This window comes from Streptomyces sp. NPDC085596, from assembly GCF_044541565.1.
Taxonomy (GTDB): domain Bacteria; phylum Actinomycetota; class Actinomycetes; order Streptomycetales; family Streptomycetaceae; genus Streptomyces.
Genome location: NZ_JBITTC010000001.1, coordinates 1 through 912,155, shown reverse-complemented (window position 1 = coordinate 912,155; position 912,155 = coordinate 1). Strand labels below are relative to the sequence as shown.

At 71.6% G+C, this 912,155-nt stretch carries 812 protein-coding genes, 10 tRNA genes, 1 rRNA gene, 1 other RNA gene, 9 pseudogenes and 4 riboswitches; of the genes and pseudogenes, 460 read left to right on the top strand and 373 right to left on the bottom strand.

Annotated elements, in window-relative coordinates; translation table 11 throughout:
- Together ACIGA3_RS04165 and ACIGA3_RS04160 are read left to right on the top strand one after the other, a co-directional pair.
- A pseudogene (locus tag ACIGA3_RS04165) lies at window positions 1-269 on the top strand (hypothetical protein); the annotation flags it as partial.
- A gap of 456 nt (window positions 270-725) precedes the next feature.
- The gene (locus tag ACIGA3_RS04160) at window positions 726-1,121 is read left to right on the top strand and encodes a DUF5958 family protein (RefSeq protein ID WP_399710307.1); all 396 of its coding nucleotides are present in this window, start codon (window positions 726-728) and stop codon (window positions 1,119-1,121) included.
- Here ACIGA3_RS04160 and ACIGA3_RS04155 read toward each other — a convergent pair.
- Window positions 1,111-1,866, bottom strand: coding sequence for a GntR family transcriptional regulator (locus ACIGA3_RS04155; RefSeq protein WP_399710305.1), 756 nt, complete (start codon window positions 1,864-1,866; stop codon window positions 1,111-1,113). The genes ACIGA3_RS04160 and ACIGA3_RS04155 overlap by 11 nt on opposite strands.
- 79 nt (window positions 1,867-1,945) lie before the next feature.
- Between ACIGA3_RS04155 and ACIGA3_RS04150 the strand changes: the two genes are divergently transcribed.
- The 5 genes from ACIGA3_RS04150 to ACIGA3_RS04130 all read left to right on the top strand — a co-directional run bounded on the left by ACIGA3_RS04150 (window position 1,946) and on the right by ACIGA3_RS04130 (window position 6,047).
- Window positions 1,946-2,224 (top strand): hypothetical protein, encoded by a 279-nt coding sequence (locus tag ACIGA3_RS04150; RefSeq protein ID WP_307815036.1) that lies wholly within the window; start codon window positions 1,946-1,948, stop codon window positions 2,222-2,224.
- Between the two features lie 517 nt (window positions 2,225-2,741).
- Complete coding sequence (locus tag ACIGA3_RS04145) at window positions 2,742-2,966, top strand: hypothetical protein (RefSeq protein WP_031182355.1); 225 nt, start codon at window positions 2,742-2,744, stop codon at window positions 2,964-2,966.
- Window positions 2,963-3,706 carry a GntR family transcriptional regulator gene (locus tag ACIGA3_RS04140; protein WP_399710303.1) on the top strand — a complete coding sequence of 248 codons (744 nt, stop codon included), beginning with the start codon at window positions 2,963-2,965 and terminating at the stop codon, window positions 3,704-3,706. The genes ACIGA3_RS04145 and ACIGA3_RS04140 overlap by 4 nt, the downstream gene beginning before the upstream one ends.
- Window positions 3,703-3,972 carry a hypothetical protein gene (locus tag ACIGA3_RS04135; protein ID WP_399710301.1) on the top strand — a complete coding sequence of 90 codons (270 nt, stop codon included), beginning with the start codon at window positions 3,703-3,705 and terminating at the stop codon, window positions 3,970-3,972. Before ACIGA3_RS04140 ends, ACIGA3_RS04135 begins: the two co-directional genes overlap by 4 nt.
- 1,265 nt (window positions 3,973-5,237) lie before the next feature.
- A complete protein-coding gene (locus ACIGA3_RS04130; protein WP_399710299.1) occupies window positions 5,238-6,047 on the top strand; it encodes a DUF4231 domain-containing protein in 810 nt (269 codons plus the stop codon).
- 341 nt (window positions 6,048-6,388) lie between these two features.
- On the opposite strand, the gene ACIGA3_RS04125 is transcribed toward ACIGA3_RS04130, so the two are convergent.
- Window positions 6,389-7,444, bottom strand: coding sequence for a YaaC family protein (locus ACIGA3_RS04125; RefSeq protein ID WP_399710297.1), 1,056 nt, complete (start codon window positions 7,442-7,444; stop codon window positions 6,389-6,391).
- Between the two features lie 1,479 nt (window positions 7,445-8,923).
- Here ACIGA3_RS04125 and ACIGA3_RS04120 point away from each other — a divergent pair.
- From ACIGA3_RS04120 to ACIGA3_RS04110, 3 genes are read left to right on the top strand one after another with little or no spacing between them, the layout of a single operon-like run.
- Window positions 8,924-10,135, top strand: a complete 1,212-nt coding sequence (locus ACIGA3_RS04120) for a hypothetical protein (RefSeq protein WP_399710295.1) — start codon at window positions 8,924-8,926, stop codon at window positions 10,133-10,135.
- Window positions 10,135-11,874, top strand: coding sequence for an Hsp70 family protein (locus tag ACIGA3_RS04115; RefSeq protein WP_399710293.1), 1,740 nt, complete (start codon window positions 10,135-10,137; stop codon window positions 11,872-11,874). The genes ACIGA3_RS04120 and ACIGA3_RS04115 overlap by 1 nt, the downstream gene beginning before the upstream one ends.
- Window positions 11,875-11,905: 31 nt before the next feature.
- Window positions 11,906-12,535: a hypothetical protein gene (locus ACIGA3_RS04110; RefSeq protein WP_399710291.1), complete on the top strand. Its 630-nt coding sequence runs from the start codon at window positions 11,906-11,908 to the stop codon at window positions 12,533-12,535.
- Window positions 12,536-12,770: 235 nt separating this feature from the next.
- Here the strand turns inward: ACIGA3_RS04110 and ACIGA3_RS04105 are convergent, their stop codons facing one another.
- Complete coding sequence (locus ACIGA3_RS04105; protein WP_399710289.1) at window positions 12,771-13,235, bottom strand: NUDIX hydrolase; 465 nt, start codon at window positions 13,233-13,235, stop codon at window positions 12,771-12,773.
- An 18-nt stretch (window positions 13,236-13,253) separates the two neighbouring features.
- Between ACIGA3_RS04105 and ACIGA3_RS04100 the strand changes: the two genes are divergently transcribed.
- Both ACIGA3_RS04100 and ACIGA3_RS04095 read left to right on the top strand, forming a co-directional pair.
- A complete protein-coding gene (locus ACIGA3_RS04100) occupies window positions 13,254-14,033 on the top strand; it encodes a GntR family transcriptional regulator (protein ID WP_399710287.1) in 780 nt (259 codons plus the stop codon).
- 138 nt (window positions 14,034-14,171) lie between these two features.
- Window positions 14,172-14,528, top strand: a complete 357-nt coding sequence (locus tag ACIGA3_RS04095; RefSeq protein WP_031182347.1) for a hypothetical protein — start codon at window positions 14,172-14,174, stop codon at window positions 14,526-14,528.
- 10 nt (window positions 14,529-14,538) lie between these two features.
- Here ACIGA3_RS04095 and ACIGA3_RS04090 read toward each other — a convergent pair whose 3' ends face one another.
- Entirely contained in the window at window positions 14,539-14,802 is a 264-nt protein-coding gene (locus ACIGA3_RS04090; RefSeq protein ID WP_399710819.1) for a hypothetical protein, read from the bottom strand.
- Here ACIGA3_RS04090 and ACIGA3_RS04085 point away from each other — a divergent pair.
- The 9 genes and pseudogenes from ACIGA3_RS04085 to ACIGA3_RS04045 all read left to right on the top strand — a co-directional run bounded on the left by ACIGA3_RS04085 (window position 14,684) and on the right by ACIGA3_RS04045 (window position 20,620).
- A pseudogene (locus tag ACIGA3_RS04085) lies at window positions 14,684-15,885 on the top strand (FtsK/SpoIIIE domain-containing protein). The gene ACIGA3_RS04090 and the pseudogene ACIGA3_RS04085 overlap by 119 nt on opposite strands.
- Window positions 15,886-15,960: 75 nt before the next feature.
- The gene (locus ACIGA3_RS04080; RefSeq protein ID WP_350900247.1) at window positions 15,961-16,158 is read left to right on the top strand and encodes a hypothetical protein; all 198 of its coding nucleotides are present in this window, start codon (window positions 15,961-15,963) and stop codon (window positions 16,156-16,158) included.
- Window positions 16,158-16,820, top strand: a complete 663-nt coding sequence (locus tag ACIGA3_RS04075) for a DUF2637 domain-containing protein (RefSeq protein WP_399710285.1) — start codon at window positions 16,158-16,160, stop codon at window positions 16,818-16,820. Before ACIGA3_RS04080 ends, ACIGA3_RS04075 begins: the two co-directional genes overlap by 1 nt.
- A gap of 19 nt (window positions 16,821-16,839) precedes the next feature.
- On the top strand, window positions 16,840-17,031 hold the full coding sequence (locus ACIGA3_RS04070; RefSeq protein ID WP_399710283.1) for a mobile element transfer protein: 192 nt from the start codon (window positions 16,840-16,842) through the stop codon (window positions 17,029-17,031).
- A gap of 12 nt (window positions 17,032-17,043) precedes the next feature.
- The gene (locus tag ACIGA3_RS04065) at window positions 17,044-17,199 is read left to right on the top strand and encodes a hypothetical protein (RefSeq protein WP_199587223.1); all 156 of its coding nucleotides are present in this window, start codon (window positions 17,044-17,046) and stop codon (window positions 17,197-17,199) included.
- A 24-nt stretch (window positions 17,200-17,223) separates the two neighbouring features.
- A complete protein-coding gene (locus tag ACIGA3_RS04060) occupies window positions 17,224-17,538 on the top strand; it encodes a SpdD-like protein (protein ID WP_399710281.1) in 315 nt (104 codons plus the stop codon).
- A gap of 88 nt (window positions 17,539-17,626) precedes the next feature.
- Window positions 17,627-19,032 (top strand): annotated as a pseudogene (gene repSA, locus ACIGA3_RS04055) (replication initiator protein RepSA).
- On the top strand, window positions 19,029-19,226 hold the full coding sequence (locus tag ACIGA3_RS04050) for a helix-turn-helix domain-containing protein (protein WP_366571352.1): 198 nt from the start codon (window positions 19,029-19,031) through the stop codon (window positions 19,224-19,226). The pseudogene repSA and the gene ACIGA3_RS04050 overlap by 4 nt, the downstream one beginning before the upstream one ends.
- Window positions 19,226-20,620, top strand: a complete 1,395-nt coding sequence (locus ACIGA3_RS04045) for a tyrosine-type recombinase/integrase (protein WP_399710279.1) — start codon at window positions 19,226-19,228, stop codon at window positions 20,618-20,620. The genes ACIGA3_RS04050 and ACIGA3_RS04045 overlap by 1 nt, the downstream gene beginning before the upstream one ends.
- Window positions 20,621-20,798: 178 nt before the next feature.
- On the opposite strand, the gene ACIGA3_RS04040 is transcribed toward ACIGA3_RS04045, so the two are convergent.
- A tRNA-Arg gene (locus tag ACIGA3_RS04040) sits at window positions 20,799-20,871 on the bottom strand.
- Between the two features lie 271 nt (window positions 20,872-21,142).
- Here ACIGA3_RS04040 and ACIGA3_RS04035 point away from each other — a divergent pair.
- The 9 genes from ACIGA3_RS04035 to ACIGA3_RS03995 all read left to right on the top strand — a co-directional run bounded on the left by ACIGA3_RS04035 (window position 21,143) and on the right by ACIGA3_RS03995 (window position 32,316).
- Entirely contained in the window at window positions 21,143-22,753 is a 1,611-nt protein-coding gene (locus ACIGA3_RS04035) for a dynamin family protein (protein ID WP_399710277.1), read from the top strand.
- 30 nt (window positions 22,754-22,783) lie between these two features.
- Window positions 22,784-24,577 (top strand): GTPase, encoded by a 1,794-nt coding sequence (locus tag ACIGA3_RS04030; protein ID WP_399710798.1) that lies wholly within the window; start codon window positions 22,784-22,786, stop codon window positions 24,575-24,577.
- Window positions 24,578-24,881: 304 nt separating this feature from the next.
- Window positions 24,882-25,349, top strand: coding sequence for a single-stranded DNA-binding protein (locus ACIGA3_RS04025; protein ID WP_399710275.1), 468 nt, complete (start codon window positions 24,882-24,884; stop codon window positions 25,347-25,349).
- A gap of 323 nt (window positions 25,350-25,672) precedes the next feature.
- Complete coding sequence (locus ACIGA3_RS04020; RefSeq protein ID WP_399710273.1) at window positions 25,673-27,022, top strand: Cys-Gln thioester bond-forming surface protein; 1,350 nt, start codon at window positions 25,673-25,675, stop codon at window positions 27,020-27,022.
- Between the two features lie 47 nt (window positions 27,023-27,069).
- Window positions 27,070-27,306, top strand: coding sequence for a hypothetical protein (locus ACIGA3_RS04015; protein WP_399710271.1), 237 nt, complete (start codon window positions 27,070-27,072; stop codon window positions 27,304-27,306).
- 334 nt (window positions 27,307-27,640) lie between these two features.
- Complete coding sequence (locus ACIGA3_RS04010) at window positions 27,641-29,251, top strand: DUF262 domain-containing protein (RefSeq protein ID WP_399710269.1); 1,611 nt, start codon at window positions 27,641-27,643, stop codon at window positions 29,249-29,251.
- 296 nt (window positions 29,252-29,547) lie between these two features.
- Complete coding sequence (gene ettA / locus ACIGA3_RS04005) at window positions 29,548-31,212, top strand: energy-dependent translational throttle protein EttA (protein ID WP_399710268.1); 1,665 nt, start codon at window positions 29,548-29,550, stop codon at window positions 31,210-31,212.
- A 7-nt stretch (window positions 31,213-31,219) separates the two neighbouring features.
- On the top strand, window positions 31,220-31,636 hold the full coding sequence (locus ACIGA3_RS04000; RefSeq protein ID WP_399710266.1) for an acyl-CoA thioesterase: 417 nt from the start codon (window positions 31,220-31,222) through the stop codon (window positions 31,634-31,636).
- Window positions 31,633-32,316: a hypothetical protein gene (locus ACIGA3_RS03995; protein WP_399710264.1), complete on the top strand. Its 684-nt coding sequence runs from the start codon at window positions 31,633-31,635 to the stop codon at window positions 32,314-32,316. Before ACIGA3_RS04000 ends, ACIGA3_RS03995 begins: the two co-directional genes overlap by 4 nt.
- A gap of 126 nt (window positions 32,317-32,442) precedes the next feature.
- Here the strand turns inward: ACIGA3_RS03995 and ACIGA3_RS03990 are convergent, their stop codons facing one another.
- Window positions 32,443-32,847, bottom strand: a complete 405-nt coding sequence (locus tag ACIGA3_RS03990) for a globin (RefSeq protein WP_399710262.1) — start codon at window positions 32,845-32,847, stop codon at window positions 32,443-32,445.
- Window positions 32,848-32,944: 97 nt separating this feature from the next.
- On the opposite strand from ACIGA3_RS03990, the gene ACIGA3_RS03985 reads away from it, so the two are divergent.
- Window positions 32,945-33,922: a methyltransferase domain-containing protein gene (locus tag ACIGA3_RS03985; protein ID WP_399710261.1), complete on the top strand. Its 978-nt coding sequence runs from the start codon at window positions 32,945-32,947 to the stop codon at window positions 33,920-33,922.
- A 9-nt stretch (window positions 33,923-33,931) separates the two neighbouring features.
- Here ACIGA3_RS03985 and ACIGA3_RS03980 read toward each other — a convergent pair whose 3' ends face one another.
- From ACIGA3_RS03980 to ACIGA3_RS03935, 10 genes are all read right to left on the bottom strand, one after another.
- Window positions 33,932-35,407, bottom strand: coding sequence for an FHA domain-containing protein (locus ACIGA3_RS03980; protein ID WP_399710259.1), 1,476 nt, complete (start codon window positions 35,405-35,407; stop codon window positions 33,932-33,934).
- Window positions 35,408-35,449: 42 nt separating this feature from the next.
- Window positions 35,450-36,775 (bottom strand): VWA domain-containing protein, encoded by a 1,326-nt coding sequence (locus ACIGA3_RS03975; protein ID WP_399710257.1) that lies wholly within the window; start codon window positions 36,773-36,775, stop codon window positions 35,450-35,452.
- 140 nt (window positions 36,776-36,915) lie between these two features.
- The gene (locus ACIGA3_RS03970; protein WP_399710256.1) at window positions 36,916-38,238 is read right to left on the bottom strand and encodes a PP2C family serine/threonine-protein phosphatase; all 1,323 of its coding nucleotides are present in this window, start codon (window positions 38,236-38,238) and stop codon (window positions 36,916-36,918) included.
- A gap of 2 nt (window positions 38,239-38,240) precedes the next feature.
- Window positions 38,241-40,640, bottom strand: coding sequence for a tetratricopeptide repeat protein (locus tag ACIGA3_RS03965; protein WP_399710796.1), 2,400 nt, complete (start codon window positions 40,638-40,640; stop codon window positions 38,241-38,243).
- Window positions 40,641-40,693: 53 nt separating this feature from the next.
- Window positions 40,694-41,995, bottom strand: a complete 1,302-nt coding sequence (locus tag ACIGA3_RS03960; protein WP_399710254.1) for a hypothetical protein — start codon at window positions 41,993-41,995, stop codon at window positions 40,694-40,696.
- 49 nt (window positions 41,996-42,044) lie between these two features.
- Window positions 42,045-43,079 (bottom strand): glutamate ABC transporter substrate-binding protein, encoded by a 1,035-nt coding sequence (locus tag ACIGA3_RS03955; RefSeq protein WP_399710794.1) that lies wholly within the window; start codon window positions 43,077-43,079, stop codon window positions 42,045-42,047.
- A gap of 14 nt (window positions 43,080-43,093) precedes the next feature.
- A complete protein-coding gene (locus ACIGA3_RS03950) occupies window positions 43,094-44,515 on the bottom strand; it encodes a hypothetical protein (protein ID WP_399710252.1) in 1,422 nt (473 codons plus the stop codon).
- 186 nt (window positions 44,516-44,701) lie between these two features.
- Entirely contained in the window at window positions 44,702-45,682 is a 981-nt protein-coding gene (locus ACIGA3_RS03945) for an N-acetylglucosamine kinase (protein ID WP_399710250.1), read from the bottom strand.
- Window positions 45,673-46,938, bottom strand: a complete 1,266-nt coding sequence (locus tag ACIGA3_RS03940; RefSeq protein ID WP_399710248.1) for a 6-phospho-beta-glucosidase — start codon at window positions 46,936-46,938, stop codon at window positions 45,673-45,675. Before ACIGA3_RS03940 ends, ACIGA3_RS03945 begins: the two co-directional genes overlap by 10 nt.
- Window positions 46,939-47,064: 126 nt before the next feature.
- A complete protein-coding gene (locus tag ACIGA3_RS03935; protein ID WP_399710246.1) occupies window positions 47,065-48,174 on the bottom strand; it encodes a mechanosensitive ion channel family protein in 1,110 nt (369 codons plus the stop codon).
- A gap of 290 nt (window positions 48,175-48,464) precedes the next feature.
- Between ACIGA3_RS03935 and ACIGA3_RS03930 the strand changes: the two genes are divergently transcribed.
- Complete coding sequence (locus ACIGA3_RS03930; protein ID WP_399710244.1) at window positions 48,465-49,001, top strand: HNH endonuclease; 537 nt, start codon at window positions 48,465-48,467, stop codon at window positions 48,999-49,001.
- Between the two features lie 56 nt (window positions 49,002-49,057).
- Here ACIGA3_RS03930 and ACIGA3_RS03925 read toward each other — a convergent pair whose 3' ends face one another.
- From ACIGA3_RS03925 to ACIGA3_RS03905, 5 genes are read right to left on the bottom strand one after another with little or no spacing between them, the layout of a single operon-like run.
- The gene (locus ACIGA3_RS03925) at window positions 49,058-49,666 is read right to left on the bottom strand and encodes a hypothetical protein (protein ID WP_399710242.1); all 609 of its coding nucleotides are present in this window, start codon (window positions 49,664-49,666) and stop codon (window positions 49,058-49,060) included.
- The gene (locus tag ACIGA3_RS03920; RefSeq protein WP_399710240.1) at window positions 49,663-51,006 is read right to left on the bottom strand and encodes a hypothetical protein; all 1,344 of its coding nucleotides are present in this window, start codon (window positions 51,004-51,006) and stop codon (window positions 49,663-49,665) included. Before ACIGA3_RS03920 ends, ACIGA3_RS03925 begins: the two co-directional genes overlap by 4 nt.
- Window positions 51,003-51,773 carry an ABC transporter ATP-binding protein gene (locus ACIGA3_RS03915; RefSeq protein ID WP_399710239.1) on the bottom strand — a complete coding sequence of 257 codons (771 nt, stop codon included), beginning with the start codon at window positions 51,771-51,773 and terminating at the stop codon, window positions 51,003-51,005. The genes ACIGA3_RS03920 and ACIGA3_RS03915 overlap by 4 nt, the downstream gene beginning before the upstream one ends.
- Before the next feature lie 26 nt (window positions 51,774-51,799).
- Complete coding sequence (locus tag ACIGA3_RS03910) at window positions 51,800-52,666, bottom strand: zf-HC2 domain-containing protein (RefSeq protein WP_399710237.1); 867 nt, start codon at window positions 52,664-52,666, stop codon at window positions 51,800-51,802.
- On the bottom strand, window positions 52,663-53,235 hold the full coding sequence (locus tag ACIGA3_RS03905; protein WP_399710235.1) for an RNA polymerase sigma factor: 573 nt from the start codon (window positions 53,233-53,235) through the stop codon (window positions 52,663-52,665). The genes ACIGA3_RS03910 and ACIGA3_RS03905 overlap by 4 nt, the downstream gene beginning before the upstream one ends.
- 145 nt (window positions 53,236-53,380) lie before the next feature.
- Between ACIGA3_RS03905 and ACIGA3_RS03900 the strand changes: the two genes are divergently transcribed.
- The 4 genes from ACIGA3_RS03900 to ACIGA3_RS03885 all read left to right on the top strand — a co-directional run bounded on the left by ACIGA3_RS03900 (window position 53,381) and on the right by ACIGA3_RS03885 (window position 57,590).
- Window positions 53,381-53,608, top strand: a complete 228-nt coding sequence (locus ACIGA3_RS03900) for a hypothetical protein (protein ID WP_399710234.1) — start codon at window positions 53,381-53,383, stop codon at window positions 53,606-53,608.
- Window positions 53,609-55,705, top strand: a complete 2,097-nt coding sequence (gene malQ, locus ACIGA3_RS03895) for a 4-alpha-glucanotransferase (protein ID WP_399710232.1) — start codon at window positions 53,609-53,611, stop codon at window positions 55,703-55,705.
- A 71-nt stretch (window positions 55,706-55,776) separates the two neighbouring features.
- Window positions 55,777-56,025 (top strand): hypothetical protein, encoded by a 249-nt coding sequence (locus ACIGA3_RS03890; RefSeq protein ID WP_399710230.1) that lies wholly within the window; start codon window positions 55,777-55,779, stop codon window positions 56,023-56,025.
- 137 nt (window positions 56,026-56,162) lie between these two features.
- Window positions 56,163-57,590: an FAD-dependent monooxygenase gene (locus ACIGA3_RS03885; protein WP_399710228.1), complete on the top strand. Its 1,428-nt coding sequence runs from the start codon at window positions 56,163-56,165 to the stop codon at window positions 57,588-57,590.
- Here ACIGA3_RS03885 and ACIGA3_RS03880 read toward each other — a convergent pair.
- Both ACIGA3_RS03880 and ACIGA3_RS03875 read right to left on the bottom strand, forming a co-directional pair.
- Complete coding sequence (locus tag ACIGA3_RS03880) at window positions 57,569-58,111, bottom strand: UTRA domain-containing protein (protein ID WP_399710226.1); 543 nt, start codon at window positions 58,109-58,111, stop codon at window positions 57,569-57,571. The two genes, ACIGA3_RS03885 and ACIGA3_RS03880, sit on opposite strands and share 22 nt — an antisense overlap.
- 52 nt (window positions 58,112-58,163) lie before the next feature.
- Window positions 58,164-59,534 carry a helix-turn-helix domain-containing protein gene (locus tag ACIGA3_RS03875; RefSeq protein WP_399710224.1) on the bottom strand — a complete coding sequence of 457 codons (1,371 nt, stop codon included), beginning with the start codon at window positions 59,532-59,534 and terminating at the stop codon, window positions 58,164-58,166.
- A gap of 188 nt (window positions 59,535-59,722) precedes the next feature.
- Between ACIGA3_RS03875 and ACIGA3_RS03870 the strand changes: the two genes are divergently transcribed.
- Complete coding sequence (locus ACIGA3_RS03870) at window positions 59,723-60,826, top strand: NAD-dependent epimerase/dehydratase family protein (RefSeq protein ID WP_399710222.1); 1,104 nt, start codon at window positions 59,723-59,725, stop codon at window positions 60,824-60,826.
- On the opposite strand, the gene ACIGA3_RS03865 is transcribed toward ACIGA3_RS03870, so the two are convergent.
- On the bottom strand, window positions 60,827-61,702 hold the full coding sequence (locus tag ACIGA3_RS03865) for a glycosyltransferase family 2 protein (RefSeq protein WP_399710220.1): 876 nt from the start codon (window positions 61,700-61,702) through the stop codon (window positions 60,827-60,829).
- 87 nt (window positions 61,703-61,789) lie between these two features.
- Here ACIGA3_RS03865 and ACIGA3_RS03860 point away from each other — a divergent pair, with 87 nt between their 5' ends.
- Window positions 61,790-62,503, top strand: coding sequence for a transferase (locus tag ACIGA3_RS03860; protein ID WP_399710218.1), 714 nt, complete (start codon window positions 61,790-61,792; stop codon window positions 62,501-62,503).
- Window positions 62,504-62,563: 60 nt separating this feature from the next.
- Here the strand turns inward: ACIGA3_RS03860 and pepN (ACIGA3_RS03855) are convergent, their stop codons facing one another.
- Window positions 62,564-65,134: an aminopeptidase N gene (gene pepN / locus ACIGA3_RS03855; RefSeq protein WP_399710216.1), complete on the bottom strand. Its 2,571-nt coding sequence runs from the start codon at window positions 65,132-65,134 to the stop codon at window positions 62,564-62,566.
- A gap of 220 nt (window positions 65,135-65,354) precedes the next feature.
- Between pepN (ACIGA3_RS03855) and ACIGA3_RS03850 the strand changes: the two are divergent.
- From ACIGA3_RS03850 to ACIGA3_RS03840, 3 genes and pseudogenes are all read left to right on the top strand, one after another.
- Window positions 65,355-65,453, top strand: a pseudogene (locus ACIGA3_RS03850) (DUF1203 domain-containing protein); the annotation flags it as partial.
- A gap of 262 nt (window positions 65,454-65,715) precedes the next feature.
- Window positions 65,716-66,393, top strand: coding sequence for a polyprenyl diphosphate synthase (gene uppS, locus ACIGA3_RS03845; RefSeq protein WP_399710792.1), 678 nt, complete (start codon window positions 65,716-65,718; stop codon window positions 66,391-66,393).
- Between the two features lie 36 nt (window positions 66,394-66,429).
- On the top strand, window positions 66,430-67,836 hold the full coding sequence (locus ACIGA3_RS03840) for an oxygenase MpaB family protein (RefSeq protein ID WP_399710214.1): 1,407 nt from the start codon (window positions 66,430-66,432) through the stop codon (window positions 67,834-67,836).
- A gap of 52 nt (window positions 67,837-67,888) precedes the next feature.
- Here ACIGA3_RS03840 and ACIGA3_RS03835 read toward each other — a convergent pair whose 3' ends face one another.
- Together ACIGA3_RS03835 and ACIGA3_RS03830 are read right to left on the bottom strand one after the other, a co-directional pair.
- Window positions 67,889-68,905, bottom strand: a complete 1,017-nt coding sequence (locus ACIGA3_RS03835) for an aspartate-semialdehyde dehydrogenase (protein WP_399710212.1) — start codon at window positions 68,903-68,905, stop codon at window positions 67,889-67,891.
- Window positions 68,906-69,236: 331 nt separating this feature from the next.
- Window positions 69,237-72,530: a S8 family serine peptidase gene (locus tag ACIGA3_RS03830; protein WP_399710210.1), complete on the bottom strand. Its 3,294-nt coding sequence runs from the start codon at window positions 72,528-72,530 to the stop codon at window positions 69,237-69,239.
- Window positions 72,531-72,730: 200 nt separating this feature from the next.
- Here ACIGA3_RS03830 and ACIGA3_RS03825 point away from each other — a divergent pair, with 200 nt between their 5' ends.
- Window positions 72,731-73,204: an NUDIX hydrolase gene (locus tag ACIGA3_RS03825; RefSeq protein WP_399710208.1), complete on the top strand. Its 474-nt coding sequence runs from the start codon at window positions 72,731-72,733 to the stop codon at window positions 73,202-73,204.
- A gap of 6 nt (window positions 73,205-73,210) precedes the next feature.
- Here ACIGA3_RS03825 and ACIGA3_RS03820 read toward each other — a convergent pair whose 3' ends face one another.
- Window positions 73,211-74,248, bottom strand: coding sequence for a hypothetical protein (locus ACIGA3_RS03820; protein WP_399710206.1), 1,038 nt, complete (start codon window positions 74,246-74,248; stop codon window positions 73,211-73,213).
- A 206-nt stretch (window positions 74,249-74,454) separates the two neighbouring features.
- A complete protein-coding gene (gene pepN / locus ACIGA3_RS03815; protein ID WP_399710205.1) occupies window positions 74,455-77,025 on the bottom strand; it encodes an aminopeptidase N in 2,571 nt (856 codons plus the stop codon).
- 140 nt (window positions 77,026-77,165) lie between these two features.
- Here pepN (ACIGA3_RS03815) and ACIGA3_RS03810 point away from each other — a divergent pair, with 140 nt between their 5' ends.
- The gene (locus tag ACIGA3_RS03810; protein WP_399710203.1) at window positions 77,166-77,828 is read left to right on the top strand and encodes a DsbA family protein; all 663 of its coding nucleotides are present in this window, start codon (window positions 77,166-77,168) and stop codon (window positions 77,826-77,828) included.
- 221 nt (window positions 77,829-78,049) lie between these two features.
- Here ACIGA3_RS03810 and ACIGA3_RS03805 read toward each other — a convergent pair whose 3' ends face one another.
- The gene (locus tag ACIGA3_RS03805) at window positions 78,050-79,432 is read right to left on the bottom strand and encodes an amino acid permease (RefSeq protein ID WP_399710201.1); all 1,383 of its coding nucleotides are present in this window, start codon (window positions 79,430-79,432) and stop codon (window positions 78,050-78,052) included.
- A gap of 308 nt (window positions 79,433-79,740) precedes the next feature.
- On the opposite strand from ACIGA3_RS03805, the gene ACIGA3_RS03800 reads away from it, so the two are divergent.
- Complete coding sequence (locus ACIGA3_RS03800) at window positions 79,741-80,319, top strand: biotin transporter BioY (protein WP_399710199.1); 579 nt, start codon at window positions 79,741-79,743, stop codon at window positions 80,317-80,319.
- A 355-nt stretch (window positions 80,320-80,674) separates the two neighbouring features.
- On the opposite strand, the gene ACIGA3_RS03795 is transcribed toward ACIGA3_RS03800, so the two are convergent.
- Window positions 80,675-82,099: an amino acid permease gene (locus tag ACIGA3_RS03795; protein ID WP_399710197.1), complete on the bottom strand. Its 1,425-nt coding sequence runs from the start codon at window positions 82,097-82,099 to the stop codon at window positions 80,675-80,677.
- Window positions 82,100-82,344: 245 nt separating this feature from the next.
- Between ACIGA3_RS03795 and ACIGA3_RS03790 the strand changes: the two genes are divergently transcribed.
- The 4 genes from ACIGA3_RS03790 to ACIGA3_RS03775 all read left to right on the top strand — a co-directional run bounded on the left by ACIGA3_RS03790 (window position 82,345) and on the right by ACIGA3_RS03775 (window position 85,627).
- Window positions 82,345-82,830 (top strand): ribose-5-phosphate isomerase, encoded by a 486-nt coding sequence (locus tag ACIGA3_RS03790; RefSeq protein WP_399710195.1) that lies wholly within the window; start codon window positions 82,345-82,347, stop codon window positions 82,828-82,830.
- 63 nt (window positions 82,831-82,893) lie between these two features.
- Window positions 82,894-83,703: an Fpg/Nei family DNA glycosylase gene (locus tag ACIGA3_RS03785; RefSeq protein ID WP_399710193.1), complete on the top strand. Its 810-nt coding sequence runs from the start codon at window positions 82,894-82,896 to the stop codon at window positions 83,701-83,703.
- A 250-nt stretch (window positions 83,704-83,953) separates the two neighbouring features.
- Window positions 83,954-85,126 carry a PP2C family protein-serine/threonine phosphatase gene (locus ACIGA3_RS03780; RefSeq protein WP_399710192.1) on the top strand — a complete coding sequence of 391 codons (1,173 nt, stop codon included), beginning with the start codon at window positions 83,954-83,956 and terminating at the stop codon, window positions 85,124-85,126.
- 42 nt (window positions 85,127-85,168) lie between these two features.
- Entirely contained in the window at window positions 85,169-85,627 is a 459-nt protein-coding gene (locus ACIGA3_RS03775; protein WP_399710190.1) for an HD domain-containing protein, read from the top strand.
- Window positions 85,628-85,635: 8 nt separating this feature from the next.
- Here the strand turns inward: ACIGA3_RS03775 and ACIGA3_RS03770 are convergent, their stop codons facing one another.
- Window positions 85,636-86,778 carry an acyltransferase family protein gene (locus tag ACIGA3_RS03770; RefSeq protein WP_399710188.1) on the bottom strand — a complete coding sequence of 381 codons (1,143 nt, stop codon included), beginning with the start codon at window positions 86,776-86,778 and terminating at the stop codon, window positions 85,636-85,638.
- Between the two features lie 442 nt (window positions 86,779-87,220).
- Between ACIGA3_RS03770 and ACIGA3_RS03765 the strand changes: the two genes are divergently transcribed.
- A complete protein-coding gene (locus ACIGA3_RS03765) occupies window positions 87,221-87,415 on the top strand; it encodes a hypothetical protein (protein WP_399710186.1) in 195 nt (64 codons plus the stop codon).
- A 76-nt stretch (window positions 87,416-87,491) separates the two neighbouring features.
- On the opposite strand, the gene ACIGA3_RS03760 is transcribed toward ACIGA3_RS03765, so the two are convergent.
- Window positions 87,492-87,562 (bottom strand) — tRNA-Gly (locus tag ACIGA3_RS03760).
- Between the two features lie 168 nt (window positions 87,563-87,730).
- On the opposite strand from ACIGA3_RS03760, the gene ACIGA3_RS03755 reads away from it, so the two are divergent.
- The 5 genes from ACIGA3_RS03755 (at window position 87,731) to clpX (ending at window position 92,506) form a co-directional block, all read left to right on the top strand.
- A tRNA-Pro gene (locus ACIGA3_RS03755) sits at window positions 87,731-87,807 on the top strand.
- Window positions 87,808-87,982: 175 nt separating this feature from the next.
- On the top strand, window positions 87,983-89,356 hold the full coding sequence (gene tig / locus ACIGA3_RS03750; protein ID WP_399710185.1) for a trigger factor: 1,374 nt from the start codon (window positions 87,983-87,985) through the stop codon (window positions 89,354-89,356).
- A gap of 353 nt (window positions 89,357-89,709) precedes the next feature.
- Window positions 89,710-90,315, top strand: a complete 606-nt coding sequence (locus tag ACIGA3_RS03745) for an ATP-dependent Clp protease proteolytic subunit (protein ID WP_161183448.1) — start codon at window positions 89,710-89,712, stop codon at window positions 90,313-90,315.
- A 70-nt stretch (window positions 90,316-90,385) separates the two neighbouring features.
- Complete coding sequence (locus ACIGA3_RS03740; protein ID WP_399710183.1) at window positions 90,386-91,051, top strand: ATP-dependent Clp protease proteolytic subunit; 666 nt, start codon at window positions 90,386-90,388, stop codon at window positions 91,049-91,051.
- 168 nt (window positions 91,052-91,219) lie between these two features.
- Window positions 91,220-92,506, top strand: coding sequence for an ATP-dependent Clp protease ATP-binding subunit ClpX (clpX, locus tag ACIGA3_RS03735; protein WP_399710181.1), 1,287 nt, complete (start codon window positions 91,220-91,222; stop codon window positions 92,504-92,506).
- A gap of 72 nt (window positions 92,507-92,578) precedes the next feature.
- Here clpX and ACIGA3_RS03730 read toward each other — a convergent pair whose 3' ends face one another.
- Entirely contained in the window at window positions 92,579-93,649 is a 1,071-nt protein-coding gene (locus ACIGA3_RS03730; RefSeq protein WP_399710179.1) for a hypothetical protein, read from the bottom strand.
- A 137-nt stretch (window positions 93,650-93,786) separates the two neighbouring features.
- Here ACIGA3_RS03730 and ACIGA3_RS03725 point away from each other — a divergent pair, with 137 nt between their 5' ends.
- The 11 genes from ACIGA3_RS03725 (at window position 93,787) to ACIGA3_RS03675 (ending at window position 109,421) form a co-directional block, all read left to right on the top strand.
- The gene (locus ACIGA3_RS03725; RefSeq protein ID WP_399710177.1) at window positions 93,787-96,411 is read left to right on the top strand and encodes a valine--tRNA ligase; all 2,625 of its coding nucleotides are present in this window, start codon (window positions 93,787-93,789) and stop codon (window positions 96,409-96,411) included.
- Window positions 96,412-96,579: 168 nt separating this feature from the next.
- Window positions 96,580-98,094 (top strand): bifunctional folylpolyglutamate synthase/dihydrofolate synthase, encoded by a 1,515-nt coding sequence (locus ACIGA3_RS03720; RefSeq protein WP_399710175.1) that lies wholly within the window; start codon window positions 96,580-96,582, stop codon window positions 98,092-98,094.
- A 12-nt stretch (window positions 98,095-98,106) separates the two neighbouring features.
- Window positions 98,107-98,472, top strand: a complete 366-nt coding sequence (locus ACIGA3_RS03715; protein WP_399710173.1) for a DUF4233 domain-containing protein — start codon at window positions 98,107-98,109, stop codon at window positions 98,470-98,472.
- 61 nt (window positions 98,473-98,533) lie between these two features.
- Entirely contained in the window at window positions 98,534-98,947 is a 414-nt protein-coding gene (ndk, locus tag ACIGA3_RS03710) for a nucleoside-diphosphate kinase (protein WP_399710171.1), read from the top strand.
- 340 nt (window positions 98,948-99,287) lie between these two features.
- The gene (locus ACIGA3_RS03705) at window positions 99,288-100,307 is read left to right on the top strand and encodes a rod shape-determining protein (RefSeq protein WP_399710169.1); all 1,020 of its coding nucleotides are present in this window, start codon (window positions 99,288-99,290) and stop codon (window positions 100,305-100,307) included.
- 164 nt (window positions 100,308-100,471) lie between these two features.
- Window positions 100,472-101,428 (top strand): rod shape-determining protein MreC, encoded by a 957-nt coding sequence (gene mreC, locus ACIGA3_RS03700; RefSeq protein WP_399710168.1) that lies wholly within the window; start codon window positions 100,472-100,474, stop codon window positions 101,426-101,428.
- A gap of 14 nt (window positions 101,429-101,442) precedes the next feature.
- Window positions 101,443-102,117: a rod shape-determining protein MreD gene (mreD, locus tag ACIGA3_RS03695; protein WP_393913554.1), complete on the top strand. Its 675-nt coding sequence runs from the start codon at window positions 101,443-101,445 to the stop codon at window positions 102,115-102,117.
- Between the two features lie 169 nt (window positions 102,118-102,286).
- Window positions 102,287-104,539, top strand: coding sequence for a penicillin-binding protein 2 (mrdA, locus tag ACIGA3_RS03690; RefSeq protein ID WP_399710167.1), 2,253 nt, complete (start codon window positions 102,287-102,289; stop codon window positions 104,537-104,539).
- Window positions 104,536-105,732, top strand: coding sequence for a rod shape-determining protein RodA (rodA, locus tag ACIGA3_RS03685; protein WP_399710166.1), 1,197 nt, complete (start codon window positions 104,536-104,538; stop codon window positions 105,730-105,732). The genes mrdA and rodA overlap by 4 nt, the downstream gene beginning before the upstream one ends.
- Window positions 105,733-105,840: 108 nt before the next feature.
- Complete coding sequence (locus tag ACIGA3_RS03680) at window positions 105,841-107,340, top strand: CHAD domain-containing protein (protein WP_399710165.1); 1,500 nt, start codon at window positions 105,841-105,843, stop codon at window positions 107,338-107,340.
- A 125-nt stretch (window positions 107,341-107,465) separates the two neighbouring features.
- On the top strand, window positions 107,466-109,421 hold the full coding sequence (locus ACIGA3_RS03675) for a TIGR03960 family B12-binding radical SAM protein (protein ID WP_399710164.1): 1,956 nt from the start codon (window positions 107,466-107,468) through the stop codon (window positions 109,419-109,421).
- Window positions 109,422-109,486: 65 nt separating this feature from the next.
- On the opposite strand, the gene ACIGA3_RS03670 is transcribed toward ACIGA3_RS03675, so the two are convergent.
- Both ACIGA3_RS03670 and ACIGA3_RS03665 read right to left on the bottom strand, forming a co-directional pair.
- The gene (locus ACIGA3_RS03670) at window positions 109,487-109,840 is read right to left on the bottom strand and encodes a DUF805 domain-containing protein (RefSeq protein WP_399710162.1); all 354 of its coding nucleotides are present in this window, start codon (window positions 109,838-109,840) and stop codon (window positions 109,487-109,489) included.
- Between the two features lie 131 nt (window positions 109,841-109,971).
- Entirely contained in the window at window positions 109,972-111,213 is a 1,242-nt protein-coding gene (locus ACIGA3_RS03665; RefSeq protein WP_399710161.1) for an alpha/beta hydrolase family protein, read from the bottom strand.
- A gap of 179 nt (window positions 111,214-111,392) precedes the next feature.
- Between ACIGA3_RS03665 and ACIGA3_RS03660 the strand changes: the two genes are divergently transcribed.
- The 10 genes from ACIGA3_RS03660 to ACIGA3_RS03615 all read left to right on the top strand — a co-directional run bounded on the left by ACIGA3_RS03660 (window position 111,393) and on the right by ACIGA3_RS03615 (window position 124,985).
- Complete coding sequence (locus ACIGA3_RS03660; RefSeq protein WP_399710159.1) at window positions 111,393-112,007, top strand: hypothetical protein; 615 nt, start codon at window positions 111,393-111,395, stop codon at window positions 112,005-112,007.
- Window positions 112,008-112,046: 39 nt separating this feature from the next.
- Window positions 112,047-113,081 carry a hypothetical protein gene (locus ACIGA3_RS03655; RefSeq protein ID WP_399710157.1) on the top strand — a complete coding sequence of 345 codons (1,035 nt, stop codon included), beginning with the start codon at window positions 112,047-112,049 and terminating at the stop codon, window positions 113,079-113,081.
- A 46-nt stretch (window positions 113,082-113,127) separates the two neighbouring features.
- Window positions 113,128-113,904 (top strand): TIGR03936 family radical SAM-associated protein, encoded by a 777-nt coding sequence (locus ACIGA3_RS03650; protein WP_399710155.1) that lies wholly within the window; start codon window positions 113,128-113,130, stop codon window positions 113,902-113,904.
- Between the two features lie 266 nt (window positions 113,905-114,170).
- Window positions 114,171-118,466, top strand: a complete 4,296-nt coding sequence (locus tag ACIGA3_RS03645; protein ID WP_399710153.1) for an Rne/Rng family ribonuclease — start codon at window positions 114,171-114,173, stop codon at window positions 118,464-118,466.
- A 92-nt stretch (window positions 118,467-118,558) separates the two neighbouring features.
- Window positions 118,559-119,311 (top strand): sugar phosphate nucleotidyltransferase, encoded by a 753-nt coding sequence (locus ACIGA3_RS03640; protein WP_399710151.1) that lies wholly within the window; start codon window positions 118,559-118,561, stop codon window positions 119,309-119,311.
- Window positions 119,299-120,360, top strand: coding sequence for an iron-containing alcohol dehydrogenase family protein (locus tag ACIGA3_RS03635; RefSeq protein ID WP_399710149.1), 1,062 nt, complete (start codon window positions 119,299-119,301; stop codon window positions 120,358-120,360). The genes ACIGA3_RS03640 and ACIGA3_RS03635 overlap by 13 nt, the downstream gene beginning before the upstream one ends.
- 190 nt (window positions 120,361-120,550) lie before the next feature.
- Entirely contained in the window at window positions 120,551-120,871 is a 321-nt protein-coding gene (gene rplU / locus ACIGA3_RS03630; RefSeq protein ID WP_161145910.1) for a 50S ribosomal protein L21, read from the top strand.
- Window positions 120,872-120,885: 14 nt separating this feature from the next.
- Window positions 120,886-121,140, top strand: a complete 255-nt coding sequence (gene rpmA / locus ACIGA3_RS03625) for a 50S ribosomal protein L27 (RefSeq protein ID WP_384370061.1) — start codon at window positions 120,886-120,888, stop codon at window positions 121,138-121,140.
- 126 nt (window positions 121,141-121,266) lie between these two features.
- Window positions 121,267-122,712, top strand: coding sequence for a GTPase ObgE (gene obgE, locus ACIGA3_RS03620; protein WP_399710147.1), 1,446 nt, complete (start codon window positions 121,267-121,269; stop codon window positions 122,710-122,712).
- Between the two features lie 212 nt (window positions 122,713-122,924).
- Window positions 122,925-124,985, top strand: a complete 2,061-nt coding sequence (locus tag ACIGA3_RS03615; RefSeq protein ID WP_399710145.1) for a glycosyltransferase family 4 protein — start codon at window positions 122,925-122,927, stop codon at window positions 124,983-124,985.
- A 111-nt stretch (window positions 124,986-125,096) separates the two neighbouring features.
- Here the strand turns inward: ACIGA3_RS03615 and ACIGA3_RS03610 are convergent, their stop codons facing one another.
- Window positions 125,097-128,660 (bottom strand): CDP-glycerol glycerophosphotransferase family protein, encoded by a 3,564-nt coding sequence (locus ACIGA3_RS03610; protein ID WP_399710143.1) that lies wholly within the window; start codon window positions 128,658-128,660, stop codon window positions 125,097-125,099.
- Between the two features lie 27 nt (window positions 128,661-128,687).
- Entirely contained in the window at window positions 128,688-130,919 is a 2,232-nt protein-coding gene (locus tag ACIGA3_RS03605) for a CDP-glycerol glycerophosphotransferase family protein (protein ID WP_399710141.1), read from the bottom strand.
- Between the two features lie 335 nt (window positions 130,920-131,254).
- On the opposite strand from ACIGA3_RS03605, the gene galE reads away from it, so the two are divergent.
- The gene (gene galE / locus ACIGA3_RS03600; RefSeq protein ID WP_399710139.1) at window positions 131,255-132,226 is read left to right on the top strand and encodes a UDP-glucose 4-epimerase GalE; all 972 of its coding nucleotides are present in this window, start codon (window positions 131,255-131,257) and stop codon (window positions 132,224-132,226) included.
- A gap of 122 nt (window positions 132,227-132,348) precedes the next feature.
- On the opposite strand, the gene ACIGA3_RS03595 is transcribed toward galE, so the two are convergent.
- Entirely contained in the window at window positions 132,349-133,086 is a 738-nt protein-coding gene (locus ACIGA3_RS03595; RefSeq protein ID WP_399710137.1) for a L,D-transpeptidase family protein, read from the bottom strand.
- Between the two features lie 172 nt (window positions 133,087-133,258).
- Between ACIGA3_RS03595 and proB the strand changes: the two genes are divergently transcribed.
- The 5 genes from proB to ACIGA3_RS03570 all read left to right on the top strand — a co-directional run bounded on the left by proB (window position 133,259) and on the right by ACIGA3_RS03570 (window position 138,123).
- Window positions 133,259-134,365 carry a glutamate 5-kinase gene (gene proB / locus ACIGA3_RS03590; RefSeq protein WP_399710789.1) on the top strand — a complete coding sequence of 369 codons (1,107 nt, stop codon included), beginning with the start codon at window positions 133,259-133,261 and terminating at the stop codon, window positions 134,363-134,365.
- A 160-nt stretch (window positions 134,366-134,525) separates the two neighbouring features.
- A complete protein-coding gene (locus tag ACIGA3_RS03585) occupies window positions 134,526-134,951 on the top strand; it encodes a hypothetical protein (RefSeq protein ID WP_388993569.1) in 426 nt (141 codons plus the stop codon).
- A 77-nt stretch (window positions 134,952-135,028) separates the two neighbouring features.
- On the top strand, window positions 135,029-136,315 hold the full coding sequence (locus ACIGA3_RS03580) for a glutamate-5-semialdehyde dehydrogenase (RefSeq protein WP_399710135.1): 1,287 nt from the start codon (window positions 135,029-135,031) through the stop codon (window positions 136,313-136,315).
- Window positions 136,316-136,399: 84 nt separating this feature from the next.
- Window positions 136,400-136,966 (top strand): hypothetical protein, encoded by a 567-nt coding sequence (locus ACIGA3_RS03575; RefSeq protein WP_399710133.1) that lies wholly within the window; start codon window positions 136,400-136,402, stop codon window positions 136,964-136,966.
- Between the two features lie 89 nt (window positions 136,967-137,055).
- A complete protein-coding gene (locus tag ACIGA3_RS03570) occupies window positions 137,056-138,123 on the top strand; it encodes a hypothetical protein (protein WP_399710131.1) in 1,068 nt (355 codons plus the stop codon).
- Window positions 138,124-138,139: 16 nt separating this feature from the next.
- Here ACIGA3_RS03570 and ACIGA3_RS03565 read toward each other — a convergent pair whose 3' ends face one another.
- The gene (locus ACIGA3_RS03565) at window positions 138,140-139,231 is read right to left on the bottom strand and encodes a M48 family metallopeptidase (RefSeq protein ID WP_399710129.1); all 1,092 of its coding nucleotides are present in this window, start codon (window positions 139,229-139,231) and stop codon (window positions 138,140-138,142) included.
- Window positions 139,232-139,330: 99 nt separating this feature from the next.
- Here ACIGA3_RS03565 and ACIGA3_RS03560 point away from each other — a divergent pair, with 99 nt between their 5' ends.
- The 10 genes from ACIGA3_RS03560 (at window position 139,331) to ACIGA3_RS03515 (ending at window position 144,560) form a co-directional block, all read left to right on the top strand.
- Window positions 139,331-139,495: a hypothetical protein gene (locus ACIGA3_RS03560; RefSeq protein WP_399710127.1), complete on the top strand. Its 165-nt coding sequence runs from the start codon at window positions 139,331-139,333 to the stop codon at window positions 139,493-139,495.
- Between the two features lie 131 nt (window positions 139,496-139,626).
- A complete protein-coding gene (locus ACIGA3_RS03555) occupies window positions 139,627-139,791 on the top strand; it encodes a hypothetical protein (RefSeq protein ID WP_217463361.1) in 165 nt (54 codons plus the stop codon).
- Between the two features lie 55 nt (window positions 139,792-139,846).
- Complete coding sequence (gene nadD / locus ACIGA3_RS03550) at window positions 139,847-140,524, top strand: nicotinate-nucleotide adenylyltransferase (RefSeq protein WP_399710125.1); 678 nt, start codon at window positions 139,847-139,849, stop codon at window positions 140,522-140,524.
- A 16-nt stretch (window positions 140,525-140,540) separates the two neighbouring features.
- Window positions 140,541-142,265, top strand: a complete 1,725-nt coding sequence (locus ACIGA3_RS03545; RefSeq protein WP_399710123.1) for a LytR C-terminal domain-containing protein — start codon at window positions 140,541-140,543, stop codon at window positions 142,263-142,265.
- Between the two features lie 163 nt (window positions 142,266-142,428).
- Window positions 142,429-142,872, top strand: coding sequence for a ribosome silencing factor (rsfS, locus tag ACIGA3_RS03540; protein WP_399710121.1), 444 nt, complete (start codon window positions 142,429-142,431; stop codon window positions 142,870-142,872).
- Window positions 142,872-143,540 (top strand): histidine phosphatase family protein, encoded by a 669-nt coding sequence (locus ACIGA3_RS03535; RefSeq protein ID WP_399710119.1) that lies wholly within the window; start codon window positions 142,872-142,874, stop codon window positions 143,538-143,540. Before rsfS ends, ACIGA3_RS03535 begins: the two co-directional genes overlap by 1 nt.
- Window positions 143,541-143,649: 109 nt before the next feature.
- Window positions 143,650-143,722: transfer RNA gene (locus tag ACIGA3_RS03530), tRNA-Ala, on the top strand.
- A gap of 246 nt (window positions 143,723-143,968) precedes the next feature.
- Window positions 143,969-144,142, top strand: coding sequence for a hypothetical protein (locus ACIGA3_RS03525; RefSeq protein WP_399710117.1), 174 nt, complete (start codon window positions 143,969-143,971; stop codon window positions 144,140-144,142).
- A 3-nt stretch (window positions 144,143-144,145) separates the two neighbouring features.
- Complete coding sequence (locus ACIGA3_RS03520; protein ID WP_006136074.1) at window positions 144,146-144,379, top strand: hypothetical protein; 234 nt, start codon at window positions 144,146-144,148, stop codon at window positions 144,377-144,379.
- Window positions 144,380-144,487: 108 nt separating this feature from the next.
- Window positions 144,488-144,560 (top strand) — tRNA-Ala (locus tag ACIGA3_RS03515).
- Between the two features lie 116 nt (window positions 144,561-144,676).
- Here the strand turns inward: ACIGA3_RS03515 and ACIGA3_RS03510 are convergent.
- Window positions 144,677-146,287, bottom strand: coding sequence for an NADH-ubiquinone oxidoreductase-F iron-sulfur binding region domain-containing protein (locus ACIGA3_RS03510; RefSeq protein ID WP_399710115.1), 1,611 nt, complete (start codon window positions 146,285-146,287; stop codon window positions 144,677-144,679).
- Window positions 146,284-147,561, bottom strand: a complete 1,278-nt coding sequence (locus ACIGA3_RS03505) for a cytochrome b/b6 domain-containing protein (RefSeq protein WP_399710113.1) — start codon at window positions 147,559-147,561, stop codon at window positions 146,284-146,286. The genes ACIGA3_RS03510 and ACIGA3_RS03505 overlap by 4 nt, the downstream gene beginning before the upstream one ends.
- Window positions 147,562-147,963: 402 nt before the next feature.
- Between ACIGA3_RS03505 and leuS the strand changes: the two genes are divergently transcribed.
- The 5 genes from leuS to ACIGA3_RS03480 all read left to right on the top strand — a co-directional run bounded on the left by leuS (window position 147,964) and on the right by ACIGA3_RS03480 (window position 156,150).
- Window positions 147,964-150,855 (top strand): leucine--tRNA ligase, encoded by a 2,892-nt coding sequence (gene leuS, locus ACIGA3_RS03500; RefSeq protein WP_399710111.1) that lies wholly within the window; start codon window positions 147,964-147,966, stop codon window positions 150,853-150,855.
- Window positions 150,856-151,007: 152 nt separating this feature from the next.
- Window positions 151,008-151,724 carry a hypothetical protein gene (locus ACIGA3_RS03495; protein WP_399710109.1) on the top strand — a complete coding sequence of 239 codons (717 nt, stop codon included), beginning with the start codon at window positions 151,008-151,010 and terminating at the stop codon, window positions 151,722-151,724.
- Between the two features lie 64 nt (window positions 151,725-151,788).
- Entirely contained in the window at window positions 151,789-152,634 is an 846-nt protein-coding gene (locus tag ACIGA3_RS03490; RefSeq protein WP_399710107.1) for a DegV family protein, read from the top strand.
- A gap of 106 nt (window positions 152,635-152,740) precedes the next feature.
- On the top strand, window positions 152,741-153,664 hold the full coding sequence (locus ACIGA3_RS03485; RefSeq protein ID WP_399710105.1) for a helix-hairpin-helix domain-containing protein: 924 nt from the start codon (window positions 152,741-152,743) through the stop codon (window positions 153,662-153,664).
- The gene (locus ACIGA3_RS03480) at window positions 153,661-156,150 is read left to right on the top strand and encodes a ComEC/Rec2 family competence protein (protein ID WP_399710103.1); all 2,490 of its coding nucleotides are present in this window, start codon (window positions 153,661-153,663) and stop codon (window positions 156,148-156,150) included. Before ACIGA3_RS03485 ends, ACIGA3_RS03480 begins: the two co-directional genes overlap by 4 nt.
- 16 nt (window positions 156,151-156,166) lie before the next feature.
- On the opposite strand, the gene ACIGA3_RS03475 is transcribed toward ACIGA3_RS03480, so the two are convergent.
- The 5 genes from ACIGA3_RS03475 to ACIGA3_RS03455 all read right to left on the bottom strand — a co-directional run bounded on the left by ACIGA3_RS03475 (window position 156,167) and on the right by ACIGA3_RS03455 (window position 158,517).
- Window positions 156,167-156,349: a hypothetical protein gene (locus ACIGA3_RS03475; protein ID WP_399710101.1), complete on the bottom strand. Its 183-nt coding sequence runs from the start codon at window positions 156,347-156,349 to the stop codon at window positions 156,167-156,169.
- Window positions 156,346-156,759: an ATP-binding protein gene (locus ACIGA3_RS03470; RefSeq protein WP_399710099.1), complete on the bottom strand. Its 414-nt coding sequence runs from the start codon at window positions 156,757-156,759 to the stop codon at window positions 156,346-156,348. Before ACIGA3_RS03470 ends, ACIGA3_RS03475 begins: the two co-directional genes overlap by 4 nt.
- Window positions 156,760-156,922: 163 nt before the next feature.
- Window positions 156,923-157,771, bottom strand: a complete 849-nt coding sequence (locus ACIGA3_RS03465; RefSeq protein ID WP_399710097.1) for a helix-turn-helix domain-containing protein — start codon at window positions 157,769-157,771, stop codon at window positions 156,923-156,925.
- A 7-nt stretch (window positions 157,772-157,778) separates the two neighbouring features.
- On the bottom strand, window positions 157,779-158,303 hold the full coding sequence (locus ACIGA3_RS03460) for a DUF6879 family protein (protein ID WP_399710096.1): 525 nt from the start codon (window positions 158,301-158,303) through the stop codon (window positions 157,779-157,781).
- A complete protein-coding gene (locus ACIGA3_RS03455; RefSeq protein WP_399710094.1) occupies window positions 158,275-158,517 on the bottom strand; it encodes a hypothetical protein in 243 nt (80 codons plus the stop codon). The genes ACIGA3_RS03460 and ACIGA3_RS03455 overlap by 29 nt, the downstream gene beginning before the upstream one ends.
- Before the next feature lie 498 nt (window positions 158,518-159,015).
- Between ACIGA3_RS03455 and ACIGA3_RS03450 the strand changes: the two genes are divergently transcribed.
- Window positions 159,016-159,531 (top strand): hypothetical protein, encoded by a 516-nt coding sequence (locus ACIGA3_RS03450; RefSeq protein WP_399710092.1) that lies wholly within the window; start codon window positions 159,016-159,018, stop codon window positions 159,529-159,531.
- 269 nt (window positions 159,532-159,800) lie between these two features.
- Here ACIGA3_RS03450 and ACIGA3_RS03445 read toward each other — a convergent pair whose 3' ends face one another.
- Window positions 159,801-160,457, bottom strand: coding sequence for a hypothetical protein (locus ACIGA3_RS03445; RefSeq protein ID WP_399710090.1), 657 nt, complete (start codon window positions 160,455-160,457; stop codon window positions 159,801-159,803).
- A gap of 309 nt (window positions 160,458-160,766) precedes the next feature.
- On the opposite strand from ACIGA3_RS03445, the gene ACIGA3_RS03440 reads away from it, so the two are divergent.
- From ACIGA3_RS03440 to holA, 4 genes are all read left to right on the top strand, one after another.
- Window positions 160,767-161,570 (top strand): arylamine N-acetyltransferase, encoded by an 804-nt coding sequence (locus tag ACIGA3_RS03440; protein ID WP_399710089.1) that lies wholly within the window; start codon window positions 160,767-160,769, stop codon window positions 161,568-161,570.
- Between the two features lie 116 nt (window positions 161,571-161,686).
- Window positions 161,687-162,568, top strand: a complete 882-nt coding sequence (locus tag ACIGA3_RS03435) for a YceI family protein (RefSeq protein WP_399710087.1) — start codon at window positions 161,687-161,689, stop codon at window positions 162,566-162,568.
- 74 nt (window positions 162,569-162,642) lie between these two features.
- The gene (locus ACIGA3_RS03430) at window positions 162,643-162,888 is read left to right on the top strand and encodes a hypothetical protein (RefSeq protein ID WP_399710085.1); all 246 of its coding nucleotides are present in this window, start codon (window positions 162,643-162,645) and stop codon (window positions 162,886-162,888) included.
- 138 nt (window positions 162,889-163,026) lie between these two features.
- Window positions 163,027-164,016: a DNA polymerase III subunit delta gene (holA, locus tag ACIGA3_RS03425; RefSeq protein ID WP_399710083.1), complete on the top strand. Its 990-nt coding sequence runs from the start codon at window positions 163,027-163,029 to the stop codon at window positions 164,014-164,016.
- A 305-nt stretch (window positions 164,017-164,321) separates the two neighbouring features.
- Here the strand turns inward: holA and rpsT are convergent, their stop codons facing one another.
- The gene (rpsT, locus tag ACIGA3_RS03420; protein WP_399710081.1) at window positions 164,322-164,588 is read right to left on the bottom strand and encodes a 30S ribosomal protein S20; all 267 of its coding nucleotides are present in this window, start codon (window positions 164,586-164,588) and stop codon (window positions 164,322-164,324) included.
- 228 nt (window positions 164,589-164,816) lie between these two features.
- On the opposite strand from rpsT, the gene lepA reads away from it, so the two are divergent.
- The 5 genes from lepA to ACIGA3_RS03395 all read left to right on the top strand — a co-directional run bounded on the left by lepA (window position 164,817) and on the right by ACIGA3_RS03395 (window position 172,525).
- Entirely contained in the window at window positions 164,817-166,694 is a 1,878-nt protein-coding gene (gene lepA, locus ACIGA3_RS03415) for a translation elongation factor 4 (protein WP_399710079.1), read from the top strand.
- A gap of 280 nt (window positions 166,695-166,974) precedes the next feature.
- Window positions 166,975-168,849, top strand: coding sequence for an AMP-dependent synthetase/ligase (locus tag ACIGA3_RS03410; RefSeq protein ID WP_399710077.1), 1,875 nt, complete (start codon window positions 166,975-166,977; stop codon window positions 168,847-168,849).
- A gap of 170 nt (window positions 168,850-169,019) precedes the next feature.
- The gene (locus ACIGA3_RS03405; protein WP_399710787.1) at window positions 169,020-170,885 is read left to right on the top strand and encodes a SpoIIE family protein phosphatase; all 1,866 of its coding nucleotides are present in this window, start codon (window positions 169,020-169,022) and stop codon (window positions 170,883-170,885) included.
- Window positions 170,886-170,921: 36 nt separating this feature from the next.
- Window positions 170,922-172,154 carry a radical SAM family heme chaperone HemW gene (gene hemW, locus ACIGA3_RS03400; RefSeq protein WP_399710076.1) on the top strand — a complete coding sequence of 411 codons (1,233 nt, stop codon included), beginning with the start codon at window positions 170,922-170,924 and terminating at the stop codon, window positions 172,152-172,154.
- Between the two features lie 128 nt (window positions 172,155-172,282).
- Complete coding sequence (locus tag ACIGA3_RS03395) at window positions 172,283-172,525, top strand: hypothetical protein (protein WP_399710074.1); 243 nt, start codon at window positions 172,283-172,285, stop codon at window positions 172,523-172,525.
- Here the strand turns inward: ACIGA3_RS03395 and ACIGA3_RS03390 are convergent.
- Complete coding sequence (locus tag ACIGA3_RS03390; protein WP_399710072.1) at window positions 172,503-173,315, bottom strand: DUF3097 domain-containing protein; 813 nt, start codon at window positions 173,313-173,315, stop codon at window positions 172,503-172,505. The genes ACIGA3_RS03395 and ACIGA3_RS03390 overlap by 23 nt on opposite strands.
- Window positions 173,316-173,349: 34 nt before the next feature.
- Complete coding sequence (locus ACIGA3_RS03385; protein ID WP_399710070.1) at window positions 173,350-174,072, bottom strand: MBL fold metallo-hydrolase; 723 nt, start codon at window positions 174,070-174,072, stop codon at window positions 173,350-173,352.
- 158 nt (window positions 174,073-174,230) lie between these two features.
- Between ACIGA3_RS03385 and hrcA the strand changes: the two genes are divergently transcribed.
- The 10 genes from hrcA to ACIGA3_RS03335 all read left to right on the top strand — a co-directional run bounded on the left by hrcA (window position 174,231) and on the right by ACIGA3_RS03335 (window position 185,026).
- Complete coding sequence (hrcA, locus tag ACIGA3_RS03380) at window positions 174,231-175,247, top strand: heat-inducible transcriptional repressor HrcA (RefSeq protein ID WP_030814889.1); 1,017 nt, start codon at window positions 174,231-174,233, stop codon at window positions 175,245-175,247.
- Window positions 175,248-176,387 carry a molecular chaperone DnaJ gene (dnaJ, locus tag ACIGA3_RS03375; protein ID WP_399710068.1) on the top strand — a complete coding sequence of 380 codons (1,140 nt, stop codon included), beginning with the start codon at window positions 175,248-175,250 and terminating at the stop codon, window positions 176,385-176,387.
- 78 nt (window positions 176,388-176,465) lie between these two features.
- Entirely contained in the window at window positions 176,466-177,566 is a 1,101-nt protein-coding gene (locus tag ACIGA3_RS03370) for a nitronate monooxygenase (RefSeq protein ID WP_399710066.1), read from the top strand.
- Complete coding sequence (locus ACIGA3_RS03365) at window positions 177,563-178,309, top strand: 16S rRNA (uracil(1498)-N(3))-methyltransferase (RefSeq protein ID WP_399710064.1); 747 nt, start codon at window positions 177,563-177,565, stop codon at window positions 178,307-178,309. The genes ACIGA3_RS03370 and ACIGA3_RS03365 overlap by 4 nt, the downstream gene beginning before the upstream one ends.
- Before the next feature lies 1 nt (window position 178,310).
- Window positions 178,311-178,703: a VOC family protein gene (locus ACIGA3_RS03360; protein WP_399710062.1), complete on the top strand. Its 393-nt coding sequence runs from the start codon at window positions 178,311-178,313 to the stop codon at window positions 178,701-178,703.
- Between the two features lie 77 nt (window positions 178,704-178,780).
- Entirely contained in the window at window positions 178,781-179,326 is a 546-nt protein-coding gene (locus tag ACIGA3_RS03355) for a hypothetical protein (protein WP_399710060.1), read from the top strand.
- 131 nt (window positions 179,327-179,457) lie between these two features.
- Window positions 179,458-182,604, top strand: a complete 3,147-nt coding sequence (locus ACIGA3_RS03350; protein ID WP_399710785.1) for a S41 family peptidase — start codon at window positions 179,458-179,460, stop codon at window positions 182,602-182,604.
- Window positions 182,605-182,726: 122 nt separating this feature from the next.
- Complete coding sequence (locus tag ACIGA3_RS03345) at window positions 182,727-183,080, top strand: histidine triad nucleotide-binding protein (protein WP_399710784.1); 354 nt, start codon at window positions 182,727-182,729, stop codon at window positions 183,078-183,080.
- Window positions 183,081-183,086: 6 nt separating this feature from the next.
- The gene (locus ACIGA3_RS03340) at window positions 183,087-183,992 is read left to right on the top strand and encodes a ribonuclease Z (protein WP_399710058.1); all 906 of its coding nucleotides are present in this window, start codon (window positions 183,087-183,089) and stop codon (window positions 183,990-183,992) included.
- A 29-nt stretch (window positions 183,993-184,021) separates the two neighbouring features.
- Window positions 184,022-185,026: an adenosine deaminase gene (locus ACIGA3_RS03335; protein ID WP_399710056.1), complete on the top strand. Its 1,005-nt coding sequence runs from the start codon at window positions 184,022-184,024 to the stop codon at window positions 185,024-185,026.
- Here the strand turns inward: ACIGA3_RS03335 and ACIGA3_RS03330 are convergent, their stop codons facing one another.
- Entirely contained in the window at window positions 185,027-186,451 is a 1,425-nt protein-coding gene (locus ACIGA3_RS03330; RefSeq protein WP_399710054.1) for an MFS transporter, read from the bottom strand.
- 554 nt (window positions 186,452-187,005) lie between these two features.
- On the opposite strand from ACIGA3_RS03330, the gene ACIGA3_RS03325 reads away from it, so the two are divergent.
- The 8 genes from ACIGA3_RS03325 (at window position 187,006) to ACIGA3_RS03290 (ending at window position 196,026) form a co-directional block, all read left to right on the top strand.
- Window positions 187,006-187,956 carry a 5-dehydro-4-deoxyglucarate dehydratase gene (locus tag ACIGA3_RS03325; protein WP_399710052.1) on the top strand — a complete coding sequence of 317 codons (951 nt, stop codon included), beginning with the start codon at window positions 187,006-187,008 and terminating at the stop codon, window positions 187,954-187,956.
- Window positions 187,953-189,233, top strand: a complete 1,281-nt coding sequence (locus tag ACIGA3_RS03320; protein ID WP_399710050.1) for a glucarate dehydratase family protein — start codon at window positions 187,953-187,955, stop codon at window positions 189,231-189,233. The genes ACIGA3_RS03325 and ACIGA3_RS03320 overlap by 4 nt, the downstream gene beginning before the upstream one ends.
- Window positions 189,234-189,350: 117 nt before the next feature.
- Window positions 189,351-190,505 (top strand): carbohydrate kinase family protein, encoded by a 1,155-nt coding sequence (locus tag ACIGA3_RS03315; protein WP_399710782.1) that lies wholly within the window; start codon window positions 189,351-189,353, stop codon window positions 190,503-190,505.
- Window positions 190,506-190,648: 143 nt separating this feature from the next.
- Window positions 190,649-192,781, top strand: coding sequence for a PhoH family protein (locus tag ACIGA3_RS03310; protein ID WP_399710048.1), 2,133 nt, complete (start codon window positions 190,649-190,651; stop codon window positions 192,779-192,781).
- 12 nt (window positions 192,782-192,793) lie between these two features.
- A complete protein-coding gene (gene ybeY, locus ACIGA3_RS03305; protein ID WP_030814839.1) occupies window positions 192,794-193,291 on the top strand; it encodes an rRNA maturation RNase YbeY in 498 nt (165 codons plus the stop codon).
- A gap of 16 nt (window positions 193,292-193,307) precedes the next feature.
- Window positions 193,308-194,606, top strand: coding sequence for a hemolysin family protein (locus tag ACIGA3_RS03300; RefSeq protein WP_399710046.1), 1,299 nt, complete (start codon window positions 193,308-193,310; stop codon window positions 194,604-194,606).
- Window positions 194,603-194,962, top strand: a complete 360-nt coding sequence (locus ACIGA3_RS03295) for an MmcQ/YjbR family DNA-binding protein (protein ID WP_399710044.1) — start codon at window positions 194,603-194,605, stop codon at window positions 194,960-194,962. The genes ACIGA3_RS03300 and ACIGA3_RS03295 overlap by 4 nt, the downstream gene beginning before the upstream one ends.
- 44 nt (window positions 194,963-195,006) lie before the next feature.
- Window positions 195,007-196,026 carry a S66 peptidase family protein gene (locus tag ACIGA3_RS03290; protein WP_399710043.1) on the top strand — a complete coding sequence of 340 codons (1,020 nt, stop codon included), beginning with the start codon at window positions 195,007-195,009 and terminating at the stop codon, window positions 196,024-196,026.
- A 2-nt stretch (window positions 196,027-196,028) separates the two neighbouring features.
- On the opposite strand, the gene ACIGA3_RS03285 is transcribed toward ACIGA3_RS03290, so the two are convergent.
- A complete protein-coding gene (locus ACIGA3_RS03285; protein WP_399710041.1) occupies window positions 196,029-197,450 on the bottom strand; it encodes an MFS transporter in 1,422 nt (473 codons plus the stop codon).
- Between the two features lie 199 nt (window positions 197,451-197,649).
- Here ACIGA3_RS03285 and ACIGA3_RS03280 point away from each other — a divergent pair, with 199 nt between their 5' ends.
- Together ACIGA3_RS03280 and ACIGA3_RS03275 are read left to right on the top strand one after the other, a co-directional pair.
- Window positions 197,650-198,465, top strand: coding sequence for a helix-turn-helix transcriptional regulator (locus ACIGA3_RS03280; RefSeq protein WP_399710780.1), 816 nt, complete (start codon window positions 197,650-197,652; stop codon window positions 198,463-198,465).
- Window positions 198,462-198,812, top strand: a complete 351-nt coding sequence (locus ACIGA3_RS03275; protein ID WP_399710039.1) for a cytidine deaminase — start codon at window positions 198,462-198,464, stop codon at window positions 198,810-198,812. Before ACIGA3_RS03280 ends, ACIGA3_RS03275 begins: the two co-directional genes overlap by 4 nt.
- A 23-nt stretch (window positions 198,813-198,835) precedes the next feature.
- On the opposite strand, the gene ACIGA3_RS03270 is transcribed toward ACIGA3_RS03275, so the two are convergent.
- Together ACIGA3_RS03270 and ACIGA3_RS03265 are read right to left on the bottom strand one after the other, a co-directional pair.
- Window positions 198,836-199,174, bottom strand: coding sequence for a P-II family nitrogen regulator (locus tag ACIGA3_RS03270; protein WP_399710037.1), 339 nt, complete (start codon window positions 199,172-199,174; stop codon window positions 198,836-198,838).
- On the bottom strand, window positions 199,171-200,466 hold the full coding sequence (locus ACIGA3_RS03265; RefSeq protein WP_399710035.1) for an ammonium transporter: 1,296 nt from the start codon (window positions 200,464-200,466) through the stop codon (window positions 199,171-199,173). Before ACIGA3_RS03265 ends, ACIGA3_RS03270 begins: the two co-directional genes overlap by 4 nt.
- 180 nt (window positions 200,467-200,646) lie before the next feature.
- On the opposite strand from ACIGA3_RS03265, the gene era reads away from it, so the two are divergent.
- From era to ACIGA3_RS03250, 3 genes are all read left to right on the top strand, one after another.
- Window positions 200,647-201,600 carry a GTPase Era gene (gene era, locus ACIGA3_RS03260; protein ID WP_399710031.1) on the top strand — a complete coding sequence of 318 codons (954 nt, stop codon included), beginning with the start codon at window positions 200,647-200,649 and terminating at the stop codon, window positions 201,598-201,600.
- A gap of 489 nt (window positions 201,601-202,089) precedes the next feature.
- Complete coding sequence (locus ACIGA3_RS03255) at window positions 202,090-208,191, top strand: RHS repeat-associated core domain-containing protein (protein WP_399710779.1); 6,102 nt, start codon at window positions 202,090-202,092, stop codon at window positions 208,189-208,191.
- A gap of 63 nt (window positions 208,192-208,254) precedes the next feature.
- Window positions 208,255-208,650, top strand: coding sequence for a hypothetical protein (locus ACIGA3_RS03250; RefSeq protein ID WP_399710028.1), 396 nt, complete (start codon window positions 208,255-208,257; stop codon window positions 208,648-208,650).
- Between the two features lie 30 nt (window positions 208,651-208,680).
- Here ACIGA3_RS03250 and ACIGA3_RS03245 read toward each other — a convergent pair whose 3' ends face one another.
- Both ACIGA3_RS03245 and ACIGA3_RS03240 read right to left on the bottom strand, forming a co-directional pair.
- Window positions 208,681-210,009, bottom strand: a complete 1,329-nt coding sequence (locus ACIGA3_RS03245) for a GH1 family beta-glucosidase (RefSeq protein WP_399710026.1) — start codon at window positions 210,007-210,009, stop codon at window positions 208,681-208,683.
- Window positions 210,010-210,041: 32 nt separating this feature from the next.
- On the bottom strand, window positions 210,042-210,917 hold the full coding sequence (locus ACIGA3_RS03240) for a sigma-70 family RNA polymerase sigma factor (protein ID WP_399710777.1): 876 nt from the start codon (window positions 210,915-210,917) through the stop codon (window positions 210,042-210,044).
- Window positions 210,918-211,036: 119 nt separating this feature from the next.
- Between ACIGA3_RS03240 and ACIGA3_RS03235 the strand changes: the two genes are divergently transcribed.
- Window positions 211,037-211,798: an SDR family oxidoreductase gene (locus ACIGA3_RS03235; protein WP_399710023.1), complete on the top strand. Its 762-nt coding sequence runs from the start codon at window positions 211,037-211,039 to the stop codon at window positions 211,796-211,798.
- On the opposite strand, the gene ACIGA3_RS03230 is transcribed toward ACIGA3_RS03235, so the two are convergent.
- The gene (locus ACIGA3_RS03230; protein ID WP_399710020.1) at window positions 211,795-212,061 is read right to left on the bottom strand and encodes a protealysin inhibitor emfourin; all 267 of its coding nucleotides are present in this window, start codon (window positions 212,059-212,061) and stop codon (window positions 211,795-211,797) included. The two genes, ACIGA3_RS03235 and ACIGA3_RS03230, sit on opposite strands and share 4 nt — an antisense overlap.
- A 24-nt stretch (window positions 212,062-212,085) precedes the next feature.
- Window positions 212,086-213,162 carry a M4 family metallopeptidase gene (locus tag ACIGA3_RS03225; protein ID WP_399710017.1) on the bottom strand — a complete coding sequence of 359 codons (1,077 nt, stop codon included), beginning with the start codon at window positions 213,160-213,162 and terminating at the stop codon, window positions 212,086-212,088.
- A 323-nt stretch (window positions 213,163-213,485) separates the two neighbouring features.
- On the opposite strand from ACIGA3_RS03225, the gene leuA reads away from it, so the two are divergent.
- From leuA to ACIGA3_RS03195, 6 genes are all read left to right on the top strand, one after another.
- On the top strand, window positions 213,486-215,207 hold the full coding sequence (gene leuA, locus ACIGA3_RS03220) for a 2-isopropylmalate synthase (RefSeq protein ID WP_399710014.1): 1,722 nt from the start codon (window positions 213,486-213,488) through the stop codon (window positions 215,205-215,207).
- Window positions 215,208-215,397: 190 nt separating this feature from the next.
- Window positions 215,398-216,042, top strand: coding sequence for a TerB family tellurite resistance protein (locus ACIGA3_RS03215; RefSeq protein WP_399710011.1), 645 nt, complete (start codon window positions 215,398-215,400; stop codon window positions 216,040-216,042).
- A 70-nt stretch (window positions 216,043-216,112) separates the two neighbouring features.
- Window positions 216,113-216,514, top strand: a complete 402-nt coding sequence (locus ACIGA3_RS03210) for a DUF3052 domain-containing protein (protein WP_399710008.1) — start codon at window positions 216,113-216,115, stop codon at window positions 216,512-216,514.
- 11 nt (window positions 216,515-216,525) lie between these two features.
- Window positions 216,526-216,966: a protein-tyrosine phosphatase family protein gene (locus ACIGA3_RS03205; RefSeq protein WP_399710005.1), complete on the top strand. Its 441-nt coding sequence runs from the start codon at window positions 216,526-216,528 to the stop codon at window positions 216,964-216,966.
- A gap of 127 nt (window positions 216,967-217,093) precedes the next feature.
- Window positions 217,094-217,645 carry an EF-hand domain-containing protein gene (locus tag ACIGA3_RS03200; protein WP_399710002.1) on the top strand — a complete coding sequence of 184 codons (552 nt, stop codon included), beginning with the start codon at window positions 217,094-217,096 and terminating at the stop codon, window positions 217,643-217,645.
- A 78-nt stretch (window positions 217,646-217,723) separates the two neighbouring features.
- Entirely contained in the window at window positions 217,724-218,737 is a 1,014-nt protein-coding gene (locus ACIGA3_RS03195; protein ID WP_399709999.1) for a questin oxidase family protein, read from the top strand.
- Here ACIGA3_RS03195 and ACIGA3_RS03190 read toward each other — a convergent pair.
- From ACIGA3_RS03190 to ACIGA3_RS03175, 4 genes are read right to left on the bottom strand one after another with little or no spacing between them, the layout of a single operon-like run.
- Window positions 218,734-219,228: a GNAT family N-acetyltransferase gene (locus tag ACIGA3_RS03190; RefSeq protein WP_399709996.1), complete on the bottom strand. Its 495-nt coding sequence runs from the start codon at window positions 219,226-219,228 to the stop codon at window positions 218,734-218,736. The two genes, ACIGA3_RS03195 and ACIGA3_RS03190, sit on opposite strands and share 4 nt — an antisense overlap.
- The gene (locus tag ACIGA3_RS03185) at window positions 219,209-219,403 is read right to left on the bottom strand and encodes a DUF397 domain-containing protein (RefSeq protein WP_399709993.1); all 195 of its coding nucleotides are present in this window, start codon (window positions 219,401-219,403) and stop codon (window positions 219,209-219,211) included. Before ACIGA3_RS03185 ends, ACIGA3_RS03190 begins: the two co-directional genes overlap by 20 nt.
- A complete protein-coding gene (locus ACIGA3_RS03180) occupies window positions 219,385-219,606 on the bottom strand; it encodes a DUF397 domain-containing protein (protein ID WP_399709990.1) in 222 nt (73 codons plus the stop codon). The genes ACIGA3_RS03185 and ACIGA3_RS03180 overlap by 19 nt, the downstream gene beginning before the upstream one ends.
- The gene (locus tag ACIGA3_RS03175; RefSeq protein ID WP_399709987.1) at window positions 219,588-220,421 is read right to left on the bottom strand and encodes a Scr1 family TA system antitoxin-like transcriptional regulator; all 834 of its coding nucleotides are present in this window, start codon (window positions 220,419-220,421) and stop codon (window positions 219,588-219,590) included. Before ACIGA3_RS03175 ends, ACIGA3_RS03180 begins: the two co-directional genes overlap by 19 nt.
- A gap of 325 nt (window positions 220,422-220,746) precedes the next feature.
- On the opposite strand from ACIGA3_RS03175, the gene ACIGA3_RS03170 reads away from it, so the two are divergent.
- Window positions 220,747-220,971: a hypothetical protein gene (locus ACIGA3_RS03170; protein ID WP_399709984.1), complete on the top strand. Its 225-nt coding sequence runs from the start codon at window positions 220,747-220,749 to the stop codon at window positions 220,969-220,971.
- A gap of 79 nt (window positions 220,972-221,050) precedes the next feature.
- On the opposite strand, the gene ACIGA3_RS03165 is transcribed toward ACIGA3_RS03170, so the two are convergent.
- A complete protein-coding gene (locus ACIGA3_RS03165) occupies window positions 221,051-223,546 on the bottom strand; it encodes an N-acetylmuramoyl-L-alanine amidase (protein ID WP_399709981.1) in 2,496 nt (831 codons plus the stop codon).
- A gap of 153 nt (window positions 223,547-223,699) precedes the next feature.
- On the opposite strand from ACIGA3_RS03165, the gene recO reads away from it, so the two are divergent.
- The 3 genes from recO (at window position 223,700) to ACIGA3_RS03150 (ending at window position 225,936) form a co-directional block, all read left to right on the top strand.
- Window positions 223,700-224,446, top strand: a complete 747-nt coding sequence (gene recO, locus ACIGA3_RS03160; RefSeq protein WP_030814776.1) for a DNA repair protein RecO — start codon at window positions 223,700-223,702, stop codon at window positions 224,444-224,446.
- Between the two features lie 30 nt (window positions 224,447-224,476).
- The gene (locus tag ACIGA3_RS03155; protein WP_399709977.1) at window positions 224,477-225,331 is read left to right on the top strand and encodes an isoprenyl transferase; all 855 of its coding nucleotides are present in this window, start codon (window positions 224,477-224,479) and stop codon (window positions 225,329-225,331) included.
- Between the two features lie 449 nt (window positions 225,332-225,780).
- On the top strand, window positions 225,781-225,936 hold the full coding sequence (locus tag ACIGA3_RS03150) for a hypothetical protein (protein ID WP_399709974.1): 156 nt from the start codon (window positions 225,781-225,783) through the stop codon (window positions 225,934-225,936).
- Window positions 225,937-226,002: 66 nt separating this feature from the next.
- Here ACIGA3_RS03150 and ACIGA3_RS03145 read toward each other — a convergent pair whose 3' ends face one another.
- The 4 genes from ACIGA3_RS03145 to ACIGA3_RS03130 all read right to left on the bottom strand — a co-directional run bounded on the left by ACIGA3_RS03145 (window position 226,003) and on the right by ACIGA3_RS03130 (window position 229,334).
- Window positions 226,003-226,413 (bottom strand): Fur family transcriptional regulator, encoded by a 411-nt coding sequence (locus ACIGA3_RS03145; protein ID WP_399709971.1) that lies wholly within the window; start codon window positions 226,411-226,413, stop codon window positions 226,003-226,005.
- A 238-nt stretch (window positions 226,414-226,651) separates the two neighbouring features.
- Window positions 226,652-227,587: a metal ABC transporter permease gene (locus tag ACIGA3_RS03140; RefSeq protein ID WP_399709968.1), complete on the bottom strand. Its 936-nt coding sequence runs from the start codon at window positions 227,585-227,587 to the stop codon at window positions 226,652-226,654.
- Window positions 227,587-228,366 (bottom strand): metal ABC transporter ATP-binding protein, encoded by a 780-nt coding sequence (locus ACIGA3_RS03135; protein WP_399709965.1) that lies wholly within the window; start codon window positions 228,364-228,366, stop codon window positions 227,587-227,589. The genes ACIGA3_RS03140 and ACIGA3_RS03135 overlap by 1 nt, the downstream gene beginning before the upstream one ends.
- On the bottom strand, window positions 228,363-229,334 hold the full coding sequence (locus tag ACIGA3_RS03130; protein ID WP_399709962.1) for a metal ABC transporter substrate-binding protein: 972 nt from the start codon (window positions 229,332-229,334) through the stop codon (window positions 228,363-228,365). Before ACIGA3_RS03130 ends, ACIGA3_RS03135 begins: the two co-directional genes overlap by 4 nt.
- Window positions 229,335-229,563: 229 nt before the next feature.
- Here ACIGA3_RS03130 and ACIGA3_RS03125 point away from each other — a divergent pair, with 229 nt between their 5' ends.
- The 3 genes from ACIGA3_RS03125 (at window position 229,564) to ACIGA3_RS03115 (ending at window position 232,740) form a co-directional block, all read left to right on the top strand.
- Complete coding sequence (locus tag ACIGA3_RS03125; RefSeq protein WP_399709958.1) at window positions 229,564-230,946, top strand: glycine--tRNA ligase; 1,383 nt, start codon at window positions 229,564-229,566, stop codon at window positions 230,944-230,946.
- A 147-nt stretch (window positions 230,947-231,093) separates the two neighbouring features.
- Window positions 231,094-232,104: an aldo/keto reductase gene (locus tag ACIGA3_RS03120; protein ID WP_399709955.1), complete on the top strand. Its 1,011-nt coding sequence runs from the start codon at window positions 231,094-231,096 to the stop codon at window positions 232,102-232,104.
- 39 nt (window positions 232,105-232,143) lie between these two features.
- Window positions 232,144-232,740: a TetR/AcrR family transcriptional regulator gene (locus ACIGA3_RS03115; RefSeq protein ID WP_399709954.1), complete on the top strand. Its 597-nt coding sequence runs from the start codon at window positions 232,144-232,146 to the stop codon at window positions 232,738-232,740.
- A 6-nt stretch (window positions 232,741-232,746) separates the two neighbouring features.
- Here ACIGA3_RS03115 and ACIGA3_RS03110 read toward each other — a convergent pair whose 3' ends face one another.
- The 3 genes from ACIGA3_RS03110 to ACIGA3_RS03100 form a co-directional block, all read right to left on the bottom strand.
- Window positions 232,747-233,898 (bottom strand): serine hydrolase domain-containing protein, encoded by a 1,152-nt coding sequence (locus ACIGA3_RS03110; protein ID WP_399710775.1) that lies wholly within the window; start codon window positions 233,896-233,898, stop codon window positions 232,747-232,749.
- A 61-nt stretch (window positions 233,899-233,959) separates the two neighbouring features.
- Entirely contained in the window at window positions 233,960-234,184 is a 225-nt protein-coding gene (locus tag ACIGA3_RS03105) for a hypothetical protein (RefSeq protein WP_399709951.1), read from the bottom strand.
- A gap of 72 nt (window positions 234,185-234,256) precedes the next feature.
- Window positions 234,257-235,690 (bottom strand): MFS transporter, encoded by a 1,434-nt coding sequence (locus ACIGA3_RS03100; protein WP_399709948.1) that lies wholly within the window; start codon window positions 235,688-235,690, stop codon window positions 234,257-234,259.
- Window positions 235,691-235,868: 178 nt separating this feature from the next.
- Here ACIGA3_RS03100 and ACIGA3_RS03095 point away from each other — a divergent pair, with 178 nt between their 5' ends.
- Window positions 235,869-236,741 carry a helix-turn-helix transcriptional regulator gene (locus ACIGA3_RS03095; protein WP_399709945.1) on the top strand — a complete coding sequence of 291 codons (873 nt, stop codon included), beginning with the start codon at window positions 235,869-235,871 and terminating at the stop codon, window positions 236,739-236,741.
- A 217-nt stretch (window positions 236,742-236,958) separates the two neighbouring features.
- Here the strand turns inward: ACIGA3_RS03095 and ACIGA3_RS03090 are convergent, their stop codons facing one another.
- Window positions 236,959-238,401 carry an MFS transporter gene (locus ACIGA3_RS03090; RefSeq protein WP_399709942.1) on the bottom strand — a complete coding sequence of 481 codons (1,443 nt, stop codon included), beginning with the start codon at window positions 238,399-238,401 and terminating at the stop codon, window positions 236,959-236,961.
- Window positions 238,402-238,539: 138 nt separating this feature from the next.
- Here ACIGA3_RS03090 and dusB point away from each other — a divergent pair, with 138 nt between their 5' ends.
- Window positions 238,540-239,670 (top strand): tRNA dihydrouridine synthase DusB, encoded by a 1,131-nt coding sequence (gene dusB, locus ACIGA3_RS03085; RefSeq protein WP_399709940.1) that lies wholly within the window; start codon window positions 238,540-238,542, stop codon window positions 239,668-239,670.
- 57 nt (window positions 239,671-239,727) lie between these two features.
- Here dusB and ACIGA3_RS03080 read toward each other — a convergent pair whose 3' ends face one another.
- The 3 genes from ACIGA3_RS03080 to ACIGA3_RS03070 form a co-directional block, all read right to left on the bottom strand.
- The gene (locus tag ACIGA3_RS03080) at window positions 239,728-241,842 is read right to left on the bottom strand and encodes a CDP-alcohol phosphatidyltransferase (protein WP_399709937.1); all 2,115 of its coding nucleotides are present in this window, start codon (window positions 241,840-241,842) and stop codon (window positions 239,728-239,730) included.
- Between the two features lie 269 nt (window positions 241,843-242,111).
- Window positions 242,112-244,049 carry a glycogen debranching N-terminal domain-containing protein gene (locus ACIGA3_RS03075; RefSeq protein WP_399709934.1) on the bottom strand — a complete coding sequence of 646 codons (1,938 nt, stop codon included), beginning with the start codon at window positions 244,047-244,049 and terminating at the stop codon, window positions 242,112-242,114.
- Window positions 244,046-245,464 (bottom strand): MGH1-like glycoside hydrolase domain-containing protein, encoded by a 1,419-nt coding sequence (locus tag ACIGA3_RS03070; RefSeq protein ID WP_399709931.1) that lies wholly within the window; start codon window positions 245,462-245,464, stop codon window positions 244,046-244,048. Before ACIGA3_RS03070 ends, ACIGA3_RS03075 begins: the two co-directional genes overlap by 4 nt.
- A gap of 119 nt (window positions 245,465-245,583) precedes the next feature.
- On the opposite strand from ACIGA3_RS03070, the gene ACIGA3_RS03065 reads away from it, so the two are divergent.
- Entirely contained in the window at window positions 245,584-246,804 is a 1,221-nt protein-coding gene (locus tag ACIGA3_RS03065; protein ID WP_399709928.1) for an ROK family protein, read from the top strand.
- A 406-nt stretch (window positions 246,805-247,210) separates the two neighbouring features.
- Window positions 247,211-249,931, top strand: a complete 2,721-nt coding sequence (gene ppdK, locus ACIGA3_RS03060) for a pyruvate, phosphate dikinase (protein ID WP_399709925.1) — start codon at window positions 247,211-247,213, stop codon at window positions 249,929-249,931.
- A gap of 124 nt (window positions 249,932-250,055) precedes the next feature.
- On the opposite strand, the pseudogene ACIGA3_RS03055 reads toward ppdK, so the two are convergent.
- The 5 genes and pseudogenes from ACIGA3_RS03055 to ACIGA3_RS03035 form a co-directional block, all read right to left on the bottom strand.
- Window positions 250,056-250,554: pseudogene (locus ACIGA3_RS03055) on the bottom strand (hypothetical protein).
- A gap of 59 nt (window positions 250,555-250,613) precedes the next feature.
- Complete coding sequence (locus tag ACIGA3_RS03050; RefSeq protein WP_399709923.1) at window positions 250,614-251,234, bottom strand: class F sortase; 621 nt, start codon at window positions 251,232-251,234, stop codon at window positions 250,614-250,616.
- A 125-nt stretch (window positions 251,235-251,359) separates the two neighbouring features.
- The gene (locus ACIGA3_RS03045; RefSeq protein ID WP_399709920.1) at window positions 251,360-251,902 is read right to left on the bottom strand and encodes a hypothetical protein; all 543 of its coding nucleotides are present in this window, start codon (window positions 251,900-251,902) and stop codon (window positions 251,360-251,362) included.
- A 321-nt stretch (window positions 251,903-252,223) separates the two neighbouring features.
- Complete coding sequence (locus ACIGA3_RS03040) at window positions 252,224-253,870, bottom strand: M4 family metallopeptidase (RefSeq protein ID WP_399709917.1); 1,647 nt, start codon at window positions 253,868-253,870, stop codon at window positions 252,224-252,226.
- Window positions 253,871-254,027: 157 nt separating this feature from the next.
- Window positions 254,028-254,726, bottom strand: a complete 699-nt coding sequence (locus ACIGA3_RS03035) for a vancomycin high temperature exclusion protein (RefSeq protein WP_399709914.1) — start codon at window positions 254,724-254,726, stop codon at window positions 254,028-254,030.
- A 173-nt stretch (window positions 254,727-254,899) separates the two neighbouring features.
- On the opposite strand from ACIGA3_RS03035, the gene ACIGA3_RS03030 reads away from it, so the two are divergent.
- The 4 genes and pseudogenes from ACIGA3_RS03030 to ACIGA3_RS03015 form a co-directional block, all read left to right on the top strand.
- Complete coding sequence (locus ACIGA3_RS03030) at window positions 254,900-256,174, top strand: deoxyguanosinetriphosphate triphosphohydrolase (protein WP_399709911.1); 1,275 nt, start codon at window positions 254,900-254,902, stop codon at window positions 256,172-256,174.
- Window positions 256,175-256,280: 106 nt separating this feature from the next.
- Window positions 256,281-257,546, top strand: coding sequence for an NAD(P)/FAD-dependent oxidoreductase (locus ACIGA3_RS03025; RefSeq protein ID WP_399709909.1), 1,266 nt, complete (start codon window positions 256,281-256,283; stop codon window positions 257,544-257,546).
- Between the two features lie 47 nt (window positions 257,547-257,593).
- Window positions 257,594-259,495: a DNA primase gene (gene dnaG / locus ACIGA3_RS03020; RefSeq protein ID WP_399709906.1), complete on the top strand. Its 1,902-nt coding sequence runs from the start codon at window positions 257,594-257,596 to the stop codon at window positions 259,493-259,495.
- Window positions 259,496-259,652: 157 nt separating this feature from the next.
- Window positions 259,653-260,840: pseudogene (locus ACIGA3_RS03015) on the top strand (RNA polymerase sigma factor); the annotation flags it as partial.
- Window positions 260,841-260,916: 76 nt separating this feature from the next.
- On the opposite strand, the gene ACIGA3_RS03010 reads toward ACIGA3_RS03015, so the two are convergent.
- The 4 genes from ACIGA3_RS03010 to ACIGA3_RS02995 form a co-directional block, all read right to left on the bottom strand.
- Window positions 260,917-262,845 carry an ABC transporter ATP-binding protein gene (locus ACIGA3_RS03010; RefSeq protein ID WP_399709903.1) on the bottom strand — a complete coding sequence of 643 codons (1,929 nt, stop codon included), beginning with the start codon at window positions 262,843-262,845 and terminating at the stop codon, window positions 260,917-260,919.
- Window positions 262,845-264,578 (bottom strand): ABC transporter ATP-binding protein, encoded by a 1,734-nt coding sequence (locus ACIGA3_RS03005; RefSeq protein ID WP_399709900.1) that lies wholly within the window; start codon window positions 264,576-264,578, stop codon window positions 262,845-262,847. The genes ACIGA3_RS03010 and ACIGA3_RS03005 overlap by 1 nt, the downstream gene beginning before the upstream one ends.
- Window positions 264,579-264,705: 127 nt before the next feature.
- Window positions 264,706-266,160 carry an FGGY-family carbohydrate kinase gene (locus tag ACIGA3_RS03000; protein ID WP_399709897.1) on the bottom strand — a complete coding sequence of 485 codons (1,455 nt, stop codon included), beginning with the start codon at window positions 266,158-266,160 and terminating at the stop codon, window positions 264,706-264,708.
- Window positions 266,161-266,255: 95 nt separating this feature from the next.
- Window positions 266,256-266,564: a YtxH domain-containing protein gene (locus ACIGA3_RS02995; protein ID WP_399709894.1), complete on the bottom strand. Its 309-nt coding sequence runs from the start codon at window positions 266,562-266,564 to the stop codon at window positions 266,256-266,258.
- 171 nt (window positions 266,565-266,735) lie between these two features.
- On the opposite strand from ACIGA3_RS02995, the gene ACIGA3_RS02990 reads away from it, so the two are divergent.
- From ACIGA3_RS02990 to ACIGA3_RS02980, 3 genes are all read left to right on the top strand, one after another.
- A tRNA-Asn gene (locus ACIGA3_RS02990) sits at window positions 266,736-266,808 on the top strand.
- Window positions 266,809-266,814: 6 nt separating this feature from the next.
- Window positions 266,815-266,887: transfer RNA gene (locus ACIGA3_RS02985), tRNA-Asn, on the top strand.
- A 178-nt stretch (window positions 266,888-267,065) separates the two neighbouring features.
- Window positions 267,066-267,139: transfer RNA gene (locus tag ACIGA3_RS02980), tRNA-Ile, on the top strand.
- A 163-nt stretch (window positions 267,140-267,302) separates the two neighbouring features.
- On the opposite strand, the gene ACIGA3_RS02975 is transcribed toward ACIGA3_RS02980, so the two are convergent.
- Window positions 267,303-268,058 (bottom strand): metallophosphoesterase, encoded by a 756-nt coding sequence (locus tag ACIGA3_RS02975; RefSeq protein ID WP_399709891.1) that lies wholly within the window; start codon window positions 268,056-268,058, stop codon window positions 267,303-267,305.
- A gap of 144 nt (window positions 268,059-268,202) precedes the next feature.
- On the opposite strand from ACIGA3_RS02975, the gene ACIGA3_RS02970 reads away from it, so the two are divergent.
- On the top strand, window positions 268,203-269,621 hold the full coding sequence (locus ACIGA3_RS02970; protein ID WP_399709888.1) for a PLP-dependent aminotransferase family protein: 1,419 nt from the start codon (window positions 268,203-268,205) through the stop codon (window positions 269,619-269,621).
- 238 nt (window positions 269,622-269,859) lie between these two features.
- Window positions 269,860-270,315 (top strand): FG-GAP-like repeat-containing protein, encoded by a 456-nt coding sequence (locus tag ACIGA3_RS02965; protein WP_399709885.1) that lies wholly within the window; start codon window positions 269,860-269,862, stop codon window positions 270,313-270,315.
- A gap of 30 nt (window positions 270,316-270,345) precedes the next feature.
- Here the strand turns inward: ACIGA3_RS02965 and ACIGA3_RS02960 are convergent, their stop codons facing one another.
- A complete protein-coding gene (locus tag ACIGA3_RS02960) occupies window positions 270,346-271,341 on the bottom strand; it encodes an ArsR family transcriptional regulator (protein ID WP_399709882.1) in 996 nt (331 codons plus the stop codon).
- 273 nt (window positions 271,342-271,614) lie between these two features.
- Between ACIGA3_RS02960 and ACIGA3_RS02955 the strand changes: the two genes are divergently transcribed.
- From ACIGA3_RS02955 to ACIGA3_RS02935, 5 genes are all read left to right on the top strand, one after another.
- Window positions 271,615-272,010: a hypothetical protein gene (locus tag ACIGA3_RS02955; protein WP_399709879.1), complete on the top strand. Its 396-nt coding sequence runs from the start codon at window positions 271,615-271,617 to the stop codon at window positions 272,008-272,010.
- Between the two features lie 63 nt (window positions 272,011-272,073).
- Window positions 272,074-272,496 carry a hypothetical protein gene (locus tag ACIGA3_RS02950; RefSeq protein WP_399709877.1) on the top strand — a complete coding sequence of 141 codons (423 nt, stop codon included), beginning with the start codon at window positions 272,074-272,076 and terminating at the stop codon, window positions 272,494-272,496.
- Between the two features lie 23 nt (window positions 272,497-272,519).
- A complete protein-coding gene (locus ACIGA3_RS02945; protein ID WP_399709874.1) occupies window positions 272,520-273,260 on the top strand; it encodes a D-Ala-D-Ala carboxypeptidase family metallohydrolase in 741 nt (246 codons plus the stop codon).
- Between the two features lie 87 nt (window positions 273,261-273,347).
- Complete coding sequence (locus tag ACIGA3_RS02940; RefSeq protein ID WP_399709871.1) at window positions 273,348-274,898, top strand: N-acetylmuramoyl-L-alanine amidase; 1,551 nt, start codon at window positions 273,348-273,350, stop codon at window positions 274,896-274,898.
- Window positions 274,899-274,971: 73 nt separating this feature from the next.
- The gene (locus ACIGA3_RS02935) at window positions 274,972-275,508 is read left to right on the top strand and encodes a DoxX family protein (RefSeq protein ID WP_399709868.1); all 537 of its coding nucleotides are present in this window, start codon (window positions 274,972-274,974) and stop codon (window positions 275,506-275,508) included.
- Window positions 275,509-275,568: 60 nt separating this feature from the next.
- Here ACIGA3_RS02935 and ACIGA3_RS02930 read toward each other — a convergent pair whose 3' ends face one another.
- The 4 genes from ACIGA3_RS02930 to ACIGA3_RS02915 all read right to left on the bottom strand — a co-directional run bounded on the left by ACIGA3_RS02930 (window position 275,569) and on the right by ACIGA3_RS02915 (window position 280,542).
- Entirely contained in the window at window positions 275,569-276,396 is an 828-nt protein-coding gene (locus ACIGA3_RS02930; RefSeq protein ID WP_399709865.1) for a glycoside hydrolase domain-containing protein, read from the bottom strand.
- A 408-nt stretch (window positions 276,397-276,804) separates the two neighbouring features.
- Window positions 276,805-277,842, bottom strand: a complete 1,038-nt coding sequence (locus ACIGA3_RS02925) for a rod shape-determining protein (protein ID WP_399709862.1) — start codon at window positions 277,840-277,842, stop codon at window positions 276,805-276,807.
- 140 nt (window positions 277,843-277,982) lie between these two features.
- On the bottom strand, window positions 277,983-279,452 hold the full coding sequence (locus tag ACIGA3_RS02920) for an acyl-CoA synthetase (RefSeq protein ID WP_399709859.1): 1,470 nt from the start codon (window positions 279,450-279,452) through the stop codon (window positions 277,983-277,985).
- A gap of 37 nt (window positions 279,453-279,489) precedes the next feature.
- Window positions 279,490-280,542: a MerR family transcriptional regulator gene (locus ACIGA3_RS02915; RefSeq protein ID WP_399709856.1), complete on the bottom strand. Its 1,053-nt coding sequence runs from the start codon at window positions 280,540-280,542 to the stop codon at window positions 279,490-279,492.
- A gap of 149 nt (window positions 280,543-280,691) precedes the next feature.
- Between ACIGA3_RS02915 and ACIGA3_RS02910 the strand changes: the two genes are divergently transcribed.
- Window positions 280,692-281,570 (top strand): RimK family alpha-L-glutamate ligase, encoded by an 879-nt coding sequence (locus tag ACIGA3_RS02910; protein ID WP_399709854.1) that lies wholly within the window; start codon window positions 280,692-280,694, stop codon window positions 281,568-281,570.
- A gap of 3 nt (window positions 281,571-281,573) precedes the next feature.
- Here ACIGA3_RS02910 and ACIGA3_RS02905 read toward each other — a convergent pair whose 3' ends face one another.
- Window positions 281,574-282,131 (bottom strand): hypothetical protein, encoded by a 558-nt coding sequence (locus tag ACIGA3_RS02905; RefSeq protein WP_399709851.1) that lies wholly within the window; start codon window positions 282,129-282,131, stop codon window positions 281,574-281,576.
- Between the two features lie 138 nt (window positions 282,132-282,269).
- Between ACIGA3_RS02905 and ACIGA3_RS02900 the strand changes: the two genes are divergently transcribed.
- Window positions 282,270-283,043, top strand: a complete 774-nt coding sequence (locus ACIGA3_RS02900; RefSeq protein ID WP_399709848.1) for an IclR family transcriptional regulator — start codon at window positions 282,270-282,272, stop codon at window positions 283,041-283,043.
- Window positions 283,040-283,885: an SMP-30/gluconolactonase/LRE family protein gene (locus ACIGA3_RS02895; RefSeq protein ID WP_399709845.1), complete on the top strand. Its 846-nt coding sequence runs from the start codon at window positions 283,040-283,042 to the stop codon at window positions 283,883-283,885. The genes ACIGA3_RS02900 and ACIGA3_RS02895 overlap by 4 nt, the downstream gene beginning before the upstream one ends.
- Here the strand turns inward: ACIGA3_RS02895 and ACIGA3_RS02890 are convergent.
- The 11 genes from ACIGA3_RS02890 to ACIGA3_RS02840 form a co-directional block, all read right to left on the bottom strand.
- A complete protein-coding gene (locus ACIGA3_RS02890) occupies window positions 283,882-285,276 on the bottom strand; it encodes an NAD(P)/FAD-dependent oxidoreductase (RefSeq protein WP_399709842.1) in 1,395 nt (464 codons plus the stop codon). The two genes, ACIGA3_RS02895 and ACIGA3_RS02890, sit on opposite strands and share 4 nt — an antisense overlap.
- The gene (locus ACIGA3_RS02885) at window positions 285,269-286,486 is read right to left on the bottom strand and encodes an MAB_1171c family putative transporter (RefSeq protein ID WP_399709840.1); all 1,218 of its coding nucleotides are present in this window, start codon (window positions 286,484-286,486) and stop codon (window positions 285,269-285,271) included. Before ACIGA3_RS02885 ends, ACIGA3_RS02890 begins: the two co-directional genes overlap by 8 nt.
- Window positions 286,487-286,497: 11 nt before the next feature.
- Window positions 286,498-287,094: a toxin-antitoxin system, toxin component family protein gene (locus ACIGA3_RS02880; protein ID WP_399709837.1), complete on the bottom strand. Its 597-nt coding sequence runs from the start codon at window positions 287,092-287,094 to the stop codon at window positions 286,498-286,500.
- A gap of 138 nt (window positions 287,095-287,232) precedes the next feature.
- On the bottom strand, window positions 287,233-290,202 hold the full coding sequence (locus ACIGA3_RS02875) for a beta-galactosidase (protein ID WP_399709834.1): 2,970 nt from the start codon (window positions 290,200-290,202) through the stop codon (window positions 287,233-287,235).
- Window positions 290,203-290,409: 207 nt separating this feature from the next.
- A complete protein-coding gene (locus ACIGA3_RS02870) occupies window positions 290,410-292,197 on the bottom strand; it encodes a pyridoxal phosphate-dependent aminotransferase (RefSeq protein ID WP_399709831.1) in 1,788 nt (595 codons plus the stop codon).
- 118 nt (window positions 292,198-292,315) lie between these two features.
- Entirely contained in the window at window positions 292,316-293,548 is a 1,233-nt protein-coding gene (gene mmsB / locus ACIGA3_RS02865; protein WP_399709828.1) for a multiple monosaccharide ABC transporter permease, read from the bottom strand.
- A complete protein-coding gene (gene mmsA, locus ACIGA3_RS02860; protein WP_399710773.1) occupies window positions 293,545-295,095 on the bottom strand; it encodes a multiple monosaccharide ABC transporter ATP-binding protein in 1,551 nt (516 codons plus the stop codon). Before mmsA ends, mmsB begins: the two co-directional genes overlap by 4 nt.
- A 32-nt stretch (window positions 295,096-295,127) precedes the next feature.
- Window positions 295,128-296,246 (bottom strand): multiple monosaccharide ABC transporter substrate-binding protein, encoded by a 1,119-nt coding sequence (gene chvE / locus ACIGA3_RS02855; protein ID WP_399709825.1) that lies wholly within the window; start codon window positions 296,244-296,246, stop codon window positions 295,128-295,130.
- A gap of 88 nt (window positions 296,247-296,334) precedes the next feature.
- Entirely contained in the window at window positions 296,335-297,300 is a 966-nt protein-coding gene (locus ACIGA3_RS02850; protein WP_399709822.1) for a hypothetical protein, read from the bottom strand.
- A gap of 81 nt (window positions 297,301-297,381) precedes the next feature.
- The gene (locus ACIGA3_RS02845) at window positions 297,382-298,377 is read right to left on the bottom strand and encodes a zinc-binding dehydrogenase (protein WP_399709819.1); all 996 of its coding nucleotides are present in this window, start codon (window positions 298,375-298,377) and stop codon (window positions 297,382-297,384) included.
- Entirely contained in the window at window positions 298,374-299,531 is a 1,158-nt protein-coding gene (locus ACIGA3_RS02840; protein ID WP_399709816.1) for a mandelate racemase/muconate lactonizing enzyme family protein, read from the bottom strand. The genes ACIGA3_RS02845 and ACIGA3_RS02840 overlap by 4 nt, the downstream gene beginning before the upstream one ends.
- Window positions 299,532-299,732: 201 nt before the next feature.
- Here ACIGA3_RS02840 and ACIGA3_RS02835 point away from each other — a divergent pair, with 201 nt between their 5' ends.
- Together ACIGA3_RS02835 and ACIGA3_RS02830 are read left to right on the top strand one after the other, a co-directional pair.
- Window positions 299,733-300,575 carry a hypothetical protein gene (locus ACIGA3_RS02835; RefSeq protein ID WP_399709813.1) on the top strand — a complete coding sequence of 281 codons (843 nt, stop codon included), beginning with the start codon at window positions 299,733-299,735 and terminating at the stop codon, window positions 300,573-300,575.
- A 170-nt stretch (window positions 300,576-300,745) separates the two neighbouring features.
- Window positions 300,746-301,903, top strand: a complete 1,158-nt coding sequence (locus tag ACIGA3_RS02830) for a serine hydrolase domain-containing protein (protein ID WP_399709811.1) — start codon at window positions 300,746-300,748, stop codon at window positions 301,901-301,903.
- Window positions 301,904-301,999: 96 nt separating this feature from the next.
- On the opposite strand, the gene ACIGA3_RS02825 is transcribed toward ACIGA3_RS02830, so the two are convergent.
- The gene (locus ACIGA3_RS02825; RefSeq protein WP_399709808.1) at window positions 302,000-303,022 is read right to left on the bottom strand and encodes an NADP-dependent oxidoreductase; all 1,023 of its coding nucleotides are present in this window, start codon (window positions 303,020-303,022) and stop codon (window positions 302,000-302,002) included.
- A gap of 102 nt (window positions 303,023-303,124) precedes the next feature.
- Here ACIGA3_RS02825 and ACIGA3_RS02820 point away from each other — a divergent pair, with 102 nt between their 5' ends.
- Window positions 303,125-303,577: a MarR family winged helix-turn-helix transcriptional regulator gene (locus ACIGA3_RS02820; protein ID WP_399709805.1), complete on the top strand. Its 453-nt coding sequence runs from the start codon at window positions 303,125-303,127 to the stop codon at window positions 303,575-303,577.
- 52 nt (window positions 303,578-303,629) lie between these two features.
- On the top strand, window positions 303,630-304,430 hold the full coding sequence (locus ACIGA3_RS02815; protein WP_399709802.1) for an EI24 domain-containing protein: 801 nt from the start codon (window positions 303,630-303,632) through the stop codon (window positions 304,428-304,430).
- A gap of 177 nt (window positions 304,431-304,607) precedes the next feature.
- On the opposite strand, the gene ACIGA3_RS02810 is transcribed toward ACIGA3_RS02815, so the two are convergent.
- Together ACIGA3_RS02810 and ACIGA3_RS02805 are read right to left on the bottom strand one after the other, a co-directional pair.
- Window positions 304,608-305,579, bottom strand: coding sequence for an aldose epimerase family protein (locus ACIGA3_RS02810; RefSeq protein ID WP_399709799.1), 972 nt, complete (start codon window positions 305,577-305,579; stop codon window positions 304,608-304,610).
- Window positions 305,580-305,594: 15 nt separating this feature from the next.
- Window positions 305,595-306,476 carry an SGNH/GDSL hydrolase family protein gene (locus tag ACIGA3_RS02805; RefSeq protein ID WP_399709796.1) on the bottom strand — a complete coding sequence of 294 codons (882 nt, stop codon included), beginning with the start codon at window positions 306,474-306,476 and terminating at the stop codon, window positions 305,595-305,597.
- A 266-nt stretch (window positions 306,477-306,742) separates the two neighbouring features.
- Between ACIGA3_RS02805 and ACIGA3_RS02800 the strand changes: the two genes are divergently transcribed.
- Window positions 306,743-307,237, top strand: a complete 495-nt coding sequence (locus ACIGA3_RS02800) for a DUF3145 domain-containing protein (RefSeq protein ID WP_350899801.1) — start codon at window positions 306,743-306,745, stop codon at window positions 307,235-307,237.
- A 68-nt stretch (window positions 307,238-307,305) separates the two neighbouring features.
- Here ACIGA3_RS02800 and fabF read toward each other — a convergent pair whose 3' ends face one another.
- The 5 genes from fabF to ACIGA3_RS02775 form a co-directional block, all read right to left on the bottom strand.
- Entirely contained in the window at window positions 307,306-308,568 is a 1,263-nt protein-coding gene (gene fabF / locus ACIGA3_RS02795) for a beta-ketoacyl-ACP synthase II (RefSeq protein WP_399709792.1), read from the bottom strand.
- 82 nt (window positions 308,569-308,650) lie between these two features.
- A complete protein-coding gene (locus tag ACIGA3_RS02790) occupies window positions 308,651-308,899 on the bottom strand; it encodes an acyl carrier protein (protein WP_399709789.1) in 249 nt (82 codons plus the stop codon).
- An 82-nt stretch (window positions 308,900-308,981) separates the two neighbouring features.
- Complete coding sequence (locus tag ACIGA3_RS02785) at window positions 308,982-310,013, bottom strand: ketoacyl-ACP synthase III (protein ID WP_399709787.1); 1,032 nt, start codon at window positions 310,011-310,013, stop codon at window positions 308,982-308,984.
- Between the two features lie 16 nt (window positions 310,014-310,029).
- Window positions 310,030-310,977 (bottom strand): ACP S-malonyltransferase, encoded by a 948-nt coding sequence (locus ACIGA3_RS02780; protein ID WP_399709784.1) that lies wholly within the window; start codon window positions 310,975-310,977, stop codon window positions 310,030-310,032.
- Between the two features lie 89 nt (window positions 310,978-311,066).
- Window positions 311,067-312,272 carry a PucR family transcriptional regulator gene (locus tag ACIGA3_RS02775; protein WP_399709781.1) on the bottom strand — a complete coding sequence of 402 codons (1,206 nt, stop codon included), beginning with the start codon at window positions 312,270-312,272 and terminating at the stop codon, window positions 311,067-311,069.
- A 118-nt stretch (window positions 312,273-312,390) separates the two neighbouring features.
- Between ACIGA3_RS02775 and ACIGA3_RS02770 the strand changes: the two genes are divergently transcribed.
- The gene (locus tag ACIGA3_RS02770) at window positions 312,391-313,044 is read left to right on the top strand and encodes a pirin family protein (RefSeq protein WP_399710772.1); all 654 of its coding nucleotides are present in this window, start codon (window positions 312,391-312,393) and stop codon (window positions 313,042-313,044) included.
- A gap of 25 nt (window positions 313,045-313,069) precedes the next feature.
- Here ACIGA3_RS02770 and ACIGA3_RS02765 read toward each other — a convergent pair whose 3' ends face one another.
- Both ACIGA3_RS02765 and ACIGA3_RS02760 read right to left on the bottom strand, forming a co-directional pair.
- Entirely contained in the window at window positions 313,070-313,891 is an 822-nt protein-coding gene (locus tag ACIGA3_RS02765) for a serine hydrolase domain-containing protein (RefSeq protein WP_399709779.1), read from the bottom strand.
- Window positions 313,892-313,910: 19 nt separating this feature from the next.
- Window positions 313,911-314,381, bottom strand: a complete 471-nt coding sequence (locus ACIGA3_RS02760) for a GNAT family N-acetyltransferase (protein ID WP_399709777.1) — start codon at window positions 314,379-314,381, stop codon at window positions 313,911-313,913.
- 111 nt (window positions 314,382-314,492) lie between these two features.
- Between ACIGA3_RS02760 and ACIGA3_RS02755 the strand changes: the two genes are divergently transcribed.
- Together ACIGA3_RS02755 and ACIGA3_RS02750 are read left to right on the top strand one after the other, a co-directional pair.
- Entirely contained in the window at window positions 314,493-314,948 is a 456-nt protein-coding gene (locus tag ACIGA3_RS02755) for a MerR family transcriptional regulator (RefSeq protein ID WP_399709774.1), read from the top strand.
- On the top strand, window positions 314,945-315,964 hold the full coding sequence (locus ACIGA3_RS02750; RefSeq protein WP_399709771.1) for an aldo/keto reductase: 1,020 nt from the start codon (window positions 314,945-314,947) through the stop codon (window positions 315,962-315,964). Before ACIGA3_RS02755 ends, ACIGA3_RS02750 begins: the two co-directional genes overlap by 4 nt.
- A 34-nt stretch (window positions 315,965-315,998) precedes the next feature.
- On the opposite strand, the gene ACIGA3_RS02745 is transcribed toward ACIGA3_RS02750, so the two are convergent.
- The 3 genes from ACIGA3_RS02745 to ACIGA3_RS02735 all read right to left on the bottom strand — a co-directional run bounded on the left by ACIGA3_RS02745 (window position 315,999) and on the right by ACIGA3_RS02735 (window position 318,890).
- Complete coding sequence (locus tag ACIGA3_RS02745; RefSeq protein ID WP_399709768.1) at window positions 315,999-316,850, bottom strand: DUF4429 domain-containing protein; 852 nt, start codon at window positions 316,848-316,850, stop codon at window positions 315,999-316,001.
- Between the two features lie 66 nt (window positions 316,851-316,916).
- Entirely contained in the window at window positions 316,917-318,137 is a 1,221-nt protein-coding gene (locus tag ACIGA3_RS02740) for an alpha/beta hydrolase (RefSeq protein WP_399709765.1), read from the bottom strand.
- A 126-nt stretch (window positions 318,138-318,263) separates the two neighbouring features.
- On the bottom strand, window positions 318,264-318,890 hold the full coding sequence (locus ACIGA3_RS02735; RefSeq protein ID WP_399709762.1) for a TetR family transcriptional regulator: 627 nt from the start codon (window positions 318,888-318,890) through the stop codon (window positions 318,264-318,266).
- A gap of 132 nt (window positions 318,891-319,022) precedes the next feature.
- On the opposite strand from ACIGA3_RS02735, the gene ACIGA3_RS02730 reads away from it, so the two are divergent.
- A complete protein-coding gene (locus tag ACIGA3_RS02730) occupies window positions 319,023-320,639 on the top strand; it encodes an MFS transporter (protein WP_399709759.1) in 1,617 nt (538 codons plus the stop codon).
- A 90-nt stretch (window positions 320,640-320,729) separates the two neighbouring features.
- Here the strand turns inward: ACIGA3_RS02730 and aceE (ACIGA3_RS02725) are convergent, their stop codons facing one another.
- Window positions 320,730-323,477, bottom strand: coding sequence for a pyruvate dehydrogenase (acetyl-transferring), homodimeric type (aceE, locus tag ACIGA3_RS02725; RefSeq protein WP_399709757.1), 2,748 nt, complete (start codon window positions 323,475-323,477; stop codon window positions 320,730-320,732).
- A gap of 442 nt (window positions 323,478-323,919) precedes the next feature.
- Between aceE (ACIGA3_RS02725) and ACIGA3_RS02720 the strand changes: the two genes are divergently transcribed.
- The 6 genes from ACIGA3_RS02720 to ACIGA3_RS02695 all read left to right on the top strand — a co-directional run bounded on the left by ACIGA3_RS02720 (window position 323,920) and on the right by ACIGA3_RS02695 (window position 328,460).
- Entirely contained in the window at window positions 323,920-324,360 is a 441-nt protein-coding gene (locus ACIGA3_RS02720; protein ID WP_018545328.1) for a DUF3052 domain-containing protein, read from the top strand.
- Window positions 324,361-324,497: 137 nt separating this feature from the next.
- Window positions 324,498-324,956, top strand: a complete 459-nt coding sequence (locus tag ACIGA3_RS02715) for a peroxiredoxin (protein ID WP_217462799.1) — start codon at window positions 324,498-324,500, stop codon at window positions 324,954-324,956.
- Between the two features lie 103 nt (window positions 324,957-325,059).
- Entirely contained in the window at window positions 325,060-325,635 is a 576-nt protein-coding gene (locus ACIGA3_RS02710) for a TerD family protein (protein WP_399709753.1), read from the top strand.
- 98 nt (window positions 325,636-325,733) lie between these two features.
- Window positions 325,734-326,312 (top strand): TerD family protein, encoded by a 579-nt coding sequence (locus ACIGA3_RS02705; RefSeq protein ID WP_399709751.1) that lies wholly within the window; start codon window positions 325,734-325,736, stop codon window positions 326,310-326,312.
- A gap of 75 nt (window positions 326,313-326,387) precedes the next feature.
- Window positions 326,388-327,533, top strand: coding sequence for a DUF475 domain-containing protein (locus tag ACIGA3_RS02700; RefSeq protein ID WP_399709748.1), 1,146 nt, complete (start codon window positions 326,388-326,390; stop codon window positions 327,531-327,533).
- Window positions 327,534-327,722: 189 nt separating this feature from the next.
- On the top strand, window positions 327,723-328,460 hold the full coding sequence (locus tag ACIGA3_RS02695; protein WP_399709746.1) for a Tellurium resistance: 738 nt from the start codon (window positions 327,723-327,725) through the stop codon (window positions 328,458-328,460).
- Window positions 328,461-328,476: 16 nt separating this feature from the next.
- Here ACIGA3_RS02695 and ACIGA3_RS02690 read toward each other — a convergent pair whose 3' ends face one another.
- Entirely contained in the window at window positions 328,477-329,337 is an 861-nt protein-coding gene (locus ACIGA3_RS02690) for a TerD family protein (protein WP_399709744.1), read from the bottom strand.
- A 174-nt stretch (window positions 329,338-329,511) separates the two neighbouring features.
- Here ACIGA3_RS02690 and ACIGA3_RS02685 point away from each other — a divergent pair, with 174 nt between their 5' ends.
- The 3 genes from ACIGA3_RS02685 to ACIGA3_RS02675 all read left to right on the top strand — a co-directional run bounded on the left by ACIGA3_RS02685 (window position 329,512) and on the right by ACIGA3_RS02675 (window position 334,053).
- On the top strand, window positions 329,512-330,687 hold the full coding sequence (locus tag ACIGA3_RS02685; RefSeq protein ID WP_399709741.1) for an HpcH/HpaI aldolase/citrate lyase family protein: 1,176 nt from the start codon (window positions 329,512-329,514) through the stop codon (window positions 330,685-330,687).
- 76 nt (window positions 330,688-330,763) lie between these two features.
- Window positions 330,764-333,220: a phosphoribosyltransferase gene (locus tag ACIGA3_RS02680; protein WP_399709739.1), complete on the top strand. Its 2,457-nt coding sequence runs from the start codon at window positions 330,764-330,766 to the stop codon at window positions 333,218-333,220.
- Entirely contained in the window at window positions 333,220-334,053 is an 834-nt protein-coding gene (locus ACIGA3_RS02675; protein ID WP_399709736.1) for an HAD family hydrolase, read from the top strand. The genes ACIGA3_RS02680 and ACIGA3_RS02675 overlap by 1 nt, the downstream gene beginning before the upstream one ends.
- A gap of 90 nt (window positions 334,054-334,143) precedes the next feature.
- Here the strand turns inward: ACIGA3_RS02675 and ACIGA3_RS02670 are convergent, their stop codons facing one another.
- The 3 genes from ACIGA3_RS02670 to ACIGA3_RS02660 form a co-directional block, all read right to left on the bottom strand.
- A complete protein-coding gene (locus ACIGA3_RS02670; protein WP_399709734.1) occupies window positions 334,144-334,353 on the bottom strand; it encodes a zinc ribbon domain-containing protein in 210 nt (69 codons plus the stop codon).
- A 38-nt stretch (window positions 334,354-334,391) separates the two neighbouring features.
- Window positions 334,392-334,976, bottom strand: coding sequence for a DUF4383 domain-containing protein (locus ACIGA3_RS02665; protein ID WP_399709731.1), 585 nt, complete (start codon window positions 334,974-334,976; stop codon window positions 334,392-334,394).
- A gap of 94 nt (window positions 334,977-335,070) precedes the next feature.
- Window positions 335,071-336,447, bottom strand: a complete 1,377-nt coding sequence (locus ACIGA3_RS02660) for a hypothetical protein (protein WP_399709729.1) — start codon at window positions 336,445-336,447, stop codon at window positions 335,071-335,073.
- A gap of 171 nt (window positions 336,448-336,618) precedes the next feature.
- Between ACIGA3_RS02660 and ACIGA3_RS02655 the strand changes: the two genes are divergently transcribed.
- Window positions 336,619-336,690: transfer RNA gene (locus ACIGA3_RS02655), tRNA-Val, on the top strand.
- Window positions 336,691-336,742: 52 nt separating this feature from the next.
- Here the strand turns inward: ACIGA3_RS02655 and ACIGA3_RS02650 are convergent.
- The 3 genes and pseudogenes from ACIGA3_RS02650 to ACIGA3_RS02640 form a co-directional block, all read right to left on the bottom strand.
- Window positions 336,743-339,142 carry an NB-ARC domain-containing protein gene (locus tag ACIGA3_RS02650; RefSeq protein ID WP_399709726.1) on the bottom strand — a complete coding sequence of 800 codons (2,400 nt, stop codon included), beginning with the start codon at window positions 339,140-339,142 and terminating at the stop codon, window positions 336,743-336,745.
- Between the two features lie 141 nt (window positions 339,143-339,283).
- Complete coding sequence (locus ACIGA3_RS02645) at window positions 339,284-339,658, bottom strand: trypco2 family protein (RefSeq protein WP_399709724.1); 375 nt, start codon at window positions 339,656-339,658, stop codon at window positions 339,284-339,286.
- Between the two features lie 78 nt (window positions 339,659-339,736).
- Window positions 339,737-339,927, bottom strand: a pseudogene (locus ACIGA3_RS02640) (hypothetical protein); the annotation flags it as partial.
- Window positions 339,928-340,489: 562 nt separating this feature from the next.
- Here ACIGA3_RS02640 and ACIGA3_RS02635 point away from each other — a divergent pair.
- Both ACIGA3_RS02635 and ACIGA3_RS02630 read left to right on the top strand, forming a co-directional pair.
- A complete protein-coding gene (locus ACIGA3_RS02635) occupies window positions 340,490-341,314 on the top strand; it encodes an XRE family transcriptional regulator (protein ID WP_399709723.1) in 825 nt (274 codons plus the stop codon).
- Window positions 341,233-341,706, top strand: coding sequence for an NUDIX hydrolase (locus tag ACIGA3_RS02630; RefSeq protein ID WP_399709721.1), 474 nt, complete (start codon window positions 341,233-341,235; stop codon window positions 341,704-341,706). The genes ACIGA3_RS02635 and ACIGA3_RS02630 overlap by 82 nt, the downstream gene beginning before the upstream one ends.
- Window positions 341,707-341,714: 8 nt before the next feature.
- Here ACIGA3_RS02630 and ACIGA3_RS02625 read toward each other — a convergent pair whose 3' ends face one another.
- Both ACIGA3_RS02625 and ACIGA3_RS02620 read right to left on the bottom strand, forming a co-directional pair.
- Window positions 341,715-342,044 (bottom strand): hypothetical protein, encoded by a 330-nt coding sequence (locus tag ACIGA3_RS02625; protein WP_399709719.1) that lies wholly within the window; start codon window positions 342,042-342,044, stop codon window positions 341,715-341,717.
- 69 nt (window positions 342,045-342,113) lie between these two features.
- Complete coding sequence (locus tag ACIGA3_RS02620) at window positions 342,114-343,028, bottom strand: ketopantoate reductase family protein (protein ID WP_399709717.1); 915 nt, start codon at window positions 343,026-343,028, stop codon at window positions 342,114-342,116.
- A gap of 93 nt (window positions 343,029-343,121) precedes the next feature.
- On the opposite strand from ACIGA3_RS02620, the gene ACIGA3_RS02615 reads away from it, so the two are divergent.
- Entirely contained in the window at window positions 343,122-343,355 is a 234-nt protein-coding gene (locus tag ACIGA3_RS02615) for a DUF2277 domain-containing protein (protein WP_399709715.1), read from the top strand.
- Window positions 343,356-343,364: 9 nt separating this feature from the next.
- On the opposite strand, the gene ACIGA3_RS02610 is transcribed toward ACIGA3_RS02615, so the two are convergent.
- On the bottom strand, window positions 343,365-343,982 hold the full coding sequence (locus ACIGA3_RS02610; RefSeq protein WP_399709713.1) for a DedA family protein: 618 nt from the start codon (window positions 343,980-343,982) through the stop codon (window positions 343,365-343,367).
- 230 nt (window positions 343,983-344,212) lie between these two features.
- Between ACIGA3_RS02610 and ACIGA3_RS02605 the strand changes: the two genes are divergently transcribed.
- Window positions 344,213-344,719, top strand: a complete 507-nt coding sequence (locus ACIGA3_RS02605; RefSeq protein ID WP_399709710.1) for a superoxide dismutase family protein — start codon at window positions 344,213-344,215, stop codon at window positions 344,717-344,719.
- 85 nt (window positions 344,720-344,804) lie between these two features.
- On the opposite strand, the gene ACIGA3_RS02600 is transcribed toward ACIGA3_RS02605, so the two are convergent.
- Window positions 344,805-345,257, bottom strand: coding sequence for a DoxX family protein (locus ACIGA3_RS02600; RefSeq protein WP_399709708.1), 453 nt, complete (start codon window positions 345,255-345,257; stop codon window positions 344,805-344,807).
- 208 nt (window positions 345,258-345,465) lie between these two features.
- Entirely contained in the window at window positions 345,466-346,119 is a 654-nt protein-coding gene (locus ACIGA3_RS02595; RefSeq protein WP_399710770.1) for an HNH endonuclease family protein, read from the bottom strand.
- Window positions 346,120-346,508: 389 nt separating this feature from the next.
- On the opposite strand from ACIGA3_RS02595, the gene ACIGA3_RS02590 reads away from it, so the two are divergent.
- The 4 genes from ACIGA3_RS02590 to ACIGA3_RS02575 all read left to right on the top strand — a co-directional run bounded on the left by ACIGA3_RS02590 (window position 346,509) and on the right by ACIGA3_RS02575 (window position 350,978).
- Entirely contained in the window at window positions 346,509-347,090 is a 582-nt protein-coding gene (locus ACIGA3_RS02590) for a TMEM165/GDT1 family protein (RefSeq protein ID WP_399709706.1), read from the top strand.
- 167 nt (window positions 347,091-347,257) lie between these two features.
- Entirely contained in the window at window positions 347,258-347,920 is a 663-nt protein-coding gene (locus tag ACIGA3_RS02585; RefSeq protein WP_399709704.1) for an HAD-IA family hydrolase, read from the top strand.
- A gap of 126 nt (window positions 347,921-348,046) precedes the next feature.
- A complete protein-coding gene (locus ACIGA3_RS02580; RefSeq protein ID WP_399709702.1) occupies window positions 348,047-348,829 on the top strand; it encodes a 5-formyltetrahydrofolate cyclo-ligase in 783 nt (260 codons plus the stop codon).
- A gap of 55 nt (window positions 348,830-348,884) precedes the next feature.
- Window positions 348,885-350,978, top strand: a complete 2,094-nt coding sequence (locus tag ACIGA3_RS02575; protein WP_399710768.1) for a DHA2 family efflux MFS transporter permease subunit — start codon at window positions 348,885-348,887, stop codon at window positions 350,976-350,978.
- Here ACIGA3_RS02575 and ACIGA3_RS02570 read toward each other — a convergent pair.
- Window positions 350,962-351,477: a GNAT family N-acetyltransferase gene (locus tag ACIGA3_RS02570; protein WP_399709700.1), complete on the bottom strand. Its 516-nt coding sequence runs from the start codon at window positions 351,475-351,477 to the stop codon at window positions 350,962-350,964. The two genes, ACIGA3_RS02575 and ACIGA3_RS02570, sit on opposite strands and share 17 nt — an antisense overlap.
- 44 nt (window positions 351,478-351,521) lie before the next feature.
- Window positions 351,522-351,935: a DUF1992 domain-containing protein gene (locus tag ACIGA3_RS02565; protein ID WP_399709697.1), complete on the bottom strand. Its 414-nt coding sequence runs from the start codon at window positions 351,933-351,935 to the stop codon at window positions 351,522-351,524.
- A 100-nt stretch (window positions 351,936-352,035) separates the two neighbouring features.
- Here ACIGA3_RS02565 and ACIGA3_RS02560 point away from each other — a divergent pair, with 100 nt between their 5' ends.
- On the top strand, window positions 352,036-352,428 hold the full coding sequence (locus tag ACIGA3_RS02560) for a hypothetical protein (protein WP_399709695.1): 393 nt from the start codon (window positions 352,036-352,038) through the stop codon (window positions 352,426-352,428).
- A gap of 5 nt (window positions 352,429-352,433) precedes the next feature.
- Here ACIGA3_RS02560 and ACIGA3_RS02555 read toward each other — a convergent pair whose 3' ends face one another.
- Together ACIGA3_RS02555 and proP are read right to left on the bottom strand one after the other, a co-directional pair.
- A complete protein-coding gene (locus tag ACIGA3_RS02555; protein ID WP_399709692.1) occupies window positions 352,434-353,105 on the bottom strand; it encodes an O-methyltransferase in 672 nt (223 codons plus the stop codon).
- A gap of 159 nt (window positions 353,106-353,264) precedes the next feature.
- The gene (gene proP, locus ACIGA3_RS02550) at window positions 353,265-354,644 is read right to left on the bottom strand and encodes a glycine betaine/L-proline transporter ProP (RefSeq protein WP_399709689.1); all 1,380 of its coding nucleotides are present in this window, start codon (window positions 354,642-354,644) and stop codon (window positions 353,265-353,267) included.
- A 392-nt stretch (window positions 354,645-355,036) separates the two neighbouring features.
- Between proP and ACIGA3_RS02545 the strand changes: the two genes are divergently transcribed.
- On the top strand, window positions 355,037-357,088 hold the full coding sequence (locus ACIGA3_RS02545) for a bifunctional glycosyltransferase 87/phosphatase PAP2 family protein (protein ID WP_399710766.1): 2,052 nt from the start codon (window positions 355,037-355,039) through the stop codon (window positions 357,086-357,088).
- A 27-nt stretch (window positions 357,089-357,115) separates the two neighbouring features.
- Window positions 357,116-358,621, top strand: a complete 1,506-nt coding sequence (locus ACIGA3_RS02540) for a glycosyltransferase family 39 protein (RefSeq protein ID WP_399709686.1) — start codon at window positions 357,116-357,118, stop codon at window positions 358,619-358,621.
- Here ACIGA3_RS02540 and ACIGA3_RS02535 read toward each other — a convergent pair.
- The 7 genes from ACIGA3_RS02535 to ACIGA3_RS02505 all read right to left on the bottom strand — a co-directional run bounded on the left by ACIGA3_RS02535 (window position 358,583) and on the right by ACIGA3_RS02505 (window position 365,622).
- Window positions 358,583-359,269: a YoaK family protein gene (locus ACIGA3_RS02535; protein WP_399709684.1), complete on the bottom strand. Its 687-nt coding sequence runs from the start codon at window positions 359,267-359,269 to the stop codon at window positions 358,583-358,585. The genes ACIGA3_RS02540 and ACIGA3_RS02535 overlap by 39 nt on opposite strands.
- Window positions 359,270-359,463: 194 nt before the next feature.
- Window positions 359,464-359,880: a transglycosylase SLT domain-containing protein gene (locus ACIGA3_RS02530; protein ID WP_399709681.1), complete on the bottom strand. Its 417-nt coding sequence runs from the start codon at window positions 359,878-359,880 to the stop codon at window positions 359,464-359,466.
- Between the two features lie 302 nt (window positions 359,881-360,182).
- On the bottom strand, window positions 360,183-361,004 hold the full coding sequence (locus ACIGA3_RS02525) for an ECF transporter S component (protein ID WP_399709678.1): 822 nt from the start codon (window positions 361,002-361,004) through the stop codon (window positions 360,183-360,185).
- Window positions 361,001-362,650 carry an ABC transporter ATP-binding protein gene (locus ACIGA3_RS02520; RefSeq protein WP_399709676.1) on the bottom strand — a complete coding sequence of 550 codons (1,650 nt, stop codon included), beginning with the start codon at window positions 362,648-362,650 and terminating at the stop codon, window positions 361,001-361,003. The genes ACIGA3_RS02525 and ACIGA3_RS02520 overlap by 4 nt, the downstream gene beginning before the upstream one ends.
- Window positions 362,647-363,771 carry an energy-coupling factor transporter transmembrane component T gene (locus tag ACIGA3_RS02515; RefSeq protein ID WP_399709673.1) on the bottom strand — a complete coding sequence of 375 codons (1,125 nt, stop codon included), beginning with the start codon at window positions 363,769-363,771 and terminating at the stop codon, window positions 362,647-362,649. Before ACIGA3_RS02515 ends, ACIGA3_RS02520 begins: the two co-directional genes overlap by 4 nt.
- Complete coding sequence (locus ACIGA3_RS02510; protein WP_399709671.1) at window positions 363,764-364,402, bottom strand: SCO2322 family protein; 639 nt, start codon at window positions 364,400-364,402, stop codon at window positions 363,764-363,766. Before ACIGA3_RS02510 ends, ACIGA3_RS02515 begins: the two co-directional genes overlap by 8 nt.
- The gene (locus ACIGA3_RS02505; protein ID WP_399709668.1) at window positions 364,399-365,622 is read right to left on the bottom strand and encodes a prenyltransferase/squalene oxidase repeat-containing protein; all 1,224 of its coding nucleotides are present in this window, start codon (window positions 365,620-365,622) and stop codon (window positions 364,399-364,401) included. Before ACIGA3_RS02505 ends, ACIGA3_RS02510 begins: the two co-directional genes overlap by 4 nt.
- A gap of 132 nt (window positions 365,623-365,754) precedes the next feature.
- A riboswitch (cobalamin riboswitch) is annotated at window positions 365,755-365,830 on the bottom strand.
- Between the two features lie 203 nt (window positions 365,831-366,033).
- On the opposite strand from ACIGA3_RS02505, the gene ACIGA3_RS02500 reads away from it, so the two are divergent.
- From ACIGA3_RS02500 to ACIGA3_RS02490, 3 genes are read left to right on the top strand one after another with little or no spacing between them, the layout of a single operon-like run.
- A complete protein-coding gene (locus ACIGA3_RS02500) occupies window positions 366,034-367,455 on the top strand; it encodes a glycosyltransferase family 4 protein (protein WP_399709665.1) in 1,422 nt (473 codons plus the stop codon).
- Complete coding sequence (locus tag ACIGA3_RS02495; protein ID WP_399709662.1) at window positions 367,449-368,198, top strand: class I SAM-dependent methyltransferase; 750 nt, start codon at window positions 367,449-367,451, stop codon at window positions 368,196-368,198. Before ACIGA3_RS02500 ends, ACIGA3_RS02495 begins: the two co-directional genes overlap by 7 nt.
- On the top strand, window positions 368,195-369,265 hold the full coding sequence (locus ACIGA3_RS02490; protein ID WP_399709659.1) for a prenyltransferase: 1,071 nt from the start codon (window positions 368,195-368,197) through the stop codon (window positions 369,263-369,265). Before ACIGA3_RS02495 ends, ACIGA3_RS02490 begins: the two co-directional genes overlap by 4 nt.
- 33 nt (window positions 369,266-369,298) lie before the next feature.
- On the opposite strand, the gene ACIGA3_RS02485 is transcribed toward ACIGA3_RS02490, so the two are convergent.
- Entirely contained in the window at window positions 369,299-369,586 is a 288-nt protein-coding gene (locus tag ACIGA3_RS02485) for a hypothetical protein (protein WP_399709656.1), read from the bottom strand.
- 160 nt (window positions 369,587-369,746) lie between these two features.
- Between ACIGA3_RS02485 and ACIGA3_RS02480 the strand changes: the two genes are divergently transcribed.
- Window positions 369,747-370,295: a hypothetical protein gene (locus tag ACIGA3_RS02480; RefSeq protein WP_399709653.1), complete on the top strand. Its 549-nt coding sequence runs from the start codon at window positions 369,747-369,749 to the stop codon at window positions 370,293-370,295.
- A gap of 67 nt (window positions 370,296-370,362) precedes the next feature.
- Here ACIGA3_RS02480 and ACIGA3_RS02475 read toward each other — a convergent pair whose 3' ends face one another.
- From ACIGA3_RS02475 to ACIGA3_RS02440, 8 genes are all read right to left on the bottom strand, one after another.
- Entirely contained in the window at window positions 370,363-371,181 is an 819-nt protein-coding gene (locus ACIGA3_RS02475) for a DUF5336 domain-containing protein (protein WP_399709651.1), read from the bottom strand.
- A gap of 85 nt (window positions 371,182-371,266) precedes the next feature.
- Window positions 371,267-372,151, bottom strand: a complete 885-nt coding sequence (locus tag ACIGA3_RS02470) for an N-acetylmuramoyl-L-alanine amidase (RefSeq protein ID WP_399709648.1) — start codon at window positions 372,149-372,151, stop codon at window positions 371,267-371,269.
- 52 nt (window positions 372,152-372,203) lie between these two features.
- The gene (locus tag ACIGA3_RS02465; protein ID WP_399709645.1) at window positions 372,204-372,854 is read right to left on the bottom strand and encodes a class I SAM-dependent methyltransferase; all 651 of its coding nucleotides are present in this window, start codon (window positions 372,852-372,854) and stop codon (window positions 372,204-372,206) included.
- A gap of 98 nt (window positions 372,855-372,952) precedes the next feature.
- Window positions 372,953-374,698: an MFS transporter gene (locus ACIGA3_RS02460; protein WP_399709642.1), complete on the bottom strand. Its 1,746-nt coding sequence runs from the start codon at window positions 374,696-374,698 to the stop codon at window positions 372,953-372,955.
- A gap of 131 nt (window positions 374,699-374,829) precedes the next feature.
- On the bottom strand, window positions 374,830-375,441 hold the full coding sequence (locus tag ACIGA3_RS02455; RefSeq protein ID WP_399709639.1) for a response regulator: 612 nt from the start codon (window positions 375,439-375,441) through the stop codon (window positions 374,830-374,832).
- Between the two features lie 109 nt (window positions 375,442-375,550).
- Window positions 375,551-376,747 carry a sensor histidine kinase gene (locus ACIGA3_RS02450; protein WP_399710764.1) on the bottom strand — a complete coding sequence of 399 codons (1,197 nt, stop codon included), beginning with the start codon at window positions 376,745-376,747 and terminating at the stop codon, window positions 375,551-375,553.
- Between the two features lie 277 nt (window positions 376,748-377,024).
- Window positions 377,025-377,216 (bottom strand): hypothetical protein, encoded by a 192-nt coding sequence (locus ACIGA3_RS02445; protein WP_399709637.1) that lies wholly within the window; start codon window positions 377,214-377,216, stop codon window positions 377,025-377,027.
- Between the two features lie 95 nt (window positions 377,217-377,311).
- Entirely contained in the window at window positions 377,312-378,451 is a 1,140-nt protein-coding gene (locus tag ACIGA3_RS02440) for a hypothetical protein (protein WP_399709634.1), read from the bottom strand.
- A gap of 185 nt (window positions 378,452-378,636) precedes the next feature.
- On the opposite strand from ACIGA3_RS02440, the gene ACIGA3_RS02435 reads away from it, so the two are divergent.
- The 3 genes from ACIGA3_RS02435 to ACIGA3_RS02425 are packed head-to-tail and all read left to right on the top strand — an operon-like array spanning window position 378,637 to window position 381,712.
- A complete protein-coding gene (locus ACIGA3_RS02435) occupies window positions 378,637-379,512 on the top strand; it encodes a Nif3-like dinuclear metal center hexameric protein (protein ID WP_399709632.1) in 876 nt (291 codons plus the stop codon).
- Window positions 379,509-380,252: a zinc ribbon domain-containing protein gene (locus ACIGA3_RS02430; RefSeq protein ID WP_399710762.1), complete on the top strand. Its 744-nt coding sequence runs from the start codon at window positions 379,509-379,511 to the stop codon at window positions 380,250-380,252. The genes ACIGA3_RS02435 and ACIGA3_RS02430 overlap by 4 nt, the downstream gene beginning before the upstream one ends.
- Before the next feature lie 35 nt (window positions 380,253-380,287).
- A complete protein-coding gene (locus ACIGA3_RS02425) occupies window positions 380,288-381,712 on the top strand; it encodes a bifunctional RNase H/acid phosphatase (RefSeq protein WP_399709629.1) in 1,425 nt (474 codons plus the stop codon).
- On the opposite strand, the gene ACIGA3_RS02420 is transcribed toward ACIGA3_RS02425, so the two are convergent.
- Together ACIGA3_RS02420 and yaaA are read right to left on the bottom strand one after the other, a co-directional pair.
- Window positions 381,684-382,346: a bifunctional 4-hydroxy-2-oxoglutarate aldolase/2-dehydro-3-deoxy-phosphogluconate aldolase gene (locus ACIGA3_RS02420; RefSeq protein ID WP_399709626.1), complete on the bottom strand. Its 663-nt coding sequence runs from the start codon at window positions 382,344-382,346 to the stop codon at window positions 381,684-381,686. The genes ACIGA3_RS02425 and ACIGA3_RS02420 overlap by 29 nt on opposite strands.
- Before the next feature lie 74 nt (window positions 382,347-382,420).
- Window positions 382,421-383,203 (bottom strand): peroxide stress protein YaaA, encoded by a 783-nt coding sequence (gene yaaA, locus ACIGA3_RS02415; protein ID WP_399709623.1) that lies wholly within the window; start codon window positions 383,201-383,203, stop codon window positions 382,421-382,423.
- A gap of 96 nt (window positions 383,204-383,299) precedes the next feature.
- Here yaaA and rnpB point away from each other — a divergent pair.
- An RNA gene (rnpB, locus tag ACIGA3_RS02410) (RNase P RNA component class A) lies at window positions 383,300-383,700 on the top strand.
- Window positions 383,701-383,750: 50 nt separating this feature from the next.
- Here the strand turns inward: rnpB and ACIGA3_RS02405 are convergent.
- Entirely contained in the window at window positions 383,751-384,296 is a 546-nt protein-coding gene (locus tag ACIGA3_RS02405; protein ID WP_399709620.1) for a DoxX family membrane protein, read from the bottom strand.
- A gap of 150 nt (window positions 384,297-384,446) precedes the next feature.
- Between ACIGA3_RS02405 and ACIGA3_RS02400 the strand changes: the two genes are divergently transcribed.
- From ACIGA3_RS02400 to ACIGA3_RS02375, 6 genes are all read left to right on the top strand, one after another.
- The gene (locus ACIGA3_RS02400; protein ID WP_399709617.1) at window positions 384,447-384,773 is read left to right on the top strand and encodes a nuclear transport factor 2 family protein; all 327 of its coding nucleotides are present in this window, start codon (window positions 384,447-384,449) and stop codon (window positions 384,771-384,773) included.
- Window positions 384,774-384,987: 214 nt separating this feature from the next.
- On the top strand, window positions 384,988-386,187 hold the full coding sequence (locus tag ACIGA3_RS02395; RefSeq protein WP_399709614.1) for a D-alanyl-D-alanine carboxypeptidase family protein: 1,200 nt from the start codon (window positions 384,988-384,990) through the stop codon (window positions 386,185-386,187).
- A gap of 108 nt (window positions 386,188-386,295) precedes the next feature.
- Window positions 386,296-387,582: a multidrug effflux MFS transporter gene (locus ACIGA3_RS02390; protein WP_399709611.1), complete on the top strand. Its 1,287-nt coding sequence runs from the start codon at window positions 386,296-386,298 to the stop codon at window positions 387,580-387,582.
- Window positions 387,534-388,709 (top strand): serine hydrolase domain-containing protein, encoded by a 1,176-nt coding sequence (locus ACIGA3_RS02385; protein ID WP_399709608.1) that lies wholly within the window; start codon window positions 387,534-387,536, stop codon window positions 388,707-388,709. The genes ACIGA3_RS02390 and ACIGA3_RS02385 overlap by 49 nt, the downstream gene beginning before the upstream one ends.
- Before the next feature lie 188 nt (window positions 388,710-388,897).
- Window positions 388,898-389,890 carry a small ribosomal subunit Rsm22 family protein gene (locus tag ACIGA3_RS02380; protein WP_399709605.1) on the top strand — a complete coding sequence of 331 codons (993 nt, stop codon included), beginning with the start codon at window positions 388,898-388,900 and terminating at the stop codon, window positions 389,888-389,890.
- Window positions 389,891-390,056: 166 nt separating this feature from the next.
- Window positions 390,057-390,800, top strand: a complete 744-nt coding sequence (locus ACIGA3_RS02375) for a bifunctional DNA primase/polymerase (RefSeq protein WP_399709603.1) — start codon at window positions 390,057-390,059, stop codon at window positions 390,798-390,800.
- Between the two features lie 176 nt (window positions 390,801-390,976).
- Here the strand turns inward: ACIGA3_RS02375 and ACIGA3_RS02370 are convergent, their stop codons facing one another.
- The 4 genes and pseudogenes from ACIGA3_RS02370 to efeO form a co-directional block, all read right to left on the bottom strand.
- Complete coding sequence (locus tag ACIGA3_RS02370; protein WP_399709600.1) at window positions 390,977-391,969, bottom strand: hypothetical protein; 993 nt, start codon at window positions 391,967-391,969, stop codon at window positions 390,977-390,979.
- A pseudogene (gene efeU / locus ACIGA3_RS02365) lies at window positions 391,941-392,887 on the bottom strand (iron uptake transporter permease EfeU); the annotation flags it as partial. The gene ACIGA3_RS02370 and the pseudogene efeU, both read right to left, overlap by 29 nt.
- 3 nt (window positions 392,888-392,890) lie before the next feature.
- Window positions 392,891-394,153: an iron uptake transporter deferrochelatase/peroxidase subunit gene (gene efeB / locus ACIGA3_RS02360; RefSeq protein WP_399709597.1), complete on the bottom strand. Its 1,263-nt coding sequence runs from the start codon at window positions 394,151-394,153 to the stop codon at window positions 392,891-392,893.
- A 17-nt stretch (window positions 394,154-394,170) separates the two neighbouring features.
- Window positions 394,171-395,307 (bottom strand): iron uptake system protein EfeO, encoded by a 1,137-nt coding sequence (efeO, locus tag ACIGA3_RS02355; protein ID WP_399709594.1) that lies wholly within the window; start codon window positions 395,305-395,307, stop codon window positions 394,171-394,173.
- 214 nt (window positions 395,308-395,521) lie between these two features.
- Between efeO and ACIGA3_RS02350 the strand changes: the two genes are divergently transcribed.
- Window positions 395,522-396,166 carry a PhzF family phenazine biosynthesis protein gene (locus ACIGA3_RS02350; protein ID WP_399709591.1) on the top strand — a complete coding sequence of 215 codons (645 nt, stop codon included), beginning with the start codon at window positions 395,522-395,524 and terminating at the stop codon, window positions 396,164-396,166.
- An 8-nt stretch (window positions 396,167-396,174) separates the two neighbouring features.
- On the opposite strand, the gene map is transcribed toward ACIGA3_RS02350, so the two are convergent.
- On the bottom strand, window positions 396,175-397,032 hold the full coding sequence (gene map / locus ACIGA3_RS02345) for a type I methionyl aminopeptidase (RefSeq protein WP_399709588.1): 858 nt from the start codon (window positions 397,030-397,032) through the stop codon (window positions 396,175-396,177).
- Window positions 397,033-397,091: 59 nt separating this feature from the next.
- Here map and ACIGA3_RS02340 point away from each other — a divergent pair, with 59 nt between their 5' ends.
- Complete coding sequence (locus ACIGA3_RS02340) at window positions 397,092-397,322, top strand: hypothetical protein (RefSeq protein WP_399709586.1); 231 nt, start codon at window positions 397,092-397,094, stop codon at window positions 397,320-397,322.
- A gap of 60 nt (window positions 397,323-397,382) precedes the next feature.
- Here the strand turns inward: ACIGA3_RS02340 and ACIGA3_RS02335 are convergent, their stop codons facing one another.
- Complete coding sequence (locus ACIGA3_RS02335; protein ID WP_399709583.1) at window positions 397,383-397,979, bottom strand: hypothetical protein; 597 nt, start codon at window positions 397,977-397,979, stop codon at window positions 397,383-397,385.
- 127 nt (window positions 397,980-398,106) lie between these two features.
- On the opposite strand from ACIGA3_RS02335, the gene npdG reads away from it, so the two are divergent.
- Both npdG and ACIGA3_RS02325 read left to right on the top strand, forming a co-directional pair.
- Window positions 398,107-398,832 (top strand): NADPH-dependent F420 reductase, encoded by a 726-nt coding sequence (gene npdG, locus ACIGA3_RS02330; protein WP_399709580.1) that lies wholly within the window; start codon window positions 398,107-398,109, stop codon window positions 398,830-398,832.
- A gap of 64 nt (window positions 398,833-398,896) precedes the next feature.
- Window positions 398,897-399,091, top strand: coding sequence for a hypothetical protein (locus tag ACIGA3_RS02325; RefSeq protein WP_399709577.1), 195 nt, complete (start codon window positions 398,897-398,899; stop codon window positions 399,089-399,091).
- On the opposite strand, the gene ACIGA3_RS02320 is transcribed toward ACIGA3_RS02325, so the two are convergent.
- On the bottom strand, window positions 399,081-399,881 hold the full coding sequence (locus tag ACIGA3_RS02320; RefSeq protein ID WP_399709574.1) for a site-2 protease family protein: 801 nt from the start codon (window positions 399,879-399,881) through the stop codon (window positions 399,081-399,083). The two genes, ACIGA3_RS02325 and ACIGA3_RS02320, sit on opposite strands and share 11 nt — an antisense overlap.
- Before the next feature lie 147 nt (window positions 399,882-400,028).
- Between ACIGA3_RS02320 and ACIGA3_RS02315 the strand changes: the two genes are divergently transcribed.
- Entirely contained in the window at window positions 400,029-403,304 is a 3,276-nt protein-coding gene (locus tag ACIGA3_RS02315) for a BTAD domain-containing putative transcriptional regulator (protein WP_399709571.1), read from the top strand.
- A 17-nt stretch (window positions 403,305-403,321) separates the two neighbouring features.
- On the opposite strand, the gene ACIGA3_RS02310 is transcribed toward ACIGA3_RS02315, so the two are convergent.
- The 4 genes from ACIGA3_RS02310 to ACIGA3_RS02295 form a co-directional block, all read right to left on the bottom strand.
- A complete protein-coding gene (locus ACIGA3_RS02310) occupies window positions 403,322-404,146 on the bottom strand; it encodes an ABC transporter permease (RefSeq protein ID WP_399709568.1) in 825 nt (274 codons plus the stop codon).
- Window positions 404,143-405,168 carry an ATP-binding cassette domain-containing protein gene (locus ACIGA3_RS02305; protein WP_399709565.1) on the bottom strand — a complete coding sequence of 342 codons (1,026 nt, stop codon included), beginning with the start codon at window positions 405,166-405,168 and terminating at the stop codon, window positions 404,143-404,145. Before ACIGA3_RS02305 ends, ACIGA3_RS02310 begins: the two co-directional genes overlap by 4 nt.
- Window positions 405,165-405,848: a 2'-5' RNA ligase family protein gene (locus ACIGA3_RS02300; RefSeq protein WP_399709562.1), complete on the bottom strand. Its 684-nt coding sequence runs from the start codon at window positions 405,846-405,848 to the stop codon at window positions 405,165-405,167. Before ACIGA3_RS02300 ends, ACIGA3_RS02305 begins: the two co-directional genes overlap by 4 nt.
- A gap of 140 nt (window positions 405,849-405,988) precedes the next feature.
- Window positions 405,989-407,140, bottom strand: coding sequence for a helix-turn-helix domain-containing protein (locus tag ACIGA3_RS02295; RefSeq protein ID WP_399709559.1), 1,152 nt, complete (start codon window positions 407,138-407,140; stop codon window positions 405,989-405,991).
- Window positions 407,141-407,382: 242 nt separating this feature from the next.
- Between ACIGA3_RS02295 and ACIGA3_RS02290 the strand changes: the two genes are divergently transcribed.
- The 3 genes from ACIGA3_RS02290 to ACIGA3_RS02280 all read left to right on the top strand — a co-directional run bounded on the left by ACIGA3_RS02290 (window position 407,383) and on the right by ACIGA3_RS02280 (window position 409,451).
- On the top strand, window positions 407,383-407,793 hold the full coding sequence (locus ACIGA3_RS02290; RefSeq protein ID WP_399709556.1) for an ATP-binding protein: 411 nt from the start codon (window positions 407,383-407,385) through the stop codon (window positions 407,791-407,793).
- Between the two features lie 369 nt (window positions 407,794-408,162).
- Window positions 408,163-408,288 (top strand): hypothetical protein, encoded by a 126-nt coding sequence (locus ACIGA3_RS02285; protein ID WP_399709553.1) that lies wholly within the window; start codon window positions 408,163-408,165, stop codon window positions 408,286-408,288.
- Complete coding sequence (locus tag ACIGA3_RS02280; RefSeq protein WP_399710761.1) at window positions 408,288-409,451, top strand: methyltransferase domain-containing protein; 1,164 nt, start codon at window positions 408,288-408,290, stop codon at window positions 409,449-409,451. The genes ACIGA3_RS02285 and ACIGA3_RS02280 overlap by 1 nt, the downstream gene beginning before the upstream one ends.
- A 29-nt stretch (window positions 409,452-409,480) precedes the next feature.
- Here ACIGA3_RS02280 and ACIGA3_RS02275 read toward each other — a convergent pair whose 3' ends face one another.
- Together ACIGA3_RS02275 and panB are read right to left on the bottom strand one after the other, a co-directional pair.
- Window positions 409,481-410,155, bottom strand: coding sequence for an HAD family hydrolase (locus ACIGA3_RS02275; protein WP_399709550.1), 675 nt, complete (start codon window positions 410,153-410,155; stop codon window positions 409,481-409,483).
- Between the two features lie 180 nt (window positions 410,156-410,335).
- Complete coding sequence (gene panB / locus ACIGA3_RS02270) at window positions 410,336-411,199, bottom strand: 3-methyl-2-oxobutanoate hydroxymethyltransferase (RefSeq protein ID WP_399709547.1); 864 nt, start codon at window positions 411,197-411,199, stop codon at window positions 410,336-410,338.
- A 174-nt stretch (window positions 411,200-411,373) separates the two neighbouring features.
- On the opposite strand from panB, the gene ACIGA3_RS02265 reads away from it, so the two are divergent.
- The 6 genes from ACIGA3_RS02265 (at window position 411,374) to ACIGA3_RS02240 (ending at window position 417,620) form a co-directional block, all read left to right on the top strand.
- A complete protein-coding gene (locus tag ACIGA3_RS02265; RefSeq protein ID WP_399709544.1) occupies window positions 411,374-412,960 on the top strand; it encodes an MFS transporter in 1,587 nt (528 codons plus the stop codon).
- A 75-nt stretch (window positions 412,961-413,035) separates the two neighbouring features.
- Window positions 413,036-413,665, top strand: coding sequence for a TetR/AcrR family transcriptional regulator (locus tag ACIGA3_RS02260; RefSeq protein ID WP_399709541.1), 630 nt, complete (start codon window positions 413,036-413,038; stop codon window positions 413,663-413,665).
- Window positions 413,666-413,854: 189 nt separating this feature from the next.
- Window positions 413,855-414,907, top strand: coding sequence for an endonuclease/exonuclease/phosphatase family protein (locus ACIGA3_RS02255; RefSeq protein ID WP_399710759.1), 1,053 nt, complete (start codon window positions 413,855-413,857; stop codon window positions 414,905-414,907).
- A gap of 99 nt (window positions 414,908-415,006) precedes the next feature.
- On the top strand, window positions 415,007-416,236 hold the full coding sequence (locus tag ACIGA3_RS02250) for an MFS transporter (RefSeq protein WP_399709538.1): 1,230 nt from the start codon (window positions 415,007-415,009) through the stop codon (window positions 416,234-416,236).
- Window positions 416,237-416,393: 157 nt separating this feature from the next.
- Window positions 416,394-417,164 (top strand): MHYT domain-containing protein, encoded by a 771-nt coding sequence (locus tag ACIGA3_RS02245; RefSeq protein ID WP_399709535.1) that lies wholly within the window; start codon window positions 416,394-416,396, stop codon window positions 417,162-417,164.
- A gap of 252 nt (window positions 417,165-417,416) precedes the next feature.
- Window positions 417,417-417,620 (top strand): hypothetical protein, encoded by a 204-nt coding sequence (locus ACIGA3_RS02240; RefSeq protein WP_399709532.1) that lies wholly within the window; start codon window positions 417,417-417,419, stop codon window positions 417,618-417,620.
- Between the two features lie 252 nt (window positions 417,621-417,872).
- Here the strand turns inward: ACIGA3_RS02240 and ACIGA3_RS02235 are convergent, their stop codons facing one another.
- The 4 genes from ACIGA3_RS02235 to ACIGA3_RS02220 form a co-directional block, all read right to left on the bottom strand.
- The gene (locus ACIGA3_RS02235) at window positions 417,873-419,627 is read right to left on the bottom strand and encodes an NAD+ synthase (protein ID WP_399709529.1); all 1,755 of its coding nucleotides are present in this window, start codon (window positions 419,625-419,627) and stop codon (window positions 417,873-417,875) included.
- A gap of 84 nt (window positions 419,628-419,711) precedes the next feature.
- Entirely contained in the window at window positions 419,712-421,655 is a 1,944-nt protein-coding gene (locus tag ACIGA3_RS02230; RefSeq protein WP_399709526.1) for a protease pro-enzyme activation domain-containing protein, read from the bottom strand.
- Between the two features lie 198 nt (window positions 421,656-421,853).
- Window positions 421,854-422,486 (bottom strand): DUF305 domain-containing protein, encoded by a 633-nt coding sequence (locus tag ACIGA3_RS02225; protein ID WP_399709523.1) that lies wholly within the window; start codon window positions 422,484-422,486, stop codon window positions 421,854-421,856.
- Window positions 422,483-423,163, bottom strand: coding sequence for a DUF3105 domain-containing protein (locus ACIGA3_RS02220; protein ID WP_399709520.1), 681 nt, complete (start codon window positions 423,161-423,163; stop codon window positions 422,483-422,485). Before ACIGA3_RS02220 ends, ACIGA3_RS02225 begins: the two co-directional genes overlap by 4 nt.
- A 127-nt stretch (window positions 423,164-423,290) precedes the next feature.
- Between ACIGA3_RS02220 and ACIGA3_RS02215 the strand changes: the two genes are divergently transcribed.
- Complete coding sequence (locus tag ACIGA3_RS02215; RefSeq protein ID WP_399709517.1) at window positions 423,291-423,770, top strand: RrF2 family transcriptional regulator; 480 nt, start codon at window positions 423,291-423,293, stop codon at window positions 423,768-423,770.
- Here ACIGA3_RS02215 and ACIGA3_RS02210 read toward each other — a convergent pair.
- Entirely contained in the window at window positions 423,731-424,894 is a 1,164-nt protein-coding gene (locus ACIGA3_RS02210) for a globin domain-containing protein (RefSeq protein WP_399709514.1), read from the bottom strand. The two genes, ACIGA3_RS02215 and ACIGA3_RS02210, sit on opposite strands and share 40 nt — an antisense overlap.
- A 264-nt stretch (window positions 424,895-425,158) precedes the next feature.
- On the opposite strand from ACIGA3_RS02210, the gene ACIGA3_RS02205 reads away from it, so the two are divergent.
- A complete protein-coding gene (locus tag ACIGA3_RS02205) occupies window positions 425,159-426,520 on the top strand; it encodes a glutamine synthetase family protein (RefSeq protein ID WP_388992804.1) in 1,362 nt (453 codons plus the stop codon).
- 9 nt (window positions 426,521-426,529) lie between these two features.
- Here ACIGA3_RS02205 and ACIGA3_RS02200 read toward each other — a convergent pair whose 3' ends face one another.
- On the bottom strand, window positions 426,530-426,943 hold the full coding sequence (locus tag ACIGA3_RS02200) for a VOC family protein (RefSeq protein ID WP_399709511.1): 414 nt from the start codon (window positions 426,941-426,943) through the stop codon (window positions 426,530-426,532).
- Window positions 426,940-427,383 (bottom strand): VOC family protein, encoded by a 444-nt coding sequence (locus ACIGA3_RS02195; RefSeq protein ID WP_399709508.1) that lies wholly within the window; start codon window positions 427,381-427,383, stop codon window positions 426,940-426,942. The genes ACIGA3_RS02200 and ACIGA3_RS02195 overlap by 4 nt, the downstream gene beginning before the upstream one ends.
- A gap of 347 nt (window positions 427,384-427,730) precedes the next feature.
- On the opposite strand from ACIGA3_RS02195, the gene ACIGA3_RS02190 reads away from it, so the two are divergent.
- Window positions 427,731-430,724, top strand: a complete 2,994-nt coding sequence (locus ACIGA3_RS02190; RefSeq protein ID WP_399709506.1) for a bifunctional [glutamine synthetase] adenylyltransferase/[glutamine synthetase]-adenylyl-L-tyrosine phosphorylase — start codon at window positions 427,731-427,733, stop codon at window positions 430,722-430,724.
- Here the strand turns inward: ACIGA3_RS02190 and ACIGA3_RS02185 are convergent.
- Both ACIGA3_RS02185 and ACIGA3_RS02180 read right to left on the bottom strand, forming a co-directional pair.
- Entirely contained in the window at window positions 430,721-431,566 is an 846-nt protein-coding gene (locus tag ACIGA3_RS02185) for a phosphatase PAP2 family protein (protein WP_399709503.1), read from the bottom strand. The genes ACIGA3_RS02190 and ACIGA3_RS02185 overlap by 4 nt on opposite strands.
- Window positions 431,567-431,665: 99 nt before the next feature.
- On the bottom strand, window positions 431,666-432,700 hold the full coding sequence (locus ACIGA3_RS02180; protein ID WP_399709501.1) for a LacI family DNA-binding transcriptional regulator: 1,035 nt from the start codon (window positions 432,698-432,700) through the stop codon (window positions 431,666-431,668).
- Window positions 432,701-433,159: 459 nt separating this feature from the next.
- Between ACIGA3_RS02180 and ACIGA3_RS02175 the strand changes: the two genes are divergently transcribed.
- The 6 genes from ACIGA3_RS02175 (at window position 433,160) to pulA (ending at window position 445,365) form a co-directional block, all read left to right on the top strand.
- Entirely contained in the window at window positions 433,160-434,431 is a 1,272-nt protein-coding gene (locus tag ACIGA3_RS02175) for an extracellular solute-binding protein (RefSeq protein ID WP_399709498.1), read from the top strand.
- 104 nt (window positions 434,432-434,535) lie between these two features.
- Window positions 434,536-435,540 carry a carbohydrate ABC transporter permease gene (locus tag ACIGA3_RS02170; protein WP_399709495.1) on the top strand — a complete coding sequence of 335 codons (1,005 nt, stop codon included), beginning with the start codon at window positions 434,536-434,538 and terminating at the stop codon, window positions 435,538-435,540.
- Window positions 435,541-435,559: 19 nt separating this feature from the next.
- On the top strand, window positions 435,560-436,480 hold the full coding sequence (locus ACIGA3_RS02165) for a sugar ABC transporter permease (RefSeq protein ID WP_399709492.1): 921 nt from the start codon (window positions 435,560-435,562) through the stop codon (window positions 436,478-436,480).
- A gap of 57 nt (window positions 436,481-436,537) precedes the next feature.
- A complete protein-coding gene (locus ACIGA3_RS02160) occupies window positions 436,538-438,226 on the top strand; it encodes an alpha-amylase family glycosyl hydrolase (RefSeq protein ID WP_399709490.1) in 1,689 nt (562 codons plus the stop codon).
- A 148-nt stretch (window positions 438,227-438,374) separates the two neighbouring features.
- Window positions 438,375-439,751: an alpha-amylase family protein gene (locus tag ACIGA3_RS02155; protein WP_399709487.1), complete on the top strand. Its 1,377-nt coding sequence runs from the start codon at window positions 438,375-438,377 to the stop codon at window positions 439,749-439,751.
- Between the two features lie 217 nt (window positions 439,752-439,968).
- Window positions 439,969-445,365, top strand: a complete 5,397-nt coding sequence (gene pulA, locus ACIGA3_RS02150) for a pullulanase-type alpha-1,6-glucosidase (RefSeq protein ID WP_399709484.1) — start codon at window positions 439,969-439,971, stop codon at window positions 445,363-445,365.
- 46 nt (window positions 445,366-445,411) lie between these two features.
- Here the strand turns inward: pulA and ACIGA3_RS02145 are convergent, their stop codons facing one another.
- The 5 genes from ACIGA3_RS02145 to ACIGA3_RS02125 form a co-directional block, all read right to left on the bottom strand.
- Window positions 445,412-446,101, bottom strand: coding sequence for a TetR/AcrR family transcriptional regulator (locus ACIGA3_RS02145; protein ID WP_399709481.1), 690 nt, complete (start codon window positions 446,099-446,101; stop codon window positions 445,412-445,414).
- A 68-nt stretch (window positions 446,102-446,169) separates the two neighbouring features.
- Window positions 446,170-447,234: a PDR/VanB family oxidoreductase gene (locus ACIGA3_RS02140; RefSeq protein WP_399709478.1), complete on the bottom strand. Its 1,065-nt coding sequence runs from the start codon at window positions 447,232-447,234 to the stop codon at window positions 446,170-446,172.
- Complete coding sequence (locus tag ACIGA3_RS02135; RefSeq protein ID WP_399709475.1) at window positions 447,227-448,129, bottom strand: metal-dependent hydrolase; 903 nt, start codon at window positions 448,127-448,129, stop codon at window positions 447,227-447,229. Before ACIGA3_RS02135 ends, ACIGA3_RS02140 begins: the two co-directional genes overlap by 8 nt.
- A 79-nt stretch (window positions 448,130-448,208) precedes the next feature.
- A complete protein-coding gene (locus tag ACIGA3_RS02130) occupies window positions 448,209-450,131 on the bottom strand; it encodes a hypothetical protein (RefSeq protein ID WP_399709472.1) in 1,923 nt (640 codons plus the stop codon).
- Between the two features lie 70 nt (window positions 450,132-450,201).
- Window positions 450,202-450,708, bottom strand: coding sequence for a tetratricopeptide repeat protein (locus ACIGA3_RS02125; protein WP_399709470.1), 507 nt, complete (start codon window positions 450,706-450,708; stop codon window positions 450,202-450,204).
- Between the two features lie 132 nt (window positions 450,709-450,840).
- Between ACIGA3_RS02125 and ACIGA3_RS02120 the strand changes: the two genes are divergently transcribed.
- Window positions 450,841-451,257 carry a hypothetical protein gene (locus ACIGA3_RS02120; RefSeq protein ID WP_399709467.1) on the top strand — a complete coding sequence of 139 codons (417 nt, stop codon included), beginning with the start codon at window positions 450,841-450,843 and terminating at the stop codon, window positions 451,255-451,257.
- A gap of 118 nt (window positions 451,258-451,375) precedes the next feature.
- Here ACIGA3_RS02120 and ACIGA3_RS02115 read toward each other — a convergent pair whose 3' ends face one another.
- The 6 genes from ACIGA3_RS02115 to ACIGA3_RS02090 form a co-directional block, all read right to left on the bottom strand.
- The gene (locus tag ACIGA3_RS02115) at window positions 451,376-452,965 is read right to left on the bottom strand and encodes a DUF1996 domain-containing protein (protein ID WP_399709464.1); all 1,590 of its coding nucleotides are present in this window, start codon (window positions 452,963-452,965) and stop codon (window positions 451,376-451,378) included.
- Window positions 452,966-453,084: 119 nt separating this feature from the next.
- Complete coding sequence (locus ACIGA3_RS02110; RefSeq protein ID WP_399709461.1) at window positions 453,085-454,131, bottom strand: NAD-dependent epimerase/dehydratase family protein; 1,047 nt, start codon at window positions 454,129-454,131, stop codon at window positions 453,085-453,087.
- Between the two features lie 61 nt (window positions 454,132-454,192).
- The gene (locus ACIGA3_RS02105; protein WP_399709458.1) at window positions 454,193-454,795 is read right to left on the bottom strand and encodes a winged helix-turn-helix domain-containing protein; all 603 of its coding nucleotides are present in this window, start codon (window positions 454,793-454,795) and stop codon (window positions 454,193-454,195) included.
- Window positions 454,796-455,214: 419 nt separating this feature from the next.
- Entirely contained in the window at window positions 455,215-456,246 is a 1,032-nt protein-coding gene (gene glnII, locus ACIGA3_RS02100; protein ID WP_399709455.1) for a glutamine synthetase, read from the bottom strand.
- A 352-nt stretch (window positions 456,247-456,598) separates the two neighbouring features.
- Window positions 456,599-457,357 (bottom strand): hypothetical protein, encoded by a 759-nt coding sequence (locus ACIGA3_RS02095; protein ID WP_399709452.1) that lies wholly within the window; start codon window positions 457,355-457,357, stop codon window positions 456,599-456,601.
- 178 nt (window positions 457,358-457,535) lie between these two features.
- Window positions 457,536-457,907: an ArsC/Spx/MgsR family protein gene (locus ACIGA3_RS02090; protein WP_399709449.1), complete on the bottom strand. Its 372-nt coding sequence runs from the start codon at window positions 457,905-457,907 to the stop codon at window positions 457,536-457,538.
- 242 nt (window positions 457,908-458,149) lie between these two features.
- Between ACIGA3_RS02090 and ACIGA3_RS02085 the strand changes: the two genes are divergently transcribed.
- Together ACIGA3_RS02085 and ACIGA3_RS02080 are read left to right on the top strand one after the other, a co-directional pair.
- Window positions 458,150-458,455: a hypothetical protein gene (locus ACIGA3_RS02085; RefSeq protein ID WP_399709446.1), complete on the top strand. Its 306-nt coding sequence runs from the start codon at window positions 458,150-458,152 to the stop codon at window positions 458,453-458,455.
- A 368-nt stretch (window positions 458,456-458,823) separates the two neighbouring features.
- Window positions 458,824-459,093 carry a hypothetical protein gene (locus ACIGA3_RS02080; RefSeq protein WP_399709443.1) on the top strand — a complete coding sequence of 90 codons (270 nt, stop codon included), beginning with the start codon at window positions 458,824-458,826 and terminating at the stop codon, window positions 459,091-459,093.
- A gap of 23 nt (window positions 459,094-459,116) precedes the next feature.
- Here ACIGA3_RS02080 and ACIGA3_RS02075 read toward each other — a convergent pair whose 3' ends face one another.
- The 4 genes from ACIGA3_RS02075 to ACIGA3_RS02060 all read right to left on the bottom strand — a co-directional run bounded on the left by ACIGA3_RS02075 (window position 459,117) and on the right by ACIGA3_RS02060 (window position 462,263).
- Window positions 459,117-459,713, bottom strand: a complete 597-nt coding sequence (locus tag ACIGA3_RS02075) for a hypothetical protein (protein WP_399709440.1) — start codon at window positions 459,711-459,713, stop codon at window positions 459,117-459,119.
- A gap of 3 nt (window positions 459,714-459,716) precedes the next feature.
- Window positions 459,717-460,637, bottom strand: coding sequence for a zinc metalloprotease HtpX (htpX, locus tag ACIGA3_RS02070; RefSeq protein WP_399709437.1), 921 nt, complete (start codon window positions 460,635-460,637; stop codon window positions 459,717-459,719).
- A 95-nt stretch (window positions 460,638-460,732) separates the two neighbouring features.
- Complete coding sequence (locus tag ACIGA3_RS02065) at window positions 460,733-461,788, bottom strand: HEAT repeat domain-containing protein (protein WP_399709434.1); 1,056 nt, start codon at window positions 461,786-461,788, stop codon at window positions 460,733-460,735.
- Window positions 461,789-462,005: 217 nt separating this feature from the next.
- On the bottom strand, window positions 462,006-462,263 hold the full coding sequence (locus ACIGA3_RS02060) for a hypothetical protein (protein ID WP_399709432.1): 258 nt from the start codon (window positions 462,261-462,263) through the stop codon (window positions 462,006-462,008).
- 283 nt (window positions 462,264-462,546) lie between these two features.
- On the opposite strand from ACIGA3_RS02060, the gene ACIGA3_RS02055 reads away from it, so the two are divergent.
- Complete coding sequence (locus ACIGA3_RS02055; RefSeq protein WP_399709429.1) at window positions 462,547-462,798, top strand: hypothetical protein; 252 nt, start codon at window positions 462,547-462,549, stop codon at window positions 462,796-462,798.
- A gap of 51 nt (window positions 462,799-462,849) precedes the next feature.
- On the opposite strand, the gene ACIGA3_RS02050 is transcribed toward ACIGA3_RS02055, so the two are convergent.
- A complete protein-coding gene (locus ACIGA3_RS02050; RefSeq protein ID WP_399709427.1) occupies window positions 462,850-463,953 on the bottom strand; it encodes a sensor histidine kinase in 1,104 nt (367 codons plus the stop codon).
- Window positions 463,946-464,620 (bottom strand): response regulator transcription factor, encoded by a 675-nt coding sequence (locus ACIGA3_RS02045; RefSeq protein WP_399709424.1) that lies wholly within the window; start codon window positions 464,618-464,620, stop codon window positions 463,946-463,948. The genes ACIGA3_RS02050 and ACIGA3_RS02045 overlap by 8 nt, the downstream gene beginning before the upstream one ends.
- A gap of 90 nt (window positions 464,621-464,710) precedes the next feature.
- On the opposite strand from ACIGA3_RS02045, the gene ACIGA3_RS02040 reads away from it, so the two are divergent.
- Window positions 464,711-465,706: an endonuclease/exonuclease/phosphatase family protein gene (locus ACIGA3_RS02040; RefSeq protein WP_399710757.1), complete on the top strand. Its 996-nt coding sequence runs from the start codon at window positions 464,711-464,713 to the stop codon at window positions 465,704-465,706.
- On the opposite strand, the gene ACIGA3_RS02035 is transcribed toward ACIGA3_RS02040, so the two are convergent.
- Both ACIGA3_RS02035 and glnA read right to left on the bottom strand, forming a co-directional pair.
- Window positions 465,703-466,521 carry a class I SAM-dependent methyltransferase gene (locus ACIGA3_RS02035; protein WP_399709421.1) on the bottom strand — a complete coding sequence of 273 codons (819 nt, stop codon included), beginning with the start codon at window positions 466,519-466,521 and terminating at the stop codon, window positions 465,703-465,705. The two genes, ACIGA3_RS02040 and ACIGA3_RS02035, sit on opposite strands and share 4 nt — an antisense overlap.
- Before the next feature lie 153 nt (window positions 466,522-466,674).
- Window positions 466,675-468,084 (bottom strand): type I glutamate--ammonia ligase, encoded by a 1,410-nt coding sequence (gene glnA / locus ACIGA3_RS02030; protein ID WP_399709419.1) that lies wholly within the window; start codon window positions 468,082-468,084, stop codon window positions 466,675-466,677.
- Window positions 468,085-468,293: 209 nt separating this feature from the next.
- Here glnA and ACIGA3_RS02025 point away from each other — a divergent pair, with 209 nt between their 5' ends.
- The gene (locus tag ACIGA3_RS02025) at window positions 468,294-468,761 is read left to right on the top strand and encodes an RDD family protein (RefSeq protein ID WP_399709416.1); all 468 of its coding nucleotides are present in this window, start codon (window positions 468,294-468,296) and stop codon (window positions 468,759-468,761) included.
- Window positions 468,762-468,833: 72 nt separating this feature from the next.
- Here ACIGA3_RS02025 and ACIGA3_RS02020 read toward each other — a convergent pair whose 3' ends face one another.
- From ACIGA3_RS02020 to lipB, 4 genes are all read right to left on the bottom strand, one after another.
- A complete protein-coding gene (locus ACIGA3_RS02020) occupies window positions 468,834-469,535 on the bottom strand; it encodes a DUF4191 domain-containing protein (RefSeq protein WP_399709413.1) in 702 nt (233 codons plus the stop codon).
- A gap of 74 nt (window positions 469,536-469,609) precedes the next feature.
- Window positions 469,610-469,807, bottom strand: a complete 198-nt coding sequence (locus ACIGA3_RS02015; protein WP_399709412.1) for a hypothetical protein — start codon at window positions 469,805-469,807, stop codon at window positions 469,610-469,612.
- Between the two features lie 229 nt (window positions 469,808-470,036).
- Window positions 470,037-471,002: a lipoyl synthase gene (gene lipA, locus ACIGA3_RS02010; protein ID WP_399709410.1), complete on the bottom strand. Its 966-nt coding sequence runs from the start codon at window positions 471,000-471,002 to the stop codon at window positions 470,037-470,039.
- Window positions 471,003-471,122: 120 nt separating this feature from the next.
- Window positions 471,123-471,917 (bottom strand): lipoyl(octanoyl) transferase LipB, encoded by a 795-nt coding sequence (lipB, locus tag ACIGA3_RS02005; protein WP_399709407.1) that lies wholly within the window; start codon window positions 471,915-471,917, stop codon window positions 471,123-471,125.
- Window positions 471,918-472,168: 251 nt separating this feature from the next.
- Between lipB and ACIGA3_RS02000 the strand changes: the two genes are divergently transcribed.
- On the top strand, window positions 472,169-473,626 hold the full coding sequence (locus ACIGA3_RS02000) for a regulator (protein WP_399709404.1): 1,458 nt from the start codon (window positions 472,169-472,171) through the stop codon (window positions 473,624-473,626).
- Window positions 473,627-473,665: 39 nt separating this feature from the next.
- Here ACIGA3_RS02000 and ACIGA3_RS01995 read toward each other — a convergent pair whose 3' ends face one another.
- The 3 genes from ACIGA3_RS01995 to ACIGA3_RS01985 all read right to left on the bottom strand — a co-directional run bounded on the left by ACIGA3_RS01995 (window position 473,666) and on the right by ACIGA3_RS01985 (window position 477,400).
- On the bottom strand, window positions 473,666-475,030 hold the full coding sequence (locus ACIGA3_RS01995) for an NAD(P)/FAD-dependent oxidoreductase (protein WP_399709401.1): 1,365 nt from the start codon (window positions 475,028-475,030) through the stop codon (window positions 473,666-473,668).
- A gap of 207 nt (window positions 475,031-475,237) precedes the next feature.
- Window positions 475,238-476,134 (bottom strand): TIGR01777 family oxidoreductase, encoded by an 897-nt coding sequence (locus tag ACIGA3_RS01990; RefSeq protein ID WP_399709398.1) that lies wholly within the window; start codon window positions 476,132-476,134, stop codon window positions 475,238-475,240.
- A 72-nt stretch (window positions 476,135-476,206) separates the two neighbouring features.
- Window positions 476,207-477,400, bottom strand: coding sequence for a MarP family serine protease (locus ACIGA3_RS01985; protein ID WP_399709395.1), 1,194 nt, complete (start codon window positions 477,398-477,400; stop codon window positions 476,207-476,209).
- Window positions 477,401-477,614: 214 nt separating this feature from the next.
- Between ACIGA3_RS01985 and ACIGA3_RS01980 the strand changes: the two genes are divergently transcribed.
- Complete coding sequence (locus tag ACIGA3_RS01980; RefSeq protein ID WP_399709392.1) at window positions 477,615-478,421, top strand: peptidoglycan recognition protein; 807 nt, start codon at window positions 477,615-477,617, stop codon at window positions 478,419-478,421.
- Window positions 478,422-478,427: 6 nt separating this feature from the next.
- On the opposite strand, the gene ACIGA3_RS01975 is transcribed toward ACIGA3_RS01980, so the two are convergent.
- From ACIGA3_RS01975 to ACIGA3_RS01945, 7 genes are all read right to left on the bottom strand, one after another.
- Window positions 478,428-478,946, bottom strand: a complete 519-nt coding sequence (locus ACIGA3_RS01975) for a DUF4240 domain-containing protein (RefSeq protein WP_399710756.1) — start codon at window positions 478,944-478,946, stop codon at window positions 478,428-478,430.
- Between the two features lie 118 nt (window positions 478,947-479,064).
- On the bottom strand, window positions 479,065-481,776 hold the full coding sequence (gene aceE / locus ACIGA3_RS01970) for a pyruvate dehydrogenase (acetyl-transferring), homodimeric type (RefSeq protein WP_399709389.1): 2,712 nt from the start codon (window positions 481,774-481,776) through the stop codon (window positions 479,065-479,067).
- A 246-nt stretch (window positions 481,777-482,022) separates the two neighbouring features.
- The gene (locus tag ACIGA3_RS01965; RefSeq protein ID WP_399709386.1) at window positions 482,023-482,646 is read right to left on the bottom strand and encodes a GntR family transcriptional regulator; all 624 of its coding nucleotides are present in this window, start codon (window positions 482,644-482,646) and stop codon (window positions 482,023-482,025) included.
- A 293-nt stretch (window positions 482,647-482,939) separates the two neighbouring features.
- Window positions 482,940-484,796, bottom strand: a complete 1,857-nt coding sequence (gene sucB, locus ACIGA3_RS01960) for a 2-oxoglutarate dehydrogenase, E2 component, dihydrolipoamide succinyltransferase (protein ID WP_399709383.1) — start codon at window positions 484,794-484,796, stop codon at window positions 482,940-482,942.
- Window positions 484,797-484,858: 62 nt separating this feature from the next.
- Entirely contained in the window at window positions 484,859-486,247 is a 1,389-nt protein-coding gene (gene lpdA, locus ACIGA3_RS01955) for a dihydrolipoyl dehydrogenase (protein ID WP_399709381.1), read from the bottom strand.
- 231 nt (window positions 486,248-486,478) lie between these two features.
- Window positions 486,479-488,005 (bottom strand): leucyl aminopeptidase, encoded by a 1,527-nt coding sequence (locus tag ACIGA3_RS01950; RefSeq protein WP_399709378.1) that lies wholly within the window; start codon window positions 488,003-488,005, stop codon window positions 486,479-486,481.
- A gap of 296 nt (window positions 488,006-488,301) precedes the next feature.
- Window positions 488,302-489,105, bottom strand: a complete 804-nt coding sequence (locus tag ACIGA3_RS01945; RefSeq protein ID WP_399709375.1) for an adenosylcobinamide-GDP ribazoletransferase — start codon at window positions 489,103-489,105, stop codon at window positions 488,302-488,304.
- 61 nt (window positions 489,106-489,166) lie between these two features.
- Here ACIGA3_RS01945 and ACIGA3_RS01940 point away from each other — a divergent pair, with 61 nt between their 5' ends.
- Complete coding sequence (locus ACIGA3_RS01940; protein ID WP_399709372.1) at window positions 489,167-489,931, top strand: hypothetical protein; 765 nt, start codon at window positions 489,167-489,169, stop codon at window positions 489,929-489,931.
- Here the strand turns inward: ACIGA3_RS01940 and ACIGA3_RS01935 are convergent.
- The 3 genes from ACIGA3_RS01935 to cobT form a co-directional block, all read right to left on the bottom strand.
- Entirely contained in the window at window positions 489,871-490,566 is a 696-nt protein-coding gene (locus ACIGA3_RS01935) for a hypothetical protein (protein WP_399709369.1), read from the bottom strand. The genes ACIGA3_RS01940 and ACIGA3_RS01935 overlap by 61 nt on opposite strands.
- The gene (locus ACIGA3_RS01930) at window positions 490,563-492,362 is read right to left on the bottom strand and encodes a phosphatidylglycerol lysyltransferase domain-containing protein (protein WP_399709366.1); all 1,800 of its coding nucleotides are present in this window, start codon (window positions 492,360-492,362) and stop codon (window positions 490,563-490,565) included. Before ACIGA3_RS01930 ends, ACIGA3_RS01935 begins: the two co-directional genes overlap by 4 nt.
- 68 nt (window positions 492,363-492,430) lie before the next feature.
- Window positions 492,431-493,534: a nicotinate-nucleotide--dimethylbenzimidazole phosphoribosyltransferase gene (gene cobT, locus ACIGA3_RS01925; RefSeq protein ID WP_399709364.1), complete on the bottom strand. Its 1,104-nt coding sequence runs from the start codon at window positions 493,532-493,534 to the stop codon at window positions 492,431-492,433.
- Between the two features lie 132 nt (window positions 493,535-493,666).
- Here cobT and ACIGA3_RS01920 point away from each other — a divergent pair, with 132 nt between their 5' ends.
- Entirely contained in the window at window positions 493,667-494,515 is an 849-nt protein-coding gene (locus tag ACIGA3_RS01920; RefSeq protein WP_399709361.1) for a class I SAM-dependent methyltransferase, read from the top strand.
- Here ACIGA3_RS01920 and ACIGA3_RS01915 read toward each other — a convergent pair.
- On the bottom strand, window positions 494,512-495,711 hold the full coding sequence (locus ACIGA3_RS01915) for a bifunctional adenosylcobinamide kinase/adenosylcobinamide-phosphate guanylyltransferase (RefSeq protein ID WP_399709358.1): 1,200 nt from the start codon (window positions 495,709-495,711) through the stop codon (window positions 494,512-494,514). The two genes, ACIGA3_RS01920 and ACIGA3_RS01915, sit on opposite strands and share 4 nt — an antisense overlap.
- Window positions 495,712-495,844: 133 nt before the next feature.
- On the opposite strand from ACIGA3_RS01915, the gene ACIGA3_RS01910 reads away from it, so the two are divergent.
- Window positions 495,845-496,057, top strand: coding sequence for a hypothetical protein (locus tag ACIGA3_RS01910; protein ID WP_399709355.1), 213 nt, complete (start codon window positions 495,845-495,847; stop codon window positions 496,055-496,057).
- Between the two features lie 51 nt (window positions 496,058-496,108).
- Here the strand turns inward: ACIGA3_RS01910 and ACIGA3_RS01905 are convergent, their stop codons facing one another.
- The 3 genes from ACIGA3_RS01905 to ACIGA3_RS01895 all read right to left on the bottom strand — a co-directional run bounded on the left by ACIGA3_RS01905 (window position 496,109) and on the right by ACIGA3_RS01895 (window position 498,674).
- Entirely contained in the window at window positions 496,109-497,179 is a 1,071-nt protein-coding gene (locus ACIGA3_RS01905) for a S1C family serine protease (RefSeq protein ID WP_399709352.1), read from the bottom strand.
- Between the two features lie 56 nt (window positions 497,180-497,235).
- Window positions 497,236-497,976, bottom strand: a complete 741-nt coding sequence (locus ACIGA3_RS01900; RefSeq protein WP_399710754.1) for a class I SAM-dependent methyltransferase — start codon at window positions 497,974-497,976, stop codon at window positions 497,236-497,238.
- A 71-nt stretch (window positions 497,977-498,047) separates the two neighbouring features.
- Window positions 498,048-498,674: a DUF3043 domain-containing protein gene (locus ACIGA3_RS01895; protein ID WP_399709350.1), complete on the bottom strand. Its 627-nt coding sequence runs from the start codon at window positions 498,672-498,674 to the stop codon at window positions 498,048-498,050.
- Window positions 498,675-498,951: 277 nt separating this feature from the next.
- Here ACIGA3_RS01895 and ACIGA3_RS01890 point away from each other — a divergent pair, with 277 nt between their 5' ends.
- Both ACIGA3_RS01890 and ACIGA3_RS01885 read left to right on the top strand, forming a co-directional pair.
- The gene (locus ACIGA3_RS01890) at window positions 498,952-499,749 is read left to right on the top strand and encodes a PspA/IM30 family protein (RefSeq protein WP_399709347.1); all 798 of its coding nucleotides are present in this window, start codon (window positions 498,952-498,954) and stop codon (window positions 499,747-499,749) included.
- Between the two features lie 33 nt (window positions 499,750-499,782).
- Entirely contained in the window at window positions 499,783-500,061 is a 279-nt protein-coding gene (locus ACIGA3_RS01885; protein ID WP_399709344.1) for a hypothetical protein, read from the top strand.
- Here the strand turns inward: ACIGA3_RS01885 and ACIGA3_RS01880 are convergent, their stop codons facing one another.
- Window positions 500,062-501,447: a DUF3616 domain-containing protein gene (locus ACIGA3_RS01880; protein ID WP_399709341.1), complete on the bottom strand. Its 1,386-nt coding sequence runs from the start codon at window positions 501,445-501,447 to the stop codon at window positions 500,062-500,064. It abuts the gene before it with no gap.
- Window positions 501,448-501,628: 181 nt separating this feature from the next.
- On the opposite strand from ACIGA3_RS01880, the gene ACIGA3_RS01875 reads away from it, so the two are divergent.
- The 3 genes from ACIGA3_RS01875 to ACIGA3_RS01865 all read left to right on the top strand — a co-directional run bounded on the left by ACIGA3_RS01875 (window position 501,629) and on the right by ACIGA3_RS01865 (window position 506,800).
- Window positions 501,629-502,849 (top strand): sensor histidine kinase, encoded by a 1,221-nt coding sequence (locus tag ACIGA3_RS01875; protein ID WP_399709338.1) that lies wholly within the window; start codon window positions 501,629-501,631, stop codon window positions 502,847-502,849.
- Window positions 502,846-503,523, top strand: coding sequence for a response regulator (locus tag ACIGA3_RS01870; RefSeq protein ID WP_399709335.1), 678 nt, complete (start codon window positions 502,846-502,848; stop codon window positions 503,521-503,523). Before ACIGA3_RS01875 ends, ACIGA3_RS01870 begins: the two co-directional genes overlap by 4 nt.
- Window positions 503,524-503,680: 157 nt before the next feature.
- On the top strand, window positions 503,681-506,800 hold the full coding sequence (locus ACIGA3_RS01865) for an efflux RND transporter permease subunit (RefSeq protein WP_399709332.1): 3,120 nt from the start codon (window positions 503,681-503,683) through the stop codon (window positions 506,798-506,800).
- Between the two features lie 71 nt (window positions 506,801-506,871).
- On the opposite strand, the gene nadA is transcribed toward ACIGA3_RS01865, so the two are convergent.
- Window positions 506,872-508,056, bottom strand: a complete 1,185-nt coding sequence (gene nadA, locus ACIGA3_RS01860; RefSeq protein ID WP_399709329.1) for a quinolinate synthase NadA — start codon at window positions 508,054-508,056, stop codon at window positions 506,872-506,874.
- Between the two features lie 265 nt (window positions 508,057-508,321).
- Here nadA and erpA point away from each other — a divergent pair, with 265 nt between their 5' ends.
- On the top strand, window positions 508,322-508,678 hold the full coding sequence (gene erpA / locus ACIGA3_RS01855; RefSeq protein ID WP_031179888.1) for an iron-sulfur cluster insertion protein ErpA: 357 nt from the start codon (window positions 508,322-508,324) through the stop codon (window positions 508,676-508,678).
- Window positions 508,679-508,759: 81 nt separating this feature from the next.
- Here the strand turns inward: erpA and ACIGA3_RS01850 are convergent, their stop codons facing one another.
- Window positions 508,760-510,562, bottom strand: a complete 1,803-nt coding sequence (locus tag ACIGA3_RS01850; RefSeq protein ID WP_399709325.1) for a hypothetical protein — start codon at window positions 510,560-510,562, stop codon at window positions 508,760-508,762.
- Window positions 510,563-510,808: 246 nt separating this feature from the next.
- Window positions 510,809-511,003 carry a hypothetical protein gene (locus ACIGA3_RS01845; protein WP_399709322.1) on the bottom strand — a complete coding sequence of 65 codons (195 nt, stop codon included), beginning with the start codon at window positions 511,001-511,003 and terminating at the stop codon, window positions 510,809-510,811.
- A gap of 131 nt (window positions 511,004-511,134) precedes the next feature.
- Between ACIGA3_RS01845 and ACIGA3_RS01840 the strand changes: the two genes are divergently transcribed.
- Complete coding sequence (locus tag ACIGA3_RS01840; RefSeq protein ID WP_399709319.1) at window positions 511,135-512,109, top strand: carbohydrate kinase family protein; 975 nt, start codon at window positions 511,135-511,137, stop codon at window positions 512,107-512,109.
- A 124-nt stretch (window positions 512,110-512,233) separates the two neighbouring features.
- Here the strand turns inward: ACIGA3_RS01840 and ACIGA3_RS01835 are convergent, their stop codons facing one another.
- Window positions 512,234-513,610, bottom strand: a complete 1,377-nt coding sequence (locus ACIGA3_RS01835; protein WP_399709316.1) for a cysteine desulfurase/sulfurtransferase TusA family protein — start codon at window positions 513,608-513,610, stop codon at window positions 512,234-512,236.
- Window positions 513,611-513,933: 323 nt separating this feature from the next.
- Between ACIGA3_RS01835 and coxB the strand changes: the two genes are divergently transcribed.
- The 4 genes from coxB to ACIGA3_RS01815 all read left to right on the top strand — a co-directional run bounded on the left by coxB (window position 513,934) and on the right by ACIGA3_RS01815 (window position 518,446).
- On the top strand, window positions 513,934-514,926 hold the full coding sequence (gene coxB, locus ACIGA3_RS01830) for a cytochrome c oxidase subunit II (protein WP_399709313.1): 993 nt from the start codon (window positions 513,934-513,936) through the stop codon (window positions 514,924-514,926).
- The gene (gene ctaD, locus ACIGA3_RS01825) at window positions 514,923-516,656 is read left to right on the top strand and encodes a cytochrome c oxidase subunit I (protein WP_399709310.1); all 1,734 of its coding nucleotides are present in this window, start codon (window positions 514,923-514,925) and stop codon (window positions 516,654-516,656) included. The genes coxB and ctaD overlap by 4 nt, the downstream gene beginning before the upstream one ends.
- Window positions 516,653-517,051, top strand: a complete 399-nt coding sequence (locus ACIGA3_RS01820; RefSeq protein WP_399709308.1) for a cytochrome c oxidase subunit 4 — start codon at window positions 516,653-516,655, stop codon at window positions 517,049-517,051. The genes ctaD and ACIGA3_RS01820 overlap by 4 nt, the downstream gene beginning before the upstream one ends.
- A gap of 132 nt (window positions 517,052-517,183) precedes the next feature.
- Window positions 517,184-518,446 carry an Ig-like domain-containing protein gene (locus ACIGA3_RS01815; protein ID WP_399709305.1) on the top strand — a complete coding sequence of 421 codons (1,263 nt, stop codon included), beginning with the start codon at window positions 517,184-517,186 and terminating at the stop codon, window positions 518,444-518,446.
- A 53-nt stretch (window positions 518,447-518,499) separates the two neighbouring features.
- On the opposite strand, the gene ACIGA3_RS01810 is transcribed toward ACIGA3_RS01815, so the two are convergent.
- A complete protein-coding gene (locus ACIGA3_RS01810; RefSeq protein WP_399709302.1) occupies window positions 518,500-518,901 on the bottom strand; it encodes a hypothetical protein in 402 nt (133 codons plus the stop codon).
- 145 nt (window positions 518,902-519,046) lie between these two features.
- On the opposite strand from ACIGA3_RS01810, the gene ACIGA3_RS01805 reads away from it, so the two are divergent.
- From ACIGA3_RS01805 to ACIGA3_RS01780, 6 genes are all read left to right on the top strand, one after another.
- Window positions 519,047-519,667, top strand: a complete 621-nt coding sequence (locus ACIGA3_RS01805; RefSeq protein ID WP_161147036.1) for a heme-copper oxidase subunit III — start codon at window positions 519,047-519,049, stop codon at window positions 519,665-519,667.
- A gap of 61 nt (window positions 519,668-519,728) precedes the next feature.
- On the top strand, window positions 519,729-520,541 hold the full coding sequence (locus ACIGA3_RS01800) for a c-type cytochrome (RefSeq protein ID WP_399709299.1): 813 nt from the start codon (window positions 519,729-519,731) through the stop codon (window positions 520,539-520,541).
- On the top strand, window positions 520,538-521,596 hold the full coding sequence (locus tag ACIGA3_RS01795) for a Rieske 2Fe-2S domain-containing protein (protein ID WP_399709297.1): 1,059 nt from the start codon (window positions 520,538-520,540) through the stop codon (window positions 521,594-521,596). Before ACIGA3_RS01800 ends, ACIGA3_RS01795 begins: the two co-directional genes overlap by 4 nt.
- A complete protein-coding gene (locus tag ACIGA3_RS01790) occupies window positions 521,593-523,230 on the top strand; it encodes a cytochrome bc complex cytochrome b subunit (RefSeq protein WP_399709294.1) in 1,638 nt (545 codons plus the stop codon). Before ACIGA3_RS01795 ends, ACIGA3_RS01790 begins: the two co-directional genes overlap by 4 nt.
- Before the next feature lie 142 nt (window positions 523,231-523,372).
- Window positions 523,373-524,437, top strand: a complete 1,065-nt coding sequence (gene trpD / locus ACIGA3_RS01785) for an anthranilate phosphoribosyltransferase (protein WP_399709292.1) — start codon at window positions 523,373-523,375, stop codon at window positions 524,435-524,437.
- A gap of 110 nt (window positions 524,438-524,547) precedes the next feature.
- Window positions 524,548-524,664, top strand: a riboswitch (SAM riboswitch).
- Window positions 524,665-524,846: 182 nt separating this feature from the next.
- Window positions 524,847-526,202, top strand: a complete 1,356-nt coding sequence (locus ACIGA3_RS01780) for an aminotransferase class V-fold PLP-dependent enzyme (protein ID WP_399709290.1) — start codon at window positions 524,847-524,849, stop codon at window positions 526,200-526,202.
- 6 nt (window positions 526,203-526,208) lie between these two features.
- Here the strand turns inward: ACIGA3_RS01780 and ACIGA3_RS01775 are convergent, their stop codons facing one another.
- Window positions 526,209-526,490 carry an Lrp/AsnC family transcriptional regulator gene (locus ACIGA3_RS01775; protein ID WP_399709287.1) on the bottom strand — a complete coding sequence of 94 codons (282 nt, stop codon included), beginning with the start codon at window positions 526,488-526,490 and terminating at the stop codon, window positions 526,209-526,211.
- Window positions 526,487-527,266, bottom strand: a complete 780-nt coding sequence (locus tag ACIGA3_RS01770) for a rhomboid family intramembrane serine protease (protein WP_399709285.1) — start codon at window positions 527,264-527,266, stop codon at window positions 526,487-526,489. The genes ACIGA3_RS01775 and ACIGA3_RS01770 overlap by 4 nt, the downstream gene beginning before the upstream one ends.
- 198 nt (window positions 527,267-527,464) lie before the next feature.
- On the opposite strand from ACIGA3_RS01770, the gene ACIGA3_RS01765 reads away from it, so the two are divergent.
- The 5 genes from ACIGA3_RS01765 to ACIGA3_RS01745 all read left to right on the top strand — a co-directional run bounded on the left by ACIGA3_RS01765 (window position 527,465) and on the right by ACIGA3_RS01745 (window position 532,824).
- Entirely contained in the window at window positions 527,465-527,704 is a 240-nt protein-coding gene (locus ACIGA3_RS01765; RefSeq protein ID WP_031179904.1) for a hypothetical protein, read from the top strand.
- Between the two features lie 66 nt (window positions 527,705-527,770).
- Window positions 527,771-529,114 (top strand): NYN domain-containing protein, encoded by a 1,344-nt coding sequence (locus ACIGA3_RS01760; RefSeq protein ID WP_399709282.1) that lies wholly within the window; start codon window positions 527,771-527,773, stop codon window positions 529,112-529,114.
- A gap of 210 nt (window positions 529,115-529,324) precedes the next feature.
- Window positions 529,325-530,365: an NlpC/P60 family protein gene (locus tag ACIGA3_RS01755; RefSeq protein ID WP_399709279.1), complete on the top strand. Its 1,041-nt coding sequence runs from the start codon at window positions 529,325-529,327 to the stop codon at window positions 530,363-530,365.
- 237 nt (window positions 530,366-530,602) lie between these two features.
- A complete protein-coding gene (locus ACIGA3_RS01750; RefSeq protein WP_399709276.1) occupies window positions 530,603-531,607 on the top strand; it encodes an NlpC/P60 family protein in 1,005 nt (334 codons plus the stop codon).
- Window positions 531,608-531,636: 29 nt separating this feature from the next.
- Window positions 531,637-532,824 (top strand): hypothetical protein, encoded by a 1,188-nt coding sequence (locus tag ACIGA3_RS01745; RefSeq protein WP_399709274.1) that lies wholly within the window; start codon window positions 531,637-531,639, stop codon window positions 532,822-532,824.
- 7 nt (window positions 532,825-532,831) lie between these two features.
- Here ACIGA3_RS01745 and ACIGA3_RS01740 read toward each other — a convergent pair whose 3' ends face one another.
- Window positions 532,832-534,067: a glycosyltransferase 87 family protein gene (locus ACIGA3_RS01740; RefSeq protein WP_399709271.1), complete on the bottom strand. Its 1,236-nt coding sequence runs from the start codon at window positions 534,065-534,067 to the stop codon at window positions 532,832-532,834.
- Between the two features lie 152 nt (window positions 534,068-534,219).
- On the opposite strand from ACIGA3_RS01740, the gene ACIGA3_RS01735 reads away from it, so the two are divergent.
- Complete coding sequence (locus tag ACIGA3_RS01735; RefSeq protein WP_399709268.1) at window positions 534,220-535,362, top strand: glycosyltransferase family 4 protein; 1,143 nt, start codon at window positions 534,220-534,222, stop codon at window positions 535,360-535,362.
- A 50-nt stretch (window positions 535,363-535,412) separates the two neighbouring features.
- Here the strand turns inward: ACIGA3_RS01735 and ACIGA3_RS01730 are convergent, their stop codons facing one another.
- Entirely contained in the window at window positions 535,413-537,221 is a 1,809-nt protein-coding gene (locus ACIGA3_RS01730; protein ID WP_399709265.1) for an AMP-dependent synthetase/ligase, read from the bottom strand.
- Window positions 537,222-537,526: 305 nt separating this feature from the next.
- On the opposite strand from ACIGA3_RS01730, the gene ACIGA3_RS01725 reads away from it, so the two are divergent.
- From ACIGA3_RS01725 to ACIGA3_RS01700, 6 genes are all read left to right on the top strand, one after another.
- Complete coding sequence (locus ACIGA3_RS01725) at window positions 537,527-538,333, top strand: metallophosphoesterase (RefSeq protein ID WP_399709262.1); 807 nt, start codon at window positions 537,527-537,529, stop codon at window positions 538,331-538,333.
- A gap of 140 nt (window positions 538,334-538,473) precedes the next feature.
- Window positions 538,474-538,914, top strand: a complete 441-nt coding sequence (locus ACIGA3_RS01720) for an SRPBCC family protein (protein ID WP_399709260.1) — start codon at window positions 538,474-538,476, stop codon at window positions 538,912-538,914.
- A 71-nt stretch (window positions 538,915-538,985) separates the two neighbouring features.
- A complete protein-coding gene (locus tag ACIGA3_RS01715; protein ID WP_399709257.1) occupies window positions 538,986-540,158 on the top strand; it encodes an ArsA family ATPase in 1,173 nt (390 codons plus the stop codon).
- Window positions 540,159-540,214: 56 nt separating this feature from the next.
- Window positions 540,215-540,727: a DUF5304 domain-containing protein gene (locus ACIGA3_RS01710; protein ID WP_399709254.1), complete on the top strand. Its 513-nt coding sequence runs from the start codon at window positions 540,215-540,217 to the stop codon at window positions 540,725-540,727.
- Between the two features lie 67 nt (window positions 540,728-540,794).
- Window positions 540,795-541,748: an ROK family glucokinase gene (locus tag ACIGA3_RS01705; protein WP_030810283.1), complete on the top strand. Its 954-nt coding sequence runs from the start codon at window positions 540,795-540,797 to the stop codon at window positions 541,746-541,748.
- Window positions 541,749-541,817: 69 nt separating this feature from the next.
- Entirely contained in the window at window positions 541,818-542,570 is a 753-nt protein-coding gene (locus ACIGA3_RS01700; RefSeq protein WP_399709249.1) for an endonuclease/exonuclease/phosphatase family protein, read from the top strand.
- A 6-nt stretch (window positions 542,571-542,576) separates the two neighbouring features.
- On the opposite strand, the gene ACIGA3_RS01695 is transcribed toward ACIGA3_RS01700, so the two are convergent.
- A complete protein-coding gene (locus ACIGA3_RS01695) occupies window positions 542,577-543,167 on the bottom strand; it encodes a hypothetical protein (RefSeq protein WP_399709247.1) in 591 nt (196 codons plus the stop codon).
- Window positions 543,160-543,939: an alpha/beta hydrolase gene (locus ACIGA3_RS01690; protein ID WP_399709244.1), complete on the bottom strand. Its 780-nt coding sequence runs from the start codon at window positions 543,937-543,939 to the stop codon at window positions 543,160-543,162. The genes ACIGA3_RS01695 and ACIGA3_RS01690 overlap by 8 nt, the downstream gene beginning before the upstream one ends.
- A 159-nt stretch (window positions 543,940-544,098) precedes the next feature.
- On the opposite strand from ACIGA3_RS01690, the gene ACIGA3_RS01685 reads away from it, so the two are divergent.
- The 7 genes from ACIGA3_RS01685 to ACIGA3_RS01655 all read left to right on the top strand — a co-directional run bounded on the left by ACIGA3_RS01685 (window position 544,099) and on the right by ACIGA3_RS01655 (window position 551,464).
- On the top strand, window positions 544,099-544,857 hold the full coding sequence (locus ACIGA3_RS01685; RefSeq protein ID WP_399710752.1) for a lysophospholipid acyltransferase family protein: 759 nt from the start codon (window positions 544,099-544,101) through the stop codon (window positions 544,855-544,857).
- A 32-nt stretch (window positions 544,858-544,889) separates the two neighbouring features.
- Complete coding sequence (gene macS / locus ACIGA3_RS01680; protein WP_399709241.1) at window positions 544,890-546,083, top strand: MacS family sensor histidine kinase; 1,194 nt, start codon at window positions 544,890-544,892, stop codon at window positions 546,081-546,083.
- The gene (locus tag ACIGA3_RS01675; RefSeq protein ID WP_399709238.1) at window positions 546,080-546,751 is read left to right on the top strand and encodes a response regulator; all 672 of its coding nucleotides are present in this window, start codon (window positions 546,080-546,082) and stop codon (window positions 546,749-546,751) included. Before macS ends, ACIGA3_RS01675 begins: the two co-directional genes overlap by 4 nt.
- A gap of 367 nt (window positions 546,752-547,118) precedes the next feature.
- Entirely contained in the window at window positions 547,119-548,348 is a 1,230-nt protein-coding gene (locus tag ACIGA3_RS01670) for an ice-binding family protein (RefSeq protein WP_399709235.1), read from the top strand.
- A gap of 131 nt (window positions 548,349-548,479) precedes the next feature.
- Window positions 548,480-549,208, top strand: coding sequence for a DUF5819 family protein (locus ACIGA3_RS01665; RefSeq protein WP_399709233.1), 729 nt, complete (start codon window positions 548,480-548,482; stop codon window positions 549,206-549,208).
- Window positions 549,198-550,346: an HTTM domain-containing protein gene (locus ACIGA3_RS01660; protein WP_399709230.1), complete on the top strand. Its 1,149-nt coding sequence runs from the start codon at window positions 549,198-549,200 to the stop codon at window positions 550,344-550,346. The genes ACIGA3_RS01665 and ACIGA3_RS01660 overlap by 11 nt, the downstream gene beginning before the upstream one ends.
- 89 nt (window positions 550,347-550,435) lie before the next feature.
- The gene (locus tag ACIGA3_RS01655; RefSeq protein WP_399709227.1) at window positions 550,436-551,464 is read left to right on the top strand and encodes a 6-phosphofructokinase; all 1,029 of its coding nucleotides are present in this window, start codon (window positions 550,436-550,438) and stop codon (window positions 551,462-551,464) included.
- Window positions 551,465-551,474: 10 nt separating this feature from the next.
- On the opposite strand, the gene ACIGA3_RS01650 is transcribed toward ACIGA3_RS01655, so the two are convergent.
- The 3 genes from ACIGA3_RS01650 to ACIGA3_RS01640 all read right to left on the bottom strand — a co-directional run bounded on the left by ACIGA3_RS01650 (window position 551,475) and on the right by ACIGA3_RS01640 (window position 556,427).
- On the bottom strand, window positions 551,475-553,355 hold the full coding sequence (locus tag ACIGA3_RS01650) for an anthranilate synthase family protein (protein ID WP_399709224.1): 1,881 nt from the start codon (window positions 553,353-553,355) through the stop codon (window positions 551,475-551,477).
- 121 nt (window positions 553,356-553,476) lie between these two features.
- On the bottom strand, window positions 553,477-553,533 hold the full coding sequence (locus tag ACIGA3_RS01645; RefSeq protein WP_361819786.1) for a trp operon leader peptide: 57 nt from the start codon (window positions 553,531-553,533) through the stop codon (window positions 553,477-553,479).
- Between the two features lie 71 nt (window positions 553,534-553,604).
- On the bottom strand, window positions 553,605-556,427 hold the full coding sequence (locus tag ACIGA3_RS01640; protein ID WP_399709221.1) for an N-acetylmuramoyl-L-alanine amidase: 2,823 nt from the start codon (window positions 556,425-556,427) through the stop codon (window positions 553,605-553,607).
- Between the two features lie 189 nt (window positions 556,428-556,616).
- Here ACIGA3_RS01640 and ACIGA3_RS01635 point away from each other — a divergent pair, with 189 nt between their 5' ends.
- Window positions 556,617-557,972: a class II 3-deoxy-7-phosphoheptulonate synthase gene (locus ACIGA3_RS01635; protein WP_399709218.1), complete on the top strand. Its 1,356-nt coding sequence runs from the start codon at window positions 556,617-556,619 to the stop codon at window positions 557,970-557,972.
- 146 nt (window positions 557,973-558,118) lie between these two features.
- On the top strand, window positions 558,119-558,379 hold the full coding sequence (locus tag ACIGA3_RS01630) for a bacterioferritin-associated ferredoxin (protein ID WP_399709215.1): 261 nt from the start codon (window positions 558,119-558,121) through the stop codon (window positions 558,377-558,379).
- 9 nt (window positions 558,380-558,388) lie between these two features.
- Here ACIGA3_RS01630 and bfr read toward each other — a convergent pair whose 3' ends face one another.
- A complete protein-coding gene (gene bfr, locus ACIGA3_RS01625) occupies window positions 558,389-558,880 on the bottom strand; it encodes a bacterioferritin (RefSeq protein WP_399709212.1) in 492 nt (163 codons plus the stop codon).
- A gap of 153 nt (window positions 558,881-559,033) precedes the next feature.
- On the opposite strand from bfr, the gene ACIGA3_RS01620 reads away from it, so the two are divergent.
- Window positions 559,034-559,666, top strand: coding sequence for a sulfite oxidase-like oxidoreductase (locus tag ACIGA3_RS01620; protein ID WP_399709209.1), 633 nt, complete (start codon window positions 559,034-559,036; stop codon window positions 559,664-559,666).
- Window positions 559,667-559,686: 20 nt separating this feature from the next.
- Here the strand turns inward: ACIGA3_RS01620 and ACIGA3_RS01615 are convergent, their stop codons facing one another.
- From ACIGA3_RS01615 to thiO, 5 genes and pseudogenes are all read right to left on the bottom strand, one after another.
- Window positions 559,687-560,589, bottom strand: a complete 903-nt coding sequence (locus ACIGA3_RS01615; RefSeq protein ID WP_399709206.1) for a deoxyribonuclease IV — start codon at window positions 560,587-560,589, stop codon at window positions 559,687-559,689.
- 56 nt (window positions 560,590-560,645) lie between these two features.
- The gene (gene pknB, locus ACIGA3_RS01610; RefSeq protein ID WP_399709204.1) at window positions 560,646-562,586 is read right to left on the bottom strand and encodes a Stk1 family PASTA domain-containing Ser/Thr kinase; all 1,941 of its coding nucleotides are present in this window, start codon (window positions 562,584-562,586) and stop codon (window positions 560,646-560,648) included.
- 91 nt (window positions 562,587-562,677) lie between these two features.
- A pseudogene (locus ACIGA3_RS01605) lies at window positions 562,678-563,469 on the bottom strand (thiazole synthase); the annotation flags it as partial.
- A gap of 2 nt (window positions 563,470-563,471) precedes the next feature.
- Window positions 563,472-563,672 carry a sulfur carrier protein ThiS gene (gene thiS, locus ACIGA3_RS01600; RefSeq protein WP_030810212.1) on the bottom strand — a complete coding sequence of 67 codons (201 nt, stop codon included), beginning with the start codon at window positions 563,670-563,672 and terminating at the stop codon, window positions 563,472-563,474.
- Window positions 563,669-564,859, bottom strand: a complete 1,191-nt coding sequence (thiO, locus tag ACIGA3_RS01595; RefSeq protein ID WP_399709201.1) for a glycine oxidase ThiO — start codon at window positions 564,857-564,859, stop codon at window positions 563,669-563,671. The genes thiS and thiO overlap by 4 nt, the downstream gene beginning before the upstream one ends.
- Window positions 564,856-564,968, bottom strand: a riboswitch (TPP riboswitch). Its footprint overlaps the gene before it by 4 nt.
- 170 nt (window positions 564,969-565,138) lie before the next feature.
- Between thiO and ACIGA3_RS01590 the strand changes: the two genes are divergently transcribed.
- The 5 genes from ACIGA3_RS01590 (at window position 565,139) to ACIGA3_RS01570 (ending at window position 569,574) form a co-directional block, all read left to right on the top strand.
- Window positions 565,139-566,371: an NAD(P)/FAD-dependent oxidoreductase gene (locus ACIGA3_RS01590; protein ID WP_399709198.1), complete on the top strand. Its 1,233-nt coding sequence runs from the start codon at window positions 565,139-565,141 to the stop codon at window positions 566,369-566,371.
- 65 nt (window positions 566,372-566,436) lie between these two features.
- The gene (locus tag ACIGA3_RS01585; protein WP_399709195.1) at window positions 566,437-566,802 is read left to right on the top strand and encodes an Rv2175c family DNA-binding protein; all 366 of its coding nucleotides are present in this window, start codon (window positions 566,437-566,439) and stop codon (window positions 566,800-566,802) included.
- A gap of 90 nt (window positions 566,803-566,892) precedes the next feature.
- Window positions 566,893-567,540, top strand: coding sequence for a thiamine phosphate synthase (gene thiE / locus ACIGA3_RS01580; RefSeq protein ID WP_399709193.1), 648 nt, complete (start codon window positions 566,893-566,895; stop codon window positions 567,538-567,540).
- Window positions 567,541-567,652: 112 nt separating this feature from the next.
- On the top strand, window positions 567,653-568,576 hold the full coding sequence (metF, locus tag ACIGA3_RS01575; RefSeq protein ID WP_399709190.1) for a methylenetetrahydrofolate reductase [NAD(P)H]: 924 nt from the start codon (window positions 567,653-567,655) through the stop codon (window positions 568,574-568,576).
- A 56-nt stretch (window positions 568,577-568,632) separates the two neighbouring features.
- A complete protein-coding gene (locus tag ACIGA3_RS01570; RefSeq protein ID WP_399709187.1) occupies window positions 568,633-569,574 on the top strand; it encodes a hypothetical protein in 942 nt (313 codons plus the stop codon).
- 13 nt (window positions 569,575-569,587) lie between these two features.
- On the opposite strand, the gene ACIGA3_RS01565 is transcribed toward ACIGA3_RS01570, so the two are convergent.
- The 4 genes from ACIGA3_RS01565 to ACIGA3_RS01550 form a co-directional block, all read right to left on the bottom strand.
- Entirely contained in the window at window positions 569,588-571,090 is a 1,503-nt protein-coding gene (locus tag ACIGA3_RS01565; RefSeq protein ID WP_399709184.1) for a phytoene desaturase family protein, read from the bottom strand.
- A 363-nt stretch (window positions 571,091-571,453) separates the two neighbouring features.
- Window positions 571,454-572,080: a TetR/AcrR family transcriptional regulator gene (locus ACIGA3_RS01560; protein WP_399709181.1), complete on the bottom strand. Its 627-nt coding sequence runs from the start codon at window positions 572,078-572,080 to the stop codon at window positions 571,454-571,456.
- Window positions 572,081-572,136: 56 nt separating this feature from the next.
- Window positions 572,137-574,221: a YhgE/Pip family protein gene (locus ACIGA3_RS01555; protein ID WP_399709178.1), complete on the bottom strand. Its 2,085-nt coding sequence runs from the start codon at window positions 574,219-574,221 to the stop codon at window positions 572,137-572,139.
- A complete protein-coding gene (locus ACIGA3_RS01550; RefSeq protein WP_399709176.1) occupies window positions 574,193-574,990 on the bottom strand; it encodes an ATP-binding cassette domain-containing protein in 798 nt (265 codons plus the stop codon). Before ACIGA3_RS01550 ends, ACIGA3_RS01555 begins: the two co-directional genes overlap by 29 nt.
- A gap of 231 nt (window positions 574,991-575,221) precedes the next feature.
- Between ACIGA3_RS01550 and ACIGA3_RS01545 the strand changes: the two genes are divergently transcribed.
- The 3 genes from ACIGA3_RS01545 to ACIGA3_RS01535 all read left to right on the top strand — a co-directional run bounded on the left by ACIGA3_RS01545 (window position 575,222) and on the right by ACIGA3_RS01535 (window position 577,337).
- Window positions 575,222-575,695 carry an SAV_6107 family HEPN domain-containing protein gene (locus ACIGA3_RS01545; protein WP_399709173.1) on the top strand — a complete coding sequence of 158 codons (474 nt, stop codon included), beginning with the start codon at window positions 575,222-575,224 and terminating at the stop codon, window positions 575,693-575,695.
- Between the two features lie 190 nt (window positions 575,696-575,885).
- The gene (locus tag ACIGA3_RS01540) at window positions 575,886-576,674 is read left to right on the top strand and encodes a methyltransferase (RefSeq protein ID WP_399709170.1); all 789 of its coding nucleotides are present in this window, start codon (window positions 575,886-575,888) and stop codon (window positions 576,672-576,674) included.
- Between the two features lie 276 nt (window positions 576,675-576,950).
- Window positions 576,951-577,337 carry a DUF3040 domain-containing protein gene (locus ACIGA3_RS01535; protein ID WP_161147224.1) on the top strand — a complete coding sequence of 129 codons (387 nt, stop codon included), beginning with the start codon at window positions 576,951-576,953 and terminating at the stop codon, window positions 577,335-577,337.
- A 143-nt stretch (window positions 577,338-577,480) separates the two neighbouring features.
- Here ACIGA3_RS01535 and ACIGA3_RS01530 read toward each other — a convergent pair whose 3' ends face one another.
- The 4 genes from ACIGA3_RS01530 to ACIGA3_RS01515 all read right to left on the bottom strand — a co-directional run bounded on the left by ACIGA3_RS01530 (window position 577,481) and on the right by ACIGA3_RS01515 (window position 583,039).
- Entirely contained in the window at window positions 577,481-579,853 is a 2,373-nt protein-coding gene (locus ACIGA3_RS01530; protein ID WP_399709167.1) for a DUF3488 and DUF4129 domain-containing transglutaminase family protein, read from the bottom strand.
- A complete protein-coding gene (locus ACIGA3_RS01525; RefSeq protein WP_399709164.1) occupies window positions 579,850-581,163 on the bottom strand; it encodes a DUF58 domain-containing protein in 1,314 nt (437 codons plus the stop codon). Before ACIGA3_RS01525 ends, ACIGA3_RS01530 begins: the two co-directional genes overlap by 4 nt.
- Window positions 581,163-582,242 (bottom strand): AAA family ATPase, encoded by a 1,080-nt coding sequence (locus ACIGA3_RS01520; RefSeq protein ID WP_399709161.1) that lies wholly within the window; start codon window positions 582,240-582,242, stop codon window positions 581,163-581,165. The genes ACIGA3_RS01525 and ACIGA3_RS01520 overlap by 1 nt, the downstream gene beginning before the upstream one ends.
- A gap of 224 nt (window positions 582,243-582,466) precedes the next feature.
- Complete coding sequence (locus tag ACIGA3_RS01515) at window positions 582,467-583,039, bottom strand: beta-class carbonic anhydrase (RefSeq protein ID WP_399709159.1); 573 nt, start codon at window positions 583,037-583,039, stop codon at window positions 582,467-582,469.
- 418 nt (window positions 583,040-583,457) lie between these two features.
- On the opposite strand from ACIGA3_RS01515, the gene rsmH reads away from it, so the two are divergent.
- The 16 genes from rsmH (at window position 583,458) to ACIGA3_RS01435 (ending at window position 601,297) form a co-directional block, all read left to right on the top strand.
- Entirely contained in the window at window positions 583,458-584,414 is a 957-nt protein-coding gene (gene rsmH, locus ACIGA3_RS01510; protein WP_399709156.1) for a 16S rRNA (cytosine(1402)-N(4))-methyltransferase RsmH, read from the top strand.
- A 43-nt stretch (window positions 584,415-584,457) separates the two neighbouring features.
- Entirely contained in the window at window positions 584,458-584,997 is a 540-nt protein-coding gene (locus tag ACIGA3_RS01505) for a septum formation initiator family protein (protein WP_399709153.1), read from the top strand.
- 5 nt (window positions 584,998-585,002) lie between these two features.
- Window positions 585,003-586,952 carry a peptidoglycan D,D-transpeptidase FtsI family protein gene (locus tag ACIGA3_RS01500; protein WP_399709151.1) on the top strand — a complete coding sequence of 650 codons (1,950 nt, stop codon included), beginning with the start codon at window positions 585,003-585,005 and terminating at the stop codon, window positions 586,950-586,952.
- A gap of 45 nt (window positions 586,953-586,997) precedes the next feature.
- A complete protein-coding gene (locus tag ACIGA3_RS01495; RefSeq protein ID WP_399709148.1) occupies window positions 586,998-588,677 on the top strand; it encodes a UDP-N-acetylmuramoyl-L-alanyl-D-glutamate--2,6-diaminopimelate ligase in 1,680 nt (559 codons plus the stop codon).
- A 4-nt stretch (window positions 588,678-588,681) separates the two neighbouring features.
- Entirely contained in the window at window positions 588,682-590,097 is a 1,416-nt protein-coding gene (gene murF, locus ACIGA3_RS01490) for a UDP-N-acetylmuramoyl-tripeptide--D-alanyl-D-alanine ligase (RefSeq protein WP_399709146.1), read from the top strand.
- Complete coding sequence (gene mraY / locus ACIGA3_RS01485; protein WP_030810142.1) at window positions 590,094-591,167, top strand: phospho-N-acetylmuramoyl-pentapeptide-transferase; 1,074 nt, start codon at window positions 590,094-590,096, stop codon at window positions 591,165-591,167. The genes murF and mraY overlap by 4 nt, the downstream gene beginning before the upstream one ends.
- A complete protein-coding gene (gene murD, locus ACIGA3_RS01480) occupies window positions 591,149-592,591 on the top strand; it encodes a UDP-N-acetylmuramoyl-L-alanine--D-glutamate ligase (RefSeq protein WP_399709143.1) in 1,443 nt (480 codons plus the stop codon). The genes mraY and murD overlap by 19 nt, the downstream gene beginning before the upstream one ends.
- Before the next feature lie 70 nt (window positions 592,592-592,661).
- The gene (gene ftsW, locus ACIGA3_RS01475) at window positions 592,662-594,020 is read left to right on the top strand and encodes a putative lipid II flippase FtsW (protein ID WP_399709140.1); all 1,359 of its coding nucleotides are present in this window, start codon (window positions 592,662-592,664) and stop codon (window positions 594,018-594,020) included.
- Between the two features lie 6 nt (window positions 594,021-594,026).
- Window positions 594,027-595,115: an undecaprenyldiphospho-muramoylpentapeptide beta-N-acetylglucosaminyltransferase gene (murG, locus tag ACIGA3_RS01470; RefSeq protein WP_217462717.1), complete on the top strand. Its 1,089-nt coding sequence runs from the start codon at window positions 594,027-594,029 to the stop codon at window positions 595,113-595,115.
- 27 nt (window positions 595,116-595,142) lie between these two features.
- Entirely contained in the window at window positions 595,143-595,937 is a 795-nt protein-coding gene (locus tag ACIGA3_RS01465) for a cell division protein FtsQ/DivIB (RefSeq protein WP_399709137.1), read from the top strand.
- A gap of 277 nt (window positions 595,938-596,214) precedes the next feature.
- A complete protein-coding gene (ftsZ, locus tag ACIGA3_RS01460) occupies window positions 596,215-597,429 on the top strand; it encodes a cell division protein FtsZ (protein WP_399709134.1) in 1,215 nt (404 codons plus the stop codon).
- Window positions 597,426-598,154 carry a peptidoglycan editing factor PgeF gene (gene pgeF, locus ACIGA3_RS01455; RefSeq protein WP_399709131.1) on the top strand — a complete coding sequence of 243 codons (729 nt, stop codon included), beginning with the start codon at window positions 597,426-597,428 and terminating at the stop codon, window positions 598,152-598,154. Before ftsZ ends, pgeF begins: the two co-directional genes overlap by 4 nt.
- Window positions 598,155-598,160: 6 nt before the next feature.
- Window positions 598,161-598,880: a YggS family pyridoxal phosphate-dependent enzyme gene (locus ACIGA3_RS01450; RefSeq protein WP_399709128.1), complete on the top strand. Its 720-nt coding sequence runs from the start codon at window positions 598,161-598,163 to the stop codon at window positions 598,878-598,880.
- A gap of 129 nt (window positions 598,881-599,009) precedes the next feature.
- Entirely contained in the window at window positions 599,010-599,651 is a 642-nt protein-coding gene (sepF, locus tag ACIGA3_RS01445) for a cell division protein SepF (RefSeq protein WP_161146522.1), read from the top strand.
- A gap of 49 nt (window positions 599,652-599,700) precedes the next feature.
- Entirely contained in the window at window positions 599,701-599,991 is a 291-nt protein-coding gene (locus ACIGA3_RS01440) for a YggT family protein (protein ID WP_030347861.1), read from the top strand.
- Between the two features lie 52 nt (window positions 599,992-600,043).
- A complete protein-coding gene (locus ACIGA3_RS01435) occupies window positions 600,044-601,297 on the top strand; it encodes a DivIVA domain-containing protein (protein ID WP_399709123.1) in 1,254 nt (417 codons plus the stop codon).
- A gap of 190 nt (window positions 601,298-601,487) precedes the next feature.
- Here the strand turns inward: ACIGA3_RS01435 and ileS are convergent, their stop codons facing one another.
- A complete protein-coding gene (gene ileS / locus ACIGA3_RS01430; protein WP_399709121.1) occupies window positions 601,488-604,625 on the bottom strand; it encodes an isoleucine--tRNA ligase in 3,138 nt (1,045 codons plus the stop codon).
- A 554-nt stretch (window positions 604,626-605,179) separates the two neighbouring features.
- On the opposite strand from ileS, the gene ACIGA3_RS01425 reads away from it, so the two are divergent.
- The 5 genes from ACIGA3_RS01425 to ACIGA3_RS01405 all read left to right on the top strand — a co-directional run bounded on the left by ACIGA3_RS01425 (window position 605,180) and on the right by ACIGA3_RS01405 (window position 610,049).
- On the top strand, window positions 605,180-606,211 hold the full coding sequence (locus ACIGA3_RS01425) for a TraR/DksA family transcriptional regulator (protein WP_399709119.1): 1,032 nt from the start codon (window positions 605,180-605,182) through the stop codon (window positions 606,209-606,211).
- A gap of 79 nt (window positions 606,212-606,290) precedes the next feature.
- Complete coding sequence (lspA, locus tag ACIGA3_RS01420) at window positions 606,291-606,881, top strand: signal peptidase II (protein WP_399709116.1); 591 nt, start codon at window positions 606,291-606,293, stop codon at window positions 606,879-606,881.
- Window positions 606,882-606,949: 68 nt separating this feature from the next.
- Entirely contained in the window at window positions 606,950-607,894 is a 945-nt protein-coding gene (locus ACIGA3_RS01415; RefSeq protein WP_399709113.1) for an RluA family pseudouridine synthase, read from the top strand.
- On the top strand, window positions 607,891-608,367 hold the full coding sequence (locus tag ACIGA3_RS01410; RefSeq protein ID WP_399709110.1) for a GNAT family N-acetyltransferase: 477 nt from the start codon (window positions 607,891-607,893) through the stop codon (window positions 608,365-608,367). The genes ACIGA3_RS01415 and ACIGA3_RS01410 overlap by 4 nt, the downstream gene beginning before the upstream one ends.
- A 95-nt stretch (window positions 608,368-608,462) precedes the next feature.
- Window positions 608,463-610,049 carry a Na+/H+ antiporter gene (locus ACIGA3_RS01405; protein WP_399709108.1) on the top strand — a complete coding sequence of 529 codons (1,587 nt, stop codon included), beginning with the start codon at window positions 608,463-608,465 and terminating at the stop codon, window positions 610,047-610,049.
- Window positions 610,050-610,073: 24 nt separating this feature from the next.
- On the opposite strand, the gene ACIGA3_RS01400 is transcribed toward ACIGA3_RS01405, so the two are convergent.
- Window positions 610,074-611,180: a mechanosensitive ion channel family protein gene (locus ACIGA3_RS01400; protein WP_399709105.1), complete on the bottom strand. Its 1,107-nt coding sequence runs from the start codon at window positions 611,178-611,180 to the stop codon at window positions 610,074-610,076.
- A 113-nt stretch (window positions 611,181-611,293) separates the two neighbouring features.
- On the opposite strand from ACIGA3_RS01400, the gene ACIGA3_RS01395 reads away from it, so the two are divergent.
- Entirely contained in the window at window positions 611,294-611,863 is a 570-nt protein-coding gene (locus ACIGA3_RS01395) for a dienelactone hydrolase family protein (protein WP_399709102.1), read from the top strand.
- Between the two features lie 7 nt (window positions 611,864-611,870).
- Here ACIGA3_RS01395 and ACIGA3_RS01390 read toward each other — a convergent pair whose 3' ends face one another.
- From ACIGA3_RS01390 to ACIGA3_RS01375, 4 genes are all read right to left on the bottom strand, one after another.
- On the bottom strand, window positions 611,871-613,541 hold the full coding sequence (locus ACIGA3_RS01390) for an alkaline phosphatase D family protein (RefSeq protein ID WP_399709098.1): 1,671 nt from the start codon (window positions 613,539-613,541) through the stop codon (window positions 611,871-611,873).
- Between the two features lie 93 nt (window positions 613,542-613,634).
- Window positions 613,635-614,459 carry a thioredoxin domain-containing protein gene (locus ACIGA3_RS01385; protein ID WP_399709095.1) on the bottom strand — a complete coding sequence of 275 codons (825 nt, stop codon included), beginning with the start codon at window positions 614,457-614,459 and terminating at the stop codon, window positions 613,635-613,637.
- Window positions 614,460-614,566: 107 nt separating this feature from the next.
- The gene (locus ACIGA3_RS01380) at window positions 614,567-615,256 is read right to left on the bottom strand and encodes a hypothetical protein (RefSeq protein WP_399709092.1); all 690 of its coding nucleotides are present in this window, start codon (window positions 615,254-615,256) and stop codon (window positions 614,567-614,569) included.
- Between the two features lie 80 nt (window positions 615,257-615,336).
- On the bottom strand, window positions 615,337-616,665 hold the full coding sequence (locus ACIGA3_RS01375) for a DUF2252 domain-containing protein (RefSeq protein WP_399709090.1): 1,329 nt from the start codon (window positions 616,663-616,665) through the stop codon (window positions 615,337-615,339).
- Between the two features lie 208 nt (window positions 616,666-616,873).
- Here ACIGA3_RS01375 and dnaE point away from each other — a divergent pair, with 208 nt between their 5' ends.
- Window positions 616,874-620,413: a DNA polymerase III subunit alpha gene (dnaE, locus tag ACIGA3_RS01370; RefSeq protein WP_399709088.1), complete on the top strand. Its 3,540-nt coding sequence runs from the start codon at window positions 616,874-616,876 to the stop codon at window positions 620,411-620,413.
- Between the two features lie 146 nt (window positions 620,414-620,559).
- Here dnaE and ACIGA3_RS01365 read toward each other — a convergent pair whose 3' ends face one another.
- A complete protein-coding gene (locus ACIGA3_RS01365) occupies window positions 620,560-620,733 on the bottom strand; it encodes a hypothetical protein (protein ID WP_399709085.1) in 174 nt (57 codons plus the stop codon).
- 226 nt (window positions 620,734-620,959) lie between these two features.
- Here ACIGA3_RS01365 and ACIGA3_RS01360 point away from each other — a divergent pair, with 226 nt between their 5' ends.
- The 4 genes from ACIGA3_RS01360 to ACIGA3_RS01345 all read left to right on the top strand — a co-directional run bounded on the left by ACIGA3_RS01360 (window position 620,960) and on the right by ACIGA3_RS01345 (window position 624,901).
- Window positions 620,960-622,177, top strand: coding sequence for an NYN domain-containing protein (locus ACIGA3_RS01360; RefSeq protein ID WP_399709082.1), 1,218 nt, complete (start codon window positions 620,960-620,962; stop codon window positions 622,175-622,177).
- 79 nt (window positions 622,178-622,256) lie between these two features.
- Window positions 622,257-623,270, top strand: coding sequence for an ABC transporter ATP-binding protein (locus tag ACIGA3_RS01355; RefSeq protein WP_399709079.1), 1,014 nt, complete (start codon window positions 622,257-622,259; stop codon window positions 623,268-623,270).
- 76 nt (window positions 623,271-623,346) lie between these two features.
- Window positions 623,347-624,168 carry an ABC transporter permease gene (locus tag ACIGA3_RS01350; protein ID WP_399709076.1) on the top strand — a complete coding sequence of 274 codons (822 nt, stop codon included), beginning with the start codon at window positions 623,347-623,349 and terminating at the stop codon, window positions 624,166-624,168.
- Between the two features lie 34 nt (window positions 624,169-624,202).
- A complete protein-coding gene (locus tag ACIGA3_RS01345) occupies window positions 624,203-624,901 on the top strand; it encodes an AAA family ATPase (RefSeq protein WP_399709073.1) in 699 nt (232 codons plus the stop codon).
- A gap of 7 nt (window positions 624,902-624,908) precedes the next feature.
- On the opposite strand, the gene ybaK is transcribed toward ACIGA3_RS01345, so the two are convergent.
- The 4 genes from ybaK to ACIGA3_RS01325 all read right to left on the bottom strand — a co-directional run bounded on the left by ybaK (window position 624,909) and on the right by ACIGA3_RS01325 (window position 629,019).
- Window positions 624,909-625,418 (bottom strand): Cys-tRNA(Pro) deacylase, encoded by a 510-nt coding sequence (gene ybaK / locus ACIGA3_RS01340; protein ID WP_399709070.1) that lies wholly within the window; start codon window positions 625,416-625,418, stop codon window positions 624,909-624,911.
- 23 nt (window positions 625,419-625,441) lie between these two features.
- A complete protein-coding gene (locus ACIGA3_RS01335) occupies window positions 625,442-626,182 on the bottom strand; it encodes an LON peptidase substrate-binding domain-containing protein (RefSeq protein WP_399709068.1) in 741 nt (246 codons plus the stop codon).
- 100 nt (window positions 626,183-626,282) lie between these two features.
- Window positions 626,283-627,299, bottom strand: a complete 1,017-nt coding sequence (locus ACIGA3_RS01330; protein ID WP_399709065.1) for a hypothetical protein — start codon at window positions 627,297-627,299, stop codon at window positions 626,283-626,285.
- 136 nt (window positions 627,300-627,435) lie between these two features.
- On the bottom strand, window positions 627,436-629,019 hold the full coding sequence (locus ACIGA3_RS01325; protein ID WP_399709062.1) for an oxidoreductase: 1,584 nt from the start codon (window positions 629,017-629,019) through the stop codon (window positions 627,436-627,438).
- Window positions 629,020-629,259: 240 nt separating this feature from the next.
- On the opposite strand from ACIGA3_RS01325, the gene hisD reads away from it, so the two are divergent.
- The 10 genes from hisD to ACIGA3_RS01275 all read left to right on the top strand — a co-directional run bounded on the left by hisD (window position 629,260) and on the right by ACIGA3_RS01275 (window position 636,929).
- Window positions 629,260-630,585 (top strand): histidinol dehydrogenase, encoded by a 1,326-nt coding sequence (hisD, locus tag ACIGA3_RS01320; protein WP_399709059.1) that lies wholly within the window; start codon window positions 629,260-629,262, stop codon window positions 630,583-630,585.
- Window positions 630,582-631,688 carry a histidinol-phosphate transaminase gene (locus ACIGA3_RS01315; protein WP_399709056.1) on the top strand — a complete coding sequence of 369 codons (1,107 nt, stop codon included), beginning with the start codon at window positions 630,582-630,584 and terminating at the stop codon, window positions 631,686-631,688. Before hisD ends, ACIGA3_RS01315 begins: the two co-directional genes overlap by 4 nt.
- On the top strand, window positions 631,685-632,278 hold the full coding sequence (hisB, locus tag ACIGA3_RS01310; protein ID WP_161187986.1) for an imidazoleglycerol-phosphate dehydratase HisB: 594 nt from the start codon (window positions 631,685-631,687) through the stop codon (window positions 632,276-632,278). The genes ACIGA3_RS01315 and hisB overlap by 4 nt, the downstream gene beginning before the upstream one ends.
- 5 nt (window positions 632,279-632,283) lie before the next feature.
- Window positions 632,284-632,448, top strand: a complete 165-nt coding sequence (locus tag ACIGA3_RS01305; RefSeq protein WP_030810044.1) for a hypothetical protein — start codon at window positions 632,284-632,286, stop codon at window positions 632,446-632,448.
- Window positions 632,439-633,086 (top strand): imidazole glycerol phosphate synthase subunit HisH, encoded by a 648-nt coding sequence (gene hisH, locus ACIGA3_RS01300; RefSeq protein WP_399709051.1) that lies wholly within the window; start codon window positions 632,439-632,441, stop codon window positions 633,084-633,086. Before ACIGA3_RS01305 ends, hisH begins: the two co-directional genes overlap by 10 nt.
- 4 nt (window positions 633,087-633,090) lie before the next feature.
- Complete coding sequence (gene priA, locus ACIGA3_RS01295; protein ID WP_399709048.1) at window positions 633,091-633,816, top strand: bifunctional 1-(5-phosphoribosyl)-5-((5-phosphoribosylamino)methylideneamino)imidazole-4-carboxamide isomerase/phosphoribosylanthranilate isomerase PriA; 726 nt, start codon at window positions 633,091-633,093, stop codon at window positions 633,814-633,816.
- A complete protein-coding gene (locus tag ACIGA3_RS01290; RefSeq protein ID WP_399709045.1) occupies window positions 633,813-634,208 on the top strand; it encodes a RidA family protein in 396 nt (131 codons plus the stop codon). The genes priA and ACIGA3_RS01290 overlap by 4 nt, the downstream gene beginning before the upstream one ends.
- Complete coding sequence (gene hisF, locus ACIGA3_RS01285; RefSeq protein ID WP_399709042.1) at window positions 634,205-634,960, top strand: imidazole glycerol phosphate synthase subunit HisF; 756 nt, start codon at window positions 634,205-634,207, stop codon at window positions 634,958-634,960. The genes ACIGA3_RS01290 and hisF overlap by 4 nt, the downstream gene beginning before the upstream one ends.
- An 87-nt stretch (window positions 634,961-635,047) precedes the next feature.
- Complete coding sequence (locus tag ACIGA3_RS01280; protein ID WP_399709039.1) at window positions 635,048-635,638, top strand: ArsR/SmtB family transcription factor; 591 nt, start codon at window positions 635,048-635,050, stop codon at window positions 635,636-635,638.
- Between the two features lie 49 nt (window positions 635,639-635,687).
- Entirely contained in the window at window positions 635,688-636,929 is a 1,242-nt protein-coding gene (locus ACIGA3_RS01275) for an MFS transporter (RefSeq protein WP_399710750.1), read from the top strand.
- A gap of 16 nt (window positions 636,930-636,945) precedes the next feature.
- Here the strand turns inward: ACIGA3_RS01275 and ACIGA3_RS01270 are convergent, their stop codons facing one another.
- Both ACIGA3_RS01270 and ACIGA3_RS01265 read right to left on the bottom strand, forming a co-directional pair.
- A complete protein-coding gene (locus tag ACIGA3_RS01270) occupies window positions 636,946-637,344 on the bottom strand; it encodes a VOC family protein (protein WP_399709037.1) in 399 nt (132 codons plus the stop codon).
- Between the two features lie 19 nt (window positions 637,345-637,363).
- A complete protein-coding gene (locus ACIGA3_RS01265; protein WP_399709034.1) occupies window positions 637,364-637,999 on the bottom strand; it encodes a TIGR03085 family metal-binding protein in 636 nt (211 codons plus the stop codon).
- Between the two features lie 82 nt (window positions 638,000-638,081).
- On the opposite strand from ACIGA3_RS01265, the gene hisI reads away from it, so the two are divergent.
- The 11 genes from hisI (at window position 638,082) to lgt (ending at window position 646,968) form a co-directional block, all read left to right on the top strand.
- On the top strand, window positions 638,082-638,462 hold the full coding sequence (gene hisI, locus ACIGA3_RS01260) for a phosphoribosyl-AMP cyclohydrolase (RefSeq protein ID WP_399709031.1): 381 nt from the start codon (window positions 638,082-638,084) through the stop codon (window positions 638,460-638,462).
- Window positions 638,463-638,467: 5 nt separating this feature from the next.
- Window positions 638,468-639,949, top strand: coding sequence for an anthranilate synthase component I (locus ACIGA3_RS01255; protein WP_399710748.1), 1,482 nt, complete (start codon window positions 638,468-638,470; stop codon window positions 639,947-639,949).
- 49 nt (window positions 639,950-639,998) lie between these two features.
- Window positions 639,999-640,637, top strand: a complete 639-nt coding sequence (locus ACIGA3_RS01250) for a TIGR02234 family membrane protein (RefSeq protein ID WP_399709028.1) — start codon at window positions 639,999-640,001, stop codon at window positions 640,635-640,637.
- A gap of 168 nt (window positions 640,638-640,805) precedes the next feature.
- Window positions 640,806-641,063: an HGxxPAAW family protein gene (locus ACIGA3_RS01245; protein WP_399709025.1), complete on the top strand. Its 258-nt coding sequence runs from the start codon at window positions 640,806-640,808 to the stop codon at window positions 641,061-641,063.
- A gap of 92 nt (window positions 641,064-641,155) precedes the next feature.
- Entirely contained in the window at window positions 641,156-641,599 is a 444-nt protein-coding gene (locus tag ACIGA3_RS01240) for a DUF2752 domain-containing protein (RefSeq protein WP_399709022.1), read from the top strand.
- 133 nt (window positions 641,600-641,732) lie between these two features.
- Window positions 641,733-642,542: an indole-3-glycerol phosphate synthase TrpC gene (gene trpC, locus ACIGA3_RS01235; protein WP_399709019.1), complete on the top strand. Its 810-nt coding sequence runs from the start codon at window positions 641,733-641,735 to the stop codon at window positions 642,540-642,542.
- A gap of 22 nt (window positions 642,543-642,564) precedes the next feature.
- The gene (trpM, locus tag ACIGA3_RS01230; RefSeq protein WP_399709016.1) at window positions 642,565-642,795 is read left to right on the top strand and encodes a tryptophan biosynthesis modulator TrpM; all 231 of its coding nucleotides are present in this window, start codon (window positions 642,565-642,567) and stop codon (window positions 642,793-642,795) included.
- Between the two features lie 80 nt (window positions 642,796-642,875).
- The gene (trpB, locus tag ACIGA3_RS01225) at window positions 642,876-644,162 is read left to right on the top strand and encodes a tryptophan synthase subunit beta (protein ID WP_399709013.1); all 1,287 of its coding nucleotides are present in this window, start codon (window positions 642,876-642,878) and stop codon (window positions 644,160-644,162) included.
- Window positions 644,159-644,977 carry a tryptophan synthase subunit alpha gene (gene trpA, locus ACIGA3_RS01220; RefSeq protein WP_399709010.1) on the top strand — a complete coding sequence of 273 codons (819 nt, stop codon included), beginning with the start codon at window positions 644,159-644,161 and terminating at the stop codon, window positions 644,975-644,977. The genes trpB and trpA overlap by 4 nt, the downstream gene beginning before the upstream one ends.
- 82 nt (window positions 644,978-645,059) lie before the next feature.
- On the top strand, window positions 645,060-645,836 hold the full coding sequence (locus ACIGA3_RS01215; RefSeq protein ID WP_399709007.1) for a DsbA family protein: 777 nt from the start codon (window positions 645,060-645,062) through the stop codon (window positions 645,834-645,836).
- An 85-nt stretch (window positions 645,837-645,921) separates the two neighbouring features.
- Window positions 645,922-646,968 (top strand): prolipoprotein diacylglyceryl transferase, encoded by a 1,047-nt coding sequence (lgt, locus tag ACIGA3_RS01210; RefSeq protein WP_399709004.1) that lies wholly within the window; start codon window positions 645,922-645,924, stop codon window positions 646,966-646,968.
- Window positions 646,969-647,030: 62 nt separating this feature from the next.
- On the opposite strand, the gene ACIGA3_RS01205 is transcribed toward lgt, so the two are convergent.
- The 7 genes from ACIGA3_RS01205 to ACIGA3_RS01175 are packed head-to-tail and all read right to left on the bottom strand — an operon-like array spanning window position 647,031 to window position 654,766.
- Window positions 647,031-647,837: an HpcH/HpaI aldolase/citrate lyase family protein gene (locus tag ACIGA3_RS01205; RefSeq protein WP_399709001.1), complete on the bottom strand. Its 807-nt coding sequence runs from the start codon at window positions 647,835-647,837 to the stop codon at window positions 647,031-647,033.
- On the bottom strand, window positions 647,834-649,048 hold the full coding sequence (locus tag ACIGA3_RS01200; protein ID WP_399708998.1) for a CaiB/BaiF CoA transferase family protein: 1,215 nt from the start codon (window positions 649,046-649,048) through the stop codon (window positions 647,834-647,836). Before ACIGA3_RS01200 ends, ACIGA3_RS01205 begins: the two co-directional genes overlap by 4 nt.
- Window positions 649,045-649,938 carry a ribokinase gene (rbsK, locus tag ACIGA3_RS01195; RefSeq protein ID WP_399708995.1) on the bottom strand — a complete coding sequence of 298 codons (894 nt, stop codon included), beginning with the start codon at window positions 649,936-649,938 and terminating at the stop codon, window positions 649,045-649,047. The genes ACIGA3_RS01200 and rbsK overlap by 4 nt, the downstream gene beginning before the upstream one ends.
- Window positions 649,935-651,299 (bottom strand): ADP-ribosylglycohydrolase family protein, encoded by a 1,365-nt coding sequence (locus ACIGA3_RS01190; RefSeq protein ID WP_399708992.1) that lies wholly within the window; start codon window positions 651,297-651,299, stop codon window positions 649,935-649,937. The genes rbsK and ACIGA3_RS01190 overlap by 4 nt, the downstream gene beginning before the upstream one ends.
- A complete protein-coding gene (locus ACIGA3_RS01185; RefSeq protein ID WP_399708989.1) occupies window positions 651,287-652,471 on the bottom strand; it encodes an ADP-ribosylglycohydrolase family protein in 1,185 nt (394 codons plus the stop codon). Before ACIGA3_RS01185 ends, ACIGA3_RS01190 begins: the two co-directional genes overlap by 13 nt.
- Window positions 652,472-652,478: 7 nt before the next feature.
- Window positions 652,479-653,591, bottom strand: coding sequence for an ADP-ribosylglycohydrolase family protein (locus ACIGA3_RS01180; protein ID WP_399708986.1), 1,113 nt, complete (start codon window positions 653,589-653,591; stop codon window positions 652,479-652,481).
- The gene (locus tag ACIGA3_RS01175; protein ID WP_399708983.1) at window positions 653,588-654,766 is read right to left on the bottom strand and encodes an ADP-ribosylglycohydrolase family protein; all 1,179 of its coding nucleotides are present in this window, start codon (window positions 654,764-654,766) and stop codon (window positions 653,588-653,590) included. Before ACIGA3_RS01175 ends, ACIGA3_RS01180 begins: the two co-directional genes overlap by 4 nt.
- Window positions 654,767-655,028: 262 nt before the next feature.
- Here ACIGA3_RS01175 and ACIGA3_RS01170 point away from each other — a divergent pair, with 262 nt between their 5' ends.
- The 3 genes from ACIGA3_RS01170 to ACIGA3_RS01160 all read left to right on the top strand — a co-directional run bounded on the left by ACIGA3_RS01170 (window position 655,029) and on the right by ACIGA3_RS01160 (window position 662,241).
- A complete protein-coding gene (locus tag ACIGA3_RS01170) occupies window positions 655,029-655,760 on the top strand; it encodes a VIT1/CCC1 transporter family protein (protein WP_329010408.1) in 732 nt (243 codons plus the stop codon).
- Window positions 655,761-656,189: 429 nt separating this feature from the next.
- Window positions 656,190-660,785 (top strand): glutamate synthase large subunit, encoded by a 4,596-nt coding sequence (gene gltB, locus ACIGA3_RS01165; protein ID WP_399708980.1) that lies wholly within the window; start codon window positions 656,190-656,192, stop codon window positions 660,783-660,785.
- Entirely contained in the window at window positions 660,778-662,241 is a 1,464-nt protein-coding gene (locus tag ACIGA3_RS01160) for a glutamate synthase subunit beta (protein WP_399708977.1), read from the top strand. Before gltB ends, ACIGA3_RS01160 begins: the two co-directional genes overlap by 8 nt.
- Before the next feature lie 109 nt (window positions 662,242-662,350).
- On the opposite strand, the gene ACIGA3_RS01155 is transcribed toward ACIGA3_RS01160, so the two are convergent.
- Window positions 662,351-663,268: a rhomboid family intramembrane serine protease gene (locus ACIGA3_RS01155; RefSeq protein ID WP_399708974.1), complete on the bottom strand. Its 918-nt coding sequence runs from the start codon at window positions 663,266-663,268 to the stop codon at window positions 662,351-662,353.
- Window positions 663,269-663,560: 292 nt separating this feature from the next.
- Here ACIGA3_RS01155 and ACIGA3_RS01150 point away from each other — a divergent pair, with 292 nt between their 5' ends.
- Entirely contained in the window at window positions 663,561-664,787 is a 1,227-nt protein-coding gene (locus tag ACIGA3_RS01150) for an esterase/lipase family protein (RefSeq protein ID WP_399708971.1), read from the top strand.
- 6 nt (window positions 664,788-664,793) lie between these two features.
- On the opposite strand, the gene ACIGA3_RS01145 is transcribed toward ACIGA3_RS01150, so the two are convergent.
- Window positions 664,794-665,687, bottom strand: coding sequence for a hypothetical protein (locus ACIGA3_RS01145; RefSeq protein WP_399708968.1), 894 nt, complete (start codon window positions 665,685-665,687; stop codon window positions 664,794-664,796).
- Window positions 665,688-665,801: 114 nt separating this feature from the next.
- Between ACIGA3_RS01145 and ACIGA3_RS01140 the strand changes: the two genes are divergently transcribed.
- The 4 genes from ACIGA3_RS01140 to ACIGA3_RS01125 all read left to right on the top strand — a co-directional run bounded on the left by ACIGA3_RS01140 (window position 665,802) and on the right by ACIGA3_RS01125 (window position 671,748).
- The gene (locus tag ACIGA3_RS01140; RefSeq protein ID WP_388992228.1) at window positions 665,802-666,140 is read left to right on the top strand and encodes a chorismate mutase; all 339 of its coding nucleotides are present in this window, start codon (window positions 665,802-665,804) and stop codon (window positions 666,138-666,140) included.
- Window positions 666,141-666,229: 89 nt separating this feature from the next.
- Window positions 666,230-668,710 carry an aminopeptidase N gene (gene pepN / locus ACIGA3_RS01135; protein ID WP_399708964.1) on the top strand — a complete coding sequence of 827 codons (2,481 nt, stop codon included), beginning with the start codon at window positions 666,230-666,232 and terminating at the stop codon, window positions 668,708-668,710.
- A 249-nt stretch (window positions 668,711-668,959) separates the two neighbouring features.
- On the top strand, window positions 668,960-670,318 hold the full coding sequence (locus ACIGA3_RS01130) for a pyridoxal phosphate-dependent decarboxylase family protein (RefSeq protein ID WP_399708961.1): 1,359 nt from the start codon (window positions 668,960-668,962) through the stop codon (window positions 670,316-670,318).
- Window positions 670,315-671,748, top strand: a complete 1,434-nt coding sequence (locus tag ACIGA3_RS01125; protein WP_399708958.1) for a lysine N(6)-hydroxylase/L-ornithine N(5)-oxygenase family protein — start codon at window positions 670,315-670,317, stop codon at window positions 671,746-671,748. Before ACIGA3_RS01130 ends, ACIGA3_RS01125 begins: the two co-directional genes overlap by 4 nt.
- Here the strand turns inward: ACIGA3_RS01125 and ACIGA3_RS01120 are convergent.
- Window positions 671,745-673,553 carry a bifunctional metallophosphatase/5'-nucleotidase gene (locus ACIGA3_RS01120; protein ID WP_399708955.1) on the bottom strand — a complete coding sequence of 603 codons (1,809 nt, stop codon included), beginning with the start codon at window positions 673,551-673,553 and terminating at the stop codon, window positions 671,745-671,747. The genes ACIGA3_RS01125 and ACIGA3_RS01120 overlap by 4 nt on opposite strands.
- A gap of 150 nt (window positions 673,554-673,703) precedes the next feature.
- Here ACIGA3_RS01120 and ACIGA3_RS01115 point away from each other — a divergent pair, with 150 nt between their 5' ends.
- A complete protein-coding gene (locus tag ACIGA3_RS01115) occupies window positions 673,704-674,390 on the top strand; it encodes an SIMPL domain-containing protein (protein ID WP_399708952.1) in 687 nt (228 codons plus the stop codon).
- A 158-nt stretch (window positions 674,391-674,548) separates the two neighbouring features.
- The gene (pyk, locus tag ACIGA3_RS01110; protein WP_399708949.1) at window positions 674,549-675,985 is read left to right on the top strand and encodes a pyruvate kinase; all 1,437 of its coding nucleotides are present in this window, start codon (window positions 674,549-674,551) and stop codon (window positions 675,983-675,985) included.
- A 3-nt stretch (window positions 675,986-675,988) separates the two neighbouring features.
- Here pyk and ACIGA3_RS01105 read toward each other — a convergent pair whose 3' ends face one another.
- Both ACIGA3_RS01105 and ACIGA3_RS01100 read right to left on the bottom strand, forming a co-directional pair.
- Entirely contained in the window at window positions 675,989-676,768 is a 780-nt protein-coding gene (locus ACIGA3_RS01105; protein WP_399708946.1) for a helix-turn-helix domain-containing protein, read from the bottom strand.
- Between the two features lie 80 nt (window positions 676,769-676,848).
- A tRNA-Leu gene (locus ACIGA3_RS01100) sits at window positions 676,849-676,932 on the bottom strand.
- A 94-nt stretch (window positions 676,933-677,026) separates the two neighbouring features.
- On the opposite strand from ACIGA3_RS01100, the gene ACIGA3_RS01095 reads away from it, so the two are divergent.
- Window positions 677,027-677,683 carry an ANTAR domain-containing response regulator gene (locus ACIGA3_RS01095; RefSeq protein WP_399708943.1) on the top strand — a complete coding sequence of 219 codons (657 nt, stop codon included), beginning with the start codon at window positions 677,027-677,029 and terminating at the stop codon, window positions 677,681-677,683.
- 67 nt (window positions 677,684-677,750) lie between these two features.
- Here the strand turns inward: ACIGA3_RS01095 and ACIGA3_RS01090 are convergent, their stop codons facing one another.
- From ACIGA3_RS01090 to ACIGA3_RS01060, 7 genes are all read right to left on the bottom strand, one after another.
- On the bottom strand, window positions 677,751-678,467 hold the full coding sequence (locus ACIGA3_RS01090) for an ABC transporter ATP-binding protein (protein ID WP_399708940.1): 717 nt from the start codon (window positions 678,465-678,467) through the stop codon (window positions 677,751-677,753).
- The gene (locus tag ACIGA3_RS01085) at window positions 678,464-679,384 is read right to left on the bottom strand and encodes an ABC transporter ATP-binding protein (RefSeq protein ID WP_399708937.1); all 921 of its coding nucleotides are present in this window, start codon (window positions 679,382-679,384) and stop codon (window positions 678,464-678,466) included. Before ACIGA3_RS01085 ends, ACIGA3_RS01090 begins: the two co-directional genes overlap by 4 nt.
- Before the next feature lie 5 nt (window positions 679,385-679,389).
- Window positions 679,390-681,222: a branched-chain amino acid ABC transporter permease gene (locus ACIGA3_RS01080; protein ID WP_399708934.1), complete on the bottom strand. Its 1,833-nt coding sequence runs from the start codon at window positions 681,220-681,222 to the stop codon at window positions 679,390-679,392.
- A gap of 5 nt (window positions 681,223-681,227) precedes the next feature.
- Entirely contained in the window at window positions 681,228-682,160 is a 933-nt protein-coding gene (locus ACIGA3_RS01075) for a branched-chain amino acid ABC transporter permease (RefSeq protein ID WP_399708931.1), read from the bottom strand.
- Between the two features lie 115 nt (window positions 682,161-682,275).
- Entirely contained in the window at window positions 682,276-683,508 is a 1,233-nt protein-coding gene (locus ACIGA3_RS01070) for a branched-chain amino acid ABC transporter substrate-binding protein (protein WP_399708928.1), read from the bottom strand.
- Window positions 683,509-684,031: 523 nt separating this feature from the next.
- The gene (locus ACIGA3_RS01065; RefSeq protein ID WP_399708925.1) at window positions 684,032-684,511 is read right to left on the bottom strand and encodes a PaaI family thioesterase; all 480 of its coding nucleotides are present in this window, start codon (window positions 684,509-684,511) and stop codon (window positions 684,032-684,034) included.
- Between the two features lie 58 nt (window positions 684,512-684,569).
- On the bottom strand, window positions 684,570-686,870 hold the full coding sequence (locus ACIGA3_RS01060) for an FdhF/YdeP family oxidoreductase (protein ID WP_399708922.1): 2,301 nt from the start codon (window positions 686,868-686,870) through the stop codon (window positions 684,570-684,572).
- A gap of 163 nt (window positions 686,871-687,033) precedes the next feature.
- On the opposite strand from ACIGA3_RS01060, the gene polA reads away from it, so the two are divergent.
- Together polA and ACIGA3_RS01050 are read left to right on the top strand one after the other, a co-directional pair.
- Window positions 687,034-689,757, top strand: a complete 2,724-nt coding sequence (polA, locus tag ACIGA3_RS01055; protein WP_399708919.1) for a DNA polymerase I — start codon at window positions 687,034-687,036, stop codon at window positions 689,755-689,757.
- A gap of 102 nt (window positions 689,758-689,859) precedes the next feature.
- Window positions 689,860-690,276 carry a hypothetical protein gene (locus ACIGA3_RS01050; RefSeq protein WP_399708916.1) on the top strand — a complete coding sequence of 139 codons (417 nt, stop codon included), beginning with the start codon at window positions 689,860-689,862 and terminating at the stop codon, window positions 690,274-690,276.
- Here the strand turns inward: ACIGA3_RS01050 and ACIGA3_RS01045 are convergent.
- Entirely contained in the window at window positions 690,185-691,084 is a 900-nt protein-coding gene (locus tag ACIGA3_RS01045) for a DUF4184 family protein (RefSeq protein ID WP_399708913.1), read from the bottom strand. The genes ACIGA3_RS01050 and ACIGA3_RS01045 overlap by 92 nt on opposite strands.
- Window positions 691,085-691,396: 312 nt before the next feature.
- Here ACIGA3_RS01045 and ACIGA3_RS01040 point away from each other — a divergent pair, with 312 nt between their 5' ends.
- Complete coding sequence (locus ACIGA3_RS01040) at window positions 691,397-693,142, top strand: lytic murein transglycosylase (protein WP_399708910.1); 1,746 nt, start codon at window positions 691,397-691,399, stop codon at window positions 693,140-693,142.
- 10 nt (window positions 693,143-693,152) lie between these two features.
- On the opposite strand, the gene hrpB is transcribed toward ACIGA3_RS01040, so the two are convergent.
- Both hrpB and ACIGA3_RS01030 read right to left on the bottom strand, forming a co-directional pair.
- Window positions 693,153-695,687 carry an ATP-dependent helicase HrpB gene (hrpB, locus tag ACIGA3_RS01035; RefSeq protein WP_399708907.1) on the bottom strand — a complete coding sequence of 845 codons (2,535 nt, stop codon included), beginning with the start codon at window positions 695,685-695,687 and terminating at the stop codon, window positions 693,153-693,155.
- Window positions 695,688-695,724: 37 nt separating this feature from the next.
- Window positions 695,725-696,549 (bottom strand): class I SAM-dependent methyltransferase, encoded by an 825-nt coding sequence (locus ACIGA3_RS01030; RefSeq protein WP_399710746.1) that lies wholly within the window; start codon window positions 696,547-696,549, stop codon window positions 695,725-695,727.
- Window positions 696,550-696,924: 375 nt separating this feature from the next.
- On the opposite strand from ACIGA3_RS01030, the gene rpsA reads away from it, so the two are divergent.
- From rpsA to ACIGA3_RS01010, 4 genes are all read left to right on the top strand, one after another.
- Complete coding sequence (rpsA, locus tag ACIGA3_RS01025; RefSeq protein WP_399708904.1) at window positions 696,925-698,430, top strand: 30S ribosomal protein S1; 1,506 nt, start codon at window positions 696,925-696,927, stop codon at window positions 698,428-698,430.
- Window positions 698,431-698,680: 250 nt separating this feature from the next.
- Window positions 698,681-699,619: a PAC2 family protein gene (locus tag ACIGA3_RS01020; RefSeq protein WP_399708901.1), complete on the top strand. Its 939-nt coding sequence runs from the start codon at window positions 698,681-698,683 to the stop codon at window positions 699,617-699,619.
- A 32-nt stretch (window positions 699,620-699,651) separates the two neighbouring features.
- The gene (coaE, locus tag ACIGA3_RS01015; protein ID WP_399708898.1) at window positions 699,652-700,269 is read left to right on the top strand and encodes a dephospho-CoA kinase; all 618 of its coding nucleotides are present in this window, start codon (window positions 699,652-699,654) and stop codon (window positions 700,267-700,269) included.
- Window positions 700,270-700,319: 50 nt separating this feature from the next.
- Complete coding sequence (locus ACIGA3_RS01010; RefSeq protein ID WP_399708895.1) at window positions 700,320-700,700, top strand: tetratricopeptide repeat protein; 381 nt, start codon at window positions 700,320-700,322, stop codon at window positions 700,698-700,700.
- Window positions 700,701-700,715: 15 nt separating this feature from the next.
- Here ACIGA3_RS01010 and ACIGA3_RS01005 read toward each other — a convergent pair whose 3' ends face one another.
- Window positions 700,716-701,042 carry a DUF6343 family protein gene (locus tag ACIGA3_RS01005; RefSeq protein ID WP_399708892.1) on the bottom strand — a complete coding sequence of 109 codons (327 nt, stop codon included), beginning with the start codon at window positions 701,040-701,042 and terminating at the stop codon, window positions 700,716-700,718.
- A gap of 129 nt (window positions 701,043-701,171) precedes the next feature.
- Here ACIGA3_RS01005 and ACIGA3_RS01000 point away from each other — a divergent pair, with 129 nt between their 5' ends.
- Complete coding sequence (locus ACIGA3_RS01000; protein ID WP_399708889.1) at window positions 701,172-701,855, top strand: class I SAM-dependent methyltransferase; 684 nt, start codon at window positions 701,172-701,174, stop codon at window positions 701,853-701,855.
- A 54-nt stretch (window positions 701,856-701,909) separates the two neighbouring features.
- Here ACIGA3_RS01000 and ACIGA3_RS00995 read toward each other — a convergent pair whose 3' ends face one another.
- On the bottom strand, window positions 701,910-702,461 hold the full coding sequence (locus tag ACIGA3_RS00995; RefSeq protein WP_399708886.1) for an RNA-binding S4 domain-containing protein: 552 nt from the start codon (window positions 702,459-702,461) through the stop codon (window positions 701,910-701,912).
- Between the two features lie 133 nt (window positions 702,462-702,594).
- On the opposite strand from ACIGA3_RS00995, the gene ACIGA3_RS00990 reads away from it, so the two are divergent.
- Entirely contained in the window at window positions 702,595-704,115 is a 1,521-nt protein-coding gene (locus ACIGA3_RS00990) for a YfcC family protein (RefSeq protein WP_399708883.1), read from the top strand.
- A gap of 34 nt (window positions 704,116-704,149) precedes the next feature.
- Window positions 704,150-704,845 (top strand): uracil-DNA glycosylase, encoded by a 696-nt coding sequence (locus tag ACIGA3_RS00985; protein WP_399708880.1) that lies wholly within the window; start codon window positions 704,150-704,152, stop codon window positions 704,843-704,845.
- Here ACIGA3_RS00985 and ACIGA3_RS00980 read toward each other — a convergent pair.
- Both ACIGA3_RS00980 and ACIGA3_RS00975 read right to left on the bottom strand, forming a co-directional pair.
- Window positions 704,842-705,294, bottom strand: coding sequence for a GNAT family N-acetyltransferase (locus ACIGA3_RS00980; protein ID WP_399708877.1), 453 nt, complete (start codon window positions 705,292-705,294; stop codon window positions 704,842-704,844). The two genes, ACIGA3_RS00985 and ACIGA3_RS00980, sit on opposite strands and share 4 nt — an antisense overlap.
- The gene (locus ACIGA3_RS00975; protein ID WP_399708874.1) at window positions 705,291-705,701 is read right to left on the bottom strand and encodes a RidA family protein; all 411 of its coding nucleotides are present in this window, start codon (window positions 705,699-705,701) and stop codon (window positions 705,291-705,293) included. Before ACIGA3_RS00975 ends, ACIGA3_RS00980 begins: the two co-directional genes overlap by 4 nt.
- A gap of 254 nt (window positions 705,702-705,955) precedes the next feature.
- Here ACIGA3_RS00975 and ACIGA3_RS00970 point away from each other — a divergent pair, with 254 nt between their 5' ends.
- The 3 genes from ACIGA3_RS00970 to ACIGA3_RS00960 all read left to right on the top strand — a co-directional run bounded on the left by ACIGA3_RS00970 (window position 705,956) and on the right by ACIGA3_RS00960 (window position 708,956).
- The gene (locus ACIGA3_RS00970) at window positions 705,956-707,806 is read left to right on the top strand and encodes an FUSC family protein (protein ID WP_399708871.1); all 1,851 of its coding nucleotides are present in this window, start codon (window positions 705,956-705,958) and stop codon (window positions 707,804-707,806) included.
- 90 nt (window positions 707,807-707,896) lie between these two features.
- Window positions 707,897-708,541: a DUF899 domain-containing protein gene (locus ACIGA3_RS00965; protein ID WP_399708868.1), complete on the top strand. Its 645-nt coding sequence runs from the start codon at window positions 707,897-707,899 to the stop codon at window positions 708,539-708,541.
- Window positions 708,542-708,779: 238 nt separating this feature from the next.
- Window positions 708,780-708,956, top strand: a complete 177-nt coding sequence (locus ACIGA3_RS00960) for a hypothetical protein (RefSeq protein ID WP_399708865.1) — start codon at window positions 708,780-708,782, stop codon at window positions 708,954-708,956.
- A 3-nt stretch (window positions 708,957-708,959) separates the two neighbouring features.
- Here the strand turns inward: ACIGA3_RS00960 and ACIGA3_RS00955 are convergent, their stop codons facing one another.
- The 3 genes from ACIGA3_RS00955 to ACIGA3_RS00945 form a co-directional block, all read right to left on the bottom strand.
- Window positions 708,960-710,822, bottom strand: a complete 1,863-nt coding sequence (locus ACIGA3_RS00955) for an ABC transporter ATP-binding protein (RefSeq protein ID WP_399710744.1) — start codon at window positions 710,820-710,822, stop codon at window positions 708,960-708,962.
- A gap of 233 nt (window positions 710,823-711,055) precedes the next feature.
- Entirely contained in the window at window positions 711,056-711,478 is a 423-nt protein-coding gene (locus ACIGA3_RS00950; RefSeq protein ID WP_399708862.1) for a hypothetical protein, read from the bottom strand.
- A complete protein-coding gene (locus ACIGA3_RS00945; protein WP_399708859.1) occupies window positions 711,475-712,176 on the bottom strand; it encodes an ATP-binding protein in 702 nt (233 codons plus the stop codon). The genes ACIGA3_RS00950 and ACIGA3_RS00945 overlap by 4 nt, the downstream gene beginning before the upstream one ends.
- A gap of 240 nt (window positions 712,177-712,416) precedes the next feature.
- On the opposite strand from ACIGA3_RS00945, the gene ACIGA3_RS00940 reads away from it, so the two are divergent.
- Together ACIGA3_RS00940 and ACIGA3_RS00935 are read left to right on the top strand one after the other, a co-directional pair.
- The gene (locus ACIGA3_RS00940; protein WP_399708856.1) at window positions 712,417-713,277 is read left to right on the top strand and encodes a helix-turn-helix transcriptional regulator; all 861 of its coding nucleotides are present in this window, start codon (window positions 712,417-712,419) and stop codon (window positions 713,275-713,277) included.
- Window positions 713,277-713,531 (top strand): DUF397 domain-containing protein, encoded by a 255-nt coding sequence (locus ACIGA3_RS00935; protein ID WP_388992113.1) that lies wholly within the window; start codon window positions 713,277-713,279, stop codon window positions 713,529-713,531. The genes ACIGA3_RS00940 and ACIGA3_RS00935 overlap by 1 nt, the downstream gene beginning before the upstream one ends.
- A gap of 101 nt (window positions 713,532-713,632) precedes the next feature.
- Here the strand turns inward: ACIGA3_RS00935 and ACIGA3_RS00930 are convergent, their stop codons facing one another.
- Together ACIGA3_RS00930 and ACIGA3_RS00925 are read right to left on the bottom strand one after the other, a co-directional pair.
- Window positions 713,633-715,120 carry a glutamate synthase subunit beta gene (locus tag ACIGA3_RS00930; protein WP_399708853.1) on the bottom strand — a complete coding sequence of 496 codons (1,488 nt, stop codon included), beginning with the start codon at window positions 715,118-715,120 and terminating at the stop codon, window positions 713,633-713,635.
- Between the two features lie 240 nt (window positions 715,121-715,360).
- Window positions 715,361-715,963 (bottom strand): DUF2293 domain-containing protein, encoded by a 603-nt coding sequence (locus tag ACIGA3_RS00925; protein ID WP_399708850.1) that lies wholly within the window; start codon window positions 715,961-715,963, stop codon window positions 715,361-715,363.
- A gap of 269 nt (window positions 715,964-716,232) precedes the next feature.
- On the opposite strand from ACIGA3_RS00925, the gene ACIGA3_RS00920 reads away from it, so the two are divergent.
- Entirely contained in the window at window positions 716,233-716,865 is a 633-nt protein-coding gene (locus ACIGA3_RS00920; protein ID WP_399708847.1) for a uridine kinase, read from the top strand.
- Between the two features lie 37 nt (window positions 716,866-716,902).
- Here ACIGA3_RS00920 and ACIGA3_RS00915 read toward each other — a convergent pair whose 3' ends face one another.
- Window positions 716,903-718,030, bottom strand: coding sequence for a magnesium and cobalt transport protein CorA (locus ACIGA3_RS00915; RefSeq protein ID WP_399708844.1), 1,128 nt, complete (start codon window positions 718,028-718,030; stop codon window positions 716,903-716,905).
- A gap of 178 nt (window positions 718,031-718,208) precedes the next feature.
- Between ACIGA3_RS00915 and ACIGA3_RS00910 the strand changes: the two genes are divergently transcribed.
- Complete coding sequence (locus ACIGA3_RS00910) at window positions 718,209-719,003, top strand: methyltransferase domain-containing protein (RefSeq protein ID WP_399708841.1); 795 nt, start codon at window positions 718,209-718,211, stop codon at window positions 719,001-719,003.
- Between the two features lie 14 nt (window positions 719,004-719,017).
- Here ACIGA3_RS00910 and ACIGA3_RS00905 read toward each other — a convergent pair whose 3' ends face one another.
- The 4 genes from ACIGA3_RS00905 to ACIGA3_RS00890 form a co-directional block, all read right to left on the bottom strand.
- Window positions 719,018-719,971 (bottom strand): carbohydrate kinase family protein, encoded by a 954-nt coding sequence (locus ACIGA3_RS00905; protein ID WP_399708838.1) that lies wholly within the window; start codon window positions 719,969-719,971, stop codon window positions 719,018-719,020.
- A complete protein-coding gene (locus ACIGA3_RS00900) occupies window positions 719,956-720,864 on the bottom strand; it encodes a pseudouridine-5'-phosphate glycosidase (protein WP_399708835.1) in 909 nt (302 codons plus the stop codon). The genes ACIGA3_RS00905 and ACIGA3_RS00900 overlap by 16 nt, the downstream gene beginning before the upstream one ends.
- Window positions 720,865-720,968: 104 nt before the next feature.
- Window positions 720,969-721,523 (bottom strand): methylated-DNA--[protein]-cysteine S-methyltransferase, encoded by a 555-nt coding sequence (locus ACIGA3_RS00895; RefSeq protein ID WP_399708832.1) that lies wholly within the window; start codon window positions 721,521-721,523, stop codon window positions 720,969-720,971.
- Between the two features lie 52 nt (window positions 721,524-721,575).
- Complete coding sequence (locus ACIGA3_RS00890) at window positions 721,576-722,445, bottom strand: glycerophosphodiester phosphodiesterase (protein ID WP_399708829.1); 870 nt, start codon at window positions 722,443-722,445, stop codon at window positions 721,576-721,578.
- Between the two features lie 278 nt (window positions 722,446-722,723).
- On the opposite strand from ACIGA3_RS00890, the gene ACIGA3_RS00885 reads away from it, so the two are divergent.
- From ACIGA3_RS00885 to aroQ, 7 genes are all read left to right on the top strand, one after another.
- Window positions 722,724-723,599, top strand: a complete 876-nt coding sequence (locus ACIGA3_RS00885) for an MHYT domain-containing protein (protein WP_399708826.1) — start codon at window positions 722,724-722,726, stop codon at window positions 723,597-723,599.
- Window positions 723,600-723,640: 41 nt separating this feature from the next.
- The gene (uvrB, locus tag ACIGA3_RS00880; protein WP_399708823.1) at window positions 723,641-725,788 is read left to right on the top strand and encodes an excinuclease ABC subunit UvrB; all 2,148 of its coding nucleotides are present in this window, start codon (window positions 723,641-723,643) and stop codon (window positions 725,786-725,788) included.
- Window positions 725,789-725,944: 156 nt separating this feature from the next.
- Entirely contained in the window at window positions 725,945-726,523 is a 579-nt protein-coding gene (locus tag ACIGA3_RS00875; RefSeq protein ID WP_399708820.1) for a TerD family protein, read from the top strand.
- Between the two features lie 48 nt (window positions 726,524-726,571).
- On the top strand, window positions 726,572-728,368 hold the full coding sequence (locus ACIGA3_RS00870) for a TerD family protein (protein WP_399708817.1): 1,797 nt from the start codon (window positions 726,572-726,574) through the stop codon (window positions 728,366-728,368).
- A 221-nt stretch (window positions 728,369-728,589) separates the two neighbouring features.
- Window positions 728,590-729,585, top strand: a complete 996-nt coding sequence (locus tag ACIGA3_RS00865; RefSeq protein WP_399708814.1) for a TerC family protein — start codon at window positions 728,590-728,592, stop codon at window positions 729,583-729,585.
- Window positions 729,586-729,635: 50 nt separating this feature from the next.
- The gene (locus ACIGA3_RS00860; RefSeq protein ID WP_399708811.1) at window positions 729,636-730,736 is read left to right on the top strand and encodes a calcium:proton antiporter; all 1,101 of its coding nucleotides are present in this window, start codon (window positions 729,636-729,638) and stop codon (window positions 730,734-730,736) included.
- Between the two features lie 112 nt (window positions 730,737-730,848).
- Window positions 730,849-731,322: a type II 3-dehydroquinate dehydratase gene (gene aroQ, locus ACIGA3_RS00855; protein WP_399708809.1), complete on the top strand. Its 474-nt coding sequence runs from the start codon at window positions 730,849-730,851 to the stop codon at window positions 731,320-731,322.
- A 25-nt stretch (window positions 731,323-731,347) separates the two neighbouring features.
- On the opposite strand, the gene ACIGA3_RS00850 is transcribed toward aroQ, so the two are convergent.
- Window positions 731,348-732,004 (bottom strand): MBL fold metallo-hydrolase, encoded by a 657-nt coding sequence (locus tag ACIGA3_RS00850; protein WP_399708806.1) that lies wholly within the window; start codon window positions 732,002-732,004, stop codon window positions 731,348-731,350.
- Window positions 732,005-732,050: 46 nt separating this feature from the next.
- Window positions 732,051-732,737 carry a maleylpyruvate isomerase family mycothiol-dependent enzyme gene (locus ACIGA3_RS00845; protein ID WP_399708804.1) on the bottom strand — a complete coding sequence of 229 codons (687 nt, stop codon included), beginning with the start codon at window positions 732,735-732,737 and terminating at the stop codon, window positions 732,051-732,053.
- A 225-nt stretch (window positions 732,738-732,962) separates the two neighbouring features.
- On the opposite strand from ACIGA3_RS00845, the gene uvrA reads away from it, so the two are divergent.
- Window positions 732,963-736,007: an excinuclease ABC subunit UvrA gene (gene uvrA, locus ACIGA3_RS00840; RefSeq protein WP_399708801.1), complete on the top strand. Its 3,045-nt coding sequence runs from the start codon at window positions 732,963-732,965 to the stop codon at window positions 736,005-736,007.
- A gap of 76 nt (window positions 736,008-736,083) precedes the next feature.
- Here the strand turns inward: uvrA and ACIGA3_RS00835 are convergent, their stop codons facing one another.
- Entirely contained in the window at window positions 736,084-736,995 is a 912-nt protein-coding gene (locus ACIGA3_RS00835) for a carbohydrate kinase (RefSeq protein ID WP_399708798.1), read from the bottom strand.
- On the bottom strand, window positions 736,992-738,107 hold the full coding sequence (locus ACIGA3_RS00830; protein WP_399708795.1) for a LacI family DNA-binding transcriptional regulator: 1,116 nt from the start codon (window positions 738,105-738,107) through the stop codon (window positions 736,992-736,994). The genes ACIGA3_RS00835 and ACIGA3_RS00830 overlap by 4 nt, the downstream gene beginning before the upstream one ends.
- A gap of 373 nt (window positions 738,108-738,480) precedes the next feature.
- Between ACIGA3_RS00830 and ACIGA3_RS00825 the strand changes: the two genes are divergently transcribed.
- Window positions 738,481-738,903, top strand: a complete 423-nt coding sequence (locus ACIGA3_RS00825; protein WP_399708792.1) for a Rieske (2Fe-2S) protein — start codon at window positions 738,481-738,483, stop codon at window positions 738,901-738,903.
- 39 nt (window positions 738,904-738,942) lie between these two features.
- Here ACIGA3_RS00825 and ACIGA3_RS00820 read toward each other — a convergent pair whose 3' ends face one another.
- Window positions 738,943-739,890 (bottom strand): hypothetical protein, encoded by a 948-nt coding sequence (locus ACIGA3_RS00820; protein WP_399708790.1) that lies wholly within the window; start codon window positions 739,888-739,890, stop codon window positions 738,943-738,945.
- 314 nt (window positions 739,891-740,204) lie between these two features.
- On the opposite strand from ACIGA3_RS00820, the gene uvrC reads away from it, so the two are divergent.
- The 12 genes from uvrC (at window position 740,205) to pgi (ending at window position 756,091) form a co-directional block, all read left to right on the top strand.
- Window positions 740,205-742,334 carry an excinuclease ABC subunit UvrC gene (gene uvrC, locus ACIGA3_RS00815; protein WP_399708787.1) on the top strand — a complete coding sequence of 710 codons (2,130 nt, stop codon included), beginning with the start codon at window positions 740,205-740,207 and terminating at the stop codon, window positions 742,332-742,334.
- Complete coding sequence (rapZ, locus tag ACIGA3_RS00810) at window positions 742,331-743,332, top strand: RNase adapter RapZ (protein WP_399708784.1); 1,002 nt, start codon at window positions 742,331-742,333, stop codon at window positions 743,330-743,332. Before uvrC ends, rapZ begins: the two co-directional genes overlap by 4 nt.
- Window positions 743,329-744,423, top strand: coding sequence for a uridine diphosphate-N-acetylglucosamine-binding protein YvcK (gene yvcK, locus ACIGA3_RS00805; RefSeq protein WP_399708781.1), 1,095 nt, complete (start codon window positions 743,329-743,331; stop codon window positions 744,421-744,423). The genes rapZ and yvcK overlap by 4 nt, the downstream gene beginning before the upstream one ends.
- On the top strand, window positions 744,414-745,403 hold the full coding sequence (gene whiA / locus ACIGA3_RS00800) for a DNA-binding protein WhiA (RefSeq protein WP_388992036.1): 990 nt from the start codon (window positions 744,414-744,416) through the stop codon (window positions 745,401-745,403). Before yvcK ends, whiA begins: the two co-directional genes overlap by 10 nt.
- 184 nt (window positions 745,404-745,587) lie before the next feature.
- On the top strand, window positions 745,588-748,563 hold the full coding sequence (locus ACIGA3_RS00795) for a M14 family zinc carboxypeptidase (RefSeq protein ID WP_399708776.1): 2,976 nt from the start codon (window positions 745,588-745,590) through the stop codon (window positions 748,561-748,563).
- A 296-nt stretch (window positions 748,564-748,859) separates the two neighbouring features.
- A complete protein-coding gene (gap, locus tag ACIGA3_RS00790) occupies window positions 748,860-749,870 on the top strand; it encodes a type I glyceraldehyde-3-phosphate dehydrogenase (RefSeq protein ID WP_399708773.1) in 1,011 nt (336 codons plus the stop codon).
- Window positions 749,871-750,005: 135 nt separating this feature from the next.
- Window positions 750,006-751,217 (top strand): phosphoglycerate kinase, encoded by a 1,212-nt coding sequence (locus tag ACIGA3_RS00785; RefSeq protein ID WP_399708770.1) that lies wholly within the window; start codon window positions 750,006-750,008, stop codon window positions 751,215-751,217.
- 6 nt (window positions 751,218-751,223) lie between these two features.
- Window positions 751,224-752,000: a triose-phosphate isomerase gene (gene tpiA / locus ACIGA3_RS00780; protein WP_399708767.1), complete on the top strand. Its 777-nt coding sequence runs from the start codon at window positions 751,224-751,226 to the stop codon at window positions 751,998-752,000.
- 122 nt (window positions 752,001-752,122) lie between these two features.
- Window positions 752,123-752,359: a preprotein translocase subunit SecG gene (gene secG, locus ACIGA3_RS00775; RefSeq protein WP_393597368.1), complete on the top strand. Its 237-nt coding sequence runs from the start codon at window positions 752,123-752,125 to the stop codon at window positions 752,357-752,359.
- 253 nt (window positions 752,360-752,612) lie between these two features.
- A complete protein-coding gene (locus tag ACIGA3_RS00770) occupies window positions 752,613-752,948 on the top strand; it encodes an RNA polymerase-binding protein RbpA (protein ID WP_010352468.1) in 336 nt (111 codons plus the stop codon).
- A 124-nt stretch (window positions 752,949-753,072) separates the two neighbouring features.
- Window positions 753,073-754,350 (top strand): MFS transporter, encoded by a 1,278-nt coding sequence (locus ACIGA3_RS00765; protein ID WP_399708763.1) that lies wholly within the window; start codon window positions 753,073-753,075, stop codon window positions 754,348-754,350.
- Window positions 754,351-754,444: 94 nt separating this feature from the next.
- Window positions 754,445-756,091, top strand: a complete 1,647-nt coding sequence (gene pgi, locus ACIGA3_RS00760) for a glucose-6-phosphate isomerase (protein ID WP_399708760.1) — start codon at window positions 754,445-754,447, stop codon at window positions 756,089-756,091.
- A gap of 25 nt (window positions 756,092-756,116) precedes the next feature.
- On the opposite strand, the gene ACIGA3_RS00755 is transcribed toward pgi, so the two are convergent.
- The 3 genes from ACIGA3_RS00755 to ACIGA3_RS00745 are packed head-to-tail and all read right to left on the bottom strand — an operon-like array spanning window position 756,117 to window position 759,712.
- Window positions 756,117-758,399: an FtsX-like permease family protein gene (locus ACIGA3_RS00755; protein ID WP_399708757.1), complete on the bottom strand. Its 2,283-nt coding sequence runs from the start codon at window positions 758,397-758,399 to the stop codon at window positions 756,117-756,119.
- A 51-nt stretch (window positions 758,400-758,450) separates the two neighbouring features.
- A complete protein-coding gene (locus ACIGA3_RS00750) occupies window positions 758,451-759,200 on the bottom strand; it encodes an ABC transporter ATP-binding protein (RefSeq protein WP_399708754.1) in 750 nt (249 codons plus the stop codon).
- Window positions 759,197-759,712: a PadR family transcriptional regulator gene (locus tag ACIGA3_RS00745; RefSeq protein WP_399708751.1), complete on the bottom strand. Its 516-nt coding sequence runs from the start codon at window positions 759,710-759,712 to the stop codon at window positions 759,197-759,199. The genes ACIGA3_RS00750 and ACIGA3_RS00745 overlap by 4 nt, the downstream gene beginning before the upstream one ends.
- A gap of 123 nt (window positions 759,713-759,835) precedes the next feature.
- Here ACIGA3_RS00745 and ACIGA3_RS00740 point away from each other — a divergent pair, with 123 nt between their 5' ends.
- From ACIGA3_RS00740 to ACIGA3_RS00720, 5 genes are all read left to right on the top strand, one after another.
- Window positions 759,836-761,101, top strand: coding sequence for an ABC transporter substrate-binding protein (locus tag ACIGA3_RS00740; protein ID WP_399708748.1), 1,266 nt, complete (start codon window positions 759,836-759,838; stop codon window positions 761,099-761,101).
- A 204-nt stretch (window positions 761,102-761,305) separates the two neighbouring features.
- Window positions 761,306-762,631: an ABC transporter substrate-binding protein gene (locus ACIGA3_RS00735; protein WP_399708745.1), complete on the top strand. Its 1,326-nt coding sequence runs from the start codon at window positions 761,306-761,308 to the stop codon at window positions 762,629-762,631.
- 8 nt (window positions 762,632-762,639) lie between these two features.
- Window positions 762,640-763,992 carry an ABC transporter permease subunit gene (locus tag ACIGA3_RS00730; protein WP_399708742.1) on the top strand — a complete coding sequence of 451 codons (1,353 nt, stop codon included), beginning with the start codon at window positions 762,640-762,642 and terminating at the stop codon, window positions 763,990-763,992.
- A complete protein-coding gene (locus ACIGA3_RS00725; RefSeq protein WP_399708739.1) occupies window positions 763,989-764,828 on the top strand; it encodes a carbohydrate ABC transporter permease in 840 nt (279 codons plus the stop codon). The genes ACIGA3_RS00730 and ACIGA3_RS00725 overlap by 4 nt, the downstream gene beginning before the upstream one ends.
- A 161-nt stretch (window positions 764,829-764,989) precedes the next feature.
- On the top strand, window positions 764,990-769,828 hold the full coding sequence (locus ACIGA3_RS00720; protein WP_399708736.1) for a DUF3320 domain-containing protein: 4,839 nt from the start codon (window positions 764,990-764,992) through the stop codon (window positions 769,826-769,828).
- A 61-nt stretch (window positions 769,829-769,889) separates the two neighbouring features.
- On the opposite strand, the gene pgl is transcribed toward ACIGA3_RS00720, so the two are convergent.
- From pgl to tkt, 5 genes are read right to left on the bottom strand one after another with little or no spacing between them, the layout of a single operon-like run.
- Window positions 769,890-770,672, bottom strand: coding sequence for a 6-phosphogluconolactonase (gene pgl / locus ACIGA3_RS00715; protein WP_329010271.1), 783 nt, complete (start codon window positions 770,670-770,672; stop codon window positions 769,890-769,892).
- Window positions 770,669-771,766, bottom strand: coding sequence for a glucose-6-phosphate dehydrogenase assembly protein OpcA (opcA, locus tag ACIGA3_RS00710; RefSeq protein WP_399708733.1), 1,098 nt, complete (start codon window positions 771,764-771,766; stop codon window positions 770,669-770,671). The genes pgl and opcA overlap by 4 nt, the downstream gene beginning before the upstream one ends.
- Entirely contained in the window at window positions 771,763-773,301 is a 1,539-nt protein-coding gene (gene zwf / locus ACIGA3_RS00705; protein WP_399708730.1) for a glucose-6-phosphate dehydrogenase, read from the bottom strand. Before zwf ends, opcA begins: the two co-directional genes overlap by 4 nt.
- 1 nt (window position 773,302) lies before the next feature.
- The gene (tal, locus tag ACIGA3_RS00700) at window positions 773,303-774,421 is read right to left on the bottom strand and encodes a transaldolase (protein WP_399708727.1); all 1,119 of its coding nucleotides are present in this window, start codon (window positions 774,419-774,421) and stop codon (window positions 773,303-773,305) included.
- A 34-nt stretch (window positions 774,422-774,455) separates the two neighbouring features.
- Window positions 774,456-776,543 carry a transketolase gene (gene tkt, locus ACIGA3_RS00695; RefSeq protein WP_399708724.1) on the bottom strand — a complete coding sequence of 696 codons (2,088 nt, stop codon included), beginning with the start codon at window positions 776,541-776,543 and terminating at the stop codon, window positions 774,456-774,458.
- A 388-nt stretch (window positions 776,544-776,931) separates the two neighbouring features.
- Here tkt and ACIGA3_RS00690 point away from each other — a divergent pair, with 388 nt between their 5' ends.
- The 4 genes from ACIGA3_RS00690 (at window position 776,932) to ACIGA3_RS00675 (ending at window position 780,250) form a co-directional block, all read left to right on the top strand.
- Window positions 776,932-777,918, top strand: coding sequence for a heme o synthase (locus tag ACIGA3_RS00690; RefSeq protein ID WP_399710742.1), 987 nt, complete (start codon window positions 776,932-776,934; stop codon window positions 777,916-777,918).
- Window positions 777,919-777,966: 48 nt separating this feature from the next.
- Window positions 777,967-778,281: a hypothetical protein gene (locus ACIGA3_RS00685; RefSeq protein ID WP_399708722.1), complete on the top strand. Its 315-nt coding sequence runs from the start codon at window positions 777,967-777,969 to the stop codon at window positions 778,279-778,281.
- A 97-nt stretch (window positions 778,282-778,378) separates the two neighbouring features.
- Window positions 778,379-779,479, top strand: coding sequence for an amidohydrolase (locus tag ACIGA3_RS00680; protein WP_399708719.1), 1,101 nt, complete (start codon window positions 778,379-778,381; stop codon window positions 779,477-779,479).
- 39 nt (window positions 779,480-779,518) lie between these two features.
- Window positions 779,519-780,250 (top strand): nucleotidyltransferase, encoded by a 732-nt coding sequence (locus tag ACIGA3_RS00675; RefSeq protein ID WP_399708716.1) that lies wholly within the window; start codon window positions 779,519-779,521, stop codon window positions 780,248-780,250.
- 1 nt (window position 780,251) lies between these two features.
- Here ACIGA3_RS00675 and ACIGA3_RS00670 read toward each other — a convergent pair whose 3' ends face one another.
- From ACIGA3_RS00670 to ACIGA3_RS00655, 4 genes are read right to left on the bottom strand one after another with little or no spacing between them, the layout of a single operon-like run.
- Window positions 780,252-781,262: a heme A synthase gene (locus ACIGA3_RS00670; protein ID WP_399708713.1), complete on the bottom strand. Its 1,011-nt coding sequence runs from the start codon at window positions 781,260-781,262 to the stop codon at window positions 780,252-780,254.
- A gap of 58 nt (window positions 781,263-781,320) precedes the next feature.
- On the bottom strand, window positions 781,321-782,094 hold the full coding sequence (locus tag ACIGA3_RS00665) for an ABC transporter permease (protein ID WP_399708710.1): 774 nt from the start codon (window positions 782,092-782,094) through the stop codon (window positions 781,321-781,323).
- A complete protein-coding gene (locus ACIGA3_RS00660; RefSeq protein ID WP_399708707.1) occupies window positions 782,094-783,014 on the bottom strand; it encodes an ABC transporter ATP-binding protein in 921 nt (306 codons plus the stop codon). The genes ACIGA3_RS00665 and ACIGA3_RS00660 overlap by 1 nt, the downstream gene beginning before the upstream one ends.
- Window positions 783,015-783,045: 31 nt before the next feature.
- The gene (locus ACIGA3_RS00655) at window positions 783,046-783,858 is read right to left on the bottom strand and encodes an aminoglycoside N(3)-acetyltransferase (RefSeq protein ID WP_399708704.1); all 813 of its coding nucleotides are present in this window, start codon (window positions 783,856-783,858) and stop codon (window positions 783,046-783,048) included.
- Between the two features lie 184 nt (window positions 783,859-784,042).
- Here ACIGA3_RS00655 and ACIGA3_RS00650 point away from each other — a divergent pair, with 184 nt between their 5' ends.
- From ACIGA3_RS00650 to dapD, 9 genes are all read left to right on the top strand, one after another.
- Window positions 784,043-784,801, top strand: a complete 759-nt coding sequence (locus tag ACIGA3_RS00650) for a helix-turn-helix transcriptional regulator (RefSeq protein ID WP_399708701.1) — start codon at window positions 784,043-784,045, stop codon at window positions 784,799-784,801.
- Window positions 784,798-786,219 (top strand): Fe-S cluster assembly protein SufB, encoded by a 1,422-nt coding sequence (sufB, locus tag ACIGA3_RS00645; RefSeq protein ID WP_399708698.1) that lies wholly within the window; start codon window positions 784,798-784,800, stop codon window positions 786,217-786,219. Before ACIGA3_RS00650 ends, sufB begins: the two co-directional genes overlap by 4 nt.
- Before the next feature lie 59 nt (window positions 786,220-786,278).
- The gene (gene sufD / locus ACIGA3_RS00640) at window positions 786,279-787,460 is read left to right on the top strand and encodes a Fe-S cluster assembly protein SufD (protein WP_399708695.1); all 1,182 of its coding nucleotides are present in this window, start codon (window positions 786,279-786,281) and stop codon (window positions 787,458-787,460) included.
- The gene (locus ACIGA3_RS00635; RefSeq protein WP_399708692.1) at window positions 787,457-787,780 is read left to right on the top strand and encodes a non-heme iron oxygenase ferredoxin subunit; all 324 of its coding nucleotides are present in this window, start codon (window positions 787,457-787,459) and stop codon (window positions 787,778-787,780) included. The genes sufD and ACIGA3_RS00635 overlap by 4 nt, the downstream gene beginning before the upstream one ends.
- A 7-nt stretch (window positions 787,781-787,787) precedes the next feature.
- Window positions 787,788-788,552 (top strand): Fe-S cluster assembly ATPase SufC, encoded by a 765-nt coding sequence (gene sufC / locus ACIGA3_RS00630; RefSeq protein ID WP_399708689.1) that lies wholly within the window; start codon window positions 787,788-787,790, stop codon window positions 788,550-788,552.
- Window positions 788,549-789,805: a cysteine desulfurase gene (locus ACIGA3_RS00625; RefSeq protein WP_399708687.1), complete on the top strand. Its 1,257-nt coding sequence runs from the start codon at window positions 788,549-788,551 to the stop codon at window positions 789,803-789,805. Before sufC ends, ACIGA3_RS00625 begins: the two co-directional genes overlap by 4 nt.
- A gap of 18 nt (window positions 789,806-789,823) precedes the next feature.
- On the top strand, window positions 789,824-790,297 hold the full coding sequence (gene sufU / locus ACIGA3_RS00620) for a Fe-S cluster assembly sulfur transfer protein SufU (protein ID WP_399708685.1): 474 nt from the start codon (window positions 789,824-789,826) through the stop codon (window positions 790,295-790,297).
- Window positions 790,294-790,626 (top strand): metal-sulfur cluster assembly factor, encoded by a 333-nt coding sequence (locus tag ACIGA3_RS00615; protein WP_399708683.1) that lies wholly within the window; start codon window positions 790,294-790,296, stop codon window positions 790,624-790,626. The genes sufU and ACIGA3_RS00615 overlap by 4 nt, the downstream gene beginning before the upstream one ends.
- A gap of 154 nt (window positions 790,627-790,780) precedes the next feature.
- A complete protein-coding gene (dapD, locus tag ACIGA3_RS00610; RefSeq protein ID WP_399708681.1) occupies window positions 790,781-791,767 on the top strand; it encodes a 2,3,4,5-tetrahydropyridine-2,6-dicarboxylate N-succinyltransferase in 987 nt (328 codons plus the stop codon).
- Between the two features lie 100 nt (window positions 791,768-791,867).
- Here dapD and ACIGA3_RS00605 read toward each other — a convergent pair whose 3' ends face one another.
- From ACIGA3_RS00605 to ACIGA3_RS00595, 3 genes are all read right to left on the bottom strand, one after another.
- The gene (locus tag ACIGA3_RS00605; protein ID WP_399708679.1) at window positions 791,868-792,332 is read right to left on the bottom strand and encodes a hypothetical protein; all 465 of its coding nucleotides are present in this window, start codon (window positions 792,330-792,332) and stop codon (window positions 791,868-791,870) included.
- A gap of 106 nt (window positions 792,333-792,438) precedes the next feature.
- Window positions 792,439-792,618 carry a hypothetical protein gene (locus ACIGA3_RS00600; RefSeq protein ID WP_399708676.1) on the bottom strand — a complete coding sequence of 60 codons (180 nt, stop codon included), beginning with the start codon at window positions 792,616-792,618 and terminating at the stop codon, window positions 792,439-792,441.
- Entirely contained in the window at window positions 792,615-793,031 is a 417-nt protein-coding gene (locus ACIGA3_RS00595; RefSeq protein WP_399708673.1) for an ATP-binding protein, read from the bottom strand. Before ACIGA3_RS00595 ends, ACIGA3_RS00600 begins: the two co-directional genes overlap by 4 nt.
- A gap of 215 nt (window positions 793,032-793,246) precedes the next feature.
- On the opposite strand from ACIGA3_RS00595, the gene ACIGA3_RS00590 reads away from it, so the two are divergent.
- Both ACIGA3_RS00590 and ACIGA3_RS00585 read left to right on the top strand, forming a co-directional pair.
- On the top strand, window positions 793,247-794,005 hold the full coding sequence (locus ACIGA3_RS00590) for a DUF6879 family protein (protein WP_399708670.1): 759 nt from the start codon (window positions 793,247-793,249) through the stop codon (window positions 794,003-794,005).
- 15 nt (window positions 794,006-794,020) lie between these two features.
- Window positions 794,021-794,872, top strand: coding sequence for a helix-turn-helix domain-containing protein (locus ACIGA3_RS00585; RefSeq protein ID WP_399708667.1), 852 nt, complete (start codon window positions 794,021-794,023; stop codon window positions 794,870-794,872).
- Window positions 794,873-794,940: 68 nt separating this feature from the next.
- Here ACIGA3_RS00585 and ACIGA3_RS00580 read toward each other — a convergent pair whose 3' ends face one another.
- From ACIGA3_RS00580 to ACIGA3_RS00570, 3 genes are all read right to left on the bottom strand, one after another.
- Window positions 794,941-795,510: a TetR/AcrR family transcriptional regulator gene (locus ACIGA3_RS00580; RefSeq protein WP_399708664.1), complete on the bottom strand. Its 570-nt coding sequence runs from the start codon at window positions 795,508-795,510 to the stop codon at window positions 794,941-794,943.
- A 43-nt stretch (window positions 795,511-795,553) separates the two neighbouring features.
- Window positions 795,554-796,975 (bottom strand): alkaline phosphatase PhoX, encoded by a 1,422-nt coding sequence (locus ACIGA3_RS00575; protein ID WP_399708661.1) that lies wholly within the window; start codon window positions 796,973-796,975, stop codon window positions 795,554-795,556.
- Window positions 796,976-797,130: 155 nt separating this feature from the next.
- Window positions 797,131-798,558 (bottom strand): hypothetical protein, encoded by a 1,428-nt coding sequence (locus tag ACIGA3_RS00570; RefSeq protein WP_399708658.1) that lies wholly within the window; start codon window positions 798,556-798,558, stop codon window positions 797,131-797,133.
- A gap of 264 nt (window positions 798,559-798,822) precedes the next feature.
- On the opposite strand from ACIGA3_RS00570, the gene ACIGA3_RS00565 reads away from it, so the two are divergent.
- Together ACIGA3_RS00565 and dapA are read left to right on the top strand one after the other, a co-directional pair.
- Window positions 798,823-800,646 (top strand): endonuclease/exonuclease/phosphatase family protein, encoded by a 1,824-nt coding sequence (locus ACIGA3_RS00565; RefSeq protein ID WP_399708655.1) that lies wholly within the window; start codon window positions 798,823-798,825, stop codon window positions 800,644-800,646.
- 76 nt (window positions 800,647-800,722) lie between these two features.
- Complete coding sequence (gene dapA / locus ACIGA3_RS00560; protein ID WP_399708652.1) at window positions 800,723-801,619, top strand: 4-hydroxy-tetrahydrodipicolinate synthase; 897 nt, start codon at window positions 800,723-800,725, stop codon at window positions 801,617-801,619.
- A gap of 85 nt (window positions 801,620-801,704) precedes the next feature.
- Here the strand turns inward: dapA and ACIGA3_RS00555 are convergent, their stop codons facing one another.
- The 7 genes from ACIGA3_RS00555 to ACIGA3_RS00525 form a co-directional block, all read right to left on the bottom strand.
- Window positions 801,705-802,874, bottom strand: a complete 1,170-nt coding sequence (locus ACIGA3_RS00555; RefSeq protein WP_399710740.1) for a TerD family protein — start codon at window positions 802,872-802,874, stop codon at window positions 801,705-801,707.
- A 96-nt stretch (window positions 802,875-802,970) separates the two neighbouring features.
- Window positions 802,971-803,960, bottom strand: a complete 990-nt coding sequence (locus ACIGA3_RS00550; RefSeq protein ID WP_399708650.1) for a zinc-dependent alcohol dehydrogenase family protein — start codon at window positions 803,958-803,960, stop codon at window positions 802,971-802,973.
- Entirely contained in the window at window positions 803,957-804,823 is an 867-nt protein-coding gene (locus tag ACIGA3_RS00545; protein WP_388991916.1) for a carbohydrate ABC transporter permease, read from the bottom strand. The genes ACIGA3_RS00550 and ACIGA3_RS00545 overlap by 4 nt, the downstream gene beginning before the upstream one ends.
- Window positions 804,820-805,767 (bottom strand): carbohydrate ABC transporter permease, encoded by a 948-nt coding sequence (locus tag ACIGA3_RS00540; protein ID WP_399708647.1) that lies wholly within the window; start codon window positions 805,765-805,767, stop codon window positions 804,820-804,822. The genes ACIGA3_RS00545 and ACIGA3_RS00540 overlap by 4 nt, the downstream gene beginning before the upstream one ends.
- A 14-nt stretch (window positions 805,768-805,781) precedes the next feature.
- Window positions 805,782-807,155 (bottom strand): ABC transporter substrate-binding protein, encoded by a 1,374-nt coding sequence (locus tag ACIGA3_RS00535; protein ID WP_399708644.1) that lies wholly within the window; start codon window positions 807,153-807,155, stop codon window positions 805,782-805,784.
- Window positions 807,156-807,336: 181 nt separating this feature from the next.
- On the bottom strand, window positions 807,337-808,107 hold the full coding sequence (locus tag ACIGA3_RS00530) for a DeoR/GlpR family DNA-binding transcription regulator (RefSeq protein WP_399708641.1): 771 nt from the start codon (window positions 808,105-808,107) through the stop codon (window positions 807,337-807,339).
- Window positions 808,108-808,402: 295 nt separating this feature from the next.
- On the bottom strand, window positions 808,403-809,212 hold the full coding sequence (locus tag ACIGA3_RS00525) for an NAD-dependent epimerase/dehydratase family protein (RefSeq protein WP_399708639.1): 810 nt from the start codon (window positions 809,210-809,212) through the stop codon (window positions 808,403-808,405).
- 238 nt (window positions 809,213-809,450) lie between these two features.
- On the opposite strand from ACIGA3_RS00525, the gene ACIGA3_RS00520 reads away from it, so the two are divergent.
- The 3 genes from ACIGA3_RS00520 to ACIGA3_RS00510 all read left to right on the top strand — a co-directional run bounded on the left by ACIGA3_RS00520 (window position 809,451) and on the right by ACIGA3_RS00510 (window position 812,200).
- Entirely contained in the window at window positions 809,451-810,614 is a 1,164-nt protein-coding gene (locus tag ACIGA3_RS00520; protein WP_399708637.1) for a hypothetical protein, read from the top strand.
- 89 nt (window positions 810,615-810,703) lie between these two features.
- Window positions 810,704-811,291, top strand: a complete 588-nt coding sequence (locus tag ACIGA3_RS00515) for a TIGR03086 family metal-binding protein (protein ID WP_399708634.1) — start codon at window positions 810,704-810,706, stop codon at window positions 811,289-811,291.
- Window positions 811,292-811,402: 111 nt separating this feature from the next.
- Window positions 811,403-812,200 (top strand): HAD family acid phosphatase, encoded by a 798-nt coding sequence (locus ACIGA3_RS00510; RefSeq protein ID WP_399708631.1) that lies wholly within the window; start codon window positions 811,403-811,405, stop codon window positions 812,198-812,200.
- Between the two features lie 24 nt (window positions 812,201-812,224).
- Here the strand turns inward: ACIGA3_RS00510 and ACIGA3_RS00505 are convergent, their stop codons facing one another.
- Together ACIGA3_RS00505 and ACIGA3_RS00500 are read right to left on the bottom strand one after the other, a co-directional pair.
- Window positions 812,225-813,682, bottom strand: coding sequence for a peptidoglycan D,D-transpeptidase FtsI family protein (locus ACIGA3_RS00505; protein WP_399708628.1), 1,458 nt, complete (start codon window positions 813,680-813,682; stop codon window positions 812,225-812,227).
- Between the two features lie 99 nt (window positions 813,683-813,781).
- The gene (locus ACIGA3_RS00500; protein WP_030815425.1) at window positions 813,782-814,555 is read right to left on the bottom strand and encodes an IclR family transcriptional regulator; all 774 of its coding nucleotides are present in this window, start codon (window positions 814,553-814,555) and stop codon (window positions 813,782-813,784) included.
- A gap of 173 nt (window positions 814,556-814,728) precedes the next feature.
- Here ACIGA3_RS00500 and ACIGA3_RS00495 point away from each other — a divergent pair, with 173 nt between their 5' ends.
- From ACIGA3_RS00495 to ACIGA3_RS00480, 4 genes are all read left to right on the top strand, one after another.
- A complete protein-coding gene (locus ACIGA3_RS00495; RefSeq protein ID WP_399708625.1) occupies window positions 814,729-816,258 on the top strand; it encodes an aldehyde dehydrogenase (NADP(+)) in 1,530 nt (509 codons plus the stop codon).
- 26 nt (window positions 816,259-816,284) lie between these two features.
- Window positions 816,285-816,893: a DUF1349 domain-containing protein gene (locus ACIGA3_RS00490; protein ID WP_399708622.1), complete on the top strand. Its 609-nt coding sequence runs from the start codon at window positions 816,285-816,287 to the stop codon at window positions 816,891-816,893.
- A gap of 132 nt (window positions 816,894-817,025) precedes the next feature.
- Window positions 817,026-817,745 carry a DsbA family oxidoreductase gene (locus tag ACIGA3_RS00485; RefSeq protein WP_399708619.1) on the top strand — a complete coding sequence of 240 codons (720 nt, stop codon included), beginning with the start codon at window positions 817,026-817,028 and terminating at the stop codon, window positions 817,743-817,745.
- A 76-nt stretch (window positions 817,746-817,821) separates the two neighbouring features.
- A complete protein-coding gene (locus ACIGA3_RS00480) occupies window positions 817,822-818,883 on the top strand; it encodes an aminotransferase class V-fold PLP-dependent enzyme (RefSeq protein ID WP_399708617.1) in 1,062 nt (353 codons plus the stop codon).
- A gap of 91 nt (window positions 818,884-818,974) precedes the next feature.
- On the opposite strand, the gene thpD is transcribed toward ACIGA3_RS00480, so the two are convergent.
- From thpD to ACIGA3_RS00455, 5 genes are all read right to left on the bottom strand, one after another.
- Entirely contained in the window at window positions 818,975-819,868 is an 894-nt protein-coding gene (thpD, locus tag ACIGA3_RS00475; RefSeq protein ID WP_399708614.1) for an ectoine hydroxylase, read from the bottom strand.
- Window positions 819,869-819,875: 7 nt separating this feature from the next.
- A complete protein-coding gene (locus tag ACIGA3_RS00470) occupies window positions 819,876-820,280 on the bottom strand; it encodes an ectoine synthase (protein ID WP_350908270.1) in 405 nt (134 codons plus the stop codon).
- A gap of 67 nt (window positions 820,281-820,347) precedes the next feature.
- The gene (gene ectB / locus ACIGA3_RS00465) at window positions 820,348-821,619 is read right to left on the bottom strand and encodes a diaminobutyrate--2-oxoglutarate transaminase (protein WP_399708610.1); all 1,272 of its coding nucleotides are present in this window, start codon (window positions 821,617-821,619) and stop codon (window positions 820,348-820,350) included.
- Between the two features lie 23 nt (window positions 821,620-821,642).
- Window positions 821,643-822,161: a diaminobutyrate acetyltransferase gene (gene ectA, locus ACIGA3_RS00460; protein ID WP_399708608.1), complete on the bottom strand. Its 519-nt coding sequence runs from the start codon at window positions 822,159-822,161 to the stop codon at window positions 821,643-821,645.
- 317 nt (window positions 822,162-822,478) lie between these two features.
- Window positions 822,479-823,579, bottom strand: coding sequence for a pyridoxal-phosphate-dependent aminotransferase family protein (locus tag ACIGA3_RS00455; RefSeq protein ID WP_399708605.1), 1,101 nt, complete (start codon window positions 823,577-823,579; stop codon window positions 822,479-822,481).
- Window positions 823,580-823,797: 218 nt separating this feature from the next.
- On the opposite strand from ACIGA3_RS00455, the gene ACIGA3_RS00450 reads away from it, so the two are divergent.
- From ACIGA3_RS00450 to ACIGA3_RS00430, 5 genes are all read left to right on the top strand, one after another.
- Window positions 823,798-824,640 (top strand): basic amino acid ABC transporter substrate-binding protein, encoded by an 843-nt coding sequence (locus ACIGA3_RS00450; RefSeq protein WP_399708602.1) that lies wholly within the window; start codon window positions 823,798-823,800, stop codon window positions 824,638-824,640.
- Between the two features lie 4 nt (window positions 824,641-824,644).
- Window positions 824,645-825,478: an amino acid ABC transporter permease gene (locus tag ACIGA3_RS00445; RefSeq protein ID WP_399708599.1), complete on the top strand. Its 834-nt coding sequence runs from the start codon at window positions 824,645-824,647 to the stop codon at window positions 825,476-825,478.
- The gene (locus ACIGA3_RS00440; RefSeq protein ID WP_399708596.1) at window positions 825,475-826,257 is read left to right on the top strand and encodes an amino acid ABC transporter ATP-binding protein; all 783 of its coding nucleotides are present in this window, start codon (window positions 825,475-825,477) and stop codon (window positions 826,255-826,257) included. Before ACIGA3_RS00445 ends, ACIGA3_RS00440 begins: the two co-directional genes overlap by 4 nt.
- 43 nt (window positions 826,258-826,300) lie before the next feature.
- Complete coding sequence (locus tag ACIGA3_RS00435; protein WP_399708593.1) at window positions 826,301-827,392, top strand: amidohydrolase family protein; 1,092 nt, start codon at window positions 826,301-826,303, stop codon at window positions 827,390-827,392.
- Window positions 827,393-827,539: 147 nt separating this feature from the next.
- A complete protein-coding gene (locus ACIGA3_RS00430) occupies window positions 827,540-828,484 on the top strand; it encodes an SCO1860 family LAETG-anchored protein (protein ID WP_399708590.1) in 945 nt (314 codons plus the stop codon).
- Between the two features lie 20 nt (window positions 828,485-828,504).
- Here ACIGA3_RS00430 and ACIGA3_RS00425 read toward each other — a convergent pair whose 3' ends face one another.
- Window positions 828,505-828,882: a hypothetical protein gene (locus ACIGA3_RS00425; RefSeq protein WP_399708587.1), complete on the bottom strand. Its 378-nt coding sequence runs from the start codon at window positions 828,880-828,882 to the stop codon at window positions 828,505-828,507.
- Between the two features lie 104 nt (window positions 828,883-828,986).
- Between ACIGA3_RS00425 and sigJ the strand changes: the two genes are divergently transcribed.
- Window positions 828,987-829,874, top strand: coding sequence for an RNA polymerase sigma factor SigJ (gene sigJ / locus ACIGA3_RS00420; RefSeq protein ID WP_399708584.1), 888 nt, complete (start codon window positions 828,987-828,989; stop codon window positions 829,872-829,874).
- On the opposite strand, the gene cobC is transcribed toward sigJ, so the two are convergent.
- The 5 genes from cobC to cobM all read right to left on the bottom strand — a co-directional run bounded on the left by cobC (window position 829,862) and on the right by cobM (window position 835,714).
- Window positions 829,862-830,923, bottom strand: coding sequence for an Rv2231c family pyridoxal phosphate-dependent protein CobC (gene cobC / locus ACIGA3_RS00415; RefSeq protein WP_399708581.1), 1,062 nt, complete (start codon window positions 830,921-830,923; stop codon window positions 829,862-829,864). The two genes, sigJ and cobC, sit on opposite strands and share 13 nt — an antisense overlap.
- Complete coding sequence (locus ACIGA3_RS00410) at window positions 830,913-831,842, bottom strand: sirohydrochlorin chelatase (protein WP_399708580.1); 930 nt, start codon at window positions 831,840-831,842, stop codon at window positions 830,913-830,915. Before ACIGA3_RS00410 ends, cobC begins: the two co-directional genes overlap by 11 nt.
- A gap of 133 nt (window positions 831,843-831,975) precedes the next feature.
- Window positions 831,976-833,667, bottom strand: coding sequence for a precorrin-3B C(17)-methyltransferase (cobJ, locus tag ACIGA3_RS00405; RefSeq protein ID WP_399708578.1), 1,692 nt, complete (start codon window positions 833,665-833,667; stop codon window positions 831,976-831,978).
- On the bottom strand, window positions 833,664-834,899 hold the full coding sequence (gene cbiE / locus ACIGA3_RS00400) for a precorrin-6y C5,15-methyltransferase (decarboxylating) subunit CbiE (RefSeq protein ID WP_399708575.1): 1,236 nt from the start codon (window positions 834,897-834,899) through the stop codon (window positions 833,664-833,666). Before cbiE ends, cobJ begins: the two co-directional genes overlap by 4 nt.
- Window positions 834,896-835,714 (bottom strand): precorrin-4 C(11)-methyltransferase, encoded by an 819-nt coding sequence (cobM, locus tag ACIGA3_RS00395; RefSeq protein WP_399708572.1) that lies wholly within the window; start codon window positions 835,712-835,714, stop codon window positions 834,896-834,898. The genes cbiE and cobM overlap by 4 nt, the downstream gene beginning before the upstream one ends.
- Before the next feature lie 152 nt (window positions 835,715-835,866).
- Here cobM and ACIGA3_RS00390 point away from each other — a divergent pair, with 152 nt between their 5' ends.
- On the top strand, window positions 835,867-836,598 hold the full coding sequence (locus ACIGA3_RS00390) for a ZIP family metal transporter (protein ID WP_399708569.1): 732 nt from the start codon (window positions 835,867-835,869) through the stop codon (window positions 836,596-836,598).
- Between the two features lie 5 nt (window positions 836,599-836,603).
- On the opposite strand, the gene cobI is transcribed toward ACIGA3_RS00390, so the two are convergent.
- The 10 genes from cobI to ACIGA3_RS00340 form a co-directional block, all read right to left on the bottom strand.
- Window positions 836,604-837,335, bottom strand: coding sequence for a precorrin-2 C(20)-methyltransferase (gene cobI / locus ACIGA3_RS00385; protein WP_399708566.1), 732 nt, complete (start codon window positions 837,333-837,335; stop codon window positions 836,604-836,606).
- Complete coding sequence (locus tag ACIGA3_RS00380) at window positions 837,332-838,852, bottom strand: cobyrinate a,c-diamide synthase (protein ID WP_399710738.1); 1,521 nt, start codon at window positions 838,850-838,852, stop codon at window positions 837,332-837,334. The genes cobI and ACIGA3_RS00380 overlap by 4 nt, the downstream gene beginning before the upstream one ends.
- Window positions 838,852-839,451 (bottom strand): cob(I)yrinic acid a,c-diamide adenosyltransferase, encoded by a 600-nt coding sequence (gene cobO / locus ACIGA3_RS00375; protein ID WP_399708563.1) that lies wholly within the window; start codon window positions 839,449-839,451, stop codon window positions 838,852-838,854. The genes ACIGA3_RS00380 and cobO overlap by 1 nt, the downstream gene beginning before the upstream one ends.
- The gene (locus tag ACIGA3_RS00370; RefSeq protein ID WP_399708560.1) at window positions 839,451-841,451 is read right to left on the bottom strand and encodes a putative cobaltochelatase; all 2,001 of its coding nucleotides are present in this window, start codon (window positions 841,449-841,451) and stop codon (window positions 839,451-839,453) included. The genes cobO and ACIGA3_RS00370 overlap by 1 nt, the downstream gene beginning before the upstream one ends.
- The gene (gene cobN, locus ACIGA3_RS00365) at window positions 841,448-845,113 is read right to left on the bottom strand and encodes a cobaltochelatase subunit CobN (protein WP_399708557.1); all 3,666 of its coding nucleotides are present in this window, start codon (window positions 845,111-845,113) and stop codon (window positions 841,448-841,450) included. The genes ACIGA3_RS00370 and cobN overlap by 4 nt, the downstream gene beginning before the upstream one ends.
- Window positions 845,110-846,618, bottom strand: coding sequence for a cobyric acid synthase (locus ACIGA3_RS00360; RefSeq protein ID WP_399708554.1), 1,509 nt, complete (start codon window positions 846,616-846,618; stop codon window positions 845,110-845,112). The genes cobN and ACIGA3_RS00360 overlap by 4 nt, the downstream gene beginning before the upstream one ends.
- Window positions 846,615-847,565 carry a cobalamin biosynthesis protein gene (locus ACIGA3_RS00355; protein WP_399708551.1) on the bottom strand — a complete coding sequence of 317 codons (951 nt, stop codon included), beginning with the start codon at window positions 847,563-847,565 and terminating at the stop codon, window positions 846,615-846,617. Before ACIGA3_RS00355 ends, ACIGA3_RS00360 begins: the two co-directional genes overlap by 4 nt.
- 98 nt (window positions 847,566-847,663) lie before the next feature.
- A riboswitch (cobalamin riboswitch) is annotated at window positions 847,664-847,796 on the bottom strand.
- 135 nt (window positions 847,797-847,931) lie between these two features.
- Complete coding sequence (locus tag ACIGA3_RS00350) at window positions 847,932-848,153, bottom strand: hypothetical protein (protein WP_393595917.1); 222 nt, start codon at window positions 848,151-848,153, stop codon at window positions 847,932-847,934.
- 27 nt (window positions 848,154-848,180) lie between these two features.
- Window positions 848,181-849,437, bottom strand: a complete 1,257-nt coding sequence (locus ACIGA3_RS00345; protein WP_399708547.1) for an anion permease — start codon at window positions 849,435-849,437, stop codon at window positions 848,181-848,183.
- A 140-nt stretch (window positions 849,438-849,577) separates the two neighbouring features.
- The gene (locus ACIGA3_RS00340) at window positions 849,578-850,345 is read right to left on the bottom strand and encodes a lysozyme (RefSeq protein WP_399708544.1); all 768 of its coding nucleotides are present in this window, start codon (window positions 850,343-850,345) and stop codon (window positions 849,578-849,580) included.
- A gap of 170 nt (window positions 850,346-850,515) precedes the next feature.
- Here ACIGA3_RS00340 and ACIGA3_RS00335 point away from each other — a divergent pair, with 170 nt between their 5' ends.
- The 3 genes from ACIGA3_RS00335 to ACIGA3_RS00325 all read left to right on the top strand — a co-directional run bounded on the left by ACIGA3_RS00335 (window position 850,516) and on the right by ACIGA3_RS00325 (window position 853,935).
- On the top strand, window positions 850,516-851,181 hold the full coding sequence (locus tag ACIGA3_RS00335; protein ID WP_399708541.1) for a class II aldolase/adducin family protein: 666 nt from the start codon (window positions 850,516-850,518) through the stop codon (window positions 851,179-851,181).
- A 50-nt stretch (window positions 851,182-851,231) separates the two neighbouring features.
- Entirely contained in the window at window positions 851,232-852,353 is a 1,122-nt protein-coding gene (locus ACIGA3_RS00330; protein ID WP_399708538.1) for an alpha/beta hydrolase, read from the top strand.
- A gap of 178 nt (window positions 852,354-852,531) precedes the next feature.
- Complete coding sequence (locus ACIGA3_RS00325) at window positions 852,532-853,935, top strand: hypothetical protein (protein WP_399708535.1); 1,404 nt, start codon at window positions 852,532-852,534, stop codon at window positions 853,933-853,935.
- Between the two features lie 28 nt (window positions 853,936-853,963).
- On the opposite strand, the gene ACIGA3_RS00320 is transcribed toward ACIGA3_RS00325, so the two are convergent.
- Window positions 853,964-854,383, bottom strand: a complete 420-nt coding sequence (locus ACIGA3_RS00320) for a VOC family protein (RefSeq protein ID WP_399708533.1) — start codon at window positions 854,381-854,383, stop codon at window positions 853,964-853,966.
- Between the two features lie 82 nt (window positions 854,384-854,465).
- The gene (locus ACIGA3_RS00315) at window positions 854,466-855,356 is read right to left on the bottom strand and encodes a neutral zinc metallopeptidase (protein ID WP_399708530.1); all 891 of its coding nucleotides are present in this window, start codon (window positions 855,354-855,356) and stop codon (window positions 854,466-854,468) included.
- A gap of 225 nt (window positions 855,357-855,581) precedes the next feature.
- Here ACIGA3_RS00315 and abc-f point away from each other — a divergent pair, with 225 nt between their 5' ends.
- From abc-f to ACIGA3_RS00300, 3 genes are all read left to right on the top strand, one after another.
- Window positions 855,582-857,180 (top strand): ribosomal protection-like ABC-F family protein, encoded by a 1,599-nt coding sequence (abc-f, locus tag ACIGA3_RS00310; protein WP_399710736.1) that lies wholly within the window; start codon window positions 855,582-855,584, stop codon window positions 857,178-857,180.
- 373 nt (window positions 857,181-857,553) lie between these two features.
- Window positions 857,554-857,775 (top strand): helix-turn-helix domain-containing protein, encoded by a 222-nt coding sequence (locus ACIGA3_RS00305; protein WP_004002281.1) that lies wholly within the window; start codon window positions 857,554-857,556, stop codon window positions 857,773-857,775.
- A 129-nt stretch (window positions 857,776-857,904) separates the two neighbouring features.
- The gene (locus tag ACIGA3_RS00300) at window positions 857,905-858,708 is read left to right on the top strand and encodes an enoyl-CoA hydratase/isomerase family protein (RefSeq protein WP_399708527.1); all 804 of its coding nucleotides are present in this window, start codon (window positions 857,905-857,907) and stop codon (window positions 858,706-858,708) included.
- A gap of 2 nt (window positions 858,709-858,710) precedes the next feature.
- On the opposite strand, the gene ACIGA3_RS00295 is transcribed toward ACIGA3_RS00300, so the two are convergent.
- Window positions 858,711-859,430, bottom strand: coding sequence for a nucleopolyhedrovirus P10 family protein (locus ACIGA3_RS00295; RefSeq protein WP_399708524.1), 720 nt, complete (start codon window positions 859,428-859,430; stop codon window positions 858,711-858,713).
- Window positions 859,431-859,517: 87 nt separating this feature from the next.
- Between ACIGA3_RS00295 and ACIGA3_RS00290 the strand changes: the two genes are divergently transcribed.
- The 5 genes from ACIGA3_RS00290 to amaP all read left to right on the top strand — a co-directional run bounded on the left by ACIGA3_RS00290 (window position 859,518) and on the right by amaP (window position 861,972).
- Window positions 859,518-859,991, top strand: coding sequence for an Asp23/Gls24 family envelope stress response protein (locus ACIGA3_RS00290; protein ID WP_399708521.1), 474 nt, complete (start codon window positions 859,518-859,520; stop codon window positions 859,989-859,991).
- An 85-nt stretch (window positions 859,992-860,076) separates the two neighbouring features.
- Window positions 860,077-860,313: a hypothetical protein gene (locus ACIGA3_RS00285; RefSeq protein ID WP_399708518.1), complete on the top strand. Its 237-nt coding sequence runs from the start codon at window positions 860,077-860,079 to the stop codon at window positions 860,311-860,313.
- A gap of 5 nt (window positions 860,314-860,318) precedes the next feature.
- Window positions 860,319-860,723 (top strand): Asp23/Gls24 family envelope stress response protein, encoded by a 405-nt coding sequence (locus ACIGA3_RS00280; RefSeq protein WP_399708515.1) that lies wholly within the window; start codon window positions 860,319-860,321, stop codon window positions 860,721-860,723.
- A complete protein-coding gene (locus ACIGA3_RS00275; protein WP_399708512.1) occupies window positions 860,720-861,385 on the top strand; it encodes a DUF6286 domain-containing protein in 666 nt (221 codons plus the stop codon). Before ACIGA3_RS00280 ends, ACIGA3_RS00275 begins: the two co-directional genes overlap by 4 nt.
- A complete protein-coding gene (gene amaP, locus ACIGA3_RS00270) occupies window positions 861,382-861,972 on the top strand; it encodes an alkaline shock response membrane anchor protein AmaP (protein WP_399708509.1) in 591 nt (196 codons plus the stop codon). Before ACIGA3_RS00275 ends, amaP begins: the two co-directional genes overlap by 4 nt.
- Before the next feature lie 13 nt (window positions 861,973-861,985).
- Here amaP and ACIGA3_RS00265 read toward each other — a convergent pair whose 3' ends face one another.
- The 5 genes from ACIGA3_RS00265 to ACIGA3_RS00245 all read right to left on the bottom strand — a co-directional run bounded on the left by ACIGA3_RS00265 (window position 861,986) and on the right by ACIGA3_RS00245 (window position 866,770).
- The gene (locus ACIGA3_RS00265) at window positions 861,986-862,741 is read right to left on the bottom strand and encodes an SDR family oxidoreductase (protein WP_399708506.1); all 756 of its coding nucleotides are present in this window, start codon (window positions 862,739-862,741) and stop codon (window positions 861,986-861,988) included.
- 4 nt (window positions 862,742-862,745) lie between these two features.
- The gene (locus tag ACIGA3_RS00260) at window positions 862,746-864,539 is read right to left on the bottom strand and encodes a glycoside hydrolase family 15 protein (protein WP_399708504.1); all 1,794 of its coding nucleotides are present in this window, start codon (window positions 864,537-864,539) and stop codon (window positions 862,746-862,748) included.
- A 66-nt stretch (window positions 864,540-864,605) separates the two neighbouring features.
- On the bottom strand, window positions 864,606-865,436 hold the full coding sequence (locus ACIGA3_RS00255) for an SURF1 family protein (RefSeq protein WP_399708501.1): 831 nt from the start codon (window positions 865,434-865,436) through the stop codon (window positions 864,606-864,608).
- A gap of 16 nt (window positions 865,437-865,452) precedes the next feature.
- Window positions 865,453-865,686, bottom strand: coding sequence for a hypothetical protein (locus ACIGA3_RS00250; protein ID WP_078858611.1), 234 nt, complete (start codon window positions 865,684-865,686; stop codon window positions 865,453-865,455).
- Between the two features lie 79 nt (window positions 865,687-865,765).
- A complete protein-coding gene (locus tag ACIGA3_RS00245; RefSeq protein ID WP_399708498.1) occupies window positions 865,766-866,770 on the bottom strand; it encodes a DEDDh family exonuclease in 1,005 nt (334 codons plus the stop codon).
- Window positions 866,771-867,011: 241 nt separating this feature from the next.
- Between ACIGA3_RS00245 and ACIGA3_RS00240 the strand changes: the two genes are divergently transcribed.
- A complete protein-coding gene (locus ACIGA3_RS00240) occupies window positions 867,012-868,058 on the top strand; it encodes a zinc-dependent alcohol dehydrogenase family protein (RefSeq protein WP_399708496.1) in 1,047 nt (348 codons plus the stop codon).
- 10 nt (window positions 868,059-868,068) lie between these two features.
- Here the strand turns inward: ACIGA3_RS00240 and ACIGA3_RS00235 are convergent, their stop codons facing one another.
- The gene (locus ACIGA3_RS00235; protein WP_399708494.1) at window positions 868,069-869,454 is read right to left on the bottom strand and encodes a CoA transferase; all 1,386 of its coding nucleotides are present in this window, start codon (window positions 869,452-869,454) and stop codon (window positions 868,069-868,071) included.
- A 92-nt stretch (window positions 869,455-869,546) separates the two neighbouring features.
- Window positions 869,547-871,088, bottom strand: coding sequence for a S8 family peptidase (locus ACIGA3_RS00230; protein ID WP_399708492.1), 1,542 nt, complete (start codon window positions 871,086-871,088; stop codon window positions 869,547-869,549).
- A 287-nt stretch (window positions 871,089-871,375) separates the two neighbouring features.
- On the opposite strand from ACIGA3_RS00230, the gene ACIGA3_RS00225 reads away from it, so the two are divergent.
- The 3 genes from ACIGA3_RS00225 to moaA all read left to right on the top strand — a co-directional run bounded on the left by ACIGA3_RS00225 (window position 871,376) and on the right by moaA (window position 874,538).
- On the top strand, window positions 871,376-871,726 hold the full coding sequence (locus ACIGA3_RS00225; RefSeq protein WP_399708489.1) for a DUF485 domain-containing protein: 351 nt from the start codon (window positions 871,376-871,378) through the stop codon (window positions 871,724-871,726).
- Window positions 871,723-873,366 (top strand): cation acetate symporter, encoded by a 1,644-nt coding sequence (locus tag ACIGA3_RS00220; RefSeq protein ID WP_399708486.1) that lies wholly within the window; start codon window positions 871,723-871,725, stop codon window positions 873,364-873,366. Before ACIGA3_RS00225 ends, ACIGA3_RS00220 begins: the two co-directional genes overlap by 4 nt.
- Window positions 873,367-873,548: 182 nt before the next feature.
- Window positions 873,549-874,538: a GTP 3',8-cyclase MoaA gene (moaA, locus tag ACIGA3_RS00215; protein ID WP_399708483.1), complete on the top strand. Its 990-nt coding sequence runs from the start codon at window positions 873,549-873,551 to the stop codon at window positions 874,536-874,538.
- A gap of 10 nt (window positions 874,539-874,548) precedes the next feature.
- Here the strand turns inward: moaA and ACIGA3_RS00210 are convergent, their stop codons facing one another.
- A complete protein-coding gene (locus tag ACIGA3_RS00210) occupies window positions 874,549-874,761 on the bottom strand; it encodes a hypothetical protein (protein WP_161148290.1) in 213 nt (70 codons plus the stop codon).
- A 244-nt stretch (window positions 874,762-875,005) separates the two neighbouring features.
- Complete coding sequence (locus ACIGA3_RS00205; protein WP_399708480.1) at window positions 875,006-875,398, bottom strand: DUF3099 domain-containing protein; 393 nt, start codon at window positions 875,396-875,398, stop codon at window positions 875,006-875,008.
- A 244-nt stretch (window positions 875,399-875,642) separates the two neighbouring features.
- On the opposite strand from ACIGA3_RS00205, the gene ACIGA3_RS00200 reads away from it, so the two are divergent.
- Entirely contained in the window at window positions 875,643-875,936 is a 294-nt protein-coding gene (locus ACIGA3_RS00200; protein ID WP_399708477.1) for a GlsB/YeaQ/YmgE family stress response membrane protein, read from the top strand.
- A gap of 89 nt (window positions 875,937-876,025) precedes the next feature.
- On the opposite strand, the gene tyrS is transcribed toward ACIGA3_RS00200, so the two are convergent.
- The 5 genes from tyrS to ACIGA3_RS00175 form a co-directional block, all read right to left on the bottom strand.
- Complete coding sequence (tyrS, locus tag ACIGA3_RS00195) at window positions 876,026-877,294, bottom strand: tyrosine--tRNA ligase (RefSeq protein WP_399708475.1); 1,269 nt, start codon at window positions 877,292-877,294, stop codon at window positions 876,026-876,028.
- Window positions 877,295-877,350: 56 nt separating this feature from the next.
- Window positions 877,351-878,745: a metallopeptidase TldD-related protein gene (locus ACIGA3_RS00190; RefSeq protein ID WP_399708469.1), complete on the bottom strand. Its 1,395-nt coding sequence runs from the start codon at window positions 878,743-878,745 to the stop codon at window positions 877,351-877,353.
- Window positions 878,742-880,265 carry a TldD/PmbA family protein gene (locus ACIGA3_RS00185; protein ID WP_399708467.1) on the bottom strand — a complete coding sequence of 508 codons (1,524 nt, stop codon included), beginning with the start codon at window positions 880,263-880,265 and terminating at the stop codon, window positions 878,742-878,744. Before ACIGA3_RS00185 ends, ACIGA3_RS00190 begins: the two co-directional genes overlap by 4 nt.
- A 71-nt stretch (window positions 880,266-880,336) precedes the next feature.
- Window positions 880,337-881,269 carry a hydroxymethylbilane synthase gene (gene hemC / locus ACIGA3_RS00180; RefSeq protein ID WP_399708464.1) on the bottom strand — a complete coding sequence of 311 codons (933 nt, stop codon included), beginning with the start codon at window positions 881,267-881,269 and terminating at the stop codon, window positions 880,337-880,339.
- Between the two features lie 76 nt (window positions 881,270-881,345).
- Entirely contained in the window at window positions 881,346-882,251 is a 906-nt protein-coding gene (locus ACIGA3_RS00175) for a LysR family transcriptional regulator (RefSeq protein WP_399708461.1), read from the bottom strand.
- Window positions 882,252-882,321: 70 nt separating this feature from the next.
- On the opposite strand from ACIGA3_RS00175, the gene ACIGA3_RS00170 reads away from it, so the two are divergent.
- Complete coding sequence (locus ACIGA3_RS00170; RefSeq protein WP_399708458.1) at window positions 882,322-883,251, top strand: NAD-dependent epimerase/dehydratase family protein; 930 nt, start codon at window positions 882,322-882,324, stop codon at window positions 883,249-883,251.
- Between the two features lie 28 nt (window positions 883,252-883,279).
- Window positions 883,280-884,173, top strand: coding sequence for an aldo/keto reductase (locus ACIGA3_RS00165; RefSeq protein ID WP_399708456.1), 894 nt, complete (start codon window positions 883,280-883,282; stop codon window positions 884,171-884,173).
- Here the strand turns inward: ACIGA3_RS00165 and ACIGA3_RS00160 are convergent.
- Together ACIGA3_RS00160 and ACIGA3_RS00155 are read right to left on the bottom strand one after the other, a co-directional pair.
- Window positions 884,142-884,333: a DUF397 domain-containing protein gene (locus tag ACIGA3_RS00160; RefSeq protein WP_399708453.1), complete on the bottom strand. Its 192-nt coding sequence runs from the start codon at window positions 884,331-884,333 to the stop codon at window positions 884,142-884,144. The two genes, ACIGA3_RS00165 and ACIGA3_RS00160, sit on opposite strands and share 32 nt — an antisense overlap.
- A complete protein-coding gene (locus ACIGA3_RS00155; protein WP_399710735.1) occupies window positions 884,330-885,157 on the bottom strand; it encodes a helix-turn-helix domain-containing protein in 828 nt (275 codons plus the stop codon). The genes ACIGA3_RS00160 and ACIGA3_RS00155 overlap by 4 nt, the downstream gene beginning before the upstream one ends.
- A 154-nt stretch (window positions 885,158-885,311) precedes the next feature.
- Between ACIGA3_RS00155 and ACIGA3_RS00150 the strand changes: the two genes are divergently transcribed.
- The 8 genes from ACIGA3_RS00150 to ACIGA3_RS00115 all read left to right on the top strand — a co-directional run bounded on the left by ACIGA3_RS00150 (window position 885,312) and on the right by ACIGA3_RS00115 (window position 890,949).
- Window positions 885,312-885,746: an ATP-binding protein gene (locus ACIGA3_RS00150; protein WP_399708450.1), complete on the top strand. Its 435-nt coding sequence runs from the start codon at window positions 885,312-885,314 to the stop codon at window positions 885,744-885,746.
- 4 nt (window positions 885,747-885,750) lie between these two features.
- The gene (locus tag ACIGA3_RS00145; protein ID WP_399708447.1) at window positions 885,751-885,936 is read left to right on the top strand and encodes a hypothetical protein; all 186 of its coding nucleotides are present in this window, start codon (window positions 885,751-885,753) and stop codon (window positions 885,934-885,936) included.
- 197 nt (window positions 885,937-886,133) lie between these two features.
- Window positions 886,134-886,838, top strand: a complete 705-nt coding sequence (fabG, locus tag ACIGA3_RS00140; RefSeq protein WP_350908392.1) for a 3-oxoacyl-[acyl-carrier-protein] reductase — start codon at window positions 886,134-886,136, stop codon at window positions 886,836-886,838.
- Between the two features lie 5 nt (window positions 886,839-886,843).
- A complete protein-coding gene (gene fabI, locus ACIGA3_RS00135; protein WP_030815619.1) occupies window positions 886,844-887,611 on the top strand; it encodes an enoyl-ACP reductase FabI in 768 nt (255 codons plus the stop codon).
- A gap of 204 nt (window positions 887,612-887,815) precedes the next feature.
- Window positions 887,816-888,565, top strand: a complete 750-nt coding sequence (locus ACIGA3_RS00130; protein WP_399708444.1) for an ABC transporter ATP-binding protein — start codon at window positions 887,816-887,818, stop codon at window positions 888,563-888,565.
- On the top strand, window positions 888,556-889,872 hold the full coding sequence (locus ACIGA3_RS00125; protein WP_399708441.1) for a hypothetical protein: 1,317 nt from the start codon (window positions 888,556-888,558) through the stop codon (window positions 889,870-889,872). Before ACIGA3_RS00130 ends, ACIGA3_RS00125 begins: the two co-directional genes overlap by 10 nt.
- 4 nt (window positions 889,873-889,876) lie before the next feature.
- Window positions 889,877-890,467, top strand: coding sequence for a hypothetical protein (locus ACIGA3_RS00120; RefSeq protein WP_399708438.1), 591 nt, complete (start codon window positions 889,877-889,879; stop codon window positions 890,465-890,467).
- Between the two features lie 140 nt (window positions 890,468-890,607).
- Complete coding sequence (locus tag ACIGA3_RS00115; protein WP_399708435.1) at window positions 890,608-890,949, top strand: hypothetical protein; 342 nt, start codon at window positions 890,608-890,610, stop codon at window positions 890,947-890,949.
- Here ACIGA3_RS00115 and ACIGA3_RS00110 read toward each other — a convergent pair.
- The gene (locus ACIGA3_RS00110; protein WP_399708433.1) at window positions 890,927-891,619 is read right to left on the bottom strand and encodes a FadR/GntR family transcriptional regulator; all 693 of its coding nucleotides are present in this window, start codon (window positions 891,617-891,619) and stop codon (window positions 890,927-890,929) included. The two genes, ACIGA3_RS00115 and ACIGA3_RS00110, sit on opposite strands and share 23 nt — an antisense overlap.
- Window positions 891,620-891,722: 103 nt before the next feature.
- Between ACIGA3_RS00110 and ACIGA3_RS00105 the strand changes: the two genes are divergently transcribed.
- The 4 genes from ACIGA3_RS00105 to ACIGA3_RS00090 all read left to right on the top strand — a co-directional run bounded on the left by ACIGA3_RS00105 (window position 891,723) and on the right by ACIGA3_RS00090 (window position 894,143).
- A complete protein-coding gene (locus tag ACIGA3_RS00105) occupies window positions 891,723-892,997 on the top strand; it encodes a CynX/NimT family MFS transporter (protein WP_399708430.1) in 1,275 nt (424 codons plus the stop codon).
- Window positions 892,998-893,056: 59 nt separating this feature from the next.
- Entirely contained in the window at window positions 893,057-893,176 is a 120-nt protein-coding gene (locus tag ACIGA3_RS00100; RefSeq protein ID WP_254641075.1) for an SGM_5486 family transporter-associated protein, read from the top strand.
- Window positions 893,177-893,346: 170 nt separating this feature from the next.
- Entirely contained in the window at window positions 893,347-893,544 is a 198-nt protein-coding gene (locus ACIGA3_RS00095; protein WP_399708427.1) for a hypothetical protein, read from the top strand.
- An 80-nt stretch (window positions 893,545-893,624) separates the two neighbouring features.
- Window positions 893,625-894,143 (top strand): SixA phosphatase family protein, encoded by a 519-nt coding sequence (locus ACIGA3_RS00090; protein ID WP_399708424.1) that lies wholly within the window; start codon window positions 893,625-893,627, stop codon window positions 894,141-894,143.
- A gap of 67 nt (window positions 894,144-894,210) precedes the next feature.
- Here ACIGA3_RS00090 and serB read toward each other — a convergent pair whose 3' ends face one another.
- Complete coding sequence (serB, locus tag ACIGA3_RS00085; RefSeq protein WP_399708421.1) at window positions 894,211-895,434, bottom strand: phosphoserine phosphatase SerB; 1,224 nt, start codon at window positions 895,432-895,434, stop codon at window positions 894,211-894,213.
- 177 nt (window positions 895,435-895,611) lie between these two features.
- The gene (locus ACIGA3_RS00080; protein ID WP_399708419.1) at window positions 895,612-896,019 is read right to left on the bottom strand and encodes a hypothetical protein; all 408 of its coding nucleotides are present in this window, start codon (window positions 896,017-896,019) and stop codon (window positions 895,612-895,614) included.
- Window positions 896,020-896,305: 286 nt separating this feature from the next.
- Here ACIGA3_RS00080 and ACIGA3_RS00075 point away from each other — a divergent pair, with 286 nt between their 5' ends.
- Window positions 896,306-898,804, top strand: coding sequence for an FHA domain-containing protein (locus ACIGA3_RS00075; RefSeq protein ID WP_399708416.1), 2,499 nt, complete (start codon window positions 896,306-896,308; stop codon window positions 898,802-898,804).
- 101 nt (window positions 898,805-898,905) lie between these two features.
- On the opposite strand, the gene ACIGA3_RS00070 is transcribed toward ACIGA3_RS00075, so the two are convergent.
- From ACIGA3_RS00070 to ACIGA3_RS00060, 3 genes are all read right to left on the bottom strand, one after another.
- The gene (locus ACIGA3_RS00070) at window positions 898,906-899,658 is read right to left on the bottom strand and encodes a transglycosylase SLT domain-containing protein (protein ID WP_399708413.1); all 753 of its coding nucleotides are present in this window, start codon (window positions 899,656-899,658) and stop codon (window positions 898,906-898,908) included.
- A gap of 323 nt (window positions 899,659-899,981) precedes the next feature.
- Complete coding sequence (locus ACIGA3_RS00065) at window positions 899,982-901,070, bottom strand: S-adenosylmethionine:tRNA ribosyltransferase-isomerase (RefSeq protein WP_399708410.1); 1,089 nt, start codon at window positions 901,068-901,070, stop codon at window positions 899,982-899,984.
- Window positions 901,067-901,762: an SDR family NAD(P)-dependent oxidoreductase gene (locus ACIGA3_RS00060; RefSeq protein WP_399708407.1), complete on the bottom strand. Its 696-nt coding sequence runs from the start codon at window positions 901,760-901,762 to the stop codon at window positions 901,067-901,069. The genes ACIGA3_RS00065 and ACIGA3_RS00060 overlap by 4 nt, the downstream gene beginning before the upstream one ends.
- A 242-nt stretch (window positions 901,763-902,004) precedes the next feature.
- Here ACIGA3_RS00060 and ACIGA3_RS00055 point away from each other — a divergent pair, with 242 nt between their 5' ends.
- Window positions 902,005-903,150, top strand: a complete 1,146-nt coding sequence (locus ACIGA3_RS00055; protein ID WP_399708404.1) for a GAF domain-containing sensor histidine kinase — start codon at window positions 902,005-902,007, stop codon at window positions 903,148-903,150.
- Entirely contained in the window at window positions 903,143-903,784 is a 642-nt protein-coding gene (locus tag ACIGA3_RS00050; protein WP_399708401.1) for a response regulator, read from the top strand. Before ACIGA3_RS00055 ends, ACIGA3_RS00050 begins: the two co-directional genes overlap by 8 nt.
- Window positions 903,785-903,801: 17 nt before the next feature.
- Here the strand turns inward: ACIGA3_RS00050 and ACIGA3_RS00045 are convergent, their stop codons facing one another.
- Complete coding sequence (locus ACIGA3_RS00045; RefSeq protein ID WP_399708398.1) at window positions 903,802-904,590, bottom strand: hypothetical protein; 789 nt, start codon at window positions 904,588-904,590, stop codon at window positions 903,802-903,804.
- 150 nt (window positions 904,591-904,740) lie between these two features.
- On the opposite strand from ACIGA3_RS00045, the gene ACIGA3_RS00040 reads away from it, so the two are divergent.
- From ACIGA3_RS00040 to ACIGA3_RS00030, 3 genes are all read left to right on the top strand, one after another.
- The gene (locus ACIGA3_RS00040; protein ID WP_399708395.1) at window positions 904,741-905,532 is read left to right on the top strand and encodes an ABC transporter ATP-binding protein; all 792 of its coding nucleotides are present in this window, start codon (window positions 904,741-904,743) and stop codon (window positions 905,530-905,532) included.
- A gap of 72 nt (window positions 905,533-905,604) precedes the next feature.
- Window positions 905,605-906,036 carry an NfeD family protein gene (locus tag ACIGA3_RS00035; RefSeq protein ID WP_399708392.1) on the top strand — a complete coding sequence of 144 codons (432 nt, stop codon included), beginning with the start codon at window positions 905,605-905,607 and terminating at the stop codon, window positions 906,034-906,036.
- Window positions 906,037-906,200: 164 nt separating this feature from the next.
- Window positions 906,201-907,163, top strand: coding sequence for an SPFH domain-containing protein (locus tag ACIGA3_RS00030; RefSeq protein WP_399708389.1), 963 nt, complete (start codon window positions 906,201-906,203; stop codon window positions 907,161-907,163).
- 75 nt (window positions 907,164-907,238) lie between these two features.
- Here ACIGA3_RS00030 and ACIGA3_RS00025 read toward each other — a convergent pair whose 3' ends face one another.
- From ACIGA3_RS00025 to ACIGA3_RS00015, 3 genes are all read right to left on the bottom strand, one after another.
- A complete protein-coding gene (locus tag ACIGA3_RS00025) occupies window positions 907,239-907,748 on the bottom strand; it encodes an HNH endonuclease (RefSeq protein ID WP_399708386.1) in 510 nt (169 codons plus the stop codon).
- A gap of 144 nt (window positions 907,749-907,892) precedes the next feature.
- Window positions 907,893-908,432: a YbhB/YbcL family Raf kinase inhibitor-like protein gene (locus ACIGA3_RS00020; protein WP_399708384.1), complete on the bottom strand. Its 540-nt coding sequence runs from the start codon at window positions 908,430-908,432 to the stop codon at window positions 907,893-907,895.
- Between the two features lie 43 nt (window positions 908,433-908,475).
- Window positions 908,476-909,258 (bottom strand): sporulation protein, encoded by a 783-nt coding sequence (locus tag ACIGA3_RS00015; RefSeq protein WP_399708381.1) that lies wholly within the window; start codon window positions 909,256-909,258, stop codon window positions 908,476-908,478.
- Between the two features lie 101 nt (window positions 909,259-909,359).
- Here ACIGA3_RS00015 and ACIGA3_RS00010 point away from each other — a divergent pair, with 101 nt between their 5' ends.
- Window positions 909,360-910,001, top strand: a complete 642-nt coding sequence (locus ACIGA3_RS00010) for a DNA-3-methyladenine glycosylase (protein WP_399708378.1) — start codon at window positions 909,360-909,362, stop codon at window positions 909,999-910,001.
- Window positions 910,002-910,614: 613 nt separating this feature from the next.
- Window positions 910,615-912,140 (top strand): 16S ribosomal RNA (locus tag ACIGA3_RS00005).
- Window positions 912,141-912,155 lie beyond the last annotated feature (15 nt).

Here is a 912,155-nt window from a genome sequence, read left to right as displayed (position 1 = left end):
CGTCGGGTACGCCGAAGGACCCCGGCACGAAGTGCACGGACCAGGTCGACTACGCGGGCGACTCCCGTTCGAACGCCGAGATCAACTCCATCGGCGAGGGCACGGGCACCTGCCCGCCGGTGCAGAAGTCCGGCGCGGCGTCGGGTACGCCGAAGGACCCCGGCACGAAGTGCACGGACCAGGTCGACTACGCGGGCGACTCCCGTTCGAACGCCGAGATCAACTCCATCGGCGAGGACACGGGCACTTGCCCGCCGGTCAAGCGGTGACTCGCTGATCGTCCCAGAAGGACGGAGTGCCGGGGCCTGCCGACGGCGAACAGGATCAAGCCGCGAGCTGCCCTGGCAGCCACGGTCCGGCCCCGGTCGCAGGGTCGCAGTGATCTGCATCAGGACAAGAAAAGGCCCCTCACGCGTCACCGCCGGTGAGAGACCGTTTGCGCCCCCGGCAGGACTCGAATCTGCGGCCAAGCGCTTAGAAGGCGCTTGGGCGCTCGTTCTTGCCAATGGGCGTGACCTGCACGCTCACGCCGAGTGGCCCATCGCTTCAGCTGACTTCAACACGCATTCGACAGGCACCCGCTTCTGCCCCACTGCGAGCCTCTGCTGCCCTCGTCAGAAGGTTGTGCCATCAGTACACGTGAAACTGGGCTGATCACGGGGGATCGTGAGCGTAGCGTCACCCGGAAACTGTGGGGGTGAAGGGCTGTGCTGTACGCGCATGAGGTGATCCTGAACGAGCTGGCGCAGGGGCGCAGACCGATGGCTGAGGGCGTCGAGTGGTTCGAGGGCCTCTCGGAGGACGACCAACGCAAGATCTTGCACACGCTGGTGCTGTGCTGCGGGCAGGCCCGTGCTCGCGAGGACGACGTGCCGGAGAGCATTGCGCGTTCTGGCATTCGCCCGACCCACACGCCAGCGGTGATGCTTACGAAGTGGCGCTTCGGGATGGATCAGCTTCCAGCCTATGAACTCGCCAAGTCATTTCGTCTGCTCGTCGCCCTCTTCAGCATCGCCGACGCGCGCAGGCGGACGCTGTACTGCGCCGGAGGGTGCAACCACTCGTGGCATAGCCTGCCGGATCTGCCACGGGATGCAGATATAGAGCCGGTTAGCGATTGATGGGGATCTCGTAGACGATCTCGCAGTGCGCGGCCGGCACGACGATGTCCGCCGTCTCCACGGGTCGTCCTTGGTCGCTGTAGTACGTCCGCCTGATGTGCGTGACGAGTGCGGCCTTCTGGATGCCGAGCAGCGATGCCTCCTCGGCGGTCGCCTGCCTCGGCTCCGGCTGCTCCACCGCATGGCTGACGGTGATACCGATCGCGGCCATACGGTTCACGACCCCGGCGCCCGCGTGCGGTCCTCCCTCGGGAAGGACGACGAGCGTGCCGGCGGTTAGGTCATACGGCTCCCAGCTCGTGGACAGTTGCACGGGCCTGCCGTCTGCGAGGAACTCGTAAGTCGTCCGTACGCACAACGCGCCCTCGTCGACCCCCAGCCGCGCCGCGATATCCGCGGGGGCTGGCACCTTGGCGTCCGTCCGGCTCTCCCAGTCGCCCTGCCTGCCGACCGCCTTCATGTCCGCCCGGAATGGCGAGCCGCTTGGCTGCTCCCGCGCTGAAGACCGTACGACCCGCACGCGCAGCCGGGGCTCGGCGACGTACGTGCCCGAACCGGCGCGGCCCTCCAGCACTCCCTGGGAGATCAGCAACTCCTGCGCCCGGCGCACCACGTTCTCGCCGACGCCGCACTCCTGGCCGATCTGAGCGCGGGACGGCAGACGGTCTCCCGGCTCCCACACACGTTCCGCGATCCGGCGCCTCAGCTCATCGGCGATGCGGAGGTACGGCGGTTGCTCAGACATATGGAAAATCTAGTCCACTAGCCCTAATCTAGTTAACTAGCTTCGCTGAAAGTGATCGCCGGTTGACGGAGGCTGCCCTGTGCCCGCTTCGGGAGTTAGCGCGGAGGCCATCGCCGCCCGGCTGTCCGCCCTCGGATTTCTCACGCGAGTGGAGGAACACCCCCGGCACACGACGGTCGAAGCGGAGATGCCGGACGACGTCTCCGCCGAGACATGGCAAGAGGTCCTGGACGCGGTGTCCGCTGCTGACCACTTCGGCCTCCTCGCCACCAGCTTGAACGCCCGCACCCTCTGGGCAGTCGTACGCAAAGCGGTCCCCACGACGGGCGATGTCGGGGGACCGAGCCATCAGCGATAGGAGCTGAGCAGCGTGCTCAACCGTATCCGCCGTGCCCTTTCCCTAGCTAGGGTGCGGACCTCGACCAAGGGCAGGCATCGCCGCCCCTTACGGCCCTCCGACCCGTCGGCCTCCTCCCTCGCGCCCACCTACGCATCGACCGTCGTCCTGCGTCGGCCTTCCACAACGAAGGCTTGTCTGGCTTCCCTTGTTGGTGAGGAAGTCGCCCTGGTCCGTCCGTACGTGCTGGCATGGGAGAGGCGCGCACGGCCGCGCGCTCTGGTTGTCGTCCCTCACCTCCCCGCCGAAGCATGGTCGGCCCTTGCGGGGGTCCACTGATGCCGCCCTGCCGACAGTCATCGATCACGGAAGGCATGCCGGGCCCCTACCGCTCGACCGCCTGCCACATCGGTACGCACTCCGCTTGCGTGGAGTCGCCCCCGGCACCGGCACCGATCGATCTCCCGGTGATCTACGAAGCGTGCGACTGCCTGTGCCATCGTGCTGTCGACCTGCCTGCGCCCGTGGGGGTGACGCGGTGAGGCCCCCGATCGCCGGCAGCGCACCGGTAACGAGCGTCGAAATCACCGCCAGCACGGTGCAGCGCGGCGACGTCATCCAACTCGGCGGCTGCGCCTGCCGCGTGAGCGACCTGCTCCAGCTCCCTCACGGTGCGAAGCAACTGGTCTTCGAGTCGGGCGAGCTGCTGACCATGCACACGCGCACCCGACTCGTCGCCGCGCGGCCCATGAGAAGGCGGTGACGGTACGCGTGCCTCCTCGACACCATGACATCGCCGATGATCTACGGCGGCAGATCACCTCCGGCCGTCTCCAACCCGGCGAACGACTGCCGTCCGAAACGGCCTTGGCCGAGCAGTACGCCGTGAGCACGGTGACGCTGCGACAAGCCCTCGCAGTGCTCCAGGGCGAACGCCTCGTCGAGAAAATCCACGGCAAGGGCAACTTCGTCCGACGTGCACCACGCAAGATCATGTACGTCGGCGGCTGGGGAACGCTGGACCCGTTGACAGCCACTGGACCGGCGTTGCGCGTCACCGTTCGTAGCGCCACGGTCCCGGCCCGCGGCAGCCTCGCGGCTCTCTTGAAGGTGCCGACAGGCAGCCCTCTCGCGGAACTAACCTGCCTCACTCTCGACGGTGAGATGCCCCAGGGATTGGCCCGCATCTACACGCCACGCGACTTGGCGCCGGCTGGAGTACTCGACGACGACTCCGCGCACCGAGAAGCGCTCGCAAGATTTGCCGTCCTCGATCCCCCACCGGCCGCCATCCGAGAGACGGTCCGCGCTCGCTCAGCGACACCAGACGAAGCCTCTGCCCTGAAGATCCCTTCCGCGACGGCTGTCCTCGCCGTCACCCGTATCGCCACCGACTCCACCGGGCGCGTCACAGAGGCCGCGCTCCTGGCGTTTCCGGGAGATCGCGTCGACGCGGTCTTCACCTCCCATCACGTGATCAACGAGAGGCATCCCTCGCCATGACAGCCCCGAGCGAACTCCGGCTTCTTCCTTGGGTGGGTCCGGAAGGCAAGCCCTGCTACCTGAGCACCGACGACGGAAGCGGTTACATCTCCCGCTTGGCGGACAACATCGAGTCGGTCCAACTCGGCTTTGCGGCTGAGATCCTGGAACAGGCACAGGACACTCTCGACGACGCAGACGCGGAACCGGACGAGCTCCACAGCCTGGCGCGGGAGCTGACCGGCGCACTGCGCGATGTCCTTCGAGTCGCAATCAGCCGAAATTAATTGCTGACGGAGGGCGAACCACTGGGACTCTGAAGACGTGCCACCAAGCGGCGCTTGACGAGGAAGGTGCTGTGCTTTCACCTGCGGACCGGAACCCAGCCACCGTGATGGGTTCCGGTCTTCTCTTCCGGTGAGGAAGTAGAGCCCTGCCTCTCTGCCCCTCGGAGCCGACCGACGACCCTAGTTCTTGCGGGAGGGACGCTTACCTGCATGGGGCGGTATCTAAATGAGCGTAGCGACGGCGACCGCAGCTCATGGCCTCTTCGTCCCGAACTATCGGCTGGGTGGCCCTTGAGGTCTGTTGAGCTAGTCAATCGGCCGTAGACGGTTGCTGACCTTCAGCTGCGGCTGATGAGGTTGCAGTACTCCTCTGCTGTACAACTCGGGCGCCTTGGCGAGCACGAGCGAGGTTGTTGCGGCTGGTCAGGGTGTCGGGGTGGGTGTCGCCCAGGACCTGCACCAGCAGGCCGAAGAGCGCCTGTTGAGCATCCTCGCTCGGCAGCTCGCCGACGGCCTTCGAGTGTCCGACGCCGACGCCGCACCGCGGTCGCCGAACTCGGCGCCGCCGCGCCCAAACCTGTCGCATCGTTCCCCATGTGACCTACTTGGGACGCGGGCCGTACGCCGCATAGTTGGGATGGCCGTGTGCCCCATCGTTACATCCAGCCATCCATGCGACCGAGTCGATGTCGTCCGGCAGCATCGCGCCGCATTCAGTGTCGGAGTCCTTCGGCCAGGACGCACACGCATTGATGTACGCCGCGACATCTTTCGGATCGATGCCCTTGCCGCAGTCCGGGTTTGAGCCCGGGGCTATGTCGACGGTTTCACCCGCCGCGTACCCATTCCAGTAGGTGTCTTGCGGCGAAGCGCTGCACCCAACAGCACCAAGCAGCACCGCCAACGCCCCCGCAGCCAGAAAGCCAGCTCGCCTCATGCGTCCCCCAAGGCTCATTCAGAGGCTGAGCGTACCGACGGAGGGAAGCGATGCCCATACGTCGCGGCATGGTCGAACCTCTCGATAAGCGCACCCCGACCTGTACGCCGACGCCGGGCTACGCCTGTGGGCATCATCGCCCGCCACTTGGCCGGCCCCGACGCGCCCGGAGGATCGAGCGCAAGCTGTCTGCCATCCAGGCCATCCGACGCGCCTCACTGTCCCTTCGACGAGCTCGGCAACGCCGTGCAACCCAGCTTCGCTAGGGTGACCAAACGATCAGTCGGTCATAGGATTACGCTTGGCTTAGACCACAGTGGGGGGACGAGTGGCAACAAGCACATCAACGGTGCTGTCGATTGACCAGGGGATCATCGAATGGGAATCTGCAATCGCTCAAGGTAAATTCGTCAAGCGACTTGCATTCCTATGGATGACGGCTGGAAATCTAGCAGTTGCGAGTGGCATCGTAGCCGGCAACTTGTTCATCGACTCTAGTGCGGGACTGGGCGCGCTCAACGTTTGGGGGAACGTCGGCTTCCTCGCATCTCTGATCGCTTCATCTATAGTCTGGTATCGCTGCCGAAGCAATGTCATTGAGGGTTCAGTAGAGCGCCTAAAGCTCGAAGCCGAGCGCAATGCCCTCCAAGCGGCGGAAACGACATCTCCCAACACGTCTAGCGCATTTTACTTCTACCGTGAGTCTGTGCCAGGTTTCCGTGATGACTACAGGCGGAGTGCAGAGAAGTACAGGAACCGACATAACCTATTCCAGCTTACCGTGATCGTGGGCTCGATCCTCACGTCAGTCAGTACAACGGCATCTGCTGAACAAGGCGTCTGGAGTTGGCTCGCCGTTGGCCTTAGCGCCATTGTCAGCATCTCGGCCGGAATCATTGCCTACTTCAAATTTAGAGAGCGCAGCCTGAACCTCCAGCAGACTGCCGACGCAATTGATTTGGAGATCCAGGCGTACGCACTACGCATTCGCCGCTACCGGGATCTACCGCCAGACCAGGCGGCCACCCTATTCGCCGAAGAAATCGAAAGACTCAGGGAAGAACAACGTAAGAAGGAACTGCAATTGGAGCAGCCTCCTGAGGCCGCGCCGCAACAACGCCCACCGCTCAGCAATTGATCATTCGACCCTTAAGGGACCCGGCGGACTCATGGAACCTGCCGGACGTCCTAAGGTCATGCACTTCGCTGAGCGAAGGAGTTACTGTAACCACCTCCCCATTTCATCGTTCGCTCTTCCGATTCCTCGATCACGTCCCCTGACGTGGCGTATCGACGGCCACCCCAGCGGACGTCACCCTGAACGGGGCGTCCGACAACCTCCGTCACACTCTATGCAGTTGGCACCCTCTGACGAACTCCGCCGCAGGGCAGAGGGCTGCTAGGGGAGATCTACGCATTCACTCCGGAACCATGTGCTTCAGCGTCGTGGCACGGACGCGAACACCAGCTGTTGAGCGGCTAGGCCGTTACCTCGTCGATGGCAGCGAGGACCAATTCGGGTACGGCAGCGAGAGCGCTGTCTAGCAGGTATTCGATCGCTACAGCGTCTCTGCTTCGGTTGACGTCGATCTGGGCTGTCCACTGTCCCGGCTGGTAGCGAGCGAGCATCGAAAGCGCGAAGAGCACTGACCACCAGGCCAGTAGCGGGTGAAGCTGACGGTCGTCTCCGCCGAACCGTGCGTGGATCACGCGGGCCGAATCTGTCAGGCTGCGCCCCTTCCAGGGGGCTATCTCCGCAAACTTGTGCTTTGCGGCTTCCTCTCCATGCTCAACATCCCACACGATTCGACAGCCGATGGTGCCTTGCCTCTCATCCCAGCTTTCCGGTCCGTTGTCAGGGATGGCGCCGATCGACCGGAAGCGGTAGCCGTTCAACGCCGGATAGTCAACAAGCCACGCGCCCACGGCTTGTTCCCGATCTTTGGGATCCGAGTGCTTTTGGAGGTCGCCGGGCAGGCCAGAGACCATGGCCTGCAAGGTGTTGGCATTCACCTGGTGGGTCTCTCGACTGATTGAGAGCTGCGGATGGGTCGTCGACTGCAAGGGCCAGAGGTTGACCTCCAGGATCGCTGCCCACACATCCGCGAGACGCGTTTCCTCATGTAGAGATCGAGATCCAAGCATCGCCGCAACCTGCGTGAATGACTCAGCTCCTGCCGCACCCTTGTCCTTGATGATTACCGAGCCTAGGTCCGGCTGATCCATTCGTGTTGCAGATATTCCATGGCCGTTCAAGCGGCACTTGTCCATGGGGACCGGGGCACACGCCGCGATGGCCCTGCCGGCCTGGCTCAGGCCATAGAAGAGCACGAGGGGCCTAGAAGCTGGGCCAACCGAGGCTGCCGCTGTGAACAGTTGCTCTGACTGCTCTAGCGCTGAGCTGAACAGCTTCTGGCGCGAGCCGCTGCTCGCGTAGCCGGGCGGTGCCGCGCGGAGTTCCCGAAGGGCCCTCCAAACGGCTGCTGTCGGAGGATACGTCTGATCGCGGTATGTCGGATACGGCCTGCGAACCATCGCCCCATCCTGCCAACAGGGAGACTGGTCCACGGGGCGCTTGCCTACAGGGTGGAGCGTGACGTCACCGGGCATGGCGGACCGCTCGCGCCGAAGTGCTCTCTCTGGAGGAATTCGACTCGCCGCTCGGCAGGTGGGTGTACGACCTTCGGCACACCTCCATGACGAACTGGCTCAACGACGGCATCCAGCTGGCGCAAGTGGCTGAGTGGGCGGGTAACAGCGTCCCGGTACTGCTAGCCATCTACGCCCGATGCATCTCGGGGCAGCTCCGGGACCTCAAACAGCGGATTTTGGCTCACGGGGCCCCCGACCTGCCTGAGATCGGCTGACGGCCGTCCGGAGAACTTCCCCGTGTATTCACCGCAGCCACCCGCAGAAACCCGGTGACAGCCGGACAGCGCCGGACCCTCCCTGTGATCACCGGGGGTGCGCCCGGCACTCTTTTGCGTGGAGCCGCACCGCCCTGACCAGCGAAAGCCTCTCACGAAGGGTGGGCTGCACGTGAGCGCCCGCGGCAGGACTCGAACCTGCGAACAAGCGCTTAGAAGATGCGGGCAGGCCTCAGTGATTCAGCGCGGTCGGCCTACGCCAGCACCGTCTCGGGCCGCTGCCGTCCGCTGTCGTTGCCGTCGGAGCTGCCGTCACTGCCGTCAGCGGTGCTGCCCTGCAACCAGCGCACTAGGGGTTCGCTCACCGGGCCGCGCGGCCTGCTCTGCGTCCACGACGCTGGGGGGTGGCGGTGCCCCTGTGGTGCGTTGCCCGTCGTCGCAGCCTACGGCGGCGCTGTCCCGCTGCGCGCTGCTGAGCTCTCACGATGGCGACTGTCTGCGGATCACTGATCAGGTCGTAGTCGTACAGCAGAAGTGCGTCGTCGTCCCCGTCGAGCAGGCGGCGCAACGTGTCAATGTGGCGCTCAGGGCTGGTGAGTAGCCTCTTCGACTCCAGCCAGGCGGCCAGACCGCCATCGTCTTCCAGGACGGGACTACCGTAGTCAGCTGGCCGGACATCGGCATGCCAGTTCTCCGGGTGCAGGCATAACACGTCCAGTGTGGCAGATCATCGCCGGAACCCCAGGCCAGAGCGGGGTGGAGGTGGCCACCCTCGGGTGCCGACTGCCAGCGTTGGTCGACCTCGGACGGCCCAGGGACGGCCCAGGCCCGCTTAGAAAAGTCGTTAGAGAGACGACGGGCAAACCTCGGCTGAACGCTGTTCTTTCCTTACTCAGGGTTTCACCGACCAACCTTCGACACACATGCGGCAGGCACTCGGGGCCGGCGATCCCTCATAGAAGACCGTGGCCGTTCGGCCTCCACCCTCAGCCCGCCAGCGTCGTCCAGCTCTTTGGTTATCCCTCGATTGAATCTGAATAATTCACATAAAACACCCAAAAGGTGCAACATGTCATAGAGCTGGAAGTGTCGTCGTTCACCTCAAGGTATCTGCGTCGCGCTGTACGCTAGGTTGGGACTAATGAGAGTGGGGGGCTCATCCTTGGTATCTGCGGGTCTATTCACTGGCCTGTCCAGTCTGAGTGGCAATCTGCTGACGCTTTACAAGATCAAGCAGGACGGCAGCTTTCGCGACCAACAAGAGTTGCTTCACCGACTGCGCGAGCTCGAGGCTGGCAACGCGCAGCAAAGGGCCCTGCAGAATGAATCGCAGGCGGCTCGGAATAGGGTTCATGAGGCCGCCATTGACCACTCCTACGAGATTGAGCGCGACTGGCGCCAGGCCCGTGTAGGTATCGAAGTCAAAGCGATTCAAGACAAGATGGATCGCGACCTGAAGGAAGCCCCTTTCTCCTATACGAGTAATGACTTCTACACCCTTGTGCACGATGCTACTAGGGGTGGAGAAGTACCTGCGCTACTGGTAGCGCCGTTCGTCCGCGACAACTTGAGTGGACAAGAGAATGCTGACGGGCCGCATTCCTTTCGTGTCGCCATAAGGAGGAAGTGGCTTCAGTCCCCCTGGTCAAGCGATCTCGTTTCTTTGGACGGGGCCCTTAAGCGGCCACTAATAAGTACAGATGTGGATATTCTCCACATTCAGAGAGCGTTGCGGGATCTTCCTGTAATCCTCGTCTACGGGGAGGTTCAGTCCAGTAGCAGAGTTTGGCCTGCTCTTTGCGCCTGGAACATAGTCGACTCGCCGGAGTTGCGTTCCGTGCAAGTTAACTTCCCGCCGGTCCCACTTCCTGGAGTAAATCAACAAAACCCTCCCGATTCTAACAGCGTCCTTGCTTTTGAAGATGAACTGGGCGGTTCCACCGCAATCACGGCTGGGCTTATCGCTGAGTGGTTCCATCTGGTCAAGCACGGAAGAATCCCAAGGCTGCACACCTTGATTCCCGCAGCTTTGCATTCTGAGCGACGAGTTATTGCTGCCGGGCTTGCAGCATCATTCGAAGTGGCATTGGAACGGGGCCGAGTCGACATCGTTTCCGCGCGCGTCGGACAAGCCAGCGTCTACCTTGATGTGGGACTTCGCGCCCAGGCGATTTCTGCGGCTTCTCAGGCTCTAGCCGCGACGGAATCTGGTGCGGCGCACGCTGCCACCCAGTCAATTCGACGATTGGCTGAAGTCTTGGACACGCTCGGACTTTCCGACGAGGCCAACCGCGCCCGATTGGCTCTGGAGGCTGCCGCGCGCAGGGCTATTCTTCGAAATTTCGGGTGGGGGAGCTGATGAAGAAGCAAAGGATTATCGCGGCGATCGACTTCGGCACTCACGGTACAGGTTTCGCCTGGACCACTATTGACGAGCGCCACAAAGATCCCAAGCGGCGACAGGTCTGGTTTCGGACCCGGTGGCCGAATCACCCAACTCCCTATCCGAAAAACCTGAGTGCACTTCTATTGTCTCGTGACGGCGAATTAGTGGCGTGGGGTTATGAGGCTCGGCGCAGATGGGCTGCACTATCCGCACGAGGGGAATCGGGCGACTATGACTTTCATCTCGGCTTCAAGATGTCTCTGTCGACAGATGAGAAGCCCGAGAGTGAAGAAATTTCGGGCGGACGTCTAGGGTACGAGAAGTCTAAAAAGCTAGTCACGATCTTCCTCCAGAAAATGCACTCCACGGCCATGGAGGAAATCTCAAAGAGTGGCTACTCAAGCGATGAAGTGCGCTGGTGCCTAACAGTTCCCGCGATTTGGGATGAATACCAGAAGCAGCTGATGCGGGAGGCCGCCGTAGCTGCTGGATTTCCTGACGACGAAAAGCGTCTTCAACTAGTTATTGAGCCGGAGGCCGCCGCTTATCACGCCAGAGTGTCCGGCGTTCGCACAATTAATACCAGCGGTCGTCGCCCCTCCTTGATGTCGCGCGGATCTCGATTTCTCGTCGCCGACTGCGGCGGCGGAACTGTCGATATAACGGCCTATAAAACCGACGCACGGAACCGACTTGAAGAGATAGGGCGCGAATGCGGGGGGAAATTCGGGTCTGAATATGTAAATCAGGCATTTCTTGAGCGCATTCTGGCGAAGCGGCTGGGGTCGTACGATGTTGTCGATCAAATTGGAACCCACTCCCCAGCTTCAGTGATCGACCTGCTGGACTCCTGGGAGAAGGCCAAAGTCAGCATCACGAAGCTAGACGATGACGCCATCTACCTTCCGATTCCAGCGGCTCTTGATCGGCTTCTTGATGGGACTGCTCGGGAGTCACTGAGTAAGAGCCAGGACGGGATCGTTGACTTTCTCGTCGTCACGGCAGAGGAAGCCAGGGATATATTCGAGACCGTAGTCCCCGGAATCTTGTCGCTTGTAGACAAGCAGCTGGACGAAATGCGTGTTCAGCGAAGGAATGCCCCAGGCAAAGAACTAGTGATTCTTGTTGGGGGTTTCGGTAATTCACCCTACCTACAAGAACGGCTGCAGGAGCACCTGGAGGGCAGGGCCGATGTATTGGTGCCCCCTGATCCCGAGGTTGCTGTTCTCCTTGGCGCCGTGCACTACACCTACGATCCGCAGACTAAGTCGCGACGCACTAAGTACACGTATGGGTGCAAAACAGCCGGTGCCTTCCGTGATGGCATTGACCCTGCGGACTACCTGATCACTCTCCCTAATGGCGAGCGGCGCTGCAATAACCTCTTTTCGCGGTACGTGCAGGTTGGGCAGAGCGTTCCGGTGGACGAGTTGGTAACGCACACCTTCTATCCGCTTTATGAAGACCAGAAGCAAGTTGCCTTCGACATTTACAGCTCTACATCGAAAAATCCAACTTACGTGACGGATACGGGCTGCAACTTGATCGGCAAACTTACGGTCGACCTCTCGGACGCTATGGACCTTCCTCGCAGCGAGCGAGCGGTCAGGTTGTCGTTTGTCTTTGGCGAGGTCCAGATCAAGGTAATGGCGGTTGTCGCGAAAACGGGAAAGCTCGTTACTGCCCATCTTGATTTCACGCCGGTGACTTGATTATCCGCATTCTTCGAGGAGAGAAAAGCCTATGCGCGATTCCGCTTCGGCTAACGTGAGTCATGATGCGATCTTGGAAATGATCTTGCATCGGCTGACCGACCTCGATTCGCGGGTTAGCGATTTGAGCGAGAAGCTCCACGACCTCCTTGCTCAGCTGGCCTACACCAGAGACGATCTAACTGGGGCCGCCGATGAAGTGCATCGCGTACTGGCTGATGAGATCGGCACGTTCGTTGGACAGAAACTGCTGGCTCTCTCATATACGGCAGTTCAGCACACACATCGAAACGGGTACACAAAGAAGCGTCTTGCTCAGACTATGAGTAAACTGTGCTCGGCTTATCTGGCCCCTGCAGGGGTGGAGCTGGGTCGCGCTCGCAGAATATTGCGAGCCCGAAAGGGTGATGAAGTATGGCAGACTGCGGGGCAAGCGGCTTTGCAAGTTAAAAAAATTCTCGACACAGCAAGAAGTCGCGGAATTGAGTTCGTATGGGACTACGAGTTCACCGCTGGGATGCCCATCGATGAGACCAGGCAACAGGCTTGGTCAAACTGCGATCCTGATTCCGATGTGAGTTTCGTTGTTGTGCCTGGTTACATTGCTGGGGGTGAGTGCTATCGCTTGCAGGAGGTATTCACCGAAGGCGCGGCGAGCTGAATAGCAAGGCCGGCGGAGCGGCTTTGGGCTGGAGCTGCTTTGGGGCGAGTGATCATGGCCCTGTAAGCTTCCGGCGAGTCGGGCAGTCTGTGGACCTGGTCTCCCCACTTCATGCCCGCAGCCGCCGAGCGCGCCGCCGGGCGCGGCCAGCCGGGGCGGAGACAGGAGGCAGGCCGCGCCGCAGAGGCGGCGCGCGCCCGCGCCGTGCGCGGGCCTTGATGAAGTAGAGAAAGTCTTATCCCGCTGGGATCAGGCGCTTGCCGTCATGGCTCCGTACGTGAGGCCCGTTGCCGTCCAAGGCGTCCAGCAGCCTGACCGCGAAGACCTCCGACATCCGCTCGCTGACCTCGTCCGGCGTGATCCAGGAGACAGCCGTGGACTCGCTAGAGGTGCGCTCGATGCCGCCGGACGGCTTGCAGCGGAAGACCAGGGCCACGATGCCGCGGGGCAAGTTCTTGTAGACACCGGTGAGTTCGTCCACTTCGACGTGGATGCCGGTCTCCTCCAGGACCTCGCGGGCCACGCCGGCCTCGGGGGTCTCGTCGAGTTCGAGGATGCCGCCGGGGAGTTGCCAGGCGCCGTTGTCGGCTCGGCGGATTGCCAGGAGGCGGCCGTCCTCGCGCACCACCACTCCGGCCACGGACACGGAGTGCAGGGGAGACGGGTTCGCTTCCTGTGGTTGACTCATGTAAAGGAGCATAGGAGGCAGAGAAGGACTATGGGAACTGCGGCGGGAGGGGTCGGTTCCGGGCCTCGGTACGTGCAGATCGCGGACGAGATCGTGCAGCAGATCCGGGCGGGGATCCTCAAGCCCGGTGACATGGTGCCGAGTGAATCCGAGCTGGTGGAACGGTACGGCGTCTCTGGGGGGACGATCCGTAAGGCCATGGTCGAGGTGCGGGCGAGTGGGCTGGTCGAGACCCGGCACGGCAAGGGCTCCATCGTGAAGAGCCGGCCTCCCGTGCGGCACCGGTCCTCCGACCGCTTCCGGCGCTCACTCCGCCAGGGCGGGCAGGCGGCCTACCTTGCCGAGTCGGCACAGTCCGGCGCCACTGCCAAGGTCAGCGTTCTCTATATCGGTCCCATGGACGCGCCCGAGGACGCCGCCCAGCGTCTGGGCATCCCTGTCGGCGCGCAGGTGCTGGCCCGTCGGCGTCTCTACTTCCGCAACGGCACCCCGGTCGAGTCCGCGACGTCCTACCTGCCATGGGACGTCGTGAAGGACATCCCGGAACTGTTCGCCGAGAACCCGCGCGGCGGTGGCATCTACGCCCGACTCGAAGACCACGGCCACGAGTTCGCGGAGTTCGTCGAGACGCTGCAAGCGCGGCCGGCCTCCAAGGCGGAGTCCTCGGAGCTGGCGCTGAGCCCGGGAGCTCCTGTAGTCCACCTGATCCGCGAAGCCCGTACGACCGCGGGGCTCGTCGTCGAGGTGTGCGACACCCTCATGGCCGCTGACCAGTTCGTTTTCGAGTACCGGATCCCTGCTGACGACTGACGGTCGCTCAACTTCTCGCAGCCCGTCGTGAGTTCTTCCTCGCGGCGGGTTGACTCATGTACAGGAGTCATGCACTCTTCTTCGTATCACTCATATACATGAGTGCATGAGTTGGACCTCTATAGAGGAGTGAGCTCTGTGCGTCAGATCCCCGTCGACACCTCCGGCGCCGTCGTCATGGTCGCCAAGTCCCCGCAGGTCAAGGTTCGTGACCGCCGTACCGGCGAGATCGCCACCGACACCGAGACCGGGGCGAAGCTCATGACGGTGGACGTGATGTTCGCGGCCAACGAGGAGGTTGAGATCCTTTCCGTCACCGTCCCGGAACCGGGTATTTCCGGTGAGCTGGCCATGGGCACGCCCGTCGCCCTCACCGGTCTGATCGCCCGGCCGTGGGAGAACGACTTCAACGGGCAGAAGCGGCACGGCATCGCGTTCCGCGCGGTCGCGGTCACGTCCCTCGCGGGCGCTGCCGCAGGTGCTGAGGCGGCCTGATCATGACCGTCTACGCGGTCTCCTTGGTGCTGGTCGCCGCTGCCGTAGGTCTCCTGCGGTGGTGGCGTCCCGCCTGGTACTGGTTGACCTTCGGGGTCACGTTGGCCGTGGTGCGGGTCCTGGTCCGGTACAGGTCGGTCATGGACGCCTGCGGGCTGACCGTTCCGCCCGCACGGTGGCGCCTCGCCCTGGCGCGAGCCACCAACCGGCCGATACCGGAGCCGCGTTCGCCGCGCATTCTGCGGATGAGGCCGACCCGTACCGGCCTGGTCATGCGACTCAAGCTGCGCCCAGGGCAGGACGCCTTCGACGTCGCTGCCGCCTCGGACCGATTACGGCACTCGTTCTCGATGTACGGCGTGACCTCGCGGGAGGTCCGGTCCGGCGTCGTCGAGCTGCGGATGACCGGCTACGACGTGCTCAAGCGGGTGCAGATGCCGGCCGAGACCGGCCCGCGGCCCATGCGAGTCCCGGTTGCCCTGCGGCAGGACGGCTCGGTGCACTACCGCGACTACCGGGCGATACCTCATGCCCTCACCCTCGGCGCCACGGAGTCCGGGAAGTCGGTCTATCAACGCAACCTGGTCGCCGGACTCGCGCCGATGGATGTCGCCCTCGTCGGTATCGACTGCAAGCAAGGGGTGGAGTTGTACCCCCTGGCCCGTCGGTTCTCCGCGCTGGCGGACGACGCCGACACCGCCGCTGAAGTGCTCGATGCGCTGGTCAGCCGTATGGAAGGTGTCTACCAGCTCATCCGGTCTCAGCAGCGGATCACCTCCGATGTGCCGGATGCGGAGATCGCTGCCGACATCTGGGACCTCCCCGACGACCTGCGCCCGGTCCCGGTCGTGGTCCTAGTCGACGAGGTCGCGGAACTCGCCCTGTACGCCAGCAAGGACGAGGAGAAGCGCCGAGACCGGATCATCACCGCTCTGGTCCGTCTCGCCCGGCTCGGCCGCGCGGCCGGCATCTACCTCGAAATCTGCGGGCAGCGCTTCGGCTCCGAACTCGGCAAGGGCATCACCATGCTCCGTGCCCAGCTCACCGGCCGCACCGCTCACCGTGTCAACGACGAGACGTCCGCCAACATGGCCTTCGGCGACATCGCCCCGGACGCTGTTCTCGCCGCCATCCAGATCCCTGCCGAGATGCGGGGGCTCGCCATCGCGGGCGACTCCTCCGGAGGTTGGCACCGCATCCGCGCCCCCACACCTCGCTCCGCCAGGCTGTGAACATCTGCAACCGGTACGCCGACCGGACCCCGGCTCTGCCTGAGCTGGCCGCATTCCGGCCCGTTCTCTCCGCCTCCTCCGCCGCGCCCGTGTCGTTGGCCAAGGCGTCCTCGGCCACTGCCTGACTCTCCGGCCCCTTCGGCCGACCACCCCCGCGCCGTGTCCCTACCCCCGCCATGCCCAAACGAGGGAGAACCGTCATGTGCCCCGCCTGCGAGGACTTCGCTCGAACCGTGCTCCTGCTGGGTCAACTCGCCCTGTACGCCGACATGGACGGCGCCGACCTCGACTTCGTGGAGGTCGTCAGCCCGGCCCTCGCCGTGTCGCTGCCCGAGCCGCCGCCCGGCATGTTCCCCGACGACTCCGACGGCGCCTCCGCCGACCCCGGCGACTCCTGATGGGAGCCCGTCGCGGTCTCCGGGTCGACGCGGTCTTGGTCCAGGCCGTCATCGCCGGCGCCCTCTCCTTTGCCCACCTGCACGACCTGGCCGCCGCTGCCGGGCAGAACGGATGGAAGGCGTGGGCGTACCCGGTCAGCGTCGACCTGCTCCTGGTCGCCGCCTGGCGGCGCCTGCGCAGTGAAGGGCCGTCCCGGCTGGCCTGGTGCTGGTTCGTCGTCGCGCTGTTCGCCTCGCTCGGAGCCAACGTCGCTACCGCTGGGTTCCTCGACCTGGCCAACCCGCCCGCACTGCTCCGTCTCGGTGTCGCCGGATGGCCCGCAGTCGCGTTTCTCGGCGGAACGCTCCTTGCCCATTCGCCCGATGCGGAGCCGGACCAGGCGCCACCGGCAGTCGCCGCCGACGTGCTGAGGGCCGAGCAGTCGGAACCGGAAGTGGTGCCCGAGCCCGATGGGGTCACCACTCCCGTCACGGACGACCCCGCTTCGTCGTCGCCGGTGGTCCCCGCTCCGCAGGTCCCCGCAGTCCTCGTCGAGCACGCCCGCAAGGTCGCCGACGAGTACCGCGCTCGCACCGGATCTCCGATCGACCCTGACACCCTCCGATCCCGCCTCGGAGTCCCGTCGCAACTCGCTGACGCGATCGCCGCCCAACTTGCCTGACCGGAAGGAGATCCCCGCGATGCCTGCCCGCGAGAACTTCCACTCTGTGATGCGGATCGGCCCCGTGCAGATCGGGACGCACCGCGACCGCAGCGGCCGGACCACGCACGCCGCCGTCTGCACCGCCGACCGCTGCGGCTGGTCCGCCGACTACTCCAGCCAGACGGCCGCCCAGCTCGCCGCTCGCACCCACCGCTGCAACGTCCGCTAGGAGACACCGCCCATGAACGTCCCGCTCTGGCTTGCCCTGTTGGCCGTCGGCTGCCTCGGCGTCAAGCTCATCCGCCCGCCCTGGTGGCTCATCGCCGTGCTCCTCCTCGGCGGCTACCTCCTGGCCGACAGCGTGCTGGCCCCTGTCATCGACACCGCCGTCAAGTAGCCCGTCACGGAAGGAGAACCGCCCATGTTCCGGCCCAAGCTCCCCACCATGCCGCAGCCGACCAGCCTGCCCGTCGCGATCGAGCCGACCACCGTCACCGTCGGCAGCCAGGACACCCCGGCCCCGCCGTCACCTGTCGCCCCCGCACCGGCCCGTCCGGTCGTGCAGCTCACGCCCGGCGCCGTCCTCGCCGTGGTCGGCGGCGGTTTGGCCGTCGTCCTGGTCCTCGGCACCGTCCTGGTCTCGCTGCTCCTGGCGGTCGCCATCACCGGTGCCTCGGTCGCCGTCTGCGCGGTCGTCCTGCGCTCCCTGCTCGCCTCCGACGCCAAGCGCCGCTGACCGACTCCTGGGCGGCCTCGATACCGCCAAGCATCCGCCGCCCAGGAGCCGTCCCTGTCCGATCTCGCAACCGGAAGGAACCCCCAGCATGGCCTACCGGGCCACACCCACGACACAAATGCCGGCAACGTCCGCTCAACGGCTCGACCCGGTCATCCTCGGAGACGTTCTCCGGGTGGCCTCGACGTCCGAGTACACCCGCTGGGAAGACCAGATCCGCCGCACGGGCGGCTGCTCCGACCCTGTCCACCTCACCGGCTGGACCCTCCACAAGGACAAGACCACCGGCGAGACGCTGCACCACTACTCCACAGCCAACGAGCCGGGCGGCCGACTCCGCCTCGCCTGCGGCAACCGCCGAGCGTCCTGCTGCCCCGCCTGCGCCTGGACCTACGCGGGCGACACGTACCACCTGATCCGTGCGGGCCTCGCCGGAGACGAGCGACGGGACATCCCCACCGCCGTCCGCGAACACCCGCGCGTCTTCGCCACCCGCACGGCCCCTTCCTTCGGCCCGGTCCACAACCGCCCCGACCATGGCGCGTGCCGCTGCGGCACCCCGCACGCCCCGGACAGCTCCGAACTGGGCACACCGCTCGACCCGGACACCTACGACTACGCGGGCGCGGTCCTCTTCAACAACCACGCCGGTCAGCTCTGGCAGCGCTTCACCACACGCCTCCCCGCGAACTCGCCGCCCGCGCGAGCCTGCCTCGCCGGGAACTCGCTGACCACCTGTGCGTCTCGTACAGCAAGGTCGCGGAGTTCCAGAAGCGCGGTGCCTTGCACTTCCACGCCGTCGTGCGGCTCGACGGTCCCGACGGCCCCGGAGCGCCGCCTCCCGCCTGGGCCACGGTTGATCTCCTCACGGACGCGGTTCGCGCTGCCGCCTCGCACTCGTACACGTCTGTCTCGGTCCCGGCCGCCGACGACCAGCCAGCGCGGACCTTCCGTTGGGGCCGACAACTCGACGTCCGCCCGGTCAAAGCCTTCGGAGACGGCGCCGACATCACCGAGCAGGCCGTTGCCTCGTACGTCGCCAAGTACGCGACCAAGGCCGCTGAGAACACCGGCACCCTCGACCGCCGTATCGGCGAACTTGCCGAACTCGACCGCCACCGCGTCCCCGACCACGCTCGGCGGCTCATCACGGCGTGCCGCGACCTGGACGCCCTATACCCCGACCGACGGCTCTGGGCCTGGGCGCACATGCTCGGCTTCCGCGGGCACTTCTCGTCCAAGTCGCGCACCTACTCGACCACCCTCGGCAGTCTCCGCCAGGAACGCGCCGAGTACCGAGCCGCACAGGAAGCCGCCGCCCTCGGCCTCGCTGACCGCGAACCGGACACGGTCCTCGTCCTGGCCGATTGGCAGTACGCCGGCCACGGCCACACTCCCGGCGAGGCGGCCCTCGCGGCCACCATCGCCCGCGCCCCCCAGACCAACCGCGAGACCGCCCGAGACGCCCTCCGGGCCGAAGGGAGCGCGGAATGACCACGGCCGTCCGGTCACGGAACATGCTCACCCTCGCGGAGGTCTGCGAGGAACTGGCCGTCTCCCGCTCGACCTTCTACGACTGGCGGGCCAAGAGGCGCGCTCCGCGTTGCATCAAGCTCCCGAACGGCGATCTCAGGATTCGGCGCAGCGACCTCGAACACTGGTTGGACGACCGTGAGGACGCCGCCTGATGGAGACGACCTACGACGTCAAGGTCTACAAGATCCTCACCTACAAGGGAGCCAGGAAGACCACTCACACGGTGCGCTGGGTGGTGGCGGGCAAGCGCTGGCGTGAGCCCTTCGGCACAGTCGCGCTCGCGGAAGGCTTCCGCTCGGAACTCATCTCCGCGACCGGCAAGGGGGAGGCGTTCGTCATCGCGACCGGCCTGCCGGTGTCGCACCGTTCCAAGTCGGCCGCCATGAGCTGGTACAAGTTCGCCGTCGAGTACGTGGACGCGCGCTGGGCTCAACTCGGAGGCAACAGCCGGAAGAACCTCGCCAAGACGATGACGGCCACCACGATCGCCCTGCTTCGAAGCAAGCCCGCCCAGTTCGAACCGGCCGCGGTTCGCACAGCCCTGCGCGAGTGGGCGTTCAACAAGAACCAGCGCGCTGCGGCTCCCGGCGATGTGGCGGTCATCCTCAAGTGGGTGGAGCGGAACTCGTTGCCCGTCTCGGCCTGGGAGGAGCCGGACAAGGTCGATGAGGTTCTGCGGGCCCTCGACACGCTCCTCGACGGCAGGCAGGCCGCCGCGTGGTCCCGTAAGCGGCATCGCCGGATCCTGAACGTCGCCATGAAGCACGCGATCCGGCGCCGCATCCTGCGGACCAACCCGCTCCCCAAGGGGAAGGAGACGACGGCCGCCACCAAGACCACCAACGCCGTGGACAAGCGGTCCTTGGTCAACCCGGATCAGGCTGCGGCCCTTCTCGACTGGGTCCGGCGCCGGCCGCGCGGAGGTAAACGGCTACACGCCTTCTTCGCCACGCTGTACTACTGCGGCCCGCGTCCCGAGGAAGCCGTGGCCATGCGGGTGGAGGACGTGACACTCCCGGACCCTGACAGCCGCGACCAGTGGTGTGAGCTGCTGATTCACACGGCCACGCCGGAGGTCGGCAAGCAGTGGACCGACACCGGCAAGATCCACGAGGAGCGCGATCTGAAGGGTCGTGCCGAGGGGGAGACGCGCACCGTTCCGGATCATCCGGCCCTGACGCGCATCCTGCGGCGGCACATTGAGGATGAGGGCCTTCGCCCCGGTGACCTACTGTTTCAGGGGGAGAAGGGCAGCGTCCTGGCGGGTTCCGTCATCCGCCGAGCCTGGCGCGGCGCCCGCAAAGCAGTGCTGCCCGCCCACGTCTTCGAGTCGCCCACGGGCAAGCGGGTGTACGACATCCGGCATACGCGCCTGACCAAGTGGCTCAACGACGGGATCCCGCCCGCGCAGGTGGCCGACTGGGCTGGCAACAGCGTGCCCGTGCTTCTGGCCACCTACGCCAGGTGCGTCGAGGGACAGCTTCCCGATCTCAAACGGCGGCTGGAGGCCGCCGGAGATCTGCCCGAGCGGCCGGATGACGGCTGACGGAGCCCCCGAAAACTTCGACACGTATTCGACACGGCCACCCGCCAGAACCCGGTGACAGCCGGACGGCCCCGGAGTCTTCCCACGATCGTGAGGGAGGAGGACGGGGCTTCGGCGTGCTTGCTGAAACCGTGCCTGAACAGCAAAAAGCCCTTCCCGAAGGAAGGGCTTGGACGCGCGCCCCCGGCAGGACTCGAACCTGCGGCCAAGCGCTTAGAAGGCGCCTGCTCTATCCACTGAGCTACGGGGGCCTGGTGCGGGTCAAGGATAAAGCTCCCCGTTCCTTGACCCCGTCGCCGCGCCTCCGTGGCTCGATGTGGAGGTTCGGTGAAGCGGTCAAGATAATCGCAGGCGGGTACGAATCATGCATCGCTTTTGCGCCCTGACGCGCCGGGTGTTGTGCACTCGTTATGCCGGGAGGGGGCCCGCGTCCCAGTCATCCCTTCCGTCCGGTCTGTCCCTTCGGCGCGCAGGCATGTCTATATGCTTCAGAATTCCCCTAAAATTGGGCATTCTTCGCATGTGGTGACCTTGGACGTACGCCCTCAGCTACTCGACGCACTCGCTGCTCTGCGCGACCGTGTCGCCGCCGCACGCTTTCCGCTCCCCCTGGCGGGAGCCCCGCGCGTGCGCGCCAACCGGGACGAGCTGCTCGCCCAGCTGGACGACTATCTCGTACCCCGATTGCGCTCGCCCGAGGCGCCCCTGCTGGCCGTCGTCGGTGGATCGACCGGGACCGGGAAGTCGACCCTGGTGAACTCCCTGGTGGGGCGCCGGGTGACGGAGGCGGGCGTGCTCCGGCCGACCACCCGTACCCCCGTGCTCGTCTGCCATCCGGAGGACCAGCACTGGTTCAGCGGCATGCGCGTACTCCCCGACCTCACCCGCCGCTGGGTGCCCCACCAGGAGAAACCCGCCAAGGACAGCGAAACCCCCGGCGAGGACCACGCGCGCGTGCTGCGCGTCGAGACCGCCGAGAGCCTCCCGCGCGGGCTCGCCCTGCTCGACGCCCCCGACGTCGACTCGCTGATCGCCGACAACCGTGTACTCGCCGCCCAGCTGATCTGCGCCGCCGACATCTGGATCATGGTCACGACGGCCGCACGCTACGCCGACGCCGTCCCCTGGCACCTGCTGCGCACCGCCAAGGAATACCGCGCCACCCTGATCACCGTCCTGGACCGGGTGCCGCACCAGGTGGTCGCCGAGGTATCCCGCCAGTACGGCGCCCTGCTCACCAAGGCCGGGCTCGGCGAGGTGCCCCGGTTCACCGTGCCCGAGCTGCCCGAGTCGGCCTGGGGCGGCGGACTGCTGCCCGCCTCCGCCGTCGCCTCGCTGCGCACCTGGCTGCACCACCACGCCCAGGACCCCGGCGCCCGCCGCAGCGCCCTCACCCGTACGGCGTACGGCCTGCTCGACTCGCTGGCCGCCCGCATGCCGGAGCTGGCGAGCGCCGCAGCCGCCCAGTACGCGGCCGCCCTCCGCCTCACCTCCGCCGTGGACGGCGCCTACGACAGCGAGCACACGCGCGTGCGCGGCCGGCTCCAGTCCGGCACCGTCCTCGCCGGGGACGCCCTCAAACGCTGGCGCGCCTACCCGCTGGACTGCACCGCCGGCGAACTGCTCGACGCCCTCACGGAGAGTCTCGGCGCGCTGCTGCTGTGCGCCGTCACCGCCGCCGACGAGCGAGTGGACGAGTCGTGGCGCCGCGAACCCGCCGCCCGCGCCCCGGAACTCGCCGACCGCGACCCCTCCCCGGAGAGCGCCGAGCACCGCATCGGCCTCGCCGTACGGCGCTGGCGGCGCGAGCTGGAGGAGTACGCCGAGGACGAGGTCCGCGAGCTGGAACGCGGCAACGCCCCCGACGCCGAGACGGTCGCCGCGCTCGCCGCAGCCGTCGTACTGGGCGGACGCCGGGCGCGTACGGCGGGCGAGGGGCTGGCCGAGCGGATCGGGGCGCACGGCGCGCTGCGGCTGCGCGACCGCGCCGGGCGCCTGCTCACCGAGCACGTCGACCGGGTCCTGCACGGCGAACGCGAACGCCGCCTCGCCCCCATCGACGCCCTGGACGTCCACGCCGAGTCGCAGGCCCAACTCATCGCCGCGCTGTCCGTACTGCAGAAGGAGAGGTGACCGGTGACCGCCGTCGCCAAACAGGACCAGATGGATCACGTCGACGACACGGGCCCCGCCGATGAGGAGCGGCACGCGCGCGTGGAGGGCGATCAGCGCCCCGACGGCGGCGACGAGGCCCCCGCCGGGAGCGGCGCCTGGGACGACGGCCTCATCGCCCGCCGCGCCACCGAGGACAACGCACCCCTCGAAGCCCCCGCCCGCGGCGCGACGAGCGGCGGCCCCCCGGCGCCCCTGGCGTACGACGGCCCCCTGCGCTCCCGCCTCGACGCGCTGCGCGAACTCGTCGGGCTGTCCCGCGCCCGCCTCGACAACCACACCCTCGCCGAGGCCGCCCGCGTCCTGGACGAGGCCACCGCGCGGCGCAAGCTGTCCGGGCAGCACACCGTCGTCGCCATCGCGGGTGCGACCGGAAGCGGCAAGTCCCAGCTGTTCAACACGCTCGCCGGGGTGCCCATCTCCGAGACCGGGGTACGCCGTCCGACGACCGCCGCGCCCATCGCGTGCAGCTGGAGCGACGGCGCCGCCACCCTCATCGACCGCCTCGGCATCCCCGGCCGGCTGCGCCGCCGCCCCTTGCAGAGCGCCGAGGCCGAGGCGCAGTTGCGCGGCCTTGTCCTGATCGACCTCCCCGACCACGACTCGGCGGCCGTGCAGCACCGCGAGCACGTCGACCGGGTCCTCAAGCTGGTCGACGCGGTCATCTGGGTCGTCGACCCGGAGAAGTACGCCGACGCCGCGCTGCACGAGCGCTATCTGCGGCCGATGGCGGGCCACGCCGAGGTGATGTTCGTCGTCCTCAACCAGACCGACCGGCTGCCCGCCGAGGCCACCGAGCAGATCCTCGACGACCTGCGCCGCCTGCTGGACGAGGACGGCATCGCGCTCGGTGAGTACGACGAACCCGGCGCCACGGTCCTCGCCCTGTCCGCGCTCACCGGCGACGGCATCGGCGACCTGCGCGAGGCGCTCGGCAAGTTCGTGGCCGAGCGGGGCGCCGCGGCCCGCCGGGTCTCGGCCGACGTGGACGCGGCCGCCGCCGACCTGCGCCCGGTGTACGCCGCCGGGCAGGGCGTCGGGCTCAGCGAGGAGGCGCGCGAGGAGTTCTCCGGCCGGCTCGCGGACGCGGTCGGCGCCACGGCCGCGGGCGAGGCCGCCGAACGCGCCTGGCTGCGCAGCGCCAACCGCGCCTGCGGTACGCCCTGGCTGCGGCTGTGGCGTTGGTACCACGACCGCGGCGGTCCGCAGACCGGCAGTCTCCCGGTGCGCCCGCAGACCGACGCCGAGGCGACCGCGCGCCAGCGCGTCGAGCAGGCGGTCCGTACGGTGTCCGACCAGGCCGCGGCGGAGCTGCCCACGCCCTGGGCGCAGGCGGTGCGCGAGGCGGCCGTACGCGGGTCGCAGGGGCTGTCGGAGTCGCTGGACGAGCTGGCGGGCCGCGCCGGGCTGCCGCCGGGCCGCCCGCCCCGGCCGGGGTGGTGGCCGGTGGCGGTGCTGGTGCAGGCGGCGATGACGCTGCTCCAGATCGTGGGCGGGATGTGGCTGGTGGGGCAGATCGCGGGGGTGCTCTCGCCGAATCTGGGTGTGCCGGTGCTGCTGATGCTGTGCGGGATCGTCGGGGGGCCGCTGGTGGAGTGGGGGTGCCGGCTGGCTGCGCGGGGGCCCGCTCGGCGGTACGGGCAGGAGGCGGAGCGGCGGCTGCGGGAGGCGGCGGCGAGCTGTGGACGGGCTCGGGTGCTGGACCCGGTGGCGGCGGAGCTGCTGCGGTACCGGGAGGTGCGGGAGCAGTACGGGCGGATCGCGGGGGTGGGGGTCGGTCGGTAGGGGCGTTTAGGGCGGGCTGGGGATGGCGTGACCACCTGATCGGGTGACGGAGTTGTCCACAAGTGGGGGGCCGTCCACAGCGCTCTGCGGGGTCGGCGGGGGCGGGGCAGTCTGGTGCCACGGCGATCGCACCGCCTGCCCGGCGGACCAGGTGGGGGACGGGCGGGCTTCGCGGTCGGCGGTCGTGCGGCGCGCCACGAGTGAGACCGGTGCGCGCCGCACGGCACAGGAAGCCGTACGGGAAAGGCCCGTACCGGCACCGGAGGCCCCCGGCGGTGAGCGCCGGGCGAGGGAGGGGTTCACGATGAACGAGACAGTGCTGTGTGTGGTGGGCAACGTGGCGACGCGGCCGGTGTACCGGGAGCTGCCGAGCGGCCCCTCGGCCCGCTTCCGGCTCGCGGTGACCGCGCGGTACTGGGACCGGGAGAAGAGCGTCTGGACCGACGGACACACCAACTTCTTCACGGTGTGGGCCAATCGGCAGCTCGCGGTCAACGTGGCCGCCTCAGTGGAGGTGGGGCAGCCGCTCGTGGTGCAGGGCCGGCTGAAGGTGCGGACCGAGGTGCGCGAGGGGCAGCAACAGGCGTGGGCATCGGCCGACATCGACGCGGTGACGATCGGCCACGATCTGACACGGGGGACGGCCGCGTTCCGGCGCTCGGCCAAACCGGAGACACCACCTCGGGCGGAGGTGCGTCCGGAGCCGCAGTGGGAGACACCACCCGCGGAGCCGGAGAGTCAACATAGCCCGGAAGAAGCTTTGGTGACGTGACGTCACCTGTCACCTGACCGAGACGCGGCTTATCGGCGAATGCGCCTCGAACGCCCCGTGCAAACCAGTGGATTTGTCGATAAGCCCAGCTTGAGAGCGGCGTTCGCGATAACGATTACAGCTCGGATCAGCCGTCCGGCCATCTGACCGCAGGGTGCCGGGTCGGTTGATCCATAGGATGCCCAGGCGTACCCCCTAGGGGTTGGTGATTTCTGCTGGTGGGACCGCCCCCCAATTCCAACGGGTCCTGCTCGAAGGGGAATTCTGTGCTTTCTGCGTTCTCTGGGTTCACCCGGTCCACCGCGCCCGTCAGGGCCGGTGCCATGACGCTGGCCTGCGGGCTGGCGGCGGCGGGTGTGCTGTCCGGTGCCGGTACGGCCCTGGCCGACGGGAGACCGCAGACGCAGAACGGGGCGACGGCCACGATCAACGGCCTCAAGACGTACGGCGAGGCCGTGATCCACGAGGACGGCACCGACCTGCGGGTGCCGGCGGGCCTGTTCGACATGTCCGTGGACGGCGGCGGCACCCTCCAGACGTACTGCGTCGACCTGCACAACCCCACCCAGCGCGACGCCAAGTACCAGGAGACCCCCTGGAGCGGCACCTCGCTGGGCGCCAACAAGAACGCCGGGCGCATCCGCTGGATACTCCAGAACTCCTACCCGCAGGTGAACGACCTCGACGCGCTCGCCCGCAAGGCCGGCGCGACCGGGCTCACCGAGCAGGACGCGGCGGCCGGGACCCAGGTGGCAATCTGGCGCTACTCCGACGCGGCCAAGGTCGACGCGACCGACCCGCAGGCCGAGAAGCTCGCCGACTACCTGGAGAAGAGCGCCCGCCCCGCCGCCGAGCCCCGCGCCTCGCTCACCCTGGACCCGCCCGCGCTCTCCGGCCGCCCCGGCGACCTGCTGGGACCGGTGACCGTGCACACCGACGCCGCCGGCGTGATCGTCTCGCCTCCGGCGGACGCGGCGGCCGAGGGCATGCGGATCATCGACCGCACCGGCAAGGTGATCACCTCGGCGCACGACGGCAGCCAGCTCTACTTCGACATACCTGAGGACGCGCCGGACGCCACGGTGCAGGTGGCCGTGCAGGCGTCCACCACCGTCCCGGTGGGCCGCGCCTTCGCCTCCGAGTCGCGCAGCCAGACGCAGATCCTGGCCGGGTCCAGCGAGTCCACGGTCTCCGCGACCGTCGACGCGACCTGGGCGGCCGAGGGTGCCGTACCGGCGGTGTCGGCCCGCAAGAACTGCACCAAGGGCGGCGTGGACGTCACGGTCGCCGACAAGGGCGACGAGCCGTTCACCTTCGAGCTGATGGGCACCTCGCACACGGTCGCTCCCGGCAAGGCCGACACGATCACGGTCCCCCTCAAGGAGGACCAGTCCTACGACTTCACCGTCACCGGCCCGAACGGCTTCACCCAACGCTTCACCGGCATCCTCGACTGCGCCACCCAGGGCCCGGCCACCGCCGCCTCCGCCCAGACCCTGAGCGAGCCGACCCCGATCACCTTGCCGGGAGCGGCCCCTGGAGGGACGGACCTGGCGGCTACGGGTGGGTCCGCGCTGACGCCGGTGATCACGGGGGCGGCTATCGGGTTCGTCGTGATCGGCGGGGCTGTGCTGGTGATTCTGCGTGGGCGGGAGAACCGGGCGGGGGAGTAGGGGTTGCCCCTGCGGTTTTTTGCTCACCGTGATCGGTCCAGGCACCGGTGACGACGAAGGAGACGACCGTCCGGCCGCCAGGGACGCTCGGCGACGAAGCGGTGCTGTCCCGCCTCGACAAGGTCGAAGAAGAGGCCCGCGATGGCAGAGCAACCCACACGACGTTCCGTCACATCACGGAAGCCTTGAGACTCAACGGCAAGCAGTGCGATGCCCCGCGCCGACTACTCGTCAACAGTCGCCCGGAAGTGCCAGAAACTTCTGAGAGGGCGGTCGTACGCTGATCCAGCAGTAGAGACGATGCTCACGATCCAGCGCCCTGCGCGTGCCAAGCCGGCCGCGCGATCGAGGAACTCGGCGAGGGTCCGCGACACCGGGTGATCCGATCCGAGCTGCTACCTGTTCAGCCGCTTTTGCTCGTTCTGCCCGCGCCGCGCCGACGCGCGCCCAGGTCAGGGTCGGCTGACAGGAATGAGGTCGGACTCCGCTCCGGGAAGTGTACGGAGTCGTGATCACTCGCTCCCAAGTAGAGCCGGCTCAATGCAGCTCCGCAGACCCGTCGCACCCAACTTCCAAGACCCGCCCACGACTTCGGTCTCGCGACCGTAACCTACGATCATGGCAGCTCACGTAGGTAGTCGTCTCTCAACCGCCACTCCGTACATCAAGGACCTCAACACACAGGTACGGAAAGGGGAGATCAAGGTTCCGCAGTTCCAGCGTCCATTCGTCTGGGGGGTGGCCCAGGCATTGGACCTCATGGACAGTGTCGCGAACAACTACCCCATCGGGAGTCTTCTCCTCTGGCGCACCTCGGACAAACTTGCCACGGAGCGGAATATCGGCGAGTTCAAGCTGCCGGAAACCGAGGATCTCACCCCCACGGACTATGTCCTGGACGGGCAGCAGCGCATGACCGTCCTGTATTCCGCACTTGGGGCCGAGGACGAGGGGATAGGGTTCTCGGCCGTCTATGACCTGGAGGTCGAGAAATTCCTGGAAGAGAAGCCGGGTGAGCGGCCGCTGCATCACTTCCCGATGCGCTGGCTCTATCAGACGACCAAACTGCTCAACTTCAGAACCGCACTCCAGTCGCACAAAAACGCAGATCTGCTGCAGGAGCGATTCGATGCGTTGATCGAAGTCTTCAGCGGCTACCAGATCCCGGTCGTCACCCTCAAGGACCTCACGATCGAGGAAGTCTGCCCCATCTTCGAGCGCATCAACAGCTCGGGCACGGACCTCTCGACGTTCGACCTCATGGTGGCCGCCACCTGGTCGAAGGGGTTCGACCTCAACGAGAAGGTGGAGGAGATCTCCTACTCTCTGGAGCCCAAGAACTATGGGGAGATCAAGGGCACCACGGTCCTCAAGTGTCTTGCCGTGGTCCAGTACGAGTCCGCGAATCGTGAGCGTGTGATCGCCCTCCGCGGCTTCAAGGGGGACCCGCACAAGATGGACTTCCTGGTGGACCGTACGCGCACGGCCCTGCTTCGAGCGGTGGATCAGCTGGCAACCGACTTCAAGATCCACTCTCTCAGCTTCCTCCCCTATGAAGCACATCTGGTGATTCTCACCTATATCTACGCCAATCACCCGAATATTTCCGCTCAGGCGCTTCGTCGGGTTAGGCAGTGGTTCTGGCGTACGTCCTTCTCGGAGCGCTACCGGGGTGCGCCTGATGATTTCGTGACTCGCGACCTTCAAGCGATCAAGAACTTCGTTCTCCAGGGGGAGGATGGCGGCGAGGATGTTTTCGGTGGCGGGTTGAGTGCTGCCGAGATCAGGAAGATGGTCTTCCGGAAGAATAATTCGCGCTCCAGGGCATTTATTCTGACCCTCGCGAAAAGCAACCCCAAGAACCTGACCAACGGAAACACGATCGACACTTCCGAGGCGCTTTCCGTCTACAATCGGAAGCAGTTTCATCACATCTTCCCGGAGGCGTTCCTCAAGCGTATGGTTCCAGGTGTGGAGCGCAGTAACCTGCTCAACTTCTGCATGCTGGCAGCCGCCGACAACAATCTGATCAGCGACAGGGACCCTAGAGAATATTTGCCGGAGCTCATCGATGATCTAGGGCTTCACGCCGACGACGTCCTCCGGTCCAACCTCATGCCCACCGTGGGTGAATATGATTACAGTGCGGCGGAGTTGAGCACTTTCTTCGAGGCTCGCGTGGACATCGTCAGGCGCGAGATCCTTCGGTTGTGTTCAGGCGCTCACTGAGCCCGTTGCCTGGTAGGTCGGCGGCGCATCCCCTGTCGCGGCTGTCCGCCGGTATGACGCCGGCGGCCGTCGACCCACCGGCCGGATGGTGAGGGTCGGCTTGGGCTCGCTCCTGGGTGTGCGAAGGCCCGAGGCCGGTCGGCGGTGGTCGGCAGTGACGGGCAGGTCGCCGGTGACGGTGGCGAACCCCCAGCTCACAGCCCCCCGGCGGAACGCGTTTCCTCCCAAGGGTGGCCGTACGGCAAGATGGGGTGTATCTGCCCACTGCCAGATTTCAAGCTGCCGGACGGTTTCTCTTGGCTGAGTTCATTTACACCATGCGCAAGGCGCGCAAAGCGCACGGCGACAAGGTGATCCTCGACGACGTCACCCTGAGCTTCCTGCCGGGGGCGAAGATCGGTGTCGTCGGCCCGAACGGTGCCGGTAAGTCGACCGTGCTGAAGATCATGGCGGGGCTGGAGCAGCCCTCCAACGGTGACGCGTACCTCTCGCCCGGCTACACCGTCGGCATCCTCCTCCAGGAGCCCCCGCTCAACGAGGAGAAGACGGTCCTGGAGAACGTCCAGGAGGGCGTCTCCGAGATCAAGGGCAAGCTCGACCGGTTCAACGAGATCGCCGAACTGATGGCGACCGACTACTCCGACGCGCTGCTCGACGAGATGGGCAAGCTCCAGGAGGAGCTGGACCACGCCAACGCCTGGGACCTCGACGCCCAGCTGGAGCAGGCCATGGACGCCCTGGGCTGCCCGCCCGGCGACTGGCCCGTCTCCAACCTCTCCGGTGGTGAGAAGCGCCGCGTCGCGCTCTGCAAGCTGCTCCTCGAGCAGCCCGACCTGCTGCTCCTCGACGAGCCCACCAACCACCTCGACGCCGAGTCGGTGAACTGGCTGGAGCAGCACCTCGCCAAGTACCCCGGCACCGTCGTCGCCGTGACCCACGACCGGTACTTCCTGGACAACGTGGCCGGCTGGATCTGCGAGGTCGACCGCGGCCGCCTGCACGGCTACGAGGGCAACTACTCCAAGTACCTCGAGACCAAGGCCACGCGTCTCAAGGTCGAGGGCCAGAAGGACGCCAAGCGGGCCAAGCGCCTCAAGGACGAGCTGGAGTGGGTGCGGTCCAACGCCAAGGGGCGTCAGGCCAAGTCCAAGGCCCGCCTCGCCCGTTACGAGGAGATGGCGGCCGAGGCCGACAAGATGCGGAAGCTGGACTTCGAGGAGATCCAGATCCCGCCGGGCCCGCGTCTGGGCAGCATCGTCGTCGAGGTCAACGACCTCAACAAGGCGTTCGGCGAGAAGATCCTCGTCGACGACCTGAGCTTCACGCTGCCGCGTAACGGCATCGTCGGCATCATCGGCCCGAACGGCGCGGGCAAGACCACGCTGTTCAAGATGATCCAGGGCCTGGAGACCCCGGACTCCGGCGGCATCAAGGTCGGCGACACCGTCAAGATCTCCTACGTCGACCAGAGCCGCGAGAACATCGACCCCAAGAAGACGCTGTGGGAGGTCGTGTCCGACGGCCTCGACTACATCAACGTCGGCCAGGTCGAGATGCCCTCCCGCGCCTATGTCTCCGCGTTCGGCTTCAAGGGCCCGGACCAGCAGAAGCCCGCGGGCGTGCTGTCCGGTGGTGAGCGCAACCGCCTCAACCTGGCGCTCACCCTCAAGCAGGGCGGCAACCTGCTGCTCCTCGACGAGCCCACCAACGACCTGGACGTCGAGACGCTCTCCAGCCTGGAGAACGCGCTGCTGGAGTTCCCCGGCTGCGCCGTGGTCGTCTCCCACGACCGCTGGTTCCTGGACCGGGTCGCCACGCACATCCTCGCCTACGAGGGTGAGTCGAAGTGGTTCTGGTTCGAGGGCAACTTCGAGTCGTACGAGAAGAACAAGATCGAGCGGCTCGGCGCGGACGCCGCGCGTCCGCACCGCGCCACCTACAAGAAGCTGACTCGGGGCTGATCGCACCTTGCGCCACATCTACCGCTGCCCCCTGCGCTGGGCGGACATGGACGCGTACGGCCACGTCAACAACGTGGTGTTCCTCCGCTATCTGGAGGAAGCCCGTATCGACTTCCTGTTCCGCCCGGACAAGGACTTCCAGCAGGGGTCGGTCGTGGCGCGCCACGAGATCGACTACAAGCGGCAGCTCGTCCACCGGCACCACCCGGTGGACATCGAGCTGTGGATCACCGAGATCCGGGCCGCGTCCTTCACCATCACCTACGAGGTGAAGGACGCGGACTCCGTGTACGTACGGGCCTCCACCGTCGTCGTGCCCTTCGACTTCGAGGCCCAGCGGCCGCGCCGGATCACCGCGGAGGAGCGCGAGTTCCTCCAGGAGTACCGGGACGAGGCCGCCAAGGAGGAGGCCGTCGCCGCATGACGGTGCTCCACCTCGCCGACGAGACGGAGGCGGCCGACCTCGCCGCCTTCCTCACCCGGCTGCTCCGCTACGACCGCGCGGCCGCGGTGCGCCTCCAGGCGGCCGGGACCGCGCTCGCCGTGTTCGGACGGCCGCCCTCCTTCGAGGTGCTCGCCGTCCGCGCGGTGCGCCTCGCCAAGCCGTACGAGGACGGGCTGGACGCCACCCTCGACGTGACCGTCTCGGCGGGCGAACTGCTGGAGTCGGTGGACGAACAGGCGGCCACCGCCGCCGTACCGGCCGCCGTCACCGGGCCTCCGTGGGCCGGGGTGCTGCCGCCGCGCGGCGACTGGCGGCTCGAGCCGGGGCTGCCCGGACCGGCCGAACTGCATGCGACCGTCGCCCGCTCGGTAGCCGAATTCCGGTCCCGTACCGAGGAGTTGGCGCCCGAGCAGCGCACCCGTGCCGAGCTGGACCGGATAGGGCGGGAGATCTGGTCCCGCGAGGTCGGCCCGACCCGGCTGCCCGTGCGGGCCGTGCACGCCGCGCACTCGCTGGGCTTCCTGCGGCCGGCCAACCCCGCCACGGCCGAGGAGACCGGCCTGGTCTCCTCCGGGGCGTGGCTCCGGCTGCGCACCCCCTACGGGTCCATCGCCGTACGGCGCGCGGGCCTGGGCGCCTTCGGCGTCAGCGTGCGCTGAGCCCGCTCACAACAGACCCGCTCACAACAGGCCCGCTCACAACAGACCCGCTCACAACAGGCCCGCTCACAACAGACCCGTTCGCAAAAGACCCGTTCGCAAGAGACCTGTTCGCAAGAGACCCGCTCACTCCGCGGTGTTGACCATCGACGCGGCCGCGTACGTCAGGTAGTTCCACAGCGTCCGCTCGTGCTCCTCGGACAGCTCCAGCTCGTCCACCGCGTCCCGCATGTGCTTGAGCCAGGCGTCGTGCGCGGCCCGGTCCACGGTGAAGGGGGCGTGCCGCATCCGCAGCCGGGGGTGGCCGCGGTCCTGGCTGTAGGTGGTGGGTCCGCCCCAGTACTGGATCAGGAACAGGGTGAGCCGCTCCTCGGCCGGCCCGAGGTCCTCCTCCGGGTACATGGGCCGGAGCAGCGGGTCCTCGGCGACGCCCTCGTAGAAACGGCGGACGAGCCGGCGGAAGGTCTCCTCCCCGCCGACCTGCTCGTAGAAGGTCTGCTCCTGAAGCGTGCCACGTCGGATCTCGTTCACCCGTCCATGGTCTCAGACCGGGGGGGCCGAGGACTCAAGGCGTAGGACCGGCCATCGCCCGCCGCTGCCGCCCGCGAATCGCCCCTACTGTGGACATATGGGCGCCTACGACTCCGAGCTGACCGCCGTGGCCGCCGAGGCGCGGGCCGCGCTGATCCGGGAGATCGACCGCGACGGCGCCTGGCGCGCGGACCCCGTCTGGCGGGAGGCGTTCGCCGAGGTGCCCCGGCATCTGTTCGTGCCGTACTACTACGTCGGCGTCCTCGGCGGCTACGAGCGGCACGCGGCCGACGACCCCGATCCGGCCGGGCGGGAGCGCTGGGCGCGTGGCGCCTACGCGGACGCCCCGCTGGCCATCCGGCTGCATGACGGTGAGCTGGTCTCCTCCAGCAGCCAGCCCTCGCTGATGGCGCGGATGCTGGTCGCGCTGGGGGTCCGGGACGGCGACCGGGTGCTGGAGGTCGGCACCGGCACCGGCTACAACGCGGCCCTGATCGCCCACCGCCTCGGAGACGACTCCCTGGTCACCACGGTCGACATGGAACCGGAGATCACCGGGCCCGCCCGCCGGAACCTGGCCGGGGCCGGATACGACCCGGTGGTGGTCACCGGCGACGGGGCGTACGGGGTGCCCGCGCACGCCCCCTACGACCGGATCATCGCCACCTGCATGCTGCCCACGATGCCGCGCCCCTGGATCGCCCAGTGCGCGCCCGGCGCCCGGATCATCGCCCCGCTGAACAACGGACTGCTCGCCCTCACCGTCGACGACTCCGGCCACGCCGAGGGCCGCTTCCTGCGCTCCGGCGCCTACTTCGTACCGCTGCGCGGGGAGAGCCGGGCGCCCGCCGAGCCGGTGTCGCTGCGCGGGCTGCCGGGGCGGGCGCAGGACCAGGAGTCGTTCCGTTTCCTGCTGGGCCTCGTCCGGGGTGCGCTGGAACCGTCGCGGGCGTACGCGCTGTGGGAGAGCGCGGGCATGCCGGACCGCGAAAGGTACGGCGTCACGGTCAGCGGCCCCCGCGCCTGGGCCTGGCTGGACGACCCGGAGGGCCGCCACGCCTGGCCGCTGCCGTGAGGCCCTGGCTCAGCCCCGGCGGACGGTGATCGTCGTCCAGGCGCCCACATGCACCCGGTCGCCGTCCTGGAGCGGCACCGGCACGAACGGCTGGATCGGCTCGTCGGAGCCGTTGACCGTGGTGCCGTTCGTCGAGTTCTGGTCGACGACCGCCCAGCCGCCGTCCGGCTGCTGCACCAGCACCGCGTGCTGGTGGGAGACTCCGGGGTCCTCCGGCGGCACCGACAGGTCGACGTCGGGGGTGTCGCCGGTGGAGTGCCGGCGGCGGCCGATGGTCACCTGGTTGCCGGTGAGCGTGCGCTGCTGCTCGGGGGAGTACGCGGGCAGGTTCAGGCCCGCGGCCTCGGGGCCGGAGCGCTGCATCATCGCCATGAAGTAGTCGCGGTCCGGGCCGATGGTCGCGGTCCAGGTGGCCGGTCCCTGCGGGTTCTGGGGGCCCTGCGGGTAGCCCTGCGACTGACCGGTGCCGGGCTGCGGGTAGCCGTAACCGCCACCGGGGCCGCCGGGACCGCCGGAGGGGCCGTTCGACGGCGGCGGGGAGATCACCCAGTCGTCGTCGGCGAAGGACGGGCCTCCGGCCGGGGTGCGCCCGCTCTCCGGCGGGAAGCCGGTCGGCGCGGACGGGCCGGACGGCGGGGGAGCCTGCCGGGAGGGAGCGGTGCCGAAGGCGGAGGGCTCGCGCCCGAAGGGCGGGGGACCCGACGGGCCGCCCTGACCGGAGGGGCCGCCCTGGCCACCGGGACCGCCCTGGCCACCGGGGCCACCGGGACCGTTGGGACCGTTGGGACCGTTGGGGCCACCGGGACGGCCGGGACCACCCGGACCGCCATAACCAGGTCCACCCTGACCCCCGGGCCCGCCGGGACGCCCCGGCTGACCCGGACCCCCCTGCTGACCCGGGCCCTGCGGACCAGGACCCTGCTGACCCGGACCAGGCCCACCCGGACCCTGCTGACCCGGCCCCCCGCCGAACCCCGGCGGAGGCCCCGGACGGCGGTTGCCGAAGGGGGAGGGGCCGCCCGTGGTGGGCGGCGGGGAGGCCGGCCGGCGCTCGGCGCCGAACGGCGTCGGGCCCGAGGGCTCGTTGTCGAACGGGGGTATCGGCTCGGCGGGCCGGTTCACCTGTGAGGGCCGCGAGCCCTGGTACTCGTACCCGTCACCGCCGCCGCCGTACGGCTGGCTCGGCGGCTGGTAGCGGGGCTGCTGCTGCCGGGGCGGGGCCGCCGGGGTGTACGAGGTGGCGGTGTTGGTCAGGAAGTTCCACCGGCACTCCTCGCAGAAGGGCGCGCCGCCCTCACGGGGCGTACGGCACTGCGGGCACAGCTCGGCCTCGGCGCCGGGGTGTCCCTCGTTGCGGGGCGGCGGGAACCCGTAGCCGCCGCCGGACGGGGGCGGGGGCGGAGGTACGGCACCGGCCATGCGGTGACCGCAGACCTCGCACCAGTCGTCGGAACCCGACTGGTGTCCGTTCGGGCAGGTCGACATGTCGGTGGTACCCCTTCTGCTGAGGGATCGGTGTCTACAGGGTTACTTCTTGACGCGAACAGTCTTCGTGGACCGGGTCTCGAGAGTCATCTCGTCGGCCTCCGCGACCTTCGCCTTCAACCGCACAGTACCGGTCGGGGCGTCGACCACGTCCACCACCTTCGCAAGCAGTTTCGCAGTATCCGCGTTCCCCGACACCCCCGCGAGCTGAACGGCACGTCCTAGTTTGGCCGTTGCTCCGTCCATATCGCCCGCTTTGCGTAGGTCCAGCCCTTCCTGGATGGCCTGCGCCAGTTCGGCCTGGCCGGTGTAGTGGGCGACTTGAGAGTTGAGGGAGGTCGAGGCCGCCATGTCGTCGGTCCACACCGCCCGTACGAGACCTTGCGCGCCCAGGTTCCGTACCTCTCCGGCCGGTTGGGGCACCACCAGGGACACCCGCGCGGCCAGCATCTCCTGGCCCAGTCCGGCCGCCGGGACCTCCACGCAGAGGTGGTAGTCGCGGGACTCGTCGCCCCAGGAGCCGGTGGGATAGTCCCCGGCGCGCGGGCCCGCCTCGGTGCGCCGTTCGGTCAACTCCTCTACGGAGGGAGCTACTTGCTTGACGAACCTGATGCTCGCGCCGACCGGCGTCCACACCCGCAGGGCGACGTCGGCGACCTCCTTGCCCATCGTCGACTCCATGATCCGGGTGAAGTCGGCGGTGAGCTCGGCCGGGTCGGCGACGATGTCGGCGGTGCCGAGCAACGCCGAGGCGATGCCTGTGACTTCTTTCACTTCCCAGTCGGTGCCCACGCCCCGCGCGTCACAGGTGAAGCGCCCGGCGCACGCCTGGAGGGTGTCCTTCAGCTCCGTCGCCGACTCGTGCTCGTTGCGCCCGTCGGTCAGCAGGATGCCGTGCCGGATCGACACGTCCGCCCCGGCCAGCAGCCGGTCCGCCAGCCGCAGCCAGGTGCCGATCGCCGTGCCGCCGCCCGCGCTGAGCCTGCGCAGCGCCTGCTTGGCCTGGGCACGGGTGGTCGGGTCGGCCACCGCGAGCCGCCCGCCGCCCGGATAGACCTCGCGTGCGACATGGGTGCCGTCGACCACCGCGAAGTGCACCCCGTCGCGCAGGGTGTCGATGGCGGCGGCCGTGGCGTCGCGGGCGTTGCGCATCTTGGTGGGCGGGTAGTCCATCGAGCCCGAGCAGTCCACCATCAGCACCACGGCGGCCGACGCGCCCCGCCCAGCCGGCGCCCCCGCGAGGGTCCCGCCGCCCGAGGCCGTCACGGTCACGATGGCGTTGACCTCGCGGCCGCCCTCCGGCAGGAACTCGTTCTGGTAGACGTCCACCGAGAACTGCGGCCCGCCCGGTCTGGCGAAGTTGGCCATGCTGGTTCACATCCCCCTAGGACACGCCCCGCCGAGGCGAGGCCGTGCGTTCGGGCGGACCGGTCCCCTCCGTGTCCGCCCGTGCTTCCCCGTGCGCGAGGCCACCGCAGCCGTACGCGGTCACCCGCGCGGCGACGGCCTCAGGCCGATCCTGCCCCCTGCGGCGGCGCGGGGAACGGCACGACGGCCACTGTTACGTTGTCGTGGCCCCCGGCGTCCAGCGCGTGCCCCACCAGCACCCGCGCGGCGTGCAGCGGGCGGGTGGCCGCGTCCGGGGGCAGCACCTCGGCCATCTCCTCCGGCCCCTCGGCGTAGTTCCACAGACCGTCGGTGCAGACCAGCACCACACCGGGCCGGTCCGGCTTGAACGACGCGGTGTGCGGCTCCAGTTCATAGGCGTCGGCGCCGAGCCAGCCGGTGATGGCGTGAGCGCGCTCGTCGGCGTACGCCTCCGCCTCGTTCATCAGGCCGGCCGCCACCATCTGCGCCGCCCAGGAGTCGTCCTCGGTCAGCCGGGCCGGGGGCGCGGAGCGGTCGTCCGGCACCCAGTAGGCGCGGCTGTCGCCGACCCAGCCGACCACCAGCAGCCCGGAGGCGACCACGGAGGCGACGATCGTGCAGGCCGGGGCGTTCTGGTGCGGGGTGTGCTCGCGGGCCGCGTCGGGCTCCCCGGCGAGCGCGTCCACCGCCTTCGCGGCCGCCACGATCGCCTCGTGCATCGCCGCCTGCGGATGCGTGCCGCGCGGCAGGGCGGCCAGCAGCACGTCCCCGGCCGCGCGCGAGGCGGCGGTCGACGCCTCGTCGGGGCGGGTCGCGGAGGACACGCCGTCGCAGACCACGGCGAGCGTGGCGGGCGAGCCGTCGGGCAGCGCGGTGTGCGCGACGGCGAAGTCGTCCTCGTTGCGGTGGTGGCGCAGGCCGCGGTCGCTGACGGCGGCCACCGGGCCCGACTCCCGCTCCATGTGGTCGCGTTCGCGGGGCTGGGCGTGCCCGCAGTTCTCGCAGTAGCCGTCGCCGTCCACCCGGCCCGCGCGGCAGGCCACACACACCTGCGCGCCGGCGCCCGGCTCGGCGGCGGGGGTTTCGGCGCGCGGGTCCGGGGCCTGGAGCGGGTACTCCTCGGGCTCGGCGGGCTCCGTGGGCTCGGCCGGCCGGTCGAAGCGCACTCCGGACGCGGCCGGCTGCGGCGCGGGCAGCGGGGAGCCGCCGGAGTCGGTGCCGGGCACGTCCGCGGCCCGGTGGGCGCGCGGCTCGGTGCTGCCGGTGGTGGCCGGCTCCGGCTCGGGCCAGTCGACGTCCCCGTCCGGCGCGCCGGACATGGCCAGCGTCGGCTGGTCCGCGGGCGGCGCGGGCACGGCGGACAGGTCGTATCCGCACGCGCCGCAGAAGAGATCGCCCGGTTCGAGCGGCTCCGCGCAGCTCGGGCACTTGGGCAGTGCGGCCTGCTGGGGCATCTGTGACATGACTACACCCACGTCCGGGGGCGGTAACGGTTGGCCCGTTCCACCAGTTCGATCCTCTCCTCGCCGCCGGGCGCCAGCCGGGCCAGCGTGCGGTAGGCGCGCTCCAGACCGAAGCGGAGACCCCGCTCGTCCAGACCGCTGCCGAGCAGCACCCGCCCGCCGGTAACCGGCCGAGCGGTGTCCTGACCCCTGGAGAGTATCCAGTCCAGGGCGCAGCCGAGGACTTCGGCCGACAACCGCTCGCGCCGCGCCGGGTCGAGCCCGTACGCGTCCAGCGCCTCGACCTGGCCCGCCGCGGCGGTCAGGTCGTCCAGGAACGGTACGTCACCGGCGGCCGCCGTGCGTTGCCGCAGCCGCGCCCGCACCGCCGCGACCCGCGCTGCCGTGTAGTGGATGGACGACTCCGGCACCGACTCCAGCGTACGTACGGCGCCCGCCCGGTCCCCGCTCGCCAGCCGTACCCGGGCCAGCCCGAACGCCGCGCTGACGAAGCTCGGGTCGGTCGCCCACACCAGCCGGTAGTACTCGGCGGCGTTGTCGAGCTGGCCCAGCACCTCCGCGCACAGACCGAGCGCCAGCTTGGGCGCGGCCTCGCCGGGGAAGGCGTCGTAGATCGCGTCGAAGGCGAGCGCGGCGCTCTCGAAGTCGCCGGTGACCAGGGCGCTCACACCCCGGTACCAGACCACCCGCCAGTCGTCGGGCCGTTCCTCGTCCAGCCGGGCCAGCGTCGTCAGCGCGGCCTCCCGGTCGCCGTGCTCCAGCCGGGCGCGCACCCGTCTCAGCCGGGTCTCCACGCTCTGGCCGGGCGCCGCGTCCAGGGCGCTGATCAGCTCGCCCGGCGCGGACGCGCTCAGGCCGGCCAGGAAACCGGCGTCCGGGTCGCTCGGGTCGACCAGCGGCACGGGCAGCGCGAGCGCGGCGGCCGGGGTGTCGACCGGTTTCACCAGCGCGGGCGGCAAGCCGGGCGGACGCCCCGGTCCGGGCAGCTCGCGGGCGCCGAGCCGGGACACCTCACCGTCCAGCGCCGGGAACAACTCGGTGTCCGTGACCCGCACTTCGGGCCCGAACAGGGTCGACAGCGCGGGCCGGGCCTGCCCGGTGCTCAGCGACACGACCTCGCGGAGCACGCCGGTCAGCTGGTCGGCCATCTCCTGCGCGGAGGCGAACCGGCGGGCCGGGTCCGGGTCGGTGGCGCGGACCAGGAAGCGGTAGAAGGACTCGTAGCGGTGGAAGACCTCGATGGTGTCCGGGTCGGGCAGCGAGTCGGCGTAGACGGTGGTGTAGCCCTGGAAGTCGAAGGTGAGGACGGCCAGGGTGCGGCCCACCGTGTACAGGTCGCTGGCCGCCGAGGGGCCGACGTCGGCGACCTCGGGGGCCTGGTAGCCGACCGTGCCGTAGATCGCGGACTCCTCGTCGTCCACGCGGCGCACGGCGCCCATGTCGATCAGCTTGAGCTGGTCCTCGCTCTGGATGGCGTTGTCGACCTTGAAGTCGCAGTACAGCAGGTTGCGGCTGTGCAGGTGCCCGAGCGCCTCCAGCGCCTCGATGCCGTACGCGCACGCCTGCTCCACCGGCAGCGGGTCCCGCCTGCCGTCCGGGGTGCGGCGGGCGTTGGCGATCTCCTTCAGGGACTTGCCGCCGACGTACTCCATGACGATGTAGCCGTCCAGGGAGCCGGTGCGCTGGTCGAGGTGCTCGACGAAGTTGTAGATCCGGACGATGCCCGCGTGCTCGATCTCGGCGAGGAACCGGCGCTCGGAGATCGCCGCCGCCATCGCGTCCTGGTCACCGGTGTCCAGCAGGCCCTTGAGCACCACCCAGCGGTCGGACACCGCCCGGTCCACCGCGAGGTAGATCCAGCCGAGCCCGCCGTGCGCGAGACAGCCCGCCACCTCGTACTGCCCGTGCACGATGTCCCCGGCCCGCAGCTTGGGCACGAAGGAGTACGGGTGCCCGCACTTGGTGCAGAACCCCTCGGTACGGCCCGGCCGCTCCCCGCGCGCCCGGCCGACCGGCGCCCCGCAGTCCGAGCGGGAGCAGTACCGCTTGCGCTCGGGCACCTCCGGGTTGTCCAGCACCATCGCGCGCGGGTCGGGCCTGGGCACCTGCGGCACCACGACCAGACCGGCGCCCAGCCGCCCGCGCGCCGAGGGCCCGGACGCGGAGCCCGAGCCGCGCACCGACACCGAGCGGCCGCCCGGCTTCCCCGACACCGAGCGGGAGAGCCGCCCCGACACCGAGCGCCGGGAGCGGGAGGACTGCGAGGAGGTGCGCGAGACACCCCCGTTGATCCCGGTCGGCGCCGAGCCGGCCGAACCCACCGGCTCCGGGGCCGGGTCGGCCGCGGGGGCGACCACGGGAGCCAGCCCGCAGGTGTCGCAGTACAGCTCGCCGCCGCCCATGTCCTCGTAGGTGCCCGCGCAGTCCGGCCGCTGGCAGGTGCGCCGTTCCTCGCTCACTCCCGGTCCCCCTTCCCGTCCTCGGGCGTGTACTGCTCCGGGACCCTCGGCGGGGCCAGCAGTTCGGCCGCCGCCTGCTGATAGCGCAGTACCGCCTGCTCGGCCACGCGCAGATCGCAGGGCGCGCTCCACAGCATCCGCCGGGCCGCGTCGTACCGCTCGATCAGCAGCCGGTCCTCGGCCAGGCCGTGCCGGGTGACCTTCGCCCGGTAGGCGTCCAGGCGGCCGCGCAGCTCGGCGCGGACCGCGAGCGGCGCGGTGACCGCCGTCAACGACTCGCGGGCGCGCAGCAGTTCGTCCTCCGCCCGCTGCTCCAAGGACTCCAGCAGCGGGGAAAGGCGGTGCCAGCGGGCCTGGCGCCGGTACTCCGCCGCCGTCGCCAGCTGCTCCTGGAGCACCGTCGGCGGGCCGCTGACCACCGGGACCTCGGTCGCGGCGATCTTCGCCAGCACCTCACCGCGCGCGGTGCGCGCCTCGGCCAGGGTGCGGTCGGCGCGGGAGAGCACGTCCCGCAGCCGGATCAGCCGCTCCTCGGCGTCCTGCCGGACGGTCAGCACCGCCTCGATCTCCCGGCGCACGTCCTCCAGCGCCCGCGCCTCCCGGTCGTACACCGTGGTGTCCGGGCGGCCGCCGCCGGGCGCCGAACTGCCCCCGGCCGGAACCCAGTGGGCGAGCGGATCGCGGACGACCTCCTCGCGCAGCGCGGTCAGGGTGCGGGTGATGCCCTCCAGGTCGTCCCCGGAGGGGTGTTCGCCGGGGCGGACGCCGACGGAGTGCGCCAGCCTGCGGGTGCGCTGGAGTTCGGCGGCCAGCAGGTCGATACGGGCGGGCAGCGCCGACCACACGGCGTCGGCGGCCACCACCATGTCCAGCGAGGACGCGTACAGCTCGTTCATCCGGTCCACCAGGGCGGCCAGGGTGAAGCTCTCGCTGAGCACGGTCGACCCCGAGGCCCCGCCCGCCACGGTGACCGCCTCCCCGCGCAGCAGTCCGGTCAGCTCCACCAGGTCCTCCCGGCTGGACCAGCGGCGCCGGGCGCGGATCTCACGGGCCTCGCGCACAGCGGCCGTGTACGCGTCGAAGCAGGTCCACAGCAGGGTGATCGACGCCTCCGTGGCGGCCCACCGCTCCTTGGTGACACCGGTCAGCCCGGCGCCTTCGAGGAGGCGGCGGCCGGCATGGTCCTGGAGCGCGAACAGCGAGGTCTCGATGGCCTCGTGCTCCTGGCCGAGCCGCGCCAGCGCACGGTCCACCTCGTCCCGGTCCATCACCGGCCCGGCGGGGTCCGTGACGCCCATCGATCACCTCTCGCTGCTGTGTGGTCGGTCTGGCCCGTGCGTGCTTGCTTCAGCTCTCGCGCAGGTACTTCGGGGCGGGCGGTCTGGAGGAGCGCGCGTCCTTGCCCAGTGTGGCCGACAGCCACTTGTCGTACGACGCCTGCCAGCCGTCGGCCCGGTAGTCCACCAGTACGCGGTTGACGCGGCGCACCAGGTCGGTGGCGTCCTTCTTCATCGCCACCCCGTAGTACTCGGTGGTGAACGGCTTGCCCAGCACCTTCACCGTGGGGTCCTGCGCGGCCTGGCTGGCGGCCAGCGCGCCGTCCGTGACCACCGCGTCCGCCTCGCCGAGCTGGAGCCGCACCAGGCAGTCCAGCTGGTTGGGGACGGTCGCGGAGAAGTCGGTGGTGGCGGGCAGCGCCTTGCGCTCCCGGTCCGCCTTCAGCTTGCCGTGGGCGGTCGAACCGGCCGCCGTGCAGACCTTCTTGCCGGCCAGCGTCTCGTCGTAGCCCCTGATGCCGGAGGCGTCGGGTACCAGCAGTTGCTGGCCGGTCTTGAAGTAGGGCGCGGAGAACGCCACGTCCCGCAGCCGGTCACAGGTGATCGTCATCGTGCGGACCACCATGTCGACCCGGCCGTCCTGGATCGCGGTGATGCGCTGGCTGGTCGGGATCGCCTTGAACTGCACGTCGTCCGGGCTGCCGAGGATGTCCTCCGCGATGCGGTGGACGAGGTCGATGTCGAAGCCCTCCAGCTCCGCGCCCTCGGTGCCCGGGTTGCGGTAGCCCCAGCGGTAGCTGTTCTGGTCGATGCCGACGACCAGTTTGCGCTTGTCGCCCTTGCGGGCCTTGATGGCGTCGATGGTCGGGCCGTCCGCGCCGGACGGGGACGGCGTCCGGTCCTGCGCCCCGGCCTCCTCGCAGTCGTCGGCGCGGGCCGGGCTTCCGGTGACCAGGCTCCGGCTCGCCGGTCCCGCACCGGTCGCCGGGTGCGCCTGGGTGCGGGGCAGCAGCATCACGAACGCCAGTGCCAGCGCGCACAGCACCGCCATCGCGCCGACCCCGCCCCAGCCGCGCAGCCGGGTGCGCATCCGCGCCGCGTCCATCGCCTGGCCCCCTGTCACCGGTACTCCGAAAGCCTGCGCCCGATGCCGAACACCGCGCCCGCCGCGCCCAGTACACCGAGCACGGCGGCGCCCTCGGGCAGCCCGGTCATGGCGTCCCGGCCGTCGGCCGCGGCCCGGTCGAATTCCCTCTGCTCATGGCCGAGGGCGCGGGTGAGGCTCCGGTCGACGCCGTCGAAGGCCGCGCCGGTCGTGTCGTGGGCGCCGATCACCAGGTCCAGCGCCAGCTGGTAGTTGCCCTTCTCGTCCTCGCTCCGGGCGGTGCCGTGCCGGTCCTTCCACTCGGCCGTGTCACCCAGGGCCGAGTCGACCGGTTCGCCGCCCTTGTCGTCGTCGGCGAGCCGCCGGGCCTCGGTGAGCCGGGCGTCCAGCGTGCCGAGGTCCCGGTCGAAGGCGTAGTAGTACGCGTCCTGCTTGGCGCCGTTCACGTCGACGGTCTCCGCTCCGCGCGCCACCAGGCTCAGGTTCTCGTTGCCGCGCGCCTTCAGGGCGGCGATCTGGGCGTTGTGCAGCACGTTCAGCGAGCGGATGCCGTGGTCGTAGGAGCCGAACAGGCCGGAGCGGGCCACGGTGTGGCCGACGAGCATCCACAGCAGCACCACGACGGTCGCGGCCGAGGCGGCGACCAGGCCGTGGTTCAGGACGCGGTTGGTGCGGCGGTAGTCCCGGTACTGGGCGAGGCCCAGCGCGGCCAGGGCGAGCAGGCCGAGCGTGATCGCCGCCCAGGGGTACGGGGTGGCGTCCGCGTAGTCGGCGTCCAGCCGCTGGTTCTCCTTGGTGTACAGGTCCTGGGCGGCCGGGAGCATCTCCGTCTGCATCTTCTCGTTGGCGTACCGCAGATAGGCGCCGCCGACCGGGTAGCCCTGGCGGTTGTAGACGCGGGCCCGTTCGATCAGGCCCTTGTACTCGGGCAGCAGCCGGTTCAGTTTGCGGACGGTGGCCTCGGAGGGGGAGTTCGGCTCGGTGTCGGCGGCCGCGCGGACCAGGCCGGAGGCGGCGGTACGGATGTCGTCCTCGTACCGCTCCCTGTTCTCGGCGCTCTCCCTCGGGCCCGCCAGGAAGCCGGTGGACGCGGCGGTGTTGGCGTCGGCCAGCGAACGGTAGATGGCGGCCGCGCCCGAGCTGAGCGGCTGGCTGCGGGTCAGCACGTCGTCGGCGGCACTGGCCCGCTCGCCGCTCTGCCAGGCGGTGACGGCGCCGAACGCGACGACCAGCAGGGCGAGTACGGCACCGATGACCCGCAGCCGCCCCGGCTCGGTGGTCGCGGCGTCCCGCAGCCGCTCGGCGCCCTCGACGAACGCGGTCCGCCGCACGGGCGGCAGACCGGACCGGCCGCGCTGGGCGGGAATGGTCGCGGTGACCGGTGGTGGCGCGGGTACGGTCGGCGGTGCGGCACTGCTCTTCGGCGGTTGTGTCACCTGACCTCCCCCATGGTCATCCGTTGGCCGCCAGTATCGCCGCACCCGCCCCCCTTCGCACCAGCCTTCACCGCATCTTGATCGGATCAGGCCGAGAAGCGGGCTCTACCCCCTCTGTCCAGAAACACGCGGAGTCAACCACCTTGGTTCCCCCGGCCGTTCCGGTCAGGGCCGGGGGAAGTGGGTTCAGGTGCGGCTGGGTTCCCAGGTCAGGCGGGCCCGCTCCAGCGCCTCGGGTGTCGTGCCCAGGTGGTCCAGGCCGAGGAGTGCCGCGCCCAGGACCGGGGGAGCGGTCACCAACTGGACCTCTGCCAAGGGTGCTTGGGCGGTGAGGCGGGTGCGGATGCCGTCGTTCAGCTGGGGGTGGCCCGCTGCGAGGACGCTTCCGCCGAGCAGGACCGGGGTCGGTTCCGTGAGGAGGTCCAGGCGGGTCAGGGCGATCTTGGCCATCAGGGCCACCTCCTCCGCCAGGCGGTCGACCAGGGAGCGGGCCACCGGGTCGCCGTCGGCTGCCGTCGAGAAGAGGACAGGGGTCAGTTCGTGGCGGCGGTCCCGGGCGAGCCGGCCCAGGTGGAGGGACTCGATCAGGGCGGCCGTCGTGGGGAGGCCGAAGCGGGCCGGGAGCGCGCGGGCAAGCTCGGTCGGCTCGCCCCGGCCGTCCTCCGCGCGGGCCGCGTGCCAGAGGGCCTCCTCGGCCAGTCCCCAGCCGCCACCCCAGTCGCCGGAGAGACGCCCGAGGGCCGGGAAGCGGGCCGTGCGGCCATCGGGGCGCATGCCGACGCAGTTGATCCCGGCCCCGCACACCACGGCCACGCCACGCGGCTCGGACACGCCCGCGCGCAGGATGGCGAAGGTGTCGTTGCGCACCTCCACCGACGCACCCCAGGCCCGCGCCGTGACCGCCGCCGCCAACCGCTCCTCCTCCACCGGCAGATCGGCGTTGGCCAGACAGGCCGAGACCTGCGAGACGTACGAGACCCCCGCCTCCTCCAACGCCCGCTCCACCGGCACGGCGAGCGCGTCCATCGCCCGGTCCACGCCGACCGCCGGTGGCCGGAAGCCCCCGCCGCGTGCCGTCGCCAGCACCTCGCCGGCCGCGCTCACCACGGCCACGTCGGTCTTGCTGTTGCCCGCGTCGATGGCGAGGACGGTCCCGGTCAGGCCCACGCGAGGTGCTCCCGGTTGTGCGCGAGGAGGAGGTCGGTGAGCCGGTCGGCGTAGGCGTACTGGCCGACCAGGGGATGCGCGAGCAGCGCCCGGAACACCCGCTCCCGGCCGCCGCGCAGGGCCGCGTCCAGCGCGAGCTCCTCGTACGCCGTCACGTTCGCCATCAGCCCCGCGAACAGCGGGTCGACGCCCGGCACCGCAAGCGGCTTCGCCCCGGCCGGGCCCACCGCGGCTGGCACCTCGATCACCGCGTCGTCGGGCAGGAACGGCAGCGTGCCCCCGTTGACCGTGTTCACCACCTGGTACGGGCTGCCCCCGCCGCCCAGCAGGGCCGCCGCCACGTCCACCGCCGCCTCCGAGTAGTAGGCACCGCCCCGCCGGGCCAGCAGCGCGGGCTTCTCGTCGAGTGCCGGGTCGGCGTACATCGCCAGCAGCTCCCGCTCCAGCGCCGCGACCTCGGCCGCCCGCGAGGGCTTCACCCGCTGCTCGCCCACCACCTCGTCGTGCAGGTAGTAGTAGCGCAGGTAGTACGACGGGATCGAGCCCAGCCGCTCCAGCAGCGGGCGCGGCAGCCGCAGGTCGGCGGCGACGGCGTCGCCGTGCTCGGCGAGCAGCCGGGGGAGTACGTCCTCGCCGCCGGGTCCGCCGAGGCGGACGGCGGTCTCCCAGGTGAGGTGGTTGAGGCCGACGTGGTCGAGGTGGACCTCGCCCGGCTCGGTGCCGAGCAGCGCGGCGAACTTCCGCTGGAGCCCGATCGCCACATTGCACAGGCCGACCGCGCGGTGCCCCTCCTTCAGCAGGGCGCGGGTGACGATGCCGACGGGGTTGGTGAAGTCGATGATCCAGGCGTCCGGGTTGGCCCGCCGGACCCGCTCGGCGATGTCCAGCACCACCGGCACCGTGCGCAGCGCCTTGGCGAGGCCCCCCGCGCCGGTCGTCTCCTGGCCCAGGCAACCGCACTCCAGCGGCCAGGTCTCGTCCCGCTCGCGCGCCGCCTGCCCGCCCACCCGGAGCTGGAGCAGCACGGCGTCCGCGCCCGCCACACCGGCGTCCAGGTCGGAGGTGGTGACGATCCGGCCGTCGTGCCCCTGACGGGCGAAGATACGGCGGGCCAGACCGCCCACCAGCTCCAGCCGGTCCGCCGCCGGGTCCACGAGCACCAGCTCGGTCACGGGCAGCGTGTCCCGCAGCCGCGCGAAGCCGTCGACGAGTTCCGGGGTGTAGGTCGAACCTCCGCCGACCACGGTCAGTCTCACGGCGACTCCCTCGCGTACGACGGGCTCCTCGGCCAGGGGGAACCTAGGCGCAGGCGGGAGAGTCCGTCAACGAAGCGCGCCCCCGCGTGCGAGGGGTTCTCGCAAGCGGGGGCGCGTCGGGGAGCGCTACTTGACCGGAGGCTTCGGTGTGGTGAGCGGGTTGCTCGCCAGCGACTGCGGGGAGGTGGCGTTGGCGAACGCCGAGGGCGCCGCGACCGTCGCCGAGGGGTCCGGGGTGTCGCCGTCCGCCACCACGGCCGTGGCACCGCCGACGATCGGGATGCTCGCCTTGTCGAAGGCCCGCTTGATCCGCCAGCGCAGCTCACGCTCGACCGACACCGACTTGCCCGGCATCGTCTTGGCGGAGACCCGGATCACCATGGAGTCGATCAGCACACTGTCCAGGCCGAGCACCTCGATCGGGCTCCAGAGCAGCTCGTTCCACGGCTCCTCCTTGCCCATCTTCTCGGCGACCTCGTCCAGTACGGACTTGACCTTGTCCAGGTCCTCGCCGGCGCGGACGGTGACGTCCACGTTGGCCGTGGCCCAGCCCTGGGAGAGGTTGCCGATGCGCTTGACCTCGCCGTTGCGGACGTACCAGATCTCGCCGTTGTCGCCGCGCAGCTTGGTCACGCGCAGACCGACCTCGACCACCTCGCCGGTCGCCACCCCGGCGTCGACGGTGTCGCCGACGCCGTACTGGTCCTCGATGATCATGAAGACGCCGGAGAGGAAGTCGGTGACCAGGTTCCGGGCGCCGAAACCGATCGCCACACCGGCGACACCGGCCGAGGCCAGCAGCGGCGCCAGGTTGATCTTGAAGGTGGAGAGCACCATCAGCGCGGCCGTGCCGAGGATGACGAAGGACGCCACCGAGCGCAGCACCGAGCCGATGGCCGCCGAGCGCTGGCGCCGCCGCTCATTGTTGACCAGCAGGCCGCCCAGCGCGGTGTGGTCCACCGCCTGCACGGTGCGGTTCATCCGCTCGATCAGCTTGGTGATCGCCCGGCGCACCACCGCGCGCAGCGCGACGGCGATGATCACGATCAGCAGGATCTGCAGCCCCATCGCCAGCCAGGTCGACCAGTTCTGCTCCACCCAGCTCGCCGCGTTCGCCGCGTTCTGCTGGGCGTCCTGGAGCGACGGCACGGCCGGGTCCGAGCCCGATGGCGAGGGAGACGGCGAGGCTCCGGCGGCCAGCAGGGCGACGGGCAGGGACACGGCGGGTACCTCCATGGTGCTGCGGTCCGCGCCGGCGGGGGCGGGCAAGATCACGAAAAGGTCACCGGACGGACAGAACCACCACACTAACGGGGCATCGCGCGCCCACTTGCCCGTTCACCGGACAGCGCCCGCCGCACCCGGGCCTGAACAGGCCAAGCCGGTCGGGCGCCCCCGTCGATGTGGTCGAAAACACTTCGAGCCCGTTACCGGCACATGGTGGCGCTCGGACCAGGCATGAGGGGAGACTGACTCCAGATCGTCCCGGCGCGAGCCACGCGCCGCCGACGCCCAAGGAGGCACCCGTGCCGCATGTCCTGGTCCTCAACGCGTCGTACGAGCCCCTCGGCGTCGTACCGCTCCGTCGCGCGCTCGTCCTCGTCCTGGAGAACAAGGCCGTCTCCCTCGAGGAATCCGGCGCCTATCTGCACAGCGCGTCCGTCACAGTCCCCGCACCCAGCGTGGTCCGGCTCAAGCGTTTCGTGCGGGTTCCCTACCGGGGGCCCGTTCCACTCACCCGGCGCGCGCTGTTCGCACGGGACGGGGGCCGGTGCGCGTACTGCGGCGGCATCGCGACCAGCGTCGACCACGTCATCCCGCGCAGCCGCGGGGGCAAGCACGTCTGGGACAACGTGGTGGCCTCCTGCCGCCGCTGCAACCACGTCAAGGCCGACCGGCACCTGGTCGAGCTGGGCTGGCGCCTGCGCCACCAGCCGGCCCCGCCCACCGGTCTGGCCTGGCGCATCATCGGCACCGGCCATAGGGACCCGCGCTGGCTGCCCTACCTGCAGCCCTACGGCGCGGACGCCGCCCTGGCCCGGATCGACGGCATCTCCGCCTGACGGTCCGGGCCTTCGCACACCCCGTGGCGGGCCCCGCCCGGCCGGCCACGGGGGGGTCAGCCCCGTGGGCCCTCGGGGCGTGCCCCACGCACCATGTACAGCGCGGCGCCCAGCGCGAAGGCGGCCAGCGCGGCGGCCCACGCCCCCGGCTGCGCACCGGGCTGCACCGGCCACGCCCACACCGTGGCGGCCCTGCCGTGTGCGCCGGAGGAGGCCAGGTAGACGGCGGACACGTACCCGAAGGCGGGCAGCCAGCTCAGGCGGGCCCCGAGGACGACGGCGGCGAGCGCGGTCACCCCCACGCAGCCCAGCGTGTTGCGGATCATCGCCGGGGGCCCGAAGGTCTCCGCGTGCCCCGCCACCACCGGCGTCAGCAGTGCCGAGGCGAGTGCGGTGAGCGCGAAGAGGTGCGCCAGGCGACGCCGCCACCAGGGGCGTACGGCCGTGCGGTCCAGCTCGTCCGACGCCGTGTGCAGGCTCGCCCCGATCACGGCGGCGGCCAGCAGCGGGGCGAGCGCGACGACCGGCACCCGGCGGTCCGGGTCCAAGTAGGCGTCCAGGGCACCGGCCGCCCAGACGGCGAAGCCGGTGGTCGCGGCGAGGGCGACCAGGGTCACGGGGAGGGAGCGGGAGCGGGCGTAGAGCAGGAGACCGTGGGTGCTCACAGCGACGGCACCCCCTCGGTGCCGCAGCCGGCGCGGGCCGCGAAGTACGCGGACAGCCAGGTCCGGCGCCGCTGCTCGTCCATCCCGGCCAGCTTCGCCCGGGCGGCGAGGCTTTCCCGCAGGTGGGCGCGGGCGGCGGCGTCACCCTTGGCATCGCGGGCGTCGAAGTGGCTCTGGAACGGGTTCGGTGCCAGGTACGCCTGCACGGCCTCGTCCGCGAGCTGCCCGCGCGCGGGCTCGTTCTCGCAGTCGCCGTGTCCGGACAGCGCGGCGACCGCCTCCCACGCGTACTGATCCGGATGGGTCAGCCGCCCGCGTGCGACCGACCAGCCGAACGGAGCCAGCGTCGGCAGCGCCGCCTCACCGGCGCGCGGGTCGCTGTGCCGGTCCGCCCAGCGCGCCGGGAGGTTCTGTACGCCCCTGAGTCTGCCGGTGACCCCGGACAGGGCGGTGCGTACCTGGGGGAGCAGACCCGCGTACCGGGCGTTGACGCAGATCGCGGGAGTGGTGGAGGTGTCGCACACCTGTTGGTGGGTGATTGGGTCGGTCCGCCATATGTGGCTTCCGCCCTGTACGAGCAGCGCGCCCGCGGTCAGCGCGGCGGCCAGTGGCAGCAGGGCGGTCGCCCGGCGCCGGGCCGCGTACGCCAGGGTGAGGGCGAGGCTCAGGCCGAGGGTCCACGCGGCCATGGCGAGCGGCTGCCACCACACAGGGCGCATGCCGGCCTCGGCGAACGCGGCGGGATTGATCGCGTCCAAGCCGCCCTGGTGCGCCGCGATCCCGAGCCCCGCGTACCCGGCCACCCCCAGTAGCGGAGCCGTGAGCAGGGTGGGGACGGTCCGGCCCGCCAGGTGCCCCAGCAGCGCCGCGGCCATCAGTGCGGCGGTGTCCCCCGGTACCTGGGTGAGGTGGGGATGATCGCCCATGGAGTACGGCCAGGTGGCGAGCGCCGCGAGGGCGACGGCGAGCAGGTAGCCGACGGCTACCCAGAGCGCGACGGGAAGGGCGGAGGCCAGCAGCCGCTGGAGCGGCGCACGGACGGCCGTCCCCCAGAGCTCCTCCGTGCGGCGCCGCCGCTCGCGCCCGCCCTGCCAGCAGCCGGCCGCGGCGGCCAGCGGCAGGGCGATCAGCAGGGCGTTGTGCACCAGCGCGGCGGTCTCCGCCCAGCCGCCCTGCCAGGTGCGGGAGGAGGTGGTCAGCAGCACCCCGAGCATCAGCAGCACGGCGGCCCCGGCGAGCGGGGCGAAACCCCGGACGGCCTCGGCGCGCAGGGGATGGGGAGTGCGGGTCTTCGGCGTGGCCGGGGCGGTGGTCATGGTGGTGGCTGTCCCGGTGGTCATCGCACCGTCTCCCGCGCGGTCGGGGCGCGGTGGGCCCGCAGCGCCGTCGTGTAGCCGCGCTCGATCGGATGGTCGCCGGGTCCGTCCGAAGTCTCCCCGAGCCGGGTCAGGGAGGCGGGGGTGCCCTGGTACGCGATCCGCCCCCCGTCCAGCAGGGTGACCTCCGTACAGGCGGCGGCCACGTCCTCCACCAGGTGGGTGGAGACCACCACCGTGGCCGAGGTACCGAGTTCGCGCAGCAGTTCGCGGAACTCCACCCGCTGCTCGGGGTCGAGCCCGGCGGTGGGCTCGTCCAGCAGCAGCAGGCTCGGGTCGTTGACGATGGCCTGGGCGATGCCGACCCGGCGGACCATGCCGCCGGACAGCGTTCTGACCTTCGCGTCGATGCGGTCCGCGAGACCGACACGGGCCACCGCCCGCTCCACGGCGGCCGGGACGCGGTCGGCCGGGACCTCCTTCAGCCAGGCCACGTAGGCCACGAACTCCCGCACGGTGAAGGCCGGGTAGTAGCCGAACTCCTGCGGCAGATAGCCGAGTCGCCGCCGGATCTCGGAGCGCTCGCGCTGGTCGGCGCTGTCGTGGCCGAGCAGCTCCACGCTTCCGCCCGAGGGGCGGGCCACGGTGGCGAGCACCCGGATCAGCGAGGTCTTCCCGGCGCCGTTCGGCCCGAGCAGGCCGTGGACGCCGGTGCCCAGCTCCAGGTCGACGGAGTCGAGGGCGATGGTTCTGCGATGCCGGACACGCAGGCCGGTGACGCGGATGGACAAGGGAACTCCTTGGGGAACGAAGGTTTTCAGAGGGCGCGGTCGTACGCGGTGCGGCGGACCGCCAGCAGCAGGGCGCTCAGGGCGACCGCGGCCGCCCACGCGGACTGGGCCGGGGCGCTGCCCAGGCACCAGGCCAGCCGCTCGGCCAGGCGCGCGGTGACCTGGCTGGCCGGGGCGCCGGGCAGCGGCGCGAGCACCGCGCACAGCCAGCCGCCCGCCGTCACGGCGGAAGCCGTCCGGAACCCGGCGAAGGAGCCCAGCGCCAGGGTGGCCAGCGTCAGCGCCAGCCCCGGCAGCAGCCACGCTGCGGCGGCCGGGGCGCCGGAGGCGGGCAGCAGCAGGCCGGCGAGGGTCAGCACCGGCAGGCTCACCGCGAGCACGGCCGCCGTACGGGTCAGGGCCAGCCGGAGGCCACCGCCCGGTGTGGAGGCGGTCACCTCGTGGAGCGGGTCGGCGTGCGGGCCGTAGGACAGCGCGACCCCGGCCACGGGCATCACCGGCGCGATCGCCAGCAGCAGCGTCCGCGCCTCCGGCCCGCCGGTGAGGCCGAGCAGCATCGCACCCCCGGCCACCACCAGGACGGCGATCAGCCACGCCCCGCGTACGGCGGGCCCGGCGGCCCAGAGGAGCCGGGTACGGCGCGCGAAGGCGCCGGTTCCCGACCCCTGTACGGGAACCGGCGCCACCTCCCGCGCAGCGGCGGCCAGCACCGCAGTCCGTACGTCCATGAGCACCGCGCCCGCCGCCGTCCCCCGCACCGCCCCCGAGACGCGGGAAGCGCACCCCGTGCACGTCTCCAGGTGCTTCTCCAGGGACCAGGCGTCCGGCTCCGGCAGGGAGCCGTCGGCGTAGCGGGCGGCCAGGGCGTCACTCACGTGCCACTGCTTGCTCATGCCGGGCCTCCCAGCGGGGACGGGTTCAACTGGGCCAGCGCGGCCCGCAGTTCGGTACGGGCACGCCGGGCCCGCGACTTGACCGTGCCCTCGGGTATGCCGAGCAGCCGGGCCGTCTCACGGGTGGTCAGGCCGTCCACCACCGTCGCGCGCAGTACCTCGCGCAGCTCGGGGGAGATCCGGTCCAGGGCGGTGCCGACATCGCCGTACTCGAGACCGGCCAGCACCCGGTCCTCGGCGGAGGGCGCGGCTGCCTCCGTCTCCACCGGCTCGACCGCGACCCGTGCGACACGCTCCTGGGCCCTCCGGGCGTCGACCAGGCGCCGGGCCGCGATCGTCCACAGCCAGCCGCCCGCCTCCTCGCCCCGGTGCGCGGCGGCCGAACGCCACACCGTGACGAAGGTGTCCTGGAGCACCTCCCGGACCACCTCCGGGTCGGCGCAGCGCCGGGCCAGGCGGGCGTGCAGCCACCCCGCGTGCCGGTCGTACAGGTCGGCCAGCGCCGCCGCGTCGCCCGCCGCGACGGCCCGCAGCAAGGACCCGTCGTCCTTCTCCCGATGGCCCCCCATGGGGCGGAACAGTCTCACACCCCCTCTATCGCCCCGCCGCCCCGCGGCGGATCACTCCCGCGCGCGGGCGTGGCATCCGCGTCTCTGGGTAGGGCTGGGTAATCCGGCAAAACGCACCCGCCCCCCAGTGAACGAGGAGGCTCCCGTGGCCGCACCGGCTCACCTTTTTCTGCCCGCCCAGTGGAAACCCGAGGCGGAGACGCCCGCCGACTGCGCGTTCAGCGCGGAGAGCGCCTGCGTGGAGGCCCCGCTGACCAGCGAGCCCCCGCTGCCCGGCGCCGAGCCGCTGACCAGCGAGCCCCCGCTCGCCGACACCGTCCCGCTCACCGGCGACCTCGACCCCGTCCCGGTCCGCTTCGGCCCGGCCGAGTAGATGGCCCCGGCGCTGGAGGACGACGAGCTGGGCGCGCTCGCGGAGCTGCACGGCGTCGCCACCTCCTACAGCCCCTCCCCGGAGGCCGTGGTAGCGGTGCCCGCCGCCGCCGTGACCGCCGCCCTGGCCGCCCTGGACATCGACGCGAGCACCCCGGACGCCGTCCGCGCCGCGCTCGCCGAGCGGGAGCGCGAACTGCGCGAACGGCTGCTGCCGCCCACCGTGGTCCGCTGGACCGGCCCGCCCGCCGGCGCCACCCCCGCCCTCCCGGACCCCTTCGACGTCCTGCCGCCCGGCACCCAGGTGCAGATCGACACCGAGCAGGGCGAACGCCGGACCAGCGCCGACGACCTGCCCACCGGCGTCCACCACGTCACCGTCACCGCCCCCGACGGACACACCGGCCACGCCCACCTCATCGTCGCCCCCGAGCGCCTCCCCGCCCCCGCCGGCCGCTCCTACGGCCTGCTCGCCCAGCTCTACTCCGTGCTCTCCCACCGCTCCTGGGGCATGGGCGACCTCGGGGACCTCGCCGAACTGGCCGCCTGGGCCGGACGCGCGCACGGCGCCGGATTCGTGCAGGTCAACCCGTTGCACGCGGCCGTACCCGGCGCCCCCACCGACCCCTCCCCGTACCGCCCCTCCTCCCGCCGCTTCCCCGACCCGGTGCACCTGCGCGTCGAGGACGTCCCGGAGTACGCCTACACCGAGCCGAACCCCCGGCTGCGCGAGCGGGCCGAGCGGCTGCGTGCCGACGTGCTCGACAAGGGCGCCCTCATCGACCGCGACGCGGTGTGGGAGCTGAAGCGGGAAGCGCTGGAGCAGGTCGTACGGGTCCCGCTCGGACCGGGCCGGCAGGCCGCGTACGACGCCTTCCGCGCCGAGGAGGGACAGGCGCTGGAGGACCACGCCACCTGGTACGCCCTCGCCGAGGAACACGGCCACGACTGGCGGAACTGGCCCGAGGCGCTGCGCGACCCCCGCTCGGCGGAGACCGCGCGCGCCCGCGCCCGCCTCGCCGACCGGGTCGAGTTCCACACCCGGCTCGCCTGGCTCACCGACGGCCAGCTCCGCGCCGCCCAGCGGGCCGCCGAAGAGGCCGGGATGCCGATCGGGATCGTGCACGACCTCGCGGTCGGTGTGCATCCGGTCGGCGCCGACGCCTGGTCCCAGCAGGACCACTTCGCCGCCGGGATGTCGGTCGGCGCCCCGCCGGACGCCTTCAACGCGCGCGGCCAGGACTGGGGCCTGCCGCCCTGGCGCCCCGACCGGCTCGCGGAGTCCGGTCACGCCCCCTACCGCCAGCTGCTGCGCGCCCTGTTCCGCTACGCGGGCGCGCTGCGTATCGACCACGTCATGGGCCTGTTCCGGCTCTGGTGGGTCCCCGAGGGCAGCCCGCCCACCGACGGCACCTACGTCCGCTACGACGCGGAGGCGATGCTCGCCCTGCTCGCGCTGGAGGCGTCCCGCGCGGGCGCGCTGGTGATCGGGGAGGACCTGGGCACCGTGGAGCCCGGTGTGCGCGAGACGCTCCAGCGGCGCGGGGTGCTGGGCACCTCCGTGCTGTGGTTCGAGCGGGACTGGACCGGCGACGGCCGCCCGCTGCCGCCCGAGGGCTGGCGCGAGGACTGCCTCGCCACCGCCACCACCCACGACCTGCCGCCCACGGCGGCCCGGCTCACCGGCGAACACGTCGACCTGCGCGAGAAGCTCGGCCTGCTCATCAAGTCGGGCGCCGACGAGCGCGCGGACGCGGTCGCGGACACCGCCGAGTGGCTGGCCCTGCTCGGCAGTCTCGGCCTGCTGGACGCCCCGGCCGCCGGGCCGCCCGGCAGCGACGAGGAGGCCGAGATCCAGGGCTTCCACCGGTTCCTGCTGCGCACCCCGGCCCGGCTGGTCGGCGTCTGGCTCCCGGACGGCATCGGGGACCGGCGCCCGCAGAACGTGCCCGGCACCTGGGACCAGTACCCCAACTGGCGCCTGCCGGTGTCCGATCCCCAGGGGCGCCCGGTACCCCTGGAGGAGCTGACCGCGTCCCCGAGGCTGCGGGCACTGCTGGCATCGGTGCGGGCGGGGCTGGGGCACAGCGGTACCTGAGGGGTCGTGGTGGCCGCGCGTACGGCACCCCGGACGCGCGGCCGGTGCGGCGGTTCGCTAACTTGGGGAACGTGGACAAGAAGAACGCACTGCGCGCCGGAGCCCTGGCGGCCGGCACGACGCTGATGATGCTGCTCATGTCGTCCCCCGCGCTCGCGCTCACCCGCGACGACGGTGACGACCCCGGCCCCGGTCTCTCCGCCTGGGAGACCATCGGCCTGTACGTGCTGATCCCGCTGGGCCTGTTCGTCCTCATCGCCGGTCTGGTGATGGTGCTGGACAAGTCCCGGCCGCGTGCGTCGTCGTCCTCCAAGGGCTGACGGAGTCTTCCGAGGTTTTACGGACCGGCTGGTCCGAACGCCGGGGGCGCCGGTCCTCCCGTGTACGCGCAGCGCGTACACGGGCCGGGACGGCGCCCCCGGCGTGTTTTCCACACCGTGCCACCGAGGAGCCGCAGATGGCAGGCACCACCGGCGTCGTCGTAGTGGGCTGCGGCCCGACCGGACTGCTCCTCGCCGGTGACCTGGCCGAGGCCGGAATCCCGGTCACCGTGCTGGAGAAACGGCCGCGCGGCATCAGCAACCTCACCCGCGCCTTCGCGCTGCACGCCCGCACGCTGGAGCAGCTCGACATGCGAGGCGTCGCCGACGAACTCGAAGCCCTCGGCCACCCCCTGACCCGGCTCGGCCTCTTCGACGGCCTCACCCTCGACCTCTCCGAACTCCCCACCCGTTTCCGGCACGTCCTGGTGATCCCGCAGTACGAGGTGGAACGGGTACTGGAGCGGCGTGCGCGGGAGGCGGGCGCCGAGTTCCGGTACGAGACCGAGGTGACCGCGCTGACCCAGGACGCGTCCGGCGTGACCGTCCTCGCGCGGGGCACGGAGCCGCTGCGGGCGTCGTACGTCGTCGGCGCGGACGGGATGCGCAGCGCGGTGCGGGAGGCGGTCGGGCTGCCGTTCCCTGGGCGCTCGGTCATCCGCTCCGTGGTCCTCGCGGACGTACGGCTTTCCGAGGACCCGCCCGGCCTGCTGACCGCAGGCACGGCGGGGGACGCCTTCGCGCTTCTCATCCCCTTCGGCGACGGCTACCACCGGGTCGTCGGCTGGCACCGGTCCCATGACGTCCCCGACGACGCGCCGCTGGACCTCGCCGAGATCAAGGACATCGTCCGCGTCGCCCTGGGCCGGGACTACGGCATGCGCGACCCGCGCTGGATGTCCCGCTTCCACAGCGACGAACGCCAGGCGCCCTCGTACCGGGCGGGCCGGGTCTTCCTGGCCGGCGACGCCGCCCACGTCCACTCCCCGGCAGGCGGCCAGGGCATGAACACCGGCCTCCAGGACGCGGCCAACCTGAGCTGGAAACTGGCCGCGGTGCTGGACGGCCGTGCGGATGTGGCCCTCCTCGACACATACGACACCGAACGCCACCCGGTGGGCCGCACGGTCCTCCGCAGCAGCGGCACCCTGATCCGCCTGGCGATGGCCAACAGCCCCTGGACACGGGGTCTGAGGTCCGCCCTGACGACCCTGGTGACCCGCTTCCCCGCCCTGCGCCGGAAGGCGATGCACCAGGTAACGGGCCTGGGCTACTCCTACGGACACGCCCTGACCGGCAAACGAGCCCCGGACATCCCCTTGCCGGGCAACACCCGCCTCTACGAGGCCCTGCGCACGGGCAACTTCGTCCTGCTCACACCAGCCCCCTACGAGCACACCCACCGGACCCACCTCACCACATCCGAGTGGCCCGGCCCCCAGACCCTCCTGATCCGCCCGGACGGCTACATAGCATGGGCGGCGAAGTCCCCGACGCCAACGGCCGTGGAGAGGGCCCTACTTGAACACGTAGGTCCACCGGATCACCCGACCCGAATCTCATAACGAAGCCGCTGCCGATGAGCGGGCATGACGATGAGGTCCGCCTGAACAGCCCGGTCACCGTCATCGAAAGTGACCCTGCTCAACCGCAACACAGGCTCCTCCGGCGCCAGTTGCAGAACCTCCCGCTCCTCCGAGGAGGGCATCCCAGCGGTGACGTCCTCCCGCACCCGAACCCCACGATGCCCAAGCTCGGCAAGCAGAGTCACGGCCCCACCGGGAATCTTCCCTCGCTCAGCGAGACGGGTCCCCAGAGCGATGGCGGCCGGGTAATAGGTATCGGTCAACTCGCAAGGCACCCCATCAAGTTCAATAACCCGCCGCCGTACGACCACGACCTCTCCGACCTCCACCCCAAGCAACCCGGCAACCTCCCCCGAGGCGCCCACCTCCCCGGCATGCACAATCCGCTGACCGCCCTTCCCACCCCGAGCCGCAGCCTCGTCCGACCAGGCATCGCCCTGCCCCGGCTCCTTAGGGGTCAGGTATGGCATGGAGGCACTGACCCACCTGTTGTCACTCACGGCGTCCTCCTGAATCGGGCTTGCCGGTCGACGGCATCTGCGTATGCGTGGACTACGCGACGGCGCCAGCGCGCTGAGCGAACGCCCGCACGCCAGTGAGGACGCGGTCATGCCGCAACAGGTCGGCGGCCATGCTCCGGACAGAGCCGCGGCGGACCTCCTGTGGCGCTGCCTGCTCGGCGGCCAGAAGTGCCCGGTAGCAGCGGTCGGGTTTACCCCATTGATCGAAGGCGCGGGCGACGTCGATCCAGTATCGAGCCCGGCGTTCGGGGGTGGGCAGGCCAGCGGGGTCGATGCGGCGCGCGTGCTCGATGGCCTGGCCCGCGTCACCGAGCAAGTAGCTGACCGAGACCTGATGGAGAAGCACTTGGCCGGGACCGAAGACGGTGCCTCGCAGCAGGGCGTCACGGCCGAGTTGCCCGGCGGTGGCCTCGGCTTCGGCGATGAGGTCCTGTGCGGTGTGCCGGTTGCCTTGCTTGGCTGCGGTGTAGGCGGCGGTGGCGTACAAGTTGCCCTGGACGGAGAGCCGGTCGGTGGTGTCGGTGGTGCGGTCGGTGGTCAGATGCTGGGCGGCGGTGACGGCGACATCGGTGGCACGTGCGTAGTGCCCTTGGCGGCGCCAGGCGGAGGAGACCATACGGTGGGCTTCGGCGACGGTGAGGGCATCCGCGCCGCCGAGGGCCGCGGTGAGGGCCCGGTCGGCGGTGACGGCGGCCATGCCGTCCTCGCCGAGCTTGATGCACAGACGGGTCGCGGTGGTGTAGAGCTCGGCGACTGCGGTCGTAGCTTGCACCGGGTGCCCGTGGGCGCCGAGGGCCTGGGCAAGGGCGATCCGGCCTGGGAGCAGCCGCGCGAGGGCGTCGTAGCGACAGGCGCTGAAGTCGGCCCGAGAGGCGTCCACCGCTGCGGTGACTGCTGACGGGGTGGGATCCTGGGCCAAGGGATGGCCGTGCTGCCGATGGAGCAGGAGGTCTTCCAGGCCGGACAGGCTCGGCTGCGCTGAGGCATGGGCGTCGACAGACGGTCCGAGGACCGCGCCGGCGGTGGCTCCGGCCAGTCCTGTCAGGAGCTTTCGGCGTCGCACCGGGTCTTCTCCCTCATCGCTGAACGGGGTATGACCACCCACCCTAGTGGCGTCGATCCGTTCTGCGACGGCTCGCTGTCGTCGGGGCGCGAGGCCGAGCAGGTGCGGAGGAATGTCGAGGCTGGCGGCGAGGTTCTGGAGCAGCAGCACGTCGCGTATGGGCTGCTTGCCGCGTTCCATCCGGGACAGAGAGGCAGCGGTATAGCCGACCTGCCTGCCCAGTTCGTCGAGGGTGATGTCGGCCGCGCGGCGGGCCAACCGGACGATGGCGCCGACGTCGCCGCGGCCGAGCGCCTCACGCATGGCCGCAGAACGCCAGAGCGGATGGGTGTTGTCCACGACTCACCTCCTGCGGGGCTCATTGTCCCGTCAAACCACCCTGCGGCAGGAGAAGTTGCAAGCCGTTTACGCCCGGTGCAAACGGTGTGCGGGCCGGGAGGCTTCCCCTCCCGTCGCCCGGCGGGCTGCGGTGTCCTCATGACCAGACGGCGCGCACCGGAGCGGGCCGCAGGAACTCAGGAGGCACCGTGCACGAAACCCAGTTGAGGGAACTCACCGGCCGGAAGGTGCTGGTCACCGGGGGAGCCGGGTTGATCGGCAGCCGAATTGCTGCCTGCCTGCGCCAGGTGGGAGCCCGGCCGGTCCTGCTGTGCACGCTGGACGCCTACCCCCGGAACACCTACCGCGACCTGTTCGGGATCGACCCCTCGGACCGGAGTGTCATCGTCGGCAACATCCAGAACCCGGACGTGGTCAGGACGGCGGTGGCCGAGTCCGACTACGTGATCCACGCCGCCGCCCTCGCCGACGTCGCCGCTTGCAGCCGCAAGCCCATGGCGGCGATCCACACCAATGTCACCGGCACCCAGGTTCTGCTCGACGCGGTAGCCGCCTGCGAGCGGGTCCGCCGCCTCGTCTTCATTTCATCAGCCAGTGTCTACGGCAACGGCAGCCCGGAGGACTGGGCACGCCCGTGCGAGGAGTACCGCACGGTGCGCAAGCTGTTGGAAGCTGTCTACGGGCGGGTTCCGGCGCAGTTCCACGAGCACACGCAGTTGCGTCCGATGTCCGTATACGCCAACACCAAGGCGTGGGGCGAGACGCAGACCGCTCTCACGCTGGGTACTGCGGGCACCTCGTACACGGTCGTACGGTACTTCTCCGTCTACGGAGAGCCGCAGGTCGTCAAGGAGAAGAGCCACTCGTGGGTGGTCGCCTGGTTTGCCACCCGTGCCGCCCTGGGGCTGCCCCTGCACCTCAACGGCGGCGGCCACCAGATCCGGGATCTGGTCCACGTCGATGACGTCGCCGCCGCCACCGTCCGGGCCCTTGTCGCCCCGCGGGCCCACAATGAGACGGTCAACGTCGGAACCGGCACCCCCACCAGCATCCGCACCGTGGCCGAGCTGGTCGCGGAGCAGTACCCGCAGACCCGGTTCGTGGAGACGCCGATGCCGCCCGGTGACCCGCTCGGCGGCTACGCGGCCACCCACCGCATGGAAGCGGTACTCGGCTGGCGGCCGACGATCACCGTCCGGGAAGGGGTGGCTCGCTATGCGGATTGGCTTGGCAGGACGCCCGAGGCGATCCCGGCGTGGTTGAGGGCCGAATCCGAGGCCGTGACTGCCTGATCAGATGACCGGCGGACGGCCCAGGCGGGTCATCCGCCACACCGTGGACCACCGCATCGGCCGGCGGGGCGGGCACGAGGTGCGCAGGCCCTCGGCGAACCCGCCGAACCAGGCCCTCAGCCCCGCCGCCGACCGGGTGCGGGCCACGGTCACCACCGTCCAGACGCCCAGGTAGACAGGGATGAGCAGAGCGGGAAGGTGCCGCTTGGCCAGCCAGACCCGGTTACGGGCGACCATGCGGTGGAAGACTGCGTGCCGGGTCGGCGAGGTCCACGGATGCTGGAGTACCAACTCCGGTGCGTAGAGCACCTTCCAGCCCGCGTCCAGTGCCCGCCAGGCCAGGTCGGTCTCCTCGTGCGCGTAGAAGAACGGCTCGGGCCACCCACCGGTCTGGTCCAGCATGCGCATGGACAGACCGTGCCCGCCGCCGAGGAACGTCGTCACCGGGCCGCCCCGCATCGGATCCGCCGCCCGCAGGCGCGGGACATGACGGCGCTGGGTGCGACCGCGTTCGTCGGCGATACGGAAACCGACCACGCCCAGACGCTCGTCCGACGCGTACAGCGCCGCGAGCCGGGTGAAAACGTCCGACCTGATCAGCAAGCCGTCATCGTCCAGGTCCACCACGACATCTACGTCCCCGAACTCCCGCAGCCGGGCCAGTGCGGCGTTCCTGCCTCCGGCCACGCCCAGGTTGTCCGGCAGATCGACACCGGTCACCCAATCGGGAAGGGGCGGCAGCGGCGAGCCGTTGCCGACAACCACCACCCGCGCGGCAGGCATGTCCTGCCCGGCGACCGACGCGAGAAGGTCGGCCAGCTCGGCGGGGCGCGTGCCCATGGTCAAGATGGCAACGCCTACGCGCGGGTTACTCACGGATGAACTCTCCGTTCCTCGAGTCCGGTGCCGGTGATGCTAACCGCCCTGAGGAACGGCCACTGACCACTCGACGGAAGGCCACCGATGCCCACTGTCCGTATCGGCGACTACCTCTCTGCCCCCAGCAGCGGAATGCTGCGCGGCACCCCTTACGAGCACCTGGAGCGGGCCGAACTGGCCGATTTCCTCACGCTCTGGAAGGACTGGCACCGCCAGAGCCTCACCCGGCTCACGCACCGTATCCACCCCACCGCGCGGATTCACCCGACCGCGATCATCGGTGACGACGTGATCATCGGTCCTCGCGTACGTGTGTGGGAGTTCTCCACCGTCCGCGCCGGCTCCGTGCTCTGCGCCGATGTCTCGGTCGGTTTCAACTGCGAGGTCACCCACTCCTTTCTCAGTGAACGCGCCGTGCTCGGCCATCGCATCGGTATCAACCGGACCCTCGTCGGTGCCGACGCCCACCTGTCGGCCAACCTGACCGTCGCGGCCATCAGCCTGTGGAGTCGCCGGATGAGCAACCCTGAACGGGAGATCATCCTGCGCACCCCCGATGGCCTCTACCGTTGTGGCACGCCGCAGTTCGGCGCTTTGATCGGCGACCGTGTCCAGACCGGCAACAGCATCAGCCTCGGCCCCGGCATCGCACTCGGCCGTGACTGCCGGATCGCCAGCGGCGTTACTCTCGCCGCACGCGCCATTCCCGACCAGAGCGTCATCACCGCCCCCCATACCTCTGACGTCCACGTCCGACAGCGATCTGCGCATGCCGGCGGGATTGACACGGGGGCGTGACGCAAACAGAAGGGGGCGCCCGGCACAACGCCGGGCGCCCCCTTCTCAACTGCTAACCGGCTACGCCGAAGCCGCGTCCGCCCGCTGCGCCTTCAGCGCCCGCTCGACGCCCGCGCGGGACTCCGAGATCAGGCGGCGCAGAGCCGGGGTCGGCTCCGTGGCCGTCAGCCAGGCGTCCGTCTTGGTCAGGGTCTCCTCCGAGACCTGGACCGACGGGTACAGGCCCACCGCGATCTGCTGGGCCATCTCGTGGGAGCGGGAGTCCCAGGCCGTCTTGACGGACTCGAAGTAGCGGTCCGTGTAGGGGGCGAGGAGTTCGCGCTGGTCGGTCTGGACGAAGCCGCCGATGACCGCTTCCTGGACCGCGTTGGGGAGCTTGTCGGACTCGACGACCGACGCCCACGCCTCCGCCTTGGCCTCGGCCGTCGGGCGGGCCGCGCGGGCGGTGGCGGCGTGGCGCTCGCCCGCCGCCGTGCGGTCCCGCTCGTACTCGGCGGCGATCTCCGTCTCGTCGAAGCGGCCGACCGCGGCGAGCCGCTCCACGAACGCCCAGCGCAGCTCGGTGTCGACGGCGAGGCCCTCGACGGTCTGCGAGCCGTCGAGCAGCGCCTCCAGCAGGTCCAGCTGCTCCGGCGTACGGGCCGTCGCCGCGAACGCGCGGGCCCAGGCCAGCTGGTGGTCGCTGCCCGGCTCGGCGGTGCGCAGGTGGGCCAGCGTCGCCTCGGTCCAGCGGGTCAGCAGGGTCTCGCGGGCGGCCGGGTCGGCGTACAGGTCGATCGCCAGCTTGGCCTGGCGGTGCAGCGACTGCACGACACCGATGTCGGACTCCTTGCCGATGCCGGACAGCACCAGCGCGAGGTAGTCACGGGTGGCCAGTTCGCCGTCACGGGTCATGTCCCACGCGGAGGCCCAGCTCAGCGCGCGCGGCAGCGACTCGGTGAAGTCGCCGAGGTGCTCGGTGACGGCCGCGAGGGACTCCTCGTCCAGGCGGACCTTCGCGTACGACAGGTCGTCGTCGTTGAGCAGGATCACGGCCGGACGGCGGACGCCGGTCAGCTCGGGCACGGCCGTCAGCTCGCCGTCCACGTCCAGCTCGACGCGCTTGACGCGCACCAGCTTGCCCGCGTCGTCCAGGTCGTACAGGCCGATCGCGATGCGGTGCGGGCGCAGCGTCGGCTCGCCCTTGGCGCCGGCCGGGAGCGCCGGGGCCTCCTGGCGGACCGCGAAGGAGGTGATGACACCGTCCGCGTCCGTCGCCAGCTCGGGACGGAGGATGTTGATCCCCGCCGTCTCCAGCCACGCCTTCGACCAGGTCTTCAGATCGCGCCCGGAGGTCTCCTCCAGCGCGCCCAGCAGGTCCGACAGCCGCGTGTTGCCGAACGCGTGCCGCTTGAAGTACGCCTGCACGCCCCGGAAGAACGCGTCCTCACCGACGTACGCCACGAGCTGCTTCAGCACCGAAGCGCCCTTGGCGTACGTGATGCCGTCGAAGTTGACCAGTACGTCGTCCAGATCGCGGATGTCCGCCATGATCGGGTGCGTGGACGGCAGCTGGTCCTGGCGGTACGCCCACGTCTTCATCGAGTTGGCGAACGTGGTCCACGAGTGCGGCCAGCGCGAGCCCGGCGCCGACGCCTGGCAGGCGATGGAGGTGAAGGTGGCGAACGACTCGTTCAGCCACAGGTCGTTCCACCACTCCATGGTGACCAGGTCGCCGAACCACATGTGGGCCAGCTCGTGCAGGATCGTCTCCGCCCGCACCTCGTACGCCGCGTCGGTCACCTTGGACCGGAAGACGTACTGGTCGCGGATGGTCACCGCGCCCGCGTTCTCCATCGCGCCCGCGTTGAACTCCGGTACGAACAGCTGGTCGTACTTCTCGAAGGGGTACGCGTAGTCGAACTTCTCCTGGAACCAGTCGAAGCCCTGCCGGGTGACCTCGAAGATCGCGTCGGAGTCGAGGAACTCCGCGAGCGAGGGCCGGCAGTAGATGCCGAGCGGCACGCTCTGCCCGTCCTTCTCGTACACACTGTGCACCGAGTGGTACGGGCCGACGATCAGCGCCGTGATGTACGACGAGATGCGCGGGGTCGGCGCGAACGCCCAGACGTTGTCCTTGGGCTCCGGCGTGGGGGAGTTGGAGATCACCGTCCAGCCCTCGGGCGCCGTCACCGTGAACCGGAAGGTCGCCTTGAGGTCCGGCTGCTCGAAGGAGGCGAAGACGCGCCGCGCGTCCGGCACCTCGAACTGCGTGTACAGATAAGCCTGTTCGTCGACCGGGTCCACGAACCGGTGCAGACCCTCACCGGTGTTGGTGTACGCGCAGTCGGCCACCACCCGCAGGATGTTGCGGCCCTCAAGGAGGCCCGGCAGCGCGATCCGCGACTCCTTGAAGACCTCCGCCGGGTCCAGCGCGTCCCCGTTCAGCGTCACCTCGTGCACGGCCGGTGCGACCAGGTCGATGAAGGACTCGGCGCCGGACTCGGCCACGTCGAAGCGCACCGTGGTCACGGACCGGTAGGTGCCCCCCTCCTGCGCGCCGGAGAGGTCGAGATCGATCTCGTACGAGTCAACGGTGAGCAGCTCAGCCCGCTGCTGCGCCTCTTCCCGAGTCAGGTTTGTGCCAGGCACGCGGTCATCTCCTCGTTATGTGTGGGTTGCGCCATCCTTCCACGGGAGATCCGCGAACGCGATGTCCTTGTCCCGCCGGTCACAAGGCCAGCGCAAGGCCGGCCTGGGGCACATGACGACACACGCCACCACGACCCACACCCCGCGCGCCATCACGGAACCGGCCCTCGCCGAACTGCGCGCGACGGACGACGCCGGACGCCCGACGACCGCCGTCACCGACCCCGAGGACGAGGCGTTCACCGACGCCGAGGTGGCCCTCGTACACGTCAGAGCGGTCGAGTACGGCTGCTTCCTGTACGAGGTGCGCAGGCCCTAGCAGCGATTCGCACTGGCGCGTCAAGGGTGAAAGGGCCGTCCCGAGCCGCCTCCCGGCACCGGGCGCTGTCACGCTGTTTCTGTTGCCCAGGGGCGGCGCGCCGGTCCTGGCGGGCCGGCTCCGCGGAGACGAACAGCGAAGGGGCGTCATGGCCACTCAGCGGGCGACCGGCGATTCTCCCTCTTCTCCCTCTCCCGGCTCCGCCCGTCGTCGCCCGGAAGACGCCGGCCGGCGCGAGGTGCCGCGTCATGTCGCCTGCGTGATGGACGGAAACGGCCGGTGGGCGGCGCAGCGGTCGCTCCCGCGCACATCGGGGCACCGTGCCGCGGAGACGACGGTCATCGACGTCATCGAGGCGGCACGGGCGGCCGGAGTCGAGTGGCTGAGCCTGTACGCGTTCTCCACCGAGAACTGGCGGCGTCCGGACGCGGAGGTCGATTTCCTGCTGCGGCTGGTGCGTCAGGTGGTGCGCAAACACGCCCCCCTGCTGCACGCGCGCGGTATCCGCTGCCGGTTCCTGGGAGTGACGGATTCACGGATTCCCGCGGCGCTGGCCCAGGACTTCACCGACCTGATGACGCTGACCGGCGCGAACCGGGGAATGACGCTGACGGTCGCGTTCGATCACGGCGGGCGTGGGGACATCGTCGAAGCCGCTCGGTCGCTGATCCGCAGTGGGTTGCCGGCCGAAGGCGTGGACGAGACGGTGTTCGCCGCTCATCTGCCCTTCCCGGACACGCCCGATGTGGACCTGGTCATCCGTACCTCCGGTGAGCAGCGCATCTCCAACTTCATGCTCTGGCAGGTCGCCTACGCCGAGTGGATCTTCCCGCCGGTGCTCTGGCCCGACTTCCGCGCGCCGCACTTCGCGCAGTGCGTGCACGCCTATCGGCAACGGGACCGCCGCTTCGGCGGAGTGCGGTCCAACGTGAACGGATGACTCATGGATTCGTCGATCAGGGATGGTGACCCGCTCATGAGCCGGTTGGACGAGCATGGCGAACTCTTCAACGACCCGCGCTGGGCGCTGGCGCTCATCCGCGCGACCGTACTGGAGGCCGCTCACCCGCAGATCGGGGCGGCTCTCGTCGACCACTCGTCGTTCGTGACCCACCCCTGGCGGCGGCTGCGCAACACCTTTCTGAGCACGCAGCGCATGTTCGGCCCCGACGAGGAGGTACGACGCCGGGAGTCGGCGCGGCTCAACCGCCTGCACGCCCGGATGAACGGCACCGACGCGCAGAACCGGTCGTACAGCGCGATGGACCCCGACGCGCGCGCCTGGGTGGTGGCGACCATGTTCGAAAGTGCCGTCACCATGCACCGGCTGAGTGGACAAGCCCTTGAACAGGGCGCCATGGAACGGCTGTACACCGGATTCCAGGCGTTTCACACCGCCCTGGGCGACGATGCCGCCTTCCTGCCGCCGACCCTCCACGAGTTCTGGCCGTACTACGACCGCGTGGTCGAGGAGGAGCTGGAGAACACGGAGGCCATGCGCATCATCCTCTACAAGCTCTTCGATCATCTCCCCGCGCCGCCTCTGCTGGCCGGCCTGCCCACCCTGTGGGGGACCGGCCGGGCCATCGCGGGACCGGTCATCGGGGCGATCACCGTCGCCTCCCTGCCGGAGTCCTTCCGCCGCCGGGCCGGGCTTCCCGAAACACCCGGCGCGCAGACCCTGATGCACAGTACGTATCTCGCCGCAGGGCTGGCCCGCTTCCTCCCCGGCGGCTGGGTCCATGCCCAGGGCGTCGCCGATCTGCTGGCCCTCTCTCCCGAGAGCGACGACCCCCGTATGCGGACGGTCACCGCTCTGCGTGAGCAGATGAAACGCGCCGGCGCGCTGTTCCGGCTCATCACGCCCGTCCCCGCACAGCCCGCCCCGACCGGAGGAACCGGGACGCGGCGCAGCGCCGAGGAGTTCTTCCAGGAGGTCCTGGACCAGACCGGCGACGGCTGTCTCGACTGGCCGGACCTCGCCGCCATGGCCCGGGAGATCTCCACCCGCCTCGACCTGGACGAACCGGAGGAGACCAGGCTCTACAACGCCTACGCCGACTGGTGGCGGGAACTCCAGGCAGCCCTCGACACCGATGGTGACGGCCGGGTCAGCGCACAGGAGTACGCCGCCGCAGCTCCCTCCCTGGCCGGGCCCGCGCTGATCAGGGTCGCCGAGGTCCTCTTCGACGTCACCGACAAGGACGGGAACCAGCACATCGACGCGGACGAGTACCGGGCCCTGTTCCGCACCGCGTTCCACCGCGACACCGTCGACGCCGCCGGCGTGTACACGCGCAGCGCGTTCGTGAAGGACTTCCTCACCTTCATGTCCGGACGGCGGCGGTCCACCCCGTACGACCCACTGCTCACCGAGGCGTGACAGCGGCGCCCCAGGCACCCATGGGATGCCTGGGGCGCGCGCCCGCGTCCGGTCAGCCCTTCAGCTCGGCCGCCACCAGCTCCGCGATCTGCACCGCGTTCAGCGCGGCGCCCTTGCGGAGGTTGTCGTTGGAGATGAACAGGGCCAGGCCGTTGTCGACCGTCTCGTCGGAGCGGATGCGGCCCACGTACGACGGGTCCTGGCCGGCCGCCTGGAGCGGGGTCGGGATCTCGGACAGGGCGACACCCGGCGCCTGCGCCAGCAGCTCGGTCGCGCGCTCGACGGAGATCGGGCGGGCGAAGCGGGCGTTGACCTGGAGGGAGTGCCCGGAGAAGACCGGGACGCGCACACAGGTGCCGGAGACCTTCAGCCCGGGGATCTCCAGGATCTTGCGGGACTCGTTGCGGAGCTTCTGCTCCTCGTCGGTCTCGTATCGGCCGTCGTCCACGATGGAGCCGGCCAGCGGGAGCACGTTGAAGGCGATCGGGCGCTGGTAGACGCCCGGCTCGGGGAAGTCGACCGCGTCGCCGTCGTGGGTCAGCTTGTCGGCGTCGGCGATGACCTTCTGCGCCTGCCCGTGCAGCTCGGCCACGCCGGCGAGACCCGAGCCGGAGACGGCCTGGTAGGTGGCGACGACCAGCGCTTCGAGGCCGGCCTCCTCGTGCAGCGGACGCAGCACCGGCATCGCGGCCATCGTGGTGCAGTTCGGGTTGGCGATGATGCCCTTGGGGCGGTCCGCGATGGCGTGCGGGTTCACCTCGGAGACCACCAGCGGCACCTCGGGGTCCCGGCGCCAGGCCGAGGAGTTGTCGATCACGACCGGGCCCTGTGCGGCGACCTTCTCCGCCAGCGCCTTGGAGGTGGCGCCGCCCGCCGAGAAGAGCACGATGTCGAGGCCGGAGTAGTCGGCGTTCGCCGCGTCCTCCACCGTCACACCGTCCAGCACGGTCCCGGCCGAGCGGGCGGAGGCGAAGAGGCGCAGCTCGGTGACCGGGAAGTCCCGCTCCTTGAGGATCTTGCGCATGACCGTGCCGACCTGACCGGTGGCTCCGACGATTCCGACCCTCACGACGACTCCCTCTGTCTGTCCCAGTACCGGGTCACTTGCTTGACCGGCACTTTTCCATCATGCGGCCGACACAGGGCCGCGTGTCCAATCCTTTGTACGGGTGTGCCCGATGTGAGGGACACCCCTACGGGGCGGACGGCCCGCGGACCTGCGGTCCCGCGCCGGGAGCGGCCGCAGAAGTTCCCTCCCCCGGACCCGTCGGCCGCAAGCCGTGCTGTCCGGTCCCTGCCCGTCCGGCCCGGCGCCATACGGAGGTGTGACGCACGCCGCACACGCCGAAGGGGCGGGCGCCCACCAGGACGCCCGCCCCTTCCACCAGGGGATCAGCCGGTTACGGCGTGACCTTCCCGATCTGCACACTGGCGGTGCCCGCGACCGTGCCGCGCGCGTTCACCAGCTGGACGCGGCCGAAGAACTCGCGGCCCGCCGGGGCCTCGGCGGCGGCCGTGACCTTGCCGGACACGGTGGCCGAGGCGCCCGTGCCGAGCTTCACCGGGGCCGAGTCGTCGACCGTGACGGCGCCGAGCGCGTCGGAGAAGAACACGTCCCGGTAGTCGTAGTCGGTGGAACCGGCCGGGACCGAGTAGCCCACGACCTCGACCGTGTAGGTGCCCGCGGCGGGGGAGGGGATGGAGACGGCCTCCTCCGAGTCGCCGTCGGCGGACGTGCCGACCTGCTTGCCGGACGCGTCGTACACCGTGAGGTCGAGGTCGGCGGCCGGGTCCGAGACCTTGCCGATGGCCACGTCCAGGGACTTGGCGCCGGCCGGGACCTCGACCGTGGTGGTCGCGGTCTCGCCCTCCTTGATCGCCGGGCGGGCGGCCTTCGCGGAGCCGAGCGGGCCGCCGACCAGCTTGCCGTCGAGCGCGGCGTACTTGTTGGTGACCTTCCAGGACGCGGTGGCCGGGACGCCCACCTTGGCCTCGGGCACGGTCACGGTCTCCGGGTCGAAGGCCGCGCCGAGCACGGAGACGTCCAGCTTGTAGGGGTTGTCCAGCAGGGGCGAGGTGCGGCGCGCCTCGACCTCGACCTCCCAGACACCGGCCTGCGGGTCGGCGTAGGAGCGCACGTCGGGCTTGCAGCCGTTGCCGTCGAGGTAGTTGTTGTAGCAGTACGGGGTGCTGGTGTTGTCGACCGGCGTCCCGTAGGGGTGGATGGCGATGAACCGGGTCTGGCTGCCGGACTTCAGCCCGCCGATGGCGACCTCCAGCGACTTCGCGCCCTCGGGCACGGTCAGGAAGTACGAGCGGGTGCTGTTGCGCTGCACCGAGCCGGAGACGGAGCGGGTGTAGTCCACCGGGCTCGCCACCACGACCGTGCTGAGGATCTGCTTGTCGACGCCCACGGTCAGCGGGTCGTCGACCCGGAGGATCGCGCTCTTGAGCCCGGCCGACTTGGGAGCGGCCTCCACCTTGACGGTGACCGGCTGGTTCAGCGGCAGCCGCACCAGGGGGCTGCCGACGACGCGGAAGGTGTGCTCCGGGTCGTTGGCGAAGCTCAGCAGGTGCCAGACCGCGTGGTCCGCGCCGGTGGTGCGGGTGACCGTGACCTCGTACGTCTTGCGCTGGCCGGACTTCAGACCGCCCTCGCGGTCGTACAGGCCGGTGCCGAAGCCGGGGGTCTTCAGGGCGTAGTCGATCGCGGTGTCGACCGGAGCCTTCACCGAGTACTCGTGCGCCGAGGCGCCGAGCCGGATCGCGTCCCAGGCGTCCACGACGTCGATCAGGCCGGAGCCCTCCTCGTACGCCTGCGCGCCGCTGATGTGGTGCGCGGTCGAGGTGAGCGCGGTGCGCAGCACGGCCGGGGTGAGGTCGATCCGCTTCTGCTTGGCGGCGCTCAGCAGCAGCGCGCTCGCGCCCGCGGCCTGCGGGGACGCCATCGAGGTGCCCTGGAGCATCGAGTACCCGGCGGGCAGGGTGTAGCCCGCCTCGGCGACCGGGGAGCCGGGCAGCCAGGTCTGGGTGGTGTTGATCGCGGCGCCGGGCGCGGTGATGGTCGGTGTGAAGCCGCCGTCCTCACGCGGGCCGCGCGAGGAGAACGGCATCAGCGCGTACTTGGTGTCCACCGCCGAGCCGTAGTTCGAGGCCCAGGTCTCCTTGGAGATGGCGGCGCCGACCGAGATGACCTTGTCGGCCAGGCCGGGGTCGCCGATGGTGTTTGCGCCGGGGCCGGAGTTGCCGGCCGAGATGACGAGCTGGACGCCGTAGGTGTCGATGAGCCGGGTGTACAGCTCGGCGCGGGCGTTGTTGCCGTCGTTCAGCGCCGGGAGACCGCCGATGGACATGTTGACGATGTCCACGCCCCGGTTGGTCACCAGGTCGATCATGCCCTCGGTGAGGGCGACGTTGGTGCAGCCGCCGGACCAGGTGCAGGCACGCGAGGAGACGATCTTCGCGCCGGGCGCGGCACCGTTCATCTTGCCGCCGAACAGCCCGTTGGCGGCCGTGATGCCCGCGACATGGGTGCCGTGCTCGGACTCGATCACACCGATGTTGACGTAATCGGCCTTCGCGCCCGAGGAGTTGTAGACGACGTCCTTGCGGACCTCGACCACGAACGGGATGCGCTCGACGACGTCCGTCTTCGGGTCGTCGGTGCCGAAGTAGCCGACCTGGTAGCCGTCCTTGTACGCCTTCATCGGCGCGTTGTCGCCGAAGTCCAGGTCGTCGTCGGTGTCGACGCGGACCGTGCCGGTGGCCGGGTCGTACAGCACGCCCCAGGCGTCGGTGGTGTCACCGTCGCGGTTGAGGTCGCCCTGCATGTCGCCGCCGGTGGTGGCGGACTCGTACAGGTAGTTGAACTTGTACGAGCCGGCCGGGGCCTTGAAGGTCTCCGCGTTCGCGCCGGAGCCGACCGCGAAGGAGGGTCCGGAGACCGCCGCGGTCATCCGCCGCCAGGTGCCGTCGCCGTCGCTCACCGGGTCGGTCGCGGTGACCCAGTCCACGATCTTGCGCTCACCGGTGGTGGTCTTCTGGAGCGCCGGGTGGCCGAGGTCCACACCCGAGTCCAGGATGCCGATGGTGACCCCGCGTCCGTCCGCCTTCGGGTGGTCCTCGACGAAGTCGACGGCACCGGTCTCGAAGGACGGGTTGTACGGGTTCTTCGCCGGGGTCTTGCTGCCGGGTGCCGGGTAAGTCACGGCCGTACGGCTGTTCTTGGCGTCCTTCGCGGTGTCCGCGCCCGGCGCCGGGTCGTCCAGCGGGATCTCCTGGCGCAGGTCGATCGCGTGCACCGAGGACAGCTTGGCCGCGGCGGCGATGACCGAGTCCGCCTTGGCGGTCGGGACGGTGGCGCGGACGTAGCCGACCTTGTCGAAGGTGCGGCCCACGGTGCCGACCGCGTCCAGCTGCGAGGCGACCTGCTCGGTGCCGCCCGGCGCGGTGGCGATCATCATCGTGACGCTCTTGGCGCCGTCCGCCTTGGCCTCCGCGAGCCGGTCGGCGTCGTCCGGACCGAGCTTGCGGGGCGCGGACTTGGCGCCGGGGTCGGTGGGCGGCGCGTCGGCGGCGAGGGCCATCGGCACGGGGCCGGCCGCACAGAGGGCGGCCACCACGCCGGCGGCCAGGCTCAGACGCGCCAGGCGTCTCGGGCCGGGTATCGGATCACGGTCGGGGGAGTGGGTCATCGCATCCCTTAGTCGGTGAGGGTTGTCCGCGAGGTCCAGTGCCGGACCAGCGCAGCCTTTCCCAAGCGACCGAATTTTGGGGTTCGTTGACCGAATCGAGATCCATGTATGGGGAAAACCCGCGATGCGATGTGTGCGGTTGGGGACCGAATAAGCACGAATTCACTCGGTTCCCGGGTGGAGCGCGCTAACGTCCCCGCATGCGACGTAAGTTGAGGGTGGCGGCCTACGCCGTGTGTGTCCGGGACGGACAGCTCCTGCTCGCCCGCTCGCCCGCGCCGGGAGGCGGCCACGAGTGGGTACTGCCGGGCGGCGGCGCCGAGTTCGGCGAGGACCCGTACGACACCGTGCGCCGCGAGGTGGCCGAGGAGACCGGCTACCGGGTCGAGGTGACCGACCTGCTCGGTGTGCACACCGGCCGGGTGGTGCTGCCCGGCCGCTTCCCCGGCCGCGCCGTCGACCACCATGGCGTACGGCTGCTGTACGCCGCGCGCGTCACCGGCGGTGAACTCCGGTACGAGGTGGGCGGTTCCACCGACTTCGCCGCCTGGCACGACCTGTCCGCCGTGTCCGAGCTGACACGGGTCTCCCTGGTCGACACCGCCCTGCGCCTGTGGCGCGAACGCCCGCCCACCGGCCGCCTGGACACCGGGCCGCCGGTCGGGACGCGCTGAGCCGCACTACCGGGGCAGGACGATCACGTAAGCGGCCGGGTCGCGGTCACCGGCGGCCATCAGCGCCGTACGGACCACCGCGGCCTGCTGCTCCGGCGACTCCCGGAGCTTCTTCGGGGTGATGTGCACGACCGTGATCCCGAGCCGCTCCAGGTGCTCCCGCTTGCGGGCGTACTCCGACCAGGTCGCGTCCTCGTCCTGGCGCGGGGCCCGGGTGTCCAGCTCGACGGCGACCGCCTGCTCCGGCCAGTAGGCGTCAAGACCGCCCAGGTGGGGGCCGCCGGGCAGCCGCAGGTCCACGTTCCACACCGGGTCGGGCAGCCCCTGCTCGGTGACCATGCGGTACAGCCGGTCCTCGGCGACCGCGCGGCCCTCGGCCACCAGTGATTCCACCGCGTCCGCCACATGGGCCCGGCCCATCAGCTTCGCCTGGGTCAACTCCCTTACCAGCGCGGCCGGATCGCAGTGGCCGTCGCGCACCGCCTCGGTCAGCAGCCGCCGTACGGTGTCCGCGTCCGTCAGGTGGGCCACCGCGTCCGCCACCGCCCGCGCCACCGGCGCCACCGGCAGCCCCGCCACCGGCCGCGCGACGGGGAGGTCCGGGGTGCGCACCACGCGCACGTACCCGGTCGAGCGCAGCCGGCGCAGCCTCGGTACCAGGACGTCGATCCGTTCCAGGGCCACCAGTGGAGGCGAGGACGGCAGGCCGTGCAGGGTCAGCGCGGCCAGGCCGGTGAGCATCGCCTCGGCGTAGGCCGCGCGGTGCGCGTCGCCCGCGCCCGGCTGGGCGGGCACCCCGGGCGTGGACTCGCGGGAGGCGTACAGCAGCGCGCCGTGCAGGCGCTCCTCGCTCGTGGGCGCCCCGGAGTGCAGCAGGACCACGTTGGGCAGCAGCAGCCGCCAGGGCCCGTCGGCCCGGCACCGCTCGTTCAGTTCGGCCGTCGTCACCCCGTGGGTGCGCAGCTGGGCGGCGGTCAGGACCCGGCGGTGGATCTCGGTGAGGTGGCGGAGCGGGCGGGGGGAGAGCGGGGTGTCGTGCGTCATGGCTCTGGAATGCCCCACTTCCGGCCCACCCGTAACCGCTGTTACACATCCGTCGAGAAATGCGGACAACACGGTACTAAAGGACGGGTGTTCGGGTGCCGAGTAGGCGGCGAAAACCCCTGGTCCGTTCGGGGAGGACCAGGGGTTACGGGCTGCCGTGCCCGGATTCCGTAACGGTCACCGGGCGATGAAGCTCAGGCCAAAGCTCACTGGCCGGCGTCGCACTCCTGTGCGCGCAGCGCCCGCGCCAGGTCGTCCCGCGCCTCCAGCACCAGCCTGCGCAGCGCCGGGGCCGCGTCCGCGTGCTCCGCCAGCCACGCGTCCGTCGCCGCCAGCGTCCCGGGCCGGTCCTGGTACACCGGGAACAGCCCGTTGACGATGTGCATGGCGATCTGGATCGACCGCTCCCGCCACACCCGCTCGATCGCCGCGAAGTACTTCTCCGCGTACGGCGCCGTCAGCTCCCGCTGCCCCGGCCGGTCGAAGCCCGCGATGGTCGCCTCCACCAGCGCGTTGGACAGCGCGTCCGACTCCACGACCTGCGCCCACGCCTGCGCCTTGACCGCCGCCGAGGGCCGCGCGGCCAGGCAGCGCACCTGGTGGCGCTTGCCCGACGCGGTGTCGTCGCGGGCCAGTTCGGCCGCGAGCACCTTCTCGTCCACCACTCCGTGCGCGGCGAGCGGCTCCAGGAACGCCCAGCGCAGCTCCTGGTCCAGGGCCAGGCCCTCGACGGTCTCGGTGCCGTCCAGCAGCTCCTTCAGCAGGGCCAGGTCGGCCGGGCCGGAGGCGACCGTGGCGAAGAACCGTGCCCAGGCCAGCTGCTGTTCGCTGCCCGGCCCGGCCCCCCGCAGCTCCTTCAGCGCGCCCTGCGCCAGCAGCTCGCCGCCCGTCGCCCGCCACTCGGGGGCCGCGTACCGCTCCAGCGCGGTGCCGGCCCAGGCGTGCAGCATCTGGAGCACGCCGATGTCGGACTCCCGGCCCGCGAACCGCAGCACCAGCGCCACGAACTCCCGCGCGGGCAGCAGGCCGTCCCGCGTCAGGTTCCACAGCGCCGACCAGCACAGGGCGCGGGCGAGGGGGTCGGTCAGATCGCCGAGGTGCTCGCGGAGGGTGGCGAGCGAGGTCTCGTCGAAGCGGATCTTGCAGTAGGTGAGGTCGTCGTCGTTCACCAGCACCAGGTCCGGGACCTCGGCGCCGGCCAGCTCGGGCAGTACCGTGCGCGGGCCCTCGACGTCGGCCTCCGTGCTCCGGTAGCGCTCCAGCGTGCCGTGCTCGGTGCGCCGGTACAGCCCCACCTTCACCCGGTGCGGGCGCAGCTCGGGGTGGGACTCGGGGGCCTCCTGGAGCACGGCCAGCTCGTCGATCCGGCCCTCGGGGCTCACCAGCACCTGCGGGGTGAGGGAGTTGACGCCCGCCGTCTGGAGCCACGAGCGGGCCCACGCCGACATGTCCCGGCCGCTGGTCTCCGCCAGCACCGACAGCAGGTCCGCCAGCCGGGTGTTGCCGTAGGCGTGCCGCTTGAAGTAGCGCCGGGCGCCCTCCAGGAAGGCGTCCTGGCCCACGTAGGCCACCAGTTGCTTGAGGACGGAGGCGCCCTTGGCGTAGGTGATGCCGTCGAAGTTGAGCTTGGCGTCCTGGAGGTCGCGGATGTCGGCGGTGATGGGGTGCGTGGAGGGCAGCTGGTCCGCGCGGTACGCCCATGCCTTGCGGCGGTTGGCGAACGTCGTCCAGGCGTCCTTGAAGCGGGTCGCGCCCACGTTGCCGAAGGTGCCCATGAAGTCCGCGAAGGACTCCTTCAGCCACAGGTCGTCCCACCAGACCATGGTGACCAGGTCGCCGAACCACATGTGCGCCATCTCGTGCAGGATCACATTGGCCCGCGCCTCGTACGACGCCTGCGTGACCTTGCCCCGGAAGACGAACTCCTCCCGGAAGGTGACCAGTCCGGGGTTCTCCATCGCCCCGAGGTTGTACTCCGGCACGAACGCCTGGTCGTACTTCCCGAAGGGGTACGGGTAGTCGAAGTGCTCGTGGAAGAAGTCCAGTCCCTGCTTGGTGATCAGGAAGATGTCGTCGGCGTCGAAGTAGGGCGCCAGCCCCTTGCGGCACATCGCGCCGAGCGGGATCTCCAGCTTGCTCCCGTCGTCGAGCACCCGCTCGTAGGAGTCCGTCACATAGTGGTACGGGCCCGCGACCACACAGGTGATGTACGTCGAGATCGGCTTGGTCTCCGCGAACCGCCAGACACCGTCGGTGAGTTCACCGGCGCCGTTGCTCCACACCGTCCAGCCCTCGGGGGCGCGGACCTCGAAGCGGAAGGGCGCCTTGAGGTCGGGCTGCTCGAAGTTCGCGAACACCCGCCGGGAGTCGGCCGGTTCGTACTGGGTGTAGAGGTAGACCTCGCCGTCCTCGGGGTCCACGAAGCGGTGCAGGCCCTCGCCGGTGCGGGAGTAGGCGCACCGGGCGTCCACGGTCAGCTCGTTGTCGGCGGCCAGGTCCGTGAGCGCGATCCGGGTGCCGTCGAACACCTCGCCGGGGTCGAGGTCGCGGCCGTTGAGCGTCACCGAGGTCACGTCCGGCGCGATCAGGTCGGCGAAGGAGGAGGCACCCGGTTCGGCGCAGCGGAAGCGGATCGTGGTCACCGAGCGGAAGGTGCGGGGCTCGCCGCCGGACTCGCCCACGGCGGAGCGCAGGTCCAGCGCCACGTCGTACCCGTCGACCGACAGCAGGGCGGCCCGTTCGCGGGCCTCGTCGCGGGACAGATTCTCACCGGGCACGGGCGGCACTCCCTTGTGGTCGCAAGATGCGGGGCACTGAACGGCACGATCCTGCCATGTGGCCCTGACCGGCGGCATCGGGGAATTGGGGGGCCGGGGGCGATGTTGGCGCTGGGAAAGACCTTTTCGCGAGGAGAGACATGTCCGAGACCGCGACCACGTCGGGCAAGACCCCGGTGGATTTCTGGTTCGACCCGCTCTGCCCCTGGGCCTGGATGACCTCCCGCTGGGTGCTGGAGGTGGAGAAGGTCCGTGACATCGAGGTGCGCTGGCACATCATGAGCCTCGCCGTCCTCAACGAGGACCGGATCGACGAGCTGCCCGAGGAGTACCGGGAGATGCTCGCCACCAAGGCGTGGCAGCCGGTCCGGGTGGTCACCGCCGCCTGGCAGAAGCACGGCGTGGACGTCCTCGGCCCGCTCTACACCGCCCTCGGCACCCGTATCCACAACGAGGGCGAGGGCCCGAGCCGCGAGGCCGTCGAAGGCGCGCTCGCGGAGGTCGGCCTGCCCGCCGACCTGATCGACTACTTCGACCAGACCGACTTCGAGTTCGACGCCGAGCTGCGCGCCTCCCACAAGGAGGGCATCGAGAAGGTCGGCCAGGACGTGGGCACCCCGGTCATCGCGGTCCCCGGCCCCGACGGCGAGCAGATCGCCTTCTTCGGCCCCGTGGTCACCCCCGCTCCCAAGGGCGAGGAGGCGGCCCGCCTGTGGGACGGCACCCTCGCGGTCGCCTCCGTACCGGGCTTCTACGAGCTGAAGCGCAGCCGCACGGTCGGCCCGGACTTCAGCAACCTCTAGCCGGTACCTGAAGAAGCCCCCTGTGAGTCATGTCCTCACAGGGGGCTTCCTTCATCCGCCCGCCGGTGAAGGCTGAGAAGACGATCACGAGGCGGGACGCTCCGAGGCTTATTGCAAGCCTGTTGCAACTGCACGCTAGCAACAAAAGACCGGCGGTGGGGGAAGGGGGCGACACGAAGGCCCCCACATGTGGTCACGTGGGGGCCTTCGGCGGGGGTGGGTCAGCGCCGGGCGCGCGCCCGCTGCCGGATGTACCCGGCCGCCGCCAGGGCCAGCGTCAGGCCGCCCGTGGAGTACAACTGCACCCGGGTGTCGGACTGCTCGGCCATCAGGACCAGGATCACCACCATGCCCAGCAGCGCGGCCCAGGTCAGCCAGGGGAACGCCCACATCCGCACGGCGGGCGGCGCCTCACCGGCACGCTCGGCGCGGCGGCGCAGCAGGAGCTGGGAGACGCCGACGAAGATCCAGACGACCAGGATGACCGCGCCGATCATGTTCAGCAGCCACATGAACACGTCGTCCGGGCGCCAGTAGCTCAGCAGCACACAGCCGAAGCCGAAGACGGACGAGACCAGGACCGCGATCCGGGGCACCCCGCCGGACACCTTCGCCAGCACCCGCGGACCCAGGCCCCGCTGGACCAGGGAGTGCAGCATGCGCGAGGAGCCGTAGATGTTGGCGTTCATCGCGGAGAGCAGTGCGGCCAGCACCACGACGTCCATCACGCGGCCGGCGCCGGGGATGCCGAGGCTGTCCAGGGCGGCGACGTACGGGCCGCGCTCCACGACCTCCTTCGAGTCCCACGGCACCAGGGTCACCACGACGGCCATCGATCCGATGTAGAACAGCGCGATCCGCCACATCGTGGTGCGCACCGCGCTCGTCACACCCCGGACCGGGTCCTCGGACTCGGCGGCCGCGATGGTGACCGTCTCCAGGCCGCCGTACGCGAACACCGACGCGAGCAGGCCGAGGACGAGGCCCTGGCCGCCGTTGGGCAGGAGGTCGGTGAGGTGGGAGGTGCCGGGGGAGTGGGTGCCGGGCAGCACGCCCGCGATGGCCAGCACGCCGAGCAGCAGGAACGCGCAGATCGCGGCGACCTTCAGGGCGGCGAACCAGAACTCGAACTCCCCGAAGTTCTTCACCGAGGTCAGGTTCGCCCCGCAGAAGATCAGCATGAACAGCGCGACCCAGGCCCACTGCGGGGTCCCCGGCAGCCAGCCGCTGACGATCTTCCCGGCCCCGATGCCCTCCAGGCCGACCACCGTGCACTGCATGACCCAGAAAGACCAGCCGACCGTGAAGCCGGCCCACGGTCCGATCGCCCGCTCGGCGTGCGCGGAGAACGAGCCGGACGACGGGTACGCCGACGACAGCTCGCCCAGCATCCGCATCACCAGCAGGACCAGCAGGCCGGAGAGGGTGTAGGCGACGACGATGGAGGGCCCCGCCGCGGCGATACCGGCGCCGGAGCCGACGAACAGTCCCGCGCCGATCACCCCGCCCAGGGCGATCATGGACAGGTGGCGCTGTTTGAGGCCGGAGGAGAGCGGGACGCCCTGCTTCTGCTCCTGGGGCGCTTGCGTGGTGGTGCTGGGCATCGGCGCGGCTCGTCCAGTGCGGTAGGTGGGTAAAAACTCCCCCAGTCTGGGTGAAGTCGCCCCACTGTCGCCGGAAGCGCCCACGATGCGGACGATCGGCTTACGGAATGCTTACGTCCGTTTACTTCGCGCTGCGGGGCGCGGTGACCGGTATCACGCTTGTTCCGGTGTAAGACGCATCCTTTGTGCGAAGCCCACCAAGCCCCTGTTCACGCCTTTGTCGAGCACAGACGGTGATCGGTGCGTAAGGGCCGGTATAGCGTCACGGTGTTGCCCCCTGTCCCTGTCCACACACCCGCGGAGTCCCCATGAGCACCGCCAGCGTCACCGCTCGGCCCGGCGCCGTCCTCGCCGACCTCCTTCCCACCTCGCGCGTGCGCGACGCCGCCCTCGTGCTCGGCGGCGCGGCGCTCACCGGTCTCGCGGCCCAGATCGCGGTGCCGGTGCCCGGCTCCCCGGTGCCGGTGACGGGACAGACCTTCGCCGCGCTGCTGGTCGGCACGACGCTCGGCGCCCGCCGCGGCTTCGCCGCCCTCGCGCTGTACGCCGCCGCGGGCCTGGCCGGGGTGCCGTGGTTCGCCCAGGGCGGCTCCGGCGCCTCCGTCTCCTTCGGCTACGTCCTCGGCATGCTCCTCGCCGCCGCGGCCGTCGGCGCCCTCGCCCGCCGAGGCGCGGACCGCTCCCCGCTGCGCATGGCCGGCACGATGCTCCTCGGCGAGGCCATCATCTACGCCGTCGGCGTCCCCTACCTCGCGGTGACGGCCCACATGTCCGCGACGGCGGCCATCGCGGCCGGCCTCACCCCCTTCCTCATCGGCGACGCCCTGAAGGCGGCGCTGGCCATGGGCGTCCTCCCCACGGCGTGGAAGCTGACGAACAAGAGCTGACCTCTCCCCCGAAGGCCCGCCCGACCCACCCACGAGGTGACCGGGCGGGCCTTCGCCGTTTAGGCGGGGCACACGGGCGCCCTGGGGGCACGTGGTGGACGGGGCGCGCTACGGGGGCTGGGGCGCCGCCCGACCTGGGCGGCGGCTGCCCCGCGTCCCTGGAGAGGTGAGTGCGCCGCTGCCCGGCCTGGCCGACGCAAGGCATCGGCCCACGGTGGGCGGGCGGCCTCCCCCTGGTCGGGCAGCGCCCCGCAGATGCCCTGGCCCAGCCCCCGGCCGCCGCCCGCGTGGGCGCAAGCAGAAACCCGGTGCCACGAGGGAATCCCTCGTGGCACCGGGTTTCAGTGAGCGGGTCTCAGGCCGCGGGCACCTTCTCCGGGTCCTCCGTGGCCGGGATCTCCGACTGGCCGCGCTTGGCCGTCACCGACTGCTTCACGAAGGCGATGATCAGGACGACCGCCGCCACCATCAGGGACAGCAGAACCGTCTCGCGGCCGTCATGCTCCGTGTCGGTCAGCATGTAGCCGAGGACGAAGACGATCAGCGCGGCCGTGGCCCAGGTGAGGTACGGGTACAGCCACATCTTCACGACGAGCTTCTCCGGCGCCTCCCGCTGGATGATCTTCCGCATCCGCAGCTGCGAGAAGCAGATGACCAGCCACACGAAGAGCGCGACCGCACCGCTGGAGTTGACCAGGAACAGGAAGACCGAGTCCGGGAACTTGTAGTTGAAGAACACCGCGACGAAGCCGAACAGCACCGAGGCCAGGATGGCCGCCATCGGCACACCGCGGGAGTTGGTCCGCGCGAACGCCTTGGGAGCGTCACCCCGCTGACCGAGCGAGAACGCCATCCGGGACGCCGTGTACAGACCCGAGTTCAGACAGGACAGCACCGAGGTCAGCACGATGAAGTTCATGATCTGACCGGCGTGCGCGATACCGAGGGAGTTCAGCGCGGCGACGTAGGAACCGTCGGTCTTGATCGACGGGTCGTTCCACGGCAGCAGCGAGACCACGACGAGGATCGAGCCCAGGTAGAAGACCGCGATACGCCAGATGATGCTGTTGGTCGACTTGGTGACCGCGCGCTGCGGGTTCTCCGACTCACCGGCCGCCAGCGTGGCGATCTCGCTGCCCATGAAGGAGAAGACGACCAGCAGCACACCGGTGAGGATCGCGCCCGGACCGTGCGGCAGGAAGCCGCCGTGCGCGGTGAGGTTGCTCAGCCCGGCCTTGTCGCTGTGGGCACCCGGCAGCACACCGAAGACGGCCAGCGCGCCGACCACGATGAACGCGCCGATCGCCACGACCTTGATCCCGGCGAACCAGAACTCGAACTCACCGTAGGAGCCGACCGAGACCAGGTTGGTGGCCGTGAGCACCAGCATCACGATCAGCGCCCAGCCCCATTGCGGGACCGCCGGTATCCAGCCCTCGAGGATCTTCGCGCCTGCCGTCGCCTCGACGGCGAGCACCACGACCCAGAAGAACCAGTACAGCCAGCCGATGGAGAAACCGGCCCAGCGACCCAGCGCACGGTCGGCGTGCGCGGAGAAGGAGCCGGAGGTCGGGTTCGCCGCGGACATCTCGCCCAGCATCCGCATCACGAGGACGACGAGCGTGCCGACGAGGGCGTAGGACAGCAGGATGCCGGGGCCCGCCGTGGCGATACCCGTACTGGAGCCGACGAAAAGGCCGGCACCGATCACACCACCGATGGCGATCATCGACAGGTGACGGTTCTTGAGACCTGCTTGCAGCCCGGAACCTTGGGACATGGACGGAATTCCTTTGCGCCAGGTGGAGCGACTCCCGTACGAGCGGCGGTGCAGTCGTACGACGTCGTACGGGGCCTCGCACGAGCGGTGTACGAGGCGGTCCAGTGAATCTGAGGGGAACGAATTCGGGAACCTCTGAATCCGGATTGTTACTTGAGCTTTCCTTGAGGTTCTATGGCCCGTCTCACATATCCCCTATCGAACCCGGAGCTGCTGCCCGGAATCGGGCGTGGCACACTCGGTCCATGCGCGTGTACCTCGGCTCCGACCATGCGGGCTACGAACTCAAGAACCACCTCGTCGAGTGGCTGAAGGCGGCGGGCCACGAGCCCGTCGACTGCGGGCCGCACATCTACGACGCCCAGGACGACTACCCGCCCTTCTGCCTGCGGGCGGCTGAGCGCACGGTGGCCGACCCCGGCTCCCTCGGCATCGTCATCGGCGGTTCCGGCAACGGCGAGCAGATCGCCGCCAACAAGGTGAAGGGGGTGCGCGCCGTCCTCGCCTGGAGCGAGGCCACCGCCGCGCTCGGCCGCGAGCACAACGACGCCAACGTCATCGCCGTCGGCGCCCGGCAGCACACCGAGGACGAGGCGACCAAGTTCGTCGAGATCTTCCTGAACACCCCGTTCACCGGCGAAGAGCGCCACGCCCGCCGCATCGACATGCTGACGGACTACGAGAACACCGGCGACCTCCCGCCTATCCCGGCGCACCACCCCCAGCAGTAACGCCGCGCCGCCCCCGCCGCCGACCGCGGCGGGGGCCCGCGACCCGAGGAAGGACGCCCGGCCTTGCCAGAAGGGCACACGATCCACCGGCTGGCGCAGGACTACGCCGAGCGCTTTTGCGGCACCGCCCCGCTGGTGACCAGCCCCCAGGGCAAGTTCGCCGACGCCGCCGAGCTGCTGGACGGCGCCGAGCTGACCACCACCGACGCCCACGGCAAGCACCTCTTCCTCGGCTTCCGCGACAGCGACTGGGTCCACATCCACCTCGGCCTCTTCGGCAAGGTCGCCTTCGGCCCGGCCCCCGCGCCCCCGCCGACCGACACCGTCCGGCTCCGGCTGGCGAACGACACCGCCTACGTCGACCTGCGCGGCCCCACCACCTGCGCGCTGATCACCGACGCCGAGAAGCGCGCCGTCCACGACCGCCTCGGGCCGGACCCGCTGCGCCCCGACGCCGACCCGGCCGCCGCCTACGAGCGGATCAGGCGCAGCCGCACCTCCGTCGCCGCGCTGCTGATGGACCAAAAAACCATCGCCGGCGTCGGCAACGTCTACCGCGCCGAGGTCCTCTTCCGGCACGGCATCGACCCCTACCGCGCCGGCCGCGACCTCACCCCGGCCGAGTGGGACACGATCTGGGCCGACCTCGTGGCGCTGATGCGCGACGGTGTCCGCGACAACCGCATCGACACCGTCCGCCCCGAACACACCCCCGAGGCGATGGGCCGCCCGCCCCGCGTCGACGACCACGGCGGCGAGGTCTACGTCTACCGCCGGGCCACCCTGCCCTGCCACGTCTGCGGCACCGAGATCCGTACCGCCGGCCTCGCCGCCCGCAACCTCTTCTGGTGCCCGGCCTGCCAACTCGGCTGACCCGTGCGCCCCGTGCGCATCCGTGAACCGGTCGTGCGCCCCGTTCCGTCGTGCCAGGCCCGCAGCCTGCCGCCGAACAGGGCGGGGAATTTCCGCCGGGTGGCAGCGCGACGGCCTTCAGTGCCGTTCACTGTGTAGTCGGACCGCGTGGTCGAAACGCGGGGCCGAAACACGAAGTGGAGCCTCGCACGGGGGACAAGTGGGACCTCCCGTGCCGTGCGGCCGGTTGGATGGATAGGGTCCCGAACTGATGGCAGCAGGACGAGAACGGCGCGCGAAGGCCGAGACGTTCACGGCCCGGTGGAAGATGCAGTGGCACCGGGTCCGCGTCGCGCTGCGCAGAAGCGCCGTGGACTACTTCCGCGGCGACGGCCCCGACTGGATCGCCCTGGTCGGCCTGCTCCTCACCATTCCCGCGTTCATGGCCCTCACACTGGCCAACTCCGTCTGGTGTTCCCCGGCCACGCTGGTCATCCCGATCGTCGCGGGCGGCCTGCTGCTGCGCCCCGCCAGCCTGCTCGGTCTCTACGCGACCGCCGCCGGCGCCCTCATCGTGGAATCGGTGCGGCTCGGCCCGTACACCGAGGGACCGTCCAGGGTCACCCCCGGGATCGTGCTGGTCGTCGCCGCCTGCGGCCTCTTCGGGCTGCTGACCGCGCAGTTCCGCAGCCGGGTCGGCGTGCCCTGGCGGCGCGGCGGCACCATGCTCTTCGACCTGCGCGAACGCATCCGGGCCCAGAGCGAACTGCCCAAGCTGCCCAGGGGCTGGCACCAGGAGATGGCGCTGCGCCCGGCGGGCGGCCAGTCCTTCTCCGGTGACTTCGTCGTCGCCGCCCGCACCAACAACGGCCGCACCCTGGAGGTCGTCCTCACCGACGTCTCCGGCAAGGGCATGGACGCCGGTTCGCGCGCCCTGCTGCTGTCCGGCGCCTTCGGCGGCCTGCTCGGCTCGCTGCCCCCGCACTCCTTCCTGCCCGCCGCCAACGGCTACCTGCTCCGCCAGGACTGGGACGAGGGCTTCGCCACCTCCATCCACCTCGTGCTCGACCTCGACTCCGGCGACTACGAGCTCTACTCCGCGGGCCACCCGCCGGGCCTCCAGCTCAGCGCGGGCACCGGCCGCTGGGAGGAGACGGCCGCCGAGGGCCCGCTCCTCGGGGTGTACGACGGCGCCCAGTTCGACTCCATGAAGGGCACCCTGCGGCCCGGCGACGTCCTGATGCTCTTCACCGACGGTCTGGTGGAAGCCTCCGACCGGGACATGGTCGAGGGGATCGACCGCCTCACCGGCGAAGCGGACCGCTATGTCGCGGGCGGCTTCCACGGTGCCGCCTGGCACCTCATCGAGGCCGTCGCCAAGGACGTCAACGACGACCGCGCGCTGCTGCTGATCTGCCGCGAGGCATCCGCGCCCGTCCGCTGAACTCCCGGCGCGGCACTGAACTCCCGGTGGAACACTGGGCCGATGACACCGACCCCGCTCTCCCTGGCCCAGGTCGAGGCCCTCGCCCGCCGCGCCCACGCCGGACAGACCGACAAGGCGGGCCGTCCCTACGCCGAACACCTCGCCGCCGTCGCCGAGGGCGTACGGGTACGCGGTGGTGACGAGGAGCAGATCGCGGCGGCCTGGCTGCACGATGCCGTCGAGGACGACGCGCTCACCGAGGAGTGGCTGGCCGGTGCCGCACTCACCCCGCGCACCAAGGCCATCGTGCTCGCCCTCACCAAGCGGGCCGGCGAGGCGCCCGAGGAGTACGCGCGCCGCATCCTCGCCACACCGGGCGCCGAACTGGTCAAGCGGTCCGACCTCGCGCACAACGCCGACCCGGCCCGCCTCGCGGTGCTGGACGAGCCGACCCGCATGCGACTGACCGAGAAGTACACGCGGATGCGCGCGCTTCTCGGCCGGCCGGAAGGGGGTTAGGGGAGCCGCTACACGCCGGCCTTCTCCGGTACGGGCTGCTTCGGCCCGCCGTGCTGACGCTCCCGCGCCTGCTGGGCGGGGTCCTTCTTGAACGCCCACTCCATCTTCGGCTCCATCACGAACCGGAACACCCGGCGTACCGGAGCCGTGCACAGCACCGTGACGACCGTGACCGCGAAGGACGTCACCAGGATCGCGCCGAGCGGGGTGTGCAGCCAGTGGGCGTCGTACCAGCCCTGCCAGCGGGTGTACTTGAGGACGAAGCCGTGCAGCAGATAGCCGCAGATCGTGCCCGTGCCCAGCGAGGTGAACCACATCCGGCGCCCCGGCACCCAGGCGAGGAAGCAGGCCGTCAGGACCACCGAGCAGGCGAACAGGGCCAGCGTCATCAGCGGCCCGTACCACCACGGCGCGCCCATCTCCTGGGCGGCGTCCCGGCGGTAGAACCAGCCGAAGTTCAGGTGGGGCACCACCAGCCAGGCGAAGGCCAGCGCACCCGCCACGACGGGCACCGAGGCGATGCGCATCGCACGGGTGCGCACCCGCTGGAAGTGCTCCGGCTTCAGGCACAGCCCCAGCACGAAGCAGGGAAGGAACTGCAACAGCCGCTGGAAGTCCAGGTCGTTGCTGATCGCGGGGGAGACGGTCGCCAGCATGGCGATGCCGAGGGCCAGCGGCAGTGGTTGGCGCACGACCTTCCACAGCGGGGTCGTCAGCCGCCACACGAACAGCGCCGCCAGGAACCAGCACAGGAAGTACGGGTCGAGCAGGGTGATCCCCGTCTCGGAGTCCTGGCCGAAGTGATCGCGGAAGAGGGAGTAGACCGTCTCGAAGACGACGTACGGCACGGCGACACCGGTGATCAGCCGCTTCAGCCGGTCCGGGCGTATGTCGAAACTGCGCGAGAAGTAGCCGGAGATGATGATGAACGCCGGCATGTGGAAGGTGTAGACGAAGATGTAGAGCGCGCGGAGTATCCGGCTGTCCGAGTACAGCGCCTCCCACGAGTGCCCCATCGCCACGAGCACGATCGCCAGGTACTTCGCGTTGTCGAAGAACGAGTCGCGCTTCCTGGCGGATCTCTCCGGCGGCTGAGCCGGGGGGCGCATGGGCGCGCGGGTCTGGCCGTGGGACGGGGCGGCGTCGAACATCTCAGGCACCCTAGCCTCGCGTGTGTGAGTCCGTAAAACCATCGAGGTCATTCGCGTTTACCGGCTTCGGATACCCCAAAAATCGCGTAACTTTCCTGCGGGCGCAGGGTGATGGCGGGCACAACAGGGTTGATTATTTGCCCCTCGATGTACCGATTCATCCATCCGAATTAGGTCATAGTCGACCCGCGCCCGCTCAATTCGAATTACCCGCACCGCCGATGTGTGGGTATGGAAATGATGTTGAGCAATTCCCGTCGCCAACAACGCGGGTGAGCCGTCGAATTGCCGTGCGGGGCGTCGCCCGCGCCGGACCGGTTCACCGACGATGTGTCACGAGCCGCATACAGAGGGCTGGTTGGTGGCACGATGGTTCTGGCGGAGGTGTGCTGCACGGTGCCTCCAGGCCGGGAGAGCGAACCGACCGAGGGTGTGATCAGTTGTGGCCATTTCACTGTCCGTGGTGTTGCTGTTGGCGATCATCCTGGTGGTGTTGATGCGAGGAGGGAACATCAAGGCGGGCCCGGCCATCGTGGCGATGCTCTTCGGCTTCTTCCTCGCCTCCACCGGGATGGCGCCCTCCATCAGCCGCTTCATGCAGTCGATAGCGGAGATGGTCAACTCGATCAGCTTCTGAGGGGCCCTCGCGCCCCCGGGAACGACTCAGGGGCCCGGCGCCGCCGAAACGGCTGCCGGGCCCCTGAGTCATGAAGAGCGGGCGACGGGAATCGAACCCGCGTAGCTAGTTTGGAAGACTAGGGCTCTACCATTGAGCTACGCCCGCGAGGAGCGCACCGCGCGTCGGTGACCGCGGTACTGGAGCATCGTAGCGGGTCCCTCGGCGCGGAGGCCAACGTGACGTGCCACGGAGCGCCCGCGGCACGGCACCCGGTGCCGCGCGCGACGCGGCGACGCGCCCGTCCGGGGCATGTACCCTACGACTCGCACCAGACGGGGTGTGGCGCAGCTTGGTAGCGCGTCCGCTTTGGGAGCGGAAGGCCGTGGGTTCAAATCCCGCCACCCCGACCACTTGGCTCACGGTGTCGTGATGATCGCCTTTTGGGGCGCTGACCGGCTGCGGTTACTATGCAGGTTGCGCGCCCGTGTGTCCGGCCTCATGGCCTGCTACTCCTCCGGGCGGCTATCGGCCGGTGCCCTCTGGCTCCGGCAGAACCCAAGAAGTCAGCCACAAGGAGACCGAACCGTGAAGAGCGCCGTGGAGACCCTGAACCCGACTCGGGTTCGGCTCACTGTCGAGGTGCCCTTCGAGGAGCTCAAGGACAGCCTCGACGCGGCGTACCAGAAGATCAACCAGCAGGTCACGGTGAAGGGCTTCCGCAAGGGCAAGATCCCGGCCCGCGTCATCGACCAGCGGTTCGGTCGTGGTGCCGTGCTCGAGGAGGCCGTCAACGACGCGCTCCCGAAGTTCTACACCGAGGCGGTCAACGAGGCCGAGCTGACCCCGCTGGGCCAGCCCGAGGTCGACATCACCGAGCTGAAGGACGGCGAGACGCTGAACTTCACCGCCGAGGTCGACATCCGCCCGACCGTGGAGATCCCGGACTACTCCGGCATCGAGGTCGAGGTCGACGCCATCGAGGTCAGCGACGAGGACGTCGAGAAGTCGGTCGAGCAGCTGCGTGAGCGCTTCGCCTCCACCTCCCCGGTCGAGCGTGCCGCCGAGGACGGCGACGTCATCACGATCGACCTCGAGGCCAAGGTCGACGGCGAGGTCCTGGAGGACGGCGTCGCGAGCGGCGTCTCGTACACCATCGGCTCCGGCGAGCTGCTCGACGGCATCGACGACGCCGTCAAGGGCCTGTCCGCCGGCGAGGAGGGCACCTTCACCTCCGAGCTGAAGGGTGGCTCCGCCGCGGGCCGCGAGGCCGAGGTCACCGTCAAGGTCACCCAGGTCGCCGCCCGTGAACTGCCCGCGCTGGACGACGATTTCGCGCAGCTCGCCTCCGAGTTCGACACCCTGGACGAGCTGAAGGCCGACAGCACCAAGCGCCTGGCCAACATGAAGCAGTACGACCAGGCCACCCAGGCCCAGGAGCGCGTGCTCGACAAGCTCCTCGAGCTGGTCGAGGTCCCCGTCCCCGAGAAGCTCCTCGAGGACGAGGTCAACACCCGCAAGCACAACCTGGAGCACCACCAGCTCGGCCAGATGGGCCTGACCCTCGACAAGTACCTGGAGATCCAGGGCAAGACCGCCGAGGAGTTCGACACCGAGACCCGTGAGGCCGCGGTCAAGGGCATCAAGACCCAGTTCGTCCTGGACGAGCTGGTGAAGAAGGAGAACCTCGGCGTCAACCAGGAGGAGCTCACCGAGCACCTCATGCGCCGCGCCGCCTCCTCCGGCATGTCCCCCGACCAGTTCGCCCAGGCCGTCGTCGAGGGCGGTCAGGTTCCGCTGCTCGTCGGCGAGGTCGCCCGCGGCAAGGCCCTGGCCGTCGTCGTCGAGGCCGCCACGGTCAAGGACACCAACGGCGAGATCGTCGACCTGGACGACGAGGACGAGGAGACCACGGAGGTCACCGAGACCACCGAGGTCGCCGACGAGAAGACCGAGGGCTGAGCCCCAGGCACCTCAGCCTGACAGCAGGCCCCCGGGAGCGCGTCTCCCGGGGGCCTGCTGTCTTGGTTCAGGTGCGGTTGCCCAAGGGGCGCGGGGCTGTGTCGATCTGCGGCTCCGCCGCGGGGCGCGACAAGCCACAACGCACCCGCACCCGGCGTCACAGCTCACCCCCATGGCGCTCTACGCCCCCGGCGAACACCTGCTTCTGCGGGATTCACCGGGGGGACCAGAGCGTTAGGGTCCATGAATACGGGGGGCAGGGGAGTCAGCCGACCCCGCCAAGCCCCCGGCAGGACGACGTGAGACGGCCCGGCGCCGTCGTAAGACGAGCAGGTGGATACGTGACGAATCTGATGCCCTCCGCCGCCGGCGAGCCCTCCATCGGTGGCGGCCTCGGTGACCAGGTCTACAACCGGCTGCTGGGCGAGCGGATCATCTTCCTCGGCCAGCAGGTCGACGACGACATCGCCAACAAGATCACCGCACAGCTGCTCCTCCTCGCCGCCGACCCCGAGAAGGACATCTACCTCTACATCAACAGCCCCGGCGGCTCGGTGACGGCCGGCATGGCGATCTACGACACCATGCAGTACATCCCGAACGACGTGGTCACGATCGCCATGGGCATGGCGGCCTCGATGGGCCAGTTCCTGCTCACCGGCGGCGCGGCCGGCAAGCGCTTCGCGCTGCCGCACGCGGACATCATGATGCACCAGGGCTCCGCGGGCCTCGGCGGTACGGTCTCGGACATCAAGATCCAGGCCGAGTACCTGCTGCGCACCAAGAAGCGCATGTCCGAGCTGACCGCCCAGCACTCCGGCCAGACGGTGGAAGCGATCATCCGAGACGGCGACCGCGACCGCTGGTTCACCCCGGAAGAGGCCAAGGAGTACGGTCTCATCGACGAGATCATCACGCACGCCTCGGGTGTTCCGGGAGGCGGCGGCACCGGTGCCTGACCGGCCCGGCCGCGCCACGCACCGCCACCACCGACAGCTCCCAGAACGCCACCAGGACGGTGAACACCCCATGAACGACTTTCCCGGCGCCGCCAGCGGCATGTACGAGGGCCCCCGCCCCGACAGCCGTTACATCATCCCGCGCTTCGTCGAGCGCACTTCCCAGGGCGTCCGCGAGTACGACCCGTACGCGAAGCTCTTCGAGGAGCGCGTGATCTTCCTGGGCGTCCAGATCGACGACGCCTCCGCCAACGACGTCATGGCGCAGCTGCTGTGCCTGGAGTCGATGGACCCCGACCGGGACATCTCGATCTACATCAACAGCCCCGGCGGTGACATGACGGCCCTGACGGCCATCTACGACACCATGCAGTTCGTGAAGCCCGACATCCAGACGGTGTGCATGGGCCAGGCGGCCTCGGCCGCGGCCATCCTGCTCGCCGCCGGTACCCCCGGCAAGCGCATGGCGCTGCCCAACTCGCGGGTGCTGATCCACCAGCCGGCGGGCTCCACGGGGCGCGGTCAGCTCTCCGACCTGGAGATCATCGCCAAGGAGTTCACCCGGATGCGTGAGCAGCTGGAGGACATGCTGGCCACGCACACCAACCGGCCGCTCGAGAAGATCCGCGAGGACATCGAGCGCGACAAGATCCTCACGGCCGAGGAGGCGCTGGAGTACGGCATCGTCGACCAGATCATCTCCACCCGCAAGTTGAACAACGAATCGGTCCGCTGACCGCGGTTGCGCACGTCCGGGCCCTCTTGGCAGGGTGCACGTCAAAGTGAACCCTGCCAAGGGGGGCCCGAACACCGGGCCCGGCAAGGTACCGTCGACATAAGGCAGCACCAGGAGCCGCTGGATCTTCAGTGTCCAGTCGTCTCCCAGGCGAAGGGGAAGCACACCGTGGCACGCATCGGTGACGGCGGCGATCTGCTCAAGTGCTCGTTCTGCGGCAAGAGCCAGAAGCAGGTCAAGAAGCTCATCGCAGGTCCCGGTGTGTACATCTGCGACGAATGCATCGATCTCTGCAACGAGATCATCGAGGAAGAGCTGGCGGAGACCAGCGAGGTGCGCTGGGAGGAACTCCCCAAGCCCCGCGAGATCTACGAGTTCCTCGAGAGCTATGTGGTCGGTCAGGAACCGGCCAAGAAGGCCCTCTCCGTCGCGGTGTACAACCACTACAAGCGGGTCCAGGCCGGTGAGAACGGCGGCGGCCAAGGCCGCGAGGACGCCATCGAGTTGGCGAAGTCCAACATCCTCCTGCTCGGCCCCACGGGCTCCGGCAAGACCCTGCTGGCCCAGACCCTGGCCCGCATGCTCAACGTCCCCTTCGCCATCGCGGACGCCACCGCGCTGACCGAGGCGGGGTACGTCGGCGAGGACGTCGAGAACATCCTGCTGAAGCTCATCCAGGCCGCCGACTACGACGTCAAGAAGGCCGAGACGGGCATCATCTACATCGACGAGATCGACAAGGTCGCCCGGAAGAGCGAGAACCCGTCGATCACGCGCGATGTCAGCGGCGAGGGCGTCCAGCAGGCCCTGCTGAAGATCCTGGAGGGCACCACCGCCTCGGTGCCGCCGCAGGGCGGACGCAAGCACCCGCACCAGGAGTTCATCCAGATCGACACGACGAACGTGCTGTTCATCGTGGGCGGTGCCTTCTCCGGCCTGGAGAAGATCATCGAGGCGCGGGCCGGCGCGAAGGGCATCGGCTTCGGCGCCACCATCCGCTCCAAGCGCGAGCTGGCGGCCAAGGACATCTTCGAGGACATCATGCCGGAGGACCTGGTGAAGTTCGGGATGATCCCCGAGTTCATCGGCCGTCTCCCGGTCATCACCTCGGTGCACAACCTCGACCGCGAAGCCCTGCTGAAGATCCTGGTCGAGCCGCGCAACGCCCTGGTCAAGCAGTACCAGCGGCTCTTCGAACTCGACGGTGTGGAGCTGGACTTCGAGCGCGAGGCGCTGGAGGCCATCGCGGACCAGGCCATCCTCCGCCAGACCGGCGCGCGCGGCCTGCGCGCCATCATGGAGGAGGTCCTGATGTCGGTGATGTACGAGGTGCCGTCCCGCAAGGACGTGGCCCGCGTCGTCATCACGGCCGACGTCGTCCACTCCAACGTCAACCCGACGCTGATCCCGAGGGACTCCCGCGGGCGCGGCCAGGGCGAGCAGAAGACCGCGTAGCCCAGCAGCCGTACATGTGAGAAGGGCCCCGGCCGACCGGCCGGGGCCCTTCTCACATGTACTCGGCCGTTGTCACGCCTTGACGCGGACCGCCGCACGGAACTTGGCGGTCAGCTCGGCGTCCGCCGCCGGGTCGCTGCTGCGGCCCGCCGCCAGGGTGGCGATGTCCATCGGCATCACGAAACCGACGGTGCTGTGGTCGCCCCACACACAGAAGGAGAACGTCATCTCCTTGGGCACGCCCTCGCCGCTGCCCGACGTATCACCCTTGGCCTGCTGGCACTTGAGGATCGCGTCGCCGAGCGCCTCCGGCTCGTACCGCTTCGGCTCGCCGATCAGGGTGTACTTGTTCTCGCGCTCCTTGGTGCTCTGGTCCTTCATGTAGGCGAAGAGCGCGTCGACCGTCTTCTCCGGGTCGTCGATCGTGCCGTACACCCCGCCGAACTCGATCATCTTCTTGCTCAGCGGGTTGTCGACGTTCCCGGCCGCGTACTCGGCACTGACGTCCTTCGGGCCGACCACGCCCCAGTTCTCGGCGTCCTTCAGGTCGTCCTGGGTCATCGCGCCGTTCTCGCTCTTGCCCTTCTTGTACTCCGAGAGCACCGTCGAGGGCGCGGTCAGCTTGTGCGGGCCGTCGTCGGCGATGTCGCCGCCACCGCTGCCGCCGCTGGTCAGGAAGTAGACGCCCACCGCCACGGCGGCGACCACGGCCACCGCGCCGATGATCAGCCCGTTCCGCTTGCCGTTGTTGCGGCCCTGGACCGGCGGCTGCGGGGCGCCGAAGGGCGCCTGCCCGTAGGGGCCCTGCTGCGGCTGCCCGTACGGGGGCTGCTGCCCGTAGGGGTTCTGCTGGGGCTGGGCGTAGGGGCCCGGCTGCTGGGGCACGCCCTGCTGCTGCGGGTACCCGTAGGGGGCGCCGGGCGGGGCCGGGGGAGCGGGCGGGGGCGGCGGGGACTGCGGGTAGCCGTAACCGGGCCGGGGAGCCTGCGGGGGCTGCGGGGGCTGACCGTACGGTCCCGGTGCCCCGTAGGGGCCGGGCTGGGCCGGGGGCTGCTGCCCGTAGGGGCCGGGCTGACCAGCCTGACCGTAAGGACCCGGCTGCGGGGGCTGTCCGCCGTACGGGCCCGGCTGGTTGCTGCTCATGGCTGGGTTCCCCTCCAGATGTTCAGGTGTTGCCGCCATCCTTGCCCAGCGGCGGGGGACGGGTGGCACCGGGGGCCGCACCGTTACAGAACAAACGCGTTTCGGGAGCACCCCGTGGCACCTCTAAACTGACCCCCGTGACCGAGAACGCTCAGCAGCAGCCATCAGCGCCCGAGACCGAACTGCCGACCCAGTACGCGCCGGCCGACGTAGAGGGGCCGCTGTACGAGCGCTGGGTGGAGCGGGGCTACTTCGAGGCCGACGAGAAGAGCGACAAGCCGCCCTTCACCGTCGTCATCCCCCCGCCCAACGTCACCGGCAGCCTCCACTTGGGCCACGCCTTCGAGCACACGATCATCGACGCCCTGACCCGCCGCAAGCGCATGCAGGGCTTCGAGACCCTGTGGCAGCCCGGCATGGACCACGCCGGCATCGCCACCCAGAACGTCGTCGAGCGCGAACTGGGCAAGGAGGGCAAGTCCCGCCACGACCTGGGCCGCGAGGCGTTCGTCGACCGCGTCTGGCAGTGGAAGGGCGAGTCCGGCGGCCAGATCTCCGGCCAGATGCGCCGCCTCGGCGACGGCGTCGCCTGGTCCCGCGAGCGCTTCACCATGGACGAGGGCCTCTCTAAGGCCGTCCAGACCATCTTCAAGCGGCTCTACGACGACGAGCTGATCTACCGCGCCGAGCGCATCATCAACTGGTGCCCGCGCTGCCTGACCGCGATCTCCGACATTGAGGTCGAGTACCAGGACGACGACGGCGAACTCGTCTCCATGAAGTACGGCGACGGGGACGAGACGATCGTCGTCGCCACCACCCGCGCCGAGACGATGCTCGGTGACACCGCCGTCGCCGTCCACCCCGGGGACGAGCGGTACAAGCACCTGATCGGCAAGCTGATCAGGCTGCCGCTGACCGACCGCTCCATCCCGGTCGTCGCCGACGAGCACGTCGACCCGGAGTTCGGCACCGGCGCCGTCAAGGTGACCCCGGCGCACGACCCGAACGACTTCGAGATCGGCCAGCGCCACGACCTGCCGTCCATCACCGTCATGGACGAGCACGCCGTCATCACCACCCCCGGCCCCTTCCAGGGCCTGGACCGCCTGGAGGCCCGCTCCGCCATCGTCGCCGCGCTGCGCGCCGAGGGCCGGATCGTCGCCGAGAAGCGGCCCTACGCCCACTCGGTGGGCCACTGCTCGCGCTGCAAGACCACCATCGAGCCGCGGCTGTCCATGCAGTGGTGGGTCAAGGTCGCCCCGCTCGCCAAGGCCGCCGGTGACGCGGTCCGCGACGGCAAGGTCAAGATCCACCCGCAGGAGATGGAGAAGCGGTACTTCGACTGGGTCGACAACCTCCACGACTGGTGCATCTCGCGCCAGCTGTGGTGGGGCCACCGCATCCCGGTCTGGTACGGCCCGGACGGCGAGGTCGTCTGCGTCGGCCCCGACGAGCAGCCGCCCACCGGCGAGGGCTGGCACCAGGACACCGACGTCCTCGACACCTGGTTCTCCTCCGGCCTGTGGCCCTTCTCCACCCTGGGCTGGCCCGAGCAGACCGAGTCGCTGGCGAAGTTCTACCCGAACTCCGTCCTGGTCACCGGCTACGACATCCTCTTCTTCTGGGTCGCCCGGATGATGATGTTCGGCCTCTACGCGATGGACGGCACCCCGCCGTTCCACACCATCGCCCTGCACGGCATGGTCCGCGACCAGTTCGGCAAGAAGATGTCGAAGTCCTTCGGCAACGCGGTCAACCCGCTGGACTGGATGGACAAGTACGGCTCCGACGCGCTGCGGTTCACCCTCGCGCGCGGTGCCAACCCCGGTGTCGACGTGCCGATCGGCGAGGACTGGGTCCAGGGCTCGCGGAACTTCGCCAACAAGATCTGGAACGCGACCCGCTTCGCGCTGATGAACGGCGCGACCATCGAGGGCCCGCTGCCGGACGCCTCCGCGATGTCCGCCACGGACCGCTGGATTCTCTCCCGCCTCAACTCGGTCGTGGCCGAAGTCGACGCGCACTACGAGGACTACCAGTTCGCCAAGCTGTCCGACGCCCTCTTCCACTTCGCGTGGGACGAGGTCTTCGACTGGTACGTCGAGCTGTCCAAGACCACGTTCCAGGCGGGCGGCGAGGCGGCCGAGGTCTCCAAGCGGGTCCTCGGTGAGGTCCTGGACGTCACCCTCAAGTTGCTGCACCCGGTGGTCCCGTTCGTCACGGAGACCCTGTGGACCACGCTGACCGGTGGCGAGTCCCTCGTCATCGCCGAGTGGCCCACGGACTCGGGCTTCCGGGACGCGTCCGCCGAGCGGGAGATCGAGTCCCTCCAGTCCGTCATCACCGAGGTCCGCCGCTTCCGCGCCGACCAGGGCCTCCAGCCGGGCCAGCGGGTTCCGGCCCGGCTGACGCTGGACGGTACGGCCCTCGCCCCGCACGAGGCGGCCATCCGCCAGCTGCTGCGGCTCCAGCCGGAGGGCGAGTCCTTCACGGCCACGGCCACCCTCCCGGTCGCCGGCGCCGAGGTCGCGCTCGACCTCTCCGGCACGATCGACGTCGCGGCGGAGCGTAAGCGCCTCGCCAAGGACCTCGCCGCCGCGGAGAAGGAGAAGGCGGCGGCCACGGCCAAGCTCGGCAACGAGGCGTTCCTGGCGAAGGCACCGGACGCGGTCGTCGACAAGATCCGCGGCCGCCTGGCCAAGGCGGAGGAGGACATGCTCCGCCTCCAGTCCCAGCTGGACCGCTTGCCGCAGGCGTAAGCGCCCCGTACGACGAGGAAGGCCCCCGGTGCTCTGGTTGCGCCGGGGGCCTGTCCAGTGACCCTGAGCCGCACCCACCCAGGGCGCGGGGAACTGCGCGACAAGCCACGACGGCGCCGCAGCCGGACCACCACGCGCGACACCCCGCGCCCTCCGTAGACTGATCCCGTGAGCGACTCGCCCGGTAACAACGACACGCCCGACCCCCTGGACTCCTTCGACGAGATCGTCTCCGAGGAGACGGACCGCGACCCCGACCTCGCCGTGATCGAGGCGGGCAGCCGCACCCTGCGCACCCAGGGCGGCCCGCCGGAGGCCGACGTACCGGCCCGGCCCGAGGACCCCGAGGTGGACCGCGCCCTGCGCGAGGTGGAGACCGAGCTGGCCACCCGCTGGGGCGAGACCAAGCTGGACCCCTCCGTCACCCGGATCGCCGCCCTGATGGACGTACTGGGCGACCCCCAGCGCACGTACCCCTCCATCCACATCACCGGCACCAACGGCAAGACCTCCACCGCCCGCATGATCGAGGCCCTGCTCGGCGCCTTCGAGCTGCGCACCGGCCGCTACACCAGCCCGCACGTGCAGTCGGTGACCGAGCGCATCAGCCTGGACGGCGCCCCGATCAGCGCCGAGCGGTTCATCGAGACGTACGAGGACATCAAGCCGTACATCGGGATGGTCGACACCGCCCAGGAGTACCGGCTGTCCTTCTTCGAGGTGCTGACCGGCATGGCGTACGCCGCCTTCGCGGACGCGCCCATCGACGTCGCCGTCGTCGAGGTCGGCATGGGCGGCAGCTGGGACGCGACCAACGTGATCGACGGTGACGTCGCCGTGGTCATGCCCATCTCGCTGGACCACACCGACCGCCTGGGCGAGACGCCCGAGCAGATCGCCACCGAGAAGGCCGGCATCATCAAGCCGGACTCGACCGTGATCATGGCGCAGCAGCCGGTGGACGCGGCCCAGGTGCTGCTGAAGAAGGCCGTCGAGGAGAACGCCACCGTGGCCCGCGAGGGCATGGAGTTCGGCGTGGTCGACCGGCAGGTCGCCGTCGGCGGTCAGCTGCTCACCCTGCGCGGTCTCGGCGGCGAGTACCCGGAGGTCTACCTCCCGCTGCACGGCGCCCACCAGGCGCACAACGCGGCCGTCGCCCTCGCCGCCGTCGAGGCGTTCTTCGGGGTCGGCGCCGAGCGTGCCGAGCCGCTGGACATCGACACCGTGCGCAAGGCGTTCGCGGCCGTCTCCTCGCCGGGCCGCCTGGAGACCGTCCGGCGTTCGCCGACCGTCGTGCTGGACGCGGCGCACAACCCGGCGGGTGCCGAGGCGACCGCCGAGGCGGTGCGGGAGTCGTTCGACTTCAGCCGGCTGATCGGTGTGGTCGGCGCGAGCGCGGACAAGAACGTGCGCGGGCTGCTGGAGGCGTTCGAGCCGCTCTTCGCCGAGGTCGTCATCACGCAGAACTCCAGCCATCGCGCCATGGACGCGGACGAGCTGGCCGCCATCGCCGTCGAGGTGTTCGGCGAGGAGCGGGTCCAGGTCGAGCCCCGGCTGCCGGAGGCGCTGGAGGCCGCGATCACGCTGGCCGAGGAGGAGGGCGAGTTCGCCGGCGGCGGCGTCCTGGTCACCGGCTCGGTCATCACGGTGGGCGAGGCCCGCCTGCTGCTTCGGAAGGGCTGAGGTAAACCGCTCGTGCGTACGCTCTGTTCATCGACGCTGATCGGCGAGTTCTTCGTCATCGGGTTCGCCGGTCTGGTCGCCATGAAGGACCCCTCGCTGGCCATGTCCACGGTGTGGTGGGTCTGCGGGGTGGCCATGGTGCTGTCCGTGCTGCTGTGCGGCATGGTGACCCGGCCGGGCGGTGTCGTCCTCGGCTGGGCGCTCCAGATCGCGCTGATCGCGTCCGGTTTCTTCGTGCCGATGATGTACTTCATGGGCGCGGTGTTCGCGGCCCTGTGGTGGGCGTCGGTGCACTACGGCCGCAAGATCGACGAGGCCAAGGCCCGCTTCGCGGCGGCTGCCGCCGCTGGGTCCTCCCCTGCGGCTGACGCTGCGTGACGAAGGCGTGGACACGCCCTGTAACCTCGTGCCACCGCACGTCAGTCGTAAGGAGCCTTCCGTGACCCAGCGCACCCTCGTCCTTCTCAAGCCCGACGCCGTCCGTCGTGGCCTGGTCGGCGAGATCATCGGCCGTATCGAGCGCAAGGCCGACTGGCGGATCGCGGCACTGGAGCTGCGCGAGCTGGACCGGGGCACGCTGGAGCAGCACTATGGCGAGCACGAGGGCAAGCCCTTCTACGAGCCCCTGGTCGAGTTCATGTCCTCCGGCCCCGTCGTCGCCATGATCGTCGAGGGTGAGCGGGTCATCGAGGGTGTGCGGCAGCTGGCCGGCCCGACCGACCCGATCGCGGCGCCTCCCGGCTCCATCCGGGGGGACTTCGGTGTCATCGTGCGGGAGAACCTGATCCACGCCTCGGACTCGGAGGAGTCCGCCGAGCGCGAGGTGAAGATTTTCTTTCCGGGCCGTGACTGACCGGTGCGGTGCGGGCCCGTCCGGGCCACGCAGTGCGGAGTTTTAGGGAATTTTTCTGAGGGTTCGTCAGCACCCCCGGATATCCCGCCCCTGGGCGGCCGTACCATTTCGGCCGTCCCTCGGCATATGCGTTGCCGATCGGGGGAACGCGTGCCCCCGATGGACCGTCTCCACAAGCGAGGCGGCGCGCCATCTGCTGACAATTGGCGAAGACCCTCGCGCGGTGTTCGTGCAGGCGCGTCTACGATGGAAGCCTTCACGTCACCGCACCCACCTCGCCGACCTGAAAAGCCCTCAAAAGCTTCCAGGGAAGGCCCGTCGAATCCTGATGGGGAACTCAATGTCGTTCATCGGCCGTGACATGGCTGTCGACCTCGGGACCGCCAACACGCTGGTGTACGTCAGGGGTCGCGGGATCGTACTCAACGAGCCGTCCGTCGTAGCGATCAACACCAACACCGGTGGCATCCTCGCGGTCGGCGCCGAAGCGAAGAAGATGATCGGCCGCACGCCGGGCAACATCGTGGCCGTGCGGCCGCTGAAGGACGGCGTGATCGCCGACTTCGAGATCACCGAGCGGATGCTCCGCTACTTCATCCTGAAGATCCACAAGCGGCGGTATCTGGCCCGGCCTCGGGTCGTCGTCTGTGTCCCCTCGGGCATCACGGGCGTCGAGCGGCGCGCCGTCATCGAAGCCTCCTCCCAGGCGGGCGCCCGCCAGGTGCACATCATCGAGGAGCCCATGGCCGCGGCCATCGGCTCCGGCCTGCCGGTCCACGAGGCCACGGGCAACATGGTGGTGGACATCGGCGGCGGCACCACGGAGGTCGCGGTCATCTCCCTCGGCGGCATCGTCACCGCCCAGTCCATCCGCGTCGCGGGTGACGAACTGGACAACGCGATCATCCAGTACATCAAGAAGGAGTACAGCCTTCTGCTGGGTGAGCGGACGGCCGAACAGATCAAGATCACGATCGGTTCGGCGTACGACCTCGACTCCGACGAGCACACCGAAGTCCGCGGCCGGGACCTGGTGTCCGGGCTGCCCAAGACCGTCGTCATCTCCGCGGCGGAGGTACGCAAGGCGATCGAGGAACCGGTCAACGCGATCGTCGATGCCGTCAAGACGACCCTGGACAAGTGCCCGCCGGAGCTGTCCGGCGACATCATGGACCGGGGCATCGTGCTGACCGGCGGCGGCGCCCTGCTGCGCGGTCTCGACGAGCGGCTGCGCCAGGAGACCGGCATGCCGATCCACATCGCCGAGGACCCGCTCGACAGCGTCGCGCTCGGCTCCGGCAAGTGCGTCGAGGAGTTCGAGGCGCTCCAGCAGGTGCTCGACGCCCAGCCGCGCCGATGACATGACACTTCGATTCCGCCGTACGAGACGTTCTGCTCTCGTGCGGCGGATCGTTGATATAGAGGCATAAGCTCCCCCAACGGACCCCCTTCGATTCGAGCGTCGGCAACGGCGCTTTATCGGGGTCCCCGAATTCCTATAGAGGAAGGGCACGGCCGCCGCACGTGAGGGACACGAAAGAGAGCCGCCTGCTCCTGGTCCTGCTGATCGCCATCGCGTTCGCACTGATCACGGTGGACATCCGCGGAGGCCGGAACTCCCCGGTCGACGGTGCCCGGCAGGCCGCGGCCGCGGCCTTCGGCCCGATCGAGAACGGGCTGTCCACGGCGGTCGACCCGGTCGGCAACGCCGTCTCCGCCGTCCGGGACTCCGGCAGCCGCCACGACCGGCTCGCCGTCATGGAGAAGGAGAACGCGGCACTCAAGGCCAAGCTGGGCAGCGACGACCGCAACCGCAGCCGGCTGAACCAGCTCGACCGGATGCTGAAGGTCGCGGGCCAGGGCCAGTACGGCATCAAGGGCGCCCAGGTCATCGCCATAGGAGCCGCCCAGGGCTTCTCCTGGACCATCACCATCGACGCGGGCGCCGATGACGGCATCAAGCGGGACATGACCGTGCTCAACGGCGACGGCCTGGTCGGCCGCGTCACCACGGTCGGCCCCGAGACCGCCACCGTGCTGCTCGCCAACGACCCCGACTTCACCGTCGGCACCCGTATGGAGGGCAACGACGAACTCGGCTTCGCCTCCGGACAGGGCGACCGCCCGCTGCGCGTGGAACTCCTCAACGGCAAGGCGGAGGTGAAGAAGGGCGACCGGCTCGTCACCTTCGGCTCCCAGGCCGACAAGCCCTTCGTGCCCGGCGTGCCCGTAGGCGTGGTCTCCCGCGTCGACCCCTCCGGCGGCGGCCTGACCCGCACCCTCTACGTCACGCCGTACGTCGGCTTCAGCAAGCTCGACCTCGTCGGCGTGGTCGTCACGGGACCGAAGAAGGACCCGCGCGACGAGGTCCTCCCGGCCAAGCCCAAGCCGGTCCCGACGCCCACGGTGACCGTCACGGTCACCCCCTCGGCGGACGGCGCAGCGCCGGACGACTCCGACACCAACGGCCAGCAGCAGTAGGAGCTGAACCACCCATGCGCCTCAACCGCGTCCTGCTCTCCACCGTGCTGGTCGTCGTCGCCCTGGTGATCCAGGTGAGTGTCCTCGCCCGCCTCCACCTGCCCGGTGCCGTCCCCGACCTGCTCCTCCTGACCGTCCTCGGCCTCGCCCTGGTGTACGGCCATGTCGGCGGCGCCCTCGTCGGCTTCGGCGCCGGACTCCTCGCGGACCTCGCGCCGCCCGCCGACCACGCGGCCGGCCGCTACGCCCTCGTGCTGTGCGTCATCGGCTACTTCGCCGGGCTCGTCAAGCCCGAGACCGGCCGGCTGAAGTCGGCGACCGGCCCGATGGCCGTCGTGGTCGCCGCCGCGATCGGCTCCACGCTGCTCTACGCCGGCGTCGGCGCCCTGGTCGGCGACACCGCCGCCCGCCATGTCGGCCTGCCCGGCCTGCTGTTCTCGGCCGCGCTGTACGATCTGCTGCTGGCCCCGTTCGTGGTGCCCGGCGTGATGTGGCTGGCCCGCCGTGCGGACAACGACCCGCTGGCCGAGTCCGGCCCCGCCGCCAAGGCCGGGAACATCTCCTCCGGTTGGCTCTCCTCCGGCACCGGCCTGCGCCTCGGCTCCCAGCGGGGCCTCGGCGCCCTGAAGGCCAAGGCCCGCACCCGCTCGGCCCGCGTCGGCCGCATCAAGGGGGTCAAGCGGCTGTGACAGCCCCCGAATTCACCCGAACGGGGAAGAAACGGCGGAACCCGGCCACTCCGGCCGCACGTTCATCATCCGTACGCGCACACCAGTTCCCGCGCTGAGAGGGGGAGTCAGCAGCAGTGACCGCCCACCCGTCGCCCGCCACCACCCTTCCAATGAATGGGCTGCGCCCATGACCAACATTCCGGAGACCGGGCGGACCCCAAGGGTCCAGATCCGGCTGGTCGTCATCCAGATCCTCGTCCTCTCCCTGCTCGGCACCCTCGGCGGCCGCCTGTGGTACCTCCAGATCCGCGAGGGCGCCGAGTACCAGCGGGAGGCGTCCGGCAACCACGTCCAGCAGGTCGTCGACCCCGCCGTGCGCGGTGACATCCTGGACGCGCGCGGTGTGCCCCTCGCGGACAACGAGACCCGCCTCGTCGTCTCCGCCTCGCGCACCGACCTGCTCAAGCAGAAGGACGACGGCAAGGGCGTCCTGGCCAAGCTCGCCGGAGTCCTCGGCCTGAAGCCCGACGAGGTCCAGCAGAAGGTCCGGCTGTGCGACGCCAAGACCCCCCAGCCCTGCTGGAACGGCTCGCCCTACCAGCCGATCCCCATCACCGACGAGGCCACGCCCAAGCAGGCCCTCCAGATCCGTGAGCGCGCCGAGGACTTCCCCGGCATCACCGCCGAGCCCGAGGCCGTCCGCCGGTACGGCGCCCCCGGCAAGGCCAACACCTCCCAGGTCCTCGGCTATCTCTCGCCCGTCACCGACGACGAGATCCAGAAGGCCAAGGACACGGACTCGCCCTACCTGCGCTCCGACATGGTCGGCCGCTCCGGCCTGGAGCGGCAGTACGACAAGGAGCTGCGCGGCAAGGCGGGCGTCACGCGCTACGAGGTGGACAACCTCGGCCGGGTCATCGGCAAGGCCCAGGCCGACCCGGCGGAGTCCGGCTCCAACCTGGTCACCAGCATCGACTCGCGCGTCCAGCGGGTCACCGAGTTCGAGCTGGACAAGGCGATGAAGGTCGCCCGCCAGCAGTTCGACAAGATCACCGGCACCAACTACAAGGCCGACTCCGGTGCCGCCGTGGTGATGGAGGCCAAGACCGGCCGCATCGTCGCCATGGCCTCCGCGCCGACCTACGACCCGAACGTCTGGGTCGGCGGCATCTCCGCCAAGGACTACCAGACCCTCACCGGCAAGAACTCCGACTACCCGCTGCTGAACCGGGCCATCCAGGGCCAGGCCGCACCCGGCTCGACCTTCAAGGTCATCTCCACCGCCGCCGCGGTGGAGGCGGGGTACGACTTCGACGGCCGCTACCCCTGCACGAGTTCCTACTCGGTGGGCAGCCAGGTCTTCAAGAACTTCGAGGGCGAGAGCTTCGGCCCGATCCCGCTCGGGCGTGCGCTGGAGGTCTCCTGCGACACCGTCTTCTACTACCTGTCCGACCAGGAGTGGAAGCGCGACGGCGGCATCAACCCCAAGAAGGGCCAGCCCAAGGACTACTTCTACAAGGCCGCCCACCAGTTCGGCCTCGGCAAGGAGACCGGCGTCGACCTGCCCAACGAGGTCACCGGCCGCGTCCCCGACCGCCAGTGGAAGCTGGACTACTGGAAGGCCAACAAGGACGCCTGGTGCAAGTACGGCAAGAAGGACGGCTCCTACGTCGAGAAGATCGCCTACGAGAACTGCCTCGAAGGCAACAAGATGCGTGAGGGCGACTCGATCAACTACTCCATCGGCCAGGGCGACACCCTCGTCACGCCGATCCAGGAGGCCGTGATCTACGGCGCCGTCGCCAACGGCGGGACCATGTACCACCCCACCATCGGCAAGGCCGTCATCAGCGCGGACGGCAAGACCGTGACCCCGATCCCGCCGAGGAAGAGCGGCCGTCTCCCCGTCTCCAAGGCCACGCTGAAGGGCATGAACGACGCCTTCTCGGGCGTGGTCACCCGGGGTACCGCCGCCTGGAAGTTCGGCGGCTGGCCGCAGAACAAGATCCCCCTGCACGCCAAGACGGGCACGGCCGAGGTCTACGGCAAGCAGACCACCTCCTGGCTGGCGACCTACTCCAAGGACTACACGGTGATCATGACGATCGCCCAGGCCGGTACGGGTTCCGGAGCCTCCGGTGAGGCCGTCCGCAACATCTACAGCGCGCTCTACGGCGTCAAGGGCGACGGCTCCATCGACAAGAACACGGCCCTGCTGCCCGAGCCGCAGAAAACCCTGCCGAAGGTCCGCCCCGACGGCACCGTGGCCGCCCCGAAGATCAAGGGCGACCCGGCCAAGGACGTCGAGGCCGCCCAGAAGAACAACACCAGCAACGGCGACGAGGACCAGCCCGCCGCCGCCACCTCGCCCTCGCCCAACACCAACAGCAACACCCGCAGGCGGCCCCGCCGGAGGGGGAGCCGGAGGACACGCACATGACCGGCAACACCTTCTCCGTCTCCGGGTACGGCCCGGAGCGCGCGGGCTGGACCAGGATCTTCGCCCGTGACTCGCTGGCCCGCAGACTCGACTGGCCGATACTGCTGGCGGCCCTCGCGCTGTCGCTGATCGGCTCCCTGCTGGTGTTCTCGGCGACCCGCAACCGCACCGAGATCAACCAGGGCGACCCGTACTACTTCCTGTTCCGGCACTTCATGAACACCGGCATCGGGCTCGCCCTGATGATCGGCACCCTCTGGCTCGGCCACCGCGGCCTGCGCAACGCGGTGCCGATCCTCTACGGGCTGTCCTTGGCCGGCATCCTCGCGGTGCTCACCCCGCTCGGCTCCACCGTCAACGGCGCCCACTCCTGGATCGTCTTCGGCGGCGGCTTCTCGATCCAGCCCTCCGAGTTCGTGAAGATCACGATCATCCTGGGCATGGCGATGCTGCTGTCCGCGCGGGTCGACGCGGGCGACAAGGCGTACCCCGACCACCGCACGGTCCTCCAGGCGCTCGGGCTCGCCGCCGTGCCGATCCTCATCGTGCTGCTCATGCCCGACCTCGGGTCGGTCATGGTGATGGTGATCATCATCCTGGGCGTGCTGCTCGCCTCCGGCGCCTCCAACCGCTGGGTGTTCGGCCTCATCTCGGCGGGCGCCGCCGGTGCCATCGCGGTGTGGCAGCTGCACATCCTGGACGACTACCAGATCAACCGGTTCGCCGCCTTCGCCAACCCGGAGCTGGACCCGGCGGGCGTCGGCTACAACACCAACCAGGCCCGGATCGCCATCGGCTCCGGCGGGCTGACCGGTTCCGGGCTGTTCCACGGCTCGCAGACCACGGGCCAGTTCGTGCCCGAGCAGCAGACCGACTTCGTCTTCACGGTCGCGGGGGAGGAGCTGGGCTTTCTCGGGGCGGGCCTGATAATCGTTCTGCTCGGCGTCATCCTGTGGCGCGCCTGCCGTATCGCCCGCGACTCCACCGAGCTCTACGGCACGATCGTGGCCGCCGGGATCGTCGCCTGGTTCGCCTTCCAGGCGTTCGAGAACATCGGCATGACCCTCGGCATCATGCCGGTGACCGGTCTGCCGTTGCCGTTCGTCTCCTACGGCGGCTCCTCGATGTTCGCGGTCTGGGTGGCGGTGGGGCTGTTGCAGTCGATCAGGGCGCAGCGGCCCATGTCGGCGTGACCCTGCGAGGGTTCGGCGGAGCTGGTTGACGAGGGCCGGGAGCATCTCCCGGCCCTCACCCGTATCCGGGGGCTGGTTGAGAGCGCGGGGGCGTTCTAGATTCGGTTCATGACGGACGTGAAGCGGGAGATCGAGCGGAAGTACGAGGTGGCGGACGGCGGGCTGCCCGAGCTGGCCGGCACCGGAGCGGTGGCGGACGTCGTCGACCAGGGGGTGGTCGAGCTGGACGCCACCTACTACGACACCGCCGACGAGCGCCTGGGCGCCGCCTCGCTCACCCTGCGCCGCCGCACCGGGGGCTCGGACGCCGGGTGGCATCTGAAGTTCCCGGTCGCGCCCGGTGTCCGGGACGAGATCCGGGCGCCGCTCTCGGACACCGTGCCCGGGGAGATCGCCGCGCTGGTCCGCTCACGGGTCCGGGGCGCTGAGCTGGTGCCCGTGGTCCGGCTCCGGTCCGCCCGCGATGTGCGGCACCTCCTCGACGCGGACGGCGTCCTGCTGGCCGAGGCGAGCGTCGACACCGTGACCGCCGAGCGCCTCAACCGGGCGGGCGGCACCGCCCGGTGGACCGAGATCGAGGTGGAGCTGGCCGACGGCGCCGACCCGGCCCTGCTGGACGCCGTGGAGGAGCGGCTCGGTGAAGCGGGGGTACGGCCGTCGAAGGCGTCGTCCAAGGTGGCCGAGGCGCTGCGCCGGACCGGCGGCTCCCGCGCCCGGCCGGCGCGGGCGGCCGAGCCGGTGACGGCGGGGGACCATGTCCTCGCGTACCTGCGTGAGCAGCGCGAGGCGATCCTCGCGCGCGACCCCGGTGTCCGCCGGGATCTGCCGGACTCCGTGCACCAGATGCGGGTGGCCACCCGCCGGATGCGGTCCGCCTTCCGCAGCTTCGGCTCGGTCCTGGACCGGGACGCCACCGCGCCGGTCGCCGCCGAGCTGAAGTGGCTGGCGCGCGAACTCGGGGTCGACCGCGACCAGGAGGTGCTGGCGGACCGGCTGACGTCCGCCCTCGACGCCCTGCCGCCCGGCCAGGTCACCGGTCCCGTCCGCGAGCGCCTCGCCTCCTGGGCCACCGCCCGGCACGGCAGTACCCGCGGCCATCTGCTCGGGGTGCTGGACTCCGCCCGCTGTCTCGCCCTGCTGGACAGTCTCGACACCCTGCTCGCCGACCCGCCGCTGCGGAAGAAGGCGGCCCGCGAGCCGCGCGAGGTGCTCACCCGCGCGCTGAGGAAGGAGGGCGCGAAGCTGACCCGGCTGGTGACGGCCGCGCTGGATCTGCCGCCCGGCGAGGACCGCGACCACGCCCTGCACGAGGCCCGTAAGCGCGCCAAGCGCGCCCGCTATGCCGCCGAGGCGGCCGTCCCCGCGCTCGGCGGCTCCGCCCGCGCCCTGGCCCGTACGGCGAAGAAGCTGACCAGCCTGCTCGGCGAGCACCAGGACAGCGTGCTGGCCCGCCGGACCCTGCGGGAGCTGGCCGCGGTGGCGCACGCGGCGGGGGAGAGCGCGTTCACGTACGGGGTGCTGTACGAGCGGGAGGAGCAGGCCGGCCGGCGTACGGAGGCGGAGCTGCCCGGCCGGTGGCGGAAGGCGCGGCGCGTGTTCCCGGCGTGAGGCCGGTGGGGAGATCCGCTCCGGGCGTGCGGAGGAGGCGTCCGGGCGGGTTACGCTTGATGGTCATCCTCCCTCAGCCTCCGGCCGGGAGGTGCCCCCCGTCAGCTCACGAAGGTAATGCCGCGATGTCTGTCGAGTCGGTCTTCCCGCAGCTCGAAGCCTTGCTCCCGCATGTGCAGAAGCCGATCCAGTACGTCGGTGGAGAACTGAACTCCACGGTCAAGCCCTGGGACGAGGCCGAGGTCCGCTGGGCACTGATGTACCCGGACGCCTACGAGGTGGGTCTGCCCAACCAGGGCGTCATGATCCTCTACGAGGTGCTGAACGAGCAGCGGGGCGTCCTCGCCGAGCGCACCTACAGCGTGTGGCCGGACCTGGAGGCGCTGATGCGGGAGCACGGCGTCCCGCAGTTCACGGTCGACAGCCACCGCCCGGTGAAGGCGTTCGACGTGCTCGGCCTGAGCTTCTCCACCGAGCTGGGCTACACCAACATGCTCACCGCGCTGGACCTGGCGGGCATCCCGCTACAGTCCCGGGACCGTACGGTCGACGACCCGATCGTCCTGGCCGGCGGTCACGCGGCGTTCAACCCGGAGCCCATCGCGGACTTCATCGACGCGGCGATCATCGGTGACGGCGAGCAGGCCGTGCTGGACATGACGGAGATCATCCGCGGCTGGAAGGCCGAGGGCCGTCCCGGTGGCCGCGAGGAGGTCCTGCTCCGGCTGGCGAAGACGGGCGCGGTGTACATCCCGGCGTTCTACGACGTGGAGTACCTCCCCGACGGCCGGATCGGCCGTGTCGTCCCCAACCGCTCCGGTGTCCCGTGGCGCGTGTCCAAGCACACGGTGATGGACCTGGACGAGTGGCCGTACCCCAAGCAGCCGCTGGTGCCGCTCGCCGAGACGGTGCACGAGCGGATGTCGGTGGAGATCTTCCGCGGCTGCACGCGTGGCTGCCGGTTCTGCCAGGCGGGCATGATCACCCGTCCGGTGCGCGAGCGCTCCATCACCGGCATCGGTGACATGGTCGAGAAGGGTCTGAACGCGACCGGCTTCGAGGAGGTCGGCCTGCTCTCGCTGTCCTCCGCCGACCACAGCGAGATCGGTGAGATCGCCAAGGGCCTGGCCGACCGCTACACCGACGACAAGGTCGGCCTCTCCCTGCCGTCCACCCGGGTCGACGCGTTCAACGTCGACCTGGCCAACGAGCTGACCCGTAACGGCCGTCGCTCGGGCCTGACCTTCGCCCCCGAGGGCGGGTCGGAGCGGATGCGCAAGGTCATCAACAAGATGGTCTCGGAAGAGGACCTGATCCGCACGGTCGCCACCGCGTACGGCAACGGCTGGCGCCAGGTGAAGCTGTACTTCATGTGCGGCCTGCCCACCGAGACGGACGACGACGTCCTCCAGATCGCGGACATGGCCACGAACGTCATCCGCAAGGGCCGTGAGGTCTCCGGTTCGGGCGACATCCGCTGCACGGTCTCCATCGGCGGTTTCGTGCCCAAGCCGCACACCCCCTTCCAGTGGGCGCCGCAGCTCTCCGCCGAGGAGACCGACGCGCGCCTGCAGAAGCTCCGCGACAAGATCCGGGGCGACAAGAAGTACGGCCGCTCGATCGGCTTCCGCTACCACGACGGCAAGCCCGGCATCATCGAGGGCCTGCTCTCGCGCGGCGACCGGCGCGTCGGCGCGGTGATCCGCGCGGTGTACGAGGACGGCGGCCGCTTCGACGGCTGGCGTGAGCACTTCTCCTACGACCGCTGGATGGGCTGCGCGGACAAGGCGCTGGCCGAGTTCGGCGTGGACCTCGACTGGTACACCACCCGCGAGCGCTCCTACGAGGAGGTCCTGCCCTGGGACCACCTGGACTCCGGCCTCGACAAGGACTGGCTCTGGGAGGACTGGCAGGACGCCCTCGACGAGACCGAGGTCGAGGACTGCCGCTGGACCCCGTGCTTCGACTGCGGAGTCTGCCCCCAGATGGACACCCACATCCAGATCGGCCCGACGGGCAAGAAGCTCCTGCCCCTGGCAGTGAAGAACGCCGCCCCGGCACCGAGCGGGCACTCTCACTGAGCAGGCACGCGAAGAAGGGCCCACCGGAGGTATCCGGTGGGCCCTTCTTCGTGGCTGGACCGGCGTCAGACCGCCGGGGCGTACTTCGGGTTGGGGCCGTACTCGTTGGCCTCCGGCTTGCCCTCGGAGGCGACGAAGACGAGCAGGATGATGCCGCCGACGAGCGGGATCAGCGAGATGAGAATCCACCAGCCCGAGCGGCTCGTGTCGTGCAGGCGGCGGACCGTGACGGCGAGGCCCGGGACCAGGACGGCGAGGAAGTAGACGATCCCGAGGATCGAGGTGTCCAGGGCGGCGTCCACGATCGCCAGCACGATGCTGATGAGCAGGTTGAACAGGAAGAACATCCAGTATTCCTGGCGCCGCGCGCGACCGCTGAACACCGCGTACTTCTTGAGCACGTCCACGTACCAGTGCATTTGTCGTCCCCCCAGGGAAGTGCGTGTCTGGTCTTCCATGGAACCAGCAGCACTGGCCGGAATCCATAGCTTTGGCGTGGTCAGATCAATGCGTTACGCGGCCGCAGCCGTACGGTGATCAAAGCCGTTCGTCACACCGTCCCGGCGGTCGCGAGCCGGGCGTCCAGCCAGTCGAAGACCCGCTCCTCGAACAGGGCCCGCCCGAGCGGCTCGCAGTGCAGATGCGCGCCCTCCTCCTCGGTGAAGCGGACCAGTTCCTTCACGCCCGGCAGCGCGTCGTACAACTGCTCGGAGGCGCCGGGCCAGAAGTGCTCGCCCTCCGGGTCGGTGACCAGCAGCGGGGTGGTGATCCGGTCCACGACACGGGTGAGGTCGTGCCGGGAGACCTCGGTCAGCAGGTCGTACCGCGAGACCTCGCAGAGCAGGTCGTAGGGTGCCTCGACGCCGTACGGCCTGGCCCGCCAGCGCCACATCGCGGCCAGCGCGGGATTCTGCTCCAGCGCCTCCCCGATGATCGCGTCGAAGGCGTCGCGGTCCCCGCACTCCCACAGCGCGCGCAGGTCCGGGCCGAGGTGCTGCCACCAGCTCTCCGCCACCCGCACCACCCCCGGATCGGCGACCGCCGCCGCGATCCGGTGCTCGAAGGCCAGCGCGCGCGGCACCCAGTACCCGGCCTGGCTGATCCCGGCCAGCGCGATCCGGCGCGGGTCCACGTCGGGGCGGGCGAGGAGGAAGTCCACGACCGGGGTGATGACGTTCTCCCAGTCCGGCCGGAAGGTGACCCCGCGCTCGAAGAGCATCGACTGCTGGCCGGGGCCGTCGAAGAGCAGCACCCGGTAGCCGCGCTCCACCGCCGGGGCGCCGAGCAGCGTCCAGGTGGCGCTGAGCGGGCCGTCGCTGCCGTTGTTGGCGATCAGGGTCGGCAGCGGCCCGTCCGTGCCGGGCGGGCTCACCAGGTAGCCGGGCAGCGTCGTGTCCTCGTAGGGGATCGAGACCGGTTCGGCGGGCGGGTCGCAGGCCAGCAGGAACCGGTCGAGGCAGGCGCGGTGCTCGGCGAACGCCTCCGCCGCCCGCTTCTCCGCGTCCGGGACCGCGTCCACGCCGACCATCGCGGTACCGAGATAGCCGGCCGCCCGCAGCCAGCCCTCGCGGGCGCTCACCGGATGGCCGGCCGCCGCGCACTCCTCCGCTTCCACCCGCACGCGGCGGCCCAGGTCCAGCCAGGCGTCGAACCACACCTGCCCGTCTCCGTCCGCCACCGACCCGGCGGTGGTGAGCACTTCGCCCGCATCGGCTCCCTGCCGCCACACCGAACCGAGGGCGAGCAGGATCTCGTAGTTGAACTGGTCGTTCTCGCTGAAGCGAAACGTCATGACGGCTCCAGGGCATGCAGAGCGGACCCCTCGCTCGTCCGGACCGCACCTCTCACGGTAGGTGCCCGGCCGCCGCACCGCACCACGGGCGGCGTGCGGGCCGGGGCGAGCGGCGCGACCATGGGACGGGGGCGGGCCGCGACATCCCACGACGGCACACCTCACGGGAGGACGTCCTCATGGTGCAGCAGGCGACCACGGAACAGACCTCGCCCAGGAAGAAGCCCGTCGGTACCGGCAGCGTGTTCCTCTCGTTCGCCCCCTGGATCATCTTCGGTGTGGTGGCCAGCCCCAGCACCTGGGAGTACGCGGCCCTCGCCGCACTGGTCGCGGCCACCGTGCTGTCCGCGCAGGACCTGCTGCACGGGAAGATCCGCATCCTCGACGCGGTCGGCATCGTGTTCTTCGCAGTCCTCTCCGTCCTCGCCCTCGCCCTGAACCGCCCGGATCTGCTCTGGGTGGAGACCTACGCCCAGGTCATCTCCAACGGCCTGGTCGCCGTGGTGGCGTTCGCCTCGCTGCTGTACGACCCCTTCACCGCGCAGTACGCCCGCGAGTCGACCCCGCGCCAGTACTGGGACTCGCCCGTCTTCCGGCACATCAACCGGGTCCTCACCGCGTACTGGGGCGTCACCTTCGCCGTGATGACGGCCTCCACCTGGCTCGCCATCCACTTCCCCGACCAGGACGACTGGTTCAACTGGGTCATCCCCATCGTCCTGCTGGTGATCGCGGTCAAGTTCACCCAGCGCTACCCGGAGACGTACAAGGCCCGGGTGACCACGGCGACCTGAAAAGGCATCCGAAAGCGGGCCGGTGGCGTCTATGCCGGTATGGACCTCGACAAGCCGCCCGCCCCGCAGCCCCCGGAGGGCTGCCTCGTCGTCGCCGTCCGGCTGCCCGTCCGGATCGTGGTGCTGGTGCTCGTGGTGCCGGTACGGCTGGTGTGGGACGCGCTGGTCGTCACCGGACGGTTCCTGCACGCCACCGTGCTGCGCCCGCTGGGACGCGCGCTGCTGTGGGTCGGCCGGGCCCTCTTCGTATGGCCCTTCGAGGCGCTGTGGCGCTGGGTGCTCGTCCCGGTGGGGAAGGCGCTGAGCCTGCTCGGCCACGTGCTCGTGGTCGTACCGCTGTGCGCGCTGTACGCCCACGTCCTGACCCCGCTCGGCCATGCCCTCCGCTGGGCGGCCCGCGGGGTGTACACGCACCTGCTCGTGCCCCTGGGCACGCTCCTCGCGGCGGCCGGGACCGGCCTGGGCAATGCCGTGCTCTGGCTGCTGCGGCACCTTTTCGTCATCCCTGCCAAGTGGCTGTACGCGTACGTGCTCGCGCCTGTCGGCCGGGCGCTGCTGTGGCTCGCGGACGCCCTGGTCACCGGGGCCGGCGCCGTCCTGTACTGGACGCTCCGGGTCCTGCTCGTGCTGCCCGCCCTCGCCCTGTGGCGCTGGGTCCTGGCCCCGGTGGGCCGGGTGCTGGCCGTAGTCGCGCGCGAGGTCGCCGACGCGCTCGGGCACGCCTGGCGGATCGCCGGGCGCGTCTCCCTCGTCGTGGGCCGGGCGCTGGGGACCCTCTTCCGGTGGATCTTCGTGGAGCCCGCGCGCTGGGCGTACCGGACGATCCTGACCCCGGTCGGACACGCCGTGCGCGACGCGGTCCTGCGGCCCGCCGCCCAGGCCGCGCGCGAGGTCGGACGGGTCACCCGGCTGACCCTCGCCGCCGCCCGCGACACCCTCCGCGAGACCCGCCGGGATCTGCGGCGGGCCCTCTTCGGCGACCCGCGGCAGCCGGCCGCCGTGGACCGGCGGGAACCTCCCGAGCGCGATCCACGTACTCTTGGTGGCAGTACGACCGCTCTCACGAAGGACTAGGACACTGGGCAAGCGACAGCCCGAAGGCCCGCCGCCCGCACCTGCGGTGCAGCGCATCCGACTGCGCTACACCAAGCGCGGCCGCCTCCGGTTCACCAGCCACCGTGACTTCCAGCGCGCCTTCGAGCGCGCGTTGCGCCGCGCCGCCGTACCCATGGCGTACTCGGCGGGGTTCACGCCGCACCCGAAGGTGTCGTACGCCAATGCCGCACCCACCGGCACGGGCAGTGAGGCGGAGTACCTGGAGATCGCGCTGACCGCACCGCGCGACCCCGAGGCCCTGCGCGCCCTGCTCGACGAGTCGATGCCCGCCGGACTCGACATCGTCGACGCCGTGGAGGGCCGCACCTCGGGGCTCGCCGACCGGCTGACCGCCTCCGTGTGGGAGCTGCGGCTGGACGGCGTCGACGCCGAGGAGGCCCGGCGTGCCGCCGACGCCTTCATGGGGGCGGAGACGGTGGAGGTGCAGCGCATGGCCAAGAACGGCGTCCGCACCTTCGACGCCCGCGCCGCCGTCGTCACCCTGGAAACGCGGGACGAGTCGGCTGATAGGCCCAGCGACCAGCCCTGTGCGATACTGCGCCTGGTTGTTCGGCACGTGACGCCTGCCGTACGACCCGACGACGTCCTGTCCGGTCTTCGCGCCGTGGCCGACCTGGCGCCGCCGGTCCCCGCAGCGGTGACCAGGCTGGCGCAGGGGCTGTTCGATGAAGAGACCGGCACGGTGACCGACCCGCTCGCGCCCGACCGCGAGGCAGCCCCGGCCCCGAAGGCCGAACCGGCTGCCGCCGCGACGGCGCCGATGCCGGAAGGTTCCGTGTAGGGACGGACGCCGTAGCGCCGCCCTCGTATCCGGGAGCCACCTGGGTCGGGCAGCGCACCGACCAGAAGACTTTTCGCCAGGCCGTACCGACAAGGCGTACGGAACCGGCGAGACAGGACACAGAGTGCTCCCGTGCGGCGCCCGCGCCCCGGACGGCGGCCACCGCGCATCGCGCGGGCCGCGGACGTCAGCGGTGGCCGGTCTTTAAGAGACCGGCCCCGGACCAGGCGCGGCGACCCGGGAGCTCCGACGGGAGCAATGCCCGCATGCTCGAACCGACCGAGCCCAACGAGGGTTCCGAACTGAACACCCCCAGCGACACGCTGCCCCCGCGCAGGCGTCGCCGCGCCGCGTCCCGCCCGGCGGGTTCGCCCGCCGCCGGAACCGGCACCGAGACCACCGCGCAGCCGGAGGCCACCACCCCGGCGGACCGGGCCGAGGCCCCCGAGGCCCCCGACGAGACGGCCGCACCGGCCGCCCGCCCGCGCCGCCGCACCACCCGCCGCGCAGCCGCGCCCGCCGGGTCCCCCGCCACGGCCGAGGCCGCCACCGGCACGGAGACGGCCGCACCGGCCGCGTCCGCCGCCGAGCCGGCCGACTCCGACGAAGGCAGTACCGGGACCGCCGCCGCGTCCGCGCCGCGCCGTACCCGTCGCCGGGCCTCCGCGCCCGCCGGGGCGCCCGCTCAGATCGCTGCCGAGGACAAGAAGGCCGAGGAGGCCGACGTGGCCCAGGACACCGAGGACCAGACGGGCGCCGCGCCCGCCGAGGCCACCACCGAGACCCCCGCGCGCCCGCGCCGCCGTGCCACCCGGCGCGCCTCCGCCCCGGCCGGGGCACCCAAGGCCGACGAGGCGCTGGAGACCGCGCCCGCCGCCGAGACGCCCGCCGAACCGGCTCCGGCCGCCGAGACCAAGGCCGAGACCGAGACCGAGGCCGCTCCGGCCGCTCGTCCGCGCCGTCGTGCGACGCGCCGTGTGTCCGCGCCCGCCGCCGAGGCCCCGGCCGCCGCCGAGACGCCCGCCGCACCGGCTCCGGCCGCCGAAGCCGAGCCCGCCGCCGAGACCGAGACCGAGCCCGAGGCCGCTCCGGCCGGCCGTACGCGCCGCCGCGCCACCCGCCGGGTCTCCGCGCCCGCCGAGACCCCGGCCGCCGCCGAGGAGAAGCCCGAGACCCCCGAGGCCGAGCCGGCCCCGGCCGCCGAGGCGGAGCCCGAGACCGAGGCCGCTCCCGCCGGCCGTACCCGCCGTCGTGCCGGCCGCCGGGCCTCCGCGCCCGCCGGTGCCCCGGCCGCCGCCGAGGAGAAGCCCGAGGCCGCCGAGGCCGAGCCGCGCGCCGCCCGCAAGGCGACGCAGGCCGAGCCCGAGACGACCGAGGCCGAGGGCGGCCCGCGCCGCCGTCGCCGTGCCGTGCGCCAGGCCGCGGGCGGGTTCTCCGCGCCCGCCCCCGCCGAGGGCGACGCCCCGCGCCGCGCCTCCCGCCCCGCCGTGGCCACGTTCCAGGCACCCGTCTTCACCGAGCCGAGGTTCCAGACCCCGCAGCGCGCCGCCGCCGAGGCCGCGGCCCAGGCCGCCGGGGTGAGTGAGGCCGAGGAGGCCGAGGCAGCCGCGGAGCCCGAGAAGCCCGAGGACACCGCCGCCACCGAGACCATCGCCGACGAGCGCGCCGACAACGGCCGCCGTCGCCGTCGCCGCCGTGGCGCCGCCGCCGAGGAGACCCGCGCCGTCGAGGAGAAGCCGGAGGCGGCCGAAGAGTCCGCCGAGGAACTCGTCGAGGACGACGAGTCCGACGACGCCGAGGGCTCGGAGGAGTCCGGTTCGCGTCGCCGTCGCCGCCGGGGCGGCCGTCGCCGCCGCCGTGGCGACGCCTATGACGACGACGAGAACGACGAGGGCACGGACGGCGAGTCCGGCGACCTGGCCGCCGAGCAGGCCGAGCAGGACGCCGAGGACACCGCCGAGCAGGAGGAAGAGGACGCCGAGGACGCGCGGGGCGAGGAGTCCGGTGGCTCCAGCTCCAGCCGTCGTCGCCGTCGTCGTCGCCGTCGCGCCGGTGACTCCGGCGAGGGTGAGCCCGCCGACGACCCCGAGCGCACCGTCGTCAAGGTCCGCGAGCCCCGCAAGGCCGCCGAGCCGTCCGACGAGGTCCAGTCCATCAAGGGCTCGACCCGTCTGGAGGCCAAGAAGCAGCGCCGCCGCGAGGGCCGCGAGCAGGGCCGCCGCCGGGTGCCGATCATCACCGAGGCCGAGTTCCTGGCCCGCCGCGAGGCCGTCGAGCGGGTGATGGTCGTGCGCCAGCACGGCGAGCGCACCCAGATCGGCGTCCTGGAGGACGGCGTGCTCGTCGAGCACTACGTCAACAAGGAGCAGGCCACCTCGTACGTCGGCAACGTCTACCTGGGCAAGGTCCAGAACGTGCTGCCGTCCATGGAGGCCGCCTTCATCGACATCGGCAAGGGCCGCAACGCCGTCCTGTACGCCGGTGAGGTCAACTTCGAGGCACTCGGCATGGCCCACGGGCCGCGCCGCATCGAGGTCGCGCTCAAGTCCGGCCAGCCCGTCCTGGTCCAGGTGACCAAGGACCCGATCGGTCACAAGGGCGCCCGCCTCACCAGCCAGGTCTCCCTGCCGGGCCGCTACCTCGTGTACGTCCCCGAGGGTTCGATGACCGGCATCAGCCGCAAGCTGCCCGACACCGAGCGGGCCCGGCTGAAGACCATCCTCAAGAAGATCGTCCCCGAGGACGCGGGCGTGATCGTGCGCACCGCCGCCGAGGGCGCGAGCGAGGACGAGCTGCGCCGTGACGTCGAGCGGCTCCAGGCGCAGTGGGAGGAGATCAAGAAGAAGGCGAAGACGGGCAACGCCCCGGCGCTGCTGTACGGCGAGCCGGACATGAGCGTCCGCGTCGTCCGCGACATCTTCAACGAGGACTTCTCCAAGGTCATCGTCAGCGGTGACGAGGCATGGCAGACCATCCACGGCTACGTCTCCCACGTCGCCCCGGACCTCACCGACCGGCTCCAGAAGTGGACCAGCGAGGTCGACGTCTTCGCCACGTACCGGATCGACGAGCAGCTCGCCAAGGCGCTGGACCGCAAGGTCTGGCTGCCCAGCGGCGGTTCGCTGGTGATCGACCGGACCGAGGCGATGGTCGTCGTCGACGTCAACACCGGCAAGTTCACCGGCCAGGGCGGCAACCTGGAGGAGACGGTCACCAGGAACAACCTGGAGGCGGCCGAGGAGATCGTGCGTCAGCTCCGGCTGCGCGACCTCGGCGGCATCATCGTCATCGACTTCATCGACATGGTGCTGGAGTCCAACCGGGACCTGGTGATGCGCCGTCTGCTGGAGTGCCTGGGCCGGGACCGGACCAAGCACCAGGTGGCCGAGGTGACCTCGCTGGGCCTGGTGCAGATGACCCGTAAGCGGGTCGGCCAGGGCCTGCTGGAGTCCTTCTCCGAGAACTGCGTCCACTGCAACGGCCGCGGTGTCATCGTCCACATGGAGCAGCCCACCGCCGTCGGTGGCGGCGGTGGCGGCAAGCGCAAGAAGCGCCGCGCCGGCGACGGGCACACCCACGAGGGCGACGGCGACACGCTGACGGTGGAGACGGCCGTGGCCGAGGCCCCCGACACGCACGTCGAGACGGTCGCCGAGGTGGCCGCCGAGGTCGCCGAGCCGCTCGCGCTGCCCTCGGCGGAGTTCACCCCGGACGAGGAGCTGTACAGCTCCGTCGCCGAGGCGGAGGCCGCTGCCGGACGGGGCCGCTCGCGGCGCCGTGCCGGCCGACGGGCCTCGGCCCCGGCCGGTGCGCCGAAGGAGGGCAGCCGCCGCGGTGCCGCGCAGGCCGAGCGGTTCGAGCGGGCCGCCGACGAGGCGCCGACCGCCGCGTCCGTCTCCGCCGAGGAGGCCGCCGCCCGGCCCGTCCAGCCGGAGCCGGCCGCCGAGGCGCAGGCCGCGCCGATGGCCGCCGAGGACCCGGTGGTCGCGCCCGAGCCCGCTGCCGAGGAGGCCGCGCCCAAGGGCCGTGCCCGTCGCCGGGTCACCCGCAAGGTGTCCGCGCCCGCCGGTTCGCCGGCCGGGGCCGAGGCCGCCGTGGTGACCGTCGCCGAGTCCGCGCCGGTGGCCGAGCCGGAGCCGGAGGCCGCTCCGGCGGCCGAGGAGAGCGCCGCCCCGGCCCGTCCGCGCCGCCGCGCGGTGCGCAAGGCGACCGCGCCGACCGCGTCCGAGGAGACGGCCGTCCTGGTCGTCCCGTCGTCCGCGCCGGAGGCGGCCGCCGAGGCGCCCGCCGAGGAGCCCGCCGCCGAGCAGCCTGCCGAGGAAGAGGCCGCTCCCGCCAAGAAGACCGCCCGCAAGGCGGCCAAGAAGGCACCGGCGAAGAAGACGGCCGCGAAGAAGGCCACGGCCGCCAAGAAGACGACGGCCGCGAAGAAGACGGCCGCCAAGACGACGACGGCGAAGAAGACGACGGCCAAGAAGGCGGCCACCAAGACCGCCAAGACGGCCGCCAAGTCGACGGCGAAGAAGACCGCCACGGTCTCCGCGCCGGACGACGAGAGCTGAACCGAACAACCCTCGTGTGGTCCTGTCGCTCGCGGCAGGGCCACACGGCTGTCCCCCCACACCCCGGAACGGGGAAGTAAGGAGAAACCGCGATGATAGGTCTCGTGCTGGCGGCCGGCGCCGGACGGCGTCTGCGCCCCTACACCGACACGCTGCCCAAGGCTCTGGTGCCGGTGGGCCCGGAGGGCGACGAGGAGTCGCTGACGGTGCTGGACCTGACGCTGGGCAACTTCGCGGAGGTCGGGCTGACCGAGGTCGGTGTGATCGTCGGCTACCGCAAGGAGGCCGTGTACGAGCGCCGGGCCGCTCTTGAGGCCAAGTACGGCGTCAAGATCACGCTGATCGACAACGACAAGGCCGAGGAGTGGAACAACGCCTACTCCCTGTGGTGCGGTCGCGATGCGCTGAAGGACGGCGTGATCCTCGCCAACGGTGACACCGTGCACCCGGTCTCCGTCGAGAAGACGCTCCTCGCGGCCCGTGGTGACGGCAAGAAGATCATCCTCGCGCTGGACACGGTGAAGTCCCTGGCGGACGAGGAGATGAAGGTCGTCGTGGACCCCGAGAAGGGCGTCCAGAAGATCACCAAGCTGATGGACCCGGCCGAGGCGACCGGTGAGTACATCGGCGTGACCCTCATCGAGGGCGACGCGGCGGCCGACCTCGCGGACGCTCTCCGGGCGACGTTCGAGCGTGACCCGCAGCTGTACTACGAGGACGGTTACCAGGAGCTGGTCAACCGCGGCTTCAAGATCGACGTGCAGCCCATCGGTGACGTCTCCTGGGTCGAGATCGACAACCACGACGACCTCGCACGGGGACGGGAGATCGCGTGCCGATACTGACCCGGCTGATCCCCTCGCCGGTCGTCGTGGACATCCGCCCGGGTGCCCTCGCCGACCTGGCGAGCATCCTCGCCGACCAGCGCATCTCGCACTCCGGGCGCCTCGCGGTCGCGGTCAGCGGCGGCTCCGGCGCCCGGCTGCGGGAGCGGGTCGCGCCGCAGCTGCCGGGTGCCACCTGGTACGAGGTCGGCGGCGGCACGCTGGACGACGCCGTACGGCTCGCCGACGAGATGAAGTCCGGCCGCTACGACGCCGTGGTCGGCCTCGGCGGCGGGAAGGTCATCGACTGCGCCAAGTACGCGGCGGCCCGTGTCGGCCTGCCGCTGGTCGCGGTCGCCACCAACCTCTCCCACGACGGCATCTGCTCGCCGGTGTCCATCCTGGACAACGACGCGGGCCGGGGCTCGTACGGCGTGCCCACGCCCATCGCGCTGCTGATCGACACGGACATCATCCGGGAGACCCCGGTGCGCTTCGTGCGCTCCGGCATCGGGGACGCCGTGTCGAACATCTCGGCGGTCGCGGACTGGGAGCTGGCCAACCGGGTCAACGGCGAGAAGATCGACGGTCTCGCCGCCGCCATGGCCCGCCAGGCCGGCGAGGCGGTGCTCAGGCACCCCGGCGGCTGCGGCGACGACGCCTTCCTCGCCGTGCTCGCCGAGGGGCTCGTACTGTCCGGCATCGCCATGTCGATCGCCGGCCACACCCGGCCCTCCTCCGGTGCCTGCCACGAGATCAGCCACGCGCTCGACCTGCTCTTCCCCAAGCGGGCCGCCAGCCACGGCGAGCAGGTGGGTCTCGGCGCCGCCTTCGCCATGCATCTGCGCGGTGACCACGAGGGCTCGTTCCTCATGGCCGCCTCGCTGCGCAGGCACGGGCTGCCGGTGCTGGCCGAGGAGATCGGGTTCAGCGTGGACGAGTTCGTACGGGCCGTGGAGTTCGCGCCGGAGACCCGGCCGGGCCGCTACACGATCCTGGAGCATCTGGACCTGTCCCCGGACGGGATCAGGCAGGCGTACGCCGCGTACACGGCCTCGCTGGACCGCTGATCAGGGCCCGGTTTGACCCGTAGGGAACGCGACCGTACTCTTGACCGTCGGCATGTCATCTGAACATGCCACATCCCCGTAAACCTTCTCCTCCTGGTCGCCCTGGGCGGTCGGGAGAGGTCGTCCGTGGTGTTCTACCGGTGCGGCTGGCCTTCGGGGGTGCCGTACTTCGAGCGAAAGTGAGACCCGCGTGTACGCCATCGTGCGCAGCGGTGGTCGCCAGCACAAGGTTGCTGTCGGCGACATCGTTGAGGTTGACAAGATTTCCACTGCCAATGTTGGCGACACGGTCGAGCTTTCGACCCTGCTCGTTGTCGACGGCGACTCCGTGACCAGCGACCCGTGGGTGCTGGCCGGCATCAAGGTCCAGGCTGAGATCGTGGACCACCACAAGGGCCAGAAGATCGACATTCTGCGCTACAAGAACAAGACCGGCTACCGCCGTCGTCAGGGCCACCGCCAGCAGTACACGGCGATCAAGGTCACTGAGATCCCCGCGGCTGCGAAGTAAGGGACTGAGAAGACATGGCACACAAGAAGGGCGCATCGTCCACCCGGAACGGTCGCGATTCCAATGCCCAGCGGCTCGGCGTGAAGCGCTTCGGCGGTCAGCTCGTCAACGCCGGTGAGATCCTGGTCCGCCAGCGCGGCACCCACTTCCACCCCGGCTCCGGCGTCGGCCGTGGCGGCGACGACACGCTGTTCGCGCTCCAGCCCGGTGCGGTGGAGTTCGGCACCAACCGTGGCCGCAAGGTCGTGAACATCGTTCCGGTCGCCTGAATCGTCTGATTCACGGCCGCGAGCGAAAGCTGCGCGAGGCGGACCTCACTTCCCGGTCGGGAAGGCGGGTCCGCCTTTCGCGTGTTGACATAGGTAGTACCCGTACTTTTCTGGAGGCACCGAACCATGACCACCTTCGTGGACCGCGTCGAACTGCACGTCGCCGCGGGTAACGGAGGCCACGGCTGTGCCTCCGTCCACCGTGAGAAGTTCAAGCCGCTGGGCGGTCCGGACGGCGGCAACGGCGGGCGGGGCGGCGACGTCATCCTGACCGTCGACCAGTCCGTGACCACGCTGCTCGACTATCACCACTCCCCGCACCGCAAGGCCACCAACGGCAAGCCCGGTGAGGGCGGCAACCGCTCCGGCAAGGAGGGCCAGGACCTGGTCCTGCCCGTCCCGGACGGCACGGTCGTCCTCGACAAGGAGGGCAACGTCCTGGCCGACATGATCGGCCACGGCACCTCCTACATCGCCGCGCAGGGCGGCCGGGGCGGCCTCGGCAACGCGGCTCTCGCAAGTGCCCGCCGCAAGGCGCCCGGCTTCGCGCTGCTCGGTGAGCCCGGTGACTTCCAGGACGTGGTCCTGGAGCTGAAGACCGTCGCCGACGTGGCCCTGGTCGGCTACCCGAGCGCGGGCAAGTCCTCGCTGATCTCGGTGCTCAGCGCCGCCAAGCCGAAGATCGCGGACTACCCCTTCACCACCCTGGTGCCCAACCTCGGTGTGGTGACCGCCGGTTCGACCGTCTACACCATCGCCGACGTGCCCGGTCTGATCCCCGGCGCCAGCCAGGGCAAGGGCCTGGGCCTGGAGTTCCTGCGCCACGTCGAGCGATGCTCCGTGCTGGTGCACGTGCTGGACACCGCCACGCTGGAGTCCGACCGTGACCCGCTCTCCGACCTCGACATCATCGAGGCGGAGCTGCGGCAGTACGGCGGTCTCGACGACCGGCCCCGCATCGTCGTCCTCAACAAGATCGACGTGCCCGACGGCAAGGACCTCGCCGAGATGGTCCGCCCCGACCTGGAGGCCCGTGGCTACCAGGTCTACGAGGTGTCGGCGGTGGCCCACACCGGGCTGCGCGAGCTGACGTTCGCGCTCGGTGAGCTGGTCGGCCGGTCGCGTGCCGCCAAGCCGCAGGAAGAGGCGACGCGGATCGTCATCCGGCCGAAGGCCGTGGACGACGCGGGCTTCACCGTCACCCGCGAGGAGATCGACGGCGAGCCGCTGTTCCGGGTGCGTGGCGAGAAGCCCGAGCGCTGGGTCCGCCAGACCGACTTCAACAACGACGAGGCCGTCGGCTACCTCGCCGACCGGCTCAACCGCCTCGGTGTTGAGGACAGGCTGCTGAAGGCGGGCGCCCGCACGGGCGACGGCGTCGCCATCGGTCCCGAGGAGAACGCGGTCGTCTTCGACTGGGAGCCCACGGTCACCGCCGGCGCCGAGATGCTCGGCCGCCGAGGCGAGGACCACCGCCTGGAGGAGGAGCGCCCGGCGGCCCAGCGCCGCAGGGACCGCCAGGCCGAACGGGACGACGCCCAGCGCGAGTTCGACGACTTCGAGCCGTTCTAGGCTTCGTGGGCGAGTCGCTTCGGCGGGTACGGCGGCGCCGGGACATCTCTGACCAGAGGTTCCGGCGCCGCCCCCTGCCGTCCGGGAACCCCGAGTCTTCCCACGCGACCGATATGTGACTTGATTCCGGACAACCCTTTACCCTCTCTCCACGTCTAGTAACTGGACACGATCATGGAGGGCGTTAGCGCGCCTAGGGGGAAGAACACACAGTGAAGATCGCATTCTTGGTCCGCGACCTCTGCCACATGGGCGGGGTGGTGAGCGCGACCCAGAACCTCGCCGGGGCGCTCGCCGAGGAGCACGAGGTCGAGATCGTGGCGCTGCGCAAGGTGCGCGACGAGTCGTACTTCCCGCTCGACCCGCGGGTGTCGGTGCGGGCGCTCACCGACCTGCGCCCGCACTCGCCCGTCTCCGACGCGGACAATCCCCTGGCGGACCGGTTCACCCTGGTCTACCCGCCGAACACCGGGGTGAAGAAGCCGGTCGTCAGCCGGCTCGCCGAACTGCGGCTGCTGGAGTACCTCGCCACGACCGACGCGGACGTGGTGGTCAGCTCCAACCCGCGCATCACCGTCCTGATGGCACAGGCGCCGGGCAGCTTCCTGAGGGTCGCCCAGGAGCACTCGATGCCGCTCATCTACGCCGAGGACATCAAGAAGCGGCTCTTCCCCGCGTACCTCGGTCTGGACGCGCTGACGGCCCTCACGCGCGAGGAGACCGACAGCATCGCGGCGCAGGTGCCCGCGGTCCGCGACCGGCTCGCGGTGATGCCCAACTGCGTGCCGGCCGCACCGGTCCGCTCCAAGGGCACCAACAAGGTCGTGATCTCCGCCGGCCATCTCACCGAGAACAAGAACCACATGCTGGCCGTCGAGGCGTTCGCCCAGGTGCACGCCGAGGCCCCCGACTGGACGCTGCGGATCTACGGCAGCGGCACCGGGAAGGCTCCGCTGCGGGCCCGTATCCACGAACTCGGTCTGTCCAACAGCGTGTTGCTCATGGGTGCGGTCGCGCCCGTGACGCCCGAGTTCGGCAAGGGCTCGATCTTCGTACTGCCCTCCAAGCGGGAGGCGTTCGGCAACGTCATCGTGGAGGCCATGGCGGCGGGACTGCCCGTCGTCAGTACGGACGCCGACCACGGGCCGCGCAACATCCTCACCGAGGGCGAGGACGGCATGATCGTGCCGTGCGGCGACGCGGACGCGATGGCCGGGGCCCTTCTGCGGCTGGTGCGCGACGACGAGCTGCGACGGAAGATGTCGGAGACCGCCGTGCGCAACGCCGAGCGGTTCCACGAGACGGCCAGCCGCGAGCGGTTCGAGGAGATCCTGAAGCAGGCGTACGCCCGCAAGGAACTGCCCCGGCACGCCACCGCGCGGGTCGACGCCCGAGGCAGCCTGCACATCGCGGTGGGCCCGCTCCCCGAGAGCGCCCGGGGCGCCGACCTGGTGCTGCGCAGGGACGGCAAGACCCCCGAGGAGCAGCGGTTCGCGCTGACCACCGGCGGCGACGCGCTCATCCCCTGGGACGCCGGCCTTCCGCAGGGCACCTGGGAGGTGGGCCTGGCCACCCCGTCGGGCGCCGAGGTACAGCTGTCCACCGACGGCTACGGCTGTGACACGCGGGACCTGCTCGCGGTCGAACTGCCCCGGACGCAGGGCGCGGCGCTCGCGCTGCTGCTGCCGTACCGGCACCAGGACGGCCGGCTGCGGGTGCGCAGCGTGCTGCGCGAGGTGCACGCCGAGACCGGGCCCGTCGAGGTCGACGAGCGGGCCGTGCGGGTGCGGGCCGACCTGTGGGGTGCGGCCGTGGGCCGGGGCGCGGTGCTGGAGGCCGTGAACCGGCGCGACAAGAAGCGCTCGCTCGGCTTCCCGCTCCAGGACGCCGGGGACGGCGCGGTCACGGCGGTCGTCGACTGCGCGGCCCTGGTGCGCGAGCACACCGGCGGGGAGGGCTCGGAGGTCATCTGGGACTTCTGGCTGCGTCCGGAGGCCGACGCCCCGCGCGTGGCCCTGGCGAAGCTGGCCACCGACGTGCTCAGCCCGATCGACGTGTTCGTCCTGCCGAGGCCCGTGCTCGTCACCGAGGGGCCGACTGCCGCCGCTCCCCAGGAGCGGCCGTCCTCGCTGGGCGGGCGCGCCGTCCGCAAGGCCCGGCGCGTGCTGAAGCCGGAGCCGCAGCGGCGGCCGGAGGTCCGCCGCGAGGAGACCGAGCTGCGGCCCTACTTCACGATGACGGGCCAGTTCGCGGTGAAGACCGTCCGGCTCTGAACGCACCGGATCGTGCGGCGCTGAGCGCACCGCCCGCCGAGGGCACGCACCGCCAAAGGGCCGGGCCCGGAGGAAACTTCCTCCGGGCCCGGCCCTTTGCCGCGGTCAGGGTCAGATCTCCTTGGCCTGCTCCAGCATCCGGTCCACGACCCGCGCCGAGGCGTTGCCGTCGTCCAGGTCGCAGAACAGGTGGTGGAAGCGGTCGAAGCGCTCCTGGTACTCGGCGGACACCTTGTCGATGTCGCGGATCGCCGTCACCAGCTCCTCGGAGGTGGGCACCAGCGGGCCGGGCGAGTCCTTCTCGAAGTCGAAGTAGAACCCGCGCAGCTTGTCGCGGTAGTGCTCCAGGTCGTACGTGAAGAACAGCATCGGCCGCTTGAGGTGGGCGTAGTCGAACATCACGGACGAGTAGTCGGTGATCATGATGTCCGCCGCCAGGTACAGGTCGGCGATGTCCGGGTACTCCGAGGCGTCGAAGACGAAGCCGTTGCCCGCGCCGGGCACCGCGTCGACGACGTTGGAGTGGCGGCGGATCACCAGCACGTGGTCGTCGCCGAGCCGGCGGCGCGCGTCCTCCAGGTCGATCCGCAGGTCGAACAGGTACTGGCCGGCGCTGTGCGACTGGTCGTCACGCCAGGTCGGCGCGTACAGCACGACCTTCTTGCCCTTCGGGATGCCCAGCGACTCCCGGACCTTCTCGGCGATCTTGTCCTTGTCCGAGGAGTACAGGTAGTCGTTGCGGGGGTAACCCGCCTCCTGGATCTCACCGTCGTAGGAGAAGGCACGCTTGAGGATCGGCGTGGAGAACCGGTTGGACGACACCAGCAGGCTCCAGTTCTTCGCCTCCAGCGCCAGCCGGTTCTGGTACTCGCGGTCGAAGTAGAGGGTCTCGATGTCGTGACCGATCTTCTTCAGCATGGTGCCGTGCCACGTCTGCACGATGACCTGGCCGGGGCGGCGCTCCACCCACTCGGGCAGGTGCCCGTTGGTGACGATGTAGCGCGAGGTGGCGAGCGCCTCGAACCACTCCCGGCCCCACATGCGGACCTTGTCGGCGGTGGGCGGCAGGATCACCTGGCCGTCGCGCACGGCCCACAGGAACTTCATGTCGCTGCCCCGGCGCAGCAGTTCCTCGTGCATCGCCCGCGGGCTGTCCGAGTACTGCTTGCCGTTGTAGCTGAGGAAGAACACCTGGTCGCGCAGCGGCTGCTCGCGGCCGGCCTCGTAGACGTCACGGCGCAGCTGGAGCATCCGGTACGGGCCGCGCTCCAGGTCGGTCAGCTCGGAGCGGCAGTTGAGCTGCGGGAAGTCGCCCCAGCGGCTCTCGAACCAGTAGCGGCGGCCGCCCAGTTCGGTGTGCAGCGGGAACTGGGCGGAGGCGAGCCGGTCGATGACGAACTCGGCGTCCGGCACGGACTGGTCCTCGCTGCGCAGCAGCAGGTTCCAGCGGCCAGCCTTGAGCGGTACTCCGCCGGAGCCGCCCATCACGGACGGGTCGAAGGAGACGGTGAAGGTGCCGTCGTCCGACCAGTCCACCGACGCCTTGCGCTCGTCGAAGCGGTTGCTGGCCTTGAGCACGAACTCCGAGCCGATCAGCTCGTGGGAGGCGCGGCCGCCGACCGCGATCCGGCCGTCCCGGAGGGCGACCGAGGTCAGCACGGCACGGCGGACCCGGCCGATGATCTTCAGGTAGCCGTTGTTGCCGGAGACCACGGCGACCTCGCGGTGGTCTCCCGCCGGGCCGAAGGACTCGGGCACGTCGACGGAGAGGTCCGGCAGACCCTCGCGCATGACGCTGCCGAACTGGCGCTCCGTGCCGTCCGGGGACGTGGCCAGGAGCGCGACACTCCACAGCCGGCGCTCCGGCTGAGCCTGCTCGTCGACCGCGTCGCTGCCCAGCAGCACCACGTCGGACAGCGGCACCCGGCTCTGGAAGGTGGTGCGCTGACCGGCACGGCCGATGTCCATCGGGTACCGGCGGACCTCGCCGCTCTTGGCGTTGGTCAGCCGCAGCGACAGCGTCTCGCCGGACTTGAGGTCGGTGCGCAGTTCGCCGTCGATCTCCACCGCGTCCGGGGTCACCCGGCGGTCGGTGATCAGCGCGCGCACCTTCTCCACCCGGAGCTTGAGCGCGCCGCGCTCCACGACCGGCAGCATCCGGAAGTCGTCGTCGAGCCACTGGTACGGCGCGAAGTTGGCCGCCGAGCCGCCGCGGGCCCAGACGGCGCTGCGGCGCACCAGGCCGGAGGCGTAGACGTTGATGCCGACGTGCCACAGGCCCTCGCGCCAGGCGCCGCCCTTGCGCAGCCTGGCCGGGTCCAGCTCCAGCTCCCAGCCGGCCCAGTCGTAGTTGTGGCGCTTCTGGCCGGAGTCGGTGGTGCACTCCGGGCGGTGGATGTTCTTCGCCGGGAGGAACATGCGCTGGCGCGAACCGGACCGCTTGAGCTGGACGACCTTCAGGCTGCTCCGCTTGGCGGACATGTCGATCTTGTCGATGTAGGCGTCGCCGGACAGCAGCAGCTTGCCGCCCCGCCAGACCACCGAGCGCAGCGGGGCGCGCAGGTCGAGGTCGGTGTCGATGCGCAGCGCGGCCTTGGGCAGCTCGAAGCCGCTCTCCTCCAGCGTGCGGAAGCTGGCGTACTTGCGGAAGGTGCCGGACACCTCGACCGGGTCCTTGCGGCGCTGGGACGCCAGCAGGGCGATCAGCTCCGGCATGGCGTGCTTGCGCACCAGCAGCCACTGGACGCGGAGGTCCGTCGGCAGCGCCATGACGATCTTCGGGTCGATGGTGTCGAGGAAGCGGTTGGTGGCCTCCAGGAACGCCTCGTGGAACTCGGCCGTCGCGTCCGGCAGGACCCGCAGGAACAGGCGCAGGTCGTCACGGAGCACACGGTCGTCGTACTGGCGCTTGTACTCGGCGAACTCGGCGCCCGGCTGCTGGGCGAGGTAGTCGCTGACCATGCTCACCGCGGTGACGCGGTCGCGGATCGCCTGCGGCTCCCTGCGGCGCTGGGTGATCGAGGGGGCCGACTCGCCCTCGCGCAGCCGCCAGAAGTAGGTCGGCTCGCCGATGACGTCGATCGCCTCGGCCTTGTAGTGCGCGGGGAGCACCACCGGGATGTCCTCGTGCAGGATGCCCTCGGGGAAGGCGAAGCCGTGGCCCTCCCAGAAGGTCCGGCGGAAGATCTTGTTGCAGGCGATGCGGTCGGCGACCAGCTTCGGGTTCTGCGAGATGTGGGTGCGCTTGCGGGCCTCACCGGCCAGCATCTTCAGCAGCGGCACCTGCCAGGAGCGCTCGCCCTTGAGGTGGAAGACGTTGCCGGTGGCGAAGTCCGAACCCGTCTCGTCCAGGCTGTTCACCATCAGCCGGTACGCGTCCGGCGGGATGACGTCGTCACTGTCGACGAAGGTCAGGTACTCCGCGTCGGCGGACATGTGCGCGATGCCCGTGTTGCGGGCCGCGCCGAGACCGGCGTTCTCCTTGCGGATGAGGTGGAACCGCTCGTCGCGGGCCGCGTACTCGGCGGCTATCGCGGCCGAGTCGTCGGGCGAACCGTCGTCGACCATCAGGACCTCGAGGTCCTGATAGGTCTGCGCCGCCAGCGAGTCGAGGCAGGCGGGCAGGTAGCGCTCCACGTTGTAGATGGGAACGATCACACTGAGCCGAGGGGCCATGGTCTGGTTGTCTCTCCTCATGGGTGGTCAGGCCCGCTCGATCAGTTCGAGCGCCTGCGGGGGAGTCGGTGCGTGGGAACGGTCGGCGAACGGGACGAGGGGCAGCATGTCCTCCTCGCCGAGGAAGACCCGGCGCACCACTCGCTCGGCCGCGTGGCCGTCGTCGAACTCGCAGTAGCGCCTGCGGAACCGGTCACGGTAGCGGGCCGCCTCCGGCCCGTCGTACTCGCCCGATTCGAGGAGCCTGATCAGCTCCGCCTGGGAGGTGGCCACCGAACCGGGCGGCTCCTCCATCAGGTTGAAGTAGGTGCCGCGCACCGCCGAGTAGATGTCCCAGTCGGAGGCGAAGATGATGATCGGCCGGTCCAGGACCGCGTAGTCGAACATCGCGGAGGAGTAGTCCGTGATCAGGGCGTCCGCGGCGAGGTACAGCTCCTCCACCCGCGGGTGTGCCGAGACGTCGACGATGCGGCCGCTGCGGCGCAGCTCCTCCACGTGCGGGGAGTTGCCGTAGAAGTAGTGGCCGCGCACCATCAGCGTGACGTCCGGGCCGAGTTCGTCGGCGAGCCGGACGAGGTCGAGGCTGGGGGTGAAGCCGGCTTGGTACTCGCGGTGGGTCGGCATGTAGAGGAACGCCCGCGTGCCGTCGGCCAGTTCGAGGGCTGCGCGCGCCCGGCGCACATCCTCGGAGCCCGCGTTGACGAGGACGTCGTTGCGCGGGTAGCCGCTCTCCACGGAGACGTACGAGCAGGGGTACACCCGCTCCCACACGGTGGTGGAGAACCGGTTGGAGCTGATGCTGAAGTCCCAGCGGTCGCAGCGCTCCAGGAGCTTGTCGAAGCTCATGTTGGTGGACGCCGGGTACTTGCGCTGGTCCAGGCCCATGGTCTTGAGCGGCGTGCCGTGGTGGGTCTGGAGATGGATCTGGCCCTCGCGCTTGACCACGCTGTCCGCGAAGTTCACGTTGTTCACGAGGTACTTGGCGCGGGCCAGCACCGACCAGTACTCGCGCGAGCCGACCCGCACGAACTCGTGGCCGGCGGGAACCCGGTCCACCGCGTCCGCCTGGACCGCCCACACCCGGCGCACGTTCGGTGCCAGGCGGGCGAGTTCGGCGTCGATGGCGGCGGGGTTGCAGGAGACGCTGCGGCTCCAGTACGCGGAGAACAGCGCCAGGTTCTCGTCCAGCGGCAGCTTCAGCTGGGACTGGTAGAACACGCCCATCGCGTTGCGCTTGGAGTTGTTCAGGGTGGTGCGGGCCCGGCTGCGGACCGCCTGGCGGAGCTTCACCGCGCCCAGCGCGCTCGCCATCGTGAGGTAGGAGCCGCGCTCCAGCATCGCGTACTTGTGGCCGAGGTTGCCGCCGGGCCGCTTGAAGCCCTCGGGCAGGCGGGCGCGGTAGTCGGCGGAGGCGCGGCGGAAGAACTCGGCGCGCGCGTTCTGCGGCAGCCGGCCGGGCTTGGTGAGGACGGTGAGGAAGTGGTCGACCATCTTGCGGAACAACGGCCCGCGCCACTGGTCGAGTTCGGGGTGCGCGTCGACGAAGTCGAAGATGCGGCCGTACTGGTCGAAGACGTCGAAGTGCTTGCGGCTGACGGTCTTCAGGATGTTGCCGCCCTCGCGGCGCTGGCGGTACATCACGCAGACCCGGTCCAGCAGGGCGATGTGCTCGGCGCTGATCATCGAGCAGAACGTCCAGGGGGCGTCCTCGTAGTAGCCGGGCGGGAAGCTCAGGCCCATGCGGAGGACGAAGTCCCGGCGGTACGCCTTGTTCCAGACGATCTGGAGCAGGTCCAGCAGCTGCGGTCGCTCACTGAGCGGGAAGGACTCCGGTCCGTCGGGGCGGAGCAGGGCGGCGAGCTGGTTGGGGCGGACCCTGCCGTCCCAGTAGCTGCGCGCGTAGTCGTAGACGAGTATCTCGGGGTCACCGGCGGCCTCGAGCCGCCCGGCTATCGCCCGCAGCGCGCCCTCGGTGAGGGTGTCGTCGCTGTCGAGGAACAGGAGGTACTCACCCGTCGCCTTCTCCATGCCCGCGTTGCGCGCCCGGCCGAGGCCCACGTTCTCCGTGAGGTGAATCACGTGGACGCGCGGGTCACGCTCGGCGTATTCGTCCAGAATGGCACCCGAGGCGTCCGGTGAACAGTCGTCGACAGCGATGACCTCGAAGTCCGGAAAGTCCTGTTCGAGGATCGAGTCGAGGCACTCCGCGAGGTACGCCTGCACCTTGTACGCAGGGACGACGAGAGAGAGTTTGGGCATCCTTTACAACCTGTTCCGAGAACCGATCACGTGAGTGTGGGCCGGGACCGGAGTGAACTCTGTCCGCCGACGGGCCCAAGCGTGCCGCCGCCACAGAGTACAAGGACCGGCAAGTCCCATGGCTGTGGCGGTGGGGCACCCGGAGCCGAAGCGGGGTGCGCCCTGTTTCAACACCCTCCCACAGTGCGAATCGTTCCCTCCGCTTCGTGAAGTGGTCCATCTCATATCTCCGCTCACGCCCGATTTCGAGTTGTCCGTCACGGGATGTCGGATTCGATTTTCCCTGGCCCATCAAGGAGTCTGCTGCCGGGTACTGAACTTCGAGGAGGCCCTGGATGAGCTGGCTGGTCACGGGAGGCGCCGGATACATCGGCTCGCACGTGGTGCGCGCGATGACGGCGGGCGGCGAGAGCGTCGTCGTGTACGACGACCTGTCGACGGGCAGTGCCGGCCGGGTGCCCGAAGGGGTGCCGCTGGTCGTGGGCAGCGTGCTGGACCGGGAACTCCTCGAAAGCACCCTCCGCGAGCACGACGTGACCGGCGTGGTGCACATCGCCGCCAAGAAGCAGGTGGGGGAGTCGGTCGAGCGCCCGCTCCACTACTACCGCGAGAACGTGACGGGCCTGCAGACCCTGCTCACCGCGATGACGGCCACGGGCGTGGAGCGGATCGTCTTCTCCTCCTCGGCCGCCGTCTACGGCATGCCCGACGTCGACCTCGTGACCGAGGACACCCCGTGCGCCCCGATGAGCCCCTACGGGGAGACCAAGCTCGTCGGTGAGTGGCTCATCGCGGCCGCCGCCCGCGCCCACGGCCTGCGCGCCGTCAGCCTGCGCTACTTCAACGTCGCCGGAGCGGCCGCGCCCGAACTCTCCGACGAGGGTGTGTTCAACCTCATCCCCATGGTGTTCGAGCGCCTGGAGGCGTCCGAGGCCCCGCGTATCTTCGGCGACGACTACGCCACCGAGGACGGCACCTGCGTACGTGACTACATCCACGTCCAGGACATCGCCTCCGCCCACCAGGCCGCCGCCACCCGGCTGCGCGAGGCCCCCGAAGGCACCTCGCTGGTCCTCAACATCGGCCGGGGCGAGGGCAGTTCGGTCCGCGAGATGGTGGACCGCATCCTGAAGACCACCGGGCACGAGGACCTCACCCCCGAGGTCACCGAGCGCCGCGCCGGAGACCCCGCCCGCGTGGTCGCCGCCGCCGACCGCATCCACGCCGAGCTGGGCTGGACGGCCCGGCACGGCCTGGACGACATGATCGACTCCGCCTGGCAGGGCTGGCGCCACCGCCACGGCTGAGATCCCCGGCACGACGAAAAGCGCCGGTGCGGACATCCGCACCGGCGCTTCGCGTTCCCGGGCCGCTCAGGGCCGCTCAGGGCTGCTTCAGGGCTCCCGAGGATTCACGTAATTCACGGGATTCACACCTTCAGATCCGCCTTGTCGCCCATCACCACGACCGGATGCCGCGCCGGGTCGAGGGTGCGCAGCAGATACTCCATGTCCGCCTTCGACTGGCTCACGCACGCCGACGTACCGCTGCCGTGGTCCATGTGCAGCCAGATGCCGCCGCCCTTGGACTGACCCTGCGGCCGGGTCTGGTCGTTGGGCGGGGTGCCCTTGACGCGGTTGTAGTCGATGGCGATGACGAGATCGAAGTCGTGCCAGTACGACTTCTTCCAGTAGCGCGGCGCCTGGAAGGCGGCCGACTCGGTGTACGGCAGCCTGGCCTCGGGCTGGGCCAGCACCCCGCCGGCGTCGCTCAGCGTGAACACCCCGACGGGGCTGCGCAGATCGTCCTCGTGGTGGTCGGTCGTCCAGCCCTTGCGGCCGTTGTGGGTGGCCCAGGCGCGCTCCCGCGTCCAGGTCGACCCCTTCTTCGTGTACAGCGCCGCGTCCGAGTCCGCCGAGTCGCGCCCCTCGCCGGAGACCACCAGCACCTGCCGGGACTCCTCGGGCACACGCTTCCACAGCCGGTCACCGACGCCGGGCACGCGCTTCAGGTCGGCCTCGGGCGCCTTTCTGTCGTCCTGGGCCCGCGCGGCACTGGAATCCCCACCCCTTGGCTTCTCCGGACCCCCGCACCCCGCCACACCCAGGACGAGCAACACCCCGCCCACCGCAGCCGCAACCGCTCGCACCGCACCGCCGTCTCGCATGGGCTCCATGGTCGCAGAACGTGCCCCGCCCGCACCCGGTACCTTCACCGGGCGGGCCGTCCGCCTGCTGAAACCCGGCTGCACCGGCCGCTCCCACTCACGTAGATTGCGGGCACGGCAGCCGGACCGGGGCGAGAGGACAGCGGGCAAGGTGGCAAGCGCAAGGCAGACCGTGGGCGAGGCCCGGCGGATCGTCGTCAAGGTGGGGTCCTCCTCGCTGACCACCGCCGCGGGCGGACTCGACGCGGACCGCGTGGACGCGCTGGTCGACGTGCTGGCCAAGGCCCGCGGCGGCGGGGAGAGGGAGATCGTGCTCGTCTCCTCCGGCGCCATCGCCGCCGGACTCGCCCCCCTCGGCCTGGACCGCCGCCCCAAGGACCTCGCCCGCCAGCAGGCCGCCGCCAGCGTCGGCCAGGGCCTGCTGGTCGCCCGCTACACCGCCTCCTTCGCCCGCTACGGCGTCCGCGTCGGCCAAGTCCTGCTCACCAGCGACGACATGAGCCGCCGCGCCCACCACCGCAACGCCTCCCGCACCCTGGACAAACTGCTGGCGATGGGCGCCTTCCCGGTCGTCAACGAGAACGACACCGTCGCCACCGACGAGATCCGCTTCGGCGACAACGACCGCCTCGCCGCCCTCGTCGCCCACCTCGTCCACGCCGACCTGCTGGTCCTCCTCTCCGACATCGACGGCGTCTACGACGGCGACCCCGCCCGCCCCGGCACCTCCCGCATCGCCGAGGTGCGCGGCCCGGCCGACCTCAGCGGGGTCGAGATCGGCAGCGCGGGCAAGGCGGGCGTCGGCACCGGGGGCATGGTCACCAAGGTCGAGGCCGCCCGGATCGCGGCCGCCGCCGGCATCCCCGTGGTGCTCACCAACGCCGTCCACGCCTCCGACGCCCTCGCGGGCGGCGACACCGGCACCTGCTTCCACCCCACCGGCAAGCGCTCCGCCGGCCGGCTGCTCTGGCTCCAGCACGCCTCCACCCCGCGAGGCTCCCTCACCCTGGACGACGGCGCCGTGCGCGCGGTGGTCGAGCGGCACAGCTCGCTGCTGCCGGCCGGGATCGCCGCCGTCACCGGCGAGTTCAGCGCCGGGGACCCGGTCGAGCTGCGCGACCGCGCCGGGCACGCGGTGGCGCGCGGGCTCGTCAACTTCGACGCCAGGGAGCTGCCCCAGCTGCTCGGGCGTTCGACCCGCGAGCTGGCACGCGAGCTGGGCCCGGCCTACGAACGCGAGGTCGTGCACCGGGACGACCTGGTACTCCTGCACCCCTGACCGCCGGCCGGGCGCCCGCCGGGCCGGGCACACCGGGCGACCCCGGTGGGGGACGTTCCGTAAAACCGCCACGCGGAGCCCTGCGGCCTGCTCAACTTTGTTGCGGGGACATGTTGAAGGGACACGTTCCGTCAAGGGGCCATGCGTGAAGGAGGCCGTCGTGAGACGAGTCCGTCCTGGGGCGGCGTCGCGCGGTGCTCTGACGAGCGTCGCGGCCGGGGACACCTACGAGGAGCCCAAGGACCTGCCCCGCCTGTGGCACGTCACCCTCAGCGTCTCCGGGGAACACGTCCCCGTACAGGATCTGCGGCGGGCCCTGGAACAGCTCGCCCATGACCACCCCTTCCTCCTGACCAGCAGATACGCCGGCGACCACGCGGAGATCCGGTACTGGGAGGAGGCCCGCGACCTGCACGACGCGGCCGCCGTCGCGCTGCGCCTGTGGGGCGAGCACCGGCAGACCGCCGGACTGCCGCCCTGGGAGATCGTCGGCCTGGAGGTCATCGACCGCGAGACCTACCACCAGCGCATCGCCGAGGGCTACGGGCCCGCACCGGCCACACCCGTAGGGGTCCACCCCTTCTGAGTCCCGGGGCTTTGCGCCATGTCTCGCCGTGTGGAACAGCCCCCGGAGCGCCGCCCTCCCCGCACTACCCTTCCCCCATGACCACGCTCTCCCCGTACGACTCCCTCTCGCCGGTCACCCAGGCCGCCTACCGGGCCAAGGCGGCCGCCGCCGACCTCGCGCCGCTCCCGCGCGCCGACAAGGACGACGCACTGCTCGCCGTGGCCGACGCGCTGGAGGTCCGCACCGCCGAGATCGTGGCCGCCAACGCCCGTGACGTGGCCAAGGCACGGGAGAACGGCACCAGCGAGTCGATCGTGGACCGGCTCACCCTCACCCCCGAGCGGGTCCGCGCCATCGCCGCCGACGTGCGCGACGTGGCGAAGCTGCCCGACCCGGTCGGCGAGATCGTCCGGGGCAACACCCTGCCCAACGGCATCGACCTGCGCCAGGTCCGCGTCCCGCTCGGCGTCGTCGGCATCATCTACGAGGCCCGGCCCAACGTCACCGTCGACGCCGCCGCGCTCTGCCTGAAGTCCGGCAACGCCGTCCTGCTGCGCGGCTCCGCCTCCGCCTACGAGTCCAACACCGCCCTCGTCCGGGTGATCCGGGACGCGGTCGGGGGCGCCGGGCTGCCCGCCGACGCCGTACAGCTGGTGCCGGGGGAGGGACGGGAGAGCGTGCGCGAGCTGATGCGCGCCCGCGGGCTCGTCGACGTGCTCATCCCGCGCGGCGGCGCCTCCCTCATCCAGACCGTGGTCGGCGAGTCCACCGTCCCCGTCATCGAGACCGGCACCGGCAACTGCCACGTCTACGTGGACGCCGACGCCGACATCGACATGGCCATCGACATCCTGATCAACTCCAAGGCCCACCGGGTCAGCGTCTGCAACGCCGCCGAGACCCTCCTGGTCCACCAGGACATCGCCGCCGAGTTCCTGCCCCGCGCCCTGGACGCGCTGGCCGAGGCCGGGGTCACCGTGCACGCCGACCCGCGCGTCCTCGCCCACGCCGAGGGCAGCAGGGCGACCGTGGTGGAGGCCGTCCCCGAGGACTGGGAGACGGAGTACCTGTCGTACGACATCGCCGCCGCCGTCGTGGACTCCCTCGACAAGGCCGTCGAGCACATCCGGCTGTGGAGCTCCGGTCACACCGAGGCGATCGTCACCACCAGTCAGCAGGCGGCCCGGCGCTTCACCCGACTGGTGGATTCCACCACCGTCGCCGTGAACGCCTCCACCCGCTTCACCGACGGCGGCCAGTTCGGCTTCGGCGCGGAGATCGGCATCTCCACCCAGAAGCTGCACGCCCGGGGCCCCATGGGCCTGCCGGAGCTGACCAGCACCAAGTACATCGTCACCGGCGACGGCCACGTACGCCCCTGAGCACCGCCGCACGACGGACACGGGACGACGGTCGAATTTCCGTACCGTCTGCCCAAATTGACCCCCCAGGTCTACTCTGGACCCGTGCCGGAGGACGTGGGGGGCACGCCGTTCCCTGACGGCTGGGAGCCCGACGACGACCACGACCACGGGGTGCCGGACGAAGAGTTCGCCTCCGTGGTGTTCGACGCGGCCTTCGTCGCCGCCGCCACCATCCACGAGCCGACCGCCGTGGAACGCCTCCTCGCCGCCGCCGAGGCCAGAGCCGAGGCGTCCGAGACCGACGCCCGCCGCACCCACGCCCCCGCCGACCCCTACGACGAGGGCTACGGCCCCGAGGGCAGCGGTTTCGGCCACGACCTGGACGACGACCCGGACGGCCGCTACGCCTACGACGGCCATGACGGCCCCCTCGGCGCCTACGGAAAGATCCGCTGGCACCGGCCCGTGGCCTGGGTGCTCGCCGTGGTGATGGGCATCGGCATGGTCGCGCTGGCCTTCGCCGCCGTCTACCGGGGCGCCTCCTCCGGCACCCGCGACCAGGTGCCCGCCCCCGCCTCCACCGGCCTCGGCCGGGACGGCGTGGCCGCGCCCTCCGTCTCCGCCGACTACTCCCGGCCAACCGTCTCCGCGATCCCGCGCACCCCCTGACGCCCGCCCGGCGTTTTTGGTGGGAACCTGTCATAAGTTGTCGCGCACCAGCGCGTTTACCCGAGCCCCCCGCGACCTACCCTGAAGGTATGGGCGGGCCTGGAGACCCACCGGAGGGGACACCCGAGGGCGGCCCCGGAGGTGCCGAGGACGAGTACCGATCCGTCGTGTTCGACGAGTCGTTCGTCCGCGCTGCCCGGCTCCAGGAGTCCTCCGCCCGCGAACGCGTCAGCGACCACGCCCCCGCCGTCCGCCGCCGCCCGCCCCTGCGCCGGGGCCTCCCCCGGCAGGCGCTGGTGCTGCTCCTGCTGGTCGCCGTCGCCTTCGGCACCGCCGTCTTCCTGGGCTTCCGCCACCCGTACGGCTCAACACCCCCCAGACGCTCCGCGGAACCGCTGCGGATCACCGTCGTCCCGCTCGCCCCGCGCGGCGAGGTGCCCGGCGCCCCCGACGCCCGGTCCCTGTACGCACGCAGCCCCGCCGCCCGGTTCGCCGTGGGCCTCGCCGGGATTCCGCTGCCCCCCTCCCAGCCCACCGCGCACTTCTCCGACAGCCAGGTCCTCGCGGCCCTCGACACCGCCCGCAAGTACCTCCTGCACTCCGCGCTCGACCCCGACGTCCTCACCGGCCGCCAGGTCCGCCCCGTACGGGCCCTGATCGACGCCGGCCAGCTCGACCAGTTCGACCGGAGCATGGCGGCCCCCGCCGCCGACGGGAGGCACGCGCCCACCGGCTGGATGGTCCGCTTCGACCCCGCCCGCACCGCCCTCGCCGACGACGACATTCGCGCCCGAGGCGCCCTGCGGGTGAGCGAGACCGACGCGGCCACCCTCCAGGTCGTGGCCGACAGCACCTTCGTCTACGCCCTGCGCGCCCCCGGCACCGCGGCCAGGACCCCGGTCTCGCTGTTCACCGTGCGCCGCGAGCTGACCTTCCGCTTCGACCGCGACACCCTGCGCGTCGGCCAGACCCGGCTGACCTCCTCCAGCACCCAGGCGGGCCCGCTTTCCTGCGACGGGGACACCAGCGCCTATCTGCGGCCCCTGCTCGCCGGTGAGCGGGCCAAGCCGGGCGGCCCGCCCGGCACCGACCCCTACGGGACCGGCGCCGCGGCCCTGTGCGGCACGCTCGCCGACTCCGCCCAGCCGCACGTGTGAGCGCGCCCGGGGTGCTTCAGCCCGCGGCCGGGCCGTCCTCCGGTGGCGCGTCCTTCGGCGGGGCCTGGCCGGCGAAGCCGTTGAAGCCCCGGCGGACCCGGCCGCCCAGGTCGCCCGCACCGCCGGCGAGATCCGAGACCAGCTTCATCAGCGGGTCCTTGCTGGTCCGCACCTCGCTCGCGTAGCTCGACGCGGACTGCCGGAAGGACTCGCCGACCCTGGCGTCCTTGTCCTCCTCGCGGCGCGGGTAGTGGCCGTCCATGATCCGCTGGTAGTCGCGGGAGGCGGCCCACTTCTTCAGCTCGGCCGCCCGGATCGTGGTGAAGGGGTGCGAGCGCGGCAGCACGTTCAGGATCTTCAGCACCGAGTCCCGCAGGTCGCCCCCGGACTCGTACTCCTCGGCCTGCTCCAGGAACGCGTCCACGTTCATCTCGTGCAGGTGGTTGCCGCCCGCGATCTTCATCAGGCCGCGCATCGACGCCTGGAGGTCCTGGCCCACCAGCAGCCCGGCCCGGTCGGCCGACAGCTCCGACTTGCGGAACCACTCCCGCAGCGCCGTCACGATCGCCATGATCGCCACATTGCCCAGCGGAATCCACGCCACCTTCAGCGCCAGCGTGGTCAGGAACAGCAGCACCGTGCGGTAGACGGAGTGGCCGGACAGCGCGTGGCCCACCTCGTGCCCGACGACCGCCCGCATCTCCTCCTCGTCCAGCAGCTCCACCAGACCGGTGGTCACCACGATGACCGGCTCGTCCAGGCCGATGCACATCGCGTTCGGCTTCGGGTCCTGGGTGACGTACATCGCCGGGACCTTCTGAAGGTCCAGGATGTAGCAGGCGTCGCGGAGCATGTCGCTCAGGTGCGCGAACTGCCGGTCGGAGACCCGCACCGAGTCGGACAGGAACAGCAGCTTCAGGCTCCGCTCGGGCAGCAGCCCGCTCAGCGCCTTGAACACCGTGTCGAAACCGGTCAGTTTGCGCAGGGCCACCAGCGCGGACCGGTCGGCCGGATGCTCGTAGGCCCGCGAGGAGATCCCCGGAAAGCGAGTGCGGCGCCTGCCCGGCACCTGCTCGCGGCCGGCCTGCTCGTGGCGGTCGTCGGACATGTCTTCCCCCTGCGTCTCGGAAACCCGCTGCGCCCCCCGGACCGGGCCCAGCCTAGGCGGAGATACCGTGGACGGGCAGCACCCTTAAGGAGTCACCTCATGCAGCACCACCCCGCGGCCGCCCGGCTGACCGAGGCCGCCGCGAGCGCCGTCCAGCAGCAGGGGCCGGGAAACCTGCTCCGGATCGTCCTGATCGTGATGGTCCTGGGCTGCGCGCTGACCGCCTGGTTCCTCCTGCGCGGCTACAAGCAGAAGGACGACTGACCCGCGGCCGAGGTTCCCGCGCGGCCCGTCCCCAGGGCCCTTTGCCGGAGTCGGCGTGATCGTCGGGGGAGCACCCGCTTACGATGAACCGACGTCTTTATCCCGCCCACACGCGATAGGTCCTGCCGAAGATGAGCTTCCACAGCACCGCTGCCCAGTTGGTCACTCTCGCCGCCGAGGGCTCAGAGCACGGCGGCAACCACAACAGCCTGAACCCCGCGATCACCGGCGGCGGCGCCCTGGTCATCCTGCTGCTCCTGCTGTGGATCACCACCCGCTTCAACCGCGACCGCTGAAGCCCGACCGGTCCCCGGCGAGAAGCCGCAGGCCGGGCCGGTAGGGTCTGCACGCATGGGAGAGCAGGACATGCCTACCGGTCCGGCGGAGGGCACCGTGAACGATCCGGCAGGGAGCACGGCGGACCACGGCCCCGCCCGCACGGACCGGCGCAGGCTCGGCGTCATGGGCGGCACCTTCGACCCGATCCACCACGGACACCTCGTGGCGGCCAGCGAGGTCGCCGCCCGGTTCCGGCTGGACGAGGTGGTGTTCGTGCCCACCGGCCAGCCCTGGCAGAAGTCGCACCGAAACGTCTCTCCGGCCGAGGACCGCTATCTGATGACGGTCATCGCCACCGCGGAGAACCCGCAGTTCTCCGTCAGCCGCATCGACATCGACCGCGGCGGTCACACCTACACCGTGGACACCCTGCGCGACCTGAGCGCCCTCAACCCCGGCACCGACCTGTTCTTCATCACCGGTGCCGACGCCCTGGCCCAGCTGCTGACCTGGCGCGACTCCGAGGAACTCTTCTCCCTCGCCCACTTCGTCGGCGTCACCCGCCCAGGCCACCAGCTGACCGACGCCGGCCTGCCCGCGGGCGGGGTCTCCCTGGTCGAGGTGCCCGCGCTGGCCATCTCCTCCACGGAGTGCCGGGCGAGAGTCGCCAAGGGCGACCCCATCTGGTACATGGTCCCGGACGGGGTCGTCCGCTACATCGACAAGCGTGAGCTGTACCGCGGCGAGTGAGCCGAGAGGGGCACCGGTGAACGACCGATACGAAGCTGGGTACGGCGACGACAGTTACGGAGGTGAGGACCAGTACGAGATCGTCGGCTACGACGACTACGGCCGCCCCGTGTACCAGCAGGTCCCGCCCCGCCGGACGCCGCAGCAGACCTACGACCCCTACGGGCAGCAACAGGGGTACGCCCAGGGCGGCTACGACACCGGCCGGCAGCAGCCCGTACCCCCCGCCTACGACCCCTACGGGAACCAGGGCGCCCCCTACGACCCGTACGGGAACGGCGGCCAGGACCCCGCGTCCGGCTACGACCCCTACGGGCAGGCGGCGGCCGGCGGGCAGCAGCCGAGGGTCACCGAGCGGACGGCGCACATCCCGCAGCAGACCGGCCCCGGCGCCCAGCCGCAGCCGCAGCCGCGCGAGGAGCCCGAGACACAGGCGCCCCCGCCCGGACCGGAGCGCCAAGAGGCGGGCGAGGGCGGGGAGTTCGCGTTCGCCGAGGAGCCGGACGGCGAGTCCGAGGACGTCATCGACTGGCTGAAGTTCACCGAGAACCGCACCGAGCGCCGCGAGGAGGCCCGTCGCCGCACCCGCAGCCGGATCATCGCCCTCGGCGCCGTCCTCGCCCTGGTCGTGGCGGGCGGCGTCGGCTACCTCTGGTACGACGGGAAACTGCCCGGAGTCTCCTCGCCCGGCGCCGGGACCGGCACCACCACGGCCGCGGGCGCCCAGAAGCGCGACGTGATCGTGGTCCACCTGCACAACACCGGCAAGCGCGACACCTCCACCCTGCTGCTGGTCGACAACGCCACCACCAAGCGGGGCACCACCGTCCTGCTCCCCAACTCCCTCGCGCTGACCGACGATTCGGGCACCACCACCACGCTCGCCAAGTCGGTGGACGACGACGGCTCCTCCGGCACCCGCGACCAGCTCGACACCGTCCTCGGCACCGACATCCAGGGCACCTGGCGCCTGGACACGCCGTATCTCCAGAACCTCGTCGAGCTGGTCGGCAACATCGAGATCGACACCGACACCGACGTGCCCGACCCCGACACCACGAAGAAGGGCGACGCCCCGCTCGTCCACCAGGGCAAGGGGCAGACCCTCAGCGGCAAGATGGCCGTCGCCTACGCCACCTACCGGGGCCCCGGCGAGACCGAGAACGCCCAGCTGGCGCGGTTCGGCCAGGTCATGCAGGGCGCGCTGCGCAAGCTGTCCTCCGACCCGTCGGCCGCGACGACCACCGTGCAGACCCTCGCGCAGATCCTCGACCCGCCGCTGACCGACAAGGACCTGGGCACCTTCCTCGCCAAGCTGGCCGACCTCGCCAAGGACGGGAAGTACCGAACGGTCCCGCTGCCGGTGCAGACCGACGGCACGCTGACCGCCGGGACGAGTGACAGCGTGGTCAAGAACATCCTGGGCGGCACCGCCAAGAGCCCCGACGCCGGCTCCGCGGTCCGGGTCGCCGTACAGAACGGCACCGGCACCAAGGGCGACACCGAGAAGGCCCGCGTGGTCCTGCTCGGCGGCGGCTTCGGCTTCATCGAGGGCGGCACCGCCTCCGGCGCCCAGTCCGCGTCCAAGGTGGTCTACGCCGACGCCGCCGACAAGCAGAACGCCGCCGAGGTCGCCAAGACCCTGGGCCTGCCCGCCGGCTCGGTGACCAAGGGCGCGGTCTCCTCCGGCGCCGACGTCCTCGTCGTCCTCGGCCAGGACTACCGGCCCGGCACCTCCTGACAGCACGCGGCACACCCCATGTGAGCACCGGAACACGTGGGGTGCGCCCGGCCGCCCGTGAGACCCTTGGAGTTCCGGTGCCTTTCGGAAAGCGCCCCGCGCCCGGCAGGCCCGCCCCGAACTCTTCGTCATCACACCCCCGTCCTCGAACGAAAGCCGCACAGTGACCGCCACCGACCGTTCTCTCGACCTCATCAACACCGCCGCCCAGGCGGCCGCCGACAAGCTCGCCCACGACGTCATCGCCTACGACGTCAGCGACGTGCTGTCGATCACGGACGCGTTCCTGCTGGCCTCCGCCCCGAACGACCGCCAGGTCCGGGCGATCGTCGACGAGATCGAGGAGCGCCTGCTGAAGGAGCGCGGCGTCAAGCCCGTCCGCCGCGAGGGCGACCGCGAGTCCCGCTGGATCCTGCTGGACTACGTCGACATCGTCGTCCACGTCCAGCACAGCGAGGAGCGCGTCTTCTACGCCCTGGAGCGCCTGTGGAAGGACTGCCCCGAGCTGGAGCTGCCCGAGGAGGCCCGCGCCACCCGCGGCAAGGGCGAGGAGCACGCCAAGCTGAACGCGGACGAGGCCGGTGACGAGCCCGGCCAGGGGCGCTGATGAGCGCCACCGGTGAGGTGACCGACCGACCGGGCGGGGGCCGCCGCGTCATCCTGTGGCGGCACGGCCAGACGGCCTGGAACGTGGAACGCCGCTTCCAGGGCACCACGGACGTGGAGCTGACCGGGACCGGCGTCGCCCAGGCCCGCCGGGCCGCCCGGCAGCTGGCCTCGCTGCGGCCGGACGCCATCATCGCCTCGGACCTCAAGCGCGCCTCGGACACGGCCGACGAGCTGGCCGCCCTCACCGGCCTGCACGTCGTCCGCGACGAGGCCCTGCGGGAGACCTACGCGGGCGCCTGGCAGGGCCTGACGCACGACGAGATCATCGCCAGGTTCGGGGACGACTACGCCGCCTGGAAGCGCGGCGAGCCGGTCCGGCGCGGCGGTGGCGAGCTGGAGACCGAGGTCGCCGACCGGGCCGCCCCCGTCGTGCTGCGGCACGCGGAGAAGCTGCCCGAGGACGGCACCCTCGTGGTGGTCAGCCACGGCGGCACCATCCGCACGACGATCGGCCGGCTGCTCGGCCTGGAGTCCCACCACTGGGAGAGCCTCGGCGGTCTGACCAACTGCTGCTGGTCCGTGCTCGGCGAGGGCGCCTGCGGCTGGCGGCTGCTGGAGCACAACGCGGGCAGCCTGCCCGAGCCGGTCCTCGGCGACGACGACTGAGCCGCGCCGGAAAGCCCCCTGGTGGGGGCCCCGGGACCCGGATTTCACTTTCCGGCAGGTCACAGGCTAAAGTTCTTCTTGTTCGCCCCGCCGCGCGGGAAGAACGCGAGGGGCTATAGCTCAGTTGGTAGAGCGCCTGCATGGCATGCAGGAGGTCAGGAGTTCAATTCTCCTTAGCTCCACAGATCGACACTCGTACAGAGTGGTCAGAGATCGGTGATGAAGATCCCGTCCCTTCGAGGGGCGGGATCTTCTGCTTGTCCCCCGCTTGAGTCGTTCACGTTCCATGGTCGTATACCTCTGCGAACGGGGTCAGCGCAGGGGCGACCGTGTCCGGACCGGTACTGAGGCGTCGCTGACCGTGCAGGCCCGGCCGTGGCAGAATCAGACGGCCGGAAGGGGGCTCGGCCCGACGGGAGGGAGTGGCGATGCCTGCGAGCATCCTTGGGGAGGTCGGCAACCTCCTCGGGGCGGCGTGGATACGGGACACGGCCACCCGGCTCAGCTGCCCTTCCTGCGGTTCCGCGCACGTGGCCCAAGTCCTCGGCGACAACGGCGGAATCTCCTACGTGTGCACGGCCTGCGGCCACAGCTGGAGCTGAGCGATGGGTGCACACAGGCGGAAGTGCGACTGGTGCGGGAGCGGCACCCCGATCGTCCGCGACATGGAGCCGATCAACCCCGACTACCAGTACTGGTGCGAGGAATGCGCGCGGGCGCTGATCATAAAAGGCGACCCCATCGAGACGTACCGCGAGCTGGAGGGCGAGCCGATCTACGGGCGGCTGCTGGAGGAGCACTGCACGCTCAAGCGGTTCTACTCCTTCGTGACGGCATAACGGACATTCTGTTCGTACGGGGTCGGGCCCGGAACCGATTTGGTGTTCCACCCCCGGGGCCGTGTAATGTTGGCATCGCCGCCGGGGAAACCGGGCGGAAAACAGCACGGGGCTATAGCTCAGTTGGTAGAGCGCCTGCATGGCATGCAGGAGGTCAGGAGTTCAATTCTCCTTAGCTCCACAGAAAACGAAGGCGGATCGTCGTAAAGACGGTCCGCCTTCGTCGTGTTGGCTGCTTCATATGCGGGCGGCGGGGCCATCCATCTCGGATGACCCCGCCGCCGTACATCACCGCTGTCAGCGGCCCAGTGCGCGTCGCCCCCGGCCCTGGGAGACCACCGGGAGGTTCCGCGCGGGCGCCTGGCCGCGGGTGTCCTCCTCGATCCGCAGGGCGAGCGCCGGGCAGCGGCGTACGGCCCGCAGTGCCTTCGCCTCGGCGTAGCGCGGCACCTGGGCCTGGGCGACCGTCGGGAAGCCGTCCGCGCCCAGCTCGAAGACCTCCGGGAGGATGTCCGCGCACAGGCCGTGGCCCCGGCACAGCGTCCAGTCGACGTAGATCTTCTGGCGGCTGCCGCCGTCCTCCTCCGGCGCGGCGCCTCCCGTGATCCCGGCGGGGAGCTGACCCCCCTCGAACAGCGGGAGCACGCCCTCCACGGGGCGTCCGCAGCCGTTGCCGAGGACATGGGCGGCCAGGTCGTCCGTGAACGCCTTGATGGTCGACTCCAGGAACATCGCCGAGCCGTCCGGGTGCGAACACGCCCCGCGCCGCTTCACGTTCTTGGCGACCTGCTTCAGCGCCTCCAGCGCGGCCGGGCCGCCGCCGTTGATGATGTCCTCCATGCCCCGCGCGGCGGCGGGCAGTCCGAGGTAGCACGGGCCGCACTGCCCGGCGCTCTCGTCGGCCAGCCACTGCGCCACCCGCAGCGACTCGCCCAGCGGGCACGTCTCCTGACTGATCGGCAGGATCGCGCCCGCGCCGAGCGCGCCGCCCACCGCGTCCAGCGAGTTGCGCGAGACGACCGCCTCGTTCACCGTCGCCGCGTCGATCCACTTGCCGTGGTAGCCGCCGGTCAGCACGCCCTGCGGCACCGGCGGGGCGCCGGCCAGCTGGAGGATGTAGCGCAGCGGCACGCCCGTGGGGGCCTCGATCACCATCGGGCGGGCGACCGCGCCGGACACCGTCAGCATCACCGTGCCCGGCTCGTCGTACAGGCCGGTGTTGCCGTAGCGCTCGGGGCCGATGCGGGCGGCGATGGCCAGCTGCGCGAAGGTCTCCGCGTTGGAGAGCAGGGTGGGCACCCCGCCGACGCCGCTCTGGGAGGCGCTGATCTTGCGGCCGGGCGGGATCGCCGGGCCGCCGTCCACCGAGCGGATCAGGGAGGCGGCGGCGCCCGTGACCATGCGGACCGGGTTGCGCTGCACCCAGGCGCGCAGGGCCGAGCGGCGGGAGTTGCTCAGCCCGCGCTCGGCGAGGGCCGCCTCCATGGAGCGCTGGGTGGACTCACGGGTCACACCGATCACCAGCGTGCGCGCGCCCATCGCCTCGGCGCACAGCAGCGCGCCGTCCAGGATGAGATGCGGGGCACGGTTGATCAGCACCGTGTCCTTGCGGCAGGCGGGCTCGTCCTCGCTGCCGTTGACGACGACGACCGGGCGTACGCCCTTCTTGATCGCCGACTCGGCGACCGAGCGGAGTTTCTTGTGGAAGGGGAAGCCCGCGCCGCCGCGGCCCTTCAGGTTGATGCTCTCGGAGAGTTGCGCGAGCTGTTCACCGCCGAGCGGCTCGAGCGGCCCGTGCACCTTCAGATGCATGGGCAGATCGAGCCGCTCCACAAGGTCGAAACCCGACGTGAGCTGGGGAAGTCCGACCACGCGGACTTCGGGGACGTCAGGCAGGGCCTCGTTCACCTATGGCCTCCGGAAGGCGTGTTCCAGGGCTCGCCCGAACCCGGCGCGTCATAGCCGGCGCCGGGGGTCGCTTCAGAGGCGGGACCGCTGTTGAACGTTTCGGAGGAGTTGTACGTCCCGTACCGGGCGTTCGTCTCACCGGTGTTGTACACATCACTTCCGCCGTATCCGGGGGTGCCCGGATTGCCATAGGCGGGGATGTTGTATCCGGTGTCCTGGAGCGGGTCGTAGGAGGACGGCGGGGCCTCGCGGACCGGGGGCGGGGACGGCACCGGCCAGCTGGAGCCGGGGCCCGCCGGACCGGAGGGGTTCGCCATGCGGGGCATCGCCTCGGTCGGCCGCGCGTCCATGGGGGTGTCCCGGCGTCCGCCCTGGCCGGCGCCGTACGGCTGCTGGGGGGTGCCCGGCGTGTTCGCCGTGCGGTAGGCGGCGGCGAAGCCGGGGGCGGGGTCCGCCGGGGCGGCGGCCGGGGACTGGTAAAGCGGGCTCCCGCCGGAGGGGGCGCTGCGGGGCTCGCGCCGGTTGTCGAAGCCCGGCTCGGACATCCGGTTGCGGCTCGCCTCCAGGCGGTCCAGGTCGAGGCGCTCGCCGCCCCCGAAGAGGCCGACCAGACGGTCGGCGAGCTTGCGCTTGACCGGGCGCGGCGCGGCGCGCAGCGCGAGGCCGGCCATCACGCCGAGCAGGGAGAGGCTGTAGAGGATCACGAAGATCGGCTTGGCCTGGCGACCCGCGTAGAGGCCGTGCACCAGGGCCGCGCACCACGCCGGGTAGGCGAGCATGTGCATCGCGCGCCAGCGGGCGGCCACGGGGGCCGGGGCGGCGAAGTTGCTGCGCAGGGCGCCGGTGACGCCGACGAAGACCATCAGCAGCCCGGCCAGGGAGCCCAGGCCGATCAGACCGCCGCTGCCGGTGACGCCGAGGGAGAAGGGGATGAGGGCCGCGACCAGCTGGGTGTGGTCCAGCACGATCTTGGTGGTGATGTGCAGCAGCAGGAACGCGATCGAGGCGACCGCCGTCGTCCGGTGCACCGCCTGGCCGATGATCCGCTGGCGGGTGTTCAGCAGGACCCGGTCCTGGGCGACCAGGCCCCAGATGACCGAGCAGCTGAGCGAGACGAGGGACAGCACGCCCGCGCCGAAGTTCAGGAACTCCTGGAACTGGCTGCCTCCCACCAGCACGACCACGGGTATGAGCAGCAGGAAGACAGCGGACGCCACCCCATAGGCCGACCGGCCGGGCTTGGGGAGCGAGCTGTTACTACGACGAGGGTTCATGGGGGCAACTCCGAGCAGTTTCGGGAAGGCGGTCCCGCTGCCGAACTCTAGGTGGAGCCATACCGATCAGTACGAGGTTTGAGTTATTGCGTTGTTATCAAAGGACGAATCACCTGCGGCGTCGTCCCTTAGTGACTGTTACGCGAAGTAATCCTTGACCCGGATTCAGATCTGGCGGCCGTACGGACATGTCTCACCTGCATACGCAAGCGCGTCGCGGCTTGCTCAAGGGCTGCGGTACCCTAGCGCCATGCGTGCTGTACGCCTTCTGCTTAGCGAGCCGCGCTGATCAGTACCGACCGCCGGTCGCAACGGACGGTCGGCATCGGCGCGGCGTCCCCTCCTGTGTGAGGGGCTTTTTCGTTTCCGCGGGCAGAGACGATCGATGGAGCTTTGAGGATCATGAGCGAGACGAACCCCGCCGCCACCGCTGCCGCGTCGGCGGAGGCCGCGCCGCACCGCTACACGGCCGCCCTGGCGGCCGAGATCGAAGCACGCTGGCAGGACTTCTGGGACGTCGACGGCACCTACGACGCGCCGAACCCCACCGGTGACCTGGCGGGCGACCCCGCGCTGGCGGCGAAGCCCAAGAAGTTCATCATGGACATGTTCCCCTACCCCTCCGGCGCCGGCCTGCACGTCGGCCACCCGCTGGGGTACATCGCCACCGACGTCTACGCCCGCTTCCAGCGCATGACCGGGCACAACGTCCTGCACACCCTGGGCTTCGACGCCTTCGGCCTGCCCGCCGAGCAGTACGCCGTGCAGACGGGCACGCACCCGCGCGTGTCCACCGAGGCCAACATGGAGAACATGAAGGCCCAGCTGCGCCGGCTGGGCCTGGGCCACGACAAGCGCCGGTCGTTCGCCACGATCGACCCGGAGTACTACAAGTGGACCCAGTGGATCTTCCTGCAGATCTTCGAGTCCTGGTACGACGACGAGGCGCAGAAGGCCCGCCCGATCTCCGAGCTGGTCGCCCTCTTCGAGTCCGGTGAGCGTCCCGTACCGGGCCACACGCGCGCGTGGAGCGAGCTGACCGCCGCCGAGCGCGCCGACGTGCTGGGTGAGTTCCGCCTGGCCTACGCCTCCGACGCGCCGGTCAACTGGTGCCCCGGCCTGGGCACCGTGCTGGCCAACGAGGAGGTCACCTCCGACGGCCGCTCCGAGCGCGGCAACTACCCGGTCTTCAAGGCCAAGCTGCGCCAGTGGAACATGCGCATCACCGCCTACGCCGACCGCCTGCTGGACGACCTGGACGGGCTGGACTGGCCCGAGGCCATCAAGCTGCAGCAGCGCAACTGGATCGGCCGCAGCGAGGGCGCCCGCGTCGACTTCCCCGTCGACGGCGAGCGCATCACCGTCTTCACCACCCGCCCCGACACCCTGTTCGGCGCGACCTACATGGTGCTGGCCCCGGAACACCCCCTGGTGGAGAAGTTCACCCCCGAGGCGTGGCCCGAGGGCACCCACGACGCGTGGACCGGCGGCCACGCCACCCCGGCCGAGGCTGTCGCCGCCTACCGCGCGCAGGCCGCCGCCAAGTCCGACGTGGAGCGCCAGGCCGAGGCCAAGGACAAGACCGGTGTCTTCACCGGTGTGTTCGCGGTGAACCCCGTGAACGGCGAGCAGGTTCCGGTCTTCATCGCTGACTACGTCCTGATGGGCTACGGCACCGGCGCGATCATGGCCGTCCCCGCCCACGACACGCGTGACTTCGCGTTCGCCCGCGCCTTCGAGCTGCCGATCCGCTGCGTGGTCGAGCCGACCGACGGCCGCGGCACCGACACCGACGCCTGGGACGACGCCTTCGCCTCCTACGAAGCGAAGCTGGTCAACTCCGCCGGCGAGGGCATCACCCTGGACGGCCTGGCCGTACCCGAGGCCAAGGCCCGCATCACCGACTGGCTGGCCGAGGCCGGCATCGGCGAGGGCACCGTCAACTTCCGCCTGCGCGACTGGCTGTTCAGCCGCCAGCGCTACTGGGGCGAGCCCTTCCCGATCGTCTACGACGAGGACGGCATCGCCCACGCGCTGCCCGAGTCGATGCTGCCGCTGGAGCTGCCCGAGGTCGAGGACTACAGCCCGCGCACCTTCGACGCGGACGACGCCGACACCCGGCCCGAGACCCCGCTGTCGCGCAACGAGGACTGGGTCCACGTCACCCTGGACCTGGGCGACGGCCCGAAGAAGTACCGCCGCGAGACCAACACCATGCCCAACTGGGCGGGTTCCTGCTGGTACGAGTTCCGCTACCTGGACCCGCACAACGACCGGCAGATGGTCGACCCCGAGAACGAGCGCTACTGGATGGGCCCGCGCGAGGGCATGCCGCACGGCGGTGTCGACCTGTACGTCGGCGGCGCCGAGCACGCCGTGCTGCACCTGCTGTACGCCCGCTTCTGGTCCAAGGTCCTCTTCGACCTGGGCCACGTCTCGTCCGCCGAGCCGTTCCACAAGCTGTACAACCAGGGCATGATCCAGGCGTACGTCTACCGCGACAGCCGGGGCATCGCCGTCCCGGCCGCCGAGGTCGAGGAGCGCGACGGCGCCTTCTGGTACCAGGGCGAGAAGGTCTCCCGGCTGCTGGGCAAGATGGGCAAGTCCCTGAAGAACGCCGTCACTCCGGACGAGATCTCCGCCGAGTACGGCGCCGACACCCTGCGCCTGTACGAGATGGCGATGGGCCCGCTGGACGTCTCCCGCCCCTGGGACACGCGCGCGGTGGTCGGCCAGTTCCGGCTGCTCCAGCGGCTGTGGCGCAACATCGTCGACGAGAACACCGGCGCCCTCACCGTCACCGACGCCGAGCCCGGCGAGGACACGCTGCGCGCCCTGCACAAGGCGATCGACGGCGTGGGCCAGGACCTGGAGGGCCTGCGCTTCAACACGGCCATCGCCAAGGTCACCGAGCTGAACAACCACCTGACCAAGGAATACGGCAGCGCCGGCGTGCTGCCCCGCACGGTCGCCGAGCCGCTGGTGCTGATGATCGCGCCGCTGGCCCCGCACATCGCGGAGGAGCTGTGGCGCAAGCTGGGCCGCACCGACTCCGTCGTCCACCAGGACTTCCCGGTGGCGGACCCCCGGTACCTGGTCGACGACACCGTGACCTGCGTCGTGCAGATCAAGGGCAAGGTCAAGGCCCGCCTGGAGGTGCCGCCGGACATCTCCGACGAGGAGCTGGAGAAGGCCGCGCTGGGTGACGAGAAGGTCGTCGCCGCGCTGGGCGGGGCGCAGATCCGCAAGGTGATCGTGCGGGCGCCCAAGCTGGTGAACATCGTCAGCGGCTGAGCGTTCTTGCCTCGCTGAACGCCCGGTCCGCCGGGTGTCGGGGTGATCCCCTACGGGCAGGTTCCGGGTTCCGATGGAACTCGGGGCCTGCCCGTTGCGTTTACCGTGGTGAGCGAGGCGGCTCGGAGCCGCGGCCTGAGGAGGAACACGTCATGGAAGCAGTGATCACCGTGTTCGCCGTGCTCTTCGTGCTGCTCGTCGTCCTCGGCACCTACGCCACGGTGAAGGCGGTCGGCGCCGCCAAGCGCCAGGTGGACCGCACCATCGCCCAGGGCCGCCGCACCGTCGAGGACCACACCCTGCGCGCCAAGTCGCTCACCCGCCCCGGCCCGGCCGGCGAGATCGCCCAGCTCAGGCTCACCCTGCGCACCTCGATGCGCGCCACCCAGGACGCGCTGTACGCGGGCCCGGCCGAGGACGTGTCGCTCAAGGAATCCCTCGGCCTCTTCGAGCGCCTCAGCGTGCACGGCCGTGAGCTGGACGTCGTCCTCAAGCACCTGGAGTCCGAGCCGGACCGCGCCACGCTCACCGCCCGCCTGCCCGAGCTGCGCACCCGCACCGAGCGCATCACCGCCTCCGCCGACTCCCTGCGCTGGGCCGCCCGCGACCGCGCGAGCCGCTTCGCGGAGGACGACCTGGACTCCCTCAGCAGTCAGATCGACATCGAGGCGGGCGCCCTGCGCCACTGGACCACCGCCCAGGCACCGACCGCCGCTCCCTGGCCCGAGGCCCCGGCCGCCACCGACGAAGCGTCGGCCCGCCGCCAGACCTGGCCCCGGGAACCGGAAGCCCAGCCCGCGATCACCCCGCCCGCCGCGCGGCCCGCCTACCCCTGGCAGAAGAAGCCGCGCCCGGAGAGCACCGCCTGACCGTCTGCGCCCTCGTCCGGGGCCGGACTGCCGTGCGGGCGCGACGGCAGGTAACCTCCAGCTCATGTCCCGCCATGTCGCTATCGTCACCGATTCAACGGCCTACTTGCCGCCGGGGCTGATGGAGCGCCACGGCATCACCTCGGTGCCGCTGACCGTGGTCCTCGGCGACCAGGCGCTCGAAGAGGGCACCGAGATCTCCACCCGCTCCCTGGCCCAGGCCCTCCAGAAGCGGCGCCCGGTCACCACCTCCCGCCCCAGCCCCGAGGAGTTCGCCCGCACCTACCGTGAGGTCGCGGACACGGGCGCGGACGGCATCGTCTCCCTGCACCTCTCCGCCGAGCTGTCCGGCACCTACGATGCGGCCGTACTGGCGGCCCGCGAGGCACCGGTGCCGGTCCGGGTCGTCGACACCGGCATGGTCGCCATGGCACTCGGCTTCTGCGCGCTGTCCGCCGCCGAGGCTGCGGAGGCGGACGGCACGGTCGACGAGGCGGTAACCGCCGCCGAGAAACGGGCCGCGGGGACTTCCGCCCACTTCTACGTCGACACCCTCGACTATCTGCGCCGGGGCGGCCGCATCGGCACCGCCCAGGCGCTGCTCGGCTCCGCCCTCGCCGTCAAACCCCTGCTCCGGCTGGAGAACGGGCGGATCGAGCTGCTGGAGAAGGTGCGTACCGCGTCGAAGGCGATCGCCCGGCTGGAGGAGATCGTGGTGGAGCGGGCGGGCGGGGCGGAGGTGGATATCGCTGTCCACCATCTGTCCGCGCCCGAGCGTGCCGCGGGGTTGGCCGAGCGGCTGCGTGAACGGGTGCCCGGGCTGGCAGAGTTGCATGTCAGCGAGGTGGGGGCGGTGATCGGGGCGCATACGGGGCCCGGGCTGCTGGGGGTCGTGGTCTCGCCTCGGTGAGGCGCCCTTCACCCGTGAGGGTGGCGGGGTTATCCACAACGGGGTTCTTTTCCACGGGAATTGACCAAGATCCACTTTTGCTGGCGGAGTGTCCGATCCTCGTGCCATGACACTTCGATCACTGACCCGTGCGGCCACTCCGACCAGCGGTCCCGGCAGGGGGCCTTCCTCCGACGGCCGCGTCCGTCATCGCCGTCCGCCTGAGCGCGGTCGCGCCCGGCATCGTTCACCTGTGCCGGGGGAGGAGGTGCGCCGGCGGGCGGGGCGGCTGTTCGGTGAGGCGGGTGTGGAGTCGGGGAGCGGGCCGCCGACAGGCTCGGGGGCCTTGTGCGGCGAGGGTCCACTCTCGGATTCCGGCCGGCGGGAGCGGACTGGGCTCGCGCTGCGGGACCGGGTGCCGATGTGGGTGCAGGCGCGCTGCGGGGTGGAGCGGCGGGGAGTGCTCGCGCTCGGTGTGGTGCTGGTGCTGGCCGCTGTACTCGCCGCCCAGCATTTCTGGAGTGGGCGTACGCAGAATGTGAGTGCGCCTCAGGTGGTGCGTGAGGCTCCGGTGCGGGAGAAGGGGCCGGGCGCGGGTTCCGGGATGGCGATCGGGTCACCGGGCGCGCAGATCGTGGTGGACGTCGGCGGCAAGGTGCGAGATCCGGGGATTCGGCGGCTGCCGTCAGGGTCGCGGGTGGCGGACGCGCTGAAGGCTGCCGGGGGAGTGCGGCCGGGGGTGCGGGCCGAGGGACTGAACCGGGCCCGCTTCCTGATGGACGGGGAGCAGATCGTGGTGGGGGCGTCGGGCGTGCCGGGCGCTGTCGCGGGTCCCGCTCAAGCCGGGGCGACCCCCTCGGCGCCGGTGTCGCTCGGCACGGCGACCGTGGAACAGCTCGACACGCTGCCCGGCGTGGGCCCGGTGCTGGCCCAGCGCATCATCGACTACCGCACCCAGCACGGCGGTTTCCGCTCCGTGGACGAGCTGCGCCAGGTGGACGGCATCGGTGACCGGCGCTTCTCGGATCTCCGCGCACGGGTGGGGCCGTGACGGCCGAGCACGACCCCGGCTGGAAGGGCGACTCCCACCCCCGGCAGGAGGGCCCGGTCGATCTGCGGCTCGTACCGCCCGCGCTCGCCGCGTGGGCGACGGCGGCACTGGTCCTGGACGTTCCGCTGGCGTGGAGCCTCGGGGTGGCGGGCGCGTGCCTCGTCGTCGGGGTCGCGTTGCTTCGGGTGGGGGCCGGCCGGTATCGCGCTCCGGTCGCGGCGGTGCTGCTCTGCGTCGCCGCGTCCGCCGTCTCGGCGGGGCTGCACGGGGCCGACGTACGGCGCGGGCCGGTGCCGGAGGTGGCGCGGAGCTTCGGCACGGTGGCGGTCGAGGTGGAGCTGACCGGCGACCCGTGGCTGAGCAAGCCTCGGGTGCGGGGGGATCGTGCGGCGCCGGTGGGGGTGCTGGCGCGGGGTGAGGTGCGGAGGGTGGGGGAGGAGGGGGCGGGGGGAGGGGAGGGGGCCCTCACCCGGAGTCCCGTACTTCTCGTCGTGGACGCCGACGTACCGGCGCCCGGAGTGAGAGGCGGCGGAACCGAGGCCCGTGCGGCGTGGATCCGGCTGCTGCCCTCCACCCGACTCCGCCTGACCGGCAGGCTCGCGCCACCCACGACGGCCGGTGACCGCACCGCCGCCGTCCTGCGCGTACGAAGCTGTCCGCCACCGGAAATCGCATCGGGCCCGACCGCTCCGCAACGGCTGGCGGGCCGCCTCCGGGCCGGACTACGGCAGGCGACCGAGGAACTCCCGCCGGACGCGCGGGCGTTGCTGCCGGGCCTGGTCGTCGGAGACACCTCCCGTATCACCCCCGAACTGGACGAAGCCTTCAAAGCGACCGACCTCGCGCACACCCTGGCCGTCTCCGGAAGCAACCTCACGATCCTGCTGGCCCTGCTCATCGGCCCACCGGGCATGGCCGGCCTCGCCGAACGCCGGGGCATCGCTCCCTTCCTGGGCCTGTCCCTGCGCACCACCGCCCTGCTCGCGGGCGCGCTGACCGTGGCCTTCGTGATCGTGTGCCGCCCCGACCCCAGCGTGCTGCGCGCGGCCGCCTGCGGTTCCGGCGCCCTGCTGGCCCTGGCGACCGGCCGCCGCAGATCGCTCGTACCGGCGCTCGCCACGGCCGTACTCCTGCTGGTCCTGTACGACCCCTGGCTGAGCCGGAGTTACGGCTTCGTCCTCTCGGTACTGGCGACCGGCGCGCTGCTCTTGCTGGCGCCGCGCTGGAGCGAGGCCCTGCTGCGGCGCGGGGTACCCGCCCGGCTCGCGGAGGGGCTGGCGGCGGCCGCGGCGGCGCAGGCGGCATGCGCGCCGGTCGTGGCGGTGCTGTCGGCCCGGGTGAGCCTGGTGGCGGTGCCGTGCAACCTGCTGGTGGAGCTGGCCGTGGCGCCTGCGACCGTGCTCGGGTTCGCGGCGCTGGCGGCGGCGCCAGTGTCGATGCCGTTGGCCAAGGCGCTGGCGTGGTGCGCGGGTTGGCCCGCCGGGTGGATCGCCACCGTGGCCCGTACCGGCGCGGCCCAGCCCGGCGCGGGCGTGGACTGGCCGGGCAGTTGGCCGGGGGCGCTGCTGCTGGCCGCCGTCACCGTGGTCCTCGCCCTCCTCGGACGGCGCCTGATCCGGCACCCCTGGTGGTGCGGCGCGCTCGCCCTGCTCCTGCTGCTGGTGGTCGTACGCCCCACCCCGCTGACCCGCGCGGTCACCGGCTGGCCCCCGCCCGACTGGCGGTTCGCCATGTGCGACGTGGGACAGGGCGACGCCACCGTGCTGGCGGCCGGAGCGGGCGCCGGTGTGGTGGTGGACGCGGGACCCGACCCGACACCGGTCGACCGCTGCCTGCGCGAACTGGGCATCACCCGCGTTCCCCTCGTCGTCCTCACCCACTTCCACGCCGACCACGTAGGCGGGCTCTCCGGAGTACTGAGGGGCCGCTCGGTAGCCGCGATCGAGACCACGGGGTTCGCCGAACCCGCCGACCAGGCCGAGTCCGTACGCCGCGAGGCCGCCGCCCACCACATTCCCCTCACCACGGCAGCAGCGGGCGAGGAACGCCGAGCGGGCCCCCTCACCTGGCGCGTCCTGTGGCCGCAGGCCGGCGAGCCGGTGCCCCCGGACGGCCCGAACGACGCCAGCATCACCCTCCTCGTCCAGACCGCCGGCCTCCGCCTGCTCCTCCTCGGCGACCTCGAACCCCCCGCCCAACAGGAGCTGCTCCGCACCCCACAGGCCGCCGACCTGTCCCACGTGGATGTCCTGAAGGTCGCCCACCACGGCTCGGCCTACCAGGACCCCGACCTCCTCCGCCTTACCGCCCCCCGCCTAGCCCTCATCTCCTGCGGCACCGACAACCCGTACGGCCACCCGGCCCCCTCCACCATGGCCGCCCTGCGCTCCGCCGGAGCCACGGTGCTGCGCACCGACCGGGACGGCGCCCTCGCCCTCACCGGCACGGGTGGACCACACGGCGAGCTGAAGGTGATGCGGGACTGAGCGCAGGATCGCGGACCTACGCCTGCTCTGATGTGATCATGGTCAGCCCCTCGGGGTCCTCGGCCACCCAGGTCGGACCACCACCCGCATGGGGCCGGAGGATGTACCTCTCGCCCCCTTGGACATCGGTCACGATGGCCTTCCTGCCGGTGGCCCCGTCGCGTACCGCGTCGCCCACCCAGGGCTTGCCGTCCTTCATCGCGCCTCATCCCAGAACTCGCCCCACACCTGCTTGCCCCACGGGTACAGCTCGGTGCCCCAACGAGCCGTCAGCGTGTCCACGATCAGGAGGCCGCGACCCCGTAATGGAGCACCGCTGAACTCGGTCCGGAGGACCGGCAGGACCTTCGACCGGTCGACCACACCCAGGCGGACCGTGTCCGCCGTGGGCCGCCCGACGATCACCCGGATCGAGGCGCACCGGGCGTGCTCGACGGAGTTGGCGACCAGCTCCGACGTGACGGTGACGGCATCCTCGATCAGCCCGTCCATGCGCCACGCCGCGAGGGCGGTCCGGACGAGCCTGCGGGCCTCGGCGGCGCTTTCCGGCTGCCGGGGGAGGGTCTGGGAGTACCCGGGGTGCCCCGTGGGGCGGGGTGTGACGGTCATTGTCATCGGGACCTCGTCCGCTGTCGAACGTCCAGGAAGCCGCCGACTGCGCGTCACATGCCGGTTCTAGAAGGCGGGATGGCCCGAACAGCAAGCGGTGTGAAGCGACCGTAGGGAAGGCGCGGAAAACGCCTCAACGAGTTTCTACCGTTTTCTACGAGGATTACCCAAGGTGGGCAATGGCGCTGGTGATCAGGTCCCGCGCCGCACTGCCGTAGACCGCCATGTCGGCCATCTCCTTGCTGGCCCTGACGTACTGCTCGACCTCACCGGGAGCCGTGATCTTGACGGCCGCCGACAGCAGCTCGACATGCACGCGGGCGTCGTCGAAGACGTTGAAGGTCTCCAGGGTCCAGAGCGGCCGGGAAGCGGAGAAGGGGATCACGCCGAGGCTCACCGACGGGAGGGACATCAGCGTGAGCAGATAGCCCAGTTGACCCGCCATCGTCTCGGGATCGCCGACCCGGTACCGGAGGACCGACTCCTCCACCAGCACGGAGAACCGGTTGCCGTTGATGAAGAGCACCCGGGACCGCCGCATCCGGGCATCCACGGCCTCCGCCACGTCGTTGGGCGTGCGGTGGAACCGGGAGATCGAGTTGAGGAGCGCGGTGGCGTAGGAGGGCGTCTGGAGGAGCCCGGGGATCACGGTGGAGCAGTAGATCCGGAAGAGCCGCGTGCGCTCGTACAGCTCGACCCGGGACTCCTGGAGGTGCCGCAGGCCGGTGCGCTGCACGCGGCGCCACTCCATGTACATCGAGTCGGCGGACTGGGCGGAGGCCACCAGGTCGTCGGCCAGGTTCTCGGCTCCGCAGGCCACGCACCAGACCCGGATGTCGGCTATGCCGGGAGGGGTCCGGGCGTGCTCGATGCGGGAGACCTTCGAGGGATACCAGTCCAGCCGCCGTGCGAGCTCGGTGGCTGTCAGCCCCGCCTCCTTGCGGATCTCCCGCAGGCGGGCAGCCAGTTGTTGCCGGGCAGCTTGTACGGCGGCTGTCGGTGACTCGGTCATGCCTCGCTCAGGTCGTGTAGCGGTCGTGCGGGAGGGCTCGGGTCCAGATGCTCTCGAACGCCTCGGAGACGCTCTTGATCAGGGCAGGGTCTTCGCTCAGCGTGTGTCCGACGAAGGCCCCGTCACCGGAGAAGAGGCCGAACCGGATCAGGTCCGTGTCGAAGAGCCACAGGTCGTTACCGGGTATCAGCAGGTCCGAGGCCATCCGCCGGGGAAGCCACCGCACCTCTTCGCCCGCCATGACGTTCTGGAACGTACACGCGTGCTCGTAGCGGATGTACTCCGAGAGGGGCTCGGAGACGACCCGTGCCCGGCGGACCCGCACGCCCCGCTCCACGGCTTCGGCCACGGAGGAGTGGAAGTCGTTCCACCACTCGTCCCGGTTCTCCCGGCTGTGCCGCCGGCCGGCTCGCCAGGCGGCGAAGTCCTCGTTCTCGTCCGCGACACCGTAGACGTCGCGGGTCTCAAGGTGGACGGCACTGTGTCGGCAGCGGGCGAGCAGTTCAGCGAACGGCGGGACCGTCTGCGACATCACACGCCTCCCTGATCGCCGCCACCATGCGAGCGGGCAGCCGGACGACGGCCTCCGTATCCGGGATGCCCCCGGTCTCCAGGCACTCCCGCTCCGTCTCAGCGTCCGCCTTCCACCCCTGGACGACGAAGTCCCCGTTCGCCTCGTCGACCCAGACGGTCGGGCAGTTGTCGCCGTTGGTGTTTGGGTCCTTTGCGATGAACCGTAACGACATGGCTCTCCTCAAGTCCTCAGGCTTCTACAGACTTCTACAACGGTCATCCAAAGGAGTAACCGCGTCAAGACCACGACGAGCGGCCCGAATAGAAAGAAGTGCCCCGGCCAGCAGTCCGAGACGCCCAGGAGGACACCCAGCCATGCGGCTCGTCCTGCCCGTCGCCCGGATCTTTGCCGCGCCAGCCTTCGGCCTCTGCGTAGAAGGTCGGGGCCCACGGCCGGCCCACCCCCTCACGCGTACGGGAGGACGGCCGACCGGTCAGGGCGTGAAGGTGTCACTGCGGTGTCCGTTGTGCCATCTTGGGTTAGTGGCCGTGGACTTGAGTAGTGAGGACGCCATCGGCGGAGTGATTGCGCTGGCTGCCATGGGTCTTGTATTTGCTTGAGCGTCATGGAGAGTCGCTCGGTCCCAAAGCAGTCGACTACGAACGCGACCGACGGAAACGCGAGTTGCTTGGGCCTGCGGCCACCCAGTCTCAGCCGAACGGAACTGGGGATGCCGACGGAACCGGAGACTCGGTTCGCGAAGCTTCTCATCGAGTACTACGCCCATGGGCTCACTCAGGCCCGCCGCAGTTTCAGCGTCAGCCTGACCTGCTCGGCACTGGGCGGTCTTGTCCTGATCTCTGGCATCGGCATGGCAATCTTCAAGGCTGAGAGCACCGGGGATCAGTACGCGTCCATCACGGCGAGCGTGGCCGGACTCCTCATGACGGTTATCGGCACCTTGTTTCACCGGCGAGCCGACCAGGCGTTGAAGCACATGGAGTCGCAAACTCAGTCACTGCGGCAGGACATGAAGGTCGAACGAGATGCGGATCAAGCGATCCGGCTGTTGGAGGAAGTCGATGACCCGGCGCTCAAGGCCCATCTCCAGGCCGCGCTGATCCTCAAGTTCTCCGCTGCCGACCTGCCCCGACTGGGCGGCGCCGTGAAGGGGACTGAGCCTCTTTCGCAGGCGAATAGTCACGGCAGCGTTCCGCAGCAGCAGGGCGACAGTCCGGCGCCGTAAGGTCAGGCCACTGCGCTCAGGGCCTGCTTCGCCGTGACCTTCAGGTGTCCACGGCGCGCCCAGGAGTAGACCGTCTAACGCTGACGCCCGTGAAGAGCGCCGCGTCCTGGACCGTCGTCCCAGACCTCGTCCTCCACTGACGGTCTCCTCGGGAGGGCGAAAGGCCCCGGTCTCCGGCTGGAGTCGGCCCTGCACGTGGACACAAAGATCCTGCTGACCACGATTATGCGGAGTGCCGTTCCGAAGCGGAAGCGTCGTTCTGACGGCTGTCAGTACGCCGGATCGTCGGCCACGGCGTCCTCTTCGCGCGGGTCGACGTTGGCGGGATCAGGGTCCTGCAACCGCTCGAAGCGGCGACGCTGGGCCAACTCGTGCTGGACGGCCCTACGCTGCTTTTCCTCCGTCCGCTCGGAGAGGGGCGGAAGGGGATCGGAACGGATGTAGGCCGATAGGAGTTCGGTCAGCTCGTCCGTCAGCTCCGCGAGCCAGCTCACCGCGAAGAAGTGCAGGACACCGGCGGCCCTGAATCGCCTCATGACCATGAGGAGGGCCTTCACGTGGTCACGAAGTTCCCGGTCCGGGATGCGGGCCACGGCCCTTTCTATGTTTTGCATGTGGCCGAACACGGTTTCCAGGTATGACGCGCTCTCGTCCGTACGCATCGTGGCGACATCGCCCCTGACAGACCCCAGGAACTCGCCGAGCGTGATCAGCTCGTTCAGGGCCTTGTCCGCCGCTACCTGGCCGATCTCCCGGAGGCGGGCCTCCCGAGCCTGCTTCCCTTGATGGGACAGGGTGAGCCACACGCCGCCAAGGGACGCCACGCCACCCACTAGGGCGCCGCCAAATCCGATCAGGCCGGAGAGCACTTCTGGTTGCATGGCGATCATCATGCCGACGGGACCGGGTTCCGGGGGGCTGATCATGCCAAGTTCTCGGCCGGCTCGCGCTGCAACGCGGGAGGAACACTCATCTGTGGCGATCAGGCCCCTGGCGGCCGTGATCGAGACCATGTCGAGGGCGCAGGGCTTCAGGTCCCGGCCGCCTCCCGGAGCGCAGGTGTCTCGCCCCCTTTGCCCGGTATTCCATCGTTTGGTGAGGTGCCGGGTTTCGGTAGAGCCACGGTTCTCCACAGCGGCTGGGGCGCGCCCTCACCCTGACCGGCAAAGGTGGACCGCACGCCGAAATGAAGCTGACGCGGGACCATGCGCCCCACCGCCCACCACACTGGCCTCATGAATCCCACCCAGACCGACGCCTACCTCCAACGCCTCGGCGCGGAGCACCGCCCGAGCCCCACCACCGAAGCCCTGCGGGACCTGCACCTGCGCCACCTCCAGTCGGTCCCCTTCGAGAACCTGTCGATCCACCTCGGCGAGCCCGTCGTCCTGAAGGAGGAAGCGCTGCTGGACAAGGTGGTCGGAGCCCGCCGGGGCGGCTTCTGCTATGAACTCAACGGCGCCTTCGGTCTGTTGCTCGCTTCGCTCGGCTACGAGGTTCAGCTCCTCGCAGGCCGGGTTCACGGGGACGAGGGCCGGCTCGGTATCCCGTACGACCATCTCGCCCTGCGGGTAAGGACGGTGGACGGCGACGACCTCATCGCCGACGTGGGCTTCGGGGCGCACAGCCACGGGCCGCTGGGCTTCGGCGAGCGCGGGGACCAGATGGACCCCGGTGGGACCTTCCGGGTGGTGGAGGTGGGCGAGGATTTCGACGTCCTCCGGGACGGCAAGCCGCAGTACCGGCTGGAGCAACGGCCCCGCACGCTCCCCGACTTCCGCGCGGGAGCCTGGTGGCACTCCACCTCGCCCGAGTCGCACTTCACCCGGTCCCTGGTGTGCTCGCGGATCACGGCCGACGGCGGCCGGATCACGCTCAGCGGACGGACGTTGACGACCACGGACGCCGAGGGGCGGAAGGAGGTGCGTGAGCTGGGCGCGGACGAGGAGGCGCTCGCGGTGTACCGGGACGGGTTCGGGATCGGGCTGAGCGCTGTGCCCACGGTGCGGAACCCGAGCCGGAGCGGCCAATTCGGGTGACTTCCGGCGCATGGGCCGTACTCCCGTGATGTGGGCCCGTTTTGCTCGAAAGCCGCATCGGTGATCGAATGACCCTTCGGCAACACAGGATGTCGAGGCGCACAGGAGTGGCGTACATGTTCGGCCGGTGGCTGGAGAAACGAACGGACCGGGTCCACCGGACGAGTCCACTGGCGGCGGTCCGTACCCCGGCCGACGCGGGGGTGCTGAGCTGCCGGGTGCTCGATCCGGTCAACCAGCCGGTCGCCTCGGCGGAGTTCACCGTCAGCGACAGTCTGGGCCGCAAGGTCGTCACCGGCGGCACCGACCCCTACGGCTCCTTCATGGCGACGGTCCCGGCCGGCGAGTACCGGCTCGCGGTGTCCGCCGAGGGGTACACGCCCTACCGGGCAACGGCCATGGTCGCGGAGAGCTCCCTCGCCTCGCTCGGTGACGTGACCCTCCAGGTGGCGCCTCCCACCGAGCCCCCGATGCGGGGCGACTGGGACATCGACCCGGTGCACTCCTCCATCGTCTTCACCGCACGGCACATCGGACTGGCCCGCATCCACGGGCGGTTCAACTCCTTCGCGGGCGCGGTACGGATCGCCGACCGGGTCGAGAACTCGGCGATGCACGTGGTGATCGACGCGTCCTCCATCGACACCGGTGTCCGGATGCGCGACGACCACCTGCGCTCGCCCGACTTCCTGGACGTCGGGCGGTATCCGACGCTGGAGTTCTACAGCGAGCGGTTCGTCCGCCGGGGCGGCAACCGCTGGGCCGTCACCGGCGCGCTCTCGCTGCACGGCGTGACCCGCACCGTCACCCTCCACACCGAGTACCTCGGCCTCGGGACCGGCATGGAGGGCGAGACACGCGCCGCCTGCCGCGCCACCACCGAACTCCACCGCGACGACTACACGATCAACTGGCAGACCCTGCTGGCGCGCGGCATCGCGGCGATCGGCCCGAGCATCCGGGTCGACCTGGACGTGCAGATCGTCCCGAGGGGCTGAGCGTCCCCACGGGCCGGGAGCCTGCGAGGTCCGCCCGGCGACTCCGCCCTCGCGCCGTGCCGGAGAATGGCCGCGTGAGTGATGTGAGACATGTGCTGGTGCTGCCCGACCGCGACGCCGCCGAGGAGGCCGCCGAGGCGCTCCGGGCGCGGTTCGGCGTGGACGAGGAGCCCCGGCTCCTACGGGACGCGCTGGCCGGGGAGGACGACGCCGAGGACGCCCAGTGGCTGGTGGTCCTGCGTGACGAGGCGGAGCGGCTGGACCCCGCCGAGCTGGACGCCTTCGCGGCCGAGTGGGAGGGCTGGCGCGAGGAGCCGTGAGCCCGCGGCCCTGTGCCCCGCCTCCGCGCCCGCACCGCGCGACTCCGCGCCCCTGACGCCCGTGTCGGGGTCGCTTCAGGGACCGGTCGGGGTGCGCGGGCCGGTTCGTTGTCGGTGCCGCGTGGGATGCTGTGAGTGATGGCAAGAAAGACTGCGAATGACGACCCTCTCGCCCCGGTGACCCTTGCCGTGGGCCAGGAGGACCTCCTGCTCGACCGTGCCGTGCGGGAGGTGGTGGCCGCCGCGAGGGCCACCGACGCCGACACGGACGTACGCGACCTCACCCCGGACCAGTTGCAGCCCGGCACCCTCGCCGAGCTGACCAGTCCCTCGCTCTTCGCCGAGCGCAAAGTCGTGGTCGTACGCAACGCCCAGGATCTCTCTGCCGACACGATCAAGGACGTCAAGGCGTATCTCGGGTCGCCCGCCGAGGAGATCACGCTCGTTCTGCTGCACGCGGGCGGTGCCAAGGGAAAGGGCCTGCTGGACGCGGCGCGCAAGGCGGGCGCCCGGGAGGTGGCCTGCCCGAAGATGACCAAGCCGGCCGACCGGCTGGCGTTCGTGAGAGGGGAGTTCCGGGAGTTCGGGCGTTCCGCGACGCCCGAGGCGTGCCAGACGCTGGTCGACGCGATCGGCAGCGACCTGCGCGAACTGGCCTCGGCCGTGGCCCAGCTGGTGGCCGACGTCGAGGGGACGATCGACGAGGCCGTGGTCGGGCGGTACTACACCGGGCGGGCCGAGGCATCGAGCTTCACCGTCGCCGACCGGGCGGTGGAGGGGCGTACGGCGGAGGCGCTGGAGGCGCTGCGCTGGTCGCTGTCGACCGGGGTGGCACCGGTGCTGATCACCAGCGCGCTGGCCCAGGGCGTTCGGGCCATCGGCAAGCTGTCCTCGGCGCGTGGCGGGCGTCCGGCCGACCTCGCCCGTGAGCTGGGGATGCCGCCGTGGAAGATCGACCGGGTCCGGCAGCAGATGCGGGGCTGGACCCCGGACGGGGTGTCGGTCGCGCTGCGCGCGGTCGCGGAGGCCGACGCGGGCGTGAAGGGCGGCGGCGACGACCCCGAGTACGCGCTGGAGAAGGCGGTCGTGACCATCGCCAGGGCGGCCCGCTCCCGAGGCCGCGCGTAACGAACAGGCAGTGGGCCTGAGCTTCACCGCCCAGGCCCGCACCTCCCCTGGCCCACACCCGCGCCCGCACCCGTAGCGGAACCCACCCCGGTCCCGGTCCGGCCCCGCCCCGGCCGGATGGCCCCGGGCATGCCGAAGGCCCCGGCGTCCTCCCTGGGGAGGGAGAATGCCGGGGCCTCGGGACCAAGTTGCTGAAGCCACACCCGCGTGGCGAACGCAGGCCGCGTGTGGCTTCGGGGTGCCGGACGGGAGCGGAGAGAGAGGGCCCGCTCTGGGTCCTTCCGGCGGTCAGATCAGAAGGAGGTTCAGCCCTTGAGGTCCGCGACCTTGGCCGAGAGCGCCGACTTCTTGTTGGCGGCCTGGTTCTTGTGGATGACGCCCTTCGAGACGGCCTTGTCGAGCTGACGCGCGGCAGCGCGCTGGTACTCGGTGGCCTTCTCGACGTCACCCGCGGCAGTGGCCTCGCGGGCCTTGCGGATCGCGGTCTTCAGGGAGGACTTGACGGCCTTGTTGCGCAGCCGAGCCTTCTCGTTGGTCTTGATCCGCTTGATCTGGGACTTGATGTTCGCCACGAAAGGAGCCTTTACAGGTTCAGGCACGGGCCCGTTGTCGGTCCCGCACCGGTGATCCAGAAATTTTCTGTCGCGCCTCGCGCTGAGAGGACATGAGGCACAGCGCTCTACAGTACCAGCGGCCCCGACGGCGGCCCAAAACGCTCCTCGGTCGCTCTCCGTGGGACCATGGAGTCTACGTATCGATCCGACCCGAGGCACAAGGCGCCTCAAGAGACAGGACCCTGCGTGCCCGCGATCCCTAACAATGTGCCCGAGCCGAGCCGTACCGCCCCGGCTCTGATCCGCAACTTCTGCATCATCGCGCACATCGACCACGGCAAGTCCACGCTCGCCGACCGGATGCTCCAGCTGACCGGCGTGGTCGAGCAGCGGCAGATGCGTGCTCAGTACCTCGACCGCATGGACATCGAGCGCGAGCGCGGCATCACGATCAAGTCCCAGGCGGTGCGTCTGCCCTGGGCCCCGACAGAGGGCCCCGACCAGGGCACGACGCACATCCTGAACATGATCGACACGCCGGGCCACGTGGACTTCACCTATGAGGTCTCGCGGTCGCTGGCCGCCTGCGAGGGGACCGTCCTCCTCGTCGACGCCGCCCAGGGCATCGAGGCGCAGACCCTCGCCAACCTGTACCTGGCGATGGAGAACGACCTCAAGATCATCCCGGTGCTGAACAAGATCGACCTGCCGGCCGCGCAGCCGGAGAAGTTCGCCGAGGAGCTGGCGAACCTGGTCGGCTGCGATCCCGACGACGTGCTGAAGGTCTCCGCGAAGACCGGCCTCGGCGTGGACGCGCTGCTGAACAGGGTCGTGAAGGAGATCCCGGCCCCGATCGGCGACGCGGACGCCCCCGCCCGCGCGATGATCTTCGACTCGGTCTATGACTCCTACCGGGGCGTCGTGACGTACGTCCGTGTCATCGACGGCCAGCTCAACAAGCGCGAGCGCATCAGGATGATGTCGACCGGCGCGAGCCACGAGCTGCTGGAGATCGGCGTCAGCTCACCCGAGATGCTCCCGGCGGACGGTCTCGGCGTGGGTGAGGTGGGCTACCTCATCACCGGCGTGAAGGACGTCCGGCAGTCCAAGGTCGGTGACACGATCACCTCCCTGCACAAGGGCGCGACCGAGGCGCTCGGCGGCTACAAGGACCCGAAGCCGATGGTCTTCTCGGGCCTGTATCCGCTGGACGGATCGGACTACCCCGAGCTGCGCGAGGCGCTGGACAAGCTCCAGCTCAACGACGCCGCGCTGGTCTACGAGCCGGAGACCTCCGCCGCCCTCGGCTTCGGTTTCCGCGTCGGCTTCCTCGGCCTGCTGCACCTGGACGTGGTCCGGGAGCGGCTGGAGCGCGAGTTCGGCCTCGACCTCATCGCCACCGCGCCGAACGTGGTGTACCGCGTGGTCATGGAGGACGGCACCGAGCACACGGTGACCAACCCGAGCGAGTTCCCCGAGGGCAAGCTCAGCGACGTGTACGAGCCGGTCGTGCGCGCCACGATCCTCGCGCCGTCCGAGTTCATCGGCTCGATCATGGAGCTGTGCCAGACCCGGCGCGGCACCCTGCTCGGCATGGACTACCTCTCCGAGGACCGGGTCGAGATCCGCTACACGCTGCCGCTCGCGGAGATCGTCTTCGACTTCTTCGACCAGCTCAAGTCCAAGACCCGGGGCTACGCCTCCCTGGACTACGAGCCCACCGGCGAGCAGGCGTCCAGCCTGGTCAAGGTCGACATCCTGCTCCACGGCGACAAGGTGGACGCCTTCTCGGCGGTCACCCACAAGGACCAGGCGTACGCCTACGGTGTCCGGCTCGTCGCCAAGCTGCGCGAGCTGATCCCGCGGCAGGCGTTCGAGGTGCCGATCCAGGCCGCCATCGGTTCGCGGGTCATCGCCCGTGAGACCATCCGCGCCATCCGCAAGGACGTCCTCGCCAAGTGCTACGGCGGTGACATCTCCCGTAAGCGGAAGCTGCTGGAGAAGCAGAAGGAGGGCAAGAAGCGGATGAAGATGGTGGGTTCCGTGGAGGTTCCCCAGGAGGCGTTCATCGCGGTGCTCTCCAGCGACGACAGCACCGGCAGCTCGCCCAAGGGCAAGAAGTAGCCCACGCCGGCGCCGAGTTGTCGGAGCGAAACGGGCAAAGCGGGGCCCGCCGTACACATGTACGGCGGGCCCCCGCTCGTACGGGGCGTCGTCGTGGGGCGGATCTCGATGGGGTTCCGGTGTGAAGTGACAGGCCGTGGCCTCTTACGCGGTGGCCGGTCGCCCCTTACCCTGATCCCTGCTCGCTAGTTACTCGCGAGTTAAACAACAGCTTCGAAACAGCGTGAGTCCACCCAGCCGCACCGAGTCAGCCGCACCGTCGCGGGCCCCGGAGGATGTCGTGAGCGACACACAGACCCTGATCGAGAACCGTCCGCCGTCCGTGGCGGCCCTCTTCCTGGAGCGCGTAGCGGCCACACCGGACGCCGAGGCATACCGGTACCCGGTCCCGGCGGCCTCCGGTGAGGGCCCCGACGAGTGGCGGTCGCTGACCTGGGGGCAGGCGGCGGAGCGGGTGTACGCGATCGCGGCCGGCCTCATCGAGCTGGGGATCGAGCCCGAGCAGCGGGTGGCGCTCGCCTCCTCGACCCGGGTGGAGTGGATTCTCGCCGACCTCGGCATCATGTGCGCGGGCGGCGCCACCACGACCGTCTATCCGCAGACCAACGCCGATGAGTCGTCGTACATCCTGTCCGACTCCGAGAGCCATGTGCTGATCGCCGAGGACGCGGCCCAGGTCGCCAAGGCGGTGGAGCGGCGCGCGGAGCTGCCCGCGCTGACCAAGGTCGTCGTGATCGACCCGGAGGGCGCCGAGACCGGCGACTGGGTGATCACCCTCGCCGAGCTGGAGCGGCGCGGCGCCGCCTACCTGGAGCAGCACCCCGAGCTGATCAAGGAGCGGGTCGGCGCGATCACCCGCGACCAGCTCGCCACCCTCATCTACACCTCCGGCACCACCGGCCGCCCCAAGGGTGTGCGTCTGCCGCACGACAACTGGGCCTACATGGCCAAGGCCATCGCGGCGACGGGGCTGGTCACCGCCGAGGACGTGCAGTACCTGTGGCTGCCGCTCGCCCATGTCTTCGGCAAGGTGCTCACCTCCGGCCAGATCGAGGTCGGCCATGTCACCGCGGTCGATGGCCGGGTGGACAAGATCATCGAGAATCTGCCGGTGGTCCGGCCGACCTACATGGCCGCCGTGCCGCGCATCTTCGAGAAGGTCTACAACGGCGTGGCCGCCAAGGCCCGCGAGGGCGGCGGGGCCAAGTACAAGATCTTCCAGTGGGCCGCCGAGGTGGCCCGTGAGTACGCCAAGGCGTCCCAGGACAGCTTCCGCCGCACCGGCACCGCCTCCGTGCCGTTCGCGCTGGCCGCCAAGCACAAGGCCGCCGACGCCCTGGTCTACGGCAAGCTGCGCGAGGCGTTCGGCGGCAGGCTGCGGGCCTGCGTCTCCGGCGCCTCCGCCCTCGCCCCCGAGATCGGCTACTTCTTCTCCGGCGCCGGCATCCACATCCTGGAGGGCTACGGCCTCACCGAGACCTCCGCCGCCTCCTTCGTGAACCCCGGCGAGGCGTACCGCACCGGCACGGTCGGCAAGCCGCTGCCCGGCTGTGAGGTGCGCATCGCGGACGACGGCGAGATCCTGCTGCGCGGCCCCGGCGTCATGGAGGGCTACCACCAGCAGCCCGAGAAGACCGCCGAGGTGCTGGAGTCCGACGGCTGGTTCCACACCGGCGACATCGGCGAGCTGTCGGCCGACGGCTATCTGCGCATCACCGACCGCAAGAAGGACCTGATCAAGACCTCGGGCGGCAAGTACGTCGCGCCCGCCGAGGTCGAGGGCCAGTTCAAGGCGGTCTGCCCCTTCGTCTCCAACATCCTGGTGCACGGCGCCGACCGGAACTACTGCACCGCCCTCATCGCCCTCGACGAGGCCACGATCCTCCAGTGGGCCGCCGACAACGGCCTGGAGGGCAAGTCGTACGCCGAGGTGGTGGCAGCGCCGCAGACCGTCGAGCTGGTCGACGGCTTCGTGAAGCAGCTCAACCAGGGGCTCCAGCGCTGGCAGACCATCAAGAAGTTCCGGCTGCTGCCGCGTGACCTCGACGTGGAGCACGGGGAGATCACGCCCAGCCTGAAGCTGAAGCGGCCCGTGGTCGAGCGGGAGTACAAGGGCCTGATCGACGAGATGTACAACGGGTCCCGCGAGGCGTGAGAAGCATCCGCCGGGGTGGTTTTTCGGCCGCCCCGGTGGGTTCGCTTTCGGCCATGACCGAAATTGACCGCCTTCTGGCCGGGCGGTAGCCGAGTTCGTCGTCACGAGCGTTCACTTCGGTGACTCGGTGCTTATGCGTCCCGCCTGTCTGTCACCCTGGCCGCATGGACATGGCGGCCATACCCGTGCAACGGGCGGGCGGCGCCGGAGCGGACGGCGCACCGGCGCCCTCCGGCACGCGCACGCTCGCCGAGGGCCGGGCCACCCTGCCCGGCAGCCCCGCGGCACCCGGCTCGGCCCGCGCCCTGGTGCGCGCCGCGTTCACCGACTGGGCCGACCTCGGCCTCACCGGCCCGGGCGGCGCCTCCCGGATCGGCGACGACGCCACCGCCGTCGTCAGCGAACTCGTCACCAACGCCGTCGTCCACGCCGGAACCGCGGTCGAGGTGGACTGGCGGCTGGAGGAGAGCGGCGCGTTCGTCGTGGAGGTCCACGACCACCACCCCGCCCGAGCCCCGCGCGACCCCGACGGCGACACCCCGTACGACACCCCCGAGCACGGGCGCGGGCTGCGCCTGGTCGCCACCCTCGCCGAGTCCTGGGGCGTCACCTACCGCACCGGCCGCAAGACCGTCTGGGCCCGCCTGCCGCCCGGCGGTACCGAGGAACCCGACGGCCCCGCGCCCGCCCCCGCGCTGGTCGCCGCCGAAGCCCTCGCCCCGCAGCCGCAGCGCGCCGCGGGCGACCGGGACTGGCTCGGCCGGGGCGCGCTGTCCTTCCTCGCCGAAGCCTCCGACCTCCTCGCCGGACAGCTCGACGAGAACCTGGTCGCCGCCCTCACCGGCCAGCTGATCGTGCCCCGGCTCGCGGACTGGTGCGCCGTCTGGCTGGAGGACGAGGCGACCGCACGCGGCGGCGGTGACGGCCCCGCCCGTGTCTGGCACGCCAGCGAGAGCCGTATCGAGGAACTCCAGCGGGCCCTGGAGAAGGAGCCGCCGCGCTCCGGCCACGGCGTGCGCTCCGGCCCCGAGCCCTACCCCTGGCCCGGCACCGCGCTCGGCCCCGAGGGCACCCACGGCACCGCCCTCGCCTACCGGCTGATCGCGGGCGGCCGCCCGCTGGGCACCCTCCTCATCGGCCGCTGCGGACTGCTCGGCTTCCCCGACGAGGTCACCGGCCTGGTCGAGGACCTCGGCCGCCGGGTCGCCCTGGCCATCGGCGCCGCCCGCCAGTACGCCCGCCAGGCCACCATCAGCGCCGTGCTCCAGCGCGGACTGCTGCCCGGCGCGGTCGCCGAGATCCCCGGCATGACCAGCGCCCTCGTCTACGAACCCCGCGACCAGGGCGGCCCCAGCGGCGACTTCTACGACCTGTTCCCGGCCGGCCACGGCCGCTGGTGCTTCGCCATCGGCGACGTCCAGGGCAAGGGCCCCGAGGCCGCCGTCGTCATCGGCCTCGCCCGGCCCTGGCTGCGGCTGCTCGCCCGCGAGGGGTACGGCGTCGCGGACGTCCTCGACCGCCTCAACCAGCTCCTTCTCGACGACGCCACCGAGGCCGCCGACGCCGCCGCCCGCGCCCTGATCGCCGCCGGAGGCGGCCCCTTCGCCCCCGGCGACGGCCCCCAGACCCGCTTCCTGTCCCTGCTCTACGGCGAGCTGACCCCCGTCGAAGGCGGCGTCCGCTGCACCCTCGCCTCCGCCGGACACCCGCTGCCGCTGGTGCTGCGCCCCGACGGCGAGGTCAGCCCTGCCGCCCGCCCGCAGACCCTGCTCGGCGTGGTGGAGGACGAGACCTACACCAGCGAGACCATCGAGCTGCGCCCCGGTGACAGCCTGCTCTGCGTCACGGACGGGGTGACCGAGCGCCGCTCGGGCAGCGACCAGTTCGACGACGGCGACGGACTCGCCCAGGCCCTGTCCGGCTGCGCGGGCCTGAGCGCCGAACAGATCGCGGACCGCATCCGCGACCTCGTCCACGGCTTCAGCGAGGACCGGCCCGAGGACGATCTCGCCCTGCTGGTGCTCCAGGCGCAGTGAACGGGGTCCCGCGCGCGGTGCGGGACAATGGAGGACATGCCTTCCGCACTCCCCGACGGCGAGTCCGTCCCCGACGACGGCGCGCTGCCCGCCGCCGCGCTCGCCGGTGCCGCCGAGCGCCCCCTCGGGTTCTATCTGCACGTCCCGTACTGCGCGACCCGCTGCGGCTACTGCGACTTCAACACCTACACCGCCACCGAGCTGCGCGGCACGGGCGGTGTCCTCGCCTCGCGGGACAACTACGCGGACACCGTCGTCGAGGAGATCCGGCTCGCCCGCAAGGTGCTCGGCGACGATCCCCGCGAGGTCCGTACGGTCTTCGTCGGCGGCGGCACGCCCACCCTGCTGGCCGCCGGGGACCTGGTGCGGATGCTCGGCGCGGTCCGGGACGAGTTCGGCCTCGCACCCGACGCCGAGATCACCACCGAGGCCAACCCGGACTCCGTCGACCCCGCCTACCTCGCCACCCTGCGCGAAGGCGGCTTCAACCGGCTCTCCTTCGGCATGCAGAGCGCGAAGCCGCACGTGCTCCAGATCCTCGACCGCACCCACACCCCCGGCCGCCCCGAGGCATGCGTGGCGGAAGCCCGCGCCGCCGGGTTCGAGCACGTCAACCTCGACCTGATCTACGGCACGCCCGGCGAGTCCGACGACGACTGGCGCGCCTCCCTGGACGCGGCGCTCGGCGCGGGCCCCGACCACATCAGCGCCTACGCCCTGATCGTCGAGGAGGGCACCCAGCTGGCCCGGCGCATCCGGCGCGGCGAGGTCCCCATGACCGACGACGACGCGCACGCCGACCGCTATCTGATCGCCGAGGAGATGCTCACCGCGGCGGGCCTGCACTGGTACGAGGTCTCCAACTGGGCCACCTCCGAGGCCGCCCGCTGCCTGCACAACGAGCTGTACTGGCGCGGCGCCGACTGGTGGGGCGCCGGCCCCGGCGCCCACAGCCACGTCGGCGGGGTGCGCTGGTGGAACGTCAAGCACCCCGGCGCCTACGCGGCAGCCCTGGCCGCCGGCCGCACCCCCGGCGCGGGCCGCGAACTCCTCCCCGAGGAGGACCGCCGGGTCGAGCGCATCCTGCTGGAACTCCGCCTGCGCGACGGTGTCCCCCTGACCCTCCTGAAGCCGGCCGGCCTGACCGCCGCCGGCCGCGCCCTCACCGACGGCCTCCTCCGCCCCGAGCGCTACGCCGAGGGCCACGCGGCCCTCACCCTGCGGGGACGGCTGCTCGCGGACGCGGTGGTACGGGACCTGGTGGACTGATCACTCGCCGGGGTGAATCGGTGCGGGACGCCGGTTCACTCCCTAATCTGGTCCGAAGGCTGCCCCCGTAGGTGCACGGTGGCAGAAACCGGAGGGCTGCGGAGATGACCGCTGTGGACGATCGTGGCATGACCAGGTTCTTCGAGGAGTTCGAGCCTCCCGAGGGAATCAAGATCGAGCTTCTCCGGGGGGAAGTCGTGATGATGGCCGCGCCTGATCTGGTGCACAACCGGATCGTGACAGCAGTGCAGGACCGGGCCCAACGAGTCACGAAGTTCGGCGCGCCCCTCCCCTTGGAGACACTCGGTGTCGAACTCGACACTGCTGATTTCGGCACCTACAAAGCCGTCAGGCCCCACCGCTATCCGTGACGAAGTCGATCAGCTCCTCCACCCGCCCCAGCAGCTCCGGTTCCAGATCCCGATAAGACGTCACCTTCGCCAGGATCGCCTGCCAGACCGCACCGGTGTTTTCCGGCCAGCCCAGGGCTTTGCACACGCCCTTCTTCCAGTCCTGGCCGTGGGGGACGCGGGGCCAGGCGGGGATGCCGAGGGCGGAGGGCTTCACGGCCTCCCAGATGTCGATGTACGGGTGGCCGACCACCAGGGCGTGCTCACTGGTCACCGACTGCGCGATGCGCCACTCCTTGGTGCCGGGCAGGAGGTGGTCCACGAGGACACCCAGGCGGGCGTCTGCGGCGGGGCCGAATTCGGTCACGATCGAGGGCAGGTCGTCCACGCCCTCCAGGTACTCCACGACGACGCCCTCGATGCGGAGGTCGTCGCCCCACACCTTCTCCACCAGTTCGGCGTCGTGCCGCCCCTCGACGTAGATCCGCCCGGCGCGGGCCACGCGGGCGCGGGCGCCGGGGACGGCGACCGACCCCGAGGCGGTGCGGGCGGGCTTCACCGGGGCGGCGGCGGACGGGCGGACCAGGGTGACCGGGCGGCCCTCCAGCAGGAAGCCGCGCGGCTCCAGCGGGAACACCCGGTGCTTGCCGAAGCGGTCCTCCAGCGTGACCGTGCCCGCCTCGCAGCGGATCACCGCCCCGCAGAACCCCGTACCGGGCTCCTCCACCACCAGACCCGCCTCCGCCGCGACCTCGGGCACCGGCTTCGGTTTCTTCCAGGGGGCGGTCAGGTCGGGGGAGTAGTCGCGCATTCCGATGACGATAGGAGAAGTCGCGGCCCGGTACTCAGGACACGCCGAAACGCGCTGCCAGGGCGTCCCGTTGGCGCCGTACGAAGGCCGCGTCGACCACCGCTCCGTGACCGGGTACGTACAGTGCGTCCTCGCCGCCGAGGGCCAGCAGCCGGTCAAGTGCGGCCGGCCAGCGGGACGGCACCGCGTCCGGGCCCGCCTGTGGTTCGCCGGACTCCTCGACCAGGTCGCCGCAGAAGACGACCTCGGGGGAGCCGGGCACCAGCACCGCGAGATCGTGGGCGGTGTGCGCGGGGCCGACGTTGGCCAACAGCGCCTGGCGGCCGCCGCCGAGGTCGAGCGTCCACTCGCCGGACACCGCGTGCGCGGGCGGGACCAGGGCGCGTGCGGCGGCCTCCGCCTCCCCGGCCGGGACCCCGTGGTCGACCGCGTCCAGCCGCAGCGCCTCCCGCTCGTGCGCGAAGACCACGTCCAGCCCGACCGCGCCGTAGACGTCCGCCCCGGCGAAGGCGGGGGCGCCCAGGACGTGATCGAAATGCGGGTGGGTCAGCGCGAGATGGGTCACATCCCGCCCAGCCAGTGTCCGCGCCGCCGACCGCAGCGCCGCCCCCTCGGCCAGGCTCGACCCCGCGTCCACCACCAGCGCCGTGCCCGCGCCCACCACCAGCCCCACCGTGCAGTCCCAGCCCGGCAGTCGGCACCGGCCCACCCCTTCGGCCAGCCGCTCCCACCCGAGGTCTTCCCAAGTCACCGTCATACCCGGACGCTAACGGTGGACAAGCCGGGCGGACGGCACCGACCTTGCCCGGTGAGCACCCCGCGGCCGTACACTGGCCGGGGAAGTCTGGCACTCGCACACGCAGAGTGCCAGGCGGTACACCGTAAGGGCCGTGGGTCGACGTGATGGAGGTGCGCATGCTGAGCGAACGCAGGCTGCAGGTGCTGCGCGCCATCGTGCAGGACTACGTCGGCACCGAGGAGCCCGTCGGCTCCAAGGCCCTCACCGAACGGCACAGCCTCGGCGTCTCCCCGGCCACCGTGCGCAACGACATGGCCGCGCTGGAGGAGGAGGGGTTCATCGCCCAGCCGCACACCAGCGCCGGGCGCATCCCCACCGACAAGGGCTACCGGCTCTTCGTCGACAAGCTCGCCGGCGTGAAGCCGATGACGGCGCCGGAGCGGCGCGCGATCCAGAACTTCCTGGAGGGCGCCGTCGACCTGGACGACGTCGTGGCCCGCACGGTCCGGCTGCTCGCGCAGCTGACCCGGCAGGTCGCCGTCGTGCAGTACCCCTCGCTGACCCGGTCCACGGTCCGGCATGTGGAACTGCTCTCACTCGCCCCCGCCCGCGTGATGCTCGTACTGATCACGGACACCGGCCGGGTCGAGCAGCGGATGGTCGACTGCCCCGCGCCGTTCGGCGAGGCACCGCTCGCGGATCTGCGCGCGCGCCTCAACAGCATGGTGGCCGGACGCCGGTTCAGCGATGTACCGCGACTGGTCGAGGACCTCCCCGATGCCTTCGAGGCGGAGGATCGCGGTACGGTCTCCACAGTGCTCTCCACTCTGCTGGAGACACTCGTCGAAGAGAACGAGGAACGGCTGATGATCGGCGGCACCGCCAATCTCACCCGTTTCGGACATGACTTCCCCCTGGTGATCCGGCCCGTGCTGGAGGCCCTCGAGGAGCAGGTCGTGCTCCTCAAGCTCCTCGGCGAGGCCAAAGATCCGGGCGTGACCGTGCGTATCGGGCACGAGAACGCTCATGAGGGACTCAACTCCACGTCCGTCGTGTCGGTCGGCTACGGTTCGGGCGGCGAGGCGGTTGCCAAGCTCGGCGTGGTCGGACCGACCCGCATGGACTACCCGGGAACGATGGGAGCGGTACGCGCAGTGGCACGGTACGTCGGACAGATCCTGGCGGAGTCGTAAGTGGCCACGGATTACTACGCCGTTCTCGGCGTGCGCCGCGACGCGTCGCAGGATGAGATCAAGAAGGCGTTCCGCAGGCTCGCGCGCGAGCTGCATCCGGACGTCAATCCCGATCCGAAGACCCAGGAGCGGTTCAAGGAGATCAACGCCGCCTACGAGGTGCTGTCGGACCCGCAGAAGAAGCAGGTCTACGACCTCGGCGGCGACCCCCTCTCGCAGGCCGGCGGCGCCGGTGGCGCGGGCGGTTTCGGAGCCGGCGGCTTCGGCAACTTCTCCGACATCATGGACGCGTTCTTCGGTACGGCGTCGCAGCGCGGACCGCGCTCGCGCACCCGGCGCGGCCAGGACGCGATGATCCGGATCGAGGTCGAGCTGGACGAGGCGGCCTTCGGCACGACCAAGGACATCCAGGTCGACACGGCGGTCGTCTGCAACACCTGCAGCGGCGAGGGCGCGGCCCCCGGCACCACCGCGCAGACCTGTGACATGTGCCGCGGCCGGGGCGAGGTCTCCCAGGTCACCCGGTCCTTCCTGGGCCAGGTCATGACCTCCCGCCCCTGCCCCCAGTGCCAGGGTTTCGGCACCGTGGTCCCGACCCCGTGCCCCGAGTGCGCGGGCGACGGCCGGGTCCGCTCCCGGCGCACCCTGACCGTGAAGATCCCCGCCGGTGTCGACAACGGCACCCGCATCCAGCTCGCGGGCGAGGGCGAGGTCGGCCCCGGCGGTGGCCCGGCCGGTGATCTCTACGTCGAGATCCACGAGCTGCCGCACTCCACCTTCCAGCGGCGCGGCGACGACCTGCACTGCACGGTCACCCTCCCGATGACGGCGGCGGCCCTCGGCACCAAGGTGCCGCTGGAGACGCTGGACGGCATGGAGGAGGTCGACATCCGGCCCGGCACCCAGTCCGGCCAGTCGATCCCGCTGCACACCCGGGGCGTCACGCATCTGCGCGGCGGCGGCCGGGGCGACCTCATCGTGCACGTCGAGGTCACCACCCCGACCAAGCTCGACGCCGAGCAGGAGCGGGTGCTGCGGGAGCTGTCCAAGCTGCGGGGCGAGGAGCGGCCCACGGGCCAGTTCCAGCCCGGCCAGCAGGGCCTGTTCTCCCGGCTGAAGGACGCGTTCAACGGACGCTGATGTCGGGGGGCGTTCGGCGCCCCCCGACCCCGTCCGGCCCGATTCGGACTTGTCAGGCGGACATGACACCATGCGGGCATGTCCTCCGCACTGGCCGATCTCGTCGTGCATCCGATCGTGCAGGCCCCCATGGCGGGCGGTGTCGCCGTACCGGAACTGGCCGCCGCCGTCTCCGAGGCCGGAGGGCTCGGCTTCCTCGCCGCCGGCTACAAGACCGCCGACGGCATGTACCGCGAGATCAAGCGTCTGCGCGGACTGACCAGCCGCCCCTTCGGCGTCAACCTCTTCCTGCCCCAGCCCGCCCACGCCGAGTCCGGCGCCGTCGAGCTGTACGCGCAGCAACTGGCCGGTGAGGCCGCCTGGTACGAGACCGAGGCGGGCGACCCCGACGGCGGCCGCGACGACGGCTACGACGCCAAGCTCGCCGTCCTGCTGGACGACCCGGTCGCCGCCGTCTCCTTCCACTTCGGCGTACCCGACCCGGAGGTGCTGGCCGCGCTGCGCCGCGCCGGGACCGTCACCCTGGTCACCGCGACCACCGTCGAGGAGGCCCGCGCGGTGGAGCGGGCCGGCGCGGACGCGGTGATCGCGCAGGGCATCGAGGCGGGCGGCCACCAGGGCACCCACCGCGACCTGGCGGAGAACGACGGCACCGGACTCGGCCTGCTGTCCCTGGTCACCCAGGTCGTGCAGGCGGTCGAGATCCCGGTCGTCGCCGCCGGAGGCATCATGCGGGGCGCCCAGATCGCCGCCGTCCTCGCCGCCGGGGCGACCGCCGCCCAAATGGGCACCGCGTTCCTCGCCACCCCCGAGTCCGGCGCCCCCGACGCCCACAAGCGGGCGCTGACCGACCCGGTGTTCCCGCGCACCGAGCTGACCCGCGCCTTCTCCGGGCGCCCGGCGCGGGCCCTGACCAACCGCTTCCTGCGCGAACACGGGCCGTACGCGCCCGCCGCCTATCCCGACGTGCACCACCTGACCGCGCCGCTGCGCAAGGCCGCCACCGCCGCCGGGGACGCCCAGGGCATGTCCCTGTGGGCAGGCCAGGGGCACCGGCTGGCCCGGCCGCTGCCCGCAGCCGAACTCGTCCGCACCCTCGCCGCCGAACTGAACCTGGTACGCGGTGAGTCGGGGCGGCAGTACAGACCCATCCGAGCCCAAGGAGGAGACGCGCGATGACCGCGCCCGTCTTCGTCGTCGAGCACTTCCGCGCGGACGGCACCCGGTACGTACTCGACGGCCCCGAGGGGCGGCACGCCGTCTCCGTGAAGCGGCTCGAACCCGGCGAGGAGGTCGTCCTCACCGACGGCGCCGGGCGCTACGCGGTGTGCGAGGTCACCGGCACCGAGGGCAAGGACCGGCTGATCGTCGACCTGCCCGAGGTGCGCGAGGAGCCGGAGCCCCGGCCGCGCATCACCGTCGTGCAGGCGCTGCCCAAGGGTGACCGGGGCGAACTCGCCGTGGAGACCATGACCGAGACCGGGGTCGACGCGATCGTGCCCTGGCAGGCGTCGCGCTGCATCACCCAGTGGAAGGGCGAGCGGGGACTGAAGGCGCTCGGCAAGTGGCGCTCCACCGCCCGCGAGGCGGGCAAGCAGTCCCGCCGGGTCCGCTTCCCCGAGGTCGCGGACGTGGCCTCCACCAAGCAGGTCGCCGCCCTCCTCGCCAAGGCCGACTTCGCCGCCGTGCTGCACTCCGACTTCGACCACGAGTCCGTCCCGCTGGCCACCGCCGAACTGCCAGCCGAGGGTGAGATCGTGCTCGTCGTCGGGCCCGAAGGAGGCGTGTCCCGCGACGAGTTGGCGCTCTTCGAGGAAGCCGGCGCCCGCGCCTGCGTGCTCGGCCCGTCCGTGCTGCGCACCTCCACCGCCGGCACCGCCGCGACCGCCCTCCTGCTGGGCCGCACCGGCCGCTGGTCCTGAGATGGAACTCGCCCAAGTCCGGCTCCTCGTCACCGACTTCGCCGCCTGCTACCGCTTCTACGCCGAAGTCCTCGGCCTGCGCCCCCAGTCGGGCTCGGCCGAGGGCCCGTACGAGAAGTTCAGCCCGCACGCCGGGTCCGCCGGGATCGCCCTCCAGGACCGGGCGTCGATGGCCGAGGTGCTCGCAGAACTGGGGGAGACCGCGACCGGGCACCGCTCGCTGGTCGTACTCCGCGTCGACGACCTGGACGCCTACTGTGCCGAGATCACCGGCCGGGGCGCCGAAGTGCTGCACGGCCCGGCCCCGCTCACCGACCGGATGCGGGTGGCCCATCTCCGCGACCCCGAGGGGAATCTGGTGGAGCTCCAGGAGTGGCTGCTGATGCTCGGCTGACAGCCGGCGCCGCACGTTCGGGTGACTGGCCGTATGCGGCCTTCCGCCGTGGGGGAGTCGGTGGCAGGCTGGGCCATATGGGGGCATCGAGGTGGACTCGCCGTGGTCCGCGTCCCGTGCGGCTGTTGGCCGCTGCCGGGCTCGCGGTCCTGGTCGTGGGTACGGTGACGGGCTGTCAGCCGGGTGATCTCGGGGCGGCCTCGGTCGCGTACACCACCGACTCGACCGCGACAGACGCGCTGAACAAGCGTGATGTGGACGTGAGTTGGCTCACCTGCACGGGGCGGCAGGATGGCGGGTCGGCCAGTGGGTCGCCGAGCGAGTCCACCGTCGTCACGGTCGACTGCCAGGGCCGCACCAAGGACGGGCGGGACATAGCCGTCACCGGCAAGGTGACCCGCGCGGTGAACGGCGCCTGCGTGCGCGGGAACCTCACCGCCAAGGTCGGCGGACGCCAGGTCTTCCGGGTCAGCGGACTCGGCGACTGCGACGCCGCCCCCTCCTACACCCCGCCCGCCACCTACCGCCCGCCCGGACAGCCCCGGCCCACGGTGACCGTCACCGTCACCCGCACCCTGTGGTGCGAGAACGACCCCTCGTGCCGGCCCGTCGAAGGCAAGTGACGGGAGGCGGAAGGAAGTGATCAATTCCGGGTCCGTGCGCGGCCGCTCACGCGTAGGGTGACCGCGTGACTCAGGGTGCTGCCACGGAAAACGCCGCCTCGTATCTCCGATTCCCGCATGTGCGGGGCGACTTGATCACCTTCACCGCCGAGGACGACGTCTGGGTCGCCCCGCTGGACGGCGGCCGGGCCTGGCGGGTCAGCGCCGACAACGTCCCGGTGAACCACCCCCGCATCTCCCCGGACGGCACCACCCTCGCCTGGACCTCCACCCGCGACGGCGCCTCCGAGGTGCACACCGCCCCCGTCGACGGCGGACCCTCCCGGCGCCTGACCCACTGGGGCAGCCGCCGCACCCAGGTCCGCGGCTGGACCCCCGGCGGCGAGGTCCTGGCGATCAGCGCGGCCGGACGGCACAGCACCCGCCACAGCTGGGCCCGCGCCGTCCCGCTCGACGGCGGCCCGGCGGCCACCCTCCCGTACGGCCCCGTGGGCGCCGTCGCCCACGGCCCGCACACCGTGCTGCTGTCCGCCTCGATGAACCGGGACGCCTCCGCCTGGAAGCGGTACCGGGGCGGCACCGCGGGGAAGCTGTGGATCGACCGGGACGGCGAGGGCGAGTTCGTCCGGCTGCACGAGGAGCTGGACGGCAACATCGAGTACCCGTCCTGGGTCGGCGACCGCATCGCGTTCCTCTCCGACCACGAGGGCACCGGCGCCCTGTACTCCTCCCTCGCCGACGGCTCCGACCTGCGCCGCCACACCCCGCTCGGAGGGTTCTACGCCCGGCACGCAGCGAGCGACGGCACCCGCGTCGTCTACGTCAGCGCCGGTCAACTCCAGGTCCTGGACGACCTCGACGGTGCCGAGCCGCGCCGCCCCGACATCCGGCTCGGCGGCCCCCGCGCCGACCTCCAGCCCTTCGTCGTGGACGCCGCCCGCTGGCTGGACTCCGCCACCCCCGACCACACCGCGCGCGGCAGCGCGGTCGCCGTACGCGGCACCGTCCACTGGGTCACCCACCGCGCCGGACCGGCCCGCGCCCTCGCCGCGCGGCCCGGCGTACGCGCCCGGCTGCCGCGCACCTTCCGCGCGGGCGGCGAGGAGTGGGTGGTGTGGGTGACCGACGCCGAGGGCGACGACGCGCTGGAGTTCGCGCCCGCCACCGGCCTCGCCCCCGGCACCGCCCCGCGCCGCCTCGCCGCCGGACAAGTCGGCCGCGTACTCGAACTCGCCATGTCCCCGGACGGCACCCGCGCCGCCGTCGCCTCCCACGACGGCAGGCTGCTGCTCGTCGAGCGGGAAACCGGCGAGCTCCGCGAGGTCGACCGCAGCGACAACGGCGAGCCGAGCGGCCTGGCCTTCTCACCCGACTCCGGCTGGCTCGCCTGGGCCCACCCCGGCCCCGGCCCGCTCTCCCAGATCCGGATCGCGGCCACCACCGACCTCACCGTCACCGAGGCCACCCCGCTGCGCTTCGCCGACCACGAGCCCGTCTTCACCCTCGACGGCCGCCACCTCGCCTTCCTCTCCTACCGGGCCTTCGACCCCGTCTTCGACAGCCACGTCTTCGATCTCGCCTTCGTGGAGGGCGTCCGCCCGCACCTCATCACCCTCGCCGCCACCACACCCTCCCCCTTCGGCCCGCAGCGCCACGGCCGCCCCTTCGGTACCCCCGACCGGGACGAGACCCCCGGTGCCGAGGGCGCCCCCGCCACCCGCGTCGACCTCGACGGCCTGGCCGACCGCATCGTGCCCTTCCCCGTCGAGGCCGCCCGGTACAGCAACCTGCGCGCGGCCAAGGACGGCATGCTCTGGCTGCGCCACCCGGTGCGCGGCGTCCTCGGCGCCTCCCGCGCCACCCCCGACGCCCCCGACCCCAAGACCGAGCTGGAGCGCTACGACCTCGCCCAGCACCGGCTGGAGCAGCTGGCCGCCGACGCCGACCACTTCGAGGTCAGCGGCGACGGCCGCCGCGTACTGCTGTGGAGCGACGGCAGGCTCCGCGTCGTCCCCGCCGACCGCCGCGCCCCGGACGACGAGGACGGCGACTCCCGCGTCAACGTCGACCTCGGCCGCGTCCGCCACACCGTCGACCCGGTCGCCGAATGGCGGCAGATGTACGACGAGACGGGCCGGATCATGCGGGACAACTTCTGGCGCCCCGACATGGGCGGCGTCGACTGGGACGGCGTCCTGGACCGCTACCGCCCCGTCCTCGGCCGCCTCGCCACCCACGACGATCTCGTGGACCTCCTCTGGGAGGTGCACGGCGAACTCGGCACCTCTCACGCCTATGTCGTCCCGCCCGGCGGCTGGGGCGGCGGCGCCCCCCAAGGGCTGCTGGGTGCCGACATCTCCCGCCACGAGGGCGGCAGTTGGCGCATCGACCGGGTGCTGCCCTCGGAGACCTCCGACCCGGAGGCCCGCTCCCCGCTCGCCGCGCCCGGTGTCGCCGTACGCCCCGGTGACACCCTCCTCGCCATCGGCGGCCGCCCCGTCGACCCGGTCACCGGGCCCGGCCCGCTGCTGCTGGGCGCGGCCGGGAAACCCGTCGAGCTGACCGTCGCCCCCGCCGGCGGCGGCGAACCCCGGCACGCGGTCGTCGTCCCCCTCGCCGACGAGGAACCGCTGCGCTACCACGCCTGGGTCGCCGGCCGTCGCGCCCACGTCCACGAACGCTCCGGCGGCCGCCTCGGCTATCTGCACGTCCCCGACATGCAGGCCCCCGGCTGGGCCCAGATCCACCGCGACCTGCGCGTGGAGGTCGCCCGAGAGGGCCTGGTCGTGGACGTCCGCGAGAACCGTGGCGGCAACACCTCCCAGCTCGTCGTGGAAAAGCTCGCCCGCCGCGTCGTCGGCTGGGACCTCCCCCGAGGCATGCGCCCCGAGAGCTACCCCCAGGACGCCCCCCGAGGCCCCGTCGTAGCCGTGGCCGACGAGTTCTCCGGCTCGGACGGCGACGTGGTGAACGCAGCCATCCGAGCCCTGGGCATCGGCCCGGTGGTCGGCACCCGCACCTGGGGCGGCGTGATCGGCATCGACAGCCGCTACCACCTCGTCGACGGCACCGTCATCACCCAGCCCAAGTACGCCTTCTGGCTGGAGGGCGCAGGCTGGGACGTGGAGAACCACGGAGTCGACCCGGACGTGGAAATCCCGATGCGCCCCCAGGACTGGGCAGCGGGAGCGGACCCCCAACTGGACGAAGCAATAAGGCTGGCCCTGGAAGCACTGGAGAGGGAGCCCGCAAAAACACCGCCCAGCTTGCCGGCTTAGGGGGCGCGGGGCTGTGTCGATCTGCGGCTCCGCCGCGTGGGCGCGACCAGCCCCCACGCACCCGCACAAGAACAACTAGGATGCCAAAGGCAACCCCCGACGGCGAAAGCGAGCGCAGCGAAATGGCGGGCGAACCCCAAGAGGACTGCCTCTTCTGCGGAATCATCGCGGGCAAGATCCCCGCGGACGTGGTCCGCGAGACGGACACCACGCTCGCCTTCCGGGACATCAACCCCCAGGCGCCCACCCACATCCTGGTGATCCCCAAGGCCCACTACAAGAACGCCGCCACCCTCGCCGCAGAAGCCCCCCAGCTCGCCGCCGACGTACTGGCCGAGACCCGCCAAGTCGCCGAAGGCGAGTCGCTGGAGAGCTACCGCACCGTCTTCAACACCGGCAGCGGCGCCGGCCAGACCGTCTGGCACGCCCACGCGCACGTCCTCGGCGGCCGTGGCCTTCAATGGCCCCCCGGATAACCCGTCATGTCGTCACGTGAACTGGTGGTCCTCGGCACCGCCAGCCAGGTCCCGACCCGGCACCGCAACCACAACGGCTATCTGCTGCGCTGGGACGGCGAGGGCATCCTCTTCGACCCCGGCGAGGGCACCCAGCGGCAGATGCTGCGCGCCGGGGTCGCCGCGCACGACCTGAACCGGATCTGCGTCACCCACTTCCACGGCGACCACAGCCTGGGCCTGGCGGGAGTGATCCAGCGGATCAACCTGGACCGGGTGCCGCACGAGATCACCGCGCACTACCCGCGCTCGGGTCAGCGCTTCTTCGACCGGCTGCGATACGCGACCGCCTACCGGGAGACGGCCGACCTGGTCGAGGCGCCCGTCGACACGGACGGCCCCCTCGCCACCACCCCCTCCTACACGCTTCAGGCGCACCGGCTGTCCCACCCGGTGGAGTCCTACGGCTACCGGCTGATCGAGCCCGACCGGCTGCGCATGCTGCCCGACCGGCTCGCCGCGCACGGCATCTCCGGCCCCGACGTGGGCCGTATCCAGCGGGAGGGCTCGCTCGGCGGGGTCGCGCTGGAGGAGGTCAGTGAGACGCGGCGCGGGCAGCGGTTCGCGTTCGTCATGGACACCCGGCTGTGCCCCGGTGTGCACGTCCTCGCCGACGGCTGCGACCTGCTCGTCATCGAGTCCACCTTCCTGGACGAGGACGTGACGCTCGCCGAGGAGCACGGCCATCTGACGGCCGGCCAGGCCGCGACCGTGGCCCGCGACGCCGGGGTGCGGCACCTCGTCCTCACCCACTTCAGCCAGCGCTACTCCGACCCCGCCGAGTTCGAGCGGCAGGCCCGCGCGGCCGGGTTCGAGGGCGAGCTGACCGTGGCCCGCGACCTGGACCGCGTGCCGCTGCCCAAGCGCGGGTGAGCGTGCGGGGGCGGGCGTACGATATTTCGATGCCCCTCCCCAAAGCTGAACTGCACCTGCACATCGAAGGCACACTGGAGCCGGAGCTTGCGTTCCGACTGGCCGAGCGCAATGGCGTCGAGCTTCCCTACGCCGACACCGAGGCCCTGCGCGAGGCGTACCGGTTCGAGGACCTCCAGTCCTTCCTGAACCTGTACTACGAGCTGATGGCCGTCCTGCGCACCGAGCGGGACTTCGAGGAGCTGGCCGACGCCTACCTCGCCCGCGCCGCGCAGCAGGGTGTGCGGCACGCGGAGATCTTCTTCGACCCGCAGGCCCACCTCGCGCGCGGGGTGGAGATGGGGACCGTGATCGAGGGGCTGTGGCGGGCGCTGGGCCGCAGCGAGGAGACCCACGGCGTCTCCACCAAGCTGATCATGTGCTTCCTGCGGGACGAGTCCGCCGAGTCGGCGCTCGCCACGCTGGACGCGGCGGGGCCCTACCTGGACCGGATCACGGGTGTCGGCCTGGACTCCGCCGAGGTGGGCAACCCGCCGGAGAAGTTCCGCGAGGTCTACGACGCCGCCGCCGCGCTCGGGCTGCGGCGCGTGGCGCACGCCGGTGAGGAGGGGCCGCCGGAGTACGTCGTCCAGGCCCTCGACCTGCTCGGGGTGGAGCGGGTCGACCACGGGCTGCGGTCCGTGGAGGACCCGGCGCTGGTCGAGCGGCTGGTCCGGGACCGCATCCCGCTGACCCTGTGCCCGCTGTCCAACGTCCGCCTGCGCACGGTCGACACGCTGGCCGACCACCCGCTCCCGGCGATGCTGGAGGCGGGGCTGATGTGCACGGTGAACTCCGACGACCCCGCCTACTTCGGCGGCTACGCGGGCGACAACTTCACCGCCGTCCAGCAGACCCTCGGTCTCTCCCAGGACCGGCTGCGCGAGCTGGCCCGCAACTCCTTCCTCGCCTCCTTCCTGGAGGACGACGAGCCCCGCCGGGCGCGGTACCTGGCGGAGGTCGAGGCGTACGAATTCCCTGGCGGGGCGGCGTAGTCAGACGGGAATGGTCGCGGTGGGGGTCTTCTCCACCGGGACGTCCCTGAGGGGGAGTTCCAGGACGGGGAGATCCCTGAGGGGGGCCTCCCTGACAGGGAGTGTCCCTGGGGAGAGGTCCACGGCGGGGAAGTCCCTGACGGGGAGTCCCCGGAGGGGGTGTGCCCCTAGGGGGAGTTCCAGGACAGGGACCGCCCTGACGGGGACATCCCTGACCGGGATCTCCACCACAGGAATCTCCACCACAGGGATCTCCCTGACCGGGGCTTCCCTGAGGGAGATCTCCACGACCCGCAGGCGGCGGGGGGCCGTCCGCAGGGCGACCGCGGACATCGGAACCGCCGCCAGCAGCAGTATCACCGCCAGGATCTCGCCCATCGCCGGGAAGCCCGCGCGAGCCGACAGCAGGCTGCCGGTCAGGGGACCGGCCGCCGTGCCCAGCGACGCGGCCGAGCCGACCAGCACCGCCCAGCGGCCGCGTGTGTCGAGCGCGGCGGCCAGGCTGATGACGTAGGACAGCACCACCGGGTAGCAGAGGTTCCACGCGATCTCGCCCAGCGCGAAGGACGGCAGGTCGGTGGCCGAGGCGCTGAGCGCGATGCAGCCCGCGATCAGCGCCGTACCGAGCCCGATCGGCAGCGCGCGCCCGAGGCGCGGGCCGAGCGCGCCCGCGCCGACCACGCCCAGCAGCCCCGCGCCCAGCGCGACCGCGAACACCACGCCGACCGTGATCTCGGTGAGGTGTGCCTGCCCGAGGCCGATGCGCCCGCTCACGCCCCACAGTGCGTTCTGCGCCAGCGACCAGCAGGGCATCGTGGCGGCCAGCAGCAGCCCGGACCGGCGATGGGGGAGCGGCCGGCGTACGACGGCGGAACCGGCGGCCGGGGCGGTACGGGCGGGCAGGCGGCCGGTGAACGGCCACACCGCGAGCGCGGTCAGCGCGACCGCGCCGAGCGGCAGGCCGTGGCCGGGGCCGAGGCGGGGGATCGTCAGATAGAGGGCGCCCGCCAGGGCGGAGACCACGAGCAGCCCGGACGTGGTGGCCCGGTGCGGATCGCGCCCCGCGGCGATACCTCCGGCGGCGACCGCCGTCATCGTGCCGGAGCCGAACCCGCCGACGACCGCGCCCAGCACCACGGCGGGGACCGAGTCGGTGAGGGCGGCGGAGCCGTAGCCGAGGACGGCCAGGGTGAGCCCCAGCCGGGCGAGCGCACGGGCGCCGAACCGGTCCACACGGGCGGCCAGCGTGAACCCGGCCGACGCCGAACTCAGCAGCAGGGCACTGCCGATGGCACCGGCCTGGGTGGTGGACAGCGGCAGCGCGCTGTCGAGACGGCCGACCGTGGTCGGCAGGAGATACGAGGCGAGGTACCCGGCCGTGAAGAGGGCGACGAGGGGCCAGGGGATGGAGCGGGGGGCGAACACGGGCGTTCCCAGGGCAGGCGTGAGCGACAGCTCGACGAGGAGTGAAAGAGGGGGGAAGGGCGACGGCCGTCTGTTCGACGGGAGCGCGCGAGCAAGTTGTATCAAGCACGCGGTTTCGAGAAGAAGTCCGGCCGATGTGATTCAGATCACTATCACGTTTGATGTCCATCGGGACGGGTAGACACCGCCGATTTCGCGCTCGAACGCTCGTGCGGTGATCGCACAGAACTCCGGGATGGGCTATGGTTGTTCACGTCGCGGTCGCCGGAACTCCCGGTGGCGGACAGTGCGTTGGTGGTCCAAGGAAAGACGCCCCGCTTCCTGCGGGGAAATGCAGGTGCAAGGCCTGCCCGGCGCTCCGAACAGAGCCCCATCCCGCTCCGAGCGGGGTGGGGCTCTCTGCTGCGCGCCCCCGCTTCGCGCCGCCCCGCTTCCGTGCGCGCCCTGTCGCTCCCTCCTTCCGCTCGAACCGTGCCTGAACTCCGCCCCATTGACGGCCCCGGTACGCGTATCTAGCCTCGGTTCTCATACATGGACGGCATTCACAAGAGGAGATGGTGCGGGTGAGCGGCGCTCCGCAGGACGTGGCCCGGCGGCTGCGGGAGGGGATGGCGCGGGGCGTGCTCTCCTTCCCGCTCACCGCCTTCCACGACGACGGCACCCTCGACCCCGAGGGCTGCCGTGCCCACGTGGCCGACCGCCTCGCCGCCGGCCCCGGCGCCCTCTTCCCCGCCTGCGGCACCGGGGAGTTCTTCTCCCTGGACGAGGACGAGTACCGCCAGGTCGTCACCGTCGCCGTCGAGGAGGCGGCCGGACGGGTCCCCGTCGTCGCCGGTACCGGCTACGGCTGGGCGCAGGCCGCCCGCTTCGCGGGAATCGCGGAGGAGGCCGGTGCCGACGCCCTGCTGGTGCTGCCGCACTACCTCGTCGCCGCCCCGCAGGACGGACTCGTCGCCCAGCTGGCCCAGCTCGCCGCCCGCACCCGGCTCCCGCTCATCGCCTACCAGCGCGACCAAGTCGCCTACACCGTGGACTCGTTGCGGCGCATCGCCGGTATCCCGAACGTCATCGGGCTCAAGGACGGCCACAGCGACCTCGACCGACTCCAGCGGCTCACCCTCGCCGCCCCCGAGGGCTTCCTGTTCTTCAACGGCGCCGCCACCGCCGAGGTCCAGGCCCGCGCCTACACCGCCGTCGGCGTACCCGCCTACTCCTCCGCCGTGCACGCCTTCGCCCCCGAGATCGCCGGCGCCTTCCGCACCGCCCTGCGTGCCGGGGACGACGACACGGCCGACCGGCTGCTGCGCGGCTTCTACGTCCCCTTCGTCGAACTCCGCGACCGGGCACCCGGATACGCCGTCTCCCTGGTCAAGGCCGCCGCCCGGCTGAGGGGCGCGCGCGTGGGACCCGTACGGGCGCCCCTCACCGACCCCGCAGGCGCCGACCTCGCCGCGCTGAAGGACCTGCTCGCCGCCGGACTCGACCTCGTGGGAGCCGCCCTGTGACCCCGGACCTGACCATCACCGAGGTGCGGCTGACCCCGGTCCTGGTGGCCGACCCGCCGTTGCTCAACACACAGGGCGTGCACCAGCCGTACACCCCCCGGCTGATCGTGGAGGTGGTCACGGCGGGCGGGGTCACCGGGCTCGGGGAGACCTACGGCGACACCAAGTACCTGGAGCTGGCCCGCCCGCTGGCCGCCCGGCTCACCGGACACTCGGTCACGGATGTGAACGCGCTGTTCTCCCTCGACCTCGCCGTGGACGAGAGCCGGGTCCGCGGGGCCGTCGACGCGGGCGGGCTGCGCGGGGTGCAGAGCGCCGACAAGCTGCGGCTGTCCGTGCTCTCCGCCTTCGAGGTCGCCTGCCTGGACGCGCAGGGCCGGGCGCTCGGACTCCCCGTGCACGCGCTGCTCGGCGGGAAGCTGCGGGACTCCGTCGAGTACAGCGCCTACCTCTTCTACAAGTGGGCCGCCCACCCGGAGGGGGTCGCGGACGAGTGGGGTGCCGCGCTCGACCCGGCCGGGGTGGTCGCGCAGGCCCGCGCGCTGTCCGAACGGCACGGGTTCACCTCCTTCAAGCTCAAGGGCGGCGTCTTCCCGCCGGAGGAGGAGGTCGCGGCCGTACGCGCCCTCGCCGAGGCGTTCGCCGGCCGGCCGCTGCGGCTCGACCCCAACGGGGCCTGGTCGGTGCCGACCGCGCTGAAGGTGGCCGCGGAACTCGCCGGCCTGCTGGAGTACCTGGAGGACCCGGTGCTGGGCACCGACGCCATGGCCGAGGTGGCCGCGCTGACCGGGGTGCCGCTCGCCACCAACATGTGCGTGACCACGTTCGGGGAGATCAAGGAGGCGTTCACCCGGGACGCCGTGCAGGTGGTGCTCTCCGACCACCACTACTGGGGCGGACTGCGCAACACCCGGCACCTCGCCGCGATCTGCGCCGCCTTCGGGGTCGGGGTCTCCATGCACTCCAACACCCACCTCGGGATCAGCCTCGCCGCCATGACCCAGGTCGCGGCCACCGTGCCGAACCTGCACCACGCCTGCGACTCCCACTACCCGTGGCAGAGCGAGGACGTGCTCACCGAGCGCGTGCCCTTCACCGCGGGCCACGTCACCGTCTCCGACCGCCCCGGCCTGGGAGTCGAACTCGACCGGGACGCCCTCGCCCGCCTCCACCACCGCTGGGCGACGGACGACGGCTCCCTGCGCGACCGGGACGACAGCGCCGCGATGCGCCACGCGGACCCCGCCTGGCAGACCCCGGTGATGCCCCGCTGGTAACCCCCGCGCGCTCCCGCGAGCCCCCCGGAACCATCGGATTCCGGCCGCCGAACCCTCGGTCACCGGCCGGTGAGTGGTGCACACTGGCCAGATCCGCACCACGTCAGGGAGCCCGCACTGATGCCGTCCCACGCGATCGCCGGAGAGGAAACCGGAGGCGACCCGGAGCACCTCACGCAGACAGCGCGCCGCCAGGCCCAGATCGACCCGCTCGGCGCCCTGCGCGCCCCCGGCGACCCGCCCTGGGACGTCTATCTCACCGGCACCGTCTTCCTCGACATCGTCTTCACCGGCCTGGACTCGGCACCCGTACGCGGCACCGAGTCCTGGGCACGCGGGATGGGCTCCAGCCCCGGCGGCGTCGCCAACATGGCCGCCGCCCTGGCCCGCCTCGGCCTGCGCACCTCGCTGGCGGCGGCCTTCGGGGACGACCACTACGGGGAGTACTGCTGGGACGCGCTGGCCCACGGCGAGGGCATCGACCTCACCCCCTCGCGCACGGTGCCCGGCTGGCACTCGCCGGTCACCGTCTCCATGGCGTACGAGGGCGAGCGCACGATGATCTCCCACGGCCACGAGCCGCCCCCCGAGGAGCCCGCGCCCGACTGCCCGCCCCCGGCCCGCGCCGCCGTCGCCTCCCTCACCCCCGGCCGCCGCGCCCCCTGGATCGCCCAGGCGGCCCGTAAGGGCACCCGGATCTTCGCCGACGTCGGCTGGGACGACACCGGCGCGTGGGACCTCGCCGGACTCGCCGACCTGGAGCACTGCGAGGCGTTCCTGCCCAACGCGGAGGAGGCGATGCGGTACACCGGCTCCACCTGCCCCAAGGCGGCCGCGCACGCCCTCACCGAGCATGTGCCGGTCGCGGTCGTCACCCTCGGCGCGGAGGGCGCCTACGCGGTGGACCGGCGCACCGGCGAGACCGCCGAGGTGCCCGCCATCGCGGTCGAGGCGCTGGACCCGACCGGTGCCGGGGACGTGTTCGTGGCCGGGTTCGTCACCAGCACCCTCGCCGGCTGGCCCCTCGCCGACCGCCTCGCCCTCGCCGGTCTCACCGCCGCCCTCTCCGTCCAGGAGTTCGGCGGCTCCCTCTCCGCCCCCGGCTGGTCCGAGATCGGCGCCTGGTGGCGTCGGGTCCAGTCCCTCGAAACCCAGAACCCCACCGCCCTGCGCCGCTACGCCTTCCTCGACACCCTCGTCCCCACCCACCTCGACCGCCCCTGGCCCCTGCGCCGAGCGGTCCCCACCATCGGCTTCGGCCGCACGGCCTGAGGCGGGCGCTCACGGCATCGCTCCCCTTGTGGGTGAAAACCACTGCGGTGTTGACGGTGCCCCGGCGTACTCTGGGACGTGCGAGGCCGCCGTAAGGGGGGCGGCCGTGATGAGGAGGACACGCAGGCCATCAGCGCCGGCCCATGACTCAGACACCGACAGCTCACACCTCCGCGCAGGACCGGACGAGAGCACGGATCAGCGTTCCCGCACAGCACCCGATGGTGACCGTGCTGGGCTCCGGCGACTCCCTCCTGCGCGTGATCGAGAAGGCTTTCCCGGCGGCCGACATCCACGTCCGGGGCAACGAGATCAGCGCGGTCGGCGACCCGGCGGAAGTCGCCCTGATCCAGCGCGTGTTCGACGAGATGATGCTGGTGCTCCGCACCGGGCAGCCGATGACGGAGGACGCAGTGGAACGCTCGATCGCCATGCTCAAGGCGAGCGACGAGGGCACGAGCGACGGCCCCGAGACCCCGGCCGAGGTGCTGACGCAGAACATCCTGTCCTCGCGCGGCCGCACGATCCGCCCCAAGACCCTGAACCAGAAGCGCTACGTCGACGCCATCGACAAGCACACCATCGTCTTCGGCATCGGCCCCGCCGGTACCGGCAAGACCTACCTCGCCATGGCGAAGGCCGTGCAGGCGCTCCAGTCCAAGCAGGTCAACCGCATCATCCTGACCCGCCCGGCGGTCGAGGCCGGCGAACGCCTCGGCTTCCTCCCCGGCACCCTGTACGAGAAGATCGACCCGTACCTGCGCCCGCTCTACGACGCCCTGCACGACATGCTCGACCCCGACTCGATCCCCCGCCTGATGGCAGCGGGCACGATCGAGGTCGCCCCGCTGGCGTACATGCGTGGCCGCGCTCAGCCGGTCTTCACGAACGTGCTCACGCCGGACGGGTGGCGGCCCATCGGCGACCTGCGAGTGGGTGACCTGGTCATCGGCTCCGACGGAGAGCCGACTCCCGTACTGGGCGTCTATCCGCAGGGGGAGAAGGACGTCTACCGCGTCACCGCCCAGGATGGTTCCTGGACGCTGTGCTGTGGCGAGCACCTGTGGACCGTCCGTACGGCCTCCGACAAGCGCCGTGACAAGCCCTGGCGGGTCCTGGAGACCCAGGAGATGATCGGCGACCTGCGGGCAGCCCATGCCCGCCGGTACGAGCTGCCGCTCCTCACCGCTCCGGTCTGCTTCCCCGAGCGTGCGGTGCCCATGGACCCGTACGCACTGGGCCTCCTGCTGGGCGACGGCTGCCTCACGGGCTCCACCACTCCGTCCTTCGCCACGGAGGACCCTGAGCTGGCCGAGGCGCTGGAAAGCGCGCTGCCCGGTGTGGCGGTGCGCCACACAAGCGGCCCCGACTATGTCCTCAACCGTGTCAGGACACCGGGTGACGTGATCACTCTGGAGAACCCGGTCACGCGCGTGCTGCGCGAGCTCGACCTGCTCCGCACCCGCTCGCACACCAAGTTCGTCCCGGACGACTACCTGCAGAACTCCACCGAGGTCCGACTGGCCGTCCTCCAGGGTCTGCTCGACTCGGACGGTGGCCCCGTCGCGCAGAAGGACCGCACCTGCCGCATCCAGTACACGACGACGTCGATCATGCTCCGTGACGACGTGATCGCTCTGGTCCAGTCGCTGGGCGGTGTCGCGTACAGCCGCCGCAGGGCCGCCGAGGGCCGCACGCCCGGACGGGCGAGGGGCCGTGACGTCGGATACCGGCATGACGCTCACGTCATCGACATCCGCCTCCCCGAAGGCATCGAGCCGTTCCGTCTCGCCCGCAAGCGGGACAAGTACCAGGCGGCGGGAGGCGGTGGCCGCCCGATGCGGTTCATCGACAGCATCGAGCCCGCAGGCCGGGAGGAATGCGTCTGCATCCAGGTGGCGGCCGAGGACTCCCTCTATGTCACCCAGGACCACCTGCTGACGCACAACACGCTGAACGACGCGTTCATCATCCTGGACGAGGCCCAGAACACCAGTCCCGAGCAGATGAAGATGTTCCTCACCCGGCTCGGCTTCGACTCGAAGATCGTCATCACCGGTGACGTGACCCAGGTCGACCTGCCCGGCGGTACCAAGAGCGGGCTGCGGCAGGTGCAGGAGATCCTGGAGGGCGTCGAGGACGTCCACTTCTCCCGGCTGACGTCCCAGGACGTCGTCCGGCACAAGCTGGTGGGCCGTATCGTCGACGCGTACGAGAAGTACGACAGCCACGAGGCCACGGGCAAGACCGGTGCCAAGGGCTCCAAGGGGAAGTAGACCAGCACGACCATGTCGATCGACGTCAACAACGAATCCGGCACCGAGGTGGACGAGCAGGCGGTCCTCGACATCGCCCGCTACGCGCTCGCACGGATGCGCATCCACCCGCTCTCCGAGCTCTCGGTGATCGTCGTGGACGCCGACGCCATGGAGCAGCTGCACATCCAGTGGATGGACCTGCCCGGCCCGACGGACGTCATGTCGTTCCCGATGGACGAGCTGCGCCCGCCGGGCAAGGACGACGAGGAGCCCCCGCAGGGTCTCCTCGGCGACATCGTCCTGTGCCCGGAGGTCGCCGCCCAGCAGGGCAAGGACGCGCCGACCCAGCACTCCATGGACGAGGAGCTCCAGCTGCTCACCGTCCACGGCGTGCTGCACCTCCTCGGCTACGACCACGAGGAGCCGGACGAGAAGGCCGAGATGTTCGGCCTCCAGGCCGCCATCGTCGACGGCTGGCGGGCCGAGCGCGGGCTGACCGGGCCGTCCCCGGCGCCGACCGTCTCGTAGGGCGGCCGGTACCCGAATGAGTCCGCAGATCGTGATCGGCGCGGTCGCGCTGATCGTCGTGGCCTGGCTCGCCGCCTGCGCCGAGGCGGGCATCGCCCGTGTCTCCAGCTTCCGCGCCGAGGAGGCCGTCAAGTCCGGCCGGCGCGGCAGCGGCAAGCTGGCGCAGATCGCCGCCGACCCCACCCGCTATCTCAACGTGGCGCTGCTGCTCCGCGTCGCCTGCGAGATGGCCGCCGCCGCCCTCGTCACCTACGGCTGCCTGCGCGCCTTCGACGCCACCTGGCAGGCCCTGCTGGTCGCCATCGCCGTGATGGTCCTGGTGTCGTACGTCGCAGTGGGTGTCTCGCCGCGCACCATCGGCCGCCAGCACCCGCTCAGCACCGCCACCGCGGCCGCCTATGTGCTGCTGCCGCTGGCCCGGGTGATGGGCCCGGTGCCCTCGCTGCTGATCCTCATCGGCAACGCGCTCACCCCCGGCAAGGGCTTCCGGCGCGGCCCCTTCGCCTCCGAGGCGGAGCTGCGCGCGATGGTCGACCTCGCCGAGCAGGAGTCGCTGATCGAGGACGAGGAGCGCCGCATGGTGCACTCCGTCTTCGAGCTGGGCGACACCCTGGTCCGTGAGGTGATGGTGCCGCGCACCGACCTGGTCGTCATCGAGCGGTACAAGACCATCCGGCAGGCCCTCACCCTCGCCCTGCGCTCCGGGTTCTCCCGCATCCCGGTCACCGGGGAGAGCGAGGACGACATCGTCGGCATCGTGTATCTGAAGGACCTGGTCCGCAAGACGCACATCAACCGCGACGCCGAGAACGACCTGGTCTCCACCGCGATGCGCCCCGCCGTCTTCGTCCCCGACACCAAGAACGCGGGCGACCTGCTGCGCGAGATGCAGAAGGAACGCAACCACGTCGCCGTCGTCATCGACGAGTACGGCGGCACCGCCGGGATCGTCACCATCGAGGACATCCTGGAGGAGATCGTCGGCGAGATCACCGACGAGTACGACCGCGAGCTGCCGCCCGTGGAGGAGCTGGGCGACGGCCGCTACCGGGTCACCGCCCGCCTGGACATCACCGACCTCGGCGAGCTGTACGGCCTGGAGGAGTACGACGACGAGGACGTGGAGACAGTCGGCGGCCTGCTCGCCAAGGCGCTCGGCCGCGTCCCCATCGCGGGCGCCTCGGCCGAGGTCGAACTCCCCGACGAGCGGCGGCTGAAGCTGACCGCCGAGGCCGCCGCCGGGCGCCGGAACAAGATCGTGACGGTACTGGTCGAGCCCGCCGGAAGTGCGGCGCGGGAGGAGAAGCCCGAGTGAAGCCCCAGGAGCTGCGCGCCCTGTGTCTGTCCTTCAACGCGGTCGTGGAGGACTTCCCCTTCAACCCGGAGACCTCGGTCTTCAAGGTGCTGGGCAAGATGTTCGCCCTCGCGGCACTGGACGCGCGGCCCCTGACGGTCAACCTCAAGTGCGACCCGGAGGACGCGCAGCGACTCCGCGCCGATCACGAGGGCCTGATCGTGCCCGGCTATCACATGAACAAGCGGCACTGGAACACCGTGACGGTGGACTCCACCCTGCCCGACGCGCTGGTCAAGGAACTGGTCGAGGACTCCTACGACCTGGTCGTGGCGGGCCTGCCCAGGGCGGAGCGGCTGAAGCTCGACCGCCCCTGAAAACCCCTACGGGGCGGCGGTGACCCCGTGTCAGAATCCGCCGCATGACCCTTCGCTACCCGCGCCCCCTGCGCCCCGGTGACCGTATCGGCGTGACCTCGCCCTCCAGCGGGGTCCCGGACGCCCTGCGCGGCCGCCTCGACGTGGCGGTGGGCGACCTCAAGGCGCGCGGGTACGAGGTGACGGTGGGCCGGTGCATGGACGGCGCCGGCCACCTCAGCGCCCCGGCCGCCGAGCGGGCCGCCGAACTCACCGCGATGCTCACCGACCCCGAGATCCGGGCCGTGGTGCCCCCGTGGGGCGGCGAGACGGGCATCGACCTGCTGCCGCTGCTGGACTTCGCGGAGATCGGCCGGGCCGAGCCGACCTGGGTCGTCGGCTACTCCGACCTGTCGACGCTGCTCGCCCCGCTGACCCTGCTCTCCGGGGTCGCCACCGTGCACGGCAACAACCTCATGGACACCCCCTACGGGACCCCCGAGGGCCTGCTGTCCTGGCTGGACATCGTCGAGGCGCCGCAGGGTGAGCCGTTCACTCAGACCCCGCCCGGCCGGTACCGCTCGGCCGGCTGGGACGACTTCGCCGGGCACCCCGAGGTCCGCGACCCGAGGCTGGACACCGAGGGCGCCTGGACCCGGCTGGACGGCACCGGGGACGTGGACGTCACCGGGCGGCTGATCGGCGGCTGCACCGAGATCCTGGCCCCCCTCGCCGGGACGCCGTACCTGGACACCGCCGCCCTCGCACCCGGTGAGCCGCTGCTCGTCTACGTGGAAGCCTGCGAGGACAGCGCGTTCACCATCTGCCGGAACCTGCACGGGATGCGGCTCGCCGGGTTCTTCGACCGGGCCGCCGCCATCCTGGTCGGCCGCACCAAGGCCCCCGACAGCCCGACCCTGAGCCAGCACGAGGCGGTGCTCGACGCGCTCGGCCCGCTGGGCGTGCCGATCGTCGCCGACGTCGAGTGCGGGCATGTCGCCCCGTATCTGCCGCTGGTCAACGGCGCGCGCGGCCGCGTGGAGCACACGGCCGCGCGCAGCGCGATCACCCAGACCCTGGACTGAGATCAGGCCGCGACCCGTACGGGGCGCAGGCCGACGGCGATCAGGGCGGTCGCGCCGAGCACGAGCACCGCGTCCAGCGCGAGGACCGTGTGGACGCCCGCCAGCAGGTTGCCGCTGGTGGTGGCCAGCACCCCGAGCAGCGGGACACCGACCGTGAGGCCGACCTGCTGGGTGGAGGTCACCAGCCCGGTCGCCAGGCCCTGTTCGCCGTCCGGGACGCCCGAGGTCACGGTGAGTCCGTACGAGATGACCGCGCCGAGGTGGCACATGCTCGCCAGGGACACGGCGGCCGTGGCGAGCCACACCGACCAGCCGTGGGCGTTCAGCGGCAGCAGGGCGGCGACCAGGACGCCCTGCCCGGCCAGCGAGCCGACCAGGGTGAGCCGGGCGCCGAACCGTCCGATCACCTTCGGGACGAAGACGCCCGCCACGGTCGACAGCACGCCCTGCACCCCGAAGACCAGCCCGGTCCGGAACGCCGACAGCCGCAGCACCTCCTGGAGGTACAGGGTCAGCACGAACACCACGGTCGACATCATCGAGAACGTGACCAGCCCGCCCAGGTTGCCCCACGCCACCGTCCGGCGGCGCAGCATCGGCAGCGAGACCAGCGGCGCGGCCGTACGGGACTCGATCACGGCGAACGCGGTCAGCAGCGCGAGCCCGGCCACCAGGGCGACCAGCACATCGAGCCGGCCGAAGCCCCGGTCGGCGGCGGTGGACAGCGCGTAGATCAGGGACAGCAGCCCGGTGGTGACGGTGACGGCGCCGGGCACGTCCAGCCGGGGGCGGTCCGGGGTGCGGGACTCGGGCAGCAGGCCCGGCGCCAGCGGCAGCACGATCAGCGCGAAGACGGCCAGCAGCGCCATCGTGGAGCGCCAGCCGAACGTGTCGGTCAGCACGCCGCCCGCGACCATGCCGATGGTGAAGCCCAGCGACAGCAGCGTGCCGGAGATGCCGAGCGCACGGTCCCGCGCCGGGCCCTCGGGGAAGGTGGTCGTCAGCAGGGACATGCCGGTCGGCACGATCGCCGCCGCGCCGAGCCCCTGGAGGGCGCGGCCGGTGAGGAAGGACGCCGGGTCCCAGGCCAGGGCCGCCAGCAGCGAGGCCGCGCCGAACAGGGCGAGCCCCGAGAGGAACAGCTTGCGGCGGCCGTAGAGGTCACCGACGCGGCCGAAGAGCAGCAGGAAACCGCCGGACGGGAGCGCGAACGCGGTGACCGCCCACTGGAGCGCCGAGCGGCTCATGCCGAGGCCGGTGCCCAGCTCGGGCAGCGCCACGTTCAGCACCGAGAAGTCGAGGGCGACCATGAACTGGGCCGCGCACAGCACGAACAGGACGAGCCGGTCACGCGCCGAGAGCCGGGCGGGGCGGACTGGCAGGGTAGCGGGGGGAGTTGCGGGGGCTGGGGTGTCGATCGCCATGGCAAAGAGCTTCCGATGCCCGGAAGAAACGTGGGGAGTCGGAACTTATGGTGGTGGTGGCACCACCAGACACGGCGACGAGGGGGAGCGGCACGTGGCTGCGACGGCGAGCACGGCGAGCACGGCGAGTACGGCGAGTACGGCGAGCACGGCGAGTACGCCGAGAAGTGAACGGCGCAGTGAGCTGCGGGAGTTCCTGATGACCCGGCGCGCCCGGATCACCCCGCAGGAGGCCGGACTGCCGTTCGGTGGACCCCGGCGCCGTACGGCCGGTCTGCGCCGGGAGGAGGTCGCGGTGCTGGCCGGGGTGGGCGCCTCCTGGTACCAGTGGCTGGAGCAGGGGCGGGACATCTCCGTCTCCCCGCAGGTGCTCGACGCGGTCTCGCGGGTGCTGCGGCTGAGCGACGCCGAGCGGCGGCACCTGTATCTGCTGGCGGGGCTCAACCCGCCCGCGCCCCATGTCCTGCCCGGACGACAGGACATGTGCGAGGGGCTGCGGCGGCTCATCGACACCTGGATGCCGTACCCCGCGCACATCATGGACCGCTACTACAACTGCGTGATGTACAACGACGCGGCGACCGCGGTGTTCGGCATGGGGCAGGGGCCCACCACCCGGAACTGCCTGGTCGACTTCTTCGCCGACCCGCTGTTCCGGAACCGCACCCTGAGCTGGGAGACCAACGCGCGTACGGTGGCCGCGCAGTTCCGGGCCGCCTGGGCCGCCGACCCCGAGGACGAGGGGTTCCAGGCGGTGCTGGCCGAAGTGAGCGCCGTCAGCCCGGAGTTCACCGCGCTGTGGGCCGAGCGGGACATCGAGGACCAGGGGCAGATCCGCAAGGAGCTGATGCATCCGCGCGTGGGGCTGCTGGTGGTGGAGTCCACGGCGATGCAGGTGCCCGCCCGGCCCGACCTGCTGATCGTGCTGCACGCCCCGCTGCCGGAGGCGGACACCGCGGCGAAGCTGGAGTGGCTGGCGGGGGCGGACGACGGGGTTCGTATGCTCGGGGCATGAGCGAGAACGAGCTTGATCCTGAGGACCGGAAGATCGTGACTCTGGCGCGGTCGGTGCGGGCGCGGAACGGGGTGCCGGAGGGGGCCGCTGTGCGGGACTCGACGGGGCGGACGTATGCCGCCGGGGCCGTGGCGCTTCCCTCGCTTCAGCTCAGCGCGCTGCGCACGGCTGTCGCCATGGCGGTGGCTTCCGGGGCGGAGTCTCTGGAGGCGGCGGCTGTCGTCAGCGAGGCGGAAGGTTTCTCGGCGGAGGACCTGGCCGCTGTTGCCGACCTCGGAGGTGCGGGGACGCCTGTGCTGCTCGCCGGGGCTGACGGAGTCGTCAGGTCGACTGTCACGACAGACTGAGGACAAGAGTCCGGGGACTGGACCTACAACGCGTCCGGTCCCCGCTCTCCCGTCCGCACCCGCACCACCGTCTCCACCGGCACGGACCACACCTTGCCGTCGCCGATCTTGCCCGTGTGGGCGGCCTGGACGATGGCGTCGATCGCTTCCTCGGCCACCGCGTCCTCCACCACCAGCTCCAGCCGGACCTTGGGGACGAGGTCTACCTGGTACTCCGCGCCCCGGTACACCTCGGTGTGGCCGCGCTGGCGGCCGTAGCCGCTGGCCTCGGTGACGGTGAGGCCGTCGATGCCGAGGTCGCGGAGGGCGGTCTTGACCTCGTCCAGGCGGTACGGCTTCACGACGGCGGTGATGAGCTTCATGCGGGGCTCTCGGCCTTCCGGACGGGGGCGACGGGGGCGCCATGGCCCAGGACCCCGTGATCGTAGGCCGTCTCGGCGTGCACCGTAAGGTCCAGACCGGTGCGCTCCTCCTCCTCGCTCGCGCGCAGCCCCATCGTGCGGTCCAGCAGCTTGCCGAGCCCGTACGTCACCGCGAAGGCGTACCCCGCGACCGCGAGGACCGCGACGAGCTGGCGGCCCAGCAGCGCGAGCCCGCCGCCGTGGAACAGGCCCTCCGGGCCGCCGGTCATCGCCTTGTCCGCGAACAGGCCGATCAGCAGGGTGCCGATCACCCCGCCGACCAGGTGGACGCCGACGACGTCGAGGGAGTCGTCGAAGTTCAGCTTGAACTTCCAGCCCACCGCGTACGAGCAGACGACACCCGCGGCCAGCCCGACGACCAGCCCGCCCAGCAGCGAGACCGTGCCGCAGGACGGGGTGATGGCGACCAGGCCCGCGACCGCGCCGGAGGCGGCACCCAGGGTGGTGGGGTGGCCGTCCCGCTTCTGCTCGACCAGGAGCCAGCCCAGCAGACCGGTGCAGCCGGCGGCGAGGGTGTTGAGGAAGGCGGCCGCGGCGAGGCCGTTCGCGCCGAGCGCGGAGCCCGCGTTGAAGCCGAACCAGCCGAACCACAGCAGACCGGCGCCGAGCATCACCATCGGCAGGCTGTGCGGCCGCATGGCGTCTTTTTTGAAGCCCAGCCGGGGTCCCAGGACCAGGCACAGGGCGAGTCCGGAGGCGCCGGACGTGATCTCGACCGGCAGACCGCCCGCGAAGTCCAGCGCGCCCAGCTTCGCGCCGATCCAGCCGCCCGGCCCCCACACCCAGTGGGTGACTGGAACGTATACGAGCAGCGTCCACACCGGGACCAGCACCAGCCAGGCCCCGAACCGGGTGCGGTCCGCGACCGCGCCGCTGATCAGGGCCGCCGTGATGATCGCGAAGGTGAGCTGGAAGGTGGCGAAGAGCAGGGTGGGCACCGTGCCGTGCACACTGGCCGGGGTCAGATGGGCCATCCCCGCGTTCTCCAGGCCGCCGAGCAGGCCGCCGCCGAGGTCGTCGGTGAAGGCGAGGGAGTAGCCGGCCGCCAGCCACACCACGGTGACCAGGGCGATGGACACGAAGCTCATCATCAGCATGTTGAGGACGCTCTTCGCGCGGACCATGCCCCCGTAGAACAGGGCCAGGCCCGGTGTCATCAGCAGCACCAGGGCGGTGGCGGCGAGCAGCCAGGCGGTGTCACCGGTGTCCGCGTGCGCGGCGGCGAGGGTCACGGGCGTCTCCAGCGGTCCGGGGGAGCGGGCTCGTCAGAGGTTCACGGGTGCGCGTTTCCGGTCGCCTACAGGGGCGTTTCCGTGGTGTTTCGGCCCGCGTCGATGACCTGAGACGCAGGTGACAAGGGTGCTTCGGACGCCGGTGCGGCGCGGGCCCGAGGATCAGGGAGAATGGTCGGCATGAGCGTTCGTACCCAGTCATCCGAGCGGTCGGGCGAGAATGCCCACCGCGCAGGCTTCGCGTGCTTCGTGGGCCGTCCCAACGCGGGCAAGTCCACCCTCACGAACGCTCTGGTCGGGCAGAAGGTGGCCATCACCGCCGACCAGCCGCAGACGACCCGGCACACGGTGCGCGGCATCGTGCACCGGGACGACGCCCAGCTGATCCTGGTGGACACCCCCGGCCTGCACAAGCCGCGCACCCTGCTCGGCGAGCGGCTGAACGACGTGGTGCGCACCACGTGGGCCGAGGTCGACGTGATCGGCTTCTGCCTCCCGGCGAACGAGAAGATCGGCCCCGGCGACCGCTTCATCGCCAAGGAGCTGGCCGGGATCAAGAAGACCCCCAAGGTCGCCATCGTCACCAAGACCGACCTGGTCGACTCCAAGACCCTCGCCGAGCAGCTCATCGCCATCGACCAGCTCGGCAAGGAGCTGGGCTTCGAGTGGGCCGAGATCGTGCCGGTGTCGGCGACCGGCGGCCAGCAGGTGGGCCTGCTGGCCGACCTGATCGTGCCGCTGCTCCCCGAGGGCCCGCCGCTCTACCCCGAGGGCGACCTCACCGACGAGCCCGAGCAGGTCATGATCGCGGAGCTGATCCGCGAGGCCGCGCTGGAGGGCGTGCGCGACGAGCTGCCGCACTCCATCGCCGTCGTCGTGGAGGAGATGCTCCCGCGCGAGGACCGCCCGGCCGACAAGCCCCTGCTCGACATCCACGCCAACGTCTACATCGAGCGGCCCAGCCAGAAGGGCATCATCATCGGCCCCAAGGGCAAGCGGCTGAAGGACGTCGGCATCAAGTCCCGCAAGCAGATCGAGGCCCTGCTCGGCACGCCCGTCTTCCTGGACCTCCATGTGAAGGTGGCCAAGGACTGGCAGCGCGACCCCAAGCAGCTCCGCAAGCTCGGGTTCTGAGGGGTATCCAGCTTTTACGTAAGCGCCCCCGCCGGGCTCCGCACCGTCTCCCGCGGGCGCGCCGCGTCCCGGCTCGGCGGGGCCCGGCTCGGCGGGGCCCCGAACCGCCGGGCCGGGGCTGCTTGACTGAACTGCGAGATTTGTCGCCCGTGTTGATCCCATAAAGCCGGATCGCAGGCCGCCTCGCGCCACTTCTTCGACTGGGCGCCACGCCAGAACACCGCGCTCCACGCCGACTGCGCACCCTACGCATGTGACACAGGTCACCCTCATTGGCGTAGGGCCGGAGTTCCTCTTTGCGATCGCTTGACGGTGATTGCCGTCTTTTTACTCCAGGTAACTTCACACCGGCATCACACCTGAGGATGCGTCACGCAAAGGTGAACAGACCGGAGAATTGCAATGATTCACTTGCCTGCCTTCCGCAAACGCAGGCGTCCCTGGCCTGGGGGAAGCACCCGTTGGATAGCGGGAGGCGTGTCCCTGGCCCTGACCGTCACGCTTCTCGACAGCGCGGTTGCCGCGGCCGCCACAGAGCCGCAGAACTCCAAAGCGCCGAAGCCGGCGGCGGCCACACGCGCGGCTGACATCCCGTCCGCGCGAGTGGCTGCCCGACTGTCGGGTGAGCGGGTCGAGGCGCTCTCCGAGCGTACCGAGACCTCCACGACCTGGGTGAACAGGGACGGCTCACTCACTACCGAACTCACCGCTGGACCCGTCCGGTTCAGGGACGAGACCACAGGAGAGTGGCGTGATGTCGACCTGAACCTGGTCCGGTCCGACGACGGGACGGTTGCGTCCCAGGCGCATCCGAGGGGGCTGCGTCTGGCCGGCAAGTCCGGGACTCCTGCGAAGTCGCTGAAGGCCACTCGCGAGGCCAAGGCCACCGACCTGGTGACCCTCGGCGAGGGTGACCAGCAGATCACCCTGCAGTGGAAGGGCGGACTGCCGAAGCCAACTCTCGACGGGACACGGGCGGAGTACGTCAACGCTGTCCCCGGTGCCGATGTGGTGGTGGAGGCCACCCGAACCGGCTTTGAACAATTCGTCGAGATCAAGCAGCGGCCCACCTCGGGTGATTACTCCTACACGTTGCCGTTGAAGGCCAAGGGGCTGAAGACGAAGCAGCTGCCGGATGGCAGCGTGCAGTTCACCGCCGAGAACAACAAGAAGCAAGCGGTGATGCCCGCGCCGGTGATGTGGGACGCCGCCGTCGACCAGCGCTCCGGTGAGCACACACACAAGGCCAAGGTCGGCATCAAGGTCGTGCGAAAGGGTTCGTCCGTCGACCTGGTGCTCACTCCGGACGCGAAGTTCCTCGCCGACCCGGACACCAAGTACCCGGTCACCGTGGACCCCTCCACCTCCGCGCTGTCCAACGTGTTCGACACCTACGTGCAGCAGGGCGAGACCGTCGACTGGTCCAACGACACCGAACTGGACTTCGGTGACCCGGGCACCAAGAACGCCGACGGCACCCCGCGTACCGCGCAGTCGTTCATCTCCTGGAACACCACACCGCTCCAGGACGCGCTGGTTCTGGACGCCAAGCTGTCGCTGTGGAACTTCCACTCGGGCAACACCGACTGCAAGGCGTACCCGTGGGAGGTGTGGTCCTCCCCCGCCGCCTCCACCTCCAGTCGGTGGACCAACCGCCCGACCATGACTGCGAAGAAGGCCACCTCCACCGAGACCCGCGGCAACGTCGACTGCACCTCACAGCCCGACGGCTGGATCAACGCCGACCTCACCGCGCTGGTGCAGGAGTGGGCCTCGGCCAAGGCCACCCGCGGCCACATGGGCATCCGGGCCACCAGCGAGGCGGTGACCGCGCAGTGGAAGCGCGTCAACTCCGCCAACGCCGCTTCCAACCCGCCCAAGCTGGTCGTCAACTACAACTACCGGCCGCGCACCGGCACCAAACAGGAAGCTGGACCACCCTACTTCTCCTACAGCGGCACCTACGTGGTGAACACGACCACGCCGACGCTGCGGGACACCTTCGTCGACGCCGACGGTGACAAGGTCAACGGCACCTTCCAGATCTTCGACAATGCCACCAACACCCAGGTCGGCGACGTCATCGTCTCCCCGTACGTGCCGTCCGGCCAGGTCGCCTCGGTGACCGTTCCGGCGGGAGTGCTGGCCAACGGCAAGACGTACAAGTTCCGCACCTCCCCGTATGACGGTTCGCACTACAACCCGGGCTGGTCGGCGTGGAAGACCTTCACCGTCGACACCAATGCCCCCTCCGCCCCGACGTCGATCACGTCGACGGACTACCCGTCCGCCTCGTGGGTCAAGGGCGCGGGCCAGGCGGGCACATTCACCGTCACTCCCAACGGCACCGACCACAACTGGCTGGAGTGGTCGCTGGACGGCGTGACCTGGACCAAGGTCACCACCGGCGGCGCGACCGCCGCCAAGGCCATCAGCATCGCCCCGCCCAAGGACGGAACCCACACCCTGCAGGTGCGGCAGGTCGACAAGGCCGACAACAAATCCGAGGCCGTCGACTACGTCTTCCACGCCGGCCCCGGCGGCTTCGTCCAGCCCGCCGACAGCGAGCGCACCGCCCGCCGTCTGCCCCTCGTGGCCGAGGCCGACGGCAGCAAGTACAACAGGGTGTCCTTCTCCTGGCGGCGCTCCGAGGCCGACCCCTGGGTCCAGATCCCGGCCGGCGACGTCACCTCCGGCGGTACCCCGCTGTCGGCCTGGCCGGTGGCGATGACCGGTGGCAGGAACGCCGCACTGGTTTGGAACGCCACCGACACCGTCGACCCCGACGGCGCGGTGCAGATCAAGGCCGACTTCACCGGCCCCGACTCCTTGGCGGGCAGCACCGAGGCGCTGACGGTCGTGGTCGACCGGAACGCCGACAGTGCCGCCACCGAGGCGATCGGCCCCGGTTCGCTCAACCTTCTCACCGGCGACTTCCTGCTGTCGGAGACCGACGTGTCGCAGTTCGGGCTGTCGGTGGAGCGCTCCGCTTCTTCCCGTACTCCTGCGGCCACGCAGGAAGGGCAGCTGCCGATCTTCGGCAAGGAATGGGTCAGCGGTACGACCGCGGAACTCACCGACTCCGATTACAGCTACCTGCGGAAGATCTCCGACACCGCAGTGGACGTGGTGACCGTGGACGACAGCCCCATCCACTTCACCGCCAACAGCGCCAGGACCGGCTGGATCGCGGAACCCGGATCGGAGCACCTGACCCTTACCGGTAATACCGGCGCGAGCTTCACCCTGGCCGACACCGAAGGCGCGGTGACCGAGTTCACCAAGCCGTCCGGCGCCACCACCTGGCAGGTGAGCAGCACCCGGAACAACGGCCAGACGGATTCGACCACCAGCATCCAGTCCAAGACCGTCACCGTCGACGGTAAGGAACTCGCCCGCCCGGAACGGATCTTCGCTCCCACCTCGGCGACGACCATCACGGCCTGCAAGGCGGATCCCACGACCAAGGGCTGCCGGCTCCTGGAGTTCGTGTACGCCACGTCCACCACGGCCACGAGCAGCACCGCCGGAGACTACAGCGGCCAGGTCAAGGAGCTGCGCCTCTGGTCGACGGCGCCCGGCGCGGCGACGGCGACGGCGAAGACGGTACAGAGCTACGCGTACGACAACACGGGCCGGCTGCGGCAGGCATGGGACACGCAGATCTCCCCCGCGCTGAAGACCGAGTACGACTACGACAGCGCGGGCCGGGTCACCAAGGTCACTCCGCCCGGCGAACTGCCGTGGACCTTCACCTACGGCGAGGCGGGTGCGAGCAGCGCGGCCGGTGACGGCATGCTGCTCAAGGCGTCGCGTCCGGCGCTGCGACAGGGTACGGCCGCCACCGTCGAGGGCGCCGCCGTCACGTCGGTCGTCTACGACGTGCCGCTCACCGGGACCGCCGCCCCGTACACCATGGGAACGGCCGACGTGAAGGCGTGGGGGCAGACCGATGCCCCCACCGACGCGACCGCCGTCTTCCCGGCCGACTCGGTACCCGGCTCCAACACGGGCACCTCGCTCGGTTCAGGTTCCTACGGCCGGGCGACGATCCACTATCTCGGAACCTCCGGCCGTACCGTCGACAAGGCCGAACCGGGCGGCCACATCACCACCACCGAGTACGACCAGTTCGGCAACGCGGTGCGTGAACTGACGGCCGCCAATCGCGAGGTCGCTGTCGGCTCCTCGGCCGACAACACCGCCGCGCGCGCCGAGCTCGGCATCGCGCAGCTGCCCACCGCCGAACGTGCGGAGTTGTTGTCGACGCGTACCGTCTTCAGCGCCAACGGCACCCGCGAACTGGAGGAGTTCGGCCCGCTGCGGCGCATCGACCTCACGGCGGATCTGAAGTCGGGCACCACGACACTCGTCGGCGCCGGTACATCGGTCACCGCCCGGTCCTGGACCGTGAACTCCTACGACGAGGGGCGTCCCACCGACGGTTCCGCCGTGGTCAAGGACCAGATCACCAAGGTCACCACCGGTGCGCAGGTGCGCGAGCATCCGCAGGTCCAAGGCGAGACCAGAGTCGTGCAGACGGTCTTCGACTGGGCCAAGGGCCTCCCGGTGAAGACCATCGAGGACCCTGCGGGCCTGGCGGTCACCGAGACCACCGAGTACGACGCTCAGGGCCGTGAGACCAAGGTGATCAGGCCGGGCGGGAGCAGCACCGGCGCCACCACCCGCGTGACCGCCTATTGGTCGGCGACCGGCACGGGCACCTGCTCCGGGCACCCGGAATGGGCTGACCTGGTGTGCTCCACCGGCCCGGCCGGCGCCATCACCGGCGGTGGTACCAACCCGTCCCAGCTGCCGGTCAAGACCTTCGAGTACGACTGGTGGGGCACGGCCGCCAAGACCACCGAGACGGCCAACGGCTCGACCCGCGTCACCACGGTCGGCACGGACGCGGCCGGTCGCATCACCTCGACGAGGACCACCGGCGGAGCCGGGCAGGCCGCGCCCGAGACCACCGCCGAGTTCGACACGGCGACCGGCCGGGAGACCAGGACCGTGTCGCCCACGGGCGGAACACTGACCTCGGTGTTCGACATGCTCGGGCGCGTCATCTCGTACACCGACGCCGACGGTGGGGTCACGACCACCGAGTACGACCTGTTGGGCCGCATCGTCAAGACGGGCAACAACATCCCGTCCACGGTGACGTACAGCTATGACCACACGGCGGAGCCGCGCGGTCTGGTCACCAAGGCCGTCGACTCCGTCGCTGGTACGTTCACCGCGTCCTACGACGGGGACGGTGTCATCGTGGGCGAGAAGCTGCCTGGCGGTTACACGCTCAAGCAGACACTGGACCCCACGGGGACCCCGGTCGAGCGCACCTACACCAGCGACAGCAACGGCGTGATCGTGCAGTCCGACATCACCACCCGGTCGGTACACGGCCAGGTGATCTCGGACGCGCAGATCTCCGACCAGGCGTACGGCTACGACGCCATCGGGCGGCTGACCTCCGTCGAGGACACCGCCGAGACGGTCTGCAGCAAGCGCGTGTACACCTTCGACCAGCAGTCCAACCGCAAGACCCTGACTACCGCCATGGGCACGCCCGGCGCGGACTGTCCGGCCACCGGAGGCACGACCACCAACTACACCAACGACAGCGCGGGCCGACAGGTCGACGCCGGTTACACGTACGACGCCTTCGGACGTACGACCGCCAAGCCGGGCGGGGTCACTCTCGGGTACTACAACAACGACCGGATCTACCAGGAACTGCTGGGCGCCCAGCGGCAGACCTGGAAGCTGGACGGTTCGATGCGGATCCGCTCCTGGACGGTCGAGTCGAACGCCTCCGGCACCTGGACCCAGACCCAGGCGAAGGTGAACCACTACGACTGCGGGTGCGACAGTCCGAGCTGGGTGGTGGAGAACACCACCAGCGGTGAGATCACCCGGAACGTCCAAGCGCTGAGCGGCGTACTCGCCGCGACCACCAGCAAGACCGGTGACACGGTCCTCCAGCTCAGCGACATCCACGGGGACGTGGCGCTCCAACTGCCGTTGGACACCGCGAAGGCCCCCACCGTCCTCGACACCGACGAGTACGGCAACGTCCGTACCAGCACCACGGCCGCACGGTACGGCTGGCTGGGCGCCCGTGAGCGGTCCGGCGAGACGCTGTCCGGTCTGACCCTGATGGGTGCTCGTGTCTACGATTCGGCCACTGGCCGTTTCCTTCAGTCGGATCCGGCGGCCGGCGGCGGCGCGAATGCCTACGGCTATCCCGTCGACCCCATCACCATGTACGACCTGAGCGGCAAGTGGTGGTGGTCGGAGAGCACGTACTGGAAGATCGCGAAGTGCGCCTTCGCCATCATCGAACTCGCGGCGTGGGCCAGTGCGGTCGGCTGGCTGATGAAGCTCAACAAGATCCGCAAGGCAGTGAAGATCATCCGCAAGATCGGCTTCAAGCGGATGTACAAGTTGATCAAGGCGATCAGGAACAAGCCCCGCCGTAAGTGGTGGAAGATCGCCGGAGGCATCGCGGTCGGGCTGTACGCGGCGTTCAAGACCTTCATGGGCTTCTCGTCAGTCCAAGAGGACTGTTACGACGCCTTCAAATGACAAGCGCCCGGGGGCCCTGCCGGGCCCCCGGGACGGCCCGTCTTTCTCGAAACGGAACCACGTATGCCTGCCTCAGTATGGAAGTCGGCCGGAATAGCGGCTCTTCTGTTCGCCGTCGTCATCACGGCCACGTTCCTGGTCATGGCGCTTCGGGCGTCCCGGGCTCGCCGTCCCGAGCGCACGTACCTCCGGTGGTCCTTCTCCCTCTCCGTCGTCGTGGCATCGGTGCTCGGCGTCCTCATCGGCGCATGGGCCACCGGCCGGACTCCGCGGTTCGACATGGATGAGTTCAAAACGGTGGGAATCCCGCTCGCCATGGGACTCTCGGTGCACGCGCTCATCCGGTCCCGGCTTGCCGATGAGAAGGGAGTCCAGTGGCCGACGCGTTACGTTCCGGCCGTCCTCGTGCTGGTCTGCGGAACGCTCGTCTCCGGCGCGACGACCTATCTCGGCGCCTGACAGCCCGAGTCGGCCCAGGCGGCGGACACCCTAGTTCCGGAGGTCCCGCAGCAGCTCCTGGTACCAGCGGTACGACGCCTTCGGGGTCCGCCGCAGCGTGGCGAAGTCCACGTGGACCAGGCCGAAGCGGCGGGCGTAGCCCTCGGCCCACTCGAAGTTGTCCAGCAGCGACCACACGAAGTAGCCGCGCACGTCGACCCCTTCGGTGAGCGCGGCGTGCACGGCGCGGACATGGCCGTCCAGGTAGGCGATGCGCTCCTGGTCGTCCCGCCCCTCGTACGAGCAGCCGTTCTCGGTGATGACGAGGGGCGGGAGCCGGTCGCCGTACCGGTCACGGAGGCCGGTGAGCAGGCCGGTCAGCGCCCCGGGCACGACCGGCCAGCCGAAGTCGGTCACCGGGACGCCCTCGAACTCCCTCAGTGAGAAGGGGAGTTCGGCGGGCAGGGTCACTCCGCCGAACTCGGTGGGCGTCTCCTGCGGGGCGCCGACCCGCGCCGGGGCGTAGTAGTTGATCCCGTACCAGTCGAGCGGCTCCGCGATGATCCGCAGGTCGTCCTCGGCGCCCTCGGGCATCAACGCGACCGTGCCGTCCGGGTATTGACCCAGCAGGACCGGTTCAGCGAAGAGGCGGTTGAGGAGCAGGTCGTAGAAGACGGCCGCCTCCACATCGGCCGGGTCGGCGGAGGCGGGCTCCACGGGGGAGTGGGAGTTGGCGATGCCGATGTCCGTCACCCCGGCCGCACGCAGCGCCCGTACCGCCAGGCCGTGCGCGAGGAGCTGGTGGTGGGCGGCCGGGAGCGCGTCGAAGAGCAGCGCGCGGCCGGGGGCGTGGGTGCCGAGCGCGTGGCCCAACAGGGTGTGTTCGGCGGGCTCGTTGAGGGTGATCCAGCGGGGTACACGGTCCCCGAGCCGGTCCGCGACGCGTGAGACATGGTCCGCGAACCGGTACGCGGTGTCCCGGTCCAGCCAGTCGAGACCGGCCGGCAGATCCCAGTGGAACAGCGTCGGCACCGGCTGCACGCCCGCTTCGCACAGCGCGTCCACCAGCCGGTCGTAGAAGTCCAGGCCGCCGGAGGAGTTCACGCGCGGCCACGAGATGGAGAAGCGGTACGCGTCCACGCCGAGGCCGGCCAGCAGGGCCACGTCCTCCGGGTAGCGGTGGTAGTGGTCGCAGGCCACGGCGGCCGTGGAGCCGTCCTTCACCCGGCCCGGCTCGGCGGTGAAAACGTCCCACACGGACGGCTCGCGCAGCTCGGCGGCGCCCTCGATCTGGTGCGCCGAGGTCGACACCCCCCACAGGAAGCCGTCGGGGAAGCGGGGGAGAGGGCCGTGCGCGTCCGTCACCATGGGCCGGATCATCCGCACCCGGCCCCGCCGAGTCAACGCCCCCGTCAGCCCTCCAAGGGCACGATGTCGAGCGCGGCGAGGCGCTCCCGGTCCGCGACGACCTCGATCCCGGAGATCCGGCCGTCGTCCGCGAAGGTGAAGGCGAGGACCAGGGCCAGGCGGCCGTGCGGGGCCATGACCAGACCGACCGAACCGTCCAGCAGGGCGAGACCGGTGAACAGGGCCCGGCCGGTGGCCGCCATCGCGCCCCGTGCGACCGTGCCGGAACCCCGCACCGTGACCGGCTCCGGGGTCGGGACCACGAACCGGTCCGCGTGCAGCACCACGTCCGGGTGGAGCAGACCCACCAGCGCGTCGAAGTCCCCGCCCCGCGTGGCCGCGAGGAACGCCTCCACCGCACGGCGCCGCCGCACCGGATCGCCCTCCGGCAGCGGCCCTTCGCCCCTGACCCGGCGCCGGGCACGGCTTGCCAACTGCCGTACGGCGGCCGGGGAACGCTCCAGCAGCGGGCCGATCTCGTCGAACGGCACCGCGAACAGGTCGTGCAGGACGAACGCGAGCCGCTCCGCCGGGGAGAGCCGGTCCAGCACCACCAGCAGCGCCACCCCGACCGCGTCGGCCAGCACCGCCTCCTCCTCCGGCGCACCGCCGTCACGCGGGCCGGTGACCGGATCGGCGGGCCGGGCGTCCAAAGGCTCCTCGCGCTGCCGCTCACGGGTGCGCAGCAGGTTCAGGCACACCCGCCCGACGATCGTGGTCAGCCATCCGGCGACGTTCTCCACCCCGTCGGCGCCCGCCCGGTCGGCCCGCAGCCAGGTCTCCTGCACGGCGTCGTCGGCCTCGCTCACCGAACCCAGCATCCGGTACGCCACCGCCCGCAGCCGCGCCCGGTGCCCCTCGAACATTTCCGCCGACCACATGGCGTCGCCCACCGGTGTCACATTCCTCTCGCGCGGGGTGTCACGGAAGTAGAACACCGAGAACCCGCCGAAGGGACCTGGACGCAAGCGTTCCGGTTCCCGCGAAACTGGGAGCAGTCATGACCTCCAGCACCTCAGCCGTCCTGGTCACCGGTGGCACCGGCACGCTCGGCCGCCATGTCGTCCCCCTGCTGCGGGAGGCCGGCCGCGAGGTGCGCGTCCTCAGCCGGAAGGGCGGGGACGGGAAGGGCCATGTCGCCGTCGACCTCCTCACCGGCACCGGACTGGACACGGCCCTGGACGGCATCGGCACCGTGCTCCACCTCGCGGGCGGACCGAAGGGCGACGACACCGCCACCCGCAACCTGGTGCGCGCCGCGCAGGCCGCCGGGGTCCGGCACCTCGTGTACATCTCCGTCATCGGCGCCGACCGGGTGCCGCTCGCCTGGCTCAGGTCGAAGCTGGCCGCCGAGCGGGCCATCGCGGAGTCCGGGCTGCCGTGGACGACGCTGCGGGCGGCCCAGTTCCATGAACTCACCCTGAAGATGGTCCAGTCGATGGCCAAGCTGCCCGTCTTCCCGGTACCGGGCGGGCTGCGCCTCCAGCCGGTCGACTCCCGAGACGTGGCCGCCCGCCTCACCGACCTCACCCTCGGCGCCCCGGCCGGACTCGTCCCCGACCTCGCGGGGCCCCAGGTGTACGGACTCGCGGAACTGGGTCGCGGCTATCTCCAGGCGCGCGGCAAGCGCCGCCCGATGCTGCCGGTCCGCATCCCCGGCAAGGCGGGCCGTGCCTACCGCGCGGGCGACAACCTGACCCTCACCGGCGCGGACACCGGCAAGCGCACCTGGGAGGACTTCCTCGGCGAACAGCTCGCCTAGGCCCCCTCCTTCAGCACCCGTGACACCAACTCCCGCTGGGCCTCGGTCAGCCGGGGGTCGGCCGCGTGGACGGTGTGGCCGTCCACCGTGATCTCGTAGTGGAAGCCGTCCGGGACGCCCGCCGGGGGGGTGCCCGGCGCGGCGGCCAGGGCGCGGTCGGCCAGGGTGCGCCACTCCTGGGCGTCGGCGCGCCCCGAGGTGTCCACCTCGGCCTGCCGCTCGATGCCCGCGAAGCCGCCCGTACGCCGTACTTGGATACGCATGGCCCCAGTGTCCGGTACCGGCGGCTAGAGCGTCTGCACCCCCACTTCCTCCCATGCCTTCTCCACGGCCTGGAGTTCGGCGCCCGCGCCGAACCGCTCGCGGGCGGCCTTCACGGTCAGGGTGGCGAAGTCCGCGAACTGGGCGTCCTCCTTCAGATGGCCGCCGGTCAGCACGTCGTACCAGATCTGCCCGGTCTTCTCCCAGGCGTAGCCGCCGATCGCGGTGGCCGCGATGTAGAAGGCGTGGTTCGGGATGCCGGAGTTGATGTGCACGCCGCCGTTGTCCCGGCCGGTGTGGACGTAGTGCTCCATGTCGGCGGGCTGGGGGTCCTTGCCGAGCACGTCGTCGTCGTACGCGGTGCCCGGTGCCTTCATCGAGCGCAGGGCCTGGCCCTGGACGCGGGGAGCGAGGAGGCCCGCGCCGATCAGCCAGTCCGCGTCGGCGGCGGTCTGGCGCAGCGTGTACTGCTTGATCAGCGAGCCGAAGACATCGGACAGCGATTCGTTGAGCGCGCCGGACTGGCCGAAGTAGGCCAGGTTCGCGGTGTACTGCGTGACGCCGTGGGTGAGTTCGTGGCCGATGACGTCCACCGGGATGGTGAAGTCGAGGAAGATCTCGCCGTCCCCGTCGCCGAACACCATCTGCTCGCCGTTCCAGAAGGCGTTGTCGTAGTCCTTGTCGAAGTGGACCGTGGCCTGGAGCGGGAGGCCCTCGCCGTCGATGGAGCGGCGGCCGTACACCTTCAGATACAGCTCGAAGGTGGCGCCCAGGCCCGCGTAGGCCCGGTTGACCGTGGCGTCGGCGCCCGGCTCGGAGCCCTCCTCGCGGACCTTCTTGCCGGGGAGGTTCTGCGTGTGCTGGGCGTCGAAGATGGTCCGGTCCGGCTGGTCCCCGTCGGCGGCCGCGGTGGTCGCGGCGGTGGCCGCCTGCGCGCCGATCACGGTGGTCAGCCGGCGGCGGGTGCGCTCGAAGGCGTCCCGCTCCAGAGAGCGGCGGGCCGGGCCGGACAGCGCCGGGTCGGAGTCGCGCGCCAGCTTGTCGAGGAGGTGCGGCGGCACGATCGTGCAGAAGACGGGCTCGAGGCCCCCGTTGGTCGTCATACCAATAAATGCTTGCACCGCGCGACGCCAAAGTCACTACCAGTAACCGTGATTGATGAAATACGGTGATATCTCTCGTCACTCCGCGTCACCGAGTGGTATGGACCCTCATTACCCGTTCTCACCCGTTCCGGTTCCGCATGCTGATACGCCCCCGCGTGCCCGCCAGGGCTCGGCTAGGCTGCGCAGCATCATGCGTTTCGGGCTGCTTCTCCTTAGCTGCCGCGGCGAGGGCCTGTAAGCAAGGCCGACCCCCTCCCCGCGGTGCTCTGGCGTTGCGTCGTCGGCCGTCCACCGGACTTTGCCGAGGAGCCCACGCGATCATGGCGAACCGCCAGCAGCCCAGCCCCATGCCGTTCCAGCGCTACGGCCAGTACGACCAGGTCGACATCTCCGACCGGACCTGGCCCGGCAAGCGCGTCACCACCGCCCCCCGCTGGCTCTCCACCGACCTGCGCGACGGCAACCAGGCCCTGATCGACCCGATGTCGCCCGAGCGCAAGCGCCGGATGTTCGACCAGCTGGTGAAGATGGGCTACAAGGAGATCGAGGTCGGCTTCCCCGCCTCCGGCCAGACCGACTTCGACTTCGTGCGCTCCATCATCGAGGAGGAGGGCGCGATCCCCGAGGACGTGACGATCTCCGTCCTCACCCAGGCCCGCGAGGACCTGATCGAGCGGACCGTGGAGTCCCTGAAGGGCGCCCGCCGCGCCACCGTCCACCTGTACAACGCCACCGCGCCCGTCTTCCGCCGGGTGGTCTTCCGGGGCTCCAAGGACGACATCAAGCAGATCGCCGTCGACGGCACCCGCCTGGTCGTGGAGTACGCGGAGAAGCTGCTGGGCCCCGAGACCGAGTTCGGGTACCAGTACAGCCCGGAGATCTTCACCGACACCGAGCTGGACTTCGCCCTGGAGGTCTGCGAGGCGGTGATGGACGTCTACCAGCCGGGTCCGGGCCGCGAGATCATCCTCAACCTGCCCGCCACGGTGGAGCGTTCGACCCCGTCCACGCACGCCGACCGGTTCGAGTGGATGCACCGCAGCCTCTCCCGCCGCGAGCACGTCGTCCTGTCCGTGCACCCGCACAACGACCGGGGCACGGCCGTGGCCGCCGCCGAGCTGGCGCTGATGGCCGGCGCCGACCGGGTCGAGGGCTGCCTGTTCGGACAGGGCGAGCGCACCGGCAACGTCGACCTGGTCACCCTGGGCATGAACCTGTTCTCGCAGGGCGTCGACCCGCAGATCGACTTCTCCGGCATCGACGAGATCCGTCGTACGTGGGAGTACTGCAACCAGATGGAGGTCCACCCGCGCCACCCGTACGTGGGCGACCTGGTCTACACGTCCTTCTCCGGCTCCCACCAGGACGCCATCAAGAAGGGCTTCGACGCGATGGAGGCCGACGCGGCTGCCAAGGGCGTCGGTGTGGGCGACCTGGAGTGGGCGGTGCCGTACCTGCCCATCGACCCCAAGGACGTCGGCCGCTCCTACGAGGCCGTGATCCGGGTCAACTCGCAGTCCGGCAAGGGCGGTGTGTCGTACGTCCTGAAGAACGACCACAAGCTGGAACTGCCGCGCCGGATGCAGATCGAGTTCTCGAAGATCATCCAGGCCAGGACGGACGCCGAGGGCGGCGAGATCACGCCGCGCGACATCTGGGCGGCCTTCCAGGACGAGTACCTGCCGAACCCGGAGAACCCCTGGGGCCGCGTCCAGGTCCGTACGGGCCAGTCGACCACCGACACGGACGGCGTGGACACGCTGACGGTCGAGGCGACGGTGGACGGCGTGGACACGGTGCTGACCGGTACGGGCAACGGCCCGATCTCGGCCTTCTTCGACGCGCTCCAGTCGGTCGGCGTGGACGTACGCCTGCTGGACTACCAGGAGCACACGATGAGCGAGGGCGCGTCCGCGCAGGCCGCCTCCTACATCGAGTGCGCGATCGGCGACAAGGTCCTGTGGGGCATCGGCATCGACGCGAACACGACACGTGCGTCGCTGAAGGCGGTGGTGTCGGCGGTGAACCGCGCGACCCGCTGACGCTGCCCTGACCCGGCTCTTCGGTGCCCCGGCCGCTGTATACGGCGGCCGGGGCACCGTCGTCTTCCGGCCGGAGAACGTCCCAGGTCACGGACCGGTCTCGTACGAGGTGCTGACTCGGGCTCCGTGATGTGGCTAACATCACGCCAGCGCGGCGATGTTGCCGCGTGGTTACGTGCGGAGGTGCGACGTGCTGCCAGTACGGGGACGAGACGGCCGAGCCACCGGGTTCGTCCGGCACATCCTGGGCACTCGCACCGCCTGGACGCCCCAGGGCGACGGGGAGTTCTTCTGCCCCGGCTGCGGCGGCGACCGCAACTACCAGCGCCTGACCGGCCGTCGGCGCCTGACCCTGCTCGGGGTGCCCGTGCTCGCGCGCGGTACGGCCGATCCGGTCGTGGAGTGCGCCTCCTGTCTGCACCGCTTCGGCGTCGACACCCTCGACCACCCCACCACCCGCCACCTCTCCGTCCTGCTCCGCGACGCGGTCCACGCGGTGGCCGTCTCGGTACTGGCCGCCGGGGGCGCGGGGTCGCGGGCGGCGCTGGAGACGGCGGCGATGACTCTGCGCGCGGCGGGCTGCGAGGAGGAGATGGCGGAACGTCTCGCCATGACCCTGGACGGCGGCGACCCCCGCGTCCCCCTGACCGCCCTCGCCCCCCACCTGGCCGCTCCGGGCCGCGAGTCCCTCCTCCTGGACGCGGCCCTGATCGCCTTGGCCGACGGCCCGTACACCCCCGCCGAACACACCGCCCTCACCGCGGCCGGCGAGGCGCTGCTGCTCCCGGCCGAGGTGGTGGAACGGGTCCTGACGACGGCACGCATGCCCTCCTGAACAGGGAGGGCGTGACGCGCGGGAGCCCCCGGCGTTGAGCATCGCGGCCTTACGTAACTGGAGGACGGCGATGACCACTGCGGAGCGCACTCTCGCGGATCTGCTGGAGATCACGGCGGGACAGGTCGTGCGGGAGATCGGCTGGGACGAGGACTGCGACGACCGCCTGCGCGCGGCCGTCGAGGAGTGGACCGGCGACGCACTGGCCGACGCGGCCGGTGCGGAGATCGCCGACGCGGTGCTGCTGTGGTGGCGCGAGAAGGACGGCGACCTCTTCGACGCGCTCACGGGCGCCATGGCCGTGCTCGGGGACAGCGGGCCCATCTGGCTGCTGACGCCCAACACCGGCCGCGACGGATATGTGGAGCAGAGCGACATCGCCGAAAGCGCGGCCTCCGCCGGGCTCGGCCGACGGCCATCCGTGAGCGTCACGTGCGACTGGACCGGTACGCGGCTGGAGCCGCCGAGGTAGCGTGCGCGGGCATGAGTGAGCTGTGGAGCGAGGGCACCGGGGGAGTGCTGCGGCTGCCTTCCGGGCGGCTGGTGCGGGGGCGGGGGCTGCGGCGGCCGCTCGATCCCGGTGTGCCGGTTCCCGCCTACGGCGTCCATCTCCTCGGCAAGGAGCCGCCCGCCGTGCCGTGGGCGACCCGCTGGGTGCGGTGGCCCGACTTCCGGCTCCCTGCGGACCGTACGGCCGCCCGCGAGGTGTTTGCCGAGGCGCGGGAGCGGTGTGCTCATGAGCGGGTCGAGTTCGCCTGTGCGGGCGGGCGGGGGCGTACCGGTACGGCCCTGGCCTGCCTCGCGGTGCTGGACGGCGTACCGCCGGGGGACGCCGTGGAGTTCGTGCGGCGGCACTACGACCGGCATGCGGTGGAGACGCCTTGGCAGCGGCGGTATGTGCGGCGGTTCGGGCGCGCGGACTGACCCGCCTGCCGCGCGCAGAACCGGTGATCACTAATTCGAGTGGCATATGCGGACTTTGCTATGCCTTCGGGGTGTTTCGCCCCATGCTGGACGTGCCACTCGGCGAGATCACGGAGGACTTGGAATCATGACCACCACCGCGCAGGACGTCATCTCCATCAAGCTTGAGCGTTCGTTCGACGCTCTCGACTCCAACCGCGACGGCTACCTGGACTGGACGGACTACCAGAAGCTCGCCGACCGCTACATCCAGGCGTACCGGCTCGGCAAGGACGACCGTCGGGCCAGGGCGCTCCAGACCTTCTGCCAGATCTACTGGCTGGAGCTGCTGCGCCACGCGGGCGTGGATGCGGACCGGCTGACGAAGGACCAGTTCGTCACGGCCAACCGCCTCGCGGCCATCGACACCAGCCGGCTCAACGTCACCGAGGGCGGCGGGCACGCCATCTTCGACGTCATCGATGTCGACGGCGACAACGAGATCAGCAAGGACGAGTTCGCCCGCTTCCTGAGGGACGTGTGGCTGAGCGACGCGCCCGACGCGATGGCCTCCTTCACCAGGCTGGACACCGACGGGGACGGCGCGATCTCGCGGCAGGAGTTCATCCGCGCGATCCGTGAGCACTTCCTCTCGAACGACCCGGAGGCGCCGGGCAGCCTGTTCTTCGGTCAGGTCTGACCCGGTCGGTGGTCCTAGGTCCGGCTTAGGTCTTCCGGCCGTTACGCCGCCCCCGTGCGCCGCTCTACCGTCCTCGGCATGGATACGACAGGCATTCTCGACGAGGCGCTGGAGCGGCTGCACGGTTCGGGGCCGGAGCGGATGGGGCGGCTCACCAATCACGCGCCGATGGCCGTGGAGGCGCTGGCCGCGCGGGGGCAGGGGCGGTCGGTGCATCGGTGGCTGGACCTGTACACCCATAAGTTGGAGGAGTTCCCGGCCGGCTTCGAGCCCGTGACCTCGTCCAACTGGGCCGGCGCACTGGGGGAGCCGCGGCGGGTCGCGGACTGGATCGAGTACTTCCAGCGGGAGGTCGCCGAGCGGCCCTGGCGGGAGGTGCTCGCCGAGTGGTGGCCCCGGCTGCTGCCCGGCATGTACGGGGGGTCCGCACATCCGGTGATCCGGGTCGGGCACGCCGTACGGACGCTGCTGGCCGACGGTGACGACACCGGCCCACGGGTGAACGAGCTTGCGCACGGGCTCGGTTACTGGGCCGCCCGGCATCGCCCCGTCACCGGGGTCGTCCTGCTGCCCGGCGCCGACAGCGCTGCCGACGCGCTGGACGCGGTCAGCCCCATCGCCGAGCGGGACGGCAGCTTCCCCGCCCGGCTCGACCGCGTCACCGGCCTGCCCGTCTGGGCGGCCGGGGTCACCGACCCGGACGACGCCCACCGCCGCCTCACCGAACTCGTACGGGCGGCCACCCACCGGTACGCCACCCACGCCCACGGCGAGCCGACGATGCTGGTCCACGCGGCCACCGCCCCCAACGCCGTGCTGCGCACCCTGCCCGCGCTCCCGCGAGACCTGTGGGTGCCGAGCATGCGGGCCGCGTGGACGGCCTCCGCGGCCGTCACGGCGATGTACGCGCCCGACGCCCCCGCCCCCTACGTCCCACCGGGCACCGTCGCCCCCGGCGAAGTCTTCGAACGGGCCCTCGCGCACGGCGACGAACACGTCATCAAGCTCACCGACACCGCGCTGGACATCGGGGACGAGCGCGCCCTGGCGGCAGCGCTCCGCGCGATCGAGCTGAGCGAACCCCTGGCCTAACGCCGCCAGCGGACCTCGCCGTCCTGGCGTACGGGGGTAGGAGCGAGGCCCGCCGCCTCGGCCACGGCCGCCGAGGCGTGATGGTCGGGGTGGATGTGGGCGGTGATCTCGTGCACCGGGTACGCGGTCAGCCAGGTGACCAAGGCCACGGCCGCCTCCTTGGCGATGCCCCGCCCCTGCCAGGGCGTGCCCACCACCCACGCGATCTCGGCGGTGCCGCACGCGCTGAGCGTCGCCTGTACGGTGCCGGTCAGGCGGGACTCCTCGCGCAGCAGGATCACCCAGTTCAGCCAGGTCACCTCGGGGTCGGGCGAGCCGGCGGCAAGTCGCCGGTACCGCCCGGCGAGCGCCTCCGGGGTGTACGGGGTCCCGCCGATGAACCTGTGCAGGGCGGGGTCGGCCAGCACCCCGGCCATCTCCCCGGCGTGCTCGACCCGCAGGGGCAGCAGGTCGAGCCGTGGGGTGCGGATGCTAGTGCCTGACGGCGTCAATGAAGTTGGCCCAGGCGGTGTCGCTGAGGAGGAGTACGGGGCCGTACTTGACCTTGCTGTCCCGCACGGGGACTACGCCGGGGAGGTTGGCGGCGACCTCGACGCAGTTGCCGCCGTCGCCGTTGCTGTAGCTGCTCTTGTGCCAGCGGGCGTTGGTCAGATCGAGCTCGTGCATCGGGAGTTCTCCGCTCCGGCCGAGTCGATGAAGTGAGCCCACGCGGAGACGCCGACGATGACGACGGCGCCGTCCGAGACCTTGCTGTCCCGCACGGGTACGACACCGGGGACGCTGGCGGCGACCTCGACGCAGTTGCCGCCCTCTCCGTTGCTGTAACTGCTCTTGTACCAGTGGGCGTTGGTCAGGTCGTACTGGCGCATCGTCTGAAGTCCTCCGCCGCCGATTCGATCAGGGTCAGGGACACCTCCGGCGACAGCGTGGCGACCCTGAGAAGATCGTATGCGCGTTGGGCTCGCTTCACCACGGCCGGAACGTCCACCAGCGTTCCGGAAAACGAGGTCTCTGTATAGGCAACCGGTGGCGCGTCCTCGAACTCCATGAGCCTGAGGTCACCGTTCATGGCGGCGTGTGCCCCCGTCGTGTGGGGCAGCACCGTCACAACGGCCCTGCGGTCCCGTATCAGCCCTGCGATGTAGTCAAGTTGGCTCGCCATGGCGGGCGGTCCGCCCACGGGGATGCGCAGCACATTCTCATGCAGCGCCACCCAATACTCCGGCCTTGTAGCGTCACTGAGGATCAGAGATCGCTCCAGCCTCGCCGTGACGATCTCGTTCACGTGCTCGTCGGACTTGAACGGGTTGGCCGCTACGGTGACCGCGCGCGCGTACTCCTTCGTCTGGAGCAGGCCCGGAACGACCGTGGGCGCGAACTCGCAGATCCGCGTCGCCAGGCGCTCCAGCTCCACCACCTGCGCGAAGTAATCCGCATACCTAGGATCATCGATCAGCTTCCTGCACAGCCGCTCGAAAATACCGTCGGTTTGCAGCACCTGGTCGATCCGCTGGGCCACATCCAGTTGCGGCTTCCGGATCGCCTGCTCGAACTGGCCGATGTAGCCCCCGGAGACGAAAACCCGTGCCCCCAGCTCCGTCTGAGTGAGGCCGGCGTCCTCTCTGCGCCGCTTCAGTTCGGTCCCGAAGAACTCCCATACCGCCTGACGTGAACCGTTGGCCACTGCCAACCCCCTTGTGCTGCCACGCGCTTGTAGGGCCCAGGCCCCTTCCGAGTCTAGTTGTGGAGCGTCACCGTTAGGACACGAAGCGTGAAGAACGTGACGGAAGGGAAGTGATGCGGACAGTGAACACACAGGATTCAGCGGACCGGGTCGAGGCAGCGGAGCGAACCCTCGAGGAATTGCGGACCGCATTGGAGAAGGCCGGGATCAAGTTGCCCTCGCTCGGGCTCGATCCCATTTCGTTGGCCTGCGAGGCCCCGATCCCGCTGGTGGAGCTGGGACGGTGCTCCGTGGAGACGGCCGCGCTGCTCGCCGCGGCCTTGCGATGAGTGTCGTAGGGCCGCCGCTGGGCTCGTACGCCTTGGACACCGGCACGAACAGAGTGGGCGTGGTCATGGGACACCAGGGCCCGTACGTCCAGCTCAGACCACTTGGTGGCGGCCGGGAGTGGGACGTACCGCCGGACCGGGTGCGGGCGGCGACCCCCGCGGAGCGGATCAGCGCGGCGACGGCGTACGCGAACGCGCGCAGCCGGGGCGAGGTGCCGTGACGTCGGCGCGCCCCGCGCAAGGGAAAGCGGCCTCCCCCGGATCTGAGTCCGGGGAAAGCCGCTTGCCTGCGGGATCAGGTCAGTTGAGGACCGCGATGCCGTCCGTGGTGATCGTCGGGCGCCCGGAGGTGCCGACGACCACGATCTTCAGGGTGTGCTGGGCCGCGCTGCTCCAGGTCTTGGTCCACATCGCCTGGCGGTAGGCGGTGGTGGCGGACTTCAGGTCGACGGTGGTCTGCAAGGTGCCGTCGACGTAGATCTTGACCGCGCCCGAGGTGCTCGCGCGCGAGGCGATCCACGCGACCGAGCGGCCCTTGAAGGTCCAGGTCAGCGAGGCATCCTTGGTGCCGGAGCTGGTCGAGTAGCCGCCGAGGTAGCTGCTGCCGGCCCGCTTGGTCCAGGTGCCGGTGGCCTTGGCCGAGCTTTCCTGGAGCAGGGTGGCGGTCCGGGTGACCGACGCGGTCGCCGTGTTGCCGGCCAGGTCGGTGGCGGTCAGGCCGAACTTGGTGGCCGTCGCCGACTTGGCGGTGGTCGACCAGCTCGTCGAGGTGGCCGTAAGGGTCTTCGCGCTGGGCGAGGTGGCGGCCTGGGAGCGCAGCCCGTTGTCGTCGGCCGCCTTCCAGGTCACCGTGACCGGGACGCCCGCCGTGTTGACCGTGCCCTTGCCCAACTGCGCGGTCGGCGCGGTCGGGTAGGTGGGACGCGTGGTGTCGGCGGTCACCGTGACCGCCGCCGACGTGCCGGTCTTGCCCGAGACGTGGGTCGCCCGCACCTGGACGGTGTGGTGGCCCGAGGCGAGCGGGACCGAGGCCGACCTCGCGGAGCCCGCGACCTTCGCCACGGAGGTGCCGTCCACGAGGACCTCGGCGCCGGAGAGCAGGGAAGTGGGCGTGGTCGTGGTCCAGCGCACGGTCGCCGTGGTGCCGGTGACGTACCCGGTGCCCGAGCGCATGGCGCCGGACGGGGTGTCCACGCTGGTGACGGCGACCCCGGCCGGGGGACCGGCCGCGTAGGAGCGGATGGTCGCCAGCTTCGCGTACAGCTGGTTGCCGGGGCAGTCGGTGGCGAAGCCGTTGCGGTGCCCGGAGACGGCGTTCAGGGTGTACGCCTGGCCGAACGTGAAGCCGTAGCTGTCCTTGGCGCCCTCGGTGAGGGAGCTGGTGCCGGTCGGGCTGACGCCCGACATGCCGAGCTTCCACGCGGCGATCCGGGAGATCGCGGTCACCATGGCCTGGCTCGGCGTGGCACCGGGGATGGTGCTGGCCTTGGAGTCACCGCCGGTGAGGTCGGTGTACGTGCCGATCGCGGCGATGCCCATCGAGTCGGTGTTGAACCCGTAGGTCTGCGCGCCGATCACCGGCATGGCCATGCCGCCGAAACGGCCCTCGAAGATCGTGCCGCACTTGTCGACCAGGAAGTTGTAGCCCAGGTCGCGCCAGCCCTGGTGCAGATGCAGGGCGTACAGGCTGCGCACGATGGAGGGGGAGTCGGCGCAGGAGTAGGTGTTGGTGGTGTCGGTGTGGTGGACGAACACCGCCTTCACCGTGTGGCCGTAGTCCGGGTAACCGGTGTCGCGGGCGCACTCGTCCGCGCCCCAGCCGGCGCGGGTGACGACCGGGGGAGCGGGCACCTTCGTCGTCGGCGGCTGCGCGGGCAGCGGGCTGGGCATCTTCTGCGGCGCGGCGGAGGCGCTCGCGCAGGAGGGGTACGCGGCCGACAGCGAGGGCAGGTAGCCCGGCGCGCTGGGCGCCGCGCTGGTCGGCGGGGCCGTCGAGGTGGAGGCCGTGGGCGAGGCGGGGGCGGTCGTCCCGGCCGAGGTGCTCTGCGAGGGCTCGGCGGTCTCGGTGGGCGGGGCCGTGGTCTCGGCCGGGGACTCCGGTGCGGAGTCGGAGGGTTCGGGGGTGGTCTCGGTCGGCTGGTCCGACGGGGACTCCTCCGGGGTGGAGGCGGCGGGGTCGGCCGGCTGGTCCGACGGGGTCTCCTCGCCGTCTCCGGGCAGCGCGTACGCCGCCGGGTCCATCGCCGGGGCCGCTGCCGCGCCGGCCGCGCTGTCGGTGGTTCCGGAACCGCTGTCGCCGGGGTCCACCAGGTCGACGGTCAGTCCCTTCGGCAGGGCCTTGCCGTCGGCCTTCACCTGCACACCGTCGGAGGGTCCGGCCCACAGCGGGGCCGTGCCGCCGCGCACCCCGGCCCGGTCGCGCTCGGCCGGGTCGGGCTGCGCGTCCCCGGCGCCCAGCGCCTGCCACTCGCTCCACTCGCCCGTGGCCGACGACTTCGTACGCACCCGCACCGTCCCGTCGAGCCGAACGCTCGGGTCCTGCCAGCTCACCGCCAGCATCCGGAACGCCTTGGTCGACCGGGCCGCGAGCGCGCGCTCGTCGGACGAACCGGTCAGGTCCAGCGAGTCCACCGAGGTGTGCACCACACGCGGCCCGTCAGCCGCCGTGTCGGTGCCCGAAGTGGCGCGGAGGGCGACGGCCGCGCCCGTCCCCGCCACCAGCACGGTCCCGGCCGCGAGCCATATCTTGGCCCGTCTCCCCCGCGGCGCCCGCGCGCCGCCAGCCTCTGTTCTCATGTCAAGCCTCTCCCCTTGCCGCCGCGGCGGCCCGTGCGCACACATGCGTCACATCCAGCGGATCGTAGAGTCGGGCGTGGAGCGGGTCACAGCCGGGGGCGGATAAGCGGAGACCCGGCCTCGCGGGTTCGGGCGTGGGCGAGAATGGACGGCATGAGTCTGTTCCGCGACGACGGCATCGTGCTGCGCACCCAGAAGCTGGGTGAGGCGGACCGGATCATCACCCTGCTCACCCGAGGCCACGGCCGGGTGCGTGCCGTGGCGCGCGGTGTACGGCGCACGAAGTCGAAGTTCGGGGCCCGGCTGGAGCCGTTCTCCCACGTCGACGTGCAGTTCTTCGCGCGGGGCAGCGAGCTGGTCGGGCGCGGGCTGCCGCTGTGCACCCAGAGCGAGACGATCGCGCCGTACGGCGGCGGCATCGTCACCGACTACTCCCGCTACACCGCCGGCACGGCCATGCTGGAGACGGCCGAGCGGTTCACCGACCACGAGGGCGAGCCCGCCGTACAGCAGTACCTGCTCCTGGTCGGCGGCCTGCGCACCCTCGCGCGCGGCGAGCACGCCTCGAACCTCGTCCTCGACGCCTTCCTGCTGCGCTCGCTCGCGGTCAACGGCTACGCGCCCACCTTCGGGGACTGCGCGCGGTGCGGGATGCCGGGGCCGAACCGGTTCTTCTCGGTCGCCTCGGGCGGCTCGGTGTGCGTGGACTGCCGGGTGCCGGGCAGTGTGGTCCCCTCACCGCAGACCCTGATGCTGCTGGGCGCGCTGCTTACGGGAGACTGGGAGACCGCGGACGCGGCCGAGGCGCGGCACGTCCGCGAGGGGAGCGGCCTGGTGTCCGCCTACCTGCACTGGCATCTGGAGCGCGGGCTGCGCTCCCTGCGGTACGTAGAGAAGTAAGCAGCAAGCACGGCTGAGGAGACGAGAAGCATGGTCGTACGCGGATTTCTGGGGGGCCGGCGCCGGGAGTACCAGGCGCCGGACCCGCACCCGTCCGGCGCCCGCGCGCCGAAGCTTCCCGGTGAGCTGGTCCCCGAGCACGTGGCGATCGTCATGGACGGCAACGGCCGCTGGGCGAAGGAGCGGGGGCTGCCGCGTACGGAAGGGCACAAGGTGGGCGCCGAGCAGGTGCTCGACGTGCTCCAGGGGGCGATCGAGGCGGGCGTCCGCAACATCTCGCTCTACGCCTTCTCCACCGAGAACTGGAAGCGGTCGCCGGACGAGGTCCGCTTCCTGATGAACTTCAACCGCGACTTCATCCGCAAGTCCCGCGACCAGCTCGACGCGCTGGGTATCCGGGTGCGGTGGGTCGGGCGGATGCCCAAGCTGTGGAAGTCGGTGGCGAAGGAACTCCAGGTCGCGCAGGAGCAGACCAAGGACAACGACCTCCTCACCCTGTACTTCTGCATGAACTACGGCGGCCGCGCCGAGATCGCCGACGCCGCGCAGGCCATCGCCGAGGACGTGAAGGCGGGACGCCTGGACCCGGCCAAGGTCACGGAGAAGACCATCCAGAAGTACCTGTACTACCCCGACATGCCCGACGTCGACCTCTTCCTCCGCCCCTCCGGCGAACAGCGCACGTCCAACTATCTGCTGTGGCAGAGCGCCTACGCGGAAATGGTCTTCCAGGACGTCCTGTGGCCCGACTTCGACCGCCGCGACCTGTGGCGAGCCTGCATGGAATTCGCTTCGCGTGACCGGCGCTTCGGGGGAGCGGTGCCGAACGAGGAGCTGCTGGCCATGGAGGCTGCGATGAAGGGGGACGACTCGACGTCGTCCTGACCGCCCGTCCGCCCTTACGATCCCTCTTCACGATCATGGAACTGGGGAGGGATCGTCATGGGCGGGGAATCCGTCGGCGATGTCATGCCGGACGCGGCCGGGGACACGGTGGAGCTGACGTACCGGCCCGTGGCCGCGGACTTCACCGCCGCGCTGCGGGCGCGGCTGCGGGTGAGCCGCTCGGGGTGGATACAGCGCTGGTCGCCCTACGTCGTGGCGGTCGGCTTCGTGGCCTGGGGCGCGCTGCTCGCCGCCCAGGACGAGAGCCTTCCGCTGGGCTGGACGGCGGTGCTGGCCCTCGCCCTGGCCGTGCTGGTGCTGTCGCCTTGGCTGTCGGGCCGTCAGCTCCAGCGGCTCAGCGATCAGCAGGGCGTGTTCCGGGCCACCGTGACCACGCCGGGCTCACGCTGGTCAACGACACCGCCTCGTCGTCCATCAGCTGGGCGGCCGTGCCCCGCTACCTGGAGACCTCGCGCGTCTTCGTCCTGCTCAGCGCCGACCGGAACGCCACCGGCTTCACCGTCCTGCCCAAACACGGCCTTCCCGACCGCGCCTCCACGGACCGGCTCCGCACACTCCTGGACCGGCACATCACCCGCTGCTAGGCCCTGCCGTCGAATTCCCGGCGTGTGTGCGGAGGGGCGGTGCGACTCGGCAGCGAGACGCCGTCGTCAGGCGTTCGCGCAGTCCGCGCAGGTGCCGAAGATCTCCACCGTGTGGGCCACGTTGACGAAGCCGTGTTCGGAGGCGATGGCCTCGGCCCACTTCTCCACGGCCGGCCCCTCCACCTCCACCGCCTTGCCGCAGGTGCGGCAGACCAGGTGGTGGTGGTGTTCGCCGGTGGAGCAGCGGCGGTAGACCGACTCGCCGTCCGAGGTGCGCAGCACGTCGACCTCACCGGCCTCGGCGAGGGACTGGAGGGTGCGGTAGACGGTGGTGAGCCCGACCGAGTCGCCCTTGTGCTTGAGCATGTCGTGGAGATCCTGCGCGCTGCGGAACTCGTCGACCTCGTCGAGGGCCGCCGCCACCGCCGCGCGCTGCTTGGTCGCGCGGCCCTTCACGGGCGGTCCAGCGGTCGTCACCGGGTGCCTCCTCATGTCTGCGCCTCTGACCGGGCCATTGTGCCAGCCCGGACCCCCCGAGGTCAGACGCCGAGGGTGCCTCCGGCGGGTTCGCGGGGTGGGGGCGTGCGTTTGACCCGGGCTGCGGGGGTCCAGGGCCCGCAGGGCGGCTTGCGACCTTGGCTCGGACTTCCGGAGGCCGGACGCTGACCTTGTGCCCGGCGGGGGGTGTGGCGGGCCGGGCGCGTCCGGTGCGGTGTCAGCGAGGGCGCCTTGCGGCTTCGGGCCGGATCTCGGACGGTCGGACGCCGACCTCGTCCCCCGCTGGTCGCGTGGCCGGGATCGCGCACTCCACCGGGTCTCCGGCGGAGCGGGTCGCGCGGGCTCGGCGGCGGGCCAGGGGGGTGGCGAGGGCGGTCATGACGGCGAACGCGGCGATGGTGAGCAGGACGATCGTCGCACCCGGAGGGACGTCCTCGTAGAACGACGTGATCGTGCCGCCGATCGACACCGTCACGCCGAGCGCGACCGATATGGCGAACGTCGCCGCGAAGCTGCGGGTGAGCTGCTGGGCGGCGGCCACGGGGACGACCATGAGCGCCGAGACGAGGATCAGGCCGACGACGCGCATCGCCACGGTGACGGTGACGGCCGCGGTGACCGCGACGAGCAGGTTCAGCGCCCGCACCGGCAGCCCGGTGACCCGCGCGAACTCCTCGTCCTGGCTGACCGCGAACAACTGGCGCCGCAGCCCCAGCGTCACGGCGACCACACACGCGCCCAGCACGATGATCGCGGTCACGTCGGACGGCGCCACGGTGGACAGCGAGCCGAAGAGGTACGAGGTGAGGTTGGCGTTGGAGCCGCCGGGCGCGAGGTTCACGAAGAGCACACCGCCCGCCATGCCGCCGTAGAAGAGCATGGCGAGGGCGATGTCGCCACGCGTCCTGCCGTACCAGCGGATCAGCTCCATCAGTACCGAGCCCGCGACGGAGACGGCCGTCGCCATCCACACCGGCGAGGAGTTCAGCAGGAAGCCGAGGCCGACGCCGGTCATCGCCACGTGCCCGATGCCGTCGCCCATGAGGGGCTGGCGGCGCTGGACGAGGTAGATGCCGATCGCGGGGGCGATGACGCCGACCAGGACGGCCGCGAGCAGCGCCCGCTGCATGAAGGCGTAGTTGAGGAAGTCCATCAGCTCAGCAGTCCCGTACGGATCGGTTCGGCGCCCTCGTGCGGGTGCACGTGGTCGTGGCCGGGCAGGGCGTGCTGGCCGACGGCCTTCGGCGGCGGCCCGTCGTGCAGCACGCAGCCGTCGCGCAGGACGACCGCGCGGTCGATCAACGGCTCCAGCGGGCCCAGCTCGTGCAGCACCAGCAGGACGGTGGTCCCGGCGGCGACCTGCTCACGCAGGGTCGACGCCAGCACCTCCTGGCTGGCGAGGTCGACGCCGGCCATCGGCTCGTCCATGATCAGCAGCTCGGGTTCGGAGACCAGCGCGCGAGCGATCAGCACCCGCTGGTGCTGGCCCCCGGAGAGCGCGGTCACCGAGTCCTTGGCACGGTCCGCCATGCCGACCAGTTCCAGCGCGCGCCCCACCGCCTCCCGGTCCGCCTTGCGGAACAGCCCGAAGCGGGTGCGGGCCAGCCGGCCCGAGGACACGATCTCGGAGACCGTGGCCGGTACGCCCCCGGCGGCGGAGGTGCGCTGGGGGACGTAGCCGACGCGGGCCCAGTCGCGGAAGGAGCGCAGGGGCGTGCCGAACAGCTCGACGGCGCCCGAGGTGGCCGGCACCTGCCCGATGGCGGTGCGCACGGCCGTGGACTTGCCTGAGCCGTTGGCGCCGAGCAGCGCGACGACCTCGCCGGGGCGCACGGTCAGGTCGATGCCGCGCAGCACCGGCCGCCCGCCTAGCTCGGCCCGCACGTCCCGCAGGGCGAGCGCGGGTGCCGACTCCCGTTCCTCGGTGGTCACTTGGCCCCCAGGGCGCTCTGGAGGGCCTTGAGGTTGGCCTGCTGGACGGCGAAGTAGTCCTGGCCGCGGGACCTCTTCGTGATGCCCTCGACCGGGTCGAGCACGTCGGTCCTCAGGCCCGCGTCCCCGGCGACCGTCTTCGCGGTCTTGTCGCTGACCAGCGTCTCGTAGAAGACGGTGGAGACCCCGTCGGCCTTGGCCAGCTTCTGGAGATCCCGCACACGGGCCGCGCTCGGCTCGGACTCGGGGTCGAGGCCGCTGATCGCCTCCTCGGTGAGGCCGTAGCGCTCGGCGAGATAGCCGAAGGCGGCGTGGGTCGTGATGAAGACCTTGGAGCGGGTGTGCGCCAGGCCGTCCTTGAAGTCGGTGTTCAGCTCGTCCAGCTGCTTCACCAGGGCCGCGGTGTTCCTCTTGTAGTCGGCCGCGTGGTCCGGGTCGGCCTTCTCGAAGGCCCGGCCGACACCCTGGGCGACCTCGGCGTACCGCACCGGGTCGAGCCAGATGTGCGGGTCCTTGCCGTCCTCGCTCTCGTGGTCGTGGCCCGCGTGCTCCTCCTCGTGCCCGGCCGCGTGGCCGCCGACCTCGGTGCCGTGCTTCTCCAGTGTGGTCAGCGTGGCCGCGTCGATCTTCGTCTTCACCGGCGACTGGTCCACCGCCTTGTCCACCGAGGGCTGGAGCCCCTTCAGGTAGAGGACGGCGTCGGAGCGCTCGAGGCCCCCTATCTGCCGCGGGCTGATCTCCAGGTCGTGCGGCTCCTGGCCCGGCGTGGTGAGCGTGGTCACGTGCACGTGGTCCCCGCCGATCCGCTCGGCGAGGAAGGCCATCGGATAGAACGAGGCGACGACGTCGAACTTGCCCGTGTTCCCCGACGCGGCGCTGCTGTCCGAGCAGGCGGACAGCGTGCCCAGACCCAGTGCGGTGGCGGCCGCTATCGCGGACCCGGATATGAGGCGTCGTCGTACGTTCATGACAGTCATTTTCAACAAAGTTGGAAACGATTGTCAACAAGCTGGATGGCCGGGGCTTGCGACGCGGATTCTCCAGGTCGGCTTGGTAAGGGTTCGGGCGGGCTTCGGCGGCTTCGGGAGGGGGGTCGGCGGGGGCCGATTTGGCCGAGGGGGAGCATGCGCCGGTAACCTGAATCATTCGCTGGAAGCATCTCGCTTCAACGCCCGTCGTCGTAATGAAGAGAGCACCGTGGCCGCCGACAAGATCGACACCATCGTCAGCCTGAGCAAGCGCCGTGGCTTCGTTTTCCCCTGCAGTGAGATCTACGGCGGACAGCGTGCCGCCTGGGACTACGGACCGCTGGGTGTCGAGCTCAAGGAGAACATCAAGCGTCAGTGGTGGCGCTACATGGTGACGTCGCGCGAGGACGTGGTCGGTATCGACTCGTCCGTCATCCTGGCCCCCGAGGTCTGGGTCGCCTCCGGTCACGTCGCCACCTTCACGGACCCGCTGACCGAGTGCACCTCGTGTCACAAGCGGTTCCGCGCCGACCACCTGGAAGAGGCGTACGAGGAGAAGAAGGGGCACGCTCCGGCCAACGGCCTGACGGACCTCAACTGCCCCAACTGCGGTAACAAGGGCACCTTCACCGAGCCCAAGCAGTTCTCCGGTCTGCTCTCCACCCACCTCGGCCCGACCCAGGACTCCGGCTCCGTCGCCTACCTGCGTCCCGAGACCGCCCAGGGCATCTTCACCAACTTCGCCCAGGTGCAGACCACTTCGCGCCGCAAGCCGCCCTTCGGCATCGCCCAGATGGGCAAGTCCTTCCGCAACGAGATCACGCCCGGCAACTTCATCTTCCGGACCCGTGAGTTCGAGCAGATGGAGATGGAGTTCTTCGTCAAGCCGGGCGAGGACGAGCAGTGGCAGGAGTACTGGATGCAGCAGCGCTGGAACTGGTACACCGGTCTCGGCCTGCGCGAGGAGAACATGCGCTGGTACGACCACCCGAAGGAGAAGCTCTCCCACTACTCCAAGCGCACCGCCGACATCGAGTACCGCTTCTCGTTCGGCGGCTCGGAGTGGGGCGAGCTGGAGGGTGTCGCCAACCGCACCGACTACGACCTCGGCGCTCACGCCAAGGCGTCCGGCCAGGACCTCTCCTACTTCGACCAGGAGGCCGGCGAGCGCTGGACCCCCTACGTCATCGAGCCCGCCGCCGGTGTCGGCCGCACCATGCTGGCCTTCCTCCTCGACGCCTACACCGAGGACGAGGCGCCCAACGCCAAGGGCAAGATGGAGAAGCGCGTCGTGCTGCGCCTCGACCACCGCCTCGCCCCGGTCAAGGTCGCGGTGCTCCCGCTCTCCCGCAACCCCGAGCTGTCCCCGAAGGCGAAGGGTCTGGCTCAGGCGCTGCGTCAGAACTGGAACATCGACTTCGACGACGCCGGCGCCATCGGCCGCCGCTACCGCCGCCAGGACGAGATCGGTACCCCGTTCTGCGTGACCGTCGACTTCGACACGCTCGAGGACAACGCGGTGACCGTGCGCGAGCGCGACACGATGAAGCAGGAGCGGGTGTCTCTCGACCAGATCGAGGGCTACCTCGCCGCCCGTCTGATCGGCGCCTGACCTTCTCATCTCCGCCCACCCTCCTGCCCGGTCCTCCGGGTCGGAGGGTGGGCTTTTTCGTGCCTGGACGGGGTCTACCCGAAATCCACTGACAACTAACAACTGACAGATATTGAATTCTGTCAGTCCACGTGCCAGGCTGGACGCATGACGATCCCCACGCGAAATCTCGGAACCACCGGCCCCCAGGTGTCCGCCCTCGGCCTCGGCTGCATGGGCATGTCGGGTATGTATGGAGAAGCGGACCGCCCGGAGGCCGTCCGCACGGTGCACGCCGCGCTGGAAGCGGGCGTCACCCTCCTCGACACCGGCGACTTCTACGCCATGGGGCACAACGAAATGCTGGTCGGCGAGGCCCTGCGCACCGCCCCGGCCCACCTCCGCGACAACGCGGTGCTGAGCGTGAAGTTCGGTGCCCTGCGCGACCCGGACGGCGCCTGGCTGGGCTTCGACGGCCGCCCCGCAGCGGTGAAGACCTTCGCCGCCTACTCCCTCCAGCGCCTCGGCGTGGACCACATCGACATCTACCGCCCCTCCCGCCTCGACCCGGACGTCCCCATCGAGGAGACGGTCGGCGCCGTCGCGGAACTGGTGGAGAAGGGGTGGGTGAAGCACATCGGCCTCAGCGAGGTCGGCCCCGACACCATCCGCCGCGCCGCCGCCACCGCCCCGATCTCCGACCTCCAGATCGAGTACGCGCTGATCTCGCGCGGCATCGAGCGGGAGATCCTGCCCACCCTGCGGGAGCTGGGCATCGGCGTCACCGCGTACGGCGTGCTCTCGCGCGGCCTGCTCTCCAACCACATCTCCGCCGACCGGGACTTCGCCGCCACCGACTTCCGCGCCTTCTCGCCCCGCTTCCAGGGCGACAACTTCCGGCACAACCTGAGCCTGGTCGACTCCCTCCGCAAGATCGCGGAGCAGAAGGGGGCCACGGTCGCCCAGATCGCCATCGCCTGGGTCCTCGCCCAGGGCTCCGACATCGTGCCGGTGATCGGCTCCCGCACCCGCGAGCGGCTGTCCGAGGCGCTGGGCGCGCTCGACATAACCCTGGACGCGGCCGACCTCGCCACCATCGAGGAGGCCGTCCCGGCCGGCGCGGCGGCGGGCGAGCGGTACGCGCCCGCGCAGATGGCCATGCTGGACAGCGAGCGATGAGCCGGAAGCGGTGACCGGCGCGCCGGGTACGGTCTAGGCATGGCAGCGACCGAGACCCTGACCGCCGAGCGCATCCTCGAAGCGACCGAGGAGGTGCTGCGCCGCCACGGCCCGGCCAAGGCCACCGTGGTCGACGTGGCCCGTGCTCTCGGGGTCAGCCACGGCAGCGTCTACCGCCACTTCCGCACCAAGGCGGCGCTGCGCGAGGCGGTCACCAAGCGCTGGCTGGACCGTACCTCGGAGCGGCTCGCGGTCATCGCCGGTGAGGAGACCCCCGTCGAGGGCCGGCTGCGGGACTGGCTCGCCGCCCTGTTCGAGGCCAAGCGGCACAAGGCGGGTGACGATCCCGAGCTGTTCGCCACCTACAGCGTGCTGGCCGAGGAGAGCGGGGTGACGGTCGGCGAGCACATCACCGACCTCACCGCCCAGCTCGCCCGGATCATCGAGGCCGGGACCGAGTCCGGCACCTTCCGTGCCGCGGACCCGGCCGCCGAGGCCCGCGCGGTCTTCCAGGCCACGGCCCGATTCCATGACCCCTGTTACGCCCGCGAATGGCAGCAGCCCGGTATCGAGGAGGACTTCAGAGTGATCGTGGATCTGCTGATACGCGGGCTGGGCGCTCCCGTCAGGCCGTGATCCGCGTCAGGCCGTGACCCGCCAGAAGTCCCGCATCACCGCGGGCGGCGTCGGACCGGTCATCGCCACCTGGGTGAGAAGGACGGTCACCTTGCCGGTGGCCGGGACCAGATGGGCTGCGGTGCCGGTGCCGCCGACCCAGCCGTAGCGACCGGGCACGTTCCACGGTTCGGTGCGGTCGATGTCGACCGAGCCGCCGTAACCCCAGCCCTGGCCCTCCAGGAAGAGCGGGCTGCTCTTCCGCTGGGCCGGGGTGAGCTGATCGCTGGTCATCCGGGCGACGGACTCCGGCGAGAGCAGGCTGCGGGCGCCGGCCTTGCCGCCCGCTCCGCCGCCGGCCAGCAGCATCCGGGCGAAGGCCAGGTAGTCGTCGGCGGTGGAGACGAGGCCGCCGGCGCCGGACGGGAAGGCGGGGAGCCGGTCCCAGCCGCCGTCGAAGGCTTCGGCGACACCAAGAGTGCCGTCGGGACCGGGCTGGTAGGCCGTCGGCAACCGGTGCAGCTCCCGCTCCGGCACGGAGAAGCCCGTGTCCGTCATGCCCAGCGGTTCGAAGACGCGCTCGGCGAGGAAGTCCGGCAGCGTTTCACCCGACGCCCGCGCGATCAGGGCGCCCTGGAGATCGGAGGAGGTGTTGTAGAGCCAGGCTTCACCGGGCTGGTGGAGGAGCGGCACCTTGGCGAGGTCGGCCAGCAGCTCGTCCATGGCGGGCACCGCGTGCGGGGCGAAGCCGCCGCGCTGAAGCTCGAACAGCGGCCGTACGGCGGGCAGCGAGAAGTCCGGGGGAAAGCCCCAGCCGCACCGGGAACTGAGCACGTCCTCCACGGTGATCGGCCGCTCGGCCGGCACCAGGTCGTCCACCGGCGACCCGGGCGTCCGCACCACCATCGGCGCGGCCAGCTCGGGCAGCCACCGAGCCACCGGGTCGTCCAGCCCGACCAGCCCCTCGTCGACGAGCATCAGCAGCGCGGCGGCGGTCACCGGCTTGGTGATCGAGGCGAGCCGGAACAGTGAGTCCCGCGCCAGCGGCACGGTCCGCCCGGTGTCCGTGTGCCCGACGGCAACGGCCTCGATGTCGTCCCCGTGGGCGACGAGGCCGACCGCGCCGGGCAGGCTCCCGTCGTCCACGTACCGGCGCAGGGTCTCGTGCAGTGCGGTCATGGGGTTCGCCTTCCGGTCGGCGCGGGTCGTCATGGGGTACGACTCCCACGGCGCCGTGGATTCATCGCCGGGCCGGGTCCAGCGTCGCCTGATGGGCCTCGGCCAGATGCTCCGTCGCCGGATGCTCGTCCGTCGGCGTCCAGGGCAGGTGCCGCGTGCCCCGGCGCCAGCCGCAGGTGCCGCAGCCGAAGGTCCGCTGGAGTCCGGCCCGTTCCACCCGTACGACGTGTTCCCGGCCGTGCCGGTCCCACCGGCGCACGCTGTCCCCGCTCCTGCTCTCGGTCATGCCCGGAGTGTGCGGCACGCGGGGCGGGGCGAGGGGCGGAACTCCGGGTGGGAACCGTCACACGGTCCCGGCTCAACCCACCTCGCGGGGCAGGCGCAGGCTCAGCAGGCCGGTGGCGAGGATCGCCGTGAGCTGAGTGAACAGGGCGATCAGCAGGGCGTCCCGCATGCCGAGGTGGGGGACCAGAGTGAGGAAGAGGGCGCCCAGGGTGGCCACGCCCAGGGCGAACGACGCCTGCTGGGTCGTCGCCAGCACCCCGCTGCCCACGCCGGCGCGGGCGGCCGGGACCTCGGAGAGCACGATCCTCAGCAGGTTGGGGAGTTGGAGTGCCTGGCCGGCTCCGGCGACGGCCGCACCCGGCAGCAGGGTGCCCAGACCCAGCTCCGGCCAGTCCCGCCACACGGCCAGCACGATCAGCAGCACGCCCACGCCCTGGAGCACCGCACCGGCGCCGACCACCCGCGTTCCGAAGCGGGCGATCAGGCGGGGACCGGCCAGCGAGACGAGGAGGAAGGAGACCGCCATCGGCGCCAGCGCCAGACCCGCACGTACCGGACCAAGACCCGCGCCCTGCTGGAGGCTCAGCGCGATGACGAACATGAACCCACTGAATCCCAGGCAGAACGGCACCACGATCAGCAGCCCCCGTCGCAGGGACTCGGTGGCGAACAGGCTCGGCGGCAGCAGCGGGGTGCGGCCCAGCCGGTCCAGGCGCCGTTCCACCGTCCAGAACGCCCAGCCCGCCACCGGGAACACGGCCAGCGAGACCCATGTCCACAGCGGCCAGCCCGTCGCGCGGCCCTCGGTGAGCGGGGCGAGCAGCGCCAGCAGGGCCACCGCCAGCAGGACCGTGCCGGGTACGTCGACCGGCTCGGGATGCCGGGCGCGGGTGTCGGGGACATGACGGACGGCGAGGACCAGGCCGAGGACGACCACGGGCACGTTCACCAGGAAGATCGAGCGCCAGCCGGTTCCGGCGATGTCCGCCGCGACCAGGATGCCGCCCAGGATCTGGCCCACCACCATGGACAGGCCCGCCGTCGCCCCGTACAGGCTCATCGCGCGGGCGCGGCGGCCGCCGGCGGTGGTGGACTGGATGGTGGCGAGCACCTGCGGCAGCATCAGCGCGGCCGACGCGCCCTGCGCGGCCCGCGCCGCGACCAGGCTCCACGCGTCCGGGGCCAGCCCGCACGCCAGCGAGGTCAGCCCGAAGGCGGCCATGCCGCCGATGAACAGCCGGCGCCTGCCGAACAGGTCCCCGAGGCGCCCGCCGAGCACGAGCAGCACCGCGTAGGTGACCCCGTACCCGGCCACGACCAGCTCCAGCAGGGCCTCGCTCGCGGAGAGGTCGCTGCCGATGGCGGGGAGGGCGACGTTGACGATGAAGAAGTCGACCAGCGGGAGCGCGGCGGCCAGCAGGACGGTCACCAGGCCCGCCCCGCTCAGGGTGGGCGCCGCCGCCGGAGCGCGTACGGACGGCGCGGTGGAGAGGGTGGTCTCGGTCATGCAGACGAGCGTGCGCCGCCTCGGAGACGGGTACCAGAGTGTGCCGATGCTGGTACCGGAAGTACCCGCCAACGCCCTCGGCCGGGCCTTGTCCCACCCGCAGCCTGGTGGTGGCGGGCGCTCATCCTGGTGGTAGGAGCACCTGGCAACGGGGTCGGCGCGGAGGCACTCTGGAGCCATGACGACCATGGCCCAGGAAAGCGCCTCCCCGGCGGTCAAGGGCGCTGAGATACGGCGCCATGAACTGGCCGCGTTCCTGCGCAGCCGCCGTGAGCGAATCACCCCCGAGCAGGTGGGGCTGCCGCGCGGTGTCCGGCGGCGTACGCCCGGTCTGCGCCGGGAGGAGGTCGCGCAGCTCTCCGCCGTGGGCGTCACCTGGTACACCTGGCTCGAACAGGCCCGCAACATCCAGGTCTCCGTGCAGGTCCTCGACGCCCTCGCCCGCACCCTGATGCTGGACCCCAGCGAGCGCGCCCACCTCTTCCAGCTGGCCGGGGCCACCGACCCGACCCCCGCCGCGATCTGCCCCAGCATCACCCCGGCGCTGCGCGCGACCCTGCGCCAGATGGAACCGTTCCCGGCCGCCGTGCAGAACAGCCGGTACGACATCCTGGCCTACAACCGCACCTACGCCCGGCTGCTGTGCGACATGGACGCGGTCGCGCCCGAGGACCGCAACTGTGTGCTCCTCGGCTACTCCAACCCCGAGTGGCGCGCCTCCATCGTCCACCTCGACGAGGCCCTGCGGCTGATGGCGGCCCGGCTGCGCGCCTCGATGGCCGGACACCTCGGCGAACCCGCCTGGAAGATGCTGCTCAAGCGCCTCCAGGCGTACCCGGAGTTCCTTGAGAACTGGGAGCGCTACGAGGTGGTCCGCAGTCGCTCCAAGACCAAGGAGTTCCTCAACCCGCACGTCGGCCACCTCACCCTGGAACACACCGACCTCTGGCTCTGCCCCGACCCCGGCCCCCGCATCGTCATCTACCCGCCGAAGAACGAGGAGTCCCGCGAACGCCTGGAGAAGCTGCACGCGATGGCGCTCGCGGGGTGAACGGGGGAGACAACCTGTTCCGGAGTTACTGCCTGCCCGCGCCCAATGGGCACGGCTCGTCCGCCAGTGGATCGAGCCGGCCGAGGCGGTCTGAGGTCAGAAAAACCCCGGTCGCCTGGCCGCGCCGGGGAGTCGCCGGGACGCTCGACAGCCGTGAGCCCGCCCACACGGAACACCTCGTCCGCCAGTGGGCCGAGCCGGCCGAAGCAACCTGAGGTCAGGACACCCCCGCCGGCTGGCGGACCTCTTCCGTCTCCAGCCGCTCAGCCGTCCGTTCCGCCGTCCCGTGGGCCCAGCGGCCGCTGGTCAGGAGGCCCAGGATCAGGACCGCCGCGCCGCACGCGGCCAGAATCCACCAGCCGGGGCGGGCCGCCGAGACGAAGGTGTCGCGGTACGGGGAGTTGCCGATGCCCGACGCCAGGACCGCGCCGATCACGGCCACGCCCAGGGTCTGGCCGAGCTGACGGCTGGTGGAGGCGACCGCCGCCGCCACGCCCGCCTGGGCGCGGGGCATGCCGGAGACGGCCGTGTTGGTGATGGGGGCGTTGACGAAGCCGAAACCGACGCCGAAGAGGACGTAGCCGAGGAACAGGGTGACGTCGGAGGTCTCGGCCTCGAACAGGGCGAAGAGCAGGCCGCTCGCCGTCATCGCCGCGCCCGCGATCAGCAGGGGCAGGCGCGGGCCCCGGCTGCCGACCAGCCGTCCGGACAGCGGGGCGCACAGCAGGGTCGGCACCGCCATCGGCAGCATCCACAGGCCGGCGTGCAGGGCGTCGAGGCCGCGTACGTTCTGGAGGTACAGCGTGGACAGGAAGAGGAAGCCGCCCAGTGCGGCGAAGGCGCTCACCGCTATCCCGGTCGCCCCGCTGAACGGTGCCGAATGGAAGAAGCGCAGGTCGATGAGGGGTTCGGCGCGCCGGGGCTCGTAGATGAGCAGGGCCAGCAGGGCGGCGACGGCCACTACCGCGAAGGGGAGCACCGTGGCGGCGCCCGCGTTCGGCGCCTCGATGATCGCGTACGTCAGCGAGCCGAACAGGGCGATCACCAGCACCTGACCGACCGGGTCCGCGCGGCGCGGCCTGGGCGCGCGGGACTCGGGAACGAAGCGCAGGGTGAGCAGCAGGGCGGCGAGGCCGACCGGCAGGTTGACCCAGAAGATCGAGCGCCAGCCGACCGACTCCACCAGCAGCCCGCCCGCCAGCGGACCGGCGGCCATGGAGATGCCGACCACCGCGCCCCAGGCGCCGATCGCCCGCGCCCGTTCGCGCGGGTCGGTGAAGGTGTTGGTGATGATCGACATGGCGACCGGGTTGAGCATCGAGCCGCCGACCGCCTGGACCATGCGGAACACCACGAGGAGTTCCAGGTTGGGGGCGAGCGAGCACAGCAGGGAACCGGCGGTGAAGATCACCAGGCCCGCCATGAAGACCCGTTTGCGGCCGATCCGGTCCGCCGTGGACCCCGCGAGCATCAGCAGCGAGGCCAGCACCAGCGTGTAGGCGTCGATCGCCCACTGGAGGCCGGAGGTCGTGGCGTGCAGCTCGCGCTGCATGGACGGCAGCGCGACGTTCAGGGCGGTGTTGTCCAGGCTCACGATCAGCAGGCTCATGCAGCAGATCGAGAGCACCAGCATCCGCCGCCGGTGAGTCAGCTCGGGCATGCGCCCCATCGTACGCGCTTCGATAGTGCGGCTAACTAATGACCCTTACATGATCCCGAGCCGTAGGGGCAGGGGTGCTGCCGGGGTGAGGGACAATGGGTCCTTGCCCGTGTTGTACATCCGCCCCGGAGCCCCCTGATGACCCAGCCGCTGTCCATCGGCCCGCACGCCGTGGTGCCGCCCGTCGTGCTCGCACCCATGGCCGGGATCACCAACGCCCCCTTCCGCACCCTGTGCCGGGAGTTCAGCGGGGGCAAGGGGCTGTTCGTCAGCGAGATGATCACCACGCGGGCGCTGGTCGAGCGCAACGACAAGACCATGCAGCTGATCAGGTTCGACGAGACCGAGAAGCCCCGCTCGATCCAGCTGTACGGCGTCGACCCGGCCACCGTCGGCAAGGCCGTCCGCATGATCGCGGAAGAGGGCCTGGCCGACCACATCGACCTGAACTTCGGCTGCCCGGTCCCCAAGGTCACCCGTAAGGGAGGCGGCTCCGCGCTGCCGTACAAGCGGAACCTGCTGCGATCCATCCTGCGGGAGGCCGTCTCCGGGGCGGGCGATCTGCCGGTCACCATGAAGATGCGCAAGGGCATCGACGACGACCACATCACCTACCTCGACGCCGGCCGCATCGCCGTCGAGGAGGGCGTCACCGCCATCGCCTTGCACGGCCGCACCGCCGCCCAGCACTACGGCGGCACCGCCGACTGGAGCGCCATCGCCCGGCTGAAGGAGCACGTCCCGGAGATCCCGGTGCTCGGCAACGGCGACATCTGGTCCGCCGAGGACGCGCTGCGCATGGTCCGCGAGACCGGCTGCGACGGCGTGGTCGTCGGCCGCGGCTGCCTCGGCCGTCCCTGGCTCTTCGCCGACCTGGTCGCCGCCTTCGAGGGCCGCGACGACTTCCAGCGGCCCGTCCTGCGCGAGGTCGCCGACGTCATGGTCCGGCACGCCACGCTGCTCGGGGAGTGGCTCGGCGACGAGGCACGCGGTGTCATCGACTTCCGCAAGCACGTCGCCTGGTACCTCAAGGGCTTCTCGGTCGGCTCCGAGATGCGCAAGCGGCTCGCCATCACCTCCTCGCTCGCGGAGCTGCGCGCCGGGCTGGACGAGCTGGACCTCGACCAGGCGTGGCCGACCGGCGCCGACGGCCCGCGCGGGCGTACCTCCGGCAACAACCGGGTGGTGCTGCCGGACGGCTGGCTGAAGGACCCGTACGACTGCGCGGGCGTCGGCGAGGAAGCCGAGCTGGACACCTCCGGCGGCTGAGCGACACCAGGGCCGGACCCCTGAGGGACCGGCCCTGTCTCTCAAGGACCCTAGGGGTCAGCCCTTCTTCGGGTGCGGGGTGGAGCCGTACGCGGTCAGGAAGCGGTCGCGGAAGGCGTTCATCTTCCACACAGGTGCGTCGTGCGCGGGGCGCAGGCCGTCCGTCCAGCCCCAGTCGCCGATCTTGTCGAGCACCTTCGGGTCCTTGGCGACGATCGAGACCGGTACGTCCCTGCTGGCGTGGTTGCCGCTGACGCGGGCGATGGGCTGGTGGTCGCCGAGGAAGACCAGCACCGTGTCCTCGGAGCCGTAGCGCTCCAGCCACTCGGTGAGCGCGGTGACCGAGTACTGGATCGACTTGCCGTACTCCTGGCGGGACTTGGTGGTGTCCGCGATCACGTCGGCCGCCTTGTTGCCCGCCGCCTCGATGCCCTTGAAGACCGAGCCGTCGCCCAGCTCGTCCCAGCCGACCATCTTCGGGATCGGGCCCCAGGGCTGGTGGCTGGAGGTCAGGATCAGCTCCGACATCACCGGCTTGTCGTGCTTCTTGCCGTGCACCCGCTGCTGGAACTGTTCCAACGCGTACTGGTCCGGCATCGTCGACCAGCTGAACTTCGGCCCCTTGTAGCCGAGTTGGAAGGCGTTGTAGACCTTGTCCAGGCCGTAGAAGCTCTGCTCCGGCCATGCCTTCTGTACGCCCGGCATCACGCCGACCGTGTTCCAGGCGCCGGTCTTCTTGAACGCCTTGGTGAGGCTGAGGTGGTCGCTCGCCATCACCGTGCGGTAGCGCTGCTGGTTGCTGACCCACAGGCCCGACATGGTGGTGGAGTGGCCGAGCCAGCTGCTGCCGCCGTAGGTCGCCGAGGTCAGCCAGCCGCTCTTGGCGTGGTAACCCGCCTTCTCCAGCGCCTCGTTGCGAACGGAGAGGGTCTTGTCCACGCCGGGCGACATGATCGGGTCCTCGATCGCGCTGCGGCCGTAGCTCTCGATGAACGTGAAGATGACGTCCTTGCCGCGCAGGTCCGGCACCAGTTGGGCGGGCGGGGTCGCGCCGAACGCGTCCACCTTGGCGACCTTCTGGAACGCGGCCTCGTCCTTCAGCGTGTTCGACACCCGCTGGGACTGGCTCTGGAGGGTGAGGGCGGCGCCCTCGGCGGCGAGGGGCACGCCCGCGAGCTGCACCCCGAAGGAGGAGCAGGTGATCCAGACGACGCCCGCGATCAGGGTGCCCCGGGTCGCGGCGGCGGAGTGCCGGGCGAGGACGTCACTCAGGCGCACGACGGCGTAGGCCAGGGAGGCGAACAGCAGCAGCACGAGGGCGATCAGTCCGGCGGTCGCGGCGAGGGTGGCCACCCGGCCGAGCGAGTCCTCCAGGTACGACTGCGCGTCCCCCAGCAGGCTCCAGTCCAGCACCAGGTTGAAGGTCCGGCCCAGGTACTGCTTGAACCCCATGTCGAGCCAGTTCAGCACGGTCAGCGCGGCGAGGACCACACCGGAGAGCGCGGCCAGCACGATCCGGGGCTTCCGGGGCAGCGCGAGCAGTACGGCCGCCCCGACGATCGCCTCACCGGGCAGCCGGAGGAAGTTGGCCGGCCTGACCCCGGCGATGGTGGCCGGCATCACCAAGGTGCAGACGACCAGCACGGCGGCCAGGACGGTGATGGTCCGGGAGAGGACCCGGGCCCGCCGGGGGTGCTCGGCCTGCCAGCGGGCCAGGCGGGCGAAGCGGGGTGGTTTCGAGGGCGAGTCGGGGGCGGGTTCGGGGAGGCCCGTAGGGGTGGCCGCCGCGTCGGGGTCGGTGTCGGGGGCCGCCTCGGGGGTGTCCTCAGGGTCGGCCTTCGCCTCGCCCGTGCGGCCCGCGTCCGTCTGCCGCGCGTTTCGCGGGGCGGCCTCGGGGGCCGGGTCAGGGACCGGCTCGGGGGCGGCCTCCACCTCGGCTTCCCCGCGTGCTTCAGCCTCCGGCGCTCCCTCCGGGCTGACTTCGGCCCCAGCGGGGGCCTCCGGAGCGGCACTGCCACCCTCAGCGCCCGCCTTCGCCGGGCCCGTCTCGTCCGGCCCCGTGCCGCCCTCGGCGTCGGACCCGTGAGCCTTCGCTCCCGAGGGCTCGGCGGCCACGCCGGAACCCCGGTCGTCGCTCTTCCCGTGCTCCACCAGGGTCTCGGTACCCGCCACCCCGCCGGATTCCGCGGAGCCCTCTTCGGGGGCGCCCCCCGGTCCCCCCGTCGCGGCCGGTGACTTGTGCGTGTTCTTGTGCTGAGGCAAACCCGGAGGTCCTTCCGCGCGGGGCCGGTGACGACGGAGGCGGCGGGCCACGCTGGGGAGGCTGGGCAGGACCGGTGGAGGCCGGTCCGCCTGGCCCGCCGTCCTTCCGTACGGTCCACCGGAGTCCGGTGTTCACGACCTACGGCAAATACCGGGCAAACGCCCGGTCAAGGCCGGTGTCAGGCGCCCCCGACCGCGGTGAGCAGGGCGAGCGGCGCGGCAGCCGAACGGGACTCCCGCACACACGCGTGCGGGTACGGTACCGGCTCGGGGTGGGTGTCGCGGCCGTAACCCGCCAGCACCTCGGGAAGCCGGTGACCGGCGGAAGCCGCCGCGTCCACCAGGCCACGGGCCACCGCGCGGGCCTCGTCGTGCAGGCCGTAGCGGGCCAGGCCCAGGGTGATCAGCGCGTTGTCGTGCGGCCAGACCGAGCCCCGGTGATAGGAGAGCGGGTGGTACGCGGCCTGGCCGGCGGCCAGCGTGCGCACGCCCCAGCCGGAGAAGAAGTCCGGCTCCAGCAGCCTGCGCCCCACGACCTCCCCGTACTCCTTGTCCAACAGCCCCGACCACAGCAGATGCCCGGCGTCCGAGGCGAGCGCGTCTATCCGGTGGCCGTCGCCGTCCAACGCCAGGGCGGGGAAGGACTGTTCAGGCAGCCAGAAGTCACGCTGGAATCGGTCACGCAGATCGGCCGCCGCCTGCTCCAGCAGCGCCGCGTACGTCCCGTCGTCCCACACCGTGCGCGCCAGCCACGCCGTGCGGCGCAGCGCGTCGTACGCGTACCCCTGCGCGCCCGCCGCCATCACCGCACCGCTCGGCCGGGTGCCGTCGGCGCGGCAGATCGCGCCGGGGGAGTCCTTCCAGTTCTGGTTGGCGAGGCCGCCCTCGTCGGCGCGGTAGACGAGATAGCCGCGCGCGGTCAGCCCGCCGTGGTCCAGCATCCAGCCGACCGCCGCTCGGGCGTGCCGCTCCAGCCGCCGGGCGAGGGCCGCGTCGCCGGTGCGCTCGGTGTAGGCACCGAGCAGGACCAGGAAGAGCGGGGTGGCGTCGACCGAGCCGTAGTAACGCCCGTACGGCACCTGCCCGAAGTGGGCCAGCTCGCCGTGCCGGACCTCGTGCACGATCTTGCCGGGCTGGGCGACGGGGGAGGTGCCGTCGGCCGTGGCCTGGGTGGCGGCGAGCGCGGGGAGCGTGGCGGCGGCCAGCTGAGGGCGGTACGGCAGGGCGAACAGCGAGGCGAGCAGGGCGTCCCGGCCGAGCAGGGTGAGGAACCAGGGGGCGCCCCCGGCCGGCACCCGCAGCTCCTCCCCGTCCGGTCCCCGCGCCGGCACCTGGAGCGCGGCCAGGTCGGACAGCCCCCGCGCACAGGCCGCCGCCAGCTCCGGCCAGGCGGTCGGGAAGGCGACGCCCTCCATGAACTCGTCCTCCGCCGCACGGAGTTGTCCGCTCACGGCGGTGGGAGAGCGGGGTACGCGCACCGCGCGCCGGTCACCGTGCGGGCGGGCCATCACCCGCAGCAGCAGCTCCGCGCTTCCGTGCGGGGGGAGTTCGAGTGTCCAGACCAGCCGCCGGGCCCCGGTGCCGGTCTCCTCCACCGCCTCCGGGGCGGGATCGGCGGTGATGGTGGTACAGGACCGCCACTCGCCGCGCCGGTACCCGAACTCGATCCCGTCGTCCAGAACTTGGCGGCTGCGCACGGCGCCCGCCTTGACGTAGGTGCGGTGGTCGGAACGCAGCTCGAACTGGTCGGTGAAGTCGGCGTCGACGGTGAGGGCGAGCCGTACCGTGGTGGGCGCCGGGATGTTGCCGGTGATCCGTACCGACTCCACGAACGAGCTGTCGCCCACGGCCTGTTCGCGCCACAGGGTGTACGCGGGCGGCTCCTGACGGCCGCCGCGCGGCACCAGTACGCAGCGTGCCGTGTCGCCCTCCCCGACCGGGCGCAGCACTTCCGGCACCGCGCCGTCGACGGTGAGCTGCCAGCGGCTCAGGTGCCGGGCGTCGCGCACGAACAGTCCGTCGACCGAACCACCGCCCCGTACCCCGCTGATGTCGCCCCGGTCGCCCACGGCGGCGAACGTGGTTCCCCGCACGAACAGATGATGCCGCTCGGTCATCTCCGGTCCCCTCCCTCTTTCCCAGTGTCCAAAGCCCCGCCCGTGCCGTGCAGCAGGTCCAGCGTCAGCGCGGCGGTCCAGCCGAACCCCGGCGCCCCGCACGCCTCGCCGGTGTCCGGGTCCACGTACTCCGCGAACCCGGACTCCCCGGCCGCGCGCAGGAACGCGGCGCGCAGGGCGCCGGCCGCCGCGCGCTCGCCATGGGCGCGCAGCCCGCGCTCCACCAGCCAACTCGTGTTGAACCAGGCCGGGCCGCGCCAGTACCGGTTCGGTTCGAAGGCCGGGCCGCGCAGGTCGTAGCTGGGCACGAGCCCGGTGCGCGCCGCGAAGTGCGGGCCGCGCAGGGTGCCGGCCAGGGCGCCGGCCACCTCGCGGGGGAGCCCGGGCAGCAGCAGCGGGACCAGGCCCGACACGCTCCGCTCCCGGATCAGGCCGCCGCCGCGCAGGTCCCGGCAGAGGAACATCCCGGACGGGTCGTCCCACAGCCGCTCCACCAGTGCCGCCGTCAGCCGCTCGGCGCGGGCGTGGCGGGCGGTGCCGGGGGCGCCCAACTCGGCGGCGATCCGGGCGAGGGCGTGCTCGGAGGCGATCAGCAGGGCGTTGAAGGAAGGGTCCTCCACCGCGAACTCGCCTTCCCCGTCCGCGTATTCGCCGTCCCGGTAGTCGGCCGCGAGGCGCACGTACCGCCCGTAGTCCAGGTCGGTCGGCCGGTCCTCGGCGGCGCCGTGGTCGAGGTCGGCGCGGCGGAAGGAGCGGCCCGGGGCCGGGGTGACGCGGGCCAACGGGGCGTCCCAGCAAGGGCTGTTGTCCATGCCCTGCTCCCACGGGTGCACCACCGACACCAGCCCGCCCCCGCCGAGATCCCGGCGGTGCAGCAGATAGCGGTGCCAGGCGGCCAGCCGGGGATACACCCGGGTCAGGAAGCCACGCGCCCGCGACAGGGCGGGGTCGGCCCGGTGCACCAGCCAGGCCGCCAGCGCGTGCACGGGTGGCTGCACGATGCCGGACGTCTGTACCGTGCGCGGGGCGCCCACGGGCCGCCCGGCGGTGGAGGAGCGCCAGAAATCCGGGCTCGGGAAGTAGGCGTCGAGTGGCACGGAGGGCGAGAAGACGATGTGCGGCACCCGCCCGTCCCCCCACTGGGCCGCGAGCAGCGTCTCCAGCTCCGTCTGCGCCCGCAGCGGCGACAGGTGCCTGAGGCCGATGGCGATGAACGCCGAGTCCCAGGACCACTGGTGCGGGTACAGGCTCCGGGAGGGGACCGTCGAGCCGCCCGTCCAGTTGGCTGCCAGCACCCGGGCCGCCCTGACGTGCAGCGATGCGGCCGAGGGTGCGGGGGGTGGCGAGGAGGAGGGTGGATCGTATGCGATCCCGCGCTCGGTGACACGGGCGGTGAGCTGGGCAGTGCGATCCACTCGGGGCTCCCCGAAGACGTCCGGCCGGCCTGGTTTGGTTGTGTCTATCGCAGGGTTACGTCTATTTAACACGCAAAACTCAATATGTAATGCAAACTTGAGGAACACAAGGGGGTGGCATGACCGGAAAGCCGGGCAGGACAGCCAGGGGCGGCGCGCAGACGAGCGCCGGTGACCTGCTCGACCTGGTGCGCAGTGGGCGGGCCGTCACGCGCGGCGCGCTCCAGCAGATGACCGGGCTCTCACGTGCCACGGTCGGCCAGCGCCTGGACCGGCTGTTCCGGGCGGGCTGGCTGCGCGAGGGCGCGGGCGGCCCGGTGGACTCCCCGCTCGGCGGCCGCCCCGCCATCACCCTGGAGTTCGACGGCTCGCACGCCGTGGTCCTCGCCGCCGACCTCGACACCCGGCACGCCCGCGCGGCCCTCCTCACCCTGACCGGCGAGATCCTCGCCGAGCGGGCCGGCGCCCTGGTGGTCGAGGACGGCCCGGAAGCCGTCCTCGCCGGCCTTGGCCGCTGGTTCGCCGAGCTGCTCACCGAGACCGGCCATCCCCCGGAGGCGGTCTGCGGGATCGGGCTCGGGGTGCCGGGCCCGGTCGACAGCGGGACCGGGCGGGTGGTCCAGCCGCCGATGATGTCCGGCTGGGACGGCTACGACATAAGGGGCCGCCTCTCCCGCGCCTTCACCGAGCACACCGGCGCCGGACCCGTCCCGGTCCTGGTGGACAACGATGCCAACCTCATGGCGTACGGCGAACAGCGCACCGCACACCCCGGCTGCCGGGCCTTCGTGCTGGTCAAGGTCTCCACCGGTATCGGCGCCGGGGTCGTGGTCGACGGCGCGATCTACCGGGGCGTGGACGGCGGCGCGGGCGACCTGGGGCACATCCGGGTCGGCACCGAGGCGCTGTGCCGCTGCGGCTCGTACGGCTGCCTCGCCGCCGTCGCCAGCGGTGGCGCCGTGGCCCGGCGGCTGACGGAGGCGGGCGTACCGGCCGCGTCCGGCTCCGACGTACGGGAGCTGCTGGCCGCCGGGCACCCGGAGGCGGCGGCCCTGGCACGGGAGGCCGGGCGCCGGGTCGGGGACGTGCTGGCGACCGTCGTCACCCTGCTCAACCCCGGGGTGCTGATGATCGCGGGCGACCTCGCCGGGACGCCCTTCCTGACCGGGGTGCGCGAACTGCTCTACCAGCGGGCGCTGCCCCGCTCCACGGCCCACCTCGACGTCGTCACCGCGAAGCTGGGGGAGCGGGCGGGGCTGATCGGCGCGGGCGCGCTGGTCGTGGAGCATCTGTACGCCCCGGAACGGGCGGAGGAGCGGCTCACCGCGCTGGGGGTGTGACGGCCGCGTTTCGGGCCCGGAACGGCGTCCGCATGGTGAAATCCCCTGCCGTGTGGCAGCGTGATTCTCGCCACCCTTGATAAGGGTCGCGCTCAGATGAGCGGATCTTGAGCGGCTGCACTTCTCCAAGGGGTGGCACTCGGTGCCACCCCTGCGGCGTTCATTGATCGAAATCAAGCGTGTCGATCGCCGCTCATACGAGCAGGATGCGGCGTCGTCGTACGCCCGTCCGTTCAAGAAGTGAACACTCGCGTGGCCCTGGCCTTGCTCTGCCTTTGCTTTAGATCCTGTGGCAGACGGCTGGTTACAGGCTTATGACGCACGACTGGACGTACCAAGGCGCCTTCGATCTGGGTATGTTCCTCGCCGTCAGGGCAGCCACCGTGGCCTCAAGGAGTCGAGACCCGTGTCGGAAAACAAAGAGCCTCACGTAGCGAAGTTCGTCTACGACTTCACCGAGGGCAACAAGGACCTCAAGGACCTGCTCGGTGGCAAGGGTGCCAACCTCGCCGAGATGACCAACCTCGGGCTGCCGGTACCTCCCGGCTTCACCATCACCACCGAGGCGTGCAAGGTCTACCTCGACAGCGGCGAGGAGCCCGCCCCCCTGCGTGACGAGGTGAGTGCGCACCTCGACGCGCTGGAGCAGCGGATGGGCAAGAAGCTGGGCCAGGCCGACGACCCGCTGCTGGTCTCGGTCCGCTCCGGCGCCAAGTTCTCCATGCCCGGCATGATGGACACCGTCCTGAACATCGGCCTCTCCGACAAGTCGGTGAAGGGCCTGGCCAAGCAGGCCGGCGACGAGCGCTTCGCGTGGGACTCCTACCGCCGCCTCATCCAGATGTTCGGCAAGACCGTCCTCGGCGTCGACGGCGACCTCTTCGAGGAGGCGCTGGAGAAGGCCAAGGAGGCCAAGGGCGTCCAGGTCGACACCGAGCTGGACGCGGCCGACCTGAAGAAGCTCGTCACCGCCTTCAAGAAGACCGTCAAGACCGAGGCCGGCCGGGACTTCCCGCAGGACCCGCGCGAGCAGATGGACCTCGCCATCCACGCCGTCTTCGACTCCTGGAACACCGACCGCGCCAAGCTCTACCGCCGCCAGGAGCGCATTCCGGGCGACCTGGGCACCGCGGTCAACGTCTGCTCGATGGTCTTCGGCAACCTCGGCCCCGACTCCGGCACCGGCGTCGCCTTCACCCGCGACCCCGCCTCCGGGCACCAGGGCGTCTACGGCGACTACCTCCAGAACGCGCAGGGCGAGGACGTGGTCGCGGGCATCCGCAACACCGTGCCGCTCGCGGAGCTGGAGAACATCGACAAGGCGTCGTACGACCAGCTCATGCAGATCATGGAGACCCTGGAGAACCACTACAAGGATCTCTGCGACATCGAGTTCACCATCGAGCGCGGCAAGCTGTGGATGCTCCAGACCCGCGTCGGCAAGCGCACCGCGGGCGCGGCGTTCCGTATCGCCACCCAGCTGGTGGACCAGGGTCTGATCGACGAGACCGAGGCGCTCCAGCGGGTCAACGGCGCCCAGCTCGCCCAGCTGATGTTCCCCCGCTTCGACGAGGACGCCCGGGCCGAGCAGGTCGGGCGGGGCATCGCCGCCTCGCCGGGCGCGGCGGTCGGCAAGGCGGTCTTCGACTCGTACACCGCCGTCAAGTGGTCCCGCTCGGGCGAGAAGGTCATCCTGGTGCGCCGGGAGACCAACCCCGACGACCTGGACGGCATGATCGCCGCCGAGGGCATCCTCACCTCGCGCGGCGGCAAGACCTCCCACGCGGCCGTGGTCGCGCGCGGCATGGGCAAGACCTGTGTCTGCGGCGCGGAGGAGCTGGAGGTCGACACCAAGCGGCGCCGGATGACCGTGCCGGGCGGGCATGTGGTGGAGGAGGGCGACGTCATCTCCATCGACGGCTCCTCCGGCAAGGTGTACCTCGGTGAGGTGCCGGTCGTGCCCTCGCCGGTGGTGGAGTACTTCGAGGGCCGGATGCATCCGGGCGCCGACGACGCCGACGAGCTGGTCGAGGCCGTGCACCGGATGATGGCCTTCGCCGACCGCAAGCGCCGGCTGCGGGTGCGGGCCAACGCCGACAACGCCGAGGACGCGCTGCGGGCGCGGCGGTTCGGGGCGCAGGGGATCGGCCTGTGCCGTACCGAGCACATGTTCCTCGGGGACCGGCGCGAGCTGGTCGAGCGGCTGATCCTCGCGGACACCGAGACGGAGCGCGAGGAGTCGCTGAAGCAGCTTCTCCCGCTCCAGAAGCGGGACTTCATCGAGCTGTTCGAGGCGATGGACGGCCTGCCGGTGACGGTCCGTCTGCTCGACCCGCCGCTGCACGAGTTCCTGCCCGACATCACCGAGCTGTCGGTCCGCGTGGCCCTCGCCGAGTCCCGGCAGGAGCCGCACGAGAACGAACTCCGGCTGCTCCAGGCGGTGCACCGGCTGCACGAGCAGAACCCGATGCTGGGTCTGCGCGGCGTACGCCTCGGCCTCGTGATCCCCGGCCTGTTCACCATGCAGGTCCGCGCCATCGCGGAGGCGGCTGCCGAGCGCAAGACCGCCAAGGGCGACCCGCGCGCCGAGATCATGATCCCGCTGGTCGGCACCGTCCAGGAGCTGGAGATCGTCCGCGACGAGGCCGACCAGGTCATCGCGGAGGTCGAGGCGGCGACGGGTACGAAGCTGAAGCTGGCCATCGGCACGATGATCGAGCTGCCGCGCGCCGCACTGACCGCCGGTCAGATCGCGGAGGCCGCGGAGTTCTTCTCCTTCGGCACGAACGACCTCACACAGACGGTGTGGGGCTTCAGCCGGGACGACGTGGAGGCTTCCTTCTTCACCGCGTACCTGGAGAAGGGCATCTTCGGCGTCTCCCCGTTCGAGACGATCGACAAGGACGGCGTGGGCTCCCTGGTGAAGTCCGCCGTCGAGGCCGGCCGCGCCACCCGCCCCGACCTCAAGCTCGGCGTCTGCGGCGAGCACGGCGGCGACCCGGAGTCCGTCCACTTCTTCCACGAGGTCGGCCTCGACTACGTCTCCTGCTCCCCCTTCCGCATCCCGGTAGCCCGCCTGGAAGCGGGCCGCGCGGCCACCCAGTCGGAGGGCAGCGACCACCGCTGACCCCTGCGGAGCCCCGGACCCGTCGTCGGTCCCCGACCCTCACCACCGATCGACGACGGGCTCCGGCGCCAAAAAAGAGGGGCGGCACCCTGTGCGGGGGTGCCGCCCCTCGATGCGTCTCCGGTCACTCCTCGGCGAACAGGTCCTCGGCATAGGTGGCGTGGACGGCGCGCTGGGCCCAGAGTTCGAGCTGGTCCGGGTCGTCGCAGGTGGTCACCCGCTCGCAGACGTGCTCGGGGACAGGCACCCCGCGCCACTCGAGGGCGCGCAGCACCATCTCCGCCTTGGCCTCCGCCCGGCCTTCCTCGCGGCCCTGTTCCAAGCCCTGCTCCCGTCCCTCCTCCCGCACCTGTTCAGCCAGCGGGTGTCGCCAGAAGTACTGGATCGCCGTCATCAGGTCCCTCCACATCTGCTTCGCCTGGGGGTCGGCCAGGCATGAGTCGACGAACTGCACGAAGACCGCGGCGTTCCACCGGCTCGATCTCGGTGAGATCCACGTTCAGGGCGGCGATCTCATGGGGTTCGGGGAACGGTAGGTGCAGCACGCGCTGTAACGCGCGGGTCAGCAGGGCGGGGTCCTTCTGGAAGATGCGGTGCAGCGCCTCGTGCGACGAGCCGACCATCAGCTCTCCTTTCGTACGACATGTACAACGAGCCATGTCGCCGCAGGTTAGGGCTGGGTTCAGGTGGGCCGGGCGGCCGTCAGGTGGGCGAAGACCACCACGTTGCCCTGGTAGCCCGTCGTCTTCGAGTAGCCGCCCCCGCAGGTGATGACGCGGAGTTCGGGGCGACGGGCGGTGCCGTAGACCTTGGCGTCGGGGAAGTTCTTCGCGGAGTAGACCTCGACCGCGTCCACCGTGAAGACGGCCGTCGTGCTGTCCTCGCGGTCGATCTCGATCGTGGCGCCGCGTTTCAGGGCGCCGAGGTCGTAGAAGACGGCGGGACCCTCGGTGTTGTCGACGTGGCCGGCCACCACGGCGGTGCCGGTGTCGCCGGGGGTGGTGCCGGCCTCGTACCAGCCGGCGAGGTTCTTCTCCGCCAGGGGCGGGACGTCCAGGCTGCCCGAGGAGGTCAGGGCGAGGCCCATCAGGGGGGCGTTCACGCGGATCGTGGGGACGCGGATGCGGGTCGGCGGGGATGCCGGCAGGGCCGGGGCCGCGCGGTGTTCGCCACCGGGGTCGGGGCGGCCCTCGGCGGCGGACGGCTGCGGGGGCGTACCGGTGTTGGTGGAGAGCAGCCACACACCGGCACCGAGCGCCAGTGCCGTGACGGCGGCTATGGCGGTGTCGCCGATCCTGCGCATGGGAACCCCTTCCCGGAGACAACACCTCCCTTGAGGGAGGCCCGCCCCCTAAGGGTCACGAGGGGCATCGGACCTTTAGGGGGCGGGGCTTCGCGGTACCGGCGACGGACAGCGGAGGGTGTCCGTCAGATCCCGTCGCCTCTCGCCCGGCGATGCAGGAGCCAGGTACCGCCCGCGGCGGCGACGGCCAGAGCCGCCACACCCGCCGTGGTCTGCATGGGGCCGGGGCCGAACGCGCCACCCACCCCCGTCTTCACACTGCCGTGCGGCTGCACCTGCCCGTGCGCCCCGGCCAGTGTCACCATCAGGTCCCCCGTCACCCGCTTCTCGCCCTCCGCGCACCGCGCGACGATCTCGTACGTCCCCGGCTGCGCGCCCGCCGGCACCTGGAACTGCCCGATCGCCTCGCCCTCGTGCGTGGTGGGCGCCAGCGCGAACGTCCCCGCGCCCACCGCCCCCGCGTCACCGAGCGCCGCGCCCTTCTCCCCGCAGGCCGCCGTGTTCACCGTGACCTGGCTGCCCGGCAGCGCGGTGGACGGGTACACCTGGAGACTGCCGACCTGTGCGGGCCGCAGGTGCGGAACGCCCGCGTGGGCCGGAGCCGTGCCGAGCCCGGCCGCGGCTACGGCCAGCGCGGTACCGGTCAGCAGACGGGCGGTGCGTCGCATGGTGCTCCCCAGAGCTTGTCCGACTCGTGTTCTCGACTCGTGCTTCCTGCTCGTGTGATCCAGGGGCGTGCCCCTGCCCTACCGAGGAAAAGGCCGGCGCGCCCTGCCCGCCTCCCGAGCCGCCGCCCCCGCTGCGGTGAACAGGTGACGCCCACCGCCCCCGCACGGGTGAGGCAGCACGACGTAACAGCAGGTCAGGGGCGTACGAGAGACCGGGGACCAAGTGCACACGAATGGCGTGCGGCCGGGGGGAACGCGAACGACGGTGCGCCGGACGCGAAGGTCCGACGCACCGTCAGTATCAGCCGAGCGGAAACCGCCTCAGCTCACGTTCACCGCGCTCCACGCCGCCGCGACCGCGTTGTACTCCGTGCTCCCGGCCCCGTACAGGTCCTTCGCCGCGTTCAGGGTCGCCGTGCGGGCGCCCGCGTACTTGGTGGACGAGGTCATGTACACCGTCAGCGCCCGGTACCAGATCTTGCCGACCTTGTCCCGGCCGATGCCGGTCACGGTCTGGCCGTTCGCGGTCGGGGAGTCGTACGAGACACCGTTGACGGTCTTCGCGCCGCTGCCCTCGGAGAGGAGGTACGCGAAGTGGTTGGCGACGCCGGAGGAGTAGTGCACATCCAGGTTGCCGAGAGAACTGCTCCAGTAGTCGGCCGAGTTGCCGTCCTTGGAGGGCTTGTCCATGAAGCGCAGGGCGGCCTTGCCGAAGCCGGGCTTCACGATGCGCTCACCGATGAGGTAGTCCCCCTTGTCGGTGGAGTTGTCCGCGTGCCACTCGACCATCGTGCCGAGGATGTCCGACGTCGCCTCGTTCAGGCCGCCGGACTCGCCCGAGTACGTCAGCGCGGCCGTCTTGGAGGTGACGCCGTGGGTCATCTCGTGCCCGGCCACGTCGAGCGCGACCAGCGGGCCGAAGGTGGTGCCGTCACCGTCGCCGTAGGTCATGCAGAAGCAACTGTCGTCCCAGAAGGCGTTGTTGTAGTTGCTGCCGTAGTGGACGCGGTTGTACGAGCCCTTGCCGTCGCCCGCGATGCCGTTCCGGCCGTGGACGTTCTTGTAGTAGTCCCACGTCTGGTCGGTCCCGTACTGGGCGTCGACGGCCGCCGAGGCGCGGTCCGCGGTGGCGCCGGTGCCCCAGTGGTTGTCGGTGTCGGTGAACACCGTCGAGGGGGCGCGGCTCAGGCAGATCCCGAGGATGCACAGGTCGGTCTTGTTGGCCGCGTCGCCGGTGTACGTGTTGCCGCGCGTCGCGTCCTTGAGCTGGTACGACGGGCCGGACTGGGTCGTCTCCAGCGGAACCGTGCCGCTGTACAGCGACTTGCCGTCCCCCGCCGCCGTCTCGATGCTGTCCCACGCGTCGATTCGGGCGCCGGTGCGGGCGTCGGTCAGCACGGTACGGCCCACCGGGTTGCCGAGGGTGTCCAGGCCGACCGCGTTGGTCCGCCAGGCCAGCCTCGGCTTGCCGTGCAGGGCGTCGACGACCAGCTCCGGCTTGGCCTTGGCCCGGGCCAGCTTCCGGGGGCTCGCGGCGCGCAGCGCGTCCACCGCGATCCCGGCCGCCTTCGGGCCGGTCAGCTTCGGGGTGACGGTGGGCAGCGAGAGCACGGTACGGGTGGCGCGGTCGGCGCCGCGGTAGCCGCCGGCGGAGTTCAGGTGGACCACGAAGTCCCCGCCGATCACGGGGAGTTGGTGATAAGTGCGGTCGTAACGGACGTGCTGCGTACCGTCCTTGTCGACGATCACGTCCCGGACGCTGGTGCCCTGGTCGGAGGTGAGGCCGAGGCTCGCGGCGTGCGCGACGAGGATCGAGGCCGCGTCGGCGAGCGTGGTGGCGCGGTTCGGCCCGGGGTCGGCCTGGGCGGCGGGGGAGAGGGCGGTGGCCAACAGTGTGGCCGCCGCCGCGGCGGTACCGGCGGTGGCGAGACGACGGGACCCTCGGACGTGCTGCCGTATCCGGCTCATCGGTCTCCTTGGGTGAGGCGCCTACGAGGCGTGGGGGTGGCGCAGATGCCCTAGAGATTTAAGGGGGCATGACATGTCATGTCCATAGCGCCGTCGGGGGGCCTGATGGGGTTCTCGTGGAGATCCCTTACGGGGCGTGACGGCTCGTGGAGATCCCTTAGGGGCGGTGCCCTTGAGGGGCGCTCGTGCTCGCCAGCGCCCGCTGGATGCCCCGCTCCCGCGGGCCCAGGAACTCGGGGTCGGGATGGAACGCCGCGTCCAGCGCCGCCTTGCCCGCCGCGAAGACCTCGCGGGTGCCGCCGTAGTACCAGGTGGCGTCGTGCTTCGCTTCGACGCCGAGGCCGTACGAGGTGACGCCCGCCGCCTCGCAGAGGGCCACCGCGCGGCGGATGTGGAAGCCCTGGCTGATCAGTACCGCGCGGTGGACGCCGAAGACGCGGCGGGCGCGGACGCAGGAGTCCCAGGTGTCGAAGCCCGCGTAGTCGCTGACGATCCGTCCGGCGGGGACACCGTGGTGGCTGAGGTAGGCGCGCATGGCGCTCGGCTCGTCGTAGTCCTTGCGGCTGTTGTCGCCCGTGACCAGTACGGCCTTGATCCGGCCCGCCCGGTACAGCCGCGCCGCCGCGTCCAGGCGGTTCGCCAGGTACGGGGAGGGGCCACCGTCCCACAGGCCGGCGCCGAAGACGACGGCGACCTCGGTGCGTGGCACGTCCGACGCCGTGCGCAGCCGGTCCGCCGTCGACACGTACAGCCAGGTCGACGGCAGCAGTGCCAGCACGCACCCCGCGACCAAGCCCTGTACCAGCCGTCGGCGCCCCCGCAGGGTGCGCGGCAGCCGTGGTCGGCCGATTCTCATCCCGCCCCCCGTGTTCGATCCCGACCCGGGAGACGTGAAACACGCCCTTCCGGTTCACTCCACCCCGCAGGCCGCCGCAGGCCCCCGCGCAAACTGCTACAAATCAGCCACCCCTCCCGCAATCACCCGCCCCGCCACCCCGCGATGTCCGTACCGGCGCTTACTGTCGAAGCATGGAAGGCACCGCACACCCCTCGGCCTACGATCCGACCTCCGTCGAACGCTGGGCACCGGAACCCGACAAACGGCCCGGTCGCACCGCCTTCCAGCGCGACCGCGCCCGCATCCTGCACTCCGCCGCGCTGCGCCGCCTCGCGGGCAAGACCCAGGTCGTCACGCCGGGCACCCGCGGCCACGCGTGGGACGCCAGCCCCCGCACCCGCCTCACCCACTCCCTGGAGTGCGCCCAGGTCGGCCGCGAGCTGGGCGCCGCCCTCGGCTGCGACCCCGATCTCGTCGAAGCCGCCTGCCTCGCGCACGACCTCGGCCATCCCCCCTTCGGCCACAACGGCGAACAGGCGCTGAACGAGTTCGCGGACGACATCGGCGGCTTCGAGGGCAACGCCCAGTCCCTCCGCCTCCTCACCCGCATCGAGCCCAAGCGCTTCACCCCCGAGGGCCCCGTCGGCCTCAACCTCACCCGCGCCACCCTCGACGCCGCGACCAAGTACCCCTGGCCGCGCGGCGCCCACCCCACCGACCCGGCATCCCCCAAGTTCGGGGTCTACGACGACGACCGCCCCGTCTTCGACTGGGTCCGCAAGGAGGCCCCCGGCACCCGCACCTGCTTCGAGGCGCAGGTCATGGACTGGGCGGACGACGTGGCGTACTCGGTGCACGACATCGAGGACGGCCTGCACGCCGGGCACATCGACCCCGACTGTCTGCACGCCGACCCCGAGCGGCAGGCCGTCTTCGAGGTCGCCATCGGCCGCTACGTCCCGGCCGACACCGAGGCCGCCGAGCTGGCCGAAGCCCTCGACCGGCTCCAGGACCAGGAGTGGTGGCCGCACGGCTACGACGGCACCGCGGTCGCCCAGTCCCGGCTGAAGGACGCCACCAGCCAGCTCATCGGCCACTTCTGCCTCGCCGCCGAGGGCGCCACCCGCACGGCGTACGGCACCGGCCGCCTCACCAGGTACGGCGCCGAACTCGTCGTACCCCGCGAGACCCGCATGGAGTGCGCGGTGCTCAAGGCCGTCGCCGACCGGTACGTGATGCAGCGCGCCGAGCAGGAACTGCTCCGCGCCGATCAGCGCATCGTCGTCGCCGAGCTGGCCGAGGCGCTCACCCTGCGCGCGCCGGACGGGCTGGAGCCGCAGTTCAGGGCGCTGTTCGACGCGGCGGAGAGTGACCACGCGCGCAAGCGCGTGATCGTCGACCAGATCGCCTCGCTGACCGACGCCTCCGCCCGCACCCTGCACGCGAGACTGACGGGGCATATGTAGCGGGAAAATGACCGAGGGTGGCCCGTTTCCGGTCACCCCCTCTTCCCGCACCACGCCGCGTGCGGGACGCTCGCCTGAAGGCGGCATCTTCACGAGGAGGCATCAAGTGGTCGACGCGGATCAGACGTTCGTCATCGTCGGAGGCGGTCTCGCCGGAGCGAAAGCGGCCGAGACGCTCCGCGCGGAAGGGTTCACCGGCCGCGTGATACTGATCTGCGACGAACGGGACCACCCCTACGAGCGCCCGCCGCTGTCCAAGGGACACCTGCTCGGCAAGGAGGAGCGCGACAGCGTCTTCGTCCACGAGCCCGCCTGGTACGCCCGGAACGACATCGAGCTGCACCTCGGCCAGACCGTCGACGCCATCGACCGCGAGGCCAGGACCGTCCGCCTCGGCGACGACGGCACCCTGATCCGCTACGACAAGCTGCTCCTCGTCACCGGCGCCGAACCCCGCCGCCTCGACGTCCCCGGCACCGGCCTCGCGGGCGTCCACCACCTGCGCCGCCTCGCCCACGCCGAGCGCCTCAAGGGCGTCCTGGCCGCACTCGGCCGGGACAACGGCCACCTGGTGATCGCGGGCGCCGGCTGGATCGGCCTGGAGGTCGCCGCGGCCGCCCGCGAGTACGGCGCCGAGGTCACCGTGATCGAGCCCGAGCCGGCCCCGCTGTACGGCGCCCTCGGCCCCGAGCTGGGCAATCTCTTCGCCGAGCTGCACCGCGAGCACGGCGTCCGCTTCCACTTCGGGGTCCGGCTCACCGAGATCATCGGCCAGGACGGCATGGTGCTCGCCGCCCGCACCGACGACGGCGAGGAACATCCCGCGCACGACGTCCTCGCGGCCATCGGCGCGGCCCCCCGCACGAGTCTCGCCGAGGCGGCCGGCCTGGAACTGGCCGACCCCGCCTCCGGCGGCGGCATCGCGGTGGACGAGCACCTGCGCACCTCCGACCCCGCCATCCACGCCGCCGGCGACGTGGCGAACTTCCCGCTCCCGCTCTTCGACACCCGGCTGCGGGTCGAGCACTGGGGCAACGCCCTGGGCGGCGGCCCCGCCGCCGCCCGCGCGATGCTCGGCCAGGACGTCACCTACGACCGCGTGCCCTACTTCTTCTCCGACCAGTACGACCTGGGGCTGGAGTACAGCGGCTGGGCACCCCCCGGCTCCTACGACCAGGTCGTCATCCGGGGCGACGCGGGCAAGCGCGAGTTCATCGCCTTCTGGGTGCGCGAGGGCCGGGTGCTCGCCGGGATGAACGTGAACGTGTGGGACGTCACAGAGCACATCCAGCGCCTCATCCGTTCCGGTGCCGCGGTGGACGTCGAGGCGCTCGCCGACCCGCACGTACCGCTCGCCGACCTGGTGCCCTGAGGTCCGTGCGAGCGGGGGGAGCCCCCGGACCCCCGTAGAATTCATCCGTGGCAGGACGGATCAACGACGAGGACGTGAAGGCGGTACGGGACGCGGTCCCGATCGACGCCGTGGTCTCCGAGTACCTCCAGCTGCGCAACGCTGGCGGCGGCAACCTCAAGGGCCTCTGCCCCTTCCACGACGAGAAGTCGCCGTCCTTCCAGGTCAGCCCGAGCAAGGGGCTCTTCCACTGCTTCGGCTGCCAGGAGGGCGGCGACACCATCACCTTCGTGATGAAGGTGGACCACCTCTCCTTCTCCGAGGCCGTCGAGCGCCTCGCCGGCCAGGCCGGCATCACCCTGCGCTACGAGGAGGGCGGCTACAACCCCGCCCACCAGCGCGGCGAACGCATCCGGCTGGTCGAGGCCCACAAGATCGCCGCCCAGTGGTACGCCGAGCAGCTCGCCACCAGCCCCGAGGCCGACACCGGCCGGATCTTCCTCGCCGAACGCGGCTTCGACCAGGCCGCCGCCCTCCACTTCGGCGTCGGCTACAGCCCCCAGGGCTGGGACCACCTCACCCGCTATCTGCGCGGCAAGGGCTTCAGCGACAAGGAACTGATCCTCTCCGGCCTCGCCCAGGACGGCCGCCGCGGCCCCATCGACCGCTTCCGGGGCCGCCTGATGTGGCCCATCCGGGACATCGGCGGCGAGGTCGTCGGCTTCGGCGCCCGCAAGCTCTACGAGTCCGACAACGGGCCCAAGTACCTCAACACCCCCGACACCGCGATCTACAAGAAGTCCCAGGTCCTGTACGGCATCGACCTGGCCAAGCAGCAGATCGCCAAGTCCAGCCGGGCTGTTGTCGTCGAGGGCTACACCGACGTCATGGCCTGCCACCTCGCCGGTGTCACCACCGCCATCGCCACCTGCGGCACCGCCTTCGGCGGCGACCACATCAAGATCCTGCGCCGGCTGCTGATGGACAACGGCTCGGCCCGCGTGATCTTCACCTTCGACGGCGACGCGGCCGGCCAGAAGGCCGCGCTGCGCGCCTTCGAGGACGACCAGAAGTTCGCCGCCGAGACCTACATCGCCGTCGCCCCCGACGGCATGGACCCCTGCGATCTCCGCCTCGCCAAGGGCGACGAGGCCGTCGCCGACCTGGTCCAGCCCCGCACCCCGCTCTTCGAGTTCGCGCTGCGCCAGATCGTCGCACGCTACGACCTCGACACCCCCGCCGGTCGCGCCGCCGCCCTGGACGAGGCCGCGCCGGTCGTCGCCCGGATCAAGAACAGCGGCGCCCAGCACGAGGTCGCCGTCGACCTCGCGGGCATGCTCGGCATCCTCGACACCCAGTTCGTCGTCAAGCGCGTCGCCCAACTGGCCCGCTGGGCCCGCGATCGCGGCGGCAAGGGCGCCCCGCAGCAGCAGTCGCGCGCCCCCCAGCAGCAGTGGGAGGCCGCCCCCCGCCAGGCCGGCGGCCCCGCCCTCACCCTGCGCAACCCGGTCTACGCCACCGAACGCGAACTGCTCAAACTCGCCCTCCAGCGCCCGGAGTTGGTCTCTCCCGCCTTCGACGCCTACGGCCTCGACGAGTTCACCGCACCCCCCTACGTGGCCGTCCGCCAGGCCATCGCGGAAGCCGGCGGCGCCGAATTCGGCACCCAGGACCCCCAGGAGTACGTGGTCCGCGTCCGCGAGGCCGCGCCCGACGACACCGTCCGGGCCATGGTGACCGAGCTGGCCGTGGAGGCGATCATGCGCCGCACGGTCGACGAGACGTACGCGGGCATGGTGTTGGTGCAGATCAGGCGGCGTGCCGTCACCCGCCGCATCACCGAGCTCCAGTCCACCCTCACCCGCCTCGGCCACACCGATCCGGCCCAGTCGGCGGCCGTCCAGAACGAGATGATGGTGCTCACCCGGTACGACCGCGCCCTCCAGCACGAAGGTCCGGCCGCCCTCTAGCGCCCCAGGATCACCACGCGGTCACGGACCGGAAGCAAAAAGTCACCGCACGCCCCTCGTGGCGGAGATGTGTCGTACCCCACACTGGGGGCGGTGCCCGAGTCTCCGGAGCGCAGGCCGTCGACTTCGCGCTCCGCCGCGCCGCTGCCGCACCCCCCCCGGAGCAGCGATCATCCTGGAGGTCGCCCCCGTGCAGACCCACACCCTCACGCAGACAGCCCGTACCGCCCACGGTGGTGCCGAGCCGGGACTGCTCAGGGCCGTGCCCGCGCAGAGCCATGGTCGCCGGCACCTGGAGGCGGCCCCGGAACCGGCGTCGGAGGACACCCCCGAACCCCCCGCCGAGGCCCTGACCGGCGCCACCGACGACACCGGCGAGCCCATGACGCCCGAGCCCGCCATCGCGCGCGGCGCCGCCCGTGCCGACAGCGGTGGCCCCTCCGCCGACCTGTTCCGCCAGTACCTCCGCGAGATCGGCCGCATCCCCCTGCTCACCGCCGCCGAAGAGGTGGAACTCGCCCGCAGGGTGGAGGCCGGACTCTTCGCCGAGGAGAAACTCGGCAGCACCCCGCACCTCGACAGCGGGCTCGCCCTCGACCTGGACCGGATCGTCGTCATGGGCCGCATGGCCAAGCGCCGTCTGATCGAGGCCAACCTGCGCCTCGTCGTCTCCGTGGCCAAGCGGTACGTGGGCCGGGGGCTGACCATGCTCGACCTGGTCCAGGAGGGCAACCTCGGCCTCATCCGCGCGGTGGAGAAGTTCGACTACGCGCGCGGCTACAAGTTCTCCACGTACGCCACCTGGTGGATCCGGCAGGCCATGTCGCGGGCCCTCGCCGACCAGGCCCGCACCATCCGGGTCCCCGTGCACGTCGTGGAGCTGATCAACCGGGTCGTCCGCGTCCAGCGCCGCATGCTCCAGGAACGCGGGTACGAGCCCACCCCCGAGGAGGTCGGCGCCCACCTCGACCTCCCGCCCGAGCGGGTCCGCGAGGTGCTCCGCCTCGCCCAGGAACCGGTGTCGCTGCACGCGCCGGTGGGCGAGGAGGACGACGTCGCCTTCGGCGATCTGATCGAGGACGGGGACGCGGCCAGCCCGGTGGAGTCGGCCGCGTTCCTCCTCCTGCGGCAGCACCTGGAGGCTGTGCTGTCGACCCTCGGTGAGCGTGAGCGGAAGGTGGTCCAACTCCGTTACGGGCTGGCGGACGGCCGGCCCCGGACCCTGGAGGAGATAGGCCGTCTCTTCGGTGTCACGCGCGAGCGGATACGGCAGATCGAGTCCAAGACCTTGAGCAAGCTCCGGGATCACGCTTACGCGGACCAACTCCGGGGCTATCTGGACTGATTCCGGCTGCCGGGCCCGTCGTGGCCTGTCGCGCGGTTCCCCGCGCCTCTGGGGGAACCGCGCGACCGCCTGTTTTCTAGTCGACCTCGACTACCGCCTGCGCGAACTGCGCCTTGTACAGGCGGGCGTAGGCGCCGTCCGACGCCAACAGGTCCGCGTGCGCGCCCTGTTCGACGATGGAGCCGTTCTCCATGACCAGGATGGTGTCCGCGTCCCGGATCGTGGAGAGGCGGTGGGCGATGACGAACGAGGTGCGGCCGTCGGCCAGTTTGGCCATCGCCTTCTGGATCAGCACCTCGGTCCGGGTGTCCACCGAACTCGTCGCCTCGTCCAGCACCAGGATCACCGGCTCGGACAGGAACGCCCGGGCGATCGTGATGAGCTGCTTCTCACCGGCGCTCACCCCGGTGCCCTCGTCGTCGATCACCGTGTCGTAGCCGTCGGGCAGCGTACGGACGAACCGGTCGGCGTGGGCCGCCCGCGCCGCCTCCTCGATCTCGCCGCGGGTGACCTCGCGCGCGGAGCCGTACGCGATGTTCTCCGCGATGGTGCCGCCGAAGAGCCAGGTGTCCTGGAGGACCATGCCGATCCCGGCCCGCAGCTCGTCGCGCGACATCTTCCGGATGTCCACCCCGTCGAGGGTGATCCGGCCGCCCGTCACGTCGTAGAACCGCATCAGCAGGTTGACCAGCGTGGTCTTGCCCGCCCCGGTCGGGCCGACGATGGCCACCGTCTGGCCCGGCTCCACCTTGAGCGACAGATCCTCGATCAGCGGCTTCTCCGGGTCGTACCGGAACGACACATGCTCCAGCTCCACCCGGCCGCGCCGCTCGGCGGGGCGTTCGCCCGGCATCGGGTCCGCCTCCTGCTCCTCGGCGTCCAGCAGCTCGAACACCCGCTCCGCCGAGGCGACACCGGACTGCACCAGGTTCGCCATCGAGGCGACCTGCGTCAGCGGCATCGAGAACTGCCGCGAGTACTGGATGAACGCCTGGACGTCACCGATGGACAGCGCGCCCGTAGCCACCCGCAGACCACCGACGACGGCGACCAGCACGTAGTTCAGGTTCGACACGAACATCATCAGCGGCTGCATCACCCCGCTGTGGAACTGCGCCTTGAACGCGGCCTCGTACAGCTCGTCGTTCTGCTCGGCGAACTGCTTCGCCGACTGCTCCTGCCGCCCGAACACCTTCACCAGGGTGTGCCCGGTGTACATCTCCTCGATGTGCGCGTTCAGGGTGCCGGTGATGCGCCACTGCTGCACGAAGTGCGGCTGCGACCGCTTGCCGACCCGCGTCGCCACCACGAAGGACAGCGGCACCGTCACCAGCGCGACCAGCGCGAGAATCCACGAGACGTAGAACATCATCACCAGCACACCGATGATGGTCAGCACCGCGTTGATCAGCTGGCCCATCGACTGCTGGAGCGTCTGCCCGATGTTGTCGATGTCGTTGGTGGCGCGGGAGAGCACCTCACCGCGCTGCCGCTTGTCGAAGTAGGACAGCGGCAGCCGCGACAGCTTGGCCTGCACCTGCTCGCGCAGCCGGTACATCGTGCGGTTCACGGCCCGGTTCACCAGCCGGGTCGCCACCGCCATGAGCAGACCCGCGACCAGGAAGACGCCGACCGCCAGCAGCAGCACCCGGCCGACCGCGTCGAAGTCGATGCCCTGGCCGGGCGTGAAGTCGGTGCTGCGCAGCATGTCCGCGACCGAACCCTGGCCCCGCTCGCGCAGCGAGTCCAGCACCTGCTGCTTGGACGCCCCGGCGGGCATCTTCCGGCCGACGATGCCGGCGAACACCAGGTCGGTGGCCTTGCCGAGGATCTTCGGGCCGATCACGTTCAGCGCCACGCTGATCACCACACAGGCCAGCAGCCCGTAGATGGTGCCCCGTTCGGGCCGGAACTGGGCCGCGAGCCGCTTGCCCGAGCCCTTGAAGTCCATCGACCGCTGGTCGGGTCCGCCCCCGGCCATCATGCGTCCCATGGGACCGGCCATCAGGCGGCCTCCGCTTCCGTCAGCTGGGAGAGCACGATCTCCCGGTACGTCTGATTGCCCGCCATCAGCTCGTGGTGGCGGCCGGAGCCCACCACCCGGCCCTCGTCCAGCACGATGATCCGGTCCGCGTCCCGGATGGTCGCCACCCGCTGGGCCACGATCACCACCGTGGCGTCGGCCGTCTCCCGGCCGAGCGCCGCACGCAGGGCCGCGTCGGTGGCGTAGTCGAGCGCGGAGAACGAGTCGTCGAAGAGGTAGATCTCCGGGCGCTGCACCAGGGTGCGGGCGATGGCCAGACGCTGGCGCTGACCGCCCGACACATTGGTGCCGCCCTGCGCGATCGGCGCCTCCAGGCCGCCCTCCAGCCCCTCCACGAACTCCTTGGCCTGCGCGGTCTCCAGCGCGGCCCACAGCTCGTCGTCGGTGGCGTCCGGCTTGCCGTAGCGCAGGTTGCCGCCGACGGTGCCGGCGAACAGGTACGGCTTCTGCGGGACCAGGCCGACGGTGCGGGCCAGCAGGGCCGGGTCGGCCTCGCGCACGTCCACGCCGTCCACCAGGACCTCGCCCTCGGTGGCGTCGAACAGCCGGGGCACCAGGCCCAGCAGGGTCGACTTGCCGCTGCCGGTCGAGCCGATCACCGCCGTCGTCTCGCCCGCCCGCGCCACCAGGTCGATGGAGCGCAGCACCGGCTCCTCGGCGCCCGGATAGCGGAAGCCCGCGTTCCGGACCTCCAGATGCCCGCGTCCGCGCAGCTCGGTGACCGGCGCGAGCGGAGGCACGACGCTGGACTCGGTCTCCAGCACCTCCTGGATGCGCTCGGCGCACACCTCCGCGCGCGGCACCATCATGAACATGAAGGTGGCCATCATCACGGACATGACGATCTGCATCAGATAGGCGAGGAACGCGGTCAGGTCACCGATCTGCATCCCACCGCTGTCGATGCGGTGCGCGCCGAACCACACCACGGCGATGGACGACAGGTTCACCACCGTCATCACGATCGGGAACATCAGCGCCAGCATCCGGCCGGTCGCGAGCTGCATCTCGGTCAGCTCGCCGTTGGCCTTCCCGAACCGCCCCTGCTCGTACTCGTCACGGACGAAGGCGCGGATGACGCGGTTGCCGGTGATCTGCTCGCGCAGCACCCGGTTCACCGTGTCCAGCCGGGTCTGCATCGAGCGGAACAGCGGCCGCAGCCGGCGCACGATCAGCGCCACGCAGATGCCCAGCACCGGCACGACGGCGACCAGTACGCCGGAGAGCGGCACATCCAGTCCGAGGGCCAGCACGATGCCGCCGACACACATGATGGGCGCCGACACCATCAGCGTGAACGTCATCAGGACCAGCATCTGGACCTGCTGCACGTCATTGGTCGTACGGGTGATCAGCGAGGGCGCGCCGAAGTGGCCCAGCTCCCGCGAGGAGAAGGACTGCACCCGGTCGAAGACCGCGGCGCGCAGGTCCCGGCCGAGCGCGGAGGCGGTACGGGCGCCGTAGTACACGGCGCCGATGTTGCAGACGACCTGGATCAGCGAGATGCCGATCATCAGGGCGCCGGAGTCGAGGATGTAGCCCGTGTCCCCCTTCACGACACCGTTGTCGATGATGTGCGCGTTGAGGTTCGGCAGGTAGAGCGTGGCGCAGGTCTGGAGGAGCTGCAGCGCCACCAGAAGGGCGATGGGTTTCTTGTAGGGCCTGAGACAGGTCCGCAGAAGTCGTATGAGCACGCTTGTCTCTCGGAGTCGGCGGTGGGGCGGTGTTCTGCCCCTGGCCCTATCGTCGGGCACTCCACCCGTGTTACCTCAACCGATTAACCCATCGGGTGCCCCGCCGACCCCGGTTTTGTACGGCTCTTTACGCGCGGAACGCGCCCGGATGGGTCTGCTCGCGCACCGCCACGTACTGCTGGCGCACCGCCTGCCCCACGGCCAGGTCCTCACCCGGCTCCAGCACCTGCGCGGCCGCCCCGTGCCAGGCGGGCGGGGTACGGGGGTCCAGGGTGCCCTGGGCGGCCCCGAGGGCCCACGCGGCCTGGCGGGCGGCGCCGATCGCGGCATAGTCGGCGGGCTGCGGCACGACCACCTGCGTCCCGAACAGCGCCGGAGCGATCGCCTGCACGGCGGGCAGCTCGGCGGCCTGGCCCAGCAGGAAGATCCGCCGCACCGCCACGCCCCGCCCGCGCAGCACGTCCAGCGCGTCCGCGAGCCCGCACAGCATGCCCTCGAACGAGGCCCGCGCCAGATGCTCGGGCTTCATCGACTCCCGGCGCAGCCCGGCGAGGGTGCCCGCGGTGTGCGGCAGATCGGGGGTGCGCTCGCCCTCCAGGTAGGGGAGCAGGACCAGGCCGTGCGAGCCGGGAGTGGAGTTCAGGGCCAGCTCGGAGAGGGCCTTCAGGTCGGGCAGGCCGAGGAGTCCGGCGGTGCCGCGCAGGGCCCGTACGGCGTTGAGCGTGGTGACGACCGGCAGGTGCATGCCGGTGGCGTCGGCGAGGGAGGTGATCATCCCGGACTGGTCGGCCAGCGCCTCGGTGTGCACGGCCATCACGGACCCGGACGCGCCCAGCGAGACGACCGCGTCGCCCAGGCCGATCCCGAGGCCGAACGCGGCGGCCATCGTCTCGCCCGTACCGGCGGAGATCAGCAGCCCCTCCGGGGTGGTGCCCGCGGCCTCGGCCGGGCCGATCACCTCGGGCAGCGCCACCTGGTGGCCGAGCGCCAGCTCGACCAGGTCGGGCCGGTAGGCGCCGGTCGCGGCGGACCAGTACCCGGTGCCCGAGGCGCCGCCCCGGTCGGTGGTCCGGCGCGCCGGCCGGCCCAGCAGCTGCCAGACCAGCCAGTCGTGCGCCTGGAGCAGTACGGCGGTACGGCTCGCGTTCTCCGGCTCGTTCTTCGCCAGCCAGCGCAGCTTGGTCACCGGCCGGGCGGCCTGCGGGACACAGCCGACCGCCTGCGCCCACGCCTCCCGGCCGCCGAGGGCGTCGATCAGGTCGGCGGCGGCCACCTGGGCCCGCTTGTCGGCCCCGGCCATCGCCGGGCGCACGGTGTTGCCCTGCGCGTCCAGCGGGACCACGGCGTTCGCCTGCGTGGAGACGCCGATGGCCTGTACGCCCTCCAGCAGCCCGCCGCCCGCGGCCTCCCCCAGGGAGAGCAGCCACGCCTGCGGGTCGACGTCACTGGGCCGCGGGGCGCCGTCCGGCACGTCCAGCGGATGCGGGGCGTACCCCTGACGCAGCACGGCCCCCGTGTCCGTGTCGCAGACCACGATGCGAGTGAATGCGGGCGAACTGTCCAACCCGGCGACTATCCCCATGGCTCAAATTCTGCCGCAGAGCGGGGGCTGCTCCTGCCGGTATGCGTGTGCCCCCTGGAGACGCTGCTCAGGGGGCACGTCCGCGGGTGGCCGGTTCAGGGGTGGCTGGTGCCCCAGTCGTCCTCGGCCGGCCGGCCGTGGCCGTTGCGGCCGCGCAGGGAGCGGACCCGGTCGGCGAGGGACTCGGGGACGTGGTCGCCCACCTTCTCGCCCACCGTGTGCAGCGCCTTGCCCGCGTAGACCCGGCCCTGCTGGGCGGCGGTCTCGGCGGTGTTGCGCACGGCGGGGTTCTGCGCGACCCCGCGAGCGGCCTTCTTCAGCTGCTCGTAGCGCTGCTGGCCGGCGCGTGCTCCGAGTACGTATCCGACGGCCAGTCCGGCGACGAACGTGAGCCGGTAGCGCATGTGGGCCACCCTTCCTTGCGTAGTCCCTGACGGGGGTCTGTGGTGCTGAGCGGGGGCCGGAGGGGAACCGATTGGCGGAGCACCCCCCTGCTTGCGCTAATGTATGTGTCGCAGCGAGCGCCCGCCCCCTGGCGAATACCCAGGTGGATGCGTTCGATGCAGACGAAGCGATCCCCTGTAGCTCAATTGGCAGAGCAGCCGGCTGTTAACCGGCAGGTTACTGGTTCGAGTCCAGTCGGGGGAGCTTCGGTCCCCTGTAGCTCAATTGGCAGAGCAGCCGGCTGTTAACCGGCAGGTTACTGGTTCGAGTCCAGTCGGGGGAGCGCGATGAACGAGGACCCTGCGGGGTCCTTTTTCATGTCCGGACCGACCGCCCGTGGCCTGGGCGAAGTCTCTCCAGGTCAGGGAAGCAGCGCGGAAGCCGACCATCCGAAGCAGGAGATCGTATGAGCGGCTATGCTGCGGCAGACGGCGCGCACAGTTGTACGCGACACGCCGCGAGGGGCGGTAGCTCAGCCGGTTAGAGCAGCGGACTCATAATCCGTCGGCCGTGGGTTCGAGTCCCACCCGCCCCACAAGATCTTGACCTGCGAACAGTGCCTGTTCTTCGCGTCCACTTCTCCTTCCGTGCGTAGCTTCTTCGGTCGGCACCGTGTGCTTTTGGTGACTCAGGGGCGGTGAGAGCCCCGGCCGTTGAAGCAGTTCCACGCTGTTTCCCGCCGTGGTCAAGGCACGTGATCAGTCGGTGAGGCACCGGAAATGGGTGGTCAGCCGGCCCTCGTCGTCCAGAACGTGGAAGGCGAGCGCGGGCGGCTGGTCGAGGTGGATGTAGTCCTCGGGGTGTGCGTGGTGCTCCCAGGGGAGCCGGAGCGTGGAGACCACTCCGGGTGCCACCAGCAGCGGCCGTCCGGCGAAGGTGGTCGCCGCCGGGGTGTGGGCGTGTCCGCACAGGAAGGCGGTGAGATTGGGGTGACGAGCCGTCAGGGCGGCGAGTCGTTCCACGCCGAACTGGCGGATGCCGTCGATGAAGGGTTCATGCAGCACGGCCGGCGGGTGGTGGAAGCCGACGAGCACCGGCACCTCGGCCGGGGCCTGCTCCAGGACGTCCTCCAGCCACGCCAGGGTCTCGTCCTCGAGGAAGCCCTCGTCCTTGCCCGGCACCGAGGAGTCGCACAGGGCGATGACGAAGTCGCCGGTCTGGCGCACCTGGTCGACCGGTGCCGTCGATGGCGGCTGCCCCAGCAGGAACTGCCGGAATGCCGCACGCTCGTCGTGGTTGCCGGGACAGACCAGGACCGGGTGCCGGGAGGCCAGCAGCCGGCGTGCCTGCTCGTACTCGGCGGGCAGCGCGTGGTCGGCGATGTCTCCGGTGACCAGGACCGCGTCCAGGTCGTAGGGGAGGTCTTCGAGGTAGTCCATGACGGCTCGGGTGCGCGCGGAGGCGCGGTGCCCGCCGTCGATGTGGATGTCGCTGAGGTGAGCGATCACGATCACCGCTGGGGTCCTTTCGTCGTGGTGTGCGGGATGTGGCCGAGGACGGCCGGGCAGTTCTGGCCGGCGCGCACTCACGACCCCCTTCGGCCGGGCCTTCGACATCGAACGTAGAGGGACACCGGACTGGAAATAAGATCCAGTTCCATGCCGAATTCCTGGTCCAGTTCCCGGCTCGACCTGCACATCACCCTCGACGCCGCGGCCGGGCGGCGCGCCGGCCTGGAGTCCGCGCTCCGGCAAGCGATTCGACAAGGTCGCCTGCCCGCCGGGACGCTCCTGCCGTCCACCCGCGGGCTGGCGCAGGAACTCGCACTCTCGCGGGGCACCGTCAGCGCCGCCTACGGCCAACTGGTCGAGGAGGGCTACCTCACCACGCGCCCGGGATCGGGCACCAAAGTGGCCGAGGCGGCGCAATGCGCCCAGGCCCCCGCGTGCCGCGCACCCGCCCCGGCCACTCCCCGCCACGACCTTCGCCCCGGGCTCCCCGACGTCAGCGCCTTCCCCACCCGGGCGTGGCTCGCCGCCACCCGCCGTGTGCTCACTCACGCCCGCCCCGAGGTCTTCGGCGCCGGAGACCCACAGGGCCGGATCGAACTGCGCAACGCCCTCGCCGACTACCTGGGCCGCACCCGCGGCGTGATCACGACCCCGGACCGGATCGTGATCACCTCCGGCCACTACCAGGGACTCGGCCTGCTCAGCGGCGTACTGGCCACGAACGGCACCCGCGACGCGGCCGTGGAGGACCCGGGCCACAACCTCTTCCGCGAAGTCGTCCAGCGCGCCGGGCTCACCACCATCGCCCTGCCCGTCGACACCCACGGCGCTCGCGTGGACGCGCTGACACAGCGCACAGGAGCGGTGTTCCTCACCCCCTCGCACCAGTACCCGACCGGCGTGCCGCTGCATCCGGGCCGCCGCCGGAGGCTGTACGCGTGGGCGCGCTCCACGGGCGGCCTGATCGTCGAGGACGACTACGACGGCGAGTACCGCTACGACCGCCGGCCCGTCGGCGCCCTCCAGGGCGTCGCACCCGACCACGTCGTCTACTGCGGTACCGCGTCCAAGACTCTCGCCCCCGCCCTCCGCCTGGCCTGGATGGTCCTGCCGCCCCACCTGGTGCAGCCGGTGACGCGGGCCAAACAGCAAGCCGACCTGTACACCGAGACCCTGGGCCAGCTCGTCCTCGCCGACCTGATCACCACGCACGCCTACGACCGCCACGTCCGCGCCGCCCGCCTGCGCTACCGCCGACGCCGCGAACTCCTCCTCGGCCGGCTGACCGCCCACCCCGGCCTCACCGCCCACGGAGTACCCGCCGGCCTCCACACCCTTGTCACCCTCTCTTCCGACGGCCCCACCGAAGACGAGCTCCTGGCCGGCTGTGCCCAGCGCGGCGTTGCCCTGCGTGGCCTCACCGAACTCCGCCACGACCTCGACGGCCGTCCGCAGGGCCTGTTGATCGGCTTCGCGGCCCCTTCCGAACGTGCCTACCCGGCTGCCCTCGACGCCTTGTCCGCTGCCCTGGCTCCCGCGGTCGGGGCAGTACGTCAGCCGGCGTGATGACGACCGCTGCCGGGGGCCGGCGAAGGCCGCGATCTGCCCCTGGTGGAGGACCGGCAGCGCGTCACAGGTGCGCCGCTTCAGCAAGCGCACGGGGCGGGCCGGGCCGATGACCTGGGCCGACGCCCGCGATACCTCCGGCGCGCGCTGGTTATGCTCCGGGATCTGCCCCGGGCAAGGCCGAATCCGGCCCCGGGGGCGGCGTCCTGGCAAGGGGACCGGGACGCCCGACCTCAAGATGGACCAGGTCGCCCGACTGGTCGCCGAGCAGCAGGCGAACGTCGTGATGCTCCAGGAGGTCTGCGGGTACGACGAGGACACACCCGAGCAACTGCGCCGCTCCAACGTCATGACGCTCACCGCTCCCGGCGACACCGACCGGGACGGCCGGAACGACCTGCTCGCCAGGGACACCCGCAACGGCGACCTGTGGCTCTACCGGGGCCGCGACGACGGTCGTTTCGACGGCCGCACGCTCTACGGCCACGGCTACGACACGACCAGTCGCCCCCTCCTCGCCGGCGCGGCCGACGCCGACGGCAACGGGGCCGCCGACATGTGGACCACGACGGACGACGGCACGGGCACGCTTCTGTTCTACGCCGGCGGCAACGACACCTCCGGACAGCCGGTCGACGGCCCCCGCACCCTGGTCGGCCCGAGCGGCCGGAAGACGATCCGCTCCATCAGCTGACGTCAGGTCACCCACCACACCGGCTCGGATTCATTCGACCCCCGGTCCGGGCCGGGTCAGATTCCTGTTCACCATCGTCGCCCCCAGCAGCGTCAGCGTGTGGATGACCGTGTTGCCGTGGCGGTGGCTGGTGATGAGGCCCGCGTCGCGGAGGGCTGTGGTGTGGTGGGTGGCGGTGGCGGGGGTCACGCCGGCTCGGTGGGCGGCTTCGGTGGTGGTGGCGCCGGCGGCGGTGGCGCGGAGGACTGTTGCCCGGGCTCGGCCCAGGAGGACCTCCAGGGAGGGTGAGCCTGGGGTCGCGCGGGGTGGCTCGTGGTGGAGGGAGTAGGTGAGGACGGGGGGCAGGGTCGGGTCGGCCAGGGAGACGGGACCTTTCCAGCAGAAGTACGAGGGGATCAGGAGCAGGCCGCGGCCCTCCAGGCGGATGTCGTGCTCCGTCGGGTACGTGCCGATCTCCAGCCGGGGGTGCCGCCAGCGGACCGCCGGGCCGAGTCCCCCGAGCAGGCCCTCGGTGCCGCCGTCGAGCAAGTGCCGGGCCAGGCGTACGCGTTCGGTGTGGACGCTCTCGCGCATCCACTCCTCGTGGGGTTCGATCACGGTGCGGTGGTAGGCGCGCAGGACGCTCACCAGTTCCTCGCGGGGCCCCTTCTCCGGCAGGCGGGCCAGGTGGGGCGGGATGCGTCTTATCCGGGCCAGGGCCGCCAGTTCCGCCGTCACCCGGGCCGGGGGCGTGGCCAGGATCGCCTTCAGGCCCGCTTCCAGGCCGGCCGCGCCCTCCAGCGGGGTGAGGAAGTCCGGCCAGTACGACGCGCGTGGATAGAGCGGCAGCAGGATCTGGCGTACCGCGCTCTCCAGCCCCGCCTCCCGTAAGCGATCGCGGGCCGTGCGGTACCAGTGCGCGTAGGCCCAGCGGCCGGCCGGTGTCTGGAAGCGGTGGAGGCTGGCGGCGATCTCCCACAGGGGGTGCGGGGCGGCGGCGACCCGTGTCCTGGCCAGATCCTCAGCCGAGAAGTGAAAGCGAAGCACGCTCAACACCCTTTCCACCGGCGTCATTTCACCCTGTTCGAATGAGCATGACAGCCGATAGCGCACACCGGAGCATGAACTCGCTCCGCCGCACCGATCCCCACGGCACCATCGCTCCCCGGCACCACGCGAGGCACCACAGTGCGCCACGACGCACCCCGGTCCAGCCCGGCGCACCCCGGTCCAGCCCGGCGCACCGCAGCCGGACCGGCGCACCCCCGCACCTTCCGCATGTCCCCGGCCCACAGAACCAACGGACACCGAAGGAAACCGATGGCGAAGATCCTCACCCACCCGGCCGCGGCGGCGGCCCTGCTCGCCGCCCTCGCCGTCTCGGTGCCCACCACCGCGTCGGCCGCCCCCGCCCCTGTGGCGGCCACCAGCTGCTACGGCGGCGCCGTCACCGTGAACTACGGCGACGCCCTCGAGTTCGGGCCCTACACGACGACGTCCCGCTGTACCGACATCAACCTCCGCATGGTCAGCGGCGACGCCGAATTCGTCTGGGCCTGCGTGAAGTTCACCCGCGTCGGCGAGTGCAACTACTGGACCAAGGCCGGCCGGAGCTGGAAGACCATCGCCACCGACGTCAAGGACGGCAGCAAGTTCACCGTGCCCCTCGGCGTGGATCTCGAAGGCTCCTCCGCGCGCGTCCAGATCGCCTTCTGACATCCGCAAGGGCACCCACGTAAGGGCCCCAACTCCCGCTCCCCTTAAGTGATCGGACCCACCATGACCCGCACCCGGAGAACGGCGGCCGTCCTCGCCGCCACCACCGCGCTCCTTGCCGCCGGTGCCACCGCGCCCGCCGTCGCCCAGCCCGAGAAGGCCGCCGCCGCCACCTCCTGCTACGGAGGCGCCAAGTCGCTCACCTACCGCTACTCCGCCGCCGCGGTCGAGTTCGGCACCTACACGACCACCTCGCGCTGCGGCGACATCAACATCAAGCTCAGCAGCTCGGCCACCGGCTTCCTGGACGCCTGCATCGTCTTCGTCGACCACACCACGCTGTGCAACCACGACAACACCTACTCGACGTTCGGCCCCCAGTGGGCGACCGTCGCCACCGACGTCAAGGACGGCACCCGCTTCAAGCTGCGCGTGCACGCCTACGACACCGACGCCCAGGTCGTGCCGTTCCAGCTCGCCTTCTGACCGTAGATACAAGGGAGTTCACGATGACCTTCTCTCCGAACCGCCGCACGATCCTGCGCGGCACCCTCGCCGCGACCGCGGGTGTCTTCGCCGGGCCCGTACTGCTGTCGGGCAGCGCGCAGGCGTACAACTGGACGCGCACCATGAACCAGGGCGCCAACGGCGCCGATGTGACGGAGCTTCAGATCCGGGTGGCCGGCTGGGCGGCGGACTCCGCCTCGCACTCGCGGGTGAGCATCGACGGCGACTTCGGGCCGGGTACGGCCGCCGCGGTACGCCGGTTCCAGGCCGCGTACGGACTCTCGGCCGACGGCAGCGCCGGACCCGCGACCCAGGCGCAGCTCAACGCCCTGGAGCAGTCGGACGGTTCGACCGCGCACTTCAACTGGAGCGAGTTCTACGACCGTTCGAGCGGCAACTTCAACGGCGGCAAGGTGAGCGCGGCCGCCGTCAAGGAGAACGCCCGCCGGGCCATGTACAAGCTGGAGGCGCTGCGCAAGAAGCTCGGCAACGTCCCGATCACCGTCAACTCCGGCTTCCGCAGCATCGCGCACAACGCCGAGATCGGCGGCGCCAGCGACAGCATGCACCTCTACGGCACCGCGGCCGACCTCGACGTGCCCGGCGTCGCCAACCGCACGGTCTACCAGAAGGCCGAGACCTGCGGGTTCTCCGGTCTGGAGCGGTACGACGTCGACCACCAGCACGTCGACAGCCGCGCCGACCTCGGCCGCGCCTGGTGGTGGGAGAGCGGCACCATCTGACCGCCCGCAGGCCATGGCCGGGGACCACGTACGAGGTCCCCGGCCTCCCCACATCCCCAAGCCCGCCCCCACTGGAAGGCCACCCCCATGCCCCGCATATCCCTGGCCCGCGCAGCCCTCGCCGGCCTCGGCACCCTCGGCGTGCTCGCCGCCGCCGTGCAGCCCGTCACCGCCGCGCCCCGCGCCGGAAGCACCGAGGGCCCCGTCGCCCACGCCTTCAGCGGCGCGGCGGCCGAGTACGGAGTCCCGCGCGATGTCCTGATCGCCCTCGGCTACAGCGAGACCCACCTCGACGGCCACCACGGCCTGCCCAGCCAGGCGGGCGGCTACGGGGTGATGCACCTGGTCAGCAACCCCGACCAGCACACCCTGGAGCTGGCTTCCCGGCTGACCGGTGAGACAACCGGCGAGCTGCGCACGGACACCGCCGCCAACATCCGCGGCGGCGCGGCCGTCCTGCGCTCCTACGCCGACCACGCCGGACTCAGCGGGGCCGAGCGGCGCGACACCGACGCCTGGTACCCCCTCCTCGCCCGGTACGGCGGCGCCACCGACCCCGCCACCGCCCGGCTCTACGCCGACACCGTCTACACCTTCCTGGCCAAGGGCGTCACCGCCCGCGCCGAGGGCGGCGAGAAGCTGACCCTCCCCGCCCGCACCGTCGCCCCCGAGCGCGGCCGCTACGAGGCCGCCGTGGCCCCGGCCGCGCAGAGCCCGGACTACCCCTCCGCCCTCTGGGTCCCGGCCAGCTCGGCCAACTACGCCGTCGGCCGTACGGCGGCGATCAGCAAGGTCGTCATCCACGTCACCCAGGGCTCGTACGCCGGGACGATCAGCTGGTTCCAGAACCCGTCGGCGCAGGTCAGCGCGCACTACGTGGTGCGCTCCTCCGACGGCCAGATCACCCAGACGGTGCGCGAGAAGGACACCGCCTGGCACGCCCGGTCCGGGAACGCGTCCGGCATCGGCATCGAGCACGAGGGGTACGTCGACAACCCCAGCTGGTTCACCGACGCGATGTACCGCTCCTCCGCCGCGCTGACCGCGTCCCTGTGCGCCAAGTACGGCATCCCCAAGGACCGCGCGCACATCGTCGGCCACTCCGAGGTGCCCGGCAACGACCACACCGACCCCGGTCCGAACTGGAACTGGACCTACTACATGCAGCTGGTCGGCGGCAGCACCGGCGGCGGCGAGGTCCAGCTGAGCTTCCCGTCCTACGACACCCTGCGCTCGGGCTCCTCCGGCCCCCAGGTCTCGGCCGCGCAGTCGCTGCTCAACGCGCAGGGCTTCAACGTGGGCACCGTCGACGGCAGCTTCGGCTCGAAGACCACCTCCGCCGTGACCGCCTTCCAGCAGGCCCGCGGCCTCGGCGCCGACGGAGTGGTGGGCGCCCGCACCTGGACCGCGCTGCTCTCGGCCGGCAGCACGCCCGCCCTCAGCCAGGGCAGCACCGGCGCCGCGGTCCAGCGCCTCCAGCGGGCCCTGACCGCGGCCCTCGGGCGGACCGTCACGGCGGACGGCGACTTCGGCTCGGGCACCGGGCAGGCCGTGCGGGACTACCAGACCAGCCGCTCCCTGGGCGTCGACGGCCAGGTCGGACCCGCGACCTGGGGCGCGCTGCAAGCCGGACGCTAATAGCCTGGGAGGTGTGTGCAGGGGGGACGCCCGTACCTTCCCATCGAGTGGGGGGCTTTTCGGAGCATCGCCCATGACCACTACACGCACCTTCCGGCCTGACCGTGCCACGGACCGCACCGCGCTCGGCTCCGCCGCCGACTGGGGGCTGCTGTTCATCAGACTGACCTTCGGTCTGCTGATGGCGGCCCATGGAGCGCAGAAGCTCTTCGGGATCTTCGGCGGACAGGGGCTCACCGTGACCGGTAAGGGGTTCGAGGCCATCGGTTACCGGCCGGGGAAGGTCTTCGCCACCATCGCGGGACTGTCAGAACTGCTCGGCGGCCTCGGCCTGACCGTCGGCCTGCTGACGCCCCTGGCCTGCGCCGCGCTGATCGGCGTCATGATCAACGCGATGGCGCTGGTCACCGGTGAGCACGGCCTGTGGGCGTCCGACGGCGGTCTCGAGTACAACCTCTGCATCGCCGCCGTCGCCGTCGGCATCGCCGCGACCGGCCCCGGCCGCCTGTCCCTCGACCGCTTCTTCCCGTGGGGCCGGGGCGGCTGGTGGTCGGCCGCCCTGGCCCTCGGCCTGGGCGGCATAGGCGCGGCGATCACGCTCAGTATCTAGGCACCGCCGGCCCCTGGTGATGCCGCCGCACGACACGCGCGGCGGCATCACCCCGTCCCGTTAGCCGACGATCGCGACCGGCGCGTCCCACGCGTTGCGGTCCACCGTGATCGTGTAACCGCCGCGCGTCTCCTTGCTGTTCACCATGTACTGGTGGGCGCGGCTGTGGTTGGTGAACTGCTTCGGGTCCCAGGGCCAGTCGGCCGTGGTGGTGTTCTGCTTGTCCCACAGGGCGTACCAGAGGTTGCCCGGCAGGTCGGTCTTGTCGGTGGCGGTGGCGACCGCCTTCGCGCTGGAGCTGGTGAAGCCGTAGTAGCCGCCGCGGTAGACCTTGGCCCGCAGCGTCTTGGTGAAGGAACGGACGTACGACAGCACGGCGTTGTTGCACGCCTTGTCCGTGGTGTCGTACGGCTCCATGTCGAGGTAGATCGCGCTGCCCGGCTTCATGCCGAGCGCCGACGCCTTGGCCACCGCGTCCTTCGCGTCCGTCGCGCCGAGGGAGGCCGCGTTGGCGCCTGTCATCTTCTCCGGGTTGGCGCTCTTCTGGCAGGGCGGCTGGGCGCCGACGTAGAGCGGAATCAGCTTCCAGCCCATGGAGTTGACCGACTTCACCCAGGACGCGGTCAGGTTCGGCTGGGCGCAGCCGCGGTTCTTGCCGCCGATGTAGACGGCGGCGGCACCGTAGAAACCCGTCTGCCACGCCTTCATCGCCTTGGCGGACGGCGCGGTGCAGGTGTCGAAGGCGCGGCCGGTGTAGGTCTTCTGCGCGGGCCAGACCGTGGCCGCGCTGGACGCCTGCGCCGCGATACCGGCACCGGCGACGACCGCGACCCCCGCGGTGCCCCAGGCGATGTAACGACTCTTCTTGGACAGCCGATGGCTGGACATCCCCACCCCAGATGCTCATGCCCCCGGCACGCTGACGGCGCTGCGAGGGGCGAACGATGTGACTCCGGTACGGCGGTTGCCCGGTTGCGGGACCGCGGACGTACGAAGTGACAGCACTCTAATGGAAGGGATGTGCGAGGGGGTTGTGTGTTGCGTGTGCCGTTCCCCGGTGCCCGGGCCGGGGAACGGGGTGATCGCATTCTTTTCGCCGGGCGGGCTTGGGGCGGGCGCGTTCTGGGCACCGTCCTCCTACCGGTGTTCGGTGTCGGCTGGGAGGAGGGTGACGTGGAGCGTCAAATCCGGGTGCGGGTCAGTCGTCGGCCCGCGGCTCCGCGGGGCCAGGAGATCGACCGCAGGACGCCCTCGGGGCGCGTCCTGCCGTACTGAGACCGAGCATGGGCCGCTGAGTCAGGCGGCCAGCGGTGCCAGGACCAGCGGGGCGATCTGCCCCTCCAGCATGGCGCCCAGGCCCTGCACGGCACACACGTCGGGGCGTTCCGCGATGTGCACCGGCATGCCGGTGGCCTCCCGGAGCATCTGGTCCAGGCCCGGCAGCAGCGCGGTGCCGCCGACCATCATCATGCCCCGGTCCACCAGGTCGGCCACCAGGTCCGGCGGGCAGTCCCGCAGCACCTTGCCGATGCCGTCCAGGACGGCCAGCAGCGGGGTGTGGATCGCGGTGCGCATCGCCGCCGTGTCCACCCGTACGCTGCGCGCCAGGCCCGTGGCCACGTCCCGGCCGTGGATCTCGGTGGACACCGGGCCCTGCGGGGTCAGCCCGTTGTCCGACAGGGCGATCTGGAGCGGCCGCACCGACTGGCTGGGCAGCATCAACTCGTGCTTGTGCCGCAGGTGTTGCACGATCGCCCGGTCCACCGCCTCACCGCCCACCGGAATGCGCTCGGCCGTGACGATCGACCCCAGCGACAGCACCGCCACCTGGGTCGCGGCCGCCCCGCACACCATGATCATGGTGGCTTCGGGGCGCTCCACGGGAAGTCCGCAGCCGACGGCCGCCGCGATCAGCGTGTCCACCAGCTCCACCCGCCGCGCGCCGAGTCCGACCAGCGTCTCGATCGTCGCCCGCCGGGCCAGCGGGTCCGCCTCGTGCGGGGTGCACGCCGCCGCGCGGAGCCGGGGCCTGCGGCGCAGGGCGCGGCGCGTCTTGTCGCCCAGCAGATGCCGCAGCATGCGCTGCGCCATCTCGATGTCCACGACGGTGCCGCCGGACACCGGCCGCACCACGCGGATGTACTGCGGGGTGCGCCCCGTCATCTGCTCCGCGAAGTCACCGACCGCGATGAGCGCGCCGGTACGGGTGTTCACGGCCGCCACCGAGGGCTGGTCGACGACGAGTCCGGCGCCCTTCACATACACGCGGGTGCGGGCCGCGCCCAGGTCGACGGCGAAGTGGCAGCGGCCCAACTGCTCCAGGCTGACGGTCACGGCAGTTCCTCCCGAGTGCGCTGACCATGGGCGGGCCGCCGGATTCGGCGGGCCTTAGTGGAATCCTGCGCGGGCACGGGCTGGGGTGCCTTCTGGAGGGGGCCGGGCGGGGCGCCGCTGAATGGGGGGTTTCGGCGGCCTCAGGCCGTGTCGGGCTCGCTTTCGGGGGCCGGGACCGTCAGCGCGCGCTTCATGATCTTGCCCATGTCGTTGCGGGGGAGGGCGGGGAGCAGGTTCAGCACGCGGGGCCGCTTGTGCGGGGCCAGGCGGGCGGCCACATGGCCGGCCAACTCCGTGAGCAGGGGCGGCGATCCGGGGTCCGCCGGCACCACCCACGCCACCACCCGCTCGCCCAGATCAGCGTCGGGCTCCCCGGTGACCGCCGCCTCGCGGACCGCCGGGTGCTCCAGCAGCGCGTTCTCGATCTCGCCCGCCCCGATCTTGTAACCCCCGCTCTTGATCAGGTCGGTGGCCTTCCGGCCGACGATCCGGACGTATCCGTCGGCCTCCCGCACCGCCACGTCCCCGGTGCGGAACCAGCCGTCGGCCGTGAACGCGGCGGCGGTCGCGTCGGGCCGGTTCAGATACCCGGTGAACAGGTTCGGGCCGCGCACCTGGATCTCACCCACGCTCTCCCCGTCACGCGCGGTCACCTCGGTGCCGTCCTCCTCCACCAGGCGCAGCTCCACACCGGGCAGCGGTACGCCCACGGTGCCGGCGCGGGCCTCGCCGTCGACGCGTACGGAGGTGTTCATCAGGGTCTCCGTCATGCCGTACCGCTCGATCACCCGGCGTCCGGTCGCCGCCGCGATCCGCTCGTGGTCGTGCACGGGCAGCGCGGCCGAGCCCGAGACCAGCAGCCGGGCCCGGCCGAGAGCCTTCGCCAGCTCGGGGTCGGACGGCAGGGCCTCGGCCAGCCGGTGGTACATCGTGGGCACGCCGAAGAGTATGGTCGCGCCGTCGTTCAGCTCGCGGGTCACGCCCTCGGGGGTGAAGCGGCCCAGGTGCCGTACCGAGCCGCCGCGTCGTAGCGGGCCGAGGATGCCCAGGACGAGTCCGTGCACATGGAACAGGGGCAGGCCGTGCACCAGTACGTCGTCCCCGGTCCACCGCCAGGCGTCGGCCAGCGCGTCCAGGGTCGCGGCGAGGGCGCGGCGCGGGACGACGGCACCCTTGGGCGGGCCGGTGGTGCCGGAGGTGTAGACGATCAGCGCCGGGTCCTCGTCCCCGTACGTGTCCTCGGGGGCCTGCCCGGCGCCGGAGACCTCCAGCCGGGGCAAGTCGGCCAGCACGGCCGGGAGTTCGGCACCCGGCGCGGTCAGCACCAGCGCCGGTTCGCTGTCGGAGAGGATGTGCGCCAGCTCCCCTTCCCCCGACTTCGGGTTGAGCGGCACGGCGGCCGTCCCGGCGAGCAGCGCCCCGGTCACCGCCACGGCGGTCTCCAGCTCGGGCGTCGCCCACACGGCGACCCGGCCGGTGCCCCGGAGCCGGGCGGCGACCGCCCCGGCGGCCGAGGCGAGGTCCGCGTACGTCAGCGAGCGCGCGCCGAAACGCAACGCGGTCCGTCCGGCCGTCAGGGGGTCCGTCAGGGCGGGAAACAGGGAGGACACGCGGGACTCCTTCGCTGCCGGGTACGACAGCCCCTTCCTACCCCACGGGCGGCACCACGTCCCCGACCACACAGCTCACGTTGTCCGGCCCGCCCGCCGTATTCGCCGCGTCGACCAGCGACCGTACGGCCGCCTCCGGGTCCGGGGCGGCGGCCAGCAGCTCCCTGATCCGGCCGTCCGGGACGACCCCGGTCAGGCCGTCCGAGCAGAGCAGGTAGCGGTCGCCGGGGAGGGCCTCGTGCAGCCGGAGGTCCGGGTCGGCGCCGAGGACCTTCAGCAGCAGCGACCGCTGCGGGTGGCTCTCGGCCTCCGCCGGGGTCAGGCGGCCCTCGTCCAGCAGGGACTGGACCACGCTGTGGTCGTGGGTGATGCGGAACAGCCCGCCCTCACGCAGCAGGTAGGCCCGAGAGTCCCCGATGTGCGCCAGGGCCAGGCGCGACCCCGTCCAGAGCAGCGCGGTCAGCGTGGTGCCCGCGTCCTCGGCCCCCTCCGTCACGTCCCGTACGGCGTCGCCCGCGCCCCGCACCGCGTCGGCCAGCAGGTTCAGCACGTTGCCAGGCTGAACCCCGTCCCCCTCGTCGAGGAACCGCAGCGCCTCGACGGCGGCCCCGCTGGCGGGTGCCCCGGCCGGGCCGAAGCCGTCGGCCACGGCGAGCAGCCTGCGGCCGGCGTAGACGGTGTCCTGGTTGGCGGGGCGGACGTGCCCCCGGTCGGAGTGGGCGGCGCAGCGCAGTTCCAGCATGGTGGTTCCCTCTCTCGGTGCCTCGGTCAACTCCGTCACGAGGAACGCGGCGAGATCCCGCCGCACGGCCGTCTCCGCCTCGATACGCGCCCAGTACGCCCGGACCTCCCGCGCCGCGTCCGCCCCGGTCAGGACGGACACCGCGCGGATCTCCGCCAGCGGCATCCCGAGCCGCCGCAGCCACGCCACCAGCCGGGCCCGGTCCAACTGGGCGACGGCGTAGTAGCGGTAGCCGGTGTACGGGTCGACGCGCGCGGGGCGCAGCAGGCCCAGCTCGTCGTAGAGCCGCAGGGCCTTCGGGGAGAGCCCGGACGCCTTGGCGAACGCGCCGATGGTCAGCAGATCCATGTCCGTCCAGGCTCCCTCGAAAGGCCGGTTCCTCGCTTCGCCACCGATGCTGGGGCTTCACCGAAGGGGAAGGTCAACAGGGGTGTGCCGGTTCCGGGGCGGTTGCTAGCCTCGCGATCACCGAGCCGACGTACGACAGGGAGCCCGCCGTGCCGCGTATCGCACTCGCCACCTACGACCCCGGCACCGAGCCCAGCAAGGACCCCGATCTGGCAGACCTGGTCGCGGAGTTGCGGGCGGCGGGCGCCGACGCGGAGAGCCGGTTCTGGGACGACCCGGACGCCGACTGGGCCGGCTACGACCTCGTGCTCATCCGCTCCACCTGGGACTACCCCTGGCGCACCGCCGAGTTCCTGGCCTGGGTGGACCGGGCCGACGCGCTGACCCGGCTGCTCAACCCGGCCGACGTGGTGCACTGGAACTGCGACAAGCGGTACCTGGGCGAGCTGGCGGCGGCCGGTGTGCCGACGGTGCCCACGCGTTACCTCCCGCCCGGCGCGGAGCCGGACCTGCCCACCGGGCACGAGTACGTGATCAAGCCGGCCTCGGGGGCGGGGGCGCGGTACGCCGCCCGCTACGTACCGGAGGAACGCGAGCAGGCGGTACGGCAGTTGGCGCACCTGCACGCCGAGGGCCTGACCGCGATGGTGCAGCCGTACATGCGGGGCATCGACCGGCACGGCGAGCGGGCGCTCCACTTCTTCGGCGGACGCCTGCTGCACGCCAGCCGCAAGGGTGCCGTCCTCGCCTCCGGCACGCCCTTCGACGCCGCCAGGACCGCCCACCCGAATCTGGAGAAGTGGCAGCCGACCGCCGCCGAACTCGACGTGGCCGAGCGGGCGTTCGCGGCCGTGCCCGGTGGGCCCGAGCGGCTGCTGTACGGCCGTGCCGACCTCATCGACGGCGAGGACGGCCGGCCGTGCGTGATGGAGCTGGAACTCATCGAGCCCCACCTCTTCCTCGATCTGCACCCGGAGTCCCGGCCCCGCGTCGCCCAGCTCATCATCGAGGCGGCCAAGGGCAGTTGAGCCTCAGTCCCGCAGCGCCGTCCGCTGGAGCAGTCCCCAGGTGAACTCGGCGGCCATCTCGTGCCGTACCCCGTCCCGGTCCGGCGCGGTGAAGGCGAGTGCCTGGCGGCCGGGGGCGGTGCCCTGGACCGGGCGGGCCGGGGCGAAGGCGCGGGCCACCTCCTCCAGCGTGCAGGACCACGGGGTGAGGTCCTCCAGAGTGGCCGGCGCGGGAGCCGGGGCGTCCGGTGCGCGCACCAGCCACTCGGTGAAGACCACCCCGCCCTGCCCGACCAGCACCTCGAAGCGCAGGTCCGGCCAGAGGGGCAGCGTCCACCGCCACGCCTCGCAGTCCAGGTCACCGACCCGGCGCGGCTCGACCGACTCCGGCTCGCCCAGCACCGCGAGGTACCGGGACGCGGCGGCCCGTGACCTGGGCGAACGGGCCATCGCCTGCCAGTGTTTGTTCGCCTCCCGCATCTCGGTCGCCGAGGCGCCGAGCCGCCTGCGGGCGTCCTCGGCCAGCTCCGGATTGTGGTCGGCCATGCGGCGCAGCAGCACCAGGGAGAAGTCGAGAGCCATGCGCTCCATGGTGCCCGGCGCGTGGGCGACCGTTGCCCGTCCGACTCGCTGTGACTAGCCTGTGTTCGCCCCGCCGGTCACCGGTTGGGATATCGAACACGGGCCGCCGCGCCCGTAGAGCAGGCAAGGAGGCCGGACATGGGACGCCTCGTGCCCGCCGTGACGCGGGCCCTCGACATCCTCGAACTGTTCCTCGACGGGGACGGCACGCTCTCCGCACCCGACATCGTGCGCAGACTCCAGCTTCCGCGCACCACCGTGCACGAGCTGGTCACCACCCTCGCCGCCCGCTCCTACCTGGTGCCCGTGCCCGGACAGCCCGGCCGGTACCGGCTCGGCGTGCGCCCGTACCAGCTCGGCAGCCGGTACGCCGAGCAGCTCGACCTCGCCGCCGAGGGCCGGGAGGTCGCCCGCGGCGTCGCCGAGACCTGTGACGAGACGGTCCATGTGGCGCTGCTGGAGGACACCGACGTCATCTACATCGCCAAGGTCGACTCCACGCACGCGGTCCGCATGGTCTCGGCGGCCGGGCGCAGGCTGCCCGCGCACTGCACGGCGGTCGGCAAGATGCTGCTGGCCTCGCTGCCCGGGCCGGAGCTGGCCGCCCGCATCCCGGACGGCGCCGAGCTGGCCGCGATGACCCCCGACAGCCTCACCGACCCCGCCCGGCTGCGGGACGCCCTCGCGGAGATCCGGCGCCGGGGTGTCGCGGTGGAGCGCCGGGAGTCCAACCCGGACGTGAGCTGCGTGGCCGCCCCCGTCCGCGACCGCACCGGACGCGTGGTCGCCGCCCTGTCCATCTCGGTGCCGACGGTCCGCTGGAGCGAGGAACGCCGCACCGAGCTGGAGGCGCTGGCCGTCAAGGGCGCCGCCGAACTCTCCGAGCGGCTCGGCCACCGGGACGCGGCGTGAGCGGCTACGAGGTCGCGGTGGCGGCGCGGGCGGAGCTGGGCGAGGGCCCGACCTGGGACCCGGCCACCGCCCGCCTGTTGTGGGTGGACGTCCTGGCGAGCCGCGCGCACACCTACGACCCCGCCACCGGCCGCCGTACGGTCCGCACCACCGGACAGCACGTCGGCGCCGCCAAGCCCCGTACACACGGTGGCCTGGTGCTGAACCTGCGCGACGGCGTCGCCCTCCTCGACCCCGACGGCGCCTTCCGCTGGCTGCACCGCGACCCGGTGCCCGGCCGCCGCGCCAACGACGCGGCCGTCGCCCCCGACGGCTCGCTCTGGGCCGGCACCATGCGCTACGACGAGGCCACCGGCGGCGGCACCCTGACCCGGCTGACCGGCGACGGCACGGCCGAGACGATCCTGTCGGACGTCACCGTGAGCAACGGCATCGGCTGGAGCCCGGACGGCACCCTCATGTACTACGTCGACAGCCCCACCCGGCGCGTCGACGTCTTCGACCACGACGGCGACGGCGTACGCAACCGGCGCACCCTGGCCGTCATCGAGGACGGCGCGGGCTTCCCGGACGGGCTGACCGTCGACGCGGCGGGCTGCGTCTGGGTGGCCCTGTGGGACGGGGGAGCGGTCCGCCGCTACACCCCCTCCGGCGCACTGGACCGCGAGATCCGGCTCCCGGTCCCGCGCACCACCGCCTGCGCCTTCGGCGGCCCCGGCCTGACCGACCTGTACGTCACCACCGCCCGCGTCGGCCTCACCGTGCCCACCCCCCTGTCGGGGTCGGTACTGGTGGTGCCGGACGCGGGACAGGGGCTGCCACAGCCGCCGTTCAGCGGCTAAGGGACCCCCGCCGCTTTTCGCTCCTCCGCAGTCAGGGGCGGCCCGGACAGCGGCGGGCGCAGCGGGCCCACGGCGGCCGCGAGCAGCATGCGCGGAGCGAGCAGCACCTGCGCGCCCGCCTCCAGCGAGGTCACATCCGTCACCCGGCGCGCGACCCGGCCGTTGCCGGTCGCGGTCAGCAGCAGCCGGCCGACGTACGCCGAGACGAGCCGGTCCCGGACGGTCGGCCCGGTCGGCGTGGCGCCTGGATAGAACACATCGGCGCCGATCGCCAGGTCCCAGGCGGTACGCACCGTACGGCCCACCGCCCGCTGCGCCCGCCGGGCCAGTCCCGGAGCGCCGAGCCCGCCCTGTCGGAGCACCGCCTCCCGCAGGGCCACGGCCGACTGGGCCGCGACCGACATCCCGTGCCCGTACACCGGGTTGAGCGCGCACAGGGCGTCGCCCAGGACCACGAAGTGCTCCGGCCACTTGGGCGACCGTTCAGGGAAGACGCGCCGGTTGACGGTGGTGCGCGTCACCGTGACACCTGTCAGCGGCTCGGCGTGGGCCAGCAGTTCGCCGATCAGCGGGTGCCGCAGCTCCTCGTGCGCGTACCGGAGGAACTCGGCCCCGGTGGCGGGCGGTTCGTCGGTCCGGCCGCCGGTCAGGGTGACCAGCCACTTGCCGTCCTCGACCGGCAGCAGCACACCGCCGCGCCCCATGCTCGAACCCCGTTGACCGGGCTCGATGTTGACCACCGGGAAGCCGCCCCGCGCCCCCTCCGGCGCCCGGAACAGACGGCTGGCGTACGTCAGTCCCGAATCGACCTCCCGCCGCTCCGGCTCCGGCAGGCCCAGTCCCGCCAGCCAGTGGGCGGCGCGGGAGCCGCGTCCGGTGGCGTCCACGACCAGATCGGCGTCCAGGGTGCGTTCGGTGCCGTCGGCGCGCACCCGCACCCCGGTCACCGCCTGGCCGGTGCCGGTCAGGGAGAGGGCCTCGGTGCGGTCCAGCAGCTCGATCGCGCCGTCCGCCAGCACCAGTTCCCGGACCACCCAGTCCAGCAGATCGCGGCTGGCGGGCAGCATGAACGCCGACTCCGGCCAGCGCCGGTACCAGCCGTGCGCCGACAGCACCACCATGTCCGTCGTCACCGGCACCCGGTTCACCCCGGCCGCGCTCAGCGCGTCCACCGCGCCGGGCAGCAGCTCCTCCAGCGCGCGGGCGCCGCCCGACCACAGCTGGTGGACATGGCGGGCCTGCGGCAGCCCCTTGCGCGGCTCGGGCCCCGCGGGCAGCGCGTCCCGCTCCACCACCGTGACGCGGGCGCCCGTCGAGGCCAGGGCGCGGGCCGCGAGCAGACCGGCCAGGGAGCCGCCGAGCACGACGGCCGTGGGCTTCAGTTCACTCATGTGCGGCAACGCTCTCTGCTGGGTCGGCGGCCGCACGGGTGCGGACCGCCGCGATCTCGTCGGGACGGCGGAGGGCTCGGGAGACGGCCCCGATCTCCTGGAGCAGGTCGGTGGTGTCCGGCGCGGCCACCGTCGCGGGCGGCTCCGGCATACGCGCCTTGGCCTCGACCGCGTCCAGGATGGTCACCGCCGAGGCCAGCGCCCTCGCCCGCTCGGGTGCGTGGCCGAGGCCGAGTGCGGCGGCGTACGCGCGGGCGCCGAGGGCGGTGTCGAGGTGCCGGGCCAGCGGCAGCAGCACGTCCCGGATGAACGTCTCGCGCCGGGTCAGCCGCAGCTCCGGTGTCGCCCGCAGCACGAACGGCACGCCCTCCCCGGCCGACGCCCGCATCAGCAGGTACAGCGGCCGCAGTTCGCGGTGGGCGAGCCGGATGCGCCAGCGGTCGCTCGCGTACTGGCCGGCGTGCGGCAGGATGAAGCCGACCGCGATCAGGATGGCGGACAGGGCGGCGACCGGCGGCGCGAGGTCGGTGCTCAGCCAGTCCAGATCGCCGCCCAGCCAGCGCGCGCCGACCGCCACCAGCTTGGCCGCGTCGAAGATCAGGTTCAGTACGTAACCCACGCCGAGCAGCTTCAGGCCCCAGCGCAGCCAGGCGTCCAGCCCCTCGGCGCGTACCCAGTTCCACAGCAGCCGCGAGGTGATCAGGCAGGCCACGGCGTGCGCGCCGAGGTAGAGCAGGATCTCCTCGCGCATGAACGGGGTGGTGGCGTAGTAGGTGTCCAGGTCCCGCAGCCGCTCCACGGGTACGTCGGCCAGCAGGAACAGCACCCACAGGGCGGCGATCACCCCGCTGTACACCGACACCACCCAGCGCCGGGCCCGCCGGGTGACGGCGGAGCGGTCGGCGGGGCCGTTGCGCCAGGTGATGATCATCAGCAGGCAGGAGCCGCAGAACGCCGTGAGCAGCGAATAGCACCAGGGCGCGGAGATGTTGGGTACGCCGGTCAGCCGGTTCACCCGGGCGATGGTGGACGGCGAGCAGAACACGAAGACACCGCAGGCCACCAGCAGCAGACCGCCGACCGCGCGCAGCAGCGGGTCCCGCCACAGCCGGATGATCGTGGGCAGCTTGATCACCAGCGCGATGCTCAGCACCGCCGCCGGAATCCAGAAGGAGATCGAGAAGTCCCGCAGGGTGGCGGCGGGTTCCATGACCGGCACGCTCACCGCGCGGCCCCGCCACGGCCGCGATAGCCGAGAGCACGCTGCACGGGGTCCAAGGGCTCGGCCGGACGTCCGAGCCGGGAGCGGAACAGGGTGGCCAGGCGGTGGCCGAAGTCCTCGGCGGCGGCTTCGTCGGCCTCGCGGGAGCCATCACGGGCGGCCACCGTCAGCGCCCGCTCCTCCCAGCCGGACCCCTCCGCGAGCGCCAGGGTGGCGGGGCCGAGGGGCGGATGGTGCCGGTGCCCGGCGTGCAGATGCCACAACTCATGTCCCAGGATGACCAGTTGCTGCACGGCCTCGGCCCGCTCCTCCACGATGACCAGATCGAAGTCCTGGAACTCCACCCACAGCCCGGTGACCTCGATCTCGTCCGGGAAGCGCTCGAACCGCAGCTCCACCGGCCGCCCGCCCCGCCGGGCGCTCATCGCTGCGCACAGGGCATGGCACACACCGTGTACGTCCGTCGGGGGCTGCGGCAACTGCGCGATCCGGGCGGCGAGTTCCCTGGCCAGGGAGCGCATCGCATGCCCCGGCCGGGAGGGACGCAGCCGGGCGGCCAGTCGTGCCGCTCGCGCCCGTGCGTCCGCGCTGACCATGTGCCGCCCTCTCCTCCTTCACCCCGACCACCCCGACGCCGTTGCCGGACCGTCCGAGGGTACGCGCACGGGTGTGTCCACGTCATGCGGATCAGCGGGCATCGTTCAACCGAGAACGACCCGTGCGCGTACCGGGGTTCAGTGGCCGGGAGAGGGCACCAAAGTCACCGGGATACCGCCGGCGGCCGCGCCCAGCAGGGCCAGGCTCACCTTGCCGGGCCCGGACAGCGTGGTGAACTCCGACAGCACCGCCAGCGCCAGTGTGTTGGTGCCACGTGTGCGCAGAATCCCGTTCGGCAGCACGAAGGTGTGCTGCGGACCCACGTTGTTGATGTACTGGCCCATGTTCCAGCCGTTGAGGAAGATCTGCGCCCGGTAGGCCCGGTACGGATCGTCCTCCAGCCGCAGCCCCACCGAGGCGTCCACATCGCCCGGCACCGACAGCCGGAACGTGGTGCGGTACCAGGTCACGCCCTGCCGCCGCTCCTCCCTCGGGAAGGTCACCGGCTCCCAGTCCCGGTCGCGGAAGCCGGGCAGATGCCAGCCCTCCCGCTCCCCGTACAGCCCGCCGGTGTTCTGCGGTCCGCGCACCGGGTCCACGCCCCGCTCGCCCTGGAGCCGCCAGGACACCTTCGGCGCCGCCCCCGTGAAGGACACCGAGGTCAGGCCGCGCGCCGCCTTGTGGGTGTCGTCGCCCTTGCCGTCCTGGTCGTGCTGCATGCGCCGCACCAGGACCGACAGCACATGGCGGCCGGGCGAGCGCAGCTCCGGACGCACCGGGAAGGTGGCCGTCGCCTCCCAGGTGCCCTTGCGGATCGTGGTCGACTTGTCCGGCACCGGCAGCCGGTGGGTGCCCAGCGGCTCCCCGTCCAGCCACGCCATCAACAGCCCCTGGGTGCCGGAACTGTAGGCGAGCGATACCTCCTCGATGCCGGAACTCCCGCTGAACGAGCCCCGGTACCAGACGTCGCCGTAGTGGAAGCCGTAGTCGTCGGCGAACAGCACCGGACCGCCCTTGGGCACCGGGGTGGTGCTGTGCGACGAAGTGCGCTCCGCCCGGCGCCACTTGGAGTCGTCGAAGCTCGGGCCCGCCTCCGGGTTCTCGGTGCGCGCCCGCCAGCCGGTCAGCTCCGGGAGACGCACCTCGGGTACGCCGGGCAGCGTGGCGGTGGTCATCAGGCTGCCGGAGAGGGTGACCCGGGCCGGCACCCGGCGCCCGTTCCACACCAGGGTGTCGATGCCGCGCGGCCCCCACACCTCGATCACCGGCTCGCCGTCCAGATCACCGGTGAGCCGCACCTCGGAGCCGTGCACCTCGGCGTGGCGCAGCAGCGCGGGGCCGTAGACCACGAGGGTGCCGGAGGGGGTGTCGTAGGGGAAGATCCGCATCGAGGTGTCGTCGTCCGCGAAGAGCAGCACCAGCGGGGTCTCGGTCTCGCCGCCGGTGACCAGCACCCGGCTCAGCCCGGCCTCCCCGAGCGGGGCGCCGACGTGCAGCTCACCGCGCTCGTACGCCCAGCCGGCCTCCGGGTCGAGACGGGTGACGTTCGGCTCCTGCGGGCAGTCCAGCACCAGGTCCGCCATGTCGCCCCGGCGGCCCGCGAAGACGGCGACGTCCTGCTTGCCCGCCGTCACGCACATCATGGGCTGCGCGGTGCTGTACTTCATCGTCCGCCGGCCGAGCCGCAGCCCGGTCGCCAGCATGCGGGCGTCCCGCGCGGGCACGGTGATCCGCAGCTTCCCGGCCCGCGTCGGCAGCTCGGCGGTGACCGGCTTCGTGCCGTCGTTGCGCGTGACGTACACATGCGCGCCGGTGTCCGGGTTGGCCAGGTGGTAGACCTTCAGCCCCGCCACCGTCACGTCCGCCGCCCGGTCCAGCCGCGCGAAGTCCGGCACCCGCTGCAGCAGATGCCCCAGTTGGTGCATCGGCGCCATCTTCGCGGTGACGTTGCGGGCCTCGTCGATGGCCGCGCCGTAGTCGTACGACGTGTAGACGACCGGCGCGGGCAGCCAGCCCCAGCTGGTGCCGCCGAACGTCATGTAGACGTTGTGCAGGGTGAGGCCGTTGGCCAGGTTGGTCAGATAGAAGCGGCGCTCGTAGGCCGAGTCACGGGTGCGCCGGGCCTCCGCGTACCCCTTGCCGTCGAACCAGGCGCCGCCCCACGGGTCGAACCAGCCGCCGCCGAACTCCGGGGTGAAACCGGGCGTGCGCGGCGAGGCGGTGGACCCGCCGGTCGGCCCGCCGGGCCCGAACTTCCCCCAGTCCGGCGGGTTCTGGGAGGGTGAGGGATAACCGTCGAAACCGTACAGCCAACCGCCCTCCTCGCCTCCGGTGTCGAAGGAGCCCGGCACCCAATGGCCGTTGCGGCCCTTGTCGTTGTGGAAGAGGGGTACGTCGATGCCGTCCGCCCGCACCCTGTTGTACAGGTGGGACATGTACTCCCGGCCGGTCGCCTCGGTGACGTGGGAGTCGTACTCGTTCTCCAGCTGGTAGAGCAGGACCGTGCCCCGGCCCTGGGTGTACAGGTGCCGCCGGACGATCCGGTCGACCTGCGTCAGCCACGCGTCGACATGCCCCAGATAGGTGGGGTCGGCGGTGCGCGCGGTGCCCTTGGTCGCCGTCAGCCAGCCGGGGAAACCGCCGCCGTCGACCTCGGCGTTGATGTACGGGCCGGGCCGCAGGATGACGTACAGGCCCGTCTCGGCCGCGGTGCGCAGGAACAGGTCCAGGTCACGGATGCCGGAGAAGTCGAAGGTGCCCGGCGCGGGGGAGTGGTAGTTCCAGGAGACGTACACGCTCACCGTGTTGAAGCCGTGCGCCCGCATCTTCTGGAGCACGTCCCGCCACAGCGACGGGCTCGGCAGCCGGAAGGGGTGCATCTCGCCCGACCACACCACCAGCCGCCGCCCGTCGACCAGCAGCGAGTACGGGTCGTACCCGATGGTGTGCCGACGGCCGTCGGCGCGCGGCGGGGCGGGCGGGGGACCGGTCGGCACGCTCCGTGCCGCGAACGCCGAGGGCGCTCCCGGACCACCGCTGCCGCCCATGGCGAAGCCGAGCGCGGCACAGCCGGTCAGGGCACTGAAAGTACGTCTGCTGAGCGCCAAGGTTGTCCTCCGGTCGACCCCATGACGAGCGTGGGTCCGGCCATTCTCCACGCCCCACCCGCCTCCGGCCGACCCAAGGGGCCCCCGGCGTGGGCGAATCACCCGGTACGGGGGGATGGCGTTCCGGTGAAGCACGCGGAAATCGCCGCCGTACGGGACGCTCGCACTGACGTGCGCGGATCTCTGCGAGGCAACTGCGGCGGGGTGCTAGCCCATCTGGCCCGCCGGGGCCGCGCCCGCCGCGTTCGGCCAGCTCTGGGCGTTGGGCCAGCCGGTCGCGGCGGCCGGGGTGAGGCCGGGGGTCGCCGGGGCGGCGGGGGCGGCCGGGGTGCCCGGTGCGGTCATGCCGCGCACCTGAGCGGCTGTCAGGCCACCGCGCGCCGGGACACCGGGCGGGGTCGGGCCGAGGGCGGCGGCGGGCGCGGGGGCGGGGGCGGCCATGGGTGCGGGGGCGACGGCCGCCGCGGCCGGTATGGGTGCCGGGTACGGGGACACGGGCGCCGGTGCCGGAACCGGCGGCGGTGCCATGGGGACCGGGGACGCCATGGGTGCCGGCTGCGGCGGCGGGGCGGGGGCCCGCTGCGGCACCGGCTGCTGCGGCACGGGTTGCTGCGGTACGGCCTGGGGCGGGAATGCCGGCTGGGGCGCGGGGCCCGGCTGGGCCGCCGGTACCGGCATCCCGCCGCCCGGTGGGGGCGCGGCGGCGGGGAGCGGCATGCCGGTACCGGCGGCCAGGGCGGCGGCGATGACGGGTGAGCCGGATGCGGCCGGTGCGGCCAGCCGCATCCCGGCCCCGTTGGTCTCGCCGACCAGCCGGTCCACCGCCGCCGTGCCCGAGCTGTAGTTGGTCCCGGAGCCCAGCTCGGGCACGGCGGCTCCCCTCCTGGGCTCGTAGAGCACCTGCTCCAGACCGGCCACCAGACGGTGGACGTCGGTCTCGGGGCGCACCACGAGTCTCAGGAAGCGGCTGGACGAACCGATCTTGTTGCCGCACTCGCGGACCAGAATCCGGTGCTCGGTGAGCAGCCGGTCCCGGACCACGGTGCCCTCGGCGCCCAGGGGGAGGCGCACGAAGAGGAAGTTGCCCTGCGAGGGGTAGACCGTGAGCCCCGGCAGCGAGGACAGCTGGCTGGCCATCTCCAGCCGGTCGCGCCGCACCTGGAGCAGGCTCTGCGTGTACTCGGTGCCGTGCTCCTTCAGCATGAACACCACGTACTCGGCGAAGGAGTTGAGGTTCCACTTGGGCAGCATCGAGCGGACCTTGTTCGCGAGGCCGGGGTTGGCCACCAGATAGCCGAACCGGATGCCGTGCAGGCCGAAGTTCTTGCCGAGGCTGCGCAGGACGATCACGTTGGGTCTGAGCATCGCCTCCTGCACCACGCTCGGCTCCGACTCGGCGTCGGCGAACTCCAGGAACGACTCGTCGATCACCACCAGGTCCAGGTCGGCCATCGCGTCCATGAACTGCACCACCGACTGCCGGGGCAGAAAGCCGCCGTCGGGGTTGTTCGGGTTGCAGATCACCGCCACCCGGGTGCCCCGGGCCCGGATGAACTCCGCGTACCGGCCGAGGTCCAGCGCGAAGCCGTTGGCCTCCTGGAGCGGGAACATGTCGACCCGCTTGCCGGTCTCCATCGGCTGGTCGGTCCAGCGGCCGAAGGTGGGCACCGGCACCGCGAGCGACTCGCGGACCAGCAGATGGTCGATCCAGGTGATCAGCTCGGTCGAGCCGTTGCCCATCGCCACGCACTGCGGCGGCAGTTGGAGCAGCTGGCACAGCTCGGCGGTGATGGTGTCGGCGCCGCTCGGGTAGTACGTGATGATCTCGCGCAGCCGGGACGCCATCTCCTCGAACATGGCCGGGGTCGGGAAATAGGGGTTGCAGGGGATGCAGAAGTCCACCGGACCCGTACCGTCGCTCTCCCGCGCCAGCGCCGCCATCGAAGGGCTGTGCGCGGCGGTGCTGCGGAACAACGAGGTGACGTTGTCGGGCAAGGGGACCTCCGAGGACGGGTGGCCCGCGCGGGGGGCGCGGGCCACCCATGCATACGGAGGACTCCGGGGCGGTGTTCAACTCGCTTTTCACGTGCGCCACTTCACATGTTCGGGTGCCTTACGCCCCCGACCTGCGCTTGTTCCACACGTCGAAGCCGACCGCCAGCAGCAGTGCGAGCCCCTTGATCACCTGCTGCCAGTCGGTGCCGACGCTCAGCAGGTTCATGCCGTTGTTCAGCACCCCGAGCACGAGCCCGCCGATGATCGCGCCGAGGACCGTGCCGACGCCGCCGCTCATGGAGGCCCCGCCGATGAACGACGAGGCGATGGCTTCCAGTTCGAAGTTGACGCCCGCCTTCGGCGAGGCCGCGTTCAGCCGGGCGGCGACCACCAGTCCGGCCAGCGCCGCGAGGACGCCCATGTTCAGGAAGACCAGGAAGGTGACCTTCTTGTCCTTCACCCCGGACAGTTTGGCCGCGGGCAGGTTGCCGCCGATCGCGTACACATGCCGGCCGAAGACCGCGTTGCGCATGACATAGCCGTAGCCGACGACCAGGGCGCCGAGGGCGATCAGGATGATCGGGGCGCCCTTGTAGCTGGCGAGCAGCAGGGTGAGGGCGAGGATCGCGGCGACCAATGCGGCCAGCTTCAGCGCGAACAGCCTGAGCGGCGGCACCTGGAGCGCGAACTCCCGTTGCCTGCGCCGCCCTTGGACCTCCTGCCAGACCACGGCCGCGATCAGGACCAGGCCCAGCAGCAGCGTCGGATTGTGGTAGTCGGTGTCGGGACCGAACGCGGGCAGGAAGCCGTTGCCGATCTTCTGGAGCCCCTCCGGGAACGGCCCCAGGGTCTGCCCCTGCAGCAGGATCTCCGTCAGCCCCCGGAACAGCAGCATCCCGGCGAGGGTCACGATGAACGACGGGATGCCCAGGTAGGCGATCAGATACCCCTGCACCGCCCCCGCCGCCGCGCCCACCAGCAGACACAGCACCAGCGCCAGCGGCCAGGGCACGTCGTGGCGGACGTTCAGCACGGCCAGGAACGCCCCGACGAACGCGGTCAGCGAGCCCACCGACAGATCGATGTGCCCGGAGATGATCACCAGCATCATCCCGATCGCCAGCACCAGGATGTAGCTGTTCTGGAGCACCAGGTTGGACACGTTGCGCGGCAGCAGCAGGTCCCCGTCGGTCCACACCGCGAACAGGACCACGATCAGACCGAGCGCGATCACCATCCCGTACTGGCGCATGTTGCGGCGCAGGCCGTCCAGCATCAGCCGGAGCACACCCGGCCCGGCGGGCGGGCCACCGCGCTCAGGCGGGGCCGGGGCCGTCACGTCCGCGCTCATGGCGTCACCTCTTCGTCCTTCGTCATCAGGCGCATGAGCGCTTCCTGCGTGGCCCCGGCCCGTGGCACCTCGCCGGTCAGCCGGCCGGCGGCCATGGTGTAGATCCGGTCGCACATGCCGAGCAGCTCGGGCAGTTCGGAGGAGATGAAGACGACCGCCCGGCCCTCGGCCGCGAGCCGGCCGATCACGGTGTAGATCTCGTACTTGGCGCCCACGTCGATGCCCCGCGTCGGCTCGTCCAGGATCAGCACGTCCGGGTCCGCGAAGATCCACTTGCTGAGGACGACCTTCTGCTGGTTGCCGCCGGACAGCCGGCCGACCGGTTCCAGCACGGTCGGCGCCTTGATGTTCATGGCGGTACGGAACCCCTCCGCCGCCCGCCGCTCGGCGTGCTCGTCCACGATCCCGCGCCGCGCCACCTTGCCGAGCGCGGTCAGCGAGACATTGCGGTGCACGGTGTCGATGAGGTTCAGCCCGTAGTGCTTGCGGTCCTCGGTGACGTACGCGATCCCGTGCCCGACCGCCTCCGCCACGGTCCGGGTACGGATCTCCCGGCCGTCCTTGAGTACCGTGCCGCCCGCGTACCGGCCGTAGGAGCGGCCGAACACGCTCATCGCCAGCTCGGTACGGCCCGCGCCCATCAGCCCGGCGATGCCGACGATCTCGCCCCGGCGCACCTCGATGGACACGTCGTCGACGACCTTGCGCTGCCGGTCGATGGGATGCCGTACGGTCCAGCCGCGCACCTCCAGCGCCGGAGCCGCACCCGACTCGGCCTGGTGCGGCGGGCGTTCGGGGAAGCGGTGGTCGAGGTCGCGGCCGACCATGCCCGCGATGATCCGCTCCTCGGTGGTCCCCGGCGCCCGCACGTCCAGCGTCTCCACCGAGCGGCCGTCGCGCAGCACGGTCACCGAGTCGGCGACCCGGCGGATCTCGTTCAGCTTGTGCGAGATCACGATGCAGGTGATGCCCTGGCCCTTCAACTCCAGGATGAGATCGAGGAGTTTGCCGCTGTCCTCGTCGTTCAGGGCCGCCGTCGGCTCGTCCAGGATCAGCAGCCGCACCGATTTCGCCAGCGCCTTGGCGATCTCCACCAACTGCTGCTTGCCGACCCCGATGTCCGCGACCCGGGTCTCCGGATGCTCGTCCAGACCGACCCGGCGCAGCAGCTTCGTGGCGTGCCGCAGGGTCTCGGTCCAGTCGATCAGACCGCGCCGGGCGTGCTCGTTGCCGAGGAACAGGTTCTCCGCGAGGGAGAGGTACGGCACCAGCGCCAGCTCCTGGTGGATGATGACGATGCCCTGCCGCTCGCTGGCCCGGATGTCCCGGAACCGGCACTCCTCGCCCTCGAAGCGCACCTCACCTTCGTAACTCCCGTACGGATGCACGCCGGAGAGCACCTTCATCAAGGTGGACTTCCCGGCGCCGTTCTCCCCGCAGATGGCGTGCACCTCGCCGGGCCGGACGGTCAGGGTGACGTCGGAGAGGGCCTTGACGCCGGGGAAGGTCTTGACGATCGAGCGCATTTCGAGCACGGGTCCCGCCAGGGCCGTGCCTTCCAAGTCCTGGGAGGAAGCCATCACTTGAGCTGGGACTCGGTGTAGTAGCCGCCGTCGACCAGCACCTCGCGGTAGTTGCCCTTGTCGACGCTGACCGGCTGGAGCAGATAGGCGGGCACGACCTTGGCGCCGTTGTCATAGGTCTTGGAGTCGTTGACCTCGGGCTTCTTGCCCTTGAGGGTGGCGTCCACCATGTTCGCGGCGACCTCGGCGAGCTTGCGGGTGTCCTTGTAGACCGTCTGCGTCTGCTCCCCGGCGATGATCGACTTCACCGAAGCCAGCTCCGCGTCCTGCCCGGTGACGACCGGCAGCGGCTTGCCCCGCGCGCCGTAACCGTCCGACTTCAGCGCGGACAGGATGCCGATGGAGATGCCGTCGTACGGCGAGAGCACCGCGTCGACCCGGCCGGAGCGGTAGGCGGAGGTGAGCACGTCCTCCATGCGGTGCTGGGCGGTCGTGCCGTCCCAGCGCAGGGTGGTGACCTGGTTGAGCGCGGTCTGCCCGGACCTCACCACGAGCTGCTTCTTGTCGATGTAGGGCTGGAGCACCTTCATCGCGCCGCCGAAGAAGTACTTGGTGTTGTTGTCGTCGTTGGACCCGGCGAACAGCTCGATCGAGAACGGGCCCTTCTTGCCGCTGTCCAGCCCCAACCGGTGCGTGATGTAGGTGCCTTGCAGCTCGCCGACCTTCTCGTTGTCGAAGGAGGCGTAGTAGTCGACGTGTCTGGTGCCGAGGATCAGCCGGTCATAGGCGATGACCGGGATGTGCGCGTCGGCGGCCTCCTGGAGCACGTTGTTCAGGGACTTGTTGTCGATCGCCGCGATGATCAGGCCCTTGACGCCCTGGGTGATGAGGTTCTCGATCTGGGCGACCTGGGTGTCCGGGTCGTCCTCGCCGTAGACCAGCTTGGTCTTGTACCCCTTGGCCCGCAGGTCCTTGACGACGTTGGCGCCGTCCGCGATCCAGCGCTCGGAGGACTTGGTGGGCATGGCGACGCCGATGGTGCCGCCCTTGGCGTCGCCGCCCTTCTCCTCAGCTCCGCCCTCACCGCTCTGCCCGCAGGCGGTCAGGGTGAGGGCGAGTACGGCACTCGCGGCGAAGGCGACTCTGCGGGGGCGTGCGGTGAACCGGTCGCGCATGGTGAACCGTCCTTGTTCGTCTCGGTGTTCGTCTCGGCGTCGAGCGGGTCGGGCCGTGCGGTGGTGCGGGGTCCTACGGGTCACGCGGTCATGCCGTCGGGAAGCGGTGCAGGGGGCCGGGAAGGCGGGTGCCGAGCGGGGCCATGCCGTGGTCGGCGCCGTGCCGGGCGAGCAGGTCCAGGGCCAGCCGGCCGCGCCGTACCCGCTCCCGCGCGGTGTCCAGGGCGACGCTCCTGAGGTGGGCGCCCCACGGGTAGATACCGGGCGCCCTGGACAGGCCGAACTTCAGATACAGCGGGGCGCCGCGCCGGATCAGCTCGGCCACCTCGTACATCCGCACCTGGCCGCCGAGGTCGTCCGGCGCCTCGATGTACATGTCCATGGGGGCGCCGGACACCCGGCGGATCTCGGTGAGATGGGCGAGGGTGAGATCGCCGGGCACGTTGATCGAGTCGGCGCCCAGTCGCTCGAACACCGCGTAGGAGACCGGGTTGACCGGGCCGATCAGCGCGGAGACCTTGAGCGTGGTGTCCGCCGGGAGCACCCCCGACTCCCGTGCCCGGTGCAGCGCCCACAGCACGCCCTCGTCGGCCACCAGCAGGCAGCGCACGCCCAGTTCGGTCGCGCGTACCGCGTCCTCGACACAGCCGGCCACCGCGTCGTGACCCCGGGCGCGCGGGCCGCCGCCGCGCGAGTCGGAGCGCACCGCGCCGCCGGTGTCCCAGGTGCCGCGCGGCCCGGTGAACAGACACAGCTCGATGCCGCGTTCACGGGTCGCCCCGGCCATCTCGGTGATCTCGGCGTCCGTGAGCATCCAGACGCCGCTGCCCTGGCTGATCCGGTGCACCGGCACGTCCAGCCGCTCCGCCTCGGCCAGCACGACGGCCAGCGCCTCGGGCCCCTCGCACGACGGGATCTCGGTACGCCAGCTGCCCCCGCCCGGAAAGCGGTGCGGGGAGGCGTCGGCCGGGTCGGGGGCGGGCGCGCCGAGACCCAGAGCGGCGAGCGCCTGCTCGCCGGGCCTGCGGACTGCCGGAGCGGAAAGGTCGGTCACGGGCTGCCTTTCGTGTTCGGTATGCCGGACAGGGTTCGGATCTTCGGGCGAGAGGACCCCTAGGGGGCACGTACGCGCAGGTCAGGGCAGCAGGAGCACCTTCCCCACCCCCGCCCCGGCCAGCCCGACCGCCCGCGCGAACTCGGTCAGCGGCAACCGGTGCGACACCAGGGGCAGCGGGTCCAGCAGTCCGGCGCCGAACAGCCGTACCGCGTGCGCCCAGGCGGCCGGGGGTGCCCCGAAGACCGTGCGCACCTCCAGCCGCCGTACGACGAGGCCGGCCGGGTCCAGGCCCGCCGCGCCCGGCGCCGGGATGCCGGTCAGCACCAGGCGCCCGCCGCGCCGGAGCAGGGCGGCGGCCGTACTCGCGGCTTCGGCGGAGCCCGCGGCCTCGATCACCACGTCATAGCCGCCGGGCAGGTCCGGGCCGCTCAGTGCGAAGCCGGTGGCACCGAACTCCTTTGCCAGTCCCTCGCGTTCGCGGTCGAGGCCGACCACCAGCAGCTCCCTCGGTGAGACCGCGGCGAGCAACCGTACGGCGAGCATCCCGAGCGTCCCGGTGCCGACCACCGCGACCCGCTCACCCGGCCGGGCGTCGGCCAGAAGGGCGGCGGCAGCGACACAGGCGGCGGGCTCCAGCAGGGCGGCCGCGGTGAGGTCGGCGTCGTCCGGCAGCGGGTGCAGCAGCCGGGCGGGCAGGGTGAGCGTAGGTGCCATCGCACCGGGGCGGGTGAAGCCGGTCTCCTCGTACCCCGCCTCGCACAGCGTCGTCTCGCCCGCGTGACAGCGTGCGCACACCTGGCAGTTGCGGAAGCCCTCGCCGACCACCTTGCGGCCGACCAGGTGCTCCGGCACCCCGGCGCCGACCGCGCGGACCGTCCCGGACCACTCATGGCCCGGCACCAGCGGGTAACGCACGTACTGCGCGGGCCGGTTGCCCCGGTACAGCTCGCGGTCGCTGCCGCAGACGCCGACCGCGTGCACCGCGACCAGGGCTTCGCCGGGGCCGGGCGCGCGAGGCGTGTGCGGCTCCAGCCGGTGCGTACCCGGTGCCTCGACCACCACCTGGACGCTCACCGGGCCCCCTTCGGCCGGCGTCGCTCCCAGCCCTCGGCCCACAGGTCGAACCGGGCCTGCTGCTGCGGGAATTCGGCCGCCGCGTCGGTGTCCAGCTCGACGCCGAGGCCGGGGGCGTCGGAGAGGTGGAAGTAGCCGTCGACCACCTCCGGGGCGCCCTTGACCACGGTCTTGATCTCGGCGTCCGCGAAGTCGTTGAAGTGCTCCAGGATCTTGAAGTTCGGTGTGCTGAAGCCGACTTGGAGCGAGGCGGCGGTGAGGACCGGACCGCCCACGTTGTGCGGGGCGAGCAGCATGTAGTGGGTCTCGGCGGTCGCGGCCAGCTTGCGGGTCTCCCAGATGCCGCCGATATGGCCGACGTCGGGCTGGAGGATGTCCGCCGCCTGGCTCTCGAACAGCTCGCGGAACTCGATCCGGTCGTGGACGCGTTCCCCGGTGGCGACCGGGATGTCCACTTTCGCGGCCACCTTCTCCAGCGCCTTGAGATTCTCCGGCGGCACCGGCTCCTCCAGCCACGCGGGGTCGAAGGGCGCCAGTTCACGGGCGAGTCGGATCGCGGTGGCGGGAGAGAAACGGCCGTGCATCTCCAGCATCAGCTCGGTGTCCGGCCCGATCGCGTCCCGTACGGCCTCGATCAGGGAGACGGCGTACCGGGTGCGCTCGTGGTCCAGCTCGAAGTGACCGGTGCCGAACGGGTCGATCTTCAGCGCCCGGTAGCCCCGCGCCACGACCGCGCGAGCCGCCTCGTGGTACGCCTCCGGGGTGCGCTCGGTGGTGTACCACCCGTTGGCGTACGCCTTGACCCGGTCGGTGACCTTCCCGCCGAGCAGCTGCCACACCGGCACGCCGAGCGCCTTGCCCTTGATGTCCCAGCAGGCCATCTCGACCACCGCGATCCCGGACATCACGATCTCGCCGGCCCGCCCGAAGTCGCCGTACTTCATCCGGCGCACCAGGTCCTCCACGGCGAACGGGTCCGAGCCCGCTATGTGGTTGGCCTCGGCCTCCCGCAGATAGCCGATCAGCGCGTCGGTGTGGCCGAGCATGCGGGTCTCCCCGACCCCGGTGAGCCCCTCGTCCGTGTGGACCTGCACATAGGTCAGATTGCGCCACGGTGTGCCGACCACATGGGTGCTGATTCCGGTGATACGCACGCCCGTCCACCCCTCGGTGTTCGAAATTTCGTCATGCGTTCGAAATGCTGGCGTGACAGTAGGGAGGGGGTGCGGGGGGTGTCAATGGGGCGAACACGTAACGGTTCCGGCACGAGGGCGCGGAGAACTTCCGGTCCCGCACCAAACCTTCACAGCGGCGCCTAGGAACGTGACCCGAGTGGAATCTAGTCTTCCCGCGTCATGGACTACTGCCAACCGTGCCGACGGCACCTCAACGGCGCCCTGGCCTGCCCCGGCTGCGGCACGCCCGCGCTGACAGCCGTCACGCCGGTCGCCACCGTCCCCGCGGGCACGGCGGCGGACCCCTACGGGCAGAGCACTCCCGCGGACCCCTACGGGCAGAACGCCCCGGCCGCCCCTTACGGGCAGGACGCCCCGGCCGCCCCCGAGCAGCCGAAGGTGCCCCGGCAGGCCGACCGGCGCGGCGCGTACGAGCCGCCTGCCGAGCCCGCCGCACCCGAGGACGCGTACGACGAGCCGGACCCCGCCGAAGCCCCGGACCCCGCCCCCGACGGCAGCCGCCGCGACCGCAAGGCCGCAGCACACCGCCGCCGCAGGCGCCGCACCCTCCTGGTGGTGACCGGGTTCGTGCTGGCGGCGGCCGCGCTGAGCCTCGCCGAACTCGGCACCGACGCGCCCTTCTCCTTCGACCGCCCCGCCGTCTCCGGCGACCCCTCCCCGGACGGCGGCGCGGCCTCCGTCTCCCCGGACCCGGCCGGCGCCCCGCTCACCAACGCCTCGCCCGGCGCGTCCGGCACCGGCAGCGCCTCGGCCTCCCCGTCGGACTCGCCCTCCGCGTCGCCGTCCAAGTCCGCCACGGAGAAGGCGTCCGAGTCCCCGACGACGGACCCCACCACCGACCGCCCGGCCACCACCCCCCGGAACCCCGCGAGCCCGGCCCCCGCCAACCCGGCTCCCGCCAAACCCACCCCCACCCCGACCACAGCCCCCACCACCTCCAGACCCACCCCCGAGCCCACCCCGACAAAGACCTGCGACCGCTTCCTGTGGTGGTGCAGTTAGGGCATGCCAGGCATCCGGTGACCTCCGGGAGCGCCCCGGCCATGACGTGTGGCCCCGTGGCGGTTGAGTCGAACAGGTGCATCTCGCCGTACACGACCTCGGAATGCGTCGGCCGGGCCCGGCGCCGTGCGAGGAGGAGCAGCGAGCAGCGGCTCAGTTGAGGAGAACGGATGAGGCAGAACAGCACCGTCCAGGGCACGGTCGCCGAGGGATTCGAGGCGGTACGCGAGGAGTTCACCGCCTTCGTCTCCGGTGAACAGCCGGACTACGAAGGCCAGTTGTGCGCCTATGTGGACGGCCGCCGGGTCGTCGACCTGTGGGCCGGCGAGGACGTCGACGGCGGCTCGCTGTACGGCGTCTTCTCCTCCACCAAGGGCGCCGCCCACCTGGTCGCGGCCCTGCTGGTCCAGGACGGCACCCTGGAACTGGACCGCAAAGTCACCTACTACTGGCCCGAGTTCGGCGTCGAGGGCAAGGGCGCCCTGACCCTGCGCGACCTGCTCGCGCACCGCGCCGGACTGGTCGGCACCGACACCGGCTTCAGCGCGGCCGAGCTGGCCGACGACCGCGCGCTCGCCGAACGCCTGGCCGACCAGCGCCCGTTCTGGCGCCCCGGCACCGCCTTCGGCTACCACGCGCTGACGATGGGCGCCCTCACCGGCGAGGTGGTCCGCCGGGCCACCGGCCACACCATCCAGGAGGTGTACGAGGAGCGGGTCCGCGCCCCCTACGGGCTGGACTTCCACCTCGGGCTGCCCGCCTCGCGCGAGCCCCGCTTCCGCGCCACCCGGCCGATGGTGCCCACCCCGGCCCAGCAGGCGGAGGCCGAGCTGCGCCGCAGCGGCCCGCACACCCTGCCGGCCATCGCCCTCAACCAGCACGCCCCGGACCCCACGGACCTGGAGTCGCTGCCGAACGACCGCGCCGTCCGCGCGAGCGGCCCCGCCTCCGTGGGCGGCGTCGCCTCGGCGCGCGGTCTGGCCGGGATGTACGCGGCGATGATCAGCGAGGTGGACGAGAAGGCACCGCTGCTCAAGAGCGACACCCTCGCGGAGTTCGGCCAGCCGCACTCGGTCGGCCACGACCTGGTGGGCCGCGCCCACCGGGTGTTCGGCCTCGGCTTCGAGTGCACGGCCGACGTCTGGCACCCGTTCCTCGGCGCGGGCACCGTCGGCCACAGCGGCGCGGCCGGCTCGCAGGCGTTCGCCGACCCGCGCAGTGGCCTCGCCTACGGCTACACCCGCCGCCGCTTCGCCCACCCCGGCGGCGCGGCCCCGGAGAACGACCGGCTGGCGGCCGCCGTGCACCGGGCGGCACTCGGCAGCTGAGCCGGGGCATGGCGGAGGCCGCACCCCACGTCCAGGGATGCGGCCTCCGTCAGGACCAACGAGCGGCACCGGACTTACGTCACCGGTGAGCCGGGATCAGAGCTTGACGATCATCTTCCCGGTGTTGTCGCCGCGCAGCACTCCGAGGAACGCCTCCAGCGTGTTCTGGATACCGTCCACGATCGTCTCGCGGTACTTCAGCTTGCCCGAGGCGACCCAGGGCCCGACCTCGCGGACGAACTCCGGCTGGAGGTCGTAGTGGTCGCCGACCAGGAAGCCCTCGATGCGGCCGCGGGTCTGGATCAGCCGGGTGAGGTTGTTCGGGCCGGGGGCGGGCTCGGTGTTGTTGTAGACCGAGATCGCGCCGCAGATGGCGATCCGGCCATGCAGGTTGAGCTCGCCGATGGCGGCCTGGAGGTGGTCGCCGCCGACGTTGTCGAAGTAGACGTCGATGCCGTCCGGGGCGGCCTCGCGGAGCTGCTCGCTCACCGGGCCGTCCTTGTAGTTGAACGCGGCGTCGAAGCCGTACTCCTCCACCAGCAGGCGCACCTTCTCGTCGGACCCGGCCGAGCCGATGACCCGCGAGGCGCCCTTCAGCTTCGCGAGCTGCCCGACCTGGCTGCCCACCGCTCCGGCGGCGCCGGAGACGAAGACGATGTCGCCCTCCTTGAACCCGGCGGTGCGCAGCAGACCGGCGTACGCGGTCAGGCCGGTCATGCCGAGCACCCCGAGGTACGTCGACAGCGGCGCGGCCTCCGGGTCGACCTTGACGGCCTTCTTCGCGTCCACCGCCGCGTACTCGCGCCAGCCGAGGAAGTGCAGCAGATGGTCACCGACCTCGATGCCGTCGACGTCGGAGGCGACGACCACGCCCACCGCGCCGCCCTCCATCGGCTCACCCAGCCCGAACGGGGCGGAGTAGGACTTCGCGGCACTCATCCGGCCCCGCATGTACGGGTCCACCGAGAGGTACTCGTTCCGCACGAGCACCTGGCCCTCGCCGGGCACCGGCATCGGCACCTCGACGAGCGCGAAGTCCTCGGGCTTCGGCCAGCCGACCGGACGGCGCAGCAGCTGCCACTCACGGCTCACGGCGGGAAGGGCGGGGGAGTCGGACATGGGGGGCGACCTTCTTCCTCAAAACGCTAAATGCTTCAGTACCTGAAACAACCATGCGCCTGAATATTTCATGATGTCAAGTAACCCGGTATCCTGGACGGCATGTCCACCCCGCCGCCGCGTCCCGCCGCGCACCACCGCGCCGCCGACCCCCTGACCATGGAGGTCGTCGAGCTGATCGGCGACGTCGTGGCCCGCTTCCACGCGGACTACGAGGAGGCCGCGGCCACCCACACGCTCACCGGACCGCAGGCCCGCCTGCTCAGCCTCCTCGCCCTTCAGCCGCTGCCCATGCGCAAGCTCGCCCACCGGCTCAAGTGCGAGCCGTCCAACGTGACCGGGATCGTGGACCGGCTGGAGGCGCGCGGCCTGGTCGAGCGCCGCCCCGACCCCACCGACCGCCGGATCAAGCTCGCCGCCGCCACCGACGAGGGCCTGCGGGTCGCCCGCGATCTGCGCGAGGGCCTGCGCTTCGCCCGCGAACCCCTCGCCGGCCTCTCCACCGCCGAACGCGCCTCCCTGCGCGACCTGCTGCGCCGCATGCTGGACGTCTGAAACCGCCCTCCGCCCGCCCGGCGCCCGCACCACGCCGGGTAAAGTCCCCGGCATGCGTGACTTCGGGGTGGGGTTCCGGCATCTCCTGGCCGGCCAGCGGTGGGTGGGCCGGCACGGACGGCAGTACGGCTTCGGGCTGCTGCCCGGCCTGATCACACTCGTCCTCTACACGGTGGCGCTGGTCGCGCTCGCCCTGTGGGGCACGGACGCCGTCTCCTGGGCGACCCCGTTCGCCGACGACTGGTCCAGCCCCTGGCAGGGCGTCTTCCGGGGCTTCCTCGCCGTCGTCCTGTTCGCCCTCGCCCTGCTGCTGGCCGTCCTCACCTTCACCGCGGCCACCCTGCTGATCGGCCAGCCCTTCTATGAGAGCCTGTCGGAGCGGACCGACGCCGACGTCTCGCCCGACGGCACCGCGCCCAGCTCCGACCGGCCCATGTGGCGCGAGCTGTGGATCTCCGCCCGGGACAGCCTGCGCATCCTGCTGCGCGCCTGCGTCTGGGGCGTCCTGCTCTTCGCGCTCGGTTTCCTGCCCGTCGTCGGCCAGACCGTCGTCCCGGTCATCGGCTTCTTCGTCACCGGGTTCTTCCTCACCGAGGAGCTGGCTGCCGTCGCCCTCCAGCGCCGGGGCGTCGACCTGCGCGCCCGCCTCACCCTGCTGCGCTCCCGCAAGATGCTCGCCTGGGGCTTCGGCGTCCCGCTGGGCCTCGCCTTCCTGGTCCCCGTCGTCGCGGTGTTCCTGATGCCCGGCGCGGTCGCCGGCGCCACCCTCCTCACCCGCGATCTCCTCGGCGAACCCCTCGCCGAGGAGGAAGCCGAGGAGCAGTCGGAGAGTGGCCGGCCGATCACCGCCTGAACCCCGCCCGGCGGCCAAGAAGGCGAACTCGTGGCGCGTGCGTGAAGGGTTCGTACGAGAACCCGCCCGGACCCCCGATCCGCGGCCCCGAGCCGCCCCACGCGCATTAACGTCGACACCAGCCCCGGTCCCGGAACCTGACACCTGGACCGGGGCTGAATACTGTCCGGGGTGTCGTTAGCGCGTCCCGAAGCCGTACACCGTCGCGGAGCGGTACACCTCGCCCGGCTCCAGCCGGGTGGTCGGGAAGTCCGGGCGGTTGGGCGAGTCCGGGAAGTGCTGCGTCTCCAGCGCCACCCCCTCGCCCGGCGCGAACGGAGCGCCCAGATGGTCGGCGGTGTACAGCTGAAGCCCCGGCTCGGTCGTCGCCACCGTCAGCACCCGCCCGGACGCCGGGTCGTACAGCTCGGCCACCTCCTCGGCCGCCGGCGTGACCCCCTTGTCCAGCACGTAGTTGTGGTCGTAGCCCGAGCCGATCTTGCGGGACGCGCGGAAGTCGAAGCGCGAGTCCGTCACGTCCAGCGGCTCGCCCACCGGGATCAGACCGTCGTCCACCGGCGTGTACCGCGAGGCGTCCAGCCGCAGCTCCTGACCGCCCGCGTGCCCCGAACCGCCCAGGTTCCAGTACGAGTGATTGGTGAGGTTCACGACCGTCGGCGCGTCCGTCACCGCCTCGTAGGCGATCCGCAGCGCGCCCCGCTCGTCCAGCGTGTACGTCGCGGAGACCTCCAGGCGCCCCGGAAAGCCCTCCTCGCCGTGCGGGCTGACCCGGCTCAGCCGCACCCCCTGCCCGACCGGCTCCACCTCCCACACGTACCGGTCGAAGCCGCGCTCACCGCCGTGCAGCGAGTTGGGCCCGTTGTTCTGCGCCAGCGCGTAGATCCGCCCGTCCAGCGGGAAGCGGCCGCCCGCGACGCGGTTGGCGTACCGGCCCACCAACGCGCCCAGATACGGCCCCGGATGGTCCACATAGCCCTCGACGGAGGGAAACCCCAGCACCACGTCCGCCGTGCGCCCCTCCCGGTCCGGCACCTCGACCGACTGCACGATCCCGCCGTACGACAGCACCCGGACCCGTACCCCACCGCGCTCGAGCGTCCAGCGGTGCACCGGGGTCCCGTCGGAAAGTGTGCCGAAAAGTTCGCCCATGTGGGAAACCTTAGGTCACGGTCTGCGCTCCGTGACCGTCCGGTACGCGATCTCGGCGAGCCTGGCCTGACCGTCACGGCTCGGGTGGAACCAGTCCCACCGGCTCAACTGCCCGGTGCCGAAGCGGTAGTCGAAGACCGCGTTGCCGTCGGAGCGGCAGCGCTCGTCCTTCGCGCACACCTCGGCCAGCACCGAGTTGTACGCCTCCACCCGCCGCTGGACCTCCTCCCGGCGCACCGTCGCCGCCTCGGTCAGATCGTCCGCGCCGCGCAGCATCGACGGGCAGATGCCCAGCTTCCACACCTCCTTGCCCAGCGGGTCGGCACGCCCCTCCGACCACAGCCGCAGCAGATTCGGCACGCTCGCCACGTACACCTGCGTCCTCGGCAGCTTCTCGCGCAGTGTGGCCATCGACCGCTCGAAGTCCCTGCGGAAGTCCGCCACCGGGGTCATCGTCGACACCGACCGACGGCAGGCGTCGTTGGCGCCCACCATCACCGTCACCAGCTCCGGCTCGCGCTTGGCCGCCTGCGCCATCTGGCCGGGCAGGTCCGCCATCCGGGCGCCGGTCACCGCGTAGTTCCAGCCGCGCTCGGCCGCCCCCTGCCTGCCCAGCAGCCGCACGGCCAGGCTGTCCACCGCCGTGTCGCCGCCGGTCGCCCAGGAGACGCTGGGGCAGTCCGAGAGCACCTGGCACGCGTCGAACCCGCGGGTGATGGAATCGCCCACCGCCGCGATCGAGTCCGGGCGCGCGTCCCACACCGGCGAGGGCCTCGCGGAGGGCCGGGACACGCCCGTACCCTCGCCACCGCCCCGGATGGAGTCACACCCCGTCGCCAGCACGGCCGCCGTCAGCACGGCGAGGACGGCCCGCGCCCGGTGGCCTGGTTTCCGCATCCCCGCAGGTCCCCTCGCTCGTCCGCGCACCGACCGCCGGTACGCCCACCCCGCACAACGCGCGAGGGTTCCCGTCCGGCCACGCTGGAACGGCACACCCCCGTACAAGCGTCCCCCTGGGTGAATGGCAGAGGATTCCTGGCACCGGGACCGACGGTACGTCACACTCCTTGCATCCCCGCAGGGTAGCCTCGCCATCAACGCGGCCGTCGCGTCACGGCCGCTCAGCCAGCCCGCAAGATGTCCCGCTCAGCCCGGAGGTTCCGGTGACGACACGTGGAGTTCTGTACGTGCACTCCGCGCCGCGCGCGTTGTGCCCGCATGTCGAGTGGGCCATCGCCGGGGTGCTGGGCACACGCGTCAGCCTGGACTGGATCAGGCAGCCCGCCGCTCCCGGCACCTGGCGCTCGGAGTTCTCCTGGCAGGGCGAGGCGGCCACCGCCTCCAAGCTCGCCTCCGCGCTGCGCGGCTGGCAGCTGCTCCGCTTCGAAGTCACCGCCGAGCCCTCCGCCGCCGCCGAGGGCGAGCGCTACAGCTGCACCCCCGAACTCGGCATCTTCCACGCCGTCACCGGCATCCACGGCGACATCCTCATCCCCGAGGACCGGCTGCGCGCCGCCCTCCAGCGCAGCAGACAGGGCGAGACCGACCTGGAGGCCGAGCTCTCCAAACTCCTCGGCAAGCCCTGGGACGACGAACTGGAAACCTTCCGCCACGCCGGCGAGGGCGCCCCGGTCCGCTGGCTCCACCAGGTGGTCTGAGGCGCCGTAACGTACCGGCACGCGAAAAGGCCCCCACCAGTTGGTGGGGGCCCTCTTCGTGCCTGGGGTCAGATGCTGCGGAACGCCAGCACCACGTTGTGGCCGCCGAAGCCGAACGAGTCGTTCAGCGCGGCGATGCGCCCCTCGGGCAGCTGACGCGGCTCGCCGACGACGACATCCGCGTTGACCTCGGCGTCCAGCTCGGTGACGTTGATGGTCGGCGGAGCCGTCCGGTTCACCAGCGCCAGGATGGACGCGACGGTCTCGATACCGCCCGCACCACCCAGCAGGTGACCCGTCATCGACTTGGTCGCGGAGATGGCCATGTGGTCGACGTCGTCGCCGAAGACCTTCCGCAGCGCCTTGATCTCCGCCACGTCACCCTGAGGCGTCGACGTGGCGTGCGCGTTCACGTGCACGATCTCCGCCGGCTTCAGGTCGGTGGAGTCCAGCAGGTTCTGCAGCGCCTGCGCGATGCCGTTGCCCGAGGGCTCCGGCTGCGTGATGTGGTGGCTGTCGGCGGAGATGCCCTGGCCGACCGCCTCGGCGTAGATCCGGGCGCCACGCGCCTTGGCGTGCTCCTCGGACTCCAGCACGATCACACCGGCGCCCTCACCGAGCACGAAGCCGTCGCGGCCCGAGTCGTAGGGGCGGGAGGCGCCCTCGGGGTCGTCGTTGTTCTTGGACATCGCCATCATGTTGCCGAAGGCGGCGATGGGAAGCGGGTGGATGGCGGCCTCGGTACCACCGGCCACGACCACGTCCGCACGACCGGTGCGGATCATCTCGATCGCGTACCCGATGGCCTCCGCGCCCGAGGCGCAGGCCGAGACCGGGGTGTGCACACCGGCACGCGCGCCCAGCTCGATACCGACGTTGGCCGCCGGCGAGTTGGGCATCAGCATCGGCACGGTGTGCGGGGAGACACGGCGTACGCCCTTCTCCTTCAGCACGTCGTACTGGTCCAGAAGGGTCGTCACGCCACCGATGCCGGAGGCGATGACCGCGCCCAGCCGGTCGGGGTTCACGGACTGGTCCTCACCGGCCTTGGCGGTGAAACCGGCGTCCTTCCAGGCTTCCTGAGCGGCGATCAGCGCGAACTGCGCGGACCGGTCCAGCTTGCGGGCCTGCGGCCGGGGGATGATCTCACCCGGCTCGACGGCGATCTGCGCGGCGATCTTGACCGGCAGCTCGGCCGCCCACTCCTGCTCCAGGCGGCTGACGCCGGACCGGCCGGCCAGCAGGGCCTCCCAGGTGGAAGCTGCGTCGCCACCCAGCGGTGTGGTTGCGCCGATACCGGTGACGACCACGGTGCGATTGGTCGGGCTCACGGGAATTCTTTCTCCAACAGATGCGGGATCTACGGCGCCACCGCCGGGTGGCGGGGCCTAGCAGCTAGGACCGAGGGGTGACTCAGACCTGGTGCGTGCGGATGTACTCGGTGGCGTCACCGACGGTCTTGAGGTTCTTGACGTCCTCGTCCGGGATCTTCACGTCGAAGCGCTCTTCGGCGGCGACGACGACCTCGACCATGGACAGGGAGTCGACGTCGAGGTCGTCGGTGAAGGACTTGTCCAGCTGGACGTCCTCGGTGGGGATGCCGGCGATCTCGTTCACGATCTCGGCAAGGCCCGCGACGATCTCTTCCTGGGTGGCGGCCATGTCAGGCGCTCTCTTTCTTCGATGTTCAGACAATTGATGGCATTTTTCCCCGTATCGGACCGGATGGCCCGGCACGGAGTGCCTAGGGGAGGGTAACGACCGTGGCGGCGTAGACCAGACCCGCCCCGAAACCGATGACGAGCGCCGTGTCGCCGCTCTTGGCCTCGCCGGTCGCCAGAAGCCGCTCCATGGCGAGCGGGATCGACGCGGCCGAGGTGTTGCCGGTGGTGCGGATGTCACGGGCGACCGTGACATGCTCCGGCAGCTTCAGAGTCTTCACCATCGAGTCGATGATCCGCACATTGGCCTGGTGCGGGATGAAGACGTCCAGGTCGTCCGAGGAGATCCCGGCCGCTTCCAGCGCCTGCTGGGCGACCTTCGCCATCTCGAACACGGCCCAGCGGAACACCGCCTGGCCCTCCTGCGTGATCGCGGGGAACTTGATGTTTCCCGCGCTGTCCAGGGGGAGTTCGGACACGTCGCCGATGGCGAAGCGGTCCCACGGGACGGTCTGCTTGATGGTGCCGGCCTTGTCGCCCTCCGAACCCCACACGGTGGGGCCGATGGCGGGCTCCTGGGACGGGCCGACCACGACCGCGCCCGCGCCGTCGCCGAACAGGAAGGCCGTCGCCCGGTCCTCCAGGTCGGTCAGGTCGCTCAGGCGCTCCACGCCGATGACGAGCACGTACTCGGCGGAGCCCTCCACCACGATGCCCTTGGCCAGGGTGAGGCCGTAGCCGAAGCCCGCGCAGCCCGCCGAGATGTCGAACGCGGCGGCCTTGTCGGTGCCCAGCTTGTCCGCGATCTCCGTGGCCACGGCCGGGGTCTGGCTGAAGTGCGACACGGTGGAGACCACCACGGCGCCGATCTGCTCGGCGGCGATGCCCGCGTCGGCGATCGCCTTGCCGGCCGCCTCGATCGACATCGCGGCGACCGTCTCGTCCGGGCCCGCCCAGTGCCGGGTCTCGATACCGGAGCGGGAACGAATCCACTCGTCGGAGGAGTCGATCGTCTCCAGGATCACCTCGTTGGGCACCACCCGGGTCGGGCGGTAACCGCCGACCCCGAGGATGCGCGCGTACGGGGCGCCCTTGCTGGGCTTGATCTTCGCCATTGGCATGGGCTCCTTGTCAGGCGCCCGCCGCGTCAGCGGCAGGAGTCGCGGTCTCGGCGATGAGCGCGCGCGCCGCGTCGAGATCCTCGGGGGTCTTCAGGGCGAGCGTCCGTACACCGGGCAGCGCGCGCTTGGCCAGGCCGGTCAGCGTGCCGCCGGGGCACACCTCGATCAGCGCGGTGGCGCCCAGTTCCTTGAAGGTCTCCATGCACAGGTCCCAGCGGACCGGGTTGGCGACCTGGCCGACCAGCCGCTGAAGCACCTCGGTGCCGGACGCGACGGTACGGCCGTCCTTGTTGGAGACGTACGTCACCTTCGGGTCCGCCGGAGCCAGCTCGGCCGCGGCCTTGGCCAGCGTCTCGACGGCGGGCGCCATGTGACGGGTGTGGAAGGCGCCGGCCACCTTCAGCGGGACGACCTTGCGGACGCCCTCCGGCTTGTCCTCCAGCAGCGCGGCCAGCTGCTCCAGCGTGCCCGCCGCGACGATCTGGCCCGCGCCGTTGATGTTGGCCGGGGTCAGGCCCAGCTTCTCCAGATGCGCGACGGAGACCTCCGGGTCGCCGCCGAGCAGCGCCGACATGCCGGTCTCGGTGATCGCGGCGGCGTCGGCCATGGCCAGACCCCGCTTACGGACCAGGTTCAGGGCGGAGATGTCGTCCAGCACGCCCGCGAAGGCGGCGGCGGTGATCTCGCCGACGCTGTGGCCCGCGACCGCGCCCGGCGCGATCTCCGCGATGTCACCCAGTGCCGCGGCGGACAGCAGCCCGGCGGCGACCAGCAGCGGCTGCGCCACCGCGGTGTCGCGGATCGCGTCCGCGTCTCCTTGCGTTCCGTAGTGGACGAGGTCCAGTCCGATGGCGTCGGACCACGCGGCGACGCGGTCGGTGGCACCGGGGAGTTCGAGCCAGGGGGTCAGAAAGCCAGGCGTCTGGGCACCCTGGCCGGGAGCGACGAGTACGAGCACTCTCACACTCTCTCTTGGAGACGGCCGAAGCCGCCCGTGGGGACAGGGACGAAGAACTCGGAAGGCTTTTGTGGGCCCCCGACAAAAGCCTAGGGCTGGGACTCCCCATCGGTGAGCCGCCCCAGGATCAGGGCGATCCGCAACGTGAAGGCGGATCGTACATCGGAGGGCGACCAGCCGGTGACGTCAGTCACACGTCGGAGCCGGTAGCGCACGGTGTTCGGGTGAACGAAGAGCATCCTCGCCGCGCCCTCCAGACTGCTCGCCTGCTCCAGGTAGACACTCAGGGTCTCCAGGAGCGCCGAGCCCGCCTCCTCCAGCGGTCTGTAGATCTCCTCCACCAGCTGCTCGCGCGCACTGGGATCACCCGCCATGGCGCGCTCCGGAAGCAGATCGTCCGCCAGCACCGGCCGGGGCGCGTCCTGCCAGGCGGTACACGCCTTCAGACCCGCCGCCGCGGCCTGCGCGGACCGGGTCGCGGCCTGGAGGTCGCTCATGATCGGCCCCGCCACCACCGGACCCGGCGCGAACGGCCCGATCAGCGACTTGGCCACGTTCAGCGGCTGCGAACTGCCCCCGGCGATCACCACGAGACGGTCCCCGAGCACCCCGGTGAGCACCTGGAGCTTGGCGTGCCGGGCGGCCCGCCGGATCGCCTCCACGGTCAGCTCGCTGTCCCCGTCCGGGGCGGTGCCGAGCACCACGCACACATGCTCCGGCGAGTTCCAGCCCAGCGCGGCCGCCCGGCTCACGGCGCCCTCGTCGGCCTCGCCGCTGAGCACCGCGTTCACCACCAGGGACTCCAGGCGGGCGTCCCAGGCACCGCGTGCCTCGGCGGCCTGGGCGTAGACCTGGGCGGTGGCGAAGGCGATCTCCCGCGCGTAGACCAGCAGCGCCTCGCGCAGCACGCGCTCGTCGCCGGGGGCGGCCACCTCGTCGATGGCGCTCTCCATGACCTCGATGGTGGTGCGCACCATCTCCACGGTCTGGCGCAGCGTGATCGCGCGGGTCAGCTCACGGGGCGCCGTGCCGAAGACATCGGTCGAGATGGCCTGGGGCGCCTCGGGGTGCCGGAACCACTCGGTGAAGGCGGCGATACCGGCCTGGGCCACGAGTCCGATCCAGGACCGGTTCTCCGGGGGCATGGCCCGGTACCACGGCAGGGTGTCGTCCATCCGCGCGATGGCCTGCGCGGCGAGACTCCCGGAGGACTTCTCCAGCCGCTTGAGGGTCGCGGTGTGCGGGTGGACGACGTGTACCGCGGGGTCACTGTGGTGGGATTCGGGTTCGGGCACGTGGACAAGACTGCCTTATCGGGACGCGCGCATGTGCCGCCGGGTCCGTCCCGGCCTTCCGCACCGGCTGGTACATGCCTGCGGCACGGGCACCGCGCGCACTACCGTGGGGGCCGTGATGGAGGTACGGCGCGCCGCTGAGCGTTACCACGGAGGAGACCCGGAGGCGGGCATCGACTCCCGGCACGCCCTGTCGTTCGGGCCGCACTACGACCCCGGGAACCTGCGCTTCGGCGCGGTGATCGCCTGCAACGAGGAACGGCTCGCGCCGGGCGCCGGCTTCGACGAGCACCCGCACAGCCACACCGAGATCGTCACCTGGGTCGTCGAGGGCGAGCTGACCCACCGTGACTCCGCCGGCCACGAGAGCGTGGTCCGCCCCGGCGACGTACAGCACCTGAGCGCGGCGGCGGGCGTCCGGCACATCGAGCGCAACGACGGCACGGTCCCGCTGACCTTCGTCCAGATGTGGCTGGCCCCGCTCAAGCCCGGCGGGGAGCCGTCCTACGAGGTCGTGCCGGGCATCGCCGACTCCACCCCGTACGCCCTTCCCGGGGCCGGCGCGATGCTGCACGTACGGCGGCTCGCGGCGGGGGAGCGGACGGCGGTGCCGGACGCCGCGCACCTGTACGCCCATGTGGTGCGCGGCGAGGTCCGGCTCGACGGGGAGAGGCTCGGGCCCGGCGACTCGGCCCGGATCACCGGCGCCGAGGGGCTCGCGGCGGTGGGGGTGACGGCGGCCGAGGTGCTGCTGTGGGAGATGGGTCCCTAGATCAGCCGCTGGACCGGCCGCTGGGTCAGCCGCGCGCTTCCGCCAGCACCGCGTCCGTGAACGCGGGCCATGCCTCGGTCGCCCAGGGCCCGAAGGCGCGGTCGGTGAGGGCGACGGCGGCCACCGCCGCGTCCGGGTCGGCCCAGAGGAAGGTGCCGGACTGGCCGAAGTGGCCGAAGGTGCGCGGGGAGGACGAACTCCCGGTCCAGTGCGGGGACTTGGCGCCCCGGATCTCCAGGCCCAGCCCCCAGTCGTTGGGGTTCTGGTGCCCGTATCCCGGCAGCACGCCCTTGGTCCCCGGATACTGCACGGTCATCGCCTCCGCGACCGTCCTGGGGTCCAGCAGGCGCGGCGCCTGGAGCTCGGCCGCGAAGCGCAGCAGGTCCGCCACCGTGGACACCCCGTCCTTGGCGGGCGAGCCCTCCAGCGACGTCGAGGTCATGCCCAGCGGCTCCAGCACCGCCTGGCGCAGATACTCGGCGAAGGGGATGTCGGTGGCCTTGGCGATGTGGTCGCCGAGCTGCTCGAAACCGGCGTTGGAGTACAGCCGCCGCTCGCCCGGCGCGGCCATCGTGCGGTGCTCGTCGAAGGCCAGCCCGGAGGTGTGCGCCAGCAGATGGCGGACCGTGGCACCGGGCGGCCCGGCGGGCTCGTCCAGCTCGACGGCGCCCTCCTCGTAGGCGACCAGCGCCGCGTAGGCGGCCAGCGGCTTGGTCACCGAGGCCAGCGGGAAGCGGTGGCCGGCCGCGCCGTGGGTGCCCAGCACCGTGCCGTCGGCTCGTACGACACCCGCCGCGGCGGTGGGGACGGGCCAGTTCTCGATCAGCGCCAGGCTCTGCAACGACATACCGGCGAGCCTATGCGGGTCACAGCCGCAGCTCCATCAAGGGGTCCGGCTTGGGCTTGAACCCCAGCGCCTCGTACAGCGGGCGGGCCTCGGCGGAGGCGGTCAGCTGGACCTGCCGGGCGCCGCGCTCACGGAACCAGGCCAGCAGCTCGTCCACGCACGCGCGGGAGTAGCCCCGGCGGCGGGTGCCGGGGTCGGTGGCGACGCTGAAGACGAAACCGACCGTGCCGTGCGGGTTGGTCTCGCGCCCGATCCGGTACTCGACCGTCCCGACCGCGAGCGCGGCCAGCGCCCCCGGCCGCTCCGGGTGGTCCACCACGAAGGCCCCGAAGGTGCCCTCCGGGTCGGCCAGCCGGGCGCGCAGGGTGGGCAGGGACTCCTCGTGCCAGGTCCCCGCGTCACCGCCCCCGGAGACGGAGTCGATCATCACCTGGCGCAGGCGGAGCACTTCCCGCGCGTCCTCGGGCACGGCCCGGCGTACGAGACTCATGGGCGGCACGCTAGCGTCCCGGCCCGGCTCCCGTCCCCGTCATTTCCGCGGAGCCATTTCTGCCGGATACCGCTTGCCTGGAGTGCGCTCGAAGGTCATAGCGTTGAGGGCATGACGGTGATGCAGACCACGCAAGCGGCGGCGGCCGGCCGGGATCTCTGCACCGGCCCCGCCCCGCGCCACCCCCGGCCCGACGGCCAGGACCGGTACACGATCAGTGAGGTCGTCGCCTTCACCGGACTGACCGCGCACACCCTGCGCTGGTACGAGCGGATCGGCCTGATGCCGCACGTCGACCGCTCCCACACCGGTCAGCGCCGCTACACCAACCGCGATCTGGACTGGCTGGTCTTCGTGACCAAGCTGCGGCTCACCGGCATGCCGGTCGCCGACATGGTCCGGTACGCGGAGCTGGTGCGGCAGGGGGAGAGCACCTACGACGAGCGGCGCGAGCTGCTGGAGTCGACCCGCCGGGACGTGCTCGCCCGGATCGACGAGCTGCGGGACACGCTCGCCGTGCTCGACCTCAAGATCGGTTTTTACGCCACGGAGGGGACCACCCGATGACCGACCGCACGATCCCGGCCGTACGCCTGGGCGAGACCGGCCCGGAGAGCAGCGTCCAGGGCCTCGGCTGCATGGGCATGAGCTTCGGCTACGGCCCGGCCGACGCCGAGCAGTCGCGGGCCACGCTGGAGCGCGCCCTCGACCTCGGCGTGACGCTGTACGACACGGCGGACGCCTACGGCGCCGGGGACAACGAGCGGTTCCTCGCCCCCTTCTTCAAGGCGCACCGCGACGAGGTGGTCATCGCCACCAAGTTCGCCCTGTCCATCCCGCCGGACGACCCGGGCAGGCGGATCATCCGCAACGACGCCCCGTACATCCGCCAGGCCGTCGAGGACAGCCTCGAGCGGCTCCACGTCGACGTGATCGACCTCTATTACATGCACCGCCGCGATGTGAACGTGCCCATCGAGGAGACCGTCGGTGTCATGGCCGACCTGGTGCGCGAGGGCAAGGTCAAGCACCTGGGGCTGAGCGAGGTCACGGCCGGCGAGCTGCGCGCCGCGCACGCCGTCCACCCGGTCGCGGCCGTGCAGTCCGAGTGGTCCCTGTTCAGCCGGGACATCGAGGCGCAGGTCGTCCCGGCCGCCCGCGAGCTGGGCGTCGGCCTGGTGCCGTACTCCCCGCTGGGCCGGGGCTTCCTCACCGGTGCCTTCACCGACGCGTCCAAGGAGCTGACGGACGGCGACTTCCGCCGCTCCCAGCCCCGCTTCACCGGCGACAACGCGACCGCCAACGCGGCCCTGCTGGAGCCGGTCCGCCAGGTGGCCGAGGCCCACGGGGCGACCCTCGGCCAGGTCGCGCTGGCCTGGGTGCACCAGCGGGCGGCGGTGCACGGCCTCGCGGTCGTCCCGATCCCCGGTACCCGCAAGGCGGACCGGGTCACCGAGAACGCCGGGGCCGCGCACCTCGTCCTCACCGAGGAGGAGCTGGCCCTGCTGGAGCCGATCGCCGCGCGCGTCGCGGGGGACCGGTACGCCGACATGACGTTCACCTCGGCAGGCCGGGAGCAGTAGAGCGGGCCGGGAGCAGTAGAGAGGACGGGAGGGCCTACAGCTCCGCCAGCAGTTCGGCCTTCTTGGCGGAGAACTCCTCGTCGGTCACCAGACCGGCCTGGTGCAGCTCACCCAGGTGGCGGATGCGCTCGGCGATGTCGGCCGGGTCCCGCCGGGGCGCGGCCGGGACCGCGGGCACGGCGCCTCGGGTCCGTACCGCCGCGAGGACGGCCGCCGCGAACGGCAGCGACTCGTGCACCGGCCCGTACCCGAGCCCGAAGACCACGGTCGCCGCGTCCTGGTCGGGCGGCACCGGGGGAGCCGCACCGGTGAGGTCGTTCGGCAGCAGCCGCAGATACCCCTCGAACGCCTCCGGTGAGCGCCATTCCACCCCGCCGAGGTCCGCGACCGCGAATCGCTGGTCGCCCGCCTTCCACTTCGCCGAGGAGGCGCCCGTCCACGACCAGCGGAAACGCACCGAGGTGCCGTCGAACGACGCCTTCCCGTCGTACGCCTTGAACCGGCGCGGCGCCTCCGGGGCACCGATCAGATGCCGGTCGGCGGGACCGGACTCGGTCAGCGCGGCCTTCAGCTCATCGGCGTAGTACTCGGCCAGCGTCTCCCGCTCGGCGGGCATGACCAGCCGGTACGGGTCCAGGCCCTCGGGGAGCTGGCCGGCCGCCGCCTCCAGCAGCGGGTCGGCTCCGGCGCGCGGCTGAAGCCGCAGCACGACGGTGCCCCGTCTCCCCTCGGCCAGGCTCACACCCTCCAGCGCGGCGAGCGGGACCCGCCGTTCACCGAGCGCCTGGAAGAGTTTCGGTGTGCGTACCCCCCGCTCGTAGCGGATGAGCACGGAGTCGGAGTCGAACTCCCAGACGGCCTGAAAACCCGCCAGTACGTCACCCATGCGGCTCATCGTATGCGGCACATGTCCCTCCGTCGCCACCCGCGCGGACCGCACTTCCTGCTGTTTCTACGCGCGTCCCGCGGCGGGCGTGTCCGGCACGTCGGACCGGCACGCCTCGTCCCCGCGGGCGCATGTCACCGCGCCGTACGCCCCCACACCGACCTCGGCGAGATTGCGCAGGCTGTCCGTGCCGGGCTGGAAATAACCGGCGTGGCCCCGCGCGTCACGGGAGGACAGCACCCGGGCGCCGAACGCGCGGGACACCGGGTCCGCGCCGTGCCCGAGCCCGCCGACCTCCAGATACGGCACGTCCTGCACCCAGTCGGTGGCGTCCCGCATCGCCCACACCCGGGCGGTGCGGTTCAGATGGGCGGCCGTGGCCACCCGCATGCCGGGGCTCGCGGCCACCGCGATGTCGCTGACCCGGCGGGGCATGCCGGGCGCGGCGACCCCGCAGACCACCGAGCCGTAGCTGTGGCAGAACATCGACACCTCGGCCCGGCCGGGCAGCCCGCGCAGCAGCGCGTTCAGCCGGACGGCGCCGTCCTCGGCGCGCATCGCGGTCGCCGCGTCCACGCCGAGCCCGGCGGGCGCGGTGTAGTCGGCCCAGGCGATCACGGCGGTACGGGTCGAGGGCGCCGCCTGCCGCTCGGCGGAGTAGAGCGCCTTGGCCATGCCGACCGGGGCGCTGTACTGGCGGTAGGACTTCTCGAAGGTGAGCAGGTCGGTGTCGACACCGGGCACCACCACGGAGATCCGCTCCGCCCGGCGCAGGTCACCGAAGACCTCGGCGATCCGGCCCGAGCCCTCGGGGTCGAAGGCGAGGATGTGCCGCTCGGGCCGCATCAGCGCCTCGTACCGGTGCAGCCTGCGGGAGGCGTCCTGCTGGCCGGCCGTACTGAGCCGGTTGTCGTGCATGCGCCGCGACTCCACGTCCCGCTCCCGCTCCAGCGCCACCCGATTGGCCTCGTAGCGCAGCGAGACGGGGGCGCCGTTCATGTTGCCCACCGCCAGCGGGTAGCGCGTCGCCAGGTCGTGGCGGTCGTGGGCGGTGAGCGAGCCGAAGAAGCGGGCCAGCCGGTCCGGCGCGGTCTTCGCCGGGTCCGGCAGGGGCTTGCCGTGCACGCTGTCGCGCACCCACTCGGAGAGGGAGGACCGCAGCGCGGTCGACTCACGGTGGGTGTGCAGCGCGGTCCAGCCGGTGGTCGCGAGCATCACGAACACGACGGCCATCGCGAGCAGTGCGCGCCATACGCTGAGCTGGGGAGAAATGCCGAAGGAAGTCACTGGGAGGACACACTAGGAGAACGGAAGGGTCTCGGGTCAATCGAGTGGCAGGGATCACGTTTCGTGTGCCGGGGGCCGGTCCACGGACGATCTTTCTAAACGATCTCCCCTGATCCGCCAACGATTTCAGGCCACGCGCCAGTTCCCCGTCAACGCCGGGCCCACCTGATCGAGGTACGCCTCCGTGAGCCCCCGGATGGCCGCCAGGCTGAAGTCGTCACCGGTGCTCCACTGCCGCTCGGTGACTCGTATCACCCCGGCGAACACGGCCACGGTGAGCCGGGGGCGGGGGTCGGTCTCCACGTCGACGCCCTCGCGCTCCGCGAGCAGCCGGGCGATGGTCTGCTCGGTCGCCGCCGAACGGCGCAGATGCGCGGCGAGCAGCGCGGGCGTGGACTCGATCATGCGGTACATCCGCAGATACAGCTCGACCGGTACGACCGACTCGACGGTCTCCCGTATGTCGTCCCAGCCCTCCAGCATGGCCTGTCGCAGCGCCTCCATCGGCGGTTCGTGCGGCGGGCGGGCGCGTACGGCGGCCACGAAGTGGGCCTCCGTCATCTCCTGCACCGCGAAGGCCGCGTCCTCCTTGCCCGCGAAGTAGCGGAAGAAGGTGCGCTGCGAGACATCGACGGCCTCGACGATCTCGTCGACGGTGGTGCGCTCGTACCCCTGGGTGGTGAACAGTTCGAGGGCGGCGCGCACCAGCGCCTCGCGGGTACGCCGCTTCTTGCGCTCGCGCAGCGTCTCCATGGCCTCTCCCTGTACGTCCTTCCAGATCAGCCTATGCGCTCGGGCGAATGGCAGTCATATGGCCGTCATGTGGCAGTCGCCGACTGGTGAATGCGTTTGTCAACTGTCAGCGACTGTCACTAGCCTCATTACATGACTAGTCAGACCACCATCGACAAGACGGGACCGGAGGACGGGTCACCCACCGACGTGCCGCCGCCCGCATCGGCGGGCCTGCGCGGGCACCCCTGGTTCACCCTGATCACCGTCGCCGTGGGCGTCATGATGGTGGCCCTGGACGGCACCATCGTGGCCATCGCCAACCCGGCCATCGCCAAGGACCTGCACGCGAGCTTCTCCGACGTGCAGTGGATCACCAACGCCTACTTCCTCGCCCTCGCGGTCGCCCTGATCACCGCGGGCAAGCTCGGCGACCGCTTCGGGCACCGGCAGACCTTCCTCATCGGCGTGACCGGCTTCGCGCTGGCCTCCGGCGCCATCGGACTGTCCGACAGCATCCCGATGGTCGTCACCTTCCGGGTCCTCCAGGGCCTGTTCGGCGCGCTGCTGATGCCGGCCGCGCTCGGCCTGCTGCGGGCCACCTTCCCGGCCGAGAAGCTCAACATGGCGATCGGCATCTGGGGCATGGTCATCGGTGCCTCCACCGCGGGCGGCCCGATCCTCGGCGGTGTGCTGGTCCAGCACGTCAACTGGCAGTCGGTGTTCTTCATCAACGTGCCCGTCGGCCTGCTCGCCCTGCTGCTCGGCACGCTGATCCTGCTCGACCACCGCGCGGAGAACGCCCCGCGCTCCTTCGACCTGCCCGGCATCGCGCTGCTCTCCGGCGCCATGTTCTGCCTGGTCTGGGCGCTGATCAAGGCCCCGGCCTGGGGCTGGGGCGACGGCCGGACCTGGGGCTTCATCGGTGCCTCGGCGCTGCTCTTCGTGGCCTTCGCCTGGTGGGAGACGAGGGTCGCCGAACCGCTGATCCCGCTGGCGCTGTTCCGCTCGGTCCCGCTCTCGGCGGGCGTGGTGCTGATGGTGATGATGGCCATCGCCTTCATGGGCGGCCTGTTCTTCGTGACCTTCTATCTCCAGAACGTGCACGGCCTCAGCCCGGTCGACGCCGGTCTGCATCTGCTCCCGCTCACCGGGATGATGATCGTCGGCTCCCCGCTGGCGGGCTTCGCCATCACCAAGCTGGGCCCGCGCATCCCGCTCGCGGGCGGCATGACGCTCACCGCGGTCGCCATGTACGGCATGTCCACCCTGAAGGCGGACACCGGCAGCGCCACCATGTCGATCTGGTTCGCCCTGCTCGGCCTCGGCCTCGCCCCGGTCATGGTGGGCGCCACCGAGGTCATCGTCGGCAACGCCCCCATGGCCCTCTCCGGTGTGGCGGGCGGACTCCAGCAGGCCGCCATGCAGATCGGCGGCAGCCTCGGCACCGCCGTGCTGGGCGCCGTGATGGCCTCCAAGGTCGACAACGACCTGCCGGGCAACTGGGCCGGAGCAGGACTGCCCCCGCTGACCCCGGCTCAGCTCGGCCAGGCGTCCCAGGCCGTACAGGTCGGCGTGGCACCGGTGACCAAGCAGATGCCCCCACCGCTGATCGACAAGATCACCGAGGTGGCGCACGACACCTTCATCTCCGGCATGAGCCTCGCCTCCCTGGTCGCGGCGGGCGTGGCCGCGGTGGCGATCCTGGTAGCCCTCCTGACCCGCCGAGGCGTCAACGCGGAGGCGGGCGCGGGGGTCGGCCACATCTGACGCGTCCGAAAAGGCCGGGCGGCATGGGCCGCCCGGCCTTTTCAGGGGCGCGGGGAACCGCGCGACCAGCCACGGCGGCGCCGCACCGTGCTACGCGTCGCCGCCGGCCGCCCCAGGCGCCGCCGCCTTCACGTCCAGCAACTGGTACCGGTCGATCGCCTGCTTGAGAGCCGAGCGGTCGATTTTCCCGTCCTTCGCCAGCTCCGTCAGCACGGCCACCACGATCGACTGCGCGTCGATGTGGAAGAACCGCCGCGCCGCCCCGCGGGTGTCCGCGAACCCGAACCCGTCCGCGCCCAACGACTGGTAAGGCCCCGGCACCCAGCGCGCGATCTGGTCCGGCACCGACCGCATCCAGTCCGACACCGCCACGAACGGCCCCTCGGACCCGCCGAGCTTCCGCGTCACGAACGGCACCCGCTGCTCCTCCTCGGGGTGCAGCATGTTGTGCTCCTCGCAGGCCACCGCCTCCCGGCGCAGCTCGCTCCAGGAGGTCGCCGACCACACGTCCGCCCTGACGTCCCACTCGTCGGCGAGGATCTGCTGCGCCTGAAGCGCCCAAGGCACCGCGACACCGGACGCCATGATCTGCGCCGGGATCGAGCCGCCGGTGCCCTCCTTCAGCCGGTGGACGCCCTTGAGGATGCCCTCGGCGTCCACGTCCGCCGGCTCGGCCGGGTGCTGGATGGGCTCGTTGTAGACGGTGAGGTAGTAGAAGACGTCCTCGCCGTGCGGGTGTTCCTCATCGCTGCCGTACATCCGGCGCAGCCCGTCCTCGACGATGTGCGCGATCTCGTACCCGTACGCCGGGTCGTAGGCCACGCACGCCGGGTTGGTGGAGGCGAGGAGCTGGGAGTGGCCGTCCGCGTGCTGGAGGCCCTCACCGGTCAGGGTCGTGCGGCCGGCGGTCGCGCCCAGGACGAAACCGCGCGAGAGCTGGTCGGCCATCTGCCAGAACTGGTCGCCGGTGCGCTGGAAACCGAACATCGAGTAGAAGACGTACACCGGGATCAGCGGCTCGCCGTGGGTGGCGTAGGCCGAGCCGGCCGCGATCAGCGAGGCCGTGCAGCCCGCCTCGGAGATGCCGTCGTGCAGCATCTGACCGGTCGGGGACTCCTTGTAGGCGAGCAGCAGATCGCGGTCCACCGCCTCGTACTGCTGGCCCAGCGGGTTGTAGATCTTCGCGCTCGGGAAGAAGGAGTCCATGCCGAACGTGCGGTACTCGTCCGGCGCGATCAGCACGAACCGCTTGCCGATCTCCTTGTCCCGCATGAGGTCCTTCAGCAACCGCACGAACGCCATCGTGGTGGCGATGGACTGCTGACCCGACCCCTTCTTCACACTCGCGTACGCCTTCTCGTCGGGTAGCGCGAGCGGCTCGGAGCGCACGACGCGTGTCGGGACGTAGCCCCCGAGCGACTTGCGCCGGTCGTGCATGTACTGCATCTCCTCCGAGTCCCGGCCGGGGTGGTAGTACGGCGGGGCGCCGGACTCCAGCTCGCGGTCGGAGATCGGCAGGTGCAGCCGGTCGCGGAAGCCCTTGAGGTCGTCGACCGTCAGCTTCTTCATCTGGTGGGTGGCGTTGCGGCCCTCGAAGTTGGGGCCCAGCGTCCAGCCCTTGATCGTCTTGGCCAGGATGACCGTCGGCTGGCCCTTGTGCTCCTTGGCCGCCTTGAACGCCGCGTAGATCTTGCGGTGGTCGTGGCCGCCGCGGCCCAGGTGCAGAACCTGGTCGTCGGTCATGTTCTCGACCATGGCGCGCAGCCGGTGGTCGTCACCGAAGAAGTGGTCCCGGATGTAGGAACCGGACTCGGTGGCGTACGTCTGGAACTGGCCGTCCGGGGTGGTGTTCATCCGGTTGACCAGCACACCGTCCCGGTCCTGGGCCAGCAGCGGGTCCCAGCTGCGGTCCCAGACCAGCTTGATCACATTCCAGCCGGCGCCCCGGAACTGCGACTCCAGCTCCTGGATGATCTTGCCGTTGCCGCGCACCGGCCCGTCGAGCCGCTGGAGGTTGCAGTTGACCACGAAGGTCAGGTTGTCCAGCCCCTCACGGGCCGCGATGGACAGCTGGCCCAGCGACTCCGGCTCGTCCATCTCGCCGTCGCCGAGGAACGCCCACACATGCGAGTTCGACGTGTCGGCGATGCCGCGCGCCTCCATGTACCGGTTCATCCGGGCCTGGTAGATCGCCCCGAGCGGGCCGAGGCCCATGGAGACGGTCGGGAACTCCCAGAAGTCCGGCATCGAGCGCGGGTGAGGGTAGCTGGACAGCCCGTCCGGGTACTTCGACTTCTCCTGCCGGAAGCCGTCCAGCTGGGTCTCGGAGAGCCGGTCGAGCAGATAGGCGCGGGCGTAGATGCCCGGCGAGGCGTGGCCCTGGAAGAAGACCTGGTCGCCGCCGTCACCGCCGTCCTTGCCCCGGAAGAAGTGGTTGAAGCCCACGTCGTACAGGGAGGCGGAGGAGGCGAAGGTGGCGATGTGGCCGCCGACCCCGATGCCGGGACGCTGGGCGCGCGAGACCATCACGGCCGCGTTCCACCGGGTCGCGTTGAGGATGCGGCGCTCGATCTCCTCGTTGCCGGGGAAGAACGGCTCGCTCTTGGTGGGGATCGTGTTGACGTAGTCCGTGCTGCGCATCTCGGGCACGGCCACGCGCTTCTCGCGGGCCCGCTCGATCAGCCGCAGCATGAGATACCTGGCCCGCTCCCGGCCGCGCTCGTCCACGGCGGCGTCGAGGGAGTCGAGCCACTCCTGCGTTTCCTCGGGATCGAAGTCAGGAACCTGACTCGGAAGGCCGCCAATGATGATCGGATTGCGATCGGAACCGGAAGCCACGCTGTTCCTTACCTTTCGGAGGGACCTGTCGGAAGGCCGATGCTTCTCGTGCCTACACCGTTCCCCATCGTGTACCTGGGGAAGGCGTACGTCACCCACTCGTTCTCTTCGTTCCCCCGCGTCCCCCGACCCGCCATCCGGTCGGCCACCCGGTCAAATCGCAACGATACGCCCGCGGTGTGACGGGCATGGCAAAGTTGTTCGATGGGCGTAACGACGGATGATTCCGAAGTACGCATAAGGGGCACATCGGTGTGATGTGGTTCTCCGGGAAACGGGATACGGTGCCAGGAGGGGCGGCGAGCGGCCCGGAACGTCACCGTTTCGGCGGTCAGGACGGCCGGGTACTTGCGCGATCCGTCCCGCCCGTGTGGACTACGGCCAATGCTTCGCGCACGCGCGTGGCTCAGTTATTCACCAAGACATGATCAGGAGGCAACCCGTGAGCGCGACCGCGGACCACGCGGAGGAGCGGACGAACCCTGCCGCCAGGCTGGGGTTCCAGCCCGGACAGGTGGTCCAGGAGATCGGCTACGACGAGGACGTCGATCAGGAGCTCCGCGAGGCCATCGAGGAAGCCGTCGAAGGCGACCTGATGGACGAGGAATACGACGACGTGGCCGACGCCGTTGTGCTGTGGTTCCGTGATGACGACGGAGACCTCACCGATGTACTCGTGGATGCCACCACGTACATCGAAGAGGGCGGCGCCATCCTGCTTCTGACGCCGAAGACCGGCCGTACGGGGTACGTGGAGCCGAGCGACATCTCGGAGGCCGCAACCACCGCAGGGCTGACCGCTTCGAAGAGCGTCAGCGTCGGCAAGGACTGGAGCGGCTCGCGTCTCGCGACGCCGAAGGCCGCCAAGTCCGGCAAGCGTTAGAGAAACGCGTCATCGCCGCGCCGTGCGGGCCGGGACTCCCCGGTCCGCCCGGCGGCCCCGGCGTGATCGCTGCGTAGGGTGGGACCGGGCGTGTGACCCGCGCCCACCCGTACAGCCCAGCGAAGGGATGCAGGACGATGGCGATCCAGGTCGGCGACGAGGCACCCGACTTCGAACTGAAGGACAACCACGGCCGCACTGTGCGGCTCTCCGACTTCCGGGGCGAGAAGAACGTGGTGCTGCTCTTCTACCCCTTCGCCTTCACCGGTGTCTGCACCGGCGAGCTGTGCGAGCTGCGTGACAACCTTCCGCAGTTCACCGACCGCGACACCCAGCTGCTCGCCGTCTCCAACGACTCCATGCACACCCTGCGCGTCTTCGGCGAGCAGGAGGGCCTGGAGTACCCACTGCTCAGCGACTTCTGGCCGCACGGCAACGTCAGCCGGGCCTACGGCGTCTTCGACGAGGACAAGGGGTGCGCCGTGCGGGGCACCTTCATCCTCGACAAGACGGGCACCGTGCGCTGGACCGTGGTCAACGGCCTGCCCGACGCCCGCGACCTCACCGACTACGTGAAGGCGCTCGACACCCTGTGAACGGCCCCGCGCTTCGCGGGAACCCGTCACTAGGATCGGCACGTTGATCCCGTATCCGATGCACTACGGGGCTGTCGGCCCCTGGACACCACATGGAGGACCCGTGGGAGTCAGCCTCAGCAAGGGTGGCAACGTTTCGCTGACCAAGGAGGCTCCCGGCCTGACCGCCGTCATCGTCGGTCTGGGCTGGGACGTGCGCACCACGACCGGCACCGACTTCGACCTCGATGCCAGCGCGCTGCTGGTGAACAACGCCGGCAAGGTGGCCAGCGACCAGCACTTCGTCTTCTTCAACAACCTCAAGAGCCCCGACGGCTCGGTCGAGCACACCGGCGACAACCTCACCGGTGAGGGCGAGGGTGACGACGAGCAGGTCAAGGTGGACCTCGCCGGCGTCCCGGCCGACGTGGAGAAGATCGTCTTCCCGGTCTCGATCTACGAGGCCGAGAACCGCCAGCAGTCCTTCGGCCAGGTCCGCAACGCCTTCATCCGCGTCGTCAACCAGGCGGACGGCCAGGAACTCGCGCGCTACGACCTCAGCGAGGACGCTTCCACCGAGACGGCCATGGTCTTCGGCGAGCTGTACCGCAACGGCCCGGAGTGGAAGTTCCGCGCCATCGGTCAGGGGTACGCCTCGGGCCTGCGCGGCATCGCCCAGGACTTCGGCGTCAACGTCTGACACCGTACGGCCAGCACCTCCTCCGGCGCCGTTCCGCGTTTGCGGGCGGCGCCGGAGGCGCAGGAGAACCAGGGAACACACAGGGGAGGACCAGCAGCATGGGTGTCACGCTCGCCAAGGGAGGCAATGTCTCCCTCTCCAAGGCCGCGCCGAATCTCACCAACGTCTCGATCGGGCTCGGCTGGGACGCCCGCTCCACCACCGGTGCCGCCTTCGACCTGGACGCCAGCGCCCTGCTGTGCGGCGCCGGGAACCGGGTGCTGGGGGACGAGTGGTTCGTGTTCTACAACCAGCTCACCAGCCCGGACGGCTCCGTGGAGCACACCGGTGACAACCTCACCGGTGAGGGCGACGGCGATGACGAATCGATTCTGGTGGACCTCTCCCAGGTGCCGCCCCAGTGCGAGAAGATCATTTTCCCGGTCTCGATCCACGCGGCCGACGAGCGTGGCCAGTCCTTCGGCCAGGTCTCCAACGCGTTCATCCGGGTGGTCAACCAGGCCGACGGCCAGGAACTCGCCCGCTACGACCTCAGCGAGGACGCCTCCACCGAAACGGCCATGATCTTCGGCGAGCTCTACCGGTATCAGGGCGAATGGAAGTTCCGTGCGGTCGGACAGGGGTACGCGTCCGGACTTCGGGGCATCGCTCTAGACTTCGGAGTCAACGTTTCGTAAAGCCGGGTACGGCGCGGGGGAGACCCTCCCCCAGATGCAGTCTGGGGGAGGCCCCAGAAGATGATGGGGTAGCCAGTGCTTCTGAAAACCTTCGGCTGGTCGTTCGCGATCACAGTGCTCGGCCTGGTCGCGGCGGTCTTCTACGGGGGGTGGAAGGCATTCGGCATCGTGGCGATCCTTTCCATCCTCGAGATCTCGCTGTCGTTCGACAACGCGGTGGTCAACGCCGGAATCCTGAAGAAGATGAACGCCTTCTGGCAGAAGATCTTCCTCACGATCGGCGTGCTCATCGCGGTCTTCGGCATGCGGCTGGTCTTTCCCGTCGTCATCGTCGCCGTCAGCGCCAAGATGGGTCCGATCGAGGCCGTCAACCTCGCGCTGAACAACAAGGACCGCTATCAGGAACTCGTCACCGACGCCCACCCGTCGATCGCCGCGTTCGGTGGCATGTTCCTGTTGATGATCTTCCTCGACTTCATCTTCGAGGACCGGGACATCCAGTGGCTGCGCTGGATCGAGCGACCGCTGGCCAAGCTCGGCAAGGTCGACATGCTGTCGGTCTGCATCGCCCTGATCGTCCTGCTCATCACCTCCTTCACCTTCGCCACCCACGCCCACCAGCACGGGGGCGCCCATGTCGACAAGGCCCAGACGGTCCTGATCGCGGGCATCGCGGGACTGATCACCTACATGGTCGTCGGTGGTCTTTCGGGCTACTTCGAGGACAAGCTGGAGGCGGAGGAGGAACGCGAGCACGAGGCCGAGGAGGAGGCCGCCCGCTCCGGCAAGCCACGCTCGGCGGTGAAGCTCGCCGGCCAGGCCGCGTTCTTCATGTTCCTCTACCTGGAGGTCCTGGACGCGTCCTTCTCCTTCGACGGTGTGATCGGCGCCTTCGCCATCACCAACGACATCGTCCTGATGGCGCTGGGCCTCGGCATCGGCGCGATGTACGTCCGTTCGCTGACCGTCTACCTGGTCCGCCAGGGCACGCTCGACGACTACGTCTACCTGGAGCACGGCGCCCACTACGCGATCGGCGCCCTCGCCGTGATCCTCATGGTCACCATCCGGTACGAGATCAACGAGGTCGTCACCGGCCTGGTCGGTGTCGTCCTGATCGCCTGGTCCTTCTGGTCCTCGGTGCGCCGCAACCGCGCGCTGGCGGCCGCCGGCGGCGACGCGGGGTCGAGCGAGAAGACGGAGATCTCGTCAGGGGTCTGATGTCACGACCGGTGTGAGTCCGGTGTAGGCCGGTGCCCTGATCCGGCCCCTAGGGGCAAGATCGGGGACGTGGCGGGGTGTGGCACCCCGTCCGGTGAGGAACGCTTCGAACGGGGCGGCCGACTCGGGTCGGCTGCCCCGACGGCTTTTCACGCCACGAGCACCGCAGCAAGGAACCAGGGGGCGGGAATGGGATTTCTCGACGGACTGCTGGGCGGACGCACCGCCGACTTCGACTCGGGCAGCTCCGGGTCCAACGCGATCGAACTGACCAAGCGGCACCAGCAGGTGTCGCTGACCAAACAGGGCGCGGCGACCGGAAATCTGCGGGTCAACCTGGCCTGGCGGATGCGTACCTCGGACTTCGGCGGCGCCCAGCGCGGCAGCCTGTTCCGGCATCCCTTCAAGGCGCTGAAACCACCGGAAGTGCTGGGACACGGCCAGAGCATGGTCAACGTCGACCTGGACCTCGGCTGTCTGTTCGAGCTGACCGACGGCACCAAGGGCGTCGTCCAGCCCCTGGGCGGCTATCTCGGCGACGTCAACGCACCGCCGTACGTCAAGCTCAGCGGCGACGACCGGTTCGGCTCGGCGTCGGGCGAGACGATGTACGTGAACCTGGACCACCGGGACGCCATCAAACGCCTGCTGGTCTTCGTGTACATCTATGACCAGACCCCGGCCTTCGACCGCACCCACGCCGTGGTCACGCTCTATCCGAGCAACGGCCCGCGCATCGAGATCGGCCTCGATGAACGCCATCCACAGGCCCGCTCGTGCGCGGTGGTGCTGATAGAGAACGTCAAGGGCGAGCTGGTCGTGCGCCGCGAGGTGAAGTTCGTCTACGGCTTCCAGGGCGAGCTGGACCGGCTGTACGGCTGGGGACTGACCTGGGGGCGCGGGTACAAGTCCAAGGCGGACCGCTGACCGCGCCCGGCTCCCGCTAGCGGCCGAGGAACTGCGGCCCCTGCGGCGGCAGCCGGAAGTCCGGGTCCAGCGGGGCCGCGGCGGGCACCGGCTGGGGCTGGGGGTAGCCGTAGGCGGGCGGCGCCTGCGTCGTGGCGGGCTGGGGATAGCCGTAGGTGGCCTGGCTCGCGGAGGCGGGCTGCGGATAGCCGTACCCGGGCGGCTGGGGGGAGACGGGCTGCGGGTAGCCGTAGGCCGGCGGCTGGGCCGGGAGGGGCGGCAGCGGCACGGGCTGCTCCGGGGGCAGCGGCACCGAAAGGGACTCCTGGCGGCGCGGCTCCTCGGCCACCGCCTCCGCCTCGTCCACCGAGATGCCGAAGTCCGTGGCCAGCCCCTCCAGACCGTTGGAGTAGCCCTCGCCCAGCGCGCGGAACTTCCAGGCGTCCCCGCGCCGGTACAGCTCGCCGCAGATCAGCGCCGTCTCCGCGCCGGTCTCCGGCTTCACCTCGAACCGGGCCAGCGCCTCGGCGTCGGTCACCGAGGCGTCGTACAGCAGCACGCACAGCGTCGGGACCCGGTCGAAGGGGACGCCGTCGGCGGAGGCCACCAGCAGGATGCGGTCCACACTGGGCTCGACCCCGGCCAGGTCCACCTGGATGGTGTCGGTCAGGCCCTCGGCGACCGGCTTCTTGCCGAGCCCCCACACCGTGCCGGAGGGGTGGCGGGGCTGGTTGTAGAAGACGAAGTCCTCGTCCGAGCGCACCCGGCCGCCGGAGCCCAGCAGCAGCGCCGAGGCGTCCACCTCCGGGACGTCCTGCCCCGGCGTCCAGCGCAGCACGGCCCGTACCGTGGCGGCGTCCAGTGGGACGTTCGACCCCTTCAGCATCGCGTGCGTCATGCGGTCATCCTGCCTTCTCGGTCCTGGCCACGACAATGCGGGGGGTGTTCTGTCCGACACGGGCGGGTAACCGGAAATTCATGCCGGCCGGGAACCCCGGACATGGGTCTCTACGTACTATTACCGGCCACCCTTTGCGGAAATCACAGACTAGGCGCGCCTTGAGGGAGTCCTATGCGGCATTTCGGGCAGATCGCCCCCGAAGCGAGGGAGCGTCTCTTCCACCAGGAGCCGTGCGCGTTCACCGCCGACTCCCCGGCCCGGCTGCTCTCCGCGGCCCTGGGAGCCACCCTGTACAGCCCGGCGACGCGGCCCCGGCTCGCCGCCGACATCATCAGACAGACCGGGAACGGCGTCGTCTCGATGGTGCTGTGCCTGGAGGACTCCATCGCCGACGAGGACGTACCCGCCGGTGAGGAGAACCTGGTCCGGCAGTTCGCCGAACTGGACGCGCTGAACGCCCGGACCGGCGCCGAGCCGCCCCTGCTGTTCGTCCGGGTGCGCACGCCCGAGCAGATCCTCGACCTGGTCCGGCGCCTCGGCTCCAGCGTCCGGCTGCTGTCCGGATTCGTGCTGCCCAAGTTCACCGAGGAACGCGGCGTCCCCTTCCTGGAGGCGCTCGGCGCGGCCGAGACCGCCTGCGGCCGGCGGCTCTTCGCCATGCCGGTGCTCGAATCGCCCGAGCTGCTGTACCGCGAGTCCCGCGTGGAGACCCTGGAGGGCATCGCCCGCGCGGTCGGCAAGTACCGCGACCGGGTGCTGGCGCTGCGCCTCGGCGTCACCGACTTCTGCTCCTCCTACGGGCTGCGCCGCGCCCCCGACATGACCGCGTACGACGTCCTGATCGTGGCCTCCGTCATCGCCGACGTGGTCAACACGCTGGGCCGGGCCGACGGCAGCGGATTCACCGTGACCGGGCCGGTGTGGGAGTACTTCCGGGTCCCCGAGCGGGTGTTCAAGCCCCAGCTGCGGGCGAGCCCCTTCCTGGAGGTGCGCGCCGTCGAACTGCGCGAGAAGCTGATCGAACACGCCATGGACGGCCTGCTGCGGGAGATCTCCCTGGACCAGGCCAACGGTCTGCTCGGCAAGACCTGCATCCATCCCTCCCACGTCCTGCCCGTGCACGCGCTGTCCGTGGTCAGCCACGAGGAATTCAGCGATGCCCAGGACATCCTCCGGCCGGCCAGCGACGGTGGCGGAGTCCTCAGGTCCGCGTACACGAACAAGATGAACGAAGTGAAGCCGCACCGCGCCTGGGCCGAGCGGACCCTGCTGCGCGCGGAGGTCTTCGGCGTGGCCAACGAGGACATCGGCTTCGTGGACCTGCTGGCCGCCGGCGTGACCGGCTGAGCCCCCTCCCACACCCCCTGAGCCCCCTCCCACACCCCCGAGCCTGTTCCCCCACCCCCTGAGCCACAAGGAACGCATGAAGAACGCAGTGAACGACGGCGTCTGGTCCGGCACCTGGGTCGCACGGCGACTCGGTGTCGAACTGGAGGGCGACGAGCACCTGACCGACCTGCTGGGGATGGCGCTGCGCCGCAACCCCAAGCGGGCCCATCTGCTGGTCTCGAAGGTGCTCGGCAAGCACGTCCCGCAGTCGCCCGCCGTGGTCCACGGCCATGGACTCCGGCTCGGCCACCGGGTCCGCGCCCTGCTCGGGGACGCGGAGGCGGCCCGGGCGGTCGTCCTCGGGTACGCGGAAACCGCCACCGGCCTCGGCCACTCGGTCGCGGACGGCCTCGCCCTCGCCCCGTACCTGCACTCCACCCGCCGCCCGGTCGCCGGGATCACCCCGGCCGGCGGCTTCGAGGAGTCCCACTCCCACGCCACCTCCCACCTGCTGCTCCCCGAGGACCCGGCGCTGCTGGCCGGGGACGGCCCGCTGGTGCTGGTGGACGACGAGTTCTCCACCGGAAACACCGTCCTCAACACCATCCGCGAGCTGCACGCCCGCCACCCCCGGCGCCGCTATGTGGTGGTCGCCCTGGTCGACATGCGCTCCGCCGAGGACACCGCCCGGCTGGACCGGTTCGCCGCCGAGATCGGCGCCCGCGTCGACCTGGTCGCGGCCGCCTCCGGGACCGTACGGCTGCCCGAGGGCGTGCTGGAGAAGGGGCAGGCGCTGGTCGCAGAGCACGAGAGCGAGAGCGCGGGCGCTGAGCCCGGCCCGGCGCCGCACGGCGAGGTGACGCGGGTCGAACTGGGCTGGCCGGCCGGGCTGCCGGACGGCGGACGGCACGGCTTCACCCCGGACCACCGCGCCCGGCTGGAGGCCGCGCTGCCCGCCATGGCCGCCCGGATCGCCCAGGCGCTGCCCGCCGGGTCCCGCCGCGTGCTCGTGCTCGGCTTCGAGGAGCTGATGTACGCCCCGCTGCGGCTCGCGGCCGAGCTGGAGCGGACCGTCCCGGCCGAGGTGCGCTACTCCACCACCACCCGCTCACCCGTCCTCGCCGTGGACGACCCCGGCTACGCGATACGCACCCGCCTCGCCTTCCCCGCCCACGACGACCCGGCGGACGGCCCCGGCGAGCGGTACGCCTACAACGTCGCGGGCGCGGGCTTCGACACCGTGGTCGCCGTCGTCGACTCCGCCGCCGACACCCCCGGCCTGCACACCCCGGACGGCCTGCTCGCCCGCCTCGCGGCGCACGCCCCGCACATCCTGCTCGCGGTGGTGCCCGCCCACGAGCCCCGCCCGACCCACCTTCCCGAAAGGCCGGCCATGCTGCCCGAGCCCCTCCGCGGCCCCGCCTTCTCCTCGTACGCCCCCGACGAGGTCGGCTGGCTGCTCCAGGACCTCTCCGCGGTCAGCCTGGAGGCGCCGACCGAGGAGCGCGAGGAGGCCGTGCAGAACGGCGGCGCGCACTACGCGGAGTCGCTGCCGGTGGAGTACCAGCCCAGCGAGCGGTACCAGGCGCTGTTCCACGCCGCCCTGGACACCTCCGCCGACCGCATCGCCCGCGCGGTCGGCGTGGTCACCGAGACCGTCCTCACCGAGCGCGGCGGCAGCCCGGTACTGGTCTCGCTCGCCCGCGCCGGGACACCCGTCGGCGTGCTCATGCGCCGCTGGGCCGAGCAGCGGCACGGGCTGAAGCTCCCGCACTACGCCGTCTCGATCGTCCGGGGCCGGGGCATCGACGCCAACGCGCTGCGCTGGCTGGCCGCACACCACGACCCGCGCGATGTCGTCTTCGTGGACGGCTGGACCGGCAAGGGTGCCATCACCCGCGAACTCGCGGACGCCATAGAGGAGTTCGAGCGCGCGGAAGGCGTCACCGGCTTCGACCCGGAGATCGCCGTCCTCGCCGACCCCGGCTCCTGCGTGCGCACCTACGGCACCCGCGACGACTTCCTCATACCCTCCGCCTGCCTCAACTCCACGGTCTCCGGCCTGATATCGCGCACCGTGCTGCGCGCCGACCTGGTCGGCCCGGACGACTTCCACGGCGCGAAGTTCTACCGCGAACTCGCGGACGCCGATGCGTCGGTGGCCTTCCTCGACGCCATCTCCGCCCGCTTCCCGGAGGTCCTGGACGAGGTGGACGCGGCCGTCAAGGAACTGCTCGCCGAGGACCGCGCCCCCACCTGGGAGGGCTGGCGGGCCGTGGAGCGGATCAGCGAGGAGTACGGCATCCACGACGTGAACCTGGTCAAGCCCGGCGTCGGCGAGACCACGCGGGTGCTGCTGCGCCGGGTGCCGTGGAAGATCCTCGCCAAGGCGGGCGCGGGCGCCGACCTCGACCATGTGCGGCTGCTCGCCGAACAGCGCGGGGTGCCGGTGGAGGAGGTCGACGACCTGCCGTACACCTGCGTCGGGCTGATCCACCCCAAGTACACGCGGGGCGCCACGGGCGCCGACGGCCGGGCGGTGAACGTCTGATGCCGGTACTGGTGGCCAGCGACCTCGACCGCACCCTGATCTACTCGGCGGGCGCCCTCGCCCTCACGATGCCCGACGCGCGGGCGCCCCGGCTGCTGTGCGTGGAGGTGCACGAGTCCCGTCCGCTGTCCTTCATGACGGAGACGGCGGCCGCGCTGCTGACCGAGCTGGCGGACGCGGCGGTGTTCGTGCCGACGACCACCCGGACCCGCGCCCAGTACGAGCGGATCAACCTGCCGGGCCCGCCCGCCCGGTACGCGATCTGCGCCAACGGCGGCCATCTCCTGGTCGACGGGGTCACCGACCAGGACTGGCACGCCTCGGTGCTGGCCCGGCTCGCGGACGAGTGCGCGCCGCTCGCGGAGATCACCGACCATCTGCGCCGCGCCTCCGACCCGGTCTGGCTGCGCAAGCAGCGGGTGGCGGAGGACCTGTTCGCGTATCTGGTGGTCGAGCGGGAGCTGCTGCCCGAGGAATGGGTGGGCGAGCTGGCCGAGTGGGCCGGGGAGCGGGGCTGGACGGTGTCGCTCCAGGGCCGCAAGATCTACGCCGTTCCGCAGCCGCTCACCAAGGGCGCGGCAGTGCGCGAGGTGGCCCGGCGGACCGGCGCGGAGCTGACGCTCGCGGCCGGTGACTCGCATCTGGACGCCGACCTGCTGCTGGCCGCCGACCGCGGCTGGCGTCCCGGACACGGCGAGCTGGCCGACAGCGGGTGGAGCGCGCCGGAGGTCGGCGCGGTGGCCGAGCGTGGGGTGCTGGCGGGGGAGCGGATCACCCGCGAGTTCCTGCGGGTGGCGCGGGGCGCGGTGGTACCGGCGCGGCTGCCGGCGTAGCGGTAGGGCACGCAGCGGTACGGCACGCAGCGGTACGGCACGCAGCGGTACGGCACCGGACGCTCGCCCGGTGCCGTACCCGAGTCCGGCTCAGCCGCAGCGGCCGCCTCCGCAGCAGCCGCCGCCTCCGCCCGAGGGGGCCGGGGCGGCGGAGGAGCCGCCGACGGCCACCGCCGACAGCAGTTTGACCGTGTCGCCGTGGCCCTCGGGGCAGGTGGCGGGCGCGGCGGACTCCGCCATGGGGCGGCTGAGTTCGAAGGTGTCGCCGCAGGTCCGGCAGCGGTACTCGTAGCGAGGCATGCGCACAGGTTAGCCGCCGGGCCCTCGGGACGGGAGTGTCACTCGGCCTTCGTGTCCGGCCCGCTGACGGCGCGCTGGTCCGGTGTGGTGAGGGCGGGCTGTTCGTGCTCCGCCCCGGGGTGCCGGGTGCGCCAGTAGGGGTTGTCGTGCGGAAGGGACGAGCCGACCCGGCCGTACATGCCGAAGGTCATCAGCAGCAGGCCGACGATGAAGGTGAAGAACACGTTCTGGATCTTGAACGCCAGGAAGTTGTTCTCGGTGTCCAGCAGACCCAGGTTCAGGAAGCCGTTCAGGATGAACAGCAGGCCGAAGACCATGTTCAGGGTCGACGCGAAGTTGCCGCCGATCACCATGCCCACCAGGAGCACCAGGCCGACACAGATGGAGAGCACGCTCAGCGCGCCGTTGGTGTTCAGGCCGGCCACGGTGTCGCTGCCGACGTTGAAGGCACCGATGTGGCCGACCAGGCCGAGGATGCCGAAGACGAGCAGGAAGAGTCCGATCAGGCCCGCGCCGATGCGGTAGACCAGGTTCAGGCGGTGGTCGACGGGCAGGTGCTCGTCGAGCACGGTGCGGTGTCGGCTGGACTGCTTGTCGCGCGAGTGCACTGCTTGTGCGGCCATGTCGCCTCCTCGGGGGCGCGTGCGGAGGCCGTCCCGTACCTCTCAATACTCGCCAGCACCCCACACACCGGCAACAGGGGCGCGGCCGGCGGGCTCACTGACCGGGGCCGCCGCGCTCCTCACGGATCTGCGCGACCACCCGCGCCACCGCGCTCCGCACGGCCTCGGTCTCGGTGAGGAAGTGCCAGTAGTCGGGGTGACGGCCGCTGTCCAGACCGGCGACCGCGCGGTCCAGCCGGGCCACCGCCTCGTCCAGCGGGCGGGCGTGCCGGGGGTCGGGCGCGGTACGGCCCGTCATGGCGAGCCGCTGGGCGTCACGGAGCGCGAACCTGGTCCGCTCGATCTCCTGCCGGGGGTCCTTCTGGACGGCGTTCAGCCTGGTCAGCCGGTCACCGGCGGCCGACACCGCCTCGTCGGTGGTGTTCAGCAGGGCCCGTACGGTCGACAGCAGCGAGGTGGCGTCCGGCCAGCGCTGGGCGTCCCGGGCGGCGCTGGCCTCGCTCAGCTTGCGCTCGGCCTGGCGGACGTTCTCGGCGGCCTGCTCGGGCACATGCTGGAGGTCCTGCCAGCAGGCGGCCGTGAACCGGCGCCGCAGCTCGCTCAGCACCGGCTCGACCTGGCCGCTGCGGGTGGTCAGGGCCTGGGCGCGGGTGCCCAGACTGACCAGACGCCGGTCGATCTCGGCGGCGCGCTCCGGCAGCCGCTCGGCCTCGGCCCGGATCGCCCCGGCCTCCCGCTGCACCCGCTCGGCCCGCTCCAGCGTGGCCGCCACGCCGTGCTGTCCGGCGCCCTGGTTCAGCCGGGTCAGCTCGGGGGCGAGGGCGGCGAGGCGGGCGGCGAGGTCGTCCGCGCTCAGCCGGTGCTCGCGTACGGCGTCCAGGGCGTTGCTCGCGCCGAGCAGGGCCTGGCGGGCGCGCTCCACGGCGGGGGCGAGGCGGGCCAGCTGGGTCTCGGCGGTGCCGAGGAGGGGGCCGAGGGAGGTGCCGAACCGGTCCAGCTCTCCCTTGACCCGGACCAGCTCGTCCTTGGCGGCGGTCAGCTCGCCACGGGCGCGGGTCGCGGTGCCGGCGTCGAGGTCGTCGCGGTCGAGGTCCTGGGCGTCGACGGCCTGGATGTACGTCTGGCTGGCCTCGTCTATGCGCCGGCCGAGCGCCTCGAAGTCGGCGACGGCGCGGCGGGCGGCGGGGGAGTCGTCGACGACGGAGATGGTCTCGATGGAGATGCGCAGGTCCCGCTGGGCGGTGTCGAGTTCGTAGAACGCGGCCGCCGCGGCGTCCTTCGCCGCCTGCGCCTCGGCCCGCTGGCTCTCGGCCCGCCCGCCGAACCAGCGCCGGGTGCCACCGCCGGCGAACGCCGAGGCCAGGGTGAGGGCGGCGAGCACGGGGAGGCTCATCAGGGTGAGGGTGTCCCGCAGGGGGGACGGCGGGTGCGGGTTGGTCTGCGCTGCTGGCGTGCCCGGTGTCGCCGTCACATCCCTCTCCCGTGCCGTGGTTCGCGCTGGGTGGTGTCATTCTCCCACCCGTTGAAGACGAACACACGGCCCGGTCAGTTCACCGCCGGCCCCGCCGTTTCCGGCGTTTGCGGGACACCGCCCGGGGCAAGGTAGGCTGTCGACTCGTCCGGGCCACGTGCCGGGACGCACGGGTGCGTAGCTCAGGGGTAGAGCGCCTGCCTTACAAGCAGGATGTCGGCGGTTCGAAACCGTCCGCGCCCACGCAGGTCAGAGGCCCCTTGCTTGATCAGCAAGGGGCCTTCTGGCATTGCTGCTACGCCTCCTCCACCGCGTCCCTCGCACTTTCGAGGAGAGATCTGCAGCTCTCATCTCTGGAAATGTAGTTCTTGTCGATCCGGAAGATATTGTCCAACATCTCTTCTGCTTGGCCCGGTGGCCCGTATTCATGGAGAGTCACGGCTGCAGCGGAAACCACTCGCGCCCGCAGGCAAAAGTGCGGTGCCCCTTTGGGGAGGTACCGATGCGGCCTTTTGGCGGACGTGAGATCGAACATGTCGAGAACGCGCATGAGGGCCGGAAGACCCGGATCGGACTGTCCGGAGGCGAGGGCATAGGCGGCAACGGCTTCCGTCGCTTCGCCCAGGGCCAGCAGTGAGGGAATCGGGTCCGCGTTGTGCATTCCCATGATGAACGGGAGCGATTCGCTCGCCATGTCCAAGGCTTTTACTGATATGCCATAGCCTTGCGACAGGTCATCGTCGGCATAGAGGACCCTTGCGATGTAAGTCAACGCCCGAGCGGACTCCCGCAGAGCTGTCAACGAGGGCCAATTGAAATTGAATGGCCAATCTTTGGGTAGATTTTCCTTTGCCTGATCGGCTCCTGCCAGAATGTGAGGCAGGAGTAGCTGTGCGATGCGCCGGAAGTCTTCCGGATCTTTCTCCGAACTCTCGCTGATCTCCATCCACAGCGACGACACGGCCCAGTATGTCCAATGCTGCATCTGTCGAGTGGACAGCTGACTCCTCACGGTCTGCTGTACAAGACCGTGGACGTATAGGTGCGAGTCGTCCGCCGAGATGAGAGACTGCTGAACCAGCGCAGCGATCAGGGCGTTGTACGACAATTCATGGCGTACCTTGACCCTGAATCGGTAAGGCGCCCGCGACCCGATGTCCCAGTGTTTCGAACGCGGATTGTCCAGCAGTCTCGGCAGTTGCCGGGGGATGGCGCTCCCGGAGTACAGCGAACAGAGTTTGAGTAGATCTCTCGCCCCCTTGCATGTACGCTCCGCGCGTTCCACGGCCAGAGAGTACGTGGCTGTCACCGACTCGTCCCGGTTGAACGCACGCCCGGCTTCCAGCATGTCGGGCGTGTTCTTCTGGAGCATGCGCAGGTATGTCTCGGCGCCGATACGGGTTTCCCGCATGTAGCTCGCCGCCTGATCGATCGCCAAGGGAACATTGTGCAGCCGTTCGGCGATCTCGTGGAGCACTTGTGGTGAGCCTTGGTTCTGGTTCCGCAGGAAGGAAACAGAGTCCGTGACGTCCCAGTCGTTCAACTCCAGAAGTTCCGCGGGCGCTCTGAGCGCGTCACGGCTCGTGATGATGACATGTCCTCTGGAGGCCGTCGCTGGGAGAAAATCCTGAAGCCTGGACGCCTCGTTCACATCGTCGAAGACAAGCAGCCAACCGTCGTTGTGCGTCAGCCACGTGGAAACTCTGAGCCGGGCGTGCAGGGGGTCGCTGCCGAGACCGAGGGCAACGGCCATCGCGTCATAATCCGCTGCCAGCACCTCGGACTGGCCGGACCGAATCCACCAGACGAAAGTGTGAGATGAGTGGTTCTTCTCCACGTACGCGGAAGCGAGTTGAGTCTTACCCACCCCGCCGGGGCCCACGATTCCCACCCGGTGGGCGCGGTGGAGTTTATCCGAGAGGGACCTCATGTCGTGCTCTCGGAGCTGATACCTGGGGCTCAGGGGAGGTGTGCGTCCGCTTGGTCCGTCCACGGGCAAGGAGGTCCGAGCGCGTCCGGTCATCCTGCTCACCAGGAGCGAGAGCGAGGTCTTCAACCCGCTTCGCGGTGACTCTTCCCGATCCGCGGTATCAGAGCCCGGCGAGAGTCTGGGCGGAATCGACCCCGTCACCGTGAGGGGCCTTACCGGTATGTGCGCCGCAGCGACCACGTCCGTTCCGGTCACGCCGTTCGCGTCGGCATGCTCCAGGACTTCCGCGGTGAGAGGGGTTGCCGCCAGGTAGTCCGGCAGGTTCGAGTTCGACTGCTCCACCTGGACGGCCACGATGCTGCCCTGGCACCAGGCTGCGGCACCGGACATTCCGGTCCAGTAACTCGTGTCGCGCAGCGGAGGAAAGCGTTCCCGCTCCGGACGCAGGCGGACCTGTCTGTCCTTGGAGGCCGCGTACTCCGAGAGCTTTATCTCGCCGTCCACTTGTACTGGGTTACGCACAAGCCTTCCCGACTCACGCGTGTCGCCGGCCCTGGGCCACCCGAACATCACGAAGGCGAGCCGGAGTTCGCTGGTCGAGTCGGTCGGAAGGGTGGCGATGGACGCGGGGGCGAGCACGGGGCCCTCCGCCACGGGCGCGTGGATCAGCGCCACATCGGCCTTGCGGTTGCACCACGCGATGGATGCGTCTGTCTCCCGACCGTGGATGTCACGGACGAGGAGGCGCCCCGAGTCCGGCGCCATAGGCAATATGTGCGCGCAGGTGAGGAAGAGTCCTGCTCCGATTTGACAGCCGGAGCCATAGGACCGGGACCCGCCCGGCGACGTCGGGCGGAAGATGACTTCGACCGCGCGCGCCGCATCGAAAGGCATCGCGAACCCGTTTCAGTCCGGGATCACCGTGTCGCCGGTGAGAAGTGGGGTGCCGTCGGCGCTCACCGGCGTGATCGGCACCGAAAGGCGATGGGTGTGCGAGTCGCTACGGGACTTCTCGCCTCCCGCTTCCAGCACCCAGACCTTCAGGCCACCCTTCTTGCCGCTGACGCGCTGTACCTCCACTTCCAGTTCGAGCATCACCTCGCCGACCTGGAAACGGATGTCCGCCCCCTGCGCTTCCTCGATGGAGGTGGTCAACTCCTGCCGCACTGCGGCGATCGTCTCGGCCAGCCCTATTCTCTCCATCGCTCCCCCATGTGAGTCGGGCTCCTGACCGCGCACTCTAGCCGCGAACCGGCCGTGCGGTTCGGTCATCGAGAACATTCCCCACACCTCAGGACACGGCGCGCTCCAGCCTGCGGCCCGGTGCCACGAGGCCCCTGGCGCCCCGGGTCCGTACCGCTACGGACCCCGGCCCGGGTGCCGTCGCTGATCCGCGACCGAGGGCCGGGCCACGGGGGCGTGCTTCAGCTCCGCGCGGGCCTGTACTCGGTCCGGGGCCGCGATCTCGGTCCAGTAGCGGTGGCCGGTGATGAAGACCGCGAGTTCGTCGGCGGTCCAGCCGGGGACGCGGGGCGTTCGATCTTGCGCCAGCGACTTCGTCCCGTGGTCCGCCCTGGCGGGCCTCGCCTGGGCGGCCTACAGCGCGGCCCTCGGCTACGGCGCCCGCCGGCTCGGCGCCACCTGGCTGGCCACGGCCGTCTCGGTCGGCGTCGGTGCACAGAGAACAGGCGGGCGCGTGGGCGAAGAGCGCCTTGCAGGCGTGATCGGCGAGGCACGGGCCGCACGCCTGGGGAAACCAGTGCTGCCCACCCTCCGTGACCCGCTCACCGAGGTCGATGGCGACGGCCAAGGTCAGAGATCCGCCACCCCATACGCACGCGCGACCGGCAACCCGCTCCTCGGGGAGGCCGTCGGGGTCCGGGAGCACCAGGTACGGCAGCAGTTCGGCGGGGATGTCTGCGGGCGGGCGCCCTGTTGGCGTGGCCTCAGCAGCAGCGCATCGGTACATCTCGGCTCCGTTCGGCCGGTCATCCGGTCTCGTGATGGTGAAGCGCGTCGCCAGGACGTAGGAACCTCCGCCGTATCCCACTTCAGGACGTCCTACGTGAGACAGAACGTCCCTGTCGGATTCCGGGAGAGGAGGAACCGAAGTTGCCCAATGAACGGCTACGCGCAGCCATCGCCGCTGGGGGCTGGACGCACGAGACGCTCGGGCGGGAGGTCGGCGTCGACCCCAAGAGCGTCGAACGCTGGGTGAACAAGGACCGCGTGCCCCGTCAGCCTGCGGCCCTGCGTGCGGCTGAGCTGCTCGGCGAGGACGTCCACGCGCTGTGGCCGGCCCTCCAGCAGCCGAGGAGGGCCCGCGCGATCAGCCCTGAGCTGGTCGCCCTGTATCCGCGTCGTGCCGACCTGCCGATAGCGGCCTACATCGAGCTGTTCGCCCAGGCACGCGAGCAGATCGACGTTCTCGTGTACGCCGGGGTCTTCCTGCACGAGGGCTACCCAAGCCTCAACGAATTGCTGGAAGAACGGGCCGCAGCAGGGTGTGACGTGCGCATCGCGGTGGGCGACGCCGACAGTCCGGCCGTACAACAGCGCGGCCAGGAGGAGCAGTTCGGGCACGGTATCGAGTCCAGGTCACGCCTCGCCCTCATGCACTACCGGCCGTTGATCACCGTCCCCGGCATCCAGGTCCGCACCCACGCGACGACGCTGTACAACTCGGTCTACCGGGCTGACGGCCAAATGCTCGTGAACGGCCATGTGTGGGGAGTCAACGCCTACGGGGCACCCGTCTGGCACCTCAGACGCGTGGAGGACGGCGGTCTCTTCGACACCTACGCGGCCAGCCTCGATGCCGTGTGGAGCGCGGCCCAGCCAGTGGAGGAACAGTCATGTCCCGTCGCACCGAGTACTACGACGACCCGAACGCCCCCACGCCGAACAGCCTCGTGGTCGCGGCCTCCGCTGTCGTGACCGATGGGCAGGGGCGGGTGCTGCTTCAGCGGCGGCGGGACAACGACCTGTGGGCGTTGCCCGGCGGCGGCATGGAGATGACCGACTCCCTCCCCGGCGCCGCGGTGCGGGAGGTGAAGGAGGAGACCGGACTGGACGTCGAGGTGACGGGGCTGGTCGGCACGTACACCGATCCTCGGCATGTCATCGCCTACAGCGACGGTGAGGTGCGCCGGCAGTTCAACGTCTGTTTCCGGGCGCGCCTGACCGGCGGAGAGCTGGCCGTCTCCGACGAGTCCACCGAACTGCGGTGGGTCGCCGCCGACGAGATCGCGGCGCTCCCGATGCACCACACGCAGCGGCTGCGGCTGCGGCACGCCTTCGAACAGCGGGTGGAGCCGTACCTCGGCTGAGCCGGGGACTACTCCTGTCCGTGGGCGTGCTTCAACTCCGCGCGGGCCTGCACCCGGTCCGGTGCCGCCACCTCGGTCCAGTAGCGGTGGCCGGTGATGAAGACGGCTAGTTCGTGTTCGCGGCGGCGGAGTTTTTCCACCTCGGCCTGTTCGTCGGCGGTCCAGCCGGGGGACGCTGGGCGTTCGATCTTGCGCCAGCCGGTGTCGTCGGTGAAGCCGTCCAGCGGGGCGACCGACCAGGGCAGCCGCTTGAGCAGGGCCGACAGCTCGGCCCTGATCTGGTGCAACTCCTCCTGCCCGGCGAGCAGGTCACTGGGGAAATCATGGGACGCAGGCACACGGCAATGGTACGCCTGTTCGATTTTCAGTGGCGAGCTTCGCCGGGCAGTTCATACGAACGAGTGGCCTCAGCCGACGTCGCCGCCCAGCTCCTTCACCAACCGCGCGGCCACCGGCACCGGCACCCCGTGCCGCCCGGCCGCGCGCAGCAACGCGCCCCCGATCGCGTCGAGTTCGAGCGTGCGGCCCGCCTCCGCGTCCCGCTGCATCGAGGACTTGGCGCCCGGCGGGAACATGTCGTACCGGGCGAGCGACCGGGACGGGTCCGCCGGGGCGCCGCAGGCGCGGCTGACGGCCGCCGTCTCGGCCACCAGGGCCTCCAGCTCCTGCCGGTACCGCGTGCGGACCTCGCCGATCGGCACGCCGTACCGGGTGGTGAGCAGGGCGAACGGCGCGAGGAAGCTCATCTTGGCCCACAGGGCGGCCGTCTCGTCCTCGACCACTCGCGTCGTTACCCCGGCCGCCGAGAGGGCCGTGGCCAGGGCGTCGAGGCGGGGCCGTACCGTCGCCGCGCCCGCGAGGTCGACCTCGGCGAAGGGGCTGCCGTGTTCGATCACCACGCCTTCGCCCGGCCCGGCCGGGACACGGGTGGACTCCACACGGATCGTCGCGGGGGCGACCAGCTCGGGCGCGTAGAGGGTACGCAGCTCCGCCGGGTGTTCGACGCCGTTCAGCAGCGGTACGACCAGGGCATCACCGAGCACGGCGGGCGGTACGCGGGTCAGGGCCGCGTCCAGCGTCGTGTGCTTGACGGTGATCAGGCAGGCGTCGACCGGCTCGCGCAGCTCCGTGTCCGCCTCCACGGCCGCGCCGAAGTCGCCGAACTGCCCGCTGCGGACCTGAATTCCGTCGCTCCGCAGGGCGTCCGCCGTGGCCTCCCGCGCCAGGCAGATCACCCGGTGCCCGGAACGGGACAGCAGGGCGGCGAGAAGGCCGCCGACCCCGCCAGGGCCCAGTATCGCCACCGTGGGCTTGCTCGTCATGAGGTGTCCTCTCCATCGGTCGGCCCCGAGATCCGGTGGCCGCCTGGAGCCGATCATCGTTCATGCGCGGCCCGGCTGGAGGAGACTTGAGACATGTGCCGGAGTATCAAGACGTTGCGGCCGCCCGTGTTGCCCGGTGAGGCCACCGAGGACGACATCCGCGCCGCCGCGCTGCAGTACGTACGCAAGGTCTCGGGCTTCCGGGCCCCCGCCGCGCACAACCGCGAGGCGTTCGACCGCGCCGTGGACGCCGTCGCCCAGGCCACGGCGGAACTGCTGGGCACCCTGGAGGTACGGGGGCGGCCGGTCCGGGAGGAGCCGGCGTGAGCCGTCGGCTCAGGACTCCGCCGGCTGGCGTCGCATGAAGTACGCCGCCACGGCCCCCGCCCCGCACAGCGCCGCTACCGAGACGGCCGTGGCCAGCCATGCCGTGCCCAGCCAGCGGGTGCCGTAGTAGCCGAGGGCGACGCTGTAGGCGGCCCAGGAGAGGCCCGCGAGGGCGGACCAGGGGACGAAGTCGCGGGCGCGGCGGTGGGCGGCGCCCGCGCAGAAGGAGACGACCGAGCGGCCTGCGGGGGCGAAGCGGGCGAGGACGACCAGCGCGCCGCCGCCCCGCGACAGTGCCTCGCCGAGACGTTCCTGCGCCTTGGTCAGCCGCCGGGAGCGGGCGATGGCACGGTCCAGCCGCTCACCGCCGCGCCAGGCCAGCCGGTACGCGACCAGGTCGCCCAGCACGGAGGCCGTCGTCGCCAGCAGAATCAGTACGAGGATGTCCGGCACGTCGTGCGGGACCTGGCCCGCCGCCGCGCCCGTGCCGGCCGCCGCCGCGGTGGCCGCCGCGATGACCAGTACGCCGCTGGGCAGCACCGGCAGAAAGACGTCGAGCAGGACCGAGACGGCCACCACGGCGTAGATCCATGGACCGGCCGTCAGTGACCCCACGCTGTCCAGCACGATGACTCCCCGTCGTTCCCCCGATTACAGCCATACAGCGTACGCCTGACCCGTGACGGGAGGTTCATGGGGGGACCAAGTGATCAACACAACATGTTCACGTCACCGGGGTGAAGGGCCGGCTCATACGCCGCGTTCACCCGTGCGGCGCGCCCATGGGGCGGCCGGGGTCCATGTCCCTTACCAACGTGTGGGGAGCTAACACAGCTACGGGAAAGAAGGTGTGCTCCATGCTGGCAACCCTGAGTGCGGTGGCGGCGGCGGTGCTGCTGGGCGGCACCACCAGCGGCTACACCGTCGACGCCGAGGGTCGGTTCGCGCCGCCCGCCGCCTTCATCCCCTCGGCGGCGGTGACGTACGACCAGTCCTACGTCCCGGCCGCCGCCTCCATCCACGTACGCCAGCACACCGGCACGGGCGGTGTCACCACCGTCGACCTGCGCATCACCGGCGTACGCCCCCATCACTCGTTCGGGGCCTACGTCCATGAACGCCCCTGCGGCGCCCTGCCCGCCGACGCCGGTGCCCGCTACGAGAACCGGCCCGGCGCCGCCGACGACAACGAGGTCCGGCTCGACTTCACCACCGACGCCCAGGGCGCGGGCGGCGCGAGCGACCGGCACACCTGGGGGCTGCGGCGAGGCGAGGCCGCCTCCGTGGTGATCCAGGACCGGCCGGGCGACGACGCCACCCGCGTCGCCTGCTTCACGGTGCCCTTCGGCTGGGTCACGGAATAGATGACGGAAACGGAATAGATGACGGAACAGGTGCGGGGCCAGAGCCGTCCTTCGGGGGCGGCTCTGACCCGTCAGCCAGGACTCCTCAGGCCGCTATCGGCTCCCGCACCCCCTCCTCCGCCGGAGTCACCCGCCGGGACGCCACCACCCGGTCCAGCCCGAACGCCCCCGAGCCGGTGAAGATCAGCAGGAAGAAGGTCCAGCAGAACAGGACCGACAGCTCGCCGCCGTTCTGGATGGGCCACAGTGCGGCCTGCTGGTGGACGTCGAAGTAGGCGAACGCCATCGAACCGGAGGCGATGAGGGCGGCACCGCGGGTGCCGAGGCCCAGCAGGACCAGGCCGCCCGCGACGAGCTGGATCACCGCCGCGTACCAGCCGGGCCAGGTCCCCGCCGCGACCGTGCCGCCGTGGGTGCCCACGGCACCGCCGAGGACGCCGAAGAGCGAGGCGGCGCCGTGCACGGCGAACAGCAGGCCGATGACGATGCGGAAGAGCCCGAGCGCATAGGGCTGGGCGGCGTTGAGACGTGCGGACATGGGGGGAGGTCTCCTCTTTCGGGGCCGGGTGTGGGGCGGCGGGTACCGAACGAGGACCCAGGTTAGGTATGCCTAATCCATACTTGCAAGTTCAACATTCGGCCATGATCGTGGCGGATGAGGCCGAAGTTGCGCGGGGGTGCTCCCGGAAACGCCAACAGCCCGCCCCGGCCGGGTGGCGGGGGCGGGCCGTAGGGGCGGGTTGCCGTCAGCAGCCCGACAGGTAGCTCGTCAGCGCGCTCTTCTCGGCGGAGTCCACCGAGAGGTTGTAGTAGTACTTCACCTGCACCCAGGCGCGGACGTAGGTGCAGCGGTACGAGGTGAGGCTCGGCATCCAGGTGGCCGGGTCCTGGTCGCCCTTGGACTGGTTGACGTTGTCGGTGACCGCCAGCAGCTGGGGCCGGGTGACGTCGTTGGCGAAGCCCTGCCGCTGCGCGGTCGTCCACTGGCTCGCGCCGGAGTCCCACGCCTCGGCCAGCGGGACGAGGTGGTCGATGTCCACGTCGGAGGCCGCGCCCCAGGTCGCGCCGTCGTACGGGGAGTACCAGCTGCCGCCGGTCGCCACGCAGGCGGAGTCGGTGGTGACGTTCGTGCCGTCCCGCTTGAGGATGTACTCGCGGGTGTTGCAGGTGCCGCTGATCGTGATCCAGGTCGGGAACAGGTCCCGGTTGTAGCCGGTGCGGTTCTCGGTGGCCACGGTGAGCTGCGAGAGGTAGCTGCGGGCGGTGGCGCCGCTGACCGGGGTGGGCAGGGCGGCCGAGGCGCTCGGCGAGTTGAGCAGGGCGGCGGAGGCGAGCAGACCGGTGGCCGCGGCGACGACCCCGAGCCGTCGACGCGCGTAGAACCGGGACGAGCGGGACATGCGGAACATATGAACTCCCTTGTGGGGTAGGAGTGTTGGCGCACGGGCAGGGGAATGCTCGCCGGGACGCGTTGCGGTGGGGTGAGCGCTCGGTTAGAAGCTAGTGACGCGTTCATGACACGACAAGGTTCATGACGGAACTTTCACGTCCCGTACCATGGACGGTGCAGAAGGGGAGTAGCTCTTCGCCGGACCGTCGACATACTGCTCAGCGAGCCTGAGCCGGCGCCCGGAGACGGAGTCCCGTGGGACCCGCCAGCGAGACCTTCGGCAAGCAGTGCACGCCCGTGCCCTTGAGGCGCGGGTGCCCAGTGTGCTGCCGTGCCGAGGTGTCTCACGCGCAGATCCGCGCGACTCTCGGTGGGGCGGCCCCGACCGATTGAGGAACCTTGATCAGCATCACCGTGACGGCGCTCGTCTTCGGCGTCATCTTCCTCGCCGAACTGCCGGACAAGACCGCGCTCGCCGGTCTCGTCCTCGGCGCCCGTTACCGCGCCTCGTACGTATTCGTCGGCGTCGCCGCGGCCTTCCTGGTGCATGTCGTGCTGGCCGTCGCGGCGGGCAGCGTGCTGACCCTGCTGCCGCAGCAGATCGTGCACGCCCTCACCGGCGTCCTCTTCCTCGGCGGCGCGGCCGTACTGCTGCTGAAGCGGGACGAGGGCGAGGAAGAGATCAAGAAGCCCGCCGACCAGTCCTTCTGGAAGGTCGCGGGTACGGGCTTCATGCTCATCCTGGTCGCCGAGTTCGGTGACCTCACCCAGATCATGACCGCCAACCTCGCCGCCCGTTACGACGACCCGATCTCGGTCGGCCTCGGCGCGGTGCTCGGCCTGTGGGCGGTGGCCGGGCTCGGCATCGTCGGCGGAAAGGCCCTGATGAAGCGGGTGCCGCTGCGGCTGATCACCCAGATCGCGGCCCTGCTGATGGTCGGCCTCGGCGTGTGGAGCCTGTACGAGGCCATCGCCGGCTGAGCCCGGTCGGCGCCGCTCGCGGGAGGCGTGGTGGCGGGATGCGGTCCGCGTTTTGTACCGTAGAGGAACAAAGTGGCTCCCGCCCGCTTCCCCTGACCGGCGGGCGGGGCCGCCTTGTCCCCTTCCGGGCCCCCTCCCACGGGGGCCTCGCGTCTTTGGAGCTGCCGATGGCCACCGAACCCGCCGTTCTCACCGCCCGCGCCCTCCTGCTCGACATGGACGGCACCCTCGTCAACTCCGACGCCGTGGTCGAGCGCATCTGGCGAGGCTGGGCGGCCGCCCAGGGGCTCGACGGCGACGAGGTGATGAGCGTCGTGCACGGCAGGCAGGGGCACGCCTCCATGGCGCTGCTGCTCCCCGGCCGCCCGGTCGAGGAGAACCGCGCGGACAACGCCCGCATGCTCGCCGCGGAGACCGCCGACATGGACGGCGTGATCGAGGTCCCCGGCGCCACCGCCTTCCTCGCCGCCCTCACCGGCATCCCGCACGCCCTGGTCACCTCCGCCGACGTGGCCCTCTCCACCGCCCGCATGGCCGCCGCCGGGCTCCCGCTGCCCGAGGTCCGCGTCACCGCCGAGTCGGTCGGCGCCAGTAAGCCCGACCCCGAGGGCTTCCTCAAGGGCGCGGCGGAACTCGGCGTCGACCCCGCCGACTGCGTGGTCTTCGAGGACTCCGGCGCGGGCATCGCGGCGGGGCGGGCGGCCGGGATGCGGGTCGTGGGCGTCGGCCCGCGCGCCGCAGAGCACGGGCCGGACGTGACGGTACGAGACCTGACCCAGGTCCGGGTCGCGGCGCTGCCCGACGGCCGGGTTCAGCTCACCGTGGGCTGAGCCCGAGCTGATCCACGGGGCGCTCGACGCTGGTGGACCGGAACACCGAGCACCTGAAGCGGTGTCGCGAGGTGAGAACGCGGTACAGGATGCGCGGGATCGTCTGTTGGCGTTGATGGAGGCGGCATGAGCGACGACCGGATGTTCACGGACATGGACCGTGCGAAGCAGCGAGTGCGCGAGCGCGTATGGGACGTCCTGGACGCGGGCGGCGCCGTCCACGACAGCACCGCGCACGGGCGCATCCCGAACTTCGCCGGATCGCAGGCGGCAGCCGCCGCGCTCGGCGAGCTGGCCGCCTGGAAGCACGCCAGGGTGATCAAGTCCGTGCCCGACAAGGCCCAGCTCCCTGTGCGTGCTCTCGCGCTGGCCGAAGGCAAGACCGTCTTCATGGCCGTGCCCAGGCTCGCCGACCGCCACCCCTTCTATCTGCTCGACCCCGAGGCCCTGACCGTCCCGCCGGCCGAAGCCGCCTCCAGCCGAGTCGCCGCCGGCATCGCTCCCAAGGTGGGCGTGGACGGCCTCCGTCCCGTGGACATGGTCGTGCTGGGAAGTGTTGCCGTGAACCGGGCCGGGGTGCGCATCGGCAAGGGCGCCGGTTACTCCGATCTCGAGTTCGCGTTCCTCACCGAGGCCGGGCTCATCGGTGACCACACCGTCGTCGTCACCACCGTGCACCGGCTTCAGGTCCTCGACGAGGAACTGCCCGCGACCGCGCACGATGTCGGCGTCGATGTGATCGTGACGCCCGAGGAGATCATCACCTGCTCCTCGCCGCACCGGCCGTCCGGGCTGATCTGGGAGCATCTGGACGCCGCGAAGATCGCCTCCATCCCGGTGCTCGCGGCTTCCCGTCCCCCATACGGCCGTACCCCAGCCCTGCCCGACGGCCCGGTCGTGCCGGACTGAGCCACGGTTTCCCGCCCCCGAGCGCTTCGTCCGTCACCGCTCCCGACAGGCCGTAATCGCCCCCACCGCCGACCATGGAAGCCGGGCATCCGAGCCTCGGGAGGTCTTCATGGCCCTGGACACGCATGGCGCTGCCGAGGAGGTGCGCCGGGGTGAGCACGTGAGTGGGAACGTGCTCGTCTCCATCGGGGCCCTGCTGCTCGGGCTGCTGCTCGCCGCGCTGGACCAGACCATCGTGTCGACGGCGCTGCCGACCATCGTCAGCGATCTCGGCGGGCTGGAGCATCTGTCCTGGGTCGTCACCGCGTATCTGCTGGCGTCCACCGCCGCGACCCCGCTGTGGGGCAAGCTCGGGGACCAGTACGGGCGCAAACGGCTGTTCCAGCTGGCCATCGTCATCTTCCTGATCGGCTCCGCGCTGTGCGGCATGGCGCAGAACATGCCCCAGCTCATCGGGTTCCGGGCGCTCCAGGGCCTGGGCGGCGGCGGGCTGATGGTGCTGTCGATGGCGATCGTCGGCGACATCGTCCCGCCCCGCGAACGCGGCCGCTACCAGGGGCTCTTCGGGGCCGTGTTCGGTGCCACCAGCGTGCTCGGACCCCTGCTCGGCGGGCTGTTCACCGAGCACCTCAGCTGGCGCTGGGTGTTCTACGTCAACCTGCCCATCGGCATCATCGCGCTCGTCGTCATCGCCACCGCCCTGCACATCCCGCGCCGCACCTCACGGCACGCCATCGACTACCTCGGCACCCTGCTGATCGCCTCCGTCGCCACCTGTCTGGTGCTGGTGGCCTCGCTCGGCGGGACGACCTGGCCGTGGGCGTCCGCGCAGATCATCGGGCTGGCCGTCGTGGGCGTGCTGCTCGCCGTCGCGTTCGTCGCGGTGGAGCGGCGGGCCGCCGAACCGGTGCTGCCGCTGAAGCTGTTCGGCATCCGCACCTTCACCCTCGCCGCCGTGATCAGCTTCATCGTCGGCTTCGCCATGTTCGGCGCGATGACCTACCTGCCGACCTTCCTCCAGATCGTGCACGGCATCTCGCCCACCATGTCCGGCGTGCACATGCTGCCGATGGTGGCCGGGCTGCTGCTGACCTCCACCGTCTCCGGGCAGATCGTCAGCCGCACCGGCCGCTGGAAGATCTTCCCCGTCGCGGGCACCGCCGTCACCGCCCTCGGCCTGCTCCTGCTGCACCGGCTCGACGAGCGCAGCTCGACGCTGGAGATGAGCCTGTACTTCTTCGTCTTCGGCCTCGGTCTGGGCCTGGTCCTCCAGGTGCTCATCCTCATCGTGCAGAACGCGGTGTCCTACGAGGACCTGGGCGTCGCCACCTCCGGCGCGACCTTCTTCCGGTCCATCGGCGCCTCCTTCGGCGTCGCCATCTTCGGCACGGTCTTCTCGAGCCGCCTCGGCGACAAGCTCACGGAAGCCTTCCGGGGCGTCCGGCTGCCGCCCGGCATCTCGCCGGACGCGCTGGAGGCCGACCCGCGCGGCATCGGCGCGCTGCCGCCCCCGCTGCGCCCGGCCGCGCTGCACGCCTTCTCCTCGTCCATCACCGACGTCTTCCTCTACGCGGCGCCGGTCGCGTTCGCCGGTTTCGTGCTGGCCTGGTTCCTCAAGGAGGACCGGCTGCGGGGTTCGGTCACCGCGCCGGACGCCTCCGAGACCATCCCGCCCAACCCGGTCCACCGCTCCTCCTACGAGGAGGTGTGCCGCGCGCTCTCCACGCTCGGCACCCGCGAGGGACGGCGGGAGATCTACGAGGAGATCACCGCCCGCGCCGGGTACGACCTGCTGCCCGCCGCGAGCTGGATGCTGCTGCGGATGCGCAAGCACGGCTGCGTGGAGCCGTACATGCTCGCCGAGCGCGGTCCCGTCCCGCTCAGCACGGTGCTGGCCGCCGGCCGCCAGGTCGAGGAACGGCGGCTGGCCGCGCGTGATGGTCTCGAGCTGTCGCTCACCCCGGCCGGGGCGGAGGTCGCCGAGCGGCTGGCGCAGGCCCGCGAGGACTCCCTGTCGGAGCTGCTGGGGGACTGGTGGGAGCCCGGACGGCCAACGGATCTGGTGCAGTTGGTGAAGGAACTCACCGCCGAGCTGTGCGGCTCCGAGCGGGAGCGGCCGCAGGGCGGGCCGGTCAGGAAGCCCGGTTGAGGGTCCCGGCCAGGTCCTTGGTGAACCAGTGCTCGGCGTACTGGTCGGTGTTGTGCCGCTCGGTCTCGACGTAGCCGAGCCGGGCGTACAGGGTGCGTGCCTCCACCAGGTCGCCGCGCGTGTCCAGGATCAGCCGCCGGGCGCCGAGCGCGCGGGCGGCCTCCTCGGCGGCGGAGACCAGCGGTGTGGCGCCGCCCCGGCCGCGCATGTCCTGGTGCAGGAAGACGCGGGTCAGTTCCGCGGTGTCCGGGGCGAGCAGCCGTACGCCCGCCGAGCCGACCGGTTCGCCGCCGTACCGTGCCACCAGCAACTCGCCGTTCGGCGGGGCGAGTTCGGCGCCGGTGGTGGCCGCGATCTCCCGCTCCAGCTCGGCCGGGTCGGTGCGGTGTCCCTCGTGCAGGAGGTACCAGCGGTCGCTGACCTCGGTGTAGTACGCCCGCCAGAGGGCGGCGGCCACGGGGGAGTCGTACGGCTCCGGGGCGATGGTCCACGTCGTCATGCGGACCATCCCAGCGGGGCGGGCGGGGCGCTGGCAAGCCTATTTCAGGCGCCGCCGGTCTCCCGTAGGCGCCGCCACTCGCCCACGACCTCGTCCACGTCGTACGGCTTCCTGCCCAGTGGCGGGCCCGGCGGCGGACGGAACATCATGTCCCGGATCTTGACGTTGACCGCGGTGATGATCTCCCGGACGGCTCGCTCCGAGGGCGCCGCGTACGCCGCCGCGAGCGCGTCCTCGGCCTCCTTGCGCAGGGCGAGCGCCGGGGGCAGCACGGCCAGGCCCTCGCGGGCCATCTTCCGCTTGACCCACCACAGTTCGTCGTACGCGCCGTCCAGTCCGGCGGGCAGCGGCTGACCCGCGCCGGGCAGCTCGTCGAACTCGCCGCGGCGCTGCGCGGCGGCGATCTGGTGGTCGACCCACGACTCGAACGGGACACCCGGTGGCTTTCGCTCGGTCATGACCCCCATTGTGCCGGACGTGGGCGAGCCGGGCGTTCTATCATGCGGCGGCGGTGCGGCGATCTGGTGTCCGCACCAGGAGGCTTCAGGGGGAACACGCGTGCTCGAACTCACCATGGCCGCCGTCTCGAGCGAGGAAGCGGGTGCCACGGCAGGCATGACCATGGCCGAGGCATCCAGCGAACCGGGCGCCGCACTGCGCGTGGGCCGGGACGGGGCCGTGTGCCGGCTGGTCACCCCGGAGGACTGGCTCTTCGTCTCCCGCGTCCACCTGGAGTTCCTCTGCGGCCCCGACGGCGGCTGGCAGCTCTCCTGGCTCCACGGCTCCCAGCCCGACCCCTCCTCCGAGGTCCGCCTCACGGTCGGCGAATACGCCCAGACCGTCCCCTACGGCGGCACCGTCCGCCTCCCCCGAGGAGCCTCCGGTGAGGTCGTCATCCAGGACCGCACGGCCCCGCGCAGCGTGAACGTGGGCTTCTATCACGAGCCGTGAACCGGCTACCCCACCACCCGCGCCAGCGCGAAGCCGTCGTAGCCCTTGGGGCCCACCGTCTGGAGGGCGGTGCCGGTCAGGCGGGGGTGGGTGGAGATGAGGTCGATGGCGGTGCGGGTGCCGGTGATGGCGGGGTCGGTGCTGGTGGCGTCGGTGACGTGGCCGCCGCGGACGACGTTGTCGAGGACGATCAGGCTGCCGGTGCGGGAGAGGCGCAGCGCCCACTCGACGTAGTGCGGGTTGTTCGCCTTGTCGGCGTCGATGAAGACCAGGTCGAAGGGGGCCGGGTTCTCGTCGGCCAGCTTGGGGAGGGACTCCAGGGCCGGGCCGACCCGCACGTCCACCATCCGGTCCAGGCCCGCCCGCGCGATGTTTCGGACGGCCACGTCGGCGTGTTTCGCGCTGTGCTCCAGCGTGACCACGCGGCCGTCCGCCGGGAGGGCGCGGGCCAGCCAGATGGTGCTGTAGCCACCGAGGGTGCCGATCTCCAGGACCGTCCGGGCGCCCTGGATCTGCGCCAGGAGCTGGAGGAACTTGCCCTGGGTGGACGTCACCGCGATGGGCGGCAGCCCGGCCGCGTCCGAGTCGCGCAGGGCCGCCCGCAGGGCATCGTCGTCCGGTGCGAGACGGCTGGCGAAGTAGAGGTCGACGTCGTCCCACAGCTGCGACTCGCTCATGCGTGTGCTGCCTTTCCCGAGTGTCCGCGCAAAGCCTCTGCCAGGGTCCATGGTGTTCCCCCCGGATGATCCCAGCGCCGCGCCCCGGAGGGGTGGAAAGACAGAAGTGGGCGCGGGAACCGGCCATTCGGTTCCCGCGCCCACCTCCGCCGGAGCCGGCTACTGCCGGCCGGCCTCCACCGCGGGCGGCGAGCCCGGCAGCGGACGTCCGGCGGACTCGCTCATCCGCCACACCGCGAAACCACCGATGACGGCGGCCGCCATCATGTAGTACGCGGGCATCATCAGGTTGCCGGTCGCCCCGATCAGCGCGGTGACCACCAGCGGGGTCGTACCGCCGAACAGGGACACCGAGACGTTGAAGCCGATCGACAGCGAGCCGTAGCGCACCCGCGTCGGGAACAGCGCCGGAAGGGCTGCGGGCATGGCCGCGGTGAAGCAGACCAGCAGCAGACCCAGCGCGCCCATGCCGAGCGCGACGGCCAGCAGGCTGCCCTGGCGGATCAGCAGCAGCGCCGGGATGGACAGGAACAGGAAGCCCGCGCAGCCCACGGCGATCACCGGACGGCGGCCGACACGGTCGGTCAGGGCACCGGCGAACGGCTGGACGATCATCATCAGGGCCATCACACCGAGCACGACCAGCAGACCGTGCGTCTCGTCGTACTTCAGCTCACTGGTGAGGAAGCTCGGCATGTACGACAGCAGCATGTAGTCGGTGACGTTGAAGACCAGCACCAGGCCCATGCACAGCAGCAGCGACTTCCACTGGCCCGTGACCATCTCGCGCAGCGGCACCTTAGGCCGGTTGGTCTCGGCCTTCTCCAGCTCGGCGGCGAACGCCGGGGTCTCCTCCAGGCGCATCCGCAGGTACAGGCCGATGATGCCCATCGGACCGGCGATCAGGAACGGGATGCGCCAGCCCCAGGAGAGCAGGTCGTCGGAGGAGAGCAGGGCGGTCATCAGCGTGACCAGGCCCGCACCGCCGATGTAACCGGCCAGCGTGCCGAACTCCAGCCAGCTGCCGAGGAAGCCGCGCTTCTTGTCCGGGGCGTACTCGGCGATGAAGGTCGAGGCGCCCGCGTACTCACCGCCGGTGGAGAAGCCCTGCACCAGGCGGGCCGCCAGCAGCAGCAGCGGTGCGCCGACGCCGATCGAGGCGTAGGACGGGATCAGGCCGATGGCGAACGTGCCCGCCGCCATCATGATCATCGTGACGGCGAGGACCTTCTGGCGCCCCACCCGGTCGCCCAGCGGGCCGAAGACGATGCCGCCCAGCGGGCGGACGAGGAAGGCCGCCGCGAAGGCGCCGAACGTCGAGAGGAGCTGTGCAGTCGCGTTTCCGGAAGGGAAGAAGACTTTGCCCAGGGTGACCGCGATGTAGCTGTAGACGCCGAAGTCGAACCACTCCATCGCGTTGCCCAGCGCGGCCGCCTTGACGGCACGCTTGACGAGCGCGGGATCGGTGACCGTGGGCTCTGCCTGGGCCTTCGAGGTCCGAAGATCCTTCGGACGGGGACTGACAGCGGTGGCGGCCAAAACGGAACTCGCCTGCCTTTCGACGGGGACACGGACAACGCCGGACGACGACGGCGATGACGCGCGTCAGGCAGAAAAGAGACGATAGGAGAGTTTCGGCCCCTTACGTCCTGTGGGCGGATCGTTGCGTTCTGCAAAGAAACCGCCTCTACGCTGGTCGTCTGCCCCGTTCCCCGCGCATGATCCCGGCCAAAAATGTGATCCATATCGCGCCGTGGGACGGAAACCGCGCCCTCCTCGGACTATCGTCTTCCGGACAAATAGGGGGAGGACGTCCGGTGGACCGAAGGCTCCGGCGTCCTACGTACGGGGCGAGTGGGCCCCTTAGGGTTCGCCGGGGAACCCGGCGCGCGACGCGCGAGACGCGATGGGGCGGGAGGCCACGAGCCGTGATGGACGTGGAGCGCAGCGGGCGGCCGGCGGACACCCTGGCGGCGGCCGGACCCGGACCACGGCTGCGCGCCGCCCGGCTCGCCCTGTGGGCGGTGGCCGCGATCCTCGCGGTACGGCAGATGGCCCTCGTCCTCACCAGCCCGAGCAGCCGGCGCCTCACCGACCTGGAGACCTGGGCCGGCCCGCAGGGCGTCCTGCATGTGAACGGCTCCCTGTACGACTCGACCCGGTTCACCGGCACCCCCTTCGCCGGCCTGGTCCTCAAGCCGCTCACCCGCGCCGCCGAACAGGCCCTCGGCTGGGGCTGGACCTTAGGCACCCTGCTGCTGGTCGTCGCCCTCGGCCTGGTCGCCGCCCGCGCGCTGCCCCGGCCGGTCGGGCGCCGCACCGCCCTGCTGGCCGCGCCGGTCGCCATCAGCCTGCTCATGGTGTCGCTGCCGGTCCGCAACACGCTGTGGCTCGGCCAGACCAGCGTCATCCCGGTGCTGCTCGTCCTGCTGGGCTGCTTCACCGTGCGCGGCGAACGCGCCGGAGGCGTGCTCATCGGCCTCGCCGCCGCCCTCCAGCCGACCGTACTGCTCTTCGCCCCGCTGCTGTGGTTCGCCGGCCGCCGCCGGGCCGCGCCGATCACCGCCGCCACCTTCGCCGGGGGCACCCTGCTCGCCTGGGCCGCGATGCCCGGCGACTCCTTCGCCTACTGGGTGCACCACATGGCGGGCGCCGGCCTCGGCGGCAGCGCCGACGCGCTCGCCAACCAGTCGCTGCATGGCGCCCTGCTCCGGCTCGGGCTCAGCGGCCCGCTGGAGATCGCGCTCTTCCTGCTGCTCGGCGCCGCCGTCGCCGTCCTCGCGCTGCGCCGCGCGGTGGGCTACGCCCGCGACGGACAGCTGCTGCTCGCGGTCGCCGTCACCGGCTGCGCCGCCGTCGCCGTCTCCCCGACGACCTGGCAGCACCAGCTGCTGTGGGTGCTGCTCGCGGTGGTCGGCCGGGTCGGTACGCGGGCCGCCGACCGCACCGTCTGGCCGGTCGCGGTGGTCCTGGTGACCACCCTCCCGGCGACGATGATGCTGCCGAACACCCCGGTGATGTACCCGCTGCGGGACAACCTCGTCCTCCTCGCGGCCCTGGCCGCCGCCACCGCCGTCCCCTTCCTGCCCCGCGCCTCCCCTTATTACGACGCCCCGGTGCCCACCGAGTACGCCCGCCAGGTCCCGGCCCGGCTCAGACACGTACCGCTGCTGCCGTTCCTGCGCCGCTCGCTCACCCGGCCCAACCTGCTGCTGGAGCTGCTGCTCATCCGCGTCACCTACGCCGCCTACCAGCAGGTACGGCTCGCGGCGACCGGTGGCAGCAACGAGGTCGCCCGCGCGACCGCCGAGCACCACGGCCACCTGATCCTCGACGCCGAGCGGTTCCTGCGCATCGACATCGAGCACGCCGTCAACCACGCGGTCGTCCAGGTGGGATGGCTGCGCGGCTTCCTGGACTTCTACTACGAGTCCTTCCACTTCGTCGTCCCGCTGACCGTCCTCGCCGTCCTGTACTGGCGCCGCCCGGTCGACTACCGCTGGGCCCGCACCTCCCTCGGCTTCGCCACCCTGCTCGCGCTGATCGGCTTCTGGCTCTTCCCGCTGGCCCCGCCGCGCCTGATGCCGGGCCTCGGCTTCGTCGACACCGTGCACGGCGTGCAGGACCTCGCCCACCCGGACTACGGCGCGATGACCGCGATCACCAACCAGTACGCGGCGATGCCCTCGCTGCACTTCGGCTGGTCCCTGTGGTGCGGGCTGGTCATCGCCATGCTCGCGCCCCGCTGGTGGATGAAGGCGCTCGGGCTGCTGCATCCGCTGCTCACCGGCACCGCGATCGTCGCCACCGCCAACCACTGGGTGCTGGACGCGGTCGGCGGCGCGCTGGTGGTGGGCGGCGGCTTCGCCCTCGGGTACGCGCTGATCGGACCCCGTGGGATCGCCGCCGACACCGGCGAGGTCGGACGGCCCCCCGGCCAGCGCAAACCCCAGGCGCAGGAACAGCCGGTCACCTCCGGCTGAGCCGGGAACGGGCGGCAGGCGCAGCTGGTGAACACCCCGACGCGAGACCTCGACCGCCCGATCACCCCGGCCACCGCTTCGCAGGGGCGCACCAGGGCACCGGTGCTCGTGCCCGCCGCCCTCGCCACGGTCCTCGGGTCATGGGGCCTCACCCGCCGGGACAGCATGTGGCGCGACGAGTCGGTCACCTACCAGGTCGCCCACCGCTCGCTCGGCGAACTGCTGGAGCTGCTGGGCCGTATCGACGCCGTGCACGGGCTGTACTACCTGCTCATGCACGGCGTCTTCGCCCTCTGGGACGGCGGCCTCCCCGCGCTGCGCCTGCCCTCGGTGCTGGCCACCGCCCTCGCGGCCGCCGGGGTCGGCGCGCTCGGCACCCGGCTCGCCGGCCCCCGGACCGGTGTCCTCGCGGGCGTGCTGTTCGCCCTGTTCCCGGCGACCCAGCAGTACGCACAGGAAGGTCGGTCGTACGCCCTGGTCACCGCCGGTGTCGTCTGGGCGACGTATCTCCTCCTGCGCGGCCTCGGCTCCGCCGCGCGTGGCTGGTGGGTGGGGTACGGGCTGCTGCTGGGGGTCGCGTGCTGGGTGCACGAGTTCGCCGCGCTCGTCCTGTTCGCCCACGCGGTCACCCTGCGCCTGCTGCGGGTGCCGGGGCGGGTGTGGCGCCGCTGGGGCGTGGCGGCGGCCGGGGCGCTGGTCGCGGTGGGGCCGCTGGTGGTGGTCAGCGCCGGGCAGGCGGACCGGCAGCTCGGCTGGCTGGGCCGCCCGAGCCTCGCCATGTGGCTCGCGTTCCTGGCGGTGTCCGCGCTGGGCCTGCTGCTGAGCCGGGTCCCGGCCCTGGCCGACCGCACGGTGACCGCGCTCGCGCTGCCCCTGCTGATCGTCCCGCCCGGCCTGCTGATCACCGGCTCGCTGCTCAAGCCCTGGTACGTCGACCGGTACGTCCTCTACGCCTTGGCCGGGCTGGCCCTGCTCGGCGGGGTCGCGCTGGACCGGCTGCCGGTGCGGCTCGGGACCGCCCCTCGTAAGGGCACCGCCTGGCTGCTGGCCGCGGCCCTGGTCGCCGCTTGGCTGCCCGCGTCCCTCGCGGTCCGGGCGCCGGAGAGCCGTAAGGACGACGTGGCCGCGGTCGCCCGGACCGTGCGGGAGCTGGCGGAGCCCGGTGACGGCGTCCTCTTCCTGCCGTCCCGGCGCCGCGAGTGGCTGATGTCGTACCCCGCCCTCCGCGCCCGCCTCGACGACCTGGCGCTCGCCCGTTCCCCGGTCGCCTCCCGCACCCTCCAGGGCACCGAGCTGCCGCCGGACGCCATCCGGGCCCGCCTCCTGGCCACGCCCCGGGTGCTCGCCCTGACGGACCCCGACGGGCAGCCGATCGACCCCTTCCCGCAGGAGGCGGTCAAGCGGCGGACGCTCAAGGCGTACTTCCAGGAGTGCGAACGGGTCCGGGTGTGGGGCGGCCAGGTGGTGGTCTACGTCCGGAAGCCGGGCCCCGGCTCAGTCGCGGTCCGAGGCGAGGGCTGCGAGCGCCGCTGAGGCCAGCGCCGCGAGCAGCAGCGGGATGCCCAGGCCGTGGTGGAGGACCAGCCAGGCGCCCAGACAGGCACCGCCGAACATGGCCAGCACGGCGGCCGTCCGGCGCGGGGAGCGCTGCCCGGTGCCGCTGCCGAGCCGGGACTCGGCGGCCAGGCCGGTCAGGGTCATCGTCAGCACGGTGGTGGTGAGGTCGGGGACGCCCAGCGCGCGGACGGTCGCGTTGCGCAGGCCCATGGCGAGCGCGGTGAGGGCGATCAGCGCGTACCGGGTGCCCGGCTGCTCGGGCCAGCCGAAGGCGATGGCCGCCGAGCCGCCGACCAGCAGCGCTTCCGCCGTCAGGGTCAGTCGGGTCCAGCGCAGTCGGCTCGCGCGCCGGACGCGGGAGGTCAGCCGTCCGCCCGCGGCCGCGCCGAGCAGGAAGCAGCCGAGCGAGGTGGCCGTGAGCGGTACGGAGAAGCCGGGGGCGCCGACGGCGGCGAAGCCGAGGACGATCACGTTGCCGGTCATGTTGGCCGTGAAGACGCGGCCGAGGCCCAGATAGCCGACGGCGTCGATGAGCCCGCTCACCACGGTCAGCACGAGCAGGACGAGCGGGAGCCGCATCCCGCGCTGCCGGGGCTCCGGCACCGGAGCGGTCGTCGTCGGCATCCGGTCCTCCGGTCGGGCGGGCGGGGCCGGACCAGTGGATCACGGGGGCGGGGTGTACCGGGTGCGGACATGCGCGCGCACCCTCGCCGGGCGGTGGCGAGGGTGCGGGAAGGAAAGGGGGGTGGGCCGTCGACCGTGGGTGGTCGTGCACCGGGTGACCCGGTGGGGGGTACGGCCCGAGTGTGGGGGGCGGCTCAGTACCAGCCGTTGGACTGCCAGAAGTTCCACGCCTGCACGGGGCTGCCGTAGCGGGAGTTCATGTAGTCCAGGCCCCACTTGATCTGGGTCGCGGGGTTGGTCTTCCAGTCGGAACCGGCCGAGGACATCTTGGAGGCCGGCAGGGCCTGCACCAGGCCGTAGGCGCCCGAGGAGCTGTTCTTGGCGGAGACGTTCCAGCCGCTCTCGTGCTCGACGATCTTGTTGAACGCGTTGTACTGGGCGGCGTCCGGGATCATCTTGTGCGCCACGGACTGCGCCGAGGACGGCGACGGGCTCGTCGCGGCCTGGGCGGGGGCGGCGCCGAGGGCGACACCGGCGACACCGGCGGCCAGGGCGGCCACGGTGACGGCCATCTTCGGGGAAGCGATGCGGCGGATGGCGGAGAACGACACGAAAACCTCTTACGTTGGGGACGATGGGTCGCCGTTCGCGTCCCAACACGCTCCGCGTGGTGGCCGCATGCGTCGGCGCCGCGACCCGTGGGGGCCGTGGCGCCAGGCGACGGCCTCCAGAGAAGCAAGCTTCCGAAACGTCCGCAATCCCCCCTTTTACTAGTTGCGGCCGGACCGCCGAGGGCGGCCTCTCTTGTGACCGGACTCTCAAAACGCAGGTCAGGGGTGATGCAAGAAGGTGCATAACGGGCATTAAGGACTACGAAGAGAGGTCGTAGGTGACCTCGGCCATGTGGGGTGGCTCACGCACCGGGGGCGTCGAAGGTGACCGGCGTCTCGAAGGCGGCCCGGCGGGTGGCCCGGCGCAGCGCGCGCAGCACGGCCGGGCCGAGGGTCAGGGTGAGGACGACCGTGCAGACGGCCCGGCCCAGGTCCCAGCCCATGGAGGTGGCCAGACAGTAGGCGAGGAAACGGGCCAGGTTGGCGGGGACCGCCGCGTGCGGGTCGAAGGAGATGTTCGACGCCATGGTGCCCATGAAGGGCCAGCCGGCCAGGTTCATGATCGTGCCGTAGGCGAAGGCCGCGAGAAAGCCGTAGCAGGCCAGCAGCGCCAGCTCCGCCTTGCCGCGCAGGCGGGCCGCGCCCGGCAGTAGCCCCGCGCCCATGGTGAACCAGCCCATCGCCAGCATCTGGAACGGCATCCACGGCCCGACCCCGCCGGTCAGCAGCGCGGAGGCGAACATCGTCACCGAGCCGAGCACGAAGCCGAAGCCGGGGCCGAGCACCCGCCCGCTGAGCACCAGCAGGAAGAACATCGGCTCGATGCCCGCCGTACCCGCGCCGATCGGCCGCAGGGCGGCCCCGGTCGCCGCGAGCACCCCCAGCATGGCGACGGCCTTCGGGCCGAGCCCCGACTCGGAGATGGTCGCCGCCACCACCGCGACCAGCAGCACCAGCAGCCCCGCGAACAGCCAGGGCGCGTCCTCGGCGTGCGCGCTCACCTGCGAGTCCGGCGGCGCGAGGAACGGCCACCCGAACGCGGCCACCCCGACCGCGCCGACCAGCACGAGCGCGACGACGGAACGGGGGCCGAGCCGGACGGCACGGACGGCGGTACGGGTCATGCCAGCGCCTTTCGCACCTCGGACACCGTCAGCCAGGGCTGCGGGGCCAGGATCTTGGTGACCTGGGGCGCGAAGGAGGGCGACGACACCACGATGTCGGCCGTGGGACCGTCCGCTATCACCTCGCCGTCCGCCAGCAGCACCACCCGGTGCGCGATCTCGGCGGCCAGCTCCACATCGTGGGTGGCCAGCACGAGGGCGTGCCCCTCGGCCGCCAGTCCGCGCAGCACGGCGACCAGGCGGGCCTTGGCCGCGTAGTCCAGGCCGCGCGTCGGCTCGTCCAGCAGGAGCAGCGGGGGGCGCGCCGTCAGCACGACCGCGAGGGCGAGGGCGAGGCGCTGGCCCTCGGAGAGGTCGCGGGGGTGCGTGTCGTCGCCGATGCCCGGCAGCAGCTCCGACACCAGGGCCCGGCAGGTGCCGGGGGCGGCGTCCGCGTCCTTGTCGGCGGCGACGCACTCGGCGCCCACCGTGTCGGCGTACAGCAGATCGCGCGGCTCCTGCGGCACCAGGCCGACCCGGCGCACCAGTTCAGCGGGCCTCAGCCGGTGCGGGGTGGCTCCGCCGACCTGGACGGAACCGCCGGTCGGCGTGACGAGGCCGACCAGGGAGCCGAGCAGGGTGGACTTTCCGGCGCCGTTGCGGCCCATGAGGGCGACGGTCTCGCCGGGGCCGACGGTCAGGTCGACACCCCGCAGCGCCTCGACCCGGCCCCGCCGCACGGCGAGGTCCCGGACCTCGGCGACCTGCGGCTCGGCGGGAGCGGCGCGTCGGAAACGGCGGCGGGGCGGTGGGGGACCGGCTTGGGGGAGACTCCGCTCCTCCCTGTCGAAGCCGGCCAGGCTCTCCCGCAGCGGCCCCGCCTTGCGGCGGGCGTCACGGATGGTCAGGGGAAGCGGGCTCCAGTCGGCCAGGCGGCCCAGTTCGACCACCGGGGGGATCACCGGCGAGATCGCCATCATGTCGGCCGGGGCGCCGAGGACCGGGGGAGCGCCGGGGGCGGGCAGCAGGACGACCTGGTCGGCGTACTGCACGACCCGCTCCAGCCGGTGTTCCGCCATGAGGACCGTGGTGCCCAGGTCGTGCACCAGGCGCTGGAGGACCGCGAGGACCTCTTCCGCCGCGGCGGGGTCGAGCGCCGAGGTCGGTTCGTCCAGGACCAGGACGCGGGGGTGCGGGGTGAGCACCGAGCCGATCGCCACCCGCTGACGCTGACCGCCGGACAGGGTGGCGATGGGACGGTCCCGCAGACCGGCGAGGCCCAGCAGGTCGAGCGTCTCCTCCACCCGGCGCCGCATCACCTCCGGAGCCAGGCCCAACGACTCCATGCCGTAGGCGAGTTCGTCCTCCACGGTGTCCGTCACGAAGTGCGCGAGGGGGTCCTGGCCCACCGTGCCGACCACGTCGGCCAGTTCGCGCGGCTTGTGGGTGCGGGTGTCCCGGCCCGCCACCGTGACCCGGCCGCGCAGGGTGCCCCCGGTGAAGTGCGGGACCAGGCCGCTGACCGCGTTCAGGATCGTCGACTTGCCCACCCCGGACGGCCCCACGAGCAGCACGAGTTCACCCTCGGGCACCTCGAGGTCCACGCCCTGGACGGTCGGTCCGGCCGCCCCGTCGTAGGTGACGGCGACCTCCTCGAAGCGGATCACGACGGCTCCTTGCGGTCCTGGGGTACGACGAGCACGGGCAGCAGCCCCACCAGCACGGCGGCGGCCGGCCACAGGGGCAGCGCGGGGGCGGCCAGCGGGACGACACCGGGGTGCAGCGCGCCCGGATCGCGTACGGAGGCCAGCGCGAGCAGCGCGGCGACGGCCGCGCCCGACCCCGCCACCAGCCACGCCCGCACCCCCCACGGCGCCGGCCGGTACCGGGTGCGCGGCGAGCGGCGGCCGCCCAGGCGCAGCCCGGCGAGCGCGGACAGCGCACCGGCGAGCAGCAACGGCAGCCCGTACACCCCGCCCTCGGCGGTGAGCAGCCCGTACGTGCCCGCGCACACCCCGAGCAGCCCGCCCAGGGTGAGCGCGGTCGTCGTACGGCGCACCGGCGCGGGCACCTCGGCGGTGCGGCCGTAGCCGCGGGCGTCCATCGCGGCGGCCAGCGCGACCGAGCGCTCCAACGCGCCTTCCAGCACCGGCAGTCCGACCTGGAACAGGCCCCGCAGCCCCCGGTCCGGGCGCCCCCGCAGCCGGCGGGCGGCGCGCAGCCGCTGCACGTCGGCGATGAGACTCGGGGCGAACGTCAGCGCGACGACCACCGCGACCCCCGCCTCGTACAGCGCGCCCGGCAGCGACTTCAGCAGCTTGGCCGGGCTGGCCAGGGCGTTCGCGGCGCCGACGCAGACCAGGAGGGCGGCCAGTTTCAGGCCGTTGTAGCCGGAGAAGAGCAGCGCCTCCGCCGACACCGGCCCGCCCAGCCGGATGCCCTGCGCCCAGCCGGGCAGCGGGATCTCGGGCAGCGTGAACAGGATGTGCGTACCCGGCACCGGCGAGCCGAGCACGGCCGTGAACGCGAGCCGGATCAGCAGCACGGCGGCGGCCAGCTTGGCGAACGCCGTGTACGACCGGGCCCAGGGCGCGCTGGAGCGGTGGACGGCCACCACATAACCCGCCACCGCCATCAGCAGGGCGAGCAGCAGCGGGTTGGTGGTGCGGGTGGCTGCGGTGCCGAGACCGAGCGACCACAGCCACCAGGCGCCGGGGTGCAGTTCCGTGCTCGTCCGCCGGGGGACGAGCACGGTGGTACGGGCGGCGCGGACGCCGGTGTCAGGCATTCCGGCGCCGCCGCGCCTGCCAGAACGCCGCCCCGCCGAGCACCACGACCACGCCGATGCCGAGGGGGAGGCCGAAGGAGGGGCCGTCGTCCTTGGGCGCGGCCTGCTTGTTCTCGCCCTTGCTGTCGGCCGAAACCTGCTCCCCGCAGCCGCGTGCCGGGTAACCGGCGATGGCGCACAGCAGGGCGTTGGTGTCGTAGCGCAGGGGCTTCGCCGCCTCGGCCAGGGCGTCGGCGGTCGTCGCGTCGGGGGCGACGCGGGCGCAGACCGTGCGCGCGGCCGGCGGGGTCTCCCCGGAGGGGGCGTCGGCCGGGGTGCCGAAGTCGAGGACGAGGGCGACGCGCTTGGTGCCCGCCTTCGCGGGCGTCTTCGCGCAGACCGAGCCGAAGTCCGCCGTGCCGCGCGGCCGGTTCGCGTCCGAGGAGTCCGCGCTGACCGCGAACCGGAAGCCCCGCACGGAGCCGTCGTCGGGACGCTCCATGGCCGGGCCCTGGGTGGCGTACGTCCACCGGTCGCCGGAGCGGTCCCAGAAGGACCAGTACCGGTATCCGGCGGCCTGCGCCTGGGCGGTGGCGGCCAGCACGAGGAGGGACGCGACCAGCAGGGCCGCGGCACGGCGGACGAAGGTCACGGGCGGTTCTTCTTCCGGCCGCTGATCAGGAAGCCGACGCCGATGCCCGCGACCAGGCCGACGCCGATGATCCACCAGACGCTGTTGCCGGACTTCTCGGTCGCCTTCTTCTCCTCGGCCTGCTCCGTGGCGGCGGCCTTCTTCGCCGGGGCCGGGCCCAGCTTGTCCAGGCCACGGACCAGGTCGGTGCCGCCGAAGTCGCGCGGGTCGGCGCCGACCGCGTGCGCGCTGAGGATCAGCTGGGCGTAGGCGGCGGGGCCGTACTGTCCCGCCCATTTCCCGGCGTTCTTCTCCAGCCAGGCGTACGGCTTCTTCGCCTGCTCCGTCCAGCCGTCGGCGGCCAGCGCGACGACCGTGTCGGCGGTGTTGCCGTAGTCCGGCTGCTTCTCGGCGCCGGGCATCGTGGACATCAGGTGGCCGGACTTGGCGACGGCGCCGATGAGGTAGGCGGAGGCGTTGTCGGCCAGGCGGGCCGGGGTGGCCTTGCCGGCGGAGGTGCAGGCGGGGGCCTTGGCGCGGGCCTTGCCTGGCTCGACGACGAAGCCCTTGCCGAGCGCGCCGAGCACCGCGGAGGCGGTGGCGTCCGCGTTGGCGAGCAGCTTGCCCTTCTTGTCCGGCTGGAAGGCCAGCGCGCCGCCGCCCTCCTCGTCGCACGGCACCGCCCACGAGGCCAGCGCCTCGTCCGGCGACTTGCCCTTGCCGCGCAGCCCGGCCGGCTTCTCACCAGCGGCGGCCAGCGCGCCGACGACCACGGACGTGGAGTTGGTGTCGCTCGGGCCGCCGGGGAAGTAGCCCCAGCCGCCGTCCTTGTTCTGCCGGTCCTTCAGCCACGCGACGGCCTTGCCGGTCGCGTCGTCGTGCCCGCCGAGCGCGGCCAGCGCCTGGACGGCGGCGGCCGTGCTGTTGGTGTCCGCCTGGGCGCCCTTGCCGCCGCACGCCGTGCCGGTGTCGGCGCGGAAGGAGGCGAAGCCGCCGTCGGCGCACTGCTGGCCGGTCAGCCACTTCACGGCCTCATCCGCGGGCTTTTCACCGACGGTGTGTTGCGCGAGCAGGGCGAGGGACTGGCGCCAGACGCCGTCGTAGGTGGGGTCGCCCTTGCCGAACAGCCCGGCCGGGACCGTCGCCTTCGGGGACGGGGCGGCCTCGGCGGCCGTGGCGGGCGCGGCTGCGGCCAGCACGCCTATGGCGGCGAGAGCCGCGGCACTGCGGCGGACGTTCATGGTCGGCGACTGCCTCTCCTGCGAGGAGCCGACGCGCGCGCGGGAACCTCCCCGGCGGCCCGGCCCCGTATGCCTCGACGGTGCCGTGCGCGGCAAAGCGCCACGCACGCGAGCCGGTCAACGTCCCGCCGAGGCGTTCCGGCTCACCGGGCCCCCTGGGCGCCGGATGACGGTTGCGGGTCAGCGCCGGAATCGCACCGGTCTTCCCCCCGTACGGGTGTGTGACGACCTGGCCACTTTACCGGGGGCGGCAAAGCCGCCGGTCGTGGCGTGAATCACCTGATCCACTGCTCACAGCGCTCCTACCTGCCGGTAGATTCAGAGCCTCTTGGATGATCAAGTCTGAAACTTGTTCCGGATTGTCGTCCCGTCGTAGTCTCGCGGGACCGTGCAGGCAGAAGGGGGCCCAGAGTGACCGCTGAGGCCAGTCAGGCGGCTCCCTCGGGCACCGCCGCCGACGGCGAGCGACCGCTCCGTATCGCGCTCCTCACCTACAAGGGCAATCCGTTCTGCGGCGGCCAGGGTGTCTACGTCCGTCACCTCTCCCGTGAACTCGCGCGCCTGGGCCACCGGGTGGAGGTCATCGGCTCCCAGCCCTACCCCGTACTCGACGAACATGACGACTACGCGGGCCGGTTGAGCCTCACCGAGCTGCCCAGCCTCGACCTCTACCGCCAGCCCGACCCCTTCCGCACCCCCGGGCGGGGCGAGTACCGGGACTGGGTCGACGCCCTCGAAGTGGCCACCATGTGGACCGGCGGCTTCCCCGAGCCGCTCACCTTCTCCCTGCGTGCCGGACGTCAACTGCGCGCCCGCAGCGGCGAGTTCGACGTCGTCCACGACAACCAGACGCTCGGCTACGGCCTGCTCGGCGACCTCGGCGCCCCCCTGGTCACCACCATCCACCACCCCATCACCGTCGACCGGCAGCTGGAACTGGACGCCGCCGGCGACTGGAAGCGCCGCCTCTCGGTGCGCCGCTGGTACGCCTTCACCCGCATGCAGAAGCGCGTCGCCCGCCGGCTGCCCTCCGTGCTCACCGTCTCCGGCAGCTCCCGCCAGGAGATCACGGACCACCTCGGCGTACGCCAGGACCGCGTGCACGTCGTCCACATCGGCGCCGACACGGGCCTGTTCGCGCCGAATCCGGCCGTCCCCGAGGTGCCGGGCCGGATCGTCACCACCTCCAGCGCCGACGTGCCCCTCAAGGGCCTGGTCTTCCTGGTGGAGGCCCTCGCCAAGGTGCGCGCCGAACAGCCCCACGCCCACCTCGTCGTCGTCGGCAAGCGCGCCGAGGAGGGCCCGGTCGCCCAGGCCATCGAGCGCTACGGCCTCGAAGACGCCGTCGAGTTCGTCAAGGGCATATCCGACGCCGAGCTGGTCGATCTGATCCGCTCCGCCGAAGTCGCCTGCGTGCCCTCGCTGTACGAAGGGTTCTCGCTGCCCGCCGCCGAGGCCATGGCCACCGCCACCCCGCTGGTCGCCACCACCGGCGGCGCGATCCCCGAGGTCGCCGGAGCCGACGGCGAGACCTGCCTGGCCGTACCCCCCGGCGACGCCGGGGCGCTCGCCGCCGCCCTGACCCGGCTGCTCGGCGACCGCGAACTGCGCGCCCGCCTCGGCGCGGCCGGCCGCGAGCGGGTGCTCGCCCGCTTCACCTGGGCCCGCGCGGCCGAGGGCACCGTGGCCCGCTACCGCGAGGAGATCGAGCGCGCCCGCCCGCGCGCCGGCGGCCCCCTTCCCGCAGCCGTCCACAGCCGCCCCGTCGCGGCCGTCTCCGCGGCACCCGCGCCACTCTCCGAAAGCTCCTCCGAAAGCAGGGCCACGTGCTGACCGTCGACTTCTCCCGGTTCCCGCTCGCCCCGGGCGACCGTGTCCTGGACCTCGGCTGCGGGGCCGGCCGGCACGCCTTCGAGTGCTACCGGCGCGGCGCCCAGGTCGTGGCCCTCGACCAGAACGCCGAGGAAATCCGCGAGGTCGCCAAGTGGTTCGCGGCGATGAAGGAGGCCGGCGAGGCCCCCGAGGGCGCCACCGCCACCGCGATGGAGGGCGACGCGCTCGCGCTGCCCTTCCCCGACGAGTCCTTCGACGTCGTCATCATCTCCGAGGTGATGGAGCACATCCCCGACGACAAGGGCGTCCTCGCCGAGATGGTCCGCGTCCTCAAGCCCGGCGGCCGCATAGCCGTCACCGTGCCCCGGTACGGTCCCGAGAAGGTCTGCTGGGCGCTCTCCGACGCCTACCACGAGGTGGAGGGCGGCCACATCCGCATCTACCGGGCCGAGGAACTCCTCGCCAAGATGCGCGGCGCCGGCCTCAAGCCGTACGGCACCCACCACGCGCACGCCCTGCACTCGCCGTACTGGTGGCTCAAGTGCGCCTTCGGTGTCGACAACGACAAGGCGCTGCCGGTACGGGCGTACCACAAGCTGCTGGTCTGGGACATCATGAAGAAGCCGCTGGCCACGCGCATGGCCGAGCAGGCACTCAACCCGCTGATCGGCAAGAGCTTCGTCGCCTACGCGACCAAGCCGCACCTGCCCCGCCTCGACGACGCCGCGACGGACGCCCGGTGACGACTCCCAGGACCGACCACCTCGTCCTGGACGGGGTCCTCACCGCCGAGCAGGCCGCCGACACCGTCCGGGGCATTCTCGCGGTGCAGCGCGCCGACGGCGCGATCCCCTGGTTCCGGGGCCACCACCTCGACCCCTGGGACCACACCGAGGCCGCCATGGCCCTCGACGCGGCCGGGGAAACCGCGGCCGCCGAGCGCGCCTACCGCTGGCTCGCCGACCACCAGAACGAGGACGGCTCCTGGTACGCCGCCTACGCCGACGGCGCCCATGACGACATCACCGACCGCGCCCGCGAGTCCAACTTCGTCGCCTACATAGCCGTCGGTGTCTGGCACCACTACCTGTCCACCGGGGACGACACGTTCCTGGACCGGATGTGGCCCACCGTGTACGCGGCCGTCGAGTGGGTACTGCGGCTCCAGCAGCCGGGCGGGCAGATCGGCTGGCGGCGCGCCGAGGACGGCACCCCCGCCGAGGACGCCCTGCTCACCGGCAGCTCCTCCGTCCACCACGCCCTGCGCTGCGCGCTCGCCATCGCCGAGCAGCGCGAAGAACCGCAGCCCGACTGGGAGTTGGCGGTGGGCGCGCTGCGCCACGCCATCCGCAGGCACCCCGAGCGCTTCCTCGACAAGAACCACTACTCGATGGACTGGTACTACCCGGTCCTCGGCGGCGCCCTCACCGGCGCCGAGGCCACGGAGCGCATCAAGGCCGGCTGGGACCGCTTCGTGGTGCCCGGGCTGGGCGTGCGCTGCGTCGTGCCTAACCCCTGGGTGACCGGCGGCGAGTCCTGCGAACTCGCCCTGGCCCTCTGGGCGGTGGGGGAGTCCGACCGCGCGCTGGAGATCCTCCAGGCCATCCAGCACCTGCGCGACGCGGAGTCCGGCCTGTACTGGACCGGCTACGTCTTCGACGACGACGCCATCTGGCCCCAGGAACTCACCAGTTGGACCGCCGGCTCGCTCCTCCTCGCTGTGGCCGCCCTCGGCGGTCACGACGCCACGGGCGCCGTCTTCAGCGGCGACCGCCTGCCCCTCGGGCTGGACCCCGACTGCTGCGACTGAGCGGCGGCCGGGGCCCCTCCGGGTCCTTCCGGGTCAGCGGTGCAGGCGGCCCGCGATGGCGTGGCCGATGAACAGGTAGACCACGGCGGCCAGTCCGTAGCCGGCGACCACCCGCGCCCACGCCTCGTCGAAGGTGAACAGGTCGTGCGACCAGCCCGCCAGCCACGAGGCCGTGTCATGGACGAACTCGACCAGGGAGTTGCCCCTGTTCGCGTCCAACAGGTACATCAAGATCCACAGACCGAGGATGATGGCCATCACGTCCGCTACTACGGCGATGACCCGGCCGGCCTGGTTCGTGCCTGAGTGGTATCGAGACATGGTGTTCGAATTGCCGCTGGGCGCCCCCTGAAACCGGCCACAGGCCCGTAATCCCGGGCCCCACGACCCGTACGGGCCTCCCGGCTGGCGGCTGCCGGGAGGCCGGGCAAGGCTTCGGAGCAGGAGACACCCGCTCGGGGAGACACGTCCGGAGGACCGCGTGCCCGTTCCGCTGCGCCGCACATGGGTGGCGCTCATCTTGTGCTGCGCCCTGCTGGCCGGTACCGCCGCCTGCGGCAGTGACGACAAGACCAGCACCAAGACCCCCGCCGCGGCCACCCCGAGCCCCAGCACGTCCGCCGAACGCCAGAAGTTCGCCAAGACCCGCTTCGTCGCCAACGCGGGCCTCGCGGCCGGGGCGACGTACCAGTGGATCGTGAAGCCCTGGCGGGCCGGCACCTTCAAGAAGGGTGCCGACGGCCGCAAGGTGGCCCTCGTCAAGGCCGGCCTCGCCGGTGCCTTCGCCTACAACCGGCTCAAGGCCGCCCAGAAGAACGCCCAGGGCGACCCCACCCTGTCCAAGGCGCTCGCACCGCTCACCGCGGGCATCGAGAGCCTGAAGAACCTGCCGTCCAAACTGCGCAACGGCGATACGGGCGCGATGAGTTCCTACGACGACATCATCAACAAGGTGAAGAGCGCGGGCGCGAGCGCGGGCGCTCCGGTCAAGGACCAGGTGCCCTCCTCCTCGGACCTCTCCAAGGGTTAGCGGCAGAAAAACGGCGACGGCCCCCCGCCCGCAAAGGGCGAGGGGCCGCACACGACGGTCCGGGGGCTCAGCCGCGCTGGATGCCCGAGGTGTCCTGAAGCACACCGCGACGGCCGTCCTGGGTCTGCGCGACCAGCGCGGCACCGCGCTGCTCGACCGCCAGGTACCAGGTGCCGGGGGCCAGTTCGGCGACCGGGCTGGGCGAGCCGTCCTCCGCGTACAGCGGGCGGGCCACCGGCACGGCGAACCAGAACGGCGAGAAGTCCGCGGCCGCCTGCTGCTGCGGCGCCGGAGCGCCCTGCGCGGCACCCTGCCCGAACGCCTGGGCCTGCTGCGGCTGACCGCCGAAGGACGCGGCCGGGGCGCCGGGGTAGCCGTAACCCTGGGGCGGCTGGGCGCCGTAGGGCTGCGGGGCGACCGGCTTGGGCGCCGGGATCAGCGCGGCCTGGAGCGCCGGGACGAGCGGGGTGGCGACGGCGGCGGCCGCCATCAGCAGCGTGGCGACCAGCGCGAGGATCAGACCGGTACCGGCGCTCGGCGACTTCGAGCCGGACGCGATGTTGTCCAGGCCGCCGATCGGGTCGATCACGTTGCCCAGCGCGCTCCACGCGGCGAACACCGCGAACGCCACGCCGAAGACGCCGAGTTCGAGACCGGCGACCTTGCGGGGCTGCGGCAGCGCGCGGGCGGTGACGACGAGCGCGGCGGCGATCAGACCTGCCAGGACGACGCTGAGCAGGACGGGGCCGCTCTCCCAGAGGTTCGGCATGTCGACGTCGCCGGGGAGCTCGTCGTACGAAAAGTTGTCGAAGAACGACGCGATGAGCAGCAGCAGCGCTGCTCCGATCACCACGCCGTCGCCTCTGGTGAGAGAGCGGATATTCACTTCATCAGGTCCTTCGTAGGTCGTCTCGTCGTCGGTAGACAGTACCGTCCGCGTGATCCGCTGTGCGGACGGTTTCGCCCGGCGGTCACGACTCGTGCAGGAAACTCACGATTCCCTCAGAGATCCCCTGCGCTGCCTTCTGCCGCCAGGGACCGCTGGTCAGCAGCGCCACATCGGACTTGTCGCGCATGTTCCCGCACTCGATGAACACCTTGGGAACCGTTGACAGATTGAGACCGCCGAGGTCCGTGCGCGTGACCATCCCGGTGCCCTCGCCCAGATAGTTGGAGAAGGGTTCGCCGGTGGAGCGGCGGTAGCCGCCCGCGACCCGCTCGCCCAGCCGCTTGGAGGGGGCGACGATGGGCCGGGTGTCCGCGGCGCCCGCGTGCACCGCGCCCGGCATGATGACGTGGAAACCCCGGTTGCCCTGCGCCGAGCCGTCCGCGTGCAGCGAGATCGCCGCGTCCGCGTGGGCCTTGTTGCCGATCCGGGCCCGCTCGTCCACGCACGGCCCCCACTTCCGGTCGCCGTCGTGGGTCAGCTTCACCGTGGCGCCCTGCTTCTCCAGCAGCGCCCGCAGCCGGTGGGCGAGGTCCAGGGTGAACTTGGCCTCCGGGTAACCGGCGTCCGTGGCGGTGCCGGTGGTGTCGCACTCCTTCTTGCCGGTGCCGATGTCGACCTGCTTGTTGATCTCGGCCGTGTGCCGGAAGTTGCCCGTGTTGTGGCCGGGGTCGATGACGACGACCTTCCCGGCGAGCGAGCTCGCACTCGGCGACGCACTGCCCGCGCCGCCCGGCGCCGCGGACGCCGACGGGCTCGCGGCGGCCGCCGAACGGTCCGGCTCGTCGCCGAGCGCCGACCAGCCCAGCCAGCCCAGCAGGGCGACCGGCACCAGCGCGGCGAACGTGATGGTCAGCGCGCGGCGGGAGCGCGGCTGGGGGGCTTCGTCTTCCGGGCCTTCGTACGACACCCGGCCACCCTAACGGCAGGACCGGCCCGGCCCCCGCATCCCTGACGGCTCGTCAGATCTCGTCCCCGGTGCGCTTCAGCACCCGCAGGGAACCGGTCGCGGAGACCTCGGTGAACGCCCCCGAGGCCAGCGCCCGCAAGTACACCCGGTACGGCGCCTGGCCGGTGAACTCGTCCTCCGGCTCCGGGAACACGTCGTGGATGACCAGCAGTCCGCCGGGTGCGACGTGCGGGGCCCAGCCCTCGTAGTCGGCACTCGCGTGCTCGTCGGTGTGGCCGCCGTCGACGAACACCAGCGCCACCGGGGAGTTCCACACCGCGGCGACCTGCGGGGAGCGGCCGACCAGCGCGATCACGTGGTCCTCCAGGCCCGCCCGGTGCAGGGTGCGGCGGAAGGTGGGCAGGGTGTCCATCAGGCCGACCTCGGGGTCGACCGTCTCCGGGTCGTGGTAGTCCCAGCCCGGCTGCTGCTCCTCGCTGCCCCGGTGGTGGTCGACGGTGAGCGCGGTGACCCCGGACTCACGGGCCGCGTCCGCGAGCAGCACGGTGGAGCGCCCGCAGTAGGTGCCGACCTCCAGCAGCGGCAGCCCCAGCCGCCCGGCGTCCAGCGCCGCCGCGTACAGCGCCAGCCCCTCGTCCACGGGCATGAACCCCTTCGCGGCCTCGAACGCGGCCAGGATCTCCGGCTTGGGTGCCGCGGGCATGGGGGGTCCTCTCGTCGTACGTCTCTCTGGGCGCCCATGCTGTCGCACCCCCCGCCGGAGTGCGACGGGGGGTGCGACAGGCGGGGGACCTGGACGGGTTACGCCGTGACGGTCTCGCCCGGCAGCGGCAGGTCCAGCTCGACCGGCCGCTCGTCCCCGGAGTGCGTCGCCGAGGAGGCCAGCGGGCCGTGCCCGGCGGCCCTGGCGGCCAGGACGTACGGGCCCTCGGACGGGACCGCGAGGGCGTAGCTGCCGTCCGGGGCGGTGAGCGTGGTGCCCGCCTGGCGGCCCCGGCGGTCGATCAGGGTGACCTTGGCGCGGGGCACCGGAGCGCCGGAGGCGTCCAGCACCCGGCCCCGGAAGCCGCCCAGCACCTCCTGGGCGCGCTCCAGCGCGGCGTCCTCCTCGCTGCTGGCCCGCAGCTGGACGTGCTGGGCGGCCGGACGCGGGGTGCGCGGCAGGAACACCGCGAGCGCCAGGCCGACCAGCACGGCGGCGGTGGCGATCAGGAACGACACCCGGAACCCGTGCATCGTCGGCACCGCGACCCCGCCCATGTCGTACGCGGTGTTGGCCAGCACCATGCCGATGACGGCGCTGGAGACCGAGGTGCCGATGGAGCGCATCAGGGTGTTGAGGCCGTTGGCGGCACCCGTCTCGGAGGCCGGGACCGCGCCCACGATCAGCGCGGGCAGCGAGGAGTAGGCCAGGCCGATGCCCGCGCCGAGGACCACCGAGGTGATGATCGTCTGCCAGGCGGCGTGCATCAGGCCGAGCCCGCCCGCGTAGCCGACCGCGATGACCAGCAGGCCGATGATCAGGGTCGTCCGGGGTCCGTAGCGGGCCGAGAGGCGGGCGTAGACCGGGGCGGTGAACATCATCGTCAGGCCCAGCGGGGCCACGCACAGACCCGCGACCACCATCGACTGGCCCAGGCCGTAGCCCGTGACGGTGGGGAGCTGGAGCAGCTGGGGGAGGACCAGCGAGACGACGTAGAAGCTGACGCCGACCATGATCGAGGCGAGGTTGGTGAGCAGCACCTCGCGGCGGGCGGTGGTGCGCAGGTCGACCAGCGGTGCCGCGATGCGCAGCTCGTACACGCCCCACAGCAGGAGCACGGCGAGCGCGGCGGCGAACAGGCCGAGCGTGGTGCCGGAGGACCAGCCCCAGTCGCTGCCCTTGGTGATCGGCAGCAGGAGCAGCACCAGTCCGGCGGAGAGGCCGACGGCGCCCGGGTAGTCGAAGGAGCCCTTCGCGCGGGCCGGGGACTCAGGGACGACGAGCAGGGTGAGGCCGATGGCGAGCACGCCCAGGCCGGCGGCGCCGTAGAACAGGGCGTGCCAGTCGGTGTGCTGGGCGACCAGGGCCGCGGCGGGCAGCGCGAGACCGCCGCCGACGCCGATCGAGGAACTCATCAGCGCCATCGCGGAGGCGAGCCGCTCACGCGGGAGCATGTCGCGCATCAGGCCGATGCCCAGCGGGATCGCGCCCATGGCGAAGCCCTGGAGGACACGGCCCACGATCATCAGGAGCAGCTGGCTGGTGACCGCGCTGACCAGCGCGCCGACCACCATCACGGACAGGCTGAGGATCAGCATCCGGCGCTTGCCGTACAGGTCGCCGAGGCGGCCCATGATCGGGGTGGCCACGGCACCGGACAGCAGGGTGGAGGTGAGGACCCAGGTCGCGTTGCTCGGCTCGGTGCCGAGCAGCTGCGGCAGGTCCTTGATGACCGGCACGAGCAGGGTCTGCATCACCGCGACCACGATGCCCGCGAAGGCGAGCACCGGGACGACGGCCCCGCCCGCTCTCCGGGTGGCGTGATCGGGCGTGGTGTGGGTCATGGAAATGAGGTCCTCCCGCGTGAATACGTGCAGGGTGAACCTCGTATGCACAGGAAACTATTCCGTTGCTTCGGGACGCTAATGAAACCTTGACCGAGACATGGGTTTCTGACCGGGTGTCAGTGCTTGCGTCACAGCCAGCCGCGCTGCCGGGCCTCCCGTACGGCCTCCGCGCGGTTGCGGGTGCCGGTCTTGCCGATCGCCGAGGAGAGGTAGTTGCGGACGGTGGACTCCGAGAGGTGGAGCCGGGCGGCGATGTCGGCGACGGTCGCGCCGTCCACGGAGGCGGTCAGCACCTCGCGCTCCCGGCCCGTCAGCGGATTCGGCCCGGCGCTCAGCGCGGCCGCCGCCAGCACCGGGTCGACCACCGTCTCCCCGGCCAGCACCCGGCGCACCGCCTGGGCCAGTTCCTCCACCGGGCCGTCCTTGACCAGGAACCCGGCCGCCCCCGCCTCCATCGCCCGGCGCAGATAGCCGGGCCGGCCGAAGGTGGTCAGGATCAGCACCCGGCACCCCGGCACCCGCTCCCGCAGCAGCGCCGCCGCGTCCAGACCGCTCAGGCCCGGCAGCTCGATGTCCAGCAGCGCCACGTCCGGCCGGTGCTCCACGGCGGCCGGCACGATCGCGTCCCCCGCCGACACCTGCGCGACCACCTCGATGTCGTCCTCCATGCCCAGCAGGAGGGCCAGGGCGCCGCGCATCATGCCCTGGTCCTCGGCCAGCAGGAGCCGGATGTCCTTCACGGCGCCAGGGTAGCGAGGGCCGGTCCGGCCGTCAGGACTCCACGGCAACCGGGACCGCTTCCCCGGCGCACGGTCCGCCGGGGCCACGGGTCGCTCCGCCGCGCCCCCGTCAGGACTCCAGCGCGACCGGCACCGCTTCCCCGGCGCACGGGTCCGCCGGGCCCACCGGCAGCTCCGCCGTCACCGTGAAGCCGCCCGCCGGGACCGGGCCCGCCGTCAGCGAGCCGCCCGCCGCGGCCAGCCGCTCGGTCAGCCCCGTCAGGCCGGTGCCGCCGATGCCCGCGCCCTTGGCCGGTGCACCCGTGCCGTCGTCGGTGACGGTGAGCCGGACCCGCTCCGCCGCGCTCTCCACGGTGATCTCGCACCGGGTGGCCCCGCTGTGCCGGACCACGTTCGTCACCGCCTCCCGCACCACCCAGCCGAGCAGCGCCTCGGTCTGCGGGGCCAGCGGTGCCCCCGACTGCCGGACCACCGGCTCCACGCTCGCCGCCGCCAGCGCCGACCTCGCCCGCGTCAGCTCGGTGGACAGACTGCCCTCGCGGTAGCCGGTCACCGCCTCCCGGATCTCGGTCAGCGCCTGCCGCCCGACCGACTCGATGTCCCCGATCTGCGCCAGCGCCGCGTCCAGGTCCCGCCCGGCCAGCCGTCGCGCCGCCTCCGACTTCACCACGATCACCGACATGGTGTGGCCCAGCAGGTCGTGCAGATCGCGGGAGAACCGCAGCCGCTCCTTCTCCACCGCCCGCCGCGCCAGCTCCTCCCGCGCGGCCCGCAGCTCCCGCACCGCCTCCGACAGGCTCAGGATCGCCGCCGTGACCATGCAGGACAGGAAGGTCGCGTACCCGATGTTCGGCGCCTCCCGCCAGCCCTCGCGCAGCCCGGCGAGGACCGCTCCGTACGCCGCGAGCAGCAGCCCGACCCGGCCCAGGTGCCGACCGCGCAGGGTGGCGCCCGTGGCGAGGCCGAGCAGCGGGAAGAACAGCAGCCAGTTGCCGCCGTAGCCGACCGCCAGGCCCGTGGTCACCAGGCCCATCGTCAGCAGTGCCAGCCGGGTGGAGAGGGACTGGCGCTTCTCGCGGTCGAAGGCGCGGAACGTGACGTAGACGTAGAGGGAGTTGAAGGTGAACAGGCCCAGGCCGCCGATCCACGGGTTCTCGGCCTTGCCCTGGAGCAGGTTGGAGAAGGAGCCCAGGCCCATCAGCAGCCAGGGCAGCAGGGCGAAGCCGGTCGGCGGGGGTCCCGCGTGGTCGGCGCCCCGGGCACACCTCGCCGAGCGCCGCCGCAGCACCCGCGCCCACCACGTCATGTCCGTGTCCCTCGGCCTCTCCCGCTTCACCGCGTCCGGCCGGTCGGCGGGACGACGTTCCAGGGTAGGGAAGGAGAGCCGTTGCCCGCACCGGGCGGATCGCGTCTGTGTCATGTCTACGACGGTAGAAGCGGGGCGCCGCCCGGGGCAGAGGCGTACGTACGGACTCCTGCGGTACGCGTGTACGGCGCCCGGCAGTACAAATGTCACGGCTGGGAATGGCGAAGGGGCGGGGTACGCGCCCTGTGGCACGTACCCCGCCCCTTCACCGTCCTGGTCAGACAGCCGTGTCGCCGGTCCCGCCGGCCGGGCGGCGATGGCGCCCGTGGGGGGCACTCTCCCCGTCCCGGTCCGTGACCGGGCCCCGGTGGCGACCGTGCCCGTCCGCCTCGGCGGAGGCGGATTCCGGCTGGTAGCGGTAGGAATCCGTGGGCGCGGACAGCGGCTGCGTCGTGCTGGTGTCGGTCATCGGAAGCATTCACCCCGTCAACATGATCGTCTTGCAGCCGGGAGAGTCTAACCAACCCACCAGGGGCCCGGTCCAGGCGGCCGTGCCGATCTCCGCTACCCGGTGGCGACCTTGCCGAGCGGCGCCTCCCGCAGCGGCACCGGGCGTGGTGCCTGGGGCTCGGGCTCCTCCGGGTCCGGGGACTCCGCGGGCTCCTCGGCGGCCGCCTCCGCCCCCGGAGGGTTCAGCTCCGCCACCCCGCACGGCGTCTGTGCCGTGGCGTACGGCAGCCGCAGTACCCCCTCCGCCGTCCACAGCCCGGACCCCGCCAGCCAGCCCTCGGGCGCGGGCAGGTGCCGTACCCGGCGCTCGGCCGGGCGCCAGGTGCCCACCCAGGTGCCCAGCGGGCCGTCCACCCGCAGCGCCACCGCGCAGTTCTCCGGCGTCAGCACCTGGCCCGGCTGGATGGCGAACGGCGTCACCGCGCAGTCCGGCAGCCGCAGCGCGCCGGGGAAGCGGACCGGCAGCGTGCTGCCCATCACGCCCCAGCCCAATCGTTCCCGCCCCGGCGAGGCCGCGTCCGAGGAAATCACCACCAGCCCGCTGTCCGGGTCGGCCAGCAGCAGCCGGTCGTGACTGTCGGGCGTGATCTGGAGCAGTGGCGAGACCTCGCCGTCCCGCCCCAGGTCCACCACGACCGTCTTGGTCCGGCCGCCCAGCTCCCGGTCCAGGGCCAGCATCCGCCCCGCCGGGTCCAGCCAGACCCCGCCCGAGCACTGCCCCGGCACCTCGGCCACCCGCTCCGGCCCGAAGGCGCCCCCGGCCACCAGCCACACGGCCGTGGACGTCTCACCCACCGCCAGCGCGTACGCCCGCTCGCCCCCCGGCGCGGGCGGCAGCAGCGTGAACCGGGTGCCGGGCTCGGGGCACTCCACCGCGCCGACCTGCAGCTCACCGGTGCCGGGGCCGGTCGGGTACAGCAGGGAGAAGGCGTGCCGCCGCTCCACCAGGCGGTGGATCAGCACCCGCCCGTCGCCCATCGGATGCACCTCGGTGCCCGGCTCCTCCGGCTGGCCGCCGGGCAGCGGTACCGCGTACGGCTCCGGGCCGTCCAGCGTCCAGCGCTCCGGGAACCAGCTCTCGCCGTCCAGCGCGAGCCGCGCGGCGTACGCGCCGTCCGCCGTGATGGCGTACCGCGTCGTGGGCGCCTCGTGTTCCGCACCGGTCGACGGGGATTCGATCGCACAGGCCGTCATCGTTCGGTCACCTCCGGCGACGAAGCTAGTTTTCGTACGCACGGCCGGGGGGCCGGGTCCGGTCCACTTCACACATACGGGTGGCGCAGAAGCGATTCCTCTGAGGAAAGGGCGGGGGTGGGCGTACCGGCCCGGGCCCGCCGTACGCGGTACGGCCCCCCTGGACGGACAGGTAGCCTTTCCTCGTGCCCCGTCTGTCTGAAGTCATCGCCGCGCTGGAGACCCTGTGGCCCGCAGAGCGGGCCGAGTCCTGGGACGCGGTCGGCACGGTCCTGGGCGACCCCGCCCAGGAGGTCACCCGCGTCCTGTTCGCCGTGGACCCCGTGCGGGAGGTTGCCGACGAGGCCGTACGGCTCGGCGCCGACCTGCTCGTCACCCATCACCCGCTCTATCTGCGGGGGACGACCACGGTGGCCGCCGACACCCCCAAGGGCCGGGTCGTGCACACGCTGATCAAGAACGACGTCGCCCTGTACGTCGCGCACACCAACGCCGACAAGGCAGACCCCGGAGTCTCCGACGCCCTCGCGGGCGCGCTGGACCTGCGGGTCACCGGCCCCCTCGTACCCGACCCCGACGACCCGGCCGGGCGCCGGGGCCTGGGCCGGATCTGCGAGCTGGACCACCCGCTGACCGTGCGCGAACTGGCCGAGCGCGCCGCCGAGCGGCTGCCCGCCACCGCGCAGGGCATCCGGGTCGCCGGCGACCCCGACGCCGTCGTCCGCAAGGTCGCCGTCAGCGGCGGCTCCGGCGACAGCCTCTTCGACCGGGTCCGCGCGGCCGGTGTGGACGCCTTCCTCACCGCCGATCTGCGCCACCACCCGGCCTCCGAGTTCACCGCGGTCACCGCGTCCCTCGCGGACCGGCCGCTCGCCCTGCTCGACGCGGCCCACTGGGCCACCGAGTGGCCCTGGTGCGAGCTGGCCGCGGCCGAACTCGACCAGATCTCCGACCGTCACGGCTGGGGCCTGCGGGTCCACGTGTCCAAGACGGTCACCGACCCCTGGACCGCCCACGCGGCGTCCCCCGTCACCACTAGCCCCATGGGAGCCCCCAACTGAACGCCGAGCCCGCCGACCAGATCCGACTCCTCGACGTCCAGGCCCTCGACGTCCGCCTCCAGCAGCTCGCGTACAAGCGGAACTCGCTCCCCGAGCACGCCGAGATCGAGACGCTGGGCAAGGACCTCGTCCAGCTGCGCGACCTGCTGGTGGCCGCGCAGACCGAGGAGAGCGACTGCGCCCGCGAGCAGACCAAGGCCGAGCAGGACGTGGACCAGGTGCGCCGCCGCGCCACCCGCGACCAGCAGCGCCTGGACTCCGGCGCGGTCAGCTCGCCCAAGGACCTCGCCAGCCTCCAGCACGAGATCGCGTCCCTCGCCAAGCGCCAGGGCGACCTGGAGGACGTCGTCCTCGAGGTCATGGAGCGCCGTGAGTCCGCCCAGGCGCGGGTCGCCGAGCTGACCGAGCGGGTCGCCTCCGTCGAGGCCAAGGCCGACGACGCCACCGGGCGCCGCGACGCCGCGTTCCGCGAGCTGGACGACGAGGCCGCCGCGGTGACCAAGGAGCGCGAGGTCGTCTCCGCGTCCGTCCCGGCCGACCTCCTCAAGCTCTACGACCGCCTGCGCGTCCAGGGCGGCGGTGTCGGCGCGGCCAAGCTGTACGCCCGCACCTGCCAGGGCTGCCGCCAGGAGCTGGCGATCACGGAACTGAGCGAGATCCGCTCGGCCGCGCGCAACACGGTGGTCCGCTGCGAGAACTGCCACCGCATCCTGGTGCGCACGTCGGAGTCGGGTCTGTAGGCACACCTCGGTCGAGGACGCAGGGAGCGGTTGGCGTGCGGGAGTTCGTCGTCGAGGCCGATGGCGGGTCGCGGGGCAATCCGGGACCGGCCGGGTACGGGGCCGCGGTGAGTGACGCGGCCACGGGGGAGACCCTGGCCGAGGCCGCCGAGTTCATCGGCGTCGCCACCAACAACGTCGCCGAGTACCGGGGTCTTGTCGCGGGCCTGCGCGCCGCCCACGCCCTCGACCCCGAGGCGCGGGTCGCCGTCCGCATGGACTCCAAGCTGGTCGTCGAGCAGATGTCGGGCCGCTGGAAGATCAAGCACCCCGACATGAAGCCGCTGGCCGCCGAGGCCCGCCGGATCTTCCCGCCCGGCCGGGTCACCTACGAGTGGATTCCCCGCGAGCGGAACAAACACGCCGACCGGCTGGCCAACGAGGCCATGGACGCGGGGGCGAAGGGCGAGGCGTGGACGCCTCGGGCCGCGGCTCCTGTCGCCCTTGAGCCCGACGGCCCGCCCGGCGACGCGCGGGCGGGCGCGGCCCGGGCGCGCGCGGCCATGGTCCAGGGCCGGGGTATGCCTGCGGCGGATGGCGGGGTCGGCCTGGCGTCCGGTGCCGGGGGAGCGGCGTCGACTTCTGGTGCGGATGCTTCGACACAGGACCAGAGCGCCGCTGCCTCCGCCCGACCCGGCTCGGACGTACCGGCGGATGCCGACCTCGACGGGGCGTCCGGTGCCGGAGGGAGCCACGCCGATGCGCGGGCCGCCCGTACCGTCGCCTCCGCCTCCGCCTCCGCCTCCGCCTCCGCCGCCACCACCGCGCCCGGCTGGAGTGCCGCTCCCGATCTCGGGGCGCCGGCCACCTTCGTGCTGCTGCGGCACGGGGAGACGCCGCTCACCCCGCAGAAGCGGTTCTCCGGGAGCGGGGGGAGCGATCCCGCGCTGTCCGAGGTGGGCCGGGAGCAGGCCCGGCTGGTGGCCGGGTCGCTGGCGCGGCGGGGGACCGTACAGGCGGTCGTCGCCTCGCCGCTGGCCCGTACGCGGGAGACCGCCGGGATCGTCGCGGCCCGGCTCGGGCTGGACGTGAGCGTCGACGACGGGCTGCGCGAGACGGACTTCGGGGCCTGGGAGGGGCTGACCTTCGGGGAGGCCCGCGAACGCTACCCCGAGGATCTGAACGCCTGGCTCGGCGACCCCGAGGCGCGTCCCACCGGTGGCGGGGAGAGCTTCACGGAGACCGCCGAGCGGATCGAGGAGACCCGCGCCCGGCTGGTCGCTCAGTACCAGGGCCGTACGGTGCTGCTGGTCACCCACGTCACGCCGATCAAGACCCTGCTGCGGCTCGCCCTGGGCGCCCCGCCCGAGTCGTTGTTCCGGATGGAGCTGTCGGCCGCCTCGCTGTCGGCGGTGGCGTACTACGCCGACGGCAACGCGAGCGTACGGCTGTTCAACGACACGTCCCACCTGCGTCCCTGAGGCCGGCCGCACCACGCGCCAGCTCCTCGATCCGGGCCCAGTCCCCGGCGGCCACCGCGTCCGCCGGGACCATCCAACTGCCGCCCACGCAGCCCACGTTGGGCAGTGCCAGATACTCCGGCGCACTCGCCTGCGCGATCCCGCCCGTGGGACAGAAGCGGGCGTCGGGCAACGGCCCGGCGAGGGACTTCAGATAGGCCGTACCGCCCGCCGCCTGGGCCGGGAAGAACTTCATCTCCCGCACCCCGCGCTCCAGCAGCGCCACCACCTCCGAGGTGGTCGACACCCCCGGCAGGAACGGCACCCCGGACTCCCGCATCGCCGCGAGCAGCGACTCCGTCCAGCCGGGGGAGACCAGGAACCGCGCCCCGGCCGCCACGCACCGTGTCACCTGCTCCGGAGTGATCACCGTCCCGGCGCCCACCACCGCCTCGGGCACCTCCTCGGCGATGGCCCGGATGCCGTCCAGCGCGGCCGGGGTGCGCAGCGTGACCTCGATCGCGGGCAGCCCCCCGGCGACCAGCGCCCGCGCCAGCGGTACGGCGTCGGCGGCGTCGGAGAGCACGACGACGGGCAGGACGGGCGCGAGATCCAGTACGGAGGCGGGGGAGGGCGGGGGCACCGATGAGGTCATGGACGACATCGTGCCCAGGGGTGGCAGCATGCGCAACGGGCGTTGCGCATGCTGCAATGGCTCTCAGTGGGCGCTCAGTGGACCTCGTCCACCAGTACGTCCAGTGCCCACGGCTTGCCGGCCTTCTCCGGCGCCGCCGCCTCCACCTCGTACCCGAGGTCCCGCAGCGCGACGACCAGCTCGGCCGGGTCCTTGGGCGCGGCGCTCTCCGTGAGCAGGGCGCGGACGATTCGGCCCTTGGTCGCCTTGTTGAAGTGGCTGACCACCTTCCGGGTGGGCGCGTGCAGCACCCGTACCGTCGCCGTGCGCCCGGCGGTCTCGCCCTTGGGCTTCCAGGCGGCGGCGTACGCGGCGGAGCGCAGGTCCAGCACCAGGCCGTCCCCGGCCGCCTCGGGCAGCACCTTGGCCATCGGCGCCCGCCAGTGCCCGGCCAGCGCGCCGAGGCCGGGCAGCTTGACGCCCATCGAGCAGCGGTAGGAGGGGATGCGGTCGGTGACGCCGATCGCGCCCCACAGCCCGGAGAAGACCAGCAGCGAGCGGGCCGCGCGGCGCTTGGCGGCCGGGTCGAGGGAGGCCAGGCCGAGGGCGTCGTAGAGGACACCGGTGTAGATCTCGCCCGCGGGGCGGGCGCCGGCCGTGAGCAGCCCGGCGTTCTTGGCGACCTCGCCGCGCAGCCCCTCGCTCAGGCCCAGCACCTCGCGGGCCTTCTCCTCGTCCCCGGCACACAGCTCGACCAGCTCGGCGAGCACGGCCTGCCGGGCGGCGGCGAGACCGGGCAGGGACAGCGACTCCGGCTTCAGCGGGGCACCCCGGCCCGAGGACGCCTTTCCCTCCGACGGCGGCAGCAGGACCAGCACGGACAACTCCTTCTCTCGGCCTCCGCGCCAGCGTACGGGCCCCCGGCAGCGGTCGGCGCCGCCCGCCCGGCCCGGTACCATGGTCGGCACGGCAGACGAGCCGGGCGGACGGCCGCGTGAAGTCCCTCAGGGGGCTTCCCGAGGAACGTCCGGGCTCCACAGGGCAGGGTGGTGGCTAACGGCCACCCGAGGCGACTCGCGGGACAGTGCCACAGAAAACAGACCGCCCCGCGCCTCGGCGCGAGGTAAGGGTGAAACGGTGGTGTAAGAGACCACCAGTGCCCAGGGTGACCTGGGCAGCTAGGTAAACCCCACCCGGAGCAAGGTCAAAAGGAAACACCCCGGTGTTTCTGCGCGGACGATCGAGGGCTGCCCGCCCGAGTCCGCGGGTAGACCGCACGAGGCCGGTGGCAACACCGGCCCTAGATGGATGGCCGTCACCGGGACGCCCGCGAGGGCCCCCGGAACAGAACCCGGCGTACAGCCCGACTCGTCTGTCGTACCCCTACGGCATCCCCCTGAGCAGGGTCCGCTGCCCGGCGGAGTCCTACTCCTCGAACAGCACCTCCTGCTCCGTGATCACCGTCTCCCGCAGCCGCCGGTTCCGGGCGCCGATCACCACCGCCGTGGCCGTCGCCGTGAAGCCGAGGGCGGCCGGGACCATCCAGTTGCGGTCGAAGACGTGGCCGAGGAGATGGTCCAGGGAGAGGCGGCCGGGGCCCGCGACGGCGAGGCCCGCCGCGGCCAGGCCGAGGCTCGCCGCGTACTCGTAGCCGCCCTCCTGGGCGAAGAAGCCGTTGGGGACGTGCAGCGCCGCCGCCCCCGCCATCGCGCCGGCCGCCGCCGCGCCCGCCACGGGTGTCGCCAGGCCGAGGGCCAGCAGGACGCCGCCGCCCGCCTCCGCCGCGCCTGCCGCCGTCGCGCTCGCCTTGCCCGGTGCGAAGCCCACGGACTCCATGAACTGGCCGGTGCCCTCAAGACCGTGCCCGCCGAACCAGCCGAACAGCTTCTGCGCGCCGTGCGCGGCCAGTACCCCGCCGGTGCTCAGCCGGAGCAGCAGCAGGCCCACATCGCGTCGGTCGTAACAGGTCATGGTGACTCCCTGGGGGCGCGGACGGGGAACCTTCCCTTGCGTCCACGGTCGCACCAGGCACCCCGTCCGGCCTCCCGGGCCGGGCGTCCGGGTGGCGCGGGTGGCGGACGTCCGGTGGCAGGGCGCGGGGAGCGGTGTGAGCCTGACGCCATGACGATTCAGCCCGCCAAGCTGCGCGACCCGGCCGTCCGGGCCTTCGTGCACGCCGTCAACTCCCATGACCGCGAAGGCTTCATGTCCCTCCTCGCGCCCGGCGCGACCATGGCCGACGACGGCGCCGACCGCGACCTCGCCGTCTGGATCGACCAGGAGATCTTCTCCAGCCACGGCCACCTGGAGGTCGACAACGAGTCCAGGGGCGGACGTGCCCTCGTCGCCCGGTACCGCAACGACACCTGGGGCGAGCTGCGCACCCGGTGGACGTTCACCGTGGCCGACGACGGCCGGATCTCCCGGTTCGAGACGGGCGAGGCGTGAGGGAACGGGTGTGAGGGAGCGGGTGTGAGGGACGGGTGTGAGGGAACGGGTGTGAGCGGGCGGCGCTGAGGGCTGGTCCGATGGGGCGGCCGGAGCGGGTCCGACCGGTTTGCCGCGCGATCGGTCCATCGGACTTTCATAAGAGGGCAAAGTCCTGGCCGGGGAACGACCTCCCGCTGGTAAGGCCCAGTTGGGGCCGGTGTACGGTCCCCGGGTGCGTGAATGTTCCCCGCTCAGCCGACGTGCCCTCCTCGGTCTCGCGGCAGCCGCCGTCCCCCTGACCGCCACCGCCCCCGCCTCCGCCGCCGGGGCGAGATCCGCGGGGACGAGCGTCGTCGGCGGTGAACGGCTCGCCCGCGGCGGGGTCCAGGTGCGCGCGGCCGGCCTGCCGAAGAAGCTCACCGCGCAGGCGTGGCTCCTCGCCGACCGGGACACCGGGGAGGTGCTCGCCTCCTTCAACGCGCACCGGCGACTCGCGCCCGCGTCCACGCTGAAGATGCTGTTCGCGGACACCGTGCTGCCCAAGTTCAACCGGAACCAGCGCTACCGGGTCACCGACGCCGACCTCGCCGACATACCGTCCGGGTCCAGCCTCGTCGGCGTCCAGGCCGGCACCACCTACACCGTCGAGCAGCTCTGGCAGGGCGTGTTCCTGCGCTCCGGCAACGACGCCGTGCACGTGCTGGCCCACATGAACGGCGGTGTCGCCCGCACGGTCGCCGAGATGCAGGCCAGGGCCGAGTATCTGCACGCCCTCGACACCCATGTGGTCAGCCCGGACGGCTTCGACCACAAGGGTCAGATCTCCTCGGCGTACGACCTCACGCTGTTCGCCCGCGCCGGGCTGAAGAACCCCGACTTCCGGCGCCACTGCGGCACCCGCACCGCGGACTTCCCGGCGGGCGGCAAGAAGACCTTCCAGATCCAGAACACCGACCGCCTGCTCACCGGCGCGTGGGGGCTCAACCCGTACGCGGGGCTGCTCGGGGTCAAGAACGGCTACACCAGCCACGCGGGCAACACCTTCACCGGCGCCGCCACCCGGGGCGGCCGCACCCTGCTGGTCACCGTGATGCACCCCGCCGAGGGCAGCAACGCCGTCTACGAGCAGACCGCCGCCCTCCTCGACTGGGGCTTCGGCCCCGGCCGCGCGGCCCAGCCGGTCGGCCTGCTCGCCGCGCCCGGCGGTACGAGCGGCAGCCGCCCGACCGTCAGCCCGGTCCCGGCACAGAAGCCGGCCCACGCGGCCACCACCCCGCCCGGCCCCTCCACCCTCCGCCTCGCCGAAGGCGGCGCGGGAACCGCCGCCCTGCTCGGCGCCGGCGCCTGGGCGCTCCTGCGGCGCCGCCGGGCCCGTACGGCAGATGCCCCCGCCGAAGCCGCACTCCAGCAGGGCGGCCGCCACCGCCGTTGAGGGCCCACCCGCACTGGTTCCGCCCTCGTCGTACACATGTCCCCCCGCATCCTGCGTGAGCTGAGACCATGGGGGACGTCGTCCGGGGCGTTGGCTGGGAGGGGTTTCATGGGTGAGCGGCATGCCGTGACGGCTTCGGGGGTGAAGGCCGTCCCGGAGACGGTCGTGGTCGCGGGGCCGCCGCGCGGGGTGCTCGTCACGTTCCTGCTGGGCGCCCTCACCGCCACCACACCGCTGGCGATGGACATGTACCTGCCCTCGCTGCCGGAGGTCACCCGCGCCCTGCACGCGCCCGCCGCCACCGTGCAGCTCACCCTCACCGCCTGCCTCGCCGGGATGGCGCTCGGGCAGCTGGTCGTCGGGCCGATGAGCGACAGGTGGGGGCGGCGGCGCCCGCTGCTGACCGGGCTCGCCGTGTACCTCGTCGCCACCGCCCTGTGCGCGCTCGCGCCCACCGTCGAGACGCTGGTCGCCTTCCGGCTGGCGCAGGGGCTCGCGGGCGCGGCCGGGATCGTCATCGCGCGGGCCGTCGTACGCGACCTCTACGACGGGGTCGCCATGGCCCGCTTCTTCTCCACCCTGATGCTGATATCCGGGGTCGCCCCGATCGTCGCCCCGCTGATCGGCGGGCAGATCCTGAGGGTGACCGACTGGCGGGGCGTCTTCGTCGTCCTCACCGGCATCGGGGCCGTGCTCACCGCGCTGGTCTGGCTGCGGCTGCCCGAGACGCTGCCGCCCGCCGAACGGCACCGGGGCGGGGTGAAGGAGTCCCTGCGCACCATGCGCGGCCTCCTCGCCGACCTGCCCTTCACCGGCTTCCTCCTCACGGGCGGCTTCGCCTTCGCCGCGCTCTTCGCCTACGTCTCGGCGTCCCCCTTCGTCGTCCAGGAGGTCTACGGCGCCTCCCCACAGACCTTCAGCCTGCTGTTCGGGCTCAACTCGGTCGGCCTGGTCGCCGCCGGGCAGATCAACGGCAAGCTGCTGGTGGGCCGGGTCCGGCTGGACCGGGTGCTCGGCTGCGGCCTCGCGGTGATCGTGCTGGCCGCGAGCGCCCTGCTGCTGATGACCACCGGGGTGTTCGGCGAGGTCGGGCTCGCGCCCGTCGCCGCCGCGCTGTTCGTGCTGATGTCGGCGATGGGCTTCACCATGCCCAACACCCAGGCCCTCGCCCTGCTGCGCACCCGGCACGCCGCCGGTTCCGCCTCCGCGCTGCTCGGTACGACCTCGTTCCTCATCGGCGCGGTCGCCTCCCCGCTCGTCGGGATCGCCGGGGAGGGCACCGCCGTCCCGATGGCCGTCGTCCAGTTGGCCGCCGCGCTGGTGGCGGGCGCCTGCTTCATGGGACTGTGCCGTCCCTGGAAGGCGGGCGCGGGCCCGGAGGGAGTGGACCACTGAGCGCACCGAAACTCCGTCTCGGCACCCCCGAGCGGGCCGGGCTCGACCCCGCCGGGATGGCCCGCCTCACCGACGACCTGCACGCCCTCACCGCCGGGACGCAGCCCTGGGCGGCCGGAGCCGTCGCCGTGGCCGGACGCGGCCCGGTGATCGCCGTCGCCGAGGCGTCGGGCTGGGCCGTGCGGTACGCCTCCTGGGACCCGAAGTCCGGCACCGGCGTCGAACTCCCGCCCGCCCAGCGGGTGCCGGTCACCCTCGACACCCCCTTCGACCTGGCCTCGCTCACCAAGCTGTTCACGTCGGTCGCGGCGCTCCAGCAGATCGAGCGGGGCACCCTCGGGATCGACGCCCGCGTGGGCGCGTACCTGCCCGAGTTCACCGGGGCAGGCGAACACGGCGTCACCGTGCGGCAGTTGCTCACCCACACCGCCGGGCTCGCCCCCGAACTCCCGCTCTACGACTGCCCCGACCTCACCGCCCGCCTCGCCCGGCTCCGCGCCGAGCCGCCCACGGAGAAGGTGGGGGAGTACCAGTACTCCGACCTCGGCATGCTGCTCCTCCAGTTCGTGCTGGAGCGGATCACCGGGCGCACCCTGGACGTACTGATCGCGGACGGCATCACCCGCCCGCTGGGCATGACCGCGACCTCCTACGGGCCGCGCCCCGAGGCGGCGGCCACCGAGGACCAGCGACGGCCCTGGGCCAAGGCGGACCGGGGGATGCTGCGGGGTGTCGTCCACGACGAGAACGCCTGGGCGCTCGGCGGGGTCGCGGGCCACGCCGGCCTGTTCTCCACCGGCCCCGACCTCGCCGTCTTCTGCCGCGCCCTCCTCGCGGGCGGCGCGTACGGCCCCGCCCGCATCCTCGGCCCCGACTTCGTGGAACTCCTCCTCACCCCGCCCGGCCTGGGCTTCGCCATCGACCAGCCCTGGTTCATGGGCACCCTGTCGGGGCAGGGCGCCGCCGGCCACACGGGCTTCACCGGCACGTCCCTGGTCCTGGACCCGGCGACGGACACGTTCCTGGTCCTCCTCGCCAACACCGTCCACCCGGTACGAAGGCCCCCCGACAGCCACCCCCGAGCGGCCCTGGCAAGCCGCCTGGCCAAAGCGGTACGCGACGCCTGAGCTTGGCTGCGCCACCTCCGGAGGCCGCCCCCCCCCCCCCCCCCCGGCGCCCGCCGGTGCCAACTCCCGCCGCACCGGCCGCCCGCGCGGCGCGGGCCGCCTCGGACCGGTGCACGTGTACGTGTGCGTGCGGGGCACTCTCGCAGCACCACGCCGGCGCGCGTCCCCGCACCTGAGAGAATCGAGCGGTGAACGCCCCCGTCTCCACCGCCGATACCCTCCGTTCCACCCTCGCCGGGGTGCTGGACGGGCTGCCGCCACGGCAGGCGGCGTCCGCTGTCGAGCGGCTCATCGCCAACTACCGGGGGGACACCCCGACCGACGCGCCGATCCTGCGGGACCGGGCCGATGTGGCGGCCTATGCCGCGTACCGGATGCCCGCGACGTTCGAGGCGGTGCGCTCCGCGCTGGAGGCGTTCGCGGACGCGGTGCCCGAGTGGGTGCCCCGCAGCCATGTGGACATCGGGGGCGGGACGGGCGCCGCGACCTGGGCCGTGGCCGCCACCTGGGACGGGGAACGCCCGGTGACCGTGCTGGACTGGGCCGAGCCCGCGCTCGCGCTAGGCCGGGAGATCGCCGGGGCGCACCCCGCGCTGCGCGGCGCCGAGTGGCGGCGGGCCCGGATCGGGGCCGCGCTGGAGCTGCCGGGCACCGACCTGGTCACCGTGTCCTACGTCCTCAACGAGCTGTCCGAGCCCGACCGGGCCGCCCTCGTCGACGCGGCGGCCGCCGCCGCGCAGTCCGTCGTCATCGTGGAGGCGGGCACCCCGGCGGGGTACGAGCGGATCATCGAGGCCCGTGACCGGCTGATCGCGGCCGGGTTCCGGGTCGCCGCCCCCTGCCCGCACAGCGCGCCGTGCCCGATCGTGCCCGGCACCGACTGGTGCCACTTCGCCGCGCGCGTCAGCCGTTCCTCGCTGCACCGCCAGGTCAAGGGCGGTTCGCTGGCGTACGAGGACGAGAAGTTCAGCTACGTCGCCGCCACCCGGCTGCCCGCCGATCCGGCCCCGGCTCGCGTGGTCCGGCGCCCGCAGATCCGCAAGGGTCAGGTGCTGCTCGATCTGTGCGAGGCGGACGAGCAGCTGCGGCGGACGACCGTCACCAAGCGGCACGGCGAGCTGTACAAGGCGGCCCGTGACGCCGAGTGGGGCGACGCCTGGCCGCCGCTGGGCGACGCCTAGCCCTTGGACGCCCACCCCTGGCAAAGAAAGGGGAAAATCGTGCATACCCCGTCATTGTGAGGTATGTCTCGCCAGCTTCCTTCATATCCGTGCTCGGGCTCCCCGGGGCGCAGGAAGGTGGGACGATGAGGCATGCTGTCCGCACCACAGCGAGGCGAGGGGACAGATGAGCGCGACGTTCGGCGGCCGGTCCGGCCGGCAGGGCAGGATCTCCCAGTGGCTGCGCGGACGCCGCCCCAAGCAGGAGACCGCCGGTGACGGCGGCCGTGAGTCGCTGCTGCTCGCCACCGCCGCGGCCGGGCTGCCCCTGGCGCTCGCCGCGTACCCCGCCCCCGGTTACGGCTGTTCCTGCGACCGCGTCGGCTGTCCCACCCCGGCCCGGCACCCGGTGTCCTTCGCCTGGCAGACCCAGTCGACCACCGACCGCGCCCAGATCGAGCGGTGGGCCCGCGACCAGCCGCAGGCCAACTTCATCACCGCCACCGGCATGACCCACGACGTCCTCGACGTACCCCTGGACGCCGGGCAGGCCGCCCTCGACCGGCTCCTCGGCGAGGGTGTCGAGGTCGGCCCGGTCGCCGAGAGCGACGACGGCCGCATGCTGTTCTTCACCCAGACCCGCGGCACCCCCGAGGACGAGGACGAGTGGTGGCCCTGCGAGCTGGACTGCCACCCCGAGACCATGGACGAACACCCCGGCCTGCGCTGGCACTGCCGCGGCTCCTACGTCCTCGTCCCCCCGGCCCGGCTCCCCGGTGACCCCGACCGAGGAGTCCGCTGGGTCCGCGGCCCCGAACACCCCCTGCCCGAGCCGCTGACCCTCCTGGAATCCCTCACGGACGCCTGTGCCCGGTACGCCGCCACCGACGCAGACCCCCACCCCGAAGCAGCCTGGCCGTCCCGCCGCTGAAGCGAGCCGCAGCCCTGACCGGTGGCCGGTCGCCCGGAGTCACCCAAGGCGAACCGGCCCTCAACCGGCCGTCCGCACCCGCCGACGCCGCCCCCGCCCCAACGGGCCACTCGCAGCCGCCGACGAAAGTTGTACGGGTGGTGCGGGTGGGAACCAGATCCGGCCGAAGGCCGGCCCTACTCGCCCTGCGCGGCAGTAAGCCCCTGCACACGCCCCAGCACCGACACCGGCCCCCCGCCGGCAGGATCGAGCGCGGCCTGGTTGGAGACGAACTCCAACGTCAGCGACTGCTTCACCTCACCCTTGGTCAACGCCCGCACATCCCGGTTCGGCACAACCACCGAAGTCCCGGCGGCAGCCGTCCGCTTCTCGAAGTGGCGCGAGGCGAAGAAGACCAGCGCCCCACCGTCCGTGGTGCGCAGCGCGAGCGGCGCGAAGTCGTCGCGGGTCAGCGGCTCGTCGACGTACTGCCGCACCAGCCCCGGCTTCCGCGCCTGCTGGGCCCGGACCGTACGCCACCCACTGGTGCTGGGCCCGTCGGCGAACGTCTTCCCGCCGCCCCGCAGATACGCCGCGTACCGCTCGCTCAGCTCGCCCGGCGGGACCGCCTCACCGGTGGAGCCGGCCGGCACCGCCTCGGCCCAGCCGTCCGCGTCCAGCCGGAACCTCGGCACCTGGGCGGGCGCGACCAGCGTCACGTACGACACCCGCCACGGCTCGCCGAGACCGTCGCGGAGGAACACCATCAGCCAGCGGGCGCTGCCGCCCTTGCTGCCCTTGGCGTCCGCGACGAACCACCGCGGCCAGCCCGGCTTCTTCGGGATGGTGAACTTCGCGTCGGTCAGGGTCAGCGGGGTGTGCCGGGTGTTGCCGTCCGGGCTGTTGGCGTGGCCCGCCGTCAGCCGGGCGGAGTCGATCGCGGCGAACGCCCCGGTGACATGCCCGGCGTCCAGGGAGCTGTCGAAGGCCCGGTCGGCCTTGTTGTACGCGTCCGTGAACCCCGTCAGAGCGCGGGCGGCCTCGGCGCGGGTGGCGGCGGGCAACATCTCGCGTTCGCCGTGCACGACGACACATCCGCTCGTCGTCAGCGTCCAAGCGGTCAGCGAGGCCGCTATGAGTGCCTTCCGGTTCCGGCCGCGTAGCCCGCGGCCGCTGCGATCCCTGCTCATGAGGCGACTTCACCTTCCCCTTCCCGGAGGCGAACCCTACCGGGAGGGAAAGAGCGCCGGACCCCCCGGAGGCGCCTACTTCACCGCGCTCGTCGCAGTCTCGCCCGTGCGGCCCGAGAGGCGGGAGGGAAGCAGGAACAACGTGAGCACCGGCACCAGATACAGCAGCCAGACCGTGATCTGCACGACCGTCGGGTCCGGCTGGAAGTTGAACACGCCCTTGAGCAGGGTCCCGTACCAGCTGTCCGGCGGGATCGCGCCGGAGATGTCGAAGGGCACGTCCGTCAGGCCCGGCACCCAGCCCGCCTCCTGGAGGTCGTGGAAGCCGTACGCCAGTACTCCCGCCGCGACCACGACCAGCATGCCGCCGGTCCAGGTGAAGAACTTCGCCAGGTTGATGCGCAGCGCGCCCCGGTAGAACAGCCAGCCCAGCAGCACCGCCGTGGCGATACCGAGGGCGACGCCGATCAGCGGGCGCGGGGTGCCGTCGCTCGCCGCGTGCACCGACGCCCACACGAACAGCGCGGTCTCCAGCCCCTCCCGGCCCACGGCCAGGAACGCGGTGGCGACCAGCGCGCCCGTACCCATGGCGAGGGCCGCGTCGAGACGGCCGTGCAACTCCGACTTCAGGTGCCGGGCGGTGCGCCGCATCCAGAAGACCATCCACGTCACCAGGCAGACCGCGACGATGGACAGCGAGCCGCCCAGCGCCTCCTGCGCCTGGAACGTCAGCTCCTGCGAGCCGAATTCGAGCGCGCAGCCGAAGCCCAGGGCGAGCAGGACCGCGATGGCGATGCCGGTCCAGATCGGCCGAAGGGCCTCCCGGCGGCCGGTCTTGACCAGATAGGCGATCAGGATGCAGACGACGAGCGACGCCTCAAGCCCCTCGCGCAGGCCGATCAGGTAGTTGGAGAACACGGACTACGCCTCCTTGGAGAACAGCGCCCGGCCCCACCAGTCGGCGGAGTCACGGACACCGGGCGGGACCGCGAAGACCGCCGAACCCACGTGCTGGATGTACTCGTTCAGCGCGTCCTGCGCCGACAGCCGACGCTGGAGCGGGATGAACCCCTCGCGTACGTCGCGCTGGTAGGCCAGGAAGAACAGGCCCGCGTCCAGGCGGCCGAGTCCGTCCGTGCCGTCGGTGAAGGAGTAGCCCCGGCGCAGGATGGTGATCCCGTTGTTGGAGTCGGGGTGGGCCAGGCGCACATGGGCGTCCGGCTTCATCGCCTTCAGGAACGGCGCGTCGTGCTCCTTCGCCTTGCCGACCGGCGCCCCCTCGCCCTTGTCCCGGCCGAACACGTCCTCCTGCTCCTGGAGCGAAGTCCGGTCCCAGGTCTCGATGTTCATCCGGATGCGCCGGGCGACCAGATACGAACCCCCGGTCATCCAGGCCGACTTGGCGTCCCCGTCCGAGGCGCCCACCCAGACGTGCTTGTCCAGCCGGGCGGTCTCGGTGCCGGCGATGTTGCGGGTGCCGTCCTTGAAGCCCATCAGGTTGCGCGGGGTCTGCGCGTCCGGCGTGGTCGAGGAGGTCTTGCCGAACCCCAGCTGGGACCAGCGCACCGCGACCTTGCCGAAGCCGACGCGGGCCAGATTGCGGATGGCGTGCACCGCCACCTGTGGGTCGTCCGCGCACGCCTGCACACAGAGGTCGCCCCCGGTACGGGACCTGTCGAGGTTGTCGCCGGGGAACTTCGGCAGGTCGGCGAGCGCGGCCGGACGCCGGTCGGCCAGCCCGAACCGCTCGAAGAGGGAGGGCCCGAAGCCCAGGGTGAGGGTCAGCCGGGAGGGGCTGAGGCCCAGCGCCTCGCCGGTGTCGTCCGGCGGGGCCTCGGCGAGCCCGCCGTACGCGCCCTCGCCGACCGGCTTCCCGGCCGTCATCAGCCGGGCCGCCGCCGTCCAGTCCTTGAGCAGCTGGACGAACTCGGCGCGGTCCTCGGTCTTCACGTCGAACGCGGCGAAATGCAGCCGGTCCTGCACCGGGGTGGCGATGCCCGCCTGATGGACGCCGTGGAAGGCGACGCCGCCGGCCTCCTCGGACGGCGAGGCCGACGCCAGGCCCAGCTGGCCGTCGGACAGCGCCACGCCGCCGCCCGCCGCGGCGGCGCCGAGCGCGAGCCCGGCACCGCCCCAGCCGATCAGCGCGCGCCGCGAAGGTCCGCCGCGCTCGTTCTCGGTCATCACCCGTGCTCCCGTTACTACTTGACGACCGCGGCCGCGAGCTTGGACAGCGGCTCGGCCAGGGCGTTCACCGCGTCGGACAGTTCCTTGCGCTGGTCCTTGCCGACCTTGTCGTAGGAGACGAAGTCGTAGGAGTCCTTGGCCGGGCGGTACTTGTCCAGCAGCTTGTCCAGCGCCGCGAACTGCTTGTCCAGCTCGCCGGTGAGGGCGGAGTCGTTCTTGGCGGCGACCGGCTTCAGCAGCTCGTACGCCTTCTGCGCGCCCTCGACGTTGGCCTTGAAGTCGACCAGGTCGGTGTGCGAGTAGCGGTCCTCCTCGCCGGTGACCTTGCCGGTGGCGACCTCGTCCAGCAGCTCCTTGGCACCGTTGGCCATCGAGGTCGGGGTGATCTCGGCCTTGCCGACGCGGCGCTGCCAGTCCCCCAGGTCGGTGACGAGCTGCGCGGCGAGCTTCTTGTCCTCGGCGCCGATCTTCTTGTCCTGCCAGAGGGACTTCTCCAGCCGGTGCCAGCCCGTCCACTTCTGGCCGTCCTCCAGGCCGTCGGCGCGGGTGTCGACCAAGGGGTCGATGTCACCGAAGGACTCGGCCACCGGCTCGGTGCGCTCCCAGCCGAGGCGCGAGGGCGCGTACGCCTTCTTCGCGGCGGCGAGGTCACCGGCCTGGACGGCCTTGGCGAAGGTCTCGGCGAGCGGCACCGTCTCGTCGGCCTGGTCCTGGGCGTACTGGCGGTATCCGGCGACCGCGCCGTCCAGCGCCGGGTTCCGCTTCGCGGTCTTCCCGGCGCCGGTCACGTCGAGCTTCTGCCGGACGCCGTGGCCCTTCATGCCGGGGCGGCAGGCGATCTCGTACGAGCCCGCCTTCACCTCGGCGGTCAGCGTGTACTTGGTGCCCGGCCCGATGTTCTCCTTCTCGGAGACGATCCGGTCGTCCGGGAAGACGATCTCGACCTCGGTGGCGCGCGAGCCCTTGTTCTCGATCTTCAGCGTGACCTGGCCGGCCGGCACGGACTTGGCGGAGGTGTCGCACTTGCTGTCTGCGGCGGTGACCTGGATGGCGTCGCCGTCCTTGGCGTCGCTCTTGGCGGTGCAGGCCGACAGAGCGGTCAGCGCTGCCGCCGCGGTGGCGGCGATCGCAATCGGACGGACGGCTCGCATAACGGGCTCCAGGCGGTCAGGGCGGCACAAACCCGCCCATTCGGTTTGGTGAGGCTTGCCTAACTTACCCGAGCCTTAGTCCGCCCGTCTCCGTCCGATACCGGATTCGAACCGCACGAAAAGATCACAGACACGACTTGATGTCGGCACCCCAAAGGCGATGTCAAGGGACGGCAAAGAGCATCCCAAGCGGCCGCGATGCTTCAATGCCCCGGTGACTGACTACGACGTACTCCGTGTCTTCTGCGGCCCTTCGGGCGGCTACGGAAATGAGCTGGGCGTCGTCCGCAACGGCTCGACTGTGCCCGAGCGGGACGACCGGCAGGCGCTCGCCGCCAAACTCGGCTTCAGCGAGACCGTGTTCGTGGACGACCCCGAGCGCGGAGTGATCGACATCTACACCCCGACCTCCCGGCTGCCCTTCGCGGGCCACCCCTGCGTCGGTACCGCCTGGCTGCTCGACGTGCCCGAACTGGTCACCCCGGCCGGGGAGGTGGGCACCCGGCTGGACGGCGAGTTCACCTGGATCGAGGCCCGCGCCGAGTGGGCCCCGCCGCGCACCCTGCGCCAGTACGCCACCGCCGCCGAGGTCGACGCCCTTCAGGTGCCGCTGCCCGGTGAGTGGATCTACGCCTGGGCCTGGGAGGACGAGGCGGCCGGCCGGGTCCGCGCCCGCGCCTTCCCCGGCCGGGGCGACGGGATCGACGAGGACGAGGCGACCGGCGCGGCCGCGCTGCTGCTCACCGACCGGCTCGGCCGCGCCCTCAACATCACCCAGGGCCGCGGCTCCCAGCTCCTCACCGCCCCCCAGCCGCACGGCTGGGTGGAGGTCGGCGGCCGGGTCGTACTGGAACGCTGAGCGGGCGGCTACGGCAGGGTGAGGATGTCCGCCCCGGTGTCCGTCACCACCAGCGTGTGCTCGAACTGGGCCGTGCGCTTGCGGTCCTTGGTGACCACGGTCCAGCCGTCGTCCCACATGTCGTACTCGTGGGTGCCGAGCGTCAGCATCGGCTCGATGGTGAAGGTCATGCCGGGCTGGATGACCGTGGTGGCGTGCGGGGAGTCGTAGTGCGGCACGATCAGCCCGGAGTGGAACGACGAGTTGATGCCGTGCCCGGTGAAGTCGCGCACGACGCCGTAGCCGAAGCGCTTGGCGTAGGACTCGATGACCCGGCCGATGATGTTGATCTGGCGGCCGGGCCTGACCGCCTTGATCGCCCGGTTCAGCGCCTCGCGCGTGCGCTCCACCAGCAGCCGCGACTCCTCGTCCACCTCGCCGACCAGATAGGTGGCGTTGTTGTCGCCGTGCACCCCGCCGATGTACGCGGTGACGTCCAGGTTGACGATGTCGCCGTCCCTGAGCACCGTCGAGTCCGGGATGCCGTGGCAGATGACCTCGTTGACCGAAGTGCACAGTGACTTCGGGAAGCCCCGGTAACCCAGCGTGGACGGGTAGGCCCCGTGGTCGCACATGTAGTCGTGCGCGACCTTGTCCAGCTGGTCCGTGGTGACACCGGGTGCGATGATCTTCGCCGCCTCCGCCATCGCCTGCGCGGCGATACGGCCGGCGGTCCGCATCACCTCGATCGTCTCGGGCGTCTGCACCTCGGGACCGGTGTACGGTGCGGGCGCGGGCTTTCCGACGTACTCCGGGCGGCGGATGTTTCCGGGCACCGGGCGGGTGGGGGAGAGCTCCCCTGGGACGAGCAGCGACTGGCCAGACATGCCAGCGAGTCTAACCAGCGGGGCATGAGGGAACATGAGGGTGGCGAGAGGAGCCGTTGATGTCCGTGTTCAAGAAGCGCACCGAGGGCAAGCCGGGCGAGTGGTACTACTGCCTGGAGCACAAGAAGGTCGAGGAGGGCCCCGACTGTCCCGGCAAGGACCGTTTCGGTCCCTACGCCTCCCCGGACGAGGCGCGCCACGCGATGGAGACCGCCCGCGAGCGCAACGCCGACTGGGAGAACGACCCGCGCTGGCACGACACCCCGGCCGACGAGTCCGACAAGGACTGACCTCTTCCTGACATGCTCCGAGCCGCCCTCGCCTCACCCGCGGGGGCGGCTCCGCGTTTGTCACCAGGGCGCGGCCGGGGGCGCCGTCAGGGTCTCCGCCAGCCGGGACAGCCGGTCCCGGAAGCTCCGGCGGGCTCTGGGTGGGCCCGCGTTCTCCCCGGCCGCCGCGCTCACCAGGTGCTGCACGCTGTCCAGGTCCAGCTCCGCGCCGTCCGGCACCGCCAGTGTCTCGTGGGCCATCGCCGCCAGCTCGCCGCCGCCCGCCCCCAGCGCCAGCACCGTCACCCCGGCCCGCCGCGCGGTGTGCACCCGCTCCAGCAGCTCGGCCGGTTCCTCCGGCGCCACCACCAGCAGGGTCTCGCCGCGCCTGGCCTCCGCGATCCGGCCGGGGCCCACCGCCAGATGCGCCGGATCACCGGGGCGGACGTGGTGCCGGACCAGGGTGGGGGCCAGCTCGGGCGTGCCGGACCAGGCCGCCTCGTCCACCAGGTGCGCGGCCAGATGCCAGGGCTCGTACGCCTCGGTGCCCGCCAGCAGCAGGCCGCCGCCATGGGCCGTCACCGAGCCGCGCAGCACCCCCGCGAACCTGCGGGTCGCCCCCAACCACTCGGTCCCGGCGAGCACTTCGCGCAGCAGCGCGACCCGTACGGCGTCCATGCGGCCGCATCCTGCCGCAACCCATCACTCCCGCACCGCAGTTCACTCGCGGTTCACCCCTGCGGGTATCGCGTGACGCGGCCCACCTCGCCGGGTACGGGCGCCCGCACGGACGTAGAGTCGGCCCATGACCTCCAGCGACAGCGCACAGCAGACCGGTACCGCCCCCGCGAAGGCCCCCGCCAAGGACCCCTGGGACCTGCCCGACGTCTCCGGGCTCGTCGTCGGCGTGATCGGCGGCACCGGACCGCAGGGCAAGGGCCTCGCCTACCGGCTCGCCAAGGCCGGGCAGAAGGTGATCGTCGGCTCGCGGTCGGCCGAGCGGGCGCACACCGCCGCCGAGGAGCTGGGCCATGGCATCGAGGGCGCCGACAACGCCGAGACCGCGCGCCGCAGTGACGTCGTGATCGTCGCCGTGCCGTGGGACGGCCACGCCGACACCCTGAAGTCGCTCCGCGAGGACCTGGCGGGCAAGCTCGTCGTGGACTGCGTCAACCCGCTCGGCTTCGACAAGCAGGGCGCCTACGCGCTCACCCCCGAGGAGGGCAGCGCCGCCCAGCAGGCCGAGGCCCTGCTCCCGGACTCCCGCGTCACCGCCGCCTTCCACCACCTCTCCGCCGTTCTCCTGGAGGACCCGGAGATCGACGAGATCGACACCGACGTGATGGTCCTCGGCGACAAGCGGGCCGACACCGACATCGTGCAGGCCCTGGCCGGCCGCATCCCCGGCATGCGCGGCGTCTTCGCCGGGCGGCTGCGCAACGCCCACCAGGTGGAGGGGCTCGTCGCCAACCTGATCTCCACCAACCGCCGCTACAAGGCGCACGCCGGGCTCCGCGTCACCGACGTGTGACGGCACCTGGGCGGGTGGGGGACACTGGTCGGCGTAGCAGTGTCCCCCGACAGGAGCCGCCCCCATGCCCCGCATCGCCCTCGTCACCCTCGCCGTCTGCGTGCTCGCCGTGGCCGCGGCCGTCGTGTCCTTCGTCCAGGGCAGCTGGCTGGGGATCATCTGGGTGCTGCTGGCGGGCCTGACATCCAACATGACGTTCTTCTACGTCAAGCGCGGCCGGGCCAGGTCCGGCACGGGCGCCGGTTCCGTCACGGGATGATCGAGCACACCTGCGGGGTCTCGGACCAGAAGCGGTACAGGTAGTAGCCGCAGTCCGAGAAGGCGCTGTCCACGCCCAGCGCGCTCAGCAGGGTGTAGATCACGTCGAAGAACGCCCGGTTGACCGAGGGCACCCACAGCAGCGCGAACACGATCAGCAGGCCGAACGGGGCGATCGGCTCCACCTGACGCTTGATCCCGTTCGACAGCCAGGGCTCGATCACTCCGTAGCCGTCCAGGCCCGGCACCGGCAGGAAGTTCAGGATCGCCGCCGTGACCTGGAGCAGGGCGAGGAACGCCAGCGCGAACCGGAAGTCGCGGGGGACGCCGTCCAGCGCGTGCAGCCAGAACGGCGCCGTGCACACCGCCGCGAACAGCACGTTCGTCAGCGGACCGGCCGCCGAGATCAGGCTGTGCCGCCAGCGCCCCCTGATCCGGCCCCGCTCGATGAAGACCGCGCCGCCCGGCAGACCGATCCCGCCCATGATCACGAACAGCACCGGCAGCACGACGCTCAGCAGCGCGTGCGTGTACTTCAGCGGGTTCAGCGTCAGATAGCCCTTGGCGCCGACCGAGATGTCCCCGCTGTGCAGGGCCGTGCGGGCGTGCGCGTACTCGTGCAGACACAGCGAGACGATCCACGCGGCCGTCACGAACAGGAACACCGCGAGGCCCGGCTGCGCCGCGAACCCCGTCCAGGTCGCCCACCCCGTCACCGCCGCGATGGCCACGATTCCGGCGAACACGGGACTGATCCGGCGATCGCCGGTACGCGAGAGGGCGGTGGTCATGGGGCTCCTGACTGCTCTGTGTGCCTGGGGTGCTGAGGGTCGACCGTACCGGTGATGTGAGGGGAACGTCCCGGTCCCGCCCGGAGGTTCCGGCCCGCCCGCGCGTCACTGAAACCCGGAGGCGCCGCCGGTGCGTCCCCAGGGACAATGGACCCCGTGCGCTATCGGCTACTCGGCACCACCCAGGCTCTCCGTCCGGACGGCACCCCCGTCCCCGTCGGCGGGGCGCGGCTGCGTGCGCTGCTGACCGTACTCGCGCTGCGCGCCGGACGGACCGTACCGGCCGGGGCACTGGTCGACGAGGTGTGGGGCGCCGACCCGCCCGCCGACGCGCCGGGCGCCCTCCAGGCGCTCGTCGGCCGGCTGCGCCGGGCCCTCGGGGCCGACGCGGTCGCCTCCGCCGACGGCGGGTACCGGCTCACCGCCGCCCCCGACGACGTGGACCTCACCCGCTTCGACCGGCTCACCGGCGACGGCCTGCGCGCCCTCGCCGACGCCGACCCGGCCAAGGCCGCCGTCCTCCTGGACGACGCCCTCGCCCTGTGGCGCGGGCCGGTCCTCGCCGACCTGCCCGACCGCACCGCCGACGCGGCCCGCTGGGAGACCCGCCGACTGGACGCCCTGCGCGCCCGGCACACCGCCGCCCTCGCCCTCGGCCAGGCCGAGCCGTCCCTGCCCGAGCTGGCCGCCCTGTGCGACGAGCACCCCCTGGACGAACCCCTCCAGGCCCTGCGGCTGCGCGCCCTGCGCGACACCGGCCGCACCGCCCAGGCGCTGGCCGCGTACGAGGAGGTACGGCACCTGCTGGCCGACCGGCTGGGCGCCGATCCGGGACCCGAGCTGCGCGCCCTGCACGCCGAGCTGCTGGCCGGTACCGGCCCCGACCCGGCACCGCCCACCCTGGCCACGCCCCGGCCAGCGCCGGGCAACCTGCCCGCCCGGCTGACCTCCTTCGTCGGCCGGGAGTCCGACATCGATGCCATCGGCGCCGACCTCGCCGCCTCCCGGCTGGTCACCCTGCTGGGACCCGGCGGCGCGGGCAAGACCCGGCTCTCGATGGAGGCCGCCGAAGCCGTCCGGGGCACCGCACCCGACGGCGCCTGGCTCGCCGAACTCGCGCCCGTGGACGACCCCGACGCCGTACCGCAGGCCGTGCTCACCGCCATCGGCGCCCGCGAGACCGTGCTGCACGGCGCGGGCGTCGAGGGTGTGCGCGCCGTCTCCGACCGCTGGGGCGACCCCGTCGAGCGGCTGGTGGAGCACTGCGGACGGCGCCGGATGCTGATCATCCTGGACAACTGCGAGCACGTCGTGGACGCCGCCGCCCGCCTCGCCGAACGCCTGCTGGCCGACTGCCCGCACCTCACCGTCCTCGCCACCAGCCGCGAACCCCTCGGCGTGCCGGGGGAGTTGCTGCGCCCGGTCGAGCCGCTGCCCGAGCCGGTCGCGCTGCGGCTGCTCGGCCATCGCGGCGCGGCCGCCCGTCCCGGCTTCACGGTGGCCGACGACCCGGAGGCGTGCGCCGAGATCTGCCACCGCCTGGACGGCCTGCCCCTGGCGATCGAGCTGGCGGCCGCCCGGCTGCGCATGCTGACGCCCCGTCAGATCGCGGACCGGCTGGACGACCGGTTCCGGCTGCTCACCTCCGGCAGCCGCACCGTACTGCCCCGCCAGCAGACCCTGCGCGCGGTGGTCGACTGGTCCTGGGACCTGCTCGACGCCGACGAACGCGACGTACTGGGACGGCTGTCGGTGTTCGCGGGCGGCTGCGACCTGGCCGCCGCCGAGGCAGTCTGCGGCCCCGTCGCGCTGGACGCCCTCGGCTCCCTGGTCGACAAGTCCCTTGTGGTGGCAGCTCCTTCGGCCGGCGCCGGGATGCGCTACCGGCTGCTGGAGACCGTCGCGGAGTACGCCGCCGAGCGGCTGGACGAGAGTGGTGAACGCGCCGCCGCCGAGCGCGCCCACCTCACCTACTACCGCGAACTCGCCCGCACCACGGACCCGTTGCTGCGCGGACCCCGTCAGCGCGAGGCCATCGACCGCGTCCAGCTGGAGTACGAGAACCTGCGCACCGCCCTCAGGCACGCCGTCGACCTGCGCGACGAGCAGGAAGGGCTGTGCATGGTGCTGTCCCTGATCTGGTACTGGCAGATGCGGGACCAGCGCCTCGAGGTGCGGGCGTGGTGCGAGGAGGTCATGGCGCTCGGCCCCGACCCGTTCGCGGAACCGGCCGCGCGGGCCGAGCCGGTGTGGGAGCGCTGCACCGACACCCCGCCCCCGCTCGCCGGGGAAGTCCTCGCCGAGGCCCGGCGCGGGCTGCACCTCGCCCATCTCGCCTGCATGGACACCGATCTGGAGGCATGGCGGAGCCCCGCCGCGCGGGACAAGCTGACCGTCATCACCGAGGTCTACCGGCCCGGCCTGCCGCAGACCTGCCGCTCACCCGGCATGCTCTGGTGGTTCGCGGAGATGCTCGCCAACGGCGTCGGACGGTTGCCCGAGATCACCGACGCCACCGTGCGCACCTGCCGGGAGACCCCCGGCTACGAATGGGAACTGGCGGGCGCCCTCCAGACCCGCGCCAACCTGCTCGCCAACCGCGCCACCTGGGCGGGCGACGCCGCCCGCGACGCCGACGAGTCGCTGGAGATCTACCAGCGCCTCGGTGACGAGTGGGGGCTCGCCGAGGCGCTGTCCGCGCGCGGCGAGGCCCATGAGCGCAAGGGGCTGAGCCGAGAAGCCGCCGCCGACTACGAAGGCGCCATGGCGCACGCCGAACACCTCGGCGCCCGCGCCCAGATGGCCGTCCTCGGCGCCCGCCTCGGCAATGTGCTGATGGAGGCGGGGGAGGAGGAGCGCGGCGAACGGCTGCTGCGCGAGGTCGTCCAGGAGCTGGACGGCAGACACAGCGAGGCCATGCCGGTGGCCCGGCTGCATCTGGCCTCCTGGCTCCTGGTGACCGGCAGGACCGCCGAGGCACGGGTACAACTCCAGCTGCTGCGGGAGGAGTTCGTCCTCGCCCGGTTCGTCGTCTTCGACGCCATGATCCTCGCCCAGGAAGCCTGGCTGGACGCCGAGGAAGGGCACTCGGAACGCTCTCTGGACTCGGTCCGCCGCGCGCTGGTGCTGGCCGGCGACCCGCTGTGCGACATCGTCGTCCCGCAGATGCCGACCGTCTGCCTCACGGTCGCGGCGCTGGCCCTGGCCCTCGCCGACGACGGGGCCCGTGCCGCGGACGCCGCCCGCTGCCTGGGCGCCTCGGTGGCCCTGATGCCGGAGGGGCATCTGCGCCCACGGGTGGAGCAGTACGCGTACGACCGCACCGAGGGCCGTGTCCGTGAAGTGCTCGGCGAGGCGGCGTTCGACGCCGCGTACGCCGAGGGCGGTGGCCTCTCCCTCGCGGAGGCCACCGCCCTGGTGTGAGCCGGTGAACGTGAACGTCAGGTCTTGGTACGGAACTTGTGGATGGCGACCGGCGCCATCACCACGGTGATCGCCACCGACCAGGCGACCGTCACCCACAGGTCATGGGCCACGGGGCCGCCCACCATCAGACCGCGCGCGGCGTCCGCGAGCGTGGACAGCGGGTTGTAGTCGGTGAACGCCTGGAGCCAGCCGGGCATCGACTTGGTCGGCGCGAAGATGGACGAGCCGAACTGGAGCGGGAACAGCACCAGGAAGCCCATCGCCTGCACGGACTGCGCGCTCTTCATCACCACGCCCAGGGTGAGGAACACCCACATGATCGAGGACGCGAACAGCGTGGCCAGGCCCACGGTGGCGAACAGTCCCGGCCAACTGGTGATGTCGAAGCCCACCAGCACGGCGACGACCATCAGCACGGCCGTGGCGAACAGCATCCGGCCCAGCTCCACCGCGAGCTTGGCGAACAGCACCGAGCCGCGGCCGATCGGCAGCGAGCGGAACCGGTCCATGACACCGCTGTTGAAGTCCTGGCTGAAGCCGGTGCCGACGCCCTGCGACATCGTCATGCTCATCATCGCCAGCATGCCGGGGATGACGTACTGCACGTACTGGTCCTGACCACCGCCGAGCGCCTGGCCGATGGAGCCGCCGAAGACGAACACGAACAGCAGGGTGAAGACGACGGGCATCAGCAGCGCGTCGAACATCGACTCAGGGTCCTGCTTGATCCACAGCAGGTTGCGGCGGACGAGCGCGCCGGTGTGCCGCAGGTGCCCGCGCAGGGTGATGCGGGAGTCCGCCGGCGGGGCGAGCGGGGCGGTCGTGGTGGCGGCGCTCATACGGCGACCTCTTCGCGGGATTCGGCGGGCGTGGCGTCCTGCGGGGCACTGGCGCGGTGGCCGGTGAGGGAGAGGAACACCTCGTCCAGGCTGGGGAGTTCGGTGACGATGGAGGAGATGGTGATACCGCGCGCGGTGACCGCGCCGACGACCGCGGTGAGCTGCTCGTCGCTGAGGATCGGCACCAGCAGGGTGCCGGTCTGGCGGTCCACGGTGGTGGTGGCGAGGCCGGTGATGCCCAGCTCGTCCAGCGTGCTGGCGAGCGGCTCCAGCTGGAGCGGGTCCACCGGGCGCACGCGCAGGGTGCGGCCGCCGACCTTCGCCTTCAGCTCCTCGATCCGGCCGCCCGCGATGACCTTGCCCCGGTCCACCACGGTCAGCTCGGAGGCGAGCTGCTCGGCCTCCTCCATGTACTGGGTGGTGAGCAGCACGGTCACGCCCTCGCCGACCATGGTCTTCACCTCGTCCCAGACCTCGTTGCGGGTACGGGGGTCCAGGCCCGTGGTGGGCTCGTCCAGGAACAGCACCTGCGGACGGCCGATCATGGAGGCGGCCAGGTCCAGGCGCCGCCGCATACCGCCGGAGTAGGTGGAGGCGGGGCGCTTGGCGGCCTCGGTCAGGGAGAAACGCTCCAGCAGTTCGTCGGCGCGGCGGCGGGCGTCCTTACGGGACAGGTCCAGCAGCCGGCCGATCATGTACAGGTTCTCCCAGCCGGGCAGCTTCTCGTCCACCGAGGCGTACTGTCCGGTCAGCCCGATCACCCGGCGCAACTGCCGGGGCTGCCGTACGACGTCGTACCCGGCCACGAGCGCCTCACCGGCGTCCGGGGTGATCAGGGTCGACAGAATGCGTACAAGGGTGGTCTTCCCGGCGCCGTTCGGCCCGAGCACCCCCATCACGGTCCCCTCCCGGACCTCCAGGTCGACCCCGTCCAGCGCCTTGGTCTCGCCGTAGTGCTTGACCATCCCCCGCACGGACACGGCGGAACGGCCGCCGCCGGGGTTGTCATCGATTCGCGTCATGCGGAAGACAATGCCAGGGGGCACCGACAAAGCACCGACAGCCGACCGACAGCGGGGCTACACCCTGGTCGGTACGCTCCGAACCGGCGCCGTGACACCGCCTCGCGAAAGGGGCGGGCACAGTGACCCAGTTCGACAGCTCCGGGCAATCGCCCGTGAAGAAGCGGCAGTCCGATCGGTTCCGCAGATTCATCGCGGGCGTTCTGGTCGTGACCGGGATTGTCCGCATGGTTTCCGCGCGGGGCATGACCTGGGTCGACGTCGTTCAGTACGTCGCCGATGGCGCCGCGGATCGCGCTGCGGACTGCGTGCACGGAACCGGCCGGGTGGACGGTCAGCAGGACGGCCTCAGGGGCCAGCACGTGCGGGCCCACCTGGACGTCGAAGGCCGGGACGGCGGCCAGTCGCTCGCTCGCGGCGTCGGCGATGGCGCGGACATCCTTCTCGGCGACCTCGCCGACGAACCCGATGCCCTGCATCGTCAGGTGCAGCCACCGATCCGGGATGAGGGTCAGCTCACCGGCGAACGGAGCGAGCGCGTCCCGGTACTCGGCGGCGAGCCGGTGCACGTCGTCCTGCCCTTCCCACGTCAGGTGCCACGTGTAGAACCGCCGCCCGACGCTCCAGCCGGGCCGCCACCACCAATGGTTCCGCAGGGTGTCCGAGGAAGCGAGAGTCATCCGGCGATCCAATCAGGCCGCGCCAGTGCCTGGCGAGAGCGCGAGGCGCCGCGGAGCGGAGTCCACGCACCACTCCTCGATGGCGGCGCGCAGACCGGCGGACAGGCAGCGCCGCCGACATCTTGCGGGCCGGTCGAGCGCTACTGCTCGATGACCTTGAGTATCTGGTACGCCTCTCGCAGGTCCGCGCTCTCCGGAAGCTCCCGGGCCTCGACCGCCCTGACGACTTCCAGCGCGCGCCAGTGATTGGACGGGGCCACCTGTCCCGACAGGATGGCCTTCTGCGCGGCATCGCAAGCCTCGTCCAGCCGGTTCTCCTTCAGCAGGGTCAGAGCCAGATCAAGGTTCGTGGAGGCCACGCGGCGCGGCCACTTGGACACATCGTCGCCCGGGCTCAGCCGCTTGATCACCTCTCGGGCGTACGGCTCCGCCGCCGAATCCCCCAGCCAGGCAAGAGTCGTCGCCGTGTAGGACAGTGCCTTGGTGGGGTCGTACCGGTAATGATGCTCCGGCGTGTCAGGGCTTCCGAGGGATGCCGACATGTTCTGGACCCGCTCGATGGCCGCATAGGTCTTCGTCGCGTTTCCCAGGCGCGCATGAGCCCTGCCCTCCTGCGCGGTCGCCTGAATCATGGCGGAGGTGCCGGCCGGGGCGATGTCCTGAGACGTACGGGAAATCTCCACCGCGCGCACGTAGTCACCGTCCGTCAGAACGCGCCACGCCTCGGTTTCCTGACACCAGGCTTCGATTTCCGGGTGGTTGGCCTCTCTGGCCAGCGTTGCGGCTGTGCGAAGGCGAGCGGTAGCGGCGTCATCCTCCATCAGGTCGATGTGAACGGTGGCGCCCAGGAGGGAGAGCCAGCCGCCGACGACCAGCAGGCGGCGATGCTCGGACAGCGTTTTCTTCGCGTCCAAGAGCTTTACCACGTAGACGGAATGCTTACGTACCTTCCGCAACAGGTCCTCGGGGTCCGACTTGGGGTAGGTCATCGCCAATTCGTCGAATGATTTCTCCAGTCGACTCAGAGTCGCCGAGCCCATATCGCTTGCCTGAACGCGTCGTGCCAGCTCCCACGCGTCCATTTCGTCGTCATGGCGTACTGCGTATTCGACGTCGAGCGAAAGTCCGAGAAACTCGTTCAGGGCTTGGATCAGCTCGGAAGAAGGGGCCCGTTTCCCATTCAGAACGCGGCTCAGATAGGCAACGTCATAGTGCAGTTCGCCGGCCGCACCTCTGAGGCTCTTGCCTTGCTCCCTGAGTGCCTTACGCACCGTGTCGGCAAAATCGATCATGAGAGCTGCTCCCGTTGACTGTTGACCCCGAGCATAGTCAACGCTGGTCAACTCCCCTGCGGATACGGCAGATCGTTGAGTGAACAGACAACACACAATCGCTCCTGCGACCGCGTGGAACGGACCTGGAGCTTGGCCGGCCGGTTGGAGTCGACATGGATCACAGTACCGCCGCCCCGCCCAGCCAGGGGAGCAGGGACCTCGCGCCGGTGGGCGAGACCGCACTCCTGGCAGGGCAACACATGAGTGACATCCAGCGGTTAAGCGCTCGGTACCCGAAGACTCGTGCCAGCGTCAGCAAGGCGCGCCATTTCGCGCGTTCGTTCGCTGCCGGCATTGGCGTCGGCGGCCCGGCGGACGACCTGGTCCTGATCGTGTCGGAGCTGGTGACCAATGCCGTCCGTCACGGCAAGACCGCGCCCGGTCGGCAGGTCGAAGTCACCATCGACCACAGCGCCGGACGAGTCCGCGTGGAAGTGCGCGACACCGGCGACGGAATGCCCCGCAGGCGTCCCAGGGTTCCCTTGGCGGTCTCCGGTCGGGGGCTTGAAATCGTGGCCTCCCTTACCGAAGCGTGGGGAGTCACGGAGCAGGTCGTTGGTAAGACCGTGTGGGCCGAGTTGGTCATCAGGCCTTCTGAGGCTGCCGAATGATCAAAAACATCAAGAAGGTCGTTGAATACGCGTTGTGTGTCGACCCGGACGCACGGCAGGGTGTTTCTCACGCATGGTGCATGACGTGCGGAATGCGATCACAGGAAGCCGAAGGCGGGGCCGCCGTAAAGGACTGGTGCCTCAGGCATGCCGACGAGACCGGGCACAAGCGGTTCCGGGGCGTTGTCACCACATTCCTTGTGGTCATCCCCACTCCTGGGCAGTCCGCACCCGGGGGAGCGACCTGAACGCTCCGCGCCGTGTGATCCGCGCGCCACCTGAGCCCCGTTCTGTCGGGCCCCGGCAGAACGGCCCCCCTTCCAGCATCCGCCGCAGGGGACCACGATGTTCAAGACGAGGGAGACGAACATGACGCACCCGCTGGCCGCCGGTGGCGACGAGGGCGATGAGGGCGGCGACAAGCTGCCCGGGCAGCCCTGGCCGGGGCCGCCGACCCCGCCGTCCCCCGACGGTGGCCCGAGGTTCGCCGCATGATGGTGACGACCGATGGGGCGGGGGAGCGGGCCGCGCCGGCCCGTTCCCTCGCGGCGTCCGGGGCCATGACCCCGGACTGGTCGTCCGCTCTCCTGGCCGCGCCCCGTTCGGACTTCCTGCCGGAGGTCTTCTGGGCGCACGACATGGACAGCGGCGAGAGCACGCGGGTGGACCGCCGCACCGAGCCGGACGTCTGGGAGGACTATGCGTGTGCGGACGTCGCCATCGTCACCCAGTGGGACGACGGCGCGGGCGCCGGGCCCGGTGGGGTGCCGACGTCGTCCGCCTCGATGCCCTCGGTCGTCTTCCGGATGCTGGCCGCGCTCGACGTGCGCCCCGGCAACCGGGTGCTGGAGATCGGCACCGGCACCGGATGGAACGCCGGTCTGCTCGCGGCCCGGCTCGGTGCGCGGAACGTCACGAGCGTCGAGATCGACCCGCAGGTAGCCGACACCGCACGCGAAAGGCTGAACGCGGCACGTCTGCTCGGAACGGTGCTCACGCGGGACGGCGCGCTCGGCGATCCGGCCGGCGCACCGTTCCACCGGGTCATCGCCACCGCCGGGGTCCGCAAGCTGCCGCCCGCGTGGATCGAGCAGACCCGCGAGGGCGGACTGATCGTCGCCCCCTGGGGGACGCACTACAGCAACGCGGACGCGGTCGTCCGGCTCGAAGTCGGTGGGGGACGGGCGAGCGGGAAGTTCGTCGGCCCGGCGGAGTTCATGAAGCTACGCGCTCAGCGGCTCCCCTTCCCCGGTCACGAGGCGTACGTCCCGGACGGCGTGGACTCGGCCGACCACTCGCAGGCGGAGGTGACCGAGGCCGACCTGCTCGGCGTGGACCGTTTCGACGCGGTCGCGTTCGTCCTGGGGCTGCGGGTGCGCGGCTGCCACCAGGCCGTGGCGGCGAAGCGGGAAGGATCGCGGCCCGTCTGGTTCTACGGGCTCACGGACCGCTCGTGGGCCTGCGTCATGCTGCACGACGGCGGGAAGGCCGACGTGTGGCAGGCCGGGCCGCGGCGGCTCTGGGACGAGGTCGCAAAGGCCCTCGACTGGTGGAGAGACGCCGGACGGCCGGGCATCGGGCGGTTCGGCCTCACCGTCCGCGCGGACGGCGGCCAGCTCGTGTGGCTCGACGACTCCGAGGACGCCTGGCCGGTCTGATCAGGGTCTCTCGGACGGCCCCGGATGGATCAGCGGGCCGTGCCGACGCGGAGTCCTCCGGCCCAAGCCAGCAGTTCGGGTTCGGCGAGACTGGTCCCCAGCCAGTCGTGGTCGAGGTCGGCGCCGGGAAGGGACGGCACCACCGCGACGTAGAGCCCGGCGGCGCGCGCCGAGGCGATGCCCGTGGCCGAGTCCTCGAAGGCGACGGAGCGTTCGGGAGTAGCGCCGAGCGCTTCGCATGCCGTGAGGTAGAGCTCCGGCGCGGGCTTGGGGGAGCGCACTTCGTCGGCGGCGAACGTGTGGGTGAAGTGGTCGGCGAGACCGGCCGACCACAAGGCCGCGTCCAGCAGTTCGCGCGGGCTGTTGCTCGCGACGGCTATGGGTACGGCCGCCCGGCAGGCGCGCACCAGTTCCGCCGCCCCGGTAAGGGCCGCAGCGCCTCGGGACAGCTCCTTGCGGACTCCTTCGAGGAGCTCGACGGCGAGTTCGGCGCCCGCGCGAGGGCGCCCGAGGTACTGAGCCATGGCCTCTCCGGCGGCCTCGATGGTGCGGCCGATGACCAGCGCCTTCTGTTCGGGACCGAAGGGATGACCGTGCTCCGCGAAGATGGCCGCTTCCACGACGGTCCAGCAGGCTTCGGTGTCGACCAGCAGGCCGTCACAGTCGAAGACCACGGCCTCGGTGCCGGCGGGGAGCGAGCGCATACGGATGTCCCTTCGCGGTGAACACGGTGGATCGTGCGATCACCCTAGATCGAGACCTGCGGGAGCAGTTGCGATCCTGCCCGGAATCGGGCAGGAACAGGCTGCTTCCAGACGCGAAAGGCGGGCAGCCCGCCGACTGGGGGAAGATCGGCGGGCTGCCCGGTGGTGGTGCCGCAGTGGCTAGTGGACGGAGTGCTCGTCCAGCGGGAACGTTCCGCCGACGACTTCCTCCGCGAAGGACTTCGCCGCGTCGCCCATGACCTCACGGAGCGCCGCGTACTTCTTGACGAACTTCGGGACCCGGCCCGAGGTCAGACCCAGCATGTCGGTCCACACCAGCACCTGCGCGTCGGTGTCCGGACCGGCGCCGATGCCGACCGTCGGGATGTGCAGCACCCGCGTCACCTCGGCCGCCAGCTCCGCCGGAACCAGCTCCAGCACGACGGCGAAGGCGCCCGCGTCCTGCACCGCCTTGGCGTCGCGGAGCAGCTGGGCGGCCGCCTCCTCGCCGCGCCCCTGGACCCGGTAGCCCATGGCGTTGACGGACTGCGGGGTGAGGCCGATGTGGGCCATCACCGGGATGCCGGACTCCACCAGCAGCTTGATCTGCTCGTGCGAGCGCTCGCCGCCCTCCAGCTTCACGGCGCCCACCCCGGCGTCCTTGACCAGCCGGGTCGCCGAGCGCAGCGCCTGCACCGGACCCTCCTGGTAGGAGCCGAAGGGGAGGTCGCCGACGATGAGGGCGCGGCTGGTGCCGCGTACCACGGCGGCGGAGAGCATGGTCATCTCGTCGAGGGTGACGGGCACGGTCGTCTCGTAGCCGAGATGACAGTTGCCCGCCGAGTCGCCCACGAGGAGGACGGGGATGCCCGACTCGTCGAAGACGGAGGCGGTCATCGCGTCGTAGGCGGTGAGCATGGGCCACTTCTCACCCCGCTCCTTGGCGAGAGCGATGTCGCGGACCGTGATGCGGCGGGTGCCCTTTCCTCCGTACAGCGTCTTGCCGTCGGAGGGCTTCGTCTGGGCAGCCGAGAGCTGCGTCATGGCAACGGCTCCTTCAGTTCATCTCGAGGCGCCCTTTCGGCGTCCCCGGATCGTCTCCATGGTGGCACCTCGTGCCGGGGGTGGCCAGAGGGGCCCCCAGCACCGCGCAATACCTCGGCAAAGGAATTCAGATACGAGACGGTGCCGTATTGAAATGAGCCTACGATCGGGCACATGACAACCTCCGTCCCTGCCCCCCGGATACCGGAAGCGGTGCACCGGCGCCGCTGGGCGATCCTCGGCGTGCTGATGCTGAGCCTGCTCATCGTGGTGCTCGACAACTCGATCCTGAACGTCGCCATCAAGACCATCGCCACCCCGGCGCCCACCGGTCTGGGCGCCACGCAGAGCGAGATCGAGTGGGCGATCAACTCGTACACGCTGGTCTTCGCCGGTCTGCTCTTCACCGCCGGGCTCATCGGTGACCGGCTCGGCCGCAAGAAGGTGCTGCTCGGCGGGCTCGTGGTGTTCGGTATCGGCTCGGCCCTGGCCGCCGAGTCCGGCTCCCCGGCCCAGCTGATCACCTACCGCGCCGTGATGGCCCTCGGTGCCGCCTTCGTCATGCCCGCGACCCTGGCCGTGCTGATGAACGTCTTCGAGCGCTCCGAGCAGCCCAAGGCCATCGGCATCTGGGCGGGCGGCGTCGGCCTCGCCATCGCCATCGGCCCGATCACCGGCGGCGCGCTGCTCGACCACTTCTGGTGGGGCTCGGTCTTCCTGGTCAACGTGCCCATCGTGCTCATCGCCGTCGCCCTGATGGTCTGGCTGGTGCCCGACTCCCGCGACCCCAAGCCCGGCCGCCTGGACCCCATCGGCGTGGTGCTCTCCGTGCTCGGCCTGGTCCTGCTGGTCTACGGCATCATCAAGGGCGGCGAACTGGCCGACTTCACCGATCCCAAGGTGCTGGCCACCATCATCGGCGGCGTCGTCGTGCTGATCGCCTTCGTCGTCTTCGAGAAGCGCAGCGACCACCCCTCGCTGGACGTGACCTACTTCCGCGACGAGGTCTTCTCCGCCGCCATGGCCGCCATCGCGCTGGTCTTCTTCGCGCTGATGGGCGTCACGTTCTTCGGCGTCTTCTACACCCAGAGCGTGCGCGGCTACTCGCCGCTGGAGTCCGGCCTGCTGATGCTGCCGCTGGCCGCCGCCCAGATGATCTTCGCGCCCCGCGCCCGGCTGCTGGTCGACCGCTTCGGCAACAAGGCCACCACCACCGCGGGCATGCTGCTGATCGCCGCCACCCTGGCCGCGTTCGCCACCTTCGAGGCCGACACGCCGATCTGGCTGCTGGAGGTCGTCTTCTTCCTCATGGGCACCGGCATGGCGCACATCATGACCCCGACCTCGGTCGTCATCATGCAGGCCCTGCCCCGTGAGAAGGCCGGCTCCGCCTCCGCGCTCAGCAACACCTTCCGCCAGGTCGGCGGCGCCCTCGGCATCGCCGTACTCGGCTCGGTGCTCGCCACCTCCTACCGCAACGGCATCGAGGACAAGCTCGGCGCGCTGCCGCCCGGCCTGCGCGACACCGCCGGCGAGTCCATCGAGGCCACCCTCGGCATCGCCGAGAAGCTCGGCCCGCGCGGCCAGGCCCTGGTCACGCCCGCCTACGACGCCTTCCTGCACGCCATGCACGTCACCGCCCTGTGGGGCACCGGCGTGGCCCTGGTCGGCACCGTCGTCGTCGCCGTGTTCCTGCCGGGCCGGCCCCCGGCCGCCGAGGCCGGCGAGCGCGAGCCCGAACTGATCAGCACCGGCGACTGAGTCGTCGGCACCCGGCGGGGGGAGGCTGCCGCTGCGGGAGAATCTCCCGCAGCACACCGAGAGGACGACGACAACGTGAGCCTTGCCGCAGACCGGCCCGCTCAGCCCGCCCCCGCACGGGGCAGGCCCCGCAGCGAGACCGTGGAACGCGCCATCCTGGAAGGCGTGATGAAGCTCCTGGAGGACGGCGTACCGCTGGCCGACCTCTCCATCGAGCGGGTCGCGCGCACCGCCGGGGTCGGCAAGGCCACCATCTACCGCCGCTGGAGCGGCAAGGAGGAACTGTTCGTCGACGTCATGCGCGCCGCCGAACCCCCCGACCCCGAACTCCCCGGCACCTCCATGCGCGACGACCTCGTCGTCCTGCTGGAGACCCTGCGCCGCCGGGGCCTGGTCAGCCGGTCCTCGGCGATCATGCACAACGTCTACGTCCAGGCGAAGTGCAGCCCGCGGATCTGGGCCGCCTACGAGGCGGGCGTGATAGCGCCCCGCCGCGCCCTCGCCCTGGACGTGCTGCGCCGGGGCCAGCGCGACGGCGAACTGCGCACCGACCTCGACGTGGAGCTGGCCAACGACATGTTCGTCGGCGCCATGCTGGTACGCACCGTCCTGCGCCCCGACGCCGGCCTTCCCGAGGGGCTCGCGGAAGAGATCGTCGACACGCTGCTCGCCGGCCTACGGCCCGTCAGGCCGTCGGTTCCGTAGCGCGGATGTGCGTGTTTCGTCACAGAACCCCTCCGTGGGAGGTGTTCTCGGAACTGTCGGCGCCGCCTCGTTCGTCCTCGTCTTCCGAACGGCCGTCATGGGACGGCGGAACGAAGCCGGACATCCCCTAGGGTCGTACACACACACGGGGGGATGACGGAGAGCACGGCAGGCAGTGAGGCACACGGTATGGCGCAGCAGGCGTACATGACGGAGACGGACAACGGCGGCTCGGGGCCCGAGCGACCAGTGTCCCGGCTTCGGCGCCTGGCGCACCGGTTGTTCGGGGGCTGGCGCGGCGACCCGCGGATCTGGCGCCGGGGCCTGGTCACCGCCGCGGTCGCGCTGGCGCTGGCGCTGGTGATGCTGGTGCACTCGCGCATCCCCAACCGGCTCGGCAACCTCGGCAGCCTCATCGAGACCTTCCTGCCCTGGCTGGGCCTGGCGATCTTGGTGCTGCTCGTGCTCGGTGTGGTCCGCCGCTCCGCCACCGCGCTGATCGCGGTGCTGCTGCCGGCGATCGTCTGGCTGAACCTGTTCGGCGGGCTGCTGCTCACCGACAAGTCGGGCACCGGCGGCGACCTGGTCGTCGCCACCCACAACGTGAACGCCGACAACCCCGACCCGGCCGCCACCGCCCGTGACGTCTCCGCCTCCGGCGCCGACATGCTCGCCCTGGAGGAACTGCCCGCCTCCGCCGTCCCGGTGTACGGCGCCGCGCTCAAGGCCACGTACCCCTACCACGCGGTGGAGGGCACGGTCGGGCTGTGGAGCAAGTACCCGATGAGCCAGGTGCAGGCGGTCGACATCAAGCTCGGCTGGAAGCGCGCCATGCGCGCCACCGTCTCCACCCCGGACGGCCTGGTCGCGGTGTACGTCGCCCACCTGCCCTCGGTGCGGGTGAAGCTGGAGGCCGGGTTCACCGCCCGGCAGCGCGACAAGAGCGCCGACGCGCTGGGCGAGGCCATCGCGGACGAGACCCTCACCCGGGTCGTCCTGCTCGGCGACCTCAACGGCACGATGAACGACCGCTCGCTCAACGCCGTCACCTCCCAGCTGCGCTCCACGCAGGGCGCGGCGGGCAGCGGGTTCGGGTTCAGCTGGCCGGCCGCGTTCCCGATGGCGCGGATCGACCAGATCATGGTCAAGGGCGTCGAGCCGGAGAGTTCCTGGACCCTGCCGCGCACCAACAGCGACCACCTTCCGGTGGCGGCTCGTGTGAAGCTCGACACGCCCTCGTAACCCGCTGGAATACTGGCCTTGAAAGACTTTGTTCCGTACGGGAACATAGAAGATTCCCCCTGAGCCCTGTACGGCACTTTCGTCTCGAGAGGTCCCCTCATGCCCCTGGCCCTGCTTGCCCTTGCCGTGGGCGCCTTCGGCATCGGTACCACCGAATTCGTGATGATGGGCCTGCTGCCCGACGTCGCGGACGACCTGCACATCTCGATCCCGACCGCCGGACACCTGGTCTCGGCGTACGCACTCGGCGTCGTCATCGGCGCCCCGCTGCTCGCCGCCGTCACCGCGCGGATGTCCCGCCGCACGGTGCTGATCGGGCTGATGGCCCTGTTCGTCGCGGGCAACGCGCTCTCCGCGCTCGCCCCCGGCTACGAATCCCTGCTCGCCGCCCGCTTCCTCAGCGGCCTGCCGCACGGCGCCTTCTTCGGCGTCGGCGCGGTCGTCGCCACCGGCATGGTCGCGCCGGAGCGCAAGGCCCGCTCGGTCTCCCTGATGTTCCTCGGACTGACCGTCGCCAATGTCGCGGGCGTGCCCGTGGCCACCCTGATGGGCCAGGACCTGGGCTGGCGGGCCACCTTCCTCGGGGTGAGCGCCATCGGCCTCGCCGCGATAGCCGCGCTCGCGCTGCTCATACCGCGCGACCACACCCACGCCACCGCGGCCGGGCTGCGCCACGAGCTGGCCGCGCTGAAGTCCGTGCCGGTGTGGCTGGCGCTCGGTACGACGGTCGCGGGCTTCGGCGCGCTGTTCGCCGCGTACAGCTACGTCACGCCGATGCTGACCGACTCCGCCGGGTTCGCCCCGGCCAGCGTGACGCTGCTGCTCGCGCTGTTCGGTGTCGGCGCCACCGCGGGCAACCTGCTCGGCGGGCGCCTCGCCGACCAGGCGATGCGGGGCACGCTGTTCGGCGGGCTCGCCGCGCTCGGCGTCGTGCTGGCGCTGTTCCCGGTGCTGATGCGCGCCGAGTGGAGCGCGGCGCTCGGGGTGACCCTGCTCGGCATGGCCGCGTTCGTCACCGGCTCGCCGCTCCAGCTGATGGTGATGGAGAAGGCCGCCGCGGCCCCCTCCCTCGCCTCCTCCGCCAACCAGGCGGCCTTCAACCTGGCCAACGCGGGCGGCGCCTGGATCGGCGGACTCGCCCTCGCGGCCGGCTTCGGCGCGACCTCGCCGGCACTCGCCGGTGCCGTCCTCGCGGTCCTCGGCCTCGGTGTGGCGGGCGTCGCGTACGGCGTGGACCGGCGGCGCGCGGTTGCCCCGCAGGGTGAGGCGGCGATGGGCCGACTTGTCGCCGCGCACGTCCCTGAGCAGGCGGAACGCTCCCGCCGCTGAAAGATCGGCACAAACTACAGTTGTGCAACATTCATTCAATTCCGGCCATGGTGGCTTGAAGTTCACGCCCTCTCCCATAAGGCTTCACACCACCAACACAAGACACTTCAGTAACACCAGACACTCGCGTAACAACAGGACATAGGGAGAGGCACCGATGCAGGGCACGGCCGACGGATTCGACTACGGGGCGCTCACACCGTTGGCCGCCTTTCTCATGGCCTGCCTCGGCGCCGCCCTGGGGCTGCGCTGCGTGGTCCGGACCGTGCACCTGGAAAAGGGGCGCAAGGCGGCCTGGCTCGCGCTCGGCGCGGCCTCGCTGGGCTGCGGCATCTGGAGCATGCACTTCATCGCCATGATGGGCTTCCGCGCCCCGGACGCGTCCATCACCTACGACGCCCCGCTGACCCTGCTCAGCCTGCTGGTGGCGATCGTCGTCGTCAGCGTCGGCATGTTCATCGTCGGCTACCGGGGTGTGGCCCCGATGACCCTGGCCACGGCCGGGATCATCACCGGCCTCGGCGTCGCCGTCATGCACTACCTGGGCATGGCCGCCATGCGCCTCAACGGCGACATCGCCTACGACAACCTCACGGTCACCCTGTCCGTGCTCATCGCCGTGGCCGCCGCCACCGCCGCGCTCTGGGCCGCCGTGTCCATCCGCGGCTTCCTGCCCGCGCTCGGCGCGAGCCTCGTCATGGGCGTCGCGGTGACCGGCATGCACTACACCGGCATGGCCGCCGTCACCGTCCACGTCCACTCCGCGGCCCACGCCTACGGAGGCGAGTCCGCCGCCTCCCTGGTCCTGCCGATGCTCCTCGGCCCGGCCGTCTTCCTGCTCCTCGCCGCGGTCGTCGTCATGTTCGACCCCCTGCTGGTCGCGGGCGACGAGCGGGAGGGGTCCCGGCGGGCGCGCGCGGCGTTCTGAGCGACGAGCTCCGCCTACGGTCCCTGGAGGCCACGGGCGGAACTCGATGCTCACCCCCAGGGTGGCTGCTGTGCGGCACGGCGCACCGCTACGCCGTCCAGCGCCACCCATTCGTGATCGGCAGGCGCCGGCCCTTGCCGAGCCGGCCCCGCGCGGCTCATGGCGGCTGGTCCTGGTGCCGCAACCTCTGCATTGCCGACCGTCGGCCACCGACCTTGGATACGCTGCCCGGGGAGCCTGTCAGGAGGGGTCATGGCGAAGGTCACCATCAGTCTGGACGCCGATCTGGCCATCGAGGTCATGCTGCTGGCCGGTACGAGGAGCCCGCAGGACGCGGTCGAGTTGATCGTCCGGGACTACCTGGCCCGGGGTCACCGCACCGAGGCTCGTACCGGGAACGCCGCCGACCACGATCGTCTCGCCGACCGGCGGTCAGCGCCGGAAGAGGGCCGATGAGCACTTCGGGTGAGAGGGGCACCTCGGAAGCGGGCAACGTCGTTCTGAGCAAGCCGGACGACTCGCGGCCTCAGACGCTTCCCGGCCGCGCCGGACGGCGGTGGACGGGTGGGCGAGTCGACCCGCGTGCTGGACGCCGACCTGCGCTCGTCCACCCGCGCTCGCCCATCCGCGCTCGCCCATCCGCGCTCGCCCATCCGCGCTCGCCCATCCGCGCTCGCCCATCCGCGCTCGCCCATCCGCGCCGAGTAGCTAAGCGCTCTCCCGCCACCCATTGGTGATGGGCAGTCGCCGGTCCTTGCCGAAGCCCTTGGCGGAGATCTTGGTGCCCGGGGGGTACTGGCGGCGCTTGTACTCGGCGGTGTCGACCATGCGGAGGATCTTGACGACCAGGTCACGGTCGAAGCCCGCCGCCACGATCGCGTCGGCGCCCTGGTCGTGGTCGACGTACAGGCCGAGGATCGCGTCCAGGATCGGGTAGTCCGGCAGCGAGTCGGTGTCGACCTGGTCCGGGCGCAGCTCCGCGCTCGGCGGCTTGCTGATCGAGTTCTCCGGGATCGGCGGGGTCTCACCGCGCTCCTCGGCGGCCCGGTTGCGGTAGCGGGCCAGCTGGAACACCGAGGACTTGTACACGTCCTTGATCGGGCCGTACGCGCCCACCGAGTCGCCGTACAGCGTCGAATAACCCACCGCCAGCTCGGACTTGTTGCCCGGCGCCAGCACGATGTGGCCCTCCTGGTTGGACACCGCCATCAGCAGCGTGCCGCGCAGCCGCGACTGGAGGTTCTCCTCCGCCAGCCCGGTCAGGCCCAGCGCACCCATGTACGCGTCGAACATCGGCTCGATCGACACCGTGCGGAAGTTGAGCCCGGTGCGCCGGGCCAGCTCGGCCGCGTCGCTCCTGGAGTGCTCGGAGGAGTACTTCGACGGCATCGAGATCCCGTACACGTTCTCCGGACCCACCGCGTCGCACGCGATCGCTGCCACCAGCGCCGAGTCGATGCCGCCGGACAGGCCGATCAACACCGAGCGGAAACCGTTCTTGACGACGTACGCCCGCAGACCCGTCACCAGCGCGCCGTAGACCTCCGCGTCGTCGTCCAGCCACTCGGCGCGGCCGCCGGTGAACTCCGGCTCGTAGGCGGGCAGCGGGTCCTCGGAGAGGATCACGCGGTCGATGCGCAGACCGTCGTCCACCACACCACTCGGCCCTTCCGCGTCGGCGGCGGGCAGGTCCAGGTCCAGCAGCAGGCAGGTCTCCTCGAACTGCGGCGCCCGCGCGATCACCTCGCCGTCCGCGCCGACCACGATCGAGTCGCCGTCGAAGACCAGCTCGTCCTGGCCGCCGGTCATCGCCAGATAGGCGGTGGTGCAGCCCGCCTCCTGGGCCCGCTTGCGGACCAGCTCCAGGCGGGTGTCGTCCTTGTCCCGCTCGTACGGCGAGGCGTTCACCGAGAGCAGCAGGCCCGCGTGGGCCGAGCGGGCGGCGGGGACGCGGCCGCCGTCCTGCCAGAGGTCCTCGCAGATGGCGAGCGCCACGTCCACCCCGCGCACCCGGATCACCGGCATGGTGTCGCCGGGCACGAAGTAGCGGAACTCGTCGAAGACGCCGTAGTTCGGCAGATGGTGCTTGGCGAAGGTGAGGACCACCTCGCCCCGGTACAGCACCGCCGCCGCGTTCTGCGGGGCACCGGCCGGCTGGCCGTACCTCGGCTGCGCGGTCGCCGAGCGGTCGAGGTAGCCGACGACCACCGGCACCTCACCGAGCCCCTCCCCGGCCAGCCGGGCGGCCAGCGTGCGCACGGCGGCGCGGGAGGCTTCGACGAAGGAGGAGCGCAGGGCGAGGTCCTCCACGGGATACCCGGTCAGCACCATCTCCGGGAACGCGACGAGATGCGCTCCCGCCTCGGCCGACTGCCGGGTCCGGCGGACGACCGACTCCGTGTTGCCGGCGATGTCGCCGACCCGGGCATCGATCTGATTCAGGGCGAGACGAAGTTGAGGCACCCCGCCAGTGTAATCGTCAGAGCGACGCGATGTAGGGGCGTGAGGTGTCTGCCACCTCACGCCCCCGTCATCGGCTACCGCGGATCAGTGGCCCTTGTACGACTGCACGTAGCCGTTCGCGGGGGAGCCCACGCCGGTCACGTCGTCGTAGCCCTCGACCGCGGACAGCGAGCTGTCCTTGCCGAGGCTGCGGACCGAGGTCGAGACGCCGTCAGCCGCGTCGAACCCGTTCACGAAGTCGGTACGGGCCACCGCCAGGCCGGAGCCGGTCGGATCGTCGGTGACGTCGTGGAAGACGCCCTTCTTGCCGTACCGGTCGTAGATCGACGGGTTGGCGAAGCCGATCGCCTTGCCGCCGCGCGCCTCCTGCGCCAGCGCCTGCACCGCCGCGATCACCGGCGCGGCCAGCGAGGTCCCGCCGATGCGGTACTCGCTGTAGCGCTGGGACCCGTCCGGGAAGGTCTGGCTCTGGCCGACCAGGAAGCCGGTGTTCGGGTCGGCGATGGCCGCGATGTCCGGGACGACGCGGTTGCCGGCCTTGTTGTTGGCCGTGGCCAGCTTCTTCGGGACGACGCCCTGCTGGTAGTACGGCTGCGGCACGGTCTTGCTGGTGCCGCCGCCCGCGCCCGAGGTGAAGGCGCCGGGGAAGGCGTCCCAGCTCTTGCCGTCGGCCGACAGGTTCGCCTTCTGGGTGCCCCAGCCGGTCTCCCACTGGTACTTGTCGCCCTTGCCGACCGCCAGCGAGGTACCGCCGACCGCCGTCACCCAGGCCGAGTTGGCGGGTGTGTCGACCTGCTTCACGCCCGAGGCGGCGACCTGGTCGCCGTCGTCGCCGGAGGAGAAGTAGAAGCCGATGCCCTGCACCGCGCCGAACTGGAACACCTGGTCGTAGGCGGCGGCCAGGTCGGGCGTCTGGTTGCCCTCCACGTCGCCCCAGGAGTTGGAGACGATGTCGGCCAGGTGGTTGTCGACGATCTTGCTGAGCGAGTCCAGCAGGTCGTCGTCGTAGCAGGAGGCGGCGCCCACATAGGTGACGTCCGCGTCCGGAGCGACCGCGTGCACGGCCTCCACGTCGAGGGTCTCCTCGCCGTACCAGCCGGACGCCCCGCACTCCTCGGTCTTGGTGTAGTCGTCCGGCAGCACCTGGTGGAGCTGACCGGTCTTCCACGCCGCGTCGCCGTTCTTCTTGGCGTAGGTGCCCGCGTCGAAGGCGATGGTCGGCGAGGCGTACGCGTCCGTGATGGCGATGCGGACGTGCTTGCCGGTGTACTCGCCCGCGCCGTAGGCCGGGCGCAGCTGCTTGCCGGTGTAACCCTGGATCGCGTACGGGACCTTGTGGCCGTACGCGTCCGGCAGGCTGCTCGCGGTGTTGGAGCCGAAGTAGCTGGAGAACGGACCGGCGTTCTTGAACACCGCGTCCGGCGGCGGAAGTTGCTCGTCGTGGTCCGACTTGTGCGGCGCGTTGTCCAGGCCGGACACGGTGAGCACGGCGCCCTTGAGCGAGGCGGGCACCGAGGCGGCCTTGGCCGGGGCGCGGTAAGTCTTAGCGCCCTTCGCGTAGTTGTGGAGCTGGGTGCCGAACGCCTTCTCGGCGGCGGCCACATCGCCGGAGACGGCGACGTAGTGCGGGGTGACCCCGGTGACCGTCAGACCGGCCGACTTCAGCCAGGACTTGACGGCGGCCACCTGGGCCTTGGTGGCCCCGAAGCGGGCCTGCGCCTGCTTGGCGCCGAGGTGCTTGCCGTACAGCGGCGAAGCCGGGTCGGAGACGGCCTTGGCGTAGGCGGCCAGTCCGGCCGCGTCCCGCCCGGCCAGGTAGACACGGGCCTTCACCTGGGCGCTGTCGGCGGCGGCGCCCTTGTCCGCCTTCGCCGTGGCCCACAGCGGCCGGGTGCCCGTCAGCGCGTTGCGCGCCGGGGTGCCGTCCGCGTGGGCCGCGGGTATGCCGAGCGCCAGCGCCCCGGCGATCATCGGCAGCGTCGCCGCCATGCTCACACCGGCGCGCGTCTTGGCGCGGTTGGATCTCATAGAACCCCCTGCGATGCGTTTCGCATGCATGTCGTGGTCGGAACGTCGCGGATGCGCGCCGGTGAAGCGGCGGTGTCGACCGGCGTGGAGATCGCACGATGGGGGCCACTCTGGCCGATGAACCGTTCATGTCAGGGGAAGCAAAAGGTCAAGAGAACCTCAAGTAACCATGAAAAGAAGCGACTTGGCTCGAATCCGTCAGGAACGAGCGGACGTGCCCCGCTTCTTGAGCATGTCGGCCATCAGCCGGATCTCGGACCGCTGGGCGTCGGCCATCCCCCGCGCGAGCCGCTGCTCCGGCCCCGCCGCGCACCGGGCCACGCACCCCTCGGCCATGTGCACCCCGCCCTTGTGGTGCTCCGTCATCAGCTGGAGGTAGAACACCTCCGCCGCGCGCCCCTTCAGCGAACCGAGCTTCCTCAGTTGGGAGTTGGTCGCCATGCCCGGCATCAGCGCGCCGTCCTGCCCGGCAGGCATGTCACCCATGCCCATCCAGGTCATCGGCGGCTTCGCGGACACCTTCGGCAGCCCCCACAGATCCAGCCAGCCCAGCAGCATCCCGCGCTGGTTGGCCTGGGTCTGCGCGATGTCGTACGCCAGCCGCCGCACCTCCTCGTCCCCGGTGCGGTCGCGCACGAGGTACGACATCTCCACGGCCTGCTGATGGTGCACGGCCATGTCACGGGCGAACCCCGCGTCGGCCGACTCCGCGCCCGGCACCCGTACGGCGGCGGAGTCACCGTCCCCGCCTGCCGCGTAACCCCCGGCCCCCGCCGCGACGACGGCCAGGACGGCGGCACCGGCCGCCAACCCGACGTACCCGCGCCTCACTTCATGACCCCGCCGGTGCAGGAGGCGCCCAGCTCCGGGGTCTGCTTGCCCTGCACATAGGCGGCGAAGAACTTGTCCACCTCGGGATCGGACGCGCTCTTCACGCTCACCTGATGCCCCCAGGCCGACAGCACCAGCGGCGCGTCCTGGTCCGCGTACGGGCTCATCAGCGAGTACGGCGTCCGCTTCACCTTCGCCGCGAGCGCGTCCACGTCCGCCTTCTCCGCCTTGCCGGTGTACGTCACCCACACCGCGCCGTGCTCCAGCGCGTGCACCGCGTTCTCGTCGCGCACCGGCTCGGCGTACACGTCGCCGTTGCAGTTGAGCCACACCGGGTTGTGGTCGCCGCCGACCGGCGGGTGCATCGGGTACGTCACCTTGGCGGTGACGTGGGTGCGCGACAGCTTGCCGGACCAGGTGCGCACCCCGTCCGCGCCGGTGGTGAAGTGCCCGGAACCGCCCTTGGCGTCACCGCTCGCGGCCGTGTCCTTGTCCTTGCCCGAGTCCGACTGGGAGCGCACCAGCACCACCCCGCCCACGACCAGCCCGGCGACGACCACCATGCTCGCGGTGATGGCCAGCACCCGGTTGCGACGCGAGCGGGCACGCTCGGCGCGCCGCATCTCCTCTATGCGCGCGGTGCGCGCGGAGGCGGGGCTGTGCTGGTCGGTACCCATGGGGCATGTCCTTCCGCGGAGCGGTCTCGAGGGTCCGCTGATCGTAATGGGGAGAAGGGGCCGTAGGCAGGCAGGTGCGACAACCGGATAATTTGAACCGGGGATGCGTATTACCTACGCTTCCGGTATGCGGCTGTTGCGCTCCACCGATCTCGCCCTGCGCGTCCTGATGCGGCTCGCGGTGAGCGGCGACGCCAGCCCGACCACCCGCCAGGTCGCGGAGGACATGGGCGTGCCCTACACCCACACCGCGAAGGTCGTCGCCGAACTCCAGCACCTCGGGCTGCTGGAGGCCCGCCGGGGCCGGGGCGGGGGACTGACCCTGACCGAAAAGGGCCGTACGGCCTCCGTCGGCGCGGTCGTCCGGGTCTTCGAGGGCGACGGCGACGTGGTCGACTGCGAGGGCCCCACCCCCTGCCCCCTGAACTCCGCCTGCCGGCTGCGCGGCGCCCTGCGCCGGGCCCAGGAGGCGTTCTTCGCCGCACTGGACCCGGTCACGGTGGGGGACATGGTCGCCGACCCCACCGGCCCCCTGCTGCTGGGCATCTCCAGCGGACCGCCGCCCTCTCAGCTCGCCAGCCAAAGGTCGGGCCCGAACGCCTCGTAGCGAATGTCGGCCGGAGCCACGCCTTTCTCGATCAGCTGCGCCCGTACCGCCCGCATGAAGGGCAGCGGCCCGCACAGGTAGGCGCGGGTGCCGGAGGGCACCGGAATCCGGGCCAGGTCCACGAGGCCGGTACGGGCGCCGTCGGCCGCGTCGCGCTCGTAGAAGAAGTGGCAGGCGGAGTCGGCCAGCTTGCCGGCGTACAGCTCGTGGTCGGCGCGCAGGGCGTGGTCGGCGGGGGAGCGGTCGCCGTGCACCACGGTGACCGGGCCCGAGTGGCCGTCCGCCGCGAGCGAGGCCAGCATCGCGATCATCGGGGTCACCCCGATACCGGCCGAGGCGAGCAGGAGGGGGCGCGAGTCGTCGCCGTCGAGCACGAGATCGCCGTACGGCTCGGACAGCGTGAGCCGGTCACCGACGCCCACGTGTGCGTGCAGGAAGCCGGAGACCTCACCCTCGATCCGCTTGACGCTGATCTGGCGCAGCCCGGCACCGGGGGCGCCGGAGAGGCTGTACTGCCGGATCTGGTGCGCCCCGTCGGGCAGGTCGACGCCCACGGACACGTACTGCCCCGCGCGGAACCCGGACACCAGCCCGCCGTCCACCGGGCGCAGCCGCAGCGTGACCACGTCCGCGGTCTCCGGCACCCGCTCCACGACCTCCCACTGCCGCGCGCCGGCCCCGCCGCTCTCCGCGTACAGCCCGCGCTCCAGGCCGATCAGCGTGCGGGCCATCAGCCAGTAGACCTCGTCCCAGGCGGTCGCAACCTCGGGGGTGACGGCGTCGCCCAGCACCTCGGCGATGGCGGCGAAGAGGTGCTCGTGGACGACCTCGTACTGCTCGGGGGCGATGCCCAGGGAGGCGTGCTTGTGGGCGATACGGCCCAGCATGGCGTCGGGACGCTGGTCGGGGTGCTCCAGCAGCATCGTGGCGAAGGCGGCGATGGAACCGGCCAGGGCCTGCTTCTGGACGCCGGAAGCCTGGTTGCCCCGGTTGAACAGGTTCCGCAGCAGCTCGGGGTGGGCGGCGAAGAGACGGGCGTAGAACCGCTCGGTGATCTCGCCGATGGCCGCGCCCACGACGGGCAGGGTGGCACGGACGGTGGCAGCGGAAGACGGGGACAGCACGGAGACTCCTCCTTTAATTGGTATCTCGGATACCAATTAAAGCGCATGCCCCCGGACCGCCCGTTACGGATGGGGCCGTGAGCATGCAAGATGGGCGTGGGAGAGGTGCACCGACGTATGCGGGGCGTTCAGCCCGGGTGCGTCCGGCCGATCAAGGTCCGCAACGCGCACGAAATGCCGATGTGGTGGGATGCTCAGGTGCCGACCGCCTCTCGTCGCACACCCGGACAGGCGGCCTGACCAGCAAGGATGGGGAAGCGGAAGATGGACAAGCAGCAGGAGTTCGTGCTCCGGACCTTGGAGGAGCGCGACATCCGGTTCGTACGCCTGTGGTTCACGGACGTGCTGGGCTTCCTCAAGTCCGTCGCCGTGGCCCCCGCCGAGCTGGAGCAGGCGTTCGACGAGGGCATCGGCTTCGACGGCTCGGCCATCGAGGGCTTCGCCCGCGTCTACGAGTCCGACATGATCGCCAAGCCGGACCCGTCCACGTTCCAGGTCCTGCCCTGGCGCGCGGAGGCCCCCGGCACGGCTCGGATGTTCTGCGACATCCTGATGCCGGACGGCTCCCCGTCCTTCGCCGACCCTCGCTACGTCCTCAAGCGCGCGCTGGCCCGCACCTCCGACCTGGGCTTCACCTTCTACACCCACCCGGAGATCGAGTTCTTCCTGCTGAAGAACAAGCCGACGGACGGCAGCCGCCCGACCCCGGCCGACAACTCCGGCTACTTCGACCACACCCCGCAGAACGTCGGCATGGACTTCCGCCGCCAGGCGATCACCATGCTGGAGTCGATGGGCATCTCGGTGGAGTTCTCCCACCACGAGGGCGGCCCCGGCCAGCAGGAGATCGACCTGCGCTACGCCGACGCGCTCTCCACGGCGGACAACATCATGACGTTCCGCCTGGTCATGAAGCAGGTCGCGCTGGAGCAGGGGGTCCAGGCGACCTTCATGCCGAAGCCGTTCTCGGAGTTCCCCGGCTCGGGCATGCACACCCACCTCTCCCTCTTCGAGGGCGACCGCAACGCGTTCTACGAGTCCGGCTCGGAGTACCAGCTCTCCAAGGTCGGCCGCTCCTTCATCGCGGGCCTGCTGCGGCACGCGGCGGAGATCTCGGCGGTCACCAACCAGTGGGTGAACTCCTACAAGCGCATCTGGGGCGGCTCGGAACGCACGGCCGGCGCGGGCGGCGAGGCCCCGTCGTACATCTGCTGGGGCCACAACAACCGCTCGGCCCTGGTCCGGGTCCCGATGTACAAGCCCGGCAAGACGGGTTCGGCCCGGGTGGAGGTCCGCTCCCTGGACTCGGGCACCAACCCCTACCTGGCCTACGCGGTCCTCCTGGCCGCCGGCCTCAAGGGCATCGAGGAGGGCTACGAACTCCCGCCGGGCGCCGAGGACGACGTCTGGGCCCTCTCCGACGCGGAACGCCGGGCGATGGGCATCGAGCCGCTCCCCCAGAACCTGGGCGAGGCCCTCACCCTGATGGAACGCAGCGACCTGGTGGCCGAAACCCTGGGCGAGCACGTCTTCGACTTCTTCCTCCGCAACAAGCGCCAGGAGTGGGAGGAGTACCGCTCCGAGGTGACGGCGTTCGAACTCCGCAAGAACCTGCCGGTGCTGTAGCGAGGGTATTCACCGAATGGGCTGCCCGATCCCGATCAGATTCCCCTCACTGTCCCGGAACCAGGCGGCCCATTCCCCCCGAGCCCCTTTGCTCGGGTAGTTGCCCTGAACCTCGGCGACGCCATCCTGCGTCCGAAACCCAGGAGCCGAGACGTCCTCGAAGACAACCCCACGCCCCCGCAATTCGGCGAGGGTTTCTTCGAGGTCGTCAACTTCCCACCCCATCTGGGTAAAGGTGCCAGGGGAAGACCCAGTCGACTGAAAGACGGCAAAGAAACTCTCCCCGCACCGATAAAGCAGCCCACCGGGCCGCTCGTCGAAGGGCTCGAGCCCCAGCTTCTCGGAGTAGAACCGCCGCGCCCGCTCAAGGTCCTGAGCGGGCAGCCGGGTGGCAACGGACCCCCGACTCAACGAACCGCTCACGCGTCCCCCCTCCCCACCAGCTCGGCCAGCACCCGATGGAGCGGCTCGGTGGCCCGCCGCCGGTATTCCTGAATGGCCCACCCATTCCCATCAGGATCGGTGAAGTACAGGAAAGTCCCCCCATCCTGCGGCGAATACCGCACAGGCTCGCTCACGTCGAGCCCCCGCCCCCGAAGCTCGGCGTAAGCGGCATCAGCATCAGCAACACACAACTGAAGCCCGTGATAGGACCCAGGAACAGGCGTCCCCGTGGGCATGTCCATCCCCTCGACCAGGGCGATGGAACACCCGGACCCGGGTGGAGTGAGCTGAACGATCCGCACGCCCTCCATCACCTCCCCGTCAAAATCCAGATGAAAGCCGACGAGGTCCCGATAGAACTCCTTGGCCCGATCCACATCGGAAACGGGAAGCACGACAACTTCGAGGCTCATATCCACGCGGCGACTCCTCCGTAGGCCAGCACGACACCCCTCCAAGGAACCCGAAACCGCCACGGCCCGCCACCGCGCCCCCGCACCCGCGAACGGCGAGAAGGGGACGTGTCGGGGGGTGTCCGCCCGCAGCGGCCGGCGAAACACCAAGTTGGACGTATGGGAGAAACAGAAGTCGCCGGACCGAGGACGGATACCCCCCGGCGCGGCCCCGACCCACGACGACGCGAGGGCGATGGCACGACGGCGGGCCGGTGACGCGAGGGAGGATGGCGCGACGGTGGGGAGGGCGGCGGACAGCGGCACGGTTAGGCTCTGGCCAGGACCGTCTTGATCCCGAGGGGAGGCCGCGGATGATGCCGGGGCGCAGGAGCAGCACGTTCACGAGACTGCTTCGGCACGGCTTCACGGACCCCTCAGGAGCGGAACGCCTGCTGGACAGCCCCGAGCTGGCCCTGGTGAAGGCAGACCCCGTACTCCTGGAAGCCCTGGGCGCGACAGCCGACCCGGACCTGGCCCTGCGCGGCCTCGTACGCCTCCTGGAGGCGCAGCCCGCCGCCAAGGATCACCGCGAACTGCTGGACACCCTCATCGCGGCGAAACCCCTCCGCGACCGCCTCCTGGGCGTACTCGGCGCCTCGGCGGCCCTCGCGGACCACCTGGCCCGCCACCCCCACGACTGGCAGGAACTGGTCACCTACGAACCGAGGGACCTGCACCCAGGAGTGACGGAGTTCGAACGCGGCCTGGCCGAGGCGACGGACCCGGTGACCCTGAGGGTCGCGTACCGCCGCTGCCTGCTCTCCATCGCGGCGAGGGACGTCTGCGGCACCACGGACGTCACCCAGACGGCGGCGGAACTGGCGGACCTGGCGACAGCGACCCTGCGCGCAGCGCTCTCCATGGCCCAGACCGAAGCGCCCCAGGACGCGGCGGCCTGCCGCCTGTCAGTGATCGCCATGGGAAAGTGCGGCGGCCACGAGCTGAACTACGTCTCCGACGTGGACGTGATCTTCGTAGCGGAACCCACCCAGGGCACGGACGAGACCAAAGCCCTGAAGGCAGCGACAAAGCTCGCGTCCCACATGATGCGCATCTGCTCGGAGACCACGATCGAGGGCTCGATCTGGCCGGTGGACGCGAACCTCCGCCCGGAGGGCCGCAACGGCCCGCTGGTCCGCACCCTGAGCAGCCACCTGGCGTACTACCAGCGCTGGGCGAAGACATGGGAGTTCCAGGCACTCCTGAAGGCCCGCCCGGTGGCGGGGGACGAGGAACTGGGCCAGGCGTACCTGGACGCCCTGAGCCCCATGGTCTGGCAGGCGGCGGACCGGGAGAACTTCGTACCCGACGTACAGAAGATGCGCCGCCGCGTGGTGGAGAACATCCCCCCGGCGGAGATCGACAGGGAACTGAAACTGGGCCCGGGCGGCCTGAGGGACGTCGAGTTCGCGGTCCAGCTGCTCCAGCTGGTGCACGGCCGCACGGACCACACCCTGCGCAGCGGCACCACCCTGAAGGCCCTGCAAGCCCTGGCAGCGGGTGGCTACGTGGGCCGGGAGGACGCCGCCCGCCTCGACGAGGCGTACCGCTTCCTCCGCGAACTGGAACACCGCATCCAGCTGTTCCAGCTCCGCCGCACCCACCTGGTCCCCGAGGCGGAGGAGGACCTCCGTCGCCTCGGCCGCTCACTGGGCCTGCGCACGGACCCCGTGGCGGGCCTGCGCCGTGAGTGGAAACGCCACACGGGCGTGGTCCGCCGTCTGCACGAGAAGATCTTCTACCGCCCCCTCCTCGACGCGGTGGCCCAACTCGGCCCGGGCGAGGCGAGGCTCAGCGCGGAAGCGGCGCGAGAACGTCTGGTCGCCCTGGGCTACGCGGACCCCGCGGCGGCCCTGCGCCACCTGGAGGCCCTGGCCTCCGGAGTGACCCGCAAGGCGGCCATCCAGCGCACCCTCCTCCCGGTCCTCCTGGGCTGGTTCGCCGACTCCGCCGACCCGGACGCCGGCCTGCTGAACTTCCGCAAGGTCTCGGACGCGCTCGGCAAGACCCCCTGGTACCTCCGCCTCCTGCGCGACGAGGGCGCGGCGGCGGAGAACCTGGCGAGGGTCCTCTCGGCGGGCCGCCTCGCCCCGGACCTCCTCCTGCGCGCCCCCGAAGCCGTGGCCCTGCTGGGCGACGGAGACGCGGGCGGCCTGGAGCCGAGGGACAGGGCCCAGCTGGAGCAGGAGATCGGCGCGGCGGTGAGCCGGGCCGAGAACGCCGAGCAGGGCGTGACAGCCGCACGAGGGGTGAGGCGCCGCGAGCTCTTCCGCACCGCCGCCGCGGACATCGTCGGCTCGTACGGCACGGAGACGACTCCGGCGGAACCGGACGAGGGCGTCCTCCTGGACCGCGTGGGCGGAGCGATCTCGGACCTCACGGCGGCGACGCTGGCCGGAACCCTGCGCGCCGTGGTGCGCGAGGGCTGGGGCGACACCCTCCCGACCAAGTTCGCGATCATCGGCATGGGCAGGTTCGGCGGCCACGAACTGGGCTACGGCTCGGACGCGGATGTCCTGTTCGTACACGAACCGAGAGAGGGCGTGGACGAACAAGAGGCGTCCCGCGCCGCCAACAAGGTGGTGGCCGAGATGCGCCGCCTGCTCCAGATCCCGAGCGCCGACCCGCCGCTGCTGATCGACGCGGACCTGCGTCCGGAGGGCAAGTCGGGCCCGCTGGTCCGCACCCTCAAGTCGTACGAGGCGTACTACCGCAGGTGGTCGCTGGGCTGGGAGTCGCAGGCGCTGCTGCGGGCTGAGCCGGTGGCGGGGGACGAGGACCTGGGCCGCCGCTTCATCGAGCTGATCGACCCGCTGCGCTACCCGGCACGCGGCCTGGAGGAGGACGCGGTACGGGAGATCCGCCGGCTGAAGGCGCGGATGGAGTCGGAGCGGCTGCCGCGCGGCGCCGACCCCAAGCTGCACACCAAGCTGGGTCCGGGCGGCCTGTCGGACGTGGAGTGGACGGTCCAGCTGCTCCAGCTGCGGCACGCCTGGGAGGTGCCGGGCCTGCGCACCCCGAGGACCCGCGAGGCGCTGGCGGCGGCCCGCGAGGCCGGCCTGATCGGCGCGGAGGACGCGGCGGTGCTGGACGAGGCGTGGGTGCTGGCCAGCCGGGTCCGCAACGCGGTGATGCTGGTCCGGGGCAGGGCGGGGGACACCTTCCCGACGGAGCCCCGCGAACTGGCGGCGGTGGGCCGGTACCTGGGCTACGGCGAGGGAAGGGCGGGCGACATGCTGGACGCGTACCGCCGCACGGCCCGCAGGGCACGGACGGTGGTGGACGAGCTGTTCTACGCGGGCTAGCCGGACCCGGAACCCAGAGCGGCCCGAGGCATCTGCGGCCACCGCCCGTACCAGGCCCGGGCCACCCCCACCCCGAACCCCAGGCACACCACCCCGCCGACGGCATCGAGCCAGAAGTGGTTGGCGGTGGAGACGATCACCAACAGGGTCAGCGCCGGATACGCCAGCCCCAGCACCCGCACCCACGGCACCGAGGCCAGCGCGAACACGGTCAGCCCGCACCACAGCGACCATCCGATGTGCATGGACGGCATCGCGGCGTACTGGTTGGACATGTGCTTGAGGTCGCCGGAGGCCATGGACCCCCAGGTCTGGTGCACCATCACGGTGTCGATGAAGTGGCCGCCGCGCATCAGCCGGGGCGGGGCGAGCGGGAAGAGGTAGTACCCGGCGAGGGCCACGCCCGTGGTGGCGAACAGCACCAGCCTGATGGGGGCGTAGCGGCCGGGATGCCGGCGGTAGAGCCACACCAGCACACCGATCGTGATCACGAAGTGCAGCGTGGCGTAGTAGTAGTTCATGCCGATGATCATCCAACCCACCGAATCGGCGGCGTGGTTGACGGACGCCTCGACGGCGATGCCGAGTTGGCGCTCCAGCCACCAGACCGCGTCGGCGTTGCGCAGTGCCTCGGGCTTCTGCTCCGGGACGGCGTTGCGGATGAGCGAGTACGTCCAGTAACTCGCGGCGATCAGCAGGATCTCGAACCACAGCGGGGGCCGCCGGGGGCTGCGCAGCCGGTCGCGCAGGCGCCGTCCGCCGCCGCGCTCGCCCGTGACGGTCCGCGGAACGGCCACCTCCGCGCGGCGGCCTTCCGGGCCTGTCACGGTCGAGTCACTCATAGCCATCAAGTCTGCCAGACAAGGGATGCTCGACAGATCATCCCAAGGCCGGTGCCCTCACGCATTTTCTGCGCGAAAACGCCTGGCGGGGGCGGGGGCTCAGCCCCGCGAGCGCTCACCCGGCGCGGAGGCCGTGGAACCCCGTACGACCAGCTCCGGCATGAACACGAACTCGCTGTGCGGGGCGGGCGTGCCGCCGATCTCCTCCAGCAGCGTCCGCACCGCGGCCTGCCCCATCGCCGGGACGGGCTTGCGGACGGTGGTCAGCGGCGGGTCGGTGAACGCGATCAGCGGGGAGTCGTCGAAACCGACCACCGACACATCGCGGGGCACGTCGAGACCGAGCTGCCGGGCGGCCCGTATCGCGCCGAGCGCCATCATGTCGCTGGCGCACACGATGGCCGTGCACTTCCGCTCGATCAGCGCGGTGGCCGCCGCCTGGCCGCCCTCCAGGGTGTACAGCGAGTGCTGCACCAGCTCGGTGGCGACCAGCTCGGCGCTCAGCCCCAGCTGGTCCTGCATCGCGCGGACGAAGCCCTCGATCTTGCGCTGCACCGGCACGAACCGCTTCGGCCCGAGCGCCAGACCGATCCGGGTGTGGCCGAGCGACACCAGATGCGTGACGGCCAGTGTGGTCGCGGCCCGGTCGTCGGGGGAGATGAACGGCGCCTGCACCTTCGGCGAGAACCCGTCCACCAGCACGAACGGCACGCCCTGCGCGCGCAGTCGCTCGTAGCGCTGCATGTCGGCGGTGGTGTCGGCGTGCAGCCCGGAGACGTAGATGATCCCGGCCACCCCCCGGTCCACCAGCATCTCGGTCAGCTCGTCCTCGGTGGAGCCGCCCGGCGTCTGGGTGGCCAGCACCGGGGTGTAGCCCTGCCCGGTCAGCGCCTGGCCGATGACCTGCGCCAGCGCCGGGAAGATCGGGTTCTCCAGCTCGGGGATGATCAGGCCCACCAGGCCCTCGCTGCGCTGACGCAGCCGCACCGGACGCTCGTAGCCGAGCACGTCCAGCGCGGCAAGGACGGACTGGCGGGTGGTGGCGGCGACGCCCGGCTTCCCGTTGAGGACCCGGCTGACGGTCGCTTCGCTCACCCCCGCCTGTGCGGCGATGTCCGCAAGCCGTGTGGTCACGCCACCGGACTGTACCGGCCGTACCTGGCCCGGCGCACCGGCGGGACGCCGTGCGCGGGCGGCCGAACGGCCCGCCGTGGATTGCCGCGTCATCGCGCTCCTCGCCCCTCATGGGAATGTCGTCGCTCGTGCCCGCCGGGAGGTCCGCCCGGCGCACGGCCGCAAGGGGATGATCCCGGCGACGGCCCCCCGCGGCAAGAGCTTGCAGAGTCTTGCACAAGTGTCCGTCAACCCGCCTACCGGCGGTAGACCAGTATTTCGACAAGGTCTGGCGCAGGTCACGACACGGTAACCCGGCGGTCTTCTTGCACTTTTTTTCTGCAAGGTCTTTCGCGGCGCTTACAACGCTGTTACGTTCCGAGTCGCCCGGCCGCGGCAATGGCGCAGTCGGCACGACGCGGGCGGCGGCAGACGGGGCCGCCCCCGCAATCTCGGGCTTTTCACCCTCAAGGAGAACTCATGCGGCGTGGCATAGCGGCCTCCGCGCTCGTGGCGTCCCTCGCCCTCACGGCGACGGCGTGCGGCGGGAGCGACAGCGACAGCAAGTCGGACGGCCCGGTGACCCTCACCTGGTGGGACACCTCCAACGCCACCAATGAGGCGCCGACGTACAAGGCCCTGGTCGAGCAGTTCCAGGCCGCCAACAAGAACATCAAGGTCAAGTACGTCAACGTGCCCTTCGACCAGGCGCAGAACAAGTTCGACACCGCCGCCGGTTCCAAGGGCGCCCCGGACATCCTGCGCTCCGAGGTCGGCTGGACCCCGGCCTTCGCCAAGAAGGGCTTCTTCCTGCCGCTGGACGGCACCGACGCCCTGGCCGAGCAGGACAAGTTCGAGCCCAACCTGATCAAGCAGGCCCAGTACGAGGGCAAGACCTACGGCGTGCCGCTGGTCACCGACACCCTCGCGCTTGTCTACAACAAGGCCCTGTTCAAGAAGGCCGGCATCACCGAGGCCCCCAAGACCTGGGACGAGCTGAAGGCCGCCGCCGCCAAGGTCAAGGACAAGGCGAAGGTCGACGGCTACTGGGGCTCCTCCCAGGCGTACTACGCCCAGTGCTTCCTCTACGGCGAGGGCACCGACACCGTCGACCCCGCCGCCAAGAAGATCACCGTCGACTCCGCCCCGGCGAAGAAGGCGTACGGCACCTGGCTGAGCACCTTCTCCGGCAAGGGCCTGCACAAGGCCGACACCACCGCGGACGCCTACGCCCACATCCAGGACGCGTTCGTCAACGGCAAGGTCGCCTCGATCATCCAGGGCCCCTGGGAGATCACGAACTTCTACAAGGGCTCGGCCTTCAAGGACAAGTCCAACCTCGGCATCGCCACCGTCCCGGCCGGCTCGGCCGGCAAGGCGGGCGCCCCGACCGGCGGCCACAACCTGTCGGTCTACGCCGGCTCGGACAAGGCCCACCAGGACGCGGCCCTGAAGTTCGTGAAGTTCATGACCTCGGCCAAGTCCCAGGAGGCCATCGCGCTGAAGAACTCCACGCTGCCGACCCGCGGCGACGCCTACACCGACAAGGTCAAGGCCGACCCCGGCATCGCCGGCTACCAGGGCGTTCTCTCCGCCGCCCAGCCCCGCCCCGCGCTGCCGGAGTACAGCTCCCTGTGGGGCCCGCTGGACACCGAGCTGCCCAAGGTGGCCGGGGGCAAGGAGCCGCTGGACAAGGGCCTCGGCAACGCCGAGCTGGCCATCGCCAAGCTGGTGCCCGACTTCAGCAAGTGAGCCCGTGTGGCCGCCGGGTTCCCCCCGCCGTGGGGGATGGGGGGAACCCGGCGGCCACCGGCCTGTGACCAGCCCGCCCCCGAACTTGTAGAAGGTGTCGCACCATGACAGTCGCCATCGACCGCGCGACCGGCAAGCGCCGCGATGAGCGGCCGCCCCGGCCCGGTCTCGGGCAGCGCCTCAGGAACGGCTACCAGAGGTACTGGTACGCGTACGCGATGATCGCGCCCGTGGTCGTCGTGCTCGGTGTCCTCGTGGGCTACCCCCTGGTGCGGGGCGCCTACCTGACCCTCACCGACGCCAACAGCCTCAACTCGGCGCGCACCATCGGCGTCAACCACATCGACGCCGCCTACAAGTTCATCGGGCTGGACAACTACCAGGACATCCTCTTCGGCCCCACGGCCTACGACCGCTTCTGGTCGCACTTCCTGTGGACCGTGTTCTGGACCGCCGCCTGCGTCACCCTGCACTACGTCATCGGCCTCGGCCTCGCGATGATGCTGGACCAGAAGCTGCGCGGCCGCACCGTCTACCGGCTGCTGCTCGTGCTGCCCTGGGCCGTGCCCACCTTCGTCACCGTCTTCTCCTGGCGGATCATGCTGGCCGACTCCGGCGTGCTCAACCAGGTCCTCGGCGCCCTCCACCTGCCCCAGCCGCAGTGGCTTGAGGACACCTTCTGGCAGCGGTTCGCCGCCATCATGGTCAACACCTGGTGCGGGGTGCCGTTCATGATGCTCTCGCTGCTCGGCGGGCTCCAGTCCATCGACTCCTCGCTCTACGAGGCGGCCGAGATGGACGGCGCGAGCGCCTGGCAGCGCTTCCGGCACGTCACCCTGCCCGGTCTGCGCTCGGTCAGCTCCACCGTGGTCCTGCTCGGCGTGATCTGGACCTTCAACCAGTTCGCCATCATCTTCCTGCTGTTCGGCCCCACCGGCGCCCCCGACGCCCAGATCCTCGTCACCTGGGCCTACTTCCTCGGCTTCGGACAGCAGCCGCGCGACTTCGCCCAGTCCGCCGCGTACGGCGTACTGCTGCTGTCGATCCTGACCGTGTTCACCTCCTTCTACTTCCGCTGGCTGAAGCGCAATGACCAGCTCGCCGTCTGACGCCGCAGGAGCCGCCGCCATGAGCACCACGACACCCCCCGAGACCGCCCCGGGACGCCCGCTCACCGCCGAGGCCCCGGCCGTCCCCCGGCCCCGCGCGACGCGCCGGCGCGGTGAGCGCGGCCCGCTCGGCACCGCCCTGCTCCACGGCGGCCTGGTCCTGGCGAGCCTGATCGCGCTGGTCCCGGTGGCCTGGCTGTTCTTCCTGTCGCTCGGCCCGGACAAGGACGACTACCTGCACCCGGGCCACATCCTCGACAAGGCGGGCTTCGCCAACTACGCCTTCGTGCTCCAGCACACCGGCTTCTTCGACTGGTTCAAGTCGACGATGATCGTGGCGCTCGGCACCACCTTCATCGGCGTCTTCGTCGCCGCCACCACCGGCTACGCCGTCTCCCGGATGCGCTTCCCCGGCTACAAGCCGCTGATGTGGGTCCTGCTGCTCACCCAGGCGTTCCCGATCGCCATCCTGATCGTGCCGATGTACGAGATCTTCGGCGAGCTGGGCCTGATCGACACCTACTGGGCGCTGATCCTCATCAACTGCTCCACCGCCGTGCCGTACAGCGCGTGGCTGCTCAAGGGGTACTTCGACACCATCCCCTTCGAGATAGACGAGGCGGGCCGGGTGGACGGGCTCACCCCGTTCGGCACCTTCTTCCGGCTGATCCTGCCGCTGGCCCGTCCCGGCCTGGCCGTCGCCGCGTTCTACAACTTCATCACGGCGGTCGGCGAGGTCGCGTTCGCCACGACCTTCATGCTGGACGACTCCAAGTACACCTTCGCGGTCGGACTCCAGACCTTCGTCAGCGAGCACGACGCGCAGTGGAACTACATGGCCGCCACCGCGGTGCTGATAGCGATACCGGTGTCCGTGTTCTTCTACCTCGTGCAGAAGAACCTCGTCACCGGCCTCACCGCGGGCGGCACCAAGGGCTGACGCCCCGCCGCACCCACGCCTGAAACGAACCGAACCTCGTCACGCACCAAGGACGCCATGAGCCAGCAGCCCCTCGCAGCCCCGGCCGACGAAACCGCCGTCGCCCCCGCCGCCCAGCACCGCGACTGGTGGCGCGGCGCGGTGATCTACCAGGTCTATCCGCGCAGCTTCGCCGACAGCAACGGCGACGGCATGGGCGACCTGGCCGGTGTGCGGGCCAGACTGCCCTACCTGCGCGACCTCGGCGTGGACGCCGTCTGGCTCAGCCCGTTCTACGCCTCCCCGCAGGCCGACGCCGGCTACGACGTGGCCGACTACCGCGCCGTCGACCCCATGTTCGGCAACCTGCTGGACGCCGACTCGCTGATCCGCGACGCCCATGAGCTGTCCCTGCGGATCATCGTGGACCTCGTACCCAACCACTCCTCCGACCAGCACGAGTGGTTCAAGCGGGCCCTTGCGGAGGGCCCCGGCTCGCCGCTGCGCGAGCGCTACCACTTCCGCCCCGGCAAGGGGAAGAACGGCGAACTCCCGCCCAACGACTGGGAGTCCATCTTCGGCGGCCCGGCCTGGACACGGGTCACCGAGCCCGACGGCACGCCCGGGGAGTGGTACCTGCATCTCTTCGCGTCCGAGCAGCCCGACTTCAACTGGAACCACCCGGCCGTGGGCGACGAGTTCCGGTCCATCCTGCGGTTCTGGCTGGACATGGGCGTCGACGGCTTCCGCATCGACGTGGCGCACGGCCTGATCAAGGCCGACGGCCTGCCCGACCTCGGCGCCCACGACCAGCTCAAGCTGCTCGGCAACGACGTGATGCCGTTCTTCGACCAGGAGGGCGTCCACGAGGTCTACCGCCAGTGGCGCACCGTGCTGGACGAGTACGCGGGCGAGCGCATCTTCGTCGCCGAGGCATGGACGCCGACCATCGAGCGGACCGCCAACTACGTCCGCCCCGACGAGCTGCACCAGGCGTTCAACTTCCAGTACCTCGGCACCGACTGGGACGCGGACCAGCTGCGCGAGGTCATCGACCGCACGCTCGCCGCGATGCGCCCGGTCGACGCCCCGGCCACCTGGGTGCTCTCCAACCACGACGTCACCCGGCACGCCACCCGCTTCGCCAACCCGCCCGGCCTCGGCACCCAGATCCGCACCGCCGGGGACCGCGCCCTCGGCCTGCGCCGGGCCCGCGCCGCCACCCTGCTGATGCTGGCGCTGCCCGGCTCCGCCTACCTCTACCAGGGCGAGGAACTGGGCCTGCCCGACGTGGTCGACCTGCCCGACGAGGTGCGCCAGGACCCCGCCTACTTCCGGGGCGAGGGCCAGGACGGCTTCCGCGACGGCTGCCGGGTGCCGATCCCCTGGACCGTCGAGGGCTCCTCGTACGGCTTCGGCGGCGGAGGCAGCTGGCTGCCGCAGCCGGCGGGCTGGGGCGAGCTGAGCGTGGAGGCGCAGACCGGCGTGCCCGGCTCGACGCTGGAGCTGTACCGGGCCGCGCTCGCCGCCCGGCGCGAGCAGCCCTCGCTCGGCGCGGGCCCGGCCGTCGAGTGGCTGCCCGCCCCCGAGGGCGTACTCGCCTTCCGGCGCGGGGAGTTCACCTGCGTCGCCAACACCACCGGCGAGCCGGTCACCGTCCCGGCGCACGGGCGGGTGCTGCTCGCCAGCGGGGAGATCACCGAGAGCGCCGCCGGGGCGGAGATCCCGGCCGACACCACGGTCTGGTGGACCACGGCCACGGTCTGAGGGCCGTCGCTCACTGAAAGTTCTTGCATCAACTTCCCACGGCCCGCTGCCTTTTCAGGTGGCGGGCCTTTAACATCTGCGTCACCGCAAGTTTGCTGAAACATTTCAGCAAGCCGCTTCATGCCTTCAACGACGAAGGAACCCCCACATGGCACGCAGAACCCTCACCGTGGCGCTCGCCCTCGCGACAGCGGCCACGATTGGCATGTACCCGACTACCGCACAGGCCGCTCCGCCCGGCACCAAGGACGTCACCGCCGTCCTCTTCGAGTGGAACTTCGCCTCCGTGGCCCGCGAGTGCACCACCACCCTCGGCCCCGCCGGCTACGGCTATGTGCAGGTCTCCCCGCCCGCCGAGCACATACAGGGCTCCCAGTGGTGGACCTCGTACCAGCCCGTCTCGTACAAGATCGCCGGCCGGCTCGGTGACCGCGCGGCCTTCAAGAGCATGGTCGACACGTGTCACTCGGCCGGGGTCAAGGTCGTCACCGACACCGTGATCAACCACATGGCCGCGGGCAGCGGCACCGGTACCGGTGGCTCGTCGTACACCAAGTACAACTACCCCGGCCTGTACTCGTCCCCCGACTTCGACGACTGCACCTCGCAGGTCAGCAACTACCAGGACCGCTGGAACGTCCAGCACTGCGAACTGGTGGGCCTGGCCGACCTGGACACCGGTGAGGAGTACGTCCGCAAGGCCATCGCCGGGTACATGAACGACCTGCTCACACTCGGCGTGGACGGCTTCCGCGTCGACGCGGCCAAGCACATCGACAAGGCCGACCTCGCCAACATCAAGTCCCGGCTGACCAACCCGTCGGTGTACTGGAAGCAGGAGGTCATCTACGGTGCGGGCGAGGCCGTCCAGCCCACCGAGTACACGGGCAACGGCGACGTCCAGGAGTTCCGCTACGCCTACGACCTCAAGCGGGTGTTCAACAGCGAGAACCTCGCCTACCTGAAGAACTACGGCGAGGGCTGGGGGTACATGAGCAGCTCGGTCGCCGGGGTCTTCGTCGACAACCACGACACCGAGCGCAACGGCAGCACCCTCAACTACAAGGACGGCGCCAACTACACGCTGGCCAACGTCTTCATGCTGGCCTATCCGTACGGCAGCCCGGACATCAACTCCGGCTACGAGTGGTCGGACGCGGACGCGGGCCCGCCCAACGGGGGCAAGGTCAACGCCTGTTGGCAGGACGGCTGGAAGTGCCAGCACGCCTGGCCGGAGATCAAGTCCATGGTCGCCTTCCGCAACGCCACCCGGGGCCAGGCCGTCACCAACTGGTGGGACAACGGCAACGACGCCATCGCGTTCGGGCGCGGCAGCAAGGGCTTCGTGGCCATCAACCACGAGTCCTCGTCGCTGTCCCGCACCTACCAGACCTCGCTGGCGGCGGGCACGTACTGCAACGTGCAGAACAACACGAGCGTGACGGTCAACTTCAGTGGTCAGTTCACGGCCACGCTCGGGGCCAACACCGCGCTCGCGCTGTACGCGGGCAAGTCCAGCTGCTGAACGCGGGCGGCTCTTCAGGCCCCTTGAACGCTTCATCGGTGAACCGCCCGTCGTATACGGGCGGTTCGTCCTTCGTTCAGGGATGAAATTTCTTTCTTCGGGTTTCAAGAGTCTTGCAGCAAGGCTTGCGACGGCGGTACGGTCGCGCGGCGTCCGGCAACGAAGCCGTGTCCAGGGGCCGGACCCACCGAGCCGTGAGCGCAAGGAGTCTGTGCCCGTGAGACCGAGTTGGCAGGCGCGCTGGTCGCGCCGCACCCCCTTCCGGAGGAGAGCGGCGGCCGTCGTCGCCGTGGCCCTCGCCGCCGCCCTGGTACCGCCGCTGGCGGCGCACGCGGACGCCCCGCCCGCACCCCCGTCGGACGCGGCCCTGGCCGCCCAGCCGGCCCGGCACGACGACACGCGCGAGCAGTTCTACTTCGTCATGCCGGATCGTTTCGCCAACGGCGACCGCTCCAACGACCGCGGCGGACTGACCGGTTCGCGGCTGAGCACCGGCTACGACCCCACCGACAAGGGCTTCTACCAGGGCGGTGACCTCAAGGGCCTGACCCAGCGGCTCGACTACATCAAGGGCCTCGGCACGACGGCCATCTGGCTCGCCCCGATCTTCAAGAACCGTCCCGTGCAGGGCACCGGCGCCGACGCGTCGGCCGGCTACCACGGCTACTGGATCACCGACTTCACCCAGGTCGACCCGCACTTCGGCACCAACGCCGACCTGAAGGGCCTGATCGCCAAGGCGCACGCCAAGGGCATGAAGGTCTTCTTCGACGTCATCACCAACCACACCGCCGACGTCGTCGACTACGAGGAGAAGTCCTACGACTACCTCTCCAAGGGCGCCTTCCCGTACCTGACCAAGGACGGCCGCCCCTTCGACGACTCCGACTACGCGGACGGGCGCCGGAAGTTCCCGGCCGTGGACGCCTCCTCCTTCCCCCGCACCCCGAAGGCGCGCAGCGCGAGCAAGGTCCCGGCCTGGCTCAACGACCCGTCGATGTACCACAACCGGGGCGACTCCACCTTCGCGGGCGAGTCCGCCGAGTACGGCGACTTCTCCGGCCTGGACGACCTGTGGACCGAGCGTCCCGAGGTGGTCAGCGGCATGGAGAAGATCTATCAGCGCTGGGTGCGGGACTTCGCCATCGACGGCTTCCGCATCGACACCGTCAAGCACGTGAACATGGACTTCTGGACCCAGTGGGCCACCGCGCTCGACAAGTACGCGGCCGCGCACGGGCGGAAGAACTTCTTCATGTTCGGTGAGGTCTACTCCGCCGACACCTCGGTGACCTCCCCGTACGTCACCCAGGGCCGCCTGGACGCCACCCTCGACTTCCCCTTCCAGGACGCCGCCCGCGCCTACGCCTCCCAGGGCGGCAGCGCGAAGAAGCTGGCCGGGGTCTTCGGGGACGACTACAAGTACACGACCGACAAGGCCAACGCCTACGAGCAGGTCACCTTCCTCGGCAACCACGACATGGGCCGCATCGGGTACTTCCTGAAGCAGGACAACCCGAAGGCGTCCGACGCCGAGATCCTGCGCAAGGACCGCCTCGCCAACCAGCTGATGTTCCTCGGCCGGGGCAACCCGGTCGTCTACTACGGCGACGAGCAGGGCTTCACCGGCTCCGGCGGCGACAAGGACGCCCGCCAGACCATGTTCGCCTCCAAGGTCGCCGACTACCTGGACGACGACGAGATCGGCACCGCCCGCACCCACGCCCGCGACGCCTACGACACCAAGGCCCCGCTCTACCAGGACATCGCGGCCCTCGCGGGGCTCCGCAAGGCCAACCCGGCCCTGACGGACGGCGTGCAGACCGAGCGCTACGCGGCCGACGGCGCCGGTGTCTATGCCTTCACCCGCACCGACGCGCGCACCGGCGCCGAGTACGTCGTCGCCCTCAACAACGCCGCCGAGGCCAAGCGCGCCACCTTCACCACCGGCTCGGCGGGCATGGCCTACCGGGGGATCTACGGCACCGAGCGCACCGTGCGCACGGACTCCGGGCAGAGGCTCACCCTCACCGTCCCGGCCGGTACCGCCGTCGTCTACCGGGCCACCGGCCGCCCCGCCGCCCCCGCCACCAAGCCGGCGCTCACCCTGACCGCCCCGGCCGCCGGAGCCACCGGCACGGTGGAGGTCGGCGCGGAGGTGACCGGCGGCCGGCTCAACCGGGTCGTCTTCGCCGCGCAGGTCGGCAACGGGCCCTGGAAGAAGCTGGGTTCGGCGGACCACGCCCCGTACAAGGTCACCCAGCACGTCGGCAAGGACGTACCGGCAGGCACCGCACTGCGCTACAAGGCCGTGGTGATCGACTCCGCGGGGCGTACCGCGAGCGCGCTGGCGACTTCGACGACCGGCACCCCGCCCGCCCCCGAGACCCCTGCCGCCGCCTCCCGCGATTACGCGGTGGTGCACTACAAGCGCGCCGACGGCGACTACGCGAACTGGGGCCTGTACGCCTGGGGCGACCTCGCGGACGGCGAGGCCACCGAGTGGCCGGCCAGCCACCCCTTCACCGGCCGCGACGCCTACGGCGCCTTCGCCTACGTCAAGCTCAAGCCGGGCGCCTCGAACGTCGGCTTCCTCGTCATCGACAAGAACGGCGACAAGGACGTCTCGGCCGACCGGAGCATCGACGTCACGAAGACGGGTGAGGTCTGGCTCGAACAGGGCAAGCCCGAGGTGCTGACCGAGCGCCCCGACTACCCGGCCCAGGACCAGGGCAAGGCCGTGCTCCACTACCACCGCGCCGATGGCGACTACGACGGCTGGGGCCTGCACACCTGGACCGGTGCCGCGAACCCCACCGACTGGTCGAAGCCCCTTCAGCCGGTGAAGACTGACGCCTATGGCGCGGTCTACGAGGTACCGCTCACCGAGGGTGCCACCAGTCTCAGCTACATCCTCCACAAGGGCGACGAGAAGGACCTGCCCACCGACCAGTCCCTCGACCTCAAGGCGAATGGCCACGAGGTGTGGCTGTTGAGCGGGCAGGAGAAGTACCTGCTCCCGCAGCCGAAGGGCAGCGCGGCCGCGCTCGACCTGACCACCGCCAAGGCGGTCTGGATCGACCGGGACACCCTCGCCTGGAACGGCGCCGAGGGCGCCGCCTCCACCCAGCTCCTGTACTCCCGGGACGGCTCGATCACCGTCAAGGACGGCGCGCTGACCAGCGACGACGAGCGCTGGCTGCGGCTGGAGAAGGGCACGCTCAGTGACGCCCAGAAGGCGAAGTTCCCGCACCTGAAGGACTACACCGCCTGGACCGTCGACCCCCGTGACCGCGACCGGGTGCGCGAGGCCCTCACCGGCCAGCTCGTCGCCTCCCAGCGGTCGGCCAACGGTGCTGTGCCGGCCGCGACCGGCGTACAGATCGCCGGGGTGCTGGACGACGTGTACGCGGACGCCACGAAGAGCGGTCTCGGACCGGTCTTCCACGCCGGGAAGCCCACCCTCTCCGTGTGGGCGCCCACCGCGCAGGCCGTCCATCTCGACCTGGACGGCCAGGCCGTGCCGATGAGCCGTGACGCGGCCACCGGCGTCTGGTCGGTCACCGGACCCGCGTCCTGGAAGGGCAAGCCCTACCGGTACGTGGTCAAGGTGTGGGCGCCCAGCGTCCGCAAGGTCGTCACCAACTCCGTCACCGACCCCTACTCGGTCGCTCTGACGGCGGACTCCCAGCGCAGCCTCGTCGTCGACCTCGCCGACCGAGCCCTCGCCCCCGAGGGCTGGGCCGGGCTCACCAAGCCCGCGGCGGTGCCGCTGAAGGACGCGCAGATCCAGGAGCTGCACATCCGCGACTTCTCGGTGGCCGACAAGACCGTCCCGGCGGGGGACCAGGGCACCTACCTGGCCTTCACCGACAAGGACAGCGACGGCTCGAAGCACCTGCGCGAGCTGGCCGAGGCCGGCACCTCCTACGTGCACCTGCTGCCCGCGTTCGACATCGCCACCATCCCCGAGAAGAAGGCCGACCAGGCCACCCCGGACTGCGACCTGGCCTCCTTCCCGGCCGACTCCGGCAAGCAGCAGGAGTGCGTGGCGAAGAGCGCCGCGAAGGACGCCTACAACTGGGGGTACGACCCGTTCCACTACACGGTCCCCGAGGGCTCGTACGCCACCGACCCCGACGGTACCGCCCGTACCGTGCAGTTCCGGAAGATGGTGCAGGCGCTCAACCAGGACGGGCTCCGGGTCGTCATGGACGTGGTCTACAACCACACGGCGGCCAGTGGGCAGGCGGACACCTCGGTGCTCGACCGGATCGTGCCCGGCTACTACCAGCGGCTGCTAGCCGACGGCAGCGTGGCCAACTCCACCTGCTGTGCCAACACCGCGACCGAGAACGCCATGATGGGCAAGCTCGTAGTGGACTCCCTCGTCACCTGGGCCAAGGAGTACAAGGTCGACGGCTTCCGCTTCGACCTCATGGGCCACCACCCCAAGGCCAACATCCTTGCCGTCCGCAAGGCGCTGGACGCGCTGACCGTGGCCAAGGACGGCGTCGACGGAAGGAAGATCATCCTGTACGGGGAGGGCTGGAACTTCGGCGAGGTCGCCGACGACGCCCGGTTCGTCCAGGCCACGCAGAAGAACATGGCCGGGACCGGCATCGCCACCTTCTCCGACCGGGCCCGTGACGCCGTGCGCGGCGGCGGACCCTTCGACGAGGACCCCGGCGTCCAGGGCTTCGCCTCCGGCCTGTTCACCGACCCCAACTCCTCGACCGCCAACGGCACTCCGGCCGAGCAGAAGGCCCGGCTGCTGCACTACCAGGACCTGATCAAGGTCGGCCTCACCGGCAACCTCGCCGGATACCGCTTCACCGACAACGACGGCAAGGACGTCACCGGCGCCGGGGTCGACTACAACGGCTCACCCGCCGGATACGCGGCCGCCCCCGGCGACGCCCTCGCCTACGCGGACGCCCACGACAACGAGTCGCTGTTCGACGCCCTCACCTTCAAGCTGCCCCAGGGCACCCCGGCGGCCGACCGGGCCCGGATGCAGGTGCTGGCGATGGCCACGGCCGCGCTCTCCCAGGGGCCGGCCCTCTCCCAGGCGGGCACCGACCTGCTGCGATCCAAGTCGCTGGACCGCAACTCCTTCGACAGCGGCGACTGGTTCAACGCCATCCACTGGGACTGCGCGGACGGCAACGGCTTCGGACGCGGGCTGCCCCCGGCGGCCGACAACGAGTCCAAGTGGTCGTACGCCAAGCCCCTGTTGAGCACGGTCAAGGTCGGCTGCCCGCAGATCACCGGCGCTTCGGCCGCCTACCGTGACCTGCTGCGCATCCGCACCACCGAGGACGCCTTCTCCCTCGGCACCACCGCACAGGTGCAGGACCGGCTCTCCTTCCCGCTCTCCGGCAAGGACGAGACCCCCGGCGTGATCACCATGCGGCTCGGTGACCTGGTCGTGGTCTTCAACGCCACGCCCGAGCGGCAGGACCAGCGGGTGGCCGCCCTCGCCGGGACGGACTACCGGCTGCACCCGGTGCAGGCGTCCGGCACCGACGAGGTGGTCAAGTCCGCCTCGTACACGGCCGGTTCGGGCACCTTCACGGTCCCGGCGCGGACCGTGGCGGTGTTCACGCGGTAGCCGGTCAGGAGGCCCCGGTCAGGAGGCCCCGGTCAGGAGGCCCCGGTCAGGAGGCCAGAGAGATGAGCCGGGTGGCGAGATCCGCGAAGGGTCCGTCACCCGGCTCGTTCCGCACGAAGGTCCGCACCACGGCGGCCATCTCCGGGTCGTAGGCGGCGCTGACGGCGGCCAGGACGGCGAAGTCGTGCACCAGCTGGCGTTCCAGCTCCTCGCGCGGCACCCGCCGGCCGTCCAGCCAGATCAGCGCCGTCGACTCGACCAGCGAGATCCACGAGCGCACCACCAGCTCCAGGCGCGCGGGCGCCTCCGTGAGCCCCAGATGGGACAGGATCTGCTCGTAGGCGGCCTGCCGTACGGAGTCGATGAGGGCGTTGGTGGCCGAGGAACCGACCGCCGGACCGCCGCGCATCAGCGCCGAGAAACCCGGCCCGTGATCGTCCACGAAGTCGAAGAAGCGGCCCATCACCCGCAGCAGCCTGGCCCCGAGCGGCCCCTCCTGCGGCTCCTCGAAGCGGCCCGCCAGATCCTCCGCGGCCCGCGTCAACGCCGCCTCGTACAGGCTGAGTTTGCCGGGGAAGTAGTGGTAGACCAGCGGGCGGGAGATGCCCGCCGCCGACGCTATCTCGTCGATCGAGACCTCGTCGGGCGAGCGCCGGCTGAACAGGTCGAGCGCGACCTTGATCAGCTGCTGCCGCCGCTCCTCGACGCCCATCCTGCGGCGAACCCCGGTACCCATGGGTTCAACCTTACCGACCGGCAACGACACTTGGACGATCCGGTTCCGCCCGGCCGGGCTCCCCGCGCTCACATGTCGAGTACGAGCCGCTCGCCTCTGGCACGGGACACGCAGATCAGCATCGAGTCGTCGCGCTCCCCGTCCGTCAGCAGCTCGTCCCGGTGGTCCACCTCGCCCTCCAGCACCCGCTGCTGACAGGTCCCGCAGAACCCCTGCTCGCAGGAGTAGAGGGTGTCCGGCAGCTCCCGGCGCACCGCCGCCAGCACCGTCGAGTCGGCAGGGACGGTCAACGTCCGCCCGCTGCGCCGCAGTTCCACCTCGAACTCGGTGTCGGCGCCGACCGCCGTACGCGGCGCGAACCGCTCCAGGTGCAGGGCGGCCCCCTCGGGCAGCGCCGCCTCCACCGCCGCCATCAGCCCCTCCGGACCGCAGCAGTACACGGCCGCGCCCTCGGGGAGACCGGTCAGCGGCGCGGTGAGGTCGGGGCGCCCGTCCTCGTCCTCGGCCACCACCGTGCACCCGTCCCCGACCAGCTCCGCCGCCTCCTTCAGGAACGGCATCGAGGCCCGCGTACGCCCGCAGTACAGCAGCCGCACGTCCGCGCCCCCCGGCAGGGCCCGCAGCATCGGCAGGACGGGGGTGATGCCGATGCCGCCGGCCACGAACACGTACGCGGGCGCCTCCACCAGCGGGAAGCGGTTGCGCGGGCCGCGCACCTCCAGCTCCATCCCCTCGGTGAGCTGCTCGTGCACCTCCCGCGAGCCGCCCCGCCCGTCCGCCACCAGCCGCGCAGCGACCTCGTACGCGGAGGAGTCAGCCGGGTCCCCGCACAGCGAGTACTGGCGCACCAGCCCCGAGGGCAGCACCAGGTCCAGATGCGCGCCCGGCTCCCAGGCGGGCAGGGCGGTGCCCTCCAGACGGAGCCGCACCACCCCGTCCGCGATCCGCTCGTGCCCGGTCAGCAGCAGCCGCAGCGCCCGTGAGCGGGGGCGCCCGGAGATCGGCGGGTCCAGCGTGGGCAGCGGCCACAGCGGCGACTTCCTGACCCGGCGGCGCAGGGCCCGGCGGGTCAGCAGCCCGGCGCCCACGAGGAGCGCGGCGGTCGCGACGGACCTGGTGGTCTGCTCAGGCATCGTGCTCCGCCTTCTCCGCGGCCAGCGCCGCCGGGGACGAGGCCAGATAGGCGACCGCCTGCGCGGTCGAGCCCTCCTGGGACGGGTGGTAGGCCCGGCCGAGATAGCGCGGGATGGACTTCAGCAGGGCGCCCGTGGCGGGCAGCGTGCCCCGGCGCCCGCTCGCGTAGAACTCCCGGAACGACGCCTTGCCGTCCACCAGCGTCGGGTCGTGCTCCATGAAGAAGCGGGCCCCGCGCTGCCACAGGAACATCAGCGCCCCGAACGCCAGCGCCCAGGTCCGCACCCGGCGCCGGTAGTCGCCGTCCACGTGCACGAACAGGTCGAAGGCGACCGAGCGGTGCTCGACCTCCTCCGCGCCGTGCCAGCGCAGCAGGTCCAGCATGGTCGGATCGGCGCCCCGCCGGTCCAGCTCGGCGGCGTTGAGCACCCAGTCGCCGAGGAACGCGGTGTAGTGCTCGATCGCCGCGATCAGCGCGATCCGCTCCAGCAGCCACCAGCGGCGCGCCCGGCCGGGCGGCAGAGTGCGGTCCCCGAGCAGCTTCTCGAAGAACCAGTCGACCTGCGCGGTGTACGGCGTCGGGTCGAGTCCCTGGTCTCGCAGATGCGGCAGCACCTCGTCATGGGCCTGGGAGTGCATCGCCTCCTGCCCGATGAACCCGATGACGTCCTCGCGCAGTTGCTCGTCCCGGATCAGCGGCAGCGCCTGCTTGTACACATGGACGAACCATCGCTCGCCGGCGGGCAGCAGCAGATGCAGCACATTGATGGTGTGCGTGGTGAACGGGTCGCCGGGCACCCAGTGCAGCGGGGTGTCCTCCCAGGCGAACGACACCTTGCGCGCCTTCAGCGGGATGCGCTCGGCCTGCACCGGCCGAGCCTGCTTGTTAGACATGGTGTCAATGTACTGAGGGGTACGCCGTCTGAGAACCCCCGTGCACCGGCTTGTTCGGCAGGCTGTCAGCAACGCGGGGTCAGCGCAGCCCGCTGATCTTCCGCCCGCCCTCCAGCGTGCCCGCCAGCTGGGCCTGGGCGCCCTGCTCCGCCTTCGCCACCAGCAACTGCCCCTGCCCGGAGCCGGTCACCCCGCCCGACGACCTGATCGAGGTCACGTCCCGGCTGCCCGCCGCCAGCAGGTACCAGTGGCCGCCGCTGGACTTCCACAGCACCCCGGCCAGCACATGCGGGTCGCGAGGACCGCACGCCGTGGTGTCCGTGCCCTTGGCGACGACCGCCCCGGCCGGCCCGCCCGGCGTACGGAACTGGGCCAGCGCGGCCGTGCCGTCGCCGCGCCAGGTCTCGGCCCGCGTGCACACCCATTCCCCGTTGCCGCTCGCGTCCGGCAGCGGCTGCTCGGCGAACGCCCACGCGTTCACCCCGCGCACCCCGGCCGACCGCTCCGCCGCCAGCGAGCAGGCGAACGGCGCCCAGGCCCGCAGCCCTTCGGCCCCCGTCACCTCGCCGGTCGAGCCGGGCCGGCCCGCGGTGAGGTGGGCGGGCACCAACTCGCCCAGGTCGGTGGAGAGCCGGGTGCCCGAACCGTCCGTCAGCTGGAGCACGGTCCACGAGGTGCAGTCGCCCGCCCGCAGCGCCGGGCTGGCCAGTGGGGAGGTGACACCGTCGGTGAGGGTGAGCGCGCTCGGCGCCGACTCCGGCTTGGTCAGGTCCCGCTGGGCGGCCTTCTTCACCCAGGGCGCGGTCAGATAGCGCACGTTGCCGTCGGAGCGCCCGAGCACCAGCGCGCCCGCCTCGGCGCCGGTCGCGCCGTCGACCCGGGCGAAGTCCAGGGCCGCGCCCTCGGTGCCGTCCCTCGGTTCGGCGTAGCGGGCGATGCGCAGGCCGTCGTAGAGGATCACCACGCGGGCCGCGTCCACCTCGCCCGCGTACAGCAGTTGGGGCGGTCCGGCGGGGCCGCCGGTGAAGGTGCCGGGGGTCGCCGAGACGCGGACCGTGGCGCCGGGGCGGGCCCATACCGCCAGCGCGCGGCGCAGCAGGCCCTCGTCACCGGTGAGCGGGCCGCGCGCGGGCCAGACGGAGAAGTCGGTGCGCGCCGACGTCTTCCACATGGCCGGGGCCACGCGCTGCAGCCTGCCGGGGTCGAGTGCGGCCACCGCGGCCGGGTTCTCCGCGTACGCGGGAGCGGCGGCGCCGTCCGGGCCCCAGCCGCCGCCGGGCAGCGCGACCAGCGCGCAGGCCACCGCGAGCGCGGCGGCCGCGGCCAGCGCCGCCTTGGTGTGCTGACGGCGGCGCATCAGATCGGTGGGGCGGGCCTGGAGCGAGCAGGCGTCGAACTCGGGGGAGGCGAGCAGCGCGTACTGCGCGGGCACCCCGTTCGCCTCCGCCAGCGCGGACTCGGTACGGGTGACCCCGGCGGCCTTGAGGGTCCTGCGTACGTCGTCGTCCGCCAGCCTCTCCAGACCGCGCAGGACGTACGCGGCGCGGGCCGGGCCGGACAGGGCGGACAGCCTCTGGTCCAGGGCGAGTTCGTCGGCGCCGCCGGAGCGCGGGAAGAGCCTGAGACCCCACACCTGGGGGAGCGGGGCGGGCAGCTGGGACAGCTTGGGGAGCCCCTTGCGCGGCCGGGACGCCTCCAGCGCGCTGCGCAGTACCCGCAGCCGGACGAAGGAGTAGCCGGGGTCGCCGTCCCGGCCGGTCGACTGGGCCGGGATCAGCGAGCGCTGCTTGCGGCCGCGCGGCAGGGCGCGCTGGGCGAGGGCGTGTGCGGTCAGGACCCGGCGCCCCCGGCCGAGGGTGGGCGGGAGCACCAGATAGGCGAGCCGGACCAGCCGCGGGTAGTGCTCGACGAGCGCGGCCTCGGCCTGGCCGACGTCGACGGCCGGGTCCTGGGTCCGGGAGGAGGCGGGTGCGTGACGGTGGGCTGCATCCTGTGACTGCACATCGGGGAGAACGAGCGAGACGGCCGTAGGTCACCGCCGCACGGGTGACGTGCCACGGTGACCTACCGCCTCACGCCGGATCGGTCAGCGCACGGGCGTAGTTGGCCATCGACCGCTGGTAGCGCGGGAGATGGGGCGCGAGCGCACCCAGCACCAGGGCGAGGCCCTCGCGGTCCCGGCCCAGGCTGGACAGGCACAGCGCCAGACAGGCCCGTACCGCGTCGTCCAACTCATCGGAAGGAGCGTCGAGTTCGGGGGTGAGCAGTTCGACGCCCTCCGCCGCGTGTCCGGTGTTCCTCAGCGAGCTGGCCAGCTGGATCTTCGTCCGGCGGGCCTTGTACGGGCCGGCCTCCGCGAGGCCGCCCGCCAGCGCCGCGCGGTACAGCCCGGCCGCGTCGGCCGAGTGACCGGTGGAGTCGAGGGCGCAGGCCCGCTCGAACAGGGCGAGCGGGCTGTCCTCGGGCAGCTCGGCGGCCAGCTTGTCGATCACGGCACGGAACCCGGCGGCGTCGTCCTCGGGCCAGGTGTCGAAGGCGGCCCAGGCGGCTGCCACGCGCTCTTCCCAGTCTCGGTCCATCGGGCCACCCTGGCAGGCATCCGGGGCGCCGATCAAGGGATTTGAGCGCCGGGCGCCTTGTGACCGTATCCGTGGGGAGGGCCATAGGGGCCTCAGTGCGGGATGCTTGGCCCACCAGGACCGGAGGAACAGATGAGGATGACCAGCGCGGTGCTCGTGGGCGCCGTGGTGCTGACGCTGGCGGGCTGCGGCGCGGGCGGGGACGACGGGAACGGCACGGAGAAGGTGCCGGCCACCGCGACCGGCAGCCTGGAGAGCCTGGCCGCCGAGGTGAAGTGCCGCCCGGACATGCAGACCGACGCGGACGAGATCCGCCAGGCGCTGTGCAAGAACGCCGACGGGAAGTTCGTCCTCGCCACCTTCGCCACCGACCGTGGCCAGCGCGAGTGGATCAACGACGCGAAGGACTACGGCGGTCACTACCTCGTCGGCCGCAAGTGGGTCGCCGTGGGCGACGACGGCGTGGTCAACGCGCTGCGCGGCACGCTCGGCGGCGATGTCGAGGTGGGCACGGACCACAGCGGCCACGGCGCGAAGCACAGTGGCTGACCCAGTTCACAGCAGGCGCGGCACACACGGCGAAGGCCGGTGACGGGAAGCTCCCGGCACCGGCCTTCTGTCGTGATCCCCCGAGGAGGGGGGTCTTCAGAGGATCACGAGCATGTGATCACGAGCAGTTCTGGCCGCGGTTCACGCAGTTGGCGATCTTGTTGGCGAGACCGTTCTTCGTGATGGCGATGAAGTCGTCGTGGTCGGTGGAGGGCTTGTGGAGCTGCTCCGGGAAACCGTCCACGGCGTAGGGGTTCTTCACCTGGCCGTTCTCGATGGTCGGCGGGGCGATGTCGTACACCAGCCGCATGGTCAGCTGCGGAATGGCCTTGAAGCCGTTCTGGCAGTTGCCATTGGCGTCGGCGAAGGCGACGTGGGTGCGGTGGTTGGCGCTGTCGGCGTTCTGGCCGTCCCAGCAGCTCTGGAAGGCGAAGGAGCGCACGACCTTGCTGCCCTGCGGGCAGATCGGGTACTGCTCGGTGAGCTGGACCTTGTTCTCGAACCCGGTGCAGCTCCAGTGCGCGTTGGCGTTGGCCAGACCGTTGGTGGTGGTCTTGGCGTCACCGGTGATGATCCGCAGGAACTGCGGCATCGCCACGACCTTGCCGGTGGGGCTGCCGACGTACTTGATCTGCGCCTGGACGGGCGTCAGGATCTTGCCGACGTTGCCCTCCTTGCCGCCGCCGTCGTTGTTCTGGTCGAAGTCCTGCGAACCGTCCTGGACGCGGACGACCGGCCAGTAGTACGACGACAGGTCGCTCTTGTTCTGGCAGCTGCTGCCGCCCTGGAGGAACGTGTCGTTGCTCGCGAAGGCGTCGATCTTCTGGTTGCCGACGTAGTCGTGCAGGTGGTGCGCGCCGTTCTTCACACCGGGCGCCACGATCACGTTGTCGGTGTTGTGGTTCTTGTTGGTGTTCACCCCGCAGCGGGTGGTGAAGGTGCCCTTCGCGGCGTTGCGGGCGTTGCGCGGCTTCGCCTTCACGTTCGCCTGGGCCTTGGTGATGTCGACGAAGTCGGCCGCGACGGGGCCGTTGCCGGCCTGGCCGCCGACGGCGCCGCCCTGCTGTTGGTCGCCGCCCTGCTGCTGGCCGCCGTTGTCCTGGCCGCCCTGCTGCTGACCGTCACCTTGCTGCTGGCCGGCGTTGTCCTGGCCGCCCTGCTGCTGGTCCCCGCCCTGCTGCTGACCGCCGTTGTCCTGGCCGCCCTGCTGGCCGCCGGCGTTGGTCTGGTCGGCGGGGGTGCCGGTGCAGTTGGCCAGCGTGTCCAGATCGCCCGGCGCGGTGCCGCCCACCCGGGTGATCTCCAGCTTGATCCGGTCCAGGATGTTCTGGCGGCGCTCCTTGAGCGGCTGGAGGATGCTGTTCTGGACGAAGCTCGCGTCACGGGTCTGCGCGTCCCGCGTGGTCGCCAGGCGCTGGTACGCCTCGGTGATCTGGCGGTCCAGGTTGGACAGCTCGCCGGCCACGTCGGTACGGGCCTTGTCCGGCACGTTGGTCAGCTTCTGACCGACGTCCGGGCAGGAGATCGTGGCGACCTGCGCGGCCGCGGCCTTGGTGCGATTGCCTCCCCACGCGTCGTTGTTCGACTCGTGAGCCGAGGCGTAGAAGTTCGCCCAGATCAGCCCGCCCCCGCCGAGCGCTAGGGCCGCCGATGCGGCGGTGACCTTGATGGCCAGCGGCGAGCGGCGTTTACGTGTGTTGCGTCCCATGGAACTCCTCTGACTTCCTTGCGGGGCAGCTTCGAGGCGCCCGACAGGAGTGAAGCGGCGCCCTTCCATACGCACGCCGCACCAGAGGTGTTCACCCGTCTCACAAATATTTCCCAGGTCTACCCCGGCTGTGTGGGTGAAATGCCTTCTGAACTGGGGGAGTTGGGATTCGTCCTGAGCACCGCCGCCTCCTTGTCCTCGGGTACGCCCGGCGCCTTGCGGCCCGGCCGCTCGGGTACGCGGCCGCCGATCGAGGTCAGCCAGCGCCAGGTGTCGGCGACCGTCTCGTCCACCGGCCGGCAGTTCAGCCCGGTGGCCAGCGCCCGGGACACGTCCCCCCGGTGCACACAGGACAGCTCGCCGTCCGGCGGCGTCCAGACCGGCAGCTCGGTCCACGGCTCGATCCCGGCCGCGAGGATCGTCTCCGGGGCGGTCCAGCGCAGCTCGGCCGCCGAGCCGGTCGCCTCCCGGCACCGCTCCAGCAGCTCACCCATGGTGGTGTGACCGGGCGCGCTCACCAGGTCGTACGGCCCGCTCAGCCCCTTGTCGAGCGCGCCCAGCAGCCAGTCGGCCAGGTCGCGGGCGTCGACGTACTGGATCGGCAGCTCACGCGGGCCCGGTGCCAGGACCTCGCCGCCGCGTGCGATCCGGGTCAGCCAGTAGGGGAGCCGGCCGACGTTCTCGTAAGGGCCGAGGATCAGTCCGGCCCGGACCAGCAAGGTGCGGTCGGGGCCGAAGGTCTCCAGGGCGGCCAGCTCGCCGCCCCGCTTGTCCGCCGCGTAGTCGGTGGCCTCCGCGTCGGCGGCGCCCTCCACGAGCGGGCCGTCCTCGGCCAGGCCGCCCAGGGTGGGCCAGGGCCAGGTGTACACGGAGCGGGTGGATATGTACGCGTACCGGTCGGCGCGGTTCTTCAGCAGGCGGGCCGTCTCCAGCACCGTCTTCGGCGCACCCGTCCAGGTGTCCACGACGGCGTCCCAGTGGGTGTCGTCGGCGGTGAGCGCGGCCAGGCCGTCGGGTGAGGTGCGGTCACCGTGCAAGGACCGTACGTCCGGCGGGGGTTGGCGGTTGCCGCGGTTGAACGCGGTCACCTCCCAGCCCCGCTCCAGCGCGGCCTCCACCACGGCCCGGCCCACGAACTCGGTTCCGCCCAGCACAAGAAGCTTCATGCCGGGGATCGTGCCCCGAGCGGACGCGGGCGGCACACGCGTCCGCTCAGAGCGGATCGGCTCAACCGGCGGTCGGAGGCGTGTACTTGTAGCCGACCCGGCGCACGGTCTGGATGGCGTGCCGGTGCTGGGCGCCCAGCTTGCGGCGCAGCCGGGCGATGTGCACGTCGACGGTACGGCCGTCGCCGACGTGGCCGTACCCCCACACCGTGGTGACCAGCTGGTCGCGGGTGTGCACCCGGTGCGGGTGCGCCACCAGATGGGCGAGCAGCTCGAACTCCAGGTAGGTCAGGTCGAGTTCACGGCCGTCCACATGGGCGATCCGGCGTACGGCGTCGATCCGCACCACCGGCTCGGGGGCGGGCTCGGCCGGGGCGGGGACGGCCACCGGGGCGAAGGGGGGCCGCTGGTCGGCGGGGACCAGGACCAGGTAGCCGACCATCGGGGGCCGGCCGGGCAGGTCGGGCAGGGTGTGCGGCGGGGCGGGCAGCCAGGTGGCGCCGGGCGGCAGGAAGTCCGCCACGGTCTCCGCGACGGCGGGGGAGGGCAGGTGCCACTCCTCGTCCCGGTCGACGGCGCGCAGCCGGTGCCGGGGGCCGGCGGCCGGGGCGGCGGGGCGGTCGGTGAGGGTGGTGGCGGTGGACTGAGGACGGTGGGTCGCCATGAGAGGTCAGCTCTTTCGCGCGAGGAGTGTCGTCGGGCGAGGCGGCGACCGCGACTCGTGGTCGGGCGCGCGCCGGAGGACGTTCGTCGTTCCGCGCTGGCCGGAGGCCGGGGAGTCCGTGAGACCGGTGGTGTACGGCGCTCAGAGGGCCCGCGCGTTCGCCGCGCGGCAACACACTCGGTCGAAGTCGTCGTGCTGACGGGAAGGCCAGAACGGCTCCAGGTCATCACGACCCGTAGCTACGCAGTTCTGGAAGCCGACCATGGGCCCATTGAAGCAGACGCGGGCGCCGGGCAGGAGTCTTCTCTCACCCCTTGGACGCCTCCTTGACGCCTTCTTGGCCGAAACCCGCTGCTGGCCGGGGGTATGCCGAAGGGGCGCCCACCGACTTGGCGGGCGCCCCTTCTCGGAATGTGGGATCAGATCTGGCCGGCCTTCTCCAGCGCGGCACAGCAGGTGTCGACCATCAGGCAGGTCACCACGTAGGGGTCGACGTTGGCGTTGGGACGGCGGTCCTCGATGTAGCCCTTGCCGTCCTTCTCGACCTGCCACGGGATGCGGACCGAGGCACCGCGGTCGGAGACGCCGTAGCTGTACTCGTTCCACGGGGCGGTCTCGTGCAGGCCGGTGAGGCGGTCGTCGATGCCGGCGCCGTAGTTCTTGACGTGATCCAGCGGCTTGGAGCCCTCGCCGAGCGACTCGCACGCGGTGATGATCGCGTCGTAACCCTCGCGCATCGCCTTGGTGGAGAAGTTGGTGTGCGCGCCCGCGCCGTTCCAGTCGCCCTTGACCGGCTTGGGGTCCAGGGTGGCGGAGACGCCGAAGTCCTCGGCGGTGCGGTACAGCAGCCAGCGGGCCACCCACAGCTGGTCGGAGACCTCCAGCGGGGCGAGCGGGCCGACCTGGAACTCCCACTGGCCGGGCATGACCTCGGCGTTGATGCCGGAGATGCCGAGACCGGCCTTCAGGCAGTTGTCCAGGTGGGCCTCGACGACGTCACGGCCGAAGATCTCGTCCGAGCCGACACCGCAGTAGTAGCCGCCCTGCGCGGCGGGGAAGCCGCCCTCGGGGAAGCCGAGCGGGCGCGTGCCCTTGAAGAAGGTGTACTCCTGCTCGATGCCGAAGATCGGCTCCTGGGCACCGAAGCGCTCCTCGGCCTCGGCGAGCGCGGCACGGGTGTTGGACACGTGCGGCGTCATGTCGATGTCGAGGACCTCGCACAGCACCAGGATGTCGTCGCCGCCGCGGATCGGGTCCGGACAGGTGAAGACCGGCTTGAGCACGCGGTCGGAGGCGTGACCCTCGGCCTGGTTGGTGGAGGAGCCGTCGAAGCCCCAGATCGGCAGCGCGTCGAGACCGGCCGGGGCACCCGTGATGATCTTCGTCTTGGAACGGAGCTTGGCCGTCGGCTGGGTGCCGTCGATCCAGATGTACTCGGCCTTGAAGGTCACGGGGACACATCCTTCGGGGTGGTTCGGGTGCACGCGCGGTGCCGCGACGCCGCGCATCGGACACCGCGTCGATATGTCCGGCAGCCTGTCAAGAGGCGATTTCCCGATCATTGCCCGAATGTGAACCCCGTGTTACCTGGGGGTTCTGTGGTGCGGCTCACGGTGCCCGCGCATGACGGAGGCGGGGTCCGGAGGCGCCGCCTGTTCCTCCTGCGCGGGTGGGTGCGCAAGGCGGCGATTCCTGGACCCCGCCCGTCGGTGCGGGGCTGGGGAGACCGGGGGAGCGGCCCGGAGCCGACGTCAAGCCGGTCCGGGCCGTCGTCTCACCGGTTTCCGTTCACCTCGTGGCGCCTCACCCCACCTTCTCGATCACGGCGCGGCGGATCAGGAACTTGCCCGGCTCCCGGACCTGCTCGAAGGCCGCGTTGTTGAGCAGAGCACAACTTCCGGACACCGAGGCGACCTTGACGGTCGTGGACTTGTTGTTGTCCAGGTTGGTGACCTTCAGCGTGGTCCCGACCGGGAACTGGTTGCTGGACGCGGCCGGGGCGCCGCCCTCGCCGGAGAGCGTGACGGTGGAGCCGTTGCAGACCTGCTGGCCGGAGGCGGCGGCGCCACCGCCGTTGCCCTGCGCCGGCGGGGCGCTCTGCTGACCGCCGGCCTGCTGACCGCCGGCCTGCTGACCGCCGGCCTGCTGACCGCCACCGGCCTGCTGGCCGGCACCCTGCTGGTTGCCCTGCTGACCGCCCGCCTGCTGGCCGCCGGGCGCCGCCTGGGAGTCCTGAGCCGACTCCCCAACGGTGCAGCCCGCGGCCTTCTGCTGGACCTTGATCTGCTCGATGACCGCCTCACGGTTGGCTATCCGGGCCGACGACTGCGCGTCCGGGGTCGCCTTCTGGTCCGCGATGAACTTCTGGTTGTTGCCGAGGGCCGTGGCGAACCCCTGGCACGCGGTCGAGTCCGCGGCGGACGACAGGGTCTTGGCGTCCTGCGGGCTCTGGGCGGCGTTCGACGTGGCCGCCAGGGCGAAGGCCCCACCGCCCGCCACCGCGGCAGCGCTGACGAACAGCGCGATCTTCTTCTTGGTGCCGAGACTTCTGCTGCGCGACATCGGCGCCTCCAGGGGGGTAGGGGAGCGTACGCCGCTATGTACGGGAGGCCAGGCCGCCGTGACTCAAGGGTTACACGCGTCGTGCAAGTGACCTACGTCATACGGAAGTTGGCTCACTCGACCGGCAACAGGAAGCGCAGCTCCTCCCGCACGGCGGGCCCCAGCCGAACGCGGCCCGTCACCGGACGCCACCCCGCCCCAGAGCATCCCGAACCGCATCCTCGGACCGCGCCACCAGCGCCGTCCCGTCGTCGGCGGTGATGATCGGCCGCTGAATCAGCGCGGGATGCTCGGCAAGCGCGGAGATCCACCGCTCCCGCGAGCTCGCGTCCCGCCCCCACTCCTGGACCCCCAGCTCGGCGGCAACGGCCTCCCCGGTCCTGGTGATGTCCCACGGCTCCAGCCCGAGCCGCCCGAGCAGTTCCCGGATCTCCCCCGCACTCGGCACCTCCTCCAAATACCGCCGCACGGTGTACCCGGCCCCCTCGGCATCCAGCACATCCATCGCACTACGGCACTTGGAACAGCTCGGGTTGATCCAGATCTCCATGGGGGTACGGTACGCGGCGCTCGGGCATGTCGTCCTGAGGCGCGGAGAGTTGGCTTTGTTCGAATTCTGGCGCCCCTCGCGTGACTCGTGTGACGACACGTCAATATCCGGCTCCACCAGCGCGTTCGATGACTCCGTGCGCCCTCCCCGTTGTCAGTGCCCGGCGGTAGACTGGGGGCAGTGTTCGAGAGTATTCGCCGGGGTTTCCGGGTGGGTGCTCCGCTCGCCACAGGAGGTTGTCCGTGCCCGCTGCCGCTCTGAGGAACAAGCCGTCGCCGACCCAGTCCACCGCCAAGCGTTCCGTGCCGCTCGACTCGCCGTACACGCCCAGCGTCAAGTGCCCGCTGCCGGCGGGGCGGCCGCGTGAGTGGTACGTGTCGCACAACCGGCGCCTAAAGGCCATGCGCCTCGCCATAGCCCTGCTCGACTCGGGCGTCTACCGCCCGTCCCAGGCCCGCGACGAGGCGATCCGCGACACGGCGGACAAGCTCGGCGTCCACCCGCCGTCCGACACCACCTGCCGCATGGTCCGGGCCCTGCTGCACTGAGCCCGCCGCCCGGGCGCCTCCCGAGGGCGCCCGGCACCGGTCTCATCCCGTCAGCAGCTCGGCCGCCAACCTGCGCCCGTCCTCCGGGTGGTCGCGGGCGTGAAGCTGCCTGTGCCGTCGCCGAACGGCTCGTCCCACGCCGCCGCCGCGAACACCCCCGGTGCGCCCAGGCCCACGGAGGCCACCCGGCGCCCGTAATGCCCGCCCGTACCGCGCTCAGCCGCTCGCCGTCACAGTCGTAGGTGAACTCATCGAGCGGGAAAGGGGGTTGAGGCATGGGCGCCGTTTACCCACAGTCACCGGCACCCGAAAAGAAGATGCACTCACAGTAGCGGCGTCGATACCTTGAATGGCCAGGAGGTTCCGTCATGAGCGTTCTCATCGTCGCCGCCACCCTCACCCTGGCCGTCCTCGGCATCGGCAACCACCTCTACTGGCTCGCCGCCGTCGCGCTGCTCTGCCTGTACCTCAGAGGCGGCCGGGGCTCGCCACCACCGCCCCCGCCGCCCGGCGGCCCGCCCCCGGACTCGTACCGCGCCTACCGCGACCGCCGTGACCGTCAGGCCAGATGGGAGCGGCGCTACCGCCGCGAGCGTCCCCATGAGGCGCGGCGGCAGCAGCGGGAGAAGAGCCGCTGACCCCTCAAGCCTTCCGATCCCGCTCAGCCCGTCATCCCCGGCGCGTCCCACAGCGGGAACCACCGGGAGGTGTCCTTCTCGATCCGCAGGTCCCCCTCCAGCGCCGACGCCACCTGAAGTTCCAGGGCGTTGTCACGGCGCTGGTGGCCGGGGCGGGTGCACAGGGGGTAGAAGGTGCCGCGCTTGTAGAGGTAGACGAGGGCCAGCCGGCGGTCGTCGTCCTGGTCCGCCCGTTCGAAGGCCGCGAGGGAGCAGAGCAGTTGGGGGCCGAAGCCGTTGGCCTCCAGGGAGCTGTTCACCGCGTGGAGATCGTTCACCAGCTCGGGGAGCTGCTCGGGGGAACGGTGGGAGCTGAGCCAGGAGTAGCCGTAGTCGTCCTGGGTCAGCGCCACCGGAGGCCCGCTGCGCTCGGCGTCGGCGTCCAGCAGGGCCCGTACCTCCCGGTGCGTCTGCTCGAACGCCGCGCCCTCCACCGTGGCGAAGCACACCGCGCCCGCGCCGGTCGGGGTGAAACCGGCCGCCGCCTGGAGGGTGATCGCCGCCGAGGGCAGCGCGAAGAGCTGATCGAGATCGGGCGCCACCGGCTTCGTACGCCCCAGCAGAATGTCCAGCAGACCCAATGATCAGCCCGTCTTCTCGGGGGCGGCGGCCTCGCCCAGCTCCGCGGAGATCCGGCCCAGCTGAGCGAGCCGCTGCTCCAGGGGCGGATGCGTGGAGAAGATCCGCTCGATGCCCGGCTCCTTGCCGGTCGCCGGGGTGAAGTAGAACGCGTTGAACGCCTGCGCCGTCCGCAGGTCCTTGGTCGGGATACGGGCGATCTCCCCGGACACCTTGGTCAGCGCCGACGCCAGCGCCGAGGGGCGGCCGGTCAGATGCGCGGCCGCGCGGTCCGCGGCCAGCTCGCGGTACCGGGACAGCGCCCGGATCAGCAGGAAGCTGATCGCGTACACGGCCGCCGAGACACCGATCACCGCGGCGAAGATCGCGGCGGTGTTCTGGTCGCGCCGGCCACCGCCGAACAGCTGGGAGTAGAACATGAACCGCACGATCAGCCCCGCGATCACACCCAGGAACGACGCGATGGTGATCACGGCGACGTCCTTGTGCGCCACGTGCGACAGCTCGTGCGCCAGCACACCCTCCAGTTCGGCCGGCTCCAGCCGCCGCAGCAGGCCGGTGGTCACACAGACCACCGCGTGATCGGGGTTCCGGCCGGTGGCGAACGCGTTCGGCATGTCCATCTCGGACACGGCGATCACCGGCTTGGGCATGTCCGCGATGGCGCACAGCCGGTCCACCACCGCGTGCAGCTCGGGATACTGCTCCCGCTCCACGACATGCCCGCGCATGGCGTACATGGCGATCCTGTCGGAGAACCAGAACTGCGCCACGAACATCACGGCCACCAGCACGGCGACCAGCACCCACGACTTCAGCAGCACGATCAGCGCGGCGACGAACGCCACGTACAGCAGCCCGAGCAGAAACAGCGTGACCGTCATCCGCACGGTCAGCCGACGATCACTGCGAAAACGGCTCTGCATCACGCATCACCCCACACTCGACCTCTCCCCCTGCGTCCAGTGTGCACCCGGCGCGGCCCATGCCTGTGGCCGCGAGCGGCAAAGGCTTCCCCGCTTCACCGGCGGACCGCCTCGGCCCGGTCGAGCAGCGCCGCGATCTCCGGGCTCCGCCATGCCCGCGGCTCCCGGCGCGCGACCCGCAGGACGGCGTGCTCCGCCCACGCCCGCAGCCGTACGTCCGCGTCATCGAGCAGCGGCACGGCCGCCCGGAGCCGTACGACAGCACCATGCGCGCCGAGCAGCCGCCACGCCGACACCCGCTCCCAGCGGGGCCGTCCCGGGTCCAGCCGCCGCAGCAGCCACTCCTCGGGCAGGTCGCGGGCCGAGGGCAGCAGGGCGAGCGTGGCCTCGCCGACCACGCCGGGCGCCGGATCGTCCAGCAGCGGCCGCAGCCGTCGTACGTCCGCCATGTCCAGCGTCCGCAGCCCGGCCACCGCCCGCGCCCGCACGCCCGGCGCCGGGTGCTCCAGCAGGGCCCACAACAGGGGCGCGTCCGCCCGGTCCCCGCACTCCGCGAGCCCGATCGCGGCACCGGGCGGCAGGTCCGGGTCGGCGCAGCGCGCCCGGTACCAGGGCAGCGGGTCGATCCCGTGCTGCCGTACGACGTACCGCGCGCAGGCCCGCACCAGGGCCGAACGGTCGGCGAGGAAGTCCACGGCCCGCTCCGCCCGGCTAAGTCGCCGCAGCGCGGTCACCCCGGCCGACCTGGCCTGCGGATTCCGGGCGCCGAGCAGGATGTCCAGCGCCTCCGCCCCGGGACCCTCGGCCAGCGCGGCCTCGGCGCACCGGCCCTGGACGACCGCGTCGTCGTCCTCGGCGGCGGCACGGGCCAGCTCGACCGGGGAGAGGGTGCCCTCCTCGACGGCCATGCGGTAGGCGAACCGGCGTACCGCACGGTCGCCGGACACCAGCAGCGGGGCCAGGTGCTCGCGGGGGGCCCGGCGGAGTACGTCGTCGAGCAGCCCGAGGGCGTGGTCACCCCGGTACCGGTCGCCGACGCGCAGGATCATCGGGGCGAGGACCACGGATGTCCCGGCGTCGAGGGCCTCCGCGAGCAGCTCACGGGCCCGGTTCCGTACCGGCTCGGCCCAGTCGGCGCACCGTACGACCACCAGCGGGAACAGCGCCGGACGGCCGGCGACCTCGTCCAGCGCCCGGCGCCGGACGCGCCCGTCGCGGTGGCAGAGGGCACGCGCGAACCGGTCGTCACCGAGGGGTCCGCCCGTCGCGAAGGCGGCGAGCAGCGTACGGCTGTCGCCCGGCTGATCCGGCGACCAGCAGGCCCTCGTACGCTGGTCCAGCTCCAGCCAGGCGGCCGGGTCCCCGCCGTTAATAGGACGACCTCATCTGCGCCCACCCCAGCAGCACGATCACCGCCGCTACGCACCCCAGCACCACGGCCGTCGACACCCACGATCCCCTACGGGACCCCACCGGCGTCGGATCGGCCCGGAAAGGGGCCGGGTCCGGGGGGTTCTCCTTCCAGCGGGCCGCGAGCATCCGGGCCCGGGCGGACGGTTCCTTGTGTTCGGCGGAGTCGGCCCATCTGAGGTCGAACTCCCGCTGCCAGTCGTCCTGTTCGGCCATGTCGCGCAACCCTTTCCAGTCCGGGGGACCATGATCCCCCGAGAGTAGGAAGCGCGAGCGGCGGAAAAGGTTGCACAGGTCCGGCCCGGTCCGGCTCCGGATGCCGAGCGGGAGGTGCTCACCTAGCATCGAGAGAGTGCCGCAGGCCGGGACGCGTTCCAGCGTCGTCCCGGCGACCGAAAGCGGCCAGCCCACCGACCGCGCCGGACTTCCCACTCCGAGTGCGCGGCCATCCGAACCGTGCAGTCGCGTACCGCACGCGGGGTGGAAGGAAGGTACGTCCATGAACGCACAGCGCGCCAAGCGCCTCATGGCGGCATCCGCCGCCGGTCTCCTCCTGGCAGCCGGCGGAGCCATCGCCACCGCCGGCACTGCCTCGGCCACCACGGCCACCCAAGTGCCGACCAATCGCGGCTGTGGCTGGTGGGGCAACTGCGGCTACGGCTACGGCCCGGGCTACGGCTTCAACCACGGCTATGGCCCCGGCTACGGCTACAACAACGGCAGCGTCGTAGTGATCGTCGTCCCTGGATGATCACGTGACGACAGAGGGCCGCCATCCCGCCGGGGTGGCGGCCCTCTGTCGTCACCCGGCCCCGCCCACCGGCAGCTCCACCGTGATCCGGAGCCCGCCCGAGGGCCGTGGGGTGAGCGTCAGGGTGCCGTCGTGGGCGTGGGCGATGGTCTGGACGATCGCCAGACCGAGCCCGGCCCCCGCGTGGTCGGTGTGGACGCGCTCGGTGCCACGCCGGAACGGCTCGGTGAGCGTTGCGGCCAGCTCGGGGGAGACGCGCTCGCCGGTGTTCTCGACGGTGAGCGCGACCGCCTCCGGAAGGACGGCCGTACTGACCCATACCTGGCCCTGACCAGGCAGGTTGTGCACGATCGCGTTGTGTACGAGATTCATCGTGAGCTGGAGCAGCAGCGCCTCCGAGCCCCTCGTGGGCGTGATCTCGCCCGAGGTCTCCAGGGAGATGCCGTGCTTCTCCGCGAGCGGGAGCAGCGTCTCGGTGGCCTCCTCGGCCAGCAGGGACAGGTCGACGTCCTCCCGCTCGAAGGACCGCTGCTCGGCGCGGCTGACCAGGAGCAGCGCCTCGGTGAGGTCGATCGCGCGGGCGTTGACGGCATGGAGGCGGTCGAGGAGTTCGGCGGTGTCGCGCTCCGGATCGGTGCGGGCCACGTCCAGCAGGGCCTTGGAGATCGCCAGGGGGGTGCGCAGCTCGTGCGAGGCGTTGGCCGCGAATCTCCGCTGTTCGGCCACGTGCGCGTCCAGCCGCGCCAGCATCGTGTCGAAGGCGTCGGCCAGCTCGCGGAACTCGTCCCTCCGTCCGGGCAGCCGGATGCGGTGCGAGAGGGAGCCGTTCGCGGCCCTACGGGTGGCCTCCGTGACGCGGGTCAGCGGCGCGAGCATGCGGCCCGCGAGGAACCACCCGCCCACCAGCCCGAACACCAGCAGAAACGCCAGTACCCCGGCCGCGCGCGGCGCGAAGACGCGCAGCAGGTTGGACCGGACGGGAAAGACGTCGTACCTGATCGGCGTGCCCGAGGGCACGATGAGCGCCCGCTCGGGCACGTACCGCAGCAGGAACAGCCACACCGCGGCGAGCAGCAGGGCGCCCGCGAGCATGAGGAATCCGGCGTAGCTGAGGGTGAGCCGGAGGCGGACGCTCGGCCCCGGCGCCCTATCCACGCTCGCCCCCGGTGCCGATGCGGTACCCGACCCCCGGCACGGTGGCGATGAGCCCGGGCTCGCCGAGCCGCTTGCGCAGGGCCGAGACGGTGATGCGTACGGCGTTGGTGAACGGGTCGGCGTTCGCGTCCCACGCCCGCTCCAGCAGTTCCTCCGCGCTGACGACCCCGCCCTCGGCGGCGACGAGCACTTCGAGCACCGCGAACTGCTTCCTGGTCAGCGCGACATGCCGCCCGTCCCGCTGGACCTCCCTGCGGAACGGGTCGAGCCGCAGCCCGGCGATCTCCCTTACGGGCGGCCGGTGATGGGCCCGCCTGCGGTCGAGCGCCCGGAGCCTGAGCACGAGTTCCCTGAGGTCGAAGGGCTTGGTGAGGTAGTCGTCGGCGCCGAGCCCGAACCCGGACGCCTTGTCGTCCAGCCGGTCGGCCGCGGTGAGCATGAGGATCGGCATCCCGCTGCCGGAGGCGACGATCCACCGCGCGACCTCGTCGCCGGACGGTCCGGGGATGTCCCGGTCGAGCACGGCGATGTCGTACGCGTTGATCCCCAGCAGCTCCAGCGCGGTGTCCCCGTCTCCCGCGATGTCCGCCGCGATCGCTTCCAGGCGCAGCCCGTCACGGACGGCCTCCGCCAGATAGGGCTCGTCCTCGACGATCAGCACACGCATGCCATCGAGGCTACGAGGCCGTACGTATCGTCCGCGTATCGGAAAGCGCATACGCTGCGGCAACACCGCGCAGTCTTGGCTGGCCGCATGATGCGAAACGCCCTCCGCGCCTGTTGCCGCCCGGAACCCTGGAAGCGCGGCCCGGTCCTGACGGCGCTGGCGCTGCTGCTGGGCCTGCTCCTGCCGCTGCACGCGACGATCACGGACTTCGCGGGCCTGGGGAGCCTGGTGGAGAGCGTCCTGCCGTGGCTGGGCGTGTTCATCCCCGTACTCCTGGCCGCCGCCCTCTGGCGCCGCTCCCTCTCCGCCGCGACCGCGCTGCTGCTCCCGGCCGTGGCGTGGACGACCCTCTTCGGCGGCCTCCTCCCCGACAAGTCCCACCCGGGCGGCGACCTCACCGTGGCCGCCCACAACGTCGGCGCCGCCAACCCCGACCCGACCGGCACCGCCCGCACCCTGGCGTCCTCGGGCGCCGACCTCCTGGCCCTGGAGGAGCTGACCCCGCAGGCAGCCCCGCTGTACGAGAAGACGCTCGCCAAGACCTACCCGCACCACGCGATACGCGGCACCGTCGGCCTCTGGAGCAAGCTCCCCCTCTCGGGGACCCGCGCGATCGACATCATGAACTACGGCCCGTTGGCCGCCACCAAGTCGGCCGCCGCCAAACTCCCCGAAAACCGAGCCCTCCACACCACGGTCACCACCCCCAACGGCCCCCTGGCGGTCTACGTAGCCCACCTCGGCTCCGTCCGCCTCATGCCCCGCAGGGGCTTCTGGACCAGCAGCCGCAACATAGGCGCAGCCGCCCTCACCAAGTCCATCACCACCGACCCCAACCCCCGAGTCCTCCTCCTGGCCGACCTGAACGGCACCTTGGACGACCGAGCCTTCACAGCTCTCCGCACCCACCTCCACTCAACCCAGCAAACCTCCGGCACCGGCTTCGGCTTCACCTGGCCGGCCACCTTCCCGATGGCCCGCATCGACCAAATCCTGTACCGGGGCCTGGAGGCCAACCGCTCCTGGACCCTCCCCAAAGCCGGAAGCGACCACCTACCGGTGGCGGCCACACTGACCTGGCCTTAGGAACGGCACACGAGCACGCCACCGAGACACGTGATCCGGAAGAAACCGTGCCGCGCCAAGTGATCGACGAGGATGCCGCGGGCCCTCTCGATGGTGTCCTGGAAAGGCACATCGTGCTGGTCCGCCCACGCCCGGTACGAGGCCATGTGCGCGATGACGGGCTCGGGTTCGTGCACGGTGATGGTGCCGGGCAGCTCGATCGTCTCGATGCGGCTGAATGCCTGCCCGAGGAAGGCAGGCGCTTTCTCCAGGGAGAAGCGAGCGCTCAGGGAGATGCGCGCCGGACCGCGCTCCGTGTCGAGCACGTCACCGGCGGCCCGCTGCCAGAGGTCGTCCAGCTCGGACTTGTCCCGCTCACTGTTGGTCGAAGCGATGACCAGCCCATCGCCGACGACGACACGGGCCAACTCCCGCACCGCCTGCGGGATGTCGGCGACGTGGTACAGCATGTGCATCGCCAGAGCGGCATCGACGCTGCCCCCGGCCAGCGGCAGGGCGGTGGCATCCGCCACGGCGACCGGGCCAGGCACGTCGGAGACGATGCCGGGCGCGATATCCAGCCCCAGCACCGTGAGATCCGGCCTCTCCGCACGTAACCGCCGGACGAACTTCCCATTGCCACAACCGACATCGACCACCCGCCCCCGCACACCACGCAGCTTCTCGGTGACAATGCCGGGCAGGTCGTACCGAGGCGTCTGCCACTGATAGAGGGACTGGCGGGCCGCGAGATCCCGCTCACTGCTGTAGGCACTCCGGGCGAGACGGTCCCGGTCGGTGACGGCGGCGGCGTGTGCGGCGGACTGGTCGGTCACGGTGGCGGCTCCGGTCAATTGGCGGCGGTCGAAGTCGCGAGGACCTCACCGGCCCCGGACCTCCGGCGAATCCCTCACCATCTCCAGCTTCCGATACCGCGAAGGCCGCCACCCCGGTCGGGATGGCGGCCTTCGCCGTAGAGGCAGCGACGATCACACGTCGTAGTACAGCTCGAACTCGTGCGGGTGAGGGCGGAGCTGGAGCGGGGCGATCTCGTTCGTGCGCTTGTAGTCGATCCACGTCTCGATGAGGTCCGGGGTGAAGACGTCGCCCTGGAGGAGGAAGTCGTGGTCGGCTTCGAGGCGGTCGAGGACGGCCGGGAGGGAGGTCGGGACCTGGGCGACGCCCGCGTGCTCCTCGGGGGCCAGCTCGTAGAGGTCCTTGTCGATCGGCTCGGCCGGCTCGATCTTGTTCTTGATGCCGTCCAGGCCCGCCAGGAGGAGCGCGGAGAAGGCGAGGTACGGGTTGCCCGAGGAGTCCGGCGCGCGGAACTCGACGCGCTTGGCCTTCGGGTTGGAGCCCGTGATCGGGATACGCATCGCCGCGGAACGGTTGCGCTGCGAGTACACCAGGTTGATCGGCGCCTCGAAGCCCGGCACCAGACGGTGGTACGAGTTCACCGTCGGGTTGGTGAAGGCCAGCAGCGACGGGGCGTGCTTGAGGATGCCGCCGATGTAGTAGCGCGCCATGTCCGACAGGCCCGCGTAACCGGCCTCGTCGTAGAAGAGCGGCGCGCCGCCCGACCACAGCGACTGGTGGACGTGCATGCCCGAGCCGTTGTCGCCGAAGATCGGCTTCGGCATGAAGGTCGCGGTCTTGCCGTTGCGCCAGGCCACGTTCTTCACGATGTACTTGAAGAGCTGGAGGTCGTCCGCGGCGGCGAGCAGCGTGTTGAACTTGTAGTTGATCTCGGCCTGGCCGGCCGTGCCCACCTCATGGTGCTGGCGCTCGACCTGGAGGCCGTTCTTCTCCAGCTCCAGGGAGATCTCGGCACGCAGGTCGGCGAAGTGGTCGACCGGCGGGACCGGGAAGTAGCCGCCCTTGTAGCGGACCTTGTAACCCCGGTTGTCCTCGAGCGCGCCGGTGTTCCAGGCACCCGCCTCGGAGTCGATGTGGTAGAACGCCTCGTTCTCGGCGGTCTTGAAGCGCACGCTGTCGAACACGTAGAACTCGGCCTCGGGGCCGAAGAACGCGGTGTCGGCGATGCCGGTGGAGGCGAGGTACGCCTCGGCCTTCTTGGCCACGTTGCGCGGGTCACGGGAGTACTGCTCACCCGTGATCGGGTCGTGGATGAAGAAGTTGATGTTCAGCGTCTTGTCGCGGCGGAACGGGTCCACGCGAGCCGTCGACAGGTCGGCGCGCAGCGCCATGTCGGACTCGTGGATGGCCTGGAAGCCGCGGATCGACGAGCCGTCGAAGGCCAGCTCCTCGTCCGGGTCGAACGCCTGGACGGGCACGGTGAAGTGCTGCATGACGCCCGGCAGGTCGCAGAACCTGACGTCGACGAACTTGACGTCTTCGTCCGCGATGAACTTCTTGGCCTCGTCGGCGTTCTGGAACATCCAGCTCCTCCTACTCCCGACCGTTCCCGCCGGGGTGGTAGATCGTTCGTGCGGCCAGTGCGGTGGCACACGCTGGTCTCGACCCTAGGGACGGGTGATTTCTCGGGCGTGACTCGTTTGTTTCGCAGAAGTTAACCGGCCACGCCTCCACCGTAGCCCGACACACCCCTGCGCGTACTGCCCGAATCCGGGCGCAGTACCGTGGTCGGGTGGACAACAGGGAAGTGATGGGGTCGTGGCTCTCCGGGCCGCGGGCGGCCATGGAAGAAGCGGGCGCCGACTTCGGGTACCGGGGCGAGCAGCTCGGTCTGCCGGAAAGCGGGCCGAACTCGATCGCCCGTCCGGGGCGTCGGCTCGGCGCCCTCGCCGTGGACTGGGGTCTGTGCGTGCTGATCGCATACGGCCTGATCACCCACGGCAACAGCCCGGCCACCAGCAACTGGGCCCTGCTCCTCTTCTTCGTCATGAGCGCGCTCACCGTGGGCACCCTCGGCTCCACGCCGGGCAAGCGCCTCCTCGGGCTGCGCGTCGTCGCCCTGGAGACCGGCACCGTCAACCCGCTGCGCGCCCTGCTGCGCACCTTCCTGCTCTGCCTGGCGATCCCGGCGCTGGTCTGGGACCGCGACGGCCGGGGCCTGCACGACCGGCTCGCCAAGACCGTCGAGGTCAGGATCTAGCCGTACAAGACATGAAGAAGGGGCGCCCGGAGTGAAGTCACTCCGGGCGCCCCTTCGTAGTCGGTCGAAGAATCAGCGGGCCTTGCCGCCGCCCTTCGGCATCCGCATGCCCTTCGGCATCGGACCCTTGGGGAGCGGCATGTTGCTCATCAGGTCGCCCAGCGCCCGCAGCCGGTCGTTGGTGACGGTCACCTGGGGGCCGGTCAGCACCCGCGGGTACTTCAGCATGGTCGTGCGCAGCTTCTTCAGCGGCACCTGACCCTCGCCGTCACCGACGATCACGTCGTGCACCGGCACGTCCGCGACGATGCGGTTCATCTTCTTCTTCTCGGCCGCCAGCAGGCTCTTCACCCGGTTCGGGTTGCCCTCGGCCACCAGCACGATGCCGGCCTTGCCGACCGCGCGGTGCACCACGTCCTGGCTGCGGTTCATCGCCACCGCGGGGGTGGTCACCCAGCCCCGGCCGATGTTGTCCAGTACCGCCGCGGCGGCGCCCGGCTTGCCCTCCATCTGCCCGAAGGCGGCCCGCTCGGCCCGGCGGCCGAACACGACGGCCGCGGAGAGCAGGCCGATCAGCAGGCCCGCGAAGCCGAAGTAGTACGGATGCCCGACCAGGAAGCCGATCACGAGGAGGACACCGAAGATACCGAGTGCGACGGCAGCCAGTACCAGGCCGATCGTCTTGTCGGCCTTCTGGGTCATCTTGTACGTGAGAGCGATCTGCTTGAGTCGCCCTGCGCTCGCGGCGTCCGCCGCGGTTTCCTTCCTCGCCATGCCACGAAGTCTACGTGGCCGCCGGGATACTCTCGACGGCGGTGTCGGGAGGGTCACACCGGGGCGGGAGCGGGTCAGAGACGGGTGGCGGCGCGGTCGAGGAACTGCTGCGCCTCGACCCGGTCCTTGGCGCGGCGGCGGTCCTCCAGGACGGAGGTCCAGGCGTTGCGGCGGGCGGTGCGCTGGCCGCCCTGAAGCAGCAGCGTCTCGACCGCGCGCAGGGCGACGGTGAAGGACGGGATGGCGGTGGCGCGGACGGGTGCGGCCTGCATGATCGAGGTCCCCCCTCGGTGCGGGTGGTGTACGGGGCGTGATTCCAGGGTCACTGATTGGTGTTACCAGTGCGTGACCGACCGGTCAAACGGTGGTGAAACCTGGGCGCAGGTCCCGTACACGCCGACGCGGCCCCGGGAGCGCCCTCATCAGCGAGGACGGCCGGGACCGCGTCGACTCGGCCACTACTGGCCAGTAGGTACTTGTGCGTGATTTCACACGGCTTGCTCACACCGCCTGGGCGGCGATGTACGTACCACGCTTCTCGATGGCCATCTGGTAGAGACGCCCGGCGCGGTAGGAGGAACGGACCAGCGGGCCCGACATCACACCGGAGAAGCCGATCCGCTCGGCCTCATCCTTCAGCTCCACGAACTCCTGCGGCTTGACCCAGCGCTCCACCGGGTGGTGGCGCACGGAGGGGCGCAGGTACTGGGTGATGGTGACCAGCTCGCAGCCCGCGTCGTGCAGCTGCTTCAGCGCCTCCACGACCTCCTCGCGGGTCTCGCCCATGCCGAGGATCAGGTTGGACTTGGTGACCAGGCCGAAGTCGCGGGCCTCGGTGATGACCTTCAGCGAGCGCTCGTAGCGGAAGCCGGGGCGGATGCGCTTGAAGATGCGCGGAACCGTCTCCACGTTGTGCGCGAAGACCTCGGGGCGGGACTCGAAGACCTCGGCGAGCTGCTCGGGCACCGCGTTGAAGTCGGGGGCCAGCAGCTCGACCTTGGTGCGGCCGGTCTCGCGGCCCGCCGTCTGGGCGTGGATCTGGCGGACCGTCTCGGCGTACAGCCACGCGCCGCCGTCGTCCAGGTCGTCGCGGGCGACGCCGGTGATGGTGGCGTAGTTGAGGTCCATGGTGACCACGGACTCGCCCACGCGGCGCGGCTCGTCCCGGTCCAGGGCCTCGGGCTTGCCGGTGTCGATCTGGCAGAAGTCACAGCGCCGGGTGCACTGGTCGCCACCGATGAGGAAGGTCGCCTCGCGGTCTTCCCAGCACTCGTAGATGTTGGGGCAGCCGGCCTCCTGGCACACGGTGTGCAGGCCCTCGCTCTTCACGAGGTTCTGCATCTTGGTGTACTCGGGGCCCATTTTCGCCCGCGTCTTGATCCACTCGGGCTTGCGCTCGATGGGGGTCTGGCTGTTACGGACCTCCAGGCGCAGCATCTTGCGTCCGTCGGGTGCGACTGCGGACACGACCGGCTCCCTGCTTGTTGCGAAGTAAGTCTTCGATTCTTCGGCGTACACCAGAGTACGCCCGTGTTCATTGGGCCTTACGGGTGAGGAAACCTCATGGACGCAGGCCGCATTCCCCGGTCAGACCGCGGCGGGCTTCTCGATCACCCTGGGCTTGAGATCCGCGTCGGCCATGACGTCCCGCAGGTGCCGTTCGACCACCGGGACGACCTCCTCGATCGTGATGTCCCGGCCCAGCTCATTGGCGAGCGAGGCGACCCCGGCGTCACGGATGCCGCACGGGATGATGCGGTCGAACCAGCGGTTGTCCGGGTTCACGTTGAGGGCGAAGCCGTGCATCGTGACGCCCTTGGCCACGCGGATGCCGATCGCGGCGATCTTGCGGTCCTCGCGGCGCTGACCCGCGTTGGAGGGGGCGTACTCCGGACCGTTCATCCGGGGGTCGAACTCCTCGTCGGCGATCCGGGGATCGAAGTCGAGGGAGAGACCGCCGAGGCGCTGCTCGACCGGGTCACCCAGCACCCAGACGCCGCTGCGGCCCTCGATGCGGGTGGTCTCGACCCCGTACTCCGCGCAGGTGCGGATCAGGGCCTCCTCCAGGCGGCGCACATGGGCGATGACGTCCACCGGGCGGGGGAGCTTCTGGATGGGGTAGCCCACCAGCTGGCCCGGACCGTGCCAGGTGATCTTGCCGCCCCGGTCCACGTCGATCACCGGGGTGCCGTCCAGCGGGCGCTCGCTCGCCTCGGTGCGGCGGCCGGCCGTGTACACCGGCGGGTGCTCCAGCAGCAGCACGGTGTCGGAGACCTCGTCGGCGAACCGGGCGGCGTGCACCCGGCGCTGCTCGTCCCACGCCTCCTGGTAGTCGACGGCGTCCGCGCCGAACCCCATGTGGACGAACCGCAGCTCACTCACGGCAAGCGCCTCCCTTGGCCGGGCACCCCTCGTCGGGCCTGTCAGGCGCGTACGGCGCCCACGCCACTGTACGTCCGGACGGGTGACGTCAGCCGCGCGGGTAATCCTCACACGATCGGATGAATGCCCGGGGAACTGTGCGATGACTTGCTCACTCTCCGCTACATTCGCGCCGTTCGTGAGGCCAAAAGGGCTGTTCACAGCCCGTCCCGGCACCTCAGTGGCCTGTCAGGCAGGAGACCGCACCGCACATGACGGACCGACCCGCGCAGCGCACCCCCAACCGCCAGCTCGCCACGCTCATCGCGGAGGCGGGGTTCTCCAACGCGGGTCTGGCCCGTCGCGTCGATCAGCTCGGCCTGGAACACGGGCTGGACCTCAGATACGACAAGACCTCCGTCACCCGCTGGCTGCGCGGACAGCAGCCGCGCGGGACCACTCCCGCGCTGATCGCCGAGGTGTTCACCCGCCGCCTCGGCCGCCGCCTCACCGCCCAGGACCTCGGTCTGGACGCCTGCGCGCCGGTGTACGCCGGGCTGGAGTTCGCGGGCACGCCCGAGGAGGCCGTGGACATCGTCAGCGGGCTGTGGCGCAAGGACTCCGGCAGCCATGCCGAGCTGCGCAAGATCGCGTTCACGCCCGCGGGGCTGGTCGTGCCCAGCCGGGACTGGCTGATCGGCAAGGCCGACGACCGGGTGGCGCGCGAACCGGCGGTCCGGGTACCGGCCCAGGCGCGGCCCGCCGAGGCCGGACCCGTACGCGCCCCCGCCCCTGCCCCGGGCACCGGGGCCGAGCGGCCGTCCGGGCACCGGGTGACCGGCGGGGACCTCGCCGCGCTGCGCTCGGTGGGGGAGCTGTTCCGGGCGCTCGACGACCAGTACGGCGGCGGGCACGCCCGGCAGGCCCTCGTCCGCTACCTGGAGCACGAGTGCGAGCCGATGCTGCGCGGGAGCTACTCCGAGCAGACCGGCCGCAGGCTGTTCGGCGCGGCCGCCGACCTCACCCGGCTCGCCGGCTGGACCTCGTACGACATCGCCGCGCACGGGCTCGCCCAGCGGTACTTCGTACAGGCTCTTCGGCTCGCCCAGGCGGCCGGGGACCGCGCCTACGGCTCCTACGTGCTGGTCACCATGAGCCGTCAGGCCGTCTACCTCGGCCACGGTCGGGAGGCCGTCCAGCTCGCGCGGGTCGCCCAGCAGGGGATCGGCACCGGCGCGCCGCCGGTCGTGCAGGCCCTGCTGCACGCGGCGGAGGCGCGGGCGCACGCCGTCCTCGCGGAGGCGCGCGCGTGCACCGGCGCGCTGGTACGCGCCGAACGCGCCCTGGAGACGGCCCGGCCCGGGGACGACGTGCCGCACTGGGCGCGCTTCTTCGACGAGGCCCAGCTCGCCGACGAACTCGGCCACTGCCACCGGGACCTGCACCAGTTCCGGGCGGCCGCCCAGCACGCGGAACGCTCGCTGCGGCTGCGCTCCGCCGCGCACGCCCGCAGCCGGCTGTTCTCCCGCGTGGTGCTGGCCACCGCCCGGCTGGGCCTCGGTGACCTCGACCAGGCGTGCACCCTCGCCGCCGAGGCCGCCGCCCAGGCCGCCGAGATGCGCTCGGTCCGGGCCGTGGAGTACATCCGCGACTTCGAACGCCGCCTGGAGCCGTACCGGGACGCGCCCCCGGCACGGGGGTACCGGGAGCGGGTGGCGGCCCTGGGGTAGCGGCAGGGGGCGCCCAGGCCGTGGGCGCCCCTAGGGGGACTACGCCGCGCGCGGCATCGTCGCCGGCGGGTCCGCCAGGTGCATCGAGGTGGTGGCTCCCAGGTCGGTGAGGATGGCCGTGGCGGCCCGGGTGGCCGAGTGCAGGGCGCCTTGGAGGGTTCCGGTGTCGCGGTGGTCGCCGCACACATAGAGGCCGGCCAGGAGGCGTACCGGGCGATGGGGGTCGTACGCGGGGCGCATCGCCGGGACCGCGTCCGGGGTGTGGTGCACGGCCAGGGTTTCCCAGCGGTGCGTGGGCGTGCCGTATAGCCGGGCCAGGTGGGTGCGGACGGCGGAGTCCACGTCCTCGGGCGGGGTGCCGAGCACGGTCGAGGAGATCAGCGCGCGGCCGGCCGGGGCCCGGGTCGGGTCGACGGCGCTGAGGACCGCGGTGTGCGCGACGGGGCCGCCCCGGTCGGCGTCCAGCAGCAGCGAGGTGCCCGTGGACAGCGCCGGGCCGGGGTCGTCGGTGGTGTGGTGGACGACGGTCACCGGGTGGAAGTCCGGGACGCGGAGGCCCGGCAGCAGCTCGGCGGCCGCGCGGGCGTCCGTGGCCAGCAGCACCGCGCGACAGCGCAGTACGCCGTGCTCGGCGGTGGTCACCGAGGTGGTGGAGACCGAGGTGACCCGCACCCCGGTGCGCACCGTGCCGGGCGGCAGGGCGCGCGCCAGCAGCTCGGGCAGCGCCTCCGCGCCGCCCTCCGGCACGCCGAGCCGCCCCCCGGCGAACGCCCGCAGGGCGAGGTCGGCGCTCCGGCTGGACGTGGTCAGCTCGGGGTCGCACAGCAGCGCGGCGAGCAGCGGGCGCAGAAAGCCCTCGACGGTACGGGCGGGAATCCCGCGCGCGGCCAGGGCGTCGGCGGCGGCCTGCTCCGGGCGGGCCAGCAGCCGGTCCACCGGCGTGGCCGCGATCCGGGCCAGGGCGGCGTTCAGCCGGGCCTGGTCCCACGCGCCGCCCAGCGGCGTCCCGGTCCGGCCGGGAACGGCGACCGGACCCCTGGGGGCGCTCGCCAGGGCGCGCACCACATGGAGTGCGCCCCTTGCGCCCCCTACGGGTGCCGGCGCGCCCGCGCGGTGCCTGCGGCCGTCCCGGTGCAGCAGCACTCCGGGTGCGAAGCGCCGTAGCGGGAGTGGTTCCAGGCCCGGTGCGATGCGCAGTCCGGTGCCGGGTGTGGACAGCGGCCGTCCGACGCGGTCGAGACGGAAGCCGTCGACCTTCTCGGTCGACATGCGGCCGCCGACCTCCGGGGCGGCCTCCAGGACTGCGGTCGTCACTCCTGCGCTGGTGAGCCGATGGGCCGCCGAGAGCCCGGCGACCCCGGCTCCCACGACGACGACGTCCACCTGGTACGCGGGCTCAAGCACGAGGCCCCTCCTGTGGTTGCGCGGCCGGTGGAGACGTCATGCCCCCAACTGGCCCGCCGGATACGCGAGTTCGGGTCGAGGTTAGGGTCATTGTCGGTCAAGGGCAGTCGCGCATCGGCAGAGCACGGTCGCACGGCGGTCGCATACGGTCATGCCCGCTCGGTGCCCACCAAGATCAGGTCTACGCCACCGCGCTGCTCCGCCGTGCTACTCCGCGGCGCGGATCGTGTCCTCGATCCCGGGGAACGCGAACTGGAACCCGGACTCCAGCAGCCGCTTGGGCACCACCCGCTGACTGCCCAGCACATCCCCGGCCAGCTCGCCCAGCACCGTACGCAGCACCGCCGCCGGCACCGGGAACGGCGTCGGCCGGTGCAGCACCCGGCCCATCGCCTCGGTGATCTCCTGGTTGGTCAGCGGGTGGGGCGCGGTCAGGTTGAAGGGGCCGGACAGGTCGTCGCGGTCCAGGACGTGCCGGATCGCGGCCACCTCGTCGTGCAGCGCGATGTACGACCAGTACTGCCGCCCGTCCCCGAGCCGCCCGCCGAGCCCCGCCTTGAACAGGGGGAACATCTTGGCCCACGCCCCGCCGCCGGACGCCACCACCAGACCGGTACGCACGAACGCCGTCCGCACGCCCGCCTCCCGCACCGGCGCCGCCGCCTCCTCCCACTCCTCGCACACCGAGGGCAGGAAACCCTCGCCGGGCGGAGCGTCCTCGTCCGTGATCCGGTCCCCGGTGTCGCCGTAGAAGCCGATCGCGCTGCCGTTCACGAAGACCCGTGGCGGCTCCGGGAGGGAAGCGGCCGCCTCCGCGAGCGCCGTCGTGCCCAGCACCCGGCTGTCCCGGATCACCCGCTTGTACTCCGGCGTCCAGCGCCGGTCCCCGATCCCGGCCCCCGCGAGGTTCACCACCGCGTCGCAGCCGGCCAGCCCCGCCGCGTCCACGTACTGCTCCTCGGGGTCCCAGCGGACCTCGTCCGGGCCCTGCGGCTCCCGCCGGACCAGCCGCACCACCTGGTGCCCGTCGTCGGTGAGGGACCGCACCAGGGCGCTGCCGATGAGACCGGACGCACCGGCCACCGCGATTCGGGAAGAGTCCATGATCCCAGCATGCCCCGCATACCCGGAATCAGGGTGGCGCGCCTTGACCCGAACGGCCCCCGAAACCGCCCCCTACGACGTGATCAGCCGGCCCGTGTCCACCGGCACCGTCGCCGACTCCGCCCGCCGGGCGTCGGCCGAGACCTCCGCCGCCGTCAGCACGTACCCCGTCTCGGAGCTGGAGGTGGACCGGGCGAAGACCACGCCGAACACCCGGCCGTCCGTGGTCAGCAGCGGGCCGCCCGAGTTGCCCGGCCGCACGGTGGAGCGGATGGAGTAGATCTCCCGGGTGACCGTGCGGTCGCTGTAGATGTTCTGGCCGGTCGCCCGAACCCGGTTCGCCACCGTCGCCGCCTGGAGGTTCAGGCTCCCGTCCTGCGGATACCCCGCGACCACCGCCGACTCGCCACGCCGCGCGGAGTCGTCGAACGGCAGCACCGGGGCCCGCAGACCCGGCACGTACAGCACCGCCACGTCCTTGTTCGGGTCGAACAGCACCACCCGCGCCTCGTACACCTGACCGACCCCGCCGATCCGTACCGTCGGACTGTCGATACCGGCCACCACGTGCGCGTTCGTCATCACCCGGCGCGGCGCGTACACGAAACCGCTGCCCTCGCGGCCCTCCGCGCCCGCCGACCCCTCGATCTTCACCGTGCTGCGCCGGGCCGCCTCCGTGGCCGCCGGGGTCACACTGTCGCCCGAGGGCTCGGCCACCTGTGCCGTCGACTCGTTCTCGAACGGGTTGAAGACCTGCGGGAAACCCGCCTCCGTCAGCGCGGAGGTCGCCCGCGAGAACCAGGCCGGGGTGGTCTCCGGCATCGAATGCTGCACCGCGCCCAGCAGCGCGGAGTTACGGATAGCCGTCGTCACCGTCTGCGAGGGCGCCGCGCCCAGCACGCTCGCCGCCACCCACGCCACGAGCAGTACGGCGACCCCGTTGGCCGCCGCGCCCCCGACGCCGTCCGCCACCCGCAGCGGGCTGCTGCCCGCCCGGTCCATCCGGCTCCGCAGCCGCAGCGCCAGCCGGCCCGCCAGCTCGTGCCCGACCATGCCCGGCACCAGCACCGTCAGCACCGCGACCACCGTCGCCGCCACCGAGCCGCGGGTCACCAGACCCGTCACCCACGGCAGCGCCCACACACCGACCGCCGCGCCGCCCACGAAACCGGCCAGCGAGACACAGCCGGCCACCAGCCCGCGCCGGTACCCGGAAGCCGCGTAGAGCAGGATCACCAGCACGAGCAGCACGTCGAGCAGGTCCACGGAGCCGCCTTTCTCTCGGACCGCCTGGTACGGGTCTTCCGGACCCCCTAGTACGGGCGGGACGCGTCCGCTGATCAGCCGCGCGCCCGGCCGCACCCGGCGACCGGTCCTCGTATGCGTGTACCCCCGACAAACGCCTCGGACCTGGACGATGGTTCCACCGGGTGGCACACCACACATCGCGGACCCGCCGTGACGGCCCGACAGTGGGATCATGAAGTGGTCACCGGCGTGGACGCGCGGGCCGCGCACCGCGCGCGTGCCCGGTGTCCTGCTGACCCCGTTCGGCTGTCTGCCCGCCCTGACCGCCGTCCTCGCCGTGCTGCTGCTCGCGCGGGGCAGCGAGCGCGCCGTCACGGCCCAGCCCGCGCATCCCGCCCCCAGCACGGTCCCGGTCGCCCACCGCGCGCCCCGGCCGGTCATCCTGCCCCGCTCCGCCTGGCTCGACCGCGCCACCCTGCGCCGGCAGCCCCCGCCGCGCTACGACGACCGGGTCATCGCCGTCTTCATCCACCACACCGACTCGCCGGGCGACTACGACTGCGCCGACTCCCCGCGCATCATCCGCTCGCTGTACTCCGGCCAGACCGGCGCCCGGCACTGGGACGACATCGGCTACAACTTCCTCGTCGACCGCTGCGGCACCATCTACGAGGGCCGCGCCGGGGGCATGGACCGGCCGGTCACCGGAGCCCACACCCAGGGGTTCAACCACCGCTCGGCCGGCATCGCCGCGCTCGGCACCTTCACCGCGGGCACCTCGGTCCCGCCGGCCATGACCGACGCCATCGCCGCGCTCGCCGCCTGGAAGCTGGGCCCCTCCGACACCGACCCCCGCGCCCGCGTACGCCTGGTCTCCACCAGCGGCCTCAGCCGCTACCGGTCGGGCACCGCCGCCACCCTCCCCACGGTCGCCGGGCACAACGACGCCTATCGCACCACCTGCCCCGGAGCGGCCCTCACCGCCACCCTCCCCGCCATCCGCGCCAAGGCAGCCCATCTCCAGGGCCGCGGCCGCTAGGCGGCCTCACGGCTTGAAGCGGTCCCACAGGGTCGGGTACCGCTCCGCCAGCGTGCCGTCGTTCTCGAAGTCGATCGGGGTGCCCGTGGGTTCGCCGGGGGCCGGGGCTATACCCAGGTCGGGGGCGACCATGCCGGTCAGGCGTTCGTAGGCTTCGTCGGCCGCGTAGCCCAGTTCCTCGCCGTCGCCGTCGATCTCCTCGTCGAACTCGTCCAGCAGCTCGGCCAGGGAATCCGGGTCGTGCAGGGCGCCCTCGAAGACCTCGCGGCCCTGGCCGATGAGCCAGCAGCGGAAGTAGTCGAAGGCGTCGTCGCTCGCACCGTCCAGCAGGAGCCAGGCCGCGCCCCACAGGTCCCAGCGGTAGGCGCGGTTGTAGCGGGCCTCGAAATGACGGGCGAAGTCCAGCACCATGTCCGGGTCGAACTGGAGCAGCCGGTCCACCAACAGGTCGGCCTGTTCCTCGGGGTCGCCCTCGGCGGCCTCGCGGGTGGCGTCGATCAGCTCCCAGAACTCCGTCTCGTCCATCACGGCACCAGCATCGGGCCTCGGCCGGGACCCCGCACGCGGAACGGCCGGGGAAACCGGCGGGAAACGAAGAAGGGGCACGGCGTGACGCCGTACCCCTTCACCGGACCTCAGGAGGTCACAGACCGTACTTCTCGCGGGCTTCCTTCACCGCCGTCGCCTGCACCTCGCCGCGCTTGGCGAGCTGCGCGAGGGCCGCGACCACGATCGACTCGGCGTCCACCCCGAAGTGACGGCGGGCCGCCGCGCGGGTGTCGGAGAGACCGAAGCCGTCCGCGCCCAGCGAGGACCAGTCCTGCTCGACCCACTGCGCGATCTGGTCCGGGACCTGGCGCATGTAGTCGGAGACCGCCAGCACCGGACCCTCGGCGCCCTGGAGCGCCTGCCGGACGAACGGCACCCGCTCCTCGCCGCGCAGCAGCGCCGCGTCGGCCTCCATCGCCTCACGGCGCAGCTCGGACCAGGAGGTCGCGGACCACACGTCGGCGGCCACCCCCCACTCCTCGGCCAGCATCCGCTGCGCGGTGAGCGCCCAGTGGATCGCCGTGCCCGAGCCCATGAGCTGCAGGCGCGGGGCGTTGGCCGGGACGGTGACGCCCGCGGACTCGGCCGTGTTGAACCGGTACAGGCCCTTGACGATGCCCTCGTCGATACCGGCGGCGGCGGGCTTGGCCGGCTGCGGCAGCGGCTCGTTGTAGACCGTCAGGTAGTAGAAGACGTCGCTGTCCTCGCCCGGCTCGGCTTCGCCGTACATGCGGCGCAGACCCTCCTTGACGATGACGGCGACCTCGTAGGCGAACGCCGGGTCGTACGTCAGCGCGGCCGGGTTGGTCGCGGCGATCACCGGGGAGTGACCGTCGGCGTGCTGCAGACCCTCACCGGTCAGCGTGGTGCGGCCGGCCGTCGCGCCGACGAGGAAGCCACGGCCGAGCTGGTCGCCGAGCTGCCACATCTGGTCGGCCGTGCGCTGCCAGCCGAACATCGAGTAGAAGATGTAGAACGGGATCATCGCCTCGCCGTGCGTCGAGTACGACGTGGAAGCGGCGATGAAGTCGGCCATCGAACCGGCCTCGGTGATCCCCTCGTTGAGGATCTGGCCGTTCTTGGCCTCCTTGTAGTACATCAGCTGGTCGCGGTCGACCGGCTCGTACGTCTGGCCCTTGGGCGAGTAGATGCCGAGCGACGGGAACAGCGACTCCATGCCGAAGGTGCGCGCCTCGTCGGGGACGATCGGCACCCAGCGCTTGCCGGTCTCCTTGTCGCGGACCAGGTCCTTGACCAGGCGGACGAACGCCATGGTGGTCGCCAGGTTCTGCGAGCCGGAGCCCTTGTCGAAGGAGGTGAACGCCTTCTCCGCGGGGGCCGGCAGCGGGGCCAGCGCGTGCGTACGGCGGGCCGGGGCCGGACCGCCGAGGGCCGCGCGGCGCTCCTGGAGGTAGCGGACCTCGGGGGAGTCGGCGCCGGGGTGGCCGTAGGGCACCTGGCCGTCGGCGAACGCGCTGTCCGCGATCGGCAGCTCCAGCAGGTCCCGCATCGCCTTGAACTCGTCCACCGAGAGCTTCTTCATCTGGTGGTTGGCGTTCTTCGACGCGAAGCCCGGGCCGAGGGTGTGGCCCTTGACCGTCTGGGCCAGGATCACGGTCGGCGCGCCCTTGTGCTCGACGGCCGCCTTGTACGCGGCGAAGACCTTGCGGGCCTCGTGACCGCCACGCGACAGGTGGAAGCACTCCAGGATCTTGTCGTCGCTCAGCAGCTTCGCCATCTCCACCAGCGCCGGGTCGGCGCCGAAGAAGTCCTGGCGGATGTAGGCCGCGTCACGCGTCTGGTACGTCTGGATCTGCGCGTCCGGCACCTGGCGCAGCCGGCGGACCAGCGCGCCGGTGGTGTCCAGCTGGAACAGCTCGTCCCAGGCGGTGCCCCACAGGGTCTTGACGACGTTCCAGCCGGCGCCCCGGAACTGGGCCTCCAGCTCCTGCACGATCTTGAAGTTGGCGCGGACCGGGCCGTCCAGGCGCTGCAGGTTGCAGTTGATGACGAAGGTGAGGTTGTCCAGCTCCTCACGCGCGGCGAGCGCGAGGGCCGCCGTCGACTCCGGCTCGTCCATCTCGCCGTCACCGAGGAACGCCCACACGTGGGACGCGGAGACGTCCTTGATGCCGCGGTTGGTCAGGTAGCGGTTGAACCGCGCCTGGTAGATCGCGGAGAGCGGGCCGAGGCCCATCGACACCGTCGGGAACTCCCACAGCCAGGGCAGCCGGCGCGGGTGCGGGTACGACGGCAGGCCGTTGCCGCCCGCCTCCTGGCGGAAGTTGTCGAGGTGCGCCTCGTTCAGCCGGCCGTCGAGGAAGGCGCGGGCGTAGATGCCGGGGGAGGCGTGGCCCTGGATGTAGAGCTGGTCTCCGGAGCCGTCGGCGTCCGGGGACTCCTTGCCCTTGAAGAAGTGGTTGAAGCCGGTCTCGTACAGCCACGCGGCCGAGGCGAAGGTGGCGATGTGGCCGCCGACGCCGTGCTTGCTGCCGCGGCTGACCATCGCCGCCGCGTTCCACCGGTTCCACGCGGTGATCCGGGACTCCATCGCCTCGTCACCGGGCACGCCCGGCTCGGCGGCGGTGGGGATGGAGTTGACGTAGTCCGTCTCCAGGAGCTTCGGCAGCGCGACACCGCCCGCCTCGGCACGCTCCAGCGTGCGCCGCATCAGGTACGCGGCGCGGTGCGGGCCCGCTTCCCTGGCGACGGCGTCCAGGGAGGCGCGCCACTCGGCGGTCTCCTCGGGGTCGCGGTCCGGGAGCTGGTCGAGCGCGCTCGGCTGGATGGCGTTGGGGTCGGTCATCTCGCCGCCTTCCTCAGTCGAAGGGGGAATCCCTCATGGGTGAGGGTTCGGGGTTGCCCTTGGTCTTTGGCAGGACAGGGCGAGAACTCGGTAGAAGTCCGTCGGTGACTGTAACTCCCTGATCGATGATCGATCAAAGGTTTGGGGGCGAAAACCCGGTCTTGACGCGAAAGTAGGCACCCGGTGTCTTTCGTCCAGGCACGCGGTGCCTTGTTTTCCCAGGTGAGCGGGGTGTGGCTCAGCCGGTCAGGGGCGCGGCGCGCAGCCCAGCACGTGCGCCTTCACCAGCTCGGCGATCCGGGGGTCGCGCCGCTGGAACGCCTGCACCAGCTCCTCGTGCTCCTCGGCGTAGGACTGCTGGACGGTGCCGAGCCAGCGGATCGACAGGGCGGTGAACACCTCGATGCCGAGTCCCTCCCAGGTGTGCAGCAGTACCGAGTTGCCCGCCGCGCGGACCAGTTCGCGGTGGAAGCCGACGGTGTGGCGGACCTGGCCGGTGCCGTCTCCGGCCTGGTCGGCCTCGTAAAGGGCCGCCACGTGGGGCTCCAGGGCCGCGCAGCTCTCCGCCAGGGTCTCGGCCGCGAGTTCCGCCGCGATGGCTTCCAGGCCGGCCCGTACGGGGTAGCTCTCCTCCAGGTCGGCCGCGGTCAGGTTGCGTACGCGTACGCCCTTGTTGGGGGCCGATTCGATGAGGCGGAGGGATTCCAGTTCGCGGAGGGCCTCGCGTACGGGGGTCTGGCTGACCTCCAGTTCGGTGGCGATCCTTCGTTCCACGATGCGCTCGCCCGGTTGCCAGCGGCCGCTGACGATGCCCTCCACGATGTGCTCGCGGATCTGTTCGCGCAGCGAGTGGATTACGGGCGCGGTCATTCTGGGCTCCTTCGCGAGGCGGCTCTACGACGATACGGGGGGTGTCCCTTGCCCGTGGCGCGCATAGGGGTGCTTTTGCCCAGGTGAGACGAGGGGCACAGGGTGTTTTCGATCGGTCTCGCCGTGGGGGTGCCGGTTTGGGGTGTGTGCGGGTGCGTCGTGGCTGGTCGCGCAGTTCCCCGCGCCCCTGAGGGAGTGACAGTAGCCCTGCGCTGACAAGTGCACGTTCCTCCAGTCCAGGAACGGCGAAGCCCCCCTGTCCTTCGACAGGGGGGCTTCTTCACAGGCCGGGGTTACAGGCCGAGCTCCACCTCGAACTCGCCTGCTTCCAGGATCTGCTTGACCGTCGTCAGGTAGCGGGCCGCGTCGGCGCCGTCGACCAGGCGGTGGTCGTAGGAGAGGGTCAGGTAGGTCATGTCGCGGACGGCGATGACCGTGCCCTCCTCCGTCTCCAGGACGGCCGGGCGCTTCACCGTGGCGCCGATGCCGAGGATGGCGACCTGGTTCGGCGGCACGATGATCGTGTCGAACAGGGCGCCGCGCGAACCGGTGTTGGAGATGGTGAAGGTCGCGCCGGACAGCTCGTCCGGAGTGATCTTGTTGGCGCGGACCTTGCCGGCCAGCTCCGCCGTCGCCTTGGAGATACCCGCGATGTTGAGGTCGCCGGCGTGCTTGATGACCGGGGTCATCAGGCCCTTCTCCGAGTCCACCGCGATACCGACGTTCTCGGTGTCGAAGTAGGTGATGGTGCCGTCGGCCTCGTTGATACGGGCGTTGATGACCGGGTGGGCCTTCAGCGCCTGCGCGGCGGCCTTGACGAAGAACGGCATCGGCGAGAGCTTGACGCCCTCACGGGCGGCGAAGGAGTCCTTCGCCTTGCCGCGCAGCTTCATCAGACGGGTGACGTCGACCTCGACGACCGACGACAGCTGGGCCTGCTCGGTGAGCGCCTTGACCATGTTGTCGCCGATGACCTTGCGGATGCGGGTCATCTTGACGGTCTGGCCACGCAGCGGGGAGACCTCGAGCGCCGGAGCCTTCTTCGCGGCGGCCGGGGCAGCCGCGGCGGCCGGAGCCGGAGCGGCGGCGGCCTTCGCGGCCTCGGCGGCGGCGATGACGTCCTGCTTGCGGATGCGGCCACCGACACCGGTGCCCTTGACGGACGCCAGCTCGACACCGTTCTCCGCGGCGAGCTTGCGCACCAGCGGGGTCACGTAGGCGCCCTCGTCGGTCGCCTGGGTGGCGGTCGGCGCGCTGGGCGCGGTCGCCGGGGCGGCCGGAGCCGGGGCGGGCGCGGGAGCCGGGGCCGGAGCGGACGGGACCGGGTCGGGAGCCGGGGTGGTCTGCTGCTGCGGGGCCGGAGCCGTCGGGGCCTGCGGGGCCGGGGCGGCGGGGGCGGCCGGAGCGGCCGGAGCCGGGGCAGCCGGAGCCGGAGCCGGAGCTGCCGGGGCCTCGGCGGCGGGCGCCGGGGCCGGGGCGGCCGGAGCCGGAGCGGCGGCCGGGGCGGCACCCGCGACACCGATGACGGCGAGCTTGGCGCCGACCTCGGCGGTCTCGTCCTCGCCGACCACGATCTCCAGCAGGGTGCCCGAGGTGGGCGCCGGGATCTCGGTGTCGACCTTGTCCGTGGAGACCTCGAGCAGCGGCTCGTCGGCCTCGACGGAGTCGCCCACCGACTTCAGCCAGCGGGTGACGGTGCCCTCGGTGACCGACTCGCCGAGCGCGGGCAGGACCACGTCCGTGCCCTCGGCGGAGCCGCCGCCGGCGGCCGCCTCGGCGGTCGGCGCCGGGGCGGGGGCCGCCTGCTCGGTGGACGGGGCGGACTGCGGGGCCGGCTCGGCGGCCGGGGCCGGGGCCTCGGCGGCGGGGGCCTCGGCGGCCGCGGGGGCCGGGGCCTCGGCGGGGGCGCCGGAGCCGTCGTCGATCAGCGCCAGCTCGGCGCCGACCTCGACGGTCTCGTCCTCGGCGACCTTGATCGAGGCGAGCACGCCGGAGACGGGCGAGGGGATCTCGGTGTCGACCTTGTCGGTCGACACCTCCAGCAGCGGCTCGTCGGCCTCGACGCGCTCGCCCTCGGCCTTCAGCCAGCGGGTGACAGTGCCCTCGGTGACGCTCTCACCGAGCGCCGGAAGGGTTACGGAAACCGCCATGGTTTCGGTTGCTCCTTAGGAATTGCGGAAGTCTGTGTCGTCGCGCCCGTGGGGCCGAAGGCTCAGTCGTGGGCGTGCAGCGGCTTGCCGGCCAGCGCCAGGTGCGCCTCGCCGAGCGCCTCGTTCTGCGTCGGGTGGGCGTGGATGAGCTGGGCCACCTCGGCGGGCAGCGCCTCCCAGTTGTAGATCAGCTGGGCTTCGCCGACCTGCTCGCCCATGCGGTCGCCGACCATGTGGACGCCGACCACGGCACCGTCCTTGACCTGGACGAGCTTGATCTCGCCCGCGGTCTTCAGGATCTTGCTCTTGCCGTTGCCCGCGAGGCTGTACTTCAGGGCGACGACCTTGTCCGCGCCGTAGATCTCCTTGGCCTTGGCCTCGGTGATACCCACGGAGGCGACCTCCGGGTGGCAGTACGTCACACGGGGGACACCGTCGTAGTCGATCGGGACGGTCTTCAGACCGGCCAGCCGCTCGGCGACCAGGATGCCCTCGGCGAAGCCGACGTGGGCGAGCTGGAGGGTCGGGACGAGGTCACCGACGGCCGAGACGGTCGGCACGTTGGTGCGCATGTACTCGTCGACCAGGACGTAGCCCCGGTCCATGGCGACACCCTGCTCCTCGTAACCGAGGTTCTGGGAGACCGGGCCGCGGCCGACGGCGACGAGGAGGACCTCGGCCTCGAACTCCTTGCCGTCGGCGAGGGTGACCTTGACGCCGTCCTGGGTGTACTCGGCCTTCTCGAAGAAGGTGCCGAGGCTGAACTTGATGCCGCGCTTGCGGAAGGCGCGCTCCAGCAGCTTGGAGGAGTTCTCGTCCTCGACCGGCACCAGGTGCTTCAGGCCCTCGATGACGGTGACGTCGGACCCGAAGGACTTCCAGGCGGACGCGAACTCGACGCCGATGACACCGCCGCCGAGGATGATCGCGGACTTGGGCACGCGGTCCAGGACGAGGGCGTGGTCGGAGGAGATGATCCGGTCGCCGTCGATCTCCAGACCCGGCAGCGACTTCGGCACGGAGCCGGTCGCCAGCAGGATGTGACGGCCCTCGACGCGCTGCCCGTTGACATCCACCGACGTGGGGGAGGACAGCCGGCCCTCGCCCTCGATGTACGTCACCTTGCGGGAGGCGATCAGACCCTGGAGGCCCTTGTACAGGCCCGAGATCACGTCGTCCTTGTACTTCTGGACGGCCGGTACGTCGATGCCCTCGAAGGTCGCCTTGACACCGAACTGCTCGCTCTCGCGGGCCTGGTCGGCGATCTCGCCCGCGTGCAGCAGGGCCTTGGTGGGGATGCACCCCTTGTGCAGGCAGGTGCCGCCGACCTTGTCCTTCTCGATCAGGGCGACGTCCAGGCCCAGCTGCGCTCCGCGCAGGGCCGCGGCGTAACCACCGCTGCCACCGCCGAGGATCACTAGGTCGAAAACGGTGCTGGCGTCGTTCGCCACGTCACGTCCTCCATGCATGTGCGCCTACGCCGGTCTCCGATGACCGGCAGGCGGCTGGTGTCCGGCCGCTCAATGCTTCGGCCCTGTGGTTGGGGCCCTGTCCTGCCGGGCTCCATCTTTGCACCTGTCGGGGGTGCGGAGGACGCCGGGCCGGGGTGTGAGACGCCCCACGTCCGTGCCAGGGGGCGCGGACCGGGCTGGTCCGCGCCCCCTTCGAGTACCGCGCGGGGCTCAGCCGAGGTCGCCGTCGGCGGCCTGCTCGGCCAGCCGCACCAGGGTGCGCACGGCCGTGCCGGTACCGCCCTTGGGCGTGTAGCCGAAGGCGCCGCCCTCGTTGAAGGCCGGGCCCGCGATGTCCAGGTGGGCCCAGGTGATGCCGTCGCCCACGAACTCGCGCAGGAACAGGCCGGCGACCAGGCCGCCGCCCATCCGCTCGCCCATGTTGGCGATGTCCGCGACGGGGGAGTCCATGCCCTTGCGCAGGTGCTCGGGGAGCGGCATCTGCCACGCGGGCTCGCCGACCTCCTCGGCCGCCTCGTGCACGGCGGTGCGGAACGCGTCGTCGTTGGCCATGACGCCGAAGGTCCGGCTGCCCAGGGCCAGCATCATCGCGCCGGTCAGCGTCGCCACGTCCACGATCGCGTCCGGCTCCTCGGCCGAGGCCGCCCACAGCGCGTCGGCGAGGACCAGGCGGCCCTCGGCGTCGGTGTTGAGGACCTCGACGGTCTTGCCGCTGTACATGCGCAGCACGTCACCGGGGCGGGTGGCGGTGCCGGACGGCATGTTCTCGGCGAGCGCCAGCCAGCCGGTCACATTGACCTTGAGGCCGAGCCGGGCGGCCGCGACGACGGCGGCGAACACGGCGGCGGCGCCGGCCATGTCGCACTTCATCGTCTCGTTGTGCCCGGCCGGCTTGAGCGAGATGCCGCCCGAGTCGTAGGTGATGCCCTTGCCGACGTAGGCGAGGTGCTTCTCGGCCTCCGGGTGCGTGTACGCCAGCTTCACCAGGCGCGGGGTGGACGCCGAGCCGCCGCCGACGCCGAGGATGCCGCCGTAGCCGCCCTCGGTCAGGGCCTGGTCGTCGAGCACCTCGATCGTGAGGCCGTGCTCCTCGGCGGCGGCCTGCGCGATGGCGGCGAACGCCTCGGGGTCCAGGTCGTTCGGCGGGGTGTTGACGAGGTCGCGGGCGCGGTTCAGCTCCTCGCCGACGGCGGCCGCGCGGTCCACGGCGGCCTGGTAGCCGGCGTCGCCCTCCTGGCCGCCGAGCAGCACGGCCTCGGCCAGCGGGGCGCCGTCGTTCTTCGCCTTCTCGTCCTTCGGGCTCTCCTTGTACGCGTCGAAGGCGTACGCGCCGAGCAGCACGCCCTCGGCGATCGCGGCGAGGGCACCGGGGCCGTCGACGGGGAGCGCGAACGAAGCCTTCCCGGTGCCGGAGAGGGCGCGGGCGGCCACACCGGCGGCCCGGCGCAGCGCCTCGGCGTCGTACCCGGCGTCGGCCTCGGGCTCGGCGCCCAGGCCGACGGCCACCACGAGCGGGGTGCCGAGACCGGCGGGGGCGGGCAGCTTGGTCAGCTCGCCCTCGGCGCCCGAGGCACCGAGGGTCTTCAGGACGCCGGCCAGCCCGCCGTCGTACGCCTGGTCCACGGCCTCGGCGCCGGGCGCCACGACGGGGCCCGTGCCGGCCTTGGCGACACCGATCACGATCGCGTCGGCCGGCGGGCCCGGCGCCGCGGCCGGCTTGAGAGTCAGAGCAGTCACGGTGGTGAAATCTCGCTTCCGATGTGAAGTTTGCCAGTGCCATTGCGACAGCCGGTCGTCCGCGAGGGGCGACCGCCGCAAGGGGTGAGTCGACTCGGGCCCGGCAGCCGGTTCCAGGCCCCTTTCCGGGGGCAGGCGGCGGCCGGGGCCCTCACCCTGTCGGCGAACACCCGCCACGAGACTACGCGCGTACGTGCGTTCGCTCATTCCCGTGGACCGCCCCGGCCGCCCGCACTTCGGGCCGTCGTGCAAGGCTGGTGGGACAACTCGCCTCAGGAGCAGAACAGTTGCCGCGGTCAGCTGCCCTGCGGGCCCGCTCCGCCCAGGCACAGCACGAGCAGCGCGGCCGTGGCCGCGGTCTCCGCGAGGGCGCCGAACACGTCCCCGGTGACCCCGCCGAAGCGGGTGACGCAGCGGCGCAGCAGGAGTTCGGCCGGGACCAGACAGAGCGGTACGGCCGCCGCCGCGCGCACCGCCTCCCACGGCTCCAGCAGCGCCCCGCCCGCCCCGGCCGCGAGCGTCACCGCCGCCGCGACCGCCAGCGCGCCCGGCACCGGCACCACCCCGGCGACCGCCGCCCCGAGCCCCTCCGGGCGGGCGGCCGGCACCCCGGTGCGCGCGGCCAGCGTGAGCGCCAGCCGGGCCGCGACCGCCGAGACCACCGCCCCGAGCGCGCCCCGCGCCCACGAGTCGCCGTACAACTCGGCGAGCGCCGCGACCTGGGCCAGCAGGGTCAGTACGAGGGTGAGCACGCCGAACGGCCCGATGTCGGACCGCTTCATGACGGCGAGGGCCTCCTCGGCGGGCTTGCCGCTGCCCAGCCCGTCGGCGGTGTCCGCGAGCCCGTCCAGGTGCAGCCCCCGCGTGAGCGCGGCCGGTACGGCGGCGGAGGCGACGGCGGCGAGCAGCGGGCCCGCGCCCAGCAGCAGGAGCGACAGCCCGAGCCCGGCCGCGCTCACGCCCACGGCCAGACCGGTCAGCGGCGCGCACAGCATGCCCGCCCGCGCGGCCACCCGGTCCCAGCGGTGCACCCGGACCGGGATCACGGTGAGGGTGCCGAAGGCGAAGCGGGGTCCGTCCAGCGGGGAGGTCTCGGGCATCGGCGCAGGCTACCGGGGCTGTCGCCGGGCCCGGGCGGCGGGCCGGGGATAAAGTGCGCACATGGGGCACTGGTGGGAGCGGAACATCCTGGAACCGGGCAAGCTTCCGCTGCTGCTAGCCCTCACCTCCTTCGTGTTCACCTTCGTCGTCACCCGGATCATCGTCCGGCTGATCCGCGCCGGTAAGGGCCCGTTCGGCAACGTCCAGGCGGGCGGGGTGCACATCCACCACGTGGTGCCCGGTGTGGTGCTCACCATCGTCGGCGGCTTCGGCGCCGTCGCCAGCGACCGGCACGGCGCGGGCGGCGCGATCGCCGCCGTCGTCTTCGGGATCGGCGCCGGTCTGGTGCTGGACGAGTTCGCGCTGATCCTGCATCTGGACGACGTGTACTGGAGCGCGCAGGGCCGCAAGAGCGTCGAGGTCGTGGTCATCACCGCCGCGCTGGTCGGTCTGCTGCTCGCGGGCTTCTCCCCGTTCGGCGTCAACGACCTCTCGCAGGACGAGTTGCAGGACCGGGGCGGGGTCATCGCGTTCGTCGCGGCCAACTTCCTCGTCTCGCTGGTCGCGTTGAGCAAGGGCAAGGCCCGTACCGCCGTGTTCGGCGCGATCGTGCCGCTGCTGGCCCTCGCGGGCGCCCTCCGGCTGGCCCGGCCGACCTCGCCCTGGGCGCGCCGCTTCTACGGCCGGCGCCCGCGCGCCCGTGCCCGCTCCCTGCTGCGCGCCTACCGGCACGACCGGCGCTGGGCGGGGCCCCGGCGGACGATTCAGGACTGGATCGGCGGCAAGCCCGACCCGTCCCCGGCCCGGCTGCCCAGGGGCAGCTGAAACCGCGTCGGGGCGGCCAGGAACAGGGCGCCCACGGCCAGCAGCGCGGCCAGGTGCTCCTTGCCCGCCAGGTTGTCCTTCAGCAGCACCTCGACCACCATCGCGCCCGGGACCGCCACCGCCGTCACGCACGCGTGGTGCCGTACCGCGACGTACACCGCGAGCCCCACCACGGCCGCCGACGGGCCGGTGTCCACCACCAGCGCGTCCGAGGCCGGCAGCCCGAACGGGGCGTGCGGGCCGAGCGCGATCCCGGCGCGCGCGTACAGCGTCCCGGCGAGCGTGGCGACGTACGAGATGAGCAGCGTGCGGCGGCGGCCCAGGCACAGTTCGGCGATGCCGAACACGCACAGCACCTGGGCCAGCGCGCCCCACACCGGCAGGTCGAGCGCGGGCACGAACAGGGAGAGCGGGGTGCGCAGCAGGGCCAGCCACAGCGGATCGGCGGCCCGTACCGCACCGGCCGCCTCCACCAACCCGAAGCCCCAGGGCTGGTTCTGCACGAACTGGAGCAGCGCGGTCAGGCCCACCGCGCCGAGCGTCAGCGGGGCCCCGAGCAGCGGGCCGCGCGCGAGCAGCGCCGCCCGTACGGCCGCGTACAGCGGACCCCACTCGGCGCGCGCCCACGCTCTCACCGGTGGGTCTCCAGGTGTCTGCGGTGCAGCCACTTCGGCAGTCCGGGAGCTTCGAGGAACCCTTCCGCGCGGGCCGCCGCCAGGGCGATACGGGGCAGGTCGGCGCTCTTCTCGAAGAGCAGGAAGCGCGGCTCCCAGATGGGCCGGTACTTGGCGTTGGCCCGGTACAGCGACTCGATCTGCCACCAGCGGGAGAAGAAGCTGAGCAGCGAGCGCCACAGCCGCAGCACCGGCCCGGCGCCGAGCCGGGCGCCGCGCTCGAACACCGAGCGGAACACGGCGAAGTTCAGCGAGACCTGGGTGACCCCGATCTCCCGCGACCGGCGCAGGAGGTCGATCACCATGAACTCCATCAGCCCGTTGTCGCTGTCCCGGTCACGGCGCATCAGGTCCAGCGAGAGCCCGCCGGGACCCCAGGGCACGAACGACAGCAGGGCGCGCAGCCGTCCCTCGGCGTCGGTGCACTCCAGCATCACGCACCGGCCGTCCTCCGGGTCCGCGAGCCGGCCCAGCGCCATGCTGAAGCCCCGCTCGGTGGCGCCGTCCCGCCAGTCGTCGGCCCGCTCCACGAGGCGGGCCATCTCGGCCGCCGGGATGTCCTCGTGGCGCCGCACCCGCACCTCGTACCCGGCCCGCCGCACCCGGTTGTACGCCTGCCGTACGGTGCGCATCGCGCGGCCCTCCAGGGTGAACTCGGCGACCTCCACGATGGCTTCGTCGCCGAGTTCCAGGGCGTCCAGGCCGTGCCGGGCGTAGATGGTCCCGGCCTCCTCGCTCGCCCCCATCACCGCGGGAATCCAGCCGTGGGCCCGCGCCTCGGCCAGCCAGGGCGCGATGGCGCCGGGCCACGCCTCGGGGTCGCCCAGCGGGTCGCCGGAGGCCAGGCTGACCCCGCCCACCACCCGGTAGGCGACGGCCGCCTTGCCGGTCGGGGACCACAGCACGCTCTTCTCCCGGCGCAGCGCGAAGTAGCCGAGGGAGTCGCGTTCGCCGTGATTCGCCAGCAGTTCCCGCAGCCGCTTCTCGTCGTCCTCGGTGAGCGGGTCGACGGCGCGGCGGGAGCGGAACGCGGCGTACAGGGCGGCGAGGAGGAGGGCCGTACTGAGCACGTTGATGCTCACGTTGGCCCAGTTCGGCGGGTCGAGGCCGGGGAAGCCGGACTCCTCGGTGGCCACCGACACCAGCCGCAGCGTGCCGTACTGCCAGCGCTCCGGGAAGCTCGAACGGGCCGCGTCCGGCGCCTGGTTGGTGGCCGTCACCAGCAGCGCGGCGAGCAGGGAGGCGGCCGTTGTGCCGCCGAGGGCGACGGTCGCGGCGAGCCGGGGGTTGGCGCGGTCGCCCTTGGCGTAGAACTCACGGCGGCCGAGCAGCAGGACGGCGACGAAGGCGGCCGTCAGCGCGAGGGAGATCCAGTTCTGCGGACAGCGGCGGATCTCCGGGAAGGCCATGGCGACCGCGAACAGGGCCAGGAAGGCCCCGCTGAGCACCAGGTTGAGAATCCACGCGGCCCGCTTGCGCCGCCGCATGGTGATCGCCAGGAACGCGGTGAAGACACCCGAGGCGAAGCCGGCCGTCAGCAGGTACGGCGTGAACAGGTTCTCCTGGTTGTGGCGGCGCACGTCCTGGCCGAGCGAGACCCACACCGCGCTGAGGAAGTTGACGAACGCGACGGCCCGCAGATACCAGACCGCGCCGGCGGCGGCCCGGCGGGACGACACCCCGCCCGGCCGCCGCTGTGGCCCTGACCGCTGGTCCGGCTCGGTCCGCTGGTCCACGGCAACTCGGGCATCTCCCATGAGCGGGGATCATATGTCCGCATATGCCGCGAACCATGCTCATCGGGCCCGTGGGCCCCGCATGGCAGCTAAGCGCTCTCGCCGGGCTCCTCGAAAGGCTCCTCGGGCTTCGCGGGCTCGTCGGTCTCCGGCCGTTCCGGAAGCTCGGCGGCCAGTGCGGCGGCCGACCGGACCAGGGGGAGCGCGAGCAGGGCGCCCGCGCCCTCGCCCACCCGTACGCCCTGCGTCAGCAGCGGCTCCAGCGCCATCCGGTCCAGCGCCTTCGCCTGCCCCGGTTCACCGCTGTCGTGGCCCGCGAGCCACCAGTCCGGCGCCCGGAACGCCACCCGCTGGCCCACCAGCGCGCAGGCCGAGGCCACCACGCCGTCCAGGATCACCGGCAGCTTGCGCACCGCGCACTGGAGCAGGAACCCGGTCATCGCCGTCAGGTCGGCGCCGCCCACCGTCGCCAGCAGCTGGAGCTGGTCACCGAGCACCGGACGCGCCCGGCGCAGCGCGTCCCGGACCGCCGCGCACTTGCGCATCCAGGCCAGGTCGTCGATGGCCTCGCCGCCGCGCCCGGTCACCACCGAGGCGTCCGTACCGCACAGCGCGGCCACCAGTACCGCCGCCGCCGTCGTACCGCCCACGCTCACATCGCCGAGCACCACCAGGTCCGTACCGGAGTCGGCCTCCTCGTCGGCGACCGCCATGCCCGCCCGGAACGCCTCCTCGGCCTCCTCGGCGGTCAGCGCGTCCTCGATGTCGATCCGGCCGCTGCCCCGCCGCACCCGGTGCCGCGAGACCTCCGCCGGGAAGGCGTCCGGCGCGCAGTCCAGCGCCAGGTCCACCACCCGGACCGGCACGTCCAGGCGGCGGGCCAGCACGGCGGCCGGGCTCGCGCCCTCCAGCACCGCGCGGACCAGGTCCGCCGCGCCTCCCTCGGGGCGCCTGGAGACACCGAGCGCGGCGATGCCGTGGTCACCGGCGAAGAGGACCATCTTCGGCCGCTCCACCGGCCGCACCGGCACCACGCCCTGCGCGGCCGCCAGCCACTCGCCCAGCTCGTCCAGCCGGCCCAGCGCGCCGGGCGGCACGGCCAGGCGCTCCCGCCGCGCCTCGGCGTCCCGGCGCACACCGCCGTCCGGGCGCTCGATCAGATCGGTGAAGTCGTCGAGTTGAAGCCTGTCCATTCGCGGAACAGTACCGCCCGCGCGCGGGGCGCCCCGCGCCACACCGTCACCACATCCGGCGCACGTCATTGCGTCCAAGATCGGCATCCCATACGTTCCGGTTTACCGCGAAATGCCGCACAGGGAGCCGCCATGCCGCCCTCGCCCTCCGCCCCGCAGGCCAGCGACCGGTTCCCCGGACCGCGCCGCGAGGACTGTCCCTGGTGCGGCTCCGCCCGCCTGCGCACCCGGCTGCGCGGTCCCCGCGCCGTCGCCCTCGACGAGTGCGGGGACTGCGCCCACGCCTTCCAGAATCCCCGGCCGCCCGCCGACACCCGCTCGTCGTCCAGCCGCTCCCACCGGGCCACCGCCCGCGCCCTCGCTGCCCTGCCCGACCCCGAGAGCTGGCTCGACGTCGGCACCGGGCACGGCCACTTCCCCGAGGCCGCCAAGGAGTTCTTCCCGTACACCAGCTTCGACGGGCTCGACCCCACCGCGCGGATCGAGCGGGCGCTCGCCGAGGGCCACGTCGAGGAGGCCCACCGGGGGCTGCTGACCACGCCCGGCATCACCGACCGGCTGCGCGCCCGCTACGACGTGGTCAGCATGTTCCACCACCTGGCCCATGTCCCCGACCCACGCGCCGAACTACGTGCCGCGCTGGCCGTACTCCGCCCCGGCGGCCACCTCGTGATCGAAGCCCCCGCCCCGGACAGCGCCTACGCCACCCTCCTCGGCCCCCACTGGCTCCCGCACCGCCACCCCCACCTGCTCCCGTTGCCCAACCTGGAAGCCGAACTCCGCGCCCAGGACTGCACGATCACCACCACGGCCCGCGTCCACCAGCCCCAGGACCTCACCGCGACCCTCCCCAGACCCCTGCGAGCCCCCCTGGCGGCAGCCACAGCCCTGGACCACCTCCTCGCCCCCCTGACCCGCCGAACCCGCTTCGCCAACACCTACCGGGTACTGGCACGCAAACCGGGACGGCCCCCCGCCTAACCCCGCAGCACCAGCGCCTGCCCCGCCACCACCAGCACCACCTGCTCGCACTCGGACGCGAACGCCGTGTTCAGGCGGCCGAGTTCGTCGCGGTAGCGGCGGCCCGAGGCGGTGGCGGGGACGATGCCGGAACCGACCTCGTTGGAGACGGCGACCACCGTGCGGGGGGTCTCGCGGACCGCTCGGGTCAGTTCGCGGACCCGGTCGCCAAGGGCCTTCTCGCCGCCGTCCGCCCACTGGGCGTCGTCCCAGGCGCCGACCGCGTCCATGACATCGGTCAGCCACAGGGAGAGACAGTCGATCAGCAGGGGCGGGCCGTCCTCGGCCAGCAGGGGGACCAGGTCCGTCGTCTCCGCCGTACGCCAGGAGCCCGGACGGCGCTCGCGGTGCGCGGCCACCCGGTCCGCCCACTCGCGGTCCCCGGCGCGGGTGCCGCCGGTCGCCGCGTACACCACGTCCGGGAAGGACTCCAGGCGCCGTTCGGCCTCCACCGACTTGCCCGAGCGGGCGCCGCCCAGCACCAGCGTCCGGCGCGGCACGTCCGGCACCTCGTCGTACGCGCCCACCGCCAGCGTCACCCCGTCCGGTACCGTCCGCGCCCCGGCCGCCGCCAGCCGCCTGGGCAACTCCGTGGCCTGCGGCACGTCATGGTCCAGGTGGACCGCGACGACATCCGTGGCCGGGCCCACCCCGCCGGCCGCCCGCAGCCGGGCCAGCGCGTCCGGGCGGCCCACGATGTCGGCCAGAACCATGTGGTACGGCTCCTCCAGCCGCTCGAGTCCCGCCGGAGAACCGCCCGGCGGCAGATACAGCAGCTTCAGCCCGTCCGGCCCGGTCACCTCGTACCCGGTACCGCCCGCGTCCATCGCCAGCGCCCGCACCCGATGCCCCGTCAGCAGCGTCAGCTCACGCCCGTCCGGCACCCGGACCGGCTGCGGCAGCCCGGCCGGGACCTCCACGGCGGGCCCGTCGTGCGGGTGGGACAGCAGCACCTGGCGCACTCCGCCCAGCGAGTGCCCGGCGCGCGCCGCCGCGAAGGCCGCGCCCGGTGTCAGGTCCAGCAGCAGGACCCTGTCCACCAGCAGCGCGGTGGCCGCCCGCGCGTCCGGGCCGAGCGCGTTCGCGCACACGGCACAGGGGCAGTCGGGGCGGGGCAGCCCCGCGGGGGCGCCGGTGCCGAGCAGAGTCACGTCCACGGAACCGATTTTCACCTCTCCCGGCGGCCCCCGCGCACCGGGTCACCTGACAGGACGATGATCCACGATGTCCTGTGGGCGGCCCCGGTGACCGCATACGCTGCCCGCAGGAGTCGGATCGAAGGAGGCGCGCATGACAGCTTGGACATGGCGGTTCGAGAAGGCCGACGGGACGGAGGTCCCGCCCGCCGTGGAGCCCGAGGAGTTCACCACGCAGGGCGACGCCGAGTCCTGGGTCGGCGAGAACTGGAAGGTACTGCTGGAGGGCGGCGCGGACCGGGTGCGGCTCTTCGAGGAGGGCACCGAGATCTACGGGCCGATGAGCCTCAACGCCGAGCAGCAGTAGCCCCGGCCCAGCGGGGGCGGGGATTCTCCCGCTCCCGTCGGCGGGCGCCCCTCACTGCTCCCCGAGCGTCACCCGCGCCGTGTGCCGCGTGCCCGAGCGCTGGTAGGTGACCGTGACCCGCTCGCCCGGCTTCTTCTCCGCCAGCGCCTCGGCGAGTTCCGTGGTCGTGCCGACGGCGGTGTCGCCCAGCCGGGTGATCACATCGCCCGCCTTGAGCCCCGCGCTCGCCGCCGGACCGCCCGCCTTCACCGTGACCACGGCCGCTCCGGCGGGCCGGTAGCCGGCGTCCACGACCGTGCGGACCGTGATGCCCAGCGCGGCCCGGCCCGAGTCGGTGACCTTGCCGGTGCCGATGATCTGCCCCGCGACCGTGCGCACCATCGACGCCGGGATGGCGAAGCCGATGCCCGGCGCCGCACCGCCCTGCATACCGGGGTCGGCCGCGCCCAGCGTCGGGATGCCGATGACCTGGCCGTCCAGGTTCACCAGCGCGCCCCCGCTGTTGCCCGGATTGATCGCGGCCGAGGTCTGCACCATGTTGGGGATCGTGGCGCCCGTACCCCCGTCGTCACCGGGTTCGCTGACGGTCCGCCCGGTCGCCGAGACGATGCCCTGGGTCACGCTGGACGACAGCCCGAGCGGTGAGCCCATGGCCAGCACGATCTGGCCGACCTCCACCTCGTCGGAGCCCCCGAACACCGCCGGGCGCAGGCCCTCCGGCACCTTGTCCAGCTTGATCACCGCGAGGTCCTGCTCGGGGTAGGAGTAGACCAGGCTCGCCGGCAGCGGTTCCTCGCTGCGGGCCGTGGTCACCCGGAACGTCTTCGCCGAGCCGACCACGTGCGCGTTGGTCACGATGTGGCCCCTGCCGTCGTACACGACGCCCGAGCCGAGGGACTGCCCCGCCTGGATCTGCACGACCGAGGGCAGCACGTCCTTGATGACCTTCTGGTACTGGTCCTGGAGATCGTTCGCCACCATCGGCAGCGCCGCCTGCGCGGTCGGCCCGCCCTTCCGGGCCGACGACACCGGGTTCGAGCAGCCGGGGAGAAGGACGGCGGCGCACAACAGCACGACGGCCACAGCACCCCTGCGCACGGCCCGGATACGGGAAGCGTCCATGCCCGAGTCTCCCCACGGGCCGCGGACCGTGGCCCGCCAAGTACGCCCGAACGGGACTACCCCCGCACACCGCACAGGTGCAGCAGTTCGGCGACCCCCCGGTACGGGTCCGTGCGGCCGGCACGTTCCTCGACCGCGAGGAGGGACTCCAGTGCGTCGGGGGAGGCCGGGGCGGCCGGGGTGCGTCCGGTGAAGACATGTACGCCGTACCAGGCGTGCAGCGGGGCGGCGATGCCGTGCAGGGTGGCGGTCAGGGCGGACAGCCGGTCGGCGCGGCCCTCGGGGCCGGGGACCGCCGGGGCGTCGCCGTCGGCCTCGGTGCGGGAGCGGGGGAGCAGGGCGGCGGTGTCCAGCGCGGCCAGCGCGCCGGTCCAGTCACCGGCGAGGCCGGGACCCATGGCGAGGGCGTCGCCGTTGCGCACCAGCAGGGACAGCAGGCCGCCGGGCGCGAGCATCCGGGCCAGCCCGGCCACCAGCGGATCGGGCTCCTCGACGTACATCAGCACGCCGTGGCACAGCACCACGTCGAAGCTGCCCGGCAGGAAGTGCACACCGGTGTCCCGGCCGTCGCCCTGCACCAGCCGGACCCGCTCCCGGATGCCGTCGGGCTCACCGGTCAGCGCCGCACGCGCGGCCGCGACCAGCTCCGGGTCCCGCTCGACGCCGGTCACCTGGTGGCCGAGCCGGGCGAGCCGCAGCGCCTGCGCGCCCCGGCCCATCCCCACGTCGAGCACGCGCAGCCGCCGTCCGACGGGGAAGACACGGGCCAGCTGTTCGTCCAGCTGCCAGGTGACCAGGCGCCGCCGGATCAGCTCGCCCGGCGTGTCCGGCCCCTTCAGGGCCGCCGTGCCGGGCGCAGCGTCTGCGCTCAGGGTCGCTCTCCGCGCTTGACCTGCGGCTTGGGCAGCCGCAGCCGGCGCATCTGCAGGGAGCGCATCAGACCGTAGGCGACGGCGCCCCGGCGGTTGGCGTCCGGGAACTTCTCGGCGAGCCGCTTGCGCAGCCGGTAGCCGCTGAAGGCGGAGTCGATGACGATCAGCACGATCACGATCAGCCACAGCAGCAGCGCGATGTTCTGGATCGAGGGCACCCGCACCACGCTGAGGATCAGGATCACGATGGCCAGCGGGAGGAAGAACTCCGCCACGTTGATCCGCGAGTCCACCCAGTCGCGGGCGAACTTGCGCACCGGGCCCTTGTCCCTGGCGGGCAGGAACCGCTCGTCACCACCGGCGAGCGCGCGGCGCTGCCGGTCCAGGGCCTGGCGGCGGTCCTCACGCTGCCGCTTGGCCGTGTCCTTGCGGGACACGGGCGTACTGGCGACACTGCGGCGCTGGGACTGGGCCTCACTGCGCTTCGGCGTGGGCCTGCCCTTGCGGGCCTGCGGGTCGCGGGGCTGACTGGAGCCGGTCACCTGCGCCTTGTCGGCGGGTGCCTTCTCTTCCTTCGCACGGCTACGGAACACAAAACCCAAGGGTACGGGCATCACCGGCATGGACCCCAGTCCCTTGGGGAACGATCCGGCAACACCGGACGTCTACAGGGGTACAGAGGGGACGTCGCGGACGCTTCCCGGGCGAGTCGTACACCCGGCGGGGCGCCACCCCGGGGATCACCTACTCCTCACGCCGGAGTGGCCGGGCCGGGGCTCGTCCTTGGGGAGGAGCGCATCGCTCCCCGAACGGTGCGGTAATGGAGGCAGGGCCCGTACTGTGGGTTCTGTCGCAGGATCGGTGAGCCGGAGTTCCGTCAGAAGGGGGCGCGCGAAGCCCATGAGCGGTGTCATGAAGCGTATGGGGATGATCTTCCGCGCGAAGGCGAACAAGGCCCTTGACCGGGCCGAGGACCCGCGCGAGACCCTCGACTACTCGTACCAGAAGCAGCTGGAGCTGCTCCAGAAGGTGCGGCGCGGCGTCGCCGACGTGGCGACCTCCCGCAAGCGCCTGGAACTCCAGCTCAACCAGTTGCAGCAGCAGTCCGGGAAGCTGGAGGACCAGGGCCGCAAGGCGCTGGCGCTCGGCCGCGAGGACCTGGCCCGCGAGGCCCTGTCCCGCCGCTCCGCCCTCCAGCAGCAGGTCACGGACCTTCAGACGCAGCACGCCACCCTCCAGGGCGAGGAGGAGAAGCTCACCCTCGCGGCCCAGCGCCTCCAGGCCAAGGTGGACGCCTTCCGTACGAAGAAGGAGACCATCAAGGCCACCTACACCGCCGCCCAGGCGCAGACCCGTATCGGGGAGGCGTTCTCCGGCATCTCCGAGGAGATGGGCGACGTGGGCCTGGCGATCCAGCGGGCCGAGGACAAGACGGCCCAGCTCCAGGCGCGGGCCGGCGCGATCGACGAGCTGCTCGCCTCCGGCGCGCTGGACGACCAGTCCGGCATGGCCAAGGACGACATCCAGGCCGAGCTGGACCGGCTCTCCGGCGGTTCGGACGTGGAGCTGGAGCTCCAGCGGATGAAGGCCGAGCTGGCCGGCGGTTCCTCCGGTCAGCAGCAGGCCATCGAGGGCGGTGCGGGCGGTCAGCAGGAGCGGCAGCAGCCGCAGGACACCCCCCGCTTCGACAAGCAGTAGTCCGCCGCCGGGACCCGAGCCGAGGAGGCCGTCGTGATCGTACGGATCATGGGTGAGGGCCAGGTGAGGCTGGACGACTCCCGCTTCCCTGAGCTGAACAAGCTGGACGACGAACTGCTCGCGGAGGTCGAGGGCGGTGACGAGGAGGGCTTCCGGCGCACCCTGCACTCCCTGCTGGACGCCGTCCGGGGCCTTGGCACCCCGCTCCCGGACGACGCCCTGGAGCCCTCCGAGCTGATCCTGCCCGCCCCGGACGCCACCCTGGCGGAGGTCCGGGAGATGCTCAGCGACGACGGGCTGATCCCCGGCTGATCAGAGAAGCGTGAAGAAGGTGGAGCGGGACTTCCGCCACTCCGGGTGGGAGAGGTCCTTGGCCTCGGTGCCGTCGCCGTAGAGGTCGGCGCTGCCGTCGTCGGTGATCAGCTGGACCCGGCCGCCGGGCACGTCCAGGTCGGGCACCGACACCACGGACTCCCAGCCGCCCGCGTCCGCCGTGGGCAGGTCCAGCGCCTTCACCGGCTGGTGCCCGGCCACCCCGTCCCAGCGGTACAGGGCGTAGGGGGCGCTGTTGTCCTCGGCCGCCCAGGACCCGGCGAGGATCAGGTACTGCCCCTTGTCGTTCCGGCGCAGATCACGCACCGACAGGCCGCCGAGGTCCAGCTCGACGGGGGTGCCGAAGGCCGCCTTCGTGCCGCGTGCCACCTGGTCCATGTTGGTCACCGGCACGATCAGCGCCTTGCCGCCCTCGCTCGGCGGCACCAGCGGGGCGCGGAAGCCGACGTAGGCGGTGGTGGTGGAGCCGGGCGCGAACTCCAGGCCCTCCACGTTGAAGCCGTCCACCTGCTTCGGGGTCTGGCCGCCGGCGGTCGCGGCCGCGAAGCCGTACCGGTTGCCGCCCGCCTTGTCCCAGGCCACCAGGTCGTCCCGCAGCCTGTGCCCGGCGCTGCCGAAGGCCACCGAGGTCGTGGCGCCGGAGCCGGAGAGCGTGGTGGTGAAGACCGTGTTCCGGTCCGCCTTGTACTCGCCGTCCTTGTTGTTGCCGAGCGAGCCGGTCCAGTAGACGGTGTTCCCGACACGGGCCGCGCCCTCGATGTCCACCTCCTTGGAGGCGCCCAGCGCGGAGGACAGGTCCCAGCTCTTGACCGGCGCACCCGAGGCCGAACCGTCGTACAGGCGCAGCGTGTTGTCCTCGTCGTTGGCCACCAGGACGTAGCCGCCCCCGGCGTCCACGGCGGCGGAGGCGTCCGAGGCGCCGGTGAGATAGCGGGCGTCGGCCGAGCGCTGGACGGCGGGGGAGGCCGCGTAGTGCAGGGTCGTGGTGGCCGACTTCCCGTCGGCGCCGGTCACCTTCAGGGTGAGGTCGGCGTACCCCTGGGCGCGGGCGGTCACCGCGACCGTACGGCTGCCGCCGCTGCCCGTGACCCGTACGTCCCCGGTGCCCGCCACCGTGCTCCGGCTGCTTCTGGACGCCGTCACCGTCAGCCCCGAGGCGTCCGCGCCGCTCTGCGCGACGGTCACCGTGACCACCGGGTCGCCGGTCGCGCCGACCGCGCCCGAGAGGTAGGCGGCCGACAACAGAATCGTCGGGGTGCCGGTGGACGCCGCGTGCACCGTGCCGGCCGGGCCGAGCACCGCCAGCAGGGCGACGGCGGTGGCGGTGGGGAGCAGACGCGAGGGGCGTGAAGGGAGGGGGCGCACGGGCACTGCCTTTCGACGACGACAACGCATCCGGTCCGGGGCGGCCCGCATGCCGACCAGCAGGCTCGGGCGCCCCGGCCAACAGCGGGCGTCCATCACCGGTATCCCCGGCGAACACCCCCTGACACCTGGCGTCCCATCGCGCACCCGGACTTTCCCGGCGCCCCGTACTGTTCACCGGGTGAGCACTCTCCGACGCGCCCGGTACCAGTTCAAGGCGCACCCCCTCACACTCGACGCGGTCATCGCGGCGGCCGTGCTGCTGTGCATGATCAGCAGTGCGTTCGCCGCACCGGACGGCGACCACGGAGTGGACTGGGGCGCACGTCCCCCGGACCCGCTGAGCCTGCTGCTGATGGTCCTGGCCGCCGCCGCCCTCGTCCTGCGCCGCCGCTCGGCGCTCGCCGTGCTGGCGTTCACCGGGACGCTCGCCCTGGTCGAGTGCGTCACGGGCGACCCCCGCGCCCCCGTGGCGATGACCACCGTCATCGCCCTCTACACCGTCGCCTCCACCACCGACCGTGCCACCACCTGGCGGGTCGGGCTGCTCGCGATGACCGTGCTGACGGCCGCCGCCATGCTCGCCGGACCACTGCCCTGGTACGCGCAGGAGAACCTCGCCCTCGTCGCCTGGACCGGCATCGGCGCCACCGCGGGCGACGCCGTCCGCAGCCACCGCGCCTACGTCCAGGCCATCCGGGAGCGCGCCGAACGCGCCGAACGCACCCGCGAGGAGGAGGCCCGGCGCCGGGTCGCCGAGGAACGGCTGCGCATCGCCCGCGAACTGCACGACGTGGTCGCCCACCACATCGCCCTGGTCAACGTGCAGGCCGGAGTCGTCGCCCACGTCATGGACCGGCGCCCCGACCAGGCCAAGGAAGCCCTCGCCCATGTCCGTGAGGCCAGCCGCTCCGCGCTGGACGAACTGCGCGCCACGGTCGGCCTGCTCCGCCAGTCCGACGACCCGGCCGCCCCCACCGAACCCGCCTCCGGCCTCGGCCGCCTCGACGAACTCGCCGGAACCTTCCGCAACGCCGGGCTCCCCGTCCAGGTCGCCCGCGCCGACCAGGACACCGAACTCCCGGCCGCCGTCGACCTGGCCGCCTACCGGATCGTGCAGGAAGCCCTCACCAACGCCCAGAAGCACGCCGGAACGGGCGCCAAGGCCGAGGTCAGCGTCGTACGGGTGGGACCGAACATCGAGGTCAGCGTGCTGGACGACGGCGCCGGCGCCACGGGCGCGCCCAGCGCGGGCGGCGGGCACGGGCTGCTCGGCATGCGCGAGCGGGTCACCGCGCTCGGCGGCACCCTCACCACCGGCCCCCGGTACGGCGGCGGCTTCCGCGTCCATGCCATCCTGCCCGTCCAGACCCGCGCCGGGGCCGAGAGGAAGCCCGTATGACGATCCGCGTCCTGCTCGCCGACGACCAGGCCCTGCTGCGCAGCGCGTTCCGGGTGCTGGTCGACTCCGAGCCCGGCATGTCCGTGGTGGGGGAGGCGTCCGACGGGGCCGAGGCGGTCCGGCTGGCCAAGGAGTGCGCCGCCGACGTCGTCCTCATGGACATCCGGATGCCCGGCACCGACGGGCTCGCCGCCACCCGCATGATCGGCGCCGACCCGGAGCTGGCGCACGTCCGGGTGGTCATCCTGACCACGTTCGAGGTCGACGACTACGTGGTGAGGGCACTGCGCGCGGGCGCCGCCGGCTTCCTCGGCAAGGGCAGCGAGCCCGAGGAACTGCTGACCGCCATCCGGCTGGCCGCGAGCGGTGAGGCGCTGCTGTCCCCGGCCGCCACCAAGGGCCTGATCGGCCGCTTCCTCGCCCAGGCCGACGCCCCCGTCCCCGACCCGGCCCGCCTCGCCCGGCTCGACGCGCTCACCGGGCGCGAACGCGAGGTGCTCGTGCTGGTGGCCGGCGGCCACTCCAACGACGAGATCGCCGAGCGTCTTGAGGTGAGCCCGCTGACGGTGAAGACGCACGTCAACCGGGCCATGGCCAAGCTGGGCGCCCGCGACCGGGCCCAGCTCGTCGTCATCGCCTACGAGTCCGGGCTGGTCCGCCCGAGGTCGGACTGACCCCCGGCCGCTCTACTGCGCGGGGAGTAGCGGCCCGCCCCGGAAATCGCCCTGGGGCCTACGGATCGGGCCCCGGCGATGGACCAGGGTGTGAGGTGGGCGCACAGACGCGTCCCGCCGCAGCTTCTGCCGCTCACAGAAGAGAGACCCTGTTCCCATGTCCTGGCTGTCCCGATTCAGCCTCGCGCAACGGGCCCTGATCGGCCTGATGTCGCTCATCGCGCTGGTCTTCGGAACCATCGCGATACCCCAGATCAAGCAGCAACTGCTGCCCACCATCGACCTGCCCATGGTCTCGGTGATCGCCCCCTACCAGGGCGCCTCGCCCGACGTGGTGGAGAAGCAGGTCGTCGAGCCCATCGAGGACAGCCTCCAGGGCGTCGACGGCATCACCGGCGTCACCTCCACCGCCAGCGAGGGCAACGCCGTGATCATGGCGTCCTTCGACTACGGCAACGACACCAAGCGGCTCGTCACCGACGTCCAGCAGGCCGTCAACCGGGCCCGCGCCCAGCTCCCGGACACCGTCGACCCCCAGGTCGTCTCCGGCTCCACCGACGACATGCCGACCGTGGTGCTCGCCGCGTCCTCCGGCACCGACCAGCAGGCGCTGGCCGACCGGCTGGACCGTTCGGTCGTACCCGCGCTGAAGAACATCGACGGCGTCGGCCGGGTCCAGGTCACCGGTGTGCGCGACCTCCAGGTCGCCATCACCCCGGACGACGCGAAGCTCGCCAAGGCGCGCCTCAGCCCGGCCGCGCTCATCCCGGCGCTCCAGGCGGGCGGCGCGTCCGTACCGGCGGGCTCCTTCGACGAGAACGGCGCCAACCGCACCGTCCAGGTCGGCGGCGGCTTCACCTCGCTGGCCCAGATCGAGGACCTCCGCGTCGTCGGTCAGGGCGGGGGCAAGCCCGTACGCCTCGGTGACGTCGCCACCGTCGCCGAGCGGCCCGCCCCGGCCGACTCGCTGACCCGCACCGACGGCAAGCCCAGCCTCGCCGTCAACGTCACCATGGACCACGACGGCAGCGCCGTCGCCATCTCCGACGCGGTCGAGGACCAGCTCCCGAAGCTCCGCGCCGACCTCGGCAAGGACGCCAAGCTGACGGTCGTCAGCGACCAGGGCCCCGAGGTGTCCAAGGCCATCGACGGCCTGACCACCGAGGGCGCGCTCGGCCTGCTCTTCGCCGTACTGATCATCCTGGTCTTCCTGGCCTCGATCCGCTCCACCCTGGTCACCGCGGTCTCCATCCCGCTCTCCGTGGTGCTGGCGCTGCTGGTGCTGTGGACCCGCGGGCTGTCGCTGAACATGCTCACCCTGGGCGCGCTGACCATCGCCATCGGCCGGGTCGTGGACGACTCGATCGTGGTGCTGGAGAACATCAAGCGGCACCTCGGCTACGGCGAGGAGCGCAAGGAGGCCATCCTCGGCGCCGTCCGCGAGGTCGCCGGAGCCGTCACCTCCTCCACCCTCACCACGGTCGCCGTCTTCCTGCCGATCGGCCTGGTCGGCGGCATGGTGGGCGCCCTGTTCGGCTCGTTCAGCATCACCGTGACGGCCGCCCTGCTGGCCTCGCTGCTGGTGTCGCTGACCGTGGTGCCGGTGCTGTCGTACTGGTTCCTGCGCGCCCCCAAGGGCACCCCCGAGGACGCCGAGGAGGCCCGCCGCCGGGCCGAGGAGAAGGAGGCGAACAGCCGCCTCCAGCGCCTCTACGTCCCCGTACTGCGGTTCGCCACCCGGCGCCGGCTGGTCAGCCTGCTGATCGCGGTGGTCGTGCTGTTCGGCACGTTCGGCATGGCCGGGCTGCTGAAGACCAACTTCTTCGACCAGGGCGAGCAGCAGGTCCTCACCGTCAAGCAGAAGCTGAAGCCCGGCACCAGCCTCGCCGCGACCGACGCCCAGGCCAGGCGGGTGGAGAAGCTGCTCGGCGGGATCGACGGCATCAAGGACTACCAGGTCACCGTCGGCTCCTCCGGCTTCATGGCCGCCTTCGGCGGCGGCACCGACACCAACCAGGCGTCGTACCAGGTCATGCTGAAGGACTCCGGCTCCGCCGCCGATGTGCAGCGGAAGCTGGAGGACGGGCTGAAGAAGCTCGACGGCGCGGGCACCACCACCGTCTCGGCCGGCGCGGCCTTCGGCAACCAGGACCTCAGCGTCGTGGTCAAGGCCGCCGACCCCACCGCGCTGCGCGCGGCCGCCGAGAAGGTGCGCTCCACCGTGGCCGGGCTCGACGACGTCACCGACGTCACCAGCGACCTCGCGCAGAGCGTGCCGCGTATCTCGGTGCGGGCCAATGACAAGGCGGCCGCGGCCGGATTCGACGAGCAGAAGCTCGGCGCGGCGGTCGCGCAGTCCGTGCGCGGTGTCCCGGCGGGCAAGGCCGTCCTGGACGACACCGAGCGCGACGTCGTCGTACGGTCCGCCCACCCGGCCGCCACCCTGGCCCAGCTGAAGGACCTGCGCCTCGGCGCGGTGAAGCTCGGTGACATCGCCACCGTGAAGCTGGTCGACGGACCGGTGTCCATGACCCGGATCGACGGGCGGCGCGCCGCCACCGTCACCGCCAAGCCGACCGGTGACAACACCGGCGCGGTCAGCGCCCAGCTCCAGACGAAGATCAAGGCCCTGAAGCTCCCGGCGGGCGCCACGGCCGAGATCGGCGGTGTCTCCTCCGACCAGGACGACGCCTTCAAGAACCTGGGCCTGGCCATGCTGGCGGCCATCGCCATCGTGTTCATGCTGCTGGTGGCGACCTTCCGCTCGCTCGTCCAGCCGCTGATCCTGCTGGTCTCCATCCCGTTCGCGGCCACCGGCGCGATCGGGATGCTCATCGTCACCGGCACCCCGATGGGCGTCCCGGCGATGATCGGCATGCTGATGCTCATCGGCATCGTGGTGACCAACGCGATCGTGCTGATCGACCTGGTCAACCAGTACCGGTCCCAGGGGTACGGAGTCGTCGAGGCCGTGGTGGAAGGCGGCCGCCACCGCCTCCGCCCGATCCTCATGACCGCCTTGGCGACGATCTTCGCCCTCCTCCCGATGGCGCTCGGCGTCACCGGCGAGGGCGGCTTCATCGCCCAGCCCCTCGCGGTCGTGGTGATCGGCGGCCTGATCACCTCCACCCTCCTCACCCTCCTCCTCGTCCCGACGCTCTACGCGATGGTCGAACTCCGCAAGGAGCGCCGCGCGGCGAAGAAGGCGGCGAAGCGGGAGCAGGAGCCTGAGCAGGAGCAGCCCGGCTCGGAGAAGCCGGAGCCTGCCGGAGTCTGAGCACACGACACGACGGAGGCCCGCCGAACACCCTCAGGTGCTCGACGGGCCTCCCGTCGTACGCGGTCCCGCTACGGCAGCGCGAGCATCCGCTCCAGGGCCAGCTTGGCGAACGCCTCCGTCTCCTGGTCCACCTCGATGCGGTTGACCAGGGTGCCCTCGGCCAGGGACTCCAGGGCCCAGACCAGGTGGGGGAGGTCGATGCGGTTCATCGTGGAGCAGAAGCAGACCGTCTTGTCGAGGAAGACGATCTCCTTGCCCTCGGGCGCGAACCGGTTCGCCAGCCGCCGTACGAGGTTCAGCTCGGTGCCGATGGCCCACTTGGACCCGGCCGGGGCCGCCTCCAGCGTCTTGATGATGTACTCCGTCGAGCCGACGTAGTCCGCCGCGGCCACGACCTCGTGCCGGCACTCGGGGTGCACCAGGACGTTGACGCCGGGGACCCGCTCGCGCACGTCCTCGACCGACTCCAGGCTGAAGCGGCCGTGCACCGAGCAGTGCCCGCGCCACAGGATCATCTTCGCGTCCCGCAGCTGCTCGGCGGTCAGACCGCCGTTCGGCTTGTGCGGGTTGTAGAGGACGCAGTCCTCCAGGGACATGCCCATGTCGCGGACGGCGGTGTTGCGGCCGAGGTGCTGGTCGGGCAGGAACAGCACCTTCTCGCCCTGCTGGAAGGCCCACTCCAGGGCCCGCTCGGCGTTGGAGGAGGTGCAGATGGTGCCGCCGTGCTTGCCGGTGAACGCCTTGATGTCGGCGGAGGAGTTCATGTACGACACCGGCACGACCTGCTCGGCGATGCCCGCCTCGGTCAGCACGTCCCAGCACTCCGCGACCTGCTCGGCCGTGGCCATGTCGGCCATCGAGCAGCCCGCCGCGAGGTCCGGCAGGACGACCTTCTGGTCGTCGGAGGTGAGGATGTCGGCCGACTCGGCCATGAAGTGCACACCGCAGAACACGATGTACTCGGCCTCCGGGCGCGCCGCCGCGTCACGGGCCAGCTTGAACGAGTCGCCCGTGACGTCCGCGAACTGGATGACCTCGTCGCGCTGGTAGTGGTGACCGAGGACGAAGACCTTGTTCCCGAGCTTCTCCTTGGCCGCGCGGGCGCGCTCCACGAGGTCCGGGTCGGAGGCGGCGGGCAGATCGCCGGGGCATTCGACGCCCCGCTCGCTCCTCGGGTCGGCCCCGCGGCCGAGCAGCAGCAGGGCGAGCGGAGACGGCTGTACGTCGAGCTGCGGGGTCTGGGCGGTGGTCACGGCACCTACCCTTTCTACTTTTCGTCTAACTGACGTTATCTATCATAGCCGCTTCACGTCACTTTGACGATGGCCATAGCGTCCATGTGACATGAATCCCGGACTCTCCGGCACCGGCCCGCTGCCCGGTGTCCCGGCCGTGTGCGAGCATGAGAAGAGAAGCGAGAACACGGCCACACCGGCCCGCCCGGCCCGGAATGAATCGGCCGGCGCGCCGGTTGCACTGGTCGGAAAGCAGTCTCCGTACAACTTGGGAGAGATGTAGATGTCCGTATCGGACGAGACCAGCACCGTCACCGACGGCATCATCGTGACCGACGCCGCCGCGTCCAAGGTCAAGGCGCTGCTCGACCAGGAAGGCCGGGACGACCTCGCCCTGCGTGTCGCCGTCCAGCCCGGCGGCTGCTCCGGTCTGCGCTACCAGCTCTTCTTCGACGAGCGCTCGCTCGACGGCGACGTCGTGAAGGACTTCGACGGCGTCAAGGTCGTCACCGACCGCATGAGCGCCCCGTACCTGGGCGGCGCCACGATCGACTTCGTGGACACGATCGAGAAGCAGGGCTTCACGATCGACAACCCGAACGCGACCGGCTCCTGCGCCTGCGGCGACTCCTTCAGCTAAGCCGGTCCCACAAGGCCGCGACACGACGGCGGCGGCCCCTCCTGGTGAGGGGCCGCCGCCGTCGTCGTACGCGGTGGGGCGTCAAGGGGTCAGGCTGTGCTCCGCCTTCGGGACCCGGTCGCCGTCGGTGCCGACCACCTCGCGGTCCGCGAGAGGGGCGTCCAGCGGGACGGTCCGGGTGTACTCCTTGCCGATCGCTATGCAGTTGCCCGGCCGGGGCTTCTCGGTGACCGTGACCGTCACCCGGCCCGCGCTCTCCCGCGCCGACGCGCGGTACTCGGCGCACACTCCGCCGATGAAGCGCACGGTCAGTTCCCGGCCCTCGGCGCGATAGCCCTCCACCGTCACTCCGCGCCCCTTCGGTTCCTTGGCCGCGGGGGAGGCGAGGTACTTCGGGTCGATCGCCGGGTACGCCACCGTGAAGCCGCCGCGCGCCGCCGAGCCGCGCACCTCGAACAGCCACGACGGCACCAGGGCCGGCCGGCCGTCCACCGGGCGCGCGGCCAGCCCGAACACCGCCTTCTCGACCGTCACCGAGTCGGCCTTCGGGGCGGTGGGGGAGCCGGTGGACGCACCGCACGGCTGCTCGTCGCGGTCCTTCAGCGGCACCGGGCTCGCACACCCGCCGATGCCCATCCGGTGGTCCTGCGCGGGCCCCTTGTTCATCAGCTTCACCGTGTCGGCCGCGCTCAGTACGGGGTAGGTGTCACCCTTCGTGGTCCGCCCCAGCATCCCGTGGGCGCCGACGATGTCACCCTTCTCGTCCACGGTCAGGCCGGTCGTCCAGCCGTAGGTGGGCAGACCGCCCACCACCGGGTCGGCGTTCACCACCCGCTGGGCGCCCATCACCTGGCTCGCGTCGATCTTCGCGTCGTCCTGCCCGAGTGCCTTCAGCACCGGACGCGCCACCCGCTCCGCCTCCGCGACATCGACCGGCTTGTCCGCCGGTGCGCCCGGGTCCTGCGAACAGGCGGTGATTTTACGGCAGTTGTCGGTCCCGGCCGCGTACCGGCTGTACGACCAGTCCCCGCCGGCCCCGGCCACCCGGAGCACCGGGCCGCCCTCACGCTCCCCGGCCCGCCACCCGTCGCCATCGGCCACGGGTGCGCCGTCGACCCCCAGCGCCTCGGCGAGCCGGGCGACGGCATCCTTGCCGACCTTGCCTTCCGCCACCTGGACGGGCGCCGAGCGGGGTCCGTCCGGCAGCTCGCCCCCGACGACGTAATGAACGCCGCCGTTCGGGTCGGGCTCGCCGACCGCGATCCCCGCGGCCCCGGCGCCCGGGCCGCTGTCCAGCGCGAGCGGCGGGGGAGCACCCGCACTTCCGGCCCCGGCCTGCTTCTCCCCGGCCCCGGCGGCCAGCCAGGCACCCCCGCCCCCGACCAGCAGCACGGCGGCGGCGACGGAGGCGACGATCACAGCGGTACGGGGGCGTCCGCCAGCGGCTGCGGGGACCTCCTGACCGGGCTCGGCAACAGCGGGGACATCGTCGGCGGTTTCCGGGGTCTTGCCAAGCTGCGGGGTCTCCGTGGCGTCCGGGGCCTCGGCAATGTCCGGGGTCTTCGCGGCCTTCGGAGCCTCACCAACCTCCGGGGTCCCCTCAGCCTCCAGGGCCTCGGCGATGTCCGAGGTCTCCGTGGCTTCCGGGGTCGTGTCAGCCTCCGGGGTCTTCGTGGCCTCCCGGGCCTCGCCAGCCCCCGGCTTCTCCGTGGCCTCCGGCGCCTCGCCAGCCCCCGGCTTCTCCGTGACCTCCGGTGCCTCACCGACCCCCGGGGTCTCCGCGGCCTCCCGGGTCGCCGTGTCCCCCTGGGGTTCCGAGACCTCCGAGGCCGCCTGCGGCTCCTCCTCCGGCCGGTCCGGGTTCTCGGGTCGCTCCTTGGTCACCGCATCGCTCCTCGCTGATCGTGCCCCGCGTCTCCCGCGCGGGGGACGGCGATGGGACGCGCGAGGGGAGCGCACGGTTCCAAGCCCGTGCGCCCCGGCCCGGCGGAGGGTCGCGCCGAGCCGCCGGAGGAGCACCCGCGGTTCCGGACGTGCGCGCCACGCCCATCGGAGGACGTGCCGCGGCCTCCGCCCAGTCACCTGGGCTCGCCCCGGCGAACCCCCTCCGCCGAACCGCCGGAGGCGGGCTCAGTCGCCGTAGTCCGACATCGCGTCCAGCAGACGGGCCGAACGGGTCGGGACACGTACCCCGTGGATCAGGGAGGGCGGGACCGGACGGGTGACCGTGTGCTCGGGCGGAGCCCAGTGCGGGGCCATGCGGGCGCAGTCGCCGCGCAGCGAGGGGAGGTCCACTTCGAGGTCGTCGGCCCTGAGGTTCGTCATGAGCGCACCGTAGGCACGGTGGGGCCGGTGAAGAAAGATCTACTATCGGGTAGTTTTCCCCGCTTCAGCGGGTGCCCGATTCCGGGTAGCGTGAACTGTCAGCTCCCCCTCCCGCCAGGAGAACGCCAGCCGTGCGCATCGCAGTCACCGGCTCCATCGCCACCGACCACCTCATGACCTTCCCCGGCCGCTTCGCCGACCAGCTCGTCGCGGACCAGCTGCACACGGTCTCGCTCTCCTTCCTCGTCGACAACCTCGACGTACGCCGGGGCGGCGTGGGCGCCAACATCGCCTTCGGCATGGGCCAGCTCGGCACCGGCCCGGTCCTCGTCGGCGCCGCGGGCTTCGACTTCGACGAGTACCGCGCCTGGCTCGACCGCCACGGCGTGGACACCGAGTCGGTCCGTATCTCCGAGACCCTGCACACCGCCCGCTTCGTGTGCACCACCGACGCCGACCACAACCAGATCGGCTCCTTCTACACCGGCGCCATGAGCGAGGCCCGGCTGATCGAGCTGAAGACGGTCGCGGACCGCGTCGGCGGCCTGGACCTCGTCCTGATCGGCGCCGACGACCCGGAGGGCATGCTCCGCCACACCGAGGAGTGCCGCTCCCGTTCCATCCCCTTCGCCGCCGACTTCTCCCAGCAGATCGCCCGCATGGAGGGCGAGGAGATCCGGATACTGCTGGACGGCGCCACGTACCTGTTCTCCAACGAGTACGAGAAGGGCCTCATCGAGACCAAGACCGGCTGGACCGACGAGCAGATCCTCGCCAAGGTCGGCCACCGCGTCACCACCCTCGGCTCGCGCGGCGTGCGCATCGAGCGGGTCGGCGAGGACCCGATCGAGGTCGGCTGCCCGGACGAGGAGCGCAAGGCCGACCCCACGGGTGTCGGCGACGCCTTCCGCGCCGGCTTCCTCTCCGGGCTCGCCTGGGGTGTCTCCCTGGAGCGTGCGGCGCAGGTCGGCTGCATGCTGGCGACCCTCGTCATCGAGACGGTCGGTACGCAGGAGTACCAGCTCCGCCGCGCCCACTTCATGGACCGCTTCACCAAGGCGTACGGCGAGGATGCTGCCGCCGAGGTTCGCGAGCACCTGAGCTGAAGTTCTTGCCTTTACGGGTCCGTGGTTCGCTGCGGGCCCGTCAAGGCTGGTCGCGCCCACGCGGCGGAGCCGCACATGCAATACAGCCCCGCGCCCCTGGGTGAGCTGGTGCTGAACCCCCTGATCAGCTCACCCTTCGGACGACGTACGCCGCTCCCCGCTCCGCCGGCTCCTCGCCCACGTACTCCTGCCCCCGCATCTCGCACCACGCCGGGATGTCCAGCCGGGCCGCCTCGTCGTCGGACAGGACCCGCACCGTGCCGCCCACCGGCACCTCGCCGATCACCTTGGCCAGCTCGATCACCGGGATCGGGCACCGCTTGCCGAGTGAGTCCACCACCAGCTCCGCCGCCCGCGCCTCCACCTGCGGCGCCGGCGCCCCGAGCTGGGCCCGGACCCCGGACACCACACCGGGCAGCACATCGAGGAACCGCTCGACCTCCTCCGCCGCCACGCCCGACGGCAGCGACACACGGACGTTGCCCTCGCTCAGTACCCCCATCGCCTTGAGCACATGGCTCGGCGTCAGCGTGCCGCTGGTGCAGGAGGAGCCGGAGGAGACGGAGAAGCCCGCCCGGTCCAGCTCGGACAGCAGCACCTCGCCGTCGACGTACAGACAGGAGAAGGTGACCATCCCCGGCAGCCGCCGCTCCGGATCGCCCACCACCTCCACGTCCGGCACCAGCCGCGGCACCCGGGCCCTGATCCGGTCGGTCAGCGCCCGCAGCCGTACCGCCTCCGCGTCCGCCTCGGCCCGCACCGCCCGCAGCGCGGCCACGGACGCCACGATCGCCGGAATGTTCCCGAACCCGGCGACGCGCCCCGACTCCCGCTCCTCGCCCGGCCCCTGGGCCGCGAACCGCACCCCCTTGCGCACCACCAGCAGCCCCACCCCCGAGGGTCCGCCCCACTTGTGCGCGCTGGCGGTCAGCAGCGACCAGCCCTCCGGCACCGGCCCCCAGCCCAGCGACTGGGCCGCGTCCACCAGCAGCGGCACCCCGGCCGCCCGGCACGCCGCGGCCACCTCGGCCACCGGTTGCACGGTGCCCACCTCGTGGTTGGCCGACTGAAGACACGCCAGCGCGGTGTCCACCCGCAGCGCCTCCGCGTACGCCGACGGGTCGACCGCGCCAAGGCGGCTGACGCCCACTCGGGTGACGGAACCGCCCTCGGCCTCGAACGCGTCCGCCGAATGGAGGACAGAGGAATGTTCGACCGCTGACACGATCAGGTGACGTCCCACGCGCCGCCGCCCGGCCAGCGCCCCCGCGACACCCCCTTGTACGGCCCGCGTCCCGGACGAGGTGAACACCACCTCGTCGGCCCGGCACCCCACCACCTCGGCCGCCGCCTCCCGAGCCGCGTCCATCAGCATCCGGGCCCGCCGCCCCTCCCGGTACAGCCGCCCAGGATCAGCCCACCCCTCGTCCAGCGACGCCAACAACGCCTGACGAGCGACAGGATGAAGCGAAGCACCGGAAGCAACATCGAAGTAGGCCACACAGCAACGTTAGAACGCCGTTTGGTCTTGCCGGCCTGGGGGCGCGGGGCTGTGTCCATTTGCGGCTCCGCCGCGGGGCGCGACCAGCCCCCACGCAGCCGCACAAACCCTCAAACCGGAACAACAACGGCGATTGGCTCCGCTCCAACACCCCCCAGAAGGACCCGACGACGCGTATGCCCCCCTCCCCGCGAACCGTCGGAGACCGTCGGCTAGGGTTTGGTCCGCATAAACATCCAAACCCCTGCCCGACGCAGGGCGGCGACCGACCAGCGAGAAGGCCGCAGCCGACAGCGCGGGCGAGACTCTCGGGAAGGCGCTACGTGAGTCCCAACGGCTCCGACCTCCCCCTTCGCCCGAAAGGCGTGGGCGGTACCCCCAAGCCGCGGCGCCCGATGCGGCGGAAGCTGCTGCAGGCACTGACCGCGGGCCTGGTTCTTGCGACCGCAACCGGTTGCACATACAAGGACTTCCCCCGCCTTGGCATGCCCACCCCGACCACGGAAGAGGCTCCCCGCATCCTCTCCCTGTGGCAGGGCTCGTGGGCCGCCGCGCTCGCTACCGGCGTGCTGGTGTGGGGCCTGATCCTGTGGAGCGCCATGTTCCACCGGCGCAGCCGCACCAAGGTCGAGGTTCCGCCGCAGACGCGGTACAACATGCCCATCGAGGCGCTGTACACGGTGGTTCCGATCATCATCGTCTCGGTGCTCTTCTACTTCACCGCGCGGGACGAATCGAAGCTCCTCAGCCTTGAGAAGAAGCCGGACGTCACGGTCAACGTGGTCGGCTTCCAGTGGAGCTGGGGCTTCAACTACGTCGAGAACGTGCCGGGTTCCCCGGGCAATGCCAAGAAGGACCCGAACCTGGCCGCCATCCCGACGCGGTTCGTGGACCAGTTCCCGGCCGACGCCGGCGGTGTCTACGACGTCGGTACTCCGGGTACGCGGAACCCGCAGACCGGCAACCCCGGTCCGACCCTCTGGCTCCCCAAGGGCAAGACGGTCCGCTTCATCCTGACCTCGCGTGACGTCATCCACTCCTTCTGGGTGGTGCCGTTCCTCATGAAGCAGGACGTGATTCCGGGCCACACCAACGCCTTCCAGGTGACTCCCAACAAGGAGGGCACCTTCATGGGCAAGTGCGCGGAGCTCTGCGGCGTCGACCACTCCCGGATGCTGTTCAACGTGAAGGTCGTCTCCCCCGAGCGTTACGAGCAGCATCTCAAGGACCTCGCCAAGAAGGGGCAGACCGGTTACATTCCCGCCGGCATCGCGCAGACGAGCCACGAGAAGAACCGGGAGACGAACAACCTGTGAGCATCCTCAATGAACCCCAGGGTGCCGGCGCAGCCGAGGACTCGAACGAGAACGAGCTGTTGATCAGGCGCAAGCAGCCCGGCAACGTCGTGGTGAAGTGGCTGACGACCACCGACCACAAGACGATCGGCACGCTCTACCTGGTGACGTCGTTCGCGTTCTTCCTCATCGGTGGCGTGATGGCGCTGCTCATGCGCGCCGAGCTGGCGCGCCCGGGCATGCAGATCGTTTCCAACGAGCAGTTCAACCAGGCGTTCACGATGCACGGCACCGTGATGCTGCTGATGTTCGCCACCCCGCTGTTCGCGGGCTTCGCGAACTGGATCATGCCGCTCCAGATCGGCGCGCCGGATGTGGCGTTCCCGCGGCTGAACATGTTCGCCTACTGGCTCTACCTGTTCGGCTCGACCATCGCCGTGGGCGGCTTCCTCACCCCGCAGGGTGCGGCCGACTTCGGCTGGTTCGCCTACTCCCCGCTGTCGGACGCGGTCCGCTCGCCGGGCATCGGCGCCGACATGTGGATCATGGGTCTGGCCTTCTCCGGCTTCGGCACCATCCTCGGCTCGGTCAACTTCATCACCACGATCATCTGCATGCGCGCTCCCGGCATGACGATGTTCCGCATGCCGATCTTCGTGTGGAACGTGCTGCTGACCGGTGTGCTGGTCCTGCTGGCCTTCCCCGTGCTGGCCGCCGCGCTGTTCGCCCTGGAGGCGGACCGCAAGTTCGGTGCCCATGTCTTCGACGCCGCCAATGGCGGGGCCCTGCTATGGCAACACCTCTTCTGGTTCTTCGGCCATCCAGAGGTGTACATCATCGCGCTACCGTTCTTCGGCATCATTTCCGAGATCATCCCGGTGTTCTCGCGCAAGCCGATGTTCGGCTACATGGGCCTCATCGCGGCCACGATCGCGATCGCCGGTCTCTCGGTGACGGTGTGGGCGCACCACATGTACGTCACCGGCGGTGTGCTGCTGCCGTTCTTCTCCTTCATGACGTTCCTCATCGCGGTCCCGACCGGTGTGAAGTTCTTCAACTGGATCGGCACGATGTGGAAGGGCTCACTGTCCTTCGAGACACCGATGCTCTGGACGACCGGCTTCCTGATCACCTTCGTCTTCGGTGGTCTGACCGGTGTCATCCTGGCCTCGCCGCCGATGGACTTCCACGTCTCGGACTCGTACTTCGTGGTGGCGCACTTCCACTACGTGGTCTTCGGTACGGTCGTCTTCGCGATGTTCGCCGGCTTCCACTTCTGGTGGCCGAAGTTCACCGGCAAGATGCTGGACGAGCGCCTCGGCAAGATCACCTTCTGGACGCTGTTCATCGGCTTCCACGGCACCTTCCTGGTCCAGCACTGGCTGGGCGCCGAGGGCATGCCGCGCCGGTACGCCGACTACCTGGCGGCCGACGGCTTCACCGCGCTGAACACGGTCTCGACGATCGCCTCGTTCCTGCTCGGCCTGTCGATCCTGCCGTTCCTCTACAACGTGTGGAAGACGGCCAAGTACGGCAAGCCGGTCAACGTCGACGACCCGTGGGGCTACGGCCGCTCGCTGGAGTGGGCGACCTCCTGCCCGCCGCCGCGGCACAACTTCGTCACCCTGCCGCGGATTCGCAGCGAATCCCCGGCGTTCGACCTGCACCACCCCGAGATCGCCGCCCTCGAGCAGCTTGAGCACGCCGGTCACGGCGCCTCCATCGCGGGCAGCAAGGAGGCCGGCAAGTGAAGATCCAGGGCCGGATGTTCATCTGGCTGAGCTTCTTCGTCCTGACCATGGCCGTCGTGTACGGCGTGTGGTCGAAGGAGCCGGCCGGCACCACGGCGCTCTTCCTGGCCTTCGGCCTGTGCATCATGATCGGCTTCTACCTGGGCTTCACCGCCCGGCGGGTCGACGCGGGCGCGCAGGACGACAGGGAGGCCGACGTCGCGGACGGCGCGGGCGAGCTGGGCTTCTTCAGCCCGCACAGCTGGCAGCCGCTGTCCCTCGCCGTCGGTGGCGCGCTGGCCTTCCTCGGTATCGCGGTCGGCTGGTGGCTGCTGTACTTCTCGGCACCCCTCATCGTGATCGGCCTCTTCGGCTGGGTGTTCGAGTACTACCGCGGTGAGAACCGCACCCAGTAACACAGCGCGGTAAGCGGCGGGAGCCCGGACACTCCATCAGGAGGGTCCGGGCTCCTCCCTTTGCCGCGGTGTCCGTCCCTCATACGGGTTACGCGCCGCGCCAGTGATGTCTTCATCTCATAGCGTGATCATATGAACCAGACTGCGCGGACCCGCACTGTCGTCAGCTGCACCTTGCTGGTGGCCGCCCTCGGCGCGGGCGTCACCGGCTGCGGCTCGGACGGCAACGCCCTGTCGGCCAAGCCGTACGACGCGGCGGACCAGATCGTCTTCAACGCGCCCACCGACAAGGCGAAGCGGGCCGACCCGGACAAGCCCCTGGAAGTCACGCTCAAGAGCGGTGAGGGCCGGATCACCGACGTCACCGCCATGGACTCCACAGGGCGCTATGTGGCGGGCGAACTCGCCGCCGACGGCGGGCGCTGGCACAGCACCTCTCCGCTGGCCGCCAACGCCCATTACACGGTCCGCGTGAGCACCGAGGACGACGACGGCGCACCCGGCCGCAAGATCCTCAGCTTCGACACCATCAAACCGACGAGCAAGAAGAGCCTGGGCGTCGCCTTCGGGCCCGAGGCGGGGGAGTACGGCGTAGGACAGCCCGTCACCGCCACCCTCGACCAGCCGGTCAAGGACAAGGCCCAGCGGGCCGTGGTGGAGAGCGGCCTGCGCGTGGACTCCGTCCCGGCCGTGCAGGGCGCCTGGTACTGGGTCAGCGACAAGGAGCTCCACTACCGGCCCAAGGAGTACTGGCCGGCCCATGCCACCGTCCAGGTGCACAGCAACCTGGACGGCATCAAGATCAGTGACCGGCTCTGGGGCGGCAAGAGCAAGGACCTGAAGATCACCACCGGGGACAAGGTGGAGGCCATCACGGACGCCGCCACGCACCAGCTGACGTTCTACAAGAACGGTGAGGCGATCAACACCATCCCGGTGACCACCGGCAAGCCCGGCTTCGAGACCCGCAACGGCGTCAAGGTGGTCCTGGAGAAGCAGTACTTCGTACGGATGCGCGGTACCACCGTCGGCATCGCCGAGGGCAGCTCCGACTCCTACGATCTGCCGGTCTACTACGCCACCCGCGTCACCTGGTCGGGTGAGTACGTGCACGCCGCGCCCTGGTCGGTCGGCTCACAGGGATACGCCAACGTGAGCCACGGCTGCACCGGCATGAGCACCGGGAACGCGGAGTGGTTCTTCGACCACGTCCGGACCGGCGACATCGTCAAGGTCGTCAACTCGGGCGGCCACGCGATGGAGGACTTCGGCAACGGCTTCGGTGACTGGAACCTGGACTGGACGAAGTGGGGCGCGGGAAGCGCCCTGACCGGCGCCGCCCAGAACGGCTCGGCGCCCAGGGACTCCGTACGCCTGCGCCCCGCCGCCGCGTGACGCGCCGGGATGCGGGAGCCGGACCCGGCCCCGCATCCCCGCAGCGGGCCGCTCTAGGCGCTCTGGAGGCGCTTGCGGCGGAGCAGGGCGGCGAGGGACTCCGCGAACTCCATCGGGTCGACCGGCAGCGTCACCGCCGCGTCGGCCCTGCTCCAGGTCGCCAGCCAGGCGTCCTGGGGGCGGCCCATCAGCAGCAACACCGGCGGGCAGTCGAAGACTTCGTCCTTGAGCTGGCGGCACACCCCCATGCCGCCCAGGGGCACCGCCTCGCCGTCCAGCACACAGACGTCGATCCCGCCCCGGTCCACCTCGCGCACCACGGCCTCGGGCGTGGCGCACTCCACGAACTCCACCAGCGGTACGTCCGGAGCAGGCCGGCGCCCGGCGGCGAGCCGTACCTGTTCGCGGGTGTTGGAGTCGTCGCTGTACACCAGCACAGTGGCGGTCGGCTGCATGCTTCCTCCGAGACGTCGGCGTCTTACGGACGGGCCTTTCCGGGGCGGATGTTACTCCCCTGGGCAGCACGTCAACACCGGTACGACAGGCGAAGACACTCCGAACGGCACCCCCGGAGTGAGGGCGAGATAAGCGACCGACATAATGTCGGTCGTGGCGACAGCAACGACAGTAGACACCGGGCACGCGCACCCCTCGGTCAACCGGCCGAACCTCACCAGCGTCGGAACCATCATTTGGCTGAGTTCCGAGCTGATGTTCTTCGCGGCCCTCTTCGCGATGTACTTCACCGCTCGATCGGTGACCGGACTGGATCACTGGAAGGAGATGGCGCACGCGCTCAACGTGCCCTTCTCTGCAACGAACACCACGATCCTGGTGCTCTCCTCCCTGACCTGCCAGCTCGGCGTGTTCGCCGCCGAGCGCGGGGACGTGAAGAAGCTCCGCGGATGGTTCATCGTCACCTTCATCATGGGTGCGATCTTCATCGGCGGACAGATCTTCGAGTACACGGAACTGGTGAAGAAGGACGGCATCTCGCTGTCCTCCGACGTCTATGGCTCCGTGTTCTACCTGACCACCGGCTTCCACGGCCTGCACGTGACGGGCGGCCTCATCGCCTTCCTGCTGGTCCTCGGCCGCACCTACGCGGCGAAGAGGTTCACTCACGAGCAGGCGACCGCCGCCATCGTCGTGTCCTACTACTGGCACTTCGTCGATGTGGTCTGGATCGGCCTCTTCGCCACGATCTACCTGATCAAGTAGCGGGGAACGTCCCGCACATCCAGAAGCACCGACGCAGAAGATCCTGACACCGGGGTAATCCGTGAAAAAGCTCTCCGCACGACGACGCCATCCGCTGGCGGCGGTCGTCGTCCTACTTCTCGCGCTGGCGGCCACTGGGGGGCTGTACGCCGCGTTCGCGCCCGCGGGCAAGGCGCAGGCCGATGAAACCTCCCAGTCCCTGACCATCAAGGAGGGCAAGAAGCTCTACGAGGTCGGCTGCGCCAGCTGCCACGGCACCGGTGGCCAGGGCTCCTCCGACGGCCCGAGCCTGGTCGGGGTCGGCGCCGCCGCGGTCGACTTCCAGGTCGGCACCGGCCGGATGCCCGCCTCCAGCTCGCAGATGGCCCAGATCCCGAGCAAGAAGCCCATCTACAGCCAGGCCGAGATCGACCAGCTCGCCGCGTACGTCGCGTCGCTGGGCGCCGGGCCGAGCGTGCCGACGAAGGAGCAGTACTCCAAGGACGGTGCGGACATCGCCATGGGTGGCGAGCTGTTCCGCACCAACTGCGCGCAGTGCCACAACTTCACCGGCAAGGGTGGTGCCCTCACCAAGGGCAAGTACGCCCCGAGCCTCGAGGGCGTCGACCCCAAGCACATCTACGAGGCCATGCAGACGGGCCCGCAGAACATGCCGTCCTTCCCCGACACCACCATGACGGAGAAGAACAAGAAGGACATCATCGCGTACCTGAACGCGGTCAACAGCAGTGAGACCGAGAACCCCGGCGGCCTGGAGCTGGGCGGCCTCGGCCCGGTCAGTGAGGGCCTGTTCGCCTGGATCTTCGGCCTCGGCGCGCTGATCGCGGTCGCCGTCTGGGTCGCCGCTCGGACCGCAAAGGCCAAGAAGTCATGAGTAGCCAAGACATTCCAGAAGAGAACCTGCCCGCCGCGCAGGACCACCCGCACGGCTCGGTGAGCGTCGCGGACGAGGAGACCCCGTTCGCCGATCCGGGGCTCCCGCCGCACGAGCACCGTGCCCAGGACATCGACGAGCGGGCCGCCAGGCGGTCCGAGCGGTCGGTCGCCCTGCTGTTCACGGTGTCGATGCTGGCCACCCTCGGCTTCATCGCGTCGTACGTGACCATCCCGCACGACAAGTCGATCTTCGTCTTCCCGATCGGTCACGTCAGCGCGCTCAACTTCGCGCTGGGCCTGACCCTCGGTACGGCGCTGTTCTGCATCGGCGCGGGTGCCGTCCACTGGGCGCGCACCCTGATGTCCGACGTGGAGATGACCGCCGAGCGTCACCCGATCGCGGCTGAGCCGACGGTCCGTGCGCAGGTCTTCGACGACTTCCGTCAGGGAGCCGAGGAGTCGGGGATCGGCCGTCGCAAGCTGATCCGCAACACCATGTTCGGCGCGCTCGCGATGGTGCCGCTCTCCGGTGTCATGCTGCTGCGCGACCTCGGCCCGCTGCCCCACAACTCGCTCCGCCACACGCTGTGGGCGAAGGGCAAGCTCCTCGTCAACGTCAACACCAACGAGCCGCTGCGTCCCGAGGACGTGGCCGTCGGCTCGCTGACCTTCGCCAAGCCCGAGGGCCTGGAGGAGACGGACGAGGACTTCCAGGACCAGATCGCCAAGGCCGCCCTGATGATCATCCGGCTCCAGCCGAACGACATCAAGGACAAGCAGGAACTGGCCTGGTCCCACGAGGGCATCGTCGCGTTCTCGAAGATCTGCACCCACGTGGGCTGCCCGATCTCCCTGTACGAGCAGCAGACGCACCACGTGCTGTGCCCGTGCCACCAGTCCACCTTCGACCTCTCCGACGGCGCCCGAGTGATCTTCGGCCCTGCCGGTCACGCCCTGCCGCAGCTTCGCATCGCCGTGAACGACGAGGGTTACCTCGAAGCGCTCGGCGACTTCGCGGAGCCCGTCGGTCCTGCATTCTGGGAGCGCGGATGAGTACTGCGACCAACGACGCGTCCCGCTCGCGCGGGAAGGCCCCGGCCGGCGAGCGCGTAGCCGACTGGGCCGACGGCCGGCTGGGGATCTACTCCCTGGCCAAGGCCAACATGCGGAAGATCTTCCCCGACCACTGGTCGTTCATGCTGGGCGAAGTCTGCATGTACAGCTTCCTCATCATCATCCTGACCGGTGTGTATCTGACGCTGTTCTTCCACCCGTCGATGAACGAGGTGGAGTACCACGGCAGTTACGTCCCGCTCCAGGGACAGCTGATGTCGGAGGCGTTCAGCTCGACCCTGCACATCTCCTTCGATGTGCGCGGTGGTCTGCTCATCCGGCAGATCCACCACTGGGCCGCGCTGATCTTCCTGGCCGGCATGTTCGTGCACATGATGCGCGTGTTCTTCACGGGTGCGTTCCGCAAGCCGCGTGAGGTCAACTGGCTGTTCGGCTTCCTGCTGTTCGTCCTCGGCATGTTCACCGGTTTCACCGGTTACTCGCTCCCGGACGACCTGCTCTCCGGCACCGGTGTGCGCTTCACCGAGGGCGCGATCCTGTCCATGCCGATCGTCGGCACGTACATCTCGTTCTTCCTCTTCGGCGGCGAGTTCCCCGGCCACGACTTCGTGGCCCGGTTCTACTCGATCCACATCCTGCTGCTGCCGGGCATCATGCTCGGTCTGATGGTGGCGCACCTGATCCTGGTCTTCTACCACAAGCACACGCAGTTCGCGGGTCCGGGGAAGAAGGAGACCAACGTCGTCGGCATGCCGCTGCTGCCGGTGTACATGGCCAAGGCCGGAGGCTTCTTCTTCCTGGTCTTCGGTGTCATCGCGGCCATCGCCGCGGTCGCCCAGATCAACCCCATCTGGGCGATGGGCCCGTACCGGCCCGACCAGGTCTCCACCGGCGCCCAGCCCGACTGGTACATGGGCTTCGCCGAGGGTCTGGTCCGCTACATGCCGGGCTGGGAGATCAACTTCTGGGGCCACACGCTGGTCCTGGGCGTGTTCATCCCGCTGGTGCTGTTCGGCGTGGTGCTGATGGCCATCGCGGTCTACCCGTTCATCGAGTCCTGGGTCACCGGCGACAAGAGCGAGCACCACATCCTGGACCGCCCGCGCAACGCCCCGACGCGTACCGCGTTCGGCGTCGCCTGGGTCACGGTGTACATGATCGGTCTGGTCGGCGGTGGCAACGACCTGTGGGCCACCCACTTCCACCTGTCGATCAACCAGGTCACCTGGTTCGTCCGGATCTTCTTCTTCGCCGGACCGGTGATCGCGTTCATCGTCACCAAGCGGATCTGCCTCGGCCTCCAGCGCCGGGACAAGGACAAGGTGCTGCACGGCCGCGAGACCGGCATCATCAAGCGCCTGCCGCACGGTGAGTTCATCGAGGTGCACGAGCCGCTCAGCCAGGAGCAGTTGCACACCCTGACGGCGCACCACCAGTACGAGCCCGCCGAGATCGGCCCCACGGTCGACGAGAACGGGGTCGAGCGGAAGGTGAAGCCCACCGAGCGGCTGCGGGTCAAGCTGTCCAACGCCTACTACGGCGAGGACAACCAGATCCCGAAGCCGACCGTCGACGAGTACAAGGAGATCACGAGCGGCCACGGCCACCACTGATCCCCGCGTCGCCACGCCACGGCCGAAGGGCCCCGTCCGGAACACCGGCGGGGCCCTTCGCCCTGTTCAGGCTGGATAAGGTGGGACCGGGCACCCCGCGTGCCCGCAGGATCTGTCTTTCTCACACACCCAGGAGCGGCTGATGAGAGCTGTGACCCCCGCTGGAGGCGACATCGCGGCGGGCCGTTCCTGGCCCGAGGTACTGAACGCCCTGCTGGAGGGCCAGGACCAGAGCGCGGACGCCACCGCCTGGGCGATGGACCGGATCATGCGCGGCGAGGCGACGGACGCCCAGATCGCGGGCTTCCTCGTGGCGCTGCGGGCCAAGGGCGAGACGGTCGAGGAGATCACCGGGATCGTCCGGGCGATGTACGAGCACGCCAATGTGATCGAGGTGCCCGGCCGGACCGTGGACATCGTCGGCACCGGCGGGGACGGCGCCAAGACGGTGAACATCTCCACGATGTCCTCCATCGTGGTCGCCGGCACCGGTGCGAAGGTCATCAAGCACGGCAACCGGGCCGCGTCCTCGGCCTCCGGTTCCTCGGACGTGCTGGAGCGGCTCGGCGTCAACCTGGAGCTGACGCCGAAGCGGGTGGCCGAGGTCGCGGAGGAGGCGGGGATCACCTTCTGCTTCGCGGTCAAGTTCCACCCGGCGCTGCGTCATGTCGGCGCCGCCCGCGGCCAGCTGGGCATCCGTACGGTCTTCAATGTCATCGGTCCGCTGACCAACCCGGCGCGGGTGCGCTCCCAGGCGGTGGGCGTGGCGAACCTCGCCATGGCGCCGATCGTGGCGGGCGTCTTCGCCGAGCGCGGCAACTCCTCCCTGGTCTTCCGGGGCGAGGACGGCCTCGACGAGCTGACCACCACCTCGCCCTCGCGGGTGTGGATCGTGCGCGACGGCAAGGTCACCGAGGAGGTCTTCGACCCCCGTGACGTCGGCATCGAGCTGGTGCCGGTGGAGGCGCTGCGCGGCGGCGACCCGGCGTACAACGCGATGGTGGCCCGGCAGGTGCTGGAGGGCGAGCGGGGGCCGGTGCGGGACGCGGTGCTGCTGAACTCGGCGGCCGCGCTGGTCGCGCTGGACCCGACCGGGGAGCCGCTGGCCGAGCAGCTGCGGGCGGGCATGGCGAGGGCCGCCGAGTCCATCGACTCCGGCGCCGCGGCGCGCACACTGGAGCGCTGGGTGGCGGCCAGCAACCGGTAGCGGTTGTGCTTTTCCGGTGCGGCGGGGAGCGGTTGCTCTCCGCCGCACCGGCGTTCCGGCATCCGGACGCCGGTTGCGCCGGGTGATCCGTCCGGATAACTTGCGTGTCAGGTCATGAGCGACAGCCATGCGGCCCCGGCCGGCTGTCCGGCAACCCTCCGTCCGTGGCGGGGTGCTCCGGGTGAGGACCAGGCCGTGGTCCAGAAGGTCCACGGCAAGCGCGGACCCCTCGAAGAACCAGGGGTCCTGGTCGTACGAGGGAGCCTTCTTCCGTGAGCAAGCGAATGCGCCGGGGCCGCTGAGCCCCGCCTCCGCACACCCCCTTTCTCTCTGTTTCCGCGTCTTCCGGCGCCGCGCCCGCATGCCCTGTGCGCGCGGTGACTCCGGCCTGCCTCACGGGAGTTCAGCCATGTCCGTCTCCACCGCCTTCGCCCCCGCCCCCGCCGCCACCGAGGCCCTGCCCGCTCCGCTGCCGGTGCTCGGCCGGGACGTCACCGTGCCGCTCGTCACCGGGGGCGAGGTGGGCTACGCCGCGCTCGACTACGCCGCCAGCGCCCCCGCGCTCCAGCGGGTCTGGGACGACATCGCCGCCTACGCCCCCTATTACGGCAGCGTGCACCGGGGTGCCGGCCACCTCTCGCAGCTCTCCACCGAGCTGTTCGAGAACGCCCGCCGCACGGTCGCGGAGTTCCTCGACTGCCGGGACGACGACCAGGTGGTCTTCACCCGGTCCACCACGGACTCGCTGAACCTGCTGGCCCGCGCGCTGCCCGCCGGGTGCGAGGTGTACGTCTTCGAGACCGAGCACCATGCCGCGCTGCTGCCCTGGCGCGAGGCCGACGTGACCTACCTCGACGCCCCGCGCGGTCCCGCCGAGGCCGTGCGCACGCTGGAGCGGGCCCTCGCCGCCCGTGACACCGCGCGCCCCGCGCTGGTCTGCGTCACCGGCGCCTCCAATGTCACCGGCGAGCTGTGGCCGGTGCGCGAGCTGGCGGCGGCCGCGCACGCGTCCGGCGCGCGGATCGTCCTGGACGCCGCCCAGCTGGTGCCGCACCAGCCGGTGAGCGTGCGGGAACTGGACGTCGACTGGATCGCGTTCTCCGGGCACAAGCTGTACGCGCCCTTCGGCTCCGGGGTGCTGGCCGGGCGGGCCGACTGGCTCTCCGCGGCCGAGCCGTACCTCGCGGGCGGCGGCGCCAGCCGCACGGTGGCCCGGCGCCCGGACGGCGGGGTGGAGGTGGAGTGGCACGAGGGCGCCGCCCGGCACGAGGCGGGTTCGCCCAATGTCATCGGCGCCTACGCCGTCGCCTCGGCCTGCCGTGCGCTCACCGAGGCCGGCCCCGACGCCCTGGCCGCCCGTGAGCGGCATCTGCTCGGCCTGCTCCGCGCGGGCCTCGCCGAGGTGCCGGAGGTGCGGGTGCTCTCCCTCTTCGGCGACGACGCCCCGCGCGTCGGCGTGCTGTCCTTCGTCGTCGACGGCTGGAACAGCTCCCACCTCGCCGCCGCGCTCTCCGCCGAGTACGGCATCGGCGTCCGCGACGGCCTCTTCTGCGCCCACCCCCTGGTGCACGCGCTCCTGGGCACCGCCCCCGCCGAGCAGACCGGCTGCGGCACCGAGACCCTGAACGCCCTCCGCGTCAGCTTCGGCGCGGGCACCCCGGAGGAGGACGTGACCCGCTTCGTGACGGCGGTACGCGAACTGGTCACCCAGGGCGCGAAGTGGACCTACCGCACCGAGAACGGCCGCTGCGTCCCGGAGAGCTGAAGCGCGCTAGTTGTCCAGGCCGATCGCGAAGGCCGCTTCCAGGTCGTGCTGGGAGTAGGTGCGGAAGGCGACGTGGGTGTCGGTGCCCTCCACGCCCTGGATCTTGCTGATGCGGCCGGGGATGACCTCGGCGAGATCCTCGTGGCGGGCCACGCGGACCATGGCGATCAGGTCGTAGGTACCGGTGACGGAGAAGACCTCGCTGACGCTCTCCAGCGCGGCGATCTGCTCGGCGATCTCCGGAATCCGGTCCACGCTGGTCTTGATCAGGACGATCGCGGTGATCACGGCTGGTTCTCTCCCTTGGACGCCGTAGCCGGGGCGGGCCCAACTCTAGCCTCGCCCGGGCCGTCCTTCGCGCGCCGCTTCCCCGTGGTCCTCCCGTACCGCAGCCACGCGTAGCCGAAGCCCAGGCAGAAGCCGATCACATGGGCGAGGTAGGCGACGCCGGGACCCTCGGGGGCGCGGCCCGCCGCGTACCACTGGAGGGCGGCCCAGAAGGGCAGCACCACCCAGGCCGGGAAGCGCAACGGGAGGAAGAACAGGAACGGGAGGAGACTGGTGACACGGGCCCGCGGAAAGAGGTGGAGGAACGCGCCGAGGACCGCCGAGATGGCGCCCGAGGCACCGACCAGGGACTGCTCGGAGCCCGCGTTGGCGAGCGCGTACCCGAGCAGGGCGAGGTAGCCGCAGCCGACGTAGAACAGGGTGAACTCGACGCGGCCCATCCGTTCCTCGGTGAGCACGCCGAAGACGAAGAGGAAGAGCATGTTGCCGAGCAGATGCACCCAGCTGCCGTGCACGAACAGCGCGGTCACCGGCGTGAGCGCCTCGCGCACCGGCTCCGCGAAGAGGCTGGCCGGGATCACCCCCCAGTGCCGGAAGTACGCCCGCTGCGCCGCGAGCAGCGTCTCCCCGGTGCCGTACGCGCGGGTGAAACCGGAGGCCGGGCCCAGCAGGAAGATCAGGCAGCACAGGGCGATGAGGCCGTACGTCAGCGGCGCCGGGGTGCCCCGGACCGCCCTGACGGTCCGGGCGGCGGTCGTGCTCCACTCTCTGATCATGAATACAGAGCATGACGTAACCGGACGCACTGGTACAGACCGCCTCGCCGCTTCGGACGGGCGGGCGGCGAACACCCGGCAGGCCGTAGGGTTACGGCCACACGTGCCGGGACCCGGCGCGCGACCGCCCGGAACGGCCCGCGAAGGCAGGGTCCGGGCGATGCCCCGAGAAGCGACGAGTAGGAAGCGAGCTGCGCGATGACGGTTCCTCCGCCGACCGCCACGACACGCTGGCGCTGCACCCTCTGCGGCAACCTCACCCGGTTCGACGTGACCCGCTCCTCCAAGGCCGTCGAGTACGTCCACCTCGACCTGGCCGGGGAGCCGACCGTCGAGGAACGCGAGGTGGTCAGTGAGACCATCGAGTCGGTCCGCTGTCGCTGGTGCAACGCGGTGGACCAGGTGGAACTCGTGGACAGGCCGGGCGCCGCCTCCTGAGGGCGGAGCGGTCCGCGCGGTACGGGAACAGGTGGGTCGGGCATGTCGGGCATTGGGGTGTGACGGATGGTGGAGACCGCGGGCGGGGGGCCGGAGGACGGCACCGCCGAGGTGCTTGACCGCCCGCTGCCCGACGGCGTGCGCCGCCGGGTCGTGAGAATCGTCTCGGACGCCTTCGGCGCCCTGACCATGGCCGAACTGCCCGCCCAGCTGCGGCAGTACGCCCGGTTCACCCCGACCCGGCGGGCCAAGTTCGCCGGGACCGCGATGGCGGCCGCGCTGGAGACGGAACGCCTCTTCCGGCAGCGGATCGGCGAGCGCTACAAGGAGACCCAGCCGGAGCTGTGCGGTGCGCTGGAAGCGGGCTCCCCGCCCCCGGCCGCCGACCCCCTGGACGTCGCGGCCGCCGCCTATGTGCTGCGCCCGCCGGGCTGGGCCAAGCTGGTCGCCGCGGCCGGCGAGGAGGCCCAGCGCGCGGACGCCGAGCGCGCGGACGAGGAGAGCCGGGCCGAGCTGGAGCGGCTGCGCGAGGAACTGGCGCAGGCCCGCGAGCACGCCCGCGCCGAGACCGCCCGGCTGCGCGCCGAACTGGACGCGGCCAAGAAGGAGGCCGACGCGCTGCACCGCAAGCTGCGCTCGGCCCTGAGTGACGTCAAGCGCGGTGAGGCCGCGCTGCGCAAGGAGCGCGCCGAGACCGAGTCGGTGCGGGCCGAGAGCCAGGTGGCGGTCTCGGCCGCCGAGAGCGAGTCCCGCCGGCTGAAGACCCGCCTCGGCGAGTCGGAGGCCGCCCTGGAGGCGACCCGTCGCGCGGTCCGCGAGGGCCGCAGCGTGGAGGACATGCGGGTACGGCTGCTGCTCGACACCGTGCTGGAGGCGGCCCAGGGGCTGCGCCGGGAGCTGGCGCTGCCACCGGTGTCGGTACGCCCGGCCGAGACCGTGGACGCGGTCGAGCCGGGCCGGATGAGCCCCAAGGACATCGCCGCCCGCGCCCTGTCCGAGCACGACCCCGCGATCCTCGACCAGTTGCTGGCGCTGCCGCAGGCCCATCTGGTGGTCGACGGCTACAACGTCACCAAGACCGGCTATCCGCAGATGCCGCTGGAGAAGCAGCGGCTCAGGCTCCTCGGCCAGCTCTCCGCGCTCGCCGCGCAGACCGGCGCCGAGGTCACCTGTGTCTTCGACGGCGCCGAACTGGTCGCGCCGGTCCTGCTCGCGCCGCCGCGCGGGGTACGGGTGCTGTTCTCCAAGCCGGGGGTGACGGCCGACGAGCTGATCCGTCAGCTGGTGCGCGCCGAACCGCCCGGCCGTCCGGTCATCGTGGCCTCCACCGACCGCGAGGTGGCGGACGGCGTCGCACGCGCCGGTGCCCGCCCCGTCGCCTCTGCGGTACTTCTCAAGCGACTGTCCTGAACGCCCAACGGACGTGTTACATGCCCGGATTGAGGGTGTCTGTAGGCGACACACGGTCAACCTGACGTCACATGCTGTGCGTTGAGTGCAAAGAATGCAGCGAGGGACTGGATTTTTTGCTGTGAGGATTTGAACTGATCACAACTGGGTCACTAGGGTCGGTTCGAACCTCCGAGCGGGTGATCACTCACAAGAAGGAGTTCGTCCTCCGTGGCGTCCCATCGTCGACCCAAGCAGCCGAGCCGCACGCGTGTCACCGTGCTGACCACCGCGGCCGCCGCCGCCGTCGCGCTCAGCGCGAACGCGGCCAACGCCGCCCCGAGCGAGAAGCCCGGAAGGACCGAGGTCAAGGCGCAGGTCGACAAGCTCTACGAGCAGGCCGAGCAGGCCACCGAGAAGTACAACGGCGCCAAGGAGAAGCAGGAGAAGCTCCAGAAGGAGATCTCCACCATCCAGGACAACGTCGCCCGCGGTCAGCAGGACCTGAACAACCTGCGCGACGGCCTCGGTTCGATGGCCACCGCCCAGTACCGCAGCGGCGGCATCGACCCCTCGGTGCAGCTCTTCCTCTCCGCCGACCCGGACGACTACCTCGACAAGGCGTCCACGCTCGACCAGTTGAGCGGTCAGCAGGTCGAGGCGCTGAAGAAGATCCAGGACAAGCAGCGCGAACTCGCCCAGGACCGCGCCGAGGCCACCGAGAAGCTCAAGGACCTCGCCTCCACCCGCACCGAGCTGGGCAAGAAGAAGAAGGAGGTCCAGGGCAAGCTGGGCGAGGCGCAGCGCCTGCTCAACACCCTGACCGCCAAGGAGAAGCAGGCACTGGCCGCCGAGCAGCAGCGCGCCGACCGCTCCTCCAGCGAGCGCGTCCAGCTCGGCAACGCCGTCCCCGCCTCGGGCCGGGCCGGAGCCGCGTTCTCCGCCGCGCAGAGCCAGATCGGCAAGCCGTACTCCTACGGCGCCACCGGCACGGCCACCTTCGACTGCTCGGGCCTGACCTCCTGGGCCTACGCCCAGGCCGGTGTCTCCATCCCGCGCACCTCGGAGTCCCAGGCCAACATCGGCACCCGGATCTACTCCCAGAGCGACCTCCAGGTCGGCGACCTCGTCTTCTTCTTCAACGACATCCACCACGTCGGTCTCTACGCGGGCGGCGGCCAGGTCCTGCACGCCCCGCGCACCGGCACGGTCGTCCGCTACGAGTCCATGAGCACCATCGGCGGTCCGTTCATGTTCGGCGTCCGGGTCTGAGACCAGCCCCGACGGCCCCGCCACACCCGCCCGAACGGGCGAATCACGGCAACGCGCGACCCCTGGCGCCCCGCCGCTGACCTGCGTCGGCGTCGGGGCGTCACCGTGTGTGCCCACGGCGGTCGTTGGCCGGTGGGTGTCCGTGCGGCTACTGTCTGGCGCGTTTCCCCGGCACCGAGGGCCCCGGCCCGTCCGCGCGCCGGGGGACGGTACCCGTCGTCCAGCGGAAGGACCGCCGTGGCGTCCCATCGCCGTCCCGCAACACCCGGATGCGACCGGGGCGCCGCCGCCCTGTGCGTGCTGTCGGCCGCGGCCGCCGCCCTCGGCGCCGTACCCGCCGCGCACGCGTCGCCACGCGACGGCGCCCGCGCCGAACTGGACCGGCTCTATGCGGCGGCCGAGCGTGCCACCGAGGACTACGACCGGGCCGACGAGCACGCGGACAAGCTCCGCCGCGAGGTCCGCGACGCCCAGGACCACATCGCCCGCACCCAGCAGCGGGTCAACTCCCTGCGGGAGAAGCTTGGTTCGCTCGCCGGGGCCGAATACCGCTCCGGCGGCATCGACCCGGCCGTCGCCCTGCTCTTCTCCGCCGACCCCGACGACTACCTCGACAAGGCGTCCGTCGTCGACCGGATCGACACCCGGCAGGCCGGGCAGCTGCGCGAGCTGCGGGGTGCCCTGCGCGACCTCGCCCAGGAGCGCGCCGAGGCGGTGGCCAAGCTCGGCGACCTGGAGCGCAGCCGCACGGCGGTCGCCGCGCACAAGCGGAGCGTGCGGGAGAAACTCGCCCGTGCCCGGCGGCTGTTCGACTCCCTGCCCGGCGCCGACCGCGCCGACTACAACCGCGCCTCCCGCTCCGGCCGCGCCGACCTCACCGGCCTCACCGGCCTCGACCCCCGTGCCGCCGCCGCGCTCGCCGCCGCCCGCTCCGCGCTCGGCAGACCCTATGTGTGGGGCGCCAACGGCCCCGCCGGCTTCGACTGTTCGGGCCTGATGCAGTGGTCGTACGCCAGGGCGGGCGTCCAGCTCCCGCGCACCTCGCAGGCCCAGCGGAACGCCGGACACCACGTCCCGCTCTCCCAGGCCCGCCCCGGCGACCTCGTGATCTACCGCTCCGACGCCAGCCATGTGGCGATGTACGTCGGCAACGGCCAGGTCATCCACGCACCCCACCCCGGCGCGCCGGTGCGCTACGACCGGGTCGGCATGCTCCCGATCTCCTCGGTGACCCGCCCCTGAGCCTTCCCCGCACCCCGTACGATCGGAGCGTGGCCGGCCGGGACAGAGCGTGGCGATCAGCGGCGGCGGGACTCTGCCTGCTGCTCCTGCCGGCGTTCGCCGGATGCGGCCGGCCGGCGCCGGACTCCGGGGCGCGGGCCGAGGTGCAGCGGGTGCTCGACCGCCGGGCGGCCGCCCTGCTCGGCCACGACGAGGCCGCGTACGGGACCACCGGCACCCGCACGCCCTACACCCGGCTCCGGGCGCTCCCGCTGGCCTCCTGGGCCTACCGGGTCACCGCGCTGCGCCGGGACGGCACGAGCGCGGACGCCGAACTGCGCTACCGGGTCGCCGGACAGGACACCGCCCCCGTCACCGCCCGCCGCACCCTCACCCTGAGCCACACCGCCGACGGCGGCTGGTACGTCACCGCCGAGGGGCCCGCGCACGGCGCCGGACAGCAGCTGTGGGACCAGGGCACGGTCACCGCCGTCACCGGCGCGCACAGCCTGGTGCTGGGCACCGGGCAGAGCACCGCCGGACTGCGCGGCTACGCCCGGCTCGCCGACCGCGCCGTACCCGCGGTCTCCCGCGCCTGGGGTGCGCGCTGGGCCCGGCGGGTCGTCGTCCTGGTGCCCCGCTCACTGGACGGCATGGCCGCGCTGCTCGGCTCGCCCGCCGCCCAGTACCGGGGCATCGCCGCCGTCACCACCGCCGAGACACCGGGCGCCGACCGGGCCCCCGCGGACCGGGTGGTCGTCAACCCGGAGGCGTACGCCATCCTCGGTGACCTGGGCAAGCAGGTCGTGCTCACCCACGAGACCGCCCATGTCGCCACCCGCTCCGCGACCACCGCCGCCACCCCGCTCTGGCTCTCCGAGGGGTGCGCGGACTGGACCGGCTACCTCGGCACCGGCCGCACCCCCGCCGAGGCCGCCCCCGAACTCACCCGCGCCGTCGCGGACGGGCAGATCCCGGCCGCGCTCCCCGCCGACCGGGACTTCGGCTTCACCGGCGACCCGGCCGGGCTCGCGCGGTCCTACGAGTCCGGCTGGCTGGCCTGCCGGATGATCGCCGACCGCTGGGGAGAGGACCGGCTGCGCGCCTTCTACCGGGCCGTCGGCGCCCACCGCACCCGGGCGGGCGCGGTCGAGGGCGCGCTGGCGAAGGTGCTGGACACCACCCTGGGGGCGTTCACCGCCCAGTGGCGCGCCTACACACGGGACCAGCTGAGCTGAGCCGCTCTCAGGGCGAGACGGGCGTCCCGTCCGCCCGGTCGGTCATCGCCGGGGCGGGCGCGGCCGGCTCCGGGGACACGGTGGAGCGCCACAGGCGGCGGGCCGCCGAGAGCGAGGCGGCGACCAGCAGGCCGTTGCGCACGAACATCAGCGTCACGCCGTACCAGTCGCTGGTCACCACATGGATGAAGCCGAGCGGGAACTCCAGCAACGTGACCAGGGACGCCACGACCACCATCAGCGCGGGGGCCGTCATCCGGGTCGCCCGGTGGGTCAGGCACACCGCGGCCAGCCCGATCAGCCACACCAGGTACTGCGGGCTGATCACCCGGCTGGTCACCGTGAACAGCAGCACCGCCGTGAACGCCGCCTCGGCGAGCGTCACCGGCCCGGTCCGGGCCACCCGCAGCCGCCACAGCACCAGCCAGCCGAACGCGGCCCCGGTCAGCACCAGCGCGGCCGTGCTCACCGCCCCGACGTACGGGCCGAGGAATTCGATCGAGCCGTAGTTCAGCAGCACCTGGCCCTCCCAGCCGAAGTGCCGGGCCACATGGAAGACCAGCGCGCCCAGCGACTCCACCTCGGTGCCCCGGTCCCGCTGGAAGGTCAGGAAGGCGAACGCGCCCGGCATCGACACCGCGAACAGTGCCGCCAGCCCCGACGCCGTCACGGCCGCCGACGCCCACGGGCGGCGCCGGAAGGAGCCCGTCAGCAGCAGCGCCGGCCACACCTTCACCATCGCCCCGAGCGCGGTCAGCACCCCGAAGACGCGCGGATGCCGGGCGGCCACCAGCAGCGCGGCCACGGCCAGGGCGGTCACCATCACGTCGTAGCGCGCGTACACCGTGGGCCCGAGCAGCGGGACGGCCGCCGTCCACAGCCAGGCACCGCGCCGTGATCTCTCCGGCCCGCGCCCGTAGCGCAGCAGCAGACAGAGCACCGCGAGGTCGGTGACGCAGGCCAGGACGAAGAACGCGTCCGTGTAGTCCAGGAACGGCAGCAGGCCGGGGGAGAGGACCGCCAGCGCCGCCGCGGGCGGGTACTGCCAGGTGACGTCGTCCAGCGGAAACGTTCCCTGACGCAGGACCTCGTACCAGCCGCGGTAGATCACCGACACGTCCGAGGTGACGTCCGGGCCCGCGACGGTGATCACCTTGAACACGGTCAGCAGCAGGGCGGCGCGGGTGGCCGCCCACACCGCCGCGAGCCACGCCAGGGACCGCCCGGCGCCCTTCGTGTCCACGTGATCCCCTGCCGTTCGGTCGTGTCGGTTGTGCGTCGTGCGTGCCTGTGCCGTACGCGTCGGAAGACTCATGATGTCCTTTACGGCCGTGTCCCTGCCACAGACTCCGCCCGGCCGGGACCCCGGCGGGACACCCGGTAGGGTCGGCGGCGATGCACAAGACCCTGATCGTGACCAACGACTTTCCGCCCCGGCCCGGCGGCATCCAGGCGTTCCTGCACAACATGGCGCTGCGCCTGGACCCGGACCGGATCGTCGTATACGCCTCCACCTGGAAGCGCGGCCGCGAGGGCGCCGAGGCGACCGCCGCCTTCGATGCCGAGCAGCCCTTCACCGTCGTACGCGACCGTACGACCATGCTGCTGCCCACCCCGGGGGCGACCCGGCGGGCGGTCGGGCTGCTGCGCGAGCACGGCTGCACCTCGGTGTGGTTCGGGGCGGCGGCGCCGCTCGGGCTGATGGCACCCGCGCTGCGCCAGGCCGGCGCCGAGCGGCTGGTGGCCACCACCCACGGTCACGAGGCGGGCTGGGCCCAGTTGCCCGGCGCCCGCCGACTGCTGCGCCGGATCGGTGAGTCCACCGACACGATCACCTACCTCGGCGAGTACACCCGGTCCCGGATCGCGGCCGCGCTCACCCCTGAGGCGGCCGGACGGATGGTCCAGCTGCCGCCCGGCGTGGACGAGAAGACCTTCCACCCCGGCTCCGGCGGGGACGAGGTGCGCGCCCGGCTCGGGCTCACCGACCGGCCGGTCGTGGTGTGCGTCTCCCGGCTGGTGCCGAGGAAGGGCCAGGACACCCTGATCCGGGCCATGCCCCAGATCCTCGCCGCCGAGCCGGACGCCGTGCTGCTGATCGTGGGCGGTGGCCCCTACGAGTCCGACCTGCGCCGCCTGGCCGCCGAGACGGGCGTCGCGGACTCCGTACGGTTCACCGGCGCGGTGCCCTGGGCCGAGCTGCCCGCGCACTACGGCGCCGGGGACGTGTTCGCCATGCCGTGCCGCACCCGGCGCGGCGGGCTGGACGTGGAGGGGCTCGGCATCGTCTACCTGGAGGCGTCCGCGACCGGGCTGCCCGTCGTCGCCGGGGACTCCGGCGGCGCCCCGGACGCCGTGCTCGACGGCGAGACCGGCTGGGTGGTCCGGGGCGGCGAACCGGCCGAGGCCGCCGAGCGGATCGTGGCTCTGCTCGCCGACGAGGGGCTGCGCCGTCGGATGGGCGAGCGCGGCCGCGGTTGGGTCGAGGAGAAGTGGCGCTGGGACCTGCTGGCCGAACGGCTGAAGGTGCTGCTCTGACGGAACGGCGCCGGGGAGACCCCGGCGCCGCTCTCTTCGGTGATGGTGCGTCAGGAGGCGGTCTGCTTGGCGTAGATGGCCTCGATGTCGGCCGCGTAGTCCTTCGCCACCACGTTCCGCTTCAGCTTCAGCGAGGGCGTGAGGTGACCCGACTCCTCGGTGAACTGGATCGGCAGGATACGGAACTTGCGCACCGACTCCGCCTTCGACACCGCCGCGTTGCCGTCGTCCACGGCCGCCTGTACCGCCGCGTTCAGCTCCGGGTCCTCGCGCAGCGAAGTCGCCGTGGAGTCCGCGGGCTTGCCGTTCTCGGCGGCCCAACGGCCAAGGAACTCCTCGTCGATGGTGACCAGCGCGCCCACGAACGGCCGCCCGTCGCCCACCACCATGCACTCCGCGACCAGCGCGTGCGCGCGGATACGGTCCTCGATCACCGCCGGGGCGACGTTCTTGCCGCCCGCCGTGACGATGATCTCCTTCTTGCGGCCGGTGATCCGGAGGTAGCCGTCCTCGTCCAGGGTGCCGATGTCCCCGGTGTGGAACCAGCCGTCGGCCAGCGCCTCGGCGGTCGCGTCGGGGTTGTTCCAGTACTCCTTGAACAGGTGCTCGCCGTGCAGCAGCACCTCGCCGTCGTCCGCTATCCGCACGACCGAGCCGGGCAGCGGCTGGCCGACCGTGCCGATCTTCTGCCGGTCCCACGGGTTGAACGCCGTCGCCGCGCAGGACTCGGTCAGGCCGTAGCCCTCCAGCACCGTGAACCCGATGCCCCGGAAGAAGTGGCCGAGCCGCTCACCCAGCGGGGCGCCGCCCGAGATCGCGAACTCGCCCCGGCCGCCGAGCACCGCCCGCAGCTTGCCGTAGACCAGCTTGTCGAAGACCTTGTGCTTGAGCTTCAGCTTCAGCGACGGGCCCGCCGGGGTGTCCAGCGCGTTGCTGTAGGCGATGGCGACGTCCGCGGCCTTGTCGAAGATCGCGCCCTTGCCGTCGGCCTGCGCCTTGGCCCGCGCGGTGTTGTAGACCTTCTCGAAGACGCGCGGGACGCCCAGGATCAGCGTCGGCCGGAACGCGGACAGCTCGTCGGTGAGGTTCTTGATGTCCGGGACACAGCCCAGCTTGATCGGCGCCATCATCGGCGCGACCTGCACCAGCCGCCCGAAGACGTGCGCCAGCGGCAGGAACAGCAGCACCGAGCACTCACCGGTACGGAACAGCGGACGCAGGCGCTCCACGATGTTGCCGCACTCCGCGAAGAAGCTGCGGTGGGTCAGCACACAGCCCTTGGGGCGGCCGGTGGTGCCGCTGGTGTAGACGATGGTCGCCGGGTCGTCCGCCTTGGCGAGGGAGCCGCGCTCCGCGAGCGTCGCGTCCGACACGTCCTGGCCGAGCCGAGTCAGCTCCTCCAGGCCCCCGGCCTCGATCTGCCACACGTGCTTGAGCGCCGGCAGCGACTCGCGCACCGAGTCCACGGAGGCCGCGTGGCCGTCCAGCTCCACGAAGCAGGCGGTCGCGCCCGAGTCGGAGAGAATCCAGCGGACCTGCTCCGGCGAACTCGTCTCGTACACCGGCACGGTGACCGCGCCGGCGCTCCAGATGGCGAAGTCCAGCAGCGTCCACTCGTAGCGGGTGCGGGACATCAGGCCGACCCGGTCGCCCGGCTGCACACCGGCGGCGATGATGCCCTTGGCCGCGGTGTGGACCTCGGCGAGGAACTGCCGCGCCGTCACGTCCTGCCAGGAGCCGCCCACCTTGCGGGCGATGACGGCGACGTCCGGGTGCTGGGCGGCGTTTCTGCGGACGATGTCCGTCAGATTGCCGTCGGCGGGGACCTCGTACAAAGCCGGAAGGCTGAACTCGCGCAAAACTGCTGCTCCTCGTAGGGCGCCGGCGCCACGACACTGTGTGATGCGACGGTGCGGTCCATGGCTCGGACGGGTGCTCGGGGGGTCCCGCCTGCCGGGGTGTTCTTCCGGAGCACGACCGGACTGCCCGGACGTTACCCGTCGGTATGACCTCTGGGACAGGGGGTCCGTGCCAGATGTTCGCTGCGTCACACGGGATAACCTGCTTTGGCGCACAGTAGTCCACCTCTTGACCAACGGGCGAGTAACCGCAGGCCAGAAGCGCCACTGTTCACGTACACCGCACACCTCTACCCTTGATCGCCATGGCTTCCACACCCGCCCGGGGTCCCCGGACCCGCGGCACCCGCGTTCACGTGATCAGCGATGTGCACGGGAACGCCCGTGACCTCGCACGGGCCGGAGAGGGCGCCGACGCGCTGATCTGCCTCGGTGACCTCGTCCTCTTCCTCGACTACGCCGACCACTCGCGAGGGATCTTCCCCGACCTGTTCGGCGCGGAGAACGCCGACCGGATCGTCGAGCTGCGCACCGCCCGCCGCTTCGAGGAGGCACGCGCCCTCGGCCGCCGGCTGTGGGCCGGCATCGGCGCCGACCGGGACGCCGCCATCGAGCAGGCCGTGCGCCGCCAGTACGCCGAGATGTTCGCCGCCTTCCCCACCCCGACCTACGCCACCTACGGCAACGTCGACATGCCCCCGCTGTGGCGCGAGTACGCCGGGCCCGGCACCACCGTGCTGGACGGCGAGCGGGTGGAGATCGGCGGCCGCGTCTTCGGCTTCGTCGGCGGCGGCCTGCGCACTCCGATGCGCACCCCCTACGAGATCGACGACGAGGAGTACGCGGCGAAGATCGAGGCCGTCGGCGAGGTGGACGTGCTGTGCACCCACATCCCGCCCGAGGTGCCCGAACTGGTCTACGACACCGTCGCCCGTCGCTTCGAGCGCGGCAGCCGGGCCCTGCTGGCCGCCATCAAGCGCACCAGGCCCCGCTACTCCCTCTTCGGCCACGTCCACCAGCCGCTCGCCCGCCGGATGCGGATCGGCGCGACCGAGTGCGTGAACGTGGGGCACTTCGCCGGTACGGGCAGGCCGTGGGCGCTGGAGTGGTGACCACGGTGGCGAAGCGGCCACGCACGCGGCACCGGGGTGACGGCGGCCCGAGGGCGGCGCGGTAGCCTTCACGCTGCACACACGTGCGCACCCCGCGCGTGAGAGAACGTTCTTCGGCCGCATCTGGAGGAGCCACGACGATGGCGGAACACACCAGTTCGAGCATCACGATCGAGGCGGCCCCGGCCGATGTCATGGCGGTGATCGCCGACTTCTCCCGCTACCCGGACTGGACCGGCGAGGTGAAGGAGGCCGAGGTCCTGGAGACCGACGGCCGGGGCCGCGCCGAGGAGGTGCGCCTCGTCATGGACGCGGGCGCCATCAAGGACGACCAGACCCTCGCCTACACCTGGACCGGCGAGCACGAGGTCTCCTGGACCCTGGTGAAGTCCCAGATGCTCCGCTCCCTGGACGGCACCTACCTCCTCAAGCCCGCGGGCGCCGGCGCCACCGAGGTCACCTACCGCCTCACGGTCGACGTCAAGATCCCCATGCTCGGCATGATCAAGCGCAAGGCCGAGAAGGTCATCATCGACCGCGCGCTGGCCGGTCTGAAGAAGCGCGTCGAGACGGGTTCCTGACCCCGGGCTCTTCCCGTAGAGGCCCCGTCGGCGGCCTCGGCCGGCGTGCGGCTCCGTTACCGTTCAGCCTCATGCGTACCCTCCTGATCACCGGGCCGGGCGGCAGTGGCCGCACCAGCGTCGCCGCCGCCACCGGGCTCGCCGCCGCCCGCACCGGCGCCCGCGTGCTCGTGCTCGGCGCCGACCGGGCCGACACCCTCGGCGCGGCCCTGGGCACGGTGACGGGACCCACGCCCACCGAGGCCGCCGAGAACCTCACCGTCTGGCGCCCCGACGCCGGCGCCCGCTTCCGCGAGGACCTCACCGCCTTCCAGAGCCGGGCCGCAACGGTCCTCGACCTCCTCGGTGCCTCCCGGCTGGACGCCGAGGAGGTCACCCCGCTGCCCGGCGCCGAGGAACTGTCCCTCCTGCGCGCCCTGCGCGACGCCGCCCTCTCCGAGCGCTACGACCTGCTCGTCGTGGACCTCCCCCCGCTGCCGGCGGCCCTCGCCCTGCTCGCCCTCCCCGAGGAACTCCGCCGCTACCTGCGCCGCCTCCTGCCCCCCGAGCGCCAGGCCGCCCGCGCCCTGCGCCCGGTCCTCGGCCGCCTTGCCGGGGTCCCCATGCCCGCCGACTGGCTCTACGAGACGGCCGCCCGCTGGGACCTCGAACTCGCCGCCGTCGAAGCGGTCGTCGCCGACCGGGGCACCACCGTCCGCCTGGTCGCCGAACCGGGCCCGGCCGGGGACGACGCCGTACGCACCGCCGGCCTCGGTCTCGCCCTGCGCGGACTGCGCGCCGAGTCCCTGATCGCCAACCGGGTCCTGCCCGAGTCCGCCGACGGCACCTGGCTCGCGGGACCCGTCGCCCAGCAGCGCAAGACCCTGGCCGACTGGTCCGAGGCGTACGACGTGCACACCGTCCCCCACCTCGGCCGCGACCCGCGCGGCACCGAGGACCTCACCGCCCTCGCCCCGCCCGGCGTCAGCCCCGCGCCCGCTCCCGTCGAGTGGCCGGTCACCGACCGCCTCGCCGAGGACGGCACGCTCGTCTGGCGCCTCCCGCTGCCCGGCGCCGTACGGGGCGACCTCGACCTGATCCGGCGCGGCGACGAACTCGTCGTCACCGCCGGGCCCTTCCACCGGATCGTGCCGCTGCCCTCCGCCCTGCGCCGCTGCACCGTCGCCGGAGCCGCGCTCACCGACGGCGAACTGTGTGTCCGGTTCGCGCCCGATCCCGCCCTGTGGCCCGCGCCGGGACGGTGAACGGACACCACCGTTCGGGTAACGTCGAAGACGCGAACCGTAGTCAGGAGCCCGCCATGAGCGAAGAGCGCCCCGCACCCCAGCCCTCCGAGGAGCCCGAAGCTCCCCAGCAGCCGCGCGTGAGCGACGCAGACGCCTGGGCCACCGCCACCGCCGAGGACCTGGCCGCCGAGAAGGCCCGCCGCCGCGGCACCGGCGCCCCGCCTCCCGGCACCGCCGCCGAGGAGCTGCGCCGGCTCATGGACACCGTGGCCGACAAGCTCACCGGCCTGCAGTCCCCGCTGCTCGGCGCCGTCGCCGGACCCGCCGCGCAACAGGCGGTGCGCCAGATGGTCCAGCAGGCCAAGGCCGCCGTCGAACCGGTCGTCGAGCGCAACCCCCAGGTCTTCGACCACCTCGCCGCCGCCGGGAGCGAGCTGCTCGCCGCCTACCGCTCGGCCGTCCAGGCCCAGGAGCACCGCTGGACCACGAGCGCCCCCACCCCGCCCCCGGACGGCACGGACCCCGCCGCCGGCCGCCGCGACCCAGGTGAGGGCACCGGACCGGGCGAGCGCATCGACCTGGACTGACGGTCTGCCCCGGTGGGGCCTCGGGTACCGTTGGCCCTAGCGGGGCTCGACCGGAACTGAGGGATTCATGGGACTCACCATCGGCGTCGACATCGGCGGCACCAAGATCGCGGCCGGCGTGGTCGACGAGGAAGGCAACATCCTCTCGACCTTCAAGGTGCCGACCCCCAGCACGCCCGAGGCCATCGTGGACGCCATCGCCTCGGCCGTGGAGGGCGCGCGTGCCGGACACGACATCGTCGGCGTGGGCATCGGTGCGGCCGGCTATGTGAACCGGCAGCGCTCGACCGTGTACTTCGCGCCCAACATCGACTGGCGCCAGGAGCCGCTCAAGGAGAAGGTCGAGGCCCGCGTGGGTCTCCCGGTCGTCGTCGAGAACGACGCCAACGCGGCCGCCTGGGGCGAGTACAAGTTCGGCGCGGGCAAGGGCCACCGCAACGTCATCTGCATCACGCTCGGCACCGGCCTCGGCGGCGGCATCATCATCGGCAACAAGCTGCGCCGGGGTCACTTCGGCGTGGCCGCCGAGTTCGGCCACATCCGGATGGTCCCGGACGGCCTGCTGTGCGGCTGCGGCTCGCAGGGCTGCTGGGAGCAGTACGCCTCCGGCCGCGCCCTGGTCCGCTACGCCAAGCAGCGCGCCAACGCCACCCCGGAGAACGCCGAGATCCTGCTGGGCCTGGGCGACGGCACCCCCGACGGCATCGAGGGCAAGCACATCTCGGTGGCCGCCCGTCAGGGCGACCCGGTGGCCGTGGACTCCTACCGCGAGCTGGCCCGCTGGGCGGGCGCCGGCCTCGCGGACCTGGCCTCGCTGTTCGACCCGTCCGCGTTCATCGTGGGCGGCGGCCTCTCCGACGAGGGCGAGCTGGTCCTCGACCCGATCCGCAAGTCGTACAAGCGCTGGCTGGTCGGCGGCAACTGGCGCCCGGTGGCCGACGTCATCGCGGCCCAGCTCGGCAACAAGGCCGGCCTGGTCGGCGCGGCCGACCTGGCACGGGAGCCCGACCCGGTCATGTGACACCCACTTCCGGTGTGCCGACCTCAGGGGCGCGGGGAATGATCCCCGCGCCCCGAGTAGGTTGATCACATGCCAACCCCGTTCCCCAACTCCCGTACGGAGTCAGACGGTTCCGCGATCATCAGGGTCCTCAGCTACAACATCCGCTCGCTGAGAGACGACACCGAGGCCCTGGCCAGAATCATCACCGCCTGCGCCCCGGACGTACTCCTCCTCCAGGAAGCCCCCCGCTTCTTCCGCTGGCGCAAGAAGCTGGCCCGCCTGGCCACGGCCACCGGTCTGGTCTACCTCACCGGCGGAGCCCCCGCCGCGGGCCCCGCCATCCTCTGCTCCATGCGGGCCACGGTCGAACGCGCCGAGGACACCCTGCTGCCCCTCACGCCGGGCCAGCACCGACGGGGCCTCGCCACCGCGGTCGTCCGCTTCGGCAAGGCCCGGCTGGGGCTCATCTCCTGCCACCTCGGCCTCCAGAAGGCCGAACGCCAAGCCCAGAGCGGCCTGCTCCTGGAACGCCTCGGTGCCCTGGGCGTGGAGCATGCCGTGATCGGCGGCGACCTGAACGAGGGCCCGGCCGGCCCCGCCTTCACCCAGCTCGCCGACGCCCTCCAGGACGCCGCGGCCGTCGCCCCCCGAGGCGGCACGGACACCTTCCCCGCCACGGCCCCGGCCCGCCGTATCGACGCCGTCCTCGCCACCAAAGGCATCGAGGTACTGGCCTGCGGGGTCCCCACCGACCTGCCCGGCGTCACCGGGAGCGACCTGAGGGCGGCCACGGACCACCTTCCGGTCCTGGCCGCCCTCAGAATCCCGGCGAGCGGGTAGCGAAGCTCAGACGACGGCGCCCCGGCCGGGGTCGTCGTCGCCGTCCTCGTCCGTGCGCATCCGGGTCACCAGGGTGACGAAGCCGCCGAGGAAGCCGCCGATGGCGAGCGTCGTCAGCCACCAGGTCATCTCCCAGCCCAGCAGCACGGCGAGCAGCAGCAGGATCGGGCCGCCGACCACCCCGAGCCAGGCGAACTTGGCGGTGGTGTCGGCGACGGGCAGCGGCGGCGGCTCGGGCGGTACGAAGTGGCCCTCGCCGTCGTCGGGCTCGGCCGGCGAGTGGTCGCGGGGTCCGACACCGGGCGCGAACCTGACCGAGCTGCCCAGCGGCCGTACGGGCGCGGCCTTCGTCGCCTCGTCATCGGCGCCGTCCCCGGCGTCCTCGGCGTCCCCGGCTTCTTCGGCGTCCTCGGCCGGTTCGAGGTCCTTCTCCGGCAGGGCGAGATCCTCGATGGACCGGAAGGGCCGGGAGCCCGGCGGGTCCGGCGGCTCGGCGCCGTACCCCGCGACGATGGCCCGCCAGACGGCGTCCTCGTCGAAGGGGACGCCCTGCTCGTCCGGCTCGCGGCCCTCGCGGTCGGAGTCGTGCTCAGCCAACGGGGGCCGTCCCTTCCTTGCCGACACGGGGTGCGAGCCGGTCGATGAAGGCGAGGCTCTCCTCGACGATCCGGTCCGCGTCATGGTCCAACGTCGCCACGTGGTAACTCTGTTCCAGCACGCTCTCGGTTACGTCCGTGGAGGACACCCGGCTCAGCACCCGCGCGGAGTCGGCCGCCGGGACCACATGGTCCACGGCGCTGCGCAGCAGCAGCAACGGCTGGGTGACCTGCGGCAGCTCACCGTCCACCACGCGCAGGAAGCGCCGCAGGGAGTGCGCCGCGTGCAGCGGGACCCGGTCGTAGCCCAGCTCGGTGGTGGCGCCCTTGGCGATGTCGCTGGCGATGCCCTTGGTGGAGGGCACCAGGTGCCGGACCACGGGCAGCGCGTGCGCGGCGAGTCCGTGCACCCGGTTCGCCGGGTTGACGACGACCACTCCGGCGACGCGTTCGCCGTGCCGGGCCGCCAGCCGCAGCGCCAGCGCGCCGCCCATCGACAGACCCGCGACGAACACCCGCTCGCAGCGCTCGGAGAGCTGCCACAGCTCGCGGTCGACCCGCGCGTACCAGTCCTGCCAGCCGGTGGCCCGAAGGTCCTCCCAGCGGGTGCCGTGACCGGGCAGCAGGGGCAGCGACACCGACAGGCCGTGCGCGGCGAGGTGCTCCGCCCACGGGCGCAGCGACTGGGGCGAGCCGGTGAAGCCGTGACAGAGGAGGACGCCCACCTCTCCGCCGTCATGGCGGTACGGCTCGGCTCCGGGGAGGACCGGCACCTTTGGGCTCCTGTTCCGGTATGTGGATGTATGGGGAGTGCGGTACTGGCGGATGTGCTTCACCGTACGCGACCGCATCGCCACCGACCAGGGTCGTCGGCGCCATTGGCGGCGGTCCGGGATAAGGTCTGTTCGACGGAAACGGGAGGCACGCGGGTGTTGTACGGCACGATGAAGGTTGCCATCGGGGGGCCGCTGAAGGTCGCCTTCAGACCCTGGGTCGAGGGACTGGAGAACATCCCGGCCGAGGGGCCCGCCATTCTGGCGAGCAATCACCTGTCCTTCTCGGACTCGTTCTTCCTGCCCGTGATGCTGGACCGCAAGGTCACCTTCATCGCCAAGGCCGAGTACTTCACCACCCCCGGAGTCAAGGGACGGCTGACCGCCGCCTTCTTCAAGGGCGTCGGGCAGCTCCCCGTCGACCGCTCCGGCGCGCGCGGTGCGGGCGAGGCCGCGATCAAGAGCGGCATAGAGGTGCTGCAGCGCGGTGAGCTGTTCGGTATCTACCCCGAGGGCACCCGCTCGCCCGACGGCCGCCTCTACCGGGGCAAGCCCGGCGGTCTGGCCCGCGTGGCGCTGGCCACCGGGGCGCCGGTCATCCCGGTGGCGATGATCGACACCGAGAAGATCCAGCCGCCCGGCAAGGTGATGCCGAAGCTGATGCGGCCCGGCATCCGGATCGGCAAGCCGCTGGACTTCAGCCGCTACCACGGCATGGACCACGACCGGTTCGTGCTGCGGGCGGTGACCGACGAGGTCATGTACGAGATCATGAAGCTCTCCGGCCAGGAGTACGTCGACATCTACGCGACGGCCGCCAAGCGGCAGATGGCGGACGCGGCGAAGGCGGCGAAGGAGGCCGGCAAGGCCGAGAAGGCCGAGCGGGAAGCGGAGCAGACGGAGCGGACCGGGGCCTAGCGAGCCCGGCCCGGGGGAGGCGGGGGGCGGTCATGGCCGGGGGCGAACGGGTCATGCGGATGTCGGTGGAGCTGCCGCTGTGGCGCGCGCTCACCGGCTACCGCGTCCTGACGATGCTGTACGCCATCGGGCTGGGCGCCACCGCCTACGGCCACTTCGTCCGCCCCTGGGTGGCCCTCGCCTACTACGCGCTGCTGGTCCTCTGGACGCTCGCCACCGTGACCCGGGTGACGAGCGCGGCCCGCTGCACCCGGTGGTTCCTCGCGGCCGACCTGGCCGTCGCGGTCCTCGGCATCCTGCTCACCCCGCTCGCCGACGACCCGCACCGGATCGCCGCCGGCGGTCCCACCCTGCCGACGATATGGACGGCCGGCGCGGTGCTCGCCTTCGCCCTGAAGGGCGGCTGGCGCTGGGCGGCCGGCGCCTCCACGGCGGTCGCCGTGGCCCACCTGGTCGAGCGGGGCGCCCCGGCGCGGGACACCGTGCACAACGTGATCCTGGTCTGGGTCGCCGCCATCGCCATCGGCTACGTGGTCGAGGTCGCCCGCGCCTCCGAGCGCACCCTCGCCCGCGCCCTGGAGATCGAGGCCGCCACCCGCGAACGGGAGCGCCTCGCCCGCGACATCCACGACAGCGTGCTCCAGGTGCTGGCCATGGTGCAACGGCGCGGCATGGTCATCGGCGGCGAGGCGGCCGAGCTGGGACGGCTCGCCGGAGACCAGGAGGTCGCCCTGCGCACCCTGGTCTCCGGCGGCCTGCTCCCCGCCGCCCGCACCCCGGCCGGCCCCGCGCCGGACGACGACGGCCCCCTGGACCTGCGCACCCTGCTCGCCCCGTACGCCGGTTCCCGGGTGAGCCTGGCCGAACCGGGAGCGCCCGTACGGCTGGACCCGGCCGCGGCCCGCGAGCTGGCGGCCGCTGTCGGAGCCGCGCTGGACAATGTGCGCCGGCACGCGGGCGACGAGGCCCGCGCCTGGATTCTGGTCGAGGACGAGCCCGACGAGATCATCGTCACCGTCCGCGACGACGGCCCCGGCATTCCCGAGGGCCGCCTCGCCCGCGCCGAGGGCGAGGGCAGGCTCGGGGTGGCCCAGTCGATCCGGGGACGGCTGCGCGACCTCGGCGGCAGCGCGGAGGTGATCTCCGTGCCCGGACAGGGCACCGAGGTCGAGCTGAAGGTACCGAAGAGCGCCCGCGCGGCGCGGGGGAAGGCGGAACGGCGATGAGCGAGCAGGACCCGATCAAGGTGATGGTGGTCGACGACCACCCCATGTGGCGCGACGCGGTCGCCCGCGACCTGGCCGAGTCCGGGCTGCACGTGGTCGCCACCGCGGGCGACGGCGAGCAGGCGGTGCGCCGCGCCAAGGCCGCCGCCCCCGACGTGCTGGTGCTCGACCTCAACCTGCCCGCCAAGCCCGGTGTGCAGGTGTGCAAGGAACTCATCGCCCACAACCCGGCCTTGCGCGTCCTGGTGCTCTCCGCCAGCGGCGAGCACGCCGATGTGCTGGAGGCCGTGAAGTCGGGCGCCACCGGCTATCTGCTGAAGTCGGCGTCCACCGGCGAACTGCTGGACGCGGTGCGTCGTACCGCCGTCGGCGACCCGGTGTTCACACCCGGCCTCGCCGGACTGGTCCTCGGCGAGTACCGGCGGCTGGCCGCCGAGCCCGCGCCCGCCCCGGAGGCCGGAGCGCCGGGCGCGCCCCGGCTCACCGACCGGGAGACCGAGGTACTGCGGCTGGTCGCCAAGGGGCTGAGCTACAAGCAGATCGCGGAACGCCTGGTCATCTCGCACCGCACGGTCCAGAACCACGTCCAGAACACCCTGGGCAAGCTCCAGCTGCACAACCGGGTGGAGCTGGTGCGGTACGCGATCGAGCGCGGCCTCGACGACTGACCTAGCTCAATCGGGGTAGTGGCGAACTGACCGCCGCGCCCGCTCACCGGCAACTCACGCACAACCACCCGACTGGCGGCACCGACTCATGCGCGGCGGCGCATACATCGCGGCCGGGCGGCACGGGGCCCACCCGTCCGACGTAATCCGCTTTGGTGCGTTCGGGGGATGCGCCGGATGATCGGAATTTTGAGTCTGATTCTTTTCATCCCGCTTCATGGCCAATGAAGAAACGATTACCTTTCGCGGTCGTTCATTTATTTTTTCGGCGCGTGAATTTCCTGCGTAATATGCCGCAACAGCAACAAGGCTACCGGGCGTTCGGATAGGGCCCGGATGCCACGGCCCCCACAGGAAATGGCCTTCGATGAAGCTGAAGTTCCATCAAGTGGCTCACCGCCGCTCTCTGTCCGGCGTGCTCGCCTCGGCCCTCGCCGCGACGGTCGCCGCCACGATGGTCGCCCTCACGCCGACGCCGGCGCTGGCCATCGCCACGCCCGTACCGCTGGCGACGGCCACCAGTTACTCCGTGCTCGCGGGTTCGCAGGTCACCAACACCGGGCCCTCGGTGATCGGCCAGGACCTCGGAGTGCATCCGGGGACGGCCATCACCGGCTTCCCGCCCGGCCAGGTGCTCGGCGCCGTCCACTCCGCCGACGCCGCCGCGGCCCAGGCAAAGTCCGACCTGGTCACGGCGTACAACAACGCCGCCGGCCAGGCCACGGACTTCGCGCTCCCGGCGGGCATCGGCAACGGCAACACCCTGCTTCCGGGCGTCCACACCGCCGTGGCCGGTGTCGGCCTCACCGGCGACCTGATCCTGGACGCCGGCGGTAACCCGAACGCCGTCTGGGTGTTCCAGATCCCGGAGGCCCTCACCACGGCGTCCTCCAGCCGGGTGCTGCTCACCAACGGCGCTTCGCCGTGCAACGTGTACTGGCAGATCGGCAGTTCGGCCACCCTGGGCACGAACTCCACCTTCGTCGGCACCATCATGGCCCTGACCTCGATCAGCGTCACCACGGGGACGAACATCGAGGGCCGGGCGCTGGCCCGTAACGGCGCCGTGACGCTCGACACCAACCGGATCTTCCTCAACTCGTGCGCGACCACCACCACCGGTGGCACGACGACGGGCACGACCACGGGAACCACGACCGGCACGACGACCGGCAGCACGACCACGGGAACCGTCGCGGGTGCCACCACCGGCGGTCTGCTCAGTGGCGGCCTGGTGACGGGCGGAGTTCTGGGCGGACCCATCATCGACGTCACGGGTGGTGACACCTCGGGCAACATCGCCGGCAACACGTCCGGGAACACGGCGGGCAATACCGCCGGCAACACCACCTCCGGCAACACGGCGGGCAACACCGTCGGCGGCAACGGCAACAAGCCGGGTCACGGCGGCAAGCCGGCCCACGGCGGCAAGCCCGAGAAGCCGCACCACGAGGTCAAGCCGGGCCACGGCCACGGCCACGACAGCAAGCCCGACAGCAAGCCGGACCACGGCAAGCAGCCCGACGAGAGCTACGGCTACGAGGACATGCCGAAGGTCCCGGAGATGGGCGACTACGGCAAGTCCTACAAGGGCTAGACAGCACCCACCGCGGTGACCCGTTTTCACCGGACGACGGCGCACGGCGAGTCCCTCCCGGACCCGCCGTGCGCCGCCCGTGGCGGTCCGCGGTGAATATCGGACATGAGCAGTCGACATGAGAGAGGCGGGTGGCGGTGCCGACCCGAATCGAATCGGCCGAGGCGGAGGCGGAGGACATTCAGCACTCCGATTCCGGTCCGGCCGCACTGGAGCGTCCTGGCGATCCGCCGGCGTCGGAAAACTGGCCGACCGGCGTCCTCCTGCTGAGGACAGGGCTGTGGACCACCGTGATTCTTTGCGTGACGGCGGCTCTCGTCCACGTGTTTCTGGTATTTCTTCACGTCGCGCCCGCCAATACCGTGTCCAAGCGATTCAGCCCGCAGATCAACGCGTGGGTTTTTCCTTTTTTCGAGCAGAATTGGCGGCTTTTCGCGCCGGAGCCTGAATCCGTCAACCGGCAGATCCTGGTGAGAACGGCCCGCACCGGCCCGGGCGGATCTTCCCGGGCGAGCGGCTGGTTCGACCTGACCGCGGTGGACCACGCGGCGGTCGAGCACAATCCGTTCCCGAGCCACACGGCCCAGAACCTGTTGCGCCGCGCCTGGTCCTCCTACGTCGATTCGCACGGCGGGGACGACAAGGCCCGTACCGAACGAGCCCAGATGATGCAGCAGTATCTGGCCAACATCGCCGCGGAGCGCGTCGCCGCTCACGGGGGCGGCTCGTTCGACTTCGTCCAGCTCCGTGTCATCACCCGGCCCGTCCCCGCTTCGGGCTCCGCGGCGGGCAGCAGCTCGCCGAAGCCCGCCGAGAACCGGCTTCTGCCGTGGTGGAAGGTGCCCACCCATGGGAAATGAGCAGATTCCCCCGACCTCCCGGTGCGACGCCCTCCGGGAGCTGCTGACCGGCCGGCCGGTGTCCCTGTACGCCGCGTCGGTGCTGCGCATCGGCTACGGCTTCCTCTATCTGGGCTTCCTGCTGCGTGAGTTCCCGCACCGCGACGAGATCTGGGGCCCCGGCTCGCCGTGGACGCCCGCGCTGGCCCGACAGCTCTTCGGCCAGACGGGGTGGAACAGCTTCCTGACCCTGTCCGACGACCGGGCCTGGCTGGAGCTCTGCTACGCGGCGGCCGTCGTCACGTCCACGCTGTTCATGCTGGGCTGGCGCACCCGGATCACGTCCGTCCTCTTCGCCCTCGTGGTGACCTCGTTCCATGCCCGCGCGATCTTCATGACCGACGGCGGCGACAACCTGATCCTGCTGATGTCCCTCTACCTCGTCCTCACCGCGTGCGGCCGGCGCTGGTCCCTGGACGCGCGCAGGGTCCGGGTGAAGGCGGCCCGGGCGGGCGGTGAGCCACGGAAACCGGTGAAGGGCGGCCCTCTCGTACAGGAGCTGCGGGGCGCCCGGCACACCCTGACCACCGTCGTGCACAACTGCGGCATGTTCCTCATCGCCGCCCAGGTCTGCTTCCTGTACGGATCAGCCGGCCTGTACAAGGTCCAGGGCGCCTCCTGGGGCAGCGGCACCGCGCTCCACTACGTACTCCACCTCGAACTCTTCCGGCCCTGGCCCGCCCTCTCCCAGCTCGTGGACGAGCACACGACCCTTGTCGCGGTCGCCGGATACATGACGGTGCTGTTGCAGGTGGCCTTCCCGTTCGTGCTCTTCGGCAGGCTCAAGTACCCGGTGCTCGTCATGCTGCTCGGCATGCACCTCGGCATCGCGGTCCTCATGGGGCTGCCGCTCTTCTCGAGCGCGATGATCATCGCGGACGCAGCGTTCCTCCCCGACCGCTTCTATGTCTTCCTGCCCCACCTGTACCGGCGCCTGGCCCGCAGGGTGCGGCCGATGCCCCAGGGAGCCGTCGGAGCGGTACCCGCGCAGGCCGGCCCCGGCGCGCCGGGCTCGCCGACCCGTCCGGCGGAGCGGAAGGACGCGGAGCGGAAGGACGCGGCATCTGAGCCCGCCGGGGACCACTCCGCCGCGCGGTGATTCACCGGAATCGCCCCCTCCCCCTCGTTGTGTGACCTGTATCACCCTTACCGTGGCGTAGTCGGGAAACCGCGGCGAAGGGACGAGCCATGCGCGTCGGAGTACTGACCGGGGGCGGCGACTGCCCGGGCCTCAACGCCGTCATCCGGGCCATCGTCCGCAAGGGCGTCCAGGAGTACGGCTACGACTTCACCGGCTTCCGGGACGGCTGGCGCGGCCCCCTCGAAGGCCGGACCGTCCCGCTGGACATCCCCGCCGTGCGCGGCATCCTCCCGCGCGGCGGCACCATCCTCGGCTCCTCGCGCACCAACCCGCTCAAGGCCGAGGACGGGGTGCGCCGGGTCCGGGAGAACCTCGCCGAACAGGGCGTCGACGCGCTGATCGCCATCGGCGGCGAGGACACCCTCGGCGTCGCCGCCACGCTCTACGAGGAGCACGGCATCCCCTGCGTGGGCGTGCCCAAGACCATCGACAACGACCTCTCCGGCACCGACTACACCTTCGGCTTCGACACCGCCGTCAACATCGCCACCGAGGCCATCGACCGGCTGCACACCACCGCCGAGTCCCACATGCGGGTCCTGGTCTGCGAGGTGATGGGCCGGCACGCGGGCTGGATCGCGCTGCACTCCGGGCTCGCCGGGGGCGCCAACGTCATCCTCATTCCCGAGCACCGCTTCGACCTCGACCAGGTGTGCGCCTGGATCACCTCACGCTTCGAGGCGGCGTACGCCCCGATCGTCGTCGTCGCGGAGGGCGCGATGCCCAGCGAGGGCGAGATGGTGCTCAAGGACGAGTCGCACGACTCCTTCGGGCATGTGCGGCTGTCCGGGGTGGGGGAGTGGCTGGCGAAGCAGATCGAGCAGCGCACCGGCAAGGAGGCCCGTACCACCGTGCTCGGACATGTCCAGCGCGGCGGCACCCCCAGCGCCTTCGACCGCTGGCTCGCCACCCGCTTCGGACTGCACGCCATCGACTGTGTCCACGACGGCGACTTCGGCAAGATGGTCGCCCTCCACGGCACCCGCATCGAGCGCATCCCGATCTCCGAGGCGACCGCCGAACTGAAGACGGTCGACCCGGAGCTGTACGCGGAGGCCGGGGTGTTCTTCGGCTGACGCCCGCCTGTCAGGAGCCGGTGCGCGCCGTCAGCAGGCCGGAGACCAACTCCCGCACCAGATCGGCACCGTTGACGGTCAGCACCGACTCCGGGTGGAACTGCACCGAGGCGAACCGGCCGGAGCGCAGCGCGTGCACCTCGCCGTCCCGCGTACGGCTCACCTCCACGCCGTGCGCGGCCAGTTCCCGCGCCGCCTCGTCGTCGCAGCGGGCCACGAAGCTGTTGTAGAAACCGACCGTCTCCGGCCGCCCGAACAGGTCGATCACGGTCTGCGCCCCCTGGTACGGCACCCGCTTGCGGACGATGTCCAGACCCAGTTCCGCCGCGATCAGCTCGTGCCCCAGGCACACCCCGAGCACCCCGTGCCCGTGCCCGCGCAGCACGGCCGCCGTCAGCTCGCGCAGCCGCCGCATCTTCGGGTCGGCCGGGTCCGAGGGATCGCCGGGGCCGGGACCCAGCACCACCGGGCCCTCGTGCGCCCGCACCGCCTCGGTCAGCCCCGGCTCGTCGAAGCGCCGTACGGTCACCTCCAGGCCGCCCGAGCGCAGCACGTGCGCCAGCATCGCGGTGAACGTGTCCTCGCCGTCGATCACCAGCGCGTGCGCGCCCAGCGGGGCGGCCGGCTCCCGCATCCGCAGCCAGAACGGCGCCAGCGCCGAGCGGCGGCCGTCCAGCGCGGCCCGCACTCTCGGGTCGTCAGCCAGCCGGGGCCGCTCCCGCTCCGCGCGCGGCCGGGCGGGCCGCACCCCGAGCGCGGCCAGCACGCCCGCCGCCTTCGCATGGGTCTCCGCCACCTCACCGGCCGGGTCCGAGCCGCGCACCAGCGTCGCGCCGACCGGCACCTTCAGGTGTCCGTCGGCGGCGATGTCGGCGGTGCGGATCAGGATGGGGGAGTCCAGGGTGCGGGCGCCCCCGGCGTCCCGGCCGAGCAGGGCGAGCGCGCCCGCGTAGTAGCCGCGCCCGGTGGGCTCGTACCGCTCGATCACCCGGCAGGCGTTCTGCACCGGCGAGCCGGTGACGGTCGCCGCGAACATGGTCTCGCGCAGTACGTCCCGGACGTCCAGCGAGGTCTTCCCGCGCAGTTCGTACTCGGTGTGCGCGAGGTGCGCCATCTCCTTCAGCCGCGGGCCGACGACCACCCCGCCCCGGTCGCCGACCGTGCACATCATCTTGAGTTCCTCGTCGACGACCATGGACAGCTCCTCGGTCTCCTTGGCGTCGGCGAGGAAGTCCAGCAGGTGCTCCGGGGTCGGGCCCTCGGCGGGATACCGGTAGGTGCCGCTGATCGGGTTCATCACCACCGTGCCGCCGGACATCCGCACATGCACCTCCGGACTCGCCCCGACCAGCGTCCGGTCCCCGGTGTGCACCACGAACGTCCAGTACGCGCCCCGCTCGCCCGCCAGCAGCCGCCGGAACAGCGCCAGCGCGTCGGCCCGTGAGAAGCCGGGGATCTCGCCCTGGTACGTACGCCGGATCACGAAGTTGGCGCCCTCGCCCCGCCCGATCTCCTCGCGCAGCACCCGGCCGACGATCTCCCCGTACTCCTCGTCGGGCACGTCGAAGCCGCCGTCCTCGACCCGCACCGGGTGCGCGGGCAGGGTGTCCAGCGCCCGCGCGAGCGGGACCTCGTACGACTCCTCGGGATGGAGCACCAGCAGCGGGGTGCCGTCGTCGCGGACGTCGAAGCCGCGCTCGCGGATCTGCCGGAACGGGATCAGCGCCAGGCCCTCGTCGGGCAGTTCGGCCAGCTCCTCATGGGCGGTGACCGGGCCGAGCAGCACCTCCACCGAGGAGGTGTCCCGGCCTGGGGTGCGGCGGTGCAGCAGGGCGAAGGGGCGGCTGCCGTCGGCGAGACGGGCCAGGTCGGTGGGGTCGGTCGGGTTCATCAACGTCCTCTTGCGTCGGTCCCGGAAGCGGGACGGCGGACGCCGGTCGAGGAAACGACCCCGGAAAACACCGAAGGCCGCCCTCGGGCGGCCTTCGCGTAAGTCTTATGGATACGCGCAGTCAGCGGGCCGCCGGAGAAGCGGTCCACCACCAGTTCTGAGTCGTCTGCGCGAACATGCCCACGACTCTAACGCAATCCCTGTCACCACGTGCACCTGACGCCGGGCGGCGCCAGGTGCACGTGCCCGTCACAGGAACAGGTTGTAGATGTTCCAGCCGCTGCCGATCGCGGTACGGGCCGCGAACGGCGCCGTGGCGCTGCCCGTGCCCTGGTAGAACCAGAGCGCCCCGCTCTTGTCGCGGGCGATCAGGTCCGGCTTGCCGTCACGGTTCAGGTCGCTCGGGCCCAGCAGCTTGTCGTAGGCGCCCCAGCCGCCGCCGATCTTGGTGCGCGCGGCGAACGGCGCGGTGGCGCTGCCGGTGCCCTTGTACAGCCAGAGCGCGCCCGTCTTGTCCCGGCCGATCAGGTCGGCCTTGCCGTCGCCGGTCAGGTCACCGGTGCTGGTCAGGGTGTCGTACGTGTTCCAGCCGCCGCCGACCTTGGCGCGGGCGGCGAACGGCGCGGTGGTGCTGCCGGTGCCCTGGTAGAACCAGAGGACGCCGGTCTTGTCGCGGCCGATCAGATCCGGCTTGCCGTCACCGTTCAGATCGCGGGTGCCGGTGATCGTGTCGTAGACGCTCCAGCCGCCACCGACCTTGACGCGGCCCTGGAAGGGCGCCGACGGCTTGCCCGAGCCCTTGTAGTACCAGAGCACCCCGTCCGCGTCGCGGGCCACCATGTCGCCGGTACCGTCCGCGCGCAGCGCGGTCAGCGGCGTCACCGTGTTGTAGGCGCTCCAGCCGCCGCCGACCCGGTAGCGGGTGAGGAACGGGGAGGTGGCGCTGCCGGAGCCCTGGTACTGCCACAGCACGCCCGAGGCGTCCCGGGCGAGGATGTCGTAGCGGTCGGTGGCCGGGTCGGGCGCGGCGCCGTTGGTGACGTCGACGTCCGTGGTGCGCACCCAGGCGATCCGGTGGTTGAACCGGACCGGATAGAAGGTCGCGGTGGTGCCCGAGACCACCACGCGCGAGCCCGTGCCGGTGCCGTCGATGGTGCCGCTGTTGTAGTACGAGCCGGTGACGGCCGGTCCGGCCAGCGTGTACTTCTGTCCGGCGAGGACGGTGTACTTGGTCAGCGACTTGGTGTTGTCCTTCGGGACGTCCACACCGGTGCCGGTGTACGCGGCGTCCTCGGGGTAGGTCCGGCCGTACACCGGGACCGAGGCGAGACCGGACTTGGGGGTGACCACGCTCGGCGTGCCCACCGAGGCGGCGGCCTGGCCGCCCTTGTCGTAGAACCAGAGCTTCTTGCCGCCGTACCAGATGGCGGTCCAGTCCGGCTGGGCCTCGGCGACGACGTACTCGCCGCCCGCCACCACCTTGTCGCCCCAGTTCGAGCCCTCGGTCGCGGCCGCGCTGCCCAGGTAGGGGTCGGCCGCCATGGCCGAGCCGGTCGACGGCGACGTGTACAGGTAGGTGAAGTTCGCCGGCTGCGCGGGCACCGCCGTGCCGCCGTTGGTGAGCTTCGGCTGGTTCGCCGTGGTGAACGGCGGCGCCACGCGGATCACCTGGCCGGCCTGGTACAGCCCGCCCGCGCCGCCCGCCCCGGTCGGGGCGCCCATGAGCTGGAAGTAGTGGTTCCAGTCCCAGAACGGACCGGGGTCCCAGTGCTGCGTCCCGGCCTGGGCGTCCAGCGGCCCCGGCACCTCGTCGTGGCCGATGACGTGCTCACGGTCCAGCGGGATGCCGTACTTGCCCGCCAGATACTTCACCAGGGCGGCCGAGGACTCGTACTCCGGCTCGGTGTACCAGCTCCCGTTCTTGATCGCGTAGCCCTCGTGCTCGATGCCTATCGAGTGCATGTTGACGCTCTTGTTGCCCGAGTGCCACGCCTCGTCCTTGTTCGCCACCAGCTGCGTGACGAGACCGTCGGAGGCACGGATCAGGTAGTGCGCGCTGGCGTAGGAGTTGGAGTTCTGGAAGACGGCCAGCGAACCGTCGTAGCCGCCCTCGGTGTCGTGGATGACGATGTAGCGGATCTCGTCGCCGGTCACCGGGCGGGCTGCGACGTTGTAGTTGCCCCAGTCGTCCGGGCCGCTGTTCTGCTTGTACGCGGCCGGGCGGAAATCGCAGTTCAGGCCGGTCGGGCACTCGGGGGTGGTGGTGGCCGTGGCGGCTCCGGCCAGCTCCAGGTCCGACTGCTGCTTCGGCGTCACCGACGGGTCGGCGGGCAGCGAGACGGAGTCGCCGTCCGTGGTGAGCCGCTGCTCGCCGGTCCTGATCGACTCGTACACGCGGTTGGCGAAGAGCTGCGCGCCCTTCAGGTCGGTCGCCTGGCTGGCGCGGGCCACGGCCGGGTACCACGCGCCGGGGTCACCGGGCAGTGAGCCGGTGGCGTCCTTCTGGTACTTGGCCAGCAGCGCCGCCCCCGCCCGGATGCTCTGCCCCGGATCGCTCTGCACCTTCTCCGGAGAGGCGTCGATCAGATCCGCCGCCTCGTCCAGCGTGTGCAGGCGCGGGTCACTCGTGTCGACGGGCTTCTCGCGCAGGCTCTTGAGCGCCCGCTGGGCGTTGAAGTGCTTCTCGACGGCGGGTTCGCCGCTGAGGTTCATGTGGTCGAGCAGATGCTCGCTCGCGTCGCCGTCGCCGTCCTCGAGGTCGGAGGCGTCGACGTCCGTGAGGCCCATGACGTTGTAGGCGCCGGTGGTGCTCGGCAGACCGTCGTGGTCCTCCCAGCGCGTCTGCCGGTACGAGACCGCCATCAGCACGTTCTGCGGGACGCCGAACTCGTCGGCCGCCGCCTTGAACTGTGCCTGAAGCGGGGCGCCCGGAGGAGCCGTGCCCGCGTCCGTGCCGAAGATGCCGGGCGAGGCGATGGCCAGCGTCCCGGCCGTGGCCGCGGTCACCACGGCGGAGGCGACGCCGTAGACGAGCAGCCTCTTCTTGCGGTCTCTTCGATGTCCCGCGTTCATTCCCACCCCTGGATAGGTGCATGGTGCACACGTCGAAAGCCCGCACGGACCCCACGGGAGTTCTCCGGGGGTCGCGGATGAGGGCTGCGTGACATTAGCAACACCTGACCGCCCGTCGGCTTACGGGGTCCGTCTCATCAGGCGGGCGACGGGACAAAGCATTCGACACGACCCCGTAATGTGGGGGATGTGACCGTGAACGCTGATTCCCGAGCCGTGGCCGCCGAGGCGACCTGGCGAGACCTGCCCGCGGCGCAGCAGCCCGAATACCCGGATACCGAGGCTCTGCGCGAAGTGATCGCGGAGCTGTCGACCTATCCGCCGCTCGTCTTCGCCGGCGAGTGCGACCAGCTGCGCGCCCGTTTGGCGGCCGTCGCCAAGGGGGAGGCGTTCCTGCTCCAGGGCGGCGACTGCGCCGAGTCCTTCGACGGCGTGGGTGCCGAGCACATCCGGGCCAAGGTCAAGACGATCCTCCAGATGGGCGCCGTGCTGACGTACGCCGCGTCCGTGCCGGTGGTCAAGGTCGGCCGGATCGCGGGCCAGTACTCCAAGCCGCGCTCCAAGCCCACCGAGACCCGTGACGGCGTGACCCTGCCGGTGTACCGGGGCGACTCCGTCAACGGCTTCGACTTCACCGAGAAGAGCCGCTACCCGGACCCCGAGCGCCTGAAGCGGATGTACCACGCCTCCGCCTCCACGCTGAACCTGGTGCGCGCCTTCACCACCGGTGGCTACGCCGACCTGCGCCAGGTGCACGCCTGGAACCAGGACTTCGTGAAGTCCTCCCCCTCCGGCCAGCGCTACGAGCAGCTCGCCCGGGAGATCGACCAGGCGCTGAACTTCATGCGGGCCTGCGGCGCGGAGCCGGAGGAGTTCAAGACCGTCGAGTTCTACTCCTCGCACGAGGCGCTGCTGCTGGACTACGAGTCCGCGCTGACCCGCGTCGACTCCCGCACCGGCAACCTGTACGACGTCTCCGGGCACATGGTGTGGATCGGTGAGCGCACCCGGCAGATGGACGGCGCGCACATCGAGTTCGCGTCCAAGATCCGCAACCCGATCGGCATCAAGCTCGGCCCGACCACCACGGCCGAGGACGCGCTGCGCTACATCGACCGTCTCGACCCCGACCGGGAGCCGGGCCGGCTGACCTTCATCGTCCGCATGGGCGCCGACAAGATCCGCGACCGGCTGCCCGAGCTGGTCGAGAAGGTCACGGCGTCCGGCGCGACGGTGGCCTGGGTGACCGACCCGATGCACGGCAACACCTTCGAGGCGGCGTCCGGGCACAAGACCCGCCGCTTCGACGACGTGCTGGACGAGGTCAAGGGCTTCTTCGAGGTCCACAAGGGCCTGGGCACCCACCCCGGCGGCATCCACGTGGAGCTGACCGGCGACGACGTCACCGAGTGCGTGGGCGGCGGCGACGAGATCTTCGTCGACGACCTGCACCAGCGCTACGAGACGGCCTGCGACCCCCGGCTCAACCGCAGCCAGTCGCTGGACCTGGCGTTCCTGGTCGCCGAGATGTACCGGGACCAGTGAGGCCGGACCGGCCCGAAGCGTGAAGTGGGGCGCGGATCACATGCGATCCGCGCCCTTCCGCTTTCCCGCCCCCGGGCCACTGGGTTAGGTTAGGTTTGCCTCACCGAAATCCGGCGATGGCGGCGACACGGCGATCTCGTCGGGAGGTGAACCGGGTGTTCGTCTGCAGTTGCTTCGGCATCACCGAGCAGCAGGTCAAGCAGCACGCCCAGGACGGCGCCTGCACCCCGCGCCAGATCGCCTCCGCCTGCAAGGCCGGCACCGACTGCGGTGGCTGTGTCCGCCGCATCCAGGCCCTGCTGGGCCGGGGTGCCTGCCCCCGCCGCGAGCAGATCACACAGCGGCCGCCGGTACTCGTCGCCTCCGCCGCCGAAGCGCCCGTACGGCAGCTGGGCGACGCGGCCTGACGGTCCGCCTCAGCCCGCCACGTCGGGCTGGCTCTGCTCGATCGTGGTCGACAGGTAGAGCGACTCGCCCAGCTTCTCGATCAGGTCGAGCTGGGTCTCCAGGTAGTCGATGTGGTGCTCCTCGTCGGCGAGGATCGCCTCGAAGACGTTCGCCGACGTGATGTCACCCTTGGCGCGCATGATCTCCACGCCCCGGCGCAGCCGGTCGATGGCCTCGACCTCGATCTGCCGGTCCGCCCGGAACATCTCGGTCACCGTCTGGCCGACCGAGACATGGAAGAGCCGCTGGTAGTTGGGCAGGCCGTCCAGCATCAGGATGCGGTCGGTCAGGGCCTCCGCGTGCCGCATCTCGTCGAAGGACTCGGCCCTCGTGTACTTGGCGAGCTTCGTCCACCCCTTGTGGTCCTGGAGCTTGGCGTGCAGGAAGTACTGGTTGATCGCGGTGAGCTCGGCGGTGAGCTGTTCGTTGAGCAGCTCGATGACCTCGGGGTCGCCTGACATCGGGATGGACTCCTTCCGGGCATTGCTGGCTGATGCTGCCGCATGATTCCATCGGCGCTCCGAACCGTCCAGTAAGCGCACACTTAGTAGTCAATGCCGGAAATGTCCATGTGCTGGTCGGATGCACCCCGCCGGGTCTGTCAGGATGGAGTCATGGGTCATCCGGTGGAACGCGCGTCTGGAACGGGGGCAGCGGCAGATCTTCCGCCGGGGCAGCGGCTCCAGCGCGGCTGGCCGGTCACGCACTACGGGCCCGTGCCCAAGTTCCGCCCCGAGCGCTGGGACTTCCGGGTCTTCGGCGCCACCGCCGACGGCGACAAGCGGGCCTGGACCCACGAGGAGTTCACCGCCCTGCCGTACGCCACCGTCGTGGCCGATCTGCACTGCGTGACGAAGTTCAGCATGCTCGGCGCCGAGTGGGGCGGCGTGCCCGCCCGCGCGATCCTCGACCTCGCCCCGCCCGCTCCCGGCGTCACCCATGTGATGGTCTGGGCCGAGTACGGCTTCAGCGCCAATCTCCGGCTGGCCGACTTCGCCGGTGACGGCACGATCTTCGCCTTCCACAAGGACGGCGAACTCCTCACCGCCGAGCACGGCTTCCCGGCCCGCCTGGTCGTCCCGCACCTGTACGCCTGGAAGGGCCCCAAGTGGGTCCGGGGCGTGGAGTACATGACCGCCGACCGCAGGGGCTTCTGGGAGCAGCGCGGCTACCACAACGTCGGCGACCCCTGGAAGGAACAGCGCTACTCCTACCAGGAGGGGCCGGGCGACGGTCCCGAGCTGTAGCTCTGGCCGTCCCCGAAGCTCTAGCCGTCCCTGAGGCGCTTCAGCCGGGCCACGTCCGCCGCGTGGCCCTCCTTGCCGCCCGGGGTCTCGATGACCAGCGGGACGCCCGCCGTGGCCGGATGGTTCAGCAGGGCGCGGAACGGCTCCTCGCCGATATGGCCCGAGCCAATGTTCTCGTGGCGGTCCTTGTGTGCGCCCACCACATCCTTGGAGTCGTTGGCGTGGATCAGCTTCAGCCGTCCCTCGCCCACGGTGTCCACCAGCAGATCGAGGGTCTGCCGCATGCCGTCCGGGCCGGTGAGGTCGTGTCCGGCGGCGTAGATGTGGCAGGTGTCCAGGCAGACGCCGAGCTTCGGGTGCGCGTCCAGGGCCTCGAAGTACGGGCCGAAGTCCCAGGTCCGCGAGCACAGTGACGAGCCCTGCCCGGCCGTCGACTCCAGCAGCAGGAACGGGTCGTCGTCGTGGGTCAGCTCGTCCAGCAGCGGCAGCAGATACTCACGCACCTGCTTCAGCGCCACCTCGCGCGGGCGCCCGCCGGTCGCGCTGCCGGTGTGCACGACCACCCCGAGCGCGCCGATGTCCCGCCCGCGCCGCAGGGAGTGCCGCAGCGACTCCACCGACCGCTCCACCGTCGCCTCGGTGTGCGAGCCGAAGTTGATGAGGTAGGGCGCGTGCACGTACGCCGGGATCGACTCCACCGCGCAGGCCGCCCGGAACGCCTCGTCCTGCCGCGGGTTGCCCACGGGCGTCGCCCAGCCGCGCGGGTTGGCCACGAAGACCTGCACGGTCTCCGCCTTCAGCTCACGGGCGTACGGCAGTCCCGTCGCGTGCAGCCCACCGGCGACCGGCACATGCGCGCCGACGGGGTTGCGGAGGGAACCGGGGAGGGTCAGGGGTGCGGCGGGGGACGGCTGGAGTGTCACCCGTTCAGGGTGTCACGCCGCCCGACGCCCCCGGACCGGGGCAGCGGTGAGACCGGTCACCGGATGGTGATCGTGATCTCGGAGCCCTTGGGCGCCGAGTCGCCGCCCTTCACCGACTGCTTCTTCACCTTGTCGCCGAACAGCCCCAGCAGCCCGCGATCCTCATGGACCTCGAACCCGGCAGCCTCCAGCTTCCGGTGCGCGTCCTCGACGCTGGACCCGACCACGTCCGGGACCTCGACCATCTCCGGGCCCTTGGACAGCGTCAGCGTCACCGTGTCGCCCTCGGCGCCCTGGCTGCCCGCCTCCGGCGACTGGAAGGCGACCTGGCCCTTGTCGTAGTCGGAGTTCACGCGCTCGGTGGCGATCTTCACCTTCAGACCGGCGTCGGTCAGGTCCTGGCGCGCGGTCTGCACGTCCTCACCGCTGACGTCCGGGATGTCGACGGGGGCGCCCTTGCTGACGACCAGGGCGATCGCCGAACCGGCGTGCCGCTCGGTGCCCGCCTCCGGCGTCGTACCGATCACCGAGCCCCGGCCGACCTCGTCGCTGAACTCGCGTGTGACCATGCCCGGCTCCAGACCGGCCGCCTTCAGCCGCTCCCGCGCCCGCTCCAGCGGTTGGCCCGCCACCCTGGGCACCGCGACCGTGCGCGGGCCGAGCGAGACCGTCAGTCCCACCGAGGCGTTGCCCCGGACCCGGGAGCCGGCCGTGGGGTCGGAGCTGATGACCGTGCCCCGGTCCACGGTGTCGCTGTAGGCGCGCTGCACCTTGCCCACGTCGAGCCCCGCCGACTTCAGCCGCTGCTCGGCCTGGTCCTGGGTGCGCGACAGCACCGGCGGCACCTTGGTGAACTGGCCCGAGTTGATGTACCAGACCCCGCCGCCCACGCCGAGGAACACCAGCACCGCCAGCAGCAGCGTCAGCAGTCCGCGCCGGGGCCGCGACCCACCGCGCCGGGACGGCGGCGGCGACTCCAGCCGGGTGGTGTGCAGCACGCTCGTGACGCTGCGGCCGTCCTCCTCGCCGTCACCGCCGACCGGCAGCGGCCGGACCATCGTCAGCGCGCGCGGAAGCACGCTCGTACGGTCGCCCGCGTTGTCGTGGTGCTCGTGCGACAGCTCCTGCGGCGGCACCGCGTCGAGCTGCTCCTCGGTGAGCGAGCCCCGTACCCGCAGCACCTCGCCGAGCAGCGCGGCCGCGTCCGCGGGCCGGAGTGCCGGGGTGCGGGCGGTCGCGGCGGCGACCAGCTCGTCCAGCTCGTACGCCAGCCCCGGCACCAGCGCCGAGGGCGGGGGTACGTCGTCGTTCAGGTGCTTGTAGATGACCTGGGCGGGGGAGTCCCCGGAGTGCGGCTTGGCGCCGGTCAGCATCTCGTACAGCACGACACCGCAGGCGTACACGTCCACGCGCGGGTCGGCGGTGCCCTGCTCGATCTGCTCCGGGGCCAGGTAGGAGACGGTGCCGAGCACCGAGCCGGTGGTGCTGGTGACCGTGTCGACCGAGCGCACCAGACCGAAGTCGGCGACCTTCACCCGGCCGTCGTCCCCGATCAGCACGTTCTCCGGCTTCATGTCCCGGTGCACGAACCCGGCCCGGTGGGCCGCGCCCAGCGCGGCGAGCACCGGCTCCAGGATGTCCAGGGCGGCCCTCGGCCGCAGCGCGCCCCGCTCCCGCAGCACGTCCCGCAGGGTGCAGCCGGCGACGTACTCCATCGCCAGATACACGTAACCCCCGTCGGTGCCCTGGTCGAAGACCTGCACCACATTGGGGTGGGACAGCCGGGCGACCGACTTGGCCTCGCGGATGAACCGGTCCACGAACCCGCCGTCGGCGGCCAGCGCCGGATGCATCACCTTGAGCGCCAGGACCCGGTCCAGCCGGATGTCCAGGGCCCGGTAGACGGTCGCCATCCCGCCGACGGCGATCCGCGCCTCGACGCGATAGCGGCCGTCGAGCACCTGGCCGAGGAGGGGGTCCGAGAGGGTCGTATCCACGCGGGCGAGTCTACGAGGGGTGCGCGGGGGCGGCGCCCGCTGCGCCGTCCGGGTGAGCGACCGCAGCAGAGCTGTGACCGTCGTACGAGGTGAACGCGGGGCGCTCGGGATCGAGGTCCGCGCGCCCCTCGGCAGGGGAGGACGCCCGCGCGAAATGGCGGCGGGGGATGCGTCCGGCCAGCCGCGCCAGGTGTCCGGCACGCACGGCGTGCCGCATGGCCGTGGCCATCGTCTCGGGGTCCTGCGCACGGGTGACGGCCGAGGCGAGCATCACACCCGCGCACCCCAGTTCCATCGCCAGCGCCACGTCGGACGCCGTGCCGGCCCCGGCGTCCAGGATCACCGGCACATACGACTGCTCCATGATCAGCTCGAAGTTGTGCGGGTTACGGATGCCGAGCCCGGAGCCGATCGGGGAGCCCAGCGGCATCACGGCCGCGCACCCCACGTCCTGGAGCCTGCGGGCCAGCACCGGGTCGTCGTTGGTGTACGGCAGCACGGTGAAGCCGTCGTCGACCAGCGTCTCGGCCGCGTCCAGCGTCTCCACCGGGTCCGGCAGCAGCGTCCGCTCGTCGGCCACGACCTCCAGCTTCACCAGGTCGGTGCCGAGCGCCTCACGGGCCAGCCGGGCGGTCAGCACCGCCTCCCCGGCGGTGAAACAGCCCGCGGTGTTGGGCAGCACGCGGATGCCCAGCTTCTCCAGCACCGACAGCACCGAGCCGTGCGCGCCGGGGTCCACCCGGCGCATCGCCACCGTGGTCAGCTCCGTGCCGGACGCGATCAGTGAGCGTTCCAGCACGTCCAGGCTGGGCGCCCCGCCGGTGCCCATGATCAGCCGGGACTTCAGGGTCAGGTCACCGAGGACCAGGGGATCGCCGGTCATGGTCAGCCTCCCTGCACGGCGGTGAGGACCTCGACCCGGTCGCCCTCGGCGAGGCCGGTCTCGGCCCACCGGGTGCGCGGGACCACGGTCTCGTTGACGGCGGCGGCCACCCCCGAGGGCGCCGGGGTCAGGACGCGTACGACGGCGTCCAGGGCGGTGCCGGGCGCCACCTCGCGGCGCTCGCCGTTGACGGAGATGTTCATGCGGAGTGCTCCAGGGTCGCGGTGGGGGCGCCGGTGGCGAAGCGGTGCGGGGTGAAGGGCCGGGCCACCTCGGGCAGGCCCCCGCCGCACAGCACGTCGGCCATGACGTCCCCGGTGACGGGGGTGAGCAGCACGCCGTTGCGGTGGTGCCCGGTGGCCAGCAGCAGGCCGTCGAGGCCGGAGGGGCCGAGCAGCGGGGCGTTGTCGGGGGAGCCGGGGCGCAGTCCGGCCAGGGTCTCGGTGAGCGGCAGCTCGGTGATGCCGGGCACCAGCTCATGGGCGTCGCGCAGCAGCTCGTACACCCCGCCCGCCGTCACCGTGGTGTCGAAGCCCAGCTCCTCGCTGGTCGCGCCGATCACCAGCTCGCCGTTCTCGCGCGGCACCAGGTACACCGGCCCGCCGCGCACCACGGCCCGCACGGTACGGCTCAGGAAGGGCCGGTACCGGGGCGGCACCGTCAGCCGCAGCACCTGCCCCTTCACCGGGCGCACCGGCGGTACGAGCGCCTCGGGGACGCCCTGAAGCCGTCCGCTGAGGCTGCCGCCCGCCAGCACCACCTGCCCGGCGGCCAGCGTGGTGCCGTCCGCCGTGGTGACGCCGGTGGCCCGGTCCCCGGCCACGTCGAGCCGCGCCGCCCAGGACCGGTGGAGGACCACCCCGGCCCGCTCGCACGCGGTCAGCAGCGCGGCCGCCAGCCGCCGGGGGTCGATCTGGTGGTCGCCGTCGGCCCGCAGCCCGCCGCGCACACCGGGCGCCAGCATCGGCTCCAGCCGTCGGCACTCCCGCCCGGACAGCCACTCGGAGTCCAGCCCGCAGCGCAGCTGGAGTTCGTGCACCTCGCGCAGCTGGGCGCGGTCGTCGGTGTCGAAGGCGACGGCGAGGGTGCCCGAGCGGCGGTAGCCCAGGTCGTGGCCGGTGGCCTCGGTCAGCTCGGCGGCGAAGCCGGGGTAGCGGCGCGCGGAGGCCAGATTGAGGGCGAGCAGCCCCTCCTCGCCGTGGTGCAGCTCGGTGACGGCGGCCAGCATCCCGGCCGCGACCCGCGCGGCCCCGCCGCCTGGCTCGGGGTCCACCACGGCCGCGGTGAGCCCCCGCCCGGCCGCGCGCCAGGCGGTGACCAGGCCGATGATCCCGCCCCCCACGACAAGGACGTCCGGGGCGCCGGACGGTTCGGACGTACGTGACGGCATGGGCGTCCCGCCCCTCCCTTCGCCGGCATGACCCGGATCAGGTTCGTACGGTCGGAGGCCGCCAGCCTCCCTCTCAGCCCGGTACGTCCGGGCTCCCGCGAGTGCAGTTACGGTGGCCAGCCTAGTCGCCCGCCCGGCTCAGCCGTAAGGGAGCCCCGCCCGTGCCCCGCTCGCTCGACGGACTCACCCTCGCCCCCGTGGCCGACCAGGCACCGGGCCAGGTGGGCACCGGGACCCGGTTCGCCTGGTGGAGCAGGTCAGTTGACCTAAGGTGACCACGTGAGTGAGCAGACGCCCCCGGAGGGCACGGGACAGGAACGGCGCGTGGTCGTCGTCGGGGCGGGCATGGCCGGGGTGCAGACCGCCGTCGCCCTGCGCGAACAGGGCTTCACCGGGCCCGTCACCCTGATCGGCGCCGAGCCGCACCAGCCCTACGACCGGCCCCCGCTGTCCAAGGCCATCCTCCTCGGTACCGCCGAGGGCTCCGCCTTCGACGTGGACTTCGCCTCGCTCGACATCGACCTCCGGCTCGGCTGCGAGGCGCTCGGCGTGCGCACCGCCGACCACGAACTGGACACCGCGGCGGGGCCCGTCCCGTACGACGTGCTGGTCCTGGCCACCGGCGCCGTACCCGTCCGGCTGCCCGGCACCGACGAGACGCCCGGTGTGCACCTGCTGCGCACCCTGGACGACGCCGAGCGGCTGCGCCCGGTGCTCGCCCGGCAGCACGACGTCGTGGTGGTCGGCGCCGGCTGGATCGGCGCCGAGTTCGCCACCGCCGCCCGCGAGGCCGGCTGCGCGGTGACCGTCGTCGAGGCCGCCGACCGCCCGCTGGCCGGCGCCCTGCCCGCCGAGGTCGCCGCCCCGATGACCGCCTGGTACGCCGACAGCGGCGTCTCGCTGCGCACCGGCGTCCGCGTGGCGGCCGTCGAGCCCGGCGCCGTGGTGCTGGACGACGGCGCGCGGCTGCCCTCGGACGCCGTCGTGGTCGGCATCGGCGCCCACCCCGCCACCGGCTGGCTGGCCGGCTCCGGCATCGCCCTCGGCGCCCACGGCGACGTCCTGGCCGACGACCGGCTGCGCACGTCCGCCGAGCACGTGTACGCGGTCGGCGACTGCACCTCCTTCCCCTCGGCCCGCTACGACGAGCGGCTGCTCGTCCACCACTGGGACAACGCCCTCCAGGGCCCGCGTACGGTCGCGGCGGACATCCTCGGCGAGGAGGCGGCGCCCTACGACCCGGTGCCGTACTTCTGGTCCGAGCAGTTCGGGCGGTTCGTCCAGTACGCGGGCCACCACGCCGCGGCCGACCGCACGGTGTGGCGCGGTGACCCGGCCGACCCCGCCTGGACCGTGTGCTGGCTGCGCGAGGACCGCCTCGTCGCCCTGCTGGCGGTGGGCCGCCCGCGCGACCTCGCCCAGGGAAGGCGGCTGATCGAGGCGGGGCGCCGCATGGACGCCGAGGCCCTGACCGACCCCGCGCTCCCGCTGAAGCAGGCTGTCGCGGGCTAGCTTCGGCGTCCCGCGCGGAGTGGCCCGACTACCGGCTGTCGGTGGGGGATGGCAGGCTAGATGTCGTGACCGAGATTGACACCAAGATCGACGCTCTTGTCCCCGCCTGGCTCACCCTCCCCGACATCGCCGAAAAGCTCGATGTCGAGGTGACGCGTGTGCGGCAGCTGGTCAAGGAGGGCCAGCTCATCGCCGTACGCCGAGGTGAGAACCGGGCGCTGCACGTCCCCGCCGCCTTCATCGACGAGGACAAGATCGTCAAGGGCCTCACCGGCACCCTGACGCTCCTGCGGGACAACGATTTCACGGTCGAAGAGATGATCGAATGGCTCTTCACCCCCGACCCCTCCCTGCCCGGCACCCCCGCGCAGGCCCTCAGCGAGAACCGCGGCACGGAGGTGAAGCGCCGGGCCCAGGCGCTGGCCGTCTGACCCACCGCGCCGAAGGACGGCGCACCGGCCCCGGCCGGGCGCCGTCCTTCGGCACCGCACACCCACACCGACTCACCGGGGAAGAACCGCATGCCCGACACCGCCCGCGCCCGCCTCGCCGACGCCCGGCTCTACCTCTGCACGGACGCCCGCAGGAACCAGGGCGACCTCGCCGAGTTCCTGGACGCGGTCCTGGCCGGCGGTGTCGACATCGTCCAGCTGCGCGACAAGGGCATGGAGGCCGCCGAGGAGCTGGCCCACCTGGAGGTGTTCGCCGACGCCTGCGCCCGGCACGGCAAGCTGCTCGCGGTCAACGACCGGGCCGACGTGGCCCACGCCACCGGAGCCGACGTGCTCCACCTCGGCCAGGGCGACCTGCCGGTGCCCGCCGCCCGCGCGATCCTCGGCGACCGCGTCCTCACCGGCCGCTCCACGCACTCCGAGGCGGAGGCCGCCGCGGCCGCCGTCCAGGACGGCGTCGACTACTTCTGCACCGGCCCCTGCTGGCCCACCCCCACCAAGCCCGGCCGCCACGCCCCCGGCCTCGACCTCGTCCGGTACACCGCCGGGCTCGGCACCGAGCGCCCCTGGTTCGCCATCGGCGGCATCGACCAGGCCAACCTCGACCAGGTGCTGGACGCGGGCGCCCGCCGGGTGGTCGTGGTCCGCGCGCTCACCGAGGCCGCCGATCCGGGCGCCGCGGCGGCCGAGTTCGCCAAGCGGCTCCGCGAAGTCTGAGCGACCGCCCCGAGGGCCGCCCCTGTCCCAAGGGATGGACAAGGGCCCGGCAATTCGGCCAAATCGCCGGTGCCCGGTTGGGTCACCGCCCACCCGTGGCTAACCTGCGGGTATGGCCCTCGGAACCGCATCCACCAGGACTGATCGCGCCCGGACCGTCCGGGACATCCTCGCCACCGGCAAGACGGCGTACTCCTTCGAGTTCTACGCGCCGAAAACCCCTCAGGGCGAGCGCAACCTGTGGAACGCGCTGCGCAGGGTCGAGGCCGTCGCCCCCGACTTCGTCTCCGTCACCTACGGCGCGGGCGGCTCCACCCGTGCCACCACGGTCAAGGAGACCCAGCAGATCGTCGTCGACACGACGCTCACCCCGGTCGCGCACCTCACCGCCGTCGACCACTCGGTGGCCGAACTGCGCAACATCATCGGCCAGTACGCGGACGCCGGCATCCGCAACATGCTCGCCGTGCGCGGCGATCCGCCCGGTGACCCGATGGGCGCCTGGGTCGCGCACCCCGAGGGACTGACCTACGCGGCCGAACTGGTGCGCCTCATCAAGGAGTCGGGGGACTTCTGCGTCGGCGTCGCCGCCTTCCCGGAGATGCATCCGCGCTCCGCCGACTGGGACACCGACGTCGCCCACTTCGTGGACAAGTGCCGCGCGGGCGCCGACTACGCGGTCACGCAGATGTTCTTCCAGCCCGAGTCGTATCTCCGGCTGCGTGACCGGGTCGCGGCCGCGGGTTGCGAAACCCCCGTCATTCCGGAGATCCTGCCGGTCACCAGCGTGAAGATGCTGGAGCGGCTGCCGAAGCTGAGCAACGCGCTGTTCCCGCCCGAGCTGAAAGAGCGCATCCTCTCGGCGAAGGACGACCCGGCGGCGGTACGCTCCCTGGGCATCGACTTCGCCACGGAGTTCTGCGCTCGGCTGCTCGCCGAGGGAGTGCCCGGACTGCACTTCATCACACTGAACAACTCCACGGCGACGCTGGAGATCTACGAGAACCTGGGCCTGCACCACCCCCCGCGGGCCTAGACCGGCCGCACCGCGATGCGACACACTGCGTAACGGTCATTGGGAGAGGGGCGTACATGGGCTGGACGGTCCTCTACATCGCGTTCGGCATCGTCGCGCTGTGGTTGCTGGGCGAGGTGCTGCTTCAGTACAAGGCGCGGCTGCGCTGGCGGCTGCTCGCCTTCACCGGGTTCCTCGGTGTGGTGGTCGGCGTGCTGATGCCGTCGGTCTGGGTCATCGGCCTGGGCGCCATCGCGTTCGCCATCGGGCAGACCTACGTCACGCTGTCCTTCCGCAAGGGCTTCGCGGCGGGCTGGGCCGTCAAGCGCCCCGACGACGAGGAGGCGGGCCCCGTCACCAGGCGCCGCCGCGGCCGCGCCGAGCGCCAGGACCCGGTCCTCGGCGCCCCCGACCCGGACGAGGCCGCCGACTTCGGCCAGGACCACCCCGGCCCGGAGACCGCGGCCTACGCCACCGACGGCTACGACCACGACGACGCCTACGACCGCGACGACGTGTTCACCCCGGTGCGCCCCGCCGACCCCACCGCCGCCGAGACCACGTCGGTCTACGAACCCCAGCCCATGCCCGACGACACCGGCACCTACGGCGTCTACGGCGACGGCACCCCCGCCCAGCCCCAGCCCCAGCAGACCGACCAGGCGTACGCCTACGACTACTCGGGCTACGAGCAGCAGACCTACGGCCAGAGCGGCTACGACACCGGCGCCCAGCAGGCATACCCCGCCTACGCGGACCCGTACGCCAACGCCCAGAACTACGAGGGCGGTTACGACAACACCGGCTACGCGCAGCAGGGTTACGCCCAGCAGAACTACGGCCAGGACGCGTACAGCACCGGCGGCCAGGGCGAGACCCCGGCGGGCGGGGTGTGGGTGCCGCAGCAGCGCACCGACGAGACCTACAACGGCGAAGTCCCGCCGGAGCAGCAGCAGTACCCGTACCAGGGCCAGGCGCAGCAGCAGAACACCGGCTACGACGAGCAGTACCGCTACTGAGAGCGGCCGCCGCTCACGTCGAGCCGCGGAACTGAGGCCCCTCCACGATGAGTCCGGCCACCATCGCCCCCGACATCCCCGCGTGCGGAAGCCCGCCACCGGGGTGGGACCAGCCGCCGACCCGGTACAGGCCGGGCAGCCGCGTGGAGTTGGCCGGGTGCAGGAAACCGCCGTCGCCCGCCGCCAGTGAGGGGGCGGGGACCGCGCCGTGACGGGCGCCGGTCTCGGCGGAGTTGTGGCCGGGGGTGCGTACCTCGTGCCAGAGCAGGCGGTCGCGCAGTGCGGGGATCGCCGCACCGGCCGCGTCGAGCAGGGTCTCCGCGTGGCGCCGGACCGTCTCCGGGTCCTCGTCCAGGCCGGCCGGGAGGGTGGCCCGGACCACGGCCGACTCGTGGGCGTCGTCCGGGCGCAGCGCCGGGTCGTCGGGACGCAGCACGGTGACCGTCGGGACGGGCAGGGGATCGCCGCCCGGGTTCGCCAGGAAGTCCAACTCGGCCTCCGCGTCCGGGGCGTGGACGACCGTCCGGTGCGCGGCCCCCGCCTCACGGGCGCCCTTCAGCGCCAGCAGCAGGGTGAGCCGGGCGGCACCGCGCTCACCGGGCCGCACATCGCCGTCGCCGTCCAGCGGACGGTCCGTCAGGCGTCCCAGCAGCGCCGGGTCCACGTCGGCGACCACATGGTCGGCGTCGGCCACCGTGCCGTCGGCCAGCTCCACGCCCGCCGCGCGGCCGTCCTTCACCACGATCCCGGTGACCTCGGCGCCGAACACGAACTCCACCCGGCGCCGCACACAGCGCTCGTACACCGCGCGGGCCAGCTCCCGGACGCCGCCGCGTACGTACCAGGTGCCGAAGGCGTGCTCCAGGTACGGCAGGACGGCCGCGCTCGCCGGGGCGGTGCGCGGGTCCAGGCCGTGGGCGAGGGCATGGCTGGTCAGCAGGGCCTCCAGCCGGCTCTCGCGCAGCTCCCAGCGGGCGACCTCGGCGAGGGTGGTGGCCCGGCGGGTGCGCAGCAGCCGCTTGTGCGGGACGGCCGGGTACGGCTCACGCTCCGCCAGCACCTGCCAGTTGGGCCACAGCGGCTCCTCCAGCAGCGGGCGCCGGGTGCGGTCCCAGGCTTCGCGGGCCCGCACCAGGAAGTCGCCCCAGCGGTGTCCCACCCCGGCGCCCAGTGCCTCGTCCAGCGCCGAGACGACGCCCGCGCGTGAGGCGTTGGGGACGGCCACCGTGGTGCCGTCCGCGAAGACGTGCCGGGTGGAGGGGTCGACCTGGACCAGCTCGACCAGGTCCTCCAGGGGCTCCTTGCCGGTCTTCAGGAACAGGTCCCGCCAGACCGCGGGCAGCGGCAGCAGACCGGGGCCGGTGTCGAAGGCGAACCCGTCCCGCTCGAAGCGGCGCACCGCGCCGCCGTATATGTCCGTCCGCTCGTACACCGTCACCCGGTGGCCCGCGACGGCCAGCCGGGCGGCCGCCGCCAGCGCGCCCATCCCGGCGCCGATCACCGCAATCCGTGCCATGACCGCGACTTTACCGACCGGCACCGACAGTGCCTCCCTGGGCCCGGACACGGGGGCTTGAGTATCCGTACCTAGACGCACAGATGAGTAGCCGCGCGGATGGGCCGGGGGCCGTCCGGACGGGAGAGTGGAGACACGGCCAGGGGGCGCGGCCCGGCACCGCCGACACGGGGCGGCGGAACGGTGCCCGCCCGCCGGCCGCTCCTTCCGCCGATCCGTCGGCGGAAGCGAGACACGGGGTCCGTGGCCGTACGGTCACGGGGGACCGCGGTGGGAACCGTACGGGGGAGCACGGGGGAGTACGGGGAGAGCGAGGGCGCTGGACCGGCTTGACGCGGTCCGGCGCCCTTCGCGCGCTCTTCGTCAGCCCCCGCTGACCCGCCCCTGGAGCAGCCGGGACAGCGCGGAGTGGACGTCGTCCAGCGAACGCTCCGGCTGGAACGCCTTCCAGTCCAGCGCGGCCACCAGCACCATGCCGACCAGCGCGGCCGCCGTCAGCTGTACGTCGATCTCGTCGCTGAACTCCCCGGCCGCCACGCCCTCGCGCAGCACCCCCTCCACCACGGCCACGGCCTCCTGCCGGACCACCAGCAGCGTCGACTGCCAGGCCCGGTTGGTGCGCCACAGCTCGGCCACGTACAGCTGGGTGAAGGCCGGGTAGCGGTCGATGAAGACCAGGCCCGCGCGGACCATCGCGTCCAGCGCGTCCACCCCGCCGCCGCCCTCGCGGGCGGTCCGCTCGGCCGCCTCCCGCAGCGAGGCGGTGAGCAGTCCGACGCCGTGCCGCAGCAGCTCCTCGAAGAGCACCGACTTGCTGGCGAAGTTGTAGTAGACGGTGCCCTTCGCCACCCCGGCGCGCTCGGCGATCTCGTCCACCGTGGTCGCGGAGAACCCCTGCTCGGCGATGAGGGTGACGGCCGCCTCGTAGAGCTTCTGCCGGGTGGCCTCGCGGCGCGTGCTGCCGGCGGGCGTGGCGCTGGTGCTTTCCATGGACCCGATTCTCACAGGTGCGCCGGGCCGCCGGGCCGCCTGAGCCGCCCCGGGGCTCACAGGCTCAGCTCCGGGTGCAGGTGCTGGAGCGTCCACACCTGGCGGCGCCGGGCCGTGAGCGCGGTCAGCGCGAGGGCGCCCGCGGTGAACGCCGTCAGCACCACGCACGCCTGCCACACCGGGCCGAGCCCGCCGCCGGTGATCAGCCTGCGCAGCGCTGCCACCACGTAACTCATCGGCAGATACGGGTGGATGGCGTTGAAGAAGCCCGGACTGGTCTGCACCGGGTACGTGCCGCCCGCCGAGGTCAGCTGGAGCATCAGCAGCGCCAGCACGAGGATGCGGCCCGCCGCCCCGAAGCGGGCGTTGAGCCACTGCACGATCGCCGTGAAGCACGCCGTGACCAGGAACAGGAACACCGTCGTCCCGGCCGCCCTGGCCATCTCCAGCCCGATGCCGAAGTGCAGTACGGACATCAGCGCCGTCGTCTGGAGCACGCCCACCGCGAGCACCGGCAGCCAGCCCGCCAGCGCGATCCGCCAGGACGGCGCACCGGCCGCCAGGGCACGCCGGTTGAGCGGCGGGATCAGCATGTAGGCGACCATCGCGCCGACCCACAGTGACAGCGGGATGAAGTACGGGGCGAACCCGGTGCCGTAGTTCGGTGCCTGGTGCAGGTCGGCGGAGGAGAGCCGGACCGGGTCGGCCATGACGCCGGTGCGCCGGTCGCGGGCCCGCTCGTCGTAGTCGGGGATCTTCCCGGCGCCCGTGTGCAGGCCGTCCGCCAGCCGCTCGGAGCCGTCGGCCAGCTTGTACAGGCCGCTGTCCAGGGCCTTGGCGCCCGACTCGGCGGTGCCGATGCCCCGGTGCAGGGTGGCCGCGCCGGACCGGGCGGTGCCGAGCCCGGTGTGCAGCTTCCTCGCCCCGGAGGCGACGGCGTTCGCGCCCGCGTTCAGCTTGTCGATCCGGGCGACCGCGTCCGCGACGTCCTGGTGCAGACGCGGGGCGCGCTCGGCCAGGGCGTCGGCCTGCTCGCGCAGGGTGGTGAGGTTCTTCCGCATGACCGCCAGATCACCGCCCTGGGCGGCGATGACCTTGTTCAGGTCGTCGGCCACGACCGCCACGTCGTCGGCGGCCCGTCGGGCCTTCGCGAGGTCCGGGCAGGCCGGGTCGGGCACGGGCGGTGTCTCGCAGCGGGCCTTGTGCACCTGGTCCAGTACGGCGGCGGAGGCGTGCGCGGTCTTGGCGGCGCCGGGGGCGAGCCGGACCAGGGTGCCGAGGTTGTCCTCGACCGTGCGGGCCGAGTCGGAGACCAGCCGTGCGGTGTCCCCGATCGTCCTGCCGTTCTTCTGGAGGAACGGGCCGGCCTTGGCGTAGGCCCCGTCGACCTTGTTCGCCAGGGTCCGGGTGCCCGCCGCGACCTGGCGGGAGCCGTCCTCCAGGTCGCCGGCGCCGCTGTCGAGCCTGGTCAGGCCCTTGGTGAGCTTCCCGCTGCCGCTGTTGGCCTCCTTCAGCCCGTCCGCGAGCTTCCGGGCGCCCTTCTCCGCCTTGCCCAGGCCGTTCTTGAGCTTGTCGGCGCCCTGGGCGGCGGTCTCGGTCTTGTCGTGCAGCGTGGAGAAGTCGATGAAGATCCGGTCCAGGAAGGTCCGGGAGGTCTTGGTGGACGCGGCCGAGCGGACCTCGGCGAAGACGGTCCGGGAGATCTGGCCGACGATGTAGTTGTTCGCGTCGTTGGTGCGCACGTGGAGCGCGCCGGTCTCCGGGGAGTCGCCGGAACTGGAGGCGATGCGCCGGCTGAAGTCGGCCGGGAGGGTCAGCGAGAGGTAGTAAGTGCCGTCTTCGACGCCTTGGCGGGCCTCGGCGGCGTCGACCTCGTGCCACTCGAAGGTCCGCCGCTCGCGCAGACCGTGGACGATGTCGGCACCGGCGGTGATCTTCTTCCCGCCCGCCGTCGCCCCCTGGTCCTCGTTGACCAGGGCCACCGGGACCCGGTCCAGGCGGCCGTACGGGTCCCAGAACGACCACAGGTACAGGGCGCCGTAGAGCAGGGGCAGCACCAGCAGCGCGACCAGCGCGGCGCGCGGCAGCCGGCCCCGGCCGAACCGGCGCAGCTCAAGCGCGGCCAGCTTCGGTGAGCGCATCGGGGGCCTCCTCTCGGGGCGCGGCTTCGGCGTTTTCGGGGGCTTCCGTGCCTTCGGCGTCCTTTGGGGGGCCCGCCGTGGCGGGCTCGCCGGTGGAGACGGTGACGCAGTCGCCGGGGGCGGTGCGGCACACGGCCAGGACGGTCGTCCCGGTGCGGGTCAGCGAGCGCAACAGATCCCACACCTCGGCGCGTTCGGCCGCCGAGAGCTTCAGCTCCACGTCGTCCACCGCCAGCAGCCGGGGCCTGCCGATCAGCGCCAGCGCCACGGACAGCCGTAGCCCCTCCAGCCGCTCCAGGTCCCGTACGGCCGTACGCGAGCCCTTCGGCAGCGCGTCCAGGTCAAGACCGGCGGCGGCCAGGGCCGCGTCCGCGCGCAGCCGGGCCTCGTGGGCGCGCTGCGGGCGCGGATGCAGCACCTCGCGCAGGGAGTCGCCGAACCGGCGCTGCAGCAGGGCCCGTTCGCGCAGATGCTCGCCCACGGTCAGCGCGGGCTCCAGGTCGGTCACCCCGGCGACATGGGCCACCGCGCTGAACCGGCGCACCGCTCCCATGCGCCGGGGGAGCGGGAGGCCGCCGACGGCCGCCTGGCCCCCGGTCGGCTTCATCCGCCCGGTGAGCGCGAGCAGGAGGCACGTACGGCCGGAGCCGGACGGTCCCTCGATCGCGATCAGTGAACCCGCTGCGGCTTCGAAGCCGACGTCGCGGAAGGCCCACCCCCGTGGCCCCTTGAGCCCGAACCCCCCGGCCGTGACGTCCACGCCGTGCACAAGCCCCCGCCTCTCCCCAGAGCAACATACTTTTGAACTGACTGGTCAGTTCAAAAGTATGCCCGAACCGGCGTGCGTGACAAAGCCCGGATGCCCCCCGCCCAGGTCCCGATGCCCCCGAATCCGGCCGGAGTTGGGGCGAAACAGCAGGTCGGAACGGATTGTCAGTGGCATACCGCACGATGTGGGCATACGGCACCTGTGCCGTCACCGGACGACAGGAGGTTCGTCATGACCAGCTCGTCAGCGGCTGCCGCCGCGAGCGACGTCCACCCCGTGCTCCGCCGCTCCACGGCACCGCCCGCCGCCGTCGCCCTGCTCGCCCAGGCCCACACCGCGCTGGAGGAGGCCACCACCCTTCAGACCCCCAACGAGCGCTACGCCACGGCCCACCTCGCCGCCCTCCGCGCGGCCGCCGCCGTCCTCGCCGTCCGGGGCCGCCCCGAGTCCACCCCGCGCCGCCGGGCCCGTATCCGCCCCGCCTGGGAGGTGCTGCCCGAGCTGGCGCCCGAGCTGACCGAGTGGAGCGCCCTGTTCGCCTCCGGCGCCGACCGCCGCGCCCGCGCCGAGGCCGGTATCCGGGGCGCGGCGGGCGCCCGCGACGCCGACGACCTGATACGCGACGTGGGCATGTTCCTGCGCCTGGTCGAGCGGCTGCTCGCCCTCCGGCCGGTGCTGTCCCGGACGGGCCCGGAGACCAGCTGACCCGCCTTCCCGTCCGCTGGGCGAGACGCCGAGCGCCGCACCCGGCGGGGGTGACCGGGTGCGGCGGGCGAGGCCATAGGGTGGAGACGCCTTACGTCTCCACCCGCCGCGCACCTCCCGCGACCGGCCGGGGGAGGCCCCCATCGCGCCGCCGGGCAACGGGCGGTGCCGTGCCGAGGAGTCAACAGCCGTGCCGGACCCGACGCGCCCCCGCGCCTCTCTCCGTACCGCCGTGGTGTGGGACGTCCTCCAGGACGCCCTGGACCGCCGCGTCAAGGCCACGGGGCGGGACTCGCTGGACGTGCTCGACACCGGCGGCGGCAGCGGCAACTTCGCCGTGCCCGTCGCCCGGCTCGGCCACCGCGTCACCGTCGTCGACCCCAGCCCCAACGCGCTCTTCGCCCTCGAGCGCCGCGCCGCCGAAGCGGGCGTCGCCGACCGGGTCCGGGGCGTCCAGGGCGACGCCCTCGGCCTCTTCGACGTGGTCGAGCGCGGCGGCTTCGACGCGGTCCTGTGCCACGGGGTGCTGGAGTACGTGGACGACCCCGCCGAGGGCGTCGGCAACGCGGTGGCCGCGCTGCGCCCCGAGGGCGTGCTCAGCCTGCTCGCGGCGGGCCTCGGCGGCGCCGTGCTGGCCCGCGCCCTCGCCGGCCACTTCACCGAGGCCCGGCAGGCCCTGGCCGACCCGGACGGCCGCTGGGGCGAGGGTGACCCGGTGCCGCACCGCTTCACCCCCGAACAGCTCACCGCGCTGGTCGAGAGCGCGGGCCTGCGCGTCGGGTCCGTGCACGGCGTACGCGTCTTCGCCGACCTGGTGCCCGGCGTCCTGGTGGACACCGAGCCCGGCGCGCTGGACGCGCTGCTGCGGCTGGAGGCCGCCGTGGCGGAGCTGCCCGCCTTCCACTCCGTGGCCACCCAGGTCCATGTGCTCGGCGAGACCCGCGTGACCGAAGGGCCCGCCGAAGGCGCCGGAGACTGAACCCGCCCCGTGGGACACGCCGCTGATCAGGGGCGCGACGGCAGATGGAGTACGCCACAAGCCCCCCGATCGAGGGGTTTGCGCCGTATGATCGAGGTACACCGACCGGCATGACGGGTCGGCCGCCGGGGAATGACAGCCTCAGCGAGCCGGGACGCCCTGACGGACCGGTTGGCCAGATGGCGCAGAGGGGCGGGTTTCACGGGGGCGATTCCCTGCCTATCCTGAAAGGACCCCCCAGAGTCGCCCCGGCGACTGCACGATGAGGAGGACTCCGTGCCGCTCTCGGAGCACGAGCAGCGCATGCTCGAGCAGATGGAGCGAGCGCTGTACGCCGAAGATCCCAAGTTCGCGTCGGCGCTTGAGGGAAACGGGCTGCGGACGTACACCCGGCGCCGGGTCTACCAGGCGGTCGCGGGCTTCCTCGTCGGTATCGCGCTCCTCATGGCCGGTATGGTCGCCCAGCTGATCTGGATCAGCGTCGTAGGTTTCCTCGTGATGCTCGGCTGTGCCGTGCTCGCCGTCACCGGCTGGCGCAAGGCCCCCAAGCCGGGCGAACATCCCAAGGGCCACACCAGGCGCCGCCCCGTCCGGCGGAAACGTACCGTCATGGAACGCATCGAGGACCGCTGGCAGCGCCGCCGCGACGAACAGGGCCACTGACGCGGTCCGCGCTCCGGCCGACAGACTCCCCGTCCCCGGACACCTCCAGGCTTCACGCATGAGGGGTGACCACCGCTTCCGGTGGTCACCCCTCAGCCATGTCCGGGCTCCTCGGTCATGTCCCGCCCCTCGGCGGGGCCCGCTCAGCCCCGCTGTCCCGAAGCCTCCCCGCGCACCGGCCGCAGGGACGCCGCCCGCGCCCGCAGCGCCGACCAGCGGGCCCCGGCCGCCCACAGCAGCCGCCGCGCCGAGCGCGGCGCGAACAGGGCCCGCAGCCGGGTGGCACGGGAGACCGGGACCGCCAGACCGGCGATCACCCGGCGCACGTCCCTGGCGAGATCCGGGGCCTGTCGCGGCTCGGGCGCGTACAGCACCTGCTCCAGCGCGGTCGCCACCCGGTGCACCGCCGCCTCGGCCTCCCCGTCCAGCCGGCCCAGCCGCACGATCCGGGCCGCCGACCCGCGCGGTGTCAGCGAGTCGTCCGGTACCACCCCGAAGTCCCACGCGCTGTCGGCCAGCTCCCGCCATGCCGCCGACGTCCGCTCCGCCGGGTCCGGTGACCCTCCGTCCAGCCGGCGCGCACGCACCCGCGTGCGCCACAGCATCGGCGCCAGCGGGAGCACCACCAGCGCCAGCGCGCCCAGCACGATCAGCGCGGCCCACACCCCGCCCGACGGGCCCCCGCCCCCACCCGGCGCCGCCACGGCCGCCGACGGATCGGCACACGCGCCCGACCGGGCCGGTGTCGCGCAGTTCTCACCCCGCGTCGCCGCCGCCGAAGGCTCCCTGGACGCCCCGCGCGAGGGCAGCTCCCGGTCCGGCCGCGCGCTGCTCGGCGCGTCCGGCTGGGTGTACGCCGGGGTCGTGCCCCGCGTGGGCGTCGGCTCGAAACGGGTCCAGCCCACGCCCTGGAAGTACAGCTCCGGCCAGGCATGAGCGTCCTTCAGGCTCACCGACACCGAACCGTCGCCCTGCGGGGTGCCCGGCGCGAAGCCGACCGCCACCCGGGCCGGAATCCCCAGCGTGCGGGCCATCGCCGCCATGGCGAAGGAGAAGTGCACACAGAACCCCTCCTTGCGCTTGAGGAAGTTGGCGATCGCGTTCGCGCCCCGGCCCACCTGCACCTCGGTGTCGTACCGGAAGCCGCCGTCCACCGAGAACCAGTCCTGGAGCCGCACCGCCTCCTCGTAGTGGTTGCGCGCACCGGAGGTGACCTCCTCGGCGGTCCGCGCCACCACGTCCGGCAGCCGGGCCGGCACCCGGGTGTACTCCCGCTCCAGCGCGGCCGGCGGCTTCGGGGCCTCGGCCAGCTGCTTCGCGGTCGGCCGCAGATCCAGGCTGGTCACCTGGTACGTCTTGCCCCGCGTGGTCTGGCCGTGATCGCCCACCAGCGTCATCCCGACCGGCTCGTAACGCCAGTTGCCGTCGATCCTGACCCCGCTCGGCGGATACGGCATCGGCAGCCAGTCCTGCGCGTACCAGTCCGCGGCCGTGATCACCGTGCGCAGCGTGGACCGCTTCACGTCGCCGCTCAGGCCCGCCGGGGCCGGGAAGGTCCCCGGCACCGCCGCGATATGCCGCTGGGACGGCTTCCAGTCGGTGCCGTCGAAGTCGTCCAGGGACACTATCCGCACATACATGTCCGGCACCTCGCCGGCGCTGGGCCGCAGGGAGAGCACCTGGCGGTCGTCGTCCACGTTCAGGCTGTCCCGCAGTGACACCAGCGGGTTCACGGCCGAGATCGTGCCGCCCCGGCCGTTGCCCGCGCCGACGCCCGACCCCGCCTCTCCCAGCAGGCCGCCGTGCAGCGTCGGCAGGGCCAGCGGCACCACCAGGGCCACACCCAGCGCCAGCGCGCCGATCCGGCGGCCGGTGCGCGCCGGAGCCGTCACCGCGCCCACCGGAGCACCCGCACGCGGGGCGCCGCCGAACACCCGGCCCCACTGCGCGAGCCGCTCCCGGCCCTCCGCGAGCAGCAGCATCAGATAACCGGCCGCCGCCACCAGGAACCACAGCCAGTCCGCGCCCCCGTCCGAAAGCCCCGCCGCCACCGAGTACAGCGCCAGCAACGGCAGCCCCGCCGGAGCCGCCCGCCGGAAGGTCACCGCGAGGGTGTCCACCAGCAGATGCACCAGCAGCACCCCGCCGACCAGCAACAGCCTGATGCCGTCCGTGAGCGGCGCCGGGATCGCGTAGTGGCTCACGTCGTCCGAGCCCTGCCCGAGCAGCGTCCCGAACCGCAGGAACGCGTCCGGCCCCGGCAGCAGCCCGCCCAGCGCCGCGCCCCGCGCGAAGACCAGCGTCAGCAGCACCAGGGTCACCAGCAGCTGCGCCAGCAGCGTCAGCGACCGGGACAGCGGAATCCGCCGGGCCGCGATGCCCACCCCCGCCTGCACGGTCACCAGCAGCGCCGACAGCAGCAGCCAGGTGGGCCCGTCGACCAGCGGCAGCAGCGCGCAGGACGCCATCAGCGTGGCCGCCGCCGCACACAGCGCCAGTCGTGCCCGGCCGCTCATCCCCGTGCCTTCCCGCTCAGGGCGGCCGGACCCGGCCGCTCCCGGTCCGCCTGCCGCCACAGCTCCTCCAGCGACGCCCCGCGCGGCACACCCAGCGCCGTCCAGCCGGCCTCGCGCAGCACCCGCAGCCGCTGGGGCAGCGGGCCGTCCGGCTCCGGCACCGCCGTCGGCTCGCGCGTCCAGCCGTCCGGGTCGAGCACGAAGGCGACCGCACCGCCGCGCCGGCGCATCCGCGCCACCGAGGCCGCCTGCCCGGCGTCGAGATCACCGAGGAAGGCGACCAGCAGCCCGTCGTGCCCGTCGCGCAGCACGTCGTACGCGCCCGCCAGGTCGGCGCCGTCGGAGTGGTCGATCACCGCGAGGGTGTCCATCATCAGCGCGGCCGCCGCCGCCCGTTCATGGCCCGAACCGCCCTCGCCGGACACCGTGACACCGAAATCCGTCAGCAGCCGCACCGAGAACCCCCGCTCCAGCAGATGCGCCACCACCGAGGCGGCCCCCGACACCGCCCACTCGAAGGCCGAGCCGGGGCCCGCGCCCTCGTAGGCCACCGCGCGGGTGTCCAGCAGCACCGTGCAGCGCGAGCGCCGGGGCTGTTCCTCGCGGCGCACCATCAGCTCGCCGTGCCTGGCGGTGGAGCGCCAGTGCACCCGGCGCAGGTCGTCGCCGTGCCGGTAGCCGCGCGGGATCACGTCGTCCTCGCCGGCCAGCGCCGGCGAACGCTGCCGCCCGTCGCCGTGCCCGAGCGCCTCCCCGCCGAAGCGGACCGGCGGCAGCGGCTCCACGCGCGGCAGCACCGTCAGCGTGTCGTACGCCGAGAAGGACCGGGTCAGCTCGCACATCCCGAACGGGTCGCTCAGCCGCACCTGGAGCGGCCCGAGCCGGTACCTGCCGCGCAGGTCCGAGCGCACCCGGTAGGACACCTCGCGGTGACCGCCCGGCTCGATCCGGTCCAGCACGAAACGCGGCCGGGGTCCGAGCACGTACGGCACCCGGTCCTGGAGCAGCAGCAGGCCGGTGGGCAGCCGGGAGACGTTGTCCACCCTGAGCCGCACCCGCGCCTCCCCGGTCGCCGGCACCCGCGTGGGAGCCAGGCCCCGCTCGGCGGTCACCCGGTGCCGGGTGCGGTGCAGGACGGTCGCGCAGATCAGCGGCAGCACCGCCAGCAGCAGGCCCACCCGCAGCAGATCGTCCTGGCCCAGCACATAGGCGCAGATCGCGGCCGCGATCCCGGCGGCCAGGAAGGAGCGCCCGCGGGTGGTGAGCCCGGACAGCGTCGCGCGCACCCCGCCCCGCCCCCCGGCGGACATCACAGACCCCTGGCAGGCCGCGGATGCCGCGGGGGATAGGCCGCCGAGACGTCCAGGCCGTCGTAACCGCTCTGCCGTCCGGTGGTGGGCACGGGGGTGTGCTGGATGATCTCCCGCACCACGTCCTCGGCCGTCCGGCCGTTCAGCTGGGCCTCCGAGGTGGGCAGCAGACGGTGGGCCAGGACGGCGGGGGCGAGCGCCTGCAGGTCGTCCGGCAGCGCGTACTCCCGGCCCTCCAGGGCGGCGGACGCCTTCGCCGCGCGCAGCAGATGCAGCGTCGCGCGCGGGGAGGCGCCGAGTCTGACATCGGGGTGGACGCGGGTGGCGGCGACCAGCTCCACCGCGTACCGCCGCACCGCCTCCGAGACATGCACCGCGCGCACCGTCTCGATCAGCTTCACGATCTCGTGGGCGTGCGCCACCGGCTCCAGGTCCTGCAGCGGGGAGGCCCCGCCGTGCACGTCCAGCATCCGCAGCTCGGCCTCGACACTGGGATAGCCCACGGAGACACGGGCCATGAAGCGGTCGCGCTGAGCCTCGGGCAGCGGATACGTGCCCTCCATCTCGACCGGGTTCTGTGTCGCCACCACCATGAAGGGGCTGGGCAGTTCATAGCTGTGGCCGTCGATGGTGACCTGCCGCTCCTCCATGGACTCCAGCAGCGCCGACTGGGTCTTGGGCGAGGCGCGGTTGATCTCGTCGCCGATCACGATCTGCGCGAAGATCGCACCCGGCTTGAACTCGAAGTCACGGCGCCGCTGGTCCCAGATGGACACCCCGGTGATGTCCGAGGGCAGCAGGTCGGGCGTGAACTGGATGCGCCGCACCGAGCAGTCGATGGACCGCGCCAGCGCCTTGGCCAGCATGGTCTTGCCCACGCCGGGGACATCCTCGATCAGCAGATGCCCCTCGGCGAGCAGCACGGTCAGCGCGAGCCGCACGACCTCGGGCTTGCCCTCGATCACGTCCTCCACCGAGGCGCGGACACGCTCCGCGGTGGCGGTCAGCTCCCGCCCCGCCCCCGACTCCGTTCGAGCGGGGACGCCCCCCTGGCTCGCCCGATCGTCATAGGTCGTCACCCGGCCCTCCTCGGCCCGTCATCACCCAGGGCCTGTGCACGCGAGCGCGACCGGCCCACCCCGGAAATGCGACGCCGCGCGGACCAGGCCGCGCGCCGTCACACCCCGCATTCTTGCCGCCGTTACGGATTCGTGTCACCGCCTGTGGACAACTGCCCCCGCGATGCCGGGCTTGCGGTCCTTTCGCCCCCGCCCACACCGCGGGACAAGGGCCCGCCGGGGCCTCAGGCCGACTCGGCGGCGCCGCCCTCGGCCGGGTCGATCTCGCGGAGCAGACCGGTGCGCACATCGAAGACGAAGCCGCGCACGTCATCGGTGTGCAGCAGGAACGGCGAGGTCCGCACCCGCTGCATCGACTGCCGTACGTCCTGGTCCACGTCCCGGAACGCCTCCACCGCCCACGCCGGGCGCTGGCCCACCTCCATCTCCAGCTCGTGCCGGAACTCCTCGGTGAGCGATTCGAGGCCGCACCCGGTGTGATGGATCAGGACCACGCTGCGGGTGCCCAGCGCCCGCTGACTGATGGTCAGCGAACGGATCACGTCATCGGTGACGACGCCGCCCGCGTTACGGATGGTGTGACAGTCGCCCAGCTCCAGACCGAGCGCGGCGTGCAGGTCGAGGCGGGCGTCCATGCACGCGACGACGGCCACCTGGAGCACCGGACGCGCGTCCATGCCGGGGTCGGTGAAGGCGTTCGCGTAACTCTCGTTGGCGCCGACCAGGCGGTCCGTCACGCTGCCGCCGCCCGTTATGGCGCCGTCGGACCCGGTGGGAACTGCTGCGGAAGTCGTCATGGTCCCGACGTTACTGGTCACCGGTGTTCCCGGCCTGCTGTGGACGGCCACAAAGAACGACATCGTGGCTTGTTGTGAGCCAACCCACACGGAGCGCCAACCTCCACCGGACGGGTGAATCCCGGCGAATCGCGGGGCCGGCCCGGAAGCCGTACGCGACGCGCAGGCCGGTTGATTGACCGCGACACACGGTGGACTAAAGTGACGCGAAGCGGGAGGCGCGGCTCTTCCCGCTGGTGAAACCCCCGGAGATCCCGGCATCCGCCCGGACCGTCTCCCCGCGTGCGCGGCGCGTACGTGCGGCTCGGCCTCCTCCCGCTCCCGGCCGGCCGACGCTTCCGGCGCCGGCGGGCCTCCCCTTCACGGAGCGGGCGGGGACCCGGCGGTGCGTACGGCCCGCCGGAACTGAGAGGCCCCCTTGACCGAGAGTCGACACGTCCCGGTGATGCTCCAGCGGTGCCTGGACCTGCTGGCGCCCGCCCTGGAGCGGCCGGGAGCGGTGGTCGTCGACTGCACCCTCGGCCTCGGCGGCCACAGCGAGGCGCTGCTGACCCGCTTCCCCGAGGCCCGGCTGATCGGCCTCGACCGGGACAAGGAGGCGCTGCGCCTGTCCGGCGAACGCCTCGCCCCCTTCGGCGACCGCGCCACCCTCGTGCACGCCGTCTACGACGAGCTCCCCGAGGTGCTGGACCGCCTGGACATCCCGGGCGTCCAGGGCGTGCTGTTCGACCTCGGCGTCTCCTCCATGCAGCTGGACGAGGCCGACCGCGGCTTCGCCTACGCCCAGGACGCCCCCCTCGACATGCGCATGGACCAGACGACCGGCATCAGCGCCGCCGAGGTCCTCAACACCTACCCGCCCGGTGAACTCGTCCGCATCCTGCGCGCGTACGGCGAGGAGAAGCAGGCGAAGCGGATCGTCTCGGCGGTCGTCCGCGAGCGCGAGAAGGAGCCGTTCACCAACAGCGCCCGCCTGGTCGAGCTGATCCGGGACGCTCTGCCGCAGGCCGCCAAGCGCACCGGCGGCAACCCGGCCAAGCGCACCTTCCAGGCCCTGCGCATCGAGGTCAACGGCGAACTGTCCGTGCTGGAGCGGGCCGTGCCGGCCGCGGTGAAGGCCCTCGCGGTCGGCGGCCGCATCGCGGTGCTGTCGTACCAGTCGCTGGAGGACCGGCTGGTCAAGCAGGTGTTCGCGGCCGGCGCCGCCAACACCGCCCCGCCCGGGCTGCCTGTCGTGCCCGAGCGCTACCAGCCCCGGCTCAAGCTCCTCACCCGTGGTGCCGAACTTCCCACCGAGGAGGAGATCGCCGAGAACCGCCGGGCCGCCCCGGCCAGGCTGCGCGGCGTCGAGCGCATCAGGGAGGACGCCGAGTGAGCGAACGGGACCGGCCGGGCACCCGGACCCGCCGGGAGGGACAGTGAGCAGCAAGCCCGCACCTCGGGGGAGGGCGGCCCGGCTCGCCCGGCTCATCCCCGCAGGCCGCGCCCGCGCGGCCCGCACCCCCTTCGTACTCCTCGTCGTCCTGCTCCTCGGCGGCGGACTCCTCGGTCTGCTGGTGCTCAACTCCGCGCTCAGCGAAGGGTCGTTCGAGCTGGACGACATACAACGCCGGACCAAGAGCCTCACCGACGAGGAACAGGCCCTCCAGCGGGACATCGACGCCTACTCCGCGCCCGACGCCCTCCAGCGCCGCGCCCGCGAACTCGGCATGGTCCCCGGCGGCGACCCCGCCTTCCTCGGCCCCGACGGCACCGTCAAGGGCGTCCCCAGCGCCGCCCCCCGCTCCGCCGCGCTCACCGGCCCCCGCGCCCCCGAGGCCCTCACCGCCGTCCCCGGCACGGCCCCGGCGACGCCGGCCGCTTCGCCCACCACCACCCCGGCGAGCCCCGCCGCCACATCTCCCGCGCCGGGCGGCACCCTCCGGTCCGCCCCCACCACCCCGACCCCCGGCAGGTGACGGAAGTGTCCGACAGGGAAGCGCCGCGCCGCCGTGTGCCCGGACCCGCGAGGCCGCCCCGTCCCCGGGGCGCGGCCCCCCGCCGCCCCGGCCCCGGCGCCCGCCCGGCCCGCCGCCCCTCCGGCGGCCGCCCCCCGGCCAAGCCCGCCCTGCGGCTCGGCAGCCCCCGGCCCCGGCTGCGCCTGGTCGGCCTCGCCCTCGCCCTGGTGCTGACCGCCTTCACCGTGCGGCTCCTCCAGGTGCAGGCCGTGGACGCCAGCACCTACAGCGCCAAGGCCGAGCAGAACCGCTATGTGGCGCACACCCTGACCGCGGAGCGCGGCGGCATCACCGACCGCAACGGTGTCGCCCTCGCCGTCAGCGAGGACGCCTACGACATCACCGCCGACCCTATGATGTTCGGCAGCGAACAGCTCAAGATCTCCGACGGGCCCGAGCAGGCCGCCGCGCTGCTCGCGCCGATCCTCGGCCAGGACCAGGAAGCGCTCGTCAAGAAGCTCCGCCCGGCCAACAAGCAGTCCCGCTACGCCCGGCTCGCCTCCCGGCAGACCCCGCAGGTCTGGAAGCAGATCAAGGACCTCAAGGCCGCCCTCGCCAACAAGGGCACCGCCAACGTGCTCGCCGGGGTCTTCGCCGACCCCAGCAGCCAGCGCGTGTACCCCAACAAGGAACTCGCCGCCGGGATACTGGGCTGGGTCAACAGCGAGGGCCGGGGCGGCGGCGGCATCGAGCAGCAGCTGAACAAGCAGCTCTCCGGCAAGGACGGCAAGATCCGCTACGCCCAGTCCGGCGGCCGTGAGGTGCCCACCGCGGGTTCCACCGAGACGCCCGCCGTGCCCGGCAGCGACGTCGAGCTGACCATCGACCGCGACATCCAGTGGGCCGCGCAGAACGCGATCTCCGAGCAGGTGAAGAAGTCCAAGGCGGACCGGGGCTACGTCATCGTCCAGGACACGGCCACCGGCCAGATCCTCGCCATGGCCAACTCGCCCGGCTTCGACCCCAACGACCTGTCCAAGGCCGACTCCGCCGCCATGGGCAACCCCGCCCTCCAGGACGCCTACGAACCCGGCTCCACCGCCAAGGTGATGTCCATGGCGGCCGTGCTGGAGGAGAACGCGGCCACCCCGCTCACCCATGTCGTCGTACCCAACCGGCTGCACCGGGGCGACCGGCTCTTCCAGGACGACGTCGACCACGCCACCTGGTACCTCACCCTCAACGGCGTGCTCGCCAAGTCCAGCAACATCGGCACCATCCTCGCCGCAGGCCAGCTCGGCAAGACCCAGCGGGCGGCCAACGACACCCTCTACTCCTACCTGCGCCAGTTCGGCATCGGCCGCTACACCGGGCTCGGCTTCCCCGGCGAGACACCGGGCATCCTCGCGCCCTCCGCCAAGTGGTCCACCTCGCAGCAGTACACGATCCCTTTCGGCCAGGGCTTCTCCATCAACGCCATGCAGGCCGCCTCCGTCTACTCCACGATCGCCAACGGCGGAGTCCGCGTCGCGCCCACCCTGGTACGCGGCACCAAGGGCGCCGATGGCCGCTTCGCCCCCGCGCCGGGGCCCGCGAAGACCCGTGTGGTCAGCGAGAAGACCGCGAAGACCGTCGCCCAGATGCTGGAGTCCGTCGTCGACGACGAGCAGGGCACCGGCATCAAGGCCCGTATCCCCGGCTACCGGGTCGCGGGCAAGACCGGCACCGCCAACCGCGTCGATCCGGCCACCGGGAGGTACCACGGCTACACCTCGTCCTTCGCCGGATTCGCCCCCGCGGACAAGCCCCGCGTCACCGTCTACTGCGCCATCCAGAACGCCACCTCCGGCAGCTACTTCGGCGGCCAGATCTGCGGTCCGGTCTACAAGCAGGTGATGGAGTTCGCGCTGAAGACCCTGCAGGTCCCGCCGACCGGTGCGAAGGCCGCCGCCCTGCCCGTCTCCTACCAGCCCTGACCCGCCGCCGACCGGCACCAGGCAACGACCACCAGGAACGAACCCGTGACAACGATCACCCCCGATGACGGGAACCGAGGGACCCCCCGCGCCACCCGCGAGCCCCGTTTTAGCTCCGGAGCGGGTACTCCCGGTACGCTCACCGCCGTGCCACACGCCGATCAGTCCCAAACCACTCAGAAGGGCGTTTCCGTGACAAATCCGGGACCGCCGCGACCGGTTCAGGTCTCCGCCATCTCCCTCGCGGAACTGGCCGGTCAGCTGGGTACCGCCGCGCCCGCCGAGTCCACTGGGTCCGCCGGGGTCACCGGGATCACCCATGACTCGCGGGCCGTCCGCCCCGGCGACCTGTACGCCGCCCTGCCCGGTGCCCGGCTGCACGGCGCCGACTTCGCCACCCAGGCCGCCGGGCTCGGCGCCGTCGCCGTGCTCACCGACCCGGCCGGCGCGGAGCGCGCCGCCGCGACCGGACTGCCGGTCCTGGTCGTCGAGGACCCGCGCGCGCAGATGGGCGAACTGGCCGCCACCATCTACGGCCACCCCGGCCGGGACCTGCTCCAGATCGGCATCACCGGCACCTCCGGCAAGACCACCACCGCCTACCTGGTCGAGGGCGGTCTGAAGGCGGCCGACCGCGCCACCGGCCTGGTCGGCACCGTCGAGACCCGCATCGGCGAGACGCGCATCAAGTCCGAGCGCACCACCCCCGAAGCCACCGACCTCCAGGCGCTGTTCGCCGTCATGCGCGAACGCGGCACCGACGCCGTCGCCATGGAGGTCTCCAGCCACGCCCTGGTCCTCGGCCGGGTCGACGGCTGCGTCTTCGACATCGCGGTCTTCAACAACCTCAGCCCGGAGCACATGGAGTTCCACTCCGGCATGGAGGACTACTTCCAGGCCAAGGCGAGCCTGTTCACGCCCGAGCGCAGCAGGCTCGGCGTGGTCAACGCCGACGACGAGTACGGCCGCAGGCTCGTCACCGAGGCCACCGTCCCGGTCGTCACCTTCTCCGCCGAGGGCCACCCGGACGCCGACTGGCGCGCCGAGGACGTCCAGATCGGGCCCATGGACTCGACGTTCACCGCGCTCGGCCCGGGCGGCCAGCGTGTCCACGCCCGTTCGCCGCTGCCCGGCCCGTTCAACGTGGCCAACACCCTCGCCGCGCTGGCCTCCCTCGCCGCCGCCGGGCTCGACCCGCAGACCGCCGCCGACGGCATCGCCGCCGTTCCCGGTGTCCCCGGCCGCCTGGAGCGCGTCGACGCCGGACAGCCCTACCTCGCCGTCGTCGACTACGCCCACAAGACCGACGCGGTCGAGTCGGTGCTCAAGGCGCTGCGCAAGGTCACCAAGGGCCGGCTGCACCTGGTGCTCGGCTGCGGCGGTGACCGCGACCGCACCAAGCGCGGCCCGATGGGCGCGGCCGCGGCCCGGTACGCCGACACGGCCGTACTGACCTCCGACAACCCCCGCTCCGAGGACCCCCTGGCGATCCTGGCGGCCATGCTCGAAGGCGCCGCCTCGGTGCCCGCGCACGAGCGGGGCGAGGTGCTCCTGTTCGAGGAGCGGGCCGCCGCCATCGCCGCCGCCGTGGGCCGCGCGGCCGCCGGTGACGCGGTGCTGATCGCGGGCAAGGGTCATGAGCAGGGCCAGGACATCGCCGGCGTGATCCGTCCCTTCGACGACCGCCAGGTGCTCCGCGAAGCTATCCAGAACACCCAGGGATGAACTTGTGATCGCCCTCTCCCTCGCCGAGATCGCAGCTGTCGTCGGCGGGCAGACACACGACATACCGGACACGTCCGTCCAGGTCACCGGACCGGTCGTCCGGGACTCCCGCGAAGTGGTGCCCGGCACCCTGTTCGTCGCCTTCGTCGGCGAGCGGGTGGACGGCCACGACTTCGCCGCCTCGGTCGTCCGGGCGGGCGCGGTCGCCGTACTGGCGTCGCGTCCCGTCGGCGTGCCCGCGATCGTCGTGGACGACGTCCAGAGCGCCCTCGGCGCCCTTGCCCGGCATGTCGTCGAACGGCTCGGCGCGACCCTCGTCGCCCTGACCGGCTCGGCCGGCAAGACCAGCACCAAGGACCTCATCGCCCAGGTGCTCGGCGGCAAGGCGCCCACCGTGTTCACGCCCGGCTCGCTCAACAACGAGATCGGGCTGCCGCTGACCGCCCTGTCCGCCACCGAGGAAACCAGGTTCCTCGTGCTGGAGATGGGCGCCCGCGGCATCGGGCACATCCGTTACCTCGCCGAACTCACCCCGCCGAAGGTCGGGTTGGTGCTCAACGTCGGCAGCGCCCACATCGGCGAGTTCGGCGGCCGCGAGCAGATCGCCCAGGCCAAGGGCGAGTTGGTGGAGAGCCTCCCCGCGGCGGCGGACGGCGGCGCCGCGATCCTCAACGCCGACGACCCGCTGGTGCGCGCGATGGCCTCCCGTACCAAGGCGAAGGTGGTCCTTTTCGGAGAGTCGGCCGAAGCGGACGTACGCGCCGAGAACGTACGACTCACGGACAGCGGACAGCCCGCCTTCAGGCTTCACACACCCTCCGGTGCAAGCGATGTGACCATGCGCCTGTACGGTGAGCACCACGTGTCGAACGCGCTCGCCGCGGCCGCCGTCGCCCATGAGCTGGGCATGTCCGCAAGTGAGATCGCCTCCGCGCTCTCCGGCGCGGGCACCCTCTCCCGCTGGCGCATGGAGGTCACCGAGCGCCCGGACGGCGTGACCATCGTCAATGACGCCTACAACGCCAACCCCGAGTCCATGCGGGCCGCCCTCAAGGCGCTCGCGGCCATGGGCAAGGGGCGCCGCACGTGGGCGGTGCTCGGCAAGATGGCCGAGCTGGGGGACGAGGCTCTCGCCGAGCACGACGCGGTCGGACGGCTCGCCGTCCGGCTCAACGTCAGCAAGCTCGTCGCGGTCGGTGGCATCGAAGCCTCCTGGCTGCAACTGGGCGCATACAACGAGGGTTCGTGGGGTGAGGAGTCGGTGCACGTGTCCGACGCACAGGCGGCGATCGGCCTTTTGCGCAGCGAGTTGCGTCCGGGGGACGTCGTGCTGGTGAAGGCGTCCCGGTCGGTGGGGCTGGAGAGTGTCGCCCAGACGCTCGCCGAGGCCGGTACCGAGGGTGAGGTCGCCGCCCGATGATGAACCAGGTTCTGTTCTCGGGCGTCATCGGTCTCTTCCTGACGCTGATCGGCACCCCGCTGCTGATCAAGCTCCTCGCCCGCAAGGGTTACGGCCAGTACATCCGCGACGACGGCCCGCGCGAGCACGCCAGCAAGCGCGGTACGCCGACCATGGGCGGTATCGCCTTCATCCTGGCCACGATCGCCGCGTACTTCCTCAGCAAGGTGATCACCGGCAAGCCGCCGACGTACTCCGGCCTGCTGGTGCTCGGCCTGATGTTCGGCATGGGCCTGGTCGGCTTCCTCGACGACTACATCAAGATCGTCAAGCGGCGCTCGCTCGGCCTGCGCGCCAAGGCGAAGATGGCCGGCCAGCTGATAGTCGGCATCGGATTCGCGGTGCTCGCCCTGCAGTTCCCCGACAACCGGGGCAACACACCGGCCTCCACCAAGCTGTCCTTCATCACCGACTTCGGCTGGACCATCGGCCCGGTGCTGTTCGTGGTCTGGGCGCTGTTCATGATCCTCGCCATGTCCAACGGCGTGAACCTCACCGACGGTCTGGACGGCCTCGCCACCGGCGCCTCCGTCCTCGTCTTCGGCGCCTACACGTTCATCGGCGTCTGGCAGTTCCAGGAGTCCTGCGCCAACGCCATGACCCTGACCAACCCGGCCGCCTGTTACGAGGTGCGCGACCCGCTGGACCTCGCGGTGGTCGCCTCCGCCCTGATGGGCGCCTGCCTGGGCTTCCTGTGGTGGAACACCTCCCCGGCGAAGATCTTCATGGGCGACACCGGCTCGCTCGCCCTCGGCGGTGTCCTCACCGGCCTGGCCATCCTCTCCCGCACGGAGCTGCTGGTGGCCATCATGGGCGGCCTGTTCGTCCTCATCACCATGTCGGTCGTCATCCAGGTCGGCTCCTTCCGGCTCACCGGCAAACGCGTCTTCCGGATGGCACCGCTCCAGCACCACTTCGAACTCAAGGGCTGGTCCGAGGTCCTTGTCGTGGTCCGCTTCTGGATCATCCAGGGCATCTGCGTCATCGTCGGACTGGGCCTCTTCTACGCGGGATGGGCAGCGGACAAGTGACCTCCTCGGTGCCTTCGGGGCCAAGTGAATTCCAGGGCAAGCACGTCACCGTCGCCGGACTCGGCGTCTCCGGCCTCCCGGCCGCGAAGGCGCTGCACGCGCGCGGGGCGATCGTCACGGCCGTCAACGACGGCGACGACGCCCGCGCCCGCGAACAGGCCGCGGAACTGGAGGCGCTCGGCATCACCGTCCGCCTCGGCGACGGCGCCACCCTGCCCGAGGGCACCGAGCTGATCGTCACCGCGCCCGGCTGGCAGCCGGACAAGCCGCTGTTCCTGGCGGCCGAGAAGGCGGGCGTGCCCGTCTGGGGCGACGTCGAGCTGGCCTGGCGCCTCAGGGGACCCGACGCGGCCCCCTGGCTCGCCGTCACCGGCACCAACGGCAAGACCACGACCGTGCAGATGCTCGCCTCCATCCTCAAGGCGGCGGGCCTGCGCACGGCCGCGGTCGGCAACATCGGCGTCTCCCTGCTGGACGCGGTCCTCGGCGACGAGAAGTACGACGTGCTCGCCGTGGAACTCTCCAGCTACCAGCTGCACTGGGCGCCCTCCCTGCGCGCCTTCTCCGCCGCCGTCCTCAACCTCGCCCCGGACCACCTCGACTGGCATGGCTCCATGGACGCCTACGCCGCCGACAAGGGCCGTATCTACGAGGGCAACAAGGTCGCCTGCGTCTACAACGTGGCCGACCCGCGCACCGAGGACCTGGTGCGCGAGGCCGACGTCGAAGAGGGCTGCCGGGCCGTCGGGTTCACCCTGAACGCCCCGGCCGTCTCCCAACTCGGCGTCGTGGACGGCATCCTGGTCGACCGCGCCTTCGTGGAGAACCGGCAGAAGAACGCGCAGGAGCTGGCCGAGGTCTCCGACGTCGACCCGCCGGCCCCGCACAACATCGCCAACGCCCTTGCCGCTGCGGCCCTCGCCCGTTCCTTCGGGGTACCCGCCCAGGCGGTACGCGACGGACTGCGCGCCTTCAAGCCCGACGCCCACCGCATCTCCCATGTCGCCGACCTCGACGGCGTGGCCTGGGTGGACGACTCCAAAGCCACCAACACCCATGCGGCGGAAGCCTCGTTGGCGGCCTACGAGCCGATCGTGTGGATCGCGGGCGGACTCGCCAAGGGTGCCGAGTTCGACGAGCTGGTGGCCCGCTCCGCCAAGCGGCTGCGCGGCGTCGTCCTGATCGGCGCCGACCGCGCGCTGATCCGCGAGGCCCTCGCGCGACACGCCCCGGAGGTACCCGTGGTGGACCTCGACCGGACCGACACTGGGGCGATGCTCCAGGCGGTGACGGAGGCGAAGCGGCTGGCTCAGCCCGGCGACACGGTTCTGCTGGCCCCGGCGTGCGCCTCCATGGACATGTTCACCAACTACAACCAGCGCGGCGACGCGTTCGCGGCCGCCGTCCGCGAACTCGGCGCCTGACCCCGGCCGCCCGTGCCGGGCGGATCTTGGGAGGGACGCGTGGGACGGTCGACGTTCAGCGGAGGCGTTGATGCCCAGTAGCCGTACCGGACGGCCGCCCGTACAGCGGGCGGCCCGTCCCGCACCCCTGAGGATCGCGCGCGACAACCCCGTACGACGCCTGCGCACCCGTGCGAGCAAGGCGTGGGACCGGCCGCTGACCGCCTACTACCTGATCCTGGGCGGCAGCATGCTGATCACCGTCCTGGGTCTGGTGATGGTCTACTCGGCCTCCCAGATCACCGCGTTGCAGCTCTCGCTGCCCGGCTCGTTCTTCTTCCGCAAGCAGTTCCTCGCCGCGCTCATCGGCGGCGCGCTGCTGTTCGCCGCCTCCCGGATGCCGGTGAGGCTGCACCGGGCACTGGCCTACCCGATCCTGGCCGCCGCCGTGTTCTCCATGGCCCTGGTGCAGGTGCCGGGGATAGGGATGTCGGTCAACGGCAACCGGAACTGGATCTCGCTCGGCGGCTCCTTCCAGATCCAGCCCAGCGAGTTCGGCAAGCTCGCCCTGGTGCTGTGGGGCGCCGACCTGATCGCCCGCAAGCAGGACAAGAAGCTGCTGGCCCAGTGGAAGCACATGCTGGTCCCACTGGTGCCGGTCGCCTTCCTGCTGCTCGGGCTGATCATGCTCGGCGGAGACATGGGCACCGCGATCATCCTCACCGCGATCCTCTTCGGCCTGCTCTGGCTCGCCGGAGCCCCGACCCGGCTCTTCGCCGGGGTGCTGTCGGTGGCGGCGCTGATCGGTGTGATCCTCATCAAGACCAGCCCCAACCGGATGGCCCGGCTCGCCTGCATCGGCGCCACCGAGCCCAAGGCGGGCGCCGCCGACTGCTGGCAGGCCGTACACGGCATCTACGCCCTGGCCTCGGGGGGGATCTTCGGTTCCGGGCTGGGTGCCAGCGTGGAGAAATGGGGACAACTCCCCGAAGCCCACACGGACTTCATCTTCGCCGTCACAGGTGAGGAACTGGGTCTGGCGGGCACGCTGTCGGTACTGGCCCTGTTCGCGGCTCTAGGCTATGCGGGTATCCGCGTGGCCGGACGCACGGAGGACCCCTTCGTGAGGTACGCCGCGGGAGGCGTGACGACGTGGATCATCGCCCAGGCGGTGATCAACATCGGTGCGGTGCTCGGCCTGCTGCCGATCGCCGGCGTCCCGCTCCCGCTGTTCTCCTACGGAGGGTCCGCCCTGCTGCCGACCATGTTCGCCATCGGACTGCTGATCGCCTTCGCGCGTGACGAGCCCGGTGCGCGGGCGGCACTCGCGATGCGGCAACCCCGCTTCGGCAGAAAGCGGGCGGCAGGCTCCCGCGCCGAGCGGGTGCCACGGAGATGGAACACGATGCGACGGCGTGCCTCGGCGGCGCGTTCGTCCGGAGAGCGGTGAATTTCGGTGCATGTCGTACTCGCCGGCGGGGGTACCGCGGGCCACATCGAGCCCGCGCTCGCCCTCGCGGACGCCCTGCGCAGGCAGGACCCCACCGTGGGGATCACGGCCCTGGGCACGGAGCGCGGACTTGAGACCCGGCTCGTCCCGGAGCGCGGCTACGAGCTGGCGCTGATCCCGGCGGTCCCGCTGCCGCGCAAGCCCACACCCGAGCTGATCACCGTGCCGGGGCGGCTGCGCGGCACGATCAAGGCCGCCGAGCAGATCCTGGAGCGCACCAAGGCCGACGCGGTGGTCGGCTTCGGCGGCTATGTCGCGCTGCCCGGCTACCTGGCCGCCAAGCGCCTCGGCGTGCCCATCGTGATCCACGAGGCCAACGCCCGCCCCGGCCTGGCCAACAAGATCGGCTCCCGCTACGCGGCACGGGTCGCCGTCTCCACGCCCGACAGCAAGCTGCGTGACGCCCGCTACATCGGCATCCCGCTGCGCCGCTCCATCGCCACCCTGGACCGTGCGGCGGTACGCCCCGAGGCCCGCGCCCGCTTCGGCCTGGACCCCAACCTGCCCACGCTGCTGGTCTCCGGCGGCTCGCAGGGCGCCCGGCACCTCAACGAGGTCGTCCAGCGGGTCGCGCCCTGGCTCCAGCAGGCAGGCATCCAGATCCTGCACGCGGTCGGCCCGAAGAACGAACTGCCGCAGGTGCAGCAGATGCCGGGGATGCCCCCGTACATCCCGGTAAGTTACCTGGACCGGATGGACCTCGCGTACGCCGCGGCCGACATGATGCTCTGCCGCGCGGGCGCGATGACCGTCGCCGAACTCACCGCCGTCGGGCTCCCGGCCGCCTACGTCCCGCTGCCCATCGGCAACGGCGAACAGCGGCTGAACGCCCAGCCGGTGGTCAAGGCGGGCGGCGGACTCCTCGTGGACGACGCGGAACTGACGCCGGAGTGGGTGCAGCAGAACGTGCTCCCCGTCCTCGCCGACCCGCACCGTCTCTACGAGATGTCCCGCGCCGCCGGTGAGTTCGGCCGCCGGGACGCCGACGACCTGCTCGTCGGCATGGTGTACGAGGCCATCGCCTCCAGCCGTTAGGCACGTCACGACGAAGGGACAGCGAGCGTGGCCGGTTCGACCACCGCCGAGCGCGGTGAACGCCAGCAGGAGTCGGCCGGCCCGCCGCTCGTCCGTCAATTGGGGCGCCCCCGGCTTCGTATGATCATCATGTCGGCCGTGTTGCTGGTCCTGGTGGGCGCCGGTTCCGTCTGGGTGCTCTACGGCTCCGAGTGGCTGCGCGTACGGTACGTCTCGGTCTCCGGCACCCAGGTGCTCACCCCCGCCGAGGTCCGCGACGCCGCCGCCGTGCCGGTCGGCGCCCCGCTGGCCTCGGTCGGCACCGACGCCGTGGAGGCGCGCCTGCGGGGGAAGTTGCGTCGTATCGACACCGTCGAGGTCGCCCGGTCCTGGCCGCACGGCATCACCCTGAAGGTCACCGAGCGCACCCCGGTGCTGCTCGCGCGCGAGAACGGCAAGTTCACCGAGATCGACAAAGAGGGCGTACCTTTCGCCACCGCGGGGAAGGCGCCCAGGGGTGTACCGATGCTCGAACTCGCCGCGTCCCGCAAGGGATCGGGTGCCGCCAGCCTGCGTCGCTTCGGCACCGGACGTCTCGTGCGCGAGGCGGTCCGGGTGGCCGGCAGTCTCCCGCCCGCCGTCGCCAGGGACACCGGGACCGTCCGGGTCGGCTCCTTCGACGCCATCACCCTGGAGTTGGGGCACGGACGCACCGTGGAGTGGGGGAGCGGGGAGCAGGGCCGCGCCAAGGCACGGGCCCTCACAGCTCTCATGAAAGCAGCTCCAGGTGCCCGGCACTTCGATGTGAGCGTGCCCACCGCCCCCGCGTCAGCGGGGAGTTGACGCACATCAGCGCAGGCCAGCACCCTGGTTGGGCACTGCTACGGCTGATCACATAGGGTGAAAAGAAAAACGGGAGGTTCGGCGTGTTCGTTGAACGGGCGCCGCTTGTCGACTTAGTGTCCTGTTCAGAAGACTCCAGGGAACAGACACACTGGTAACCCTAAACTTCAGCGTTAGGGTTCGGGTCGGCGTTCGGACCGTCCCAATTCGGCATCCGTCGTCCCGGTCGGGGAACCGCCCGGCGCGACAACGTAATTCGAGGCGAGAGGCCTTCGACGTGGCAGCACCGCAGAACTACCTCGCAGTCATCAAGGTCATCGGTGTCGGCGGCGGTGGTGTCAATGCCATCAACCGGATGATCGAGGTCGGCCTCAAGGGCGTCGAGTTCATCGCCATCAACACCGATGCCCAGGCGCTGTTGATGAGCGACGCCGACGTCAAACTGGACGTCGGCCGTGAACTCACCCGCGGACTCGGCGCCGGCGCCAACCCGGCCGTCGGCCGGAAGGCCGCCGAGGACCACCGCGAAGAGATCGAGGAGGTCCTCAAGGGGGCCGACATGGTCTTCGTGACCGCCGGTGAGGGCGGCGGCACCGGCACCGGCGGCGCGCCCGTCGTGGCCAACATCGCCCGCTCGCTGGGCGCCCTCACCATCGGCGTGGTCACGCGCCCGTTCACCTTCGAGGGACGGCGCCGCGCCAACCAGGCCGAGGACGGCATCGCCGAGCTGCGCGAAGAGGTCGACACCCTCATCGTGATCCCCAACGACCGGCTGCTGTCCATCTCGGACCGCCAGGTCTCGGTCCTGGACGCGTTCAAGTCCGCCGACCAGGTCCTGCTCTCCGGTGTCCAGGGCATCACCGACCTCATCACCACCCCCGGTCTGATCAACCTCGACTTCGCCGACGTCAAGTCGGTCATGTCCGAGGCCGGTTCGGCCCTCATGGGCATCGGCTCGGCCCGCGGCGACGACCGCGCGGTGGCCGCCGCCGAGATGGCGATCTCCTCGCCGCTGCTGGAGGCGTCCATCGACGGCGCCCGAGGCGTCCTGCTCTCCATCTCCGGCGGCTCCGACCTCGGCCTGTTCGAGATCAACGAGGCCGCCCAGCTGGTCAGCGAGGCCGCCCACCCCGAGGCCAACATCATCTTCGGCGCGGTCATCGACGACGCCCTCGGCGACGAGGTGCGGGTCACCGTGATCGCGGCCGGCTTCGACGGCGGCCAGCCCCCCGCCCGCCGGGACAACGTCCTCGGTTCGACCTCCTCCTCCAACTCCTCCGCCCCGCGCCGGGAGGAGACCGCTCCGCCGCGTCAGCAGCAGCCGGAGAGCCGCCCGAGCTTCGGCTCGCTGGGCAGCGTGACCCCCAAGGAGGAGCCGGAGCCGACCCCCGAGCCGGTGGTCGAGATCCCGGTGGCCCCGCCGGTGCCGCAGTCCCGTACCTACGCGGACAGCGCGGCCGAGGAGCTGGACGTGCCGGACTTCCTGAAGTGATAGGACAGCGCGGACACGTGAGCGGCGCGCACTTCGCCTTCACCGACAGGTGGGGCGGGGTGAGCGCCGCTCCGTATGCGGAGCTCAACCTCGGCGGCGCGGTCGGCGACGACCCCGGCGCCGTACGGACCAACCGCGAACTCGCCGCCAAGGCGACGGGCGTGGACCCGGCGCGGGTGGTCTGGATGAACCAGGTGCACGGCGCCGGGGTGGCGGTCGTGGACGAGCCCTGGGGCGAGCACCCGGTGCCGGAGGTCGACGCGATCGTCACCGCCCGGCGCGGACTCGCCCTCGCGGTCCTCACCGCCGACTGCGTACCGGTCCTGCTCGCCGACCCCGTCGCGGGCGTCGTCGCGGCGGCACACGCGGGACGGCCCGGCATGCTCGCCGGGGTCGTCCCGGCCGCCGTACGCGCCATGGCCGAACTCGGCGCCGAGCCCGGCCGGATCGTCGCCCGCACCGGACCCGCCGTGTGCGGCCGGTGCTACGAGGTGCCGGAGGCGATGCGCGCCGAGGTGGCCGCCGCCGAACCGGCGGCGCACGCCGAGACGAGCTGGGGCACTCCGGCCGTCGATGTGAGCGCCGGAGTGCACGCGCAGCTCGACCGGCTCGGAGTGCGCGACCGGGAGCGATCGCCGGTGTGCACAAGGGAGTCTGACGATCACTTCTCGTACCGCCGCGAACGCGCCACGGGGCGGCTCGCCGGCTATGTGTGGCTGGACTGACGGAGCATGACGGACCGTAGGACCGAACTCGCCGGGAATCTGGCGAAGGTTGAGGAACGCATCGCCGCCGCGTGCGCGGCCGCGGGGCGGGCACGGGAAGAGGTGACCCTGATCGTGGTCACCAAGACCTACCCGGCCGACGACGTACGGCTCCTGGCGGAACTGGGGGTGCGTCAGGTCGCCGAGAACCGCGACCAGGACGCGGCTCCGAAGCACGCCGAGTGTGCGGACCTGCCACTGGAATGGCACTTCGTGGGCCAGTTGCAGACCAACAAAGTGCGTTCCGTGGCCGGTTATGCCGATGTCGTGCAGTCGGTCGACCGGGACCGGCTCGTCACCGCGCTGTCGAAGGAGGCCGTGCGGACCGGGCGCGAGATCGGCTGTCTCATCCAGGTCGCGCTGGACGCGGGGGCGAGCGGCCGGGGTGAGCGCGGCGGGATCGCACCCGACGGGATCGGGGAGTTGGCCGGCCTGATCGCCGACTCGCCCGGACTGCGGCTGGACGGCCTGATGACCGTCGCGCCCCTCACCGGGGAGTACGCGGGACGCGAACGCGCCGCGTTCGAACGCCTCGTGGATTTGTCGACCGACCTGCGCCGGACCCATCCTGCTGCGACGATGGTGTCCGCAGGGATGAGCGCGGACCTCGAGGAGGCCGTCGCGGCCGGGGCGACACATGTGCGCGTCGGCAGCGCGGTACTCGGAGTCCGCCCCAGGCTCGGGTAACGTCGCCAAGAAGTCGGACCACAGCAGAAAATATGGTCAATGCCCGCCGAAAGCGGGCGCAACGACCGAGTGGATCGCGGGCACTTGGCAGTCGTCACCCGATCCACCACAGAGCGGAGGACTCAGAGCATGGCCGGCGCGATGCGCAAGATGGCGGTCTACCTCGGCCTCGTGGAGGACGATGGGTACGACGGCCGGGGTTTCGACCCCGACGACGACTTCGAGCCCGAACTGGACCCGGAGCCCGAGCGGGACCACCGACGGCACGAGCCGACACACCAGTCGCACAGTGCACATGTGTCCCAAAGGGATGAATCGGTGCGAGTGGTGCAGCCTCCGGCGCAACGCGAACCGGTGTCCCATTCCCCGGCGCTGACCGCGGAATCGGGGCGCCCGGCGCGCATTGCGCCCGTGGCGTCCATCACACAAGAACGTCAGTCCCTGGAGAAGAACGCACCGGTGATCATGCCCAAGGTCGTGTCGGAACGAGAGCCGTACCGCATCACCACCCTGCACCCGCGGACCTACAACGAGGCCCGTACCATCGGGGAACACTTCCGCGAGGGCACCCCGGTGATCATGAATCTGACCGAGATGGACGACACGGATGCGAAGCGACTTGTCGACTTTGCGGCAGGTTTGGTGTTTGGACTTCACGGCAGTATCGAACGAGTGACGCAGAAGGTCTTCCTGTTGTCTCCTGCTAACGTCGATGTCACGGCGGAGGACAAGGCCCGCATCGCAGAGGGCGGGTTCTTCAACCAGAGCTGAAGACGCACCACCGGAAGATGCACGGAACAGGGGAGAGGGAAGCACAACCATGAGCGTGTTCGCGCAGGTGATCTACATCGCGCTGATGGTGTTTCTCGTCGTCCTGATCTTCCGGCTGGTCATGGACTACGTCTTCCAGTTCGCCCGCTCGTGGCAACCCGGCAAGGCGATGGTGGTCGTACTGGAGGCCACCTACACTGTCACCGATCCACCGTTGAAGCTTCTGCGGCGGTTCATCCCGCCGTTGCGGCTCGGGGGCGTGGCACTCGACCTGTCCTTCTTCGTCCTGATGATCATCGTCTACATCCTCATCTCCGTGGCGGGGAGCTTCGTGCGATGAGGGTGGACGATACGGTCTTGCCGACTGCCGATGACTACGTTGAGGTGAAGAGATGCCGTTGACCCCCGAGGACGTGCGGAACAAGCAGTTCACGACCGTCCGCCTCCGAGAAGGCTATGACGAGGACGAGGTCGATGCCTTCCTCGACGAGGTCGAAGGCGAACTGACCCGTCTTCTCCGCGAGAACGAGGATCTGCGCGCCAAGCTGGCCGCCGCCACGCGGGCCGCCGCGCAGAACCAGCAGAACATGCGCAAGCCCCCGGACCAGCAGGACCAGCAGCAGCAGGGCATGCGCGGTCCGGGCGCCCCGGTGCCCGCCGGGATATCGGGCCCGCCGCAGCAGCAGATGGGTGGCCCCATGGGTGGCCCGCCCCAGCTGCCGAGCGGTGCCCCGCAGCTCCCCGCCGGTCCCGGCGGACAGGGCGGCCCGCAGGGTCCCGGCCCCATGGGCCAGGGCCAGATGGGCCCCGGTCCGATGGGTCAGGGTCAGGGACAGATGGGCCAGGGCCAGATGGGTCCCGGTCCGATGGGCCAAGGTCCTATGGGTCAGGGTCCGATGGGCCAGGGCCCCGGTCCCATGGGTCAGGGTCCCGGTCCGATGGGCCAGGGTCCGATGGGCGGTCAGCCGCCCATGCAGCAGCAGATGGGCGGCCCCATGGGCGGTCCGATGGGCGGCCCCGGCATGCCCGGTCAGGGTGGCCCCGGCGGCGACAGCGCCGCGCGTGTCCTCTCGCTGGCCCAGCAGACCGCCGACCAGGCGATCGCCGAGGCCCGTTCCGAGGCCAACAAGATCGTCGGTGAGGCCCGCAGCCGCGCCGAGGGTCTGGAGCGCGACGCCCGTGCCAAGGCCGACGCCCTGGAGCGGGACGCGCAGGAGAAGCACCGCGTGGCCATGGGCTCCCTGGAGTCCGCGCGCGCCACGCTGGAGCGCAAGGTCGAGGACCTGCGCGGCTTCGAGCGCGAGTACCGGACGCGTCTGAAGTCGTACCTGGAGTCGCAGCTGCGTCAGCTGGAGACCCAGGCCGACGACTCGCTCGCTCCGCCGCGCACTCCGGCCGCCGCGTCCCTCCCGCCGTCCCCGGCGCCCTCGATGGCTCCGGCCGGCGCGAGTGCCCCGTCCTACGGCGGCGGCAACCAGGGCATGGGCGGCCCCCAGTCGCCCGCCGGCCCGTCCTACGGCGGCCAGCAGCAGATGACGCCGGCCATGACCCAGCCGATGGCTCCGGTCCGGCCGCAGGGCCCGTCCCCGATGGGTCAGGCTCCCTCGCCGATGCGCGGGTTCCTGATCGACGAGGACGACAACTGACGGCCGCGCACGGCCACTAGTACGCCTTAGGCGTCGGCAGCGTTCAGGGTGGGCCCCGGACTTCGGTCCGGGGCCCGCCCTGTTTTACGCGTGTTGACAGCGGCAGGGGCGACTTGGTCCAGCTCGGCACAGCACAACGGCGGCTGTCCGCAAGCAGCACGCTTGCGGACAGCCGCCGTTGAGGTTGGCGCTACGCCTTGCGAAGGCGGAACGTCAGGGACAGACCCTCGTCCGTGAAGGCATCGCCGTACGTCCCGTCCGCCTCGCCCTGGGCGAAGTCGGTCGCCAGGACCTCGTCCGCGATCAGAGCCGAGTGCTCGGCGAGCGCCGCGAGGACCTCGGGGTCCGTCGCGGTCCAGCGCAGGGCGATACGGTCCGCGACGTCCAGGCCGCTGTTCTTGCGGGCTTCCTGGATCAGCCGGATCGCGTCACGCGCGAAGCCCGCCTGCCGCAGCTCCTCGGTGATCTCCAGGTCCAGCGCGACCGTGGCGCCGGAGTCGGACGCCACCGACCAGCCCTCGCGCGGGGTCTCCGTGATGATCACCTCGTCCGGGGCGAGCGTCACCGTCTCCCCGTCGACCTCGACCGAGGCCGTGCCCTCGCGCAGCGCCAGCGACAGCGCGGCGGCGTCGGCGGCGGCGACCGCCTTGGCCACGTCCTGCACCCGCTTGCCGAACCGCTTGCCCAGCGCACGGAAGTTGGCCTTGGCGGTGGTGTCCACCAGGGAGCCGCCGACCTCGGACAGCGAGGCCAGGGACTCGACGTTCAGCTCCTCGGTGATCTGGGCGCGCAGCTCCGGGCCGAGGGTGTCGAAGCCGGCCGCGCCGACCAGGGCACGGGAGAGCGGCTGACGCGTCTTGACGCCCGACTCGGCACGCGTGGCGCGGCCCAGCTCCACCAGACGCCGGACCAGGACCATCCGCTTCGACAGCTCGGGGTCGATCGCCGACAGGTCCGCCTCGGGCCAGCTGGACAGGTGGACGGACTCCGGGGCGTCCGGGGTCACCGGCACGACGAGGTCCTGCCAGACCCGCTCGGCGATGAACGGGGTGATCGGTGCCATCAGCTGGGTGACCGTCTCGACCACCTCGTGCAGCGTGCGCAGCGCGGCCTTGTCTCCCTGCCAGAACCGGCGGCGCGAGCGGCGCACGTACCAGTTCGACAGGTCGTCCACGAAGGCGGAGAGCAGCTTGCCGGCGCGCTGGGTGTCGTACGCCTCCAGGGCCTGGGTCACCTGGTCGGTGAGGGCGTGGAGTTCGGACAGCAGCCAGCGGTCCAGCAGCGGGCGGTCGGCCGGGGCCGGGTCCGCCTCGCTCGGCGCCCAGCCGGAGGTGCGGGCGTACAGCGCCTGGAAGGCGACGGTGTTCCAGTACGTCAGGAGCGTCTTGCGGACGACCTCCTGGATGGTGCCGTGGCCGACCCGGCGGGCCGCCCAGGGCGAACCGCCGGCCGCCATGAACCAGCGCACCGCGTCCGCGCCGTGCTGGTCCATGAGCGGGATGGGCTCCAGGGTGTTGCCCAGGTGCTTGGACATCTTGCGGCCGTCCTCGGCGAGGATGTGGCCGAGGCACACGACGTTCTCGTAGGAGGACTCGTCGAACACCAGGGTGCCGATGGCCATCAGGGTGTAGAACCAGCCGCGGGTCTGGTCGATCGCCTCGGAGATGAACTGCGCCGGGTACCGGCTCTCGAACAGCTCCTTGTTCTTGTGCGGGTAGCCCCACTGCGCGAACGGCATCGAGCCCGAGTCGTACCAGGCGTCGATGACCTCGGGCACGCGCGTGGCCGTGTCACCGCACTCGGGGCAGGGGAACGTCACCGCGTCGATGTACGGGCGGTGCGGGTCCAGGCCCGACTGGTCGGTGCCGGTCAGCTCGCTCAGCTCGGCGCGGGAGCCGACGACCGTGAGGTGGTCGTTGTCGCAACGCCAGACGGGCAGCGGGGTGCCCCAGTAGCGGTTGCGGGACAGCGCCCAGTCGATGTTGTTGCTCAGCCAGTCGCCGAAGCGGCCGTGCTTGACCGTCTCCGGGAACCAGTTGGTGCCCTCGTTCTCCGCGAGCATCCGGTCCTTGACGGCGGTGGTGCGGATGTACCAGGACGGCTGGGCGTAGTACAGCAGCGCGGTGTGGCAGCGCCAGCAGTGCGGGTAGCTGTGCTCGTAGGGCAGGTGGCGGAAGAGCAGACCGCGCTCGCCGAGGTCCTCGGTGAGCTTCTCGTCGGCCTTCTTGAAGAAGACGCCACCGACCAGCGGCAGGTCCTCCTCGAAGGTGCCGTCGGGGCGGACCGGGTTGACCACGGGCAGGCCGTAGGCGCGGCAGACCAGGAGGTCGTCCGCGCCGAAGGCGGGGGACTGGTGGACCAGACCGGTGCCGTCCTCGGTGGTGACGTACTCCGCGTTGACCACGTAGTGCGCGGGCTCGGGGAACTCCACCAGCTCGAAGGGGCGCTGGTAGGTCCAGCGCTCCATCTCGGCGCCGGTGAAGGACTGGCCGGTGGGCTCCCAGCCCTCGCCGAGGGCCTTGGCGAGCAGCGGCTCGGCGACGACGACCTTCTCCGTGCCGTCGGTGGCGACGACGTACGTGACGTCGGGGTGGGCGGCGACGGCCGTGTTGGACACCAGGGTCCACGGGGTCGTCGTCCACACCAGCAGGGACGCCTCGCCGGCGAGCGGGCCGGAGGTGAGCGGGAAGCGGACGTAGACGGAGGGGTCCACGACCGTCTCGTAGCCCTGGGCCAGCTCGTGGTCGGAGAGGCCGGTGCCGCAGCGGGGGCACCAGGGGGCGACGCGGTGGTCCTGGACCAGCAGGCCCTTGTCGAAGATCTGCTTCAGCGACCACCAGACCGAGTCGATGTACTCGGGGTCCATCGTGCGGTACGGGTCCTCGAGATCCGTCCAGTACCCCATGCGGGTGGTCAGCTCGGCGAAGGCGTCCGTGTGCCGGGTCACCGACTCGCGGCACCTGGCGTTGAACTCGGCGATGCCGTACGCCTCGATGTCCTTCTTGCCGGCGAAGCCCAGCTCCTTCTCGACCGCCAGCTCGACCGGCAGGCCGTGGCAGTCCCAGCCGGCCTTGCGGCCGACGTGGTAGCCGCGCATGGTGCGGAAGCGGGGGAAGACGTCCTTGAAGACGCGGGCCTCGATGTGGTGGGCGCCCGGCATGCCGTTCGCGGTCGGCGGGCCCTCGTAGAACACCCACTCGGGGCGGCCCTCGGACTGCTCCAGGGTCTTGGCGAAGATCTTCTGGTCGCGCCAGAAGTCGAGCACCGCGTGCTCAAGCGCGGGCAGGTCGACCTGGGCGGGCACCTGGCGGTACGTCGGCGCTGTCATCTGCGAGCATCCTCCAACGGAACTTGCTGCCTTCCGTCGGAGGGACGAGAGCTTCGATCTGTCCACGCCGTGTGCGGCGCGCTCCCGCGGTACCACCCTCCTTGGCCCCCGTCGTGCGCCGCACGGCGGTGAGCCCCCTCATTGGGGTCGCGGCCGGGTCTACTCGCCCCCGCCCAGTGGCAGGGGCTTTCTTCCGGCGGCTCCGGGGTGATCTTCACATCGCGCTCGCCACCGGGCTTCCACCGACCCCGGCTCGCTCTGGGCTGCGATACGACGCTACTCGTCCCCATCCACGCTTCTCGCTCCGCCCAGTGTACGGCGCCGCACGGACAGCGGCCGACCGCTTTTTCCGGCGGGGTCCGACCCGAATGGCGGCGAGGCCGGGGGTGGCGGGTTACGGGCCGGGGAGCTGGGCACAACGGATGCAGGTCTGCTGCGCGGGGGGCGCGGGGCGGGCGAATCGGGCGGCGTGCCCCGTTGCCGCGGGACTCAAGTCGATTTATCGTCCCAGCACGATTCGCCTGCAATCTCACGTATGTGAAGGGGCCGCGGCCATGGTGGCGAAGAAGACTTCCGGCGGTTCGGCGGAAAGGGGGAGCGGGCGGGCCAGGACGCCTGCGGCCGGGAAGAAGGCGGCTGCCAAGGGGGCGCCCGCGGAGAAGGCGCCCGGAAAGGCCGCGGCCGGGAAGCAGACGGCTGCCAGGAAGAGCACGGACGAGAAGGCGGTAGGCAAGAAGGCCGCTGCCGGGAAGGCTCCCGCCAAGAAGACGCCGGCGGCTGCCGGGGCCCCGAAGAGTTCCGCGCCGGTCCGCAAGGACGGCGCGGGGAAGACCACTGCCAGGAAGGCGTCCGCTGGGCGGGCGGCCGGTGAGAAGACGGGCGGCGAGACGGTGACTCCCAGAAGGACGGCCGCCAAGGCCACCGCCGCCGAGGCGGCGACCCCCCAGGGCACGACGGCCAGGAAAGCGGCCGCCAAGAAGACGGCCACCAAGAAGACGGTCGCCAAGAAGACGGCTACGAAGAAGACAGCGACCAAGAAAGCCGCCACCAAGAAGGCGGCCGAGAAGAGCGCCGAGAAGAGCACGGCCAAGAAGACGGGAGCCACGAGGGTGGTTGCGAAGAAGACCCCTGGCACGGCCACGGCGGAGCAGGGCGCCCTGCCCAAGGCGCGCCTGGCCGCCGCCGAACCCGGTGACCTGGCCGTACGCCCCGGCGAGGACCCCTGGACCCCGAAGGAGGTCGCCGAGGCGCGCGCGGAGCTGGCCACCGAGGCGGTGCGGCTGGACACGGAGATCTCCACCTCCGAGGCGTCCCTGGTCGGCATGATGCGCGACTCGGCGGACGGCGCGGGCGACGACGAGGCCGACACCGGCAGCAAGAACATCACCCGCGAGCACGAGCTGGCCCTCGCCGCCAACGCACGCGAGATGCTCACCCAGACCGAGCGCGCCCTCGAACGGCTGGACGCGGGCACCTACGGCCTGTGCGAAAGCTGCGGCAACCCCATCGGCAAGGCCCGCATGCAGGCGTTCCCCAGGGCCACCCTGTGCGTGGAGTGCAAGCAGAAGCAGGAACGCCGCTCCTGACCTCCGGGTCCGCTCTCCGCCGCCGTGGGGGGTGTGCCGTACTCTCTCCTCAGTCAGGCACCTAGGTTGAGGGACTCACGTGGCAGAGGCGGAGCGCATCATCGGTACGCCGGACACCCCGGAAGACAGCGGCGAGCGGCCCCCGGCCGCCGCGCCCGCCGGGTCCGGCCCGCAGCGGACCGGGCGCGGCCGCCGGATCGCCGTGCTCTTCGCGGTGGCCGTGTTCGCCTACGCCCTCGACCTCGGCAGCAAGCTGCTGGTGGTGGCGAAGCTGGAGCATCAGGCCCCGATCCAGCTCGTCGGGGACCTCCTGGAGCTGCACGCCATCCGCAACCCCGGTGCCGCCTTCGGCTTCGGCGCGGCCTTCACGATCATCTTCACGGTGATCGCGGCCGCCGTGATCGTGGTGATCATCCGGCTGGCCCGCAAGCTCTACAGCACCCCCTGGGCCATCGCGCTCGGCCTGCTGCTCGGCGGTGCTCTCGGCAACCTCACCGACCGGATCTTCCGCGCCCCAGGCGTCTTCCAGGGCGAGGTCGTCGACTTCATCGCGCCCCGCGGCTTCGCCGTGTTCAACCTGGCGGACTCCGCGATCGTGTGCGGCGGCATCCTGATCGTGCTGCTGTCCTTCCGCGGCCTGGACCCGGACGGCACCGTCCACAAGGACTGACGCCCCTCCCGCACCGGTTTTCCACAGGCTCGTTCGGCGCCTTCCCGCCCGTCCGGCATACTCGACGGGTGAGCACGATTCCCGAGATCCGAACCCTGCCCGTGCCCGACGGCCTGGAGGGCGAGCGTGTCGACGCCGCCATCTCCCGGATGTTCGGCTTCTCCCGCACCAAGGCGGCGGAGCTGGCCGCGGCCGGCAAGGTCCAGGTCGACGGCGCCGTGGTCGGCAAGTCCGAGCGGGTGCACGGCGGGGCCTGGCTGGAGGTCGAGATGCCGCAGGCACCCGCCCCGGTGCAGCTGGTCGCCGAGCCGGTCGAGGGCATGGAGATCGTGTACGACGACGATGACCTGGTCGTCATCGTCAAGCCCGTCGGCGTGGCCGCGCACCCCTCGCCCGGCTGGTCCGGCACGACCGTCATCGGCGGTCTCGCCGCCGCCGGGTACCGGATCTCCACCTCCGGTGCCGCCGAGCGCCAGGGCATCGTGCACCGGCTCGACGTCGGCACCTCCGGGCTGATGGTGGTCGCCAAGTCCGAGCGCGCGTACACCTCGCTCAAGCGCCAGTTCAAGGAGCGCACGGTCGACAAGCGCTACCACACCCTCGTCCAGGGCCACCCGGACCCGATGAGCGGCACCATCGACGCCCCCGTCGGCCGTCACCCCCAGCACGACTACAAGTGGGCCGTCATCGCCGAGGGCAAGCCGTCGGTGACCCACTACGACCTCATCGAGGCGTTCCGCTCCGCCTCCCTGCTGGACGTGAAGCTGGAGACGGGCCGCACCCACCAGATCCGCGTCCACATGTCCGCCCACCGCCACCCCTGCGTCGGCGACCTGACCTACGGCGCCGACCCCACGCTCTCCAAGCGGCTGGGGCTGGAACGCCAGTGGCTGCACGCGGTCCGGCTCGGCTTCGAGCACCCGGCGGACGGCCAGTGGGTGGAGTTCGAGAGCGACTACCCCGACGACCTCAGCCGGGCCCTCGACCGGGTCCGGGAGGAGACGTACGCGTGAGCGCGCCGTACACCGTCCGCGTCGCCGAGGACCCCGCCGACCGTGAGGCGTGCTTCGCGGTGCGCGAGGACGTGTTCGTCGGTGAGCAGGGCGTCCCGCAGGACATCGAGTACGACGCGTACGACGCCACGGCCGTGCACGTACTGGCGATGGGCGAGGACGGTGTGCCGCTCGGCACCGGCCGGCTGCTGCACGCGGAGGCGGCCGCCGCCAAGACCGGCGGGGACGCCTCGGTGGGCTCGCTGGGCCGGCTCGCGGTGACCCGGCGGGCGCGCGGCCTCGGCGTCGGCGTGGCCCTGGTGCGGGCCATCGAGGACGCGGCCCGGGATCTCGGCCTCACCGCCGTCGACCTGCACGCCCAGACCCAGGCCCTCGGTTTCTACGAGCGCCTCGGCTACACGGCGTACGGCCCCGAGTTCCAGGACGCCGGGATCGCGCACCGGGCGATGCGCCGCCCGCTCGGGCCCGCGTAGGACTGCCGTACGAGGGCGGGCCGTTGACCGGCCTGAAGCGGTCGGCGTGGCAGGCTGGAGGCTTGCGGTGATCGTTTACCTCCGGAGCGCACTACGTGGATCAGCTGGCCCTGTTGTTCGTGATCCTGCTCGCCGCCCTGGTGAGCGTCCCGGTGGGCGAATACTTCGGACTGCCCGCGCCGGTGCTGATGACGCTGTTCGGCGGGGCGCTCGCCGTACTGCCCTTCGTGCCCAACGTCGACATCCCGCCCGACCTGATCCTGCCCGCCCTGCTGCCGCCCCTGCTCTACGCGGCCGTGCGGCGCACCTCCTGGCGGCAGTTCGCGGCGAACGTCCGGCCGATCTTCCTGCTGGCCGTCGCCCTGGTCTTCGTGACCACGATCTGTGTGGCCGCGGTCGCCCACGCCATGGTGCCGGGCCTGCCGGTCGCCGCCGCGGTGGCTCTCGGCGCGCTGATCGCGCCGCCCGACCCGGTCGCCGCGACCGCCGTCGCCGGGCAGCTCGGGCTGCCGCGCCGCCTGGTCTCCATCCTGGAGGGCGAGGGGCTGTTCAACGACGTCACCGCGATCGTGCTCTACCACGTGGCCATCGCGGCCGCGATCAGCGGTGAGTTCTCGCCCTGGGAGGCCGGTCTCGACCTGGTGCTCTCCGCGGTCGTCGCCCTCGTCATCGGCCTGGTCCTCGGCTGGGGCGCCAACAAGCTGATGTCCCTGCTGGGCGACGCCACCCTCCAGATCGGCCTCACCCTGCTGGTGCCGTACGCCTCCTACGTGCTCGCCGAGGAGCTGCACGGCTCGGGCGTGCTCGCGGTGCTCACCACCGCCCTGTTCCTCGCCGAGTACGCCACCGACGCCGACGACGTGATGACCAGGCTCGCCGGGCACACCTTCTGGGACATCATCGACACCCTCGTCACCGGCGTCGCCTTCGGGCTGATCGGTCTCGAACTGCACAACGCCGTCCGCACCGCCTCCGGCCGCTGGAGCGAGCTGATCGGCTGGGCCGCGGCGGTCGCGGCCGTGGTGATCCTGGTCCGGCTGCTGTGGCTGCTGCCCGCGACCTGGCTGACCAAGCGGCTGCACGCCCGGCGGGACATCGACGAGGAGATCCCGGTCGGCTGGCGGGAGACCGTCGTGATGTGGTGGTCCGGGATGCGCGGGGTGGCCTCGGTGGCGCTGGCCCTCGCCATCCCGCTCACCACCGAGGACGGGTCGCCCTTCCCGGACCGGGACATCATCGTCTTCATCGCCTTCGGGGTGATCATCGCCACCCTGGTGCTCCAGGGACTCACCCTGCCCCGGCTGGTGCGCAAGCTCGGGGTGAAGGCCGACTCCGAGCGGGAGAAGGACTTCGAGAAGGATCTCGCCGTCCGCGCCACCAAGGCCGCGCGGCGCAAGCTGCGGGAGATCGAGCAGGTCGAGGATCTGCCGGAGGAGCTCTCCGAGCAGATGCTGCGGCGCGCCTACGACATCGGCATCCGCATCAGCCCCGACATGGGCGAGGAGGAGCGCCGGGAGGCCCACCAGAAGCGGGCCCGGCGCCTGAAGCGGGTGCGGCAGATCCAGTCGGAGATGATGAGCGCAGCCCGCCACGAGGTGCTTGCGGCCCGCAGCGAGCCGGGGGCGGACCCGGAGATCGTGGACCGGGTGCTGCGCCATCTCGACGTACGCAGCCTGCGCTGAGCCGCCCCCGGCTCCTCCGGCCCGCTAGACGCGGCCGGTGCGGGGGAACTCGTACGCCTTGCGCAGGGTGGCCCGGTCGGGGGAGGGGATCCGGGACGGGGCCTGCGCCGCGTCGGAGGTGTTGACGCGGGGGAGCGCGTACGGGTGCTCGGCGGACAGCCACGCGATCATCTGCTCGCGGACCGTGACCCGGACCGTCCAGATGTCGTCCGCGTCCTTCGCGGTCACCAGGGCCCGCACCTCGATGGTGTTGGGGGTCGTGTCGGTCACGACCAGGCCGTAGGCGCGGCCGTCCCAGGCCGCGCAGTGGCGCAGGATGTCGCGGAGCTTCTCCCGCATCGCCTCCACCGGCGCACTGTGGTCGAGGTACCAGAAGACGGTGCCGGTCATCTGCGGCGTGCCCCGCGACCAGTTCTCGAACGGGCGCGAGGTGAAGTACGAGACCGGCATGGTGATCCGGCGCTCGTCCCAGGTCCGCACCGTCAGGAAGGTCAGGGTGATCTCCTCGACGGTGCCCCACTCGCCGTCCACCACCACGGTGTCGCCGATGCGCACCATGTCGCCGAAGGCGATCTGGAGCCCGGCGAACAGGTTGGCCAGCGTCGACTGGGCGGCCACGCCCGCCACGATGCCGAGGATGCCGGCGGAGGCCAGCAGCGAGGCACCGGCCGCGCGCATCTCCGGGAACGTCAGCAGCATCGCCGCGACCGCCACCACGCCGACCGTCGCGGACACGACCCGCATGATCAGCGTCACCTGGGTACGCACCCGGCGGACCCGCGCGGAGTCCCGGTGGGCGCGCGCGTACCGGGAGTAGGAGGTCTCGACGACGGCTCCCGCGATGCCGATGAGCAGCCAGGCCGTCGACCCGATCAGCACCAGGGTCAGGGTCTGCCCGATGCCCACCCGGTGTTCGCGCAAGCCGGGCATCTGGTCGTAGGAGCCTCTGAGCAGGGCGGCGAGCAGGACGAGCTGGTAAGGGATGCGGCAACGGCGCAGCAAGTCCCAGAGCGGGGTCTCGCCGTGCCGTTCGTCGGCCTTGCGCAGCAGCAGGTCGGTGGCCCAGCCGAGCAGCACGGTGAGCGCGACGGCACCGCCGACCACGGCCAGGGGCCGGATGACGTTCTCCATGAGAGGGAACGTAACCGCCACGCGGCGTCATGAACCTGTGTGTTCCGCGCCCGCCTGGGTAGACGGGCCGCGCCGGGACGGACCTGACCTGGTGCGGCTGGCACCATGGGGGCATGAACATCATGCTCTTTCACTCGGCCTACGGGCTCACCCCCGCGGTGCGCGACGCGGCGGACCGCCTGCGCGCGGCCGGTCACGAGGTGTGGACGCCGGACCTCTTCGAGGGCCGCACCTTCGACTCGGTCGAGGAAGGCATGGAGTACCAGCAGTCGGTGGGCACGGAGGAACTCCTCAAGCGGGCCGTGCTGGCCGTCGCCCCCTACTCCGAACGCGGGCTGGTCTACTCGGGGTTCTCGCTCGGCGGCTCCATCGCGCAGACCCTCGCCCTCGGCGACGACAAGGCGTGCGGGCTGCTGCTCCTCCAGGGAACCTCGGACATCGCGGCGAACGCCCATGTGGACGAACTGCCGGTGCAGTTGCACGTGGCCGAGCCGGACCCGTTCGAGACGGACGACTGGCTGAGCGCCTGGTATCTCCAGATGGGCCGCGCCGGCGCGGACGTGGAGGTCTACCGTTACCCCGGCGCCGGCCACCTCTACATGGACCGGGACCTGCCCGACTACGACGCCGAGGCCGCCGAGGCCACCTGGCGGGTGGCGCTCGGCTTCCTCGACAGTCTGTGAGCGGCCCCTACACCGGGCTGTAGCTCCGCTCGACCTTCTGGGTGCCGCTGCGGGTGCGGTACGAACGCGCCCACGCCGACGTGGCGTTGGGGTTGGTGCGGTCGGAGACCACGTAGTAGTCCATCTGCGCCCGCTCGGCGGTGATGTCGAGGACGCCGTAGCCGTGGCGGTCGGTGTCGACCCAGTGGACGTGCCGGTTGGCTGCCTGGATGACCGGTGCGGCGACGGCCGAGACGCTGCCCTCGGGCACCTTCACGATGTCGTCGAGGTTGTCCGAGGTGAGCGAGGTGACCACGAACTCCGTGGCCGCCGACGCCGACAGCGGGTAGGTCCCCGCGTCGTAAGGCACGTCGTTGGCCCACGCCATGTGGATGTCACCGGTCAGGAAGACGGTGTTGCCGATGGCGTTGGCCTTGAGGTGGGCCAGGAGTTCGCGTCGGTCGTCGGTGTAGCCGTCCCACTGGTCGGTGTTGATGCCGATGCCCTCCTGCGGCAGCCCGAGCAGCTTCGCCAGCGGCCGGAGCAGCTCGGCGGAGAGCGCGCCCACCGCGAACGGCGAGATCATCACCGAGTTGCCGACCAGCCGCCACTTGGTGTCCGACGCCTTCAACCCGGCCTTCAGCCAGTCCAGTTGGGCCCGCCCGGTGAGCGTGCGGTCCGGGTCGTCGACCGAGCCGGAGGCGGTGTTCGCCTGCTGGGAGCGGAACGAGCGCAGGTCCAGCAGGGACAGATCGGCCAGCTTGCCGAAGCGCAGCCTGCGGTACGTGGTGCCCGCGAGAGCCGGGCGGACCGGCATCCACTCGAAGTACGCCTGCTTCGCGGCCGCCTGACGGGCCGCCCACGCGCCCTCGGCACCCTCGGTGTGGTTGGCCGCGCCGCCCGACCAGGCGTTGTCCGCGAACTCGTGGTCGTCCCAGATGGCGACGACCGGCGCGGCCAGGTGCAGCGCCTGGAGGTCGGGGTCGGTCTTGTACGTGGCGTGCCGGACGCGGTAGTCGGCCAGGGTGAGGATCTCGTGCGCGGGGGAGTGCGGGCGTACGACGGTTCCCCGGGTGCCGTACTCGCCGGTGCCGTACTCGTATATGTAGTCGCCCAGGTGCAGCCAGGCGTCCAGGTCGCCGCGGGCCGCGAGATGGCGGTAGGCGGAGAAGTGGCCGGCCTCCCAGTTGGCGCAGGACACCACGCCGAAGCGCAGGGAGGGTACGGCGGCGTCGGCGGCGGGCGCGGTGCGGGTGCGGGCCACGGGGGAGTCGGCGCCGCCGCTGGTGAAGCGGAACCAGTAGTCGGTGCCCGGCTGAAGGCCGCGGATGTCGGCCTTCACCGTGTGGTCGGTGGCCGCGGTGGCGGTGGTGGAGCCGGTGGCGACCACGGAGGTGAACGCCTTGTCGCGGGCGACGACCCAGCCGACCTCGGTGTCCGGGCCGACGCCGGAGCCGGGCAGGGCCTCGGGCACCGGGGTCACCCGCGTCCAGAGCAGGACGCCGTCGGGCAGCGGGTCGCCGGAGGCGACACCGTGCCGGAAGACGGGGACGGCGGTGACGGCGCGGGCCGGGAGCGCGGCGGCGAGCGGCCCGGCCAGGACGGCGGTGGCCGCCGCGGCCTTGACGACCGTACGGCGGCTGGGCGCAAGGGTGTTGCGGGCCGGAGCGGCCTCGACGGATCTGTGTGGACTGGTCACGGCCGATCAGGTTACTGATCGGTATGCGCAAAGGGCGGGCGAACTCCGAAAGTTCGCCCGCTCTTCACGCGGTCCCCGGCACCCGGCCGGGGATCAGCCCTTGAGGGCCTTGCCGATCGCGGTGACGAACTCGGGCTGCGTCATCGGCGCGTTCTGGCCGTCGGAGCCCGTGACCTTCTTGCCGTCCATCATCAGCGTCGGCGTGCCCTGGAAGCCGTACTTCTTGCCGTCCGCGTTGAACTTCTCGCTCATCACCAGCGCCCACTTGTCGTAGGTGCCGTCCTTCACGGCCTTCTGGAAGGCCGCGTTGCCCTTGAGCGCGGGCACGGTGTCGGCCACCTTGATCAGGTAGTCGTCGCTCTTGAACTTGTCGTCCTGCTCGTCGGGGTGGTACTTCGCCGAGTAGAGCGCCGACTTGTACTTCAGGAACGCCTCCGGGTCGGCGTTCAGGGCCGCGCCCAGCGCGCTGAGCGCGTTCTTGGAGCCCTCGCCCGGGATGTTGTCGTCGATGAAGGTCGCGCCGATGTACTGGACCTTGTACTTGCCGTCCGCGACGTCCTTGTCCACCGTGGCGCCGGACGCCTGCTCGAACTGGGCGCAGACCGGGCAGCGCGGGTCCTCGTACAGGGCGAGGGTCTTCTTGGCGCTGTCCTTGCCGATGACGACGGTCGTGCCGTCCTTGCCCGTGGTGTGCGCGGGCTTGACCAAGGTGGCCTTCTTCGCCGCCTCCCAGCCGCTCGGCTTGTTGCCCTGGACGACGGCGTAGCCTATGCCGCCCGCGGCGGCGAGCACCGCCACCACCGACAGGCCGACGATCGCCTGCCGCTTCACCTTGTCCCGCTTGGCCTGGCGCTCGCGCTCCTGACGCAGCCGCTCACGCGCCGCCGTCTTCGCCGCCTGGGTGTTCCGCTTGCTCATAGTGGTGATCTCCATAGGGGACGCGCACATGCCGTACGCGAGGTACGTGTGTACGCGAGATACGTGTGGGGAACTGGGTCGTGCTGTCGGTGTCGCTCGGACCCCGCTCAGGGGCGGGCGAGGGCGACGGAGCACGGCGGTCCGCGCCGTCCCAGGGAGTGCGCGAGGAGCAGTATCCGCGCGGCGGCCGGACGCGGGTTGCGGCGCGGCATCCGGGGGGCCGGGGCCGGCCGGACCGTCCCCGCGGCCACCGCGAGCAGCAGCGGCCGGAACGTGGTCGCGGCGACCGCCCGCACCAGCTCGGCCAGGGCCCGCTCGCCCCGGCGCAGCCAGGCGGCGGCCAGCAGCCCCACCCCGATGTGCGCGGCGAGCAGCAGCCAGGCGGCGGCCGGGTCCGCGTGCGCGAGCAGCGCGCTCGCGCGCTCCGGGCCGCCGGAGACGCGTGCCAGCGGGCCGCCCAGGGCGCCGCCCCGGCACAGCAGGTCCAGGCCCACCGCGTGCAGCGGGCCGGTGACCGGGCCGCCGGCCCGGCCGTAGCAGGCGTGCTGGCCGGTGGTGAACACCGTGTCGGCGGCCAGCTCCAGCGGGATCAGCAGGGCCGCGACGGGGCCGAAGCCGCGCTCGCGGCCCGCCAGCGCGTACGCGGTGACGAACACCCCGGCGGCGACCGCGAGCACGGTCGCCGCCGGCAGCGGGGACCGGGACAGCAGCACGTGCGACGCGGTGCTGAGCGTCACGGTGAAGGCCGTGAACAGCGCCGCGCGCACGGCTCTGAGCTGGGTCCCGGATATGTCCATAGCGAGAGGAGAGTGTGTCACGGACCGCTGTGAGGCACCCGTAAGGGGCCTTCAGGGGTCCGTGAGCGGTCCCGTGGCGGCTACAGACCCGGAATCCGGCCGTTGCGGAACAGGTCCAGGAAGATCTGGTGGTCGGCGCGCGCACGGGCGCCGTACGCGTGCGCGAAGTCCACCAGCAGGGGCGCGAAGCCCTCCTCGTCGGCCGCGAGCGCGGCGTCGATGGCCCGCTCGGTGGAGAACGGCACCAGGGACTCGCCCGAGGTGGTCGCGTCCGCCGCCGCGTGCATCGTGGCCGTGGCCCGGCCGAGGTCGGCGACGACGGCAGCGATCTCCTCCGGGTCGTCGATGTCGCCCCAGTCCAGGTCGACCGCGTACGGCGAGATCTCGGCGACCAGCTGGCCCGCGCCGTCCAGCTCGGTCCAGCCCAGCCACGGGTCGGCGTGCGCCTGCAGGGCGCGCTGGGAGATCACCGTGCGGTGGCCCTCGTGCTGGAAGTAGCCGCTGATCGCCGGGTCCGTGATGTGCCGGGAGACGGCCGGGGTCTGGGCCTGCTTGATGTAGATCACCACATCGTTCTCCAGGGCGTCCGTGGCCCCCTCCAGCAGGATGTTGTACGAGGGCAGCCCGGCCGAGCCGATGCCGATGCCCCGCCTGCCCACGACGTCCTTCACCCGGTACGACTCCGGGCGGGCCAGCGAGGTCTCCGGGAGCGTCTCCAGGTAGCCGTCGAAGGCGGCCAGCACCTTGTACCGGGTGGCCGCGTCCAGCTCGACGGAGCCGCCGCCCGGCGCGAACCGGCGCTCGAAGTCGCGGATCTCCGTCATCGACTCCAGCAGCCCGAACCGGGTCAGCGAGCGGGCGTCGCGCAGCGCGTCCAGCAGCGGGCCCTGCGCGGTGTCCAGGGTGAAGGGCGGCACCTCGTCGTCCTTGGCGCCGGTGGCCAGGGCGCGCACGCGCTCGCGGTAGGCGACCGCGTAGACCGTCACCAGCTCGGTGATCTGCTCGTCGCTGAGCGCCTTCGCGTACCCGATCAGCGCGATGGAGGCGGCGAAGCGCTTGAGGTCCCAGGTGAAGGGGCCGACGTACGCCTCGTCGAAGTCGTTGACGTTGAAGACCAGGCGGCCGTTGGAGTCCATATAGGTGCCGAAGTTCTCGGCGTGCAGATCGCCGTGCACCCACACCCGCGACGTGCGCTCGTCCAGGTACGGGCCGCCCCGCTTCTCCGCGTCCAGGTCGTGGTAGAAGAGGCTGGCCGTGCCCCGGTAGAAGGCGAAGGCGCTCGCGGCCATCTTGCGGAACTTCACCCGGAACGCGGCCGGGTCCGCGGCCAGCAGCCGGCCGAAGGCGGTGTCGAAGACGGCGAGGATCTCCTCGCCGCGCTGCTCGTCGCTGAGCTGGGGAACCGACATCGCGGGGTGCCTCCTGGTGCGGATCGTGCGTGAGCGATAGGAAATACGGGGGGAGCGGTACGGCGGCGCTCCCGCCGTCCACAACGGGCGACGCCGCGCCGGAGTGCCCGGTTCCCCCATGAAGGTACGTGGACCGAGCCCGAGGGTGTCAGTGCCGGGGCATAGACTTCTTCGCTGTCCCCTTCTTGTTCATCTGGAGGCCGAAACCGTGTCGAAGCCGCCCTTCACGCACCTGCACGTCCACACCCAGTACTCGCTGCTGGACGGTGCCGCGCGGCTCAAGGACATGTTCAACGCCTGCAATGAGATGGGCATGACACACATCGCCATGTCCGACCATGGCAACCTCCACGGGGCGTACGACTTCTTCCACTCCGCGAAGAAGGCCGGAATCACCCCGATCATCGGGATCGAGGCGTATGTCGCCCCCGAGTCCCGGCGCAACAAGCGCAAGATCCAGTGGGGCCAGCCGCACCAGAAGCGGGACGACGTCTCCGGCTCCGGTGGTTACACCCACAAGACGATGTGGGCGGTGAACCGGACCGGCCTGCACAACATCTTCCGGCTCTCCTCCGACGCGTACGCCGAGGGCTGGCTCCAGAAGTGGCCCCGGATGGACAAGGAGACCATCTCGAAGTGGTCCGAGGGCATCGTCGCCTCCACCGGCTGCCCCTCCGGCGAGGTCCAGACCCGGCTGCGTCTCGGCCAGGAGAAGGAGGCACTGCAGGCGGCCTCCGACTACCAGGACATCTTCGGCAAGGACCGGTACTTCCTGGAGCTGATGGACCACGGCATCGACATCGAGCACCGGGTCCGCGGCGGCCTGCTGGAGATCGGCAAGAAGCTCGGCATCCCCCCGCTGGTCACCAACGACTCGCACTACACCTACGCGCACGAGGCGGCCGCCCACGACGCCCTGCTGTGCATCCAGACCGGCAAGAACCTCTCCGAGCCCGGCCGCTTCAAGTTCGACGGCACCGGCTACTACCTGAAGTCCACGGACGAGATGTACGCCATCGACTCCTCGGACGCCTGGCAGGAGGGCTGCGCCAACACCCTCCTCGTGGCCGAGATGGTCGACACCACCGGCATGTTCGAGGCCAAGAACCTCATGCCCAAGTTCGACATTCCCGAGGGCTACACCGAGGTCACCTGGTTCAAGGAGGAGGTGCGCCGCGGCATGGAGCGCCGCTTCCCCGGCGGCGTCCCCGAGGACCGGCAGAAGCAGGCCGAGTACGAGATGGACGTCATCATCTCGATGGGCTTCCCCGGCTACTTCCTCGTGGTCGCCGACTTCATCATGTGGGCCAAGAACCAGGGCATCGCGGTCGGCCCCGGCCGAGGCTCCGCGGCCGGTTCGATCGTCGCCTACGCCATGGGCATCACCGACCTCGACCCGATCCCGCACGGCCTGATCTTCGAGCGGTTCCTCAACCCCGAGCGCGTCTCGATGCCCGATGTCGACATCGACTTCGACGAGCGCAGGCGCGTCGAGGTGATCCGGTACGTGACCGAGAAGTACGGCGCCGACAAGGTCGCCATGATCGGCACCTACGGCAAGATCAAGGCGAAGAACGCCATCAAGGACTCCGCACGCGTACTGGGCTACCCGTACGCGATGGGCGACCGTCTCACCAAGGCGATGCCCGCCGACGTCCTCGGCAAGGGCATCGACCTCAACGGCATCACCGACCCCTCGCACCCGCGGTACAGCGAGGCGGGCGAGATCCGGGGGATGTACGAGAACGAGCCCGACGTGAAGAAGGTCATCGACACCGCCAAGGGCGTCGAGGGCCTCGTCCGCCAGATGGGTGTACACGCCGCCGGCGTGATCATGTCCAGCGAGACCATCACCGAGCACGTCCCGGTGTGGGTGAGGCACACCGACGGCGTGACCATCACACAGTGGGACTACCCGAGCTGTGAGTCGCTCGGCCTGCTGAAGATGGACTTCCTGGGCCTGCGCAACCTCACGATCATGGACGACGCCGTCAAGATGGTGAAGGCCAACAAGGGGATCGACATCGATCTCCTGAGCCTCCCGCTGGACGACCCGAAGACCTTCGAACTGCTCCAGCGCGGCGACACCCTCGGCGTCTTCCAGTTCGACGGCGGCCCCATGCGCTCGCTGCTGCGCCTGATGAAGCCGGACAACTTCGAAGACATCTCCGCCGTCTCGGCGCTCTACCGTCCCGGCCCGATGGGCATGGACTCGCACACCAACTACGCCCTGCGCAAGAACGGCCTGCAGGAGATCACGCCGATCCACAAGGAGCTGGAGGAGCCTCTCGAAGAGGTCCTCGCGGTCACCCACGGCCTGATCGTGTACCAGGAGCAGGTGCAGAAGGCCGCCCAGATCATCGCGGGCTACTCGCTCGGCGAGGCCGACATCCTCCGCCGTGTGATGGGCAAGAAGAAGCCCGAGGAACTGGCGAAGAACTTCGTCCTGTTCCAGAAGGGCGCCCGCGACAAGGGCTTCAGCGACGAGGCCATCCAGGCGCTGTGGGACGTGCTGGTCCCCTTCGCCGGATACGCGTTCAACAAGGCGCACTCCGCCGCGTACGGCCTGGTGTCCTACTGGACCGCCTATCTGAAGGCCAACTACCCGGCCGAGTACATGGCCGGACTGCTGACCTCCGTCAAGGACGACAAGGACAAGTCGGCGGTCTACCTCAACGAATGCCGCCGCATGGGCATCAAGGTGCTCCCGCCGGACGTCAACGAGTCGGAGTCCAACTTCGCCGCCCAGGGCGACGACGTGATCCTCTTCGGCCTCTCCGCCGTGCGCAACGTCGGCACCAACGTGGTCGAGGCGATCATCCGGGGCCGCAAGACCAAGGGGAAGTACCTCTCCTTCCCCGACTACCTCGACAAGGTCGAGGCGGTCGCCTGCAACAAGCGCACCACCGAGTCGCTGATCAAGGCCGGCGCCTTCGACGCGATGAACCACACCCGCAAGGGCCTCACCGCGCAGTACGAGCCGATGATCGACAACGTGGTCGCGGTCAAGCGCAAGGAGGCCGAGGGACAGTTCGACCTCTTCGGCGGCATGGGCGAGGAGGCCAGCAGCGAGCCCGGCTTCGGACTGGACGTCCAGTTCACCGACGAGGAGTGGGAGAAGACCTATCTCCTCGCCCAGGAACGGGAGATGCTCGGTCTCTACGTCTCCGACCACCCGCTCTTCGGCCTGGAGCACGTGCTCTCCGACAAGGCCGACGCGGGCATCTCCCAGCTGACCGGCGGCGAGCACTCCGACGGCGCCGTGGTGACCATCGGCGGCATCATCTCCGGCCTCCAGCGCAAGATGACCAAGCAGGGCAACGCCTGGGCCATCGCCACCGTGGAAGACCTCGCGGGCTCCATCGAGTGCATGTTCTTCCCCGCGACCTACCAGCTCGTCTCGACCCAACTGGTCGAGGACGCCGTGGTGTTCGTCAAGGGCCGGCTCGACAAGCGCGAGGACGTGCCCCGGCTCGTCGCCATGGAACTCCAGGTCCCCGACCTGTCCAACGCGGGCACCAACGCCCCCGTCGTGCTCACCATCCCGGCGGTCCGGGTCACCCCGCCCATGATCAGCCGCCTCGGCGAGATCCTCACCCACCACAAGGGCGACAGCGAGGTCCGCATCAAGCTCCAGGGCCCGCACAAGACCACCGTGCTGCGCCTGGACCGGCACCGGGTCAAGCCGGACCCGGCGCTCTACGGCGACCTGAAGGTGCTGCTCGGCCCGTCCTGCCTGGCCGGCTGAACCGACTGGACCGGCTGCGCGCGGCGAGCTGAGACCGGCTGCGCGCGGCGAGCTGAACGGCAGCAAAAGGGGCGCACCCCGCGGAGGTGCGCCCCTTTTCGCGTGCTCGCTGTGTGCTCGGGGGCTCAAATGCCCTTTAGCAGCACTCAGTTGTGGCCGAAGCGCTTGTTCTGCTTGTGTGCGTAGTCCGGCTGGCCGCCCGCGATCTGGGCGGTGGCCTCCTGCGCCTCGGACGCCTGCTCGCCGGAGCGCTGGGACTGCTCGGCCTGGGAAGTGCGGTTCTTCGGGCCGGTCTGCTTGCGGTTCTTGTTCTTGGCCATGGGGATCTGCCTCCTGAAGGGGGTCTAGGGGCCAGGGCCGAAATTAGATTCACATACGCTGACATCAAGCGCATGTCGGATAATTACCGTGTGTGACAGGGGTGGTGGGGACACCGGCTCCCGGAAACGCCACGCCGAAGATCGAGTTCCGGCCGTTAACCCCCGCGCGGTCGGGCAGACTCGAAGGAACGCCGAAGCAATACCTCCCGGAAAGAGGGTGAGTCGCGTGGACCGTTGCATCGTCCTGGTGGACGCCGGGTATCTGCTGGGAGCCGCCGCGAGCCTCCTCGCCGGTGAGCCCTCGCGGTCCCGGATCATCGTCGACCACACCGCGCTCATCCAGGCGCTGCGCGAACGCGCCGAATCCGAGACCGGCCGCCCGCTGCTGCGCATCTACTGGTTCGACGGTGCCCCCGACCGGGTCCCCCAGCCGGAGCACCGCAGACTGCGGGTGATGCCCCGAGTCACCGTCCGCCTGGGCGCCCTGACCCGCAGCGACGGACGCTGGGCGCAGAAGGGCGTCGACGCGGCCATGCACGCCGAGCTGACCGAGCTGGCCCGCAACCGCGCCTGCTCCGACATCGTCCTCGTCACCGGCGACGGCGACCTGCTGCCCGGCATGATGGCCGCCAAGGAACACGGCGTCGCCGTCCACCTGTGGGCCGTCCAGGCCGCCGACGGCGACTACAACCAGTCCGAGGACCTGGTCGCCGAGGCCGACGAACGGCGCGTGCTCGACCGCGCCTGGATCGTCAAGGCCGTCCGCGCCAAGGAGCCGGCCGGTGTCTGTGTCCCGCAACCGGTGCCCCGCCCCGAGATCGCCGCGATCCTCTCCGCCCCCCTGCCCGAGTCCGCGCTCTCCGGGGGCGGGCGCACCGCCGAGGAGGACACCCACCGCCAGGCCGCCGAAGCGCCGGAGAACGGCACCCAGGAGCGGGCGGCCGCCCACAAGGGCGTCCCCACCCCCAAGGACCTGGCCGCGCTGCGCGCCCCCGGCGCCCCGCCCGCCCAGCAGCCGGCCAACGCCACCCTGCGCTGGTCCTCCGACAAGGGCTGGGTGGACCGGCCGGGCACCGCCGCCGAGCCGCCGGAGGCCGCCTCCATGCCGACGCTCGCCCAGCTCACCACCGCCGAGCAGCGCTGGGCCGACCGTGAGGAGGACATCACCACGGTCGGCGGCGACCCCTATGAGGTCGGCCAGGTGTTCGCCCGCCGCTGGATGTCCCGGCTCGGCGACCAGGGCCACCTCCAGCGGCTCGCCGCGATGTACCCCCGCGTCCCGCACCGCATCGACGGCGAGCTGCTGCGCTACGCCGCCCGCTTCGGCCTGCTCGCCCACAAGGACGACCAGATCGACGAGCACGACCGTTACGCCATCCGGGCCGGGTTCTGGCGGGAGTTCGACGTACCCGCCACGGCGGAGAGCGCCTCCGCCGGGGAGTGAACGGGCCCTGACCGGCGGACGCCGTGATGAGGTGACCCAAAGGCGAGTAAAGGGTCCGCACCGCGTACTCTCGTCCCTTGTGACTACGCGCGCGGGACAGGCACTTCGGTACGACGACGTCGTACGCGTGCGCGGGCTCACCAAGACCTATCCGCCCGTCAAGGGGCGGCGCGGAACGCCGGGCGCGCCCGAGGTGCGGGCCACCGACCAGGTGACGCTGGACGTGCGGCACGGCGAGATATTCGGGCTGCTCGGCCCGAACGGCGCCGGCAAGTCCACCCTGGTACGACAGCTCACCGGGCTGCTGCGCCCCGACTCCGGCGGCGTCGAGATCCTCGGCCACGACATCGTGCGCCACCCCGAGCGGGCCGCCCGCATCCTCGCCTACCTCGGCCAGGAGTCCTCCGCGCTGGACGAGCTGACCGTCGCCCTCGCCGCCGAGACCACCGGCCGGCTGCGCGGCCTGGAGGCACGCGCCGCCCGCGCCGAACGCGACGCCGTGCTGGACGAGCTGGGGCTCGCCCCGCTCGCCGGACGCCCGCTGAAGAAGCTCTCCGGCGGCCAGCGGCGGCTCGCCTGCCTCGCCGCCGCGCTCGTCGGCCGGCGCCCGCTGCTGGTCCTGGACGAGCCCACCACCGGCATGGACCCGGTGGCCCGGCGCGCGGTCTGGGCCGCCGTCGACCGGCGCCGGGCCGAGCACGGCGCGACCGTGCTGCTGGTCACCCACAACGTCATCGAGGCCGAGACCGTCCTCGACCGGGTCGCCGTGCTCGACCAGGGCCGGGTGATCGCCTGCGACACCCCGGCCGGGCTCAAGGAGCGGGTCTCCGGAGAGGTCCGGGTCGAGCTGGTCTGGCGGGAGCGGGCACCGCTGGAGGTGCCCGAGGTCGCCTGCTTGCGCGAGCGGGCCGTGGAGGCCGGGCGCCGCTGGACGCTCCGGCTCGCCCCCGAGGAGGCGCGGGCCGCCGTCGCCACCGTCACCGGCGGGGCCGCCTTCGCCGCGCTCGACGATTTCACCCTGGCCACGCCGAGCCTGGAGGACGTCTACCTGGCCCTCGGCGGAGCGGCCCGGCAGGGGCTGGTGAAGGCGTGAGCACGGGCCTCGTCGCATCCGTATGGTCCCTGGGGGACTTCTGTCCGGCCGCCGTCGGGAAGAGGAGCAGCGCGTCGTGAGTGTCGTACCCGCCGAGGTTCTGCCGAGCGCCGCGAAGAGCGTGCCGGGGCAGGCGCGGCGCGCGGCCGAGCTGGGGCCGCCCGTGCGGCTGTGGCCGTCGATGGCCGCCGTCTACCGTGCCCAGCTGTCGCGGGCCCGCGTGGCGCGCATCCCGCTGCTGTTCGTGGCGACGTTCCAGTCGGTCGGCATCGCCGTGATGATGCGCGGCGTCGTGGACAGCGGGCCCGAGGCCCAGGCGGTGGTCGCCGGATCGTCCGTCCTGGTCGTCGCCTACGTGGCGCTGAACCTGCTCTCGCAGTACTTCGGCCAGCTGCGCGCCAGCGGCGGGCTCGACCACTACGCCACGCTGCCCGTGCCGCCCGCCGCCGTGGTGCTGGGCGCGGCGGCAGCGTACGCCTCCTTCACCGTGCCGGGGACGCTGGTGACCGCCGTCGTCGGCTGCGCCCTGTTCGGGCTGCCGCTGTCCAACCTGTGGGTGCTGCTCGCGGTGATCCCGCTGGCCGGGGCCGCGCTGTCCGGTCTCGGTGCCGCCTGCGGACTGCTCGCGCCGCGCCCCGAACTCGCCACGCTGCTGGGCCAGCTGGGCATGTCGGCGGCGCTGCTGCTGGGCGTGCTGCCCGCCGACCGGATGCCCGGCATCGTGCTCTTCGCCCGCGATCTGCTGCCCTCCACCTACGGGGTGGAGGCGTACGCGCGGACCTTCGGTCCCGACCCCGACTGGATGGTGGTCCTCGCTGACCTGGGGGTGTGCGCGGGTGTCGGGGTGATCTCGCTGGCCGTGGCGACCCGGGCGTACCGCCGGGCCGCCGTCCGGTGACGCGGCGCGCGGCACGACCTGGCACGATGTCAGGGTGACCGCACCGCTGACTCCGCCACCGCCGCCGCACGACGACTTCGCGCATCAGCTGGGGCAGGCCCCCTCGGGCGGAACGCCGGTCGCGGACCCGTACGAACAGGACGGCCCCGGTATGAAGACTGAAGTGCGCGAAGCGGTCGTCGTGGCGGTGGCGGTGGCGCTCTCCGGGGTGCTGCTCGGGCTGCTGTGGTGGTGGCTGGCCCCGCATGTGCCGCTCGTCGGCGAGGAGACCGACCGCAGCTGGGTGGTCTACCTCAAGGACACCGAGGGCGAGCAGGCGGCCGGGGTGGACGGCACGTTCGCCCTGCTGGGCCTGGCCTTCGGGCTGATCAGCGCGGTCCTGGTGTTCCTGCTGCGGCGGCGCGGGGGCGTGCCGCTGGTGGTGGGCCTCGGTGTCGGCGGCCTGCTCGGCTCGCTGCTGGCCTGGCGGCTCGGGGTGTGGCTGGGCCCGGAGTCGGACGTCATCGCGCACGCCAAGGCGGTCGGCGCGGGCGTCACCTTCCCCGCCCCGCTCCGGCTCGGCGCCAAGGGCGCCCTGCTGGCCTGGCCGCTGGGCGCCCTCCTGGTCCACCTGGGACTCACGGCCCTCTTCGGGCCACGCGACCCCGACCCGTACGAGCAGGGCCCGTACGAGCAGGAGTCGCACGGGCAGGAGTCGCACGGGCAGGGCCCTTACGGGACGCCCCCGGCCTAGAGCCCTGTCAGGCGCGGCCGATGGGGGCCAGTACGGCCTTCGTCAGGGTGGCGAGGTCGGCGGGGGCGAGTTCGACCTCCAGGCCGCGCCGGCCCGCCGAGACGCAGATCGTGGAGTGCGCCCCGGCCGACTCGTCCAGCACCGTGGGGAGCTTCTTGCGCTGCCCCAGCGGGGAGATGCCGCCGCGTACATAGCCGGTGGTGCGCTCGGCGAGCGCGGGGTCGGCCATCGCCGCCCGCTTGCCGCCGACGGCCGCGGCCAGCGCCTTCAGGTCCAGCGTGCCGGAGACCGGGACGACGGCCACCGTCAGGGTGCCGTCCACGTCGGCGACCAGCGTCTTGAAGACGCGGTCGGGGGAGACGCCCATCGCCTCGGCGGCCTCCTCGCCGAAGGAGGGGTGGGCGGGGTCGTGCTCGTAGGAGTGGACCGTGTGGCCGACGCCCGCCGCGGTGAGGGCCACCGTGGCGGGCGTGCCGCCCGCTCCTGACGTCTGCTGCTTCTTGGACTTCTTCGCCATCGCGGGTGTCGGCCTCGGTTCCCTCAGTTCAGACTGGTGCGCGCCCGGGTCAGCTCGAACGCGGGCAGTGAGGGCAGACTACGGATGATGGCCGTCTCCGAGCGAAGCAGTTTCAGCTCGTCCCGCAGCCGGGAGGCGGTGTCCGGGGCCTGGAGGAGGCGCTGCTTGGTCGGGGTGTCCAGCACCATCGCGGCCGCCACCAGGTAGGAGATCACACTGGGGTCGTCCGGCAGGTCGGAGTCGGCGGAGATGGAGCGCTCATGGGCGCCCGCCAGCCGCTTCTGGTACTGCTGGAAGGAGTGCAGCACGCCCTCGGCGAGCGCGCCCGCCTCGTCGCCGGGGTCCTCCGGCAGCTCCTCCACCTCGGCGGTCAGGAACGACCCCGAGTCGTCCACCGAGAGCAGCCGGACACGGGTGGTGCCGGTGCACAGCACCTCGAAGGTGCCGTCGGTCCGCTCCCGGATGGTCGCGGCCTCCGCCACACAGGCCACCCGGTGCAGCGCCTTGAGCGGGTCCGGGCCGAAGCCGGCCGCCGGGCCGTGGTCGGCCTCGGCCGCCGGGTCCGGCAGGCCCAGAGCGCTCGGCGCGAGCTGGTGGCCGTCACGGATCGCCACGATGACGAACCGGCGCGGCTCGTCCTCCGGGGTCTTCAGCAGCTCGCGCATCATGGCGCGATAACGCTCCTCGAAGACGGACAGCGGCAGGACGAGTCCCGGGAACAGCGCCGTGTTCAGCGGGAAGAGGGGCAGGCGGGCGGTGGTCACGACGCCCCAGCCTAATGGTCGGGTCCGCGGGAATGTCCGCGGCGCCAGCGCCTGTCTCGCCGATCCTGCCGAGCCGGACTCCCTCGGGCCCCCGCCGGGCTCAGGGCCGGGGGCGCGGCGGGGTCCGGAGCAGGGCGGCCAGGGCGGCGGGCGGGGCGTCGGTCAGCAGGGCGTCGCGCAGCCGCAGGAAGTGGCCGAGCGGGTCCTCGGAGACCCGGTTCCACGGGAACGAGGTGGCGTACGGGCCGATCAGCGCCAGCTGGGTGCGGGCCTCCTCCCAGCGCTCCAGGCGCAGCAGGACGTAGAGGAGCTTGTTGCGGACCTCGGCCGGGCGGGGGTCGGCCGCCGGGAAGCGGGCGGAGAGGGCCACCGCGCGGTCGGCCGCGGCGAGCAGCCGGTCGCGGGGCACCTCGGGGCCGCAGGCGTCCGTCAGATAGCCGAAGGCCGCCCGCAGCGGCAGTGCCTGGACCAGCGAGCCGGGCGGTGCGTCCTGTGCGGCGGGCTCGGCGAAGTCGAAGCACTCGCGGTGCGAGCCGTGCCAGAAGGTGGCCAGATAGCGCAGCGCGGCCACATGGCAGCCGTAGTGGTGCGGGGAGCGCCGGACGGCCGCCTCCCACAGCTCCTCGAAGTAACGGTGGCCCGCGCGGGAGCCACGCGCGTGGTCCAGCGCGATCCGCCAGGGCACCGGGTCGCGGTCGTCGGCCCGGGCGGCGGCCGTGATCAGCGGGCTGACCTCGCGCAGCAGCTCGGCGCGGCCCGGCGACGGCCAGGCGCGGTCCACCGCCAGCTGGGCCCCGACGAGCAGGACGCCGGGGTCATGGGGGTCGGCGGCCCGCCACGCCTCGAACCACTCGGGGCGGGAGCGGGCGAAGGCGGCGAGCCGGGTGGCGTAGGCGTCGCGCTCCTCCCACTGGGCCGCCGCGCGGGTGGCCGCGAGCAGGGCGGCGGCGACCGGGAACTCGCCCTGCCCGGCCGCGACCAGGGCGGGGGAGAGGCGGTCGTCGGGCGCGTCGAGGATGACGTCGTCGGCCGGTGCGGGGGAGTCCGGGCGCGAGGCGCGTCGTGTCTTCCGGGTGGGGCGGAAAAACGCCGGCAGCAGAACCATGGTGTCGACCATTGAAAGTCCGCAGGTCGGGCCCGCGCCAGAGGGTTCGGGCAAGTTGTGGAAGGTTGTGCCCACGAGAGTCAAGGAAGCGCAAAAAGGTAGCTTTTCCACTATTGTCGGGCCCCTGCCACCCCGCGCGGCTCGTCCGTCAGCTCCGCCGCAGCAGCCGCGTGGCGCCCGCCGCCACCGCCGTGGCCAGCACCCAGCCCAGGATGATCAGCACCGCCGCCAGCCACGGCCACGCCCCGCGCAGCCGCCACTGGTCCAGCTGACCCAGGTCGATCACCGGCAGCAGCAGGTCCAGCGTGAGCAGCGCCGGGCTCCACGCCGGACGGTCCTCCGCGTGCGCGGGCGGCGGGTCGGCGTGCGCGAACGCCAGCGTGCCCGCCGCCCACAGCACCGCCATCCACACCGCGGCCCGGCCCGGCCGGTAGCCGTAGGCGACCGCCCAGTCCTGCGCGTACCCCCACAGCTTCAGCGCCGGAGGCAGCGTCTCGCGGCGTCTGCGGTGCTTGGCGAGCAGCACCTCGCGGGCGTCCTCGTCCTCCCCGGCCGCGCGCAGCACGGCGGCGAGGCGCTCGTACGGCTCCGGGTGGTACTCGGCGGTCGCCGCCGCCACCCAGTCCAGCCGGTGGGCCAGCGGGAACGGGCCGCGCGGCACCAGGTTCTCGTACGCGAAGCCGCTCATCTGGAGGTTGCCCGGCTCGGGCCAACTGCCCGCGTGATCCACCAGGTTGACCGTCCGGGCGCCGGACAGCACCACCCGCCCCGACGGCGGCCGGTCCCCGAGGAAGCGCAGCTCGGGCGTCTGTATCCGGCGCAGCGACAGCTCCTGGTCGTCGGTGAGCACGAACCGCGCCCCCTCCAGGTCCACCGCGTCCCCGAAGCGGCCGTCGTCCAGCCGCATCCCGCCCCGGCACTCGAACCGCTGCACCCGCGTCCCGCGCGCCGGTGTCGTCCCGCTCAGCAGCGGGCTGCCCACCGCGGCCGGAGTCAGATACAGGGTCCGCTCCACCGTGAGCTGCGGGGCGTTCAGCGCCAGCCGGGCGTAGGGGTTGGACAGCCGGGCCCCGCGCAGGCTCAGCGACACCCCGACCTGGGCGCCGCGCAGCCGCAGCTCGCCGTACGACTCCAGCATCTCCGCCTGGAGGTCCTGGCCGACCGTCATGCCGTCCGCCGTGATGGACCGGCCGCTCCGGTCCCGGTGCGCCACGGCCTGGTTGAGCATCAGGTCGGTGCCGATCCGGGCGTCGGTCAGCCGGATGCCGGTACGGAACCGGCAGCGCGCCAGATGCAGATCGCCCTCGGTGCGCACCCGCGCCGCCTCAAGACGGGGCACCGCGCAGTCCACCAGGCGCACGGTGGTGAAATGCGCCTCCGGCACCCGGACCTCGTCGTCGAAACGGCAGCCGCGCAGCTCCATGTACGGCGTGACGGTGCCGCCCGCCAGGTCCACCGTGCCGGTGATCCGCACCCCGGTCAGCTTCAGCGAGGAGACCCGGCCCGCCAGCGCCGGCGGCCCGTCCAGCAGCAGCCAGCACACCACCCGGGCCCGCACACTGCGCTCCGGGCCCCAGGGGACGCCGCCGTGCGGATCGTCCACGGCCATCTCGCCACTGCTCAGGTCGTACACACTGCCGTTGCGGAACGCCTGCCACATGCCCGCCTCGGCCGGGGTCAGATCGTCCGGCAGCTCCGCCGCGCCCGGACCCGCCGCCAGTGCTTCGGTCACCGCGGCTCCTCTCCCGCTCTCACGCGAGCCGGCCACGGGCGTCACCGCCCGGCCCGCCGCCCACGTCCGTCCCACACGTCGTTCCCCGGCTCATGCCCGCTGAGTGACGGGTTCGACACACAAAGTGAGGGTGAATTCGCGGGTTCCGGCCACGCTCTGTCGCAGCGGTTGTCCCACGTTCTGTATCAGCCATTGATACGCGCGGACAGGGCCCGGCGCCGGTCTGAGAGAATTGGGACTGTGATCTCCCGAATCGATCTGCGCGGCGACGCCCTCCCCGAGGGCCCCGCCCTGCGCGACCTGCTGCCCCGAGCCGACTTCGACGTCTCGGCCGCCCTGGAGAAGGTGCGTCCGATCTGCGAGGCCGTGCATCATCGTGGCGACGCGGCGCTGATCGACTTCGCGGAGAAGTTCGACGGAGTACGGCTGGAATCCGTCCGTGTCCCGGCCCAGGCGCTCACCGACGCGCTCGAGGCCCTCGACCCGGCCGTGCGCGCGGCCCTGGAGGAGTCCATCCGCCGGGCCCGCCTGGTCCACCGCGCCCAGCGCCGCACCACCCACACCACCCAGGTCGTGCCCGGCGGCACCGTGACCGAGAAGTGGGTCCCCGTCGACCGGGTCGGGCTGTACGCGCCCGGCGGCCGCTCGGTCTACCCCTCCTCCGTGATCATGAACGTGGTGCCCGCGCAGGAGGCCGGGGTCGAGTCCATCGCGCTGGCCTCGCCCGCGCAGGCCGACTTCGACGGCCTCCCGCACCCGACCATCCTCGCCGCCTGCGCCCTGCTCGGCGTGGACGAGGTGTACGCGGCCGGCGGCGCCACCGCCGTGGCGATGTTCGCGTACGGCACCGAGTCCTGCCCGCCCGCCAACATGGTCACCGGCCCCGGCAACATCTGGGTCGCCGCCGCCAAGCGCTACTTCACCGGCAAGATCGGCATCGACGCCGAGGCCGGCCCCACCGAGATCGCCGTCCTCGCCGACGACACCGCCGACCCGGTGCACGTCGCCTCCGACCTGATCAGCCAGGCCGAGCACGACCCGCTGGCCGCCGCCGTCCTCGTCACCGACTCGGCCGCCCTGGCCGACGCGGTGCTGGAGGAGCTGAAGACGCAGGTCGCCGCGACCAAGCACATCGACGACCGCATCGTGCCCGCGCTGAACGGGCAGCAGTCCGCGATCGTCCTCGTGGACGGCGTCGAGGAGGGCCTGCGGGTGGTCGACGCGTACGGCGCCGAGCACCTGGAGATCCAGACCCGCGACGCGGCCGCCGTCGCCGACCGGGTGCGCAACGCGGGCGCGGTCTTCATCGGCCCCTGGGCGCCCGTCTCCCTCGGGGACTACGCGGCCGGGTCCAACCACGTGCTGCCCACCGGCGGCTGCGCCTGCCACTCCTCCGGCCTGTCCGTCCAGTCCTTCCTGCGCGGCATCCACATCGTCGACTACACCGAGGACGCGCTCGCCGAGGTCGCCCACCACGTGGTGACCCTCGCCGAGGCGGAGGACCTGCCCGCGCACGGCGCGGCGGTCAAGGCCCGGTTCGGCTGGAAGGTACCGGAGACCAAGTGACCGGCATCGACGATCTTCCCGTACGGGACGAGCTGCGTGGCAAGTCCCCCTACGGCGCGCCCCAGTTGGACGTCCCCGTCCGGCTGAACACCAACGAGAACCCCTACCCCCTGCCCGAACCGCTGGTTGAGCGGATCGCGGAGCGGGTGCGTGAGGCCGCGCGGAACCTGAACCGCTACCCCGACCGGGACGCGGTCCAGCTCCGCACCGAACTGGCCAGGTACCTGACCAAGACCGGGCGCCACGCCCTCGGCCTCGAGAACGTCTGGGCGGCCAACGGCTCCAACGAGGTCATCCAGCAGCTGCTCCAGACCTTCGGCGGACCCGGCCGCACCGCGATCGGCTTCGAGCCGTCGTACTCGATGCACGCGCTCATCGCGCGCGGCACCGGCACCGGCTGGATCTCCGGGCCGCGCGGCGCGGACTTCACCATCGACCTGCCCGCCGCCGTGCACACCATCACCGAGCACCGGCCCGACGTCGTCTTCATCACCACCCCCAACAACCCCACCGGCAACGCCGTCCCGCCCGAGACGGTCCTCGCGCTGTACGAGGCCGCGCAGGCGGCGAAGCCGTCCATGGTGATCGTGGACGAGGCGTACATCGAGTTCAGCCACGGCGACTCCCTGCTGCCGCTGCTGGAAGGCCGGCCGAACCTGGTGGTCTCGCGGACCATGTCCAAGGCGTTCGGCGCCGCCGGACTGCGCCTCGGCTACCTGGCCGCCGACCCGGCCGTGGTGGACGCCGTCCAGCTGGTCCGGCTGCCCTACCACCTGAGCGCCATCACCCAGGCGACCGCGCTGGCCGCGCTGGAGCACACCGACACGCTGCTCGGCTATGTCGAGCAGCTCAAGGCCGAGCGGGACCGGCTCGTCGCCGAACTGCGGGCCATCGGCTACGAGGTGACCGAGTCCGACGCCAACTTCGTGCAGTTCGGCCGCTTCGAGGACACCCACGGCGCCTGGCAGCGCATCCTCGACCGTGGGGTGCTGGTCCGGGACAACGGCGTGCCCGGATGGCTGCGGGTGTCCGCCGGAACCCCCGAAGAGAACGACGCGTTCCTCGACGCGGTACGGGACTTGAAGAAGGAGCTTGACGCATGAGCCGCACAGGACGCGTGCAGCGCACCACCAAGGAGACCTCGGTCCTCGTCGAGATCGACCTCGACGGCACCGGCAAGACCGACATCGCCACCGGCGTCGGCTTCTACGACCACATGCTCGACCAGCTCGGCCGGCACGGTCTGTTCGACCTCACCGTGAAGACCGAGGGCGACCTGCACATCGACACCCACCACACCATCGAGGACACCGCCCTCGCGCTCGGCGCCGCCTTCAAGCAGGCGCTCGGCGACAAGGTGGGCATCTACCGCTTCGGCAACTGCACGGTCCCGCTGGACGAGTCCCTCGCCCAGGTCACCGTCGACCTCTCCGGCCGCCCCTACCTCGTGCACACCGAGCCCGAGAAGATGGCGCCGATGATCGGCGAGTACGACACCACGATGACCCGGCACATCCTGGAGTCCTTCGTCGCCCAGGCCCAGATCGCGCTGCACGTGCACGTCCCCTACGGGCGCAACGCGCACCACATCGTGGAGTGCCAGTTCAAGGCCCTCGCCCGCGCCCTGCGCTACGCCAGCGAGCGCGACCCGCGTGCGGCCGGCATCCTCCCCTCCACGAAGGGCGCGCTGTAAATCCCATGACCGGACTGTCCACCATCCTGATCGTCGTCGGCCTCTTCCTGGTCGGCGGCATCATCTCCTTCGTCAAGCAGAAGATGCCCACCAGCCTGATCGTGCTGGTCTCCATCGGCGCGGCCATGTGCCTGGTCGCGGGCGTCATGCGGCTGGGGGTGTGGAGTTGAGCGATCCCAAGAAGGTCGTGGTCTTCGACTACGGCTTCGGCAACGTCCGTTCCGCCGAGCGCGCCCTCGCCCGCGTGGGCGCCGAGGTGGAGATCACCCGCGACTTCGACAAGGCGATGAACGCCGACGGCCTGCTGGTGCCCGGCGTCGGCGCGTTCGCCGCCTGCATGACCGGTCTGCGCGAGGCCCGCGGTGACTGGGTCGTCGACCGGCGCCTCGCCGGCGGCCGCCCAGTGCTCGGCATCTGCGTCGGCATGCAGATCCTGTTCGCGCGCGGCATCGAGCACGGCATCGAGACCGAGGGCCTGGACGAGTGGCCCGGCACGGTCGGCCCGCTCAAGGCCGAGGTCGTGCCCCACATGGGCTGGAACACCGTCGACGCCCCGGCCGACTCGAAGCTCTTCGCGGGCCTCGATGCGGAGAGCCGCTTCTACTTCGTGCACTCCTACGCGGTGCAGGACTGGGACTTCGAGCAGCTCAACGCGGCCATGACCCCGCCCGCGGTGACCTGGTCGACCTATGGCGGGCCATTTGTGGCCGCCGTGGAGAACGGCGCCCTGTCCGCCACCCAGTTCCACCCCGAGAAGTCCGGCGACGCCGGTGCCCAGCTCCTCACCAACTGGATCGGAACCCTCTAAGACCATGGCCAAGCTCGAACTGCTCCCCGCCGTCGACGTCCGCGACGGCCAGGCCGTACGCCTCGTGCATGGTGAGTCCGGCTCCGAGACCTCCTACGGCTCCCCGCTGGAGGCGGCCCTCGCCTGGCAGCGCGCGGGCGCCGAGTGGCTGCACCTGGTCGACCTGGACGCCGCGTTCGGCACCGGCGACAACCGGGACCTGATCGCCGAGGTCGCGGGCGCGATGGACATCAAGGTGGAGCTGTCCGGCGGCATCCGCGACGACGACACCCTCGCCGCCGCCCTCGCCACCGGCTGCACCCGCGTCAACCTCGGCACCGCCGCCCTGGAGACCCCCGAGTGGGTCGCCAAGGTCATCGCCGAGCACGGCGACAAGATCGCGGTCGGCCTCGACGTGCGCGGCACCACCCTGCGCGGCCGGGGCTGGACCCGCGACGGCGGCGACCTCTACGAGACGCTCGCCCGCCTGGACCAGGAGGGCTGCGCCCGCTACGTCGTCACCGACATCGCCAAGGACGGCACCCTCCAGGGCCCCAACCTGGAGCTGCTGAAGAACGTCTGCGCGGTCACCGACCGCCCGGTCGTCGCCTCCGGCGGCGTGTCCTCGCTGGACGACCTGCGCGCCATCGCCGAGCTCGTGCCGCTCGGCGTCGAGGGCTCCATCGTGGGCAAGGCGCTGTACGCCGAGGCGTTCACCCTGGAAGAGGCCCTCGCGGCGGTGTCCCGGTGAGCGACGTACGCCGGATCAGCACGGGCGCGCCCTGGGAGGACCAGTTCGGCTACTCCCGCGCGGTGGAGCTGCCGAACGGCCTGGTGCTGGTCTCGGGCTGCACCTCCATCGTGGACGGGCAGATCGCCGGGGGCGGCCCGTACGAGCAGGCCGTCAACGCCTTCGGCGTCGCCCTGGGCGCGCTGGAGCAGGTGGGCCTCGGCCGCGACGATGTGGTGCGCACCCGTATGTACATCACCCATGCCCGGGACGTGGAGGAGGTCGGGCGCGCACACAAGGAGCTGTTCGACACCGTCCGGCCCGCCGCATCCATGATCATCGTCTCTGGTTTCGTGGACCCCAGCCTGGTCGTCGAGATCGAGGTGGAGGCGTTCCGAGGAGTGTCCGCATGACCCTGGCCGTACGAGTGATCCCCTGCCTGGACGTGGACAACGGCCGGGTCGTCAAGGGTGTCAACTTCCAGAACCTGCGCGACGCGGGCGACCCGGTGGAGATGGCCAAGGTCTACGACGCCGAGGGCGCCGACGAGCTGACCTTCCTGGACATCACCGCCTCCTCCGGCGACCGGGAGACCACCTACGACGTGGTGCGCCGCACCGCCGAGCAGGTCTTCATCCCGCTCACCGTGGGCGGCGGTGTCCGCACCGCCGAGGACGTCGACAAGCTGCTGCGCGCGGGCGCCGACAAGGTGGGCGTCAACACGGCCGCCATCGCCCGCCCCGACCTCATCCGTGAGATCGCCGAGCGGTTCGGCCGGCAGGTGCTGGTCCTCTCGGTGGACGCCCGCCGCACCCCGTCCGGCTCCTTCGAGGTCACCACCCATGGCGGCCGCAAGGGCACCGGCATCGACGCGGTCGAGTGGGCGCACCGGGCCGCCGAGCTGGGCGCGGGCGAGATCCTGCTCAACTCGATGGACGCGGACGGCACCAAGGACGGCTACGACCTCGACATGCTCGCGGCCGTCCGGGGGCACGTCTCCGTCCCGGTCATCGCCTCCGGCGGCGCGGGAGCCCTCTCCCACTTCCCGCCCGCCGTCGACGCCGGCGCGGACGCGGTCCTTGCCGCCTCCGTCTTCCACTTCGGCGACCTCCGCATCGGCGAGGTGAAGCAGACCCTGCGGGAGGCGGGCCACCCGGTCCGCTGACCGTCTCGCCACCACCCGCGCACGATACGAAAGGAAGGTTGCGCAAGGAATATTGTGCAACTTTCCTTTCGCGTCTACGGTGTGGGCATGCCGGACAAGGAGCGGGACCTCCCGATCACGGACGTGGGCACCCTCAAGGCGCTCGCCCACCCGCTGCGGATGAAGCTGTACCGCGCGCTGTGCGTCGCCGACCGGGCGACCGCCTCCCAGCTCGCCGAGCAGGTCGACGAAGCGGTCTCGCTCGTCAGCTACCACCTGCGCAAACTCGCGGAACACGGGCTCATCGAGGAATCGGCGGCCCAGGGCCCCGACGGCCGCGAACGCTGGTGGCAGCCCGCCTCGGCGGGGCTCAGCATCCGCGACCGGGACTTCCGGGACGCACCCGAGAAGGCCGCCGCCCACCTGGCGGCCACCCGGCTCTTCCACGAGCAGCGCGCCGAGATGTACCGCCGCTACCTGGACGAGCGGCCCACCTGGAGCGCCGAGTGGAACGCGGCCGCACCCGACAGTGAGTCCCTGCTCCGGCTGACCGTCGGGGAACTGGACGCGCTACGCGCCGAACTGACCGCGCTGGCAAGGAAGTACGACGAGAAGGGACGGGCCGCCGTGGCCGCCGGAGACACCGAGGGACGCGAACACGTCGCCCTCCACATGTACGGATTCCCGTTCCGTGGCTGATTCCCGTTCCGTGTCCGAGGAGGCCGGTCCGGTGACCGGCACCACCGTCATACCGCCGGCCGTCACCGACGCCGACGCCGTACGCGCGGCTCATCGCGACCCCAACGTGCTGCGCTGGCTGGGCGCGTACACCGCGTCCATGCTCGGGGACAACGTCTACTACATCGCGCTGTCCTGGGCCGCCGTGCGGGCGGGCAGTCCCTCGGAGGCGGGGGCGGTGATGGCGGCCAGCGCGGTGCCCAGGGCTCTGCTGCTGCTGGGCGGCGGGGTGATCGCGGACCGGTTCGGGCCGCGCAGGGTGGTCGTCGGGAGCGACGCCGTGCGGTGCGCGGCCGTGCTCGCCGTCGCCGCGCTGCTCTTCGTCACCACGCCCGGACTGTGGCCGCTCGCCGCGCTGGCGCTGGTCTTCGGCACCGTCGACGCCGTCTTCATGCCGGCCGTCGGCGCGCTCCCGGCCCGGATCACCGCACCCGGCCAGCTCGCCCGCGTCCAGGGCCTGCGCGGGCTCGCCATCCGGATCGCCGGTGTCGTCGGCGCCCCGCTCGGCGGACTCGGCGTGGCGACGGGCGGCGCGGCCGCCGCCTTCGGGCTCGCCGGACTGCTCATCGCGCTCTCGCTGCCCCTGCTGATCACGGTGCGGCTCAGGCCGCTGCCCGCCGACGAGAACGCCCGCGAGCGGGGCACCGCCTGGGCCGACCTCGCGGACGGACTGCGCCACGTCCGCCGCCACCGCGTCCTCGGCCCGCTGATGCTCGCCATCGCGCTCGGCGACTTCGGCTTCGTCGGCCCGCTCAACGTCGGCCTCACCCTGCTCGCCGACCGGCGCGGCTGGGGCGCCTCCGGCATGGGCTGGGTGCTCGCCGGATTCGGCGTCGGCGCGGGCGCCGTCTCAGCTCTGCTCGCCGTACGCGGCCGGGTGCCGCGCGCCGGGCTGACCGCCGCCTGCTCGATCCTCGCCGGGTCCGTCGCCATCGGCGCCCTCGCCTACGTGCCCCGGCTCGCCGGGGCCGTCGGCGTCGCCCTGCTGATCGGGCTGCTCGCCGGGCTCAGCGGCGCGATGTGCGGGGCCCTGCTCCAGACCCAGGCCGACCCCGCCTACCTGGGCCGGATCACCGCGGTCGCCAGTCTGGTCAGCCTCGGTCTCGCCCCGCTGAGCATGCCGTTCGCGGCCGCCGCGATCGGCGCCTTCGGGCTCGGGCCGGTGTTCGTGGCCAGCGCCGTGGTGTGCGGGCTCGGCGGGGTCGTCGTGCTGTGCTTCCCGCACCTCAGGCGGGCCGAACTGCCCGCCTGAGCGGTCCGCCCGGGCCTCAGTGCAGCCGCTGGGTCAGCTGCACCAGATTGCCCACCGTGTCGTCGAACACGGCCGCCAGCACCGGCCCCTGCTCCTGCGGGGGATGGGTGAACCGGACACCGGCGGCGCGCAGCCGCTCGTACTCCACCCGCATGTCGTCCACCTCGAACACGATGGTCGGCAGGCCCGCCTCGTACAGCGCCGTGCGGTACGGCTCGGCGATGGGGCCCCCGCCGGGCTCCAGCAGCAGCTGGAGATCCGGCTGGGCACCCTCGGGTGCTCCCACCGTCACGAACAGCACGCCGTCACCGAGGTCCATGTGCAGCCGGGTCTCGAACCCCAGCACCTCCGTGTAGAAGGCGTGCGCCCTCGCCACGTCGTCCACGTACACCCCGGTCATGGCGACCTTGATCATGGCGGTGCTCCCGGTCCGGTCAGAGGCCCAGCTGACGGCACTCGTGCAGGGCGGCGATCGCGTCCGCGTCGCCCTCCAGTGCCACCTTGGCCGCGTCCTGCCGTCCGTAGGCGAACATCAGCAGCTCCGAGGGCTCGCCGGTCGCCGTGACCACCGGCGTGCCCCGGTGCGCCACCGCCGTACGGCCGTCCGGGCGGCGCAGCACCAGACCGGTCGGCGCGTGCCGACCGGTCATCCGGGCGGTGCGCTCCAGCCGCGTCCACAGTGAGTCCTGGAACACCGGGTCCAGTTCACGCGGGCTCCAGTCCGGCTGGGCGCGGCGCACGTCCTCGGTGTGGATGTAGAACTCGACCGTGTTGGCCGCCTCGTCCACCTGCTTCAGCCGGAACGGGGAGTACTTCGGCGGACCGGTGCGGATCAGCCGGATCAGCTCGTCGTAGGGCCTGGCCGCGTACTCCTCCATCACCCGGTCCAGCCGGGGGGCCAGCGGCTTGGCGAGCATCCCGGCCGCCGCGTCCGGGCGCCGCTCGCGCACCACCACGTGCGCGGCCAGATCGCGGGTCGTCCAGCCCTCGCACAGAGTCGGTGCGTCCGGGCCGGCGGTTTCCAAGAGGTCGGCGAGCAGGAGCCGTTCACGCTTGGCGAAGGTCGACATGGGTTCAGCCTACGGCCACACCCGGGGACCACGCAGCGGACACGGACCGTGACGTGGGGCGCCGCACGGCACAATGGCACCCATGACCCGTACGACCGGCAGCCCCCGTCCCAGCGGCCTCGACCCCGAGATCGCCGCCCGCCTCAAGCGCGACCCGGACGGCCTCGTCCCCGCGGTGGCCCAGCAGTACGACACCGGCGAGGTGCTGATGCTCGGCTGGATGGACGACGAGGCGCTGCACCGCACGCTGACCACCGGCCGCTGCACGTACTGGTCCCGCAGCCGCCAGGAGTACTGGGTCAAGGGCGACACCTCCGGCCACGTCCAGCTGGTCAAGTCGGTCGCGCTGGACTGCGACGCCGACACCCTGCTGGTCAAGGTCGACCAGACGGGCGCCGCCTGCCACACCGGCGAGCGCACCTGCTTCGACGCCGATGTGCTGCTGAAGGGTGAGGACCAGTGAGCGCCATGGACCTGGACACCTTCCGCAAGCTCGCCGCCGACCGGCGCGTCATCCCGGTCACCCGCAAGCTCCTCGCCGACGGCGACACCCCCGTCGCCCTCTACCGCAAGCTCGCCGCCGAGCGCCCCGGCACCTTCCTGCTGGAGTCCGCCGAGAACGGCCGCTCGTGGTCCCGGTACTCCTTCGTCGGCGTCCGCTCGGCCGGCACCCTGACCACGCGCGACGGCGAGGCCCACTGGCTCGGCACCCCGCCGGTCGGCGTCCCCACCGACGGTGATCCGCTCGCCGCGCTGCGCGCCACCCTCCAGGCCCTGCACACCCCGCACCTTCAGGGCCTGCCGCCCTTCACCGGCGGCATGGTCGGCTACCTCGGCTACGACATCGTCCGCCGCCTGGAGAAGATCGGCCCCGGCGAGCGCGACGACCTCCAGCTGCCCGAGCTGACCATGCTCCTCACCAGCGACCTCGCCGTGATGGACCACTGGGAGGGCTCGGTCCTGCTGATCGCCAACGCGATCAACCACAACGACCTCGACACCGGCGTGGACGAGGCGTACGCCGACGCGGTCGCCCGGCTCGACGCCATGGAGGCCGACCTCGCCCGCCCGGTCGCCCAGCCCCCGGCCGTCCTGCCGCCCTCCGAGCTGCCCGAGTACACCGCGCTCTGGGGCGGCCCCGACTTCCAGGAGGCCGTCGAGGACGTCAAGGAGCGCATCCGCGCGGGCGAGGCGTTCCAGGTCGTGCCCTCCCAGCGCTTCGAGACGCCCTGCACCGCCAGCGCCCTCGACGTCTACCGGGTGCTGCGGGCCACCAACCCCTCCCCGTACATGTACCTGTTCCGCTTCGACGGGTTCGACGTGGTCGGCTCCTCGCCGGAGGCGCTGGTCAAGGTCGAGGACGGGCGGGCCATGGTGCACCCCATCGCCGGCACCCGGCACCGGGGCGCCACCCCGCAGGAGGACCAGGCGCTCGCCGACGAGCTGATGGCCGACCCCAAGGAGCGCGCCGAGCACCTGATGCTGGTCGACCTCGGCCGCAACGACCTCGGCCGGGTCTGCGAACCCGGCTCGGTGGAGGTCGTCGACTTCATGTCGATCGAGCGCTACTCGCACGTGATGCACATCGTGTCCACCGTCACCGGCGAGATCGCCGGCGGCCGCACCGCCTTCGACGTGCTCACCGCCTGCTTCCCGGCCGGCACCCTCTCCGGGGCCCCCAAGCCGCGCGCCATGCAGATCATCGACGAACTCGAGCCCTCCCGGCGCGGCCTGTACGGCGGCTGCGTCGGCTATCTCGACTTCGCGGGCGACTCCGACACCGCCATCGCCATCCGCACCGCCCTGCTGCGCGACGGCACGGCATACGTGCAGGCGGGAGCCGGGATCGTCGCCGACTCCGACCCGGTCGCGGAGGACCAGGAGTGCCGCAGCAAGGCGGCCGCGGTGCTGCGCGCGGTGCACACCGCCAACCGGCTGGGCACGGTGTGACCCTTTCGCGGGAACCCCGGATGACGCTTCGTCCGGGGTTCAGGCGATAGTGGAGTACGTGACTGCCGTACCTCACCCCCGTTCCGAAGCCGCCGCGCCCGCCCGCTCCGGCCGGCGCAGCCTCGCCGCGGCCCTGCTGTTCGGCGCGCTCGGCGCGGCCGTGGCGCTGCTGGCGACCCGGCAGCGCTGGTCCGAGGGGACCGCGACGGTCGCCGGAGGCGCCTTCCCGCTGACCGCCAAGGGCAGCGACGTCACCGGCGTCCCGGCCGCCCTGGCCGTCGTGGGCCTCGCCGCGCTCGTCGCCGTCTTCGCCGTCCGCCGGGCGGGCCGGTTCGCCGTCGCCGCGCTGCTCACGCTCTCCGGCGCCGGCATCGTCGCCGCCGCCCTCGCCGGTGTCGCCGACGGCTCCGCGCTGGACGAGAAGGCGGCCGAGGCCACCGGCGACACCTCGGCCACCGTCGAGGCCCTCACCCACACCGCCTGGCCCTACGCCGCGGCGGTGGGCGGGGTGCTGATCCTGCTCGCCGGACTCCTCGCGCTGCGCTACGGCTCCCGCTGGCCCGCCATGTCCGGCCGCTACGAGCGCGGCACGGACCGCCCCCGGCGCGCCGCACGCCCGGTCGATCCGGAGCGCCCGGAGGAGATCTGGAAGGCCCTGGACCGGGGCGAGGACCCCACCGGCGCCTGAACCACCGCCCGGTGTGGGCAACCAGACTCCCACCCCCGCGTCGATCACGCGGGCGCGTACGGGACAATGGACCGCGAGCGACCGGCTCGGACAGTGACGGGCGGGCTCGGAACCGTACGACACGTACGACATGTACTACGACACGTACACAGCAACGAGGAGCAAGTCATGGCGGGCAGCAGCCACGGTCACACCCCGGCCGCCTGGACCGGTGTCATCATCGCCTTCATCGGTTTCTGCGTCTCGGGCGCCTTCACCGTGATGGCCCAGCCCGTCGGCTTCTGGGCCGGTCTGGTGATCGTGGTCCTCGGTGGCGTCGTGGGCTGGATCATGCGCTCCATGGGCCTCGGCATGCCGAAGGCGAGCGCCACCCCGGCCCGCCCTGCCGCGGCGGCCACCCGTGAGCCGGTCGGCGCGGAGAGCTGAGCGAATCGCCTGAAGGGGCGCCCCGGAGCCGTACGGACGGCACCTGGGGCGCCCCTCGCGCGTCCACGGGGGGCCCACGGCACAATGCCAGGGTGAATGCCGATGGTGCCGCCTCGCCCCTCGCCCCGCCCGAGGACCCACCGCTGTGGCGTCGCCTCGCCACCCCGGCCGGGGTGCTGGCCGCCGTGGCCGGAGCCTTCGCCTACGTCGGCGCCGTCGACCCCAACCAGCCCGGCCACTACCCGGTCTGCCCGCTCTACGCGCTCACCGGGCTGTACTGCCCCGGCTGCGGCGGACTGCGCAGCGCGCACGCCTTCGTCCACGGCGACCTCCTCGGCGCCCTGCACGACAACGCGGCCGGAGTGGCCGCCTACTTCGCCTTCGCCGTGCTGTGGACCGTCTGGGCGGTCCGCGCGGCCGGAGGCAGGCCGATGCGGCTCACCCTCGGCCGTACCCCGCTGTGGGTGGCCGGCTCCGCGCTACTGCTCTTCACCGTCGTCCGGAACCTGCCGGTCGGTGGCTTGATCCGTCCTTGATCAACAAGGAATGTCCAGGTAATGGGACCGCCGCCCGCCGGATGCGAGCCCAGGCACTTCCTCCGGATACCATCGCAGTGACCATGGGTTTTCGAACCCGTCCCAGGACCAAGGCTGAAAGGGGGCCGCTCGCGTGAGTGTGCTCGACGAGATCATCGACGGAGTCCGGGCCGACCTCGCGGAGCGGCAGGCCCGCGTCAGCCTCGACGAGCTCAAGGAGCGCGCGGCGCAGGCCCCGGCCGCCAAGGACGGCGTGGCTGCCCTCAAGGGCGACGGCGTCAAGGTCATCTGCGAGGTCAAGCGCTCCAGCCCGTCCAAGGGCGCGCTGGCCGCCATCGCCGACCCGGCCGCCCTCGCCGCCGACTACGAGGCCGGCGGCGCCGCCGTCATCTCCGTCCTCACCGAAGAGCGCCGCTTCGGCGGCTCGCTGGCCGACCTGGAGGCCGTCCGCGCCCGCGTCGACATCCCGGTGCTGCGCAAGGACTTCATCGTCACCTCGTACCAGCTGTGGGAGGCCCGGGCGTACGGCGCCGACCTCGTGCTGCTCATCGTCGCCGCGCTGGAGCAGCCCGCGCTGGAGTCGCTGATCGAGCGCGCCGTGTCCATCGGTCTGACCCCGCTGGTCGAGGTGCACGACGAGGACGAGATCGAGCGCGCCGTGGACGCGGGCGCCCGCATCATCGGCGTCAACGCCCGCAACCTGAAGACCCTGGAGGTCGACCGGGGCACCTTCGAGCGGATCGCCCCGGAGATCCCCGACGAGCTGGTCAAGGTGGCGGAGTCCGGCGTACGCGGCCCGCACGACCTGATCGCCTACGCCAACGCGGGCGCCGACGCCGTCCTGGTCGGCGAGTCCCTGGTCACCGGCCGCGACCCCAAGACCGCGGTGGCCGACCTGGTGGCCGCGGGCGAGCACCCCGCACTGCGGCACGGCCGCGGCTGACACCCCGGTAGGCTTGACCCCGATGACACTCACCCTGACCACCACCGTGGACCGGCACGCCCGCCTCGCGCGCGGCTGCCGGCCGCGGGGCTGCCGCGCCCCGGCCCGCCGGGTCCACGGCCGCAGGGTCAGGTACCACATCGGGAACGAGCCCGGTCAGGTAAACGGCATGCGATGGCAGCGCCCGGCCCTTGGGGGCGCGGGGCTCCGTTCGATTCTGCGGCTCCGCCGCGTGGGCGCGACAAGCCACTGACGGCGCGCGGCCAACAAGACGAATCCCCGCCCCCACGGCGAATAGTGTCTTTTCACACGCACTCACCGTGAGGTACCGGCATGCCCAGCAGTAACTACTTCTTCCCTGACCCGGAGGGTCAAGTCCCCACCGTCCAGGGCTACTTCGGCGCGTTCGGCGGCAAGTTCATCCCGGAAGCCCTCGTGGCCGCCGTGGACGAGGTCGCCGTCGAGTACGACAAGGCCAAGCAGGACCCGGAATTCGCCCGCGAGCTGGATGACCTCATGGTCAACTACACCGGCCGCCCCAGCTCGCTCACCGAGGTCCCCAGGTTCGCCGAACACGCCGGTGGCGCAAGGGTGTTCCTCAAGCGCGAGGACCTCAACCACACCGGCTCGCACAAGATCAACAACGTGCTCGGCCAGGCCCTGCTCACCAAGCGCATGGGCAAGACCCGTGTCATCGCGGAGACCGGCGCCGGCCAGCACGGCGTCGCCACCGCCACCGCCTGCGCCCTGTTCGGCCTCGACTGCACCATCTACATGGGCGAGATCGACACCGAGCGCCAGGCCCTCAACGTGGCCCGGATGCGCATGCTCGGCGCCGAGGTCGTGGCCGTGAAGTCCGGCAGCCGCACCCTGAAGGACGCCATCAACGAGGCGTTCCGCGACTGGGTCGCCAACGTCGACCACACCCACTACCTCTTCGGCACCGTCGCGGGCCCCCACCCCTTCCCGGCCATGGTCCGCGACTTCCACCGCGTCATCGGTGTGGAGGCCCGCCGCCAGATCCTGGAGCGCGCCGGCCGCCTCCCGGACGCCGCCATCGCCTGCGTCGGCGGCGGCTCCAACGCCATCGGCCTCTTCCACGCCTTCATCCCCGACGAAGATGTCCGCCTGATCGGCTGCGAGCCCGCCGGACACGGCATCGACACCGGCGAGCACGCGGCCACGCTGACCGCGGGCGAGCCCGGCATCCTGCACGGCTCCCGCTCCTACGTCCTCCAGGACGACGAGGGCCAGATCACCGAGCCGTACTCGATCTCGGCCGGCCTGGACTACCCCGGCATCGGACCCGAGCACTCCTACCTCAAGGAATCCGGCCGGGGCGAGTACCGCGCGGTCACCGACGACGCCGCCATGCAGGCGCTGCGTCTGCTGTCGCGCACCGAGGGCATCATCCCGGCCATCGAGAGCGCGCACGCGCTGGCCGGCGCCCTGGAGGTCGGCAAGGAGCTGGGCCCGGACGGGCTGATCCTCGTCAACCTCTCCGGCCGTGGCGACAAGGACATGGACACCGCCGCCCGGTACTTCGGGCTCTACGACACCGACGCCGAGGTCGCGGCCGACGAGGCCCACACCGCGGAGATCGAGGGGGACGCCAAGTGAGCGGGAACATTCAGCTGCTGTCGGACACCCTCGCCGCCGCCAGGGCCGAGGACCGCGCCGCGCTCATCGCCTACCTCCCGGCCGGGTTCCCGACCGTGGACGGCGGCATCGAGGCGATCAAGGCCGCCTTCGACGGCGGCGCCGACGTGGTCGAGGTCGGCCTGCCGCACAGCGACCCGGTGCTGGACGGCCCGGTCATCCAGACCGCCGACGACATCGCCCTGCGCGGCGGCGTACGCATCGCGGACGTCATGCGCACGGTCCGCGAGGCCCACGCGGCCACCGGCAAGCCGGTGCTCGTGATGACCTACTGGAACCCCATCGACCGCTACGGCGTCGAGCGGTTCACCGCCGAGCTGGCCGAGGCGGGCGGCGCGGGCTGCATCCTGCCCGACCTGCCCGTGCAGGAGTCCGCGCCGTGGCGCGAGCACGCCGAGAAGCACGGCCTCGCCACGGTCTTCGTGGTCGCCCCCAGCAGCAGGGACGCCCGGCTCGCCGAGATCACCTCGGCGGGCAGCGGTTTCGTCTACGCGGCCTCGCTGATGGGCGTCACCGGCACCCGCGCGTCCGTCGGCGCGCAGGCCGAGAACCTGGTGGCACGTACCCGCGCCACCGGCTCCGGCCTGCCCGTCTGTGTCGGCCTCGGTGTCTCCGACGCGGCCCAGGCCGCCGAGGTGGCCGCCTTCGCCGACGGCGTCATCGTCGGCTCGGCGTTCGTGAAGCGGATGCTGGACGCGCCCGACGACGCCTCCGGTGTCGACGCGGTCCGCGCGCTCGCCGCCGACCTGGCGAAGGGCGTCCGCCGGGGCGCCTGACCTGCGTCGCTCCAGGTCACTCGAATGGGTGGACCTCCGGCCGGGGAGGCGCAATGCGCCTCCCCGGTTCGTTCTGGGGGGTGTGAGCGAGAAGAACCGTGATGGAAAGAGCAACGCCCGCCGACGCCTGGCCGCCGAGCGCGAGAAGCAGAAGTCCGCGGACAAGCGCCGGCGCGCGCTGATCGTCGGTGTCAGTGTCGTCGGCGTCCTGGGCCTCGCGGCGGTGATCGGGGTCATCGCGGCCAACGCGGGCAAGGACAAGGGCAGCAAGAACGCGGGCCCGGTCGTGGCCCCCTCCGGCGCGCAGGGCAAGGACAGCCTGGCGATCCCGGTCGGCGAGGAGGGCGCCAAGTCCACGCTCACCATTTGGGAGGACTTCCGCTGCCCCGCCTGCCAGTCCTTCGAGACGCGGTACCGCTCCACGCTGCACGAGCTGACCGACGCGGGCAAGCTCCGGGTCGAGTACCACCTGGTCCGCCTGATCGACGGCAACATGGGCGGCACCGGCTCGCTGCACTCGGCCAACGCCGCGGCCTGCGCCCAGGACGCCGGGAAGTTCCGCGAGTACCACGACGTGCTGTACGCGAACCAGCCCCCGGAGACCGACGACGCCTTCGCCGACAACGGCAAGCTGATCGACCTCGCGGGCAAGGTCAAGGGCCTCGACACGCCCGCGTTCCGCTCCTGTGTGAACGACGGCACCCACAACAGCTGGGTGGACCGCTCCCAGCAGGCGTTCGCCTCCGGCAACTTCGGCGGCACGCCGACGGTGCTGTTCGGCGGCAAGAACATCTACCAGGACCAGTCCATGACCCCCGAGAAGCTCAAGGAGATGGTGGAGACGGCCGACCGCGGGTGAGGGGGTTTTCTCACCTCCCCGTTATGGACCCGTAGCCCAGCCGCGCGGCGACCGCGCGGCCCGGCACGGTAGCGTCGACCTTGCCATGGAACTTGCCTACATTCCCAGTCCGTCGCGCGGGGTGCTGTACCTCGGCCCCGTCCCGCTGCGCGGTTACGCCTTCTGCATCATCATCGGTGTCTTCGTCGCCGTCTGGCTCGGCAACAAGCGCTGGGTAGCGCGGGGCGGCCGCCCCGGCACGGTCGCCGACATCGCGGTGTGGGCCGTCCCCTTCGGCCTCGTCGGCGGCCGGCTCTACCACGTGATCACGGACTATGAGCTGTACTTCAGCCCGGGCCGCGACTGGGTGGACGCCTTCAAGGTGTGGGAGGGCGGCCTGGGCATCTGGGGCGCCATCGCGCTCGGCGCGGTCGGCGCCTGGATCGGCGCCCGGCGCCGGGGCGTGGCCCTGCCCGCCTACGCCGACGCCGTCGCCCCCGGCATCGCCTTCGCGCAGGCCATCGGCCGCTGGGGCAACTGGTTCAACCAGGAGCTGTACGGCCACGAGACCCACCTGCCCTGGGCCCTGCACATCACCTCCTCCGAGGGCGGCCGGGTGCCGGGCTACTACCACCCGACCTTCCTCTACGAGTCGCTGTGGTGCGTGGGCGTCGGCTTCCTGGTCATCTGGGCCGACCGCCGCTTCAAGCTGGGCCACGGCCGCGCCTTCGCGCTGTACGTCGCCGCCTACTGCTCGGGCCGCGCCTGGATCGAGTACATGCGGGTGGACGACGCCCACCACATCCTGGGCCTCCGGCTGAACGTCTGGACCGCCGTCGTGGTGTTCCTGCTGGCCGTGACCTACCTGGTGCTCTCCGCCCGGCGCCGCCCGGGCCGGGAAGCGGTCGTCGAGCCGGGTGCCTCCGACGATCCGGCAGGGGCCGGGGCAGAGGCCGAGGCGGACGCCGGTGACGGTGAGGCCAAGGCCGAGGATGGGGCCGAGGCGAAGGTCGACATGACCAAGGGTGAGAAGGCCGAGAAGGCCGAGAAGACCGAGAAGGCCGAGCCCGAGGACGCTCCGGCCGAGCCCGAGCCCGAGCCCGAAGCCAAGGCCGGCGTCAAGGACACCGCCGAGTCCGGCAAGAAGGGCTGACCTTAAGCTCCGTACGCATGCCGAAGGGCGCCCGGAAACACTCCGGGCGCCCTTCGCCGTGTTCAGGCCCCGCCGGCCATCGACAGCGTCCGCTGGGCCTGGGCCACCGCCGCCGCGTCGATGAAGCGGCCGTCCGGGAGAGCCAGCGCGCCCTGCTCGGTGGCCGCCGCCTTCAGAACCGTCTCCGCCTCCGCCAGCTCCTCCGGGGTGGGGAGGTAGGCCCGCGCGATCACCGGGAGCTGGCGGGGATGGATCGCCGCGCGGCCCACGAAGCCGAGGGCGCGGCCACGGGCGCAGGACGCGGCGAGCCCGTCCAGGTCCCGTACGTCGGGGTGGACCGACTGGGGAGGCGGGGCCAGGCCGGCCGCGCGGGCGGCCACCACCACCCGCGCGCGGCACCAGTCCAGGCCCGCGTCGGCCCGTACCCCGAGGTCGGAGCGGAGGTCGGCCTCGCCGAGGGACAGGCCGCGCAGGGCGGGGTGCGCGGTGGCGATGGCGTAGGCGTGCTCGATGCCGAGGGCGGACTCCAGTAGCGCGTACAGCGGCAGCGCGGTGGCCTCGGCGGTACGGCGGATCTGCTCGGGCACCGCCACCTTGGGCAGCCGCAGCCCGGAGACGCCCGGCAGGTCGGCCAGGGCGGCGAGGTCGGCCGCCGCCCAGGGGCCGTGGGGGCCGTTGAGGCGGACGTGGACCGGGACCGGCTGGGGGTCGGAGAGCCGGTCGGCGGTGGCCGCGCGGGCGTACTCCTTGCGGTCCGGGGCGACCGCGTCCTCCAGGTCGATCACCACCACGTCGGCGCCCGCCGCGAGCGCCTTGTCCACCACACGCGGCCGGTCGCCGGGGACGTACAGCCAGGTCAGCGGGGTCACAGCGCACCCTCCTCGCGCAGGGCGCGCAGCTCGGCCGGGCCGAGGCCCAGCTCGGTCAGGACCGTGTCGGTGTCGGCGCCGTGTCCGCGTCCGGCCCAGCGGATCGCGCCGGGGGTCGCGGAGAGCCGGAAGAGGACGTTCTGCATGCGCAGCGGGCCGAGGTCCGGGTCGGCCACGGTGGTGACCGTGTCAAGCGCCTGGTACTGCGGGTCCTCGAACACGTCCCGTACGTCCTGCACGGGGGCGATGGCCGCCTCGGCCTTCTCGAAGGCGGCCAGCACCTCGTCGCGGGTGCGGGCGGCGATCCAGTTGCCGACCGCCTCGTCCAGTTCGTCGGCGTGCGCGGCCCGCTGCACTCCGGTGGCGAACCACGGTTCGTCGGTCAGTTCCGGGCGGCCCACCAGGCGCATCACCCGTTCCGCCACGGACTGCGCTGAGGTGGAGACCGCCACCCAGGAGCCGTCCAGGGTGCGGTAGGTGTTGCGCGGGGCGTTGTTCGCGGACCGGTTGCCGGTGCGCTCCTGGACGTAACCGAGCTGGTCGTACCAGGTCGGCTGGGGGCCCAGCACGGCGAGCATCGGCTCGATGATCGCCATGTCCACCACCTGCCCGGCGCCGGTGCGCTGCCGGGCGGCCAGCGCGGTGAGCACGGCGTAGGAGGTGGCCAGGGCGGCGACGGAGTCGGCGAGCCCGAAGGGCGGCAGGGTCGGGGGTGCCTCCGGCTCGCCGGTGAGGGCCGCGAAGCCGCTCATCGCCTCGGCCAGCGTGCCGAAGCCGGGCCGGTGCGCGTACGGGCCGAACTGGCCGAAGGCCGTGACCCGCGCGAGGACCAGCCGGGGGTTGGCCGCCGACAGCTCAGGCCAGCCCAGGTCCCACTTCTCCAGGGTGCCGGGGCGGAAGTTCTCGATCACCACGTCGGAGGTGGCGGCGAGCCTGAGCAGGGTGTCCCGGCCGCCGGGGCGGGACAGGTCGAGGGTGATGGTCCGCTTGTTGCGGCCGAGCACCTTCCACCACAGGCCGATGCCGTCCTTGGCCGGGCCGTGCCCCCGGGACGGGTCGGGCCGCAGCGGATGCTCCACCTTGATCACCTCGGCGCCGAAGTCACCGAGCATCGTGGCGGCCAGCGGACCGGCGAACAGGGTGGCCAGGTCCAGCACCCGCAGGCCGTCCAGCGGCGGGCGGGTCGCGTTGTCGGGGCGGTCGGCGCTCATGCGGTGTACTGCGCCTCGATCTCGGGGCGGTACGGCATCGACGCCGACGCCCCTTCCCGCTGCACCGACAGCGCGGCCGCGGCCGCCGCCCAGGACAGCGCCTCCCGCAGCGGCTTCTCCTCGGCGACGGCGACCGCGTACGCCCCGGCGAAGGTGTCGCCCGCGCCCGTGGAGTCCACCGCCGCGACCTGGTGCGCGGGCACCGCGAGCGGTTCCGTGTTCCGGGACACGTACAGGACCCCGGCCTCGCCCAGGGTGAGCACCACCTCCGGCACCAGGTCGAGCAGACCGACGGCCGCGTCGAGGGGGTCGGTGCGGCCGGTGAGGGTGACGGCCTCGTACGCGTTGGGGACCAGGACGTCGGTCACGCTCAGCAGCTCCTCCGGCAGCGGCTGCGCGGGGGAGGGGGTGAGCACCGTACGGACGCCGTGCCGCCGGGCCGCCTCCGCGCCCGCGATCACGGCCGCGAGCGGCACTTCGAGCTGGAGCAGCAGGGCGTCGGCGGAGGCGATCAGGCCCTCGTCGCCGGGGGAGAGGTGGTCGACGGTGCCGTTGGCGCCGGGGATGACGACGATGGAGTTGCCGCCCTCGTCGTCCACCACGATGTGCGCGGTGCCGGACGGGCCCTCGACCGTGCGCAGGAAGTCGGTGTCCACGCCGGAGTGTTCGAGGGTGTCGCGGAGCCGGGCGCCGTACGCGTCGTTGCCGACCGCGCCGATCAGCGACACCACGGCGCCGGCGCGGGCGGCGGCGGTCGCCTGGTTGGCGCCCTTGCCGCCGGGAATGGTGCGGAACTCCCGGCCGGTGACGGTCTCGCCGCGCTGCGGTGCCTTGGCTACATAGGTGACGAGGTCCATGTTCGTGCTGCCGAGCACGACGATGTGGGTCATGGGCGGGTCGCCTCCAGGTGGGTGAGTCGGGCGAGGGTGTCGAAGCCGGTGCCGTCGAAGTCGGCGACCGAGGTGGCGAGCCGGTTCTTCAGCGGGGCCCGCCAGCGCTCCGGCAGCGCGTCGGGGGCGCCCGCGAGGAGGCCCGCGACGCAGCCGGCCGTCGCGCCGTTGGAATCGGTGTCCCAGCCGCCCGACACCGCCCGGCAGACCGAGCCGGTGAAGTCGCCGTCGGCGTGGGTGAGCGCCGCGGCGATCAGGGCGGTGTTGGGCAGGGCGTGCACCCAGTGGTGGGCGGGTCCGTACCGGGCGTGCAGCGCGTCCACCACGTCGTCGAAGTCCGTGTGTTCCTGGGCCAGTCGGACGGCGTGGGTCACGGCGCGGGCCAGCCGGGAGGCGGGCGGGACCACGGTGAGGCCGGTGCGCAGGCAGGCGTGCGCGTCCTGGGTGCCGGAGGCGGCCGCGGCGATGACGGCGGCCGCGAACATCGCCGCGTGGACGCCGGTGGCGGTGTGGGTGAGGACCGCGTCCCGGTGCGCCTGCGCGGCGGCCGCCGCCGGGTCGCCCGCGTTGGTCCAGCCGTGCACATCGGCGCGGATCAGGGCGCCGATCCACTCGCGGAACGGGTTGCGGAAGCGGGCGGTGTACGGGGGCTCGACCCCGCTGAGGAGGTTGCGCAGGGCGACGCGTTCGGCGGTGAAGGCGCGGCCGGGCGGGAGTTCGTCCAGCCAGAGCCCGGCCACGTCGGCGGTGGTGAAGGCGCGGCCGTGCCGGCGCAGGAGCAGCAGGCCCAGCAGGGGGTAGTTGAGGTCGTCGTCCTCCGGCATGCCGTCGATGTTCTCGGCGAGGGAGGTCGGGGCGGAGCGGCGGTTCCAGGGGTGCCGGGCGAGCAGGTCCTCGGGGACGCCCTTCGCGGTGAACCAGGTGTTCAGCGGCCAGTTGCCGGTGGCGCGGGCCAGGGCGCGGATGCCGTCCAGGGGGAGCTTCTCCACCGGTTTGCCGAGCAGGCAGCCGACGGCCCGGCCCAGCCAGGCGGCCTCCAGCGCGCCGGGGTCGGGGGCCGTACGTCCGGCGGGGGAGGCGGGCCAGTCGGGGCACAGGGCCTCGATCCGGTCCAGCGCGGTCGGCTCCTGTTCGGCCAACTCACTGGGAAGGTCTGCCAGTTCGTCCAACAGGTCCTCGGCCAGCAGCCGCAGATAGCGGGACGCGGGCTCCGGCGAGGCACCGGCCCGCTCCGGGGCGTCCGCGCCGCCCGCCGCGCGCCAGCGCGCCTCGATCCGGGTGGCGTTACGGCCGTCCAGGCGGGCCTGGCGCAGCTCATGGCCGACCAGGTCCTCGGGCTGCACCCACGTCAGTCGGAGCATGCGGGACCTCCCAGCGCGGCGAACGCCCGCTCGTGCGCCCGGCGCCGCCCGGTGTCCCGTACGAAGACCTCGCGGGCGACCTCGGTGAGCTCGCGGGCCGGGGCCCACAGGTCCAGGCGGCTCGCCTCCGCCACCGTCTTCGCCCACTTCTCGGGCACCGGCGAGCCGAGCGCGCCCGCGAGAGCGCCGGCCATCGTGGCGATCGAGTCGCAGTCCCGGCCGTAGTTGACCGCGCCCAGCACCGCGTGCCGCAGGTCGCCGCCCGCGACCACCAACATGCCGAGCGCGACGGGGAGTTCCTCGATCGAGTGCAGCCGGGAGGGGCGGCGGGCGCCGAGCGAGGGGGCGCGGTAGTCGGGGCCGACCGTGTCGTACGGGGCGACCGCCCGGCGCAGCGGGATCAGAGCCGACTCGAAGTCACCGTGCCCGGCGGCCACTTCGCAGACCTTCTCGATGGCCTCGCGGGTGCCGTCCTTGGCCAGCGCCAGGCTGGCGGCCACCACCGAGTCCGCCGTCGCGCCCGGCGCGCACGCGGCGGCCACGGCGGCCGCGAACACCCCGGCCGCCTCCCGGCCGTACGACGACTGGTGGGCGCCCGCCACGTCCAGCGCCTCGGCGTACGCGCCCGCCGGGTTGGCCGCGTTGACCAGGCCCACCGGGGCCATGTACATCGCCGCCCCGCAGTTGACGATGTTGCCGGTGCCCGCCTCACGCGGGTCCACATGCCCGTACGCGATCCGGGCCACCAGCCACTTCTCGGCGAGGAAGATCCGCTGGAGGGGCAGCGCCTCCGCCTCCAGCTCGGGAATCCAGCGCGGCTCGGTCATCAGGTCCGGCACCAGGTGCTCCGCGACGGCGTACGCGTCGAGGTGGTCCCGGACGCGGGCGTAGACCCGGATCAGCGCGTGCGTCATCAGGGTGTCGTCGGTGACGTGCCCGTCGCCCTTGTGATACGGCGCGATGGGGCGGGCGGTGCGCCAGTCGTCGCCGTTCCAGGGGCCGACGATCCCGTGCACCCGGCCACCGTGGCGCTCGACGATCTGGTCGGGGCTGTAGCCCTCGACCGGCCCGCCGAGGGCGTCCCCCACGGCGGCGCCGAGCAGGGCACCGGTGATCCGCTCGTCCAGGCCGGTCCCACCAGGGCCGGAGATTTCATCACTTTTGGGCATCATGCGCGCATCATCCCCCTGGCCGGGTCCGTTGGGCGGCTTCCAGCAGCCCGGCGAGTTCCACCAGATCGGTGCCGGTCAGCCGGGGCAGCGCGCAGCCGGAGAGGGTCCGGCAGGAGCGCCGCCACGCCTCCGGCACGCACTCCCCGCCGCCCAGCACGCCGCAGAGCGCCCCGGCGAGCGCGGGCGCGGAGTCGGCGACCCGGGACAGACAGGCGGCCGCGGGCACCGCCTCGGCGATCCGCCCGGCGGCCGCGAGGGTCAGCGCGAGTGCCACGGGGACCGTCTCGGCGGCGGCGATGCCGTAGCTGTAGACGTGGTCCACGATCTGATGCTCCAGCAGCGGCACCAGGGCGAACGCGGTGTCGGTGTCGGTCACCAGGGCCAGCGCGTGCCGGGCGTTGCGGCCGATCTCCGTGCCCTCGGGCAGTTCGTCCAGCGCGGCCGCCACACACGCGTCCGCGCCCGCGCCGGACAGAGCGGTGGCCACCGCCGCCGCCATCGCCCGCGCGCCGTGCACCCCGTCGCCGTCCTGGGTGTAGCGGGCGTCGAACTCCGCCAGGTCCGCCGCGCGGGCCGGGTCGCCGGGGTGGGCGACGGCCAGCACACAGGCGCGTACACAGGCCGCGTCGTCGAAGTAGTGCGGGTTGTCGTGGCCGGTGGCGGGCGGGCGGAGTCCGGCGGCGAGGTTGCCGAGGCCCGCGCGGACCGAGATGCGGGCGCGCAGGGGGAGTACGGCCGACTCGATCTCCGGCGCCCGTTCGGCCGCCGCGGCGACCTCGGAGGCCACGGCGGTCCAGGTCAGGTCGATCGCCGCGCGCATACGGCGGTCCCGGCTGAGGTCGCCCAGGACGTCGTCCCCGGCCCGCAGCACCGCCTCCGCCGCGAACGCCGCCCACTCCGCGTCGTCGGAGGGGCCGAGCCGGAGCGGTTCCGGGGGCTGGTTCAGCGCGATGGGCACCGGCAGCGTGGTCGTCGCGTTCTGCTCCGCGAAGGTGTCCAGCTCCCGCGTCAGCCGCCGCGTCCACTCCGGCATCCGGGCCGCCCGGTGCCGTGCGGCGGGCCATCCGGCCGCGTCCCCGGCGGCGAGCCCGAGCAGCAGGCCCTCGATCCGCCGGGTCACGACCGGGCCTCCGCTTCGTCACCCTGAGCGGCTGACGCGAGCGGGAACGGTGTCTCCGTGGCCGTACCCGCCAGGGTGAGCGGTGGCTCACCGGCAGGCACCACCGCGGGCCCCGAGAGCGCCGGCCGCACCCCCTCCGGCAGCAGGTCCGGCAGGATCACCCCCTCGCCCCACTTGCCGCCCTCCTCCGGCGTCAGGAGCTCGGCCACGTCGAGGATGTGGTGGCCCGACATGGCGGGCAGGCACCTGCCGCGGGCCGGGCCAATGGCTGCGGCCCACATGGCGGGGATGGCGGCGACACCGCCGGTGGCGCCGGCCAGGGCGCCCGCGACCGCCGCCGTCGTGTCGGCGTCCCGGCCCATGTTGACGGCCGTCAGGACCGCTTCCCGGAAGTCGCCGTCGGCCGCCGCGTACGCGCCGAAGGCGAGGGCGACCGCCTCGGGGGCCAGGTCGGTCCAGGGGTAGCCGCCGATGACCACCGCGGAGCGGACCGCGCGTTCGCCCCGGTGGGCGACGGCGACCGCGCGGCGCAGCGAGCGGGCGGTCCAGGAGTCGTCCGGTACGACGGCGAGGGCGGCCGCGATCACCACGGCCGGTTCCGCGCCCGCCATCGCCGCGGCCACCCCGGCCGCGACCGCCTGGCCGCCGTAGATGCCCTCGCCCTCGTGGCTGACCGAGCCGTCGATCGCCACCAGCCGGGCCGCCTCGGCGGGCCGTCCCGCCGCGAACACCCCGAACGGCGCCGCCCGCATCGCCAGCCCGTCGCTCCAGGCGTGCCGGTGCTGGGCGGAGATGGGCGCCGCGAGACCCCGGCGCAGGTTCTCCAGCGTGCCCCGCTCGCTGAAGCCCGCGCCCCGGAAGGGACCCTCGGCCCGGTCCGCGATCCACTGGTGCCAGGCCACCTCCACATGCGCCGGGGTGAGCGCGGAGCCGTGCCGGGCCAGCAGCAGCCCGGAGAAGATCGCGTACTCGGTGTCGTCCGTGCCGCACGGCCGGTCGGTGACGTACCCGGTGATGCGGCCCCAGCGGGCGCGGATCTCGGAGGGCTTCAGGTTCTCGGCCGGGGCGCCCAGCGCGTCGCCCACGGCCAGGCCGAGCAGCGCGCCGCGCGCCCGCTCACGGAGTCCGGGCCCGGCGGGGGCGGGGAGCGGTGAAGCGGGTGCGTTCGATGCCATGGGCGGGACCCTCCTTCGCCAGGACCGCGTGGCCCTTTGCGGATGTGTCCCACCCGAAGGGCGGCGCCCTAGCCTCCGGGCCCCCGCCATCACCCGCTCGGTACCGGGAAATCTCCGGCCCGGACGCCTGAGCAGGGAAGAAGCCGCAGGTTAGCTCAGCCTCGCCTTGCTGGCGGCGGCGCGCCGATCGCCGTAGATTGGGGGTCTTCGAAAAATAGAATCAGTCCAAAGTTAGCTTTGGCTAAGCTTTCCGGGGGTCCACATGGCCATCATCGAGACCGAGGCCGCGCTGCACGAGGCGCACCGCGACAATCACACGCACCGCGATGTCAACGGCGGCTGGCTGCGCCCCGCCGTGTTCGGCGCGATGGACGGGCTGGTCTCCAACCTCGCCCTGATGACCGGTGTCGCGGGCGGCTCGGTGGGCCATCAGACGATCGTGATCACGGGCCTCGCCGGGCTCGCGGCCGGCGCCTTCTCGATGGCGGCCGGTGAGTACACCTCCGTCGCCTCGCAGGCCGAACTCGTCCAGGCCGAGCTGGATGTCGAGCGCCGTGAGCTGCGCAAGCACCCGCAGGCCGAGGAGGACGAGCTGGCCGCGCTGTACGCCTCCCGCGGTGTCGAGCCCGCGCTCGCCCGCGAGGTCGCCCGGCAGCTGTCGAAGGACCCCGAGCAGGCCCTGGAGATACACGCCCGGGAAGAACTGGGCATCGACCCCGAGGACCTGCCCTCCCCGCTGACCGCCGCCGTCTCCTCCTTCGGCGCCTTCGCGCTGGGCGCCCTGCTGCCCGTGCTGCCCTACCTGCTGGGCGCGACGGCCCTGTGGCCCGCCGTGCTGCTCGCGCTCGCCGGACTGTTCGGCTGCGGCGCCGTGGTGGCCAGGGTGACCGCGCGCAGCTGGTGGTTCAGCGGACTGCGTCAGCTCGCCCTCGGCGGCGCGGCGGCCGGGGTCACCTTCGCCCTGGGCAGCCTGTTCGGGACGGCTGTGGGCTGAGAGACCCTGGACATATGCCGGGGCCCGCATAAATAATTGTTACTCGCGGGTTTCGCACGCTTGACCGTCGGGCATGAGCCGTAAGCACTGCGGGCAACGGCGCCCGCGGTGCACTCGCGGGACGGCGACGACGCCTCCCCGCCCCTGGGCCCGCCCGGTGCCGGTCCGACCGGTCGCCACCCGTCCGGCCCACTCGCAGGACCCCGCTCGAAACCGCTGTGAACCCCCGCTTTTCCCGCCGCCCGGAGCGGCGCCCGCCGTACCCCACGGCACCGCGCCGCGCCCCCTGTGGCGTCCGCATGGTGGAACGGAGTATCCGGTTCCCGACAAGCGTTCCATCATGTAACCTGCACGAAATTTTGCACCAGCAGAGGGCCAGCGTCGTCCCTCGGCACCTGCCACACGCCACTGACGACGACGGGAGAGCCGATGCGTACGACGCGCCAGCCGTCCCAGCATTCCGTGACCGACCGCCCCTGGTCCTTCATGGATGCCCGCCCTGCCGCGCAGGGCATGTACGACCCCCGCGACGAGCACGACGCCTGCGGCGTCGGCTTCGTGGCCACCCTCACCGGTGAGGCGAGCCATGCGCTGGTCGAGCAGGCGCTGACCGTACTGCGCAATCTCGAACACCGCGGCGCGACCGGCTCCGAGCCCGACTCCGGAGACGGCGCCGGCATCCTCTCCCAGGTGCCCGACGCCTTCTTCCGTGAGGTGGCCGGATTCGACCTCCCGGCCGCCGGTTCCTACGCCGTCGGCATCGCCTTCCTGCCCGAGGACGGCACCGCCGAAGTCGTCTCACGGATCGAGACGATCGCCGCCGAGGAGGGCCTCACCGTCCTCGGCTGGCGCGAGGTCCCGGTCGCCCCCGAACTGCTCGGCGCGACCGCCCGCTCCACCATGCCGGCCTTCCGCCAGCTGTTCGTCGGCGACGGCGTCAGCGAGGGCATCGCGCTGGACCGCAAGGCGTTCGTCGTGCGCAAGCGCGCCGAGCGGGAGGCCGGGATCTACTTCCCGTCCCTGTCCGCCCGGACGATCGTCTACAAGGGCATGCTGACCACCGGCCAGCTGGAGCCCTTCTTCCCGGACCTGTCCGACCGCCGGTTCGCCTCCGCGATCGCGCTGGTGCACTCCCGCTTCTCCACGAACACCTTCCCGTCGTGGCCGCTGGCGCACCCGTACCGCTTCGTCGCCCACAACGGCGAGATCAACACCGTCAAGGGCAACCGCAACTGGATGCGCGCCCGCGAGTCCCAGCTCGGCTCCGACCTGTTCGGCACCGACGACAACCTCGCCCGCACCTTCCCGGTCTGTACGCCGGACGCCTCCGACTCGGCGTCCTTCGACGAAGTGCTGGAACTGCTCCACCTCGGCGGGCGCTCGCTGCCCCACGCGGTGCTGATGATGATCCCGGAGGCGTGGGAGAACCACGACTCCATGGACCCGACCCGGCGCGCCTTCTACCAGTTCCACTCCACGATGATGGAGCCCTGGGACGGCCCCGCCTGCGTCACCTTCACCGACGGCACCCAGGTCGGCGCCGTTCTCGACCGCAACGGCCTGCGCCCCGGCCGCTACTGGGTCACCGACGAGGGCCTGGTCGTCCTCGGCTCCGAGGTCGGCGTCCTCGACATCGACCCCGCCCGGGTGGTCCGCAAGGGCCGCCTCCAGCCCGGCCGGATGTTCCTGGTGGACACCGCCGAGCACCGCATCATCGAGGACGACGAGATCAAGGCGCAGCTCGCCACCGAGCTGCCCTACACCGACTGGATGGCGACGGGCGAGATCGAGCTGGGCGACCTGCCCGAGCGCGAGCACATCGTCCACACCCACGCCTCCGTCACCCGCCGCCAGCAGACCTTCGGCTACACCGAGGAAGAGCTGCGGATCATCCTCGCCCCGATGGCCAAGGCCGGCGCCGAGCCCATTGGCTCCATGGGCACCGACAGCCCCATCGCGGTCCTCTCCGAGCGTCCCCGGCTGCTCTTCGACTACTTCACCCAGCTCTTCGCCCAGGTCACCAACCCGCCGCTGGACGCCATCCGCGAGGAACTGGTCACCTCCCTGCGCAGCTCGCTGGGCCCCCAGGGCAACCTGCTCGACCCGAGCGCCGCCTCCTGCCGCTCGGTCCTGCTGCCCTTCCCGGTGATCGACAACGACGAGCTGGCCAAGCTCATCCACATCAACGCCGACGGCGACATGCCCGGCTTCAAGGCCGCCACCCTCTCCGGCCTCTACCGGGTCTCCGGCGGCGGCGACTCCCTCGCCGCGCGCATCGAGGAGATCTGCGCCGAGGCCGACGCCGCCATCGACAACGGCGCCCGGCTCATCGTGCTCTCCGACCGGCACTCCGACGCCGAGCACGCCCCGATCCCGTCGCTGCTGCTCACCGCCGCCGTCCACCACCACCTCATCCGCACCAAGGAGCGCACCCACGTCGGCCTGCTGGTCGAGGCCGGTGACGTCCGCGAGGTCCACCACGTCGCCCTGCTGATCGGCTACGGCGCCGCCGCGGTCAACCCCTACCTGGCGATGGAGTCCGTCGAGGACCTGGTCCGCGCGGGCACCTTCCTGCCCGGCATGGAGCCCGAGCAGGCCATCCGCAACCTCATCTACGCCCTGGGCAAGGGCGTGCTGAAGGTGATGTCCAAGATGGGCATCTCCACCGTCGCCTCCTACCGGGGCGCCCAGGTCTTCGAGGCCGTCGGCCTGGAAAACGCCTTCGTGGAGAAGTACTTCGCCGGCACCACGACCAAGATCGGCGGCGTCGGCATCGACGTCATCGCGCGTGAGGTCGCCGCCCGGCACGCCAAGGCGTACCCCGCCAGCGGCATCGCGCCCGCCCACCGCACGCTCGACATCGGCGGCGAGTACCAGTGGCGCCGCGAGGGCGAGCCGCACCTGTTCGACCCGGAGACGGTCTTCCGCCTCCAGCACTCCACCCGCAGCGGCCGCTTCGACATCTTCAAGAAGTACACCGACCGGGTGAACGAGCAGTCCGAGCGCCTGATGACGCTGCGCGGCCTGTTCGGCTTCGACTCCGGCCGCGCCCCCATCCCGGTGGACGAGGTCGAACCGGTCTCCGAGATCGTCAGGCGCTTCTCCACCGGCGCCATGTCGTACGGCTCCATCTCGCAGGAGGCGCACGAGACCCTCGCCATCGCCATGAACCAGCTGGGCGGCAAGTCCAACACCGGTGAGGGCGGCGAGGACGCGGAGCGGCTGTACGACCCGGCCCGGCGCAGCGCCATCAAGCAGGTCGCCTCCGGCCGCTTCGGCGTCACCTCCGAGTACCTGGTCAACGCCGACGACATCCAGATCAAGATGGCCCAGGGCGCCAAGCCCGGCGAGGGCGGCCAGCTGCCCGGCCACAAGGTGTACCCGTGGGTCGCCAGGACCCGGCACTCCACGCCCGGCGTGGGCCTGATCTCCCCGCCGCCGCACCACGACATCTACTCCATCGAGGATCTCGCCCAGCTGATCCACGACCTGAAGAACGCCAACCCCGCCGCCCGCATCCACGTGAAGCTGGTCTCCGAGGTCGGCGTCGGCACGGTCGCGGCCGGTGTGTCCAAGGCGCACGCCGACGTGGTGCTGGTCTCCGGCCACGACGGCGGCACCGGCGCCTCCCCGCTGACCTCGCTCAAGCACGCGGGCGGTCCCTGGGAGCTGGGCCTCGCCGAGACCCAGCAGACCCTGCTGCTCAACGGGCTGCGCGACCGGATCGTCGTCCAGACCGACGGTCAGCTCAAGACCGGCCGGGACGTGGTCATCGCGGCGCTGCTCGGCGCCGAGGAGTTCGGCTTCGCCACCGCGCCCCTGGTCGTCTCCGGCTGCGTGATGATGCGCGTCTGCCACCTGGACACCTGCCCGGTCGGCATCGCCACCCAGAACCCGGTGCTGCGCGAACGCTTCGAAGGCAAGGCCGAGTACATCGTCAACTTCTTCCGGTTCATCGCCGAAGAGGTCCGCGAACTCCTCGCCGAGCTGGGCTTCCGCTCCATCGAGGAGGCCGTCGGCCACGCCGAGGTGCTCGACGTGGAGCGCGCCGTCGACCACTTCAAGGCCCAGGGCCTCAACCTGGAGCCGCTGTTCCACGTGCCCGAGCTGCCCGAGGGCGCGGTCCGCCACCAGGTCGTCTCCCAGGACCACGGGCTGGAGAAGGCGCTCGACAACGAGCTGATCAGGCTCGCCGCCGACGCGCTCGCCGCCACCGACGCCACCGAGGCGCACCCGGTGCGCGCCCAGGTCGCCATCCGCAACATCAACCGCACGGTCGGCACCATGCTCGGCCACGAGGTGACCCGGAAGTTCGGCGGCGCCGGACTGCCCGACGACACCATCGACATCACCTTCACCGGCTCGGCCGGCCAGTCCTTCGGCGCGTTCCTGCCGCGCGGTGTCACGCTGCGCCTGGAGGGCGACGCCAACGACTACGTCGGCAAGGGCCTCTCCGGCGGCCGGATCGTGGTCCGCCCCGACCGGGCGGCCGACCACCTCGCCGAGTACTCCACCATCGCGGGCAACACCATCGGCTACGGCGCCACCGGCGGCGAGCTGTTCCTGCGCGGCCGTACCGGCGAGCGGTTCTGCGTCCGCAACTCCGGGGCCCTGGTGGTCTCCGAGGGCGTCGGCGACCACGGCTGCGAGTACATGACCGGCGGCCACGCCGTCGTCCTCGGCCCGACCGGGCGGAACTTCGCGGCCGGCATGTCCGGCGGCATCGCGTACGTCATCGACCTCGACCCGGACAACGTCAACGCGGGCAACGCCGGCGGGGTCGAGCCCCTTGACGACGCCGACCGCACCTGGCTGCACGACGTGGTGCGCCGCCATGCCGAGGAGACCGGTTCCACGGTCGCCGGGAAGCTGCTCGCGGACTGGGACCGGTCCGTGGAACGCTTCAGCAGGATCATCCCCAGCACGTACAAGGCAGTGCTCGCCGCCAAGGACGCCGCCGAGCGGGCCGGTCTCTCCGAGACCGAGATCACCGAGAAGATGATGGAGGCGGCGACCAATGGCTGATCCCAAGGGCTTTCTGAACCACGGCCGCGAGGTCGCCCGGACCCGTCCCGTCGGCGAGCGCGTCAAGGACTGGAACGAGGTCTACGTCCCCGGCTCCCTGCTGCCCATCATCGGCAAGCAGGCCGGCCGGTGCATGGACTGCGGCATCCCGTTCTGCCACAACGGCTGTCCGCTCGGGAACCTGATCCCGGAGTGGAACGACTACGCCTACCGGCAGGACTGGGCCGCCGCCTCCGAGCGGCTGCACGCGACCAACAACTTCCCCGAGTTCACCGGCCGGCTGTGCCCCGCGCCCTGTGAGTCGGCCTGTGTGCTGGGCATCAACCAGCAGCCGGTCACCATCAAGAACGTCGAGGTCTCCATCATCGACCAGGCGTGGGAGACCGGGGACGTGGCCCCGCGCATCCCCGAGCGGCTGTCCGGCAAGACGGTCGCCGTCATCGGCTCCGGCCCGGCCGGGCTCGCCGCCGCCCAGCAGCTCACCCGCGCCGGTCACACGGTCGCCGTCTACGAGCGCGCCGACCGCGTCGGTGGCCTGCTGCGGTACGGCATCCCCGAGTTCAAGATGGAGAAGCGGCACATCAACCGCCGTATCGAGCAGATGCGCGCGGAGGGCACCCGGTTCCGCACCGGCGTGGAGATCGGCCGCGACCTCAAGGCCGGCGACCTGAGGAAGCGGTACGACGCGGTCGTCATCGCCGCCGGTTCCACCACCGCCCGCGATCTGCCCGTCCCCGGACGGGAGTTGAACGGCATCCACCAGGCGATGGAGTACCTGCCGCTGTCCAACAAGGTCCAGGAGGGCGACTACGTGGCCCCGCCGATCTCGGCCGAGGGCAAGCACGTCGTCGTCATCGGCGGCGGCGACACCGGCGCCGACTGCGTGGGCACCGCCCACCGCCAGGGCGCGGCCTCCGTCACCCAGCTGGAGATCATGCCCCGCCCGAACGACGAGCGGCACCCGCTGAACCAGCCCTGGCCGACCTTCCCCATGCTGTACAAGGTCACCAGCGCCCACGAGGAGGGCGGCGAGCGGGTCTACGCCGTCTCCACCACCCACTTCGAGGGCGACGAGGACGGCAACGTCCAGGCGCTGCACCTGGCCGAGGTCGAGTTCATCGACGGCAGGCTCACCCCGAAGCCGGGCAGCGAGCGGAAGATCCCGGCCCAGCTGGTCACCCTCGCCATGGGCTTCACCGGCACCGACCGGGAGAACGGCCTGGTCGACCAGTTCGGCCTGGAGCTGGACGAGCGCGGCAACATCGCCCGCGACGCCGACTTCCGGACCAACGTGCCCGGCGTGTTCGTCGCCGGTGACGCGGGCCGGGGCCAGTCCCTGATCGTGTGGGCCATCGCCGAGGGCCGCTCCGCCGCCCGAGGCGTGGACCGCCACCTCACCGGGGCCAGCGACCTGCCCGCCCCGATCCGCCCCACCGACCGCTCCCTGGCGGTCTGACCTCCCCCGACCCGGTGTGCCGTACAAGGGCGTACGGAACATCAGACGGCGCCTGCCCGAAAGTCCCCGACCGGACGACTGGGCAGGCGCCGCCGCCTGTCCGGAGCGATCAGACGGTGCCGCTGGTGAGGGAGGCCACCTTCACCGCCGCCAGGCCCAGCAGCAGGACCAACAGCCCGGCACACGCGGCCCACTGGAGCAGGGTGCGGCGGTCGCCGCGCGGGATGTAGGCGAAAGCCAGGGTCACCACGGCGCCCGCGAGCAGGCCGCCCAGGTGACCCTGCCAGGACGTCATGAACGCCGAGATCACCAGCCACAGCAGCAGGCCCGTCATGTACTGGTTGACCGCCCGCATGTCGTAGCCGAGGCGGCGCCCCATCACCCAGTACGCGGCACCCAGGCCGAACACCGCGCCCGAGGCGCCCACCGTCGGTGCGTCCGGCGCGATCAGCAGGACCAGGACCGAGCCGCCGAGCGCCGAGAGCAGATACAGCGCGAGATAGCGGGCCCGGCCCAGCTGGGTCTCCACCACCCGGCCGACGTTCACCAGCGCCACCATGTTCAGCACGATGTGCACCACCCCGATCCCGTCGTCCGGCGGCATGTGCAGGAACGCGCCGGTCAGCAGCCGTTCCCACTGACCGCCGACGACCCCCTCCGGGCTCAGCGCCGGGTCGTAGGGGTACTGCCACAGATAGTGCGCCCCGTCCGGACCGACCAGGCCCGCGCCCAGCATCCCGAACCGGTCCACGACCGACGGCCGGGCCAGCTCCGCGAGATAAGCCAGCACGTTCAGCGCCACCAGCACCCAGGTGACCAGCGGAAACGTACTGATCCGGCCGCCGAAAGCGGTCCGCGCCTGCCGCGTCGAGCGGGCGCCCTCCCGCACGCACTCCACGCACTGATGGCCGACCGCCGCCTCGCGCATGCAGTCCGGGCAGATGTAGCGCTCGCAGCGGGTGCAGCGGACGTGCGACTCCACCTTGGGATGACGGAAGCACGTGGTCACGGCGGACTCGGCGGTCACGGCCGGCTCCTTCGAGGCAAGGGGGGGAGGGGACAGGGCGAGCCGGTGGGGACGGCGGCGAACAAAATAGCGAACCCGAGGGCCGGTGGCGGAGCCGCCCCCGCCTTTGATCAGCCGATTTCCCGACAGCGCGTCACCTCGCGGCCGTGGCGCACTCGTAGGAATGAAGCGACGGCCCGGGCACGGCCCGCGCGGTGGCGGCCGCGCCCATGATGATCCCGACTCCGCGCCATGCGCAGCCCTCCAGCCCAGCTCAGACGGGCTGCTGCGCCGTGCGCGGATTCGGGAGGAGATGACTGTGTCCGACCAGCAGAACGAGAAGGCGGAACAGAGCGTCGGCGAATTCACCCTCGCCGGCCCGCTGAGCACCACGCCCCCCACCGCGCTCCCGTACCCGGTCCCGGAGCCGGACGCCACGTGGGACCTGCCGCACGGCTTCGCCCACGTCTACTACGGAGCGGGCAACCAGGGCATCGTCCGGCCCGTCCTCATGGCCGACGGCTTCAACCTCGGCAAGAGCGACCTCGACTGGCTGTACGCGGGACTCGACCGCGACTTCCCGCTGCTGAGCGAGCTGCGCCGCCGGGGCCGGGACGTCATCCTCGTCGGCTTCAAGGAGCGCAGCGCGTCGATCCTCGACAACGCCCGGACCGTGACCGCCGCCGTCCAGCGGACCATCGCCGAGCAACTGGGCGACGCACTGCTCACGGTGGGCGGCTTCAGCATGGGCGGCCTCATCACCCGCTACGCGCTGGCCAAGATGGAGCAGGAGCACATCGACCACCGCACCAGCCTGTACTTCTCCTACGACACCCCGCACCGGGGCGCCTACATCCCCGTCGGCCTCCAGGCGTTCTCGCACTTCATCCCCCTGCCGAACGCCTTCGCCCGGCAGATGAACAGCCCCGCCGCCCGCCAGATGCTCTGGCGCCACTACGACCCGATGACCGGCGAGAGCGGCATCGCCCCGGAGCGCACCGAGTTCCTCCAGGACCTGGAGAGCGTCGGCGGCTGGCCGCGCATCCCCCGCACCCTGGCCCTCGCCAACGGCCGCGGCGACGGCACCGGACTCGCCGTCCCGCCCGGCGAGACCGTGCTCAAGACCGAGCGGATCTACCCCGGCACCGCCTTCTACGCCCAGGCCCAGGGCCGCGAGGTCACGGTCGCCGAGCTGAAGCGCCGCTTCCCCAAGGCCGAGAAGACCGTCACCACCAGCGGCTTCCCCGAGCTGGACGGCGCCCCCGGCGGCACCCTGCGTTCCTACGGCATCCTCGCCGACGCGCTGAAGAAGGCCGGTGCCCAGGTCGACCTGCGGCACGAGGAGATCTGCTTCGTGCCCTCGGTCAGCGCGGTCGCCGTCCGTGACCTGGACGAGCAGAAGGACCTGTACACCGCCGTCGACTCCCTGTCCCCGGAGGACAGCGACGTCGACGACTTCGTCTGCTCCGCGACGACGACCGCCCACACCGCCGTCACCGAGGAACTGGGCACCTGGCTCATCGACCGCCTGACCGACTGACCGGACTCAGGTGTCGCACTCCAGCACCGTCCGGCACAACCCGCAGCGGGCCCTGACCCGGCCCCGGACCGGGACCCGGATGCGCTGATGGCACACCGGGCACGGGAAGGACACCTTCAGGCCCGCCCCGTCCGGGGTGAACTCGTAGGGGGAATCCGGACGGGGCCGGGTGGTGTCGTGCCGGCCCATGTCGCGCCGGTCGTGGGTGTAACGGCGGCGGGCCGACCAGCCCGCACCGGTCAGCGGCGCCCGCCGCTCGTCCTCCCGCGCCCGCTCCCGCCCCGTCACGTACGCCGTGTACGCCTGCGGGCTGGTGAACCACACCGCCGGGTCCTCGCCGAACAGCGCGGCCCGCTTCGCCAGCACGTAGCCGAACTCCTCCGGGGTGAGATAGCCCAGCTTCTGCGACGCCTCGCCGTGCTCGCGGTAGGCGTCCAGCAGCAGCCAGCCCGCGCCGAGATACGTGGTCACCGTGTCGGTGAGGATCTCGTTCTCCGCCGTCGTCGGGAACTCGAGTCCCAGCCGGTGCAGATACACATGCGCCACCTCATGGGCGAGGGCCGCGCCGATGTCCTGGCGATGGGTGCGGAAACGGTCGTTCAGCTCCACGAAGTACTCCGGGCCCGCCGCCAGTTCGACATCGGCCGCGTGCCGCATCTCCCGGAAGCAGACGACCAGCCGCGCGTCCGGCAGCCGGAAATGCCGTACCAGCTCCCGCGCCACCCGCTGCGCGCCCAGATGCAGATCGTCGCCGTCGCCGAACGCCACGTCGGCCGGGGCCACGCTCGCCGCGAAGGTCCGCAGCCCCTCGTACGACAGACGCCGGTACAGCGCCGTGACCGCCGCCCGAACCGTCTCAAGGTGCGGGAAGCCGTGCTCCACCGGTCCGCCTGTCGCCACGCCCGCACCCCCGAAGGCCGCCCGGAACCTCCAACCTCCCTCCCACTGTAGGACCCCCGGCGCCACCGCGACCGCCCCGCGCCCCTTGAGCCCTGTCGTCTAGGGTGGACCCCCATGACCATCAGCAACACCGGCACCGGTGACGTCGACCCCGAGGCCCGCGAGGAACTGGAGCGGCTGCGGGCCAGCATCGACAACATCGACGCGGCCGTAGTCCACATGCTGGCCGAACGCTTCAAGGCCACCCAGCAGGTCGGCCGCCTCAAGGCCCGCCACCACCTGCCGCCCGCCGACCCCGGCCGCGAGGCCCGCCAGATCGAGCGGCTGCGCAGCCTCGCCGAGGACGCCCGCCTCGACCCCGCCTTCGCCGAGAAGTTCCTGAACTTCATCGTCGCCGAGGTGATCCGGCACCACGAGCGCATCGCCGAGGACACCGCCCGCACCCGCCCCTGACCGGTGTGAGCCGGGCGCACCGCCGGACATAAGCCGTGTACCGAATCCGCCCCTGTCCGCTGCCGGGGCGATCGGGCAGCATGGCATCCATGTCCGTACTGACGCGCGACGAAGCGCAAGCCCGAGCAGAGTTCCTCGACGTCCACCGCTACACCGTCGATCTCGACCTCACAGGCGGGGACGAGACCTTCGGCTCCCGCACCGCGATCCGGTTCACCGCGCGGACGGACGGCGACACCTTCGTCGAGCTGAAGCCCGCCGAGCTGCGAGCCGTCACCCTCGACGGACAGCCCCTGGACCCGCACACCCTCGACGGCAACCGGCTGCCGCTGAAGAACCTCACCGCGGGCGAGCACGAGCTCACCGTCGACGCCGCCATGCGCTACTCCCGCACCGGCGAGGGCATGCACCGCTTCACCGACCCGACCGACGGCGAGACCTACGTCTACACCCAGCTCTTCCTCGACGACGTCCAGCGCGTCTTCGCCGCCTTCGACCAGCCCGACCTCAAGTCCGTCTTCGACGTCACCGTCACCGCCCCCGACGGCTGGAACGTGCTCGCCAACGGCATCACCGAGCACCTCGGCGAGGGCCGCTGGCGCGCCGCCACCACCCCGCTCATCTCCACCTACCTCGTCGCCGTCGCCGCCGGCCCCTGGCACTCCGTACGCACCGAGCACCGCGGCCTGCCCTTCGGCATCCACTGCCGCCGCTCGCTGGCCCCCCACCTCGACGCCGACGCCGAGGAAATTTTTGAGGTCACCCGCGCCTGCTACGACCGCTACCACGAGAAGTTCGAGGAGCCCTACCCCTTCGACTCCTACGACCAGGCGTTCGTCCCCGAGTTCAACGCCGGCGCCATGGAGAACCCCGGACTCGTCACCTTCCGCGACGAGTTCGTCTTCCGCTCCGCCGTCACCGACACCGAGCGGCAGACCCGCGCCATGGTCATCGCCCACGAGATGGCCCACATGTGGTTCGGCGACCTCGTCACCCTCAAGTGGTGGGACGACATCTGGCTGAACGAGTCCTTCGCCGAGTACATGGGCTACCAGACCACCCTGGAAGCCACCCGCTTCACCCAGCCCTGGGTCGAGTTCGGCGTCACCCGCAAGTCCTGGGGCTACGACGCCGACCAGCGCCCCTCCACCCATCCCGTCGCCCCCGAGTCCGTCGACGACACCGCCGCCGCCCTCCTCAACTTCGACGGCATCTCCTACGCCAAGGGCGCCTCCGCGCTGCGCCAACTGGTCGCCTGGCTCGGCGAGAAGGACTTCCTCGCCGGCATCAACGTCCACTTCGAGCGGCACCGGTTCGGCAACGCCACCCTCGCCGACTTCATCGACTCCCTCGCCTCCGCCACCGAACGCGACGTACCCGCCTGGGCCGACGCCTGGCTGCGCACCACCGGCGTCGACAAGCTCACCCCCCACCTCACCACCACCGAGGGCACCCGCACCCTCACCGTCGAACACGACGGCAGCCGCCCGCACCGCGTCACCGCCGGCCTCTACGACCACGACCTCACCGAAGAGGGCCGCCTCACCCTGCGCGAACGCGTCGGACTCGACATCCCGCAGACCGCGCCCCAGCCCCTCGGCAAGCGGCCCGCGCTGCTCCTCCTCAACGACGGCGACCTCACCTACGCCAAGGTCCGCTTCGACCCCGAGTCCTTCCAGACCCTGCGCACCAGCCTGTCCGGCCTGCCCGACCCGCTCACCCGCGCCGTCGTCTGGAACGCCCTGCGCGACGCCGTACGCGACGGTGAACTCCCGCCCGCCGCCTACCTGGAGACGGCCCGCGCCCACCTGCCGCTGGAGACCGACCTCGCCCTCGTGCAGGGCGTCCTCGCCTTCGCCGGCACCCACATCGCCGACCGCTACCTCACCCCCGAGGAACGGCCCGCCGCGCTCGCCACCCTCGGCTCTCTCTGCCGCGACCTGCTGCGCCGCACCGAGGACGGCGACAACCCCGATCTGCGCCTGGTCGCCGTACGCCACTTCATCGACGTCGCCGCGCACCCCGAGACCATCGCCGCCTGGCTCGCCGACGGCACCGTGCCCGGCGGGCCCGAACTCGACCCCGAGCTGCGCTGGCGCATCCTCGGCCGGCTCGCCGTGCTCGGCGCCACCGACGAGGCCGCCATCGCCGCCGAACTGGAGCGCGACCCCTCCGCCAACGGCCAGGAGGGCGCCGCCCGCTGCCGTGCCGCGCTGCCCGACCCGGAGGCCAAGCGGCGCGCCTGGGAGTCGATGTTCGCCACCGACGACCTCTCCAACTACCTCTTCAAGGCCACCGCCCAGGGCTTCTGGCAGCCCGAACAGGCCGACCTCGTCGCTGAGTACGTACCCCGCTACTACGAGGAGGCGGTCGCGGTGTCCGCCCGGCGCGGGCCCGCCATCGCCACCGCCGCCGGTGCCTGGGCCTTCCCGCACCACGCCGTCGACGCCGAGAACCTGGCGCTGGGACAGGCGTGCCTGCGCGACGCCGACCCAGTGCCCGCGCTGCGCCGCAAGCTCGCCGACGAACTCGACGACCTGGCACGGGCGTTGCGGGTGCGGGGGGAGTAGCCCCACCTTTCTTTTTCGCCGGGCGGAGTGCTTCAGGACCCGAAGTCCCGCAGCCACTCCGCCCGGCGCGCGCATGCCCCGGATGCGGGCCCCACGCACTCCTCGAACAGACCTCGAACAGGCACAGCCGCTCCAACGCGTTTTCCCCGTACGGCAGTACCCATTTCCCGCTCCCGCTCGTTGTGCAGCGCGGACACCCGGCTCCCGAACCCTGAGCGCCCTGTGTGTCCCCGCCCCGCAGGAGAGCCCATGAGCACCCCGCCCCTCGCCTCAGGACCCCACGGCCCGGACGCCCTGCGCCCGCTGCTGGACACCGTCCTCGGCGCCCTCACCACCGGCGCCGCGGCCCGCGGCGGCCCGCTGCCCGCAGGCGGGCCCGACGCCGTCGCCGCCCGCGTCACCGACGCCCTCGGCGACGTACTCCCCGAGCACGGTGACCCCGACGCGCTGCGCGCCCTCGTGCACACCCTCGCCGCAGGCGCCGCCGACCCCGCCGACCCGCTCTGCGCCGCCCACCTGCACTGCCCGCCGCTCGCCGTCGCCACCGCCGCCGACCTCGCCGTCAGCGCGCTGAACCCCTCCCTGGACTCCTGGGACCAGGCACCCGCCGCCTCCGCCCTCGAAGCCCGCGTCACCGCCGCCCTCGCCGCCCGCATCGGCCTCGCCGACGCCGTCGTCACCACCGGCGGCACCGAAGCCAACCAGCTCGCCCTGCTGCTCGCCCGCGAGGCCCACGGCGCCCACGTCCGCCTCGTCTGCTCGGCCGCCGCCCACCACTCCCTGCCCCGCGCCGCCTGGCTGCTCGGCCTGCCCGACCCCGTCGTCCTCCCCGCGCCCAACGGCACCCTGGACCCCGTCACGCTGGACGCCGCCCTCACCGAGCTGACCGGGCCCCTCCTCGTCGCCGCCACCGCGGGCACCACCGACGCCGGGCTCATCGACCCGCTCCCCGAGATCGCCGCCCGCTGCGCCGCCCACCGCACCCGGCTGCACATCGACGCGGCCTACGGCGGCCCCCTCGCCCTCAGCGACCGCCACCGCACCCTGCTCACCGGACTCGATGCCGCCCACACCGTCGCCCTCGACCTGCACAAACTCGGCTGGCAGCCCGTCGCCACCGGCTTCCTCGCCGTCGCCGACGCAGCCGAACTCGACGCCCTCCACCAGCGCGCCGACTACCTCAACGCCGACGACGACACCGAAGCCGGCCTGCCCGACCTCCTCGGCCGCTCCACCCGCACCACCCGCCGCCCCGACATCCTCAAGGCCGCGGTCACCCTGCGCACCCTCGGCCGCACCGGCCTCGCCACCCTCATCGACCAAGTCCTCACCCTCGCCCAGGACTTCGCCGACCGCATCGAGGCACACCCCGGCCTCGAACTGTACGACCGGCCCACCCTCGCCACCGTGCTGTTCCGGCCCGCCCACGCCAGTGACGACGCCGTCGCCGCCGTCCGCCGCACCCTGCTGCACGAGGGCCGCGCCGTCCTCGGCCGGGCCCGCGCCGACGGCCGCCTCTGGCTCAAGGCCACCCTCCTCAACCCCCACACCGGGCCCGACGACCTGGCCCACCTCCTGAAACTCGCCGAAGGAAACACCCCCGCATGAGCCACCCACCCCACCCTTCATGCCAGGAGCCCGAGTCCCCCCGCGACCTCGTCGGCATCGGCATCGGCCCCTGCAACCTCTCCCTGGCCGCCCTCGCCGCACCCCTCGCCGAACTCGACGCCGTCTTCTACGAACAGCGCCCCGGCTTCGACTGGCACCCCGGCCTCCTCATCGACGGCGCCACCCTCCAAGTACCCTTCCTCGCCGACCTGGTGACCCTCGCCGACCCCACCAGCCCCTGGAGCTTCCTCAACTACCTCCGCACCCGCGACCGGCTCTTCCCCTTCTACTTCGCCGAGCACTTCCACATCCAGCGCGCCGAATACGACGCCTACTGCCGCTGGGTCTCCGGCCGCCTCCCCGGACTCCGCTTCCGCCACCAGGCCGACACCGTCCGCTGGAACCCCGAACGCGACGTGTTCGAGGTCGACTTCACCCAGCTCGACACCGACGGCCACGCCGAAGCCCTCGGCCGCACCCGCACCCGCAACATCGCCCTCGGCGTCGGCACCGCCCCCCACATCCCCGAACCCCTGCGCCCCCTCGCCGCCGCCCCCGGCGTCCCCGTCCTGCACGCCGCCGACTACCTCGCCTACCGCGACACCCTGCTCGCCGCCGGACACGTCACCGTCGTCGGCTCCGGACAGTCCGGCGCCGAGGTCCTCCTCGACCTGCTCCGCCACCGCCCCGAAGGCCGCGAACGCCTGCACTGGATCGGCCGCACCGCCGCCTTCGCCCCCATGGAGTACTCCAAGCTCGGCCTGGAGCACTTCACCCCCGACCACACCCGCTACTTCCACGCCCTCACCGAGCCGGTCCGTGACCGCCTCGTCGCCGCCCAGTGGCAGCTCCACAAGGGCATCGACGCCGGCACCCTCGCCGCCATCCACGACGAGCTGTACCGGCGCACCCTGCACGGCGGCTGGCCCGACGCCGTCCTCACTCCCGGCGTCCAGGTCCGCACCGCCGGACGCCTCGGCACCGGACAGGTCGAACTCCACCTGGAACACCTGGACCAAGGCGCCCGCACCCGCCTCACCACCGACGCCGTCGTCCTCGCCACCGGCTACCGGACGCGCCCCCTCGACGGCCTCCTCGCCGGACTCGACCCCCACCTGCGCCGCGACAGCGCCGGACGCCCCCTGATCGACGAGGACTTCCGGCTCGTCCTCGACCCCGCCGTCGGCGGCTCCGTCTACGTCCAGAACGCCGAACTCCACACCCACGGCGTCGGCGCCCCCGACCTCGGCCTCGCCGCCTGGCGCAGCGCCACCATCCTCAACTCCCTCACCGGCAAGGAGCAGTACCCGCTCCCCACCCGGACCGCCTTCACCACCTTCGGCCTCCACCCGCAACGCAAGAACCCCGGCGACGGCGCGACCGGACCGGCCCGCACCGCCACCGGGGCTTCACCCGGACCTGCCTACTAGAACACCGGCGTCCCGTTCCGTGTCAGCTTCCAGTCCACCGACGCGAAGTCCTCCGGGTCCAGCACACCCTTCGCGGTCACCCACTCCGCGATCCGCGTCCGGATCTCCGTCGACTCCGACCACAGCTCCTTCGCCGAAGCCACGTACGGGAACGCGCCACCGCCGTTCGCCCGGTAGTTGTTCACCGCGAACACGAACTGCGCCGCGTCGTCCAGCGGAGCCCCGCCGAACGTCAGGTTCCTGATCCGCGACCCGACGGGCTGCGCGATGTCGATGTCGTACGACAGCCCCGACACATAGTCGTAGTTGTAGTCGGGGCGGTCACCCGCGTTCGTCAGCTTGTCCACGTCCACCGGCGCGCCCGGCGCCGTCTGTACGTAGTACTGCGCCGAGTACTCCAGGTAGGCCCGCACCTGCGCACCCGTCAGCAGCTTCGCCACCAGCGTGTTGTCGTACACATACAGCCCCGACAGATCCCGGATGGTCACCTCGCCCGCCGGGATCTCGCTCGTCCGGGAGAACGGCGACGCCTGCGCCAGCACCGGCAGAGACGCGTACTCCGTGCCCGCCAGCGCGGCCCTGACCACGTCCTCCTGCACCTTGGTGATCAGGTCGATGATCGGGGCGTCCTTGTAGCGCGCCTCCACCGTGGTCAGCGGCACCGTCGCCCGGCCCACCACCTGGTTGACGTACGCCACCACCTTCGCGTGCTCCTTCGACAGCAGCTTGGTGATCTTCGGGTCGTCCGCCACCGTCCGCGAGTCCCGCAGCGACGCCTTCACCGACTCCACCTGCCAGCGGCCCCGCGTGAAGACCAGCTCGAAGTCGAACAGCGTCAGCCGCTCCGCGTAGCACAGCGGCTCCGACAGCACGACCGTCTTCCCCGACTTCTCGTTGACGACCCGCAGCTCCGGAATCTCCACATGCGCGTGCCCCACCAGGATCGCGTCGATCCCCGGCACCTGCCGCGCCACGTTCGCCGCCGCGTTCTCCACGTACGGCACCTGGTCACCGTAGGACGACGTGCCCGACGTACCCGAGTGCGCCGAGATCACCACCACGTCCGCGCCCATCGAGCGCAGCTTCGGCACCCACTTCGCGGCCTGCTCCTCAAGACCCTCGAACGCCAGCTTGCCCTGGACGTACGCCTTGTCCCAGATGGCGATGCCGGGGTTGGTCAGACCGAGCACCGCGACCTTCACCGGCGGGGCGCCCGGCACCTGGAACCGCTTCATGTAGTAGGGCGGGAAGGCGGGCTTCAGCGTCTTGGCGTCCACCGCGTTCGCGCCCAGCAGCGGGAAGTCGAGCTGGTGCTCGAAGCGGCGCAGCGTCTCGATGCCGTAGTTGAACTCGTGGTTGCCGAGCGCCGCCGCGTCGTACCCGATCGCGTTCATCGCCTTCGCCATCGGGTGCACCGGGCCGCCCTTGGCGGTGATCGGGTCCACCTTGGCGTAGTAGTACGTCAGCGGGGTGCCCTGGATCGTGTCGCCCGCGTCCAGCAGCAGGGTGTTGCGGCGGCCCTTCTCCGCGCGGACCTGGTTCACCAGCGTCGAGACACGGGCCAGGCCCTGCGCGTTGCCCGCGGCGTCGGTGTAGTCCGCGTTCTTGAAGTAGTCCCAGTTGAAGACGTGGCCGTGCAGGTCGGTGGTGCCCATCACGGTCAGCGCGTACCGCTTCTCCCGGTGCCCGTGGCGCCCCGCGGCCTCGGCAGCCTCCGCCACCGGGGCTCCCGCCCCGCCCGCGATCGCCACGCCCGCCCCGGTCACGGCGGACTGCTTCAGGAACTTCCGGCGGTCGAACGGCATCTCTCGGTCTCCTCGGCAAGGGGTCGACAACGCGCGTAGATTGTGGCCCGACCATGACAGGTCGCAACAGACCCCCCAGGTTGCGATCCGGTGACCGATTCCCGTCAACTCCCCCCGCCGGCCCACCGGACACATGACACAGTGGGACGTATGACCCCTGAGGCGAACCCCGCGTACGGCACCCCCGACGCCCCCCTCCTCGCCGTCCGGGGCGAGGCCGAGTTCCAGACCGAGGCCGAGATCGCCCGCATCGGCGTCACCGTCACCGCCCGAGGCCGCGACCGCCGCGCCACCCTCGACGACCTCACCCGCCGCAACACCACCGCCCTCGACCTCCTCAAGTCCTACGGCGACGCCGTGCCCGACCTCACCACCGGCGCCCTCAGCGTCACCCCCGAACTCAGCGAACGCGGCCGGGGTGAGCGCATCCGCAGCCACCAGGGCGTCGTCCGCATCGACGCCGAGATCACCGACTTCGCCGTCCTCGGCGAACTCACGGCCCGCCTCGCCGAGTTGGAGCTGACCGAGCTGGACGGCCCCTGGTGGTCCCTGCGCCCCGACTCCCCGGTGCACGCCGAGGCCCGCCGCCGCGCCGTCGCCGACGCCCTCCAGCGCGCCCGCGAGTACGCCGACGCGCTCGGTACCTCGCTGGCCGCCCTGACCGAACTGGCCGACACCGGCGCCGACCGGCCGCGCAACGTCTCCGCCTTCGGCCGCTCGGCCCGCCGCGCGGCCGACATGGCCGAATCCGCCGAGCCCTTCGATCTCCAGCCGGCGCAATTGTGGGTCTCCGCCCAGGTAACCGCGCGATTCACTCTCGTGCCTCCCCGGCTTTAGCGGCGCCGTGAACCGAAAGAACTATTGCGCGAAAAGCATCGCTCATAGGAGCGGATCATCGCACAATTCAACACTTGTCAATAACCCTTTCCCCAAAGGTTGTTGAGTGGCCATGGAGCCCGAATTCTCTACCCGTCGGTAAGCCATAGGCTCGACCCATGCGCCGAGCAAAGATCGTCTGCACCCTGGGGCCCGCCACCGACTCGTACGACCAGATCAAGGCACTGGTCGAGGCCGGAATGGACGTCGCCCGGTTCAACCTCAGCCACGGCACCCACGCCGAACACGAGGCGCGTTACCAGCGCGTTCGCAAGGCCGCCGACGAGACCGGCCGCAGCGTCGGAATGCTCGCCGATCTTCAAGGCCCGAAGATCCGGCTCGGCACTTTCGCCGAAGGCCCCGTACTCCTCGAACGCGACGACACCTTCACCATCACCGTCGAAGAGGGCGTCGAGGGCGACCGCCACCAGTGCGGCACCACCTACGCCGGCCTCGCCGAGGACGTCCGCCCCGGCGAACGCGTCCTCGTCGACGACGGCCGGGTCTGTCTGGAGGTCACCGGCGTCGACGGCCCCCGCGTGCGCACCCGCGTGCTGGAGGGCGGCATGATCTCCGACCACAAGGGGCTCAACCTCCCCGGCGTCGCCGTCTCCGTCCCCGCCCTCTCCAAGAAGGACCAGGACGACCTGCGCTGGGCGCTGCGCACCGGCTTCGACGTCGTCGCCCTCTCCTTCGTCCGCAGCGGCCGCGACGCCGCCGAGGTGCACCGGATCATGGCGGAGGAGGGGCGCCGGCTGCCCGTCATCGCCAAGGTGGAGAAACCGCAGGCCGTCGAGAACATCGAGGACGTCGTCGCCGCCTTCGACGGGCTGATGGTCGCCCGTGGCGACCTCGGCGTGGAGATGCCGCTGGAGCAGGTGCCGATCGTGCAGAAACGCGCCGTCAAGCTCGCCAAGCGCAATGCCAAGCCGGTCATCGTCGCCACCCAGATGCTGGACTCGATGATCGACAGCGCCCGGCCGACCCGCGCCGAAGCCTCCGACGTGGCCAACGCGGTGCTCGACGGCGCGGACGCGGTGATGCTGTCCGGCGAGACCAGCGTGGGGCGGCACACCATCGAGGCCGTGTGCACCATGGCGAAGATCGTCGCCGCCGCGGAGGAGGAGATGCTGGCGAAGGGGCTGCCGCCGCTGACCGAGCGGAACAAGCCCCGCACACAGGGGGGTGCCGTCGCCCGCGCGGCCGCCGAGATGGGGGACTTCCTCGGGGCGCGCTTCCTCGTCGCCTTCACCCAGTCCGGCGACACCGCCCGCCGGCTTTCCCGCTACCGCTCGCCCATCCCCGTCCTCGCCTTCACCCCCGAGCCCGCCACCCGCTCCCAGCTCAGCCTGACCTGGGGCGTGGAGACCTTCCTCGGGCCGCACGTCGACTCCACCGACGCGATGGTCGACCAGGTCGACGAGTTGTTGTTGAAATACGGCCGCTGCAAGAAGGGCGACACCGTCGTCATCACCGCCGGCTCCCCACCCGGCGTCACCGGCGCCACCAACCTGGTCCGAGTCCACCACATCGCCGAGGACGACAGCCCGAAGTAGGGGTCAGTGCTTGGGGCCTACGTGGGCGTCCATGAGGGCGACGGAGGCTTTGCGGGCGACGGAGATGTTGTACGGCTTTCCGTCGCGGTTCAGCACCGTCCAGGTGATGCCGAGCGCGTCCAGGGCATCGGTGAAGAGCGCCCTGACGTCGTCGGACTTGTTGGTGAAGAGGTAGCGCGGATACTCGTACCGTCTGCGCTCCCCGCCGACGGTGCGGGTCGTCCAGTTGGTGATCCGGCAGCCGTCGGAGTGGATCAGGCCCCGGACGAACTCCCACGGGTGCGCATCCACGATCTCCCGCTGCCAGGGCTCCAGGGCGATCCGCCGCTCGTGCTTGGGGCCGGCCCCGTGCTGGGGGAACAGGCACGTCCAGTGCCGGGTGTACGACTTCACCTCGACACAGCCGTTCCGGCCGCGCCTGCCGGTGGCGGCGGACGGCAGCACGCTCCGCATGGCGTCCTCGGCGGCCGCGATCAGGCCGGTGTACCGGGCGTCGCAATAGACGGACAGATGGTGCTGTCCGCGCTTGGACACGATGTGCCCGTCACCGAGGTACAGGCCCAGCAGATAGGAGTAGGCGGTCCGGTCCACGGCACACTCGGTGCACCGGGGGCAGTCGGTCGGGCGCTGGTACGCCTCACCGCGCGCCCTGCGGTCCTCGCTGCGCCACCAGCCGACGGTCCCGCGCGGTACGCCGAGCCGCTCGGCGACCTCGCGGTTGGGGACACCGGTGCGCAGGAGAATGAGTGCCTCCGCGCGCCTCGAAGGTGCGTACGATGCCATTCGACTACTCTGCGTGACTCGACAGGGCTCCGTACAGCAAAAAGCGGAAGACCACGCGAACGTGATCTTCCGCTTGTGTGTGCCGGGTATGGGATTCGAACCCACACGTCCTTTCGGACAGAGGTGTTTGAGACCTCCGCGTCAACCAGTTGCGCCAACCCGGCTGGATAGCCCTGGAGGAGTGTACCGGGTCTCCGTTGGGAAGCGCAGCTAGGTAGGCTCTTGTCAGCAGTACCCCTGCCTGAACGGAGAGCCCCCGTGACCGCCGAGTCGCCCCAGCCCGCAGACGTGTCCGACGACGACAAGTCGCATGTGCCCCCGCTGACGACCCGTGTCGTCATCGCCGAGGACGAGGCGCTGATCCGGCTCGACCTCAAGGAGATGCTGGAGGAGGAAGGCTACACCGTGGTCGGTGAGGCCGGGGACGGTGAGCAGGCCGTGGAACTGGCCCGTGAGCACAAGCCGGACCTGGTCATCCTGGACGTGAAGATGCCCAAGATGGACGGCATCTCCGCGGCCGAGAAGATCGCGGAGGAGTCCATCGCCCCGGTCCTGATGCTCACCGCCTTCTCGCAGCGCGACCTCGTGGAGCGGGCCCGCGACGCCGGCGCCATGGCGTACCTGGTGAAGCCGTTCAGCAAGACCGACGTGGTCCCGGCCATCGAGATGGCCGTCTCCCGCTTCACCGAGCTGAAGCAGCTGGAGCAGGAGGTCGCCGACCTCAGCCTCCGCCTGGAGACCCGCAAGCTGGTCGACCGCGCGAAGTCGATCCTCCAGACCGAGTACGGCCTGAGCGAGCCCGCCGCCTTCCGCTGGATTCAGAAGACCTCGATGGACCGCCGCCTGTCGATGCAGCAGGTGGCGGAGGCGGTCATCTCGGACGACCAGGAGAAGAAGTCGGCCAAGAAGAGCTGACCGGCCGAGCGAGAAGAAGGCCCGCGCCCCCCTGAACCGGGGGGACGCGGGCCTCTTCGTGCCCTGCTCAGTCCTCGCCGAGGTACGCCTTGCGCACCGACTCGTCGTGCAGCAGGTCCCGCCCGGTGCCGGAGAGCACGATGCTGCCGACCTCCATGACATGCCCCTGGTCGGCGAGCGAGAGCGCGGCCTGGGCGTTCTGCTCGACCAGCAGGATCGTCGTGCCGTCGGCCTTCAGCTCGGCGATCGTCGCCATGATCTTCTGCATCATGATCGGCGAGAGGCCCATGGACGGCTCGTCCAGCATCAGCAGCTGCGGCCGGGACATCAGCGCCCGCCCCATGGCCAGCATCTGCTGCTCACCGCCGGAGAGGGTGCCCGCGGCCTGCTTCCTGCGCTCCCCGAGGATGGGGAAGAGGTCGTAGGCGCGCTGGATGTCCTTCTCGATGCCGGGCTTGTCGTTGCGCAGGAAGGCGCCGAGGCGCAGGTTGTCCTCGATGGTCATGCGCGGGAAGATGTGCCGGCCCTCGGGGGAGTGGGCGAGCCCGAGGGAGACCACCTGGTGGGCGGGGACCTTCTTCAGCGACTTGCCGTTGAAGCGGATCTGTCCGCCGACCGGCTTGAGCAGCCCGGACAGGGTGCGCAGCGTGGTGGTCTTGCCCGCGCCGTTGGTGCCGATGAGGGTGACGACCTGGCCGGCCTCGACCTTGAACGAGATGCCCTTGACGGCCTCGATCTTGCCGTAGGCGACCCGCAGGTCCTCGACTTCGAGCAGTGCGGTCATCGGTCGTTCTCCTTGCCGTTCTCCTCGCCGGGCGCGGCGTCCGTCGTGGTCACGGCGTTCGCCTCGGCCGCCTCGACCTCGGCGGCCTCCTCGGCGCCGGGGGCGTCCTCGAAGGGTTCGCCGAGGTAGGCGGCGACGACGCGCTCGTCGCCCTGGACGGTGGCGCTGTCGCCCTCGATGAGCTTCTGGCCCTGGACGAGGACGGCGACGCGGTCGCAGAGGTTGAAGATGAAGCGCATGTCGTGCTCGATGACGAGGACGGCGATGCCCTGGTCGCGGATGGCGAAGACCAGTTCCTCGGTGGCGCGGGTCTCCTGCGGGTTCATGCCCGCGGTGGGCTCGTCGAGCAGGAGCAGGCCGGGCTCGCTGGCCAGCGCGCGGGCGATCTCCAGCTTGCGCTGCTCGCCGTAGGGGAGGTTGCGGGCGAGGTGTTCGGCCTTGGCGTCCAGGCCGACGAACTGCAGGAGTTCCATGGCGCGGGCGCGGGAGGCGGCTTCGGCCTTGTGGAAGCCGGGGCCGCGCAGCAGGGCGGACCAGAGTCCTTCCTTGGTGCGGGTGTGGCGGCCGACGAGGACGTTCTCCAGGACGGTCATGTTGGCGAAGAGCCGGATGTTCTGGAAGGTGCGGGCGATGCCGGCCGCGGTGACCTTGAAGGACTTGGGCGGCAGGACGGTGCCCTTGTAGCGGACTTCGCCCTCGGTGGGGACGTAGAGACCGGTGAGGCAGTTGAAGAAGGTGGTCTTTCCGGCGCCGTTGGGGCCGATGAGGCCGACGATCTCGCCGCTGTTGACGGTGAGGTTCACGTCGCGGACGGCGGTGAGGCCGCCGAAGCGCATGGTGACGCCGCGGGCGTCGAGGACCGTCTCGCCGGGGGTGGTGCCGGGTGCGGTTTCCTTGGTGGTGGTGTCGGTGGTCATGGTGGTCAGGCCCCTGCCTTGCTGAGGACGGCGGGCGCCGGGGTGTCCTCGTGGAACTCGAGTTGGCGGCGCCGGTTGGGGATGAGGCCCTCGGGGCGGAAGCGCATCAGCAGTACGAGCGCGACGCCGAAGGCGAAGAGCTGGTATTCGCCCATGAACTGGAGCTTGGCCGGGATCAGGTACAGCAGCGAGGCGCCGACGAGGGGGCCGGAGATGGTGCCCATGCCGCCGAGGACGACCGCGGCCAGCAGGAAGGCCGAGTTGGGCGGTACGACGTGCGCGAACTGGTACTGCTCCGGGGTCACGGTGTAGGTGACGTGGGCCTGCACGGAGCCGGCGAGGCCGGCGAGGCCGGCGCCGAGCGCGAAGGCGATGAGCTTGACCCGGAAGCCGTTGATGCCCATGGCGAGCGCGGCGGTCTCGTCCTCGCGGATGGCGATCCAGGCGCGGCCGATGCGGGAGTCGCTGCTGCGCCGGAAGACGACGACCACGACGAGGGTGATGAGGAGCATCAGCAGGAAGTAGTTGGCGAACCGCCCGATGGTGGCGCCGAACAGCTGGTGTTCCTGGCCGAAGTCGAAGCCGAGGATGTCGAGGTTCGGGACCGAGGAGATGCCGTTGGAGCCGTTGGTGACGTCGGGTCCGGAGGTGCCGTCCATGTTGAGGACGGTGATGCGGAAGATCTCGCCGAAGCCGAGGGTGACGATGGCGAGGTAGTCGCCGCGCAGGCGGAGGGTGGGGGCGCCGATGAGGACGCCGAAGATCATGGCGACGAACGCGCCGAGCAGGGCGGAGGCCCAGAAGGGCCATTGCACGTGCAGCGGCGAGGAGGGCGAGCCGGAGACGAGGGCGGCGGTGTAGGCGCCGACGCCGAGGAACGCGACGTAGCCGAGGTCGAGCAGGCCGGCGAGGCCGACGACGATGTTCAGGCCGAGGGCGACGGTGGCGAAGATGAGGATGTAGACGCCGATGGTGGCGTACTGGTCGTCGGACTGGGTGAAGGGGAAGGCCGCGGCGGCGACGAAGGCGCCGGTCATGGTGACGGTGCGGTGCCGCGTGGTGATCGCCGAGATCCGGGCCACGAGTCCGGCCTTGGCGAGTGCGGCGAAGCCGAATCCGGCGGTGATGAGGAAGCCGATGAAGAGTTCGTCGTACTCGGTGCCGATGCCGTAGGTGAAGACGAGCAGGCCGAGGGCCATGACGCCGGTGATGACGATGATCTCCGCCCAGGCGGGCAGGGTGCGGCCGGGGGCGGGGGATTCGGCGGCGAAGGCGGCCTTGAAGTTGGTCCAGTTCTGCCGGACGCGGTGCCGGAAGGCTTCCCAGCCGGTGTCGTCGGGGTCGGCCGGGTCGGGTTCGGGCCGCTGGAAGGGCAGCGAGAGGGCGCCGAGCAGGGCGGCCAGGGTGGCCAGCGCGACGAGGTAGCCGCCGGGTTCGAGGTTGACGACGCCGCCGAGCGTGACGCTGATGGCGATGACGGTGTACCAGGCGGTGGCGAAGGTGCCGAGCGCGGCGAGCTTGAGGGCGCTGTCGGCGTTGCCGGGGGTGAGGAGCTTGAGGCCCTTGACGCCGTAGGAGGCGAGGCCGAACAGGGTGGTGAGCAGGCCGCCGATGAGGACGAGGACCTGGAGGCCGCCGGGGTAGCCGTAGACGGTGAGGTCGCCGGGGAAGGCGGAGGTCCAGGTCCAGGCGAGGAAGGTGGAGACGACGGCGAGGGCGCCGCCGCCGGTGGCGAGGGCCCGGCCGAGGGTGGCCGGCAGGCCGATCAGGCCGGTCGCGGCGGGGGCGGCGGGGGCCGGGGTGTCCGGGGTGCCGGGTGCGGTGGTCTGTGTGGTCATCGGTGTCACGCCCTGTCCGCGACGCGCTCGCCGAGCAGGCCCTGTGGCCTCAGCAGGAGCACGAGGATGAGGAGTACGAACGCCCAGACGTCTGCCCAGGACTGGCTGCCGAACTTGTCCATGCCGGGGATGTCGGCGATGTAGGCGGTGGACAGGGCTTCGGCGACGCCGAGGACGAGGCCGCCGAGCATGGCGCCGTAGATGTTGCCGATGCCGCCGAGGACGGCCGCGGTGAACGCCTTGAGGCCGAGGATGAAGCCCATGCGGAAGTCGATCTGGCCGTACTTGAAGCCGTAGGCGACGGAGCCGACCGCGGCGAAGGCGGCGCCGAGGGCGAACGCGATCACGATGATGCGGTCGGTGTTGACGCCCATCAGCTTGGCGGTGTCCGGGTCCTGGGCGGTGGCCTGCATGCCGCGTCCGGTGCGGGTGCGCATCACGAAGTAGGCGAGGACGGCCATGCTGAGCGGGGCGGCGGCGACGAGGAAGACGTCTCCGGTCTGGATGGTGACGCTGCCGATCTCGAAGGGGCCGCCCGGGATGCTCGGGAAGGTGCGCGCGGACTTGGCCTCGGGGTACCAGGCCCAGACCGCCTGCTGGAGGGCGAGGGAGAGGCCGATGGCGGTGATGAGCGGGGCGAGCCGGGGTGCGGTGCGCAGCGGCCGGTAGGCGAATCGTTCCGCTCCGACGGCGACGGTGACGGCGACCACGATGGCGCCCACCAGCATCAGCGGCAGGGCGATCCACATGGAGGTGCCGTCGGGAAGGATGTACACGTAGACCGTGAGGGCGCCGAAGGCGCCGGTCATGAATATCTCGCCGTGGGCGAAGTTGATGAGCTGGACGATGCCGTAGACCATCGTGTAGCCGATGGCGACCAGCCCGTACATGGAACCAAGTAGCAGGCCGTTGACCAGCTGCTGCGGCAGTTCGTTCACCGCATGTCCTCCGAGCGTTCGGATAAGCGACGGATGTGGCCGGAAGTGGCCGGATGCGAGTCCGCGCGGGGCGCCTCTTGAGCGCCCCGCGCGGCTCGGCTGGTGCGGGTGTGGGTCAGGAGCCGTTGTAGGTGCCGGACTCCACGGCCTTCCAGTCACCGTCCTTGACGGAGTACACGGTGAGCTGCTTGTTGGTGGCGTCACCGAACTCGTCGAAGGAGACCTTGCCGGTCACGCCGTCGAAGGAGACGCCCTGGAGGGCGGCGGTGACCTTCGCGCGGGCGTCGGCGGGCAGCTTGCCGTCGTTGTCGTCGACGACCTTCTTGACGGCCTCGATGATCGACCAGGCGGAGTCGTAGGAGTAGCCGCCGTAGGCCGCGTACTCCTCCTTGTAGCCCTCGGCCTTGTAGTCGGCGACGAACTGCTTGGCGGAGGGGAGGGTCTCCACCGGGGCGCCGACGGAGGTGGCGAGGTCGCCGGTGGCGGCGGCGCCGCCGAGCTTGATGAAGTCGGCCGCGTAGATGCCGTCGCCGCCGACCAGCGGGACCTTGGCGCCGGCCGCCTTGATCTGCTTGCTGAGCGGGCCGGCCTGCGGGTACTCGCCGCCGTAGTAGACCACCTGGGCGCCGGAGTTCTTCACCTTGGTGGCGACCGCGGAGAAGTCCTTGGTGTCGGGGTTGATGTGCTCGGTGCCGACGACCTTGCCACCGAGCTTCTTGAACTCGGCGGAGAAGGTGGCGGCGAGGCCGGCGCCGTAGGTCTTCTTGTCGTCGATGACGAAGACCTTGGTCTTCTTGGCCTTGTTGTAGACGTACTGGGCGGCGAACGGGCCCTGGATGGCGTCCGTGGTCGCGGTGCGGAAGTACGCCTTGTACGGGCGGGTCTTGGTCTTCTGCCAGTTGACGCCCTGGGTCAGCGCCGGGTTGGTGTTGGCGGGGGAGACCTGGACCAGCTTGGCGTCGTCGAGGACCTTCTGCATCGACTCGGCGACGGAGGAGTTCAGCGGGCCGACGACGCCGAGGACGCTCTTGTCGGTGACGAAGGCGGTGGAGTTCTGCTGGCCCGAGGAGGGCTGGGCCTGGTCGTCCTTGGCCTCGATCTTGAAGGTGACGCCCTTGACGTACTCCTTCTTGTTCGCGGTCTTGACCGCGAGGTCCACCGAGTTCTTGATGCCGAGGCCCAGCGCGGACAGGTCGCCGGTCAGCGGGGCGTCGACGCCGATGGTGACGGTGGTGCCGCCCTTGGCGTCGGAGCCGTTGTCGCCGCTGTCGCGCGAGCCGCAGGCGGTGAGGGTGAGCGCTCCCGCGGACAGCGCGGCGGTGATGGCGATGAGCGAACGTTGACGCACGATCAGTCCTTTCCCTGGACGACCGCATCCCCATGGAAACGGTCGAGCCGCGCGCCTGGCCGAAAAGTGAATCCTGGGCGCGGTGACTGGCCGTGACTCTAAGCGTGTGTGGGGAACGTGGAGGAGAGCTTGACCAAGGCTGTGACGCTCTTGTTATGACACGAGGTAATGCAGAGCGGTACCCCCTGGGTGGAACGCCGGAATTCCAGCCGATTCGCCCTGTCCACATGCTGAGAACCCGCAGGACCCACCCTCAACTGTTCAGGCGTCTCAGGGGTTTTGGTGATGACGGATGCAAAACTCCGGGTTTGTATTGCGCGTGTATTACGTAGAGTTACTTTCAGGAGAAATAGACCGGCCTTTTACGGCACGCTCCCACATTCCGTCACACGCGTGGTCATCTTGGCATCGTGATCCGGCGAGGACGGCGCGCGCGTCCTTGGCCGGAATCAGACGGGTGCGGACACACCACCGCCCCGCGCCGAAGCTGCGGGGCGGGGCGGGGTGGTGAGTGGGGGCGCGGTCAGTCCTTGGCAGGGGCCTCGCCCGCGGGCAGGTCGCGCAGCAGGCAGGTCAGGCGGGCCGTGCAGACGCGGCGGTCCTGCTCGTCGGTGATGACGATCTCGTACGTCGCCGTCGAGCGGCCCCGGTGCACGGGGGTGGCGACGCCCGTGACCAGACCGGAGCGGGCGCCCCGGTGGTGCGTGCAGTTCAGGTCGACGCCGACGGCGACCTTGGAGCTGCCGCCGTGCAGCATCGAGCCGACCGAGCCGAGGGTCTCGGCGAGCACCGCGGAGGCGCCGCCGTGCAGCAGGCCGTACGGCTGGGTATTGCCCTCCACCGGCATCGTGCCGACCACGCGCTCCGGCGCCGCCTCCAGGATCTGCACGCCCATCCGCATCCCCAGGTGACCCGCGGAGAACAGCGCGGGCAGGTCCACGCCGAGTGCCGCGTACTCGTCGATGATCTCCTGCGGGAATTTCACCTGCTGCTGCTCACCCATGGCCCGGCTCCGTTCTCGTGCGCCTGTCCGGCGGCGTTCCGTGTCACTGAGCGAACGCTCAGTCGGTCGCCGATTGTTCCAGACGGCCTTCCGGGCGCGCCTCCAGCCGGACCACCACGGACTTGCTGGCCGGGGTGTTGCTGGTGTCGGCGGTGGCGTCCAGCGGCACCAGCACGTTGGTCTCCGGGTAGTACGAGGCCGCGCAGCCCCGCGCGGTCGGGTAGTGCACCACGCGGAAGCCGGGCGCGCGCCGCTCCACCCCGTCGCTCCACTCGCCCACCAGATCCACGTACTGCCCGTCCGTCACGCCCAGTTCACGGGCGTCCTCGGGGTGGACGAGCACCACGCGGCGGCCGTCGGTGATGCCGCGGTAGCGGTCGTCCAGGCCGTAGATCGTGGTGTTGTACTGGTCGTGCGAGCGCAGGGTCTGGAGCAGCAGCCGGCCCTCGGGCAGCTCCGGGTGCTCCACCGGCGCGGCCGTGAAGTTGGCCTTGCCGGTGGCGGTGGGGAAGCGGCGCTCGTCGCGCGGGGCGTGCGGCAGGGTGAAGCCGCCGGGGTGGGCGACGCGGGCGTTGAAGTCCTCGAAGCCGGGGATCACCCGCGCGATGCGGTCGCGGACGGCCGCGTAGTCCCGCTCGAACTCCTCCCACGGCACCTTGCTGTCCGGCAGCACGCGCCGGGCCAGCCGGGCCACGATCGCGGGCTCGGAGAGCAGCTGGGGGCTCGCGGGCGCCAGCCGTCCGCGTGAGGCGTGCACCATGCCCATGGAGTCCTCGACGGTGACGAACTGCTCGCCGCCGCCCTGGACATCGCGCTCGGTGCGGCCGAGCGTCGGCAGGATCAGCGCGCGGGCGCCGGTGACGACGTGCGAGCGGTTGAGCTTGGTCGACACATGCACGGTCAGGCTGGCCCGCCGCATGGCCGCCTCGGTCACCTCGGTGTCGGGGGAGGCGGAGACGAAGTTGCCGCCCATGGCGAAGAACACCTTGGCCTCGCCGTCGCGCAGCGCGCGGATGGCCCGTACGACGTCGAAGCCGTGCTCGCGCGGCGGTGCGAATCCGAACTCCCGCTCCAGCGCGTCCAGGAAGGCGGGGGCGGGCCGCTCGAAGATGCCCATCGTGCGGTCGCCCTGCACGTTGGAGTGGCCGCGCACCGGGCACACGCCGGCGCCGGGTCGGCCGATGTTCCCGCGCAGCAGCAGGAAGTTGACCACCTCGCGGATGGTCGGCACGGAGTGCTTGTGCTGGGTGAGGCCCATGGCCCAGCAGACGATGGTCCGCTTCGAGGCCAGCACCATCTCCAGCGTCCGCTCGATCTCCGCGCGGGTCAGGCCGGTCGCCGCAAGGGTCTCGTCCCAGTCGGCCTTGGCCGCCGCCTCCGTGAACTCCTCGTAGCCGTGGGTGTGTTCGCGGACGAACTCCTCGTCGACCGCGCCCTCGGTCTCCAGGATGAGCTTGTTGAGGAGGCGGAAGAGGGCCTGGTCGCCGCCGAGGCGGATCTGGAGGAACAGATCGGTGAGCGCGGCGCCCTTGAGCATGCCCTGCGGGGTCTGCGGGTTCTTGAACCGCTCCAGGCCCGCCTCGGGGAGCGGGTTGACGCTGATGATCCTCGCGCCGGACGCCTTGGCCTTCTCCAGCGCGGAGAGCATGCGTGGATGGTTGGTCCCCGGATTCTGCCCCGCCACGATGATCAGATCGGCTCGGTACAGATCCTCCAGCAGGACGCTGCCCTTGCCGATGCCGATCGTCTCCGAGAGCGCCGAACCGGACGACTCGTGGCACATGTTGGAGCAGTCGGGCAGGTTGTTCGTGCCCAGCTCACGCGCGAACAGCTGGTACAGGAAAGCCGCTTCGTTGCTGGTGCGCCCCGAGGTGTAGAAGACGGCCTCGTCGGGCGAGCCGAGGGCCGTGATCTCCTCGGCGATGATGTCGAAGGCACGCTCCCAGGTGACCGGTTCGTAGTGGTCGGCGCCCTCGGGCAGATACATGGGGTGCGTGAGGCGCCCCTGCTGGCCCAGCCAGTAGCCGCTGCGCCCGGCGAGGCCGGTCACCGGGTGCGCGGCGAAGAACGCGGGGGTGACCCGGCGCAGTGTCGCTTCCTCGGCCACCGCCTTTGCGCCGTTCTCGCAGAACTCCGCCATGTGCCGGTGCTCCGGCTCGGGCCAGGCGCAGCCGGGGCAGTCGAAGCCGTCTTTCTGGTTCACCCGCAGCAGGGTCAGCGCGGTGCGCCGCACTCCCATCTGCTGCTGCGCGATCTTCAAGGAGTGCCCCACGGCGGGCAGTCCCGCCGCCGCGTGCTTCGGCTCCCCTGTCCGCGGCGCGTCCTGCACCGGATCGCCCTTGGGCGGCTTCGTCGCCATCGCCCGCTCCCCTTCGATCGTTCTTCTCACATCCGGGTCCCCCGCCCCGGCGACAAGCATGCCCCGCGAGCGCCCGCAGGGGGAGCCCTGTGGACGGTGCGGGATCTTCCGGCGGAACAGTTCGCGGACTCGGCTGTCAGTGGGGCGTGACAGGATCGGGGGCGTGGCAGAGACAGCATCGAAGAAGACCGACACCCACCCCGGCGGCCGACCCCGCCTGATGCTCATGGACGGGCACTCACTGGCGTACCGCGCGTTCTTCGCGCTGCCCGCGGAGAACTTCACCACCGCGACGGGCCAGCCGACGAACGCGATCTACGGTTTCGCCTCGATGCTGGCCAACACCCTGCGTGACGAGGCGCCCACGCACTTCGCGGTCGCCTTCGACGTGTCCCGCAAGACCTGGCGCTCCGAGCGGTTCACCGAGTACAAGGCCAACCGCTCCAAGACCCCGGACGAGTTCAAGGGCCAGGTCGAGCTGATCGGCGAGCTGCTGGACGCGATGCACGCGCCGCGCTTCGCCGTGGACGGCTTCGAGGCGGACGACGTGATCGCCACCCTCGCCACCCAGGCCGAGGCCGCGGGCTTCGACGTGCTGATCGTCACCGGCGACCGGGACTCCTTCCAGCTGGTCAGCGAGCACACCACGGTGCTCTACCCGACCAAGGGCGTCTCGGAGCTGACCCGGTTCACCCCGGAGAAGGTTTTCGAGAAGTACGGGTTGACGCCCGCGCAGTACCCCGACTTCGCCGCCCTGCGCGGCGACCCGTCCGACAACCTCCCCGGCATCCCCGGCGTCGGCGAGAAGACCGCCGCGAAGTGGATCAACCAGTTCGGCTCGTTCGCGGAGCTGGTCGAGCGCGTCGAGGAGGTCAAGGGCAAGGCCGGCCAGAACCTCCGCGACCACCTGGAGTCGGTCAAGCTCAACCGCGTCCTGACCGAGCTGGAGCGGGCCGTCGAGCTGCCGAAGACGGTCGCCGACCTGGCGCGCGAGCCGTACGACCGCAAGACCGTGGCGGCGTTCCTGGACACCCTGGAGATCCGCAACCCCTCCCTGCGCGAGCGGCTCTACGCCGTCGACCCCGGTGCCGAGGAGGCCGAGGCCACCCCGGTCACGGCGGACGGCGTCGAGGTGGACGGCACCATCCTGGGCACCGGCGAGCTGGCCGGCTGGCTCGCCGGGCACGCCGCCGAGCCGCTGGGCATGGCCACGGTGGACACCTGGGCGCTGGGCACCGGCTCGGTCGCCGAGGTCGCCCTCGCGGCCGCCGGCGGAGCGGCCGCCTGGTTCGACCCCGCCGAGCTGGACGAGGCCGACGAGCGGGCGTTCGCCGCCTGGCTGGCCGACCCCGAGCGGCCCAAGGTGCTGCACAACGCCAAGGCCGCCATGCGCGTGCTGGCCGAGCACGGCTGGCGGGTGGAGGGCGTGTCCATGGACACCGCGCTCGCCGCCTACCTGGTCAAGCCCGGCCGCCGCTCCTTCGACCTGGACGCGCTGTCCCTGGAGTACCTGCACCGCGAGCTGGCCCCGGCCGCCGCGGCCGACGGCCAGCTGGCGTTCGGCGCGGACGACGGCGCCGAGGCCGAGGCCCTGATGATCAAGGCCCGCGCCATCCTCGACCTGGGCGAGGCGTTCGAGACCCGGCTCGCCGAGGTGGGCGCCGCCGATCTGCTGCGGGACATGGAGCTGCCCACCTCCACGCTGCTCGCCCGCATGGAGCGCCACGGCATCGCGGCCGACCGTACGCATCTGGAGACGATGGAGCAGACCTTCGCGGGCGCCGTGCAGCAGGCCGTGAAGGAGGCACACGCCGCCGCGGGGCACGAGTTCAACCTCGGCTCGCCCAAGCAGCTCCAGGAGGTCCTCTTCGGTGAGCTGGCGCTGCCGAAGACCAAGAAGACCAAGACCGGGTACACCACCGACGCCGACGCCCTGGCCTGGCTCGCCGCGCAGACCGACAACGAACTGCCGGTCATCATGCTCCGCCACCGCGAGCAGGCCAAGCTGCGCGTCACGGTCGAGGGCCTGATCAAGACCATCGCCGCCGACGGCCGTATCCACACCACCTTCAACCAGACGGTGGCGGCGACCGGCCGGCTGTCCTCCACGGACCCCAACCTGCAGAACATCCCGGTCCGCACCGACGAGGGCCGGGCGATCCGCCGGGGCTTCGTGGTCGGCGAGGGCTTCGAGTCCCTGATGACGGCCGACTACAGCCAGATCGAGCTGCGCGTCATGGCCCACCTCTCCGAGGACGCGGGCCTCATCGAGGCGTTCACCTCCGGCGAGGACCTGCACACCACGGTCGCCTCCCAGGTGTTCTCCGTCGGCCGGGACGCGGTGGACGCGGAGATGCGCCGCAAGATCAAGGCCATGTCCTACGGCCTCGCCTACGGCCTGTCCGCCTTCGGCCTCTCCCAGCAGCTGAACATCGACGCCGGCGAGGCCCGCGCCCTGATGGACACCTACTTCGAGCGGTTCGGCGGCGTACGGGACTATCTGCGCCGCGCGGTCGACGAGGCGCGGGCGACCGGCTACACGGCGACCCTCTTCGGCCGCCGCCGCTACCTGCCCGACCTCAACAGCGACAACCGCCAGCGCCGCGAGGCCGCCGAGCGGATGGCGCTGAACGCCCCGATCCAGGGCACGGCCGCCGACATCGTCAAGATCGCCATGCTCAACGTCGACCGGGCGCTGCGCGAGGCGGCGCTGAAGTCCCGCATGCTGCTCCAGGTCCACGACGAAATCGTGCTGGAGATCGCCCCCGGCGAGCGCGCGGCCACGGAGGAGCTGGTCCGCCGCGAGATGGCGAACGCGGTCAGCCTGCGGGCACCGCTGGACGTCTCGGTGGGCGTCGGCCCGGACTGGGAGTCGGCCGCGCACTGAGCCACCGGAAACCCCGCAGGGAGGACGCCCTCCCTGCGGGGTTTCACTCACGTGGCCCCCGCCAGAACGCAGCCCCGGCCCGCCACCCGCGAGACTGCGGGCATGGGTATACGCATGCTGCACCGCCTGAGGCCCGCCCCGCGGCACCGCAGTACGGAGCGGGCGGACACCGGGCCGGCACCGGACGCGTCCAGGACGGCGGTGCCCGTCGTCGCGGCCGACGCGAGTGCCGCCCGCCACCCCGCGCACCCGTGGACCCGGCTCCGCGGTGCGGGCGCGGTCGCCGGACGCGCCCTGGCCGCCCAGGCCCACCGCCTCCCCGACTGGCGCACCTGGGCCGACCTCGCGCGCGGCTATCTCGCGCTGCTGCTGACCCACCTGCCGAAGGCCCGCCCCCGCCACACGCTCACCGTGTTCGTGGCCTCCCTCACCGACCGTCCCGTTCCCGCCGGCCCGCGCCGACCGCCACACGGCGCGGCACCGGCTCCGCGGCGGACTCCGCGCCGGAAGCGGCCGTAGCGCCCGACACCCCGGCGGGACGCCACACCCGTACCGCCCCCGCGTACAGCACCACCCCGAGCAGCAGTCCGGCGCCCGCGCCGAAGCACACCGTGGGCACCAGCTCCCAGGGCCGGGCGACCGCGCCCCAGTACGCCCACCAGCGCACCGCCCGCAGCACCGCCGCGCCCAGCGCGCAGCCGCCGAGCAGGGCCACCGCCCAGCACCGGTCCCGCACCGAGAGCGGCGGCACCCCCACCGGCGTCCCGGCCGGGGCCGCCCGCAGCGCGCGCAGCAGGAACCCGGCGATGGCCATGGCGGCCAGTGCCGACGTGCCGTACTGGAGCCACTGGAAGAGCGGAATCCCGGCCGCGCTACGGGCGAGCCCCGGGACCAGCTCCGTCCCCCAGCGGTCGTGGTGGGTGAAGGCGTCCCACACCACATGGGTGAGCGCGCCGAGCACCGCCGAGACGTACCACCACAGCACCAGGGCCGCCCGTGGCCGCGCGCGGGGAGCCCCGCAGCGCAGCAGGGCGGCGGGCCGGCCCTGCCAGGGCCGGGGCAGCAGCGCCACCAGCGGCTCCCGGACCAGCAGCCACAGCCCCACCAGCGTCCAGGAGATCAGCACATCCACGGTGAACACACCGGCGAGGGAGTGGGTGACCGACCCGAACTCCATCGCCTCCGGGCGCACGCTGGCCGCGTAGTACGTCAGATCGGGCGCGAAGGAGCCCGCGACGAGCACCGAGGGCACCACCGGACCCCGCCCGCCGCCGTCCCGGCGGATGGCGGGCAGTACGGCCGCGGCATGGCTGAGTGTGAACGGCAACGGGTCCTCCCGGAACGGCCGGCGCGAGCCGGGCCGGTGATCGCGCGCCCAGTATGCGTGATCCGCCGTCATCGGCCGGGCGAGCGACCGGAGTCGGCCAAGTCGGGGACAGCGGCCGTGCGACGGGTGCCCCGGGACAGGGGAGTTGTCGTAGGGTCGGCCGGGACTCGACTGTCGTGCACACGGTCAGGTGACCCAGCACACAGACCGAAGTGCGGCACACAGAGCAACCGTGGCACCAGGTCGACCGTCACACCAGAACGAGACCGGTGGAGAGAGACGCCCGAGGCGTCCAGGGGAGGGGTTCACTTTATGGCGGCGCACTTCGGCAGGCGGCTGCGCAAGGGAGCGGCGACGACCGCGGTGGCCGCTTTGGCGGTCGCGGCTCTCTCCGCGTCCCAGGCTCCGGGAGCGACCGGGGCCCCCGACCCCCTCCAGACCAGCGCCGGCCAGAGCACTCCCGTCCCGGAGGCGTCGGCCGACGGCAACGCCACCGGCAACTCCCCGTACTACACGGACCTTCCGCCGCTGGACAGCCCCGCCCCGAGCCCGTCGGCGGTCATCGGCACACCCGTCTCCCGGGGCGAGGGTGAGGCGGGCATCCCCGCGACCGTCCTCGACGCCTACAAGAAGGCCGAGGCCGAACTCCGCGCCTCCAAGCCCGGCTGCAACCTGCCCTGGCAACTCCTCGCCGCCATAGGCAAGGTGGAGTCCGGCCAGGCCCGGGGCGGCCGCGTGACGGCCGACGGCACCACGATCAGCCCGATCATCGGCCCCCAGCTCGACGGCAACGGCTTCGCCCTGATCAAGGACACCGACCACGGTGCCTACGACGGCAACAGCTCCTATGACCAGGCCATCGGCCCCATGCAGTTCATCCCGTCCACCTGGGCCTGGGCGGGCCGCGACGGCAACGGCGACCACAAGGCCGACCCGAACAACGTCTACGACGCCGCGCTCGCCGCGGGCCACTACCTGTGCCGCAACGGCTGGGACCTCTCGCAGGACCGCGACCTGCACCGGGCGATCCTCAGCTACAACAACTCCAGCGACTACCTCGACCTGGTGCTGAACTGGGTGGAGTACTACCGCAAGGGCACCCACTCCGTCCCGGACGGCAGCGGCGGCGTGCCCGCGCACCGCAGCGACGACGACCTCCCGCGTACGAGCGCGCCCGCCGCTCCGCACACGGCCGGGCCGAAGCCCTCGAAGCCCGCCAAGCCCGCGAAGCCGGCCAACCCGCCCAAGGGCACCCCGAGTCCGGAGCCCACCACGCCCGGCAGCCCCTCGCCCGAGCCGACCCCGCCGGCCGGTACGCCCACCCCGTCCGACACCGTGCACCACCTCGTCTCCCCCGACCTGGACGGCACCGAGCTGACCGCCACGGCCGGGGACACCTTCGACCGGCGGATCGGCGCCCGCGCGGTGACTAAGAACGGCAAGTCCGTGGCCAAGGTGCGGGTGCGGTTCACCATCACCGGCGACACCGACGCCACCTTCACCGGCGGCGAGAAGGTGGCCGCCATCGCCACCGACGCCAAGGGCGTCGCCCTCGCGCCGGAACTCCTGGCGGGGGAGAAGGCCGGCACCTTCAAGATCACCAGCACCGTCGCTGGCCGCCAGATCAAGGGCGTCGACTACACGGCCACCGTCACCCCGCGCCCCGCCGACAAGCTGGTCCGCACCGCCGACACCGCGCTGACCTGCGCGCCGGGCGGCGAGTTCGCGGAGCAGGTCCAGGTGAAGGCGACGTACAAGGGCGCTCCGGCTGCCAAGGTCGGCGCCACCGCCACCCTGGTCAAGTCCGCCGACGACCCCGCCGAGAACATCGCCGGGCCCTACTTCAAGGACGCGAACGGGCAGCCCGTCCGCACCCTCACCGGGCTCACCACGGACGCCAAGGGCACGCTGACGCTGCCCAAGCTGTACGCGGACCTCTTCAGCGGCACGTATCTGCTCCGCGTCACCACGCCGGGCGGCGGAGCCGTCATCGTCGAGCTGAAGGTCGCGGCCGGCGAGACCGCCTCCGCGAGCCCGTCACCGTCGGCCAGCTCCTGAGGGAGGATCCTCACCGCTTCAGCCGGGCCGTCGTGTGGCGGGTCGGCTCGGCGGTGGCCGGGTCCTCGGGCCAGGGGTGCTTCGGGTACCGGCCGCGCAGCTCGGCCCGGACCGCCCGGTAGCCGTCCCGCCAGAACGAGGCGAGGTCCGCCGTCACGGCGGCGGGCCGCCCGGCGGGCGACAGCAGATGCACCAGCAGCGGCACCCCGGCCACCTCCGGGGTCTGCCGCAGACCGAACATCTCCTGCAACTTCACCGCCAGCACCGGCCGTTCGGGGTCCGCGTAGTCGACCCGGACCCGCGACCCGCTCGGTACGGTGATCCGCTCCGGCGCCAGCTCCTCCAGCCGGGCCGCCTCCCCGCCCGCCCACGGCAACAGCCGCGCGAGCGCCTGCCCGGCGTCGATCCGCCCCAGGTCCGCCCGGCGCCGGGCCCGGCCCAACTCCGGCTCCAGCCAGGCGTCCACGCGGGCGAGCAGCGCCTCGTCCGACACGTCCGGCCACGGCTCCCCGAGCCGCGCCCGCAGGAACGCCAGCCGCTGCCGCAGCACTTGAGCCTGCTCCGACCACCGCAGCAGACCCAGACCGTCCCGGGTCAGACCATCGAGCAGGGCCGCGCGCACCAACTCCGGGTCGGCGTCCGCCGGCGGCCGTACCGCCAGCTCCACCGCCCCCAGCCGCTCGACCCGCCGCGCCACGACATCGCCGTCCGCCCAGCGCACCTCGTCCCGCTCCGTCAGCAACGAGGCGGCGGCGGCCCGCGCCACGTCCTCCCGCACCGCGGCCCCGAGCCGCACCCGCCCGTGCCCCTTCCCCACCGGCCGGTCCGCCACCGCCACCACGATCCACGGCACGCCCCGCAGCGCCGACCCCTCCGTCAGCTCGACCCGTGTCCCGGACACCATCAGATACGAGCCCCCGTCCAGCCGGGCCACCCGCTCGGGGAAGGCGAGGGCGGCGACCCGGCCCACGGTGACGTCGTCGCCGGGACCGAGGTCACGCCCGGCCGGGGCCGGGGCGCGGGTGCCGGACGCGGCCGGGCGGGCGTCGCCGCCCGACACCCCCCGCAACCGCCGCACCTCCGCCGCCCACCGGCCCGCGTACGCGTCGCCGCCCCGGCGAGCCCGGCGCAGAGCGGCGGCGAGGTCGTCCCCGTATTCACGCGGAACCTCCTCCGAGAGAAGGGCGACCGTTTCCGCGCCGGCGTCGGGGGAGTCCAGGAGGGCGCGGCCCAGGCGCGGGTGGAGGCCGAGGCGGGACAGCCGGGTGCCCCGTCGCGTGGCCCGGCCGGACGGGTCGACCGCGCCCACCGCCGTCAGGATCTCCCGCGCCGCCGCCATCGCCCCGGCGGGCGGGGCGTCCAGCAGGGCCAGGCCCGTGGCGTCCGGGTCGCCCCAGCAGGCGGCCTGGAGGGCGAAGGCCGTCAGGTCGGCGACCTTGATCTCCGGGGCCGGGAAGGCGGGCAGGCGGGTGTCCTCGGCCTGGGCCCAGCACCGGTACACCGCGCCGGGCGCCTCCCGCCCGGCCCGGCCCGCGCGCTGGGCGCCGGCCGCGCGGGACGCCCGTACCGTCGCCAGGCCGCTCAGTCCGCGCGCGTGGTCCACGCGCGGCTCCCGCGCCAGGCCGGAGTCGACCACGACGCGGACCCCCGGCACCGTCAGGGAGGACTCGGCCACCGAGGTCGCCAGGACCACGCGGCGCCGTTCGCCGGGGGAGAGCACCGCGTCCTGCACGGCGGCCGGGGCCCGGCCGTGCACCTGGAGCACATCGACCCCCGGCAGCTGCCCCAACTGTCCGGCCACGCGGGCGATCTCGCCCACACCGGGCAGGAAGCACAGCACGTCACCGGTCCGCTCGGCCAGCGCCCGCCGCACCACCGAGGCCACATGCGCGAGCAGCTCCGGGTCCACCCGCATCCCGTGCGGCGGCCGTACCGGACGCGTCGGCGGCGCCCACACCACGTCCACGGGATGCGACACCCCGGCCGCCTCCACCACCGGCGCACCGCCGAGCAGCCGGGACCAGCCCTGCGCGTCGGTGGTCGCGGAGGCAGCCACCAGCCGCAGCTCGGGCCGGAGGGTCTGCCGTACGTCCCAGAGGAAGGCGGCCGCCGTGTCCGCGTCGAGATGGCGCTCGTGGCACTCGTCGAGCACCACCACATCCGTGCCCGCCAGCTCCTGGTCCCGCTGGAGCCGCTGAAGGAGGACACCGGTGGTCACGACCTCCACGCGTGTATGGGGTCCCACCACACGTTCGCCGCGCACAGTGTGGCCGACGCTGACGCCGGGCTTCTCGCCCAGCAGCCACGCCATCCGCCGGGCGGCGGCCCGCGCCGCGATCCGCCGGGGCTCGGCCACCACGACCCGCCGCGCGGGACCCCCGCCGACCAGCCCGGCCAGCACCAGCGGCACCAGCGTCGTCTTGCCGGTGCCGGGCGGCGCCACCAATACGGCGGCGCCCGCCGCACCGTCCCCGTCCAGCGCGGCGGTCAGGTCGGGCAGGGCGGAGCGCACGGGCAGCACGGCGAGGGCGTCGTCACGGATCACGCCCCCAGTGTCGTACGCCGCCCTGACTGCGGAGGTCTCAGTCCCGTTCGCAGACGAAGATCGCGGTACCGGGGATCAGGTTGCCGCGCAGCGGGGACCAGCCGCCCCACTCGGAGGTGTTCCAGGCCGGCCACTCCGGCTCCACCAGGTCCACCAGCCGGAAACCGGAGGCCGCGATGTCCCGCACCCGGTCACCGATCGTGCGGTGGTGCTCCACATAGACGGCGCGCCCATCCTCGTCCTGCTCCACATAGGGAGTGCGGTCGAAGTAGGACGCCGCCACCGAAAGACCCTCCGGGCCCGGCTCGTCCGGGAACGCCCAGCGGATCGGATGCGTCACCGAGAACACCAGCCGGCCGCCCGGCCGCAGTACCCGGCGCACCTCACGCAGCACCAGCCGGGGATCGGCCACGAACGGCAGCGCGCCGTACGCCGAGCACACCACGTCGAAGGAGGCGTCCGCGAAGGGCAGCGCCCCCGCGTCGGCGCACACCAGCGGGAACGCCGCGCCGATGCGCAGCGCGTGCTGGAGCTGCCGGTGGGAGAGGTCGAGCGCGACCGGGCGGGCGCCCTGGGCGGCCAGCCAGCGCGCGCACTGCGCCGCGCCCGCGCCGATCTCCAGCACGTCCCGGCCCTTCAGCTCCTCCGCCGGACCGAGCAGCTCGGCCTCCACCTCGTCCAGGCCCTCCGGGCCCCACACGAAGCGGTCGTCACCGAGGAAGGTGCCGTGCTCGACCTGGTACTCGTCCGCGTTGCGGTCCCACCAGCCCCGGTTGGCGCTGCTGCTCTCCGCGACCCCCGCGTCACGCCGGGTGGCTTCCGGCCCGGACCCCTCCGGGTCGTGCCCTTCAGGCTCTTGGATGATCGGCTCCCTCGTCGTACTCTTCCGTCCAACCGGCCTCCCGGACGAGTGTCACGGAAGGGATCGCACGGTCACGCGTGCCCAGTTGGGACGATTCCTTTGCCGGGTATGCGGTGATCCGTCCGCGCTGTGCGCCTTCGCGCATTGACCCTGCCCGGCTGCCCCCGTATGCTACAAGTTGCGCTGCGGGCCTGCGCACCTCAGACGTAGCAGGTCGCGCTCGCATCTGTATGTATCCCTCGGTTTTCGAGGCGCCACCGGGCACCCGGTGTTCAAGTGGCGCTTCCTTGGCTGTCCGGCTTCTGCAGAGCGAAACGGGCTCCCGGCGTAAGCAGTACCTACGACTTCAATGTCCGCACCGGAGCCCTTTCCCACATGACGAGCAGCACCGAGACCACCGCCACCACCCCGCAGGTTGCGGTCAACGACATCGGCGACGCGGACGCGTTCCTCGCGGCGATCGACGAGACGATCAAGTACTTCAACGACGGCGACATCGTTGACGGTGTCATCGTCAAGGTTGACCGGGACGAGGTTCTCCTCGACATCGGTTACAAGACCGAAGGCGTCATCCCGAGCCGCGAGCTCTCGATCAAGCACGACGTCGACCCGAACGAGGTCGTCAAGGTCGGCGACGAGATCGAGGCCCTGGTTCTCCAGAAGGAGGACAAGGAAGGCCGCCTGATCCTCTCGAAGAAGCGCGCTCAGTACGAGCGTGCCTGGGGCACCATCGAGAAGATCAAGGAAGAAGACGGCATCGTCACCGGTACCGTCATCGAGGTCGTCAAGGGTGGTCTCATCCTCGACATCGGCCTCCGTGGCTTCCTCCCGGCGTCGCTCGTCGAGATGCGTCGTGTCCGCGACCTCCAGCCCTACGTGGGCAAGGAGCTCGAGGCCAAGATCATCGAGCTGGACAAGAACCGCAACAACGTGGTCCTGTCCCGCCGTGCCTGGCTCGAGCAGACCCAGTCCGAGGTCCGCCAGACGTTCCTCACCACCCTGCAGAAGGGTCAGGTCCGCTCCGGCGTCGTTTCCTCGATCGTCAACTTCGGTGCCTTCGTGGACCTGGGTGGCGTCGACGGTCTCGTGCACGTCTCCGAGCTGTCCTGGAAGCACATCGACCACCCGTCCGAGGTTGTCGAGGTCGGCCAGGAAGTCACCGTCGAGGTCCTCGACGTGGACATGGACCGCGAGCGCGTCTCCCTGTCGCTGAAGGCGACCCAGGAGGACCCGTGGCAGCAGTTCGCCCGTACGCACCAGATCGGTCAGGTCGTCCCGGGTAAGGTCACCAAGCTCGTTCCGTTCGGTGCGTTCGTCCGCGTGGACGAGGGCATCGAGGGTCTGGTCCACATCTCCGAGCTGGCCGAGCGCCACGTGGAGATCCCGGAGCAGGTCGTCCAGGTCAACGACGAGATCTTCGTCAAGGTCATCGACATCGACCTCGAGCGTCGCCGCATCAGCCTCTCGCTGAAGCAGGCCAACGAGGCGTTCGGCGCCGACCCGGCCTCGGTCGAGTTCGACCCGACCCTGTACGGCATGGCCGCGTCCTACGACGACCAGGGCAACTACATCTACCCCGAGGGCTTCGACCCCGAGACCAACGACTGGCTCGAGGGCTACGAGACCCAGCGCGAGGCGTGGGAGGGCCAGTACGCCGAGGCGCAGCAGCGCTTCGAGCAGCACCAGGCCCAGGTCATCAAGTCCCGCGAGGCGGACGAGAAGGCCGCTGCCGAGGGTGTCGACACCGCGGGTGCGGCTCCGGCCGCGTCCGGTGGTGGCGGCGGTTCGTACTCCTCCGAGGGTGCGGACACCTCCGGTGCCCTTGCTTCGGACGAGGCGCTTGCCGCGCTGCGCGAGAAGCTGGCGGGCGGCCAGAGCTGAACTCCCCCAGAGGGGGCACCCCCAACCGCTGAGGTTTAGCCGGTAGTAAGGCTGAGGGACTCGTACCTTTCGGGGTGCGGGTCCCTCAGGCGTTTTTCGGGTGCGTTGTCGGGTGCCGGCCCGTGGGGGCTGAGCGCGCAGTTCCCCGCGCCCCTTCAGGGAGTTGGTGCCGGCCCTGTTTTGATGATCTTGGGAATGCCCTGCGGTCCTCTGGTGTTGGGAGATTTGGACACTAGGAGGGGCGGTCATCGTGGTTGATCCGCAGGGTTTGTTCGCTTGGGAGCCGAAGGGGCTGGCCGTGGTCGACATGGCGTTGGCCCAGGAGTCGGCCGGGCTGGTCATGCTCTACCACTTCGACGGATACATCGACGCGGGGGAGACGGGCGACCAGATCGTCGAGCGCGTCCTCGACACGCTGCCGCACCAGGTCGTGGCCCGCTTCGACCACGACCGGCTGGTCGACTACCGGGCCCGCCGCCCGCTCCTCACCTTCCAGCGGGACAGCTGGACCGCCTACGAGGTGCCGGCCATCGAGGTCCGCCTCGTCCAGGACGCCACCGGCGCCCCCTTCCTGGTGCTGTCCGGACCCGAACCGGACGTGGAGTGGGAGCGGTTCGCGCTCGCCGTGCGGCAGATCGTCGAGCGGCTCGGTGTCCGCCTGTCCGTCAACTTCCACGGCATTCCCATGGGCGTGCCGCACACCCGCCCCGTGGGCCTCACCCCGCACGGCAACCGCGTCGACCTGGTCCCCGGCCACCGCAGCCCCTTCGAGGAGGCCCAGGTGCCGGGCAGTGCCGCCGCACTGCTGGAGTACCGGCTCACCGAGGCCGGGCACGACGTCCTCGGTGTCGCCGCGCACGTCCCGCACTACCTCGCCCGGTCCGCCTACCCGGACGCGGCACTGACCGTGCTGGAGGCGATCACCGCCGCCACCGGCCTCGTGCTGCCCGGCGTCGCCCACGGCCTGCGCACCGAGGCCCACCGCACGCAGACGGAGATCGACCGGCAGATCCGTGAGGGCGACGAGGAACTGACCTCGCTCATCCAGGGCCTTGAGCACCAGTACGACGCGGCGGCCGGAGCGGAGACCCGGGGCAACATGCTCGCCGAGCCGGTCGAGATCCCCTCCGCCGACGAGATCGGCCGCGAGTTCGAGCGGTTCCTCGCGGAGCGGGAGGGCGAGGCGTAGGTCTCCTGGCGGGAGGGTCTAGGCTGCCCGGCATGTTGAAAGTGGGGCTGACCGGCGGTATCGGGGCCGGCAAGAGTGAGGTGTCACGGCTGCTCGTGGAGCACGGCGCCGTGCTGGTCGACGCGGACCGGATCGCGCGGGAGGTCGTGGCGCCCGGAACGCCGGGGCTGGCGGCCGTGGTGGAGGCGTTCGGGCCGGAGATCCTGACCGGGGACGGCTCGCTGGACCGGCCCCGGCTCGGCTCCATCGTCTTCGCCGACCCCGAGAAGCTGGCCGTCCTCAACTCGATCGTGCATCCCCTGGTGGGCGACCGGTCCCGCGAGCTGGAGAGCGCCGCGAGCGCCGACGCCGTAGTCCTCCACGACGTACCGCTCCTCACCGAGAACGGGCTGGCGCCGCTGTACGACCTCGTCGTCGTCGTGGACGCGAGCCCCGAGACGCAGCTCGACCGGCTGGTCCGGCTGCGCGGGATGACGGACGACGACGCCCGCGCCCGCATGGCCGCCCAGGCGAGCCGCGGGCAGCGCCGCGAGATCGCCGACATCGTGATCGACAACGACGTGCCGCTGGACGCGCTGGAGAAGCGGGTCGCGGAGGTCTGGGCCGAGCTGACGCGGCTCGCGGCCGCACGGAGCGGTGGCGCGGAATAGCCGCTCCGTTCCGAGGCGTTGGAAGGGTCCAGTGAGGGAAGGACTTCGCCGTGCCCGAGATCAATGGTTCCGCCGGACGTACTCCGGAGACGGATGTCATCGACTTCCGCGCCGCCGAGCAGCTGCTCGACGCGCGGGACCCCGGGGGCGCGGTGAAGCTGCTCGACGAAGTGATCGCCGCCCACCCCGAGAACACCGCCGCCCGGCTGCTGCGGGCCCGCGCGTTCTTCGCCGCCGCGCAACTGCGGCCCGCCGAACTCGAGTTCACCGTGGTGCTGGAGCGCGAGCCGGACAACGCCTTCGCCCACTTCGCGCTGGGCCGCACCTATGAGCGCCAGGGCAGGCCCGGTCAGGCCAGACGCCACTTCCGGCTGGCCGCCGCGCTCGACCCCAACCCGGACTATCTGCGGGCGGCCCGCTTCGACTCCTGAGCCCCTTTTAAGGGCTCACGGGTGGTGGTGTCGGGGCGCCGGCAGGCGGGGCAGCCCGCGCCGCCGCCTCGGCCGGGCCGGCAGCTCGTCGTGCACGGGTTCGTACGGGGGTACGTCGCGGCCCGGCTGGTAGTGCGGGCCCTGCCGCAGATGCCGGAGGACCAGGACCAGGTCGGTGGTGACCACCAGCCACAGCACGGCGCAGGCGGTCGCCCAGCCGGGCCGTCCGACGAGGGCGAAGGCCACGGTGCCGAAGACTGTCCAGGCGAACCCCCACACGCTCAGCCACAACCGCGCTCGCAGCGCACTGCGCGCGGTCGCCGGTTCACTGCCGGTACGCATTCGATCACCACTCCTCACTGCAACGTACTCCGGTTCCCGAGACGGTGTGAATTGACTCGAACGAGTGGATCGCGGCGGGACGGGAACGGCTGAGCGAAGATCGTCCGTTGTTCCGGCATGACAGTCGAGATGCGTGAAGGACATCAGGGCACGGGACCCGGAGCGATCACCCCGGACGGTTGTGCGGTCGAGCTGTACACCCGCTTCCCACCGGGCGACGAACCGGATGTCATCGCCGCGGCGGTGCCCGCCGGGGCGCACATCCTGGAGCTGGGCAGCGGCGCGGGCCGGATCACCCACGCACTGCTGGAGCGCGGCTTCAGGGTGACGGCGGTGGACGAGTCCGCCGAGATGCTGGAGCGGGTGCGCGGGGCGGAGCGCACCATACGCACGCCGATCGAGGAACTGGACCTGGGTGAGCGGTTCGACGTGGTCCTGCTCGGCTCGTTCCTGGTTCACACCGCCGACCCGCGGCTGCGTCACGCCCTGCTCGACGCCTGCGCCCGGCATGTGGCCCCGGACGGCCGCGTGCTCATCCAGCGGGAGGGGGCGGACTACCACGAGAGCGTTCCGCGGGAACGCGTCGACCCCCGGGGCTTCACCGTCCGGATCGCCTCGGTGGAGCCGGTGGGCGACGGGGTGAACTCGGTCCGGGCCGAGTACACGTTCCCCGACGCCCGCTGGACCCAGACCTTCCGGAGCCGGCCCCTGACGAAGGAACAGTTCGAGGTGGCGCTCAGGGAGGTGGGGCTGAGAGTGGACGCCGAGCTGACCGACGACGGGATGTGGGTGCGGGCGGTGCCGGAGGGCTGAGGGGAGAGAGCGGGAAGGTGCTGGCCTGTGTCCGGGTGACCGGACACAGGTGGCTCAGCGGCCCGGCCGACGCCTGCCGGTGTCAGGGGCGTCGGGAGTGCCGGGGGCGTCAGGGGCGCCCAGGCCCCGCAGACGTTCCAGTTCGCGGCGGTCCCGCTTGGTGGGGCGGCCGGTGCCCCGGTCGCGGATTCCGACGGGGGCCACCGCCTGGCGGGGCGGGGGAGGAGGCGAATTGTCGATGTAGCACTGCGCGGCCACCGGGGCGCCGACCCGTTTGCGGATCAGCCGCTTGACGATCACGACACGCTCCCGGCCCTCGTGTCGCAGCCGCACCTCGTCGCCGACCCGCACGGAGTACGCGGGCTTCACCCGCTCACCGTTCACATGGACATGGCCGCCCCGGCACGCGGTGGCACCCAGCGAACGCGTCTTGACCAGACGCACGGCCCAGACCCAGCTGTCGATCCGCACCGTCTCCCCGGCGCCGAGCCCGGCGGCCTCGGCGGCGGCCACCGCGGCGGCGGTGTCGGGGTCGGGCGCCGGTCCCTGCGGGGCGCCGGAGCCGCGGGTGTCGTCGCTGTCCGCGTCCTGTGAAGCGAGTGCCATGCTGCCGACCTTAACGCTCGGCCGCACCCGGCCGGGACGCGTTCTCGCACCACTCCCACGCCCCACCCCGGATGCGGCCGGACCCCCCGCGCCGGAGGCTGTTGCCGAGGTCGGCCGGGAGCGAGGAGGGGACATGACGACGGAGGTCGAGGCCGAGGAGCCGCCCCGGCACCGGCGGACGTTCACCTTCCCCAGCGCGCTGACCGTGCTCGCCGTCGTGACGATCGCCATCTGGCTGCTCGCCTTCCTCATCCCGCCGGGGCAGTACGACCGGGACGCGTCCGGCGCCCCCGTGCAGGGGACGTACCACCGTGTCTCCTCGGGGGAGTCCTTCGTCGACCGGCTGAACGACCTCTTCCTCTCGCCGGTCAACGGGCTGTACGGCCTCCGCGACCCGAAGACCGGTCTGGTGGGGCCCCTTCTGGCGGGGGAGTTGTACGGCGCGGCGGGGGTGTTCCTGTTCGTGCTGGCCATCGGCGCGTTCATCACCGTCGTGTTCGCCACCGGCGCGCTGGACCGGGGCATCGCCCGGCTCGCCCACCGGCTGCGGGAGCGCGGGGCGCTGCTGATCGCCGGGATCATGGTGGTCTTCTCGGTGCTCGGCACCGTGGAGGGCTTCGCCGAGGAGACCCTCGGCTTCTACGGTCTGATCGTGCCGCTGATGCTCGCCCTCGGCTACGACCGGATGGTGGCCGTCGGCGCGATCATCCTCGGCGCGGGCGTCGGGGTGATGTGCTCGACGGTGAACCCGTTCGCCACCGGGGTGGCCTCCTCGGCGGCCGACATCTCCCTCGGCGACGGCATCGCGCTGCGCTTCGTGATGTGGGTGGTGCTCACGGCCGTGACGGTCGCCTACGTCATCCGGTACGCCCGGCGGGTACGACGCGACCCGGCGCGCTCCCTCACCGGGTTCCTGCCCGGCGACCGCGAGCACGCCACCGAGGCACCGGACGCGGAACCGGAGCTGACCGGGCTGCACCGGGCGGTGCTGGCCACGATGGTCCTGGTCTTCGCGTTCATGATCTTCTCGGTGGTGCCCTGGGCGTCCGCGCTCACCGGGAACGCGGACGCCACCCCGTACGGCTTCGAGCTGGACTGGTCCTTCCCCGAGCTCGCCGCGCTCTTCATCTGCGCGGCCGTACTGGTCGGGGTGGTGGCGCGGATGGGGGAGCAGCGGCTCAGCTCCACGATCGTGCGGGGCGCGGCCGACTTCATCTCGCCCGCGCTGGTCATCGTGCTGGCCCGAGGCGTCACCGTGATCATGAACAACTCGAAGATCACCGACACCGTGCTGCACTCCATCGAGGGCGTGGTGAAGGGCACCTCGTCCGGTGTCTTCGCGGTCATCGTGTTCGTGGTGAACCTGCCGCTGGCCTTTCTGATCCCCTCCACCTCGGGTCACGCCACGCTCGCCATGCCGATCCTCGCCCCGCTCGCCGACTTCGCCGGGGTGTCCCGCGCGGTCGCCGTCACCGCCTGGCAGGCGTCCAGCGGCTGGATGAACCTCTGGGTGCCGACCACCGCCGTCGTCATGGGCGGTGTGGCTCTCGCCAAGGTGGGCTACGACAAGTATCTGCGCTTCGTGTGGCCGCTGCTGGCCGTGCTGGCGGTGCTGATCTGCGGGTTCGTCGCGCTGGGCGCGGCGTTCACCTGACCGGGCCCAGCCCGGCCGGTCTACCGTGAACGGCATGGACGACAGCGCCCTCGCCCGGCTGGACCGGCGCCTGACCGAGTGCCGGGCCTGCCCGCGCCTGGTGGAGTGGCGCGAGGAGGTGGCCCGTACCAAGCGGGCCGCGTTCGCCGACTGGACGTACTGGGGGCGCCCGGTGCCAGGCTTCGGCCCCGCCGACGCCCGCCTGGCGATCATCGGGCTGGCCCCCGCCGCGCACGGCGGCAACCGCACGGGCCGCATGTTCACCGGCGACCGCTCCGGAGACGTGCTCTACCAGGCCCTCTACGACCTGGGCCTCGCCTCCCAGCCGACCTCGGCCGGCATCGACGACGGGCTGGAACTGTATGGAGTCCGGGTCACCGCCCCCGTGCACTGCGCGCCGCCCGCCAACAAGCCCACGCCCGGCGAGCGCGACACCTGCCGGCCCTGGCTGGTGCAGGAGCTCAAGCTGCTGCGGCCGACACTGCGGGCCGTCGTCGTGCTCGGCGCCTTCGGCTGGCAGGCCGCCCTGCCCGCGCTCACCGAGGCGGGCTGGACCGTCCCCCGGCCCCGCCCCGCCTTCGCCCACGGCACCCACGTCCCCCTCGAAGGCGGCCTCGACCTCTACGGCTGCTTCCACGTCAGCCAGCGCAACACCTTCACCGGCCGCCTCACCCCGGAGATGCTCCGCGAGACCCTGGGCACGGCGGCGCAGGCGGCGGGCCTGCGTTAGCGGGGCTGCCAGACGTACCGCACGTCCGGCTCCCGTTCCTCGTTGTCGCGGCCGTCGGTGCGCTCCACGGCCACGAAGCCGTGGCGCTCGTAGAAGCGGTGCGCGGACTCGTTCACCTGGAACGTCCACAGCGTCAGCCCACCCGGCACGCGCTCCTTGGCCAGCGCGACGAACCGGTCGCCGAGGCCGCGCCCGCGATGGGCGGGGTCCAGGTAGAGCTGGGACAGCAGGCCCCCGTCCAGCACCATCATGCCGACGACCGCGCCCTCTTCCGCCTCGGCCACCCACGTCTCGCGCAGCGGGATCACCACGTCCCGGATGTAGGCGCGTACCTCGTCGTCCGAGCGCGGGCGGACGACCGTGGGCAGGGCGGCGGCGAAGGAGCGCAGCCAGACATCGGCCGTGGCGGGGGCGTCCGCCGGGGCGGCCCGGCGCAGCAGTACCGTCACCGGCCCTCCTCCGGAATCGTGGCCGTGGCCGTGATCTCCACCAGCTGGCCGGTGTAGCCGAGGCAGGCGACGCCGAGCAGGGTGGAGGAGTGCGGGCCCTTGCTCAGGCCGGACGCCTCCACCACCTCCCACACGGACGAGAGCACCGAGGGCTGGTCGCTCACCACATACACCTCGGTCACCAGGACGTGCTCCAGATCGCTGCCCACCGCCCGCAGCTGCTCCCGCAGGTTGGCGATCACCTGCTCCGCCTGGCGCACCGGATCGCCCGGCCCGACCAGTTCGCCCCGCTCGTCCAGCGGGACCGCGCCCGCGAGGAACGCGAGCCGGGTGCCCGCCTCCACGACGGAGGCGTGGGAGTAGGTCGGCGGCGGGAAGAGACCGGGCACGGTGACACGGCGGATCATGGCGGCTCCCTGGAAGCGCTGACGGACATGGACGGACAACCGGCCCATCATTCGGCGCCCAGGCGCTGCCGCGCATCCCATTAACGCGCAGCGAGGAGATCCTGCTCACGCCGTCGTGGCCCTGACCCGGCAGCTTTCACCTCCCCGAAACCTCGGCGTCGTGTCCACCAGCGCGCCACGCTCTACCCTGGAGTGACCCCACCACTCGGCCACCGTCGTCCGAAGGCCCCCGCCCTCGTACGAACAGGAGCCCCGTGTCGCGCCCCGCCGTCCGGTCACTTCCGCCCTGGCTCGCCCACGCCTTCCGCGCCCAGCGCGGCCCAGTGCCCTGGAGCGCGGTGGTCCGGGGCACCCTCGCCGCCGGACCGCTGCTGCTCGCCGGGGTCTTCACCGGACTCACCGCCGAGGGCGTCCTCGCCGCGATCGGCGCCATGCTCGCCGGGATCAACGACCGCCCCGGCGGCCGCCGGGCCTCCGTCGGACGGCTCGGCGCCCCCGCCCTGGCCGGCGCCCTCGCCCTGCTCGCGGGCACCTACGGCGGACAGCACCTGTCCGCCGTACCGCTCACCCTCGCGCTGGCCGTGCTCGGCCTGGCCGCCGGCTCGATCAGCGTCATCGGCCCCGTCGCCTCCGCGGCAGGCACCCAGCTCCTCGTCACCGCCGCCGTCGGCGCCGGCACCCCCGCCGGACCGCCCGCCTGGCAGGGAGCCCTCGCCTTCCTCGCCGGAGCGCTCTGGCTGCTCCTGCTCCGCCTCGCGCTGCCCACCCCCGGCTCACTCGCGGGAGACTTCCGCTTCGACGGCGAACGCCAGGCGGTGGCCGACGTGTACGACGCCGTCGCCGCCCTGCTCGACGCGGCCGGCGGCGACACCGCGCCCGCCCGCCGGGCCGCGCTCACCGCCGCCCTCGACCACGCGCAGGACGCCCTCGCCGGACCCCGGCTGCGCCGCCACGCGGCCTCCGCCGCCGAACGGCGCCTGCACGCCCAGTACCGTGCCGCGCTCCCCCTGGCCGAGGCCGCCACCGCCCTCGCCTGGGCCGGCGAACCGCTCTCCGCACGGGCCTCGGCGGGCCCCCGGCGGCTCGCCGCCGCCGTCCGGGACAACGCCGCCGCAGGGCCCCTGCCCGCCCCCACCCGCGCCGCGCCCGCCCTGCGCGCCCTCGACGACGCCCTGCTGCGCGCCGCCGAGGCGTTCGACCGCGCCGGAAGCGCCCGCCACCTCACCCTCGGCCGGCGCGGCGGAGTACGCGGCGCGCTGCGGGCCGTGTTCGGCACGGCGGGCCGCGAATACGGGCTGCGCGTCGCCCTCTGCTTCGGCGCCGGAGCCGGCATCGCCCAGGCCCTGCACCACACCGGCTGGTACGGCAGCCACCCGCACTGGTACTGGCTGCCGCTCACCGCCGTCTTCCTCGTCAAGCCCGACCTCGGCCCGCTGGTCTCCCGTGTGCTGTGCCGGGCCGCCGGGACCGTGCTCGGCGCGCTGGTATTCGCCGCTCTGGCCGCGCTGCTGCCCAACCCGGCCGGACTGATCGTGCTGGTCACGGTGTGCGGCGCGCTGCTGCCCGTCTCCACCCGGCACTTCGCCGCGCTGACCGCCGTCGTCACCGTGCTCGTACTGGCCCTGATCATGGTCGGCGGGGAGCCGCAGGCATGCGTCGGCCGGATCGCCGAGACACTGGTGGCCTGCGCGCTCGTCCTGATCGTCGGCCACCTGCCGATGCCGGGCCGGCACGGCGCCGGGGTCCGGGCCCGGCTCTCCGCCGCCGGGGGCGCCGCGCACGCCTACCTCGTGCACGTCCTCGCCGAGACCGGCGACCACACCGAACGCTGGGCGCTGCGCCGCGAGGCGTACCGCACGCTAGCCGAGGCCCGTACCGCCATCGCCGTCTCCGCCGCCGAACTGCCCACCCTGGCCCGGCACACCCGGGGCACCGACCAGGTGGCCGCCGTACTGGAACGGCTCGTGGACACCACCACGGCCTGCGCCGTCCACCTGGACGACACCGGCCGCCTCACCCCCCGGCACACCGGCCAACTCCAGTCCGCGCTGCGGGAACTGGAGGCCGGGGGCCGGGACTGGAGCGGGCTCCGCACGGCCGCGTAGCCCACGCCGGAAAAAAGTCCGCCGTACGCCGATGAGTTGTGCCCCCGTCCACGGTCAGCACCCCGAACGGACCGTCGGACAGGAGGGCTCATGTCGCTTCCGGAGATCGTCACGCGCGAGCGGTGGCGGGCGGCGCGCGAGGAGTTACGGCGCAAGGAGGAGACCGTCGAGCGGGCGCGGGCCGCGCTCGGCGCCGAACGACGGCGGCTGCCCATGGTGGAGGTCGGCACCGAGTACGTCCTCGAGGGCGGCGACGGCAAGGCCACCCTCCTCGACCTCTTCGGGGACCGCGCCCAACTCGTCGTCCACCACTTCATGTTCGCGCCCGAGCAGGAAACGGGCTGCCCCTGCTGCGCGGCCTTCCTCGACCAGCTCGGCCACCTCGCCCACCTCCGGGCCCGCGACACCGCCTTCGCGGCCGTCTCGCTCGCGCCGTTCACCCGCCTGCTGCCCTTCAAGGCGCGGATGGGCTGGACCGTGCCCTGGTACTCCTCCTGCCACAGCGACTTCAACCGCGACTTCGAGGCCACCGTGGACCGCGACGGCGCCCCCGCCGAACGCCCCGGCTTGAGCTGCTTCCTGCGCGACGGCGACCGCGTCTTCCACACCTACTCGGTGTACGACGACGCCCTCGACGGCCTCGGCACCCTCTCCGGGCTGCTCGACCTCACCGCGCTCGGCCGACACCCGCACGGCAGCGACCGGCTCCGCCTGCACGACGAGTACGAGCACTGAACGACTAACACGAGCGACGAGTACGAGCACTGAGCGACGAGTACGACCACTGACCGGCCGGTGCCGTTCCGTGCCCGCCCGGGCACCGAACGCGCCCGCCGCTGTCCTTTGGTGAGCGGACGCTCACGTTCGGCTGTGACCCGGTGTCGGCTATGTCTCAGTCCCGTCACCGGGCGAGGCGATCACCCCCTCCAGCGCGTTGACTTCGTTGAGTACGACGCATGACTGGAGGTGCGAGATGGTGAACGGGCGGACCGTGCTCGAACGCTTTCCCGCAGGCGGCCCGCGCGGCTCATGGCCCGCGGAGGAGTTCGCGCACGCGCGACGGCAGGAAGGCGTACCCGCCGAGGTCGTGATGGACCTGGCGACCGACACCTTCCTGGTGATCCTGCGCGGCGCCGACGGCGTGGACTGAGACTCAGCCGCGCTTCTGCGCCGGGACGGCGGCCGTGAACTGCCCGGCCTGGAGCGCGTACAGCTCCGCGTAGACCCCGCCCCGCGCGAGCAGCTCGTCCGGGGTGCCGGACTCCACCACCCGGCCCCGCTCCAGCACATGCACCAGATCGGCGTGCCGGACCGAGGCGAGCCGGTGCGTGATCAGTACGACGGTCTGCCCGCCGGCCGCCAGCGCCCGGATCTTCTCGAACACCGCCAGCTCGGCCCGCGCGTCCAGCGCCGCCGTCGGCTCGTCCACGATCAGGATGTCGCCGCGCCGGTAGGCGGCCCGCGCGATCCCGAGCCGCTGCCACTGGCCCCCGGACAGCTCGTGGCCGCCGGTGAAATTACGGGCCAGCAGCGTGTCCAGACCGCGCGGCAGACCCGCGACCACCTCCTCGGCACCGGCCTCCGTGACCGCCGCCGCCAGCCGCTCCTCGGTCAGCGGCACGGAGGAACGGCCCACCGCCACGTTCACCCGCGCGGTGAACGGCCACCGTTTGAAGTCCTGCGCCACCATCGCCACCCGCTCGGCCAGCAGCCGCCGGTCCGCCCGCGCCGCGTCGACCCCGTCCCACAGCACCCGGCCCCGGTCCGGCGCGTACAGGCCCGCGAGCAGCTTGACCAGGGTCGTCTTGCCCGAACCGTTCTCGCCGACCAGCGCGATGATCCGGCCCATGGGCAGGCTGAGGCTCACCCCGTCCAGCGCGGGCCGGGCCGACTCGCCCGGATAGCCGAAGGTGACGTCCTCGAACCTGATCTCCTTCGGCTCCTCCGGCAACGCCTCACCGCCCACCGGGATCGCCCGCTCGGCCGCCTCCACGTACAGCCGTTGCAGATCCCCGACGAACAGCGCCTCCTCGTGCAGCTGGTTGATCTCCAGCACCAGGGTGTCCAGGCTCCCCGAACCGGTGCGGATGGCGATGACCGCCGTACCCGCCACCGACAGCGCCATCGCCCCCGCCAGCAGCAGCGCGCCCAGAGTGGCGTACGTGGCGAGCGTCGCCAGCCCCGTCCACGCGGCCGCCGCCAGACCCGTGCGGGCCGCCAGCCGGGACAGCCGGGCCTGCTCCGCCTCCGCCGTCTCCGACATCGCCCGGTAGTGCCGCAGCAGGAACGGGCCGACCCCGTGCACCCGGATCTCCGGCGCCGCCCCGGGCTCGGTCAGCAGACTGCCGATCAGCTGCCCGGCCCGCACGTGCTGCACCCAGGTGTGGAACGACTCGTAGCGCCGCCGCGCGTTGGTCAGGGCGCTCCAGGCGCTGGGCAGCGTCATGGTGACCAGCAGCGGCAGCAGCGCGGGATGCAGCACGGTCAGCACACCGGCCGCCGCGATCAGCGAGATCAGCGCGTTGATCACCCGCGCGCTGTACGAGATCATGTGGCGCGCCGACCGGGCGCCGTACTGCGCGGTGTCCAGCAGCTTGTGGAAGGCGTGGTCCTCGATCGCGGCCAGCTCCACATTTGCCGCCCGCTCCAGATACAGCTCGGTCGCCACCCGCTCCACCTTGGGCTCCAGGCGCCCGGTGGCGTACGTCGAGGCGGCCCGCAGCAGCGCCGCGACCAGCATCATCGCGGCCATCACCGCGAGGGCGGGTACGGCGGCGCGCAGCCGGCGTTCGATGTCCGGGCCGGTGAGCAGGCTGCCGAGCGCGCTGTTCACGGCCAGCAGGCTCACCGCCTGGGCCAGACCCCGGCCCACCTCGGCGGCGAGCACGGTACGGGCGGCCCGCGGGTCCGCCTGCCGGGCCAGCCGGAGACTGGACGCCAGCATGCCCGGCAGCCGCCGCACCATCGACCGGAAACTCAGCTCCAGGAACGCGTCGGCGTGCTCGTTCCACCCCATGTCGTACCGGAGGGGGCCGCCGAACAGCAGCCGCTCCGACTCCGAGACCTGGGGGCCGCCCGGCCCCTCCGATGCACCTGGCCCGTCCTGCTCCCGCCGCTGCCGCACCGCGAACCTCCCCCTCGCCGTGGCCGAACGGCCACTATCCCCGCGGGCGTCCGGAACGGGCAGAGCGCGAGCGGGGGTAACGGGGGCGTACGGGGGTGCGCGGCGGCCGGCCGACACGGATGCCGTCAGGCCGATATGGGCCGGGACCAGTCCGGGGTCGTGCCCGTGACCCGGCACAGGGCCAGGTACAGCGGGATCGGCGGGGTGTAGGGGATCGTGCCCGCCGGGCGGCGCAGCAGACGCGCGGTGCCGGGGACCGGGGCGCCGGCGGCGTACTCGGCGGGGGCGGGCCAGGGGAGGGCGTAGTCGGAGTCCGCCGGAACGATCCACCACCAGCGCCCGCCGTCGGCGTACACGCAGCCCACCCGAGGCAGCCGGGGGACGATCAGCGCCGCCAGGCGGTCGGGCATGGCGACGGCGTCGCAGCCGAGCGGGGCGGTCATGCCCTCCGGCACCGGCGGCCCCGGGGCCCGGTCGGGAGCGGCGCGGCCGCGTCCGAGGCGGACCAGGGTGTCCAGGCCGAGCGGCTGCCCGGCGGCGCCGATCACGGCCGCCTCCAGGTGTCGTTCCGCTCGGCGGCGCGGGCGTACTGCTCCGGCACCCGTGCGTGACGCGCGGTGTCGGCGCGTTCGTCCTCGCCGGGGGCGCGGGCCGGGTCGGGCTTGCCGCGCGTGCCCCAGCCGAGATCGTGGCGTGGCTCGGCGCCAGTGTGCGACGAGGTGTCGGTGTGTGACGGGGGGTCGGCCTGCCCGTCCGTCGCGGGGCTCCGCTCCAGCTCGGCCCAGACCAGCAGGCCGGGCCCGTGCTCCTGTGCACCCCAGGCCCGGCACAGCGCGGCGACGAGAAGCAATCCCCTCCCGTGCTCCTCGTCGGGCCGCTGCTGTGCCGGGTGGGGCTCGCCGGGTGCGCATCCCTCGTCGCGCACGGCGATGCGCACCAGGCCGTCGTGGTCGAGCAGTTCGCACACCACGCGACTGCTCGCGGTGTGCACGATCGCGTTGGTGACCAGCTCGGACATGACCAGGACCGCGCTGTCGCAGGTGTCCGCGCACACCGACCAGCCGGTCAGCCGGGCCCGTGCCAGGCGTCTGGCCTGGGCGGGAGAGCCCGGATGCGCGGCCAGCTCGAAGCGGAACCGGCGGCCGGCCCCGACCGGAGCCGCTGCCGGTGCCGTTGCGACGCCGAGACGGGAACGGTCTGCGGCGGAGTCTGTTCCTAAGGGCGCGGACGGAATCACGCTTGCCACTATCTCCCCGCCGTGAACACTTGGCAAGTGTCACTCTGAAAAATGCAGAGTGCTGTATGACGCGGTGAACGGCCATGGCACACTGCTCGCAACAGCACCTCGCGCGGCGCCAATTGGGACCGTCGTCGATCCGGACGGATCTTCGAATGAGTCTTCGAACGGCGCCGCAGGGCTGTCGGGGTTCCCTCGCCGGGAATTCCCGCCCAGGGAACCGGTATCTCTTCCGTCGGAGGTGGCAACGTGAGCGAACCGCGGTCCGCGCCGACCGTGGGCCAGGTGGTCCTCGGCCGCCGCCTGCTGGACCTGCGGGAACGCGCTGGGCTCAAGCGCGAGGAGGCCGCCCGCGTCCTTCGCGTCGCCCCCGCCACCGTGCGCCGGATGGAGATGGCCGAGGTCTCCCTCAAGATCCCGTACCTGCAACTGCTGCTGAAGTCCTACGGTGTTCCCGAGGACGAGGCCGAACTCTTCGTCCAACTGGCCGAGGAGGCCAACAGACCCGGTTGGTGGCAGCGGTTCCACGACATCCTGCCGGGCTGGTTCTCCATGTACGTCAGCCTGGAGGGCGCCGCCGCGCTCATCCGTTCCTACGAGCCGCACTTCGTCCCCGGCCTGCTCCAGACCGAGGAGTACGCGCGCGGGGTGCTCAGATCCGGCGCCATCGGCCAGACCAGCCCCGACGACATCGAACGCCACGTCGACCTGCGCATGCGCCGTCAGGAACTGCTCACCCGCCCCGACGCCCCCCGCTTCTGGGCGGTGATGGACGAGACCGCCCTGCGCCGCCCGGTCGGCGGGCCGGAGGTGATGCGCGCCCAGCTCGACCAACTCCTCGAAGCGACGACGCTGCCCGGTGTCACGCTCCAGGTGGCCCCGTTCGCCAACGGGCCGCATCCGGGCACGTACGGCCCCTTCGTACTGTTCCGGTTCGCCATGCCCGAACTCCCCGACATGGTCTACAGCGAGTACCTGACCGGCGCCGTCTACCTCGACGCGCGCTCCGAGGTGGCGACCCACCTGGAGGTCATGGACCGCATGGCGGCACAGGCCGCCACGGCACAACGCACGAAGGAGATCCTGCGGGATCTCCGCAAGGAGCTGTAATGGATCGCATCAATCCGCGCCGCCGCGTCTACAACGGCATGCCCGCGCGGGAGCTGGGCGCCGTGGGCTGGCACAAGCCCTGGAGCGGCGGCAACGGCGGCAACTGCCTGGAGGCCATGAAACTGGCCGACGGCCGCATCGCCCTGCGTCAGTCCACCGACCCGGACGGCCCCGCGCTGATATACACATCCGCCGAGATGACCGCCTTCATCGCGGGCGCGAAGGCGGGAGAGGCGGACTTCCTGCTGTCCTGAACCGCTGTCACTGTTTTTGACTCATGCGCACCACCCTTGCCGCACGCCTTACCTGACCATTCGTCACCCTCCCCTCCTCTCCTTTCCGGTCCGGCCGATGGCTACACCGCCATCGGCCGGTCGTACGGCGAGATCGGCGCCTGCAACCACGACTCGCCCATCAGATAGCGGTCCACGGCCGCCGCCACCGCCCGGCCCTCCGCGATCGCCCACACCACGAGCGACTGTCCGCGAGCGGCGTCCCCGGCGGCGAACACCCCCGGCACGTTCGTACCGAAGTCCCCGTCCCGCGCGATCGTGCCGCGCGGCTCCGTCACCAGCCCCAGCTGGTCGATGAGTCCGTCCGCGCGGTCCGGGCCGGAGAAACCGAGCGCCAGCAGCACCAGACCGGCGGGCAGCACCCGCTCGGTGCCCGCCACCGGCTGCCGCCGCTCGTCCACCTCCACCAGGTGCAGCTCCTTCACCCGCCCCCGCTCGTCCCCGGTGAACCGGAGCGTGGACGCCGCGAACAGCCGGGCGTCCGCGTCCGCCGCCGGAGCCGTCCGCAGCTCACCCGCCTCCTCGTGCGCGCCGGAGAGACGGTAGAGCTTCGGGTACGTCGGCCACGGCTCCGCCTCCTCGTCCCGCGCCTCGCCCGGCCGGGCGTAGATGTCCAGCTGGGTCACGGACGCGGCACCCTCGCGCACCGCCGTCCCCAGGCAGTCGGCCCCGGTGTCCCCGCCGCCCACGATCACCACGTGCCGCCCCGCCGCCGAGAAGGGATTGACCTCCAGGTCGCCCGCGCACACCCGGTTGGCCGGCGGCAGATACTCCATCGCCTGTTGGACCCCGGCCAACTCCCGTCCTGGTACGGCCAGTTCCCGCCACGCCGTGGCTCCCGTGGCGATCACCACCGCGTCGTACCGCGACCGCAGCTCCGGCGCCGGCACGTCCCGCCCCACCGCCGTCGACGTACGGAACCGCGTCCCCTCCGCCCGCATCTGCTCCAGCCGCCGGTCCAGACAGCGCTTCTCCATCTTGAACTCGGGGATGCCGTACCGCATCAGCCCCCCGATCCGGTCGTCCTTCTCGTACACCGCGACGGTGTGCCCCGCCCGCGTCAGCTGCTGCGCGGCGGCGAGCCCGGTCGGCCCCGACCCGATCACCGCGACCGTCTTCCCGGACAGCCGGTCCGGCGGCCGGGGCGGCACGAAGCCCTCCTCCCAGGCCCGCTCGGCGATCGCCCACTCGACGTTCTTGATCGTGACGGCGGGCTGGTTGATGGCCAGCACGCACCCCGCCTCGCACGGCGCCGGGCACAATCTGCCGGTGAACTCCGGGAAGTTGTTCGTCGCGTGCAGCCGCTCACTCGCCGCCCGCCAGTCCGACCGGGCCACCAGGTCGTTCCACTCGGGGATCAGGTTCCCCAGCGGGCAGGCTTCGTGGCAGAAGGGGACCCCGCAGTCCATGCACCGGTTCGCCTGCGCGCTGACGATGGGCAGCAACGCCCCCGGCACATAGACCTCGTCCCAGTCCCGGACCCGCTCCACCACGGGCCGCCGCGGCCACTCCTGGCGCGGCGTGCTCATGAACCCCTTGGGATCGGCCATGGGCGTCTTCCTCGCGGACGTGTACCGGGGTATGGGGGCGCCGGGGGTACCACGGGCCGGTGCGGCATCGGGTGGGGGTCACTCGGCGGTCGCCCGGCACGGGCGCGGCCCCGTCCCGGTGTTCTTCCGGCCACGATACGTCGCCACAGACCCCCGCGCAGGGCGGCGGACGGCACCTTTCCGCGCCGCGCGGGCCGCCGACCCGCGCCGGTGAACCTCCACCCCCTCGCTCCACTCCCGTCACTCCTCTCCCGGTACTCGGACCGACTCCGCCGCCTGCGGGGCCGGTCCCCGCCACTCCCGCAGCACCTCTTCCACGGCCCCGGCGATCCGGCCGCGTGCCTCGCGCCTGGGCACCCCGCTCATCAGCAGCTCGTCGTACGGCGTGTCCAGGTGCCGTACGGACGCCACCACCGCCGAGGTCACCGCCGCCTCCGACAGCGCCTGTCCCGCCGCGCTGCGCCCGACCCGCCCGCTGCCCCGAAGCCCCGCGTGCTCGGCGACCGCCCGTGCCCGGCCGGCCGGACAGCCGGGGAACAGCCGCCCGATCTCCGCCGCGAACTCCGCGACGAAGCGCTCGTCCGTCTCCCCCCTGCGTCGTGCGTCCCGTGCCCGCCGCCGCTGCCGGACCTCCGCGTCGGCCAGACACCGCTCCTCGGCCCGCGCCAGCGCGGCCTCCTCCACCAGCAGGCCCTGGCGCTCGTACCGGCCGCGACGCCGCGCGAACCGCACGACCACCGCCGACAGCGCGCTCTCCTCCCGCGCCCTGCGGGTCAGCGCGGCATCCCCGCGCGGCAGGAACACCAGGTGCCCCAGATCCGCGCAGTCGAGGCAACGTGGCACCCCGTCCTCCAGCACCAGCAACGCCAGCGGACCCTGCCGACACGCCGCGCAGTGCTTCCGCCGCTGTGGCTGGACCACGACCGGGCCGCCTCCGGCATCGGGCGGTGCGGGGGAGCGTGGGTCCACGGGACGGCGTGCGCTTGCGGGACGTGCCATACGCGGTTCATTCCCCGCCACCGGCCTGCCCTCCCGCAGGGCGCCGGGCCACTCCTCCTTTCCTTCCTCGCCTGCCTTTCCTGCCTCCTCCGGCTTCCCGGCATCATGGGCCTGTGCGACTCGAAGCGATCACCTGGGAGCGGCTGGCCGAACGGCTCGCCGACCGGATTCTCGAGCTGGAGCCCGCCGACGGCAGCCCCTGGCCGCGCGTGGGCCTCGACGGAGCGCCCGCCGCCCGGCCGGGAGACCTCGCAGCCCGGCTCGCCGAGGCACTCCGGGTACGCGGCCGGCCCTCACTGGTCGTCGGCGCCGAGGACTTCCTGCGCCCCGCCTCCCTCCGCCTGGAACACGGCCGGCGGGACGAGGAGTCGTACTACAGCGGCTGGATCGACACCGGCGCGCTGTGGCGTGAGGTCCTCGGGCCCCTGGACGCCGGAGGCGACGGGCGGGTGCTGCCCGACCTGTGGGACCCGGTCACCGACCGCGCCACCCGCAGCTCCTACGTCCAGCTCCCGCCCGGCGGGGTACTGCTGCTGCACGGCCCCCTTCTCCTACGGCACTGGTTCCCCTTCGACCTGGCCGTCCACATCCTCCTGTCACCCGGCGCCCTGCGCCGCCGCACACCCGAAACCGACCACTGGACGCTCCCCGCCTTCGCCCGCTACGAGACGGAGACCGACCCCGCCGCGACGGCAGACGTCCTGGTGCGCGCCGACGACCCACGGCACCCCGCCTGGAGCGGCTGACCCCACCGATCCGGGACCCGGAGGCCCGGCCGGCCTGTCAGAACCAGCCGTTGCGCCGGAAGCCCCGCCAGAGCACGGAACAGGCCAGCGCTGTGATCCCCATGATGAGCGGGTAGCCGTAGTGCCAGTGCGCCTCGGGCATGTACTCGAAGTTCATGCCGTAGACACCACAGACCATCGTCGGCACCGCGACGATCGCGGCCCAGGCCGTGATCTTCCGCATGTCCTCGTTCTGCGCGACCGTCACCTGCGCGAGATGTGCCTGGAGGATGGAGTTGAGCAGCTCGTCGAACGCGGCGATCTGGTCCTTGGCCCGTATCAGATGGTCCATCACATCCCGGAAGTACGCCTGTATCTCCGGGTCGACCACCTTCATCGGCCGGGTGGCCAGGTCCTCCACCGGGCGCACCAGCGGGACCGCGGCCCGTTTCAGTTCGAGCAGTTCGCGCTTCAGCTGGTAGATCCGCCCCGGATCGGCCCGCGCGCCCTCCTCCGAGAACACATCCGTCTCGACCTGCTCGACATCGCCCTGCACCGCGTCCGTGACGTTCAGATACTCGTCCACCACATGGTCCGCGACGGCGTGCAGCACCGCCGAAGGCCCCTTGGCCAGCTGACGCGGACGCGCCTCCAACTCCTCGCGCAGCGGGCCCAGCGAGCCATGGTGGCCGTGCCGCACGGTGATGACGAAGTCCTCGCCGAGGAACACCATGATCTCGCCGGTGTTCACCACCTCGCTCGTCGCAGTCAACTGCTCGTGCTCCACGTAGCAGACCGTCTTCAGCACCGCGAAGAGCGTGTCGCCGTACCGCTCCAGCTTCGGGCGCTGGTGGGCCTCCACCGCGTCCTCCACCGCCAGCGGATGCAGGTCGAACAGCTCGGCGACTCCGGCGAACTCCTCCGTCGTCGGCTCGTGCAGACCCAGCCAGACGAAGCCGTCACCGGTGTTGCGGACCGTCTTCACGGCGTCCACCACATCGGCGGAGCCCGGTACACGTATTCCGTCCTGATACATCACGCAGTTCACGACCGAGGAACCCAGCGGCGACCTGGCCGGGTGGCTCAGGTCCACACGCGGCCGGCGCCGGGCCAGACCGGCCACCTTGCGCAGGCCGCCGACCTTGCTCAGCTTCGTGACTTTCCGCAGATTCCCCGCCATCGACATCTGGATCTCCTTGCCTGGATCTCCGCACCTGACACCCTTCGTGTCCTGCGCGGTCAGTTTGCCAGTCCGTCGAGAAAGTCGGGGAAGCCTGTGGGAATCGCGCATTCCGCTTGGTTCCCGCCTGTGGACGGAGGGTCGGCCGCGTCGGTCGCGGCGACGGGCTGGGACCATGCGGAACATGACGAGATCCGACGGATACCTCCTGGACAACCAGCAGACCGAGGCGGGCGAACGCTTCGACGCCTTCGCCTCGCTCTTCGATCCCACCACGTTCCGCCACCTCGAACGCCTCGGCGTCGGCCCCGGCCTGCGCTGCTGGGAGGTCGGCGCCGGAGGCACCTCGGTCGTCTCCTGGCTCGCGAGGAAGGTGGGCCCGACCGGCACCGTCGTCGCCACCGACATCGACACCTCCCGTCTGGACACGGTGGCCCGGCCGCCGGTGGAGGTCCGCACCCACGACGTGGGCGCCGAGGAGGCGCCGGGCCGGGGCTTCGACCTCGTGCACGCCCGGCTCGTACTCGTCCATGTCCCGGACCGGGAACGGGCGTTGCGCTCCATGATCGACTCGCTGCGGCCCGGCGGCCGTCTGCTGATCGAGGACGCCGACCCGGCCCTGCAACCCCTGACCTGCCCCGACGAGCACGGCCCCGAGCAGCGGCTCGCCAACCGGCTCCGCCAGGGCTTCCGCCGGCTCCTCGCCGAGCGCGGCGCCGACCTCTCCTACGGCCGCCGCCTGCCGCGCCTGCTCCGCGAGGCGGGGCTGCGGGAGGTCGAGGCCGACGTGTACTTCCCGCTCACCTCACCGGCGTGCACCGCGCTCGAACTGGCCACGGTCCGTCAGATCCGGGGCCGCCTGGTCGAAGCGGGGCTGGCCACCGACGAGGACATCGACCGGCATCTCGCCAATGTCGCGGCGGGCGGCATGGACCTCGCCACCGCGCCGCTGATCTCCGCGTGGGGGCGCAAGGTCTGAGCAGCGCGCGAGTTTCAGGCTGTGTGCGGCGCCCGCCCGTCGTCGTCCGGGCACGGCGGCCGGCCGCCCACCCGCTCCACCGCCCGCGCCCCGGCCCGGCAACCCCACTCCGCCGCGACCTCCGCACTGGCGCCCGCCACCAGAGCCGCGAGGAACGCGCCGGTGAACGCGTCCCCGGCACCCGTGCTGTCCTCCGCGCGGGCCGGTACCGCGGGAACCCGGGCGCACACGACCCCCGACCGGGCCACCAACGCCCCCTCAGCCCCCGACTTGGCCACCACCACAGGCCCGAGCCCGCTCAACTCCGCCGCCGCCCCGGCCCAGTCGGACACCCCTGTGAGCAGGCACGCCTCGTCCCGGCTGGGCAGCAGCACATCGAGCCGTTTGGCGAACTCCAGGAACCGGTCCGCCCCGAACCGCGCGAGGAACCCCGCCGAAGCCGGGTCCAGGCTGACCGGCACCCCACGCGCGCGTGCCGCCGCCAGCGCGGCCTCGGCCAACGCCCGGCTGGACTCGGCGAACAGCAGGTAGCCCGACAGATGCAGCCGGGCCACGCCGTCGAGCAACTCATCAGACCAGTCGGCTGGTTCGAGCCGCAGCGATGCCCCGCTGGAGGTGAGGAACGTGCGCTCGGCCGCCGCCTCACCGTCGACGAGACAGATCACCGTGCCGGTCGGCGCCACCGGGTCCACCACCAGCAGTGGCCGCACCCCGCCCGCCAGCAGCTCCCGCTCGTGCCACCGCGCCGCGTCCGCGCCCACCCGCGCCAGCAGCCGTACGTCCGCACAGCCCGCGTCGGCGGCCCAGCACGCCACGTTGGCGCCCGCCCCGCCCGGCAGCGTCCGGATCACGGCGACGGTGTCGGTGCTCGCGGCGAGCGGGCCCCGGTGCCGGGCCACCACGTCGGTGATCACGTCCCCGACGACCAGCAGCCCACCCTGCGGGCCGCCGGTCACCTCATCGCCCACGCCGTGGCGATCCGCGCCGCCAGCTCCACATTCCCGCGCACCGCGGCCAGGTTGGCGCGCAGCGAGGCCCCGTCCGTGTGCCGGACCAGATGAGCCAGCAGGAACGGTGTGACGGCCTGACCGGTGACGCCCTCCTCCTCACAGGCACGCAGCGCCTCGGTGAGCACGCGCGCGTGCAGCCCGGGGTCGAGCTGCCGTTCCGGCGGGACGGGATTGGCGACGATCAGCGCCGATTCCAGGGTGCCGAGGGCGTCCTGCGCCCGCATGACCTCCGCGACCTGCTCCGGATCACGCAGCGTCCAGTCCACCGGATGCCCCGAGTCGGACAGATAGAAGCCGGGGAACCGCTCGGTGCGGTAACCGGCGACGGCCACGCCCAGCGTCTCCAGCCGCTGCAGGGTGGCCGGAACGTCCAGGATCGACTTCACGCCCGCGCACACCACGGTGATCCGGGTCCGGGCCAGCAGCCCCAGGTCGGCCGACTCGTCCTGGGTCACCGTCCACTGCCGGTGCACACCGCCCAGGCCGCCGGTGGCGAACACCCGGATGCCCGCCAGCGCGGCCAACTGAGCCGTCGCCGACACCGTGGTCGCCCCGCTCGCCCCCGCGGCCATGGCCAGGGGCAGATCCCGGTGGCCCAGCTTGCGGATGCCGTCCTCGTTGGCGACCCGCTCCAACTGGTCCTTGTCCAGCCCGACATGGGGCCGCCCGTCGAGCACGGCGATCGTCGCGGGAACGGCTCCCTCGCGCCGGACCACGTCCTCCAGCTCCAGCGCCACCTGGAGATTGCGCGGGCGCGGCAGCCCGTGCGCGATGATCGTGGACTCCAGGGCCACCACCGGCCGTCCGGCGACTGTCGCCTCCCGGACCTCCTCGGACAACACCAGCACCACGCGCCCGCCTCCCGTCAGTCGCCTCCCCTCATCTCTGGCGGGCGCGACCCCCGGCCAAACGCCCGACCCCGATATCGCGTCACTCGGCCCGCCGGGAGGCGCCGTCAGAACAGCGGCTCGGGCAGTACGCCCTCCAGCGCGAGCAGCTGCCGCTTCGTCTCCAGCCCGCCCCCGAACCCACCGATCCCGCCGTCGCTCTCCACCACCCGGTGACACGGCACGACGACCGGCAGCGGATTGGCGCCCATCGCCGTGCCCACCGCCTGCGCCCCGCCCGGCTGTCCGACCCGCCGGGCCAGATCGCCGTAACCCACCACCGTGCCGTACGGGACGCCGTCGGCCAGCTCGCGCAGCACCGTCCGGTTGAAGCCTGAGATCAGCGACCAGTCCAGCGGCAGATCGAAGTCGTGGCGCTCACCCGCGAGATACGCCTCGACCTGCCGTATCGCCTCGGCCAGCAGGGGCGCGCCCGGCTCCTGGACCGGCTCGGTGCCGTACCGCGCCGCCAGCCGCCTCAGCGCGCGCTCGCACACCGGGCCGGTGGCGTGGAAGACGACGTTGACCAGTCCCTGACCGCTCGCGGCCAGCATCAGCGGGCCGATGCGGCTGCCCACGACCGCCCACACGACCCGCTGTCCGTCCTGCCCATGGCTGTCCATGCCGCCCACGCTACGACCCGCCACTGACAACGCCCCCGGACCGGGGCCCGGCTCAGTCGGCGCTCAGCGCCGTCCGCACCACGTCCGGCTTGTTGGTGATGATCCCGTCGACGCCGAAGCCCCTGACCTTCCGGGCCGTGGCCGCGTCGTTCACCGTCCAGGTGAACACCCGGAGAGGTTTGCCGTGCGCCCCCTTCAGAGCGTGCACGGTCGACACGTAGCTCGCGGAGATGTCCGCGTACGAGGGGTTGATCAGGTCCGCGAACCGGGCGTACCCGCTCAGTGCCGCGACCGTCGGACGGCCCAGGTAACCGGTGGTCAGTGCCGGCTTGAGCTGGTGCACGGTGCGGATGCTGTCCGCGCTGAAGCTCTGCACGATGAGCCTGCCGCGGTGCGCGCGGTCGAGCCAGCCCTCGTTGCTCAGGGTCTTGAGGATCTGCTGCTCGATGCCGGGGTACAGCTCGGGGTTCTTGACCTCGAGCAGCAGTTTCTCGTGGTTGTGCTCGACCCGGCGCATGTACCGCTCCAGCGTCGGCACGCGCGCGCCCGCGTAGGCGGGGGAGAACCAGCTGCCCGCGTCCAGCCGGGCGATCTCGGCCGCCGTGAAGTCCTTCACCTTCCAGGGGGCCCGGCCGGGAAACACGTCCTCGACGTTCGTGGTGCGCGCCAGGCTGTCGTCGTGGATGACGACCAGCTTGCCGTCCTTGGTGCGCTGCACGTCGTTCTCCACCCAGGAGAAGCCGAGCTTCGCCGCCTTGTCGATGGCGGCCAGCGTGTTCTCGGGCGCGTACGCGGAGGCCCCTCGGTGGGCGACCACCGTGGGCTGGGCCGCCCGGACCGGCCGGCCGTCGGAGGCGGGGCTCAGCAGGACCGTCGCCCCCAGGGCCGCGGTGGCCGCGGCGGCGACTGCGTGCGCGTGCATGCGTACTCCTCACGTCCGGCGAATACCAACAGCACCAGAGTGACAGCAGAGCGTCAACGGCACACAGGCGCAGAACGGCCACACGATGAACAGTGGAGCCCAACTCCGCACACCGGTGCCGCACAAGTGGGGTAAGGCCGTGTTTCTTTGCCGGAAAATCATTCGACCATTCCGGTGGCGGCCATACTCTCTGCGTCAGCCCCGACCGCCACAGCGGTGCTGGGCAGGGGGAACATCGCGTCTGTCGCAGGACGCGTGAAGGCGAGGGACAGCCGCGCATGCGAGGCACGATCGACGGATTCAGCTACGGGGTCGTCACCCCCCTCGTGGGTTATGTGATGGCCTGCCTGGGCGGCGCCCTCGGCCTGCGCTGCACCACCCGGTCCCTGCTGGTCACCCACTCCTGGCGGCCCGCGTGGCTGGCCCTCGGATCGACCGCGATCGGCTCCGGCATCTGGACCATGCACTTCATCGCCATGATGGGCTTCTCCATCGACGAGACACCGATCCGCTTCGACAAACCGATGACCTACGCGAGCCTCGGCCTGGCCATCGTCATGGTGGGCGTCGGGATCTTCATCATCGGCTACCGGGGCGCCACCGGCACGTCGCTCGTCACCGGCGGCACGATCACCGGTCTGGGTGTCGCCTCGATGCATTACCTCGGCATGGCCGGCATGCGTTTCGACGGACGGTTCACCTACGACATCGCCGGCGTCGTCGCGTCCGTCGTCATCGCGGTCGTGGCAGCCACCGTCGCCCTCTGGGCCGCCGGACACGTCCGGGGCCTGCTGGGCAGCATCGGCGCCGGCCTCGTCATGGGCCTCGCCGTCAGCGGCATGCACTACACCGGCATGGCCGGACTCACCGTCCACCTCCACGGCACCCCCGGCACCGCCACCAGCGGCTCACCGGCCGCCGTGCTCGCCCCGATCCTCATCGGACCGCTCGCCCTCCTCGTCCTCGCGGCAGCCGTCGTGCTGTTCGATCCGCTGATGGTCAAAGACGCGCCGCGGCATATCCCCGAGGAGCCCAAGCCGGGCGTCCCGGCCGCTGCCGTAGCCTCCCACCAGCGCATTCGCCCGCAGCGTGGTCCGAACCGCCAGCCGGTCCACGCCGACGCCCACGGCTCCCGCACCCCCCAGCGCCACTGACTCCCGGCCCGTTGTCAGTGCGGGGTCGTACGGTTGACTCCATGCGGCCCGTTTCAAAGATCGAACGCACGGTGGCGCCCATCGAGGTCGTCAGCTCCTACCAGCCCAGCGGCGACCAGCCGGCGGCCATCGCCGACCTGGCCAAGCGCGTGCGGGGCGGCGAGAAGGACGTCGTACTGCTCGGCGCGACCGGCACCGGCAAGTCCGCCACCACCGCGTGGATGATCGAGAAGCTCCAGCGCCCCACCCTGGTGATGGCGCCGAACAAGACGCTGGCCGCGCAGCTGGCCAACGAGTTCCGTGAGCTGCTCCCGAACAACGCGGTCGAATACTTCGTCTCGTACTACGACTACTACCAGCCCGAGGCGTACGTCCCGCAGTCGGACACCTACATCGAGAAGGACTCCTCGATCAACGAGGAGGTCGAGCGTCTGCGCCACTCGGCGACGAACTCCCTGCTCACCCGGCGTGACGTCGTCGTGGTCGCCTCCGTCTCCTGCATCTACGGCCTGGGCACCCCGCAGGAGTACGTGGACCGCATGGTCCCCCTCAAGGTCGGCGAGGAGATCGACCGCGACGAACTGCTGCGCCGCTTCGTCGACATCCAGTACACGCGCAACGACACGGCCTTCACCCGAGGCACCTTCCGCGTGCGCGGCGACACCATCGAGATCTTCCCGGTCTACGAGGAGCTGGCCGTCCGCATCGAGATGTTCGGCGACGAGATCGAGGCGCTGTCCACGCTGCACCCGCTCACCGGCGAGATCATCAGCGACGACCAGCAGCTGTACGTCTTCCCCGCCTCCCACTACGTCGCCGGCCCCGAGCGCATGGAGCGCGCCGTCAACGGCATCGAGAAGGAGCTGGGGGAGCGCCTGGCCGAGCTGGAGAAGCAGGGCAAGCTCCTGGAGGCCCAGCGCCTGCGGATGCGCACCACCTACGACATCGAGATGCTCCGCCAGATCGGCACCTGCTCCGGCGTGGAGAACTACTCGATGCACTTCGACGGCCGCCTCCCCGGCTCCCCGCCGAACACCCTGCTCGACTACTTCCCGGACGACTTCCTGCTCGTCATCGACGAGTCGCACGTCACCGTCCCGCAGATCGGCGCCATGTACGAGGGCGACGCCTCCCGCAAGCGCACCCTGGTCGAACACGGCTTCCGGCTGCCCTCCGCGCTGGACAACCGCCCGCTGAAGTGGGAGGAGTTCCAGGGGCGCATCGGGCAGACCGTGTACCTGTCGGCGACTCCGGGCGCCTACGAACTGTCCCGGGGGGACGGCGTGGTGGAGCAGATCATCCGCCCCACCGGTCTGGTCGACCCCGAGGTCGTGGTCAAGCCCACCGAGGGTCAGATCGACGACCTGGTGCACGAGATCCGGGAGCGGACCGACAAGGACGAGCGTGTCCTGGTCACCACGCTCACCAAGAAGATGGCCGAGGACCTCACCGACTACTTCGTGGAACTCGGCATCCAGGTCCGCTATCTGCACAGCGACGTCGACACCCTGCGCCGCGTGGAACTGCTGCGCGAGTTGCGGGCCGGCGAGTTCGACGTCCTGGTCGGCATCAACCTGCTGCGCGAGGGCCTCGACCTGCCCGAGGTGTCCCTGGTGGCCATCCTCGACGCCGACAAGGAGGGCTTCCTGCGCTCCGGCACCTCGCTGATCCAGACCATCGGCCGCGCGGCGCGCAATGTCTCCGGCCAGGTCCACATGTACGCCGACAGGATCACCCCGGCGATGGAGAAGGCCATCGACGAGACCAACCGGCGCCGCGAGAAGCAGGTCGCGTACAACAAGGCCAACGGCATCGACCCGCAGCCGCTGCGCAAGAAGATCAACGACATCGTCGCGCGGATCGCCCGCGAGGACGTCGACACCGAGCAGCTCCTCGGCACCGGCTACCGGCAGCAGAAGGACGGCAAGGCGCCCAGGACGCCCGTGCCCTCCCTCGGGGCCGCCGCGACCAGGAACGCGAAGGCGAAGACGGCCAAGACCAAGGCGAAGGGCGGGGCTACGCCCACCGACCAGCCGGCCGCCGAACTCGCCGGACAGATCGAGGAGATGACGGAGCGCATGCGCGCCGCCGCCGCGGAGCTCCAGTTCGAGATCGCCGCCCGGCTGCGCGACGAGGTGTCCGAGATGAAGAAGGAACTGCGCCAGATGCGGGAGGCCGGCATCGCCTGACCCTCCAGACCCGTCCGGACCTCGGCATACGCGCCCAGTGTTGCAACACCGACACAAAGCGCGGGCCGGGGTTCGGCACGGTCGGTGGCGCTGCGTAGGGTTCTGGGCAACCGCGCGATGCGCGGCAACAGGGGAACACCGAGAGGGGATTCAGCCGTGACCGTCAACATGACCAAGGGCCAGGCCATCAGCCTGGAGAAGAAGGACGGGGCCACCCTGACCGCGGTCCGTATGGGTCTCGGCTGGCAGGCGGCGAAGCGACGCGGGCTGTTCGGCACGCGCACCCGCGAGATCGACCTGGACGCCTCGGCGGTCCTCTTCGCGGAGAAGCAGCCCGTCGACGTCGTCTTCTTCCGTCATCTGGTGAGCGACGACGGTTCCGTGCGCCACACCGGCGACAACCTCGTGGGCGGTGTCGGGCAGGGCGGCGACGACGAGGCCGTCCTCGTGGACCTCCAGCGGGTCCCGCCCCACGTCGACCAGATCGTCTTCACCGTCAACTCCTTCACCGGGCAGACCTTCCAGGAGGTGCAGAACGCGTTCTGCCGCCTCGTGGACGAGACCAACGGCCAGGAACTCGCGCGCTACACGCTGGCGGGCGGCGGCGAGTACACCGCGCAGATCATGGCCAAGGTGCATCGCGCGGGTACCGGCTGGACGATGACCGCGCTGGGCGAGCCCGCCAACGGGCGCACGTTCCAGGACCTGATGCCCGCGATCCTCCCGCACCTGTAGGACCGCCCGCCGGGCGCGCACGACAACACGACACAGGGGGCGGCGGCGATGGGGACCGAACTGGTGCGGGGGCAGAACCACCCGCTGCCCCGGACCCGGCTGGAGATCCTGATCTCGGCCGAGGTCCCCGTGCTCGTGGCGGCCGCCCTCGGTGACGAGGGCGGCCGTGTCCATGACGGCCACCGGATCGCCCGTCCCGGCGCCGCCGCCCCGCCCGGCATCGAGGTACCCCACGCGGCGGCCGCCGGGCACCGCCTCACCGTCGACCTGGGCGCGCTGCCCGAGGCCGTGCACCGCGTCACCGTGCTGCTGGCCAGGCCCGAACGGCCGGGTGCGGACCTCCGGTTCGGCGCGACCACCGCCCCGCGGGCGACCGTCACCGATGCCGACGGCACCGAGATCGCCCGCTTCAGCCTCACCGGGCTGGACGCCGAGTCGGCCGTCCTCGCGCTGGAGCTGTACCGCCGTCAGGGCGGCTGGAAGGTGCGCGCGGTCGGCCAGGGTTATGCCGACGGCCTCCCCGCGCTCCTCGCCGACCTGGGGCTGTCCCAGCCGCGCGAGGTCGCCGAGGCCATGTGGGAGGCGTGGCGCCCTGGCGTGCCGCGGGCCGCCGTTCCGGAGGGCCGTCCGTCCGGTGACGGACCGGTCGACTACACCCACCCCAGGCGGCAGGCTTCCGCGGCCGACCCCGACCCCGACCCCGACCCCGCCTCCGGGGAACCGCCACGTCCCGTCGCGGGCGACGCGGCGGGCTGGTCGATGGAGGAGCGGCTGTACAACCAGGTCTGGGGCATGTTCGAGGACCTGGCCCGAGCCACCGCCGCCCTCCGGAGCGCGGCCGACTTCGCCGCCGCCCGCCTGGACCGGGAACTCGACGAGGTCCTCGCCGACCCGCGCGCCAGGATCGGCGGCGCCGGGGACGCGGCCCGTGAGGCGGCCCGGGCCAAGCACGACGAGCTGGTCGGCCGGGCACGGGCGGCCTACGACCGCGACGTCGCCCAGCTCACCGCCGAGGCCGAGGTCGTCGAACCCGCCCTGCCGCCCGCGTACGCCCGCTGGGACAACCCGGTCTGGCACGGTCACCAGGTGCCGGCCGAGCCGCCCCAGGCCGTACGGCTGGGCGATCTCCACCTCCCCGAGAGCGCACCCCTGCGTATCCCGATGCTGGTCAGGCTGCCGCTGGAACGGGGCCTGTGGGTCGACAGCGGCGCCACACCGGTCGACTTCGCGGACTCCGTGGACCGGCGCCGCCAAGCCCTGGAGGTGGCCGTGGCCCTCTCGGCCCGGCTGCTCGCAGTCCACCCCGTGGGGGAGTTCGCCGTACAGGTCGCCGACGCGGCCGGTGCCGGAGCCGGGCCGCTCGGGGCCCTCACCCGGACGGGCGCGCTGACGGGACCGCACGCGACCGGCGCGGCGGGGGTGGCGCGGACGCTGGAGTCGCTCACCCGGCGGGTCGATCTGGTGCGCATGGCGATCAGCGGCGGCGCGACCGAGGCACTGCCGGACGGCTTCGACACCGCCCGGCGGCTGCTGATCGTCAACGACTTCCCGCAGGGCTTCGACGACCGCGCCCTGACCCGGCTCCGCTTCCTCGCGGACGAGGGTCCGGCGGCCGGGGTCCATCTGCTGCTGGTCGCGGACCGCGCCGACGCCGAGGCGTACGGGCCGTTGCTCGACCCGCTGTGGCGTTCGCTGATGCGACTCACCCCGTCGCCCGACGACCATTTCGCCGATCCTTGGGTCGGGCATGCGTGGACCTTCGAACCAGCCCTCCCGCCACACGGGAGCGCGGTCGTCCAGCAGGTGCTCGGCGCGGTCGTCGCGGCCCGGATCAAGGGAAAGTAAAGAACCTCTGAGCTGCTCACTTGGTCTTTACTTTACCTTTCTCTTTACTATTCCTTGGTGATTGCGCTACTGTCTTCATGCGGAGGGGAGTACTCCTTGATGCGGCGCACCCGTCAGTACGAATCCCCATGGATTCCGGGGCGCCGGCCCGTTCTCCGGGTGGAAGAGACCTCCGGCAGCGACAACGCTGATGTTTGCCGTGACGTAATGCCGGAGGTGCAGTGGACGTCTCTTTGACCCTGTGGGTCCTGACCATCGTGGGGCTGGCCGCCCTGATCGCGGTGGACTTCTTCATCGGCCGCAAGCCGCATGAAGTGTCCATCAAGGAAGCGGGCATCTGGACAGCCGTCTGGATCGCCCTGGCCGGACTCTTCGGCCTCGGACTGCTCTACTTCGGCGGCGGCCAGCCCGCCGGGGAGTTCTTCGCCGGTTTCATCACCGAGAAGTCGCTGAGCGTCGACAACCTCTTCGTCTTCGTCCTGATCATGACGAAGTTCGCGGTGCCCGCGCAGTACCAGCAGCGGGTCCTGCTCTTCGGCGTGCTCATAGCCCTGGTCCTGCGAGCCGCCTTCATCGCGGCCGGAGCGGCGATCATCGCCAGCTTCTCCTGGGTGTTCTTCATCTTCGGCGCCTTCCTGATCTGGACCGCCTGGAAGCTCATCCAGGAGGCCCGCGCCGATCACGAGGACGAGGAGTACGAGGAGAACAAGCTCCTGAAGGCCGTCGAGCGCAGGTTCGGCGTCGCCGACCGGTACCACGGCACCAAGCTGTGGATCGAGGAGAACGGCAAGCGGGTCATGACCCCGATGCTGGTCGTGATGCTCGCCATCGGCACCACCGACGTGCTGTTCGCGCTGGACTCCATCCCCGCGATCTTCGGCCTGACGCAGGACCCGTACATCGTCTTCACCGCGAACGCCTTCGCCCTGATGGGTCTGCGCCAGCTGTACTTCCTCATCGGCGGCCTGCTGAAGAAGCTGGTCCACCTGTCGTACGGCCTGTCGGTCATCCTCGGCTTCATCGGCGTCAAGCTGGTGCTGCACGCCCTGCATGAGCTCGGGGTGCATGTCCCCGAGATCAGCATCCCGGTCTCCCTGGCCGTGATCTGCGGCGTGCTGGTCATCACCACGATCACCAGCCTCCTCGCCTCCCGGAAGCAGGCCGCCGCCGAGGCGGCCGGGGGCGACGGCGCCCCCAAGGACAGCATCGACGCCTGACACGAGACGAACGGAATGCGAACCCTGTACGCCTCTGCCACCATCACTGCATGATCACTCGGCTCAGGTCGCTCGCCGCGCGGTGGACGCTCCTCGTGCCGGTGCTCGCGGTCGTCCTCCTCGTCCTCACCTGGGGCCGTGGTCTGCCCGGCGCGGTCGTCGCCCTGGTCACCCTCGTGCTCGCCGGGGCCGTCCTGGCCGCCGTGCACCACGCCGAGGTCGTCGCCCACCGGGTGGGCGAACCCTTCGGCTCCCTGGTGCTCGCCATCGCCGTCACCATCATCGAGGTGGCGCTGATCCTCACCCTCATGGTCGACGGCGGGGACAAGAGCTCCACCCTGGCCCGGGACACGGTCTTCGCCGCCGTGATGATCACCTGCAACGGCATCCTCGGCATCTGCCTCCTGGTCGCCTCCCTGCGCCACGGCACCGCCGTCTTCAACCCCGAGGGCACCGGAGCCGCCCTGGCGACGGTCGCCACCCTGGCCACCCTCAGCCTGGTGCTGCCCACCTTCACGACCAGCAAGCCCGGCCCCGAGTTCTCCACCGTGCAACTGACGTTCGCGGCCCTGTCCTCCCTGGTCCTCTACGGCCTCTTCGTCGCCACCCAGACCCTGCGGCACCGCGACTACTTCCTGCCGGTCACCAAAGAGGGCGACATCATCACCACCGCCGACCACGCGGCGCCCCCGTCCGCCCGCCGCGCCTGGACCAGCCTCGGCCTGCTCGGCCTCGCTCTCGTCGGCGTGGTCGGCCTCGCCAAGGGCGTGTCGCCCACGATCGAATCAGGAGTGGAGGGCGCTGGCCTGCCCCAGGCGGTCGTCGGTGTGGTCATCGCTCTGCTCGTGCTGCTGCCCGAGACCATCGCCGCGCTGCGCGCCGCCCGCCGCGACCGGGTGCAGACCAGCCTCAACCTCGCGCTGGGCTCCGCCATGGCCAGCATCGGCCTGACCATCCCGGCCGTCGCCCTGGCCTCGATCTGGCTGTCCGGGCCGCTCGTGCTGGGCCTCGGCTCCACGCACATGCTGCTGCTCGCGCTCACCGTGGTGGTCGCCTCGCTCACGGTCGTGCCCGGCCGCGCCACCCCGCTCCAGGGCGGCGTCCACCTGGTCCTCTTCGCCGCCTATCTGGAGCTGGCCCTCAACCCGTAGCGCCGGAGCGGCCGGCCGGAGCAGGGCCCGGGGGTGGCCCGGAGCGGCGTGATAGACCGGTCCGAGCAGCGGCCGCCGACGGGCCGCCCCCGACGCACCGGAGGAACCCACCGTGCCCCGCACCCTGGCCAGCGCCCCGATCATGATCCTCAACGGGCCCAACCTGAACCTCCTCGGCCAGCGGCAGCCCGAGATCTACGGCAAGGACACCCTGGCCGACGTGGAGGCCATGTGCGCGGAGGCGGCGGCCGTGTACGGCGGCACGGTGGACTGCCGGCAGTCCAACCACGAAGGCCAACTGGTGGACTGGGTCCACGAGGCGCGGCTCGACCACGCCGGGATCGTCATCAACCCCGGCGCCTACTCCCACACGTCGGTGGCGATCCTGGACGCGCTCAATACCTGCGACGGCCTGCCTGTGCTGGAGGTGCACATCTCCAACATCCACCAGCGCGAGTCCTTCCGGCACCACTCGTACGTCTCGCTGCGCGCCGACGGTGTGATCGCGGGCTGCGGGGTGCAGGGGTACGTCTTCGCGGTCGAGCGGATCGCCACGCTGCTGGGGTCGGCGCGGACGGACGCCTGAGCGTCGCCCGCGGCCGGACCGCGGCTCACCACCCGCGCGCGTGCCACTCCGGCAGATGCGGTCGCTCGGCGCCCAGGCTGGTGTCGTCGCCGTGGCCGGGGTAGACCCAGGTCTCGTCCGGCAGCGCGTCGAAGATCTTCGTCTCCACGTCATGGATCAGGCCGGCGAACGCCTCGGGGTCCTGGTGCGTGTTGCCGACGCCGCCGGGGAAGAGGCAGTCGCCGGTGAAGACGTGCGGGTGGCCGTGCGGGTCGTCGTAGACCAGCGCGATGGAGCCCGGCGTGTGCCCGACCAGGTGGCGCGCGGTCAGCTCGACCTGGCCGACCCGGATGACGTCCCCGTCGTCGACCGGCACATCGGTGGCGACCGGGATGCCGGGGGCGTCCTCCCGCCCGGCGTACGTACGGGCGCCCGTGGCGCCGACGACCTCGCCGAGCGCCTGCCAGTGGTCGCCGTGCTGGTGCGTGGTGACGACGGACGCGATGCCGTCCTCGCCGATCATGGTGAGGAGGGTGTGCGCCTCGGCGGCCGCGTCGATCAGGAGCTGCTCGTCGGTGGCCCGGCAACGCAGCAGATAGGCGTTGTTGTTCATCGGGCCGACCGCGACCTTCGTGATCATCAGGTCCTTCAGCTCGTGCACGTCCGCCGGTCCGCCTACCCTGACCTCGCCGCTGTACGTCATGACGATCAGCCTATAGCGGGACGGGCGTTGGCGGCCCGGCGTGGTGTCACAGCGGCGGGAGCGCGGGCAGCTCGCCGCCCTTCACCTCCAGCGCGGTCCCGGCGCGGCGCCCGGCGAGCCAGCCCAGCAGGTCGGCCGGGGTGCCGGTGACGGTGACCTCGGACTCGGGAGCCTCCCGCCCGGTGCTCCAGGTCCGAGTGCCGTCGCTCAGCAGCGTCGCGGGCACTTCGGGGCGGCCCTGGAAGCGCTCCGCCAGGAACTCGGTCTCCCGCTCGGTGAACTCGGCCGGGAGATCCTCCAGCTCGTAGCCGGTGCCCAGGTCCACATGGTGCAGCTCGACCTCCACCCAGCGCCGGAACGGCAGCCGGGCCGCGACATCGGTGACGCCGTTGCGCAGCTCCACGACGCGGGTCCAGTCGCCCGGCGCCGAACCCGCCGCGTCGAAGCGGGCCGCGCTGTCGCGCACATCGGCGAGCTGGGTGGCCGGCGGGCGCGGGGCGTCCCGCTCGATGTCGCCGTCGCGTGCCTCGGCGCTCACGTACATGGGACGGCCGCCGAGGACGTTCACGAGCGCGTCGGCGTTGCGGGCGAGATGGGCGAGGACATGTCCACGTGTCCAGCCCGGAAGCCGTGACGGCTCGGCCAGTGCCGCGTTGTCCAGGACGGCGGCCGCGCTGAGCAGCCGGTCCGTCGCTTCGCGTACACGGGCCAGGTCATGAGCGTGATCGGTCATGGGGCCCGACCCTAGCCGGACCACACCTTCGGGTGAAGGTGATGAACATCCCCCGTAATTCGAAAGCGCGTGCTATATCGTCGAAGGCGGCGTCGGGCATGCTGGATAGCTGGGGATTGTTATGCATCCGGGAATCCGACCGGCGTTGTCAGTGGCTCCCCCTAGGCTCGAAGAAGCACGGGGCCTCGGCCCCTGTCACTTCTCTGAAGAAAGGTGCGGACCGGCGTGGCCGACCGTCTCATCGTCCGTGGCGCGCGCGAGCACAACCTGAAGAATGTCTCGCTCGACCTGCCGCGTGACGCGCTCATCGTCTTCACGGGCCTGTCCGGGTCGGGCAAGTCCTCCCTGGCCTTCGACACCATCTTCGCCGAGGGCCAGCGCCGCTACGTGGAGTCGCTCTCCTCGTACGCCCGCCAGTTCCTCGGGCAGATGGACAAGCCCGACGTCGACTTCATCGAGGGCCTCTCGCCCGCGGTCTCCATCGACCAGAAGTCGACCTCGCGCAACCCGCGCTCCACGGTCGGCACCATCACCGAGGTCTACGACTACCTGCGCCTGCTGTTCGCGCGCATCGGCAAGCCGCACTGCCCCGAGTGCGGGCGCCCGATCGCGCGCCAGTCGCCGCAGGCCATCGTGGACAAGGTGCTGGAGCTTCCCGAGGGCAGCCGCTTCCAGGTCCTCTCCCCGCTCGTGCGCGAGCGCAAGGGCGAGTTCGTCGACCTCTTCGCCGACCTCCAGACCAAGGGCTACTCCCGCGCGCGGGTCGACGGCGAGACCATCCAGCTGTCCGAGCCGCCGACCCTGAAGAAGCAGGAGAAGCACACCATCGAGGTGGTCGTCGACCGCCTCACGGTGAAGGACTCCGCGAAGCGCCGCCTCACCGACTCCGTGGAGACCGCCCTCGGCCTGTCCGGCGGCATGGTCGTGCTCGACTTCGTCGACCTCCCCGAGGACGACCCCGAGCGCGAGCGCATGTTCTCGGAGCACCTGTACTGCACGTACGACGACCTGTCCTTCGAGGAGCTGGAGCCGCGCTCCTTCTCCTTCAACTCGCCCTTCGGCGCCTGCCCCGAGTGCACCGGCATCGGCACGCGCATGGAGGTCGACCCCGAGCTGATCGTCCCGGACGAGGACAAGTCCCTCGACGAGGGCGCCATCCACCCCTGGTCCCACGGCCACACCAAGGACTACTTCGGCCGGCTGATCAACGCCCTCGCGGACGCGCTCGGCTTCCGTACGGACATCCCCTTCGCCGGGCTGCCCCAGCGGGCGAAGAAGGCCCTGCTGTACGGCCACAAGACCCAGATCGAGGTCCGATACCGCAACCGGTACGGCCGGGAGCGGGTGTACACCACGCCGTTCGAGGGCGCGGTGCCCTTCGTCAAGCGGCGGCACAGCGAGGCCGAGAGCGACGCCAGCCGCGAGCGCTTCGAGGGCTACATGCGCGAGGTGCCCTGCCCCTCCTGCGAGGGCACGCGCCTGAAGCCGATCGTCCTCGCGGTCTCGGTCATGGGGAAGTCGATCGCCGAGGTCGCCGCGATGTCGATCAGCGACTGCGCGGACTTCCTGGGCGAGCTGAAGCTGAACGCCCGCGACAAGAAGATCGCCGAACGCGTGCTGAAGGAGGTCAACGAGCGGCTGCGCTTCCTGGTCGACGTCGGCCTGGACTACCTCTCCCTCAACCGCGCGGCGGGCACCCTCTCCGGCGGCGAGGCCCAGCGCATCCGCCTGGCCACCCAGATCGGCTCCGGCCTGGTCGGGGTGCTCTACGTCCTGGACGAGCCGTCCATCGGTCTGCACCAGCGGGACAACCACCGGCTGATCGAGACCCTGGTCCGGCTGCGCGACATGGGCAACACCCTCATCGTGGTCGAGCACGACGAGGACACCATCAAGGTCGCCGACTGGATCGTGGACATCGGTCCGGGCGCAGGTGAGCACGGCGGCAAGGTCGTCCACAGCGGGCACCTCAAGGAGCTGCTCGCCAACACCGAGTCGCAGACCGGCCAGTACCTCTCGGGCCGCAAGTCGATCCCGCTCCCGGACGTCCGCCGGCCCCTCGACCCGTCCCGGCAGCTCGTCGTGCGCGGCGCCCGCGAGAACAACCTCCAGGACATCGACGTGTCCTTCCCGCTGGGTGTGTTCACGGCCGTCACCGGCGTGTCCGGCTCGGGCAAGTCGACCCTGGTCAACGACATCCTCTACACCCACCTGGCCCGCGAGCTGAACGGCGCGCGCAATGTCCCCGGCCGGCACACGCGCGTGGACGGCGACGACCTCGTGGACAAGGTCGTGCACGTCGACCAGTCGCCCATCGGCCGCACCCCACGCTCCAACCCGGCGACGTACACCGGCGTCTTCGACCATGTCCGCAGGCTGTTCGCCGAGACCACCGAGGCGAAGGTGCGGGGCTACCAGCCCGGCCGCTTCTCCTTCAACGTCAAGGGCGGCCGCTGCGAGAACTGCTCGGGCGACGGCACGATCAAGATCGAGATGAACTTCCTCCCGGACGTGTACGTCCCGTGCGAGGTCTGCCACGGCGCCCGGTACAACCGGGAGACCCTGGAGGTCCACTACAAGGGCAAGTCCATCGCCGACGTGCTGAACATGCCGATCGAGGAGGCCACCGACTTCTTCGAGGCCGTGCCCGCCATCTCCCGGCACCTGCGCACCCTGAAGGACGTCGGTCTCGGCTATGTCCGGCTCGGCCAGTCCGCGACCACCCTGTCCGGCGGTGAGGCGCAGCGCGTCAAGCTCGCCAGCGAGCTCCAGAAGCGCTCCACCGGACGCACGGTCTACGTCCTGGACGAGCCGACCACCGGTCTGCACTTCGAGGACATCAGCAAGCTTCTGACGGTCCTCACCGGCCTGGTGGACAAGGGCAACACGGTCGTCGTCATCGAGCACAACCTCGATGTCGTCAAGACCGCCGACTGGGTCATCGACATGGGCCCGGAGGGCGGGGCGGGCGGCGGTCTCGTGGTCGCCGAGGGCACGCCCGAGGAGATCGCGGCGGTTCCGTCCAGCCACACCGGCAAGTTCCTGCGCGAGATCCTCGGCGCCGACCGCGTCAGCGACTCGGGCCCGGTGAAGTCCCCGCGCGCCACGGGTGCGCGGAAGACGGCCAAGTCCGCCGCCACCAAGGCGACGGCGAAGAAGACGGCGGCGAAGGCGGTGACGGCCAAGGCCGACAGCACCGCGACCGGCAAGGCCGCCACGGCCAAGAAGACGGCCGCCAAGAAGGCGACGACGCGGGCCCGCAAGGTCTGACACCGGTTCGCCGGAACCTCGTACGAGCGGCGCCCCGCGGGATGTTCCCGTGGGGCGCCGCTCGCCGTTCATCCGGTCACAGTGCGCCCAGCTCGGCCGCGTACGGGGGCTCCGCGCCCGCGCGTGAGCAGGTGATCGCCGCCGCGCGCGCGGCGAAGCCGAGCAGCCGCCGCCAGCTGTCCGGACCCAGGGCGGCCAGTGCCCGCGCGGACAGCGCGTCCAGGGCGGACAGCCCGTGCAGCAGGGCCGCGTTCACCGTGTCCCCGGCGCCGATGGTGTCCACGACGTCGACCTTCTCGCCGGGTACCCGGTGCTCCGAGCCGTCGGCGGTGAAGACCGTGAGGCCGTCGCCACCCCGCGTGACCACCACGGCCGAGGGGCCCGCGGCCAGCCACTCGCGCGGGGTGCCGCCCAGCCACCGGGCGTCCTCCTCGGACAGCTTCAGCAGCGTCACGGAGGGCAGCCAGCCCCGGAAACGCTTGCGGTAGGCGTCCGCGTCCGGGATCAGTCCCGCCCGGATGTTGGGGTCGAGCGCGGTGAACAGGCCCTGGCCGGCGGCCGACCGCATCAGCTCCTCGTAGGCGCTCGCCCCCGGCTCCAGGACCAGTGAGCAGGTGCCGAAGGACACCGCGCGGGTGCCCTCGGGCAGGGCGGCCGGGGCGGTGAACAGGCGGTCGGCGGTGCCCTCGACGTAGAAGGAGTAGGCCGCCGAGCCGCCGGAGTCGATGGTGGCCACCGCGAGCGTGGTCGGCTCGGGGCCGCGCTGTACGGCGGACACGTCCACCCCGGCCCGCCGCAGGCCGTCGAGCAGGGCCTCGCCGAAGGCGTCGTACGAGGCGCGGGAGGCGAAGGCGGTCGGTGAGCCCAGCCGGCCGAGGGCCACGGCGGTGTTGAACGGGCCGCCGCCGAGCGCCGGTTGGAGGCCGGCCAGGGCGCCACGGCCCTGCGGTACCAGGTCGATCAGTGCCTCACCGGCGACGACGATCACGGGGTGGTTCCCTTCTCGGACTGCGAGGTCGGTTCTGTCCCGCTCCCGGCGTCCGCCGGGGGAGGGGTGTCGGCTTCGCCCGGCCGGGGCTCCGGACATCCGCAGGAGGCGCGATGGACGAAGACACAGGGCAGCCGTACGGTCGTGGCCGCCCGGTCCGGCGCCGCCAGCCGGTCAAGGAGCACCCGGACGGCCTGGGCGCCCAACTCCCGGCTGGGCTGGGCGATCGCGGTGAGCCGGGGTGCGAACAGGTCGGCCCACGCGAAGTCGTCGAAGCAGCACAGGGCGATGTCGCCGGGCACGTCCAGACCGCGTCCTTTGAGAGCCCGCAGGGCGCCGATGGTCATCGCGTTGTTGGCGGTGACCAGTGCCGTGGGCGCACCGGGCAGGGAGAGCAGCGCGTCCGTGGCCCGCTCGGCACCCGTGGACTCGGAGCTGCCGGACACCACGAGTTCCTCGTCGAGGGGGAGCCCCGCCGCGGCGAGCCCCCGCCGGTAACCCGCGATCCGCTCACTGGTGGTGCTGAGCCCCGGCAGCCCGGCGACCAGTCCGATCCGCCGGTGTCCCAGCCCGGCGAGGTGGGTGACCAGCTCGGCCATGGGCCCGGAGTTCTCGGCACAGACCTGATCGAAGGAACCGGCGAGGCCGCCCTCGGGACCGGTGGGCCCGAGCACCCGGTCCAGCAGCACCGTCGGCACGGCCTGGCGACGGAGATACGCGACGAGGCCGCCCGGCTCGGCCGAGGGGGCCACGATCATGCCGTCCACCCGGCGCTCGTGCAGCAGCTGGACGACCTTCAGCTCGTGCTCGGGGTCGTCGTGCGGGTCCGCGATGAGCAGGCTGTAGCCCGCGTCGAGGGCAGCGGCCTCCACGCCTTGCAGGATCTCCGTGAAGTACGGGTTGCTGATCGCCGACACCGCGAGCCCGATGGAACGGGTCCGGGAGGTCACCAGGGAGCGGGCGAGGGAGTTGGGCGTGTAGCCGAGGGCGTCGACGGCGTCCAGCACGGCCTGCCGGGTGTGGGGCAGCACCGGGCGCGTGCCGTTGAGGACGTGGGACACGGTCGCCACGGAGACACCGGCGCTCCGGGCCACGTCGGCCATGGTGGACATCGCGCTTCCCCTCCCACGTGATCCCGTCCACCGGCCGGGGCACGGCCGACGGGTACGGACCCCGGCGACCGCCGCTGGTCCCACGGGCGGGAAGGTATCCCATCGGCCACCCGCGCGTAAACGCTTGCGCAAGCGCTTGCGACGGCTCCGTCACCCGGAAGCGCCCGCACGCGCGGGCGCCCGCGCGTGCGGGCGCCCGGTCGACCCCGCCCGGTCGACCCCGCCCGGTCGACCCCGCCCGGTCGACCCCGCCCGGTCGACCCCGCCCGGTCGACCCCGCCCGGTCCACCCCGCCCGGTCCACCCCGCCCCGATTCCGCCCCCTCCGCCCGGATAAGGTCGCCCTGTACGCCCTCTGACCTGTGGAGACCCCGATGCCCGCCCGATCGTCCGCGAGCCGCCGTACCGTCCTTCGAGGAGCCGCAGTGGCGCCGGTCGCCGGACTCGGTCTGGCCGCCTGCGCCGCTCCGCAGGACCAGGCCGCGTCGGCGGTCACCTCCTCCGTCGACCTGGGGGCCGAGGGCGAGGTGGCCAAGGGCGGGGCCAAGCTCTACCGCGAGCACAACGTGGTGGTCGGCCGGGACGGCGAAGGCGGCCTGAAGGCGTACAGCCTGGTCTGCACGCACGCCGGGTGTGTGATCAACAAACTGCGGGGCACGACCCTGGTCTGCCCCTGCCACGGCAGCGAGTTCGACGCCGTCACCGGCAAGGTGCTCCAGGCGCCGGCGACCGAGCCGCTGGCCGAGCTGCCGGTGAAGGTGTCGGACGGCCGGATCGTCGCGGGCCCGGCCGCCTGACGCAGCGGCTCGGCCCCGCTCAGGGCGCCTGAGCGGGGCTCACTCCCACTCCCAGGCGATCCCCACCGTCCCCGGCCGGACGCGTGGCTCGACCACGTGGACGCTGCGGTGCGGCTCGCTGACCGCCAGTTCCTGTCGTCCCGCGCGGGGCGCGGCCGGGGAGAACTGGGTGAAGCGGTGGCAGCGGGCCGGCAGCGCGGACGCGTCGAAGCGCACCTGGAGCGCGTACTGACCGCCCGGTGAGCCGAAGCGGTGGACGTACTCGTGCGAGGCGCCGGCGGTGCCGTCGGTGATGCCGTACCGGAACAGGAAGGTGTCGCCGGAGCGCAGCCGGGTGCCGAAGAGCAGCTCGGCCACCAGGACGCCGGTCTCCCGGTCCAGCCGGACGCGGCCGGTGCGGCAGTTCTCCAGCGCCTGGACGGCCATGTCGCCCGGACTGCAGCCGGGGTCGCCGTGGTGGACGGCGACGAAGCGGTCCACGCCGTCGCGGTGGGCCCGCACGATGTGCTCGGACTCGCGGCCCGCCAGCTCGCGCCGGCCCCCGATACGGACCCGCTCGTGGTGGCCGAGGGTGTGCATGCCGCCGTCCGGGGACCAGTCCAGCTCCGCCCGGAGCCGGTCCAGTGTGTCGGACGCCTCGATCAGGGAGCGGTAGGAGCGGGGCGCCGGGCGATCGCCGTCGGCCATCTCCGGCGCCTCGGCGAGCAGCCTGATCAGGGACTCCTCGGGCAGCCGGAGGATCTCCTCCAGCGCGCGCACGGCACGCAGCGACTCCGGGCGCTGAGGCCGGCGGGCGCCCTGCTGCCAGTAGCTGAGGCTGGTCACGCCGACCTTCACCCCGTGGCGCGACAGATGGTGCTGCACGCGCTGGAGCGGCAGCCCGCGGGCGGCTATCGCGGCGCGCAGCGCCACATGGAAGGGGCCGCCCCGCAGGGCCGTCTCCAGCTCGGCGGAGGCGAGGTCCGGGTGCTCTGTGACATGCGGCATGCACAGAAGCCTTTCTGTGAGGTGTCACCACGGCTGGTCAGACCGCGGTGCGGGGTCGTGTGCCACCCCGTGGGGCTCCGGGGGCGCGCTCGCTGGCGGGCACGCCGTTCGCGTGCGCCGAGTGCGCGGCCCCGAGTTCCCCCGCATTGAAGCGTGTTGACCAGACCCCGACAACACCCCGGACGGCGCCATGGCCTGGATCGTGACGCCCCCGCGCCCCGGTCGCCACTGTTGTCCACAGGCCGGTACGGCCCCCCGCCACCGTTGTCCACAGGCCCGGCGCGGTGTCGGCGCTCGCCAGTAGGGTGTGAGTCATGGCCGACCCCTCCAGCTACCGCCCCAGGCCGGGCGAGATCCCCGACTCTCCGGGGGTGTACAGGTTCCGGGACGAGCACCGCCGGGTGATCTACGTCGGAAAGGCGAAGAGCCTGCGACAGCGCCTGGCGAACTACTTCCAGGACCTGGTGAACCTGCACCCGCGCACCCGCTCCATGGTCACCACCGCCGCGTCCGTGGAGTGGACCGTGGTGTCCACGGAGGTCGAGGCGCTCCAGCTGGAGTACTCCTGGATCAAGGAGTACGACCCCCGGTTCAACGTCAAGTACCGCGACGACAAGAGCTACCCGTACCTCGCGGTGACCATGAACGACGAGTTCCCGCGCGTGCAGGTGATGCGCGGTCACAAGAAGAAGGGCGTGCGGTACTTCGGCCCGTACGCCCACGCGTGGGCGATCCGGGACACCGTCGACCTGCTGCTGCGCGTCTTCCCCGTGCGCACCTGCTCGGCCGGTGTCTTCAAGAACGCCGAGCGCACCGGCCGCCCCTGCCTGCTCGGGTACATCGGCAAGTGCTCCGCGCCCTGCGTCGGCCGGATCTCGCCGGAGGACCACTACGAGCTGGCCGAGGAGTTCTGCGACTTCATGGCGGGCCGCACCGGCACCTACCTCCGCCGCCTGGAGAAGCAGATGGCCGAGGCGTCCGACGAGATGGAGTACGAGCGGGCCGCCCGCCTGCGCGACGACGTCGGCGCCCTGAAGAAGGCCATGGAGAAGAACGCGGTCGTGCTCGCCGACGCGACCGACGCCGACCTCATCGCCGTCGCCGAGGACGAGCTGGAAGCCGCCGTCCAGATCTTCCACGTGCGCGGCGGCCGGGTGCGCGGCCAGCGTGGCTGGGTCACCGACAAGGTCGAGGAGATCACCACCGCCGCCCTGGTCGAGCACGCCCTCCAGCAGCTGTACGGGGAGGAGACCGGGGACGCCGTCCCCAAGGAGGTGCTGGTCCCGGCGCTGCCCGACCCGGTGGAGCCGGTCCAGGAGTGGCTGACCGGCCGGCGCGGGGCGAACGTCTCGCTGCGCATCCCGCAGCGCGGCGACAAGAAGGCGCTGATGGAGACCGTCCAGCGCAACGCCCAGCAGGCCCTCGTCCTGCACAAGACCAAGCGCGCCTCCGACCTCACCACCCGCTCGCGCGCGCTGGAGGAGATCGCCGACGCCCTCGACCTGGACAGCGCCCCGCTGCGGATCGAGTGCTACGACATCTCCCACCTCCAGGGCGACGACGTGGTGGCCTCCATGGTCGTCTTCGAGGACGGCCTCCAGCGCAAGAACGAGTACCGCCGCTTCCAGATCAAGGGCTTCGCCGGCCAGGACGACGTCCGCTCCATGCACGAGGTGATCACCCGCCGCTTCCGCCGCTACCTGGCGGAGAAGGAGAAGTCCGGCGAGTGGGCGGGCGCCGAGGACACCCCGGTGAACGGCACGCCCGGCCCCGCCGACGCCGTCACGCTCGGTGCTCCGGCCGTCGCTCCGGCCGTCGGGGAGGACGACGGACTCATCGGGCCCAAGGACGACGACGGCCGCCCCAGGAAGTTCGCCTACCCGCCCCAGCTCGTCGTGGTCGACGGCGGACGCCCGCAGGTCGCCGCCGCCCGGCGCGCGCTGGACGAGCTGGGCATCGACGACATCGCCGTGTGCGGCCTCGCCAAGCGCCTGGAAGAGGTCTGGGTGCCCGGCGAGGAGGACCCCGTGGTGCTGCCCCGCAGCAGCGAGGGCCTCTACCTCCTCCAGCGCGTGCGCGACGAGGCCCACCGCTTCGCCATCACCTACCAGCGCGCCAAACGCGCCAAGCGGCTGCGCAGCGGCCCGCTGGACGAGGTGCCCGGCCTCGGCGAGACCCGCAAGCAGGCCCTCATCAAGCACTTCGGCTCGGTCAAGCGGCTGCGCGCCGCCACACTCGAACAGATCCAGGAAGTACCCGGCATAGGCCGGAAGACGGCCGAGACCATCGCGGTGGCGCTCGCCCGTTCGGCCCCGGCCGCACCCGCCGTGAACACGGCGACCGGAGAGATCATTGAGGAAGAGGAACCCGACACGACGGGCGGTTCCTCCGGAGAGCCCGTGAGCGCGGGCCTCCCGGACGACCGACGGGGGCAGCAGACATGACCGAGCACGAGGCACGGCCCACGGCCCAGCGGCCGGGCACACACGCGGCGACGGACGACAGCCCGCCACGGGCAGCGGAACAGGACAACGGAGCACAGGTGAGTACGGACGTCACGCCGGCAGCGGCCAACGAAGCGCCCATCCCCGAGCTGGTGATCATCTCCGGCATGTCCGGAGCGGGCCGCTCGACGGCCGCGAAGTGTCTGGAGGACCTCGGCTGGTTCGTCGTCGACAACCTCCCGCCCGCCCTGATCCCCACCATGGTGGAGCTGGGCGCCCGCTCCCAGGGCAACGTGGCGCGGATCGCGGTCGTCGTGGACGTGCGCGGCCGCCGATTCTTCGACAACCTGCGCGAATCCCTCGCCGACCTCGACAGCCGGGGCGTCACCCGGCGGATCGTCTTCCTGGAGTCCTCCGAGGACGCCCTGGTGCGCCGCTTCGAGTCGGTGCGCCGCCCGCACCCCCTCCAGGGCGACGGCCGCATCGTGGACGGCATCGCCGCCGAGCGCGAACTGCTGCGCGAGCTGCGCGGCGACGCCGACCTGGTCATCGACACCTCCAGCCTCAACGTGCACGAACTGCGCGCCAAGATGGACGCCCAGTTCGCCGGCGACGAGGAGCCCGAGCTGCGGGCCACCGTGATGTCCTTCGGCTTCAAGTACGGCCTGCCGGTCGACGCCGACCTGGTTGCGGACATGCGGTTCCTGCCCAACCCGCACTGGGTGCCGGAACTGCGCCCCTTCACCGGGGTCAACGAGGAGGTCGCCTCCTACGTCTTCAACCAGCCCGGCGCCAAGGAGTTCCTCGACCGGTACGCCGAACTGCTCCGGCTGATCGCGGCCGGATACCGCCGCGAGGGCAAGCGGTACGTGACCATCGCCATCGGCTGTACGGGCGGCAAGCACCGCTCGGTCGCCATGTCGGAGAAGCTCGCCGCGCGCCTCGCGGCGGAGGGCGTGGAGACGGTGGTCGTGCACCGGGACATGGGACGCGAATGACGGAGCGTGCACGGCGGCTGCGCGCCCTGCGCCGCGTGGTCCCCGAGGGGCGCCTGAGCCGCGCCACCGCCGAGGCCCGCGCGGCCCGTCCCGTCGAGGCCCGTGGCGCGCGGCCCCGCAGGCGCGGGGCCCAGCCCAAGGTGGTCGCCCTCGGCGGCGGCATGGGGCTGTCCGCCTCGCTCGCCGCGCTGCGCCGGATCACCGGTGACCTCACCGCCGTGGTCACGGTCGCCGACGACGGCGGCTCCAGCGGACGCCTGCGCGACGAGCTGGGCGTGCTGCCGCCCGGCGATCTCCGCAAGGCGCTGGCCGCGCTGTGCGGGGACGACGACTGGGGCCAGACCTGGGCCCGTGTCATCCAGCACCGCTTCCAGTCCCAGGGCGACCTGCACGACCACGCGGTCGGCAATGTGCTGATCGTCGCCCTGTGGGAGCAGCTCGGCGACCATGTACAGGCGCTGGACCTGGTCGGCAGGCTGCTCGGCGCGCACGGCCGGGTGCTGCCCATGTCCGCGGTGCCGCTGGAGTTGCAGGCCCTGGTCAAGGGACACGACCCGGAGCGCCCGGAGGACGTGGACACCGTCCGGGGGCAGGCGACGGTCGCGCTGACGCCGGGCGAGGTGCAGTCGGTGCACCTGGTGCCCTCCGACCCGCCCGCCGTGCCGGAGGCGGTCGAAGCGGTGCTCGACGCGGACTGGGTGGTGCTCGGGCCGGGCTCCTGGTTCTCCTCGGTCATCCCGCATCTGCTCGTGCCCGAACTGCTGGACGCGCTCACCGAGACCAAGGCGCGCCGGGTGCTCTCCTTGAACCTCGCCCCGCAGCCCGGCGAAACAGAGGGCTTCTCCCCGCAGCGTCATTTGGAGGTTTTGGGGCGACACGCCCCTAAACTCGCCCTGGACGTGGTGCTGGCCGACGAGGCGGCCGTGCCCGACCGCGATTCGCTCACCGAGGCCGCCAAGCGGCTGGGAGCCGCGGTCGAGCTGGCGCCGGTGGCCCGGACCGACGGAACTCCCCGGCACGATCCGGAGCTGCTGGCCGCCGCGTACGACCGTATTTTTCGGATGCATGGAAGGATCGGCCCATGGCGATGACGGCAGCGGTGAAGGACGAGATCTCCCGGCTCCCCGTCACCCGGACCTGCTGCAGAAAGGCGGAGGTCTCCGCCATTCTGCGGTTCGCCGGCGGCCTTCACCTGGTGAGCGGGCGCATTGTGATCGAGGCGGAGCTGGACACCGCGATGGCGGCCCGGCGCCTCAAGAGGGACATCCTGGAGATCTTCGGCCACAGTTCCGAGCTGATCGTGATGGCGCCCGGCGGGCTGCGGCGCGGCTCGCGCTATGTGGTGCGGGTCGTGGCGGGCGGCGACCAGCTGGCCCGGCAGACCGGGCTCGTGGACGGCCGGGGCCGCCCGATCCGGGGCCTGCCCCCGCAGGTGGTGTCCGGCGCCACCTGCGACGCCGAGGCCGCCTGGCGCGGAGCCTTCCTGGCACACGGTTCGCTCACCGAGCCCGGCCGGTCCTCCTCGCTGGAGGTGACCTGCCCCGGCCCCGAGGCCGCGCTCGCGCTGGTCGGCGCCGCCCGCAGGCTGTCGATCGCGGGGAAGGCCCGCGAGGTGCGGGGCGTGGACCGGGTCGTCGTCCGTGACGGCGACGCCATCGGTGCCCTGCTCACCCGTCTCGGCGCGCACGAGTCGGTGCTGGCCTGGGAGGAGCGCCGGATGCGGCGTGAGGTCCGCGCGACCGCCAACCGGCTCGCCAACTTCGACGACGCCAACCTGCGCCGCTCGGCGCGGGCTGCCGTGGCCGCCGGGGCGCGGGTGCAGCGGGCGCTGGAGATCCTGGGCGAGGAGGTGCCGGAGCACCTCGCGGCCGCCGGGCGGCTGCGCATGGAGCACAAGCAGGCGTCCCTGGAGGAGCTGGGCGCGCTCGCCGACCCGCCGCTGACCAAGGACGCGGTCGCCGGACGTATCCGCCGGCTGCTGGCGATGGCCGACAAGCGCGCCTCCGACCTGGGCATCCCCAGCACCGAGGCCAACCTCTCGGAGGAGCTGGCGGACAACCTCGTCGGCTGAGCCGCGAGAGCTACGAGGGCCGTAAGAGCCGTAGGAAGCGCCGTGCGGACGCCGGTGCCGCCGCCCGTTCGGGTGGTCGGTACCGGCGTTTCGCGTGTCCTTGGGGCGCTCTTGACTCGATCATGCAGTGACATGAGCCTGGCAACCTGTTCGCCACTGTGGCGGACCACCGCGAGGGGGGTTCATGAGACACGGAGCGAGACCCGCAGCCAGACCCGGAGCCAGGGCGGTCCTCGCCGTCGGGGCGCTGCTGGCCGGAGCGGCCTGCCTCACGCCCGTCGCCCAGGCGCGGGACACTGCGCCCGCCGCCGGCGGAGATGAGGTCAAGGTGTTCCGGGCCGAGGTGACCCGCGCCCAGGTGCCCCTGCTGCTCAGGGCCGGGCAGGACGCCCACGAGCTGGGGGAACGGGTGGCCGCGCGCGGCCGGACCGCCGTCGAGGTCTACCTCACCGACCGCCAGGCCCGCCGGCTCGGCGAGCAGGGCGTCCGCCTCACCGAGCACATCCTGGCGACCGGCGCGAACAAGCGGGTCGCGGCCGCCGCCCAGGGCGTGTTCCGGCCGTACAGCGGCGGTGGCGGGCTCAAGGAGGAGCTCCTGCGGACCGCGCGGGAGAACCCCGGCCTCGCCAAGGTCGAGTCCATCGGCCGTACGGTGGGCGGTCAGGACATCCTCGCGCTCAAGGTCACCAGGAACGCCCGGACCTCGAAGGACGGCTCCCGGCCCGCCGTGCTGTACATGTCCAACCAGCACGCGCGCGAGTGGATCACCCCGGAGATGACCCGGCGCCTGATGCACCACTATCTGGACAACTACCGGTCGGACAAACGGATCAGGAAGCTCGTGGACACGACCGAGCTGTGGTTCGTGCTGTCCGCGAACCCCGACGGCTACGACTACACCTTCCGCGACTCCGGCACCCGGCTGTGGCGGAAGAACCTGCGCGACATCAACGGCGACGGTGTCATCGGCACCGGGGACGGCGTCGACCTCAACCGCAACTTCGCCTACAAGTGGGGCTACGACGACGAGGGTTCGTCCCCCAACCCCGCGAGCCAGACCTACCGCGGCCCGAGCGCGGGCTCGGAGCCCGAGACGAAGGCGCTGGACGCGCTGGAGAAGCGCGTCCGGTTCGCGTACGGCATCAACTACCACTCCGCCGCGGAACTCCTCCTCTACGGCGTCGGCTGGCAGGTCGCCACCGACACCCCCGACGACGTCCTCTACAAGGCGCTGGCCGGAACCCCCGACAACCCGGCGATCTCCGGCTACCGCTCCCAGGTCTCCTCGGAGCTGTACACCACCAACGGCGAGGCCGACGGGCAGGCCGCCAACGTCAACGGCATGGCGATGTTCACCCCCGAGATGTCCACCTGCGAGAGCGCCGCCGAGTCCGACCCGGACGACGCCTGGAACCCCGACGACTGCCGCTCGGTCTTCACCTTCCCGGACGACGAGAAGCTGATCCAGCGGGAGTTCGAGAAGAACGTGCCGTTCGCGGTGTCCGTCGCCGAGACCGCCGCCCACCCCGACCGGCCCGTCTCCACCGTCGGCCTGAGCGCCCCCGACTTCACCCCGGCCACGTTCACCACCTCCTACGCGCGGGGCGGCGGCCAGCAGGTCTCCGTCGTCGCCCGCAAGGCGGTCCGGAACAAGCGGCTGGTGTACCGCGTCAACGGCGGGCGGACGCACGAGCGGACCCTGCGCCCCTGGAAGGGCGGCGAGACCTACGGCGGCGACGACAACCTCCACTTCGACCAGTACCGCGCCGAGGTGCCCGGCGGAAAGCCCGGAGACCGGGTCGAGGTGTGGTCCACCGGAACCGGCCGCGACGGACGGAAGACGGCCGGCCCGCACTTCACCTACACCGTCGCCGACCGGGGCACCGCCGACACCCTCGTCGTCGCCGAAGAGGGCGCGACCGCGACCCGGACCCGCGCCTACACCGATGCCCTGAAGGCGGCCGGGCGCAGGCCCCTGGTGTGGGACACCGCCCGGCGCGGCGCCCCCGACGCCCTCGGCGTGCTCGGCCACTTCCGCACCGTCGTGCACTACTCCGGCCCCGACGGACCAGGCAACGCCACCCAGCTCCAGCTGCGCGCCCACCTCAACGAGGGCGGCAAGCTGATCGAGGCCGGCGAGGGCGCCGGAGGCGACGTGGACCTCGGCGGCGGCAACCTCTCCGACGACTTCAGCCAGTACTACCTGGGCGCCTACAGCCGGACCGCCACCAAGGGCGTCACCGGAATCACCGGCACCGGCGCGCTGACCGGCGTCTCCGCCGCGCTCGGGGACGCGCCCGGCAACCCGCTCGACGCGGCCGGCGCCTACGGCGTCACCTCGGACGAGCTGCCCGCCGCGCAGTACCCCCGGTTCCGCAGCGCGGGCGCGGGCCGCTTCGCCGGTGCCGTCAGCCCGTACGGGCCGTACGCGGGCTCGTACATGGCCGCCGCGGTGCACACCGACGACGCCTACAAGCGCCTCACCCGCACCATCGACCTCACCGGTGTCAGCGCCGCCGACCGGCCCGCGTTCGGCACCCGGCTGCTGTGGGACACCGAGCGCGGCTACGACCACGCGGTGGTGGAGGTCCACACCGTCGGCGCCGACGACTGGACGACCCTCCCGGAGGCGGGCGGGGCCACCAGCCCGGCCGTGCCCGCCGAGTGCGGGGCCGGGTTCCTCGTCGAGGAGCACCCCTGGCTCCGGCACTACCTGACGCTCTCGGGCAACGACTGCACGGCCACCGGTACCAGCGGCCAGTGGCACAGCCTCACCGGCCGGTCGGCGGGCTGGCAGCGGGTGGACTTCGACCTGAGCGCCTATGCGGGCAAGTCGGTCGAACTCTCCGTCTCCTACATCACCGACCCCGGCACCGGCGGCCACGGAGTGCTCGCCGACGACGCCTCGCTCGTCATGGGCGGCAACGCGAAGGAGACGGAAGGGTTCGAGACCTCCCTCGGGCCCTGGCGCGCCTCCGGACCCCCGGCCGGGAGCCCGGCGGTGCTGAAGGACTGGACCCGCACCGGCGCCCTCTTCCAGACCTATGGAGCGGTCACCACCGACGACACCGTGCTGCTCGGATTCGGCCTGGAACAGGTGGTGTCGGCGGCCGAACGGACCGCCCTCGTCCGCAAGGCGCTGGGCGCACTCGACAGGTGAGCGAGACCCCCTCTCAAGGGTGCGCGGAACGGCCCCGCATCAGGTGAGCCAACCCGCTCACGAACGAGTGAAAAGCGCGTCGGCGGTGCCCGTCATTCCCTGACAAACAGGGGTGAAATCACCGCCGTTCCGGGGCGGTCCGTACCCTACTGACGGGTACGGAACGCCTGCCCGTGTATGCGCCATCTCGATGTCACCCCCGGGGCCTGGGAGGGGTAGGGTCGGGGTTGGTCGGGGACATCCCAAATACAGCTCGCCGGCACCGCATAGCCGGCGTACCACGAGGAGATCGGTTCGTGACGATCCGCGTAGGCATCAACGGCTTCGGCCGCATCGGGCGTAACTACTTCCGCGCACTGCTGGAGCAGGGTGCGGACATCGAGGTTGTGGCTGTCAACGACCTGGGTGACACCGCGACCACGGCGCACCTGCTCAAGTACGACACCATCCTGGGCCGCCTCAAGGCCGAGGTCACCCACACCGACGACACCATCACGGTCGACGGTCACACCATCAAGGTGCTCTCCGAGCGCAACCCCGCGGACATCCCGTGGGGCGAGCTGGGCGTCGACATCGTCATCGAGTCGACCGGCATCTTCACCAAGCGCGACGACGCCGCCAAGCACCTGGCCGGCGGCGCCAAGAAGGTCCTCATCTCGGCTCCGGCCAAGGACGAGGACATCACCATCGTCATGGGCGTCAACCAGGACAAGTACGACCCGGCGAAGGACCACGTCATCTCCAACGCCTCGTGCACCACCAACTGTGTGGCGCCGATGGCGAAGGTGCTGGACGAGAACTTCGGCATCGTCAGCGGTCTGATGACCACGGTGCACGCGTACACCAACGACCAGCGCATCCTTGACTTCCCGCACAAGGACCTGCGCCGCGCCCGTGCCGCCGCCGAGAACATCATCCCGACCACCACCGGTGCCGCCAAGGCCACCGCGCTGGTCCTGCCGCAGCTCAAGGGCAAGCTGGACGGCATCGCGATGCGCGTCCCGGTCCCGACCGGCTCGGCCACCGACCTGGTCGTGGAACTCCAGCGCGAGGTCACCAAGGACGAGGTCAACGCCGCGTTCAAGAAGGCGTCCGAGGACGGCTCCCTGAAGGGCTTCCTCTCCTACACCGAGGACGAGATCGTCTCCTCCGACATCGTCGGCGACCCGGCCTCCTGCACCTTCGACTCGTCCCTGACCATGGTCCAGGACGGCAACACGGTGAAGATCCTCGGCTGGTACGACAACGAGTGGGGCTACTCCAACCGCCTCGTGGACCTGACGTCCTTCGTCGGCGAGCAGCTCTGATCCGACACAGCAGGACCTCGAAGTGAGAGCAGGGCTCGGGCAGCGCACGGCCGCGCTGTCCGGGCCCTGTCTCACGCACGGACCACGCCCTCTTACGATCAGGGGCACCACGAGCCCTCCTCAGGAGTCCACTCAATGAAGACGATCGACGAACTTCTCGCCGACGGCGTGAGCGGCAAGCGGGTCTTCGTCCGCGCCGACCTCAACGTGCCGCTGGCCGACGGGACCATCACCGACGACGGACGTATCCGTGCCGTCCTGCCCACCATCAAGGCCCTCGCGGACGCGGGCGCCGAGGTGGTCGTCGCCTCCCACCTGGGCCGCCCCAAGGGTGCCCCGGACCCGGCCTACTCGCTGCTCCCCGTCGCCGAGCGCCTCGCCGAACTCCTCGGTGCCCCGGTCGCCTTCGCCCAGGACACCGTCGGCCCCGCCGCCCACGCCGCCGTCGACGGCCTGGAGCCCGGCCAGGTCGCGGTCATCGAGAACCTGCGCTTCAACCCCGGCGAGACCTCCAAGGACGACGCCGAGCGCGGCGAGTTCGCCGACCAGCTGGCCGCCCTCGCCGATGTGTACGTGGGCGACGGCTTCGGCGCCGTGCACCGCAAGCACGCCTCGGTCTACGACCTCCCGGCCCGGCTGCCGCACTACGCCGGCTACCTGATCGCCCGCGAGGTCGGCGTCCTGAAGAAGCTCACCGACGACGTCAAGCGCCCCTACGTCGTCGTCCTCGGCGGCGCCAAGGTCTCCGACAAGCTCGCCGTCATCGACGAACTCCTCGGCAAGGCCGACCGGCTGCTCATCGGCGGCGGCATGGCCTACACCTTCCTCAAGGCCAAGGGCCACGAGGTCGGCATCTCCCTTCTCCAGGAGGACCAGATCCCGGTCGTCGAGGAGTACATGGAGCGCGCCGAGAAGAGCGGCGTGGAGCTGGTCCTGCCCGTCGACGTCCTGGTCTCCCCGGAGTTCCCGGACCTGAAGACCAAGGCCCCCTCCCGGCACACCGTGGTCGACGCGGACAAGATCCCCGCCGACCAGGAGGGCCTGGACATCGGCCCGAAGACCCGCGAGCTGTACGCCTCGAAGCTCGGTGACGCCGAGACCGTCTTCTGGAACGGTCCGATGGGCGTCTTCGAGCACCCCGACTACGCCGAGGGCACCAAGGCGGTCGCCCAGGCCCTCGTCGACTCCGACGGCTTCAGCGTCGTCGGCGGCGGTGACTCCGCCGCCGCCGTGCGTACGCTCGGCTTCGACGAGAACGCATTCGGCCACATCTCGACCGGCGGCGGCGCCTCCCTCGAATACCTCGAGGGCAAGACGCTCCCCGGTCTCGCCGCACTGGAGGACTGACCCCGCATGACCACTCGCACGCCGATCATGGCGGGTAACTGGAAGATGAACCTCAACCACCTCGAGGCCATCGCGCACGTCCAGAAGCTCGCCTTCGCCCTGGCCGACAAGGACTACGAGGCCGTCGAGGTCGCCGTCCTGCCGCCCTTCACCGACCTGCGCTCCGTGCAGACCCTGGTCGACGGCGACAAGCTCAAGATCAAGTACGGCGCCCAGGACATCTCCCAGCACGACTCCGGCGCCTACACCGGCGAGATCTCCGGCCCGATGCTGGCCAAGCTGAAGTGCTCCTACGTGCTCGCCGGCCACTCCGAGCGCCGCCAGTACCACCACGAGACGGACGACGTGGTGAACGCGAAGGTCAAGGCCGCCTTCAAGAACGGCCTCACCCCGATCCTGTGCGTCGGCGAGGAGCTGGACGTCCGCGAGGCCGGCGACCACGTCGCCCACACCCTCGCCCAGGTCGAGGGCGGCCTGAAGGACGTCCCGGCCGAGCAGGCCGAGACCGTCGTGATCGCCTACGAGCCCGTGTGGGCCATCGGCACCGGCAAGGTCTGCGGCTCCGAGGACGCGCAGGAGGTCTGCGGCGCGATCCGGGGCAAGCTCGCCGAGCTGTACACCCAGGACATCGCCGACAAGATCCGCATCCAGTACGGCGGCTCCGTGAAGTCCGGCAACGTCGCCGAGATCATGGCCAAGCCGGACATCGACGGCGCCCTGGTGGGCGGCGCGTCGCTGGACACGGACGAGTTCGTCAAGATCGTTCGGTTCCGCGATCAGTGATGAGGGCCGCGAGTAGGCGGTAGCGGCGATACGTCGTACTCTTGCGGGGGCATGGCCATGGTGTCGTGCCCCCGTCGTCCATCCGAATCCGTCCGTCCGAATCCGAGGAAGTTGGTCCAGCCGTGGTTTTGGGGTTCTCGATCGCCCTGATCGTCTTCAGCCTGCTGCTGATGCTGCTGGTGCTGATGCACAAGGGGAAGGGCGGCGGCCTCTCCGACATGTTCGGTGGTGGCATGCAGTCCTCCGTGGGCGGCTCCTCGGTCGCCGAGCGCAACCTCGACCGCATCACGGTCGTGATCGCCGCGCTCTGGTTCGCCTCCATCATCGTGCTCGGCCTGCTCATGAAGTCGAGCGGCTGACCGAAGCCGAGGCCGGGCGGGGCACGCGTAACAGCCGCGGCGCCCCGCACACCCCACAAGTGCATACATTCCACACGTAAAGCCCCATGTTCGGTACGCGCTCACGAGCGCGGCCTATCATGGGGCTTGCGTCTGGGCGGGGGCGGTACCTCCCATCACTGGACGCGCGTTGGGCCTTACGTAGACTGAGGCGCTCGCGGCGAAGCGATAGGCCGACCTGCTTCGCGGCACCATCACGCAGGGAGTTACGACCGTGGCAAGTGGCAACGCGATCCGGGGAAGCCGGGTCGGTGCGGGGCCGATGGGCGAGGCCGAGCGTGGCGAGTCCGCCCCGCGTCTGCGCATCTCCTTCTGGTGCTCCAACGGGCACGAGACCCAGCCGAGCTTCGCCAGCGACGCGCAGGTCCCCGACACCTGGGACTGCCCGCGCTGCGGCTTCCCGGCCGGTCAGGACCGGGACAACCCGCCGGCCCCGCCGCGCACCGAGCCCTACAAGACGCACCTCGCCTATGTGCGAGAGCGGCGCAGCGACGCGGACGGCGAGGCGATCCTCGCCGAGGCGCTCGCCAAACTGCGGGGCGAGATCTAGGAGTTGACACCGGCCGGGACCCGAGGGGGTGTCCGGCCGGAGCTGTCCCGTCCCCAGCCCGACCCCCGTTGTCAGTGGTGCCCCCTACCGTGAACGAGGTCACTGCGACTCAGGGGGAACGGACATGACGACGGCTCAGTCGGCTCAGGCGGTGCCCGCGACAACACCCGCCTGGCGCGGGGGATTCGGGCGGCTGTGGAGCGCCGCCGTGCTCTCCCGCTTCGGCGACGCGTTACGCACGGCCGCGCTGCCCCTGCTCGCCGTGCGGCTCACCGACGACCCGCTGGCCATCGCCGCCGTGACCGCCTGCGGGTATGTGCCCTGGCTGCTGTTCGGACTGCTGGGCGGCGCCCTGGCCGACCGCGTGGACCAGCGGCGCGCGATGTGGGGCGTGGACGTGGCGCGTGGGCTGCTCGTCGCCGCGTTCGCCCTCGCGGTGGCCCTGGGACACGCCTCGATCCCGCTGCTGATCGCCCTCGCCTTCTCCCTCACCACACTCCAGACCCTGTTCGACAACGCCGCCACCGCCCTGCTGCCCTCCGTGGTCCGGCCGGAGTCCCTGGGCAGCGCCAACGCCCGCCTGATGACCGGTCAGCAGCTCGCCGGTGGCCTGCTCGCCGGACCTCTCGTGCCGCTGCTGCTGACGGCCGGGGCGTTCCTGCCCTACGCGGCGGACGCCGTCACCTACCTGCTGGGCGCCGCCCTCGTGGCCTCCCTGCGCGTCGGGACGCCGGCCCGCGCACCGCGTCCGCCCGGCGCCACCCTGCGTGCCGACATGGGCGACGGCCTGCGTGCCCTGTGGCGGGACCGGGCGCTCCGCGCCATCTGCGGGGCCACCCTGCTGTGCAACATCGGTATGGGCGCCCTGATCGCCACCCTCGTCCTGCAGGTCACCGGCTGGCTGCACGCGGGCAACACCGGATACGCGGCCGCCATGACCGCCTACTCGGCCGGCAGCATCGCCGGAGGCTTCCTCGCCCAGCGGATGGCGCGCCGGCTCGGCCGGGTCCGGGCCCTGCTGCTGGGCGGCGCCGTGCAGACCGGCGCGCTGCTCCTGCTGGGCTCCGTCCGGGAGTTGGCCGCGCTCATCGTCGGGATGCTGCTGCTCGGCGCGATGGGCATGGTGTGGAACGTCAACCAGGTGACGCTGATGCAGCAGCGCGCCCCCACCGCCATGACCGGCCGTATCTCGGCCGCCTTCCGCACCGCCTCGACCGGTGGTGCCCCGCTCGGCGCCCTGCTCGGCGGGGTCGCCGCCGGCTCCCTCGGCCTCAACGCCCCCGCCCTGTTCACGGCCGCTCTCTTCGCGCTGGCGGTGCTCACACTGATACCGGCGCGCTCGGCGGACGTATCCGAGTGCGAGAAGCGGGGCGGTGTCACCACCGGCCCGTCCTCCGGGTGATCAATTAGGTTGGTTCCGCAGTGGGCACACGCAGTGGGCACAGCACTGGGCACACGCGGCAGGACAGGCGCGGAGAGGAAGGCGGAAGCCGGAGATGAACGCAGAAGGCCGTACAGCACTGAACCGGACGCCCGAGTGGGCCGCTCTCAAGGAGCACCGCGAGGGATTCGACGGGACGAGCCTGCGTGAGCTGTTCGCCGCCGATCCGGAGCGCGGGCGGACGTACACGGTCCGGGTCGGGGACCTCTACATCGACTACAGCAAGCAGCTCGTGGACGACGAGGCGCTGCGGCTGCTGCGCGAACTGGCCTTCGCCACCGATGTGTTCGGGCAGCGGGACGCGATGTTCCGGGGTGAGCGGATCAACACGACCGAGGACCGGGCGGTGCTGCACACCGCGCTGCGCGCGCCTCGGGACGCGGTCATCGAGGTCGACGGGGAGAACGTGGTCCCGGCCGTGCACGCGGTGCTGGACAGGATGGCCGGTTTCGCCGAGCGGGTCCGTTCGGGTGAGTGGACGGGTCACACCGGCAAGCGCATCCGGAACATCGTCAATATCGGTATCGGCGGTTCCGACCTCGGTCCCGCGATGGCGTTCGAGGCCCTGCGCCCCTTCACCGACCGCGATCTGACGGTCCGGTTCGTGTCGAACGTGGACGGCGCGGATCTCCATGAGGCGATCCGGGATCTGGACCCGGCGGAGACGTTGTTCATCGTGGCGTCGAAGACGTTCACGACGATCGAGACGATCACGAACGCGACGTCGGCCCGTAAGTGGCTGCTGGACGCGCTCGGTGACGACAAGGCCGTGGCGAAGCATTTCGTGGCGCTGTCGACGAACGCGGAGAAGGTCGCCGGGTTCGGTATCGACGTGGACAACATGTTCGAGTTCTGGGACTGGGTCGGCGGCCGGTACTCCTTCGACTCGGCGATCGGCCTGTCGTTGATGATCGCCATCGGTGCGGACCGGTTCCGGGAGCTGCTGGACGGTTTCCACACCGTGGACGAGCACTTCCGCACCGCCCCGGCCGAGTCCAACGCCCCGCTGCTGCTGGGTCTGTTGGGGATCTGGTACGGGAACTTCTTCGACGCGCAGTCGCACGCGGTTCTTCCGTACAGCCACTATCTGTCGAAGTTCACGGCGTACTTGCAGCAGCTGGACATGGAGTCCAACGGCAAGTCCGTGCAGCGCGACGGCACTCCGGTGGAGTGGCAGACCGGACCGGTGGTGTGGGGTACGCCCGGCACCAACGGGCAGCACGCCTACTACCAGTTGATCCATCAGGGCACCAAGCTCATCCCGGCCGACTTCATCGGCTTCGCCCGTCCCGTGGACGAGCTGAGTGACGAACTCAAGGCCCAGCACGACCTGTTGATGGCCAACTTCTTCGCCCAGACCCAGGCCCTCGCCTTCGGCAAGACCGAGGAGGAGGTCCGCGAGGAGGGGGTGCCGGAGGAGCTGGTCCCGCACAAGACCTTCCAGGGCGGCCGGCCGACGACCACCATCCTGGCGCCCGAGCTGACCCCGTCCGTGCTGGGCCAGTTGATCGCGCTCTACGAGCACAAGGTGTTCGTACAGGGCGCCGTCTGGAACATCGACTCCTTCGACCAGTGGGGCGTCGAGCTGGGCAAGGTGCTCGCCAAGCGCATCGAACCCGCCCTCACCGAAGGCGCCGACGTCCCCGGCCTCGACCCGTCGACCCGGGCGCTGGTCGCCGAGTACCGGGAGATGGGCGGCTGACCGGCCTCGGGCGGGCGCGGCCGGCTCAGGCCACCGCGCTCGCCGTGTCCGCCGTCCGTCTGCGGGCCGATCGGGCGGCGGGCAGCGCGGCCAGCGCGGCGGCGCCCAGCACCGCGCCCGCGCCGAGCAGGAACAGGGGCCCCGAAGCCGGTACCTGGGCGATGCCGGCACCGATGCCGCTGGAGCTGCCCTGCGCGTCGATCAGCCGGCGGGCCAGCGGCAGCCCCAGTGCCATGGCCAGGACCACCGCCGCCAGTGCCGTACCGCTGGTGGCGGTGACCGTGATCGCGGTGATCTGACGCGGGGACATGCCGATCGCCCGCAGGGCCAGCACGTCCCGCTCGCCCTCGCGGACGCTCCCGCCGATGGCGGTGAGCAGTTCCACCAGGCCGATCAGGCCGAGCACGGCGATCAGCCCGGCGACCACCGCGCGCAGCGGGGACAGCCCGTCGGCCGGGTTCGTCAGGGCGTGCGTGTCCAGATGGCCGCCGCTCGCCGTGGCGAGCTGGGCGGCGACCAGGCCGGGGTCGGCGCCGGGGCGCAGCCGCAGCTGGTAGAAGGCGGGGGAGAGGCCGGGGTCGTTCTCGCGCAGGGTGTCCAGCGAGGTCGTCACCACCCGGCCGCCGTTCTGCGGTTCGATGGCGCGGCCGACGACGTGCAGGATCTGCGGCCGCTCGCCCACCGTCATCCGCACCCAGTCGCCCACCCGCACATGCAGCAGATCCAGCAGGCCCTGGCCCGCCACCGCCTCGTCCGGCCCGCGCGCGGCCCGGCCCTCGGCCAGGGTGTACGGGTACGGCTGGGCGCGGCTGCCCAGACCCCGCAGGGCGATGGTCCCGGTCTGGCCCGGTACCAGCGCGGCCAGCTCCACCCCCGGATACGCCTCCGCGATCCGGGGGTCGGCCGCGAGCAGGCCCCGTACCTCCCGGTCGGTCATGTCGTCGTCGGCGCGGGCCGAGAGCGCGGCGGGCAGCCCCACCCGCTGCGGGCTGCTGTGGAACCGGTCGATGGTGGTCCAGGCGCTCAGCGCCACCACCATCAGCAGCAGCGGAAGCGTCAGCCGGGCCAGTGCCGCCAGTGACCGGCCGCGCCCGGCGACCGCCCGGTGGCAGCCCAGGACCAGCGCGGCCGGCAGCCGCAGCCCCAGCGCCCACCGGGCCGCCCCGCTCAGCCCCCGGCCCGCCGGACCGGCCGGACGGGGGACCGGCACCGGCGGCACCCGGCCCGCCCGCCAGGCCGCAAGCCCCGTCGTCAGGCCGATGAACAGCACCGTGCCCACCGGTACCGCGCACAGTGTCACCGTGTGTCCGGGCAGCCCCTGCCACACGCCGACCGCGTCCCCGAGCCGCCCCGGCACGCTCGTGCCCAGCCCCTCCATCAGCGCGGCGGCGGCCAGCGCGCCGAGCACCGCGTACGCCAGATGCTGGAGCAGGAAGACCAGCACGACCTGGGCGGGGGTGAAGCCGATCGCCTTCAGTACCGAGATGTCCCGCAGCTGGCCCCGGACGCGGGTGCCGATCGCGCCGTGCACCGCGAACCCGGCGGCGGCCAGCGCGCCGAGCCCGAACAGGCCCAGCACCTGGCCCAGCAGCCGGTTGTCGCCCTGCGCCTCGGCCCGCGCCTGCTGCCAGGTCGACACCTGGCCGACCGCGCCCGCGCCCAGCACGGTCACCGCGCGCTGCACCGTGTAGTCGGTGTCCTCCGGGTCGGTCAGGCGCAGCCCGGTCACCAGGGCGTCGGGGGCGCGTACGGCGGACGGCAACGCCCAGACCAGGCCCGGCTGTTCACCCGCGCTGTAGCGGGGCTCGGCGCTGTCGGCGACGCCCTCGACACTCAGCGCGCGGGCGGTGCCGGGCAGCCGGAGGGTGTCGCCGGGCTCGGCCAGCAGGGCGCGGGCCAGGCTGCTCTCCAGCACCACACCGTCCGGCCGGGCCGGGTCGAGCCAGTGCCCGGCGGTGAGCAGGGGCCGCCCCACCGAGGGTGGGCGCGGGGTGGCGCGCAGCTCCACGGCGGCACGGGTGCCCCGGCAGACGACGGTCGCGGACTCGGCGGCGTAGGGACCGGCGACCGAGCGGACCCCGTCGAGCCGGGACAGCCGTCCGGCGTCGGCGGCGGGGGCGGTGTGCAGCCAGACATGGGCGCCGTGGGCCTGGGTGAAGACGCGCTGCCAGGGGTTGGTGGCGTAGCCGAACAGCGCGGCGGCCAGCAGCAGGGAGGCGACGATGCCCGCCGTGGCGAGCGTCAGGAACAGCGCCTCGCCCCGGTGGGCGCGCAGATCGGAGGAGGCCCGGCGCAGGGTGGCACGCACCGGGTCAGCTCCTTGTGCCGGACGGGCGGGCGGGGCGGTCGTACACCGTGATCAGTCCCTCAGCTCCAGCACGCCCGAGGTGCCCGGCCTGCGGGCGGGGGCGGCGTCCAGGGCGGCGTCGTCGGCCACGCGGCCGTCGAAGAAGCTGATCACGCGGTCGGCGGCGCTCGCCAGCCGGGCGTCATGGGTGACCAGGACGATGCTCTGGCCGCGCGCGTGGAAGCGGGACAGCAGCCGGGTCACCTCGCGGGTGCCCTTGCTGTCCAGGCTGCCCGCGGGCTCGTCGGCCAGCAGTAGCGGGGGGTGGTTGACCAGGGCGCGGGCGAGGGCGACGCGCTGCTGTTCGCCGCCGGACAGCTCGCCCGGCATCGCGCGCTCCTTGCCGGTGAGGCCCAGTTCGGCGAGCAGACCGGCCCGTTCGGCGCGGGCCCGCTTCGGGGGCACTCCGGCGAGCAGGGCGGGGAGTTCGACGTTGTCCGCGACCGACAGGCTGGAGACGAGGTTGAAGAACTGGAAGACGATCCCGATCGCCTTGCGCCGCTCCACGGCCCAGCGCGCCTCGCCGAAGGCGTCGGTGCGGCGGCCGTCGAGCCAGATGCTGCCCGCGTCGGGTCGCTGGAGACCGCCGAGCAGATGCAGCAGCGTGGACTTGCCGGCCCCGGACGGGCCGGTGATCGCCACGAACTCGCCGCGCGCCACGGTCAGATCGACCCCGCGCACGGCGTGCGCCGGGGCGCCCTCGCCGTGATGGGTCTTCACCAGGCCCTCGGCACGCAGCAGGGGAGGACGGTGCTCGCTCACGGCAGGTCCTCCAGTTCCTCCTGGCACCGCTCCAGCCAGTCGAGGTCGGCTTGCAGATGCAGCATCGCCCCCTCGATGAGCAGGTGGGCGACGCGGTTGTCCCGGTCCTCGGCGGCGGCCAGCCGCGACAGTTCGCGCATGGTGTTGAGGTACTGGCGCCGCTGCCTGTTGATGAGGGCGATCTGGTCGGCGAGGCCGGTCCGCGGGGCGACGGCGAGCTTCATGAAGAACTCGTCCCGCACCCGTGGTTCGGCCTCGGTCTCCTCGAACCAGGCGTGCAGCGCCTCCCGCCCGGCATCGGTGAGGTGGTAGACCTTCTTGTTGGGCCGGCCGGACTGTTCGACGTCCTCGCCCTCGATCAGTCCGGACTTCTCCAGACGGCCGAGGGTGACGTAGATCTGGCCGACGTTCGGCTGAGGGTACGCGGAGCCCAGCAGTTGCTCAAGGTCCTGTTTCAGCTCGTAGCCGTGGGCGGGGCCGCGGGCCAGGAGTGCCAGCAGAGGCAGGCGCACGCGTGCTGACCTCCTGTCCGCTCAAATGTGCTCCAGCCCCCTAGTATCGCGCATACCTAACGGGTATACATGGCCTCTGTCTCCGGGCGAGGATGCCCGTGGCGGGTGCACAGGGAGGAACCTATGCGGTGGAAGCGCGCCGCTGGTAGGGGGCTCCTGGTTCTCGCCGTGGTGCTGACCGGATGTGTGTCCTCCGGTGCCCGCGCGGAGGTAGGCGGCGGGGGCGGCCGGGGCCCGCTCACCCTGGCCACCGCGGGCGATCTGACCGGCTATCTCGGCCCGCTCCTCGAAGGCTGGAACCGCACCCACCCCGCCGAGCGCGTCACCCTCGTCGAACTCCCCGACTCCGCCGACGAGACCCACGCCCAGATGGCCACCGACCTGCGCGGCGGCGACCGCGGCCGCTTCGACGTGCTCAACATCGACGTCAACTGGACCTCGGAGTTCGCGGCGGCCGGCTGGATACGTCCGCTGCCCCGCGACCGCTTCCCCCTGGACAGCTTCCTGCCCCCGGTCGTGGACACCGCCACCTACGAGGGACGGCTGTACGCGGTCCCGTACGTCACCAACGCCGGGCTGCTGCTGTACCGCAAGGACATCCTGGACCGGGAGGGCGTGCAGCCTCCGCGCACCTGGGCCGAACTGGAGCACGCCGCGCGGACCATCGCGCCCAAGTACAAACTCGGCGGATACGCGGGCCAGTTCCTGCCCTACGAGGGCCTGACCGTGAACGCGGCCGAGGCCGTGTACTCGGCGGGCGGCAGCATCCTCGGCGGCGAGGGCACCCGGGTCACCGTCGACTCGGCCGCCGCCCGCGAGGGCATCGGCTTCCTTGCCCGGGGAGTGCGCGAGGGCTGGATACCGCGCGAGGCGCTGACGTACAAGGAAGAGGAGTCCAAGCGGGCCTTCCAGGACGGCCGGCTGCTGTTCCTGCGCAACTGGCCCTACGCCGTCGTCTCCGCCCAGGGCTCCAAGGTCGCCGGGAAGATCGGCGCCGTGCCGCTGCCCGGACCCCACGGGCCCGGCAAGAGCGTGCTCGGCGGCTCCGACCTGGCCGTCAACACCCATGCCCGGCACCCCGATTCGGCGGCCCGGCTGATCGCCTACCTCACCGGCGAGGACGTCCAGCGCCGGGTGCTCACCGAGGGCGCGCTGCCGCCCGTACGCGCCGCGCTCTACGCGGACCCCGCGCTCGTGCGGCGGTTCCCCTATCTGCCGACGCTGCGCACCGCCGTCCTCACCGCGGCCCCGCGCCCCAAGAGCCCGCGCTACGACCAGGTCAGCCTGGTGGTGCAGGCCGTCGTCCACGACGCGCTGACGGGCCACGAGACACCCGGCCGGGCGGTACGACGCCTGGCGCGCGAACTCGACGCCATCGCCAACCGCTAGTTACCTGTTGGGTAACGCCAGCATCTCATTCGGACTCGGGCTGTCCGAACAACTCCCCTTTTATGCACCGCAGATGGCGCTGCTCAGTGTTCTCTTCATTGACACCCTCAGGAAACGCCTACCTAACATGCATGCATAAACAGGCAGCGCTGGGCGACCCGGTGATCTGCCTGGTGGCTCACCGGCCCGAAGGGGACATCAACGATGATGCGACGACGTACCACCCTGCTCACCGGCTGCACCGCGCTCACTCTCGCGCTCGGCGCCACCGCCTGCGGCGGCGAACCCGTATCGGCCGGCGGCGGTGACAAGGCGCTGGACGGCCAGACGGTCACGGTGGCCGGTGTCTGGTCCGGCAGCGAGCAGCAGAACTTCCAGAAGGTCCTGGACGCGTTCACCGCCAAGACCGGGGCGAAGACCCAGTTCATGTCCACCGGCGACAACGTCTCCACCGTCGTCGGCAGCAAGATCGAGGGCGGCAACGCGCCCGACGTGGTGATGGTCCCGCAGGTCGGCGTGCTCAAGCAGTTCGCCGAGAAGGGCTGGCTCAAGCCGCTGTCCGCCCCCACCGAGAAGTCCGTGGACGCGGGCTACGCCCCGGTGTGGAAGAAGTACGGCAGCGTCGACGGCACCCTCTACGGCCTCTACTTCAAGGCCGCCCACAAGTCCACCGTCTGGTACAGCCCCGACGCCCTCGACCAGGCGGGCGTCAAGCCGCCCAAGACCTACGACGACCTGCTCAAGGCCGGGCACACCCTCTCCGACTCCGGCCTCGCCGCCTTCGCGGTCGCCGGACAGGACGGCTGGACCCTCACCGACTGGTTCGAGAACATCTACCTCTCCCAGGCCGGCCCCGAGAAGTACGACGCCCTCGCCGCCCACGAGCTGAAGTGGACCGACCCCAGCGTGGTCGGGGCGCTCACCACCCTCGGCAAGCTGTTCAAGGACAAGCAGCTGATCGCGGGCGGCAGCAAGGGCGCCCTCAACACCGACTTCCCCGGCTCGGTGGAGAAGGTCTTCGGGCCCGAGCCCAAGGCCGGCATGGTCTACGAGGGTGACTTCGTGGCCGGTGTCGCCCACGACCAGTTCCAGCGGACCATCGGCAAGGACGCCGACTTCTTCCCCTTCCCGGCGGTCGGCGGTGGCACCGCACCCGTGGTCAGCGGCGGTGACGCGGCGGTCGTCCTCAAGGACGGCAAGAACGCCGCGGCCGGTATGAAGCTCCTCGAATACCTCGCCACCCCCGAGGCGGCGGCCGTGTGGGCCAAGGCCGGCGGCTTCCTGTCCCCGAACAAGAACGTCGACCTCGCCTCCTACGGCGACGACGTCACCCGCGCCACCGCCAAGTCCCTGGTCGGCGCCGGGGACTCGGTCCGCTTCGACATGTCCGACCAGGCCCCCGCGTCCTTCGGCGGCACCAAGGGCACCGGCGAGTGGAAGCTGCTCCAGGACTTCCTGCGCGACCCGGCCGACGCCAAGGGCACCGCGGCGAAGCTGGAGTCCGCCGCCGCCAAGGCGTACAAGGGCTGAGCGGCACCATGACCGCCACCCTCCCCGTCGAGAAGCGGGCGGTTCCGTCCGCCGCCGGACCGGCGCGCCGGCGCCGCGCCCGGCGGCGGGGCCGGGCCGTCGCCCTGCTCTTCGTGCTGCCCGCCCTGCTCCTGCTCGGCGCGCTCGTCGTCTACCCGGTGCTGTTCTCCGTCGGCCGCAGCTTCTTCGACGCCTCCGGCACCCGCTTCGTCGGCGGCGGCAACTACGCCGAGATGGTCCACGACCCGGCCACCCTCAAGGCCATCCGCAACACCGCCATCTGGGTGGTCGTGGCCCCCGCCCTGCTCACCGCCCTCGGTCTGATCCTGGCCGTGCTGGTGGAGAAGGTCCGCTGGGCCACCGCCTTCAAGCTGCTGCTGTTCATGCCGATGGCCGTCTCCTTCCTCGCCGCCGGAATCATCTTCCGGCTCGCCTACGACGAGGACCCGGACAAGGGCGTCCTCAACGCCGCCGCCGTCCTCGCCCACGACTCGGTCACCGGCACCTCCTCCTACCCCACCGCACGGGCCCGCGACGGGCAGGGACTGACCCACGGCCGCGACGGCTCGTACACGACGGCCGCGAGCGTGTCGCCGGGTGCGACGGTGACGCTGCCGATGGTCGGCGTGCTGCCCGGGGACTTGCCCGAAGGCGCGCGGCCGGCCCGCGCCGCCGGCCGGGCGGCGGGCGAGGTGCGCGGTGTCGTCTACCTGGACTTCACCCCCGGCGGGGGAGGAGCGCAGGGCCGGATCGACCCGGCCGAGCGCGGACTGCCCGGCATGAAGGTCGAGGCCGTGCGCGACGGGCGTACCGTCGCCCACGCCACCACCGGCGCCGACGGCTCCTTCCGGCTCACCGGACTCGCCGGCGGCTCGTACACGCTGAAACTGCCCGAGTCGAACTTCGCGCCGCCCTACCAGGGCATCTCCTGGCTCGGCCCGGCCCTGGTCACCCCGGCGATCATCGGCGCCTACCTGTGGATCTGGACCGGGTTCGCCATGGTGCTCATCGGCGCCGGCCTGTCCACCCTGCCCAGGGACGTGCTGGAGGCCGCCCGCGTGGACGGCGCCAGCGAGTGGCAGGTCTTCCGGCGCATCACGGTCCCGCTGCTCGCACCCGTCCTGACGGTCGTCTTCGTGACCCTCGTGATCAATGTGATGAAGGTCTTCGACCTCGTCTACATCATCGCGCCCGGCCCCGTGCAGGAGGACGCCACCGTGCTCGCCACCCAGATGTGGCTGGTGTCCTTCGGTGGCGGCAACGATCAGGGACTCGGCAGCGCCCTCGGTGTGCTGCTCCTGCTGCTGGTGATCCCCGCGATGGTCCTCAACGTCAGCCGTTTCAGAAGGAGTCAGCGATGAACGCGGTCCGGCGCTCGCTGGGCAATGCCGTGGTCCAGGCGTTCCTCGTGGTGGTGGGCCTGGCCTGGCTCACCCCGCTCGCGGGGCTCTTTCTCTCCTCGCTCCGCTCGGCCGCGGACACCGCGAAGGGCGGCTGGTGGACCGCGCTGGGCAGCCCCGGTCAGCTGTCCCTCGACAACTACACGGCGCTGCTGAAGAACTCGGGGATGACCCAGGCGTTCTGGAACACCGTGCTCATCTCGGTGCCCACCACGGTCCTGGTCGTCGTCATCGCCGCCCTCGCCGGTTACGCGTTCGCCTGGCTGGACTTCCCCGGCCGCGAACCGCTGTTCCTGCTGGTGGTCGCGCTGCTGGTGGTGCCGGTGCAGATCGGCCTGCTGCCGGTCGCCAAACTCTTCGGCCAACTGGGCCTGTTCGGCACGATCCCCGGGGTCGTCCTCTTCCATGTGGCGTACGGGCTGCCGTTCGCGGTGTTCCTGCTGCGGAACTACTTCGCCGAGATGCCCAAGGAGATGCTGGAGGCGGCCCGGATGGACGGTGGTGGCGAATGGCGCATCTTCACCCGTCTCGTGCTGCCCGTCGGCCGCCCGGCCATCGCCAGCCTCGCCATCTTCCAGTTCCTCTGGGTGTGGAACGACATGCTGGTGGCGCTGCTCTTCGCGGACAGCTCCGCCCAGCCGCTCACCGTACAACTCCAGTCGCAGATACGGCAGTTCGGCAGCAACATCGACGTACTGGCGCCCGGTGCGTTCCTCTCGCTGATCGTGCCCGTGGTGGTGTTCTTCGCCTTCCAACGGCACTTCGTGCAGGGGGTGATGGCCGGATCGGTCAAGTGACGGCGGCCCGGACGCGCAGGAAATCCCCCTTTCGTTCACAACAGATCCATATCAGGTTGTCGATCTTCGGTGTGGTGGCGGAAAACAGCTGATAGGTAGATACCTCCAGGGGGGCCGGAGAGGGTGGCTTTTCCTGCGCAGCTCCGGGAGGTACCCACCACATGGCCCATCAGCCGCACACCCTGTTGAAGGCCGTGCTCGACGGATGGCGGAACTCTCTGCTGGACATGGGCGGCCGCAACCGGCTGCTGAACTTCCGGCACACCAGGACCGCCACCCTGGAGATCACCGCACCGGACCCGGCCGCCCTCCTCGGAGAGCTGGCCAAGGGCTGGGACTTCGCCCCCGTCGCAGAGCGGGAGGCCGGGGTGGAACTGGCCAAGGCGGGCGACGCGCAGGGCGCCGAGAGCACCGGCCGGCGTTCCCGGCCCGGACTGGTCACCCAGAAGACCACCCAGGCCGCCCTGGACGGATCGCTGTACCAACTCCGCCAGAAGTCCGGCCAGATGTACAACGACTACGGCCTCTGGGTGCTCTGGCTCGGCATCGGCATGCTCGACTGGCGCGAGCCCGGCGCCCACGAGAGCAGCGCCGCCCCGCTGCTCCTCGTACCCGTGGAGCTGCGCCGGGACGGCAACCGCCGGTACCGTCTCCACCCGGCCGAGGGCCAGGAGCGCATCCACAACCCGGCGCTGGCCGTGAAGGCGGACCGGCTCGGCGTCGACTGGGCGCCCGTCACCGGCACCGACGCCGCCGACCTGCCGGCCGTGCTCGCCGCCGCCCGGAAGGCCACCGCCCGGCTCGAAGGCTGGGCGGTCCAGGAGCGGGCGGTGCTCGGTCTGTTCGCCTCCCACCGTGAGGCGATGTACCAGGACCTCCAGCAGAACGAGGAACAGATCCTGGCCCACCCGCTGGTCCGTGCCGTCGCCCTCGGCCCCGACGCCGGGCTCCCCGCCGACCTGGTCGACTTCGAGCCGCCCGGCCTCGACCGTATCGACGAGGTCCAGCTGCCCGAGCGCACCCCGCTCGTGCTCGACGCCGACGCCTCCCAGCGCGGTTGCGTGGCGGCCGCGCTGGACGGGCGGTCCTTCGTGATGAGCGGGCCGCCCGGCACCGGCAAGAGCCAGACCATCACCAACCTGATCGCCGCGCTCATGCACGCCGGCCGCAGCGTGCTGTTCGTCAGCGAGAAGGCCGCCGCCCTGGACGTCGTACGCAACCGGCTGAGCACGGTCGGCCTCGGTGACTTCGTCATGGCCCTGCACAGCGGCGACACCAGCAAGAAGGCGGTGGCCACCGAACTCGCGCGGGTGCTCACCACCGAGGCCCGCGTCACCGGCGCCGCCGCCCACGAACTGGAGCGCGCCCGCGCCCTGCGCGAGGAGCTGTCCGCCTACGCCGCCGCCATGAACGAGACCCGCGACCCCCTCGGCCGCACCCTGCACGACGTACTCGGCCGGCTCGTCCTGCTGGAGCAGGCCGGAACCCCGCAGCTCCCGCTCGGCGCCCGCAACGCCAAGGCCGCCCGTGGCCTGAGCGCCGCCGCCCTCCAGGAACTCCTGACCGCCGCCGGAACCGTCGCCCGCGCCTGGCGCCCCGCCGCCGAGGGCGACGCCTTCGCCTGGCGCGGTCTCACCGGCACCGCCCCGCACCAGGCCGTCTCCGAGGCCGCCGACGCCCTCGGCGCCCTGGTCACCGCCGCCGGACGCCGCCCCTTCGCCGTCACCGTGGACGAGCCCCGCACGGTCCGCGAACTCCAGCAGCTCGTCCGTACCCTGACCACGGGCCTGGGCACCACCGCGTCGGCCGACGGCGCCCTGCCCGACGACATCACCGCCCAGACCGCCCAGCTCGCGGACCTCTTCGGCATGCCCAAGCCGGACCGGCCCGACGCCGCGTTCGCCCTGTGCGAGCTGGCCGCGCTCACCACCGCCGGACACCGCCCGCCGCGCGACTGGTTCGACGCCGGAACACTGCGCCGCGCCCACACCGCCGCCCGCGAACTGCGCACCGCCCTCGACACCGAGGGACAGGCCCGCGCGGCCGCCGCCGACGTGTTCGGCGAGCAGGTGCTCGCAGAGCCCGAACTCCCCGCCCTGGTCGCCCGGTTCGGGGAACAGCACAAGGGACTGATGGCCCGCTTCTCCGCACGGTACAAGGCCGACCGCGAGCAGCTCACCGGGCTCACCCGCACCGGCACCTGGGACAAGGCCCTCCTCGGCCGGCTGGACCACGCCCTCGCCTGGCACCGCGCCGCCGCCGAGGTCGCCCGTCTCACCGACGCGCACCGGGAACTCCTCGGCCCGTACACCCCGCACACCCTCCCGGCCTGCGCCGACACGGACCGGGCCCTGGCCACCGCCGACCGTGTCGCGGTGCTCGGCGCCCCGGCCGAGCGGTCCGCCCTGCTCGCCGACCGCCTCGCCGCCGACGCCGACCCCGATCCGCTGCCCGCGCTGCTCGCCGACCAGATCCGGAGCGCGCTCGCCGCCTGGTGCGCCGCCGCCACCGCCCGCGCCGAACGCTGGAACGGAGCCGTCACCGAGCTGCTCGACCAGTTCGGCCCGGCCCGCCGCACCCAGCTCTCGCCCGCCCTGCTCGGCCCCCTGGACCAGGCCGGACAGGCGATCGACGCCCTGCTGAACGACCCGCAGGGCCCCGAGGTCTGGCACACCCACCTCGGCGGCGTCGCCGTACTCGCCCGGCACGGCGCCGACGCCCTGGTGGCCAGTGCCGCCGAGCGCGGACTCGACCCGGAGCGGCTGCCCGAGGTCGCCGAACAGGCGGTGCTGCGCGCCTGGGCGGACGACCTCCTCGCCACCGACCCCCGGCTGCGCAGCACCCGCTCCGAGGACCTGGACTCCCGTGTGGCCGACTTCCGCGCCGCCGACCTGCGCCTCGTCGCCGCGGCGGGCGGCGCGGTGACGGAGGCGTCCAACAAGCGGCGCCCGCGCAACTTCGCCGGGGGCGGCGGCGCCGTCATCGTCCGCGAGGCCGAGAAGAAGACCCGCCACATGCCGGTGCGCGAACTCCTCGGCCGCACCCGCGAGGTCGTCCAGGCGGTCAAGCCCTGCTTCATGATGAGCCCGCTGACCGTCAGCCAGTTCCTGCCCCCGGACTTCCACTTCGACGTGGTGGTGTTCGACGAGGCGTCCCAGGTACGGCCCAGCGACGCGGTCAACTGCATCTACCGGGGCCGCACCCTCATCGTCGCCGGTGACGACAAGCAGCTCCCGCCGACCTCCTTCTTCGACTCCTCGGTCGACGACGACTCCGACGAGTACGCCGACGACCTGCCCGACTCCTTCGAATCCCTGCTGCACGCCTGCAAGGCCGGCGCGATGCGCGAACTGCCCCTGCGCTGGCACTACCGCAGCCGCCACGAGAACCTGATCACCTTCAGCAACCGCGAGTTCTACGCCAACTCGATGATCACCTTCCCCGGCGCGGTGGCCGAGGGTGAGGACGTGGGCGTGGCCTTCCTGGCGGCCGACGGTGTCTACGACCGGGGCGGGCGCCGGGACAACCGGGCCGAGGCCGAGTTCGTCGCCCGGCGGGTGCTGCACCACTTCGACACCCGGCCCGGCAAGACCCTCGGTGTCGTCGCCCTCTCGCAGGCGCAGGCGTCCGCCATCGACCTGGCCGTGCAGCAGGCCCGGCTCGCCCGGCCCGACCTCGACCACTGCTTCACCGAGGACCGGCTCGACGGGTTCTTCGTGAAGAACCTGGAGTCGGTGCAGGGCGACGAGCGCGATGTGATGATCATGTCGATCGGCTACGGCCCCGACGAACACGGCCGCCTGGGCCTCAACTTCGGCCCGATCAACAAGAACGGCGGCTGGCGACGTCTCAACGTGGCGGTCACCCGCGCCCGCTTCCGCATGGAGGTCGTCTCCTCCTTCCGGGGCACGAGCCTGGCCGACAGCCCCAACGAGAGCGTCCAGTACCTCAAGCGCTACCTGGAGTACGCCGAGAACGGGCCCGCCGTCCTCGCCCGTGACGTGGTCCAGTCCGACGCCGAACCCGACAGCCCCTTCGAGGAGTCCGTCCTCGCCGTGCTGCGCGACTGGGGCTACCGGGTCCAGCCGCAGGTCGGCGTCGCCGGGTACCGCATCGACCTCGGCGTACGCCACCCCGGGCTGCCCGGCGCGTACGCCCTCGGCATCGAGTGCGACGGCGCGATGTACCACTCCTCCAAGGCCGCCCGCGACCGGGACCGGCTGCGCGAACAGGTGCTGAACGGGCTCGGCTGGCGGCTGCACCGCATCTGGGGCACCGACTGGTACCGGGGCCGCGCGGAGGCGGAACGCCGGCTGCGCGAGGCCGTCGAACAGGCCGTGGCGAGCGGCCCGTCGACCGCGCCGACCGGCCCGGAACCCACCGCACCGGCACCTGCGGCGCCGGCCGAGGCCCCGTCCGAGCGCGTCCCCGTCGACCTCGGCACCCAGCGCGAGTGGAGCGCGCCGTACGCCCCCGGCGTCGTCACCGTCGCCCCGCGCCACGAACTGCACACCCCCGAGGCCCGGCCCGCGCTGCGCGAGGTGCTGGCCCGCATCGTCGAGGCCGAAGGCCCCGTCCACGAGGACCTGTTGGTCCAGCGGGCACGGGAAGCCTGGGGCGTCGGCCGGGCGGGCAGCCGCATCCGGGACAACGTCCGCGCGGTCGCCGACTCCCTGGTGCGCTCCCGCATACTCGCCTCGGACGACGGCTTCTACGCGCTCGCGGACAGCGGCCCGCTGAAGGCCCGTCACCCCCGAGAGGGCGACACCCCCCGCAAGGTCGTGCACATCGCGCCCGGCGAACGCCATGTGGTCCTCCACGAACTGGCCGCCGAGTGCCCCGGCATGACCGAGGACGAACTCATCAAGCAGACCTGCGAGTTCTTCGGCTGGCGGCGCACCGGCAAGGACATCCGCGACCGGCTCGCCGCCGACATCGCGGAACTCCGCCGCGCGGGACGGCTCCAGGGCGGCCCGGACCAGGTGAGCGCCGCCCGCTGAACCCGGACACACGAAAGGGCGGCGAGGACGCGAAGTCCCCGCCGCCCTTCCGGCGGTCAGCTCACGGTGAAGCCGGCGGATACATCGAACGCGGCAGATCCGACGCCGCGGCCGAGTCCAGCAGCCACAGCGTGCGGGCCCGGCCCTGGGCACCGGCCGCCGGGGCCTGCACCTCGCCCGCGCCGGACAGTGCCATCGCCACCGCCTCGGCCTTGTCCTCGCCCGCCGCCAGCAGCCACACCTCACGCGCCGCGCGGATCGCGGGCAGCGTCAGCGAGACACGGGTCGGCGGCGGCTTGGGCGCGCCGTGCACACCCACCACCGTGCGCTCCGTCTCCCGCACGGCGGGCAACTCCGGGAAGAGCGACGCCACATGGGTGTCCGGGCCGACGCCCAGCAGCAGCACGTCGAACTCCGGCACCTCGGCGTGGTCCTCCGGACCGGCAGCCTTCGCCAGCTCCGCCGCGTACGCCCCGGCCGCCGCGTCCACGTCCGCACCGTAGGGCCCGTCGGAGGCGGGCATCGGGTGCACGCGCGCCGGGTCCAGCGGTACGGAGTCCAGCAGGGCCTCGCGGGCCTGCGTGTAGTTGCGGTCCGGGTCGCCCTCGGGGAGGTAACGCTCGTCGCCCCACCACAGGTCCAGCCGGCCCCAGTCGATCGCGTCCCGCGCCGGCGCCTTGGCCAGCGCGGCCAGCAGACCGTTGCCGTTACGGCCACCGGTGAGGACCACCGAGGCATGACCGCGCGACGCCTGCGCGTCCACGATCTTCGTGATCAGCCGCGCCGCCGCGGCCTCGGCCATCAGTTCCTTGTCGCGGTGCACGACCAGTTGCGGAGTACTCACTTCGACGCCGCCTTCCTCGCGAGGGAATTCGGGGTCGGCCGCTCGGCCGCACCCTCCTCGGTGCCCGCCTCGGACTCGGCCACGGCCACCTCGGTGACCGCCTCCTCCGCTGCCGCCTCCTCCGCGGGCTCCGACGGGGTGCCGCCCAGCGCCGCCACCGCGTCCGCGGCCGTCGCCAGCCGCTCCACGCCGTAGCGCAGGGCCGCCGCGTAGGTGTCGTCCGGGTCGAGCCGGCGCAGTTCCTCCGCGATCAGCTCGGCGGTGTCCCGCCGCTGGAGCGCCACCGCTCGGGCGGGCTGGCCCTTGATGGACAGGCTCGCCAGCGAACCGTCCGCCCGGTCCAGCACGACCGGCCCGCACGAGGTCTCCATGCGGACGGCCGTCAGGCCCGGGCCGGAGGACAGCGACCGCCGCACCGGCACACCCAGCCGGTCCGCCAGCCACATCGCCAGCAGCTCGCAGCTCGGGTTGAACTCCTCGCCCTCGACCTCGACGGACCGCACGTCGCAGTCCACCTGGTCCAGGGCCGCCGCCAGCATCGAACGCCACGGCGTGATCCGGGTCCACGCCAGGTCGGTGTCGCCCGGTGTGTACGCCTCGGCGCGCGCGGCCAGGTCACGCACCGGCTGCTCGGCCGCGTAGGTGTCGGTGACCCGGCGCTGCGCGAGCGCGCCCAACGGGTCCTTGGCCGGGTCCAGCGGCGCGTTCACCGGCCACCAGACCACCACCGGCGCGTCCGGGAGCAGCAGCGGCAGCACCACCGAGTCGGCGTGGTCGGACACCTCGCCGTACAGCCGCAGCACGGCCGTCTCGCCGGTGCCGGCCTCCGCGCCCACCCGGACCTCGGCGTCCAGCCGGGAGCCGGTGCGGTCGCGCGGGGTACGCGAGACACGGCGGATGACGACCAGCGTGCGCGAGGGGTGTTCGCGTGAGGCGTCGCTCGCCGCCCGCAGCGCGTCGTAGGCGTTCTCCTCGTCGGTGACGATGACGAGGGTCAGCACCATGCCCACGGCGGGCGTGCCGATGGCGCGGCGGCCCTCGATCAGCGCCTTGTTGATCTCACCGGCGGTGGTGTCGGTCAGGTCTATCTTCATGGCCGGCGCCAGCTCCGTCCGTCTCGTGCGAGCATCTCGTCGGCCTCGGCCGGGCCCCAGGTGCCCGACTTGTACTGCGCGGGCCGTCCGTGCTCGTCCCAGTACTCCTCGACCGGGTCGAGGATCTTCCAGGACAGCTCGACCTCCTCCGTGCGCGGGAACAGGTTCGCGTCGCCCAGCAGCACGTCCAGGATCAGCCGCTCGTACGCCTCGGGGCTGGACTCGGTGAAGGACTCGCCGTAGGCGAAGTCCATCGACACGTCCCGGATCTCCATCGAGGTGCCCGGCACCTTGGAGCCGAAGCGGACCGTGATGCCCTCGTCGGGCTGGACGCGGATGACGATCGCGTTCTGGCCCAGCTCCTCGGTCGCCGTGTGGTCGAACGGGGAGTGCGGCGCCCGCTGGAAGACCACCGCGATCTCGGTGACCCGGCGGCCCAGCCGCTTTCCGGTGCGCAGATAGAAGGGGACACCCGCCCAGCGGCGGTTGTCGATCTCCAGCTTCAGCGCCGCGTAGGTGTCGGTCTTCGACTTGGGGTCGATCCCGTCCTCTTGGAGGTAGCCGATGACCTTCTCGCCGCCCTGCCAGCCCGCCGCGTACTGACCGCGCACGGTGTCCACGCCCAGGTCCTTCGGCAGCCGTACGGCACCGAGCACCTTGGTCTTCTCCGCCGCCAGCGCGTCCGCGTCGAAGGAGGAGGGCTCCTCCATCGCGGTGAGCGCGAGCAACTGGAGCAGGTGGTTCTGGATCACGTCACGGGCGGCGCCGATGCCGTCGTAGTACCCGGCACGGCCGCCGACGCCGATGTCCTCGGCCATCGTGATCTGCACATGGTCCACGAAGGACCGGTTCCAGATCGGCTCGAACATCGTGTTGGCGAACCGGAGCGCCAGGATGTTCTGGACCGTCTCCTTGCCGAGGTAGTGGTCGATCCGGAACACCTGGTCCGGCTCGAACACCTCGTGCACGACCTTGTTGAGGTCCTCGGCGGACTCCAGGTCGTGGCCGAACGGCTTCTCGATGACCGCGCGCCGCCAGGAGCCCCCGCTCTGGTCGGTCAGGCCGTGCTTCTTGAGCTGCTGGATGACCACCGGGAAGGAGCTCGGCGGCACCGACAGGTAGAAGGCGAAGTTGCCGCTCGTGCCCTGTGCCTTGTCCAGCTCGTCGATGGTCGTGCGCAGCCGCTCGAAGGACTCGTCGTCGTCGAAGGTGCCCTGGACGAAGCGCATCCCCTGGATGAGCTGCTGCCAGACCTCCTCGCGGAACGGCGTACGGGCGTGTTCCTTGACGGCGTCGTGCACGACCTGCGCGAAGTCCTCGTGCTCCCAGTCGCGGCGGGCGAAGCCCACCAGGGAGAAGCCCGGGGGCAGCAGACCGCGGTTGGCCAGGTCGTAGACGGCCGGCATCAGCTTCTTGCGGGACAGGTCGCCCGTGACGCCGAAGATCACCAGGCCCGACGGCCCCGCGATGCGCGGGAGCCGTCGGTCCGCGGGATCACGAAGCGGGTTCGCTCCGGGACCGTTGAGGGGTGACAAATCAGCCCTCCGAAGGGGCGAGGCGCTTCAGCTCCGCCTCGGTCGACTTGAGCAGGTCGTTCCAGGACCCCTCGAACTTGTCCACGCCCTCGACCTCGAGCACCTGGACGACGTCGTCGTAGGAGATGCCGAGCCGCTCGATCGCGTCGAGGTCGGCACGGGCCTGCTCGTAGGTGCCGGACACCGTGTCGCCGGTGATCTCACCGTGGTCCTCGGTGGCCTCCAGGGTGGCCTCCGGCATGGTGTTGACCGTGTTCGGCGCGACCAGCTCGGTGACGTACATCGTGTCCGAGTACGCCGGGTCCTTCACACCGGTCGACGCCCACAGCGGACGCTGCTTGTTCGCGCCCGCCTTCTCCAGCGCCTTCCAGCGGTCGGAGGAGAAGACCTCTTCGTACGCCTGGTAGGCGAGGCGCGCGTTGGCGACGGCGGCCTTGCCGAGCAGCGCCTTCGCCTCGTCGGTGCCCAGCGCCTTCAGCCGCTTGTCGATCTCGGCGTCCACGCGGGACACGAAGAAGGACGCCACGGAGTGGATCTTGGACAGGTCCAGGCCGCGCTCCCTGGCCTTCTCCAGGCCGGTCAGGTACGCGTCCATGACCTTGCGGTACCGGTCGAGGGAGAAGATCAGCGTGACGTTGACGCTGATGCCGTTGCCGATCGTCTCCGCGATGGCCGGCAGACCCGCCTCGGTGGCCGGGATCTTGATCAGGGTGTTCGGGCGGTCCACCAGCCAGGCCAGCTGGCGGGCCTCGGCGAGGGTGGCGCGCGTGTTGTGCGCGAGCCGCGGGTCGACCTCGATGGAGACCCGGCCGTCCTTGCCGCCGGTGGCGTCGAAGACCGGGCGCAGGATGTCGGCGGCGTCACGGACGTCCGCCGTCGTGATCATCCGGATGGCCTCTTCGACCGTGACCTCACGCGCGGCGAGGTCGGTCAGCTGCTGGTCGTAGCCGTCGCCCTGCGAGATCGCCTTCTGGAAGATCGTGGGGTTGGTGGTGACGCCCACGACGTGCTGCTGGTCGATCAGCTCGGCGAGGTTGCCGGACGTGATCCGCTTGCGCGACAGGTCGTCCAGCCAGATCGCCACGCCTTCCTCGGAGAGGCGCTTGAGTGCGTCTGTCATGGAAATTGCATCTCCTACGTGTCGTTTACGGGCGTCAGCGCTGCGCGGCGGCGAGGGATTCCCGCGCCTTGTCGGCCACGTTCTCGGGAGTGAAGCCGTACTCACGGAACAGGACCTTGCCGTCCGCGGACGCGCCGAAGTGCTCCAGGGAAACGATGCGGCCGGCGTCACCCACGTACTTGTGCCAGGTCAGACCGATGCCCGCCTCCACGGCGACGCGGGCCTTGACCGACGGCGGCAGTACGGATTCCCGGTACCCCTGGTCCTGCTCCTCGAACCACTCGACCGACGGCATCGAGACCACGCGGGTGGGTACGCCCCCGGCCTGGAGCTGCTCGCGCGCCTCGACGGCGACGTGCACCTCGGAACCGGTGGCGATCAGGATGACCTCGGGCTCGCCACCCTCGGCCTCGAACAGGACGTAGCCGCCACGCGCGGCGTCCTCGTTCGGCTCGTACGTCGGCACGCCCTGGCGGGTCAGCACCAGGCCGGTCGGGGCGCCCTTGCCGAACTCCTTGGTCCAGCGCTTGAGGACCTCGCGCCAGGCGATGGCGGTCTCGTTGGCGTCCGCCGGGCGGACCACGTTCAGACCGGGGATCGCGCGCAGCGCGGCCAGGTGCTCCACCGGCTGGTGGGTCGGGCCGTCCTCGCCGAGGCCGATGGAGTCGTGCGTCCACACGTACGTCACCGGCAGGTGCATCAGGGCCGACAGACGCACGGCGTTGCGCATGTAGTCGGAGAAGACGAGGAAGGTGCCCCCGTAGACCCGGGTGTTGCCGGCCAGCGTGATGCCGTTCATCTCCGCGGCCATGGCGAACTCACGGATGCCGAAGTGGATCGTGCGGCCGTACGGGTTCGCCTCCGGCAGCGGGTTGCCCGCCGGGAGGAAGGAGCTGTCCTTGTCGATGGTCGTGTTGTTCGACCCGGCGAGGTCGGCGGAGCCGCCCCACAGCTCGGGGATGACCGGGCCCAGCGCCTGGAGGACCTTGCCGGAGGCGGCACGGGTGGCCACGCTCTTGCCGGTCTCGAAGACCGGGATCTTCAGCTCCCAGCCGGTGGGCAGGGCGCCCTCGCTGATGCGGTCGAACTCGGCCGCGCGGTCCGCGTTGTTCTCGCGCCAGACCTGGAAGCCCTTCTCCCACTCCGCCTTGGCCTGACGGCCGCGCTCCAGGGCGCCGCGGGTGTGCTTCAGGACCTCGTCGGCGACGGCGAAGCTCTGCGCCTCGTCGAAGCCGAGGACGCGCTTGGTGGCCGCCACCTCGTCGTCGCCGAGCGCCGAGCCGTGCGCGGCCTCGGTGTCCTGGGCGTTCGGGGCGGGCCAGGCGATGATCGAGCGCATGGCGATGAAGGACGGCCGGTCGGTGACCGCCTTGGCCTTCTCGATCGCCGCGTAGATCGCCGCCGGGTCGAGGTCGCCGTCGGCCTTGGGCTCCACGCGCTGGACGTGCCAGCCGTAAGCCTCGTACCGCTTCATGGTGTCCTCGGAGACGGCCGTCTCCGTGTCGCCCTCGATCGAGATGTGGTTGTCGTCCCACAGCAGGACCAGGTTGCCGAGCTGCTGGTGGCCCGCGAGGGAGGACGCCTCGGAGGAGATGCCCTCCTGGAGGCAGCCGTCACCGGCGATGCAGTAGATGTAGTGGTCGAAGGGGGACGTGCCCTCGGGCGCGTCCGGGTCGAACAGGCCCCGCTCGAAGCGGGAAGCCATCGCCATGCCCACCGCGTTGGCCACACCCTGGCCCAGCGGGCCGGTGGTGGTCTCGACGCCCTTGGTGTGCCCGTACTCCGGGTGGCCCGGAGTCTTCGAGCCCCAGGTGCGGAAGGACTTCAGGTCGTCCAGCTCCAGGCCGAAGCCGGCCAGGTAGAGCTGTGTGTAGAGGGTCAGGGACGAGTGACCGGCGGACAGCACGAAGCGGTCGCGGCCCACCCACTGCGGGTCGGCCGGGTCGTGCCGCATCACCTTCTGGAAGAGGGTGTAGGCGGCCGGGGCCAGGCTCATCGCCGTGCCGGGATGGCCGTTGCCGACCTTCTGTACGGCGTCGGCGGCCAGGACACGGGCGGTGTCCACGGCCCGCTGGTCCAGCTCGGTCCACTCAAGGTCTGTGGTGGTCGGCTTGGTGCTCACCCTGGGTCAGGGCTCCTCTCCACATGTCGTTCGCCGGTCCGCGGCGCGTGGCGCCCGCCGGCCGCCGGTGCACTGGTGTCCACCGGCCGTTGTCGAGCCTACCCCCGAGGGGACGTGCGTTTTTTCGAGTCATTCCAGACTGCCGGGACTCGTTGCGATCCGCCTCCCGACCGGCCCGGAAGCCGCTTGGCACATGAATACGGAGCCGCTCGTCCGAGTGCTCAACCGAGCCCTCGCGGACCTCGGACGGGCGGGGCGCCGGCGGGGTCGCCAACACGAGCCGACCCCGGCGAAAAACCGGATATGGGCAACGTCTAAAGTGGCGTGGTACGCGCGAGCCTTTACCCCGCTTTCACACGGGAACGCTCGCTTGATGTCTCTGTCAGGGGTGTGCGTGACGGCCGTCGAATCCCGTCCTGTGGGCACTTCCCAGGCCCTTGAGGCTCTGGGGGAGGCCGGTCCCGATACGAGCCGGAGCCCGGTCCACCGGTCGTTCGGAGCCCGTGTCAAGGGCTTCGTGGCGCTGACCAAGCCGCGGATCATCGAGCTGCTGCTCATCACCACCGTCCCGGTGATGTTCCTGGCCCAGCAGGGGGTGCCCGACCTGAGTCTCGTCCTGCTCACCTGCCTCGGCGGCTATCTCTCCGCGGGCGGCGCCAACGCGCTCAACATGTACATCGACCGGGACATCGACGCCCTGATGGACCGCACCTCGCAGCGGCCGCTGGTGACCGGCCTGGTCAGCCCGCGCGAGTGCCTCGCCTTCGGCATCACCCTGGCGGTCGTCTCGACCCTGCTGTTCGGGCTCACCGTCAACTGGCTGTCCGCCTGGCTGTCCCTCGGTGCGCTCCTCTTCTACGTCGTCGTCTACACGATGATCCTCAAGCGGCGTACCTCGCAGAACATCGTCTGGGGCGGCATCGCGGGCTGTCTGCCGGTGCTGATCGGCTGGTCGTCGGTCACGAACTCCATGTCGTGGGCGCCGGTCATCCTCTTCCTGGTGATGTTCTTCTGGACGCCGCCGCACTACTGGCCGCTGTCCATGAAGGTCAAGGACGACTACGCCCGCGTGGGCGTGCCGATGCTGCCCGTCATCGCCTCCAACAAGGTGGTCGCCCGGCAGATCGTGATCTACAGCTGGGTGATGGTCGCCGTCTCCCTGCTGCTGACCCCGCTCGGCTACACCGGCTGGTTCTACACCGTGGTCGCCCTCGCGGCCGGCGGCTTCTGGCTCTGGGAGGCGCACGGGCTCCAGAACCGGGCCAAGGCCGAGGCGTCGGGAGCCAAGCTCAAGGAGATGCGGCTCTTCCACTGGTCGATCACCTATGTGTCGATCCTCTTCGTCGCCGTCGCGGTGGACCCCTTCCTCCGCTGACCGGACCTCCCGTCGCTCTTTTCTCTACTCGTCGGTAGCATCCTGGTCATGGCTGACACGGAGCAGGTTGACGCGAAGAGCGAGCGCAAGGTGAAGCGGCTCGCCCATCAGATCGGTACGTTCGCCAAGGCGCATGGTGGGGCCGAGGGGAACGTGGCGTACATGGGTGAGCGCGGGGCCCGTATCGCCCTGGTGGGTGAGGACGGGGAGTGGGGGAACCTGGTCGCCCCCAGCGTCGAGATCGGCCGGCGGGCGGTGGAGAAGGCCGGGGTCACCCTTCAGGAGAACTTCGACGGGGAGTTCGCGGCGAAGATCCGCACCAGTGCGTATGAGTGGAAGCGGATGGCCGGGATTCAGATCTGAGTTCCGGGTGCGGGGTCCTTTCAGGTCGGCTCGCGCCACCTGAACCTCGTTCGCTCCGTTAGGACGGTCAAGCAGCACACCGTTCACGGGAGCCTCGATGATCGACACGCCTTCGCTCGTGGATCAGTACTGCCATGGGGTGCTTCGGACCGAGCTGGGGCTCGGGACCTTCGAGGCACGGCTGGGGCACAGTGCGGGGCCGGCCGCGCCGGGGACCACGCTCTTCGACACGCAGACGGGGTTCGCGGTGCGGCGGTGGTGTCCGCCGCTGCTCGGTCTCGAGCCGCACTGTCCGCCCGCGCGCTATCTGGCCCGGCGCCGTGAGCTGGGGGTGCTGGAGGCGGGACGCAGGCTGCTGCGGGGGTCCGGGATCACCACCTACCTCGTCTCCAGCGGGCTGCCCGACGACCTCACCGGGCCCGAGGAGATGGCCGCCGCCGGGGACGCGGAGGCGCGCGAGGTGGTCCGGCTGGAGCCGCTGGCCGAGCAGGTCGCCGACACCTCCGGGACCGTCACCTCGTTCCTCGCCAATCTGGCCGAATCGGTGCACGGGGCCGCCACGCACGCCGTCGCCTTCGCCGCCACGGCCCCTCTCGCCGACGGAGGACCGGCCCTCGCCCCCGAACCACCGGGTCCCGGCGCGGTACGGGCCGCCGCCGCGCGCTGGCTGGCCGGGCGGCGCGTGGGGGAGGCGCTGACCGACCCCGTACTGCTGGGCCATCTGCTGTGGACCGCGGTGGCCACGGGCCGCGCCCTCCAACTGCACGCCGGCCCCGAAGAGCCCGGCGTCCGCACCGATCCCGCCCCGCTCACCGGCTTCGTACGGGCCACCGCGGGGCTCGGCACCGACCTGGTCCTGCTGCCCGGCCACTTCCACCACCGCCACGCCGCCCGGCTGGCCGCCGCTCACCCGCATGTCTACGCCGACTCCGGTGCCGCCGTCGCCCGCACCGGCGCCCGCGCGGCCGCGGTCCTCGCGGAGATCCTGGAACTCGCCCCCTTCGGCAAGATCCTCTTCTCCACCGGCGCCCAGTCCCTCCCCGAGCTGCACGTCGTCGGCGCCCACCTCTTCCGCGAAGCCCTGAACCGGGTGCTGGGCACCTGGGTCGCCGAGGGCGCCTGGTCCGCCACGGACGCCCGCCGGGTCGCCCACCTCCTCGCGGCGGACAACGCCCACCGGGTGTACGGGCTGCGCTGAGGTCTGTACGGACGGTCACCCGTCCCCGACACTCGACCCATGCCGACCGAAGCGCTCCTCGCCCGCTTCCTGGACGACCTCGCCCCCTTCCGCCCGCTCGCCGTCTGGGCCCACGGCTCACTGGGCGGCGGGGACTACCAGGAGGGCCGCAGCGACCTGGACCTGATCGCGGTCCTGCCCGGCCCGCTGACCCCGGCTGCCGTACGCCGGCTGATCGTGCTGCACCGCCATCTGCGCGCCGAACCACTGGCGGACAGGCTGCACTGCTCCTACCTCACCCCGCCCACCTCGGCCGATCCGGAGCGGTCGCACCTGACCTGGGCGCACGGCCGGATCAAGCGCCGCCCGGTCACACCGGTGACCCGGAGCGAGCTGCACGAGTTCGGCCGGGTGCTGCACGGCGTACCGCCCGCCGTGTATCTGCCCCCGGTGCCGGACCGGGAGCTGCGCGACTTCGTGGCGGCCGACCAGCGCGACTTCTGGCGCCCGGCCGTGGACCAGGAGGGGCTGTGGCACGAGGACATCTGGGTCGACCTCGGCCTGCTGACCTTCGCCCGCGCCACCGTCACCCTGCGCGAGGGCCGGCTGATCTCCAAGCGGCAGGCGCTCGCCGAGCTGCCCGCACTGGGCGCACCCGCCGAGGTCGTCGAGGACATCACGCGCCGGCGCTACGGGGAGCAGGGTCCGGGGCCGGCCCCGGAGAGCAGGGCCCGGCTGACCCGCGCCTACCTCGGCCCGGCCATCGACGCCCTGGTGGCCGCCCACCGCTGAGTCAGGCGGGCGTACCCACGGACACCTCGCCCGCCGGGGCGGGGACGGGTGCCACGGTCTGGGGGCGCTCGCGGAGCGCGAGGAGGACGCGCAGTGTGGCGATCCACATGAGGCAGGAGCCGAACATATGGAGAGCCACCAGGGCCTCGGGGAGATGCGTGAAGTACTGGATATAGCCGATGACACCCTGGCCCAGCAGGATCAGGAACAGGTCGCGGGCGCGGGACAGGGGGGCCTTCGGGGCGTCCACCGCCTTGAGGACGAACCACAGGGCGAAGGTCAGCGTCACCACGATCCAGGCCAGCACCGCGTGCAGCTTGGCGATCATCTCCCAGTCCAGCGGGATGCGCGCCACCTCGGAGGAGTCGCCCGCGTGCGGACCGGCGCCGGTCACCACGGTGCCGACCGCGATCAGCAGCACGGCCGCGGCCACCAGGAACCACACCAGTTGCCGTACCGCCCCGCCGACCAGCGGACGCGGCTCGGCGTCGCCCTCCCGCGTGCGCTGCCACATGACCGTGGCCACGGTGATCAGCGCCGTGGACAGCAGGAAGTGCGCCGCCACGGTGTACGGGTTCAGGCCGACCAGCACGACGATGCCGCCGAGCACCGCGTTGCCCATGACCACCCAGAACTGCGCCCAGCCCAGCCGGGTCAGGCTCCGCCGCCATGGCTTCTGCGAGCGGGCGGCGATGATCGCCCAGCCGACGGCCGCGCACAGCACGTACGTCAGCATGCGGTTGCCGAACTCGATGACACCGTGCACGCCCATGGCGCGGGTGGTGGTCAGCGAGTCGTCGGTGCAGGTGGGCCAGGTCGGGCAGCCGAGGCCCGAGCCGGTCAGGCGCACCGCGCCGCCGGTGACCACGATGACCACCGACATCACGAGTGCGGCGAGGGCCGCCCGGCGGACGGTCCGGGGGTCCGGGGTCCAGCGGTCGGCGATGAAGGCGAGCGGGTTGCGGAGGGCCGCTGCGGCGTCGGCGGGGGTCAGCTTTGGCACGCGCACCATCGTAGGCGCCCGCTTGTGCACGCTTTCACGAGGGGGCCGTCCCGAGCCGTACGGGGACCTACTCCCAGCGGAAGAACTTCCCCGCCGCGGCGAGCCCCACGACCGCCCACACCGCGAGGATCGCCAGGTCGCCCCAGGGCATCCCGGCGCCGTGCTGGAGCACGTCCCGCAGGCCGTCGGAGAGCGCGGAGATCGGCAGCAGCCCGAGGATGTGCTGCCCGGCCGAACCGAACTTCTCCAGCGGCACGATCACCCCGCCGCCGACCAGCAGCAGCAGGAAGACCAGGTTGGCGGCGGCCAGCGTCGCCTCCGCCTTCAGGGTGCCCGCCATCAGCAGCCCGAGCCCGGAGAAAGCGGCCGTGCCGAGGATCAGCAGAAGCAGCACCGAGGCCGGGTTGCCGTGCGGGGACCAGCCCAGCGCGAACGCGATGGCGGTCAGCAGGATCACCTGGAGCACCTCGGTGACCAGCACCGCGGCCGTCTTCGCGGTCATCAGACCCCAGCGCGGCAGCGGCGAGGAGGCCAGCCGCTTCAGCACGCCGTAGCGCCGCTCGAACCCGGTGGCGATGGCCTGCCCGGTGAACGCCGTGGACATCACGGCGAGCGCCAGGATGCCGGGGGCGAGGAAGTCCACCGCCTTGCCGGACCCGGTGTCCACGATGTCCACCGCGCTGAACAGCACCAGCAGCAGGGTCGGGATCACCACGGTCAGCAGCAACTGCTCGCCGTTGCGCAGCAGCATCCGCGTCTCCAGCGCGGCCTGCGCGCCGATCATGCGGGGGAGCGGTGCCGCTCCGGGCCTCGGGGCGTACGTGCCCGGCGCGGTCGTCATCAGCGCAGCTCCTTGCCGGTCAGTTCCAGGAAGACGTCTTCGAGGGTGTGCCGCTCCACCGAGATCCGGTCCGGCATCACCCCGTGCTGCGCGCACCAGGAGGTCACCGTGGCGAGCAGTTGCGGGTCTATCTTGCCGGTCACCCGGTAGCCGCCCGGCGTCAGCTCGTCGGCCGTGCAGTCGGCCGGGAGCGCCTTGAGCAGCGAGGCGACGTCCAGGCCGGGGCGACCGCCGAAGCGCAGGGTGTTCTCGGCGCCGTCCCGGCACAGCTCCTCGGGCGAGCCCTGGGCGATGACCCGGCCGCCGTCGATGATCGCGACGTCGTCGGCGAGCTGCTCGGCCTCGTCCATGTGGTGCGTGGTGAGGATCACCGAGACCCCGTCGGTGCGCAGATCCCGTACGAGGTCCCAGGTGGCGCGGCGGGCCTGCGGGTCCAGGCCCGCGGTCGGCTCGTCCAGGAAGGCCAGCTCGGGGCGGCCCACGACGGCCATGGCGAGCGCGAGGCGCTGCTGCTGGCCACCGGAGAGCCGCCGGTAGGAGGTCCGGCCGCAGGAGCCGAGCCCGAGGCGCTCGATCAGGGCGTCCACGTCCAGCGGGTGTGCGTGCAGCTTGGCGACATGGCGCAGCATCTCGTCGGCGCGGGCGCCGGAGTAGACGCCGCCGGACTGGAGCATCACCCCGACGCGGGGGCGCAGTGCGGCCGAGTCCCGCACCGGGTCCAGGCCCAGGACGCGCACCGTGCCGGAGTCCGGCTTGCGGTACCCCTCGCAGGTCTCGACCGTGGTCGTCTTGCCGGCGCCGTTGGGGCCGAGCACGGCGGTCACGCCCGGCCGGGCCTCCAGGTCGAGGCCGTCCACCGCGGTCTTCCGGCCGTACCGCTTCACCAGGGCCTGGACCTGGACCACGGGGTTGCTTCGCATGGGTCCAGAGTCTAGGGAGGCGTGGCGGGGCTCAGGCGCGGGGGTGCTGCAAATCGGCCTCGCGGGGCCGGTGCAGCGGGAGCCAGCGCTCGGCGTAGGCCACCGCGTCCGCGACCGGGAACAGCCGGGCCCCGGCCGCTCCGACCCGGCCCCGCAGGACCGGGCGGTCCCGTTCGAAGTCGTGGCCCAGCTCGTCGAAGCGGTCGGAGGTGATGGACACCTCGGTCACCGTCTCCCAGCCGTCGGGGCCGGGCCGTCCGACCGGCACCAGCGGCGCGGGTATCCGGTATTCGGCCAGGTGGAAGCTGGTGCAGGCGTCGTAGCCCGCGCCGAGCAGCAGCACCCGGGCGCCGAGCCGCTCCAGCCGGGCCAGCGGGCTCCGCTCACCCAGGCGGCAGTCCGGGGCGTGGCCGTCGGTGATCTCGGCGGCGCGTGGGCCGAGCGCGGCGAAGGAGGTCTGGGGGTGGCCGCTGCGCCGGGCGCCGGGCCAGGTGCGCACGGTCTCCGGGATGACCCCGACCCCGCGCGAGGGGGTGGTGCGGGGGTCGTAGAGCGGCATGGTGGCTCGTACCGTCTCCCACCACTCCGACGGCACCGGGGGCGCGTGCCACAGCTCGGGGTCGGAGAGGTCGGCGGACTGGGTGGGGACCACCAGGGTGCCGTCCGGCCCGAGGGCGTCGAGGAGCCCCTGGACGACGGCGACGGCGCCGCCGTTCACCCAGCCGAGGGAACTCAGCGAGGAGTGCGTGAGGAGGGTTTCGCCCCTCTTGACACCCAGGTGGCGCAACTGCTCGGCGAGTGTGTCGCGGGTGACCAGGGGGCCTTCTGGGGTGGGGGTCGGCATGGCGCGGAGTCTGCCCGGCGGGAGTCCGCGACGCCAGCGGTTTTGCCTGGTGAGAGGTGCCACGATGATCGCTGGGGAGATCGTTTCCGCAGGTCAGGTTAGGTGTACCTAAGTGACGCAGGGCACCGTCGGCCGGACCCGGCTCGGCTTGTCAGGGTCCGAGGAATTACGCAACAATAGCGTTGTGAAAAACGTCGGCGAGGCTCGGGAGACCCCCACGGGGCCCCAGGAAGAGCTAGCGACCGGTGAGCGTTCGACGCGCAACCGGGTCGCGCGGTCCATCCTGGACCACGGCCCGTCGACCGTCGCCGAACTGGCCGGCCGGCTGGGTCTGACCCAGGCCGCCGTACGACGGCATCTGGACGCGCTGGCCGCCGACGACATCGTGCAGGCCCGCGAGCAGCGGGTGTACGGCGCCCGCACCCGCGGCCGCCCCGCCAAGGTCTTCGCCCTGACCGCCTGCGGCCGGGACGCCTTCGACCAGTCCTACGACCAGCTCGCCGTCGACGCCCTGCGCTGGATCGCCGAGCGTGAGGGCGGGGACGAGGCCGTCGCCGCCTTCGCCCGCGCCCGCATCGCCGCCCAGGCCGACACCTACCGTGCGGCCGTCGAGGGAGTCGAACCCGACCGCCGCGCCGAAGCCCTCGCCAGGGCCTTGACCGTGGACGGGTACGCTGCTACGGCACGCAGTGCCCCCCTCCCGCAACAGGGCGAGCAGCTGTGCCAGCACCACTGTCCGGTCGCACACGTCGCCGAGCAGTTCCCCCAGCTGTGCGAGGCGGAGACGGAGTTCTTCGCCGAGCTGCTGGGAACCCACGTCCAGCGACTGGCGACCATCGCCCACGGCGACGGTGTCTGCACGACGTTCATCCCCAAGATTTCCAAGTCCGACAAGTCCGATCAGAGCCACCACGCAAGCACGGCCGGGAGGAACCCCGCATGACGCTCCCCACGGAGACTGCCCACCCCGAACTCGAGGGCCTGGGCAAGTACGAATACGGCTGGGCCGACTCCGACGTAGCCGGTGCCTCGGCCAAGCGCGGCCTGAGCGAGGCCGTCGTCCGCGACATCTCGGGCAAGAAGTCCGAGCCGGAGTGGATGACCAAGCTCCGCCTCAAAGGCCTGAAGCTGTTCGAGAAGAAGCCCATGCCCAACTGGGGCTCGGACCTGTCGGGCATCGACTTCGACAACATCAAGTACTTCGTGCGTTCCACGGAGAAGCAGGCGGAGTCCTGGGAGGACCTGCCCGAGGACATCAAGAACACCTACGACAAGCTGGGCATCCCCGAGGCCGAGAAGCAGCGCCTCGTCGCCGGTGTCGCCGCCCAGTACGAGTCCGAGGTCGTCTACCACCAGATCCGCGAGGACCTGGAGGAGCAGGGCGTCATCTTCCTGGACACCGACACCGCTCTGAAGAAGCACCCGGAGCTCTTCAAGGAGTACTTCGGCACGGTCATCCCGGTCGGCGACAACAAGTTCGCGTCGCTGAACACCGCCGTGTGGTCCGGCGGCTCCTTCATCTACGTGCCGAAGGGCGTGCACGTGGAGATCCCGCTCCAGGCTTATTTCCGGATCAACACCGAGAACATGGGCCAGTTCGAGCGGACGCTGATCATCGTCGACGAGGACGCCTACGTCCACTACGTCGAGGGCTGCACCGCGCCGATCTACAAGTCGGACTCGCTGCACTCCGCGGTCGTCGAGATCATCGTCAAGAAGGGCGCCCGCTGCCGTTACACGACCATCCAGAACTGGTCGAACAACGTCTACAACCTGGTCACCAAGCGCGCCGTCGCCTACGAGGGCGCCACCATGGAGTGGGTCGACGGCAACATCGGCTCCAAGGTGACCATGAAGTACCCGGCCGTCTACCTGATGGGCGAGCACGCCAAGGGCGAGACCCTCTCCATCGCCTTCGCGGGCGAGGGCCAGCACCAGGACGCGGGCGCCAAGATGGTCCACATGGCGCCGAACACGTCGTCCAACATTGTCTCCAAGTCGGTGGCGCGCGGCGGCGGCCGTACCTCCTACCGAGGTCTCATCGAGATCGGCGAGGGCGCGGCCGGATCGAAGTCGAACGTGCTGTGCGACGCGCTGCTCGTCGACACGATCTCCCGCTCCGACACCTACCCCTACGTCGACGTCCGCGAGGACGACGTCTCCATGGGGCACGAGGCGACCGTCTCCAAGGTCTCCGAGGACCAGCTCTTCTACCTGATGAGCCGTGGTCTGAGTGAGTTCGAGGCGATGGCGATGATCGTGCGCGGCTTCGTCGAGCCCATCGCCAAGGAGCTGCCCATGGAGTACGCCCTGGAGCTCAACCGGCTGATCGAGCTGCAGATGGAGGGCGCGGTCGGCTGACCCCGGCCACCGTCCCCGTCAAGCCCCTTACGCAACGGAAAGCGAGCATTACGACAGCCATGGCTGAGGCTCAGAACATCCCGGTGGGATCGACCACCGCCGGCTCGATCGCGGTCGCCGCCGAGTCGACCGTCGCCACGCGCATGAGCGCGCCCCCCTCCTTCGACGTCGCGGACTTCCCCGTCCCGCACGGCCGTGAGGAGGAGTGGCGGTTCACCCCGCTGGAGCGGCTGCGCGGCCTGCACGACGGCACCGCGGTCGCCAGCGAGGGCCTGAAGGTCGTCATCGAGGCCCCCGAGGGCGTCACCGTCGAGAACGTCGGCCGTGACGACGCCCGGCTCGGCAAGGCCGGCACCCCGGTGGACCGCGTCGCCGCCCAGGCGTACTCCGCCTTCGAGCAGGCGTCGGTCGTCACCGTCGCGAAGGACACCGTCCTCACCGAGCCGATCCGCATCGCGGTGCACGGCGAGGGCGGCACCGCCTACGGCCACCAGGTGATCGAGCTGGGCGCCTTCGCCGAGGCCCTCGTCGTCATCGACCACACCGGTGACGCCGTGCTCGCGGCCAACGTCGACTACGTGCTCGGCGACGGCGCCAAGCTGACCGTCGTCTCCGTCCAGGACTGGGACGACAAGGCCGTGCACGTGGCCCAGCACAACGCCCTCGTCGGCCGCGACGCCTCCTTCAAGTCCGTGATCGTCACCTTCGGCGGCGACGTCGTCCGCCTGCACCCGCGCGTCACCTACGCGGGCACCGGCGGCGAGGCCGAGCTGTTCGGCCTGTACTTCACCGACGCCGGCCAGCACCAGGAGCACCGCCTCCTGGTCGACCACAACACCCCGCACTGCAAGTCCCACGTCGTCTACAAGGGCGCCCTGCAGGGCGAGGGCGCGCACGCGGTCTGGATCGGTGACGTGCTCATCGAGGCCAAGGCCGAGGGCACCGACACCTACGAGATGAACCGCAACCTCGTCCTCACCGACGGCTCCCGCGTCGACTCGGTCCCCAACCTGGAGATCGAGACCGGCGAGATCGTCGGCGCCGGCCACGCCTCCACCACCGGCCGCTTCGACGACGAGCAGCTCTTCTACCTGATGGCCCGCGGCATCCCGGAGTACGAGGCCCGCCGTCTGGTGGTCCGCGGCTTCTTCGCCGAGCTGGTCCAGCAGATCGGTGTCCCCGACATCGAGGAGCGCCTGCTCACCAAGATCGAGGAGGAGCTGGAGGCCGCGGTCGCATGACGACGACCTTCCAGCGCGCCTGCGGACTGAGCGAGCTGTCGGAAGACACCCCCAAGCGGGTGGAACTCGGCGGCACGCCGGTCTCGGTCGTGAAGACCGAGGGGGAGGTGTACGCGATCTACGACATCTGCTCGCACGCGAACGTCTCCCTCTCCGAGGGCGAAGTGGAGGACGGGCAGATCGAGTGCTGGCTGCACGGCTCCTGCTTCGACCTCCGTACCGGCAAGCCGTCCGGCCCGCCCGCGACGCGCCCCGTCCCCGTATACCCCGTAAAGATCGAAGGGGACGACGTGCTCGTCTCCCTCACCCAGGAGTCCTGAGGCACCCATGGCAACGCTTGAAATCCGAGACCTGCACGTCACCGTCGAGGCCGACAACGCCACGAAGGAGATCCTCAAGGGCGTCGACCTCACCGTGAAGCAGGGCGAGACGCACGCCATCATGGGCCCCAACGGCTCGGGCAAGTCGACGCTCGCCTACTCGCTCGCGGGTCACCCGAAGTACACGATCACCGGCGGCACCGTCACCCTCGACGGCGAGGACGTCCTCGCCATGTCGGTCGACGAGCGCGCCCGCGCCGGCCTGTTCCTCGCCATGCAGTACCCGGTCGAGGTCCCCGGCGTCTCGGTCTCCAACTTCCTGCGCACCTCCGCCACCGCCATCCGCGGCGAGGCCCCCAAGCTGCGCACCTGGGTGAAGGAGGTCAAGGGAGCCATGGAGCGTCTCCACATGGACCCCTCCTTCGCCGAGCGCAACGTCAACGAGGGCTTCTCCGGCGGTGAGAAGAAGCGCCACGAGATCCTTCAGCTCGAACTGCTCAAGCCGCAGGTCGCCATCCTCGACGAGACCGACTCCGGCCTGGACGTCGACGCCCTGCGCATCGTCTCCGAGGGCGTCAACCGCGTCCGCGAGACCGGCGAGACCGGCACCCTGCTGATCACGCACTACACGCGCATCCTGCGTTACATCAAGCCGGACTTCGTGCACGTGTTCTCCGGCGGCCGCATCGTCGAGTCCGGCGGTCCGGAGCTGGCCGACAAGCTGGAGAACGAGGGCTACGAGGCCTACACGAAGGGTGGAGTATCCGCGTGACACAGCTGCCGGGCCTCCTCGACACAGAGGCGCTCCGAAAGGACTTCCCCATCCTGGACCGTCAGGTCCACGACGGGAAGAAGCTCGTATACCTGGACAACGCGGCGACCTCGCAGAAGCCGCGCCAGGTGCTGGACGCCTTGAGCGAGTACTACGAGCGATACAACGCCAACGTCCACCGCGGCGTGCACGTGCTCGCCGAGGAGGCCACGGCGCTGTACGAGGGCGCGCGTGACAAGGTCGCCGACTTCATCAACGCGCCCAGTCGCGACGAGGTGATCTTCACCAAGAACGCCTCCGAGTCCCTCAACCTCGTGGCCAACATGCTCGGCTGGGCCGACGAGCCCTACCGGGTGGACCACGAGACCGAGATCGTCATCACGGAGATGGAGCACCACTCCAACATCGTGCCGTGGCAGCTGCTCGCGCAGCGCACCGGCGCGAAGCTGAAGTGGTTCGGCCTCACCGACGACGGCCGCCTCGACCTGTCCAACATCGACGAGATCATCACCGAGAAGACGAAGATCGTCTCCTTCGTGCTGGTCTCCAACATCCTGGGCACGGTCAACCCGGTCGAGGCGATCGTGCGCCGCGCCCAGGAGGTCGGCGCGCTCGTCTGCATCGACGCCTCGCAGGCCGCGCCGCACATGCCGCTGGACGTACAGGCGCTCGGCGCCGACTTCGTGGCCTTCACCGGCCACAAGATGTGCGGTCCGACCGGCATCGGTGTGCTCTGGGGCCGCCAGGAACTCCTGGAGGACCTGCCGCCGTTCCTCGGTGGCGGCGAGATGATCGAGACGGTGTCGATGCACTCCTCGACCTACGCGCCCGCGCCGCACAAGTTCGAGGCGGGTACGCCCCCGATCGCCCAGGCGGTCGGTCTCGGTGCCGCCATCGACTACCTGAACTCGATCGGCATGGACAAGATCCTCGCCCATGAGCACGCGCTCACCGAGTACGCGGTGAAGCGGCTGGGCGAGGTCCCCGACCTGCGCATCATCGGCCCCTCCACGGCCGAGGACCGCGGCGCGGCGATCTCCTTCACGCTCGGCGACATCCACCCGCACGACGTGGGCCAGGTCCTCGACGAGCAGGGCATCGCCGTCCGCGTCGGCCATCACTGCGCGCGGCCGGTCTGCCTGCGGTACGGAATTCCGGCGACCACCCGGGCGTCGTTCTATCTGTACTCCACGCCCGCCGAGGTCGACGCACTGGTCGACGGGCTGGAGCACGTACGGAACTTCTTCGGCTGAGAGGCGTGGGCTGACACCGTGAAGCTGGATTCGATGTACCAGGAAGTCATCCTGGACCACTACAAGAACCCGCACGGGCGTGGTCTGAGGGACGGCGACGCCGAGGTACACCATGTGAACCCGACGTGCGGCGACGAGATCACCCTCCGGGTGAAGTACGACGGCACGACGATCGCGGACGTCTCGTACGAGGGCCAGGGCTGTTCCATCAGCCAGGCTTCGGCGTCCGTGCTGAACGAGCTGCTGGTGGGCAAGGACCTGCCCGAGGCACAGAAGATCCAGGAGACCTTCCTGGAGCTGATGCAGTCCAAGGGCCGGATCGAGCCCGACGACGCGATGGAGGAGGTGCTGGAGGACGCGGTCGCGTTCGCCGGTGTCTCCAAGTACCCCGCGCGGGTCAAGTGCGCCCTCCTGAGCTGGATGGCGTGGAAGGACGCGACGGCCCAGGCCCTGGGCGAGGCCGGCGCGGACGCCGAAAGGAAGACGGCATGACCGACACCACTGAGATGAAACCGGTCTCGGAGGAAGAACTCCGCGAGGCCCTGATGGACGTCGTCGACCCCGAGCTGGGCATCGACGTCGTCAACCTCGGTCTGATCTACGGCATTCACGTCGACGACGCGAACATCGCCACGATCGACATGACCCTGACCTCGGCGGCCTGCCCGCTGACGGACGTCATCGAGGACCAGGCCAAGTCCGTCACCGACGGCCTGGTCAGCGAACTCCGCATCAACTGGGTCTGGATGCCGCCGTGGGGCCCGGACAAGATCACCGACGACGGCCGCGAGCAGCTGCGGGCGCTGGGGTTCAACGTCTGAGACCCACCTCGTGTGAAGCAGGCGGCGGCGCCCTGGGGTGCCGCCGCCTTCGCGTACCCGGCCGCCGCACACCGGTCGGGCCCCGCCGGTCGGAATCCGCCGGTCAGGCCCTGCCGGTTAGGCCCTCACCCCGCCCCCACGTTAGGTTTTTCGCATGACCGACACTGCTTCCCGTACCACCGGCGCCGTCGCCGCCGGCCTCGCCACCATCGCCGCCGACGGCACCGTTCTCGACACCTGGTTCCCGGCGCCCGAGCTGGTCGCCGAGCCGGGTCCGTCCGGCAGCGAGCGCCTCTCCGCCGACCGGGCCGCCGAACTGCTGGGCGACAACGCGGTCTCCGCGCTCGGCCCGGACGCCCGGCGTGGCGTCGAGGTGGTCGCGGTCCGTACGGTCATCGCCTCGCTGGACGAGAAGCCGCTCGACGCGCACGACGTCTACCTGCGCCTGCACCTGCTCTCGCACCGCCTGGTCAAGCCGCACGGCCAGAGCCTGGACGGCATCTTCGGCCACCTCGCCAACGTCGCCTGGACCTCGCTCGGCCCGGTCGCCGTGGACGACATCGAGAAGGTGCGGCTGAACGCCCGCGCCGAAGGGCTGCACCTCCAGGTCACCTCGATCGACAAGTTCCCCCGCATGACGGACTACGTCGCCCCCAAGGGCGTCCGCATCGCCGACGCCGACCGCGTCCGCCTCGGCGCGCACCTCTCCGAGGGCACCACGGTCATGCACGAGGGCTTCGTCAACTTCAACGCCGGCACGCTGGGCACCTCCATGGTCGAGGGCCGCATCTCCGCGGGCGTCGTCGTCGGCGACGGCTCCGACATCGGCGGCGGCGCCTCCACCATGGGCACCCTCTCCGGCGGCGGCAACGTCATCATCGCCATCGGCGAGCGCTGCCTGGTCGGCGCGGAGGCGGGCGTGGGCATCGCGCTGGGCGATGAGTGCGTGGTCGAGGCGGGCCTCTACGTCACGGCCGGCACCCGCGTCACGATGCCCGACGGCCAGATCGTGAAGGCCCGCGACCTGAGCGGGGCGTCGAACATCCTGTTCCGCCGGAACTCGGTTACGGGTGCGGTTGAGGCTCGGCCGAACAACGCGGTGTGGGGCGGGCTGAACGACATCCTGCACAGCCACAACTGAGTCGTGGCCAGTCGAGCGCCCTTCCCCCCAGTACGAGGCGGGAGGGCGCTCGTGCACGGGCCCCGCTCAGGTAAAGGAGGCAGCGGTCCGTGCGCACACCTCACAAGTGCTGTTTCGCCGAGCCGACGAGTTGGCTGATGCCGTCACGGGTCCGGTCTCTCAGCTCGTCCAGACCGGCCCTGTTGTCCACCTTGGGCAGCGTCATGATGACCTCGAGCAGGTCTGCCGCAGCCCGGCTCAGCCCCTCGTCGTCCGTGAGCATCTCCACGCGAAAGAGGGCTTCCTGGGCGTTGGAGCGCAGGTCGTACGCGCGGACACGCACCGCGTGGGGCTCCTCCGGCGGCGGCTGCTCGTGCTCACAGAACCAGAGATGAACCAGACAGCGGCGATAGTTGACCAACGCTCCGGCATAGGCGGAGTAGGCGTCGAGTCGCTCCTGCCGAAGCTTCTCGCGGCGAGTGAACTGATGGCTTCTGTCCGTGGTGCGTTGCTGAAACGCCAGAGTGATCCCCGACCCGAGCAGGGTTCCCAGGACGGCTACGGCGCTGGCGATGATGGACTCCACACGCCGACCTGATCACGCTTCGCCGCGATCGGTGAGCTGTTAGCCCATTTCCACCGCCGGTCGCCAAAGGTGCTGCGATCGGCGGGTGTTGGAGCCGGAGGAGCCCTCAGGGCGCCCCGTCGTTCTCCGGCTCGCCGCGGTTGGGGGCGATGTCCGGGGCCGCGCTGCCTGTGTCGGGGGCAGAGGTCGTGCTGATCCGCAGACAGCCGTCCGAGCCGAACATGTCGATCAACTGCGACAGGTGGGCTCGGGCTGTGCTGCGGCCACGCATGTCTTCGTCAGTCACCCGCGTTCCTCCAGTTCCGCCCACACGACCTTCCCCCAGCGCCGCTCATCCGTGCCCCAGTTCGTCGCGAGCGCCATGACGACTACCAGGCCGCGACCGCTCTCGTCGTGGTCGCTCGGTGTGCAGGGCTCGGGCAGAGAACGGGAGAAGTCCGCGACGGCCACCCGGACTGTGCCCGGTGTGATCCGCTCCACCACCACGCGGATGGACTCCCGCCGGGCATATCGCACGGCGTTGGCCACCAGCTCGGAGGCGACCAGGACCGCGTCGTCGGCCAGGTCGTGCATGCCCCAGGCGGTGAGCGCGGCGCGTACCAAGCGGCGCGCGAGCCCAGCGCTTCCGGGTACCCGCGGCAGCGTTTCGCTGTAGCCGGGATGCCCGGTCGGCCTGGCATGCGTGGTCGGTCGGGGCATGTCGGTCTGCTTTCTCTGATCGGGCAAGCCTTGGAGTCGTGGCAACGCGACGGTAGGGAGCAAGGGGTGCGCCGCGCCATGCAAGTTGCGCGAAGTTGCTCTACTCATCGGTGGAGTTGCGTAAGGTTGCTGATTCAGGCCAACCGAATACCGTGCGTGGGGTGTTGGCCTCGTGGAAGCCTGGGAGACCAGTCCACGGAGGGAAGGGTCTGATCATGCCCCGACGACTGCGCTTCAACGGCACGGGCAGTGGCGTCAACGGATGCCCGTCCATTCATGAGGATCTCCTCACCGGTGAGGTCATCGTGCACGGCCCCGCCCTCACCGACCCCGACGACATCGCCCAGCTCCGACACCTGAACGAGGGCGAGGTGCCCATCCTGGTGCCGCGCGAGCTGCTGGTGGACTTCGGCCCGAAGGAGGTCGCCCGAGTGCCCCACGTCGTTGGGCTGGACGAATTCGACCGACTCTTCACACAGTTCGAGCACACGGCGTGGCGCCTGGAGACGCGCCGCCGCTACGCATCGGACGAGCTCACCGACACCTACGCCCAATTGACGCGTGGAGAGGCCGTCGACTGGGAGGGAGTGGACGCGCAATGGTGCGCTGAGCGCCGTGAGCAGTCCGCGCTCGGCAAGCGGTTCGAGCGGGTCCGCGTCGTCGACAACCCGCCCACGGCGGGGCAGCTCTACCTGCTCGACAACGCACGCCGCAACAGCGCCGTCGGGGAGAAGATCCTCAATGTGTGGCGAGAAGATGCCGAGCGTCTTGGCCTGCCCACCGAAGATTTCTGGATCTTCGATTCCCGGCTGGTCGCGCTGCTCAACTTCGATGACGCCGACAACCTGGTCAGCGTCGAGCTGATCACGGAGCCCGCTGCGGTACTGCGGTACGCGATGGTGCGTGACGCGGCGCTGCATCATGCCGTCCCGTACGAGGAGTTCGCGGCACGGTTGGCCGCGAAGGAGGACTGAGGCAGGTGCGTACCGGTGAGCACGGATTATCAGCAGGCACGAGAGGCACTCGGGGTACGGCTGCGCGAACTCCGGCTCTCCGCCCCTGGGGGCCGGCTCACCGGCGCTGAGGTTGCCGGGCGCAACGGGTGGAACAAGTCCAAGGTCAGCAGGCTGGAGAACGCCAGGCAGACCCCGACCTCCGAAGACCTGCGCGGCTGGGCGGAGGCAACCGGTCAGCCGGAGGCGTACGAGGAGCTGGTCGCGCGCCTCCGTGGCTTCGAGTCCCACATCAGGTCATGGCGGCGTCACCTGGCCTCGGGGCACAAGGCCGTCCAGGACGCCCACCTGAGCGCTCATGCCGAAGCCTCGGTGTTTCGCGGCTATGAGTCCTCCATGATCTTCGGAATCCTCCAGACGCCGGACTACGCTCGGTCGGTCTTCACGAGGTACGCGGAGCTGCAAGGATCGCCACGCGACACCGAGGAAGCAGTCCGATCCCGGATGAAGCGGCAAGAAGGGCTGTACGACTCCTCGAAGCGGTTCCACCTCATCCTGTGGGAAGCGGCCCTACGCACCTTGATCTGTCCGTCGTCGGTGCTCGCGGCCCAGCTTGATCGCCTTGCGGGGGCCGTCGGTCTGGATACGGTCGAGCTGGGAATCATCCCCCTTTCCGCCCCCCTCAAGATCCCCCCGGCCACGGCTTTTTGGATCTACGACGATCGCCAGGTGATCGTTGAGAACTGGCACGCCGAGTTGTGGATCGACGACGGGGCGAGCGTCGACACGTATCTGCGGACCTGGAGGACGCTGCGGGAGTCCGCCGTATATGGCATCGACGCTCAGAAGCGCATCAGTGAGGCAAGACGGGCGCTGAGCTTCCACTGAAGTGCCGGACTGGCGGACGAGCCCAGCCGATTTCGGGGGCGGCCGAATGACGGCGCGTCCGCTGGGGGCTACGGGCGCGGGGGCTGCAGTCGGATTCCCTCCAGCAGCAGCCCCAGGTACCGCCTGATCTCTCCCTGCCCGCCTCCCAGTTCCGCCGCCGTCGCGACCCCGTGGGTGAGGCGGAGGAGGTCGGTGGGGGTCAGGTCGGGGCGGAGGGTGCCCTCGGACTGGGCCAGGTCGACCAGGCGGGTTGCCGTGGACTTCACTACCGTGCCGCAGGCTGTGAGGGGAGTGTCTGTCACGGCTGACCCCAGGAGAGTCTTCAGGCCCCGGACCTGGATCGTCGCCACGCACACCTCGTGGAGCCACTCCGTCAGGGCCTCGCCCGGGGACAACGTCCGCGACAGTTCCTCGCCGCGTTCGCCCAGTGCCTCGATCCGGGCCGCGTACGCCGCTTCCAGGAGGGCTCGGCGGGTGGGGAAGTGGCGGTAGAGCGTGCCGGAGCCGACGCCGGCGCGTTTGGCGATGTCGTCCAGGGAGGCGTTCTCACCGTGTTCGGCGAACGCCGACGCCGCCGCGGTCAGGAGGCGTTCACGGTTGCGCCGGGCGTCCGCCCGCATGGGCCTGGGGTGGGGCATGCGGGTGCTTCCTGTCGGGCGGGAGGGGGTTGGCCCCCGGAGTCTAGCCCCGTCGCTGCCGCTTCCACGGCCCCGTGATCGCCAGCATGATGCCCGGCTGCTGGATGTTGGCGAAGAGGGTGTGGCCGTCGGGGGAGAAGGTGACACCGGTGAACTCGCTGTACTCGGGGGCCGTATCCGTGCCGATGTTGAGTTCGTTGCGGGCGATCGGGTACGTACGGCCGCTGTCGGTCGCGCCGAACAGGTGCTGCGCGCCCTCGCCGTCCTCGGCGATGATCAGGCCGCCGTAGGGGGAGACGGTGATGTTGTCGGGGCCGTCGAACACGCCCCCGGTGCCGAGGAGCACCTTCAGGGTCAGCGTCCGGCGCCGGGGGTCGTAGAACCACACCTGGCCGTCGTGCCGTACGGGGCTCTCCTCGCGGGCGTAGGACGAGACGACGTAGACCCCGCCGTCGCCCCACCACATGCCCTCCAGCTTGCGGGCCCGTGTCACCTGGCCGTCGCTGAATTGCTTACGTACTGGGACCGTACGCGCGTCCCGGTCGGGTACGTCGGCCCAGTCCACGCCGTACACCGTGCCGATCCGCGTCGCGCGCGAGAGGTCGTCCACGAAGCGGCCGCCGGAGTCGAAGCAGCGGAACGCCTGGAGGGCGCCCGCGTCGTCCGCGAGGGTGCGCAGCCGGCCCCGGCCGTGGTGGAAGCCCTCCGGCGGGGTCCAGCGGTAGAGCAGGCCGTTGGGGCCGGACGCGTCCTCGGTGAGGAAGAGGTGGCCCCGCTTCGGGTCGACCACCACGGCCTCGTGGGCGTAACGGCCCAGTGCCTTCAGCGGCCCCGGCGCACGGTTGGCGCGGCTGTCCGCGGGGTCGACCTCGAAGACGTAGCCGTGGTCCTTGGTCATGCCGTTCTGTCCGGCCCGGTCCTCGGTCTCCTCGCAGGTCAGCCAGGTGCCCCAAGGAGTGCTGCCGCCCGCGCAGTTGGTGGACGTACCGGCGATGCCGACCCACTCGGCGACCTGGTCGCGGCGGACCTCCACCACCGTGCAGCCACCCGCGGCCGCCGGGTCGTACACCAGGCCCTCGGTCAGCGGCACCGGGTGCTCCCAGCTCGCGCGCGGGCCCTTCAGCTCGTGGTTGTTCACCAGCAGCACCGCACCACGCGGACCGGCGAAGGCGGCCGTGCCGTCGTGGTGGGACGGGGTGGACTCGCCCGACTCCAGCCGGGTACGGCCGCTGTACGTCACCACCCGGTACGAGAAGCCCGCGGGCAGCGCGAGGATGCCGTCCGGGTCGGGGACGAGCGGGCCGTAGCCGACGCCGGGGTGGCCGTGCGCGTCCTCCGCGCCGTCGAGGTCGGTCGCGGCGAGGGCCTGCGGGGCGGTGGCGAGGGCGCCGACGCTGCCCGCGAGCACGACCCCGGCACCGGTGACCGCGGTCGTCCTGGCGAAGTCCCTGCGGGTGAGTGACATGGTGTCTCCTGTGACGGTCGGGATGCCCGTGGCGGAGGGCGAGGGTGGCGCGGGCCTCGTTCGGCCGACACATTTCCGCCCGTCACTGAACGGGAGTTGAACACCGCACCGCGCCCAGGACACCGCTGCCGTACACCCCAGGAGACAGGGCCCTGTCAGTTCCCCTGTTGCTGCGACCTCGCCTTGAACGCCGCCTTGCGCGCCTCCTTGGCCACCCGCTTGTCCGGGTGCAGCCGTCCCATCGCCTCCAGCACGTCCGCCGTCGCCGGGTGCTCCACCCGCCAGGCGGCCGAGAAGAACCCGCTGTGCTGCTCGGCCAGCCCCTCCACCAGCGCCTGCAGCTCCTCGGAGTTGCCCTCCGCCTGGAGCTGCGCGGCGATCGTGTCGACGGTCAGCCAGAACACCAGGTCCTGCGACGGCGCGGGCACGTCCGGCGCGCCCCGCTCGCTCAGCCAGACCCGGGCGAGACCGCCCAGCTCCGGATCGTCCAGCACCTCCCGCAGCGCGGGCTCGGCCGCCGCGCCCACCAGGGACAGCGCCTGCTGGCAGCGCAGCCGCCGCAGCGGCGCCCCGGCGTCCGCACCCCGGGCGGCAGCCAGCAACTCCCGCGCGGCAGCGAGGGGTTCACGCAGTCCGAGCCACTGCTCGGTCTCGGCACGCGCGGCGAACTCCCCGTAGGACGCGGTGCCGTCGAGCAGTGCGTCCGCGCCCTTGTCGGCCAGCTCGCCCACGGCCGGAGCCTCGAACCCGGCCTCCAGCAGCCGGGCCCGCAGCCCGTACAGCCCGAGCGGGGTGAGCCGGACCATGCCGTAGCGGGCGATGTCGTCCTCGTCGACCGGCTCGGCGGGCTCCTCCTCCGCGTCGGCCATCAGCTCCTCGTCCACCGGCCGGTACTCCACCAGACCGATCGGCTCCAGCATCCGGAACTGGTCGTCCAGCTTCATCATCGTGTCGGAGACCTGCTCCAGGACGTCGTTGCTGGGCTCGTCCAGGTCTTCGGGGACGATGATGGAGGCGGCCAGCGCGGGCAGCGGCACCGGGCTCTCGCCGGGTCCGTCCTCACCGACGGTCAGCAGATAGAGGTTGCCAAGGACGCCGTCGAGCAGCTCCGCCTCGCCCTCGGGGTCCCAGTCGAGTGACGAGAAATCGATCTCGCCGCCCTCCTCCAGGGCGGCGGCCAGCCCGTCCAGATCGGGCACCCCGGCGTCCGCGACGACCGTCTCCAGCGCGGCGAGCCAGAGCGTCAGCACGTCGTGCGGGGCGCCGGTCAGCAGGGCCAGGTCCGCGCCGGGGGCCACGGTCCCGGCCTCCTCGTCGGTGATCTCGACCAGGCCGGCGTCCACCGCCACCCGCCATGCCTCGGCGGCGTACGCGGCGGCGTCGTCCCCGGTCAGCGCGAGCAGCTCGGCGGCCGCGGGCAGCTGTTCCTCGACCAGGCTCCCGCCCGCGTCGACACGGGTCTCCGGGTTCGCCCAGCGGGCGAGCCGGGCGGCGCGGGAAAGCAGCGGGGTGGACAGCGCGGCACGCGCCAGCTCCGCTTCGGGACGCAGCCGTACGGGCGGCAGGGGGGAGCTGTCTGACATCGGCTGGTTCTCCTCGGACCGGGAAAGCACTCAACCGCTCAGCCTAGACGGGTTTGGCCGCGAGCCGCCCGGTTCCGGCCCCGGTCACCCCTCGTACGTGGCCGAAACCTTGACAACTCCAGTCGCCAGGCAGGAGATTGACGCGCGTAGAGGTGGGGGGACAACTGTTCACTCGGCTCTACGCGTGTCACAGAGGGCGACGAGCCCCACACGCTGCTGTGCGTTCCCGTCCCGGCGTTCCGTCACGTTCCCGGAGGAATCCCCTTGCCGAGCAGGACTTCCGCGCGTCTCGCCGCGCTCACCGTCGCCGCCGTGTGCGGCGCCGCGTCCGCCGTCGTCGCCACCTCGCCCGCGCACGCCGACTCGGTGCGCGTCCACGACATCCAGGGCACCACCCGCCTCTCGCCGTACGCGGGCAAGCAGGTCGCCGACGTGCCCGGCGTCGTCACCGCCGTACGCACCTACGGTTCGTCCAAGGGCTTCTGGCTCCAGGACCCGAACCCGGACGCCGACCCGGCCACCAGCGAGGGCGTCTTCGTCTTCACCAGCTCCACGCCGAAGGCCGCGGTGGGCGACTCGGTCACCGTCGCCGGCACCGTCTCCGAGTACGTGCCGGGCGGCACCGCCTCGGGCAACCAGTCGGTCACCGAGATCACCAAGCCCGTCGTCACCACGATCTCCACCGGCAACGCCGTCCCGGCCCCCGTCGTGATCACCAAGCGCGCGGTGCCGGAACGATACGCCCCGGCGGGCGACCCGGCCGCGAACAACTCCGTCAACGCCCTCCCGCTCGCCCCCGCGACCTACGCCCTCGACTACTACGAGTCGCTGGAGGGCATGAACGTCCAGGTCGGCGACGCCCGCGTGGTCACCGGCACCGACCCGTACAGCGAGCTGTGGGTCACCGTGAAGCCGAAGGAGCACCGCACCGAGCGGGGCGGCACCCTGTACGGCTCCTACGACGCGCAGAACACCGGCCGTCTCCAGATCCAGTCCCTCGGCGCGACAGCGGACTTCCCGAAGGCGAACGTCGGCGACACCCTCGCCGGCACCACCACCGGCCCGCTGGACTTCAACCAGTTCGGCGGCTACACCCTGGTGGCGAGCGCTCTCGGCACGCTGGAGAGCGGCGGCCTGGAGCGGGAGACCACGCGCAAGCAGGCGGCCGGCGAGCTGGCGGTGGCGACGTACAACGTCGAGAACCTCGACCCGTCCGACGCCACCTTCGACGCGCACGCGTCCGCGATCGTGAACAACCTGCGCTCGCCCGACATCGTGTCCCTGGAGGAGATCCAGGACGACAACGGCGCCACCGACGACGGCACGGTGAGTGCGGGCGCGACGGTCGGCAAGCTGATCGACGCGATCCTCGCGGCGGGCGGTCCGCGCTACGACTGGCGCTCCATCGACCCCGTCGACAAGCAGGACGGCGGCGAGCCGGGCGGCAACATCCGGCAGGTGTTCCTCTTCAACCCCGAGCGGGTGTCCTTCACCGACCGCGCGGGCGGCGACTCCACCACGGCGGTCGGCGTCGCCAAGGAGCGCGGCAAGGCCCGGCTGACGGTGTCGCCCGGCCGTATCGACCCGGCGAACGCGGCGTGGGCCAACAGCCGCAAGCCGCTGGCCGGGGAGTTCGTGTTCCGGGGCCGGACGGTCTTCGTGATCGCCAACCACCTCAACTCCAAGGGCGGCGACCAGCCGCTCACCGGGCAGTACCAGCCGGTGGTCCGCAGCTCGGAGACGCAGCGGCACGCGCAGGCGACGGAGGTCAACACCTTCGTGAAGTCCCTGCTGAGCGCCCAGAAGGACGCGGACGTCATCGCGCTCGGGGACATGAACGACTTCGAGTTCTCCGACACCGCGAAGATCATGGAGGGTGACGGGCAGCTCTGGTCGGCGATCAAGTCGCTGCCCCGCAGCGAGCGTTACACCTACGACTACCAGGGCAACGCGCAGGTGCTCGACCAGATCCTGATCAGCAAGGCGATCCGCCGGGGCTCGTTCGCGTACGACAGCGTGCACATCAACTCGGAGTTCCACGACCAGATCAGCGACCACGACCCGCAGGTGCTGCGCTTCCGACCTTGATGCTTAAGGTCTGCTTGGCTGCATCTCGTAGCAGATTTAAGTGGAGCTTCATGGTCGTGGTGCCGAGACTACGACCATGAGGCATCGGAACGCACCCTTCGGCCGCACGCTCTGCGCGATGGTCACCCCGTTCATGTCGGCCGGCACGCTCGACCTGGACGGGGCGGCCCGCTTGGCGGCCCGTCTCGTCGCCGGGGGCTGCGACGGACTGGTCCTGAACGGCACCACGGGCGAGTCGCCCACCACCACGGACGCGGAGAAGCGGGAGCTGATCGCGGCGGTCCGCTCGGCGGTGGGCGACGCCGTCCCGCTGGTGGCGGGCGTCGGCACGGCGGACACCCGGCACACCATCGAACTGACCCTCGCCGCGGAGAAGGCGGGGGCGGATGGGGCGCTTGTGGTCACGCCGTATTACAGCCGGCCCCAACAGGCGGCGGTGGAGGCCCACTTCCTGCAGGTCGCGAACGCCTCGGACCTCCCCCTGATGCTCTACGACATCCCCGGCCGCACCGGCACCCGCATCGCCCCGTCCACGATGATCCGCCTGGCGGCACACCCTCGCATCATCGCCGTCAAGGACTGCTCCTACGACTTCCTCGGCATCCAGAAGGTCCTGGCGGAGACGGAGTTGGCGTACTACGCCGGGTGCGACGAACACATTCTCCCGCTGTACGCGGTGGGCGCCGCCGGGTGCGTGAGCACGATCGCCAATGTGGTGCCGGGGGAGGTGGCGGGGATCTTGGCGGCGTTCGACGCGGGGGACACGGCGCGAGCGGCTGAACTCCAGTCCCGCGTGACTCCGTTGATCGAGGCGATGATGGCCTCGGACTTGCCGGGCACGGTGACGGCGAAGGCCCTGCTCAACGCCCTCGGCCTTCCGGCAGGGCCGGTACGGACGCCGCTGCTGACGGCGGACGCGGAGACCACGGCGGACCTGTTGGTCCGCTACCGGGCACTCGTCCCGAACGGCTGAGTGGGGAAGCTCGGGCGCACCGTTCGGTGTCCGGCCGGGGTCCCTGTGACGGGCCCCGGCCGCGCGTTCTAGACCTGAACCTCCGTCACAGAGCCTGGGCCCCCGGCTTCACCATGTTCCGGACCGTGCGGGCCTTTACGAAGTCGCCCAGGGCTGTCATGTCCCACTCGCCGGAGTACTGGCGGACGAGCTTCGCCATCAGGACGCCGGTCTGGGGTTCGGCGGAGGTCAGGTCGAAGCGGGCGAGTTCTTCGCCGGATACCGGGTCCACCAGGCGGCAGTACGCCTTGGCGACCTCGGTGAACTTCTGGCCGGAGAAGGAGTTGACGGTGAAGACCAGGCCCGTCACCTCCTGGGGGATGCGGCCGAGGTCGACCGTGATGACCTCGTCGTCTCCGCCGCCCTCGCCGGTGAGGTTGTCGCCGGAGTGCTTGACCGCGCCGCCCAGGATGGACAGCTTGCCGAAGTAGCAGCTGTCGACGGCGTTGCGCTGGGGGCCGTAGGCGATGACCGAGGCGTCCAGGTCGATGTCCTTGCCCCGGTAGGCGGGCTCCCAGCCCAGACCCATCTGGACGCGGGAGAGGAGAGGGGCACCGCCCTTGACCAGGGAGACCGTCTGGTTCTTCTGGAGGTTCACCCGGCCCTTGTCCAGGTTGATCTTGCCGGCGCCCGGCGCGGGGGCCGGAGGTGCCTGGGGGACCGGGGGTGCCTGGGGGACCGGGGGTGCCTGCGGCGCAGAGGGCGCGGACACCGGCTGGGCCGGTTCCTCCACCGTCACCCCGAAGTCCGTGGCGATGCCCGCCAGGCCGTTCGCGTAGCCCTGGCCGACCGCGCGGGCTTTCCACTGGCCGTTGCGCCGGTAGATCTCCACGACCACCAGGGCCGTCTCTGCGCCGAGGCCGGGCGGGGTGAAGGAGGCCACGACCGAGCCGCCGTCCGTGTCGCGGATCGTGGCCGTCGGCTCGATGCCCTGGAAGGTCTGGCCCGGCGCGTCCGGGCTCGCGGTGACGACGATCTTCTCGATGTCCGGCGGCACCGCGGCGGTGTCGACCACGATCGCGTCCGGCGCGGAACCACCGCCCGAGCGGTAGGTCACGCCGGGGCCGGCCGGCTGGTTGTAGAAGATGAAGTCGTCGTCGGAGCGCACCTTGCCGTCGGCGGTGAGCAGCAGGCCCGACACGTCGAGCCGCACCGGTGCGGCCACGTCCACCGTCACACGGGCGGCCGGAAGCGGGACGTTGGAGCCAGGGGTCATAGCGGTCATGCCGGGTGAACGAACGACATCACTTTGCCGTTCCCTTACCCGGCGCCGAGACCCCCGTTCGGGTCACGGCGCCGGGTAAGGCACAGGTCAGGGCGTCACCACGATCTTGCGGCCGACGCCCGCCGCGAACTGCTCCAGCGCCTGCGGGTAGTTCTCCAGCGCGATCCGGTCGCTGATGAACACGTCCGGGTTCAGCACCCCGCCCGCGAACAGCTCCGCCGCCCGCTCGAAGCTGTGCAGCACCGCCATGGAGCCGGTGATGGTGATCTCCTGGTTGTAGATGCGGTACGGGTCGATCGTCACCCGCGTCGCGTAGTCGGCCACGCCGAACTGGAGGTAGGTGCCGGCCTTGGCGACCCGGCCCAGGCCGTCCTGGATCGCCGCCGCGTTGCCGGTCGCGTCGATGACGACCTCCCAGCCCTGCGGCCGGTCCAGCTCGTCCGCGTTCGCCGCCGAACCCGAGACGCCGAGCAGCTTGGCGGTCTCCAGCCGGGCCGGGTTGATGTCGACCATGTCGACGCTCGCCGCGCCCGTGCGCTTGGCCAGCTCCAGCATCATCAGGCCCATGGTGCCGGAGCCGTAGATCAGGACATGGGCGCCGAGGCGGGAGTTGAGGATGTCGTAGCCGCGCACCGCGCAGGACAGGGGCTCGATGAGGGCCGCGTCCTGGGGGCGGACGTGCTCGGGGAGCTTCACGCAGTTGGCCACGGGCGCGACCGCGTACTGGGCGGCGCCGCCGGCCGTGGTGACGCCGATCGCGGCCCAGCGCTCGCACATGTTGTTGTGGCCGTCGCGGCAGAAGCGGCACTCGTAGCAGTACAGGGACGGGTCCACCGCGACCTGGTCGCCGACCGCGACCTCGGTGACCTGGCTGCCGATCCCGACGACCTGGCCCGCGAACTCATGGCCCGGCACGATCGGCAGCTTGGGCGCGAACTCGCCCTGGAGGATGTGCAGATCGGTACCGCAGATCCCGCACGCGGCGACCTCCACGACCACGTCGCGCGGACCCGGCGTCGGGTCGGGGACCTCGGTGACGACGGCGCGGCCCACGGACTCGATGACGGCGGCCTTCATTTCACGGCTCCCAACGACAGACCCTGGACCAGCTTGTCCTGGGCGGCGAACCCCGCGGCGAGTACCGGCAGGGAGATGACGAGCGACGCGGCGCACACCTTGGCCAGGAACAGGCCCTGGCTGGTGATGAAACTGGTCAGGAAGACCGGGGCGGTCTGCGCGACCACACCGGTCAGCACACGAGCGAACATCAGCTCGTTCCAGCTGAAGATGAAGCAGATCAGGGCGGTCGCCGCGATGCCCGGAAGGGCGATCGGCGCCACCACGCGGCCCAGCACCGTGGGCAGCCTGGCCCCGTCGATCTGCGCCGCCTCGATGATCGCGACCGGTACCTCGGAGAGGAAGGACTGCATCATCCACACCGCGATCGGCAGATTCATGGACGTGTAGAGCACGATCAGCGCCCAGATGTTGTCCAGCAGCCCGGTGTCCTTGGCGAAGAGGTAGATCGGCAGCAGGCCCGCCACGGCCGGCAGCATCTTGGTGGACAGGAAGAAGAACAGGACGTCGGTCCACTTCTTCACCGGCCGGATGGACAGCGCGTACGCGGCCGGCAGGGCCAGCACCAGCGTCAGCACGGTGGACACCACGGACGCCATCGTCGAGTTGATCAGCGCGGGCCAGGGGCTCGCCCCGCCGGCCACGCCGAAGAAGTCGCGGTAGCTGTCCAGGGTGAGCGAGGCGGCGAGGGAGGGCGGGTTGGTCGCGGCGTCCGCCTCGGAGTGGAAGGACGTGAGCGTCATCCACAGCAGAGGCAGGACGAACAGCAGGCCGGCCAGCCAGGCGACCGCGGACAGGGCGGCGCCCTTGGCGCCGGGGCCGGAGCGGGTCCGGCGCGCGGGAGCGGTGACGGAGGTCGTCATGCGCGGGTGGCCTCCTCACGGAACAGGGACGACACGACGCGCAGGGCGAAGGTCGCGATGACGATCGAGCCGATGACGACGAGGACACCGGCGGCGGAGGCCAGGCCGTTCTCGTGCGCCTGGTAGAAGGTCTGGTAGACGGTGTACGGCAGGTTCGCGGTGCCCAGGCCGCCGGAGGTGATCGTGAACACCGCGTCGAAGTTCTGCACGATGTAGATCGAACCGAGCAGCACGCCGAGTTCGAGGTAGCGGCGCAGATGCGGAAGGGTGATGTGGACGAAGACCTGCCAGCCGTTCGCGCCGTCCATCCCCGCCGCCTCGATCAGCTGCGAGTCGCGGCTCTGCAGCCCGGCCAGCAGGATCAGCATCATGAACGGCGTCCACTGCCACACCAGCGAGGCGGCGACCGCCGCCAGCGGCATCTCGGAGATCCAGTCCGGCTGTGGCGCGCCGCTTCCGCCGAGCCAGTGCAGGACGCCGTTGAAGAGGCCGTACTCGGGGTTGAACAGCACATGCTTCCAGAGCAGGGCGGACGCGACCGGCACCAGCAGGAAGGGCGCGATGAGCATGGTGCGCACGGCGCCCCGGCCGCGGAAGCGGCGGTTCAGCAGCAGCGCGAGGACCAGCCCGAGCACCAGGCTGACCAGCACCACGGAGACCGTCAGCACGACGGTCGTCCACACCGACTGGCGCAGCTCGGACGTGCTGAGGACGTCGGCGTAGTTGGACAGGCCGGTGAAGTGGCGGTCGTCCGGGTAGAGCGCGTTCCACTTGAAGAACGAGATCACCAGGGTCGCCACGAACGGCAGCTGCGTGACGGCGATCATGAAGATCAGGGCGGGCAGCAGCGGGGCGCGGGTGGCCCAGCCGCGCATACGGTTCGAGGGCCCGGCCGCCCGCCGCGCGGTGGCGGCGGCGACGGGGGCCGATGTCGTTACGGTCATGATCCTCGTACTTCTTACTTCCGGTACTTCTTGCCGACGGCCTCGGCGTACGACTGCGACCTCTTCAGCGCGCTGTCCACGGACTGACGTCCGGCGATGGCGGTGCTGATCTCCTGGGCGACCTTGGTGCCCAGGTCGGTGAACTCGGGGATGCCCACGAACTGGATGCCGGGCGCGGGCCGGGGCTGTACGCCCGGGTTCTGCGGCTCGGCGTTCGCTATGGCGTCCCTGGTGACGTCCGCGAAGGCGCCCGCCTCCTTGGTGTACTCCGGGATCTCATAGGTGGACGCGCGCTTGCCGGCGGGCACGTTCGACCAGCCCGCGGTCTTGCCGACGAGGTTCTCGTAGCCCTTGCCGGACGCCCACGAGATGAACTTCCAGGCGTCGTCGGGGTGCTTGGACGCCTTCTGGATGCCCCAGGCCCAGGTGTAGAGCCAGCCGGAGCTCTTGGTCTTCTCGACCGGGGCGGACACGTAGCCGATCTTGCCCTTGACCGGGGAGCCGGCGGCCTCCAGCGAGCCCGCGCCCGCCGTGGCGTCGTACCACATCGCCGTCTTGCCCTGCGTCATGTTGTTCAGGCACTCGGCGTAGCCGGACTGGGCGGCTCCCGACTCACCGTGCTTGCGCACCAGGTCCACGTAGAACTGCGTGGCCTTCTTGAACTCGGGGGAGTCGAGCCGCGCCTTCCAGTCCTTGTCGAACCAGGTGCCGCCGAAGGTGTTGACCACCGTGCTCAGCGGGGCGATCACCTCGCCCCAGCCGGGCAGTCCGCGCAGGCAGACGCCCTTCATGCCGGGCTCGGCGCCGTCCGCCTTCGCGGCGATGTCGGCCACCTGCTTCCAGGTGGGGTGGGCCGGCATCTTCAGCTTCTTCTTCTCCAGGACGTCCTTGCGGTACATCAGGAAGGAGGACTCGCCGTAGAAGGGCTCGCCGTAGAGCTTGCCGTCCGCGCCGGTCAGCGCCTGCGTCATCGGGGCGAGGATGTCCTTCTGGTCGAAGGCGGTGTCGCTCTTGACGTAGCTGTCCACGGGGTGGAGCCAGCCGTTCTTGGCGTAGATCGGGATCTCGTAGTTGCTGAGGGTGGCGACGTCGTACTGGCCCGCCTGGTTGGCGAAGTCCTGGCTGATCTTGTCTCTGACATCGTTTTCCGGCAGGACGGTGAAGTTCACCTTGATGCCGGTCTTCTTGGTGAAGTTGGCGGCGGTGAGCTTCTGGAGCTCCACCATCTGCGGGTTGTTCACCATCAGGACGTTGATGGAGTGGCTCGCCGATCCACCGCCGCCCGCGCCGCCCGCTCCCGCGCAGCCGGTGAGGAGGGGACTGATGAGCGCTCCCGCGGCGCAGGCGGCGAGGAGGACGCGTGGCGTACGTCGGCTCTGGGTTGGCATGAAGGGGTGCTCCTGATCGCTTGTCGGTCCCGGAAAGCGGAAGGTCGGTGGTGCGGGTGGTGTGGGTGGTGCGTGGGGTGCGTGGGGTGTGCCGGGCCGGCCGTGCGGCTCGCCGCGGGCGCGGCGGACGGCCGGGTGGTGTAGGTGGTGTGCGGGTGCGGCGGTACGAGGTGGCCCGGGGTCAGACGCGGATGACCTGTGGGCCCTGGAGCGAGTAGCGGTGGGCCTCGGCGGCCGGGAGCTGGGTGCTCGTGACGATCGCGTCCAGCGCGCCGATCTCGGCGAACCGGCAGAAGCTGACCGCCCCGAACTTGGTGTGGACGCCCGCGAACACCGTGCGCCGGGCGGCCCGGATGGCCTGCGCCTTGACCTCGCTGACGGCCGGGTCGGGCGTGGTCAGGCCGTGTTCGCGGGAGATGCCGTTGGCACCGAGGTAGGCGAGGTCCACCACGAAGCCGGCCAGCATCTTGGTCGTCCAGTGGTCGACGGTGGCGAGTGTGCCCGCCCGCACCCGGCCGCCCAGCAGCAGGACCGACACGTTCTCGGCCTCCGCCAGGGCGCCCGCGACGGGCAGCGAGGCGGTCACCACGGTCAGCGCCCGGCCGGTCGGCAGGGCCTCGGCGATGAGCTGGGGGGTGAAGCCCTCGTCGACGAAGACCGTCTCCGCGTCCCCGAGCAGCTCGGCCGCGGCGGCCGCGATCCTGCGCTTCTCGGGTACGTGGCTGGTGGCGCGGAAGGCGAGCGTGGTCTCGAAGGCGGCGCTCTCCACCGGGTAGGCGCCGCCGTGGGTGCGGCGGACCAGCCCGTGGTCCTCCAGCGCGCGCAGATCGCGCCGGATGGTCTCCTTGGCCACGCCCAGCTCGTCGGCGAGCGCGGTGACGTCGACGGAACCGGTGGCCCGCGCCGCGCGCACGATCTCGCGTTGGCGTTCCTCGGCCGTCCTGGTGTTCATGTCGTCACCCGCTCTCGTCATTGAGATGCCCGCTGGGATGCCCGTTCGGGCCCTGGGGGAAGTTCTACAGCGGACACGCGGCGCTGACCAGGTCTGTTCCATGCCCGATCCTGCCCGTGTGTGCCCGATCACATCTCGCCGGGCCCGTCCCGGACCTGCGCGGCAGCGGGGTACGGGGTGGGAGCGGGCGCCGTGCGTGCCCGAACACGACCTCGGGCGGGCCCGTTTGGTGCCCGCCCGAGGTCGTGAGCGATCGTTTTCGGCCTGCCGGCCGTTGGCGAGCCCGCCGGTGTGGTCAGTACGGCCAGATCGGCGGGTCGGTGAGGAAGTGGCCGCCGAGGCGGTCGTGGGCCGGGTTCGCGGGGTCCAGGTCGCCCTGTTCGGCGATGAGCTTCCCGGCGTACGGCTCGGAGTCGTCCTCGGGGGTGTAGCCGAGGGTTCGCGCGGAGGTGAGGTCCCACCACAGGCGGGTGTTGGCGGAGGAGCCGTAGGCGATGGTGTGGCCGACGCCCTCGGCGGTCAGGGCCGCGTGGAAGAGGCGGGCGGCGTCGGCGGGGCTCAGCCAGATCGAGAGCATGCGCACGCTGGTCGGCTCCGGGAAGCAGGAGCCGATGCGTACGGAGACGGTCTCCAGGCCGTGCCGGTCCCAGTAGAGCTGGGCCAGGTCCTCGCCGAAGCACTTGGAAAGGCCGTAGAAGGTGTCCGGGCGGTGCGGGGTGTCCACCGGGATGCGGGGGTCGTCCGGAGCCGGGACGGGGGTGTGGCCGACCGCGTGGTTGGAGGAGGCGAAGACCACGCGGGGGACGCCTTCGAGGCGGGCGGCCTCGTAGAGGTGGTAGGTGCCCTCGATGTTGGACTTCAGGATCTTCTCGAACGGGGCTTCCAGGGAGATGCCCGCGAGGTGCAGCACCGCGTCCGTGCCGCGTACCGCCTCGCGCAGCGCGTCCAGGTCGGCCAGGTCTGCGGTGATGGCCTCCGGGGCGTCAGGGATCGGGCGGGCGTCGAGGAGGCGGAGGGTGTAGCCGTGGGCCGGCAGCAGGGAGCGCATCAGGGTGCCGAGGCCGCCTGCGGCGCCGGTGAGCAGGATGGTGCGGGGTGCGGGCATCTTCGGTCTCCTTGCCGGTCCGGCCTGTGCTCGGCCGTGAGCGCCTTGTTCACATCCTTGGCGAAGCTAGAGAGGGGGCGGGGGTGGGTCAAGTGGGTGGGGTAATGCGGCCAATTGGCTGGTGGACACGGGATGTGCGCGACCTTGACCGCCCTCGGCCGGGATCGTAGCGTTCACGCATGCGGACGCCGGTCAGCCTGCTGCCTGGTGGTGCGGTCGGGCCGCCGGAGGAGGAAACGTGCGGGCGTCGGCGTTCGTCTACCCCTGGGACGTCAACGGCGACCCCGAGGCCCCCGGTCGGCTCGCCTCCCTGGGTGTGGACCAGGTGACCCTGGCCGCCGCCTATCACTCCACCCGCGCGCTCACCCCGCGCCATCCGCGCCACCGGATCGTCACCGCCGAGTACGCGGCTGTGCTGTATCCGCCGGGCGAGCAGTGGGCCCACCGCGACCTCCGGCCCCACCCGGCCGGCGACTGGGCCCCCGGCGACGCCTTCGGTGAGGCCGCGTCGGCACTCGTCTCCGCCGGTCTCGAGGTGCACAGTTGGGTCGTCCTGGCGCACAACTCCCGCCTGGGCGCGGAATATCCGGCCACCTCCGTCGTCAACGCCTACGGCGACCGCTACCCCTGGGCCCCCTGCATCGCCCAGCCCGCCACCCGCGCCTGCTTGACCGACCTGGCCGCCGAGGCGGCCGTACGCCCCGGTGTGAGCGGTACCGAGCTGGAGTCCCTCGGCTGGTACGGCCTCCAGCATCTGCACGCCCACGACAAGACGGGCGGGGTGAGGCTGGGGGAGGCCGGTCAGTATCTGATGTCCCTCTGCTTCTGCCCGGCCTGCCGGGTGGGGTACGGCGAACAGGGTCTGGACGCGGAGGAGTTGGCCGCTGGTGTTCGGGCCGCGCTGGAGCCGGTGTGGCGTGGTGCGGCCGACGACGGCGGCTGGCGGGACGTGGAGCGGTGGCTCGGCGCGGAGACGGCGGCCGCTACGCGCGCGTGGCGGGAGACGGTGGCCCGTACGCTCCAGGAGGAGGTGGTCGCCGCAGTCCGCGCGGCCGCCCCCGAGGGCTTCCGGGTACTCCTGCACGCTGACCCTGTCTCCCACCACTGCGGAGCCAACGCCGGCGTGGACCCGGCCCACATACTGGCGGTGGCGGACGGTGTGGTCGTCCCCTGTGTGGACGGCACACACCGCCTGGCGCCGTTCGCCCGGCACGCCCACGAGGACACGGTCCTGGCGGCCAACCTCACCGTCGTCTCGGGCCTGGGCGGCGCCCCCGCCCGCCTCGCGGCCGACGCGGCCCGTGCGCGCGCCGAGGGGGCGAACGAGCTGCGGCTGTACCACGCCGGGCTGGCCTCGGACGCGGACTTGGCGGCGGTGCGGGAGGGGCTTGCGGGGTTGTGAGCGGGGCCGGGGTCGGGCGCCGATGAGTTTCGGGCGGCCAGGGGGTCACCCCTTTCGTACCCCCGGTGCGCACCCGCGAGGAGCCCGACATGACCGACTCGACCCTGGATCTCGGCCCGCAGGCCCGGATCGTGGCCCGGCTCGCCGAGGCCGTGACCGACGAGCAGCTGTCGGCGCCCACACCGTGTCCGGACCTCTCGGTACGGAACCTGCTGGGCCATCTGCTGCACCTGTCCATCGCCTTCCGGGACGCCGCCCGCAAGGACCTCGGCGCCACCACCGACACGGACCCCACCGCCACGGTCCCCGACATCGGCCCCGGCTGGCGCGCCGAGCTGCCCAAGGCGCTGGACGAACTCGCCGACGCCTGGCGCGACCCGGCCGCCTGGACCGGACGGACCCGCGCCGGGGGAGTGGACCTCCCCGGCGAGATCGCGGGCGCCGTCGCCGCCGACGAACTGGTCATCCACGGCTGGGACCTGGCCCGCGCCCTCGACCTCCCCTACACCCCCGACCTCCCCGCCCTCACCTCGGCATACGGCTTCCTCCTGGCCGCCGCCGAGGAGTCCGACGGGGGAGGCGGCATTTTCGGCCCGGTGATCCCGGTCCCCGTCGAGGCCCCCTTGCTGGACCGGGCGGTGGGCCTCAGCGGCCGCGATCCGGGCCGGCGGGCATAGGGGGCGGGGGCGGAGGTGGTGAGTCCGCCTCCGCCCGGCCAGGGCGCTGGCTTGATCTCGATCCTGCAACGTCCGGCCCACGGATGCGATGACGCGCGTAGAAAACGTGTCATGCATAAATCACTGCGGATCGCGGCCGCCACCGCCGCCTGTGCGCTCGCCGGTGGTGCCCTGTACGGCGCCGGTGCGGCCACCGCCGGGCAGTCGACGGCGAACTCCACCCATGAGCCTTACAACATCGGGCTCCTGGTGAAGGACCTGGACACCTACTACGGCACCACCGCCGACAGCGCGGGCAAGTACCAGGCGTCGCCGGCCAGTCCGTACGCCAAGGACCTGGCGCGGATCGACGCCGACGCCAAGCGGTACATCGACAAGGCGGCCCGCAAGGCCCACCACCGGGGCGAGAAGCCGGCCGTCGTCTTCGACATCGACGACACCCTGCTGCTCAGCCTCGACTACGAGAAGCGCTACAACTACACGTACGACTCCGCCACCTGGAACGACTACGTGAACCGCGCCGACCGCCCGGAGGTGTTCGGCAGCCCCGAGCTGGTGCGGTACGCGACCGCCAAGGGTGTCGCGGTGTTCTACAACTCCGGCCTCAGCGAGGCCCAGCGCGCCGGTGCCGTGGAGAACCTCAAGAAGGTCGGCGCCGACGTCAACCTGGACGCCGGCCACATGTTCCTCAAGGACAAGGCCAACCCGCCCGCCTACCTGTCCGGTTGCGCCACGCCGGGCACCTGGACCTGCACCACCGTCCAGTACAAGTCGGGCACCCGCAAGCACATCGAGCGGGACCTCGGGTACGAGATCATCGCCAACTTCGGCGACCAGTACTCCGACCTGGACGGCGGCTACGCCGACCGCACCTACAAGCTGCCCAACCCGACGTACTTCGTCTCCTGACGAATCCTGTCGACCCGGCGGCGCTCAGCTCCGCTTGAGCGCCGCCGCCATCATCGCCCTGGCCACCGGAGCCGCGAGGCCGTTGCCGCTGACCTCCGAGCGGGCCGCGCTGGACTGCTCGACCATCACCGCCACGGCGACCTCCTGGCCCGTGCTGTCCGACTTGCCGTACGCGGTGAACCAGGCGTACGGCGTCTCGCTGTTGTTCGGGCCGTGCTGGGCGGTGCCGGTCTTTCCGCCGACCGTCACCCCGTCGATGAGCGCGTTGCGGCCGGTGCCGTCCCGGACCACCGTCTGCATCGCGGACTGGAGCTGCTCGGCGGTACGGGCACTGACGATCCGCTTGCGATCCCCGTCCTTGAAGTCCTTCAGCACATCGCCGTCGCCACTGGTGAGCTGCGACACCATGTGCGGCGCGACCAGCTCGCCGCCGTTCGCTATGGCGGAGGAAACCATGGCCATCTGGAGCGGGGTGGCGGTGACGTCGTACTGCCCGATGCCCGACAGTGCGGTCAGCGCCTTGTCCATGCCGGACGGGTACACGCTCGGGTAGGCCCTGACCGGGATGTCCAGCTTGTCGTCGTCGAAGCCGAACTTCTCGGCCATGGCCCGCACCTTGTCCTGGCCGAGGTCGACGGCCAGCTTGCCGAAGACGTTGTTGCAGGAGTACTGGAGGGCCACCCGGATCGAGGCGTTCGCGCAGGGCGCCGCGGTGTTCTCGTTCGGCAGCTCGCGGGTGGTGCCCGGCGGGGTGTAGGGGGCCGGGCTCTCGGTGCGCTGGTCCACGTCCGTGTACAGGCCGTCCTCCAGCGCGGCCGCGGCCACGACCAGCTTGAACGTCGAGCCGGGCGGCAGCGGCTGGCGCATCGCGCGGTTGACGAGCGGCTTCTCCTTGTCCGTGGTGAGCCGCTGCCAGGCCGTCCCCGCCGTGTTCGCCGCGGTCAGCGCCGAGGGGTCGTAGGACGGCGTCGAGACCATGGCGAGGATCTTGCCGGTCTTCGGGTCGATCGCCACGGCGCCGCCCGTGTTGCCGCCCAGCGCCCTGTATCCGGCGCGCTGTACGGCCGGGTCGATCGTGGTGATCACGTTGCCCGGGTCGGCCCGCCGTCCGGTGATCGTGTCCATCGCGGTGCGCAGCCGGGTGTCCGTGCCGTTGAGCAGGTCGGCGTAGACGCCCTCCAGCTGGGTCGGCGCGTACGCCTGCGAGGCGTAGCCGGTGACGGCCGCGTACAGCGAGCCGTCGGTGTACGTGCGCTTGTACGCGAGGTCGCTGCCCTTGGCGCGGCCCGAGCCGGTGACCGGCTTCCCGGCCACGATGATGTCGCCGAGCGGGCGGGAGTAGGTGCCGATGGCGTTCCGGCGGTTGTCGTTGGCGTCCGCGAGGGCCTTGCCGTCGTAGAACTGCACCCAGGTCGCCCGGAGCAGCAGGGCGAGCACGAGCAGCAGGGAGAAGACGGCGGCGCGCCTGATCGTCTTGTTCATGGCGCAGGGGAAGACGCGCCGGACGGGCCGTTCCGTTCCCGTCCGGACACGGTTCTCATCACATGTTCAGATTTTCAGTGCCGATGTCGTGTGTGCGGCTCACAGCCGCCGGGTCGCCAGCGTCAGCCGGTCCCGCGCGTCCAGCAGCGCGTCCTTGATCATCTGCTCGTGCGCCGGGGTGAGCCGCGCCACCGGCACCGAGCAGCTGACGGCGTCACGGGCCGGAGTGCGGTACGGCACGGCGACCCCGAAGCAGCGCAGGCCGAGGGTGTTCTCCTCGCGGTCCACGGCGTATCCCTGCTCGCGGACGCGGTGCAGCTCGGCGATCAGCTCCTCCCGGTCGGTCACCGTGTGCTCGGTGAGCGCGGGAAGCTTCTCGGGCAGCAGCGCCCGCACCTGGTCGTCGGTGTGCGTGGCGAGCAGCGCCTTGCCCAGCGAGGTCGAGTGCGCGGGCAGCCGGCGGCCGACGCGGGTGAAGGGGCGCAGGTAGTGCTGGGACTGGCGGGTGGCCAGGTAGACCACGTTGGTGCCGTCCAGCCGGGCCAGGTGGATGGTCTCCGTGGTGTCGTCCGCGAGCCGGTCCAGCGCGGGCCGGGCCGCCGCGACCACCTCGTCGCCGTCGATGTAGGAGGTGCCGACCAGCAGCGCCCGTACCCCGATGCCGTACCGCGTGCCCGTCGCGTCCGTCTCCACCCAGCCCAGCTCCACCAGGGTGCGCAGCAGCATGTACAGGCTGGACTTGGGATAGCCCACGGCCTCCTGCACGTCCGCGAGGGAGTGCATGCCGGGCCGCCCCGCGAAGTACTCCAGCAACTCCACCGTCCGCACCGCGGACTTGACCTGCGCCCCGCCGCCCGTCTCGGCTGCCGTCATCGCTTCTCGACCCTTCGCTCGGCTGACGCCCGGAGGCTGCGGGGACCTGGATGCCGATGGCCCCGGACCTATAGTCTCCGAGCAGCTCATTCACCATCGGAGACGGCGTTCAGCATATCGAACGAGCCGATGGCCGAATCCCGGCAGTGCGGCCTTGTCTGGAGGGACCCGCGGTGACAGCAGCACCAGTCTGGAGTGTCGACCCGCGTACGGGGAAGCACCGGGAACAGGTCGCGGTGGAAGCCACGGCCGACGAGGTCGACGCCACCGTCCGGGAGGCGCACGCCGCGCGCGGTGCTCTTGCGGACCGCACCGTACGGGCCGCCTTCCTGCGCTCGGCGGCCGCCGGTCTGGAGACGGTCAGCGCGCTGCTGATCGAGGTCGCCGACGCCGAGAGCGCCCTCGGCCCGGTCCGCCTCACCGGCGAACTCGCCCGCACCGCCTACCAGTTGCGGGCCTTCGCCGACCTCGTCGACGAGGGCGCCTTCCTGGACGTCGTCATCGACCACCCCGACCCCGCCGCCACGCCGCCCGTGCCGGACCTGCGCCGCTGGAAGATCCCGCTCGGTGTGGTGGCCGTCTACGCCGCCTCCAACTTCCCCTTCGCCTTCTCCGTCGCGGGCGGCGACACCGCGAGCGCGCTCGCCGCGGGCTGCCCGGTCGTGGTCAAGGCCCACCCCGACCACCCGGCGCTGTCCGAGCTGGTCGCCAAGGTGCTGCGCCGGGCCGCCGCCGGGCACGGACTGCCCGCGGGTGTGGTCGGCCTGGTGCACGGCTTCACGGCCGGAGTCGACCTCATCCGGCACCCGCTGGTCGCCGCCGCCGGCTTCACCGGGTCGGTGCGCGGCGGGCGGGCCCTGTTCGACGCGGCCGCCGCGCGCCCGGTGCCGATCCCGTTCCACGGCGAACTGGGCTCCCTCAACCCGGTCGTGGTCACCGAGGGCGCGGCGGCCGGGCGGGCGCAGGAGATCGGCGCCGGCCTCGCCGCCTCCATGACCCTCGGCGTCGGCCAGTTCTGCGTGAAGCCCGGCCTGGTGCTGGTGCCCTCCGGGGCGCACGGCGACGGCCTGGTCAAGGCGCTCATGGACGCCGTCAGCGACACCGAGCCCGGCGTGCTGCTCGACCACCGTATGCGGGACGCCTTCCTCGCGGGCGTCGGCGAGCGCGCGGCCCTGCCCGAGGTGGAGTCGCCGGTCACGCCGGGCGCGGCCGGGGCGCACACGGTCGGCGCGGGCTTCCTCACCGTCCCCGCGGCCCGACTCAACCAGGCGGGCGCGCACGAACTGCTGCTGGAGGAGTGCTTCGGCCCGGTCACCGTGGTCGCCCGCTACGCCGACGAGGACGAACTGACCGCCGTACTGGACCGGCTGCCCGGCAGCCTCACCGCGACCGTGCAGCTCTCCCCGGCCGAGGCGGCGGGGGAGGGGGACGCCGCCTCGCTGCTGGCCCGGCTGACCCCGCTGGCGGGCCGGGTCCTGGTCGACGGCTGGCCGACCGGGGTCGCGGTGGCCCCGGCCCAGCACCACGGCGGCCCCTACCCCGCCACCACCTCCACCTCGACCTCGGTCGGCGGCACCGCCGTCGAACGCTGGCTGCGCCCGGTCGTCTACCAGAACACCCCCGAGCCCCTGCTCCCGCCCGAGCTGCGCGACGACAACCCCCTTAATCTGCCCCGGCGTTACGACGGAGTGCTCGAGCGCTGACGTGAACAGCCTGCGAGAATCGCCCGATGGACATAGAGCTTCCCGAACTCCCTTTCCTCTTGCGGACGTACGGCCCGGACGGGCACTGGTCCTACGAGAAGGGCGTGCTCACCGGCTGGGCCGGGCCCCGGCAGGACCGGTTCGTCACGCCGACGGGGGAGGCGCTGGACCCGGCCGCCGACGCGCCCCGGCTGCTCGGCTCGCCCGAGGGTGACTTCCAGCTGATCGCCCGCGTCACGGTCGGCTTCAACGCGGCCTTCGACGCCGGGGTGCTCTACGTCCACGTCGGCGACCGGAACTGGGCCAAGCTCTGCCTGGAGAACTCCCCGGACGTGCCCACCATCTGCACGGTGGTCACCCGGGGCCACTCCGACGACGCCAACTCCTTCACCGTATCCGGCAGTTCCGTCTGGCTGCGGGTGAGCCGCACCGGCCGCGCCCTGGCCTTCCACGCCTCCCGCGACGGCGAGCGCTGGACCTTTGTCCGCCTCTTCACCCTCGGTGACGAGAAGGAGACCGGCGCGGCGCTGATCGGCTTCATGACCCAGTCACCGCTGGGCGAGGGCTGCGTGGTGACCTACGACCACCTGGAGTTCCGTCCGGTCTGGCCCGCCGACCTGCGGGACGGAAGCTGAGGCGCGGGGAGTGAAGCGCGGGGAATGAAGGCGGGGAATGAACCGGGCTCTTTGAATGTTCACATAGTTTGGATGTTCCCGAATCGGGGCGGAGAGCGGCTTCGCCCCCGGTAAGAGCCGGAGAGAGTGGAAATGCGCGTCGAGATCTGGAGCGACATCGCCTGCCCCTGGTGCTATGTCGGCAAGGCCCGCTTCGAGAAGGCGCTCGCCGCCTTCCCGCACCGGGACGAGGTCGAGGTCGTGCACCGCTCCTTCGAGCTGGACCCCGAGCGGGCCAAGGGCGACGTCCAGCCGGTGATCACCATGCTGACCCGGAAGTACGGCATGAGCGCGGCGCAGGCCGAGGCCGGGGAGGACAACCTCGGCGCCCAGGCCGCCGCCGAGGGTCTGGACTACCGCACCCGTGGCCGCGACCACGGCAGCACTTTCGACCTGCACCGCCTGCTGCACTTCGCCAAGGAGCAGGGCAGGCAGGAAGCGCTGCTGGACCGGCTGTACCGGGCCAACTTCGCCGACGAGCGCTCGGTGTTCACGGGCGGCGACGAGCACCTGGTGGAGCTGGCCGCCGACGCCGGCCTGGACGCCGACGCGACCCGCGCGGTCCTCGCCGACCCCACCGCGTACGCCGACGAGGTCCGCGCCGACGAGCGCGAGGCCGCCCAGCTCGGCGCGAACGGCGTCCCCTTCTTCGTGCTCGACCGCACCTACGGCGTCTCCGGCGCCCAGCCCGCCGAGGTCTTCACCCAGGCCCTCGCCCAGGCGTGGGGCGACCGCTCCCCGCTGAAGACCCTCGCCCAGGACGACGCCGGGACCTGCGGCCCGGACGGCTGCGCGGTGCCCCAGCAGGGCTGACGCATAAGGGTTGCTTGGAGGCACCCTGTAGAGATTCGTGATGGACGACGGAATCCGGGCGCCGCACAGTGGAGTCATGGAGACCACGGAGACGTTCGAGAGCCTCGTCCGCGCCGAGTTCGCCCCGGTCGGCACCTACCTCAACACCGCCAGCAACGGGCTGCTGCCCGCCCGCGCCGTCACCGCCCTGCACGAGGCGGCGCTGCTGCGGGCGCAGGGCAAGCCGCTGATCGCGCTCTACGACGACGTCGAGGCGTGCCGGGCCGCCTTCGCCCGGCTCGCCCGGGTCCCCGTCGAGCGGGTCGCGCTGGGTGCCTCGGTCGCCGCGCACAGCGGGGTGATCGCCGCCTCCCTGCCCTCGGGCGCCGAAGTCCTCACCGCCGAGGACGACTTCGCCTCCGTGCCCAACCCGTTCCACGTCCGGGGCGACCTCAAGGTGCGCGCGGTGCCCGTGGAGCGCCTCGCCGAATCCGTCCGCCCCGGCACCGCGCTCGTCGCCGTCAGCGCGGCCCAGTCCGCCGACGGCAAGGTGGCCGACCTGCCCGCGCTGCGCGAGGCGGCCCGCACCCACGGCACCCGCACGTACGTCGACTTCTCCCAGGCCGCGGGCTGGCTGCCGATGGACGCGGGGGAGTGGGACTTCACCGCGTCGGTCTCCTACAAGTGGCTGCTCGGCCCGCACGGCGTCGCCTTCCTCGTCCTGCCCGAGGACTTCGGCGGGCTCACCCCCCTGCTCGCGGGCTGGGTCGCGGGTGAGAGGCCCTGGGACAGCTGCTACGGCCCCGTCACCGAACTCGCCCACTCCGCACGGCGGTTCGATCTCAGCCCCGCCCTGTTCTGCTATCCCGGGCTGCGCCGCTCCCTGGAACTGGTCGAGGAGCTGGGCGTGCCTGCGATCCACGCCCACGACACCGCCCTGGCCGACCGCTACCGGGCGGGCCTCACCGCGCTCGGCCACGAGGCGCTGCCCGCGCCGGGCTCCGCGATCGTCTCGGTGCCCGGCCTCGGCTCCCGGCAGCCGGACCTCGGCCGCGCCGGCATCGAGGTGTCCGACCGCGCCGGCAACCTGCGCGCGTCCTTCCACCTCTACAACACCGACGCGGACGTGGACCGTCTGCTGGACGCGCTCGACGGCTGAGCCGTCCCCGCACATGGACATGACCGGGCCGATGCCTCCCGTCCCACACGAAGAGGCACCGGCCCGGTGATCGGGGGTCGGGTTGCGCGGACTACCGCACCGGAGTGAAGTCCCGCGCCCCGATGAACTCCGGCCTGCGCACCGGCGCCGCGAACGGCTCCACCGCCGTGTTCTCCACGCTGTTGAACACGATGAAGACGTTGCTGCGCGGGAACGGCGTGATGTTGTCGCCGGAGCCGTGCATGCAGTTGCAGTCGAACCAGGTGGCCGAGCCCGCCGCGCCGGTGAACAGACGGATGCCGTGCTCACTGGCCAGGTCGGTCAGCGCCTCGTCGGACGGGGTGCCCGCGTCCTGCATCTGGAGCGACTTCTTGTAGTTGTCGTCAGGGGTGGCGCCCGCACAGCCCAGGTACGTCTTGTGCGAACCCGGCATGATCATGAGGCCGCCGTTGGTGTCGTGGTTCTCGGTCAGCGCGATCGAGACGGACACCGTGCGCATGTTGGGCAGGCCGTCCTCGGCGTGCCAGGTCTCGAAGTCCGAGTGCCAGTAGAAGCCGCTGGCGCCGAAACCGGGCTTGACGTTGATCCGCGACTGGTGGACGTAGACGTCCGAGCCGAGGATCTGCCGGGCGCGGCCGACCACCCGCTCGTCGCGCACCAGGTTGGCGAAGATCTCGCTGATCCGGTGCACCTCGAAGACGGAGCGGATCTCCTGGGACTTCGGCTCCACGATCGAGCGCTCGTCGGCGCGGATCGCCGGATCGCCGACCAGCCGGTCCAGCTCCCGCCGGTAGACCCGCACCTCGGAGGGGGTGATGATCTGGTCGACGGTGAGGAAGCCGTCGCGCTCGAACCCTTCCAGGCCGGCCGCCGGGATCGGGCCGGGCGTGTCGGGGGAACCCCAGACGACCGGGTCCTGGCGCGGTACGCGGACCTCGGTCGCGCCCCGGCTCGGGTACAGGTCGGTGGTGGTGAGGGTGGTCATGGGTTTCTCACACCTCCTCGGGCTCGGTGAGCAGCGGGTAGACGCCGTTCTCGTCGTGGTCCTCCCGGCCGGTCACGGGCGGGTTGAACACGCAGATGCAGCGGAAGTCCTCCTTCACCCGCAGCGTGTGCCGCTCGTGCCCGTTCAGCAGGTACATGGTGCCGGGCGTGATGGTGTACACCTGCCCGTTCTCGTGGTCGGTCAGCTCGGCCTCGCCCTCGGTGCAGACGACGGCCTCGATGTGGTTGGCGTACCACATGGACGTCTCGGTCCCGGCGTACAGGACCGTCTCGTGCAGGGAGAAGCCGACCCGCTCCTTGGCGAGCACGATGCGCTTGCTCTCCCAGGTACCCGATTTGGCCTTCACATGCCGGTCGGTGCCCTCGATGTCCTTGAACGAACGGACGATCACGGTGTCTCCTCCTTCTTGCTCAGGCAGTCTTGCCAGGCGGGTTTCCTGCCCGGTGGTCTTCTTCTGGTCAGGCGGTCTCGCGGACGGCGCGGGCGAGGATGCTCAGGCCCTCGTCCAGCTCCTCCGGGGTGATGGTCAGCGCGGGCAGCAGCTTGACGACCTCACCCTGCGGGCCGGACGTCTCGATGAGCAGCCCCAGCTCGAAGGCGCGCTTCGCCACCCGCGAGGCACGGTCGCCGAGGTGGAACTCCAGGCCCCACACCAGCCCGCGGCCGCGGTACTCCTTCACGTCGGCGAGGTTCTCCTCGGTGATGGAGATCAGCTCCCGCTCGATCTGCTCACCGCGCGTGCGGGTCTGCTTCTCCATCGCGTCGCCGTCGGCCCAGTACGTCTCCAGCGCCGCGGTGGCGGTGACGAACGCCGGGTTGTTGCCGCGGAAGGTGCCGTTGTGCTCGCCCGGCTCCCAGATGTCCAGCTCCGGCTTGAACAGGCACAGCGACATCGGCAGCCCGTAGCCGGAGATCGACTTGGACACCGTGACGATGTCCGGGGTGATGCCGGCCTCCTCGAACGAGAAGAACGCCCCGGTACGGCCGCAGCCCATCTGGATGTCGTCGACGATCAGCAGCATGTCCTGCCGCTCGCACAGCTCCTTCAGCGCGCGCAGCCACTCGGGCCGGGCGACGTTGATGCCGCCCTCGCCCTGCACGGTCTCCACGATCACCGCGGCCGGCTTGTTCAGGCCCGAGCCCTGGTCCTCCAGCAGCCGCTCGAACCACAGGAAGTCCGGCACGGTGCCGTCGAAGTAGTTGTCGAACGGCATCGGGGTGCCGTGCACCAGCGGGACACCGGCGCCGGCCCGCTTGAAGGCGTTGCCGGTGACGGCCAGCGAGCCCAGCGACATGCCGTGGAAGGCGTTGGTGAACGACACGATCGCCTCGCGGCCCTTCACCTTCCGGGCCAGCTTCAGCGCGGACTCCACCGCGTTGGTGCCCGTCGGGCCGGGGAACATGACCTTGTACGGCAGATCACGCGGCCGGAGCACCAGGTCCTGGAAGGTCTGCAGGAAGGTCCGCTTGGCCGTGGTCGACATGTCGAGCCCGTGGGTCACCCCGTCGCGGGACAGATAGTCGATCAACGCCCGTTTCAGTACCGGGTTGTTGTGGCCGTAGTTGAGTGAGCCGGCCCCGGCGAAGAAGTCGAGGTACGCATGGCCGTCCTCGTCGTACATCCTGCTGCCCCGCGCCTGGTCGAACACGACGGGCCAGCCGCGGCAGTAGCTGCGGACCTCGGACTCCACGGTCTCGAAGACGCTCAGGTCGGGCTGGGTGATGGTCACGGTGATTCGCTCCTCGGGGGACGTCAGTGCGCCGGGACGTGGGTCAGCGGGCCGATGCGGTACAGCACTTCGGGGTCGTGCGGGCCGTCCGGGAACAGCTCTTCCGGGAACAGCACCTCGCGGGTCAGGGCGGCGCCATGGCGCTCGGCGAACGAGGTGAACAGCCGCTCGGAGGCGGTGTTGCCCGGGGTGATGGTGGTCTCCACATCCGTGATGCCCTGCTCGGCGGCCAGACGCGCGGTCAGCCCGTCCAGCAGCGCGGCGGCGATGCCCCGGCCGCGCTGGGAGCCGTCCACGGCCACCTGCCAGACGAGCAGGGTGTGCGGGCGCTCCGGGCGGACGTAGCCGGTGACGAACCCGACGGGCTCGCCCTCCGCGCCACGGGCCACCGCCGAGGTGCCGGCGAAGTCCCGGCACCACAGCAGATAGCTGTACGAGGAGTTCAGGTCGAGCGTTTTCGAGTCCTTGGCGAGACGCCAGAGTGCGGCGCCGTCGGTCACCGCGGGTCTGTCGATGAGCAGGTCGGCGGATGCGGAAGTCATGCGGCCCGAATTTAGCGAGGTGAATTGCGAAATGCACGGGGACGATCTCGGGGCGACGTGAACGTCTCGGCGTTATGTCGCGTTTGACCTAGGGCGAACCAGGACAAAAAGCGTTCCATGTGGAGTGTGTCACAGGCCGGAAACCTGTCCGAAACCGATGTTGTTTAGCTCTGCAAAAACCGGGCAGGAGAAAAAGGCTGAGCCTGGGCGGCTGAATTCACGGGGAATTTGGGGCATATGAACAATCGGCCGGAAGAGCGGCTGGAAAAGGAAACGGCCCGCGCGAATTCGCGCGGGCCGCACTCCGGTGTCCGGCGTCAGAGCACGATCTCGTCCATCGCCAGCAGGGCCGCCTCCAGGTCCACCGTCAGCCCCTGCCGGGCCATCGCCGCGCCGAGCGCCACGAGTGCGCGGCGCACCACCAGCGACGTGGCGTCGGGCCCGTAGTGGTTCACCCGGATCATCTCCTTGGCCAGCGCCCCGCCACCGGCGGCCAGCGGCAGCGCCGGGTCGCTCTCCAGCGCCCGGGCCACCAGCTCCGAGGCCACCGTGCCCGGCGGCACCCGCAGCGTGGTCGCCACCGGCGCCGCGTCCCGCTCGTCGCGCACATACGGTTCGAGACCGCCGCCCAGGGCGATCGCCCCGGCCCGCGTCGCCCGCGCGAGATCGCGGTGCCGGGCCATCACCGTGTCCAGGCCGTCCGCCTCGATCCGCTCGATACAGGCGTCCAGCGCCAGCATCTCCAGCTGGGCCGGGGCGTGCGGCAGCGCCTTGCGGCCGCCGTCGATCCAGCGCTCCTTCCAGTCCAGCAGGGAGAGGTAGGACCGGCGCGGGGCGTCCGGGTTGGCGGCCATCCGCTCCCAGGCGCGCTCGCTCACCGAGATCGCGGACACCCCGGCGGGCCCGCCCATCGCCTTCTGGGCGCCGATCACACACAGGTCCACGCCCCACGCGTCCGGCAGCACCGGCTCCGCGCCGACCGAGGCGACCGCGTCCAGGTAGAAGAGGGCGCCCTGCTCCCGTACCGCCTCGCCGATCTCCGCGACCGGATTGGTGTTGCCGGTGGCCGCCTCCGCGTGCACCAGGGAGACGAAGTCGATCTCCGGGTGCTCGGCGAACGCCGCCCGGACCTGGTCCGCGGTGACCGCCGAGTCGAAGGGCACCGCGAGGTCGTACACGGTCGCGCCGGAGTCCCGCAGCCAGTCGCCGAAGGTCTGGCCGTACGGGCCCGTGATCACGTTCAGCGCGACCGTGCCCGGACCGGCGGCCGCGCGGATCGCGCCCTCCAGCGGCAGCAGCGCCTCGCCCTGGGTGATCAGCACGTCCTGCCGGGTGTCCAGCAGCCGGGCCACCCGGTCCTCGATCGCGGCGAACCGCGCGGCGCTCAGCGGGGGCAGGTCGAGGAGGGGGTGGGTCACGGCGGGTGCCTTCTTCGCTCACGAGGTCCACAGGGCCGTGTCCGCGACCCAGGCCGGCCGGGAGCCGACGGTGACGAGGGTAACTGGCGGCCTCCGTGCCGTTTTGACCGGCGACATCTTAGGCTGGGCGGCCGCGAACCCATCAGTTTGATTTGAGAGACCCAAACCTCTCCTTATAATCGGAACCCACAGTTCCCCCCGACCGGGAGATTTCCCCCATGAAGACCCTCCTTCAGCGCCGGCCCCGTGTGCTGGCAGCCATCACCGCGGCGGCCGCGATCGCGCTCGTCGCCGGCTGCTCCTCCTCGGGCGGCGGGGGCGGGAAGACCACCGTCAAGGGGGTCCACCTGGGCAACGCCGGAGCGCTGACCGTCTGCACCCACCTGCCCTACCCGCCGTTCCAGTCGGTGGTCGACGGCAAGGTGCAGGGCTTCGACGTCTCCCTGATCGACCTGGTCGCCAAGGACCTGGGCGTGAAGCAGAAGATCGTGGACACGCCGTTCGAGAACTTCAAGACCGGTGCCTTCCTCAACTCCGGCCAGTGCGACCTGGCCGCGGCGGGCATGACGATCACCGACGAGCGCAAGAAGAACGTCGACTTCTCCGACCCGTACTTCGAGGCCACCCAGGCCGTCCTGGTCAACAAGAAGAGCGGCATCAAGTCGTTCGCCGATCTCAAGGGCAAGAAGCTCGGCGCCCAGGCGCAGACCACCGGTGAGGACCTCGCCAAGAGCAAGGGTCTCGACCCGGTCTCCTTCCACTCCTCCGACGCGGTCCTCAACGGTCTGCGCACCGGCCAGGTCCAGGCTGTGATCATCGACTACCCGGTGGTCCAGGGCTGGCTCAAGGACAAGGCCAACGCCTCCGCCTTCCAGGTGGTGGACAACCTCAACACCGGCGAGCAGTACGGCTTCACGGTGAAGAAGGGCAACACCGCCCTGCGTGACGCCGTCAACAAGGCGCTCGCCCGCGCCAAGTCCGACGGCGAGTACAAGAAGATCTACGAGAAGTGGATCGGCCCGTACGACCCGGCCGCCGCCTCCCCCTCCGCGAGCTCCTGACCCCATGGCCGACACGGACACCCGCATCCAGCCCCGTAAGCCGGGCCTGACCCGCAGGCAGCGGCGCAGGCTCTCGCGCGGCGCGCAGTACCTGATCTTCGTCGCCGCCGTGCTCGCCTTCGCGTTCTCCGCGGACTGGGGACGGCTGAAGAACCAGTTCGCGCAACTGCCCATCGCCGAGCAGATGTTCCCCGACGTCATCACCCTGGCGCTGAAGAACACCGTGCTCTACACCCTGTCCGGCTTCGTGGTCGGACTGGCGCTCGGCATCCTCATCGCCCTGATGCGGCTGTCGTCCGTGGCGCCCTACCGCTGGGTCGCCGGCGTCTACATCGAGATCTTCCGGGGCCTGCCCGCCCTGCTGATCTTCATCTTCGTCGGCGTCGGCGTGCCGCTGGCCTTCCCGGACGTGCAGTACCCGGGCGGCACCTACGGCAAGGTCGCGGTCGCCCTCGGCCTGGTCTCGGCCGCCTACATGGCCGAGACGATCCGGGCGGGCATCCAGGCGGTGCCCAAGGGGCAGATGGAGGCGGCCCGTTCGCTGGGCTTCTCGCCCGCGCGGGCCATGATCTCGATCGTCATCCCGCAGGCGTTCCGGATCATCCTGCCGCCGCTCACCAACGAACTCGTCCTGCTCTTCAAGGACTCCTCGCTGGTGCTGTTCCTCGGTGTCACGCTGGAGGAGCGCGAGCTGTCCAAGTTCGGCAACGACCTGGCCAGCACCACCGCCAACTCCACCCCCATCCTGGTGGCCGGCCTGTGCTATCTGCTGGTCACCATCCCGCTCGGCTTCGTCGTACGGCGGATGGAGTCCAAGTCCCAGGAGGCGATCCGGTGAGCAGTCCCGAGATCCGCGTCGAGGGGCTGCACAAGTCCTTCGGCGACAACCACGTCCTGCGCGGTGTCGATCTGGAGATCGGCCAGGGCGAGGTGGTCTGTGTCATCGGGCCGTCCGGCTCCGGCAAGTCCACCCTGCTGCGCTGCGTCAACCTGCTGGAGGAACCCCAGCAGGGCACGATCGTGGTCGGCGGCACCGAGCTGACCGACCCGGACGTGGACATCGACGCCGCACGCCGTCGTATCGGCATGGTCTTCCAGCAGTTCAACCTGTTCCCGCACCTCGATGTCACCGAGAACCTCACGCTGCCCCAGCGCCGGGTGCTCGGGCGGGACAAGGCCGCGGCGGAGAAGGTCGCGGCGGAGAACCTGGCCCGGGTCGGGCTCTCCGACAAGGCGCACGCCTACCCGTCCTCGCTCTCCGGCGGCCAGCAGCAGCGGGTGGCCATCGCCCGCTCGCTCGCCATGGGCCCCGAGGTGATGCTCTTCGACGAGCCGACCTCCGCGCTCGACCCCGAGCTGGTCGGTGATGTGCTCGCGGTGATGCGGGGGCTCGCCGAGGAGGGCATGACCATGATGGTCGTCACCCACGAGATGACCTTCGCCCGCGAGGTCGCGGACCGGGTCGTCTTCATGGACGGCGGGGTCATTGTCGAGCAGGGCACCCCGGAGGAGGTCATCGGGAACCCGCGCAACGAGCGCACCCGCCACTTCCTCTCCCGCGTCCTGGACCCGGCGATGGCCGAGGTCGAGGACGTGCCCGGCAAGACCGGGGAGTAGCCGGGGCTTCAGTGCGCGGGGGCCCGTCACTAAGGTGCGGTGCATGAGCGATCACGCGGTGCTGCACGTGAAGGGGCGGGTCCTGGCCGGGCCCGACGACGTCCGCGACGAGCTGTGGGTGGTCGGCGGGCGCGTCACCTACGACCGCCCCGCCGGCGCCGGTGACGTCAGAGCCGTGGAGGGCTGGGCGCTGCCCGGCCTGGTCGACGCCCACTGCCATGTCGGCCTCGGCGCGGAGGGCCCGGTCGACGCGGACACCGCCGAGAAGCAGGCGCTCACCGACCGCGAGGCCGGCGCCCTGCTGATCCGGGACGCCGGTTCGCCCTCCGACACCCGCTGGGTCGACGACCGCGACGACCTCCCGAAGATCATCCGCGCCGGACGGCACATCGCCCGTACCCGGCGCTACATCCGGGGCTACGCCCACGAGATCGAGCCCGCCGACCTCGTCGCCTACGTCGGCCGGGAGGCGCGGCGCGGGGACGGCTGGGTCAAACTGGTCGGCGACTGGATCGACCGGGACCTCGGTGACCTGGCCCCCTGCTGGCCGCGCGAGGCGGTGGCGGCGGGCATCGCGGAGGCACACCGGCTGGGCGCACGGGTCACCGCGCACTGCTTCGCGGAGAGTTCGCTGCGCGACCTGGTGGAGTCGGGCATCGACTGTGTCGAGCACGCCACCGGCCTCACCCCCGACCTGATCCCGCTGTTCGCGGAGCACGGCGTCGCCATCGTGCCGACCCTGGTCAACATCGCCACCTTCCCCCATCTGGCGGCGGGCGGCGACGACAAGTACCCCCGCTGGTCGGCACATATGCGACGCCTCCACGAGCGGCGCTACGACACTGTGCGCGACGCCTATGACGCGGGCATCCCGGTGTACGTCGGCACCGACGCGGGCGGCTCGCTGCCGCACGGGCTGGTCGCGGCCGAGGTGGCGGAACTGGTCACCGCCGGCATCCCGCCCGTCGATGCGCTGGCCGCCACCAGCTGGGCCGCCCGCGCCTGGCTGGGCCGCCCCGGTCTGGAGGAGGGCGCCCCCGCCGACCTGGTGGTCTACGAGTCCGACCCGCGCGCCGATGTACGGGTGCTCGCGGTGCCGCGCCGGGTGGTGCTGAACGGGCTGGTCGTGCAGTAGACGGGGCGAACGGACGTGCCCGCTTAATCGAATGCGGGGGCGGAAACCCCACGATGGAGTGAAGTAACCCAGGATCGCTGACCGTTCACCCACAGTGCGTAATGGTTGTCGTGTCCCGAGCACGTCCCACCTGGGGGTCCCACCGCCTTGAACAGCGACAACTTCCGCATGCCCGCACGCCGTCTCGCCGCCGCCGCGACGGCCGCCGCCCTCACCGCGGCGCCCCTGCTCCTGGGCGCGAGCCCGGCGCACGCCACCGGCGACCACGGACGCGCCTCCGCCGCCGTACTGCGCGCCGGACTCGACGTGTCCCTGCTCCACCGCACCGCCGACGTCCCGCTCACCCTCTCCCTCAACGAGGTCCAGGCACCGGGCAACGCCGACCGCACGGCCCTGTCGGCCCAGCTCGACGGTGTGAACGGCGGCCGCCCCTTCTCCGTGCTGCGCGCCGACGTCGCCTCGGCCAGAGCGAGCGCCACCGAGGAGCGCGCCGAGGGCTCGGTCCGGCTGACCGACGCCCGGCTGCACGTGCCCGGGCTGCCGCTGCTCTCCCTGATCGAGGTCGGCACGGTCACCGCGCGGGCCACCTGCGAGGCGGGGGAGCGGCCCGAGGCCGAGGCGAACGTGCTCGGTGCCGTCACCGTGTTCGGCAAGCGCACCACCCTCACGGCGGGCGGGCCGACCGAGGTGCGGGTACCCGGCGTCGGCGAGGTCCGCCTCGACCTCGCCGAGCGCCGGACCACCTCCAGCACGGCCGCCGCCACCGCGCTCCGGCTCAAGGTCTCGGTGAACCCACTGCGGCTGAACGTGGCCGAGGTGACGGGCACGGTGACCCTGGCCGAGGCGACCTGCGAGACACCGGCGGGGGAGGAGGCAACTCCCAGTGAGGCCCCCGAGCCGGCCGAGCCCGCCGCGCCCGAGCAGGAGGAGTCCGGTGAGGCGCCCGCGCCCCGGGCCGAACCCCAGGGCACCCAGAGCAACCTCGCCGAAACGGGCGGCAGCTCGGCCACCCCGTACATCGCGGGCGGCGCGCTGGCGCTGCTCCTGCTGGGCGGGGGAGCGGTGGCGGTGGCCCGCAGGCGCCGGGGCTGACGGGAGGGACCCGGCAGGGCTCACCTCCGGGCCAGCGCCAGCAGGCTCAGGCCGAACATCAGCACGCCCAGCGGGAGATGGACCGACGGCACGTGGGCGATGCCGAGCACGACCTGGACCGAGGCGAGGGCGAGGAAGCCCGAGGCGTGCCGGACAGGCCGGGTGGAGCCGCCGCCCGGCTTCCACGCCAGCACCGCCGCGAGCACGTACAGCATCGACGCCCCGTACATCACGCGGGCGCCGATGCCGTGCAGCGTCTCTCCGTAGGACGTGGTGAGCAGCAGCCCGGCGGAGACGGCCTGGAGGAAGATGGTCAGTGTCTGGAGGGCTATGGCGATGCGGAGGAACGTGGAGCCGTCGCGCCGCGCGTCCGTCGTGGTCGTCACCTGAGTGGCCATGTCACGGTCCCCTTTTCCGCCCGTCGGGCAGCAGCTCGATAAGGTCTCACCAGTCCGACGACGCGGGCCTGCGAAAGGTAAGGCGAGGGGGGGCGGCCGGAGGCATGGGGACTGTGGAGGACAGGGCCGAGCGGCGCCAACTGCTCAACGTGGCCTACCGGTTGCTCGGCTCGGTGACCGAGGCCGAGGACGCCGTACAGGACGCGTACACGCGCTGGTACGGGCTGCCGGACGGCCGGCGGGCGGAGATCCTGTCGCCCGGCGCCTGGCTGACCACGGTGACCGGCCGGATCTGCCTGGACCTGCTCGGCTCGGCGCGGGCCCGCCGGGAGCGTTACGTCGGCGCCTGGCTGCCGGAGCCGCTGCCCGACCGCGCCGAGTGGGACGGTACGGGCGACGCCGATCCCGCCGACCTGATCGTGCGGGACGAGTCGGTGGCGATGGCGTTCCTGGTCGTCCTGGAGTCGATGACACCGGCCGAGCGGGTCGCGTTCGTGCTGCACGACGTCTTCCGGTACCCGTTCGCGGAGATCGCGGAGGTGCTGGGGCGGACCCCGGCGGCCTGCAAGCAGTTGGCGGCCTCCGCCCGGCGGCGGGTGAGCGCCGCGCGGGCTCCGGCGCCGGTGCGGGCCGACGTGGTGCGGCGGGTCAAGGAGGCGTGGGAGAGCAAGGACATCGCCGCCCTCGTCGGCCTCCTCGACCCGGCCGCCGTGATGACCGCCGACGGCGGCGGCATGGTCGGCACCGTCCTGCGCCCGGTCGAGGGCGGCCCGCGCATCGCCCAGTACATGGCCGCCATCGCGGACCGGGCTCCCGGCCTCGAACTCCTGGAGCGCTCGGTCAACGGTCTGCCCGGCCTGGTGGCCCGCCGCGACGGCGCCGTGGTCACCGTCGCCGCCTTCGACATCGACGACGAACGCGTCACCCGGATCTGGGTGGTCCGCAACCCGGCGAAACTGCGGCCGTGGCCGGCGGGACCTCAGTCCTCCTGAGCCAGCGCCGTGCCCAGTGCCTCCACGAACCCCGCCATCGTCGTCCGGTCCCGGACCGCCACCCGGAGCCAGTCGGGGCCGAGGCCGGGGAAGGTGTCACCCCGGCGGACCGCGTAGCCCAGCTCGCGCAGGCGGTGCCGTACGCGTGGGGCGTCCGGTACCTCCAGGAGGACGAACGGGGCCTCGGCGGGGCCGGTCACCTTGACGCCGTGCGGCACCAACTGGGCCAGGCCGGTGAGGAGATGGGTGCGGTCGGCGGCCGTGCGGTGGGCGGCGTGGGCCGCCTCGGCGAGGGCGCGGGGGGCCACGCAGGCCCGTGTCGCGGCCAGGGCCGGGGTGGACACCGGCCAGAGGGGCTGGGCGCGTTCCAGGGCGGTGACCGTCTCCGGGGGCGCGAGGACGTAGCCGACCCGGAGTCCGGCCAGGCCCCAGGTCTTGGTGAGGCTGCGCAGCACGACCAGGCCCGGCACGTCCGTCCGCCCCGCCAGCGCCTCCCGCTCACCCGGCACCGCGTCCATGAACGCCTCGTCCACGACCAACGTCCGGCCAGGACGGGCCAGTTGCGTGAGCGCCCCGGCCGGGTGGAGCACCGACGTGGGGTTGGTCGGGTTGCCGACGATCACCAGGTCCGCGTCCTCGGGCACCGCCGCCGGGTCCAGCCGGAAGCCGTCCCGCGCGCTCAGCAGCACCCGTTCCACCGCGTGCCCCGCGTCCCGCAGCGCCGCCTCCGGCTCGGTGAACTGCGGATGCACCACCACCGGCCGCCGCACCTCCAGCGCGCGGGCCAGCAGCACGAACGCCTCCGCCGCGCCCGCCGTCAGCAGCACCCGCTCCACCGGCAGCCCGTGCCGCCGAGCCACCGCCGCCCGCGCGGCCCGCCCGTCCGGGTAGGCCGCGAGAGCCGACAGCGAGGCGGCGATCTCCTCGCGCAGCCAGCGCGGGGGCGTGTCCGCGCGGACGTTGACGGCGAGGTCCACCAGACCCGCCCCCGCGTCACGGACCTCGGCGTCCCCGTGGTGCCGCAGATCGGGCCCGGCTTCAGTGCGCATGGCTGTGGGTGTGCCCGCCGTGGTGGTGATGCCCGGGGCCATGTCCGTGGCCGCCGTGGCCGTCGTCGTCGGGGTGGAAGTGCGGCTGCTGCGGCAGGCCCACCTTGTCCTCGAAGCCCGGCAGCGCGATCCGGTACACGCACGAGTCGCAGTTCATGCGCAGATCACCGGCCACCGCCTCCGCGTACCGCTCCATCACCAGGTCCAGCAGCTCCGGCTCGGGCCCGATCACGTCCGCCGAACGCACCTCGGTCTCCGGGTGCGCGGCCGCCCACTCCTCGGTCTGCCGCCGCACCCGCTCCGGCAGGATGCCGGTGAACAGGAAGTACGGCAGGACGACGACCCGCCGCGCCCCCAGCCGGGCGCACCGGTCGAGACCGCTCGGCACGTCCGGCGCCGCCAGCGACACGAACGCCGTCTCCACCCCGGCGTACCCGCGCCCCTCCCACAGCAGCCGGGCCGCCTTGCACACCTCGGCGTTGGCGTCCGGGTCGGTGGAGCCGCGCCCGACCAGCAGTACGGTCACGTCCTCCCTGGCGGTGCCGGCGAGGGCCTCGTCCAGCCGGCGTTCCAGCACCCGCAGCAGCGCGGGGTGCGGGCCGAGGGGGCGGCCGTAGGTGTAGGTGACGCCCGGATGGCGCTCCTTCTCACGGGCCAGCGCCGCCGGTATGTCGCCCTTGGCGTGCCCGGCGGACACCAGCATCAGCGGTACGGCGGCGAAGCGTTGGACGCCCCGTTCGACCAGCTCGGTGACGGCCTCCCCGAGCGGGGGCGGCGACAGCTCGATGAAGCCGCCCGCGACGGGCAGTTCGGGGTGGCGGCGGCCCAGCTCCTTCACGAAGTCGCGGAACGCCTCGGCTCCGGCCTCGTCACGGGTGCCGTGTCCGGCGATGAGCAGGGCGGGCGGCTGGGTGGTCACGGTTTCTCCTCGGGGTAAGTCGGTTGGAAAGGGGCGACGTTGAGGGCGGCGGTCGTCGATCCGCCCTCCTGGGACACGCTGCTTACGGCGGGCGTCGGAAGAACTCGTGCCCCACGGCGCGGGGCGGCACGGTTCACCGGGCCTCCTCCGGGGCGTGCTGCCAGCGGTAGCCGCGCGGGGTCACCATGCGGCCGGCGATGTTCCGGGTGGCGGTGTTGCCGACGGTGACCACCGTCATCATGTCGACGGTCGCCGGGTCGAGTCCGGCGAGCGTGGTCAGCCGTACGGACTCGTCCGGCCGGGAGGCGTTGCGCACCACCCCGACCGGCGTCTCCGGCTCCCGGTGCCCGGCGAGGACGGCGAGCGCCTTGGGGAGCTGCCAGTCCCGGCCGCGCGAGCGGGGGTTGTAGAAGGTCACCACGATGTCCGCCTCGGCCGCCGCGCGTACCCGCCGCTCGATGACCTCCCACGGGGTGTGCAGATCGGAGAGGCTGATCGACACATGGTCGTGGCCCAGCGGCGCGCCCAGCACCGCCCCGGCCGCGAGCGCGGCGGTGACACCGGGCACGCCCACCACGTCGATGTCGTCGGACGCCTCGGCGAGCGCGGGGGAGGCCATGGCGTACACCCCCGCGTCCCCGCTGCCGATCAGCGCCACCGCGTGCCCCTTACGGGCCTCCGCGACCGCCGTACGGGCCCGCTCCTCCTCCGCGCCGAGCCCCGACTCCAGCACCCGGGTGCCGGGCCGGACGAGGTCGCGGATCTGGTCGACGTACTGGTCCAGACCCACCAGCACCGAGGCGCGCCGCAGTTCGGCGGCCGCGCGCGGGGTGAGCAGGTCGCGGGCGCCCGGACCGAGCCCGACCACCGCGAGCCGGCCCCGGCCGGGACGCCGTACGACCGCGCAGGTCGCCATGGCCGGCCTGGCCGCCGACTTCCTCTTGGGTACGAGGAGTTCGCCGCCCCGCCTGAGCGCGGCGGCCTCCGCCACGGACGGGGTGCCGACCGCAGCCAGGGGTGCCTCGGAGGGGTTCGGCACCGTCACCGCGGCCAGTTCGTCCGCCGGGTACGTCACCAGGGGCACGCCCAGCCGCTCGGCGGCGGCCACGATGCCCGGCTCCTCCGACTTGGCGTCCACCGTGGCGAGTTCGGCCACCGACCGCACCGAGAGCCCCGCCTCGCGCAGCGCCTCCTCGATCAGCCCGAGCACCTCCTCGACGGGCGCCCCCTTGGACGCGCCGACCCCGACGACGAGCGACGGCGGCCGCAACAGCACCTCATCCGGACCGGGTTGGATGTCCCGGTCGGTCAACCGCACCGTGTACGCGCCCTGTCCGGCGAAAGGGACCGGCGGCAACGGCCAGGCCAACTCCGCCTCCAGCGTCACCGGTTCACCGTCCAGCAGAGCCCGCGACACCGCCGCGACCGCGCCCTCCACCGGCAGGCCGAGCGTGTCCAGCCCGGCCAGGCCCACCGCGTCCGTCGCCGTCGTCACCACCGGCTCCGCACCCAGCAACCCGCCCACCTCACGGGCGAGTTCATTGGCGCCGCCGCCGTGCCCGCCGACCAGGGACACCGCGAACCGGCCGCCCTCGTCCACGCACACCACACCCGGATCGGCCGCCTTGTCCCCGAGCAGCGGGGCGAGCAGCCGGACCGTGGCACCGGTGGCCAGGAAGCACACCAGCTGCTCGCACTCCGCGAACGCCGCCCGTACGGCCTCCCCGGCCGGGCCCTCGTACACCCGCGTACGGTCCGGCCAGGCCGCGGCCAGCCGGTCGCGGGCCGCCGCCCCCGCCGCCGTGGCGGAAATCAGGCCGATCACTGGACTCCTCCTTCACTCCGTGCCGGGAGGCGGTCGCCCCACAGCAGGAAAACGGGGTTGGTGGCCGCCAGCCGGGTCACATCACCCGGCAGCGGTGCCAGCCGCGACGACTGCAACAGCACCCCGTCACAGCCGAACCCGGCCCGCGTCAGCGCCTCACGCACCGGGCCGACCCGGTCCAGCGCGGCCACGGCCACCACGACCGTCCGCCGCGCCCGCTCCGCGCAGACACCGACCACGGCGGGCAGATCACGCCCGCCACCGCCCACGAACACCGCGTCGGGCTCGTCAAGACCGGCCAGCGCCTCCGGAGCCGTGCCACGCACCACGGCCACGTCCACGCCATGGGCGCGGGCATTGGCCCGTACCCGCTCGGCGCCGTCCTCGGTCTTCTCCACGGCGGTCACGGCCGCGCCGAGCCGCGCGCACTCCACGGCCACCGAACCCGAACCCGCGCCCACGTCCCACACCAGATCGCCCAGGCGCGGCCCGAGCCGGGCGAGCGCCAGCGCCCGCACCTCGAACTTGGTGATCATCGAGTCCCGGTGCGCGAACTCGCTCTCCGCCAGCGCCCACCGCGCGGGCCCGGCACCCGCCCCGGCGACCGTGCGCGGACCCTCCGCCGTACGCGCCTCGTCCAGGCACAGCACCACGCTCACCGCCGGACCCCAGTCCCGCAGCGCGGCCTCGGCGGGCGTCACCCGCTCCACCCGCTCCCGCTCCCGATCGCCGAGCGCGCTCACCACGACCAGCACCCGGCCGGTGCCGTCCAGCCGGGCACCCAGCTCGGCCGGACCCGACCCGGGACCGGTCAGCACGGCGACCTTCGGGCGCGCCCGGCACACGTTCACCGCCGTCCGCAGCTCCCGCCCGTGCGCGCTCACCACCACCGCGTCGTCCCAGGTCAGCCCCAGCCGGGCGAAGGCGCCCGCCACCGAGGACACCCCCGGCCGCACCGCCAGCAGGCCGGCCCCGAACCGCTCCGCCAGCACCCGCACGATCCCGAAGAACCCCGGATCACCCGACGCCAGCACCACCACCGGCCGCTCCTCGGCCACACACTCCTCGATCGCGTCCAGGGCGGGCGCCAGCGGGCCGAGCACCACCCGTGCCGCACCCTCGGGCACCGGCGCCGCGTCCAGGTGACGCTGCCCGCCGACGACCAGCGCCGCCCCCGCGAGCACGTCAGGAGGGACCGGGGTACCCGTCCCCGCGCCGACGACCGTGATCAACTGCTCGCCCCCCGCTCACGCAGCGCCCGCCGCGCCTCCGGGTCGGCCCTGCGGAACCCGTGGAAGTGGCCGGGGTGATAGAGGTGCGAGCGGGTGCCGTGCGCGTCCAGCGCCGCGCCGACCAGGAACAGGGTGTGCTTCCACAGCCGGTGCTCCTTGACCGTCTCCTCCAGCGTGCCGATCGTGCACCGCACCACCAGCTCCTCCGGCCAGGTCACCTGATGGGCGACCACGACCGGGGTGGACGTCGGGTAGCCGCCCTCAAGCAGCTCGTGCACCAGCTGGCCGCTGCGCGCCGCCGACAGGAACACCGCCATCGTGGTGCCGTGCCGGGCGAACTCGCGCACCTCCTCACCGGGCGGCATCGGCGTCTTGCCGCCGCCGAGCCGGGTCAGGATCACCGACTGGGCCACCTCCGGGATGGTCAGCTCCCGCCCCGCGAGCGCGGCCACCGCCGAGAACGACGAGACACCGGGCACGATCTCCGTGGCGATCCCGACCTCCGCGCACCGGTCCAGCTGCTCCTGCGTACCGCCCCACAGCGCCGGGTCCCCGGAGTGCACCCGGGCCACCCTCAGACCCTCCTCGTGGGCGCGCCGGTACACGGCCACCACGTCCTCCAGGGACAGGGCCGCCGAGTCCAGGATCTCCGCGTCCGCGCGGGCGTGCTCCAGCACCTCGGCGCGGACCAGGCTGGCCGCCCAGATCACCACGTCCGCCTCCGCGATCGCGCGGGCCGCGCGGAACGTCAGCAGATCGGCGGCACCGGGCCCGGCACCGACGAACGTCACCTTGCCGGCGGGGGCATCGGCCATGGGAAGGGTCCTCTCCTACGGGAAGCCCGGACGCGTGGTCGTGGTCGTGGTCCGGGACGGGACAGCTGGAACTGGGGTGAATGTCAGGGTCTGGTGAGGTTTGCGGGCCGCTGGATGTGCGCACAGGGCCCCGCATCGGATAGCAAGGGCTTATGGCGGTCCTTGTCGCGCTCGGCGCGTTCCTGATGACGCTGGCCGGCGGCTGGACGGCACAGCGCGTGACCGACCGTCGCCACCTGGTCCTTGGCCTGGCCGGCGGCCTGATGCTGGGCGTGGTCGGCCTCGACCTGCTCCCCGAGGCGCTGGAGGCGGCCGGACACAAATGGTTCGGCGTCCCCGCGGCGCTCGTGCTGTTCGTCGCCGGGTTCCTCCTCGCCCATCTGGTGGAACGTCTCCTCGCCGGACGCCAGGCAGCGCACGGCGCGGCCGAGCACACCCACCGGGCGCCCGAGGTGGGCCTCACGGCGGCGGCCGCGATGGTCGGCCACAGCTTCATGGACGGCGTCGCCATCGGCGCCGCCTTCCAGATCGGCGGCGGCATGGGCCTGTCCGTCGCCCTCGCCGTGATCGCGCACGACTTCGCCGACGGCTTCAACACCTTCACCATCACCAGCCTCTACGGCAACGCCCGCCGCCGGGCCGTGGCCATGCTGGTGGCCGACGCCTGCGCGCCGATACTGGGCGCCCTGTCGACCATGTTCGTGCACATCCCCGAACCGCTGCTCGGCGGCTACCTCGGCCTCTTCGGCGGCGCGCTGCTCTACCTCGCCGCCGCCGAGATCCTCCCCGAGGCCCACCACGAGCACCCGGCCCGCTCCACCGTGCTGTGCACCGTCGCGGGCGCCGCCTTCATCTGGCTGGTGGTCGGCCTCTCCGGCGGCTGAACCCCTCACAGCTTCCCGCCCCGGCCGCCCTCGCGCCGGGGCGGCGCTATGAGCGTGGACAGGTACGGCAGCGCGTCCCCGTCCAGCTCGGCGGCGGGCCGCACCGACTCCTCCGGCAGCCCGAGCGCCGACCCCCACACCGCGTCCTGAAGCCGCCCGGCCTCCCGCAGCGCCTCGGCCACCTCCGCCGCGCGCCGCCCGAACTTGTACGCCACCACGGTCCCCGGACCCGCCAGCGCCTCCTTCAGCGCCGCAGCGCCCGCCGTCACCGGCACCAGCGTCAGCGGCTCGGTGCCCTCGGTCAGCACCGCGCCCGACCTGGCCGCCAGATCCTGCATCGCGGTGATACCGGGCACCGTCTCCACCACCAGCTCCGGCACCAGCTCCCTGAGCGTCTGCGCCAGGTAGGTGAAGGTGGAGTACACGTTCGGATCACCGATGGTGGCGAACGCGACGTACGCGTGCTCCCGCAGCAGCTCCGCGACCCGCGCGCCCGCCGCGTCCCACGCGGCCTCCCGGCGCGCCCGGTCCGTCCGCTCGTTCAGCGCGAACACCACCCGGACGATCTTCTCGCCGGACACATGGTGCAGCACCGTCGCCTCGGCCCGGCCCCGCTCCCCGGTGTCCATCACCGGTACGACGACCACATCGGCGGCCCGTAGCGCGTTGACGCCCTTCACGGTCACCAGTTCCGGGTCACCGGGACCCACCCCGACCCCGACCAGCCTGCTGCTCATGACGTCCGGCACCTCTCCGTGAACCTCCGGGCCACACCGGGCTCCGACGCCCAGTGGGTATGCAGATAACTCGCGTGCACGCCCTGCCGCACGAACCCCTCCACCCGCCGCTCCGGCGCGACCACACCCCACGCGGGCGCCTCACCGGCACCGGGCTCCACGACGGTCCGATGAAACTCATGCCCCCGCATCCGCGTCCCGGCCACCGCCAACACGCTGTCCCCGACGGCCACGGCATCCCGGTACCCGAGGCTCAACCGCTCCGACATCCGCGCGGAGGCGTCGAGCACGCCGCACATAGGGGTCCCGTCCAACTCCCGGCACAGGTAGAGCAACCCCGCACACTCCGCGGCAACGGGCGCCCCCGAGAGCGCGAGCGCGGCAATCTCCTTGCGCAGCGACTCATTGGCCCCGAGCTCACTCGCGTACACCTCGGGAAACCCTCCGCCGATGACGAGCCCCCGAGCCCCCTCGGGCAACCGCTCATCCCGCAACGGATCAAACGTGACGACTTCAGCCCCGGCGGCGCCGAGCAACTCGGCGTGCTCGGCGTAGGAAAAGGTGAACGCGGGCCCGCCGGCGACGGCAACGACAGGACGCCTACTTGCGGCGGGCCCGTCAGCAACGGGGACAACGGGACGCCCACTTGCAGCAGGGCTGCCGGCGCCGGCGCCAACGGCACGCTCACTCGGGGCGGAACCGCGCTCTGCCGCACCGCCCGACTGCTCCAAGCCCGTGGCCCGCTTCTCGGCCAACCGAGACGGCTGGTCGTGGGTGGGCAGAGAAAGGGCCTCAGCCGGGGACCACCCCGCACCCGGCAACGCCCCCGCACCCCGCGCCAGCGCCATCAGCGCATCCAAGTCGCACCCGGCAGAGACCTGCGCCCCCATGGCCGCGACCGCCGACACAGCGGCAGCACCCCGCTCAGCCACCGGCACCAACCCCAGATGCCGAGACGGCGTAGCCACCTGCTCAGCCCTCCGCAGCACGCCCAGTACGGGCACCCCCGCTTCGTCCAGCGCCTCCCGCAGCAACACCTCGTGCCGCTCGGACCCCACCTTGTTGAGGATCACGCCCCCGATCCGCACCCCCGCGTCCCAGGAGGCGAACCCATGCACCAGCGCGGCCACCGACCGGGACTGCGAAGAGGCGTCCACCACCAGCACCACCGGCGCCCGAAGCAGCTTCGCCACCTGCGCCGTGGAGGCCAGCTCACCCTGCCCCGCAGCCCCGTCGTACAGCCCCATCACACCCTCGACCACGGCCAGATCACACCCCCGCGCCCCATGCGCGAACAGCGGAGCGACCAGCTCGGGCCCGCACAGATACGCGTCGAGATTCCGCCCCACCCGACCGGTGGCGAGCGCGTGATAGCCGGGGTCGATGTAGTCCGGCCCCACCTTGTGCGGAGACACGGCGAGCCCCCGCGCGGCGAACGCGGCCATCAGCCCCGTGGCGACGGTGGTCTTCCCGCTGCCCGACGAAGGCGCGGCGACGACCAGCCGGGGTACGGACATCACCACTCGATGCCCCTCTGCCCCTTCTGCCCGGCGTCCATCGGATGCTTCACCTTGGACATGTCGGTCACCAGATCCGCGAACTCCACCAGAGGAGGAGGGGCGTTGCGCCCGGTGATTACCACATGCTGGTTACCCGGCCGGGCCCGCAGCACCTCCACGACCTCCTCGGTGTCCACCCACCCCCAGTGCATCGGGTAGGCGAACTCGTCCAGCACGTACAGCCGGTACGTCTCGGCCGCCAGGTCCCGCTTGACCTGCTCCCACCCCTCCCGGGCCTTCTCCTCGTTGTCGAGCTGCGCGTCCCGCTGGACCCAGGACCAGCCCTCGCCCATCTTGTGCCAGTCGACGGACCCGCCCTGCCCGGAGGCACCCAGCACCCGCAGCGCGTTCTCCTCGCCGACCTTCCACTTCGCCGACTTGACGAACTGGAACACCCCGATCGGCCACCCCTGGTTCCAGGCCCGCAGCGCCAGCCCGAACGCGGCCGTCGACTTGCCCTTCCCGATCCCCGTGTGCACGACCACCAGCGGACGATTGCGCCGCTGCCGCGTCGTCAACCCGTCGTCCGGCACCACACTCGGCTGCCCTTGCGGCACTACGCGGCCCTCCTCGAAGTCGTCCCCCGCACATCCCTGACCAGCCCGGCGATCGCGTCGGCCCGCAGCTCCTCCAGCGTCACCGCCGTACCCCCCAGCTCCTCCGCGAGTTGCCCCGCGAGCCCCAGCCGTACCGGCCCCGACTCGCAGTCCACGACCACCGAGGCCACCGACTCCGCCCCGAACAACCGCGCCGCACGCCCCGCCAGCGCCACCGGCTCCGGACCACCGGTCGCCCGCCCGTCCGTCACCACCACCAGCAGCGCCCGCCGGGACGGGTCACGCAGCCGCTCCACCCGCAGCACGTCGTGCGCCTTCAGCAACCCCGCCGCCAGCGGCGTACGGCCGCCCGTCGGCAGCGACTCCAGCCGGGCCGCCGCCGCGTCCACCGACGAGGTCGGCGGCAGCGCGACCTCGGCCGCCGCACCCCGGAAGGTCACCAGACCGACCTTGTCCCGCCGCTGGTAGGCGTCCAGCAGCAGCGACAGCACGGCACCCTTCACCGCGCTCATCCGCTGCCGCGCGGCCATCGAACCGGAGGCATCGACCAGGAAGAGGACGAGATTTCCCTCGCGCCCCTCCCGCGCCGCCTGCCGCAGATCGTCGCGGCGCAGCACCAGCCCCGGCCCCGACCGGCCGCGCGCCCGCTGATGCGGAGCGGCCGCCCGCACGGTGGCCGCCAGATGCAGCTTCGTCAACGCCCCACGCGGCCGCAGCGCACCGGTGGTCCGCCCGCGCTCGGTCCGCGCCCGTGAACGCCGCCCGGCCGCGCCCGCCCCGACACCGGGCACCGTCAGCGCCTTGGTACGGAACGGCTCCGCCGCCCGCGCCGGCGCCTGCTCACCCGCACCACCGGCGGCCGGCTGCGGCTCCCCGTCCTCACCGGCCTCCGGCCGCGCCCCGGCGCCCCCGCCCTGCGGACCTTCGTCAGGCGACGGCTGCCCGCCGCCACCGGGACCATCCGGGCCGGGATCGGGATCGTCGTCCTCCCCGGCCGACTCCTCCAGCGTCTGATCGAGCTTGTCCTCGTCCAGCCCCGGCGCGTCGAAGGGATTGCGGCGCCGCCTGTGCGGCAGCGCCAGCAGCGCGGCCTGCCGCACGTCCTCGGCCAGCACATCGCTCCGCCCGTCCCACGCGGCCAGCGCGGTCGCGGTACGCGCCATCACGATGTCGGCCCGCATACCGTCCACCTCGAACGCCGCACAGGTCGCCGCGATCTGCTTCAGCGCCCCGTCGCCCAGCCGCACCTTGGGCAGCAACTCCCGTGCCGCGAGGATGCGTTGCCGTACGGCACTCTCCTCGTCCGCCCAACGCGCCGCGAACCCGGCCGGATCGTCGTCGTACGCCAGCCTGCGCCGCACGACCTCCACCCGCTGATCGGGCTCCCGCGAGGCCGCGACCTCCACGGTCAGCCCGAACCGGTCGAGCAACTGCGGCCGCAGCTCGCCCTCTTCGGGGTTCATCGTGCCGACGAGCAAGAACCGCGCGGCATGCCGTACGGAGACACCCTCACGCTCGACGTACGAGGCGCCCATCGCGGCCGCGTCCAACAGCACGTCCACCAAGTGGTCATGCAGCAGGTTGACTTCGTCGACGTAGAGGATGCCCCGGTTGGCAGCTGCCAGCAGGCCGGGCTCGAAGGACTTGACCCCCTCCGCGAGCGCCCGCTCGATGTCCAGTGCCCCCACCAGCCGGTCCTCGGACGCCCCAACGGGCAGTTCGACCATCCGCGCGTCCCGCGCCTCGGCCGCCGTCACCGTGTGCGGCCCGTCCGGGCAGGTCGGATCGGGCGACGCCGGATCACAGGAGAACCGGCATCCGGCGACCACTTCGACCTCGGGCAGCAGCGCCGCCAGCGCTCTGACCGCGGTGCTCTTGGCCGTGCCCTTCTCGCCCCGTACGAGCACCCCGCCGATGTTCGGCGCGACGGCGTTGAGCAGCAGGGCCAGTTGCAGATCCTGCTGCCCGACCACCGCGGTGAACGGGAATCGCGTGCTCACTCGTCTCCCTCCAGCTCTCCCTCGAGTTCCAGATACGTCGCCCGGAGCCGCTCCAAGGTCTCCTGGTCCGGCTCCGCCCACAGCCCCCGGTCCGCCGCCTCCAGCAGGCGTTCGGTGATGCCGCGCAGGGCCCAGGGGTTGGACTTCTTCATGAAGTCCCGGTTCTCCGGGTCGAAGACGTACTCGGCGCTGAGCTTTTCGTACATCCAGTCGTCCACCACGCCCGCCGTGGCGTCGTACCCGAAGAGGTAGTCCACGGTCGCCGCCATCTCGAAGGCACCCTTGTAGCCGTGCCTTCTCATCGCGCTCATCCAGCGGGGATTGACCACCCTCGCCCGGAAAACGCGGTGCGTCTCCTCAGCCAGACTTCTGGTCTTGACCTGGTCCGGCACGGCCGAGTCGCCCACGTACGCCTCGGGGCTGGTGCCGGTCAGGTGGCGCACCATGGCGACCATGCCGCCGTGGTACTGGAAGTAGTCGTCGGCGTCGACAAGATCGTGTTCTCTGGTATCGACGTTTTTCGCCGCCACCGCGATCCGCTTGAACGCCGTCTCCATGTCCCCGCGCGCCGCGCGCCCATCGAGCCCGCGCCCGTAGGCGTAGCCGCCCCAGACGGCGTACACCTCGGCGAGATCCGCGTCGCTTCGCCAGTTCCGCGCGTCGATCAGCGGCAGCAGGCCCGCGCCGTACGCGCCCGGCTTGGAGCCGAAGACGCGGGCGGTGGCGCGGCGGCGGTCGCCGTGTTCGGCGGTGTCCTCCTCGACGTGGGCGCGGACGTAGTTGGACCCGGCCGGTTCGTCCAGCTCGGCCACCGCGCGTACCGCGTCGTCGATCAGACCGACCACGTGCGGGAACGCGTCCCGGAAGAAGCCGGAGATGCGGACGGTGACGTCGATGCGGGGGCGGCCCAGCTCGGCGAGGGGCACGATCTCGAAGCCGGTCACCCGGCGCGAGGCGTCGTCCCACACCGGGCGGCAGCCCAGCAGGGCGAGGATCTCCGCGATGTCGTCGCCCTGGGTGCGCATCGCCGAGGTGCCCCACACGGTGAGGCCCACCGACTTCGGATACTCCCCGGTGTCGGTCAGGTACCGCTGCACCAGTGAGTCCGCGAGGGACTGCCCGACCTCCCAACTCAGCCGGGACGGGATCGCCTTGGGGTCGACGGAGTAGAAGTTGCGGCCGGTCGGCAGCACATTGACCAGACCCCGCGTGGGCGAGCCCGAGGGTCCCGCCGGGACGTAACCGCCGTCCAGCGCACGGAGGATGTGCCCGATCTCGTCGGTGGTACGGGCGAGCCGGGGCACGACCTCCGTGCAGGCGAACTTCAACACCGCTGAAGCAGCGGCCAGTTCGAAGCCCAGCACCTCGTCCAGCACCGCCGGTACGGCCGCCCGGTCCCAGTCCCGCGCCTCCATGCCCTCCGCGATCCCGCGGCACAGCTTCTCCAGCAGGTCGATCGCGTCGGCCCCGGTGCGCGCCGGGCCCTCGGCCAGGTCGGTCAGCTCCACCGGCACCTTCACCGGCGCGCCCGGCTCGGCCAGCAACTCCTTCTCCACCAGCCCGAAATGCTCGGCCAGCGCGGCCCGCAGGCCCGGCAGCGCGTTGGCCTGGCCGCCCCAGACCTGGGAGGCGCGCAGCACGGCGAGGACGAGGTTGACGCGGGGCTCGCCCTCCGGGCCGCCGCCCAGGATGTGCAGTCCGTCGCGGATCTGCACGTCCTTGATCTCGCAGAGGTAGCCGTCGATGTGCATGACGAACGAGTCGAAGTCGTCGTCCTCCGGCTGCTCGTCCACGTGCAGGTCGTGGTGCAGCTCGGCGGCCTTGACCAGCGTCCAGATCTGGGCGCGCACGGCCGGGGCCTTGGTCGGGTCCAGGTCGGAGACGAGCGCGTACTCGTCCAGCAGTTGTTCCAGCTTGGCGAGATCGCCGTAGGTGTCGGCGCGGGCCATCGGCGGCACCAGGTGGTCGACCACCGTGGCGTGCCCGCGCCGCTTGGCCTGGGTGCCCTCGCCGGGGTCGTTGACGATGAACGGGTAGACGAGCGGGAGTTCACCGAGCACGGCGTCGGGCGCGCAGCGGCGCGACAGGCCGAGGCCCTTGCCCGGCAGCCACTCCATCGTGCCGTGCTTGCCCATGTGCACGACCGCGTCCGCGCCGAAACCCCCCTCCGATGTCGCAGCCTCCAGCCACCGGTAGGCGGCCAGGTAGTGGTGCGAGGGCGGCATGTCGGGGTCGTGGTAGATGGCGATGGGGTTCTCGCCGAAGCCGCGCGGCGGCTGGATCATCACGACGACGTTCCCGAACCGCAGCGAGGCGAGGACGATGTCGTCGCCGTCCACGTACAGGTTGCCCGGCGGCTCGCCCCACGCCTCCAGCATGGCCTCGCGCAGCTCGGGGTCGAGCGTGCCGAACCAGGCCCGGTAGTCGGCGAGCGGCACCCGTGCGGGCGCGGCGGCGAGCTGCTCCTCGGTCAGCCACTCCACGTCGTGGCCGCCGGCCGCGATCAGCCGGTGGATCAACTCGTCGCCCTCTGAGGGGTGTTCGCTCACCCCGTACCCGGCGTCGCGCAGCGCGTCCAGTACCCGTACCGCCGAGGCGGGGGTGTCCAGGCCGACCGCGTTGCCGACGCGGGAGTGCTTGGTCGGGTAGGCGGTGAAGACCAGCGCGATCCGCTTCTCCGCGTTCGGCTTGTGCCGCAGCACGGCGTGCCGTACGGCGATCCCGGCGACCCGTGCCGCGCGCTCGGGGTCGGCGACGTAGACCGGGACCTCGTCCGGCCCTGGCTCCTTGAAGGAGAAGGGCACGGTGATCAGGCGGCCGTCGAACTCCGGGATGGCGACCTGCATCGCGGCGTCCATGGGGGAGAGGGCGGCGTCCGACGCCTCCCAGGCGGCCCGCGTGGAGGTGAGACAAAGTCCTTGCAGCACAGGCACGTTGAGGTCCGCGAGGGCGCCGATGTCCCACGCCTCCTCGTCCCCGCCCGCCGAGGCGGCCGAGGCGTGCGCGCCGCCGGCCGCGAGCACGGTGGCGATCAGGGCGTCGGCCCGCCCCAGCAGTTCGTACAGCCCGGCGTCCGCGTCGCGCAGCGAACCGCAGTACACCGGAAGGGCGTTGGCGCCGCGTTCCTCGATGGCCGCGCACAGGGTGTCCACGAAGGCGGTGTTGCCGCCGAGTTCGTGCGCCCGGTAGAAGAGCACGCCCACGGTCGGCCGGCCCGCGCGCTGCTCGTAGGTGCCGTGCAGCCCGAACTCCGGCATCCGGTGCGGCTCTTCGAAGCCCTCGCCGGTCAGCAGGACGGTGTCGGAGAGGAACCGGGACAACTCCAGCAGGTTCGCCGGGCCGCCCTCGACCAGATAGCGCAGCGCCTCCGCGACGACCCCGGCCGGCGCGGTCGACTCGGCCATCAGCTCGGCGTCCGGCACGCTCTCGCCGCCCAGCAGCACCGTCGGCACCCCGGACGCCTTCAGCGCGGCGAGCCCGTCCTCCCAGGCCCGCTTGCCGCCCAGCAGCCGGACGACCGCGAGGTCCGCGCCGTCGAGGAGGGCGGGCAGGTCGGCGGCTGGGTCGACGCGGGACGGGTTGCCGATCCGGTAGTCGGCGCCGCTGGCGCGGGCGGCCAGCAGGTCCGTGTCGGCGGTCGACAGCAACAACACTGTGCTCATGCGGGCGCTCCCGGTGGAATGAAGGGCAGTCCTGCGGGCGCGCCCGACTCGATGAGCCGCCAGAGCGCGTCCGTGTCCGCGTGGTGTTCGATCAGGTCGCCGAGCAGGTCGAGCTGCTCCTCGCGCAGCGCGGCGAACGAGGTGTCGGGCGCCGGGACGAAGCGGCGCCCGGAGGCGGCGGCGACCTCGCGCAGGAAGGCGCGCCGGAAGCCGTCCGACTCCAGCGAGCCGTGCCAGTGGGTGCCCCAGACCTGCCCGGTCCGGCAGCCGTCCAGGAAGGCGTCCCCGCCCAGCACCTCGGCGACCCCGTGATGGATCTCGTACCCTTCGACCGGCTCGCCCAGGGCTTCCCCGACGGGCCGGGCGAGGGTCTTCTCGGCGTGGAACCGCACCCGCACCGGGAGCAGTCCGAGCCCCGGCACGCTTCCGGCGCGCGACTCGACGTCGTCCTCGATGTGCTCGCCGAGCAGCTGGAAGCCGCCGCAGATCCCGAGCACCGGGCGCCCCTCGGCGGCCCGGCGTACGAGCGCGTCCGCGAGGCCGCGCTCGCGCAGCCATTCAAGGGCACGCACGGTGCCGCGGGTGCCCGGCACCACCACGAGGTCGGCGTCGGCCAGTTCCTCGGGCCGGTCCACGAAGCGGACCACGACGCCGGGTTCGGCGGCGAGGGCGTCCACATCGGTGAAGTTGGACATCAGCGGGATCGCGCACACGGCGACCCGCAGCACGTCCTCGCCGACCGGTGGGGCGACCGTGGACTCGCGGACGGTGCCCCGCAGCGACACCCTCAGGCCGTCCTCCTCGTCGATGCCGAGCCCGTGCCGGAAGGGCAGCACGCCGTAGGTGTGCCGTCCGGTGAGGCCGCGCAGCATGTCCAGGCCCGGTTCCAGCAGCGAGACATCGCCCCGGAACTTGTTCACCAGGAACCCGGCGATCAGCGCCTGGTCCTCGGGGGAGAGCAGGGCGACGGTGCCGAAGAAGGAGGCGAACACCCCGCCCCGGTCGATGTCGCCGACCACGAGGACGGGCAGCCGGGCGCCCCGCGCGACCCCCATGTTGACGATGTCGGTGCGCCGCAGGTTGATCTCGGCGGGCGAACCCGCACCCTCACAGATCACCGCGTCATACGTGCCCCGCAACTCGGCGAGACAGTCCAGCACCGTTCCCAGCAAAGCCTGTTGACGCCCGCCGTGGTAGCCGCGCGCGCTCAGCTCGCCCACCGGCCTCCCCAGCAGCACCACTTGGCTGCTGCGCTCGCCACCGGGCTTGAGCAGTACGGGATTCATCAGCGCGGTCGGTTCGGTGCGGCACGCCTGCGCCTGCATGGCCTGCGCCCGCCCGATCTCCGCGCCCTCACGGGTCACGAAGGAGTTCAGGGACATGTTCTGCCCCTTGAACGGCGCCACCTTGACGCCCTGCCGGACCAGCCACCGGCAGATCCCGGCCGTCACGACACTCTTGCCCGCGTCGGACGTCGTCCCCGCGACCAGCAGACCACCGCTCACCTGCCCCGCCCCCTTCCGATGAGGCGCCCGGCGACGGTGACGCCGAGCGCGAGCAGACCGACCCGGCGCGAGAGCCGTACGGCCCGCCCGATGTCGGTGACCTGGACCGGCCGCCCGGCGCCGTTGAGCACGGGCCGGTGCTCGACCCGGCCGCCGTAGGAGAGGGTGCCGCCCAGCCGGACGCCGAGCGCGCCCGCGAACGAGGCTTCCACGGGACCTGCGTTGGGGCTCGGATGCCGGTGCGCGTCCGCCCGCCAGGCCCGTACCGCCCCACGCGGGTCGTCCCCGGCGAGCACGGCGAGCACGGCGGTCAGCCGGGCACCCGGCCAGCCGGCGACGTCGTCCAGCCGGGCGGACGCCCAGCCGAACCGGCGCAGCCGGGGCGACTTGTGCCCGACCATCGCGTCCAGCGTGTTCACGGCCCGGAACCCGAGCAGCCCCGGCACCCCGGCCACGGCGCCCCACACCAGGGCGCCCACCACGGCGTCGGAGGTGTTCTCCGCGACCGACTCCACGACGGCGCGCGCGATCGCGTCGGCGTCCAGCGCCTGCGGGTCGCGCCCGCACAGGTGCGGGAGCCGGGCCCGCGCGGCCGTCAGGTCGCCGCGCTCCAGGGCGCGCCCGACGGCGCGCGCCTCGCGGGCGAGCGAGGTGCCGCCGACGACGGCCCAGGTGGCGGCGGCGGTCAGCGCGGCGGACGCGGCGGGGCCTGGGCATACGGCGCGTACGGCGCGTCCGGCCACGGCTCCGAGCGCGGTGGCGCCTCCGGCGCACACCAGGGTGTGCAGCGCGCCCCAGCCCCGGTGGTCGTGCCACAGCGCGCGCTCCACGTGCCCGGCGGCCCGCCCGAAGGCGGCGACGGGGTGCATGCGGTGGGGGTCGCCCAGGAGGAGATCACCGAGGAGTCCGGCGGCGGCACCGTACGCGTACGAGCGATCGGCGCCCATCGGCTAGCTCGCCGTGGGCGTGCCGGTGTTCCTGGTCCGGGTTCTCGATGGGCAGCCGAGCATCACGGTATGTCCTCACTCAGGGTGTCCACGCCCTGGTTCGACGAGACCGGCGGCGAGAGTTCCTGGCTTCCGGGGACTTCTCCCCGGTGACAGTGGCGGGACCGCGCCGGATTCGCACCGGCTTCCTCTGCTGCCGCCGTACATGGCCCGCGAAGTCCACCACGCCCCCCGAAGGGCCGTCAACCTGCCTGTGACCTGCGGGAGAAGAGTGTGCTGAGCCCCACACCGGCACCGCCGGGGACAGCGGAAGGCCCCCGCGCGGTGTGTGCCGTGCGGGGGCCTTCCGAAGGCGCTTCGCGGGTCCTAGGCGACGATCAGGTAGAAGCCGTAGGCCACCGCCGCCGCGCATGCGGCGAAGCAGGCGTACGCGCCGGTGACCGCGAGCGGGGCCGAGCCGCCGGTGGCGGCGGCTCGCTCACGGCGGGCCAGGCCGTTGACGCCGAGGGTGAACAGGCCCACCAGGGCCACCGTGACCACGAGGCTGACGCCGAAGACGGAGCCGAGGGCCGCCCAGTCGATCTTCATGAGGATGTTCCTCCAGTTACCGGGTGGTCAGACCGTGGCGGGCGGGGCGGTGGTGGCGGGGGTGTGCGCGGATTCGGCGGTGGCGGCCGGGATGGTGGCCGTCAGGTCGTCCGCGACGATGCCCACGGGGGGCGGGGTGACCATGGCCATCGCGGTGGTCACCACACCGGCCGGCTCGACGTACTCCTCGGCGGTGACGTGGGTGTGGTCGATGACCTCGCGGCGGGAGAACTTCCAGATGGCGAAGCTGGCGCCGATCAGGAACAGGGCGACGAGCCCGGTTCCCCAGTCGCCCAGGCCGGTCACGGCCTCGGCGCCCGCGCCGACCAGCGCGGCGGCCGGCAGGGTCAGCGCCCAGGCGACGAACATCCGGGTGGCGGTGGACCAGCGGACCACACCGCCCTTGCGGCCGAGGCCCGCGCCCATCACCGAGCCGGAGACGACATGGGTGGTGGAGAGGGAGAAGCCGAGGTGCGAGGAGGCCAGGATGGCGGCCGCGGCGCTGGTCTGCGCGGCGAAGCCCTGACGGGGCTCCAGGTCGGTCAGGCCCTTGCCCATGGTGCGGATGATGCGCCAGCCGCCGATGTAGGTGCCGAGCGCGATGGCCAGGCCGGCGGAGAGGATCACCCAGGTGGGAGGGTTGGAACCGGGGGACAGCGCACCGCCCGCGATCAGCGCGAGGGTGATGATGCCCATGGTCTTCTGCGCGTCGTTGGTGCCGTGCGCCAGGGAGACCAGTCCGGCCGAGGCGATCTGGCCGGCGCGGTAGCCCTTGCGGGTGGCGTTGCTGTCGCCCTCGCCGCCGATGCCGTAGGAGAGGCGGGTGGCGAGCATCGTGGCGAGACCCGCCACGAGCGGCGCGGCGACCGCCGGGAGCAGCACCTTGGTGACCAGCATGTCACCGTGGACGGCGCCGAAGCCCGCCGAGGCGACGGTGGCACCGACGAGGCCGCCCATCAGGGCGTGCGAGGAGCTGGAGGGCAGGCCCACCAGCCAGGTCAGCAGGTTCCAGAGGATCGCGCCGGTCAGGGCCGCGAAGATGACCTCGGGACGGATGCCGGTCTCGTCGACGAGACCCTTGGAGATCGTGTTGGCGACCTCCACCGAGAGGAAAGCGCCCACCAGGTTGAGCGCGGCGGACATGGCCACCGCGACCTTGGGCTTGAGTGCGCCGGTCGAGATGGTGGTGGCCATCGCGTTGGCGGTGTCGTGGAAACCGTTCGTGAAATCGAACGCGAGTGCGGTTATCACCACTATCGCGAGGATCAGCGAGAAGCTTTCCATTTACCCAGGCAATCGTTCGAAGTCGTTGGCGGGATGAACGTAGGCAACCCGGGTGAACGGAAGGTGAACTGGGACGGGCGTCGTGGTGTCGGAAGCGGCACCCCGGATTCCGGGGCATCCGGCCGCCCTCCGGGGGTCGTTCAGCGCCCGCGCGCGAAGGTCCGCAGCCGGGCCGAGGAGCCGCCGAAGAGATCCTGGTCACCCGGCAGGCGGCCCTTGGTGCCGTGCTGCCAGAAGGTCCAGTACCGCCAGCCGCCGGGCAGTCTGCCGGGGCCGGACGAACCATGGCTGGCGATCCACAGGGCGTGGTCGCCGGAGAAGGCGCGGCTGTTGCCGGTGCAGGCGGTCCACCAGTTGGTGGTGGTGTAGATGACCGGGCGGCGGCCGGTCTCCCGGCGGATCTCGTCACTGAAGGACCTGATCCAGCGCACCATCCGCTTCCGGCTCAGCCCGTAGCACTTGTGGTGCTTGTCGTACGGGTTGTACTCGATGTCGAGCGCGGGCGGCAGCGTCACCCCGTCGGCCTGCCAGTCGCCGCCGTGCCGGACGAAGTACGCGGCCTGCGCGGCGCCGGAGGAACGGTTCGGCAGGGCGAAGTGGTAGGCGCCCCGGATCAGCCCGGCCTGGCGCGCGCCGTTGTACTGGCCGGCGAAGTAGGGGTTGCGGTAGGTCGTGGACTCGGTCGCCTTCACGTACACGAACCGGGCGCCCTCGGCGCGGGCCGACCACCAGTCGACGCGCTTCTGGTGGGAGGACACGTCGTGCCCCCTCGGCTGGGTCCTGCGCAGCTCGGGCTGCGCGGCGAGCGGGGCGTGGGCGGCGGTGAGGGCCCCGGTGAGGGTGAGGGCCGAGAGGGCCGCGGCGAGGACGCCCGCGCGGCGACGGGTTGATGAGCGGTCACGGGCCATGCGGTCCCCCGGTGAAACGTGGTCCAGCGAGTGAGAGGGATCAGTCAAAGTCGGGAGGCCGTCAGAAGTGTGACTATTTCTGGCGTTTCTGATCGGTTTAGCTCGTTCGGAGGCGCGTGAAGGGCGTGGAAGCGGGCACGCGCCCGGCCCCCGGCTGGCAGGATCGCCGCATGGCGGAACAGCGGCGGGACGCGGACGGCGACGAGGCGCGGGCCTGGGCGGAGCTGGTGGCCACCGCCCGGCGGACCGTCGCCGACGGGCTGGTGGTCGGCACCTCCGGCAACGTCTCCGCGCGGGTGGGCGACACCGTCCTGGTCACCCCCTCGGGCGTGCCCTACGACCGGCTCACCCCCGCCGACATCACCGGCGTCGACCTCTCCGGCCGCCAGGTGCTCGGGACGCTGGTGCCGACCAGCGAACTGCCCATGCACCTCGCGGTGTACCGCACCACCGGCGCCCGCGCCGTCGTCCACACCCACGCCGTGCACGCCACCGCCGTCTCCACCCTCGTCACCGAGCTGCCCGCCGTCCACTACATGACCTGCGCGCTCGGCGGCCCCGTACGGGTGGCCCCCTACGCCGCCTACGGCACCCCCGAACTGGCCGCCCACATGCTGCGCGCCCTTCAGGACCGCTCCGGCTGCCTCCTGCGCAACCACGGCACGATCACCTACGGGGACACCCTGGACGGCGCCTACGACCGCACCGCCCAGCTGGAATGGATGTGCCGCCTCTGGCTCACGGCGTCCTCCGTGCCGGGCCTGACCCCGGCCCTGCTCACGGAGGCGGAGCTGACCGAGGCGGGGGAGCGGCTGCGGGGGTACGGGCAGCGCTGAGCGGGGGTGCTCCGCTGGCCGGTACCGGCCCGGCCCCCGACACTGGACCCGTGCGCAAAGTCCACGTAGTCGCCGCCGCGATCGGTGCCGTACTGGCCGCCGGCGCCGCGTCCGTGGCCGTCGGCAGGCTGGCCAGCGGTGCCGCGCTGAAGCTGCCGCCCGGCCGCCCGCTGCCCACCGAACCCCGGCTCACCGTGCACGGCGTGGAGGGCGGCCGGATCACCCTCACCCGCGACCTCGCCTCCCGCCGCCCCGGCGTCTACGGCCTCGCGGGCAACGGCTCCCACGCCGTCGTCGGACCGGTGCTGGAGGGGGCCGAGCAGAGCGCCGACACGGTCGTACGCGCCCTCGAACGCCTCACCCACGGGACCTTCAGCCCCGGCGACTCCGCCTGGCTCACCCCCAACGCCTACGTGGGGGACCCCGGCTCCGCCCTCGGTCTCGAGTACGCCGACATCGACATCCCCGGCGAACTCGGCCCGCTGCCCGCGTGGTTCGTGCCCGGACCCCGGGACACCTGGGTGATCGCCGTGCACGGTCTTGGCGCCACCCGCGAGCAGACCCTCAACGTCATGGGGATACTCCACGCGCTCGGGCTGCCCGTGCTCGCCCTCGCCTACCGGGGCGACCTTGGCGCCCCACGCTCCGCGGACGGCCTCAGCCACCTCGGCGAGACCGAGTGGCGGGACGTGGACGCGGCGATCCGCTACGCCGTCCGTTACGGCGCCCGCCGGGTCGTCCTCCTCGGCTGGTCCACCGGCGCCACGATGGCCCTGCGCGCCGCCGAACGCTCCTCCGTACGGGACCGCGTCGCCGGCCTGATCCTCGACTCGCCCGTCCTCGGCTGGGAGGTCACCCTCCGCGCCCTGGCCCACGCCCGCCACGTCCCCGGCCCCCTGCTGCCCCTGGCGGTACGCGCCGCCCAGGGCCGCGCCGGCATGCGCACCGCCCGCCAGGCCGCGGGAGTGGAACCCCTCAGGGTCCCCACCCTGATCATCCACGGCCCCGACGACAAGATCGCCCCCTGGACGGACTCCCGCCGCCTGGCCGCCCGCCAGCCCGGCCTCATCTCCCTCCACCCCGTCCCCAAGGCCCCCCACGCCGCCATGTGGAACGTGGACCCCACGGCCTACGAGGACCTGCTCCGCCGCTTCCTGACCCCACTGCTGTAGCCCTCCGGCCTGGCGGGCCCAAGCCGGAAGCCCCGGTTCCTCGGCGGGTCTCAGCCGAAGGGGACGTGCCGGCCAAGTCCCCGGCCGACGCGCCGTGAGACTGCTGCCTTGGCCCTCTGTGTTGCCCGCTGTGACATCCCGTTTGGGTTTTCGGACCGTCAACCGGAAGACTGCACCCGTGACGTCCCGTATCCCGCGCGACTCCAGGCTTCGACTCGTCCGTCCGCGACCCCTGGCCGCCGCCCCCAGAGCTGTGAACCAGCGGCGCACGCGCCGCGCCGCGCCCCGGCCGCCCGAGGGGACCCCGGCCCCCGCCGAACTGGCGAGACTCGCCCGGACCGTCCTCGCCGGGGCGGTCCGCGTGGCCCGGTGGGCCGACCTCGCCCTCGGGCCCGGCAGCGACGCCGCCACCGCCGACGGCAAGGCCACCCTGTCCGACGCGACCGCCGACCGCGCCGCCGCCGACCTCGGCCTCACCACCGCGCAGATCCGCGCCGACTGGGACACCGCCCGCCTCTCCGGGCTCGTCGAGGTGCACGGCGACAGCGCCCGCCCGGGCTGGCGCCTGCGCGCCTGGGACCGCGACGACAGTGCCGTACTGCGCGGCTGGGTCGCCCTCTTCGACGCCTGGTCGCTGGCCTGCCCCGAACCGCGGGGCCAGGAACCGGCCACCGTCGCCGAAGTCGTCTCGGCGATGCCCCAGGTCCTCTCCTTCCTCCAGCTCTCCGCCGGGCCCGTCCCCGCCGAGCAGCTGCTCGACCTGCTCCAGCAGCGGGTCACCGAACTGCGCACCGAACGCTGCGAGATCACCTACGCCCCCGGCGCCGTCGAGGCACCCGTCCTCGCCGCCCCCGCCCCGGACGTCCCCCTCGCACCCCTCCTCGACTGGGCCGTCGAAGCGCTCGCCGCCGTCGGCGCCCTCACCCACGGCGACGGCCACGCCACCCTCACCCCCCTCGGCAGCTGGGCGGTCTGGGTCAAGCTGGAACAGATCTGCGTCGCCGCGCAGAGCCCCGCCGGCAACATCGAGCAGTCCGCCGAGGACATGCTCCGCGGCTGCGCCCAGCTCCGCCCCAACGCCGCCCGCGCCGAATACCGCGCCTGGCTCGCCGCCCGCACGGTCGGCGGCGCCGTCGGCCAGCTCCTGGACGCCGCCCGAGGCGACGACGCCCTGCTGCGCGGCCTCGCCTTCGAGGCGCTCCGCGTGGTCGGCGCCCCCGCCGAGCACGACGTACGCGCCGTCGTCGCGGAGCCCGCGCTGCGCCCCTACGCCCTGCTGTGGCTCGCCGAGTACGACGGAGTCGACCCGGAGGATGCCCACGAGGTCCTCACCCGCGAGGAAGCCACCTGGCTGTGGGTCGACACCGCGGCCGCCGTCGCCGACCACGGCGAGACCGACATGCTGGTCCGGCACCTGGAGGCGGCGGTACAGCCCACCGTCCCCGCCCTGCTGGAGGAGGTCCGGGCCGTCGGCCACCCCCGCACCGTGCAGGTCCTGGTCGCGCTCGCCGCCGCCCACCCCGACCCCGCCCTCGCCAAGGCCGTACGCCGGGCCGCCTTCCAGGTGCACACCGGAGGCTGAGAGCGGCCCGCCGCAACGCCCCCGCCGCTCAGGGAGTCATCGCGGGGGCGTACGTCCCGAAGCTCCAGATGTTGCCCTCGGCATCCCGCGCCATGTAGTCCCGCGAGCCGTAGTCCTGGTCCGTCGGGGGCATCAGGATCTCCACGCCGTGCTCCACCGCACGCCGGTGATGGGCGTCCACGTCGGCCCCGTCGTCCAGGACCACGTACGTCCCCGCCGGGCCCGCGCCGCGCATCGCCTGGTCGAAGACACCGCCCCGCCCCTTGGCCCCCAGCATCACCGCCCCGTTCCCCTGGGTCAGCTCGGCGTGCAGCACCGTGCCGTCCTCCGACTCGTACACCGCCAGCTCGGTGAAGCCCAGTGCCCGCGTCAGCTGCGCGATGGCCGCCCGCGCGTCCGCGTACAGCAGCGTCGGGTACACACTCGGGCGCCCACTCGTGTCCGCCATGCCGGTCACTCCCTCGTGAACGGTTCTGTGGTGATTCGCACCATTTGCTCTGATCAGTCTGGCACCCACCACTGACAACGCCTCAGCCGAAGGTGTTGCACCGGTCCGGATCGCCCGTCCGGTACCCCTGGTCGAACCACTGCTGGCGCTGGAGCGAGGAGCCGTGGGTCCAGGTCTCCGGCGTCACCCGCCCCTGGAACTCCTCCTGGATGCGGTCGTCGCCCACGGCGGCCGCCGCGTTCAGCCCGTCCTTGATGTCCGCCGGGGTCAGGCTGGTGATCAGCGGCCGCCCAGTCGACTCGTCCGGCGTCGTCGTCGCGTGGTGCGCCCACACCCCGGCGTAGCAGTCCGCCTGCAGCTCGACCCGCACCGAGTTGCTGTTCTCGCCGGTCATCCCGTCCTGGCTGCGTGCCAGCGTGCCCATCAGGTCCTGCACATGGTGGCCGTACTCGTGCGCGATGACGTACGCCTGCGCGAACGGGCCGCCGCTCGCCCCGAACTTCGTGCGCAGCTCGTCGAAGAACCCCAGGTCCAGATAGACCCTCTGGTCACCGGGGCAGTAGAACGGCCCCACGGCAGCCGTCGCCGCCCCGCAGGCCGTACGGATCTGCCCGCTGAAGAAGTACGTCTGCGCCGGGGTGTACCGCTTCCCCTGCTGCCGGAACTCCTGCGACCAGTAGTCCTGCACGCTGTTGACCACCGCGACCGCCCGGCAGTCCTCCCGGGTGTTCGCGTCCCGGCCGGTCCGGCACTCCTGCTGCACCTCGCCCATCGAGGAGGGCTGGGAGGCGGCCTCGTCACCGCCCGAGGAGAGCCCGAGCTGGTCCGGGCCGACGCCCAGGAACAGCGCCAGCAGCAGCCCGACCAGCCCGACGACACCGCCGCCGATCGTCGCCCGGCCTCCCGGCACCCGGCTCCCGCGCACGTCCCGCACCTCGGAGGTGTCCAGATCCGCGTCGTCGTCGAACTGCACAGCCCGTCACTCTCCGTTATCTTCCGTGCGGGCCGTCACGCCCGTCGCCCGCAGCCCTGGCGCCATTCCTACCCCGAGACGCCCCGCACCCCGCCACCCGAGGCAGGAAAAGGGCTTGCCCGCCCCCGTTAGACTGGTTCCATGGCCATTCTCCTCGCGCATTAGACGGCGGGAACGCCCTCGACAGCCGCCCATCCGTCAACCACGTACGCCAGGAGTATGTCCGTGATCTCCGCCTCCGGTATCGAGCTGCGCGCCGGTGCGCGCGTCCTCATCGAGAACGCAACCTTCCGGGTCGCCAAGGGCGACCGCATCGGCCTCGTCGGCCGCAACGGCGCCGGCAAGACCACCCTCACCAAGTGCCTCGCCGGTGACGGCATCCCGGCCGCCGGCACCATCACCCGCTCCGGCGAGGTCGGCTACCTCCCGCAGGACCCCCGCACCGGCGACCTCGACGTCCTCGGCCGCGACCGCATCCTCTCCGCCCGCGGCCTCGACGTCCTGATCCGCAAGATGCGCGAGAACGAACAGCGCATCGCCAACGGCTCCGGCGCCACCCGCGAGAAGGCCATGCGCCAGTACGAGCGCCAGGAGACCGAGTTCCTCACCAAGGGCGGGTACTCCGCCGAGGCCGAGGCCGCGACCATCGCCGCCGCCCTCAACCTGCCCGACCGCGCGCTCGGCCAGCCGCTGCACACCCTCTCCGGTGGTCAGCGCCGCCGTATCGAGCTGGCCCGCATCCTGTTCTCGGACGCCGACACCCTGCTGCTCGACGAGCCGACCAACCACCTCGACGCCGACTCGATCGTCTGGCTGCGGGACTACCTCAAGTCCTACCGCGGCGGCTTCATCGTGATCTCCCACGACGTCGACCTGGTCGAGACGGTCGTCAACAAGGTGTTCTACCTGGACGCCAACCGCGCCCAGATCGACGTCTACAACATGGGCTGGAAGCTCTACCAGCAGCAGCGCGAGGCCGACGAGAAGCGCCGCAAGCGCGAGCGGCAGAACGCCGAGAAGAAGGCCGCCGCGCTGAACTCGCAGGCCGACAAGATGCGCGCCAAGGCCACCAAGACGGTGGCCGCGCAGAACATGGCCAAGCGCGCCGACAAGCTGCTCGCCGGCCTCGAGGCGGTCCGCCAGTCCGACAAGGTCGCCAAGCTCCGCTTCCCGGAGCCCGCGCCCTGCGGCAAGACCCCGCTGATGGCCGAGGGCCTGTCGAAGTCGTACGGCTCGCTCGAGATCTTCACCGACGTCGACCTGGCCATCGACAAGGGCTCCCGCGTCGTCATCCTCGGCCTCAACGGCGCGGGCAAGACCACCCTGCTGCGCCTGCTCGGCGGGGCCGAGCAGCCCGACACCGGCGAGGTCGTCCCCGGCCACGGCCTCAAGCTCGGCTACTACGCCCAGGAGCACGAGACCCTGGACCCCGAGCGCACGGTCCTGGAGAACATGCGCTCGGCCGCCCCGGACCTGGACCTGGTCGAGGTCCGCAAGACGCTCGGCTCGTTCCTGTTCTCCGGCGACGACGTCGACAAGCCCGCCGGTGTCCTCTCCGGCGGCGAGAAGACCCGCCTGGCGCTCGCCACCCTGGTCGTCTCCTCGGCCAACGTGCTGCTGCTGGACGAGCCCACCAACAACCTCGACCCCGCCAGCCGTGAGGAGATCCTCGGCGCCCTGCGCACCTACAAGGGCGCGGTCGTCCTGGTCACCCACGACGAGGGCGCCGTGGAGGCACTCCAGCCGGAGCGGATCATCCTGCTGCCGGACGGCGTGGAGGACCTGTGGGGCTCCGGCTACGCCGATCTGGTCGCCCTCGCCTGACCCCGTAGGGCCCTCCTGGGCCCGCCCCGGGGCCCGGTGATCCACCCCGACCGGATCATTCGGCCCAGCGGTGATCCACCATCTGAGTGAGATCTCCTCATCCCGTGGTGTGTCATACACGGATTTCGCGGCCGGCCCCCCTGTACCCGAGCGGTACCGGGGGGCCGGCCGTCTTACGTCTCTGACCTGGGACTTCCCTGTTCCACCCGTTCGGCGGTACGGGCGCGCCGCTTCGGAATGAGCGATTCCGTATGTGGGGACCCGCTCCTGTCGTCACAACCTCGTCTCACGGACCTTGCCGAATGGGTGGCCAACCCGACGCGGAGGGGTGATCATGAGAAGACCAGAGCGCACTTCCCACGAGGAGGCACGGGTGGCCGAGACTCTGAAGAAGGGCAGCCGGGTAACCGGCGCCGCGCGCGACAAGCTCGCGGCAGACCTGAAGAAAAAGTACGACTCCGGTGCGAGCATCCGGGCGCTGGCCGAGGAGACCGGTCGCTCGTATGGCTTTGTGCACCGGATGCTCAGCGAGTCGGGCGTCACGCTCCGTGGGCGTGGCGGTGCGACGCGGGGCAAGAAGGCCGCGTCGTCCTGACTCCGGGCGGTCCATCGGCTTCGATGGTGGCCACCCGGTCGGTCCCGTGATCGTCCGGGTGGTTACTGTGCAGTCACTTCGCGGTGCCGTACGGCTCCGCGCGATGACCGCACCCATCGGAGGCGCCCCATGGCTTCGCCCGACCAGGACCTCGCTCCTGTTCTCGACAAGGACGGGGTACGGCTCACCGTCGACGACGCGCTCGCCACGGTGACGCTGACCAACCCGGCCAAGCGCAACGCGCAGAGCCCCGCTCTGTGGCGGGCGCTGGCCGAGGCGGGCCGGGCGCTGCCGGGCTCCGTCCGGGTCGTCGTGCTGCGCGGCGAGGGCAAGTCCTTCTCCGCCGGGCTGGACCGCCAGATGTTCACCCCGGAGGGGATCGAGGGCGAGCCGACCTTCATCGATCTCGCGCGCCGTGACGACGCCGGGGTCGACGAGGCCATCGCCGCGTACCAGGAGGCGTTCACCTGGTGGCGGCGCAACGACATCGTGTCCATCGCCGCCGTGCAGGGACATGCCATCGGCGCCGGGTTCCAGCTGGCCCTCGCCTGTGACCTGCGCGTCGTCGCCGACGACGTGCAGTTCGCCATGCGCGAGACCAGCCTCGGTCTGGTCCCCGACCTCACCGGCACCCACCCGCTGGTCGGCCTCGTCGGCTACGCCCGCGCGCTGGAGATCTGTGTCACCGGCCGATTCGTGCACGCCGAGGAAGCGGTCGTCTCCGGCCTGGCCAGTGTCTCGGTGCCCGCCGCCGAACTCGACGGCGCCGCGGGGGACCTGGCCGCAGCGGTGCTGGCCGCGCCGCGCGACGCCGTGGTGGAGACCAAGGCGCTGCTGCGCGGCGCCACCGGCCGCTCCTTCGACGAGCAGCGCGTCGCCGAACGCGCCGCCCAGGCCCGCAGGCTCCGCGACCTCGCGGGCATCGGCGACTGACGTCACTCCACGCCGGTCACCAGGACCGCCACCGTCGGGCGGTCCTCCAGCGTCTCCCGCACCGCCGCGCGCACCCGCTGGGCCACATCGACGGCCCGGTCGGCGGAGTCCGTGGTCAGCTCCACGTACACATGCCGGTGCGGCAGCGCCGCCCCGGCGGCGCGGTGCTCGACGCGTACCGCCTGGCCCCGGCCGCTCAGGCTCGAGGTCAGCCGTGCCACCCCACGGACCGTGAGCACGGCCGCGGCCACCAGTGACTCGTCCGGCTCCGTGGACCGCTCGGCGTCCGGTGCCTGCGGTGCGGGGGCCGCCGGGGGCCGTTCGGCGGAGGTGTCCAGCAGGTCCGTCACCCGCAGGTCCACCTCCGTCACCACGAGCCCCAGCCGGTCCGCCGCCGCCGTGAGCGCCGCCCGCAGCAGGGCCGCCGTGTCCGGCAGCGGCAGGGCCGCCGTCGCCGCGAACTCCGCCGTCACCCGAAGGGGGCCGGGCGGCAGGGCGCTCGGCGGGGCCGGTACGACGGGCTCGTGCACGTCCTGCGGATCGGCGAGCCCGATCCGCAGCGCGCCCAGCCGCGCCTCCGGCACTTCCGCCGCGGCCGCCTCGCCCAGCACCGCCGCCGCGGCCCGCTCCGTCATCCACGCGCCGTCCCGCCTGCCGCCGAGCGGCAGCAGTCTGCCGGGCGCCAGTCGCTGTCGTACCGCCTGTGTCCAGTCCGCCGTCATTCCTCCAGCCTGCCGTATCCACGGCGCGCAACCGCGCAACCGTGCTTACGGTGGTCGGAGAAGGACTACCGAGAGGGGCTGTGAGCGATGAGCGAGCTGACGAACCAGGACGACGACTACGAGGCGCAGGTCTCGGCCCGCAAGCAGACCCGGCGCGGTGGCGGCGACCCGGCGACCAGAGGGCGCACCACGATCGCGGACGGTGTCGTGGAGAAGATCGCCGGGACGGCGGCACGCGACGTGGTGGGCGTGTACGCCATGGGCAGCGGGCTCTCCCGCACCATCGGCGCCATGCGCGACCGGGTGCCGGGCGGCTCCAAGGCCGTGACACGCGGTGTGAAGGCCGAGGTCGGCGAGGTACAGACCGCCCTCGACCTGGAGATCGTCGTGGAGTACGGCTTCCCGATCGGCGATGTGTCCCACGCGGTGCGGGAGAACGTGATCGCCGCCGTGGAGCGCATGACCAGCCTCGAGGTCGTCGAGGTCAACATCGCGGTCAGCGACGTCCACCTCCCCGACGACGAGGAGGAAGAGGAGCCCGAGCAGCCCCGTATCCAGTGAGTCACGGGGTACTCGGAGAAGTAGGCCGGACCGGCTGGGTCAAGCCGGCCGGGCGGGCTGACTCGCTTGAAGGAGCGCTGCAGAGATGAGCATGGCAGCAGTCGGCATGATCGCCGGAATGGCGCTGGGCTTCGCCGGGTTCTACGGCGGGTTCGGAGCCTTCGTACTGGTGGCGGCCCTGGGGGCCGTCGGATTCTTCGCCGGCCGCTTCGTGGACGGCGAACTGGAACTCGGCGACTTCTTCCGCCGCCGTGACGACCGGTCCCGCACCCGTGACGACCGGTTCCGCACCGGCGGCGACCGGCGCGACTGGCGTCGGTGACCGCGATGAGCACGGACACCGGCGCGGCGCCGCCGGCCGTCCCGGACCGCGAATCGCCGGGCGAACGCGGGGCCACCAAGGTCGCGGACCGTGTCGTCGCCAAGATCGCCGGACGCGCCGCGCGCGAGGCGCTCGCCCCCCTGCCCTCGCACACCACCGCCCCGCACGCCACGGTGTCCGTGCGTGCCAAGGCGCGCGGCACCGGGCAGGACCGCACTCCCTTCGGCACGGCCCGCGTGCGTGTCGCCCTCGAACTCGAGTATCCCGCCGACATCGGCGCCCGCTGCGCCGCCGTACGCCGCCGGGTCACCGAGCGGGTGGGCACGCTGGCCAACATGGAGGTGCCGGAGGTGGTCGTCCAGGTCGAGCGGCTGCGGCTGCCCGGCGAGCGCCGAGGGAGGACGGCATGAGCGAGCCTCCTCAGGACGCCACCCGGCCGATGCCCGTCGTCGACACCGAGAAGCACCCCGACACCGGCAAGCATCTCCCGCAGCCCGCGGAACCGACCGCCCTGCCCCCGGACGCCAAGGGCAGCGGCCGCTTCTGGTCGGCCCGCCGTGTCCCGTCGGCGATCATCGCCCTGCTCACGCTGGGCGGCGCGGGCCTGCTGCTGTACGACATCGTCGCCGTCCGCACCGGGCACCCCGCGATGTACTGGCGCCGCGAACTCGCCCGCCAACTGGCCCAGCGGCCCCTCGAGGACATCCCGGTGCTCGCGGGCGCCGCCTTCGTCACCGCCGTCGGCCTCTGGCTGATCCTGCTCGCCCTCACCCCCGGCCTGCGCCGGCTGCTGCCCATGCTCCGCCCGCGCCCCGACGTACGCGCCGCGCTCACCCGCGAGGCCGCCGCCCAGGTGCTGCGCGACCGGGCCGTGGAGGTCGCCGGGGTACGCGAGGCACGGGTGCGGATGCGCCGCCGCCGGGCCGACGTGCGGGTGATCTCGCACTTCCGGGACCCTGCCGAGGTGCGGAGCGACCTGGACACCGCGCTGGCCGGCGCCGTGTCCGACCTCGGCACGACCCGGCGGCCCAAGCTGTCGGTACGGCTCCGGGGACCCGGAAAGAAGGGATGAGGGGCATGCGTTCAGGAGCCGTCAACCGTGTCCTGCTGGCGCTCGCCGGACTGGTGCTGTTCGTGCTCGGCGGGTCGGTGCTGGCCATCGGCCTCGGCGCGCCCTCACCGTCCTGGTGGCCGCACTCCGGCCGGCACGACGTGCTGCTCAGCCGCGCCGAGCGCACCGCCTGGCGGGACCAGGACTGGTGGTGGCCGGCGCTTATCGCGCTGCTGGCCATCCTGCTGCTGATCGGGCTGTGGTGGCTGGTGTCGGTGCTGCGCAGGCACCGGCTGTCCGAGATCCTCATCGACACCGGTGACGGCAGCGGCGCGCTGGTGCGCGGTGGCGCGCTGGAGTCCGCGCTCGCGGACGACGCGGCCCGCCGGCCGGGCGTGGCCGGGGCCGACACCCACCTGGCCGGCCGCCGTACGTCCCCCACGCTGCGCGCCGGGCTCCGTCTGGAACCCGACGCGTCCCCGGCCGCCGCGCTGGCCGACTTCACCACCCGCCCGCTGGCCGCCGCCCGCGACTCGGCGGGCCTGGAATCACTGCCCACCGAGGTGCGGCTCAAGAGGGTCAAGCACCGGGCCGAGCGGGTGAGCTGACGGGCGGACTCGGCTAGAAGCCGTGCCGCATGCCGCCGTCGACCGGCAGCATGACGCCCGTCAGATAGGACGCGGCCGGGGACAGCAGGAACGCGGCCACCCGGCCGAACTCCTCCGGCGCACCGTAGCGGCGCAGCGGGATGCGGGACTCGTTGGCCGCCCTGGTGGCCACAGGGTCGGCGGACATGCTGTCCAGCTCGCGCACCCGGTCGGTGTCGATCCGGGCCGGGAGCAGGCCGACGACGCGGATACCGCGCGGGCCCAGCTCGTCGGAGAGGGACTTGGCGAACCCGGCCAGGCCCGGCCGCAGCCCGTTGGAGACGGTCAGCCCGGCGATCGGCTCGTGCACCGAACCCGACAGCACGAACCCGATGACACCGCCCGGCTCCAGCTCGGCCGCCGCCGCGCGGGCCAAGCGCACCGCGCCGAGGAACACCGACTCGAACGCGTCCCGCCACTGCTCGTCGGTGTTGTCCGCGACGAAGCCGGGCGGCGGGCCGCCGACGCTGATGAGGATGCCGTCGAAACGCCCGAAGCGCTCACGGGCCAGCGTGATCAGCCGCTCCGGGGCGTCCGCCTCGGCGTTGCCGAGGGCCACGCCCACCGCGTCCGGGCCCAGTTCGGCGGCGGCGTCCGCCACCCGCTGCTCGTCCCGGCCGGTGACGACCACCTTCGCCCCGTCCGCGACGAGCTGCCGCGCGGCCGCGTTGCCGAGGCCCCGCGATGCGCCGGTGACGATGTACACCCGGTCCTTCAGTCCAAGATCCATGCTCCTATCCTGCCTCCTCGGTGCCGAAGAGCGTGAGGGCGGTGTTCACCAGCGCGATGTGACTGAACGCCTGCGGGAAGTTGCCCAGCTGGCAGCCGGCCACCGGGTCGTACTCCTCGGCCAGCAGACCCACGTCGTTGACCAGCCCCGCCAGCTTCTCGAACAGCTCGCGGGCCTCCTCGGTGCGGCCGGTCATGTGCAGGGCGTCGGCCAGCCAGAAGGAGCAGGCGAGGAAGGCACCCTCGCCCTCGGGCAGCCCGTCGACCACCGGGCCCCCGGGGTTCTCGGTGTCGTACCGGCGCACGAAGCCCCCGTCGCCCAGGTCGGCCGCGACCGCGTCGACCGTGCCGATCACCCGTGGGTCGTCCGGGGGCAGGAAGCCCACGCGCGGGATCAGCAGCAGCGACGCGTCCAGCTCGCGCGAGCCGTAGTACTGGGTGAAGGTGTTGCGTTCCGGGTCGTAGCCCTTGGCGCACACCTCCTCGTGGATCTCGTCGCGCAGCGCCCGCCAGCCGGAGAGGTCGCCCTCCAGCTCCGGGTGCTCCTCCAGGGTGCGTACGGCGCGGTCCACGGCGACCCACGCCATCACCTTGGAGTGCGTGAACTGCCGGCGCCCGCCGCGTACCTCCCACAGCCCCTCGTCCGGCTGCCGCCACTGTTCCTCGAGGAAGTCGATCAGCGCGCACTGCAGGGCCCACATGTGCGGCCGGGCCGACAGCCCCGACTGCCGGGCCAGCCACAGGGAGTCCATCACCTCGCCGTACACGTCCAGCTGGAGCTGGTCCACCGCGCTGTTGCCGACGCGGACCGGGGCCGAGCCCGCGAACCCGGCGAGCCAGGGCAGCTCGGTCTCCGGCAGCCGGCGCTCGCCCGCGACCCCGTACATGATCTGGAGGTCCTCGGGGCTGCCCGCGACGGCCCGCAGCAGCCAGTCGCGCCATGCCTCGGCCTCCTCGTGGTAGCCCGCGGCGAGCAGCACGTTGAGGGTGAGGGTGGAGTCGCGCAGCCAGCAGTAGCGGTAGTCCCAGTTGCGCACCCCGCCCGGCCACTCCGGCAGCGAGGTGGTGGCCGCCGCGACGATCCCGCCGGTCGGCGCGTAGGTGAGGGCCTTGAGGGTGATCAGGGAGCGGACCACGGTGTCCCGGTACGGCCCGTCGTAACGACAGCGGGCGGTCCAGCGCCGCCAGTCCCGGACGCTGGAGCTGAGCGCCTTGTACGGGTCGATCAGGCGGGGGCGCGGCTGGTGCGAGGGGTGCCAGGTGAGCACGAACGCGACCCGCTCGCCCTCGGCGAGGGTGAACTCCGAGTGCGTGCCGAGGTCCTCGCCCCAGGTCCGTACGTGCGGCTCGGAGCGCAGCCAGGTGGAGTCCGGGCCCGCGACGGCCACCCGGTGCCCGTCGGAGCGGCGCATCCACGGCACGATGGACCCGTGGTCGAAGCGCAGCCGCAGCGTGCTGCGCACGGTGACTCGGCCGCTGACGCCCTCCACGATCCGTACGACGTCCGGGACCTTCTCGCGCTGCGGCATCAGGTCGGTGACGCGCAGTGTGCCCTCGGGGGTGTCCCACTCGGTGTCCAGGACGAGGGTGTCGGGGCGGTAGGCGCGGCGGGTGCAGGTGCCGGCGCCCTTCGGCGCGATCCGCCAGTAGCCGTTGTCCTCGTCGCCCAGCAGCTTGGCGAAGCAGGCGCCGGAGTCGAAGCGGGGCAGGCACAGCCAGTCGATCGAGCCGTCCCGGCCGACCAGGGCGGCGGTCTGCTCGTCGCCGATGACGGCGTAGTCCTCGATGCGCGGGTTCACGGGATGGCGATTCCCCGTGCGGGCTGACGGCCAATCAGGTGGTGCGCCGGGGGAGTGACGGCCGGCTCACACGGTGGCGGGTTCCGCCTCGGTCCGGCTCTCCTGTGCCGCGGCCGCCGCCCGGTCGCGCAGCTCGCGCCGGACCAGGAACCACCAGCCGACGGGCACGGCGGCGGCGAACAGCCACCACTGGATCATGTACGCGTAGTTCAGCGGGGCGTCCTCGCTGCCGGGGCTGGAGATCTGCTCCGGCGTACCGCCCTTGGGCTCCGGCGCGGTCTGCTCGACATAGCCGCCGAGCACCTGCGCGCCGAGGCGCTTGGCCTGGTCCGCGCTGTCGATGAGCATGACCTGGCGGTCCGGCAGCCCCGCGAGCTGCTTGATGCCGCTCGCCGCGGTGGTCTCGTCGGCCTTCAGCCGGCCGGTGATCGTGACCTTCCCGGCCGGGGGCGCGGGGATCTTCGGGAAGTCGGTCTGGGCCCCGTTCGCCGGAATCCAGCCCCGGTTGACCAGCAGCACCCGGCCGTCGGTCAGCTTCAGCGGGGTCAGGACGTGGAAGCCCACCTCGTCGTCGGCGTTGGTCCGGCGCCGGACGACCTCCTCGTGGGCGGTGTCGAAGGTGCCGGTCGCGGTGACGGTGCGGTACTTGTCGGAGTGGGTGACGGCGCGGCCGGGGGCGGCGAGCCGTTCCACGGGCACCGGGGCGGCGTCGAGGGCCCGGGCGACCAGATTGTTGCGGGCGGTGCGTTCCTCGTACCGGTGGTGCTGCCAGATACCGAGCCTGATCATCGTCGGGATCAGCGCGATCACGACGAGGGTGAGGATCACCCACTGGCGGGTGAGCAGGAAGCGGTAGCGGTGCACCCCACGACGGTACCTCCGGGCCGTGGGGCGCATTCGGGCGGGTACCGGGTCAGACCCGGTCCACCACCCCCGCCTTCCCCTCCGCGCGGGCGCAGTGGGCGCCGCAGTACCAGTGGCCCTCCACCTCGACGCCCTGACCGATGATCTGCACCCGGCAGTGCTCGCAGATCGGTGCCATGCGGTGGATGGCACAGGAGAAGCAGTCGAAGACGTGCACCGCGCCCTGTGCGTGGACCTCGAAGGTCATTCCGTAGTCATTGCCGCAAACTTCGCATCTCGCCATGCGCCACAGCGTGAGCCGTCCCCGGTCGTCGGGCGAGCGGGGACGGGCGCGAATCGCGGGGAATCACCCGTCCGTACGGCTATCGGTCGGCGTCCGCAGCACCCTCGGCGTCCTCGACGTCCCGGAGCAGTTGCCCGAACGCGGCCTCGTCGATGACCGGGGTGCCGAACTGGCGGGCCTTCGCCGTCTTGGAGGTGCCCGAGTCGGGGTCGTTGGTGACCAGCAGGCTGGTCAGCCGGGACAGGCTGGTGGCCACGTGCAGCCCGGCCTCCGTGGCCCGGTCCTCCAGCAGTTCGCGCTCGGTGGAGGTGTCACCCGAAAAGGCCACCCGCATGCCCTGCTTGAGACGTTTGCCCGCTTCGTACCGGCCGGGGTTGGGGTGCGGGCAGGCGGGCCGCTTGCGGGCCGGGCGCCAGCCGCCGCCCTGTCCGCCGCCGTAGGGACCGGTCGCCTGACGGCCGATGCGCGGGCTGTCCGACCACTCGGTGAGCGGGCGGCACTCCAGCAGCGGCAGCCGCACCCCGTCCGCCGCCGCGGCCCGCAGACTCGGCCGGAACGCCTCGGCCAGCACCCGCGCGTCGTCCAGCGCGTGGTGCGCGCGCTGCTGCACGACCCCGAAGTGCGCGGCCAGCGACTCCAGCTTGAAGTTGGGCAGCGGCAGCCTGAGCTCCTTGGAGAGCGCGATGGTGCACAGCCGCTGCCGCACCGGCGGCTCGCGCCGGGCGCGCGCGTACTCCCGCGCGATCATCTGCCAGTCGAAGACCGCGTTGTGCGCGACCAGCACGCGGTCCGCCAGCCGGGCCGCGAACTCCTCCGCCACCTCAGCGAAGAGCGGGGCGCCTTCGAGCACGTCGCTCGTCAGGCCGTGTATCCACACCGGGCCCGGGTCGCGTTCGGGGTTGACCAGGGTGTACCAGTGGTCCTCGACCTCGCCGCGCGCGTCCAGCCGGTACACGGCCGCCGAGATGATCCGGTCGTCGCGGGCCAGTCCGGTGGTCTCGACGTCGACGACCGCGTATCCCTTCGGATACACGGCCGGCCACTGGGTGGGCGAGGACACTGCGGTCGCGGGGTCTTCGAGCATGGTCAATGAGGATACGGGTCACGACCGACAGCCGGGCCGCCCAGGGGTTCGCACCCACCGGCCGGATTGCGCCTCGCATGGGTGTACGTCCTCAAGGGCGGTACGGGGAACCGCTCTTGAGGACGTCCCCGCTGGTCCGGAGCCCCTCGCGGCGCGAACCGGCCCCGCGACGGCGTACCGTGTGGTGCGCTCGGGCGACTTCCGGGCGCCCCCGCCTCCCTGTACGAGAAGGACCTCCGCCATGCGCGCCACCACCATCCACGCCCCGTACGACATGCGTGTGGCGGACGTGCCCGAGCCGATCGTGCAGCTGCCCACCGACGCCGTCGTACGGGTGCTGCGCGCCTGCATCTGCGGCAGCGACCTGTGGGCCTACCGGGGCGAGGCGGCCCGGCAGCAGGGGCAGCGGATCGGGCACGAGTTCCTCGGTGTCGTGGAGGAGACCGGCTCCGAGGTGGGCACCCTGAAGCGCGGGGACCTCGTGGTCGCGCCGTTCATGTGGTCCGACGGCACCTGCGAGTACTGCGCCGAGGGCCTGACCACGTCCTGCGTGCACGGCGGCTTCTGGGGCTCCGTCGGCTACGACGGCGGCCAGGGCGAGGCCGTGCGCGTCCCGTTCGCCGACGGCACCCTGGTCCGGCTGCCCAAGGAGGCGGCCTCCGACGAGCACCTCCTCACCGGCCTGCTCACCCTGTCCGACGTGCTCGGCACCGGCCACCACGCCGCCCTCGGCGCGGGCGTACGCCCCGGCGCCACGGTCGCCGTCGTCGGTGACGGCGCGGTCGGCCTGTGCGCGGTGCTGGCCGCCAAGCGGCTCGGCGCCGAGCGGATCATCGCGCTCGGCCGCCACGAGGCGCGCACCGACATCGCCCGCCGCTTCGGCGCCACCGACGTCGTCGCCGCGCGCGGTGCGGAAGCCGTCGCGGCCGTCCGTGAGCTGACCCGGGGCCAGGGCGCGCACGCCGTCGTCGAGGCGGTCGGCACCGAGCAGTCCATGAACACGGCCGTCAACATCACCCGCGACGGCGGCGCCATCGGCTTCGTCGGCGTGCCCCACGGCAGCGGCACCGGCCTGGACCTCAGCGTCATGTTCGACCGCAACATCGCCCTGCGCGGCGGTGTCGCCCCGGTCCGCACCTACATCCCCGAGCTGCTGCCCGACGTCCTGGACGGCACCATCGACCCCTCCCCGGTGTTCGACATGACCGTGGACATCGAGGGCGTCCCGGCCGGCTACAAGGCGATGGACGAGCGCACGGCCCTGAAGGTCCTCGTCACCAACGGCTGATCCCTGTCGATCAGCTCCAGGCCGCCGCGCTCGACCCCCAGGGAACCGGCGGGGCGGCCCAGTCGGCCGGCCCGCCGGTGAACGACACCGGGGGCCGGGCGTACCGCAACCGCCCCAGGGGGCTGTCCCGTTCGGCCAGCCACGCGTCCGGGCCCTCGTAGCCCGGGCCGCCCGGGCGCGGGTCACGTCCGGCCTCGTCGGTCAGCCAGCGCGCGGTCCGGGCGAGCGCGAGGCGCACCAGTCGGCCCTGGCCGTCGCGGGACCGTTCGCCCAGGGCCCGCAGGATGCCCGCCGCCATCAGATAGCCCGAGCCGTGGTCCAGGGCCTGCGCGGGCAGCGCGCCGGGCTCCATGGTCGAGCCCTCGGTGGCCGCGATGCCGGTCGCGACCTGGACGAGGCTGTCGAAGCCGCGCCGTTCGCCCCAGGGCCCGTACGCGCCCCACGCCGAGATCTGGGCGACGATCAAACCGGGGTACCGCTCGGCCAGTGCCTCGGGGGAGAGGCCGAAGCGGTCGAGGGTGCCGGGGCGGTAGCCGGTGACGACCACGTCGGCGGAGGCCAGCAGTTCCTCCAGCACCTTGGTGTCTGCGGTGAGTTCGATGGTGGCGGACCGCTTCCCGAAGCCCGTGTCCGCGTGCTGGTCGGCCAGTTCGGGCAGCCCGGGCCCGTCCACGCGCAGCACGTCGGCGCCGAGCAGCGCGAGGGTGCGGGTGGCGACGGGCCCGGCGAGGACGCGAGTGAGGTCCAGGACGCGCAGCCCGGCGGCAGGCAGCAGGGGCGCGGATTCCCTTTCCAGGGGCGGGAGTTCGCGTGCCGAGGCCGCGCCGATCGGGGTGCGTTCCACCAGTGGGCGCCGGGCCACCTCGGCGGCCTGCGGATGTGCCGCCCACTGTCCGGGGGTGCGCAGGGCCACCGCCAGGCCGCCGGCGGCGTACACCGTCTCCTCGATCTCCAGGGCGGAGCGTTCGAGGAGCAGCCGCTCCACCTCCTCGGGGGTGGCACCGTCGGGCAGGCCCAGCGCGTCGAGGAGACGGAGCCGGTGGTGCGGGTAGTTGGCGTGGGTGCGCACCCAGCCGTATGCCGCCCGCCACCAGCGGGACAACGGCGCGAAGTTGACCGGGGCGCGGCCGTCGATCCGCAGCACCCGCTCGCTGTGGAAGGCGGTGACGACCGCGCCGTCGTCCACCACGGCGCGCGGCACGGCGCCGAGCCCGGCCCGCAGCGCGCCCAGCTCGGCGGCGGCCAGCGCGCACGTGCCCACGCACGCACGCGCCAGCCGCTGCACGGGAAGGCGGGCGATCAGGGCCCCCGGGCGCTCGACGCAGACCAGCCGCGCGAGCAGCGCGCGATCGCCGCCCAGTGCGACCCAGGCGGACTTGATCATGGGATCGATCATCGCTGCACTATGCACCAGCCGCCCCGGCCCCACAAGGAAGCGCCCGTCTGCCGCACCTCCATGAGCGCGCCGCCCGCCTGCGGGTACACGACCTAGCGCGTGACCGCCTTCAGCGCGTCCGCGATCCCCCAGCCGTAGAAGCCGTTGCGGTTCTTCGTGCCCTCGCACACCGCGTCGACCTTGCCGTCACCGTTGATGTCGTACGGGTCGGTGCACGGCGTGGCGGTCGCCTCCGCGTACAGCAGCGCCTTGACCGCCGCGGCGGGGGCGTGCGGGTGCGTCGACTTGATCAGCGCGGCGACGCCCGCGACATGCGGCGAGGCCATCGACGTACCGGCCATGTAGCCCCACTTGCCGCCGGGCAGCGGGCCCAGGATGAGGCCGCTGACGGCCGGCGGGGCGGGGGTCTGGTAGGCGGTCGAGTCGCCGCCGGGGGCCGCGATGTCGATGGTGCCGAGGCCGTAGTTGGAGAACGACGACTTGACGCCCTTCGCGCCGGTCGCCGCGACCGTCACCACCCCCGGGAGCTGGGTGGGTATGTCGAAGCACTTGCGGGGGTCGACGGTCCGGTCCGAGGGGGTGCCGTCGTTGGGGGAGGAGGAGTCGGTGATCGAGTCGGCGGCGAAGTCGTAGTTCTCGTTGCCGGCCGCCGCGACGTTGACCGTGCCCTTGCTCTCCGCGTACCTCGTCGCCCGGGTGATGGCGTCCACCAGGGCCTTCTGGTCCGGGTCGCCGGTGCAGTTGAAGTACCACGGGTCGGTGTAATAGCTGTTGTTGGTGACGTCCACGTGGTGCTCGGCCGCCCAGACGAAGCCGCAGACCACGGCCTCGGTGTAGAAGTAGCCGTCCGGGTTGCTCACCTTGATGCCCGAGACCTTCACGCCCGGCGCCACGCCCGTGATGCCGACGCCGTTCTTGGCGCCCGCTATCTCGCCCGCGACATGCGTACCGTGCGGGGACTCCGCCGCACTCGGCCGCCAGGCGCCGTCTGTCGTGTCCGGCGCCCCGGAGACGCAGTTGACGGACGCGGCCCGGTCGAAGTTGGGCGCGATGTCCGGGTGGGTGTCGTCCACCCCGGTGTCGATGACGGCGACCGTCACCTTGCTGCTGCCGAGCGTCTTCTCATGGGCCTTGTCCGCCTTGATGGCGGGCAGGTCCCACTGGAGCGGCTCCAACGGGTCCTGCCCGTCCACCGCCTCGGCCTTCGCCACCTCGGCCGCGCTCAGCGGCTTCGGCGCGCCCAGGTCGGTGGTGGACTGCGCGGGCAGCGGCGCGTTACGGGTGGCACCGGCCGAGGAGACCCCGGACACCCTGCGGATCGACTTGGCGAAGTCCGGGTTGGCGGAGTGGACCACGATCACGCCGATACGGTCGTAACTGGCCACGACGGTGCCGCCGTTGCGTCCTATCGCGCGGCGCACCGACTCGATCGTGCGATGGTCCGTTCTCGTGTTGACCACGTACGACAGGCTCGGGCCGTCGTACGTGGTGCCGGAACCCTCCGCCGCCCGCGTCGTCAGGGCCGTGGACGGGGCCGCCGAGGCCGCCGTCGGCAGGAAGCCGAGCGAGGCGGTCAGCGACAGCACGACCGGGACGGCCGGAGCGAACCGGCGCCGGGAGCGCAGATGAGCCATGGGATCTCCACATCATCCGGAAACGAAACGGCCCGAGGCACGGGTGGCGCTCGGGCAGGTACATGACGGGTGGAACAAGGTGAAGCTATCCCGGTGGCGCGGATCTCCGAAAGAGCCGGGCCCGCGTGAACCGGCGTACGCGCCGGGCCGTGTGCGTCAACGAGGGGGCACGGCCGGATCGCGCCCCCCGGAAGATCACAACGGGGAGTCGCGCGTTGACGCCCGGTAACGTGATCTCCGTTCCAGTGAGGTCGGCAACCGCCCGTCCGTGACGCGAGGAGACTTGAGTGGCGACCGAGACACCGCCCCCCGCGAAGCACCCACTTCCTTCCCCCGAGGAGTTCACCGAGGCGCAGGCGAGCGCGGAGTTCGGTGAACTGCGCCGCGCCCACCGCTCCTTCGCGTTCCCTCTGACGATCGCCTTCATCGCGTGGTACCTGCTCTACGTGCTGCTCTCCTGCTACGCGGGCGACTTCATGGGCACCAAGGTCGCGGGCAACGTCAACGTGGCCCTCGTGCTGGGCCTCGCCCAGTTCCTCACCACGTTCCTCATCGCCTGGTGGTACGCGCGGCACGCCGCCGCCAAGCTCGACCCCAAGGCCGCGGCCATCAAGTCCCGGATGGAGGGCGGCGCATGATCGGCGCTCAGCACACGATCCCCGCTCAGCACACCCTGCTCGCGGCCGGCGAGGCCAGTGAACACCGGACGCTGATCATCTCCCTGTTCGCGGTGTTCGTCGCCGCGACCCTGGTCATCACCGTCTGGGCGGGCCGCCAGACCAAGGACGCCGCCGACTTCTACGCGGGCGGCCGCCAGTTCACCGGCTTCCAGAACGGCCTGGCCGTCTCCGGCGACTACATGTCCGCCGCGTCCTTCCTCGGCATCGCGGGCGCCATCGCCCTCTTCGGCTACGACGGTTTCCTGTACTCCATCGGCTTCCTGGTCGCCTGGCTGGTCGCCCTGCTCCTGGTCGCCGAGCCGCTGCGCAACTCCGGCCGCTACACCATGGGCGACGTGCTGGCCTACCGGATGCGCCAGCGCCCGGTGCGCACCGCCGCCGGCACCTCCACCATCGTGGTGTCGATCTTCTACCTGCTCGCGCAGATGGCGGGCGCCGGTGTCCTGGTCTCGCTGCTGCTCGGCATCACCAGCGACAGCGGCAAGATCGGCATCGTCGCCCTGGTCGGCGTCCTGATGATCGTGTACGTCACCATCGGCGGCATGAAGGGCACCACCTGGGTCCAGATGGTCAAGGCGGTGCTGCTGATCGCCGGCGCCCTGCTGCTGACCTTCCTGGTGCTGCTCAAGTTCGACTTCAACGTGTCGGACCTGCTGGGCAGCGCCGCCGGCAACAGCGGCAAGGGCTCGGCCTTCCTGGAGCCCGGTCTGAAGTACGGCGCCACCGGCACCTCCAAGCTGGACTTCATCTCCCTCGGCATCGCCCTGGTCCTGGGCACCGCGGGCCTGCCGCACATCCTGATCCGCTTCTACACGGTCCCCACCGCCAAGGCCGCCCGAAAGTCCGTGATCTGGGCCATCGGCCTGATCGGCGCCTTCTATCTGATGACCCTCGCCCTCGGCTTCGGCGCCGCCGCGCTGATCAAGCCCGAGGAGATCATCGCCTCCAACAAGGCGGGCAACACCGCGGCCCCCCTGCTCGCCCTGCACCTCGGGGGAGTGGACTCCAACTGGGGCGCCATCCTGCTGGCCAGCATCTCCGCCGTCGCCTTCGCCACGATCCTCGCGGTCGTCGCGGGCCTCACCCTGGCCTCCTCCTCGTCCTTCGCCCACGACATCTACGCCAACGTCATCAAGAGGGGCCAGGCCACCGAGAAGCAGGAGATCAACGCCGCTCGCTACGCCACCGTCGGCATCGGCGCCGTCTCCATCGTGCTCGGCGCCCTCGCCCGCGACCTGAACGTGGCCGGACTGGTCGCGCTGGCCTTCGCCGTCGCCGCCTCGGCGAACCTGCCGACGATCCTCTACAGCCTGTTCTGGAAGCGGTTCACCACCTCCGGAGCCCTGTGGTCGATCTACGGCGGTCTGGTCACCGCGGTCGGCCTGGTGCTGTTCTCCCCGGTCGTCTCCGGCAAGCCCACCTCGATGTTCCCCGACGTCGACTTCCACTGGTTCCCGCTGGAGAACCCCGGCATCATCTCGATCCCGGTCGGCTTCCTGCTGGGCGCGGTCGGCACCCTGCTGTCCAAGGAGGTCCCGGACGCGGAGAAGTACGCCGAGCTGGAGGTACGGTCCCTGACCGGCACCGGGGCGCACTGAGCCACCCGTCGAGGACACCTCACGGCCGCGCCGCGCGGGCAGCACACCCGCGCGGCGCGGCCGTTGTCCGTGCGCCACGTGGCCCCCGCCGGGAAACGCGCGGCTGTCGATGTCCGAGGTCTCGCGTAGGCTCGCAGGTGACAGGGAAAAAAACGGTCCGGAGAACGAGGGAGGGGGCCCACGTGCTCATCGACACCTACGGCCGAGTGGCCACCGACCTGAGGGTTTCGCTGACCGACCGGTGCAACCTTCGCTGCACCTACTGCATGCCCGAAGAGGGCCTGCAGTGGCTGGCCAAGCCCGACCTGCTCACGGACGACGAGATCGTCCGCCTCATCGACCTCGCGGTGCGCCTGCTCGGCATCGAGGAGGTCCGCTTCACCGGTGGCGAGCCCCTGCTCCGCCCCGGCCTGGTCGGCATCGTGGAGCGTGTCGCGGCTCTGGAGCCACGCCCTCAGATGTCCATCACCACCAACGGCATCGGCCTCAAGCGCACCGCCGCCGCCCTGAAGCAGGCGGGCCTGGACCGGGTCAACGTCTCCCTGGACACCCTGTGCCCCGACGTCTTCAAGACCCTCACCCGGCGCAACCGCCACCAGGACGTGCTGGACGGCCTCCAGGCCGCCGCCGACGCCGGCCTCACCCCGGTCAAGGTCAACTCCGTCCTGATGCCGGGCCTGAATGCCGACGAGGCCCCCGACCTGCTGGCCTGGGCCCTGGAGCACGCGTACGAGCTGCGGTTCATCGAGCAGATGCCGCTGGACGCCCAGCACGGCTGGAAGCGCGAGGGCATGGTCACCGCCCAGGACATCCTGGCCTCCCTGCGCACCCGCTTCGACCTCACGGACGAAGGCGCGGGCGAGCGCGGTTCGGCCCCGGCGGAACGCTGGCTGGTGGACGGCGGCCCGCAGCGGGTCGGCGTGATCGCCTCGGTGACCCGCCCGTTCTGCGCGGCCTGCGACCGCACCCGGCTCACCGCCGACGGGCAGATACGGACCTGCCTGTTCGCCACCGAGGAGACCGACCTGCGCGCCCTGCTGCGCTCCGACGCGTCGGACGAGGAGATCGCCGAGCTGTGGCGCAAGGCGATGTGGGGCAAGAAGGCGGGCGCGGGCCTGGACGACCCGACCTTCGTGCAGCCGGACCGCCCGATGTCCGCGATCGGCGGCTGAACCAGGGCCGTCAGGCTCCCGGTTCCTCCCAGTCCTTCAGTGCGACGACGTCCTTGAGGAAGCCCCGCACGCCGAGGAACTGCGACAGATGCTCGCGGTGCTCCTCGCAGGCGATCCAGGTCTTGCGCCGCTCAGGGGTGTGGATCTTCGGGTTGTTCCACGCCAGCACCCACACGGCGTCGGCTCGGCAGCCCTTCGCGGAACAGATCGGTGTATCGCTCACAGGGAGATTCTCGCAGAGGGAATTGCAGAGGGAATTCACGCGGAAACGACCGCGAACAAGGCGACGCCGAGCAGCCACGGGGGGAGCTGCCCGGCGTCGGTCTGTCGCTCCGACGGGGGATGCGGAGCGCGTACGCAGTATGTCACGCACGACTGGCCGACCGGCACAGGAACAGCATGATTGATCTGAGCTTTTCCTGAGCTTGGCGGGAAGTCGTCTTCCGCTTTTTCCGCTCCCACGCTGCTCAGGCTCGGTCGGAAGGTTCCCCGCGAGACTCCGCCCCCGGCTCCGCCGACGCCTGCCGTGGGCCGGATTCCGTCCGCGCCCCGGACTCCTCGTCACGCGGCGGTGTGATCATCGGCCTGGACGGCATGGCGACGAAGGTCGACGGCAGCGACTGCGGCCGTTCCCGGCCCGCGTTTGCGATCACTACGGCGACGTACGGCAGCAGGGCGCCGAGCACCAGCGCCACGATGGCGACGTACCGCTCCACGTTCCACAGCGAGGCGGCCAGGATCACCGACACCGTCCGGACCGACATGGAGATGACGTACCGCCGCTGCCGGCCCCGCACGTCCTCGGCCAGTCCGGTCCGGGCGCCGGTGATCCGGAAAACCTCGCCACGCTGCTTGCCCATCAGTCCACCATCTGCCCGCATGGGACCATCCCCGGCCCGAAGCCGCGTCCGGGCCCGTCGGGGAACCGGACCGGGACACCCCCCAACGGTACGCCGCCACGGCGCCGCGCTCGATACCGGGGCGCCGCCCGGCCTGCGGGAACGCCCACCATCCGGGTGCGCCCGGCATGCGCCCCGCCCAGGGCGCCCCCAGACTGGCCAGGACGATCAGATCGATCAGGTCGGACCGGACGAGGAGGCCGCCATGGGCTGGCTGTGGGCGATCATCGTGGGATTCGTGCTGGGTCTGCTCGCCAAGGCGATCATTCCCGGCAAGCAGCACAGTCCGCTGTGGCTGACCACCATCTGCGGCATCCTGGGCGCCCTCGTGGGTAACGCGATCGCCCGCGGGCTGGGGGTCGCCGAGACGCGCGGCATCGACTGGAGCAGGCACATCTTCCAGCTGGTCGCGGCGATCATCATCGTGTTCTTCGTCGACATGCTCTACATGGCGACACTCGGCAAGCGGCGGAAGCGCAAGGCCGAGGAGCGGGTGTGACGGAGCGGGTATGACAGGGCGGGTAGGACGGAATGCGGGTATGACGGAGGGCGGCCTCCCCGGACCGGGGAAGCCGCCCTCTCTCAGGCTCAGGCGCCCGTGACCTCGACCGCGGCCAGGTTCTTCTTGCCCCGGCGCAGCACCAGCCAGCGCCCGTGCAGCAGCTCACCGGCAGCCGGTACGGCGTCCTCGGCGGCGACCTTGACGTTGTTCACGTAGGCCCCGCCCTCCTTCACCGTGCGGCGCGCGGCGGACTTGCTGGCGACCAGGCCCACCTCGGCGAGCAGGTCCACCACCGGGCCCAGCTCGGCGACCTGGATGTGCGGCAGCTCGGACAGCGCGGCGGCGAGCGTGCGCTCGTCCAGCTCGGCAAGCTCACCCTGGCCGAACAGCGCCTTGGACGCGGCGACCACGGCGGCCGTCTGCTCCGCGCCGTGCACCAGCGTCGTCAGCTCCTCCGCCAGCGCGCGCTGCGCGGCACGGGCCTGCGGACGCTCCTCGGTCAGCCGCTCCAGCTCCTCGATCTCCTCGCGGGACTTGAAGCTGAAGATCCGCAGGAACTTGGAGACGTCCCGGTCGTCCGCGTTCAGCCAGAACTGGTAGAACGCGTACGGCGTGGTCATCTCCGCGTCGAGCCAGATGGTGCCGGACTCGGTCTTGCCGAACTTGGTGCCGTCCGCCTTGGTGATCAGCGGGGTGCCCAGCGCGTGCACCACGGCGTCCGGGTCGACCCGGTGGATCAGGTCGGTGCCCGAGGTGAGGTTGCCCCACTGGTCGCTGCCGCCGGTCTGGAGCGTGCAGCCGTACCGCCGGTACAGCTCCAGGAAGTCCATGCCCTGGAGGATCTGGTAGCTGAACTCGGTGTAGCTGATGCCCGCGTCGGAGTTCAGCCGCCGGGAGACGGCCTCCTTGGCGATCATCTTGTTGACCCGGAAGTGCTTGCCGATGTCCCGCAGGAACTCGATGGCCGACAGCCCTTGAGTCCAGTCCAGGTTGTTGACCATCACGGCCGCGTTCGGGCCCTCGAAGTCCAGCAGCGGCTGGATCTGCGCGCGCAGCCGCTCCACCCACTGGCCGACGATCTCCGGCGCGTTCAGCGTGCGCTCGGCGGTGGGCTTGGGGTCACCGATCAGACCGGTGGCGCCGCCGACCAGGCCCAGCGGACGGTGGCCCGCGTCCTGGATGCGGCGCATCGTGAGGATCTGGACCAGGTTGCCGAGGTGCAGGCTGGGCGCGGTCGGGTCGAAGCCGCAATAGAACGTGACAGGACCGTCCGCGAACGCCTTGCGCAATGCGTCCTCGTCGGTGGAGAGGGCGATCAGCCCACGCCACTTCAGTTCGTCGACGATGTCCGTCACGGTTCTCGCGTCTCCTCGATGATCATGCGGCGGTCGGGTGACAGCCGACTACGAGGTTATACGCCCTGGCTGACAGAGCTCATATTGAATTCCGGGATGCGCAGAGCGGGCATCGCGGCCCGGGTGAACCAGTCGCTCCACTCGCGCGGCAGCGTCTGCCCGGTGCGGCCCGCCTCGGTGGCCCGGCCCAGCACGCCGAGCGGTGACTCGTTGAAGCGGAAGTTGTTCACCTGGCCGGTGACCTCACCGTTCTCCACGAGATAGACGCCGTCGCGGGTGAGGCCGGTGAGCAGCAGGGTCGCCGGGTCGACCTCGCGGATGTACCAGAGGCAGGTCAGCAGCAGACCGCGCTCGGTGGCCGCGACCATCTCCGCGAGCGAGCGGTCGCCGCCGCCGTCCAGGATCAGGTTGTCCATCGCCGGGGCGAGCGGCAGACCGGTCAGGGCCGCGCTGTGCCGGGTGGTGGTGAGGCGATCGAGGACACCGTCCTTGATCCAGTCGGTGGCCCGTACGGGCAGCCCGTTGTCGAACACCGAGCGGTCGCCGCCGGAGGAGTGGGCGACCACGAACGGCGCACAGCCGAGGCCCGGCTCGTCGGGGTCGCTGCGCAGGGTCAGCGGCAGTTCGCTCAGCCGCTCGCCGGAGCGGGTGCCGCCGCCCGGCTTGGAGAACACCGTGCGGCCCTCGGCGGCGTCCCGGCCGGAGGCGGACCACAGCTGGTAGATCAGCAGGTCGGCCACGGCGGACGGGGGCAGCAGCGTCTCGTACCGCCCGGCCGGAAGGTCCACGCGGCGCTCCGCCCAGCCGAGGCGCTCGGCCAGCTCGGTGTCCAGGGCGCCCGGATCGACGTCCTTGAAGTCGCGGGTGGAGCGGCCGGCCCAGGCCGAGCGGGTGTGGTCGGGGGACTTGGCGTTCAGCTCCAGGGTGCCGGTCGGCTGGTCGTGCCGCAGGCGCAGGCCGGTGGAGGTGCCCAGGTAGGTGGAGACGGTCTCGTGACTGGCGAAGCCGTACAGCTCGCGGCCGCCGGCCCGCGCGCGGGCGAACGCCTCACCGAGCGCCGGGGCGAAGTACGCGAAGACGGCCGAGGAGGTCTCGGCGGGCGCATCCCTGAAGTCGGGGGAGTCCGGCACTCCGGTGACCAGCGGCTGCGCGTCCTCGGCGGGCCCGGCCGCCCGCGCCGCGGCCTCGGCGGCCCGCACCAGCGGCTCCAGCTCGGCCGACGTGACCGCCGACCGCGAGACCACCCCGGAGGCGGTGCCCTGCTGCCCGTCCACGGTGGCGATCACGGTGAGGGTACGGCCACGGGTCACCCCGTTGGTGGTGAGCGCGTTGCCCGCCCAGCGCAGGTTGGCGCTCGACTCCTCGTCCGCGATGACGACACAGCCGTCCGACCGGGACAGCGCGAGGGCCTGCTCGACGATCTCGTACGGCTTGCTGCTCCGCGCGCTCATCGCCCGGCCTCCTGCGTGGTGTTGAGGATGTTGACGCCCCGGAACAGGGCGGAGGGGCAGCCGTGGGAGACGGCGGCGATCTGGCCCGGCTGGGCCTTGCCGCAGTTGAAGACACCGCCCAGGACGTAGGTCTGAGGACCGCCCACGGCGGCCATCGAACCCCAGAAGTCGGTGGTCGTGGCCTGGTAGGCGACGTCCCTGAGCTGCCCGGTGATGCGCCCGTTCTCGATCCGGAAGAAGCGCTGGCCCGTGAACTGGAAGTTGTAGCGCTGCATGTCGATGGACCAGGACCGGTCACCGACCACGTAGATGCCCCGGTCCACCCCGCCGATCAGACCCTCGGTGGACAGCCCGGCCGGGTCGGGCTGGAGCGACACGTTGGCCATGCGCTGGACCGGGACATGACCGGGGGAGTCCGCGAAGGCGCACCCGTTGGAGCGTTCGAAGCCCGTCAACCTGGCGATGCGACGGTCGAGTTGGTACCCGGTGAGGGTGCCGTCCTTCACCAGGTCCCAGGACTGCGCGGCCACGCCCTCGTCGTCGTAGCCGATGGTCGCCAGGCCGTGTTCGGCGGTGCGGTCACCGGTGACGTTCATCAGTTCGGAGCCGTACTTGAGCTTGCCGAGCTGGTCGAAGGTGGCGAACGAGGTGCCGGCGTACGCGGCTTCGTAGCCGAGGGCGCGGTCCAGTTCGGTGGCGTGGCCGATGGACTCGTGGATGGTCAGCCACAGGTTGGAGGGGTCCACCACCAGGTCGTACAGGCCCGGCTCGACGCTCGGGGCGCGCATCTTCTCGGCCAGCAGCTCAGGGATCTGTTCGAGTTCGGCGTCCCAGTCCCAGCCGGTGCCCGTGAGGTACTCCCAGCCTCGCCCGGCCGCCGGGGCCAGGGTGCGCATGGAGTCGAACTCCCCGCTGGAGCTGTCCACGGAGACGGCCGTCAGCTCGGGGTGCAGCCGGACGCGCTGCTGGGTGGTGACGGTGCCCGCGGTGTCGGCGTAGAACTTGTTCTCGTGGACGGTGGTGAGCGAGGCGTCCACGTGGTCGACGCCCTGTGCGGCCAGCAGGCGCCCGCTCCAGTCGGCGAGCAGCGCGGACTTCTCCTCGTCCGGCACGGTGAAGGGGTCGATCTCGTACGAGGAGATCCACGTCTTGTCGGCGTGCACGGGCTCGTCGGCCAGCTCCACACGCTCGTCCGACCCAGCCGCCTTGATCACCTGAGCGGACAGCTTGGCCATGGCCACGGCCTGCGAGGCGACCTTGGCGGCGCCGTTCATGGTCAGGTCCACCCCTGAGGCGAACCCCCAGCTGCCCCCGTGCACGACCCTGACCGCGTACCCCAGGTCGGTGGTGTCCGAGGACCCGGCCGGCCGACCGTCCCGCAGCCGCCACGACGCGCTGCGCACCCGCTCCAGCCGGAAGTCGGCGTGCTCGGCCCCCAGCGCACGCGCCCGCGCCAGCGCGGCATCGGCGAGGGCCCTCAGAGGGAGCGCCAGGAAGGAGGGGTCGATCTGTTGAGCCACGGGTGGGTTCCTCCTGCACGGGGTGGGGTGCTCTGGAGGATACGTCGCTCCGGTGACCGGTCCCGGTCGGCTCAGTGGGCGATGCCGTCGATGAGTTCCCGCGCGCCCTGGCGGAGCAGAGCGACGGCGACGGAGGTGCCGAGTGTGGCGGGGTCGAGGCGTCCGGCCCATTCGTGCGCCTGGAGGACGGTCTTGCCGTCGGGGGTGAACACGGCGGCGCGCAGCGAGAGTTCACCGGAGCGCTCGGTGCGGGCGTACCCGGCGATCGGTGAGTTGCAGTGTCCCTGGAGGACGTGGAGCAGCATCCGTTCGGCGGTGGTCTCGCGGTGGGTGGCCGGGTCGCCCAGTCCGCTGACGATGTCGACCGTCTCGGTGTCGTCCTCGCGGCACTGGAGGGCGAGGACGCCCGCGCCGATCGGCGGGAGCATCGTCTCCAGCGTCAGCACCTCGGTGACGGCGTCCATCCGTTCGATGCGCTCCAGCCCGGACACGGCCAGGATCAGCGCGTCGGCGTCTCCCGCCGCCATCTTCTCCAGGCGCTTGTTCGCGTTGCCCCGGATGGGCACACAGTCGAGGTGCGGGTGGGAGGCGGCGAGCTGCGCGACACGGCGCACGGACGAGGTGCCGATCCTGGTCCCGTCCGGGAGCTGGTCCAGGGTGCGGCCCTGCGGGTCGACCAGGGCGTCCCGGATGTCGTCCCGCTTGAGGTAGGCGGCGAAGAGGGTCCCTGCCGGGATGGGGCGGTCGCCGGGCACGTCCTTCATACAGTGCACGGCGAGGTCGGCGTCGCCCCTGAGCAGGGCGGCATCCACCTCCTTGGTGAAGGCTCCCTTGCCTTCGACCGCCGCGAGGTCCCCCATCCACCGGTCGCCGGTGGTGGTGACCGGCAGCACCTCGGTACGCACGTGGGGATGGAGCACGGCCAACTCCGCGCGGACACGCTCCACTTGGGCGAGCGCCATGGGGGAGTTGCGGGAGACGATGCGAATCAGGTCACCGGGCATGGGGGCACGATAGTGCCTGGGCGAAGCCTCCCTCGCCACCCCGGGGAGGAGTCGTCCGCAGTCGTGAGGCCCTCGCTCAACTCGCCGCCGCGGCCCCGTCCTGAAGTGCCCGGAGCAGCGTCGCCACGGAAGGGTGGTGGCCGCGGCCTTGTGGCACGGCGACGCCGATGTGACGAGCGGGCGCCGGCGGAGAGACCGGGACGACCCGCAGCCCCGGCAACGTCGAGGCCAGTGCGATGGAGGGGATCAGGGAGACACCCAGGCCCGCAGCGACGAGCGAGCAGGCGAAGAAATAGTCAGTCGTCGTGCCGCGTACCTCCGGTGTGAAACCCGCTCGTTCCGCGTACCGACGCAAGTACGCCTCGGTCTTGAGGCAACCGAGCACCCAGGGCTCCTCCGCCAGCTCGGCGATGTCGAGCGTCTGGCGGTCGGCCAGGGGATGTGCCTCGGGAAGGACGATGTGCAGGGGGTCCGCCATCAGCGCGGTCCATTCCACCGCTGTCCTCCGGCCCGGCCGGCCGGGCAGTGGCCCGTCGAAGTGGTAGGTGAGGGCGGCGTCCACGGCACCCTGACGGACCAGCAGCAGGCCCTCCTCCGGTTCGGCCTCCCGGACATGGACCACGGTGCCGGGATGGGCGGACGTCAGCCGGGAGAGGGCGCCGGGCAGCAGGAGGCGGCCCCCACTGGTGAACGTGGCGACGGTGAACTGGGTAAGGCCGGTGCCCAGCCGGTCGATCTCCCGCCTGGCGTGCGTCAGTTCGGCGGCCACCGACTCGGCGGCGCCCACCATGATGTGACCGGCCTGGGTGAGGGTCACCCCCCGGGTACTGCGCTCCACGACCCGCGTACCGAGGCTGCGCTCGAGGGCCGCGACGTGCTGGGAGACGGCCGAGGGGGTCAGGCGCAGGGCAGCCGCCGCCTGATTGAAACTGCCGTGCTCCGCAACCGTCCGCAGCACGCGCAGCCGCTGTACGTCGATCAACAGTGATCCTTAATACGTACCCACCAAGTCATGACTTCTGCTGGTGACTTTAGGTGCCCAGGATGAGGGCATGCAAAGGATCTGCGTCATCGGCGGAAACCGGTACTTCGGCAAACTCCTGGTCCAGCGCCTGCGGGCCGCCGGACACCACGTCACGGTGATCAACCGTGGCTCCGCTCCGCCGCCCGACGGCGTCGAGCACCTCGTCGTCGACCGCGACGACGAGGGAGCCCTCACCGCCGCCCTCGCCTCGCGCACCTTCGACGCGGTCGTCGACCAGGTCTGCTACACACCGGTGCAGGCCACCGCCGCCGCCCGCGCCTTCCGGGGCCGCACCCGCCGGTACGTCATGACGTCCACCATCGAGGTCTACGACCCCGCGACCGCCGCGCTGCCCCTCTTCCCGCCCGGCACACCGGTGCCGGAGGAGGCCGTCGACCCGGCCACCTGGCCCGTGCGCACGGATCTGCCCTGGCACGACGCCGCCTACCTGGAGGCGCACTACGCCGAGGGCAAGCGCCAGGCGGAAGCCGCGTTCACCCGGCACGCCGGTTTCGCGTTCGTCCCGGTACGCGCCGCCCATGTACTCGGCGGCGGCGCGGAGGAGTTCACCGGCCGACTGGCCCACTACGTCGAGCGCGTCACCGAGGGCAGACCGGTCGTCGTGCACCCCGCGATGCTGCCCTCCGTCTTCATCCACTACCGGGAACTGGCCGACGTGGTGTTCTGGGCCACCTCCACGGACTTCACCGGCCCGTTGAACGCCTGCTCGGACGGCCTGTTCGACGCACGCGACCTGAGCGCGGTGATCGCCGCGCGGACCGGCCGGGAGCCGTCGTACCGGACCGCCGCCCCGGGTGAGGCAGCCTCGCCGTTCTCCTTCGACCGCCACTACGCCATGAGCAACGCCCGGGCGAAACGGCTGGGGTTCACCTTCTCCCACACCGCCGAGTGGCTGCCCGGCGCCGTGACCGAAGTCCTTGCCGCACCGGCACTCTGAACCCGTACCCGTACCGGAGGACGTGCAGATGAAGTACCGCCGCCTGGGGAGCACCAAGGTCAGCGCGATCGGCCTGGGCGCCATGCCCCTGTCCATCGAGCACCGCCCGGACGAGGACCGGGCCGTCGCGACCGTCCACGCCGCCCTCGACGCGGGCATCACCCTCATCGACACCGCCGACAGCTACTACTGGCATGCCGGCGAACGTGGCCACAACGAACTCCTCGTCGCCCGCGCACTCTCCCGTTACGGCGGCGACACCTCGCACGTCCTGGTCGCCACCAAGGGAGGCCGGGGCCGCTCGGGTGACGGCGGCTGGACGGTGAACGGCGCTCCCGCGCATCTGAAGGCCGCCGCCGAAGCCTCCCTCGCCCGACTGGGAGGAGAGGTGATCGGGCTGTACCAGCTCCACAAGCCCGATCCCGACGTGCCCTGGGCGGAGTCGGTCGGCGCGCTGCGAGAACTGTTCGAGGCCGGCACGATCCGCTTCGCGGGGATCTCCAACGTGACCACGGACCAGATCCATGAGGCCCACGCCATCCTCGGCGACGCGCTGGTCTCGGTGCAGAACCAGTACTCGCCCGCCGTCCGGGACGCGGAGCCCACGCTGGAGCTCAGCACCCGGCTCGGACTGGCCTTCCTGCCCTGGAGCCCGCTGGGCGGCATCTCGCGCAGCGCGCTGGACGGGCCGTCCGGATCGACCTCTGCGGGTACGCCCTTCCACCGCATCGCGGCCGAACGCGGGGTCAGTGTGCAGCGGGTCGCTCTGGCGTGGCTGCTGAGCCGCTCCCCGGCGGTGATCCCGATACCGGGGTCCGGCCGCCCGGCTTCAATTCAGGACTCGGCCGGAGCCACGGAGATCGAACTCAAGCCGGCGGAACTGGCGGAACTCAGCTCCGCGGGGGCGCGTCCGCGAGGGTAGTGAACGCGGTCCACGCCTCCGGCGTGACGGTGAGGGGGGTGATGCGGGGGTCTTTGGAGTCGCGGATGTGGATCGCACCGGGGCGCATGGCGACCTCGACACAGTTGCCGCCACCCGTGCCGCTGTAGCTGCTCTTGAACCATGTCAGTTCGGTGCTCATAGCGCTCCTTGCAGGTCTCTCAGCACTTTCGCGGTGGCCAGGTGCCCCAGCGCCTGTGAGCGCATCTTCCCATAGCGTTGAAGCATGGAACTCACCAATTTGGGCTGGCTGAGCAGGGTGCTGCAATCGTGCCCTTCGATGTACCCGACCCACTGGTGACTGTCGCGTTCGGCGAGGTACATCTGCCCGTCGATGCCGCAGTGGTCCACCTGGTGGAGCGGCATGAGGAGGATCTCGACGTTCCGTCGGCTGCCCTGCTCCAAGAGGTTTCTGGCGACGTCCCGCGTCACTTCCACGCCGCCGAGACCGCGCGTCAGTACGGCCTCTTCGATGAGGAAGGAGAACGCCGTGTTCGGACGTTCGTCCAAGATGCGCTGGCGCTCCAGCCGAGCGGCCACCTGCTGCTCGAACTGCTCCTCCGACAGGGGAGGGATCTGCTGGTCGAACACCGCGCGGATGTAGCTCTCCGGCTGTAACAGCCCCGGAATCACTCGGCATTCGTAGGCGTACAGGGAGATCGCTTCCTCTTCGATCCCCGCCCACTGCTGAAACCAGGTCGCCAGCCCCGACCGCCTCGTCAGGGTCTTGGCCGCCGCAGTGAGAACCTTCGCCGCGTCCTCACCCAGGACGCCCGCCACTCGCGCGGGCAAGTCCGCCGGAGGAAACCGTTTCCCCTGCTCGATCTTGGCGATGTAGGGCGCCGAGTACTGCACCCGGAGAGCGAACTCCTCCTGAGTCAGGCCCCCTTGGTCTCGCAGTGACTTGAGTACCGCGCCGAACATCTTCAGGCTGTCGGAAGCTTCCGCCCCGTGTTCTGCCACCATCGCCGCCCACCTTTCGCGCACCCCGCTCAACCCGGCCGATCCGCTCATCGTCACGGGGAGTAACCCACCCAGTCCAGAGTGTGCACTGATACAAGCGGAGTTGTATGGGCTTCGTTCCTGTTGGCCCCCCGGAGGGACTCCCCACGCTGGACGTATGTCGCCCACACCCGCCCAAGAGGCAGTCACCGTACGTACGTTCGCGCAGCGTTTCTCCGCCACCCGCCGGGGTGCGCGGCTCGCCCGCCGCCTGGCCGTGCACCAGTTGGACCAGTGGGGCCACCCGTACGGCACCCCCCTCTCCGAGGCCGTCGCCCTCGTCGTCGCCGAACTCGCCGCGAACGCCGTACTCCACGGCCGCGTACCCGGCAGAGACTTCGAACTCCGCCTCCACCACACACCCGACCGCGTAAGGATCGAGCTCTCTGACACCCACCCCGCGCACCCCAAGCTCCCCGCCCAGGACCCCACCGCCGAGGGAGGCCGGGGCCTCCTTCTGATCGACGTCGTAGCCACCCGCTGGGGCACCAGCCCCCGAAACGGCCCCGGCAAGACCGTATGGGCGGAGTGCGCCGCAATCGGGTCGAGGTGAGGACGTGATCGCCGTACAGCCGTCGGCCGAGAGCCCCATGGGTCGGTATGCGCACCTGGTGGCTCAGGGGAAGATCAAGCTCAAGCCGGTCACCGCTGCCGACCGGCACGCCATGCCGCACTACGAGGTACCCGGAGACGTAGACCCCCTGGCGCTGCTCTTGGCCGAGCGCGAGGAGGGCGGCCGTTGATCTAAATGGACACGACCGCGCGACTGCGCCGTCTGTAGGAATCCGACAGGAGCGAGGATGTGTCACTGTCGGTGCCCGATTGTCCGTGGTCGTGGCTGGACCGATAGGTTTTCGGGGAAGCCGCCTGTCCCGCCCGGCACCCGGGTGACCGGGCGGATTGTCGGAACGTTGTAGACCGCTGATGAAAGGGTGATCCGTTGAGCCGCTCGGTTCTCGTCACCGGAGGCAACCGGGGCATCGGCCTCGCCATCGCCCGCGCTTTCGCCGACGCCGGCGACAAGGTCGCCATCACGTACCGCTCGGGCGAGCCCCCGGCGGGCTTCCTGGCCGTCAAGTGCGACATCACCGACGCCGAGCAGGTCGAGCAGGCGTACAAGGAGATCGAGGAGCGGCACGGCCCCGTCGAGGTCCTGATCGCCAACGCGGGCGTCACCAAGGACCAGCTGCTCATGCGCATGTCCGAGGAGGACTTCACCTCGGTCATCGACACCAACCTCACCGGCACCTTCCGGGTGGTCAAGCGGGCCAACCGGGGCATGCTGCGGGCCAAGAAGGGCCGCGTCGTCCTGATCTCGTCCGTGGTCGGTCTGCTCGGCTCGGCGGGGCAGGCGAACTACGCCGCCTCGAAGGCCGCGCTGGTCGGCTTCGCGCGCTCCCTCGCCCGTGAGCTGGGGTCGCGCAACATCACCTTCAACGTCGTCGCCCCCGGCTTCGTCGACACCGACATGACCAAGGCGCTCACCGACGAGCAGCGCAAGGGCATCGTGTCGCAGGTGCCGCTCGGCCGGTACGCCGAGCCGGAGGAGGTGGCCGCGGCGGTGAAGTTCCTCGCCTCGGACGACGCCTCGTACATCACTGGAGCCGTCATTCCCGTTGACGGCGGACTGGGAATGGGTCACTGAACACCATGAGCGGAATTCTCGAGGGCAAGCGCATCCTGGTCACGGGCGTGCTGATGGAGTCCTCCATCGCCTTCCACGTCGCCAAGCTGGCCCAGGAGCAGGGCGCCGAGATCATCCTGACCGCGTTCCCGCGGCCCACGCTGACCGAGCGCATCGCCAAGAAGCTGCCGAAGCCGGCGAAGGTCATCGAGCTGGACGTCACCAACGAGGAGCACCTCGCGCGCCTGGCCGACATCGTCGGCGAGGAGCTGGGTGGCCTGGACGGCATCGTCCACTCCATCGGCTTCGCCCCGCAGGACGCGCTCGGCGGCAACTTCCTGAACACCCCGTTCGAGTCGGTCGCCACCGCGATGCACGTCTCGGCGTTCTCGCTGAAGGCTCTCACCATGGCGTGCCTGCCGCTGATGCAGAACGGCGGCTCGGTCGTCGGCCTCACCTTCGACGCGCAGTACGCCTGGCCGCAGTACGACTGGATGGGCCCGGCCAAGGCCGCCCTGGAGGCCACCAGCCGCTACATGGCGCGCGACCTGGGCAAGCAGAACATCCGCTGCAACCTCATCTCCGCGGGCCCGATCGGCTCCATGGCCGCGAAGTCCATCCCCGGCTTCTCCGACCTCGCCGCCGTCTGGGACTCCCGCTCCCCCCTGGAGTGGGACCTCAAGGACCCCGAGCCCGCCGGCAAGGGCGTCGTCGCCCTCCTCAGCGACTGGTTCCCCAAGACCACCGGCGAGATCATCCACGTCGACGGCGGCCTGCACGCCATCGGCGCCTGAGCCACACCGCACGCACGAGGCCCGTACCCCACAGGGGTGCGGGCCTCGTCCTGTAGCAGAGGGTGCCAATGATCAACTTGTCCGGGTAACTACCCGAATTCCAGCCGGACTTGATCACGAGTGGATCACGCCGGCCACGAGCCGCTTTCGCTCGGTGTGAACACCAGGTGAAGCTTGGGCACTCCCCGTCAGAGAGCACGCGCCATGCCCATCGGCTTTCACTCGGCTGCGTTCGGCTACCGTCGCCGCAGTCCGGTCATCCAGGACTTCACCTTCGCCTTCCCTCCCGGCCGGACCGTGTTCCTCGGCCCCAACGGCGCGGGCAAGTCGACGGTCCTGTCCCTGGCCGCTTCAGTGCTGCGTCCACAGTCCGGCACCGTCACGTACGGCGGGCGAAGGACCGACCGGCGCGGCGACCTCGCCGAATACCGCCGGAGCATCGCGTGGCTGCCCCAGCGCATCGAGTCGGTTCCCCGGCTGACCGCCCGCGAACAGGTTGCCTACGTCGGCTGGCTGAAAGGCATGAACCGCAGGGACGCCTGGGACGCCTCCCTCGGTGCTCTCCAGCGGGTCGAGCTCGCCGACTTCGCCGGCCGGAAAGTTCACCGGTTGTCCGGCGGGCAGCAGCGCCGGGTCGGCGTCGCACAGTCACTGGTGCACGAGGCCGAAGTCCTTCTCCTGGACGAGCCGACCGCCGGCATGGACCCGCGCCAGCGACGCGTCTTCCACGAGATCCTCGCCGGGCTCGACCAGCACGTACTGCTCTCCACCCACGATGTCGCCGATCTGGAGGACACCTACGACCACGTCGTCGTGCTCGACGGCGGAACCGTCCGGTTCGCCGGCGCGGTACGCGAGTTCCACGCCATGGCACCGCCCGGCACCGCGCCGGGCCGCCTCGCTGAAGCCGCGTACTACGCCACGGTCCAGGACGAGGAGGGCGCATGCGCTTAGCGACAGCGCTGCGCACCACCAGCGTCGTCTGGGTCGCGCCTCTGGTCCTCGCGTGGGTCTGGCTCGTCAGCAGCCACGAGGCCGCGAACGAACCGGCCTACTGGGCCGGCAACACCGCCCTGGTCGGGCACACCCTGCCCTTCTACGCCCCGGCCTGCGCGGCCTTCGCGGCGTGGGAGGCCGGGCGGCTGAGGAGGGCGGGCGTCCATCGGCTGGCACCGGTGCGCGGCAGATACGCGATCGCGCTCAGCGCCCTGTGGCCCGTGGTACTCCTCGGAGTGACGGCGGTCCTGGCGTGCCTGCTGACCGTGCGCCTGGCCACCGGCGCGGCACATGACTGGCCGCACCCGGGCGTACTGGCCATGGCCGGGTACCTCATCACCGTCCACACCGTCATGGGCTACGGGCTCGGCATGCTGCTCCCGCGCATTCTGGCCACACCGCTGATCCTCGTCGTCGACTACCTGTGCCTCGTCATGCCGGTCACGGTCGTCGACCCGATGTGGCTGCGGGAACTGACCGGATGGCTCGACGCCCCCTACGGGGACCTCACCATCACCATGAACCCGGTGGCGCTCGCGGTCCCGATGGTGCTGGCCACAGGCATCCTGGCCGCTGTCCTGGTCAGTGCCGAGATCGCCCGGTGGCGTAGCCCCCGCGTCGTACGCGCCGGCGCCGCGACCGCCGCATCCCTGGTCTGCCTGAGCGTGTTCACCGTCTCGGCCGTGCTTCCCGTGCGTGACTGGAACGGTGACCCGCCGCCGCGCCCCCGCGCCGACCCGCCCGTGTGCGCGGGCAACTCACCCCGAATCTGCGTCCCCGTCGAAGCGGCCGGCAGCCTGGAGCCGCTGTCCGATGCCGCGAAAGAGGTCGTGCCGCGCCTCGCCGACGCGGGCATGGAGCCACCGGAAGAACTCGCGTTCGTCTCCGAGGCGGCCCGTACCGATGCGCGGACGTGGAAGCTGTTCCTCTATCGCGACATGACTGACGTCGACATGAAGGCGAGCATCGCTGCGTCGGCGCTGCCGACGATGCCCTCGTGCCCCGAGACGTCCGACGTCCGGACCGGCCACGCGGGCACGCTCGCCGCCTGGCTCATGGTCAAGGCGGGCATGAGCGCCGACGAGATCCAGCAGCAGCACGGCCAGAAGCTGGCCGCGGACCCCCAGGTGATGTCCGTCGTGAACAGGGAGACGAAGCTGTCTCCGGACAAGCAGCTGTCGTGGTTCACGCGCAACGCCACGCTGCTTCAGCGGTGCGAGCCCGCTCCGGAGACCCTGCCGGCCGTCGCCAGGAAGGGGGAGTGATCCGATGCGCCTGTGGCTGAGAACGCGATGGCTCACGGTCCTCGCCGCCGCTCTCGCGGCTTTCGCCGCGCTGACCGCGGCGGCCGGTGACACGCTGGTCGATCTTCCTTCCCTGGGCAGCGACGCCGCCCGGCCCCTGGTGCTCTTCGCCCCGCTCCTGGTTTGCATGGGGCTCGCGTTCTGCCTCAGCAGCAGGCTCCCCGCCGCCGAGGCTTCGGGCAGCCGTCCGGTGGCCCGCTTCGACCAGGCGCTGATCCTGACCACCGTCCTGGCCACGGTCGCCGTGGCGCACGCCGTCGCAGTGCTCCTCGATGCCCCGACCGCGAACACCGCCGGGCGCAACACCGCGTTCCTGGTCGGGCTGATGCTCTGCGCCCGCCGGCTAGCGGGCCATCAGGTGGCGGCCATCACTCCCGTCGCATGGGTGATCACGATGATGCTCATCGGCAACACGGGCGGCAACGGTCAGGCCCATCCATGGACGGTCATCCTCATGCCCCCGGACCACCTGGCCGCCGCACTCACCGCAACCGCGGTGCTGGCCCTCGGCGTGGCCACGGCCCCGGCCGCCCCGATGCTCCGCGAGGCGACCTGAGCCGGGGGCACCCCGCTCAGCCGCTCAGCCGCTCAGCCGTTCGGCTCACCGGCCGGGCCGTCCCGGACAGGGCGGGGCACCCTCGTAGTACGCGTGCTCCACGCGCCCCCTCCGCAGCCCTGGCCGAGGAGGTCCCCTACGTGCGTCTTCCCCGCAGCCTGACCCCGGTGACCGCGGCCGCGGCACTGGTCCTCGCCCTGCCCGGCGGAGTCGCCCGCGCCGGTGACGGCAAGCCGCACGCCCCCGACCTCTTCGGCGCGTCCTGCCGGACGAAGGTGGACGGCTCCGAGGTGGTGGCCCACTGCCACAACCCCTACGTGCACATCGACCGGGTCCGGCTGCACATCGAGTGCGCCCGCTGGTGGGACATCGACACCGACAGCGCGCCGGTGGCCGCCGGGCCCGCCATGACCGTGAAGCTGGCCGGGCGGTGCTGGAAGGAGATCCGGGTGGTCTGGATCAGTCACCAGAAGGCGGGCTGACCGGCTCCGGGCGGCACTGGAAGGGGTAGCTCGCCGCCTCGGCGGCCGCCGCCCGCGCGTCCCCGGTGCGGATCGCGTCCACCAGCCGGGTGTGGTCCATGTACGACCGCGGCTCCAGCTCGGCGCCCACGTCCGCGCGCAGCCAGTCCCGCAGCACCTCGCCGAGGTCCGCGTACATCGCCGTCATCACGTCGTTGTGCGACGCGGACACCACGGCCAGGTGGAAGGTCGCGTCGGCCGCCACGAACGCCTCCGCCTCCCCGGCCTCCCACGCCTCCTCGCGCCGGGTCAGCAGCGCGTCCAGCTGCTTGAGGTCCTTCTCCGTACGCCGCTCCGCCGCCAGCCGCGCCGCCGACGACTCCAGCGTGGACCGCAGCTCGGCGATGTGCCGGGGATCGGCGTCGGCGAACCTGCGGTGCATCACCCCGGCCAGCTCGCTCGTCGCCACGACGTATGTGCCGGAGCCCTGGCGGATGTCCAGCAGGCCGTTGTGCGCGAGCGCGCGTACCGCCTCGCGGACGGTGTTGCGGGCCACGCCCAGCTGCTCGACCAGCTCCGGCTCGGTCGGGATGCGCGAGCCGACCGGCCACTCGCCGGACGTGATCTGGGCGCGCAGCTCGGCGATGACCTGTTCGGACAGCGCCGAACGGCGCGGGTGGCTCAGAGGCATGGCTCACCTTGGCACGTGAGTTCCGGCCCGTACGAACCGGCCGGACCGGGGCGCCCCGTACGGAGTCGGCTCCGGAATGGACAACCAATCATCCCATGATTCTATGATGGGCCTCATGGCTGAGGAGACCCGGACGGTGCCGCACCGCCCCGACACCGAGACCCCCGTACCGACCGCCGCTCCGGCGCCGCCCGCCTGGGCCGTGCGCCTGGTCGTCGTCGGCATCGTGCTGGCCGCGGTCAACCTCCGCCCGGCCATCACCAGCCTCGGCGCACTCCTGGAGGAGGTCCGCGACGGGCTCGGCATGAGCGGCGGCGTCGCCGGACTGCTCACCTCCGTGCCCCCGCTGTGCTTCGCCGTCTTCGGTGCCACCGCACCCCGCCTCGCCCGCCGCTTCGGACCGGGCGCGGTGGTCTGCGCGGGCATGACCGCCATCACCGCCGGCCTGCTGATCCGGCCCTACATCGGCAGCACCGCCGGGTTCCTGGCCGCCAGCGCGCTCGCCCTGATGGGCATCGCGGTGAGCAACGTGCTGATGCCGGTCATCGTCAAGCGCTGGTTCCCGGACCGCGTGGGCTCCATGACCGGCCTGTACTCGATGGCGCTGGCCCTCGGCACCTCGGCCGCCGCCGCCGTCACCGTGCCCCTGACCGGCGCCCTCGGCGGCCGCTGGCAGTCCGGGCTCGCCGTGTGGGCGATCCTCGCGGCCGTCGCCGTACTGCCCTGGCTGCCGCTGGTGCGCGAGCGGGTGCCCGCACCGGTGCCGGTTCCGGGCGCGGAGGCGGCTCCCCGGCTGCGGATCGCCCGCAGCCGCACCGCCTGGGCGCTCGCCGTCTTCTTCGGCCTCCAGGCCACCGCCGCGTACATCACCATGGGCTGGATGCCGCAGATCTTCCGCGACGCCGGGGTCCCGGCCGGTACGGCGGGCGTGCTGCTCGCGGTCACCATGGTGATGGGCGTCCCGCTGGCCTTCGTCATCCCGCGTCTGGCGACCCGGCTGCCGCATCAGGGGCCCATCGTGCTGGTCCTGGGCGCCTGCGGCCTCGCCGGCTACGCGGGGCTGTACCTCGCCCCCGCCGCCGGGGCCTGGCTCTGGGCGGTACTGCTCGGCGTGGCCAACTGCGCCTTCCCGCTCGCGCTCACCATGGTCGGTATGCGGGCCCGCACCGGTCCGGGCGTGGCCCAGCTGTCCGCGTTCGCCCAGAGCACCGGGTATCTGATCTCCATCCCCGGCCCGCTGCTGGTCGGCGTGCTCTACCAGCGCACCGGGGGCTGGGGCGTGCCGATCGCGCTCATGGCGGCGCTGATGCTGCCGCAGATGGCGGTCGGTTTCCTCGCCGGGCGCGACCGGATCGTGGAGGACGAGGCCGGGCGGTAGGGGCTGTTTAGGGCGCCCCCGGCGGGCTCCGGCGCGGGGGAGGGTGGGACACTTGCGGCATGCAGCCTGTGCTCGATCCGAACCCGCAGAACGGCCAGAAGAAGATGCTGATCGTCTTCGGCTCGTTCTTCGCCATCTTCGTCGTCATCGGCATCGTCGCGATGATGCTCGCGCCCTGACCCGGCTCGGCCGGGCGCCCGGTGGTGGGGCTTTCCCCACCATCCCCTAGGGGGCGGGGATCAGGGTCAAGTGGGTGGAAGCCCGGATGGGTTGACGGCCGGTGACCGCGTAGCTTCGAGGGGTACGGGGACAGAGGTTCCCGGACGCCTGACGCGCGACGGAGGCGACCATGCCGGTACCCGCCCACACCCGGTCCCACCCCGCCGGTGCCGCCGCCCGGCTGCCCTGGTGGGCGCTGGCGCTGCCCACGCTCGCGTTCGTCGCGCTCCTGCTGCTCATCATGAACCCGTCGGACGCCCACGCGGCGAGCGGCGACCCCGCGCTCGCGCACATACTGGAGCGCGCCCGGCAGCTTGTCGCGCACTGAGCCGACGACCCGCTCGTACCGGTGAATCCGCATGTCAACTCCCTGCGCCAGGTGGCCTGTTTCATGCGAAGCTGGGTGACATGAGCGTCGCTGAACCCCGCAGGATCGTCCTCTTCCGCCATGCGAAAGCCGACTGGCCCCAGGTTTCCGACCACGAGCGCCCCCTCACCGACCGGGGCCGCGCGGACGCCCCCGTCGCAGGCAGCAGGCTGGGTGACACCGGTATCCCGTTCGATCTGGCCGTCTGCTCCACCTCGGCGCGCACCCGCGAGACCTGGAAGCTCGCCGTGCACGAACTGGAGCACCGGCCGAAAACGGTCTATGAGGACCGGGTCTACGAAGCCTCGCCCGGCGAGCTGATCGCCGTGCTGAACGAGACCCCGGACGACGTGCGGAACGCGATCCTCATCGGCCACAACCCCGGTGTGCACAACCTGACCGAGATCCTCGCCGGGACCGTCGAGGGCGACGCCCGTGAGCGGATGAACCGACGCGGCTTCCCCACGTCCGCCTTCGCGGTGCTGACCTTCGACGGCGACTGGAAGGACCTGGAGCCGGGCAAGGCGACGCTGGTGGACTACTGGGCGCCCTCGGAGTGATCTGCCGAGACATGAGCAGGGCCCGGAACCGCGGCGGTTCCGGGCCCTTCCGCTGTCGTTCCCGGTGTCAGTCCTCGTCGTGCGTCTGGGCCGCCTCGACCTCTTCCCGGCTGACGCCCAGCAGATAGAGCACGGTGTCGAGGAAGGGGAAGTTCACCGCCGTGTGCGCCGCCTCGCGGACCACCGGCTTGGCGTTGAAGGCCACGCCCAGACCGGCCGCGTTCAGCATGTCCAGGTCATTGGCGCCGTCACCGATCGCCACCGTCTGCGACAGCGGCACCCCCGCCTCGGCGGCGAACCGGCGCAGCAGCCGCGCCTTGCCCGCCCGGTCCACGACCTCACCGGTGACCCGGCCGGTCAGCTTCCCGTCGACGATCTCCAGCGTGTTGGCGTGCGCGAAGTCCAGCCCCAGCCGGTCCTGCAAGGCATCCGTGACCTGGGTGAAGCCACCGGAGACCACCCCGACCTGGTAGCCCAGGCGCTTCAGCGTGCGGATCAGCGTCCGCGCGCCCGGCGTCAGCCGGACCTCCTCGCGGACCTTGTCCACCACCGAGGCGTCCAGCCCCTTCAGCAGGGCCACCCGCGCGTGCAGCGACTGCTCGAAGTCCAGCTCCCCGCGCATCGCCGCCGCCGTCACCTCGGCGACCTCGGCCTCACAGCCCGCGTGCGCGGCGAACATCTCGATGACCTCGTCCTGGATCAGGGTCGAGTCCACGTCCATGACCACCAGCCGCTGCGCCCGCCGGTGCAGGCCCGCCGAGACCACGGCGATGTCGACCCCGAGCGCCGAGGCGCTCGCCGCCAGCGCGGTGCGCAGCGGCTCCGTCTCCACGCCGGACACGGCGAACTCCACCGCCGTCACCGGGTACTTGGCGAGCCGGAAGATACGGTCGATGTTGCCGCCGGCCTTGGCGATCCGCGCCGCGATGGCCGCCGTCGACTCGGCGGTCAGGGGATGCCCGAGCACCGTCACCAGGGAGCGGCCGACACCGCGCGGACGGTTGTCGCCGTGGCCCGAGATGATCTCGGCCTGCATCTTCATCGACTCGGCCCAGCTGTGCACGGTCGACCGGAGATCACCCTCCAGCCCGTCGGCGGGCTGTGTGACCAGCGCGCACAGCACCAGCCTGCCCCGGGTCACGACCTGCTCGATGTCGACCACGTCGACCTGGAAGGCGGCAAGGGTGTCGAAGAGCCCGGCCGTGATGCCGGGCCGGTCCTTGCCGAATATCTTGACAAGAAGAGTGGGGACCTCAGCGGTCTGCGAAGCGACGATCTGCGAAGCGCTCATGGTCCCACCACCGTATCCGGCACCCGCGGCCCATCGCCCGACAGGTCCGCCAACCGGACGGGGCCCGGCGGGGAGGGTGCTCGGCGCTTGCCGCCCGACGCGGCGGGGCCGCCCGGCGAAGGATCGCCCGACGGCCCCGCATCCCCGGCCCCGCGCCTCAGCGCCGGTCCGGCACGCTCACTCCACGGACCCCCACTCGGCCGGGTACGGCGGCGGCCACGACTTCGAGAAGTCGAACAGCGACTCCCTGTCCATCAGGGAGTACTCCGCCTCACGCCAGCTGGGCGCACCCCCGACCACGAAGCTGCCGTCGTCCGCGATCATCCACGTCCACCGGGCGTCGTCGGCCGACAGCCCGTGCCGCTCGCTCAGCTCGGCGAACTCCGCCTCGGTGGCGCGCCTGATGTGCAGGCCGTCCCGGTAGTACGGCCTGAGGAACATCAACTCCACGTGGCCGATGCAGACCTCCACGCGCGTGGTGGTCTCATCCATGGCGAGCGCCTCGCTCCTCAGCATCAACTGCCGGTGCGAAGGATCGAAACGGACCACTCTGAAGAGCCGACCAGCACGGACGAAGTCGGTCATGGCTTCGACGCTCCTTTGCCGCCTACCGGCACACGACCCTATGGCCTGGTCACCGGCACCTAAGTCCCGTGCTCGGGGCCGCCGTTGGACGGCCGGTCGGCGGGCCCGTGTCCCAGTCGGGGTCAAATACCCCCCTCCGCACCGGTATCCGCCCCCCGAACCGTCTGCGCACACACGCCCGACTACCAGTTGGGGGCCCGCGCCTGGAATAGTTCCCCACGATGTTCGACATCCCTAGACTCCCCGTGTCGGGGGCAATTCGGGGGACAACTCAGTGGGGCATGGAGTGCCGGAACTCGTACTGGAAACAAACGGACAGACCTGGACGCTCGATCCGTCCAGGTCTTACGCCCTCGGACGTGATCCGCAGGGCGACATCGTCTTCGACGACGCCAGGGTGTCCTGGCGACACGCCACGGTCCGTTTCAACGGCCACACCTGGGTCATCGAGGACCACGGCAGCACCAACGGCACCTTCGTGCAGGGCCACCGCGTGGGCCAGACGGAGCTGGGCGCCGGCACGGCCGTGCACCTCGGCAACGCGACCGACGGCCCGCGGCTGAACCTGACGGCGGCCGACGCCGCGCAGGCCGCGCCGTACGCAGCCCAGTCCGCGACCTGGGCCCAGCAGACCCAGGCCGTACCGCAGGCGGCGGCGCAGCCGCAGGCCGCCGAGTGGCACAGCGGCCCGCAGCAGGCCCCGGCCTTCCCGCACCAGCAGGGCGGCGCCCCCGGCACGCCCGAGCAGGCCGCCCACGGCGACCGCAGCCCGACCACGTTCCACCAGTTCGCCCTCGGCCATGTCATGCGCATCGGCCGTTCGCTCGACAACGACCTCGTCGTCTCCGACCTCCAGGTCTCCCGGCACCACGCCGAGTTCCAGACGACGCCCGAGGGCCGCTTCGAGATCCGCGACCTCGGCTCCCACAACGGCACGTACGTCAACGGCCAGCCGATCGCCAAGGGCGGCACCGCGGTCCTCGGCCCGGACGACATCGTCGGCGTCGGCCACTCGGCCTTCCGCATCGTCGGCGACCGGCTCGAGGAGTTCGTCGACACCGGTGAGGTGTCCTTCTCCGCCCGCCACCTCACCGTCACGGTCGACGGCGGCAAGCAGATCCTGCGGGACGTGTCCTTCGGTGCCCCCGAGAAGTCCCTGATCGCGGTCATCGGCCCGTCCGGCTCCGGCAAGTCCACCCTGCTCAAGGCGCTCACCGGCTACCGCCCCGCCAACGAGGGCGAGGTGCTCTACGACAACCGGAACCTGTACAAGCAGTTCGCCGAGCTGCGTCAGCGCATCGGCCTGGTCCCGCAGGACGACATCCTGCACAAGGAGCTGAGCGTACGGAAGGCGCTGAAGTACGCGGCCAAGCTGCGCTTCCCCGCCGACACCACGCCCGCCGAGCGCGACGCCCGCATCGACGAGGTGCTGCGCGAGCTGAAGCTCGACATCCACAAGAACAAGAAGATCACGTCCCTCTCCGGCGGCCAGCGCAAGCGCGTCTCCGTCGCCCTGGAGCTGCTGACCAAGCCCTCGCTGATCTTCCTGGACGAGCCGACGTCGGGCCTGGACCCCGGCATGGACCGCGATGTCATGCAGCTGCTGCGCGGCCTCGCCGACGACGGCCGCACGGTCCTGGTCGTCACCCACTCCGTCGCCGAGCTGGCACTCTGCGACAAGCTGCTGGTGATGGCGCCGGGCGGCGCGGTGGCCTACTTCGGCCCGCCGGAGGAGGCGCTGAACTTCTTCGGCTACGACACCTGGGCCGACATCTTCTCCGCCTTCGAGAACTACCGCGACTACGACTGGGCGGGCCGCTGGAAGGGCTCGCAGCACTACCAGATGTACGCCGCCGACCTCGACGCGGTCGCCGCCCAGTCCGTCACCGCGCCCCCGCCGCAGGCGGTCAAGCCGCCCAAGCCGCAGAGCTGGGGCTCCCAGCTGCTGACGCTGGTCCGGCGGTACGTGGCGGTCATCGGCTCAGACAAGGGCTTCCTGGCGCTGACGGTGATCCTGCCGGCCGTGCTCGGCGCGGTCAGCCTGCTGATCGACCACGAGAAGGGGCTGCTGGTCAACCCGGTCAACCCCAGGACCGGCCTGCACGTACCGAACGGCACGGCGACGACCGTCCTGCTGATCCTCGCGGTCGGCGCCTGCTTCGCGGGCGCGGCGAACTCGGTCCGCGAGCTGATCAAGGAGCGGGTGATCTACGAGCGGGAGCGTGCGACCGGCCTGTCCCGCTCGGCCTACCTGATGTCCAAGGTGGTCGTCCTGGGCGCCGTCACGGTGCTCCAGGGCCTGATGGTGGGCCTGATCGGCTTCGCCAGCCGGGAGATCCCGGACCGGGGAGTCGTCTTCGGCGGCTCGACGCTGTTCGAGCTGTGCCTGCCGATCATGGCGCTGGGCTTCACTTCGATGATGTTCGGCCTGGTCATCTCGTCGCTGGTGAAGACCGCGGAGAAGACCATGCCGCTGCTGGTGATGTTCGCGATCATCCAGGTCGTGTTCACCGGCTGCCTGTTCACCCTGCACGGCACGCCCGGTGTCAACGAGTTCTCGTATCTGATGCCGTCCCGCTGGGCGGTGGCCGCGGCCGGCACCACGCTGGACTTCAACAACATCGCGCCGAACAATGACGACCCGACCAGCACCGACCCGCTGTGGGACCACTCGGCGGCGGCCTGGGGCATGGACATGGTCGCGTTGATCGCGCTCGGGGTGGCCTGCGGCTTCCTCGTCTCGCGCTTCCTGCGGCGGCACGAGCCCGAGGTCATGCGCAAGTAACGGCGCCTTTCGAGGGCCTGCGGTTTTCCGAGAGTCACGTGAAGGGCGGCACCCCGTTCGGGTGCCGCCCTTCCGCGCCGTCTCAGAGGTCCGCGCCGACCTCAGTACGCGCTGTTGACGTTGTCGATCGTGCCGTACCGGTGCGCCGCGTAGTTGGCGGCGGCGGTGATGTTGGCGACCGGGTCGTAGATGTTCCAGGAGGTGCCCTTCACGTGGTACGTGGAGAACGTCGGCGGGATCACCTGGAGAAGACCCTTGGACGGGACGCCGTTGATGGCGTTGATGTCCCAGCCGTTGATGGCACGCGGGTTGCCCGAGGACTCACGCATGATGTTCTTGTGCAGGCCGTGGTAGCTGCCCGGGATGCCCTTGGCGTGCATGATGTCGAGGGACTGGCGGATCCAGCCGTCGAGGTTGTTGCGGTAGGTCTTCGCGGCGACCGTCTCCATCTGGGGACGCTTCGCGGACCGGTTCGCGGTCTCCTTGGCGGAGCGCGACTCGGTGGCCTTGCGCTCGGCGGCCTTCTTCTTCGCGGCGTCGGCGGTGTGCTGCTTCGCGGCAGCGGCCTTCTGCTTGGCCTCGATGGAGTCGAGCTTGACCTTCTCGCTCGTCAGCGGGCTGCTGAGCGTGGCGTCGAGGTCACGGACCTGGCTGTGCTCGGCCGCCACCTGCTTGGTGGACGCGGCCGGGACACCGGTGGCCACGGTCGCGGCGCCGCCGGGGACGGCGGACAGCGCGATGGCGGCGGCACCGAGGGTGCTGACACCGGCGATGGCGATCTTGTGCTGCTTGTTCAGCGCGGAGAACTTCTCGAGCGGACGACTGAGACGACGATTCAGGATGTTCTTAGGCATAGCTTGATGGACCTCTTCGAATAGCGCGGAGGTCGCTCTCGCATCCGCCGGGGGAATCGGTTCCTCCAGCACGAACGCCGCGGGGTGAACCGCGGCGCTGAGCGACATGAGCAATTCTTAGCGGCCGCAAAATGCCCTGGCAATGATGTGACGTACGAAGCGCGGTAGTGGATCAGGTCTGGGTAAAACGGGACAGATCAGCCCATCCGCCCCGTTCATCTAGGGGTACTCTGTCTCCTATGTCCGTTCGTAAGTGATGTGCGCCCTATGCGAGGGCTCACACCGGTACGGGCCTGATGTCACTCAGAGGTCGCGGCGTGCTGCTATGCGTAAGCAAACCCTTCGGGCAGCAGTAGATGGGCATCCCCGAACTCGTGCCACAGGTACCGACCGCGCACCGCCTCGGCGTACGCCCGGCGCACCGCGGCCTCTCCGGCCACCGCCTGAAGCATCAGCAGATGCGACGCCTCCGGCTCGTGCAGCCCGGTCAGCAGCCCGTCCACCACCCGCACCCCACGCCCCGGCGTGACCACCAGATCCGTCCACCCGGCGGCCGCCCGCACCACCCCGTCAGGCCCCGCGGCCGACTCCACCGCCCGCACCGCCGTCGTCCCCACCGCGATCACCCGCCCGCCCCCGGCCCGCGCCGCCCCGAGCAACCGCGCCGACGCCTCCGGCACCGCGAACCGCTCCGGATACGGCGGCTCGTGCGCCTCCGCCGACGCCACCCCCGTGTCCAGCCGCACCGGAGCGAACCACACCCCCCGGCTCACCAGCTCCGCCACCAGCCGCGCCGTGAACGGCCGTGCCGCACTCGGCATCTCCGCACTGCCGGTCCCGTCCGGCGAAGGCAACGCGAACACCGTCTGGTACGCCGACAGCGGCTGGTCCCGCTCCGTGTACGCGTACCGGATCGGCCGCCCGTGCTCCCGCAGCACCCGCGCCACGGAAGCGCCCACCGCCCGCGCCCACCACAGCCGCTCCCCGCCCCCGTCCAGCGGCTCCTCCAGGACCAGCCGCGTCCCGCCCGGCAGCCACACCTTCGTCTGCGCGGGCCCGCCCGCCCGCGCGCGCGTTGTACCTCGTCCGTCCGGTTCCCGTACCTCGACCGCCCACCGCCCGTCGTCCCCGCGCGTGGAGAAGTGCACCACCACGCGCGCGTGCCCGATCCGCCCGTTCACCGCCGCCGCCCGCGTGGACGAGGTGTTCACCACCAGCACGTCCCCGGCCCGCAGCAGCCCCGGCAGCTCACCGAACCCGTGATGCGACACCGCCGTCCCGCGCGACACCAGCAGCCGTACGGCGCCCCGGTCCAGCCCCGGCCCCCGCTGCTCGGCCGGAACCCGCGCGGACAACTCCTCGGGCACCTGCCACGCCCCGGCCACCCCGCCGACCCCCGCCGCCGGGCTCACCGGCCCACCGCCGGCGCCGAGGCCGTGTACCGCCCGCTCGCGGGCCGCTCGTCCAGCAGCCGCAGGAACGCCGGTACGACCGCGCCGGGCTCCGGCCGCGGGTCCGGATCGTCCGGCACGGCCGCCGCGTACAGGTCCGTCGCCATGTCGCCGGGGTCCACCGCCCACACCCGCAACGCCGGCTCCTCCACGCCCAGCACCGCCATCAGCCGGTCCAGCGCCGCCTTGGAGGCGCCGTACCCGCCCCACGTCCCGTACGCCTCCACCGCCGCATCCGAGCTGACCGCGATCACGGCACCCGAAGCCGACGCCCGCAGCGGCTCCAGCGCCTCCTGGACCAGGCCGAGCGCCGCCACCACGTTCACCTCCAGCGCCCGGCGCAGCCCCGCCGGCGGCAGCTCCGCCAGTGGCACCAGCGGCTCGGCGCCCAGCGCGGACGCGTTGCTCACCAGCAGATCCACGCCGCCCAGCCCCCGCGCGGCCGCCACCAGCGCGGCCCGGTGCGCGCCGTCCGTCACATCACCGGCCAGCGCCACCACCCGCACCCCGAACCCGGCCACCTCCTCCTCGGCCACCCGCAACGGACCCGCGCCCCGCGCGTCCAGCACCAGATCCCAGCCCCGCGCGGCCAGCGCCCCGGCAAGTGCCCGCCCCAGCCCCTTCGACGCCCCCGTGACGATCGCCACCGGCATGAGAACCATCCCCTCGCAGTCGGCCGCCCCCGGCGGGCGGTCATCCACAACCTAGGAACGGCACCGCCCCGCCCACCTCGGCCGCGAGCCGCAGAACCCGAGGTCCCTTGGGCGTACGCCACCCGGCCGGGGCCACGAGCCCCAGTCCCGAGGACCTACGCCCGCCGCCCTAGGCCCAGCGGCCCGGTGACCGCTGTCCACAGGCCGATCCGGCCGTCGCACCTCGCCGGTACCGTGAGGGCATGAGTCAAGGTCCCGGGTCCGGTCTCGCCGCGGTGAGCTCCGCGCTGCTGGCCATGAGCAGGCATCTGGAGGTGCGCGACGTCCTCAAGACGATCGTCGCCTCCGCCCGCGAGCTGCTCGACGCCCAGTACGCGGCCCTCGGCGTCCCCGACGACCACGGGGGCTTCGCCCAGTTCGTCGTCGACGGCGTCAGCGACGCGCAGTGGAAGGCCATCGGCCCGCTGCCCCGCCAGCACGGCATCCTCGCCGCCATGCTGCGCGAGGGCCGCCCGGTGCGCCTGGGCGACGTGCGCGAGGACCCCCGCTTCGAGGGCTGGCCGGACGCCCACCCCGAACTGGCCGACTTCCTCGGCCTGCCCATCCGGGACGGGGACGAGATCATCGGCGCCCTCTTCCTGGCCAACAAGAACTGCCCCAAACCACAAGGCGGTTGCGGCTTCACCGAGGAGGACCAGTCCCTCCTCGGCATCCTCGCCCAGCACGCCGCCATCGCCCTCACCAACGCCCGCCTCTACGAGCGCAGCCGCGAGCTGACCATCGCGGAGGAACGCTCCCGCCTCGCCCACGAACTCCACGACGCCGTGAGCCAGAAGCTGTTCTCGCTGCGCCTGACCGCCCAGGCCGCCACCGCCCTAGTCGACCGCGACCCCTCCCGCGCCAAGGAGGAACTCCACCAGGTCGCCGCCCTCGCCGCCGAAGCCGCCGAAGAACTGCGCGCCGCCGTGGTCGAGTTGCGCCCCGCCGCCCTGGACGAGGACGGCCTCCTCGCCACCCTGCGCACCCAGATCCAGGTCCTCGACCGCGCCCACACCGCCCGCGTCACCTTCACCGGCCACGGCTTCCGCGCCCTGCCCGCCGCCCAGGAGGAAGCCCTGCTGAGAGTCGCCCAGGAAGCCCTGCACAACGCCCTGCGCCACTCCGGCGCCGAGCACGTCCATGTCGACGTGGAACGGCGTGGCCGGGGAGCCCTCCTCCGCGTCACCGACGACGGCTGCGGCTTCGACCCCACCGCCGTCCGCCGCGCCGGACGCCACCTCGGCCTGGTCTCGATGCGGGACCGGGCGAGCGGCGCCGGCGGCACGCTCACCGTGGAATCGGCGCCCGGCAAGGGCACCGGGATAGAGATGGAGGTGCCCGGTGGATGACCCGATCAGGGTGCTGCTCGTCGACGACCACCAGGTCGTCCGCCGCGGCCTGCGCACCTTCCTGGAGGTACAGGACGACATCGAGGTGGTCGGCGAGGCCGCCGACGGCGCCGAGGGAGTCGCCCGCGCCGAGGAGCTGCGGCCCGCCGTGATCCTGATGGACGTCCGCATGCCGGGCACCGACGGCATCGACGCCCTGCGCAAGCTCCGCGAACTCGGCAACCCGGCCCGCGTGCTGATCGTCACCAGCTTCACCGAGCGGCGTACCGTCGTCCCGGCCCTGCGCGCGGGCGCCGCCGGGTACGTCTACAAGGACGTGGACCCCGACGCCCTCGCCGCCGCCATCCGCTCCGTGCACGCCGGCCACGTCCTGCTCCAGCCCGAGGTGGCCGACGCAATCCTCACCCAGGAAGAGGCCAACTCGGGCCAGGGCAGGGGAGGTTCACTCACCGAACGGGAGCGCGAGGTGCTCGGCCTCATCGCCGACGGCCGCTCCAACCGGGAGATAGCCCGCGCCCTGGTCCTCTCCGAGAAGACCGTCAAGACGCACGTCTCCAACATCCTGATGAAACTCGACCTCGCCGACCGTACCCAGGCCGCGCTGTGGGCCGTACGCCACGAAGCGAGCGGCTGAGCAGCGCCCGAGGCCCGTCAGCGCACCCCCCGCTCCCGCTCCTCCACCACGGAGTTGTACGCCGCCACCCGCGCCCGCCGGGCCGTCCGCTCCACCGGGCGCAGCGCCTCGGCGCGCGAGGCCATCTCCGAGGCACTCACCGCACCCCCGTGCCCCCGCTCCTGAGCCAGCGAGACCAGCAGCCCCACCCGCCCCGCCAGCTCCAACACCCGTGCCGCACGCGGCGGATACCCCGGCGCCAGCACCTCCCCGTCCCGCTCGGCCCGCGCCCGGTACGCGTCGATCGCCGCGGCGGCCACCGGCCCCGACCCGGCCACGTCCAGCCGGGAGAGCACCTCGGTGGCCTCCCGCAGCGCCTCCGCCAGCTCCCGCTCCGCCTCACCGAGCGAGGGCACATCGGCCGGCGGGGCCTCCCGTACCTCAAGCACGTGCCACACCACCTCCACGTGCACATCGCCCGCCGGCCCCGCCTCGGAGACCTCCGGCACCAGCCCGAAGGCGGCCCCGGTGCAGATCACCGCCTCCCCGGCGGCCAGCGCCCGTGCGTTGAACTCCGGCGGACCGCTCAGGCCCAGCGGATGCCCCGGCGCGGGCAGCGCCACCCGCAGTCCGCTCACCCCGAGCGCCCGCAGCCGGCCCAGCGCCAACGTGAGCCCCACCACCCCGTTCTCACCGGGCAGTCCGGCCACCCGGTGCACCGCGTCCTCGCCCACAGCGGCGAGTACGGCGTCATCCGGCGAGACAAGTCCGGCCAACAGGGCATTTCCCCATGCGGCAAGGCGTCCTGAACGCGGTTCCGTGAGCATGCCCCCACCCTAAGGACCGGACCGATGGAATGGAGCGGGGCACTCGTGGCGTAGATTTCATATGGGCTGCGCCCATCGGCGCGGCGGACCGAGCCACAGGCGTAAGCGACAGCCGAGACCGGCCACAACGCAAGGGGAGACAACGCGCTCATGAGCGATGTTCTGGAGCTTCAGGACGTATCCGTGGTCCGTGAGGGCCGGGCTCTGGTGGACCAGGTCTCCTGGTCGGTCAAGGAGGGCGAGCGCTGGGTCATCCTCGGCCCCAACGGCGCCGGCAAGACCACCCTCCTCAACGTCGCGTCCAGCTACCTCTTCCCCACCACCGGCACCGCCACCATCCTCGGCGACACCCTCGGCAAGGTCGACGTCTTCGAACTGCGCCCCCGCATCGGCGTGGCCGGCATCGCCATGGCCGAGAAGCTCCCCAAGAGCCAGACCGTCCTCCAGACCGTCCTCACCGCCGCCTACGGCATGACCGCGGGCTGGCAGGAGGAGTACGAGGACGTCGACGAACAGCGCGCCCGTGCCTTCCTCGACCGCCTCGGCATGAGCGACTTCCTCGACCGCCGCTTCGGCACCCTCTCCGAGGGCGAGCGCAAGCGCACCCTGATCGCCCGCGCCCTGATGACCGACCCCGAGCTGCTCCTCCTCGACGAGCCCGCCGCCGGACTCGACCTCGGCGGCCGCGAGGACCTCGTCCGCCGCCTCGGCCGGCTCGCCCGCGACCCCATCGCGCCCTCCATGATCATGGTCACCCACCATGTCGAGGAGATCGCCCCCGGCTTCACCCACGTCCTCATGATCCGCCAGGGCAAGGTGCTCGCCGCCGGACCGATCGAGCTGGAACTGACCTCCCGCAACCTCTCCCGCTGCTTCGGCCTCCCCCTCGTCGTCGAGCAGGCCGGCGAGCGCTGGACCGCGCGCGGCCTCCCGCTGGGCTGACCCGCTCCTTTCGGCCACCACCGGTCCGTTCGCACCCTGTCGGCGGTCCGGCCCCGGACCTACCATGACCGTGTGAACGACATAGACGCATGGGTGTGGTGGCTCGTCGTCGCCGTGGCCCTCGGAATCCCGCTCGTCGTCACCGCCATGCCCGAGTTCGGCATGCTCGCGGTCGGAGCGCTGGTGGCCGCGGGCGCGGCCGGACTCGGCTTCGGCATCGTCGTGCAGGTCCTCGCCTTCGTGATCGTCTCGGTCGCGCTCATCGCCGTGGTCCGCCCCATCGCGGCCCGCCACGGCAGCCGGCGACCCCACCTGCCCACCGGGATCGACGCGTTGAAGGGAAAACAGGCCGTCGTCCTCGAACGGGTCGACGGCTCCGGCGGACGCGTCAAACTCGCCGGGGAGATCTGGTCGGCCCGCGCCCTCGACACCGCCCGCGCCTACGACGTCGGCCAGGAGGTGGACGTCGTGGACATCGAGGGAGCCACCGCGATCGTCATCTGAGGGCGCCCGGCCCGGACCTGACCTCGCACGACTCAACTGAACCGAACAGCACACGAGTTGCCGGACGGTCTGTCAGACTCGACCGGCAAGATCTTTCACAGCATCCTTCACAGCCACGACATCCGCCGCGGGCACCGATGCGGAGAGGGGATACGGGGAACACGATGGAACCGGTCATCATCGTCCTGGTCATTCTGGTGGTGTTGGTCTTCATCGCCCTGATCAAGACCATCCAGGTCATCCCACAGGCCAGCGCCGCCATCGTCGAGCGCTTCGGCCGCTACACACGCACCCTGAACGCGGGCCTCAACATCGTCGTCCCGTTCATCGACACCATCCGCAACCGCATCGACCTGCGCGAACAGGTCGTGCCGTTCCCGCCCCAGCCGGTGATCACCCAGGACAACCTGGTGGTCAACATCGACACCGTCATCTACTACCAGGTCACCGACGCCCGAGCCGCCACCTACGAGGTCGCCAGCTACATCCAGGCGATCGAGCAGCTCACCGTCACCACACTGCGCAACATCATCGGTGGCATGGACCTGGAGCGGACCCTGACCTCCCGCGAGGAGATCAACGCGGCCCTGCGCGGGGTACTGGACGAGGCCACCGGCAAGTGGGGCATCCGCGTCAACCGCGTCGAGCTGAAGGCCATCGAGCCGCCCACCTCCATCCAGGACTCGATGGAGAAGCAGATGCGCGCCGACCGCGACAAGCGCGCCGCCATCCTCACCGCCGAAGGCACGCGCCAGGCCGCCATCCTCACCGCCGAGGGCGAGAAGCAGTCCCAGATCCTGCGCGCCGAGGGCGAGGCCAAGGCCGCCGCGCTCCGCGCCGAGGGCGAGGCCCAGGCCGTCCGCACCGTCTTCGAGGCCATCCACGCCGGTGACCCCGACCAGAAGCTGCTCTCCTACCAGTACCTCCAGATGCTCCCGAAGATCGCCGAGGGCAACGCCAACAAGCTCTGGATCGTCCCCAGCGAGATCGGCGACGCCCTCAAGGGCCTCTCCGGAGCCATGGGCAACTTCGGCAACCTGGGCGGAGGCGGCGGAGGCGGTGGCGCCGTACCCCAGCAGAACAAGGGGACGGGCACCGACCGCCGCGAGAAGCCGTCGATCGACTGAGCCGTCACGACACCCGGCCACGAGAAGGGGCCCGCCCTCCCGACTCGGGAGAGCGGGCCCCTTCTCGTGTATGGCCTACGCAGCGGCCGGCGGCGCCAGCCACTCCGGCAGCGCGGCGAAGTCGTCCGACCCCAGCGCCAGCAGCATCGCGTCCGACGGTGTCGGCTCGAACGGCTGCCGCAGCAACGGCATCCCCGCCTGCTGCGGCGTCCGGTCGGCCTTGCGGTGATTGTCCTCCGCGCAGGACGCCACCGTGTTCAGCCAGGAGTCCGCACCCCCCTGCGCCCGCGGCACCACATGGTCCACCGTGCTCGCCGCCCGCCCGCAGTACGCGCAGCGGTGCCGGTCCCGCACCAGCACACCCCGCCTCGACCACGGCGCTTGTCTTCGGAACGGCACCCTTACGTATCTGCACAGCCGGATCACCCTCGGCGCCGGCATGTCCACCGCCGTGCCGCGCATCCGCAGCCCGATGTGCGCCTGCTCCACCACCGCCTTGTCCTGGAGCACCAGCACGACGGCGCGGTTCACCGTCACCGTCGACAGCGGCTCGAAACTCGCGTTCAGGACCAACGTGCCACGCATCCCGCCCACCTCCCGTGCGCCTGTCCGCACCCCCGGCGGACCTGGATCAACTCTGGACGGGCGGATCGAGATGGACAACGAAATAAAAAGCGCCCGCCCCTGATCAATTCCAAGACCAGGGGCGGGCAAACACCGAAGGGGCACTCAGCCCTGCGCGGGAATCTCGTACTCCCCGATGAGCTGGGCGCGCGCCAGCGTGTGGAAGCGCAGATTGAAGCCGACGACCGCCGGAGTGGCGTCCGCGCCGATCCCCAGCTTGTCCTCGTCCACCGCGTACACCGTGAACACGTACCGGTGCGGACCGTCGCCGGGCGGCGGGGCCGCGCCGCCGAACTCCTTCGAGCCGTAGTCGTTGCGCGCCTGCACGGCGCCCTTGGGCAGCCCCGCGAAGTCACCGCTGCCCGCGCCCGCCGGCAGCTCCGTCACCGACGCCGGGATGTCGAAGACGACCCAGTGCCAGAATCCGCTGCCGGTCGGCGCGTCCGGATCGAAGCAGGTCACGGCGAAGCTCTTGGTCTCCGGCGGGAAGCCGGACCAGCTCAGCTGCGGAGAGGTGTTCCCCTCCGACTGCACCTGGGCGCCCTTCAGCGTCCCGCCCTCGGCGATGTCCTCGCTCGTCACCGTGAACGACGGCACGGGCGGATGGAAGTCATGGGGGAGCGGCCGCCGCTTCAGCTCGGTCACGTCGATACCTCCTGCTGATCGTTCCGTTTCGTGACTTCCGACCCTAGAACCAGTTCCGCTTGCTGCCGACCTCGGAAAGCCACTGGTTGAGGTAACCGGCCCAGTCGGTGGTGTGGAAGTCGTGCAGGCCCACCTGGAAGGAGCGGAAGGTGTCCGAGCCCTCGCTGAACAGCCCCGGCTTCTTGTCCATCTCCAGCACGACGTCCATCGCGTTCTCGTCGGCGACGAAGCTGATCTCGACCTGGTTCAGGCCCCGGTACTGCGACGGCGGGTGGAACTCGATCTCCTGGTAGAACGGCAGCTGCTGCCGGGTGCCCCGGATGTGGCCGCGCTCCATGTCGGCGTTCTTGAAGCGGAAGCCCAGCTGGATGAAGGCGTCCAGCAGCGCCTTCTGCGCGGGCAGCGGGTGCACGTGGATCGGGTCCAGGTCGGAGGAGTCCACCGCGCGGGCGATCTGCAGCTCGGTGGTCACCCCGATGTGCATCCCGCGCAGCTCCTGCCCGTCGATCACCGTGACGGGCGTCTCCCAGGGGATCTCCAGCCCGAACGGCACCGCGTGCACGGCCCCGGCCTGGAGCTCGAAGGCACCGCCGAGCCGCACCTTGGTGAACTCGACGTCCTGCTTGTACTCCTGGTCGCCGCTCTCCACCTCGACCCTGGCCTGGAGGCCGACGGACAGACCCTCGATGTTCTGGTTGACCGAGCCGCCCTGGATACGGACCTCGCCCTGGACGACCCCACCGGGCACCACGTTGACCTCGGTCAGCACCGTCTCGACGGACGCGCCCCCGGCCCCCAGGCTCGCGAGCAGCTTCTTGAACGCCATTGACTCTCCCTTTACGAATGGACCCTCGACCCGTACAAACGCGAATCGGCCGCAACCGGTTCCGCGGGGACGACGACGCGGCTGCACTACCCTCGGAGGGCATGATCACGCCCCCGGACCGTACGCCACTGCCTCGGGAGTTCTTCGACCGTCCCGTACTGGAGGTCGCCCCCGACCTCCTCGGCCGCCTCCTCATCCGCAGCACTCCCGACGGTCCGATAGCCCTCCGCCTCACCGAGGTGGAGGCGTACGACGGCCCGAACGACCCCGGCTCGCACGCCTACCGCGGCCGCACCCCCCGCAACGACGTGATGTTCGGCCCGCCCGGCCATGTGTACGTCTACTTCACCTACGGCATGTGGCACTGCATGAACCTCGTCTGCGGCCCCGAAGGCACGGCGAGCGGTGTCCTGCTCCGCGCGGGCGAGATCGTCGAGGGCGCCGAGCCGGCGCGCGAGCGCAGGCTTTCGGCCCGCAACGACAAGGAACTGGCCAAGGGGCCGGCCCGGCTGGCGACCGCCCTGGACATCGACCGCTCCCTCGACGGCACCGACGCCTGCACCCGGGCGGACACCCCGATCCGCATCCTCACGGGCACCCCCGTCCCGCCCGAGCAGGTACGCAGCGGCCCGAGGACCGGAGTGGCCGGCGACGGGGGAGTCCATCCCTGGCGGTTCTGGGTCGCGGACGACCCCACCGTGAGCCCCTATCGGGCCCATGCACCGAGACGCAGGTCACGTTGACTCGCCCTTGGAAGCTGCGTAATGTAGCCCGAGTCGCTTGAACCGGGTACGGCAATCGCCTGCAGCCGGAAGCGACCACCCACTACCTACGACTTCCCCTGGCGGGGATGATTTCGGCGTGCCCGCACGTCCGAATTCGACTCCGCGAGACTCGATTATGAGTCGCAGCGGAGATCGACTAACGTAGTGAATGTCGAAAGGCCGAACGGCGAAAGTCGAAAAGCCCAAGGCAATCCCACTCCGACTGGGAATCAGACGCCGAAAGGATCTGATAGAGTCGGAACCGCCGGAAAGGGAAACACGGAAGCGGAAACGCCGAAGTGAGAACCTGGAAAGCACCGAGGAAATCGGATCGGAAAACGATCTGATAGAGTCGGAAACACCGAAGGGAAGCCCGGAGGAAAGCCCGAGAGGGTGAGTACAAAGGAAGCGACCGTTCCTTGAGAACTCAACAGCGTGCCAAAAATCAACGCCAGATATGTTGATAACCCCGTCTCCAGCATCTGCTGGGACGAGGTTCCTTTGAAAAAACACAGCGAGGACGCTGTGAACCATCGGACTATTCCTCCGGTGGTTCCGCTCTCGTGTGTGTAGTCCCGATTACGGGAAAACATTCACGGAGAGTTTGATCCTGGCTCAGGACGAACGCTGGCGGCGTGCTTAACACATGCAAGTCGAACGATGAACCACTTCGGTGGGGATTAGTGGCGAACGGGTGAGTAACACGTGGGCAATCTGCCCTTCACTCTGGGACAAGCCCTGGAAACGGGGTCTAATACCGGATAACACTGCGGACCGCATGGTCTGTGGTTAAAAGCTCCGGCGGTGAAGGATGAGCCCGCGGCCTATCAGCTTGTTGGTGAGGTAATGGCTCACCAAGGCGACGACGGGTAGCCGGCCTGAGAGGGCGACCGGCCACACTGGGACTGAGACACGGCCCAGACTCCTACGGGAGGCAGCAGTGGGGAATATTGCACAATGGGCGAAAGCCTGATGCAGCGACGCCGCGTGAGGGATGACGGCCTTCGGGTTGTAAACCTCTTTCAGCAGGGAAGAAGCGAAAGTGACGGTACCTGCAGAAGAAGCGCCGGCTAACTACGTGCCAGCAGCCGCGGTAATACGTAGGGCGCAAGCGTTGTCCGGAATTATTGGGCGTAAAGAGCTCGTAGGCGGCTTGTCACGTCGATTGTGAAAGCCCGAGGCTTAACCTCGGGTCTGCAGTCGATACGGGCTAGCTAGAGTGTGGTAGGGGAGATCGGAATTCCTGGTGTAGCGGTGAAATGCGCAGATATCAGGAGGAACACCGGTGGCGAAGGCGGATCTCTGGGCCATTACTGACGCTGAGGAGCGAAAGCGTGGGGAGCGAACAGGATTAGATACCCTGGTAGTCCACGCCGTAAACGGTGGGAACTAGGTGTTGGCGACATTCCACGTCGTCGGTGCCGCAGCTAACGCATTAAGTTCCCCGCCTGGGGAGTACGGCCGCAAGGCTAAAACTCAAAGGAATTGACGGGGGCCCGCACAAGCAGCGGAGCATGTGGCTTAATTCGACGCAACGCGAAGAACCTTACCAAGGCTTGACATACACCGGAAAGCATCAGAGATGGTGCCCCCCTTGTGGTCGGTGTACAGGTGGTGCATGGCTGTCGTCAGCTCGTGTCGTGAGATGTTGGGTTAAGTCCCGCAACGAGCGCAACCCTTGTTCTGTGTTGCCAGCATGCCCTTCGGGGTGATGGGGACTCACAGGAGACTGCCGGGGTCAACTCGGAGGAAGGTGGGGACGACGTCAAGTCATCATGCCCCTTATGTCTTGGGCTGCACACGTGCTACAATGGCAGGTACAATGAGCTGCGAAGCCGTGAGGCGGAGCGAATCTCAAAAAGCCTGTCTCAGTTCGGATTGGGGTCTGCAACTCGACCCCATGAAGTCGGAGTTGCTAGTAATCGCAGATCAGCATTGCTGCGGTGAATACGTTCCCGGGCCTTGTACACACCGCCCGTCACGTCACGAAAGTCGGTAACACCCGAAGCCGGTGGCCCAACCCCTTGTGGGAGGGAGCTGTCGAAGGTGGGACTGGCGATTGGGACGAAGTCGTAACAAGGTAGCCGTACCGGAAGGTGCGGCTGGATCACCTCCTTTCTAAGGAGCACTTCT

Excerpts from the sequence above, each read along its gene's own strand:
- ACIGA3_RS04155 (WP_399710305.1), bottom strand. The coding sequence starts at position 1,866 with ATGTCTGAGCAACCGCCGTACCTCCGCATCGCCGATGAGCTGAGGCGC.
- ACIGA3_RS04135 (WP_399710301.1), top strand. The coding sequence starts at position 3,703 with ATGACAGCCCCGAGCGAACTCCGGCTTCTTCCTTGGGTGGGTCCGGAA.
- ACIGA3_RS04125 (WP_399710297.1), bottom strand. The coding sequence starts at position 7,444 with ATGGTTCGCAGGCCGTATCCGACATACCGCGATCAGACGTATCCTCCG.
- ACIGA3_RS04115 (WP_399710293.1), top strand. The coding sequence starts at position 10,135 with ATGAAGAAGCAAAGGATTATCGCGGCGATCGACTTCGGCACTCACGGT.
- ACIGA3_RS04110 (WP_399710291.1), top strand. The coding sequence starts at position 11,906 with ATGCGCGATTCCGCTTCGGCTAACGTGAGTCATGATGCGATCTTGGAA.
- ACIGA3_RS04105 (WP_399710289.1), bottom strand. The coding sequence starts at position 13,235 with ATGCTCCTTTACATGAGTCAACCACAGGAAGCGAACCCGTCTCCCCTG.
- ACIGA3_RS04100 (WP_399710287.1), top strand. The coding sequence starts at position 13,254 with ATGGGAACTGCGGCGGGAGGGGTCGGTTCCGGGCCTCGGTACGTGCAG.
- ACIGA3_RS04090 (WP_399710819.1), bottom strand. The coding sequence starts at position 14,802 with ATGACCAGGCCGGTACGGGTCGGCCTCATCCGCAGAATGCGCGGCGAA.
- ACIGA3_RS04080 (WP_350900247.1), top strand. The coding sequence starts at position 15,961 with ATGTGCCCCGCCTGCGAGGACTTCGCTCGAACCGTGCTCCTGCTGGGT.
- ACIGA3_RS04075 (WP_399710285.1), top strand. The coding sequence starts at position 16,158 with ATGGGAGCCCGTCGCGGTCTCCGGGTCGACGCGGTCTTGGTCCAGGCC.
- ACIGA3_RS04070 (WP_399710283.1), top strand. The coding sequence starts at position 16,840 with ATGCCTGCCCGCGAGAACTTCCACTCTGTGATGCGGATCGGCCCCGTG.
- ACIGA3_RS04065 (WP_199587223.1), top strand. The coding sequence starts at position 17,044 with ATGAACGTCCCGCTCTGGCTTGCCCTGTTGGCCGTCGGCTGCCTCGGC.
- ACIGA3_RS04060 (WP_399710281.1), top strand. The coding sequence starts at position 17,224 with ATGTTCCGGCCCAAGCTCCCCACCATGCCGCAGCCGACCAGCCTGCCC.
- ACIGA3_RS04050 (WP_366571352.1), top strand. The coding sequence starts at position 19,029 with ATGACCACGGCCGTCCGGTCACGGAACATGCTCACCCTCGCGGAGGTC.
- ACIGA3_RS04045 (WP_399710279.1), top strand. The coding sequence starts at position 19,226 with ATGGAGACGACCTACGACGTCAAGGTCTACAAGATCCTCACCTACAAG.
- ACIGA3_RS04030 (WP_399710798.1), top strand. The coding sequence starts at position 22,784 with ATGGATCACGTCGACGACACGGGCCCCGCCGATGAGGAGCGGCACGCG.
- ACIGA3_RS04025 (WP_399710275.1), top strand. The coding sequence starts at position 24,882 with ATGAACGAGACAGTGCTGTGTGTGGTGGGCAACGTGGCGACGCGGCCG.
- ACIGA3_RS04020 (WP_399710273.1), top strand. The coding sequence starts at position 25,673 with ATGACGCTGGCCTGCGGGCTGGCGGCGGCGGGTGTGCTGTCCGGTGCC.
- ACIGA3_RS04010 (WP_399710269.1), top strand. The coding sequence starts at position 27,641 with ATGGCAGCTCACGTAGGTAGTCGTCTCTCAACCGCCACTCCGTACATC.
- ACIGA3_RS03995 (WP_399710264.1), top strand. The coding sequence starts at position 31,633 with ATGACGGTGCTCCACCTCGCCGACGAGACGGAGGCGGCCGACCTCGCC.
- ACIGA3_RS03985 (WP_399710261.1), top strand. The coding sequence starts at position 32,945 with ATGGGCGCCTACGACTCCGAGCTGACCGCCGTGGCCGCCGAGGCGCGG.
- ACIGA3_RS03980 (WP_399710259.1), bottom strand. The coding sequence starts at position 35,407 with ATGTCGACCTGCCCGAACGGACACCAGTCGGGTTCCGACGACTGGTGC.
- ACIGA3_RS03975 (WP_399710257.1), bottom strand. The coding sequence starts at position 36,775 with ATGGCCAACTTCGCCAGACCGGGCGGGCCGCAGTTCTCGGTGGACGTC.
- ACIGA3_RS03970 (WP_399710256.1), bottom strand. The coding sequence starts at position 38,238 with ATGTCACAGATGCCCCAGCAGGCCGCACTGCCCAAGTGCCCGAGCTGC.
- ACIGA3_RS03965 (WP_399710796.1), bottom strand. The coding sequence starts at position 40,640 with ATGGGCGGCGGCGAGCTGTACTGCGACACCTGCGGGCTGGCTCCCGTG.
- ACIGA3_RS03960 (WP_399710254.1), bottom strand. The coding sequence starts at position 41,995 with ATGGGCGTCACGGACCCCGCCGGGCCGGTGATGGACCGGGACGAGGTG.
- ACIGA3_RS03955 (WP_399710794.1), bottom strand. The coding sequence starts at position 43,079 with ATGGACGCGGCGCGGATGCGCACCCGGCTGCGCGGCTGGGGCGGGGTC.
- ACIGA3_RS03935 (WP_399710246.1), bottom strand. The coding sequence starts at position 48,174 with ATGGAGGTACCCGCCGTGTCCCTGCCCGTCGCCCTGCTGGCCGCCGGA.
- ACIGA3_RS03920 (WP_399710240.1), bottom strand. The coding sequence starts at position 51,006 with ATGACCACCGGGACAGCCACCACCATGACCACCGCCCCGGCCACGCCG.
- ACIGA3_RS03910 (WP_399710237.1), bottom strand. The coding sequence starts at position 52,666 with ATGAGCAAGCAGTGGCACGTGAGTGACGCCCTGGCCGCCCGCTACGCC.
- ACIGA3_RS03905 (WP_399710235.1), bottom strand. The coding sequence starts at position 53,235 with ATGGGGGGCCATCGGGAGAAGGACGACGGGTCCTTGCTGCGGGCCGTC.
- malQ (WP_399710232.1), top strand. The coding sequence starts at position 53,609 with ATGGCCCCGGCGCTGGAGGACGACGAGCTGGGCGCGCTCGCGGAGCTG.
- ACIGA3_RS03885 (WP_399710228.1), top strand. The coding sequence starts at position 56,163 with ATGGCAGGCACCACCGGCGTCGTCGTAGTGGGCTGCGGCCCGACCGGA.
- ACIGA3_RS03860 (WP_399710218.1), top strand. The coding sequence starts at position 61,790 with ATGCCCACTGTCCGTATCGGCGACTACCTCTCTGCCCCCAGCAGCGGA.
- uppS (WP_399710792.1), top strand. The coding sequence starts at position 65,716 with ATGGACGGAAACGGCCGGTGGGCGGCGCAGCGGTCGCTCCCGCGCACA.
- ACIGA3_RS03840 (WP_399710214.1), top strand. The coding sequence starts at position 66,430 with ATGAGCCGGTTGGACGAGCATGGCGAACTCTTCAACGACCCGCGCTGG.
- ACIGA3_RS03830 (WP_399710210.1), bottom strand. The coding sequence starts at position 72,530 with ATGACCCACTCCCCCGACCGTGATCCGATACCCGGCCCGAGACGCCTG.
- ACIGA3_RS03825 (WP_399710208.1), top strand. The coding sequence starts at position 72,731 with ATGCGACGTAAGTTGAGGGTGGCGGCCTACGCCGTGTGTGTCCGGGAC.
- ACIGA3_RS03820 (WP_399710206.1), bottom strand. The coding sequence starts at position 74,248 with ATGACGCACGACACCCCGCTCTCCCCCCGCCCGCTCCGCCACCTCACC.
- ACIGA3_RS03810 (WP_399710203.1), top strand. The coding sequence starts at position 77,166 with ATGTCCGAGACCGCGACCACGTCGGGCAAGACCCCGGTGGATTTCTGG.
- ACIGA3_RS03805 (WP_399710201.1), bottom strand. The coding sequence starts at position 79,432 with ATGCCCAGCACCACCACGCAAGCGCCCCAGGAGCAGAAGCAGGGCGTC.
- ACIGA3_RS03800 (WP_399710199.1), top strand. The coding sequence starts at position 79,741 with ATGAGCACCGCCAGCGTCACCGCTCGGCCCGGCGCCGTCCTCGCCGAC.
- ACIGA3_RS03795 (WP_399710197.1), bottom strand. The coding sequence starts at position 82,099 with ATGTCCCAAGGTTCCGGGCTGCAAGCAGGTCTCAAGAACCGTCACCTG.
- ACIGA3_RS03790 (WP_399710195.1), top strand. The coding sequence starts at position 82,345 with ATGCGCGTGTACCTCGGCTCCGACCATGCGGGCTACGAACTCAAGAAC.
- ACIGA3_RS03780 (WP_399710192.1), top strand. The coding sequence starts at position 83,954 with ATGGCAGCAGGACGAGAACGGCGCGCGAAGGCCGAGACGTTCACGGCC.
- ACIGA3_RS03775 (WP_399710190.1), top strand. The coding sequence starts at position 85,169 with ATGACACCGACCCCGCTCTCCCTGGCCCAGGTCGAGGCCCTCGCCCGC.
- ACIGA3_RS03770 (WP_399710188.1), bottom strand. The coding sequence starts at position 86,778 with ATGTTCGACGCCGCCCCGTCCCACGGCCAGACCCGCGCGCCCATGCGC.
- ACIGA3_RS03745 (WP_161183448.1), top strand. The coding sequence starts at position 89,710 with ATGCCCTCCGCCGCCGGCGAGCCCTCCATCGGTGGCGGCCTCGGTGAC.
- ACIGA3_RS03740 (WP_399710183.1), top strand. The coding sequence starts at position 90,386 with ATGAACGACTTTCCCGGCGCCGCCAGCGGCATGTACGAGGGCCCCCGC.
- ACIGA3_RS03730 (WP_399710179.1), bottom strand. The coding sequence starts at position 93,649 with ATGAGCAGCAACCAGCCGGGCCCGTACGGCGGACAGCCCCCGCAGCCG.
- ACIGA3_RS03705 (WP_399710169.1), top strand. The coding sequence starts at position 99,288 with ATGTCGTTCATCGGCCGTGACATGGCTGTCGACCTCGGGACCGCCAAC.
- mreD (WP_393913554.1), top strand. The coding sequence starts at position 101,443 with ATGCGCCTCAACCGCGTCCTGCTCTCCACCGTGCTGGTCGTCGTCGCC.
- mrdA (WP_399710167.1), top strand. The coding sequence starts at position 102,287 with ATGACCAACATTCCGGAGACCGGGCGGACCCCAAGGGTCCAGATCCGG.
- rodA (WP_399710166.1), top strand. The coding sequence starts at position 104,536 with ATGACCGGCAACACCTTCTCCGTCTCCGGGTACGGCCCGGAGCGCGCG.
- ACIGA3_RS03680 (WP_399710165.1), top strand. The coding sequence starts at position 105,841 with ATGACGGACGTGAAGCGGGAGATCGAGCGGAAGTACGAGGTGGCGGAC.
- ACIGA3_RS03675 (WP_399710164.1), top strand. The coding sequence starts at position 107,466 with ATGTCTGTCGAGTCGGTCTTCCCGCAGCTCGAAGCCTTGCTCCCGCAT.
- ACIGA3_RS03670 (WP_399710162.1), bottom strand. The coding sequence starts at position 109,840 with ATGCACTGGTACGTGGACGTGCTCAAGAAGTACGCGGTGTTCAGCGGT.
- ACIGA3_RS03665 (WP_399710161.1), bottom strand. The coding sequence starts at position 111,213 with ATGACGTTTCGCTTCAGCGAGAACGACCAGTTCAACTACGAGATCCTG.
- ACIGA3_RS03660 (WP_399710159.1), top strand. The coding sequence starts at position 111,393 with ATGGTGCAGCAGGCGACCACGGAACAGACCTCGCCCAGGAAGAAGCCC.
- ACIGA3_RS03655 (WP_399710157.1), top strand. The coding sequence starts at position 112,047 with ATGGACCTCGACAAGCCGCCCGCCCCGCAGCCCCCGGAGGGCTGCCTC.
- ACIGA3_RS03645 (WP_399710153.1), top strand. The coding sequence starts at position 114,171 with ATGCTCGAACCGACCGAGCCCAACGAGGGTTCCGAACTGAACACCCCC.
- ACIGA3_RS03640 (WP_399710151.1), top strand. The coding sequence starts at position 118,559 with ATGATAGGTCTCGTGCTGGCGGCCGGCGCCGGACGGCGTCTGCGCCCC.
- rpmA (WP_384370061.1), top strand. The coding sequence starts at position 120,886 with ATGGCACACAAGAAGGGCGCATCGTCCACCCGGAACGGTCGCGATTCC.
- obgE (WP_399710147.1), top strand. The coding sequence starts at position 121,267 with ATGACCACCTTCGTGGACCGCGTCGAACTGCACGTCGCCGCGGGTAAC.
- ACIGA3_RS03610 (WP_399710143.1), bottom strand. The coding sequence starts at position 128,660 with ATGGCCCCTCGGCTCAGTGTGATCGTTCCCATCTACAACGTGGAGCGC.
- ACIGA3_RS03605 (WP_399710141.1), bottom strand. The coding sequence starts at position 130,919 with ATGCCCAAACTCTCTCTCGTCGTCCCTGCGTACAAGGTGCAGGCGTAC.
- galE (WP_399710139.1), top strand. The coding sequence starts at position 131,255 with ATGAGCTGGCTGGTCACGGGAGGCGCCGGATACATCGGCTCGCACGTG.
- ACIGA3_RS03595 (WP_399710137.1), bottom strand. The coding sequence starts at position 133,086 with ATGCGAGACGGCGGTGCGGTGCGAGCGGTTGCGGCTGCGGTGGGCGGG.
- ACIGA3_RS03580 (WP_399710135.1), top strand. The coding sequence starts at position 135,029 with ATGACCACGCTCTCCCCGTACGACTCCCTCTCGCCGGTCACCCAGGCC.
- ACIGA3_RS03570 (WP_399710131.1), top strand. The coding sequence starts at position 137,056 with ATGGGCGGGCCTGGAGACCCACCGGAGGGGACACCCGAGGGCGGCCCC.
- ACIGA3_RS03565 (WP_399710129.1), bottom strand. The coding sequence starts at position 139,231 with ATGTCCGACGACCGCCACGAGCAGGCCGGCCGCGAGCAGGTGCCGGGC.
- ACIGA3_RS03560 (WP_399710127.1), top strand. The coding sequence starts at position 139,331 with ATGCAGCACCACCCCGCGGCCGCCCGGCTGACCGAGGCCGCCGCGAGC.
- ACIGA3_RS03555 (WP_217463361.1), top strand. The coding sequence starts at position 139,627 with ATGAGCTTCCACAGCACCGCTGCCCAGTTGGTCACTCTCGCCGCCGAG.
- nadD (WP_399710125.1), top strand. The coding sequence starts at position 139,847 with ATGGGAGAGCAGGACATGCCTACCGGTCCGGCGGAGGGCACCGTGAAC.
- ACIGA3_RS03535 (WP_399710119.1), top strand. The coding sequence starts at position 142,872 with ATGAGCGCCACCGGTGAGGTGACCGACCGACCGGGCGGGGGCCGCCGC.
- ACIGA3_RS03525 (WP_399710117.1), top strand. The coding sequence starts at position 143,969 with ATGCCTGCGAGCATCCTTGGGGAGGTCGGCAACCTCCTCGGGGCGGCG.
- ACIGA3_RS03520 (WP_006136074.1), top strand. The coding sequence starts at position 144,146 with ATGGGTGCACACAGGCGGAAGTGCGACTGGTGCGGGAGCGGCACCCCG.
- ACIGA3_RS03505 (WP_399710113.1), bottom strand. The coding sequence starts at position 147,561 with ATGAACCCTCGTCGTAGTAACAGCTCGCTCCCCAAGCCCGGCCGGTCG.
- leuS (WP_399710111.1), top strand. The coding sequence starts at position 147,964 with ATGAGCGAGACGAACCCCGCCGCCACCGCTGCCGCGTCGGCGGAGGCC.
- ACIGA3_RS03495 (WP_399710109.1), top strand. The coding sequence starts at position 151,008 with ATGGAAGCAGTGATCACCGTGTTCGCCGTGCTCTTCGTGCTGCTCGTC.
- ACIGA3_RS03490 (WP_399710107.1), top strand. The coding sequence starts at position 151,789 with ATGTCCCGCCATGTCGCTATCGTCACCGATTCAACGGCCTACTTGCCG.
- ACIGA3_RS03485 (WP_399710105.1), top strand. The coding sequence starts at position 152,741 with ATGACACTTCGATCACTGACCCGTGCGGCCACTCCGACCAGCGGTCCC.
- ACIGA3_RS03475 (WP_399710101.1), bottom strand. The coding sequence starts at position 156,349 with ATGAAGGACGGCAAGCCCTGGGTGGGCGACGCGGTACGCGACGGGGCC.
- ACIGA3_RS03470 (WP_399710099.1), bottom strand. The coding sequence starts at position 156,759 with ATGACCGTCACACCCCGCCCCACGGGGCACCCCGGGTACTCCCAGACC.
- ACIGA3_RS03465 (WP_399710097.1), bottom strand. The coding sequence starts at position 157,771 with ATGACCGAGTCACCGACAGCCGCCGTACAAGCTGCCCGGCAACAACTG.
- ACIGA3_RS03460 (WP_399710096.1), bottom strand. The coding sequence starts at position 158,303 with ATGTCGCAGACGGTCCCGCCGTTCGCTGAACTGCTCGCCCGCTGCCGA.
- ACIGA3_RS03455 (WP_399710094.1), bottom strand. The coding sequence starts at position 158,517 with ATGTCGTTACGGTTCATCGCAAAGGACCCAAACACCAACGGCGACAAC.
- ACIGA3_RS03450 (WP_399710092.1), top strand. The coding sequence starts at position 159,016 with ATGCCGACGGAACCGGAGACTCGGTTCGCGAAGCTTCTCATCGAGTAC.
- ACIGA3_RS03445 (WP_399710090.1), bottom strand. The coding sequence starts at position 160,457 with ATGATCAGCCCCCCGGAACCCGGTCCCGTCGGCATGATGATCGCCATG.
- ACIGA3_RS03440 (WP_399710089.1), top strand. The coding sequence starts at position 160,767 with ATGAATCCCACCCAGACCGACGCCTACCTCCAACGCCTCGGCGCGGAG.
- ACIGA3_RS03435 (WP_399710087.1), top strand. The coding sequence starts at position 161,687 with ATGTTCGGCCGGTGGCTGGAGAAACGAACGGACCGGGTCCACCGGACG.
- holA (WP_399710083.1), top strand. The coding sequence starts at position 163,027 with ATGGCAAGAAAGACTGCGAATGACGACCCTCTCGCCCCGGTGACCCTT.
- ACIGA3_RS03405 (WP_399710787.1), top strand. The coding sequence starts at position 169,020 with ATGGCGGCCATACCCGTGCAACGGGCGGGCGGCGCCGGAGCGGACGGC.
- hemW (WP_399710076.1), top strand. The coding sequence starts at position 170,922 with ATGCCTTCCGCACTCCCCGACGGCGAGTCCGTCCCCGACGACGGCGCG.
- ACIGA3_RS03395 (WP_399710074.1), top strand. The coding sequence starts at position 172,283 with ATGACCAGGTTCTTCGAGGAGTTCGAGCCTCCCGAGGGAATCAAGATC.
- ACIGA3_RS03390 (WP_399710072.1), bottom strand. The coding sequence starts at position 173,315 with ATGCGCGACTACTCCCCCGACCTGACCGCCCCCTGGAAGAAACCGAAG.
- ACIGA3_RS03385 (WP_399710070.1), bottom strand. The coding sequence starts at position 174,072 with ATGACGGTGACTTGGGAAGACCTCGGGTGGGAGCGGCTGGCCGAAGGG.
- hrcA (WP_030814889.1), top strand. The coding sequence starts at position 174,231 with ATGCTGAGCGAACGCAGGCTGCAGGTGCTGCGCGCCATCGTGCAGGAC.
- ACIGA3_RS03370 (WP_399710066.1), top strand. The coding sequence starts at position 176,466 with ATGTCCTCCGCACTGGCCGATCTCGTCGTGCATCCGATCGTGCAGGCC.
- ACIGA3_RS03365 (WP_399710064.1), top strand. The coding sequence starts at position 177,563 with ATGACCGCGCCCGTCTTCGTCGTCGAGCACTTCCGCGCGGACGGCACC.
- ACIGA3_RS03360 (WP_399710062.1), top strand. The coding sequence starts at position 178,311 with ATGGAACTCGCCCAAGTCCGGCTCCTCGTCACCGACTTCGCCGCCTGC.
- ACIGA3_RS03355 (WP_399710060.1), top strand. The coding sequence starts at position 178,781 with ATGGGGGCATCGAGGTGGACTCGCCGTGGTCCGCGTCCCGTGCGGCTG.
- ACIGA3_RS03345 (WP_399710784.1), top strand. The coding sequence starts at position 182,727 with ATGGCGGGCGAACCCCAAGAGGACTGCCTCTTCTGCGGAATCATCGCG.
- ACIGA3_RS03340 (WP_399710058.1), top strand. The coding sequence starts at position 183,087 with ATGTCGTCACGTGAACTGGTGGTCCTCGGCACCGCCAGCCAGGTCCCG.
- ACIGA3_RS03335 (WP_399710056.1), top strand. The coding sequence starts at position 184,022 with ATGCCCCTCCCCAAAGCTGAACTGCACCTGCACATCGAAGGCACACTG.
- ACIGA3_RS03325 (WP_399710052.1), top strand. The coding sequence starts at position 187,006 with ATGGTGCGGGTGAGCGGCGCTCCGCAGGACGTGGCCCGGCGGCTGCGG.
- ACIGA3_RS03310 (WP_399710048.1), top strand. The coding sequence starts at position 190,649 with ATGACTCAGACACCGACAGCTCACACCTCCGCGCAGGACCGGACGAGA.
- ybeY (WP_030814839.1), top strand. The coding sequence starts at position 192,794 with ATGTCGATCGACGTCAACAACGAATCCGGCACCGAGGTGGACGAGCAG.
- ACIGA3_RS03300 (WP_399710046.1), top strand. The coding sequence starts at position 193,308 with ATGAGTCCGCAGATCGTGATCGGCGCGGTCGCGCTGATCGTCGTGGCC.
- ACIGA3_RS03290 (WP_399710043.1), top strand. The coding sequence starts at position 195,007 with ATGACCCTTCGCTACCCGCGCCCCCTGCGCCCCGGTGACCGTATCGGC.
- ACIGA3_RS03285 (WP_399710041.1), bottom strand. The coding sequence starts at position 197,450 with ATGGCGATCGACACCCCAGCCCCCGCAACTCCCCCCGCTACCCTGCCA.
- ACIGA3_RS03280 (WP_399710780.1), top strand. The coding sequence starts at position 197,650 with ATGACCCGGCGCGCCCGGATCACCCCGCAGGAGGCCGGACTGCCGTTC.
- ACIGA3_RS03275 (WP_399710039.1), top strand. The coding sequence starts at position 198,462 with ATGAGCGAGAACGAGCTTGATCCTGAGGACCGGAAGATCGTGACTCTG.
- ACIGA3_RS03270 (WP_399710037.1), bottom strand. The coding sequence starts at position 199,174 with ATGAAGCTCATCACCGCCGTCGTGAAGCCGTACCGCCTGGACGAGGTC.
- era (WP_399710031.1), top strand. The coding sequence starts at position 200,647 with ATGAGCGTTCGTACCCAGTCATCCGAGCGGTCGGGCGAGAATGCCCAC.
- ACIGA3_RS03250 (WP_399710028.1), top strand. The coding sequence starts at position 208,255 with ATGCCTGCCTCAGTATGGAAGTCGGCCGGAATAGCGGCTCTTCTGTTC.
- ACIGA3_RS03245 (WP_399710026.1), bottom strand. The coding sequence starts at position 210,009 with ATGATCCGGCCCATGGTGACGGACGCGCACGGCCCTCTCCCCCGCTTC.
- ACIGA3_RS03240 (WP_399710777.1), bottom strand. The coding sequence starts at position 210,917 with ATGTGGTCGGCGGAAATGTTCGAGGGGCACCGGGCGCGGCTGCGGGCG.
- ACIGA3_RS03235 (WP_399710023.1), top strand. The coding sequence starts at position 211,037 with ATGACCTCCAGCACCTCAGCCGTCCTGGTCACCGGTGGCACCGGCACG.
- ACIGA3_RS03230 (WP_399710020.1), bottom strand. The coding sequence starts at position 212,061 with ATGCGTATCCAAGTACGGCGTACGGGCGGCTTCGCGGGCATCGAGCGG.
- ACIGA3_RS03225 (WP_399710017.1), bottom strand. The coding sequence starts at position 213,162 with ATGACGACCAACGGGGGCCTCGAGCCCGTCTTCTGCACGATCGTGCCG.
- leuA (WP_399710014.1), top strand. The coding sequence starts at position 213,486 with ATGGCGAACCGCCAGCAGCCCAGCCCCATGCCGTTCCAGCGCTACGGC.
- ACIGA3_RS03210 (WP_399710008.1), top strand. The coding sequence starts at position 216,113 with ATGACCACTGCGGAGCGCACTCTCGCGGATCTGCTGGAGATCACGGCG.
- ACIGA3_RS03205 (WP_399710005.1), top strand. The coding sequence starts at position 216,526 with ATGAGTGAGCTGTGGAGCGAGGGCACCGGGGGAGTGCTGCGGCTGCCT.
- ACIGA3_RS03200 (WP_399710002.1), top strand. The coding sequence starts at position 217,094 with ATGACCACCACCGCGCAGGACGTCATCTCCATCAAGCTTGAGCGTTCG.
- ACIGA3_RS03195 (WP_399709999.1), top strand. The coding sequence starts at position 217,724 with ATGGATACGACAGGCATTCTCGACGAGGCGCTGGAGCGGCTGCACGGT.
- ACIGA3_RS03185 (WP_399709993.1), bottom strand. The coding sequence starts at position 219,403 with ATGCACGAGCTCGATCTGACCAACGCCCGCTGGCACAAGAGCAGCTAC.
- ACIGA3_RS03180 (WP_399709990.1), bottom strand. The coding sequence starts at position 219,606 with ATGCGCCAGTACGACCTGACCAACGCCCACTGGTACAAGAGCAGTTAC.
- ACIGA3_RS03170 (WP_399709984.1), top strand. The coding sequence starts at position 220,747 with ATGAGTGTCGTAGGGCCGCCGCTGGGCTCGTACGCCTTGGACACCGGC.
- ACIGA3_RS03165 (WP_399709981.1), bottom strand. The coding sequence starts at position 223,546 with ATGAGAACAGAGGCTGGCGGCGCGCGGGCGCCGCGGGGGAGACGGGCC.
- recO (WP_030814776.1), top strand. The coding sequence starts at position 223,700 with ATGAGTCTGTTCCGCGACGACGGCATCGTGCTGCGCACCCAGAAGCTG.
- ACIGA3_RS03155 (WP_399709977.1), top strand. The coding sequence starts at position 224,477 with ATGGTCGTACGCGGATTTCTGGGGGGCCGGCGCCGGGAGTACCAGGCG.
- ACIGA3_RS03140 (WP_399709968.1), bottom strand. The coding sequence starts at position 227,587 with ATGGACTTCCTCAACTACGCCTTCATGCAGCGGGCGCTGCTCGCGGCC.
- ACIGA3_RS03130 (WP_399709962.1), bottom strand. The coding sequence starts at position 229,334 with ATGAACGTACGACGACGCCTCATATCCGGGTCCGCGATAGCGGCCGCC.
- ACIGA3_RS03120 (WP_399709955.1), top strand. The coding sequence starts at position 231,094 with ATGACGATCCCCACGCGAAATCTCGGAACCACCGGCCCCCAGGTGTCC.
- ACIGA3_RS03115 (WP_399709954.1), top strand. The coding sequence starts at position 232,144 with ATGGCAGCGACCGAGACCCTGACCGCCGAGCGCATCCTCGAAGCGACC.
- ACIGA3_RS03110 (WP_399710775.1), bottom strand. The coding sequence starts at position 233,898 with ATGACCGCACTGCACGAGACCCTGCGCCGGTACGTGGACGACGGGAGC.
- ACIGA3_RS03105 (WP_399709951.1), bottom strand. The coding sequence starts at position 234,184 with ATGACCGAGAGCAGGAGCGGGGACAGCGTGCGCCGGTGGGACCGGCAC.
- ACIGA3_RS03100 (WP_399709948.1), bottom strand. The coding sequence starts at position 235,690 with ATGACCGAGACCACCCTCTCCACCGCGCCGTCCGTACGCGCTCCGGCG.
- ACIGA3_RS03095 (WP_399709945.1), top strand. The coding sequence starts at position 235,869 with ATGACGACCATGGCCCAGGAAAGCGCCTCCCCGGCGGTCAAGGGCGCT.
- ACIGA3_RS03090 (WP_399709942.1), bottom strand. The coding sequence starts at position 238,401 with ATGCCCGAGCTGACTCACCGGCGGCGGATGCTGGTGCTCTCGATCTGC.
- dusB (WP_399709940.1), top strand. The coding sequence starts at position 238,540 with ATGACCCAGCCGCTGTCCATCGGCCCGCACGCCGTGGTGCCGCCCGTC.
- ACIGA3_RS03075 (WP_399709934.1), bottom strand. The coding sequence starts at position 244,049 with ATGACCGAGCGGCATCATCTGTTCGTGCGGGGAACCACGTTCGCCGCC.
- ACIGA3_RS03065 (WP_399709928.1), top strand. The coding sequence starts at position 245,584 with ATGACCGGAAAGCCGGGCAGGACAGCCAGGGGCGGCGCGCAGACGAGC.
- ACIGA3_RS03050 (WP_399709923.1), bottom strand. The coding sequence starts at position 251,234 with ATGCGCAGGATCGGCGACACCGCCATAGCCGCCGTCACGGCACTGGCG.
- ACIGA3_RS03045 (WP_399709920.1), bottom strand. The coding sequence starts at position 251,902 with ATGCGACGCACCGCCCGTCTGCTGACCGGTACCGCGCTGGCCGTAGCC.
- ACIGA3_RS03040 (WP_399709917.1), bottom strand. The coding sequence starts at position 253,870 with ATGAGCCGGATACGGCAGCACGTCCGAGGGTCCCGTCGTCTCGCCACC.
- ACIGA3_RS03035 (WP_399709914.1), bottom strand. The coding sequence starts at position 254,726 with ATGAGAATCGGCCGACCACGGCTGCCGCGCACCCTGCGGGGGCGCCGA.
- ACIGA3_RS03030 (WP_399709911.1), top strand. The coding sequence starts at position 254,900 with ATGGAAGGCACCGCACACCCCTCGGCCTACGATCCGACCTCCGTCGAA.
- ACIGA3_RS03010 (WP_399709903.1), bottom strand. The coding sequence starts at position 262,845 with ATGGCCGGTCCCATGGGACGCATGATGGCCGGGGGCGGACCCGACCAG.
- ACIGA3_RS03000 (WP_399709897.1), bottom strand. The coding sequence starts at position 266,160 with ATGGGGATAGTCGCCGGGTTGGACAGTTCGCCCGCATTCACTCGCATC.
- ACIGA3_RS02995 (WP_399709894.1), bottom strand. The coding sequence starts at position 266,564 with ATGCGCTACCGGCTCACGTTCGTCGCCGGACTGGCCGTCGGATACGTA.
- ACIGA3_RS02970 (WP_399709888.1), top strand. The coding sequence starts at position 268,203 with ATGCCGAATTCCTGGTCCAGTTCCCGGCTCGACCTGCACATCACCCTC.
- ACIGA3_RS02965 (WP_399709885.1), top strand. The coding sequence starts at position 269,860 with ATGGACCAGGTCGCCCGACTGGTCGCCGAGCAGCAGGCGAACGTCGTG.
- ACIGA3_RS02955 (WP_399709879.1), top strand. The coding sequence starts at position 271,615 with ATGGCGAAGATCCTCACCCACCCGGCCGCGGCGGCGGCCCTGCTCGCC.
- ACIGA3_RS02950 (WP_399709877.1), top strand. The coding sequence starts at position 272,074 with ATGACCCGCACCCGGAGAACGGCGGCCGTCCTCGCCGCCACCACCGCG.
- ACIGA3_RS02945 (WP_399709874.1), top strand. The coding sequence starts at position 272,520 with ATGACCTTCTCTCCGAACCGCCGCACGATCCTGCGCGGCACCCTCGCC.
- ACIGA3_RS02940 (WP_399709871.1), top strand. The coding sequence starts at position 273,348 with ATGCCCCGCATATCCCTGGCCCGCGCAGCCCTCGCCGGCCTCGGCACC.
- ACIGA3_RS02935 (WP_399709868.1), top strand. The coding sequence starts at position 274,972 with ATGACCACTACACGCACCTTCCGGCCTGACCGTGCCACGGACCGCACC.
- ACIGA3_RS02930 (WP_399709865.1), bottom strand. The coding sequence starts at position 276,396 with ATGTCCAGCCATCGGCTGTCCAAGAAGAGTCGTTACATCGCCTGGGGC.
- ACIGA3_RS02915 (WP_399709856.1), bottom strand. The coding sequence starts at position 280,542 with ATGGATCTGCTGACCATCGGCGCGTTCGCCAAGGCGTCCGGGCTCTCC.
- ACIGA3_RS02905 (WP_399709851.1), bottom strand. The coding sequence starts at position 282,131 with ATGGCTCTCGACTTCTCCCTGGTGCTGCTGCGCCGCATGGCCGACCAC.
- ACIGA3_RS02900 (WP_399709848.1), top strand. The coding sequence starts at position 282,270 with ATGGGACGCCTCGTGCCCGCCGTGACGCGGGCCCTCGACATCCTCGAA.
- ACIGA3_RS02890 (WP_399709842.1), bottom strand. The coding sequence starts at position 285,276 with ATGAGTGAACTGAAGCCCACGGCCGTCGTGCTCGGCGGCTCCCTGGCC.
- ACIGA3_RS02885 (WP_399709840.1), bottom strand. The coding sequence starts at position 286,486 with ATGGAACCCGCCGCCACCCTGCGGGACTTCTCGATCTCCTTCTGGATT.
- ACIGA3_RS02880 (WP_399709837.1), bottom strand. The coding sequence starts at position 287,094 with ATGGTCAGCGCGGACGCACGGGCGCGAGCGGCACGACTGGCCGCCCGG.
- mmsB (WP_399709828.1), bottom strand. The coding sequence starts at position 293,548 with ATGAGCGCGGACGTGACGGCCCCGGCCCCGCCTGAGCGCGGTGGCCCG.
- chvE (WP_399709825.1), bottom strand. The coding sequence starts at position 296,246 with ATGCGCGACCGGTTCACCGCACGCCCCCGCAGAGTCGCCTTCGCCGCG.
- ACIGA3_RS02835 (WP_399709813.1), top strand. The coding sequence starts at position 299,733 with ATGGACTACTGCCAACCGTGCCGACGGCACCTCAACGGCGCCCTGGCC.
- ACIGA3_RS02830 (WP_399709811.1), top strand. The coding sequence starts at position 300,746 with ATGAGGCAGAACAGCACCGTCCAGGGCACGGTCGCCGAGGGATTCGAG.
- ACIGA3_RS02825 (WP_399709808.1), bottom strand. The coding sequence starts at position 303,022 with ATGTCCGACTCCCCCGCCCTTCCCGCCGTGAGCCGTGAGTGGCAGCTG.
- ACIGA3_RS02820 (WP_399709805.1), top strand. The coding sequence starts at position 303,125 with ATGTCCACCCCGCCGCCGCGTCCCGCCGCGCACCACCGCGCCGCCGAC.
- ACIGA3_RS02815 (WP_399709802.1), top strand. The coding sequence starts at position 303,630 with ATGCGTGACTTCGGGGTGGGGTTCCGGCATCTCCTGGCCGGCCAGCGG.
- ACIGA3_RS02810 (WP_399709799.1), bottom strand. The coding sequence starts at position 305,579 with ATGGGCGAACTTTTCGGCACACTTTCCGACGGGACCCCGGTGCACCGC.
- ACIGA3_RS02805 (WP_399709796.1), bottom strand. The coding sequence starts at position 306,476 with ATGCGGAAACCAGGCCACCGGGCGCGGGCCGTCCTCGCCGTGCTGACG.
- ACIGA3_RS02790 (WP_399709789.1), bottom strand. The coding sequence starts at position 308,899 with ATGGCCGCCACCCAGGAAGAGATCGTCGCGGGCCTTGCCGAGATCGTG.
- ACIGA3_RS02785 (WP_399709787.1), bottom strand. The coding sequence starts at position 310,013 with ATGGCGAAGATCAAGCCCAGCAAGGGCGCCCCGTACGCGCGCATCCTC.
- ACIGA3_RS02770 (WP_399710772.1), top strand. The coding sequence starts at position 312,391 with ATGGAGGTACGGCGCGCCGCTGAGCGTTACCACGGAGGAGACCCGGAG.
- ACIGA3_RS02765 (WP_399709779.1), bottom strand. The coding sequence starts at position 313,891 with ATGTCGTTGCAGAGCCTGGCGCTGATCGAGAACTGGCCCGTCCCCACC.
- ACIGA3_RS02760 (WP_399709777.1), bottom strand. The coding sequence starts at position 314,381 with ATGAGTCTCGTACGCCGGGCCGTGCCCGAGGACGCGCGGGAAGTGCTC.
- ACIGA3_RS02755 (WP_399709774.1), top strand. The coding sequence starts at position 314,493 with ATGACGGTGATGCAGACCACGCAAGCGGCGGCGGCCGGCCGGGATCTC.
- ACIGA3_RS02750 (WP_399709771.1), top strand. The coding sequence starts at position 314,945 with ATGACCGACCGCACGATCCCGGCCGTACGCCTGGGCGAGACCGGCCCG.
- ACIGA3_RS02745 (WP_399709768.1), bottom strand. The coding sequence starts at position 316,850 with ATGGGTGACGTACTGGCGGGTTTTCAGGCCGTCTGGGAGTTCGACTCC.
- ACIGA3_RS02735 (WP_399709762.1), bottom strand. The coding sequence starts at position 318,890 with ATGGAGACGCTGCGCGAGCGCAAGAAGCGGCGTACCCGCGAGGCGCTG.
- ACIGA3_RS02730 (WP_399709759.1), top strand. The coding sequence starts at position 319,023 with ATGACTAGTCAGACCACCATCGACAAGACGGGACCGGAGGACGGGTCA.
- ACIGA3_RS02715 (WP_217462799.1), top strand. The coding sequence starts at position 324,498 with ATGGCGATCCAGGTCGGCGACGAGGCACCCGACTTCGAACTGAAGGAC.
- ACIGA3_RS02705 (WP_399709751.1), top strand. The coding sequence starts at position 325,734 with ATGGGTGTCACGCTCGCCAAGGGAGGCAATGTCTCCCTCTCCAAGGCC.
- ACIGA3_RS02695 (WP_399709746.1), top strand. The coding sequence starts at position 327,723 with ATGGGATTTCTCGACGGACTGCTGGGCGGACGCACCGCCGACTTCGAC.
- ACIGA3_RS02690 (WP_399709744.1), bottom strand. The coding sequence starts at position 329,337 with ATGACGCACGCGATGCTGAAGGGGTCGAACGTCCCACTGGACGCCGCC.
- ACIGA3_RS02685 (WP_399709741.1), top strand. The coding sequence starts at position 329,512 with ATGCGGCATTTCGGGCAGATCGCCCCCGAAGCGAGGGAGCGTCTCTTC.
- ACIGA3_RS02680 (WP_399709739.1), top strand. The coding sequence starts at position 330,764 with ATGAAGAACGCAGTGAACGACGGCGTCTGGTCCGGCACCTGGGTCGCA.
- ACIGA3_RS02675 (WP_399709736.1), top strand. The coding sequence starts at position 333,220 with ATGCCGGTACTGGTGGCCAGCGACCTCGACCGCACCCTGATCTACTCG.
- ACIGA3_RS02670 (WP_399709734.1), bottom strand. The coding sequence starts at position 334,353 with ATGCCTCGCTACGAGTACCGCTGCCGGACCTGCGGCGACACCTTCGAA.
- ACIGA3_RS02665 (WP_399709731.1), bottom strand. The coding sequence starts at position 334,976 with ATGGCCGCACAAGCAGTGCACTCGCGCGACAAGCAGTCCAGCCGACAC.
- ACIGA3_RS02650 (WP_399709726.1), bottom strand. The coding sequence starts at position 339,142 with ATGGCGCCGGACTCGGGGCGCCTCCTCGTCCGTGACATCCACGGTCGG.
- ACIGA3_RS02645 (WP_399709724.1), bottom strand. The coding sequence starts at position 339,658 with ATGTTCTCGATGACCGAACCGCACGGCCGGTTCGCGGCTAGAGTGCGC.
- ACIGA3_RS02630 (WP_399709721.1), top strand. The coding sequence starts at position 341,233 with ATGTCCCGTCGCACCGAGTACTACGACGACCCGAACGCCCCCACGCCG.
- ACIGA3_RS02620 (WP_399709717.1), bottom strand. The coding sequence starts at position 343,028 with ATGACGAGCAAGCCCACGGTGGCGATACTGGGCCCTGGCGGGGTCGGC.
- ACIGA3_RS02615 (WP_399709715.1), top strand. The coding sequence starts at position 343,122 with ATGTGCCGGAGTATCAAGACGTTGCGGCCGCCCGTGTTGCCCGGTGAG.
- ACIGA3_RS02605 (WP_399709710.1), top strand. The coding sequence starts at position 344,213 with ATGCTGGCAACCCTGAGTGCGGTGGCGGCGGCGGTGCTGCTGGGCGGC.
- ACIGA3_RS02600 (WP_399709708.1), bottom strand. The coding sequence starts at position 345,257 with ATGTCCGCACGTCTCAACGCCGCCCAGCCCTATGCGCTCGGGCTCTTC.
- ACIGA3_RS02595 (WP_399710770.1), bottom strand. The coding sequence starts at position 346,119 with ATGTCCCGCTCGTCCCGGTTCTACGCGCGTCGACGGCTCGGGGTCGTC.
- ACIGA3_RS02585 (WP_399709704.1), top strand. The coding sequence starts at position 347,258 with ATGGCCACCGAACCCGCCGTTCTCACCGCCCGCGCCCTCCTGCTCGAC.
- ACIGA3_RS02580 (WP_399709702.1), top strand. The coding sequence starts at position 348,047 with ATGAGCGACGACCGGATGTTCACGGACATGGACCGTGCGAAGCAGCGA.
- ACIGA3_RS02570 (WP_399709700.1), bottom strand. The coding sequence starts at position 351,477 with ATGACGACGTGGACCATCGCCCCGGAGCCGTACGACTCCCCCGTGGCC.
- ACIGA3_RS02565 (WP_399709697.1), bottom strand. The coding sequence starts at position 351,935 with ATGACCGAGCGAAAGCCACCGGGTGTCCCGTTCGAGTCGTGGGTCGAC.
- ACIGA3_RS02555 (WP_399709692.1), bottom strand. The coding sequence starts at position 353,105 with ATGAGCGAGTCGCAGCTGTGGGACGACGTCGACCTCTACTTCGCCAGC.
- ACIGA3_RS02545 (WP_399710766.1), top strand. The coding sequence starts at position 355,037 with ATGGACGTGGAGCGCAGCGGGCGGCCGGCGGACACCCTGGCGGCGGCC.
- ACIGA3_RS02535 (WP_399709684.1), bottom strand. The coding sequence starts at position 359,269 with ATGCCGACGACGACCGCTCCGGTGCCGGAGCCCCGGCAGCGCGGGATG.
- ACIGA3_RS02525 (WP_399709678.1), bottom strand. The coding sequence starts at position 361,004 with ATGACCCGTACCGCCGTCCGTGCCGTCCGGCTCGGCCCCCGTTCCGTC.
- ACIGA3_RS02515 (WP_399709673.1), bottom strand. The coding sequence starts at position 363,771 with ATGCCTGACACCGGCGTCCGCGCCGCCCGTACCACCGTGCTCGTCCCC.
- ACIGA3_RS02505 (WP_399709668.1), bottom strand. The coding sequence starts at position 365,622 with ATGAACGTCCGCCGCAGTGCCGCGGCTCTCGCCGCCATAGGCGTGCTG.
- ACIGA3_RS02485 (WP_399709656.1), bottom strand. The coding sequence starts at position 369,586 with ATGTCTCGATACCACTCAGGCACGAACCAGGCCGGCCGGGTCATCGCC.
- ACIGA3_RS02465 (WP_399709645.1), bottom strand. The coding sequence starts at position 372,854 with ATGCCCGCGGCACCCAAGCCGGAGATCCTGGCCGCGTTCGAGGCCGCG.
- ACIGA3_RS02460 (WP_399709642.1), bottom strand. The coding sequence starts at position 374,698 with ATGACCCACACCACGCCCGATCACGCCACCCGGAGAGCGGGCGGGGCC.
- ACIGA3_RS02450 (WP_399710764.1), bottom strand. The coding sequence starts at position 376,747 with ATGACGTGGTGGGCGCGGGTGCTGCGGCGGCGCTCGGCGAGGTGTGCC.
- ACIGA3_RS02445 (WP_399709637.1), bottom strand. The coding sequence starts at position 377,216 with ATGACCGACACCAGCACGACGCAGCCGCTGTCCGCGCCCACGGATTCC.
- ACIGA3_RS02440 (WP_399709634.1), bottom strand. The coding sequence starts at position 378,451 with ATGACGGCCTGTGCGATCGAATCCCCGTCGACCGGTGCGGAACACGAG.
- ACIGA3_RS02420 (WP_399709626.1), bottom strand. The coding sequence starts at position 382,346 with ATGACCTCATCGGTGCCCCCGCCCTCCCCCGCCTCCGTACTGGATCTC.
- ACIGA3_RS02405 (WP_399709620.1), bottom strand. The coding sequence starts at position 384,296 with ATGACCTGTTACGACCGACGCGATGTGGGCCTGCTGCTGCTCCGGCTG.
- ACIGA3_RS02400 (WP_399709617.1), top strand. The coding sequence starts at position 384,447 with ATGACGATTCAGCCCGCCAAGCTGCGCGACCCGGCCGTCCGGGCCTTC.
- ACIGA3_RS02390 (WP_399709611.1), top strand. The coding sequence starts at position 386,296 with ATGGGTGAGCGGCATGCCGTGACGGCTTCGGGGGTGAAGGCCGTCCCG.
- ACIGA3_RS02375 (WP_399709603.1), top strand. The coding sequence starts at position 390,057 with ATGAGCGCGACGTTCGGCGGCCGGTCCGGCCGGCAGGGCAGGATCTCC.
- ACIGA3_RS02370 (WP_399709600.1), bottom strand. The coding sequence starts at position 391,969 with ATGAGCAGGGATCGCAGCGGCCGCGGGCTACGCGGCCGGAACCGGAAG.
- efeB (WP_399709597.1), bottom strand. The coding sequence starts at position 394,153 with ATGACCGAGAACGAGCGCGGCGGACCTTCGCGGCGCGCGCTGATCGGC.
- efeO (WP_399709594.1), bottom strand. The coding sequence starts at position 395,307 with ATGCGAGCCGTCCGTCCGATTGCGATCGCCGCCACCGCGGCGGCAGCG.
- map (WP_399709588.1), bottom strand. The coding sequence starts at position 397,032 with ATGTCTGGCCAGTCGCTGCTCGTCCCAGGGGAGCTCTCCCCCACCCGC.
- ACIGA3_RS02340 (WP_399709586.1), top strand. The coding sequence starts at position 397,092 with ATGTCCGTGTTCAAGAAGCGCACCGAGGGCAAGCCGGGCGAGTGGTAC.
- ACIGA3_RS02335 (WP_399709583.1), bottom strand. The coding sequence starts at position 397,979 with ATGGACGCCGTACGGGTCGCGCTGCTGCGCGAAGTGCTCGCCGGGACC.
- npdG (WP_399709580.1), top strand. The coding sequence starts at position 398,107 with ATGACCTCCAGCGACAGCGCACAGCAGACCGGTACCGCCCCCGCGAAG.
- ACIGA3_RS02325 (WP_399709577.1), top strand. The coding sequence starts at position 398,897 with ATGCCCCGCATCGCCCTCGTCACCCTCGCCGTCTGCGTGCTCGCCGTG.
- ACIGA3_RS02320 (WP_399709574.1), bottom strand. The coding sequence starts at position 399,881 with ATGACCACCGCCCTCTCGCGTACCGGCGATCGCCGGATCAGTCCCGTG.
- ACIGA3_RS02315 (WP_399709571.1), top strand. The coding sequence starts at position 400,029 with ATGGACCCCGTGCGCTATCGGCTACTCGGCACCACCCAGGCTCTCCGT.
- ACIGA3_RS02310 (WP_399709568.1), bottom strand. The coding sequence starts at position 404,146 with ATGAGCGCCGCCACCACGACCGCCCCGCTCGCCCCGCCGGCGGACTCC.
- ACIGA3_RS02305 (WP_399709565.1), bottom strand. The coding sequence starts at position 405,168 with ATGACGCGAATCGATGACAACCCCGGCGGCGGCCGTTCCGCCGTGTCC.
- ACIGA3_RS02300 (WP_399709562.1), bottom strand. The coding sequence starts at position 405,848 with ATGACTCTCGCTTCCTCGGACACCCTGCGGAACCATTGGTGGTGGCGG.
- ACIGA3_RS02295 (WP_399709559.1), bottom strand. The coding sequence starts at position 407,140 with ATGATCGATTTTGCCGACACGGTGCGTAAGGCACTCAGGGAGCAAGGC.
- ACIGA3_RS02290 (WP_399709556.1), top strand. The coding sequence starts at position 407,383 with ATGAGTGACATCCAGCGGTTAAGCGCTCGGTACCCGAAGACTCGTGCC.
- ACIGA3_RS02285 (WP_399709553.1), top strand. The coding sequence starts at position 408,163 with ATGACGCACCCGCTGGCCGCCGGTGGCGACGAGGGCGATGAGGGCGGC.
- ACIGA3_RS02280 (WP_399710761.1), top strand. The coding sequence starts at position 408,288 with ATGGTGACGACCGATGGGGCGGGGGAGCGGGCCGCGCCGGCCCGTTCC.
- ACIGA3_RS02275 (WP_399709550.1), bottom strand. The coding sequence starts at position 410,155 with ATGCGCTCGCTCCCCGCCGGCACCGAGGCCGTGGTCTTCGACTGTGAC.
- panB (WP_399709547.1), bottom strand. The coding sequence starts at position 411,199 with ATGACGCAGCTCTCGGCTGCCCAGACGAAGCCCTCCGACGGCAAGACG.
- ACIGA3_RS02265 (WP_399709544.1), top strand. The coding sequence starts at position 411,374 with ATGACAACCTCCGTCCCTGCCCCCCGGATACCGGAAGCGGTGCACCGG.
- ACIGA3_RS02255 (WP_399710759.1), top strand. The coding sequence starts at position 413,855 with ATGGCGCAGCAGGCGTACATGACGGAGACGGACAACGGCGGCTCGGGG.
- ACIGA3_RS02250 (WP_399709538.1), top strand. The coding sequence starts at position 415,007 with ATGCCCCTGGCCCTGCTTGCCCTTGCCGTGGGCGCCTTCGGCATCGGT.
- ACIGA3_RS02245 (WP_399709535.1), top strand. The coding sequence starts at position 416,394 with ATGCAGGGCACGGCCGACGGATTCGACTACGGGGCGCTCACACCGTTG.
- ACIGA3_RS02240 (WP_399709532.1), top strand. The coding sequence starts at position 417,417 with ATGGCGAAGGTCACCATCAGTCTGGACGCCGATCTGGCCATCGAGGTC.
- ACIGA3_RS02230 (WP_399709526.1), bottom strand. The coding sequence starts at position 421,655 with ATGAGATCCAACCGCGCCAAGACGCGCGCCGGTGTGAGCATGGCGGCG.
- ACIGA3_RS02220 (WP_399709520.1), bottom strand. The coding sequence starts at position 423,163 with ATGGGTACCGACCAGCACAGCCCCGCCTCCGCGCGCACCGCGCGCATA.
- ACIGA3_RS02215 (WP_399709517.1), top strand. The coding sequence starts at position 423,291 with ATGCGGCTGTTGCGCTCCACCGATCTCGCCCTGCGCGTCCTGATGCGG.
- ACIGA3_RS02205 (WP_388992804.1), top strand. The coding sequence starts at position 425,159 with ATGGACAAGCAGCAGGAGTTCGTGCTCCGGACCTTGGAGGAGCGCGAC.
- ACIGA3_RS02190 (WP_399709506.1), top strand. The coding sequence starts at position 427,731 with ATGATGCCGGGGCGCAGGAGCAGCACGTTCACGAGACTGCTTCGGCAC.
- ACIGA3_RS02185 (WP_399709503.1), bottom strand. The coding sequence starts at position 431,566 with ATGAGTGACTCGACCGTGACAGGCCCGGAAGGCCGCCGCGCGGAGGTG.
- ACIGA3_RS02175 (WP_399709498.1), top strand. The coding sequence starts at position 433,160 with ATGCGGCGTGGCATAGCGGCCTCCGCGCTCGTGGCGTCCCTCGCCCTC.
- ACIGA3_RS02170 (WP_399709495.1), top strand. The coding sequence starts at position 434,536 with ATGACAGTCGCCATCGACCGCGCGACCGGCAAGCGCCGCGATGAGCGG.
- ACIGA3_RS02165 (WP_399709492.1), top strand. The coding sequence starts at position 435,560 with ATGAGCACCACGACACCCCCCGAGACCGCCCCGGGACGCCCGCTCACC.
- ACIGA3_RS02160 (WP_399709490.1), top strand. The coding sequence starts at position 436,538 with ATGAGCCAGCAGCCCCTCGCAGCCCCGGCCGACGAAACCGCCGTCGCC.
- ACIGA3_RS02155 (WP_399709487.1), top strand. The coding sequence starts at position 438,375 with ATGGCACGCAGAACCCTCACCGTGGCGCTCGCCCTCGCGACAGCGGCC.
- ACIGA3_RS02145 (WP_399709481.1), bottom strand. The coding sequence starts at position 446,101 with ATGGGTACCGGGGTTCGCCGCAGGATGGGCGTCGAGGAGCGGCGGCAG.
- ACIGA3_RS02140 (WP_399709478.1), bottom strand. The coding sequence starts at position 447,234 with ATGCCTGAGCAGACCACCAGGTCCGTCGCGACCGCCGCGCTCCTCGTG.
- ACIGA3_RS02135 (WP_399709475.1), bottom strand. The coding sequence starts at position 448,129 with ATGTCTAACAAGCAGGCTCGGCCGGTGCAGGCCGAGCGCATCCCGCTG.
- ACIGA3_RS02125 (WP_399709470.1), bottom strand. The coding sequence starts at position 450,708 with ATGGACCGAGACTGGGAAGAGCGCGTGGCAGCCGCCTGGGCCGCCTTC.
- ACIGA3_RS02120 (WP_399709467.1), top strand. The coding sequence starts at position 450,841 with ATGAGGATGACCAGCGCGGTGCTCGTGGGCGCCGTGGTGCTGACGCTG.
- ACIGA3_RS02115 (WP_399709464.1), bottom strand. The coding sequence starts at position 452,965 with ATGGGACGCAACACACGTAAACGCCGCTCGCCGCTGGCCATCAAGGTC.
- ACIGA3_RS02110 (WP_399709461.1), bottom strand. The coding sequence starts at position 454,131 with ATGAAGCTTCTTGTGCTGGGCGGAACCGAGTTCGTGGGCCGGGCCGTG.
- ACIGA3_RS02105 (WP_399709458.1), bottom strand. The coding sequence starts at position 454,795 with ATGGCGACCCACCGTCCTCAGTCCACCGCCACCACCCTCACCGACCGC.
- ACIGA3_RS02095 (WP_399709452.1), bottom strand. The coding sequence starts at position 457,357 with ATGTCGCGCAGCAGAAGTCTCGGCACCAAGAAGAAGATCGCGCTGTTC.
- ACIGA3_RS02090 (WP_399709449.1), bottom strand. The coding sequence starts at position 457,907 with ATGGAGATCTGGATCAACCCGAGCTGTTCCAAGTGCCGTAGTGCGATG.
- ACIGA3_RS02080 (WP_399709443.1), top strand. The coding sequence starts at position 458,824 with ATGAGCGTTCTCATCGTCGCCGCCACCCTCACCCTGGCCGTCCTCGGC.
- htpX (WP_399709437.1), bottom strand. The coding sequence starts at position 460,637 with ATGCAGAGCCGTTTTCGCAGTGATCGTCGGCTGACCGTGCGGATGACG.
- ACIGA3_RS02060 (WP_399709432.1), bottom strand. The coding sequence starts at position 462,263 with ATGGCCGAACAGGACGACTGGCAGCGGGAGTTCGACCTCAGATGGGCC.
- ACIGA3_RS02055 (WP_399709429.1), top strand. The coding sequence starts at position 462,547 with ATGAACGCACAGCGCGCCAAGCGCCTCATGGCGGCATCCGCCGCCGGT.
- ACIGA3_RS02045 (WP_399709424.1), bottom strand. The coding sequence starts at position 464,620 with ATGCGTGTGCTGATCGTCGAGGACGAGCCCTATCTGGCGGAGGCCGTC.
- ACIGA3_RS02040 (WP_399710757.1), top strand. The coding sequence starts at position 464,711 with ATGCGAAACGCCCTCCGCGCCTGTTGCCGCCCGGAACCCTGGAAGCGC.
- glnA (WP_399709419.1), bottom strand. The coding sequence starts at position 468,084 with ATGTTCCAGAACGCCGACGAGGCCAAGAAGTTCATCGCGGACGAAGAC.
- ACIGA3_RS02020 (WP_399709413.1), bottom strand. The coding sequence starts at position 469,535 with ATGGCGAGGAAGGAAACCGCGGCGGACGCCGCGAGCGCAGGGCGACTC.
- ACIGA3_RS02015 (WP_399709412.1), bottom strand. The coding sequence starts at position 469,807 with ATGCAGGCCGCACCCGTCCGCGCCACCGCCATCCCGTCCTTCACCGTC.
- ACIGA3_RS02000 (WP_399709404.1), top strand. The coding sequence starts at position 472,169 with ATGACGGACCGACCCGCGCAGCGCACCCCCAACCGCCAGCTCGCCACG.
- ACIGA3_RS01990 (WP_399709398.1), bottom strand. The coding sequence starts at position 476,134 with ATGGACTCTTCCCGAATCGCGGTGGCCGGTGCGTCCGGTCTCATCGGC.
- ACIGA3_RS01980 (WP_399709392.1), top strand. The coding sequence starts at position 477,615 with ATGAAGTGGTCACCGGCGTGGACGCGCGGGCCGCGCACCGCGCGCGTG.
- ACIGA3_RS01975 (WP_399710756.1), bottom strand. The coding sequence starts at position 478,946 with ATGGACGAGACGGAGTTCTGGGAGCTGATCGACGCCACCCGCGAGGCC.
- aceE (WP_399709389.1), bottom strand. The coding sequence starts at position 481,776 with ATGACCGACCCCAACGCCATCCAGCCGAGCGCGCTCGACCAGCTCCCG.
- ACIGA3_RS01965 (WP_399709386.1), bottom strand. The coding sequence starts at position 482,646 with ATGACCGCGCCCGTAATCCACTCGCTGCGCGAACAGATCCGCGAGCAC.
- sucB (WP_399709383.1), bottom strand. The coding sequence starts at position 484,796 with ATGGCGGTTTCCGTAACCCTTCCGGCGCTCGGTGAGAGCGTCACCGAG.
- ACIGA3_RS01945 (WP_399709375.1), bottom strand. The coding sequence starts at position 489,105 with ATGCCCGAGACCTCCCCGCTGGACGGACCCCGCTTCGCCTTCGGCACC.
- ACIGA3_RS01940 (WP_399709372.1), top strand. The coding sequence starts at position 489,167 with ATGGGGCACTGGTGGGAGCGGAACATCCTGGAACCGGGCAAGCTTCCG.
- ACIGA3_RS01930 (WP_399709366.1), bottom strand. The coding sequence starts at position 492,362 with ATGGGAGATGCCCGAGTTGCCGTGGACCAGCGGACCGAGCCGGACCAG.
- cobT (WP_399709364.1), bottom strand. The coding sequence starts at position 493,534 with ATGGACAGGCTTCAACTCGACGACTTCACCGATCTGATCGAGCGCCCG.
- ACIGA3_RS01920 (WP_399709361.1), top strand. The coding sequence starts at position 493,667 with ATGCCGCCCTCGCCCTCCGCCCCGCAGGCCAGCGACCGGTTCCCCGGA.
- ACIGA3_RS01910 (WP_399709355.1), top strand. The coding sequence starts at position 495,845 with ATGACAGCTTGGACATGGCGGTTCGAGAAGGCCGACGGGACGGAGGTC.
- ACIGA3_RS01905 (WP_399709352.1), bottom strand. The coding sequence starts at position 497,179 with ATGGACGCTTCCCGTATCCGGGCCGTGCGCAGGGGTGCTGTGGCCGTC.
- ACIGA3_RS01895 (WP_399709350.1), bottom strand. The coding sequence starts at position 498,674 with ATGCCGGTGATGCCCGTACCCTTGGGTTTTGTGTTCCGTAGCCGTGCG.
- ACIGA3_RS01890 (WP_399709347.1), top strand. The coding sequence starts at position 498,952 with ATGAGCGGTGTCATGAAGCGTATGGGGATGATCTTCCGCGCGAAGGCG.
- ACIGA3_RS01870 (WP_399709335.1), top strand. The coding sequence starts at position 502,846 with ATGACGATCCGCGTCCTGCTCGCCGACGACCAGGCCCTGCTGCGCAGC.
- ACIGA3_RS01865 (WP_399709332.1), top strand. The coding sequence starts at position 503,681 with ATGTCCTGGCTGTCCCGATTCAGCCTCGCGCAACGGGCCCTGATCGGC.
- erpA (WP_031179888.1), top strand. The coding sequence starts at position 508,322 with ATGTCCGTATCGGACGAGACCAGCACCGTCACCGACGGCATCATCGTG.
- ACIGA3_RS01845 (WP_399709322.1), bottom strand. The coding sequence starts at position 511,003 with ATGACGAACCTCAGGGCCGACGACCTCGAAGTGGACCTCCCCTCGCTG.
- ACIGA3_RS01815 (WP_399709305.1), top strand. The coding sequence starts at position 517,184 with ATGAACCAGACTGCGCGGACCCGCACTGTCGTCAGCTGCACCTTGCTG.
- ACIGA3_RS01810 (WP_399709302.1), bottom strand. The coding sequence starts at position 518,901 with ATGCAGCCGACCGCCACTGTGCTGGTGTACAGCGACGACTCCAACACC.
- ACIGA3_RS01805 (WP_161147036.1), top strand. The coding sequence starts at position 519,047 with ATGTCGGTCGTGGCGACAGCAACGACAGTAGACACCGGGCACGCGCAC.
- ACIGA3_RS01795 (WP_399709297.1), top strand. The coding sequence starts at position 520,538 with ATGAGTAGCCAAGACATTCCAGAAGAGAACCTGCCCGCCGCGCAGGAC.
- ACIGA3_RS01790 (WP_399709294.1), top strand. The coding sequence starts at position 521,593 with ATGAGTACTGCGACCAACGACGCGTCCCGCTCGCGCGGGAAGGCCCCG.
- trpD (WP_399709292.1), top strand. The coding sequence starts at position 523,373 with ATGAGAGCTGTGACCCCCGCTGGAGGCGACATCGCGGCGGGCCGTTCC.
- ACIGA3_RS01780 (WP_399709290.1), top strand. The coding sequence starts at position 524,847 with ATGTCCGTCTCCACCGCCTTCGCCCCCGCCCCCGCCGCCACCGAGGCC.
- ACIGA3_RS01770 (WP_399709285.1), bottom strand. The coding sequence starts at position 527,266 with ATGATCAGAGAGTGGAGCACGACCGCCGCCCGGACCGTCAGGGCGGTC.
- ACIGA3_RS01765 (WP_031179904.1), top strand. The coding sequence starts at position 527,465 with ATGACGGTTCCTCCGCCGACCGCCACGACACGCTGGCGCTGCACCCTC.
- ACIGA3_RS01760 (WP_399709282.1), top strand. The coding sequence starts at position 527,771 with ATGGTGGAGACCGCGGGCGGGGGGCCGGAGGACGGCACCGCCGAGGTG.
- ACIGA3_RS01735 (WP_399709268.1), top strand. The coding sequence starts at position 534,220 with ATGCACAAGACCCTGATCGTGACCAACGACTTTCCGCCCCGGCCCGGC.
- ACIGA3_RS01725 (WP_399709262.1), top strand. The coding sequence starts at position 537,527 with ATGGCTTCCACACCCGCCCGGGGTCCCCGGACCCGCGGCACCCGCGTT.
- ACIGA3_RS01720 (WP_399709260.1), top strand. The coding sequence starts at position 538,474 with ATGGCGGAACACACCAGTTCGAGCATCACGATCGAGGCGGCCCCGGCC.
- ACIGA3_RS01715 (WP_399709257.1), top strand. The coding sequence starts at position 538,986 with ATGCGTACCCTCCTGATCACCGGGCCGGGCGGCAGTGGCCGCACCAGC.
- ACIGA3_RS01710 (WP_399709254.1), top strand. The coding sequence starts at position 540,215 with ATGAGCGAAGAGCGCCCCGCACCCCAGCCCTCCGAGGAGCCCGAAGCT.
- ACIGA3_RS01705 (WP_030810283.1), top strand. The coding sequence starts at position 540,795 with ATGGGACTCACCATCGGCGTCGACATCGGCGGCACCAAGATCGCGGCC.
- ACIGA3_RS01700 (WP_399709249.1), top strand. The coding sequence starts at position 541,818 with ATGCCAACCCCGTTCCCCAACTCCCGTACGGAGTCAGACGGTTCCGCG.
- macS (WP_399709241.1), top strand. The coding sequence starts at position 544,890 with ATGGCCGGGGGCGAACGGGTCATGCGGATGTCGGTGGAGCTGCCGCTG.
- ACIGA3_RS01675 (WP_399709238.1), top strand. The coding sequence starts at position 546,080 with ATGAGCGAGCAGGACCCGATCAAGGTGATGGTGGTCGACGACCACCCC.
- ACIGA3_RS01670 (WP_399709235.1), top strand. The coding sequence starts at position 547,119 with ATGAAGCTGAAGTTCCATCAAGTGGCTCACCGCCGCTCTCTGTCCGGC.
- ACIGA3_RS01660 (WP_399709230.1), top strand. The coding sequence starts at position 549,198 with ATGGGAAATGAGCAGATTCCCCCGACCTCCCGGTGCGACGCCCTCCGG.
- ACIGA3_RS01655 (WP_399709227.1), top strand. The coding sequence starts at position 550,436 with ATGCGCGTCGGAGTACTGACCGGGGGCGGCGACTGCCCGGGCCTCAAC.
- ACIGA3_RS01650 (WP_399709224.1), bottom strand. The coding sequence starts at position 553,355 with ATGAACCCGACCGACCCCACCGACCTGGCCCGTCTCGCCGACGGCAGC.
- ACIGA3_RS01640 (WP_399709221.1), bottom strand. The coding sequence starts at position 556,427 with ATGAACGCGGGACATCGAAGAGACCGCAAGAAGAGGCTGCTCGTCTAC.
- bfr (WP_399709212.1), bottom strand. The coding sequence starts at position 558,880 with ATGTCAGGCGACCCCGAGGTCATCGAGCTGCTCAACGAACAGCTCACC.
- ACIGA3_RS01620 (WP_399709209.1), top strand. The coding sequence starts at position 559,034 with ATGGGTCATCCGGTGGAACGCGCGTCTGGAACGGGGGCAGCGGCAGAT.
- thiS (WP_030810212.1), bottom strand. The coding sequence starts at position 563,672 with ATGAACATCTCCGTCAACGGCGAGCGCCGCGAGGTGGCGCCCGGCACC.
- thiO (WP_399709201.1), bottom strand. The coding sequence starts at position 564,859 with ATGCCGTCACGTACGTCCGAACCGTCCGGCGCCCCGGACGTCCTTGTC.
- thiE (WP_399709193.1), top strand. The coding sequence starts at position 566,893 with ATGCCCGACACCGCCCGCGCCCGCCTCGCCGACGCCCGGCTCTACCTC.
- metF (WP_399709190.1), top strand. The coding sequence starts at position 567,653 with ATGGCCCTCGGAACCGCATCCACCAGGACTGATCGCGCCCGGACCGTC.
- ACIGA3_RS01570 (WP_399709187.1), top strand. The coding sequence starts at position 568,633 with ATGGGCTGGACGGTCCTCTACATCGCGTTCGGCATCGTCGCGCTGTGG.
- ACIGA3_RS01565 (WP_399709184.1), bottom strand. The coding sequence starts at position 571,090 with ATGGCACGGATTGCGGTGATCGGCGCCGGGATGGGCGCGCTGGCGGCG.
- ACIGA3_RS01560 (WP_399709181.1), bottom strand. The coding sequence starts at position 572,080 with ATGGAAAGCACCAGCGCCACGCCCGCCGGCAGCACGCGCCGCGAGGCC.
- ACIGA3_RS01555 (WP_399709178.1), bottom strand. The coding sequence starts at position 574,221 with ATGCGCTCACCGAAGCTGGCCGCGCTTGAGCTGCGCCGGTTCGGCCGG.
- ACIGA3_RS01545 (WP_399709173.1), top strand. The coding sequence starts at position 575,222 with ATGACCAGCTCGTCAGCGGCTGCCGCCGCGAGCGACGTCCACCCCGTG.
- ACIGA3_RS01530 (WP_399709167.1), bottom strand. The coding sequence starts at position 579,853 with ATGAGCGGCCGGGCACGACTGGCGCTGTGTGCGGCGGCGGCCACGCTG.
- ACIGA3_RS01525 (WP_399709164.1), bottom strand. The coding sequence starts at position 581,163 with ATGTCCGCCGGGGGGCGGGGCGGGGTGCGCGCGACGCTGTCCGGGCTC.
- ACIGA3_RS01515 (WP_399709159.1), bottom strand. The coding sequence starts at position 583,039 with ATGACGACTTCCGCAGCAGTTCCCACCGGGTCCGACGGCGCCATAACG.
- mraY (WP_030810142.1), top strand. The coding sequence starts at position 590,094 with ATGATGAACCAGGTTCTGTTCTCGGGCGTCATCGGTCTCTTCCTGACG.
- murD (WP_399709143.1), top strand. The coding sequence starts at position 591,149 with ATGGGCAGCGGACAAGTGACCTCCTCGGTGCCTTCGGGGCCAAGTGAA.
- ftsW (WP_399709140.1), top strand. The coding sequence starts at position 592,662 with ATGCCCAGTAGCCGTACCGGACGGCCGCCCGTACAGCGGGCGGCCCGT.
- ACIGA3_RS01450 (WP_399709128.1), top strand. The coding sequence starts at position 598,161 with ATGACGGACCGTAGGACCGAACTCGCCGGGAATCTGGCGAAGGTTGAG.
- sepF (WP_161146522.1), top strand. The coding sequence starts at position 599,010 with ATGGCCGGCGCGATGCGCAAGATGGCGGTCTACCTCGGCCTCGTGGAG.
- ACIGA3_RS01440 (WP_030347861.1), top strand. The coding sequence starts at position 599,701 with ATGAGCGTGTTCGCGCAGGTGATCTACATCGCGCTGATGGTGTTTCTC.
- ACIGA3_RS01435 (WP_399709123.1), top strand. The coding sequence starts at position 600,044 with ATGCCGTTGACCCCCGAGGACGTGCGGAACAAGCAGTTCACGACCGTC.
- ileS (WP_399709121.1), bottom strand. The coding sequence starts at position 604,625 with ATGACAGCGCCGACGTACCGCCAGGTGCCCGCCCAGGTCGACCTGCCC.
- ACIGA3_RS01425 (WP_399709119.1), top strand. The coding sequence starts at position 605,180 with ATGGTGGCGAAGAAGACTTCCGGCGGTTCGGCGGAAAGGGGGAGCGGG.
- ACIGA3_RS01400 (WP_399709105.1), bottom strand. The coding sequence starts at position 611,180 with ATGGAGAACGTCATCCGGCCCCTGGCCGTGGTCGGCGGTGCCGTCGCG.
- ACIGA3_RS01395 (WP_399709102.1), top strand. The coding sequence starts at position 611,294 with ATGAACATCATGCTCTTTCACTCGGCCTACGGGCTCACCCCCGCGGTG.
- ACIGA3_RS01385 (WP_399709095.1), bottom strand. The coding sequence starts at position 614,459 with ATGAGCAAGCGGAACACCCAGGCGGCGAAGACGGCGGCGCGTGAGCGG.
- ACIGA3_RS01380 (WP_399709092.1), bottom strand. The coding sequence starts at position 615,256 with ATGGACATATCCGGGACCCAGCTCAGAGCCGTGCGCGCGGCGCTGTTC.
- ACIGA3_RS01375 (WP_399709090.1), bottom strand. The coding sequence starts at position 616,665 with ATGTCGGTTCCCCAGCTCAGCGACGAGCAGCGCGGCGAGGAGATCCTC.
- ACIGA3_RS01365 (WP_399709085.1), bottom strand. The coding sequence starts at position 620,733 with ATGGCCAAGAACAAGAACCGCAAGCAGACCGGCCCGAAGAACCGCACT.
- ybaK (WP_399709070.1), bottom strand. The coding sequence starts at position 625,418 with ATGGCGAAGAAGTCCAAGAAGCAGCAGACGTCAGGAGCGGGCGGCACG.
- ACIGA3_RS01330 (WP_399709065.1), bottom strand. The coding sequence starts at position 627,299 with ATGGTCGACACCATGGTTCTGCTGCCGGCGTTTTTCCGCCCCACCCGG.
- hisB (WP_161187986.1), top strand. The coding sequence starts at position 631,685 with ATGAGCCGCACAGGACGCGTGCAGCGCACCACCAAGGAGACCTCGGTC.
- ACIGA3_RS01305 (WP_030810044.1), top strand. The coding sequence starts at position 632,284 with ATGACCGGACTGTCCACCATCCTGATCGTCGTCGGCCTCTTCCTGGTC.
- priA (WP_399709048.1), top strand. The coding sequence starts at position 633,091 with ATGGCCAAGCTCGAACTGCTCCCCGCCGTCGACGTCCGCGACGGCCAG.
- hisF (WP_399709042.1), top strand. The coding sequence starts at position 634,205 with ATGACCCTGGCCGTACGAGTGATCCCCTGCCTGGACGTGGACAACGGC.
- ACIGA3_RS01280 (WP_399709039.1), top strand. The coding sequence starts at position 635,048 with ATGCCGGACAAGGAGCGGGACCTCCCGATCACGGACGTGGGCACCCTC.
- ACIGA3_RS01270 (WP_399709037.1), bottom strand. The coding sequence starts at position 637,344 with ATGATCAAGGTCGCCATGACCGGGGTGTACGTGGACGACGTGGCGAGG.
- ACIGA3_RS01265 (WP_399709034.1), bottom strand. The coding sequence starts at position 637,999 with ATGTCGACCTTCGCCAAGCGTGAACGGCTCCTGCTCGCCGACCTCTTG.
- hisI (WP_399709031.1), top strand. The coding sequence starts at position 638,082 with ATGACCCGTACGACCGGCAGCCCCCGTCCCAGCGGCCTCGACCCCGAG.
- ACIGA3_RS01255 (WP_399710748.1), top strand. The coding sequence starts at position 638,468 with ATGGACCTGGACACCTTCCGCAAGCTCGCCGCCGACCGGCGCGTCATC.
- ACIGA3_RS01245 (WP_399709025.1), top strand. The coding sequence starts at position 640,806 with ATGGCGGGCAGCAGCCACGGTCACACCCCGGCCGCCTGGACCGGTGTC.
- trpM (WP_399709016.1), top strand. The coding sequence starts at position 642,565 with ATGACACTCACCCTGACCACCACCGTGGACCGGCACGCCCGCCTCGCG.
- trpB (WP_399709013.1), top strand. The coding sequence starts at position 642,876 with ATGCCCAGCAGTAACTACTTCTTCCCTGACCCGGAGGGTCAAGTCCCC.
- lgt (WP_399709004.1), top strand. The coding sequence starts at position 645,922 with ATGGAACTTGCCTACATTCCCAGTCCGTCGCGCGGGGTGCTGTACCTC.
- ACIGA3_RS01200 (WP_399708998.1), bottom strand. The coding sequence starts at position 649,048 with ATGAGCGCCGACCGCCCCGACAACGCGACCCGCCCGCCGCTGGACGGC.
- rbsK (WP_399708995.1), bottom strand. The coding sequence starts at position 649,938 with ATGACCCACATCGTCGTGCTCGGCAGCACGAACATGGACCTCGTCACC.
- ACIGA3_RS01190 (WP_399708992.1), bottom strand. The coding sequence starts at position 651,299 with ATGCTCCGACTGACGTGGGTGCAGCCCGAGGACCTGGTCGGCCATGAG.
- ACIGA3_RS01185 (WP_399708989.1), bottom strand. The coding sequence starts at position 652,471 with ATGATGCCCAAAAGTGATGAAATCTCCGGCCCTGGTGGGACCGGCCTG.
- ACIGA3_RS01175 (WP_399708983.1), bottom strand. The coding sequence starts at position 654,766 with ATGGCATCGAACGCACCCGCTTCACCGCTCCCCGCCCCCGCCGGGCCC.
- ACIGA3_RS01170 (WP_329010408.1), top strand. The coding sequence starts at position 655,029 with ATGGCCATCATCGAGACCGAGGCCGCGCTGCACGAGGCGCACCGCGAC.
- gltB (WP_399708980.1), top strand. The coding sequence starts at position 656,190 with ATGCGTACGACGCGCCAGCCGTCCCAGCATTCCGTGACCGACCGCCCC.
- ACIGA3_RS01160 (WP_399708977.1), top strand. The coding sequence starts at position 660,778 with ATGGCTGATCCCAAGGGCTTTCTGAACCACGGCCGCGAGGTCGCCCGG.
- ACIGA3_RS01150 (WP_399708971.1), top strand. The coding sequence starts at position 663,561 with ATGACTGTGTCCGACCAGCAGAACGAGAAGGCGGAACAGAGCGTCGGC.
- ACIGA3_RS01140 (WP_388992228.1), top strand. The coding sequence starts at position 665,802 with ATGACCATCAGCAACACCGGCACCGGTGACGTCGACCCCGAGGCCCGC.
- pepN (WP_399708964.1), top strand. The coding sequence starts at position 666,230 with ATGTCCGTACTGACGCGCGACGAAGCGCAAGCCCGAGCAGAGTTCCTC.
- ACIGA3_RS01130 (WP_399708961.1), top strand. The coding sequence starts at position 668,960 with ATGAGCACCCCGCCCCTCGCCTCAGGACCCCACGGCCCGGACGCCCTG.
- ACIGA3_RS01125 (WP_399708958.1), top strand. The coding sequence starts at position 670,315 with ATGAGCCACCCACCCCACCCTTCATGCCAGGAGCCCGAGTCCCCCCGC.
- ACIGA3_RS01120 (WP_399708955.1), bottom strand. The coding sequence starts at position 673,553 with ATGCCGTTCGACCGCCGGAAGTTCCTGAAGCAGTCCGCCGTGACCGGG.
- ACIGA3_RS01115 (WP_399708952.1), top strand. The coding sequence starts at position 673,704 with ATGACCCCTGAGGCGAACCCCGCGTACGGCACCCCCGACGCCCCCCTC.
- pyk (WP_399708949.1), top strand. The coding sequence starts at position 674,549 with ATGCGCCGAGCAAAGATCGTCTGCACCCTGGGGCCCGCCACCGACTCG.
- ACIGA3_RS01105 (WP_399708946.1), bottom strand. The coding sequence starts at position 676,768 with ATGGCATCGTACGCACCTTCGAGGCGCGCGGAGGCACTCATTCTCCTG.
- ACIGA3_RS01090 (WP_399708940.1), bottom strand. The coding sequence starts at position 678,467 with ATGACCGCACTGCTCGAAGTCGAGGACCTGCGGGTCGCCTACGGCAAG.
- ACIGA3_RS01085 (WP_399708937.1), bottom strand. The coding sequence starts at position 679,384 with ATGACCACCGACACCACCACCAAGGAAACCGCACCCGGCACCACCCCC.
- ACIGA3_RS01080 (WP_399708934.1), bottom strand. The coding sequence starts at position 681,222 with ATGACCACACAGACCACCGCACCCGGCACCCCGGACACCCCGGCCCCC.
- ACIGA3_RS01065 (WP_399708925.1), bottom strand. The coding sequence starts at position 684,511 with ATGGGTGAGCAGCAGCAGGTGAAATTCCCGCAGGAGATCATCGACGAG.
- ACIGA3_RS01060 (WP_399708922.1), bottom strand. The coding sequence starts at position 686,870 with ATGGCGACGAAGCCGCCCAAGGGCGATCCGGTGCAGGACGCGCCGCGG.
- ACIGA3_RS01050 (WP_399708916.1), top strand. The coding sequence starts at position 689,860 with ATGGGTATACGCATGCTGCACCGCCTGAGGCCCGCCCCGCGGCACCGC.
- ACIGA3_RS01040 (WP_399708910.1), top strand. The coding sequence starts at position 691,397 with ATGGCGGCGCACTTCGGCAGGCGGCTGCGCAAGGGAGCGGCGACGACC.
- rpsA (WP_399708904.1), top strand. The coding sequence starts at position 696,925 with ATGACGAGCAGCACCGAGACCACCGCCACCACCCCGCAGGTTGCGGTC.
- coaE (WP_399708898.1), top strand. The coding sequence starts at position 699,652 with ATGTTGAAAGTGGGGCTGACCGGCGGTATCGGGGCCGGCAAGAGTGAG.
- ACIGA3_RS01005 (WP_399708892.1), bottom strand. The coding sequence starts at position 701,042 with ATGCGTACCGGCAGTGAACCGGCGACCGCGCGCAGTGCGCTGCGAGCG.
- ACIGA3_RS01000 (WP_399708889.1), top strand. The coding sequence starts at position 701,172 with ATGCGTGAAGGACATCAGGGCACGGGACCCGGAGCGATCACCCCGGAC.
- ACIGA3_RS00995 (WP_399708886.1), bottom strand. The coding sequence starts at position 702,461 with ATGGCACTCGCTTCACAGGACGCGGACAGCGACGACACCCGCGGCTCC.
- ACIGA3_RS00990 (WP_399708883.1), top strand. The coding sequence starts at position 702,595 with ATGACGACGGAGGTCGAGGCCGAGGAGCCGCCCCGGCACCGGCGGACG.
- ACIGA3_RS00985 (WP_399708880.1), top strand. The coding sequence starts at position 704,150 with ATGGACGACAGCGCCCTCGCCCGGCTGGACCGGCGCCTGACCGAGTGC.
- ACIGA3_RS00975 (WP_399708874.1), bottom strand. The coding sequence starts at position 705,701 with ATGATCCGCCGTGTCACCGTGCCCGGTCTCTTCCCGCCGCCGACCTAC.
- ACIGA3_RS00965 (WP_399708868.1), top strand. The coding sequence starts at position 707,897 with ATGTCGCTTCCGGAGATCGTCACGCGCGAGCGGTGGCGGGCGGCGCGC.
- ACIGA3_RS00960 (WP_399708865.1), top strand. The coding sequence starts at position 708,780 with ATGGTGAACGGGCGGACCGTGCTCGAACGCTTTCCCGCAGGCGGCCCG.
- ACIGA3_RS00955 (WP_399710744.1), bottom strand. The coding sequence starts at position 710,822 with ATGGGGTGGAACGAGCACGCCGACGCGTTCCTGGAGCTGAGTTTCCGG.
- ACIGA3_RS00935 (WP_388992113.1), top strand. The coding sequence starts at position 713,277 with ATGGATCGCATCAATCCGCGCCGCCGCGTCTACAACGGCATGCCCGCG.
- ACIGA3_RS00930 (WP_399708853.1), bottom strand. The coding sequence starts at position 715,120 with ATGGCCGATCCCAAGGGGTTCATGAGCACGCCGCGCCAGGAGTGGCCG.
- ACIGA3_RS00915 (WP_399708844.1), bottom strand. The coding sequence starts at position 718,030 with ATGTCGATGGCGGGGAATCTGCGGAAAGTCACGAAGCTGAGCAAGGTC.
- ACIGA3_RS00910 (WP_399708841.1), top strand. The coding sequence starts at position 718,209 with ATGACGAGATCCGACGGATACCTCCTGGACAACCAGCAGACCGAGGCG.
- ACIGA3_RS00895 (WP_399708832.1), bottom strand. The coding sequence starts at position 721,523 with ATGGACAGCCATGGGCAGGACGGACAGCGGGTCGTGTGGGCGGTCGTG.
- ACIGA3_RS00890 (WP_399708829.1), bottom strand. The coding sequence starts at position 722,445 with ATGCACGCGCACGCAGTCGCCGCCGCGGCCACCGCGGCCCTGGGGGCG.
- ACIGA3_RS00885 (WP_399708826.1), top strand. The coding sequence starts at position 722,724 with ATGCGAGGCACGATCGACGGATTCAGCTACGGGGTCGTCACCCCCCTC.
- uvrB (WP_399708823.1), top strand. The coding sequence starts at position 723,641 with ATGCGGCCCGTTTCAAAGATCGAACGCACGGTGGCGCCCATCGAGGTC.
- ACIGA3_RS00870 (WP_399708817.1), top strand. The coding sequence starts at position 726,572 with ATGGGGACCGAACTGGTGCGGGGGCAGAACCACCCGCTGCCCCGGACC.
- ACIGA3_RS00860 (WP_399708811.1), top strand. The coding sequence starts at position 729,636 with ATGATCACTCGGCTCAGGTCGCTCGCCGCGCGGTGGACGCTCCTCGTG.
- ACIGA3_RS00850 (WP_399708806.1), bottom strand. The coding sequence starts at position 732,004 with ATGACGTACAGCGGCGAGGTCAGGGTAGGCGGACCGGCGGACGTGCAC.
- ACIGA3_RS00845 (WP_399708804.1), bottom strand. The coding sequence starts at position 732,737 with ATGACCGATCACGCTCATGACCTGGCCCGTGTACGCGAAGCGACGGAC.
- ACIGA3_RS00830 (WP_399708795.1), bottom strand. The coding sequence starts at position 738,107 with ATGTCCACCATGGCCGACGTGGCCCGGAGCGCCGGTGTCTCCGTGGCG.
- ACIGA3_RS00825 (WP_399708792.1), top strand. The coding sequence starts at position 738,481 with ATGCCCGCCCGATCGTCCGCGAGCCGCCGTACCGTCCTTCGAGGAGCC.
- ACIGA3_RS00820 (WP_399708790.1), bottom strand. The coding sequence starts at position 739,890 with ATGCCGCATGTCACAGAGCACCCGGACCTCGCCTCCGCCGAGCTGGAG.
- uvrC (WP_399708787.1), top strand. The coding sequence starts at position 740,205 with ATGGCCGACCCCTCCAGCTACCGCCCCAGGCCGGGCGAGATCCCCGAC.
- rapZ (WP_399708784.1), top strand. The coding sequence starts at position 742,331 with ATGACCGAGCACGAGGCACGGCCCACGGCCCAGCGGCCGGGCACACAC.
- yvcK (WP_399708781.1), top strand. The coding sequence starts at position 743,329 with ATGACGGAGCGTGCACGGCGGCTGCGCGCCCTGCGCCGCGTGGTCCCC.
- whiA (WP_388992036.1), top strand. The coding sequence starts at position 744,414 with ATGGCGATGACGGCAGCGGTGAAGGACGAGATCTCCCGGCTCCCCGTC.
- ACIGA3_RS00795 (WP_399708776.1), top strand. The coding sequence starts at position 745,588 with ATGAGACACGGAGCGAGACCCGCAGCCAGACCCGGAGCCAGGGCGGTC.
- ACIGA3_RS00785 (WP_399708770.1), top strand. The coding sequence starts at position 750,006 with ATGAAGACGATCGACGAACTTCTCGCCGACGGCGTGAGCGGCAAGCGG.
- tpiA (WP_399708767.1), top strand. The coding sequence starts at position 751,224 with ATGACCACTCGCACGCCGATCATGGCGGGTAACTGGAAGATGAACCTC.
- ACIGA3_RS00765 (WP_399708763.1), top strand. The coding sequence starts at position 753,073 with ATGACGACGGCTCAGTCGGCTCAGGCGGTGCCCGCGACAACACCCGCC.
- pgi (WP_399708760.1), top strand. The coding sequence starts at position 754,445 with ATGAACGCAGAAGGCCGTACAGCACTGAACCGGACGCCCGAGTGGGCC.
- ACIGA3_RS00740 (WP_399708748.1), top strand. The coding sequence starts at position 759,836 with ATGCGGTGGAAGCGCGCCGCTGGTAGGGGGCTCCTGGTTCTCGCCGTG.
- ACIGA3_RS00735 (WP_399708745.1), top strand. The coding sequence starts at position 761,306 with ATGATGCGACGACGTACCACCCTGCTCACCGGCTGCACCGCGCTCACT.
- ACIGA3_RS00730 (WP_399708742.1), top strand. The coding sequence starts at position 762,640 with ATGACCGCCACCCTCCCCGTCGAGAAGCGGGCGGTTCCGTCCGCCGCC.
- ACIGA3_RS00725 (WP_399708739.1), top strand. The coding sequence starts at position 763,989 with ATGAACGCGGTCCGGCGCTCGCTGGGCAATGCCGTGGTCCAGGCGTTC.
- ACIGA3_RS00720 (WP_399708736.1), top strand. The coding sequence starts at position 764,990 with ATGGCCCATCAGCCGCACACCCTGTTGAAGGCCGTGCTCGACGGATGG.
- opcA (WP_399708733.1), bottom strand. The coding sequence starts at position 771,766 with ATGAAGATAGACCTGACCGACACCACCGCCGGTGAGATCAACAAGGCG.
- tal (WP_399708727.1), bottom strand. The coding sequence starts at position 774,421 with ATGACAGACGCACTCAAGCGCCTCTCCGAGGAAGGCGTGGCGATCTGG.
- ACIGA3_RS00685 (WP_399708722.1), top strand. The coding sequence starts at position 777,967 with ATGGCTGACACGGAGCAGGTTGACGCGAAGAGCGAGCGCAAGGTGAAG.
- ACIGA3_RS00680 (WP_399708719.1), top strand. The coding sequence starts at position 778,379 with ATGATCGACACGCCTTCGCTCGTGGATCAGTACTGCCATGGGGTGCTT.
- ACIGA3_RS00675 (WP_399708716.1), top strand. The coding sequence starts at position 779,519 with ATGCCGACCGAAGCGCTCCTCGCCCGCTTCCTGGACGACCTCGCCCCC.
- ACIGA3_RS00670 (WP_399708713.1), bottom strand. The coding sequence starts at position 781,262 with ATGGTGCGCGTGCCAAAGCTGACCCCCGCCGACGCCGCAGCGGCCCTC.
- ACIGA3_RS00665 (WP_399708710.1), bottom strand. The coding sequence starts at position 782,094 with ATGACGACCGCGCCGGGCACGTACGCCCCGAGGCCCGGAGCGGCACCG.
- ACIGA3_RS00660 (WP_399708707.1), bottom strand. The coding sequence starts at position 783,014 with ATGCGAAGCAACCCCGTGGTCCAGGTCCAGGCCCTGGTGAAGCGGTAC.
- ACIGA3_RS00655 (WP_399708704.1), bottom strand. The coding sequence starts at position 783,858 with ATGCCGACCCCCACCCCAGAAGGCCCCCTGGTCACCCGCGACACACTC.
- sufB (WP_399708698.1), top strand. The coding sequence starts at position 784,798 with ATGACGCTCCCCACGGAGACTGCCCACCCCGAACTCGAGGGCCTGGGC.
- sufD (WP_399708695.1), top strand. The coding sequence starts at position 786,279 with ATGGCTGAGGCTCAGAACATCCCGGTGGGATCGACCACCGCCGGCTCG.
- ACIGA3_RS00635 (WP_399708692.1), top strand. The coding sequence starts at position 787,457 with ATGACGACGACCTTCCAGCGCGCCTGCGGACTGAGCGAGCTGTCGGAA.
- sufC (WP_399708689.1), top strand. The coding sequence starts at position 787,788 with ATGGCAACGCTTGAAATCCGAGACCTGCACGTCACCGTCGAGGCCGAC.
- ACIGA3_RS00615 (WP_399708683.1), top strand. The coding sequence starts at position 790,294 with ATGACCGACACCACTGAGATGAAACCGGTCTCGGAGGAAGAACTCCGC.
- dapD (WP_399708681.1), top strand. The coding sequence starts at position 790,781 with ATGACCGACACTGCTTCCCGTACCACCGGCGCCGTCGCCGCCGGCCTC.
- ACIGA3_RS00595 (WP_399708673.1), bottom strand. The coding sequence starts at position 793,031 with ATGCCCCGACCGACCACGCATGCCAGGCCGACCGGGCATCCCGGCTAC.
- ACIGA3_RS00590 (WP_399708670.1), top strand. The coding sequence starts at position 793,247 with ATGCCCCGACGACTGCGCTTCAACGGCACGGGCAGTGGCGTCAACGGA.
- ACIGA3_RS00580 (WP_399708664.1), bottom strand. The coding sequence starts at position 795,510 with ATGCCCCACCCCAGGCCCATGCGGGCGGACGCCCGGCGCAACCGTGAA.
- ACIGA3_RS00575 (WP_399708661.1), bottom strand. The coding sequence starts at position 796,975 with ATGTCACTCACCCGCAGGGACTTCGCCAGGACGACCGCGGTCACCGGT.
- ACIGA3_RS00570 (WP_399708658.1), bottom strand. The coding sequence starts at position 798,558 with ATGTCAGACAGCTCCCCCCTGCCGCCCGTACGGCTGCGTCCCGAAGCG.
- dapA (WP_399708652.1), top strand. The coding sequence starts at position 800,723 with ATGAGGCATCGGAACGCACCCTTCGGCCGCACGCTCTGCGCGATGGTC.
- ACIGA3_RS00555 (WP_399710740.1), bottom strand. The coding sequence starts at position 802,874 with ATGACCCCTGGCTCCAACGTCCCGCTTCCGGCCGCCCGTGTGACGGTG.
- ACIGA3_RS00550 (WP_399708650.1), bottom strand. The coding sequence starts at position 803,960 with ATGAAGGCCGCCGTCATCGAGTCCGTGGGCCGCGCCGTCGTCACCGAG.
- ACIGA3_RS00545 (WP_388991916.1), bottom strand. The coding sequence starts at position 804,823 with ATGACGACCTCCGTCACCGCTCCCGCGCGCCGGACCCGCTCCGGCCCC.
- ACIGA3_RS00540 (WP_399708647.1), bottom strand. The coding sequence starts at position 805,767 with ATGACCGTAACGACATCGGCCCCCGTCGCCGCCGCCACCGCGCGGCGG.
- ACIGA3_RS00535 (WP_399708644.1), bottom strand. The coding sequence starts at position 807,155 with ATGCCAACCCAGAGCCGACGTACGCCACGCGTCCTCCTCGCCGCCTGC.
- ACIGA3_RS00530 (WP_399708641.1), bottom strand. The coding sequence starts at position 808,107 with ATGAACACCAGGACGGCCGAGGAACGCCAACGCGAGATCGTGCGCGCG.
- ACIGA3_RS00525 (WP_399708639.1), bottom strand. The coding sequence starts at position 809,212 with ATGCCCGCACCCCGCACCATCCTGCTCACCGGCGCCGCAGGCGGCCTC.
- ACIGA3_RS00515 (WP_399708634.1), top strand. The coding sequence starts at position 810,704 with ATGACCGACTCGACCCTGGATCTCGGCCCGCAGGCCCGGATCGTGGCC.
- ACIGA3_RS00510 (WP_399708631.1), top strand. The coding sequence starts at position 811,403 with ATGCATAAATCACTGCGGATCGCGGCCGCCACCGCCGCCTGTGCGCTC.
- ACIGA3_RS00505 (WP_399708628.1), bottom strand. The coding sequence starts at position 813,682 with ATGAACAAGACGATCAGGCGCGCCGCCGTCTTCTCCCTGCTGCTCGTG.
- ACIGA3_RS00500 (WP_030815425.1), bottom strand. The coding sequence starts at position 814,555 with ATGACGGCAGCCGAGACGGGCGGCGGGGCGCAGGTCAAGTCCGCGGTG.
- ACIGA3_RS00490 (WP_399708622.1), top strand. The coding sequence starts at position 816,285 with ATGGACATAGAGCTTCCCGAACTCCCTTTCCTCTTGCGGACGTACGGC.
- ACIGA3_RS00485 (WP_399708619.1), top strand. The coding sequence starts at position 817,026 with ATGCGCGTCGAGATCTGGAGCGACATCGCCTGCCCCTGGTGCTATGTC.
- ACIGA3_RS00480 (WP_399708617.1), top strand. The coding sequence starts at position 817,822 with ATGGAGACCACGGAGACGTTCGAGAGCCTCGTCCGCGCCGAGTTCGCC.
- thpD (WP_399708614.1), bottom strand. The coding sequence starts at position 819,868 with ATGACCACCCTCACCACCACCGACCTGTACCCGAGCCGGGGCGCGACC.
- ectA (WP_399708608.1), bottom strand. The coding sequence starts at position 822,161 with ATGACTTCCGCATCCGCCGACCTGCTCATCGACAGACCCGCGGTGACC.
- ACIGA3_RS00450 (WP_399708602.1), top strand. The coding sequence starts at position 823,798 with ATGAAGACCCTCCTTCAGCGCCGGCCCCGTGTGCTGGCAGCCATCACC.
- ACIGA3_RS00445 (WP_399708599.1), top strand. The coding sequence starts at position 824,645 with ATGGCCGACACGGACACCCGCATCCAGCCCCGTAAGCCGGGCCTGACC.
- ACIGA3_RS00435 (WP_399708593.1), top strand. The coding sequence starts at position 826,301 with ATGAGCGATCACGCGGTGCTGCACGTGAAGGGGCGGGTCCTGGCCGGG.
- ACIGA3_RS00425 (WP_399708587.1), bottom strand. The coding sequence starts at position 828,882 with ATGGCCACTCAGGTGACGACCACGACGGACGCGCGGCGCGACGGCTCC.
- sigJ (WP_399708584.1), top strand. The coding sequence starts at position 828,987 with ATGGGGACTGTGGAGGACAGGGCCGAGCGGCGCCAACTGCTCAACGTG.
- cobC (WP_399708581.1), bottom strand. The coding sequence starts at position 830,923 with ATGCGCACTGAAGCCGGGCCCGATCTGCGGCACCACGGGGACGCCGAG.
- cobM (WP_399708572.1), bottom strand. The coding sequence starts at position 835,714 with ATGGCCGATGCCCCCGCCGGCAAGGTGACGTTCGTCGGTGCCGGGCCC.
- ACIGA3_RS00390 (WP_399708569.1), top strand. The coding sequence starts at position 835,867 with ATGGCGGTCCTTGTCGCGCTCGGCGCGTTCCTGATGACGCTGGCCGGC.
- cobI (WP_399708566.1), bottom strand. The coding sequence starts at position 837,335 with ATGAGCAGCAGGCTGGTCGGGGTCGGGGTGGGTCCCGGTGACCCGGAA.
- ACIGA3_RS00380 (WP_399710738.1), bottom strand. The coding sequence starts at position 838,852 with ATGTCCGTACCCCGGCTGGTCGTCGCCGCGCCTTCGTCGGGCAGCGGG.
- cobN (WP_399708557.1), bottom strand. The coding sequence starts at position 845,113 with ATGAGCACAGTGTTGTTGCTGTCGACCGCCGACACGGACCTGCTGGCC.
- ACIGA3_RS00355 (WP_399708551.1), bottom strand. The coding sequence starts at position 847,565 with ATGGGCGCCGATCGCTCGTACGCGTACGGTGCCGCCGCCGGACTCCTC.
- ACIGA3_RS00350 (WP_393595917.1), bottom strand. The coding sequence starts at position 848,153 with ATGAAGATCGACTGGGCGGCCCTCGGCTCCGTCTTCGGCGTCAGCCTC.
- ACIGA3_RS00345 (WP_399708547.1), bottom strand. The coding sequence starts at position 849,437 with ATGGAAAGCTTCTCGCTGATCCTCGCGATAGTGGTGATAACCGCACTC.
- ACIGA3_RS00340 (WP_399708544.1), bottom strand. The coding sequence starts at position 850,345 with ATGGCCCGTGACCGCTCATCAACCCGTCGCCGCGCGGGCGTCCTCGCC.
- ACIGA3_RS00335 (WP_399708541.1), top strand. The coding sequence starts at position 850,516 with ATGGCGGAACAGCGGCGGGACGCGGACGGCGACGAGGCGCGGGCCTGG.
- ACIGA3_RS00320 (WP_399708533.1), bottom strand. The coding sequence starts at position 854,383 with ATGGCGGACACGAGTGGGCGCCCGAGTGTGTACCCGACGCTGCTGTAC.
- ACIGA3_RS00300 (WP_399708527.1), top strand. The coding sequence starts at position 857,905 with ATGGCTTCGCCCGACCAGGACCTCGCTCCTGTTCTCGACAAGGACGGG.
- ACIGA3_RS00295 (WP_399708524.1), bottom strand. The coding sequence starts at position 859,430 with ATGACGGCGGACTGGACACAGGCGGTACGACAGCGACTGGCGCCCGGC.
- ACIGA3_RS00290 (WP_399708521.1), top strand. The coding sequence starts at position 859,518 with ATGAGCGAGCTGACGAACCAGGACGACGACTACGAGGCGCAGGTCTCG.
- ACIGA3_RS00285 (WP_399708518.1), top strand. The coding sequence starts at position 860,077 with ATGAGCATGGCAGCAGTCGGCATGATCGCCGGAATGGCGCTGGGCTTC.
- ACIGA3_RS00280 (WP_399708515.1), top strand. The coding sequence starts at position 860,319 with ATGAGCACGGACACCGGCGCGGCGCCGCCGGCCGTCCCGGACCGCGAA.
- ACIGA3_RS00275 (WP_399708512.1), top strand. The coding sequence starts at position 860,720 with ATGAGCGAGCCTCCTCAGGACGCCACCCGGCCGATGCCCGTCGTCGAC.
- amaP (WP_399708509.1), top strand. The coding sequence starts at position 861,382 with ATGAGGGGCATGCGTTCAGGAGCCGTCAACCGTGTCCTGCTGGCGCTC.
- ACIGA3_RS00265 (WP_399708506.1), bottom strand. The coding sequence starts at position 862,741 with ATGGATCTTGGACTGAAGGACCGGGTGTACATCGTCACCGGCGCATCG.
- ACIGA3_RS00255 (WP_399708501.1), bottom strand. The coding sequence starts at position 865,436 with ATGCGCCCCACGGCCCGGAGGTACCGTCGTGGGGTGCACCGCTACCGC.
- ACIGA3_RS00250 (WP_078858611.1), bottom strand. The coding sequence starts at position 865,686 with ATGGCGAGATGCGAAGTTTGCGGCAATGACTACGGAATGACCTTCGAG.
- ACIGA3_RS00245 (WP_399708498.1), bottom strand. The coding sequence starts at position 866,770 with ATGCTCGAAGACCCCGCGACCGCAGTGTCCTCGCCCACCCAGTGGCCG.
- ACIGA3_RS00240 (WP_399708496.1), top strand. The coding sequence starts at position 867,012 with ATGCGCGCCACCACCATCCACGCCCCGTACGACATGCGTGTGGCGGAC.
- ACIGA3_RS00235 (WP_399708494.1), bottom strand. The coding sequence starts at position 869,454 with ATGATCGATCCCATGATCAAGTCCGCCTGGGTCGCACTGGGCGGCGAT.
- ACIGA3_RS00230 (WP_399708492.1), bottom strand. The coding sequence starts at position 871,088 with ATGGCTCATCTGCGCTCCCGGCGCCGGTTCGCTCCGGCCGTCCCGGTC.
- ACIGA3_RS00220 (WP_399708486.1), top strand. The coding sequence starts at position 871,723 with ATGATCGGCGCTCAGCACACGATCCCCGCTCAGCACACCCTGCTCGCG.
- ACIGA3_RS00205 (WP_399708480.1), bottom strand. The coding sequence starts at position 875,398 with ATGGGCAAGCAGCGTGGCGAGGTTTTCCGGATCACCGGCGCCCGGACC.
- ACIGA3_RS00200 (WP_399708477.1), top strand. The coding sequence starts at position 875,643 with ATGGGCTGGCTGTGGGCGATCATCGTGGGATTCGTGCTGGGTCTGCTC.
- ACIGA3_RS00190 (WP_399708469.1), bottom strand. The coding sequence starts at position 878,745 with ATGAGCGCGCGGAGCAGCAAGCCGTACGAGATCGTCGAGCAGGCCCTC.
- hemC (WP_399708464.1), bottom strand. The coding sequence starts at position 881,269 with ATGCCCGGTGACCTGATTCGCATCGTCTCCCGCAACTCCCCCATGGCG.
- ACIGA3_RS00170 (WP_399708458.1), top strand. The coding sequence starts at position 882,322 with ATGCAAAGGATCTGCGTCATCGGCGGAAACCGGTACTTCGGCAAACTC.
- ACIGA3_RS00165 (WP_399708456.1), top strand. The coding sequence starts at position 883,280 with ATGAAGTACCGCCGCCTGGGGAGCACCAAGGTCAGCGCGATCGGCCTG.
- ACIGA3_RS00160 (WP_399708453.1), bottom strand. The coding sequence starts at position 884,333 with ATGAGCACCGAACTGACATGGTTCAAGAGCAGCTACAGCGGCACGGGT.
- ACIGA3_RS00155 (WP_399710735.1), bottom strand. The coding sequence starts at position 885,157 with ATGGTGGCAGAACACGGGGCGGAAGCTTCCGACAGCCTGAAGATGTTC.
- ACIGA3_RS00150 (WP_399708450.1), top strand. The coding sequence starts at position 885,312 with ATGTCGCCCACACCCGCCCAAGAGGCAGTCACCGTACGTACGTTCGCG.
- fabI (WP_030815619.1), top strand. The coding sequence starts at position 886,844 with ATGAGCGGAATTCTCGAGGGCAAGCGCATCCTGGTCACGGGCGTGCTG.
- ACIGA3_RS00130 (WP_399708444.1), top strand. The coding sequence starts at position 887,816 with ATGCCCATCGGCTTTCACTCGGCTGCGTTCGGCTACCGTCGCCGCAGT.
- ACIGA3_RS00125 (WP_399708441.1), top strand. The coding sequence starts at position 888,556 with ATGCGCTTAGCGACAGCGCTGCGCACCACCAGCGTCGTCTGGGTCGCG.
- ACIGA3_RS00120 (WP_399708438.1), top strand. The coding sequence starts at position 889,877 with ATGCGCCTGTGGCTGAGAACGCGATGGCTCACGGTCCTCGCCGCCGCT.
- ACIGA3_RS00110 (WP_399708433.1), bottom strand. The coding sequence starts at position 891,619 with ATGCCTCTGAGCCACCCGCGCCGTTCGGCGCTGTCCGAACAGGTCATC.
- ACIGA3_RS00105 (WP_399708430.1), top strand. The coding sequence starts at position 891,723 with ATGATGGGCCTCATGGCTGAGGAGACCCGGACGGTGCCGCACCGCCCC.
- ACIGA3_RS00100 (WP_254641075.1), top strand. The coding sequence starts at position 893,057 with ATGCAGCCTGTGCTCGATCCGAACCCGCAGAACGGCCAGAAGAAGATG.
- ACIGA3_RS00095 (WP_399708427.1), top strand. The coding sequence starts at position 893,347 with ATGCCGGTACCCGCCCACACCCGGTCCCACCCCGCCGGTGCCGCCGCC.
- ACIGA3_RS00090 (WP_399708424.1), top strand. The coding sequence starts at position 893,625 with ATGAGCGTCGCTGAACCCCGCAGGATCGTCCTCTTCCGCCATGCGAAA.
- serB (WP_399708421.1), bottom strand. The coding sequence starts at position 895,434 with ATGAGCGCTTCGCAGATCGTCGCTTCGCAGACCGCTGAGGTCCCCACT.
- ACIGA3_RS00080 (WP_399708419.1), bottom strand. The coding sequence starts at position 896,019 with ATGACCGACTTCGTCCGTGCTGGTCGGCTCTTCAGAGTGGTCCGTTTC.
- ACIGA3_RS00070 (WP_399708413.1), bottom strand. The coding sequence starts at position 899,658 with ATGCCTAAGAACATCCTGAATCGTCGTCTCAGTCGTCCGCTCGAGAAG.
- ACIGA3_RS00060 (WP_399708407.1), bottom strand. The coding sequence starts at position 901,762 with ATGCCGGTGGCGATCGTCACGGGGGCGTCGAAGGGGCTGGGGCGGGCA.
- ACIGA3_RS00055 (WP_399708404.1), top strand. The coding sequence starts at position 902,005 with ATGAGTCAAGGTCCCGGGTCCGGTCTCGCCGCGGTGAGCTCCGCGCTG.
- ACIGA3_RS00045 (WP_399708398.1), bottom strand. The coding sequence starts at position 904,590 with ATGCTCACGGAACCGCGTTCAGGACGCCTTGCCGCATGGGGAAATGCC.
- ACIGA3_RS00040 (WP_399708395.1), top strand. The coding sequence starts at position 904,741 with ATGAGCGATGTTCTGGAGCTTCAGGACGTATCCGTGGTCCGTGAGGGC.
- ACIGA3_RS00030 (WP_399708389.1), top strand. The coding sequence starts at position 906,201 with ATGGAACCGGTCATCATCGTCCTGGTCATTCTGGTGGTGTTGGTCTTC.
- ACIGA3_RS00025 (WP_399708386.1), bottom strand. The coding sequence starts at position 907,748 with ATGCGTGGCACGTTGGTCCTGAACGCGAGTTTCGAGCCGCTGTCGACG.
- ACIGA3_RS00015 (WP_399708381.1), bottom strand. The coding sequence starts at position 909,258 with ATGGCGTTCAAGAAGCTGCTCGCGAGCCTGGGGGCCGGGGGCGCGTCC.
- ACIGA3_RS00010 (WP_399708378.1), top strand. The coding sequence starts at position 909,360 with ATGATCACGCCCCCGGACCGTACGCCACTGCCTCGGGAGTTCTTCGAC.